Genomic DNA, 903,866 nt, shown 5'->3' with positions numbered 1-903,866 from the left:
TGACGATTCCGGCTTTTATTGAAATTGTGTTGAGCGAGCCAACGTTAACGATGTATCCAAGTCCCTGAAGCTGAAGCTGCAGATAGGGAACGTTGAAAACAATTCCGATGAGTGCAACAAGTGCTGCCAGTGTTCTGCTGTTATATCTCACATGGAAGTAGTCGGCTTGGGTCACGCATTTAAAGTACTTACCGACCTTCCATACATACTTTGCATAGAAGTAACCAAAGGCATAGGCTAGGGCTCCATAGCCTATTGCATACATTATCGGCATTCCGTATGAGTATGCCCAGCCACCGGTTCCCAAGAATGCATAGGCACTGTAAATTTCTCCTGCCATCAGGACGTAGAGGAATATCAGCCCCAAGCTTCTTCCGGAGACAAGGTATCCCTCCAAGGTAAACTTCCTCTTTATTCCGGCGTAAACTCCAACAGCCAAACTCAAGAGTACCCAACCTATGATTATTGCTACTGGAAGTGCGGCGCTACTCAAGGAGACCACCCCCCAATTCGAGCTTATATGCTCCATAGAGGCATATTGAGGTTAATATCAGCCACAGCGTGTTCCAGAACATCAATGGTGGCATTCCAAGGATCAGGGGCTCTGGTTTGTTGAATGCTGGTGAAATTACTACGTATGCTACCCAAGGTATTATGCCCAGAACAAGGGCATACTTCCTGCTTTCATCTTTCTCCACAGTAGGCACCCCCAATGGGTGTTACAATGTACATTAACATGAGAAGTATGTATATATCTTTCCGTTAATATTTTGAAAATAGTATATGTTGAAATATGCATATTTTGTGACATAAATTCCCGGTGATGGGCATATACAGAGTGTAACTTTTAACCAAAGTAAAAAGTTATAACGAAGCCTATGGTCAGTTCATAAAAGTCATCCCCTGCGTTTTGAGGGTGTCAGGTGCTGGCTTCCCTGATAGCTCCCCCTGTACGGGTTCTGTGCAGGCTCCTCCAGGCGAATAAATGCAATCTGAACGAACCTTTCTCCATACTCAAGCTCTATTTCATTATCAGAGCCGTTAAAGACAGCCAGGGTCAGGTTTCCGTCCCATCCCGGGTCGACCCATGCAAAAGACCCGAGAAGCCCTTCCCTTGCAAGGGAACTTCTCAGCTTCATGTCCCCCATAACGTCATCCGGGAGCTTGATCCTCTCAAGGGTCAGTATCAGGGCATATTCCCTGGGCGGAATAACCACCTTCCCCTCGCCCTTAACATCCACAAGCCTGCCGCTGACCATGGCCTCTCTGCCGACCCTTAAGTCATAGCCTGCAGGCTGGAGGGATTTCTCATTAAACGGCTCAATCAGAATTTCTTCCCTGATTTTCCTGTCTGACAATATCATAGAACCACCGCAAGGTTTATTTTCCCAAGCTTTAAAACCCTTTTGAGGGCCCGTGGCCTAGGGGATATGGCGCCGGCCTTCGGAGCCGGTAGTCCCGGGTTCGAATCCCGGCGGGCCCGCCATAGCAAACTTTTCTAACGAAAAGTTTGATCAAAAGGTCGTGATTCCTCCTTAGCGTTGATTCCTTATGAATTGGTTTTGAGTTTAAAGTTTGCTTTTGAAACTTTGGATTAGCTCAATGGCTTTCTCTCGTGAGGGTTCAACTTCAACATGCGCTCCTTCGGAGCGCTAAAGCCCCGAACCCTTCCTAAACAGGCCATAGGGAACAGAATCCAATTTGGCCAAAAGGACAATATCTAAAGAAAACCCCTCCTAAATAGACTGTATCGGGGAATCACAAACTTTGATGAAACTTTGTCTGCACAAAGTTTCCTGTACTCTCAAACCCCCGTAGTGGGGCTACGCCCCACGTTAGGAAACTTTGCCCAGCAAAGTTTCTCTGGTCAAACCTTTTCCAAAAGCTTCAGCGCATGCAGAATTTGCCGGCTCTTTATAACAGGGTTATTTCCCTCGGGGAGGTTTTAACAGACTGCCGGCATTCTCCCGGCACCTCTGAAAGCCTGTCTCAATTATCCCCGCCCCCATCTGGGGGAGCCCTCCTATTTGTTAGCTCGCCCTACATGTAACCCGGGGAAAGCTCAGAACCGGAGAGTTTTTCTGATTTTCAAACCTCTATATTTTCCGCTCCCCAGAGGCAAAAAAATCCCGTAAAATGCCGCCGTTTACCAAAAAGCTTATATACCTCCAATGCCTTAAATAAGACTGAAAAACTTTGTATGGAGGTGTTGTGAATGGCTGAGTTGCCAATTGCTCCAATTGACAGACTGATTAGGAAGGCCGGTGCTGAGAGGGTCAGCGAGGAGGCCGCCAAGGTTCTTGCCGAGTACCTCGAGGAGTACGCAATCGAGCTTGCCAAGAAGTCAACCGAATACGCCAGGCACGCCGGCAGGAAGACCGTCAAGGCCGAGGACATCAAGCTCGCCATCAAGGCTTGATGTTGCAGTCTGTTTTTGCTCCCTAGCTTTTCTATTTTGGTTTCAAGCAATTTTTAAAAATCCATTCTGAAAGTTTCTACCATGCACGAAATAGCAATCCGCATGACGAAAAGGAATCATAATGCCTTTGTTCACCTCCTGGGAGCTCTGGAGAGTCAGGGATTCGAGATTGGTGAGCTTTTGATAACCAGAGACTTTAACGAAATCCTCAAAGCAAAGCCCAGAGCTGTTCTGTACTCATTCTTCACCGAAGAAATCTGGGAAGTTGAGAAAGAGGTCAAAATCCTGAAAGAAACATTTAACCCTCTCTTGGTTGCAGGGGGTTATCATGCCACTGCAATGCCGAAGCACACCTTGAAGGTTCTGGGCTTTGATATCGCGGTTATAGGGGAGGGCGAGGAGGTTGTTTACCAGCTATTAACAGCTCTAAAACAGACTAACTTTAAATTTAAAATTACAAAAGACCTGCTCTCTATCCGGGGACTGGCATTCTACCTGAACGGGGAATTCACCTTTACCGGATTTGCCGGAGTTGAGGACTTCTGGCGCTTTCCGCCCTACCCTGAAGGATTACGCCTGATAGCTCCGATAGAGATAAGCAGGGGCTGTCCTTTTGGCTGTTACTACTGCCAGACGCCCTACATCAAGGGACTGAGGATGAGGCACAGACCGATTGACCAGATCGTAAAATACTCCAGAAGGATGAGGGACATGCGTTACATAACCCCCAACGCCTTCGCCTATGGCTCACCGGGAGCGATACTGAGGCTCAACAAGCTCGAAGCCCTTCTCAGAGCTTTGCAGCCCCTCAGAAAAGAGGGAAGGAGGCTCTATTACGGTACGTTTCCAAGTGAAGTGCGCCCGGAGTTCGTCCTGCCGGAGACGCTGGAGCTCCTCCTTGACTACGCAGACAACAGGAGGCTGGCTATAGGTGCCCAGAGCGGCGATGATGACATGCTCAGGGCCATGCACAGGCTTCACCGGGTTGGGCATGTTAAAAGGGCAGTAGAATACATGATTGAATACGGGATAGAACCTGTTGTGGATTTTATCGTAGGCCTGCCCAATGAAAGCAAGGAGAGCCAGCGCAAGAGCATCGAGCTTATGAAGTGGATAATGTCCAAAGGAGGAAAAGTCAGGGCGCATTATTTCATGCCCCTCCCGGGAACGCCGTGGGCGCGCTGCAAACCGAGCCCTCTGAGCGAGGAGATGAAGCGTTTTTTGGGCAGAATGGCAGCTAAGGGCAAAATAGAGGGCTCATGGGGAAATCAGATCCTTTTATCAAAGAGGCTTCAGAGGCTCATTGAAGAGTTCTATGAGGAGCCAATGAGTTATGCTGGCGGGATCAACAAGGCATGTTAAAATGAACATGAAGAGGCAGAGAATCATCCAAAACTTTATAACCGCATCTTCCTTTAACCAGCACGACGGCAAGATGTATGCCGAAAACTATAAAAGATTTGAACTACTCATAGACAAATTGCGAGAGTTTGATGGTGTTATCATTGTGGAAGGTGTGCGAGACGAGGTGGCTTTACGGAATCTGGGGGTCAGGGCGGAGATAATAAGGCTATCCCGCTTACCTTTGGCTGAAATCGCTCTCATTGCCTCTCAGCATCATGATGTCATGATATTAACCGATCTGGACAGGGAAGGGGAAGAGCTGGCAAAAAAGCTAACCCGGTATTTGGAAGGCTACAGATGCAGGGTTGATACAGAGACGAGAAGAGAGCTCAGGAGAATCGCCAGGAAGGACATCAAGGGCATTGAAGACCTCTATGGTCTTTATTTAAAGCTCCGTTTCTGACCCCCTTAAGAGGAGGGGATTTCCTTGAAGAGGAAGAAGACAGTGCTGCATCACATACTGTCTGAAAAGCAGAAATTTGAAAAAAGGAAAGAAGGTGATGGTATGTCTGCAAAGGACGATTTTGGGACGACGAAGTATGTAATCTACGCGGAGTTTGAAGCCAGCGGAATAGTTGAAAGACCCGACGTTGTCGGTGCTATTTTCGGTCAGACTGAAGGTTTACTCGGGGATGATCTGGATTTAAGAGAGCTCCAAAAAACCGGCAGAATTGGGAGGATAAAGGTTGATGTTCATACAAAAGCCGGGAAAACCTACGGAACGATAACAGTCCCGTCAAGCCTTGACAGGGTGGAGACGGCAATTCTGGCGGCAGCTCTGGAGACCATAGACAGAGTCGGACCCGCGGAGGCAAAGATAAAGGTTCTGAAGATTGAGGATGTAAGAGCAACGAAGAGGAAGTACATCATTGAGAGAGCAAAGGAGATACTCGAAACACTCATGGAGGAAGAAATTCCCGAGACACAGGAGCTGACTGACGAGGTTAAAAAGGCGGTGAGAGCCAAGGAGCTTATCGAATACGGGCCCGAGAAGCTGCCAGCCGGGCCGCATGTGCCCTTCTCGGATTCAATCATCGTAGTCGAGGGCAGGGCGGATGTTCTCAACCTGCTCAAGCACGGCATAAAGAACGCCATAGCCGTTGAGGGAACCTCAGTTCCCGAGACAATCATAAAGCTCAGCAAGGAGAGAATTGTCACCGCCTTCACGGATGGCGACCGCGGCGGTGAGCTCATACTCAAGGAGCTTCTCCAGGTTGCTGACGTGGACTACGTGGCAAGGGCACCGGAGGGCAAGGAAGTCGAGGAGCTGACCAAGAAGGAGATAGTTAAGTCTCTTAGGAGCAAGGTTCCGGCCGAGCAGGTCATAAACGAGATTTTCTACAAGGGCAGGAACTTCTATCAGGTTATGAGGGAGAAAGAGGCTGCAAAGGCAGAAAAGCCGGAGCCAGCCCCCAGACACGAGGTAAGGCATGCTGAAAGACCTCCGGCGAGGGAAAGGGAGGAGAAGATAATAAAACCGATTCAGGCTCCACGACCCTCGGCACTTGATGAGTTCAGGGAATTCGTTGAAAAGGTCAAGGGCAACTCAAACGCCGTGCTCCTTGATGAAAAGAGGAACATAATAGCGGAGATTCCTGTAAGGGACTTACTCAGCTCGCTCAGCGACAGGGAGGGGATACACGCTGTAATATTCAATGGAATAATAACCCAGAGGCTCATCGACATAGTCAGCGAGAAGGGCGTCAGGTACCTCATAGGTGCCAGAAAGGCAAATGTCGTCAGACGGCCTGTTGAGCTGAAGATAATAACATTCGCGGAGTGACTTCCTTCTTCCTTCTCTTTGCTTTTGAGTACTGTTGGCGCCTCAGAGCACAGCTGCCAAACATCTGCTTTTGAGGACTAACTTTATAACCCATCCCTCGTTTTTCCCTTTGGTGGGAAAGATGCACGTTGAAGAGGTCATCCTGAAGTATGCGCTCATCAATGCGGTTCAGCACGGAGGAAAGGCAAACCCCAAGGCGGTTATAGGGAAGGTTCTCGGAGAAAACCCCGAACTCAGACCCAGGGCAAGGGAGATCATACCCCTTGTCAACGAGATAGTGAACAGGGTTAATTCCATGGGCGAAGGAGAGCAGAGAGAGGAGCTCATGGAAATTTATCCGGAATTCTTTGAGGCGAGGAAGGGGAAAAAGGAGGAGAAAAAAGGCCTTCCACCCCTCCCGAAGGCGGAAAAAGGGAAGGTGGTTACGCGCTTTGCCCCCAACCCGGATGGAGCATTTCATCTCGGCAACGCAAGGGCCGCAATACTGAGCCATGAATACGCCCGTATGTACGGGGGAAAGTTCATCCTCAGGTTCGATGACACCGACCCGAAGGTCAAGAGGCCTGAGCCGGTTTTCTACGACTGGATAATAGAAGACCTCAAATGGCTCGGCTTTAGGATCGATGAGATACACTGTGCAAGCGACAGGCTTGAGATTTACTACAGATACGCTGAGGAGCTCCTTAGGATGGGGAAGGCATACGTATGCACCTGCAGGCCTGAGGACTTCAAAAAGCTCAGGGACGAGGGCAGGGCCTGCCCGCACAGGGAGCTGCCTCCGGAAGTCCAGCTCAGGGAGTGGAAAAAGATGTTAAACGGCGAGTACAGGGAGGGGGAGGCCGTTGTCAGAATCAAGACAGACCTCAGCCATCCAAACCCTGCTGTGAGGGACTGGCCGGCTTTGAGGATCATAGATAATCCAGACCACCCGAGAACGGGCAATAAATACCGTGTCTGGCCGCTCTACAACTTCGCCTCGGCCATAGACGACCACGAGCTCGGCGTTACGCACATTTTTAGGGGCCAGGAGCATGCGGAAAACGAGACGAGACAGCGCTACCTGTACAGCTACTTCGGCTGGGAATATCCCGCCACGGTCCACCACGGCAGGCTCTCGATTGAGGGGGTAATCCTGAGCAAATCAAAAACAAGGAGGGGCATAGAGGAAGGCAGGTACCTCGGATGGGACGACCCGAGGCTGGGGACGATCCGGGCACTCAGGAGGAGGGGGATAAGGCCGGAGGCTATAAAGGAGGTCATAATCGAGGTGGGCCTCAAGAGGAGTGACACGACGATAAGCTGGGATAACCTGGCGGCTATAAACAGGAAGCTCGTCGACCCCGTGGCCAGCAGGTACTTCTTTGTCGCGGATCCCATTCCGATGTATATAACCGGCTATGAGGAAGAGTTCACAGCGAGGGTTCCGCTCCATCCAGACCATCCGGAGAGGGGATACAGAGAGCTCAAATTCGTGCCGGGGAAGCCCCTTTATGTCTCGAAGGATGACTTGGAGCTGCTCGGGAAAAGCGAATACATAAGGCTCAAAGACCTGTTCAATGTTAAAATCCTTGAGGTGAGCGAGGAGGGCATCAGGGCTGAATTCGACAGCATCGAGTATGAAAAAGCGAAGGAGCACAGGTGGCACATGATACACTGGGTTCCCGAAGGAAAGCCATGCGAGGTTCTGGTTCCTGAGGGTGATGAGCTCATAACGAGAAAAGGACTCATCGAGAAGGATGCTGATGTTAAAGTCGATGAAGTCGTCCAGTTCGAGCGCTTCGGCTTTGTGAGAATCGACGAGGTCGGGGAGAGGGTCGTGGCGATTTTCGCCCACAAGTGACCCTTTGCGTTTAATCTTTTTACTTGATGCTGTCAAAGTCGATCCTGAAGATTACCCCGGGTTTAAGGGCGGTGTTGGAGGAATATAACTTTTCTTTGAGGGAGGGAGATAAAAGAAAGGAGAAATCATTCAAGCAGTCCACGCCACTTGACGAGTCCCAGCAGGAACTTGTGGGGCAGCTTTTCGTGATGGGCATACACCCTGATGGCATAATGCCAGCACGGGCTCCCGATGTTCTTAAGGGCGGAGCCTTCGTATCTGTAGAGCCACCTGCCATTTCCGAGCTCCTCCGGATGCCTGAGCTCAATTATATACGCCTTCTCAACATTGTAGCCGGATGATGTTAAACCGTAGTAGAGCTCCACCCTGACGTCCTCGGGGAAAAGGCCGTCCAGGTTGATGACCGCCTCAAACGCCCTCGCATCCTGAAGGAGAACCTTCTCTATGGAAACCCTGTCCCATGCATCGAGTATTCTCTTCTTCCATGAGGCTATCTCCTTTGCCCCGCGGTAATCCTCCCTCGTCACCCATATGAAGTTGCTCATTGCCTTTGAGTAGAATTTGTCCATGTACTCTTTGACCATCCTGTGTGTGCTGAAGCGCGGTGCTATGCTCTTTATGCTCTCCTTCATCATGTAAATCCACTTAGCCCTGTTGCCGTAATATGTCGGGATTACCTCCTTTTCGAGCAGCTCGTACAGGCTTTCGGCATCTTTGAGGTCGTCCTCCTCGGTCTCAGGCTCGGTGGTTTCATCACCGATAACCCAGCCGTTCTTCCCGTTGTAGCCCTCAACCCACCAGCCGTCGTATATGCTCAGATTGAGGACGCCGTTCAGGCCGGCCTTCATCCCGCTCGTTCCGCTTGCCTCCATGGGCCTTCTGGGATTATTGAGCCAGACATCAACGCCGGCAACCATCAGGCGGGCAGAACCGATATCGTAGTTTTCAAGGACGAATATCTTTCCCCTGAATTCGGGCATCTGGGATATCTCATAAACCCTCCTGAGAAACTCCTTTCCTGCCTCGTCCATCGGGTGGGCTTTGCCTCCGAAGATTATATAAACCGGCCTCTTCGGGTCATTCACTATCCTGCTGAGCCTGTCGAGGTCGCTCAGGATGAGGGTCGCTCTCTTATATGTGGCGAATCTCCTTGCGAAGCCAATTATAAGGGCGTTCTCATTTATGTCGGGAATCGGGTCATCTATACCCAGCCTCTCATTCCTGCGCATTATCTTCCTTCTCAGAAGCTCTATCAGCTCCTTCTTGGCGGCAAGGTGGGCTTCCCAAAGCTCTTCATCGGGAATCCTTTCAATCCCATACCATATACCCTCAATGTTTGCATACTCCCTCCATATCCTCCCGATATATCTGTCGAAGAGCTTTTTAATCTCGTTGTGGAGCCAGGTCTTTGTGTGGACGCCGTTTGTTATACCGTCAATCGGAATCTCATCAGGAGGCACTCCTTCCCATATGTCCTGCCACATCTTCTTCGTGACCTCTGCATGAAGCTTGCTGACGGCATTCACGTAGCTGGCCGTTCTTATTGCAAGAAGGGTCATGTTGATGCTGTCCCCCTCAAGTCCGAGATTGAGGAACTCCTCCCTTGGAAGGCCCTCAAAGAACTTGTTCAGCCTCTTCTCGACTTCCTCCACGGGGAATCTGTCATGACCTGCCGGAACCGGTGTGTGGGTTGTGAAGACGGTCGTTCCGCGCACTATGCTCAGGGCCTCAAGAAACGTTAAACCCCTCTCCATATACCATGCGATTCTCTGGAAGCTGGCAAAGGCAGGATGACCCTCATTGAGGTGTATAACACTCGGCTCTATTCCCATCTCCCTTAAAAGCCTCATTCCGCCAATTCCAAGGAGTATCTCCTGCTTTATCCTCTTGTCAGTCTCGGCGTTGTAGAGGTAGTCGCATATCCTCCTGTCGTCGGGTCTGTTCACTTCAACATCGGTGTCGAGGAGGTAGAGCTTGACCCTCCCGACCCTGACCTCAAAAACACGGGCATAGACAGTTCTGTCCTCAATCGGAACCTCTATGAGAAGGGGCTCTCCTGAATCTTTCTTTACAGGGGTTATGGGCATCTCCTCTGGCCTGTGCTCCGGAAAGACCTCAATCTGCCTGCCGTTCCTGTCTATCTCCTGTTTGAAGTAGCCGTGTTTGTAGAGGAGCCCCACAGCGATGAAGGGCAGGCCAAGATCGCTGGCCGTCTTAACATGGTCTCCGGCGAGTATTCCAAGGCCACCGGAGTATATCGGGAGGCTTTTGCTTATTCCATACTCCATACAGAGATAGACAATGGGTTTATCCCATTTTGGATAATTCGTGGAGAACCATGTGCTTTCCGGGTTCATGTATCCTCTAAATAGCTCCCATACGAGCTCGTAGAGATCCATGAAGTTGTCATCCCTGACCAGCTCCTCCAGCCTCTCCCTGGGAGTATCGAGGAGAAGCTTAACCGGATTTTTGAACTCCGCCCAGTGTTCGGGGTCTATATACTCCCAGAGCTTCGTAGCTCTCCTGTTCCAGCTCCACCAGTAGTTGTATGCCATCTCAGCAAGATTCTTAATCGGCTGAGGAAGCTTTTTCCTGATTAGAACTTCAACAGCTCTGGCCATGCTTTCACCTCATAGTATCATTTTGAGTGATATGAGAAGTTTAACATTAAAAGAGTTTTGGAACGGCATTTAACGAAATTAAGAAAAAGAAAGGTTACACATTCAACCTGAAGGGGCTTATATAGTCCCCGTATCTTGCCCTTGCATCCATAAGTCTCTGCCTCTCCTCCCCGAGGATTCTGTAGAACTCCCCGGGAACCTCTCCAACCTGTTCGCGGTATATCCTCTCTATGCGCTCAATCTTGGCCAGAAGCTCGGGAACCCTTATAGTGAACTGCTTTTCATAGTCCTCCCTGCTGTATTCCTTGCCGAGAACCTCCCTGAAGAGCCTCTTTAGATCCTCGTACTTCGGAATGTAACCTATGGGCGTTTCTATGGCCTCCACATCGCCGTGAACTCTCAGCTCCATCCACTTGAGCCAGACGGCCTTGTCGAGCTTGTGGTTGAGCCAGTTCCCCTTCTCGTCGCGGAGGAAGTAGTTGACCGCAAAGATTTTTGGCTCCTCGGTTATTTTTTCCGCGAATTTCAGGTAGTTGTCAATGTATTCTCCCAGATGGACGCTCATGAAATCCAGAATTGCCATTGGATTGAATGCCCTGACACCTTCCTTTCCAAGGGTTGCGGCTGTGGTTTCGCTCTCAAGCGCGGCTCCCATCGTAACGACTCCGTGCTTCCAGTTAAAGGCCTCTCTGACGGGGGGCCACGTATCCTTATCACGGCCTCCAAAGATCATTCCCCCTATCTTGACGCCGCAGGGAGCGTTCAGGGCTTCGAGGTCGACGTTGGGGAAGGCCTCAAGACTAACAGTGAAGCGCGCATTTTTATGGCTTGGAGGGATTTCATTGCCTTCTTCATCCTTCTTACCCCTCCACCACCGGCCGCTGTGGTTCTCCCCTTCATCGGGTATCGGAACTCCCATGTCATTCCAGTAGGGCTTTCCGTCCTTGACGAGCACGTTCGAGAATATTATCTCATGCTGGGAGTGGAGCACCTTCCATATTACCGGGTCATCCTCGGGATTAACCCCCTGAATTATGCCGAATACACCCTTCTCAACGTTTGCACCCCTCGCTTCCCCCTTCATGGGCACTATGAAGGCAAGGTCATCGCCGACGATGTTCTCCCATGATATCATTGCCGTTGAGGTCTTTCCGCACATGCTCGGATAGGCTCCGGTGAAGTAGGTCTTTCTGCCGTTGGGGCCGTTGACGCGCATCAGGAACATGTGCTCGCTGAGCCATCCCTCCCTCACAGCCCGCCGGATTGTTAGCCTGAAGGCGAGCTTCTTAAGGCCTATCGTGTTTCCACCGTACTGGGTGTTTACGGAGTAGACCGTCTCATCCTCAAGGTCTATGTATATCCTTCTCTTATCGAGATTTTTGCTCGTTTTTCTCTCATCGAGCTCGCCCTCGCTGTGCACGAATTTGAGGAACCTTGCCTGTCTTCCAAGACGTTTGAACTCCTCGTAGCCCTTCCTGTAGAGGATAAACTCGGAGTGGGCCACGTAAGCGGAATCCGTGAGCTGAACCGCTGGAATTGTGAAAACAGACTCTTTCGGTCCAAGAACAAAAAAGCACACAAACAGCTCCTTCCCCTTCATAACGTCCTTCATGAGCTCATGAATCTCCCTGAGCCCCTCTTCCCTGTCAAGGGTGTTCAGGAAGGGCAGTTTTTTTCCTCCGGGAACCAAGAGCTTGGTATTTGCTTTATCCCTTGCTTGGTCATAGTAGCTGTCATAATGCACGGTGTGCCCCGGTGTTTCGAGGAGCCTCTCCTCCCCGTAATAAAGCGCCTTCCACCTGACGTAAAGCTCGTCCTCTTCGCTGTCTGTGCATACAAAAACCCGGTCAGGGTTCAAAAGCTCAATATACCTTGCCAGAAAGTCATGGAGTTTCGGGTTATCTATCGCTTTAATCTTTTCAAACTGCTCTTTTTCAAGCCTTTTTTCGAGGTATTCGAGCGCGTTCATAAACATCGCCCCCTTCAGATAGTTATCCGGCGACTTAAAAATACTTCCCCACATGCCGGGCATATCCGCGATTGTCGATGTTTGCGGGGTTAGGTGGATAAACTCTTTTTCTGAAAAATCTGACCTCCTCCCCGCCCCGAGGCTTTCAAAAGAAAAATGTAAAAATCTCAAGCATCATCACCAGCTTTCCAAACTTTCAGGCACGCTCCTGCATGCGGGGCGTGTCTAAAAGTTGGGGTTGTTTCATGAGTGCTTGAAGTTTTTTGCCTGTCCGAGATGCCCAGGAAGACTTTACTCTCCATCATACAAACATCAATAGTTTTAGGCACGCCCTGCCATTATCCAGCGATAATCAAATGTTTCACAGTTTTTATCCCGGTTATAATCCACAGGGCAAAGAGCAGCCAGTAGAGTGCAAAGCCAAAGTTTATTATGATGTTAAGCCCCAAAATCTTCCCGACGTTGAAGGTGGCACTCACATATGCCCCCAGCGGAAATATGAAAGCCCACCATGAGAGGCTGTAGGGAAGGTTGAGCCTTCTGAGGTAGTGGAGTGTCATTATTATCGCCATTGCCAGCCACCATACACCAAAACCCCAGAATATGAAACCAAAACCGAAGAATGGCTCTTTTACCGTAATGAACTCAGAGTTCTTTATGAGCATGTATAGCGTTGACGTTCCGGCTCCTATGGGGCCCAGATTTATCCAGATTGCGGGGGCAATTCCGCAGGGCAGGGGTTCATGGGCAATGAAGCGGTGCATGACAATTGCAAAGAGTGCAAGATAGAGGAAGAATCTGGCTCCCCATGCAAAGTAATTAACCGTGACCGCAAATTCCTTCCAAAAGCCCTGGAATGTCCCCATCAAAGGAGCTCCGCTGAGAGGAATGACTATGAGACCCACGGGGGGTATAAACCACGCGGGGGTAACATTCTTAATATCTATCCTCTCTTGGATGAACATTAAATAGGGTATCAGGAAGGAGAAGAATATCGTGAGAGGCATTCCCATAAGCCAGAAAATCCTCGCAATGGAACTATCCCCAAGTATGAGGAGATAATCGGCAGATAGAACGAGCATGGCTATTGCTATGGTTCCGTAGAAGTGACACACGAGAGGGTGATAGAGATCATCCATGGCGTTTTTTCTGTATTTGAGCCATCTCAAAACCCATGGTATCAGGAGAATAAAAAACAGCGCTGTGTTGAAGTACGTAAGTCCCCGGGCAACGCTTCCGAGGATGGAAAGCTTTGAGGAGTAGACTTTACTTACAAGCGCCAGAGCTCCCGTTCCCATAACACTTGCAAACCAGCTCGGGGCAAAATCTTTAATGTTTATCTTCATTTCATTTCACCTGAAAAAATCACCATATGAAGATTTTTAAATATTTTCTGAACCTATGCTTTCAGTTATCATCCTTTCTTTTTGCTCTCTTTATTCTCAGGACAGATATACTGTCCTTCTCCTACTTCTCCGTTCTTTTGAAGTTTTTTCCGTATCTCTTCAAGCTTCCTGCGGGACTTTGCAACCACCAATGCTTCATCCCTGTACTTCCTCAAAACTCCAATGTGGGGGAATATTATGGCATCCCTCGGGCACATCTTTGCGCACGTATCACAGCCCACCATGCAGTTGTAGGGCCTCGCTATTACGGGCCGCATCTTTTCAAAGTCCCAGTCATAAACGACCCTTCCCCCGCACGTCATAAAGCAGATTCCACAGCCGATGCATCTCTCGTAGTCTATCTGGGGATACCACGGTATCTCCTTCCTCTCAATCCCCCACCATTTCATGCCGGAGAAATCCTTCACCGTTCTTCCGAGGATATCCTTCCCGATCACCGGAGCCTCTCCACCCATTTCGGTCACCACATTATATGAGAAAAGATTCATATAAAAATTTTTTCAAAATTAAAAATTGAAAACCTCAGGTTATGGACGGACATGGTACCACAATCAGCGGGCTCCCAGAAGCTCATGCTCGACCAGGGCGACTATATCATTGTGTATATCCTCCAATGGAGCCAGCGCATTAACGATTTTCATCTCAGGGAACATTTCGGCCAGCCTGAGGTAGTTTTCCCGGACCTTTTTCTGAAGTTCGGCTATCTTATCAAATTCCGTTTTTATGCTTCTGCCGTTGATGCGCTTCATGCTCTCCTTTGCCGGCAGGTCGAGGAGAATAACCAGGTCAGGTCTGATTGCAAACTTGTTCAGGTCAATGAGCCATTCAAGGTCAAGCCCCCTCGCCCACTGATATGCAAGGGATGAGTAGAAGTAGCGATCAGAGATGACAATCTTTCCGGCCTTTAATGCGGGCTTGATGAGCTTGTGCACATGCTCCGCCCTGTCAGCGGCAAAAAGGAGAGCCTCCGCCTCATGGCTTATCCTGGCACCGTCAATTATTCCCTCCCTGCCCCCTGTAAGGACAAGCCTCCTTATCAGCTTTCCGAAGGCCGTATCTGTGGGCTCTTTTGTCAGCATTACATCCTTTCCTTTCTTTTTGAACCATTCGGCCAGCAGCCTTGCCTGGGTTGACTTTCCTGCACCATCAATGCCCTCCATCACAATGAACATCGGGACACCTCCAAAGCGGATATGCTGAAATAGACTCCGGAGGAGGATTTTTAATGCTTTCCATTGGATTTTTCTCTGCCGGCCGGCGAAAGCCGCTTCGATTTTATTAACAGCAGGGAACCCGGAAAGGGAAAAAGAAATTTAAATTTCAGAGGTGCTTCCTCATGTATTCGAGGAGCATCCACATGCTGCCGAACTCCCGGGTTTCATCATCATGATAGATTTCCACTATGCCCTCGGGTCTGAACCTCATGCCGAAGGAATAACCTCCTTTCTTCAGCTTCTGGAGGAAGACCTCCCGTGGCTTCGGCGGAAGATAGCTCGTCATCATATCGTTGATAAGCTCTGCCTCAAATCCAAAGTGTTCGCTCATTCTCGGGAAGAAAAGAACCGCCGGGGTGTTCATGCAGTCAACCAGTGCCTTGCCCTCAAGTTTGAAGTGGTAGTGCTTGAAGACCTCATGGAGGAAGTCGTCTATGGCGTTTGGATAATACACGGTCGCACCGATGTCGTTGGGATGTGCCTCTATAAAGCTCCTGCCCCTGAGGATTGCCTCTATTTCGTCGGCATCAATGCCGCTCACCTCAACCCTCACCCCGCTGTAGTAGTAGACGTAGGCCAGCGGGAGGCCCTTCTTATGGGCAAAGTCCTTGAGGGCTATGAGCGGAATCAGCCTGACATCCATAATCGTTGAACCGGTACTTACAATTCCAACGACCATTGCCCTCTTTCCGTAGCGGGATATTGCCCTTCCATCCCTGCCCACTATAATGGTGCCCTGAGCCACGGTTCCTATGGCCCTTCCAAGAAGGGCGAGTTCCTCGGGATTAAATTTTTCCGAGCGGTATATCTCCATTTTTATCACCTCAATCCGGCAGTATTATGCTTTCTTTTCCAATTCTGGACTCAACCCATATTTTAACATTCGAGCCAATCTTGCTGAACTCTTCAATTACGCTGTTATCGCCAATAACACTCCCGTGCTGTATAACAGCACCCTTACCGATATACACGTTTTCCCCTATGATGGCCTCCTTAATCTCCACACCCTCTTCTATCGTAACATTTGAGAATATCACCGAACGTTCTATTTTAACGTTTCTCCCGATTTCCACATTATCCCCGAGCACGGCAAACCCCCTGATATTGAAGTGCCTGAGCCTGCATCTTCTTCCGGTGAATACTGCCCCTCCATACTCAAGATTGCCCTTCAGAGAATCCACCCTTATCTGGGACAGCGAGAGCTTGCCCATGAAGACGTCCTCGGTTGCCTGCAGATAGCTTGAGGGCCTCCCGACATCGTTCCAGTATTCGTCAAAGGGGAACCCGTAGAGGGGTATGTTCTCCTGGAGCATTTTCGGGAACAGGTGCATGGAAAAGTCGAAGTTTTCCCCTTTTGGAACCATGTCAAAAACCTCGGGCTCGAAAACATACACCCCAGCATTTACCAGATTGCTGAAGGCTTCCTCTGGCTTCGGCTTTTCCTTGAACCTCATGATGCGGTTTTCGCTGTTTACTATTGCAATTCCATACTGTGTCGGATCCTCGACCTTTGAGAGGGCTATCGTGGCCAGTGCCCCCTTCTTTTTGTGATATTCATAGAAGTCCCTTATGTTGAGGTCAGTCAACACATCGCTCGATGCGACTATGAAGGTGTCCTCCATTCTCTCCGCCACCTTCCTCGTGGCCCCTGCGGTGCCGAGCTTCAGGTTGTCCCTGTCGGAATAATGTATTTCAATCCCCCACCTGCTGCCGTCCCCGAAGTAGTTCATTATGCGCTCCTTGAGATAACCGGTCAGCACAAAGACCTCGTCCACACCTGCTTTAATCAGCTTCTCAAGGACATACTCCATAATCGGCTTGTTGAAGAAGGGAATCATGGGCTTTGGCCTGTAGACTGTCAGGGGAAGAAGCCTCGTTCCCTTACCGCCTGCCATAATCACTGCCTGCATTGTGTGCACCGGTGAATTATCTTTTTTCTGATTAATATGCTTTGCGCATGCAGGAGCGTGCCTAAAACTATTGATGTTTGTATGATGGAGAGTAAAGTCTTCTTGGGCATCTCGGACAGGCAAAAAACTTCAAGCACTCATGAAACAACCCCAACTTTTAGACACGCCCGATAATAGCACAAGTATTATAGGGGGAACGACTAAAATAGGTGGGGAACATAATGGAATACGCCATCCTTACCAGGGATTTAACGAAGTACTACGGAAAGCTCTTGGCCGTTGATCACGTAAATCTTAGGGTGCCGTTTAATGCCATCTACGGCTTCCTAGGGCCCAATGGGGCCGGAAAAACCACGACGATAAGAATGCTGTGCGGGCTAACGAACGTATCAAGCGGCGACGCTATGGTAAACGGCCACAGCGTGAGAAAGGAGGCGGAAAAAGTAAAAGCATCCATTGGGGTTGTTCAGGACATATCAAACCTCTATCCAGAGCTCACATGCTTTGATAATTTAATGTTCTGTGCTGAGATGCACGGTGTTCCCAAGAGACTTAGAAAGGAGAGGGTTTTGGAGCTCTTAGCGTTCTTTGGTCTGGAGGATAGAAAGAATGAGAAATTCGCAAACCTCTCCAAGGGGCTTAAAAGGAGATTAACAATAGCTGCAGCTCTGGTCCATAACCCCAAAATACTCCTGCTGGATGAGCCCACCCTTGGCCTTGATGTGAAGAGCAGGAGGAAGATGTGGAAGTTAATACAGGCGCTTAAGGAGGAGGGTCTGACCATATTCCTCACGAGTCATAACGTTTACGAGGTCTCCCGTTTGAGTGAGAGGGTGGCCGTAATCAACAGGGGTAGAATCGTTGCGGAGGGGGAGCCTTCAGAGCTGAGGAAACTCGTGCCCTATGACGAAACCATAGAGCTCAGCGTTTCAGATCCAAAGAAGTTGATTGAAAGGCTAAGGGACAGCAAAGTTATAGTTAGAGCCTACCTTGACAAGGACAGTCTGAGGATAGTTGCGAGAAATCCCCTTGCTGCAGTTGAACAGATATCACGGATTTTAAGGGAAGAGGGGATCGATGTGAACTTCATGAGCCTCCGTAGTGCAGACATGGAGGAGGTCTTTCTAAAAATCGTTGAGGGTGAGGGCATTGGAGGGTCTAAGCAGAGCACTCTACATAGCCAAGAAGGACATTAAGGAATATTACATGAAGCCGGCCACGATGAGCTGGGGAATTATATTTCCTGCATCATTTGCTTTGGCCTTTGCCATCAAGAGCGGTGGCAGGCTTGGAGAGCTTGCACCCGGACTGATAGCACTTGCCCTCTTCTTTGGCTCCACGTCAATGTCTGCCGCATCGATAGTGTTTGAAAGAAAGATAGGCTCCTTCGAGCGGCTCCTTCTCTTTCCCGTTAGCTACACCACGATAGCCCTTGGAAAAACACTCAGCAGCTTCCTTTTTGGAGTGCTGTCTTCAGCCGTAACGCTGGCAATAATACTCCCCCTCGCATCAGCCTCTCTCCTCCATCCATGGCTCCTCCTTGGCTACGTTCTCCTCTCGACGTTCATGTTCTCCTCCTTCGGGGTGCTCGTCTCCTATCTGCTGAAGGATCCCTCACAGACGATGACGGTTTTCAACGCCATAAGGTTCCCGATGATATTCCTCTCAGGTATATTCGTCCCCCTTAAGGAGATGCCGCTGATTATTCGCGTCATATCCCTAGCACTCCCTCTAACCTATTCGGTTGAAGCCATGAGATACTCCCTAAGGGGAGCAGCCTACATCAGCCCATGGGTTTCGCTCTCCGTTATGATATTCCTTTCGATAGCGTTTCTCCTGCTGACGGCATATGAGATAAGGAGGAGCATTCCCTGACTTCAGACGACGCCCATAATCATCTTAATCGCCATGAGGTAGAGTATAACACCGATTACCTTTTTCACAGCATCCGAGCTCATTTTGAAATGCATCAGGTGCGTTCCGAGCCATCCACCTCCTATCGCAGAGATTGAAACGACGCCAAGTAACCTCCAGTCCAGCGTGCCCATACCCCAGTACGTTAAGAAACCGCTCAGAGACGAGAAGAACACCACAAAAGCGGTCGTTGCTGCAACCTTCTTTGGTTCATGGCCGAGCATTATTAAGGTGGGGCTTATCACTCCACCTCCACCCACACCCAGTAAACCGCCGAGGAAGCCCGCAAGAGCACCTATCATGGAGCCCTCCACGAGGTGGTTTCCATCCGTTCCCCGAGGTCTCGGTTTGAAGAAGAGCATCATGGTTCCGGAGTAGAGGAGAAAGGCTATAAAAATCCCGAGGACATACCTCTTTGGAACAAACTTTCCGGCGTATGCACCGATTGGAGCCGAAACCGTGGCTGCGACCAGTATGGGAAAGCCAAAGCGGTGATCAAGCTTTTTCTCCTTGAGGTTCTTGAGAGTTGCCGAGAGCATTGAGAGCGTGTTTATAAAAAGACCTGCAGGCTTGGCCACCATCAGCGGGATGCCGAGCCACGTCATGGTCGGCACTATAGCTATCGCACTCCCAACGCCACCTATGGAGAAAACCACACTAAGAATGAACGCAATAAGGGCAATTAAAGCATAATCCATTGGTATCATCACCTACTTTGTTTTTAGGCAATCCGAATGAGTTTAAGCTCACTTAAAAAATTTTTCATGAAAAATAATTTTTCATATGAAAATGGATCACTCCCTCAAGAGGCCCTTGATTATCAGCTCAGCTGCTTCTTCCTCGCTTAGTCCCTTCGTCATGAGCTGAAGAAGCTGGGCTTCGCTTATCCTTCCTATTGAAGCTTCATGTGTTAGCTCCGCCTTATCATTCCTGACCCTCAGCAGAGGCACCGTTTGAACGTCGGCATTCCCCTTAACTATCTCACGACACTCCACGTGCCCCTTTGCATAGTCTCCCAAGCCGTATGCTTCATTAACGATATTCACCCTCGAGTTATCAAACGCTATTGCGGTGCTCTTAAGATTGGCTCTTGAGTGAGCCCCGGTTAGGTATGCAACTTCCTTGATCTCGACGGAATCATCCTTGACCGATTTAATTTTCGAGGAAAGCTCTGCAACAGCATAATCTCCAAGATTAACCTCCATTTCAAGCTTGAGCTCCTTTGCTCTATACTTTGTGAGGGAAAATCTGCCGGTATAACGTCCCTCTCTTTCAATCTCCACCTCCGTCCGGCTCCTCATCCTCACGCCTTCGCCGTGAATGTGCTCGTCCTCATAGGTAACGGAGGCCTTTTCTCCAACCCTGATTTTTGCATACGCCTCATGGATGAAGTTCTTTGCGTGCGGGAATATACAGTGGGAGAGGAACTTAACCTTGGAGTTCTCCCCAACGTTTATGTTAAAAACCACCTTCTGGTAGCCTTCATTCTTCAAAAACCCTGTGCAGAGATGTATCGGAAGGGGAAGTTTAAGGTTGTCGGCTATCCTGATATCGGCACTTACGCCGCTCTCAATCTCCTTCCCCTTTATCTCAACCCCCCGAACATTGTTGAGGCCTATTATCCGATCACCGCTTATTATTATCGCCGCTATTTTATCCCCAAAGAGAGATGTGTCTAAGCCCTCCTTCTCGTATATCTTCACAAGTGCTTCATATTCCCTGACTCGGTCGATTTTAATGACCATTTTTCACCACTTCCAGCAGGGGGCACTTCCCGCACGCCATCCTGTAATATGCAATGACTTCCTCCGAGAAGCCCTTCCTTACAAGCTTCCCCCCGCATACAAAGTAGCTGAAATCTGTCTTTCTCGCAATATTCTCATGGTGGGTAATTAAAATCACGGTGCTCTTTTCCCTGTTTAGATATTCTATAACCCTTTCAAGCAGCTCTCCTGATGTTATATCCAATCCTGAGTCGGGCTCATCGAGGATGGCGTACCTCGGCTTCAGGAGAAGCAGAGAGGCAAGCTCAATCCTTTTCCTCTCACCTCCACTCAGGCTTTTATCCACAAAGCGGGCGAGATAGATTTCGTGGGGTAGTCCAACAATGTCCAGAACCTCACTGACCTCCCTTTCACTCACCTTCAGCTTCCCTCCGAGTGTGAGGTATTCTCTGACATTTATCCCTTCATATCGTGCCGGTTCCTGCCAGAGGAGGGTAATGCCAAGCTTTGCCCTCTCCGTTACCCCAAGGTTTGTTATATCTCTTTCTCCGAGCAGAACCTTTCCCTCGCTCGGTTTAATTACTCCCATCAAAATTAGGGCTATTGTGGTTTTTCCGGCCCCATTGGGCCCCAGGATGGAATAGCTTAAGCCCTCTCTGAAACTCATATTAATATCATCCAATATGCTCCTGCCATCTGCCGAATATGTGACGTTTCTCAGATACAATATGGACATCGCAAATTCCTCTTATGAAAAGAATTTAAAGTTTTTTGAACGCTTTTGCCCATCCCTGAGAACATGTGTTATGTTTTGATAACATACCTGCGACCGGGACATACTTGATGGTCAACTGAGACGGGCCAATCACCGTTTCCAGGGAATGGTGCTCTCTGAAGGGGCTGTTTTGTAGATGGTAACAATTGGAGCATTTGAATTCTGCTGTTTTCCGTAATTTTTAAGAAATAGTTTTGGAGTTTATTCTTGAGTGGTGTTGTGGTCCCCGGTATGTGGGGTTTTAAGCCCGAATGGGGGACTGAAAACGGAAGATGTGAGGCCCCGAAAGCCGGCTGATGAGCAGGGTAGAAGGTTATCCGCCATGATTGCCAAAAGTAGCGGACAACCAGAACGGTCGGTCAGTGCCGATCTCATCACAGCTCAGACCGGTAAACGTTCGTCATCCCTCACCTCTTTTTTGAGCAAGCTTTTTTAACCTTTCTGTGAATATTCTTCCTGCCGATGATGAGCGTTAGCCACTCCGATTGGTGAGGAAAAGAGGGTTAGCTGAGGTTGTAGTGTTGAGAGGCATTTATGCAGAATTCTATTTAACATTATACATCTAAAAAATCGAAATACTAAAATATCCATAGATAAAATATGTACCCAGGTGATTATTATGGTTGTCTTTGATCACAAACCTAAATGTGGGGAAGATATATTTGACAGAACCAGAGAATTCGAGATTCTTGAGGACGCAATTCAAAGATTTCCGATAATAGCCTTGACTGGAGTTAGGCGAGTTGGAAAAACCTCTGTCTTATGTTCATTCACACATAGAACTGATGGTATATTTATTGATTTTCGAAGAATAACATACGCCCGAAAACATTTTTCAGAGAAAGAAATAGTGGGAGAAATAATTCGGATACTTGGGAAAAAGAAAAGTTCATTAAGCAAAATACTAAATGAAATTGATGAAGTTACTCTCAACTTGCTTGGTGTAGGAGTTAAATTTCACCCATTCAAGACCTATGAGAGTACACTCATTGATATCTTAGCAAAGTTGAATAGAGAAGGGGAGGAGAAGGATATCCCAATAATTTTAGCATTTGATGAGAGCCAATATTTATCGGAATATCAAGGAGATCCAAATAGGTTTTTGATATTACTTGGGCATATCTGTGATAATTATGAACATCTACGTGTGATATTATCTGAGGCCAGATTAGGTTTTCTTGATAGGTTCTTAAACACAGAGAATTACTCAAGCCCCTTATTTGATAGACCTGTAAAGTGGATAACTCTACCCCCATTTGATCCGATTACTTCTATAGAATTCTTAAAAGAAGGATTTAACGAGCTTGGAATGTCAATTCCCATTGATGAGATTGAACAAGCTGTGAATATTTTGGGAGGTATTCCTGGTTGGTTAGTCGAATTTGGGTTGAAGAGGAAAGAGAGTAATTTTGAAAATGCTATTAAACATACATTAAGCAAAGCAAAAGCTGTGCTTGTAGATGGAGAACTCAGATACTTGAAAGAACAATCTCCCTCATACGAACAAATTATAAAAGGGATTGTTCTTGGACATAATACCTTAGAAACGCTTCAGGGGTATTTAAATGCTCAGGGAATAACATTACATAGGAAGCTCGAAACAGAGTTAGAGTACCTAACTAAACTAGGGTGGATAAAAAAAGAAAAAGGAAAATATACAATTGCAGATCCAATTTTTGAAAAAGCCCTAAGAATGAACCGGTAGATGTCTCTCAGAATATTTTTCTGAAATTCAGAATTTGGACTGGTATTATATATAACCATGCCCTATGCTATCTGGGTGAGCTGATGAACGCTATTGAAATTAAAGGGCTGAGGAAGAGCTACGGCGGCTTTCTCGCCCTCAGGGGTATAGACCTTGAAGTTGAGGACGGGGAGATTTTTGCCCTTCTCGGACCAAATGGAGCGGGGAAGACAACCCTGATAAGGATTCTCGCCGAGGGGCTTGGATATGACGGCGGCGAGATAAGGATCTTCGGCAGGAAGCTCAGCAAGAAAACCGCAAGATTCATAGGTTATGTTCCACAGGAGAGCATCTCCTACGAGCTGCTGACAGTGGAGGAGAACCTGAAGTTCTACGCTGACCTCTATGATGCTCCGAAGGAGAGGATATATGAGCTGATAGAGCGCTTTGCCCTTCCAAGGAAAAAGAGGGCTAAGGAGTTAAGCGGAGGCTTCAGGAGAAGGCTGAATCTGGCAATATCACTGCTCTATGATCCAAAAATCCTCATCCTCGATGAGCCTTCAACGGGGCTTGATGTTCCTTCGAGAAGGGAGCTCTGGGAGCTGATACTGGAGTTCAGGAGGGAGGGGAAGACCATTCTTCTGGCCACCCACTACATGGAGGAGGCGGAGGCCTTGGCTGACAGGATAGCGGTTATGGATGAGGGAAGGATCATCGCCCTGGGAACTGCGGATGAGCTGAAGGCTCTGGTCGGGGAGGGGAGTGTCATCATGATTGAGGGCTTCCTCAGGGGTCTGGAAAAATTAAAGGGCGAATTCAGGTTGGTGGAAAAAGATGGAACTGCAAGAATCCACGTTAAAAACTCAAAGGAGAGCCTGCCGGGGATAGTTGAAACCCTCGTTAAAAGTGGCAGCGAAATAAGGCTCATAAAAATCGAGGAGCCAACACTTGAAGACGTTTTTCTGAAGCTGACGGGGAGGGGTCTGGAATGAAGCTCAGGGCTGTTAAGGGGATAATTCTGAAAGACCTGAAAGAGCTCCGCAGGGAGAAGATGGCCCTGTTCTGGATATTCATCTTCCCGCTCATGTGGATCACGCTATTCGGGACGATGTGGGGCGGCCACAACCCCCCGGTGAGCCTGGACGTCGGAGTGGTTTACACAAACGAAAGCTCGGCTTTCACGGCTCGTGATGTCATCGGGATAATGGAGAACGTAACCCTTGAGGGTGTTCATGTTTTTAAGATAGAGGAGTTTTCAAAGCAGGGGGCTGGCATTGACGCGTTAAAACACGGCAAAATTGACTCTCTGGTTGTATTCCCTTCCGGATTCGGCAGAAATGTTAGCACCGGAAAACAGGCGAAAATTTATGTTTATTTCGACAGAAGCGATCCCCAGCAGTATCAGATAGTCAGGGGGACCCTGATGGGCTTTTTCTCAGAGATGGAAAAGAGGATGCGGGAGAAAAGAATCGAAATCCAGCTCAGGTACATGGAGGCCTATCTTCCAAGGAACATGCCCAACGTAACACCCGAAACCGTGAGGGAATACCTCATAGCGAGTGCCGAGCCGCTGGAAGTTGAAGAGAAGGAGGTTTCGGGTGAAACGCCAACACCGATAAAGTTCTACATAACGAGCTTTATCGGCATCCAGTTCCTCTTTGCAACAATGCTAACAATGGGAAGCGGAACGCTTGAGGAAATCGAAAAGGGCACCCTCAGGAGGATAGCCGCATCACCGGCCACCGCCTGGGACTTTCTGGCGGGAAAGATGCTCTCAACATTTCTCATCATAATGATCAGCATAATCTTCGGGCTCGCTTATGCCAGAGCTGTTTTCGGCGAGACAGTCGTGCCGAGCCCCCTGGGATGGCTGATAATCTTCATCGCCTCGGTATTTTCCATGAGCCTCGGGCTGGCTATAGCGATGGCGACGAGGAGCATAAAGTCCACGACCGCTGTTGTCAACTTCATCTCAATGCCCCTGCTCTTCCTCGCAGGCATAGTGATTCCAGAAAGCATCGTGCCGGGCTGGGCGAGGCCGATAGTTAACTATTTTGCCCTTGGCAGAGCCCTGAAGGACTTCAGGCTTCTTGAGATATATCACAGACCCGCAGGGGATATAACCTCTGGCCTTGTCCTGATAACGGTGGAAACCGCTGCAGTTTTCCTGATAGCGGTATTCCTTTACGGATGGGCTGTTAAAAGGCTGGAAGTCTGAAAATTGGGAAATCAGAGAAGGGATAAGCTCAAAGCCACTTCCCGAAGAACTCCAGAACCCGGGTTTCGTAGCGATCCCTGGCGACGCTTATAGTCCTGACATGGGCGGCCTCACTCACCCAGAGGGTTACATTGGGATTTATTTTTTTGTTTTCCCTGTAGAATTCCTCGATTTCCTCAACCATTACGAGGGGGTCTTTCTTACCGGCTATCAGGAGGAGCGGCTTCTGGATTTTGCCGGCATATTCCATGATGCTGATGATTTTACCCCCGCTTATCCAGAGGGTAATCGGTTTGATGAGGCTGTACAACCATGCAGGAAGCTTTGCGAAATACTTAAGCCCCCTCGCTCCTGTCCTGTCCATGTAAATCGGGGGGCTGTCTGCTATACCGCAGCACACCCTTTCATCTTCGGCCAGTGTCCTTATTGTGACTATCGCCCCCATTGAAAATCCTATTAATCCTATTTTCCGGGACTTATCAGCCCTGTTTTCCTTCAGCCAGTCTATGGCCGAGAGGACGTCAGTGAGCTCCCTGTCGCCGACCGTCGTGTGCTTCCCCTCGCTTTTTCCGTGTGCCCGAAAATCGAAGACGAGAACGTTGTACCCGCCTTTAAGGAGTATTTCCAGGATGGATTTCATGTAAATCCTTTCCCATTTGCTCGCTGTGTAGCCGTGCAGGGGAATCACCGTCTTCTCGTTGCCCCTGTCAATCCACCAGCCGTGAAGCTTGAGCCCATCCCTCGTCTCTATCCACACATCCTCATAGTCAAAGCCAAGCTCTTTCGGTGTCCAGTCCTCAATAAGGCGAGGAGGGGAGACCATCCTGTAGGCCACGAACACAGCGAAGACAAAAAACAGCAGGAGGACAAAAAGCAGGAGAAGGGGAATCATATTCCTCCCTCCGGAGAGGCTTCAAGCCTTTTCATGCTCCATATTAGGGGCATTGCAAGGAGGACGAGCAGGGCACCCATGGGGAAGAGTATCCTGTAGTTTCCTCCTGCCAGGTCTACCAGGGCTCCGCCGATGGTTCCGGCCAGCAGAACAGGTATTGACTTTGTGGCTTCAAATACACCGTAGTAGCGGCCGGTGAATGCCTCCTTCTCATATTTGGTCAGCAGGTCGCCTATGACGGGATATGAGGCCGCAACCAGAACCCCCCATCCCACTCCCGCAAGGAGGATTGTAATGAAAATCTGGGTCTTGGTGTGGATGAACCATCCCCCGAGCAATGGCAGGGCAAAGACGAAGCCGCCGAGTATTATGCTCAGTCTTCTGCCGATTTTGTCGTATATGTATCCTCCCGGCAGCGAGCCGAGAAGGACGGCAACGTTAAACATCGCCATCAGGTACAGGCCCATCGAGGTAACCCTGTCCACTGCGCTCTCGGTTGCTGTCCCGTAGAGTATAAACGCAAGGATTCCATAGAGGAATATCGCCACGAACTCAAAGCTCATCCACCAGAGAATCTGGGCAACGTAGAAGCGCAGGAAGTCGTGGTTTGTGAAAATGCTCCTTACATATTCTCCGAGGCTTTCGTTCTCCTCTATCTCCGGCGCTTCAGGCTCCTTGACCTTCAGGGATACGAACAGGGCGGCACCTATAAGGAAAACCGCGGCAATCGCAAAGGGCCCCCAGTAGCCGGTTCCGTGCTTGGCGACGAGGTAGCCGCCAATCCCGAAGAGGAAGAGATTTCCTGCCCATTCAAACAGGGTTATGAAGCCGCTTGCCTTCCCCCTCTGCCCGCTCTCTATGGTGTCGGGCATCAGCGCCCTGAACTGTGCCGTGTATAGATGGAGGGAGAAATAGAGAAAACCGAGGGTAACCGCAAACCCGAGGAGGGGAACGCCGAGGGCATAGGCTGTATAAATCATCATGGCTGCAATACCGGCAAGTATTCCCCCTATAAAGATGAAAGGTCTCCTTCTCCCGTGTCTTGACTTCAGGGTATCGCTGTAATATCCTAACAATGGAGGGACAATGAGGCCGATAAAACCTTCAAGGGCAAGTATGCTTCCCTTCACGAACGCGGATTCGGTGTACGCTGATAGCAGCGGAAATGAGAACCCTTTATTCAGCGCCCATCCAAGGCTTCTGCTGAAGCCCAATAGCGAAAGACCAAGAACAACGCCCCAGTTAAACTTTCTGTTCTCCATGACTCCACCCCCATATCTCCTCAGCAAGCAAGGGCTAAAATAAAATTAAACCCCTGGAGTTTTTATCCTTATTGGTTCATTAGATAAAGTATTAATTCGATAAATAAATCGAAATAATAAAAAAGGCTCAGCCCATGTCCGGCACGTCCCTGCTGTGCCGGATTATATCTCCCCTCCTGACGAACTGGAGTGAAATCAATGCGAGGACAAAAAATAGCGCTGAAAACACGAGGAGCGACTGATAGCCCGTGACATCGATGGCCGCACCCACAACGGGAGGTGCAAATATGCTCGCCGCCTGGCTGAAAAAGTAGTAGAGACCGGTATAGCCACCAAGTTTTTCCTCCGTAGTCATGTCAACGACCATTGGAAGTGAATTTACGTTGACCATTCCCCATCCAAATCCTCCAATCAGAAAGAGCCCGGAGAATATTTTTACGACCGTATTGACGGCTATCCTTCCACTCGCTGCCTGAAGACCGAGATAGAGGGTTATCATCATGACACCGATAATTGTCACCAGACCCATGCTTATCGTCTTCTTCCTTCCTATACGTCCCCCTATCAGGCCTCCGGGGATTGAGAATACCATATAACCAAGGGCAAAGATTCCAAGGAGGAAAGCACCGGTGCTCTCTCTTATTCCAAGCTGAAACTTGGCATAGCTGGTGAAGAAGGTCTCCAGTGAGTTGAAGGCAACGAACCAGAGAAATATTGCGAGCAGCATGAAAAGGAGGCTTCTCTCTCTGCTTGCAAAAACATCCTGGAGGTTTTCCTTGAGCTCGCCAAAGCTCACCCTGCTCGTTTGTTTGAGGAGCTGCCTGAGTTTCACCCTCTTCTCCGCAGGTTTCTTGTACCTCTCGGGTTCGGGAACGAACAGAACAACGAAGATGTTGGCGAGGAGCATTATCGCAGCACCGACATAGAAGGGCAGGGCGTAGTTTATGTCGTAGAGGATTTTGCCTCCGAAGTATGCAAAAAGCGCTCCCAAACCGCCCATAAAGTTGATTATACCATTTGCCTGACTCCTCTTTTCGGATGGAGTTATATCGGGCATGAATGCTATAACAGGTGATCGGAATAATGCCATGAAGAAGTTCATGAAGATAATCGTGCCCATCATGAGGGCGAGGGTTTCATGCGCCCTTGCAACAGGTATAAGCGCAAACATCAGGGCCCCAAGTGGAGCACCTATCATTATGTATGGCTTCCGCCTCCCCCATCTCGTCCTCGTCATGTCGCTGAGGGCACCGAGGTATGGCAGCAGGACTATGGCGAAGATGTTGTCTATTGTCATTATTCCGCCTGTTATTGCCTTATTCAGGCCGAAATCCTCCTGGAGGAATATCGGGACATATGCGTTGTAGAGCGCCCATATGATGCTTATGCCAAAAAAGCCAAAGCCCAGCAGAAATATCCTTTTGTAATTAAACTCCGCATCCATTTTAACCCCTCCTCCAAGTGCCAGTAAGAAATCTACTCATTAATTCATTATATTTCTTGTGGTTCTGCTGGAGGGTGCTGGGGGAAGTTAGATGAGGGAAGAACCCGTTTATCCCGGCGCCATGCTGCCGGAAAGCCGCAAGCCAAATAAACCCCTGCACGTAGTCCGGAACATGAAGGTGCTGCTCCTCGGCCACAGAGGTTTCAAGAGGTTTTATCCTGAAAATACCATCCCTGCATTCAGGAAAGCCCTCCGGTGCGGGGCGGATGGCATAGAGTTTGATGTCTGGCTGACTAAAGATGGAAAACTCGTCGTTATTCACGACAGATACTTCAGGGTAGACGGGGAGACATTCGATGTAAAAGCCCTCCGGCTGAATGAAATCAGGCGTCTGCATCCTTTCGGGCCGCTGATACCCACCGCCGAAGAGCTCATCGGAGAATTCCCGGGCTCATATTTTAACGTGGATGTCAAGGACATCGAGGCGGTTGAGAAAGTTCTTGATGTTGCGGGGGATACGGAAAAGGTAATCATATCGGCCGATAACCCTGCAGTTCTGAGGGCCCTCAGGGAAGGGGATGGAAAGGTAAGGCTTGGCTTTTCCATAATCACGTGGAGCTCTCTCTTCAGATTTCCAGCTCTCAAAAGAGAGCTCGGCCTGTATTCCCTCCACGTGCCTGTGGATGCCGTGGATTATGTGGGTCTTCCGGCTCTTAAATTCCTCCTTGGATGGGCGCGCTCCCTCGGAGTTAAAATAGCCCTCTGGAACTACCGGCAGGATGAATTCAGGTACCTGCCGCCCTTGATTCGCTACTGCGATATTCTTATCTCGGATGATGTCTCAAAGGCATCCAGATTTCTGAGGGAAAGGCTTTTTAGATAAACCTCCCTTTCTATCTGAGGCGATATGTATGGCAGGCTGGGAAGAGAACAGGGTTCTCGTTCTTGGACACAGGGGTTTCATGTCAAAATATCCTGAAAACAGCATTTTAGCATTTGTTGAGGCCATAAATGCGGGGGCGGATGGGATAGAGCTCGACGTATGGCTAACAAAGGACGGAAAGGCAGTTATAATGCACGATGAGAGCATAGACAGGACTTCAAGCCTTAAGGGGAATCAGAAGGGAATGACGATGGAGGAGCTGAAAAAGGCCGATCTCGGGCTGGGACAGAATATCCCGACACTTGAGGAAGTTTTTGAGGTTCTGCCTGAAAATGCCCTCATCAACATTGAGATAAAGGATGTCGATGCGGTTGGGGAAAGCCTGAGGGTCGTTGATGAGTTCAATGCCCTGAACAGGGTTATGATATCCTCATTCGAGCTTGAAGCTCTTAGGAAAACCCGGGAATTAAACGATGAAATAAGAATCGGTCTCCTCATTGACAGCGAGAAACTCATCCCGATGATACCGCAGCTCAGGGAGGAGCTTAAGCTCTGGTCCGTGAATGTTCCGATGGAGGCCATTCCCCTGATAGGTCTTGAAAAGACCATGCAGGCGCTCCGGTGGGTGCGTTCATTGGGCCTCAGGGTCATCCTCTGGACTGAAAACGACATTCTCTTCTACAAAAACGATAACCTGGCCAGGATTAAGGGGCTCTTCGATGCTGTGATAGCGAATGACGTGGAGAGGATGATCAGGTATCTGAAAGGGTTGGGGCTGAGGTGAGTTCGGGGAGGCATGCTCTCCATCTCCCCCATCCGTATGTGATTTCAAAATACACCTCCGTGGACTCCATCCATTTTCTGTCTGGGGTTATATGGCTGACTGTGAAGTTCATGCGGCCCTCCACGGGCCTCATGTTGTCCACCATTATCCTGCCGGAAACGTGCCAGGTCTGATTATGCTCCTTTGAAGAAAGGCTCCAGCTTTTTTCAAAGCTCAAAACACAGAGCCCCTGCGAACATTCAGCATGGAGAATCTTCGAGCCGTTGAAGCCCATCTGCAGGTATGAAATAATGGGATCGGGAAACCTATCGAGGGGTCGTTTATCCGTGAAATTCTCAAGGACGGTGCCGTTGACCCGGAGAAACCTTCTGAAGACTGCATGCTTTCCGCTCCAGTTGACAACCCGGTAGGACTCGTAGCTCCCATCATTCCTGAAGCTCCTGAGCAGCAGAACTCCCTCTGGGGAGCTCGAATTAACAAAGCCGCAGAATTCTGAGAGTACAGTAGAGGACGAACTGCCTTCAATACTCACGGTTTTGATGCTTCCCACGATAAAGTGTCCTGCTGCTGCCTCATAGAATCCTATAACCTCATCGGGGGAGGGAATCCCCTGCTCCCGAACTCCCCCTTCCATCCGGAGTACGGAGCCGAGTGCGATGAGTGCCAGCAGAACAACCAGCAGGCGGGCTGTCCTCATATTACCACCCGTAGACTTCTCAGAAGGACTACGGTACTGGGGTTTAAATACTTTTTCTATTCATATTTTGCTTACTACTGAAAAGAGTCTGCAAAAAATTAAAAATTCAAATCCCTTCGAACTTCTGCAGGAATATCCTCAAATCAGTTTTGAATGGCTCTCTGGCAGCTTCAATCTCTTCATTGAGGAGAAGCAGAAAGGCCTCAGCATCGGTAGCTTTTTTCTCCAGCTCCTCTATTTTTTCCCTCAGCTCGTCAAAATATTCAAGATATGGCCTGGCTTCAAACAGTGCGTCCTCAATGCGCTTTTTCAGCTCACACATTCATCATACCCCCTGAATCAGTTCATACATTCCTCCTGCCCCCGACAAACCAGTACCACCACTGCTTTTCCAGGTCCTCCCTCTGGCCGAGGATGACGAAATACCTCAGCAGAATCAGGTTTATGAAGAGCAGGAAAATCAGCATGATGTTGTACTGGGGAAGTCCAGCGCTCATGAATGCGTAGTAGTCCCAGAGGAAGTGGAGGCCTATGGCAAGCAGGAAATAGTTAGTCAGAGAATGTATTTTGCCCTCGGATTTTAACCCGTACCCCACACCCACTATGGCACTCCAGCTGCCGTGGGCAAAGGGTGTTAAAAATGCCCTTGTAACGGTAATTGCGGCACCGTATCCCAGCCCGTAGAGCATGTTCTCGGTTGCTGCAAAGCCGAGTCCGGCGGCAACACCGTAGACAACTCCGTCCATTATGCCGTCCATCTGGCCTGCCTTAAAGGGCAGCCTTATGGCGAGAGCCTTTGCCGGCTCCTCCACGATACCCGCCACCAGAGCAAGGTAGAAGGCGCTTGCAGGGAGAATGGCATATCCCCGTATCCAGCGCGGGGTCAGTAAAGTTTCAAGTATGAACGCTATGCCGACTGAGAGCGTCGCCCCGAGCAGGAATGTCCCGAGGACGTATTTTTTGGGCTCGGGCTCGTATTTATCCAGATGATAGAAGTACCACATAATCACAAGCGCTGGTACGTATGCGAAAAAAACCACAGTGCTCAGCACATTCATGTTACCACCATTCCGGCCATTCTATTTTCTGGTTTATTAAGATTCTGTCCTTTTCTAATAAATTCTCATGTGAGTGTTGAGTTATTTCGGAAATATTGTCCCCGAATCTATTCATGTTTCCTATTTGGTATTCCTCAGATTTAAGGGAGTTTTCAGATGAATTTGGGTAGAAATATTTATAATAATCCTTCCAATTAGGAATACCATGTGGGTTCTTCTCCTCAGGCTCATGTTTATACTCATTCAGGCGGTATTCTTAGCCGGAGTAGCTCCGATACTCTCCTGTCCCTTTGTTCGAACTGGCAAAACCAAATCTGAAACACTCAAACAGGTTAATGATCCCCTCCGGGTTGCTGTGGTGCTGCCTTTTTACAGAGAGCAGCTGCCAAGTATTATGCGAACAGCTAAATCGATAGCGGGCCAGAACTATCCCCCGGAGCTTATAACGGTATACATTCTGGTAGAACGGATGGATGATGTAACAAAAAGCGGTGTGCCTATTCTCGAGAGCTTTTTAAGTTTCAGCGGGTTTAACGTGAGGACAATCTATACCAACAGCAGTCATCTCGGAAAACCAGACGCACTTAATCAGGCTCTTCCGTATATTACCGAGGATGTTGTTATGATCTTTGATGCAGACGATATTGTCCCCATGGATTATATTTCACTCGCTGTTGAGAAGATAAACAGGGGGGCAGGAGCTGTTACAACAAAAGTCTACCGGATTGGAGAGAGCATTCACTCAAAATTCCTGGCACTGGATACATTCATATGGTATGATATCTACCTTCCTGTTTACACGGCCATTATAGGCTATGCTCCAATGAGCGGAGAAGGTCTGACTGTCAGGAGGGATGTGCTGGAGAAAATTGGAGGTTTTCCAGGAAGCCTGACAGAGGATGCATACCTGACAATAGAGCTCGCAAAGAACGGGGAACGAATGGAATACCTTGATTCGGTTTATATAGTGGAGCATGCCCCGGCCACATTTAAGGCGCTGATAAATCAGCGGATGAGATGGTTTAAGGGATACTATGAATGCCTGAGAGGTCTTTGGAAATCCAGAAAAGCACTGGGATATAAGAAACTAATGGGAATAGGCCTGACATATATGGGGCCTGTAATCTCAATGGCAACAACAGCCAGCTATACACTTCTGTTTTTGTATCTTGGGGGAATTCTTGTAGGTTCATCTTCTCTCGTGGGTACAATTGAAAATTCTATTACGGGTTTGATATATTATATAGCAATGTTTATGTTCCTTGGGGGAAACCTGTTCTTCACACTTGTAATTGCATACCATTTCAGCGATACGGTATTTGAGAGCTACACCCCGTACATATATATCGCATTTGCGTACTGGTATATAATAGGCCTGGTTGCATTTTTCTCCATTTTTTCTCCAAGGAGATGGTATAAAACCGAGAGGGATGGAAATGAGAGGGTACCACAGGATTTCATCTCCTGAGAAAATGCTTCTGATATCTCTTTTCATAATATACCTATCCTTCTCTATGTGGATTGTTTATGAGTATGATACCACAGTTATCTGGGAGTTCACACGGTTTGCCCATGATAACGCTAACCATCTTTACATAGCAGCGACTGTTGTAAGCAATGAACCAACCTCGAAGTTTGCCAATATGGGTACCGTATGGCCATTTCTTTACCATCTCGCCCTGATTCCACTTGTAAAAGCTGGGTGGCTCTACAAAACCGGAATGGCTGGAAGCATTTTAAATGCCCTTTTAATCGCTGGAACATCCTGCATTCTTTTAAAAATCCTTGGGGGACGGGAGGGGGTTCTGGTGGCATCACTTTTTGGTCTCAATATTTACTCTCTAATCCATGCCTCCTCAAGTTATATGATACCCCTCGGTCAGTTCCTGTCATTGTTTTCCTTGAGTTACGCTCTTAGATACCTAAATACTGGCAGCGGAAAGCCTCTTACACTTTCGGTATTTTTTCTCATGCTCGCAACACTGTCCAGATACGAAGCATGGCCTATGGTAGTTGTGCTGGCCTTTCTCGTTATATACAGAGAGATAAAATCCGGGAGAAAATGGAGGATATATTCCCATCTACCTTTAATGTTTATGGGAATTGGGGGATGGATTTTGTACAACTGGGCAATTTTTGGAAATCCTTTTGAGTTTATCACCCATCCATCTCCTGGTGCTGCAGGATATTACTTCGTTGTTATCTCCAAGATACTTGCTCCATGGAGCATTGATTTCAAAGGGGTACTCCACATTATATGGGGAATGATGGGTCCTCTGATGGTTTTCTTAATCCCTGGTGTCATCAGCTATCTAAAAGAAAAAAATGGATGGCAGATGCTGATTCTCATACTGTCCTCGTCGGTTCTCCTTATGGCAGAGGGGCCGCAGATTCTTATAAAAGATCACCTGCTCTATTACTACTTCTCCTTCCCCTTTATGTATCTACTTGCTGGTAGGGGACTTAGCTTCATCTTGAATAGAGTGAAGGAGGCACAGATTAGAGCAGTTTTGTTACTTATTCTTCTGAGTTCATATATAATTTTCACAATTTCCCTGGTTTCTCTCGTGCATATGGAGCTTGGGAAGGCATATCCCGAATATCTCCATAACAAACTGCTGGGAGATAAGATAGTGATGCACCGTGATGAAGGGTATATTCTGTATTCCTCTGTGCTGGGCTCCTACTACTTCTCAGCTTTTGAAGGATTAAAACCAAAGTACATCATTGATGAATACGACATGCCCCTGTATGTAAAGGCGTCTCTGGAGCCTTGGGATTTTAATGTTTCTGTTGTCGTTATGCCGACAGAGGATACATACGCGAAGCTTGGGAGATATTTTATAGGGTTATCCGGAAAAGAGAACTATGCAACTTTATACTACGAAAACGCTACATGGAGGAGAGAGTTTTTGCACCACTACAGACAGCTTTTTAATTCTTCCGTGAAGCTTTATGATGTTTCAACATTGGTTTATATAAGATCAGATTCTTCTTAAAACCTCCCGCAGCTGTTTGAACTCTCCAAAGTCCAGAAGCTCATCCTCAACAGGCACCAGAACCCGGGAATTTGAGATGTCGTAATACCTCAGAAACGGTGATACAATCTCCCTCAGGACGTCGTTTCCATACGCCCAGGGAGAAAAGGCGGGCAGCACCACGAGCTTCTCGCTCATCAGAAACACCGGAACCTTTACCACGGCTCCAACCTCGTCCCTCAGCCTTACCGCGGGGTGTTCATGGCCTATAATGAATCTGTCGCCCTCGGCGAGCCTGTGTCCGTGGACGATTTTCCATCCCCCGGCTTCGAGTTCGTGCGCGATTTCAACACCCTCTTCCCTTATCCACAGAATCCCGACGTCGTGGTTTCCCCTGACGAGAACCACCTCATCAACCAGCGGGGAAACCTCGGAGAGGAACAGCTCAAGTTCGGCTTTTTCCCTCCTGAATGGCACAAAGGAGTGTTTCAAATCCCCATCTATTATCAATCTCTTCGGTTTTTCTCTCTCAATAAGCCGCTTTAGGGAGGCAACGGTGCTGCGGAGCGTGCTCGGCAGGTATGCACCTTCCCTCGCCATGCTGGCCTCGTAACCAAGATGCAGGTCTGCTATTATCAGATTCCTCCCGAGCCGGAGGGCTTTCCCGGACAGAGGGACGGGCTTCATATCCTCCCGTATGATGCAAACATTTTAAAACTAACTCAGATGCGGGACATGTGCTGCAGGATTTAGCGGAGCCCCCTCTCCTGCTTTATTCTCTCAACGACATCCCGGATGCTCCACAGATCCCTTATCACATGGAGGCGTGGAATTGCAGCCAGCAGCTCCCGTTTCTCCTCCACAAATCTGGCCGTCGGCGGGAAGTAATACCACACAAACTCCGTGTTTTCATCGCCCCTCCCGATAAAGCGCCACGGCTTGTCATCCACCCATACAAAAACCTCGTCTCCATACTTCTCCCGCAAAAGCTGAAATGCCTCACACAGAGTTATTTCCTTTCCGAAGACAATGATATCATCAAAGAGCTCATACAGGCCCGCAATCTTTAGCCTCCTCTCCTTCATCCCATCAATGAAATCTTCCGCCGAGAATGATATCACGGTGTGCCCTTCTTCTCTGAGCGTTCTGATCAGTTCGTCTGCATCATCCAGAATCTTCGTCAGCTTTGCCCTCTCCTCAAACCATGTCCTGGCGAACTTCGTCCTCAGGAAGAATGGAGATTTCACCTTACCGCTGTGCCTTCCGTATTTCGGCTTTTCAAAGTGAAGCTCTATTCTGGTGAAAAACCTCGCCCAGATGCCCTTAAATGGCAGCCACCTGTAATGTCTCTCCAGAGCCCGTTTAAAGGCTTCCTCTATCACGGAATAGCTGTCCACCAGCGTTCCATCGAAATCAAAGCCTATAATCATCCCGTTCTCACCCACCAGAGAAAAAGGGTGAGGTCTGGCTTTAAGCTTTTTCGTTGTGCTCCGGTACTGTCGGATAAATTCAATGAAATGATGGGTCAAAGGGGCGGAAATTTTATAATTGCAGGCACGCTCAGTTATCCTGCCGGTATTGTGGTCCCCGCAATTTTTGTGAATCTATGCCTCCTTAGAATAACCCACAAAGCATATATTTATTGAGGTGCAAAGGATTAGATGTAAATCTTAAAGGTGATGCCAATGGGAAAGCACTACATCCCTAATTCAGCACATAAAGGGGAAATGCTTGAGGAGATAGGCTTCAGTTCGACTGAAGAGCTCTTTTCTGATGTCCCCCGGGGCGTTCTGAAGGAGTTCAGCCTTCCGGAGGGGAAAAGCGAATATGAAGTTTTCCTTGAGATGAACAGAATTCTGGAGAAAAACAGAACCATCCTGGAGATGTCCTCATTCCTTGGCGCTGGAACTTATTTCCACTACATCCCGGCCCATGTAAAGTATCTCATTGAAAGGAGCGAGTTCCTGACGGCATACACTCCTTATCAGCCGGAAATCAGCCAGGGAATGCTCCAGGCCCTCTTTGAATATCAGAGCCTCATAGGGGAGCTGGTCGGGCTTGAGGTTGTCAACGCTTCAATGTACGACTGGGGAAGTGCCCTCGGAGAAGCCGCAAGAATGGCAGCGAGATTCACAAGAAAAAGCAGGTTCATAGTCCCTAAAGCCCTCAGCCCCGAGAAAAGGATGACGCTGGAGACCTATGTTGAAGGAGCGGGTATTGAGATAGAGTACATCCCCTGGAATGAGAACGGACAGGTTGACATTGAAAAGCTAAAGGAGAGCGTTGAAGGTGCAGCGGGCGTTTATGTGGAAGTACCCAACTTCTTTGGCCTGATCGAGGAGCAGGTTAGGGCCATTGGAGAAATAGCCCATGATGCAAAGGCCCTCTTTATTGTGGGGGCCGACCCGACCAGCCTGGGGATACTCGAAGCTCCGGGGAACTACGGGGCGGATATAGCGATAGGAGAGGCAGCCTTCTTTGGAAATCCGATGAACTTTGGAGGCCCGAGGGCAGGCTTCTTTGCCGTGAGAAACGACAAGAAGCTGATCAGGCAGATGCCGGGCAGGATAATAGGCATGACAAGGGACGGAGAGGGCAGGAGGGCCTTTGTCATGGCACTGCAGACGAGGGAACAGCACATAAGGCGGGCGAAGGCCACATCAAACATCTGCTCAAATGAGGCCCTCGTTGCGGTTGCAGCTGCGATACATCTGGCAACCCTGGGGCCGAAAGGTCTGAGGGAGCTCGGGGAGGTCATACTTAAGAACACCGCCTACTTCAAAAAGCGCATGGGTGAGGTGGGAGAGATACTCTTTGATGGCATAAACTTCAAGGACGTGCCGGTTGGCTTTGAGATTCCCTATGATGTGCTCCACGAGCGGCTGCTGGAGAGGGGCATTCATGGAGGATATTACCTTGGAAAACACTTCCCGGAGCTCGGGGAAAGCGCTCTGTTTGCAGTAACAGAAACGACGAGGAAAGAGTGGGTTGATGGTTTAGTATCCGCGCTGGGAGAGATAATAAACGAGGCGGAGCTGTGAGGTGATGGAGATGTACAGGCAGGCCAAATGGGATGAACCGCTTATATTTGAGCTTTCAAAGCCGGGGAGAGTGGGATACACGCTTCCAAAGCCGATTGAAAACATTGATGTCAGGATTCCCGAGGGACTGGCGAGAAAAGAGCTCAATCTCCCGGAGCTTAGCGAGCCCGAGGTGGTGAGGCATTACACCCATCTGAGCGAAATGAACTACGGAGTTGATTCGGGCATCTATCCTCTCGGCTCATGCACAATGAAGTATAATCCAAAAATAAACGAGGAAATAGCCGGACATCCAAAGGTTGCCTTTATCCATCCGTATCAGGACGAGAGAACGGTTCAGGGCGCCCTTCAGATCATGTGGGAGCTGGAACAGTGGCTCAAGGAGATTACGGGCATGGATCGCTTCACCCTTCAGCCGGCTGCGGGAGCGAACGGTGAGTTCACAGGGGTCATGATAATCAGGGCATACCACATGGACAGGGGAGACACGAAGAGAACGGAGATACTCGTGCCGGATTCAGCCCACGGGACGAACCCGGCCTCCGCTGCTATGGCGGGCTTTAAGGTCGTGGAGATTCCTTCAAATGAGCAGGGGATGGTGGATTTAGATGCCCTTGAGAGTGCCCTGAGCGAGAGGACGGCCGGATTAATGCTCACAAATCCGAACACCCTTGGAATCTTCGAGGAGGACATACTCAGGATAGCTGAGATGGTTCATGAAGCCGGGGGTCTGCTCTACTACGACGGTGCAAACCTCAACGGAATTCTCGGAAGGGTCAGACCGGGTGATATGGGATTTGATATTGTCCATCTGAACCTGCACAAGACCTTTTCAACGCCGCACGGAGGTGGAGGGCCCGGAAGCGGTCCTGTAGGCGTCAAGGACTTTTTAAAGGAATACCTGCCCGTCCCGGTGGTCGAGTTTGATGGTGAGAGGTACTACCTCAACTATGACCTTCCGAAGAGCATAGGAAAGGTCAAGGAGTTCTACGGCAACTTTTCCGTGATGGTGAGGGCGCTCGTCTACCTGAAGATAATGGGCAGGGAGGGCCTGAAGGAGGCGGGTGAAATCGCGGTCCTCAATGCAAACTACCTCACGCAGAAGCTGAAGGGGACGAGAGGCTACGGTCTGCCCCATAAAGAGCTCAGAAAGCATGAGGTTGTGTTTTCAGCGGAGCCGATGAAGAAGGAAACGGGTGTGAGTGCCTTGGATGTCGCCAAACGCCTGCTCGACCACGGACTGCATGCACCCACGATATACTTCCCGCTCATCGTCCATGAGGCCCTCATGATAGAGCCAACGGAAAGCGCCACGAAGGAGGAGCTTGACTACTATGTATCCGTCCTGAAAAAGATAAGCGAAGAAGCCTACACCGAGCCGGAGAAAGTCAAAGGGGCACCGTATAACACAGCGGTGAAAAGGGTGGATGATGTCTTGGCCACAAAGAGGCCGATAATCACGTGGAGGATGTACAGAGAGCTCAGGGAGAGGGGTGAAGTCGATTTCTGAAGCCCGCTTTTTCTTTTTGTTAAATCTTTCTGCCATTTGTTAAGATGTTCGAATAAAGTTGAGGGAAAAGCTTCAATGTCGCGCAGGCCCACAAGCTTTTGGGAAAAGCTTGATCAAAGTTTGTAATTCCTCAGCAGGGTACTCTTGAAGTAAGATTTCAACTCAAAACCCAGCCGTTAGGAATTTTGGATTCATCAAACAGGCCGTTTCCATGTGGGTTTCACTTAAACCGCGCTCCAAAGGAGTGCTAAAAACTCGAACCCCCTCTGAGAATTACCCCTAAAAAGAATCCATTTGTGAAAAACAACTCTCGAAGAAATTCACTCGATAGGTTCTCACTTAAAACGATACGTTTAATGTAAGAAACCCCTTTTGAGAACTTGCACTTCATGAAGAAGCTACCGACTTTGATGAAACTTTTCGCTCAGCCTTTGAGAAAGGCTGGCGAAAGGTTTACCTTTCTCATCAAACTGCAAAAAATCAGTCGTGCACTAGCCAAGTGCAATTTTAAGCATGGTTTAACACTAACTGGGACTTTCCAAGTAGTTTCAGTTTATTTTTGGCGTCCTTCGGACGTCGTTTGTAGAGTGAAACACTCAAAAAGAGCAGGTCTTAGCATAAACCCCTTCAAAATCAGACCGGTAAAAAAGTACGTAATCTTCCGCCAGCGCTTTCGAAAGAAGCTTTTAGAAAAAGCTTCACCACAAGTTGGTAGCTCATGTTATTAGTGTCGAGACGGGGGTTTTTGCTTCGCAAGTATCCACCATTCGGGGAGAACACACCAAAATGTTTCTAAATTAAAGGTTTGCTTTTCCTCTGATGCCCAGCGGGCGTCTTTTTAAGTTAACCCCATTTAAAAGGGTATTTAAAGAAGGTTCTCCTTTCAAACAGTCGGATTTTATTAAAAAACCCTTTAAGGACTTGCACTTCATGAAGAAGCTACCGACTTTGATGAAACTTTGCGCAGGCAAAGTTTCCTATGGTGGGCCCGGGGGGCTTTGAACCCCCGACCACGCGGTTATGAGCCGCGCGCTCTGACCAGGCTGAGCTACGGGCCCACAATGGCGCCGCCGCCCCGACTTGAACGGGGGACCACCGGATTAACAGTCCGGCGCTCTACCAACTAAGCTACGGCGGCACGACCCAAGATAGGGAATGAAGGGTGGATTTATAAAGATTACGGTTGGGTGAATTTCAGCGACTGAAGCTTTTAAATCGCCCCTTCATCGAAAAGTTTATATATGCACTGGGGACTTTTTAAATCGGTGCCCCGGTAGCCTAGCCTGGCGGGGCGGCGGACTTGTAATCCGCAGGCCGCGGGTTCAAATCCCGCCCGGGGCTCCACATATTCTCTCTCCGGGGACTCAATGTCCTATAATGTACATCAATGTGACTTTTAAGCCCTGAAAGAGGTTCTTAAAGTTTTCGCAATGATTATAAACCTCCTTTCATCACCTTCTACACGAAAAGCTTATATAGGAGAAGCCAAAGTTCGGAGGTAGTGATAATTATTCTAAAAAAGTTTGAGGGGGCAATTCTCGGTGGCGGCGAAAAAAGGATTTGATATATTTACTCATCAATTAGTTCCCGAACACAGGATATTGAGCGAAGAGGAGAAAGAGGAACTGCTCAAGAGGTACAGGATCAGGATTTCCCAGCTTCCGCAGATCAAGGCTTCGGATCCCGCTGTCATTGCTCTTGAGGCAAAGCCCGGGGACGTTATTGAAATCAGGAGGAAAAGCCCAACAGCAGGCGTGTACTACTACTACAGGCTTGTTGTTGAGGATTGAATTTTGAGGTGAGATCATGAGGGGACCCACCGTTGTAGATGTTACTCCGGATGATTTGTGGATTGTTATGGAGCAGTACTGGAAGGAAAACGGACTGGTAAGGCAGCACCTTGATTCTTACAATGCCTTCATTGACTACGGCATGCAGGAGGTCATTCACGAGTACGGCGGGCTGAAACCGGACATCCCGAATTTTGAGGTGAAGTTCGGAAAGGTGCGCCTCGGCGAGCCTGAATTTCAGGAGGCACAGGGACAGAAAAAGCCCCTTTACCCCATGGATGCGAGGATAAGGAATTTAACCTATTCGGCACCGGTCTACCTTGAGCTGATTCCGGTCATCAACGGGATAGAGCAGGAGGCTGTGGAGGTCAGGATAGGAGAGCTTCCCATAATGCTCAAGTCCAAGGCATGCAGGCTTTACGGTCTCAGCGACGATGAGCTCGTCAGGCTTGGGGAAGACCCCAAGGATCCCGGAGGTTATTTCATTATTAACGGTTCTGAGAGGGTTATAGTTTCGATTGAAGATCTGGCACCGAACAAAACCCTTGTTGAGAGGGATGAACGTCAGAACAGGGTTCTTGCAAAGTGCTTCTCATACAGGCACGGCTACAGGGCTCTGATAATGGTCGAGAGGAGAAAGGACAGCATCCTCTATGTGAACATCCCGAACGTTCCGAGGCCGGTTAAGTTCGTTTATGTAATGCGCGCCCTCGGCCTTAAGAGCGATAAGGAGATAGTCGATGCGGTCAGCAACGACCCCAGAATCCAGCAGGTTCTCTTCGACAACCTCGAAGATGCAAGCGATATAACCACCCAGGAGGAGGCGCTTGACTACATAGGAAAGCTCGCTCTTCCGGGACAGCCAAAGGAGTACAGGCTCAGGAGGGCCCAGCACATCATAGACAACAACCTCCTGCCCCACATGGGAGTGAAGGAGGAGGACAGGATAAAGAAGGCATATTACCTCGGAATGATGACCCTTAAGGTTCTTGAGCTCTCGCTCGGCATGAGAAGCGAGGATGATAAGGATCACTACGCAAACAAGAGGCTCAAGCTTGCAGGGGATCTGCTGAGAGACCTTTTCCGTGTTGCCTTCGGTCAGCTCGTTAAGGATATGCAGTACCAGATGACCAAGACCTACCAGAGGAAGGGCGAGAAATACACCTTCGACAACGTCCAGCGCTTTGTTAGGAACTCCATCAGGCCCGATGTTTTAAGCGAGAGAATCGAGCATGCCCTGGCAACTGGCGCCTGGCCCGGTGGAAGGACCGGTGTGAGCCAGCTCCTCGACAGGACGAACTACATGTCGACCCTCTCGCACCTGAGGCGTGTAACATCTCCGCTCAGCAGAGATCAGCCGCATTTTGAAGCCAGAGACCTTCACGGAACCCACTGGGGAAGAATCTGTCCGACTGAGACCCCGGAAGGTCCGAACTGTGGTCTCGTCAAAAATCTCTCACTGATGTCCCAGATAACCACCGCAATTCCTGAGGAGGAGGTCAGGGAGTATCTGAGAAAGCTCGGTGTTGTGTCAATTGAGGAGAAAAGGCCAAGTCCTGAACTCTGGAGGGTCTATCTGAATGGAGTTTTAATGGGAACCGTGGAGGATGGCGTAAGGCTTGCCGAAAGGATACGCACCGACAGGAGAAAGGGCAGGATAAGCGATGTCATAAATGTTGCCCTCCATGTGGAGAAGGATATCAGGGAAATCTACATCAACAGCGACGACGGCCGTGTTAGGAGGCCTCTCATAATAGTTGAGAACGGCCAGCCCAAGCTCACGAGGGAGCACGTCGAGGGTATAAAGAACGGAAGCCTGACATGGGGAGACCTCGTTAAGATGGGAATAATAGAGTACCTAGATGCGGAGGAAGAGGAGAACGCGTACGTTGCGACCTGGCCGTGGGAGGTCACCGAGGAGCACACCCATCTTGAGCTGATGCCCGCTGCAATTCTCGGAATTCCCGCCTCGCTCGTCCCGTATCCCGAGCACAACGCCGCCCCAAGAAACACCTACGGTGCGGGCATGGCCAAGCAGAGCCTCGGTCTCGGCTGGGCCAACTTCCGCATAAGGGTTGATACCCGCGGCCATCTGATGCACTACCCGCAGGTTCCGCTCGTCAACTCAAGGATAATGAAGGCCGTTGGTTTTGAGGAGAGACCGGCCGGCCAGAACTTCGTTGTTGCTGTTCTGAGCTACCACGGATACAACATGGAGGATGCTGTGATAATAAACAAGGCATCCATAGAGAGGGGCCTCGGAAGGAGCAGCTTCTTCAGGACATACGAGGCCGAGGAAAAGAGGTACCTGGGCGGCCAGACAGACCGCTTTGAAAAGCCGGAACCGACCGTCAGGGGCTTCCTCGGTGAGAAATACTACCGCCACCTCGACGAGGATGGCATAATTTTCCCAGAGTCAAAGGTCTCAGGTAAGGACGTTCTCGTTGGAAGAACCTCCCCTCCGAGATTCCTTGAAGAGCAGAGCGGCCTTGGAGGAATAATACTTCAGGAGAGGAGAGAGACGAGCGTCGCTGTAAGGCCGAGTGAAAAGGGCATAGTCGACAAGGTCATCATAACCGAAACAGGCGACGGGACAAAGCTCGTAAAGGTAACCGTTCGTGACCTGAGAATTCCCGAGTTCGGTGATAAATTTGCCTCAAGGCACGGTCAGAAGGGTGTTATAGGTTTAATCGTCCCGCAGGAGGACATGCCATGGACAGAAAACGGAATCGTTCCTGACTTGATTGTCAACCCGCATGGTATCCCTTCGAGAATGACCGTGGGGCAGCTTATTGAGGCCATAGGCGGAAAGGTTGCAGCACTCAAAGGAAGGAGAGTTGATGGAACTGCCTTCATCGGAGAGCCGGAGGAGAAGCTCAGAAAGGAGCTTGAGGAGCTTGGATTCAGACACAACGGAAGGGAAGTAATGTACGACGGCATAACGGGCAGGAGGCTTGAGGCGGATATATTCGTGGGCATAATCTACTACCAGAGGCTTCACCACATGGTTGCGGACAAGATGCATGCTCGTTCAAGAGGCCCGGTTCAGGTTCTCACAAAGCAGCCGACGGAAGGAAGGGCAAGGGAAGGCGGTCTCAGGTTCGGTGAGATGGAGCGTGACGTCCTCATAGGTCACGGAGCGGCGATGCTGCTTATAGAGCGTCTCCTTGAGGAGAGCGACAAGACAGAGGTCTGGGTCTGTGAGAGCTGCGGACACGTGGCGGTTGAGGACAGGAGAAGGGGACAGGTCTACTGTCCTGTGTGCGGCGAAACGGAGCGCATAAGCAGGGTGGAGATGAGCTACGCGTTTAAACTCCTCCTAGATGAGCTGCAGGCCATGGTGATAAGGCCGTCGCTGAAATTGAAGGATAGGGTGTAGGGTGTGAGAGCCATGCAGTCAATGAAAAAGGTCATCGGGAGTATTGAATTCGGCATCCTTTCGCCCCAGGAGATTAGAAAGATGAGTGCCGCCGAGATAACGGTCCCGGACACATACGACGATGACGGTTATCCGATTGAGGGCGGACTGATGGACAAGAGGCTGGGCGTCATAGACCCGGGATTGAGGTGTGAAACCTGCGGAGCGAGGGTTGGGGACTGTCCGGGTCACTTCGGCCACATAGAACTTGCCCGCCCTGTCATCCACGTGGGGTTTGCAAAGACAATCCACCGCATCCTTGAAAGCACCTGCAGGGAGTGCGGAAGGATAAAGCTCACGGATGAGGAAATTGCGGAGTATACAAAAAAGTTTGAGGTCATGAGCGACAGGAAGAAGGCGAAGGACAGGCTTATAAAGGAGATACACAAGAAGGCCAAGGAGAGGATGGTGTGTCCGCACTGCGGAGCACCGCAGTTCCCGCTCAAGTTTGAAAGACCCACCATATACTGGGAGCTCAGGAAGGACGAGGAGGGGAACGAGTACAGGCACAGGATGATGCCGAGCGAAATCAGGGACAGGTTTGAGAAGATACCTGATAGGGATCTCCAGCTCCTTGGGCTGCACCCGGGCAACGCCCGCCCGGAGTGGATGATTTTAACGGTTCTGCCGGTTCCTCCGGTTACAATGAGGCCATCAATAACCCTTGAGAGCGGTATCAGAGCGGAGGACGATTTAACACACAAGCTCGTTGATATTATCCGTATCAACAACCGCCTGAAGTCCAACATAGAGGCCGGAGCACCACAGCTCATCATAGAAGACCTCTGGGATCTGCTCCAGTACCACGTCACGACATACATCAACAATGAAACATCGGGCATTCCCCCTGCAAAGCATAAGAGCGGAAGGCCCCTCAAGACGCTCTCCCAGCGTCTGAAGGGTAAGGAGGGAAGATTCAGAGGAAACCTCAGCGGCAAGCGTGTCAACTTCTCCGCGAGAACAGTCATCAGCCCCGACCCCATGCTGAGCATAAATGAGGTTGGTGTTCCTATAGCGGTTGCTATGGAGCTGACGGTTCCGGAAAAGGTAACCGAGTTCAATCTCGAAAAGCTCAGGCAGATGGTTCTCAACGGCCCCGAGAAGTATCCGGGAGCAAACTACGTCATCGATCCCGAGGGGAGAAGGATAAGGCTCATGGAGAACAACCGCGAGAATGTTGCAGAGATGCTCGACATCGGATGGACGGTTGAAAGGCACCTCCTCGACGGCGATATAGTCCTCTTCAACAGACAGCCGTCGTTGCACAGAATGAGCATAATGGCCCACCATGTTAGGGTCATGCCCTACAGGACTTTCCGCCTGAACCTTTCAGTGTGCCCGCCATACAACGCCGATTTCGATGGCGATGAAATGAACCTCCACGTTCCGCAGACCGAGGAGGCACAGGCGGAGGCAAGGATCCTCATGGAGGTGCAGAACCACATCATCTCGCCGCGCTACGGCGGCCCGCTCATCGGAGGAATTCAGGATCACATATCGGGAGGCTATCTTCTCACGAGGGAGGGAGCATACTTCACCCGCTTAGAGGTCGAGCAGATGCTCATGTTTGCAGGGGTGGATGTTGAGAGACTCCCCGAGCCGGATAAGGTTGAGAACGGCGTTGAATACTGGAGCGGGAAGAGCGTGTTCTCCCTTATACTCCCGGAGAATCTCAATATCTGGTACAGGAACAAGCTCTGTGATGATCCAAGCAAATGCGAGCCCCTCGAAAAGCTGATTGAGGAGAAGCTCGTCCCTGATCCGGAAGAGGTCAAGAGACTCGCATATGACGGCTTCGTTTACATCCAGAACGGAAAGTTGCTGAGCGGTGCGATAGACAAGAAGGCCTATGGAAGGGAAGACGGGAGAATCCTTGATCTGATAGTGAGGGAATATGGAGCGGAGAGGGCCAGGCAGTTCCTTGATCAGGTCACGAAGCTGTCCATATGGGTCATAACCCACAAGGGCTTTACAACCGCCATAGACGATGAAGACCTGCCCGAGGAGGCGATAGACAGGATCAGGGAGATTATCAGAGAGGCCGAGGAGAAGGTCAACAGGCTTATAGAGGCCTATGAGAGGGGAGAGCTTGAGCCTCTGCCGGGTAAAACGCTGGAGGAGACGCTTGAGAGCAAGATCATGGCTGTTCTTGCCGAGGCGAGAGATAATGCGGGTAAGGTTGCCGAAAGGTACCTCGGTATGACGAATCATGCAGTGATAATGGCAAAAACAGGAGCAAGGGGTAAGATACTCAACATTACCCAGATGGCGGCAATGCTCGGCCAGCAGTCGATCAGAGGTAAAAGACTCTACCGCGGCTACCGTGGAAGGGTTCTGAGCCACTTCAGACCGAACGATCTTGGAGCCAGGGCAAGGGGATTCGTCGTCAACTCATACAAGAGCGGATTAACACCTCAGGAATACTTCTTCCATGCAATGGGTGGAAGGGAAGGTCTCGTCGATACCGCCGTCAGAACGGCACAGAGCGGTTACATGCAGAGGAGACTGATAAACGCCCTTCAGGATCTCAAGGTCGACTACGATGGAACCGTCAGGGACCCGACTGGCATTATAATCCAGTTCCGCTACGGGGAGGACGGAATTGATCCAATGAGAAGCTGGGGCGGAAAGACCCTTGACGTGGATAGGGTAATTGTGAGAACCCTGATCAGGCTGAGGGAGAAGGGGTGATTTGAATGGTCTCAAATGCCACCATAAAGTCTCTCGTTGATAAGTCCATACTGCCGGACAACGTCAAGGAGGAGCTCTACAGCAGGCTGATTGAGTACAACAAAAAATACAGGCTCAAGAAGAAGGAAGTGCAGGCCATTATTGAAGATGCGGAGAGGGAATATGAAAATGCCCTCATAGAACCCGGGGAGGCCGTCGGAACAGTCGCCGCCCAGTCAATGGGAGAACCATCAACCCAGATGACGCTCAACACATTCCACTACGCCGGTGTCGCCGAGATTAACGTTACCCTCGGTCTGCCGAGAATCATCGAGATTGTCGATGCCAGAAAGAACCCCTCGACACCCATCATGACAGTTTACCTCGACGAGGAGCACCGCTACGACAGGGAAAAGGCTCTGGAGGTTGCGAGGAAAATAGAGGGAACCACCATAGAGAACCTCGCCCAGAGCATGACGATAGACATCCTCAACTTTGAGTTCATAATTGACATAGACCCTGAGAGGCTTGAGAAGAGCGACCTCGATATGGAGAGGATCAAAAAGAAGCTTGAAGGCTCATTCAAGAGTGCGGAGTTTGAGGTTGAGGGCTACACCCTAATAATGAGGCCCAAGAAAGCCCAGAAGATAGCTGATCTCAGAAGACTTGCCGAAAAAGTTAAAAAGCATCGCTTGAAGGGTCTCTCGGGCGTTGGAAAGACAATTATCAGAAAGGAAGGCGAGGAATACGTCATATACACCGAGGGTTCAAACTTCAAGCAGGTGCTCAAGGTTCCGGGCATTGATCCAACGAGGACGAGGACGAACAACATCCATGAAATTGCGGAAGTGCTTGGAATAGAGGCAGCGAGAAATGCAATCGTTGAGGAGATAGTTAATACGATGCGTGAGCAGGGTCTTGAGGTTGATGTCAGACATATCATGCTCGTCGCCGACATGATGACCCTCGATGGGGTTATAAGGCCCATCGGAAGGCACGGTGTCGTTGGAGAAAAGGCCAGCGTGCTTGCAAGGGCCGCTTTCGAGATTACCACTCAGCATCTGTTCGAAGCCGCCGAAAGGGGGGAGGTAGACCCCCTGAACGGTGTCGTGGAGAACGTGTTAATCGGACAGCCCGTCCCGGTTGGAACGGGTATGGTTAAGCTGGCAATGAAATTACCGCTAAAACCACGGGAGGTGTGATTGATGGATTTAGCATTCGAACTTAGGAAAGTGCTCGAAACAGGAAAAGTTGTCATCGGCTCAAAGAGAACCCTTGAGCTCTCCAAGATTGGCGGGGCCAAGCTCATCATCATAGCCAAAAACGCACCAAGGGACGTTAGGGAGGATGTGGAGTACTACGCAAAGCTCAGCAACATTCCTGTGTATGAGTTCGATGGAACCAGCCTCGACCTCGGAACGCTCCTTGGAAAGCCCTTCGTCGTAGCCTCACTGGCCATAGTGGACCCGGGAGAGAGCAACATCTTAGCCCTTGCTGGGGGTAAGGGGTAATGTCGCTCAAGCTCAACACTGACCAGATCAAGTACATAGCCCTCTTCGAGAGCATGACAGGGGCCACTGTGATGGACTGCCTCATAGACAGCGCAAGGAACAGGCTCATCTACGTTATCAAGAAGGGCGAGATGGGACTGGCGCTCGGAAAGAGGGGGGCCAACGTCAAGAGGGTTCAGGGGATGCTGGGAAAGGAAATCGAGCTTATAGAGCACTCGGAGAACCCGGAAGAATTTCTCAGGAACATTTATAAAACGATGGGAGTAAAGGTTAAAAAAGTTCATATCACTGAGAAGAAAGATGGGAAGAAAGTTGCCCTCCTTGATATAAACCAGAGGGAGAAGCCGAGGGCGATCGGCAGAGGGGGGCAGAACATAAACCTCGTGAAGGAGCTAATGGAGAGGCATCACGGGATACAGGACGTGATTATAATTTGATTTATTGATTTAAGAGGTGATGATCATGGCTGGTAAAAAGGCCCCGAATGGTGAATTTGCTGGAAGAAAGCTCAGGCTCAAAAGGCAGAAGTTCAGGTGGAGCGACGTCAGGTATAAGAGGAGAGTCCTCAGGCTCAAGGAGAAGAGCGACCCGCTTGAGGGGGCGCCGCAGGCAAAGGGAATAGTCCTTGAGAAGATCGCTGTCGAGGCAAAGCAGCCAAATTCAGGAATGAGAAAGGCTGTCAGGGTTCAGCTAATCAAGAACGGAAGGGTTGTGACCGCATTTACTCCGGGTGACGGTGCTATAAACCACATCGACGAGCACGATGAGGTCATTATAGAGGGAATCGGCGGTCCAAAGGGCGGTTCAGTCGGTGATATCCCGGGAATCAGGTACAAGGTCGTCAAGGTCAACAGGGTTTCCCTCAAGGAGCTCGTCAAGGGCAGGAAGGAGAAGCCGAGGAGGTGAAAGAATGGCAAAGAGCTTGCAGGAAAGGTTCTATCAGCCGAAAGAGCTTAAGGTCTTTGGAAGATGGAGCGTTGAGGATGTCGTCGTTGAAGACCCATCACTCAGGCCTTACATAAATCTGGAGCCGAGGATTCTGCCCCACACCCACGGGAGGCATGCCAAGAAGCCCTTTGGAAAGGCCCAGGTCCACATAGTCGAGCGTTTGATAAACAAGGTCATGAGGAGCGGAGCCTCAAGCTACAAGGTTGGCGGACACTTCATGAGAAGGGAGCAGCGCTCATTGATGAGCAAGAAGATAAAGGCCTACGAGGTCGTCAAGGAAGCCTTCACAATAATAGAGAGAAGAACTAAGAAGAACCCGATTCAGATTCTGATAAAGGCCATAGAGAACGCCGCCCCAAGGGAGGATACGACAACCATAGCCTTCGGTGGCATAAGGTACCACATGGCGGTTGATATAGCACCCATGAGAAGGCTCGATGTCGCGCTCAGAAACATAGCCCTCGGTGCTTCAGCAAAGTGCTACAAGAACAAAACTAGCTATGCTCAGGCTTTAGCGGAGGAAATCATAGCGGCTGCCAACAGAGACCCGAAGAGCTTCGCCTACAGCAAGAAGGAAGAAATCGAGAGGATTGCACAGTCCTCAAGATGAAGCCTCTGGCATCTTTTCAATTCTCTTTCCGCTTTTCTCAAAGCTTTTTCTCAAAACCAAAAATTAGGGTTACATAAAAAAATTAAAAGCCGGAAACCGGACCAAAAACTAAAACTCAGTGAGTCAGGGCTTTTCCGAGCCACTTGCCCAGCGCCACTATTGTCAGTATGGGCGGCAGGCCGGGGGCATGCGGAAGAACGCTGGCATCGCAGACGTGAAGGTGCCTGACCTTCGTCTCAAGATAGCCATCAACCACCGTCCCTATGGTCGCTGTACCGCCAACATGAGCCCCTTGGGGCTTTGAAACCACGAACCGTCCGGCACCGATTTTTCCCAGTATTTCCTCGGCCACCTCCACACCACCGTTTATTCTCTTCTGATCATCTTTCGTCACCGATTTCGAGACCCTGCCGTCCGGGTAGACCCTGCCGGATGCATCATCGGCCGTTTTCACCATAATTCCCACCAGTTTGTCCGTGGGCATCATAAAGCCCTTCCTTCCCGCCTCCATGAATCTGACGGTTCTGCTGACGTTGATGTGGGGTGAGATAATAAACCCCTTCTCGTCGTGGAACTCGTGGTCAACAAGCGCCATCGGGGGTTCCCGTGCCTGGTTCAGACCTTCAGCTATTCCATAAACATTCACAAAGGTATCCACGAACAGGTTTTTTCCGGCGCACTGTAAGCCCGAGTTCTGAAGGATTACGGGAGTTGTTAATGCCCCGGCTGCGAGTATGACATTGTCCGCTTCTATCTCCACGTATCCCTTTTTCCCGCGTCCCCTTATGCCCCGGACTTTTCCATCCCTGACGATAGCCTCATGAGCCTCTGTCTCATAGAGAACCTCGGCTCCCAGCGCAAGGGCATCATCGAGATAGTCGAGCGCTGTCCATTTTGCGGCCTGCATACAGCCGAATGTGCAGCATCCGCAGCGCACGCACTTAGAGAAGTCGAGGAACTTCGGCATCGGCTCCATTTTATATCCCAGATCAGATGCTGCCTCTCCCATGCTCAGCGATGCATCGGAAAGAAGGCTCTTCGGGGTTGGGGTAATTCCCATTTCTCTCTCCGCCTTTCTGAATTCTCCCTCAAGGTCTATCCCGAGGTCATTAAACTCTTCCTGAAGACAGCGGGTTCCGTTTGCACAGGAAACAACCGTTGAACCGCCAGCCATTATCGTGCGCCACAGAATGACCCCTTCCTCCGATGTCCTCGGGGTTCTGTAGCCCGTTGTCTCAAAATATCTCAGGGAGTCTTTGAATGTGCCAATATGCTCCTCATACCTCCCGGCTTCCACGATTAAAACCTCTCTCCCCATCATGCTAAGCTCTCTCGCTACGGTGGCTCCTCCAGCTCCAGAACCAACAACCACATATTCCCAGTGCTTTTTCATATAAACCAGCTCCACACCGAAATTGATTAAAGAAGAGTTATTCCCGAGTCATCTTAGATGCTCAAGGTATATATGGCTTTGGATTCATATTTAACCCCGGGAGGTTCCAGTTTACAAGTTACGAAAGAGGGTTTGTCTACCACAGAGGTGGCAAGATGTAGCAGACCTCATCGTTGCTAATCTGGGCAGGGTAAGGATCGAGTGGTTATGCGCACCGTTTTTGGACTGAATTCTATACAGCCATTGTATATCTTCACCAAAAGACATTTATTTCTAAAAACGAATAAGATACCATGAGGATGGAAATTGTTAGAATGGACAAAAACGGAAGAATATACCTCCCCGCGTCTCTGAGAAAGAGGTTCAAAGCGGAGTCCTTTTACGTTGAAGAGAGGGAAGGGGAGATAGTCCTTATCCCGGTTCGCAAAAAACTCAAGAAATATTACGGGATGTTCAGGGGTAAAAATCTAAGCGCGAGGGAGATAGATAGGCTTATTGAAGCGGAAACAGAAAAACTCCTGAGGGAGGAACTGTGAAGGTTTATGTTGACGTTAACGTTATCTACTATTTTCTAACTGCCAACAAGGAGTTTGGAGAACGTTCAAGGGAGTTGATGGAAAAGTACAGTGGAAATATGATTACATCCACATTAACGGTGTGGCAGCTCTACATACTGTTCAGAAGAAATAAACGGAAACTATCTTTCACTCAGATTTTGTCGGATATCGGCGTTAAGGTTGTCCCCCTGACCGAGGATATTCTTAAAAGTGCTGAAAACTGCAAGAAGCTCGATTTTGATGATGCCATTCACTACGCGACAATGAAGGCTCACGGAGTAGAAACAATCCTATCCAACGACGGAGATTTTGACAGGGTCGACGTGAAGCGGATCTTTTAAGTGGTTCTCGATTTGATCTTATGCCTTTTACCATATCATACCCTCCGGGAGGAGGGAGATCTATAAATACCCGGAGGGAGGAGGGAAATGGAGCTTCGGGACTACCTGATGCCGGGAGAATACATTTTTTCAGTCTTTACGGATCTTGACATCTCCCCAGGTAATCTTAACGGACTGGCAGTGACAAATAAGCGCATAATATTGTTCAACACAAACTCGGGAATAAGTAAGCTTTTCAGAAGAAACCGCTCGGAGGGCATCAAAAACTTGAAATCAACGTTTTTTGATGATGCCCACATGATACAGATGGAGGTTTATGAAAAATCTTTGGGAAGGCAAGAGATTATTTCACTGACAAGGTATGTTAAACTCTTTCGAAGTGATGGTTCGTGCCATTACGCAGTCGACAGTACTATAGCAATCATAAAACCCAAACTGAACGGCCCAAGCATATCGGAGATTAAGGAAGCTTTGGAATATGCACTGAAATCCATAGCCGTGAAAACAGAGTACAACTACTCTGAAAAAGATATGGCGTGGATTGTTAAATTCGTTATTAAGTTGTGTCAAAAATAGTTCTGCGTCCTAACTGATCAAACTCCTCCCCACCATATTTTCCGGCTTCCCAATTCCAAAGAAGTCCAGAACCGTCGGTGCTATGTCCATAAGCGACGGTTCTTCAGGCTCAACCTTTTCGAAGCCCCACAGTACCAGCGGAACCCTAACAACCGGCTCGTTCATTGAGCCGTGCATTCCCCTGACCCAGTGACTGGCCCCTTTTATCCCCTTGCACATTCTGTGGGAGCAGAACCAGTAGCCGGGCTTTGCTGAAACTATCAGCTCTCCGCTGTGGGGAGTGTCAAGGTGGGGCAAATCCTCGCGGAAAAAGACTTTGCCCACGCCCGGAGCCCTTCTGAGGACGTCAAATGCCTCCTCGGCCTGATTCGGATCACGCAGATAAATATGAACCCCTCCTCCTGAAGAAACGCGGAGCGTATCTATGCCGTGCTTCCTCAGATAAACCCTCAGGTTCACCCACGTATGAACCTCCTCCTGCCCGTGGTCGGCGAAGATTATGAATGCATATTCGTCCTTCAGTTTCTCCCACAGTTTTTCAAGCATGGAATCCACGGTTTCAATGGCTTTGAGGGCGCCTTCACTCAGGGGCCCGTGATCGTGGCTCATACCGTCAATAGAGGCGAAGTGCACCAGGAGAAGTTCGGGCTGGCATTCTTCATAGAGATACAGGGCGGAGTTGAGAACCCACAAATCCTTACGCCAGTCCCTTCCATGCTGCCGGTAGAGCTTGTCGTCACTGAAGAAGGGGGGAAATATTCTGACATTCGTTCCGCTGAACGGGGGCATGGTGTAGCCGGAAACGCTGGCGCTTCTTATGCCTCTGGAGCGCAGAACATCAACGATGGTGGGGGCCTTTATAACCCTGTGAGGGTTAAATGCAATCTCATAATCATAAAAATTAACCTTTTTGTCGGCCAGACGGTCGTAATAGCCGTTCTCAACGACGCCGTGATCCCTCGGATAAACTCCTGTCATGATGCTGGTGTGGACTAAATCGGTGAGTGTGGGAAATATTGAATCAACCACCGTGAAATAGCCGCCTTCTGCCAGTCTGCTGAGGAATGGCATGTGTTTGAGGTTGTATGTTCCGCAGCCGTCGAGGCTTATCAGGGCGAGCTTTTTTCTCATGGAGGGGAATAGGAGGGAGGATTAAAAAAGTTAATGCAGGGGAGCATCTCCTCCTAAGGGCGAGGCTTGTAAAAGAGAAAATCATCAAGAGTCCTCTGCTTCCTCAGCCCCAGGAGCCAGCTTTTCTCAAGATAGCGCTCTAAGGGATGCTCAAGGAACCCCCTGAGGGAATTCAATGCCTCCTCAAGGGTGCTGAATCTTCCAACCGGGTTCCCCATCGCCTTTTTGACCCCCAAACGAATCTGCCACACACCGACGGGGGCGTAGTATCTGGGTGTTACCTCCCTGAAGACCAGAATCCTTGCACTCCTCCTTCTTGTTCTCAGAGCTTCAAGAACGCTCAGGCGGGCGGCGTAGTATGCTCCTGTGGTTTCAACGGCGTATCCCTTAATCCCCCTGAAATCCTCATAATCATGAATCACCTGAGGCTCACCGCTTCCGAACAGCGAACCCCTGAGCCACACCTCAAGGAGCTCAAAGGCATAGCTCTCGGGCATCAGGACTACACCATAGCGGTTGCCCAGGAATTCATGGAAATAGACCTCGTAGTCGCTTATTTCCGGATACTGAAGGACTTCACGCCTCAGGTTTTTGCCTATCGTATCCTGGACAGCGGTAATGCTCCACCTTGTGGGGACGAGCTTCCTGTTGAGGCCGAGGAGTCCAGCGGAGAGGAGCCTTATAATGTAGTACTCGTCAAAACCCCAGTTGTAAAGCCTCATTATTGCCTGCTCTGCCTTCAGCTCATCGCTGACGACATAGTCAGTTCTGCGCGGGATTTTTGGATTCTCCGTGAGCTCAAAATCAAGGAGCTCAGCTTTAGGCCCAACCGGCGGGGCAAACTCGCTCGGGAGGATTTTCATGATGGGCTTCCTCTTGAGGAGGATTTCACTGTCGACGGGCTTTACTGACATTGCAAGCTCCTGAATTTCGCCAAGTATCCTGCCGCTCCTCCTGACATGCACATCCGCTTTTGTTTCTCCCATAACGAGCAGCGAGCGGTAGTAAAGGATATCCTTTATGCTTTTATCCCCCCATTTGAGCGGACTGTCAAGATTTGAGGTGTTCCCCTCAATTGGGGGAACCAGAGGGCCGATTCTGACCTTGGGGTAGCCGTATTCACCAACAAAAACGCTCGGCGGGGAAGAACCAAAAATCTCCCTTCTGTTTAGCTTTGACTCAACTCTCCTGGCTACCCTGAAGCGTTCAAGGATTGGGCAGGTTGGCCTTCCGCAGAGCAGCTTCCTGCCCTTGCAGACTGCACAGAGTTTTGAGTTGAAGAGCCCGGTCATCGGTGGGGTGTATGCACGAAGGGGTATTTATGGTTTCTGAGGGTGTGTCGGGACATGAAAGCGCAAGTATGCATTTAAATTCAACAAAAAATGTTAATTATTTTGCTAACATTATCCGGTATGCAAATTGAATTTGTTTTCCTAAAATTTTATATAAATACAGCACTTTTTTATACATTGAGGTGTTTTTATGTACGGCAACTGGGGAAAGTTTCTGCGTGTGAACCTCTCCACCGGAGAGGTGAAAGTCGAGGAATACGATGAGGAGTTTGCCAAGAAGTGGCTTGGGAGCAGGGGGCTTGCAATATACCTCCTTCTGAAGGAAATGGATCCAGCAGTTGACCCCCTAAGTCCCGAAAACAAGCTGATAATAACCCCCGGCCCGCTGAGCGGGACGAGCGCCCCCACCGGCGGGAGGTACAACGTCGTTACCAAGAGTCCGGCCACGGGCTTCATAACCATGGCAAACTCCGGCGGCTACTTCGGAGCAGAGCTTAAGTTCGCAGGGTGGGACGCGATTGTTGTCGAGGGCAGGGCAGAGAAACCGGTTTATATCTACATAAAAGATGAAAACGTTGAGATTAGGGATGCATCGCACCTCTGGGGCAAGCTCGTAAGCGAGACAGAGGAAGCCATAAGGAAGGAAATAGGCAGTAAAAGGCTCAGGATAGCCCTGATCGGCCCTGCGGGGGAAAAGCTCGTCAAGTTTGCAGCCATAATGAACGATGGGCACCGCGCTGCAGGCAGGGGTGGCGTTGGAGCTGTAATGGGAAGCAAGAACCTCAAGGCCATAGCCGTCGAGGGAAGCAAGACTGTTGCCATAGCTGACAAGCAGAAATTCATGCTAACAATCAGGGAGAAGATCAACAAGCTCAGGAACGATCCGGTTGCCGGTGGCGGGCTGCCGAAGTACGGCACAGCGGTTCTCGTAAACATCATAAACTCCAACGGACTCTATCCAACAAGGAACTTCCAGACGGGTGTCTTCAAATATGCGGAGGAGCAGAGCGGTGAGGCAATGACCGCGAAGTACCTCATAAGGAACCAGCCCTGCTATGCGTGTCCCATAGGCTGCGGAAGGGTCAACAAACTTCCGACGGTCGGCGTTACTGAAGGGCCGGAGTACGAGAGCACATGGGCTCTCGGGGCAAACCTGGGCATAAACGACCTCGCGAGCATAATTGAAGCAAACCACCTCTGCGATGAGTACGGTCTGGACACGATATCAACGGGCGGAACGCTCGCAACCGCCATGGAGCTTTACGAAAAGGGATTCATAACGGATGAGGAGCTCGGAGATGCTCCGGCTTTCAGATGGGGGAACACGGAGGTTCTCCACTACTACATAGAAAAGCTCGCGAAGAGAGAGGGCTTTGGAGACAAGCTGGCAGAGGGCGGCTACCGCCTCGCTGAGAGCTACGGACACCCCGAGTACTCCATGAGCGTTAAAAAGCTTGAACTGCCCGCCTATGACCCGAGGGGAGCCGAGGGTCACGGTCTCGGCTATGCAACCAACAACCGCGGCGGCTGCCACATAAAGAACTACATGATAAGCCCGGAGATACTCGGCTACCCGTACAAGATGGATCCGCACGACATAAGCGACGACAAGGTCAAAATGCTCATAATCTTCCAGGACCTCAGCGCGCTCATCGATGCTGCAGGGCTGTGCCTCTTCACGACCTTCGGCCTTGGAGCCGACGACTACCGCGATATGTTAAATGCAGCCCTTGGCTGGGACTTCTCCACCGAGGACTACCTCAGGATAGGAGAGAGGATATGGAACGCCGAGCGCATCTTTAACCTCAAGGCAGGCCTCGACCCGGCTAAGGACGACACGCTGCCGAAGCGCTTCCTTGAGGAGCCCATGCCGGAGGGACCGAACAAGGGCCACGTCGTCAGGCTGAGGGAGATGCTCCCGAGATACTACGCCCTCAGAGGCTGGACGGAAGACGGAAGGGTTCCGGAGGAGAAAGCCAAGGAGCTTGGCATTGAGGAACTCCTGTGAATCTTTCTTTATTTCCCAATTTTGTTCCGTAAGGTTTTTAGAGGTGCCCTGAGAAGTGCTTTCTTAAGGTGATAACATGAAATATTCGCACCATTCCACACGCTCCTCAAACCAAAGCAGGGAATACACCTTCAGCCTATGGGATGGTAAGGTTATAGTGAAGCCGAAGCTTGATATGAAGTACCTCTATATAGAGACGACGAGCAGGTGCAATCTGAAGTGCGAGATGTGCTTCAAGCAGTACTGGGAGGACAGCGAGGGGGACATGGACTATGACCTCTTCCTCAAGATACTCGACGATGCGGAGGAGTTCCCGGAGCTGAAGATGATATATTTCGGAGGGATAGGCGAGCCCTCGGTTCATCCGCGCTTCATGGACATGGTGCGCGAGGTGAAGAGGAGGGGCTTTGCCCTCGGGATGAGCACCAACGGAACTCTCCTCAGGGATGATATGCTGAGGGAGTTTGCGGAGCTCGGCGTTGAGCTCATATATTTCTCCATGGACACGGTTCCAACGGCTCAGAACGCCATAACCCTTGGACACCTTGCGGCGGCCCTTACCGCGGATAAGATAAGGAAGCTCGTTAAGTACAGGGAGGAAACGGGAACCCACCGGCCGAGCATAGGCGTTGAAGTCGTTGTAACAAAGGAGAACTACATGGAGCTTCCGGAGCTTGCCAGGTATCTGAAAGAGCTGGGCGCCGATGCCATGCTCGTTTCCAACCTTCTCCCCATGACTGAGGAGCAGGTCAATGATGTGATCTATGACGGGAGCATTGACATGGAGCCGGTGGTGGATGAGCTCTATAAGGTCGCCCACGAGGGTCTGTACATCAAAATCCCGTATTTTGAGCTGAGAACGGAGCGCTCCTGCGACTTCGACGAGAACAACGTCGCCGTTGTCAGGTGGGACGGGGAGGTTTCGCCATGCTACCGCTTCCTGCACAGCTATTACGAGTACATCTTCGGCAGGAGAAAAAAGGTCAACGCATACTCCTTCGGCAACGTGAGGGCGAAGACTCTCGCGGAGATATGGACGGGTGAAAAATACACATGGTTCCGCTTCACAATGAAGAACTACATGTATCCCTCGTGCACGGACTGTTCCCTCAGGGATGCGTGCGACTTCGTCAGGACGAGCGACATTGATTGCTGGGGCAACGAGCCGAGCTGTGCGGACTGCCTCTGGGCGAGGAGGCTTGTGCAGTGCCCGATTCCGCAGCACATGTTCGGGAAGTTCTTCTGACCCGGAGGTGTCTGAGGGTTGGTTTTGCACCCGTTAGAGCCCGCATTTCACGCAAACATCAGCAACCCCGGACGCGCTTCTGTTAACCCAAAAAACTTAAAAACCCCCTGAGGGTCATATAACCTGGGCACTGAAGTGCCGCGGTAGCCTAGCCTGGTAGGGCGCCGGCCTGCTAAGCCGGTGGGCGTGGTCCCTCAGGGGTTCAAATCCCCTCCGCGGCGCCATATTCTACGCCGGGATAGCCTAGAGGTGAGGCGGTGGACTGCAGATCCGCTTTACGGGGGTTCAAATCCCCCTCCCGGCTCCACACCAACCCTTTGCTTCGCAAAGCGTTGGCGGAAGATTAGTTTGATCAAAAGTTTGTAGCTCTTCTTTGGAGCATTGGTTTTCAGGGGTTTCTGATTGGGATTTGACTATATTCAAGTGAAAACTCATTTAAGGACTCTTTTAATGAGGTTTAACTTAAAAAGACGCCCCGCGGGCGTCGTAAGAAAGTAAACCTCCAGCTTGAAGGCTGACCTCCTCCCCGCCCTGAAGGGTGAGGGTTCAGCTTTAGTCCCCCGCTAATTGGCGGTTCGGTTTGCGGACCCATCACTTACTCCCGTTACCGGTTTCAGTTCAGCCCGCAGGCCCGGTCTAAGGCCAATTACCCCTCACCCAAACGGGATTGGGGTTATGGTTCAAAGGCCACCCTTAGAGTTTTGACCGCCCAACGGCGATTTTTGAAAGGACGCCTAATGGCGTCAACCACTCCAAGGTGGAGTGGTAACGTGGAACCCCTCCTCTCATCGGGTCGTCTTACGATGGTCTCTTCGAGGTCTTACTACGCTCCAGAGTTTAAAAGGGTCTCGGCTATTTAATGCCTGTTGGACAGTTCATTGCATCCCCACCGCAAAGGGGAGGAGGTCAGACCGAATCTCAATCAGTGAGGTTTATAAACCAGGGCAGGGACATGCTCTCCGGTGGTGGTAATGCTCAGGGTCAGGGTCATGGGAAGAAGGATAGAAAGGGAAGTCGAGTGGAGGAGGGGCATGAAGGTGAGAGATGTCCTCCGTGAGCTGGGCTTCAACACGGAGAGCGCGATAGCTAAGGTCAACGGAAGGGTGGCACTCGAGGATGAGAACGTAAAGGATGGCGATTACATTGAGGTCATCCCCGTAGTTTCCGGGGGATAATCCCTTCTTTACAATCCAAAAAGAGAAAGTGGATGGAATTACTCCGCGAGCCTCTTCTTCATGAAGTCCTCAAGGCTGTCCATGGCCCTCTCAAGTATCTCAACCGGCGGCAGGAATACCGCCCTGAAGTGACCGGCACCGTTCCTTCCAAAGCCGGAGCCGTGGACGAACAGGACATGGGCGTTGTTGAGAACATCGAGAACGAACTCCTTGTCGCTCTTCCACGGGCCATCCTCAATCTTCGGGAATATGTAAAACGCCCCCTCCGGCTTCTGGGCGCTTATGCCCGGCATCTCATTGAGGCGCTTGTATATGTAGTCCCTCCTCTCTCTGAGCTTTGCCATGTAGCTCCTGAGGTAGTCCATAGGGCCTGTCAAACCACCTATTGCCGCCTTCTGGGCAGGGGTGCTTGGGCACAGCCTTATCCTTGCCATCTTATCTATGGCCTCCCTGAGCTCCGCAAGCCTGTCCTCCGGGTCGACGTAGTACATGTAACCGAGGCGCCAGCCTGTGGCGAAGTAGACCTTCGACATGCCGTTCATTACTATTACAGGCACATCCTTCGTGAGCGAAGCTGGAGAAACGTGCTGCCCCTCATATGTCATGAGGTCGTAGATTTCATCGCTTATGACAAAGATATCATGCTCTCCGGCAATGTCGAGTATTTCCTTCAGAACTTTCCTGTCATAGAGTGCACCGGTGGGGTTGTTGGGGTTGATAACGGCTATGGCACGGGTTTTCTCCGTTATCCTCTTCCGGATGTCATCGACGTCAGGCTTCCAGCCCTCCTCCTCAACGCTCCTGTACTCAACGGGAACTCCATCGTAGAACTTCACCAGTCCCACGTACGGCGGATAGCTCGGCCCGGGTATGAGCAGCTCATCGCCGGGGTTTATTGATGCGCCGAATATAAGCTGGAGGGCTTCTGTGACGGCTGCGGTAACACGGACGTCCTCGGGGGTTATATCAACGCCGTTCTTTCTCCTCTCGCGCTCAACTATGGCTTCCCTGAGCTCCCTATCTCCCTCACTTTCGCCGTAGTAGTTGTGGCCCTCCATAATGGCCCTGCAGTAAGCTTCCTTCATGTGCTCCGGAGGCTGGAAGTCAAATTTAACCGGATCACCTATGTTCAGGCGGATAACCTTTATCCCCTTCCTTTCAAGCTCCCTTGCGGGAAGAACAACATCCCTGATGGCATACTCAATTCCCATGGCTCTTTTAGATGCGTGAATCATTCCAATCACCATCAGAACTTTGATTAGTCATCCCTAAAAAGTTACCGTTAACGTCTGGGGTTGCTGGTGTTTGCGTGGAATGCGGGTGCAAAACTAACCCTCAGCCCGTTAACAGCTAAGCTTAAAAATCCAGAAGAAAATAAATGTTCAGGCGATGACGATTAGCAAGCAAACTGACTCGATGCACAATGATGACGTGAACACCCTCCGAGCCTACTCCCAGTACGCCAGGCCGATGTACCTGTCGGCACCTCCGTAGTAGAGGTAAATTCTCCCGCCGTGCTCAACCATGCCCTCGATGAAAACGACGTTGTCAACCCATCCGTTGGTTTCCCACTCATGGGTTGGTTCCAAAATCGGCTTTTCGCTCCTTGCCACCAGCCGGGTTGGGTTTTCCCTGTCAAAAACCGCTATCCCCGCCTTGTATTTTCTAACACTCCCTTCCATGCCCGCACTGTTGTATATGAGCACTATGCCGGAGTCCGTCATCAGTGCCGGCGGTCCGGGCTCGACGAGGATGCTGTCGAATTTGCCTTTTCTCGGCCTCAAAACGGGCTCCTCCACGTACTCCCAGTGGATTAGGTCCTTCGAATGTGCCAGCCATATGTTTGAGTCCCCGAAATACATTATGTACTCCCCTTTGAACTCGCCGCCCGGCATCTTCATCGGCAGAATTGCCCCGCTCTTTGTCCAGTCGCCGGTTTGAGGAAATTCCTCAAAAACAGGCCCGTGCTTTTTCCATGTCACAAGGTTCCTTGACGTTGCCAGACAGAGCCTCGCCGTTTTCCCGTCGTAGCCGGTGTATGTCATGTAATAGGTGCCCCCAACCTTAACAACCCTCGGATCCTCGACTCCCCTCTTTTCATACTCATGCTCGGGCTCGATTACCGGCTCCGGATGCCTCAAGAACTCCATGCCGTCTTTGCTCAGGGCCAGCCCGATCCTCCCCGTTATGTCATCGTCCATGCCCTCCGCCCTGTAGAGCATTACTACCATGTCCCTTTCCTTTATCACTGCGGCGTTGTATATGTTCTTTGAGTCAAAGCCCTCCTCCGAAGGGGACAGAATCGGGAAGGACAGCTTTTTCAGGGGAGGCACCAGCACATCTCCCTCATGGATTTCAAAGTTCAGCAAGTTCTACACCTCCAGGATGACTTCCTTTTCAGGCTCCAAATTGGTTTCCTCATTAAATACACGGATTTTTAACTTTTTCCCTCCGGTGATCTTAACAGCCACCCTGTCCTTCCTGATCCTCAGGTGTATCCTGCTCCCCCTGAAGCGGAACCGAAGGGCAAACTCCTCCCACCCCTGAGGCAGGTTCGGGCGGATTTCTAGGATATCGCCGCTGATGTCGACCCCGCAGAAGCCCCTGAAGAGAATCTGCCAGAGCCCTCCTGCCGTGGCAAGATGGAAGCCGTCCTTTGTATTTCCGTAGAGGTTGTGAAGGTCTATATATGCGCATTTCATGAAGTAGTTGTATGCTATGTCATCATATCCAAGCCATGAGGCAATTATGGCGTAGGTGGGCATGGAGAGGGAGGATGCATGGGTGGTTCTCGGGAGGTAGTAGTCGAAGTTTTTTCTGATGTTCTCCGTGTCAAACTGCTCCTTCAGAAGATACTGCAGGGCTATCACGTCGGCCTGCTTCACGAGCTTCGTTCTGCCGAGGTGTTCCCTGATCTCCGCCGGCAGCCTCTCTTCTCCAATGCCGTATGGGTCGACCGTGTAGTCGGGCAGCTCAAAATATCCGTCGAACTCCTCCCAGATTCCATCTATCTGCCGGGGGATGTAGATTTTTTCCGCAATTTTCCTCCAGCTTTCAGCTTCTTCCTCGGTTATCCCTGCTGCCTCTGCAACCCTGCTCCAGGCCTCATTTTCCTTTGAGAGCTCGAGGTATCTGGCCGCAAGGAGGAGGTTGTATCTCGCCATCATATTCGTGAAGAAGCTGTTATTGACATGTTCGTGATACTCATCCGGTCCGATCACCTTTTCAATCACGTAGCCTTTATCCTTGTCGTATCTGACCCTGCTGGCCCAGAAGCGTGCGGTTTCAAATATAATCTCCAGCCCGTATTTCTCCATGAAGTCATTATCCCCCGTGAATCTGTAGTACAGCTCAACCGCATATGCTATGTCGGCCGTTATGTGGTGTTCCTCCTCACCGGTGTATATTCTGATGGCATTTTTTCCAGTCATGTCCGTGGGTATTGCGGGAGGGGTTGCCTCGTAGCCGTCATCCGCCGACTCCCACGGAAACTGTGCCCCCCTGTAGCCGTTGGCCCTCGCATTCTCCCTCGCAGCGTCCAGATTGTTGTAGCGGTAGACCAGCATCTCCCTCGCCTTTTCAGGAAAGACCGCCATAAAGAAGGGCAGTGCATAAATTTCGGTATCCCAGAACACATGCCCCCTGTAGCCGAATCCATGAATGCCCCTGGCCGTCAGTGAAATTCTGCTGTCGACCGGCATGCACTGCATCAGGTGGAACAGACTGAAGAGCAGCCCCTTCTCTGCCTCCTCATCCCCTAAGATTCTCACTTCCGCGGCACTCCAGAGCTCCTGCCAGTATTCCCTGTGCTCCCTGTAGAGAACGTCGAATCCAGCGTTTTTAGCGTCTCTGAGCTTTTTCAGAACAGGATGCTCTATGTCATCCTTCCCGGAGGTGTATGAAATCACGGCATAACGGATGAATTCGTACTCCTTCCCCTCCTCAACATCAAGCTGGAAAACCTCCGCAATGCCATCCGTATTCTTAACGATGAATCTCGAATGCCTGCAGCTGACGGCCAGAGAGCTCGCAATCCCTATTCTGTATCTCCCGTCGGTGGTCTCGACTTCGGTGTATATTGCATCATCATGGGAGCTGTGCCTTTTTACACGGTAATGTTTTGCTGTTATCTCTTCACGGTACAGGGGATTCACTGTATCGGTATTTATCGGGGAGATTATGGTCAGGGTGCCGGATCTGCCGGGCTTCACCCTGAACTTAAGGATCACCACCTCCTTTCTGCTGCCGTGCACAATCCTCACACTTTCGTATCCCAGCGTTCCCCCCTGCTGCAGTTCAACCTCGACCTCCGTCCTCAGCACAGCCTCTCCGATGTCAAGCTCCCTCTCATACCTCCTTATCCTCTGGGTGCTGAGGCTCAGCGGCTCACCATTCAGGAACAGCCTCAGACCAACAGCACGGGGTGCATTCACAATTTCACGGTAGAAATAGGGGGTATAATCATAAACACCTGCTATCGTGGTTCCGTAAAGGCTCGGCTCCAGTTCAACCTCCCCGCGGATGCCGAGGTATCCATTTCCGAGGGTTAAAATAGTCCCGTAAAAGGCCTCTTCTTCCGGACTGTATCCATCAAAGCTGAAGCGGTATCTCATCCTCTTACCTCCTCCCGAGCTATCAGAGCCACAAGGGCATCAGGATCAAGCTCGCTGAAATCTTTAAATCTGATGTGTGCGTCGAGCTCCGCCTCCCTCTCATAACCCAGCGTGAGCAGGCCGAGCTCCTTCGCCGCCCTCACCCCCGCAGGTGCATCCTCAACCACGAGAAGGGTTCCTATGCCGGGGAACTTCGACCTCATCTCCTCAACAGCCAGCTTGAAAACCTCCTTTTTCGTTGGAGCCATTCCGCTTACGTTTATGTCAAAAAGGGAACCGAGGGGGATGGATGTGCCCTCCACATTAACCCTTATTCTCTCCGCAAGCTTTGTCGCATTCTTTGAAGCCGATGCCAGAGCATGCCTGACCCCGAGCTTCCTGCTCTTCACCAGAAACTCTATCGCTGCCTCATTGATTCCGTACTCTCCTCTTTCAAACATCTCATTGACGAGCCTGTTCTTGAACTCCGCGAACTCGTGCAGAAGTTTCTGCCTTTTTTCCCCATCCGTGGCACCGAATTTCTCATATATCCCAAGCAGCTGCAGTATGTTGTGCGCACCCTCATACCTCGGCTTTCCTGAGACATACCTCACGTAAAACCCGTGATCAAAGCCGCTGGCACCGTAGTGTTCAGCCGCCCTTCTCCATGCCTCCTCGTGGGGAGTGAAAACGAGAACTCCATCGAAGTCCCAGATTATTCCAACACCCTCCAACACCTTCACCCCTGTGCTTTGATTATCCTTTCAATCACCACTTTCTGGGCCTCTATGTCCTCAACCTCCGCATCAAAGCCTCCAACCGTGACCTCACGGGTTCCCAAGTCAAGAACAAAGTTGCTTATTATGCCTGCCCTGTTGACCGAGCGTGCTTTTCCGGTTAGCTTTACGGGCTGGCCGTCCTTAACGTACCGGCCCTCAACGGTGACCACAGGGACATATCCCAGCCTGAATAGGGCCTCTATCTCGTTCAGGGCTATTGAGAACTCCAGGAAAGTCTTGGGATAGACATCGGGTGTGTGCTCCCAGCATATAACCTCCTTAGCTTTCATCCACAGGTTATTGTGTATGTTCAAAAGCCTGAGCAGCAGGTCTTTTTCCTGAATCTCATAGCCGTAAATCTCGGAATTTGAAACCGGGAGCTTCCGGGCGCTGAAGAATCTCCTCTTGGAGTAGACCGCCACGGAGAGATCAGAGATCACGAGGAGGAAGTTGCCGAGTTCGGAGGTTCTGATCTTGACCCTGTCCCTGAACCTCTGGAACTCCTCGAAGGTTTCGTTCTGGGGATACACCAGCAGGTAGAGGTTGACGCCCCTCTGGAGGGCACCCAGCAGGTAGGGCTGTATCTCACTGAAGATTGTGTAGGGCAGCTCCGCCCGGATTTCTACCTCCGCGGAGTTTATAATCTCAATTATGGCCGCCAGAATGCCCTCCAGGCTCCTGACTATGGAGATGTAGGGCGTCTCATCCTCCGTTCTGTTTCTCAGCTTTACCAGCTCTTCCCTGAGGCTTTCTTTAAGGATGTCCAGCTTCATCTTCTGGACATCGATAAGGGGCACAATGTCACTTGCCACGTAGATTCTCGGTCTGCCCGCCGATGCCTTTACAAACCCCTTCCTTATCAGGCTCTGGATTATGTTGTAGAGCTGGGGCTGGTGCACATCAAGCAGGTCAAGCAGCTCCTTTACAGTTGCTCCGTTTTTCATCCATATTGTGAGGTAAACTTCCGCCTCTCTCTTTGTAAGACCGAGCTCCTGAAGCTTCTCAGCGAGAGATGCTATTGAATCATCCATACCCATCACCCTCTCATGGTTCTATTTTGAAGTTTTTACTATTTAAATATTATTGAGAATATAGAAGAAAAGTTTATATAATATGATTATAGTATAAAATTTGAAGAGCCTCACATGAGGGGATGTCTGATGAAAAAGGCCTACAGCTTGATTTTGGTTTCAATCCTCCTACTGGGCGTAGCTGCAGCAGGGTGCATTGGTGGTGGAGGGACGACATCAACCAGCTCTTCGGCTCCGACGGTTACAACGCAGACCGAGGTTACCACCAAGACCACAACACAGACTCAGATTGAAAAGAAGGTTTTCATAAGATTCGCTGGATGGAGCGCCGGAGAAACTGAGATGAAGAACTACCAGAAGATTATTTCCGAATTCGAAAAGAAGTATCCCAATATCGAGGTCAAATACGAGGTAATAACCCAGATGTTCCATGAGAACATACTCGCCTCCTTTGGAGCAGGAGTTGCCCCCGATGTTTTCTATGTGGACAGCTCGTGGTCTCCAATCTTCATTGACAAAGGCGCCCTTTATCCGGTTTCAGACCTGGCAGACAAGAGCTTCACTGATCAGTTCTATCAGTTCCTCCTTAAGCCGTTTGAGAAGAATGGAAAGCTCTACGGTATTCCAAAGGACTGGAGCATGCTCGTGCTCTTCTACAACAAGAAGCTCTTTGAGCAGGCTGGCATCACAAAGCCCCCTGAGACATGGGAGGAGCTTGAGCAGGATGCCAAGATTATAACCGAAAAGACGGGTGTTCCGGGCCTGGCGATATATCTCGGCGGTTTCAACAGGTATGTGCCCGTTGCCGTGAGCAATGGGGCGCCCAAGCCATGGTTCGAGAAGGCAAGCGACGCATCATGGTTCGACAACCCCGTGGTTAAGGAGACCCTCACATGGTACATCAACCTCTACAGAATCGGCAACGTGCAGATGCAGAAGGAGGGCAAGAAACCCTACGTTGTTCAGCCGAGCGATGTTGGTGCTGGATGGCTCGGAGATGCATTCGGCCAGCAGAAGGTTGCCATGGTCATAAGCGGAAACTGGATGATTCCCTTCCTCGCCGACCAGTTCCCGGACTTCAAATACGGCACTGACTGGGACATGGCGCCTCTGCCGGCCGGGAAGGACGGTAGGGTTACGATGGCATACACGGTTATACTGGGCATAAACGCAAAGACCAAGAACCCCCAGCAGGCATGGGAGTTCGTCAAGTTCGTCACAGGGCCGGAGGGACAGAAAGACCTCGTGGTCAAAGCGGGCCAGACGCTGCCGAGCATAAAGGGATTTGAAAACGATCCAGACATGTGGCCACAGCACAAGAAGACCCTCTCCTTCATCCCCAAGTACAAGGACCTCATAGTCTTCATCTGGGGTCCGAAGAGCGGAGAGCTTGAGGGCAAATTCAGCGATACAATGGCATCAGCAATGAGGGGAGAGATCACGCCCGAGAAGGCCATCGAGGTTATGAAGCAGCTTGTGCAGGAAGAATTCAGCAGCTGAGGGGTGATTCCATGTTTTCATTTTCTTCTTTTTACGAGAAATCCCGGAATAAGGATATTATGGCGGGTCTGTTTCTTATATCCTTCGCAGTCATATTGAATCTGGTTTTTGGATACTTTGCCATGGTGTTTGCCTTCTACCTGAGCTTCTTCAAGTGGGATTATATCGGAAAAATGCAGTTTGTTGGCCTGCACAATTATATGATAGTCATCCGGGATCTGAGCAGGGGTTTCCACGGATACCCCTACATACTGGCCCCGTTCTACACGGGCCTTAAGAACATTTTAATCTATACCGCACTTGTGGTTCCCATTCAAACCTTCCTCGCCGTTACTCTGGCGGCTTTTGCCAATCAGAAGATTAAGGGGCAGCAGTTTTTTAAGGTGTCATATTTCCTCCCCGCCACAACGAGCTCCGTGATAGTCGGGTTGATTTTCATCTGGCTGTTCATGAAAACGGGCTTCATAAACTACATCCTCGTCCACATAATTCCCGGATTCAAGCCCGTTGACTGGATAAACAGCCCGCATTATCTCCTGCTGGCGATTGCTCTGGTGGCCATATGGGGAACAAGCGGGCACTTCATGGTGTCGTTTTTGGCGGCGATGCAGGCGATTCCGAAGGATATGTATGAAGCGGCAATGCTGGATGGTGCCGGCCCGATACGGAGGTTCTTCTTCATAACCATCCCCATGCTGAGGCCGATGATAACATACGTCGTTGTGATGGGACTCATAGGGGCACTTCAGATGTTCGACCTGGCATGGATAATGGCGGGAGCAAATGGAGGTCCGGCAGGAGCAGGATACACGGTTGCGCTGGATATCTATAACGAGGCTTTCACCAGAATCAGGCCGGGCGTGGCAGCGGCAAAGAGCTGGTTCCTCTTTGCCATAATATTCACCACAACCTATCTCTTCCAGAAAAAATACGGGAGGGCCATGAAATGACGCCGAAAGAAAGGGAGAGACTCATCAAGAGGATATGGAAGGTGGTAACATACGCAGTCCTTATTACATTTGCTCTCGCCTATTTAATGCCCTTCATACGCTCTCTTGTGGCCTCTTTCATGACATGGGCTCAGGCGTCCTACTATCCCCCTCAGTGGATACCCCATCCCTTCACGCTGGAGAACTACCAGAAGCTCTTCAGGCTTGAGCTTTTCCCCAGGTGGGTAAGGAACACCGCACTTTATGCGGGCCTCATAATCGCCGGAAACATAGTGTTCTCCAGCATGGCTGGATATGCATTTGCAAGGCTGGAGTTCCCGGGCAGGGATGCAATATTCTCCGCCCTGCTGTCCCTGCTGATGATACCGATGTTCGTGACTCTGGTGCCGAACTACGTCATAATATACAAGCTGGGCCTGATAGACAACATATTCGGACTGGCCCTGCTCGGTCTGGTCAACGTCTCAAGCATCTTCCTGATGAAGCAGTACTTTATGTCGCTGTCCGACGAAATCTTCGAAGCGGCCAGACTTGACGGCTGCGGGCCGATAAAGGCCTTCTTCCACATCGCCCTTCCCCTGGCCAAACCTGCCCTCGGAGCTGTGGCGGTATATCAGTTCCTGGGCTCGTGGAATGCGTTCATAGGCCCGCTGATATTCCTCCGTTCCCCCGAGAACTTCACGCTGCCCGTGGGCCTGAGCTTTGCCTTCCAGAGGGCCATGTGGACGGAATACACACCCATAATTGCGGGTTCGCTTGTGGCTTCGGCGCCCACGATAATACTGTTCCTGATTCTGAATAAGTACCTCATCAGGGGTATTGTGATTACGGGAGGGAAAGGCTGATGGCGAGGATTTTGCTTAAAAACGTCACCAAAAAATTTGGAGAAGTTACTGCCGTCAAAAACCTTACTCTGGAGATTAAGGACGGGGAATTCATGGTTCTGCTGGGACCGTCCGGATGCGGAAAGTCCACGACCCTGAGAATGATAGCAGGGCTGGAAACCCCCACGGAGGGCGAGATATGGATCGGAGACAGGCTCGTCAATGACGTCGACCCCACAAAGAGAAACGTTGCCATGGTGTTCCAGAGCTATGCCCTCTATCCCCACATGACCGTCTTCGGGAACATCGAGTTTCCCCTGAGGATGTCGGGAGTCCCCAAGGAGGAGCGCATAAAGAAGGTTAGGGAGGTTGCGGAGTTCCTCGGAATTGACAGCCTCCTGAACAGAAAACCGAGTGAGCTGAGCGGCGGCCAGCAGCAGAGGGTTGCACTCGCAAGGGCACTCGTCAGGGAGCCCAGGGTCTTCCTTCTCGACGAACCCCTGAGCAACCTCGACGCCAAAATAAGGACGCAGATGCGTTTTGAGCTCAAGAGGCTCCTGAGCTATGAGCTGGGGATCACGACCGTCTATGTGACGCATGATCAGGTTGAGGCAATGACGATGGCCGACAGGATTGCGGTTATGAACAAGGGCATCCTCCAGCAGGTCGGAAGTCCGGATGACATATTCTACAGGCCCAGAAACACATTCGTGGCGACGTTTGTTGGCAGTCCCCCCATGAACCTTGTTGAAGGGGAGATAGTCGAGAGGGAAGGAAGGGCAGTATTCGAAGCGGGGCATTTTTCCCTTGAGCTGCCGGGGGACGTTCCGCGTGGGGAGGCAATACTCGGCTTCAGGCCCCAGCATGTAAGAATAAGCCCCCATCCTGCGGAGGGCTTCATAAAAGGGGAGCTGCTTGGGGTGGAAAAGCTCGGAGTCGAGAACTTCGGCCACATAGGGTATGGAGAGCTGGAGATAGTCATACGCCTGCCCGAGGACATAAAAACCACGGGAGGGGAGATTTACTGGAGGCCTGAGGAGGGAAAAATATACCTCTTCGACCCGGCCACAAGGGAGGCCATATACGGATGAGCCCACCGCAAAGCGTTAAGTTTATTATCTTCACGTTTTAATTTTAAATTATGAACATCTTCATCCCACTTATAATCGGCCTGCTGATGGGATATGCGGGAAGAAATCATTCTCCGAGGGTCAAAAGGCCGCTTGATATCCTTATAAGCGTCTCCCTGCTGGCACTGATATTCTTCATGGGAGTCGAGGCGGGAAAGGTTGAGATAAGTGCATCGTGGCTTTTCGGAGCATCGGTAATCTTTGCGTTGCTAACCATAGCAGGAAGCCTTGGCTTTGCACTGATACTGCGGAGGCTGGTGGGATGAGGTTCCTTTACCTTGTCCTTGGGGCCCTTACAGCGGGTCTGATAACGGGTAAAGCTTTTTCTCCCGATTTTGGCAACCTCTATGAACTAATGCTGTACACCCTTATATTCTTCATCGGAATAGACCTCGGGATGAGCAGCATGGAGGGGATAAAGAGAGTCGGCAGATTTGTTCTTTTACTGCCCCTATCCACAATGCTCGGCTCCCTGCTCGGCGGTGTGCTTGCATCCCTAATTCTCGGGATATCCCTCAGATGGGGGCTGGCGATTGCCGCTGGCTGCGGGTGGTACAGTCTTACAGGCCCGCTAATTGCCCAGTACTCTGCTGTCTATGGAGCCCTTGGATTTCTGGCCAACCTGACAAGGGAAATCATGACGGTGATACTCTATCCGCTCGCCTCGGGAAAGATGCAGAGAGAGCCGCTCGTTTCAATTGGAGGGGCGACGACGATGGACACAACGCTACCCATAATAAGAAAGTTCGGGGACAGTGAAACAGCGGTGGTGGCTTTTGTGCATGGGTTCATTCTCACCGCGGCGATTCCCTTCATAATCCCCCTCATTCTCCAGCTTTTCCCCTAAGGCCAAAAACGTTTTAAAGTCAAAGTTGAAGGCCTATCCGAACTATCATGGTTCATGGCTCAGGGGTGTCCGCAGGAGCCCACTGGGCCGCTCTCTGGAGGTGAGAGAATGAAGTATCCAAAGCAGATAAGAACATACTGCCCCTACTGCAGAAAGCACACTATCCACAAGGTCGAAAAGGTAAAGAAGAGGCCGAGGAGCGAGCTCAGCCAGGGTCAGAGAAGATTCAGGAGGATCATGAAGGGTTACAGGGGTTTCCCGAGGCCCAATCCGGCCGGCAGGGAAAAGCCGGTCAAGAAGCTCGACCTCCGCTTCCGCTGCACGGTCTGCGGTAAAGCACACACAAGAGGAAAGGGCTTCAGGGTTAAGAAGTTCGAGCTCGTGGAGGTGAGCTGATGGCACTTCCAAAGAACCTCATTCCAATGCCGAGGTCAAGGTTCCTCAGGGTCAAATGCATTGACTGCGGCAACGAGCAGATAGTCTTCAGTAATCCGGCCACAAAGGTCAGATGTCTCGTCTGTGGCGCCACGCTCGTGGAGCCCACGGGCGGTAAGGGCGTCATCAAGGCCAAGATTTTAGAGGTTCTTGAATGAACCTTTTCCTTTTATCCGGGCGTGTCTGAAATTAGTGATGGTTAAGTTATGCGGTTGCCCTTCAGGTGGTTTTTCCATGAGAGTGTTCGGTAAAGCATCAAACAAAACGACCCCAACTTTAACTTTAGACACTCCCCTTTCTCCTAAACTTTAAAAACCTCCCCCTCCAAATAAAAGAGGACAAGAAAATTTTGAGGTGGTTAAAATGCCAAGGAAAGCGAGGGAATATCCCGAAGAGGGAGAGTTTGTGGTTGCAACGGTCAAGAACATTCATCCTTACGGTGCTTTTCTCACGCTGGACGAGTACCCCGGAAAGGAGGGCTTCATGCACATCAGCGAGGTGGCCTCAACGTGGGTCAAGAACATAAGGGACTACATCAAGGAAGGGCAGAAAATCGTGGCCAAGGTAATCCGCGTCGACCCGAGCAGGGGACACATAGACCTGAGCCTTAAAAGGGTCAACCAGCAGCAGAGAAAGGCCAAACTTCAGGAGTTCAAGAGAGCCCAGAAGGCTGAAAATCTGCTGAAAATGGCCGCAGAGAAGATCGGGAAGAACTTTGAAACTGCCTGGCGTGAGGTATGGGTCCCCCTTGAGGAGGAATACGGCGAAGTTTATGCGGCGTTTGAAGACGCTGCCCAGAACGGCATCGAAGTCCTTAAAGGCCTGATTCCCGAGGAATGGCTCGCCCCGCTCGGTGAGATAGTGCTGAGCTATGTTGAGGTTCCAACCGTCACGATAGATGCTGAGTTTGAAATCACGGTTCCAAAATCAAACGGGGTTGAAATCATCAAGGAGGCCTTAATCAGGGCAAGGGACAGGGCAAACAAGGAAAACGAGGTGGAGGTTAAATTCACATACCAGGGAGCCCCCAGGTACAGGATTGACATAACGGCTCCCGATTACTACAAGGCCGAAGAGGTTCTTGAAAGCATCGCCGAGGAGATCCTCAGGGTCATAAAGGAAGCGGGAGGAGAAGCAACGCTGATCAGAAAGGAGAAGAGGATTAAAAAGATCAAGAGGAGAGAGAAATGAGGTTCCGCATAAAGAAGTGTCCCGAATGCGGCAGATACACCCTTATGGAAACATGTCCGGTATGCGGGGCCGAAACAAAGGTGGCTCATCCCCCCAGGTTTTCCCCCGAGGATCCCTACGGAGCCTACAGGAGGAAGCTGAAGAGGGAGCTCCTTGGAATCGGGAGGAATTGAAGATGAAGGAAAGCGTGATATTTGTTTATGAAAGACCGGAACTCAGGGACCCCATATTTATAGAGGGTCTTCCGGGTATAGGGCTGGTTGGAAAACTCGCCGCAGAACACCTGATCCAGGAACTGGGTGCCAGAAAGTTTGCAGACTTATATTCACCGCACTTCATGCATCAGGTCGTTATAAAGAAAAATGCCGTGGTTGAGCTCATGAAGAATGAGTTCTACTACTGGAAAAGCCCGGACAGGGGGCACAGGGATTTGATTATCATCACGGGCGACATGCAGGTGCCCCCAACCGACAGTCCCGGACACTACGAGGTCGTTGGGAAGATGCTCGACTTCGTGCAGGAGTTCGGTGCAAAGGAAATAATTACAATGGGCGGCTATCAGGTGCCGGAGATAGAGGGGGAGCCCAGGGTCCTGGCATCCGTCACCCATGAGGACATGGTCGAAGAGCTCAGGGGACTGCCGGTGGTGTTCAGGGAGGATGAAGGAGGTGCCATAGTCGGCGCCGCCGGGTTGCTCCTTGGCCTCGGCAAGCTCAGGGGAATGAGGGGAATATGCCTTCTCGGTGAAAGCCTCGGCTACATAGTGGATGCGAAGGCCGCAAAGGCAGTTCTGAGCGTCGTTGCCCGGATGCTTAATCTGGAGCTCGACATGAGCGCCCTCGATGAGAGGGCAAAGGAAACCGAGGAAATCCTGAAGAAAGTTCAGGAGATGCAGCGGGCAATGCTGGAGCAGCAGATGCCCCCTGCCCAGGAAGAAGAGGACAGGGGTTACCTCTGAGCCTCCTTTTTCACCTTTAGTTGTGCTACTTAAGTTCCGAAAAGCTTTTTATACCGTGCCACGATTTCTGAATTTGATAATACCAGTGGAGGGATGGAATTGCACATACCGGATGGATACCTGGGACCTTACACATGTGTCTTTTTTTACATAGTTATGATACCCTTCTGGTACAGGGGAATCAAATGGCTCAAGAACCTCCATCCGAGGCAGGTACCTCTCCTTGGAGTTCTGACAGCATTCTCGTTCCTGGTCATGATGTACAACCTGCCGGTTCCTGATGGAACAACGGCCCACATCGTGGGGGGAACGATAATAGCGATACTCATAGGACCGTGGGCAGCAACGGTTTCAATATCCATAGTGCTGCTGATACAGGCACTCTTTTTCGGGGATGGGGGAATCACAACCTATGCTGCCAACGCATTTAACATGGCGGTGGTTCTTCCCTTCGTGGGCTACTATACCTACAGGCTCCTGAGGAAGAAGCTCAGCGATGTCGCGGCTGCAGGGATAGGAGCATACGTGGCGCTTGTGACCGCAGCAATAGTTGCTGGCTTTGAGTTCGGGCTTCAGCCCTACATCCAGCCGGGATACTGCCCGTACACCTTCTGGGTCTCTGTCCCCGCAATGGCATTTGCGCACCTCGTAACAGCCGGGCCGGCGGCGGCGGTTGTAACCGCAACGGTTCTGTGGTACGTCAAGAAATCTCAACCCGAGCTCTTCAGTCTGGGAGAAGCCGAGGCTCTGAGGGGGTGATTGGATGGACAGGCTTACAAAAACTTTCCTCGTCATAATCGGGGTGATGATAATACTCTCTCCAATAGGCATACTGCTCGTTTGGAATTACGGGGACGCATGGGGGGAATGGGATCCCGGTGACCTGGCCGGTCAGGTTCATGAGAAGCTCACGGGGATGGAAAAGCTCTCCAATGCATGGACGCATGCACTTCTGCCCGACTACAACGTTCCGGGATGGGAGGACAAGCTTCATGCATCAATCGGATATATAATCTCGGCGGTCGTGGGGGTTGCCCTCGTCCTCGGGGCATACTACGCCCTGGTAAAGCTCGTGGGGTCGTCTTCCTGATTTTCTGATTTTTATCCTTTTCCACGCCCGGGGGATGAAAATGAGCAAGCTGATAGATAAGACCGTTGAGGAAGTTGCTTCGTTCATAAGGGAGGCGGTATTTTCGGAGAGATATGCGGGCAGGGAGGGCTTCCTTCAATCGGTTGATCCAAGGGCCAAGCTGATAGCGCTTTTGATTTCAATCTCCGTTGTGGTCGGTGCGAGACATATAGCGGTCATTCTCTTTCTCTACTTCCTCCCGCTGGTTATGGCGGCTCTCTCCGGGATTCCCCTCAGGTATTTTATAAAACGGGTGTGGGTTTTTGTGCCGATATTCACCGGTATCATAGCACTCCCGGTCATCTTCAACGTTATAACCCCCGGCAGACCCATCATCGTCCTCTGGAATTCCCCGTACATTGCGGTGACGGCAGAGGGCCTTCATGCGGCGGCGATATTCACCCTCAGGGTAGCAGCGGCAGTGTCATATGCAATCCTCCTGACGATAACGACAAAATGGAGCGATGTGATGAAAGCCCTCTCGGATTTCAGGGTTCCGGGAATTGTGATAACAATAACCACCCTGACCTACAGGTACATATTCCTCCTGCTCAGCATCCTGCTTGACTCGATGTACTCCAGAAGGTCAAGACTGTGCAGGAAGCTCGGTATGGTCGAAAGCTGGAAGGAGGCCGGGAAGAACATGGGGGCCCTGTTCATAAAGACGCAGATGATGGGGGAGGATCTCTACTACGCCATGCTCTCCCGGGGCTATCTCCACTCGGCAAGAAGCCTGAATGAGTTTGAATTCAGGAAAAGCGATGCCCTCTTCCTCACTTCTGCGATACTTCTCATGGCGGTGGTGTTTATCGGTGACAGGTGGTTTATATGAGCCGGAAAATCTATGAGGTCAGAGAGATTTCATACACGTATCCAACAGGAAAAGTGGCGCTGGAAGACATCAGCATGGACATCTATCGGGGGGAGCTCGTGGCGGTGGTGGGGCCCAACGGGGCGGGAAAGACAACCCTGCTTAAAATACTGGACGGACTGATATTTCCCCAGAAGGGAGAGGTGCGATTTATGGGGAAGCCAGTCACGGAGGATGTCCTCACGGATGAGAAAGAGATGGAGTGGTTCAGGAGCAGGGTTGGCTTCCTCTTCCAGAATCCGGACATCATGCTCTTCAGCCCCACCGTCATGGAGGATGTTGCATTCGGCCCCCTGCATCTCTATGAGAAGGAGAGAGCACTGACCGTAACGGAGGAGATAATGAGGAAGCTCGGCATATACCACCTCAGGGACAGGCATCCCTACAACCTGAGCGGGGGCGAAAAGAAGAAGGCATCCATAGCCGCTGTGCTGGCTTTAGACCCCCAGGTTGTTCTCTTGGATGAGCCAACCCGGGACCTTGATCTTAAGAACCGCAACTACATCCTAGGCCTCATAAGGGAGCTCAGGGACGGGGGAAAGACGGTAATAATGGCGACCCATGACCTGAGGGCCATACGGCTTGCTGACAGATGCTACGTCATAAACAGGGAGATGATATTCAGCGGAAGGCCAAGGGAACTTTTCTCCCGCGAGGATATCCTTGAGGAGGCAAACCTTGAAATTCCGGAGATTGTAAGGCTCCTCCGTTCCGTCGGGATAGAGGAGGTTCCGCTGACCCTTGAGGAGGCCGCAGCCCTGCTCACGAGGCATATGGAAAAATGTGGATGGGGGGAGCTCCCTCAGGATGCGGAGGATTAGGCCTTCAGGGCCTCCTCCAGAAGCTCAAGACCAAGGTTGAGGTGTTCCTTAGCCCTCTCCTCACTTCTTGCCTCCGCAAAAATCCTTATTATCGGCTCGGTTCCGCTCGCCCTCACGAGCACCCAGCCATCCTCAAGGAGGATTTTTGTACCGTCTGTGGTGTCAAGCCTTAACCCCCTCTGCCCGGCAATTTTTGCGACCCTTTCAACAGCGGCATGCCTGTCTCCCTCTATACGCCGCTTTGTCTTCACCTGATAGAACCTCGGCAGCTCCGCGATAAGCTCGCTGAACTTCTTCCCGCTCTTTGAGAATATCTCGACTATCTTTGCCGTGGTCATTGCCCCATCCCGGCCGAGAACGAAGTCCGGAAAGATAACGCCGCCGTTTTCCTCGCCGCCCACGAGACCGTTGTGCTCAATGAGCGCCCTTGAAACTATCAGGTCACCCACCTTCGTCTTCATGACCTTTCCGTTGTATTGCCTCGCGAGCTCGTCAATTATGTGGGAGGTTGCTATTGTCGTGACAACAAGCCCCCCGCCGTTTTCCTGAAGCACCGCCTTTACGACGAGGGCAAATGTCTTATCGCCCTGAATGAAGTTCCCGTTCTCATCTATGAAAACCGCCCTGTCGGCATCACCGTCCTGTGCAACCCCGAAGTCCGCCCCGAGGGCCTTAACGATTTTCATGAAGCCCCTGAGGTTCTCCTCGTTGGGCTCCGGATTTCTTGCAGGGAAGTGCCCGTCAGGATGGGCGTTTATGCTGACTACCTTACAGCCCAGCTCCCTCAGCAGATATGGAAGGGTCAGGCTGCCCGCACCGTTTGATGTATCAACGACGACAAAGGGCCGCCTCTTTTTAATGGCTTCAACATCAACCCTGCTCCTGATGGCATCGAGATACGGCCTGATTATATCCTCCTTCCTGACCTCACCAATCTCATACCATTGGGCCGGATCAAAGTCCTCGTTGAAGAAGAGCTCCTCCACAACCGCCTCCCTCTCCTTCTTCAGCCCCAGGCCGTTGGGCTCAAGGAGCTTTATGCCGTTGTACTCCGGAGGGTTGTGCGAGGCAGTTATCACAGCGCCTCCATCTGTGCCAAAGTGCCTGCAGGCAAACTGGATGGCCGGTGTTGGTGCTATGCCCACATCTATGACATCAACGCCCATGCTCAGGAGGCCGCTGATCAGGGCTCCCTCCAGCATTTCTCCGCTCACCCTTGGATCCCTGCCCACAACGACAAGAGGCCTTTTCCTTCCCTCCCTCTTCAGAAGGGTTCCAAAGGCCATGCCGATTTTAAGGGCAAATTCCGGAGTTATCTTTTCGTTTGCAATTCCCCTGACGCCGAATGTTCCGAACAGCTTTCCCATCTTAGACCCTCCCAAACTCGTCATCAAAGCGAACTATGTCGTCCTCACCGAGATACTCCCCTATCTGGGTTTCTATAACCTCAAGGACGACCCTGCCCGGATTTTCAAGCCGGTGTCTGACGCCTGCCGGGATAAAGGTGCTCTCTCCGGGCCTCAGAAGGATTTCCCTGTCTTCTAGGATAACCTTTGCCGTCCCCCTGACAACAACCCAGTGCTCGCTCCTGTGGTAGTGCATCTGAAGCGAGAGCTTTTTGCCTGGCAGAACTGTCAGGCGCTTTATCTTGTAGCGATCCCCCTCTTCAAGGACGGTGTAGCTTCCCCACGGTCTGTAGGCCGTTCTGTGCACAATGACCCTCTCATCGCCCCTCTCCTTGAGCCTCCTGTAGACCTCTTTAACCTTCTGGGTCTCCCCCCTGTGGGCAACGAGCAGGGCATCCCCTGTGTCGATTATTACCAGATCACTCACCCCGACCGTTGCGGTCAGGCGCTCCGTCATTATGAGGTTGCTTTTTGAGTCTATGCCAACATATCCCGCCTTAAGCCCCCTGACCTTAACTGCGTTTCCGCCTTCATCCTTTTCAAAGGCATCGTATATTGCATCAAAGCTCCCGAGGTCGTTCCAGTAGACGTTGAGCGGGACAACGGCGGCCCTCGCGGTTTTCTCCATGATGCCATAGTCAACGCTTATATCCGGGACAATCTCATAGGCCTCCTCAATGCTCCCTGCTTCCTCAAATGCGCTGTACACCTCCGGGGCAAGGTTTCTCACATCCTCGATGAAGAGCTCCGTGTCGAACATGAACATTCCGCTGTTCCAGTAGTAGCCCTCCTCCACATAGCGCTTTGCGGTCTCGAAATCAGGCTTTTCCTTGAACTCCGCGACTTTATATCCGCCTTCCAGCTTTTCTCCGGGTCTTATGTAACCGTAGCCTGTATGGGGCTTTGTGGGCTTTATACCGAAAGTTACAAAATAATCCTCAGCGAGCTTCTCGGCTGTCTTAAATGCTTCAACATACCTCTCATTTGCATCAATAAGATGATCCGAAGGCAGAACAGCGACCTTTGATTTTCCGAAGTTTTCATGCACTGTTTTCAGGCCCCAGTAAATTGCCGGCAGTGTGTTCTTCCCGACAGGTTCGAGCAGGATGTTGTCCTCAGGGAGCTCAACGCCCATGTCCCTGAGCTCATCAAGAACCCTGAATCTGTACTCCCTGTTGGTTACCACGAATATTTCCTTTGGCTTTGAGAAAAGCAGGGCCCTCCTCACGGTTTTCTGAAATAGGGAGGTGTCATCGAAGATCTTTATGAACTGCTTCGGCATGAGCTCTCTGCTGAGCGGCCACAGACGGGTACCCTTTCCTCCGGCCAGTATCAGCGTTTTCATAATATCACCTCCTTTAGTTCCTCGATTGACCTTATATTTTTAATATTTTTATCCCCCGGATGGGTGAGCGTGCCCACGATATACGGGTGGTCAACTGCATTCAGGAGAGGGATGTCGTTGGGGGCGTCTCCAACGGCGTAGCTCTCAACATTCCCGAGCCTTCTGTAGAGGGAGAGCAAGACACGTGCGGCCTTTCCCTTGTCAGTGTCTCCGTGCACGCTGAAAAAGCGGCTTCCGCGGGACACCTTCAGGTTTTTCAGCCTTTCCGCAAAACCCTCCTTTTTCCACAGGAAGACAGTCTCCGAGTATTCCCTCTTCATTGCGAGCACGGCAAGCCTTTTTGGCAGTCCAGTAAAGCCCACGACCTCCTCAAGGGTCGAGTTTCCGTAGTATTTCAGCCCGAACTCGCCGGATACTGCATCAAGGGCACTCTTTATCACCCCGTATTTCTCCCCAAGCTCAATGACAATGTGGGAATCCCTCCTGAGGCCGGGAACCTCAAAATCGAAATATCCCTCAGGAATATAAACGGCGCTTCCGTTTTCAACTATGAAAGGAGCCTCAATTCCGAGGGCTTTTCTGTAGTACTCCTGCTCCGCCCGGGTTTTTGACGAATTGAAGACTATCTCGAAGCCTTTATTCTTCAGCCAGTCAACTATGTGGCCTGCGGGTTCGGGCGAATAGTCCTCCCCTATGAGCGTCCTGTCCAGATCAAGGAAGATAACCCTCATGGCATCCCCTCACACTTCGAATTTGAAGAGCGTCTCAGCACTGTCCTCAAGGATGCGGATCCACCTATCCGCGTCTATCTCCCTGATGGGGGTCATCACCCTGGGTTTAGGTGGCTCCTCCTTCTCACCAAGCAGACCGTGCAGCCTGAGGTCTTCAAGGATGCGCTTCTTCAGGCCGGCCGTGGCCAGCTTTGAGTGGTATATAACGCCCAGTGAGCTCAGAATCATGTCTGCCACATGCTCCTGTCCCTTCTCCTCATGGAAGTGCGGGTTTAGGGTTTCTATCTGGAATATCTCTATCCCCTGATCATAGACCTCCGCGTACTCCTCAATTCCCTCCCACTTCCCAAAGCGCTCGAAGAGGTAGACCAGCTCGAAGGGCTCTATTGAGTATCCCGTTGAGAAGGGCAGTATCTCGGCGAGTTTAAGCGTCATGGCATGCTCCCCCGCGTTTCCGGTGACTATGATGTTCGTCTCAAAATTCGTTCCGGCCCCGAAGAGGGCGTTCATGTACCTGTTTGTAATCTCGCTAACCCTCCCCCACTTCCTGAAGTAGAGCCCCCTCTTGCTAACCTTGGGCTTGTGCCTCCAGCTCAGCCTCACCATCGAGTAATCGCTCTCGCTCATCAGGAAGCCCGCGGCATAGTCCTTAACGTACTCATTGACGGCACCGGGGATGTAGTTGTCGGCATCAACAAAGCCCACATACTTCACTCCGAGGGCCTTGGCCAGGAGGATTCCTATGAGCATTCCCTCACCTTTGCCCCCCCTCACATTCCCTTTCTCATCAAAGATATCCGTGTAGCCGACCTCCCTGAATGCCCTTGCTATGCCCGCATCCTTCTGATGTATCATAACTATCTTTGAGTGGGTCAGGTTGTAGAAGTGCTTCACGAGGTCGACCTCCTGTTTGAACAGGTTGGGCCCTTCACGTTTGCTGTTCGAGACAATGATAATAGGGCACTGATGCGGTATTGCCTTGAGCACTCCATCGACGAGCTGAAGCTTCTCGTTCTTCATCGGGACAACTATGGCTATATCCTCCAGAATGCGGTAGATATCCTCCCTCGGGACGTTTTTGACCGTAAAGCTCCCAACATCCTTCGTCTGTGTGTCCAGCTTTATAACCTTCTGGACCTCGTAAATCTCAATTGCTCCAAACAGCTCCTTGTAAACGGGAGCTTCCAAAAGCATAAAATCACCTCCAATCGCTAAAACTGATTAAAGCACATACAGGCCCCTAAAATCAATAAAGACCCGAAGGAGGTTAGTAACTAAAGGTATATAAAATTTGCCCGGGGTTATCCCCTCAGGGCAAACTCGCACACGAAGGCAGAGCTCGAAATTGTGTCGCCGATTCCCACGGTGCTCTTTGGCCTCGCAACTATCTTCGTTGGAACGAAGCTCAGCTGTCCTTCCTCAACTCTGGCGATTCCCTCCTTAAGGCCGAATTCCTCCTTCAGCCTGCCCTCAACATCCACCGCTTTTTCATTCACCGGAACATCAAGGGCCCTGCCGACATCCTCCAGATTCCTCACGTCCCCGAGCTTTGCCTTGGCAGCTGCGGCAAGAGCGGCAAACAGGAGTGAATCTCTGATGTGCTCTCCGGTGTATGATGTGAGGGCGATGTAATAGCCGTAGGTGTGGAAGTGTATCCTCCTGACCCCCGTGACCTCGGCGAGCTTCTTCATGGCCCCAACAACCGCCAGGGGGTCAACCGGGTCGTGGGCGAGCAAAAGTTCCGCGAGCTCTTTTTCCCCAAGCACCTCCATCACGGAGGCGAGTTCAACCTCGTTCAGACCGACGCTCGTGAATTTACCGAGGATATCAACGAGCTTCCTCCTGACGGTCTCATCCGGTGTAAATGCAAATTCAAGATGGACCGGTATTCCCCTTTCATTCAGAATCTCCAGATGTCTTTCAATTTCCTCAAAAGGCCCGGCGTAATTTTCCTTTGTCAGGGCCTGCAGTCCGCTTATTATGGCCAGCTGCACCATTTCAGCTATTTCCTCGAAGTTCTCCCTGAACTCGGGCCTTATGTACAGGTTTGGATTGTAGTCATCGGCCGAACCTATGAACCTGTTCTCCCTCGGGGCCCTGATTCCAAGAACCTCAAACCCCCTCGGGAATTCGTAGATGTAATGTGTAAGGCTCTCCTCATCCCCGCTGAACTTCTTTGGATGGACGAATTTGAGAATGCCCTTTTCAACCTTTGGAACATAAATCGGGCCGTCCTTGAACAGATTGGCCTGCAGCTCTGAAATCTGGGGGACGTGGGCTATGACCGGGATGCCGTAAACCCCTCCAAGGAGATTCGCCATTATTCCGACCTGTCCCCCCATCCTGAGCTCATTCCAGCCCCACTCCCTCATGTACTGCCTTACGTGCATATTCTCAACAAAGAGCTCTGCCGCCTTCCCCCTTTTAATGCTCCACAGTATTCCTCCAAGGAGGTGTGGAATCTCCCTTATTCTATCAGGCAGTTCTTCGCTGTACCTGAGAACCTCATCCCTTCCTGCTCTTTCAATTCTCCCCTCCAGATCGTGAGGATCCAGATACTTCACAGCATCAATGTTGGTGTTGTATGCCAGCAGAATCCTTCCCATACCCGGGAGTGCTCCCTTTGCTCTCTCCAAAGCTCTGGAATACAGCCCATCCCACATCAGTATCACCGGGAGTGTTGTATGGTGGAGGGCTAATAAAAGTTGTGGTATACCGTGAGTATACAGAGAACGCATCCAGCCAGAAATACAGGAATGAACAAAAAATAGGAAACAGTCCTGCTCAGGCCTTCCACCGCGGATTATCCACAACCCTCACTTCTCCTCCTTCCTCGATGACGAGCTTTGAGAAGCCCCTGTCCTTTATGCTGCCGTAGTCGTGGCCGGCATCAGCAGGATACACTGCGAGGAATATGAAGGGCTCGCTGCCCGTGTTGACCGTCCTGTGGGCCCAGTACGGCGGCACATACACAACCGTTCCCGGCTCCATGGGAACCCATTCCGCCCTGCCTTCCGGTGTCTGGAGGAGCATCCCTCCCCTGCCCTTTATGGCATAGTATATCTCTGCCCTGTCAGCCTTCGAGTGGTAGTGGCCCTTTGTGAAGAAGAACTCCTTCCCAACCTTCCCGGGGTGGAGAACTGTGGTGGCAAAGTTCAAATCTCCCTCATTCTCTTCCTGTTCAATTGCATAGACCTCATAGACAACGGGGTCTTCCCGGAGGAGTTCATTGTATGCCTCCCCGTCGATGAAGTACCCCTTCAGGTCGCTCAAACGCCTTACGAGCTTCTTTGCACCCGGAATGACACCCGTCTCAAGATTGATTCTGGCTCCAATAGGCATCTTGTACTCCATCACCATCACCGGGTAAAAGTTTCCCCAGGCCTATTTAACTTTTCCCGTTGTATATCACCGGGGGTGTTTAACGTTAAAGCACGCTCCTGAGGAGATACGCCGCCCCTATTGCCACCGCCCAGTAGCCGCTGTTCCATCTGAGGACTTTGTAGCCATCAAGCGGCGGAACCGGCAGGAGGTTGAAAAATGCCAGCCAGAGGTTTATGCTTGCGGTGAACCTCAGCACCGCCCACGGCATCGTGTATGGCGTCAGATAGTACCTCGCAATGAGCCCGGCCGCTGTTCCAACGGCTATATTTGTAAGCGGGCCGGAGAGGCTTATTCTGCCGTAAGCCTCCCTGTCATCCCAGAACTGGTATGGAGCGTAGATATAAACCGCCCCGAGAGCAGCGAAGACCCACGACTGCCCCGTGGTGAGCTTTGTCAGTATGCCGATCCCTAAGGCGAGGGCTATACCCATATCCCATCTTCTGTAGAATGCGACATAGCCATATTTCCTCGCCACCTGCCGGTGGGCAAGTTCGTGGAAGACGAAGGCGGTGAGCACGACCGGGATCACGTAGGGTATGAGGCGGGCTTCAAAATTTGAGAATATAAATACCAGAACCACAAAGGACACGAGCAGATCCTCAAGCTCCTGCTGCCGGCTCAGGGGGTTCATCTACCCTTCACCTCAATCCTCCTGCCGAGAACCAGCTCTGCGGCTTTGACCGCCGTTCCTCCGCTCCCAACCGCTATCTTGACCTGATCTCTGGGAACATAAACGGTTATTTTATCCTCCCCGTATTCAATCTCTATAATCTCCACGCGAAGCATTTTCTCAAGTCTTTCTTTTATCTCCATGAGCATCCCCGATAAGAGTCGGGGGAAAGAAATATAAATGTAACCCTGTTCCCATCAGATATCGGGGGTGCTCTTGGGGGAATTTACCTTCCGAAAGCCATAGGGGATGCAGTATTCTTGAGTCTGCCTTTCAAATCACTGAAAGCCTTTTAAGTTTTGGAGTGGTAAGAGCTCTGAAAGCCCCTCTTGGAGGGCTTTCATCGTGTCCCCGCCAGAGCGGGGATGACGGGCGTCCTTCGGGCAGTTGGAGTTTGGAGGGGGGCTTTGAAGCGATAACCCCGAGCCTGCCTGCTCTGGCAGGTAGGGGTAACTGGGGGAAGACCCTCCCCGAGGGGTTCAGGGAACCCTTGAAAGGGTTCCCGATGGAGACCCCTCAAACCTCCCCGTCAATAGCGAGGGGTTAGCTCGTTGGAACCCTCGCCCTTCAGGGCAGGGAGGAGGTCAGTTTTAGGAGCTTGCTCACATACGGACATTCAGGCAAACAAAATGCACAAACAAAAACATTATGGGAACTAAAAGGAAAATGTAACGAAATCAGCCCGGACAGCTGTGGTGTGCCTGCCACCCCTTAGGCATCTCAGTCGAAGTCCCAGATTGTCCTTCCCTTGTAGAACATCATAACATAGCCGCAGTTCCTGCAGATGACTATCTTAACTTTGTGGGCCGTAAAGCCCCATTTGCTGTCGAGCTTTCCTTCCTCAACCTTAAAATCCGTTCCCCCGCAGAGGGGGCACTCAAGATGCATGCGCTCCATGAAACCACCGTAATTTCATTACAATTAACCTATAAAACGTTTTTCTTTTTTGAGTGTGTATGGGGTGTTGATGCTCTCAGAGGATACGCTTAAGCAAGCCTCAAACATACAACTCACCGGATGATACCTCTTTTTTCGAGTTGAGAATTCTCTCAATGCCCGCCTTGTGTCCAAGCCCGACCACCGCAATAACCCGGGGCTTTTTAATTCCATGCTCCCTGAGGGAGTCCACAATGGAGATGAGATTCCTCGCCATGATTTCGTTTCTCTCCTCCACGAGAATGCGGTGCAGATATGGATACCTCCTTTTGAACTGCACCATCATCATCCTGTACTCAGTCATAACATCAACATCTCTCCTTTCCCCCATCCCCAGGGGCATAAAAACCGCCATGCTCTCAAGCAGGAGCAGAAGCTTTTCCCTCGCCGGCGCGTTGAGAATCTTCGCCATTATCAGGCTGATATCCTCATCTATCAGAAAAAGGGGGATGCCCAGTTCCTCCGCAAGATTTATGGCTTCCTCCATCTCCCCACCGGGCATCATGCCGAACTCTTCTCCCAGCTTCTCCTCTACCCGGGCAAGGAGGTATGCCACAAAACCCCTGCGCCCGAGTTTCAATGCTTCCTCAAAACCCATCCTCTGCTTTGATTTCATCGAGAGGAACCTCGGCCTGTCAAGCTCCACGGCAATCCCGTGGGGTTTCTCCTCAAGAATGAGCCTCCTGACTCTCTCCCTGCTCTCCGGCGAAACATGCATCGTCCCGATAACCTTAACGTACCGAAGATAGCTCATAGCCCTCACCGCTCAGCCTCACAACATCAAAGTCCCGGGGTATTATAAACCTGTGCCCGCAGATTTCCTCCGCTCTGGAGGAGTATTCGGTAAAGCTGTATCTCGGCGCCCGATGAAAGAGAGCTAAAAGTTTTGCCTTTGTTTTTTCGGCCATTCCGCATGCCTCCTCCACGGTCGTATGATAGCTCTCCCCTCTGTCCTCCGGGCTCAGATAGGTGGCCTCATGGATGAGCAGATCAGCCTTTTCTCCGAACAGCCTGACCCGCTCGCACGGCTCGGTATCGCCTGTATAAACAACCTTAACCCCCCTCCTTTTTGGCCCTGTGACATCCTCCAGGCGGATTACACGGCCGTCTACCTCTATCGTTCCCTCCCTCTCAAGTTTTCCGAGAATCGGCCCCTCTCTAAGCCCGTATTCAGCGAGCTTTTCCGGGAGGAACTTCCCCCTCCGGTCGTTTTCTCTGAAAACATAGCCCAGAGCGGGGACGCCGTGTTCCACCTTGAAGCTCCATATTTCATATCCCCCGAACTTCAGCCTCGCCTCGCCAAGCTCGTGCACATGAATCGGAAAATCCGGCCTGAAAAATCCGCTCTTCAGGAAGTTCTGGATGAACTCGAAGGTGTATTTTGGCCCGTAGATGTGGAGCGGTTTCTTCCTCTTCCAGAGGGTCATGGTCTGGATCAGGGCCATCAATCCGAGGTAGTGGTCGCCGTGGAAGTGGGTTATGAAGATTTTCTCAATCCTCATGGGGCTAAGCCTTGCCGTATTGAGCTGCCTCATTGTCCCCTCGCCTACATCGAACAGGATTATCTCACCGTTATATCTGAGGGCGATTGATGGAACGTTCCTTTCCTTTGTGGGCATGATGCCGCCGGTGCCGAGGAAGATAACTTCAAGCATGATTTGAGATTGGATGACGGGTTTAAAAGTCATTTCCCGCTCCTCAACCTGAGCAGGCACAGCAGCGAGAGGGCGATGGCGAGGAGCGATATCCCAAGGGCAATGTCTGTTTTTCTCTCATCAGATGGCACGACATAGTAATCCGGATTCCTCCTGAGGCTGGCATCGAAGCTGAGGACATCAACGCCTTTACCCCCGAGGTACCAGAGCCTTATGCCGGAATCTACTTCCTTCTCAAAGATTCTCATGCCATCAAACAGGACATGAAGGTGTCGGGTACCATCGGGATTCCTGATTAGTGAAAGCTGCAGGTTGTGAATCCTCTTCTCGGGAATGAGCACACACCTCTTTGTTCTCCATCCATAGGGAGGGTAGATAAGGACGCAGAGGTTATCTCCATCGGTGTACAGCTTTGACACCTTTTCCTTTCCAAAATCAAAAGCCAGAACATCGGAGTCTCCACCATTCAGCCGGAACCACATCCCAACAGTCCCCTCATCCCACATCATGCCGCCCAGAGGGTAATCAAACCTGATCAGATTGCCATCCTTAAACAGCAGGTCATCATTAACAGGCCTCCTCCTGATCAGATAGTAGGCTGTTGCCGACACAAAGACATTCGGAGATACATCAATGCCCAGCAGGACTTTTCCGCTCGCATTTTTGCCCGGAATCCATGTCCTCCCGTCCACCACGGGAACCGTGAAGTTCTCTGTCACCCCGTTCCAGCTTAAAGATGCCTGGGCGAGTTTTCCCCTGTAATCATAGAGCTCTGCCTCAATCCCGAGGAGCTCCCCTGAAATGTTAAAATTTATCATCAGGGGCAGGTTTTTAACGGGTTTGCCCTTCCACTGGGTTCTAACGGCTTTTTCCGTTTTAACTTCAAGACGGGTGAGCCTCTTAAAGTCAATGGTCGCAAAAATTCTGTATTCCAAAGGCACGGCCTTACAGGAGAAGTTCGGGGTCAGGTAGAGGGTGAACTCGTCATAAAGCTCCAGCGGGACGGTCATGGTTGTTCTATTTCCGAACCACCTGAGCTCTGCCCTGCCTTCTTTTACAATCCGGTCATGCTGATAGACCCTGTATGTGGGGGAGGCATTGCAGGTTTCATTTGAGGAAAAGATGAACTCAATCCACTCTGCCCGGTATTCATGGGGAATTTCGGCGCGAATGGGATTCGTAAAGTTTCCCACAATAAGCTTTGAGCGCTCAAAGGCATCAGCAGGGGGAATCAAAAGCAGAAAAAGGATGACGCATAGAACCAGCCGCCTCATCTCCTCCACCTTATGGCGATTACGAGGGCAATAGCGACTGCAATGGCCAAAATCAGGTTGCCGTCTCTGTCCCTGGAGGTCTCAAAGAGCTCGGAGGGATTTCCCCCGACACCCCTGAAGCTCACGTTTCCGGTGATCCCCCGGAGGGATGCGAGGTATATTGGATGCCTGACATGGATGGACTTCTCAAACACGATTCCATTCCCGAGAATTCTGACCGACAGGTTTCCCCTCTGGAACTTCACCCCCATCCTGTAGATGCCGGGTGAGAGCGATGTGTTTTCCCCATAACACTCACAGTACTTTTCAGCCAGACAGACATTCCCGTTATGGATGCTGAGTATCGGGCAGGGCTCGCTCTTCCAGCCGGTTAGAACATCCTCGTTGCCGCCCCTGTATATGTAGGTGAAGTTGAGCTCGAATTCTTTCCAGTAGGTTTTGTTCGCAAACTCAAATGAGCGGATTGCCTGGGGATGTGCAGAGGGAGGGGCCAACTTCAGCGGGAGGTTCCTTGGGTTGGTTTTTGATGTTACAAACACGAATTTCTTCACTATGACCTCGCAGTCCTCCGATTTCGTGAGGCTTATGTTGAACGTGTATGGCCCCCTGCTGAGGTTGTAATGTCTGGAATAGAGATCAGGTTCAAACATCAGGAGATAAAGCGTTCCGTTAGCCCCCGGCCCCTCGCCATAACCCACATGGAACTTTTTCCCGCTGCCATCAACAAGCCCAACTTCACTGCTGAATGTGCAGTTTCCCATAGCAGAAACAAGGATTCCAGCCCAGTAGAGGTAATCGGTGGTGTTGAGCATATACCCGTTCCATCTGAAGGTGGTGTTGCCTGTATCGGCCCAGGCAAAGGTTGGGCTCTCAGTGATGCTGTAACTGTCCGCTGAGAAGGTGAAGCTGTAAGCGGCGACCGGGGAGAGAACAAGGAGCATCAGTACTGGCAGGAGTTTTTTCATCGGTCTCACCTTTCATAATTCTCATCTTACTTTCGTGGATGGGACTTAAAAGCTTTATCCCTGAGGGAACGGTCTTTTGAGGGGATACTGGTGGAGGCCCATTAACAGGCCCTGCCCGTGGGAAGGCCGGAACACCTAAAGTTAAATACCCGCACAGCCAAGATATTATGAGGTGCTGGAAATGGAGGAGATTCTCAAAGCAATAGAAGAGAAGGATACAAAGAAGGTTGCAAACCTTCTGTATTACAGGGTGGATGATCTGAGCGATGAAGATTTGAAAGAGCTCCTTGAAAGGGCTGAAAAGCTGGCTCTGGAGCTCAGGGATTTTGATCTGTACAAGCTCGTTGTTTATTACTATCATGAGCTTCTTGAGACTGAGAAGATAGGCGAATTTGAGAAGATGGCGGAGGAAGAGGATACATTCGAGGCCAAGTTCAACCTTGCAGACCTGTATTTCCTCATCGGAGAATTTGAAAAAAGCCTGAGCCTCTACGAACAGCTGCTTGAGGAAGAAACCGAAAAAGGAAACATGGAAAACATCGCAAAGGTTTACTACAACCTCGGACTGATACACGAGGAGCTTCAGGAATACGAAAAGGCGCTTGAGCTGATGAAAAAGGCTGAAGAAATCCTTGAAGAACTGGGAAAAAGCGATGAAGTCCTGCATGTGAGGATATATACGGGTTACATCAAGTTTGAGATGGGAAATATAGGCGAGGCAAAAGCTGATCTGGCGGATGTTTTAAGGCAGGTCAGGGATAAGCCCTCCCTGAAGGCGCAGGTGCATCTTGCATATGAGGAAATCTTTGAGGAAGAGGACAACTATGATGGGGCTCTTCAGGAGTGCCTGTATGCCATGCTTGAGGCCAAGGGCTTTGAATACGAGGATGTGGCATTTGATGCCTTCATAGACGTCATCTGGCAGCTCATGGTGGAGAACGACTTTGAGAGGATATACAAGAACATGGACATGTTTTCCAGGGGAATACCTGAGATGGCCAGCTTCTTCGAGGCGGTTAAGGCGATAGCCCTTTACAAGGATGGAGAAATCGGGCTTGAGAAGGCGAGCGAGGCCGTCTCAAAGGTCGAGGACAGACGGCTTCTTGACCTCCTTGAGTTCCTCACCGAGGCCGAGGCATGAGTCCGGTGATATTATGGAGATTAGAATAAGAAAGGGAACCCTCGAAGACGTGAAGGGAATCACGGAAACCCACCGCTCCGGGATAGAGGAGTGGTATCACTATGCAGATGGAAAGAGGACGGTAAAATCCACGTATGGAGAGCTCAGCATACTTGAGCGCTACCTCCACGGCGGGCCGTGGATGAGCGTGGAGAGCTGTGCCGTGCATATAAACAGCCTCCTGCTTGATGGGAACACGGCCATAGTTGCTGAAGCTGGCGGGAAAATCGTCGGGGAGGCCGAGTTGTTCATCAGCGAAGAACCTGTAGACGGAGAGCCCCGCAGGATAGCCCATCTGGATGTTATTGAAGTCCATAAAGACTTCAGGCGGAGGGGCATCGGGAAAGCTCTTATAGGTTTTTCAGAAGAAATTGCGGGGGAAAAGGGCTGCGATATGCTGACGGTAACCCCCGACAAAGGGGCAATGGGATTCTACGAAAAACTTGGAATTAAGGAAATCATCCACAGGGGGGTTATGGTGGATTTCAGCCTTGAAGGGTTTCCTTCAGGAGGGGCAGAAATCCGGATAGGCGACTTTAAATGGGACGAAATTCAGAGGAAGGAGATGGTTCTCGGAAAGTTCCAGAGCTCCTACGATCACTGGTTCACGGCCTTCAGGGACAGGATAGCCGGGGTTGATGACAGGCTGTACTTCGAGAGCGGCAGGTTTAACGAAACCCACTACGTCCTTGAGAGCAGCTTCTTTGGAGGAGATATAGCAACGGCATACGCATGGGGAGGTGACATTGCCGGGGCACTCCTCATAATTGGAAGCAGGGCAGGGGAGCTCGGATTCAGGAGGCTGCGCACCATAATAAGGGAGGAGGACATCAATTCGGTAAAATCCCTGAATCCCTCAATAACCGGCAGAAGCGTCATACTCGCAAAAATGCTCTGAGGTCTTCCTTTCTATTTACATTGAAAAAGCTCTCCTTCCACCTTTCAGGAAGGTTCTCAATCGGGATGTAACAGGAATCAGCATCCCGCACTGCCCTGTTCAGCTCGTAGCTTCCGTTTTTTATTCTCCGGGCCAGAACCCTCCTGAACCTGCAGGAGTATGCCGCATGAAGGGGTTCTATGTAGCCGTTCGGCCAGAGGGGGACACATGCCATCCTCCCGCTTTCAGCAAATCGCTCGATTATGAAGTCAACAAGGCCGGGTTCTATGGTGGGCATGTCTCCGGCGGCAATGAAAACATCCCCTGCAGCCAGAGCTGTATAAACGCCGCCGATGGGCCCAGCTGAAAGCTCGTCCGTAATGACCTCAAACCCAAGATGCCTGAACTTCCCTGCGTTTTCTTCGGAGGTGACCAGAAAAACACCCTCAACCCTCTCTGCCTGCAGGAGCCGCTCTATGGCATACATGATAAGCGGCTTCCCCCCTATCCTGTAGAGGAGCTTGTTTGCCCCAAAGCGCTTTGACTTTCCCCCGGCAAGCACCGCGGCACGCATGACAGTAGCTCTAATGCCCGGAACATTAAAAACATGATGGTGGTTTATAACCTTAGTATCATATTTCCAAAGGTTTATTTTTGCCCGACCCGAGTTTTTAGCAGGGGTGAAAAAAATGTGTCTTGCGGTTCCCGCTAAAGTTGTTGAGATAAGGGGTAAGGTTGCCATAGTGGATTTCGGAGGAATCAGGAGGGAGGCGAGACTTGACCTGCTCCCCGATGTTAAGGTGGGGGATTATGTCATAGTCCATACAGGCTTCGCCATTGAAAAGCTCGACGAAAAGCAGGCCCTCGAAAGCCTGAAGGCATGGGAGGAAATCATGCAGGTTCTGGGGGAGTGAAAATGCTTGATCTTAGGGTCTTTGAGAACCGGGAGCTGGCCCAGAGGATTTTAATGGCCATCACGAGAGAGGCGGAGATGATAGGACGGGAAGTCCGGCTGATGCACGTGTGCGGGACGCACGAGGATACTGTGACGAGGAGCGGAATACGCTCGCTCCTGCCGGAGAACATTAAAATCGTCAGCGGCCCGGGCTGTCCCGTCTGCATTACTCCGGTCGAGGACATCGTGAAGATGCAGGAGATAATGAGGAAGGCGAGGGAGGAAGGCGAGGAGATAATCCTGACCACCTTCGGCGACATGTATAAAATCCCAACGCCCAGAGGGAGCTTTTCAGACCTTAGAGGAGAGGGCTATGACATCAGGATAGTGTATTCAATCTATGACACCTATAAACTTGCGAGGGAAAATCCGGACAAGCTGGTCGTCCACTTCTCCCCCGGCTTTGAGACAACAACCGCTCCAGCCGCCGGAATGCTCGAAGCGGTTGCCGCGGAGGGGATGGAGAATTTTAAAATTTACTCCGTTCACCGCTTAACCCCTCCGGCCGTTGAAGCCCTTGTAAAACAGGGCACAAATTTCGATGGACTCATCGACCCGGGCCACGTCTCCACGATAATAGGGGTGAAGGGCTGGGAGTATATAACCACGGAATACGGGGTTCCGCAGGTCATTGCGGGTTTTGAACCGGTTGATTTCCTTATGGGGGTTCTGCTCCTCCTCAGAATGATAAGGAAAGGAGAAACCAGGATCGAGAATGAATACACGAGGGCGGTTAGATATGAGGGGAATTTAAAAGCTCAGGAGCTGATTGGCAGGTTCTTCGAGGTTAGGGACGCCAAATGGAGGGCACTGGGGGTTATCCCGGCAAGCGGGCTGGAGCTCAGGGAGGAGTGGAAGGAGCTTGATATCAGGAATATCTACAGGGTCGGGGTTCCGAAGCTGCCGGACCTTGAAAAGGGCTGCCTCTGCGGGGCTGTTCTCAGGGGTCTCGCCCTGCCTACGGACTGCAAGCTCTTCGGAAAGGAATGCACCCCGCGCCATCCGGTTGGGCCGTGCATGGTATCCTATGAAGGAACGTGCAGCATATTCTACAAATACGGCGCTTTGTTCTGAGCCAACCTTTGGTTTAAAACTCCCCTCCAGTTTTTAACTTTTGGTTTTAGAAACCTATAAATGCCCCAAAATAAAAGAAAAAAGCGGTGAGAAGATGAAAAGCTATCACATTCATGTGGAGGGCATAGTTCAGGGTGTCGGTTTCAGGCCCTTCGTTTACAGAATCGCCCATGAGAACGACCTGAGGGGATACGTTAAGAACCTCGGAGATGCGGGGGTTGAGATAGTAGTGGAAGGAAGGGATGAAAACATCAAAAAATTTCTCAGAGACCTGAATGAGAAGAAACCTCCTCTCGCCAGGATTGAAAGGATAAGGAAGAGGGAGATCCCGCCGCAGGGCTTTGACAGGTTCTACATCGAAAAAAGCTCTCAGGGAGGAGCGGGAGGGGATTCCATAATCCCTCCTGATGTCGCCATATGTGACGACTGCCTCAGGGAGCTCTTTAATCCGGCGGACAAGCGTTACATGTATCCATTCATCGTGTGCACGAACTGCGGGCCGCGCTTTACCATAATTGAAGACCTCCCCTACGACCGCGAGAACACAACAATGAGGGAGTTCGATATGTGCGACTTCTGTGAGGGTGAATACAGGGATCCCCTCAACAGGCGCTATCATGCTGAACCCGTATGCTGTCCTGTCTGCGGCCCGAGCTACAGGTTATACACCAGTGATGGGAAGGAGATAAGGGGCGATCCGCTCAAAAAGGCCGCCAGGCTGATAGATGAGGGCTACATCGTGGCGATCAAGGGGATAGGCGGAATTCACCTCGCCTGCGACGCCGCCAATGAAGAGGCTGTCGAGGAGCTCAGGCGGCGAACCCTCAGGCCCCAGAAGCCCTTCGCCCTGATGGCCAGAGACCTTGAGACCATCGAAAGCTTCGCCATAATCGATGAGCCTGAGAGGGAGGAGCTAACCTCCTACAGGAGGCCCATACTGATTCTCAGAAAGAAGGAGCCGTTTCCCCTGCCGGAAAAGCTCGCACCGGGCCTGCACACAATCGGCGTTATGCTCCCCTATGCCGGAACCCACCACATACTCTTCCACTGGTCAAAGAGCCCCGTTTATGTGATGACGTCGGCAAACTACCCGGGCCTTCCGATGGTGAAAGATAACGGGAGGGCATTTGAGGAGCTGAAGGATCTCGCCGACTACTTCCTCCTCCACAACAGGAAAATCCTCAACAGAGCTGACGACAGTGTTGCCCGATTTGTGGATGGAAGGAGGGCAGTGATAAGGAGAAGCAGGGGTTTCGTGCCGCTCCCCATAGAAATTCCCTTCAGCTACAACGGACTTGCGCTCGGGGCCGAGCTTATGAACGCCTTCTGCATAGCGAAGAACGGGAGGGTTTATCCAAGCCAGTATATAGGCAACACTGGAAAAATTGAGGTTCTCAACTTCATGAGGGAGGCGATAAACCACTTCAAAAAGATACTCAGGGTCAAAGACGGAAAGCTGAATCTGATAATAGCCGACCTGCATCCGGCATACAACACAACGAAGCTCGGAATGGAGCTGGCCGAAAAGCTTCATACGGAGTTCCTTCAGGTTCAGCACCACTATGCACACGTTGCATCAATAATGGCTGAACACGGACTCGATGAGATTATAGGGATAGCCCTCGATGGTGTAGGCTACGGAACCGATGGGAACGTCTGGGGCGGTGAGGTCATATACCTGAGCTACGAGGACGTTGAGAGAATTGCACATATTGACTACTACCCCCTCCCGGGAGGTGATCTTGCGAGCTACTACCCGCTGAGGGCCCTCATGGGAATACTGACCGGAATTTATCCCGTTGATGAGGTGGGGGAGATAATCAGGAAGCACTGCCCCAGAGCAATTGAGAGCCTCAAATACGGCGAGGTGGAGTTCAACGTCATACTGAACCAGCTCACGAGGGGAATAAACGTCTCATACGCCTCATCCACGGGGAGGGTGCTCGATGCATTTTCGGTTCTCCTGAACGTCGCATACAGGAGGACCTACGAGGGAGAACCCGCCATGAAGCTTGAGAGCCTCGCCCTCAAGGGCAAGAACGACCTGAAGTTTGAAATCCCGGTTGAGGGGGAGACCATCAGGGTGGAGGAGCTCTTCAATCAGGCACTGGAGAGCAGGGCAAACCCCTCCGATATAGCGTATTCCGTCCATCTCGCACTTGGAAGGGCATTCGGAGAGATAGCACTTGAAAAGGCCAGAGAGTTTGGGGCCAGGGCAGTTGGAATCAGCGGGGGAGTTGCATACAACGAGCTGATTGTCAAGACCATCAGAAAGATTGCAGAAACGAACGGTCTGAAGTTCTACTCCACATATGAAGTCCCGAGGGGGGACAATGGAATAAACGTGGGGCAGGCGTTCCTCGGAGGGCTGTACCTCGAAGGGTATCTGAGCAGGGAGGATCTGATGCTCTGAGATGCGGTGTTCTGCACTGATTTTTCTTTTCCAAACCTCGTCCTTTAGGGCGGGGTACGGTGTTTGAAAATTTAGCCATTGAACAGGAAAGCATTGAAAAGGTTTAAATACTTGTACGTTTTAATGTTTAATGGTGGGAGCGTGGGAGTCATAACCATCTCAGTTGATGATGATGTTGAGAGGAAGTTCAGAAAGCTCGTGGCAGAGAAGTATGGGCGAATTAGAGGGGCTTTAGGCGTTGCAGTAACAGAAGCAATGAGACTCTGGATTGAAAAAGTTGAACGGGAGAAGAAATGAAGCGTTCGGTAACGGTAAAACTTCAACCCTCAAAAGCCCAAGAGGAAACCCTCTTCGAGTTAGCTCACGCCACAGCAGTAATCTGGAACAGGCTCAATTACCAGCGCTTAAAACAATTCAAGGAATTTGGCAAAATCGATTTTTTAGGAACTCAACAGGAAGCTTACTACTTTTTCAAAGACTGGACTGGCGGTTCAACGGTTCAAACCTTGGCCAGAAAAAACGCTGAAAGCTGGCGTTCATTCTTCACCCTCACCAAAAAGAAAAGGAAGGGGGAACTGCCAGAGTGGTTTAAGCCGAAACCACCCACGTTCGTTAGAGAAAAGAACGGTAGAAAACTCTTCGTAATTCCACTCCGGAACGACCAGTACAAAATTGAGGGAAACGTTATCGAGTTGAGGAGGCTCGGAAAATTCGGCAGGCTTAGAATTCAATTCAAAGGCAGGATACACTTAAAAGGCAAGCAAGGCAGGTTAGAAATCACTTATGACGAGGTTAAACGCAAATGGTATGCTCACATCAGCTTCACGGTTGAGGAAAAACTTGAATGCCAAGAGTGGATTGAACTCCCAAGAACCCCAAAAGGAAACCTTTTGGCGGGAATAGACTTGGGAGTGAATAACTTAATGGCCGTTTACGTGGAGAATGGGGAAAGCTTTCTGGTCAATGGCAGACCACTCAAAAGCATAGCCTTCTACTGGCGGAGGAGAACAGCGGAGTACCAGTCCAAACTCAACAAGAGTGGAGCTAAGACAAGCAGGAAGCTCAGGAGAATGCACAATAAAGCAAAAATTCAGGCTAAACACTACATTAACACGGCTGTAAGACAGACTGTCCAGAAACTCTACGATTCGGGAGTTTCCAAGATTGTGGTAGGTTATCCTAAAGGCATAGCAAGAAACTCTGATAAGGGGAGAAAGCAGAATTTTCTGCTTTCTCACGTGTGGCGGTTCAATACCGTTATTAAACGCCTTAAAGAAGTGGCGGAAGAGTTTGGTATTCGGGTTGTTGTGGTTAATGAGGCTTTCACTTCCCAGCTTTGCCCTCTCTGCGGCCGGCGGCATTCTAACGCTCGCTTTGTTAGGGGTTTGTTTGAGTGCCGCAGGGAGGGTGTCATAATGAATGCTGATTTAGTTGGTGCCTTTAATATCTTGCGTAAGGTGAAAACCATAACCCCAAGCCTTCCCGCTCTTGCGGGAGGTAGGGGTAACTGGGGGAAGGCCCTCCCAGAGGGGTCAAAGACCCACTTTTTAGTGGGTTTGAATGAAACCCCTCGAACCTTCCTGCCAATGGCGAGGGGTTAAGCCAAACCCCCGCAAAGGAGAGGAGGTCAGAGAAGTCGCGGAATCCCACAAAGGTTAAGTGGGAATGGTGACAACCATACGATTGGTGGGTGAGAATGCTCCAGAGAGAGGAACTCCTCAAAATCCTGCGTGAGGTGAAGTTGAAACTTCAGGAAATCCTCGGCGATGACCTGGTCGAGGTCGTTCTCTTCGGCTCGTATGCAAGGGGAGAAGCGAGGGAGGACAGCGACGTAGATGTCCTCGTGGTGGTAAGGAGATGGCCCAACAGGGAAAAAGAATGGGAAATCGGGGAGCTCATGACGGATTTGGTGCTCAGGTACGGGGTCGTGTTCTCACTGATAACGTATCCCGAGAAACCGGAAATGTCCCATGACCCGCTAATCATAAACGCAACAAGGGAAGGTGTAAAGATATGAGCCACAGGAGGTACGAAAGAATACTTAGAAAGGCAGAAAAAAGCCTACTTGCCGCGAAAAAGCTACTCGAAGAGAACCTGCCTGAGTTCGCGGTGTCGCGGGCCTACTACACTATGTCCTACTGCCTTGAAGCGCTTCTCAGAACGAAGGGCATAGAGGTTTCAAAGCACTCATCAGCGATAGCACTTTTTGGTAGAGATTTCGTCAGGAGCGGTGAGGTTCCCAGAAAATACCTCACGTACATCAACCTCGCGTTTAGAACGAGACAGGTTGCGGATTATTCGTTTGAGCTGGAGATATCAAAGGAGGAAGCCGCCGAAGAGATAAGGCGCGCCGGGGAATTTCTCGAATTTACAAGGCGCTACCTCTCATCCAGAGGTTTTATGGAGGGTTGAAAATGAAAAAGATAAAGCTCGAACATGGAGCCGGCGGGGAGCTGATGGAGGAGCTCATAAGGGATGTCATACTGAAGAATCTCACGCTGAAATCAGCGGGAGGGATAGGGCTTGATGCCCTTGACGACGGGGCCACGATTCCACTCGGCGATAAGCACATCGTCTTCACCATAGACGGCCACACCGTGAGGCCCCTCTTCTTCCCGGGAGGGGACATCGGCAGGCTGGCGGTGAGCGGAACGGTGAATGATCTGGCAGTAATGGGGGCGGAGCCATTAGCTTTAGCGAACTCCATGATCATAGAGGCGGGCTTTGATGAGGCCAGCCTTGAGATGATACTGCGGTCAATGGATGAAGCATCGAAAGAAGTGCCCGTTCCCATAATAACCGGGGATACAAAGGTCGTTGAGGACAGGATAGGCGTTTTTGTCATCACGGCGGGCATCGGAATCGCTGAAAGGCCGGTAAGCGATGCAGGGGCCAGGGTGGGTGATGCCGTGCTCGTCAGCGGGACGATAGGAGACCACGGGATGGCAATAATGAGCTACCGCGAAGGAATAGCCTTTGAAAGCGACATCAAAAGCGACGTTGCCCCGATATGGGAGGTCGTTAAGGCTGTGGCCGATGCAATAGGCTGGGAGAACATCCATGCAATGAAAGACCCGACGAGGGCCGGACTCAGCAATGCCCTGAATGAGATTGCAAGGAAGTCCGGAGTTGGAATCCTTGTGAGGGAGGGTGAGATACCGGTAAAGCCTGAGGTCAGGGCGGCGAGCGAGATGCTGGGCATAAACCCCTACGATGTGGCAAATGAGGGGAAGGTCGTCATGATCGTTGCGAGAGAACAGGCGGAGGAAGCACTCGAAGCGATGAAAAAGACGAAAAGGGGAAGGGACGCGGCGGTAATAGGGGAGGTAATAGGAGAGTACAGGGGAAAAGTCATCCTTGAAACAGGGATCGGCGGTAAAAGATTCATGGAGCCCCCTGAAGGAGACCCCGTGCCGAGGATATGCTGAAAATTTTTCGGTTCTTCCCCAGGTTTCTGTTTTCATGTTTTCCGGGTTTCCATGCCTTTTATCCGTGGAATAAAAGGTTAAATGCAGATTGGAGGGTTTTAATAACCGGTGGTATCCATATAACCCGGCGTTACATTCATCTGTATTAACTGTGACACCACATCAGGGGCATGTGTGATCAAAGGCCCCAGCTTTCTCCGGCAGGCCTGCCCCCTGCAGATACCGAATAATTGAAAGCTAAGGGGAGTGTAAAGCCCGCACTAAATAAAAACGCCTCTTTATGGGCTCTGGAACTCTTGTGCATGTCTCTGTACATGGGAGAGAAGGAAGGCCTGCCTGCAGAATGGCCATTGAAATACTCCCCAACGGACACAGCTCCGCTCTTTTTAACCCCGCCTTTGAAGAAAAGTTTAAATATTTCGGGCTTTCTTATTCCTTTATAGGGCAAAAAGACGAAATATCTGCCCTGTTCCAATAAGACTCTGGGAGAATTGAAATATAGAGACACAGTGTACAAGTTCACAAGAATATATATGTTCCAATAAGACTCTGGGAGAATTGAAATATGAAATCATAGACGAAAACAACGAAGACGAACTTTTAGTTCCAATAAGACTCTGGGAGAATTGAAATAGAGCATTAGTTTGTCTTCTTTGAAATCATTGCCCTCGTTCCAATAAGACTCTGGGAGAATTGAAATCAGTAACGGCGGTCAGAAAGGCTAAAATACTGAGAGTTCCAATAAGACTCTGGGAGAATTGAAATATAACCACCGCTATGGCGATGGCCAACTGAACGAACCGTTCCAATAAGACTCTGGGAGAATTGAAATGCGGCGGACTGAGTATCTTAGGCGTTTGAATGCTGAGGTTCCAATAAGACTCTGGGAGAATTGAAATAAAGGGTGGCAAAATACTTTAAGCAAAAATACGGCATGTTCCAATAAGACTCTGGGAGAATTGAAATTTCCTTCCCCCCGTGAGCTCCACCCACCCCGTAGGGGTTCCAATAAGACTCTGGGAGAATTGAAATTTTTTATTAGTCAGGATGAATTTCTCGTAGGTCATTGTGTTCCAATAAGACTCTGGGAGAATTGAAATATGCTCTAAACTCCCCAACCTGAACCTGATAGCGTGGTTCCAATAAGACTCTGGGAGAATTGAAATCAAAGCGCAGGTTCATTCAGATAAATGACGCCGGCGAGTTCCAATAAGACTCTGGGAGAATTGAAATACTGAACGAACCCCTTTGGTGTCAGCTTTACCTTATTGTTCCAATAAGACTCTGGGAGAATTGAAATAACTACCCCTATGTCCTGAGTTTTTACATCCCAGTTCGTTCCAATAAGACTCTGGGAGAATTGAAATGTAGATGGGTACTGAACAACTTTTGTGTCAAATACAGTTCCAATAAGACTCTGGGAGAATTGAAATTTAACCTTGACGTAGTGCCGCCCGTCGCGGTCGTAGTGTTCCAATAAGACTCTGGGAGAATTGAAATATAAGATTTGGAAAACGTAAAAAGAGAAGGCGTTAATGTTCCAATAAGACTCTGGGAGAATTGAAATGGGGGACAACGAAAGTACAGTAGTTGCCCCCGTCCACGTTCCAATAAGACTCTGGGAGAATTGAAATTGATCAGGCTTACAGAGGCACATGCAAGGATGCATTTGGTTCCAATAAGACTCTGGGAGAATTGAAATCCTTGCGGCACATTACAGGGAGTTCGGCAAAGTGCCGGTTCCAATAAGACTCTGGGAGAATTGAAATACGCGGACAGTGATGATGACGAGCTTGAGATAAAGTCGTTCCAATAAGACTCTGGGAGAATTGAAATCTTGATCTTGACTGGAAGGCAGGGCATCTTAGACCAGTTCCAATAAGACTCTGGGAGAATTGAAATCTTTCTTTACTTTTTCAATATCCAGCTTTGTGGTCTCGTTCCAATAAGACTCTGGGAGAATTGAAATGAAGTCCATGAAACAGTAGCTCCGGGCGGGCGTTTGGGTTCCAATAAGACTCTGGGAGAATTGAAATTTTTGAGAGTTTAAGCCTTTAAACCCCTTTTCTCTCCGTTCCAATAAGACTCTGGGAGAATTGAAATCGAGCTCAAGAGCAGGAAAATCCGCCCCCACATAGTGTTCCAATAAGACTCTGGGAGAATTGAAATGATGATTTTTGGCATCATCCTTGAATACACAAACGCGTTCCAATAAGACTCTGGGAGAATTGAAATCTTTAATACGGTCAATAGAATGCTCAGTAAGATGGGTAGTTCCAATAAGACTCTGGGAGAATTGAAATTAAAAAATCAGTAACCACCTTCATCTTATCACCTTCCCGGTTCCAATAAGACTCTGGGAGAATTGAAATTTGCCCAGCCTTCCTTTTGCCTTTCTTGAACCATGTTCCAATAAGACTCTGGGAGAATTGAAATCTTTCGATAAGTGAAGTTCTTTCGCTATTCTATATCCGTTCCAATAAGACTCTGGGAGAATTGAAATTAATATCACCTCCAAAAATTGTTTAGAAAAGCCAAAAGTTCCAATAAGACTCTGGGAGAATTGAAATCTATGGTCTTTCGAATTCTTGATATAATTTCTCCACGTTCCAATAAGACTCTGGGAGAATTGAAATCTGATATTTTCAACTACCTCACCTCGACAATCTATCTGTTCCAATAAGACTCTGGGAGAATTGAAATTCTCTCGAAGGAGCTCACAACTGAAACAATGGACATGTTCCAATAAGACTCTGGGAGAATTGAAACGCTGATAGCTATGAGCGGAACCAGCATGGCGACGCCGGTTCCAATAAGACTCCTGGAGAATTGAAACCTTTTGATTTTACTTCGTAATTCCTGCAAAACCTTGCGTTCCAATAAGACTCCTGGAGAATTGAAACATCGTCTACAGTGTTGGGGGGCCGGCAGCCAACAAATGTTCCAATAAGACTCCTAGAGAATTGAAACGGAGAGGAACCAGCGCATCGCGGAGTTGGAGGAACAGCGTTCCAATAAGACTCCGGGAGAATTGAAACCAGGACTTTATTAGATTTGCAGTTAGGGACGTTTTCGGTTCCAATAAGACTCCGGGAGAATTGAAACAAGGTGCCTGCCCCCCGCCCCGGCCTGAAAACAGAAAGTTCCAATAAGACTCCGGGAGAATTGAAACAACTATACCAAGCCCATAGCCGAGCCCGGCAGCGCCGAGTTCCAATAAGACTCCGGGAGAATTGAGACCTCTTATTCCAGTGGTACGACAACAGGGATTCCCTTTATTTTCTCAATCTCGACCATTATGCCGTAAATCTCCTCGAAAAGGCCGGGTTTTATGATTTTAAAGTCGCCATCAGCTTTTATCTCCCCATCCTTCATGAAGATAAACCTCTTTGCAAATCTCAGGGCAAGATTGACATCATGCATGACAACGATGGATGTTCCACCCTTGCTCGCAAATCTTTCAGCAATTCCCATGACCTCCAGCTGGCTCTTTAGGTCCAGATTGTTTGTTGGTTCATCCATCAAAAGAATTTTGGGCTCCTGAGCCAGCGCCCTCGCTATAAATACCTTTTGAAGCTCACCTCCGCTGAGCTGGTTTGTCCTTTTGAGGGCAAGCCTTTCCAAACCAAGAAGTTCAAGAACTTTTCTAACCTTTTCAATGTCCTCTTTTCCCGGGGTTAGCCCCATGTAAGGCTTTCTGCCCAGGAGAACTGCATCAAAAACCGTCATGAAGCTGGGGATGCTCTTTTGTGGCACATAACCGATGAGTCTGGCCAGCTCCCTTCTTGAATAACTCTCCAGCGGCTTTTCAAAGATTTCAACTCCACCACACTCCAGTACTCCGCAGATGCATCTCAGGAGGGTGCTTTTCCCCGCCCCGTTAGGACCAAGTATTGCCATGAACTCTCCCTCATCTACTTCAAAGCTCACGTTTCTGAGTATATCGAGCCCGTTGTATGAGAAGGATAACTCCTTTATCCTAATCGCTTTCATATCCGTCCCTCCATTTTGATCAGCAGGTATAGAAATGTGGGTGCCCCGAGAAATGACGTTACAACCCCCACAGGAAGTGTCATGGGAGAAAATGCAAGTCTTGCCACTGTATCTGCTGTGAGCAGCAAAAGAGCTCCTGTTAAAGCTGAGAGGGGTGTTAAGAACCTGTAATCTCCGCCGACTATCAGCCTCATCGCATGGGGTGCTATGAGCCCTATAAATCCAATAACCCCAACAAATGCAACGCTAACGGCTGTCAGAAGGGAAGCGAGCAGTGTTCCGATGAGCCTGACCCTCTCAACCTCTACACCGAGTGATTTGGCAATCTCATCCCCCATCTGGGTGGCATTTAAATCCCATCCTGTAATGATAAAATAGCCAAATGCTGCTGAAAATACAAGCAGCAAAATGCCGTCCTCCCTCCATGTGGCCCTTCCAAGGTCGCCAAATGACCAGTAGACCATGGCGGCAAGCTGAAGCTCGTTGGCAAAGTACTGTATGAGCGTTGTTAATGCGACAAAGAGGGAGCTCATTGATACCCCCGCCAGTATCATTGCCTCGGGACTGAGTCCCCTGAGTCTGGCAAGGAGTAAGATTACAACCGTGGCGCTTATCGCACCCGCAAATGCAAAGAGAACAACGGCATAGGGATTGTTCAGAAATATTCTCCCCGAGCTTTCGGTATATCCTGCTCCTATGAGTATGGCCAGGGAAGCTCCAAACATTGCTCCATGTGAGACCCCCATTGTGAAAGGTGTTGCCAGGGGATTTTTCAAAAAGCCCTGCATAACTGCGCCCGCTATGGCTAGGGAGGAGCCAACAAGAAGGGCAGCTGCAATCCTCGGGAGCCTGATATTCCACACAATCAGATGTGCGCTTTCGCTCCCGGCTCCTGAGAGGGCGCTTAGGACTTCACTGAGGGAAAGAGGGTATGCTCCCGCACACAGAGCATAAAGAGAAACAATAATAACAAAAATGGCCAAAGCAATTCCTATAAGGTACTTCCTGGTTATATACTCCATGTATTCCCTCATGCCCATCACGGAGAGGTCGGTAGTGAATATGCAACGTTGCCGCTGTCGAGGTCTATCCTTCCAAAACCTCCGAACTGTCTGGAAAGCTCCTCATAAACCGGCTTTCCTACAAGGAAGGTGTATATCTCATCTGCCTTCTTCGCAGGGTCGATGTCGCTAAAGCGCTCGGGATACAGAACCCTGCCTATGAAGTATGCGTCTGCCAGTGCTGTACCGATATTTGTGGTGTAGAAGTTGTACGGTAGGAGCCCGTAGAGATTGCCATTTTTAACAGCTTTTAAGGATTTGTAGAACTCGGGGTCTTTTTTATAGTCACTAAGAACCAGCTTCAGCCCTCCCTCATCGAGGAATATATAATCAGGATTCCATTCGAGGAGCTGCTCCCGGTCTATGAACCTGTGCCCCTCACCAAGTTTATCGGCGACATTATCTGCATGAACAACCACGAAGGGGGGATACTTTGCTTCCGTACTCTCGATTCCATGTGCCCCTTTGTAGCCTATGCCTCCCACGTAGACCTCCGGGCTTCTGACGTTCTCTGTCCTCTTTATCAGGTCATCCTGCAGATTTTTTATAAATGCTATGACCTCTTCGGCCCTCTTCTCCCTGCCCAGTATCTTCCCTGCGAGTTCAAGAGACTTAAAGAGCGTCTTATCGTCAAATGTTGCAAGATTACCGTAGCTTAAGACCACCACAGGTATGCCCGTTTTGCTCTGAATGTCATCCGCTGTTTTTGCATCCACATAAGTGATGAAAATGACATCGGGCTTTATTTTGATCAGCTCCTCGAAGTTTGGCAGCTTTCCAGGGCCGCCCGGACCTATGGTGGGCAGCTTCCTGAGCTCAGGATGGGCCAGTATGTATGGCCTCCCGAAGTTGTAGCGCTTCTCAAAATCCTCAACACCCACGACCATGTTGCTTGCATTGAGATATACTACCAGCCTGAGGGCTCCCGGTCCGGCGGCAACGATTTTAGTTACATGAGCAGGGAGCTCAACACTCCTTCCAAGCATGTCCGTTACAGTAATGCTCGTTTGTGTACCGCTCGAACCCCTGTTTATACATCCGCTTGCTGAGACAAGTATCAGAAAGGCCAGGATAAGTGCAGGCAGCTTCTTCATGGTTTCACCTCCACAATCCCCCTTCCCAAGACTGCATAATATCCCTCGCCGGCACATCTCAGGCAGAAGGGCGTTTCGTTAATATAAACCACCCTTGTTGCCATTGCAAGCTCCCCGCATTTTGAGCACCTGATGCTTTCAAAAATCGGGGCGGGTTCAACTGGGGGAACCTTAACACGCTCAACCTTGAATTCTTCCTCAGGAAGGCGGATCATCCTTCTTCCAATTTCCTCCCACAGCAAACTGAGGCGCTTGGCATCTTCCTCGGTTCCGTTTCTATCCCTGACGACTCTCTCAAAGAGCTCTTTTGCTTCAGGAGGGTAATATCTTCTGAGTTTTTCACCATCGGCATAAACTCTGACTCCTTCCCATGTGCCTCTTTTTACCAGGGTGAGTGCAGTTTTTCCCAGATCAAGATATATCAGGCTGTTGTTGCCAAGTGTGCAACCTGTGGCAATCTGTACACCATCGGCAAAGCAATTGTTGGTCTCAACTATTGCGAGAATTCTTTCATCAACACTTGCCCTGAAGTCCAACCTTCTAACCCCAAGCTCCTCCATTGCGATCATGGAAGCTCTAACTCCAAGCGCCACATACGGGCATATATGGCCGTGAAACTCCCTCGCTATCTCTAAAAGACCGTCATAATCCCTGTTCACGAGAAGTTCCCGGATCATGGTAACACCACATGGAAAAATGTTGGCACGAAATATATAAGAGTTTTGGGATGATAACAAAAAGTTGAAAACAATACGCTAACCCCGGGCAGTCAGACGATTTGCTTTCCAGTCGTCGTCATGACGAGCTTTCCGTGCTTGACACCCTTCAGGCTTATAAGTCTGTCCGCTATTTCCTTGACGCGTTTGGCCTTCCCCTTAACCACGACGACCTCAAGGCAGTTGTGCTCGTCCATATGCACGTGCAGGCTCGATATGATTTCGCACACATAGTCATGCTGCAGATCAAGGAGCTCCTTAACGACGTCGGCCTCATCGTGGTTGTAGACTATCGTGATGGTGCCGGCCACCTCCTCATCTCCCTTCTCCCATTCATGCCGCACGATGAAGTCCCTTATCAAATCTCTGATTGCCTCGCTCCTGTTCGTGTAGCCCTTCTCCTCGATGATTGCATCGAACTTTGTGAGCAGGTCATGGGGTATTGAGACACCAAAACGCACGATTCTCATGGTATCACCATGGTTACCTCGGAGAAGGGGCTTAAAATATTTTATGAAAAAGCCGGCTAAATGTAGGAGGCTGTTTTCCTGGGGGCAGTATCTTACTATCCCGAAAATATGGAAAGGTCAGCCTGCGTGGCGGATCAGGATATCCTTGAGTTCATACACCTTCCTGTAGGTTATTGAGTCTGGATTCGAGAGAACAGCCTCAACCTCGGGGTCGTACTCCTCAACGAGCTCATCATAGGGGATGACGGTTTTTGTTGTGAAATCGTTGAAGCCGAGCTCACCAAGGATACGCTCGACTTTTTCTATATGGGCGTCTTTTTTCACCTTGTTGATGACGAGATGGATGTGGTTTATCCCCAGCTGGCGGGCCAGCCTGGCAGCGTTAACCGCCACCTGAACCGAGTTATACGTGGGTTCTGTCAGAATCACAGCCTGCTTAAACCCCCTTGCCAGAGCTCTGCCAAAATGCTCCAAACCAGCCTGAGTATCCATGAGGATTATCTCCCTCTTTCGGAGGTTTATATATTTAACAACTGCATCAAGCAGAGCGTTTTCAGGACATAGACAGCCGGCGGCCGCCTGAACGACGCTGCCCATGACGAGCAGCATGACACCATCGGGTCCAACAACTCCAAACCTTTCAACGACATCCCTCACGTCAGGGGTCAGGGAAAAGTAGAGTCCCCAGTTTGTTCCGGGTCTTGCCCCTGTTTTCTCCTCTATATAATCAAGATTTCTGTTAAGGGGAACGATGTTCTCCCGGACTTCCTTTGGAATTCCAAGGGCATGGGCGAGATTCATCTGGGGATCCTCATCGACCGCTAAAACGTTGAATCCTTCTCTGGCCAGGAGCCTTGCAAGTATGGCGGTCAGGGTGGTCTTCCCAACCCCTCCTTTGCCCGTTATAACAACCCTGAAGCCTTCCTCAGGGGCCATTTTTTCAGAGCTTTTACTCAATCTATCCGCCAGCTGGAATATCTTTCTCCTCCTTTCTTCTATCTCAGGGGCCAGGTTTTTTGTCATTGAGGTCACCATCAGGGTTATAAATGCACTCTTATATATCCCTTTAGGTTCGAAAAACAAACCAATATTATGAACAGGAAATTCTTTTTCTAACCATCTTTGAGCAGTCATGACTCTTTACATTCATCAAAATACATGAAGCTACATTCCTGCACAACTTTTAGTTTAACACTTTCAGTTAATTAACCATGTGTATTACTGCATGTTTCCCGCTGGCACTATACGAAAAATATGGAATAAAATCCGGTACAATTCTGGAAATTTTTTGGAAGTTTTTAATCAAAACCGAAAACCGTTTATAAAAGAAATCTCATTAAGTAAACGGTGGATCACCATGGTATCCTTAAATGCAAAGCCTACCATTTTCATAAATCCAGAAAGGTGCATTGGATGCAGGCACTGCGAAATTGCGTGTGCTGTTGAGCATTCAAAAAGTAAAAATCTCTTCTCAGCGATCTTCGAAGACCCCAGACCCCAGCCCAGAATACATGTCCTCCCCATGGGGGCGTATAATGTTCCGATGAACTGCCGCCACTGCGATGGGGCACCGTGTGTTGAGGTCTGTCCCACAGGGGCACTTTATCATGATGAAGATGGTGCAGTGATGATAAAGCCGGACAAGTGTATTGGCTGTAAGATGTGCGCCATAGTCTGTCCCTTTGGTATCCCTGAATTCGACTACCTCACAGGGATAATGTTCAAATGTGATATGTGCCCCGACAGGAGGGCTGAAGGCAGGCCCCCGGCATGCGTTGAAGCCTGCAAAACTGGAGCATTGCAGTTTGGAACGATTGATGAGATAGTGAACACTGTGCGGAAGGCAACCGCGGAGAAGATAATCAAACTGAAAGAAGGGGAATACGAGGAGGAATACAACGGTTGGGATTTGTTTAGAGCCCTGAACTTTGAGATTATAAAAATTAATGAAGGTGGCTCGGAATGAAGAAATATAAGGAGGTCTCTATCGATAAGACCACCCAGCAGATGTACGGGCGGGCCCGGGAGCTGGGCATAGAAACAGTCTGGGAGAGGCTTGAGAAACAGCAGCCCCAGTGTGGTTATGGGTTGCTGGGTGTCTGCTGTAGGAACTGTATGATGGGCCCATGCAGGATTAATCCCTTCGGGGGAGAGCCCCAGAGGGGAGTCTGCGGTGCTGATTCGGACACAATAGTTGCAAGGAACCTGCTCAGGATGATTGCCGCCGGTGCGGCGGCGCACAGCGACCATGGAAGGCACGTTGCAATAACGCTCCTCGTGGCCGCTGAGATGGCCGAGAAGTTCAGGGAGGAAGGAAAACCTGTTCTAGAGCTTGAGAATATGGCATCCAGCACCCTTCCATATCAGGTCAGGGATGTGGAGAAGCTGAAGGCTGTTGCGGAGAAGCTCGGAATTGAAACGGAGGGGAAGACTGTCAGAGAGCTTGCCGAGGAGGTTGCGGAGGTTGCGTTGAGGGACTTTGGAAAGCAGGACGAGGAAACCCTTGCATTCCTGAAGGCATATCTGAACCCCAAGACATATGAAATATTCAAAAAAGCCAGCGAAAAGGCGGGGATGCCGTGGTTTGAAAACAGCATTCTCCCGAGGAGCATCGACAGAGAAATCGTCGAGTCCCTTCACAGAACCCACATGGGGACAGACCACGACCCTGTTAGCATCCTTCTTCACGGCCTTAAAACCTCTCTGGGGGATGCATGGGGAGGTTCTCTCATAGCAACCGAGCTTCAGGATGCATTATTCGGAACACCTCATGTCATAAAGGCCGAAGCAAATCTCGGCGTCCTCAAAGAGGACTACGTCAACATAGTCGTCCACGGCCACGAACCGGTGCTTTCAGAAAAAATAGTTGAAGCGGCGCAGGATCCGGAGCTGATAGAGCTCGCCCAGAAGCTCGGTGCCAAGGGGATAAACGTCGTTGGAATGTGCTGCACAGGCTTGGAAGTTCTCATGAGGCATGGCATCCCGATAGCCGGGAACTTCCTTCAGCAGGAGATGGCCATAACCACCGGTGCGGTTGAAGCCATGGTGGTGGATGTTCAGTGCATAATGCCGGCCACCGTCGATGTGGCGAGATGCTTCCACACCAAAATAATAGACACCAGTCCCATAGCAACATTCCCCGGTGCGGTGCACATAAAGTTTGATGAGAGGAGAGCGGATGAGATAGCAAGGGAGATAGTTAAAACAGCCGTAGAGAACTTCCCGAACAGGCCAAGGGAAAGGGTTGAGATACCCAAGGAAAAGATGGAGGGCTATGTGGGCTTTAGTGTTGAGGCAATACTCAAGCACTTTGGAGGAAGTCTCAAACCCATCGAGGAGGCCATTGTGGAGGGGAAGATAAAGGGTGTCGCGGGTCTTGTCGGATGCAACAATCCAAAGATTAAGCAGGATCACAACCACATCAAGATAGCCAACGAGCTCATGAAGAGGGATGTTCTCCTCATTGGAACCGGTTGCTGGGCAACTGCCGCCATGAAGTATGGCATCTTCCTGCCCGAGTATGCTGACACCGAGAACGTTGGGCCCGGTCTGAGGGCTTTTGCAAAAGAATGGGGAATTCCGCCGGCTCTGAATATGGGGTCATGTGTTGACTGTACGAGAATGCTCGTCCTCGCCGACCTCATAGCCAGGGATCTAAATGTCCCGATTTCAGCGCTTCCAGTCGTTGGCTCGGCCCCGGAGGCCATGACCGAAAAAGCAGTTTCGATAGGAACGTACTTTGTGGCTTCGGGCATAACAACCCACCTCGGCATAATTCCACCTGTTCTTGGGAGCCCGAGAGTCGTCAAAATACTGACCCAGGATCTCTACGACATCGTAGGTGCGGCCTTCATAGTCGAACCCGACCCGTACAAGGCGGCAAAGCTCATGTATGACCACATAATGAAGAAGAGAAAGGAGCTTGGCATCTGAACTCTCTTTTTTATTAATTTTTGAGGTGATAGGATGTTCAAGCGCATTAGGGAACTTTTGGGCACAGAGAAAAAGAACACAGCATCCCCTGAAATTGGAGGAGGGGGCGGCTTGAATGTGGATGCATGCATAGGCTGCGGTCTCTGCGCCCAGGTATGCCCGTTCAATGCAATCTTTGTCATGGATAACGAAAAAAGGGTTATCTCCTTCCATCCAGAGCTCTGCGGGGAATGCAGCTATGAGTGCAATGAGATATGCCCGACCCGTGCAATAGAGGGACGCCCGGACAGGGCTAACATAGAGTTCGACTATGCCCACTGCAGGGTCTGCGGCAGGAAGCTGGATTATACTGTCAAGACCGCTGATTTTCTCTACCATAAACTCGAAAAGCTCTACGACCGTCCTGAAATTGTTTTCATGTGCGATAGCTGCAAGCATGAGAGAATCAAGGAACTCCCCGGGGAGTACACCAGATTTTTCGGGGGGAGGGTGAAGTGAGGGGTATGAAATTTTCATTCTTATGCAAAAACAAGCCCCCGCAAAGCGGGAGGAGGATAGCTATAATAGGGGCCGGCCCGGCAGGCTTAACGGCTGCCGGTTATCTGGTGTGCAAAGGACATCATGTTGACATCTATGATAAACTGCCAGAGCCCGGTGGGTTAATGCTGTTCGTTATACCTGAATTCAGAATTCCCGTGGAAAGGGTGAGACTCGGTGCAAAAGAGCTGGAGGAGGAGTTTGAGGTAAATTACTACCCAAGGACAAAGGTGATGGAAGGAGACAGGGAGGATGAGGGGGATGAATTTTATGAGAGGAGGATAGCCCTCAGTGAATTAATCAAAAAATACGATGCTGTTTTAATAGCAACAGGAATATGGAATGTCAGAAGAATTGGAATACCCGGAGATAACCTGAAAGGCATACTCTCACCTCTGGAACTCCTGTTCTGGATTAAGGGACGGGAGCTCGGTTATATCCCTGATGAGAGGGTGCCTGATCTTGAGGGCAAAAGGGTTGGGATAATAGGAGCTGGATTGACTGCGGTCGATACTGCCTTTGAGTGCAACCGTCTTGGGGCTAACGTGACAATATTCTACAGAAGAACCATCAGAGAGGCTCCCGCAGGGGCATATGAAATAAACCTCCTGAGAAATCGGGGAGTCAGGTGGATGGAGCTTGTAACACCAAAGAGGGTCATTGGTGAAAACGGTCGTTTAAGGGCCGTGGAACTCCTCAGAACCCGTCTCGGAGAACCTGATGCGAGCGGAAGAAGGAGACCGATACCGATTGAAGGTTCAGAGTTTCAGGTAGAGCTTGACTACCTCGTTTTCGCGATAGGAATGGTTTCAACACCGCCCGCAAATGGCAACGGCATTCTGGCTGTTGACCGGAGGGGCAGGATAGCGGTGGATAGCAGACACATGACAAGCATTGAAGGCGTTTTTGCAGCGGGCGACGTGGTGAACGGCCCGACCAAGGTTGGAAGGGCGATAAAGGATGGCCTCTACACCGCGGTAGCGATTGACAGATGGCTCAGGGGGGAGCTTTGATGGGGAGGAAATACCTCTATCTCGACTATCTCACGTGCATCGGCTGCGAGACCTGCGAAACCATCTGTGACTTCATCCACGATGGCAGTTCCTACATCAGGATTTACATCACAGAGAACAAACAGTATATTCCCATAAACTGCAAACACTGTGAAGACGCTCCATGCCTCAGGATATGCCCCACAGATGCCATATACAGGGATGTGGATGGGGCTGTCAGAATTAATGAAAAGAGGTGCATAGGCTGCCTTGCATGCCTTCAGGTATGTCCCTATGGGGTTCCGTTTTACGAGCTCAAAGTTAAGGCCATTACAAAGTGCGACATGTGCGCAGAGAGAAGGGAGGAGGGGCTTGAGCCCGCATGTGCCCTCATGTGCCCCGCAGAGGCCATCCATTACGGCCCTCTTGAGCTGGTTCTTGAGCTGGTTGAAGAAAGGCGTGCCAGGAACATCCCGGAGCATCAAAAAGAGCTAAGTGCTGAGGAGCTGAAAAGGAGCATCCTCTCCGGGTATACTGCTCTGTAATTTCCACTTTTTTGTCCAAATTTTGAAGGTTGCACGTGAATTCTGGGGCTGTCAGGGCTTTGGTTCGTTGCAAGGGAACTGAGAATCCGCACTTTCAGGCTATAAACTAAACGTTTTGAACTCCATAATTTTTAAGTTTCCGGGGGATACTCTAAATGGAGGTGCCGAAATGCACGAATGGGCATTAGCTGATGGTATTGTTAGAACAGCTGTGGAATTTGCAAACATGCACGGCAGGGATAAAATCCTGGCAATCAGGGTTGTCCTCGGAGAGCTTCAGGACGTTAATGAGGAGATACTGAGGTTTGCGATAGACGAAATCAAGAAGGGCACAATAGCCGAAGACGCCGATGTGGAGTTCGTCGTTGAGGAAGCGGAGTTCAGGTGCAGGAACTGCGGCCATGAGTGGAAGCTCCGGGAGGTGAAGGAGGATTTCAGCGAGCGCATAAAGGAGGACATACACTTCATCCCCGAGGTCGTTCATGCCTTCCTTGCCTGTCCCAGGTGCGGCAGTAGGGATTTCGAGGTTGTTAAAGGAAGGGGAGTTTATCTGGCGGCAATAAAGGTTGAGGGGGAGGAGCGAGCATGATAGCCATTGACCCGAGAATTAAAGCAATCGAAGCCCGCCTTGAGAACGTCAAAAGGATAATCCCGGTCGTGAGCGGGAAGGGCGGCGTGGGGAAGTCGCTGGTTTCAACGACCCTTGCACTGGCACTGGCGGAGAATCACAGGGCTGGACTGCTTGATCTCGACTTCCATGGGGCGAGCGACCACGTCATCCTCGGCTTTGAGCCGAAGGAGTTCCCCGAGGAGGACAGGGGAGTTGTCCCTCCGGAGGTTCATGGGCTCAAGTTCATGAGCATCGTCTATTACTCGGAGGACAGGCCAACACCAATGAGGGGGATGGAGATCAGCGACGCACTCATAGAACTCCTCGCCATAACACGGTGGGATGAGCTTGACTACCTCATCATAGACATGCCGCCTGGAATGGGAGACCAGCTCCTCGACATACTGAGATTCCTGAGGAGAGGGGAATTCCTTGTCGTTGCGACGCCCTCAAAGCTCTCCCTCAACGTTGTGGGAAAGCTCCTCACCCTGCTGAAGGAGCAGAAGCTGAAAATCCTCGGAGTTGTCGAGAACATGAAGCTCGACGATGAGCAGGGCATCAGGGAGCTATGCAGTGAGTTTGGCGTCCCCTATCTCGCAGGGATACCCCTGTACAGAGACCTCGAAGAGAAGATCGGCAGTGTCGATGTCCTTATGAGGAGCGAATTCGCTGAAAAGGTCAGGGGGATTGCGAAAATCCTCCAGTTTTAGTTTCAGTTTCGATTTTTAATTTTCTCCGAAAACTGGAGGTGACACAGGTGAATCTGAAGGAAATCCTCGGGAATGCAAGGAAGGTCGTGATCTGCGGGATAGGCAACGAAAACAGGGCCGACGACGCTTTCGGAGTGGTTGTTGCTGAAAAACTCAGAAAAACCCTCCAGAAGTCCGGTGTTGTCGTGATAAACTGCGGGGAAGTCCCCGAAAGCTACACGGGGGTTATAAAGAAGCATGAGCCTGATGCCGTCATCTTTGTGGATGCGATAGAATTTGGCGGAAAGCCCGGGGAGCTCGTCATCGCCGACCCCGAGGGAACGCTCGGAAGCGCGGCCTCAACGCACAGCCTGCCGCTCAGGGTCATAGTCCAGTATCTGAAAGCAGAGCTGAAGGGGTGCCGTTTTATTCTGGTCGGGTGTCAGCCGGGGAGCACCGCACTCTTCGGAGAAATGACAGAGGAAGTTAAAAAAAGTGCGGAAAGACTCGCGGGGCTCATAGAAGACATGCTAAAGGGGCTGTGAGAGAAGCTCCCCCTCCTCAACGCTTACGGTCTCGGTGGTTCTCGTGATGAGAGCCCCCCCTTCCCTTATGCACGTGCCTCCTCATGGCCCCGGGCGGAACTCCGTTGCTCTCGTATATAACGCTCTGGATATCGGGGTCGGTGTAGAGGAGGAGCGTTGGGCCGGCTATGTTAAGGACGGAATCTATGGCATACCTCGTCCCCAGCACGGTTAGCCTCTTCCTCGCGGGCCTCGTTAGGAGGGGCATCGCAGCGCTCCCCGCTGTCGTGTATGCCAGAACCGCAGCATCGTCAACCCCCACCATGACACCCCTTCTCTTTTCGACCGCAGCCGCGAGAACCAGAAACGCCGTTCCGACAACGCTCACGCTGTGTGCCTCCCCGAGGTTCACCAGAATGCTCCGTCCCAGCTCCGGCGGTTCTCCACCGTAAAACGCCTCGTCAAGCGCGGTGTAGCTTTCCATGATGACCTCGCTGTACTTCTCACCCGCTCTGGCAGCTTCAGGGACACTCGAAATTTTCCCCCGGAGAATATCGGCGTAGAGCCTGTCGGTGAGAACCCTGTCGAGCTCATAAACCGTCTGGAGGAGGGTTGCGGCGCTGTACAGATCCATCATGCCTTTCTTTGCCATCCTTATGGGGTCAAGACCCGCCGGTTTTCCGTCCTCTATCTTCAAAACCGTGTCAAACCCATCCTCCGGAAATTCGCCGTGGGTGTCGAAAATTATCGCCCCGTAGCCGAGCTTCCTGTATCCATCCGCAATATACTTCAAAACCCTGAGAGGGTCGTCATCAATCCCGAAAATCTTGAGGGTTCTTCCGTGGTAAATGGGGTCATAGTATATGCTCTTCTCCTCATCCCTAAGAATCTCAATGGCCAGCTTGCTGTACTTCATAAACTTCACCGGTTCAATATCGCCTTTGAAGTATAAACGGGTTCTGGTCTAAGCGAAGAAAAATCAAATCACCTTCACCATCCTCTCGGCCCAGGGGCTTATGCGCACCCGCATGTAGCCCTTCAGCCTTTCATCCACCTCTCTATCCCCAGTATAGACCCTTATTATACCCTTTTCGATTTTTGAAGGTGCCGCGACGACTGTTATGTTCTCCTTGGGTATGTGCCTGAGAACCTCAGCCGAAAACTGCTGGTTCCCCCTGCCGAAGAGAAATCCGAGACCCCCGATTACCGTAACGATGATTTTGGGGTTTCTATTGACAAAGCGGAGCAGATCCTTCTCCTGAGCATCCTTCACCAGAAGCCTCGCCTTCCCGTCTTTAATCTCGACAACATCCACCCCCAGGAGTGTTCCGTTTATGCCTAGCCTGTCCTTCAGTCTCTTAACCGTTGAGCCCGCACCGAGGAAGTATATCCCGTCCTCGAGCTCCTCGTGAAGGGCCTCCACCATTGCCTCAATGTCCTCCGCTTCATCCGTTCTGCTCGGCTCCTTAGCCCCCTGAACGAGAAGCTCAACGTAGGGGGTTAATGCCTTTCCGTAACGCCTCGGCCTCACCTCATCGTGCCTGAATGCATTTTCATCCAGATCCATTACATCCCTCTCCGCAATTCGGGTATTTCCCCTCAGGAACTCCACGACTATTCTGGCTGCATCTTCAGGGGAGGCAGCAAAAACACCGGAGAACATCTTAACCCCTGTGGGAATCCCGAGGACCGGCTTCTCCCTTCCTGCTGCAAGATAAACGTCCCTCGCAGTCCCGTCCCCGCCGGCAAAAAGTATCAGTTCCACATCATTGAGCATCCTCCTGACGAGGGTTCCGGTGTCCTCGCTGGTTGTATCCGGAATTCTGACCCCGAGAATGTTCCTGTACCCGATTTTTCTGTGGTTGATAACCTCAAACCGGAAGTCAAAATCCCCCAGCACCTCCTCACCGAGTCCATCCGGCCCCGTTACAAATTCAATCTCCCGCCCCTCGGGATAATGGGAGAGCTCATGAAGGAAAAGCCTCGCAAGGTCGGGGGCCACGGGCCTCGCACCCCTCCTGATTGCCTCCTCAACGACGCCGTCCGTGCCCTTAAGGGCAACCTTTCCGCCCATTCCTGCTATTGGGTTGACAACAAGCCCGATTTTCATCTTCATCACCACAGGTACATCCGATGACAGGTATTAAACCTGTTCCTATTCCTGCTCTAACCCCTATCCCTGCTCTTCAGCCTCCTCATATAGAACTTCTCTCCCCCATACTCAATCTCAATCAATTTTCCCGCCTTTAAAAGCTTTTCAACAACGTCCCAGCCTGCATTGGCCTTTTCAAGGAGCTTTTTAACTGCATCCTCCCTCATGGGATGCACAGCTGTTATGCCGAGCAGGTCATCTTCAACATTTCCCGTGAAGGCAAAGGCATTCCCCTCATAGCCGATGAGATACTCCACCCTTCCCTCCCCCAGAGCCTCCGCAAACAGCTGAAACGCCCGGTTTATAGTTTCCTCATCAGCGGGTTTAACCCACTTCTCAGCCGGCGGTCGGGTCGGGACGGCTATATACGCCACATCCGGCTTTAGAACTTTAAGGAATCCCGCAATCTTTTCAAGCTCATCTCCATAATCAACGCCATCAACGAGCATCGTCTCGGTTACAAGCCTCCCTTTGAACCCGTCCCTGAACTCAAGCATTCCCTCAAGTATGTCCTCCAGTCTGAGGCTCCTGTGCGGTCTGTCAATCCTCCTCCACAGATGCCAGCTCACCGCGTCGAGTTTGAGGGAAACAAAATCAAATCCCGAAAGCTCTTCCCTGACGTCCTCACGCCATATCAGGGAGGAATTCGTGAGGACTGCGAGGGGGATTTCAAGCTGCCTCAGGAGTTCGGCTTCCTTTCCGAGGTTTATATCGAGCGTTGGCTCACCATCGGGTACAAAAGTCAGATAATCAATCCCCTCTCCCATCTCCGCCGCCTCATGAACCTTCTTCTCCACCTCCCGTAGTATGCTCTCCGGATCGTAAAAACGCCTTCTCTTAACCTCCATCTTCAGCGTTCTCCCTATCTGGCAGTAGATGCAGGCGTAGGAGCACACCTTATCCGGGATGTTGTTTATTCCGAGGCTTTTCCCGAGGCGGCGTGAGGGAACCGGACCGAAAGCTATCATAACCACCACCGGATTAGGTTACCCTAAAAGCGTATAAACTTTGCCCGGCAGAATGTACAGCTCCGGACTTCAGAAGCATCAGACGGACAGGAAGCTTTATAAATCAATCCCCACTCCCGCTGAACCTAAGGTGGTAAAATGAGCCAGAGGATAAACGCAAGCCTCCATGCGAAGAGGGTTGCCCACATATACCACGGGGTTAGCTCAATAAGGACTCCCCGCTGGTTCTACTCATTCATACCCTTCAAAATAGCGACCGGAGGAAGTTCGCTGCTCATCCCGCTCTACCTGCTGGGTCTGGGGGGAAGTGCGAAGGATGCCGGCCTTCTGGTTGCCCTCGCAAGCCTCAGCTCGATGCTGGGAAGCCTGTTCTGGGGAAGGCTGAGCGACAGAACCCTCAAAAGGAAGCCCTTCATACTCATGGGCATGGCCAGCACATCCGTTTTTCTCCCGGCCATGGTGTTTGCGGGAACCCCCTACAGGCTCATGTTCCTGAACGCACTCTATTCGTTCTTTCTGGCATCCACCGTTTCCGTCCCCATAGTGCTCGTGCTCAGAAGCGTGAGGAAGTACCTCTGGGACTACGGCATCGGGAGGTTCAACCAGATATCCGGATGGGCGTGGGTTGGCGGGCTGGTTCTGGGACTGGGCCTGATAAGGAGCACCTCAATCCAGACGCTGCTGGTCATATTTGCCGCCATCAATGTGTTTTCGGTTATCTGGGCCGCCAGAACCATTAGAGAGGTGCCGATATACGTCAGCAGGGAGAACATAAGGAACTTCAGGAACCATGTGGTGGAAAAGGTGCGCTATATGCCGAGCTTCATCCTCCACACTCCCACAAAGGTCAAAAGCCTCAAGCACAGGGCGTTCTATCTCTCAGCCTTCCTTTTCTGGCTCTCATCAGGGATATATTTCACCCAGTTTCCCGTCTTCCTGAGCGGGGCGGGCATAGACAAAAGCATGATATACCTTGCAGCTGTGCTGAATTCCGGGATTTCAGCCTTCATGTATTTACGTGTGGGGTTGCTGCTCCAGAATAGGAACGGCCTTCATATCCTGAAAAGGGGCCTAGCGACCCGCCTTATCGCAGTTGGCATAATGGCGCTCTCAACCCTGATAAGCCCTCTCCTGCTGCCGGCTGCCCTGATCTCGTATGCCCTCGCGGGCTATTCCTGGTCTTTCATAGGCATATCCTCGACCTCGATAGTGGGCAGGCTTGCGGGCGACAGGGAGAAGGGCTCCGCAATGGGGTTCCTGAACCTTGTGAATTCCCTTGGATACATAGCAGGGAGCCTCATGAGCGGGTTCCTCGTGGACTACGGATTTGTCGCTGCCTTTACCGCCGGCGCCCTATTCGTGGCACTCAGTATGAGGGTGCTGAAGGGGCTAACCCTCTCCGTGTGAAGGTTTTGAACTCTCGTCTGAACCCTTTCCCTGAGTTCTGAAATCCGGATAAAAACAAAAGGCCATGATGAATCAGAACTTCAACCTCAGAACCCTCGCCAGAACCACGAGGGGATCCCAGACGGGGGCAAATGGCGGGGCGTAGGCTAAATCAGCGAAGAACAAATCTCTAACCGTGAAGCCGGCCTGAAGAGCAACTGCAAACGTATCGATCCTCGGAAGTATCTCCGCCCCAACAGCCTGCAGACCAAGGAGTCTGCCGGTTTCCTTATCCGCAATGCCCTTCAGCCAGATTTCCCTCGCCCCGGGATAGTAGTGGGGCCTCGTCCTTGCCTTTATAAAGGCGGTTTTGACATCATAGCCTTCCTTCATTGCCTCCGCCTCGGTCAGGCCGGTTTTTCCGATTTCCAAGTCCATGAATTTTGTTATTGAAGTCCCAAGAACTCCGGGGAAATGAATTTCTTTTCCGGCTATATTGCTGCCTGCCACATACCCCATCTTGTTTCCGGGGGGTGCAAGGGGAACCCACACCCTCCTGCCTGTTATCAGATGCCTCGTCTCTGCGACGTCTCCGGCAGCATAGACGTTCTCAACGCTCGTCTGCATCCTCTCATTTGTCCATATCGCACCGGTTTCACCTATTCTGACCCCCAACTGGCGGGCCAGCTCCGTGTTTGGCTTGATGCCAGTGGCGATTATCACGAGATCAGCCCTATATTCCCCGGCATCGGTGATGACCTTTTCCACCCTTCCATTACCCTCAAATTCGAGCGTCAGCTCCTCCAGTCTCAGGTTGAGGTGCTGCCTCATCGTTTCCTCAACAATATCAGTGATTTCCCTGTCAAAGGTTTTTCTCAGGACTCTCTCGCTCCTCCCGATGAGCGTTACCTCCTTTCCCTGAGCGGCAAAGGCTTCGGCCATCTCTACTGCGATATAGCCTGTTCCGATAACAACGACGTTTCTGACCTCGTTCCTCTCCATGTACTCCCGGATTGCTGCGGCATCCGGAGGCAGGTCTGTGGTGAAAATCCCTTCCAGGGAGCAGCCTTCGATTGCAGGAACTTGAGGTGATGCTCCGTTCGCAAAGAGGAGGTAGTCCCACTCATAGGTGTGCTCACCATCGCTTTCCCGAACCCTCACGTAGCCCTGTCCCACCTCCACAACCTCAGCGTTCAGATGGAGGTCTATGCCCCTCTTCTTTATGAAGAACTCCGGGGGATAGTGCATGAGCTTTTCCATAGGAGAGATGCCCTCAACCACATATGGGACACCGCAGGGGGCGTGGCTCACCCATTCCGTGGCTTCGAAGACCTTAACGTCCCATTCGGGTTTCAGCTTTTTCACCCTCGATGCAGCGCTCATTCCGGCAGCTCCGCCGCCGATGATAACAACCTTCTCTGCCATTCTTCATCACCACAAAGGGTTCAAAACCTAAGGTTAAAAAGGTTGATGGGCAGAATTGTAGAGCAGGGGAAACTTCACATAATCCAGAACGCTTCCTCCGGCTTTTTTAATTTCAGTGTGTTCGACCAAATCTTTAAACTGGCCTCCCATGAGACCGTCGCCGATTAACGCACTTCCCTGGGCGGCCTCTTTCGCTTTACCCTCCAGGCCTCTCTGCTTAACCACGGGCAAACCGAACCTTTCCTCGAACAGGTCTCCAACATCCTTTCTAAGCTCTTCGATGCGCATAAGCCTTCCGGAGAGGATTATCTCCTCAGGTTTTCTGACAACGGCCAGTTCGCTTGCTATCGCTTTTACAAAGCCGTCTTTCATCGCCTCCCATGCTTTTGCAAAGCTCTCCTCATCCAAGCGCCTGACAAACTCCTCCGGGGATAGAATTCCGCCGGAAGCTATTACGGAAGCTCCGCCGTAGAAGAGGTGCCACTTCTTTATCCTGCCGATCAGATATGCGACCTCCCCATCAAGAGCGCCGCTGTTCACAAATGCCGGGCCTGGGAAGATGGTTCCTCCAATGCCATCAATTATCTTTCCCTTCTCGACGGCACCGGCGAAGTTGTAGCCAAAGCCAACCTCAAGCAAAGCGAATGAAACTTCCTCGTAGGGAATGCCCAAACGCCTGGCCTGGTCGTGGATTGCCAGAAGGGTTATTGCCAGCTTATCCGCAGTTCCCATGTCGACCTTGTTGTATTTCCTGAATTCGGGCACGGTTGGGAGGTGTATTATCCCCGGAATGAACCAGACGTTCATCCCCTTCTCCCGCATCTCATCAACCATCTTCTGGAGACCGATCAAAACGGGAATCTCCTCCTCCCTGACGAGGGTCATCTCAAATCTGTCCATCTCTGTTAACTCACTGATGTGCTTCAGCGGAATGCCGTAGCCGGAAGGGCCGATTATTATATCAGCGTTAAACCCTTCAATGGCTTCCACGATTTTGCTTGGCTCCTCAGCCACAACTTCACTTGGAAAACTTAAATCAAGCTTTATTCTTCCATCTTCAAGGCCAACAACATCAAAGCTCCTCGTTCCTGGGTCAACACCTATAACCCTCATTCTATCACCCCGGGATTAGGGATTATAAAAATTGTGCGCTCATTCCTTCTTACCCCTGATGTAATATCTGCCTCTGATTTTCACGAGCCTGTAGATTTCCCCCTCTCTGAGCTCGGAATGCGGCATTTCGGTCTCAAAAGTCTCGTAGCTCTCCATGTCCATAAACTGAACCTCTCCCGGTGTTAAACTCGTCACCATGGCTTCCTTTTCCTCATGGGCAACAGCCTCAATCCTTTCCCTCTTTATGGTCTTCCAGTCGAGATGTTCGGTTCTCTGCGTGGAGAGGTTTCTCAAATTCATGCCCCTCCCGTCAACATGTTCAACCTCATATACATTGCCCTTTCTGTCCCCCACTATATCCCCTCTCCGGAATTTCGGCAGTCTGACACTTACACTCGTCCTGTAAACCTCCCTGCTCGTCTGCCTGTCCAGACCGACAAGCTCATAGGCTTCGCTTATACTCCCGCCGAATCTCTCCTTTATTGCCTGGGCGAGCTTTCTTGCGCTTGATTTGGAGCCCATATAAAAATCCAGTCCCTCCTCCTTCTCAATGGTGTCCTGAATGAATCCCATCCTGTCCTTGCGCATAATCTCGTCGACTTTTGCTTCAACAAGCTTTTCAACGGCCTTCCTTTCCTCCTCCGTGAGCTCTCTGTCTTCAGCCCTCACCTGCAGTATTGCTTCAAAATATCCGCCCAGAAACTTCTGACATCTAGGACAGACGGTCTGCCTCACGTATACCGTGACCCTCTTTCTCTCATCGTGAAGCTCCTCCTGGAGCTCATGAAGTCTGGCCTTAACGCGAACCTCATAGGTTATTATGCCTGGAAAATGCTCGATATGCCAGTCAACCGGCTGGAAAGCGACGAGGGCAGTTCCGGATGGCAGCTCTTCGGTTTCCTCAAGTTCCTCTGCGGGGACTATTTCAAACCTTCTAACCCTCTCGTCCAGGGAATCACCTATAACCTCCAGCAGGGCATTATCCGCGACCTCAAATAAGAGCTCCTCAAGCTCATATGTGCCGGGGTCAACCCAGATGCCCCTCTTTTTATAGCTGCCGCAGTTCTGGCAGAGCTCCGTATTTATTTCCTCCCCGATCAGCAGGACGGGGTTTTCCTTTCTGAAGCACACCTGACACAGGCCGTCTATAAGAGGCCCTCCTTCCTCCTCGCTTATTCCACACCTGTAGCAGAATTTCCCGCTCATGGTTCTCACCACAAGAGCTTTGCCATCTGGGCATGCGGGACTCCCTCTATATACAGAACCCTGTCCTCATCAACATATCCGAGCTCGATGGCCCTACCCACACACCTTTTTCCAACCAGATTGGCTATCGTTGCTTGGGCCAAAAGTTCCTCCAGTTCATCCACCTCCCGGAGCTCTCCACCGTAAAAGCGCTCTTTGACCTCCAGCTTCAGCTCCCCCTCCCTGAATGTCTTTCCAAGCAGCTCCTCATCGCATGCAGCCAGAAGAATCTCCCCCTGAACGCGGTAGATTTTAACGTAGATCATCTTATCCCCCTGAGCTTTGAAGGGAATAGGGGTTTAAAAGCTTAAGCTTTGAGAAATAGGGGAATAACAAAAAAAAAGAAAAGAAAGAAAATAAACTTCAGCCTTTGAGGGCTTTTTCAAGTATCTTGCAGGCTCTGTCCATGTCCAAATATGCACGTCTCAAGTAAATGAAGCCTTTTGTATCAGCGAACACTCCATGAATTGCCACTTTTTCATAGAGGCTAACTGCTTTATCTCTGTATTTAAGGGCTTCTTGTATTGTCGTGTTGCTGACGTTTGATGACAGTGCTTTCTTGTAGAGCTTCTCAAACAGCTGCATCCTGCCGATGTACTTCATATAGAACACATAGTTGAGCAGAGAGACCCTGGCCTTTATTATTGAAGGTGTGAGGTACTCAATGTAGACCTCTCCCGGTGAGTGAAGCTGTACCTTAACAGTCAGGAGGCTGTATGTATCATACTGTGTGAGCTCTGTGCTTATCACGTCCGCATCAATTGCCTTGACCGAATATTTAACTATATCCTTTGGAAGGATTACATAGAGAGTTGTTATGGCCTTGTGTGTTCCTTGGAGTTTCACAGTAATCTGAGCTTGTGTATCTGAGGTTATATTTGTGGCCTCTTCAATATTTGCTGTTCCTCCTTCGGTTTCTCCAACAAACACTGGTGCTGTTATTCCCTGTTCTTCAAGTTGCTGGATGGTTTCTGAATTAACCGGTGATTCTTCCTCTGTGCCGTAAGCGACCATCAGCTTAGAGCCATTGTACACCTTGGCAATAATCTTCATGGTGACATTGTCTGAGAGGAAGCCATAGGAGTAAATCTCTCCGTTTGTTAAGCTTACAGAGTAGAATGTTCTGTTCAGCGGCACATGGGCATACATTGTTACAAGGGCTCCCTGCTGCTCGGTGGCAAACTCCGCTATGGTTGCACCTGTTGATATCGTTACGTTTGTTACTTTAGCATAACCAATGCTCTCCATGAGTTTTGCAGTTTCAACTGGCTGTTCTGGTCTAACGCGCACAATGAAACAGTTGTTTTCAGTATTTACATCTCCACTGGCTTCTACGACAATCTTATATGTGTGGATGGCATCATCTACAATGGGTATTGTCAGGTTGACCTCATAGGTTTCACTGGCATTCAACTGGGAAATTGTTTTGCCGATAACCTCAACCGGAGCTCCATCCCTGTATAGTTCCACCTTAACTCCTGTAGCATTGTATGGTCCATGGTTCGTTATGTAAAGGGTCACGTTGTATGTTCCCCCTACTTCAGGTATTCCCGTCGTGTTAACTGCATCTATTGAAATGTCGTATGGTGATGGGGACAGGGTCACCGGAATCTGGAAGAGCATTGGGTTCTTGGAGGTTCCCATGATGATTATTCCCTGAAGAGGCTCCGTGGTGCTCATGTGCTCTGGGGTCAGATTGTATGCAACTTTAATCTTGTACTCTCCGTTTTCTTGGGTTATGTTGGCCACCTGAAGCTCATTACCCTGTATCGTTGTTATCTCAAGGTTGTATGTTGCGGTTCCGGGTGCAGGGTTATTGTACGCATTGACTTCAATCACGTACTGACCTGGAGTTGGGAATTTGATTGTAACTCTCTCGTCTGATGTTGAAGTGTATGATGCTCCAACAAGAATTAATGTTCCGCTCTGGTTGTAGTATACGTAGAGGTCAAGATCAAGTCCCACGAGGTCATCGTAGATGCTGTTCAGGTTGACATCAAGTATCGGCGAATTCGTGACATTGACCGTGTAGAAGTCCGACTCATCCGTTGGCGGTGCCATGACATTTCTGTATATAATCGGAGTGCTGAATCCAAAGGCGGCGACTTGAGGCTCCCCTGCCCACTCCGGAAGATTGAGGGTGAATGTCTTTTCCCCGGTCTGGGATGCTAAGACTCCAACCCACCTCTCCGGGTACATCCTTGCAAGCCCAACATTTCCATAGAACGTCCTGTAGCTGGCGTTTCCATCAAAGACAACATTGTGAAGCCACAGAGCATTCAAACCTGGCACCGCTCTGCCTGCTATGAGCTCCTCGTTGCCACCGCTTGATGTCTGGTATTTGAATATCCCTGCGGTTACATAGCCGTCATCGCTCCTTGCAATTTCGGTGAGATGATATGGCCCCATGACATCCGGGAACATGAGACTCCACTGATCAACCGATGGGGCGAGCAGATGCAGGTTGATATCAGTTATCGTGCCGTCCCATGCCACGTCAGTTAGCAGGTAGGTTCCGTCCTTCACTTCCGGCACGTTGAAGTAGAACAGTCTCCAGTCCCCGCTCTCGTATCTCCATTCCCAGTCCATATAACCATAGACGTTGCTGTTATCATACAGACCCGTTGCGTTTGTGTTGCCTCCAAATCCAAAATTCGGTGTTGGTGAGGCAACAACAACACTGATCGGGATTGTTGTTTCAACGCCATCATGCTTCATGTATATAGCCCCCTCATACACACCATATTGGGCATTATCCGGAACGCTCAGTGTTGCGCTGAAGGTGGCACTTCCATTTGCTGAGATATTCAGGGTGCTTGTGTTAACGCTAACCCAGCTCCACGGCACTCTCCTATAGAACTCGAGCTTGACTTTTGCTGGGTATGTTTCTGTTTTTCCATAGTATCTCAGGATGTCCCTGATCTGTATCCACATGTCATCGTGCATTTTCTTCAGCGGATCGCCTATCATCGCGGATGCAACCGTACCCTCCTTTGCAGACTGCTGAAGCAGATTGAAAGTTGGGGTAGTGGAGTTTGTATCCGGATCATAGACATAAGTAACGTCGTAAACCCTGAAGAACGGGTATGCGTCTGCTGAGTAGTCAGTGCCGTTGTCGAAGTATGTGTAGTTGACATAGAGGGTCACTTTCATCAGGTCGGTCCCGTTGGGTATTAAGCTCCCGATTGGGTAGAAGTACCATGAATTTCCAACGACATCAAATTCGACCTCTCCTATCTTCTTGAAGACCTCAGCAGATATGTTGACCTCTTTGGCCGAGGTCTGGTTCATGTTTTTGACTTCAAAGACCTGTGTGTCGCTCTCTCCGGGGTAGAGCACATTTGCAAGTCCCTCATAGTGAGTGGTTCCTGCCTGCCAGCTTGATGGAGATACTACAATTCCATCTATATGCATGGCGGCCTCAACAGCCCTGTATGAGTTGAGGAATCCCGCACCCTGGCTGAAGACATCATGGTCGACGTTCTTTGCGGTGCTCATGAGGATCTCCCTAACCTCCTGTGAAGTTGGCCATGTTCCATGAGTCTCGTAATATCCTTCATAGACGAGTGCAGCTATGCCTGCTGCCATCGGGGTTGCTAAACTTGTTCCTGCCCAGAGATCGCTCGCCCAGAACCCATCTCCGTACATATTGACAGGTTCGCTTCCAAGGGCGAACTCACCAACAGCGAGGACATCCGGATCCGGTTGTCCGAGGGCATTCGGCCCCCTGTTGGAGAAGTCCGCGACATCGCCATAGTTTGCAAGCTCCATGCTCCATGGGCCGTTGTCATAACCAAAGAGCCCTCTGTATCCCCACTCAACGGAAGCTCCGACGGTTATAACGAAGGGAGATGCACCATCACTTGTAACCGTACCATATCCGGGCCCTCCGTTTCCGGCGGCAAAGAAGAACGTTGATGTGGGAGCGTATATGCGCGTAATGTAGTAAAGGAACCTGTCCTCCCACGTGTATCCTTTGTTTATAATCGAGGAGATGCCGTAGCTGTTGCTAACTATCTGTGCCTCATCTCCCGTTCCTGGCATTCCATCGTAACCCTCAACTGCGAAGAAGACATAGTCAATCCAGCTTCCACCCTGGTAGAGGGAGCCTTCGGGAATTATCTTTGCTCCAATTGCGTTTCCATAGGTGAGTCCATAGAATGTTCTTCCTCTCGCTGCCACAGCAGCAGCACATAATGTTCCGTGATCCCCTCCGCCAGTGAGGAGGGTTCCTATCATAAACGCAACGAGTCCTCCGTTTTCAGGAATTCTAAGGGGCAGTCCCCATCTGGCTGCGACTTTCTGTGAGTATGGAATTGGGGTCTGACCATCGGCTATGAAGTATATTAATCCTCCTGAAAGATCTGCATAGCCATCCTGACCGAACCAGTTAGTGAAGGTATTCCAGAAGTCGAGCTGGATTACAGGGTTGTTCTTTGTGTGCCCCACATCCTTGTTGAAGTCTATCACAGTTGCGGGTGCTATGTCAGCGTAGACTGTATCATATGTCTGGTTGGCATTTGGGTCTGTAACAAGGATGAATCCTCCGTACCAGTAGGCCCAGAGGGCCAGATCAGGGTGGAGACCAATCTTCATTGTGCCGCTGACTGTTGGAACCTCAAGGGACTTGTTGAGGGGCAGCTTTATATCTATGTATATACCGTGGAGTGCTGGATCGTAAGCGTATGCTGTGTAGCCCACAATAAGCGGGGTTGCATTGGCATCAGGGTGTATATAGTCAGCATTCATATCGGTTGGGCTCTCATAGAGTCCCCAGTAAACCTCTCCGCCATAGAACGCATTGCCTGAATAGTCATAAATCACCGTGGGAACCGGGAAGTCTTCCATTACAGCGCTTGCATTCACATGGAGATAATCTACCGTGAAGTTGTACTTGATTGTGGTGTTGTCAAGTCCACCATCTTCCAGATAGTCTGGGCTTATAAGCCAGAGCTTTCCACCATTTTTGAGGTATTCCGTGAGGTTTCCAACATCTGAAACTGTGAGGGTGTTGTTGTCAGCTGCACCGGTGAACCATATGACAAGACTGTAGTTGCTAAGCACAGTGACATTTGGTCCATTTGCAGTTTCGTTTGGTACCTCATAGTAGGTGTAATTGGCTCCAATTGCATTAAGGGCCTTTATGTAGAATGTCTCAAGGGAGTCCCCTCCATCGTCATCAACGAGAAGAACGTTAGTGACATTGCCAATCCAGTTCAGGGTGTCATTGACGAGGGTTGTTCTTTCATTGTCATCCGGAACATTTGCAAGGCTCATGCTCGTGAAGACCGTTGTGTAATTCCCTTTGTATCCAATTCCGAAGTATCCCGCTAACAGATAGGGCTGTATATCATAGCTCGTGTTTGCATACCATGAGTATAGATATCCTGTAAATGTTGCAAAATCCGCAAACGTGTATCCCTTCATTAGGTATGCTAACATTGAATTATCGTCAAAGGCAATTGGCCATCCGTAATAGGGTGAGTTCGGATTCGTGTCTACTGCGTATGCATCCTGAAGGTCGGGGTTGCCAAAGTCGACACCGCTGTCAATAACCGCCACCTTGACACCGGAGCCTGTTACGCCAAGGTTGAACCAAGTATTCCAGGAGCCGTGGTGATAAATCGCAAAGTAATCCTGCGGTTCGGGAGTCGGTTTAGATTTCATCTCTGGTTTGCTGATGGTTACCTCTCCTTTTCTGGCAGGGCTGTTTTCCTGAAGCTCTTTGAGCTTACCTGACAGCATGTCTTTAAATAGAAGTATCTTCTTTCCATCAAGGGAGCCTTTTGGCTTCCAATTCCTAATCCTTCCGGCAAATTTCGAATGGGGCAGGGTTATTTTTTCCACTGAAGATTTGTCTCCGACGTCTTTTTTAATGCCAATTGGCTCTACGGGGTTGATTCTTGTTACACTTTCTACCTGTGGAATAGAGGCAATTTTTATCAGTACTGGAATACTCTCCTTTTTAACTGGAAGCATTGCCATGTAGAAGATATCTCCCAGAATTTTTGTTTTACCCACAATTTTGATTCCTCTTAGCTTCTTGGATATGTCCTCTTTTGCCACTATATGTATCATTACAAACTTCTGACCATCGATTTCCATGACATTCTTTGAAGTTTTTCCATTTAAGATATCAAAGAGGATAGGTTCAATTTTCTCTTTTGCTGGAATCTGATTCTCTGCATAGGTGTTCCTTAGATTCACCTTCGATACTGCAACGGTGGCTGGAATGTTAGTGGATGAAGTCTCGGCGCCCACAGGTGGTAGGGCTATTGGCGCTAGTGATATAATCATCAAAAACGCCACCAAAAGGCTCAATGCTTTTTTATTCATCCTGACACCTCCAAATTGTTGGTACTCACTTATGCTAGAGGATACATGGATATAAATATTTCGTTCATTGGGGTAGTAATTCTAATTTGAATGCATTATCATGAGTAGTGGCGTTCCATATCGAACATGAATGTATATTATAGGAGGGTAATCCAAATAAAACTTAAAACTTAAATCACTCAATGTTTCTAAAAAGCAGGGCTGAAAGTATCAGCAGCAGGGTAAACGCATCCATGCCTGTCTCAATGGTATATATCAGGAGGGAGAGCACAAGGGCAGAGGTTTTCGGATTCTCCTCCGCACACCTCAGGAAAACTCCAAAAAGATAGGCTTCAGCAACCCCAAGGACTCCAAAATCCGCTATTGGCTGTCCGAAGAGGAAGTAGGTGTAGTTCGTTTTTGCACCGAAGAGCTCCCCAACAAGGTGGCGGGGATTATCGCTCATAATCAGACTTCCGTGAAAGAGGCCCAGGGGGAGTGAGAGCCGGACTATGTTGTGAAACACCAGAAATGTGAACCCAATTCTGACCATCAGGTGTTCAAGTCCGTGGCTCAGGTAGAGAATCGAGGCGGCCACGGTCAGGAGGCTGAGGGATAAGCGCACATCCAGCCGCAGCACCCCTTCGAAATAGAGGTCAAAGAGATACCCCATGAATATCAGTATCATCAGGGAGCGGAAAGTTCCCAAGAACAGAAGCACCTCGAGAAGTATGAGGAGAAGGGTTTTAACCTTGATGGATGTTTTTAAATAGATTATGGCCACAAGCCCGAAAAATGCTGCCATGACGAGAAATCCGACGAAGCGGTATCTGAGGGCGGGATTCAGCAGGGGTACGCCGCCCACGGAATAAAGGGTTAGCAGGGTTACAAATGCAGAAAGGAGTGAAATTTTTGCGTGGAATTCTGAAGGTTTCAGCCTGAACAGGTAGGTGGCTACAAGCACGGCGGCAGCGATTGGTGCCCACGGGAGCTCAAAGAGGGAGAGAAGCAGAATAGACAATGCAAGAATCCTGTCATTGAGCTTTAAGGGTTTAATATAACCGAGAGCCATGAAGGAGAAGAAAAGGAGCGAAAAAACGGTGCCCATCAGAAGCATGGACGAGGAGAACCCCTTTGCATAAATCAGATTGCGGAGGTTTTTATCAAAATAGTTGGAATAGAGAGCAAGGGTCAGGTAGCTGAAAAAAGCCAGGCTAAAAATTTTTAACCCCTTCACATTACCACCAAATTAAGCTTGGGAGTTACAGGTTATAAAGATAAAGATTTGAGGGGTGCTTAACTCATGAGAGCAAGAGAGAGAACATATCTGCCAGTCCTTCTTACAGTATCCTTTCTTCTGAGGCTGATTCCACACAGGACTCTGCTCCTAGCGACATACGACGAATACCTCCACAGGGCAATAACCCTGAGGCTCGTGAGGGAGGGACTTGGTTCGGTCTCGCATGACATACTTTCCCTCCTCGGACTCAGAGCATACAGCTATCCCCCGATGTTTCACATTATCGGGGCATTGGTCTACAGGGCATTCCCGTCGAACTATGTGTTCCTGATACTGCCGGCGGTGTATGGCACCATAGCGGTTTTCGGCTTCTACCTGCTCTTTAATGAGCTGATTCAGGACAGGAGAAAGGCATTTCTGGCCACAGTTTTTCTTGCATTTGCCCCCAATTTCATCTACAGGACGAGCCTCTTCATTCCCGAAAACCTCGGACTCGTCCTCTTCTCATTCAGCATGCTTTTCCTGGTTCGCTTCCTCAGACACAGGAGGGTTTTCGATTTGATAATCCTCGCAGCCGTCTTCACCGTTTATACCTTCACCCACAGAGGATGGGTCTTCTTTGCAATCGCCTCCGTGATAATAATTGCTTCGGTGCTCTGGCCCGTGCTCAGGAAAAACCTCCAGTACGTAATTGCGGCGGTCATCCTTGTATACATGATATACGTGAAGGTGGATTTCGTGCACTCTCTGGTCAGCGATTTCTTCCTGAGGATGCAAAAAAGCGAGGTTAGCTTCCTCGGTTACTTCAAGTGGGTCGGTGTGATTCAGCTCGTCTTCGGGGTTCTCGCCACCAGGATGTACTTTGAGAGGGATTCAATCCGCCGGGGCTTTGCTCTCTGGGCATGGGCATTCCTGCTCTGGGGCGGCATCTCATTCAGGTTCAGAGACCCCTATGCGGCCATCCCCCTATCCGCCATGGCTGCCGAGTTTGTTGTTGAAAAGGTTGTCCCCAACATGGGGCATGCTGCCAGGCTTGTGGTGGAGGGCATCCGGGGTTTCGGTGCATCTGCAATAAAGAGAATCGTTATGAGCCGGTATGTACAGACGGCACTGATAATCGCCCTACTCCTAATTCCTGTTGCCCAGGGTGCTTACGGAGCTGCAAAATACATAACACCTCCCTCCGTCACGGACAGGGAGGCCTATGAGTGGATTAAAGAGAACACGCCCCAGAATGCGGTGTTTCTTGTGTGGTGGGATATGGGGTATCTTCTGATAGGCAACACCCACAGAAAGGACATCGTCATATGGAAGAAGGTCTATCAGGGCTTCTTTGAAAAAGCACCAACACCCAAGGAAGCCATTAAAGCCTACGGGGATCATGTTGTCATGTTCAGCTCCAACCAGAGGGAGAGGGCATACTATCTCATGAAGCTTTACAATGTGAGCTACGTCTTCGTCGACAAAAAACGCCGGAGCTACGGGCTGATAAAATACGGGCTGATGGAGTATGCTCCATACGACACACACTTTAAGCTGGAGTTCTGCAACGGGAATGCGGAAATATATCGTTTTATTCCGAATCCACAGCTCCAGCCGTGGGATTTGAACCCGCTGAATTACACTGGCAAATATGCCCCTCTGGTTGGCTATCTTGAGAAGTTCTGGACAGGCTACAACTACGCTGACTTTGATGACAGATACAAGGCATACTTTGACCTGAATGCGTGGATAGTGAGGATTTACCTTCAGCTCTACAGGAAGACCGGTGATGAAAGATTCAGGGAGAGGGCAGAGTGGCTTCTCAGGTGGCTGTCCTACAAGCAGATGAATGATGGAGCATTCCCCGCGGGAGTCCCGCCCAACGACTTCACACTCTACACTGCATACACGCTGGAGCCTCTTGGAAACATGTCCTTTGCCGGCAGGGGAAAGGCACTCAATCTGCTGAAGCGGAGGGAGAGGAGTGACTTCATAATGACGACTCCGAAGGATAAGCGGGGAGGGCTCGTTACGGATGCGCTGATGCTGCCCATTTACAGGGAGCTGGGAGTGCTCAACAAAACGACCGGGAGGAACATCCTGAAGAAGATACTCGACGAGCAGAAGGGAGACGGTAGCTGGAACGAGAACCTCGGAACGACAACGGCAATAGCCTCAAGCCTTGCCAGATACTATCAGCTGACGGGCAATGAGACGGTTCTGGAGGCGGTGAAGAAGGCCGCTGAATGGCTGAAGGGGCAGGAAAACGAAGACGGCAAATTTAAGGGCGAGAAGGTTGAATACGGCTACTCCCGTTCAACCTATGCTAAGGCCCTCATGATATATCACATCGCCGGAATGTCGGGGATGGAGGACAAGGTTTTCAGGCTAATAACAGGTACATTCAATCCCTCAAAGGAGCAGCACCCCCTGCAGGCGGTAATTGACATTTACAGAATACTCACATACATATACGGGGAAGACAGGGCAGTGCAGGTTCTAAACAGCATGCTGGAGCAGCACCCGCTTCCGGATTTCAGCTGACCTATCTGACCTGAAAATTGCCGGATGCACACATTCACCCTTTTTTTCATTCCTGTGCCCCAGAGAACACATCTGGATAGTTAATTTTAAATAGGAGTCCCCGTATATCACCACCGGTTATTCATTCTAAAAAGGAGGGATTGAGATGGGTGAATACAAGTTTATAAAATGGTTTGAGGAGCTCAAGAAGGAAGATGTGCCCCTCGTGGGAGGAAAGGGTGCAAACCTTGGAGAAATGACACAGATGGGAATTCCCGTTCCACCGGGATTCTGTGTCACGGCGGAGGCATACAAGTACTTCGTTGAGAACGTCAGGGTTGAGGACGGAAGGACGCTTCAGGAATGGATTATGGACGTCGTCAGCAGGACAAACGTTGATGACTCAAAGGAGCTGCTTGAGAACACGGCAAAGATAAGGGAGAAGATAATCTCAATGGACATGCCGAAGGAGATCGCCGAGGAGATACTTGAGGCATACCACAAGCTCAGCCAGAGGTTCAACAAGGATGCGGTTTATGTTGCGGTTCGCTCTTCAGCCACAGCTGAGGATCTCCCCGATGCAAGCTTTGCAGGCCAGCAGGAGACCTACCTCGATGTCTATGGCGATGAGGACGTCCTCAAGAACGTCCAGAAGTGCTGGGCATCACTCTGGACTGCAAGGGCCACATTCTACAGGGCAAAGCAGGGCTTCGACCACACGAGGGTCTACCTCTCAGCCGTTGTCCAGAAGATGGTCAACAGTGAGACAAGCGGTGTCATGTTCACGGCAAACCCGGTCACCAACGACAGGAGCGAGATTATGATCAACGCCGCCTGGGGACTCGGTGAGGCCGTCGTTAGCGGTGCGGTTTCACCTGATGAGTATATAGTCAAGAAGGGAACATGGGAGATAAAGGAGAAATACATCGCCAGAAAGGAAGTCATGTACGTCAGAAACCCTGAAACAGGCAAGGGAACCGTTCTCGTCAAGGTGGCAGATCACCTCGGTCCAGAGTGGGTTGAGAAGCAGGTTCTCACCGAGGAGCAGATCATCGAGGTCGCCAAGATGGGCGCCAAGATTGAGGAGCACTACGGCTGGCCGCAGGATATCGAGTGGGCCTACGACAAGGACGACGGCAAGCTCTACATCGTTCAGAGCAGGCCGATAACAACCCTCAAGGAAGAGGTCAAGACGGAGGAGGCTGAGATGACAGAGGAAATGAAAGTCCTTCTCAAGGGTCTTGGAGCCTCACCCGGCGTTGGTGCCGGCAGGGTTGTCATACTCCTCGATGTTAGCGAGATCGACAAGGTCAAAGAGGGAGACGTCCTCGTAACGACCATGACCAACCCGGACATGGTTCCGGCAATGAAGAGGGCTTCCGCTATCGTCACCGATGAGGGCGGAAGAACCTGCCACGCCGCAATTGTCGGAAGAGAGCTCGGAATCCCCACGGTCGTGGGTGCCAAGGTCGCCACCAAGGTTCTCAAGGACGGCATGCTCATCACCGTCGACGGTACCAGGGGTGTCGTCTACGAGGGCATAGTCAAGAGCCTCGTCAAGAAGGAGGAGGAAGAGAAAGCCGCAGGACAGGTCGTCGTTGCCGGTGCTCCGCTCGTTACAGCCACAGAGGTCAAGGTCAACGTCTCAATGCCCGAGGTTGCCGAGAGAGCAGCAGCCACCGGTGCCGACGGTGTCGGTCTTCTCAGGGCAGAGCACATGATCCTCGGCATAGGTGCCCACCCGATCAAGTTCATCAGGGAGGGCAAGGAGGAGGAGCTCGTCAACAAGCTCGTCGAGGGTATCAGAAAAGTTGTTGAGGCCTTCTACCCGAGGCGCGTCTGGTACAGAACCCTTGACGCCCCGACAAACGAGTTCCGCGAGCTTCCGGGTGGAGAGGAAGAGCCGGACGAGAGGAACCCGATGCTCGGATGGAGGGGTATCAGGAGAGGCCTTGACCAGCCGGAGCTTCTTAAGGCCGAGTTCAAGGCCATCAAGAGGCTCGTCGAGGAGGGCTACGACAACATCGGTGTCATGCTCCCGCTCGTCAGCCACCCAGAGCAGATCAGGAAGGCCAAGGAGATAGCCCTCTCAGTCGGCCTCGTGCCGCACAGGGACGTCGAGTGGGGCGTCATGGTCGAAACTCCCGCTTCAGCCCTCATCATAGAGGACCTCATCAAGGAGGGCATCGACTTCATAAGCTTCGGTACCAACGACCTCACCCAGTACACCCTCGCCATCGACAGGGACAACGAGAGGGTCTTCAGGCTCTACGACGAGAAGCACCCGGCAGTGCTCAAGCTCATCGAGAACGTCATCAAGGTCTGCAAGAAGCACGGCGTCGAGACCAGCATCTGCGGTCAGGCTGGCAGCGACCCGAAGATGGTCAAGCTCCTCGTCAGGCTCGGCATTGACAGCGTCAGCGCCAACCCGGACGCGGTGGAGCTCGTCAGGAAGACCATCGCCAGGGAAGAGGCCAAGCTCAGGCTTGAGGCCGCAAGGAAGGCCCTTTTTGAGTGAGTTCCCTCCCTTTTTCTCTTCGTTTTTGAAATCAAACCCGTAACTCCAAAAACCTTATTTAATCCCAGCACACATTATTTAATGGTGATACAATGACAGCTGTGGAAGTAAAAAGGATTGATGCCCAAGGTAGATTGGTAATACCAAAATCCTGGCGTGAAAGGTGGGGAAATGAGGTAGTTCTCGTTGAGTTTGAAGACAGGATTGAGATAATCCCCCGAAAGAAGCCGAGGCTCTCACGGTTCTTTGATATTATCGATGCCGAGGTGAAAGGAACCGACTTAGAAAAAGAACTGCTGGAGAGCCTTTACTGAGGTGTCTTTATGAGGTTTGTAGATGCTAACATCTTCTTATATGCCCTTCTAAAACCCAAGCCGAACTTAAGTCCAGAAATAATAGAACGAAAGAAAAAAGCCCAGGAAATCCTCAGGAGGATCGAAGAAGGAGAAGAAGTCGTTACAACGATTGTGCATCTAAGCGAAGTGGCCAACATAATAGAGGCAAAAGTGAACTTAACAACTGCACTTGAGTTCGTGGAGGAACTACTGACCGCCCGGAACGTTACGGTTCTGCCGGTTGAGGTTGAGGACTATTTAAAGGCCTCACTAATAGCGTCTGAAAAAAGGGTGAGCATAAACGACGCCCTTGCATATCTAAAAATGAGGGAGCTGAAAATAGATGAGATATACACCTTTGACAGGCACTTTCTTAACTTCAGCTTCACCCTTCTCCCCTGAGCTGGCTCTTTTATCCACAATAAGCTTTTTATACCAACGTTTCGACAGCCATCTCAATGAAGCTGGAGGAGATGCGCGACCGGATTCTCGAAGGCCCCATAGTGAAAACCCTCATCATCTTAGCCTATCCCCTCATAATAAACCAGCTCGTCCAGGTTCTCTACAACCTAACTGACACTTTCTGGCTGGGCAGGCTCGGAAGGGAAGAGCTCTCCGCACCGGGAACCGCATGGCCGCTGGTCTGGTTTTTCATGGCAATCGGTATGGGCTTCGCAACGGCAGGCTTTGCCTTTGTTAGCCAGTACGTTGGAGCGGGGGAATACAGAAAGGCAAACCGCTATGCCGGAGCGCTCTACTCGCTCATGATGCTATTCGCAGTTGGCGTTGGGATATTCGGGGTCATCTCCGCCCCCTATCTCCTCAGGTTCATGAATGTTAGCAGCACCGTTTACCCCTACGCCCTCAAATACACACGTGTCATCTTCGCGGGGATACCCTTTGCCTTTACGCTCTTTGCCTTCAACTTTCTCCTGAGGGCCGTTGGCGACACCAAGACCCCCGTGAAGATAAACATCGCCACCGTTCTCCTGAACCTCGTCCTTGACCCGTTCTTCATCTTCGGCTGGCTTGGCTTTCCAAGGCTCGGAGTCGTCGGTGCGGCGGTTGCGACGATGCTTTCAAACAGCCTCGGCTCCCTCGTGGGGGGATATCTGCTCTTCACGGGAAAGGTTGGGATACACCTCACGCCGGAAACCCTCAGACCCGAGGTGCATTTCTATTCAAGAATCTTCAGGGTTGGCCTGCCATCGAGCATAGGCTACTCCACGACGGCTCTCGGTTTTATATTCCTCGCAAGGATAATCTTCACCCTCGGCGGCCGGTTTGGCAACGCTGATGTGGCCTTCGCAACCTACTCGATAACCAACCGCCTGACGAACTTCATGTTTGCCTTCTCGGACGGAATAAGCATGGCCATGGGAACGATGATAGGCCAGAACGTGGGCGTAAAGCTCTACAACAGGGCAAAGACGATAGCTGAGAAGACGATGCTGATAAACTTTGCCATTCTGAGCGCAGGGACGCTCCTCTTCGCGCTTTTCAGGGTTCAGATATTCAGCTTTTTCATCAGAGATGCCGCAATCATAGAGGAGAGCGCCAAGGTTGTGAGGTACTTCTCCGCATCGCTGCCGTTCTTCGGGATATTCTCCGCAGTCAACGGAGTTTTCCAGAGTTCCGGACACACAAAGAAGGGCATGGTGCTGGGAATGCTCAGGCTCTGGGGACTTCGCCTGCCCATGAGCTATGGGCTGGGCCTCCTCATGAGGGACACAGCCGGAATGTGGCTGGGAATGGGCTTAAGCAACTTCCTCGGGGCCCTTGTGGCGCTCGCCTGGTTCATGAGGGGGAGCTGGATGAGGAGGATAATCGAGGGGTAAGTTTTTATAGTTCCGCTTCGATCGGCGTTTTAGCGTGATTTTCATGAAACGCGGAAAAGTCCAGCGGATGCGTGAGGAGATACTCACAGGCCCAATCGAGAAGACTTTGCTCGTCTTGGCAGGGCCGCTTATAGTCAATAACTTAGTCCAGGTTGTCTACAACATCACGGACACCTTCTGGCTGGGAAAGCTTGGCAGAGAGGCTCTCTCAGCTCCGGGTGTTACCTGGCCAATAATAGGCACCCTGATGGCGCTCGGGATGGGCTTCACAACGGCCGGATTTGCCTTTGTTGGTCAGTATATAGGGGCAGGTGAGTATGGAAAGGCAAACCGCTCCGCGGGGGCGCTCTACTCGCTCATGCTCTTCTTTGCCACGGCAACGGCCGTACTCGGGACACTGCTTTTACCGTACGCGCTGCATTTCATGAAGGTGAGCGAGAACGTCTACCCCTATTCTCTCACCTATGCGAGGATAATCTTCCTCGGTATCCCATTCTCCTTTACATTCATGGCATTCGGGGCGCTCATAAGGGCGACGGGCGATACAAAAACGCCCGTCAAGATAACCCTCCTCACGGTGGCGATAAACATAGTCCTCGATCCTCTTTTAATATTCGGCTGGCTCGGCCTCCCAAAGCTGGGCGTCGCCGGGGCGGCCATAGCGACGGTCTTTGCCAACTCGGTGGGAGCTTTCATTGGGCTGTACCTGCTCTTCACCGACAGGGTTGGCTTGAGCCTCAGCCTTGAGAGCCTCAAACCGGATTTTGAGTTCTACAAGAGGATATTCAAGGTGGGCCTCCCGTCGAGCATTGGCCAGTCGGCGAACAGCTTCGGCTTCGTAATCCTCACGAGGATAATCTTCGGCTTTGGTGACGTCACCTATGCTGCGTACATAATAACCACCCGGCTGGTTAACTTTCTCACAAGCATCTCCCGCGGAATCAGCATGGCCATGGGGACGATGATTGCCCAGAATGTCGGCGCCGAGAACTACGGGAGAGCCAGGAAAATAGCCGAGAGGACGATGCTGGTGAACTTCACCATTGCAAGCCTTGCGATACTGATAATCGGGCTCTTCCGCGTGCCGATATTCAGGGTGTTTCTGAACGACCCCGCTGTGATCAAGGAGAGCAGGATAGTGCTCGAATACTTCCTGATATCTGTGCCCTTCTTCAACGGAATCTTCATAGTCGTTAACAGGACATTCAGCTCCGCCGGGCACACAAAGAAGAGCATGCTCCTCGGAATATTCCGCCTCTGGGGGCTGAGGATCCCGCTGAGCTACGCCTTCGGCTATGTTCCCGTGCTGGCGGTCTCCACTGCCATTCCCCTGATCGGAAGGCTTGCCTTCAGAATACCCCTCGCCGAGCTGTTCGGGATGAGCAGCACGGGCGTCTTTTTCGGCATGGGTATGAGCAACTTTGTGGCGGCCCTCGTGGCTTTAGTATGGTTCATGAGGGGCACATGGATGAGAAGGATAATCGAAGAGAAATCAAAAATAGAGTCCGATGAAGCTCAAACTTAACAGCCGGAAGGCTAGTGAACTACCCAACCCTTACGGACGGGGCTTCGTGAGGGTTGAGACCGCCCCAGGGCAATCTCACCCTCACTGGCCGGTTCACACGGCCACTACCGGCTATCGCCCGAACGGGTGAATCGCCGGCTACCTTCCTCAAAATATTCAACGCCCCATTCACATCAGCATTAATTAGAGTCCCAGTCGAGGACTGGAAAAGCCCCCTCTTCACCCGCCTCCCGAGGTACTTCTCCTTTTTCTCAATCGGCTCCAGAGCGAGAGCGTCAGCCTTACTCGTGTAGGTCTCGTCAACCTCAACGTAGTTAATCCCGTAACGCTCGCACTTGGCTTTCAGCTTCCGCTTGAAAAGGCCGAACGGAATGTACTGGAAATTCTGGTTGTTCCTCTTCCCGAGGCTTCCGTTCTGTTTTATCCTCTTCAACTCTCCGACGACGATGTTTCCAATCCCATTCTCAAGGCAGTAGTTCACGATGTGGCTTACAGCCTTGTTCATAAAGTCGTTAATCACGTTCCTTCTCTTCCTCAAAAGCCAAGCCATCTTCTTCCCGAACTTCACACCCTGCCTGTCGTATTGACTTTGGAGGCGGGCTTTCTCCTTGTTCCACCACCGGTTGAAGCTCTTCAACCCCCGGCCTTCGATGATGAAGGCCGTCCCGGTGGTGGAAACGCAGGTGGCGAAATTATCAAGCCCCAAATCGATGGCGAGGTATTTTGAGTAGTCCAGCTCCCTCCTCTCGGACTCAACCTCGTAAACATACTCGATTTCGAACCATAACGCATTGTATCTCGGCAGGATGCGGACTTCCTTTATCCTATGACCCCTGACGTTCCTTGGGAGGGTGAATTCAAGGTGTTGAACCCCGTATTTTCTGGCGAAGTTCCTGCCGAGGGATAGGACTGCCCTGTCACCCTTAACCCTGAAGGACTGGTAGGGAAAGATGAGGACGAAGTGCCCGTTTTTAGGGAGATACTTAGGTGGTCTTACCGGGCGGTTGTAGTTTCCCTTTCTTCTCTCGTTGAGGACGTGGAAGAAGGAGCGGAAGTTCCTCTCAACGATTTTCATCGTTTGCTGTGCCGCTTGACTAGGCAGGAGTTTGTAAGGCTCGCTGTCCTTCACGAGGTGGTAGGCTTTCGCATAGGGGAGAAAAGTGCCGTTCAGCTCGTAGTGTTGTTTAACCATGTAAAGGGTTATGTTGTAGAGGCTTTTGGAGAGGTGGGTTAGCGTCCGGAGGATTTTGTAGGTTTTCTTGTCAACTCTGAGGTGGTTCTTCTGGGTGAAGTACGTTGAAGATCATCTATTATTTTTAATGTGTGTCTGTATTTAGGACTTTCGGGCTGTCATCCCCCTCCTCCCGGAAGGGGGTCTTCCACCCAAAAGCAGATAAACCCTTCTCCCAATTCCCTGCTGGTGAGATCATGAAGAGGGACGAACGCTGGGAAGGTGTCTATTCATTTGAGGACAGCCCCTTCATCATGGAGATTCTGACCGAGCTGAGGGACGAGAGGACAGGCCCGATACCCTTCCGGAAGGGGCTCGTGAAGCTCGGCCGCTACATGGCCTACGAGATAACCAAGACGATGGAGGTCAAGAAGGTCCCGATAAAGACGCCGCTTGAAGAAACCACCGGAACTGTGGTCAAGGACAGGCGCAACGTGGTGATAATAACTGTTTTGAGGGCTGCCATTCCGCTCATGGAGGGCCTCATAAAGGTTCTCGATCACGCAAGGGTTGGCATAGTCTCTGCTTCCCGAGGAAAAGCTCCAAAGTTCGAGATAGAGATGAAATACGTCAAGGTGCCGCAGATAAAGCCTGAGGATACGGTCATCATAGCAGACCCGATGATAGCCACCGGCTCGACTCTCATCAGGGTTCTGGAGGAGGTCAGGAAGTACGGAAAGGCAAAGCGCTACGTCATAGTTGGAGTTCTGGCAGCGCCCGAGGGGATAAGCAGGATAAAGGAGGCACATCCCGAGGTCGAGATGTTTGTCGCTGCTATAGACAGGGAGCTCAACGACCACGGCTACATCCTGCCCGGTCTCGGCGATGCGGGTGACAGAGCATTCGGTGCGCCGATCAAGCTTTAAATCCTCCTCTTTTCTTTTAGCAACCGTTGTTTGGGCAGAGTTTGGCCGAGGAAGCTTTTGAAAATTTGCTGGACAAAGTTTCATCAACCTTGATCAAACTTTTGCTTGGCAAACAAACTTTGCAGAGCAAAGTTCCGTCAAAGTTTGTGATTCTATCCCGGGTGGTTTTCTTGTAAGTGTTTGCATTCCTGAAAAGGCCTTTTGAAGCTTGGAATCACTTGATGGGATATTGGTTTTGGGTTTACGATTTTCCCGCGCTCTGAATGAGCGCTTTTTAGAAGTAAATCCGTGTCTCGTAGGTTTGTTAAAAATAATTCCCGCTTCAAAGGCTTTTTAGAGTGCAAACGCTCTCAAAATCGCACTTAGGAGAAGAATCACAAACTTTTGATCAAACTTTTGCTCAGCAAAAGTTTGTAATGGTGCGGGGGAGGGGATTTGAACCCCTGAACCCCTGCGGGAGTGGATCTTGAGTCCACCGCCTTTGACCAGGCTCGGCAACCCCCGCATATGCAGGCGGATTTACCACCAAAGTGCCGCTCCTAAGGAGCGCGACCTCCTCAACTTCTGCAGGTAGTGTAATGTGCAGACGCGGGAAATACTATGACGAAAACCTCCAATGAGGTTTATAAATTTTTAGGATAAAAGCCTTTTCCATTAAACGGAAATCACACCAAAAACTTAATCTATCCCGGCAATAAAAAACACACAGGTGGGAGCATGGCTGTAAAAACTGTTGATAGGCGGGTCTTTGAGTCAATCCTTGACGGTCTCGCCAAGGCCACGAAGGAAAAGCCAGAGGATATAATCTGGTTCTTCCAAGTGAGGGAGTTAATGAGCGAGATGGACAAACCAATGAGCGATGACAAGGCCTGGAAAATCATCCTCACAGACAAGAAAACCACAAACCTGAGCACCACCGAACTCCTTGAACTCGCGAGAAAAGAGATCAAGAAGTTCCGCAGGATAGAGCGGAAGCTGAAAAAGCTCGGAGTGATTTGAATGGTTCAGCTTAAGGTTGTCCTTGACACATCCATTCTGATCAGCGCTCTAAAAACCAGAGACCCCAGAAGAAGTCCGGCAATTAGAGTCCTTGAGCTTCTTAAGAAAGGGACTCTTCAAAATTACGGTTCAAGGGATACGCTGAAGGAAATGAAAGAAACCCTCGCAATCATTGGCCTTCTGGTGGGAAAACCAGAAAAAGCCAAGGCAATATACAACTTGATCCAGAACCACACGAAGAGGGTCTCGCCGAGGGTAAAGTTTGAGGATGACACTAAAATGGTTGAACTGGTTGGCCACCCTGATGATGTTAAGTTCCTGAATGTGGTTTATACCTCCAAGGCTCGCTACCTCCTAAGCATGAACACAAAACATCTCGTCGAACTAAGAGACAAAAGGACTCTTAAGTTCAATCTCAAGAGGCACTGGTTCTACATCATGACTGCCGGGGAGTTTTTGAGGCACATAAGAGAAAAGTATAAGTTGAGTTAGCCTAGACACTCTATTGTTGGTTCGGTTCTTCTATGCTGTCATTCTGACGGGAGATGTCCTCATTTGGCCAAAACAGCCTATCCTGAGTCCACCGCCTTTGACCAGGCTCGGCAACCCCCGCATATGCGGGTCAACAGGGATAAAAGGACAGAGGCTTATAAACTTAACGCTCAAGTCTCTTAACGCCTTCCCTCGTGCCCACAAGGACTATATCGGCGATATCCGCAAAAATACCGTTTTCCACGACTCCGGGGATATTGTTGAGTTCTATCTCAAGGTCGAGGGGATCCTCTATCTTCGGGAAGTGCGCGTCAAGTATGAAGTTCCCGTTATCCGTCACAACGGGCCCATCCTTCTTTGATGCCATCCTCAGCTCCGCTGTGGCGTTAAAAACCTCAAGTTCCTCCGCTATGGGCCTCCAGGCTGCAGGAATCACCTCTATGGGGACTGGCATCTTCTGACCGAGCCTCTCGACCAGCTTGCTCTCATCAACGAGAACGAGGAATGTTCCTGCCCTGTACTCTATGATTTTCTCCATCGTCAGCGCAGCACCCCTGCCCTTTATGAGGTTCAGGTGGGGGTCAACCTCATCCGCCCCATCAACCGCAATATCTATGGCATCAACTTCGTCGAGACCAACAACCGGCACCCCGCTCTCCAGAGCAAGGAGCCTGGCCTGATAGGATGTGGGGATGCCGTAGACATCCTCCAGATCGCCTTCCATTATCATCCTGCCGAGATAGCGGATAAAGTGTGCGGTGGTTGACCCTGTGCCAAGGCCAACTATCATATCATCGTCGATGAACTTCAGAGCTTCTTTAGCCACAGCCTTTTTCAGTTCTTCCATCGGCTCACCCCGTTACGGTTGCGTTGTTAATTATCCTGTAGAGCAGACTCTGATTGGAGTAGAACTTCGGCTGGAATCCTGTAGAGACCGTGTAAACAAGCAGCGTGAAGTACAGCCAGAACAGGAAGAACCCGCCGAGAGAGCGCCTGATTGCATTTCCCGGCTCCTGAAGCTCTTCGGGCAGGTCTTTCAGTACCGCTTTTGCCACGTAGGGTATCAGGAAGATGAGCGAGAATCCAACTATCCATCCAGCCTGATTCTGGAGCGATAATGCTCCACTGATGACCCCGCTGAGCGCACCCCAGCCATAAACCATGAGCGAAAACTTGTTCTCAGGCTTCACTTTCTTTCACCTAACTTAGCTTTTAAAAAGAGTTTAAAATCTTTCCGCTCACTACTCTGAAAAGTTCTCAAGCAGTCTCTTTCCTTTCTCGCTGAGTCTGTAGTAGAGCCGTTTTCCCCTCTTCCGGGATTTTTCAATCAGGCCGAGGCTCTCAAGCTCTTTTATGTGCTGGTAGACCGCCTGATAGTTCATCGGCTTCTCAAGGTTCTCCCATATCTCATAGCCGTACCTCTCGCCATCCCTGAGGAGTCGCAGTATCTCAAGCTTGGTGCCCCCTATGGAGAATCTCTCCTCCCTGTAGTATGCCTTGAGCCCCGAGCTGGTGACTATCAGAGCCACCCTGTCGTCCCTCTCAAAATAACCCTCTTCGCTCAGCCTGAACAGGGCGGGGACAACAACTGCGGAGGAATACTCAGCAAAGACGCCCTCATTGACCAGCACCCTTTCCCCAAAGTCGAGCTCGTCCTCCCCGACAAGAACCGCGGTGCCCCCTGTCTCCCTAACGGCCTTAATCGCTCTCTCCTTACTCACGGGGTCTTTAACATAAAGGCCGAGAGCCCGTGTTATCTCCTTCTTTGCCTTTCTTCCGAGTATCTCACTCGCTATCGGGGAGCATTTTTCCGGCTGAACCGCTATCAAACGGGGCATCTCATCAATGGCGTCCATCTCAAGGAGCTCCCTAAATCCCCTGTATATGCTGTAGATATTGCTCCCGCTGCCGGTCGGGACGATGACGTGGGTGGGGTTGAGTTCCTCCCATAGCTCAAAGGCTATGGTCTTCTGCCCTTCGAGGCCGATTATATTGTTCTCGGGGGTTACATCATAAAAGCCGTTGAGCCGGGATAGCTCCCTCACGTACTCTATGCCCTCGTCGACACTATCCCCGTAACGTATTATCTTTGCCCCAAAGGCAATCATCTGGATAAGCTTGCCCCTGTCGATCTTCTTCGGAACGACAACAAAGGCTTCCTTTCCAGCTCTCGCGGCATATGCGGACAGAGATGCAGCAGCATTTCCGTTGCTTGCAACAGCGAAGCCGTTTTCAGCGTATGGCAGGCCGTAGGAGACTGCGACCGTTATAAGCCTGTCCCTGAATGACCCGGTGGGATTCCTCGTCTCATCCTTGATGAAAACATTCAGGCCAAGCTCCTCGCCCAGCTTGGCCTTGAAAAGAGGGGTTCCACCCTCCTTTAGGGTGATTACCCTTTTAACATCCGGAAGAAGCTCCCTGTATCTCCATACTCCCCTGTCCCTTCTCCTCCAGCTGGAGATATCAACCTCCGAATAGTCGTAGCTGAGCTCAAGCTCCGCTCCGCAGGAACATCTGGGAGGGATAAAGGAAGAGTATGAACGGCCGCACGACGGGCACACAATCCTCATACCTCATCACTTGAGCCGGATTGCATCGAGGTTGTTCGGGGCTCTCGTTGATATCCCAAACTTTTTGTGTATGCTGCTCGCCAGATCCAGGCACTTCTGGGGCTCACCGTGAACCGTTATGACCCTCTCCGGCCTCGGCCTCACCCTTGCTATGTAGCTTATAAGCTCCCTTCTGTCGGCATGTCCCGAGAAGCCATCTATTGTGTGGACCTCCATGTTGATCCTTATGGCCTCTGTCTTCCCGCCCTCTCCTATCAGCGGAATCTCCTTCATGCCCCTCTGAATCTGCCTGCCGAGGGTTCCCTCAGCCTGGTAGCTCACAAAAATTATGCTGTTTCTTGGATCGGATGCGAGCTGCTTGAAGTACTCAACGCTCGGACCGCCCACGAGCATGCCCGAGGTCGCTATGATTATTGCGGGCTCACCGCTGTCGATTATGTCCTGCCTTTCCTTGGTGTTGGCGACGCTCTTGAACACCGGATTCAGGAATGGGTTGTAGCCTTCATGGAATATCTGTTCCCTCAGGTGTTTGCTGAGGTATTCGGGATATGCCGTGTGGATTGCGGTAGCTTCCCATATCATTCCATCGAGGTAAATCGGAACCTCTATGCCTCCGACCCTCGCATACTCCTCAAGAACCATCATTATTTCCTGAGCCCTGCCGACGGCCATTGCGGGGATGAGCACCTTTCCGCCGCGCTTTATGGTCTGGTGGATAACCTCAATCAGCTTCTTCTCGGCCTCATCTCTGGGCATCTGGTAGTCATTACTCGCACCGTATGTGGATTCCATCACGAGGGTCTCCAGCCTCGGGAATCTGTTTGCAGCCGGCTCAAAAAGCCGCGTGGGGATGAATTTGAAATCCCCCGTAACGGCCACATTGTGGAGGCCGTTTCCCACGTGCAGGTGTGCAATGGATGAACCGAGGATGTGTCCGGCGTTGTGAAGCGTGAGCCTCAGATCAGGTGATATATCCCTGACCTCACCGTAGTCGAGGGTTATCGTGTGCTTTATGACCTCCTTAATATCCCTCGGCCTGTAAAGCGGTTCTATGCCGTTGCTCTGCTGAATTTCAATGAAATCCTTCTGAAGGAGCACCATCAGGTCTCTCGTTGGAGGTGTGGCATATATAGGGCCGTCGAAGAGGTTGAACCTGAAGAGATAGGGAAGCAGACCGCTGTGGTCGAGGTGCGCATGGGTTATTATTATGGCATCGAGAAGGCCTTCGTTGAGGACATATCTGAACTCGGGAGCCTCAAAATGGGGGAACGCTTTCTTGGGGTCATTCAAAGCGGCAACATTGACGCCAAAGTCCACCAGTACAAAGCTTTCATTTGTCTGAAGAAGGAGAGCTGACCTTCCAACTTCCCTGAATCCTCCCAGACCTGTAATCCTTATCCACTCGCTCTTGAGCTCGGGCTTTCTGTATATGTTTCTGCCGACCTGTCTCAGGAATTTTCTCCTGTCCCTGCTCTCCGACTGAAGTATCTGTCTGACGGAGTATATGGTCTGGGATTGAATGGGGGGAGTTCTTATAACCCTCGGGGCCCAGTGGACCTTCTGTGTTATCAGCCTGAGCGTCTCTCCGTTTTTACCTATGACCAGCCCCGGCTTTTTGGCCTCAATTAAAACCTCTCCCACGGAGGGATCAAAGCTTATGTTGGTTATCTCGGCATCCGCAGGAACGAGCTGCTTTATCATCTCCTCCGCCCTTTCGGGGGGCAGGAGAACCTCGGGATCAGGGCGCACGCTTATGCGCTTTTTCAGAATCTTTGCAAGGTTCTTTATTAAATCCCCGTCCTGCATTATAACCTCTGGATTTTTAACATAGATAACGAGCTCCGGGCCCTCAAATTCGACATCGGCTATTTTTGCCTCCCGCGGAACCATCTGATCTATTATCTCCTTGATTTCCTTGAGAATATCATCGACAAACGTTTCCCTTTTTATCAATTTCCTCACCTCTGACTCACAGTCCCTTAAGAATGCTCTCTATATCTTCTTTACCGAGCTCTCTATATCCCTCTTTCGTGATCTTCACAACCATTATGCCATCCCCTGTAAAAACATCCCTTCTCATGGCGGTGTTTATGGCCTTAACGGCAAGCCCGATGGCATCCTCGGCCTGCATATTCTCCCTGTATTCGTTTTCAAGAACAGCATAGGCAAACTCCATCCCGGAGCCTGCAGCGGCAAATTTATCCTCGGTCAGGCCTCCGGCCATATCTATTGAGTACAGCTCACCCTTTTCATAGAATCCTCCGATAAGGAACCATCCAAAGTAGGGCATGAAGCGGTTTCCATGAAGGATATTCGAGGTGAGCGTTGCGAGAGCCCTAACACTCATCTCCCTACCAACCCTTGCCTTATACAGACTGCTTTCCGAGCGGAGAAGCCTGACAAGACTGAGAATATCGCCAACACTGCCAGCTCCAGCGAGGGCTGAATGCTCGTCAATTTTGAATATCTTTGTCACATCCTTCGAGGCTATCATGTTGCCGATCGAGGCCCTCCTGTCCGCTGCAAGGACTACCCCATCACTACATGCAATGCCAACTGTGGTGGTTCCCTTTAGCTTGTCTGTCAATTACAACACCCCTTGCGCTTAGTATTTTTCAGAATAGAAGAACCTACAAAGGCCGTTTGTCCGAACAGTATTTAAAGTTTTCGCATTGAGGGAGGGATTTATAAACTTCAAACACCAAATTCCGGGAGGTGGTTGGGATGAAAGAGGTTATACTGCTGACAGGCCCCCCTCTCAACGGAAGGGACGAATATGCTGAGGAGGCACTCAGGCGTTCTAAAGAGGAGTACGATTATCACCATGTTTTTGAATACCTGATCCAGGTTGGAAAGGAGCGGGGGCTTAAAATAACCCGGAAGAATGTTCTTGATTTTGCAATAAGCCATCCTGATCTGATGAATGCCATCAGGGACAGAGCTTTCGAAAGGATAAGGAAGGAGATAGACGAGTCCGAGAAGAGGTATCATATCGTCTCCACCCCTTCGCTCTTCAGGTGGGGCAGCGGCAGCGTTCTGGGATTCACACTGAGCAACCTGAAGCTTCTGAGGCCGGACAGGGTTATAATCGTCCTCGATGACATCCTGAGCGTCAGGAGGAGGATAGTAAATGACCCCGAGTGGTTTGAACGGTTCGGAAATGATAAGGACAACATCAAGCTAACAACGCTGGTTCTGTGGCGTGAGGATGCCATAAACCACGTCAAGACGCTTGTCCATGAACTCGAAAAGGAAGGAGTTAGGGTAAGATACGTCCTCCAGTTCGGAATCCGCCATCCCCACGACACCTTCCTAAATCTGCTGTTCAGTGAAAATGAGAGGCCCCTCGTGTATCTCAGCTATCCCATGACCGGCCACGAAGAGGAGTACTATCACCGGGTGAGGGACTTCTACACCAGATTAAGCCGGTATTTCACAGTCCTCGACCCCGGAGCTTTAGATGACTGGTGGGTCGTTGCGGAATACGACAGCCAGATAAACGAAGACCCCTCAATCAGAAAAATCAAAATCAAACACCTCCTTGACGGCGAAGAGGTTGAAGAGCTGGACAGGGAGGATATAGAGCATGCAACGGACATCCTGAGGAGACAGCTCGTCGAGAGGGACTTCAATCTCGTTGATGTGTGCAAGGCCATAGCGGTTTATCACTACACACCGGAGGTTTCCGCTGGGGTTATAAGTGAGATGGCCGAGGCCTACAGAACATTCGCCGCCATATACCTCTACTATCCCTTCAAACGCCGCCCAAGCCCCTTCATGGAGTTCTACGGCATGCAGAACCCCTCAAGGAGGACGATGTTCAGGGATGACGAGGAGATGCTCAGGGCCATGGTGGAGGAGAAGGAGTACTGGACAAAAGTTTGATTATCTCCATCTGCCTTTGGTATCATGATATACCCACAGGAAAACAGGATAAACATAAACACAAGAAGAAAAAAGGGCAGAAATCACCCATCACTTCTTGACCCATCCGCGGTGCTTCATGGCGTCGTAGACCCTCTGGACGGCGACGACGTAGGCGGCATCTCTCATGTTGATGCCCTTCTCCTTGTGGGTGTTGTAGACGTCCCAGAAGGCCTTGGTCATCTTGTCGTCAAGCCTCTTCCTTGTCTCCTCAACCGTCCAGTAGAAGCCGTTGATGTTCTGCACCCACTCGAAGTAGCTGACCGTAACACCGCCGGCGTTACAGAGGAAGTCTGGGATTACGAGGATGCCCTTCTCGTGGAGAATAACATCTGCCTCAGGTGTGGTCGGGCCGTTGGCGAGCTCCGCTATTATCTTGGCCTTGATGTTGTCGGCGTTCTTCTCGGTGATGACCTCTTCGATGGCGCTCGGGGCAAGGACATCAACTTCGAGCTCAAGCAGTTCTTCGTTGGTTATGTTGGTTGCTCCCGGGAAGTCCTTGACGCTGCCGCTCTTCCTCTTCCAGGCAAGGACCTCGTCTGCGTTCAGTCCGTCCGGGTTGTATATGCCGCCCTTGCTGTCGCTGACGGCGACGACCTTCATGCCGTAGTCCTCACTCATTATCTTGGCCATGAAGTAGCCGGCGTTGCCGTAACCCTGGATTGCTATGGTCTTGCCTTCAAGACTGTCCCATCCAAGGGCCTTTGCGGCCTCCCTAACCGTGAAGCTGGCGCCTCTCGCCGTAGCGTCCATTCTTGCCACAATACCTCCAACACCAGGCGGTTTGCCCGTGATGACACCGAAAGCCGGGCCCTTTCTCCTGCTTATGGCCTCGTACTCGTCCATCATCCATGCCATGATCTTCGGGTTTGTATAGACATCCGGAGCCGGGATGTCGGTCCATGGGCCGATTATATCATAGATTGCCCTTATGTATGAGCGTGCAAGTCTCTCCTGCTCGGCCTCGCTGAGCTCCTTCGGGTTGACTATGATACCACCCTTACCGCCACCATAGGGAATGTCAACAACAGCACACTTCCAGGTCATCCATGTAGCGAGGGCTTTGACCGTGCTGAGGGTTTCTGCCGGGTGCCACCTGATACCACCCTTGGTTGGGCCGCGAGCCCAGTTGTGCTGAACACGGAAACCTGTGAAAACCTTAACAGAACCATCGTCCATCTGTATCGGAACGCTAACTTCCAGAATTCTCATTGGTTTCTTGAGCCACTCAAGGGCCTCTTCACTTATGTCCATAAACTGTGCAGCCCTCTCGAGCTGCCTGACCGCCATCTCAAACGGGTCCTGCTCAACCATCTTTATCACCTCAAATTTCGGTAATCTGCGATGTGGGGTTAGGCATTTACCTATATAAACCTTTCGTCGAAAAAGCCCGGAAAACCTTTATTTTCCAACAAAAGGTTATGTACGGAAATTTTCGGCGAAAAGAAAAACTCTCCCGAAATTTTAATAAAAAAAGAGGCATGTACATCCAATATTTTTTATACACTGGGGGACATTAAAATACATTGATGAATAAAAATTAAAGCAAAGCCCTCAGCGAGAAGTCGGTCATCATCCATCAGCTCACTCTCTCTTTCAATCATCGGGCAAAAGTATCTCGGGAGACCCGCTAATAAAAGTTTTTGAAACAGGCCCTGTTCAGACCGACATCTTACCGGATTATCTGCTTCCCTATCCGTCATGATGACAGAGTACGGCACGGCTCCAATTGAGTACTTAGAAAAATGTCAATCCCCAATTCTTATTCAGGGGTAGAGTAAATCGTCTTTTGTCGAAATAGGGGAGTAGAAAGCTTTATTAAGTATACCCGAGTAGTTAGCAATGCTGCATTATGTCCCCCGATGTTTGAAACTGTTGATTCGGGTTTAGAGGTGAAACGAAATGGCTGAACAAAGAGATAAATGGGCAACCAAACTCGGTTTGATTTTAGCTATGGCAGGAAATGCCATCGGTCTCGGCAATTTCTGGAGATTCCCATACCAGCTTGCCAGCAACGGTGGCGGAGCGTTCATGATACCGTATTTCTTTGCTTTGTTCTTCCTGGGAATTCCAGTGATGTGGATTGAGTGGACAATAGGCAGATACGGAGGCAAATACGGCCACGGTACGCTGGGTCCGATGTTCTACCTGATGTCGAGGGAAAGCCTGAAGCCCAAGAGCGCACTCTGGTTCGGTGTTCTCGGAGGCCTGCTGGGATTCTCGGTCTCATCGCTGCTCAGCTCCTACTACTACCAGATCATAGGATGGTCGGCAGCATACACATGGTACAGCCTGACAGGGGCATACTTCGGACAGGACACCTACAAGTTCTTCGTGGGCTACATATCCAACACCAGTGCGGTGCTGTTCTTCTGGGCACTGACAATGGTTCTCCTGGGAATAGCGGTCGGACAGGGCGTCAGCAAGGGTATAGAAAGATGGGTCAAGGTAATGATGCCGGCATTGTATGTGTTTGCCATTATCCTGGTTGTAAGAGCATTAACACTTGGCTCACCTGTCAAGCCGGAATGGAGCGCCATCGGTGGTCTGTCATACATCTGGACACCCAACTTCAGCGCATTGAGCAAGAACTTCTTCAAGATAGCACTGGCAGCCGCAGGGCAGATATTCTTCACGTTGAGCCTGGGTATGGGTATCATACACAACTATGCCTCCTATCTCGGTCCTGAGGATGACGTTGCTCTCAGCGGTCTCGCAACTGTCTCGCTCAACGAGTTCGCGGAGGTTATCCTCGGCGGTTCACTGGCTATCCCAATCGCCTTCGCATACCTTGGCCCTGAAAAGGCCATCAAGGGTGGCGTGGGTCTTGCATACATGGCCCTGCCGAACGTCTTCATGCACATGCCTGCGGGGAGGATCTTCGGAGCTTTCTGGTTCCTGCTGCTGTGGTTTGCAGGATTCACATCGGCCATAGCAACATACAACTACCTGGTGGCAATGCTTGAGGAGGATGTCCACATAGACAGAAAGAAAGGCACATGGATGGTATTCGTATGGCTCTTCATACTCGGGCTGCCGATAGCACTGGACAAAACCCTGCTCGTCCTCACGGACATGGACATGTGGGTGGGCAGCTACTTCCTGGTGTTGCTTGGATTCTTCGACATAGTGGTGGGTCTCTGGCTCTTCAAGCCGGACAACTTCTGGGAGGAGCTCCACAAGGGTGCCTTCATCCAGGTTCCCGGATGGTTTAAGCCCATAATGCTCTACATTGCACCGATTTACATGCTGATACTGCTCGCAGGAAACACCTGGAACTATGCAAAGGGCGGAGTATTCACGCTTTCACAGGCATACATGCAGGATCTGGTCAAGAATCAGGCGTTGGTCTCAACGACAATCGGCTACGCCAAGCATGCGGTCACCGTTGCAAGGGGCATGATATTCATCGTCATCATAATAGGTGCCATCGAAGCATACCTTGCCATCAAGAAGAAGTACGGAGAAGAGCTTGAAAAGAACGAGGTTATCATAAAGCTCTGAGGTGGTCAAAGATGAACGCAGGTGCTCTCGCATTCCTCGTATTTGCATGGGGAACGATCTTCATAATGATGTACTGGAGCATTACAAAGCTCCTGCATCATGAGAAGCAGCAAAAGGCTTAAAGCCTTTCTTTTCTTTTCCCTTCTTGGAGGTGTGTTCCTGTGAAGAGTTCCGATATTCTGCGAGATGTTGCTCAGACGCTTGAGGATGTTGAGAAGAGAATTAATAGTCTCAAAAATCTCTCCGATAAAAACAAAGCCAAAGCCCTGAGGCTGCTCAATGAGGCTAAGGAAAATTTCACCAGACTTGCCGGTGAGGTTGTTGTTGATAACGACGAGCTCGCAAACTTCTTCCTCAAAAGGGCCGTCAAACTGAAAAACAGCACGACGGACAAGTTCATCGAGAAGATGGGTGAAAAGGAGTACATAAAGGAAGTCTCTGCAATGAACAGGTACTCAAAAGTCGCCCCCTACGACTTTGCCGGCAAGGTTAAGGAGCTCCAAAAGGCATACAGGGCGTTTCTCTTCGGCATGATACCGTTCTATATTGTTTCGGGTATATACGGCCCCGCATTCGCCATAACGGCACTGATACTGGTGATACCAACGCTGTTATCCATGATAAGCCTCAGGAAGAGGGGCTCTATAGGTTTAATGCTCGCTCTTGCCGTCATGCCGGTTCCGATAGTTCTGGGGGCATTCTCGGTGCGTTATGGAATTTATGCCCTATCCCACGAGGAGGAGCTTATGAAGATTGCGAATGCATTCCACAGGAGCCTGACGTTTGCCCAGGGTGTTGCGGTACTCGTGGCGGTACTCGGGGCCCTCAGCATAGCACTCCTCAGTTACGCGGCATATTCTCTCTACAGGCACAGACATGCTTTCCTTTAATAGAGGGCGTCGTTGCCCCTTTCTCCGGTTCTTACCCTTATTGCGTCGTTCACAGGGATTACGAATATCTTCCCATCGCCGGGTATTCCCCTTCTGGCGTTCTGGATGATTACGTCCAGAACCCTCTCCACGTCCCCGTCCTTCACAACAATCTCCAGCTTCATCTTGGGGAGCATGTCGTGGGGAGGGATTCCTCCCTGAACACCCCTTCCCTTAACGGGATAAGCTGTTAAGGCCACAAACCCCATCTGCTTCAGGGCACGCTTAACCCCCTCAAAATCCTCTGGCCTCAAAATAGCCTCAACCTTCTTCATGAAACCACCGTATAATATACGGTGAAGAAAAGAAAAGCCTTTCGAGATTAAAGGGCGTGTCTAAAATTAAAGTTGGGATTGTTTCCGTGAGTGCTGGAAGTCTTCTGCCTGTTTAAGTGTATCTTCAAAGATTTTACTCACCACCATACAAACACCAACAATCTTAGACACGCCCCGGAATTAAATCTGGGAGACGAATTTTTTCAACCTTTTTATGGAGATTTTTGTCTTTCTGGAAAGCTCCTCAAGGTCTGCATTTCTCAGGTCTTCAATGCTCTTTACCCCTGCCCTCTCAAGCTTTTTCAGCGTTTTCGGCCCGATGCCCTTAATTTTCAGGAGCTCTTTTGTATCCTTTTTCTTAGAAGCCTTCTTCTTCAGCGTCCTCTTTTTCAGCACAGCCTTCCTGCTCTCTTTTGCCTTTCCCACGGCAACATAATCGTGGAATCTCTCGGATACCACCTTTGGCTTTTCCTCAGCCTTTTCCTCGGGCACTTCAGGAGGTTTAACAAATTTTGGCACCTCAGGAGGGTTCTGACTCACATAGACATCCAGCCTGATTGGTCTGAACGCACTGTCCTTTTCCTCCAGTGCCTCAAGGAGCTTAAGGTTGAAGCTGCCCCTTTCAAAATACTCCTCAAGCTCGTTGGCAAGTTTGTGAAATGCACCGGCATGCTCCAGAAGCCGTCTCCTCCCGTATTCCCTTGCCTGTCCCGTCGTTATCAGGAACGGCCAGTCGCTGCTTTCCAGAAGAAGGAGCTCTCTTCCCATCTGCTCCAGAATTCTGTCCGCCGATTTGTCCCTGCCGTAGTATCTGGTGGCAAGTGCAACCATTCTCTCCTCGGCTTTATAGACGTGCTCCCACATCCACTCAACTTCCGGGTTCCACCAAGTGGAGTGGTTGGAATCCTTGCCCCAGGAACCCTCGGGCAGCTCTATTTCGTGCCTCTCACCATCGTAGCTTTCAAGGTAGTCCGAAATCGTCGTCGTTTTGATATCGCGCTCGGCCATGAGTTCGAGTACTCTGCCGAGCCACTTAACGCCCTCGAACCACCAGTGGCCGAAGAGTTCGGTATCATAGGGCGAGACTATTATGGCCTTCCCGCCTTCATGCTCCTTCAGGAGCTTCTCAACGAGCGAGACAAAGTGCTTTGCATGCTCCTCGACCCTCTCAAGGGCCTTCTCAGGGTCGTAGAATTCCTTGCTTCCAAGGTCGCCATCCTTCCTTGTAATCCTCCAGTACTGCCCGCCGCTTTTCTCGGCCTTTTTGTGGAATTCCCTGTACCAGAAGTCACCCGGATATCCATAGTGGGCGCTCCAGACCTGATGTCCGGTCTCCCTGTTCCTCGCAAAGACCGCAACGTTTGAGCCCTTGATGAAATATGGTCTCAGCGTGGTCTTTTCAGTCTCCGCCAGTGTAACCTCACCGTAGCCCCCGCTGACGGGCCCCTCATCAATGAGATTGCTTTCTACAAAGAAAAACCCCAGCCCGTATTTTTCCAGAAATTTCTCCAGCCCCTTCCTGTAAACCATCCTGTTGTGGGGGAGCTCCCATTCTCCTTCCGGCCGGTAGGCACACTCAGGAAGCCATATTCCACGGGGCTTTCTGCCGAAATGTTTCTCATACGTTAAAACACCGTTCGCAAGCTGCGCGTCTATGGCCTCATCCCTCAGGAGCAGGGGAAGGTAACCATGTGTGGCCGCTGATGTTATGACCTCAATGTATCCTCCATCCTGAAGCTTCCTGAGCTCTCCTATTATGTCGCCCCCGATTCTCTTCCAGTATTCAAAAACGTCCCTGAAATATTCGAGCATATAGCTCACGGCTTTTTCATCATATCTGCCGCTCCTCAGGTCTTCTTCCATTGCCCTGAGTTTCCTCTCCATGTACTTTTCGAACTCCGATTTTATGTATTCATCGGTCAGCTGTTCCGCCAGCACAGGGGTCACTCCTATGACTAGCTGGAATTTGATTCCCCTATCCCTGAGCTTCTCAAGCTCCATGAGCAGCGGGATGTACGTTTCAGCCATTGCCTCATAGAGCCACTCTTCCCCAAAGGGCCATTTTCCATGCTTTCTCACGTAGGGGATGTGAGTGTGCAGGACAAAGGTGAAGTAGCCTTTCATAGTGTATCACCATGGGTGTTAGTGCTGTTTGGGTATTTAACCTTATTCTGTCCTTTGTTGTCATGATGTCCAGAAAAGAGCAATGAAAAGACGCCGGCAACCCTTTAAACCCGGACGATAACTCAAACTGGGTGGGAGAATGAAGGAGGAAATGAGCAGCGTTGATATCAAATACATCGTTGATGAGCTTCAAAGCCTGATAGGTTCCCGTGTGGATAAAATTTACCATGACGGAGGAGAGATAAGGATAAAGCTCCGTACGAAGGAGGGCAGGCAGGATTTGATCCTTGAGGCGGGGAAGAGAATCCACCTCACGACATACATCAAAGAGGCCCCAAAGATGCCGTCATCTTTCACGATGCTGCTGAGAAAGCATCTGAGCGGCGGATTTATCGATGCCATAGAGCAGTATGATTTCGACAGGATAGTGAAGATAAGGATAGGGGATTACATACTCGTGGCGGAGCTCTTCAAAAAAGGAAACATAATTCTCCTTGATCCTGAAAACAGGATTCTTGCAGCACTCAGATACGAAGAATTTAAGGACAGAGCTGTGATTCCCAAGGCGGAGTACAGGCTGCCTCCTGCGAGAGAGAGCCCTGTGGAAGTTGAGTGGGAGCGCTTCAGGGAGATTGTGGGAGGCTCACACATTGAGATTGTCAGGGCCCTCGCAAGAAAGCTGAGCATGGGAGGCCTCTATGCTGAGGAAATCCTGCTGAGGGCGGGGATAGAAAAGAGCAGAAAAGCGGATGAACTCGGTGAGGATGAGCTTCGGCTGGTCTTTGATACCATGAAATCGGTCTTCACAGCGGAGCCAAAGCCCAACATCGTCTACGAGAACGGCAGGATGATTGATGTTCTGCCCATCGAGCTTAGGTGGTATGAGGGATATGAAAAGCGCTATTTCAAAACCTTCAGTGAGGCTCTGGATGAGTACTTCGGAAGGATAACGGTTGAAAAGGCAAAACTGGAGAAAACCCGAAAGCTGGAGCAGAAAAAGAAGCAGATACTGGCAACCCTGAGAAAACAGGAGGAGCAGATGAGGGGTTTCGAAATTGAAGCCAAGAAGAATCAGGAAATCGGGGATTTGATTTATGCAAACTTCACCTTTGTTGATAGCCTGCTGGGAGAGTTCAGGAGGGCCGTCGAGAAGCTCGGTTTTGAGGAATTCATGAAGCGCATAGAGGAGGGAAAGAAGGAGGGGAACAGAATAGCACTCCTCATAAAGTCGGTTGACCCAAGGGAGAAAGCCATCACCCTTGAGCTGGATGGCAGGAAGGTGAAGCTCTACCTTGAAAAGAGCCTGGGTGAGAACGCCGAGCTTTATTACGAGAAGGCAAAGAAGGCGAGGCACAAGCTTGAGGGGGCAAAGATTGCCCATGAAAACACAAAGAGAAAGCTCAGGGAAATTGAGGAGCTCATTGAAGAGGAGATGAAGAAGGAGCTGAACGTCAAAAGGCTTGAGAAGAGAAAGAAGAGATGGTTCGAAAAGTTCAGATGGTTCCTCAGCAGTGAAGGGTTCCTTGTCCTGGGGGGGAAGGATGCCAGCACGAACGAGATGCTCATCAAAAAGCACATGAACGAGAACGACCTGTACTGTCACGCCGACGTTTACGGAGCTCCCCACGTCGTCATTAAAGATGGAAGGAAGGCCGGGGAAAAGACGATATTTGAAGCATGCCAGTTCGCTGTCTCGATGTCAAAGGCGTGGAGCAGGGGGGTTTATTCCGAGGATGCATACTGGGCGTATCCGGAGCAGGTGACGAAGAAAACACCGAGCGGGGAGTATCTGGGAAAAGGCGCCTTCATGGTCTACGGCAAAAGAAACTGGTTCCATGGGCTGCCGCTGAAGCTTGCTGTCGGGATTGTGTCGTATGAGGGCGACGACTTCGTGGTGTGCGCCCCGGTTGATGCCATCAAAGCCCATGCGAACAGATACATCGTCATAAGACCCGGAGGGCTGAAGAAGAGCGAACTGGTTAAGAGGATAAAGCACATCTTTGAAAAGTGGGGATACAGAGTGAGGGAGGAGGACATAATGGCGGTTCTGCCGCCCGGAAACGGGGAAATTACGGAGATAAAGGGGTGAAAAATCCAAATTCATTTTCCACTCTTTGACGCACCTCCCCCGACAAGCCCGACGAGAAAGCCTATTCCTCCGACTATGTAACCGTATGAAATCATATCCAGGATTTTCTCTCCTGTGGTGGCCCAGATGGGATACGTGAAGAGGAGCATACCCGCAATTCCCAGCAGATGCCCTCCTTTACCCCCAGTAAGACCGAAGAGTGCTCCCAGAAGGATTAAGGAAACCCCGACGACATACGACATGAAGAGAATCAGATTCGTGCTCGGGGTCTCGGTGTTAAGCTCCTTTATCGTCTCCTTTATCTGATCCATGTTGTTGTAAAGCTCCTTTGCAATGTCTATCATCGTAACCTGCTCGGTGCCGTACCATTTGGTCACCTGAAACCACGGCATGGTAAATGAAAACAGCACGAGAACTGCAGCCAGGAATCCCACCATCCGCATCATACATCACCAAGGCGTAAATTTGGAACCGGTGGCTTTTAACTTTTATGGCTGTTGGGGGAGGGTCTAAGGCTGGTTATGTGGGTCAAATTTATGCGGTCAACCTTCAAGTAGTATTCCCTGAGAATCCCGGCTGCTGGAACCGGAATCGGGACGGATAAGATTTAAAGCACCTCGCCCTAAATGTGTGTGGGGAGGCCCATGATAAACCTTTATGCCCTGACTCAGAGGGAATTCGCAAAGGATCTCATCTTTCAGATTGATGATGAAGCTGTCACCCTATCAATAAAGGGAGTTTTAATCGCACGCGTTGATAAAGATACCCATAATTTCTCCTTTTTCGAGCTGGATGGGCAGCAGTTTGTTCTTTCCGTTCAGATGAAGGGTTTTGTGATCTACATAGGCATCGAGGCGGATGAGGAGTTCGATGAAGAGGCATATCCCGAACTTATGAGGGCTCTGATGGAGCACCTCCTGCCCTCAATCGGCATGCTGATAGCGGAAGCCGAGAGGGAGTACCGGGGAAAAGCTGATCTCCTCCTTGATGACAATATGGGTCGGGACATGAAGGAGTTCTTTTACGGGCTTCTGGTGAGGCACAAACAGGGAAGGAGCATATACGAACAGACCGAAATCGCATAGCCTGGACAAATGACAAAAATCACGGGGAATTGTATGGAATTTTTGACATTATTCCCGACGCTGCGTCAAAAAATATTTAAGTTTTTCTGTTCTTTATCCTGTGGGTATTCGAGCGCGTGATGGGCTCAATCCCGCCCCCTCCTCCCTTCTTATTTAAGACATCAATGTTGGGCCGCATTTGTCATTTCTCCAAATGGAGGAGCAAAAACTACTTAAACCGCGAAGTTCCCTAAGCATTGATGCGCCATGATGTTCAGGAGTGAGTGTTTTTGGCTCTGAAGAACCTTTTCCCGAATTCCCGGTTACTTCTGAGATTTTAGGGCGGGATTGTTTTTGGAGTGATTAGGGGGGTTTGTTTTTGGCGTCCTGAGGTGTAAGTTCCTCTTTTCCCCTGTTATCCTGGGAGATACACGATTCCTCTTATTCCCTCATTTTTGGGACTTTTCGGAGATCAAAAACAGGAGGTGGTTTGAATGAAGGCCGTTCTGACGGATGAAAAAATACCAGGGAGATGGTACAACATTCTTCCCGACCTGCCGGAGCCGCTGGCACCGCCCCTCGATCCGGAGACCGACGAGCCCATGGAGCCTGGGAAGCTGCTGAGGATCTTCGCCGGGGAGCTTGTCAGGCAGGAGATGAGCGGGGAGAGATACATCGAGATTCCGAAGGAGGTGCGCGCACTGTATGCCAAGATCGGCAGGCCAACACCCCTCTTCAGGGCCACGAACCTTGAGAAGGCCCTCGGAACGCCGGCAAGGATATACTTCAAGTATGAAGGGGCGACGGTGACGGGGAGCCACAAGATAAACACGGCTTTAGCCCAGGCTTATTACGCAAAGAAGCAGGGCATTGAGAGGCTCGTTACCGAAACCGGGGCAGGTCAGTGGGGGACAGCTTTAAGCTTAGCTGGAGCACTCCTCGGTCTTAAAATCAGGGTCTACATGGCACGGGCAAGCTACCAGCAGAAGCCCTACAGGAAGACTATAATGCGCCTCTATGGGGCTGAAATCTATCCCAGTCCAAGCGACAGGACTGAAATCGGACGGAAGTTCCTGGTTGAAGACCCCGAGCATCCGGGTGGGCTGGGGATAGCGATAAGCGAGGCCATTGAGGATGTTCTCCGCGATGAGAATGCCCGCTATTCCCTCGGCAGTGTCCTCAACCATGTTCTCATGCACCAGACGGTTATAGGGCTTGAGACAATGGAGCAGATGAAGGAATTCGAGGAGCCGGATGTTATAATCGGATGTGTCGGTGGGGGGAGCAACTTTGCAGGGCTGGCCTATCCGTTCGTCCGGGATGTCCTTAAGGGGAAGGAAGACTACGAGTTTGTGGCGGCAGAACCAAAGGCAGCCCCGAGCATGACACGCGGGATTTACACCTATGATTACGGTGATTCCGGAGGCTACACACCAAAGATGAGGATGCACACGTTGGGGCACACTTACTACGTCCCTCCGATTCACGCCGGCGGGTTGAGATACCACGGCCTTGCCCCGACCCTCAGCATACTGATAAACCACGGCATCGTCAAGCCGGTGGCTTATCATCAGAACGAGGTTTTCCGGGCAGCGGAGCTCTTTGCACGGACGGAGGGTATAGTGCCGGCACCGGAAAGCGCCCACGCGGTTAAGGCTGTGGTGGACAGGGCACTGAAGGCAAGGAAAGAGGAGGTTATACTCTTCAACCTCAGCGGACACGGCCTCCTTGACCTGAAGGGCTACGGAGACTATCTGGACGGAAAGCTCGAAGATTATGAACCCGATGAGTTCCCGGCGTTAAAAGACGGCTGAAACATTCTTTTTAAAATTTTTTCCGGGTAAAAGCTTAAAGACGCCTTGGCATGGGGAACCTCCATTCCTAAGGCTATCCCGAGGCTCATCAACTCTCTGGGTGAGCGCACCCCCCACCTGTTCTCAGCCGAGGACGTGAGGAACCTCGGCACCCGGTACTTCTCAACGAGCCGCCAGTTCTTCATCATAAAGCGGAGGAGCTGAACCCTCTCATAGGGGTTTGCCTTTAAAAGAGGCGCAATGGAGAATCCGACAGCCACATTATTTTTCGCCGCGAGCCTGGCCAGCACATGGTCAAATCCGCTGTCTTTCCTTCCAAATTCCGGGCTTATGAGCGCGTCAACACCGCTCTCAATGGCAGTGCGGTTGACCCTCATGTTGCCTCCTTGGACATAGATCAGAGCCTTGAGGTTGCGGTTCTTCGCCTCCCTTATGAGACTCGGTTTTTTCGTAACAATGAGGATGGCAACCCTTCCATAACTCTCGCGGAGAGATTTAATCTCCCCTCTGAGTAAATTCCAGTTGGGGGAGCTCTCAAGAACAAGCTTTTTTGTAAAAACCACCTCACTGAACCACTCGCTCGCCAGCTCGTGCGCATCTTCGCTTCTAACGTCCATCTCAACGAAGAAGTCACTGGAGAACGAGATCCCTTCATTTTCCCCGTTCATTCCTCCAGCCACTCCCTCACAGCTTTCACAACGGCTTCCTTTCTCATGGGAAATGCCTTAAATTTTATCCTGACCTGTATAACATCCGCCCCTTCGTCTATCTCGGCCTCACCGAGGTATGCCCTCTGCTTGTTGAAGCGGATGTAGAGGGTGCCCTCCTCATCGACCTTCTCTTCGAGGTTTTTCAGAATGTAGCGCTTATCTCCCTCACTCAGGAGCCCCCTAAAGTATTCGATGAATTTTCTGACCGCTCTGCTTCTCTTTATCTCGACGTTGACGACCTTTATGGGATTGCCGAAGAAGCCTGTCGTTTCATTCACGTCAAAAATTACGTCCTCCTCATCTATTTCGGCGGGTATAAAGGTCGCTATTGCGTCGAGAACCTTATCCTCGTCTTCCGTGGCGTGGATGAAAGCAGTAAACCTGATGTGGTGGGCTCTTATATTCGCCATGATATCACCTGAGAAAAGAAACGCGGGGGATTTAAAAAGTCTTCCGGGGAAGAGTTTTAAACAGTCGCATCCGAATTTAGAGTGGTGAAAAGCATGGGTGCTATAGATGCGTTTTCAAAAACGATAACAATGATGACCTCCCACAGGAACCTGATTCTGCTGATAATGGTATTCACCCTGATTCTTGCCCCAATCTCGACCTATCTCGTCGGAAATGCTCCAGAGCTCAGTCTGAACCAGACGCAGACAGCACAGAAGCAGGGAAATGTGATATTTGAGGAGCACGGCTCAACTTTCCCTGAGAAGGATATAGAAGCCCTGAAAAGCTATCTGCCGAGACTCCTTCTCTATGCCCTCCTTGTGAGCCTCCTGATGGCCGCAGTTCAGTATGCCGTTATCAAAGGGGCTCACATGGTCACCAGAGGGGAGGAATATTCCCTGAGAAGCCTGCTGTCTGAGGGTTTCCGGCACCTCCTTCAGGTCTTTGCTGTTAATTTAATCTTCGGGATAATTGCCGCCATCATAATATTCCTGCCGTTAATGCTCATCATAATTCCCGTTGCTGCGGGGGCTCTCTCTGGCACAGGAGGTGTGCTTCTCTTCGGCATCTTCCTGATCCTCATGGTTGAGTTTTTTGTTGCCCTCTTCATAATGGGCCTCCTTTCGATGACGGTGCCTCTCTATGTAGTCAAGGGCAACATCGGGGCAGCGTTTGAGGCCTTCGGTCTTGCATTCCGCAATATCCCCTCAACCCTTGGTTTTGGGGCCCTCCTGATTGTGGGAGTGCTCGTCATCAGCATGATAATGGCGCCTTTCTCCATGATGGCAGCTTTGATATCTCCCGGATGGCTGGGGATGCTGATTTCGGCCCTGCTGGAGGCCCCGTTCCAGGCGCTGATATATGCCCTGCTGTGGATAGGAGGGCTTGAATTTTATCTTGAGCTGGAAAAGAAGAAGGAAGAGGTTGATTTACTTCTCGATGAGTTCAGGTTCTGATTTTGGTTTTAATTTTAATCTTATCCTTTCTTAATCTCTGCCCTTTCTTTTGCAGCTTTTACCAGTCCCCTGAAGACAGGGGCGGGCTTCATCGGTCTAGATTTGAACTCGGGATGGAACTGGGTTGCTATGAAGTATCTGTTCTCTGGCAGTTCAAGGATTTCCATCCTCCTCCTATCGTCCCCAGAGATTCCGCTGAATACCAGCCCCGCATCCTCAAATTTCTCTATGAACTCTGGATTGACCTCCCATCTGTGCCTGTGTCTCTCATACACGAGCTCTTTACCGTAGACCTTTCTCGCGAGGGTGTCTGGCTTTATCTTCACCGGATATGCACCCAGACGCATTGTTCCTCCGAGGTGGTCAATTCCCTTCTGTTCGGGGAGCAGGTCAACAACGGGATAGGGCGTCTGGGGATTGATTTCGGTGGAGTGCGCTCCCTCCATGCCGAGGACATTTCTGGCAAACTCCACCACCGTAAGCTGGAATCCAAAGCAGATTCCGAGGAAGGGTATATCGTTTTCCCTCGCATACCTTATCGCCATCATTTTGCCCTCTGTTCCCCTGGCACCGAATCCTCCCGGGACTATAATGCCATCAACGCCCTCAATCAGCCCAACTCCGTGTTTCTCCACATCTTCAGCCTCAATCCACCGGATTTTAACCTTGACGCCGCTGGCAACGCTGGAATGCTTTAGGGCTTCCTTTATACTGAGGTAGGAATCCGCGAGCTTGACGTATTTGCCAACAACGGCTATCTCCACGGTTTCCGTGAGCGACCTGTACCTCTCCACCATCTCCCTCCAGGCATCCAGATCAGGCTCCTTCTCGCCGAGTCCAAGGCGTTTGGCCAGATACCTGCCCAGACCCTCCTTCTCAAGGAGCAGGGGGACTTCATAGGTATCCTCCACATCATAGGCGCTGATTACGGCTTCCTCAGGCACATTTGTGAAAAGGCTTATCTTTTTCCTCGCTCCCTCTTCAAGAGGGTCCTCCGAGCGGGCAACTATTGCATCGGGGAGAATGCCGAGAGAACGAAGTTCTTTAACGCTGTGCTGGGTCGGTTTGGTCTTCTGCTCTCCGACAACTTTAAGCTTCGGCACATAGGTCACGTGAACAAAAGCCACGTTATCCCTTCCCTCTTCAAGCTGCATCTGCCTTGCAGCCTCAAGGAAGGGCATGCTCTCAATGTCGCCGACCGTTCCACCGACCTCAACAATCACGACATCATAATCCGCCGCAATTTTCCTGATTCTCTCCTTTATCTCGTTGGTTATATGGGGTATTACCTGGACTGTTGCTCCGAGGTAATCCCCGCGCCTTTCCTTCTCGATAACAGCTGCATAAACCTTTCCTGTGGTTATATTGTGATCGAATGTCAGATTTGTATCGAGGAAGCGCTCGTAGTTTCCGAGGTCGAGGTCAACCTCTCCGCCGTCGTCGAGCACAAAGACCTCCCCGTGCTGATAGGGGTTCATGGTTCCTGCATCATAGTTCAGATACGGGTCTATTTTTATGTTGGTCGTCTTCAAGCCCCTTGATTTCATTAAAAGGCCGATTGAAGCACTTGTTATGCCCTTTCCCAGTCCGCTGAGCACACCACCTGTCACAAAGATGAACTTCCCCATGATAAAACCTCCCCGGGTTATAGTGGGATTTGGCTTGTGGGTGTTTAAAAGCTTTAGGCTTTAGGCTTTAGGCTTTAGGCTTTAGGCTTTAGGCTTTAGGCTTTAGGCTTTAGGCTTTAGGCTTTAGGCTTTAGGCTTTAGGCTTTAGGCTTTAGGCTTTAGGCTTTAGGCTTTAGGCTTTAGGCTTTAGGCTTTAGGCTTTAGGCTTTAGGCTTTAGGCTTTAGGCTTTAGGCTTTAGGCTTTAGGCTTTAGGCTTTAGGCTTTAGGCTTTAGGCTTTAGGCTTTAGGCTTTAGGCTCCAGGTTTAACCCTTAAGGATTTTGAATCAATCGCAGGGCCAGTACCTGTTAGCAATACAACCATTAAGGCATCATTAGGGTTATCAGGATTAAGAAGGGAAAATTATGCCCCGACGCCCTCCCCGTTCTCCTCTTCTGCAAGCTCCTTTATCTCAAAGACCTTGAGTGGAACCTTTTTCAGAGCCTTTCCAACAACCGCTTTCGCTATTCTCTCAGCATGCTCTATACTCTGGGCATTGTAAACCTTGATTGTGAGATATATCCCAACCAGCCCCACGCTGCCGATAACAAAAGCGCTTTCAAAATGCGCCCCGCAGACTGGGCACTGGGAGTAGCCTATTTCAACTCTCACAAAGTCGAGCTTTTCCTTATTTAACGCCTTTGCAACCTTTGAAACCGCAACGTTTATTGCATCCTCCGCGGTTTCGACATCTCTCACGATAATAGGTGCCTCCAGCACAACCACGTAGTTACTCTCCTCCATCCCCATCACCCGAAAGCAAACAGCCTGTTGTCTTCTCCTTTAAATACTCCCAAACGCACCCCGGCATCGATAAAGCCGTGTGCGTAGTTCAGTGCAGCGAAAGCCGTGACGTAATCACCTTTTTCATAGTAGTATCTGGCATCCCGGAAGTAGCTCTCTGCCATGGTTAAAAAGTCTTTTGCCGTAGAATAAAGGAGGCTTTTTTCATGGACGGCAATTTTTAGGGTCTTGAGGGCCTCTTCGGTTATTTTAAAATACTTTTGGAGCTTTTCTTCGCTTATCTCCCGCTCCACCGGTCTCGCCTCAGCCTAAGCTGGAGAATTTCTTTTATAAAACTTTTTATAGAATCCCGCCCGGCGGGAGAACGATTGCATCCAAGGGGGCCACAAACTTGAGTGAAACTTTGCCCACAGCCTTTGGGTAAGGCTGGTGAAAATGCCCTTCTTACCCAACGGGCAAAAGTCAGTTGTGCACTCATCAAATGGCGGCTTTGGGAGGGGTTTAACCTTAAACGTTTAACGTTAAAACAAGCATTTTTCAAGCGGTTCCAACTTTACCTTTGGCGCCCGAAGGACGCCTTCTGGGAGGGAAACACTCACCAAGCAAGCTTTGCCTGCGCAAAGTTTGACCAAAAGTTTAAACCCCTGCAAAAAGGAAAACCGACCCTTAGAAATGCACCTCCCCTTCCGCCATCCCTTGGGGACGTTCGAACGATAGTGAGAACGGCGCTGGAAGCTTTTGGAAAAAGCTTCGCCAAAAGTTAGTAGTTCTTCGTAGGATGCTAAGAGGGAGGGATTTTTACTACACTGTGTTCATTCTCCTGTGAGAACATGTCGGGAATAAGCCTTAAAGTAGGTTTGCTTTTTTCTTGACGCCTGAAGGGCGTTGGTTTTAAAGTTAAACTCACACTCAAAGAGCAATTTGAAAAGTTCTCACAATTAAAATGGCTGTCTATAAGAAAATCCCCAGAGTTTCAGCCTTTGAAAAGGAGCTACTCACTTTGATGGAACTTTTGTTTGGCAAACAATCTTTTGGAAAAAAAGTTTGCATGCCTTTTAAAATTGTAAGTTTAACGGGGGTTTAATTAAGTGAGTGGGTCAATTTAGAAGGTTTCGTTTTTCTTTTAACGCTCGAAGGGCGTTATTTTCACAGTGAAACACTACAAGACTACGATTTGTTGAATAAACCCAACCTAAGAACAATGCACTTAAAGGGGCATGCAAACCTTGATCAAACTTCGCGCAGGCGAAGTTTGTACTGGTGGGCCCGCGGGGATTCGAACCCCGGACCTCCACCTTGTCAGGGTGGCGTCATAACCAGTCTAGACCACGGGCCCGCCCAGGGATGGTGGACCGGCCGGGATTTGAACCCGGGGCCTCCGCCTTGCCAAGGCGGCGCTCATACCAGGCTGAGCTACCGGCCCGCCTAATTGCCGAACCACAACTTCCAACGGCCTTGAATCAAGATCCAAAGCCACACGAAGCAGGCTTTCAACCACACGGCTCACGTTAGGCCATCTTTCCTTAGCGAGTGCATACACATGTGGATCCAGAGTGATATGCACCGTCCGCCGGAACCTGCGAGGCTTCCGCTTTTTCCCCACAGCACTTCCCCGTGTGGCCACACCCGGCGATTCTTCAGCCACCGCCAACATAACCACCCCAACTGACCTTATAAACTTTACGCTTAAAAACATTTGCAGCTCTTAGAAAAAAGCTTTTGGAAAAGTTTCTACCAGCAATAAACCGAAAACCAGAAATAACACAAAAACCAACAAAAAACCAAGTGGTGAGGAAAAATGACAGACATTACCACCATCATAATAACCTCCTTAGCAAGTGCAGGAATCGGCGGACTAATCACATACTACTTCACAACCCACTCCAAACTCTATGAAATAAGCGAAAAAATAGGAGAAAACAAAAAAGCAATCGAAAACTTTCAAAGAGACATAAAAAGACTTGAAGATACAATAAACGAAAAATTTGAAGATGCCGCATATGGAATAACAAACCTCCTCAAAATACTTTTAGAAAAAGCCGTACTCTCCGCCAGAGACATCATTAACACTTTTGGCCTAGAATACCTAACCCGCTACAAAAGAAAACTCTCAAACCCAAACCCATCAAGAGAGGAAAGATTCAAAGAACTCATTGAAAAAGCCAGAAAAGGAACAATAACCAGAAAAGAAGCCGAAGAACTCCAGAAACTCCTCGAAGAACAGAAAGCCAAACACGAAAAAGAAGGAGACATAGAAGGCTTATTCCTTGTTCTCGGCTTACTACTTGCCATCGCCTACATCCTCAAAACACTAACCGAGAAAAAATAAATCACACCACACCATCAAAAAATAGGAGAACCACCACAAAAACCTAACCCAAGAAAAACAAAAATCACAACTTAACCGTATCAGCCACGCTCATTTTGAACCCTTGGCAAGCATATACCCCAACAGCATTCCAACAGCCATGAGAGCCAATAACTTCAAGTCAGGATCCATCCCCTCCTTCTTCTCAAGGAGATACTTCAACCTCTGAAGCTCAACAGGTGTTAAACTCTCAGGACCATAATACCTCAACTTGTTCATTAGCTCCTTGAACTCTTTCTCCTCTTCAGGAGTCAGAGCCATTCCCTGCACCTCCACTCCTTTCAACAACTTCCTTATAGGCAGATGAGACAACGTCTTGAGAGAGCTTTGAACCTAAAATAACAGACCTCAACGCCAGCAACTCATTATAATTCCTGTCAATATGAGCACTCAGCTCCCTTCTCACACTATCCACCTCCCGCTCAATCTTCTTATCCAGATCCCTCCTTAAATCATCAAGCCGAGCATTAAAACTATCCAGCCTTTCATTGAGGCTATTGTTCATCTGCCAGAGGCCAAAAAACACTGCAACAACGCTGACAAACACCGCTGCCGTGCCAACGTCCATACCACCACCATCAAAAAATAGGAGAACCACCACAAAAACTTAACCCAAGAAAAACAAAAATCACGACTTAGCCGTATTCGCCACAAAATTTAATATCCTCAGCCATCCATACTCATTGGAGGGTTTTTCACGTGACGGCATCACCAAAAACTCACGTGGAAAAATCTGAAGAGACTCTAAAAACCAACATAAAAAACGGTGTTAAACTAATATTTACGGTTGCCTTAGGCACAATCCTATCAAAATACAACTATCTATCCCCTTACATAACAATCGAGACCATAGCCTTTGCAGGCCTAGGAACCGGAGTCGGCCTCACATTCTGGTACGTCCGACAACTCGGTAAAGACATAACACAAATAAGAAAAGACATAGAACACATAAAGGAGCTGATGAAAAATGACTAACAAAAGGAGGGTGGTAAAAACGACCGGAAGCGGAGCATTTGCAGGCCTCATCATAGGTGGAAGCATCGGCCTCTTACTCGGACCCGGAGGCGTAATCTTAGGAGGACTAATCGGCGCAATCCTCGGCGACGAGTACGAGAAAAAACAACTCGAAGAAGAACAACGCAAAAAACAAACCAAACCCGACTAAAAAAGAAAATCACGACTTAGCCGTATCCGCCACAATCTTCTTAACGCTGTGAAAAAAGAAGTCAAGATTTCTTGGACTTAGACTTCTTAATGGCCTCGGCAGGAGTCCTCCTATGATTCCATAATAACTGCCACATGAGTTTATATAGTTGGTACTCCTCAATTTTGTACATGACATAATGCCACAGGCAAATCCGTTTGATATAAATGTCAACTTTTCTTGAAACTTCTATTCCAATTTTTATCCCAATCGCAAACAGTATCAGTGCAAGCGCATATATAAAAAGCGTTACTGCATTCATATTTGAAACTCATCACAAAGTATTTAACTATTTTTTGGTAGCTGTCTACATGTCATATGCTTGGTGGATATTACTCTTACAAGCACTAATCGGAGGCATTGTTGCAGGGATCGTGTTATATACTCTCCAGGTAATTTGGGAGATACGAAGAGATTATCTAATTTTAAAAGATAAAATTGAAAAGTTGGAGAAACAGCTAAACAACAAAAAATGATACCTTACTTACTTTTACGAGCCTTCTTGGCTGACTTAGGGACTTTAATGACCTCTTTTATCGTGATTCTAACAAAGTCTCCGTCTTCAATATTCAACAAATCCCTTATATCCTTCGGTATAACAATCCTTCCATTGGCACTAACTCTTCCAACGATCTCCACATCGTCCACTTTCGCCACTATCACCACCTAAGGCATTTTGTCATTTTTGACATAAATACCTAACGGTTTTGTAATAATGACATAAATGTCATATTGACTTATTCGACATTGACGACATTTTTACCACAACAGTTATTAGCAATGACATTAATGTCATTTTTGGCAAATTTGTCACGTGGTGATCCGCCATGAAGGTAGTGTCCATCTACGACCTCCGTAAGCTTCCCTTGCGGGAGGCTTTGAGAAGGCTTAGGGAGGCCGACTGGGTGCTGGACGAGGGTGCCATGTTCGTGCCGTCTGAAGAATTCTCCCGAATTCTCCAGAATTCTGGTTCAGTGCATAAGAAGGTTGCACACCAACATAAGGTGGTGAGATGATGGCTACGATCTGGTACAAGGAAATGAGGAGCAAAGAAGAGAGGAGAGAAATCTACAGGAAGCTAAGAGAACTTGGTTACCATCCAGAAATTGCGAGACGGCTTAGAGACTGGAGCGAGAGCCATATCGAGCTTTTCATTCGTTCAAACCCACCTCAAAGGAGGGATGATGCATGAGCTGGCTCGTTATTGAGGACTCAAAGAGCGGGACCGTCAACCTCTACAACATCGACAACATCACGGCCATCCACCTCGACACCAAACTCGGTGAGCACATCATCAAAATCTGGACGGTGGATGACCCAAACCAGCCGTGGGAGGAAACAATCGACGGCCTTGAGGAATTCGAGAAGCTGATAAACATCCTCCCGGTTTCAGAACGGCTCGGCTGGATTTACATCAGGGACGGCAGGGTTGAGGAATGGAGGGGAAAGCTGAAACTCCTGAGCGAGGAGGGTGGAGAATGAAGAGAGTAACAAAGTACTGGGATCATGAAATCTTTGAGGACGAGGAGTTCTGGATCATCAAAGGACCCATCATCAATGATATGCTGCCTTGGGAGTTCTTCCCAGATCTCACAGATGTGCTGTCATTCATTGATGATATTCTTAGTGGGGAGTGTGGAGAATGACCAGGCGAGGCCGTCCTCCCGTGATGAAGCCGTGGCTGCTGACCATCAACAAGAACAGGAGGTTTGTTATTTTCGCAAAGACTGAAGAAGAGGCCAGGGAAAAAGCCAGATTTATCGTCAAACAGAGCTTTCCTTTTTCTCGTTTTTCAGTCCGCAGGTACTACGGGAGGGTTGGAGGATGAAGGCTTACGGTTTTTTTGAGATCCGCGATGAAGGGAAACAGCTGGTCTTTGAAGAGATTGTCATAGAGGCCGGGAGCTGGGAAGAGGCAAAAAGAGCATATGAACAGTGGCTTCTCAAAACTTATCTCGAGAAGAAAGCGTGGAAGATGCCAGGAGACGGCCACGCGGAGGTCATGGACATCAGCCTCGCTCCAAAAAGAGCACACAGGATGAAGTCCGTCAAGGCAGCCGAGCTGCTCAAGCCAATTCCTAATGAGATAATCAAGGCAGCACTGAGGTGAAAGCCATGCCGCTCCTAATCACCTACTTCAAACTCAGCCGGCTGAAGGAATTCAGCCAGGCTTTAGAGAAGGTCGATGAACTCAGGGTTCTGATTCCGGTGGAAGTGGCGAACATTGAGCTGGAGGATGAGAAGATTAAGCTTGTGCTTCACATCCCGGCCAGCTCCCTAACCCTCGTGAAGAGAGCCTTCCCGGAGGCAGTAGTACTCAGTTAGGGAGGGTTCAAAATGCCGATTAAGATTAAAGACGCTGCCATGTTAAGAGTAAAACAAATTCAAGAACTGGTTACCTCTATGTCCAAAGTGCTCAACTTCCTCTTGAATCATCCAGACGAGGCTTATACAATCAACGAACTTGCAAGAGAGCTTAGAATGAGAGACCTGCTTACAGCACGAGCGATTGGAGCCATGAAAGCTCTCGGGATAATCGATGCAATTGAAATCAAGGGTCGGAGCTACTTTTACATTAGTCCTGAAGCATATAGTAAGATCTCTCTTCCTCTGGAACTCACAGAAACCACAAAACCTCACCTATCCCCCGAGATAGTGCAACGCAGGAGGGAGCTGACTGAAAAACTCCAGAGAAGAGGACTAAGCCGTGAAGAGGCTGAGGAGTTGATAACAATACTCGAATTTGAAATCCAACTGGCAATTGAGGAAAACGAATGGGGAGCAGTCATAGCTGCACTCATGCTCAAAGCACTCACAAAGATGGCAATTCTCAATGACGAAGGTGATTCATCATGACCGAAGGCGACAGGCGAAACCTCATAACCACCCGCCAAGAGCTCCGGCGCGTGAGGAGGCAGACGGTTTCAGCCATCATCAACCAGCTCCACGGCTTCGATGCTCACGGGGAGTTCTCAGACCTCCTCGAGGAGGTAAAGAGAAAGTATGGAGTAACGCGCATCGGCCTCTTTGACATTGATTTAATCCTCTGGGACTTCAAGAACGGCCTGCCGTTGGCTCTCCTTGAGGTCAAGAGCAGATACCAGCTCAGTGAAAGCGACGGCTACGCAGTCTTCGATGAACCGCAGTACACGTTCCTTGAGGACCTCAGCTTCTACCTCGGCGTTCCCGCTTACTACATCGTGAAGACCAGGGTCAAGTGGCTCGTCTGGAGGGTCGAGAAAGGCCTGGCCGTCAGGCGGGAATTAACGGACGGCCGGAAGGTTGTCCTCCTCCCGCTGGAGAAGGCTCAGCGGTTCTCATCGTACGGAATGGTCGAGCACTTCATTAAAAAAGAGCTCTTAGGGAGGCGGTGAGGTTGGCCATTTCTTTTCTTTGCAAAAATTTTACACTTTTCCCGCGAGGTGAGCGAGAATGAGTGAAAGAGATAAGGTTATGGAGCAAAATGTTCCGGAGTTCCATGGCGAGAAAATAACCAAAGAAAGCGAGATAAGTGTTCCAAACCACATGGAACTGAGTGGAACACTGGAATCTTCCTCGGAACAGTTTGGAGCAATTCTTAGTATAATCCAAAAGGCCTTTAACTTGGGGAGACCCCGTGATGCTTTACCTTACTATGTTCTCTGGAGGCATGGTAGGATATCATTGGCCAAGCTTAAGGAGCTGATGGAGCAGTATAACTCAAGCCTTGGCTATTCTTCAAGTTCTCTCAGGGTTGCTTTGTCCCTGCTGAGAAAGGATAAATCTCACGTCCTCGAGGTTCGTGATAAGGAGCTCGGCATAACGTACTATGAGTTGAAGCCGGAGGCTGTGGAGGAAATTCTTAATGTCCTGCAGGTTGAGGCTAGGCTGAGGGAGCTGGAGGAGGAGAAGGCTAAGAGCCTTGAGGATTTGAGGGTTTTGGCAGGGAAGTTTTTCAGGGAGTTCTACAGGGACAGGGTTTCTGAGGCTTTAATGACGTCTAAGGATAGTTTCGTTGTTGTGGACTGGTTGGAGCTTAATGCTGTTCTTCCGCAGCTGGCTGAGGCTGTCATGGAAAGGCCGGTTGAGGCTTTGCGTGCTTTCAATGATGCTCTCCGGCGGTTCATTGAGGAGGATCTTATGGTTGAGGTCAGGAGGGAGTGGTCTGTGCATTTTTCCAATCTTCTGGATAAGCTTCGGCCGGCTGATGTTCGTGCGGAGCATGTTGGCAGGATGGTTGAGGTGAAAGGTCTGGTGACTGGGGTGAGTAATGTCAGGTCTTTCTACAGGAAGGCGGTGTTTGTGTGTCTTGATTGCGGTGAGGAGATGGTGAGGGTTCAGCGTCCTCTCAGGCCGCTGGTGAGGCCGAAGAAGTGCGAGGCGTGTGGCTCGAGGAATGTTGAGCTGATGGAGGAGCTGAGTGATAAACTGGACTTCCAGTTTTTCAAGGTTCAGGATTCGCCTGAGGATCTGGAGGGTGGAGAGCCTCAGGAGAAGCTGGCTTATGTGATTGGTCCGCAGGCCGGTCTCCTGAAGGGGGGTATGAGGGTCAGGCTTACGGCGATTATCAGGGAGCGGGTGTACAAGAAGGATGACCTGCCGATTTATGAGCGGGTTCTGGATGTGAATCACATTGAGTTTCTTGACCGGGCCATGTCGGTGGAGGAGTTGAGCGAGGAGGATCTGCAGCGGGTGGGGAACCTGGTGAGGGTGTATGGGGATGAGCTGCCGTTCGTGGTGGCCTCGTCAATTGCACCGGATCTTTATGGTCTTGAGAGAGAAAAGTTAGGAGCTGCTGTCTCGATTGTTGGGGGTGTTCCAACGCAGGCGAAGCCTCGTGGTCATGTGCATGTTCTTTACATTGGGGATCCGGGGTGCGGGAAGACCGAGCTTCTGCGTGCTGTGGAGAGGGTTGCTCCGAAGGCAATTTTTACTTCCGGTCCTGGTGCAAGTGGGGTTGGTTTAACGGCAACGGTGAGAAGGAATGAGGTGAGTAAGGGGGACTGGATGATTGTTGGAGGTGCTCTTGTGCTGGCGAGCGGTGGTGTCTGTCTCATTGATGAGCTGGATAAGATGAAGGAGGATGAGAGAAAGGCTCTGCACACTGCGTTGGAGCAGCAGATTATCCCGGTGAACAAGGCCGGGATTAACGTGGTGTTGAGAATTGACACGACGGTGATGGCGACGGCCAACCCGAAGGGTGGAAAGTTCGACAGGAACAGGACTGTGGTGGAGCAGATTGATTTTCCGCCAACGCTCCTCAACCGTTTTGACCTGGCATTTGTTGTTCTGGATGATTATCAGGAGGGTGATGATGTCCTAGACTATGTGATGAGTGTGAATGATGCTGGCGCCGCAGGACCTATTCCGGAGGATCTGCTGAGGAAGTTTTTTGTCTATGCGCGCAGCCTGAAGCCGAGGTTCTCGGCCGAGGCGAGAGGAGCTATTAAGGCCGGCTTCAAGGAGCTGAGGCGGAAGTACAGCGGGGGGAAGGTTGCGCTCAACCTGCGTTATTTTAATGGATTGATGAGGATTGCTGAGGCTTTTGCGAAGCTTCGGCTGAGTGAGACTGTTGAGGCTGTGGATGTCAAGCGTGCGGTTGAGCTGTTCGAGTCGTCCATTAGGGCCATTGCCTATGACCCTGAGAAGGATGATTATGATCTGACCATCATTGAGGTTGGTCTTCCGAGCGAGGTCCTGGACCTGAGGGAGAGGATGATTGATCTGTTGAGGGAGCTTTCGTCGCTGTTCCCGAATGGAGTCCCGTGGGATGCTGTGGTTCAGTCGCTGACTGACAGGGGTTATCCGAAGGAGAAGGTGGTTGAGGTCCTGCGGGATCTTGAGATGATGGGGAAGATAACAGAGACTGAAAACCGGAGGTATAAGCTGAATGCGTGAGGTGAGTGAGATGAGGACTAAGACCGTTTCCGCGAGGGTTCCGGTTGAGTTCTATGAGAGGGTTAGGCGTGAGGCTGAGAGGAGAGGCGTGAGCGTGAGCGACTTGGTGAGGAAGGCTTTGGAGAAAGAGCTCAGGCCGTGGTGGAGGTTCTGGTGAACCGGGAGATTTCTCCCGGTTCTTCACATTTCTGGTTCAGTGCTTAAATAGTTCGGGAGCGAGGGTGAAATTGGGGGATTCACCCAAAATCCCCCGGTGAATTTTGGTGAAATCAGGTGAAGGGTGGTGAGACTTGTGGAGGACGCGAGCGGGAGAAGGCTTTACGTGTGTATGAGATGCGGGAACAAGTTTTGGAGCCGGGCTAAAAAGCCTCAGTGTTCTGTCTGCCGTTCTAAGCGTGTTGTGCCATACGAGGAGTTTCTGAAGCTTCCACAGGAAGAGCAGGAGCGGATTCTCGGGAAGAGGCGCGAGGCAAAAAAGGAGGAGCCGGCCAAGGAGGTTACTGCAGAGGTTGAGAAGAGTGGAAACGAGGTGAAGAGAGAGGAAGGGGAAAGGGTGAATCCGGTTGAAAACCGTGAGGTCGAGGTGAAGCGGGAGGAATCCCGGAAAGTCTCCCATGCTCACCAGGGAGACAAGCCGGGTGAAAAGGTGAAGGGTGAAAGGGTGAAGAGCCTTAAGGTCCCTCTGCCGAGGCTGAGCTGGAAGGCTTACGCCATCATTGGAGGCCTGGCCTTTGCCTACTACCTGTATAAGGTCGGCTGGTTTGATGAGATGTGGAGGCAGTTGAGGAACCTCGGTGCGGTGAAGGACCTGCCGGATGATGAGCAGGCCAATCCGTTTTTGGAGCGGGCGAGGAGGAACATAGCTGGGGGAAGGTGAGATGATGAACCTCAAGCTTTTGACGACGGCTTTTACTCATCCGATGCTGAGCGCTCGGTTGAGCAAGATATGGGGTTACCTCAGTGAAGTTAAGGCCGTCCTCGATGAGGACCTCAAGGCCATCGAGGAGAAGATTACCGGGAAGTATGGCGAAGATGTGGATAAGGAAACTGCAGAGAAGGCCGGCCAGGAGTACATCATCGAGGCGCTGAAGCTGGTCAAGGGTGCAACCGTGAAGGAGATTAAGGGGAGGAAGACGCTGATAATGCTTCTCGGCGAGAGGAGAAAGGTTAGGGTAACCGTCATCTACGAGGTGGTAGAATGAGTGATGAAACCATTCCTGAGAGCAAGGACGTGACTGAGGAGCTTATTGTTTCGCCGGAGCTTGAGCGCGAGCTGGAGGAAGAGATTAAGGAGCTGGGGAAGGTCGAGATTGAAGAGGCCGAGGAGGAGCCAGCGGAGAGGCGTTTAATGAGCGAGGAGGAGTTCATGAGGAACATTGACGAGTACCGCGAGAGAATGCATGGCTTAACGATACTAATTGATTCCCTCATGTCCATGCTGGTGAAGAAGGCTCGGCAGGCGGGCGCGGAGGTTGATACGGAGCTTTGGGATGAGGTTGCAAAGCCGAGCCTGAACGTGTTCTTCTGGTACGAGGAGCTGGTTGAGGGTCAGGCCATCACGATGAGTCCCAGACTGCTCGGCTTAGTCGGCCTCGGTGCGACGGTAATCTATGCAAGGATGGTCTGGAAGGCTTACAAGGAGGCCACCAAGTCAAAGGCCAGGAAAGCGGCCGAGGAAAAGGAGGAAAGGAAGAAGGCGGAGGAGCAGGCCAGGGAGGAAAAGAGGGAGGAGATGGTCGAGCGGGTTAGAGTGAAGACCGAGCTGATGGAGAGGGTTCAGGCGAACATCGCGGCGGGGTGATTTCGTGGGGATCCTTGACGTGGATTTACCTCCCTGGTCCATTGACCTTATTTATGGGAACACTGGCTCGGGGAAGAGTTATTTCGCCGGCTGGCTGGTGGAGCAGGCGTGGGAGAAGGGGAGAAGGTTCATCGTTCTCGATACCAAGGTCAAGAACCACCTCGGCCTTGTTGCACTGAGAGGGGTGAAGCTGCTTAAGATCAAGCCTGGTGCGAGGTATGATTTCTCAAGGGTCGTCAGGATTGATCAGCTGGTCGTGGTTCCCACGAGAGGGACCATCAGCCGGCTGGGAGTTAAAGGCCTGGTCGATCGCTACTACAAGCCAATCCTGGACGAGCTGTTCAGGCGGGATAAGGACAGGATTATCATCGTTGAGGAGGCTCACCGATACAACCCTTCGAGCAGGACACCTGGAGAGGAGCTGGAGCAGCTGTTCCGTGAGGGGAGGGATGCGAGGATTTATACCGTGGCGATTACCCAGTCCATCGCGGACTTTCCTAAGCTGCTCTTCCGCCAGGCGCAGAGGCACTTCATCTTTCAGCATTACGTGCCGAACGATATTTTCTACCTCAAGAAGATGATTCCCGGCTTTGAGGAGATGAATGCGAGGTTGAGGAGGCACGACCTGGTCGAGTTCATTCCCCCTGATGAGAGCCGTATCATAAAGCGTGAGCTGGTCCTGAGGATGACGAGGCATTACGGGTGATAGCATGGCGAGGCTGTACCTTTATGATGATAAGCGTTCGATTTTTCATTCTATCCTCGGCTTTGCTTCGGCCTTTCTCCTCGTTTATGGCCTGCTGGTGCTGGTCATCTTCACGGTCTATGAGGTCCGTGAGAAGGAAGCTCCAGTGGCGACGGTTGGTGATGTGGTGGAGTTCCTCATCGGATATGTTGCTGGTCTGGCCGTGGTTGTATGGATTGCGTTAGGCTTTTATAATACGCCGTAGAAGGTGAAAACGGGGAAAGGTTATGGCGTCTGATGTGAGAGCTATTGAAATGATGCTGAAAACCGATGAGAAGGCCAGGCGTTCTATTAGTGCGTGGATTGTTCAGCTTGCTAAAAAGATTCATGAGAAGCCGGAGGATGTAGTGTGGTTTTTCGAGATGCATCAGCGGATGAGAGAAATTGAAGAGAAGGCCAAGAGAATCAGTGATGAGGAGCTGGAGCGGTGGGAGCGAGAGATAGAGAGGGAACTGGAGAATTCTGAGCCGGTTAAGCAGAGTCTTGAAACATTGATAAAAATCGGAGAAAGGAGTTTTAGGAAGTTCAAGCGCATAGAGGTGAAGCTGAAGGAGCTGGGAGTTGTCTGAGATGTCCGGTAGAATCAGGGTTGTTTTAGACACTTCAGTTCTAATCAGTGCACTGAAAACTAAAAACCCAAAACTTTCCCCGGCGTGGAGGATCTTAAAGGCTTTGAGAACTGGGAACATCACTAATTTTATCTCAAAGGAAATCTCCAAGGAGATGCAAGAGAAGGTACTCAGTATCGGGGATGAAATTGGGAGACCGAACATTGCGGATTATATTCTCACCCTTGTGTTGAGCAGGAGCGTCTTTGTTAGGCCTCGCAGGAGGTTCTCCAGCGATCCGGAGTTTCTTAAAAAACTCGGAGACCCAAACGATGCCAAGTTCTTTGATGTTGCATATGCCAGGAAGGTGGAGTATCTCATCTCAGAAAACACGAGACATATTGTCCAAATGCGGGATGAAACAACTAAAACTTATCGTTTTGACGGGAGAAAGGTTAAAATCCTGAGAGCCGGAGAGTTTATGAGAGAAGTTTTGAGGTGAGGCCGGTGGGGGTTTACCTTGACCGCGAGGCGATGGAGATTCTGGATAAGGTGAGAGAGAAGCTGGCGAGGGAGCTTGGAGTGAGCGTGAAGCACATCTCACCGAGCATGGTGGTGAAGTACCTCTACAACCAGGTGAAGCGGGAGAGTTCTTCCTGATTCTCCCGTTCCGGTCGGTTTCTTCCTATTTCTGGTTCATAGCTTAAATATCAAAAGCGCTCTATTCTTTACGAGGCTTCTCAGCCTCAAAACGGGATGATGAGGTGAGCGGGATGGACTGGAAGGAGATCTTTACCGGCGACTTCCTCGTGAACACCATAAGCGTGGTTGTTGGACTCGTGATCTATGACAAGTTTGTTAAGAAATACATAAAGTGAGGGTGATAAGGATGGTTCAGAAAATGAAGGAGACCCTTGATGAGAAGATTACCCTCACCCAGAAGCGCATTGACCTGCCGAGGAACGGGGTGATCGATAAGATATCACTCCTCTTCAACCTGACGCTGAGCAACTCCGACACGGCCAACGCCGCCACCGTCAGCATGGAGGACATCCTCAAGGCTATCGAGGAGATAAGGGTTGTGGGGGATGCGAACGATATTAAGTACAGTCTGAACGGTCTCGATCTGGCCATTATGAACTACTATGATACAGCCGCAAAGAGTGTTAAGCCGACTGATAGTATAAGCGTCCCTGCAGGCGGGAGTGCTAACGTTAGCTTTCTCCTGGTTCTCAGCGAGGGTGAGATTCATGCATTGGCAAAAGAGCAGCTGAACCTCAGCATAAGCTTCAACAAGAGCGTCACCGACAACGTCAGCATAAGCGACGCAAGCGTTACCGTTACCCTGGACAAGAAGGTGTTTGAGGATGCAAACGAGTGGGTTGCCTACTACGGCGGCATCTTCGTTGAGCCGAAGGTCTGGACGATGGAGAAGAGCTTTGCAACGCTTAACGAGCTGGCCGATTTAATGCCTATCCCGGTCGGTTCGATTTCTCTCAGGGGGTTCCTCATAATCACTGACTCAACCGGAGCGAGAGCTAACATCGTTGACAAGTACGCGATAATCCAGACCCGGCCGAGGAGAACCGAGCTGATGAAGGTTGACTGGCAGACCGGCCAGGAGCTTGATAAGGTGGAGTACATCCTCGACTCTCCGCTGACAGGAGTTACGGTCATTGACTACGACAAAGAACTCATACCCGGAGGCTTTGACCTCCGTGATGCTGAGAGCGGACTCTTTAAGCTTGCACTAAAGACGAGCGCTGCTGGAAAGATCAGATACCTCAGTCACGAGCTGGTTATCCTTTGACCTCTTTTCTTTCCTTAAATCAGTCTGCTGAAATCAGCGGCTAAAATCAGGTGGTGAGAATGGCTTCAAAGGAGGATTTGGAGCATTTTAAGAGGTTCATTGAGAATTATCGCAGGAGCAAAACGGTTGGTGCGGCTGGAGAGAAATGGAAGGAGGCTCAGCTGCGGAGGTATGAGTCTTACCTTAAGAGGGGGGAGGTGCCTCCGGAGCTTCTGAGGGTCTGGCACAGGAAGCCTGAGCCTAAGCCGATACCGGTTAGAGGACGCTTAATTCCGGTCATGAAGCCTGTAAGACTCATACATGCCAAAAGAAAACCTGAAAAGGTGACTCCCCCGGAGTACACTCACAGGAGGTACTCTGGCAGGGTTATCGCAGGAGCGGTTCCGGGAGCGGTGCTGCTGAAGCGAGCTAACAGGAACCTCCATCCTTACTCCATATCAAAACAGTACTCCACATCAAAACATGCTTCGGGGTCAGCAGGTAGGGTATGGCCTCTTCTCGTCGGTGGACTGGTGATTTTGTATCTGCTTTTCAGGAGGTGATGTTATGGCTTACAGGAGGAAGAGGAAGGGAAGCCGGAAGAGGAGGAAAAGCCGGAGGAAGAAGAGCAGAAGAAGGTGATTGGCATGCCTTTATCGTTATCTCAGGTTGTTAAGATTTTGAACAGTCGTCTCAACCACACCATGTTGATTATATACAAAAATGGTAGAGAACAAAAAATGAAGGGTTCTGAGCTGAAACAGAAACTTATGACAGGTAAGATAAAGCTTGATGAGCTAAAGGATATACAGGATTTAAACATTTTAGAGAGAAGATTTAAACCAATGCCAGCACCCAAAATAATAACTAAAAAATATGGCGGACCGATGTATTCTCCCTACAACAATTCTTTTAAACCATTAAAGCTTCTTACAGGACTTGCAGTCTTAATCGTAATTCTAAAGGTCTTGAGGAAGAGGTGATTGGCATGCTGCCAGCTGTCGTGGCTTACAGGGAAAGGGGGAACATTGCAAAGCTTGCAGTTTATGGTATTGCAGGGATTGCAGTTGCTTATTTTGGATACAAGATTTATAAACAGGTTAAACGCTTTGGTGGGAGTTTGGAGGCTGTGATATCTGGAGTTGAGGAGAGCATTTCAGGAGTTAAGGAAAGCATTGATGAAATCAGACAGTATGGATTTTTCAGGCCATTAACACCTCACGATACTCTTGGGATTCTTGAGAAGAGAGCTTCAAAAAATCCGAGCAAGCCGTATTATGTTGAGGAGAGCATTTACAAGGCAATGCTTGAAGAGGCGCGGAAAGAAGGCAGGAGCCTGCCAAAGAACGTTAAGCCTACAGTAAGCGTTCCAACAAATAAGGATTACAAAGAGGCCATGGAGAAATCAGGGAGACAGTACTTTGATAGCAAGTTCGGACTGGATATTGGAGAGTACAGGACTGCACTTGAAAAAACAAAGAGGGAACATGAAGTGGGATTAAAGGGATTAAAAGAAGGCTCGAAGGAGTGGAACAGGATTGTGAAGACTGAAGCCGAAAGATGGAGTGCCATCGCAAGAAAATACGTGAAAATGCCGGGTTCCACCGCAAATCCGATGCCAAAGAAGGTTCTCCTTGAGAAGCTTAGACGGATTGGCGGGAGTGCGGCTGCAAGGGGAATGCTGGTTAAACCTAAACCTGTGTTTAAGTATCAGCCGCTTCCAATCAGGAGGAGCAGATTTTCTGTTTGAGGGGTGAGGGGTGATTCCATGAAGCTCGACAGCGAGGTCATCTTTGAGGCCTTCATCCTCTTTATTTTATGGCTTGGCTTCCAGATAACATTCGCCAGATTCATGAGGAGGGTGAAGTAAAATGATGACTCCTGAGGAGGTTATGGTCTCGCTGGGAGGGACGTTCTTCGTCTTTTTCATAGGTTTGTTATCCAGGATCAGAGCAAATGAGGCCATGCTAAACGACGTCCTTGACAGAATGTCAAAGAGTGAAAAGAGGCTGTTTGACCACGAAGAGAGGCTCAGCAGGCTTGAAGGAAGGTTTAATGGAGTGATGAGGAAATGAGCCGGAGAATATACCTCGGGAAGCGCGTGAAGGACACGGGAAAGAAAGGCCTGGACAGCCTCAGAGAGGTCAGGGACATCTGCGAGGCCATCATCAGAGACTACATGCGGCACAGGATCCCATACAGGACAGCCATGAGGCGCTTGGTCTTCCTCCGCACGACCGTGATAAAGCGTAGCAAGAACCTCGCCGGGAAGAAGAGGAAGGCCTATGCAATAGTTAGAAAGTACGAGGAGAAATTGAGGAGGATGAAGAAATGAGCGGCGTGAATCTCATAGACTTTACCCTGCCGCTTCCAGCTGGAGCGGGGATAGGCAGTGCCGGGGAAAAACAACCGGAAAAAATTGTCCTCCCTAAACGGCTCCCAAAGAGGCAGGAACAGGAAGTGTCTAAGGTAAAACGGGACTGGCTGAAGGTTCTCGCTGCACTTCTCGGTGTCATCCTTTTAGCAAAACTCTTTGGGAGGTTGAGAAAATGAGTGAGATGAACGTTAATGCCTACTTTGAGCCGGCTGATAATGTTTTCGTTGAATTAGACGCCAGCAAAACAAAAGAGCCGGTGAAATTCGGGACTAAGGTCAGGATCTGCGCCATAACGGTAAGCCACGGCAACGATGATTATGTTATCGTGAGTTTAAAGAAGCCGGAAGACATGAGGCCGTTCTGGAAGAATAAGTTCTATAAAGGGTTGAATGGCCAGGTGTTCATCCAGCCGATTCCAAAACTGCCGCTGCAGGAGGTTGAAGTTGTGATTGAGCCAAAGGAAGGAACTAACTTAACCGACAAAGTGATCGTGAATCTGAGCTACATTTGAGGTGAGGAAAATGCTGCAGCTGAGGGGAATTGGTGGAGGGAAGATTTCAGATTTTAAACTGTTGTTAATCGCTGATAGGAGTCAGGCAGACCTGCAAAGCCAGTCCCTCTTGGATTTAGCATTGAAGCAGAATGCAGACCTGCAAAGCCAAGGATTGATAGTATTATCTGGAAGATGCTCAACACGGTTTGAGTTTAGTGTATGAGAGTATGTGGGGTGGTGAAATGCCGAGTTCAACTACAGATTTAAGTGTTAATGTTGCAAAAAAGCTGTATATTGATAGATATGGGATTTCAACCCTGACGGATTTTAACACTCTATTATATGCACGTTTTAGGAATCAATCCCCTCAGTTGGTTTACATCAGAGCGGTTATTGAGGACGCGAATGGTAACTGGACTTTTGATGATGGGACTACAACTGAAGATCTTGGTAGCGTGCCGGAATTTGGAACCACAGATAAATATATGACATTAAAGAGGAGTGTTCCAACAGCTGATGTTGAAGAAAGTTTTAGAGTAAAATTCGAGTTCTATAAAGATGCTTCATACACCCAGAAGATTGATGAGATTACAGAGAACATAGAGGCCAATATCATTGATTTCAGAAACTCCACAGAATGGGCAACAGACCTGGCTGACTTTGAAGATGGAACTGAGCAGGGGTGGACTCTTAATCTGTTTAACATAACACAGGATGCTTCAATCGAAGCAGGAGGTTACTCTGCATACTATCTGCTAAACAACACCAAGGAGACCGTGCATCCAAGCATAAAAAAGACCATCTCAATTCCTTCCACTGCCGCAAAAGCGGGACTACTGTTCTACTGGGGAGCATCATTGAGTGATACATACGGAAAAACGACAGTGAAAATGGAATATGTTAGAGTCTATATCAACGGGAAAAAAGTTTATGAGGATTACGTGAATAAAGCGGTTGCTCATGATCATCCTGGAGTGCCAAATCATGCGAGGCTTGGATGGTATCAAGCAAGCATTGATTTAACTCCATGGAAAGGTCAGAATGTGGAAGTGAAAATTGAGTTTGAAATGTGGATCGACTGGATACACTCTGGAATTTACATAGCCTCTGCGATTGATGACGTGATGATTGTTTCAAAGTGAATTTCATTACTTTTTTACTTGATTTTTAGATATAGTCCAGCTTATATCTAAAATCAGCGGTGGTTGAAATGGCAAGTAGAATTAAAAGAGAGCAAGAAAAACGAAAGAAATTAGCTCAAAGAGTAGCAAGATATTTTAAGCGAAAATACGGGATTGAAGAAGATCTGATTGATTATTTCGCTTTGGTTAATACTAATCTAACCTTTGAAGAGAATATTAAGAATATTAAGCGGATTTTGAATAAAGCTGAAAAGGTTAGGAAAGTAAGAGATGAGCTTATAAAGCAAATCATGGAGTTTAGGGATTATTGGCAGGAATACGGAGCTAAAAGTTATCAAATTGATAAATCCAAAAAGGCAAAAAAGGTTTTTGACTTGGAAAGATCACCGCTAAAGGCATTGGACAAATGGTTAAGGAATCCCAACAAATATGATATTAAAGGCATTGATACACCGGAAAAACCAAGAAAGGCTAAAAAGAAGGCTAAAAAAGAGGGAAAAAGAATAGAGAAATCCTTTTAAAGTTGAAAGCTGAGGTGGAATTGGTGAGTTGAATGGTTACTGGTGTTAAGAAGCTTCCAGCAGGTGTGAAGCTTCTTATTGATGACATTGCAAGGGTTGTTGGTATTTCTTCTAAAGAGCTCATCGAGTATTATGAATGGAAGGCCAACTTGGAGAAGCTCAAAAAGACCAGGACAAAGATGACGAGGGAGGAAGCCATTAAATTCCTGCAGTCTCAAAAGGGAAAAAGAAGCATCAGCGAGAAAAAGGCCATTGAGCTTTACTACGAAGCCAGAAAGGAGGTAAAGCGATGGGAGCAGATAGAAAAGAAACTAAAACAGTTAGGCTTAGAGTAGTCATAGATACTTCAGTCCTTTTTTCTGGTGCGATCTCGACCAGAGGCTACGCTTTTGAAGTCTTGGAACTTTTGGCCAAGCAGGAGATTGTCAATTATGTGTCATCCCTGACCCTGGACGAATATTACCATAAACTAACTTCAAAAAAAGCGCTCAAGTATGTTTCCATCAAAGAATCCATCGGATACCTGACGCTTGTAAAAAGCCTATCAAAAAGGGTAACTATAAGGCGCTCCTTCCAAAACTCGAAGGTGCTCCTTGAGAAGGTTCGAGACCCAGAGGACATTCCATTCCTCGACGTGGTCTACAACTCAAAAGCTGAGTTTCTGATAACCTACGATCGAAAACACCTGCTGAAAATTCGAGACAAGAACAAAAAATTCAAGTTGAATGGCCACGAGTTCTACATCCTCACCCCAGAAGAGTTCATCGGAGAATTTTATGGAGTTAGATAAAAAGAAAAAGAAGCGTTAGTTTAGAAAGTTGAACATGCCTTTCTTCATCAGCTTTCTATATTCGTCAACAGCTCCGATTAAGGCTTCTCTTATTGCTGTGTAGTTTTGCCATGAACCTTTTTCATCATTTCTGCTCTGTATGAAATTGATGTTTGTCTTATTCCCTTTAAGCCGGTATAATGCCTTGTTAAAGAACCAGTCTCTTATGTTTGATGCTCCGGCTTGTTTTTCTGCAGCTTTTTTGAGGAACCTCATGTTGCTTGCTCGTGCCGGCATGTTCTTAAAGAGATTCCGGTTCTCCACCAACTCCTCTGCGAGCCATCTTGGCATGATTGCGAAAAATGCTCTCTTCTTTCCTTCCCCGTATTTTGTGAGGTCAAAAGCAGCGATGTCTCCAAAGACTTCCATATCCTTCTCTGCAACTTTTCCTCTGCCAATGTCTCTTATTAGCTTAAGGATCTGTGAGGCTCTCCCTCCGGTGTAAATCAGTGCAAGGTAAAAGTAATATCTGTAGTCTTTGGTTTTCTCCAGGTCTTTCAGGATGGCCTTCACAACCTTCTCATCAGCCGGTTTTCCCTGCATTTTTGGAGAGGATTTAACTTTAACCTGACGGTTCATCGCCTCGATCTCCCGGGTGTCAATTTCTTTATACTTCAGGTTTAACAGGAACTTGAAGAATTTCTTCAACCCTTTCACCTGAGCATCGGGAATGTGCTCGATATTAAGGAAGTCTATGGCCTCATTGATTCTGTGGTTTCTGAAGAATCTGTTAAGGCCGTTCCAGTAGTCTTTGAATCTTCTTTCGCTTAATTTGCCTTCTTTAACTTCCTTTTCCATATAAACCCTGAATTCGTCTTTATATCTCTTCCACAGGCTGTTAAGGTAAGCCGTTTTTCTGTTTTCAAAGCCGTCTGAAAAAATGTCCCCTCCATGTGGCTCGATTTGGGTTTTAGTAACTTCTGCAGAATAAAAATTTTCCTGGCCGTGCCTTGCCAAGGCGGCGCTCATACCAGGCTGAGCTACCGGCCCACTCCCATGACGCCATAACTCCATCATCGGAGCGAGTTTATAAATCTTTCGGTGGCTTTTAAGAGGGAATTCAGAGATATCCGAACTTCTTCAGGATGTGCAGGATTCCTTCGGCCCCGCCTTCCCCATAGCTTTTCTGTGTAATATAGTCTGCCCGGCTCTTCAGGCTTTCAGGGGCCTGTGCAAGGGCAACTTTATACCCCACGACATCAAAGGCGGCTAAATCGTTTTCGCCGTCGCCGATGTGTGCGACTTCCTCCGGCTTTATTCCCAGTATCTCGCACGCCTTTTTGATGCCGTTGCCCTTGTTAACCCACGGCTGCTTTACATGAATCGCAAAGCCGGAATCAACGGCTTCGAGGTTAAGATTGAGCTCCTTTATGAGCCTCCTGACGGCCTCCACCGGAACCGTTCTCCGCAGAACGAGGCCCGCTTTTCTCTCTCCGTACTTCATGGTGTAGCTCATTTCAGCCTCGGGATAGCGCTTTTTCAGCTCGCTCCACAGGATTGTGCTCTCACCCATATCGCCGAGGTATATCCTGTTGTCTCCCTTGCAGTCAGCTACAACACCACCATCCTCCGCTATTATCGGCCCGCTCGTCCCTATAAGGACGCTCGCCCCCATCGCAAATCCCGCGGTGTTGCCGGTGACGAGCATCACCCTAAGACCCAGGCTCTCGGCCCTCCGGATTGCCCTTAAAGCCTCCTCGTGCAGCCTCCGGTCGGGATATGTTATCGTGCCGTCGATATCAACGGAAATGACCCTTATCATATTCCCACCTCAGTGGTCTTTCATGATCTCCCTCAAAAGGCTTGTGGCGTAGACCCCTTTGGGCAGAAAGAATTTAAATCCCACGCTGCCGTCCTTCAGCACACCGTACCTGAATTCTTTCGGTCTTATCAGGAGTTCCCTCCTCCCTCCCGGCTCCGCCATGAGCTTCAGGCTTTTCATACGGAACTGCTCGACAGAAATACCTTCCTCCTCCAGTATCTCGGCTTCAAGTCTGCCCATTTCTCCCCTCGCCCTTCTCATCATGTAGCCGAAAATCGGCCCCGTTACCATGGCCTCTCCCCGCCTGATCCTCTCGTTGACAAACCCAATGTTGCTCTCAGTAACCCTGTACGTCCTGTCCCTGAGGGGGATTCCGCTCTTCACCTGACAGATGATATCCCCTGGGAGAGCTTCGTTCAGCGGAAGGCCTTCCTCAATTCTCCTTGAGAGAACCCTGTTAAAAAGGTATGACTGATATGAGTGTATGAAAATTCTCATTATCGGGCCGGGCAGAACGGCAAATGCCTTTTTCCAGCTCCCCGTTTCTTTATATCTGTATAGCATGGCCCTTTCATACCTCAGAAACCTGGGAAACTCCTCCAAGGCTCTGTCAACATCCCCGCTTTCGAGGAAATTTTTCCTTGCCCCGTCCCCTTCCATGTCGCCGCTGTACTCCCCGAGGAACTTTACGGCCGCCTCATCAAATCTCCCCTGAAGAAGGAGCTTCCCGACCTCATGGTTGATTACCCTCCTCTCACCAAAGCGCTGATAGCCGAAATAGTTGGGAAAGCCGCCTTTTTCCTTAAGGTCCGAGAGAATATCCCTCACCCTCTCGAGCACCCGGCTCTTCTCAACATCCGGCTCTCTGACGATTATTCTAAACCTGTTCCCCAGGAGAGCACCGAGGCGCAGCCTTTTCCCATACCCCACAAACCTCAGCTCAATGTCCCGGATTTCGATGGAATCGAGTCTTTCCTTCAGTGCCTCCTTTTCCCGGCCGCATATACTTATGTACTGGAATGTTACGGCCTTTCTATCCTTTGTTCCGGCAAAGCCTATTTCCCTGTATGGAATCTCCGCTCTCTTTGCGATTTCCTTGATGGCTGCCATTGTATCCCAGTTTCTCTTTTTGAGACGGTAAATCAGGCAGCCCCCATTCTCAAAGATGCTCTTTGGAAGAACCTCCTTTACAACAAAATCCTCGGGCCTCTCTTTGATCCTTCCCCCAATGCCCGGCTTTCTGCTGAGATATTGAAACTGGCTGAAAAACCTGCGGTAGTCCATCTTAATCACTTAGACCAGCTTTAAATGCCCTGTAACCCTGTCCACGAGATCTTCAGGTGCCGGCCCAACTGCGAGGCATGTAACAGTCCCTGGGGGAATTTCCGTAAGCCCTGCATCCCTTATCAGTGCCGTTGGGATATCGAGCTTTTCTGCATCCGCTTTAAGCTGAAAGAGCTCCTCCTCATTTTCTGCTTTTACAACAACCTTCTTCTGGCCTTCATGGAACCATGCCTTAAACCATTCTGGCTTTTCCTTCTGTGCCTTCAGAGCTGCTGTAACTGCCCCATGAGCCACCTGAACAGCCAGTTTCCCGCGGCTGAGCTTCAAATCCTTCCTGATGACCATGACCTGTTTATACCTGAACATCCATCATCCCTGGAGGAAATAAAAGAAGAGGCTTATAAAGTTTAAGGGCAAAAGGCCTCAGATCAGCTCTTCCGCTTTTTCTTCAGTGCTCTCTTCCTCTCTGACTTCCTTTTTGGGGAGTCCTCCGGGTCTCGACTTCTTCTTTCTTCTGAGTTCCGCCATTGCCCTCTCATACCCTGCCCAGTATCTGTAGGCTGCTGCTCCGAGGACTATGGAGAGCAGGAGGAACAGGATTCCAAGAGGCTTCCAGTAGTTCGTGCTCTTCTTGGGAGGTATGTATGCATTTACAATTCCTGCGATTTCCTTTGCAAGGGATGTGGCATCCGTCATCTTTGAGAGTGTCTGGTTTATAAACTGAGGAAGCTCTTTAGTATCCGGATAAACTTTTACGACCTTCTCCTTCACCTCAATCTTTGGCGGGAGGCTGTTCACCGTTATCAGGTTTCCAAGGTTGAGCTCATGATGCCCTCCAAGGGGATCGAGGTATGTGAGCCTGGCCCTTACAAGGCCGAAGTCTTCTGTCGTGACTTTAAAGCTGGCCTCCACGGTTTTGTTCCCCCCAGCTTTGATCATCCCGAGGGGTATGGTGGCCGGCCCTTCGAGGTTGCCTGGCAGTTCAATTGAGAGTGTCGCATTTTTTACAAACTCAAAGGTCGGGTTCCCGGCGGATGCCCTGACCGAGAATCTGATTTTTATCTGCTTCCCGGGCCCGGTGCGGATGTAGTCGCTCCATGTTCCGTTGTAAGCAGCCGCGCTTACCGAGACCTCAGGAATGGCATACACCTTTATCCCGCTCAGCTCGTTTGATACAGCTGTCTTCTTTTTGCCGGTATCAATGCTCTTGGGGTCATAAAATGTAACCACCGCCCTGCCTATCTTGTATTCCCCAACCTTCGTGGGTTTCAGAACATAGATAAGGGCGGGCATGTCAGCAAAGGCCGGGAGGGTTTTCAGCTCCCAGGTTTTCACAGCACTTACAACCTCAAAGTTGTTGGGGATTGGAGCGGCCACATTCAGGTTATAGGCATCCCCTTTTCCGCTGTTCTGAACGGTTATCACGACAACAAGGTTGTTTCCGAGCATTACCACTTTCTGGCTGGTGTCAATCCCCACCTTTATATTGGCCGAACGGAGTATTGGAATCGCTGTGGAACCCTGGGGAGCGTAGACCTTTATTGTGGCCCTGTTGTATTGCACCTCAACTTTCTGAACCGCGAGCTCAATGGGGGCGTTTTTAACCTTCTTCGGCACATCCCCTGTCTCCAGGACAAGGGTATCGAGGGTTTCGTTCCCCTTAATAACGGCCACCTTTGCTATGTTTGGAATTGTTGATAGCAGTTTTATGCGGTATTCCGTGCCGTTGACGTCCACAGGCAGGCTCTCTCCGGTGTAAAGGAGGTCATTGTAAACAAGCTCAATAACGCTGGGTGTTGCTGGTGTGGTCGTTCCTCCTCCAGGTTTCTCTATCTGGAACTTTGTGGAGAAGACCTTCGGGACATAGAGGTCGAATTTGGCGCTGGAGCCGCTCTTTGAGTCTTTCAGGTAGATGAATATGTACGGGCTGTAATACATGTCCTCCGCGAGCTTGTATGCCACTCCCACGCCATCATCCTCATCAACGGTTACAGTCTTGGGGGTGCTTGTGTAGGGAAGGTATATGTTGAAGACAGCCCTCGTGGAGTAGGCTGCAGCTAACTTTATCTTTATCCTCGGAAATCCCGACGGCAGGGTCAGATAATCCCCAACCGAGAGGGTCTCGTCGGGTATGAGCTTTTCCAAGGGGGAGCTGACCCGAATAAGGGCGGTCTGTTCATTTTCCTTAAGCCATACAACGCTTATGTTCAGCAGGGGATTTGTGGCAGAGGGATAGAGGGCCCAGTCTCCGTTGGACAGGGGATATCCATCTTTTCCTTCCGGCCCTGAAACCTCGATATCGGCCGCCAGTACATTGCCGGGATTGATTCTGCCGAGGCTTGAGAATGTTATTTTATAATCCCCCAGAACTATCGAATCCCCCACATGCAGGGTTATCAGGTCAAGGCTTGCCTGGGAGGGAACGCTTGTGGATTTTACCAGTGGCATAGCAGACAAAATTAGCACACCTATCACAATTAGAGCAACGTGCCTTTTCATATTTCCAGCCTCCAAATATCGGTTTACCTAAATTGTAAAAGTGAAGGAAAGTATAAAGGCCTTACGGTGTGAGCCTCTTCCTGTCCCTTGGGAACAGAATGACCTCCCGGATGTTGCCCAGATTGAGCATCTGCTTGATGAGCCTCTCAGCCCCGAGACCGAATCCACCGTGCGGGGGCATGCCGTAGCGGAAGGCCTTCAGGTAGAACTCGAAGCTCTCTGGATTGAGACCCTTCTCCCTTATCTGCTCCACGAGGATGTCGTGCCTGTGCTCCCTCTGTCCCCCAGAGGTTATCTCGACTCCCCTGTATTCAAGGTCGAATGACCTGCTTATCTCGGGCTTTTCGTCGTATTTCATGATGTAGAAGGGCTTCGCTTCGCTGGGGTACTGGTAGAGGAAGTACAGGTCTTCATCGTAGTTTTCCTTAATGTATCCTCCGAGCATCTTCTCCCCTTCCGTATCTATGTCCTCCCCCCACGGGATTTCCTTGCCGAGATCAGCGAGAATTTCGAGGGCCTTTGTGTATGAAATCCTTCTGAATGGCAGCTTGGGCTCTTCAAGCTCAAAGCTCAGGATTTCAAGTTCCTTCCCATTGTTCTCCTTGATATATCCTATTGTATATGCGACGAGCTTTTCAAGCAGCCCCATGACCTCCTCCTCGTTTTCAATGAATGCCATCTCAGCATCGATGCTCCACGCCTCATTTAAATGGCGTGTCGTGTTGTGCTCTTCGGCGCGGAAGATTGGGGCTATCTCATAGACCCTGTCAAGCCCCGAGGCCATCATAATCTGCTTGTAGAGCTGGGGACTCTGGGCAAGAAAAGCATCTTTTTCGAAATATTTCATGGGAAAGAGCTCTGTCCCGCCTTCAGTTGCTGTGGCTATGATTTTGGGTGTGTGTATCTCTATGAAGCCCTCTCGGTGGAAGAACTCCCTCACAGCTCTGAAGACACTTGATCTTATTTTGAATATTGCCATGATCTCCGGCTTCCGCAGGTCGATGAAGCGGTTGTCCAGGCGCGTGTCAAGTTCCGCCTTCACCTTTCCCGCCGGATCGAGGGGTAGGGGGGTTCTTGCCCTGCTGAGCACCTCTATTCTCTCGGGAAGTATCTCAAAGCCGAGTTTTGCCTTTGGTGTAAAGCTCACTATTCCCTCAACGGCTATGACGTCCTCCGCCTTGAGCTTTGGTATAAGAGCAAACAGCTCGGGAGCGACTTTCTTTTTTGGAGCGGTTATCTGAACGATCCCTTCCCTGTCCTTTATCCAGAGGAACTTTATTCCGCCCAGATCCTTGATTTCATAAACCCATCCCGCAACTTTAACCCTCTTTCCGTCCAGTTCCTCATTAATCTGGCTTGAATAGTGTGTTCTATACATAATCCTGACCTCCCGATAAAAGAATCAGATGAAGGAGATTCTGATATCCCTGTTCACAATCTGCGCGAGGATGTTCTCAAGAACCTCCGCCTTCTCCGGAAGCTTGTTTCTGTCCCTGCCGAGCACGAGAACCTTGTAGTAGCTCTCCCCTCCGGGTTTGTAGACGATATTAACCCCGAAGACTCCGGCGGGATACAGCAGGTCTGTTGTTAGCTTTTTAACGTCGTCCGTGCCTTTTATTTCTCTGCCCTCAATAACCCTGATCCTCTTTCCCAGCTCCCTTATCAGTGTTTTGATGTTCTTCCCACCCTTTCCTATGGTCAGGGGAACATCACCCTCGCCCACAACAATGACAACAAGGTCTCCGGCCTCAACAGCCTTTTTAAACTCGATATCAGCATCTCCAAGGAGCCTGTAGAGCAAGCGGGAAATCTTAACATCAAGCTCTGAGATTACACCCTCCTGAAGCTTTTTCTCATCAGCGGGGCATAGAATATCGTCTGTTTTCAAGCACACCTCACAGATTGGCGCCTTCATGTGCTCACCTCCGGATTCTTTAAAGAATGAATGAAATAAGCTAACACTTTTTTGAGAGTGCCATTTAAAAAGATTATCATGAAAAATTCGAAAAGATGACGGGAAAAATAGGCCTAAAGCTCCCCCTCGATTTCCTTCCGTATTCTTGAAATAAATTCCTCGGTGTATCTGTGTCTTTCAAGTGCCATCTCTCTGGCTGTTTCGGTGTGCATGAGGTCCTTGAGCTTCAGTATTTTTTCCTCAAAGTGTCTCAGCGAGGTTTCAATATCCCTCCCGTGCTCTCCCGAGTACATAAAGACCCTTGCTATCCCTATGGCGCCGATGGCATCCAGCTTGTCAGCATCGCTCAGTATCTTTGCTTCAAGTGTTTTCGGCTCGGGAGGCCTTGAAAAGCGGTGGCTTTCGATAGCATGGGCCACTTCCTCCACCTTTTCATATCCTAGAGTCTCCAGAAACCTCTTCGCGATTTTTGCGCTCTCAACAGCGTGGTCTTCAATCTCCCCCCTGTCTTCGAGGGGTCGTGCAACATCATGAAGCAAAGCGGCCAGGGCCAAAACCTCCAAATCGGCTCCCTCTTTCTGCCCTATGTGCATGCAGAGGTTCAGAACCCTCCGGACATGGGAAAATCCGTGAGTGCCTTCCCTCTCAAAGAATACCTCTGCAAACTCCCGGGCTTTCCTTATCAGCTCAAGGCTCCTCTCATCCCTTATATAATCTCTTATCCTCATCCAACCACCCGGAGCTTTTCGTTGACAATTTCCTTTAAAAGCTGCACCATAGTTTCATGAACCTCGATGCCTATCCCATCGACGCTCATGTTAATTTTCTTTGAAACACCGTCTATGAGGCCCCTTTTAACCATAGCCCTGATGACCTCCCCCTCATCCCAGTCTTCGAGGAGATTTTCACCGCTTTCAATTGACGCCTGTGCTACCAGTCCGTAGGCACCCCAGTTGGAAACCGCCGAAAGTATGAGTTCCTCTGTGCTGACTGTTGAGGCAATCCTCTCTCCGAATGGAACATATTTTCTTATGAGGCCTTTTATTTTGCCCATGCCGATTTCGTTTCCCCCGTCCCCTATCCCCACAGTTGGGATTCCCAGCTCATCAGCCTCAATGAAAACCCAGTCCATAGGCTCCCTCCTGATTTCAAGGCCGCTCATTGAGTAGTATTTTCCATCCCGCGCCCTTCCGGGTGTTTCAACGCTGATTATAAGTGAGTAGCGGGAAGGATCAGGGGTGTTTATAAATCTGACATGGAACGGCTCAAGAGCCTTTTCAACTTCCGGATATGTCATGATTTCCGCCTTTCCCCCCAGCTTTTCGACGGCCATGTATACTGCTAAAGCGCCGGGCGGCCCGTCAGTCTCGGGCTGCTGCATTGGAGGTATTGGAAAGCCTGTCACTATAAGAACGTTTTCGTAATTATTCAACAGCATCTTTGCAGAATTATGTAAAAATTTAAAGTTCTCCTTCCGGTATTCAAGGTAGAGCTCCAGCACTCCCCTGCCGCCCATGTCTGTATTTATCAGGTGGGCGATCATTCTTCTCCCCCGTCAAGCTCATAAACGACTATCCTGACCCTCTTTCCCTTTATAGCTTCCTTAAGCTCCCACCACAGCCTCGTTGGAGTTTCCTTCCTGTGAATGAGCTCATCGCTTCTCTCATCAAGCTCGACCTTTTTCTCTTCATACTCCACAAAGACACCTTCCCGCCTGAAGATTTCCTTTTTCATTTTAACACCTCCAGCACCTTTCTCAGTTCGTGGAATGTCCTGATTTCGAAATCCGCAAATCCGTAGCCGTTTTCATTTTTTCTGTTTATCCATATTCCAGCCATTCCGATATTTTTTGCTCCGTATACATCCTGCTGAAGGGAATCACCTATCATCATGGCCTCTGAAGGCTCCACCCCCAGCCGCTCGACGGCGTAGAGAAAAATCTTCGGCTCGGGCTTTATCGCATTTACGTCGTCCCTCGTCACGATAACATCAAAGTACCTGTCCAGCTTTGCCACCCTGAGCTTGAGCCTCTGGTATGAAGGCCCGCTGGTGACTACCCCGAGTTTGTAGCCCTCCTCCCTCAGCCATTCGAGGTTCGGCAGAACATCAGGGTAGACGTGGATTTTGTGGGGATACTCCCTCAGAAGTTCCTCATATCTGAGGCCCACGCCAAAGAGACTGAAGAAGAAATTCCAGTCATGCCAGTCATATGTTTCTCTCCGTCCCATTATTTCGGCCATAAACCTGTTGCGGGCCTCTTCTTTATTTATTCCAAGTTTTTTTGAGAGTTCATTGTAGACCCATGGCAGAAAAAGCATTATGAGAGGCTCCTCTGTCAGGAGGGTTCCGTCGATATCAAACAGCACCGCCTTCATGATACCACCTCTTTGTCAGCAGGGCGAGAACCTCTATTTCGTCCTCCAGGTTCTCGGCGACCCTGACGCCCCAGATTACATCCTTTTCGCTGAGTATTTCCTGAAAACGGGCGAGTATTCTGTGGGCATTTTTCAGGGGGACGTTCTCTCCCACCATGATGCTTATCAGCCCTCTGTCCCATATGCCCCAGTGCCAGCTAAAATCCACATCGCGCAGCATCCTGAGGATTCCCACGTTGCCGCCCCGGATAATGTTGAATAAATCGGCATAATCAATATTCACGAGCATCTCGTTTTCGAGGTAATAATACAGCTTTGAAAACATCCTGCCAATCTGGAGGGCCGCATTATCGAAGGCGCTCCCAATTGCAGTATCTCCCCTCATGAATTCCCAGAGGGAGTCATAAAAAACCGTTTCAAAGTGTCTCGCCCATTGAGGTGTCTCCGATTCAACCAGTTCCCTCTCTGGGGTCAGGACGTATGCGAGTTTTATGGCGTCATCGGGAGAGCTTCTCAGTATCAGGTTGGATATCTCAAGGTTGATGGGCTTATCATCAAAAATCAGCCAGAGCATGGTATCTTCGGGAATGCCCGAGAAGAAGCTTTCTATTCTACCGATGTATTCATCCGCCTTCCGGGAGAACAGGTAGTATGCCGGGTTGATGCTCACACGAACCGCACCATCTACCTCTATGTTGTTGATTATCCTTGCTCCTCCATTTCCAATCCCGACGAAAATATGGGTAAAAGAAGCCAGCATAGAGACCCCTACTCAAGGGTAGCATGCTTCCTCTTCATATCCTTTTCGGTCTTCTGGAAGGTCGCCATAAGAAGGGCGATTATCCCGTCGAGGAATATCATCGTGGAATCCTCAAACAGCGTCCCCATGGGGGCTATCCACTTGTATTTGGTTAGCATCTGTCTTGCAATGTAGTCGGTTGGAATGTCGGTCTTCGCCCTTCCGGGAATCTCAACAACGACATTTGCGATTTTGCCAAGTGTGGAGTTTGCATATGAGGTTATGGCGACAACCTTCCCTCCCTCTTTTTTTGCAATCTCCGCGGCGTCCACTATGGTTCTCGTTTCGCCGCTTCCGCTGATGGCTATAAGCAGGTCTCCCGGCTCAAAGGCAGGTGTTATTGTCTCGCCAACAACATACACATTAAAATCGAGGTGCATCAGGCGCATGGCAAAGGCCTTCCCGACGAGACCACTCCTGCCCGCGCCGTAGATGAATATCTTGTTGGCCCCTATCATGGCGTCGACCATGGCCCTGACCTGCTCTATCTTCAGGGTTTCGGCTACATGGCCGATGTGCTCGACTATATCCCCCATGGCCTTCCTTATTGTGAGCATGTACTCCCCCCAGAAGAGGTCTATTATCCTCCTCGTGGTTTCCTCGGGGTTTTTGGCCTTCGTTATTGCCCCTCCTACGATGATGATGGTGGCACCGAGCTCTATTACCTTGGGGATTGTTTCGAGGTTCAGTCCCCCTGCGACGGCCACGGGAACCTTAACCGACTTCACAACCTTCTCAAGGTCTTCCAGCGGCGTCTTTCCCTGAACCTGCTCATCGATGCCTGTATGAACAAGAATGTAATGAACCCCCATTTTTTCCAGTTCCTTTGCCCGTTTGACTTTGTCCCTGACCCCTATCAGGTCAACCATTACCCTGATGCCGTATTTTCTTGCAACATCCACAGCATCTTTTATCGTTTTATCATCTGCAACGCCGAGAATAGAAACAACATCCGCACCATGCCGGGCGGCCATCTCAACCTCAAGTGCCCCTGTGTCCATGGTTTTTAAATCGGCCACGATTTTTCTGTCAGGAAAGCGTCTCTTCAAAAGCTCCACAGCCCTCATGCCCTCTTTTTTAATCAGGGGAGTTCCGACCTCAAGCCAGTGTGCCCCTCCCCGGGCGGCCTTTTCCGCTATAGAAATTGCCTGCTCAACATCTGTTAAATCCAAGGCAACCTGCAGGATCATCTTGCTACCTCCAGTGATTTTCACTTCAACATTAACATCCCCACTTTTAAACTTTGACCATGAACATTTTACAAATTCTTGTAAATGGTGACCCTGCTAAGATTTAAAAGCTCCCGTGCAGAATCTGAGTGTGATGAAAAATGGTTACATTTATCCCCTTTGGTGAGAAGCCCAACAGGGAGGGTGTTCTGTACGTCCTCAATTACCTTAAACGGAATAAACTTCTTGAGGATTACATGATTGTTGAGTCAAGCAACATAGAGCTTCTGACCGACAGGGTTCCAAGGGACAGGGTTTATATTATTGGAGATCATCTGGCCAGCTACGGAATAGTCAAAAGCCTCAGGCCCCCTGCCCTGCTGAGCATAGATGCCCACACAGACCTGATGCATGACTACCTCGATCACGGTTCATGGCTCGCATATACCCTTGAGGAGAGGATAATAAACCGGGCGGCTGTTGTGGGGCCTGTTCTTATGATACCTACAACTGAAAGAACCGAGCTGTGGACCCGGAGGGTTAAAATATTTCCCGCTCTCCTGAGGAGCAGGAAGATCGGACGCCGGTGGAAGGCCTACAGGAATCTCCAGACGGGTGCTGTGGATGAGGTTGTCGCCGAGGCAAGGGAATACCTCGGGGAGGAGATATATCTCACGGTGGACATGGATGTCCTGAGGCCGGAGTACAGGATTGCACGCTTTCAGCATGGGGAATTAACACTGGAACAGCTGATTGAGATTCTGGAGGAGATCAAGGGGAAATTTAGAATAACAGCCTTTGATATAGCCGAGGTTTCGGACAGGATACGCCGTTCAAGGCTCGGCAAGAAGGCCCTTGTTGAGGTCTTCCAGCTGTTGGGAGGTGGATAGCATGGTGCTCACACAGGAGGAAATCAGGCAAATCATCACGCCTCTTCTTCTCTCGGGGGCTAAAATGCTTGACCGACACTGTCCCAAATGCGGCTCCCCTCTCTTTGAGCTGAACGGCAGGGTGTTCTGTCCCATCTGTGAATACCGGGGAAGAGAGAGGAAGGCGGAAATGGCAGAAGTGAAAGATGTTGAAGAGATACTGAATGAAAAACTGAAGGAGCTTGCCAGGGCCCTCCCGGAAGACATCGATGAGCTTGAAAAATATTTAAATGTCATGGAGAAGATAATAAATCTGCTGGAAAAATACAAAAAGCTGGGGGGATGATGATGAAGCATCTGAGAATTTTGGATGTGTTAAAATCCGGAGAGAAGACCCTTGAGGACATTTCCCGTGAGACGGGCATCCCTGTCATGGAAACGAGGAGGTTTCTCCTGAGGTTATCCGAGCAGGGGAAAATTGAGAGCTTTGAGAAGGATGACGTGATATACTGGAGACTCAGGAAAAAAGACGAAAAAGAGGAGGAGTTCAAATACAGGTATTAAGTATATACGAACTTCATGCCTTCTCTGCTTTTTCCCAGTACTCGTTGAATTTGCCCTCAAAGAGCGCCTTGACGCGGAAGTCCTTGATCCATATCTGGGTCTCGTAGTTGAAGTATCTCGCAGCCATGTCCTCCAGGGCGAAGAACACTTCATCATCGCAGATGAGCATCGGGAGTTCGAGCTTTTCAGCGACCTTGAGTTCAAGTTTGCCGTTCTTGTAGTAGTCCAGGAGCTTTGAGCTCTGCATTCTTGGCAGAAGCTGCTTTGTGACTATAATCTTGGCTTTTGCTCCCCTGTCAATGGCTTTTATAATGTCGTTTTCGAGGTTGACGGCTATATAACCATCGTCTGCCAGGAGTATCTCGCTCTTGACATCCTCAAACATTTCCTTGGTCTTGAGCGTGGCGTTTCTGATTCCCCTGACAACCCAGACCCTCTCAACACCGTACTTTGGTATCTCTGTCTCTATCAGCGGTGTCATGAGCTCAAGCAGCTCCTCCTTGGCCTTCCTCTTTGCTTCAAGCTCCTCCTTGATGCGCTCCTGCCACTCCTCGATGAATTTATCGAGGATGTTCTCTGGGTGCACCGGCCTGTATTTGTTGACCTTGCCGGGCTGGCTGATGGCAAAGCCCTTCTTCTCCAGGCTTCTCAGGACATCGTAGGTCCTCGGAGCCGGGACTTCAGAAACGCTGGCAAGTTCGGCGGGTGTTAAAACACCAAAGCCCACGAGGGCGACGTATGCTCTGGCCTCGTATAAGTTCAGTTCAAAGTGCTCTTGTAAAAGTTCTACCATCCTATCTTTGACCATTTTTACCACCATCAAATCTTTCACTAATAGTTTTGGATGATGGGGTATATAAGGTTTTTTCTTATGAGCAAAGTTTTTTTGCTTATTAATTTTTCATAGCACGATATGACTTTAAACGATATTATGGACATTGTATGGATATACAAAAGGATTACTCCTGTTCTAATTTTAAGTTTTTTGATTGCAGCAGAGATGGATAGAACGTGATAAAATACGAAGCTGAAAAATAGGATGGTTATATTTAGCCAGTATTCATGAAGGATTTCAGTTCATTGTACAGTTCAACGAGAACCTTTTGGTATTCAATCTTATTCTCCTCCACAAGATCCATGAGCCGCTCCAGTTCTCTCGTTTTCTCTTCGCTGACCAGGTCTTTGTATTTGCTTATCAGGTAGTGATACACCTTTATGCCCTGATCAGTGGGGACAAGCTTTTTCCTGCCCCTCGTTTCTATAACGTAGTACCTGCTCAAAAGCGTCCTTACTATCTTGGCATACGTTGAGGGTCTGCCGATGTTCTTCTCCTTCATCAGGGCTATTATGTCTCCCTGAGTATAGAGAGGAACCTTTGGAGCGCGCCATTTTTTAAATTCCTTTACCTTTAGTCTCTGGCCTTTTTCAAGCTTTGGAATTGGCCACATGGGGAGCTTTCTTATCCTTGCCCATCCGTCGTAGAGCACCTCTACGTAACCTTCAACCTCGGCTTTAGCCGCACCTGCATCTATTATGGCTTTCTCATGTAGAATTTTAGCCGCTTTCATCTGGCTTGCCATGAATCTCCTGAACACCATGTCGTACAGCCTGAAATGGTTTCTGGTCAGCCCTCTGGCCAGTATTATGATACCATCCCTTATGAGTTGCATAAGCCGTCCTGTGTCTATGGGTCTTGTGGGCCTTATTGCCTCATGTGCTCCTTTATCTCCCCATTTTCTCGGGGCGAAATACTCCTCGCCGAGTTCCTGCGTTATATATTCCTTCGCAACTTCAATACCCGTGCTGCTTACGTGTATCGAGTCCGTCCTGTGATAGGTTAGCAAGCCCATCTCAAAAAGGTCCTGAGCAAGCTGCATTGTCTGCGGTGCCGAGAGGCCGAGATAGCGGGATGCATCCTGGAGCATTGTGTCCGTTGTGTATGGCGGCAGCGGATTTATCTCCCTCTCCTCTATCTTGACATCCTCCACCGTTATTTCATCAACTTCCTCCTTAACCCCCTCCAGCATCACCGTCATGTCATTTTCGAGTGTCAGCAGCATGAAGTCGGTTTCGCTTTCGGTGAACTCCTTGTATCTCCTGATGATCCATCCTAAAACGGGCGTTTGAACCCTGCCCGCAGACAGGTTTCTGTTCTCAAAGACCTGCTGGAGCTTCTGGCTGAGCTCAAATCCTATCCACCTGTCCTCTATCCTCCTGACGAGCTGGGCATTGACTTTGGCATCATCTACATCCCTCGCATCCTCCAGCGCCCTGAGGATGGCAGGTCGGGTAACCTCGTGGAACTCTATGCGCTTGATGTTTGGGGTGTAGGGGCTCAGCACGTTTCTGATGTCCCAGGCTATCTTCTCCCCCTCTGTATCCGGGTCAGTTGCAATCAGAATCTCGTCGACTTCCTGGGCAATTTCACGCATGGCTTTAACGTTCTCAAGGGCGTCCCTGACGTTTCTTGAGCCACATCTTGGGCACACCCCCTTCTCCTCCCAGTCGACGAACTGATGGCCGCAGTCCCTGCACCTCTTGATGGTGTCATACACCGGGATGAAGGAAATGCCTCCCTTCTCCTCCCTGACCAGCACCCCGTGATATCCCTCATTCGTGACGAGATCAAACATATGCCCTCCGCTTGCAAGAATCGTCAGCATTCTGTCGCCTATACTCACCTCATAGGCCACTAAATCTCCTATCCTCCTCTTGCTCGGCTGGCCGAAGAAGTTTGCTATTGTTCTCGCCTTATTGGGGGATTCCACTATCATGAGGGCGGATTTGACCAGATCCTTTGTCTTCTGGCTTATCTTACCCTCCATGACGAGCTTTATTTTCAGCCTGTCCTCATCTATCTCGCGGAGGAGTTTCTCCAGATCAAGCTCCTCAAAGGGCACCATTTTGAACTCGGTAAAGCGCCAGCGCATCTGCCTCATGAGCCCGTTGAATACCTTTTCGTTGTCTATGATCAGAACGCTCAGGCCTCTGGTAATCCCGCCGGCAAAAAGCCTGCTCGTCCTCCCGGTGGCCTGTATATACGTTCTCACATCGGGAATTTCAATGAACCATTTCCCGTTTTCCTCCCTGAGGCTCACAAAGGGGTCTTCCGCTATTCTCCTCAGGACGTTTTCATCCCTGAGCGCATTTCTCAGAAACTCAACTGTCTGCCGGAATACATCGAGAACGTGATTGTGGAAGCCTTCGAGAGGCAGCCCCTCGGCCAGAGCCTCTTCAATCTTCAGCAGCTCAAACTGCGGGATGTTTCTTATAAGCCTTTTGAGCCGGGCATAGAGCTTTTCCGCCTCTTTCCTCCGCTCTCCTTCAAGAAATTCCATAACCTCGCTCATCAGCCCGAGAACACGGTAAATTGTGGGCTTTTCAAGGTCTATTGAAAATCTGAATTTGGGAACCCCCGTGAAGATGGCGTAGCGTATTATGTGGGGCAGGTCAAGACCGCGCACGATGCTTCCGTAATATGTGGCGACTCCAACGAGGTAATCCACCTCACCGTTTTCAAACTTCTCCAGACCTTTTTTGCTCTTTGAGGAAATAAGCTCTACCCTGAGGCCCTTTTCCCTGAGATACTGGGTGAGCTCCTCTGCATATGCAATGCCCTGATCAATCGGAACGAAGACCAGCCCCCCTCTTCCCAGCCTCCCAAGCAGCTCCTCAACATGCTCCTTGGGGTCTTTCTCAGGGAACAGATAGCTGTCAGCAACATTTCTGAGGGCAGACCTCCCGCTGCCGACCTCGAAGCCGAGAAGCTCGCGGTAGAGCTTTATTCTGTCCCCCCGGGCGCTCCCCGTGGCCGATGCTATGATCAGGACGCCTATGCTGTTCTTCTCCTTGAATTCTTCGATTTCCCTCGAAATTTTCCCAATCTGTCCGTTCAGCTCTTTAAGCTTTTCTTCCCGGTCGTCGGCACGGCTGTTGAGGTATCTCGACATCTGTTTTTTGAGCCGTATGATTTCCCAGGCCTTCTGGATCATCTCCTCGTTGAAGCCGAGGAGAAGAAGGGAGCGGTCGATGTTCTTTGAGGCCTTCAGAAAGGCGTCGACATCATCGACAAAGATAAAATCAAAATGCCTGCCTTTAAAGATTTCATCAAACTTTCTAGCCAGATACTGGGCGCTTGTTATCAGGATATCATAATCCCCGTTTTTGATTTTTTCAAGCATCTCCTCTTTTTCCTTTTTCCTCAGGCCACCGTGATAGTATGCGAGGTTTATCTGAATGCCGGCCCTCTCCGCAAGCTGGCCAACCTTTTTGATTGTCTGGAGCACGAGGGGGGTTGTTGGAACCACCATATAGCTTTTCTTTCCCTGCATGGCATAGTAAATGGCCATGAAAGCTCCGAAAGTGCTCTTCCCCATTCCTGTCGGGGCTATGATGGAGAAGCTCTTCCCCTTTACGAGTCTCTTGACCCATGTTTTCTGGGCGCTCCAGAAGGTAAAGCCCGTGGCCTTCTCAAACAGCTCCTCAATTTCTCTGAGCTTGATTTCAATCCTGTAAATCTCTTCCCACCCTTTTAAAGCCCCTTTAAGCCTGAGGGCGTCCCTCACGGCGGTTATGAGGTCAATATATTCCGGAGCCCGGATTTCATTCTCAAGGCACATCTCGCATGGATTCTTCCTGTACAGCCTCTCATCGCAGATTCTACCGTAACAGTTCGGGCACATCTCTCTGTAGATAGCCTTCATTTTACCCCCCTCTAATGTCTCCTTTAGTACCGCTCCCTTTTATAAGGCTTTTTGGCGGGCTTAATGCAGCTCCCTTTTCAGCATCTCGGTTAGCTGATACTCCGGAAACAGCTCTTCATATTCCCCGATGATCCTCTCAAGCTTCGAATATGCCTTTTCATCGGGGAACATTTTCAGAAGTTTTAAGGCCTTCCTGAAAAGTCTTGCCACCTCACTCCCGCTTTCATCGCTGTTCAACGTGTATTCGAGTTCCTTCAGGGTAATCTCAAGCCCAAATTCCGGATTTTCAAAGGAGTATCTGTCAATGACGCACTCGGGGGAGAGGCCGGCGTCTTCGTCATCAGTCTCAATGTAAAACCCCTCCTCGAATGCCACCAGAACCGCAGCCGCATGCTTGCAGTCTCTCCCGAGGGGACATGTGCATGTGTTCTCCCCGCTTTCAATTTCAAGCTCGACGTAATAGGGATAGGTGCCGAGGACTTTGGAGAACAGCAGGTTTCCTTTCTTCACCACCCATAAAACCCGTCCCTCCCTGAAATATCTCCGACCCTTTTTCAGAACCTTCTCCTCCATGATGACCACTGGAATTAGTAAGCAATGGAGATTTAAAAATTTTTGGTTGAAGGGGGGGCTGTTGTTACCGGCTCAATAATCCCCAGACCTACAATTGCCGGGCACACTGCACTTGCCCGGAGGCTGTATCCGCCGCAGACAACAGCGGTAATTTTTAATTCAGAATGCCGTAAATTCAAACGAGGTGATGGTATGGATGTTTTTGAACTGGCCCGGAGATACCATGAGGAGCTCGGTATAGAGGAGCCGAGCTTTGCAACAATGGCAGCTGAAATGTTTGAGGATCTCGGTCTGAAACTTCTTGAGTACCTCAGGGAGGAGGGATACACCCCCAAGGGCACCAGGTTTCAGGACTACGACAAAACCCTCATCCTTGAGATAATGAAAGGAGAAAAGAGCTTTGAAATTGCCCTCAGGAAGTCCTAATAGCTCATCTCATAGTCAAACACTATTTCCTTCTTTTCTCCCGGCCCCACGGTTACCCTGAACTCCACGTAGCTGGCAGTTTCGTCGAGCGGTTTTACAGATGAAGTTTTCAGCATCCCGCGTTTGTAGTGCCGCACTATCACAGTCTTTGTTTCTTTCCCGAAGTTCTCAATCGTAATTTTGACCTTATAGTAGGAATAGCTGCTGCCGCGCTTCTCTTCGAGAATCTGGGTTGTCCCCTTAAGGTCTATATCCTTCCCGATGCCTATCCTCAGGATATCTCCTTTCGGTGTGTGCTGAATTGCTCTTTCCCCGATCAGTATGCTGCTTCCGTTCATGTCCCTGTAAATCTCAACAATTCCGGCAGGGAGAACCTTCTCCGTTTTGAACGATATGGATTCATAGACTGCATTGCTGCTGCCGTACGGGTAGCTTTCATAGAGGTACTCGCGTTTAAATGGAGCCTCCTGATAGATGTAGGGTATCATCTTCTTCTCGAAGGGATTCAGGGATGCCGTGCCGAGTCTGTAGATGTAGAACGCCTCCAGCTTCTGAGGCTCCACTGAAGGGGCTGCACCCGCTTTTCCGGATTCCAGTGCGTAGACGGTTCTCGGCGGCATGTAGAAGCTAACCTCTCCCGAGACAAGGGCTATCTCGGCATTTTCAAATTTCTCCCTTGTGGGGTTGTTTATGACAATATAACCGATGAGCTTTGCCCTGTCGCTAATGTAGAGCTTGTATCTTGAGCTCCATCCTATCCCCTTCACCCGGTAAATCAGGTCAAACGAGTATTTCCCCTCCTTCTCTGCCTGGATAATTGCATAGGCCTGGGATCTGCTGTTATCAAGGCCCGGAACCTTCAGGTATGAGATTTCGCTGGGATTTATGACGTAAAGCCTATCCCCCTCTATCACCACGTTTCCATCCCTCAGTCCGAGCAGCTTTCCGGATATCTCCTCGCCGCTGCGGAGCTTCACCGTTACTTCCTTTCCGGTATTGGCTTCATAGACTCCTTTTTCCGGTGTCAGCTGGCTCACGATCCCGAGGACATAGACGCCGCTGCTCATGGGGGTCAGGGTTACCTCCTCTATACTGAGACCTGCAATCTCATCAATGGGAACTTCGTTTATCCCCTTCTTCAGCTCAAGCGTGAGGTTCTTCTCAATCACTCCTATATTTGCGGAGTCATAAAGGACAACCGTTTCACCCTTTGTGGCTGCCTGATCTCCCTGGAAGAGCAGCAGGGCCAAAACCAGAATGATAATTCCAAAACCACCTATAATCTTCTTCATAGCCTTCACCCACATTTATCTCTTCCTCATCCTATTTATAATGAGCGACAGCTTCAATTCGAGTTGAAGGGAAATCCTTTTAACTCTGCAGATGTAGTTGGGATTGCATCCCAATAACTGAGAGGTGATAGGTATGGAAAGAATTGAAAAGGCCAGGGCAATCATCGAAAAGGCGAAGGCCGAGAACAGGCCGCTCGTCGAGCCGGAGGCGAAGGAGATACTCAAGCTCTACGGCGTTCCGGTTCCGGACTTTAAAGTTGCTGCCAACGAGGAGGAGGCCGTTGAATACGCAAAGGAAATCGGCTATCCTGTTGTCATGAAGATCGTCTCCCCGCAGATCATCCACAAGAGCGACGCCGGCGGTGTCAAGGTCAACATCAAGAGCGATGATGAGGCCAGGCAGGCCTTCAGGAAGATCATGGAGAACGCAAAGAACTACAAGCCCGATGCAGACCTCTGGGGCGTCATCGTCTACAAGATGCTCCCGCTCGGCAAAGAGGTTATAGTCGGTATGATCCGCGACCCGCAGTTCGGTCCGGCGATAATGTTCGGTCTCGGTGGCATATTCGTCGAGATACTCAAGGATGTCAGCTTCAGGGTTGCCCCGATAACAAAAGAGGAAGCCCTCGACATGATCAGGGAGATAAAGGCATACCCGATTCTGGCGGGAGCACGTGGCGAGAAGCCCGTTGACATAGAGGCCCTCGCTGACCTCATCGTCAAGGTCGGTGAACTGGCCCTTGAGCTTCCCGAGATCAAGGAGCTCGACATCAACCCGATCTTCGCCTACGAGGACTCTGCTGTGGCTGTTGATGCCAGAATGCTTCTCTGAGGCTCTGCCTCTTTCTTCTTCTCCAGTCCGGGCGGTGGAGCAAAAAGAAACAAAGAAAAACAGAATTCACCCGACCGTGAAAATTCTTATCGTGTTTGTCCCGGCGGTCTTTCCTATGGGTGTTCCCTTTGTCAGGAGAACCGTGTCGTTCTCTGAAACCAGTCCAAGCCCTTTGATAACGCTGATTATTTCCTCCTCGCTTGTTTCATTGACGAGGAATGGATAGACACCGTAGGAGAACATCAGGCTGTTCGCAACCTTCTCATCTGTGGCGAAGGCGAGAATCCACTGTTTCGGCTTGAATCGTGAAATCAGCCTTGCCGTCTGCCCTGTTCTGGTGGGGGTGAGGATGTATTTTACGCTTATTGAGTTCAGTGCCTCTATAATGCTCCTCGTTATCGCATCCTTAATTGTGCCCTTTCTGGGTATTTTCTCCTTCCACTCCACTGCTTTCCAGTTCGCTATGCGCGGCGACCACAGTGAATCCCTGTAGGCCTCTGTTGTCCTTGCAATCTTGGCCATCATTCTGACCGTTTCAACAGGGTGCTTTCCCACAGCAGTTTCCTCCGAGAGCATCACGGCATCGGTTCCGTCGAGTATGGCGTTGGCAACATCCGTTACCTCGGCCCTCGTTGGAAGGGTCTCCTCGGTCATGCTCTCAAGCATCTGCGTAGCGGTTATAACGGGCTTTCCTGCAAGGTTTGCCTTGTGTATGAGCTTTTTCTGCAGAATGGGGAGCTTTTCGATGGGCATCTCGACACCGAGATCACCGCGTGCTATCATTATTCCGTCGCTTGCACACAGTATATCGTCAAAATTCCTGACAGCATCGGGGCGCTCTATTTTTGAAATTATGAAGATTCTTTCCTTTTTTTCCTCCACATACCGTCTGACCTTCAGCACATCGTATGCCGAGCCAACGAATGAAATTCCAACAGCATCTATGCCGTGTTCAAGAGCGAATTCGAGGATTTCCAGATCATGGTCTGTTATGGCATCGAGGGCCATTCTCGCTTTGGGGATGTTTATGCCCTTGTGGGAAAATAGCGTTCCTCCCACCAGAACCTTGCACAGAACGTCCTCCCCCCTCACCTCCTCAACCCGGAGGGCTATGAATCCGTCGCTGAGATATATAACATCCCCTTTTGACACCATCCTTGGGAAGTCCTTGAACTCCACGGGAATCTCCGCTTCGTTTCCGGTTATGTCCCTGGTGGTCAGGGTTACTGTCTGCCACCTGTGCAGGGTTACGGCCCCATTCTGTATCGTTCCGACCCTTATCTTCACCCCCGGCAGATCACCGAGGATGGCAACCCTCCTGTTTATCTTTTCTGAAACCGCCCTGACCCTTCTTATAGTCCTTTCATGCTGTTCAAAGTTTCCGTGGGCAAAATTGATGCGGGCCACGCTCATTCCTGCTTTAATCAATGCTTCAAGTGTCTTTTTGTCCATGGAAGCAGGGCCGATGGTTGCTATAATCTTTGTCTTGTTGCTCGGTAATCTCATCAAACCACCTTAGGATAAAGTTGGAGCTTCCGCCTAATAACATTAACTCAGTTCCCACCCTGAGAGTGAGACTTTCGGAAGCCGGATGACAGCTCGGGGAGGGGTGGATGAGTTTAGCCTACCAGAGCATTTTTAAGGCCGAATTCCCTGACCAGCCTGACGGCCTCCTCCATTTCCTCGTGGGTGAGCCTCCGGGCAATTTCGGGATAGCCTCCTGCTCTGTATTCGGGGCGGTACTGGAACATCACATTAACCCTCACATCCCTGCCGAGATTCTCCGAAATCCACCTGAGGATTGGTTCTGTGCAGCATTTGAGATGGCCGGGCATTACCAGATGCCGGATCAGGAACTCAGCCCGGTAATGCTCCCTCGCGAGCAGAAAGTTCCTCGTAACGGTCTCCCAGTAGCGGGGGGCTTTTGAGTACTTCAGGGCATCCCTGTTGTTTCCCCATTTGAAGTCCGCCAAGTATACATCGACCACACCGTCCAATAGCTTCATAGCCTCCTCGCTCATATACATGTTGGAGTTCCAGATAACAGGGATTGGGACCCTGAGATATCCGAGAACCTCGAGGATAAAGGGAATGTTGGGTGTGGGCTCTCCTCCAACAAAATTAACGTTTTTTGCACCCTGCATGTGTGCCACGGCTATTTCCATGGATATCTCTCCTGGGGCATAAACACCGCCGGTGCTCTGCTGGCTTATGTCCCAGTTCTGGCAGAAGACACAGCGGAAGTTGCAGCCTGAAAAGAAAATCGTGTATGATGGTATCAGCTCGGGCTCCTCACCGAGATGCAGGAATGCGCTCGCAATTCTGCTTCTATCAACCCTGCAGTAGCCCTTCCGCTTCCTTCTGTTTATTCCGCACTTCATTTCACACAGAATGCATCTCTCCAGAAGCCTGCGGGCTATGAGGACCTTTAAATCGAGGAGACTCTGCCCGGGCTTTTCTGAAATCTCATTGTCGTGGAGCTTTTCAATGCCCTCCTCATGAGCCTGCCAGAGCTCTTCGAGGGGAGAATCTCTGCTGAAGGACACCTCCACCCTCTGGGCATGATAAAAATTCGGCTGCTCATCCCCCTTTAATACCGCAAAATAATGGGGTAACGCATTCTTCGCCCGCTCAATCTCACCGATTTCCACATGCCTGAACATATCATATATGCCTCAACTTCAGAGCTTAAAACTTTAGCCCGGGGTCATATTCGGCATTTCTCTTGAGCTCAAGGAAGCAGCGATCACAGTATGTCGGGGGTCTGAGGTCCCATTCCCCGATGGTTCCGGGAGGGTTCATCACGCACTCTCCGCTGCAGTGCTCCAGCCCGAATGAATGTCCTATCTCATGAAGAACGCCCTTAAAGAGGCGCATTTTGAAGTTTTCAAGGTCTTCTGAGTAGAAGGGCTCGGTTGACAGTATCATAATCCTGAGATTTGTTATGGTTTCATGGTATCCAAGGAACTTTTCATAGAAATCGAAGTAGGGATTCCTTGAAATCAGCGGGAATGTCGTGAGCGCAAGGATTTTGTTCATTATAATCCCGGTATCATCGCCCTCCCGCTGTTCTATCAGTTCCTTAATGTCCTGAAGAAGCCGGGAATACAGGGTTTCTATTAGGGCTTCCAGAGGATATGCCCTTAGAGTGCCGTTTGAAGTCTTTATGCTGACAAGATACCCGGGAGCTAGCTTCAGCGGGCCGATATAAACAAGCCTGACATCTATGTTGTTCTCGGTGAAATATCTGTTAACCTCGTCAAAAACGTCAAACAGCATCTGTTTGTCTATGAAGTTCCCCACGTACGTTGCCTCTATGAACTGCATTTAACCCCTCACACTAAGTGGGCAAAAACGGAGTTATTAATTTTTTGTTCTATTCATGGGTGCCGCCGGGCACGGGCAGATACATATTTTAAGCCCAATCTCCGTTAGGCCATTGAACCATAAAGGTTTTTAAGTGGCTTTTGTAGTGGTTATAGGGCGATGGCGTCCGCCCAGGCTTCGAGCCTGAACTGCCCGCAGGGGCTAATGACGCCTGTTCTACAACCTTCGGGAGGCGGTAGAATGGGCTCGAAGCTCTATGAGATTGGAAAATATGTTAATGCTAATGCCGTTATTCGATATATTGGAGAGAGACGGCACGAGGATGGGGGATACTGCTTTGTCACACTCTTAGATGAGACGAACATCAATGACACATACTACGCCGTGAAAATCTATGACCTGCTGGAGCTGGAGGTTCCGGAGAAGGAAAAGACCGCTCAGTTCCTCTTCAGTGCTGCCAGAAGACAGACCGCGGTTGTAGCGGTGGCAATGGCGGTTGAAGGGATGGTTCTGCTTGGAGCGAGGGATCTGGCTGAGGAGAAGCTTGATCTGATATTCTCAAAGTACAATCCCCTTGAGGGCAAATTTGCTGTGGGACTCGGTGGAAGCGAGGAGTTCGGAACATCAACACCGCTGGAAGCCACCTACTGGGTTTTAAGGGCTCTAAAGGCTCTGAACTACAGGATTGACCCTGAGATGAAGGAGAGAATCCGGGAGTTTATACTGAGGTTCCGGAAGGGAGAGGGATTTGGAGTTAAACAGGCAACGACGACAATGACGTATCAGGCCATTTACAGCCTGAATGCGCTGGGATATGAAGTTCCCAGAACGCGGCACTTTGATTCCTGCGAGGTTTACGGCGGCTTTACGGAGGTTCCCTATTCGCTACCCCCCTATCTTGAGCCCACATTCTATGCCCTCAGAGGTCTCAGGCTCCTCAGAAGCAGGCCGAGATACATTAAGGGGCATATCTCATTCCTAAAATCCCTTCAGAATCCAAACGGAGGCTTCAGGAGAAGCCTTGAAATGGGCATATCAAACTTCCAGAACACATACAGGGCCCTTAGAGCGCTGGATGACCTCCTGACCTTTTAGTTCTATTTTTGGTGGTTGAGATGGATCTGATTGGAATCTACCTCAAGGAGGCCCTTGAAAATCCCGGCTGTCCGGTGTGTAACATCCTGCAGAAGTATGAGAAGAGCGAGATAACGACCATACTGTACGAGCATGTAAACAATCCCTCAGTCAGGGATCAGTTTAAAGAAAGCCTCGGGCTCTGCACGTACCATGCATGGAAGCTGAAGGAGATAGCATACTCGGATCCCCTTTTAGGGGCACTGGGTGTTGCGGTCATATATGACCACATGCTCTCGGTTTATATCGAGAGTCTGGAGCAGGGAAGAAGGGTTAAGGTTTCCAAGTGCTTTCTATGCAGGAGGGCCGAAGAGAAGGAGAGGAGCATAATCTCAGGCCTTTCCCGAAGAATCGAGGAGCTCCTCCCGGTGTATAAAAACTCCGGAGCGATACTGTGCAAAAAGCACTATGAGATGCTGAAGGAGGAACTGAGAAAGGAAAACCCCTCATATGTTGATGAGCTGACGGGGATCCAGATAGAGAAGCTCAGGATAATACGTGAGAGAGTCGAGAGGTTTATTGATAAATTCGACTACAGGTCGACTGAGGCGCCGACAAAAAAGGAGGCCGAGGCTGTTGTTCTTGCAATTGAGAGCCTGAAAGGTCTTCCGCTGCAGATAAACTTCGGGGAGACCCCTAAAAAACCCGGAATAAGGGGTGGCATCTTTGGAAGTAGAGCTTAGGGTGAGCAGGGAAGAGTTTCAGAGAATACGTCAGGAAAGGAGAGAGCTTGAAAAAAGGTTTTATGAGCTGGAGAAGCTTGAAAACACGCTGAGAGCACTCAGATTCCGCCATCTGCTTGAACATAGGGAGAGGCTGAGAAGAAAGCTGGAGGAGATGAAGCACCACTATGAGGAGCTGATTGAGTTTGAGAAAAAAGCGCAGCGGGACAAGGAGCTCCTTTTTGAGATAAGGCGCAAGCTGAGCCATGAAAACGCAGAATTCAGGCGTGAGCTTGGGGTGAGGATGAATGAAGATCGTGGTGAGACCTGAATCAGGATGGAGAAAGGTTACATTCGGTATTCCGGATGAAGTGTATGAGAAAATAGTGGGCCTCGGCGAAAAATACGGCTTCAGAGAGGACAGGGTTCTGAGGATAATCCTCCTGGGGGGCTTTATCGAGGATGAGGAAAACGCAGACTTTACGGAGCTTGAAAAGGAGATTGGCAGACTTGAACGGGAGCTTTATGATCTGGAGGGAAAGTGGTCGCCCCTGAAGTTCAGGACATACTACATTGCCATGGACAATCAGAACCTCGCCATACAGATTTCCGGGCTGATAGCCGAAAATAAACGGCTCCGGAAGATGCTTGGAAAGGGGGAGAGGGATTATTCCGAAATAGAGGAGCTGATACACTATTATATGGGGTTTGATAGCCGTGAGTGAGCTGGAAGAGATTGCCGAGCTTCTCAAACTGAGGGACGAGCTGAGGAAGGAGGTTGCCCTGATGGAAAGGAAATACAGGGAGGCTCTGAGAGACCAGGAGATTTTAAAGGAAATACTGGAAAACCTGAAGGAGGAAAACAGGAGGCTCAGGAGGGGCAGAGAATGGAGTATTTAAAAAAGGCGGAGGAGTTCCTGGCCGATGGAGGGGATGTGGAAGCTTTAAAAATGGAGGTCATGAAGCTCTCTTCGAGGCAGGCCTCCCTCAACTACAAGCTCTATGATGCATACATCACGAACAGAACCCTGGCGATAAGAATCTACGGTTATCTTAGTGAGAACTGGATGATGGGAGGAGGCGAGCTGGACGAGGAGGCCAAGAAGATAGTGGACAGGTACCTGCTGATGGGGAGGAAATAAGATTATATATGGGTTGGGAGAACTCCCCCCGGTGATTAAAAATGCTCCATCATGTTAAGCTGATTCATGCCACCAAGAGCAGGAAGCTTCTTGGAAAGAAGATTGTTCTGGCAATTCCCGGGAGTATAGCGGCGGTTGAATGTGTAAAGCTGGCGAGGGAGCTGATAAGGCACGGAGCTGAGGTTCATGCAGTCATGAGTGAAAGCGCCCGGAAAATAATCCATCCCTATGCAATGGAGTTCGCAACCGGGAACCCCGTCGTCACCGAGATAACGGGCTTCATAGAGCACGTTGAACTTGCCGGAGAGCATGAGAACAGGGCGGATTTAATTCTGGTGTGCCCCGCAACCGCAAACACCATTTCAAAGATAGCCTGCGGTATTGATGATACCCCCGTAACAACCGTTGTAACGACGGCTTTCGCCCACACGCCAATAATGATAGCCCCTGCCATGCATTCAAGCATGTATAAGCATCCAATTGTAAAGGAAAACATGGAGAAGCTCAGGAAGCTTGGTGTTGAGTTCATAGGGCCGCGCTTTGAGGAGGGCAAGGCCAAAGTTGCGGGCGTTGATGAGATAGTCTATCACGTCATCAAAAAGCTGCATGAGAAGGATTTGAAGGGCAGGAGGATTCTGGTGACCGCGGGGGCGACGAGGGAGTATATCGACCCCATAAGGTTCATCACGAACAGGAGCTCCGGAAAAATGGGGGTTGCTATGGCGGAGGAGGCCGAGCTGAGGGGGGCGGAGGTGACATTAATCAAAACTCGGGGCAGTGTACCCAGCTTTGTGGAGAATCAGATTGAGGTGGAGACCGTTGAGGAGATGCTCAGCGCGATGGAGAACGAGCTTATGGGCAAAAAATATGATGTGGTGATTTTAGCTGCTGCCGTCAGTGATTTTAGGCCAAAAACTACTGCAAAGGAGAAAATAAAGAGCGGAAAGGCCATCACCCTTGAGCTGGTGCCCACACCGAAGATAATCCAGAGGGTGAAGGAGATACAGCCCGGCGTGCTTCTGGTGGGCTTCAAGGCGGAGTATGGGGTGAGTGAAGAGGAGCTCATAACAAGGGCGAGGGAGCAGATGGAAAAGGCAGGAAGCGATGCGGTGATTGCCAACACCGCAGAGGCCTTTGGAAGCGAGGAGAACGAGGTTTTCTGGGTCACGAAGGAAGCTGCGGAAAAGCTCCCCAGAATGGGCAAGAGGGAGCTGGCAGAAAAACTGTGGAACAGGATAGGAGATATGTTGGGTTAACCCATCCCCCCTTTGGTTATTCCCGCTGTTCTCGGGCAGAGCTCAGCCATAGACCTCTTTTAGATGCTTAACAAGCTCCTCAAGGCTGTTGAACTCACCCTTCATGCCGAGGTTCTCCCTGAAATAGCTGATGATGAGCATCTCAAGCAGCCTCGCACTGTACTCCCCGAAGAGCTTTGAAATTGCCTCCTTGAACTTTGTGGGGTCTGTATAGGCCAGCTCAAAGCCCTGCCCGGTGGTGCCCTTCAGGTGCAGCTCAAGGAGTGTTCTGAGGGTGGGGTTGGCCTGTTCCACTGAGTGAACAACAGCCTTGACGAGTATTTTCTGGGCCTCATCCATATATCTCAACCCCCTTTGAGGTAATCTCATATTCGTGTATCTTCCTCGAATGATTTGAGCCCCTTGCCTTGATTATCGCCAGATACCTCTTTATGGTGCCTTCTTCAGCTGTATAACGCAGGCCTATTATGTTGTCCGAGAGCGTGCTGGCCTTCGTGTAGGGAACAACCTCGAAGCTGGTTTCCGCATTGAGGGTCATGTATGTCGCGACCCGGTGCTTCTTTATGAGGAGTCCGAGGTAGCGCACCATCTTTGCAAGCTCCTCAGGATCCATGTGCTCCCTCAGGGCGGTCAGGCCGTCTATTACAAGAACATCGGGTTTTTCATCCTCTATTATCTGCTTTATCCTTATGAACGTATAAACCGGGCTCATTGCCTCGGGAACCCAGCCCACGAGCTTAAGGTTCCTGTTCATGGCTTCGTCGATGGGGAAGCCGTAGTCCTTTGCGGCGCGGTGGAGCTGTCCGGGCGGCTCTTCAAAGCCCACATAGATAGCCTTCCTGCCCGCCATTGCATTGGCGATTGCAAAGTGCAGCCCGAAGGTTGTTTTTCCTGTTCCCGTCATGCCCACTATGAGGGTAACCGAACCCCTGTAAACCCCTCCATCGAGGAGCTCATCCAGCTTGGGGATTCCGGTTGTCACCTTCTCCCTCGATGCCTCCTCCTCTCCCCAGTCTATTCTCGGAATCTCAAGGAAGTGCATCCCGTCTTCAGTTATCACATACTCATACTGGGCCTTTTCAACGGAGCGCCTTCTCATCTTCGGGATTTCCATTATCCTGTGGGTTATCTCTCCGAGCCTCTGGTACTTCAGAACGATAACACCATCAACGACGAACTCCTCAACGCCGTAGCCAATCTCGTTTCTCCCGAGCGGCTTCTCGGCTATAAGAAGTGCGACAGCTCCGAAGGATTTTATAAACCTCCCGAGGGTTGTGTGAATAAACATTCTCGTCTTTTCAGCACCGAGGAGCTGTGCAAAGGAGCTTATGGAATCAATGACTATTCTCTTTGGCTGGAAGGATAGTATCTCAGTCATCATGAGCTCTATTTCCCTTTCCACGGCCCCGGGCGTTAGCGTTATCAGGTCAACGAACCTGAAGAGGCCCCTTTCCTCCATTTCCTCAAAATTCATTCCAAGGCCCTTCATTCCCTCATAGAAATCCTCCTTTGTTTCCGCGAGTGATATATAGATGGCTTTTTCGCCGTACTTTGCCATCCCGTTGTAGAGAAATGTGGCGCCGAAAATCGTCTTCCCGGCCCCGGGCTCGCCGGCCACGAGGACCGTGAAGCCCTCAGGGAAGCCATCCCTGAGTATATACTCGTCAAAGAAGTCTATACCCATTCTGACGGCCATTGCCTCCACCCCCGCTTTTCAGTATGGGGTTCAAAACTTATAATACTATTGGTGTTCTATGCTGTAATCCCAACCGAAACTTTCATAATATCTCCCGGGAACTTGGGTTGGTGGTTTTTCATGAAGAAAATCGGAATAATAGGAGGAATGACTCCCGAATCCACATCCTATTATTACAGGAAGTACATAGAGATAAGCCGCGAGAGATTTGAACCCTATGTCTTCCCGGAACTTATACTCTACTCAATAAACTTCAGGGACTTCTGGGCAGGCGGATGGGAGGGCAGAAAGAAGATTCTGATAAATGCCGCGAAAGCCCTTGAAAGGGCCGGTGCCGAGCTGATAGCGATGTCCGCAAACACGCCCCACAAGGTCTTTCCCGATGTTCAGAAAGCTGTAAGCGTCCCCATGATCAGCATAGTGGATGCCGTTGCTGAGGAAATCGGGCGCAGGGGTGTGGGGAGGGTTCTGCTCCTCGGGACAAAAACCACGATGAGTTCTGACTTTTACGTCAGTGCTCTCAGGGATAACGGCATTGATGTCATCGTTCCCGGGGAGGACGAGCAGGAAAAACTCAACGAAATAATATTCAGCGAGCTGGCCTTCGACAACCTCTCCAGCAGATCATGGATAGTCCGGCTCATCGAAAAATATGCTGAGAAGGGAGCGGAGGGGGTTATTCTCGGCTGCACCGAGCTCCCGCTGGCGGTGAAGCAGGGCGATGTTGGCATAGAGGTTTTCGATACCGCGGAGATTCACATGAGGAAGCTAATCCAGTTGGCCGCCGAATGATGGTGATACCATGGAGATCAGGGAATTTCAGGAAATGATCAGGGAGCTTTACTTCAAAAAGGATGCCAAAAGGGGCGTTGATAAAACCTTCCTCTGGTTCGTCGAGGAGGTCGGCGAGCTCGCGGAGGTTATACGGAAAGACGAGAGGGAGGCAATGGAGGAGGAGTTTGCGGATGTTCTGGCATGGCTCTCAAGCCTTGCAAACCTCCTCGGCATAGACCTGGAAAAAGCCGCTGAGAGGAAATATCCCGGGGTGTGTCCGTACTGCGGCAAAAACCCCTGTGAGTGCGAGGAGCATTAAATCTCCTTCGGCGGCACGAGGATGCCGAACTCCGTTATCACGCCCCTCACGTATTTCCACGGGGTTACATCGAAGAGGTACCCCCTGATGAGGAAGTGATTCCTCTTGAACTTTCTTTCGACTATTTCAACCTCTTCCGATTTCAGCTCAGGGTGAATTTTGAAGCTTTCGGCGGCCACGTAAAAAGGAATTCCCCGGTCATGGCACGCCAGTGCAAGGGGATACGTTCCGGCCTTGTTGATGACAGCTCCGTCCTGGGTTATATTGTCTGCTCCAACAATGGCCATAGTTGCCCTCTCTGCAAATATTCCAATCTGGGCGTCCGTTATGATTTCAAATGGAATCTCAAGCCTCTCAAGTTCTCCAGCCAGAGCAAGCCCCTCGTAATCCGGGGCGCTCTCCGTGAGAATAACCCTGAAGTGCTTTCCCTTCATTTTTGCGGATCTGAAAATTTCAAGAACAGCGGAGGAGAAGGAGTGCGTTAGCACGACCTCATTTTCGTCAATAAGCTCGCTCCCTATGTTGCCAATTTCCCTCTTTGCTTCCTCCCCGAGCCTTATGAACTCCTCGGCTTTTAACTTAACGAACTCGGGGTCGCTGGTCAGGGGTATGAAGCGCGTCAGGTTGTAGAGGGAGGCCATCGTTGGATTGACCATTATGATTTCCTTCTGCAGATCCTTCATGGCGTTCAGGAGTTTTTCACCCCTTAAAATTCCGGCGAGCTTCAGATAGGCCTCTGCCCCTTTTTTTGCGAGATAACTCGCCCCCATGATACGTTCGGCTTTCATCTCCTCGATGATTGAGCGCACCTCTTGAGGAAGCATGGAATCACCAGCCCTCTTCAAAGAGTATGCCTTTTTCCTCCATGAAGCTTTTAGCTTTTTCTATGCTTTCCTCATCCTCTGCGAAGATGATTATGCCGATGAACCTTCCGAACCCCTTCGGCGAGGAGTGTATTCTGATGCTGAATCTTTCCAGGGCCTCGGTCAGAACCGGTGCGAGCTTGCTCTCGTCGGTTATCTCCGCAAGAAGCTTTCTTTGGACGAACTTTCTCGCCCCAAGGCGGGGGAGAACTTCCCTCTCAAGCATGGCCTTCATCTCCCCGGGCATTCCCGGAAGGACAAAGATTTTGACGTCCTCATGTTCAATGTATGCTCCCGGGGCGGCGCCTACTGTGTTCTCAAGGGGCTCTGCACCTTCGGGCAGGTGCGCCATCTTTCTCCTTGCCTCGTTGAGCTCGGGGTCGTCAATCAGACCTTTTTTGTGAAGTTCGCGGTAGAATTCCTCGATCCTTCTCAGGCAGTCATCCCTTAAAATCAGCCTCCTGCCCAGTGCCTCCGCCACAGCGAGCATGGTAACATCATCATGGGTCGGGCCAAGCCCCCCGGAAATCACCAGCACGGATGGCTTCCTTGAGATTATCTCCCTGACAGCACGCTTTATCTCCTCAACGTCGTCTCCAACGGTCGTTTTTCTCCTCACCCAGTAGCCCCTCTCGGTTAGCTTCTGGGCTATATACGAGGAGTTGCTGTCGACCGTGTGTCCGGTCAGGAGTTCATCACCGATTGTGAGTATCTCCGCCAGCATCCCCACCACCGCTTGATGTTGGGCGCTCCATGCTTTAGCTTTTGCCCTCTCCACCATGCGGCATATTTTCACCGCGGGTGAAAACAACGTTTAAGTATTTCACGGCTGTAAAATTCTTGGTGATGACATGAAGGTTAAGGTGGGGATTAACGGTTACGGCACCATAGGTAAGAGGGTCGCTTATGCCGTTTCAAAGCAGGATGATATGAAACTCACCGGCGTTACAAAGACAAAACCGGATTTTGAAGCCTACAGGGCGGGAGAGCTTGGAATTCCCGTTTATGCCGCAAGCGAGGAGTTCCTGCCGAGGTTCGAGAAGGCCGGCTTCGAGGTGGCGGGAACGCTCGAAGACCTTCTCAAAAAGGTAGATGTAATCGTCGATGCCACCCCCGGGGGAATGGGTGCCAGAAACAAGGAGCTCTATGAGGCACACGGCGTTAAGGCGGTCTTCCAGGGCGGCGAGAAGGCGAGCGTTGCGGAGGTCTCCTTCGTGGCCCAGGCAAACTATGAAAGCGCCCTCGGGAAGGACTATGTTAGGGTTGTCTCATGCAACACCACAGGATTAACGAGGACGCTGAATGCCATAAAGGACTACATCGACTACGTTTATGCCGTGATGATCAGGAGAGCGGCAGACCCGAACGACATCAGGCGCGGGCCCGTAAATGCAATAAAGCCGAGCGTTGAGGTGCCATCGCACCACGGCCCCGATGTGCAGACGATCCTCCCAATAAACATCGAGACCTCGGCCTTCATCGTTCCCACAACTCTAATGCACGTCCACTCGGTTATGGTCGAGCTCAGGAAGCCCCTCACGAGGGAGGACGTCATTGATATCTTTGAGGACACTACCCGTGTGCTTCTCTTCGAGGAGGGAAGGGGCTTCTCAAGCACCGCCCAGCTCATAGAGTTCGCACGCGACCTCCACAGGGAGTGGAACAACCTCTACGAGATAGCCGTCTGGAAGGAGAGCATAAACGTCAGGGGGAAGCGCCTTTTCTACATCCAGGCCGTCCACCAGGAGAGCGACGTTGTCCCCGAGAACATAGACGCGATAAGGGCGATGTTCGAGCTTGCCGACAAGTGGGGGAGCATAAGGAAGACGAACAAGAGCCTTGGAATCCTCAAGTAATCGGTGGAATCCTTTACTGCGGTTCAAAGTCTTTCTTTTTGAAACTTATGTACGCTAGTAGCATAATTAATGCCGACAAAACAAGTGTTACTGTGTAGCCTGCTGAAACCGATAGTGAAAGTTTCCTCGCCTCAACAGTCGCCCCAATCGGTGCGAGGAAATAAGAAAGCAAGCTTACGGCGGTGCTTGGGGGATAGGGCTTGGTAAGAAGCACGAAGAGCGCCATCGGAATAGCTGAAGTTAGTATGTAAAACGAGATAATACCCCCTATGGAGTCCAGCCAGACCATTAGAATCATCATCACCGCAAGATACGTGGGTATTTTAAGGAGAACCGAAACTGCCAAACGGGAATATCCCTGGTTGGAGGTAATGAGCGCAACGCTAAAAATACCTACGATGAGCCCGAACAATGCCGATGTTAAGCGTCCGAGAAAAACGTTTTCCGGCCCGTTGAATAGAGTAATCTCAAAGAGGGTAACCCTCTGACTCCTGAAAACATGGGTGGCAACCAAGATTCCATAAACCGGAAGGAACACCGCCTCTACAATTACCATGAACTCATAAAATCCAAGTTTCTGGGCGTCCTTTAGGGAATACCAAGTACCGAGTATCATCAGCCCGAGAAGTATCTCGGTTGCAGGGTGGGGGAACAGATTTTTGGTGTACCATTTAACTGCTCTTTGCGTAAGCATAGCGCAACCCTGCCCTTCTAAATCCCGCTATAGCGCCATCTAGCATCATCTCCACCAGCTCGTTGACACCCGCCTTTACGATGAGGGTTGCTCCAAAGCGATAGAGTGTTTCAAAGGGTAACTTAAGTCCGGTTTCAACGAGAGTTACCTCATAAACCTCGCTGGAGAAAAGCTTTTTTCTATCCCCTGACCATACTAACTGTCCTTCTTTCATAATCAGGAAGTAATCGGCCACGGCTTCCCCTTCCTCAACGTCATGGGTGGCTATTATTACACCCTTCCTTTTTGATATCAGCTCGTCCACAATACCGGCCCTGTAGGAGTCGAGGTGTGCCGTTGGCTCGTCAAGGATAACGACTTCGGAGTCGCATGAAAGGGCCACCAGAAGGTTGCAGAGCTGGGCCTGTCCGCTGGAGAGCGAGTCTATCCTATTGTCAAGGAACTGAGCTATTCCGAGGACTTCGATAAGCTCGTCCACCTCCGGGCACATGGGATTAGCTCTGAGTATCTCCACCAAGTCATGCACTTTAACGGGAATCCTGAACTGGGGCTTTTCGAAGGAGTACCTTATGACAATCCATTTGTCCTTTCGTCTGTATGGTTCCCACCCGTTTATTCTGGCGCTTCCAGTAGTTGGGTGCCTTATCCCCGAGAGAACTGAAAGAAGGGTGGTCTTTCCGCTTCCGTTGTGTCCGATAAGGGCCAGCCTCTCGGCCTTCGCTTTGAAGGTCAGGTCCTTTATCCCCCACGTTCTTCCGTAATTGACGCCGAGGTTTTCGGCCTCAACAATCATTAGACGAACCTCCCCGCGAGTATCAGAAGGACTATTCCCATCAAAATCAGGATGTAGTCAACGGGTGCGCTGTACTGAATAAAGCTGTATTTCAAAGCTCCTATCCAGTCCTGGTAAGCCGGCTGAACGTTGGTTCTGAGCAGGCCTAGGAGCATGACCGTGGGATAGGAGCTCTCAATGTAATTCCAACCCGCTTTTGATATCAGCTTTTCGGGTATTAACTCCGGCAGGTCAAGCTGTTCGGGCGTTACGCCTATTGGGACGTGTGTGGGCATTCCGTCCACGATTGAGGGATACCTAAGGGGAGCGTTTGGACCAATTACCTCCAAAGTTCTTGCAAAGTAACTATCGGTTGCCCTGTAGTAAGCAACCTTGTCGGCGTATTTAACCAGAGGGCCTGGTAGATCCGGTCCGTAAATGTAGGGAAATCCGATGGAGTTGGGTGAGAAGTCGGATGAAAAAGGGGTTGTTCTTATCGTTAGCTTTGAAGTTCTGGAATAGTTCAAGGCATAAACAGTTACACTGTCCTTGGGAAAGAGGGTTTTTATGAGAGGGTCGCTCTCATTCAGGATTAGCGTTTTGTCTAGGATAAGCTTTGGATTTCCGATAATCTTTCCGGAGTTTTCAAGGCTTTGGAAGTAGAAAATAGTTACGTTGCTATTGCTTGTGTTGGAAATACTAAACGTAACCCTGAACTTGCCATTTCCAACGTAGGTCACATTGTATATTAACAACAGAGTGGAGCGGTGTCCGTCGTGGAGGTATCCACCATAAACGAAGTTGTTTCCCGGCTTTAAAACCGCGTGAGGACTTTGGGCATAGGTCGAAAAGTAATATCCCAGCACGGGATAAGAGGCTATCGCAATTCCGAGCAGGATTAGAATGATTCCCGACACCGTGTAGGTTTTCTTCCTGCCCATTTCTGACCCTCCAATTGACTGTAAAAAGTGAATGAAAGAGAACATCAACCAACATCAATAGGTATCTCGATTGAGACGCCTACGTTTTCCGTTAAGTATCTGCTGAGAGAAGTCCCCCCATGAACATCAACATAGGCGGCAATATCAAGCTCGAACTGTGCGTTTGTGGAAGGTTCGGCAGAAAATTTTTCCTGGGATAAGGTGTTCTTAGCTGTTGGCGTTTCCCCAGATGGTACAAGGTATACTTGGAGTTCACTTGACCCCTCATAGGAGGCCTCTGTTAGTCCATAGTGGGTAAGGGCATCTAGATGCCATGTACCCCAGCCATCTATTAAGGATGGTGTTGTATAGGCATCACTCGTGTACCAATAAGCGTTTGACCCGGTTCCAGAAGATGAACCAAAGTGAGCTTTGGTCATGGGACCCAGCTGAAACTGTCCATTTTGCACCACATATTGTTCAGCGATGTACACCTTGGCAGTTGAGAAACTGCCGTGCAGAATTGCATCAAGGGTAATAACCCCACTCTGTGTTGCAACTGCAGGTGTTGCCATTGCTGCAATTGCTAAAACAACCACACCTAAGGTTATTCCTGCCAACTCTTTCTTGTTCATATGGCCTCCCCCATTGGGTGGTTGGCAATTATAATTGTACGTGATATTTTTTATAAATTTTGGTTCAATTATCTAAAGTTACACCGTCGATTCAAAATAATGCTTTACAGTTTCAGCAGTCTTTTAACCTCTTCAGCGCTCAGTTTGACAAGCAAATCCTTTTCCCTTGAGGTCTCTCCCCTAACGAGGACCACCTCCGCACCGAGGAGCTTCGAGAGGAACTTTATGAGCTCTTTATTCGCCTTTCCCCCGACGGGCGGGGCCTTTACTTTGATCTTTAACCGGCCGCGCCACTCATCAACGCCATCAATTTCGTTCCTCTTTGCCTTCGGCTGGACATAGACCAGGAGAAGCGTCCCATCCCTGGTTTCCTTCAGGAACTTCACCTCAATCCCTCCAGTCGTACTCCCACACAATCTCAGGCGGGAACTCCCCCCGCTTAAGCTTTTCGAGGATTTCCCTCGCAACGCGATAGGCGAAGTCAAACGTTTCTTTGTCAATCACGCCGTAGTTGAGCGCCATCTCAAGCTCATCCTCATCGAGGAGGAACGCCTCGCCATCCGGAAAGACGAAGATATCCAAAAACAGGTCGAGCATCTCAAGGGTGTCCCCCTCGCGCCTCGTATATGCCAGGACGTCGATGTAGAGGCCTTTGAAGTTGCCCTCCCCGTCGTAGACCTTCAGCACGTCGTAGTTCTCCCCGATGAAAGCGAAGTAGAGCATGCGGTAGCCGTTTTTGATGACCTCAACGCCGTTCACCCTGAGGGGAGCGAGCATGCCCTTAAACTCGGATCTGGCTATTATCACATCGCCCAGGTCAGCTATGAGCTCGTCGTCCCTCTCAAGAATTCTGTTCGGAAGGCGGCGGTAGATGAGGTGGATTATATTTTCATGCCCCATATATCTGGTATCCTCAGGGGATTTTTAAACTTTTAAGTTGTATTTTATTTTTTGAAGTCTATTTCCAACAAGAAGTTTTTTCATGAAATCAAAGACTGAGAATATGAGGCATGGTATAGGAGTATTAAAAAATAACAAAAAATAACAGATTAAGAATCAAAGTCCATTATGGCCCATACACGTTCGGACCCGACTTTCCCTTGATGGCATCTTCGAGGAGTTTCAATGCTTTCTTCATGTCCACATATGCTGCCCTGAGGTCTCTCAGTATAATTGGATTGTTGAGGTTAAGTATAATGCTTCCACCTGTAAGTTTGAGAGCTGCATTGATCTTCTCATCTGCAAGGTTTTTCATGTGCATTGCTTCTGAAAGGGTTAATTTATCTACACTGAGGTTTTCTGCCTGTTTATAAAGGATGCCAAAGACCTGTATCGCATGTTCGTAATACATGTAGTATACAAGATTCAGCATAAGAACAGCTTCTGCAGGATTTGCTATTATTGGGACTTCCTTTTGCCCATCTGCTTCTACCACCGGATCTTCTTTGAGTACAACAAATATCATTCCATTTTCTCTGTAGTAATAACCAATCTGTGCACTGCGGTTTGTTGTCAGGAATATTATCTGTCCATCCTTTATTACTTTAATCTTAGTGATATTGATGTCCCGGAGGGCAAGAACTGCGACACCATTCTCACCGATGGTGACATTAGCTTTTAGTGTTACACTCACAAGCTTTTTGGCTCCTTTCTTCTCAATTACTTTTGTCTGAGTTTCAATATTGTGTACTGTTGCGTTCCATCCCGCTACTAGTGAGGCATTGGCATTGCCCGAGGAGACCTTATCAATCGCGGTGTTGTTTATTATGATAGTTGGGACATTATTGACCAGCGGGACTTCAATAGATACGTTGCCATTTGAAGTCTGAACCTCAGCTTCCACAGTATTGTTTTGTACTGTAATGTTACTAACTTCTCCTCCAATAATCCCAATTGTCGTGTTGGCGATTTCCTCCACTTTTGCCATTTTGCTTACAACAAACTGCAGGATGGCAGTACCTGAGTTTCCATATTCATCAACAGCTTTGACTTTGAGTGTATATACACCATTAGTGAGGTTTAGCATGGTTTCATAGAGCCCGCTTGTGGCGTTATATGTGAGGTTGTATCCTCTGTTGTTTAGCTTTACAGTGATATCTGTAATGTTTAACCCATCTCCGGTTATCTTAATCTTTATGGGAATGGATGTGGTGTTATATACCTTGGCTTCTGGGGAGATGATCTGAACAGAAGGTCCCTTTATTGTTATTGTACGGGTGGGCAGTGTTAATGTTTTATTAGTACCAAAGTTAAGCATGACCGTATAATTGTAGGTTCCGGCAGGAAGTTTGAGTTTCTGGGCTATGGCAGTGGCATAGAAGTAGTAGCCTCCATTCTCTTCGCTTAAATTGTATGTGCTGTTGCCTATTAATATCTGAACTGAGCGTGGTACTGCCAAGGTTATTATGTCAATTGAGAAGTTTCCATAGTTAACTTCACTGCCGTTAGCTGGAGTTGCAAGACCGTACTGGGTGAGTGGAACGTTTATGTCTTTGACCACCCATCCACCATCTGGGATAGTTGCATTGCTAACATTGGCAGTTAAGTAATATGGACCTCTTGGAGTCGAGACCATCAACGTAAAGTTATATAATGTTCCAGTAATATTGTCCGGTATTTTATCGCTTACATTTACATAGAAGTCGATGCTCTTAGGGATCTGTGCTGAGTTTGCTACATAGTAGTTTATGTAATCAAGGACATCTGAAATGTCAAACGCCATTGGACTCTCTGGGAATGGATGCGCTTGGGGTAGGAACTGGAGCATCATTGATGTATTCTGGGAGTATGGAACATAATCCATCCAGAAATCGAGGAAGTTATGTCTCCATATCGTCTTATTTCCAATTGCTACTTCTATAGGTATCCCGGCCGGTGTTATTGTCTTTAATGTAGATATATTGTATTCTCCATCTATCACCTCTCCCCTCAGCGGGTGTTTGATACCCACTATACTCATAATCTTGGGTTTGTAATTGGCGGCTTTTGGTACATATACAAAGGACTCACCAAAGGAAATAAAGAACCTTAAAGGAAGCATTCCATCAACGTACGTTACTGAATAACCCGTTGTCCTTGCTGCTGTGTATGAATAATCCCAGTATCCATTGTTGCCCCATCCAGTTCCCCATGAGTTGACCATCTTGAGAACCCCTTTTCCATCTGGTGTTGTTGTGTTATCATTATATCCTATTATTGTAACTGCATGACCTCCGGCCCATGCATAATAGTAATTGTAGAAGTCTATATACCTAATCCTGCCTGAGCTCACGTAGTTCCCGAGCGGAATATAATGGAGCATCCATTCAAAGTTTGCCAGTGCGTAGAGATCATCAAACCCATGATTTATGAACCACTTCTCTCCATTTATTGAGTATGATGCGAGATAAAATGTTGCATTCTGCATCCATGTTGCGTTATTAATGTATCTATCCTGAATTCCAAGTGAGAACTTTTGGATAGCGGTGGTAACAGTATCGTTCATTGTAATATTATACTCTGCAAGGATTTTCTTCATGAGCTGAATTGAAGCCATGGCTGTTTCATATGGATCACCATATGTCTGATTATACTGATTATAGACCCAGTTTAAAAGATACCCCATTGTCCAGTTTGTGTATGTCCCATTTGCGTAACTCTGGTTTGCCCAGTATTCGTTTGCGTACTGCTGTGCATATCCGGCGTAAAACTGAAGGTACCCCAGAAACTTCTCCGGATGGTCTATGAACGCAAAACTTGGGAGAACCACTATAGCCGTCTGGAGGATATATCCATTTGCCAACAATCCTTTCAGGTAGTTCCACTGCGTTTCATTATCCATGTACAGTATGTACCACTGTCCCGGCATTTGGTATAGAGCAGGATAGCCATCATAGTACTGCCACCAGTACATGTCCTCCGTTCCGCTGTTGTGAGGAGCTATCATCCACTGGGTAAGGTTCGGCCATACCCAAGCATAATCTGCAGGATCACCATATGGCCCATTGACGTAAAGAGGGAATGCATCAAGTGGAACTGCTCCAATGGTTGATATGAGGTTCATAGCATCCCACATGTTGCTGCCCCAATCCTCTCCTCCATTTATGAGGTTGTATGTGAATGTGGGATTCATTATAACATCTGGTGTATCAGGATGGGGATGATTCCGCCACCAGTTAAGCATGTATGTCCAAACATAGTATGTTGAGCTCCATGCGTTGCATGAACCCACATATCCCTGATCCCCAACTGGAGGGAGATAGAGGGTGTTAATGACTTCGGAAGGGATATCACTGAGTGACACTAGATTTCTTCCGGGGTAGAATGGGGCATTTCTCAAGGCGTTGGCATATACTTTTGACGTGAATCGGGAATAATGGTTTCCTGTAATCTTAGAATATTTTTCATAAGGCACCCAGATGAGTCCGGTTCTATGGAGTGGAGCCGGAATATCTGTCAAGCTTCCTATTTTATCAGCTGAAATTGCAAAACTTTGTTTTTGAGGCAGGTTGGAAGTGTCTGGGAATGTCACTGATAGTGCTGCTGGTGTAACTGATATTGCTACCACCAAGGCCACAAAAATACTTATCATTTTTTTATTCATGGAGAATTCCTCCTGATTTGTTATTCATTTATATCTTGATGCTATTATAATTATAAATATTTTGCTAGATTATAGAAGAATTATAGGCTTCACATGCATAGCTTATACTATATAAATAAAATATCGAATTATTCTTTATAAAATACCCCTTAACTGTTTGCAATTGCAGGAATTTTGAAAAATATTATCGAGTACATCAAGATAAATGTAATGAAGTATAATTCTTGTTTAGAAAATCAGCTCCTTCAGCTTCCCCGGCAACTCCTCAATCCTAACCCTCACCTGTTCCCTCGTGTCGCGGTCGCGGATCGTAACGGTGTTGTCCTCGGGCGTCTGGTTGTCTATTGTAACGCAGTAGGGCGTTCCTATCTCATCGTAGCGCATGTATCTCCTCCCGATGGTGTCCTTCTCGTCGTAGACCGCTATGAAGCCCGCCTTCTGGAGTGTCCTGAAGACGTCGTAGGCTATGCTCTTAAGGGGCTCCTTCGCAACGAGCGGAAGAACCGCAACCTCGATCGGCGCCATGTCCTTCTTCAGTCTGAGATAGGTTCTGTCCTCCTCGATGACAAGGCTGTTCTCAAGGAGCAGGTAGAACGGCCTGTCAATACCGAAACTGGGTTCAAGGACGTGGGGAACTATCTTCTCGCCCGTTATCTTCTCCTCCATTTCCTTGATTATGAAGTCGTCCTTCTCAAGCTCGTAGTCCTCGATGGTTATCCTGCCGTCCTTCTCAAGAACCTCAACTAGGTTCCTCAGCTCCTCCTCGTCCCAGCCTCGGATGAGCTCGTTTATCCTCTTGGCGTCCTTCTTCAGCTTGGGACCAACCTTCTTCATGTTGAGGCTTACTTTGAGACGTCTGACTATCTTGGGCTCGTCGTAGTGTATGAGGACGGTTAAGTCAGCCCCGCTCATCTTCATGTGCTTGCTGAGGTCGTAGTCGCCGCGGTAGGCTATGCCGACGCACTCCACCCAGCCGAAGCGCTCGCTGTGTATCTCGACGTCCCAGGTGTCGCTTGAGTAGTGTGCCCTTTCCTCCGGCAGCTGCTGGCGGAAGCGTATGGCCTCCTCGGGGATGCCGATGTCGAGGAGCGTCCTCTTGACCATGACCATGTAGTAGGCGAAGAATGTGTTCAGGACGTAGCCCTTCTTGACAGCCTCCTCGGCTGTCATCTCAACCATCCCAAGGTTCTTGAGCTGGTTCTCTATCGGGTAGAGCCTAAGCTTTTCATCCCTGACCTCGTCGAAGTGAGGATGTTCCGTCTCCTTCGGGTTGAAGAATATCTCCGCTTCAGCCTGCGTGAACTCCCTCAGGCGGAGCATTCCCTGCCTCGGGGAAATCTCGTTGCGGTATGCTTTACCTATCTGGAAAACGCCGAAGGGGAGCCTGTTCCTGGCGAAAGCGTTTAAGCGCCTGAAGTTCACGAAGATGCCCTGAGCGGTTTCAGGCCTCAGATAGCCCTTCTGGTCGCCGTAGGGGCCGATTTTGGTCTCGAACATGAGGTTGAAGTACCACACATCGGAAAGCTCGCCGCCGCACTCCGGACAGCGGATGTCGTGCTCGCGGATGAGCTGGGTGAGGTGCTCGGCGCTCATGCCCTCCGTATCAATGTCGAGAACCTCCTCCACTATGTGGTCTGCCCTGAAGCGGGCACCGCACTTCTTACACTCGACCAGCGGGTCAACGAACTTATCAACGTGACCGCTCGCTATGAACACCTTCTCCGGCGTGATGTCCGGCGTCTCAAGCTCAAAGAAGCCTTCCCTCTGGAAGGCTTCCCTTATTTTCTGCTCGATTTTCCTCTTTATTGTAGCTCCAAGAGGACCGTAATCGTAAAAACCCCTCGCACCACCGTAGATTTCAAAGCTCCCCCATGCAAAGCCTCTCCTCCTCATCAAATCCTGAAGAATCTCGTATTTATCAGCTCCCATCAGCACCACCTGAGAAGGAGATGAGCTAATTTCATAAAAAGCTTTTGGGCATTTGGTAACACCTGAAAATGGGATAAAAAGAAGAGCGCAAGAAAGAATTCTAACTTCATCCCATAGAAATGCGGAATTCAACCCAGTTTTCCTCGCTATAATGCCAGTCCCACCAGGGTTCCCACCAGTTCGGAGGTTTTGCGTAGACGACACCGTAGTGTTCTCTCCAAACCTTTGCTCCGTAATCTTCTTGAGGGAATCTTAACGTAGCACCCGGTTCTATTTGGTATGTATTAGACCCAACTGCTTTATCCTCTGCTATATCGTGTCTCCACTTGGCGAGCTCCTGAGAGTAGTCGCTTTCATCGTAAACGCGAACGTCAGAAATTGTGTAGCTCCACGACTGGAATGCACTTACTTGGGCTTCCTTAACTCCTACGGAGACACCTATTGAAACACCCACGGTTGTGGTTCCTGAAGTTGTAGTTGGTGCATAATCTGAGAGAAAACCCTTTGGGTTGTAATAATCAGCATCTATCCAGGTGTACATATCAGATGTCCTCCACTCTGAGCTCCAGAGTTCTTTTCCGGGGATAGACTGCTGTCGCACGTGAACATTGTACCAGTCGTACTGGGAGGAACCATCGTTCATAAGCTGGTAGTGGAGTGTCCTAATGTTGAGCCTGCCATATGGTTTCCAGTCATCACCGCTGGTAAAATCAAGCTGACTCCTGTAAGACCAATAAGCTCCAGAGGATGGAGGCTCTGCCTTAAGTTCGAAAGTCCCGGCACTTGGTTTTAGGTTCTTAACCGCCCAGCTGTAAGCTTGTTCGATTGCCTTTGGTTCGGCGTCAATGGAGATGAACTCTTTGCTCACGAGAATTCCATTGGAAGGATAGGTCATGTAACCGTAGACAGTTGCCTGTGTGATAGGTTTTCCATCTGGACCATGACCCGCTACAAGCTCTGCAAAGAACTGGCCCCTGAAAGTTCCGTTGATAACCTTGGGGCTACCAATAACTATAACCGGTATTCCTGAGAGGATTTCCTTCCTCACGAGCTCCCTGAGCTGGGAGCTGTTTTTCACGTGGGAACTTTCAACGACAAGTATATGTGGAGTTTTAATGCTCAGTGAAGGGTTCATCTTTATTGCCCCTGTGAAGTACTTTGAGACGTCGCTACCCATATAGTAAACTGGGACTGTGTTGTTTATCCTTTGAACCACTGGAATGGCATACTGAACGTTGTTCCCTGTTGGATACGCCGAGACTAAAAACAAACTCCCAATCAAGATTCCGAGTACAAACCATACCACTTCCTGTCGCATCTGAATTCCTCAAATGAAGTTGTCTAATGGATTTAAGTAGTTTATAGTATTTAAGTGTTTCGTCCACTCAAAATTAGGAAGTGACAAAATATGCATTGAAGGAAAATTACTAAATTAAGTATAAACTTCTCGGCCTAATATACAAAGCACCATAAAGCAATTAGAGATCTCTAATTTTCGTGATTTTTGGATTTCTATTAGGGAAAGAGTTATAAACCAATTTCCCGGTTATGAATTTGATATCGGCTTTGATTATTTGGGAGGGAAGGAAAATGGCGGAAAGACCACTTGATGTGATACACAAGTCACTCGACACGGACGTTTTGGTGATCCTGAAGAAAGGGTTCGAGTTTAGAGGAAGGCTCATTGGTTATGACATTCACCTGAATATAGTCCTTGCCAACGCCCAGCTCGTGGAGGGCGGGGAGGTTACGAAGCAGTACGGCAAGATCGTGATTAGAGGAGACAATGTGTTGGCAATCTCACCCGTAGAGAGTGAGTGAGGTGATTCACTGTGGGAAGCGGAACAGCACCGCACGGAAAGAGGAACAGGACACCGACTCACATAAAATGCAGGAGATGCGGAAGGAAGTCCTTTAACGTTAAGAAGGGCTACTGTGCTGCGTGCGGCTTCGGCAGGAGCAGGCGCATGAGGAAGTACCGCTGGAGCAGAAAGTGGAAGAAGGCTAAGAACCTGCTTTAATCTCTTTTTATTTTGCTGTTTTGTTTGTTATTGCTGGAATGCTTTCCTAGCTTCTCCCTGAGGGTTTTAAAGGGGAGTTTGAGGGTCTCATTGGACATCCCAACAGCTGGATGATTGGATGACGCAAACATTATCCCGATTCCCATTATGTCGTGAATTGTGCATTTTTTGTTGGTGAATGTACTCTTATAATCATTTTCAGAGGGAAAGCCATCAAAAAGTTAAACTTCAAGCTAATGAGGTTCTATGGTAAACTTTATTAACCTCCACAGACCTTTTATCGTTTAGATAATCGTCTGAGTGATATCCATGAATGAAATTCAGAGGAAGCTCTGGAAGCTGGCATGGCCCGCGATAATGGGCAACATCTCTCAGACCCTTCTCAACCTAGTGGACACCATGATGGTGGGGCATGTCGGTGCGCTGGCGATAGCCGCTGTAGGGCTCGGCGGCCAGGTCAGCTGGTTCATGATGCCCATAATGGCCGCTGTTGCCACAGGTTCTCTCGCTCTGACGGCCAGATTTGTGGGGGCAGGAGATGAGGAAAATGCTGCGCTTGCCCTTGAGCAGAGCCTCTATCTTTCCTTCCTTCTCGGCATTCCTGTGATGCTCTTCGGCTGGCTTCTCGGCGACGACATCCTGAGGATCATGGGGGCAAGTGAGGGTGTCGTGCGCCTCGGCTATGCATACATCAGGGTTGTGTTTGCATTTTATCCCATCAGATTCGTTAGTTTTACCGCAATGGCCGCGTTGAGGGGTGCGGGAGACACCAAAACACCGATGAAGCTCGGAATCCTGATGAACGTCATAAATGCCCTCCTCGACTATCTCTTAATATTCGGGAAGCTGGGCTTTCCGAAACTTGGGCCTGTTGGAGCGGCGTGGGCCTCGGGAGCGGGCATAACGGCGGCTTTCCTCATTGGCTCGTATCTTCTCCTGAGCGGGCGGCTTGTTCTCAGGCTTAAGCTGAGCTATTCCTTCCATCCTGAGATGGCTGAGAGAATCCTGCGCGTGGGGATTCCAACGATGGTTGAAAGGGGCCTCTTCAGCTTTTACAACTTTCTCTACATGAGCGTGGTGACCCGTTTCGGAACCGTGGCTCTAGCAGCCCATCAGGTCGGTCTCAGGGTGGAGAGCATAGCATACATGCCCGCATTTGGCTTCAACGTGGCCACTTCAGCACTTGTCGGCCAGAATCTCGGAGCTAGGCGTCCGGAAAGGGCTGAGAAAACGGTTTATGAGGCCCTCAAGATGGTGGGGCTTTTCATGACCGTCATGGCCTTTATACTCATAGCATTCCCCCGCTATCTCGTTCTGCCCTTCATAAGCTCCGGCGACCCGAACTATCTGGAGGTTCTCAGACTGGCGAGTATATACCTCCTCATAGTGGGGATAAGCGAAATCCCCCTTGGATGGGTTTTTGTTCTCGGCGGTGCGCTGAGGGGGGCGGGGGACACGAAGACGCCGATGTATATCACCGCGACCAGCAAGCTCCTCTTCAGGATAGTGCCGGCTTATCTTCTTGGCTTTGGCTTTACAATCGGGCCAATACACTTTGAGGGCCTCGGAGTTATTGCTGCATGGATAGCTATGAGCCTCGAAACCTTCACTACCGCAGCACTGTTCTGGTGGGCGTTCAGGAGAGGAAAGTGGAAATACGTGAAGGTATGATGACAATGTTTATAATTCTGTAATGCGTTTATGTAAACGGTGGTTGTATGGCGGTCATAAGCATCCGCATTCCCGATGAGCTAAAAGCGAAGATGAAGGAGTACGACATCAACTGGAGCGAGGAGATAAGGAGGTTCATAGAAAGGAAACTCCGGGAGGAAGAGAAAGCAAGGTTACTCGATGAGATTGACTCGTTCCTTGAAAAAGTCCCCCAACTTGAGAGAGGAAAGGCCACGAAACTCGTGAGGGATTCCCGTGACAGTAATTGACACCTCAACACTAATAAAATACCTCCTCCGGGAAGAGGGCTGGGAAGAGGTCTCAAGGTTCCTCAGGAGAACGCCAGAGCTTGTATCACTGGAAATGGCTCTAATTGAAGGAGCCAACGCCGTATGGAAGCGGTACAGGTTGTACAGGGACATATCTTTTGAAACCGCTCAGCGTATAATTGACTACCTTCACGCGACCAAGGGAATAATAATCTATGAAAACCCGCTCCAGTATCTTCCGGAAGGGGAGAAAATAGCCCTCGAGCAGGGAGTCACAGTCTACGACGCCCTCTACATCGCCCAGGCCCTCAAATATGGCAAACTTGCCACCAGCGACAAAAAGCAGGGGAAAATAGCCGAAAAGCTCGGCGTTGAGGTAACCTATCTCTAAAGCGCCGAGACGTTGAAGAGCACCTCCATGAGCCGGCCGAAGAGATAGCTCAGGAACGCTGCCCCCAGTCCCGTTGCCACCATCTCGGCGACCTTCTTCCGGATTGAAATCCCCGACAGGAGGGAAACCAGCGTCGCAACAACGGCCAGTGCCGATCCGGCAAGGAGGACCGAAAATGGCAGAGCGGTTAGTGAGCTTGATGCAAGGAAATACGGGGTAACCGGGAACGCAACTCCGAGCAGATAAAAGGAACCTGTATAGATGGCGGCCCTTATCTCGTTCTCGTCGCTCTCGGGGATGAGGAGCTTCATTATTGCATCGCTGTTGCCGGCAAGCTGTTCTGAAACTTCCCTGGCGATATCCTCGGGCATTCCCCCCTCAACAAGCTTATACAGGAGCTCCTCCTTTGCTCTTCCCGGTGAAACCCTGAAAAGAACCTCCATTCTATCCCTGATTGCCTCATTAACCTGCCTCTGAGAGCGCACCGAGATGAACGTTCCGATCGCCATGGAAAGAGCTCCTGCAACGCCAACTATCAGGCCGCTTATGCCAACGAGTTGGGGACTGTTGGGATAAACCGCTGAAAGACCTGTGACAGCCCCAAGAATTTCGACGAGGCCATCGTTCATACCCAATACCAGGTCCCGGACGTTCTCTGTGTGAAAGCGCTGCTTGCTCTCGTAGAAGAACTTCTCATGCTCAAGCTCATCAAGGATAACCTCCTTTATCTCCTCCATCTCATCCGGTGTAAACCTGTGCGCGTAGGCGGTGAGATATTTGAAGTACTTCTGTATGGCGCTGTTCTCACCCATTTCGAGGAGGGATGCGAGGGAACCCGGGCCGAGTATCTTCCGCAGGAGTCTGGTGCTGAGGATTGTGAGCCTCTTCACTGAGGGCCTTGGAACTTTCCCGCCGTGCCTCTTTATAAAATCGTGCCAGAACCTGGCGTGCTTTGATTCTATATTTGAGAGGCGGAGGAACTCCTCCCTTATCTCCTCGTCCCTCTCCATCTTCGCGAGCTGGGCGTAGAGCACCGAATCAGCGTATTCCTCCCTGTAAAAGTCTCTAGCCAATTTCAGCATCTCGTCCATCATCACCACCACAACAACTTTGTAAGGGATGTTAAAATACCTATCGAACCGACCGCAGGATTTATATATCTGCCGGTCTCTATAAAACAACCACAGTTTATAAGTGAGGGAGGGCTATGTTTGAGGAGATTGAGAACTTCGATGAGGCTTTTAGGGAACTCCTTGAAAAGCTTGAATTCGACCTCAGTGATCCCTTTGGAGAGGTGGAAAAGGTTCTCTGCATCGAACCGCATCCGGACGACTGTGCGATAGGAATGGGGGGGACGATAAGGAAGCTAACCGCAATGGAGAAGAAGGTCGTTTACCTCTGTCTCACCGACGGCTCCATGGGCACCGACGACGATGGAACAACAGGGGAAGAGCTTGCCCTCGTGAGGAGAAGGGAGGAGATGGAGAGTGCCAAGTTGCTTGGGGTTGATAAAGTTCTGTGGCTCGACTATAGGGACACCGAGCTTCTCTATTCCTCCGCGGTCAGGAAGGAGATAATCAGAGTTATACGGGCGGAGAAACCCGATGCAGTTTTAGCCCCAGATCCCTGGCTCCCCTACGAGGGTCATCCGGACCACAGAACCGCGGGGTTCCTGGCCATCGACGCGGTGGCCTTTTCTCCCCTCCCGAATGTGGGCAGAAGCGACCGCTACCTCGGACTGAAACCGCATCAGGTTGATCTCTTCGGCTTCTATTACACGGCCAAGCCAAACTACTTCGTTGATATAACTGACGTTATGGAGCTCAAGCTGAGCGCCATTCGGAGGCATAGGAGCCAGTTCACTGATGAGGTGTGGGAGAAGTGGGAACCATTCCTGAGGACGGTGGCTCTCTACTATGGAAAAAAAGCGGGGGTAAAGTACGCTGAAGGACTCCGCTTCATGCCGGGGCTTTTCCTCCACATAACCCCCTTCGCGGAGCTCATCTGAGCTCCCTTTCCACCATTATTTCAAGCTCACGGAGGAACTTTTCGAGGGGCATCGTGTCGAGACCGAACTGTCTAATGGCTTCGTACCTCTTTGGGTTCTCCGTTATAAGAAGGCTGTTGCTCCATATCGCGGTTGCCGCAGTTAGAATATCTTCAAGGTCGAGCATCTTGCCCTTCTGGAGGAGGCTTGCCTCTATCTTTGAGGCCTTGACTATTATCTCATCGTTTAGGGGTATCACAGTATAGATGTCTCTGAGAACTTCAAGCTCTCCCTCCACGTTTCTCTTTAGATACGCCTTCGCGGAGAGATAGCGGTAGACCGTGATTATGGAGAGGGAGACGTTGAACTTGGCCAGGGTTATCTCCAGCTGTCTCTTCCTCTTAGCGGTGTGCATCTTGAGGAGGGTTATGCTGTCGAAGGTTATGTCCTCTGGCAGGGGCATCTTCAACTCCCCTTCTTCTTCTCAAGTAGGTTTATCAGGAGTTCAGCCTCTTCCTCATCCATTATAACGTTATCGACCTTCTTGTCCAGCTCGACCAGGTGCCAGGTCTCAATGAGCTTCTGGAGCACCTCGTCGTAGGAGCGAGCATCAAGCTTGTCCTTGAGGAGCTTTATCTTTCTCCATGTGCTCTCATCAACCGCTATGGTCTTCATTCCAATCCCTCCTCAACAACCTTCCTGTAGGTTTCAACGCTCCTTCTTCTCGGAATACGTTCCTTTGTGATGAGGTCAACTTCGTAGAGGCCGAAGCGTATCTTGAAGCCCATCGCCCACTCGTAGTTATCCGTCAGAGCCCAGTGGAAGTATCCCCTCACATCAGCCCCGGTCTCCACGAGCTTCTTTACCTCGTCCACGTGCTCCGTTATATACCTCGGCCTCAGTACGTCCTTTGAATCCGCGACTCCGTTCTCGGTTATAAACACGGGCTTCCCGTACTCCAAAGCTTCCATAGTTGAATCGTATAAGCCTTTTGGGTACACCTCCCAGCCGAAGTCGCTGGTGGGATTGTTGTCTGGCGAGACGCTCTTCGGGTTTCCAGAATAGCCGTACCCTTCCACTCCCACAAAGCTCACCATGGGCAGCTCCTTGAACTTCGGCTCCATCCATTTGACGACCTCTCTCGTGTAGTAGTTGTTGCCTATCCAGTCGTTCCTTTCGATGTGGGCTATCCTCACGGGATTGAAATCAAGCTCCAGGTCAACCCGGCCCCTATTGAGGGCTTCAAGAAAGAGCCTGTTGTGGAAGTAGTCGTAGTTTTCCGCGGCTTTGACGTCCTTTTCGCTGGCTGGGTTTTTCGGGTAGGCCGGGATTATATTGAGAATTATCCCGACAGGGGCTTTGGTGTGCTCCTTTATAACCTCGTAGGCCCTTGCGTGGGCAACCATCTGGTTGATGATAACCCTTTTAGCTGCCTTTGGATTGAGGATTCCCGGCGGCCAGCCGACGTAAGGGGCCAGATAACCGAGCTCCACCGTGACCATCGGCTCATCGAAGGTTGCCCAGTAATCCACGAGCTCCCCGAACTTCCAAGCGACGTATGCCGAGAACTTGACGAACTCGATGAGGCTCCTCTCGTCGACCCAGCCCTTTACCATGCTGTTCTCGAAGTCGTTCCTCGTCCAGAGAGGGTCGTGGATCCATATGGGCAATGTCTGATGATTGAGCGTTACGAAGGTCGTGAAGCCAAGCTTTTTGAGGTTTCTCAGAATCGAGTGGTAGTGTTCGACTTCCCCCCAGTTGGCGAGTCCATCGAGCTCTTCGAGGTGTTCCTTCTTTATTTTAACGCGCTTTATAAGCCCGTATGAATCCCTCTCCAGCTCTACGTCAACACTCCAGGTTGGACAGGGAAAGATCCTGCTCCATTCTATTGTGAGCTGGTATGCGTTCAGTCCTAAATCCTTGGCCAAGCGGTGGTCAATCTCATAAAGCTCGTAGTTGTTTATCCCGTCCTCTGGCAGATCCCCACTTACGAGCTCGTTCTTTATGTTGAAGCTATCCCTGACCCAGACCCACCAGTCGGTTCTTGAATCGATGTTCCTCCTGTAAGGGTCCCCCATCTCGAACTGAAAGGCTGACTGCACAACGCCCCAGTGAAATTGTTCCATAGGTTCCACCTGAGGATTTATAGATTTTGATGTTTTTATAATTTTCCTATGGTCATTTTTGGTCATCAGTAAGGGTCTGCTCACGTGCATCTTTTCCCGTATTCTATATAACGGTGTGCATTGATGGTGTCTTGTGGCTACCAAAAAGCTTATATAGAATCCGATAGTTTTATAAAAATGACATTATTTATAATGAGGTGGGAAACTATGAAAAAGTATCTCGGCCTTGCTTTGACGGCCCTTCTTCTGGCCAGTATGGTGGGTTTTGCCCCGGTTAATGCCGTGGAATATCCGAGGAGCGAAACACTTTACACCGCCAACAGCGCGCCTCCGACAAACGCCAATCCCTTCCAAGGAGGCAACATACTTGGTCTCGACGGCCTCATATTTGAGCCCCTTGTAATGCTTAACTTCATGACGGGTGAACTGAAGCCCTGGCTCGCGGAAAGCTGGAAGTGGGTCAAGCCCAACGTTTTTGAGGTTAAGCTGAGGAGCGGTCTGAGTTGGCAGGACGGGAAGCCGCTGACTGCCGGGGACGTCAAGTTCTCCTACGAGTACTACCAGGAGATAGGCCTGAGGAACTGGACAAAACTTGGCCTGAAGGAAATCAAGGTTGTCGATGATAGAACCGTTGATTTCATCTTCGCGGGCACTCCCAATTATCAGCTCTGGCAGCTCCAGCTCTTCTACGGCTGGGGACAGGGAGCTCTCATAATCCCCAAACACATATTCGAGAACATTGACCCGAAGAAGGTACCAAAGATGACCTTCACCGGTGATGAGATGAAGTATCTCGTTGGCTCAGGCCCCTACAGGCTCAAGGAAGTAGTTCAGCAGCAGAAAGCAATACTTGAGAGGAACGATAACTGGTGGGGCAACAAAGTTTTTGGAAAACCCGCTCCAAAGTACATAGTTGAACTCTACGTCAAGGACAACTCCCAGGCCGCGAACCTCTTCATCAAGGGAGACCTCGACGTGGGGACCTATTACATTGACATAGTTCAGGCCAAGAAGCAGAATCCTAACCTCGCCAGCTGGCTTGACAAATCACCCTACTTCCCGGCAGTTGCTCCGGTCCTCCTGTACTTCAACACCCAGAAGGAGCCAATGAACAACGTTCAGTTCAGGCGTGCGATAGCCATGGCGATAAACCCCGAGCAGATAAACAGGAACGGGCCCATAAGCGACAGACCCTCGGAAATACCCTTCGGAACTGGACTCCTCAAGAAGTGGAGCGGAAAGATTGGACTCAACGGACTCGTCAAGGAGTATGGATGGAAGTACGGGGACATAGCAGAGGCCAACAAGATACTCGACAATCTTGGTATGAAGAAAGACTCAAATGGCTGGAGAACCTACAACGGGAAGGAGATTGAGCTTCACCTCGTTACATGCGCCGGCTGTTCCGACTGGATTTCAACGGCCGAGATAATCCAGAACCAGCTGAGAGCCCTTGGAATCAAGGTGGTCATAGACAAGTACGACTGGGGAGCGATGATGGAGAAATACAATAATGGCAAGTTTGATCTCGGCCTTCACTGGGCGGGAACGTTCCAGCCAACTGCCTATGCCGTCTATTATGCCCTCCTGAGCAAGGATGGAAGCGCGAACTTTGGAAAGTATTACAATGAGAACGCAGAAAAGATTCTCGATGAGTTCGCCAAGACGACGAACCCGGAAAAGGAAGCTAACTACATAAAACAGCTCAGCGAGATATGGCTGAAGAATGTCCCCGCGGTTCCGGTTTATATGGCAACGCTCTTCTACGAGGCCAACACCAAGTACTGGACCAACTGGCCAAACGCTAACAACCCCTACGGTGTACCTATATTCTGGGCCAAGTACGGAACATGGGGAACTGCACTGGCGTTGCTGGGCGTTAAGCCAGCGAGTGAGACTCAAACTACTGATACAACACCTCCCCGAACTTCAAGCCCGACAAAAACCACTTCAACATCAAGCCCAACAGGAACTACCTCAGGGGGAGGCAAAGGCATCTGTGGACCTGCCCTTATCATTGGCTTGGCTGTTGTGCCCCTACTCCTGAGGAGAAGGCGCTAACCTTTCTTTTTTACATCTTTTAAAGTTCAGGGGGTAGTAATTATGGGGTTCAGGAGGTACCTCGTTCGCAAGATAATCGTGTATGGAATCACATTCGTCTTCGCTGTAACCCTTAACTGGCTCCTTCCAAGACTTATGCCCGGCAATCCAATCGAGGCTATGATGTCCCAGAGTGGAAGCACTGCAAGCGAGGCCCTCATACGGTTCTACGAGGAGCTCTATGGGTTAAATCAGCCTATGTGGAAGCAGTTTGTGAACTTCTGGGTGAGTCTCTTCCACGGGGATTTGGGCTATAGCATGCTGTACAACGCCCCTGTCTCGGATATAATAAAACACGCCCTTCCTTATGACATAGCCATTCTTCTCCCGGCCATAGCCCTGAGCTGGCTGGTCGGGAACTGGTTTGGTGCCCTTGCAGGTAAAAACCGGAAGTATGACAGATATATGATGCCGATGTTTTACTTCCTTGCGAGCATGCCCTACTTCTGGTTCGCGATGATACTCGTTTACGTTGTTGGAGTTAAACTGAACCTTCTCCCATATTCCGGTGCATATGCCACCAATCTGATCCCGAGCTTTTCGTGGGAGTTCATTAGGAGCTTTATATACCACTGGATACTTCCTTTCCTCAGCCTGTTTATCGTTATGATAGGAAGCTGGGGGATAGGAATGCGCAACATGATAATCTACGAGCTCGAGGCAGATTACGTGCGCTATCTCGAAGCCCTCGGGGCAAGCGAGAAGCTCATGACCAAGCACGCCTACAGAAACGCAATCCTCCCACAGATTACCGGGCTAGCATTACAGCTCGGCATGATGGTTGCCGGAGCGATAGCGACCGAGATAGTTTTCAACTACCCGGGCATAGGGGTCCTCATAATGAATGCGGCCTTGAACCGAGACTACTTTCTCCTTCAGGGGGCTTTCCTCATCGTGGTCATCTCGGTCTTAGCGGCGAACTTCGTCATAGACATAGCTTACGCCCTCATAGATCCGCGTGTTAGAGCAGGCTACACGGAGGGTTGAACATGGGGGCTCTTAAACTCCTTAAAATAGCCTTTGGGAACAGGAAGTTTCAGTTCGGCTTTATCCTTCTGGTATTCCTCCTAATCTTTGCTTTAATAGGTCCCTTCCTCACACCCTTTGCATGGGACGGCCTCTACTACGAGAAATTTGAAGGTGTTTCCATAGCATCCTATGGAGAAAAGACCCTACCTCCTCTGAGCCACGAGGTGATAACCACTTACTCTGGCCGGGAGGTTGAGGTCCTTCACATCCTCGGGACAAACATCAACGGGCAGGATCTCTACGCAAGGCTCGTTTACGGCCTCAGAACTAGTCTGTGGATAGCCTTTCTCGCGGCGTTGATCGGAACGATATTGGGGATAACTATAGGCTTGGTGGCAGGTTACAAGGGAGGTTGGGTTGATGAGATTCTTATGATGTTCACAAACATAATGCTGGTTATTCCTTCTATAGTGCTCCTTGTCCTCGTTGCGGCCTATCTCTCAGCAAGGACCCCGGCGATACAGGCGATAATTATAGGCCTTACCGGCTGGCCATGGGTGGCCAGGGCAGTTCGCTCGCAGACCCTCTCCCTCAAGAACAGGGAGTTTGTAAACCTCGCCAGGATAGTCGGTCAGAGCGACCTTAGAATAGTCTTCGAGGAGATAATGCCCAACATGATTTCCTATGTTGTGATGGCCGGAATCCTTCAGTTCAGCGGGGCTATACTAACCTCTGCCACCCTTGATTTCATAGGCCTTGGTCCAACAACGATGGTATCACTGGGCAACATACTTCAACGGGCAATCTCCTACAATGCCCTCCAGTTCGGCTGGTGGTGGTGGTTCATTCCGCCCGGGCTGATAATCACCCTTATCATCACAGCGTTGTTCTTTGTCAACCTGGGAATGGAGGAGGTATTCAACCCGAGGCTCAGGAGGGGAGGGGAATGAACCTACTGGAAGTCAGGGATCTCAGGATTTACTACAACACTCCCGTTGGTCACGTCAAGGCTGTGGATGGGGTTTCCTTTGAGGTGAAGGAGGGGGAGGTCTTCGGCATAGCCGGAGAGAGTGGCTGCGGAAAGTCGACGCTCGTACACTCCCTCATACTGAGAAAACCGCCCATGCTACACGCTGGCGGTGAGGCACTTTTCAAGGGCCAAGATCTGATGAAACTCAGCGAGGAGGAAGCCAGAAGAATCCGCTACACCGAACTCTCAATAATCCCCCAGTACGCGATGAACGCCCTGAATCCAACCAAGAAGATCAAGGACATCGTCTGGGACCTCGCTAAGGAACACGAATACACCGACAGGGGAAAAGTTGAGGAGCTCCTCCGTGAGAGGCTGGGGATGGTCAAGCTCAGCGAGAAGGTAGCGGATATGTACCCCGTTGAGCTGAGCGGTGGCATGAGACAGCGCGCTACGATGGTAGTCTCGACCCTTCTAAACCCTGATTTGCTCATAGCCGATGAAATAACCTCCGCGCTGGACGTCACGACGCAGAGGGTCGTCATAGAACTCCTCCACCACTTCATGAAAGAGGGAATCGTTAAGTCCATCATCTTCGTCACCCACGATTTGGCACTGCTCAACAAGATAGCCGACCGCGTCATGATACTCTACGCGGGAAAAGTGGTTGAAATCGGCCCGACGGGGGAGATAATCAGCTCTCCGGCTCACCCATACACCAGACTCCTCCTAAACTCCCTGCCGAGGATGGGCGTGCAGTACAGGAGGCAGAAGCTGAGCGGCATTCCTGGCTACCCAATAAGCCTCCTCAACCCGCCGAAGGGCTGTCGCTTCTACACACGCTGTCCAAACGTGATGGAGCAGTGCAGCGAGATTGAGCCAAAGCCAGTCAAGGTAGGACCAGAACATTACGCGGCCTGCCATCTCCTCGGGGGTGATGAGCAATGACCCTTCTCGAAGTCCAGAACCTAACCAAGGTGTTCACCTCCGGCCTCATTGGGGGCTTTGAAATCCGCGCCGTCGATGATGTCAGTTTCTCGATGAGAGAGGGGGAGATAGTCTCTCTCGTGGGCGAGAGCGGCAGTGGAAAGACGACAGTTGGAAAGCTCATCCTCAGGCTCCTCAAGCCAACCTCCGGAAGGATACTCTTCGAGGGAGAGGACATAACGGGGTTCGACAAGAGGAAGCTGCGCACCTACTACTACCGCCAGGTCCAGGCGGTCTTCCAGGATCCCTTTGCCAGCTTCAACCCCCTCCATGAGATAGACAGGGCGTTCGACCTGGTCTTTCGTTCGTTCCTCCTAGAGGTAGGCAGAGACGAAAGGGAAAGAATGATAGACGACGCCCTCAGCCAGGTTGGCCTCAACCCGGCGGAAGTTCGTGGCAAGTATCCCCACCAGCTCAGCGGCGGGCAGCTTCAGAGAATCCTCATAGCGAGGGCCCTTCTCGTAAAGCCAAAGCTCCTCATAGCGGATGAAGCCGTCTCGATGCTCGACGCGAGCACTAGAATAGACGTCCTCAACCTCCTCGGAGAATTCAGGGATAAATACGGCACCTCGGTTCTCTTTGTCACCCACGACCTGGCGTTGGGCTACTACATCAGCGACTCGACGATAATCATGTACAGGGGAACCATCGTCGAGATGGGCGACACGGAGAAGGTCTTCCACAATCCCCTCCACCCTTACACCCAGATGCTCCTTGAGAGCGTTCCCGACCCGAACGTGAAGTGGGAGTTCAGGGGCATTGAACCGGAGAAAGAGGAGCGCGGCATCTACGAGATAGCCGGCTGTCGCTACGCGCCGAGGTGCCCGAAGGCCATGGAGAAGTGCTTCAAAGTCCGTCCAGAGCTTCGCGAGGTTGAGAAGAACCACTGGGTTGCCTGCCACCTTTACGGGGGTGATTAAATGCACGCAACTCTAAGAGAGATACTAAAGACCCCTGAGGGCATAATCACGGCTCAGAAGGCCTTTGAGGAGTTCGTAATGGTTCATGACTTCCGGTTACCGAGAGAGGTAGTTTACACGGGCTGTGGCAGTTCACATTTCCTGTCGCAGCCACTGGCCATGGCAACCACCCGCCTTGGGGGCAGGGGGTTCAGCGCCCCCTGCTCCGAACTTCTCTATTCGAGGGAGTGGTATTCGATAGGAAAGCCGGGGCTTCTCGTGGCGATATCTCGTTCAGGCGAGACGACCGAGGCAATAAATGCCCTCGACGCCTTGAACGTTCCAGGGTTCGCTTTAACAGCCTACGAGAGCACGCTCTCAAAGAGAGCCGATTACGCGCTAGTAGTTCCTGTCCACGAGGAGAGCGTCGTCATGACGCACTCATTCACGACCTTCTACTTCTCGTTCATTCAGCTTCTCCTCAGTTCATACGGGAGGGAAACCCACGATGCGGAACTCGTCTCGTCGCTAACTAAGGAAGTCCTGGGGAGCGAGGAGTACATCAGGGAAATCGTCAAGGGCTTTGACTTCTGGAACGTCATCTTCCTTGGCTCGGGAATACTCTATCCGATAGCACTTGAGGCCATGCTCAAAATGAAGGAGATGGCCCTCTTCTGGAGTGAAGCGTATCAAACCTTCGAGGTCAGGCACGGCTTCAAGTCCATAGCCGACAATGGAACCTTAGTTGTCCTCCTCGTGAACGAGCCCTTCGACTGGCACGAGAAGCTCACGAAAGAGTTCAAAAGCCAGGGTGCAAGGGTCCTCACCGTCGGAAGAAAAGATACCGGGGCGGACTACTTCATCGAAGTTCCCAAAATCGAAGAAATCCTCAGCCCTGTCCTGCACCTCCCGGTAATCCAGCTCCTGGCTTATTACAAGGCCATTGAGCGCGGACTCGATCCAGACAGGCCCAGGTTTCTGAGCAAGGTCGTCAAGTGGTGATTGCTATGAAGGTTGGCCACGATGGAAAGGTGTATTACCTTGGTGGGGAGCCTTTCACCGTCTACGGCGGAACGCTCCAGTTCTTCCGCGTTCCTAGGAGACACTGGCGCGACAGGCTGGAAAAGATGAAAAGGCACGGCCTCAACACGGTGGATACCTACGTCGCTTGGAACTGGCACGAGCCGGAGCCCGGAAAGTTTGACTTCACGGGTGAAACAAGGGGCGAGAGAGACCTGATTGGGTTCCTTGAGCTTGCAGAGGGACTCGGCCTCAAGGTCATCATCAGGCCCGGCCCCTACATCTGCGGCGAGTGGAGGAACGGTGGGATTCCAAGCTGGCTTATCAAAGAACACCCTGAGATACTCGCCAGGGGACCGAACGGGCCCCTGCCTGGGGACATCTATTACCCCCCGATAACATACCTCCACCCGACTTACCTCGGGGCCGTCTCAAAGTGGTACGACGAGGTTCTGCCGGTAATCTGGGACTACCTCTACACCAACGGAGGGCCGATAATAAGCGTCTCCATAGACGACGAGCCCTCCTACTGGGAGACCATCTTCCAGCCCTTTTTGACGGATTACAACGAGATAATAACGAAGCCCAAAGGTTTGTGGGAGGAGTGGCTTAGGACCAACTACTCCCTCGACGAGCTGAGCGAGCGCTACGGAACGCCGATAAGTGATTACTCCGAGGTCTATGCGCCGGCGAGCGAGAACGAACCGTTGCCGAAGATACTCGACTGGCACCACTTCAAGATTTGGATGACCAACCGCTACGTTGAGAGGCTCTACGACCATATGAAACGCTACGTTGACGTCCCGATAAGCATACTCGACCCCTACCTGCTTCTCTCTGCCTGGAGGCATTTCTACCGCTACGTCAGGGAGAACAACCTCGATATCCACCTCTGGACCGAGTTCTGGTACTCCTTCTACCGCTCCTTTGACCTGAAGGAGGATAAGCTCGGCCACATCTATTACAAGACCGGAATCTACCGCTTCTATCAGAAAAGACTCGGAACGCCGCCCCTCAGCATAGAGACCCAGGTTTCCCTGGCTCACACGATAGAGCCGGACGAAGCGGAGCACCTTTACGCGCTGGTGGCTTCCCTCGGAATCCACAACATCAATTACTACCTCTACGTCGGCGGTGAAAATCCGAGAGGTTACGAGTCCCACAACGGGGTTACCTGGGACGTATACTCGCCGATAGGCCTCGATGGAAGCGAAAGGCCCCACGTTGAGCCGATAAAGTGGCTCGGCGAGTTCCTGTTCAACAACCCGGACTTCGTTGATTCCGAGCTCAGGCCGAGGGTTGCCTTTGGAACCTACGAGCCCTACGAAGCTCTCTCGCTGTTCGGCCTCAGGAAGAACCTTACGGAGAGTGTAAACCTCAACGAGTACCTCCTTGGGGAAAGGGGACTTCTGACGCTTTTGGCTATGAGCAACGTTCCCTTCGACGTCCTCGACCTTGAGGAGGCGAGCGTTGAGGAAATGTTGAGCTACGGCCAGCTCTGGGTTTACAGTCTCGACTTCATGGGCAGGAAAGTTCAGGACAAGCTCGCTGAATTCGTTGCCAGAGGCGGGAACCTCGTACTCCTGCCGATGCTTCCCTACCTCGACGAGAACATGAAGCCTTACTCCTCTCTAGCCGAGTTCCTCGGTGTCGAGGTTGAAAGGGCGAAAGCGAGGGACAACCCGAGGCTGATCCAGTTCACGAGCGTTTCTTCGGAGGGAATAGACAGGATGCTCGTCAGGAACACGGTCAGGGGAGTTAGGGGAGGAGAACCCTTTGTCTTCCACTACGGCAGGCCAGTTGGGACGTTCGTGAGGAGGGGAAAGGGAAGTGCAATCGTCCTCGGCTTCAGGTTGCAGTACTACAACAGCCACCACGACCTCCACAGGAAGTTCGTGGAGGAGATTTTGGCAATGCAGAACGTTGGAAGGGACTTTGAGGTAACCGAGGAGGACATGATAGCGCTCCCGCGTGGCAACTACCTCGTCCTTCTCAACCCAAGGGGCCACAGGGTCTTTGGGAAGGTCAAGTACAGGGGCGTTGAGGTTCCAAAGCTCCTCGACGGGATAGAGATGAGGAAGCGCGGTGCCCTCTTCCTGCCCTTTGGGTTGAAGGTCGGGGGCGTGGAGATAATCTACTCGACCGCGACCTTCCTCGGCGGCGACGGCAAAACGCTCCACTTCAGAAACCACCTCTCCAACTGGAGCGAGATAGCGCTGAGGAATGTCGGGGAAGTAAGGGCCATAGGGGGCAGGATGGTGGACGAGTCCACCTCCGAAGAAACCCTCACCATCGTTGTGGAGCATCAACCCGGCGAATTCGAGCTGGAGTTCTGAGGAGGTTCGTTGTTTTATTCCTTTTTCAGCACCTCAAGAACCTCCTCAAAGGGGGCGTCGGTTTTCACCGCCGTTGGGGAAAAGTGAGTCCTCGTTGCCCTGTACCCATGCTCTCTGAGGGCTTCGATTATCCCGCTGATTTTTTCCACCCTGAGGCCGTTCCTCCTTGCGAGAGCATGGGTGTCGTAGTGGAAGGGAATGTCGAATTCCCCCGCTAAAGTTTCGAGGAATGGGAGCGTCTTTTTGTGGGCGATTGGATGTTCTTTGCCCAGCCTGTGAATTCCCTCAACAAACTCCTGACTCTTCAACGGGCCGAGCCACAGCGGGCCGTGGGCTCTGGGTTTTCCCGGGAGGGGAGCTTTTTCATACTCAAAGCGGCCGTTCACATCCTGCCACAGATAGCCGAGCTGGGAGAGGCTTTCATCTGCTTTTCTGGCGCCGCTCTTGAGCCGCAGAAAGGCCCGGAAGTAGTGGTCGCGGTAGTAAGCTAGGAGAACATCAACGCCGAGGTCGTACTTGGCGGCATATCTAACGACAGTTCCGATGAGAACTCTAAGCCCTGCCTCGTGGCAGAGCTCTCCCCTTATTGGCTCCGCAAGGTATTTACGCAGGCAGGCATGCCTGTAGGCTCCGCAGAGCACCCCGGTATCCGTTGCCGTAACTGCGAGAATCCCCTTCCTCTTCACTGACCTGAGGGCGGTATCCAGAAACTCCACAGGCGAGCCGAAGGGATCCAGATCCACGAAATCAAAATGCCTGAAGTTTTCGGCCATGACCAGATTGGCATCTCTGTTTGTCACAATTACCCTCTTTTCACCACTGAGGACTGCCATTTTTCCCGCCAGGGCCGGTTTAATCCTGAAATTGGCTTCCACATTCCTGAGCATCAGCCTGAATGCTTCCTCACTGATGTCATTGAGCCAGATCTCCCCGGCAGGAGTTTCGAGGGCATAACGGATTCCCCGTATGCCCGTGGCGGAGAGGGCATCAATGATGGAAGCAGCCCCCGAAAGCCTCACAGCTAGGACGCTTATATCCCTGTTCAGTGCCATCACAGGGTTGTAGAAAACAGGGGCATCATAGATTCTCTCCGCGACAGGAACCAGTATCCTTGCCTTCCCCTCCACTATCTCCCTGAACATTGGCATTGAACACACCAAAAAATTGAATCAGAGAATCTCAACACAGTCGTTTATCGCCTGGCCCGGCAGAGGGGTTTCAAACCTCGCCTTCACCTCTCCCTGAGTCCCGTGGGTTTTTGTTATTTTCCCTGCAAGTTTCTTACCGGTCGGCGATTTCCAGACCACCCTTCTCCCTATAAGCTGGGCTGCCTGCTCCCTGCTCTCAACTCCGAAGGGCTTGAGTATCATGTGGCTGTTGTGCTGTCTCTCCTTGCTCCTTGCATAACCAACGACGAGGGCTCTTCTCTTCATCGCACCTCACCACTGGTGCATTTGATGTCGAATTTTTAAAGTTTACTGGGTTGGGGCGGATGCTGTTGAGGATTGCAGGAGGCTTCCATTTGATGAGTTGCACATCACACCCCACAGCATGCGAAAGGATTTTATTTATCCTCCCCCATCACACCTTGAGGTGAAATCCATGCAGAGAATCAGGAAGATTCAGGAGTTTATCTCCGAGAAAGAGCTTGATGCTGCTTTGATCATGGGGAAAGAAAACCTGTTTTACTTCACGGGAAGCAGTCCTGTTCTCGGAGGCTATTTGCTTATCACACCCGATGATGCCGTTTTTATTGTGCCGGAGCTGGAATATGAAGAAGCCAGAGAAACCTCCTCTGTTCCGGTTGAAAAGTTCAAGGTGTCTGCAGAGCTTTTTGAGAGATTTAAAGCTTACAACTCGATGGCTCTGGAGGGAAAAACGAGCTTCGGTTTTGTCAACAGCCTGAGGGAAAAATCCGGGATAAGGGTGTTTGAGTCAATTGATGATATCATAAAGGACCTGAGAATCATCAAGACCCCCGAGGAGATAGAGCTCATTGAGGCCGCATGCAAAATAGCCGATGCTGCCATGATGGCGGCGCTTGAAGAAATAAGGGAGGGCAGAAGGGAGAAGGAAATTGCAGCGAAGATGGAGTACGTGATGAAGGTGCAGGGGGCTGACAAGACCGCTTTTGACACCATAATAGCGAGCGGCTGGCGTTCGGCTTTACCGCACGGCGTTGCCAGCGATAAGAGGATGGAGAGGGGGGAGCTTGTTGTTATTGATGAGGGTGCTCTCTACAGGCACTACAACTCGGACATAACCAGAACGATAGTCGTAGGCTCCCCGAATGCAAAGCAGAGGGAGATATACGAGATAGTGCTTGAGGCCCAGAAAAAAGGCGTGGAGGCGGCAAGACCCGGGATGAGGGCCAAGGAACTTGACACAATCGTCAGGGATGTCATCAAGGAGTACGGCTATGGTGAGAGGTTCATCCATTCAACCGGGCACGGCGTCGGCCTTGAAATTCATGAATGGCCGAGGGTTAGCCAGCAGGATGAAACGGTTCTGAGAGAGGGCATGGTTGTGACAATCGAGCCAGGCATTTACATCCCCAAATTCGGAGGGGTTAGAATAGAAGACACTGTGGTGATAACCAAAAACGGGGCAAAAAGGCTAACCAGAACCGAGAGGGAGCTGATTTGACCCGTCCAAATTTTGGAGCCCCGGAGGATGCAATTCAAGCTTCAAAGAAAAAGAACTTCGGGGGATATGTAGTGTTGGACGATAACCTCAAGGAACTCGAAGACGCAAAGAGGAACGGTGTTCCATTGAGGGAGATTTGGGGTGATTGAGGTGCAGATAATCCGCCAGGACGTTAAGGAGGGCAAGATAAAGGTCAAAGCCGAGACCCTCGACGACCTCTGGCACCTCTATCACATCATAGACCCCGGCGATATTGTTTACGCCAAAACACTCAGAAAGCAGAGCCAGAGGAGCGATTCGCTCAGGGCCGAGAAGGTCGAGGTTATTCCCGTCTTCCTCGGAGTTAGGGCAGAGAAGATAAACTTCCACAAGTTCGCCAACCAGGTACGCGTTACCGGGCCGATAGTCTACGCCAGCAGGGACGACGTCCCCCTCGGCAAGTACCACACCCTTGCAATCGAGGAAGGCACGGTCGTTACAATCCAGAAGCCCCGATGGAAGGAGCACCACATAGAGAGGCTGAAAGAAGCGGTTGAAGCGTCAAAGAGAGCAAGGGTTATGATAGTCGTCATAGACGACGGGGAAGCTGATATGGCGATAATCAGGGAGTACGGCGTCGAGATACTCAAAGGGATACGCTACAACCTCGGGGGGAAGCGCTACAACACCAACCGCGAGAGCGAGGAGAAGAAGTTCTTCCACGACGTTGCCAAGAGCATGGAGGAGATAATAAGCCGCGAGGGCATAGAGAGGGCCATAGTTGCCGGCCCCGGCTTCGTCAAGGAGGACTTCCACAAGTTCCTGCGCGAGAACTATCCGGAGCTGGCCAAGAAGGTGGTCATCGAGGACACGAGCGTGACCGGAAGGACGGGCATCTATGAGGTCATCAAGCGCGGGACTGTTGACAAGGTCTACCACGAGAACCGCGTTGCTAAAGAGGTTCAGCTCGTCGAGAGGGTGCTTGAGAATATAGCTAAAAACAACGGCATGGCCGCTTACGGTCTCAGAGAGGTCGAAGAGGCCGTGAACTACGGCGCCGTTGAAACGCTCCTAGTTCTCGACGAACTGCTCAAGGGAGAACACCGGGAAAAGATAGAGGAGCTCATGGACACGGTGAGGTATTCGAGGGGAAACGTGGTGGTGGTAAGTTCGGAGCACGAGGGAGGCGACAAGCTGAAGGCGTTGGGCGGCCTGGCGGCACTGCTGAGGTTCAGGGTGAAGTGAGTTTAGAACTCACAAATTTGAGAACAAGTTCCGCCAGTTTTATCGCGTTCTCCGCCTCTTTTTCCTCCGGTTCGTGGAGGGTTGGCTATCCCATTTTAATACGTGAGTTGGGAGTCTATATGTATCCGTTTGGTGTTATTTTGATTGTCAATTTGCTTGCAAATTATTAGACAAAAAATTTATAAAATCTCTTAAACCATCATGTCATGGTGATTGTGTTGGGTGAGAGAACAACGCTCACAAAGGCAACACCGAGGTCAAACTCCTTGAGAACGACAGTGCCAATCTTCATTGTAAAGCAGTTTGGGTTAAACGAGGGGGATATGCTCGACTGGGAGCTCGGAGTATTTAATGGTGAACTATTAATTATAGTGAAACCCGTGAAGAGGGAGGGTATTGAATGACAAATGGAGTAAAAAGGAAAAGGACCCGAACGAGTGCTTTTGGTGTGGGGGGCAGAGAGGGGCATGACTCAAGCCCATTCTATAACAGAAGGCTTTACTCAAACTTCAAGCTGCCGAAACCCACAAAAGAAGACCTTATAGAAAACAAAGTTCCCGAAGAATATCTCGATAGGATTGTTGTTGGAGATGCGAGAGATATACTCAGGCATATTCCTGATCAATCGGTTCATCTCATGGTAACATCTCCACCATACAACGTTGGCAAGGAATACGATGAGGATCTCACACTTGAGGAGTATCTCGACTTCATCGAAGAGGTTATGAGGGAAGTTTACAGGGTTCTCGTCTGGGGTGGCCGTGTGTGCTTCAATGTTGCAAATCTTGGCAGAAAACCTTACATTCCCCTGCACGCGTACCTGATTGAAAGGTTTGAGAGGATAGGTTTTCTCATGCGGGGGGAGATAATCTGGGACAAGGGCGAGGCGGTAAGCGGCTCTTCAACTGCATGGGGTTCATGGATGTCTCCTGTAAACCCCGTCCTTAGAGATCAGCATGAGTATATCATTGTTCTCAGCAAGAAAAGCCTCAGAAGAGAAAAACCGAAGGAGAGAGAAGCAGTATCAACAATAGCAAAGGAAGAGTTCCTTGAATATACCAGGAGTGTATGGAAATTTCCACCAGAGTCGGCAAAACGTGTAGGGCATCCGGCACCTTTTCCTGAAGAACTACCTTACCGATGCATTCAGCTCTATACCTTCAAGGGTGATGTAGTACTTGATCCATTTGTCGGAGCAGGAACAACATGTGTTGCAGCAGCTCGAACCGGGAGGCATTTCATTGGTATAGAGATAAATCCGGAGTATGCAAAAATAGCAAAAAAAAGGGTTCAAGAGGCAATTAAAAATCCGTCCCTTTTGAATTTCCTTAAATGAGTGGTTATTGGCCTTCCATGGCTATCTTCTTTACCAGTTCATACCACTCCTCAAAATATTTATCTTTGAGTTCGTTGATTTTTGCGGGTGGTACTGGATCATAACTTGTCTTTATATGATTTCCTCTCTCCTTCGCTTTCTCGACGAGCCTCTTCACTGTTTTTGTGTTTAATCCAAACCCGCGGGGGTTTGTTCCTGATCTCGGAATCCACCAGTAGTCCCCTATAGTTTTCTCTGTTGTTTTCCTCTGAATCTCTTTGAGATCATCGATGGATATAACACTCATTTCAATTGTGTGCTCCTTTTTATTACCAACAACATATAGTATGTTATAGTGGAATTTAAAGTTCAGTATCCTTTCGACGGTTGGAAAACCATCCCATGCAAGTTTTACTGTGCTGTACCCCTCAGTTGTTTTGAGATTGTAGTAACGTTCCGTTTTATCTTCAAGGATAATCTTGAAATCCCACTCCCTTTCAGTGTCAAGAGCTTGTATGATGTTCAGATTAAATTCCTTCTTGAGCATTTGTATGATAAAATTCTCCCTTCTTTTACCAACATCTGGAGAATGTCCCTCAAAGTACAGAACTTCCCATGCACGGCCGAGGAGTTTGAGATATTCCATGTTATTCTCAAATAGCTGGATTATAATGTCCTTTTGTGTTTTCATAACTTTCACCGATTGTTTTTGTTATCTGTCTCTCAAAAATCTTTTGGATACTAATCAACGGCTGGGATCAAAAGCGAAACTCGGAAGCCCTCTTAGTACTGTACAGGAGTTCAGCCTTTTCAATCCATCCTTTGAAGCTCAAATTTTCGCACCCTCCCTGAGAGCGTAGTAGTAAACAAAGCCAGTGTCATCCTTGACCTTTTCGAGCTCGTCCTTTGAAATGAAGAGAACGTCCACCTTGATTTCCCTCAACAGAAGCTCCCTGTGTATCCTCTTATAAGCTCCAAGCTCGGTTTTTCTATCCAACGGCCCGGATAGAACTACCAAAATGTCCCAGTCGCTGTCTACCTTGAAATCCCCCTCGCCCGGGAACCGAAGAGAATTACCTCTTTAACACCAAGACTGAGTTCCCCCAGTATCTTAACAACGACATCCCGGATAATCTCTTGGCTCATAGTTTATACTGGAGACCTTCTGGTGTTTATTCTTTGCCGTACAGCCTCGCATAGGGGTCGCCCTCAAAGCGCGGGAACTCCTTTTCCTCCCCGTTTTCGATTAAAACCCGCCTTTTATCCGCGGTGAACTCCCCAATTTCAAACACTTCAATTCCATTTTTCTGCAATCCTGTAATTAATGAATCAGATTTTTCTGGTGGCACTATCGCTATCAGCGTTCCGGTTGAGGATACACTCCAGGGCTCAAAGCCGTAGAAGTCGAGGACTTTTCTCACCATCGGGTCGAGCCGGAGCTTCTCGGCATATACCCTGAACCCAAGGCCGGAGTTGTCGGCTATCTCGTGGAGGGAGGTTAAACCGCCTTCAGTTGCGTCGTGCATGCCCCTCACGAAGGGCTTCGCTGTTAGAGCATCGGGAACCACGGTCTCAAGCCTGTACATAGCTCTTAGTTTGGAGATTTCTCCGGGAGTTAGAACCTTTCTCAGCTCATCCGCCCGGAAATAGGAAGCCGAGACCGCGAACTCAAGGGCGACCTTGTTGGTGACGACTATCTTATCGCCGGCCATGGCCAGCGGGAGCTTCAGTTCGTCCTTCTTCACGAGCCCCATCGCCGTCGTTGTGGCAGTCGGTTCATTGACGGAGGGATAAACTCCTGTATGGCCGCCTATTATCGAACTCCCGTACTTCCTGCATTCTGTGTTTAAGTCTTGCATCGTCTTTTCGAGAAATTCCTTTTCGCTTCCGGGCGGGAGGAGGATATCAACCACCAGCCACCTCGGCCTCGCCCCAAAAACGGCCACGTCGCTTGAAGCGAAGTGATAGGTGAAGAAGCCAAAGGTCTCGGCCGGAACGCCGAGGGTTGGGTCAGTGGCTACAACAAGGTAATGGTTTTCATCGTACTCAAGAACTGCCGCATCAAAGCCCTCTCTGGGGCCGTAGATTACCCTTGCGTCCTCTATACCGAGGTTCGGAAAAATAACTTCTCTCAAAACCTTGTTTCTAAGCTTTCCGAGCGGGAGCATTGGGGTCACCTCTGAAGTGCTCTACGGTCTCTTCCACATCACGGAGCGTTTCCTCGTCGCAGTCCCAGCACATTATCTCGAAGCTCGGAACCCTAACACTGACGCGAACCTTTCTTTTCCTCGCAATCTTGCTCACCTCGTAGTTGACCCGATGGGCCAAGTCCATTAGCTTTTCCGTCACGATTTCCTCCCTGTCTATGTACTGGAGCGGACAGCCCTCGCGCCACTGCCTCCTCCGGGCGTGCTCGTACATGCGGTAGGGCCTTATTCCGGCTTCTTCCGCGAGCTTTTCAACCTCTTCAGCGGTGTACTTTATCAGCGGCCGGAAGAACGGCACTCCAATTTTCGGCAGTTCGCAGAGCCGTATGTCGGTTTTGCACTGGTCGAGGAGAGCCCCTATTATCTTGTCGTTCGCGTTGTCGCCTTTAGCTAAGACGTCGAAGCCGTTGTTGAGGGCGAACCACTTGGCGTTCCAGAGCATGACCTTCTTGCAGTTTATGCATATCGGCCCCTTCCTGCCTGTTGCTTCCCTGAGCAGGCCTTCCGTAACATCGACGAGGTAGTGCTCGACGCCGAGCCTCTTGGTGAATCCCATCGCCCAGTTTAGCGTTTCCCTCCAGCTCCAGCGGTGGAAGAACGTCAGGGCTGAAACGTCTAGGCCGGCTTCTTTCAGCAGGTATAAGACGAGCGAACTGTCCTTTCCGCCGGAGAAAAGCAGGAGAATTCTCTTATCTCGAAGTCCGTTCCTGCTGCTGAGTTCTTTTATTTCACTCATGACCTCTGGAAGCATGATAAAAGTTGGGAGGAGGTATTAAAAAGCTCACTCCCCCCTGAGGTCGAGATATGCCAGTGTTAGTGCGACAGCCACATATGGCGTCGTTATCAGTGAGGCCACCGCACTGCCCACATAGGGTATCAGACTCAAAATCATTGTCACTATACCGACTATGATTATGAGTGCGATAAGGAACACCACAACATCACCAAAATTCTCCCTGACGAGACCGATACTACCCTTTATTGCTTCGATGCCGTCCATATTCTCGAGCATTATTATAGGAATCGTGAATGCTACGAGAATCAGCCATATCAGTCCCGGAATTATGAGAAGCATCATGCCTATGAAGGCTCCGATACCTATTATCACCGTTGCTACAATCAGACTGCCGAGCCTGCTGAGTGCGGCATTTATCCCCTCCATGTATCCTGCGGATTCGCCCGTGAGCTGTCTGTGAGCCATGTCAACTATCGCCCCCGCAGCTATAAGGGACGCTATGAATGATATCAATCCCAGTATGCCCGCCAGCCCCATTAATGCTCCCATTCCTGCTGGCCTCATCCTGAATACGCTTCCTCCAAATGCAATCCCGCTGATCAGGCTGATGGCAAATGGCAGGAGTGCCGGGACAAAAAGGCTGTAGTTCTCCTGAAGCATTCCAACAGGTTCGGTAAGACTCTTCCCTATATCTATTCCCACTTTCAACACCTCGCTTGATACGTTGCATTACTTTTGCGGTTCACGGTTAAATACTTTTCTAAAATTCCAGTAAATTTTGACAAACTTTATTTTTATGTGAGCTTTTGGAAACAGAATGGCAACAATTCATTCAAACTTTCCGGTTTTGAAGAACAATCCACCAATATTTAAAATCAAACCGTATCCTTTTGTTAGGCTCACCAAAGCTTTTTAAGGCGATCTACTGAGTATGAGAGTGAATTAGGCTAACCTAACGGTGATAGACATGATTGTACCATTGAACTCCCTGAAACCCGGGGAGAAGGGCATGGTGGTCAACATACTTGGAGGCTCCGGTGCGCGGCAGAGGCTCCTCGCCATGGGCCTGACCCCGGGAGCGACAGTTCATGTGATAGAATCACACCAGTTTGGACCCATCATTCTTTCGGTTAGCGGGACGAGGTTTGCCATAGGTAAGGGGCTGGCAGGCAAGGTTATGGTGAGGAAGCTATAACAAATATTACTGCTCTGTATGGTAATCCCAACGAGCGGGACAAGATTTGCCATTGATATAATTGAATAGGTAGGATTGTGGTGAGGAAGCTATGATGAAGGTTGTTGCCCTGGCAGGGAATCCAAATGTTGGCAAAACCACAATATTCAACGACCTGACGGGCATGAGGCAGCACGTCGGCAACTGGCCCGGCGTAACCGTGGAGAAAAAGGAGGGAATTCTCGAATACGCAGGCGAGAGGTTTCTCGTGGTCGACCTGCCCGGGACATACTCCCTCACAGCCCATTCGGTGGACGAGCTTGTGGCAAGGGATTTTCTCCTGAAGGGGAGTGCCGATGTTGTCGTTGATGTCGTCGATGCAACCGCCCTTATGCGGAATCTTTTCCTTACAATGGAAATATTTGAGATGGGACTCAGGAACATCATTATTGCCCTGAACAAGATTGATCTCGCCGAGAAAAAAGGCATTGACATTGATGTGAGAAAAATGGAATCCGTGCTTGGGGTTCCGGTTGTCCCGCTGAATGCCAAGGAGGGCATCGGGGTTGACGAGCTCAAGAAAAAGATACATGAGGTTGCAAACAGAAAAGCAAAAATCTCCCCCATAATGCCGAGGTATGACCCCGCCGTTGAGCGTGAAATCGAACATATAAGCAAAGCCCTAAAGCACACAGAACTTGCGGAAAAATACAGCCTCCGCTGGCTGGCGATAAAGCTTCTCATGAGGGATGAGGAGGTCATCAAGCTCGTTCTGCGTCATCTAGGGAGCGAGAAGCTCAATGAGATCATGGGGCATATAGGGGAGGTTGAGGAGAGGTACAAGAGGGCGATGGATTTGATAATCGCGTCCCAGAAGTACGAATTTGTCGACAGCCTGATGCACAGGTTCATGCGCTACAGATTTGAGCAGGGAGAGACTTTCAGCGACCAGCTCGACAGAATTTTGACTCATCCTGTCTATGGGCTCCTCGTTCTTTTCGGCGTGTTTTATCTGGTATTCAAGTTTATCTTTGCCTTTGGAATGCCCCTGCAGGGGATGCTGGATGACGCATTTTCCTCATTTGGACAGTGGCTGGCACCTCAGATAGCAAACGAAGCCCTCAGAGGGCTGCTGGTGGATGGCGTGATTGCGGGCGTGGGTGCGGTTCTAAGCTTTTTCCCTCTGGTCTTTCTTCTGTTCCTTGCGATGGCCTTTCTGGAGGACGTCGGATACATGGCCAGGGCGGCTGTTGTCATGGAGAGGATAATGAGGAAATTCGGTCTTCCGGGAAAAAGCCTGATACCTCTCGTTCTGGCCCTGGGGTGCAATGTCCCGGCTGTGATGGGCACGAGAACCCTCGATGAGGAAAAGGACAGGATAGTGACTATGTTGATAAACCCCCTCATTCCGTGCAGCGCCAGACTCTCGGTTATAAGCTTCCTTGCGGGGGCTTTCTTTAAGAGGAATCAGGCCATTGTCGCTGTAAGTATATACGCAACCTCAATCATGCTCGCCCTTGTGATGGCATGGCTGTTCAGCAGATTTCTGGTAAGGGGCGAGAGCAGCCCGTTTATAATCGAGCTCCCGGAGTATCTGGTTCCTTCGTGGAAGACCGTGATCCTGCATTCATGGGAAAGGAGCAAGGAGTTCGTCAAAAAGGCAGGCACAATAATTCTGGCGGGTTCTGTGGTTATCTGGTACCTGAGCAACTACCCGAGCGCCATAGGAAGCGGCCGGAGCTATGCCGAGAGGATTGGAATGTTCTTTGAGCCCTATGTAAGGCTTATGGGGCTTGACTGGAAAGCTGCAGTGAGTCTGCTTTTTGGAATTATTGCAAAGGAGAATGTGATATCCACCTACGGAGTGTTATACGGCAGCAGAGAGGCCATAATAAACGCAATGGTGCCCCTGCAGGCCTATGTACTCGGCCTCGTAACAACCCTCTATATCCCATGCATAGCGACAATCGGGGCGATAAGGGCAGAGGCGGGATGGAAGTGGGCACTTTTCACCGTTGTCTATATGATAGGGCTTGCTTCGGTCGTGGGTATAGCCGCCTATCATCTGGGGCTGGCCCTGGGGAGGCTGTGAAATGGGAAAGCTGGAGAGGGTGCTGAAGCTGATTGAAGAGGGCAGGAGCATTGAGGAGATATCCTCTGAGATAGGAGTTCCTCCCTCGGAGGTCGAGGGCATGATAAAAATACTGGAGAGCATGGGGTATCTCAGGGTGATTGAAACGGGTGATTCCACATGTGGAAGCTGTCCTTTGAAAAGTGTGTGTCCGGGAAGCTGTATTGAATTTAAGGGGAAGGTCTACCAGTTAAGGTTTAAGCCCGGCAGGAGGGATAGATGAGTTGGCGGTATCTATTTAATAGCCGTTAAATATATAAGTTGTGCCGCAGTGGTTATTATTGGTGGTATTAATGAAAGCTCTTATCCTTGCAGGTGGATTTGGAACGAGATTGAGGCCTATATCCTCCACCAAACCAAAGCCGATGGTTCCGGTTCTTGGAAAACCCAATCTGCAGTATATTCTTGAGAATCTGGAAAGAATAAAGGAAATCGATGAGATAGTGATTTCAGTTCACTACATGAAAGCAGAGGTCAGGGAGTTCATAGACGAAAAGATGCCCGAGTACTCAAAGGACATAAAGTATTCAGTTCAGCCCATGCCTCTTGAAACCGGGGGGGCCATTAAAAACGCTGAGCCCCTGCTGCTGGGAGAGGAGGACTTCCTCGTGGTATACGGTGACGTCTTCACGAACTTTGACTTCCAGGAGCTGATGAAAGCCCACAGCGAAAATGATGGTCTGATAACCGTTGCGCTGACGAAGGTCTATGATCCGGAGAAATACGGTGTTGCAGTGCTCGATGAAGAGGGCAAGATTGTAGACTTTGAGGAGAAGCCCAGGAGACCGAAAACAAACCTCGTTGATGCCGGTATTTACATGGTCAGCAGGAAGGTTCTGGAGGCCATTCCGAGCGGAAAAGAGGTTTATTTCGAGAGGGAAATTCTTCCGAGGTTTGTGAATGAGGGTCAGGTATACGGACACATGATGCCGAGAGACAGATACTGGGTCGACCTCGGAACTCCTGAGGATCTGTTCTATGCCCACCAGCTTGCTCTGGATGAAATAGCCAAGGAAAACGGTTATTTCACCGTCAAAGAGGGTGCAGAAGTACCTGAGGACGTTGAGATTCAGGGGCCGGTGTATATAGACCGGGGGGCTAAAATAGGGCACGGCGTCAAAATAAAGGCATACACCTACGTGGGGCCGAAGACCGTCATTGAGGACAGGGGATACCTCAAAAGGGCAATTTTAATCGGGCATGATATCGTGAAGGAAAGGGCCGAGATCAAGGATTCAATTCTCGGAGAAGGTGTTGTCATAGGAAAGAACGTGATACTCAAGGAGGGTGCTGTTGTCGGAGACTACGCCAGAATTTACGACAACCTCGTCATATACGGTGCAAAGGTTCTCCCGTGGAAGAAGGTTGAGGAATATGAGGCATACATAAAGATAAAGCTCGACCCGACAAAGGTGAGACCAGAGCTAACCCCGGACAGATGCCCGCTGGGCCTGCCTGAGTGCATATACAAAAAGTTTAAGGCAATGGCGGGAGAAAAGCCGCCCTGTGACGAGTGCATAGAGAATCAGTGGCTCTTCTGATGCTCCGATTTTATTTTTACTTTCAACTTTCAGTTTTCAAACCGGCTTAATATTTTATCCTCGGGTTATACTCCAGTATCATTATCCCATTTTTAAAGACCCTTATGGTTCCGCTTTCGGACAGGCTAACGGATGTTGCCTTTGTTAATTTTGTTATCCCCGCCGCCGCGACATGCCTACTTCCCAGTCCGGGAGGGAGCATAAGGTCAAGCTTCTTGAAATCTATATCCAGATACCTTCCGGCGGAGAGTATTCTCCCGGTGCTGCTTATTACAAAGGCTCCATCGAGGAGAGCGAACTCCTTTATTATCTCCTTGCTCCTCTTGTCCAGCACATTGATTTTGTGTCCCTTGAAGGGATTCGGTATCATCTGGTGGGAATGCTTGAGAACCCTCTTCACATCTCCTATAACAAAAAGGGTTCCGAGCTTTACTCCCTCTCTGCCCTCTATGCTCAGCTCGATTGCAATCTCAAGAACCCTCTGTAAAACCGTCTGAGCGGAGGAAAAGAAGCCCTTAACCGTCGTCAGGCCTTTTTTTATAACCTTGATTCCAATTGAGTCCGGACTCACGTAGACAAATGACTCCCCCTCCCTGAGGATTTCATGCTCAAATAAAAAAGCCGAGATGAGATTCAGGGTGTTCTCTGTATCCAGGTTCTGTGGCAGGGGAATCCTCTTGATGTCTCCAGAAATGTCAAAGGTGCTGCCCGCCACGATTACAGGAAGGGAAGGATTTTCAATGTACTCATCGGGCACATCATGCAGGATAACAATAGCCTTTGAATCGAGTTCGGAGGCCAGTTTCCCGGCGGTTCTGATTAAAACTTTAATGGTTGTTCCGGACATCGGCTTCCCCGTGTTTACTGTACCGGATGGAGTTATAAAAATGTTGGTCGTGCACCACCATAATGCTTTCAGGAAGATGGAGCCACCAGCTACCGGCCGCATCATAGCCATAACAAAACTTTGAAAAAATGTAAAAGAAAAAAATTAAATATCTGCATCATGAATTTTATAGGGCTGTTCAGGAGGAGCGGGCATGAGGATTGTGGTGGCAATAACAGGTGCAAGCGGCGTGATTTATGGCGTCAAACTGATAGAAGTTCTGAAGGAGCTCGGGCATGATGTGATAAGCATAGCCTCGGGGACAGGACTGGCCGTGATTGAGCATGAGCTCGGAACCAGGTTCAGGCCGGACTACCGTGAGGACGACCTTTTTGCGCCCGTTGCTTCGGGCTCCTACCCCTTCGATGCCATGGTTGTAGTCCCGTGCTCCATGAAGACCCTCTCGGCGATAGCAAACGGCTACGCGCACAACCTAATAACCCGGGCTGCCGATGTGGCACTGAAGGAGCGGAGAAAGCTTATCCTGGTAATCAGAGAGACGCCGCTCAACCTTATCCATCTCAGGAACATGGTGGCGGTGACCGAGGCGGGGGCTGTAGTTATGCCAGCATCTCCAGGATTTTATCATAAACCCAAAAATTTGGAAGATATCGTAAAGTTTATAATTGGAAAAATTTTAGATAATCTCGGGGTTGAACATAATTTATACAAAAAATGGGGGAGCTGAAATGGTGCAGCTTGATGACCTGGACAGGGCTATTTTGAGGCTGCTTAAAGAAGATGCACGGCTCACTATTTCGGAAATCGGGGAGAAGCTCAAGAAACCCGAATCAACGATTCATTTTAGAATAAAAAAGCTTCAGGAGAGGGGCATCATCGGCAGGTACACGATAGTTGTGGGTAAAGACCTTCAGCCCAATGAAACCGCTTTTGTCATCGTCAGGGTTAAAACCCCGGTAATCGAAGATTTTCTTGAAAGGTACCTTGAGTATATAACACGAACCCTTGCCATGCTTCCGAACGTCCTCATGGTTTCAAAGAGCGGGGATGATACCATACTCGTCCTCGTTGGTGAGGAGAATGAGGAGAAGCTCAACAGATTCATTGAGGAAAATATAAACGCGCTGCCGACTCTGAGGGAGGTTACGGTGCTTCCGGTCAGAGAGTTTAAGAAAGGGAGTGATATAATCGGGTTCCTGGCAGGGGTATAACATGGAGATTGAAGTTGAGGTTAAATTCAGGGTTAATCTTGGGGAGATACAGCCAAGAATAGAGGCCATTGCAGATTTTGATCACGAAGAGGTGCAGGAGGATCTCTACTTCTCCGTCCCCCTTCCCGCTCTTCTGAGAATCCGGAGAATAGTCAACCGGGATGAAAGCATTCTCGGCTATAAGCTCATAAAGGACAGCCGGAATGAGGAGTTCGAGGAAATAGAGGTGGTGGTTGAGGATTTTGAAAAAACAAAGGAGATACTCAAGCGGCTCGGCTTTAAAGAGGACGTGTGGGTAAAAAAGCACAGGTATGTGTATAAACTTGGCAACGTCACATTTGAGCTCAACCGCGTTGAGGGGCTCGGGGACTTTCTGGACATCGAGGTTATAAGCGATGACCCGGAAAAGGCAAAGGAGGAAATATGGAAAATCGCGGAAATGCTCGGGTTAAGAGAGGAGGACGTGGAGCCGAGGCTCTATCAGGAACTCATTCAGGAGAAGTCCAAAGGAAAGGGAAAATAAAAACTGCCCCTATCACCTCGCGGTAGCCACGATCTTGATTATGTCGTTGAACTGAAGCTCGTAATCCTCTCCTACACGCCTGTGGGTTTTTGCATTGACCGCGTAGAGAAATGTCCTTCCAAGATCGGTATGCACTTTAAAGGCCAAATCACGGGGTGTCGAACCCTTCTTCATGAGGAACACGTGGGGAAGGACGTTGCCGAACTGATCCGTTAGCTTGTGCTCATCCTCCACAGGATAAACAGGTACCAGCCGGAGGAGCTCGAAGGTTGCCCTGTTTATAACCTCCTGAACACCCGTTGACCCGAATCTATCCAGAACACGCTCCTTTATCAGATGGAGGGCCTTCTCCTGTTTTGGGCTCATCTTCTTCAGGATTTTGAATTCATCCGCTCCGGGGATGTATTCAATGAACCCTGCCCTGGCGGCTTTCCTCAGGGTGAGTTCAGCTACAGCCGATGTGGGCACGACTATATATCCCCTGCTCCTGCCTTTTTTTACAAGGCGTTTTATCTGGGCGTCAGCGGCGGCGTCCGCCTTGTTGGCTGCTATGATTATCGGCTTGTTGACCTTTCTGAGCTCCCTGACGAACTCAAAAAGCTCCTCATCGCTCCATTTGGTCGGGTCGTCGCTCAGCCCGAGCTTGTGTATCGCCTCAAACGTGTCCTGTTCTGTAACCCCGATTCCGGTCAGCTGGTCTGCTATCGCCTGTGCGAGCTTGAGGTGCTGGAGCTTGACCCTCTTTGAGAACTTCTCCCAGTTCTTCTTGAGAATCCCGTAAATCCAGAAGTCTATCTCCCTCTCAAGGAACTCGATGTCCTCCACAGGGTCGTGGTGCTCGACAGGGTTGCCCTCTGCGTCCGTCTTTCCCGTTGCATCCACCACATGTATAAGTGCAGAGGCCATCCTCAGGTCATCGAGGAATTTGTTCCCCAGCCCCCTGCCCTCATGGGCTCCGGGAACAAGGCCGGCGACGTCTATCATCTTTATGGGTATCAGAGCGAGGCCGTTTCTGAACTCGTAGTTCTGCGGATTTGGCATGCAGCCAAGCTCCCTGCACGGATGCTCCGCTATCGCATGGCTAACACCGACGTTTGCATCTATCGTCGTGAAGGGATAATTGGCAATCTGCACATCAACGAGGGTTGCCGCCGAGAAGAATGTGGATTTTCCGACGTTTGGTTTTCCCACAACACCTATCTCCATGCTATCACCTGTGGACATTATGCCCCCTGCCTTTAAAGGTTAAGGTTTTGAGAACCTGGCACCGGCATGGCGAAAACTATAATTCCCTGAAGAGCATAAACCCACCGGGGTGATTTTATGAAGGTGAAAATCCACACCCTTGCCGAGGATTATGCCGGCTACGAGAGTCCCTTCCTGGCACAGCACGGAATAAGCTTTTTGATTGAATACAGGGGAAAGAAGGTGCTCTTTGATGCCGGCCAGAATGCCGCTCCGATACTCCACAACATGGAGCTCCTCAAGGTGAGTCCCGGGGATATTGATTATATCTTTCTTTCCCACTGCCACTACGACCATACCGGGGGCCTTATTGAAATCCTCAGGAAAATCGGAAAAAGAATCCCCGTGATAGCCCATCCTGCAATATTCAGGAAGCACTTTGTAATGAAGCCCTCTCTGAGGCATGTTGGTATCCCTTTCAGGAGGGAGGATGTGGAGGAATACGGAGAGCTGTTTCTGACAGCGGAGCCCTTTCAGATAATCGAGGGGATGTACTCAACCGGGGAAATCACTGAGAGGGAGGAGTTCGAGAGGAAAAACCCCGAGGTCTACACCCTCAGAGATGGCAGAATTGTGAGGGATGACCTCAGGGATGACATGAGCATTGCGATTAGGACTCCGGAAGGCCTCGTGATTGTTAGCGGCTGCTCCCATGCAGGCATCGTCAGTATAGTGAAGCATGCCCTGAGGCTCACAGGGGAGAAGAAGGTCAGGGCGGTTATAGGCGGCTTCCACCTGATTGATGTCGGTGAAGAGCGCATAAGAATGACGGTTGAAGCTTTCAAGGAGCTCGGGGTTGAGGAGGTCTATACAGGGCACTGCACAGGTCTGAGGGCAGAAGCCGCTTTTCTTGAGGCGTATGGGGATAGATTTCACAAGCTCCATGCAGGGATGGTGATCGAGTGAGCAAAACGGTATTTGCATACTCAAAGGATAGATTTACGGGTCAGAAAATTGAGACCCTGAATGAGGCTCTGGAATTTAAGGGGTACAGCGTCGTATGGGTGAACATTGATGGCTTCGAGCATCTCAGCGAGCTCAAGGAAGTCTTTGGATTTCACGATGCGGTTTTCAAGGCGATTGTAAGGTCAAAGGGCAGGGTAAAGGCAATGATGTTTGAGGACTATCTCTTCCTGCTCCTCTACCAGATTTATGAGCTCTCAGGTGGCCTCAAGAGAGAGAAAACCGCAATATTCCTTAAAGACAATTTCGTGATTACGATACAGGAACGGGCGGGGGATGTCTTCAACCCAATCAGGGAGAGCATAAGGAAAGGTGAAGGCCTGTTCAGGGAGAAAGGGGCTGATTATCTTGTATTTGCCCTTCTCGATGCCATAGTTGAAAATTACATCCCGATGCTTGAAAAAATAAGCTCCAGAATGGAGGAGCTTGAGAGCAGGATACTGAAGGGCGGTGATAGGGACACCCTGCGCAGGATTCACGGGATCAGAAGGGAAATCCTCTTCATGCGGCGCACCATATTTCCCCTCCTGGAGACATTCAGAAAGCTGGAAATCGATGGGAGAGGCTTCTTTGAGCAGGAAACCGGGGGATACCTCGATGAGCTCCACGAGCACATAATGGAGGTTCTTGAGGTCGTTGAGAGCCACAGGGAGATGGCAAACGGGCTGATTGAGATGTACTACTCAACAATATCGATGAAAACCAATGAGATAATCAGAATCCTCACCGTGGTCTCGACGATATTCATCCCCCTGACCTTCATAACCGGCCTCTACGGTATGAACTTCCGCTATATGCCCGAGCTCGGCTGGAGATACGGCTACTTTGCTTCCCTGGCGGGAATGCTCCTGATAGCCCTCGGAATGCTGTACTACTTCAGGAGGAAGGGGTGGATTTAATATCATCGAGACCGAGGGCCAGCTTTACGGCCCTCTCCGCTATAACGTCCATGGGGTCTATTAGAGGAACGCTCAGGTCTTCCTGTCTCAGCGCCACGCTCACCTCCGTGCACCCGGCTATTATTCCCTCGGAGCGCTTTTCCAGTTTTTTTGCCACCCTCAAAATAAGCTCCCTGCCGAGTTCCAGATTTCCGGACTTAACTCCCTTGTAAATTCCCCTCATAACCTTTTTCTGATCCTCCCTGTTCGGCACGGCTATTCCTATACCCCTGTCAAGCAGGGCTCTGTGGTAAACCAGCCCCTTTATGGTTCCGTCGGTGGCCAGAAGGCCCACTTTCCTGAGACCCATTTTCTCAATTTCCTTCGCCGTTTCCTCGATCATGCTCAGCAGGGGCACTTTGATTTCCCTTTGAATGGTCTCGGCGAAGAAGTGTGCCGTGTTGCATGGCATTATTATGAAGTCAGCTCCCCAGCTTTCGAGCTTCCTTGCACTGTCAATGAGCTCCGGCCTTGGATCCTCGCCCTTCCCGAGGATAAAGGCTGTCCTGTCCGGAATCTTGGGGTTGTTGTAGATTATAATCCTCGGATGATCCTGATCCCTTTTAGCGGGCGTTTTTTCAACTATCCGCCTGAATAGCTCCGCTGTTGCCAGTGGCCCCATGCCGCCGAGGATTCCGATGGTTTTTTCCGGCATGTTCATCCCTCCAGCCATACGGTATCGTCCCCGCGGTAGTTCAGCTTCACCACGAAGAGCCCGAAGGGTTCATTGCGTTCGTTGACCACCCAGTGGACGGTTTTCGGCTTTACGAGGAAGATGTCGCCCGGCTTCGCTTTATACTCCTCATCGCCGATGCCGAGCTTTGCCTCACCGCCCATTATGTGGAACAGCTCGTACTGGTATAGATGATAGTGCTTCTTAACCGTCTGCCCCGGCTTGACCTCGACTATCTGGGCGTAGGTGTTTTCGGGCAATTCGCCCTCGAAGAGCGGGAGCTTCCGGTAGGTGCCCCTGTCTATGAGGTTTTTGATTTCGGCTTTCATGGTTGTTGGTTTGAGGGAAAAGATAAAAAGGTTGCTAAGAGTGGTGTCTGAGCTGGAGGATGTCCAAGAAGGCCACGAAGAGACCAGGAAGGAGTATTATCCAAGGGCTGATGTTCCAGCCGAGGGCTATCAGAGCCGGTCCGAGGAAGGGTACGATATAACGACCATCAACTATTAACATCCAAAAGATAAATAAAGTAAATCATAAAACGAAAGCTCATTTTTGTTTATTAACTGGTCATGGCGTGTCCTCATGTTTTAAAGGACTGGATTTTTGTTTAGACAATAACACAATTGCGTACCCGAGGGATATTGCGATAAAGATTGTACCTAGTATTGCTGCTGTGGCAAAGACTTTCCATTCTTCGTAACCGAATGCCTTTAATAGGTATGCCCATCCAAATTCGACAAGACAGGCAAAAACACTACCAAGTAACAATCCCCGCATTAACCCATATCTCTTGAGAAATAACACGACAATGAGGCCAGGTATACCAAAAATCGCCAACGTAACCAAGGATCCAAGAATAATGGCATTTAAGAGACTAGTCTTTTCATATGCTGACAATATATTACCAGTCATGAAAATGATAAAGAATACCAAAAAGTAGATCCAAGTTTTTTTCCTAATTTCAAAGCTTTCCATTAGATATCCCCCCTTATGGTGGGGTTGAACTTATACAAGTTGAGCCGCGCTCTGAACAACAGCTGCTATCCGCACTTACACACCATGCACAATTTGCAACTACGCATGCAATGCATACGTAAGGATTAATCCAAATTGATATTGCACAAGCTAACCCACAATGTCCCGCACTTATACAACAGTCTATAGCACACCCCCAGTTCATGTTGCAGCAGTATTCGCTGCAGCTTGAAAACAGTCCACAGTCGCTGTCTGAGGTGCATTCGTGTGTGCAGCTGCTGGTGGCGGTGTATTTCCCGTTGGTTGTTAGTGCAACGGTTTTAACTGTCGGTGTGGATTGTTGTGTTTTTTGAGAATTATCGATTTCTATAAGATATCCCCTAACCTTCACTCCTTGTACTGGTTTTGAGAACTCATAAAGCGCTATCACGTGCTTCTTGTCCTTCAGTGGAATTCCCATGGCGAGCATGGTTATCTTTTCACCGTTGTACTCGATCGTGTGCTTCACAACTTTCACGTGAGAGTAATCCACATCCCAGGGTTTGGCTAATTTCCAGAAGTCTCTGCTCGTTGTCAGCTTGAAGAACATGTGAACCTTTGACCAGTTTTCCTGAACCCTGCTTACGGGTTTTGTAACGGCAAACGGGTTGACACAACCTTTAACCTCTGGATGCTTGGGGTAGCTGACCACGTAGGCTCCATAGGCCCCAATCAACAGCAAAACCACAATTACGACCAGTAATGCACGCTTTCTCATCGACCCTCCCCAAACAGGATTTTGCATTAAATTTTATTCACTTATCATATATAACACTTTCGTTTAAAAGAAGTCCGGAAAGATGCAGTTAGATTCAATTCACTATCTTTTATAGTAATCCCTGTCGCAATTCTTTTCGACCCCCATCGAAAGGCTCAAAAGACTTTTATATTTGGATGCGGAGACATGGATGAACTAATAAAAACGGTGGTGACCATGGAAGCGCTGGAGAAAGCCCTCCGCTGGGCGGAGGAGAATTTGAAGGCAGAGTATATAGAGCTCCGCTATGAGGATTTGAAGAAGACCACCCTTGGACTCAAGGATGGAGTTTTTACGAGCTTCACCGGGAAGCTGAACAGGGGCGTTGCGATAAGGGTCTTGGCCGATGGAGCCTGGGGCTTCGCATCAACCAGCGACCTCTCGAACCTTGAGAGGAAAATCGAAGAGGCCTACAAGCTGGCTAAAGCGGCCGCCGAGACCAAGAAGGAGAAGATAGAGCTGGCGGAGATAAATCCAGTTGAGGACCTCGTGAAGAGCAGGATGAAGGTCAAACCGAGGGAAGTTGAGGTAGAGGAGAAGGTTAAACACCTGAGGGAGCTGGAAAAGCTCCTCAAGGAGGATAATGCAGTAAAGAGCGTCCAGATCCGCTACGAGGACGGAAGCGGCGAGAAAATACTACTTACCAACGAGGGCACAAGGATAGAGTGGGACTACAACTACCTCTACCAGGGAACCTACGTTACAGGAAAGGCCGACGGAAAGCTGGCGATGGCGAGGGACAGTATCGGAGCCGTTGACTACGGCTGGGAGCTCATGACCGAAGTCGAGCCCAACGAGAAGGTCACCGAGAGACTCCTCAGGAAGATGCACAGCCAGCTGAAAGGAGTAGCTCCGAAGCGCGGCGAGTTTCCAATCGTTGCGGGCCCGATAGTCGTCGGCATCATCGCCCACGAAGCCCTTGGCCACCTCGCTGAGGCGGACTTAACCATAAACTCGCCCTTCAAGGACCTCATCGGAAAGCAGATCGCTCCGGAATACGTCACAATGAGCGAGCGCTACGTTGAGGGCGGCTTTGGAAACGACAGGTACGACGACGAGGGCGTCCCGGTCAAAGATATACACATCATCGAGAACGGAATCCTGAAGGAGATAATGCTCAACCGCGAGTACTCCCATAAATGGGGTATGGAGCCGAACGGCCACGCCAGGGCTGAAAGCTACCGCTATGCCCCGATAATCAGGATGAGGAACACCATATTCGAGCCCGGCGACCACTCCTTCGAGGAGCTGATTGAGGACATCAAGTTCGGCTACTACGTCGTTGATTTCCGCGGCGGGCAGGCACAGCTCAACTCGGCCTTCCAGGTTGGAATCCAGGAAGGTTACGTCATCAGAAACGGTGAGATTGCGGAGCCCATAAGGGACACGTCCATCACGGGAGTTGCCATCGAGGCGCTGAAGAAGATAAGCGCGGTCGGCAAGGACTTCGGCCTTGAGGTCGGCTTCTGCGGAAAGGGGCAGACGGCCTTTGTAAGCTCCGGCGGGCCACACATGCGCTTTGACGGGGGAATACTGATTGGCTGAGGTGGTAACTATGGAGGAACTCATAAGGTACGGCGAGAGGTTTTTCGACGAGCTGGAGATCGCCCTTTACCGCTCCAAGGATGTTAGCGCAAGCGTCGAGCTCAACGAGATTTCAATGGCCTCCACGAGGAGCGGGGCAGTAACTGTAATCCGCGGGATTAAGGACAAACGCCTCGGTTTGGCCATAGTTGACAGCGACGAACCGGCCAAGATAAGGGAAGCCATAGAGCAGGCGGCCAAGATGGCAAGGCTCAACAGCCCTGACGAGAAGTGGGTCTCCCTTCCGGAGCCGGGCAAATACAGGGAAAAGCCCAAGCCCAACTATGAGCTTAAGGAAGCATCCCCTGACATACTAGTCGAGATGCTCGTCCGGGGCATAAAGCTCGCCCGCGAGAAAGACCAAAACGCGGTCGTTGCCGGTGGAGAAGGCGGCGTTTCGTGGGAGGAGGGGCATATCATCAACTCCCATGGAATAGACGTCTTCCAGGAGGGCGGAGCGGCTTTCCTGTTCCTGGAACTGGTCGGCAGGAAGGGCGGCGTCGTAACGCCCGGCATTTTTGACTTCGACGCGAAGCGTAGCTTAGACCTCGACGTTGACGGGGTCGTTGAAAGGGCCGTCCAGAAGGTCAGGTGGGCCTACAGCGTAAAGTCGAGTAAAAATGAGGAGGTTCCGATAATTCTTGGCCCATGGGCGATTGCCGGGCTCTTCAGCTATGCCCTCTTCCCGGCCTTCAGCGGTGAGAGGCTCGTCAAGGAAACGACGCCCCTGGCAGGAAAAGTCGGAGAAAAGATAGGGAGCGAAGTCCTTACGATATACGACGACCCGTTCCACGAGCTCTCCATACAGCCAGTTATAGCGGACGGTGAGGGTGTTCCAACGAGGAAGAACGTCCTCATCGAGAACGGAACCTTCAAGGGGTTCGTCTGGGACAACTACTGGGCCAAAGTCCACGGCACCGAGAGCACCGGAAACGGGAAGCGCGATTTGAGGAGCGGCGGCATAAACATAGGCTTCCACAGCATGGTCATCGAGAACGGAAAGCGCCCGCTGGAGGAGGTCATAGAGGAAATCGAGCACGGTTACTTCGTGGACGGCTTCCAGGGCGCCCACTCCAGCAACCCGGATAACGGGAACTTCGCGGTAACCGCAAACCCGGCCTTCCTCATCGAGGACGGCGAGGTAAAAGGTGCGAGCGTGTTCCTCATAGCCGGCAATGTCTACGAACTGCTGAAGAGCGCCACCGAGGTAACGAAGGAGCAGACGGTGATGCCCTTCATGACGACTATAATAACGCCCTTCGTCAAGTTCGAGAACGTGAAGATAGCGGGGAAGAAGTGAATGCCGTTCATTCCTCTTCCCCTTATCTATTCGAACTCAAACTCAACCCCGTTCTCTTCGCCCTCCCAGAGGGTTATTCTGTGAAGCTTAACATTCCCCGGGAGCTCCCTCTTTATCTCACCGGCAATCCAGAGGGCGATGTTCTCGGTGGTTGGATTCTCGAAGAGAGCGTTGAGGTTTCTGTGGTCGAGCCTTTCAATGATTTTTCCGACGAGTTTCCTCAGCTCAAGAAAATCCATGACGTAACCGTTCTTTAAATCTCCTTCAACCACCACCTCAAGCCGGAAGGTGTGACCGTGCATCTCCTCGGGCTTTCCATCTATCATGACGGCATGGGCCGCCTCGAACCTGAAGCGCTCGATGATGCGGGATTTCACGCCTAATCCCCCTTCCGTCTCTTCAGCCTCCCATAGACTTTGCTCCTGTGAGAGATCATCCACACAAAAATGAGGTTCTCCCCGTGGTTGGGTTCAATGATAATCCTATAATCACCAACCCTCACTGAGAAAAGATCATCGTATCCTCTCAGCGGTTTTTTATGTATGGACTCCGGGGCAATTTTAAGAGTTTGAAGCACCTGCTTTATTCTGAGTTGCGTTTCTGGAGGGATCTTTTTCATATCCTTAAGGACTTCCCTGTGAAAAAGAAGTTTATACACCCAGCTCCCTCCAGAACTCTTCCTCTTCCAGGAAGTTCCGCTTCTCTCTTCGCCTTTTGAGTTCTCTCAGCTCCTCCCCACTAAGCTCCTCAAACTCCAGCATTCTTTCCAGTCGCTCAATACGGTGTTCAAGCTGGTGAATCTTCTCAACAACCTCCATGCTCTCACCAGTGTTGGTTTCTCATCGAAGAAAATAAACTTTCCGCTCGCTCACCAAAACCATGCCAACGGATGCTATCCCCATGGGACCGAGAGTCTTTCCCTTGGGAAGTGATATGTCAAACCATGCATATTTTCCAGCCAGCTTAATAACTCACCGTAATATTTAAAACCCGCAGGGCTTATAAATCAGCATGGCTATTTCCCAGAGGTGGTGAAAGTGGTGAGATACACGGTAACATCAGCGCTGCCTTACGCTAACGGGCCGATTCACGCCGGCCATCTTGCAGGAGCATACCTCCCGGCTGATATATTCGTGCGCTATCTGCGCCTTAAGGGAGAGGATGTCATCTACATATGCGGAACAGATGAACACGGCACGCCTATAACGTTCAGGGCATTGAAGGAGGGCAGGAGCCCGAGGGAAATCGTCGACGAGTTCCACGAGCACATCAAAACGACGTTCGAGAGGGCCAAGATAAGCTTCGACTACTTCGGCAGGACAGAGCTCCCTGTGCACTACAGAATAAGCCAGGAATTCTTTCTGAAAGCCCTTGAAAACGGTCATCTTGTAAAGAAGACCAAGAAACAGGCCTACTGCGAGCACGATAAGATGTTTCTTCCGGACAGATATGTCATCGGTACCTGCCCCCACTGCGGTGCCGAAAACCAGCGCGGCGACCAGTGCGAGGTCTGCGGCCATCCCCTGACGCCTGAAGAGCTCATCAACCCAAGATGCAACATATGCGGAAAGCCCATAACCTTCAAGGACTCCGCCCACTACTACATCCGCATGGGGGACTTTGAGGAGAGGCTGAGGGAATGGATTGAAAAGCAGCCGTGGAAGCCCAACGTCAAGAACATGGTGCTTGGATGGATTAAGGAGGGTCTTGAGGAGAGGGCCATGACGAGGGACCTCGACTGGGGCATTCCGGTTCCGCTCGACGATGAGGACGTTAAAGGAAAGGTGCTCTACGTCTGGTTTGAGGCTCCAATCGGCTACATCTCCATCACCATCGAGCACCTGAAGAGGATCGGCAGGGAGAACGAGTGGAAGAAGTTCTGGCTGAACCTCGACGGTCAAACGAAGGTCATCCACTTCATCGGCAAGGACAACGTGCCCTTCCACGCCATATTCTGGCCGGCCTTCCTGATGGCCTACGGCAAGTATAGGGATGAGGAAGTCGAGGCCGAGTGGCTTCTGCCGTACGACATCCCCGCCAACGAGTACCTCAACCTTGAGGGCAAGAAGTTCTCAACCAGCAGGAACTGGGCGATATGGGTTCACGAGTTTCTGGACGCGTTTCCGGCCGATTACCTCCGCTACTACCTCACCGCCATAATGCCCGAAACGAGGGATTCAGACTTCAGCTTCGCCGACTTCAAGAGCAAGATAAACGAGGAGCTCGTCAACAACCTCGGAAACTTCGTGCATAGAGCTTTGACCTTCGCCAACCGCTACTTCGATGGAGTTGTTCCGGAGAGAGGCGAGCTGGACGACCTCGATAGGAAAGCCTTTGAGGAGATTGAGAGGGCCTTCGAGGAGACCGGAAAGCTGATAACCCAGTACAAGTTCAAGGACGCGTTGAAGAGGGTCATGGAGCTGGCCATCTTCGGCAACCGCTACTTCGACTACCAGAAGCCGTGGAAGACGGCCAAAACCGACCGCGTGAGGACTGCAACCACCGTGAACATATCCCTTCAGCTCGTCAAGGCCCTTGGAATCCTGATTGAGCCGTTCCTTCCAGATGCGGGCGAGAAGATATGGCACCTCCTCAACCTTGAGGAGCTCAAGCGCTGGGAGTTCACCGAGATTCCGGCCGGACACAGGGTTAGAAAAGCCACCCCGATGTTCAAGAAGGTGACGGATGAGGACATCATCTACTTCATTGTGAACTACATAGCGAGGGGCAACCCCGAGAGTGCCAGACTGCTCCTCGACAAGTACTACAGGCGGGACGACGTTGTGAAAGTAGCTTTGGAGCGCTTCAGTAACAGGGAAGAGGCCATGGCAATCCTTAAGAGTATCTACGGGGATGAAGTCGGGGTCAAACCCGAAAAGCCCGGAAAAGCCTCGAAGAAGGAGAGGGTGAAAAAGGAGGAAGGTGGTGAAAAAATGGAGTATGTGAGCTTTGATGACTTTGCCAAGCTCGACCTGAGGGTTGGAAAGATAATTGAGGTCAAGGACCACCCCAACGCCGACAGGCTCTACGTGGTCAAGGTTGATTTGGGCGACGAGGTCAGGCAGCTCGTTGCTGGGCTTAAGAAGTACTACAAGCCGGAAGAGCTGCTCAACCACTACGTCGTCATCATAGCGAACCTCGAACCCAAGAAGCTTCGCGGTGTGGAAAGCCAGGGAATGCTCTTAGCGGCTGACGACGGTGAGCGCGTTGCGTTGCTCATGCCGGACAAGGAGATAAAGCTCGGCTCAAGGATAAGATGAGACTTTTCTTCTCTCATTTTCGTGTTGATGGTGCCGGGTTCGGGAGGCCTCTCAGAAGGGGTGAGTTTGAGCGGGTTGAGCGGTTCCTTAAAGACTCCGCGGGGCTTAAGACACGGGTCCCGAAATTCTTAAAAAGTTATAGGTCAAGTATTATACCATGGCAATAACTTTTATTGACAGAGAGCGGGAACTTGAGTTCCTCCAGAGGCTCTGGGGGAAGGAAAATTCGTTCCTCCCAGTTTACGGGAGGAGAAGGGTCGGCAAAACAAGGCTGCTCAAGGAGTTCATAGCCGATAAGTCCTCCGTTTACTACCTTGCCCGGAACAGCACCTACTCCGACAATCTGAGGGAGTTTTCAAGGACGGTGCTTGAGAGGTTTCCATCCACTTTCCTAAGCGAGACATCGTTTTCGAGCTTTTCCGACGTTTTCAGGTATCTATCCGAGAAGGGGAAGATAGTAGTCGTTATAGACGAGTTCCCATATCTCATTCAGTCTGACAAAAGGGTTCTCAGCGAGTTCCAGTACATAGTGGACGAGATAGTGAGGGAATCCAGCCTCCACCTAGTCCTCGTCGGTTCCTCCGTTGGCATGATGGAGGAGCACGTCCTGAGCCAGAAGAGTCCCCTCTACGGCAGGAGAGACGGCCAGATAAAACTCTCTCCGCTGGGATTCTTTGACTCATGGAAATTCCTGGGAGTGGATGTTGAAGAGGCGGTCAAGATATACGGAATAACCGGTGGAATCCCGGCTTATCTGGAGCTCTTTGAAAGGTTTGAGGATGTCAAAAATCTTGCCTTCGACAAGAGGGGCTTTCTCTACGCTGAGGCGGACTTCATCCTATCCAGCGAGCTGAGAGAGCCGAGAGTTTACAAGCTCATCCTCAAGGCGGTCGCCGAAGGAAAACGGAGATTCAACGAGATAAGCACCCACACCGGAATACCACGCTCGAACCTCTTCAAATACGTCGAAGTTCTTGAGAGGCTCGGCTTCCTTAGACGGGAAATCCCCGTAACGGCGAAGCCGAAGACGAAAAACACCCTGTACAAGATTGAGGACAACTACTTGGCCTTCTACTTCCGCTTTGTCGAGCGTTACAGGAACGAGATAGAGCTTGAGAGCCTTGAATTCTGGAGTGAGTTCCTTGAGGAGTACAACCATTATCTGGGAGACGTTTTTGAAGGCATAGCGAGGGAATTCCTTATAGAGCTCAACAAAACCGGAAAGCTTCCATTCCGCTTCGCCAAGATTGGCAGGTGGTGGCAGAAGGGCGAGGAGATTGACCTTCTTGCACTCGACGAACGGAACAAGAAAGCACTGTTCGTTGAGGTCAAGTGGAGGGATCTCAGAGAAAAGGAAGCCCGAGGAATTCTGAAGGACTTGGAGAGAAAGGCCGGACTTGTTGGTCTGAATGGATGGGAGGAAAACTATGGGATAGTGGCAAGGAGGATCGAGGGAAAAGGCAGTCTTAGGGATAGGGGTTACTTCGCTTGGGACTTGGAGGATTTCAAAAGAATCATCCCCTTCAATAGCAAAGATTGAAGGTAAAAGGAGTCCAAAAGAACCCTCTAAAGCCTCAGCTCCACCCAGTTCTCCTTTCTTCCCTTCAGGATTTTGACCAGTCCCTTCCTCTCAAGGCGCTTGAACATTCTCCAGGCGGTGGTCTTTGGAATGCCCAGGGCTTCCCTTACCTCGGCCTGGCTGGCCTTCCCGCCCTTGTCGAATATGTAAAGCAGGGCCCTCTTCTCTTCGTCGTTAAGATCTAGTCCGTCGAGCCTCTCCATGAACTCCGGCCTGCTCAATCTTGGTCTCTGCGCATCCTTCCTGCGGCCTCTCCTGAGGTGGTAGCCGGCAAAAATCCCCCCAATTACCATGAGTCCTGCAAGGGCAAGGATCAGATATCCCTTAGAACCACCGGATTCCCGAACTTCTCCCCCCGATGTTCCGGTGTATGAGATGACGTAGGAGATGCTCTGGTTCCCGGGCGGCATCGTTATTCTGTTCTGGGCTATTGAAAGGGGAATGTCGCTGAGGTCGACCACCACGCTGCCGTTTGGAAGGACAACGGTAAAGCTGGAGTTTGTTGATACCTTCAGCGTCCATACGAGCCCCTCCTTTGACGTCAGGTCGGGGGTGTAGTAGGAAACCCTCACTATCTGAGCGTCTCCCGGGTATATCAGGGCGCTCCCGTTCTCAAGCTGGAAATTCAGGGGGTTTCCCTTATCATCCTCGGCAAAAAAGTTCTCATAGTGCTCCCCCAAAAGGGGCAGTTCTATTTGAGCGGCATACTCCGAGGGGATAATCTCATAATCAACCTTCACATAACCGTCATCATAAACGGTCAGCTGAATGGATGAAACGGTAGCCTGGGCACCAACCATACCAAGGGAGGCCAGCATGAGCATCGCAATCATCAAAGAGGCTTTTCTCATTTAATCCCACCTCCAGGGTAAATAAAAAGGAAAGGGTCATGCATGGGCCAGGATAAACTCATCGACCCTGTGGATGAGGTCAAGGGCTATTGCAAAGTGCATCTTTGCCTGGGCGGGTTTGTGCTGCTTCATGAGCTGAATTCCGAGCTTGAGCTCCTGAACCGCCGTTCTAAGCTGCAGCTCTGCCCTCCTCGTATCAACACCCCTTCTCTTGAGCGTGTTAAGGGCTCTTGCATCTTTCTGGATTCTTCCGGCTGTCTCCTTGAGGAAGGTTTTCATATCCTTGAGCTTTGTCTGAAGCTCCCTCTCCTCGGCTTTCCTTCTGAGGGAGTCCATCGCCCTGTGGAAGTCCATTATCGTTTTTCTGTTCTCGTTCATGACTTTCAGGGCGTCTCCCCATTTTCCTTCATCAGCAAGATTCTTAACCTCCTCATAGACGCTCTTAAAGGCATTCAATCTCCTCTGAAGCTCCGTGGTGTTGTATCCCCTTTCATTGGCGTTCTTGATAGCCTTCTGGGCGAGCTCCATACCCTTCTCCCCTCTAACAAGGAACTCCCTGACGATTTTATCGGCGTTCTTATATGCGAGCTCTCTCCTCACCTTCTTCAGCTCCGAATCTAGTTCCGCCTTCTTCTCCCTCGCAGCGGCGAGATCCTCCTTCGCCTTCTCAAAGTTTTTCGCCTTTAAATCATCAAGGACGAGCCTGTATGCGCTCCTTGTTTCATTGTACAGAACGGTCAGGTTGCTGACGTCTATTCCCTGCTTCTGGGCGATTCTGATGGTCTTTCCAACCATCTTGAAGTATTCCATCATCCTCGCGGTTTCAGCTCTCATGTGCTCCCTTATGTTTTCAGCCTTTTTCCTGCCCTCTTTGAGCTGTATCAGGGCTGCCTTGTAGAAGTGCATGGCCGTCAGGCTGTCAAGTATTGAGTTGTAGTAATCGCCTGATCCATATTCGTTCACGGCCTTTGCCTTATACTCTTCTGCCTTTTGGTAATCCTCCAGTATGCTTGAGTTTTCTGGGAGTTTGTCTTTTATCGGCCCTATTCTATTCTCCGCAAATTTGCTGAGCCTCTGGAGCTGGTTGATGAGCTGTCCCGCTATTACCTCCTCCCTTGTTGAGTTGTCCAGCTGCAGCGTTGGGGCTGTTGTCACTGCTGTTGTGTTTTCCGCTGCCATGCTCAGGGGGATCAGGCTCCCCACCAGCAGCACGGCCATAACCAGGGCACTCCACTTCATGCGCATCACCGTTTGTGATTATGAGCTAAACCTATATTAGGAACCCGGCGGAAAGAACGTTCCAGACCGTTCCAATAAGCTTCCCCGAGTTTTTTGCAGGTATTTGAACCCATAGCGGATGTGTCATCCATCCACCCGTCGAATAGAGCTTTCCGCATCCACTTCTCTTATGTATTGATGCCTTTTCATCCTTCCCGCAATTTTTTCTGTGCATCTCCTAATAAATTTGAGCCTCAAACGGAATCTCACATCATACGGTCCCGGCACCCTAAATGACCATCTTAACAGCGATCAGGATTAAAATCCCCGCAAAGCCCAGCTTCAGCTTTTTCGGCTGTATCCGGTGGGCGAGCCTGGCCCCGGCGTAAGCCCCCACAATAAGTCCCGGTGCAAGCAGAAGGGCTGTTCTCAGGCTAACCTGGCCGAGCGTGTAGTGCTCATAGGCTGCAGCGAAGGCCGTAAAAAATATGGCAACGCTTGAAGTTCCAATAGCGTATTTCACGGGGACACCCACCATCGTGTGGAAGAGGGGCACGTTCAGGATTCCCCCGCTTATCCCCAGCAGCCCGGATATAAAGCCTGCAAACAAACCCACAACAGGGATGTTTCTGTAGTTTATGGACGAGACTTCGGGGCTGCACTCCTCCCCGGAGGTTTTGAGGAGCTCATACGCCAGATAAACCAGCAGTCCGGAGAAGATAGCCCTCAGCACGGTCTCGTTTATGAATATCGTTAAATACGCCCCCGATATTGCGGCGGGGACTGAAAAAAGCTCCTTGAGTGCGGCGACCCTAATCAGAACTTTGCCCTCCCTCAAATGCGTGAATGCGGAGGCGAATGAGCTCATGACTATGCATGCCAAGCTCGTCCCTATCGCGAGATGAATCGGCAGTCCCATAAACGTGAGGGCCGGGACTATGAGGAATCCTCCCCCGACGCCGAAGAGACCGGCTATGAGACCGATGCCAACTCCGAGCATGAAATCAATGAGGTAGCTCAGCATGGGAACTCTTTTAGCATGAACAATTAAAAATACTTTGGTGGTGGTGTGAGGAAAGCCAACTTTAGGTTCTGGCTGTTGGTGGTTCTTGCCTTCGTCCTCACCCAACCGGGTTCGATAGCCTTCGCCAACTGGGATATGCCTTACGGCTTTTACAAGGACCTCTCGGTGTGGATGAGCTGTGCGGCGGCGGGATTGGTGCTGGTGCTCGTCTACGGCCTGTATGAGTGGAGAAATGGAAAGCTGAGCTCCGTGAACCTTCTTCTGGTCGGGATTACCGTCCTCCTAACGGCCATAATCGGTTATCACGCCGGGCTTGCCCTTGGAGGGAAGATGCACCCGAACTTCCTGGCGTTCCTGATAGGAGGATTCATCGGACTGGTTCTCAGCCTCATGCTCCTGCCGGCTTCCCTCCTTTACGCGCTTACCGGAGGCCTCTATTACCCCTACGATCGTCCCCTAGCCGTTGCATGGGTGGTGATGATAATAATTGCCATAGTTCTGCTGGTTGCATACCTAAAAGCGAAAAAAGAAGAGGCTAAGGAATCGGAAGGCCGAGGCCCTTCAGTATCATCCTCAGGGCAAGGAGGGCCATAACGACCGCGAAAGCCTTTTTCAGGGATGAAGCCCTCGTCCTCTTCGCTATCCTCGCACCTAGCTGGGCACCTATGATGAGGCCCGGGATGAGGAGGATCAGCCACTGGGTCTCCACGTTGCCCATGGCGTAGTGTTTGAGCGCTCCGGCGGTTGCTGTGAAGACTATCGCAAAGCTTGAGGTAGCGACCGCGTAGTGAATCGGCAGGCCGAGGTACGTCAGGAAAGGAACGTTGATTATCCCCCCGCCAACGCCGAGGAGACCGCTGGCAATTCCGGCGAAGAATCCACCGAGGGGAACGAGCTTGTAGTTGACCTCAACTTCCTCAAGCTTAACCTCGCTCGGCTCGGCTGTCTTCTTCCGGTATATCCTGATGGCCACTACAACGAGGGCCGCACCGAAGATGACCTTGAGCTGACCGGCGCTTATGAAGCTCGTCATCCATGCACCTATGTACGCTCCTATCACGGCCGTTGAAGCCAAGAGGAGGCCAACCTTATAGTGTATTCTCTTCTGCCTTGAGTATGCTATGGCTGAGCTGAGGGAGGTAAAGACGACGGCCGCGCTGGAAGTTCCGACGGCGTGGTGTATCTCAACGCCGAGGAAGTTGAGCGTAGGGACTATCAGGAATCCCCCTCCAAGGCCAAAGAGGGCCGCGAGGATGCCTATGAAGACTCCGACAGCAAAGTAGCCGAGGTATTTGAGCAAGGGATCACCCCCGAGATATCATCCTCTTAGCAAGTTCGTTTCCTTCCTTTTCAATCTCGCGCTCCAACTTTTCAAAGTCAGCCTCTGTAAGTTGCTGGCCTCTCTTGACCAGCAGTACCATTAGTTCTCTGAGATTCTTCACGTTTTTCTGAGTACTAGAGCTCAAATGCTATCGCCTCTATAAGCTTTATCAATGCCTCAAGGTCGGCCAGATGGAGGGTCTCGACCTCGCTGTGGAGGTATTTAATGGGCACGCTCAAAGCCAGAACCTCGCTCTTGCCCTGGAAGACCGACGCGTCCGTTCCGCCGCCGGTGACGCCGATCTGGAGAGGGATGTCGTTCCTCGACGCTATCTCGGCCACCTTCCTGGCGAGCTTCCTCGTGTAGATCGCGGAGTTATCGACTGCCCTTATCACCGCTCCCCCGCCGAGGCGAACGTCGCCGGTTATATCGCCGCAGCAGGCGAAGGAGTCTATAGCAAAGGCGTACTTTGGAGTGTAATGCTCGGCCAGGAACTTCGCTCCCTTGAGGCCAATCTCCTCCTGGACGGTGAAGGCGAAAATCCACCTTCCATCGAGGTCGTGGTCAACTAGGTCCTTTATGGCTTCAACGAGGGCAACGACGCCAAAACGGTCGTCCAGAGAGCGCGTAGAAATATAGCGGTTGTTGAGAACCGCGAAGTGCTTCTTGAAGACCGCGTAGTCAAGAACCTTGACGCCAAGCTTTTCGGCTTCTTCCCTGTTCTCTGCGCCGATGTCTATGACCAGTTTGCTCCACGGAACGGTGTCGAACTTCCTTTCGAGGTTCAGATGCACCGGCAGAGCACCGATAACACCGTCGAGCTTCCCGTTCTCGGTTATAACGTCGAGATGCCTGCCGTAGAGGAGTCTATCGTCTATTCCACCGATTTTCCTGAAGGTAAGCTTTCCGTCAGGCCTTACGCCTGTTATGAGGAGCCCTATCTCGTCCATGTGGGCCATGAAGATGCCCTTGAGCTCACCCTCGCCGAGCTCGACGGTGAGGTTTCCTATCGTGTCAATGGTGTAGTCGGCGTAGGGTTCAATCCACTCCGCTATCTTTTCCCTCACCTTCTCCTCGTAGCCGGAAATCCCGGGGATTTGCGTTATCTCCCTGAGTTCCTCAATCAGCATTCTCACCACCTCCAAGGCATCAGAGCATTCTAACCTCTTCCGGCGGGCGGACTTTGACAACCTCACGGTTGACCAAATCTTTTGGAACCTCGCCGCGCAGAACGGCGAGGAGGTTCCTAACCGCCTGGAAGCCCATGTCTTCCATGGCCTCCTTCGAAAGGCCGGCGTGGTGGGGGGTTAAAACCGTCTCCCATTCGTATCTGAAGAGTTCATGCTCCCGAACGGGCTCGTTTTCAAAGACGTCCGTTGCATAGCCCTTCAGCTTTCCTTCTTCAATGGCCTTCACGATGGCTTTCTCATCGACGAGCGTCCCGCGCCCTATGTTGATGAGGTATTTGCCTTCGAGGAGTTCCAGCCTCTCCGCGTTTATGATGTGATACGTCTCCGGTGTGGACGGCAGGGCCAGAATCACGATATCGCTCTCCTTCAGGACGTCGTCGAGGGGCTTATAGACGGCCCCGACCTCTTTTTCAATATCGGGCTTCTGAGAGCGGGACCAGTAGAGTATCTCCGTGCCCATCGCCTTCATTCTCCTCGCTATGGCCTTCCCAATGGCACCCATGCCGAGGATGCCGACCTTCTTGCCGTAGACCGTTTCTATGTCCCTGAACCCGCTCCAGACGGTTCTGTGGGAGTCCCACTTCCCGGCACGAATGAAGCTGTCGGAGTAGGCGATCTTCCTGAGGAGCGCTATGGTCAGTCCAACGGCGAACTCAGCAACGGCCTCGCTGAGAACTCCAGCCACTTTGGTGACGTAAATTCCCCTCTCGGTTGCCGCTTTGATGTCGACGTGGTCGTAGCCTGCCGAGTGGCAGCTGATGACCTTTAGCCTTTTGGCCTCCTCGATGACTTCGCGAGGAAACCTGTTCAGCGGTGAGATTATGACCCCATCGAACTCCCCTATCCTCTCTTTGAGCTCATCGACGCTTGGATACAGGATGAACTCCACATCAGCATGCTTCTTAAGCTCCTCAACGGGCCTGCTCTTCATCTTGAACAACACCAGAATCTTCGGCTTCATGACATCACCCGTTAGATGTTTATCGAAACGGACTAATAAACCTTTTTGGCGAAAGATTAAAAACTCCTAAAGTTCTCTTTCCCTCAGGTGGTGTTATGGTCGAGAGGAAAAGGTGGAGCGAAGAGTTCAGCGAGTGGTACAACGAGCTTATCGAGACGGCCGAAATTCAGGACAAGCGCTACCCCGTCAAGGGAATGAACATCTGGCTCCCGTACGGCCTCAGGATAATGCGGAACATAGAGCGCTTTATCCATGAGGAGATGGAGAGAACCGGGCACAAAGAGGTTCTCTTTCCGGCCCTGATCCCGGAGACGGAGTTTCAAAAGGAAGCGGAGCATATAGCGGGCTTTGAGGGGGAGGTGTTCTGGGTAACCCATGCCGGACACGATCCCCTCGATGTAAGGCTGATTATGAGGCCGACGAGCGAAACAGCGATGTATTCCATGTTCTCCCTGTGGATTCGCTCCCACGCTGACCTTCCATTCAAAATCTACCAGATAGTCAACGTCTACCGCTATGAAACCAAACATACAAGGCCTTTAATCAGGGTCAGGGAGATAAGCAGGTTTTTTGAGGCCCACACAGCCCACGACAGCTTCGAGGATGCGGAGAGGCAGATAAGGGAAGACCTTGAGATATTCGGAAGGCTCATGGAGAAACTTGCAATGCCCTACATCGTCTCAAAGAGGCCTGAATGGGACAAGTTTCCCGGTGCCTACTACTCCCTTGGCGCTGAGGTCATGATGCCGGACGGCAGGACGCTGCAGATAGGAACCATGCACAACTACAGGCAGAACTTCGCAAAGGCATACAACATCCAGTACGAGACCGAGAGCGGGGAGCATGAGTACGTGCACCAGACGACCTACGGGATGAGTGAGCGTCTTTTGGCGGCCGTTATGGCGGTTCATGGGGACGATAGGGGCCTTGTTTTACCGCCTGCAATAGCACCGATACAGGTCGTAATAGTGCCGATTCCCAAGAAGGACTCACCGTATGACGTGCATGCGTATGCAAGGGGCATCGCGGAGGAGCTCCGGAGTTCGGGTTTCAGAGTCCACGTTGATTTCAGGGATATAAGGCCCGGGAGGAAGTTCTACGACTGGGAGCTGAAGGGCGTGCCGCTGAGGATAGAGGTCGGACCGAGGGACATTGAAAACGGAAAGGCTGTGCTTGCAAGGAGGGACACGCTTGAAAAATTCACGGTTGGGCGGAGTGAGCTTGTGGAAAGAGTCAAAGAAACCCTCGATGCAATTCACAAGAACCTCCATGAGAGGGCAAAGGAGTTCCTTGAGGGCCACATAAAGCGTGTTGATACCATTGAGGAGGCAAGGGCGGTCTTCGAGGATAGGCGGGGAGTAGTGGAGATTCCCTGGTGCGGTGAGGAGAGCTGCGGACTTGAGATGGAGGAGATACTCGACGCCAAGATGCTCGGAACGCCCTATCCTGAGGAGAAAGCGAAGATTGAGGGCAAAAAATGTGCCCACTGTGGAAAAGAGGCCAGGTTCGTGGCGAGATTTGCCAGAACCTACTGACCTCCCTATTTTTCTGAAAAGAAATTGAAAGGAAAAGGGCTACCTCTTTATTTCAGTTGTGTTGAGGGCAAGTTTGAGGACTCCTACGGCCTCCCTTATGTATCTGTATGCCCTCAGCATTTCATAGGGGAGAGGAAAGCCGTATTTCCCAAAGCCGCCCACAGCCTTTTTGAACTGAAGCGTGGCGTTATCGTACAGTGCATGAGCAAGTGTAAGTGTCTGATTGTCCACCCCTGCGGCGATGCTCTCATTGTAGAGTTTCCCGAACTGCACGTCATACTTCATGTATGCATAGTACCAGTACATTGAAATCTTTGCAAGAGCCTGTGCCCTCTTGGTCTCCGATGGAATATAGGCTGCCCCAGCTAATGGAAGCGCCAGGAACATCAGAAGGAGACCCAACGCGAGGATTTTCCTTCTCATGGGAACACCCCCGTTGAGGTGTCTGTCTCAATATTTTTTAAATTTTCCTTCCCCGAGGTTGTAGGGTCTTCCTCTTAGAAACCCAACCTTTAAAAGAGGAAGGTGGAATGCACCACCATGATTCTGGGAATCCACGACGGCCACGACGCCGGTGCTGTGCTCATAGACGGCAGGAGGATATTCGCGGTAAACGAAGAGCGCTTAAACAGAATCAAAAAATACCGGGGCTTTCCCGAGCTGAGTGTGAGAACGGTCATGGAGATGGCCGGAGCCAGCCCCGGGAAGGTTGCGGTCATAGCTGTCGCGGGAATATTCAGAAAGCAGAAACGCCTGCTTGAACTGGAGAGGAACCTTAGAGCAATATTCGGGGCAGACTTCAAGAAGAAAGTCCTCTTCGTCGAGCACCACCTGGCCCATTCCGCCTCCGCATACTACACCTCCGGCCGGCGTGATGCCCTCGCTGTAAGCATTGATGCGGCCGGAGACGGGCTCAGCTCCTCAATTTACATCGCGAGAGACGGTGAGATGATACGAATTGCCCAGAGCACTTATCTGGATTCCCTCGGCGACTTCTACGCCTCCGTTACCGAGCTTCTCGGGTTCAAGCCGATGCGCCACGAGGGCAAGGTCATGAGTTTGGCGGCGTACGGCAGGCCAGCCTACGACCTGAGCTCGATAATCGAGCTGAACGGCCTGAGCTTCGACAACCATCTTGGGCTCATTGGGATTGAGGCGACGAGGAAGCTCGCCGAGTTCTTCGGCTACCCCCTTTCGAGGGCAAAGGAAATAGCCATGGAGATGAAGCGGGGAAATCTCGAAGGAAAGTTCCAGAGAAAGGCCATGGATATAGCGGCGAGCGCCCAGGCGCATCTGGAGAAGCTGGTTGAGGAGCTTGGAATCAGACTAATGGGCTATGGTCTTCCCATAGCGTATGCCGGCGGAGTTGCTCAGAACGTCAAGGCCAACGCGGTTCTGAGGCAGGTTCTTGGGGACGATAATCTCTGGGTCTTTCCGGCTATGGACGACGGGGGTCTGGCATTTGGAGCCGCGGTCTTTGTGAAGGCCCAGTTTGAGAGGCTTGACGGGAAGTGGAGGCCCTTTAAGCTGGAGCACGTCTACCTCGGGCCGGCCTACGGGAAAGATGACATCGAGGGGCTTCTGAAGAGGGAAGAGCTTGAGTTCGAGGAGGTAAGCGAGGTTCCGAGCTTCGTGGCGGATGCCCTGGCTGACGGCAAACTGGTGGGGTTCTTCCAGGGAGCGATGGAGTTCGGGCCGAGGGCTCTGGGCAACCGTTCCATTTTAGCCAACCCGAGGGATGAGGGCGTCAAGGATAGGCTCAACGTTGCATTGAAGAGAGACGTCTTCCAGCCGTTCGCGCCTTCCCTGCTGTGGGAGAAAGCCGAAGAATACCTCGAAGACCTCAATGGAAGGCCAAACGAGTTCATGACGATGAGCTACACTGCGAGCGAAAGCTTTAGGGAGCTCGCCCCCGCTGTCATTCACGTGGACGGCACAACGAGGCCGCAGGCGGTAAGAAAGGAAATCAACCCGACTTACTACGAAGTCATCAAAGCCTTCGAGCGGAAGACAGGCCTTGGAGCGATTTTAAATACCAGTTTCAACATGCACGGCGAGCCGATAGTCTGCTCACCCGAGGATGCTTTGGGGACGTTCCGGAAGGCAAAACTTGACCTGCTCCTCCTTGAAGGATATGCTGTTCATCAGTGAACCGTTCAGCACTTCGATGAACATCTTTTCGTTGAGGTAAGGTTATAAACATTGCACCGAAAACATTTCGGTGATGCTCATGGCGCTGAGCGACAGACTAAGCCTGGTTAACCCTTCTGAAATTAGGAAGCTTTTTGATCTGGCTCAGGGCGTTGAGGGGCTCATTTCACTCGGCATCGGTGAGCCTGACTTTGATACCCCCGAGCATATCAGGGAATACGCAAAAGAAGCCCTTGACAGAGGGATGACCCATTATAGCCCGAACGCGGGAATCATGATGCTCCGCGAGGCGCTCGCATGGAAGCTCAAGAAGCAGAACGGCATCGAAGCCAACCCAAAGACCCAGATCATGGTGACAGTTGGAGCGAACCAGGCCCTCCTGATGGGGCTTGCAACGTTCCTCCGGGATGGCGAGGAGGTTCTCATCCCCGGCCCGATGTTCGTCAGCTACGCTCCGGCCGTTATTTTGGCAGGAGGAAAGCCGGTTGAGGTTCCGACCTATGAGGAAAACGAATTCAGGCTTTCTGTTGAAGACCTCGAAAAGCACGTGACCGAAAAGACAAGGGCGCTCATCATAAATACCCCCAACAACCCGACCGGTGCGGTTCTTACCAGGAAGGACCTCGAAGAGATAGGTAACTTCGCGGTGGAGCACGACCTAATAGTCTTCAGCGATGAGGTTTACGAGCACTTCGTTTACGACGGGGCCAGAAACCACAGCATAGCCTCCCTCGACGGCATGTTTGAGAGGACGATAACCATCAACGGCTTCTCCAAGACCTTCGCCATGACCGGATGGAGACTCGGCTTTGTCGCGGCTCCGGAATGGATAATCGAGAGGATGACCCGCTTCCAGATGTACAACGCCACCTGTCCGGTTACGTTCGCCCAGTACGCGGCGGCGAAGGCCCTGAAGGACGAGCGCAGCTGGAAGGCCGTCGAGGAGATGAGGAAAGAATATGAACGCAGGAGAAACCTTGTCTGGAAGAGGCTCAACGAGATGGGACTTCCAACCCTCAAGCCCAAGGGCGCCTTCTACATCTTCCCGCGCATCAGGGACACGGGATTGAGCAGCAAGGAATTCAGCGAGCTGATGCTCCTCCAGGCAAAGGTTGCGGTCGTTCCGGGAAGCGCATTCGGAAGTGCAGGGGAGGGCTACATCAGAATAAGCTACGCTACAGCCTATGAAAAGCTCGAAGAGGCCATGGACAGAATGGAGAAAGTGCTGAGGGAGAAGAAGCTCGTTTAAAGCCTGAGAAGCTCAACGTTTCTGACCTTTTTCTCCTTTTCGTCGAACTCAATGACCGCGTAGTGGCCCCTGAAGAGGGGGCCGGGGTTCACTATCACCGTATTCCCTATCCTATCCACACTCCTCGCCTCGTGAATGTGGCCGCATACGACGAGAGGGGGCTGATTCTCCTCGATGAATTCCCTCAACGCCCTGCTGCCGACGTGCATGCCGAGGTGTACCCTGTCAGCCCTTGTCCCGTGGGGAGGGGCATGGGAGAGGATTACATCGCCCTCTCTGTAATTTCTCAGGAGTATTTCCTGGATTTCCGCCTCTGTGAGCTCCCATATCGTGCTGAAGGGCGTTATGTTTGAACCGCCGATTCCAACGATGCCGGCTCCACCAACCTCAACGCGCCTGCTGTGGACGTTTATTCCGAGTTCGCTCAAAAGTTCCGGAATGTCCCTGCCGTCGCAGTTTCCAAAAATCGAAAAAACAGGTTTCTGAAGGGAAAGGAAGTGGCCGAGGATTTCCTCAGCTTTATCCCTCCCCTGAAAGTTCGTCAGGTCTCCGGCTATAAGGAGGAGGTCGAACTCCATGTCCTCCAGCATCCTCCCGAGCCTCTCCGCTTTCCCGCTCCTTCCGTGAATGTCTGTGATTGCCACTATCCTCATGTGCCTCCCTCAGAAGGCCATCCCCATACTCTCGGCGATTCTCCTCAGCCTCTCGATCCTCTTCTCCGTTGGTGGGTGGGTTGAGAAGAGGTTTGCTATGCTCGCACCCCTGAAGGGATTTATTATGAACATGTGGGCGGTTGCGGGGTTTCCCTCGCGGAGCGGTCTCATTCTAACGGTGTGCTCTATCTTGGCCAGAGCGCTTGCGAGAGCCCACGGCTTGCCGCTTATCTTTGCTCCTGTCTCATCCGCAAGATACTCCCTTGAACGGCTTATTGCTGCCTGTATAAGCAATGCCGCTATGGGGGCAAGGATGGCTATCAGGAGTGCTGTTATTATGTTGTCGTTGTCCCTCTCGTTGCCGAAGCCGCCGAATATTGCGATCCACCTCGCCCAGTAAGCGAGCTGGACGATCGCCCCGGCCAGAACTGCGGCCAGCGTTCCTATCAGTATGTCCCTGTTCTTTATGTGGCTTATCTCATGGGAGAGAACGCCTTCAAGCTCCTCCCTGCTCAGTATCTTCAGCAGTCCCCTGGTTACCGCGACAACGGCATGCTTCGGGTTCCGGCCGGTTGCGAAGGCGTTCGGCGTGTCTGTCGGGATTATCGCTATCCTCGGTGTTGGGATTCCTGCCTCTCTGGCCAAGTCCTCGACTATGCGGTACAGCTCCGGCGCCTCCATCTCGTCCAGAATCCTCGCACGATACCAGCCGAGCACGAGCCTGTCGCTGTACCAGTAGGAGAAGAGGTTCAGCACCAGCGCAAACGCGAATGCAAAGAGCATCCATGTCGGCCCTCCTATAAAGTAGCCCACGGCCATCAGGAGGCCCGTCATTATTCCCATCAGGAGACCTGTCCTAAGCCACAGCTCTATTCCCATACCATCACCTCCTTAAGTAGGGCATAATCTTTTCATAGCTCTCGCTCCAGTCAACGATTCCGACCCGCTTCCTGATTCCTCCATTTATCAGGGAGATTATTTCATCGGCAACATCTTCGGGAGTTCTGCCGGTCGTGTCGACCTCGATAACATTCTCATGCCCTTCAAGGGCTTCAATGAGGCACACGTCCACGAGTTCGGCTTCGAGATTTTCTCCCAGTTTTTCCTTTCTGTATCCTCTCTCCATGAGCCTCTTCAAAAGGACTTCGGGGCTGAGTCTGAGAACCACGACCAGATCAGCGGGCAGGAGGTGGCTCAGGTGGCTGTCCAGCACTGCGTTTTTCCCCCTGAACTCCCTTTCAATAACCTCCGCCAGCTTTTCCATGTCTATCTCCAGTTCTTCTCCGACTCTTTTCCCGATTCCTCTCTCCTCTGCCAGCTTCTTTATGTTTATGTACTCATATCCGAGTTTTTGAGCCAAAATCTTTGATACCGTGGTCTTGCCGACTCCGGGGGTTCCGCTTACAGCTATTATCATTTTCTCACTTCCATTATGATAAAATACCGGAGGGAGTTTTTAAGATTATGGCCGTATCTTCGTTGATTGACGAATATAATTTAGTTATTAAGCGAAAAACTTTTAAGTTCCTCCGCAGTTAATTAAGGATGGTGAATGGGATGGAGAGGCTGAAGCTGCTTGAAAGAAAGCTGCAGGTTGTGAAGAAGCACAGGGAGCTCCTCATGCTTGAGGAAGCCAAGCTCGTCAGGATGATGCATCAGAAAAAAGATGCCGCGAGAAGTCTTGCAGCCGTTAGAAAAGAAAGATTTTTCCTGATGTCTCAGGAAGCCAGGCTTCTCAGGTTTCTGAAACAGAACGGGCGCAGCATCACCGGTTGATTTTCAAAATTTTAAAAGATTGAAGGTTCAGAAGACACTCAGCTTATCCTCAATTATCATCTTCTGTATCTTTGTGATGTTGGCGAGCCATGCATCTGCTATCTCGTAGGCCGGCTTCTGGATACCCTCCAGTCTGTAGCCCTTCTTTGGTATGACCTGAACGCTTGCCACGAGCGGCTCGTCGATGGGCTTGCCTATCTGGCTGAGTATCCTGACGTAGACCTCCTCGACGCCTTCGACCTGCTCGGCGATGTCGTTGGCGATGAGCATTGATAGGAGGTTGTAAATCTTTCCTACGTGGGAAACCGGGTTCTTTCCGGCAGCTGCCTCCATGCTCATGTGCCTGTTCGGGACGATAAGGCCGTTCACCCTGTTGCCCCTTCCAACGCTTCCGTCGTCGCCGGCCTCGGCCGAAGTTCCGGTTACTGTTATGTAATATATGTCCCTCTCAGGGTCGTCGGCGGTGTTGACGTAGATGTTGACCTTCCTCTCGGTGTGCTCCTCGGCAATAGAGCGAGCGGCCTCATAGATGGCATCCTTCACAGCCATGTACTCTTCAGGGTTGGCAACCTCGCTGTCCACTATTGCTGCCGCTATTGTCAGGTCAATCTCGTCGCCCTTTCTCAGCCCCATGACCTTTATGTCCTCACCGACGGCTGGCCACTTCCTCTTGAACTCGTCGCTGTTGAGAAGCTTTTCCGTCTCAAGGACTATCCTCTCGGTCTCACTGAGCGGGGCGTAGCCAACTCCAAAGGAGGTGTCGTTGGCGAGAGGAATCGGGTTCTCCTTGGCCTTGTTGAAGACACCAACGAGGTCGACGCTTCCCTGACCGATGCGGGAGTCAATGACGACGTGATTTTCAACGTCCAGATGTCTGACCGCTTTTTTCAGGTATTCTCTGGCGGCTTTGATTGCAACCTCATGAACAGGGAACATCTCCCTGTCAATGAATTCGACGGCCCTCCCTGAGAGAAGGATGTAAATCGGCTTAATCACTTCACCGCCGCCGAATTTCGGGTAGGCTCTTCCTCCGACGACCTCGACCTGGTCGGTGTTGTGGTGCAGTATGATTCCGTACCTCCTGATGTACTCCCTGCTCAGCGCCCTGCTCACAGCCTCGGCAATTCCGTCGGCAATGCTGTCGGGGTGCCCTATTCCCTTTCTTTCCACGAGTTCGACCTTCTGCATCTCAACCGGGGTGCGCATAAGCTCCTCCACAACTATATTCCTGATTTTCCCAGCCATGATCATCACCTCTATGCCCACCTTAGTTCATTGCTTTATATATTTTTCGGCATAAATTAGGATTCCTAATATAACCGTAGGTTATTAACCCGGGAATCTTTAAAATTCCGCATGGCCACACTTTTTAAGCTCCTTCCTGATACAGTCCACGGTGGAAACATGACGCTCTCGGAGATTATAGATGGGATAAGAAAGGTTCTGGATGAGAAGGACTCCCTCAGGGAGGAGGCTCTGAAGATTACGAGGGAAATCGTGAGGCTGAGCGGGGACAGCATAAAGGCCCTTCACAGGGGGGAGAAGGAGCTTGCACAGTGGAGGATAAAAGAGGTCAGGAAAAGGGTGGAGGAGCTGAATGAAAAGCTGCAGCTCCATCCCGACCTGTACTTCACGGGTTATGTTCAGAATGCCCACCAGGAGTTCGTTGAGGCTGTGCTTTTCTACTCTTACATAACAGGCTCTGAATTTCCTTCTCCGGAGGAGCTAGGGGTGCCCGAAGCAAATTATCTCCTCGGAATAGGGGACTTCATAGGAGAGCTCAGGAGACATTTCCTTCTCCTGCTTATGGACGGCAGGATTGAAGACGCCAGAAGAGTGTATGAGACCATGAGCGAGGTCTATGAGGAGCTCATGAGTCTGGAGTATCCCAAGGGTCTTGTTAATATACGGCAGAAGCAGGATCAGGCGAGGTATATTATCGAAAGAACCCTTGAAGACCTGACGAGGGCAAAACTGACGAAGAGCCTGGAGGAAAAACTAAATAATGCGCTAAAAAAAAATAATCACATAATAACATAATTAATTTATTAATTTTTTCTGCAGGGTGGATGCCATGAATCTCGGGAGGATTGCTGGGGTACAGAGGAAGCTGGCGGGAAGAATAATTGAGCAGCCGGTTAAACCGGGGGATATCAGGAGTATTGCTGCGGTTGATGTCTCGTATAAAGGGAACATGGCAAACGCTGCCTTTGTCCTGTGTTCTTTTCCTGAATGCAGGCTTCTGAAGAGCAAAGTCATCAGGACCGAGGTGCATTATCCCTACATTCCCACCTTCTTCTTTCTACGGGAGACAAAGCCTGTACTTCTGGTGGTGAAGGGTGAAAAATTTGATGTTCTGCTCGTTGAGGGCCACGGAAGAGCCCATCCCAGGGGGTACGGGCTGGCTTCTCATATAGGGCTGCTGCTCAGAAAACCCGTCATCGGCGTTGCCAAAAAACCCCTGAGGGGCTATCCGGAGGGTACTCTGGTAAAGGTGGGAAAAGCTTATGTTAGTGTTGGCAACCTAATTGATTTAAGGAGCGCACGGGAAATAGTGGCGGTGCTGAATGAGGGGGGTTATCCGAAACCTCTAAAACTTGCTGATAGGCTTTCAAGGGGGCTGGAAAATGAGGAAATTACGACTCATGCTGCTGCTGGCAAAGAAGGGGGCCATAGGTGAGAAAAGGAAGATAACCGTGAGGGGGGTCGCTGAGGAGCTGGGTGCCTCCCCCCAGACTGTGCTCAGGACGCTTGATGAGCTTGAAGGGGAGGGGCTGGTTCTCAGAAGGGTAAGCGGAAGGAAGACATACGTTGAAATCAGCGAAAAGGGCCTTAAATTTTTGGAAGAACTCTGCGATGAGGTGTATGACGCCATATATCAGGGAATAATCATCGGAGAGGTAATATCCGGAATCGGCGAGGGGGCATACTACGTGAGGCACTACGCCCCGCTGATGGAGGAATATCTCGGTTTTACGCCGTATCCCGGCACACTTAACCTGAGGGTTATATTTCCGAAGACCATATTTGATGCCCTCTGCGGGGCCGAACCCATAACCATCCCGGGATTCGTAAGGGAGGGCAGGACATTCGGCGATGTCAAGGCCTACAGGGTTCGGATTGACGGCATTGAAGGGGCGATAGTTATTCCGTCAAGGACAATTCACCCGCCAAAGATAGCCGAGGTTGTTGCCCCCATATGCCTCAGGGAGGCGCTTAACCTCAGCGATGGCTCAAAGGTGACACTGAGGGTGATAAAATGAAGGAGCGGCTGCTGTCATCCCTTGCTTTTGCGGGTCTGGGAATAACCATAAGCTTCCTGGCGATAGTGGCGTTTTTTCATCCCGCGACCAGCATGAGAACCCTGATACCCATATACCTCACGGGCCTTTTTGCGGGAGCGGTCTATGGAGGGCTCAGAAAGGGAGCAAACGCTTCGGGGGTGGCCTTCGTTCTGGGATTGATGGTAACGGTCCTTCTAAACTACCTTTGGATGTATCATCCCCTTACCTTTGGCTACTCCATGGCATTCCTCGCGATGGTCATCCTCGGGATGTTCATGGTCGAGGGAAAGAGCGATCTGGACATAGGCCTGGTTCCGTTTTCCTACTTCGGCGGATTTATACTGGGAATGCTGATTTTCATGAACGCACATCTGGGAGAAATCGAGGGGGCTGCCATGAGCGTCATGGTCACAGGGGTGGCGGGGGCATTCGTGGCGCTTTTTATGAGCCTGCTCAGAGCTTTATTTGGTATGTTCAGGGGTAGGGGCAAAGGCAATCTTTAAATATCATGGGGCTGAACTATTTCAGGTGGTTAAAATGGTGATAAGGCTCTCAAAGCTCTACGGGAAGCAGATATACAACACCAGGGGTTATTATGTCGGTTATGTCGATGAGGTTCTTATCGAGCTGGACAGGGGAGAGGGAAAAGTGCTCGCCCTGGGACTGCCGGGGGGAAAGGTGGGAGTCTCATATGACAGGGTTACTGCAATAGGGGACATAATACTGGTAAAGGCAAGGGAAGGTTAGCTCTCTTTAATTTTCATGGCCTCCAGGAACTTTTCTGTTATAGCCTCCTCTGCAAGTCTCAGGAGGGAGGATTTGTCCTTGGCAAGCGTGAATATTCCCAGAGGGATTCTTGCCCCTCCCATCTGCGAGTGCCCTCCCCCGCTCCCTATGCCCCCAAAGGCCTCTTTAAGAACCTTCCCTATGTTCACCCTCACATCCCGGGTTCTTGCCGATATCTCTATCCTGTCATCAACTATGCCAAACACGAGAACGGTGGTTATGCCCTCAAGACGTAGGAGAAAATCCGCTGATTCGGCAATGGCATCTCTGCTTCTTACGAAGCCCACGTTTGATATGAGGATGTTCTTGTAAATTCGCCTGTTCATTATGGCCCGGGCCAGTATTTCGGCGGTCTCGGTTGAAATGTCTGGGTGCTCTATTTTGTCAAGAAGCTCATAGTTGACCTTCCGGGTGAGAAACTCCACGGCCTTCAGGTCGGTATGCCCCAGCTTGGAGAACTTCTTTGTATCTACATAGATTCCGTAGAACAGCCCCGTTGCGAGCGTCTCCGTCATGTCCATCCCAAGCATCCTCAGGTACTCCGCCATGATGGATGCGGAGGCATGAACCTCGGGGCGTATGTCGAGGAACACATCGCCCTGCAGAACATCCCTGAGATGCTGCAGTATCTGATGATGGTCAATTATTATCTTCACCTTCTTAATATCCTCGGCCTCAAGTACTGTCAGGTTGCCGTTGGGCTGGCAATCAACGAGGGCTATGAACGGGAACCTCTTGAGTTCGTAGGAACCCCTCGAAACCCTTCTGAGGTCAATTCCGAGGAGGTTCACAAAGGCTCTGTTTTCATGGTGGGTTATCTCACCACCGTAGAATATCCTCGTTTTTAACCCCACGTTCTGGGCTATCACGCTCAGAGCCATCGCACTTGAGAGGGCATCAGGATCAGGGTTGTCGTGCACGATTATGGCAATGCTGTCCCCTTCCTTCTTCAGCTCCTGGAGCTTTCTGGAGAGCAAGTTTGCGTTTTTCTTCTCGCCGAGATGCTCTACAATGCTGATAATGGCATCAACAACAGCTTTTTTCGGGTAGATCGCATAGTCTATGCTAACCTCTGTCTCAAATTCCTCCTTTATCTCCCCCTCCAGGTCTTCCGGGCTCAGGTCATCGGGGAGAATCGTGAGCACGGGTATGCTTTTGTTGTTGGTTCTCAGGACGTGGACTGTTCTTTTTATGGTGCGCACATCAGTTGCGGTTATTATGGCGAGCTCAGCTCTGTCAATACCCGCTTTCAGAAGGGTGGCGGTATACGAGAAGTCCCCGTGAATCACCTGAAGACCGCTTTCAGAGAGGGCCTTGGCCCTCAGCTCATCCTTTTCAATTATGGTGACATCAAATTCTCCCTTCAGGCTTTCAGCTATCATCCGGCCGATAGCACCGCCGCCAAGGATCAGTATCCTCATGAATCATCACCTTTTAAGTACAATAATGTTTAAATATCTGCATTGATATATTATGACTCAGCATTCTTTAGAAAAGGAGATATATATACCTAATGGTGGTGATTATGCAGCTACCCACCGGACAGCCCGTTAAGGAGAATATAGTGGTTACAGATGTTCAGGAGCTTAAATCCCTTGTGAGAGATGCCCTATCGGATGCCAGCGGCGTTTTTCTGAAGATTTTCGCAAAAGATGCAACCGGCAAGTATTACCTCATGATGCTGATGGACAGATCAAAGCTTCTGGCGGTAGAAGCAATGCTGGTCGACCAGAAAAGCTCCGTTGTTGGAGAGAAAGCGGTTGAACTGTTCAGATCTCTCCTCGACATGCCCATGATCCTCGATATCTATGAGTTTGATGAAATTTCCCTCAAACTTTCGCTGGCCGACAACATAGATGCTTATTCCGCAACACCCAAAGTTCCGTTGCAGGAGCTTTTTGCGAAAACGAAGCCTGAAGCACAAAAACCCGAAGCGGAAAGAGCTGCACAACCTCCGACAGTGCCCGAAGTAAAAACCGAACCCGTGAGGGAAATCGAGCAGGAGGAAAAAAAGGTCGAGGTCACACCGGAACAGGAGCGGGAGATTAAACCGCAGGCAGAGGCCGAGGTCAAACCGAAACCTGAGATGAAACCCCCAGTGGAGGTCAGCTCCCCTTCTCCAGCTGAAGCCAAACCGGAATCAGTTATGAAGCCCAGAGGGCAGCCTGAGGTCGAAATCATACTGAAGGGTGGCTCGATACCTGAAGGTGCCTTCAGAAAATACGCCGAGGACCTGCTTAAGGAATCCCGGAGGATAAAGGGTCTCGATATCACGAGGATTGTGTTCGAGGGAAACGTCGGCGAGGGAGTTGTGTACCTGAACGTTGCCCTTCAGGGTGTCTCAAACGCCCCGCCGATGCAGAAGGAGATAGCGGAGAAGAGGATGATGCACGCCGTGAGCAAGTACGCCCCGGTGATCCTCAGGGAAACGGGAATAAAACCGATTGTCAAGGATATAAGAGTGATAATAGACGGGGAAGAGGTAAGGCCCCAGGAGATTGTGGACAGGGACAAAAGAAAGACCGCCCAGGTGGGGAAGGAGGGTATAATAACACTCACGGCCCTTGAGGACTACTGGACGTATTTCAGCGCATTCTCGAAGACCATCCTCAAAGAGATAGAGGATGCGGGAATCAGGGTCAAGAAGATGTATGTGGATATCGTTGGAAGGCAGGAATTCGAAATCAACGTGTCCCTTGCCTGTGTGTCCAGCAGGGATAAGGTTCAGGTTGAAACCGCCGTGGCTTCCATTGTGGCCAGACATGCAAGGGAGATAGGAAAAATCCTCAACAAATACACCACGGTCCACAGAATTACAGTTGAGCTTGAAGAAGCAAAGGGACCTGCAACCTCATCCAAGGCCGAGGAGATACTGAAAAAGAAGGCAGAGCTGGAGAAGGAAGTGGAGATGCTGCTGAAGCAGGCGGGTATAGATGAGCTCGCACCATTAACCGAGGAGAAAAAGAAGGAAACAGAGCAGGTGATGATTAGGAACCGTATACAGCCTGCGATGGAGACCCTTAAATCCAGGATACACAGCGAGCTCAAACTTGTGCCCAGGGCCACGTTCAAGTGGCTTAAATTCAACTGGGATTTTGACGGCAACTCAACCAGGGTTGATATTGAGGCCAGTTTTGTAAAGGAAGAGATAGGAGGTCTTTTCGGAGCATTTTCTGGAACTCCGGCGGACAGAATAAGGGACGAAGCAATTACAATCATAAAACGGGCCATTGAAGATGTCTCCAGGGATTATGGCATACAGATTGTTCCAGAAAAAATAGAAATAATAGTGCGCTGATTTTTTATTTTTTCAGTGCTTCAGCACTCAAGATCCTCATCATCCTGAGGTCAGTTCTGCCGAGCTCATCACGTTGGGGGGTTGCATTAATCCTATCTCCTTGGCGAGTTGGCGGGCACGATGCTCTGATGCTTTATGTCATATGAGTATACACGGGGTTCGAACTCGAACAACGGGGATTTCAGGACATACATCTGCTCAAGAATTTCATGATCGTTCCTTTTGCTTGAGAATTCGAGGACATAGTCGTTAAATTCAATATTCCATGACAGGAATCCCATGGAAACCCTGTCCCTGTTCAGGAGATAGAGGGAGAACAAGTGCCGGCCGTTTATAACTTTATTTGAGAGGAGACGCTTGATTAGCTTTACCGTCCGGTCTTCTCCTATTTCAAATGCCATGCCGTCAAGTGAAAAGACGAACTCAACTATGCCCTCTCTGTCTGTTTTCTGGAAAATCTCCCTGTATATCTGCTCAAGCTTCGGGATATAGGTTTCGGGGTTGAAAATATCTATCCTGTAGATGTAGTCCCCGGGATGGTGGAAGTCATATTTCGACCCGAACACATCTATGATAATGAGATTCCCCTTTTGGCCCTCCTTCTCAATATCGAGCCCCACAGATCTGCCCCTCAGGATGAGCCTCGGAAGGGGAAGGTTGTAGTTTATAATAATCCCCAGGTAGCCCTCAGAAATCTTGTGCTTCAGTATTTTAAACGGCAGCCCCCATCCCAGCGAGAAGGAATCGTAGATAACCAGCAGACTTGAGCCTTTAACAATCCCTCCACCAACCGCGTGGTCTATGTCTACCAATCCAGATGTTACCACTTGCATGGTGTACCACACTATCCTTTCCGCCTCCCGGATATATAAACTTTTTGCTTTATAAAAACAAAATTGTCTTTAGAGCACAAAAATTCCCAAGGAAGAAAAAGTTTATTAAGGCGAACAATATAATCTTAAAGGGAGGAGATGCCATGAATTCAAAAAATATGCTCAAAATGATTGTAACATCCAGTGTGCGTTACAAGGTGTTGCTGGCTCTTTCAGAAGGGCCAAAAGCTCTTAGTGAAATCCAAATGCAGGTTGGTTCGACCAAATCGACCATCTCACATGCCATCAGCGATCTTGTGGACGAGATGCTCATAACCCAGGATCCCGATACGAGGAAGTACCGGCTCACCAACATGGGACGCCTGGTATATCTTCAGGTGAAAAATGTCGCAGATGCCCTGGAGAGCATAAAGAAGTTCGAGGATTTCTGGCTTTCCCATGATCTGAGCGGCATCCCTGAGGAGCTCCTGCTCCGTATAGGGGATTTAAAGGACTCAGAGCTCCACACAACAACACCAGAATATCTGAGGCTTCCCCACGATGTTTATATGGAGCTCATAAAAACGTCCAAGTGGATTAAAGGCGTTTCGCCCATACTGTTTGCCGATTATCCCGAGGAGTTTCTGGGTCTGGTGTTTGGGGAGGAGGTGGATATAGAGATTATAACAACCCGGGCGGTGTATGAAAAGCTGATCGAGCTGTCCCCCCGCGAAGCTGTCGAAAAGGTCAGGGAAATGCCGAATGTGCGGCTCTATGTGCTCGATGAGAATCCAAAGGTCGCGTTCACCGTGACGAACAACTTCCTCTCCCTGGGCCTGTTCCTCCCCGACGGCACCTACGATATGATGAATGACCTGATAAGCAGGAGCCCACGTGCCAAAAAATGGGGAATTGACCTGTTTGAACACTACAGGCGGAAGGCTGAAAGGGTTATATGATATCGAGCGGCATGGTATTTCATGCACTTAACCCTTTTTAATATGGTGGACTTACTGGGATGATTACATAACGGTTATATAAAAGTTATGCCTAATTAAGGTCAGAGGAGGGTAACATGGAGCTGTCTCATGGTTATGCCGAACACCTGAAACATAAAAGGGTCATGGATATGCTCAACTCTTTTTCCGGGTTAGCTGGAGCTGTTTTTGCCTTCATGGTATCAACATCCCTTTTTCTTGCGGCAAGCGGTGTGTTCAAGCTCTATCTCTCATTTATACTGTACGGTGTTGAACCCCGGTGGAACCTCTTAGCAGCCACGTTTCTCCTCGTCTTCAGTGTCTATGGCATCAACAAGCTAACCGACATGGAGGAGGATGAAATCAACAATCCCGAACGGGTCGGTTACATAAAGAGGATTGAGGGGATTTTCAGACATGCGATTCTGGTCTCCCTCCTCCTGGCCGTTTTTCTGAGTGCCCTCACAAGCCTCTGGGCGGTTCTTGTGGTTCTCTTTCCCATAGCTGCGGGTGTTCTCTACAGCATCCGCCTCTCCCCAAATTATCCGAGGCTCAAGGACGTTACGGGGGTTAAGAACACGATAATCGCAACAACGTGGGCAAACGGGACGGCATTTCTACCATACCTCGTGGCCGGCAACGTGGCGCTTTCAAAAGTCGCCCTCATATACTACTTCTTCTTCATGAAGAGCATGATAAACACGATCCTCTTCGACGTCAGGGATATAGAAGGGGACAGAGTCAACGGAATAAGAACAATACCCGTGAAGCTCGGGTTCAGGAAGAGCAAAGCCCTTCTGATAGCGCTGAACTCGACGTTCCTGCTCTGGCTCGCTTTAGCATATCATCTGGGATACTTCGGGAGGTATCTCCCTGTGCTGGTATTCTCAATCCTCAATGGCTATGCATACATCCTCCGTTTTGCTAGAGAGGGCTATAAACCCGGAAAATCTCTCGATGTATGGGTGGATGGTGAGTGGTTATACACCCTCCCCCTCGCCCTCATCATGTAACCTTATTCGTTTTCCATCGAAACGTTAAATTTTTAAACTTAAAAGCATCCCCCTAAATCATGAACACGATGCTCCTCGGCGTGCTGATGGCGCTCACATCAGCTTTTTCATGGGCAGCCTCGGCCATACTTATAAAGGCAGGGATGAAAAACAAAAGCCCGATAGCGGCCAACATATTCAGGCTTTACGCTGTTTCGCTCATGTTTGCAGTCATATTCGCTGCGGACGGGACGTTTTCGGGCCTTTTCCTTCTCTCGGGAAAGGAGCTGCTGATTGCATTTGTCTCGGCCCAGTTCGGCTTTGTCATAGGTGATTACTTCTATCTGACAGCCCTGAAGCTCATGGGTGTTTCGAGGACGGTTCCGATAACATCAACATACCCCCTGTGGGCAATCCTCTGGGCGTTCCTCTTCCTCGGGAGACCCATCAACATCCAGATAATAGCAGGTGCGGTTCTTATCGTAACCGCCATTATTGTGGTGAGGAAAGCGGAGGAAGAGGAGCGCATAAATCCCAAAGGCTTTATTTTTGCCCTGCTTGCCCCCCTTTCATGGAGCTTTGCCATAATGACAATGGACTGGCTCACGGTTCAGGGGATGTCGGTGCTTGCCCTCGCCGGCATAAGGATGATGTTCGCAGCAATAGGGGTTTCAATTTTCCTGCCCGGACATCTCCGTGAGCTCAGAACAATCACCCTGCAGGAGGTCCTTCTTCTGACCGGAGCAGCTGTCTCCGGCCTTCTCATCGGACAGTACCTCTTTGTGTATTCTATCAACCTCGTCGGCTCCCAGATCGCCGCTCCCGTCTCCGCAATAAATCCCCTGATCGCATCCTCCATGGCCATATTCTTCCTCAAAGAGCCGCCGAACAGGAAGATACTCGAAGGCCTGATCCTCGCTGTCATGGGCGTGATACTCATATCGACGGCATAGGTTCATGTCGCTGGAATAATTTGAGTCTGGCAGTTCATTTAAGTGGATAACACTAACAAAGCTTTCAGGCACACTGCGGTTATCCAGATAGCGCTAATCTTTTAAGATGTGAAGCCGAGTATATTCTGCCGACAGTGAGGGGACAACAGTCTCCTCATGGGCCCCGTCAACCCGCGCCCCTGACCTCAAGCGGGGTCAAGTGATGGGGCTGTGCTCACGCGGGGCCCACAGGGCCGGTGCATCCACCCGTCTGAGCGGTGATGGCGGGCCTCTGTTGCCGGCCCACAGCTTTTTAAACCCTCCTTCCAAAATTAATAACCGGTGGTTATTTATGGCCATCCCGCGGCCTATTGATCCGAGAGAGATACGTCGAATTCGAAAGGAGCTTGGCATAACCCAGGAGGAGCTCGCTGCAAAGGCGGGCGTTACCCAGGCATACATAGCCAAACTTGAGACAGGCAAGGTTGACCCCCGGCTCTCCACGTTCAACCGGATTCTTCAGGCTCTGCTGGAATGCAAGAAGGCCAAGCTAACCGCAAGGCAGATCATGTCCTCCCCTGTTATAGCGGTTAAACCCTATGAAACCGTTGAAGATGCCATAAAGCTCATGAACAGGTACAACATCTCCCAGATACCGGTTCTGGCAGGTAATAAGGTTGTTGGCTCTGTAACGGAGAGGACTCTCGTGAGGAAAAGCCTCGAATATGAAGACCTCTACGAGAGGAAGGTTATGGAGGTCATGGAAGAGCCTTTCCCGATAGTAACTGAAGAGGAGGACATAGAGGTCGTTAAATATCTCCTTGAGGAGCATCCGGCTCTCCTTGTGCAGGATAGAGAGGGGAGGATAGCCGGAATAATAACGCGTTCGGACCTCTTCAAGATAAAGTAGCTACCCCCGGGTTTTCTTCCATTTTCTGATGCTTTCTTCCAATGCTTCCCTCACAGCCCTTCCGATTGAAATTCCAAGCTCTGTTGCAGTCCCTGCCCACCGGACGGCGCCTTCACGGGCAAAAACCCCTATGCCGTCGCTCGTCGTCCCTGTTGCATTATAGCCGAGCTTCAGGAGTGTGTATGTTTTTGCCTCCGTAGCGGTCATTATGGCGTTTGCCAGTGCCCCAACGCTCAGACCTTCATCGATGATGAGGGCGATGTTTATCGTTCCCGGTCTCCACGGAGGTGGCGTTTCACCCGCTATGGCCGGGTTTGTTATGCCCGCGGTAACGTGTGCCTCCACCTTCCCCGCCTTCGCACAGGCAAGAACATCCTCAATATCGGCGGCTGTCATGAAGCCCACATAATTTTTCAGTCCATTCAGCCTCTCGAATTCCCTGCAGTCCCTCCTGTAGTCCCCTCCGTAGTTTTTATGCACGTGCATAAAGAAGAATCCCCTCGCTTTAAACAGGCCGCCGTTGTGGGGTGCGTTGCTCAAGCTCAGCATCTCCTCCTCAAAGGGGTGGATGTGGTGTTTGCGCCGCATGAGTTTAGTGCGATCTTGATGTTTAATAGTCTGATGGTGGTTGAGTGTTCTCAACTCTCCGAATTTCAACTTTTCTGAGTATGCCAACATCATGAAATCTCCAAATTGGAGAAAAGTTTATATAGTAAAAATGCCAAAAAAATTTGTCGTGGTGCCTATGGAATATGTGATCTTCGTGAGTTATGAAACCGATGCTGAGAGAAAGCGCATAGACTACCTTCTGGACAAATGGTCGGCTAGGGCTAAAATAAGAAAACCGAAAGGCATGGTTTTCCTGATAGAAACAGAGGGAGCAAATGAATTCTTAGCGGAACTCCTCTCAAAGCTTTCCGGCAACGCAGCCGAGAAAGTAGAGGTCTACAAAATTGAGGAGGTGGTCAAGAAGGTCGAGGCAAGTATGAGAACCCTCCAGTACTCCATACCCGAGGGTGTGCGTGTTGTTGGGAAGTTTGTGGAATACCTTCTCTCAAAGCTCAATGCGAGCTATGTTCATTCCGATGCCCTGGCGAGGGTGTATGAGGTGTATACCCGAAAGGGGAGAGCGCTCATCAAGACAATTATCAGGGGAGGTGAAACATCCACCGTTATCTTCAAGATTGAGGGATACGGTGATGCTGTGGATTTTTTAGCTGAGAGGATTGATGAGGAAATGAAACTTTTTGCAGGTGATTGAGATGGGGATATTCGAAGAAGGTAAAACTGACTGTGTTAGGGAACTTTTGAGGCCAGCTGAACGGGTTATCAAACAGGGGCTCGATATATACATCGAGAGTTTCAGCAGAAGGGAAAAACTGTGGATTCAGATTGAGGATAATTACAATCAATATCTGGACGGCAAATGCGGAGATTTTCTCCCTGATCTGGACAGGCACTTCAGGTCAAAGTTCGAGGGAGCAATGGCGATTTTAGCCTGGAGCTTCTGGTATAACCGGGAGCTTTACCCCCCGGCTCAGAAAAGATATCAGAATAAGGAAATCCAGGCTGTTGACAGAATCCTGCGCTACAACGTCTTTGAAATCATGGGCAAGGATGACATCCTCAGGAAGCTTGTTGCCAGGGACGAAAAGCTCCTAAGCCTCTTGAAGGATTACTACCTGGGCGTAGATAAATGGATCGGGGAGTTACTGGAGGACCCGGAAATAAAGCTTGCACTGAGGCATTTCCTGAAGAACAAATGGGACTCATATAAGGGCAAGGTCAACGAAGCTCTCAGTGAGGCGGTTATGCGCTTCGACTGGTTCAGGCCGCTGATGGTTGAATGGGAGAAGCAGAAGAAGGAGGAGATAGAGGCCATTGAAACCCTCTACCAGAAGCAGATTTCCAGGCTGAGGAACCAGATGGAAGAAATGAGGACACAGTTTGAAAAGGAAAAAGAGGAGCTCAGAAAAAGACTTGAAACAGCGAAGGATGAGGAGATATCCCGGCTCATCCGGGAGAAGGAAGAGATGAAAAAACGCTTTGAGGAAGAGAGGCAGCGCTTGGTTGAGGAAATTTCAAAGATGAAAGACGAAGAAGCGAGGAAAATGCTTGAGGAAGAGCTTGACAGAATGCAGAAAGAGATGCTTGCAGGCATTAGAGCTATGGAAGATGAGATACGAAGGAAGGAGCTCCAGCTGAAGCAGAGAGAAATGGAGCTCAGAAAGAAGGAGCTCGAGCTGAGCGAGAAGGAAAGCGAGGTCGAGAAAAAGATAAGGGAGATAATGGCGGCCAGAGGTAAGATAGAGAAGGGATCACGCTTTGTCAGGAGAGACGAGGCAAGGATAATGGAGATGAACTTCATAGGAAGGATGAAGGGCAGGCTCAGGAATGAGCTCAGGATACTCGGGAAGACCTTCAGGATTGAATCGCTAACAGAAAAAGCCACTTTTGATACGGGAATCTTCGCAGGGAAGCTGAGCGAGAGGGATTTGAAGAACATACCTGAAAACACCGCTTTGCTCGCAATTCTCAGAGAGAAGAAGTTCTTTGGAAAGAAAGAAACACTTCTCCTCAAGGCAATTTTCTGCGGCAGACCTGAGAAGTATGCGGAGGTCGGATTCGACACAGACCCTGCCGAGCTCGCTGATGTGAATGCACTCCTCGTGGATGCCAGGAGGGAAAGCTTCGACAGGGTTATACTCCTCCTTGCATCTCCAACCGGTTTCGAGCACCGCGTAAAGGACTACATCAGTTCCACAGACTTCCACAGAAACTTCGTTTCCGAGAAGGTTTCCCTGGCACTTCTTGACCTTGAAAGCGGAGAGCTCACCATAAATCCAAACGACAAATATGCAAGGGCATTTGAGCCATTTCTCAGGCTTGAGAGGGACGAGGAGCTGATGAGCAGAATTAAGAGCATCATTGAGGAGAAACTCTCCAGGAAAGGCTACGTCAGGCTTGAGGATATGCTTGAGAACGCTACTGAGGATGTGATAAAGAGAGCATTTCATGAGCTCGCCAGGGAGAAGGGGTATGCGACCAAGTTCATTGATGGGGTTGGTTACATCCTTGTGAAGGAGGGCTTTCTCTGAGGTGTTCATATGGAAGTAGACAGGGAACTGATTGAGCGAAGACTGGCAGATATCAAGGCGTCCCTTGAAGATGAGAGGGTCTTCCACATCATCGAGGAGAGCCTTAACGACTTAGACGAGTTCATAGGGGAGGTGATGACGTATCTCGATAGAGGAAATGATCAAAATCCTGAGGAAGGAGCTTGAAAAACATCCCGAGATCATCTTCGCATATCTCCACGGGAGTTCACTTGAGGTGGAACACTTTAGGGACATCGACGTCGCGGTCTACGTTGATGAATCGGTGAATGACTACCTACGCTACGAACTAAAGCTTGCCACAGAGCTTGAGATGAAGCTCGGCAGAGAGGTTGATGTAAGGGTGCTCAACGACGCTCCTCCTGCCTTTAAATACCGCGTCGTTAGCAGGGGCAGGGTTCTCCTCAGCAGGGACGAGGAGAAGAGGTTCAGATTTGTGGAAAATGCGGTTTGGGAGTACCTCGACTTCGAGCCCCTTGAGAGAAGAGCCCGGAGGGAGATAGTGGTCAGATGAAGTTTTCGTTGTTTATTCACAGCTGGAGGTGTTCATATGAAGATACTCGATAGATTTAGGAAAAATACGATTGACAGGCTCTCCCTGAGAGAGCTTCAGGCGGAGGAGATAAGGCTGAAGAACAGGCTCGAAAGGCTGAAGAAGGACATAAACACCATAGAGAAAAAGAAAAAGCAGCTCTTCCAGGAGGGAATAGGCGCCGACAAACTCAAGAAGAGGATGCTGGCGCAGGAGATTAAAGGCCTCGACATGGAGCAGAAGCTCAAGCTCAAGGATTTCACCACGGCGCAGAGACAGTACACACTCGTCAAGAACCTCATCATAGTCAAGAAGTACGAAAAGGAGCTCAGGAAGGTCGGCATCTGGGAAAAGTTGAGCAACGTCGAACCGGAACAGCTTGAGCAGGCGCTGATAAAGGTAAATCTCGACGGCAGGGAATTTGACGACATGGTGAGCAGCCTCAACAGGGTCTTTGAGATGGAGATAGCGGAGTTTGAGGAGTCTGAAGATGAAACCGAAAGAGAGCTCATGCGGGCATGGAGCCAGGTTGAGGCAGGAGAGGCCGACGTTGAAGAGGCTGCTGAAAGGGTTATCTCCATTGACAAGCATCTTGAGGAGGAAGAAGAATGAGCTTCCTTTCCCGTTTTTTCGGGAAGAAAAATCCCCTTGACATCCCCCTTCCAAAGCTCCGGGAGAGCCAGATAAAGCTGGAGTATCAGATTGAAAAGATTGAGAGGGAGCTATCCTCAATAGACGACGAGGTGGCGTTGCTATTTGAGCGGGCAAAAAAAGCCAGAACCAAAAGCGAGGAGCTCACGATAGCCACGAAGATAAAGACCCTCAACCAGCGCAAGAAGAACCTCCAGAAAACCCATGCGCAGCTGAACAAACAGCTCATGCTCATAAGCAACCTCGCGATAATAAAGGAAAATGAAGCCCTGCTCAAGGGAACGCCAACATGGGATCTGCTAAGGAACATGTCTCCGGAAGAGCTTGAGAGGAACCTGGCCGAGATGCAGCTCGATGCACGGAACTTCAGCGAAAACCTCAACCAGATGCTCGGAATGACCGACCAGACCATAGGGGCGGGCGTTGACTTCGAGGAAGACGAGGAGCTGGCGGAGATAATGAGAACCATCCACGCCGTCAAGGAGGGCGAGCTTGAGCCAGAGGTTGCAGCTGAAAAGGTAACCGGCGAAGGGAAGGAGAAAAAGAAGAAAGAGGAGCTGCTGGAAGAACTTTGATTTTCCCGCTTTTTCCAGGGGAAGGTACTAATTCAGGTGAATAAAGGCGAGCGAACACGAGAATTATGGTGGGAAGAAATGCCAGGGCGAAAAGGACGCAGTCTGACGGAGGATTTCATAAGGCGCTTCCTGATTTCAATCTTTTTGATATACCTGATGGGCACTTTTGGAGTTTTAATTGCGCTGTTCATCTTCATGCCCCTGATTGCCGAGATATTCAGAGAGCTTGAGGAGCCCAAACCAGCTCCCCTGCCTGTTCCTCCTGATCTCCCGAAAACCGGCACGAGAGAACTCCTGCGGAATGGACTGGTAATTGAGCCTCCAGAGGAACTTTACATCAATAAGGAGAGCAGAATCAGGGTGGGCTTCAGGAACACCTCCCGCAGGAGATTCTCCGTGGAGATAATTCTCGACGAGCTGGGGGCGTATGGAGATGTTTCGCCGTCCAGACTTCGCCTCTCCATGAGGGAGGGGGAATTTAAATCAGAATTCATCACATTCATCCCGAGAAAGACCGGCCGCTTTAAGGCCGATGTAAAGGTAAAATCAGGCATATTTCTGGTCAGGATTCCTGTTGAATTTGAAGTCCTTGAGCCTGTGGAGGGCATCCCCAGCTGGGGTAGAGCTGAATCCGGCGAGAAATACCTCACACCGAACCTCCAGACCCTTTTTGAGCGCTATGAAGAGGTTGAAGCTGTGGGGGAGGGCGGCTTCGCGAGGGTTTATAGGGCCAGAAGGAAGGACGGCAGCGTTGTCGCTCTCAAAATCCCCTATCATCTGACAGAGCAGGCCGGAAAGGTATTCCTGAAGGAAGTTATGGTGTGGAGTCGGTTAAAGCATAAAAACATAGTCGAGCTTTACGATGCCAACATAGTGCCCCTCCCCTACATCGAGATGGAGTACTGCGAAAGCTCCTTAGCGGGGCTTGACAAACCCCTGAACTGGGAGAAGGCTGCAAGGCTGATTTTTGAGGTCTGCGAGGGGCTGAAATATGCACACTCAAAGGGCATAATCCACCGTGACCTCAAACCCTCAAACATCCTCCTCAAGAACGGCACGCCGAAGATTTCAGACTGGGGGCTGAGCAAGGTTGTAACGGAGAGCCGCTCGACTACAGGGACGAGTTTCACTCCCCTCTACGCTGCCCCGGAGCAGATTAGCTCCCGTTTCGGCTCGACGGATGGAAGAACCGACATCTGGCAGCTGGGCGTTCTGACGTACGAGCTTGTGAGCGGCAGGCTGCCATTTGACGGCGAGGACTTCGTCGAAGTGGCGGGGAAAATTACAATGGAGGAGCCTGAAAAGCCGAGCCGGTTTAATCCCGATGCGAAACCCCTCGAACCCCTGATAATGAGGTGCCTTGCAAAGAGGAAGGAGGATAGGTACCAATCAGTTTATGAGCTCCAGAGAGACTTGGGCGAACTGCTCGGCGGAAGATACAGGGAGGAGCTGAGGAAGAGCGTTGATTTCTCGCGCTCGGCCTACTACGCCGGTCAGCTCCTCCTTCTCCACATGAAGCTCGGTGATGCGAAGGAGGCCTACAAGTATGCGCTGGATCTGAAGAGATATGCAAAAGGTGAGGCAAGGAAGGAGCTGGAGGAGCTAATCAGAGGGCTTGAAATCCGGATAAACGAAGGACTGCCGGTTCCAGCGGAGCTGGTGGAAAAAGCCGAGGTGATGGTGCATGAGGTCAGCGGTGCATAAGATTGGGCAGAAATGCCGCAGAAAAATTATTATAATCTGTATGCATCATTCTGTGTGGTGATATCATGTTCGTGAACAGAAGGAAGGAGTTGGAGTTCCTCGAAAGGAAGTGGAATGAGGAAGGGGCACAACTCCTCGTAATCTACGGGCGCAGAAGGGTTGGAAAGACGATGCTTATCAAAAAGTTCCTGAAGGGCAAGAAGGGCATCTACTTCCTTGCCACCGCGGATTCAATGGGCGAGAACGTTAAAGAGTTAGCTGAGAAGTTTGCAGAGCTGACCGGAAGGGGATACTTCAGGGAGGTTAAAGACTTCGGAAGGCTCTTCCTTTATCTCGGGGACGAAATAAAAAACCAGAGGGTTGCCGTGGTTCTGGACGAGTTTCAATATTTGATGGGCCTTGAGCCGGGGATTCTGAGCGTTCTCCAGAAGGTCTGGGACGAGGGCCTTAAGGGTACAGGGATATTTCTCATCCTCTGCGGTTCCTCAATAGGAATGATGGAGAGAACACTCGAATACAAGAGCCCGCTCTACGGGAGGAGAACAGGGCAGTGGAAGGTCGAGTCCTTCGACATCAAGGCCATGGCCGAGATGCTTCCCGGTAAAAGCATGGAGGAGCTTGTAAAAACCTACGCAGTCTTCGGCGGCGTTCCCTTCTACCTCGACCTGATTAAGCGCTTAAGCGTTGAGGATGCGATAAGGGAGAAAGTCCTGAGAAAAGGCGAAGTTCTCTACGAAGAGCCGGAGTTCCTCCTGAGGGAAGAGTTGAGAGAGCCGAGGGTTTACAAGCTCATCCTCAAAGGTCTCGCCCTTGGCTACGAAACCCTCGGTGAGCTGGTTAACTTCACCGGCCTAGACAGGGGGCACATTTCAAGATACCTCCAAATCCTAGAGGGGCTCGACATCATTGGCTACGAGCTCCCCTACGGGAGGAGGAAGCGGGGGCGCTACTACATCAAGGATAATTTCTTCGCCTTCTGGTTCCACTTCGTTTACCCCAACTTGGCCGATTTGGAGCTTGGTTTAGTCAATGAGGTCTGGGCGACGATTGAGCGTGAGCTGAACGCCTACTACGGAAGGATGTTTGAGAGACTGATCAGGGAAATGCTCCGCCAAAAAATTCTCGACTTCGGGCAGAGAAGTGTTGCGAGGTGGTGGCACAAGGGGGAGGAGATAGATGCGGTTGTAGAGCTTGATGACGGCCTTCTCTTCGTCGAGGTGAAGTGGAGCGAGCTGAAGAGAAAAGAGGCGGAAAAAATTCTTGAAGGGCTGAAGGAAAAGGCGGAGTTCTTTGACGTGAAAAACAAACGCTTTTTGCTCATCGCCAGGAGGATTGAGGATAAAACCCCTGAGATGATGGATTTGGAGGAGCTGGAAAGGCCGGTTAGGAGGTGAATGGATGGAGAAAGACTTCGAGATATTCCTCAGCTACTACACGAGAACAGGCTTGGATTATGCAGAAGAGCTCAAAAAGGTATTGAGAGATAACGGATGGAAAGCATTTCTGGCACACCACAATATACTCGCTGGCGAACACTGGAAGGACATAATTTTCAACTATGTTCTGCCCTGTATCAAATACTTCGTCCTATTGTATACTCCCGGTGCTGAAAAAAGAAAATGGATCAGACAAGAATACAAATACGCTAAGAGACTGAGAAAAACTATAATCGCATGTGTGTATATCCCAGTGGGTGAGAGTGTTGGGAATATCCTCACCCGTATTGAACCGGCATTTCCCGGAATCTCTGAGAAACAAGTAATTGAATGGAGGGATAAATCTGAGTTGAACTCAAAAGTCATCTTGACGTTGGAGAGATATCAGAAAAGAAGTCCCATCACTGGGCAATTGTCCAGAACCCATATAATGCAATCAAGGGACAGTTCTCGAGATTCTCATGCTTATCAAGATCAAAATTTAACATCACTTGTTGAGATGGCTATACTTGAAGCCAACTCAAACAAGAAAATAGAACTTATTAAAACTTTACAAAATCTACGCCTCTACACAACAACCCATAGAACTAAGATGGAAGCTCTGATTGACTATCTGAAAATTTACATAAAAGAAGATCTCCCAATCAGCCTAGAATTCATTAAGGAGTTGGAGCTTGTTCTTCACGAGATAGTCTTAGAGCGGGAATCTTCTATCCAGAAACGTTTTGGGGTGAAAGAATGAAGCCAATCTCAATCTCGGAAACGGCCGATAAAAAGTACTGGATAAAGAAGTATGAGTTCGAGGGAATGGAAGCCGAGGCTAAGGCTGTTGCGCTGATGCCCAATGGAGACATAGTAATTGTTGGAAGCATTAAGCCAAAGGAAACGGACGCTAGATCAAGTGGGCTGGTTGCGAGGCTCGACAAAAAAGGAAACGTGAAGTGGGTTAGGATTCTTGGGGGGAATAAGGATGATGAGTTTAACGACGTGAAAATAGCACCAAATGGAGATATTATCGTAGCTGGCTATACTGAAAGCTTCGGCGCCGGTACCCCTGATCACTCAAACGTTTGGGTTCTCAGGCTTGACGAGAATGGCAATGTAAAATGGCAGAGGTCATTCGGTGGCGAAGATAGTGGGAGTGCCTGGGCAGTCGCCATTGCGGAAAACGGTGATATAATAGTTGTAGGTACTACTTCCAGAGCAAATATTGATAAGGATATCTGTGTTCTTAAATTAGATGGTACAGGTGGGATAAAATGGCAGAAAACCTATGGAGGAAGCGCTGATGATGAGGCTTACGCGGTTGCTGTTACAGAGAACGGCGACATCATCGTTGCCGGTTACACTAGAAGTTTCGGTGATGGTGGCAGGTACGTTTGGGTTTTGAGGCTTGATAAGAATGGAAATGTTAAGTGGCAGAAAAGTTATGGAGAAAAGTGGAATTCTGCTGAGGCATATGGAATTGCGATAACCCCCAATGGGGATATTATAATAATTGGTGATATTCGCGATAATGCTTGGATCCTACTACTTGATCCTAAGGGTAACGTTAAGTGGCAAAAGGCCTATGGCGGAAAAAATATTAACCAAGCATCTGCCGTAACTATTAGCCCTATGGGCGATATATTCATCTTAGGCTTTAGAACAAATGAGAATTTTGAATACACTATCCCATGGATTCTTAGCATTGATATTACTGGAAATATAAAATGGCACAAAATTTATGGAAAATACACATTTTATGATGAGATGGACATTGTATCAGATGGGAGTTTTATAGCTATCACTATAGGAAACAAAGTTCTCTATTTGCCATCAAATGGGGAGATTCCTGAATGTAGGAGAATCAAAAATGCCAAGGCCATTACTATGGATACAAATGCTATCGTCAAAAACACTCGTTGTAAAGTCAAAAAAGCCGGCGGTCTTTTCTCAAAGTTCAAAATCACCGACACCACCGCCACCGTCAGAACGGCGGTGCCGAAGGTTGAGGTTCTCTGCGAGTGGTCTCCGGGGAGATGCAGAAAACCCTGGCCCGGCCACCTCATCAACGGTCGCTGCTACATCGTGAAGACACGAGTTATCGACGAATGGGCTTTAAGGTCGGCGCTGGAGGAGCTGGACAAAGAATTAAGCAGTATTGACTTCATCCAGCCCCTTCCAGGTGAAATTGTCGTTTATCCTTTCAAGGGCATCATAGAGGGCGAAAACCTCTTCGTGACGCGTTACATAATCTCGCGTGGGCCGGGGGAGAGCGGCATCATACCTTCAAAGAAGTTCGTCGAAATCCTTGACAGGATAAAGAACACTGCAATTCCTGAAATCGGGGTGCCCGATAAGGTGAGCAGGGGCCTCATTACCGGGGAAGCTGAGGCCAAACCCGCTCCTAAAATTTCCGAAGTCCCCAAAGTCCCTGAAAGAGCAAAGGCTGTGGAAGAGACCAAGACATTGGAGGGCTTCCCCTCAGCTCTTCTTGAGCGCTACGAGCCCCTTGAATTCCTCGGCGAGGGCGGCTTTGCCAGGGTGTACAAGGTCAGGAGAAGGAAAGACGGGAAGATCGTTGCCCTCAAGATACCAAGGATAGACAAGAGGACGAGCAGCCTGTTCATCAAGGAGGTCGCCGCGTGGTACAACCTAAACCACGAGAACATAGTCAGGCTTTACAGGGCCGACATCTTACCGGTTCCGTACCTTGAAATGGAGTTCATTGAGGGCGTTGAGGTCGATGGAGAGCTTTTCAGAGACCTCGGAGCTTATCCGAAGCCCGTTGATGAAAAAACGGCGCTGAAGCTCATCAAAGGAATTGCCTTGGGTTTAGCTCACGCCCACTCAAAGGGCATTTACCACCTCGACCTAAAACCCCTGAACGTCCTCCTTAAGGCTGACTTAACGCCCAAGATAACGGACTGGGGACTGGCGAAGATAAGCGCAAGAAGCTCTTTGAGCAGGCACTACGGCTATTCTCCACTCTACGCCGCACCGGAGCAGCTTGATGAAGAAACCTTTGGAGTGCCAGACCACAAGACTGACATCTACCAGCTCGGCTTAATCTTCTACGAGCTCCTAACCGAAGAGCTCCCGTATAAGGCAACCTCCCCCGGCGCCCTCGTGGGGAAGATACTCTACACCAAGCCAAAACCCGTTTCCGAATTCAACGAGAAGCTCAGGAAGTTTGATGGCATCTTCGAGAAGCTGCTGGCGAAGAGAAAAGAGGAACGCTATCAGTCCGTTGAGGAGTTTTTATCAGCCTTAGAATCCCTTGGAGAGCTGGAGAGGGAGAAGGAGGAGCTGAGGAAGACGAGCATGGCAATGAGAAAAAGCCGCTCAAGGGAAGAATTTGAGAAGCTAAGGATAGAGAGCGTACGCAAGACCGTGAAGATTGCCATTCTCAGCGCCAGGCTGAACGACAAGGCCGAACTGCTGGCTGCGCTGGACGACCTCAAGTTCTACACGAGGGAGAACCTAGACGACCTTCTCAATGCCATAGCCCAGGTGGAGCTTCTCCTCAAAGAGGGCATTCCAATAGGCCCGGAAGTTGAGGAGAGGGTCAAGGCTTTGGTGCTGAGGATTGAGGGAGAGGCACTGAGGTGAAGTTTGGTTAATTTAGATTAACTAAAATGGTGAAAGTTTAGTAAATCTAAATTAATCAGAAGCGGTGATCGGTGTGAGCGGGGCATGAAGACTGAGAAAAGTGGTTGGTAGAGCGACCAGAATTTGGGTAAAACTAGTTCAGTTAGGCGATCAAAATTTGAGCAAGTTTGGTATAATCAAACGACCAAATACTCAAGTTGATGTAGAGGTGTGATAATATGATTGCTCCAATTGACTCCGAATTGACTCAAAAATGCCTCACGGTGGGTCAAATGGAATGGCTCAATTTGCTCATAAAAGGCTCGGAATTGGCTCAAATGGAAACGTTTCAAACGCATCACGAACGTTTCATAAACGGGTCATTCGGGTCAGAAAGGGGTCGTAAAGGGGTCAGATTGGGAGGTTGCTGGAGATGAAGATATGCGAGCTCATAAAACTGGGTGAAAACGAACGAGTCGAGTTTAAGGAGAACCTCGACATCAAAAAGATACTCACGGCCGTTTCGGCCTTCGCCAACACTTATGGCGGTTTGATAATCATCGGCGTCCGCGATAAAGACAAGAAAGTGGTGGGCGTTCAAATCGGAAAGGAAACGCTGGCAAAGCTTGCCAACGAGATTGCCCAGAACACCGAGCCGGAGGTTATACCGAGGCTCAAAGTCGAGAGGTGCGACGGTAAGGGTGTGATAGTGGTTGAGGTTGATGAGCATCCCGTAAAGCCCGTAATGGTGAGGGGCAGAGCCTACAAGAGGGTTGGAAATTCAAACAGAAGGCTCACCCCAAAGGAAATCTCCGAGCTTTTCGAGGAGAGTGTTGGGCTGAGCTGGGACGCCTATCCGGTTGATGCCACTCTCGACGACGTTGATCTGGACGCGGTGGGGGAATTCATGAGAAAGGCGAAGCTGCCGAGCGATGACGAGGTTGAAGCCCTCAAAAAGCTCAGGCTGATCAGGGACGGGAAGGTTACGAGGGCGTTAATCCTGCTCTTCGGCAAAGACTCCCAGGGGTTCTTCCCGCAGGCAAAGGTTAGGGTTGGGCGGTTCAGGGGCAGTGAAATCCTCGATTCGGTTGATGTGGAGGGGAACCTCTTCGAGCAGGTCGAGGAAGCGGTGAGCGCGATAAAGAAGCACATGAGCAAGAGGTACGTGATAAGGGGGCTGGTGAGGGAAGAGGTCTGGGATTATCCGCTTGAGGCCGTGAGGGAGGCGGTGGTAAACGCGGTGATGCACAGGGACTACAGAACGCCGGAGGATGTGCAGATAAAGGTTCTCGACGACAGGATAATCTTCTGGAACCCCGGAGGCCTTCCGGTCGGTTTGAGCGAGGAAGACCTCTACCGCGAGCACCCATCGAAGCCGAGGAACAGGCTTATAGCAGAGGTTTTCCATTTGGCGGGCTACGTTGAGAAGTGGGGCAGCGGGACGCTGAGGATTCTGAGGGCGTTTGAAGATGCCAAGCTTCCGAGGCCCGAATTTAAGGAGGCCTTCGGGGGCTTCCAGGTGGTCTTTTACAGGGACCGTCTGACCGAGGAGAGGCTGAGGGAGCTTGGCCTCAACGAGAGGCAGGTTAAGGCCGTTTTGTACGTCAAGGAGAGGGGGAGCATAACGAACAGGGAGTACAGGGAGATGTTTGGGGTTTCAAAGGAGACTGCCAAACGGGATTTGAAAGAACTGGTTGATGCTGGAATATTTGAGAAAACCGGGAAGACTGGAAGGGGTGTTAGGTATATATTAAGGGGTCAAACGGGTCATAAAGAGGTCATAAACGGGTCAAAATGACCCCTTTACGGAGGTGTTTGAATGACGTGCCGATGCAGGGGTTTGGGTGCCGGTGGAACGATGCCCACAGGCATGACTATATCTGGTGATTGGGAGGTGGTCTGATGGCCTACTGGGCGAAAACCTACGGGCCGGGTGAAGCTAATGCCGTGGCGGTTGATAAAAATGGGGATATTATTGTGGCTGGATATGTTGAGAAAGACGACAAAAAGGACGGCTTTGTCGCCCGGCTTGATAGTGAAGGAAACGTTAAGTGGTTTAAGACGTACGGAGGAGACAGAGAGGATGTTTTTAATGATGTGAAAATTGCAGAGAATGGGGACATCATAGTTACAGGATATACTGAAAGTTTCGGCGCTGGAAAAAAAGATGCTTGGGTCCTCAGGCTCAACGCTAACGGGAATATAAAATGGCAGAAAACCTACGGCGGGAAGAGTATTGACGAGGCTAACGCGGTTGCTATAGCAGATAACGGTGACATTATCATAGCCGGCAACACTTTCAGCTTTGGCACTGTTATCGAGGACATTTGGGTTCTGAGACTTGACAGCGAGGGAAACGTTAAGTGGGCGAAAACCTACGGGGGAGAATCCACAGATCATGCCCATGCGGTTGCCATAGCAGATAACGGTGACATCATCGTTGCAGGCGACACTGACAGCTTCGGCGATAGCAGGGACGTTTGGGTCCTCCGTCTGGATTCCAACGGGAATGTCAAATGGCAGAAGACCTACGGGGGAAGCGGTTGGGATGGTTACTGGGACGTTAACGTTGCCATTGCCCCCAACGGTGACATCATCGTTGCAGGCGACACTGACAGCTTCGGCGCCGGTGGAAGAGACTTTTGGATCCTCAGGCTTGACGCCAACGGAAACGTGAAGTGGCAGAAGACCTACGGCGGGAGCGGTTGGGATGTAGCTTACGCGGTTGCCATAGCAGATAACGGTGACATTATCGTGGCTGGAAAAACTTACAGCTTCGGCGCTGGTTATGGGGACGCTTGGGTTCTCAGGCTTGACGAGAATGGCAATGTGAAATGGCAGAAAATCTACGGAGGAGGCAACTCTAAGGCAGTTATCTTAACCGAAAACGGGGATATTATCGTAGTGGGAGGCTACTATGGAAATAATATTTGGGTTCTTCACCTCCCGCAAAACGGCGAGCTTAAGGATTTCTCCATAGACTCAAATATAGAGGCGTCGGAAAGCAATGCCATATTCATGGAAACCCACGCCCAGGTCTCGGAAGTCTGCGAAGAAAAAGAGGTCGAAGAAGAGCATGAAACCTGGGAGACGGTTGGCAGAATAATCAAGAGGAAAGTCAAAAAGAGGGTGAAAGTCAGGAGGAAAATCAAAGAGCCGATAAAGGGAGAACCATCCAGCGCGGAAGTCAGGAGGATCACAGTCAGAGAGGGTGTAATCTACTCAACAAACCCGAAAATCACCGAATTCTGGAGACTCATCTCTGAGGGACAGCTTGAAAAGGCCACAGAACTCTTCGAAACGCTCTATCCAGTGATGAGCGGGGCGCTCGTTACATTTCTCGTTCCAGAGCCAGTTCTCATACTTGAAAAAGAACACGAAGACGAAGGAACCACGGAGGTTCTGCTCGGCCTCTCCAACCCGTACCTGAGCAGGCTGAGAGTGAAGCTCAACCTGAAAAAAGATAAATACTTCACCCCTGAGAGGGACTCCCTCACCTTCACCCTTAAGAGAGGTGAGAGCTTTAGTCATAGGGTCAGAGTGACGAGGGCAAAAAACGACAAGGGAGAGTACAAATTGAAATGGGATTATTTTAGAACAACTTTCGAGTTCCCGGACCATGGTGCCAGATTGGATTACTGGTTAAAACTTGTGGACGAGGGGGGAATGGCCTACGCTCTGGCCCGACTTGAAACAAACTTGGCCAAAAGGCTTGAACTCCTACGGAAGGCCGTTTCCCTTGGGCATGAAGGGGCCAAGAAAAAACTTGAAGAGATTGAAAGGCAGTTTAGGCCCCTCAAGCAGAAACTTTGGAACTCCCTCTCCTTCACCATTCCCCAGCTCGTCGAGGGCGTTGATTCCATCATCAAGCTCACAGCCAAAAACGACTTTACAAACTCCCTAAAGCCCACCCTCGACCTCTCCGACAACGACTTCCTTGACCTTGAAGCCACGACCCTTGAGTTCCCTGAGCTGAAGAAGGGTCAGAAGGTCTCGAAGAGCCTCGCGGTTAAGCCGAAGTACGCCGGCAACTTCGACTTCAAAGTCAAAATCAAAGCTATCGCTGACGGCATCGAGCTTGAGACCGAGAAGGTAATCCCGGTGGAGGTTGCCGAAAGAAGTGCCCAAGCATACGCCACGCCGGTCACACCAGCAACACCGACACCTCAGCCAATCACACCAACATCCTCATCCGCTGGACTTCAGCTTCCAGCGGACTTCCTTTCCCAGCTGGCCTACAAATACTCGGACGTCGAGCTCATAGGCAAGGGCGGCTTCGCGAGGGTTTACAGAGCGAAAAGGAAGGACGGAAAGATAGTTGCCGTCAAAATCCCCCTCAGCCTCGACGAGAACACTGGAAAAGCCTTCCTCAGGGAGATAACCAACTGGCTCCACCTGAGGCATCCAAACATCGTTCGCCTTTACGATGCGAACATCCTGCCAATCCCGTTCCTTGAGATGGAGTACTGCGAAAGCTCCCTGGCAAAGCTGAGGAAGCCTTTGCCAGTTGAAGTTGCCGCCTATCTGATCTTCAACATCGCCGAGGGCCTGAAGTATGCCCATTCAAAGGGCATAATCCACAGGGATTTGAAACCGAGCAACATACTCCTCAAGGGCTTCACGCCCAAAATTTCAGACTGGGGGCTGAGCAAGGCCATGACGGAAACCCATTCCACAACCTTAGCCAGCTTCACGCCCTTCTACGCTTCACCAGAGCAGACCTCAAGGCGCTTCGAAAAGCCAGATCACAGGAGCGACATCTGGCAGCTGGGCGTTATCTTCTACGAGCTCGTCACCGGAAGGTTACCCTTCGAGGGCGACGACCTCATAGAGGTGGTTTCCAGAATAGCCACGGACGAGCCGGTTCCGCCGGGCGAGCTCAACCCCGAGGCAAAGGAGGTGGAGCACATCATGATGACCTGCCTCCAGAAGGACATGAACGAGAGATACCAGTCGGTTGCCGAGATCCAGCTTGAGCTGGCGACATACCTCGGAGTTAAATACCGGGAGGAGCTGAAGAGCTCGATAACACTAAACGACTCAACGAGGGCCGCTTTCTATGCTGGAAAGCTCATGCTGATGTTCCTCAAAATGGGGAACCTAAAGGAGGCCTACAAGTACGCCGGAGACCTTGAGGTTTACTCCCTCGGCTCGCTGAGAGATGAGATTTCAACCTTCAAGGAGCAACTGAGGATAAGGATGGAAGAGGGGATAGGTGTTATCCCGGAGGAACTGCTGGCAAAAGCGGAGATAATAGCCCACAAGGTGAGCCTTGGCTTTGAAAGGATATAGCTCCCCGAAAGTTTTATTTTTTCAAAGGTTGAGGGTAACGTAAATCCAAACCAGCATAGGAGGTTGATTGAAATGCCCGTTGATCTTTCCGGTCCGCTGATGTCTGCGTTTAAGAAGGCCAAGAGGGAATTTGAGGAAGCGATAAAGAAGGGTGACGGAGAAACTGCCAAGAAGAAGGCCCTGGAGTGTGCGAGAATACTGAAGCAGCTCTCCAGGTATGACGAGTTCAACAGGGAGAGCTACCTCCAGAAGGCGAAGAAGTGGGAGACCATAGCAAGGGACGTTGAGGCCGGCCGCTACGGGGTGAAAAGGAGGCACAGGCCGATGAAGGAAGGTGGAAGCGGAAAGGCTGAGACGGAGAGCGAAGAGGATGACAAGTTCAAGAGATACGTCGAGAACCTCATCGCGAAGTCAAAGGTCAGGTGGAGCGACATAGGAGGCCTTGATGAGGTCAAGAGGCTCCTGATGGAGACGGTCGTCATTTCCGCCCTCCAGAAGCCTGACTCAATCCAGCCCTGGAAGGGCATTCTGCTCTTCGGCCCTCCGGGAACGGGTAAAACTCTCCTTGCAAGTGCAGCGGCCGGGAGCTTAAACGCAACTTTCTTCACAGTCAAAGCGAGCAACGTGCTGAGCAAGTACTTCGGAGAGTCGACAAAAATAGTCTCCGCTCTGTATGAGGTTGCCAGGGAAAAGGCCCCGAGCATAGTCTTCATGGATGAGATTGATGCGTTAACGACAAGGAGAAGTCAGGAGCAGAGTGAAGCAAGCAGGAGGATGCTCTCGACACTTCTCACAGAGTTGGATGGCTTCCAGGACAAGAAGAGCGACCTGCTCGTTTTGACCTTGGCGGCAACCAACACGCCGTGGGATCTCGATGAGGCTGTTCTGTCGAGGTTCCCGAGGAGGATTTACGTTCCGCTGCCGGACGAGAAGGCCACAAAGGAGATAATCAAAATCAACACCCGCGGGCTCGACATTTCAAAACTCGACCTCGATGCGATAGCCGATGAGAGTGTCAGAAAGCTGTACTCTGGGAGGGATCTGAAAAACCTCTGCCAGGAGGCCATATGGAACATGATACACGAGGAGAACAAGGATTTGCACAAGCTCGCCGAGCTTCCATATGAGAAACTGAAGAAACGCTCCCTCAGGACGAGGCCTCTGGAGATGAGGGACTTTGAGGAGGCGTTTAGGAAGATTAAGAGCCCGCTGAGCAAAAAGGATGTGGAGAAGTATGAAAGATGGGCGGAGGAGTTTGGGGGATGAGGCTCCCCTTTAACCATCTTTTGGGAAAGTTCCAAAGTTTGATAAGAAAACATGATATTACCCAGAAAACTCAGATTATTACCGAGCTGAATGGAGAATACAGGGAGATCAGGGCTGATAACGCCCACAGCATCTCTCATACCGGAGGCAGGGAGGACAATGAAGATGATTTTCTCATCTTAAAACTCCCTGATGCCCACCTCCTGGCGGTGGCCGACGGTCTCGGCGGCCACAACGCCGGTGAGGTTGCGTCTAAGATTGCCGTGGACACTCTGAGGGAAGTTTTTGAGAGTGAATACAGGAAAGGAATGAGCGATGAGGACGTCAAATCCCTGCTCGGAAAAGCCCACGAGCTCGCCCACGAGCGTATAACGGAGAACGCCGTTGGAGAAAGGGAGGGAATGGGGACTACCCTTGTCAGTGCCTTCGTGAGGAACGGAAAGGTCATCGTGGCAAACACCGGGGACAGCAGGGCCTATCTCATAAGGAACGGAAAAATCGCTGCAAGGACAAAAGACCACTCCCTCGTGCAGGAGCTCCTCGATAAGGGCGAGATAACTGCGGAAGAAGCGAGGCGGCACCCGATGAGGAACATAATCACCAAAGCTCTCGGAATAGACTTCGACCTTGACCTCTACGAATGGGGACTGAGAAAGGGCGACGTTTTGCTCCTCAGCACCGATGGCCTTCACGACTATGTGAGTGAGGAGAGAATCACGGAAATTGCTTCCTCCGGAAAAACATCGGAGGAAATCGCCAGAAAACTGATCGAGGAGGCCCTTCCGGTTACAAAGGACAACGTCACGGTGGTGGTGTGGAGATGAAAGTCCCCGCTCAAATCTCTATTTTATACCCGACAGGTATAATACCTGTGGGATATAACTATGGAAGAGAGTTTGATGCCAAGGCCCAAAGCCTCGTATTTCCCGAAAACGTAGTAAGGTAGGTGTTGATATGAAGAAAGCATCATTGTTCCTGATCGTGCTCTTTATTCTTGCAATGGTTAGGGCAGAACCCCTTGACTCGTGATGGTATGGCGATGGTGAGAACGCTAAGGGGATGGGAAAGTTTATGGAGAGGGATAACGTGATGGTGGTGTTTAAGAGGTAAATTAAATAAAGCACAAGTAACATCTATAGTTATAGTTTGTTGGATTGGAGGGATTTAAAATGAGGATTAAGCTATTAATGTTAGTAATTTTAGTAATTGGTTTAGGCATTGGCATTAACATTGTGAAAGCCGAGACAACTAACCCCTCATGGGAATACAATATTGGAAAGCCGATAAGGAGTGTAGATATATCTCAAGATGGAGGATATGTAGTTGCTGGAACAGAATATCCGGATGGAACCGTTTACTATTTCAAAAATGGGAAGCTTCTTTGGGAGTATAACACTCCTTCGAGTGTTTATGGATTGGCAATTTCTGCAGATGGAAAATATATTGTGGCTGGGGGATCTGATGTTCTTTTGCTGTCTGATCTTGGTCAATTGATTTGGAGATATGATGTAACAACAACAGTCAGATCTGTCGACATTACTCCAGATGGGAAATATGTAGTGGCTGGAGCCATCAATGGTCTTTATCTTCTGTCCAATAAAGGAAAACTACTTTGGTATAAACCAATAGAGAACATAAATAGTGTGGCAATATCCCCCGATGGTAAATACATAGTGGTAGGGAGTACAAGAAGAGATGGCGGATATCTATACCTGATTTCAGACAACGGAACGGAACTTTGGGTAAAGAAAATTACTGATTACCTTATCCTAAGCGTTGATATTTCTGATAACTACTACATAGCTGGGGGGTGCTCAGACGGAAATGTAATAATTATTAACAAAGCAGGAGATTTTGTGTCAAAGTATAGGGTTGGCACTGTTAGAGGAGTTGCCTTTTCTAGAGCTGGGAAATTTTTGGCCATTAGGGTTGATGATAGGGTCATGTTGATAGATGCATTGAATAAAAAAGTTATATGGGAAAGAATGTTGCCTGGGGGGATTAGTTCACCGGGGAAAGGTGTCGCTATAACCCCTGACGCTAGCTTTCTTGTAACTGGAACAAGAGATGGAGAGTTAAAAGTCATCTATCTCGAAGACGAACTTGATAAAGCATTTTTGAATGTTAACTCAATACCAGTGGGTGCTAAAGTTTATATCAATGATGAGTATAAAGGTAAGACACCAACAACATTGCAGCTTTCTCCTGGAACATACACAGTGAAGCTTATTAAGAATGATTATGAGAACTACACAACAACAGTAACCATCGGTATGGGTGAAATCAAGAACGTCTCTGTAACTCTGGTTCCGCTCTTTGGTTACCTGAGCATTACTTCGAATCCTTCTGGAGCAGAGGTTTATATTGATGGCTCTTACATTGGAACAACACCGATTAATGATTACAAGCTCTCTACTGGCCAGCATGAGGTTAAGCTCGCCAAGGAGGGCTATCACGAGTATCTCAAGATCGTGACAATCCAGCCCAGTGAGACTACAGGCTTAAACGCCGAGCTGAGTATGATTAAAGGGACCCTCAAAATCTCATCCATCCCTTCCAGAGCGAAGGTTTATATTGATGGTTCTTACGCAGGAGAGACACCCCTGGATTATTACAACGTTTCCCCTGGAGAACACACTATCAGGGTTGAGAAGGAGGGTTATGAGGTTTTCACCAGAACAGTGACAGTAAATCCCGGACAGACTGCAAGCATAACAGCAAGTTTGGTTGTGATGCAGACCTCAGGAACAACCACCACAGCGAGAAGTACAGCCACTATTTATTCAGAAACCACAACCTTCCAAACCTACACTCACACCGAGCAACCCTCCCCAACATCGGCTGGAACAACTGAAATCAAAACACTCTACATCATAGGAGCCCTTTTGGGATTAGTACTACTTGGGGGAGTCGCCGCGAAAGCCAGAGGTGGAAAATTTGGAGGAAGGCCAGGAGACTCAGAGGTCAAGCCGATAGAAAATCCCGAACAGGTCAAAAAAGCCAAGGCTGAATCGAAAAAGCGAGAGACCAAAAAGCCCAAGACTGAGAAGCCCTCCCTTCCAGTCCCGGGCTTTCCCCCAGCCCTCCTCCCCCGTTACGAGCCCATCGAATTCCTCGGTGAGGGCGGCTTCGCCAAGGTCTTCAAGGTCAGGCGGAAGAAGGACGGCAAGATAGTTGCCCTCAAGGTTCCGAGGATAGACGAGAGGACGAGTAAAACCTTCATAAAGGAGGTCTCAAGCTGGCTCCACCTGAACCACGAGAACATAGTGAAGCTTTACGACGTTGACATACTGCCGGTTCCATACCTTGAGATGGAGTTCGTCGAAGGAGCTGAAGTGGATGGAAGGCTCGCGAGGGACCTCGATGAGTATCCAAAGCCCCTCGATGAGAAGACCGCCTTAAAGCTCATCAGGGGCATTGCCCTGGGCTTAGCTCACGCCCACTCAAAGGGCATCTACCACCGTGATCTAAAACCGCTCAACGTCCTTCTCAAGGCGGACTTAACCCCGAAGATAACGGACTGGGGGTTGGCCAAGATAGGAACAATGAGTTCAGGCAGGAGCGTCATGGGTTACACTCCTCTCTACGCTGCCCCGGAGCACCTGATGCCGGGCAAATACGGTCACACCGATGCGAGAACAGACATCTGGCAGTTAGGGGTTACCTTCTACGAGCTCCTAACCGGAAAACTGCCCTTCGAGGGCTACACCTACGAGGAGGTCTTTGGAAAGATAGTTGATGAAGGCTACCGGGCTGCACCTCCCTCCAGAATAAACCCCTCTCTTGCCAAGTACGATGGAATATTCGAGAAGCTCCTCGCGAAGAGGAAGGAGGAGCGCTATCAGTCAATTGATGAGTTCCTCAGGGATTTAGAGAAGCTTGAGAAAGTTGAGAAGAGAAAGGCCGAGCTGGAGAAGGAGGTTGAAGAGCTCAAGAAGTCCCTAAAGATGAGCGTTGAGGCGTTAAAGAAAAGCAGAACGGCGGAGGAAACGCTGAGGAACAGGAGGCTTGTTGTTGAGACCCTTGGAAAGCTCGCTTTGGCTTACGCCGAGCTCAACAGGAAGGCCGAACTCCTCAACACACTCAACGACCTCAAGTTCTACACCGTGCAGAATCTTGGGGATTTGACCAGCGCAATAAGCACGGTGGAGCTCCTCATCAGGGAGAACCTCTCCGTTGGGGGCGACTTCATCGAAAGGTTAAAGGTTCTGGTGCACAGCATTAGGAGGGAGAACGGGACATAGCTGCCACAGCACCCCCCTGTTCTTCTTCAGTCTTTTCTCTATGGCTCTCACAGGGAGGGATGAGTTATGGGTGGTATTCTCTGCCGTGGAGCGTCAAACATGATGGTTAATTGGACATCTTAATTATATCTTGTGGAATGCCATTCGGCAGGAGTTTATAAATGATTGTCAATTGGGAACCAGCAAGATTTCTTCCCCGGGTGCCCTCCCAGAAAAATCAAAAGGAGCAGCGGATTAACCTCCAATCCTCATCAGCCTCTCATAGAGCTCATCAACCTTTTCCGCAACATCTCCGGCCGTGAAGCCCTTCTTCACCGCAAGCCATGTAGCTCCCCCTGCCCCAACGCCCTCTTTAACGTAGCCCCTCTCATAGTCCCTCAGCCCTTTAAACCTGCTCTTTGAGAAATCCAGATCTGCGGAGTAGAATATTATTCCGATGTCCTTTGCGGTCTCCTTAAACGTTGAGCTCCCATCGCTGGCAACCCACCTCGTGGTTGCAACCATAAACCTGCCCAAATCCTCCCCCATGGCCCTGAGAAGGCCCGCTATCGCCAGCATCTGGGTTCCACCGGCCAGCACCACTTCCCCCTCAAATCCCCGGGAGATTCCTATTACCGCCGCCATCATCGGGTCTCCGAACTCTTCAAGGGCTTCCAGTGGCTTGCTGGCAAAATCGCCTTTTTTAATGCCTGCCCTCCTGAAGCCCTCCTCAATTACCTGCGCCTTGAGGTTCTGGGGATTGTCTGGTGAAGCTGATGATGTCTTCGCCTCATAGCCGAGGGCCCATAAAACCGCCTGGGCGGTGGTCGTTCCCCCCGGCGTGGACTCTCCAATAACCACCTCCTTCAGGCCGAGCTTATTGAGCTGCTCCCCAAAGAGCTCTGCCCTCTCAACGATTTCCCGCGCTTCGGGAAGGGCCCTCTCCTTTCTGAAGTCCCTCCCCACGACATCGCTTATGTGCACGTGGGGAACGAGGGGTGCCAGATAGGTTCCACCTCTGACGATAATTAGTGGAAAATCTGCCAGCTCCTTTGCGGCCTTGGTGATTATGGCGGGCGTTGGGTGCCCCCCGGGGGTAACGGGTATCGCATCTATGATTTTGGGCTTCTCATAAAACAGGTATTCGGCATCCGCCGGCGGAGTTAGCTTCGTCAGCTCTGGTGTGGCACCTGCAACGCTTATTCCCGGCACGGTGCTTATCTCGGTATTTCCCAGAACCACGAGCATCATGCTTTTCATGGAATCACCTCTGGCAATTTTATCCAATAAGCTTATATATCCTTTGCCCCAACAATTGGTGGATAAATAATCCAAAGGTGATCAGGATGAAGAAAGCTGCCCTGCTGCTTATCGTGTTAATGCTCGGTGTTGCCCTTGCATCCGGGTGCATAGGCTCAAAGACGGCGCAAACTTCGAGCTCAAGTCCTGCTGTTACCTCCTCGGCCCCAGCGGTCTCAGAATCCACAAACTCCCAGGCCTCCTTCTCCGAGACATCAACCACAGCAGCAAAAACGCCCAGTTACCCGATAACAGTGACGGATTTCGCAAATAGAAAAGTCACGATTATGAAAGAGCCCCGCAGGATTGTCTCGCTCGCCCCGAGCATAACCGAGACGCTCTACTTCCTCGGCGTCCTCGACAGGGTTGTTGGTGTAACCCAGTTCGACGATTACCCTCCGAATGTGAAGGAAGGGAGAACAATCGTTGGGGGATTTGGAAGCCCGAATATCGAGGTTATAGCCTCCCTGAAGCCTGATCTGATAATAGCGACCTCGATGGACATGAGATACCTCAACCAGCTCCAGCAGATTGCCCCTGTTATTGTGATTGACCCGAAAAACATAGATGAAATCTACACCTCAATCGAGCTCCTTGGAAAGGTTCTCGGAGATGAGGGACGGGCAGAGAAGGTTGTTAGCGAAATGAAAGCAAAAATCAGCGAGATTTCCTCCAGGGTAAAAGGTCTTCCGGAGCCGGGGGTCTTCTACATCGTGTGGAACAACCCGCTCATGACCGCTGGGGCAAACACCTTCATCAACGACCTGATTCGGCTGGCAGGCGGAAGAAACATCTTCAGCGATATAAAGGGATGGAAGTCGGTTAGCATGGAGCAGGTGCTGGCCAGGAATCCCGGCATAATAATCCTCACCCCCCACTGCGGCATGAGCGTCAGCGATGTTTATAAAAGCGAGCTCTCAAAGACGGATGCGGCCAAACACGGCAGGGTAATCATGATTGAGAACGAAAACGTCCTTGTGCGGCCATCCCCGAGAATCGTTGAAGGGCTCGAAGAGCTTGCGAAGGCCATTCATCCCGAAGCATTCGGGGGTAAGTATCCGCTGACGGTTACGGACTTTGAGGGCAGAAAGGTAACGATAAAGAGCGAGCCCCGGAGAATAGTTTCACTGGCACCGAGCATAACGGAAACCCTGTTCTACATCGGCGCCGGAGACAGGGTTGTGGGTGTCACAACCTTCGATGACTACCCGCCTCAGGTGAAAAACATAACCAAAATCGGCGGCTTCAGCAACCCGAACATCGAGGTTATCGCATCCCTCAGGCCGGATTTGATAATCGGAACCTCCATGCATCTTAGGTATCTCAACCAGCTCCAGCAGATTGCCCCGGTCATAATAGTCGACCCGAAGAATCTTGAGGGAATCTACAGGCAGATTGAACTGCTGGGGGAGGTTACAAACCGGGAGGAATACGCCCGCAGCGTTGTTGACCATATGAAGGCAAAGGTTCAGGAGATAACCTCCATGGTCAGAAATCAGACGAGACCGAAGGTTCTCTTCATAACATGGTGGAACCCGGTATACGTTCCGGGGAACGGCACATTTCAGGGTCAGCTCATAGAGCTGGCAGGAGGCAGAAACATATTCTCCGACCTGAAGGGATGGGCACAGGTCAATATGGAGCAGATACTGGCGAGGAACCCGGATATCATAATACTCTCGGCCCATGCCGGCATAAGTGCGGAGGATCTGTGCAGAACAGAACTCGTCAGGACAAACGCCGTGAAGAACGGAAGGGTATTCACCATCGCCGACGACAACGTCATATCAAGGCCAGGGCCGAGGATAGTTGAGGGGCTTGAAGAACTTGCGGAGTTCATCCACCCTGACATCTTCAAGTACCGCTTCCAGCCGTTGAAATGCAATGCCACATCTCAGCCTTCCGGCTGAGCGGTTTTCTTTTTTGAAGCTTTATCTCCAAAGGGGATACGAATGGGAAAAGCCTTAATGATCCAGGGAACATCCTCAGGGGCTGGAAAGTCCCTATTAACCCTCGCTTTATGCAGAATCCTCACAAATATGGGCTATGACGTAGTCCCGTTCAAGAGCCAGAACATGAGCCTCAACTCCGCCCCGAGCATTGAGGGAGGGGAAATTAGCAGGGCGCAGTATCTACAGGCCTTAGCATGCAGAAAGAAGCCCTCCGTGAGGTTCAACCCAATCCTCCTGAAGCCCGAAGGCGGCATGAGGAGCCAGGTCGTGTTCATGGGAAAGCCCATCGGGAGCGTCTCCGCTAAGGATTACATGCTCTCCCGGAAGGAGGAGCTCTTTTCAAAAGCCATGAGAACCCTCGATGGACTTTTGAAAAAGCACGACATCGTTGTGATCGAAGGCGCCGGCAGTCCTGTGGAGATCAACCTCAAGGATTACGACATAGCAAACATGCGCGTTGCAAGGCACGCCGGTGCCGGGGTAATTCTGGTCGCGGATATAGACAGGGGCGGGAGCTTTGCCTCAATAGTTGGCACAATGGAGCTCTTAAGCCGGGAGGAGCGGGAACTCGTAATGGGCTTCATCTTCAACAGGTTCCGCGGTGATGCCTCCCTCCTCAAACCAGGCTTTGACCATCTGGAGCGGAGGTACGGGAAGAGGGTCCTGGGAGTAATACCCTACACGGAGCACAGAATTCCCGAGGAGGACTCCCTCGCCGAGTTCCCGAAGGTTAAGGGCGATTTGCACATCCAGATCATCAGGCTCCCCCGCATAAGCAACTTCACGGACTTTGAGCCCCTCCACTGGGCGAACGGCGTTGACTACGTTACGAGGGCTGAGGAGATTAAAGGAGACCTCATAATCGTCCCGGGTAGCAAGAACACGGTCGGAGACCTGCTGTGGATGCGCGAGAACGGAATTGAGGATGCCATACTTGAGGCGCACAGGGAGGGGGTCTTTGTGGTTGGCATATGCGGCGGCTTCCAGATGCTGGGGGAGAGCATACTCGATAACGTGGAATCAAAGCGCGGCAGAGTCGGAGGGCTCGGTGTTCTGAGGGCCAAGACGGTTTTTGAGAGAACCAAGAGAACCAACCACCTGAGAGCACGGATCCTTTGGAGACCCCTTGGAGGCACGGTCGTTGAGGGCTATGAAATCAGGATGGGACGCTCCACATCGGAGAGGCCCTTCTCGGTAATCCACGAAATAAACGGAGCCAGGGCTTTTGAGTATGAGGGAGCTGTAGGCGAGAGGGCCTTTGGGACCTACCTGCACGGCATCTTCCACAACCTCGGATTTACGGAGAGGTTTTTGAACATGCTCCGCGTTGAGAAGGGCCTTGAGCCGGTGAGTGCGGGCGGATGGAGCATCGAGGAGGAGATAGAGAGGTTTGCAGGGATTGTGGAGAGGAGCATTGATGTGGATTTCATTTTAAGAATGCTGGAGCCGGGTTAAAACATCCCGGAGGATATCGTGTGCAATTTCGAATTGAATGTATTATCGTCAGCAGTGGAAGAAACATTTATATCCTCAAAATTGGAATTTCCAATGGTGGTAATTCGATGGGGGATATTCGCATTGAAAGAAAGATTGGACTGCTCGGCTCGGTAATAGCGTTGATAGGAGGAGTAATCAACGGTGTGTTCATGCACATCCCCAGCATCTGGAATGCCATATCCCCCGTGCCGCTGGTTGCATGCACCCTCATTCTCATATCTCTGTGGGGGATTGGTAATAAAACCGGCGACAGCAGGCCTTTCAGGAATTATCTGACTTCCTTTGCCGTATGGGTGGTTTTTGACATAATGGCGACGGCGGTATTCTCGGCTGGAGTTCATTCAGCTGTAATCAACAGCCACATGAAAACAAATTCAATCAATCTCTCAGACATTGATGATCCGCACCTGCGAATGTTCCTGATACTGGCCATCCTCCTTGTGCTCATCGGCCTCAGCGTTTCATCCTACTTCGAGATGAGAACCTGGAAGGCAATGCACGAGATAAGCGGCATCAGGGAATTCGATAACGCCGCAACTTGGTTTAAGTGGGGAGCAGCGACGATGGTGGTTTTTATAGGATTCCTGTTTGTCTTCATCGCCCGGATATTCGTCATTATGGCTTTTAATGGCCTGCCTGAGAGCCTTGAAAGAAAAAGAACAGATGCTACAGCATCTCCATAGGTTTCCGATCAATTTTCCGTGCATCCTCCCGATGCCTGCAGCTGGAGCATCTCCTTGAGCTTTTTAATGACCTCCTTGTACGGGATTTTCCCCTTCCTCATGAGCACAACGCCGTGAATCCTCCCAACTTTCCCGGCGAACAGCTCATCGTTTGCTATGATTAGCATCGGCACCTCCAGCTTGGAGAGCTTTTCCAGCTTGGATTTTAAGTATTCCCCGGTCCAGAAGCCCGCTATTTCCACGTAGACTTCCCTACCATTCTTCCTTACGAGAAAGTCCGGGATGTATGCATATCTGCCGGCTTTCAGAACGCCGGGCTCTCTAACCACCTCCGCCCCGAGGATGAACCTTATTTTTGCCGCAAACTGCCTCTCAAGTGAGGAGTCGTATTCAACCTTCTCCCCGACTTTCGGCAGCATAGCATCATTGCCGCTGGAGAGCTCGAAGATGTGTATCCTCTTTGAACGCTCATCGAGTATCTCGGCCCTTATCTGCCATTCATCGGCCATAACTATCTCCGGAATAAGCTTTGCGATTGAAGTCCCGTACTTTCGGGTTAGCTTGAGTATTGATGCAGGCCCCGTTATTTCAACCGTGTCATCCTGAATCTGATACATGAGCCCGAGAAGCTTTATTTTCCTGAATATCGCCTGATAATTGGAGGAAACTTTAAATGTGATCCTGAGGGCGGAGAACATCAGCGTCTGGAGGAGCGATAGGTTATACCTCCTCACGAGCTCCTCCGGCGTCAGCGGCGGAACTTTGGTGAGAATCATTTCTTCATCCCTGTCCGCAAACATCGCCTTCTCTATTTCGGCGGGAGGGACGCCAAAGTGCTTCGATGCTTCCTGCAGGACTTTCAATCTCTCGAAATCATTCGTAACGTAGCCCCTCTCAAAGAGAAACCTCCTGACCTCCACGGGATTGAGTTTCGTCGGCATCTCAAATTTACTCTGTCTTTCGAGTATCCTCGCAAATCCCCTGACCTTCCTGTAGTTGTCTGCCTTCTCCATGTGCCTTATCTTCTCCAGAAGCTCTCCATGGCTCTGCCCGATGGAGGAATTAAATGTTGTTATAACCGCCTTGGCCAGTTTCAGGTGCTCTTCCCCGGCAAATTTCAGATAAACCTTTCCCCTGAATCTCCGGGCATCGAGGAGTTCCCTTGGAAGCATGATTATTCTTGGCGGGTAAAGTTTAAATGAGTTGCTGGTGAGCTAAACAGCATGAGAGTAAAGCTTTTTTACCGGAGGGGAACGGTCGTAATAAAGGGCAGCGTCCATGTGCCCTTTGCGAGGTGGGATGAGCGGGTTAAAGTGTATAGAGCCCTTGCATACAAATACAGGGACATTGTGGAGTTTCTCAGGCAGGAGGGAATTGAGTTTGAGGATCACGTGCTCGATAATGCCATCCCCTCCCCGGTTTATGATGTTGAGTTCGACTTTGAGCTCAGGGATTATCAGGAGGAAGCTGTGGAGAGGTTTATGAGGTTCAAGCGGGGCGTTGTTGTCCTGCCAACAGGAGCCGGAAAGACGATAGTCGCCATGGAGATAATAAGAAGGCTTTCGGTTTCAACGCTCATCGTCGTCCCAACCCTCGCACTCCTCGAACAGTGGAAGGAGAAGCTTTCGATTTTCGGCGATGTTGGGGAGTTCTCAGGGAAGAAAAAGGATCTCAGGCCTGTTACCGTTACGACATATGACTCGGCATACATAAACGCCGAAGCTCTGGGGGATAAGTTTCTCCTCATTGTGTTTGACGAGTGCCACCACCTGCCCAGCGAGGCCTACAGGAACATCGCCCAGATGAGCGCCGCCCCATACCGCCTTGGTCTCACGGCGTTCCCCGAGAGGGCGGATGAGCTTCATGAACTTCTGCCCGAGCTGATTGGCGGAATAATTTACGAAAAAAGTCCCGATGAGCTCGTGGGGGATTACCTCGCGCCCTATGAGGTGGTGAGGATTCACGTCCCCCTTGGCGGGGAGGAAAGGGAACTCTATAGAAAGCATTATGAAAGGTTCAAGCGCTACGTTGAGAGCAGAAACATAAGATTTCGGAACATTGAGGACTTCCAGCGGATAGTCATGAGAACTGGAAGCGACGAGGAAGCGTTCAAAGCGCTGCGGGCACTTGAGGAGGCGAGGAGAATAGCCTTCAGCTCAGGGAAAAAGATTGAGAAGCTGAGGGAAATCCTTGAAAAGCACGGAGGTGAGAAGATAATCATCTTCACGAGGCACAATGACCTTGTATACAGGATATCGAGGCGTTTCCTGATTCCTGCAATAACCCACAGGACAGAAAAGGCCGAGAGGAGAGAAATACTGAAGAAATTTAGAGAAGGCAAATATAAGGCGATAGTCAGCAGTCAGGTTCTTGATGAGGGCATAGATGTCCCGGATGCGAGTGTTGGGGTTATAATAAGCGGCACCGGCTCCTCAAGGGAGTTCGTGCAGAGGCTCGGGAGGATTTTGAGACCCGCTCCGGGGAAGGAGAGAGCCCTTTTGTATGAGCTCGTGTCGGCGGGAACGAGCGAAGTTAGAGTTGCAAGGAGGAGGAAATCCCGGCTGAGGGGATAAAGGTATACCATCAATTCAGTGACGTCAGCACAAAGCACACTAACCTAAGTGGGAAGATTTTTAAATCTAAACCTCCTATACAGGTACATGAGAAGGGAGGCTGCGATTGTATCCACCGCAATACTCATGCTCGTCCTTTCGCTTGCGGCATCCCATGTCTATTCTGAATTGCAATCCTTTAGCACCCCTCCGAATACATTTCTCCCCTGACATTTTCAAATGAAACCCCTGACCTTTTCTACGTTAGGTATTTCACGAATGCCTCAAGGGTTCTGGTTCTCTTCGAGGACAGAGAAAACGCCGGGAAATTTGCCTCATTTATACGGAACAATTCGGTCGTGATAACCTCCGGGGGAATATATGCCGATGTCCTCATGAAGCGGGATGTTCTCAGGAGGATACTGGAGCTCGCCGATTACTCCGATGTGATGAGGCTCCCCACCGATGATTACTGGAATCCTCAGAGGATTGAGAGGGAGTACAGGGATCTCGACTTCCTTCTAACGAACTACAGCTTCCCGGAGCCAATTAGGGGTTATCTGCTGGACAGATTTAGAGAGCGGGGAGAGGATATGGAGAGAATAGAGCGGGCGAAAAATTTCATGCATGCCCATGAAGGGCTCGAATTTTATCAAATTGAACTCATAAATCCTCAATACGACGTGAAATATCCGGATTTATCGCCGGATTTGGCGGTTATCCTGCTCGTCGAAACCATTTTGATGGCTCTCATGGTTCCTGAGAAAAACAGAAAGATAAGGGCGGCATTTTTAATATCCTTCCTCCTCCTGATGATTCCGGCATATCAGTTTGCCATGTATGAAAGGGACTTAAGTTCATATGAGAAAACCATCGCATACATAACAAAAATGCCCGAGAAGTCCTTTAACCGAACCTTTTACAGAGATCTGAACAGGAGCGTTGACATCTCATGCTACGTTAAAAGCCCCGGGGAAGTGGAGGCTATTCTCGAACTCATAAACTCTTCGGAAGTTCTGGAAACCGGGCACTCACTCAGGGGCAGATGGCTTCGCATGAGGTTCGTGGATGAAAATCCCCGGAGATTTCTGCTCTCCAAGAAATGCAGTCTTGATAGCTATGGCTACAGCTGTCCCAGAAACCCCACCGAAAAAGAGCTTCAGGTCATAAATAAAACAGAGGAGCTGCTGAAAGGAATACCCGAGGATAAAAGATATCTCGTTAAAGATGCCCTTTCGAGGTATAACACCACAATCCACGAATGCGATAGTGGCTACCTGGAAAGCGTTCCTCCAGGGAAATATATGGTTGGCCTCCATGTATTCCCAGAAAGCCTATCATTACCGGACATGCAGCTTGCTCTCCAGATGATGATGTTAGCTGCGGCTGTCCTACTTCTGGCGCTTCTCCTTGGAAGAAAGGAGCAGTGATGCAACTCTTTCAGCCTTTTCCAGGTCTTCGGGAGTATTAACATTCAATGCCAGCAGAGGATTGCTGAGCTCGAAGAACTCCTCCCCATCCTCAGCGACGGCGTTTAGCCCGACAATTGCATATCCCCTGTAAACGACGGGCTTTAAATCTTCCGGCACAACGCTCAGGGGCAGGACGCCGGTCAGGCTCACCTCTCTCCTTTTGAACTCCTCCATCATAATGGCAAAGTCGCTGGCTTTGATGAAGGGCAGATCCACCGAAACGCTGATAAAAGGTCCGAACTCCCTCAAAAGCTCCCGGATGTCGTGCACATAGCCCCTACCGCTTGTTTCCATAAAGGGCACTCTCTCCTTAAGGCAGAACTCCCTGGTTTTAGGCGTGTTTTTGCTCAGTGCAATTAAAACCTCATCAACTTTTTCTGCCTGCTCATAGACCCGGAGGAGCATTTCCTTGCCCGCTATTTTCAATACAGGCTTTTCCTTTCCCATTCTGCTTGATTTCCCACCAGCTAAGATGATTATCATTGTCATCACGTCTTTTCTATCATCAAAACCTCTAAATCGCTAAGCTCCCACAGGAGACAGTTTTCCCGCAGCCGTTCCTTCCCTTCAACATGCCTGGCAACGAGCCCATAGCTTTTTTCCCAGCCTTCCAGACCAACGAGCTCCGCTTTTCTTTTTAAATCCTTAAGAATTCTCCGCGCTTCTCCCTCCTCCAGCCCCTTCCACTTAACCTCGATGAATAAGGCCTTTCTCTCCCGCTTGTTCAAAGCCACCAGATCAATCTCCTCACCCTTACGCCACCACCTGCCGATTCTGGTGAATTTAAACGGCAGTTTCCCGGAACGGTTGAGCTCCACAAGAAACTCATGCACTATGTCCTCAAAAACAAAGCCCAGATAGGAGTTCAAATCATCCATCACAGCTTCAACGAGCTCGTTTCCCATCCCCATCTCCACCATGTCGGCGTTTGGATAGACATAGCGGAACCAGAAGGTGAAGTAGTTGTCCCTTATGCGATAATGTCCCTTTCTGCTCTTCCTGCTCGCGGTAACTGGAACCTCCCTCCTAACGAGGCCGAGACTTATAAGCACGGAGAGGTACTTCCCGACTGTGGCCCTCTCAAGTCCTGTCTCGTTCATTATCTCTCCGAGCGTGGTGCTGCCCTTTGCTATAGCCTCCATTATTGCAAAGTAGTTCCTCGGTTCCTCAAGCTCTTCCCTCAGCACAAAGAGGGCATCACCGTAGAGGAAGGAATCCGGACGGAAATACTCCCTAAGGTTTTCAGCTATACCCTTTGAATCGTCGAACTCAATGAGGTAGGCGGGCGTCCCTCCGAGGATGCCGTAGGCCATTACAAGCTCCTCCATTGAATAGTTGGGGAAAAATGCCCTGGCATCGAAGAATCCGAGTGGTTTGAGTTTCATCTGTGCTGTTCTCCTTCCATAAATCGGGCTTCTGTAGCCGAGAAGCTTTTCCATCATTGAAATGCTTGAGCCGCATATTACAAGATAGATTTTGGTGTTCTTCAGCCTGAGGTCCCAGTACTCCTGAAGGATTGATGGGAGCTCGGGGGAGCCTTTAACGAGATAGGGAAACTCGTCGATGACGATTATCAGTCTCTCACTTTTTGATCTCTCCGAGATGTATTCAAAGAATGCATCCCAGCTCTGAAATGGGTTTTTTGCCAGAAAAGGGTCGTTAAAATAGGAGGCGACCTTTTTGGAGAATCTCTTCAGGTTTTCATGTGTGCTCGTCTCCCTCGCCAGGAGGTATATCCCGCCGTTTCTTTTGAGAAACTCAAGGAGAAGGGCTGTTTTGCCTATCCTCCTCCTTCCGTAGACCACTATGAACTCGGCCCTCCCGCCATTCAGTCTCTCCTCAAGAAGTTTGAGCTCTTCTTTCCTGTCTATGAACATTATATACTCACCAGTAAATTACTTGTGAGTAACTTATTTAAATCTTTTCCCTGATTGGTCCGGAAGCCACAATTTTCACATCAAAAATGATGGTGGCTCAGGGCCAGAATCAAAAGCGTCCCCGCCCTTGTAATTTCAGCCGTTGCCCCAATGCAGTCACCGTTCAATCCCCCGAAGTTTTCGAGGCTTAACCTGATTACATAGGCGCCGGCCAAAAGCCCCAAAACCGAAAAGATGCTTTTTGGGCTGTAAACCACGGCGGGAAGCAGGAGGGCCAGATAGAGCAGGCTCCCAATGAGGAGCTGTTTTTTATCCATCCCCTCCATAAAGTAGGAGCCGAGGCCATTCCCCAGGGGCTTTTTTGTTGCCAGAGCGAGGAGCATTGCGTACCTGGAATTGAGCTCCGCCAGAAAGATTGCATAGAACGGGAGGAGCTGAAGGGAATAGCTCTGGAGGAGGAGAACCATCACAACCGCAAAAACTCCCGCTATGCCGGTGTTTAAGTCCTTCATTGCCCTAATCTTCCTTTCGCGGTCGCCTTTGACCATCACCCCGTCGGCCCAGTCCGCTAGGCCATCAAGGTGGAGCAGACCTATGGTAAAATACAGGAGCAGAAGGGCGAGCACGTTTCTCAGGGGGACGCCAAGATACAGGATTAATGCAGGTAAGGCCGATGTTACAGGCGCTAAAAGGGGAAAAGCCCATATCTCACGTCGTGCCTTTTCAAAATCTCCTTTGAGCGGAATCCTTGTCATGAAGGGTATGAGGTTCTTCATATCTCCCACCCGGCCAATTAATCCAACACAGGCAAGGCTTAAAAAGACTCCCTCCAAACTGCCAACCATGAAAAAGGAACACTACCGGATGCTGCTCGTGCTGGTCCTGATCCTGGCGGTTTTGTATACCCTCGGCTTAGTCGGTGTGCTCCCCTTCGCCCTCAGCTATTACATCACGATCTTCATGATTTTCCTTTTCCTCTTCCTCCGGTGGCAGAGGAGGCTCGAATAACCTCGTCATACAGCCGGCTATGAACCCACCGACGGCATCATCCAAAAACGGCGGCAGGTCTTTCAAAATCCCCGGCTTTCTGGTGTCGTAGCGGAAGAAGTTGAAGAGCGCCATCTTACCGCCGATGTACTCTGCTATGTCAATCCCTATGAGCTCATCCGCCACGAGGTTTACGGGGTCTCCTTCCACTTTAAAGCCCTCCTCCAGGAGCAGGGCGGCCGTGAGCAAAGCCCTGACGTTGATGTCGTTTAAATAGTGGAGCATAACCCTCTCAAGCCGTGCCCTGACTTTTTCCCCCTCATCCCCGATGTAGAGCTCCAGGGCGGTATCGATCATTGCATCGAGGGTTATGCCCCTCGATTCGAGCTTTTGAATAAATTCCCCCTTCATGATTTCACCAGCCTGAATTTCAGCCACCAGTATCTCCCGCTCTCCTCAACGTTTAACGCCTCTAGCCTAAAGCTCCCTTCAAACAGCGGGCATTTCAAAACAGCCGTGTGGAACTCTCCAAATTCTCCGATGGGGTCTGCTCCGGGGTTTGCCTCCAGGAAGCCCTTCAGGTCTTCTGGGGAGGAGAATGTGTAGCCGAGCCACTCCTTTGAGAGCTTTTCCCTATTTACGGAGATTATCGCATACTCAAAGCCTGTATCGAGCATCTCTCTGGCCAGCTCGGGCGTGTTTTGACCCCACAGCGGCTCCAAGGCCCCAACGCCAGCTCTTTCAGCAAGCCGCTCCACCCACCTGAGGTGCTCCTCAAGGAGCACATCACCAGCTACAATGAAATCGACATCGAGGGAGCCTATGAACTCCGCCAAAGCCTCGCTTCCCTCCCTCATGTCAAAGGTGAGGAGCTCTTTTCTCATCGCATCGGCGAGCTTTTTGAGCTCGCTTAAGTTTTCATAGTGCGGTGAAATCCCCATGGTGGTTTTCAGCGCCAGGAGATATGGTATTTTGATCCCCTGCTTTTCGGCTAGATACGTGGCATAAAGCCCGTCCTTGCCCCCTGAAAAGAAAGCAATTCCCTTCAAAAGCCTCCCTCCAGTTTCGCCTGCTCATACTCCTCCCTTATCCTTTGAAGGCCGGCCTCATCAACGTATGGAATCACCGCCCCGCAGCCGAGACAGAGCCATGGATATGCCCTAACCGTGCCCGTGAATGCCGCTTTCAAGCCTTTCTTCCATGGAGCTTTCCAGAAATATACCGCATGTCCTTCCTGCAGGCTCTTCCCCTTTACCATGGTTCCCCCGCAAAAGGGACACTTTTTCGTTTCCATGGTTTCCACCTGTTTTAAACTCTTCACATCTGCCTTTTAACCTTAGCTCCTGCTTTTAGGTAGGCAGAAGGATAAAACGACACAATTATCAAAGCACACTGTAGTTATCCACAAGTATCAGATAACACCACCATAATTATAAACGCACCGGACGTTTTATCCCTTATGCTGCTGAAGTTTGAAAGCCTGGAAAAAATCGGCGACATTTACATCAACCCGAGGAACTACAAAATCATGCCGCTATTTTTGAGGGACTGGATGGATCTGCTATCCCTGGATGAAAGGACATATGGGATTTATGCAGGAACCATCTACAATCCAGAGGAGCGCTTTTTAATTAAGAGCAAGGAGGATGAGCAAAAGGCACTCAAACTTGTGGAGCTCTATGAGGAGCTGCTTGAGAACCCCCTAAAGTATTGCCGCAGGGAATACTACGAATACCAGCTTGAGGTTAAGCGTTTTGAAGGTTTGCCCTTTGCAAACGGCTGGGTCGGCTCAAGGGTGGCTCTGGCGGGAGAGGCTCCTGGAAGGAGGGGATGCGGCTTAACGGGCATCTGCTTCTACCGCGACGCCTCGGGAATGCTGCTCAGGAGGGCACTCTTTTCCCTCGGCATCAACCCGGATTTTGTGTATATCACGAATGTTGTAAAATGCAATCCCCCGGAAAATAGGCTCAGGGGATTTGATAAGCGGGAGCTTTCCCTCCTTGAGAGGGAGCTTGAAATTTTAAGACCAAAAGCGGTCTTTGCCCTTGGAAGGACAGCGGAAAAAGCCCTGAAAAAGCTCGGCTTAGACGCCGTCTATCTGAGGCATCCAGCTTGGTACGTGCGCAGGGGCTTGAGAGAGCCAAATGATGAGATGCTGGAAGAGTATAGGGTCATAAGGAAAAGCGTGGATATTACCAAATGAGTAATATGCCTGAAAGAGTAATATGTTCCACAACAGGAGGGCTGAGCTTGAGAAGCTTGAAAAATAAAACAGCGCTCGTTAGGGAGTCCCTTAAGAACAAGCCCGGTCTTACTTTTTTGCCGGAGAGAAGGATGAATCAATGCTGATTGAAGATACCTGAAAGATGTTATTTTGGAACCGGTGTTTAACCTTGAGGATTTGATGCTGAAAAAGAAAGATCCTCTAAGAGGACGAGAACAAATAGAGTGAGTTGTGAGAAACTTTTTTAGTCAGGTACTCCCAAGAATCATTGGTGAGGATGGTGGAGAACGTTGCTGAGAAATCCCCCTCAGTCCTTAAAGAGAGGCTGTTACGTGAGTTGCAAGCTGAAGAGGAGTTCCTGAGAATGGTAGAAGAGGCCAAAAAAACCGCCCGTATAGGAATGTTCGGAAAGGGTAAGGCCGAGGATTTTTTTAAGGCGAAGCTTGAGGTGTATGAGGATTGATCTTCATAGACTCAAGCGTCCTGTACAACGCACTGGTAGTAACGGAACTAACGGAATATGCCGCCCGGGTCTTTAAATTAGAAGAGCCTCGGATAACTTCTGAAACCGTGATCGATGAAGTTTGGTTTGCACTTCTTAAGAGAGACGCTGGCTCTCCATGGAAGATAAAGAAGAAGCTCAAAAACAGTTGGGAGTTCAGAAAGACGGCGGTTAAGTATCCGAGTGGAACGCTTGGGTTTATCAGCGCTCAGAACGTTGTAATTATACCAGACTCCTCAAACTGGACGAAAGTTGCATACTATGTTAAAGAATTTGGTCTAATGCCTCACGACGCCCGAATCCTTGCCACAGCTCTGGAATATAACTGCGACAAGCTTGCGACCCTTGATGAGGACTTTGGAACTGTGAAGGACATTATAAATCTCGTCCCTGAGAATTTTTGGTGAAAAATGCGGGAAATGGAAGATTGACAAACTTAAAATTCTTGTCCTCAAAAAGCTCCCGTGATTACATGGTGAAAAACCCAAAAGTTAAAAGGACAAAATATCCAGAGATGGGACATGGGATACATGTGGATATTCATACCCGCCATCATCTGGGACTTAACCCTGGGTGAGCCTCCCCTTTTGCTTCATCCCACGGTGTGGTTCGGCAGGCTGATAAGCTTTTTTGATAGACATTGCAAAAGGAGGAGCCCAGCTTCAGACTTTGCCGCAGGAGCTTTTGCTTCCCTGTCTGTGATTGCCTTTGCCCTTGCCCTATCAAAGCTCCCGGAATTTTTGCCAAGATGGGCTGGTTTTGCTTTGAGCGTTTATCTGTTAAAGAGCTCATTTGCCATCAAAAGCCTCGCCCGGCATGTGAAAAACACAATACGGAAGGACATCGAGGAGCAGCGGAAGTATGTGGGGTGGATTGTTAGCAGGGACGTATCAAAGCTGGACAGGGCTCATCTCAACTCGGCGGCGATTGAAAGCTTGGCGGAAAACATAACGGACAGCGTGGTTGCCCCTCTCCTCTACTACCTCCTCTTCGGGCTGAGCGGTGCCCTCATCTACAGGGCGGTAAATACTCTTGATGCAATGATTGGCTACAAAAATGAACGCTATCTCTACTTCGGCAAGTTTGCCGCCCGTCTGGACGATTTGCTCAACCTCATCCCCTCAAGAATTACCGTCCTGCTGTTTCTGCCCTTCAATCCAGGGAAAGTCATACAATACTGGAGAAAAGCGAGGTTCAAGCTCAACTCCGATAAGCCGATAGCAGCCATGAGCGCCGTTTTGGGGGTCTGGCTTGAGAAAAAAGGCGTTTACAGATTTGAGGGAAAAGAACCGGCATTGGAAGACATTGGGAGGGCATTAAGAGTTTATTGGATCGTCGTTGGAGAGTGGATAGCTTTTGTATTTGTCTCCGAAATCGTTAAATCACTTTTTGTGCAATAACGGATGGGGGTAGTGATGAAGTCCCTTGAGGAGATTGAAGAAATCCTGCGCAGGCACAAAGACGAACTGCATAAAAGATTTGGTGTGAAAAAGATTGCAATCTTTGGCTCATATGCGAGAGGAGAAGCTGATGAGCTTAGCGATGTGGACATCCTCGTTGAGTTTGAGAGACCAATTGGTTGGGAGATTGTGGACTTAAAAGAGTATCTCGAGAAAATCCTTGGAATTAGGGTTGATTTGATCACTAAAAATGCCGCATTAAGCCGAAAAAGGTTGTGGGAACAAATCAGGAGGGACATTGTTTATGTCTAAGAGGGACTACCGGCTTTTCCTTCAAGACATACTGGAAAGTATTGGACGAATTGAGGAATATACAGAAGGATATGATTTCGAAACATTTACAAAAGACAGAAAAACCATTGATGCCGTTCTGAGAAATTTAGAGATAATTGGAGAAGCTGCCAAGCATATTCCCGAAAGTATACGGATGCAACATCCTGAAATTCCATGGAAACGCGTGATTGGATTAAGAAATGTAGTTATCCATCATTATTTTGGCGTTGATTTGAGTATAATTTGGGTGATTGTTAAAAAGCAGCTTCCCGAATTAAAGAACGCCATAATCATCTTGCTGGAGGAAATGTAATGCTAAAACCGGTTAAATTCAAAGCCCACCACGGCGGTGCGAGGGAAGAGGGACTGCTTGACTTTTCCGCCTCGCTGAACCCCTACCTTCCGGAATGGATAGATGAGATGTTTGAACGCGCTAAAACCTTAAGCAGACGCTACCTCTACTGGGAAAAGCTTGAGGAAGAACTCTCGAACTTAATCGGCGGAAGCATAACAGTCACGGCGGGAATAACCGAGGCTCTGTATCTGGTCGGCATCCTCGCTATGAGGGAAAAGCGCAGGGTGATAATTCCAGGGCACACCTACGGGGAGTACGAAAGGGTTGCGCGAATCTTCAATGTCCCCATCGTAAGGGGCCCGAACGATCCCGAAAAGCTTGCCGGGCTCGTGGAGAGGGAGAGCATAGTTTTCTTCTGCAACCCGAACAATCCCGATGGCAAATTTTACCCCCCGAAGGAGCTTAAACCCCTTTTAGATGCCGTTGAGGACACGGATTCGCTGCTCGTCCTGGATGAGGCGTTCATTGACTTCGTCAGAGATGCAAAAAGTCCGGAAGGAGAAAACCTCGTAAAGCTGAGGACGTTCACGAAGAGCTACGGAGTGCCCGGAATACGTGTCGGCTACGTCATCGGCTTCAGCGAGGCTTTTAGGAGCGTCAGAATGCCCTGGAGCATCGGCTCTTTAGGCTATGCATTTCTGGAGTTCGTTATTAAGGACGGGTTCAGCCATTTAAAGAAAACCATGCCTTTAATCTGGAAGGAGAAGGAACGCATTGAAAAAGCCCTCAATGTCAAAAGCGATGCGAACTTCTTTATAAAAAACGTCGGGGATGCAAAAAGGGCAGTTGAATTTTTTAAGAAGAGAGGAATAGCGGTTAGAGACTGCTCCTCTTTCGGGCTCCCTGAATACGTGCGCTTCAGCGTGAGAAGAAGGGAGGAAAACGAAAGGCTGATTGAAGCTTTTCTGCGGAATTCCGGCGGCATCTGAATTAATACAGCTTTTTGAGAGTTCTGATGCTCAGGACAAAAAACAGCATCCCCATTATGGAGAGCAGGAGCATGGAGTACTCGAAGGGGATTATGTCGTAGTAATCCAGAATTGAGAAGCGGAGGCATTCCACGGAGTACGTCAGGGGTGTTACAAGCCCCACGGTCAGAAACCATGTGGGGTACAGCGAGAGCGGAGCTATAGCGCCGCCGGTGAATATCATGGGCAGCCGTAGGAGGTTCAGATAGCTCATGATGTTTATGGGGTTTTTGATCGCCAGGCAGAGATATACACCGAAGGCGGAAAATGTGAAGTTGGCCACCGCGATCACGATTAGAGTTAACACTGGGTGCGAGATGCCGTAGCGCAGGAAGCCGGCCACTGTCAGAAGGGTTATGATGCTAACCATAACCCCGAAGAGCGCGCCAACGAGAACCTTGGCCAGCACAATCTCCCCGTACCTGAGGGGGGCCAGGAGGAGGCGCTCGAATGTCTTCAGCCGGCGCTCGAAGATCAGTGAGGATGCCACAAACGAAGTTGTGGCAAAGAGGGCCGATATGCTCACGAGCCCGGGTGCGAGGTGGTCGACGTCTCCAAAGCGCACTATGAATGAGAGCGTGAACACGAGGGGGAATATCAACCCCCAGCTTATCGAGCCCGGTTTCAGCATGTACTCCTTGAGCTCCTTCCTCACTATCGCGAGGATTTTCATATCGGGCACCCCCCGCACGATACCGCACATGTCCGGGGTTCCTCGCTTTCATCCGTGAGCTCAAGGAAGACCTCCTCGATGCTGGGCAGCTGCGTTTCCATGTGGAGAATTTTAAAGCCGAGCTCCCCCTTCAGTTCATGGAGCTCCTCCAGAAATCCGTCCACATCCCCCGTTTCAATCACGATTAAATCCTCATCGAAGGAAGGGCTGTACTCCTCCAGCGCCTTCAGGAGCTTGTTGCTCAGGGGTTCGACCCTAAACCTCACCCTGATTTCACTTCCGAGGAGGGAGCGCACCTCATTTCTCCTCCCCATCGCCACTATCTTTCCCCTGTTTATTATGGCTATCCTGTGCGGAAGCTTCTCAGCCTCAAGCATGTTGTGGGTGGTCAGGAATATCGTTCTCCCTTCCTTGTTGAGGGAGAGGATCATTTCCCTAACGAGCTTTGCAGAGTGCACATCGAGGGCAACCGTTGGCTCGTCCATAAAGATTATGGGGGGCTCGTGAATGAGCGCCGCGGAGATGGCGACCCTCCTTTTATACCCCGAGCTGAGCTTTCCGAACTTCTGCTTTCTCGGCAGGTTGAACTCCTTTATGAGGCGCTCCACGTTCTCCCCGGGCGCGCCGTAGAGTTCGGCCAGAAACTTGAGGTTCTCCTCAACCGTGAGCTCATCGTAGAGGTTTGAAACGTCCTGGACAACCCCTATGCTCTCCTTAACCTTCAACCGCTCCCTTTTAACATCGTAGCCGTTCACATAGGCTTCCCCTTCCGTTATCCTTGTCAGCGTTGAGAGCATCCTTACGGTGGTGGTTTTTCCCGCCCCGTTCGGCCCCAGAAATCCGAAAATTTCTCCCTTCTTCACCTCAAAGCTTATGTGGTCAACGGCAATCAGGTCGCCGTAGCGTTTTGTCAGGTTTAAAGCCTTTATCACTCTCTCATCTCCTTCCATGCGATCCCTATGAGAGCGGCAAGAATGAGCACCAGAACTCCGGTTATTACTCTCCCTCCCTCTCCGTTCCTGCTACGGGAAGCTGCGGGAGCTGTTTCGGATGGTGAGGATTTCGTCAGTATGGGTGTTGTGTTTTCCCCTTCTGGCCCTTTTCTCTGTCCAGAAAGTCTATTGTTCCCTCACATACAACCTTCGAGAAAACCTTGTGGGAAACAGCCAGATAGCGGCCGTCTTCGCTCATGGCAACGTGTTCAATGGTTTCGTTGGTCTCGTAAATCCATTCCACATCCCCTCCCGGAGCTATGAAGAAGGCATCTTTTCCTCCGCCCGCCAGGGTGTAACCTCCTCCGAGGGAGATGTCCCACACGACCTCAAAGTTGGGAACGGAATATATCTCACTCCCGTTCACATCAAAGGCGTCTATCTCTCCGATGTCCCCGCCTACCACGACCCTTTTACCGTCAAAATCCATATCCCTCACATAATCGCTGAACTCCTTGTGCCAGAGCTCGGTGCCGTTCAGCGTGAACATATAAAGCGTGCTCGTTATTGAGGACTCCCCTCTCACCGTGAGGGCTGCGATTCTGTCGTCAGCCGCTTTAATCCTCCATACCCTCCCCCCGAGATTTTTGCTCCAGAGGATTCTCCCGGAGGCATCGAAAACCGTGATCATTCCACCGTTGTTTCCCGTAACTATAGTTCCATTATACAGCTGAACTCCCCATATGGGGGCGCCTGTATCTTTTTTCCAGAGGAGCTTCCTGTCCCTGAAGTAGTAAATCCATCCATCCTGGCTGCCCGCAACAAACATCCTCCCATCCCGGCTTATGTCAACGGCCCACACCTGATTTCCAGTTTTATACTCGTAGACAAGCTTCCCTGAGGGATCAAAAAGCTGGACAAAAAATCCCCTAGTTCCCACCACGGTGTAATCGTTGTCGCTCACCGCTATGGAGTATGCAAAATCCCTCGTTGGAACCTTAAACACCCTCGTGCCGCTGGGCTTCAGGAGGATTGCATCGTAGCCAAAGCCGACAGCCAGATCGCCTTTATGATTGAAAGCCATTGAAAAAACGATGCACTGATCTTTATACGTCCAGTCCCATTCAGGCTGGGCGAAAACAGATTGGACAAACAGAATCAGCAGGAGGATAATGGCAGATCCAATTGTCTTCCTCACATAACCCACCGGGGAATAATCTCGTCTCCTGAATTTAAAAGCTTGATGTTGATATTCGAATACTGCCGGGATGAGCTTTGATAGTACTCCCTTCACCGCCGCATCAGCAGATGGATTTTCGATACATGTGCCCCGATGACCCTTAATGGCCATCCCTGATGATGCGTGGAGAAAGCTGGCTAACTGTGGGAAGTTGGATTATTTTCATGAATATCTATAACACAGCTTTTTCAAAAACGGCGCATCCTTAACCATTGGTTGATAAACTAAGGATTTAGAAAGGCTTTTTATTCCTCGGGACAACCCAACTTTGAGAATGAATAAACATGAGCATGTGCATATTCCTGAACATTGAGAGGTGATAAAGGTGAGGTATGTTAAGCTCCCGAAGGAGAACACTTATGCGTTCCTTGAACGCCTGAAGGACTGGGGAAGCCTTTATGCTCCTGTTAAAATTTCCGAAAAGTTCTATGACTTCAGGGAAGTTGATGACGTCAAAAAGGTTGAGTTCCATTACAACAGGACCATAATGCCGCCGAAGAAGTTCTTCTTCCTTCCGAGGGAGAAGCTCTTTGAGTTCAGCATCTCAAAGGCCGAGTACAGAGAAACGATTGAAAACGTTGAGCCGTTTGTGCTCTTTGGGCTCCATGCATGTGACATCTTCGGGCTGAAGATACTCGATACCGTCTATTTGGATGAGTTCCCTGACAAGTACTACAGGGTGAGAAGGGAGAAGGGAATCATCATTGGAATCAGCTGTATGCCGGACGAATACTGTTTCTGCAACCTCAGGGAGACGGATTTTGCCGACGATGGGTTTGACCTCTTCCTGCACGAGCTCCCGGATGGCTGGCTCGTTAGAGTGGGCACCCCAACAGGCCACAGGATTGTTGATAAGAACATAAAGCTCTTTGAGGAGGTCACATCCGACGATATCTGTGCCTTCAGAGCATTTGAAAACGAGCGTGCGAGGGCCTTCAAGTACCATGAGGACTGGGGAAATCTGAGATATCTGCTTGAGCTCGAAATGGAACACCCGATGTGGGACGAGCAGAGCGCCCTCTGCCTGGCCTGCGGCAACTGTAACACCACATGCCCCACATGCAGATGTTATGAGGTTCAGGACATCCCGAGCCTCGATGGTGATACCGGATACAGGGAGAGGAGATGGGACTCCTGCCAGCTGAGGAGTCACGGCCTGGTTGCCGGAAACCACAACTTCAGACCCACCAAGAAGAGCCGCTTCATGAACCGCTACCTGTGCAAGAACTCCTACAATGAGGCACTCGGCCTGAGCTTCTGTGTGGGATGTGGAAGGTGTACATACTTCTGTCCCGCTGGTATAAGCTTTGTGGAGAACCTGAGGAGGATACTCGGAACCAGCGAGGAGCCAAAGTGCCCGCCTGAGATCAGTGAGGAAATTCCGAAGAGGGGATTTGCGTATGCGAGTGAAATAAGGGGGGAGGATTTATGAAGGGGGACAATCCGTATGCCCTCGAAAGGGTAAAGGTTCTGAGGGTCTACTCCCTCACCGAGAAAGAAAAGCTCTTCCTCTTCAGATTTGAGGATCCGGAGATAGCGGAGAGCTGGACGTTTAAACCGGGTCAGTTCGTTCAGCTGACGATTCCGGGCGTCGGAGAGGTTCCGATAAGCATATGCTCATCCGCCATGAGAAAGGGCTTTTTCGAGCTCTGCATAAGAAAGGCCGGAAGGGTGACCACGGTAATCCACAGGCTCAAGCCAGGTGACACCGTCCTTGTTAGGGGGCCATATGGAAACGGATTCCCCGTCGACGAGTGGGAGGGCATGGATCTGCTCCTCATAGCTGCAGGTCTCGGAACCGCACCATTGAGGAGCGTCTTCCTATACGCCATGGACAACCGCTGGAAGTTCGGCAACATAACATTCATCAACACAGCCCGCTACGGCAAGGATCTGCTCTTCTACAAGGAGCTGGAGGCGATGAAGGATATGGCCGAGGCCGAGAACGTCAGGATAATCCAGAGCGTTACGCGTGATAAGGAATGGCCGGGCCTCCACGGCAGACCCCAGAACTTCATCATAGAGGCAAACACCAACCCCAAGAGAACAGCAGTTGCAATCTGCGGTCCGCCGAGAATGTACAAGGCTGTCTTTGAGTCGCTAATCAACTACGGATACAGGCCGGAGAACATCTTCGTTACGCTGGAGAGAAAGATGAAGTGCGGTATTGGAAAGTGCGGACACTGCAACGTTGGAACGAGCACCTCATGGAAGTATATATGTAAGGACGGACCCGTGTTTACATACTTCGACATAGTATCAACACCGGGGTTGTTGGACTGAGGTGGTAGAGATGGAGAACGGAAAGGTTAGGGTTGGATTTTACGCTCTCACATCATGCTATGGCTGTCAGCTTCAGTTCGCGATGATGGATGAAATAATCCAGCTCCTCGATAAGGCCAGCATTGAGTGCTGGTTCATGGTTGAACGCGACAGCGACGAGGATAGGGAAGTTGATATAGCGTTCATTGAGGGAAGCGTTTCGACGGAGGAGGAAGTCGAGCTCGTGAAGAAGATCAGGGAGAAGGCAAAGATTGTAATAGCCGTCGGTTCATGTGCCGTCCACGGTGGAGTGCAGAGCTGGGGCAACGACAGGGAGCTTGAGGAGCTCTGGAAGACCGTCTACGGTGACGGCAAAGTCAAGTTCGAGCCGAGGATGGCAGAGCCCGTTGAGAAGTACATCAAGGTTGACTACAGGCTCTACGGCTGCCCGCCTGAAAAGAAGGACTTCCTCTATGCCCTTGGAACTTTCCTTGTCGGTTCATGGCCCGAGGATATAGATTACCCCGTGTGTGTCGAGTGCAGGCTCAGGGGCAACTCATGCATACTCATCGAAAAGGGCGAACCGTGCCTTGGGCCCCTGACTGTTGCCGGATGTGACGCGAGATGTCCTGGCTACAACATAGCGTGCATTGGGTGCAGGGGCGCTGTGGGCTATGACGTTGCATGGTTCGACTCTCTGGCCAAGACCTTTAAGGAGAAGGGCCTGACAAAGGAGGAAATCCTTGAGAGAATGAGGATATTCAACGCCCACAATCCAAAGCTTGAGGAGATGGTTGAGAAAATATTTGAGGAGGGAGAATGATGTATATACCCATTACCGTTGATCACATAGCCCGTGTGGAGGGAAAAGGCGGAATTGAGATAGTCATGGGTGACGAAGGTGTTAAGGAGGTCAAGCTCAACATCATAGAGGGCCCGAGGTTCTTTGAGGCCATAACGCTCGGCAAGAAGCTTGAAGAGGCTCTGGCCGTTTACCCGAGGATATGCTCCTTCTGTTCAGCGGCTCACAAGCTCACCGCCGTAGAAGCGGCCGAGAAGGCCGTTGGATTCACCCCGAGGGAGGAGATACAGGATTTGAGGGATCTCGTCTACATAGGCGACATGATTGAGAGCCATGCACTTCACCTCTACCTCCTCGTCCTCCCCGACTACCTCGGCTACTCCAATCCGCTCAGCATGGTCGACAGGTACAGGAAGGAAATAGAGTACGCGATGGCCTTAAAGAATATCGGCGCCAAGATAATGGACTATCTGGCCTCAAGGCCCATCCATCAGGAGAACGCCATAATGGGAGGTTTTGGAAAGCTCCCGACAAAGGCCCAGTTTGAAGAGCTTAAGAGAGAGCTCAAAGCGGCCCTCCCGATGGCGGAATACACCGTGGAGCTCTTCTCAAAGCTCGAACAGTACAAAGAGGTTGAGGACAAAGAAATGGTGCACATGGCTGTTAAGCCGAGGAACGGCGTCTACGGCATCTTTGGAGACTATGTGAAGGTCAGCGATGGCTTTGAGTTCCCTGTTGAGGACTACCAAAAGCACATCGTTGAGCGCGTTGTGGAGCACAGCTTCGCCAAGCACTCCTTCTACAGGGGTAAGCCCTTCATGGTCGGTGCAATCTCAAGAATGGTCAACAACGCGCACCTGCTCTACGGCAAGGCCAGGGAGCTTTACGCAAAGTACAGGGAGCTGCTCCGCTATGACAACTGCTTTGCCAACAACTTCGCCCAGGCCCTCGAACTCGTCTACTTCATAGAGAGGGCCATAGACATAATTGACGATACACTCGCGAAGTGGCCGATAAGGCCGAGGGACGAGGTGGAGATAAGGGACGGTCGCGGTGTTAGCCTCACGGAGGCTCCAAGGGGTGTTCTCGCATACACAATTGAGGTCAGGGACGGAAAGGTCGCCTACGCGGATATAATCACACCGACGGCAATGAACTTAGCTATAATGGAGCGCCACGTCAGGATGATGGCCGAGAAGCACTACAACGATGACCCCGAGAAGCTCAAACTGCTCTCGGAGATGACCGTGAGGGCATACGACCCCTGCATCTCATGCTCGGTGCACGTGGTCAGGCTTTGATTCTCAACTTTTTTATAGTAGACTGTTGAGTACTATATGGGGAGTACAATGTCTGAAGAAATTGTTGATGTTGTCATCCATGTGAAAGTTCCCAAGAAATATGCCGAGATTATTCAGAAGGACGTCGAGGCCAAAGCGTGGTACCTGTCTCACAGGGAAGAGCTTTTTGAAACTCTGAAGAAGCTAAAAGGTATCTTAAAGACCGATAAAACATGGAAGGAAATGAAGAGGGAATATTATGAAAGAGGTATTGATTGACAGTTCTCTTCTGGTGGAGTACTTCAAAGGCAATCAGAAGGCAGTTGGACTCTTTGAGTCCTTTGAAGATCAAGAGTTTGCACTTTATATCACGGAGACGGTTTTTATTGAGGTGATCTACCTGCTTCTCAGCCACTACTCCAGGGTGGCACCGAGAACTATAAAGGGGAATGTCAGAAGACTTCCATCAGAGCTGGACTTGGTGTTTAAAGCTCTTGAGAGCTTTGGTTTCGTAGGTTCCTCCCAGGGGGTACTCTCCAAAGCCAAAGAACTTATCAAAACTTACGCTCTCCTCCCAAACGACGCCCTAATCCTGGCCACATGCATCGAACACGGTTTTGCTCTAACAACTCCCGACGATGACTTCTTCGAGCCCGCAAAGAAGGAAGGAGTCGAACTTATAACGGGGTGATTTCATGAGAACCCTCATCCTTGCCCTCGGCAACGAGCTCATGAAGGATGACGGAGTTGGCCTTAAGGTGGGCAGAATCCTTGCTCAAAAGGGATACAACGTAATTGAGATCGGTACGGATATATTCAGGCTCCAGAGGTGCTACAGTGGAGAGGAGAGGCTGATAATCATAGACGCCATCTTAAGTGAGGAGTTCGCGCCCGGTGAGATTATCCACCTCCGCGGTGAGGAGGTCTTTGAGAAGCTGAAGGCCGAGATTAGGAGCGCCCACTTCATGGGGGCCGTTGACGGGCTTAAACTTTTGATGGCCCTGGATGAGCGCCTTAAAAATGCCGAACTGCACTTCATAGGCGTTGTTGCGAAGGAGGTTGAGCTGGGGATGGAGCTGAGTGAAGAGGTGGGAAAAGCCCTCCCCAGGGCTGTGGAGCTTGTTGAAGAATTAGCTAAAAATTGAATTAAACAATTAAATAATTAAAGCTTCAGGTCAACACTGCGGAACAACATATAAATAGGCCTCCATAAAAATCCACCCGGGGTGAGACCATGATAATAGCCAAGCCGTGCGTAACAATGAAGGGCATCGTGATTCAGGCATATTCCTGGGAACAGAAGATTAAAATCGACCTTGCGGAGGTCAGGGACTGTCTTGAGAAGCGTTCGGTTGAGATAAGGACGTTCATACCGGGCATGATGCTGATTGCGTTTATAGAGGGCTTCGAGACGAGCATATACCCCAGCGGGAAAATCATAATAAAGGAGCTTGAAAATACGGAGAAAGGCAAGGAGATTGCCTCAGTAATACTGGAATGTGCGGGCATACGGGATATCTGATCATGCCGCACCCAGCGGCAGGGCGTTTCTTATCTTCTCTATGAGATGCCTCTTCTTCTCGCTTTCTTCAAGTGCTATCTCAAGAACCTGGTCAATCGTCTCGACGGGGATGATTCTTATCCTCTCCGCCTTGTCCTTACTGAGGAACACGTCCTTCTCATTGCTCTTCGGGATTATGACGGTTTTAATACCGGCCTCGATTGCAGCCTCTATCTTCGGCGTCGCACCGCCTATTGGCAGAACCTCACCGCGAACGCTCAGGGATCCTGTCATTGCAACATCCTGCTTTATGGGCACCTCTTCGAGGGCTGAGATAACTGCAGTTGCAACGCTTATGCTCGCCGAGTCCCCCTCAACCCCCTCATACGTCTGGAGGAACTGGACGTGAATGTCGTAGCGGCTTATATCTTCGCCCTTATAGCGCTTGATTATCGCCGAGACGTTCTGCACAGCTTCTTTCGCTATCTCCCCGAGCTTGCCTGTAACTATTATCTTGCCCTCCTCTTTGCTCGCCGCAGGGGCGACGACGGCTTCAATCGGCAGGACTATGCCGCTCTGCTCCCCTATCACTGCGAGGCCGTTAACCCTTCCTATCTCGCTGCCCTCACTCTTGATTACCTGATACTCCTTCTTTCTTTCGATGTACCAGTCCGCGAGCTGCTTCTCAAGGGGCTTTGCCATTTTTGTGGCCTCAATTATATGCTCCCTCGTCACGTATTTTGCCCCCTCTCTTATAGCTATGTCACCCGCGGCCCTCACAATGCCTCCGAGGTCTCTGAGCCTCAGGGTCAGATGTCCCTTCCTTCCAGCCCTCTTCTGAGCCTCTCTGACTATTTCCTCAACGGCATCCTTGGTGAAGTGAGGTATCTTCCCATCCCTGATGACCTCCTGGGCGACGAACTGAACGAGCTTGCGCCTGTTTTCAAGTGTATCAGGCATCGTTGTCCTCATGTAAACCTCATAGCCGTAGCCCCTTATACGGGAGCGCAGGGCGGGGTGCATTTTATCGACAGTGTCGAGGTTTCCGGCGGCCACGAGAATGAAGTCGCACGGCACGGGCTCCGTCCTCACCATGGCACCGCTTGAGAGCTCGCTCTGTCCCGTAATTGACATCTTTTTCTCCTGCATTGCTGTGAGCAGGCTCTGCTGCATCTTCAGGCTCAGCGTTGCCACCTCATCAATGAAGAGCACTCCCTTGTTGGCCCTGTGAATCATTCCGGGCTCAACACGCTCGTGAGCTGGAGTGCCGAGACCGCCGGACTGGAACGGGTCGTGTCTCACATCGCCAAGTAATGCGCCTGCATGAGCACCGGTGGCATCAACGAAGGGCGCTTTGCTCTTGCCGCAGTTGTCAATGAGGAGCTTTGGAACGAGAACCTGATTTTTCAGCCTCAAGTTTGATATTGCCATTATCGAGATGATTATAACGAACAGCCCCATGAGAAGGTTTGTGGGGTTGAACTGTATCAGGAGGGCCAACATTACTGTGAAGAACACGAATAAGAGCAGATAGGATTTGATATTCTCCTGGCTCCGGGCTTTCTCCTTGTATCTGGCCACGATCTTCCTTCCCTGGCATGCGGGCACCGTTTTTATGCGGGGCATGTTCTCGTCTTCTGGATTCGGAAAGACCAGAATATCCTCCAGCTCCTCGGTAGGCAAAAGTTCCGCCATTGCCTGACCGAGCATTGATTTCCCGGTTCCGGGCTCGCCGATGAGGAGGACATGCCTCTTCTGCTTTGCTGCTGTTCTGATGACCTCGACAGCATGCTCCTGCCCGATGACCTGATCTATGAGCTTTTCAGGGACTTTAATCTCCTCTGTTGTCTCGAAATCAATACCAAGCTCCAGTTTTTCTCCATACACCGCCGGAGCACTCTCTTTGATTTCCGTTCTCCCCTCATCACCCATTTTTATTCCCTCTTCTCACTCTAATTTCAGGTGCTTGACTAACTTTATAACTTTTTTTGTGAAAGCCGGGAAAGGCATGAAGTTGACCAGAAGAAAAACTAAAATAGGCCGGGTGATAAGAGTGGTGAGGGTGATAGCATGAAGATTGAGGACCATGTAATGTTTACTGCAAAATACGGAAACTGGAAGGTGGGGGACAAGCTACTTGTGATGGAGAATGCGGAAATTGCCCGCTTCCTCGCTTCAGTTTCAAACACGGTTAATGTCAAAATCCCGGAATATCTGATAGATGTGATTAATGTTCCCGGCATAATCTCGCTTGCTGAGGAGCTGGCCGGTGGGGAGCTGGCCGAGATCTTAAAGGCTCTGAAGTCTCCGGGAACATCCAGGAAGCTTGGAAAACTGGTGTTTGAGGAAAACAAAAAGCTGAGGAAGAACATAGTTGATGTCGCAAGGGCATTCCTGGTGAGGGAGACGCTCTCCAGAAAAGTGCCGGTTTATTATCCCGAGGGTGAAATAAGAGAGCTGAGGGTCGTGCTGCCGTTTCAGGATGAACACGTCAACTTTACGGCCAAACACGGAAGCTGGATAGTTGTCAAGAGGCTCATGATTGATGAGAAGACACCCCTCGCGGATGTTGCCAGACTTCTGGCCAGCATAAATGAAACCACGACACTGAAGCTGCCGGCCTACGCTGGGATAAACACGGAGGGAATTGATGCATGGTTCGGCGATATCAAAAAAGCCCGGAGCAAACTGGAGATCGAAGCCCTTGTCAGCAAATATCACCACCTCCCGGCACGTGAATATGCTCCGAGAGATTTTGAAGAGCATGCCAGGATTTATGCCCTGAGGAAGGTTCTGGAGAAGGTTGGTCTTACCATGGACATACCGGCCAAATCACTTGAGAAGTACCTGGAAAAGAAGGCATAGGTTCTTTGTTTTCTTTGTTCATTCTATAGGATATAGAAAATCTTATATTCTTCCCGGGTTTATCCTTCCAGGGATTAAAAATGATGGTAAGTCCTGGGGCGCTTGTGGTTCTGTTTCTGGAGGACTTTGCGAGAGAGAATAAATCCCTGAAAAAGGGGGTCAAATATTTTGACTGGCAGAAGACGAGGTATGATGCAGAGGAGGTGGCCTACTCCATTGTGGGAATGACCCTTGCGAAGCTCGTCAGGGAGGGCTACATAAGATTGCAGCTTAAAAGGGGCATCTTCGGAAAAAAGGTGGTCATGGTAAGATTAAGGCCAATTCCCGGGGAATACGGGGTTATAACACAGGGCATGAATTCTATGGAGGCCTACAAGGAGGTTGAGCTCCACTCAGCACTCTTTCTGTCCTTTCCGGTATCCCCGTACCCCCAGGCATTCCTTGGGTCTTACATCATAGAAAGGGAGCTGAAGGATGCCAACACTCTGGAGCTCAGGGAAGATCCGGAGGTTGTTCTGGAAAAAGAACGCACAAAAGCCATTTTTGAGACCTTTAAAATGCAGGATGAAGAGCTGTGGAAGGGTATTAAGAAGGAGGCGGATAAGGCATTCACCCTGGTTCGGGGGAAGAAGGGGTTCGTGCTTTACTCCCCTCTTGACATGCTGAGGGGTAAGAAAAATGAGAAGGATAAGGGCAAGAATAAGGAGTGAGCTGATGGATTATCTCCTTGAACTGTCGAGGGAGTTCTACCCAAACGAGTTTGGGGGCTTCCTCCGTGAAAAGGATGGGGTCTTTGAGGAGGTTCTGATCATTCCGAAGGGCTACTTCGGCAGGGGGTCGGTGTATTTCGATACGTGGCTCCTGCCGCATGATGAAACAATAAAGGGCACCGTGCATTCACATCCCTCCCCCTCGGCGAGACCTTCAAAGGCAGACCTCCACTTTTTCTCCAAGTTCGGAGGGGTTCATCTGATAATCTCCTATCCGTTCACCAGGGATAGTGTGAGGGCATACACAAGCGAGGGGGAAGAGATCCTCATTGAGATTGTGGATTGATTTCATCGCGGTTAGCCCGTCCTTCAGGCGGAGTTTGGAGTGGCAGTACATCAATTTCACATGAAAATTTTTAAACCTTGAGCACGAAGATATTCTAGGTGATGCAGGTGAAGGTTAAGGAGCTGATTGGAAAACTCAATGAAAAGCAGAAGAAGACTGTGATGAGATGCATGGAGAGGTGTGATCTAATAAAGCCGGAGGATGAAGTTGACATCAGCCTTGATAAAAATCTCGGCAGATTTCTGAAGCTTATAGGGAATCCGATAAGGTTCCAGATTCTGAAGATGCTCAGGGACAGGGAACTCTGTGTGTGCCTGATTTCCCAGGCCCTTGAGCAGGACCAGACATTAATCAGCCACCACCTCAGAACCCTCAAGGAGCTCAACCTGGTTACAGAGAAGAGGGAAGGGAAGCTCAAGTTCTACAGGGCAAATACCGAGGAAATCCGGAAGTATCTGGAAATGCTTGGGAGTGAGATTATTTGACTCTGCCATCCGGTGATTCCATGAACGAACTTCAGAGAGATGTGGACAGGCTGGTAAAGGAATTCGGCGGCTACTGGGAGCCGTTTGAAATGCTCGCCGCTGTAACGGAAGAGCTTGGAGAGCTGGCCAGGGAGATGCTTGAACTCCAGGGTGTAAAGGGGCGGGGTGATAGGGAGAGGCTTGAGGAAGAGCTGGGGGATCTCCTCTTCTCGATTTCATGTATTGCCAATTTCTACGGGGTGGATATTTTCGAGGCGCTGAGAAAAAGCATTTCAAAATACAGGGAGAGAGACTCCGGGAGATGGCTGAAGCATGCAACAGAAAACTTAAAATAATGCACAGCTTACTATCTCCTGTTTTGAGTTACTGATTGTTATGTTTATTTGGGGTCTCCCAGGATGCATGGAATATTCCATTATTACATAAAGTTTGGCATATGTTAGATTAGTACCAGTAAATTGGATAAGATACGAAACATTTTTATAAACTCAATGCCTCCTATTATAGGGGATTTCCATGAGGGCTAAAATCGATGCCATAGATTTAAAACTTATGGAGCTGCTTTCGGAGAACGCCAGACTGACGTACAAGGAGCTTGCTGCAAAGCTGAAGACCACAAGACAGAGGGTCTCAAGAAGGCTGGAGAAACTTGAAAAGATGGGACTCATAAAGAAATACACGATAGTCCCGGATTTCGATCAGCTGGGCTACATATATGTCGTTCTTGGGATAACCGTAAAGCCGGGAACCGAAATTGATCCCATAGTCAGGGAACTGGAGAAGGAGCCCGATATAAAGGTTATTGAAAAGGCACTCGGATCTCACAATCTCATAATCCACCTGCTCGCACCGAAGGACATGAAGAAGCTTGAGGCAAGGATCAACGAGATAGCAGGGAAAATCAGCGGCATGGATAAGCTCGACATAACATTTATCACGGACATTGTCAAGTTTGAAACTCTCTGACTACTCTTTATTTCTTTCGTCAATAGGCGAGGAAAAGAGTAATAAACCCTTTAAATCCTCTGCCCTTGAGGGTGCCAGTGATGATCAGTAACCCATTGATGGATTTCACCGTACTGCTGGGTATGGCAGTCCTTGCCTATACTGTCAGGGCATTGGATATCAGGGGCATAGCTGCAGCCTTCCTTGTTGGGTTTCTCGTACTGGAGCTTGGAGGGGTGTATCCCTTTGCAGCGCTGTTCACGTTTGTGTTCCTCGGTGTGATGGCAACCAAATACCGCTTTGGCGAGAAGATACGGCTGGGTCTGGCTGAGGAGCACAGGGGTATGAGGAGCTGGGGGAATGTCCTCGGCAACGGTCTGGCGGCGGTCATATTTGTGGTCTTGGAGCACTATTTAAGACTGGATGTCCTGTGGGCTGCGGTATTTGCATCCATAGCCACGGCCAACGCCGATACCCTCGCAAGTGAACTCGGCAAGGTTATGGGAAAAAGCCCGAGAATGATTACAAACTTCAAGAAAGCCAGACCCGGAATGAATGGGGCCGTCTCCCTTCAGGGGGAGGTTGTTTCAGTACTGGGAGCACTGGCTATTGCGCTCTTTGCTGTCTTCGTGAGCCCCTACAGATGGCAGATGATTTTCGCGGTGACCCTCGGCGGATTTTTCGGGGCAAACATAGACAGCCTCGTGGGAGCCACACTTGAAAACAGGGGTATCACAAACAACGACTCCACCAACTTTCTGGCGACATTTTTCGGCGGAGTCCTCGGAGCACTGCTTTTTTATGCAGTGATTTAATTCGTTAACGGTGGATTCCTTATGGGTCCGGATATTCCTAAGATAAAAGATTAGCCATTTAATTCCTGAAGAACCGGAACAATATCCCTTAAAGGGGCAAACACTCAAACAGAATGGAAAATAGAGAGATTTCAGGTCTGAGGCTCTGCAAGAACCTTAATCTTCCTGATCTCCGCCCTCTTAATCGGGTAGATTTTCCTGACTTCCCTGGCGATTTCAGCAGCCATCTTTCCTGTAACGGCTTCGATTATGAACTGGGTGTATGGAAGCTCCTCGGCTTTCTTGTAGATTATATCCCTCATGATGTCCCTGATTGCCCTCTCCTGGCTTGTCTGTATCCTTCTGATGGCTATTACCATACCCATGACCCTCAGTTTGTAGCCGTCCTTTGTTGTGACGTTGAAGATGCCGTCTATCCTCGTCGTTCTCCTTCTGACGAGTGAACGGATGTAGCTCCTTGAAAGGGCATGCCCTTTAAATTTGGTGTATGCATTCTGCCCCTTAACGTCGTAAATCTTGAAGTACAGCTTGACCTGACCCTTGGTGAAGTCGCCGGTCAAATCCTTAAGCGTCGTCTCGATAACCCTCCCAACGACCTTCTCAGGCTCATCAGCGGGAGTTAAACCTATTTCTCTGCTTCCGAAAAATTCCGGAGCATAAACCACGAACCACTCTTTCATCTTCCACTTATCTTTGGTGGCAGCAGCCCTTTTTCTCGGATTTGCTCTTGCCATCTTAACACCTCCCCTTTTCACGTGACCTCTTCGGCGATCTTGACTGAAAACACCAAATCGTCGAGCGCTACAATTAAGCTTTCAATCTCACCCGAGTATTTAACTTTTGTTATAACATTCCCATTTTCCCATCGGGTTTCCACATTTAAACTTTTCTTTAGCCTTTCAGGAATGCCCCGGTTGTCGATTTCCACCGCTTCAGCTATGGCCCTGGCTTTCTTTTCATCCCCATAATGCCAGACTATCCAGGCCTCAGCTTTTATCCGCACTCTCCTTCACCTGCCTGCCAAGGATTTCATTGATGTACTTGATGAACTCATCTATCCTGCTCTTTGGAAACCGGATCCCTGCGGCTATTGCATGTCCTCCCCCTTCTCCACCGAGCTTTTCCGCAGCCTCCCTGAGAGCCTCTCCGAGGTGATAGCCCCTGGCCAATGCCTTCTCCGTTGTCCTTGCGGAGGCCTTTACGAGCTCTTCATTCTCCTCACTGTCCGCTATAATGATGACCGGTTTTTCGGGACTGGCCAGCCCGGAATTTATTGCTATGTTTGCGGCTATGCCAACGAGTGTATCCCTGATGTTCTTTCCAACGTAGAACACATATGCATGCTCGCCCTCATCAGCGCTGTGCCAGTTCTGGAGCACATACCTCCTCGCCTCAATCTGCTCCTTCTTGTAGTCATCGAGCATTTTCCTGGCCTTCCTGTACGCTTCCTCATCCCCGAGGCAGATTGCCACACCGAGGGTTCCGGCGTTCAAACGTCCCGTCGCATTCAGCAGCGTCGCGAACTCCCTTGCCTCGTGCCTTGGATCGCCCTCGGGATACAGCCTGATGATGACGACATCTCCAATGAGCCTGTCAATGGCTTCCTTGGGGGCGTTGTGCTTTATCATATGTATCACTATTGCATCGTGGAGCCTTCTCTTTTCCTCCTCTCTCAGCTGCCAGTACTTCATGTCGGGATCAAAGCCTTTGGCCCTCAGGAATTCAATCGCCTTCCGCTCATCTCCTGTTATCTCTGGAATCTCGGGATTTGTGGCATATGCCAGCATCTGCGAGAGCTTTCTGCTTTCCCTGCCGAACAGCCTGAGCTCCTTGCGAACCTCCACGATACCGAGCTCCTCCCCGTCCCTGATTATATCGAGGTTCATTCCATGAAAAGTGCCATCTATTTCCTGCATGTCTCCAACTGCCCCGACCAGTGCGAGATAGCTCAAATCCCTGTTTTCTTTGCTCATCTCCACCGCAACAAAATATGCGGTTCCGGAGCCGCTTAAATCCCTGACGCTGTCTGCTCCGTAGATGGTGGGATTCACAATGAGATGGGCTTCGTTTGAGAATTCCTCCTTTTCAGGAGGGTGATGATCAGCCACGAGTACATCGGAATCCTCCAGATATTTCTCAATCAAACCCATTGAGCCGCTTCCGAGATCGCTGAAAACGTAGATTCCGTGCTTTTCTCTGGCAAGTTCCTTTATGAAGTCCTCGCTGAGCTGCTTGACTATGCTCAGCTGAAAGCTTCCGCCCTCTCTGGCTATTGCCCTTGCCAGGATGCCTCCGGCAGTTATTCCATCGGCGTCCCTGTGGGAGATCAGCCTGATGGTGTGGCCTAACTCTATGTGCATTTTAATCAGTTCTGCCCCTTCCCTCACCTTTTCCAAAAATGCACCCCTGTCCATCTTATCACCCGGAAAGAAGAAGGAAAGGGGTCAGCGAACGAGCAGCCTGGCCTGCTCTGGATCATATCTCCACTTGGCAGGAAGCTTGCCTGTTCTCCTGTAGTACTTGACGAGGCGCCTTATCTTGCTCTCCGTGAGCTGTAAGCCACGCCTTGAGTGCTTGTCCTTCGGGTGCAGCTCAAGGTGCTTCCTGAGCTTGACGGCCTTTCTGATGAGGAACATCAGGTCTTCCGGAATGTCGGGAGCAAGGCCGTTTTCTTCGAGTATCTGGGTTATCTTCTTGCCTGTAATCAGCTTAACGCTCGGAATGCCATACTGATCCCTGAGAAGAGTCCCTATCATCGCAGTGCTGTGGCCTTCCTTCCTGAGCTTTATAACGAGGTTTTCGACCTCTTCAGCGGTATATTCCACCCATGTGGGTGGGGCAGTCCTTGGCGGCCTTTTGGAGCCGGATTTCCCTCTCTTTCTCGCGTGTATCCTTGCCATATCATACACCTCCTGGTGACGGCCAGCTCCCGCCAGCCGTCCCTTCACGTTGGGAATCGGGAAGGGGTTTAAAAAGGTTTGCCTCTGGATAACCGTGGTGTGTCCGGCCCGCCTTCTTTGGGGATATTAGTGGCTCCGTCCTAAAAGTACCGTGGAAAATGCTGCTTGAATAAGGTCAATAACACCTTAACGCACCAGCTGCTAAAAAGCATCAGTGACAGCTAACCGCCCCACCTTCCTTGCCTGTCCAGGAGCATTTGTCCACGAGCTTCCCTTCCGCATTATAGAGGTAAGCCGTATCCCCGTTGTTGTTCCACACGGCCTGTTTTCTGCCCCAGTAGAGGTCAGTCTCTGTATCAACGCCGCTTCCGGTGTGAACCCTTACGCTCGCACCCGCTTTCAGCACGAAGCCGGAGGGGAAGGTATAGACATGATTGCTTTCGTCCATCAGCTTCCATCCACTCATGTCAACATCGCTCAATCCTTCGTTTTCTATAACCACATACTCTCCTTCCACATCATCCCCCGGTGGGTTGTACTCGACGTAAGAAATGACCACCCCTGAAGCGCCGGGCACACTGGATGCTGCCCCGCTAAGATAATGGACGACCATCGTCACCGCAGCCAGCGCCAGGGCAATTGCGAGAAGATATTCCAGAGCTGACTGCCCGCGTTTCATAATCCCACCGTTTGTTATTTTGTGGGAACTTGATATATGAGCCTTACGATTTTTCGGGTGAGACAGAGGGTTATATCACAGAAAGACTCGGTTTACAGATACACCTTAAATATTGGGTTCAGTATTGAACGAAAGCAAAACAAATTGTTAGAATATTCCAAGATTCTGTAGCAGAACATTCCACAAGAGAGGAGAAACATAACAGAAAGCCCGAAATAGCGGGGGGTGGATTTGAACCACCGACCTCCGGGTTATGAGCCCGGCGGGCACTCCTAGCTGCCCCACCCCGCTGCTTGACCCGATAAGTCCTATCAGGTGAGGGTTTATAAATTTTGCGGGACTGGACAGAACGACCACTCGCAGGGGGTATTGAAAGAAAACTCCTTAAACTCCAAAGCTGGTTAGGGATATAGGTGATGGAATGTACCTCACAAAGGAGGAGGAGCTGATCTTAACTGGAGAATATGGCTACGCCCTCCAGAAGGCGATGGAGATACTCGTGGCATTGGGCGAAATATACGGTGCTGACAGGCTCATTCCCATCAAGAGTGCCCAGGTAGCGGGAGTTTCATACAAAAACCTTGGAAAAGCAGGCATTCAGTTCCTGAGGGACTTCGTTGAGGCAGGCGCAAAGGTTTCGGTCTACACAACATTGAATCCAGCCGGGATAGGTGACGATGAGTTCATGGAAAAGCAGGCTGAAGTCCTTGAGCTCTACAGGAAAATGGGTATAGAAATAACATCCACATGCACCCCCTACTACGGAGCAAACCTCCCAAAATTCGGTGACCACATAGCATGGAGTGAGAGCTCCGCTGTTAGCTTTGCCAACTCAGTGATCGGCGCTAGAACCAACCGTGAGGGCGGCCCTTCGAGCCTCGCCGCCGCAATAGTTGGCAAAACACCGAACTATGGCCTTCATCTCGACGAGAACAGAAAGGCAACGGTGCTGATTGAAGTTCAAACTGAGGTAAAAAGCCTTCTTGAGTACAGTCTGCTCGGCTATCATCTGGGCAGGACACTTGGAGGTGACGTCCCGTACATAACCGGCATAAAACCCGAGAGGCTTGAATATCTCAAGGAACTCGGCGCCTCTATGGCGGCCACGGGGAGCATAGCACTCTACCATGTGGAGGGAGAAACTCCTGAGTATAAAAATGCAGTCGTCGATAAGCTTGAAAAGATATCGGTTGAGAGAAGGGATCTGGATGGCATACTGGAAAGGTTCAGCCCGGGGTGGGATGAAATTGACCTGATATTGATAGGCTGCCCCCATGCTTCACTCCAGGAGGTTAAGGAGATAGCGGAGCTACTCAGAATGCGTGGAAAGCCCCTCAGAATACCCCTCTACATAACCGCGGGCAGGGCGGTTAAAGCCTTAGCCGATTCCCTCGGCTATACGGAGATAATAGAGCGCTACAACGGGAGGATACTCCCTGACAGCTGTCTCGTTGTATCGCCCATTAAGGAGTGGTTCAGGGGTATAGCCACCAACAGCGGAAAATCTGCATTTTACTTCGCATCCTTCGGATTTGAGGTCAGGCTTGATGATGCTGAAAAGCTAATACTGGAGGCGCCATAAATGAGGCTCAGGGGGAGAAAGATCGTTGGTGGTAAAGCCAGGGGCATTGCACTGGTTTCGAGGAAACCCCTCTCGTTCCTCGGAGGAGTCGACCCTGAGAGCGGTGTGGTCATAGATGTTGAGAGCGATATAAGGGGCGAGAGCATCAGGGATAAGATACTCGTATTTCCACGGGGAAAGGGCTCCACCGTCGGCTCATATGTCATATACCAGCTGAAAAAGAACGGGGTTGCTCCAAAGGCAATAATCGTCGGTGAGGCTGAGACCATAGTTGCCACAGGGGCCATTATTGCCGGAATACCCATGGTGGATAAAATCGATATAAGCAGGTTCAGAAGCGGCCAGAGGGTTGAGGTAAATGCGGATGAGGGAGAGGTCATCATTGTGGAATAGAGTTTATAAGCCGGTCATCACAACCATCTACTGAGTGTGGGAAAAATGAGCAGAGGGATTTACGAGTGCATCAACTGCGGGCACAGGGAGGTCAGGGACTCCACAGAGGCCCTGCTTGAGAATTCATGCCCGAAGTGCGGGGGAGACATGGTCTTAGTGGGTTTTGAGGTAGAACCTGTGGGTTTTGAGGTCCGTACCACCCAGCAGGAAGAGAGCACGGAGCTTACCGGCATGCTCGATGAGTTTTACTCCCTGAGCTTCCAGAAAAAAGAGGGCGATGTATCTGTCTTTGAAGTTCATGAGATACGCGAAAGAAACTTTGAGAGGGTTCTGAGGGAGCTGGAAAAGCTCGGCTACTGGGCGGCGCTGAAGAGGAAGGAGGGCAGAACACTCCTTTATGTGTTCCCTGCCCAGCATCCAAAGGAGGAGAATCCATGGATCGGCATCCTGCTCTTCATAGCCACGGTATTCACCACACTGCTTGCAGGATACATGCTCTCAGTTGGCTACATAGCGACCCTTAACGAATACGGACTCCCCGGAATCCGCAATTCATACCTGAACGCGGTTGCATTCTCAGTCAGCATTCTGGCCATCCTCGGAACTCATGAGATGGGGCACAAAATAGCAGCAACATACCACGGTGTCAGGTCAACATTTCCCTACTTCATACCGTTTCCAAATATCCTCGGAACCCTTGGTGCGGTTATAAGGGTAAAATCCCCCATTCCCACCCGGGATGCGGCCATAGACCTCGGAGTCAGCGGCCCCCTCGCAGGATTCCTCGTGGCGATACCTGTGACCATAATCGGTCTGAAGCTCTCGGTTCAGGTTCCGGCTTCCATGATATCCCCGACTACCGGGGGCATATATTTCGGGGAGAACCTGTTTTTCATAATCCTTGAGAAGTACATTATGGCCGTTCCCAGTAATGCCGTCCTCTTCCTCCATCCGGTGGCCATAGCAGGGTGGATAGGAATCCTCGTCACGTTTCTGAACCTTATTCCCGCGGCCCAGCTCGATGGCGGACATATAGCCAGGGCATTTATGAATGGAAAGCTGCACCACTACCTCACGATTGCCCTGGGACTTGCCATGGTGGCGCTGAGCTACCTGTGGGTAACCTGGATCATATGGGGTCTCCTCATACTGCTTATGAGCATGGCAGGAAATCCCGGGGCGCTGGATGAGGTTACCCCGATTTCAAAGAAGAGGCTGCTGTTTGCGGCCATTGCGATCCTGATCTTCATATTATCCGCAACTCCCGTGCCGATAAAAATGGGTTAAACTCTTTTTTTCCTGTTTTTTAATATCTGTTCTATGTCGTAGTATATCGAATCCCGGGAAACCCCAAACACGCGGGCAAGTTCTGAAATATTCAGAACCTTCGGGTTGTAATTGAACATTTCCAGAGCTTTGGATATTATCTGCCGCCTGTCATTAAGGGTGAGGGTGTTGAGTTCTTCCCTTTGAGGCTGCATGTTGTAAACCACAACTCCAACAGCATACGTTCTCCTCGTAACGGGCATTGTGTATGTCCCGGTTTCAAAATCAACCACCTGATAGGTTCTCCTCAGCTGGCTGTTGATTTTATCCAGCATTCTGCTCAGTGCTTCCTCCCTGTGTCTCCCTGAGGCATATGCGGCAATAATACCTTTCTCCCCCACCCCTCTTTCATCTATGAGAAGCAGTATTCTGAGGTTCATAAAAGCACCAAAGTTTAGATAAATCTTTGAGGATTTTATTAAACCGGGTGTGGAGGATAGCAGAACATCCGACTTTTTTGCGATATTGCTCACACAATCTTCAACACTCGAGGATTCACATTGGATAGATAACAATTTCATAATACCACCTTTGAACGTACCACATTATTGGGGATAAACCACTCAAATTTAGGGAGAAAGATATATAAGCTTTTTTGGATTAAATACATGAGAAGTAATCCTCTGGGGGTGGATATAATGAAGAGGAAGGCTCAGGGTGCAATAGAATACCTGTTTATGATTGCTGCAGCTCTGGTTATAGTTTTAATCGTAGTGAGGCAGCTCAGGGGTAAGGGTACAAGTGCAGAACAGACAGCGAGCGCAGCCGAAAGCAAAATCAGCACTGTACTCAGCAGCCTGCTCAGTGGCAGCTGAAATCAGAATCAGCGAGCAGCCAGCGGATGAATTCGCAAACCTCATGTTTTCTTATTTTTGAATTCCGGTGTGCATTTTTGGTTGTTGGTGAGGGTTAAACAATGGACAGGCAGGCCCAGGCTTCCATTGAATACATATTCATGATAGCCCTGGCGCTGATTATAGGGGCAATAATAATCGTTCAGCTTATAGGTGTCAAGGGCTATGCGAGAAAAGCCGGCAAAACCATAAGCACCGAGGAAAGCAAAATAAGCAGCGAACTGAGCGGGCTGGAGGGGCTGGGAAGTTAGCCCTGCTGTGTGCAATAATGTCCGCAGGTTTTTATCCAGTTCAAGGTCTTTTCTCACATATATCTGGATCCCATCAGTCTCGATGATCCTGAGATATCCTGCTTCCTTAAAATATCTCAGCAGCTGGGGTCTGACGCTTGTATTATATCTCTCCAGCTTTGAATCCAGCAGGATTATATCTATCGAAAGGGTTTCTGTCAAATACCCGGGATTGTGCAGGTTTCTGTAAAGGTCTATCCAGATGAAATACGTACCCGCATTATTTGCCAGATGCGGAAAAATGTCGTTCTGGGTCAGTATTCTGTAGTTCGATTTCTCAAGCCTTCCCGTTATCTCCCCCAGCAGCCTGTGGTGTGGTGTCACCTTCTCGTAACCCCAGTAAACCACCGGGAGGTTTGAATGGAGGGACAGAAACGGCAGGGCCGGTGTGAGAGCGGCGGAGCTCAGGAGCCCGATTATCATGCCCGCCGAGGCTATTCTTGAAACCGCCCGGGGGCGGAGGTCTCTGAGGGCATAGATGATGCTGATGAAGGAAAGTGGCACAACCATGTACGGGTAGTGTGTTCCTATAACAAACATCTCCCATCTGCAGGAGGCCAGCATCTCGGCCCATGGAAGGGCGGCCAGGAGGAGGTAGTATTTTGGCCTGAGAAATGTTAGCATGCCCCAGCTCAGGTTAACCAGCAAAAAGAAGAGGATTTTCTGATATGCATGGCCGGAACAGCTCTTCCCGTAAAGCCCGGTATACTCGTATCCCGCGGGGGCAAAATGGGGTATCACGAGCTTGATGCTTAAAAGAATCCAGATGAGGGAGACAGAAATCATGAACAGGCAGAATTTCCGGCATGTAGAGCGGGAAAAGATTGAACCATCTTTCAGGAGATAAAAAAGGCCAAGGCTTAGCACCGCCAAGCCTGCATCCTCCTTAACAGATAATACGAGGAGAACGGAGATGAACGCAGCCTTTAGATTCTCTTTTTCCATGAAATACGCCGTTAAAAATATGAATGGCATGGCAAAGGGAACCGCGTGGAAGTCATAGAGGTTTATGCCGTGCAGCGCTGGATTGAAAAGGTACAGCAGGGCCATAAGAACGGCCATCCTTTCCCTCCTCAGAACCTCCCTGGCCAGCAGATAGAGGGGATACGCGGAAAGTCCTATCACCAGTGTCTGCAGAAAAAGCAGTGTCTGAGGTCTGGGGAAGAGATAATACGCCGGAAGCAGCAGAAAGAGTATTGGAGAGTTGTGAACTCCAAAATGCGTTTGCACACCATGATGCAGCTGCCACTCTATGTTGTTGTAAAATATCCCGTTTCCATGGATCGTGTTCCAGAAGGCCTGGGTGAATATGCCGAGGTCAGTCCCTAAGCTCCTGAAGGTGTGGTAGATGTTGAGCTGGAGGAAAAAGAAAATCATGATGTAGAGCATTGCCATCCCAAGAACGGCATAGTCCCCTTTAGATAGACGCATCACTACCACCGCATCCCAGCACGATTTCAGAGCCATCTGCCATGATTTTTCCATCCTCCTGCCAGATGTGCTTCGCCGATATCATGAACCTCATGTTCCGCAGGTATAAATAAACAGCCGACACTGTTTCTCCGGCTTTTAACGGCTCTCCGTCCATCTTCACGGCAACACCTGAAAATTCAAACACCGCCGTGGTGTTCTCCGGTATCTTGACCCGCAGAGAGCTGGTTCCGAGTTCAAGCAGGGTTTTCACGGTTTCTCTATCTGAGGCCGCACTTATGAATGAGTATGCTTCATAGCTTCCGGATTTCTCTTTGAATAAAAGCTGTGTCCATGCATTGAAGCTGGTGTTCCCCTGTTTCAGATAGAGCTTCCCTGCCACCGTGCCATTTATCCAGAGATACAGCTTTCCGTAATGTGTGGATATGCTGAACTCCCTGCTGGCGTCGTCGGTTGTAAAAAATTCAAGAACCTCTCCATCGGAATAGGACTCGGCAAATCTAAGGGTACCGCTGGTGAGGGTGTAGTTCTGCAGCGTCCCGTAGGCGGCGTTCAGCGTCCTGTCCTTTCCCATTATGGCATACATCCATGTGCTGAGTATTATGCAGCTTGTATTCCTGCTCCTGATACGCTCCAGCAGGAACGCGGGATTTTCCCTCTTCAGGTATGCCAGTCCAAACGTATCGAGGAGATATGGGTCAATTTTCAGGTTGAGATAATAGGCGTTCATTGGATTGACGGACATGCACAGACCGGGATGGAGGTTGTGTTCATCGAGATATGTCCTGAGGTCGTGCCTCATTTCATTCGTGTGCTCACCCCACGCGAGCTTCAGCCTTCCCTCCGGATAGTTCACCAGCATCCCATAATCCGTGAGGGAGAACAGCAGCAGGCTGATCATGAGGGCGGTGAGCACCTTCTTCCCGGACAGCTGCAGGGAGAGGAGGGAGCTGAGGGCTGTCAGGTATGCAACTATAAGCATGGGATAAATAAAGCGCTCACCTGGCAGTATCGGAATCAGGAACAGGAACATAAGGATATTCAGCACTAAAAGGCCTGCAAGGTGTTTCTCCTCCCTCAGGATGAATCCCCTGCCAATTCCCAGCATTATCCAGAACAGGAGCAGGAGAATAGGGAGAAGATACACCAGAAACTCGGGAGAGCCCTGACTGAGGTTTCGGATAATTTTATTCAGCAGGGAGAAAAAGCCTAAAAACGGGAGATATCTGCCGCTCTGTGAGAGATATGTCTGAGATATATAATTCCGTGAAACAAAAACTCCAAGAGGTGCCTCCACGAGGGCTTTGGCTGCCAGAACGGCCAGACCGAGCTTTACCTCAACCCTCCAGTTCTTTATCAGGATTTTAACTGTCTCAATCAGCTTGCGCACATAGCTGAGATCAAGGATATACACTGTCAGAATTCCCCAGAGAAGAAGGAACAGCGAGGCCGTGTATTTATGTCCCACGAGATTAACGGGGTGAATTCCGGGTACAACAGCCAGAAGCCGGACTATATGCTCTGGGTATGCGGTAACAATGGAAACAACTGCCAGGGCTGCTGCAATATATGCCAGCAGGATTATTAATATCTGTTTTGAAGTGAATATTGCATCTATCATTCCCCCGAAGTGGCGCCAGCTCTTAGCGCTGAGAGAGAGTATTATGGTGAGGTATAGGGCAATCAGGAACGGGATTATTGTAAATTTCGCCGTGCTGCCAATACCTGCCAAGAAAAGAGAAAGATATGCATATCTGAGGTTTTCTGTTTTAAAATATCTGACAAAAAAGTAGAGGGCGAGAAGCGTGAACAGCTCTATCACAGTCTCATGGAAGACCCGGGAATTCATGTATATCATGAGAGGGTCAGCCGCAAGGAGAGAGGCAAATGCCGCACCGAGCTTCCAGTCCCTCACTTCTTTTCCGGTGAAATACGCCACGATGAGGGAAATCAGCCCGAGGATAACCGAGAGCAGCCTTCCGGTGATGTAGCTGTCGCCAAAAATCCTCAGCCAGAGCGCCAAGAGGTAGTAGTAGAGGGGAGGATGAACCGCAAAAATATCCCTGTAGGGCAGGTAGCCGTGGTTTATCAGCCGTGCCATCATCAGGTATGTGCCTTCATCGTAATCGAAGTATTCCCCCATGAGGTGGATGCGTAGAAGCCTTGTGAATAGGTAAACGCCCATAATGATGGCCGCAAAAAATATCTGCACCGCTGTCCCCCGCTTCAACCTCCTCCCTCCAGCTTCATTCTGACAAATGCATAGCCCGGCTCTCCTTTAAGCGTGATGATATAGAGCTCACCCTCCTTCAGACGATATTCAAACTTCCAGTAGCCCCCCCTCCGGATTTTACCAACAGTTTTTCCGTTAATGTCCACGTCTATATTAATACTTCCATTCCCTCCAGGATAGACCTCAATGCCCACTCCGGCGTAGTTTCTGGACGGCACTATGGCTATAACGGCCTCCCTTGAACGCACAAGCACAATCTTCCATCCCTCGAATCTTATCCCTCTTATTATTGCGGGATGCCTCAAAAGAAAGCCGTATGAGAGATATCTCCAGTCGCTCATATCCGAGGCCCGTATCTCATCCCCCTCCAGTCTGTAATACCTGTAGAGGGAGAGAGGATAGGAGGAAGCTTCATCTGAGAGATTGAAAATCCAGATGTTGTCCCTGAAATAGATAACCCGATATCTCCTGGATAAATTCCACGGATTGAAGGGGTTTATTTTGAAGTCACCATATCCTCTGGAGTCGACATAAAGAATCCCCCTCATCCCCGTGGCATTTTTAATAAATGTAATGTTTCTCTCCGGAAGGTATATCCCTGCCCACATCCCTGAATCATAGAACCTTGGAACCAGAATCCTACCCGCTGGGAGCCCGCCAATAAATCTGAAGGCCTCTATGCTGGCGCCGGTTACACAGCCTGCGGTTTCAAAGGAGAGGTTCCAGATGTTCACATAGAACGCGGGCACCATGAGGAGCAGTGTAAGAGATGCTGCCACAACCTTCGGGCGCGTGGAATGGCCCTCCAAAAGTCTATGGAGCATATGCATCCCTGCCCCCGCAATCACCGGGATCATGGGGGTGATGAGCACGTATATCCGCTCAGAGCTCCAGATGCCGGAATAGAACGGAATTGGGATGTGGAACAGTATCTTGTTGAAGACGAGGAATATGGTATAGAATATCGTCGCAATCATGCCCACCGAAAACGGGCTCTCATGCTTCACCGCATATATAATTCCCGCAACGAAAAATATTCCGATGATAACCTGCCCTTCGCTTATGAATGTACTGTGGAGTATTCCCTCAACCCACAGGAGATTGTCCTTGAATGCATATTTTGGACTGCCAAAATACGATGTGTAGTTCATGATGTGCAGCCTCATTGGATATTCGAGGATGTAGTATGTCAGAAAGCTTGCAGCCGCCTGGGAGAGAAACATCTTAACAGGCCAGGCTTCTATCCTCCCCCGCCTTATCAGAATCATCAGGACTGCAAAGAGGGCATATGCTTCAAACGCCAGATACACATAGGGATGAACAAGGAGAACGGCCGAGATTATCAGAACTGCCAGAACTGCAGTGCTCCTTCTGTGATTATCTATGGAGAGGGTGTAAAGAGAGACAGCTGCCAGAAACATGTAATAGTTCAGGAACTGATGAAGGAGGGAGTAGTTCAGGTAATAATAGTAGAGGTAGGAGATAGGGGCCAGAATCGCGGAGAACACGGCTATCCGCGTGCTCCTGAAGATGCTCCGGGCGGCGGCATATGTTCCAAGTGGAATGAAAATCCAGGTGAAGATTTTCAATATCAGCATGGCTTCGGCAACATTTATCCCGCCACCCTTGGCCAGAAAAACAATAATGGAGTGATATCCCGCGGGATATGTGATTATGCCGTGGAATCCGGGAGGAGCGCTTTTTATGAAGAGCGTGTTCTCCCTCAGAATCTCCAGCGATTTGTATGCATGAAAGACCGCATCACGTCCAACCGCTCCGGGATATGCTGGAACCCTGAAGAACGGCAGTTTGATGACAAAAGACAGAAAGAGGGCCGTTGTCATCCCTGCGAGTGCAGATTTTGACACATCTCCCCTCAGGCCAGTGGAAGGAGCCAGAAGGGAAATGGCGAGGGTCAGAATTACCACAATTATATATGCAAGGCCAAGGGATATGCCGAGCCAGCTCAGGATGTGCATAAGGAATATTATGACCGCCAGTCCGATGGCAGGGGAAACCGAGAGCCTGAGCAGGGGATCAAGATTTCCCTTTCTGCTCACAATCAGGAAGCCCAGATACCACGGGATCAGTAATGTCATGTAGGGGCTGAGTCGTGATGCCAGGATAAGAACCAGCCCCAGTGTGATATTTAAGCTCCTTAATCCAAGTTCCGGCATGAAGCTCAGCTCCGCCTTTTCATCACGCTTCAGCGCAATTCGCTCTCATCATCGCAGTAGATAGTTATTTCTATGGATTTATAACTTTTTATAACTTTGATGTCCTCCCTTTTTTCGGGCACCGGGAGGCGGCTTTGCAGGCGGATATAGAAAAGACTTTATATTCCAAAAACAAGGTTTAATCAGGGTGATGTCATGGGTCTGTTTTCATTTGGCTCCAAAAGGGATAAAATTAGAAAGCTCATAGAGGCTGAGCGTTTCGATGAGGTGGTATCCCGCGCGGTGAAGGATAAAAAATCACTGGAAGCTCTGGTTGAACTTCTGGAGGACAGGATGCCGGGTGTCAGGGGAGACGCTCTTCTCCTTCTCAGCAATGTGGCAAGGCAGAACGGATATATCCTTAAACCCCACATGGAAAAGATAATTTCCAGGAGCATTCAGCTCACCAGAGACGGTAATCCCTATGTCAGGGAAAACGCCATGCTTCTCTCGTATGAACTCATCCGCATGTTCCCCGAGGATGTGGAGAGACTTAAATCAGACATTGTCCGGACTCTCATCGAGGAACTTCAGGGCGGCGACAAGAACGGCAAGGCCTTTGCCATGATAGTGCTTGGGGAACTTAAGGTGAAGGATGCCGCCCCCTACGTGGAGGAGCTCAGCGGCGTTGAGGACAAGGTGATACTGCCATTTGAGGGCAAAAAGTGGGTTCCTCTGGGGGAGATAGCGAAGGAAACCCTTGAGAGGCTTAGGTAAGGAGGATGGAGGATGCTCAACATCTTAATCTTTCTTCTGCTGACAGCCATCGTCGGTTACCTGATTATGAAGTTCGTCTGGAAGATTCTGAAGTTCCTCGCGGTGAATACGGTGGGGGGCTGTTTCTTAGTTGGTAACATGCGAAACTTTTGTTGTCGCAAGGTTTAAATACTCTGGCTTAGTATTTCCTAAGTGGCGGTTAGTAATGCCAAAGGCGACTTTTGTCATTAGTGATGAAACCCTTGAAGAATTCAAAAAACTCGCCAAAAAACGCTATGGGGATAAGAGGGGAGTCCTGAGCGTTGCAATTGAAGAAGCCATTAAGGACTGGATTAAGAAAACAAAAAAGGAGCTGGAAAATGCCGAGTGAAGCCATCAAACTAACTGCAAAATTCAAGCTTAGAGAAACTCCCGAAGGGTTAGATGAACTCTTCTCCACTTACCGTGAGATTGTGAATTTTCTCATAACTTACGCCTTCGAGAACAACGTTACGGGCTTTTACCGATTGAAGAAGGAGACTTATAAGAGCCTTCGGAGAGAATACTCCGAATTGCCGAGTCATTACCTTTACACGGCCTGCCAGATGGCGACTGCAATATTCAGAAGTTTTAGAAAACGTAAAAAGAATGGGAAAGCCAGAGGAAGACCTGTTTTTAAGAAGGACGTCATAATGCTGGACGATCATTTGTTTAAGCTGGATTTGGAGAAGGGCTTAATCAAACTCTCCACTCCGAACGGGAGAATTCAATTAGAGTTTTATCCCGCAAAGTATCACGAGAAGTTTGGAAACTGGAAGGTTGGGCAGGCTTGGCTTGTTAGAACGCCAAGGGGAGTCTTCCTAAACGTTGTTTTCTCGAAAGAGATTGAAGTTAGCGAGCTGAAAGCTTTTGTTGGCTTGGATTTGAACGAGAATAACGTTACCCTCTCCCTCCCAAACGGTGAATTCGTTCAAATCATCACTCACGAGCGTGAAATAAGGACTGGTTACTTCCTAAAGCGAAGGAAAATCCAGAGGAAAATTAGGACTGGTAAAAAGAGGAGGGAACTCCTTGAGAAATACGGTGAGAGGGAAAAGAACAGGCTCAACGACCTTTACCACAAGTTGGCTAACAAAATCCTGGAGCTGGCTGAAAAATACGGTGGTCTTGCTTTAGAGGATTTGACTGAAATCCGGGATTCAATAAGGTATTCGGCTGAAATGAATGGTCGCCTGCACAGGTGGAGTTTTAGGAAACTCCAGTCAATCATTGAATACAAGGCTAAACTGAGGGGAGTTAGGGTTGTCTTCGTTAATCCTGCTTTTACTTCCTCCCTGTGCCCAATATGTGGGGGGAAATTAAGCCCGAACGGGCACAGGGTTTTGAGTTGCAAGTGTGGGTTTGAAGCAGATAGGGATGTGGTTGGGAGTTGGAATATCTCTTTGAGGGCCTTGAAGATGTGGGGAGTTTCCGTTTCCCCCGAAAGCCCTCCAATGAGTAGAGGAGGGAAGGTTATCCGCTACGATTGGTTCACAAGTTCCAAAAGTAGCGGATAACCAGAACGGTTGCCCTTCTCGTGGTGCTTTCATGGCTGTAGAAGCCATCTAAATCTTTTTAAATCTCCCCGATTTCCTTCTTAGTGTGAGTCTGAACGATTTGTTGAGGGGTGATGCTCATGTCTCACAGATCAGCTGAAATGTACGAGCTTAAAAAGAAGGTTGAGGAGCTTAAGAAGATAAGGGGGCGGGCCACGGAGCTTGTATCGCTCTACATCCCCGCAGGTTACGACATAAACAAGGTTATGCAGCAGCTCAGGGAGGAATACGGCACCGCCCAGAACATCAAATCCAAGAGCACCCGAAAGAATGTCCTCGGTGCCCTTGAGAGGGCAATGCAGCACCTGAAGCTCTACAGGCAAACACCGCCAACCGGGCTGGCGCTCTTTGTCGGAAACGTCAGCGAGCAGGAGGGAGTCAGCGACATCCAGCTGACCGCGATAATTCCGCCGGAGCCCCTGAGGGTCAGGCTCTATCGATGTGACCAGACCTTCATCACCGAGCCCCTTGAGGAGATGCTCAGGGTGAAGGAGGCCTACGGGCTAATAACGGTGGAGAAGAACGAAGCGAGCATCGGGATTCTCAGGGGGAAGAGGATAGAGGTCATCGACGAGCTCACATCCAACGTCCCGGGAAAGACCAGAGCAGGAGGTCAGTCCGCGAGGCGTTACGAGCGCATTAGGGAGCAGGAAACGCACGAATTTATGAAGCGAATTGGGGAGCATGCGAATAAGGCCTTCCTGCCCCTCCTCGAAGCGGGAGAGCTCAAGGGGATAATAATCGGCGGGCCCGGGCCCACCAAGGAGGAGTTCGTCGAGGGGGATTACCTCCACCACGAGCTCAGGAAGAGGATAATCGGTGTCCTCGACATAAGCTACAGCGGCGAATACGGTCTCAAAGAGCTCGTGGATAAGGCCAGCGATATACTGAAGGAGCACGAGGCGGTGAAGGAGAGGAAGCTTATTCAGGACTTCTTCAGACACCTCGTCAAGGACACGGGGATGATAACCTACGGTGAGAAGGAGGTCAGGAAAGCCCTTGAGCTTGGGGCAGTTGACACACTCCTCCTCAGCGAGGGCTATGACAGGGTCAGGGTCAGGGCAAAGTGCAACAACTGCGGCTGGGAGGAGCTGAAGACAATGAACGAGCAGGAGTTCCACATATACAAGAAGAGGCTCAAGCTGTGCCCGAAGTGCGGCAGCCAGAACATAAGCTTCGAGAAGTGGGATGTTGCGGAGGAGTTCATAAAAATGGCGGAGGAGAGCGGGAGCAATGTGGAAATCATATCCCTTGATACGGAAGACGGTCAGCAGTTCTACAGGGCATTCGGCGGGCTCGGGGCCTTTCTGAGGTACAGAATTCGGTGAGCTATTTGTATGCATCCTCCCTTTTCTTTAACCTGTGGATGAGTATAAGACGCCTTTTCCAGTTTACGGTGTAGATTACCCTGTACTCACCTATCCTGACCCGATAAATGTCCAAATCAGCAGAACCCTTGAGCTTAACTATATCAAACCTATCTCTGGGAACAGCCTCATACTGAAGCCCAAGAATTTTCGACGATTTGCCTTGGGCAGCGACTTGAGAGCTTTGATGACTTCTTTTTTAACTTTAAGCTTAAAAGTCATGAATCATCCTCCAGAAGTTCCTCAAGTTCGTTAGCATCCACCCATTCATCTTCTTTGAACTCCCGTGCTTCCCTTTCAATCTCATCAAGCTCCTCAGGCGACACCTCTTCCTTAACCAGAGGTACCAGAAGAGCCTCAAGGCGCTGAATCTCCACCTTAATGCGCTCAAGTTCTGCCATCACATACTCAATATTCCTGAAATCTATACGTTCCATCCTCTCACCACTGTAATTTTGAGTTCCAGCCTATTTTTAGTTTTCGTTTTATTCATTAAACATTTAATACCTCAACGAGCAGCCTCCGTATGCCCTCTTCCACCTCCTCCCCGTCCATCACATACGGCGGCCTCAGAACGGGTTTTATGGAAAGACCTCTGATTTTCATGGAGAGCTTTATCGCCGAGCCGAATGATGATGCCAGACTGTATACCCTTGAAAGTTTTGCAAGCCTCCTGGCATGCTCGAAGGCCTCTTCAAAGCGCTTCTCCTGGAAGGCCTTCCAGAGAGCTAGATGAACCTCCGGGACAAAGTTGGCGCAGGCCATTATCCCGCCGTCGCCGCCGAGGATGAGGGTGTTGAGGAAGTGCTGGTCGAGGCCCGTGAAGACCCGGAAGTCCTTTCGTTCGCCCTTTACATCGAGAATCACGTCCCTGATGTGGTTTATGCTGTCTATTGTCTCCTTGATGCCTGCGATGTTTGAATACTCAAGGGCGAGGCGTTTTATCAGGGAAACGCTCAGGGGAGTGGCACAGGAGGGAATGTTGTACAGAATTATTGGAATATCCGTCTTCTCCGCAATCATCGAGTAGTGCCCGAAGAGGGCATCATCGCTCAGGGGGCAGTAGTAAGGAGGCGCTATCACGGCATAATCTGCACCGATATCCTGAGCATGCTTCGTCAGCTCGATGACCTCGAATGTATTTGAGGAAGCCGTCCCGACGAGGTAGAAGGCCGAGCTAACAAGCTCACGCCCCTTTTCGGCAAGGAGCTTTCTCTCCTCAACGCTGAGACTCGTGAATTCTCCCGTCGTTGCGTTGATGAAGATTCCATGAACTCCCGCTTTCTGAAGGAAGTCAAGATGCTCCTCAAAGGCCGCAAAATCAATGGAGTAGTCCTCATTGAAAGGTGTCACAAGGGGAACAATAACTCCACGCATACAATCACCGGAATAAATTAAATGGGAGGGTATTTTAGGTTTTTCTGCATCTTCGGGTTTTTCACATCCGCTCAACGGCCTCAATCCCCATCAGCTCAAGCACGTTCTTCAGAACCTGCTTTGTGGCCATGACCAAAAGCAGTCTCTCCTCCCTGATGCCCTCCTCTGCCCTGAGAACCGGCGAGACCATGTAGAACCTGTTGAACGTGCTTGCAAGCTCGTTGGCATACCATGCAAGCAGATGGGGCTTTATATCCCTGCCTGCCAGTTTTATGACCTCCGGAAACTCTGCCAGCAGCTTTATGAGCTCCTTTTCCCTTTCGTTGAGCTCCGCAAAGCTGGCTCTTTCAAGGAGCTCTATAACCCCGATTTCAAGGCCCTCTCCCTTTGCTTTCCTCAGGATTGAGGCACAGCGGGCATGGGCATACTGTATGTAGGGCGCACTCTCCCCCTCAAAGTTCAGGACATCCTCCCAGCGGAATGTGATTATCTTCTCCGGCGAGTATTTGATCATGTTATACCTTATGGCTCCAACGCCGACGGCCTCGGCTATCTTTTCCTTCTCCTCCTCGCTGAGGCTGGGATTTTTCTCCTCAACCAGCTTTCTCGCCCTCTGGACGGCCTCATTGAGAACCTCGTCGACGGTGAAGCCCACCCATGTGCCCTTCCTTCCGCTGAAGCTGCCCTCGGGCCTGACAACGTGCTCGTAGGCCAGATGATGGAAGTTCTCCGCTTCTCTTTCATGCCCCAGAAGTTTGAGCGCATGTTTCACCGCCTGCTGCGGATACTTCTGCTCGGCACCGATAACGTTGATGACTATATCAGCATTCCCGAATCTGCCGGGCATCCGCTGACCGTCTCTTGCCGTTGTCCATGTCTCATGGTTTGCTTTCTTATCCCAGATTTTATACAGCATGTCTGCACTGAGAAGGCCGAACTTCCACAGGTGATATGCTATATCCTTGCCTGTGTATGTTGCGGTTCCATCGCTTCTGATAAGAACCATATCCGGGTTCTCCATATCAGGGAACAGCCTGCCGAGCTTCATTATAAATGCACCCCTGTATTTTCCCTCCTCTGCCCATTCAAAGTTCTCGTTCTGCTCTATCTTTGCGTAGGCCTCTTCGAAAATGCCGCTCTTCACGATGTCGCTCTCCCAGCTCAGAAGGTCGTATGCAATGTTGAGCCTGTATGTGGTCTCCATCTGCGCTTTCACACATGCTTCAGCCAGCTTTCTGCCCCTCTCGGCGATTTCACTTTCTCCGTGTTCGAGCTCTTTCATTATCTCCCGGATTTCCCTCTCAACTTCGGGATTCTCCTCAAGCATCCTGTGCACCTTCACATACAGGAGGCCCAGCTTGTGGTCGAGTTTGTCCACGTTTGCCTCAACGTCCTCTATCCCGAGGTTTGTATAGCCCCAGAAAACCTGAGCAAACTGTACGCCCAAGTCATCTATGTAGTTCTGCACCTCCACGTCATAGCCCAGAGCTTTCATGATTCTTGCCATTGTGTCCCCGAGAATGGAGTTTCTCGCATGCCCCATGTGGAGCGGTTTTGTTGGATTAACGGAGGTGTGCTCCACGATGACCTTTTTTCCTTCCCCAATGGAGCTCTCTCCGTATGAGTCTCCCTTTTCAAGGATTTCCTTAACGAGCTCCCGACCAAAGACTTCATAGTTCAGAAAGAAGTTTATGTAACCCGCACCCGCAACCTCAATCTTCTCTATGCTCTCCGGCAGCTTTTCCTTTATCTTCTCGGCTATCTCCCCTGCAATCATTCTGGGTGCCCTTCTGAAGACCCTTGCGAGCTGAAATGACACCGCCGTGGCAAAATCGCCGAACTCCATGCTCGGGGTGTCATCAAAGAGTATCTCCCCTTCCCAGCTTTTTCCTTCCTTCTCCAGCATCTCACGGATAGCATCTTCAAGGATGACCTTTACCCCCTTCTTCACGTCCTCATATGCCATTCACATCACCTGAGCTGAGTTGAGATTAACCTTTAAAAACTTCTCCGCTTAAAATAGCTTGGGGATGAACATGAGGCACCACATGGGTGAGCACAAGGCCAGAAAGGGCCTTATACGGATTGAACTTGACGAGGAAAATGGCGTCGTAAAGGATGTAAAAATCACGGGAGACTTCTTTATCCACCCGGAGAACACGATCGAGGAGCTGGAAAACAGGCTGAGGCATCACAGAATTGAGGAACTTGAGAGCCTGATAGATGATTTCTTTGCACTCCGCATGGATGTTGAGATGCCCTACATTAACGTGGAGGACTTCAAAATAGCCCTCAAAAAAGCCCTCAGTGATTAGACGGGTGGTAGCATGAAAATGAGAACTCCAAAACAGATTTTCGTTGTTCTTGCATTCCTCTTCCTGATATCTGCATTTGCCGGGCTGTTTGTGGCATTTGCAGCTCCGGAGGGTGCGTTGAGAATCGTTCACAAAATTGCATCGGAGTTTGCCATCCCCTCTCCAGAGCCGTTTGAGAACTTTCAGAGGATTTTTCTGAACAACATTGTGGTGGCATCGCTGATAACCGCTTCGGGCATATTCTTCGGCATCGGACCGGTTTTCTTCATCTCCCTCAACGGGTTTATAGTCGGGATTGTGGCTGGGGTTGCATACTCCACCGGAAAGGCCCCTGCAGATCGGATTTTGTTGGCATTGCTCCCGCACGGTGTTGTTGAAATTCCTGCGATTATAACGGCTGGGGTTGGCGGCATCCTGTGGTATAAGGAGATAGTGGCGGGAGAAGGAAGAGCAGGAGAGAGATTCAAAAATGGCGCTGTAAAGGCCCTTAAACTGCTTGCCCTTTCAGTGTTTCTCCTTCTTATCGCCGCAGTCATTGAGGCCTACGTAACTCCGGAGGTTGCCGGTATTTAGGTGATTTCGACCTTGAAGCTTCCTTCTAACACTTTCACTTTCTCTTTTTGTCGCCGCCATCGTTGAGATCAGCATAACCCCAGAGCTTGCCGGCATTAAGTGACTTTTCAACTTCGAAGGCTCCAATCTCATCGTATGTTTCAATTTCCCTCAATATTACGTCTATCGGGTTTTCCATAGCCGAGATCACAGTCCGGATGTGGTTTCTGTAGACGCCGTTTCTCTCCATCAGTTCAACGGCATGCTCTGCGACTTCCTTGGGATTGTTTGAGTGGAACTCCACCCCCAGCTCCACGAGCCATTTCGTAACAGCCAGGAGCTTTCCGGGGTATGTGGAGATCGTCGGCGTTCCAAGGGCTATGGCTTCCCTGTTCATGGTTCCGCCGGCGCCTATCATTAGCTTTGCGTAGTACAGGAGGCTCAGACTGTCCACAGCATGCTCCGGCATGATTACGTTGTCAAAGTGCTCAAAGCGTTTTCTCTGACCTTCCGTCCTCGGGAAGAGGACTACGGGCACATCCGGGAGGAGTGGTATTACATTCTCCAGAACGCTTCTCTCGGAATCCCCATTGAAGTAGTTGGCCTTTATGGGTTCGGTTCTCATAACGATGTAGCCGTATTCTCTGAGCCCGAGCTCCTTCAGAACCCTTCGGTCGGGGATGAAACCGTAGAGGTGGGCGAGCTCAGCAAAGCCGTTGATAGGCCTCATGCCGTTTGCATCCGCACCGCTCCTCAGAAGCTCATACGCATCGATGGCCTTCGGGTATATGAGGAGGCTTGTATACGGCAGGATCAGCTTGTTCTGGCCTACGGCGGTTTCGTTATCTACGAAGCCTATCGACGGAATCTGCAGGCCAAAAGCTATTCTCGGGGCCTCCGCCGAGTGCTTGTATATCGCAAGGTCGGGTTTTTCCTCGATTATAAGCTTGGCAAGCTTGTATCCTCTCTCAGCGCTTGCGATGAGCTTGCCCTCAAGTGTGGCCCCTCCGTGCTTTCCGATGACGTAATATCTCATCCCGAGCATATCCATTATTTCGGTGAGGCCGTCGAACTCTCTCGCTGTAATCAGAACCTCATGGCCGCTTTTTTCAAGCTCTCTGATTAGACCCTTGAAGAAGTGAGCATGGGGTGAATTTGTGATATCTATCCATATCTTCATTCCTACACACCATTATACTGAACACTTTTGGACAATAAAAGGCTTTCCTTAAAACGATTGTGGAGCTTTATTTTTCGCCTTTTACCTCTATTGCATTCAATGTTTAAACGTTTATGATGCTTTCAATTGATGATTGGCGGGCCTAACGTGATTTTTATGAGAGACTGGCACCTTTAAACGTGGGGTCCTGCCTATGCATTGAGGCACGGCCGGAAAGTGTTACCATCCGCGTTCTGAAATGGTTTCCCGGAAACCCTTAAATTTGAGTTTTGCATTCTATCGGTTAGGTGATGTGCATGAGGGAGAGAATAGAAAGCAGAAAGGCCGGGATTGCGGTGATTGGACTGGGATACATCGGTCTTCCCACCGCCATAATGCTTGCCGATGCGGGGTTTAATGTGGTGGGATATGAAATAAGAGAGGATGTTGTCACAAAAATAAACAGCGGAAACTCACACATAGTTGAGCCTGAAATTGACCACCTCCTGAAGAATGTGGTGAAAAGCGGAAAGCTGAGGGCCACCTCAAACCCCGAGGACATCAGGGATAGGGATATATACATAATCTGCGTCCAGACCCCCCTGAAGGATGACAGGAAGCCGAACCTTGAGTATCTTGAGGACGCAGTCAGAACCGTCGCGGGGGTCATGAAGAAGGGATCACTCGTGATCATAGAGAGCACTGTTCCCCCCATGACAACCGTGAGGATGGCGGAGCTTATTGAAAGGGTGAGCGGTCTTAAGGCCGGGAGAGACTTCCACATGGTTCACGCCCCCGAACGGGTCATGCCGGGCAGAATATTTAAGGAGCTTGTTTATAACTCCCGTATTCTTGGTGGAATAACTCCTGAGAGCGCTGAACTTGCCGAGATCCTCTACCGCTCCTTCGTCAGGGGGCAGATATTCAGGACAAACTCAACCACGAGCGAAATGGTAAAGCTCATGGAGAACACCTTCCGCGATGTTAACATAGCCCTCGCCAATGAGTTTGCCTTTCTGGCGCATCAGTACGGAATCAACGTCTTCAGGGCAATCGAGCTTGCAAACACCCATCCGCGTGTCAGAATTCACACACCGGGAATAGGCGTCGGAGGCCACTGCCTGCCAAAGGACCCCTATCTGCTGCTGAGTTCGGCCGGAGAGGACTTCGGATTGATTCAGAAAGCGAGGGAAATCAATGAGGATATGCCCCTTATGGCAAAGGACCTGCTCTTCGATGCTCTGAAGACCATAAATCTCCCTCCTGAAGAGGCTGTTGTGGCGGTACTCGGTCTGGCGTATAAGGGGAACTCGGACGACACAAGGAATTCACCCGCCCATGCGTTCATTGAGGCCGTGAGGGATGATGTCGCCGAGGTGCGTTCCTACGACCCGTATGTGAAAGGCAGTCATGGAAGCATAGAGGATGTTCTGAGGGGAGCGGATGCGGCCGTTATAGCCACAGACCACGCTGAGTTCAGGATCCTGAACTGGGAGGAGCTGGGAAAGCTTATGAGGAGCAGGATTCTCATAGACGGCAGGCATCTGATTGAAGAGCCTCCAAAGGGATTCGTATTCAGGGGCATAGGGAGGGGCGAGTATTGAAGCCAGCCTTCGTCTTCGGAACGAGGCCGGAAATAATAAAGCTCTCGCCTGTTATAAGGGCGTTCGAGGAGAGGGATGTTAAACCGCTCCTCATCCACACAGGACAGCACTATGACTATGAGATGAGCAGGGTTTTTCTGGAGGAGCTTGAGCTCGACGGAATCGACCACCATCTTGAGGTCGGCTCGGGAACGCAGGCGGAGCAGACCGGAAAGGCAATGATAAAGATTGAACGGGTTCTGATGAACGAAAAACCGGATGTGGTGCTGGTTCAGGGTGATACCAACACCGTTTTAGCCGGTGCCCTGGCGGCCGTCAAGCTGAAGATACCCGTCGCCCACGTTGAGGCCGGCTTAAGGAGCTTCGACAGGACGATGCCGGAGGAGATAAACAGAATCTTGGCCGACCATGCGAGCGAGGTTCTCTTTGCTCCAACGGAGGAGGCGAGGAAGAACCTTGAGAGGGAGGGAATAACCGAGAACGTTTACGTCGTGGGCAACACTGTGGTTGATGCCGTCCTCCAGAACTCTGAGATAGCTGAAAGGAAAAGCGACGTCCTTGAGAGGTTCGACCTTAAGCCGAAGGGCTACATCCTCATAACCGCCCACAGGGCGGAAAACACGGACAGCAGGGAAAAGCTGATGAAGCTCGTTGAGATGCTTGAGGCCCTTCCGATGAAGGCAATCTACCCCATGCACCCGCAGACGAGGAACAGGCTTAAGGAGTTCGGCCTCTGGGAGGGTATAAGCTCGATCGAGAACCTGACAATCACCAAGCCCCTCGGCTACCTCGACTTCCTCAGGCTGGAGAGAAATGCATTCGCAATAATGACGGACTCCGGGGGGATACAGGAGGAGAGCATAATCCTCAATGTGCCCTGCCTCACCCTCCGCTACAACACCGAGAGGCCCGAGACGGTTAAAGCCGGTGGCAACATCCTGGTGGGGCTGGAGAAGGAGAGGGCAATTGGATACCTGACGAAGCTCATTGGAGATGAGGAGTTTTACACGAAGATGGCAAACGCACCTAATCCCTTCGGTGACGGGAAGGCCGGGGAGCGGATAGCGGAAATACTGCTGGAGCTTCACGAAAAGGAGGAGCTTAGGGTCAGGAGCTCAAGATTTATTTAGTGCGGCCTTCTGCGTTTTTTCCTCCAGTTCAAAGCGTCCTGCCCGGGCTGCTATGGCCTTTGCCGCCTGCCTCAAGAGGTAATCTCTGTATCCCCTGAGACCGATGAGTCCCCATGATTCATCTGAGATATCCGCGAGGATGTATGCCTGAAACTGAGGTATGCCGGTTCTGTTAAAGGCTATTAGGGCTCTCCCCTTATCCGTGGCGTTCCTGTAACTCAGATAGTGGGCCGGATCACCGGCGCTTGAATAAACGGCAATTACCCTTACATGTCCCCTTGCGGTTATGGGAGAATAGCTGATGTTGAACCACTCAATCCAGACAGCCAGGAATTGACCATCGCACTTAACAGGGGCAGAGAGGGTTAGAACTTTATGCCCCATGGTTTTCAGCTCGGCAGCCACCATTTTTCCGAAAGGGGAATCCGGATAGATGCAGAAGCCCTCGTTGAATGTAGCATTGGCGTTTCTCACGCCTCCAGTTTGAGCACTCATACGGGTTTCCGATTTGGCGAGTGTGAAGCTGCCAAAGTAGAATACGAGAGCAGCGAGGACAAGAACCAAAAGGAAGGCAGCAACCCGCTTCACGTTCAGCACCTCAGGCACTTTTAAGGAATTGGTCAAGCTGGGAGGCAATTTCATCTGCAATCATTTCATACGGGTTCCCGCTGCTCAGCTTCCCGACCTTTGCCCTGAGGTTCCACCAGTAGGCCACTCCACACGTCTGATTGGCTATTTTAAGCCCAATCATCCTTCTTATGCTGGCCTGATAGAATCTCCTGGCTGTTTTGTCTATTTCATCCACCGACCACTTCGTGCCGTTGTTTATGACACCAATGGCCGACTTTGCATCGCCGGCGTAGGAGTAGTAGAGTATCCCTGATACCTCCCTCTCCGTATAGAGCACTCTGTATCCTGCCCCAATAGAGGGGATATACACGAGGACAACCCTGCCCTTCAGGTCATCCCTGGATATGTCCATATCAACGACCGCCTTCAGGCCATGCTTTTCCGTGACCCTCACCAGAGCTCTCTCGATATAGTTCCTGTATGGCTCGGGAACCCAAACGGCTATGTAAACCACGTTCGGATTCTGGGGAGCGCTCTTCCAGCCGTAGTTTTTGTCAACTATCATCGCACCTCCATGCTGAAATGCTCCAGAATATTCCGAGAGAATATATGACTCGCTTGCAGTGGCAATGCCAAGGATGAAGAGCACAGTGAGTGCCGCGACACCAAGAACAACGAAGATGCGTCTCATTCACCTCACCGAATATTGATTTGGCATATTACTTTAAAAAGTTATTGTGTTAAACCACAGTACCGATGTAAATTCCATGCCTCGTCCTGACTATCCGCACCCTCACCCTATCACCCACATCAGCGTCGGTGTTTATGACCTCTATGAGCCTGTTCCTTGCCTTAGCGAGCATCTCACCCTTTATCCTACCAGGGAGAACGACCTCCGCTCTGACGATTTCACCCGGGCGGAAGGCCAAAGGAATGAATTCACGCTTTTCCATCCCGAAGTGCCTCGGCTTCAGGACGAGTGGTCTCATTCCTGTCTTCTCTTCAAGCCTCCTGAGCCAGGCATAGAATTCCTTAAACGGAACGAGCTTGGCTATCGTGGGGTTTCTCCCGAACCTGTAGGGGATGTAGTTCTGGAAGCCCAGAGCTGGCCACCTCCTGCCGGCGCCTATCTTCCTTGCAAACTCTATGAATGCCTCGGCCTCATCATCATTCACTCCAAAGATTATAACGGGGGCAAGGAGGACGTCTATTCCCGCATTAACCAAAGCTTCTGCCATCTCAAGGACATGCTGGAGGTCATAGTTTTTCATCCCCATGAGCATCTTCGCCTTTTCAGGGTCGAGGGAGTGGATGGATAGGTTCACCCTGTCCAGGCCAGCCTCGGCAAGCTCTTCGACGAGCTTATCGTTGAGCAGAGTGCCGTTGCTCTGCATGGAGATTACCGAGACGTTGGGATGCTCCCTCAAAGCCTGCACAAGTTCAACGCGGAACGGATAGAGGAGCGGTTCGCCCTGACCATCGAGGTGGGCCTCAAGGCCTTTCCCCTTTATCCTCGCAACCTCATCGAACCACCTCATCAGGTAGTCTATATCCACAACGAAATCGCGCATCCTCGTTCTTGAATAGGGTCCCTCATCGACGGAGCAGAAGACGCAGCTTAAATTGCAGCCGCTTACGCCCCTCACCTGGATGAGGTTTGTCCCCCGATCAATTAAACCAAAGGCGTTGTATCCGAGGAGGGGAACGTCCATTCCTTCATGGATGTATACAACCTCCCGCCCTGTGTATCGGTTCCTGAGAAGGGCACCGAGGCTGTTCTGAATGAAAATTGCCAGATATTTCTCCACATCCCTGAAATCAGTGCTTATGAGAAGCATGCCGTTTCTGACGGTTATCTCGGGGGAAACGTGATACTTCCGTTTTATGGCTCTGATTAAGTCTTTTTTCTCAAAATCAGCATAAAGCGTTTCCCGCCACACCAGCCTGACCTTCTCGCCCAAGTCATGGAACTCTGCGTGCGGAAGTTTCACTCCAATCATGGTCGTTGCTCCTCATGGGCTTTTAAAAGGCTTCGGCAAAATTTATAATAAGGGGATACAATTGCCGGACACACCCCAATTATCTAACAGCATGCATGGCTACATGGAAACATTTTAATATTAGTGAATGCAATAGTCTAATGCTGGACTGATATGGTACAGGGTGATACTATGTGGGGGGAAATTGAGCATTACTTTGATGAATATCCCGTAAGGAAGCAGATAGCAAAGACTCTCCTTAAGTACGGTCTCAGGGTTTCCGATGATATGAAGATCAAAGCCTGCAACATAGAGGTTCCGTACACCAAGATAGCCAAGGCCCTCGATGTCGACAGGAGGGTCGTCAAAGAGACCGTTGCAATGATACTGAAGGTGCCCGAGCTGAAAGAGATATACACCAACCTTGAACCCACCGTGCACATGAAGTTCGTTGGCAGGCACGTGGGCTACGGGGTAATCGAAATCGAGCCCGAGCCGAGGGCCATAGGAATACTCGCAAAAATCGCCACGAAAATAGCCGATAGAGGAATAAACATAGTTCAGGTCGTTGCTGAGGATCCGGAGCTCTATCCGGAGGCAACGCTGACGATAATAACCGAGAGGCCTATTCCGGGGGAGCTGATAAACGAGCTCTCAAAGCTTGAAGGTGTCAAGAGAATCTCAATCTACTGAATTTTTCTTTATACCTTACTTGCCCTGCGGTCTGAACCCATCCCTGCACTGTGAGGGACTCTTTTTGGCATTAAAGGACATAAATGCTGCCTATGTTTTAACCAAAAGTTTTAAACCTTTGTTCTTAGCTAATAAAGTTTATAAACATTTATTTACAACCAAAGATTAGCTTCGCTCAGCCTAAAAAAATTCGCTCTAAACGCTGGAGGGTTGATAAATGGGAGAAGCCGGCAAGATAAGCAGGTACCTGTACACGGTTATCGTGCTGTTTATTATCTGGCTGTTTCTGACGAGCAGCCTTGATGCTCAGGAGCTGGAAATCGGATTTATATTATCCCTGATAGTTGCAGCATTCACGTATGACCTTTTTACGAGCAGAGGTCTGGCAAATCTGCATCCCAGGAGAATCGCCTACGCAGCAGCATACATTCCCTACTTTCTGTGGGCAATGATAATGGCCAATCTGGACGTGGCCTACAGGGTTCTGCATCCCAAAAGACCTATAAATCCCGGAATCGTGGAATGCAAAACCGTTCTCAGCAGTGATGTTGGCAAACTCAGCCTGGCAAATTCAATCACACTGACGCCGGGAACGATCACGCTCGACGTCATCGGTGACAGATATTTCATCCACTGGATTGATGTTAAGGATGCAAGCATTGAAGGGGCATCCGAGAACATAACAAGACCGTTTGAAAAATTCCTGAAGGTGATCTTCGGATGATGGGCATCAACGTTTATCTCGCTCTTATAGCTATAGCAACACTCCTCAGTCTCTACAGGGTTTTCAGGGGACCAACCACCGTCGACAGGCTGGTGGCGGTTGATATCATGACGACAATAACAACCGGCCTGATGGTGCTCTTCGCCCTGCTTTACAGAAGGATGATATTCCTCGATGTGGCCTTGGTGTATGCGGTTCTGGCATTCTTGGGAGTGATAGCATTTGCAAGGTATCTGGAGGGAGGAATATGAACGCAGTATCGGCACTTGGAGAGCTTCTGGTGCTCTTTGGGGTGTTCTTCTATTTCCTCTCGGCACTGGGCCTGATCAGGATGCCTGACGTTTATAACAGGATGCAGACGGCAACAAAGAGCGCCACTCTGGGCTCGCTGGGAGTCATCATAGGAACAGGGGTCTGGGCGGTTGGAGAAGGCCTCCACTGGGGCTGGATTACAAAGACCCTCGTGATTGCGGTTTTCCTTCTCCTGACGAATCCAATAAGCGCCCACGCCCTCATCAGGGGAGCATATAAGAGCGGCATACCCCTGTGGGAGGGAAGCGTTGTCGACAGATACAGGGAAGCTCTGGAAGAAAGCAGGGAGGAGGGAGAGGAATGACGAGCTGTGTTCAGTGCATTGAATACATCATGGTATTCGTCATGATTCTTGCAGCGGTCTTTGCGGTGGAATGGAAGGATCTGCTGGCGGCGGTTGTGGGAATGGCGGCGGTTAGCCTGGTGGCGTCAATACTGTTCTTCTTCCTGCAGGCTCCGGATGTCGCCATGACTGAAGCGGCTATAGGTGCCGCCATGAGTGCCGCGGTTTTCATCTTCGCCATTAAGAGAACCCAGCGGTACGAAACTGAAGAGGAGGAAAGGCCCGGGTGGTGGATAAGATGGTGATGAAAAGAGCCATTGCAATACTCACGCTCCTCATAATTGGCTACTGGATGGCCTCGGCACTGGCAAACGTCCCCTTCGGGGCAGACAAGATGCTCGTTGGCCAGTACTACCTTGATCATGTTAAAGCCCAGACAGGTGCCGTTAACGCTGTTACCGCCGTTGTGGTTAATTACAGAGGCTTTGATACGCTCGGTGAGGTTACGGTGCTCTTCATAGCATCAACCGGTGTTGCAGCCCTGCTGTGGAGGAGGAAGAGGGAGAGGACGGCAAAGACAGAGGGCAGCGTTGTTCTCACAACCGGCAGCCGGCTGCTCTTCCCGTTTATAGTCCTCTTCGGTGCATACATCTTCATCCACGGTCATCTGACACCGGGTGGCGGTTTCCCCGGCGGTGCCACGATAGCAACGGCCTTCCTCATGCTGTATCTGGCCTTTTCGACATACGAAATCCCGCACAGGGGCTTTGAAATCACGGAAGGTCTCGCAGGCATGGGCTACGTTGCGGTGGGCCTCGTGGGCCTCGCAGTTGGTGGTTACTTCCTCTTTGACTGGATATGGCAGAGCTGGGGGTGGGGCCACAGTAACATAGGAAGGCTGTTCAGCGCTGGCTTCATTCCGGTGATTTACACGATAATCGGCATAAAGGTCGGGACCGAGCTCAGCGGAATAGTTGATAGCATGGTTAAGGAGGGAGGAGAATGAACATCAGCGTCTATTACTTTGGGGCAATATCGTTAATATTGATAGGACTATACGCAGTACTCGTCAAAAGAAACCTCCTGAAAATTCTCGTGGGACTCAGCATAATGGAGACCGGCGTCAACCTGCTGCTGATAAGCATAGGATACATCGCCGGAAGAAGCGCCCCTATCCTGAGCGAGGGAATAGGACCGAATAAGGCCGTCGACCCGATTCCCCAGGCTCTGGTTCTCACGGCAATCGTTATAGGAGTCGCCACAACGGCTCTGGCACTGACAGTTGCCATCAACCTGTATGAGACCTACAAAACTCTTAATGTAGAAGAGTTGAGGAGGTTGAGAGGATGAGCCAGTATGCTGCACTCCTCATAGCCTTACCGCTCATAAGCGCGTTCTTTGTCCCTGTTGTTAAGCGGCTCAGCAAAGGGGCCGTGATGCCCTTCCTCGTGCTCATAACCGCTGTCCAGACGGGAATAGCCGCATGGGTTTTCAATGAGGTATACACCACAGGAAAGCCCATAATCATAATGGCCGGTGGATTCAGGCCGCCCGTTGGCATAAACCTTTACATAGGGCACTTCGCTGCGCTGTTTGCGCTCATCATAGCCCTAGTGAGCCTCTTCATGGCGGCGTTCAGTGCGAAAGCCATAACCGTTGAACCAAAGGATAAGTATGCGATGCTCTTCCTCCTGCTCATGCTCGGGGCAACGGGAATGATTTCAACAGGGGACATCTTCAATCTCTTCGTCTTCATGGAAATCACAGCAATAAGTGCATACGCTTTAACAGCTTACAATAAGACCGGAGAGGCCAGCGAGGCCGCCATGAAATACATAATCCTCGGGGGGATCGGTTCCAGCTTCTTCCTCGTCGGCATAGCCCTCCTTTATGGAAGCTTGGGAACACTCAACCTTGCGCAGATAGGCCTGCTGGCCTCAGGAATGAACCCAACGGTGGTTCAGGCAGCGCTGGCAATGCTCGTCTTTGGTCTGGCGGTTGAGGCAGAGCTCTTCCCGCTCAATGCATGGGCACCTGATGCCTATCAGGCGGCACCCCACCCTGTTACAACCATGTTCTCGGCATTTGTTGTTAAAGCGGGCCTCTATGCCATGATCAGAATAATGTACCTCTTCAAGGACACCCCTGCATTTGCGGGAATACTCAGGCTTGTCCTGATTCTCGGAACCCTGACTGTGGTCATCGGCGAGCTTTCGGCCCTGAGGCAGACCAATGTCAAGAGGATGTTTGCATACTCAAGCATAGCCCAGGTGGGCTTCATTGCCGTGGGCTTTGCGCTTGGGACTCAGGCTGGCGTAAATGCAGCGGTCTTCCACATGGTGAACCATGCGATAGTTAAGGCTCTTATGTTCCTCGCCGCAGGCTATGTTGCCGTTGAGCTCGGCGGGGTTAGCCTTGAGGATTTCAGGGGGCTTGGGAAGAGGATGCCCCTCACGGCATTTTCGATAACCGTCGGGGCAATAAGCATCATAGGAATCCCGTTATTCAACGTCTTCTGGAGCAAGATGAAGCTGATTCTGGCGGCACTGGCTGCAGGAAAGACTGGAGTAATTGCCCTGATCCTCGGTGCAAGCCTGGTTGAAGCGGTTTATTACATAAGGCTCATACACACGATGTGGTTTGAAGAAGGGGAGGGCGGAAGGATACGGGAGAACGCAGTATTCGGGGTTATAATGCTCCTTCTGGTCGCGCTGGTGATTGTTATAGGGGTCTATCCGAGTGCAGCATGGAGCATCGCTCAGAAGGCCTCCGCGGATCTCTACAATGTGGCTCAGTACATTAAGAACGTTCCGCTCTTACCGGGGGTGAGTCCATGATCAGCGAATTGATGATAATAATCTTTGCCCCTCTGCTGGCCGGAGTGCTGGCATGGCTCGTTGATGTAAAGGGAATAAGGGAAGCGGTCAGTGTTGTAGGTGCCGCGATACCATTGGCATACCTCATTCAGGCACACCAGACGCTGAGCTCGCAGCCGAGCATACAGTATTCTGTTGTGCTCGCCGGATTCAGGCTTGAATTCATGCTCTACCATCTGAGCTGGATATTTGCCATGATTGCGGGGGTTGTGGGGTTTGCAGCAGTGCTCGGAATGGTTTCCACTGCAAAGGACGGCTATGAATGGCTCTTTGCCCTGATGAGCCTTACCGGAGTCTACGGGGTTTTCCTGGCGGACGACCTGATGAGCTTCTTCATCTTCTGGGAGGTAATGACGTTTGCCTCATTCATGATGGTTCTCAAACACAGCAGAAAAGCCTCGCTTAAGTACTTCCTGCTGAGCGTCTTCGGGGCATATGCGATGCTCATTGCAATAGGCCTTATATATGCGAAGGTCGGGGCGCTTGACTTCAGCTCAGTTCAGCAGGCGTTCTATCAGGATGCAATGAGGGGCGTGCTCGGGACAGATACGATCTTCAGCAGGAACGAGATGATGCTGATCTTCGGCCTGTTCCTTGCAGCATTCGGTGTGAAGGCCGGGATGTTCCCTCTCCATGTGTGGGCGCCGGATGCCTATTCGGAAACCAACCAGAGCTATACGGCGATGTTCAGCGGCGTTCTGAGCAAGGCGGGAGTTTATGGAATGCTCGTAATATACATCCTCCTCGGAACGAAGCTCATGTATGAATTCGGAAGAATCGGGGCTGTTCCAAAATTCGGCTATGTGATAGCCTTCCTCGGCGGTATCACAATAATCGTCGGAGGTTTGCTGGCTGCATTGCAGGAGGACATAAGGAAACTCTTCGCGTATTCGAGCATAAGCCAGATCGGCTACATCCTTGTGGGCATAGGCGTCGGAACCGCCCTCAGCATTGAGGCAGCAATCTACCACGCCATAAGCCACGCCCTCTTCAAGGGACTGTTCTTCCTCATAGTGGCAACGGTAGTGCTGAGAACAGGCAAAACGGAGTTCAAGGACATGGGGGGACTTGCCGAGAAGATGCCCGTGACATTTGCGATGGCGTTCGTTGCAATCCTGAGCCTTGCAGGAATTCCGCCACTGGTGGGATTCACCAGCAAGTGGCTCATATTCGAAGCTGTCATACACCAGAACATGCCCATCCTCGGCGGCATGATATTCTTTGGAAGCGCCATAGGCTTCGTCTATCTGATAAGATTTACCTACGCCGTCTGGTTCGGCCAGAGACCAACGGATCTGGATGATACAAAGGATGCTCCACTTCCGCTGGCGATAGCCATGGGAATACTGGCTTTACTCAACGTGGTCTTTGGTATAGCTCCGGGAATAGTTGCCGGTGAGCTCAACAGAATATTTGGCAAAGATGTCATACAGGGAACAATCTGGGAGCTCAACCTCGGCTTCGGAAGGTATAACGGCCTGTTCATCACGATATGGCTCGTCGTGGGCATCATCATCGCGGGAATCATATACTTCCTCGGCGCAAAGGTCAGGAGGGTTCCGGTTACGGACACGTATCAGGCAGGCAACCCGGTCACCATGGAATACAACCTGACGATAAGGAGGAACTTCTTCCTTCCGCTTAAAGAGACGCTGGCGTTCTGGCTCAGGATGAGCTTTGACAGGCTCTATCAGGATATAGGCAGCTGGATCGAAGATCTGGCCGAGACAATGAGGAACTACATATACAACGGGGATGTTCAGGCCTATGCGTGGTATCTGGCAGTAATCCTAATAATCCTTGCACTTTGGGGGGTGTGAAAAATGGTGGTTGTAGTTGAAACCGCACTGAAAGCTGTCTTAATTTTGCTCTACGCAACTTTCGTGGGATTCATGTTCATGGGAATAATAAGAATCGTAACCGCAAGGATTCACAGGAGGGTCGGGCCGCCGATTTATCAGCCCATACTCGATACGATAAAGCTCCTCTCAAAGAAGAGCAACATAACTCACGGACTCATCTATGACTTCGGAATCATCTACGCTCTGGGCGCCACTATCCTCGCCCTGATGTTTATACCCCTTGGAAGCATCGGCATTCTCAGGATGTACGGCGACCTGATACTCATCACGTTCCTCCTCGAAATCCCGATGCTCGGCATAATGTTTGCCGCAATGAGCTCCGGAAATCCGTGGGCTGGCCTGGGATCCCAGAGAGCTCTGCTTACCCTGCTGGCCATTCAGGTTCCGCTGGGCTTTGCAATAGTTGCCCTGGCCGAATCCTACGGCACATTCAGCACCTACCAGATAGTTATGGCACAGCAGAGCATGGGCTGGAGCATCACCCATCTCCCCCTGCTGCTGGCGGCCGTTGCCTACGACCTCGTTCTGCAGGCGATGTTCGGAAAGGAGCCCTTTGACATCATGATTGCTCCCGGTGAAATCTCTCTCGGTCCGATGGTGGAGTTCGGAGGGAAGCACATGGGCATACTCCAGATACAGCACGCCATAGCGCTCTTTGCCGAAACACTGTTCTTCAGCAACATATTCCTCGGAGGTGCGGTTATCACAGCATTTGCGAGCCCGGTGCTCAACACGCTGGCAAGCCTTGGAGTCCTCCTGATAAAGCAGATTGCGGTGCTGATGATTGCAATATTCATGGGCGCGATATTCCCGAGATTCACAATAGACCAGGCGGCGAGGTTCTACTGGAAGTGGCCAACCATAATAGCCGCCACCGGAGCGATACTGGCAGCACTGTGAGGTGATGGAGATGGTGGACTGGCGATTATTTGAACCGCTGTTTGATTTCGCGAGAAGGAAAAGCCTCTGGATTGTGGCATTCTGTACAGGGTGTGGCGGTATAGAGATGCCGCCCCTCATGACATCGAGATATGACCTTGAGCGATTCGGTATGATGCCCAACCCCGCACCGAGAATGGCAGACCTCTTCCTCATCACGGGATACGTAACCCCGAAAACGCTGAAGAGAATCATCATAACCTACGAAATGCAGCCTGATCCAAAATACGTGATGGCGCACGGATCATGTCCCCTCAACGGCGGAATCTACTGGGACGCATACAACGCAATCAAGCACCTTGACAGATACCTCCCCGTTGATGTCATAATAGCGGGCTGTATGCCGAGGCCCGAGGCTGTAATGGATGGAATAAACAAAATCATGGAGATGATCGAAAACGGAACCGCCGACGGCTGGAAGAGATACAAGGAAAACTACGAATACTACAAAAAGAATCAGGACGAGCTTTTCGGAGAAGGATGGAGGGAGAGAGAGGCTAGGAGGTGGATTCCATGGCTGATGAACAGGAGAAAGGAGGAGTGAGCATGAGGGAGCAGGCTATCATGGACAGCATCCTTACAAAGGCGCCCTATGCCGAAGGTAAAGTCAGAAGGGAGCGGAGGGTGGAGTTTAAAGTCCCCGCAGACAGGATAAGGGACTTCCTGAAGCTCCTCAGGGAAAACGGCTTTGAGCTCATGCTCCAGATAACGGTCGTCGACTGGCTCAAGGATGGAGAGTACGAGCTGGTCTACCAGATGTGGAGCATAGAGCACAGAACCCACGCCATGGTCAGAACGAGGATTCCGAGGGAGCTTGAGAAGGCGAGGATGCCAACAGTCAGGGACATATATCCGGTCGCAGAAACCTACGAAAGGGATGCGCACGACTTCTTCGGGGTCTACTTTGAGGGCAACGAGAAGATGGAGATGCCATGGATTCTTGATGACACCGAGCAGGGACTGTTTCCGTACAGAAAGGACTTTGACATGCTCGCATATGTGAAGAAGAAGTACATGATCCTGGACAGGTTTGATGAGAACAAGGACAACTATGTAATCTGAATTTGGGGTGAGGATGATGGTTTCACAAAGCGAACTGATTAAGGAAGCGAGAGAAAACGGGATGGATCTGCTCCCCCTTGATAAGGATACCTACGAGCTGTTCTTCGGACCCCAGCATATGGCGACGGAGAACTTCAGCATAATCCTCAAGATGGACGGCCACCGGGTCGTTAAGGCGATAGCAAATCCCGGCTTCCTTCACAGAGGGTTCGAGAAGCTGGCCGAGCTGAGGCCGTGGCACACCAACATAGCACTCCTCCTGAGAATCTGCGTTCCCGAGCCCGATGTTCCGGAAGCGATATACTCGATGGCAGTAGACGAGATAATAGGCTGGGAGGTGCCGGAGAGGGCCCAGTGGATAAGGACTACAGTGCTTGAGATGGCGAGGGTGTCCGCGTACCTCTTCTGGATAATGGGGCTCAGCTTCAAGCTCGGTGTCTATACGGCCGGCCAGTGGGCCGCGGCATACAGGGAGAGGCTCATGGCACTTTTCGAGCAGCTAACTGGTGCGAGGGTCTACCACATCTACACGATTCCCGGAGGGGTAAGGAGGGACATACCGGGCGACCGCTGGTTGAGACAGCTCAGGGACACCGTTGAGTACATAAAGGGCAAGCTTCCCGACTTCGACCATCTGGTCTTTGAGAACTACATAACCTTCAGGAGGATGGAAGGGATAGGAGTTATGGACAAAAAGTTTGCACTGGCAGAAGGTGTAACAGGGCCCAACATAAGGGCTACGGGGGTTCCTTACGACGTGAGGAGAGCAGACCCGTATCTTCTCTATCCTGAGCTGGATTTTGAAATTCCCGTGCTTGAGGATGGGGATGCACTGGCAAGGGCACTGGTGAGGAGATACGAGCTTGAGCAGGATTTATACATTCTCGAACAGCTGCTTGAAATGGGACCGCCGGACGGCCCTTACAAAGTTCAGGATCCGAAGCTGAAGAATCTTCCAAGGTTTAAAGTTCCCGCGGGGGATGCTTTTGCCCATGTTGAGTCGACGAAGGGAGACTTCGGGGCATACGTTGTAAGCGACGGTAGGAACAAGCCCTACAGGGTTCAGATCAGAGGGCCGAGCATTGCACACGGTATCAGGGTTCTTGAACAACTTTTGGTCGGAGCGAGGATAGCCGACGTGCCCGTGATATTGATGAGCCTTGACAACTGCCCTCCGGACATCGACAGGTGATGAAGATGGAGGAGATCGAGTTTAAAGTCGCACCCGAGAGCAAAATCAGGAAGAAACCCTCATACATAAAGCCGTGGCTCGGACTGAAGTATCTCTTCAAAAAACCAGTAACGATTAAAATCCCCTATGAAAAGACCCAGATAGCCGAGAAGTACCGCGGCTTTCACTCACTCGACTGGAAGAAGTGCGTGGGCTGCAACTTCTGCGGCCAGATATGCCCGGCGAGGGCGATAGAGATGACATGGCTCGAAGTCGGCGGCAGGATGGAGAAGAGGCCGCATCCAAAAATCGACTATGGCAGATGCACGTTCTGCCAGTTCTGCGTTGACGTGTGCCCGACAGGTGCTCTCGGCTTCGTTTCCAACTACATGCTCACGACCGAGTGGAAGGAGGAGGAGATTCAGCTCTACGACTGGGTTCCAATACACCCCGACAGAATCCGGGAAATCAACGAGAAGTTCCCGGATTACAGGTTCCCGGTTGAGAAGATAGAGTTCGACAGGGAAACAAAGGAGGTGGCATATCACCTCAGGGATGGGGAGATATTCAAGTTCAAAATCCTCGGCTACGGCATAAGGCCTCCCAAACCGGCAAAACCTGTAAAGACAGGAGAAGAAAAGAAGTGACCCTCTCCTGCTCTTCCTGTTTTTATTCTGCCTCCTGCCCGAAACTTTTTAAAGTTTAAATGTTACATTTATCGGTGGTACAGATGCAGGTCGACATCAGGAGTGAAAGGAACCTCGGGCTTATAGGCTCGATACTCGCCTTAGTGTCCGGGGTGTTCGGGGTGATACCCTACATAGGGATGCTCGGCAGGTTTTTCTCGCTGGTTGCATTCATACTGGTTCTCATTGCGCTGAAGGGGATAGGAGATAAGGTCGGTGATGACAGGCCATTCAGATACTACCTCTACGGGTTTATAGTGAGCATTGCGGCTCTGATTTTGATAGTTGTTATTGCCCTGATGGGGTTTGCACTGACATCCTCCCGGGGACACCTCACGTATGATATAATGCATATGGGGGCTGCGGCGGGTTTTGCGGTTGCCGGTTTCGTGGGCGTGATAGTTCTGATCTTTGTCGGCACCATTGTTCTGGCCGCGTATTTCCAGAAACAGGCATGGGAGGCAATGTATGAGATAACGGGCGTCAGTGAATTTCACGAGACCGCCAGATGGCTATGGTGGGGAGCCTTAACCCTGATAGTGCTGGTGGGAGTGATTCTGCTCTTCATAGCGGCAATCTATCAGATAATCGCATTCTCCAACCTGCCGGAGGTTCTGGAGACGGGTGAAGAAACAGGAGGAGAGGTTATCCTGTATTAGCCTTCCATTCCTCATTTTTTGCATATGCACAAAGTTTATATGCAAAGAGCTTCACATGTTTTCGGTGATTGAAATGAGGATAGCCATACCGGCTGAAGATAACAGGGGATTAGAAAGCAGCGTTAGCGGTCACTTCGGGAGGGCAAGGTATTTCGTCTTCGTGGATGTTGAAGAGAACGAAATCAAAGGGGCGGAAGTCGTTGAGGTGCCCTTCGATGAGCACAACCCGGGCGACCTGCCGAACTTCATAAGGAAGCACGGCGGAGAAGTTGTCCTGGCTTACGGAATGGGGAGGAGAGCGATGGCGTTCTTCAACGAACTCGGCATTGAGGTGGTCACGGGAGCCCATGGAAGGATTAAGGATGTCGTCGAGGCCTTCATCCATCAGGTTCTTGAAGTGGACCCCTACTGGAAGGAAAAGATAGAGAGGGAAAAGGAGCACGGGCACAGAGAACACTGATGGTATCATCCTTTGAAGCACTCCGACTCTTCCTCCTCCATTTTGATTATCTTTGAGAGCACACACTCAAGCACATTGAGGTCGAAGAGGATTTCTTCAAACTTTATTTTCTGCTCCGGGGATTGCTCCCTCTCCATCAGAACCGAGGTTATCCTCTGGAGGGGTTTTACCTCCTTTTCAAGTATCTCCTTTGGCTGTTTCAGGAACTTTTCGAGGAATGCCGGAATCGGGTAAAACAGCTTCGTTTTCCCGTCCTTTCTGACGTTGACAAAATACTCCCTGGAGAGCCTGCTCAGGGACGTGGAGATTGAGGAACGGCTCAGGCCGGTCAGCTGCACAAGTTCATTTATCGTGAGCGGCCTCTCGCTCAGCAGCAGGAGGGCATATATCTTCCCGTCGGTGTGGGTGTATCCCCATCTTATCAGCATTCTTTCAACGATTTCAATGAATTTTCTGGTCTCTTTTTCCTGCCCCACCACTTTTTGCACACCCAATAATATAAGATGGAGGAGATATTTAAACTTTTCCCGGTTGGGTTTGACATGACAATCACAACAGTTATATCGAAAACTTTATACAGGGAAGTTCTATAGTTTGAGATGGGGGAGAAGTATGAAAAAAACTGGTAAGGATGATGGAAACCAGCTCACAACGGCCTTGACAGCTTTCAAACTAATCCTGGGCAATCCCCTTGCAAGGGCATTGATCAAACCCGCCCTCAGAAAGTATGAGATAGACGGCAGAGAGCTTCCTGCCCTTTACTGGGCCCTCAGCATCTATGCCGGTGAGAGCATAAACTGCCCCCTTATGGTGCGCTTCCAGGCGGAGACAATAAAGCTTCTTCTCAAGCTTGGCATAAAGATTGCAAGAGGGGATGAGCAGGCCGTTAAGGAGGCTCTTCTCCGCGACCCGCATATAAGGCGTGGCATATGGGTCGTCCTTGAGGGCATAGCGAAATACGGCATTACGGTTCCTCAGAGACTCGCCGGCCCCTTCCTCATTGTCTGGAACTTCACCAACATGTGCAACTTCCGGTGCAGGCACTGCTACCAGAGAGCGGATAGGCCACTGGCAAGTGAACTCCCTCTTGAGGAAAAGCTGAACCTCGTTGACCAGCTCGATAAAGCCGGAGTCGCTGCTGTGGCTATAAGCGGCGGTGAGCCAACAATCCATCCTGATTTCTATCCCGTCGTGAAGGAGCTCGCTTCGAGGGGAATACACACATCCGTTGCCACGAACGGCTGGACGTTCGCAAACATGGAGAAGTTGAAGAAGGCCGTTGACCTCGGGCTCAAATACGTCGAGGTTTCCGTCGACTCGGCGAAGCCAGAGAAGCATGATAAATTCCGCGGCATTCCCGGGGCATGGGAGCATGCCATTAAAACCCTTGAGAATGCGGTCGACCTCGGCATAAGCCATGGAATGGCCGTAATCATGGACAAGGAAACGTATCATGAGATAGATGATATCCTTGATCTGGCGGAGAGCATTGGCGTCAAGCGTGTTATATTCTTCAACCTCATTCCCACAGGCAGGGCAGAGGACATGGTGAGGGTTGACCTGACTCCTGATGAGCGCGAGGAGTTCATGAAGGAGGTTTACAGGCAGATGAAAAATAGGAGGATAGAGATACTAACCACGGCACCCCAGTATGCACGTGTTACGCTCCTCGAATCCAGCGGAAAAAATGTCACACCGGCACACTTCTACATAGGGGAGAACAACTCAGTGAAGACCCTCGCGGAGTTCATAGGTGGCTGCGGTGCCGGGAGAATTTATGCGGGGATAGAACCTGATGGTACTGTAACGCCGTGCGTCTTCCTCCCACTGCCCGTGGGCAACATCAGAACAAAGCCCTTCAGAGAGATATGGGAAACCAGCAGGATATTCAACCTTCTCCGTGACAGGGATAACTTCACGGGTGTATGTCAGAGCTGTCCTTACAGGAACATCTGCGGCGGATGCAGGGCGAGGGCATACCACTACACCCTCGATTTGCTTGGGGATGATCCGGGATGCATAATCAACAGACGCACATGGGAGGATATCGTCAGGTACGGAAAGCCGAAGGGGATAAGTGAGGTCAGCTGGGTTGATGAAAGCACCGCCATGAGGGTTCCTGTGCTCTATGTTCCGGGCTACTACAGGGCGGTTGAAGTGGCAGGGGAGAAGCTCTTTGAATCCGAGTGGAAAAGGAGCAGGGAGAAACTTCATGCCTGAGCGCACTGCTTTGCAGCCGCAGAAATAAAAATAAAGCAGACTAAAGAATTCTGTCCAGAACTATGGCAGTCAGCGCTCCCACGGCCATTCCGGACTCAAGAATGCTGGATATGACCTTTGGAAAGGTCTGGAGAAATTCCTGAGGCAGCTGCGGGGCTCCGAGGCCGGCTATCAGTGCGGCCGCGAGGATGAGGGTGTTCCTGTCGCTGAACTCCACCCTCTCGGCTATCAGTCTCAGCCCGGTTACGCTTATCATCCCGTAGAGGGCTAATGTCAGGCCGCCGAGGACGGGAGCGGGCATTGAAGCGAGAATCCCGGCAAATTTCGGGAGCAGAGACAGAAACAGCAGTATTGCCCCTCCAACCTGAACAACATGCCTGCTTGCGACTCCTGTAAGTGCCACGAGCCCTATGTTCTCGGAGTAGCTCGTCGTCCCGCACGCCCCCAGCATTCCTGCTATCGAGCATGCCAGCCCCTCGCTGCCGATGCCCCTGGCTATGTGTCTTCCCGTTATCTCCGAACCGGTTACAGCCGCTATCGCATGGTAATCCCCCACGCTCTCTATGATGCTAACCATGAAGGCGAAGAGGAGGATTGTCACTGCAGTGGCATCAAACACAGGGGCTCCCCAGGGAAAAGGTCTCGGAACGCTGATTACCGGAAGGCTCTTCACGAGCCTGAAGTCGGTGAGGCTGAGAGGAACACTCACGAGGTAGCCCACGAGCGCGCCGATCACAACGGGCATTGCTCTCATGCTCCCCCTGCCTTTCAATGCGACAAACACTGTGGTCAGGAATGTTACGGTTGCCACCAGGGCGGCCTTGACCACCGTTCCGCCGGAGGGGTCGGCGTAGAAATTGAAGAAGTTCTTTACAGCAACATCCGCCAGGCTGAATCCTATCAGCGTTATTGTAACCCCTGTGACGAGCGGGGTGAAAAGCTTCCGGATTCTGCCGATAACCCCAAGCCAGCCCACAGCTGCTTCAATAATTCCTCCTGCTATGAGGGCACCCTGTACCGCGGCCATTCCCAGCGAGGAACCTATCATTATTATCCCCGGGATAAATGCAAAGCTTGAGCCCTGAACTATTGGATAGCGGGAGCCCACGGCAGTTTGAAGGAGCGTGGCTATGCCCATCGCCAGCAGAACCGCCTGTATCATGACCGCTATCTGCCCGGCGCTGAGACCGAGTGCGCCTCCAACAACAAGCGGAACCGTAACGGTCGCTCCGAACATGGCAAGAACATGCTGAAGGCCAAAAATCAAAGCCTTTGAAGGTTCAACTCTGTCCTCAATTCCAACCTTTATTACCTGTCCTTTTAAGGTTTCAAGGGTTTCCATTAAAGCCCGCTCAATCTGTGTAAAAGTTTGTTTAAAAAACTTTCGGAGGTTGGGAAAATAAACAGAAAAATGTCAATTACCACCCCTGGACTTTTGAGAGCACATCGTCCGGAACCTTGCCCTCTTCGACATCGCTGATAGCTCTCTCCAGCCTGTTGAGGCCCTCGTCGAGGAGCTCCTCCTCTATCGTGAGCGGAGGCTGAATCCTCAGCACGTTGCCCTGGAGGAAGGCAACTATTAAACCAAGCTCGTACGCCCTCCAGACCACCTTCCTCGCCTCCTCAAAAGCCCTTTCCTTCGTCTCCCTGTCCTTCACGAGGTCGACACCGAGCATCAGCCCGAGGCCGCGAACATCGCCGATAAGCTCGTGCTCCTCTTTCATCCTCTCCAGCCGTTTCTTTGCATATTTCCCGAGCTTCTCCGCCCTCCTTAAAAGGTTCCTCTCCTCGATTTCCTCTATTACTGCGAGAGCCGCTCTGCTCGCAACTGAATTACCGCTCAGTGTAAATGTGTGGCCGAGGGAAGGCAAAGCCTCCATAACTTCCTCCCTTCCAATCACCGCACTTATCGGAAAGCCCCCACCGAGGGGTTTTGCGAGCGTTATTATGTCAGGCTTAACACCGAAGTGCTCTATCGCAAACCACTTTCCGGTTCTCCCCATCCCGCTCTGAACCTCATCCACAACGAGAAGGATGCCGTGCTCGTCGAGAATCTTCTTCACCTTTTTGAAGTAGCCCCCCGGCGGAACGACCATTCCGGCATCGCCCTGTATCGGCTCGGCGAAGAGTGCCGCGACACCGTCGGCGTAGACCTCTCCCTCGAACTTCTCTTTGATGTAGGATACGCACTCCATCTTACAGCTCCCGGGCTCCTTCCCGAAGGGGCAGCGGTAGCAGTTGGGGTAGGGTATGTAATGCACACCGCTCAGCTCGCCCACTATGGAGCGCACCTCGAAGTCTAGGCCGGTTATGCTCATGGCGCCGTAGGTTGCCCCGTAGTAGCTTCTGAGGTAGCTCAGGATTGTTCTCCGTCCGGTGTATGCCCTCGCAAACTTTATCGCACCGTCGTTGGCATCGCTTCCCGTCATGCCGAAGGTGACCTTTGGATTCTCAATTGGGGAAATCTCCCTCAGCTTTTCGGCCAGGAGGAGCGGTTCAACGGGAAAGCCGTAGATGAACGTGAAGTGTATAAGTCTCTGAGTCTGTTCCACAGCAGCTCTAACAACCCTCTCATTGTTGTGGCCGACGTTCTGAACGGCGGCATCGCTGAGAAAGTCTATGTACTCCCTCCCATCTATATCCCACACTTTTGCGTTTTTTGCCCGGACGCCAACGATAGGGGCATAGGTTACCCTTGCAGCTCTGGGAAAGACCCTTGAGTATCTCCGGATAATCTCCTCAGACCTCATGTTTGCACCTCATATACTATATGCGTTTGAGAATAATATCGCTTTCGGTATGATTCTGATTAATTCGCAGAAAGCTTTAATAAAGTTATCATGGATCAGCAATTAAAGATGCTAAAAAATGCGTAATGGTGAGGAGATGGAGCTGGATGCTCTTGACAGGGGTATACTCCGCATCCTGCAGGAGGATGGCCGTATTAGCTACTCGGAGATGGCGAGGAGACTGGGTGTTCCTGAATCCACGGTCAGACTCCGTGTAAGGAAGCTGAAGGAGAGGGGCGTCATCAGAAAGTTTGCGGCACTGATAAATCCTTTTAAAGCCGGTTACTCCATAGTTGCATTCATAGCCGTTGACGTCGAGGCGAGCAGAGTGAAGAGGGCAGCCGAAGAGCTGAGCAAGCTGCCCGAGGTGGACGTCCTCGGTATAGCCACAGGTGCCCACGACATACTCATGCAGGTTACCGTCAAAGACCTTCAGGAGCTGGAGAGCTTCCTCATAGAGAAGCTCGGAAGGATAGAGGGAATAAGGAGCACAGAAACGTCCATCCTGACGAGTGTAAGGAAGTGGGGCTATGCGAGGGTGTTCTAAGTCACCCTCTCAAGCCCATCTTTTTTGACGATGTAGGTATCTTCGTGCTTTATCGCACCCTCAGGAATCATGAGCGGTGGATGGATTATTGCGAGAACCATGTTCTCCTGAACCTTCGTGGCCCTCTGCGGGACGACGATGGTCGTTATGGGCGGCTCCTCTATGAGCAAGCCGACGCTGTGGGTGTAGCCGGCGAGGTATGCATCGGCAAATCCTTTATCCCTGAAAAAGCCGGATAATTTCCTCTCAACCGATGCGAGGGATACTCCAATTCTTGTCTCCTCAAGTGCAATCCTGTAGGCCTCTTCCTTGACATCTATGGCTCTTTTGACCCTCTCGTTAGGTTTGCCAACGATGAAGGTTCTCGCCATGTTGGCGTAGTAGTGGTTGTAATCGGCGCCTATGACGACGGTAACGACGCCGTTCTCCGGAACCGTCAGGTCGCGGAAGGGCTCGGCGTGGGCCCTCGGCGTCGTCGAGACGTAGACCTTTGGATCCTCGCTCCCGTTGAGCATCAGCTCCCTAACTATCTCCGCGGCAATTTCAAGCTCGCTCAATCCGGGCTTTATCGTCTCTCCGGCGACCTCCATACCCCTCTGAGCAATCTTCCCGGCTTTCCTTATGTTTTCAAGCTCCCACTCATCCTTTATCATGCGCATGCCCGCTGTGATGCCAAATACATCAACTATCTCAATGCTTGGGTTCAGCCTCTCGAAGACCTTGAGGAAGAGAAGATATGCGTCCCTCTCAACGCCGAACTCAAGACCAACTCTCTGGAAGCCGTTCCTGTGTATCCAGCCGACGATTCCTGCCATCAAATCCTCGACCTTCTGGAACTCATGCACATTCTCAATCCAGCTCTTCTCTCCGAAGAGCTCTGCTTCGCCCTTGACGACGTAGACAATGGGCTCTCCCTCCGCGGGAATCAAAAGCGCCGGGCGGAGCCATTTCGTCCCTGTGAAGTATATGAAGCTCGAAAGCGTCCTTATCACAGCTCCATCAATCTCGTTCTCTCTGAGGAGCTCCTGAAAGCGCTCCACCCTCCTTCGGAATATCTCCGGATTCCCCCTCATCTACACCACCTTCACCACGAGGAAGGACGCCGGGAGGCTCCCCGAACCGGAAACCTCATGCGGCACTTCTTTAGGTAGATATACGATGTTCCCCTTCTTAACCTCTGCCCTCTCCTCACCTACCTCCACGATGCATCTGCCCCTCAGGACATAGAGGAAGGCATCAACCGGTATGGTGTGCCTCCTGAGCCTTTCGCCGGGCTTAAGCGTGACGTGGAATATCTGAACCCTCTCCATCTCGATAAGCTTCCTCACATCGACCCCGTGGGGATTATCCATCTGAGGAGCGTCTTCAACCTTCACGACAATCATCTCAATCCCTCCAGTCCAAAAGTCTCTTCTCGCCCTCTATCCGTTTGTACGGCTCGATGTCCATCGTCATTTCAAGCGTCCCGATGTAGTTCCCGTCTCTGTCAAAGAGGGGCACGTATTTGATGTAGACGTACTTCGGCCCGAGCCTGAGCCAGAATGTTGCTTCGCTCTTTCTGCCCTCCTTGAATGCCTTCAGGATTTTGTTCACGATGTGGACGCTCTTCGGCGGGTGACAGAGCTGGACGGGCCTTCCAAGCACGGAAAGTGTTCTGTCGAATATCCTCTCCTCGGGGGAGAAGAAGCGAACGCGGTCATCCTTGTCGATGAAGGTCACATCAACTGGCAACGCTTCGAATATTGCCTTAAGTTCCTCAACGTTTATGAAGCCGGTGCCGAGGTCGATGTCGCCTTCACGCTTGAGCTCCGCTTTGTCGAACTCCAGCGGTCTGCCCTTCAATGCCTGCTGAACCTCCTTTGGAAGACCAAGGAGCTGCTCAACACTGAGCTCCGGGTCTATTTCCCATGGGTGGAGGGGTTTAACGTCCTCGCCGGGATCCCATGCCGGAGGGCTAACCTTGTAAAAGCCTATCTCATCCTCCTGCTGCCGGATGGCCTTCCACTCGCCCTCGGTGAGCAAAGCCTTAAGCGTCGGGTAGTAGATGTTGTTCTCCCTGAAGACCATGTCGCTTAAAGCGAAGGAAAGCTCCCCCGCCTTCTCCACTAACTTTGAGGTGAACTCCTCCCATGGGAGCTCATCCCTCTTCCCCAAAAGCTCGGAAAAGCGCTTCACCATGAACCTTATCTCATCGTGTTTCGTCCAGAGAACGGTGGCTATTGCGGTTAAACCTCTCCGCTCGATGTAGGGGAAGGTGAGCATCTCCTCCCGGTTGTAGTGGGTGAAGCCTACCCTTCTCAGGCTGCCCGCTATCTCCTCCAGAACGCCGAGGATTTCAGCTTTCATGCGCTCGTCCTTGGTCGTCGCCAGAGTCCTCGCGTAGAGGTTGAGCATCTCCGCGTCCTTCATTATCTCCTTGTTCTCAAGGTAGAGCGTCTTGAGCGGATGCCCGTCCGGCAAATCCCTCTCCTCAAGCTCCTCCGTCCCGGCGACTGCTTCCCTGAACAGCTCAACATGCAGGTCGCACATCTTCGCTATGTCCTTCGCCGAGATGCCATCTTTAACGAGCTCCTGCTCTATGATGGGTATTTCAAGGGGTGAAATGCCGCTCAAAACCTGGCGGAATTCCTCCTTGAGTTTGTTGACATCTTCACCCTCGTGAATTCTAAGGAGGAGCTTCTTCAGCTGCTCCTTCTTGTATTCCCGGTTTTTCAGGAGTTCGGTCATTCAGCATCACCCTTAACCTTTTCCATGATGATGGATGTCAGCTGGCGGAGCTTTTCATAATCCTCCTCCCCGGGCCTCGCACGGACTTCCAGACTCCCAAGGAGCTCAAGCTTTGAACCCTTCAGCACCTCAAGGAGGGAGTCTCTGCTCCTCCCGTGCCATCCGTAGGAGCCGAGGATCACCGCGTACTTTGCGGGCGGTCTCAGGGCCTTCACGAGGTATGCGGCATAGATGGCAAGGGGATGTGCACCACCAAGGACTGTTGGAGCGCCGAGGACTATCACCCTTGAGTCCACAAGATCCTTGGCCACCTCCCCTATGTCCGCGTTCACGAGGTTGTGGACCTTAACATCTATCCCCTCCGCGGTCAGAAGGGCCGCGAGCTCCCTCACCATCCTCTCATTGGCCCCCCACATGCTGACATAGGCTATTATCACTTTTTCCCTCGTCTCCCCGCCGCTCCACTTTTTATACGCCTCGATGATTCTCCCGGGGTTTCTGTATATGGGCCCGTGGCTCGGAGCAATTATCTCAATCTCAAGACCTTCAAGCTTCTGGAGGGCCCTTTTGGCCATGGCCGAGAATGGCATCATTATCTCGCCGAAGTACCTTTTAGCATGCGTTAGGATGTCGGGCACGTCATCGTCGTAAAAGCCCCCCGCGAGGTGGGCCCCGAAGAAGTCGCACGGGAAGAGTATTTTATCCTCGATGAGGTAGGTAAACATTGTCTCGGGCCAGTGAAGCCATGGTGCCTCCATGAACCTGAGGGTTTTCCCGCCAAGGGGTATTTCGTCCCCATCCCTCACGACCATTATCCTCTCATCGGGGACATTATAGTATGCCTTCGCCATATCCGCGCCCTTTTCGGTCGCGATGAGAAAGGCCTTTTCGTTTCTCTCCAGCAGGTATGGAATTGCACCCGAATGATCGGGCTCGGCGTGGTTCATCACGATATAATCAATGTCCTCAATGCCTTTGATTTCCCCTATCTTCTCCTCAAGCTCCTCCTCAAAGCCCGGGGCAACGGTGTCTATAAGGGCAGTTTTTTCACTCCCGACAACGAGATAGGCGTTGTAGGAGGTCCCTTCGGGCAGGGGAATCAATGCATCAAAAATCCTTTTGCTCCAGTCCTTAACCCCAACCCAGTAAACATCTTTAACAATTTTCACAGCTTTCATTACATCACCTTCATGACAGGTGTCATATCAAAGGCTTTTAAACCTTTCTACCCGTCTCTGCCCAGAAAGATTTATATGCCGCATGTCATAGAAGGAAACGGTGATAAAAATGATGCTTGATGTTCGTGGACTGCAGCCGCCCCAGCCGGCGGTTATGATTGTAGAGGCCCTAGCGAAGCTTAAAATCGGGGAAACGCTCGAAATAATCGGCGACAGGCCCTTCGTGGGCATTATTCCAAAGCTTGAAGAAGCGGGCTATAAAATGGAAGTCAAGGAGGTATCGGGGTTCTTCGTCCTCAAAGTCACGAAGACCGAAGAATCAAAGGAGCTGAGCATGGAGGTGGAGGAGTGCGACGATAAGCTGGAGGAGATAACGGAAGACACAAATGTGGCCAAACTTCTGAAGGCCTATCCCGAATCCCTGAAGATACTTGTGAAGTACGGCTTCTCCCCCCTTGAGAACCCCGAGATGAGGAAGACCCTCGCGAGGACGATTACGTTGAAGCAGGCGAAGGAGCTCATTGGGATGGGAGACGAGCGCTTTGAGGAGATGATGAAAGAGCTGAAAGCCCTGGAGGAAGGCTAGGTCTTTTCTTCAATTCTTTAATTCTTGAAATCAATAATTAAACAATTCTGTTCGGAGAATTCAGAAAAGGAAAAACAGGGGAAGATCAATCCAGCTCCTCCGCCAGAGCGGAGCCTTCTTCTATCTTTATTCCCCTGCTGAGCATGTCCTTGAGGTCAGCCTCCGGGTCGCCGGTGAGCCTGAGGTCAAACTGCCTCCTGAGAATTTCAAAGACTCCCGGAGTCAGGAACTCTGGGGGCTTTGGCCCGATGTAGATGCCCTTAATTCCCAGGTAGAGGAGTGAGTAAAGTATCGCTATGGCCTTCTGCTCCATCCATGAGAGGACTATTGAGACCGGAAGTGAGTTCACATCCGTCCCGAGTTCATTGGCGAGTGCTATTGCAATCTCGATTATCGAGTACACGTTGTTGCACTGGCCGAAGTCGAGGAACCGTGGAATGCCCTCAATGGTGCCGTAGTCCCTCGCGTTGTAGCGGAACTTGCCGCATGCCGCAGAGAGTATCAGTGCATCCTTTGGAATCAGCTCGGTTAGCTTTTCATAGTATCCCATGCCCTTGTGCGGCGTATCACAGCCGCCCACCACGAATATGTGCCTTATCCTGCCCTCCTGGATGAGTTCAATGAGCTTATCCTTCATGGCCAGGACGTTGGTGTGGTGGAAGCCGGTGAGGAGCTTTCCGCCGTCGTAGGCCTTCATCCTTGGCGTCTCAAGGGCGCGCTTTATGAGGGGCTCGAAGTTGTAGTCCTCTATGTGGGGGACGCCCTCAAGGCCCGCTATTCCAACGGTGAAGATTCTGTCGGCGTAAGCCTTCGTCGGCTGCTGAACACAGTTGCTTGTGCCCAGAATCACTCCCGGGAACTCCGCGAATTCCTTCTTCTGGTAGAGCCATGAGCCTCCCCAGTTGCCGTAGAGCGCTTTGAACTTCCTCAGCTCGGGGTATGCATGTGCCGGAAACATCTCCGCGTGGGTGTAGACCTTGAGCTCATCCTCAAGGCCCATCTCCTCGATCTGCCTGAGGAGTTCGTAGAGAGCTTTGTAGCTGTGGCCGGTGACGAGTATGCCGTGTCCCTCTGCAGTTCCGGTCGGGACTTCAACCGGCTCCGGCCTTCCGAAGGTTTCAACGTAGGCCTTATCGAGGAGCTTCATCGCCTCAAGGTGAACCCTTCCGTTCTCAAGGATGAGCTCAAGGAAGCGGTTCTTGTCGAAGTTGACGTTGGTCAGAGTCGAGTAGAGGGCCTCAGCCAAAAAGTGGCCTATCCTCGGGTTGTCGTAGCCGACCTCAAGGGCGTGGTAGTAGTAGGCGGAGGTTCCCTTTATGCCGTAGAGCAGGGCCTCTTGGAGCGAGTTGAGGTCGGGGTCTTTGCCGCAGACTCCCCTTATCGTACATCCTCCCTCTAAACTCATGGAGCACTGGTTGCAGAGCATATCAAACGCTTCCGGAACACGTATTGCCATATCCATCAACCTCCATTTTTATGACGCGTGTCATATCCTTCGATTATAGGTGAAGTGACCTTCATAAAAATCTTGCGGTTTATTAACCTAAAGCGGCCTTATGACTTATGTCATGTCAAAACCCCGAGGGGCTTGGCAGAAAGGTTTAAATATTCCACGCGTCATAAAAACCCACCATGAAGACAAATGCCTTTGAAGTTGCTGCAAAGTATGTTTATCCCTCACTCCGGAGGCGGCTGGTCGAGATTCTATACAGAGAATACGGCATGACGCAGGTTGGAATAGCTGAAATTCTGCATATAACCCAGTCCGCCGTTTCAAGATACTTAAGAATGAACAGGGGAGCACTTATAGACGTAGAAAAGTTCGAAGATATAGACGGAGAGCTCAGGCAATCCGCAGAGTGGATAATCAAAGAGAAGCCCGACGAGTATAAAATTCACGCTGAAATAATCAGAATCGCCCTGGAAATGCTGGGAAAGGGATACCTGTGCTCACTTCACGCGAAAATTGACCCCGAAATTGACCCGGGAAGCTGCAATGTCTGTCTGGAGCTCTTTGGAGAATGAATTCAAACGCTGTCTGCACCACGGAACATCCTGTTCCAAAACATTAATATGTTTTCGACACTCATCTGAGTGTGGTGGTATCCATGAAAAGAGCGCTTGTTACATTAACCCCTCCGGAGGGCAAAAGGCTGATTGCCAAAGCGATTGCAGCCCTTGATGAGGTTCAGTATGCCCTCAGGAATGGATTTGTGTATATTGCCACAGGAACAACCGCAGCCTACGTGGCCGAGGAGATACTCGGGGAGAAGATAGAGAAGGAGAAGTGGACGGTTGGCGTTATAAGCAAGGGCAGAACCTGTGTTACACCGAAAAAAACCTGGCCAAAGCACCTCGTCCTCTACAAGGGCGAGCCCTTCGACGACCCGCTTGAGGCCCTGAAGCAGATGGGGCCGAAGGACGTGTTCATCAAGGGGGCAAATGCCATAGACATCAACTGGAACGTTGCTGTTTTCGCAGCGGCTCCAGATGGCGGGACGATAGGAAAGACCTTTGGATGGACTATAACCAAGGGGGTCTTCACAATAACGCCGGTAAGCCTTGAAAAGTTCGTGCCAACTCCTGTAGAGGAGAGTGCGAAGCTGACGGGGATATACTCCTTCGACTGGGGGACAGGACTTTACTCCGCCCTCGTGCCGATACCCCACTCTCACCCGGTTACAGAGGTTGAAGCCTACAGGATTTTGGCTGGAGTGGAGGCCATACCCATAGCGGCCGGCGGGGCAGGCGGAGCTGAGGGCAGCGTCACCCTCGTCCTTGAAGGGGACGATGAAGCTATGGAAAGGGCGAAGGAGATAACCAAAGCGGTCAAGGGTGAGCCCTATCTGGAGCCCTACACCGAGGACTGCTCGGTCTGCCCGTTCGCCAGGATATGCGGCCTTGGAAGCCTTTGATGAATCCTCTTTCAAGAATTTCTTTTTAAACCCCCATTTTCCTCTTCTAAAGGGGGTGGGCAGATGGATGAGCTTGAGATGATAAGGCGCAGAAAGATGCTGGAACTCATGAAGAGGGCTGGAATTATAGAGACCAAACCGAAAAGGAAGGTCGTCATCGAGGTCATAACGTCACCCGGATGCCCGTACTGCCCGATAGCTGTGGCCATGGCGAAGGAGCTTGAGAGGAAATACGAAGGCGTTATGGCAAGAGAGCTCAGCGTGGCAACGCCTGAAGGCCAGAGGAAGGCCATGGAGCACAACATCCTCGGAACGCCAACGATATTAATCAACAACAGGGTTGAGTTCATTGGGGTTCCGAACTTCGCGGAGTTCGAAAGAAAGGTAAGGGAGAAGCTCGCTTTGTGAGTTCGTTGGGTGCTAAAGGGGAATTAAAAAATCAAAAAGCTCACCGTTTGAGCTCTTTTATCCTCTGCTTCGTTTCCTTTATGCGCTCAACCTTGCTGCTGGCTTTGCTCTCCACGGTTTTCTCAATATCCTCTCTGAACGCCCATTTGAGCAGGGGCGGGGTTATGAGCACCGAAATCGTGATGAATATAAGCGTCGCTGCGATGAACTTTGGAGCATCCGCCGGGGGTATCGCCCTGCCGTGAATCGCAACCATCAGGTCGACGAGGGCAACCTCTGTCCTCGGGATTGAGCCGATACCCATCTGAAGGGACATGTGGAAGTTCTTGGGGGCAAAGAGGAAAGCCCTCCCCCTGCCCCATGCCGTTATCCATGCACCGAAGCCCCTGCCGATAACCTTGCCCACCACTGCAATTACAGTGAGGACGGCCGCGAGAGTCAGGGCAGAGTAGCTCTCAAAAACCTTGAGGTTGAGCATGGCTCCCGTGTGAACGAAGAAAATCGGGATCAGAAATCCATAGCCTATCGCCCTCACGTCTTCCATTAGCTTTTTGCCTTCAGGCAGCTTTGCCAGGATGAGGCCCGCCATGAAAGACCCTTCAATTGCCGCCGCAAACCAGCTCTCGGCGAGTGCGGCAAAGAGGAACATGAGGCCGAGAACGAGGCCGAGGATGCCCTTTTCAACACGAAGCCTCTCGGCAAACTTCACGTAATAATCCACAGCAAACCATCCTATAATCCCTGTTATAAGGAAGAACACCGCTATTTTAACCCCGAGCCCGGTCAGGCTGCCGCTTCCCACGGCGAATATGACGAGGGCTATACCGAGGAAATCGTCCATGACGCTCGCACTCAGAGAGGCCGCCCCGACCTCGCTCCTCAGAACCCCGAGGTCCATCATCACCCTGACCGTCAGTCCGATGCTTGTGGCGGTGAGCAGAACGCCTCCGGCAAATGCCTCCCTGCTTGGATATCCCATTTCCATAAGCGCAAACCAGCCGAGGATAAGGGGAACAAAAACACCGAGAACGGTTGAGATTGTAGCGGTCACCCCCGTTTTCTTCAGCATGCTTATATCAGTGTCGAGGGCACCGAGGAAGAGCAGGAAGATTATGCCGAGCTTGGCAAGGAAGTCCATGACCTCGCTCGTGTTCACTGTTATGGTAAGGTACTGGGAGCTCACCAGCCCAAAATAGACGATGTTTCCGAGGATCATACCCATCAGGAGCTCCCCAAGGACACCCGGAAGCTCAAACCTCTCTATAATGCTGTCCCCGATTTTCGCAAGTATCAGTGCAATCCCGATTGTGAAGAGGATCCATGCTGGCTCCATGATGTACCACCCACCCTGAGCAGTCTGAGAAGCTCATCTATGAGAATCCTGAGGCTTATCTCACCTACAAGTGTATCACCCTTAACAATGGCCAGAACCTGGGTCTTGTAGCGCTTCATCTTAATCAATGCATCGAGAACGGTTGCGTTTTCCTCAACCGTCAGAACATTCCTCTCCATTATTTCGCCGGCTTTTTGAGCTCCTCCCAGAAGGGACTTCATAACGGCACTCGTCATCCCCAGCCGGAATTTGTGGGATTCAGGGGGGAGGAGGATATCCATGGTGTCCAGATAGCGGATCACCCCGCACAGCTTCATGCTTTCCCTGTCCTCAACCACCCAAACATGGTGCCTCGTGCGCAGTATTTTGAGGACGTTGATCACGGGGGTATCTGCTTCAACCACAGGAATTGAGGAGGCTGCCGGCATGATCTGCTTCAGTTTCAGCTCATGGAAGTGCTGCAGGGCTTTTCCAATGTCTTCCATACCACCACCGTCTGAAATTTCTAACGGGTTTCTATTTAAGGGTTTTTGCACACCACCCGGCACTGATGGATCGGGGTGTCCAGCGGGAGATTAGTACTCCAGCAGCACCCAGATTCCAATTGCGACGAGGATTATCCCCGCAGCAACTGACAGCTCCCTGCTCCTCTGGACGAGCTTCTGGGATACCGTCTTGCTCTCGCTTATGCCCCCCATCACAAAGAGAATGACCACGAGCGGCAGGACAAACAGCAGATTGTAAAGTGCGAGCAGCAGGAATATGAGGGTTCTCCCTGCCTTTGATATGAGTATGGCATATACGAGATAGCTCCCAGCGGAACAGGGCAGGAGGGTGAATGAGACTATCACACCCAGGGTGAATGCCCCTATCAGGGTCGCATCCCTGCTGAATATTCTTCTCCTTGTTTCTTTTTTATCTCCAATCCTCGACCTCTCCATGTATCCCGTTATCATCGTGTATAGCCCGAAGGCTATGGCCAGAATCCCGGCGACCCATGTGGGAATTGTCGTGGCAAATACAACAAGGCCGAGTCCGAGGAGGTAATATGACATGTATATGGCGGCGACGAAGCTCATTCCGACGATGTATATCTGCCTCTTTGATACCTCCTTGACCGAGAGCGCTATCAGGAGCATGGTGTAGATAACGAAGGTACACGGGTTTATTGAATCCGAGAGTGCTAGGGCCAGGAACTGGGGAATAAACCATGAAAGACCGAGAGAATAAAGAGCAACCGAGCTTACCCCAAAGGATACAAGCAGTATGAGGAGAAGTGCCTCGATATCCTTTTTCATGGTTCTGCCCCACCGGAAATTGGGAATCATGCTTTTCAGCATTTCTGCCACAAAAAGTTAAGAACAAAAGGTTCAGCGTCTTTTTCTCAGCAGGAGCGGAAGCGGAGCCAGCAGGAGTATCAGTGCAGGCCCGCAGGTTTTTCCGCCTGATGATGTGGTGCTGCCTGTCGCTGTTGATGACTGCGGGGCGGAGGAGTTTGAATTTGTATTTGTGCCGGGGCTCTCAAAGACCGATTTGTGTTCTATGAATAGTGTTTGTAGTTTTTGGATGTGGGTTTGGTTTTTGATGAGGTATGCTTTTCCGCCGACTACGAGGATTAGTCCGCCGTTTTTTTGAGCGTCCTGGATTATCAGGGGAGTTGCGGAGACGTTGAATTCTCCTTCGATGACCGCGTAGAGCTTGCCTTTGTATGCTATGCCTATTGCGGGAACCCCGCTTATTCCGGTAAGCTGGTAGAGTTCGTTAAAGAGCTTTGAATTCTCCTCATTGCCCACCAGCTCGTAATAGGTTAAACTGTCCTTCCCGAAAACCTCGGGAATTTCAGCCTTCATCCTCCTGCAATGCGGGCAAGAACTCGCACCATACATGTAAAAATGGATTTTACTCGTATCAATCTGAGTCTCTGCAACAGCATACGATACAAACGACAGGGCAAAAAGCAGAGCCAGTAGCACTCCAATCTTCTTCATCTTCTCACCTACTTACCCATTGAGGGTGTTCCAATATAAACTTATCCTTCCCTTCACCGGGATAGGTTAATAATGCTCCAGAAACAGGGGACTTCACAATAAAGGCATGCCTTCAGGAAAGCTTAAATCTCTGTAATGCAAATTAGTATGGGGGTTGTCATGCAGGAATGGTACCAATCACGGGCCCTCTATGAGGCCGTCAACAAGCTGGTGAGCAGCGGGGATTTTGAGAATGCATACACAATGGCACGGGAGATATCGGACAGGAGCATCAGGGCGAAGGCATTCTCCAGAATTGCCGTTGAAATGGCAAAAAAGGGCATGGAGTATAAGGAGGCAATAAATAAGGCCATTAAAGCGGCGTATGATATAAACAATGCGGAGGAAACTACAAAAACTTTGATGAGCCTCGCTTTTGAATTCCTCAACCTCGGGAAGATCGAGGATGCCCTCGCTATAGCCAGGTTCATAAAGGACGTCTCAAACCGCTCCAAGATAGAGGCGGAGGTGGCGCTGGAGCTGGCCCGTAGGGGCAGGGTTCCCGAGGCCATGAAGATAATAAACGGTATAATGGATGAGGATGTAAAAACATGGGCAACTTCGAGACTTGTGAACACGCTCTGATTTTGCATTTTCCTGCCTACCCTGCCCTTATAACATCCTGAATTTAACATAAATGCATCCACAAAGCTTTTTTATGCATCCTCCAAGCTCAGCGGGGTAAATAAAAAAGGAGGTGCATTGCATGGATGGTGCAGCGGCGATAGGGCTTCTCGGCATGCTACTGCTGGTGAGCTCATGGGTGCCCCAGACCTGGGAAACGATAAGGAAAAGGCACTGCCCGATGAATCTGAAGTTCATAATTGTCTACGTGGCGGCCTCGTCCCTGCTGACGGTGTATTCCTACATGATAGGGGACTGGATATTCTTCACGCTGAACTTCCTGGCGGCCTTCCAGAGCGGGGTCAACCTTTATGTAAAGCTCAGGTATTCCTGATTCATTTTCTCTCGTAAAGGCCCACCAGCTCGCCCCACTCAATGACGTGGCCTTTCATGGCCCTCTCCAGGTCTTTTCTGCCCGCCCCCGGGGGGAGGCTGAGGGTTGTGTCCAGGACATAGACCTTGAAGTGGTAGTGGTGAGCTTTTCCCCTCGGCGGGCACGGCCCGCCGTAGCCCATCCTTCCAAAGTCGTTTCTGCCCTGAATCATTTTGACCGGCCTGTCGACGGTGCCCCTCTTTGGGATGCCCTCTGGAATTTCCTCAATCGGAGGAATATTCCAGGCTATCCAGTGGGTAAATGTCCCGATAGGTGCGTCAGGGTCATCCACGATTATGGCTATGCTCTTTGCATCGCCGGGTATGTGGGCCAGATAGAGCGGCGGGTTTATATCCTCCCCATCGCATGTGAATTTCTTCGGTATGTAACTCCCGTCGTGAAAGACGGATCCAACCTCCAGCTTCATCCTCTCATCCCCTCCGGAATGGGATATGCATCCGGATGCCAGAACGATTATAGCTAAGAGGAGGCTCACCCCTTTCATGGGTGTAGCTTTGAATTTCAAACGTAAAAATATTTCGCCCCAATCCTTTTAATTTTAGAAGGATATATCCGTACATGGTGATGCACATGGATCTTGCAGGAAAGGTTGCCCTCATTACCGGTGGAGGAAGGGGGATAGGAAGGGCAATAGCACTCGCCCTCGCGGAGAAGGGGGCAAACGTTGCCGTAAACTACGCCCACAGCAGGGAGAAGGCAGAAGAGACCGCCGAGCTCTGCCGCTCCTACGGGGTCGATGCGATTGCAGTAAAGGCCGATGTGAGCAACCGCGAAGAGGTCAGAAAGATGGTTGAAGAGGTCATTGAACACTTCGGAAGGATAGACATCCTCGTGAACAACGCCGGAATCCTTGGAAAAGCCCTGAAGCCGATGGACGTTACCGATGAGGACTGGGACGCGGTTCTCGGCGTCAACCTCAAGGGAGCCTTCATCGTCACCCAGGAGGTTCTCAAATACATGAAGAAGGGGAAGATAGTCAACATAGCCTCGATAGCCGGCAAGGATGGCGGAACAGTCGGGCCTCACTACGCGGCCTCAAAGGGCGGACTGATAGCCCTCACCTTCAACCTTGCCAGGCATCTGGCTCCCAACATCCTCGTCAACGCAGTGGCTCCTGGCCCGGTTGATACCGAGCTGATAAGTCCGGAGATAAAGGAGAGGCTCCGCTCGCTCTCGCTGACCGGGGAGATAGCCAAACCGGAGGAGATAGCCCACGCTGTGGTATTCCTCCTCGAAAACGACCACATAACCGGCGAGGTGATAGATGTCAACGGCGGCAGGCTGATGGATTGATTTTTAAGCTCACTCACAATTTTTTCTTGATGCCCCATGAAAGTGCTGTGGGAGAGGGAAATTAAAGCAGAGGAGATAGTTGTCTCACCTCGACCGGTCTGGAAATGCATGGCATGTCCCATGTACGGCAGGAGGCCGAGCTGTCCGCCGCATGCTCCCCCCTGGAGGGAAGCGAAGGATTGGGTGAGGCACTTCAAAAAGGCTTTGATAATAAAGTTTGAGGTGGATATGGATAGCTTTGAAAAGGACAAGCGGGAAGCCCTCCTGTACCTCCTGAAAAAGGAGGAAGAGTTCTTCAAGAAGGGAAAGATGTATGCATTTGCCCTGTTTCCTGGAAACTGCAACCTCTGTGACGACTGTCCCTTTGAGAGGGGCGAGCCGTGCAGGATGCCCACCAGGGTCAGGCCGAGCATAGATGCGATAGGCATCGAGATTGGAAGGCTCGTGGAGATAGACTTCTCCGAGAGTGTTCTCTATGGAATGATTTTTATTGATTGAAGCTGATATATGCAGTATGGAGATGAAAATGAATCCCTCAAGGAAAATCGCCTATGTAACGCTGCTGGGCCGCTCTGACTGGGCGCTGGTGAATACATACTACGCCGTTGCTTCAAGGGGAAGAAAGCCCGAGAAGGTCTTCATATTCACGGAGGAGATATACAGAAAAAAGCTTCCAGCGGTTGTGGAGGCCATAAAAACAATCTCCCGGGCATACAGATTCACACCGGAGATAGAGACCATAGTGATTCCCAACAACAGCTTCCTCGAAGCGGATAAGAGGTTCAAAGAACTCTTCCAGAGGCTGGAATCCGAGGAGTACACCATAGGTCTGGATATAACCTCCGGACGGAAGGCCCTTGCCGCCGCCGCGGTCGTTCAGGTGAGGGACTTCAGCGTGGACCGAATCATCTACATGGCCCTACTCGACATGGATTTCCCCAACAGGCCGTATATGATGATTCCGAGGCACATGCAGAGGCTCAAGAACTTTCTGGGTGATGGGGATGTTGAGTGAAATCATAACAAAGCCCGAGCTCCAGATTCTGGTAAACCTCCTCCCCGAAATCCAGGTGGGGTATCCCCTCTATGAGATTCCGCTGATAAGGGCAAGAGCCACAGAAAAGGGCTACATAGTTGAGGCCATGGCCGGCAGGGGAGATTTTGCCCGCGCCATGTCCCATCACGACCTCCCGGACTACGGGGATTTCTACGAGTGCTTCATATCCTCCGGGATACTGAAGTACGACAACATAGATGAATTCAGGAAGAGCCTTGAGCTTTATGAATACCTGCGGAAGGGGGTTGTATTTGCCCCGGATACGAACATCTTCTATCACCGCTTCATATCCAACTTCAGGCCGCTTGAGGGATATCAGATAGCCGTTGCCGAAGGCGTCCAGAGGGAAATAGAAAATGCAATGAACTACAAATACCATCACAGGGAGCTGGAGGAGATAAAAAGGGAGGTCAGAAATGGCTCGCTCCTCAGGGAATTCAACAACCGGAGGATGAAGAAATCGAGGAAAGCAGCATATATAGCCCTTAAGGAGTTCGAAAGGCTGAAGGACAGGATAATAATAGCCGAGAGCGTGAGCGAGGATGCCCACAACAACGATGAGATTATAGTAAAATCGCTCAAGCGCTTTGACAGGATGACGCCAAGCCTCGTGGTTTTTCTGACGGCTGACATAGCAATAACCGACGTCGCCGAGATAGAGGGGCTGGAGTACTTTCTGTTTGAATATCCTACAGGGAAGCTCGGAAAGCACGATGTTACAGCCTATCAGCTCAGGACGCTCATATTCAACCTCGCAGCGGTCTTCGGCGTGATAGAGGTCAGCGGGGTTCTTGTGTACGGGGAATTTGGAGGAAAGAGGGGGCTTAATGAGCTCAAGCTGATATTTCCCAGGGAAAGCAGGATTTACAACGAGTTTGAGTTCCATCTAAAGCTGAGCAGAAGGCTGATGGAAATCATGGGCGGTTAGGAAGCAGTTTAAACTTGGCGAACAGGCTGGCCATTTCCATCAGGAACATGAAGGCAGCAAAAACCTCGGCAAAGGTGGTGTGGACCGGCATAATAACCGTGGAACCCGAAACCCCAAAGGCAACCAGCTCCTCTCCCTCCCTGCTCTCGCCACCGTAGCGGTACTCCAGTGCGAACGTGAGCCAGTTCAGCGTAACTATCATTAAATAATCCTGCCGGAGTTCCATAAAGAGGTAGAGAATGCCGAGGATGAGAAAGGGGAGGGCAAGGAAAAGGCGCCTCATTTTTCCACCTCAAATCAGCACCATTTTACTCCAGATAATAAGGGACAAAAAAATTTTGTGGAAAGGTGATCACTGAAGCATCCCCTCAAGCTTCTCCACAAAGGCTATGCTCCTCTTTATATCCGCGAAGTACTCCTCGGCCTTTTCAATGTGCTCCCTTTCAACCCTGCTGCCGCCGGCAAGCACGTGTGCCGGTGCAAGAAGCTGGACTGCATACCTTAAGCTGGTCTTTTCGCCGAGCTCTGCCAGATACTCCACGGCCTCATCGCTTATCTCTATGGCCTCCTCTGCGGCCCTTATTCTCACTATCTCCCTCACCTCGTCCTTTCTGTAGGGCTCTGTGTTGATGATCAAAAGGCGGTCCAGCATGTCTATGGGTATGCCGTGGGGGGCCTCTATGTCGGTTCCCCTTATCCTCGTCCTTCCCCTGTTTGTTGCGAGGATTAATATGGGCGCGAGCTCGCTCTCCATGGCCCTCGCGAGGAACGAGAACGCCTCAATGTCGAGCATATGGCACTCGTCTATGAAGAGCACCCCGGGCACCAGAACAGCTTTCCCTTCCTCCACCCAGCCCTTTACAGTCTCATCAACCCTCTGTCTTACCTCATCGTTGATTTCCATGCCCCCTCCAAAGAACAGGCTCAGTATCCCTCCTGCCCTTGAATTGACGATGTCTAGGTCGTGGAGCGTCACGGTGTATGTGAATTCCTTGATCTTCAGCACGGGCCCAGTTGGCAGGCCCACCCTGCGCTTCAGGAATATTCCTTCCTCCTCCTTCGTGGTGCCGAGCTTTGAAACCCTGCCGCTTTCAGCGTCTATCTGAATGACGTCCCCCTCCTCAATGCCCTGCTCAAGTATCTGATACGCTATCTCCCGTCCGGCCCTGAAGGTCTTCTCGTCGTCCTTCGTCTTCAGGGTGATGAGGACGGAATCCGGAACCTCCACATAGGGATTGAACGGATGCCGGGTTTTCTTGATTTCAATCTTCTCAATCGCCCCCTCATAGACCTTTCTCTCCTCGCTTATTTTAACTCCGATGGCTCTCCTCAAAGCCTGCTTCAGGAACTCCGTCTTCTTCATCTCAGCGGAATAAATCTCGCTTCCCGCAATCTGAACAAATGGAACATCCTCCCCGAGCTCCCTCGCTATTCCCATTGCTATGGCGGTTTTGCCGCTTCCCGTCGGGCCCACGAGGAGGATTCCCTTTCCCGCAAGCTTGCCCCGCTTTATGAGCCGAACCGCTATTCCCGCCGCTTCCCTTGCCCTGACCTGTCCAACCATGCCGTCTCCGATGAACCGTGCTCTCCCGTTCTCGTCCAGACCTAAACCCCTTATGTGGGAGTGCATTCCGACCCGTTCAAAGCTCATCTTTGGAACCTCCTCGATCATGGCCATCCTCCCACCCCCTTTAAATTCCATTTTGTTATTAAAAGTACCATTTAAAAGATTAACGGCCGGAAAGGTGGGACAGCATTGTCAAATCTTTCCCGGGAGTGTCGAACAGGCAAAAAGCTTAATTACCTCAATGGTGACCTTTGGATGATTAAAATGCTTGAGGGAATCTTTGTTCCCCATGTAACTCCATTTGAGGAAGATGAAAAAATCAACAGGAAAATACTTGCTGAACTTATACAGTACTTCGAGGATGCCGGCATAACGGGTTTTGTAACGCTGGGAAGCAATGGAGAGTTTCCCTATCTCAGCACCTCCGAGAAGCTGGAGGTTCTGGAAACAGTCCGAAACACAACTGACAGACCTGTAATAGCGGGGGTAACTGAAAATTCAACAAGGGAAACTCTGGAGCTTGGGAGAAAAGCCTGGGACATCGGGGTTGATGCCCTTCTTATAGCACCGCCATTCTACTTCAAACCCAGAGATTCTGAGCTCTTTGCACACTACTCTTTAATTGCAGGGAAAATCGATGCCCCGGTAATAATATACAACGTCCCCAAGTTCACGGGGTTAAACATAGGGCTGGATGTCATTGAGCGTCTGGTGCATGAGCATTCAAACATCGTGGGGATAAAGGACTCAAGCGGGTCAACGGGCAGGATTGCCGAGCTGATACGGCGTGTTGGAGACGAGATAGCTGTTTTGGCTGGCACTGCAGATGTCATTCTCCCCGCGCTCATGCTGGGAGCGAGTGGAGCGGTTGTTGCAGTTGCAAACGTCGCCCCCCGGCTGTGCGTGGAGCTCTACAATGCCTTTACTGAGATGAAGCTTGAAAGGGCCAGAAAGCTGCAGATTCTGATAAACCTGCTCAACGAGGTGCTCGTGAAGAGGCTCAATCAGGTGAGCGCCATAAAGGAGGCCATGAACATGCTCGGCCTTGCGGTTGGATATCCCAGAATGCCATCCCTGCCTTTAGGTGAGGATGAGGTTCAGGAGGTTGAGATGGTACTGATAGAGACAGGACTGCTTTAAAGGCTCCTGAAAAGCCGTTTGATGAAACGAAAAGCCTCTTCTTCAGGCATTATCTCCTCTTTGACTTCGTCCAGCATTTTATGCTCGCTCGCCCTCCCCTTTATGCGGAGGGATTTTTTCAGGGAGGGATACGCTCCTATCAAAGCTGTGCCAAGTGATCCGAGGGGAGCGGTTACGCCATGACCCATGAGAATTTTTCCGACAAAAGCCCCCGTCAGCAGAAGAATCGCCGAAAGGGCTAGATTCACGAATCTCTTCACGCCTGATATGGGAAACTCGGCATAGGGGATTCTCCCATCCACACCATCGACGTATGCCCTGCACGTGAAGAAACCGTATTTGTATATGACCCTCCAGATGGGATAGTAAACAAGTCCCTCAAGCTCCGCACTCTTTGTTCTGAGGGACACATCAACTCCGCTCCAGTGGTAGTATCTCCGGGCCTCCTTCTTCAGGGACTCCCTGACCGCTGCGACAGCAGCCCTTCTGGCATCCTCAACATCCATCCTCTTCTCAAGCAGCTCCCCTTTAATCTCATCTCTCTCAAAATATCTCCGTCCTTTGGCAGGCAGCGGATAGTTGATGAGTTCCTCGAAGCCCTCAGCCGCGGGAACCACGATGTAGTTCATGAACTCAACCCTCCCGGATCCCTCTACGCTCACATAGCCGTGATGTGCGCTCCCCTCAGCTTCAACGAAGAAGACGTAAAAGGGCACGTAGAAGAGCCTCTGGTCGAGTATCCGGGCCTTTGAATCCACGTCGTTCGGGGATATGCTCTGAAGCCGGATAAAGCTCATCAGAAAATGTCTCGGGTTCTGAACCTTAAGGGGATACATGAAGTCCCTTGCCTCACCGAGCTTTATTCTGAACCCGCAGTAGGGGCATTTCACGATTCCCTCTCCTTCAGCCTCAAAGGCTGCTCCGCAGTTTGGGCATTTCACCCTCATCTCTCCACCCTCACATCCCAGCTCATTCTTTTCCCGTATCCCCTGGCAATTTCATAACCGGAGTACAGGCCGGCCACAACTATGAGAATTGGAATCAGGGCACCTTTCTTCATCTCCGCCACAGCCCTCCAGAAGGCGGCATTCCCAACGAGTGCCGCAAAGAATCCGGCTATAACAACTCCAGCGGCAGCCATCGCAAGATAGCCCGCCTTTCTCCATATCCTCATGGGTTCAAGCGCCACGATTTCTTTTCCTGTGTGTCCATCATAGGCAACAAAATATGTGCCGCCCTCGAAATCATAGTAAATTCTCCACACCGGGTAGAATACGAGGGCAAAATCCTCCACCTCCCCGCTGAAACTAAAGCTCAGCACTTCATTATCCTCCGGGACGTAAAGCTCCTTTGCCTTATCTGAAGCCCTGTCAAGAAGTATTTCCTCGGCCCGCTTCCGTCCGAACTCGGTATTCAGGAAATCCAGCTTCAGGCTCTCCCACTCCTCAACCCCCAGCTCCCTCAGAGGTTTTATCTCGATTTTTGATGAGAGCGTCTGTTTGAGGTCTTTAAGGGAGATGTGTCCCTTTTCCATCTTTCGTGTTAGCTCCTCAAGGGCCACGTCGTAGACGCTCCTTCTTCCGGAGGCACACACGAGAAGGGTCTCACTAAACTTTCTATGCCTTATGACCCTCCTCTTCTCACTTCCCCTCTTTTCATAGACCTCATACCTGACGTATCCCGTCGCTCTGACCCTGCCGAACCACAGCGGGATGTAGAATCCCTCCACCTTCACAATGCTGATTTTATCCCTCGCTCCCGTGAAGTCCCTGTCCCTTCTCATCCTCTCCCAGAAACGCCTGACAACCTCCTTCTCCGGCAGGCTCTCCACGAAAAATGTGTTGCTCTCCCCGAATATCTCATCGAATGAATTTGGAAAACCGCAGTAAGGGCACACAACGATTATGTCCTCGGGTGATGCATCCAGAGGGGCACCGCACCGCCTGCACTTCAGGGTCTGAATGATTACCACCATAAATAGGGAGAAACTGATGTTTAAAAGTTTTTGGCTCAGTCCGGGCGTGTCTAAAAGTTGGGGGTTGTTTCGTTTTGTGAGTAGCTTGAAGTTTTTTGCCTGTTAAAGATCCCTCCGGAAGAGACTTTACCGTTCTGGTTAGCCGTAATTTGTGTAAATTTTGTAAGCCTCGTTACGGATAACCTTCCACCCTCCCATCTTCATGGGGTGGCTTTCGGGGGGAACGGTAACTCCCCACATTTTTAGGGCTTTTCAGCAGTCCCCATTCGGGCTTAAAACCCCACATACCGGAGACCACCACACTACTCAAGAATAAACTCCAGAACTATTTTAAAAATTACGGAAAACAAAAACTAACGAATGTTACACTTCCTACCCTATACAAAACAGCCCACCATACAAACATCAACAATCTTAAACACGCCGGCTCAGTCTTGGTCGATGCGGGCATCCGCTACCCCAAAGGCCAATCTCATCATCGCCGTGTTCACTTTTGGAAAATCCCTTAAAAGCTCACCTGTATTTCAGCCAGAAGTACCGCGATGCCACTCCGAATGACGGAAACCGGGAACAGAAAAGCACCTCACAGGACGTTGAGATACTTATGCACCTGAAAGCTCAGCCCGACGTTCTTCCGGCCCATAATCAGAGCCGCCTCACGGTAGAGCTCCATCAGGCGGGTCTGCGGGATATCAACCGGCTCCCTCGGCTGGATTACAAGGGGGGCTAGGCCTTTTAAAAGCTCGGCATACCAGCGGACGTTTTCAAGCCGGGTCTCTGATGTAACAACGAGCTTGGCGTAGACCTCCGCTCCAGCTTTCCTCAGGATTTTGATGCTCTCAACCTCCCTCAAAACGAGACCCCTCCAGTCATCCGTCGCTCTGGCAGTCTCGTCCTTTATGTCAACGCTGGCATAGTCGGTGAGGGTGGCAACCTCCCTGATGAGCTCAGGCAATCCTCCGTGTGTCTCAAGGAAGCTGGAAAAGCCGAGCTCCTTCATGCGCTCCATGAGGGCCTTTAATGGTTTTATCTGGAGTGTTGGCTCTCCGCCTGTGTAGCTTATCGAGTGTATATCCCCCGTGTCAATACGAAGAACGGCGTTGATAACATCATCGAGTGAAGCGGGGTTGGGCAGGTATTCAAACTTTCCTGTGAAGGGCTCGACCTCATAGCGCCAGCGTGAAACGCGGGAGGCATCTATGTATTCCCGGGAATCACACCACCTGCAGTGGAGGTCGCAGCCCGCAAACCGGACGAAAATCTGCCTTCTCCCGAAGGCGCTTCCGGAGACGCTGCCCCCCTCACCCTGCCAGCTGTTGAAGACCTCGGCCATTATGAGCTTCATATTTACACCTGCCCCGAAATGGCTTTTAACCTTTTAGCCCGTCAGCCGGACACAGCCTTTTTATCCCATGCCCCGAAAAGTCTCAGGGTGATATCATGAGGTTTGCCGGAGTCGACCTGAAAGAGCCAAAGGTTATGGGTGTTATCAACGTATCCCCTGAGAGCTTCTACAAGGGGAGCGTCAAAAACAGTGAAAAGGAGCTCGTTGAGACCGTGCTCAGGATGGTTGAGGAGGGAGCTTCCTTCATCGATATCGGGGCAAAATCCACCGCACCCTATCTCGAAACCCAGATATCCGTTGAGGAGGAGATAAGAAGGGCAGTATGGGCCGTGAGCACTGTAAGGGATTACGTGGATGTCCCTATAAGCATTGATACAACAAACTCCCGGGTGGCAGAGGAGGCCGTCAGGGCAGGTGCTGATGTAATAAACGATGTTACAGGCTTCAAAGGGGATGGACGGATGGCAGAGGTTGTCGGAGAATACGGCATTCCGGTTGTTCTCTGCGCCCACACCCGGAATATTAACCTGAAGGATCCGGTGCGCACGGCTATCAGTGCCCTTCAGGAGAGTCTGGTTATTGCCCGGGAGCACGGGATTGAGGAGGTTGCCATTGACCCTGCAATTGGCTTTCTCCGCCCTGAGTGGCCGCCGTGGTATGAGTGGGACTCCAGAATCCTTGCAAATCTCAACATGCTGAAGATTTTTGGAAAGCCCATCCTCGTGGGTGTATCGAGGAAGTCATTCATAGGTGCCATAACAGGAAGAAAAGCCGAAGAAAGGCTGGCTGGAAGTCTGGCGGCGACTGCGGTGGCCGTGTTCAACGGGGCGAATATAATCAGGGCCCATGATGTCAGGGAGACCGTGGATGCTGTTAAGGTTGCAGGATTCATGGGGAGGCTTAGAGGTTGATGGGACTTCAAACATCCTGCCTTTAGCGGGAGGTTAGCTCACTGAACCCCTAATGGGAGGAGGTCAGTTTAAACCGTTTCTGATTTCATGTCTCTTATTATCTCCTCCAGCACAGACATCATGCAGAGATCAAGGTCTTTGGTTCTGTAATATTTCCTTACAACCATCTTCTTTTCATCAAACTCAACCCGATATTCAAGAAAGCCGCTGTTCAGTAGTTTTCGAAGATGTGAAATCAGGAGGGGTTTGGATATCCCGAGTGCCTCTCTAAGCTGTTTGCTGGTTTTTTCTTCATTTAAACATAAAGCGAGGATTTTAAGCCGTATAGGATTTGAAAGAGCCTTGAAAATGTTAGCACTTCTTTCCGCTATATCCTGCGTGATGACACATCCCCCGCTCTTTTGTCTTAAATTACCGTTTAACCATTAATTATTCTTTAAGTTCTTCCCTGAGCTCTCTGATTTCCTTTCTCAAAAGCCTTATCTCTTCAAGAAGGCCTTCCATCGCTTCATCAATCTTGGGATTTTGGCCAGCGGACTGCTGGGGGCTTGAATACCTGGCAATTAAAAACACAAAACCTGCAATAATCACTATTAAAATCAGCCATCCAACGAACTCCATTCCGGGTGGAAGTGGTGGCATGGGCATGTGGTTTTCACCTCCCCTCCCCATTCAGGATATCCCGTATCCCATGCAGGGCTTCCACTGCCAGATGGGCGTAAACCCTGCTCTCCTTGTATCTGCCATCATTATAGAGTTTTTCGGATTTTGTATAAAACCGCTCTGCAAGCTCTTTGAGATCCATGACTTCTCCTGATGATTTTGAATTTTGAAGTATCCTGTTGACTTCCTGCAACTCCCTGTATGCATGCCATATTTCATCTCTGGCTATTTCCTTCTCTGATGGCGGGGCGGGAGGTTTAAGCTCAGGTTGTGGGGCATTTTGTGGTGGAGCCGGAGATTGTGGGGCATTTTCGGGTTGCTGGGGAATAGGGGGTGCTCCCGGCTGAACCTTTCCAGGTTGTGGCGGAGCGGGGATGTCCTGCGGATGGGACTGTTCAGGTTGTTGTGGATTTTGTGGTGTTTGTGGTCCGCCCGGAGGGAGCTGTGGTGGGAGTTCGTCTCCGCTAACTACAACAAAAACCAAACCACTAAGTGCAAGAATCAGTAACAGAATACCTGCTTTTTTAAATGCGTTCAACATATGATTCACCGGGTAAATATTTATTTACCTACTATATAAACCTTTCGCTATTTGTTTTTAAACATTCAAACCCAGACGGGTCTTAGAGTTCAACGCCCCTTATCCTGTCGCTCACATAGCCTTCAAGAATTTCCACCCTTACCTCTCTTTTATCGCCCGTCAGGTCGCTCATGAGCTGAACCCCTCTCACATAGTCCCAAAGTCTTCTCCGGGCGGATTCTGTTATCCGCTCACACATCACTATAATCTCCCCGGCATTCTCCCTGCTGGCGATTTCCACGACCTTCATGGCATCCTCCTCATCGAAAAGGCCTTTCTTTTTGAAGAGCACCTCAACCACCCCTAAATATACCCCATGAGCACAGCGACGGCATCCTCAAAAATCTCCCTGTCCTCGGCATCCACAACATGCTCAAGATACTGCAAAGCCCGGAGATTTATGATTATGTATGCCTGCCCCCTGTCGAGGCCGAGGGCGTATGCATCGTAAAACACCATCTCCCTCCCCAGTGTCTCGTTGAGCATCTCGACGAAGTAGTTTATCTCCTCCACCGTCAGTTCATCCCACTCACTCTCCATCTCGTCGAAATAGCGCTCCATCACCCGGAGGGTTTCGAGGTCAAGATTCAGGGTTCCCTCCACATAGGGGAACTCTCCGAGGCGGAATACTTTAACCCCTTCCTCATCCCGGATCGCAATTGAATCCCAGAGGACTATGCCCTCCACAACATTTCCGCTGCCATACCTGCCGGCGAGATATGTAAATGCCTGAAGTACGCTGTCCATTTCGTCTATAAAAAGTTCTTCATCCTGGAAACTGAGTATCTTGCTTATCGTGCCTGCCATATTCATCAGTTTCCACTCAAACTTAATCATTATAAGCCTTTGGCATCTATTTTATAATGCCCGACGAGTATCGGGTTGCGATGAGGGGCCGACATTTCCAGAGGCCCCCTTATTTCCCGCATACATAGCAACTGCCGGAAACACGACGGCTATCCTGAAAGCCCCAGCAGGAAGGCTTTTATATCCCCCGCCCGAACTTTTTAGAGGTGTTGGCATGGTAACGCTCATAATTGCGGAGAAGCCCAACGTCGCCAGAAAAATCGCCTATGCCCTCGCTGAGGGAAAGCCCGTGAGAAAGACGCTGAATGGAGTTTCCTATTACGAGTTCAACCGCGATGGAAAAAGGGTTATTGTGGCCCCTGCCGTTGGCCACCTCTTCACGCTCGCACCGAAGACCAAGGTATACGGTTACCCCATTTTTGAGGTTGAATGGGTGCCCGTCTATGTTGCGGAGAAGGGAAAAAGCTATGCCAGGGACTATGTTAAGACATTGAGAGAGCTCGCCAAAAGGGCAGATGAATTCATAGTGGCCTGCGATTATGACACCGAGGGGGAGGTCATCGGATACACTGCCCTGAAATATGCCTGCGGCGTCGACCCTTCCAAAGCAAAGAGGATGAAATTCTCCGCCCTAACCAGAAAAGACCTCCTGAGGGCATGGTATAACCTGGAGCCAACCATCAACTTTGGAATGGCCGATGCCGGGATAGCGAGACATGTGCTCGACTGGTACTGGGGGGTCAACCTCTCAAGGGCTCTGACGCAGTCCATAAAAAGGGCGAGCGGAAAGTGGATGGTTCTTTCAACCGGTCGTGTTCAGGGCCCCACACTCAGGTTTCTGGTGGAGAGGGAGAGGGAGATAGCAAACTTCAAGCCAACTCCATACTGGGTAATTAAAATGCTCCTCGAAAAGAACGGGGAGCAATACACGGCAGTTTACGAAAAAGAGAGAATTCTTGACGAAAACGAAGCTAAAAGAATTGTGGAGGAAGCGAGGAGAGGCCCCGCATTTGTTGAGAGGATTGATGTAAAACAGCAGAGGAGGAATCCGCCATATCCATTTGATCTTGGAACGCTCCAGCGTGAGGCCTATTCCGCCTTCGGCTACTCACCGAAGAAGACACTTGAGATTGCACAGAAGCTCTACGAGCGCGCTTTACTCAGCTATCCAAGGACCTCATCACAGAAGCTCCCGAAAAATCTGAACTTCAAGACCATAATCCAGAACCTCGCAAAGCTGCCGGAGTACAAACCCTTTGCCCATGAGCTCCTCGGAAAGGGTTATCTGAAACCCGTTGAGGGTTCAAAGGACGACCCTGCCCATCCTGCAATCTACCCCACTGGCGAGATTCCAAAGAGCGGAGACCTGACAAAGGACGAACGGAACATATACGACCTCGTCGTGCGCCGCTTTTTGGCAGCATTTGCCGACCCCGCACTTAGGGAGATAATGAAAATCATAATCAACTCCGGTGGCCATCATTTTATCCTGAGCGGGGCACGCACATTAAAGGAGGGCTGGCTCAAGGTCTACGGAAAATACGTCAAATTCGATGAGGTGATACTGCCAAAGTTCAGGGAGGGCGAGCCCGTAAATGTCATCCAGATAAAGCGCGAGAAGAAGAAGACGAAGCCCCCTGCCAGGTATTCTCCGGCAGCTGTGATCAAGAAGATGGAAGATCTTGGCATAGGGACAAAAGCCACGCGCGCCCAGATACTGGAGACCCTCTATGCGAGGGGCTACATTGAGGGCAAGAGGAAGATTAAGGTGACACCCCTGGGGATGAATGTGGTTGAAGCCCTTGAGAAAAACGTCCCCGACATAGTGAGCGTACAGCTGACAAAGGGTTTTGAGGAGAAGATGGAGGAAATAATGAAGAGGAAGCTGAGCAGGGAGAAGGTCATAGACGAGTCGAAGGAGCAGCTGATGAAAATCCTGAAGGAGTTCAGGGCGAGGGAGGAGGAAATCGGCAGAGAGCTTGTGAAAAGGTTGATTGAAGACCGGAACGGGGATAAAAACACGAAAAAGAAAAAAGCTGTTAAAGAGCTGAGCGAAGAGGAGGAGCGTGAGATTAAGCGGGAAGCGGATAGGAAGGTCATTGTGGTGGGAAAATGCCCGAAGTGCGGCGGAGACCTGGTGGTGAGATACAACCGCAGAACAGGAAAGAGGTTCGTTGGCTGCTCAAACTGGCCGAAGTGCAACGTTACCTACCCCCTTCTCCAGAGAGGGCAGATAATCCCCACAAACAGGACATGCTGTGACGGTGCTCCCGTGGTTAAAATACGTGAAAAGGGCAGGGAATACGAGATTTGCTTGGATATGAACTGCAAGGAGTGGAAGAAAGGGAAGAGGTGATCAGAGCAGCTCCTTGAGGAGCCTTATCCTCCGCGGGCTCAGGAGAACCTTCGGATGCTTGAGGAGGGCCTTGATGACCTCCCCGTAATCTCCCCCCGCTATCTTTTCTGCATCCGCACCGCTGAGTATCTGGATGAAGAGGTCGAGGTCTTCGTCGGTGAGCTTCTCCGTAACCCGTCTGGCCTTCAGGACTTTTTCCAGCCTCCTTCCGTCCTTCTCCCACCACTCCCTCGTGTAGTTCTGCAGGAGTGATAGGTTCTCCTCCTCAAGGGCCTTTATCATCCATCTGCTGGCTATTGTTGCAGCTTCCATTGCCTCCGCCATCCCACCGCCGTGCATCGGGTTTACCTGCCTCGCAGCATCGCCAACGACGAGAACGTTGTCCCTCACAAGCTCCTTCACAAAGCCACCCACGGGCACTGCACCGACGTTTATTTCGAGAAGCTTCTTCGCCGGGATGCCCCTCTCCCTGAGCCACTTGTCGAGGTAGTACTTGGCTGTCTTCGGGTTGTCGGAGTTGATGCCTATGCCGACGTTGGCCCTGTCCTCATCCTTCGGAAACACCCAGACGTAACCGCGAGGCGCTATTTCGTTGCCGAACCAGAGGTGAATCAGATCCGGGTCGTAGCCCTCTATGAGCATTTCATACTCGTAGGAGGAGTCGAACTCGTGGGGAGGCGCGTAGGTGTTTATTCCAGCCCACCTCGCCACCATGCTTTCAACGCCGTCAGCCGCGACGATTATCTCCGCCTCGATTTCAACGGGCTCTCCTTCATGCTTTGCCCTGATCCCGGCTATTCTGCCTTCCCTCCTTATCAGACCTGTTGCTTCCGTTCTCGGCCACACATCGGCGCCCGCTCTGGCGGCGTAGAATGCCAGCATCTTGTCGAAGACCTTTCTCTCGATGATAACACCGCTGACTTTCTTATACCTCAGCTCAAGCTCATAGCCGCTTGGAGAATAGAGCTTCGCCCCGTAGATTTCACGGTTTATGAAGCGTTTATCGTAAGGAATGTCATATTTATCAAAAACCCCTATGCTTATTCCCTCCCCGCAGCGTTTGGGGGATCCGATTTCAGCTTTTTTGTCTATCATGAGGACATCGTATCCTGCCTTGGCGAGGTTCCTCGCTATTATCGGGCCTGCAATGCCGGCTCCCACGACGACCACATCGTACCTCATGGCTCTCCCTCCAGAGGAACTGCTTTAAGTGCCCCCACAGGACAGGCGGTGATGCAGATTTTACATGATATGCATTTATCAATGAAGAATTCCCATCTTGACCCAACGTTTATTGCCAGGGTTGGGCACATGCCGGCGCATCCCCCGCAGAGGTAGCACCGGTCATCATCCACGACGATTTTAACCTTCTCCACCATTTTTAACACCCTGCTGCAGCTTTTCTGCGTCGATTTTAATTCTATCCCCTTTTATGATTAACGGTATGAACCTGTTAAGCTCCTCCACCTTCCTTGCAACCTCCCTCTCCTTGAGGTTTAGCCTGTCGCTCAGGTCGTCTATGGTCGCCTCGCCGTACAGGAGCACATAGTGCAGAATTGCAAGCTGGGTCATGTCTCCTATCTCCCGGAGGTAGGTGTCCTTGATCTTCCTCATCATCCTGTCCCTGTAGCTCTCCACGGCTTTAAGAGCCTTTAGAATTTTCCTGAGTTCTCTGTCGGCCTCGATAAAGCTTCTGACCATTGAGAGAAGGTCGGGAGGCTCGATGTCCAACCCTGCGAGTTTTATTGTGACGTCCTCCATCGCGGGATTCTTCTCCAGCTGCAGGTTCTCATACCAGAAGAGGTTGGGGGTTAGCGTTGCCACATATGTTGCGGAATGCACTATCTCATAGTACTTTCTTGTGGGGCCGACGAAGGGTCCCTCTTTTTCAAATGACTGGATTATCCCCTCCCTTTCCATTATCTTGAGGTGCTTGGAGACCGCAGTGGAGGATACGCTAACCTTGTTGCTTAAAAAGCTGAAATAGCATTCGGTGCATGTTAAATGGCTGAGTAAATCCCGCCTAACCTTGTTCCCCAGGATGTAAAAAATATCCGGCTCATTCATGTCCCACACCACCCAAATTTGTGACGTAAAGTTTATATAGTGTTCATCCGAACCCAACCCGAAACTTTAAATTTGTCAAATCTGATAAATCGTTGCACTCTAAAGGTTATAAACCTTTAGTCGAGAAAGGAGGTGTTAGTATGGGACTGATCAGCGATGGAGACAAGAAGGTTATAAAGGAAGAATTCTTTTCAAAGATGACTAGGCCGGTTAAGATCATCGGATTCACAGGAAAGGAGCACTGCCAGTACTGTGACCAGCTGAAGCAGCTCGTCCAGGAGCTGAGCGAGCTCAGCGACAAGCTCACCTACGAGTTCCACGACTTTGACAGCGAGGAGGGCAGGAAAATAGCCGAACAGTACAGGATTGACCGCGCACCGGCCATCACAATAACCCAGGACGGAAGGGACATGGGCGTCAGGTTCTTCGGCCTTCCGGCCGGACACGAGTTCGGGGCGTTCCTTGAGGACATAGTTGATGTTAGCAATGCCACAACAGACCTCATGCCGGACAGCAAGGAAGAGCTGGCGAAGGTCGACAGGGACGTCAGGATACTCGTCTTCGTAACCCCGACCTGCCCCTACTGCCCGCTCGCCGTCAGGATGGCCCACAAGTTTGCAATTGAGAACGCCCTCTCAGGGAGGGACAGGATACTGGGGGACATGGTGGAGGCCATTGAATACCCCGAATGGGCTGACAGGTACAGGGTAATGGCTGTGCCGAAAATCATCATTCAGGTCGATGGAGAGGACAGGGTGGAGTTTGAGGGGGCTTATCCGGAGAAGATGTTCATGGAGAAGCTCCTTGCCGCCCTTGAATGACCTCTTTTTTATTCTTAATTTCTTAATTTTAAAATTTTAACAATTTTAAAACTAAAATTTAAATTTAATGTGGGATTGTGGGATAAACAGCCGCTGCTACTCCTCCGCCCGGAGCTTCAACCCGCTGTGCTCCTGTTTGAGCTTCTCGACTTTCTCCGCAATCTCATCGCTCAGCGCCCTGAGCTGCTCTGCCAGTTTTTCAAGCTCCTTTATCGCCTCATCAAGGGCTTTTTCACGCTCTTCAACTTCCTCCATCGCCTGGGCGAGTCTTTCCTCCTCCTCTCTCCTGTACACCTCTATCCTCAGGCTGTCATAGTCCCATACAATCCCTCCTGCCTCAATAGAGAACCCTATGGAGATTCTGACAACGTCCTCCTTCCTCACTCCCATCTCCCTGAACCTCTCAAAGAGATACTGGTTGAGTTCTGCAGAGGCTCTGACGACCTCTCTGGGGTCGACCTTTCCGCGTGTAACGGCAAAAAGAACTTTCCTGATTTTGTTTGCATAACCCGATGCCCTCACATAGCCGCTCCGCAGCTCCATGGGCATCACCAAAAGGTATTTTAGCCAGAAGATATAAATAACTATCGGTGAAAAAAATGAACATCCTTCTTTTTGGCCCTCCTGGAAGCGGAAAGTCGACCCATTCGAGAACCATAATGAAGAGGTACAGCCTAACATACATAGCTTCGGGAGACATAATCCGGGAAGAAATAAAGAAAAGGAGCACTTTAGGGCTGGAGATGAAGAAGTTCATCGAGGAGGGAGATTTACTCCCGGACACCGTGATAAACACCCTCGTTCTCTCCAAGCTGCGGAGGGTGAGGGAGAACTTCATCATCGACGGCTACCCGAGAACGGCGGAACAGGTGCTGGCACTGGAGAATTACCTCTATGATCACGGTATAAAAATGGATGCCGCCATAGACATCTACATCACGAAAGAGGAGAGCGTGCAGAGAATTTCCGGGAGGAGGATATGCTCCAGCTGCGGTGCGGTTTATCACATCAGATACAATCCACCCAGAATCCCGGATAGATGCGACATCTGCGGAGGCACGCTTGTCCAGAGGGGTGATGACAGGCCTGAAGTCGCCGAGAAAAGGTATGACATCTACGTGGGCAATATGAGCCCGATAATTAAATTCTACAAGAAGCAGGGCATCTATGTAAAGATTGACGGTCATGGGAGCATAAATGAGGTGTGGGAGCGTATAAGACCCCTGCTGGATTACATACACAACCGCGAGAGGAAGAGGAAAACTTATGAATAATTGGGGAGAAAATGGATTAGGTGTGCCGAATGAAGGTTAAGTTTTATGCCACATTCAGAAACCTCACGGGCAAGAAGGAGATTGAGGTTCATGGGGTCAGGACAGTCGGAGAGCTGATCGATTACATCTCAGAAAAATACAGTCCCAGGATAAAAGAAGAGCTGCTGCAGAGGGGGAGAAAGGAGATAAGCGGAATGATACTCGTCAACGGTCACAACATTCTGCACCTGAACGGGCTGGAGACCGAGCTCAAGGAGGAGGATGTTGTGCATGTATTCCCCCCGGCGGGTGGCGGCGATGGCCGTTGCTGAACTCTGCATTTTTCCCCTTGGCACCGAAACTCCAAGCGTTGGCAAATACCTGGAGCCTGCCATAGAGGAAATCAGGAAGAGCGGCCTTAAATACATGGTATGCCCCATGGGAACAGTTGTGGAGGGGGAATTAAGCGACATCCTTGAACTTGTGAGGAGATGCCACAGGGCGGTCCTTCGGGCTGGGGCAAAAAGGGTTGTTATAAGCCTCAAAGTTGATGACAGGACTGACAAAAAGCTCACGATTGAGAGCAAAATTGGTGTCTGAGGTGGCCGAGTACTTTGACAGAATCGCGCACCGCTACGACAGGTGGTATGAGACGGGAACAGGGAGATATGTAGACAGGACTGAAAAATGGCTCATCTTCTCAATGCTCCGGAGTGAAGGAGGGAGGGCTCTTGACCTCGGGTGCGGAACCGGCAACTATACCGCGGAGCTCCACAGGAGGGGCTTTTATGTCGTCGGACTTGATGCGAGTGAGAGGATGCTTGAGATAGCCAGGAAAAAGCTTCCATCGGTTAGGTTCATTCATGGAGACGCATACCATCTTCCATTTCCGGAAGAAAGCTTTGACGTTGTTCTGAGTGTTACGATGTTTGAGTTTATTCACAGGCCTGAAGAGGTTGTCGCGGAGATTTACAGGGTTCTGAAGCCCGGTGGGGAGGTAATCATTGGAACGATGAACGGCAGGAGCTTATGGTTCCTTTTCAAAAGGATCAAAAGCATATTCACCGAGACTGCGTATAGATATGCGAGGTTCTACACGCCCAGAGAGCTTGAGCGGCTCCTCCTTAACTCGGGCTTCCGTGAGGTTGAGAGTGCTGGTGTCATATTCTTCCCCTCCTTCTGGCCATTTCCAGCTCTGGCCGAGAGGGTGGACAGGAAATGCTACAGAAAGTGCAGGGGACTGGCAGCATTCGTCGCGGTGAGGGGTGTGAAGGATTGAGAGAAGAGATTCGCCTGATAACCCGGGAAGAGGCGTTTAAACGGGCTGAAAGGATTAAAAAGGAGTACGAGCTCATACACGGTGTTGAATTTGAAATCTACAGCAGATATCTTCCTCCGGACGTGCTGCTCCCCACCCAGGGAGAGCTCAGCGAGGCAAAGCTGCTCGTCGTCCTTCAGGAGATCAAGCACGGCTACGATGCTCCCATAATCGTCATTGAGTGCGGGGGAAAGTACTATGTGATAGACGGGCACCACAGGGCTTTTGCACTCAGAAAGCTTGGATTTCCGGAGATTGAGGCCATAATTCTGAAGCCAAAAAGAGACATCACCCTCGGGATCGCTGAAACTGTAAAGAGAAGGGGATTGAGGGGGCTGGACGATATAAAAATAGTGAGGGATTAACCCTCCCAGATAACGTACCCCTTCTTTGCAATGAAGATGGGTTCAATGCGTTTTCTGACAATAACAACCCCGTCCTTCCCGTATTTGCTGTAGAGCTTCTGGATATAGCTGTCAAACACATTCTCAGGCATTTTGGCCTGGGCTTTTATCCTGTTATCCCCTGCCTTTACACTCAGCCCCTGCTTCACAGGGATGTAGTCGATTATATCCATGTGGGGCTCAAGCTGGAATCTGTCCTGGTATATGTCCTTGCCGTTGGGGGTTACGTAGTACACGATGCTTGCCCTGAGGGTGAGGTTGGCGGTGTAGTCCCGCCTGAATGCAGCGGTGAGTTCAAGCGTCCCGCTCTTCCCCTCTCCAAGCACGTATGTGGGATCCACAACCCTGCCATTTACCCGTACCTTTCCGTCGATGACCCCGACAGGCCCATCCTGAATCAGGACAAACCGGTATTTTGTTGCATTTGGAACCGTCAGGTTAAACTGAAGCGGCGTTTCGTGAAGGTGATCCATGTTCAGGTTCCGGGCTATGGTTTTCTTCTCAACGAGCTTCGTTCCGTTGTATGCCTCAAAGAGAAGGGTGGCATCCTTTATGTCCCTTCCGAAGGCTGAGATGTAGAGCTTGAACTGATGCCTTCCAGGGGGGAGCTTCCCTCCGCCGAGAGCGGTGTATGCAATCTTCCACGTGCCGTTTTCAAGGCTCTGGATCATGTAGACCGCAAAGGGTCTGAACCTGTACGTTGCCACATCGCCGGCGCTGTGGACCAGCTGGAAGTTGGCAAAGAGTTTCTGGGCATCCCACTTCTCAAAGGAGAACGGGAGATGGAATGCGAGTCTCACAAAGTTGCTGAAGGCGATGTTCTTGTATGCCAGCAAACCGTAGTTCTGGAATATGTAGAGGACATAGGGTGCGCTGCCCGCTCCGCCCTGCACGATTCTGCCGGACCTCAGGTCAACAGTCATCATGGGCATGACGGCGCCGCCCCTCGTCTGGATGTAGTACTTCCTCGTCTGGTTGTCAAAACGGATTGCGGTCAGCGGGATTGGCTGAAACATTGGAGTGTTCCTGTATTCGCCGTAGTTTATAGCTCCTCCCAAATAGCTTATGGCGTTGAACTTGTAGATGTCCTGCTGCCAGAGTATGAGGTAGTTCAGCTCCCACGCCTCGAAGTCGACCTCGCTCCTGTTTCCGTAGTGGGAGAGGAAGTCCGCAACGATGTACCTCCTGTCATATGCATGTCCTCCATCGGTTGAAGCCCTTCTGTGGCTGAGGAGGGAGCTTTCAATCCAGTAGCCATAGTCCCACCATGAGGTCGCGCTGTCAAGCGGGTTACTGTTGTTTTTCAGCCAGAGGAGCGTGTTCTGCCATGATGGTGGCACGGCTTCTCCTCTTGAATAATATGAGGCTATCTGGTTCATGTGCTGTGCTCCAACGATGGGGAGCGGCAGGAAGAGAATTATCAGGAAAATTGAATACATGGCCTTTGTTGTGGGGGTGTCCTTCATGTTCTCCACGAAGAGGAAGAGCTCCCCGATGAAGATTCCTGCGAAGAGTATTATTGAACCTGACGCTTGGAATATGAACCTGACCGCCATAGCTAAGAGGTACAGGGAGGAAACGTAGTAAGCTACGAGGAAGACCTCCTTGTAGCCTGTTATATCCCCTTTCATGAGTTTGCGCACGAATCTAAGCAGAACGAGGAAAAATCCGCCGAGGGACAGGAAGAACACCAGTGCATCGCTCGTTTTGACGCTGTAGTACATTTTGATGTCCCTGAAGCTTGTCTTTGCCAGCTCCGCAACGGTCTGGTAGAGGGGATTGGACTGGTATGCCCCGCCCATGAACTTCCAGAGATCAGGGCCGAAGTAGAGGTAGGCCGCGGCAAATCCCAGAATCCCGACGGCGACGACAGCGGCAAATCTATGCTTCTTGTCTGAGTAGTTGAGCTTCAGCCTCTCTCCGTAGAGCATTACAGCTGACAATGCCACAACCGCAACAAAGCCCTGAAGGGCAAATACGAGGAAGCTTCTTATGCCGACTATGCCCCTGTAGCTGAGACCGAGGCTTATGACCAGTATAAGGAGAAATGCCGGATAGAACTCCCTTATGAATGTTTTAAGCTCCGCAATCTTGCCCCACGTGAAGAGCAGAATTGCATTTACCGCCATGAAGACCAGCAGTATTCCAATACCAAACTGGCTTCCGTTCCAGACGCTCGTAAAGGCCACTGATGTGAGGACAAAGAGTATCCCCCAGAGAGCCTTCTTCCAGTTAAAGCCCTTCTCATCGAGGTACATTGTCATGAATAGCACCGCATAGAAGAAGAACATCATGAAAGGCCCTTCACCCCTGCCGTTTCCTGACATGGTCTTTGTGAAGTTTGCGTAGGAGAACATCATTATCAGGGCCGCCCAGAGGCCTGCCCACTCTGAATGGAGCTTTCTGCCGAGGAAGTATGCTGCAATGATTGTCAGAAAGCCCACCAGTGCCGGCCACATCCTGTAAAAGCCCAGCTCCGTGATTCCAAATATGGCAAAGAATTTGTAGAGGGCTGCGGGTATCATGTATAACCCGAGGGAACCTGTTACCTTTATGCCCGCGGGAGGCTCAGCATAGGCAAAATACTTTGGAATCCACTCATGAACTGCCAGCCTGTACATTTCATAGTGGAAGAATGTGTCCGGGTCGACGAAGTACTTGAGCTGTGCGGTTTCCATCCTTATCCTGTATCCTATAAAGGCAACCAGAAGAACAATAAGGGGAAATCCATACATCTTGAATTTCTGATAGCTGAAGGGGATGTGGATTTCATCATCCTTCTCCTTCTTTTTCTTCTTTTCCTTAGCCTTAACCTTTGTTTTCACCATTCGGATCACCTCATTCAACGGTAACGGACTTGGCAAGATTCCTCGGTTTGTCCGGGTCGTTGCCTCTGAGGACAGCTAAGTGGTAAGCAAGCAGCTGGAGGGGAACCACATACACCACAGGACTCAGCAGCTCATCAACCTCCGGCATTCTCAGGAACACATCGCTTATCTTCCTGAGCTCATCATTATCTCCGAGGCTTATTATAAATCCTTTTCTGGCCTTGGCTTCTTCTATGTTCGAGACAATCTTGTCAAAGGTTTTTCCGGAGGGCGCCACCGCAACCACAGGGACGCCATCTTCAATGAGCGCAAGCGGCCCGTGCTTGAGCTCTCCAGCAGAGAGACCCTCGGCATGTATGTAGCTTATCTCCTTGAGTTTGAGGGCGCCCTCAAGGGCGGTTGCCACGCTTATTCCGCGTCCTATGTAAAAGAAGTCCCTCTTATCTTCAAGCTCCTCTGCGAGGGCTTTAAGCTCGTCTTCGTAACCCAGTACCTCCTCGATCAGCTCGGGGAGTTTATGAAGGTCCTCCTCCAGTGTGTTCAGATAATCCTCATCCACGGTCTTCAAATGCCTCGCGAGGGCTATCGCAAGCATTGTCAGGACGGTCAGCTGCGTTGTGTATGTCTTGGTAGCGGCGACACCGATTTCAGGGCCCGCATGGGTGTAGATCACGAGGTCGCTTATTCTCGTTGCCATGCTTCCGACAACGTTGACTATGCTGAGCGTCTTTGCTCCCCTCTTCTTCGCCAGCCTGATGGCCGCAAGGGTATCGGCCGTTTCCCCGCTCTGGGTGATGGCAATCACGAGAGTGTTCTTATCTATGACTCCCTCAGCCTCATATCTGAACTCGCTGGCCTCCTCAACAATCGGAACCTTTCTGGCCAGCCTCTGGAAGAGATACTTGCCGACGATGCCCGCGTGGTACGATGTTCCCATTGCAACTATGAATATCTTGTCGTATTCCGCTATCTCCTCCGCAATCCTGCCCATGAACTCAATATTTCCATAAATGGCCTCTTTCACAGCCTTTGGCTCCTCATGTATCTCCTTCAGCATGAAATGAGGATAGCCCTGCTTTTCGGCCATCTCAAGGCTCCAGTTTATTGTGTGCACTTCCTTCTCCCTGACGGCACCTGTCCTGAAGTCCTTAACAGTGTATCCCTCCTTGGAGAGGATCACATATTCGCCATCATCTATGAAAACCGCCCTGTTTGTGTAGGGCAGAAAAGCCGGAACATCACTTGCCGCAAACATCTCCCCGTTCCCTATTCCGAGGACGAGGGGACTTTCATGCCTGACGAAGTAGAGATGCTCCACATCCCTGGAATATATTATTCCCAGCGCAAATGAGCCCTTAAGCCTGTTCAGTGCGTTCCTGAGGGCCTCCTCAAAGTTCGCTGCGGTTTTAAGCTCTTCCTCAATCAGGTGTGCTATCACCTCGGTATCGGTGTCGCTCCTGAACACATGGCCCTTCTCCAGCAGCTCCTCCCTCAGTTCGAGGTAGTTCTCGATAATGCCGTTGTGAACCAGTGCAATCTCACCTGTGCAGTCCGTGTGAGGGTGTGCGTTCGTATCATCCGGAATACCGTGGGTTGCCCACCTCGTGTGTCCAATGCCCCTGTTACCCGGCAGTTCGGAAAGCCCGAGCTTTTTCTCAAGCTCCCCTATCTTGCCGGCGCCCTTCCTGATGTACAGCTCCCCGCCGTTTTCAGTAACGACCCCAACAGAATCATAACCCCTGTATTCAAGCCTTTTCAATCCGCTGACAATAACATCACAGGCTTTTCTATCACCGATATAGCCGATTATCCCGCACATGGCCATCCCCTTTTCAGTTACTCTCTGATTAGATAAGGGCACTCAGTTAAAAGTATTTCTCTTAAACGATTTCCGGGGAAAATTAACGGATTTTCATCAGGGTTTCTTTTCCCGGGGAAATGTTCAGCACATTTTCCCGGGGAAAAAGCTATATAATCAAACCCTTCCATCGGTAATGGGTGAAGGGATGGACAGGAAGCTCGATGAGTTCCTGAAACGCGGTAAAATCGAGATGAAATCAAACGGCAACCATAAAAATCGAAAAAAGAGGCTGCGTGCGCTCAGTTTGGAGGCGTTTCTCCCCGAGGAGCACGTGGAATATTTCAAGGCCCTCAGGATAGGCTCAAAGAGGATAAAAAATGCGAGGATAGAGGAGCTTTAGTTTTATGGCCCCGTCCCTATACCGAATCCCGCCCTCAAGCCCGGCGAAAGGCTCAGGATTCCGGCATGGCCTCGGCTATTATGGCTTTGTCCCCATACTGAAAGACAAACGCCCTCTTCTCGCCCCTCAGCCCGCTTTCAATTCTCCTCCTGAAGCTCCAGTAAGCGGTGTCAGGAATCGAAACCCTGAGAGTGGCCCTCCCGTAGCCGTTCTTTCTCAGAAAATCGTTTATCCTGACAGGATGGAACTTCGTGATTCCTGTTATGGTGTATGCCCTCTTGAAGTATTCGCTTTTAATCTCCTCGTCGCTCGTGGCAAGAACCCGCCTCTTCTCCCTGAGGAGCATGTGCAGAGTGCCCTTGACAGTGTGGAACAGCTCGTTTATTAAATCCGCATGGTCTATTGCCTGCGGAATTTCGTAGAGATACTGAAGGGGTTCGCCCCATTCGACTATATCCTCAAGATCAGGACTGCTCTCCAGCCTCACACCCTGCGGCAGGAGGACTGCACTCCTCTCCGCCTTCGCCAGAGGCTCAAGGTAGAAAGTTAGCCTGTTGAGGGCACCGAAAAGGTCTATGTATTCGAACTCCCCCCTCCACGGGATTTTCTCACGCCTTATCTGGGGAGGAAGGTCAAAGATGAACGCATCCGTCTTGTGCCTGTAGGCTTCGTACACCCTTAGGGGGCTTGGCAGGAGATCCTCCAGACGGCGTTCTGGCATCTGCGGCGGCCTTGCCGGGTCGGAGAACACAACCTCTGCATGCACCTGCTCGATAATTTCCCTGCTAAGGCTGTCCCCGTGGATAAAGTGTATCCTCTCACGAACCCCGTATTTCTCCGCATTTTTCTCGGCATAGAAGAGCTTCCGCTCGTCGATATCTATGGCATAAGCCTCTTCGGCATATTTCGCAAAGAAGATAAGCTGGATTCCAATTCCGCATGATACATCGGCTATACTCCCAGGTTTAACCCTACCTGCCCTGTATTCAGCGACAATCTCGTGGGTCGCATATCTGAGTCCCTCCATATCCATCCACAGGTCGGTGCGTGAGAACTTGTCCTTCGCCTTTATCCTGGCCCTAGCTATCTCGATTATTTCATCCGCGCTCTCCCGTGGAAGTTTTGAGCATATCTTCCTCTCATCATACCCTCTCCGTATCATATCCGCAGCAAGCTCTATATACTCCTCTATCTCCATATTCTCACCGCTCCCTCTTATGCGAAAAGGTTTAAAGAAATATCGTGTAGATTGGCAAGGGGTAAAATATGAATATGAGGAATGTGAACTGGAAAAAGCTCATCTTCATCCTGCTTGTAATTTTGATGGTGGGTGGATCATTCTATTACTCATACAAAACGGCCTCCAGCCCAAAGCTGCACGACTACATCGGTGATGAGGTCTGGTACGTCCCGGCCTCCAGGAACATCCTCCACAGGCTCGGAATAGCCGTGCACTACATCAACCGCACGAGCGGCGCGGAGGGCGTTAATGTAATCTTCTCAAGCGACCAGGACAAAAATGAAAACCAGCTGGCGGTGCTGCAGATTGCCGCCGCATACAACTACACCGTGTATAGCGACTACACAAATTTCCCCGCGGTCTACTTCGAAATTCCGGAAAAGAATCTCAGGCCCTTCATGGAAGCCCTGAGGTCAAAATACCCCGAGATTGATATTGTAACCGGATTCAGATATCCAGATAAGGACAACATCCAGAACTACCTAAACACAGAGCACCCCTTCCTCGGAAAGGACTTCATAATGCTGGGTATGAGGATAAGGGATGACCCGTTCTACTGGCGCCTGCCCGGGGTTATAGCCCTCGCAATCATCAACATCCTCGTGGTTCTAACCGCATACAGAATAACAAAGAGCTATCTGGCTTCTTTAATCGCCCTGCTCTTCTCGGCCGTCGACCCGACATTAATGGCAACCTCCGTTGCGGCAATGCTCGATATCTACGTTGCTCTTTTCGTCGCGCTTTTTGTGTACCTCCTTGTCTCCGGAAAGGACATCTCTTCAGGCTTTGCTGTCGGTCTTGGGGCGGCTGCAAAGCTCAATGGTGGATTTGGATATCCCGTGCTGTTTATAAAGCTTTTGAAGGAACGAAAAGGCTTCAAACATTTCCTGCTGTCGGGTATTATTTTCCCCGGACTTGGGTTCCTGATCCCGGAATTTCCCGCAATCAAAGCCCTCGGATTCAGGCTCTGGCTCAGATATTTCCTGGGGAGCTTCAGATGGCACCTCAGCTATAAGGGGCCCAATCCGAACACATCCCCGTTCTGGCAGTGGTTTGTCGACCTCAGGCCTTTCCCATTCCACTTCAATCCAAATGTCTTTGCGGAAACGGATCCATTCCTGCTCTCCGCCATGATAGTCTTCATTTTTGCCATCCCCTACATAGCCATGAAAAGGAAGAATGCGTGGCTGCCTCTGGCGGTCTTCTGGAGCACCATAGGCATGTTTGCCCTCCAGTATGCTCTCGGAGGGACAACCCAGTTCAGCTTCTACGCCACCGCACTTGTCCCGGAAGCAGCAGTCGTTATGGGGGTTGTCCTCTACGACATCATAAAGTGGGACTACTTCAGGGAGTCCATCAAAATCTACTGGGGCTTCATCACCGGGGGCTGGCGCTGGCTGAAAAGAAAAGTCAGTTCCTTAAGAAGCCGCCGCTGATTTCAGGATATTCTCTATTCCCTATTTCCCATCTCTTCAGTTTTCGGCTCTTTTGATTGAAAATACTGTGATTTTGATGATTATTGAGGGTTAGCTGCAGGATTTTATCCTGCTTTTATTTTCTTCGGAGCTTTTTATCTCTCGATAGAAAACCATTGTGCTTTCCATAACTGTCGAGAGTCAGCTGCCGGGATTTTACCCTGTTCTCTATTTTCTTCAGGGTTTTCCAGCTCCTCCTGACTATCGGCGGGAAATCACCGTGCTTCCTGTAATATTCTTCAAGAAATGCCCGGGTTCTGGGGTCGCTGGGATATCCCGAACCTATCTCCCCGTACTCCTCCCTGAGCTTCTCAATGGCCCTGTCCCTCCTCACTTTGGCGATGATCGATGCTGCGGAGACAGGAAGATACTTCTCATCGGCCTTGTGCTCCGCCACTATCTCAGGATAGAAATTCAGTCTTTTCCCTATCAGCTCTCCGAACCTCCCCTCATTCACATCCGCAGCGTCGATGTAGAGAACATCGGGCTTGATTTTAAGGGAGTTCAGGGCTTTAATGAAGCTATCAACTTCAAGCTCGTTCATAGTCCCCTCCCTGCCGTCTATCTCATCAGGCCATAATTCAATAATTACATAATCGTCTAAAACCTTAATTATTTCATTAAACAGGCTATCCCTCCTTTTCGGGCTCAGCTTCTTTGAGTCCCTGACACCGAGTTCTCCAAGCCTCTGAAGACCGCTTTCATCAACAACAACAGCTGCTATGACCAGCGGACCTATAACGGGCCCTCTCCCAGCTTCGTCAATGCCTCCAAGCTTCATTTTTTTCACCTCCTGAACAGCAGAGCACCGTAGATTAAGCCGAGCATTATCGTTGCTATGCCGCTTGGGGGAATATCCGTCCGGTATGCCATCAGGATTGAGAGCAGTTCAACTCCCAGCGTTAAAAAGAGGCTCACGCCGAGGATTTTTCTTATATTGGAGCTAACCATCATTGCGATGGCACCGGGAAGGACAGCTATGACCTGCAGTGTTATCAGCCCCACCGTCTTGACGATCAGCGCCCCTATGGCACCCACCATGACGTAAAGCAGCATCAGATATGCCCTCACATTACCCCCGTAGCTCTCAACACCATCCGGATCAAAGCTCACATACAGGAAGTCCCGGTAAAGGAGGAGCATGAGAAAGAAGATAAGAGTTCCTCCAATCACCAGGGCCAGCAAATCGTTCAGCGTTATCAGGAACACCTCCCCTGTGAGATAGGAGACTATGCTCTCGCTGAAGGGAAAATAGGGTTTCTCAGCCATCACCTTATAGAGAACGCCAAAGGCGAGAACCGTCAGTCCCGCAACAAAGCTTGCCACAATGCCGACAGCGGCATCCGGTGCAAAACCTCTCTTCTCCAGCTCCGCTATCGCGAGTACCACCGCAATTGTGATGATCAGGGCCGCCCACATTACCATACCCAGATTTCCAAGAATCAGACCCAGAATCATCCCCAGAACAGCCCCGAATAGCAGGGAATGGAAGGTAGCATGGGTCAGAAAGGCGAGGCCCTTCATGTTTATCAGCGGGCTCAGCAGGCCGAGCAGGACGCTTATCATCACACTCGCAAGGAGGGCTCTTATGAGATACTCCGGAATCATGGCTGCTCACCCTTCAGATGCAGATGCACATCCCCAGTTATGCAGTAAAGCCTGCTCTCAACTTTAATTGCCCTTGCAAGCGGGCCATAAACACTTTTGATCACCTCGTCTCTGAGAACCTCCTCAGGGGTTCCGAAGGCTATCAGCTTTCTGTTGATCAGCATAACACGGTTCCCGATTTCCATCAGGGGATTTATGTCATGGGTGGCTATTATCATTGTCGCGCTTTTCTCCCGCTTTATTTTTCCCAGAACCGCGGCAACTTCTGCCCTTGCGGATGGGTCAAGGGCTGAGAGCGGCTCGTCGAGCAGGAGGAGCTTTGGATTTGATATCAGTGCCCTTGCGAGAAGAACCCTCTGCCTCTGCCCGCCGCTCAGCTCGCTGAACAGCCTTTCCGCCACATCATCCAGTCCCACAAAACTCAGAGCCTCTCTGGCCCTGCTCAGAGCTTCCTCCGGAACCCTGAAATGGAAGAAGCCTTTTTTGTAGATGGCACCCATTGAGACAACTTCGATGGCCTTTAAAGGCACGAGTCCATTTAGGGAATGGCTCTGCGGGACATAGGAGATGAGCTCTCTCGCATCCTCCGGCGTTTTTCCGAAAACAAGCAGCTTCCCATGGTAGTTCCTGTGGAATCCGGCAATCGTTCTCAGCAGTGTGGTTTTTCCGGCCCCGTTGGGCCCGAGGAGGAGCAGGGTCTCGCCTTCTTCAATCCTGAAATTCAGGCCCTCCACCGCTGTGTATGATTCGTAGAGTATATCAACGTTCTCTGCTGAAACTGCTTCCATCATCTCACCCCTGGAGATACCGCAGATATCAGTGGATTAAAAGCGTTTTTAAACTTTAATATTCCAAATGGGGCACAGATGTGTATTTCCAGTGCAAAAATTTTTAAATGCCTGCCAGCTATCATAATTAGAAAATTTTTGCAAGGCTTAAGCTTATAAGGGCATATGATGAATCACTGGAGGTGATGCTCATGGCATACTACAGAGGTAGAAAAAAAAGGAATAACAGACGGGTTGAAGGGGATGAGGTTATCAGAGTCCCCCTGCCAAAGGAAGGACAGCTCTTTGGAGTCGTGGAACAGGCGCTCGGCGCTGGCTGGATGGACGTCAGATGTGCCGACGGAAAGATAAGAAGGTGCAGGATTCCCGGGAAGCTCAAGAGGAGAATGTGGATTAAGGTGGGCGATGTTGTAATAGTTCAGCCCTGGTCGGTTCAGACAGACAAGAGGGCGGATATAGTCTATCGCTACACCAGAACCCAGGTTGACTGGCTTCTCAGGAGGAACAAGATAACGAGGGACTTTCTTACCGGCGGCCTGATGCTGTGATGGCTATGGATGAGAGGCTTGAACGGGAGATAGAGGAACTCCTGGGTTTAAGGGAGGAGAGGATAAAGGACAGCGAGCTCTATAAAGTTTTCAGCGAGGTATTTGATAAAACGACACTTGAAACCCTGGAATACTTCCGCAGGAGAGGAAAAATTGAGGAAATTTCAGGTGTTATCTCGACAGGAAAGGAGGCCAATGTCTTCAGGGGGATCGACAGGGACGGCAAACGGGTTGCCATCAAGGTTTACAGGACGTACACGACGGAGTTCAGGAGAATCTGGGAGTATCTGGCGGCGGATCCAAGGGTGGGCTATCTGCCAAAGGACATGAGGAAGCTCGTCTTTATCTGGACACGGAGGGAATTCAAAAACCTGCAGAGGGCCATTAAATATGCCGTCAGAGCCCCCGAGCCGGTGGCTTTCAGGAACAACGTCCTGATAATGGAGTTTATTGGGGACGAACTCCCCGCCCCCCGGCTGAAGGATGTGGAACGCACGCTCCGGAGGGAGGATTTCGAGGAACTCTACAGCTTCACGATCAGGGCCATTGAACGCCTCTGGAAGAGGGGCGATATGGTGCACGGAGACCTGAGCGAGTACAACATACTCCTCTGGGATTCCCCCGTGATAATTGACTGGTCGCAGGCAACTGTTAAGAGGAATAAGATGTCCCGCTCACTGCTTTACCGGGATTTGAGGAATATAATCACCTATTTCGGCAGAAAGGGTGTTGGAGTGGATGATCTGGAGGAGAAGTTTAGAGAGCTGGCGGGTGAGTGAGATGGATGAGTTCGAGCGGCTCCTGAAGAAATACGAGAACGTGGATAAAGAAGGCAGGGTAAGGAGAAGGGGAGAAATCGAGGAGTTTGAAGCCCTTGGCGAGCAGGAGGAGTTCGTGAGAATTCCCAGAGAGAGGGTGGGTGTCCTCATAGGAAAGAAGGGTGCCGTGAAGAAGGAGATTGAGAGGAGGACGAAAACCCGGATAGAGGTGGACAGCGAAACGGGTGAAGTTTTCATAACCTCCACAGAGGAGACCGAGGATCCGCTGGCGGTGTGGAAGGCGAGGGACATTGCAACCGCCATAGGCAGGGGTTTCTCACCCGAGAGGGCATTCCGCCTGCTGAATGAGGGCGAGGTTCTGGAGGTCATCAACCTCACGGACATCATCATAGGCAATGACAAAAACGCGCTCCCCCGGGTCAGGGGGCGGATAATCGGAAGAAAAGGCAGGACAAGGGAGATTATTGAGGAAATGAGCGGCGCCGATGTTAGCGTCTATGGGAAGACCGTCGCCATCATCGGCAATCCCCTTCAGGTTGAAATAGCAAAAACCGCTATAGAAAAGCTTGTGCGCGGTTCTCCCCACGGAACCGTGTACAGGTATCTCGAACGGAGGAAAAAGGATCTGGAGCTTGAGGGTGATGTCTATGAACGTGTCTGACCCCGGCAGGGGCACTGACAATCCAGCCTGCAGGAGGGACATGTGATGGCAAAAGCCAGTAAGGAGCTTTTTAAGGAGTTCAAAATCCAGAGCGTTAGTGAATTCTTCAGAAGAAATGCCGCCATGCTTGGTTATACCGGAAAAATTCGTTCTCTGACAACGGTTGTCCATGAGGCGGTAACAAACTCTCTGGATGCATGTGAGGAGGCAGGAATTCTGCCCTATGTCAGGGTTGAAATCGAGGAGCTTGGAAAGGAGCACTACAAGATAATCGTGGAGGACAATGGCCCGGGAATCCCGGAGAAGTTCATAACCCACGTCTTCGGCAAGATGCTGGCCGGAACCAAAGCGCACAGGAACATCCAGAGCAGGGGACAGCAGGGTATAGGCATAAGCGGTGCGGTAATGTTTGCACAGATTACGAGCGGAAAGGCCACGCGCGTGATAACCTCAACAGGCGGGGATATAATCGAAGCATGGGTGAAAATTGATGTGGAGAAGAACGAGGGGAAAATCGTCAGGAAGCAGAAGAAACCGAATCCCACCGGATGGAGGGGCACGAGGGTTGAGCTGGAGGTCAAAGGCGTAAGATATGTGCGCTCAAAGCAGGGCGTCTTCTGGTATCTCAAGCTGACCGCCATAGCCAACCCCCACGCCCACATCGAGCTCATAGAGCCTGACGGAAAGCTGATAACCTTCCCGAGGTCGAGTGATGAGGTTCCAAAACCGCCCGTCGAGATGAAACCCCATCCAAGGGGAGTTCTGACCGATGATGTCTACAGGATGGCCAAAAAGACGAGGAAAAACAGCGTAAAGCGCTTTTTAATCAGCGAGTTTTCGAGGATAAGCGACAGGAAGATCGACGAGCTTGTGAAGTACATGGCGGCCCTCAGGCTGATAAAAACGGAGGAGGATAAAAACGTCAGGAACCAGCTCTACGAGAGGCTCATGAACGGAGAAGTGGATAAAGTCCTCAAGAGCTTCAGGGGCTACCGCAAAGTTCTCAAGCAGGTCGCAAAGATCATGGAAAAGCCCCCGGAGAAGCTCGATTGGCACGAGGCCGAGGAGATTGTTGAGGCATTTAAGTACATGAAGTTCCTCGCTCCGCCGACTCACGGCCTCAGGCCGATAGGGGAGGAGAACATTGAAAAGGGACTCGCCGGAATTCTGAAGCCCGAATTCGTCACAGCGGTTACAAGATCCCCGAAGGTCTACCGGGGCGGAATACCCTTCCAGGTTGAGGTCGGACTGGCATACGGCGGGGAGCTTAATTCGGGCTTCGACCTCCTCAGATACGCCAACAGGGTTCCTCTCCTCTTTGATGCGGGCTCCTGTGTGACAACAGCGGCGGCCAGGAGTATAGAGTGGAGGCGCTATAAGGTCGACGACATAGAGAGAGCCCCTCTAGCCCTCATGATAAACGTCATCAGCGTCCATGTTCCCTACACATCAACGGGAAAGCAGAGCATAGCCAGCGACGAGGAGATAATGAACGAAATCCGTCTTGCGATAATGGACGCCGCGAGGAGGCTGCAGACATACCTGAGCGGAAAGCACCGCAGGCTTTACCAGGTAAAGAGGAGGAGGACGTTTGAGAAGTACCTCCCCGAGATAGCCCGCTCGCTCAGTGTTCTCACAGGGGAACCCGAAGATGCCATTGAGAGCTACTTCCGCAGGCTCGTGGAGGAAAGGTTTAGCGAGACAGAGGTGGAGGTTGAGGCAAATGCCTAAATCAAGAGCAATAGCAATTAAGAAGTCGAGACCCAGGGAGAGGTTTTCCTACGATCCCCGGAAGGTTCTTGCCAAGCTTGAGGAGCTCGGAAGGGAAATCCTTGAATCCGTCAGGCAGGGCCGTAATCCCTATTTTGACATTCCGACAAGGGGCATCAACAACGTCTACTTCGACGAGAAGAGAAAGGTCATCAGGATGGGCGACAAGCTCTCCCGCAGGTATTTCCTCAACGTTGCCCATACGAGAAAGTTCATGCAAACCCTGCTCATCTCGGCATATGTCAAGAGGCTCGTGAGCGAGGGCAAGCATGCGAGTCTCAGAGAAGCATACTATGCGAACAAGCACACGATTCCCGGCACAAAGGAGAACACATTTGAGGATCAGAGGGAGAGCGACCCCATCATAGAGGACCTTGAGAGAATGCTTGGCGTTCTGCGTGAGGAGATGCATCTTACAGCGGACAGGAGGGGTTATATCTACGGGAACATTGTTATCAGGGACGGTGAGGACGAGTTCAACACCAGCAAGCTCGGCATGGGCGGCTGGGCCGTCCCGGGAACGGTCGAGCACCTGCACTTCGTCGAGGTCAACGTGGACTACGCTCTGGTCGTCGAGACCGCAGCTATGGCCGACCGTCTGATTGAGGAAAAGTTCCCGAAGAAGGAGAAAGCGTTAATCATAGCGACGCAGGGACAGGCCTCAAGGGGCGTCAGGCGTTTAATCCACAGGCTTCACTACGAAGAAGGCCTCCCCATCATAGTCTTCACGGATGGCGACCCCTACGGATGGTATATCTACTCCACGATAAAGCAGGGCTCCATCAACCTCGCATACCTCAGCGAGAAACTCGCAACGCCGGAGGCGAGGTTCGTGGGGATGACCATGGATGACATTGAGCGCTACGGCCTCAGGAACGTCACCGAAAAGCTCAAGGGGGTTCCGCCAAACAAGAAGGGCGGCCCGACGGGCGACTACAAGAGAATTATGGAGGAGATGAACTACCCGTGGTTCCAGAACAGGGAGTGGCAGAGGCAGCTCAAGATGGCTGTCAAAATGGGCGTCAGGATAGAGCAGCAGGCCCTGGCAAACAAGAGCCTTGAGTTTGTTGCCAGAAAGTATCTGCCCGAGAAGATAGAACGCGGTGAGCTGCTGCCATGACGACAACCGAAGAGCTCGTCGCCCGGGTGAACAAGATACTGGACGATATCGGGATAGATATGACAGGGCTATTTGAGGAGTTTGAGCCCTCCTCCATAGCTTTTTATTTGAACAGAAACCTGGGCCTGCTCCAGGATCTGGAAGACGAGCTCTCAAGGAGGGTTGGTGAGACAACGCCCTCGGTCAGGGGGCTGGACAGGGCAAACAGAGACCCCCACATCCAGTGGATTTACAAGAAAAAGCACAACCGTGTTCTGGCCCTTGAGAGACTCCGCTCCGCCATAACCGCCCATAAGATGGCACTGGCTTTGATAACTGCGAACTATACCTTCAGGGCAGGGAAAAAAGAAATTGATGTCAGGGAGATAAAGAGCCCCGGCGGTGTCAGGGCGGAGAGAAAGCCCGTCCAGATTGGACGTCTTGAGACCCTTCCCCACCTGGCATATTCAGGCGATGTTCTGCGCCTGCTCGGCCATGAGAGCAGGGATGTGAGGGAGACCTTTAAGTTCATCAAGGCCAAGCTCCGGGAGAAGGGCGTCGTCAGGATGAAGAGCCTGCGCATTGAGGTGGAGTACTGGGACAGGAACAGGCTGAAAAAGGCGAGAATTGATTTGCCCGCTGACTCGGACATTGAATCCGAGCTGAGGAGGAGGTACGGAAAACGCTTCCGCTGGAGGGTTCTCAGCCTGGTCAAAACAAAAGGGGTTCTGATCAACAACCACTACACGGTCGATAATCTGGCCCTGGCGTATTCCTCGCTTGACCCGGAAAAAGGGGCAAAGCTCCTGGGCATTGACCTCTTCCGCTACTATTTCCTGACATCGGAAAACGATAGAGAAACCCTTGGCCTCTATCCGGATATAAGGCTCTGCATAGACTGCCATTACTCCATATTTGATCTCCCCTTCGCCGGAGAGAAGGGCTTCAGAACCGGTTACGGCAGTATGTTCATTATCAGGAAGTGCGAGATGGAGAAGCTTCTGAGCGGCAGGAGGAGCGAGCTATCAAACCTGCCCAACTACCTGCTCGGAGGGGTTCTGCTTTATGGGATGAGCGATTATGATGAGAGCAGGGTTGCGGAGATTCTTTTAATACCCGAGGATGAACTGGTTGAGGCCATTCGCAGGTTTGTTATTTCGGGACTTCACAAAACGCTGTTTGCTGATGCCGGCAAGTTTGAGAGGTTTATGCCGAAGAGCGATAAGGCGAAGAGGTTTTTGGAGCTCCTCCAGGGGTGAGATGATGAGGGTTGAGATAAAGGCGAGGAATAACGAGGAGCTTTTGAGGAAGATAGACCGGTTCCTGAATGAGGATGTTACGGAGGTCTACGTCAACCTGAGGCCGACGAAGGAGATACTCGTGAGAATCCTCGAAAATGCCCCCAATGTCAGGGTTATAGGCTGTCCCCCAAGTCTGTATCCCAAGGTCTCCAAGAAGGCCATAAATGCACTCTCCCAGATGGGAATAAAGCTCATCCCGGTTGGCTATTCAAGGGGAAGGCCGAGGAAATATGATGAGAAGACGCTCTCCCTGATAAGGCGGATGGTGAGACAGGGCAAAAAGCCAAGGGAGATCAGCAGGGAGCTTAATATTCCCCTGAGAACCCTCTATTACATGATAAACGGAAGGTAGTTCTGCTATGAGGAAATACTCATTCCTCCTCCTGATTTTTCTGATGACCCTCATTCTGGCCGCCACGGAGAGGCACGGGGTTAGCTCCGTGAATGTCGAGTGGGTCTACATTGCCAACGGCTTTCTTTTCTTTGCAGTTTTCGGTTACATCCTCAAGGCCCTCTTTGAGGGGAAATTAAACCTCAGACGGGCTCCATACAGGAAGCACAGCACAATGGATACCGTAAGGGCTGTTATAATCTCCCTCGCAATTGTTGTGGCCGTTTATATGCTCCTGAACCCGGTCAGGAGAAAATACCCGAAGAGCTGGGCGCCAAAACCTGCGGTCTATCATTTCAAATTCTTTGAGGACGCCCTGAAGGTTACGCTGCAGCCCCTCCCATGGTACGTCTACCTCATGCCCTTTCTGATTCTGGCGGGCATACTCCTGACAGTCAAAAGGAGGCACCGGGAACTCCGGGAAGAGTATAAATTTGAGCCCTCCATGACATTTGACACGATAGAGGGAACAGCGGAGGAGAGGATAATCCGGATGTATAAGAACGTCGTTGCGGGACTCGTTCTCAAAGGTTACCCCTACCAGAAGAGCTGGACCCACTGGGAGCACGAAGCAAAGCTGAGGGAAATATTCCCGGACCTTGAAGACCTCGACAGGCTAACGAGGATATTTGAAAAGGCCAAGTATGGGAAGAGGCTCGCTGAGGGGGATATTGACCGTGCAAAGGAGAGCTATGAGAGGCTCATGGAGTTTTTGAGATAGCTTTAAAACCTGCCGGGATTATGCCCAAGCGGGGTGAGAATATGGTCGTTGAGACTCAGGAGGAAAAACCCGCGATAATGGAGAGGCTTCACCGTGTCGGCATCACCAATTTGAAGACGGTTGCGAGGATCAACTGGAAGGGGAGAACCTACACTTTCATCCCGACCTTTGAGATCACGATAGACGTCCCCGCCGAAAAGAAGGGCATCCACATGAGCCGGCTGGTTGAGAGCATAACAGAGGCCATGAGCGAGGCCGTTGAGGAGGAGGTTATGAGGGCCCACACCTCGCTTGAAGAACTGGGGAGGTGCATCATAGGCCGCCTTGAGGGCAAGCATTCCCACAAGAGAGCGGAGGTCTGGATAAGAACCCACCTGATAATCCCCCGTGAAACGCCGGCGAGCAGAAAGACCAGCTACGAGCCCTACGACGTTGAGGTCGGCGTTATCAAGAGCGAGAATGGGAGCTTTGAGAAGGTGCTCCGCGTCAGGGTAATCGGCAACACCGCCTGTCCGCACGCGATGGCAAACAACAACGGAAAGACCCACATACAGAGGGCTGTAGGGGAGCTTGAGGTCAGAACCACCTTCGACGAGGAGATAGCACTTGAGGACATGATTGACGTGGTCGAGAGCTCGTTCAGCCATCCGACCTACACCCTGCTGAAGACCGTCGATGAAAACGCCGTCGTGCAGGGGATGTTTGCCAACCCGAAGTTTGTCGAGGATGTGGCGAGGGAGATATTCGCCAAGGCGAAGGAGAGGTTCAAGGGCAGAATCCACGTGAAGGTTATAAGCAACGAAAGCATACACAAGCATGACGTTATAGCCGAAACTTGGAGCTGAGGGAAAAGCTTTTCACCTTTTATTCAGATGACTGAAATGGTGAGAGCATGGGGGTTACCATAAACGAGATTCTTCACAGGATAGACGAGATAGAACGGTTCCTTAGAGAGCTTATAGAGGTCAACCTTCAGCTGATCGAGGAGGCCGAGCCGGAAGAATGGGAAAAAGAAGCCATTGGAGAACGCAGAAACGATGAGTTCCTTGAGTGGGACGTGGTAAAAGATGAGCTTTGAGAATAAGGTTCTGATAAGCAAGAAAGCCCTGAAAGAACTCCAGAGCATTCCACAGAGCGAGAGAGGTCTAATAAAGGACAGAATATCAAAGCTGGCCTTCTTTCCCCTTGCCCATCTCGATGTTCAAAAGCTTAGGGGATATGAAAACGTTTATCGCCTCCGTGTTGGTCAGTATCGCGTGATTTTCGAATACCTGAAGGAAGATAGAGTTGTTAAAATCCTGAAAATTGGCAAGAGGGAGAATGTTTACGAGGGGTAACTTATAGAGCGACGTGGAGCTAATGGTTCGAGACTCAACCCTATCCCTCTTTTCTTAGTTATGATAAACACGGATACTTGCGCTATGTCGTGATCATGCCACAGCATCACCGATTTTTTTGGAATTCATACTTTAATCCCGAAGTAAAAGTTAAATAGGTATGGGAGTAATAAAAGCCATCCGACCCGGCATACTGATTATTCGGGAGGAGGGTCTTAAATGCCGCGGGTGAAGAGAGGGGGCCTTTGCTTCATGCTCCTTGCAATATTGCTTCTAACGCCAACTGCAATGGCGGCACCTTACTGGGCCAAACCGGGGGTCTATATAAAATATGCAGCCATGAGATATGACCCCTACATCAAGTACATGATAGAGAAGGGGAATCCGCCCAGAGCCATCAACACGGCAGAGCTCATGTATCTGTACAGGGGAATCCTGTTCCGCATATATGCCAAGAATGATACAAACGTAACCTTCCGCTTTCTCGGGGAGGAGAAGGGCTACATGACAGTAGCTCTGGAGATAGCGATGAGCAATGTAACAATAATGACCATAGTGAGGAAGGACACGAAGATACCCCGTTTCTGGGACGAGAAACAGGTCATCTGGGAAAAGATTGAAAAAAGCCATGATGTTGGTTTTCTCGACTGTATCTGGCCTCAGGTAAAGCTGAAAACTCTGGAGATAAGAAAGCTTTACAGGATAAGACTGAGCGATGGAACCGTTTTTGATATGAACGGCACGGCTTACGGTCATACAATCCTCTGGGTCAACACAACGAATCCCCCTGCCCCCGGCAGCATCTTCGGAAAATGGAGGGAGAGCGTGATAACGGTTTATAACACCTCAACACCGAGAAAAAGCGTCATGACATACTACCGCAAATTCGGACCGCCTGTAATGGTGATGCTATTCTCCGTACCGGACATGAACCTCAGCCAGCGCGTGGATTCCCAGAGAAATTACACCTTCTTCTCAATGACAGTTTTTGGGCCTTCAGGCAGTGCCATTTATGACCCCTCAAGCGGTATGGTCATAGCTCCGGTGGCATATGCTTTAGGTGTTATACCCGATCTGAGGGCAGCAGGAATTGTTTTTGCCACGTTTACAGATGAACATTCGGCCTATCTGGCTTTGGCAAAGCATGACTTCAGCTGGGCATCAGGCCTCGTGCTGTATAGAACAAATGCATGGCTCGGAGGGGTTGAGAGACTCCCGTTTCCAAAGCCCAGGACTCAGAGTGAGTATGTTTTCTACGCTTCGCTCCTGATACTGGCTGTCTCCGTAGTCAAGAAAGCAAGGAGGTGAGACTGTGGGAAGGCTATACACACTCTTCAAATGGGAAGTTGAGGATGCTATCAAAAACGTTCTCCTGTTCTTCGGGATTGTCCTGATAGGTCTGGCCATGAAGGAGAGCCTGATGATGGTAACCCAGACATCCCCGGGAGGATTTGGACTTCTTACGGAAATCCTGAGGAAATGGCGATACGGGACGTATCTGGTGGCCAGCAGCATAAACAGCGAACTAGCTCTTTCCGATGTGTGGTATCTGATGAGCTTCATAATCCTTCTTCTCGGGGCACTAACCTTCCGCTATGACAGGGACAGCGGCGTTGCCTTCTCGGTCTATTCCCTTCCCTACTCAAATACGGAGATATTCACGATAAAACTGCTGTCCTTCCTCCTGTACTCCTTCCTCCTTGCAACCGTGCCGTTTATTTACATCACCATCACGAGCTATGCAGGTATTTCAAGGCATCTGCCGGATATAACCTCCAGTTTCCTGGTGCTGGCTCTGATACTTCTGACATTTGGCATTCTGTATATCACCTCAATAGCCACGCTGGTCTCTCTTCTCTCCCCCAATGCGTTTCTGGCGGTTATAGTAGGTTTCGCGGTTATATATGCCTCAAAAATACTGGGAATGTCAGGAATTCCACTTCAGCTTTTTATTGACGCCATATACCGATGCGGCAGTTCGGATTTTGCAATTACAGCACCCAGCTATCTGGGATGGGGGCTGGCATTCCCCCTGCTGCTTTTTACGGCCTCACTTCTTCTGGTCAGGAGGAGGGATGTTGCATGAAGTTCTGGGCCGCCCTACTCTCAGCGTTGCTTATCCTTAGCATATCATCCATCGTAATATATCACTCATACGAGGATACGGTTGATTCAACGACCCCGCTCTACCTGTATCTTAACAAGCGCACAAATGAAACCGCCTCATACAACTGGGGCTCCATAAAACTGCCAACGCGTGCTCTGGTTCAGGTCTCATGCAATGGAGAGGGAAACCTAGTTATCTATGACGGGATAACGGGGAAGGTGGTTGACAACAGGAGCATTTTTGGCCATGCCGAATATCAGTTTATCATACCCCACGAAGGGGAGTACAATGCTGTGAATTCCAAGATGGACACAACCCTTGTGTGTTCCTTCCGGGTTATCAAAAACTACCCAACCAAAGCCGTTCAAAACGCCCTCTACCTCAGCGGTTCAGCCTTCGCGCTCCTCCTGGCATTGGTCGTGTGGAGGTGGGGCAGGTGATAATCGAGGCAAGAGACCTGAAGAAACACTTCGGGAGCATTCACGCCCTCGACGGCATAACTGTTGAGATTCCGGAGGGAATCACGCTGATCCTCGGCCCCAACGGCGGCGGAAAGAGCACCTTCCTCAAGCTCGCAACCGGAGTTTATCGGCCGAGTGCCGGAGAAATTAGGGTATTTGGCGAGAACCCCTGGAACAACTGGAAGGTCAAGAGGCGGTTTGGAGTTGCCTACGACCCTCCCGCATTTCCACAGTTCACGACCGGCAGGGAGTGGCTCACCCTATTCGCCGAGAGCAAAGGGTTCGGTGAAGAGGAGGTCGAGAGAACTGCGGAGCTCTTCGAGGTTCGGCCTTTCATCGATAAGAGAATAAACGGCTATTCCTCCGGAATGCTGAAGCGCCTCTCACTTGCACAGGCCTTCATCGGAAGTCCCGAGCTGATATTCCTTGACGAGCCCCTGGCGAACATAGACTTCGACAGCATGGAGAGGGTTATTGAGATAATCGATGAAATGAGCGGGAAGACCAACTTCGTTGTCATAAGCCACATCTGGGAGCCGCTGATGCCCCTCGTGGACTGGGTTCTCGTCATAGGAAACGGAAAGCTCGTTTTGAGCGGAAAAGCTGATGAAGTGCAGGGGGAGGTAGAAAAGCTGTTCAAACCGCATATAAAACGCTCAAAGAGTCCCTCACCCTCCGGGCAGGCCTGATAAAGATGAATCGTTAATCTTTCCTTCCATGGTGATCAGCTGCCTGCTTCTCGGGACGGGAAGAGGCGGAGACCACAGGCTCTTCAAAACATTAAGCGGTTCGGGTGCCCCGCTGGGAAAGATTTATAACCCAACTTTTTAAGTGAGTGTTGAACAAGCTCATCAAGAGATAGTAGGTGGTTTGAATGGGAAGAAGAGAAGAGTTAATTGCGAAAATCAAGGAATTAATGACCCAGCCCGAGAGAATCAGGAACATGGGTATTGCCGCTCACATTGACCACGGTAAGACGACGCTGAGCGACAACCTGCTCGCCGGTGCTGGAATGATTAGCGAGGAGCTCGCCGGAAAGCAGCTCGTCCTCGACTTCGACGAACAGGAGCAGGCGAGGGGAATTACCATCAACGCGGCCAACGTTTCAATGGTCCACCCGTATGAGGGACAGGAGTACCTCATCAACCTCATCGACACCCCGGGCCACGTCGACTTCGGCGGTGACGTTACTAGGGCAATGCGTGCAATAGACGGAGCCATCATAGTCGTCGACGCCGTCGAGGGCGTCATGCCGCAGACCGAGACCGTTCTCAGGCAGGCTTTGAGAGAGTACGTCAAGCCCGTCCTCTTCATCAACAAGGTCGACAGGCTCATCAAGGAGCTCAAGCTAACCCCCCAGCAGATGCTTGAGAGGTTTGCCAAGATCATCACCGACGTAAACAGGCTCATCAAAAAATACGCCCCCGAGGAGTTCAGGAAGGAATGGTACGTCAACGTCAACGATGGAAGCGTCGCCTTCGGTTCGGCTTACTACAACTGGGCGCTGAGCGTTCCCTACATGCAGAAGCACGGCGTCTCATTCAAGGACATAATCGACCTGACGAATGCCAACGACTTAAAGACCCTCAGAAAGAAGGCCCCGCTCCACATTGTAGTCCTCGATATGGTCGTCAAGCACCTCCCCAACCCGCTTGAAGCCCAGAAGTACAGGATTCCTCACCTCTGGAGGGGAGATGTTGAGAGCGATGTGGGTCAGGCTATGGTCAGGTGTGACCCGAAGGGCAAGATGACGATGGTAGTCACGAAGATCATCATAGACAAGCACGCCGGTGAGGTCTCAACCGGCCGTGTCTGGAGCGGTACAGTGAAGACAGGTCAGGAGGTTTTCCTCATAAACGCCAAGAGAAAGGCCAGAATACAGCAGGTTGGTATCTACATGGGGCCGGAAAGGGTCAACATGGAGGCCGTTCCTGCCGGAAACATCGTTGCAGTTACCGGTCTGCGCGACGCCATGGCAGGTGAGACCGTCTCGCAGGAGCAGATAGAGCCGTTCGAAGCCCTTCACTACACCAGCGAGCCTGTCGTTACCGTCGCCATCGAGGCCAAGAACGTTAAGGACCTTCCAAAGCTCATCGAAGCTTTGAGACAGCTCGCCAAGGAAGACCCGACGCTCCACGTCAAGATAGATGAAGAGACAGGCCAGCACCTCCTCAGCGGTATGGGTGAGCTCCACCTTGAGGTCAAGCTCGTCAAGCTCAAGGAGGACTGGAAGCTTGAGGTCGATGTTTCGGAGCCAATCGTTGTTTACAGGGAGAGCATAACGAAGCAGAGCCCGATAGTCGAAGGAAAGAGTCCGAACAAGCACAACAGGTTCTACATAATCGTTGAGCCAATGCCCGACGAGATTTATGAGGCCATCCATGAGGGCTTCATCCCTGAGGGCAGGCCGAAGGACAAAAAGGCCGTCGCCAAGAAACTGGCGGAGCTTGGAATGGACTACGACATGGCCAAGGGCATCGTGGATATCTATCAGGGCAACATGTTCTTCGACAACACAAAGGGTATCCAGTACCTCAACGAGGTCATGGATCTGCTCGTCGACGGATTCCACCAGGCGATGGACGAGGGGCCGATGGCGAGGGAGCCAGTTATGAAGGTCATCGTCAGGCTCGTTGATGCAAAGATACACGAGGACAACGTGCACAGGGGCCCTGCCCAGATTTACCCTGCTATAAGGACTGCAATCCACTGCGCCATGATGAAGTCCAACCCGGTGCTCTATGAGCCATACCAGAAGGTCATCATCAACGTTCCCTACGAGTACATGGGTGCGGTCAGCAGGGAGATCAACCAGAGGCGCGGTCAGCTCATCGACATGAGGCAGGAAGGCGAGGTCATGATCATAATCTCGGAGGCCCCGGTTGCGGAGATGTTCGGATTCGCCGGAGCCATCCGTGGAGCGACGAGCGGCAGAGCTTTATGGAGCACCGAACATGCGGGCTTCAAGCGCGTTCCCGGGGAGCTGGCCATAAACATCATCAGGCAGATCAGGCAGAGAAAAGGCCTAAACCCCAACCCTCCGACGGAGAGGGACATCTGCCCGCAGCAGTGATGCTCCCTATCGGGAGCTTTTCTCTTCTCGCTTTTCTACCGCCAGACGGATTTAATCGGAAAGACCTATAACTGGTCCACCCTCCGCCCCGAACTGCCATCACCCAGTAGTTAACTTTTTAAACCCCGCTCGGTATCTCCCTTTGGACTCATGAGGCTCTCCCGGAAAAGCGGGTTTCCCGTTCGAGAGAGCCGAGGTTACGAAAGCTTTAAAAACCTATCCCGGTCAAAAAGGGTTAGACTGAAATTTGGAGGTGTTTGAAAATGGCAAAGGAGAAGCCACACATCAATATTGTGTTTATCGGACACGTAGACCACGGAAAGAGCACAACCATCGGAAGACTGCTCTTTGACACAGCCAACATACCGGAGAACATCATCAAGAAGTTCGAGGAAATGGGCGAGAAGGGTAAGTCCTTCAAGTTCGCCTGGGTCATGGACAGGCTCAAGGAAGAGAGGGAGAGGGGTATCACCATCGACGTTGCCCACACCAAGTTTGAGACCCCGCACAGGTACATCACCATCATCGACGCTCCGGGCCACAGGGACTTCGTTAAGAACATGATCACCGGTGCCAGCCAGGCCGACGCTGCAGTCCTCATCGTCGCTGCAACGGACGGTGTCATGCCGCAGACCAAGGAGCACGCCTTCCTTGCAAGGACCCTCGGTATCAACAACATCATAGTCGGCGTTAACAAGATGGACATGGTCAACTACGACGAGAAGAAGTTCAAGCAGGTCGCAGAGCAGGTCAAGAAGCTCCTCATGATGCTCGGATACAAGAACTTCCCGATCATCCCGATCAGCGCATGGGAAGGCGACAACGTCGTAAAGAAGAGCGACAAGATGCCATGGTACAAGGGCCCGACACTCATCGAAGCCCTCGACCAGATGCCCGAGCCGCCGAAGCCGACCGACAAGCCGCTCCGCATCCCGATCCAGGACGTCTACTCCATTAAGGGTGTCGGTACAGTCCCCGTTGGTAGGGTGGAGACAGGTGTTCTCAGAGTCGGCGATGTCGTCATCTTCGAGCCGGCCAGCACGATCTTCCACAAGGCCATACAGGGTGAAGTTAAGAGCATCGAGATGCACCACGAGCCCATGCAGGAGGCCCTTCCGGGCGACAACATCGGTTTCAACGTCCGTGGTGTTGGTAAGAACGACATAAAGAGGGGTGACGTTGCAGGTCACCCGGACACGGCCCCGACAGTCGTCAGGCCAAAGGACACATTCAAGGCCCAGATCATCGTCCTCAACCACCCGACAGCAATCACAATCGGTTACACCCCGGTCCTCCACGCCCACACACTGCAGGTCGCAGTCAGGTTCGAGCAGCTCCTCGCCAAGCTCGACCCGAGGACAGGCAACATCGTTGAGGAGAACCCGCAGTTCATCAAGACCGGTGACTCAGCAATCGTTGTCCTCAGGCCCACCAAGCCCATGGTCATCGAGCCGGTCAAGGAGATACCGCAGATGGGAAGATTTGCCATCAGAGACATGGGCCAGACCGTCGCTGCTGGTATGGTTATATCCATCCAGAAGGGCGAGTGAAGCCCTTAGCCCTTCTTTCCTTTAATTCCTTGAGGTGAGAGCATGCAGAAGGCAAGGATTAAACTGGCGAGCACCGACATTAAGGCGCTCAATAATGTTACTGACCAGATCAAGCAGATTGCAGAGAGGACAGGAGTCAGGATGAGCGGGCCCATACCGCTTCCGACCAAGAGGATAAGGATCACCACCAGAAAGAGCCCTGATGGTGAGGGAACGGCCACCTTTGACAAGTTCGAGCTCCGCGTTCATAAGAGGCTCATCGACATTGAGGCCGACGAGAGGGCCATGAGGCAGATCATGCGCATTCGTGTTCCTGAGGATGTCACAATCGAAATCGAGCTCATCTCATGATTCTCCCTTTTTAATGCCGGGGTAGCCTAGCCTGGGAAGGCGCGGGCCTGGAGAGTCCGTGGGCGTCCAGCCCGCCAGGGTTCAAATCCCTGCCCCGGCGCCATACAAACTTTGCCTGCGCAAAGTTTGATCAAAGTTTGTATGTCCATTTGAACCTGTAATTCTTCACTATCGCACGCCACTCACTGATGGTTTTGTACTGGAGACATTCGGGGAGTTCATTAAAGAGGAGACACCTCTCTGGAGAACTCACCTACTATGATGGGGGCGTACTCGTATTCGATTCCCCATCTCGACAGAAATTCCTTGAATTCAAATGTCGCATTTACAGGCACGAGAACCACTCCCGCAGCAAGTTCAATGGCATTGAGCTCTTTGAGCATCCCACCGTCCTTGTTTCTCCCCCTTAGACTGTATATGAACCTCACCTTTTCACTGCCTGTTAGGCTGGAGTATGAGAACCTGAAGAGGGTGTAGCCTTTGGCATTGAGCGCTTTATGGAGGAATCCGTTTTTGGTGAGGGAATAGCCCTCAACAAGCAGTGCAAAGCTTATCAGGTTGTTCTCACTGAAGAGTTCGCTCATCAGGAAGCCCTTGACGTCCAGCTCCTCGGGAGAGAATCCATTTTCTTCGAGAATCTGCTTGAAGCGGAACGCCACTTCAAAGGGGTTTCCATCGGTCAAGAGGACGGCAATGTCTATGTCGTTGGGAGTTTCTTTTCCCTTAACTGTGGAGCCATAGAGAAGGATATCCCAGACGTTCGGGTTTTTCTCCTTAAAATCCTTGGCGAGATTACTCAATTTTTTCTCTAAGCCTGATAACATCATTTCTAATCGCCACCAAAATGCGGTCATCGACCCTTTTTGTGTATGTATCGCGGTAATAGGGAAAGTAGTAACTCAGGATATTGTACAAGTCAGGATAACGGGGCTTTAACAGCCTGAAGCGCTCGCTGTGGTTGTCTGGGAGCACTTTCAGGTCGCGCCAGAGAATGTAGTCAGCTATAGCCACGAGGGTCTTAAAGTACATCATAAAGGCGGCGTTGTTGAGGCCCTGCTTAAACAACAGCTCGGCGCTCTGGAAGTATTCTTCTACGTTGTCCTTTAAATCCTCAAGCCTGCCCATAATATCACGTTAATTGATTAACATCAGAGGCCTATAAAAGGTTTGTGGTTAATTGGTTAACAAAAACGGAAAGACAGAGGGATGATGTTAATGGGTTAACAATTCTTATATTTAACTCCAAAGCAAAGAAAAGCCTTAGCCCCCGCTCAGAACCGGCATCACCTTGATTTCATCGGTGTCTTCGACCTCGGCATCTCCCCTCGCAGGGTGGCCGTTAATCATGATGATCCTATCGTGGAATTCGTCGTAACGCGGGATGACCTCGCGTAGAATCTCATCGACCCTCTTCCTTCCCTCTATCCTCACGCTGAGCTCCCTTGCTCCGGCGAGGTGGGCAAACGCACCCATAAGCCTTATCCTGACCATCTTCACCACCATCAGAAACTATCATATCCGGGCTAAAAATTTGTCGAAGGAAGAAAAAGGAAATCACTCAAGCTTTGCAACCTTCTCAAGCTCCGGAATGACATCCTCAAGGCCGAGCTCTTTGAGCGTTTCTTTCTTCGGCACGCCGCGCTCGTCCCAGCCTCTGAGCCTGTAGTACTCGCTGAGCAGCTCATCATATTTCTTCTCGTCAAGGTGCTGCCCCTTGTACGGCCCGCTCTTGAGGCCCTCGATGAACCACCTCCTCGGCGGGTAGTCCATGTGCCTGCCCCACTTCTCGCCGAACTCCCTGACCCAGTATGCCCTGATGAGTGCGTAAACCCTATCTGCGGCCTTGTAAAGGTCGTCCCATGTGTATTTGACGCCGGTGATGGCTTCGAGAAGCTTCGGATAGTAGTCGAGGCTCAACCCTACTTCAACCCATGGCAGCCTGCACGCTGTGAGCATCTCGAAGAGGCCGCCCCTGAGGCGCTGGAGCTCGATGACCTTTGCTGCCTTCTCCGGGTCGTAGGTAATCTTGTACTCGACCTTCTTGGCCTGCTCCCCTTCGATTGGGGCCGTTCCTATCTCCCAGGCGATGACCCATGCCTCCTTGTGGTGGGCTCCGATGGAGCTTGTGGCAAATGCCAAAGCCATGGCCGGGTAGATGTAGCTGTTGTAGCCGCTGATTTCAAGCCCCTTGGCGTGCATGGCGAAGTCATGGGTTCCGAGCTTCTCGGCCATTGCCTTGACGCCCTCAGCCGCGAGGTTTCCAAGCTCCCCTCTGCGGTAGGCAATATCCAAGGCGAGCTGCTTTGCCTTCTTGAAGTCCCCGAATGTCGGGCCCTCCTTGAGCACTCCCTTCTCAACGGCTTCCATTACGTGGGCTATCGAAACACCGAGGCTTATGGTGTCCATACCCATCTCATCGGCAATTCTGTTGAGGACCGAGACCTCGTTGAGCTTTCCAATTCCAAGGTTTGAGCCGAGGAGGGCGACATTTTCGTAGTCGAGCTCGCTTTCCTGGCCTTCGGCATCAAGGACAACGTTTCCACAGGGCATGTTACAGTAGGGACAGCCGCGCTGCTTGACCTTCATACCCTCCATGGTATAGCCGTCTATGGAGCGGGCAAACTCAAAGCTTCCGTCCTGGAAGTTCCTCGTTGGCAGTGCTGAGTTCTCGTTGGTCCACTCAACCGCCGCCATTGTTCCCTGCCTCTTCCAGAACGGGTAGGCGGGTGAGTTCTGAATGGCCTCGTAGGCCTCCTTTGAGAACTCCTGAAGCTTCTTCCTGTCCGCCACAGGTATTTCCTTGGTTCCCTTAATGACGAGGGCCTTGAGCTTCTTGCTTCCCATGACAGCACCCATGCCAGGCCTTCCTGCCGCTCTGCCTTCCTGGGACATGACGACGGCATAGCGCACGAGATTTTCACCCGCAGGCCCTATGCTGAGAACCCCCACATTCTTACCGTGTATCTTCTTGAGTTCCCTCTCGGTCTCAAAGGTGCTCTTACCCCAGATGCCTTCTGCGCTGAGTATGCTAACGTTGTCATCCTCAATGTAGAGGTAGACCGGCTTCTTGGCCTTTCCCTCAACGACTATGGCATCATAACCGGCCTTCCTCAGATGGACGGTCGCCATGGTGCCGAGGTTGCCGTCACCGTAGCCGCCGGTGAGCGGGCTCTTGGCCGCAACGACCAATTTACCGCCGCTCGGGGTCGGGAGGCCGTTGAACGGGCCTGCAGCAAATACGAGCTTGTTTTCAGGCCCGAGCGGATCAGCTCCCTTAACCTCATCCCAGAGAATCTTAACCGCAAGACCCCTGCCGCCTATGAAGTTCTGGGCGACATCGGGAGAATACTCCTGCACCTGAACCTTGTTGTTGGTTAAATCAACCCTCAGAATTCTTCCCCACCAGCCTTTCATTGACATGTCAAGATCACCTCGAAAGATTTTCGATTGAAAGGATATAAGGTCTTCGCAAAAGAAAGCGTTTTACCTGATAAATCAGGTTAAGCCAACCCATTAACGTGCATGCAAAATATTTATTTGGCAGCACTGCTATCCTGTGATTAGCAGTGCATTGAAAATGGCATGGCTCTGCATTCACCGGGAGGAGAAGGGCATGATGATAGCGCACGTTGAAGGACTTAAATTTAAAATTCCGGAAGATGCATGGTTCAGCTTCTTCAACAGCCCCTATCCCGGCCACAGGCTGGGGACTGCGGTTGATGTGTATTTTTCGGATAAAGCCCTCTTCCCCCTTGAGGAGGGCAGGGTCGCTGAGATAAGGAGAATCAGGACGCCCCGCTACGTTCCGGTCAGGGAGGACTACCTCATCATAATCGAGGCAGCGGGCTTCTGCCTCAAGGTGCTCCATGTAATGCCCTCCGTAAGGACGGGAGAAAAGCTCGGTCTCTACGATGAAATCGGGTCTCTTATCGTTTCCGGATTTTTCAGCCCATGGAGCGACAGGCACGCACACTTTGAGCTTAGGGACTGCGGGGACAGATACAGGGCAAGGGGAGGCTTTTTAATGAATCCAAAAATCCTGAAGCTCGTGCCGGTCGTTAGGGGGAATGAGTTTGAAGTTGTGGAGAAAAATTCCCGCTATCTCTGGCTGAAGCCTGTGAGGAGGGGAGGGAGGAACCTGACGCCGGTTGAATTCATGGGGATTCCGGTTGAAGGGGGGCTGCCGCACTATCGTCATGGAGCCGTTTTTGGCCATTCCGAGGAGGTTGAGATTTTTGGCCTGAAGGTTCCCGTTGATAAAAGCCTTCCGAACGGTACGGGACTTTTTGAGGCACGATTTCGGGTTCTGGCCAACGGACAGGAGGTCAGGGGTGCCGGAATCTACTGCAATCAGGAGAGGATAAAGCTCATCGGGGGAAATTTTGAGGAAGGTGATGTTGTGGAGGTTAAACTGGGAAAGCTCATTTCCTGAACACCCTGATATCGACCACAACGTGCCACACTCCCGGGGCGTAGCGCTTGATAACCAGCTCTTTAAGTTTCTCGGCCCCGTAGCCATGCTCTCTGGCGATGTTCTGAAACGTCCTGAATGGTTCCTCCGGCATCAGCTTTTCGGGAACGGTGTTGTGGTAGTGAATTATTGCCTCATCCTTCGCTATCTCAAGGGCCTTTGGAATGAACTCATGGGTTCTTATGACGTACCCCATGAGGATTCTGTCAGCTATGTCCTCTCCCGGAAAGTCGCGGTTGTCAATGTTGTATGCCGTCATCCTGTCCTGCACCCTGTTGAGCTCGATGTTTTCGACGAGGAATTTGAATGCATAGGGGTTCTTTTCAATCGCAATGACCTTTGCTCCGCAGTGCTTGGCCATCGGGAGGGAGAGATGTCCGATTCCGGCAAACATGTCGACGACCAGCTCGTCTGGCTTTGCTATACCGGCCATCCTGATTCTCTCCTTGACGTTGGCTGGGGAGAACATTATCCTTGCGGCGTCCAGTTTGTAGAAAATGCCATTCTCCCTGTGGACCGTTACCGGGTCGCTTCCGTAGATTATCTCATAGTGCGGCTCCCTGAACTCCCCTAAAATCCAGCCTTTCCTCAGGACCGTTTTGACCTCAAGAACCCGGGCATAAACCTCGGCAATCTCGTGTTTGTAGGGCAGGAGTTCTTCCCTCAGGGGGAGTATCAGGACATCACCGATCTGAACCCAGTGCCTGGGAAGCAGGCTCACCAGTTCTGGAGGGAGCTTTCTGCTCAGAATCTCCCTTATCCGAGGTTTTATTGTTCTGGTGTTTTTTCCGGCCATCGTATGAAAATATCGGCGTAATTTAAAAATCCTTTGTCCATGTGAAAAATTTCCCCAAGCTCTGTCATTTCGGCAAAAAACGATTGAAAAAGCTTAAAAACCCTGAAGACAGAATATACCGTGAGAACCTGACCGGAGGTAGAGTTGAATTATGGATGACGAAGGCTCGAGTAGCTGGCTGAACAGGCTGTTTAAATCAAAGAGGGAAGCTGTTCTTGAACAGGAAATTACAGAGGATGCATATAAGGATTTTAGAACCCTTTTGATGCGGGCAAAGCCCGAGATAGAAGGGGATAGGCTGCGCATTAAGCTCCCGAACGGTGAGGTGGAGCTCAGAAAAGGAAAGCTCAGGGTCAAGGCAAAGAGCAGAAGGGATGCGGAGAAGATTCTGAGGAACCTGCACCACTATGCAATGCCCCCCGGACTGTGGCCTGCCTACGGTCTGAGCTACTCAATAAGGAGCCTCAGGAAGAGTAAGGCTCGAATTTGAAATTCCCGGTTTTTCCTTTTCTCCTCGATTCTTCCCCAAAGGTTTTAAGGAGGGGCGGCTATTCTTCATACCGGAACAGCGGATGACGACCCTTGCCCAGTCTGAGTGATGATGACGTCGGTATTAGCTGACGCTTGGGCGGGGAGGCTCGCGGACCGATGAACCGCCCTCACAGAGGTGAACGGGATGCCTGATGAGCTGCTTGAGTTTTATGCCAGCGAAGCATTGACCTGCCCCAGAAGGATATACTTCAGGCTTAAGGGCTATCCTGAGAGATGGCCGGAATTCGTCAAAGTTAGACTGAATCAGGGAATCAAAACACATGAGGTTCTCGGGGACATACTGAGAAAGCGCTTCGGTTTTGAGCTTGAAAAAAGGATGGTTTTACGCTCCCAGAACCTTGGTTTTGAGATACACGGGAGGATCGATGCCATAAAGGACTTCCCGATTGAGATAAAGGGGAAAACGAGCCTTCCCAGGCTGCCGCACGACTACCATCTCGCCCAGCTCACGATATATCTCCGGTGGGCTGAGGCCGAGTACGGCTACCTCTACTACATCAAGCTCCACGATGAACCCGGGAAGGTCATAAAGGGCATTGATTTCTCAAGGTTCCCCATAGTCAGGGGGAGAAACTTCAGGGCATTTGAAATTCCCTATGACCGAACGCTTTTCAAGGATATCCTCAGGCAGTTCTACACCGTAAAAAAGCATTACGAGAGGGAGGAGCCCCCGAAGGGATGGAACAACTTCATGTGCAAATTTTGCCCCTACAACTACCTCTGCTACGGGGATGAGGAGTAGGTCTTTGAGGATGAAAATCACAAACATCTATGCTATCCGTGTGATTGCCAACCACAAATTTTAAAGGGAACTGGAAGAACAGTTTGGGAACTTGGTTATGGTTTCTAAAGCACTCCGGGTTAACAGGGGAATTATAATCACGTGGGAAGGAACGGAAAAATTAACAGGGGAAGGCATCGAGATTGATGTTATCCCCCTCTGGAAGTTCCTTACAAGGGCTCAGTCTCCTCTGAGCTTCCACTTCAGTCCCCTATCCATCACGGCCTCAATCTTCTCTTCGTTGTAAAGCTTAGCTATGAATGCTCTCAGGGGGACGAGGTTTAACGCCAGAATCTGCGGGGTTGGCGACACATCGAAATATTCGGACAGCCTGTATGCGAGCTCGTCAATGCTCATGGGGCTCTTTAGAAGTTCCAGAATCATGGTCTCTGCCTCTTCAAGCCTGTGCAGGTTGAACTCAAGGAGCTTCCCTGCTTCATCTCCCCTTACAGCCTTCCCGTGGGAGGGTATCAGCAGCAGCCCCTCATCTGCATAATTCTGTAATTGTTTAATTGAATCTTTGAATAATTCTGGCTCGACCAGATATGGAATCCCCACGCTCTGGAGAACCCTCTCGCCGAAGAAACTGTCGCCGGCGTAGAGCACCGCATTTTCCTCATCAAGGAATCCCGTCATTCCGGGAGAATGTCCGCTCAGCTTTATGGCTTTCAGGCCGAAGAGGACATCCCCCCACTCGAATATGCCGTGAACCCTGACCTCGCCCTCAAACTGCGACACCAGAAAGCCCCTTGGAGCCTTTGATCCGAATGTCAGGATTTCCCTATTGAGGGGGCTTTCCACGATGCTGAACTCAAAGCGGTGGGCGAAGAGCGGGGCTTCTATTTTAGGGGCGACCCTAACGTGGTCTGCATGTCCGTGGGTTGTCAGCTGGGCACGGATTTCCAGGCCAAGCTTCCTCATCTCCCTCTTCAAATCCTTGTGCCTGCCGCTTCCCTGTCCGGGGTCGACCAGAACGGCCTTTTCATCGTGGATTTTAACCATTGTAGAAGGGCTGCCCGGGTATAGATACAATCCCTCTCCAATCGTTCTTAATGCCAAGAAAATCACCCGTGTCTATTTCGGGAGGGGCATTAAAAATCTATCGAAAGGTTAATCTTGAGAAAGGATAACCTTAAACAGGGGGATGATGGTGAAAATGGTTCTGATTGATGGAGAGCATTATCCGGATGTAACGGCGTGGGCTGTAAAGAGACTGGGTGATGTGTGCTGTGCGGTTTTCCTTGGAGGGACCGAGAAGGTTGGAGACCTGAATGAGATTGAGAGGAAGGTGGGGGTTAAAGTTTATTACAGCAGGGATTATATCGATGCCATCCAGCGGGCTATAATGGAAAATGACATCCATGAGGCTGTTGACCTCAGCGATGAGCCGGTTCTCACATACGAGGACAGGTTCAGGATTGCATCCTTTCTCCTCGCAAACGGAATAACCTATACGGGCGCTGATTTCACGTTCAGACCCCGGCGGCTCCTGAATATAAACAAGCCCAGCCTGATGGTCATAGGGACCGGAAAGAGGGTCGGGAAGACTGCCGTCAGCGGGTTTGTGGCGAGAACCCTGAAGGAAATCGCAAAGCCCGCCATCCTAACGATGGGACGGGGCGGGCCCGAGGAACCGGAGATTATTGAGGGGGAGAGGCTTGAGATAACGCCGGAATTTCTGCTCGGAATTGCTGAGAAAGGCAAGCACGCCGCCTCGGACCACCTTGAAGATGCCCTGACATCGAGGGTTCTGACAATCGGCTGCCGACGCTGCGGCGGGGGAATGGCCGGTTTTTCATTCTTTGATGCTGTGGAGGAGGGCATAAAGATTGCCGAGGGGCTTGACAACGACCTCATCATACTGGAGGGCAGCGGGGCGACCCTTCCCGCGGTTAGGGCTGACGGATGCATAACGGTTGTCGGGGCGACCCAGAAGATAAGCTTCATAAGGGGATACTTCGGCCCCTTCAGGATCAAGCTCGCCGATTTAATCGTGGTTACCATGGCAGACCTTAGAAGCGAGAGAAGGCTGAAATCCATTAAAAGGGTCATCTCAAAAATAAATCCCGACGCCGAGCTCCACCTGACAAAATTCATACCAAGGCCTCTGGGCAGGATTGAAGGGAAGAGGGTGCTTTTGATAATGACCGCAAACCGGAAGGGACTGCAGCGGGCGGCATCACACCTGGAGGAGCACTATGGCGTGGAGGTGGTGGGCTTCTCCGGCCATCTCTCAAACAGGAGAAAGCTTATTGAGGACATGAGGAAGTTCAAAGGCTATGATACGGTGCTGGTTGAGCTCAAGGCCGCGGCTGTGGATGTGGTGACGAGGAGGGCACTTGATGAGGGCAGGGAGGTTGTTTTCATGGACAATGAGCCGGTGAATATTGACGGCAAAGACCTGAGGGATAGCATCCTGAACCTTGGAAAGCGCATACTGGGGGAGCGGAGATGATAATAGCTGTGGGTCAGGAGGATGAAAGCCTCAGAGGGAAAACAGCACACCTGCGGAATCGAACGCTGGGGGGTAAGGCATGATAATCGTTGTGGACCCCGAGAAGAAAACGAGGCTACCCTTTTCCCGAGGGATACTGACGAGGTCAATAACCTCCGCTGGCGTGGATGTTGGGATAGCATACTCAGTGGCCACCGAGATTGTTAAAACATTCTCCGAGCAGGGAAAGAAGATAGTGACGAAGGATGAGATAAGGGAGCTAACATACCACAGGCTGCTGGAGAGGGGGCTGAAGGAGGAGGCGAGGAAGTATCTCTTCTGGCGCAAAATAAAGAAGCTCAAATTCCCGATGATTCTCCTGATTGGCGGCACCACAGGGGTCGGCAAATCCACAATATCAACCGAGCTGGCCTTCAGGCTCGGCATAAGAACCACGATAGGAACCGACACCATAAGGGAGGTTATGAGAAAGATAATAGCGAGGGAACTCCTCCCTGCTCTGCACACTTCATCATTCATGGCATCCAACGTCATAAACAAGATTCCGCGGGGAGTCTCGCCGCTGATTTTCGGATTTGAAACTCAGGTCAGGCACGTGGCTGTCGGTGTCAATGCGGTTATCGAGAGGGCATACACAGAGGGATTCAACACCGTGGTTGAGGGCATTCACCTTGTTCCCGGCTACATCTCCCTGAACGACAGGAGCTTTATGTACGTTGTCGCCGTGAAAAGCAGGAAGTCCCTTGAAGCGAGGTTCTATGAGAGGGAGAGGTACAGCCTGAGGCCTGCGGATTACTACATACAAAACCTCGATGCCATAATGGAGATACAGGAGTTCATACTGGAGCATGCGAAGGAGCATGACATACCTGTTGTGGAGAACATCGAGCTTGAGGATACGGTTGACAAGATAATGAGCGATTTGATGGAACGTGTTGCCGAAAGGATGAAGGAGAGGGGAATAGAGATTTAGGTCCACTTAACCTCGGTTTTTATTTTCCATATCCCCAGCAGCTTCCCGGCGTTCCACGTCGCCTGAATCTGGAAGGCAACTATCATGTTTCTGTAGATGTCTATGACGTTGTAGGAGTTTCCAAAGGGATTTCTGTGCAGCTCCCAGCTTATTGAGCCGGCGTTTATTATCGGGGTGCTCTCTATTTTGAGACCGAACGCATTGCCACCGTGGCCGGTCAGAACGAGGTCGGCCCTCTCCGAGGTGAGGAGCCTGAGAACATCCCCCCCGTCCTCCAAGAAGCCTATCTCCCTGCTCCGCGGAATCGGGATTATGTTGTGGTGCATGACCACGACGGTGAACTTCTCCCTGAATTCCTCAAGGTGCTTTCTGAGCTTCTCCTGTCCCATCCTTCCCACAAGACCTATGGGGGTTTCGTACTGAACCGAGAGTATGGGGATGAATACAAAATCACCGGCCTCCAGTATCTGCGGATCACCGAAGTACTCATGGAAGAGGTCGTATCCGAGATAGGTTATGTCGTTGTGTCCCGGAATTATAATCTTCTCCGCCTTTATCTTCTCGTAGAACTCATATGCACTCTCGTAATAACGCTCTATTCCGACATCCACAATGTCGCCGCAGTGAATTACCAGATCCGGCTTCAGCTTTTCGTTTATCGTCCTGATAGCATTTTCAAGAACCTTCCTTCTGAAATAAACCCTGTCGGAGACATTGCTTTCGCTCATCTGGACGATCCTCATTATCCTCTTTCCCCTGGGAATGAAAATCTTGGGTTTTAACGCCCTGTACTCCCGTTTAACCTCATCCCCCGTAACCCGGCGTATCCTGACCTCAACCCTGCCGTCATCGTGCATCTTTATTATGTTGTAGCTGTTGACATCCCCCCGGCGTGTTTTCCGGCATGATGTGCAGCCTGCATTGTCTATAATCAGATCCTCGGCTTTGTAGACATTCGGCACATGCTTGTGGCCGCAGGTGTAGAGGTTGACCTCATGCCTCAGGAGCAGGTCGAGAACATCACCGGCATTGAAGAGGACGTTTCTTTCCCTGCCGGTATCGGGCAGCGGGAGGAGGTGATGGTGAATGGCAACTATCTTGAGCCTTTTGTGGGAGTATTCCTCAAGCTTTGCCTTGAGCCATTTGAATTTGTATCCCCCAACCCTGCCGTCGCTTAAATCCGGGATTGTCGAGTCAAGCCAGATTATAACAAGGTCTCCATTTTCATAGACCCCGTTAAGAGGGCCTATAAATTTTTCAAACAGCCTGTATCCAACATTTCTGGCATCGTGATTGCCCGGAATGACTATAAGAGGCTTCTGAATCTTTTTCAGGAGATAGCTGGCATGCTCATACTCCTCTCTGAGCCCCTGGTTGGTGACATCGCCGGTGTGGATAACGAGGTCAAAATCGCTCCTGTTGATTTCGTTCACGATTAAATCAAATGCATAGGCCTTGAAGGCTGCATCGGGGGTTATATGGGTGTCGCTTATGTGTGCTATCCTTATCATGCCCATCACTCCACCGCTATGGCGGTTTCGAGCTTCCTCCTGCTGGCGTCAAGGAGGTCTCTGAGGCTGAAGATGCCCACAATCTCCCCGTTTTCCTCTATAAGGATGTGCTTTATTCCTTTCTTCGCCATTATATCGAGGACATCTTTTACCGGGGTATTCACATCCGCGGTTATCAGATCGCTGGTCATTATCTCCCTCACGGGGGTTGTGTTCGGCAGACCCGGGATGACGACCCTCCTGATGATGTCGCTTTTGGTGAAGAAGCCCACGACCCTTCCCCTTTCAACGACAACCAGGGAACCGATGTCGAATTCAACCATGACCTCACAGGCCTTTTTAATGCTATCCTCCGGACCCACCCCTATCAGCTTCCGGGTCATATACACCTTTATAGGTGCCTTCGTCTCCATATTCCACCCTCCTATATCCTCAGCCTTTCGACAGCAAAACCCTCATTTTCAAATGAAATCTCAACATGGAATGCCTCCCCATTTTCCACATCCTGAAATGGCCCGTCATGGTAGAGCTCAAATGTTGATGATGCCACCGCAAACAGGTTTTTCTTACTCAGGATTAAAAGGCGGTAGTAGTCACGCTTTTGAGGAGCATCCTCAATCCTCCCTGTCATGTATGATGTTATGAACGCCCTGACATTATTCAGGGGGTCTATCATCAGGGTTACCGTGTTAAGGGCGGTGTTTGTGGTTTTTTTGAGCTCCTTAAACCTGGCCAGAAGGTTTTCCTTCGTGCTTCCCTCAAGAAACCTGCACAGATAAACAGCGGCTGTGAAGCTGTCAGAGGCATTCTCAAGCTTCTCCGCCTCCAGTTCAGCCATTCTGATTATCATATCCTTTTTCAGGTCTCCGTTATGGAGGAACCAGAAGCTGAATCCCCTCCTGCTTGAAAATCCGAAGGGCTGCACATTGAACAGATTCCTGCTCCCCTGACTGGCGGCTCTGGAGTGTGCAATCAGGACGGTGAAGCCGGAGAGCTTATCCCTGAGCCTCTGGACTGCCTCATCCTGAAAAACAGGGGTCATGCTCCTGTAGTGTTCGACGGTGTCCCTTTTCAGGAGAACATAGCCCCATCCGTCTTTATGCTGACTGCCCCGATTCCTTCTGGCTTTATAGGGGTCGTTCTCCGAGGAGCGCACAAAAGCGTCGAGGAGTTCCCTTATCTCATGGCCGTTTCCGGCGGCAAAGAGTATTCTGCACATGAAACCACCATAGAGAATAGGGGCAGGGAATATAAAAGCTTAAAGCTTCACCAAAAGTTTTTAGGGGAGTAAGGAGATGGGGAATTATGCTGCTCGGAAAGATAAAGAAAAAAGCCCTGGGGATTATTGAGGAAGAATTTAAGCTTCTGGATTTTTCATTCGCCCTCCCGTATACGTACGTTCTGATTGAGGGGAGACACGGCAGGGCTCTGGGTGTTGCCATGACGCTCCCGGAGGAGATTCAGAGGTACAGGGCGTCATTTGATGAGCTCTCCGTTGAGGGATTCATAGAGAAAGCGGACAGCCTGAACATTATTGAGAGAACCCTTGCAGTAGCCGCAATAAATGCGGTCTCACAGTATTACATGGATCCGGGGAATGCCGGGGACACGGACGTTGTGGAGCTCCTTGATGGAGAATTTGAGAAGGTTGCGGTCATCGGCAACATGCCCCCTCTCGTCCGGGCACTCAGGGAGCGTTTCCATACCTACGTCTTCGAGAGGAATCCAAAGCTCTGGGACAGGGAGACACTGAGCGATTCCCTCGAATACCACCTGCTGCCCGAGATGGATGCTGTGATAATCAGCGGTTCTGCACTCCTGAACGGAACCCTTGAGATGATACTCGACCGCTCCAGGAGGGCAAAGCTTGCTGTTCTGACAGGCCCAACTGCCCAGCTTCTGCCCGACTTCCTGAGAGGGACTGGAATCACCCATCTGGCAGCAATGAGGGTTGTTGATACTGATAGGGCAATTAAACGGCTGAAGCTCGGCTCATTCAGAGGGTTTGAGGAGGGCAGCAGGAAATACGTCATCCCTGTGGGGCTAAGTATTTAAACGCTGCCGGGTAAAAGGATATGGTGCCCGGGATGGATGAGCTCAGGGATACTGTGAGTGAGGTAGTGCTCAAAATCAATACCCACAGAGAGCTCTATATGAGGAATGAGGAGGCTGTAAAGCAGCATCTGATAGGACATGTATTCAGAACCCTCGGCTGGGAATGGGACAACCCCTTTGAGGTGCGTCCCGAGGAGAAGACCGAAGACGGAAGGGCCGACTACGCTCTGATTCTTGACGGGAATGTCTTTGCATACGTGGAGGCCAAGAACCTCGGCGTAAATATCATCAAAAACGGGAAGCCCCTGAGACAGCTCGGCAGATACTGCTTCAATACGGGGGTTAGATACGGCATACTGACTAACGGGGCTGTCTGGATAGTGCTGAGGGCGTTTGAAGAGGGATCACGCCTTTCCGATAGAATCCTCCTTAAGGTTAACCTGGAGAATGAGCCCCTTGAGAGAAGCACACTCAAGCTCTCGCTGCTCTCGAAGGCTAGAATCCGTGAAATTGAGAAGCTTTCCGCTCTCTTAAAAGCCTTTGAACTGAGCTTCAATGGCCTCAGAAATGAGGGGTTCGGTGAAGATGTGCTGATTGCATACCTACGCGCCGGACGGAGCAGCCTCATCCCAGTGGATAAACTGACCGGAGTGGAAACCCCAAGGACAGCCTACATAAATGAAAACGGCTGGAAGGCTCTTCCTCTGGGCGAGCAGAGTCTCAGAGGGGTTCTGTTTGCCGTCCTCATGTACCTTTACAGCAGGAAGGAAGGTGCCGAGAAGGAGGAGATTAAACGCGTCTATGAGCACCTGAGAAGAATCCGTCTGGAGCCCTCACAGATACTCGCCCTCCTGAAGACGATTGAGGAAGAAGAGGGCATGAACATAGCGGTGGAGCTCTAAACAACCTTCCAGAGCTCGTCCGTTGGGGGCTGTTCCAGAGTTCTCTCCTCCCCATCCCGGATGATGAGGCGTCTGTCCCTGCTGTTAAGGAACTCTCCGATAACTGCTGCGTTTATGCCATTCTCCCTTAGTGCCTCCACAATCCGGGCGGCCTTTTCCTGTGCCGCCGCTATCATCAAAGCTCCGGAGCTGATCAGGGCAAGGGGGTTGAGGTCATAGAACTCGCAGATTTTTCTGGTTTCCCGGGCTATGGGGATTTTCTCATAATAAACTTTGAATCCGAGACCCGCTGCCTCCGCCATCTCATGCAGGCCGTTGGCTATTCCCCCTTCCGTCGGGTCGTGCATGGCATGAACGCCGATTTCACCTGCAATGAGTGCATCCTTCACGACGCTTATTCTGGTCAGAAAAGCTTTCGCCCTCTCAACGAAATCCTCACCAAACGCTTCTCTAAGCTCGCACTCCTTCTCGCCCGCTATTATTGCCGTCCCCTCAATTCCCGCACCCTTCGTCAGGATTATCGCATCCCCGGGCCGGGCCCCGTTTGAGGTGACGAGCCTTTCCCTCCTGACCTCGCCGAGCATTGTGCCGACGACTATCGGCCTTTTCAGCCCGGGTGTTACCTCAGTATGGCCGCCGACAACCGCAACCCCAAGTTCCCTGCAGTTGTGATGAATCTCTTCCATAATCTCTCCCAGAAGCCTTTCATCCGCATCCTCCGGCAGAAGGACGGTCGCAAGGAACCACTTCGGCCTCGCCCCGAAGGTCGCCACATCGTTGGCATTGACGTGAACCGCGTAGAAGCCTATGTTTCTTCCTGCTCCGGTTATGGGATCCGTTGATGCCACCAGTACGGTGTCGCCAAAATCTATGGCGGCAGCATCCACACCAAGGCCCGAGCGGATTATAATCCTCTCACCCTCAGCGCCGAGGTTATTGAAGACTATCTCCTTCAGTTTTTCAGGAGGAACTTTGCCCGGCAGCATGCTATCAGCCTTCAGACCTCTTCAAGCTTCCTCTTGACGTCCTCTGTGTATCTCTTTGTCTCTTCGAGGGAGTTCCTCAGGTTTGCAAGCTCAAGTTTAAGCTCGTTCAGTGTCCTGTTCATCTGGTAGAACGCAAACACGACTATCACAATGAGAATCAGCCCGAGGGTTATGGAAATCCACCCGCTTGGTGTTCCACCGTACTGCATCATAATCACTCCTCCAGATTTTTTATAACTTCATTATCAACCATAAGTCTAAACTGCTTTGCTTTATAATATTTTTTCGCTCTGGGGTCATTGGGTTCCAGACGGAGCTCGCTCTCCACCAGCCCCGCCTTTTCAAGTTTTTTCAGGTGGAGGTAGAGCAGCTGCCTTGATATGTTGAGGGTCTTGGCGAGTTCATAAACGTACCACTCCTTCTCACAGAGCATCTTCAGTATTCTGACCCTGATCGGAGAGCTCAGAGCCTCTGCGATTGTGGTTATCTCTTGGATGCTCTTTACCATTTCAACCACGTATCACGTATTAAAATGCTAACATAAGGCATATACACATTACACACTCTGAAGAAGGGGGATAAAAAACTTTCGAAGGCCTGCTTTTATCCATGAATAAAAATAAAATAGAACAGGAAAATAAACAAAAGAGGCCGAATTATCATGGCCTGTGTTTCTTCACAGGGTGGTGCTTCTCCTTGATTATGCCCCTGCCGGTTCTGTATTTCTCCCTCAGCAGCTCCTTGAGCTGGGCCAGAAGCTCATGTGCGGTGTCATAATCGCCGTTCTTAATGGCGGCCTTTATTTCCTCAAGGAGCTTCTGGGCATCCTGCACATCTATGCCGGCATTTTTCATAAAGCCGATCTGTATTCCGAGCCTGAAGAGCTCCCTTCTAAGCACCAGTCCCATGTGGAGGTGAAGCTCCTCCCTGAAGTCCCTGTCGGCAAACTTAACAACAAAGTTTGCCTTCATGCCTGCTGCAATTGCAAGGCCGTAGGCCTCTCCATATTTGCCCTCTTTATATGCCTCTTTGGCCAGGGTGAGCTGCTTCTTGGCAAGTTCAAGCATTCTCTCGGCCGCTGGGGATGTGACGTTCTTCAGGAGGCTTTCAGCGGTGTTGATTCTTGCCTCCGTTGAGTTTATGACCTTCAGCACGCTCTCGGCGGTTATGTTCACCCTCATCTCGGAGCAGTTGAACTCCCCGAAGTGTTCCTTTATCTGCTTCCTTATTTTCTCAATGGTTCTGTTTGCAAAGGGAGTTCCGATCAGCATCATTCTGGGGGTTTTAACCTTCAGCTTCATCATGACAGTGCTTATGTTCGACGTCCTGTTCACAAAGACTATCATCGCCCTCTCCTTAATTGCCACCTGAAGGGCTTTCTCTATTGCCATCGTGTCGTTACCAGCGGCGATTATTATCCTGCCCTGGAACTGGAGCTGGAACTTGGAGGTTGCGTTTTTGATTACAGCGAGATCGGTTTCATACCTGTTCTTTCCCCACCATCTCTCAACGGTTATGCTGAGGTTCTGAAGGTCTTCCACGTACTCATCCGGAACTGCGGCGGGCCCGCCTATTATTATCACCTCATCGGGGGCGTAGCTAACTATCTTCGTTGTTATGTTGGGATCGTAGACTCCCCACGGTGTTGTCACCACTGGAACTCCTGTCAGGTTTGCTATGTACTGGGCCAGCGTGCAGTCCGCCTCGTTGTCGCTGACCAGTATGACAACGCTGGGAGTTGCAGCCGATACCCCCCTGAACGTCAGCGGCACCGCCAGTATCAGAAAACTAAAGGCCAGTGCCAGAGCTTTTCTCCCCATCATATCCCATCACCTCGTGTATTTTTATGAAATATGTCATATTTAAGCTTTTTTCATGCAATCGTACATTAACGTTACTGTTTGTTTAAATTAAACCTGTTAGCTGCTTTTTTTCATCCATAAATGTTAAAGAACGTTTGTTATCGTTTATGTAGGTTTAATCAAAGATTTACCGGGTCAGAAATTAAAAAGAACGGCTCACGGGGCCACGTAGTAGTATTCGCCGCTCTCCTTCTGCTCCCTGTCCTTCACGCTGCCCTCCTTGTTTGCCCTCGGTCTCCCTGAGTCAGGGTCTCTGCGGAATGTTATGCCGACCCCCGCAAGGAACCTGTTCATCCCCTCACGCATCCCCATCGGCGGAAGGGCCTTACCGTAGGTTCCGGGAGTTCCTTCGAAAACCATTATCCTGTCGCTGATGTAGTCTATCATCAGAACGTCATGCTCCACCACAAGAGCCGTCTTCTCCCCCTTCTCCATGAGGTGCCTTATTGCCCTTGAAGCGGCCAGGCGCTGTTCGACGTCGAGATACGCTGAGGGTTCATCGAGGAGATAGAGGTCTGCATCCCTGAGCAGGCATGCCGTTATCGCAACCCTCTGGAGCTCGCCGCCGCTCAGCTCGCTAACCTGCTTGTCATAGAGGTCGGGTATTCCGAGGGGATTCAGAAGCTCGGTTTTGTAGAAGTTGCTGAGAAGCTTTGAGGGGTCTATTTTGCTGAGGAGCTCGCGCACCGTGCCCTCGTAGTCCGCCCTGATGTACTGGGGCTTGTAGGAGACCTTGAGCTCCCAGTCGACCTTCCCCTCCGTGGGCTCCTCAACACCGGCGAGCATCTTGACGAAGGTGGTTTTGCCTATACCGTTGGGGCCCACTATGCTCACAACCTCCCCCATGTAGAGCATCCCCGGCTCGGCCTCAAGCCTGAAGCCGCCGTAGTCCTTGACAAGGCGCGGATATTCCACGAGTATCTCGCTCCCCTGGCTCTTCCTCTCACCGCTCTTTGTAAAGCGGATTTCATACGGCCTGAAACGCACGTTTTCATCCCTCAGATAACCCCTGAGGAATTCGTTTATGCCGTTTCTAACGCCCTTCGGCTTTGAGAATATACCGTAGGTTCCGGGCTTTCCGTAGACTACGTGGATGATGTCGCTCAGGTAGTCAAGGACGGCCAGGTCATGCTCAACGGCCAGCACCGACTTTCCTGATTCTGCGAGCTTTCTTATTATTCTCGCGACCTTCAGCCTCTGCTGTATGTCGAGGTATGATGAGGGCTCATCGAAGAAGTAGAACTGGGCATCCCTGAGCAAAGCGGCCGCTATTGCCACGAGCTGGAGTTCGCCGCCGCTCAACTGGTCTATATTCCTGTCAAGGACGTTTTCAATTCCCAGCTCCCTGACGACATCTTCAAAAGCCCCCCTTTCGTCAGCCTTCATGAGGAGGTCTCTAACCCTTCCCCTGACGGCCCGGGGAATAAGGTCGACATACTGGGGTTTGACGACAGGCCTGATTCCACCGTTTTTCAGCTTCTCAAAGTATGTCTGGAGCTCATTTCCCCTGAACATCTTTATAACACTGTCCCAGCTATCGTTGTCACCGCAGAGGTTCGGAATGAGCTGGCCCGCAAGGATTCTCACCGCCGTCGTTTTGCCAGCACCGTTCGGCCCGAGTATGCCGACCACCATGCCCTCCTTGATGACCGGCAGACGGTAGAGAACGAAGGCATTGACGCCGTAGCGGTGCACACAGCCCTCCTCAAGCTCCTCCGGGAGGTTCACTATGGTTATCGCGTTGAACGGGCACTTATGCACGCAGATTCCGCAGCCAGTGCATGAGGCCTCCTGAATTACCGGCCTGTAGTTCTCCTCGTCGATTATTATGGCCTCCCCGCCCATCCTGTTGACCGGGCACACCCTTTCACACAGGAAATGACCGCATTTGTCAGGATTGCATCTGTCGTACTCGATGACAGCGATTCTCATTTTTCTCACCGTCTCTGATTCAGGGGGTGATTTTTAAAAGGTTGCGATTTACCCTCATATATGAGCATCTTTGAGGCACTGAGAGACATCAAGGGTGAAATTGCCCATGTGAGTGTTTTTCCGCCGAAAGAAGGGGAATACGGCGAGTTTAAATTTAAAAACCCCGAAATCAACCTTCTTCTTGAGGAGCTGGGCTTTAAGCTCTACAGACATCAGGCTGAAGCTCTTGAAAGACTCTACTCCGGGATGAACGTGGTTGTGACGACGCCGACAGCGAGCGGCAAGAGCGAGATTTTCAGGCTTGCGATCTTCGATGACTACCTCTCAAACCCCTCCCACAGGTATCTCCTGGTTTATCCGACGAGGGCGCTCATCAACAATCAGTTTGAGAAGTTCTCTCTGGAAAATCTTGTATTCCTTCGTCTCACGAACAGGTTCGTGGATGCGAGGATTCTGACGGGTGATGTGACGTGGGAGGAGAGACGGAGAATAATAAGGGAAAAGCCCAGCTTGATTTTCACAACACCCGATATGCTTCACTACAGCATCCTGCGCCGCTGGAAGGATTACGACTGGCTTCTTAAGAACCTCCGCTACCTCGTTGTCGATGAGCTCCACATCTACCGGGGTGTTTTCGGCACGAACGCCGCCTACCTCTTCAGGAGGCTTTTCCTCAGGCTCAAACGTCTGGGTGTTAAACCCCAGATAATAGCGCTCTCAGCGACACTGAGGGAGCCGGGGGAGTTTGCAGGGAGCTTTTTCAGGAAGAGGTTTGAAGCCATAAGCGAAGCAACCAATCCATTTCCGCGGAGGTTTCTGGTGCTCTTTGAACCGAAAAACCTGAATGACCGCCAGCTCCTCAGGCTTGCGGTTGAAAGGCTAACACAGAAGGGCATAAAAACCCTCGTATTCTTTGACTCCCGCAGGGGAACCGAAAAGCTCATGAGGTTTCTCCTGGATTCCCCCGCATTTTCCAGAACCTCCACCTACAAAGGAACCCTGCCGAAGAACATCCGCTGGGAGATAGAGAGGGATTTCAAGGAAGGCCGGCTTTTAGCCCTGCTGACGACAAACGCCCTTGAGCTCGGCATAGACATCGGTGACCTCGATGCTGTGCTCAACTACGGCATTCCTCCTGACGGCCTCTTCTCCCTTATTCAGCGCTTCGGCAGGGCCGGAAGGAAGGCGGAACGGGAGGCACTGAACGGGATTATACTGCGGAGGAACGGGCTCGATTATTATTACAGAGAGCACACCGAGGAGCTGGTTGAGAAGCTGGAGAGGGGTGTAATTGAGTATATGCCCGTGAACCTGAGGAACAGGGAGGTTGCAAAGAAGCACATGCACTACCTCCTTACGGAGCTCGGGGTCGTGGGGTGGGAGGAGCTCGATGGATTTGAGAGGGAGGTCATGGAGGAGCTTGTTCTTGAAAGGAAGGGCTCGCTCGGGAAAAATCCCCTAACCGGAAAGCTTGAAGTCCGGCTTTTAAAACCTGCATTCAGCTATTCCTCCCTGAGAACCGCCGGCGATGAGAGCTACTACCTCGTCGTTGATGAACCGTGGATAAAACCGAGCCTCATAGGCAAATCCGGCATCCCGGAGCTTCTCCGCTTCATAAACTGGCTCAGGGTCAAGGGCTATATCATAGAGGAGGCGGATAAGCCCGAATACTACCGCTCCCTTCTCCCGGGCATGGCATACTTCTCCCGCGGCGAGCTCTACATGGTAAAGGAAAGGCACACCATCGGAAAGTTTCACTTCGTGTTTGCGGAGAGGATGAACAGGTTATGGGACGTTGAAACATTCGCCAGCAAGAGGGAGGAGGTCGAGATACTTGAGAGCCGGGATGAGAAGACATATCTGGAAGTGGAGATACACCTTGGCAGGCTGAGGGTTAAACATTCATACTGGGGCTATGCTGTCAAGGGCAGGGATACCGCGAATTATGTTGGTGAGCTGCTCAGGCTCAGGGATGAGGGAATTCTGAGAGGTGAGATATATTCGCCGGTAAGCGGGGAGAGGGTTGAGGCGGGGGAGGATTTCTCGATCCTGAACTGGGAGAAATTTGCCAGGGTGGAGTTTGAAAAACCCTTTGAGATGGAGTTTGAAACCGATGGCATCTGGCTCGTGTTCCCCAACGGAGTAAGGGAAGTTCCCCATGAGGAATTTCACGAGTTTTTCAGAGCTGCGGTTGATAAGGGTGCAGGTGATGTGGCATTTTCCATTTATGAGAGGCTCAGCAGGAGGGAGCTCTTCCCGGAGCTTCTGGGGTCTACAACGTACCACCTGAAGAAGGCCATCATGGAGGCACTCCACAGGTTCGGGATTCAGGATGAGGAGCTGGCGTTTGCTGTGAAGAAGATGGTCGACAGCAAGGACGGGGTCGGAAGCGGGCTGCACGCGATAGAGCACAGCATGATAAAGATAGCCCCAATCTTCACCTACATTGACAGCAGGGAGCTCGGCGGCTACAGCTATGCGAGCTTTCCCGGGCCGCCGCACGCTGGGAAGCCCCTCGTGTTCATATATGATGCCAATGAAGGCGGATCAGGCCTGGCTGGGATTCTCTTTGAAAACGCTGAAAAGCTGATGGAAAAAAGCTATGAACACCTGAAGGGCTGCGGGTGCAGGGACGGCTGTCCGGTCTGCACGCTCTCGCCGAAGTGCGGCACCTTCAATGAGTTCCTTGACAAGTGGATGGCCATAAGGGTGTGGGAGAGGGTTCTGGATGATAGACCACGGAACATTACGGAGGGGTGAACTTTTTAGCGGCCTCCCTCAGGAGGGGGCCGAAATATACCGGAGGCTTCAATCCCTCAACATCGCCCCGACCAGAGTACAGCACGTCTACAAATACCTTGAAACTCTGGTAAAGGCCGGTTTCGTCCGTTCATCGGAAGGGATGTACTGGATCGAAGACCCCAGAGGCACTCCTCCTCCATCACAGGTTTTGTCCTGAAAAAGTTTTTACATACCATGTAATTTACACTCCATGTAAATTTAAAGCTTCCCCCCGAAGGAACTCATGAAGAGCTTCCTCAGCCGGGCCTTTCCCCTCGTTTTTTCTGTCAGAAGCTCCATCAGCCCACCGGCCTCACCCTTTCTCGTTTCTATAGTGAATGTGATGTTCTCGGAGTACTCCTCCCCAACGACCCTTCCTCCTGAATTCTCAACGGTCTCCCTGACGATGTGAAAGAGGCTGTAGGGGAAGGTAACCTGGAAGCGCTCAGTTTCATAGACCTCAACGATTCCCGCGTTCTCTATAGCTTCGCTGGCGGCATCGCTGTAGGCCTTGACCAGACCGCCGTAGCCGAGCTTTATACCGCCAAAGTAGCGCGTAACAACGACGACAACGTTGGTGAGTCCTTTGTTCTGGATGACCTTGAGCACGGGCTTCCCGGCTGAACCTTTCGGCTCTCCGTCGTCATCGTATCTGACCGCAAAGTTCTTCCCGTCGTTTATGAGGTAGGCGGAGACGTTGTGCGTTGCATCGCTGTGGTGGGCTTTGATCTTTGCGATGAACGCCTTGGCATCGTCCTCTGTCTCTGCCGGTGAGGCGTAGCCTATGAAGACGGACTTTTTGATTATAAGCTCTGCAGTTCCTATTCCCCCCAGCGTTCTGTAGCCCATAGCTCACCCTCTGAGCGTTGCTGTGAGCTTCTTCTCATTCAGCAGCATGACTACAGCATCTTTAACGTCCGTCACCACTACATCGCTCGCAAGGAGTGCATCAATCGTTGCTCCTTCTTTGCCTATCACGCAGAAAGCCAGCTCGGCATTTTCGAGCATCCTGACATCGTTGTTGCCGTTGCCAACAGCTATGTACGGCTCGTATTTCATGGCCCTCTCAAGCTTCTCGTTCCCGTCCCTGACCCGCTCGATTTTAACGGGCAGGCCATCAAACTGCTCCTCAAGCGTTCCGAATGTATCGGCGCTCAGCACGACGACCTCATAAATCTCCGCAAGCCGGCCCAGCAGGTGTTTCACCTCCTCATCAACAACACCCTCAACCCCGAGGGTTCCGTTAAGGTCAAAGAGCACGGCCCTAGCCTCAATCTTTCCATAGTTCGGAATCTCCATGGCCATCACCGCACTGGGATTTCCTTTGAAGTATATCTGCTTTTTGTTCTGTCCTACCTACCCCGATGAGAACATCTTTGAGCGCCTCATGCGGTGGTAGTAGAAGCGGCCCTTCCCATCCACGACGATATAATCCGGTGAGTAGCCTGTGATGTAGTACATGTTGTGGCCGTCTATGCGGTACCAGAGTGCTCTTGCCGCCTCAAGCCTGTTGAACTCGTCGAGCAGCCTCAGGTCCCCCTTTCTGGCCATATTCAGGAGGTGCTGAACGTACGCGTAATCAAATCTGAAGGCGATGTAGGGGCTGAAGAACTCATAGCCTGAGATGAACTCATTCATGAGGTTTTTCAGGGGGTAGTCCGGGATCACGGAGATGTTGAACTTTTCATAGAAGTGCTTCATCGTCCACTCCTCCGGCCGGTAGGGGAGAAGGCCGAGCCTCATTATCTCCACAGTCGCGGTCGCATACTTCCTCGGCCATCTGGGGCTGAAGGGATAGTATGAGACATTCGAGGTCACGTAGGGGTCTTTTCCGAGGAGATATACCCCCCTGTAGTTGCTCCCCACGAGGAGGGGTGCCCTCCACAGGACGACGAGTTCTATGTGGTTCAGGGCCTTGCTCCTGAGGGACGCCGGAACCGGAACCGCCCAGGCATTGAGGTTGAAGTCCATGAAGAACCTGTTCATCAGCACGGCCTGGGTTTCGGCGTCATAGCCGCAGATGCCCGAGTGAAGGGTTCCGATTATGGGTGTGGAGTATGAATGCACATAGTAGTTGACGAAATAGACGACATGGAGGGGGGTTATTGAGTAGAACGGCAGGGGCTTTTTGTAGAAGGTGAAGAACTTCCTGCGGGCGTCCTCATACACGAACCCCATGAAGCTGCCGAGGTTTATTTTGCCGTAGCGCGTGAATCCAAGGTCCGGATATAGCTCCTGATATACCTGCAGGGGCTTGTACTCCGAGGCCTTAATCCACATGAACCTAATCTCCTGCCTCGTGTAAAGCCTCGCTCTCTGGAAGGGATATCCTGAGTTGTTGAAGCTGATTCTGAAGACCTCCGGATAATGGAGGAACCTGAAGGCGGTGCCGGCAACATTGCCCCTCGCGTCATACACCTTTATGGAGATGTTGTATTCCCCCCATCCCCTGGATACACGTATGAGCCTGAACTCCTTCAGGTGCTCTGTGTGGAGGTAGAATTCGTTCCTCTCGCCGTTCAGTGTGATGACTATCTTTCTGGGAGGATTGGCGTTGTCGGTTGCGGTTATTTCGAACTGGAGGGTTCCGTTGGGGAGGCTTCGAACATCCCCCTTAAATGCCGGAGGGGTTCTGTCCGTTCTCTGTTCCTTCACAAATTCGCTGAACGTGCTCGCTATGTCCGTGATTCTGAAGTGCTCTGAGTTCATGATGAACCAGTCATCAAATGTCACATTGGTCATGAGGGCATCCCTTATGGTATAAAGCCCCCTGAGGAAAACGTTTATTTCCCTCGGTTCAAAGCCGTCCGTTATGTTTTTCATACCGTCAATAGCTTCAATGATCTCGGGTGGAAGGCCAGCAAGGGAGTTTCTGAGCTCGCTAACCAGGTATATGTATTCGTCGAGGTCCCTGACCTTGTAAATTTCCTTTGAGTTCTCGATGCCGTATTTTATGTTCGAGGGCAGCCCGGAGTAGAAGCCCATGAACTCGCGCACCTTGAGGTTAAACATGGCCACCCTCCTTGAGAACTCCTCCAGTGTGTAGGGGCTCTCCGCAAAGAGAAAGCGGAGCATGTCGTCGCGCAGGAGAAGCGGGATGGTCTGCAGGGTGCCGTAGACCTCGCTGCAGAGGTTAGCAAACTTTTCCGGATTGGTGACATTGACGTCATCGAAGAGACTCTTCCGGTAGTTGTAGAGGGGCAGGATTTTCTTTATGATCTTCTCTTCCCTCTGGTCAATCCTGCCGTCCTTCAAAAAGCCGAGTTTTTCGGCAATGAACATCTCATCGTCCGGGAGCACCTTCTGGGTTTTAACCTCCTCCTGCCGTGCGGGAGGTGGCCTAAGCACGAGGAGCAGCCCGATAATGTAAATCAGGATTAGAATTAGAGCAACTTTCTTCAGGTTTGTGTCCATTTTTCTCACTGTTAATATTGAGTATATGCAGTGCCCTTTATTTAGTTTGTCCTACGCCAATCGAACCGTGAAGAGGTGCATAGCCGGAATCAACCTTTCCATCAGGGATACTTGTGAGAAGCTCCAAGCCGCCCGGGCATGGTTCATGTTTCGAAATTTTTAAAAACCTCAGTACCAACGTTACTACAATGGGGGTGAAGGACATCCTGCATGATCGCGAGGTCTTGACAAGGCTGAATGCATTTCTCGTGATATACTTCGGATGGATTGTATTCGGACTCATTTACCCCATTATCGGTAAATACAGCGTGGACTTAACCACCCAGTTCCTGAAACTCCCTTTCACTTCATATGCCTTTGTCAGCGGGCTTCTAACATTTGCTAAAAGCCACGTCCTCCTGTATTACTCAATGAGGGCCATATACTTTGTGGGATTTTCAGGGTCAATTGCCCTGACCGTTGCATTCCTCCTCCTGTATAAGAAGGATTTCAGGGCATCCGATGAGCTGTTCATCAGGTATTTAGGGCTCTATACTGTATCCGGCGCCATATACTGCATATTCCACATATACGCCCCCCATGTGGTTTATAATCTTCCCGTTAAATCCCTCACAGGAACATACCTTACCCAGCAGGAATTCGTTCTCCCCTCGCTGCACAATGCCATAGCAACCGCGAATGCGGTCACCCTGTGGAAGCACAGGAAAGACCCCATTGCGAAGGTTATAATATTCCTTAACATGATGGTTCCGGTTGTGACGCTCTTCCTCGGGCATCACTGGATATACGACATAATAACAGGCATCGCCCTTGCTCTGATCATATCAAAACTGACGGAGGGATACAAACTTAAAGTGCCATCAAGCCTACGCTCCATTCAGATTTCTGATCTGAGGAAGATAACGGCATTCAGCATTATCTTTGCCACCATAGTCCTCATCATAGCCGCCAATCCTTCCCTCTATTCCAGCCTGCTCCAGAGGCTTCTGGGCACTCCCTAAGAAAAGCTTATAAATGGAGGCAGGTCTTTATCTTTTGAGCACGCCGGGGTAGCCTAGCTCGGCAGGGCGGCGGACTCGTAATCCGCAGGTCGCGGGTTCAAATCCCGCTCCCGGCTCCAAACTGCATATAATTCTTTATCGCAGGTATCCTTCAATATATCAAAACATTATCATCACAGGCTTGTAATTTTAATATCCTTAAGTTTGAAAAATCGAAAAGTTCTTATATCTACAATACAAGGATAAAGCAGATGTTCCTGAGGAGGGGACGGTATGATGGGTAATACATCCGAAAATCTGATAGCAACAGGCCTTTCAGACGTGGATTCCGCACTCGGTGGGGGGCTAATAAATGGAGGCAATCTGTTGATAGCTTACGACAAGAGATCAATGGGATGGGCGTTGGGTATGAGGATATTCAAAAGCATGATCGAAAACGGAGCCGTCGGGGTCGTATTTAACACAACACTCCCCCTTTCAAAGGTGGAACTGAGGGCTAAATATGTTGGATTGGACATCAAAAAAGAGGGAGAAAAGGGAAGATTATACATAATTGATCTTTTTGGTTCTAAATATGGGATCCCTGAAGAGCGGCCTTATGTATTCCAGATAAAGGAATGGAGTGATGATACAGGAATACCCAAACTTCTCAGAACGTACAGAATGATAAACGATCAGATTCCAACCGGAGCGACTGTAGTTGGCCTTGTGGCAACGGTTGAGGGGCTGTATCATGAATTTGGTCGGGACGTAATGAATCGCATAATAAGGGCATCATTAGCCAGTTTCGAAAGCACAGCACTTGACAGACCATTTGCCATAATATCCCTATTAAACACGGAAGCAGTAGCAGATTACGTAACTGCATGGCTCTACAGCCTCAGCGACCAGATTATAGAGTTCATCTCCAAGGTTGAAGCTTCGGGCCTTGAGGAGATGGCTTTAGTCTCAAAATCATTAATTCCCGGCTTCGAACCCCATCATTATACTGTTAAATTATCAAAAGAGCATTTCATCCAGCTCGTCTGAGCATTTTTGCCAGCGCTCGCCATGTCTCTGTATATCTTCTTTGTTTTCCTTAGGAGTTTTATTAAAACCTACCTTGTTGAGCCGCTTATTTACTTCCCCCACGTCTTTCAATTCTCCTAGAGTCTTATTGGAACTTGAACTCTATTAACCCGAGCTCGCTCAATTTCTGACAACTTTCAATTCTCCTAGAGTCTTATTGGAACTTTATAGTGGGGTGGACGGAATGAGTGAAAATGAAGAACTTTCAATTCTCCTAGAGTCTTATTGGAACAAGTACCCAGAGATATTGAAAGCGGCACATAAATATCTTTCAATTCTCCTAGAGTCTTATTGGAACATTCTATTAGTTCGTATATCTTTAACCATAACTTTTCTTTCAATTCTCCTAGAGTCTTATTGGAACAAGTTCTTCGCGAACATCCGAGTTTAACATCTTGACCCTTTCAATTCTCCTAGAGTCTTATTGGAACATTCTATTAGTTCGTATATCTTTAACCATAACTTTTCTTTCAATTCTCCTAGAGTCTTATTGGAACAAGTTCTTCGCGAACATCCGAGTTTAACATCTTGACCCTTTCAATTCTCCTAGAGTCTTATTGGAACATCTGAAATGCCCCCCTTTGTTCATCCCTACGTGCCTTTCAATTCTCCTAGAGTCTTATTGGAACGGTTGATCTTCTTGATCTTTTCAGGATTAACAAGACTTTCAATTCTCCTAGAGTCTTATTGGAACCCCTTGCTTTTGAGGTTCTTGCTTTCGTTGCAGCTGCACTTTCAATTCTCCTAGAGTCTTATTGGAACCAGCTCAACATTGCCACCCTGTAGATCCCAAACTCCCTCTTTCAATTCTCCTAGAGTCTTATTGGAACGATTCTCCTCAAGCATCCTGTGCACCTTCACATACCTTGCCATTGCCAGAGATACAGATTTTCCAAGAGCCCAGCTTTCAATTCTCCTAGAGTCTTATTGGAACATAATGAGCTTGCCAATGATCCGAAAGTTAAGCCAACTTTCAATTCTCCTAGAGTCTTATTGGAACGTGCTGAACTTCCCGAGATTCCAGCAGACGCTGACCTTTCAATTCTCCTAGAGTCTTATTGGAACACCGTGGGAGGCCTTCCACTCCTCATAGGCCTCTATCTCTTTCAATTCTCCTAGAGTCTTATTGGAACTGTGAGCACCAAGAAAATCCTCAAAGAGGCAATTGCAGCTTTCAATTCTCCTAGAGTCTTATTGGAACGGACATAGGGGTAGTTGGGGAATTGGATCTAGAACGGACTTTCAATTCTCCTAGAGTCTTATTGGAACAAGCACATGAAGAGAAAAACGCAATTTTAATAAGCACTTTCAATTCTCCTAGAGTCTTATTGGAACAAGCCTTTTTCCACACTTTTTACATGAAAAGACACGTCTTTCAATTCTCCTAGAGTCTTATTGGAACCTCATTCTCTCACCCCCTCAATGTCCTCTTCTTCCTTTCAATTCTCCTAGAGTCTTATTGGAACCTCATTCTCTCACCCCCTCAATGTCCTCTTCTTCCTTTCAATTCTCCTAGAGTCTTATTGGAACCTCATTCTCTCACCCCCTCAATGTCCTCTTCTTCCTTTCAATTCTCCTAGAGTCTTATTGGAACACGAAGTTCAGACAGGGCCGGATTTGGACTTGCCCCTCTTTCAATTCTCCTAGAGTCTTATTGGAACGTTCACAAGGACTTTCACGATTGTAACGTCTGTTGTGCTTTCAATTCTCCTAGAGTCTTATTGGAACCGTTAGACTAGAGTTTGAAGAAAGCGCATCTGGATGGCTTTCAATTCTCCTAGAGTCTTATTGGAACAAAATCAGCAAAAAGAAGTTCAAGAAGATTTATTCGTCCTTTCAATTCTCCTAGAGTCTTATTGGAACCTATCATCAGCATAGACATAACTCTCTCTTGTAGCTCCTTTCAATTCTCCTAGAGTCTTATTGGAACAAAGGCCGGAAAGGCAGGCTTAAAATCGGGCCCAAACCTTTCAATTCTCCTAGAGTCTTATTGGAACATTCTCAGCCGTGGGGAGCATTATTGCCAGCATCCCTCTTTCAATTCTCCTAGAGTCTTATTGGAACGTTACCTGCCCTTGAGAAAGAGTTGAAGAAGTTCATCTTTCAATTCTCCTAGAGTCTTATTGGAACTGTCTCCCCATAAGAAATCTCAACCATTGCATCCGTGCTTTCAATTCTCCTAGAGTCTTATTGGAACCTGAGAATTCGGAAAAAATTAAGACAGTGTTCAGGGACTTTCAATTCTCCTAGAGTCTTATTGGAACCTGCAAATTTTGCTTCATACGCTCCTGGTACCTGACGCTTTCAATTCTCCTAGAGTCTTATTGGAACCTATATCGTTCAGCACTCTTTCTTTTTGTTCTTCTTTCTTTCAATTCTCCTAGAGTCTTATTGGAACGCAGAGAGGAAAAAGCGAGAGCTCGACGAGGAGGCACTTTCAATTCTCCTAGAGTCTTATTGGAACGGGGTGTCTATCGGGAGGGATATAGGGTTCGCTCTAGGCTTTCAATTCTCCTAGAGTCTTATTGGAACTTTTTTGAATTCCTCCCATTTTGGCTTTGGCTTTTTCTTTCAATTCTCCTAGAGTCTTATTGGAACATTGTTACCTGATAGACGTTCCATTTCCCACCAAGCCGCTTTCAATTCTCCTAGAGTCTTATTGGAACATCTAACGTTAAAACGTTTTCCGCTCTGATTAAGTTAGCTTTCAATTCTCCTAGAGTCTTATTGGAACTGGTACTTCGAGACAGAGCGTCCGGAAGAGATCGCTTTCAATTCTCCTAGAGTCTTATTGGAACTTGATAATGAAAAAAGAATAGAAAAAGCATATAGTACTTTCAATTCTCCTAGAGTCTTATTGGAACTTCATTCACTATGTCGCTGGCTTTCTTTCCTTTGCGTGCTTTCAATTCTCCTAGAGTCTTATTGGAACCGTTTTTTGGCAATGCAGAACGTTGCCCCATGCTCAACTTTCAATTCTCCTAGAGTCTTATTGGAACCTAAAGCCTGCTCAGCCCTGAGTACCCTGCCGGGGGAACTTTCAATTCTCCTAGAGTCTTATTGGAACCTTCAACGCTTACTGGAACGCCGAGCTTATCAAGGCTTTCAATTCTCCTAGAGTCTTATTGGAACGTTCAGGACGGCGGCGGAGCTGGAGGTGAAAGCATGCTTTCAATTCTCCTAGAGTCTTATTGGAACAAGGGTTGGAGAATAGCATATGTGATAAAAGCTGATCTTTCAATTCTCCTAGAGTCTTATTGGAACGAATCCACAGCCTCTCATCGCCCGGGCCAAGCTCCTTCTTTCAATTCTCCTAGAGTCTTATTGGAACTGAAGTAATTTCTCTAACTCCTCCAAAAGGTAAAATTCTTTCAATTCTCCTAGAGTCTTATTGGAACTCGGAGAACTGGTGCAGTATGGCGTGGACTTCGACATTGCTTTCAATTCTCCTAGAGTCTTATTGGAACAAAATCAACAACAACGAAAACGACATCATCAGAATTACTTTCAATTCTCCTAGAGTCTTATTGGAACCCCGGCCGTCTTGGCAAAAATCCGCAAGAATGAAGAAACTTTCAATTCTCCTAGAGTCTTATTGGAACTTAAAGCGTTTAAGAAGAACTTCCCGTACGGGAGCGTACTTTCAATTCTCCTAGAGTCTTATTGGAACATACGAAAAGACGGGTTGAAGAGGTACCACAGCCCGACTTTCAATTCTCCTAGAGTCTTATTGGAACACCCACATTATTTACCACAAAAATCCAATACGCAAAACTTTCAATTCTCCTAGAGTCTTATTGGAACGCACAGAATAGCATCGCTAAAGTCAATAAATGAAAACCTTTCAATTCTCCTAGAGTCTTATTGGAACAAAGTTGAAAGAGCGTATAAGGAAGAAAAATGAAAAGTCTTTCAATTCTCCTAGAGTCTTATTGGAACACCATCGGCTCTAACTCTAATAATGTAACTTAAAAATCTTTCAATTCTCCTAGAGTCTTATTGGAACATGCATTCGAATGATGTTGAAGAATTTTACATGTGGCTTTCAATTCTCCTAGAGTCTTATTGGAACTCTTTCCTTTTTTCCGCTAAGCTCCCCTGTGCCCTCTTTCAATTCTCCTAGAGTCTTATTGGAACTTCCCCCAACAAATATTTGATAGTTATTATTATCCTCACTTTCAATTCTCCTAGAGTCTTATTGGAACGCCCAAAGACTATTATTTTGATGAATACTTCATCAACTTTCAATTCTCCTAGAGTCTTATTGGAACACGTAGATCGTAGCTGTTTTCGTATCTGTGAAATTTCCTTTCAATTCTCCTAGAGTCTTATTGGAACTTCGACCATTCAAATGTGTTCATCTGCTCACCATTCAGCTTTCAATTCTCCTAGAGTCTTATTGGAACGAGAGAAGGCTAAGGAAATACTATGATGTTGAGTTCTTCTTTCAATTCTCCTAGAGTCTTATTGGAACCCAAAAACACCAAAAAGCCAATAAGGTGAGGAAGGAACTTTCAATTCTCCTAGAGTCTTATTGGAACACATTATAGTCCTCACCGCTGAAAAGGGCCAACAACACTTTCAATTCTCCTAGAGTCTTATTGGAACTTCATGACTTCCTTCAACGCCGAGGGGATTTTCACCCGCTTTCAATTCTCCTAGAGTCTTATTGGAACGGGGGTGTACTATCTACAGGAACTCACAGTTCCGGCGCCTTTCAATTCTCCTAGAGTCTTATTGGAACCTCGAACAGGGGGATGCGGCCATGTATCTGCACCCGCCTTTCAATTCTCCTAGAGTCTTATTGGAACAAGCCGTTCAGCTATCTGATTATAGAGGCTCAGCTACCTTTCAATTCTCCTAGAGTCTTATTGGAACGATCGCACTTTTATCATCCTAATTCAGACAAAACAGAGCTTTCAATTCTCCTAGAGTCTTATTGGAACGTATCCAACTTAAGTGATATTTTATCCTTATCCTTAACTTTCAATTCTCCTAGAGTCTTATTGGAACGTATTTTTACGTTTGATTTTCATTTTTTTTGTATCGAACTTTCAATTCTCCTAGAGTCTTATTGGAACGACAATGATGCACAGTAGGGTTACAAATGCCGTGTTCTTTCAATTCTCCTAGAGTCTTATTGGAACGACTTCTCAAGGTAGAGTTCAATGCTCTTAGAGCCACCTTTCAATTCTCCTAGAGTCTTATTGGAACAGCACAACTGATACATTTCAGTTGTGCATAAGATATCTTTCAATTCTCCTAGAGTCTTATTGGAACAGGGGGTTAATTTCCGTTTTTGGCTCTATAATGTATCAGAAGGGCTTGGAATATTTAAGTCTTTCTTTGAAGGGCCAGTTGTTCTCCCTTTTCCGGCTTTGGTTTGCCGTGCGTTTGGCCGCTTTATACAGCTGTTCTGGATGGAGAGAGGTTAAGATGCAAACACGAAAGAACATGTCCTCAGCTTCCAGCCGGATATTAAGGGAAAAGCTGTAGGGTGGGGCCTTTTCGTGTCCGGATTCAGGAAAAACTCCATTTTCCGTAGAGAGCGGACTGTAAGAAAAAATCTTAGAGGAGATCTTCAATCCATGAAAAAATTTCGTAACAGATTACTCTGTAAAATCGCACATTGTGTTAGATAGTAACAAAAGGTTATTAAAGATTTCCAAAGGGGGCTCCTGTATTCTATGCGGGATTCCGCCGGTGTCCGCCAGTTAAATTTCCCAAATCACCCTCCGAGCGAGTATCAAAGAATTTTCGAAAACTATATGGGGAAAAGCTCCAAACTGTGCTTGGTGGGAGCAGTGTATGTGGTCATCGTTTACGATGTCGGTGTTTCACGGGTGAATAAAGTCAAAAAATTCTTAAGACAGCACCTCAACTGGGTGCAGAACAGCGTCTTTGAGGGCGAGGTCACGAGGGCGGAGTTCGAGCGTATAAAAGCCGGGATTCTGGACTTAATCGACGAGGGGGAAGACTCCGTCATTATCTACAGGCTCCGCTCCATGCCAAAGAGAGAAACGTTCGGGATGGAGAAGAACCCGCTGGAGGACGTTATTTAGAACCACGCCACTTTTCAATTCTTCTGGAGTCTTATTCAAGTGCAAGAGAAGCTCAAATCATTAATTACATTACTCTACATCACCTCCACCATTCCAAAGCCGTGGGTGTTCCTCATTCCAATGCCAAGGTCGTAGGCAACACGCAGAAACTCCTCTTTTCCCCACATTCTGAACTCGAACTCCCACGCCCGAACTTTTATGTACTTTCTCGTCTTTTTATCGCGCTTGATTCTAAACATCTTGCTTCTTACGCTCTTGGAAAAGACCTTAATCTCGAAATCATCATTGTAGAGTTCTCCGTAAACCATCAGGTACTTCTCACGGAGATTCCTGAATACGAGCTCCCTCCAAAGAGAGGGCTCATCCTCAAAAGGGCTGTTCGGTTGGCCCACTGGCGAAAGATCCCAGGTCTTAAAGCCGTTTGGAGGGCTATTGTGGTAAACGCTGACAGGCGAGAGGGTCCTAAACTTCTTTCCCGAGAGTCGTTTGGGAGTCTTAACCGGGCGGGTTTGAGCTTCAAGGAGTTTCTTACCCCGTAAATGGATCTCCCCAATTCCCAAACTTAGTCCGTTCACGAGGGCTTCGAGGACTGGCCACGCGGAGGAACCGACGAAGAGCCTGACCCGTCCTGACTTGACCTCCAGGCCTTTCTCCGTTTTCCTTACTTTCCCCAGGGGACGGAGGAGCGAGGCAACGAACTTGATGTCCTTCTTGTTATTATGGATTCTTTTTGCTATCTCTTCATCCCCAAGCTCGATGGCCGATAACAGGAAGGAGTAGAGGGGTCTTGGATAGTTGTAGGGAACCGTGAAGGGCTTCTCAAAGCTCAGGAGGAGTTCAAGTCTCAATGCACTCACTCTCCATTATTTTCAGGTAAGTTTTTCCCGCGCGGGTGACAAAATACTTCGGGATCCTTCCGTCCGGCTTTTCAGCCCTCACGAGATGATACCTAGCCATTCCCTTGAGCTCGTTGCTGATTGTCGCTGGAGACACGCCAAGTTCTCTTGCAACAGTTCTGACGCTCTTTCCTTCAAGGAGACCGCAGAGTATTTTCTCCCATCTCCTGTTGTGCGGTGCCAAGAACGAGCCGAGCTCGAGGGATATGTGACCAGAGAGGTTCTCAAAGTCGCTCTCCACGATGACTCTGGCGTCTTTGATACCGAGAAGAGCGAGCAGGGTCGCGACGAGTAGTGGCCTCATTCCTCCCGAAAGGACGGCAAGGACAATCCCGTCTGGGGTTAAGTTTTCCTCAATTGCCCTTTCTATCGTTAGGGCGATTTCTTCATTCTCCATGGGCACTTCAAGGACCACAATGTTTCCTTCTCCCACTATGGGCGAGGCTATGCTCTCTATAGCTTTGATGGCGTTTACAGTTTTCTGCTCTCTCTCATAATCCTCTGGAACCACGGCGACTAATTTGTCCCCTTCTTCGAGCCCATCAAGGCATTCCCTTTTCCTCACAAGAGCCCGAACGATGAACTTCTCGTCAAAGCCCACCGGAAAAATCACGAGCAAAATCCCACCTCCTGACGCCCAGTACATCGAAGATTTCCATTCCAAGGGTAGTTTTCTTCCCCTTTCTGTTGACGACCGCCGAGTAGTTATCAGCAACAACAATTGGCAGGAGAAGTGCGTAAACTCCCCGCAGGTTCTCTCTGAATATGCCTTCTGCTTCGGAGTAGGCAACTTTTGGCTCAACCCAGGGGATCTCGCGGGGAAGCTTCTCCTTGGTAATGTCCTCAAGCAGGAGGAGGCATTCCTCGCAGAGCTTGGGGTTCTCTGGCTTTGGAGGACTTCTGTTTCGTATCCAATCGTGATGATGAAGGAGTATTGCTACAGAGGCAATTCTCCCACTTTTTTCGAATTTTTTGAAGACCTCCCTAGCCACGAGGAATGAATAGAACTCGTGAAAGCCAAAGCCTCGTCTCCTCAGCTGAAACACTTCAAGGCACTTTCCGATGTCGTGCAGGGCGTAGGCCTTTCTCAAAAGGTCTCCAGCGATTTCCGGCTCAATCTCTAGGACTCCGGCGAGGAACTCATTGTATTTTCTGTTAAGATAAAGACCCTCCACAAACTCTAGACCCTTTTTTATGTGATTTTCCATTGTCTCAACACACAACCCATCGCTGAAAAAGGCACAAGGGATCATACGATACCACGCTCCCTGTCGTATTCCCCAGTAAAGACAACTTCAACATCCTGCCCTAGAGCAATCGCCTTGGCAACTTTGTAAGCCCCGTTTAAGTCCGTTAACTCACGATTCCATCCTCTCAGCTCAACCTTGCTCGCAGAATAGAGCTCTAGAAGTTTCTTAGGACTCACAAGAACGGTCTCCTTCCCTACAGAAACGGGCACGAGAAAGCCCCTGAGGATTGAAACTCCCTTAACGGTCAGCCTCTCAACTTCCGCTAAAACGTCCCGCGACCTCTTGGTCGGGTCACCCATTAACTTTACGAGCGTTCCCTTAAGGATTCTGTTCACGGCCTTATTGAGGGAACTTGCACTTTTTCCGTGAACCTCAGTGACGATTTCTTGGTATGTCTTCGGCACTCTGGGGTGGATGGTCTTGCCTATCATCAGCTCGATGGTTTTTTCAACCTTTTCCTTTGGATATGGACCCTTCGGGGCGTCTTCGAGAACGGTTATTCTGGCGTTTCTCTCCCCCTCGTAGCGGGCAACCCTCCCAAAGCGCTGGAGGAGCGAGTTTATGGGAGCCCCGTCAGTTACCATGACATCAACCGAGAAATCAACGCCCGCCTCGACGGCCTGGGTCCCGATGAGAAGGAAGCTCCCTTCCCTTTTCCACTCCCTCAAACGGCCGATTAGCTCCCTCTTGTGGCTTGGGGTCATCCTGCCATGGATGAGCATTATTCTATCCTTCTCGAATCCAAGGTTCGAACGCTCCAGAGCCTCATCGTAGAGTTTAACCGCCCTGCCAACAGAGTTCACGATAATCGCGTTTTTCCTTCCCGGTTCGACGAAGTCGAAGGGATTTCCTGAGTTGAGTTCAATGGTTATCTCTTTTTTGAATTCCCTCTGAATGAAGGGGTCATTTTCATCCGGCAAAAGCACGTGAAACTCGTACCCGTTCCTCTTTGCGTACCTCTCGAAAAGCTTCACGTGGGCGCAGGCGAGGGTCGCGGTCATGACAACTACTGGAACCCTTTGAGATGTTAGGAACTCGAGAACCGCCATAAAAGCTGTAATCATTGATTCATCCTCAAGAAGGAAATGAGCCTCGTCGAAGATTACCAGAGACGTCAGTATCGAAGCCTGGGTGAGATAGTCGTAGCCGAACTCTCTGCCGGCTTTGACACGACCTCTTTTCTTGGTGTTAAGCTTCAGGATGTCCCACGTGAAGGTGTCGGCGGTGGTTATGTTCAGCGGGAAAAGGTGCAGGAACTCACCGCTAGAACCCATCATTTTCGTCCTGGAGAAACCGAAGGCCTCATCCACCGTCCTCTGGATGTCCTCGATGATTGAGCGCATCGGAAGAACGTGGATAACTCTATCGAAGAGAGAAGCATCTTTGAGCGAATGAATGGCGAGAGAGAAGCTGAGGAGCGTTTTTCCATAGCCCGTTGGAGCCTGGAGGATCAAAAATGGTGAGGGACTTGAGGTCGCGAGGTGGAAGGCCTCCTCAAGTAAAGGCCTCTTCTCAGGCTTAAACCCCTTGGCCCTGGCGAGCCTTTCAACGGCCTCGTTATAGGCCTTCATACCAGCACCCCCAGGTGCTCCTCCCACATGAAAGCCCTCATGACCCTCCGAAACTCACCGCTCGCCCTGCCACTCCCCTCGAGGAGCGCCCTGCCCTGACGGAAGAGCCGAAAGATGGCATCTCTGATTAGCTCTTTCTTTCCGCTGTTAATCGCCCTATACAGATCCTTAACGAAGATATATGCCAGCATCTCTCCATCTCCGTTGATGCCCTTCCAGAGCTCCTTTTCGGCAACGTCTACGAGGGCCCAGAGGGGGTATTTCCGAACGATAACGTTCTTCTCTTTGAGCTCAACGAGGAGCGGCAGTCCTCCGACCTTTAAGGACTCAATCTTCTTCACATAAGCCGTGAGGTACTCGCTCAGCCCGGTGAGGTTGAGCTGGATAGTTTTGAGCTCGGTGTAAACCTGACCCTCGAGGCTTATAAGGTGAAGAGTCACGGGATAAACTTCTTCGACGACATTCCTCCCCTCCTCTGCGAGCTTCATGGCCAGCCTCATCTCGTAAAGCTCTTCGGTGCTCAGTGAGACTCTCCCTGAAATCCCCGCCTCGGTCAGGGGGAGGATGCCCTTTTCGATGACTTCCTCGACCTCGTAGGGCCAGAAGCCCTCAATGCCCGGCTTTGTCATGAGATAGTACTTTCCGCCAAGGAAACCTGCGAAGGACGTGAAGAATCCCACCGCCACGAGGGAAAACCACATGGGGTCGAGGCGTATCTGAGCCTTTTGGCCTGTCGTCGGTGTAAGGAAACCGCTCTGGCGCTCATAGTACTCAGGCTGTTTGATTATCGCCGGCAGTATTGCCAGCGCTCCGTTGTACTCGATGCCGAGATAGGTCCCGTTTTTGTCTATTTTTACCTCCGAGAGCGATTTTGAGGGGTCAAACTCACCCTCGCGGAGGAGTTTTATCGTCTCTTTGATGATGAGCTCGAAAAGCTCACCGTAGGTTTCCGGCGCGCTCCTGCTGAACCAAGTCATTAGAACCTTGTCGAAAGAGTTCCTGTCGTTTCTTCCCATCTTCGATGTGTGGGCCTTCACCTTGTTGCCGAAGGAGTTCAGAGCACCTTCGAGAGCGTCGGCGAACTCCTCGGCATCTGGTTCAAGTTCCGCGTTCATGACCACCCATGACATGCCAAGGGAGAGCAGCTCCCTCGTCAGCCCCTCATAGGGATATCTCGTGAGGGCCTCAAGGAGCAAGGATGACCACCTCCCCATCGAGCTTCGCAATCGAGAGCCTACCTCTGACCTCGAGGATTCCTTCGGGATAGAACATCACAATGCGCTTCGCCTTCGAGTAGTCTCCCATTCCCGAGCGCCAGTCAACTACCGATTGGAGCGTTCCATTTCCATGAACCTCAATGCCCTTAAAGGGGAAGGCGTAGGCAGTTTCGGCTTTTTCTACCTCGTGGACTTCAGCTTTTCCGCTCTTCACGTTCTCCACGCTGGCAACTGACTCCCTCGACCCAAGTCTCGTTATTCCCCACGCGGCCCGCTCGACGTCCTTAAATGAGTAGATACTCTCAGAAAGTGTCTCCTCGTTGATTAGGTAGAGGGCCGTCAGAGAGTAGTCAGGTTCACCGTAGAGGACAGCAAAGGGAAACGACGTTACGGCACTCTGAACTTTCCCCCTGTAAACAGTGTTAATTTTCAGGAGCGAGCCGTAGAGCTTGGGTTTCCCCTCCGTTTTAACGGTGACCCACTCGAAGAGGTTAAGCACGGACTCGGCGTTGCTCCTAAAGATCCTGCCTTCGTAGCGGGTCTCACCCCTGTCGCCACTTACGTGGAGGAGCGGATAAGCTATCGCCCCTATCAGCGTCGTTGGCGGCACGTAGCGCAGTGCCGTTCTCATCTTGCTCTGGGGGAGCGCCCTGAGGGCGATGATTCCAGAGGGTCTAAGGGTGACCTTCAAAAATAAGGTCAAGGGAACCACCTCAGAAGGCTCCCTTCTCTCTGAGGTAGTCAATGGCCTCCTTTAGAGCTTCCTCTGGGACATTGTCATCCCCAGCCACAGCGAGGAAGTAGCCCTCGCCAAAGCTCTTCAGGACATTGAGCCTCTTCGTAGTTCTCTCTATGTAGCTGTCGTAGATTGGCGAGGTAACCACGAACGGGTGCTCCGTGACGGTGACTATTAACTCAGTTATGCCGCCGACCGGGAAGAAGCGGGACAGTTTTGCCCCGAACTGAGCTGACGAGAGCATCCTGAACAGTGCCTTCAAAGCGGCTTCGCGCCGGGCCTTTATGTCACTCCCGTCTAGTATCGGTTCGGAGGTTATCGCACTGACTCCAATCGCGTCGAGGTCGAGGTTGAAGGTGAAGCCGTAGAGAGCAGTACCGGTCTCGACGTAGTAGATCATCTGCTCCGAGGCGTTGCCCTTCTTGCTTGAAGAATCCATCTGGGCGTGTCTCGCGTGGAGCTGGGGTTCGGAGGTCGCGAAGAGGGCCACGGACTTCACAGGAAGGGCGTAGCTCACCTGGAACGCCGAGCTCCTCCTAACGGGCGGTTTCTCGGCGTAGAGAAAGCCACCGACGTCTTCAACCACACATGCCCTGACTATGGCTTCCTCAATCTTCTTGGGATCGTCAGGAATCGGACTTACCTTCTTCTGGAGGTGAACCTTGTTCATGGACTTGTAGAACTCTCTCCTCCGGCAGTCGTCGCAGACAGGCAGGTTCAACCCAAGGGCTTCCTTGACAAGGTGCTCCTGGTAGGCGTGGGCGAGGCTCTCACCGCTCAGTGCAGGGACATAGACAGTCTTCAGCTTGCCATCCTCTTCGACCAGATACGGCACGCGCCTGTGCTTGCTGTAGTTGCCGGCAGTTTCTACCATGTTCAGGGCCTCGACGTTGGCCTCAAACCTAACACCAATGCTCAAAAACATCACTCATCACCTCCGGATTTTTCCTTCTTAGAGGGGTATGTAAGGGCCAAGGTTGCAACGCGCTTGGCAGACCCAATGTCGGAGTGGACTGCTTCAAGGAACGCCCTAACCTCCTCATCGGTTGGCAGACCGGGGACAGGGATTTTCTTGCCGTCCTTTTCCACGTACTTTCTTCCATCTTTGTCAGCTGGGACACTCTCCCGTATGGATCTGAATGCTCTCAGGGCCTCGAGCAGGGCTACTTCAACGGGCTCAGGGTTCAGGGCGTTCCCAATCCTGTCTACATAGCCGAAGTTCTTTGTCTGGACAAAGAACCTCAGCATTTTCACGATACCTTTGTACTCAGTCACGATGGTCACCTCAGTAATAGTAAGTTGACTACTCCTATTTAAGATTTACGTTTAGAAACTGTTTAACAAGGAAGAGATAAATGTTTAGAAAAAAATAAACAATCCAAAAACTGTTCCTCTCACGAGTTCTTACAGAGCATTGTTGGAAGTCCCCTAAAACACAGACAGTTACTGTTCAATCATAGTTGAACACCTCAGAACCACGCCACCAGCGGCTCGTACTCCCTTACCCCAACGAGGTGCTTTATCAGCTTGTAGGCCTCAAGCCTTATCAGACGCTGTTTGGTGACGTTCTTTTTGAGGTTAGGATGCCTCACGCTCTTCCTCATCTCATCGTTGTAGGCGTTTATGACCGTTTTCATGCCCTCCTTCGTGAGGAGGACGCCGTTGAGCTCCCCCCGGAAGTGTTCCCTCCTTATGATTCCCTGCTTCACCAGGCGGTTCGCTATGCGGTCTGCTATGATTGGCTTGAATATCTCGCTCAGGTCGAGCGCCAAAGAAAAGCGCCTTTCACCGGGCTCGTGGAGGTAGCTAACCGTCGGGACGAGCTGGGTGTTGTAGAGCTCGCTCACGATGGTGGCATAGAGCCTTGAGTTGAGGAAGCTTATGAGGGCGTTCATCTCGTTCCCCGGCGGTCTGCGCGTGCGCTTCACTATTTTAAAGCCTTCGGGAAGGTGCTCGTCCCACAGAGCGTAATACTCCTGCCTTATCCTCGCCTCGATGTTCATGACCTCGCTTATCCTCCTCGCATCTTCCAGTTCGCCCAGCAACTCATTGAGGAGCCCGGAAAAGCCCTCCCCGACCTTCCAGCGCTTTAGATTGCGCTCCATGTTCCTCGCTCCTCCGAGGACGAAGAGCTTCGCAAGGGTGAGCCTCCCCTCAGAGTCAAGATAGTGCCCCACCTGCTTTATCACCAGATCCCCGGAATGGAGGCTCTCCCTCGGGTAAAAGCTCCCATCGTAATAGCCATAGTGGTTGAAGAAGTGAACCGCCACCCCCTTCTGGGCGAGGAAATGGAGGGCCTGAGAGCTTATGCTAACGTGCCCGTAGATGTAGATGTCGTATATGCCCTCTATCACGAGGGGCTTCCTCCCCCGGGCGTTCTCGAAGTAGAGAGTGTTTTCTTTACGGAAGAGCGTTCCATCCGAAAGGAGGGTTATGGAGCGCTTTCTCATGCTCTCCCACCGTTTTTGTTTTTGAGATTTTTGCTAGAGGATCTATTGGATACGGATATTATCCCCTCGATCTCCTCATCAAGGGTTTCTTCAATGATCCTCTCTATGTCTTCGGGTGAGAGAGCCTCTCCAAGTTTGAGGGTTTTTCTCTTCCTCATACCACATCACACCCAGCACAGCTCATAATAGGCGCACTTTTTGCACTTTCTGGTTTTCACGGGCTCCGGCGGCTTTGGGAGTGCTTTTATCCGTTCAACCTCATTTATCGCTTCCTCCACCTCCTTCTCCCGCCCATCCAGCGTTAGCTCCTTCGTCTCCCTGAGCTTCGGGTAGTTGAGAACCGCTTTCGCCGTTATCCCGAGCCTTTTGAGGTAGTGGAGGTAGTAGAGGGCCTGCATCTCATGGGCCTTCTCCATGCTCCTGCCGAGCTTGACCTCGTGGACTTCAATGATGCCGCCCCTCCTCACGAAGTCTATCTTTATGCTCCCCACCTGAACCTCCTTTTCTTCGTTCTCATAGCGCCGCTCGTGGAGGAACCTGCCCAAATCAACCCATTCGCTCTCCTGTTCCATGGTGACCCCGTGGATGAAGTACCATAGCTTTGTGGGGCAGATGAAGAGGTAGTTGATTTCCGTGCCGGTGATGAGGAGGTCGGTGAGGGGGTATTTGGAGGACATCGTTGCTAACCTCTGAGGTCAGGTTAGAGGACATCTTCATTTACGTCCAAGTCCTCGTCGAGAGCTTCATCAACTCCGTATTTCCAAAGCTTCTCCGTTATTTTTTTGTCCCACGTTAGAACCACTGGATAACCCTTGAACGTATTGTGTAGTGCGTGCTGAAGATGGCTGTCTCTAAGGACGAACCATGTGGGAACGTTTACTGAGAACTCCTGCAGGATTTTCTTGAGCTCCAACTTCTTGTTATTTAGTTCCTTCTGAGAAAGCTCTTCTCTGAGACCATAAACTTTCTGAACGATGTCTCTCCAGCTAAGCTTTAGGTTCTCTGGCTTGTCTAGCAACTCCCCGAACTTCTTTACAGTTCCACTGTAACCATATTCTATCATCAGGGCTGGCACCACGAAGTACATTCCACCCATTTGGCGGAAAACACTCTGGGCCTCGCTCTTCTTTTCGAGGGTGAAGTAGTTGAGCTTTTTGAAAATATTATTGACTTCGTTAATGTACCTTTCGAGGATCTCCCCGCTGTAGACCATATCAATTGCATCCCGTTCGGCTCTGTAATCAAGAGGTTTGTTCTCAATCTCTTTGAGAACTTCCAGGGTTCTCTCCAAAACGGACTTTCCAATTCCTCCACCATATACAGCCAATGTCCCTCTATCAATGCCGGAGAAGATGACTACGTTTGGGGTGTCGGTGGAATAATCTTCAGCCCTGTTTCTATAGACCCTACCCCACCTCTGAACTTGGCTGTCTATAGGCGAGATTTCGGTGATCATAGCGTCAAAATCTGCATCTACCGATGCCTCAACGACCTGTGTTGTTATCAGGAGAAGGGGTTTAGGTTTGTTGTCAGGCATATTACCGTTCTTAAGTGCATTCCTGTATCCCCTATGTTCTTCCAGAAGTCTCTTAACTTCACCTATAGTTTTCTGCTTCTTCTTTTCAGGGAGTCGTGAATGGAGGAGTTTTACTTCCCAGTTGCCTTGAAGTTCATCTTTGAGCTCCTCATACGTTTTAATGGCCTTCTTAACATTGTTGACGACTATAATAACTGTTCTCAAACCGTTAGGCTCGAACTCTTCTGTGATCTTTTTTAGAACATTCTCTTTGCCCTTGAAGATGGGCTCAAGTCTGTTGGTTTTTTCACCTTGCTGATATTCAAAGAGGGACGCCTCAACTACTGCAATTCTGTGGCGTTTTATAGCCAGATTCTTAACTTTCTCTTCTTTTCCCTTGAACTCCTCTGCAACATCCACGACCTTGAACTGGAAATCAAATGGAGATTCCGGAAGTTCACCGATATCAACGTTATACTTCTCAGCCTCATCCGCGGTGAAACCCGAAAGATACCACTTGATGTGAGGCGGCAGTGTGGCGGTAATTATCAGAACTTTACCTCCTGCTTGCCTAACAAGCTGGAGAGTCCTGAGGAATACTGCCACCATCTCTGGGGTGTATGCCTGAACTTCGTCCACAACAATTGCCGACTCGGGATAAACCGAGACAACCTTATCAGAACCGTAGTAGTTCAGACCTGTCAGGAAAACTTGGTCAGGTGTGGACAGCATCACGGGCATCGCCAGTAGCCTGGCCGAATTCACTTTCTTCTCGATATCAATCTCGGTTCCAGCTCCTTCAACGTACTCCATGAAGGCTGTGGAGTGAAGTAACCCAACACTCCCATCGTCAAAATACTCCTGAGACAGGCGTTGGTAAAGATCGTTAAGGGCGACCCTAAGTGGGAGAGTGTAGATTAACTTGCCTCTTCTTTTTGTCCATAAAACCCCTAATTCTGTTTTTCCTGAGCCTGTTGGAGCGATTACAGTAAGATAGTCCGAATCGTTTTTGTTGAGTAGCTCCTCCTGCCAGAGCCCCTTAAACGATTCTCCCGCCTTTTCCTGTATTTTCTTATTTACTTTCTTTTCAATGTTCCCAAAGACCGACTCAATGTTCTTGACAGTTTCAATTTCAAAGTCCCCGCTTGATGAGTAATCACATCTCCTCAGCATACCTAAGAAAACTAGGAAGTCAACATCTAACCCAGCAGGGTTGTATATAGGTATTATCTCCCCAGGATCATCCTCCCAGCTCTCAATTTTTTCCTTAAGCTCCTTCAAGCAGGAAAAGTCCATCTCCTGTTCAAGCTCTCTCACGGCATCGAGAATAAAGCCCTTGGGAAATCTCCCTTTAATCTCACTCAGGCATGTCTTTAGGAATTCACTCATTCCTTCTTTTTTTGAGGCTAAAAAGTTCAGGTACTTTAAGACATCCTCTGGGTATTGCTCAACTATTGCAGTGACCTCCTTGTCACCTGAAAAGAATTCATTGTAATGGTGGAGGAGAATAGCGCTTCTGATTTTTCTATCTTCCTCAGAGTCTTTGAGAAGGGCAGCGGTCCAGAAAACCGAGAAAACCTCATGGTTTCCGTAGGTTTTAACTCCACCGCTCTCCCCCAAGAACTCCCAAAGTTCTTGAGGTAGCTTCTCTTTCCCGTAGAGCCGCATTTGGAAATCGAGGCTTACCTTACCGAGGTCGTGGAGTATTATAGCCTTTGCAAGGCTCTTGAACCACTTGTTTCTTTCTTGAGGATTTGTAAAGGGTTCGTACGTTAGGGTATCACCAAGATTCCCAATAAACGTGTAGAGCTCAACGCATCTTTTCAATGCAGAGCTAACGTGCTCGATGAGGAGTGCGTTTTTATCACCCTTCTTCGCCTTGATGAGAGTGAGTAACTTTGACTCTTCCTTTCTTCTCTTAAAAAAGTCATCTATCCTGCGTTGCTCCATTACAACCACCCACTTGCACGCTTATCGTTAATCACCTTGAACTTCATTCCATCTAGTGAGTATTCTTCAACGCTTACCTCTTTCTCAAACTTGAGGTAAGTCCATGCCCCAACGTAAATTGCCGACTCAAACTTAACGTCCCTGAACGTCTTAGAGGTTATTTCCGCTTTATGTTTAATCGGTTTTCCATCGTTCCCGAAGACGACCTTTACTGGGATAGCATATGTTGGATACTCCTTTTTTCTTAGAGTGTCCAGAGTTACTCTGACATATGTTGGATATTTTATGGCGATATCTCTTGCCCTCCTGTGTTTAGTCTTCTCCAAGAACTCAACTCGTCTTATGAAGACAATATCCTCGCTCCTTCCGAGGGAGAGAACTTTTCCTGGTGTCTCAAGGGCTCTTTTGATTTCCTCCAGAAATTCCTCATCCTCGTGCTGGAGAAGGATGTAAAGCCAGCCGTTGAAGAGCTCCTGCTGAAGGACTGGGCTTCTCTGGGATGTTATTGGAAATCCATAAAGAGGTCTATTCTGGTTCCAGAGCACGGGTCTTCCCCTGAAGCGGACGAGTGATATCCCTGTTTTTGTTGCCTTTATTAGCTGCTGATAGTTCCAGAAAACGCTCTCAAAGCCGCCGTGAACGCTGACCTTGAGGTTCCACCATCTATCAACGCCTCTCTCGTGGCCGTACCAATCGTTGAGTGCATTCTGGAGCATGCCGATTATTGTTGATTTTGGTGGCAAAGGATAAGTTTGAGCATAGTAGAAAGTAAAGGGGTTGCGGTACTGGGCTAATGGCTGGAATAGCTCCACCAGTAGTATTTTCTCTGCCATAGCCATCACTTGAGCCGGACTTCTATGCTCGGGTCTTTGAAAACCTTCACCTCTGAGAGCTTTTCTCCGTCTTGTAGGAGCTTTTTAATCGCCGACAGAACCCTAGACTCATTGAGTTCAGCTACATTAATGTCCTTTGGAAGACCCACTATCTGGAACATTGGCTTCCTGCTCTTTGAGACTACGTGCTTTATCCTGACTACCTTCTTCCCATTCTCCTCGCGTTCCTCGATTTCGTCATACTCTTCCTCGCTGTACTCATCCATGAGCTCGATTCTGTCCTTGAACGTCTGGTAGGCTGTGCCCCTGTAAACCCCAAGGACGAGGAGTCTCGGCCTGAGGTCTTCCTCTCTGCCCTTGATAGAGCGCTTCAGATTTAGTACTGCCTTTACAAGACTGGCAATCCTATCTTGAACATATTTATCTTCAAGGGTGTAACTGATCATTGCAACCTCTAAGTCAGGCTCATACAAAACCATGTCCTTTAGTTCTGGACTGATATGAACCTGCTCCTCTGACAGGGGGAGTGTTATGCTGTTGATCTTGATCTTGTCCTCGTACTTGGAACCCCAAAATGTGAAACGCTGTGCACTTGCCTTGTTTCCTTTACCGTAGATAAACTCAAATACTACATCATCTCCCTCTTTAGTTATGTTCACCTTGGATAGGGTCTTCGTACTCTTGCCTTCTTTTATTGTCTTAGATAGAAATACATCCGCTTTACCGACCTCGTCAAGGTCGACAACGAGGGAGTACAGGTAAAAAGTCTCGTGTTCCTCTGCCGTGAAGGGGTTTGGCTTCATCTCACCGTAAACTTTCCTCATCCTGTTGGCCATGCCGAGATTGGCGTTGAAGAGTGCATCGTAGTTAAAAGGTGTCATTGAAACTGCGTGGCTTAACTTCGCTGGGGCGCTTCTGAAGTTCTGCGGAGTAGTAGAGGTTATTAAGTACCCAAAGAGGTCAAACTCAGGATATAGAAGTATCTCTCCGGTGAGGAGAAGGTCTGTCGCGGGCTGTATAACCTTTTTGTCTGTTCCTTCAAAGTAGAGCTTGTTGCCTTCTGCTACTTCCCACAGTCCAAGCTTTCTCCCTGTCTCAAGAAGGCTGTATCTCAGCGCATATCTGCTCACGAGCGTGTACTGCCTCCCATCCCAGCGGGTTATCTTCTTAAGCTCCTGATAGTTCCCACTACCCTGATCGTAGTTGAGGGAGCTTCCATAAAAGACGACATCCATTACTAAAAATCTTCCCATCAGCTTCCACCTCCAGCCATTACCCCGAGTATCACTGAGTAGGCGACCTTATCAAAATCCGCCTCCGAAGAAGGAAAGACCTCCATAAGCACGGAAGCAAGTTTTTTAGCCTCCAGATTGTCCTTGGAATGGGCGTTGATTGCCCTTAAGAGAATCCAGAGAAATCTGTCCTGGTCGTTTGCCTTGACAGCGTTTAGCAAGTCAAAGACTAATTTCTGCCTGTAGTTATCGGAGCCAGCCTTTCCAAGAACCTCATTACTTAGATTTTTAATCCGCCACAACATCTTGTCCCGAACCGACGTCCTCACCACCTCCAGCGAGACCAACAATAAGAGCAAGGGCAAAATCCTCCCAAGATTCATCATTGTTCAGAAGGCGCCTGAAAATGTAGTTGTTAACCGTTGCAACTTTGTCTTTGCTTTTAGCCTGGAGGAGTGACTTGAGCAAGATATTGACAAAGGCGTTTCTGTTGTGCCTTCTTAATGCTGAAAAGAGTGGATGAATTAGATTCTTTCCGTTAATTTCCCGTGAGAGCTCCTTAAGCACTACGGCAACATGTGCCATATCCCTGTAGAAATCCTTTACCTCTAGTGAAGCTCTCTTTGGACGATCAAGGAAGGCTCTATCAAATAGTGCTTTGGATGTTCCTTCTTTCCTTAGCTTTGCGTCAATTGCAAGGGCGTAGAGACTTGCCTTCCAGTTGAAGAAACCATTACCCTTCACAGCATTCCACACGTGCTTTGAAATCAGCGTATAGAGAGGCTTTTGCTTGATGAACTCTCCAAGAAGCCAAACACGCGAATCACCAATGGGTATTGACGTGTTCATTGCATCCCTAATCTGGTCGTCGAGGATTATTGAAGCATGGAGTTTTGGAATGCCGATGTATTCAACGTGTTCAAGTTTGTTTTGTCCCACATTAGCCTCAATCAAATACATATTCTCAAGGGCCAATCTGCTCTTGAGTTCTATTAATTCGTCGAGAATGGCTGACCAAGTTATCTTCAGCAGATCCCAGTGGTTGTTCTCTCTCGCAAGCTGGATCTTCGTTCGTATTCTTTTGTTTATGGAATGGCAGGAGTTTAGTTCTGGGGTATAAAACATTGTCCTCTTTCCTTGTATCGGAATAAATGCATCAAAAAATACTAAAAACAAAATATATGGGGAAAATGCTTTAGGAAGAAGTTTTCTCAGGTCGTTGACTTTAGGCAAGGATGTATAACTAAGATTGGAAAACTCGGTAGGTGAGAATAAAAACGGATTTATTGTTGAATCAGGGATAACTTCATACGTTATTAGTGTCCCTCTCCTATTTATGAGATCTTTGAAGTTCTTGTAAACTTCTGATAAAATTTCGGCAAGCTCCTCATGAGTGCCCAATTTGTATCTTTTAAGAACGGTACTAACTGCCTTTTTCTTTGGAATCCCTTCATTAAGAGTATTCTCAATGTCAGTTACAATCTTGGTTGGCTCCACATTATTCAATTCACATAGCTCTAAAAATTTTAAAAGCTTAAGACGAAGTAATCTGGGATTATCTTGGTTATACTTCATCCCCAACATCAATTTTATTTTTTCAACATCTTCACGCAAAAGAGCGATTGTGTAAAGAAGTGCGGTGTATTCATCTTCCTTTCTTGGGTTATACAAGTAGAAGTTTCTTTCATTTGCATTGGGATGGATAACAAAGTTCCCAAGAGAAGGTAGCCGTTTGAGTATATTGCCAGTCTCATCTTTCTTTTCAGTTACTGTTAACAGTTTCAGCTCAGCACCTTGAAGCAATACTCCTTTAAGTCTCTTGTTTAACTCTGCTGTCTTATCTAATGGGATAACTGTATAAACCCAGTCTGAGTCCTTGAAACAGTCAGAATATTGCCTATCAAATTCATCATAGTCTTCAACGATTTCCTCGACGCGTCTTTTGAATTCTCTCTTGAGTTTGGATAATGCATTATCTAACAAGAGAATATGCTTGTTGAGTTTATCTATAAATCCCTCTATCTCATTAATCTGTTTTTTGAGGCTGATGATTCTTTCCTCAGTCTTTTGAAGTTCTTTGTTTGTCTTAGACGATTTTTTAGCTTTGGACTGTAACTCTTTCTTTTTATCTTCTGCTTTCTTAATGTTTTCGAGTATCCTCTTTTTCTTTTCAAGAGATTTTCCAATTAGACCTCTAAGATCCTTTTGTTGCCGGTAAATTCCACTTATGACGCTCCTTCTGAATATGTAAGCCAGCGGAAAATATCCATAATAGACCTTCTCTGGCTCTTCTTTGATACGCCTCTGAAGCTCCTCTAAGTCCCAGCCGTAGACTTCTTCCATCAAATTAACAAACCCCAAAATACCTGCATCAATGAACCAGTTTCCGGTAAATCTAAGTTCTTCTCCTCCCATCAACCTTCACCATCCCGAATCCCAAAGAGTTCTTCTCCCCGAAGCCGGCCTGATAACCTACCCTCAAAAGCTCCTCATCCCCGTAAGCCTTAAACACGAGGTGCCAGGCGATCTGGTAAATTCCCGGCTTCACCTGGAGGCGCTTTGACCTGGCGTTTAGCACCTTGATCTCAAAGTCCTCCGGGGGCTTTTTGCCGTGCAGGAGGATGTACTTCTCCATGAGGTTCTCCCTCAGGTTTTCATAGAACTCCCTCTCACCGGGGCTCAAATCATAGTGCTTGAGCTTCCCGAACCGAGGCTTTAGGGTCGTCACCGCTATTGGAGAGAGCGTGGAGTATGTTTTCCCGCTGAATGAGCTGGGCTCCGGAAGGGCTTTAACGCTCTCCACGTGGAACCTCTCGCCCCAGAGCTCCACCTCCGGCTCCTGCAGAAGGCCGCCTATGAACGCCTCCGCTATCTCCGGAACGGGCGTTGAGAAGTAGAAGAAGCCGGCACCGCTCCCGAGGAAGTAGGGCTTTCCCTTAAGCGTCCTTCTCTTCTCCGCCATGAAGAGTGAGAACGTGAAGAGCTTCGGAACCTTCGGGCGGTGGAGGGTAATGCTGAGTTCGGGATCCGCCCTCTGAATCCTCCTGTAAATCAAGCCCTGCAGGTAATGCAGGTGATTGTAGGGAACCTCGAATTCACCGCCCCCGTTACTAAAGCGGATCAAAAACCTCATGACCCCCACCGTTTGCGGTAAGATGAACATAATCCGTGGTGAAAGGATATAAACCTTTCTGTTATTTAAACTTTACATAATTAAACCCATGTTTCCCAGTTTTCCCATGCCGCTGCGTTTTATCTGTTTGCATATCTCCCTGTGCATATCACATGAAGCAGTTCATGATCGGGAAGGCATCAATTTTATAACCCCTCAGAACGTAAGGGGCATTATGAACCGTGAGACCCTCGGAACTCTTTTGGCGGTTGCCGGAGCATTCCTCTACGGTCTTGAGCCGGTCGTTATAAAGGCAAATCCGTCAAATCCCGTAAGTTTTGCGACGTTCTCGGCTTTCTTCGCCTCACTTATCCTCTGGCCCCTCATATTGGCCGGCCCGGGCTGGAAGGAAATCGCGGAAAAGCCACGGCACCTGAAAAAAGCCGTTCTGATGGGGTTCTTCGGAACGTCAATGGCATATCTCTCCTACTCCTACGGCGCCCGTCTCAGCACCGCCATAAACGCCTCCCTGATAACGAGGAGCGAGGTCCTCTTTTCCTTCCTGCTCTCATGGCTCTTCCTCAGAGAGAGAATCACGAGAAGACTCATCTCATATGCCGCGATAATCCTCACAGGCCTGACGCTGGTTATAACGCAGGGAAAGGCCGTCGAGGCCCACCTGGGTGATGTCCTTCTCCTTCTCGTCCCTCTGTTCTGGCAGAGCTCGCACGTCATAGCCAAGCGCCTCCCCTACAGCCCCTACACAATAGCCGCGCTGAGGAACACCTTCGGCTTTCTGCTCCTTCTGCCGCCAGCCCTTTTAACCGGAATGGAATTCTCAAAGCTCGCCCTGGCGGAAGGGGCCATCATAGCACTCGGTCAGGTGATATGGTACAGATCAATAAAGCTCATAAACCTCTCAAAGGCGACGGCCATAATAACCCCCGCCCCTGCCGTGGCCATAGCACTCGGTATACTCCTCGGGGAGAGCTTCACGGCATACCACGCAGCGGGCTTCCTCCTGATAACCCTCGGAACCCTCGGAGCGGCGGGGGTAAAAAGTGAGATCAAAACGTGAGCAGGCCAATGGTCGGAAACGTTCAGCGCAGGAGGAAACTGACTTCCTCCCCGCCCTGAGGGGCGAGGCTTTCAAAAAATGTAAAAAGCTGATTGGATGCTATAAAATTAAAAATTAAAACCTGAGCAGGGCCCACAGAAAGCGGAATACATCCTCAAGCCTGAAGTGCCCGGTTTCAACACCGTAAATCATCGAAACCGGCACCTCCCTGATCCTCGCGCCCTTCCTGACGGCTTTTATGAGTACCTCCGTCTCGACCTCGTAGCGTTCGGTCTCTATATCCGGCATGAACTCCCGGCGCACCGCCCTGAACCCGCTCTGGGTGTCGTAGACATGGGTTCCAAGCTTCAGCCTCAGAAGCCTCGTTGTGATTATGTTGCTCAGCCTCCTCTGAAGCGGCCTCTTTCCCTGAACCTCCATCTTCCGGGCTCCGATTACAAAATCCGCCTCCCCGTTCACTATCGGCTCCACGAGCTTTATTATCTCCTCCGGCCTGTGCTGGCCATCTGCGTCCATGAAGACAATCACATCCCCCTGCGCGCTTCTTACGCCTGCCCTCATTGCACAGCCCTTGCCGCAGTTCCGCTCCAGCCTGATCACCCTGACGCCGTACCCCTCCGCAACCTCAGAGGTGCCGTCGGTGCTCCCGTCGTCTACGACGATGACCTCATCCACGAAATCCGGAATTTTCGAAAGGACTTTGCCTATCCTCCGGGCCTCGTTGTAGGCCGGGATTATTAGGGTTATCCTCCGTCCCTTCAGCATTCAATCATCCTCGCCGTTTCTGAATCTCTGGAGTGCGATTTTCTTCTTTTTCTCAAACTCCTCCTTGTCGAGAAACTCCCAGAAGTGCTCCTTCCCCGGGAATCTGCCCTCCTTCACATCGCCCCGATACTCCTCAAGGGCGAGCTGAATCATGCTCCTCAGGTTTGCGTATCTCTTCACAAAGGGCGGGGTGCTCTCATAAACTCCGAGGAGGTCGTGCCAGACGAGAACCTGCCCGTCAACGTAGGGCCCGGAGCCTATCCCGATCGTCGGGATTGAGACCTCCTCCGTCACGAGCCTCGCCACGTCGGAGAGCGTGAATTCGAGCACAAGCGCAAACGCCCCCGCCTTCTCCAGAGCCCTGGCATCCCTGAGAATCTCCTCGATTTCATCCTCGGTCTCACCCATCAGCCTGTAGCCCCCGAGCCTCAAATAGCGCTGCGGTGTTAAACCCGTGTGTCCCATGACGGGAATCCCCATTCTGACGAGTTTTCTCACGAGCTTCCTGTGGTCATAACCCCCTTCAATCTTGACGGCATCAGCTCCCGCCCGTATAAGTTTCATAGCATTTTCGATGCCCTCCTCAACGCTCACCTCATAGCTCCCGAATGGCATGTCTGCCAGGACAAGCCCCCTCCTGACGGCCCTTGCAACGGCCCTCGTGTGGAAGACCATCTGCTCCATCGTGACGTTCAATGTATTGGGTTCACCATAAACGACCATCCCGAGGGAATCCCCGATGAAAATGATGTCCATCCCGGCTTTATCGGCTATAAGGGCCGACGGATAATCGTAAGCGGTTACCATCGCTATCTTTTCCTTCCCCTTCATTTCAAGTATCTTCCTGGGTGTTATCTCCCTCATGCTACCACCGCTGAAGGGTTGGGCTACCTTCTAATTAACGGTTTCGATAGCGTTATATACCTACATCGGTAATTACCTAACGGTGGTGACATGGGAAAGGTTAAGACGAGCGTTTACCTGGACGAAGAGCTTTGGAAGGAGTTCAAGGAACTGGCTGTTCGAGAGGGGAGCGAGGTTAGCAAACTGCTGGAGGAAGCCATAAGGAACTACATCGTCAGGGAGCTGATAAACGTTGATGACTCGGATATTCCCATATGGTTCGAGCCCGTTAAGGCCGGAGGAAAGCCCGCGTCCGAGATAGTGAGGGAGATGAGGGATGAGCGTGAGAAAGGTTTACTTGGACAGTAGCGCACTTATCAAGCGCTACGTGGAGGAGATTGGAAGTGACTCCGTCAAGGGGATGTACAAAAAGGCCTACAGCGGCGAAGTTAAGCTCATAACGAGCCTCTGGAACGTTGGAGAGGTACTCGGCGTATTTGACAGAAAAAAGCAGAGAGGAGAGCTCGATGATAAAACCCACGACTTCATACGGAGAGCGCTTCTTGCCGATGTCAAGAGGCTCTCGACGCTCGGCGTCCTTGAGATTGTACCCGTCCACTCAATGCTCCTCGCGCACGCATGGGAAATTATAGAGAGGCACCACATCTATCAGGCGGATGCACTTCAGATTGTTTCGGCCAAGTACGAATCGGCCGATGAGTTTTACAGCCCAACGGGACTTCAAGCAGGAAAGCGACACTCTTTTAAAGCCTAAAATTCATACCATAATCTGAAATGAAGCGAACGGTAACCGTTAAACTCCAACCCTCTAAAGAACAAGAAAAAATCCTCTTCCAGCTAACCGACCTTGGGGCTAAAGTCTGGAATCGGGTGAATTATTTAAGGAGACAACAATTCTTCAAAGAACAAATCGTGGACTTTAACGGCACAGAAAAAACAGTTTATGGAGAATTTAAGGGGGAAATCGGCTCTGCCACAGTTCAGCAAATTTGCAGGAAGAACGCTGAAAGCTGGCGTTCATTCTTCTCTCTATTGAAAAAGAAGCGGAACGATAAACTCCCATCCTGGCTGAAACCGAAACCACCCAACTACCTGAAGGAAGACGGGAGGAGAAGACCCTTAATCATTCTCAGAAACGACCAGTATAAGATTGAAGGGAACAAACTAATTCTAAAAGGCCTTGGAAAGTTTAAACGCCTGGAAATCCAGTTTAAGGGCAGAATACACTTGAAGGGGAAACAAGGAAGGTCAGAAATCACTTACGACCCCGTAAAGCGGAAGTGGTACGCCCACATCAACATTACGGTTGAGGAGAAACTTGAGGGTGGAGAATGGGTGAGCGTTCCAAGGCAACCGAAAGGAAGCCTTTTCGCAGGGATTGATTTGGGTGTGAACAATTTGATGGCTGTTTACGTTGAAAACGGCCAGAGCTTCCTCGTGAACGGGAGGCCTTTAAAGAGCATTGACTTCTACTGGCAGAAAAGAATAGCTGATTACCAGTCAAAACTCAACAAGTCCGGAGCTAAGAGGAGCAGGAAACTCAGAAGAATGCACGCTAAAGCCAAATTGCAAGCGAAGCATTACATCAACACGGCAGTTAGACAAACTGTTAAAAGGCTTTATGAACTCGGTGTTAGCAGGATTGTGGTTGGCTACCCAAAAGGAATAGCGAGAGGCTCTGATAAGGGCAAAAAGCAGAATTTTCTGCTTTCCCGCGTGTGGCGGTTCAATCACGTAATTAAACGCTTGAAGGAAGTGGCGGAGGAGTATGGTATTAGCGTTGTGGTTGTTGGAGAGGCTTTTACTTCAAAGCTTTGCCCCGTCTGCGGGAAGCCCCACGAAGGGGCAAGATTTGTTCGTGGATTATTTAAGTGTCCCGCGACAGGGCTTATCTTTAACGCTGACCTCGTTGGAGCGTTTAACATTTTGCGTAAGGTGAAAACCATAACTCCAAATCTGAGCGGTCTTTACGCTCAGAGGAGGGGTAACTGGCTCAAGACCGAGCCCGAGGGGTTCAAAGAACCCTTTTCAAGGGTTGCCCTGATGAGAACCCCTCAAACCTCCCCGCCTTTAGGTTAGGGGGTTCTTCGTTGGAACCCTCGCCCTTCAGGGGGGAGGAGGTCAGACCGCAGATAGGAGGCTCCACAAAATAGCCACCAAAGAGGGGTTAAAGTCCATCCTGCTGTAGCGGGAGTATGTTTGGAGGTATGAGAGCATGAGAACCTGGGAGCACTACGAGCACACCGCTGACGTCGGTATAAGGGGGTACGGAGAAACGCTTGAGGAAGCCTTTGAGAACGTTGCAGTGGCTCTCTTTGATGTGATGGTTGATGTGAGAAAGGTTGAGGGTAAAGAATGCCGTGAGGTTGAGGCAGAGGGCGAAGACCTGATGGCGCTCCTCTACAGCTTCCTTGAGGAGCTTTTAATCCTTCACGATACAGAGGGAGTCGTGTTCTCTGACTTTGAGGTTAGAATTGAGAAAACTCCTGATGGCTACAGACTTAAGGCAAAAGCCTGCGGAGAACCTTTGGATTACGAGAAGCACGGGCCGAAGGAAGAGGTGAAGGCGATAACCTACCATGATATGAAGATTGAGCAGCTGCCGGACGGGAAATGGATGGCGCAGCTGGTGCCGGACATCTGAGGTGGTCCCATGAGCGCGAGGGACAGGGTAAAGGAGACCAATCCCGCTTTTTACGAGCGCTACTCCGGCATCGATGATTCCGATGAGTTCTGGGAGTTCATGCTGAAGCCACTGAGGCAGAGCATAAGGGTCAACACCCTCAAAGCACCGCTTGAGGTGGTCGTTGAGAGGCTTAAGGAGGAGTTTGAGCTCGAACAGGTGCCATGGGTGCGCGAGGGGTTCTTCATCAACGCTGACAACCTTGCGAAGGTTCCGGAGCACAGCCTCGGCTTAATCTTCGGCCAGGAGGCGAGCTCAATGATTCCCCCCGTTGTCCTCGACCCGAAGCCCGGGGAGCTTATTCTTGACATGGCGGCCGCTCCGGGAGCAAAAACAACACAGATTGCCCAGTACATGGAGAACGAAGGCTGCCTGATTGCAAATGACATGAAGAAGGGACGCGTAAATGTCCTCATAGCAAACCTTAACAGGATGGGGGTGCTGAATGCGAGGGTCACGATAAAGGATGGCCGCTACTTCGGGAGGTTCGAGAACACCTTTGACAGGATTCTCCTCGATGCGCCATGCTCAAGCGTCGGAATGGTGAGGAAGAGCTTCAGGTTCCTGAGGGAGTGGCAGCTTAAAACCGCCCTGAGATACTCAAACATTCAGAAAAGACTGATTCTTGCCGCTTACAGGGCATTAAAAGCCGGAGGGGTTCTGGTTTATTCGACATGCACGATTGACCCGATTGAAAATGAGGAGGTGGTGGATTACCTCCTGAGGAAAACGGACGCGGAGATTGAGCGGATTCGGCTTCCCCTAAAATCAAGCGAGCCTGTTCTTGAGTTTGAGGATAGGAAATACTCGGAGGAGGTGAGCAAATGCCTCAGGCTGCACCCGCAGGACAACGACAGCGAGGCCTTCTTCGTGGCGAAGATAGTGAAACCGTGAGAAGGGCTTTGATAGAGCAGTTTGGCCATGCCCCCGGGCTGATTTATGAAATCCGGGGAAGCAGGAAGATATACGCATACCGGCCATGCGGATTTGACCCCAAAGTCAGGACGGACAGGGGAATATACTTCGGGAGGATCGAAGCGGATGGGATAAGGCTGAGCATAGAGGGCTCTTTTCTCGTTGGGCCAAAAGCGACCAAGAACGTCGTCGAGCTCGACGACGAGAGGGCGAGGCGCTACCTGAGCGGGGAGGACATCGAGGTTGATGCAGAGCTGGAGGGGTGGGTTATCCTGAAGTGGGGAAGTTACTACCTCGGAACGGGTAAGTTGAGGGGAGGCAGGGTGCACAACTACATCCCGAAGGAGAGGAGGCTGAGACTTGAGTGACCGAGTTAAGCTTTAAATAACTTCAGGGTAATCTAAGATGGGGTGAGAGGATGGTTCCGCTGAAGAGAATAGACAGGATACGGTGGGAGATCCCGAAGTTCGACAGGAGGATGAGGGTTCCGGGCAGGGTTTATGCGGATGATGTTCTGATAGAGAAGATGCGCTCGGATAGAACGCTTGAGCAGGCGGCAAACGTTGCCATGCTCCCGGGAATATATAGGTACTCGATAGTCATGCCGGATGGCCATCAGGGCTATGGCTTCCCGATTGGCGGTGTTGCAGCGTTTGATGCCAGAGAGGGAATAATAAGCCCCGGAGGAGTGGGCTACGACATCAACTGCCTTGCTCCGGGCTCAAAGGTTCTCACAGAGCACGGATACTGGGTTAAAGTTGAGGAAATGCCGGAGAAGTTCAAACTTCAGGGGTTAAGGGTTTACAACATCGATGAGGGCCACAACGATTTTTCAAGAGTGGCCTTCGTGGCAGAGAGGGAAGTTGAGCCTGAAGAGTTCGCCGTGAGAATCGTTACCGAGTCTGGAAAGGTTATCGAGGGCAGTAAGGACCATCCTGTTTTGACACCAGAGGGCTACGTTTACCTTAGGAACGTCAGAGAGGGGGACATGGTCATCGTCTATCCCTTCGAGGGCGTTGAGTTCGAGGAGAGAAAGGGCGTTCTCCTTGATGAAAAGGACTTTGACGGTTTAGATAAACAGGTGATAATGTTCCTGAAGGGGAAGGGTCTTCTACCGCTCCGCTGGGAGGATCCAAGGCTTGGAACCCTCGCGAGAATCCTTGGCTTTGCCCTTGGTGACGGTCACCTCGGTGAGATGGACGGAAGGCTTTACCTCAGCTTCTACGGGAAGGAAAGGACTCTCAGGGAGCTCAGGAAGGATCTTGAGAGACTCGGCATAAACGCCAGCCTCTACGTGCGCGAGAGGAACTATCACATTGAGACTGTCAGCGGCGAATACGAGGGAGAAAGCATCTCCGCCGAGCTAAGGATAACTTCTAGGAGCTTTGCCTTCCTCATGGAGAAGCTCGGCATGCCGAGGGGCAGGAAGGCCGAGAAGCCTTATACCATTCCGGAGTGGATTAAGGAAGCCCCGCTCTGGATAAAGAGGAACTTCCTGGCGGGACTGTTCGCGGCTGACGGCAGTATAGTTGAGTTCAAAGGCGTTACTCCATTGCCCATAAACCTTACCCAGTCAAAGGTCGAAGAGCTTGAGGAAAGCCTTAGGAAGTTCATGGGAGATGTAGCAAAGCTTCTTGCCGAGTTCGGCGTTAGAACAACAGTATACCCAGTTAAGTCAAAGAAGGGCATCACATACAGGCTCGCCCTCGTTGGTGAGGAGAGCGTTAGAAACTTCCTCGGTAGGATAAACTACGAGTATGACCTTGAAAAGAAGGCAAAAGGTCTGATCGCCTACGCGTACCTCCTCTTAAAGGGGCACGCCAAGGCCAGGAGAAAGAAAGCCGCTGAAACCGCAAGGAAGGTTTACGGGGAAACAAGAAGTATTGAGCTTGCTTATCTCAGGGTCAAAGACACCGTGAACAGGCGCTTCGTTGAGAGAGCGGTCTATGAAGGTGATAAAGAACCCCGCGTTCCGAAAGACTTCCCGACGTTTGAGGAGTTCGCACACGAGAGGGGCTACGAGGGCGGCTTCGTCTCGGAAAGGGTCGTTAAGGTCGAGAGAGTTAAGCCGAGCTACAACAGGTTCTACGATATCGGCGTCTACCACAGTGCCCACAACTTCATAACCAATGGCGTAGTTGTCCACAACTGCGGCGTCAGGCTAATCCGAACCAACCTTACTGAGAAAGAAGTGAGACCGAAGATAAAGGAACTCGTCGATACGCTCTTCAAAAACGTTCCAAGTGGCCTCGGCAGCAAAGGCCGCGTGAGGCTCCACTGGAGTCAGCTCGATGACGTCTTAGCGGACGGTGCAAAGTGGGCCGTTGACAACGGCTACGGCTGGAAGGAAGACCTTGAGCACCTTGAAGAAGGCGGAAGGATGGAGGGGGCAGACCCGGATGCGGTCAGCCAGAAGGCCAAGCAGAGGGGAGCACCACAGCTCGGCTCCCTCGGCTCCGGAAACCACTTCCTTGAGGTTCAGGTCGTTGACAAGATCTTCGACGAGAAAATAGCTAAAGCATATGGCCTCTTCGAGGGGCAGGTCGTTGTGATGGAGCACACGGGGAGCAGGGGATTGGGCCATCAGGTTGCGAGCGATTACCTGAGGATAATGGAGAAGGCTGCAAGGAGATACCGCGTCCCCTGGCCGGACCGTGAGCTTGTGAGCGTTCCATTCCAGAGCGAAGAGGGGCAGAGATATTTCAGCGCGATGAAAGCGGCGGCAAACTTCGCCTGGGCAAACAGGCAGATGATAGTCCACTGGATCAGGGAGAGCTTTGAAGAGGTCTTTAAGAGAAAAGCGGAGGACATGGAGATGAGCATCGTTTACGATGTCGCCCACAACATAGCCAAGCTTGAGGAGCACGAGGTGGATGGGCGGAGGATTAAGGTGGTCGTCCACAGGAAGGGAGCGACGAGGGCTTTTCCGCCGGGACATCCGGACGTTCCCAGAGCGTATCGCGACGTCGGCCAGCCCGTCCTGATTCCGGGCTCAATGGGAACCGCGAGCTATGTTCTGGCCGGTACGGAGGGATCAATGAGAGAGGCCTTCGGCTCAACGTGCCACGGTGCGGGAAGGCTGATGAGCAGAAAAGCCGCAACGAGGCAGTACCGCGGCGACAGACTGAGAAACGACCTCATGAAGAGGGGTATCTACATCCGCGCGGCATCGCTCAGGGTTGTGGCTGAAGAGGCACCCGGTGCATACAAGAGCGTCGACAACGTCGTCAATGTCGTCCATCAAGCGGGCATAGCGAATCTCGTGGCAAGGATGCGCCCGATGGGCGTTGCCAAGGGCTGATCCCTTCTTTTATTCAAAGCGGGGGCTTCACGATGAAGGAACTCACACACGTCGATGAGAAGGGCGTCAAGATGGTCGAGGTCGGGCACAAAGACGTCGTTTACAGGAAGGCGGTAGCAAAGGGGCGGATAAGACTGAAACCCGAGACGATAGAGCTCATAAAGGCCGGAAAGACCAAGAAGGGCAACGTTATAGCTACAGCTCAGATCGCAGGAATACTGGCCGTCAAGAAAACCCCGGAACTCATACCACTCTGCCACCCGATACCTCTCACGGGCGTTGACATAACCTTCGACTTCGGCGAGGACTACATCGAGGCGACCTGTGAGGTTAGGGCATATTACAAGACAGGCGTCGAGATGGAGGCTCTAACAGGTGTAACCGTGGCTTTACTGACGATATGGGACATGGTTAAAGCTGTGGAGAAGGATGAACACGGCCAGTATCCCTTCACAGGGATAGAGAGCATTCACGTTGTGGAGAAGGTGAAGGCCACTCACACCGGCAGCAGCAGGTAACTTTTTTAGCCCTTTTCACATTCTTTCAACGATGACGCTCAAGCTGAACCCCGAGGCTAAAGCGATATACCGCTCAATTGGGGAGGAGATAAGGAAGAGGTTAGTCCTCCCCCGGAGCTCTTCCCTCCTTGAGAGGTTTGAACCCACCGTCGAGGAAGAGGAAATTCTCCGCAGGCAGGGCTACCTTAGAGAGAAGCTCCCCAAAATCCGCCCCGAGCTGAGGGAGTGGATAGCTAAGGTTAAGCCGATAAAGTTCCGCCGAGACTACCTCCACGACAGGATTCTCATAGTTGATGAAGGCGAGTTTGAGAGGGTCCAGAACCTGGGACTGTGTGAGGTTTCGGCGGATCCGGAGGATGCCGAGGGCTACCCCCTCGTGCTGAGTACGGTCGGCTATGGAATTGATGTTGAGCTAACGCCCTCGCAGATCGCCCCCGAGCTCTACATAATGCCCCTGTGGGAAAACCGGGGAACCCTCGATGCCCTTGCCAGGATCGGCGAGCTAACCGGGGAGGGCAGCGTTTCCTCAGAAATCCTCCGTGAGCTGAACGAACTTGGGGAGGTCATGGAAAGGGGGAAGCTCCTCGATGGTCTGGAGGAACTGGTTGCGGAGAAGGAGCGCGAGCTTAACGGGGCAATAGCGGGAAAGCTTGAGAAGTTCAGCCTGACGCTGAGCGGAAAGGAATTGCTCGACTTCCTCGGGGAGCTGAAGGCCGGGAACTACGAGGCCATATTCAGGCACTTCGGCGAGGTCGAGGGCGAGATTCTTGATCTAATTAACGAAACCGAGAACGAGCTGAGCGAAAAGCTCGGTATCACCGTCGAGCTCTTCTCCCGGGAGGAGCTGTATCCGGTGACCGTACCCCCGGAGAGGGTGGAGCTGCTCCGTGAAGAGCTTGAAAGGGAACTCAGAGTCGAGATTTACCTGAAGAGCAGGGAGGTGCTTGAGGGGATCATGCCCCTCCTTCCAAAGCTCAAGGAGGAACTCGTCCGGGTTCACGAGCTGGACTTCCTGCTGGCGGTGAAGGACTTCACCGAAGGCTTTTCCTTCCCAGAGCTCTGGAAGGGCGGAATAGCCTTCGTCAACGGGCGGCACCTCTTCATAGAAACCCCGCAGCCGGTCAGCTACTCCATTGGAACCCTCCCTGAAGGGTTCTCAGCTCCAAACGCTGGCAATATTCACGGCGAGAGGGTTGTCATTCTAACCGGTGCCAACAGCGGTGGAAAGACAAGTCTGTTGGAGCTTATAACGCAGATAACCCTTCTCGCCCACATGGGATTTCCAGTTCCCGCCGAGAAGGCCTGGGTCGAGCCCCTGGAGGAGGTTTTCTTCTTCAGGAGGAAGAGGAGCGCCTACGGAGCAGGGGCCTTTGAGACGGCCCTCCGCTCCTTTGTGAGAGCTCTCCGCCGGGAGGGCAGAAAGCTCATCCTCATAGACGAGTTCGAGGCCATAACCGAGCCCGGCGCGGCTGTCAGGATAATCGGCGAACTTTTGAAGATAGCTCATGAAAAAGGTTTTTACGTTGTCATAGTATCGCACCTGGGGGAGGACCTCAGGAAGGAGCTTCCCTTTGCGAGAGTTGATGGAATAGAGGCCAAAGGCCTTGACGAGAACCTCAACCTCATCGTGGACAGGCAGCCGGTCTTCGGAAAGCTCGGGAGAAGTACCCCGGAGCTCATCGTCGAAAGCCTCGCAAGGAGAAAGCGCGGGAAGGAGAGGGAGATATTCGAGAGGGTTCTGAGAGCATTCAGGCAGGGATGAATTCCACATTTTGTCCCCTCACAGTGACGAAATGCATGCATATCGTCCTCGTGTGAGGACAAGATTTATAAATAACCGATGCGTAGTAGGCACCATGGAAGACAGAATATCGACCTCCCTCGTGGCAACGAGCAGGCGGTTGATGGCATGGGCAAGGAAATTTCCAAAGAAGCGTTTCATTTACCCGGAGCTCAGAAGGATAGATGAAGAATACTACATCGGCATCAAAGGGCTCAGAGGAGTTGGTAAAACTGTTCTAATGCTCCAGTTTGCCATGGAAACGAGTAAAAGCCTATACTTCTCGGCAGATTCCACGCTTATAAAACCTTTCTCTCTCTATGAGGTTGTCAAAGCCTTCTCCACCCTGGGATACAGGAATATTTTTATAGACGAAATCCATAGAAAACCTGGCTGGGCAGAAGATCTAAAAACTCTATATGACGAGCACGAGGTTAGAATATTTTTTTCCGGCTCATCCACCATTGATATCCTACACTCAGGAGCGGATCTGTCCCGCAGGGTCGTGCTCAGGGAACTCCCGCCAACATCTTTTAGGGAGTGGCTGAACATACGAAAGGGCATGGAGGTTCCGATCCACCGGCTGGAAGAAGTGATTTCCAAGCCGTTTGACCTTACAAATATGTACATGGAACTTCACGTCCTCTGGCGAGAATACATGGAGAGGGGAGGGGTACTTTATCCAGAGAGCGGATTTTACGATGCCCTTGAAAACTCCATTAGGAGGGTCATACTTGAAGACCTATCTGCTCTGAGGGAAATCAACGTGAAGTACGAGACCGATGCGTATCGTCTGCTTTATCTTGTGGCCAAATCGGCCCCATTTGAGGTCAATTATTCCTCGATAGCCAGGGAACTCGGAGTTTCAAAGAACATGGCTATAAGGCTCGTGGATGATCTATCCAAGGCGGGGCTGATATACGCCCTCCAGCCTTGTGATAATGTTAGAAAGGAACCGAAACTCTACCTTACCGTTCCCCTCAGGATGTTCTTTGCCAAAAAGGGTTTTAATGTTCACCTGGGTGCTTTGAGGGAAGAGTTCTTCATAAACCATTTAAGATGGGTTACCGAGCCATGCTACCTAAAGGGGAAGCGGGGCGAAAAGACTGCGGACTTTAAAGTTGGTGACTGGGTAATAGAAGTTGGCGGGGAGAGAAAGAGGAGGTACCAGAAGCAGGATTACACAGCCGTGGATGGACTACTAACCGGAAACAGCCGGATTCCACTCTTCCTTTTTGGCCTGATCTACTGAGCCTATCCCACCCAGCTCCTCTCCCTGTACCTACCGCGGCTTTCTATCTCCTCGATTTTTTCCTCGATTTCTTTCCTGGCTTTCTCGCCCCTGACCTCGGCGTAGCCTTCCAGAACGGCCTCAAAGCCCCTCTCAAACCATGTGTAGTGGGTGCTCTCCATGGCGCGCTTGAGGAGGTGCAGGTCAACGCCCCTCGCTTCGAGCGTTGAGTCAAAGTCAGCCAAACCAAAGTCTATCAGGTAGACCCTTCCTTCGCGGAGTATCATGTTGCTCGTTGTCAGATCGCCATGGACTATGCCCGCTTCGTGGAGCCTTCCGATCTGCCTCCCAATATCCCTGCACAGCCTAAGCCTCTCCTCCATCGGCAGTCTCTCCAGAAGTTCCTTCAAACGCTCTCCGTCTATGAACTCCATGGCTATCTTCATGTCCTTCATATCAACCTCATAGACGTAGGGGCAGTTCACACCGAACTCCTTGGCACGATGCAGAACCCTCGCTTCTCTAACGGTTCTCTCCTTCCTCAGCTTGACGTCTATCTCCTTTATCCTGTAGCGCTTCGGAATCCGGTGCTTTACCACAACTTTCTCTCCCGGGAGGAGGTTTACTCCGAAGAATTCCTCAAAGTTCGCCAGATATATCTTGGCCTCGGCCCCCTGTTTTATAAGCTCCATGGAATCACCTCTCCGCATTCGCAGGTTCATGCCCTGAGTCTTATCCGTCCGCAATGGTTTTAGCCCTTTCCATAATTTTCGCCCCTATCTTCTGCCATATATTCAAAAAAATTATATTTCTTTGAAATTTTTGACCCAAAGCTTTTTATATAGCACTAACGAACCGCATCCGTTAAATACAAGGAGGAATGTAAAATGGCACAGTTAAGCGGACAGCCTGTTGTTATTCTGCCTGAAGGAACCCAGAGGTACGTCGGAAGGGACGCCCAGAGGTTAAACATCCTAGCTGCAAGGATTATAGCCGAGACGGTTAGAACAACACTCGGCCCGAAGGGAATGGATAAAATGCTCGTCGACAGCCTCGGTGACGTCGTTGTCACCAACGATGGAGCCACGATTCTCGACAGGATAGACCTTCAGCACCCTGCTGCTAAGATGATGGTTGAGGTTGCCAAGACTCAGGACAAGGAGGCTGGCGATGGTACTACAACGGCAGTTGTTATCGCCGGCGAGCTCCTCAGGAAGGCCGAGGAGCTCCTCGACCAGAACATCCACCCGAGCATCATAGTCAAGGGTTACACAATGGCGGCAGAGAAGGCCCAGGAGATACTCGACGGAATCGCCATAGAGGTTACTCCCGACGACGAGGATACCCTCATGAAGATAGCCATGACCTCAATCACTGGCAAGAACGCCGAGAGCCACAAGGAGCTCTTTGCAAAGCTCGCGGTTGAGGCCGTCAAGCAGGTCGCCGAGAAGAAGGACGGGAAGTTCGTTGTTGACATCGACAACATCAAGATTGAGAAGAAGGCCGGTGAGAGCGTCGAGGAGAGCGAGCTCGTCCGTGGTGTTGTAATTGACAAGGAAAGGGTCCACCCGCGGATGCCGAAGAGGGTCGAGAACGCCAAGATAGCACTCATAAACGATGCCCTTGAGGTCAAGAAGACGGAAACAGATGCAAAAATAAACATCACCAGCCCGGATCAGCTCTATTCATTCCTTGAGCAGGAGGAGAAAATGCTCAAGGAGATGGTCGACCAGATCGCAGCGACCGGTGCAAACGTTCTCTTCGTCCAGAAGGGCATCGATGATTTAGCGCAGCACTACCTGGCCAAGGCAGGCATTTTAGCAGTCAGGCGCGTCAAGAAGAGCGACATGGAGAAGCTCGCCAAGGCAACGGGTGCAAAGGTCGTTACCAACGTTAAGGACCTGACCCCGGAGGACCTCGGATATGCAGAGGTCGTTGAGGAGCGCAAGATTGCCGGCGAGAGCATGATATTCGTCGAAGGCTGCAGGAACCCGAAGGCCGTAACGATACTCGTCAGAGGCGGCACCGAGCACGTGGTCGACGAGGTTGAGAGGGCCCTTGAGGACGCCATCAAGGTCACCAAGGATGTCATGGAGGACGGTGCAGTTCTTCCCGCCGGCGGTGCTGGCGAGATAGAGCTCAGCATCAAGCTGGACGAGTTTGCCAAGGAGGTCGGCGGCAAGGAGGCCCTTGCAATAGAGAACTTCGCGGAGGCCCTCAAGATAATCCCGAAAACCTTAGCGGAGAACGCAGGTCTCGACACCGTTGAGATGCTCGTCAAGGCAATCAGCGAGCACAAGAACAGGGGAGTTGCGATAGGCATAGACGTCTTCGCCGGCGAACCCGCCGACATGCTCGCCAAGGGTATCATCGAGCCTCTCCGCGTCAAGAAGCAGGCCATCAAGAGCGCCAGCGAGGCCGCCGTGATGATACTCCGCATAGACGACGTTATTGCGGCAAAGATAAGCAAGCCCGAAGGCGGTCAGGGCGGAGGCATGCCCGGCGGTATGGGCGGAATGGGCGGCATGGACATGGGCATGTGATGCCCTTCTTTTCTCATTTCCTCTTGGAGCATTTTAAGGTGGCTGTCTGCTGTCCCGGCAGCTCATAGATGAACGCTCCTCGTCATCGAGCCATCTATTACAACGGTCGAGCCGAGCATGTACTCCGCTTCCCCGCTCAGGAGAAAAGCTATCAGGGAGCCGAGTTCTTCCCATCTTCCTGTCCTGTGGAGGGGCGTTCTGTTCAAAACCTCGCGCTCCCAGGTCTCCTCAAAGGACTCTCCCCTTTCGTCGGCGATTCTACCGAGGTTCTCCCTCGCGCCCGGCGTGTCAAAGCTGCCGAGTAAAACAGAGTAAGCCCTTATCCCTCTCTTCCCGTAGGTTCTCGAAACGCTTTTGGCGAGCTGAACCAGCCCCGCCCTCGTAACGTCCGCCAGAACCAGCGGCGGCATCGGCTCCTTTATCGAGACAGAGTTGAGGTAGACGAGAACACCCTTCCTCTTTTCTTCCAGCCACGCCCGGACGAGGAGCGTTGTTAGATAACCCGGAGCGATCGAGTGAAGCTTCGCCGCCTCCAGCCAGTCCCCATAGTCGGTCTCATGAAGCAAACAGGGCTCGCAGGAGACATTGGGTGCGTTCCAGACGAGGGCATCAACCCCATCGAGTGCACCCCAGGCCTTTGAGACCAAGTTTTCTATGTCCTCCTGTTTTCCGAGGTCCGCAACCACACCATAGACCTCTCCATATCCCGAGAGTCTCTCCAGGGCTTTTTTCAGGTTCTCTTCGTTTCTGGAGCTTATAACGACCCTCGCGTTTCTCTTCAATAGCTCCCTCGCCACGTTGAAGCCTATTCCCCGGGATGATGCAGTAACGAGAACGCGGAGGTCATTCAGATCTGTCATCATGCCCATGGTTAAGGGTGCTCGCTGGATAATAAAAACTTTCCCAAAACTTTATACGCCCCCCTTCAAACCTGAAATCATGACCGGGCCAAAAGATATCGTTCTCAAGGAGAGCGAAGAGGTCGGGGGGACGGCCATAGAAGGCCCCTGGCTGGACGAGGTTTCAAACCTTGAAGAGGTTCTCGATTACTATCACCGCATAGGCTTTCAGGCGACGCACCTCGGAAGGGCGATAGAAATCTGGCGCAAGGTCGAGGAGAAGCGCGCTGAGGGGAAAGAGGTCAGGGTTTTCCTCGGATACACCTCCAACATAGTCTCTTCTGGCCTGCGAGAGCTGGTTGCGTGGCTCGTGAAGGAGGGGAAAGTTGATGTCATAGTAACCACCGCCGGAGGAATCGAGGAGGACTTCATAAAGGCCCTAAAGCCGTTCATCCTCGGCGACTGGCAGGTGAACGATGTCCTTCTCAGGGAAAAGGGCATAAACAGAATCGGCAACATCTTCGTGCCCAATGACCGCTACATCGAGTTTGAGAAGTACATGATTCCATTCTTCGAAAGAATTCTTGAGATGGAGCGTGAAACTGGCAGGCCCCTGACGGCGAGCGAGTTTATCCACGAGCTCGGTAGATACATGGACGAGAAGCTGGGTAAGGAGAAGGAGAAGAGCGTTATCTACTGGGCCTACAAGAGAAACGTCCCGATTTTCTGCCCGGCCATAACCGACGGCTCAATCGGTGACATGCTCTACTTCTTCAAGGAAGAGCGCGGAGACAGGAAACTGATCATAGACGTAGCCAACGACATTGTGAAGCTCAACAACCTAGCGGTTACCGCCAAGGAGACCGCCTCGATAATCCTCGGCGGCTCTCTCCCGAAGCACGCAATAATCAACGCAAATCTCTTCAGAGGGGGAACGGACTACGCGATATACATTACCACTGCCATTCCCTGGGACGGCTCTCTGAGCGGTGCCCCTCCGAGCGAAGGTGTCAGCTGGGGCAAGATAAGGGCGAAGGCGGACTACGTTGAGATTTGGGCAGATGCGACGCTCGTCTTCCCGTTGCTGGTGTGGAAGGTGATGAGGGGATAGGGTTATATCCAATGAACCCAAAACTAAGAGCGGTTGGAGTATGGAAGAGGTAACCCTTCGTGTAAAACTGCCCGGAAAGGTTAGTGAGGAGACCAAACGGGCCATTGAGAGGGAGCTTGAGATTGAAGCCCTTTGAATCTATCTTGAATTAAAATCAAAGAAAAAACGCAAGAAACTTCCCGTTGAGCTACATGGGAATACTCGGAAAGGCTTCCGTTGAGGACTACGCTCTGGAGGCTGATGGTCTTGAGGACATACATTGACGCCAACATCATCTACAACTTTCTTTTCACGACATCCTTAACTTCAAAGGCGAGAGACATACTGACTTCAGATTGGGACTTGGTTATCTCTCCGATTTCAATCAACGAAGCAGTTTATGTCTCTTTTAGGAAGCTCACCAAAGAGAAACACGGAATTTCTAACATCTATGACGTGAAGCTCTCTCCAGTCAGCTCGGCGGCCTTCAAAAGCAAGAGGACTTTTCTTCTTCCCTCCGAATATGAACATTCCCGCCAAAGGCAAAAGCGACATGACACCACCACCTAACTTTTACCTCCAACGGAAAGAAGCCTTTCGAAATCCTTAAATAGTTGCAACGCGATTAGCCTAATCATGATGCAACAATTCTTGAACAGGAAAGGTGAGCTTGAAGCATTGAGGAGGGCGTTTGAAAGTGAGAAAGCCGAGCTGATAGCCGTCTACGGCAGGAGGAGGGTTGGAAAGACTGCACTTATCCTCAAAGCCGTTGAGAGCTTTCCCCACCTTTACTTCCTTGCCGACGAGAGAAGCGAGCGGGAGAACCTGGCTGAGTTCAGGGGGAAGGTGGCGGAATTTCTCGACGATGAAGTGATAGCCCGCTCCGACCTCGGCTGGCTTGAGCTTTTTAAAATCCTCGCGGAGAGGGGGAAAGGCATTGTCGTCATTGATGAGCTGCCCTATCTCGTGGCCACGAACCCAGCTTTCCCATCGCTCCTGCAAAAGGCGTGGGACCTTTACCTCCAGGGTTCGCGGATAAAGCTCGTCCTCATAGGTTCTTCAATTGGAATGATGGAGCGACTGCTCGGCCATAAAAGTCCTCTCTACGGAAGGAGAACGATGCAGCTCGACGTTAAGCCGATGAAATACTGGCACATTAAGGAGTTCCTGCCGCACTATTCCCCGAGAGAGTGGATGATGGTTTACGGCGTTGCGGATGGGATACCCCTCTACCTGAACCAGTTCGATGAAGCCCCCTTCTGGGAGAACGTTGGGAGGCTCTTCCTCAGGAAGGAGAGCCCGCTCTACATGAAGGCGGAGTTTCTCCTCAGGCAGGAATTCCGGGAGCCGGCGCGCTACTTCGCCATACTCAAGGCGATAGCCTTCGGTAAGACGAGCTTCGGCGAGATAGTTAACTTTACCGGCTTTGACAGGGGAACGGTCTCGCGCTACCTCGACAACCTCGCGAGGATACGGGCCGTTAAAAAGCTCCACCCCGCCTTTGAGCCTGAAAGGAGGAGGAACATCCGGTATGAGATATCGGACAACTACTTCGCCTTTTGGTTCCGCTTTATCTATCCGAACAGGGAGAGAATAGAAAGGGAGCTCTACGGGGAAGTGCTTGAGGACGTTAGGAGAAACTTCAACCACTACATGGGGCCGGTTTTTGAAAAAGCTGTGGAGGACTTCCTCTGGAGGAGGTTCGCCTTCGAGAGGGGCGGAAAATGGTGGAGGAAGGGCGAAGAGATAGACTTCGTGGGAATTAAGAGGGGCACGGCCTACTTCTTCGAGGCCAAGTGGAAGGATCTAAGAAAACGGGAAGCCCTTGAGGTGCTTAAGGAACTCGCCAAGAAGGCGAAACTCGTCAGAACCGGAGAAGAAAGTGAGGTTTTTGGCCTGATCGCAAGGAGCGTTGAGGACAAAGAAGAAATCAGAGAGGAGGGTTTTGTCGTCTTCGAGCTTGGAGAGATGTTTTAGGTTAAAGCTCCCCCAGGAATTTTTCCAGTTTTTCAAATTCGCCCTCCCTCATCAGGTGAATGACGGTGGAGTAGATGCCTATCAGCTCAAGCTTTCCCTTTGGATCTTCAAAAAGGATGTTTTGGATCGGGTAATGGCTGTAATCCCTCTTAATCTCCTCAACATCAAAGACGCCCTCTTCGATGGCTGAGAGATTGGGATATATGAACCGGAGCCAGAAGGCGAGAAAGTTCTCAGCCATGTTCCTGCAGGGCTTTAAGTTCCTCTCTTCTATCCACAAACTGATTCATGTGATAACAACTTATCACTTTAAAACTTTCGATCACAAAAGTCCCAGGATCCTCTCCTCCCCACCCGGCAGCACTAGGGGCCTCGACAGATGCTTCCTCGCATCGGGCGGAACCTCGTATATCTTCCTCTCCAGCCCGCGCGGGACTTCGACCGGAATGAGCTTCTTCGGCATTCTATAACCACAGCGTTTGCACTTCAGATAATCGCCCTTGCTCTTCATCGTCCCTCCACAGCGCGGGCACCTGGGCTTTTGGTACTCAACTTTTGGGACGAGCTTCACCGGATAGAACTTTTCGAGGTTGAGCGTCAAAATCCCTTCATGCTCCTTAACACCACCGGCCGCGATAATCTCGTCTCCCGGCAAAAGCTTCCTAACGTAGTTCCTGAACTTCCTGGTCGGCTCGAAGGCAGCAACCCTTATTTTGCCAGTCTCGTCCTCAAGCTCAAAGAAGACGTGCCGGCCTTTCTCCCAGTATGAGCGAGCGACCTTTCCCCTCACAACCGCGCTGTCGTAGAGCTTCAGCTCGCCAATCTTCTTCGGAGTTAGGTGGTCGTCGGTGTTCTGGTTCGTCCTGTAGAGCTGATAAAAAGCGACTGGCTCCCCAAACCTAACCAGCTCGAAGGTCTGGAGGACTTTCCCGGCATCAATTCCGCGGATTCCAGCCAGAACGGGATCCTTGCCGTGGGGCGTTATGAGAACTGTCCGCTTGTTTGGGTCAACGTTGTCGTAGGTGAAAGGATAGCTCCACCTATCGGCCAGAAAAACGCTCTCCTGATCGACTTTCCGCGGCTTTCCCCAGTTACCCCGCTCCCTGTAGGCCAAAAGCTCGTATGTGAAGCGCTCAAGAGGATAGCCGATTGAAGCCAATGCCCCTATAATGCCCCTGCCGAGCTTGAACTTGAATACTTCGGCTCCAGCAGCCTTCGCGACCTTCTCGGCTTCCTCGATTGTAACGTGCTCCCTCAAAGCCCTGAGTGAGAACTCCCTCAGTTCCTCCGGGACTTTGTCCTCAATAAAGGCAACGCCGGGATTGGTGTTCTCATGGGTGAAGTCGGAAAGCTGACTTACACGGGAGAGTACGAGGTCTTTGATCTCCGGGATAACCTCTTCGTCCGCTTCAAAGGTCATCGCGACCGCTCCGTTGCCGCGCGTCTTGTAGGGGATGTTTGGGTTGAGCCTTATCAGCCTCGGCAGGTCTATGGGCTCCGCTATGCGGGAAAGCTCCCTGTAAAGGAGCGCGCCGAGGTAAGTCGTGCACATGCCGTTTGGCGAATCCGTGTCGTCGATTCCAATGTGGAGCATCATCATAAAGCCAAAAGAGGGGGAGATTAAAAGATTATCCCTTCCATTCATCACGCATGAGCTCATAGCAGAGAACATCAACGAAGCCATTTCCGGGAACATGCACGTGCTTTCTCCAGCGGCCTGCAAGGGTAAAACCGTTTTTCTCAAGAACCTTTGAAGAGGCGGCATTTGGCTCAAACACATGCGCATAGACCTTCCTCAGGTTGAGCCATTCGAAGCAGTATTCCAGCACCAGAGCCACGGCCTCGGTGGCATAACCCCTCCCCCAGTAGTCCCTCCAGAGAAAATAGCCTATCTCCGCTTTTCCGTTTCTATGATCTATGTTGTGGATGCCGATGAGACCCGCAAGACTGCCGCTTCCGTTTTCAATTATCGCAAAGACCTTGTGTTTCTCCTTCTCCTTTCTGATCCGTTCATACCATTCCAGCTCATCCTCAAAGAAGAATATCCCGGCGGGATCTGAGAGGTATCTCCTCACTTCCCTGTCGTTGTACCAGAGCCAGAGCTTTTTCACGTCCTCCCTGCGGGGCACCGCCAGAGAGACCTTCCGGCCCTTCAGTATCACGGGTCGATCCATAGGTTGCACCTTAAATTTTTAAGCTCCTCGACCTATTTAAAAATGATGGAGAAGGAGAGACTCATCAAGCTCGTCAATGACATCCTGCGGGGGACGGGCTTCAGAACCGCCCGCATGGAGTTTAAGGGTGCATGCTTTGACCTAGTGGCCAGCAGGCTCTTTCTCCTGCTCTTCATCAAGGTTCTGGCCAACATAGACACCGTAACCCCTGAACAGGCCGCCGATTTAAAGCGTCTGGCCAAATTCTTCAATGCATCACCCCTGATAGTCGGAACAAAGACCAAGAACGCCGAGCTCGAAGAGGGAGTCGTCTATGAACGCTTTGGAATCTATGCCCTGAACCCGGAAACACTCTATGATGTAATCGTTGAGAACGAACTGCCCGCAATTTTCGCCGAGCGCGGGGGCTTCTATGTGAGGATAAACGGCAGCCAGCTGAGATATCTGAGGGAAAAATACGGTTACAGCATAAACGAGCTCGCCGAGATGATAGGGGTCTCAAGGAAGAGCCTCCAGAACTACGAGCGTGGCGAGCAGTCCGTGAGCCTGGAGGTTGCGCTGAAGCTTGAGGAGATTTTTGATGCCCCCCTGGCCGAGCCGATAAACATCCTGCATGCCAAGGTTGAGGCAAACCTCGATGTGCAGCCGGAGAGCGAGCTTGAGAGGGAGATATTTGATAGGCTAACGCGGCTGGGGATGGGAGTTGTAAAGGTCAAAAAAGCACCGTTTAACGCGGTTTCCAAGGAGAATGAGTTTAAAATCCTCACAGGGATAGACCGCAGGAAGACAGGAACAACTGTGAAGAGGGCTCAGATGGTTAGTGAGGTGAGCAAAATCATCAACAGCGACGGTGTCTTTATTCTCGAAAAGACCAAAACGGAGGTCGTTGGAGAGGTTCCCCTGATACCCAAGGCGTCCCTGCGCGAAATCAAGGATGCTGACGAGCTCATTGAGATGATTGAGGAGCTGAAAAGAGAGGTAAAAAAGCAGATTTTCGGATGATCAGCTGAAGAGAACCCTCTTCCAGACTTCCCTGATTCTGTCCACATACCCGTGAGGGGAGGCTATCATCACGACCCATCTCGGAGTCTGCCGCCTCTTGAGGGCATTTGCAAGGGGGGTAACCTTTGTGAGCGGCTGGAGCTCGCCCTCATGAACGAAGACGTTTATCTCCGTGGATTTCAGACGCGGCTCGCTCAGCATTAAATCGGCCGTTGAAAACTCAAGAATTACCTCGCCTTCTCTGGCCCCCACGGCATCGGCCAGATTCCTCTCTATCTCCTGCCTTTTCCTGACGTTTCTGTATGCAGCAAGAAGCTCCTTCTTCTCCTCACTGCTCAGCTCATCGGCATTGGCCAGAACAGCGGCTTTGAAGAGCTTGCGGTATTTGATGCGCCTGACAATTTCCTGCGGATAGCCCTCCAGATCCTCAAGCTCGACCATGACCCGGCAGTCTGTCATCTTCCAGAAATCCCAGAGCTGATCAGCTTCAAGGGCAAATTCGAGTGCCCTCGTCAGCATGCCCTCCGCAATCTTCACGGTGTGGTGGAAATAAACCCTTGAGTACATCAGAGACCTCGCAACCATCATACCCTCGACGGCCTCGATGCCCTTCTCATCGACCACGAGCTCGCCGCTGTGGATTCTGAGGACCTTCAGCAGCCTTTCCAGATCTATTATGCCGTGAGCAACACCCGTATAATGGGCATCCCTCACGAGGTAGTCAAGCTGATCCACATCAACATCCCCGTGGAGCATCTGGCCGAGATACCTCCGCTGGTATTTCCCCAGAATCAGGTCGGCAATTTCTTGCGGCTTATATCCGTATTCCTCGATGATATCGGAGACCATCTTCCTGTCATCAAACTCCCCATCGATGATGTCAATATTTCCGAGGATGATATTCTGGCCGAGCCTCATGTGGTCGTACTGCTTAACGTAGTGGCGGTAAATCTGCTCGAATGTGTGGGAAAAAGGCCCGTGCCCGATGTCGTGGAGCAGTGCCCCGACCTCAAGGATTGTGGCTTCCTCCTCGTCGAGCCCCACCTCAAGGGAGAGCCGTTTGGCGATGTAATACGTGCCCAGCGAATGTTCAAAACGGGAATGGTTGGCACCGGGATAGACGAGATAAGCCAGACCCAGCTGTTTTATGTTCCTCAGTCTTTGAAATTCGGGTGTTTTAACGAGATCCAGAATCAAACCGTCGAGCTTCATGCTCCCGTGAATTCCGTCATGGATTATCTTGGCACACATCACCTTCACCCGGTTAGAGCTTTGAAAGCCATCTTAAATAAATTTTGGCATTATGACATATACCGCGGGGATAACCTCGGCAGTTCTAAGGTTCCTGCCCAGTTTCAATTCACTGTCGGGCGTTTCAATGATAAAAAGGACAGCAGGGAAAGGGCAATAGAATTCGAATTCATATATCCCTGCCAACGGTGTATATTCTCTTCGTCTTTCCGGGTTTTTTGGGCAGGTCTATCCTAAGGTCGCCCAGAGGCACGGCTTCAATGATAAGCTCGGCCTGCTTTGACTCCTCAACCTCGTATCTGACAGGATTGTTTGCCTCGTATATCAGCTCCCTGACCTCATCCTCTATTCCCGCAGGCTTCCTGTCCCGGTATGCAACCCTGATAACGGCCTTCGGCCTTGGATTCTGTGGGGAGAGCGGGTGGTATATGATGACGAAATCAGCGAGATCAGGGTGATTATAGACGATTTCCATAACCTGATCAATGTGAAGCTTCGCCCCTGCCAGACTTATAACATCCTTGACACGGATTATATTCCTCACCTCGCCATCCACGACCCTCGCGAGGTCTCCGATGTCGTAGTTGAAGAGTGGAAGCCCTGTGAGCTCTCCATCCCTCATAACCTTGGTGATATACATGCGTTTGTATTCCCTGTATCCATCATCATTCTCCTTCAGAATCACAATCGAATCCCTGAAGTGGAAGCGGGTTGTCTTCTTTTTGGTTATCACCCTGTATCCCGTCAGGTCATCCTCTGTGGAGCCGTAGTTGTCAATGATAACGGCATTCTCAAAAAGTTCGAGTGTGGCTTTGGCAATTTCAGGTGTCAATGTCTCGGCTCCGACGACGATGGTCTGAATGTCATTTCTTATGTCATCGGGCAGCACCAGTCCGAGGTTGTATGCAGTTGCGAGCAGGCAGAAAAGTGCCGTTGGTTTGATATCCCTGAGCTCTTTCAAAAGGAGATTCTTATCCATCAGATAGTAAATGGGTATCTGGTAGTACGCGGATTTTGCTCTTAAAGCCTCAAATGCTCCAAAAGCAAACATGCCTGAAGAGGAGGGCAACGGCGGAAAGAATGAGGCAATAACATCACCTCTATCCATATACTCCCTGATCCACGGTTCAACCTGTCTCGCCGTTCTGAATCTGTCGTCCACCGTGTAGGGCACCCTCTTTGGCTCTCCCGTGGTTCCGCTGGTTCTCATCACGGTGTAGAACACCCTTCTCTCCCTGATATAATCCGGCCAGACCCTCTCACGGGCGTACAGGTCGTGGGGGGTTATATACACGCTGTCGGTCAGGGATGCAAGAAGTTCCGGAGTTATGCTGTCCAGCTCAACCCCTGCAAATTTCTCCTTCCAGAAGGGTGTCGTTTCCACGGCCTTCTTTAGGGTATAGTTTAAATCCTCAACTCCATTTCTATCGGTTCTTCCAACTGCAAGATACACTGGAGTTCACCATCTTATGAATGTTATTTTGGATATTTAAGTGTTAGGTTTTATACGACGAAATGAAGACTGACAGGTGGAAGAAAAGTTTTTATACGCTATCGGTTAGAATATTCATCATGGACTACACGTATATATTGGACAAAATCTATCAGAAGCCCCTGAAGGTGGCTGAAGGGGACTGTAAGGAGTACCTCAGGGAAATCTTCGAGTTTCATCTAAGCAACACCCCTTACTGGAGAGGTAAAGCCGGAAATGTTGACCTGGATGAAATCTTTCAGGGAAGCCTGAATGAGGTTTTTGAGAAGGTTTTTAACTTCGGGCTGACGGTTGAGGAGGACTACCTCCGCAGCAACTGGCTGGACTTCGTCCCCGATGGTTATGGGGGAAGAATACGCTTTTATCAGTCCTCGGGAACCACAAGGGAAAGGGCCATAGGGCACTGGGACAGGGGATATTCCTCGGTGCTTCTCAGATATCTTAGAGAATCCCTCGACGGTATTTACGGGCTTGACAGGATTTATAATGAGTCCCACCAGATGAGGGCTCTCGCCCACGGCCCATACGGCTGGTATCAGGATGAGATCAGCGAGCTCGTCTGGAGCTATGGAGGGGTTCTCTACTTCATCGGAATGGAAACCGAAGGGCTGAAGAAAGTGTACCGCGAAAAGGGGCTCGATGCAGTTTTGAAGCTGCTGGATCCTCTTGTGAGATACACGGAAAGGGTCATGAAAAAGGACAGAATAAACACCGTAAGATCAGCACCCCCGCTGATGTCCCTCTTTGAGGGGTATGCGGATAGCATTGAAACCATAATGATAAGCGGTGTCGGAATAAACCGCGATCTCTTTTCCTACCTCCGTGAAACGTTTGAAAACGCAGCATTAATACCCTTTTACGGATACTACGGCTTTGGTGACCTGGTGGGGATTCAGAAGGAAGGAAGCTTCTGGTACTATCCCAACCACCCGTTCACCATCATATTTCCGCTCAAAACGTCCGATGATGGATACAGGATAGTGAGGTATAACGAAAGGGGGCTGGTTGGCGTTATAATAGCCCGGCCGGAGCTTTTAATTGTTAAGGTGGAGGATGAAACTGCCCTCCGCGTTCCGCCCGAGGGGCCGTTTGGATGGGATGGATTCGGTGATCCTGAAAGGAGTCTGAGGTGAAAAATGTGGGTATTCTGCAGACATTTGTTATGATTGAGGCCGTTATTGTAATGCTGGTAGACTTGGTTGCCGCCGCAATTCTGTTCAGGGCATACCTGAAAAACAGAAGAAAATCAACTCTCGCGTTTTCTGCAGCATGGATATTTGATTTTCTCGCAATATTCGCTTCATCGGGCTCCATCACTGTGAGTGCCCTAGCCTTCACGGTGTTTTCAGCTTTGATCTTTTACGGATCAGTAAGATTTCTGGAGGAGGAGTCCATAAGGATAGAATACAGGAATATGCTGTGGTTTTTACCACTGCCCACACTTTTTGTCATCTATCTCATCGCTCTCTATAAATATACGGGAAATCCGGGATGGACAATCACAGCAGGAGCATCCTTCGGCATAAGCGGAATATTTGTCGTGATGGGTGGAATACTGCTGAGGGAGACAGAGGAGATATACAAAAGCGCCATCAGGTATCTCTATGTTGGGATCATCCTGTTCGGCATCCATCTGGCACCTGCAGCTCTATTCGGTCTGGAGCTCTGGTATCAACCAATAGGGTTCACGCTCTCAACGGTTCTTATTATACTCATGGTAACTGCAATGATAAAACTTGTTTCTTCAGATCCTTTCCTGAAGCAGGGGGTGAGCAAAATCCCGAAGATTGACCTGAAGCCAGGGGTCATGCTGCTCAACAGCAGTGAGTATCAGAGGCTTAGGGACTCCCTGAAGGATATCCCTGCACTTGCATTTCTCAGGGATGTTATCGATGTTCCCGAAAAGTGGGACTACTATTTCGTGACAACGGTTCCGTTCCAGGGAAGATTCAGAAACACAATCTCCCCAACTGACCTTGGACAGATGACTGAACTGTCTTACAGGTATCTGGAGGGACTCTCCAAATCGGGACAGAGGGGGGTTGTAATAATCGACTGTCTTGAGTATCTGGCAGTCTACAACTCGACGGAAAGCATTCTGAAGTTCCTGTCAAAGCTCAGGGACTTCGCGGTGGTGAATAACGGGACGCTGATACTTGTCATTGAAGAGGAAAGCCTGGATAAGAGAATCTTTGCACAGCTGAGGAAAATCGTGGGATGAGCATAACCTTATATACCTCCTTCTTTCAACCGTATAATGCCCCTGCGCGAGGACCCCGGGGAGAATGAACCGGGGGGCGATGCGGGGGCTACAGCTCGGCCTCAGCGAGGTCCCCGCGGGAGGGCCTTCCGCGTTACGGAGCACGATGGCCGCGGGAAACCCAGGCCGAGCACAGCTGAGGCCCGCCTGGGTTAACCCGCCCGAGTTCGCCGTGAGGCACCGATGGGGGCGGGGGTTACGGGCGGGCCATAGCATGTACATCTGTGTTCTATACAGATTTTGCATTAAACCCCAAAAAACTGCAAAATCCGTATAGAAAAGGTTTATCTATTTTAAAGTCCATAATTGACAATGGTGCATGTAAATGCTCAACATTGATTTGGAATGCGCGGAGAGTAAGATACGTGAGATAATCCCCTGGGCGAGATCCAACCCGCTGAGGGATATCATGGAGGAAAGAGAGAAGGAGAAGAAGGAGGTTCTCAGGATAGCAGAGCGCTTCAGCTCACCCCTGTTTTCGGGGGGAGAGCATTCCGGAGAGAAAGCTAATAAAAGATAACCTCCACCCTGTCGCCTTTCAGATAGCCCTCGCTGTTTTCAGGAATGGCAATGTATCCATTGCTCCTGACCAGCGCGCTTATGATTCCGCTCCCCCTTTTTCTTATCGGCCTTGCCTTCCCGTCCTCATACCAGACCTTGACGAACTCGTACCTGCCCAGCTGTGAGGGAACCTTATCCATCAGCTCGGCGTTTACGGTTACGGGTTTGAATCTGGCTCCGGCAAGCTTCGCCAGTGCATATTTGACAAAAAGGTGGAACTGGGCAAATACCGCGGCGGGATAGCCGCTCATGACAAAAACCCTCTCCCCGTAGCCTATCGGCCGTCCGGGCTTTATCGTCGTTCCGTGGAAGAGCAGCCTGACAGCGCGGTGTGCAAGGTCTCTATCCCCGAACGCTGAGCCCCCGGTAACGAGAACAAGATCATTTTCGGCTCTGGCCTTCTCTATGGCCTCCTGTATATCCTCCATCCTGTCCCGGATGACACCGTAGAACACCGGTTCTCCAAAATACTGTCTGACAAGTCCCCAAAGCAGGACTGAATTGCTCTCCAGTATTTTGCCCTCATTCAAAGCCCTCTCATCGAATTCCTCAATGAGCTCATCCCCTGTGATTATTATTCCCACCCGGGGCTTTCTCCTAACCCTTACTGTCTTAAATCCCAGGCTCTTCAGCAGAGCGAGATCCTGAGGCCTCAGAATCTGCCCCTTTTCCAGAACAGTCTCGCCCTTCCTGACATCCTCCCCTGCAAATGCGACATTCTGGCCCGGTGCCACTGGCCTGAGGACTCTAATGAGGTTCCCCTCGCGCCCGGCCATCTCCTGCATCACAACGGCGTTCGCTCCTTCGGGCAGCTTCGCCCCTGTCATGAGCTTTACAGCTGTTCCGGGCTCGACCTTTGCTTTGCTCTCTTCTCCTGCGACTATTTCGTCCATGACCCTGAGGGTTACAGGGCTGTATTCCCTCGCGGGGAAGGTGTCCTCTGCCCTGACCGCGTATCCATCAACCGCCGATCTATTGAAAGGGGGGCTGTCAATCGGCGAGGCAATGTCCTCAGCCAGAACCCTGCCGAGGGCATCTTTCAGAGGAACCTCCTCCACATCCTGAATCTCCCCGAGGTCAGCGAGCATCAGCTCAAACGCCTTTCTGTATGGGGTTAGCTCCTTAAACTCATGCATCCTCACTCCCCCGCGTGCTTGAGTATATGATAAGCCTCCTTTTTTATAATCTCAACGCCGGTCTTAACTGCATTCAAACTGCCCGGCAGGCAGAAGACCACCACGGCCCTTCCACCGCTCCTTATCACTCCAGCGGTTGCCCCCGTCAGGAGAGCGGCGGTTCCGATTTCCTCATAGCTCTTCAGTCTGAAAACCTCACCGAATCCCCTCAGCTCCTTGTCAAACAGGGGCCTGAGGCTCTCTATCGTAATATCCCTGCTCGTTATCCCGGTCCCGCCGGTAGTGACCACAACATCGGCACCCCTCTCAACGGATTCAATCACGGCCCTGATTATGGCCAGCCTCTCATCGGGAACAACCGTGTAGTAAACCCTCTCATTGCCGGCCCGCTCCATCTCCTCAACGAGGAATTTTCCGCTCCTGTCCTCCCTTTCTCCCCTGCTTGCGGTATCGCTGACGGTTATTACTGCGAATTTAAATTTTTTAGGGGCCTTTGCCCTGTGCTCCTCATGGGACATTTTACATCACCATTTAACAGTGAGCGAAGAGGTTAATAAATTTTAGGTGACTGAGAGGATGCATGATTTTCAGTCCTTGAATCCTAAATCGAAGAGGATAATGTTCCTGCTGATAACAAAGATTATTGCTAAGACCTCAGCCTGAAAATTTATAAGAATCCTCTTTCACACATTTACGGTGGTGTCATGCACGAGCTCTACACAGTCTTGGCGGAGTACTACGATGCCATCTACCGGCGAAGGGCTGAGCGAATTGGGGAGGAGATAGACTTCGTCGAGGAGCTCTTCCGGAAGGAGACCGAGCGAGAGGTAAGAAAAATCCTGGACCTCGCCTGCGGCACCGGAATCCCGACTCTTGAACTCGCAAGGAGGGGCTATCAAGTTATGGGCCTTGACCTCCATGATGAGATGCTGGCGGTAGCGAGGAAGAAGGCCGAGAAGGAAGGTCTGAACGTTAGGTTCATACAAGGGAACGCGCTTGAGATAGATTTCGAGGAAGAGTTTGACGCCGTAACGATGTTCTTCTCTTCGATTACCTACTTCGATGATTCTGCAATTCACGAATTATTTAATTCTGTAAAACGGGCTCTGAAACCGGACGGGGTCTTTATAACGGACTTCCCCTGCTGGTTTTACGGCGGAAGCTTTCCGGTAGTGTGGGACGAGATGAAGGGTGATGAGAGGCTTGTCATAACCGACTGGCGCGAGGTCGAGCCGGCCTTTCAAAAACTGCATTTCAAGAGGCTCGTGCAGATAATCAGGCCTGACGGAGGTGTTAGGACCTTCATGGTGGACGACGAGCTCAATATCTACACGCCGAGGGAGATTAGGCTTTTAGCTGAGAGGCACTTCAGGAAGGTAAAAATCTACGGAGCGGGGCACGAGCTGAGGCCCAACGACAGGAGGTACTGGCTGGTTGCCCTGAAGTGACCCCAAACTTTTTAAACCTCGAGCTCATTTCTATACCCTGGTGGTGCCTATCGTCCACCGTAACGCTGGTTTCAACATTTAGTCGTGCGTTCCGCGCTTCTCGGTTAGCCTTTACTCTGGCACCGCCATTGCCAAGATTTTTAAGCCACCCTTCTGAGGGTAACCCATCTTCAAAAAACCGAAAAGGTGATGTCCATGCTTCCTAAAAACTACGAGCCTGAGAAGATTGAACCAAAGTGGCAGAAGTTCTGGCTGGATGAGAAAATCTACAAGTACGAGCTAGATGAAAAGAGGCCGAGCTATGCGATAGACACTCCGCCCCCGTTCACGAGCGGAACGCTCCACCTCGGTCATGTTTTGAGCCACACCTGGATCGATATCATAGCGCGCTACAAGAGGATGACCGGCTACAACGTGCTCTTCCCCCAGGGCTTTGACAACCATGGATTGCCAACCGAGCTCAAGGTGGAGAAGGAGTTTGGAATCAGCAAGGATCAGCCGGAGAAGTTCCTCCAGAAGTGCGTCGAGTGGACCTGGCAGGCCATTGAGGCGATGAGAAACCAGTTCATTAGGATTGGCTATTCCGCCGACTGGGACCTTGAGTACCACACGATGGACGACTGGTACAAGGCTGCCGTGCAGAAGTCCCTCCTTGAGTTCTACGAGAAGGGCATGCTCTACCGCGACAAGCACCCGGTTTACTGGTGCCCGCGCTGCAGGACGAGCCTGGCCAAGGCCGAGGTCGGCTACGTCGAGGAGGACGGCTACCTCTACTACATCAAGCTCCCCTTAGCTGATGGAAGCGGCCACGTCCCCATAGCCACCACGAGGCCCGAGCTGATGCCGGCCTGTGTTGCAGTCTTCGTTCACCCGGAGGACGAGCGCTACAAGGACGTCGTTGGCAAGAAGGTAAAGCTCCCGATATTTGAGAGGGAAGTGCCGGTCATAGCCGATGAGGACGTTGATCCAAGCTTTGGAACCGGTGCGGTCTACAACTGTACCTACGGCGACGAGCAGGACGTCGTCTGGCAGAAGCGCTACAATCTGCCGGTTATCATAGCAATCAACGAGGACGGCACGATGAACGAAAACGCCGGGCCGTACAAGGGGCTGAAAACCGAGGAGGCGAGGAAGGTAATAGCCGAGGACCTCGAAAAGATGGGCCTGCTCTACGATAGGAAGAAGGTCCACCACCGCGTGCTGAGGCACACCGAGAGGAGCTCCTGTATGGCGCCCATCGAGCTGCTCCCCAAGACCCAGTGGTTCATCAGGGTGAAGGACTTCACGGACGAGATAGTGAAGGTCGCTAAGGAGATAAACTGGTATCCCGAGGACATGTTCCTCCGCCTGAAGGACTGGGCCGAGAGTATGGACTGGGACTGGGTGATAAGCAGGCAGCGCGTGTTTGGAACGACGCTCCCGTTCTGGGTCTGCAAGAACGGCCACGTGGTTCCGGCGAGGGAAGAAGACCTTCCGGTTGACCCGCGCTTTGAGGAACCACCGGTCGAGAAGTGCCCGGTCTGCGGTGCCGAGCTTGAGCCCGTCACGGACGTCCTCGACTGCTGGATAGACTCCAGTATAACCCCGCTCATCATAACCCGGTGGCACGAGGCCATCAAGGGCGACGAAAAAGCTAAACGCTGGTTCGAGCACAACTTCCCGACCGCTCTAAGGCCTCAGGGAACGGACATCATAAGGACGTGGGCCTTCTACACGATATTCAGAACCCACGTCCTCACCGGCGAGAAGCCCTGGGACGATGTCCTCATCAACGGAATGGTGGCCGGCCCGGACGGAAGGAAGATGAGCAAGAGCTACGGCAACGTCGTCGCCCCTGACGAGGTTATCCCGAAGTACGGCGCCGACGCCCTGAGACTCTGGACTGCCTTAGCGCCGCCCGGCGAAGACCACCCGTTCAAGTGGGAGACGGTAGATTACAACTACAGGTTTTTGCAGAAGGTCTGGAACATCTACCGCTTCGCCGAGCGTCATCTGGTAGATTTTGACCCGAGCAGCGCTCCGGAGGAGCTTGAACCCCTCGACCGCTGGATACTCAGCAGGCTCCACAGGCTGATAAAGTTCGCCACCGAGGAGATGGAGCGCTACCGCTTCAACCTGCTCACGCGCGAGCTGATGACCTTCGTCTGGCACGAGGTGGCCGACGATTACATCGAGATGATCAAGTACCGCCTCTACGGCGACGACGAGGAGAGCAAGCTGAAGGCGAAAGCGGCACTCTACGAGCTGCTCTACAGCATAATGCTCCTCCTCGCACCGTTAGCCCCGCACATAACCGAGGAGCTCTACCAGGAGATGTTCAAGAAGCACATAGGTGCCAAGAGCGTGCACCTCCTCGAGTGGCCGAAGTACGATGAAGGCAGGATAAGCGAGGAGGCCGAGAAGCTCGGAGAACTGGCCAGAGAGATAGTCAGCGCAATGAGGCGCTACAAGAACAGCCACGGCCTCGCTCTGAACGCCAAGCTCAAGCACGTGGCCATCTACGCCACCGACAGCTATGAGGCCCTGAAGGCCATCGAGAAGGACATCGCCGGAACCATGAACATCGAGAAGCTGGAGATAATCCAGGGCGAGCCGGAACTTGAGGAGCGCATCATTGAGATAAAGCCCAACTTCAGGACTGTTGGACCGAGATACGGCAAGCTCGTGCCGAAGATCACCGCCTACCTCAAGGAGAACGCGGAAGAGGTTGCTAAGTCACTCAAGGAGAGCGGAACAGTCGAGTTCGAGGTTGGTGGGGAAAAGGTCGAACTCAACAAGGACGACGTTGTCATCAGGAAGGCGGTGTTCAGCGAGGGCGAAGAGGTGGAGACGGCCGTAGTTGGGGATGCGGTGGTTGTGTTCTTCTGAATTTCTTTTTTATAACCGAAAATGTTTTATGAAACCCTGTTCAGATTATACAGGGGGAGAATTATGGGCAGGGCGCTGGATATGCTTATGGAGAAGCTGAGCGTGGAGGAGACGGTTAAGAAAACACTGGAGGAGATTTCCAGGAGGCCCCTGAGGGAAATCTTGGCATACATGGTGAAGGGTGAAAATGATGCCATCTCGCTTTATGCCTTTCTCCATGAAAAACTGCCGGAGGGATACCCGAAGGCGACCTTTGAACGGTTTATGATGGTTGAAGCCGAACACAGCAGAAAGGTTAAGCAGGTCTTCAGAAGTCTGTTCCCGGGAGAAGAAGTGCCGGAGGTTCCTTTTAAGAGCTGGGGAGAGATTCTGGTTGAGAAGGACTTCAGGCTCAGAAGCGTTGGGGATTACCTCGGAGTGCTGCGTGTGGCGATGGATGCCGAACAGCTCTCTGAGGCCGTATATACAATGCTCGCTGAGATGCTTGATGAAGCCGAACACAAACGCATTATGAGGGAGCTTGCGGGGGACGAGAGGGAGCACTACAAACTGCTGAAAGAGGAATATGAGCTTTACTTCGAGTTTGAGGCCAGAAAGGCTCTGGATGAGCTCATAAGGGAACTCAAGAAGGGCACATAGGTTCCGGATTGTCCCTGTTCATCCGCTCATTTCAATACATCAGACATCAAAAACGAACGCAAAACGTTTAAATACTTTTTATTCTATCCCGGCCGGGGGAATTTCCGGGCGATGGCGTCCGCCCCAAATGCCCTGAAGGGCTGATGACGCCTGTTCTCTCCACGTTTGGAGGTGACGCCTTTGAACCCGGAAGACAGGATAATTATAGGATTAGCCCAGGTTATAGTGGTGCTCATGCTCTCGCCCCTGATGGCGGGCATACTGAAGAAAATCGAAGCAAGGATAGAGTCGCGTAGAGGCATAAGCATCTTTCAGCCTTATTACGACCTCGCAAAGTTCTTCAGAAAGGAGACGCTGGTTCCAGAGGAAACGGGCCCCTTCTTCATCATGGCACCGTTCATAGCGTTCGCTGCCATGCTGACGCTCCCGCTCATGCTACCGATAGTCGGGAACTTCCCGAGCTGGCTTGCGCCAACCGTCGACTTCTTCGGCGGGACTTTCATATTCGGACTGGCAGCAATGGCCTCTGTGCTCGCAGCGGAAAGAACGGGAAGCTACTACACAGGAATCGGTGCAACACGCTCCGTGAGCTTCGGGGCATTTGCAGAGCCCGTCCTCATAATGGTCTTCTTTGGAGTTGCAATACTCACGGGAACCAACAATCCTTTCCTCATGAATCATAAAATCACAGCTGGCGGATGGTATCTCTCACCGACTCACATACTCATAACCGCCGCCTTCTTCATGCTCCTGCTCTTTGACACGGGGAAACTTCCCGTTGAGTCCCACGGAAGCAACGAACTCGGCATGCTTGATCAGGCAAAGAGCCTCGAATACACAGGTGTGCTCTACGCCCTCAGCACCTGGGCGGGCTACATGAAGTCCTTCATCCTCATGGCCGTCTTCCTCAATGTCTTTGCCTTTCCATGGGGACTTGCGGCAGCCGCTTCACCCGCTGCCATTGCCTACGGTACCGCAACGCTTTTCCTCAAGATGCTCGGCCTCATACTGGCATTCGTCATAGTTGAGGAGAGCCTCGCAAAGATAAGGCTCTTCCGCATCATTGACTACCTCTCGGCATCGTTCCTGCTTGCCATTATGAGCGTTATAAGCTTCCTCCTCGGTGGTGGTGCCCCGTGATGGCTGTTACTGCGGAGATTATAAACCTCCTCGGTGCAACGGTGCTGCTGACGGCGTTCCTGCTGCTCTTCCACTCCTACATGCACTCGGTAATCGAGACGATATCCTTCCAGTCCGTCCTAATCGGGCTCATCATAGGGATCGTCGGCTGGGAGAATGGGGTGCGGGAGCTGATAATCCTGGCAGGGATTACAGTGGCATTCAGGGCCATCATAATCCCCTGGCTTCTCGCGAGGGATATCCGCGACGAGTACATCTGGAGATACCGTGAGATAAAGACGACGCATCACGTGATGGTGCTTGGCCTCATCGTTGCTGTTGCAGCATACTTCCTCTACATGCCCGTATATGACGCCACGAAGAGCTGGAACGGTGTTATACCATTCGTTCTGCTCTTCCTCAGCCTCCTCATCATTGTTACCCGGAGGAACGCACTTGCACAGGTTGTTGGCTACGTTAGCGAGGAAAACGCCCTCCTTTACCTCGCGGTGATGCTCTCGCCGATACCCATGGTGCTTGAGTTCGGCATACTGCTCGACATGATAGCCTTCGTCCTGCTGGCGGTCGTGCTCGGCGCCGAGAAGCGCTACGGACCGCTTGAAGTGGAGGAGCTGGTGGGGTGATACCATGGAGCCGGTTGCATACATCCTCATCCTCCCCCTGACAGCGGCCATAATTTCCCTGGTCTCCGAGAGTCTTGCTGGCCTTTTCACCCCGGTACTCTCCCTCGCAACGGCGGTCGTGTCCGCGGATATGCTCATGAGGGGTTACACTGTCTCAAACGGCACCTTTCACGCCGACTGGTACTCCATCGTTACGGTCTCCATGATCTCGTGGCTTTATTTCTTCGCATCGCTCTCTTCGCTCCACTACGTGAAGCGTGTTGAGCGGCCATTCTTCAGGCTCAGCCTCTACTGGGCTCTGCTCTCCCTCTTCGCACTCTCCATGATATTCACAGCGGTGGTTTCGAACCTCGGCTGGATGTGGATAGGGCTTGAGGGCACAACAATCGTGAGCGCGCTGCTCATAATAACCGATGGAAAGAAGAGAAACGTCGAAGGTGCCTGGCGCTACATGATAATCGCCTCAGCGGGTCTGGGCATAGCCTTCCTCTCAGTGGTCGTGGCATACAGCTCCGCAGGGACGCTCGACATCACCCGGCTCATCCTCCCCGAGAAGACCGCAGTTCTGGTCTCGCTGCTCGGCCTCATAGGCTTCGGGACAAAGGCGGGCATATTTCCGATGCACAGCTGGCTCCCCGACGCTCACGGAAGCGCGCCTTCCCCGGTCAGTGCGATGCTCTCGGGAACCCTGCTACCAACGGCGCTGCTGGTTTATATGAGGATTTTCCACGCGGCCACGGAAGTAACGTCGAAACCCGTATATCCCGCTCTCGCAGCCGGAATCCTGACGATCATGGTGGCCTCAGTCCTCATGGCATCCCAGCGCTTCCTCAAGCGCCTGCTCGCTTATTCCAGCATGGATGTTATGGGTATTGCCCTCACGGGAATAGCCCTCAGCTATTACCACCCTCAGCTGCTAAGGCTCGTCTTCATACTGCTGGCGGTTCATGCCCTGTCCAAGGGGGCCCTCTTCATCTCCGGAGGCAGCCTCGTCAGGGCTTACGGTACGCACGAGATTGAAGAAATCGGAGGTGTTCTCTCCTCCACCCGGCTCACGGGTTACACTTTTGCCCTCTCCGCCCTCTCGGTGACAGGTGCTCCTCCCTTTGCAACCTTCCCGGCGGAGCTGGTGGTGGTGGGCTCGGCGTTTATATACAGCCGCTGGTGGGCTCTCCTCACAGGCACCGGCATTCTGCTCTCATTCCTTGCCCTGAACTGGCACAGCATGAGGATGGTCTTCGGAGAGGAGAGGGATGTTGAGCTATCCCTCAGGGAGGAGGCAGTACCGTTCGTCATGATGCTGGTGGCGCTTGGGATAAGTCTGTACGTGTGGTATCTAATGGCGGAGGGAGGTCTGATACTGTGAGAGTCCTTTCAGCGCTGTTCAGGAGAAACGACAGATTTCTCGCGGTCTGGCTCGATTATGAGAGTGGAAAGGCAGAGCTTGAGGAAAGCGATGTCCTGCCAGCCAGAAAAATCGCCCGCGCACTTATCGGGGATACCAAACCCTACCTCACAGTTCCGGAGGGAAGCAACGCTACCGTGCTGAGATTCGGCCCTGCTGCGGGAGGTCTCGGGCAGGCGGGGGCCTTTGAGATGCTCACCTACGGTGAGAGAATAGTTTCAATAAGACCACTGTATGGGTACAAGGATAGGGGAATTGAGAACAGCATTGCGGGGAGGCCAGTGCGTGAGGCCATTATCCCTCTTGAGAGGGCCGCAGGAAACTTCTCCATGGCATACACGTATTCATTCCTGCGGGCTGCTGAGGAGAATCCCGATGAACGCGTCTGGGAAGTACGAAAGGCCCTTCTGGAGATGGAGAGGTTATACAATCACTTCAACGCCATCCACAAGCTCGCAGCGGCAGCATCGCAGAAGGTGGCGGCGATGCACTTCCATGCACTTGAGGAAGAGATGCTGCGGGTTCTGGGCTCCCTCACCGGCCACCGCTACGGTTTCGGTGCAAACACACCCGGTGAGGTCAGAATACAGAAACCTGAGGCAGTCAGGAGGCTCAGAACAATAAGGGACGAGTTCCGGTCGCTCAGAGATGAACTGCTGGAGAGCAAGATATTCATTGACCGCCTCCACGGAACCTGCAGGCTGAGCAGAGAGGACATTATCGAACTCGATGCTGTTGGAATAGCCGCAAGAGGCTCCGGTGTTCCGAGGGATGTGCGTTCTTTCGACAGGTTCTATGAGTATGAGCCGGTAACGATGGAAGAAGGCGATGCACTGGCGAGGCTGATGGTAAGGATGGAGGAAATTGAGAGGTCATTTGAGATGATTGAGGGCATTGACATAAGGCCTGTCGGGACAGGTGTGGAGATAAGGGAAGGGCTGAACCTTGGAATTGCTGAGGCCGCTCACGGAGACGTTCTGGTTCTAGCGGATATCGAAGACGGCAGAATCAGATGGATAGGCCTGCGCGGAGCCTCACGCCTGAATTACATCGCTTTCTGCTGCGGCATAACCGGCAACATCTTCACGGACTTTCCATTCGGGCTTGATAGCTTCGGCCTGAACTTCGCGGACGCTGCCCTGTGGCAGGGAGGTGAGGAATGATGTGGATTATCCGGGGACTTAGGAAGGGCGTGATAACGAGCGGATATCCAAAAGCGGTGAGCGATGAGGAGCTGCCACCGGCGGTTCCGCTGAAAGCCCCGTCAGAATGTCCTTTTGGGGCCCTTAGAGACGGCGAGCTCGACTACTCGAAATGCCTTTTCTGCAGGCTCTGCGACACTGAATTTGGCAGAAAAGCTGAGATGAGCAGCGTTGAAAGGCCACTCCAGTTCAGGCGTTCGCTTCACGTCTTCTTCCTCGACACCGGCACATGCCACGCATGCAACCGCGAGATGGCCCTCCTGGGCGGGCCGAACTATGACATTCATCGGCTCAGGGTCTTCTTTACGCCGACGCCCAAGCATGCTGATGTTCTCCTCGTCGCAGGCTGTCCTACGGATGATATGGTTCCAGTGCTGAAAGAAGCCTATGAGCTGATGCCGGAGCCGAAGCGCGTCCTTGTTATGGGGAGCTGCGCCCAGGGAGCGCTCTGCGGGAGGAAGGTTGAGGACTACGTGCCGGTTGACGGCCATATAGACGGCTGTCCTCCAGCTCCCCTCAACATAATTGAAGGACTTCTGAAAATCGCAGGGAGGGAGATTCGGTGAACCCGTATTACGTTATAACCGCCGCATTTGTGCTGTCGTCCCTTGCGGCACTTCTCTCCAGAAAGCTCTCCTACGGGCTGGCAGCAGGTTCGGCGGCAGCACTGCTGATGGTCATATTTGCATACCCATCAGATGTGGATGAGCTGACGCGATACTTCCTGATGGTCTCAGGCATCGTGTGGCTCACCGCCGCACTCTTCAGCATGGACTACGATGATCACTACCCAAGGCTGCTCGCCTGCTCATTCTCGATGACAATTGCCGGCATGATGACCATTTTACTGGCCGGAGATGCTGTGAGCTTCCTCGCCGGCTGGGAGGTAATGACTATTGCATCTTACTTCGGCATAACAGCAAAAGAGAAGGATGGAAGGGGAGCTTACAGATTCCTCGCTTTCGGCGAGCTGAGCGCCCTGCTAATAATGGCGGGCTTTGGAATCCTGATGCTCCAGAACGGTTCCCCATCATTCTCCACGTGGAAGGTAACGCCCCTCTGGAGCACGGCTTTCTTCCTCGCAGCACTCGGTTTTGCCGTCAAGATGGCCATCTTTCCGCTCCACACGTGGCTTCCCGATGCCCACGGCAGTGCGCCCGCCAACCTGTCGGCACAGCTGAGCGCGGTGCTGACCCTGATGGGGCTCTACGGAATGCTCCGGCTGCTCCTTACGGGCAGGCCTGCGGACTGGGTTGGAGTGTTCTTCCTTCTCTTCGGGGGCCTGACAGCAGTACTGGGGGCGTCCTATGCTGCCGGAACCGAACATGTCAAGCGCCTTCCCGGATACAGCACAGTTGAGAATGACGGTATTCTGCTGGCGCTCTTTGGAGGGGCGGTGCTCGCAGCAAACCACGGTGTTCCGGCACTTGCATCCTTCGCATTCCTTGCGCTCTTCATCTATGCATTTGCGCACAGCGTCGCCAAGGGACTGCTCTTCCTTCTCGCCGGAAAAATAGAACGTGGGGATGGGGGCTTCAGCCGGGTTCAGAGGGAAAGTCTCGGCATGCTCGGGGTATTTGCAGGTTATGTCTCCGCCCTGAGCCTTGCAGGAGTCCCGCCTTTTCCGGGATTCCTCGGCGAATGGATGGGAATAGAGACCCTCCTTCAGAGCTTCAAGCTCCCGGATGTCCATCTTAAAATCCTGATCGCTCTCGTGGGTGCCCTTGCGGCTCTCACCGCAGGAATAGCCGGCGTGGCTATGAGCAAAATGATAACCCATGGCTTCCAGCGCGCCGGGGGCGGCAGGGGAAGACCCTGGGAGAACGCCGCATACATGCTGAGTTCAGCAGTTCTTCTGGCCGCAGGAGTCTTTCCGGTTCTCCTGTTCAGGCCGGTCAACAGGCTGACAGGCTCGCTGGGAGGATTAAATGCGGAGAGCTTCACCAGTGGAGCTCTGGGAATAAAAAACGGCTTCCTTATAGTCTCAAAGGACTTCGGCGGCATCTCACCGACCTATCTGGCGGGTATAATCCTCCTCTTCGGGCTCACGGTCTATGTGCTGGCCCGGGTTACGGTGCTCGGACAGGTTAAACACGTGAGGGCCTGGAGCGGCGGTCTGAGCAACCCTGAATATCCTCCTATAGCACACTCCGCCATACTCCTGATAACGGAAGGATGGCTCTACGGGACAGAGGAGAAAAAGGGCATGCTCCGCTGGAAGGAAAGAACTGCACGGGCCTACGAGAAGCTTTCAGGCATGTATCTGACGCTCTCGGAGAGGTTCCGTCATGCCCTCATGCGCGGCTCCGACAGCATCTATGTCGCCTACATCCTGCTGGCTTTGATGGCGGCACTGGTCTATATCATGCTGGCCGCCTGATTTTTATTTATCTTACCTAACAGTTGTAGCACATCATGGCGGCTTTTTTCAGGAGTATGACATAGTATGCCCTGCCGTTGATTATCCTCGGAACCGAGATTTTCTTGAGATGGCGGATTCTCCTCCTTTCCAGCGCCACGAAGTCGAGCTCCTTCAGCACCTTAACGAAGTCCTCCCATCTGATGTTGAGCCACTCGCTGTATTCGTCAAAAAGCTCCCTCTCGACGACGAGAAACTTTTTCCCGTTGACCATAAATCTTGTCTTTCTCCTCGGGAGTTCCTTCCTCAGACGCCATCTCGCCTGAAGGGGGGCCTGAACCTCAAGGATAGCCTTTTCCGCAGGTTTTCCCTCAACCAGAATTCTGAGCATTATGTCAAGAATCATGTTGATTCTGTCCGGAACCCCCACAATGTCTCCCCTGAGGGCGATTTTTCTCCTCCTGACCCTGATGCCGGCATTTTCCAGGGCTTCCCCGATTCTGGCGGTGGTTCCCTTCTTTTTACCGCTTGTATCAACGATGCCCCCGATTACAAATGCCCCGGCGTTCAGGTCATCCTGACCCAGCTCCTTCTCGGCCCTTGGATCGAGGAGAACCACATCTTCAATGCCCTTTTCCTTCAGAAATTCCGCGGTTGAGCCTTCGTAGGCGGTTATTTTATCGAGGGGGAAATTTGAGAGGGCTTTGAACTCCCCGTTAACCCATGTGAGGGCCAGGCGCTCCCCCCATAGATAATCGCGAATAACGCCGTAGCTCTGGGCTGATTGAAGTGCCACCTTGACCTTTTCCTTCCGGGAGTGGAGCCCCCAGTGCATTAAATCTATTATGAAATAGGGATAATCGGGGAGGACACTTTTCAAATCCTCGGATGTCAAAACAGGTTCAAATTTGCCGGCAATGCTGCTGTGAACAAATGCATACTCCGCCCAGTGAACGGGGTTTCCCTCCAGATCCCAGGCTATATATGCCGGCTTCTTCAGCCTGCAGATGGCTCCATATCCCTCAAGAACCGCAGTTGCTATCTCCTGGAGCTTATCCCCGGAGTCTCTTCCGGGCACTCTCTTTGATAGACTGCCGATTTTTTGAATGCCCCGCTCTGCTAGGAGTTCTGCAAATATTTTCCCCAGTTTCTTCATGATCATCGAGCAGAAGAACGGAGGAGAGGTTAAAAACTTATTCCCGGGCGAAAGATTTTTAAAGGCTCCCCGGCTTAGCAATATCGACGCCCCGGTGGTGTAGCCCGGTCAAACATGCGGGCCTTTCGAGCCCGCGCCCCGGGTTCAAATCCCGGCCGGGGCACCAGAGTTCTCTTTTCGTCCGAGTCTATCTTCTGGAGAATTGCAGAGGGATTGATTACCTCGCTCATTCTCTCACCATCCCCACATATAACTTATAATAAGGGTTGTGCCGATGCTCCTGATGCTTTTTATGATAGCCGGACAATGCATGATAAATCTGCCACTGCAAACATCTCCCGTTATTCCAGAACCACGTGAATACATCTCAACCATTCACTTATTAAGCCCAACCAAGATGCTCCCAACGAGGATCAGCAGCACTCCAATCCACCTGCTTGTTCTAATATGTTCGTTAAGAATAAAGAATGCCAAAACTGTCGTAACAAAGTATGCAAGGCTCAGCAAGGGATACATCAGGCTAACATCAAGCATTGAAAGACCGATAATCCACAGAACCGATGAAATCGCATACAACATGAGGCCAGCAGTGATATATTTGTTCGAAAGCACCATAATGACTGTCTTTAAAGAGAAAATCTTCTCCGTAGAATCCAAAGCACCAACAGAGTTCATGCCAAGCTTAAAAAGTATCTGTGTTGTTCCTCCAAGCAGTATGCACGCAGCCAAGATAAGGTAAGGAAAGGCCCTCATCCAACCACCTCCAACACGTAGAAATTCTTCCACTTAAAAACAAGTCTAAAATCGTCTGAAAAAGAATCCGCCGTGACGTTATACGCCCGCTCTGTAAATGGGCCAAGGATAATGTACCTAATCCCATACTTCTCAACTATCTCTTTTCTCACCTGTGAGTTCAGGAAGAATTGTCTAATATCCTCCCTTCTCTGTTCCATGTTTAGGAAGGGATTTCCGTGGCCGTAAGTTACGGCAACAACAGGCCTTCCCGTGAAGCCCGCAATCCATTCCAAAGTGTAGGGATGTCCGATTAAATAGTCATCCCTTTTAGTATTCCCGCGGACCCATTCAGAAACTTTTAGAAGCCCTCTTGTGTAATTACCAGCTAATGATTCAAACGGTTTATAGGTGTACCTTGAACTGAAGTTCGTATTGTTGTAGTGAATAAATGCAAAAGATCCATACACTATCAGCATAGCTGAAATGCTATATACTGCAACTTTCTTTGCTCCAACCCCCCTCAAGAGTTCCCTGATCGCATAGAAGTAGAGCAGTATGTAGGTATAGTGTAGTGGTATCGCAAAGCGTGATGGGAAGATCTTTATGCCGATAGTAGAGTAAAGAATCGAAGGGACTAAGTTAACAAGTAGCATTGCCCCAAGGCTCACATATATGAACTTCCAGAACCCCCTACTCTCCCTTCTCTTGAAGGCAAATAACAGGGCGGTAAGGATTAGTGCCAAGCCCCATACAGGAGGCCTGATTCTTAAAAACGTTCTGTACAGCATTAATTCTCTCAGCCAATTGCCTTCAACCACTCCCGTAGCTCCCGGCTGGACATGAAGGGCTATGTTCAGGAAGTAGGGAGAGATTATGATCACTGCAACTAACGGGATAAGTAGCAGATTCTTGTCTCTCTTTAGTCTGAGCAGGGCATACAGTGAAGCCCCAGTCAGAACCGGTAAAGCCGCCCCAACATGAGTCCATAACATAAAACCTAAAAGGACTCCCGCATACACCCCATGTCTTCTCTTCCTCCCGTAGATGTACCTTAGAATTTCCAGATAGACCAGCGGAAGCAGAATCGGGATGAGTGCTTTTGGATTCGGAAAAAGCTGTGATCCCATAATGAGAAAGGAAAGTGCCCCTAATAGTAAGCCACCGTACTTCTCGTCGAGTTCCTGTCCGAGCAGGTACCATGAAGCTATCATTAACATTGCAAAGAGGAGCGGTGTCCATATCATTAAATTCCAGATCGAAACGTGAGTAAGTTTCGCCAAGAGTGCGATAATAGAGTGATAGAAGAATGGGTACCAGTTCGGATAAACATTGTAATGCTGATCCAAGAAAGGATTTCTACCGAGGTAGATTCCCCTAATCATGGCCATGTGAATTATCGTATCACCACCATTCCCACCAACAGGTGTTTTTCGCCCATAGATAACTGCTAGATTGAGGACAAATGCAAGGAACAGTAACCAGAGTAAATCTGCTCTTACCCTTTTCATATTTTAACACCTGATTTCCCGATTCATTCATCCTTACCCTACTCTCGGAGGTTTGGATAAAGAATTATTCACCGCATCCCTCACATAGAGCGCCGCGCCCATGCCGAAGTAAGTGGGACAGGCATAGGCTGTGGCCTTCAGCTTCATCGGGACTTTCCGGAGCACCCCGAGCATGATCAGCAGCTGCCAGTAGCTGTCCGGTTTCGCTTTCCGAATAAATTCCTCATCAAGCTCCAGCAGTTCCTCAAGCCTGTTCTCTCCTATGAGCCTCATTACGAGCTCATCGTACTCCTCAGATTCACGTGCATATCCGTAGGGTCCTTTTGGAGCGTGCGCATGCCCGTGATCCGCGCTGATAACAAGGCCAGCTCTCCCATCGTAGCTTTCAATGCTCCCGGCCAGAACCTCTCCGAACCGTACCAGCGTTTCCCTGGGCATTTTTCTGGCAGGAGTGACGACCACAAGCGGCCTGGCATCAAGGAAATGCAGGGGAATCAGCTCCCCCCATGTCAGCGGGAAGCGCGAGTACTCACCCGACAAAGCTGCAAAATTTATGTCTACAACAGGAATCCCCGCCCTTCTGGATTCCAGATAAATCTCTTCCGCCAGCTTCCTATCGGTTTTATACTCCCCATGGAATTCAACACCCGCAAAGCCGAGCCATGAAACCAGATTTTCGGCAAAGATTATTCCGATGTGGTCGCTGATTTTGATGTTGTGCGGGGTGACGATAACATAGACATCAAACTCCCTGAACTCCTCACCTATCCTCTTTAAGACATCCGCCAGCTGCCGGGTTTTTTCATCCCCGGGCTCCAGAACCTCGTTGCCATGAGGCATCATTGCCATACCGCCGAGCATTGAAACCACCACACCCTGATACTGTCGGGACAAGCTTAATAACGCTTTCGAGCCCGAACACGTCCCGTTATTTTAACGGTATCCCGTTCCGATGAGGGCGTGCCTAAAACTATTGATGTTTGTATGATGGATTCGGAAGATGCACTCGAACAGGCAAAAACTTCAAACATGACACTCACCATATAAAACAACCCCGTTCCGATGATAAATCTTTTGAATGGAAGGGGGTATCCTGACATGATGCTCGCAGTCAAAGTCCACAAACGGGATGCTGAAAGGACACGGAGAATGCTCATGGAGCTTGGTGCTCTGGCCAGGGGGTATGCCGTTAAGAGGGAGGGGGATTTTGTTCTCTTCCCCGTCATGCGGCCTGTTGAGGGCTTCGAGCTCATCGAGGCCAGCTTTGAGAGGCTCGAAAGGAGACCCCACAGCTACCGCGAGGTCGTTGAGGTTCCTGATGAGGTCAGACCGCTCCTCCCAAGCTCCTTTGACATTGTCGGCGACATTGCAATAATCGAACTCCCTGAGGAACTGATGCCTTACGGCAGGGCAATAGGGGAGGCCATCTTAAAGGCACACAGGCATATAAAGGCCGTCTTCGCCAAGGGAAGTGCGGTTTCCGGAGAATACAGGGTTAGGGAGCTTATACACCTGGCCGGCGAAAGGAGAACTGAGACAACACACAGGGAGAACGGCATCAAGCTTCGGCTTGACGTTGCAAGGGTGTATTTCTCGCCGAGGCTGGCCACGGAGAGAATGAGGGTCTTCAGAATGGCCCGGGAAGGAGAGGTCGTTTTTGATATGTTTGCCGGTGTGGGCCCCTATTCAATCCTGCTGGCAAAAAAAGCCGGAACCGTCTTTGCCTGCGATATAAACCCGTGGGCTGTCAGATACCTCGAAGAGAACAGAAAGCTGAACAGGGTTAGCAATGTCATACCTATTCTGGGTGATGTGAGGGGAATCGCGGGCCAGCTGAAGGCTGACAGGGTTGTAATGAACCTTCCGAAGTTTGCCCGTGAATTCTTAAGGGAGGCCATAACGAGCACGAAAAAGGGCGGGGTGGTGCATTACTACGGCTTCTCCCATGAGGAAGACCTTTTCGGAGAGCATGAGAGAATAATCCTGGAAACCGCGGAGGAGCTGGGAATGGGGGTTAAAATCCTTGGGAGGAGAAAAGTCAGACCCTACGCTCCGAGGCAGTTCAACATCGCCATTGACTTCATGGTTCTCTGAGGGGTTTTATGCCATCAAACCGATAAATGATGACCAGTCTTGAAAACTTTTTAAGCCCATGAAACCTAGGTTCATACACAGGGGTGGTATTTTTGGCCTTAATGATTGATGAAATAATGAAAAAAGGCAAACCCGAGAATGTTGAAAATGCCATCAGAAAGCTTTTTGAACGCCTCGGGCGCAGGAAGGTTTCAACAAAACCCGCTGACCTTTTCTCCTACAGCCATGACTACTGGCTCGTGACATTCCACTGGCTGCTGCAGGGCAGGGTTCCGGCGCTTCCGGATGCTGTCCTCTGGCCGGAGAGCAGGGATGACGTGGTTGAAATTCTGAACGTTGCATATGAAGAGGGCGTGCCAGTCTATCCCTATGGAGGCGGCTCCGGAGTTCTGGGAGGAACGGTTCCCGAGTACGGGGGAATTGTCGTTGATATGAAGAGGATGCGCTCCATTGATATCCACGAGGAGGACCTGATTCTTGAGGCAGAAACGGGCGTGAACGGCCACTATCTGGAGGAATACCTGAACAGAAGAGGCTACACCCTCGGCCACATCCCCCAGTCTCTATACCCATCCACCCTGGGCGGCTGGATTGCAACAAAAGCCATCGGCCAGTTTTCAACCAGATACGGCGGTATCGAACACATGCTCCTGGGTTTGGAGGCGGTAATCCCTCCGGGAAATGTCATCGAGTTGAAGCCTCACCCGCGAACCGCAACGGGCCCGGACCTGAGGAAGCTCTTCATCGGAAGTGAGGGCATATTCGGCATTATAACGAAGGCGTGGCTCAGAATATGGCCCTATCCCGAGAAGAGATTTCTTATGTCGTTTGCCTCGGAGAGCCTTGAGGATGCCCTAGACTCTGCCAGAAGAATCCTCAGAAGGGGTGCGAGGCCGGCAGTCCTCAGAATATATGACAGGATCGAGACAAAGAGGCACTTCTACCGGTTTGATGAGATGTATGGCAGGATCGGAACGGTTATAATCGTGGAAGGAGACTCAAAAATAGCAGAAGCAGGAAAAGCGGTGGTTGAGGAGGAGTTCAGGGGAACACCAGCGGGCGAAGAGCCGGTAAGGCACTGGCTTGAAACGAGGTTTGTGGTAAAGGAGGTATCCGAATTTGCACCCCTCGGTGTCGTGATCGACACAATTGAAGTCGCGGTGAACTGGAGCAACGCGGCAAAGCTCTATTACAGCACAGTTGATGCCATGAAATCCGTTAAGGGTGTTTTATTCGCCTCGGCCCATGCATCCCACTTCTATCCCCAGGGGGTGTGCTTCTACTTCACCTTCGCGGGCATACCTCCAAGGGGAACCAGACCGGCCGAGTTCTATAACCGCGTCTGGGAAGCCGCCATGAGGGCAACCCTTGAAAACGGCGGAACAATAAGCCACCACCATGGCATAGGGAGGCACAGGGCAAAATGGCTCGCTGAGGAACTGGACGGAGCCTACGGGCTTTTGAAGAGCATAAAACATGCGGTTGATGAAAGGGGTATAATGAACCCCGGCAACATGGGGGTCTGACCATGCCGGGAAAGTGGGACTGGCTGAAGGATGAAATAGGTTTTTCCAACCTGCTGACAGGCGGGAGGATGATACTCAGGGTGATCAGCGGAAAGCTCTCCGCGGATGATCTGACAAAATGCGCCCTCTGTCCCAATATGTGCAGGCACGCATGTCCTGTGAGCATAGTCGAGGGCAGAGAAACCACCTCCCCGGCCGGGAAGGCAAGGGTGGCATTCATGATCCGCGAGGGAAGGCTGGAGCTGAACACCGAAAATCTGGAGCCCCTGTACATGTGCCTCTCATGTGACATCTGTTCGCTTTACTGCCCGTTTGAGTTCTCGGTGGCGGATTTGATCCGGCCGGTAAAGGAAGATGCCGTGAGAAAGGGAGTTATCTTTGAGGAGTTCCGGGGGGTGTTTGAGAACCTTGAGAGGTACGGGGATGTCTATGGAGCTAAAAAGGAAGAGAAAGACGGCAGAGGAGAAATCCTCTACATACGGGGATGCACAATCAGGAATGAGCTCCCCGAACTTGGAGAAAAAACCCTTGACCTGCTGAGAAAGCTCGGCTTTGAAGTCTTTACAATAGATGAGACCTGCTGCGGCATTCCAGCCTACAATCTGGGCAATATCGAACTGTTTAAAAAGCTCGCGGCTGAGAATGCGGAGCGGATAAACCGGAGCGGAGCGGAGATAGTGGTAACCTCCTGCCCCTCCTGCGCCTATGCATACAGGGTGCTCTATCCCGGGCATGGAATCAGGATCAGACCCCGGGTCTTTCACATAGCAGAGTTTCTGAAGGATAAAGTGGGAGGGATGAAGGGGGGCACTTACAGGGTTACATACCACAATCCGTGCAGGCTGGCCCTGGGGCTTGGGCAGAAGGAACTTTTGAAAGACCTCCTCAGCGGAATTGAGGGCATTGAGCTCAGAGCTCCGGGAAAGGAGCTCTTCTGCTGCGGCCACGGGGGGAGCGCAGTATCCCGGCTGAATCCGGAGCTGGCTGAAGAGATTGCGGAAGAGCGGAGGAAACAGCTCATGGAGGGTGCTGATACGGCAATAACGGCCTGTCCGAGCTGCAAGCTTGCACTGGGCGGTGATGGACTGAAGGTTCTGGACATAGCGGAGTTTTTATGGCTGCTGACGGGGGAGGGCTATGAGCCTGAAGTCAAGAATTGAGAAGGTGCTTGAGCGCTTTCCCCATGCCGTATCATTCGAGATTAGGGATGGAATAGTGTTTCTCCGTGGAGAAGTCGAGAGCTACCTGGAATGGGTTGAGATAGGGCTCGCGGTTGGAAAGGTCAGGGGGGTTGAAGGCGTCGTAAACAGGATAAGGTGGAAGGGCTATCCTGAGGGGGAGATGATAAAGCGCGAAGAAAGGAGGAGAAGGCTCTACGAGGAGAACAGGGAGAGAATCGTCGGTAAATACGATGTTGTGATAATCGGCGGAGGGGTCACAGGGACTATGATAGCGAGGGAGCTCTCAAAATACAGGCTTAAGATCGCCCTGCTTGAGAAGGGCTCGGACGTTTCCCTCGGGGCCTCAAAGGCAAACAACGGCATGATACACCCCGGAGTTGCGCCCCCGAAAAACACCCTCAAGAGGAAGCTCAACATAAGGGGAAACGCCATGTATGACAGGCTGTGTGAGGAGCTGGGTGTGCGTTTCAGGCGCACCGGCAGCCTGTGGCTGATAACCCCCAGAACCCTCCGGAAGTACCGCAGATACATGCCGGGGCCCATTTACAGGTTCGTCTCAGCCTACATTTTTCCCCTCATCGTGAAGCTGAAGGGCATGAGGAACGGGGTCAGGGGAATTAAAATCCTCCGCGGAAAGAAAATCTTTGAATACGAGCCAAAGGCCACCAGGGACGCATGGGCCGCCGTTTATGTGCCATCAACCGGAATCCTCGATCCCTATGAGCTCGTCGTTGCTTTGGCAGAGAACGCTATGGCAAACGGTGTCGAGATACACCTGAACACGGAGGTTGTCGGCTTCATAAGGGAAGGGGACAGTATCAGAGGGGTCGTTACCACGAAGGGGACTTTTCTCACAGCTTATGTCGTCAATGCGGCAGGGGTCTATGCAGATGAGATAGCCGAGCTTGCGGGGGCAAGGGAATACACGATACACCCGAGAAAGGGGGTCATCCTGCTCTTTGACAGGGCCCTCGGGGACTGGGTCAGGCACTGTGTGAGCGAGCTCCGCTTCCCTGCCCCGGAGCACAGCAAGGGCGGGGGAATAAACCCAACAATTCACGGCAACATCCTGTGGGGTCCGAGCGCCGTCGAAATCCCCGAAAAGGACGACACCTCAGTCCGCAGGGAGGAAATCGAAGAAATCCTGGAGCGTTATGCAGGGATTCTGCCCGGATTCCCCACAGGCAAGCTCATAAGATACTTCGCCGGCGTGAGAGCACCCACATTCACGGAGGACTTCATAATAAGGCCCGCCAAGTGGGTCAGGAACTTCCTCCATGTTGCAGGCATCCAGTCGCCGGGTCTGGCCTCCGCACCGGCTATAGCGGAATACGCGGTTGAACAGCTGAGGGGGATGGGGCTCCATCTTGAACCCAATCCGGACTTCAACCCGAGGAGGAATCCAATTCCGCAGGCCAGTGAAATGAGCCTTGAGGAGCTCGATGCCCGGATCAGGGAAGACCCGAGCTGGGGAAACATAATCTGCACCTGTGAAATGGTCTCGGAGAGGGAGATCATCGAGGCAATAAGGAGGGGTGCCCGGACTCTCGATGCAGTCAAAAGAAGGACAAGGGCAGGGATGGGAACATGCCAGGGCAGCTACTGCACCCTTAAAATTGCCGAAATCCTGTCAAGGGAGCTCGGGATTCCTCTCCGGGAGGTCGTGAAGGAAAACGGGGGGAGGCTGTTTGACGGTGCGGTCAGGGGTGAGGAGCCTTGAAGGATGCCGTGGTTATAGGCGGGGGGCCGAGCGGTATGGCCGCCGCCGTGAGACTGGCGGAAAAAGGCTATGATGTTGCGGTGATTGAGAGAAAGGAGGAGCTCGGGGGGATTCTGGATCAGTGCATACACGATGGCTTTGGAACCAAGATTTTCGGCAAAGCCCTTTCGGGCCCGGAGTTTGCGGGGACTTTCATCGGGCGGATTCAGAGACTCGGTGTTGAGGTGCACCTGGGGACATACGTCAGGTCTGTGGAGGCGGGAGGCGGCATCAAGGAAATAACGACCGTCAGCCCCGGGGGCGTCGAGAGAATAAAGACGAGGTCAATCATCTATGCAATCGGATGCAGGGAGAGGCATCAGTTCGAGATAAAAATAGGCGGAACGAGGCCTGCGGGGGTCTACACGGCGGGAATGGTTCAGAGGCTGGTGAACCTCTACGGAATTCTCCCCGGCAGAAACGTCGTCATTGTCGGCGGCGGGGATGTGGGGATGATAGTCGCGAGGCACCTCTACCTTGAGGGTGTCGATTCAATACTCGTCGTGTTTCCAGAGGAGTTTTTCTCTGGTCTGCCAAGGAATGCCCAGCAGTGCATTCTTGACTTCGGGATACCCTACAGACCGAGAACAGTCGTCAAGGAGATTACGGGCAGGGAGAGGGTTGAGGGCGTCGTTCTGGTTCAGGTTGACGATAGATGGCGTCCCATTCAGGGCACGGAGGAGTTTTATCCCTGCGATGCGGTTATACTCTCGGTTGGACTCGTTCCGTACACAAAAAAACTGGCAGACATAGGAGCCGAGATAGACCCGAGAACCAGGGGCCCGGTTGTAAACGAGTTCTTCGAAACAACCGTCAGGGGTGTATTCGCCGCGGGAAACCTAGTTCAGATTTTTGATTATGTAGATGATGCCGTTGAGAGTGCATATCTCGCCGCGGAGGGTGTTGAAAAGTTCCTGAACGGAGAGGCAAGGCTGGAAAAGCCTGTCAGAATGAATCCCGGAGAAAACGTGAGAACCCTGACGCCACATGGAGTGGAGTGGAAGGATGAAAAACCAGTAATCGCATTTCTCAGACCCGGGATTGAGGGAAGGGCATGGATCCTCATAAGAAACGAGGATGGGGAGATGCTGAAAAAGTTCTTCAGGCCGTATGTAAGGCCCTCAACCCTCGAAAGAATTGAGATTCCGAGGGATATTCTGAGGGATGCAGGGGAGGTGTTCGTGGATGTCAGAGGTCTATGAGTTCCTCTGCATCCGATGTCCGAAGGGATGCCGTCTCAGGGTTGAGGTTGATGGGGAGACCATAACTGTCACGGGCTATGAATGCCTTGAGGGCAAAAAATACGGGGAGGAGGAAGTCAGAAATCCGAAGCGCATGGTCACGAGCACCGTGAGGATTCTGAATGCGAGGTATCCCCGCCTGCCTGTGAGAACAGCCGATCCCGTTCCCAAGGACAGGATAACGGATGTTATCAATGCTCTCAGAGGGATCACCGTTAGGGCGCCGGTAAAAAGGGGGCAGGTGATAGTCAGGGATGCCGCGGGGACGGGGGTTGATATCATAGCCGAAAGGGATATGGAGGCAGTTTGATGAACTATTATCTGATCCTCGATGTAGGGACGACCAACCTCAAGGCCTATGCGTTCTCCGAGGACGGGGAAAAGCTCGGAGTTCTCAGCAGAAGAACAAAGCCGCTCTACCCCCGGCACGGCTGGGTTGAGCTTGACCCCCTAGAGCTGATTGAGGGCGTCAGGCGGCTGATTGATGACATGATCTCAAAACTGGGAAAGCCCGCAGGCGCTGGCATCACGAACCAGAGGAGCTCGACGGTCGTATGGGACAGGGAGGGAAATCCCCTCTACAACATGATCACATGGCAGGACACGAGAACCGGGGAGCTTGTTGAAGAGCTCTCCTCAAGGTTTATGGTGCGCTTCGGGAGAGTTCTCGGAAAGGTCTTTTACTCAGCCTCGAAGCTCATCCCCGGGATAGCCTCAACAAGGAAGGGGGCATACATCATAAGCCTGGCCCATGTGGGCTTCGGGACATCCCACTCCTCCCTCCAGATAAGGTGGCTCATGGACAACGTTCCCGGTGTGAAGGAGGCCGTTGAGAGGGGGGAGGCCCTCTTCGGCACCCTGGACACGTGGATTGTATGGAACCTCACGGGAAGGCATGTGACGGACTACACAAACGCAAGCGCCACGGGCCTGTTTGATCCCTTCTACATGAAGTGGAGCGACAACATAGCGGGCATAGTCGGCATTCCGAAGAGAATCCTGCCCTCAGTCATAAACAACGACACCCCTGCCGGCAGTCTGAGGGATTACGACGTGCCCCTTCTCACTGTTGTGGCAGACCAGCAGGCCTCCCTCTACCGGGCCGGTGTAGAAAGCGGAGCCATGAAGATGACGCACGGAACCGGCACATTCATCGACATCAACGTCGGGGAAAAACCCAAACCCGCCGCCCCTGCCATATATCCAATGGTCGCTCTGAAAACGGAGAGAAAAACCCTCCACCTCCTTGAGGGCATGGTCAACGCCTCCGGTTCGGCTGTGGACTGGCTCATCAGTACCGGGCTCATGGAGGACTACTCCGAGCTGAAGAGGGTGCTTGAGGGGGAAATGCACGGCGATTTAATCTTCATCCCGGCATTTGCGGGTTTATCAACCCCTTACAACAGGCCCGAGTTCAAGGGCGCCCTCATCAACATAACCCGGGGAACCTGCAGGGAGGACATAATCAGGGCACTTATAATGGGGCTTGCAATGAGGTGCAGCGAGGTCATATCTGCCCTTGAGAGGGCTTCGGGGCTGAATACGGAGAGCATCATGGCCGACGGAGGGCTCTCTCAGAGTGAGGAATTCCTCCAGCTGATATCCGACCTGTCGGGCAGGAGAATCGTAAAGCCCCGTGAGCTTAACGGTTCGGCATACGGAACTTTCATGATAGCAAAAGCGGTGCATGAGGGGAAGGACATAATCAGCGCATGGAAACCTCCGGAAGTTGAAAGGGTTTTTGAACCGCAGGCAGATCACAGAGAGTTCAAACGTCGGTGGGCTGAATTCCTCGGGAAGCTGATTTAAGCCCCTCCCCACCACTTTTTGCCTGTGAAAGGCCGATAGAACCGTTTGCCTGCCTGAATTTCAGGTCTTTTGGAATCCCCAGCGGAGAAGGGATCGGCTTTTTCTCATCTCTGGTTGCAACCCATCTGATTTCATCGCCAACCTCAACGTGCAGTGCCCTGATGATGCCCACGGGCCCCTCAATTATATACCTCGCAGCCTCCGCCGGTGCATAAACGCGCCATGGCTTTGCGAGCTTAAAATCGACAACCCTCCTCGATGAGTCAAGGAAGAGCACATCTATGCTCCTGAACATGAAGAACATATGAATCGAGGCATTCATCCGTGTCTCCGCGGGTAGCAGGAAGACGAGGGCATAATCTATGCTGGGCTTGAACATCAGTCCGACCGCACGTTTAAGAAACGTATCCGCCAGCCTCACTTCTCCGTGCCATACCTTCTTCTTGGTTTCGTTTATCAGCATGTTCTCTCCTCGGTGGGGTTGTTGATAAAATTTTTGATTTTCGTTGCCGTGCCCCCAGGATAACTGGAGTGTGCCGGCAATTTCCGCTTTCTTTCAGGCCATTCCCGGGCTTATCCTGACAGTGCATCCCTGCCGTTTCTCTGAATTCCGGTTCTCCGGTGCCGGGGCGGTTTTAAACCTTTGGTTTTAAAAACCCCTATAAACCCCTTGTTGAAAACTATTGTGTCTAAACCTGAGGTGATTGAAATGTACCGCATTACCGCCAAGGAAGAGCTTGACGTGAGGGACTTTTTTATGGAGGTTGAAGCACCCCATGTGGCTGAAGCATGGAAACCGGGGCAGTTCGTCGTTTTGATGATACACGAAAGGGGCGAAAGGATTCCAATGTCCATCTACTACGCCGACAGAGAAACCGGCAGGCTGGGAATGTTCATAAGGAGGCACGGAAAGACGACCTTTGACCTCTGGGACAACTTTAATGTTGGGGATTGCCTTTACAGCGTTGCAGGCCCTCTCGGAAGGCCGATAGAGGTTAAACACTATGGCAACGTGGTTTTTGTATCCGATGCGGTCTGCGGTCAGGCCGAGAACTATGCAACGCTGAAGGCGATGAAGGAGGCAGGAAACTACACCATCTCAATTCAGACCTTCGAGGACAGGGCCCACTCATATCCTGAAAAGTTCCTCGCGAAGCCAGTTGCGGATGAGCACTACCTGACCACAGAGGACGGCTCGCGGGGGATTAAGGGACACTACCTCGATGTTTTGAAGGGACTCATAGAGAAGGATAAGGTCGATATAGTCTTCGGCGGCGGCAAGCTCGGTTCGCTGAAAAAGCTGGCGGAGCTGACGGCTGAGTACGGCATTCCAGCCATCGTCACCGTCAGGCAGATAATGGTGGATGGAACAGGCATGTGCGGCTCATGCAGAATTCTCTACGACGGCGAGATAAAGTTTGCCTGCCGTGACGGCCCGATGTTCGACGCCCACAAGGTGGACTGGGATGACGTCATAAAGAGGGACAGCCGGTTCATGAGGGAGCAGAACATCGCCAAGGAGCACTACCTCAGGATGAAGGGGGTGGTCTGAATGCCAAAGCTCATCAGGGAGAGAATTCCGACACCGGAGAGGCCTGTCGAGGAAAGGCTGAAAAGCTTCGCAGAGGTCAACCTCGGCTACACGCTTGAGCTTGCCAGAAAGGAAGCTGAAAGGTGCCTCCAGTGCCCGCCGGAATATGCACCGTGCATAAAGGGATGCCCTGTTCACATAAACATCCCCGCATTCATAGCCAAGATCAAGGAGGGGGATATGAAGGAAGCCCTCAGGATAATATGGAACGACAACACTCTGCCGGCCATAACCGGCCGTGTGTGCCCGCAGGAAGACCAGTGTGAAGGCGTCTGCGTCGTTGGAAAAGTCGGGGATGCCATTGACATAGGAAAGCTCGAGCGCTTTGTGGCAGATTATGCCCGCGAGAGGGGCATAGACGAGGAGCTCTGCAGGGAGATGGCAGGTAATATCAAACCAAGGGGTGAGAAGGTGGCCGTCATTGGGGCGGGTCCTGCCGGCCTCACAGCCGCAGGAGAGCTCGCAAAGATGGGATACAGGGTTACGATTTTTGAAGCCCTCCACCAGCCAGGGGGAGTTCTGGCCTATGGAATTCCCGAGTTCAGGCTTCCCAAGGACATAGTCAAATGCGAGCTTGACAGGCTCAGGGAGTTCGGTGTGGAGATAAAGACCGACCACATCGTTGGGAGGACGGTTACGATAGAACAGCTTCTTCGGGAGTACGATGCAGTGTTCATAGGCACCGGTGCCGGGACGCCGAAGCTCCTCAACATTCCGGGAATACTGCTGTACAGAATCTATTCGGCGAATGAGTTCCTCACAAGGGTCAACCTGATGAAAGCCTATAAGTTCCCGGAGTACGACACGCCGATAGCCGTTGGAAGGAAGGTTATAGTTATAGGGGCGGGGAACACCGCTATGGATGCCGCCAGAACCGCCAGACGGCTGGGAGCGGAGGTTACAATCGCATACAGAAGGGGAAGGGAGGATATGACGGCCAGGATAGAGGAGATAAAGCACGCTGAAGAGGAAGGAGTTAAATTCGAGTTCTTCCTGACCCCGGTCGAGTTCATCGGAGATGAAAACGGCAGGGTTAAGGCGGTCAGGTTCATGAAGATGCGGCCGCTTGAGGAGAGGGACAGCAGGGGCAAGAGAAAGATAGAGCCCACCGGCGAGTACGTTACGCTTGAAGCGGATACCGTCGTCATAGCCATAGGTCTTGAGCCGAACAGGATAATCTGGGAATCAACACCCGGCCTTGAGGTAGGAAAGCACGGAACCATAAAGGTCGACGAAAATCTAATGACAGGCATTCCCGGCGTCTTTGCGGGCGGCGATGCAATAAGGGGTGAAGCAACGGTCATCCTTGCCATGGGCGACGGCAAGAAGGCCGCCAAAGCCATAGATGAATACATCCGGAGGAAGAAGGCTTCGTGACTTTTTCTTTATTTTCCTTTCCATTGAAGAAGGGGTGGAAAATAGGACATAAAATTTAAATTAATTTAAAATTCAGAGCTCCCCTCTCAGGGCTTTATCCCCGAGCTCAAATCCTTTGTGGAGCGCCTTGAGGTTAAGCTGCTCGGTTCCCCTGGGAACTGCATCAAGCACCGCCTTCTCTATTGATTCACCGCTGAGGACGCTGGAGAGCCTCGTCAGCAGTCCCACGGTCAGGATGTTCATAGTCAGGCTGAGCCCAGTTGTTTCCTCGGCTATCTCCGTCAGGGGAAGGGCATAGACTTTGAGCCGCCTTTCCATCTCAGGGTGTCTGTGGGGAACGAGGTCGCTTTCGATTATCGCAATGCCGCCCTCCTTCACAAGGTGGAGGTACTTGTCGTATGCTTCCTGGGAGAAGAACACGGCACAGTCGGGGCTTAAAGCTTTGGGATAGTCTATCGGCTCATCGCTTATGACGACCTCTGCCTTGCTCGCCCCTCCCCTTGACTCAGGGCCGTAGGCCTGGGTCTGGACTGCGTAGAGGCCCTCATAGACTGCCGCGGCTCTCCCGACTATAACGCTCGCCAAAATGACACCCTGACCTCCAAACCCGCTGAAGAGTATCTCCTTTCTCATTCCTCCCACCCCATCATCCTCTTTGCCCTCTTCTTGTATTCCTCGTACTCCCTGGCCAGACCCGGCCTGTCCCTGTCCGCAAACTCCCCTATGACGATTTTGCCCTCAAGCTCTTCAGGCTTCATCTTCTTTGCCTTTGCCAGCGGGACGGTTATCTTCTGATACCACCTCAGCAGCTCCGGGCCGGTCTTCATCCTGTTCCTCCTTCCAAAGCTGATGGGGCACGGCGAGAGGAACTCCACCAGCGCGAACCCTTCCTTCTGGAGTGCCTTCTTTATGCTGTTTATGCCCTGAATGTAGTTGAAGACGCTCCACCTCGCCACATAGTTTGCTCCCGCAGCAACTGCCAGCTCCGCTATGTCAAAGGGGTTCTCAAACTGGCCGTATGGAGCCGTTGTGCCGCGGAGGCCCTTCAGGGTTGTCGGGGCAACCTGGCCACCGGTCATACCGTAGGTGAAGTTGTTTATCAGGATAACCGTGACGTCGAGGTTTCTCCTTATGGCATGGATGAAGTGGTTTCCGCCTATCGCCGCGGTGTCCCCGTCGCCCATGAAGGCTATTACCTTTAAATCAGGGTTTGCGAGCTTTATCCCGGTTGCGAATGCTAAAGCCCTCCCGTGGGTCGTGTGCAGGCCGTCAAAGTTAACATAGCCGGGCACACGGGAAGAGCAGCCTATACCGCTCACCCAGACTATCTCGTCGGGATTCAGACCGAGCTCGTCTATTGCCCTCAGCGTATACTGGAGCGCCGAGCCTATTCCGCAGCCCGGGCAGAAAATCGTGGGGAGCATGTCCCTGCGGAGGTATTTATTCCTAATCTCATACGCGGACTTCAGGTACATCTCACACACCTCGCTTAATCCTCTCGATTATGTCCATAGGGGTATGTATCTCCCCGCCTATCTTCGGTATCAGCTCAACTTCCGCCTTTCCGCCGGCACCCTCCTTCACGAGGTGATAGACCTGTCCCAGGTTCATCTCGGGGACGTATATCCTCCTCACCCGCCCGGCTATGTCCTCTATCAGCTCAAAGTCGAATGGCCATATTGTGTTGAGCTTCAGCAGCCCGGCCTTGATTCCCTCCCTGCGGAGGAGCTTCACGGCCCGTATCGCTGATCTCGCGACAATTCCGTAGCTGACTATGGCAATCTCCGCATCCTCCATGTCGAATGCCTCATACATCACTATATCCTCCTTGTTCTTCTCAAGCTTGTCTATGATTCTGCGGATGAGTCTCTCATGAACCTCTGCATCAACAGTCCTCGGGCGGCCTTTTTCATCATGGGTTAAGCCCGTCACGTATGTCCTGTATCCCTTCCCGAAGATCGGCATCGGGGGAATCATGTCTCCGTGTATGTCTCCAAAGGGATACAGGGCTTCTTCCCTGCTCGCCGGGAGCTTTCTGTATACCAGCTCTATATCCTCAGGATTCGGAGTATAGACCCTCTCACGCATGTGGGCTATCTCGGCATCCGTGAGGAGAACAACAGGGGTTCTGTACTTTTCGGCTAAGTTGAATGCCCTAATCGTCATGTCAAATGCCTCCTGCACCGTTGCGGGGGTAAGGACAATGAGGCTGTGGTCACCGTGGGTTCCCCATATGGCCTGCATGACATCTCCCTGAGCTCCCAGGGTTGGCTGGCCGGTTGAAGGCCCGCCCCTCTGCACATCCACCAGAACGAGAGGTGTCTCGGTCATTATCGCGTAGCCGAGGTTCTCCATCATCAGGCTAAATCCGGGCCCGCTCGTTGCCGTCATCGCCCTCGCACCCGCCCATGAGGCGCCTATAACGGCGGCGATGCTGGCGAGTTCATCCTCCATCTGTATGCTAACCCCATCAACGAGGGGCATGTAAAGTGCCATTGCCTCGAATATCTCGCTCGCAGGGGTTATCGGGTAGCCGGCGTAAAACCTGCAGCCTGCAAGGATTGCAGCCCTCGCTATCGCTTCGTCACCCTGAATGAAATCACTCCTGCCAACCGGAAATGGATATCTCATTTCAACCCCTCCTCATAACCAGCCCTGAAGGCCTTTATGTTTATCTCCTCCGTCCCCTTCGGGACACGCCTCCTTATGGCCTCCTCGACGCTTTCCTTCTTTACAACTCCCGTCTTTGCCACGAGGTAGCCCAGAGCTACCATGTTGACGGTCAAAGCGAGTCCTGTGGTTTCCTCGGCCATCCTTGTGAAAGGAGCACCGATGTAGTCCCTATAGGGCCTGACAAGGTCAGTGTCTATAATCAGCAGTCCATCCCCCCTCAGCTCGTCCTTGACGGTGTTATAACCGAGCTGGGCGAGGGCAACCAGAACGTCCGCCTGGGTTACTATGACGTCGTAAATTGGCTCCTTGGAGATTATGACATCGGCTATCGAGTGACCACCGCGTGAGGCCGAACTGTAGTCCTGCGTCTGGACAACGTTCAGCCCCTCTATCGCTGCCGCCTCCCCGAGGATGACACCGGCCAGGACGACGCCCTGGCCACCTATGCCTGCAAACCTAATCTGCATGCTTCACACCTCCAGGTTGAGATACCTCTTTGTGAACTCCAAAAACTCGCGTGCTGAATTCAACACTTCAAGTGCCCCCTTTTCCGTGTATTCGACAAAACATCGTAATCTGCAGTGTGTCTCATGTTTAAGGCCTTTGAGTATTCTGTAAAAAGCTTGGCTGGTATCTCCCCGGTCTTGATAAACTCCCTCCCAAGCTGTGCGTGAACGCCCGCGTGGCTCTTTGGGGTAATACCCTTTGATAGAAGCAACGCCCTGGCGCAGTAGAACATCGAGTAATAGGCACAGGATATCGCAAATCCATAGTAACCCCTTGAAAAGAGGTCTTTGGAGGCCATTAGTCTTTCCTCTGCTCTCTTGATCAGCGCAATTATCTCGTTCATATCGCAATGCCCTCCCGCAGGGCACTCTGATAGAGACTGTCCTTAACCGAATGGAGCACTATCATGACAGAGACTCCAAGCTCAAGCGTCAGCTCGGCGCTTAACCTTCCGGCAATGTCCCAGTCCCCGGGTTTGACCCTATCGAGGACAACCAGGACATCGAGGTCGCTTTCTTCCCTCCAGTCCCCTCTGGCCCTGGAGCCGAAGATTACAACCTCTTCCACCCTACCACCAAAGGCTTCCCTGACCCTTTTTCCAACAGCTTCAAACATCAGCCTCACCTTTAAGCCCGAAGTGCTCCTGGACTTCATCAATAAGCTTGTTCAGCTCCTCGGTGAACTCGGGCCTCTGTCTGTCCATTATCTCCCCTATGATGAACTTGCCCTCAAGCTCCTCCGGGCTCATGTTCTTTGCCTTGCTGACAGGTACTGAGTTCTTCAGGAACCAGCGGAGCATCTCGGCCGGCTCCTTCATCCTGTTCCTCCTTCCGTACTGGACGGGACACTGAGAGATTACCTCGACGAGCGAGAAGCCCTTAATGGTTAGAGCTTTCTTTATGCTTGCTATGAGCTGATAGATGTGCGCGGTCGTCCATCTGGCCACATAGCTCGCTCCAGCAGCGGCAACGGTTTCGCTTATCTGGAGGGGGTGCTCTATGTTCCTGTAGGGGGATGTCGTTGTTATCGCCCCGAATGGTGTCGTCGGGGCAACCTGACCGCCGGTCATTCCGTAGATGAAGTTGTTGACGAGGATAACGGTTATGTCGATGTTCCTCCTCGCTGCATGGAGGAGGTGGTTGCCGCCTATGCTCGCCAAATCGCCGTCGCCGCTTATGACAACGACCTTCTTGTCAGGCAGACCGACCTTAACGCCGGTTGCGAAGGCTATCGCCCTCCCGTGGGTCGTGTGAAGGGTATCCGCCAAAAAGTAGGGCGATGCTATCCACGCGGAACAGCCTATTCCGCTCACAACGACGAGGTCTCTCGGGTTAATCTTAAGCTCATCAAGGGCATTTGCGAAGGCGTTGAGAACGGTTCCGCCGCCGCAGCCCGGACATAGAGCGGTCGGCAGGGCTTCCTTTCTCAGGTATCTTACCTTGTCATACCGGGAGTAAATCTTAACTGCCATCAGGCAACACCCCTTATCTCGCGGAGTATCTCATCAACCGTCAGAGGCACGCCGCCGATTTTGTTCACACCCCTGAGGAGGATGTCGTCGTTCACATAGCGCTGCGCCTCAAGTATGAGCTGTCCGAGGTTCATTTCCGGAACGAGAACTGCCCTGACTTTCCCCGACAGTTCTTTCATGCGTCTCGCCGGAAACGGATGAACGGTCTTGGGCACAAAGAGACCCGCTTTAATTCCCTCCTCTCTCGCCCTGAGAACCGCCCCGAGCGACGGTCTGGCCGAAACCCCCCAGCTCACGAGGAGGATTTCCATATCATCGGTGAAGTACTCCTCCCACTTCTGGATTTCTCCCTCGTGCTCCTCTATCTTCCTGTGAATTCTCCTGACGAGTCTGTCATGGACTTCAGGCGTATAAACGTCCCTCAGCCCGTTTTCCTTGTGGGTTGAACCTGTCACATGGGTGAAGTAGCCGTGGCCAAAGAGGGGCATTGGCGGAACCAGAGAACCTCCAAAGGGAAGCTTTGCCTCCTCCTCGTTCTGCGGGAGCTTTCTGTATGTAATTTCAACCTCTTCCACATCGGGGATTTTAATCTGCTCCCTTGTGTGTGCAATAACACCGTCAAAGAGAACCACAACCGGGGTTCTCAGCTTCTCGGCTATGTTGAAAGCCCTGACCGTTTCCCAGAATGCATCCTCAACACTTATCGGAGAGAGGGCAACCATGGGATGATCGCCGTGAGTCCCCCATCTCGCCTGGAAGAAGTCGCCCTGAGCCCCCTTTGTCGCCTGTCCCGTTGAAGGCCCGCTCCTCTGGACGTCGACGAGGACGAGCGGGGTTTCCGTCATAACAGCATAGCCGAGGTTTTCCTGCATCAGGGAAAAGCCCGGCCCGGCTGTGGCGGTCATGACCTTGAAGCCAGTCCATGATGCACCCACCATAGCGGCTATGCTCGCTATCTCGTCCTCCATCTGGAGGTAGTAGCCGTGGAGCTTTGGCAGTTCCCTCGCCATCGTCTCCGCTATTTCGCTCGACGGCGTTATCGGGTAGCCTGCATAGAACCGACATCCTGCGAAGAGAGCGCCGTAAGCAACGGCCTCATTGCCCTGCATGAAGTAGTTTCCCGGCCTGTAAAGCCTCTTGAGGAGCCTGATCTGTTCAGGCTCGTCTCCGCGGATAATCATGCTCACCACCTGACCGCTATCGCAAAGTCCGGGCAGAGAAGCTCACAGAGCTTGCACTTGACGCATTTGTCTGCATGAACCGGAACCGGGTAGTGCACACCCTTTTCGCTCAGTTCCTTGCTCCACTCAAAGACCTTTCTGGGACACATCTCCAGACAGATTCCGCATCCCTTGCACAGAAAAGTATCGACGTCTATCTCAACGGCCTCGGTTTTTCCGGTTACGAGATATTCCTCCCGATCTATTTCGACATCTGCCATAATCATCACCCACAAATTGCTGATATTTTTACGTATGTAAAGCATTTAAAGCTTTCGCATATTGAAGTTTTTCTCACATATGAACCCCATGTAAAACTATTCGGGAAAAATAGGGAACTAAAGCGCCGCTGGACTCTTATTAAAGCGCTTCAATGACCATTTTTATTCACGGCACTCCCGGCGTGCCTTTACAAATGTAAATTCACCACGTGATGAGCTGCCAGTCGAGCAGGCTGTTCTCTATTATGTACCCCCACCTCTCACGGCACTCCGGTTTGAGGTTTTCGATGTAGCCTATATCCTGCGTCGCAGAGAACTTCTTTATCGCCCTCCCTATAACCCGGTCGTAGTCGGTGAGGCAGTTGTGAGGGCCCCGCTTTGAGCCAGCCCCAACGGGGTCGCTTAGTATTCTCTTCTCCGGGAACTTCCTCTTCGCCCAGAGGAGAACCTCAACCGCGCTCCAGAGCCACGGGGGACGGTACTCCTTCTTCTCCCAGAGCCTCTCATAGAGCGTCCCCTTCTGGATGTCCGTGATGTTTATCGAGAAGGTGTCCGTGTAGGGTTCGGCCCGGGTTATGCTCTCCTTGACGTCCTCAATCGCGTCTCTCTCGCTCAGAAATATGGGCTTCAGCAGGAGGTACGTCTTGACTTTTGCTCCAGCTTCGTGAGTTGTTTTTGCAGCCTTGACGAAGTCCTCGAAGGTGTTGCCCTTGTTTATCGACACATCCGCCACATCGTCGTTGGCCGTTTCGAGGCCGATGGCAACTTCGAAGTGCTTGTCCGGAACTATCCCGGCCAGCTCCTTCACGGCATCGTAGCGAACCAGCTCGCTCCGGCTCTCTATCACGATCTCCTCGATGTTTTCCATCCCGGCTAAAAGCTCAAAGATTTTCCTCCTCGTCTCCGGTTTGAGCTCTCCGTTATCTAAAAAGGAGCCTGAGGTGAACATTCTCACCGCGAAGGGCCCTTTTTTGCCTTCGATTTTTTTGAGGGCTTCCTTAACGTAATCAACTATCGCCTCCTGGCTCCACCTGACCTTTGGCGCCGCCGTGGGGTAGGCACACATGTAGCAGGCCTTGTTTATTCTGAAGCGGTAGCATCCAATGGTCGGGAGTATTATAAACAGCGCCGTTCCGGGCTTTCCGGCGACGTTGTCCTCGCTCATCCAGTATGTCATATTCTCACCTGAACCCCGCTGGGAGTTAGGGTTTTTAAAGGTGAGGGAAAGTTTAAATTGATTGGCGCCAAGGGTTTTAATGGTGGGAAAATGGAGGATGTTGAAAAAATCGTGACTAAGCACAGGACTGACGACCCTCTGTGGCTTGAGATTCAGCTCGCTGTTCTTCTAGGCAAGATTGACAGGGGAGAAGCATTGCGGAGAGCTAAGGGAATAATGAAAACCTCCAAATCCTGGCAGGAGCTGGAGGCAGATATGTATGATGAGCTTGTTCCTTGACAGTAACATCTTCATTGAATACCTTAAGGGTAACTCAGATGCATCTGCGCTCCTCCCAGAGGTTATGAGGGGAAATTTCCGATTATTTACCAACGAAACCGTATACAACGAAGTTCTCTTTGTTTACCTTCACACCAATGTTGGCGGATACTGGAAGCTGAAAAAGAACATAGAAGAGGTTAAAGAAGTTGCCAAAACTTTCATTCTTCAGGTTTTGCCCCTGCTGAGTTCCACTAATTTCTTGGACACTACCCATGAAATTACTCTTCTCTCGTTGAAATTCACGGCAAAATACGGTCTCCTCCCGAGCGATGCCCTAATACTAGCAACCGCGAAATACTACGGTCTCGACGGCATTGTTAGTCTCGACACTAATCTTCTTCAGATTGCACCCAAGGAGGGATTGCTTGCTATTTCGAAGGTCGGGGACTTGGAGGGAGAACGGTGAGAATCCTCATCACCAACGACGATGGAATTTATTCCAGAGGCCTCAGAGCAGCGGTTGAGGCTGTCCAGGACCTCGGCGAGGTCTATGTTGTTGCACCGCTCTTCCAGAGGAGCGCGAGCGGGAGGGCGATGACGCTTCACAGGCCGATAAGGGCAAAGCTCGTCGACGTTCCCGGAGCTGAAAGAGCATATGGACTGGACGGCATGCCGGTCGACTGCGTTATATTTGCCGTGGCCCGCTTCGGAGGCTTTAACCTTGCCATAAGCGGAATAAACCTCGGCGAGAATCTGAGCACCGAGATAACAGTCTCAGGGACTGCTTCAGCGGCAATAGAAGCTGCCACCCATGGAATCCCAAGCGTAGCGATAAGCCTGGAGGTCGACTGGAAGAAAACACTGGGGGATGGGAAGGGAATCGATTTTTCCGCTGCTTCGCACTTCCTCCACAGAATAGCAAAGTCCGTTCTTGAGGAAGGACTTCCCGAGGGTGTTGACATGCTCAACGTTAATGTTCCCTCCGACGCCACGCCCGGGACCCCTGTGGTTCTTACCCGGCTCGCACGCCGGATGTTCAGGCCAACAGTGGAGGAGCGTATAGACCCCAAGGGAAACCCCTACTACTGGGTTGTCGGAAGGAGATGCGAGAAGTTCGAGCTTGGAACGGATGCGTATGCCCTCAAAGTTGAGAGAAAGGTTAGCGTGACGCCGATAAATATAGACATGACGGCTAGGATGGATTTCAGGAAGCTGGAGGGAGTTTTTGGTCTCTGATAACGGCTATTCCACTGGTGGTGTAATACCAATCCACATGGGCTGTTTCATAAGTGATTAAAAGTTTGTATCTTTTTGTTGTTCGAAATTTTTAAATATCCTCTGGTTGGATTTTGTAATGATGAAAGATGTGGGGTTACGCTGGCAAAACTTAAAAGGGTTTTTCGGTGATTTGAATGGCTGACTCAAGAATACTGCATCCCCGCCCTAAAGGGCGAGGCTTTCAAAAGAAAAATTTAACGGCTCCCTTCATAATCTCAATATATCCTCAGTCTCTGGAAGAAATGGGACAAACTTATAGTCTCGTTTATCCTCTGTGCCATGACGTGGAGTGGGATATCCATCGCAGTATAAATAAATCTCAATCCTGAATGGGGATGAAGAGTTATGAAAATCCCAAGAATCCTTCTCCCCGTCTTTGCCTTTATGTGGGAGCTGGTGATTCTCCTTGAGATTCCGGAGGGACATTATATCCGCAGCGGAATAAGACATCTTCCGCCGGGAAGCAGCAGGCCGTACGTGTGCTGGATGGACTACTCACCATCTCCCATATTCATCCTTCTTGCCCTGCTCCCGGCTCTGGTGCTCCTCGCTTCCTATATCCTCTCCGGAAAGCCGTCAATCAGGAAGTTAGGTCTTTCCATGCTGGCCACGCTTTCGATGGCACTCATCGTTCCGGTCTTCACCGAGGACTTCGCCATTTTGCTGATTCTCCTCCTGCTGGTGTCCTTCGGGACTGGAAGTATTCTGGGAAAAGATTTGGAGGAGAGGGCTCTCCTCGCGTTCGGGGGATTTTTGCCGGGAGTGGTGGTTCTGCTTGGGATAGCCTTTCATTTCTATGCTGCATGCTGATTTATTCCTCCCCGAAAATCCTCTCCACAAACCACTTCTCATCGAAGGGCTTTAGGTCATCGTAACCCTGACCGACGCCGACGAAGAGTATCGGCGCTCCAATCGCGTGGCTTATGCTTAAAGCGGCACCGCCCCTCGCATCTGCATCGAGCTTTGTGAGTATAACCCCATCTATCCTCACAGCGTTGTTGAACTGCCTCGCCTGTTCTATTATGGCATTTCCGGCCAGAGCATCTCCCACGAACACAACCAGATCAGGCTTCGCAACCCTGACTATCTTCTTCATCTCATCCATGAGGTTTCTATTTCTTTCGTTTCTTCCTGCTGTATCTATAAGAACCACATCCACACCTCTGGCCTTGGCATGCTCTATCGCATCGTAAGCCACAGCCGCCGGATCAGCGCCGTATGAATGCTTGATTACCCTGACCCCTACGCGCTTGGCATGCTCCTCAACCTGATCTATCGCTCCTGCCCTGAAGGTGTCGCTGGCAGCGATGACGACGCTCAAACCGTTCTTTTTGAGCCAGTGGGCGAGCTTCGCTATGGTAGTGGTCTTTCCCGAACCGTTGAAGCCCACAAAGGCTATGACGAAGGGTTTCTCTTCCTTGGATTTTATCAGCTCGATGAGATTGAGCCGCTGCTCCGGGGTGAGTACCTCAAGGACGGCATCACGAACAGCTTCTTCCACGATTTTCTTCTTTTTGGTTCCGATTTTGACCTTCTGGCCGACGAGCTTTTCCTTTATCCTTTCCTTCAGCTCCTCAACCGCCTCAAGGGCAACGTCAGCCTCAAGAAGCTCTATTTCAAGATCCCACAGGGCATTCTCAACGTCCTTCTCGCTTATTTCAGTCTGGGAGACCTTCTCCACGAATGAGCCTAACTTCTCCTTGAGCTTTCCGAACATGCTACCACCCAATTCACTGAAGGATAAAGGCTTTAAGGCTTTTCCTATCGAAAGCATGATACTTCCAAGAAGGTTTTTTGAGCAACCTTTGGGGGCACATGCAGCTACCCCGAATGCCTCTACGGCTTCTCACTCAAAAAATGCCCGGAATTCAGCTACGTGATAACATGCTCATGGGCCGCTTCAACGGCTCTAGCCTTATATGCCCTCCTTGATGCCGGCGAACCTGAGAATTCTCCCGCGATCAGAAAAGGTGTGGAATACCTCCTGAAGAGTTCTGTGAACGGAACCTACTGGACGTATTCCTAACACGGTGCCCTCGTCACGGGGAGGCTCGGCGAGCTGTGAAGAGGACTTTCAGAAAAAACCGAGCCTGGTCGCAACGGCATACGCGGTGGCCCTTCTCCGCAGGCTGGGATACAACGTTTCAAAGCCCCCCGGTGGCTGAAGGAGAATCTAAAACCTGAAAACCTCCTCAACAGAGAATATCTGGCGTATTTTAATGGGAGTCCTCCTTGGCAGTACAGTTTCCCGTTTTACCATCTTGGATTTCCATCAGTGCATCTCCTCCACAGGGAGCCGTTTGAAGCTCTGGCACTGCCCCTGACGCTGCTCAATGAGGAAGTCGGCGGGGATGCTGCAGCCGTTATGGCTTTGATCCTCAACAGGACGAGGCTTAATTTCGCCGGGAAATACCTCCTTCTCGTGGAGGTTAATACACGGAAAAATAAGAACACCTCATACAAACTTGAAATCCATTTAACAGGAGCAAATACCACTGAAATCTCCGAAAATGGAACATTCTCCTACATTCTGGAGAAGGTTTTTAGGTTAAAGTTCAGCACTCCCCGCTTTTTCATCAGGGGAAAGCTGGAGCTCCATCCATATGACCCGTTCAGCAGACCGGATGTGGCCGTGTATCTCCTGAAGAGGATAGGAAACGACAGCTACATGCGGGTTGGCTGCGCTGATTTCACGGAGGTGTGGAACGGAAGTTATAGATTCGATGTGAATCCGAGGTATGACTACTGGAGCCACTCGATAAGACCCACTGCAACGGCCCTCCTCTGGATGAGGCTCGCGGGGGATAAAGAGATGGAGGGGAGCTTCTTAAAGAAAACTCCGAACGGAGGTCATATCTCGGGTGCATGCGAGTCTTATCTGGCAGGGGCAAGGGCATGCACCGAGGACTACGCCATGCTCCTGCTCCTCCTTGATCTCCATGACGGGAGCTTCACCGGAGGGCTTCCGGAAACGGAAACAGCAACCCCCAGCGAAACTCCTTCCGGTACTTCCGAAAATGACTGGCTGAGGCTTATGAGCGGTCTGGCCGCAGGATTTCTTCTCGGCTACCTGCTCGGGAAAAGGAGATAGCCCTCAGCGATAGCTGGTATCATCACATCTCAGACCCGAAACCGCTCTTCATCGGGCGTTCGCCGTATGTAGGACTTCCTCTCAATTATCTTTCCCTTCTCCAGTTTATAAACATCCACCCTCTCAAACCCCACGGTTTCCCTCCTGTATGCAATTAAATAATCAATTAATTCCTTAATTCCATAGCGAGTTATGGAGTCCTTTATATATCTGCGCTCGTAGAGAAGAAAAAGCTTGTCCCTGTGCTCCTCAAGCCAGCGGCGGAGCTTTTCCCTTTCCGGCTTCGGCCGCGAGAGGGGGTCCAGAATCAGATATGCATCAAAGGAAAAGCCCTCATATGGCGACCCTATGAAGAGATTCTCCGAACTCAGCTCAAACGGCATACCTTCTGCCAGAACCGTTAAACCACGGTTTAACCATGATTTTAAATATATCCTTCCAAGCCTCTTCGCATTCCCCGTCAGCAGAACTGTTCCCTTCTCAAGATTGAGTATTTCCTTGAGCATAGGCATCGTAAAAAGTTCTGTTCTGGAGTTAAAATTCTTTCTGAAGCTGTATCACCCGGAGAGACCATAAAGTATATATTTTGAAAAATCTCTATGGTTCTGAAGAACTTCCAGAGGTGTTTTATAATGAGGAAAGAGCTACTTGCCTTTTTAATGGTGGGCCTCCTGGCTGTCAGCATCGTGGCCAGCGGCTGTATAAGTGGAGGAGGAACCAAAACCAGCACCACAGTGCCGGAGAAAATAAATATACTCTACACCTACACGGGTTCGTTCGGTGACCCGGCCAAGGGTAAGACTGCTGCACAGGCTCAGCTCCAGCAGGGTGCATGGGTGATCTATCAGGTTGCAGGCGGAACGGGTCTCGGTGTTTTTGAGGCTGTTGGGGACTACCTCAAGGCCAACAACAAGAAGATGGGACCGCCCTTCGCAATCGGTGTTGATTCAGCTCAGGACTGGATTAAGCCAGGTGTTATAATTGCAAGCATGATGAAGCGTGTTGACGTTGGTGTTTACAATGCGGTCAAGCAGGCCGAGGAGAACCAGTTCAGGGGTGGCGTCGTCGAGCTCGGCCTCAAGGAAGGCGGCGTCAAGCTCAGCACCATAAAGGACGTCGAGGACATGTTTAACTCACTGCCAGCGGATGTCAGACAGAAGAAGCTTCAGGAGCTCGGCTTCCAGAACGAGCAGCAGCTCTTTGAGACCCTCAACAAGACCCGTGCCCAGATTCCGGACTGGATATGGAAGGCTGTCGATCAGCTTCAGCAGGACATAGTCAGCGGAAAGATAATCATCCCCAAGGCAACAGACAAGAGTCAGATTGAAGCCCTCAGGAAGGCCAGCGACTGGCAGGCTATGGAAAAGCTCGCCAAGAACTGGAGTGCCAGCGCTCCGAAACCGGAGACCTACTTCGAGAAGAGCATCAATGAGAGACAGAACACCAAGAAGATAGCCATCGTCTACGATGTTGGAGGCCGGGGTGACCTGAGCTTCAACGATATGGCATACATGGGTGCCAGCAAAGCAGCCAAGGACTTCGGACTCCAGCTCACAGAGCTTCAGAGCAACAGCGAGAACGACTACCTGCCGAACCTCAGGAGCCTTGCCAAGAGCGGGCAGTACGACATAATCATCGCCGTCGGATTCATGATGACAAACGCTGTCAAGCAGGTCGCCAAGGAGTATCCGAAGCAGAGGTTCGTTATCATAGACGGTTATGATCCCGAGATGCCGCACAACGTTCAGATGGTCCTCTTCAAGGAGAACGAGGGTTCAGCTTTAGCGGGAGCACTCGCCTCTCTGATAGCACTCAACGACGGCAAGAACACAATCGGAATAGTCCTCGGAATGGAGATTCCGGTTCTCTACAAGTTCGAAGGTGGCTACCGCTTCGGTGCTGACTGGGCCCTTGACTACTACAAGAACCACAAACAGTGAGTTTCTTCCTTCTTTTTCTTGTTCCATACCCAAGGAGGTGATTCAATGGCTGCAGAGAAGGTTCCAGTGCTCGAAATGAAGAACATAGTTAAAATTTACCCTGATGGCACGGAGGCCTTAAAGGGCGTGGATTTAAAGGTTTATGAAGGCGAGATTCTTGGCCTCCTCGGTGAAAACGGAGCGGGTAAGACGACCCTTATGAAAGTCCTGTTTGGAATGCTCAAACCCACGGATGGCAGGATATACCTCCGCGGGAAGGAAGTGCGCTTTAAGAGCCCCGCTGATGCCCTTAAGAGCGGCATCGGGATGGTGCACCAGCACTTCACCCTCGTGGAGGTTTTTAATGCCCTTGAGAATATCATCCTCGGTATGGAAGGGCACGGCCTGCTCTCTAAAATAGATGTTGATAAAGCCCGGGATAAGCTTCAAACGCTTATGGATGAGCTTAACTTTCAGGTTCCGCTGGATGTTCCCGTGGAGAACCTCCCTGTGGGCGTCCAGCAGAGGATAGAAATCCTCAAGATGCTTTTCAGGGATGTTAATGTCCTCATACTGGATGAGCCCACCGCGGTTCTTACCCCCATAGAGGTGCGTGAGCTCTTTGAAGTCCTCAAAAAACTCAAGAGTCAGGGCAAGACCATAATATTCATCAGCCACAAGCTCAATGAGGTCATGGAGATAACCGACCGCGTGACGGTAATAAGGCGGGGGAAAGTTATAGGAACCGTCAACACGAGCGAGGCAACACCCCCTCTCCTCGCCAGGATGATGGTCGGCAGGGATGTTGTCCTCAGAATCCAGAAGCCGCCCAAGGAGCCTGGAGAGCCCATACTGCAGGTTCAGAACCTCTGGGTTAAGGGGGATCGCGGCGAGGAAGCCGTTAAGGGCCTCTCCTTTGAAGTCCGTGCGGGTGAGATATTCGGTATAGCCGGCGTTGAGGGTAACGGGCAGAGCGAGCTTATAGAGGCTATAACCGGCCTTAGAAAGGTTGAAAAGGGCAGAATAATACTGAAGGGCACGGACATAACGGGCAAAAGCCCCCGCAACCTGTACGACCTCGGCATTGCCCACATCCCGGAGGACAGAACCCACATGGGTCTTATCCTTGAGATGACCGTTATGGAAAACTCCATCCTCGGACTCCACTGGAAGAAGGAGTTCTCAAGGGGATTCTCACTCATAGACTGGGGAAAGGTTGAGAGACATTCAAAAGCCCTCATTGAGGAATTTGAGATAGTGGCCCCCGGAGCAAGGGCTCCGGTAAAGTCCCTCAGCGGTGGAAACCAGCAGAAGCTCATAGTTGCAAGGGAGGTTAGCAAGAAGCCGGAGTTTATAGTGGCGGCCCAGCCAACCCGCGGTGTCGATGTCGCCTCCACAGAGTACATCAGAAACTACCTCGTGAAGCTCAGGAACGAGAACAAGGGCGTTCTCCTCGTCTCCGCAGACCTCGACGAGGTTCTCCAGCTGAGCGACAGGATGGCGATAATGTATGAGGGTGAGTTCATGGGCATTGTAAAGCCGGACGAAGTTACAGAGGAGCAGATCGGCCTTATGATGGGAGGTGTCAGAGAATGAGCGTGCTTAAAGGCTACGTGAAGCCATTCACGGAGAGCGTGCTGGCCATACTCATAGGTGCCTTTATAGGTGCCATAGTTCTCTGGGCAAGCGGATACAGTGCGGTGAGTGCATACAAAGCCCTGATAACCGGGGCCCTCGGCTCGGTTGATGGGATAGCCGAGACGCTGAGCAAATCGACACCCCTCATCCTTACAGCCCTCACATTTGCAATAGGTGCCAGAACCGGCCTGTTCAACATCGGTGCCGAGGGAACGGTCTACTTCGGGGCCATAAGTGCCGTTGCCATAACCCAGCACCTCCAGAATCCGGTAGCAGGCATGCTGGCAGGTATCCTTATCGGAGCGCTCTGGGCGCTTCCAGCGGCGGTTCTCAAGGTCTACAGGGGAGTTCATGAGGTTATATCCACAATAATGTTTAACTGGATAGCTGTTTATCTCGTGGGCTGGCTCGCCCTGGACATCTTCTACAATCCGAGAGACCCCAACAGTACTCTCTCCATCCCGCATAGCGCCAGGCTGCCTCTCCTCATACAGAACACCAGCCTTTCATGGGCATTCATAGTGTCCCTCGCCACGGCGGTGGTTATCTTCATCGTGATGTGGCACACAAAGCTCGGTTACGAACTGAGAACCAGCGGACAGAACCCGACTGCAGCGAGATACGGAGGAATCAACCCGAAGATAGCCGCAATATGGTCTTTTGTGCTCGGAGGAATGACGGCTGGCCTTGCGGGCGCCGTTCAGGTGATGGGTGTTCCCCCAAGTTATGCCATAACCCAGGGGCTTGCCAATGTTTCCGGGTACGGCTTCGACGGAATTGGCGTCTCGCTCGTCGGAAGAAACCATCCGCTCGGCATAATCTTCGCCGGCATACTCTTCGGTATGCTGAACGCGGGTGCCACGCAGATGCAGCAGACTGGAGTTCCCCTTGAGATGGTCAAAATCATAGAGGGCATCATCATAGTTGCGGTCGCAGTTCCGGGCCTGGCTGATCTATTCAAGAACTTCCTCAGGAGGGGGTCGAAGTGAACGAGAGCATGATAGTGGGCCTGCTCCTCGGTTCACTGGCGGCCATGGTGCCCATAGTCCTCACGAGCGTCGGGGCGGTCGTCAGCGAGAGGGCCGGTGTCGTCAACATCGGCTACGAGGGAATACTGATGCTCTCGGCGTTCTTCGGAACGATAATAGCCGAGCTCGCCCACAGCGGATGGGTGGGCATCCTCGGAGGGGCATTGGTGGGCATGCTTATAGGTGCAGTCCACGGTGTCCTTACCGTCTATCTCAAGGGAGACCACGTAATTCCGGGTATAGGCATCAACCTGCTCGGCTACGGTGCGGTTGCATTTGGAATAAGAGCATACTGGGGAACCGCGGGACAGCATCAGGTTCCGAACTACGCCCAGATCAAGCCCCTCTGGATGGATGCATTCGGAAACTCCCTGAGCCCGATGGTAATAGTAACCCTCATCGTGACGGTTCTCGTCTGGTGGATGCTCTTCAGAACACCCCTCGGCCTCCGCATCCGTTCCGTCGGTGAAAACCCTGAAGCAGCGGATGCGCTCGGTATAAACGTCGAGCTCTACAGGTTCGGTGCCGTGCTCTTTGCCTCGGCTCTTGCCGGAGCTGCCGGAGCATACCTCAGCGTGGACTGGCTCGGAACCGTCACGAAACAGATAGCAGCGGGCAGGGGTTTCATAGCCCTCGCAAACATGGTGTTCAGCGGATGGAACCCGCTGGTGGCACTGTTCGGAGGCTTCCTCTTCGGGTTCTTCGACAACCTGTCAATATATATACAGAACAACCCGTGGATGGCCGGAACCGTTCCGTGGCAGTTCATAGCGACGCTCCCCTATGTGGTGACCCTGATTGTGGTCGCGGGAATAATAGGCAGGGCCAGACCGCCCAAATGGGACGGAAGGCCGTACAAGAGGGAGTGATCACCTCCCCCTTCTAATTTTGTGGAGCACTCCAATCAGGAGGACAGCGGCCAGAGCCAAGCCTCCAAGAACTGCGGAAACTCCGGAAGTCGGAGTGCATGTTGGAGACGGCAGGGGTGTTGAGGAATACACGGGACTTTCAGGGGTTGAAGTTGAGCTCGATGTTGATGAAGGGGTTGGGGCTGTATTATTGCCCGATTCCCTGAAAGGTGCTTTTTTACAGAGCCTCAGAGGGTTTGAGGGATAGTAGGGCTGATTTCTGTAGGCACTGAGAAACTCCCCCGAGAGGTCTCTGAATGTTCCGTTGTAGAGCAGAAGCCTATCCCCTCCAAAAATAACGAGGCCCTCCTTTGAAGCGACCATGGAAGCACGTTCAATCTCAAAGGGCAGTTTTAAGCTCCTTGAGCCCCCATTTCCCATTTCTATCAGGTGCGTGCCGTTCGTGAAGTACAATCCCCCATTCCAGAAGGAGTAGCCAAAGCTGTCCTTTCCTGTGAATCTGCCGATTCTGCTCCCGTTGATGTCAAAGACGGTGTAATTGCACCTCATGAAGAGGAAAAACCTGCATTTCCGTTTCACAACGGTGCCGTTGAGATAGTGGTAGAGAGCCCCATTTTCCGCAGGAAAGAGCACCCTGGAGGAGCCGTTGTAAATGTAGAGCGATTTAAATGCCCCGGAGGCCGCGGGTTCTCCAAGTATCAGACCTTTCCTGTAGTCAATGGGAACCAGATTTTCGCTGAGCTTCCCGATTTTTTTCAGCTTTTTAAAATCCCAGAGGTAGAGCCCGCCATGCCTCCAGATTATTACCCCGCCCTCCGGCAGTCCAAGCACACGGCCCTCCACAGGCAGTCTCAGAAAGGAGCTTCCGTTGAAAATCGCGGTTATGTTCGTTCCCTCCTGCCGGAAAACGGGATAACGGCCGGCTCTGTAGAGGAACTTCAGGGGGATTTCAAGCCTGAGGATTCTTCTGAGGCCTCCCCCATCGAGGGTATAGACCTCAGTCGCCGTTCCGTTCCTGGCAATGAGGACTCCTCCAGCATATTCCCCATTAAGGACGTTAGCCCTCCAGAGGCAGGAGCCGTTGTGGAGGTAGGATATGCCTCCAGGAGAGTTCAGGACGTAGAACTCGCCGAAAACACCGAGAGGCCGGAAGTTCAGGCCCACCAGCGTGAAGTTCGTCCAGTTGTAATGGTAGAGCAGCCTCCCGTCCCACAGGGGATTAACTCTCAGAAACAGCCCATTGCTCCACGGAAAAACAGATTCGATTTTAGGCCCCTCAAGCTTTATCTCCCCGGTGAGGCTTTCAAGCTCATCCGTCAGCTCCTCAAGCTTTCCTTCGCGGTATATATAAAGCTTTGAACCGCCGTTGTTCCAGTAGCTGTATATTAAAAGCTCCCTTCCGGCCGGGATTATGCTAACCTCCCCGAAGTACACCCCGAGGGGAATGACCCTTTTTTCTCTCCGCTCCAGCACCACGAGCCTTTTCTCCTTCCCGTATTTGACGTATGCGACACCGCCCTCAAATGATGCCGTTCTCCTCATGTAGTACCAGTAGTCCATCGAACCGAGGTAATGCTCGATCCTGACCCTCGTTTCTGCAAGTCCCTTGAGGCGCAGTATCCTGTCCCCGACAACAAGCTTCGGTGAAACGTTCCCGTAACCTTTCACATATGTATACCCCGATGCTGCAGGGGTCAGATTGCTCCCATCAAGACGGTAGAGCAGCGGGTTCTGGGAATAAATGGAATATGTGTCCCCGAGGTACCAGCTTCCGTTCCACCCGTGGATTGAGAAGCCCATATACGGCGATGTGGTGTTCAGGATGAACTTTGGGGAGGTTAGATTCCAGAGATAGAGGGCATACCACGGGGTTCTGTTTATGTAGTCATTGACCTCGATCAGGACGTGCGTTCCGTTGAAGGAATAACTCCGGATGAGGTGCGGCGTGCTGAACCTGAAGAGCCTTCCGTCCTTGAGAACGTAGAGCCCCTCAATAAAACCCCCCGGGCCCCTGCGGATTCTTTTTGAATACTCAAATATCCACGCCCCCTCCCCCCAGCGGGCACCGTCAACTTCACCTTCAACCCTCACTGGGCTGATTGTCCCATTGAAGAAATAAAGGGTGGTGGAGTTGTAATAGCCGTGTTTATCCGCGATGACGAGCTCCCTACCGTTGAAGTACATGTCCCAGGAATGAACGCTCAGGTTAAGGAGGGGATGAAGCCTCCAGTTTTTAAGCCGGATGAGGCGAAGATGGTAGGGCGTTATCCTCGCCAGAATCCAGCCATCCCACCAGAACAGGGGGGGGTGTAATCCCCAAAATCAACCCTTCGGAAGCTTCCGTTTTCGTATAGGTACCAGCTCAGCTTTCCTGCCTTCCAGCAGCCCTGCTGCGAGTCGCAGCCCGTAAGCTCCTGATGCCCCGCAAAAACAAGCGCCTGCCCGTGCCCTGCAATAACATCATCAACGCTGAATACCTTTATTCCATCCTGAGCCGAAACATATGCTGGAATGCTCAGTGCAACGGCTATAATAATGAGGAGTGATACCATCCGTTCCATTTTCACCATGCAAATTTAATCGGGATGGATATTTAAAACTTTCTATGCACCCGTGGTAAGCTATCCCTTTATTATAAACCCCACCGCAGCGCCGAGGACAATGCCGACGAGGAGGGATGCGAGGATGTAGGCCCCCCAGCCGCCGCTCCGGACGGGTATTATCCGCTCTCCACACCCGGATAGCGCTTTGATTATGCCGGCCGTGTTCTCCTCAAGAACCTCCGTGTATGGCCTATCCTTCCAGAAGACTGTTATGTCCGCTGCGGGTTTTCCGCTCTTGGCGGAGAGCTCAAGGGCGGCTTTTTTAAGCTGCTCCGGACTGGTTGAAGAATAAACTATGAGTGTGGCGTTTTCCGCTGTCCCTATCAGGTCATCAACGCCCACCGCAGGAACTTCTTCCTCAGGCTTAATTGATGCGGAAACATTGATTCCAAGCCATTCAACGGCATACTGGTCAGGAGGCATCTGGATTACCGCTTTGAGCCCTGAGCCCGTAACAGCTTTTCTGTAGGCCTCCGCTATGGACTCAACCCTGATCCTGAATTTCTCGAACTCCGCTCCATAGATAGCCGCATTGTCAGGATATCTGGCTGTTAGGGCATCTTTAACGGCTTCAGCTATTGCTATGGCGTTATACGGGTCAAGCCATATCCCGTGGGGGTTGTTCTTTTCTCTGTACCAGTGCTCTTTCATGTAGCGGAAGCCAAATTTCTGATAGTCTCTGATGAGGAGCACCTTTCCCTTAATAATGCCCTCTCCCTGAAGCCCGACCATCCTCTGCTCCGCAGGAAGATGCCCGCCCGTGGTTACGATGACGTCGGCCCTTCCAAGCATCTCAACCTGCCGGGCTGTGAGCTGATACTCGTGCGGGTCGACTCCGGGAGGAATCAGATATACGACCTCAACCGAATCTCCGAAGGCCTCTTTAACGATGCTCGCCAGCGGTGCTATTGACGTCACGACAAGGGGCTTCTCCCCGGAGGCACCTGCGAACGGCAGGAGAAGGGATATCATTAGGATGAGCAGCACAAACCCCGCCTTCATTTTCGGTCACCCTAATTAATTTGGGGGCGAAGCTTTAAAGGTTATTGGAAAAGGTTATAAGCCACGATTTCTCACTACTACAGGGTGTCGTCATGAAGAGACTGGTGGCGTTAATAATCCTGCTTCTTTTCATAAGCTCCGCTGTTCCGGCGGGTGCATATGACATCAGCCCGAAAGTTTCAGTTGAGATAAGCCCCAATTCGGAGCTGTTCTCTGTTGTCTATTACCTTGCCTTCGGCAGGAGCGACCCCTTCATCATAAACCGGGGAAGCTACCTCGATGATGTCGACTCCTATTTTGGGGCATATAAAAATCATCAGGCCGTTAAGATGCTCAGGGAGCGTCTTGGATACACCGGCTCAATCCCTCAAAGGGACATGATGCTCTTCAACATCGAAGCGGCTCTCCTCATGTGTTCGGAACCTCCAGGGCTGAAGCCGATGGTGCCCGTAACCGACAGGTGGCTTCTCAGCTTTTTAGATGCCCTGAGGGATTTTGCAGAAAAAACGGATTTTATGACCTTTTACGACAGCCACCGGGGCCACTACCGGGATGATCTGGAAATTTACATAAACGCGCTGGGGCTTCTGCCTCCCGATGGATTCATGGGCAGATACATCAACATATCCGGCGTGCGCTTTGAGTTCCTTCACCCCTACCTCGTCGCCATCCACGGGCACAGCTTTAATCCCAAGATAAACGGAACTCAAATCTATGGAGCCGGCGGCATGCCGCCCCTTGTGAGAAGGGTGCCCCAGAGGACGGAGTGGAGCTACAGAACTGCAAGGGACACGATGTTCGGCCTGCCCCTAAACAGGGACTTCATCAGGAGCATGAAGCTGGATGAGCTCAACTATCTCGGATTTATATATCATGAACTCGGGCATGATATAACCACGGGAGCGCTCTGGAAAAGCGGCGAGGCACTTCTAAACCTCACCTATCTGGAGAGCACCATAGAGAAAGACATGCCATATCTGGCCCGCTATGACATACACTTCTGGGGAAGTTTCGGGATGATATACGAGGGCTTTGCAGATGGATGGGAGGATTTCGCATTGAGCCACGTTAACGAGAACTACACCCAACTGGCCATGTGGATGCAGAGGGCATGGGGGGAGTTCTGGATTGATGAGACCGTGGATATGTATGAAAAATACACGAACATGAGCCTGCGGGAGGGTAAATCCCTAACGGATTACGTTCAGGAGATGGCGAAGGAGCTCGGGAGACGGATTCCTCCGGAAAAAGCCGGGGAGCTCTATCAGGAGCGCGTTCCTGTCACACCGCTCAGGGCACTCGACAGGGGTGCGGTGAAGGGAAAGGTCATCATAATATACGGCACCCGGAATCCAGACCCGAAGGGCGTTGAGTACGACGAGGAAACAGCTGGGGCCGTGGCGGATTATCTGAGGACATTCTACTCGCAGTGGCCGGAAAACGTCGATGTTGAGGTTAAAGCCGACATAAATGTCACCGGTGAAGAGCTGAAGGAAAACCTCGTCCTCGTCGGCGGGCCTGTGGCCAACAAGGTTGTTGCCGAGATGCAGAGTTTTTTCCCGCTTCGCTTTATGAAATATGGAGATGAATGGGTTCTGGAGCACCGGAACTGGAAAGTTACGTCTTTCATACTCACCGGAAACAACATCCTTGAGGGCGAGAATGCGGGCTATTCCAGAGCATCCGTCATAATGGCCATCAGAAACCCCCTCAATCCGGAAAACTACATCATCTGGATCGCCGGTGCTGACAGGTACGGAACGAGACTCTACAGGAATCCGACATACTACCTGTCGAGCTATGAGATATTCACCGGAAAAGAGATAGAAATGGGCTTCTATGTTCAGCCGCTGGCGTCTTCCTGAGGCGCATTCCCGTTGCTCTTTATGTGCGGCTTGCCTATTGCTATTGTAAAGCCTTTGAACGAGTCGTCCTTCTTGTTGAACTCTATCGCCAGCGGGAGGTCGTTATCCTCATTAAAAACTATTCTGACGATTCTGGCCCTCGAATGGTCGCTCAGATAATCCTCCTTGAGCCGGTCATAGTTTTCAAGGGCGGTGTTTATGCTGTCCTCATGCATCTCGTAGATTTCACGGGAATAGTTGCTGTGCTCCCTTATTGCCCTGACCATCTCATCCTTATTCAAGCTATCACCGAGTCCAGATTTCGCCTTTTCTCTTAAATACTTTTCTCTTCTCGGCGAATTTGAGGGCCTCTTCAAGCTTCTCTTTTGGAACTTCGATACCATGGAGCTTCTTGAAAAGCCCTGTAATGTCTTTTATCGTGAGTTCTGACTTCTCTTCAAAGAGATTGCTGACGAGGTTTATCATGTCCTCAACGAAGTTCCACGGGAACACTATCCACGCCCAGTCGATTTCCTCCCCGTAGAAGTCCGGTTTGAAGCGGGAGCCCTTTATGGTCAGCAGCGTCGCAACCCTGACTTCAGCAGGGTTCTGGCTTTCAACGTAGTTCTTGGCAAGGGTCAGGCTTTCACCTGTGTCGCTGATGTCATCGACAATCAGGACTTTTTTGCCTTCGAGGCTGTAGCTGCTGCCGTACTTGAGCCTTGCCTTTCCGTCCGGAGTGGCAGTTACACCCCAGTGCTCGACCTTCACGCTCACGAGGTCTTTGATGCCGAGGTAGTCGCAGTAGAGCCTTGCCGCAACCCAGCCGCCTCTTGCGAGGCCAACTATGACATCGGGCCTCCATTCGCTTTCGAGAACCTTCCATGCGCCCTTTTTTGCCCATCTCTCAATATCTTCCCAAGAAGCCAGATAAGCCGGAAACTCTTTCATTGGATTTCCCTTAATTGAGCGGATACTAGGAGGTATTTAAGCGTTTTGGGAAAATGATATAAGGCGCGGACGGCCCTTATTTCGTATCCTTCTTCCGGTAGAGCAGCAGACGCAGTGAATTGCCCTCAAACTCTATCTCCGCCCTGTCCGTCATCATTCCAACGAGCGACAGTTCGCTGTCCTCCTCGACTTCCCCCATAAGCGTCCAGTAGTACTCACTGATTTCGGCGTGCTTCGGCAGCGATAGGAGTTTGAGGAGTTCCCTGGCAAGGGGGTCATCCCTGTCTATCCCCTCAACGTGAAGGTGTATCATAAAACCCTCCCCATCGTCGGTGATGTGGATGCTCATTCTCCTGGCCCCGTGATACAGACAGAACGTCACGAGCTCGTCCACAATTTTTGCCACTTTCTTGGGCTCTTCATCCATTTACCTCACCTCCCTCTCAAAGGCCCGGAGGATTGGCACGAGGATTGCGGCAACGATACCCCCGGAAAATCCGTTGTTGTAGAGGTTTATCCCGCCGTGGAGGTATCCCACGTTGAGGACGACAAACATGTGCAGCAACCCCGCAACAACTCCCATCAAGGCCCCGAATGAACCCGCCACGGGGGCCAGAGTTGTCCCGAAGAGTGCGGTTATGGCGAGTATCGTGGGGTTCACGTTCCTGAAAATCAGCAGTTCCCCGAGGAAAACACCGGCAATCACCGGCAGAGAGTTGAGGGGGTGCTTTCCAAAGGCGGCAAAGCCCATTACCGTTAGAATTCCCGCCACAACGGGCCCGTTAACCGGGCTTCCAGCGAGGGCCACGGTTCCAAGTCCAAGGAGGCCCATAACACCCATGTTCACCAGCGAAATGCCGAATCCCTCAAGCTGGACGAAATCCGTGACTATACGCCCGTTAAGGGCGAGTACCCTCCTGTATCCCCTGAAGCTCTTTCTGTTCATGTGGAATCCCAGAATGAGGAAGAGCAGGGAAAACAGAAGCATCATCAGTTTTAGCGGGACGTCATACTGGGAGCTCAGTATCAGCTGTCCCCGGGTTTCTATCCCAAAACCGCGTTTTATGGCCATCAGAACGCCGCCCAGAAGACCTCCGGTAAAGCCTATGTTGTAGAGGTTGTATCCATCGTGAACCCTAAGCATGTGGGCCGACAGGGGGATCATTATGAATCCCACGAGGGCACCGCCCAGGAGTGCCACAAGGGGGGCAGCAAATCCGAGGGATTTATTAAGGAAGAGTTCGGTCACAAGCGGTGAGAGGGTCGTGGCGAACATCATGATGAGGATGACGCTCTTGAAGGGGGTTCCCTTGTACCTCGTGTAGATGTATCCCCCCAGATAGATGGGCCAGATGTTGACGATGTTCTTGCCCATGAAGGCAAATCCCGCTATCGTCAGGACCGCCGCTATTATTGGGCCCGTTGGCTCGATTTTCAGCCTCCACAGGATGTAGATGTTTGCGAGGGTAAGGAGGGCGGAGTTAACAAGGGCCGCCCCGATTCCCCCTACGGCGATGTAGTCCACAAGGAGGACGTCGGAGTGGAGGACTATTGCCTCAAGTCCCCTAACTATATTTCCCGGCCTGTCAAGAAGCACTGCCAGAAACAGCATGACCGCGGGCAGAGATAAAAGAACGTAAAGCCGCCTAACCCCAATCGAGTCCATTTCAATCACTCCACAGGAAAGAGAGGTTAAATTTAGAGTTTAACCCTCTTCCATACCGTCCCCTTTGGAGTGTCCTCCAGCTGAATGCCGAGCTCCCTGAGCTGGGCCCTTATCTTGTCCGCCAGGGCGAAGTTCCTCTCCTTTCTGAGCTGGGCGCGCACCTCTATGAGGAGCTCTATCAAAGCTTCCTCCTCACCGGCTTTCTGCTCTCTGAAGTAGTCCTCAAAGATGCCGAAGACCTCGCTTACAGCTTTGAAGAACTCCATCGCCTTGCGGAGGATGCTCTCCTTCGGCTTTTCGACCCTGCTGAGGTACCTGTTCACGGCACCGCTTACCTCGAAGACAGCCTTCATGGCTTCAGCCGTGTTGAAGTCGTCGTCCATCGCCTCGTAGAACTTCTCCCTCGCGTTCCTCATGGCCTCGTAGGCCTCGAACTCCTCTCTACCCCACGTGAATGAAATCTCGGCCTTTTCAAGTGCAATCCTTATGTTCTCAAGGGTGTTATACAGACGCTCAAGGTTGTTCCTGGCGTGCTCCATGCCCTCCTCCGTGTAGTCGAGGGGCGAGCGGTAGTGCCTCTGGAGGACGAAGAGTCTGATGACCTCCGGGTCGTAGCGTTCGAGCATCTCCCGTATCGTCACGAAGTTGCCGAGGCTCTTGCTCATCTTCTCGCCGTTGACCATCAGGAAGCCGGTGTGGAGCCAGTAGTGAACCCACTCGTGCCCGGTGCAGGCCTCGGTCTGGGCTATCTCGTTCTCGTGGTGCGGGAAGATGAGGTCGTTGCCTCCGCCGTGGATGTCGAAGCTCTCCCCGAGGTACTTGGTGCTCATCGTGGAGCACTCTATGTGCCAGCCGGGCCTTCCCTCGCCCCATGGGCTTTCCCATTTGGGCTCCCCGGGCTTGGCCTTCTTCCAGAGGGCAAAGTCTTCAGGGTTCTTCTTGCCCTCGCCGGGCTCAACTCTTGCACCCTTCCTGAGCTCTTCAAGCTTTATCCCGCTGAGCTTTCCGTACTCCCTGAACCTCTGAACCTCGAAGTAAACGCCGTCAGAGCCTTCGTAGGCGTAGCCCTTCTCCTCCAGCTTTTTCACGAAGTCTATGATGTCCTCGATGTGCTCGGTAACGCGCGGGTAAATATCGGCGGGCTTGACCTTGAGGGCGGCCATGTCTTCGAGGAAGTACTTCAGGAACTTCTCAGCCAGCTCCTTCGGGTCTTCGCCGGTTTCGTTGGCACGCCTGATGATCTTGTCGTCTATGTCCGTGAAGTTCATGACCATAAGGACGGTGTAGCCTCTGTGCTCAAGATAGCGCCTTATGACGTCAAAGGCTATGTATGTCCTCGCGTGGCCGAGATGAGTGTAATCATAAACAGTTGGCCCACATACATACATCCTGACCTCTCCTTTCCTTAACGGCCTGAACTCCTCCTTTTGCTTCGTCAGGGTATTATACACCCTAATTCCCATTTTTTCATCACCGGGTTACGTTCAGGAGCATGTTTTATTAGGTTATCGCTTCACCTGCGGGCGTGTTTAAATCTACTCCCTCCATCAACAATATCAGACACGCCCCTTCATCTGCAAAAGCTTAAAAACCCTCTTCTCAATCTTAGAGCAGCGAAAGGAAAGGGAGGTCATGCTCATGAAGATAAAGAGAGGGGACGTTGTAAGGCTCCACTACACGGGAAAAATAAAGGAGACAGGAGAGATTTTTGACACAACCTTTGAAGAGACCGCCAGGGAGGCTGGCATCTACAGTGAAAAGGGTATCTACGGCCCGGTTCCGATAGCGGTTGGTGCGGGGCATGTTATAAAGGGCCTTGACGAACAGCTGGAAGGTCTGGAAGTCGGTAAAAAATACGAGATACTTGTTCCGCCTGAGAAGGGCTTCGGAAAGCGCGATCCAAAGCTCATCAAGACCTTCACCCTCGGTCAGTTCAGGAGGCAGGGACTCTACCCGTTCCCCGGAATGGACGTGGAGGTAACCACCGAAGGAGGGAAAAAACTCAAGGGCAGGGTTCTGAGCGTTTCGAGCGGCAGGGTCAGGGTCGACTTCAACCATCCGTTTGCCGGCAAGACGCTCCTCTACGAGGTTGAGATACTGGAGAAGATTGATGATCCTATAGAGAGGGTAAAGGGCCTTATAGAGCTCAGACTTCCAAGAATAGACCTTGACAAAGTCACGATTGAGGTTGGCGAGAAGGACGTCAAGGTTGTGTTCAAAGACCCTGAGATTGACAGAAACACCCTGATCCTCGGTGAGATACTCCTCGAAAGCGACCTCAAGTTCATAGGCTATGAAGAGGTCGAGTTCAAGCCGGGTGTTGAGGAGCTCCTCAGGCCGCCGGAGGCCGAGATGGAGCAGGAGGAAGGGCCTGCTGAAACGGAGGAAGTTAAGGAGCCGGGTGAAGAGAAAACTGCAGGGGAGCAGGAATCAAAGAGAGAAAATGCCGAGGGGAGCACCGAAACAGAAGAACCGGGAGAAGGGGAAGAGGGTGAGGACAGGCCCGTAAAGAGCACCAAGAAATCCAAGACCGTGAGGAAGAGGGCGGCAAGCAGAAAGCGGGAAGCAACCAGAAAGAAGAAAGAAGACGCGGGATGATGCCAAAACTTTTTATCTTTTCCAAGTTTAGTATTCTGCATGAGACTCCGGAAGAATCCGTGGGCACTCTATGCACTCTCGCTGCTTTTTATTCCGCTTGTGTGGCGCAGGGGGAACAGCCTTTTTGAGTGGGCTGCTTACGAGGCCCTTCTCTACATCCTTCTGCCCCTCCTCCTCGCCCGTCTGCTCGGCTTCAAACCCGGGGAGCTCGGCTTTCAGCCGGGGAAGAGGGAGGGCTACAGATGGTTTGCAGTTTTTTTCCTGATTTCAATCCCGATAAGCCTTTACGGGACAACCGTCCCCTCCATGAAGAACTACTACCCCATATTCAGCTATTCCGGCTGGGGGGATTTCCTTCTCAAGGAGCTTGTGGTCGGGGTAATGATGCTCGCCCATGAGGCATTCTACAGGGGAATTCTTCTATTTCCCCTGGCGGAAAAAAACGAGTGGCTGGCGATTTTTGCCCAGGACATCCCCTATACGCTCGTCCATATCGGGAAGCCGGGCATCGAAATCCCCTACGCGTTCTTTGCGGGAATCCTCTTTGCCAAGATGGATTTAAAGGGTAGGAGCTTTCTCCCGAGCTTCCTGCTCCACTGGCTCGGCTCGGCGTTTTTTGATGTACTATGCGTTCTGCTCTGAGCTTTCGAGCACTTTTTAAGAAGTTAGACGAATTATGTTTATGCCCGGAGTTGGTGCCTACAGTCACGGACGGTTCTGGGAGGTGGACTTCCTGAGGGGAGTTGGCATATCCATGATGGTGGTCTCCAACTTCATCACCGACCTCCAGCTCTTTCTTGGATATTCGGAGCACAGGATCTTCTGGGGCTTTTTTGCCGTGACCACCGCCTTTATATTTGTCTTCATATCGGGGCTTTCATTCTGGATAAGCTATTCCCGAACGGTTAAAAGAACCGTCCGCCCCTATCCCAAGTATTTGAGGCGATTTCTGAAGCTCTTCGGACTTGGAATTCTCATAACCCTCGTCACGCACTTTCTCCTTAGGGGCATGACGGTGTACTTTGGCATACTCCATTTTCTCGGAACTGCGAGCCTTATAGCAATCCCCTTCCATAGATTCGGAAGGTATAACCTTCTCTGGGCTCTGTTTTTTATACTCGGATCCCTGTGGGTGGGCCAGCTGCACGGCTCCATATGGCTCCTCCCGCTCGGCATCACCCCGAGAAGGTTCTATTCGCCTGATTATTTCCCCATCTTCCCGTGGTTCGGAGTTTACCTCCTCGGACTCGCAGCCGGGAGCATGTTCTATCCCGAAGGCATGAGAAAGCCGGAGCTTAACATTCCCCGCAGCACCGTCCTCTCATTTCTCTGTTTTGCAGGCAGGCACACCCTCAAGATTTACCTGATTCATCAGCCTGTGCTGGTTGGTCTGCTGAGGCTGCTTTATGGCCCTCTTCCCGGCCTTCCGATTTAGCCTGCATCCTGGCAGTGCCGTAACCCACGAAGAGCACCTTATCCGGGTCTAGGGCTTTAACGACCTCCTTTCTGTGGGTGATTATCACCGCGGTAATGCCAGCATCCCTTATTATTCCGCTAACCTTCTTGGCCACGCGCATTGCTGTTAGAGCATCAAGGTGAGCGGCGAACTCGTCCATGAGCAGCAGATTCGGCTTCTCCGCAAGCAGGGAGGCTATCTTGGCCCTTTCCTTCTGCCCTGTTGAAAGCTCGGAAAACTTCGCCCTGTAGAGCACGGCATCGCTCAGGCCGGAGCGATTCAAAACCTCAACTGCAGCGTTTAAATCCCTGATTCTCCTGTAAACGTGCTCCAGTATGCTCTCACTCCCGAACTCCGGCTCGGATTCACCCGGGATAAGTACCGAGACCCTAACATTTGCCGGTACTTCGATTTTTCCGCCTGTCGGCCTAAAGCGCTCCTCCCAGTAGCCCTTCGCAGCCCCGAGGATCAACCTCAGGAGGGTCGTCTTTCCGGCACCGCTCGCCCCAACGACCACGACTAGCTCCCCGGGCTTAATTTCAAAGTTTAAGTTCCTCAAAACAGGTCTCTGAATCACCCTGTGCCTGACTCCAAAAGCCTTCAAAAGCTCCTGAATCTCCTCCGGAAGGCCTTTTATATTAAGTTCGCTCTCAAAGACCTTGCTCACGTTTCTGAAGACTATCGAACCATTTAACGGCTCAACCTTACCATAGCTCGGCCTCCAGAGCCTTCCATCCTCGGGAGCATGCGGGTCATCCCTTAAAAAGCGCTCCATGTACTCCCGGGCCTCTTCGCTTAGCGGATAAAATAGAACAGGCCTCCCGCTTGCCGTTTCCCAGAGGAACCTGAAGCCAACCTTTTCAAAGAAGGGATTGTAGCGAGCCATCTGGGCTATGGTCTCAACGATGTGCTTTCTCTTCCTCATCTCGGGAATTCTTCTCTCCTTAATCCACTCCAATGCAGCCCTAACGCTGAGCTGGCCGAGCCCATCGGAGCGGTAGTCCGGGTGGACAACAACCCTTGCAATTCTCGCTCCTGCGGTGTTGCTCTCCCTCAAGGCCTGCCACTTTGCTTTTTCCCAGAGCATTGAGCGGGCGACCCTCCCGGGATATTTCTTCCTGAGCTCCTCATAAAGCTCCCTCATTATACGCTCGGGCCAGAATGCGGGGTGGAACCAGTCTTCCGGGAAGACCCTCTCACGTATGCTCCTCTCTATTTCGCCGTTGGGCAACCGTCTGTGCATCAGGGGAATCGGCGGGTCAACTCGGACGTATGCCAAAACCCTCGGCTCATATTCCTCCCTGTTCTCAAGCTCAAGGATTAGAAAGCGCGAGGCAGGGGTTGAACCCTTAATCTCCAGGATATGGCTCTCGGCACCGCAGACCGGACAGGCCTGCTTTGTATTCGCCTCGAATATGTGCCCGTTTTTGCATCTCCAGAGCGCAACCTTCTCCTTCTGGGATGCATAGTGGTACTGCTCAAGCTCCGCTATTGCCTCAAAGTCAGACTCATACTTAGCTTCCCTCGCCTTGATTTTGTATGTATAGAGCAGCTCCCCGGTTAGCGGTGAGTAGCGCTTTGCTTCATATTCCCTTTCCCACAGCGGCCACACTTTGATTTTATCGCCATGGTAGAACCTGTAGAGTTCGTAATCATCGAAATCGAGCGTTTTGCCTCCCGGTTTTTTCCTCACATGAATCTCGACTTCATCTCCCGTCACAAACCACTGGGCAACGCCGCTCATGTAGAGCCTGTATATTTCGCCATTTACATCAGCTTCAAGGATTCCGAACCACCTGTGCCTGAAGCGTGGAACTTCGCTGCCAGCAACTTTTCCCCTGAGAATCATCCAGACCACCGGAAAAATTAGGAAGGCAAATTATTTAAGGGTTGCAGAGATAACCCTGTACACGTTAAGCCCAACATCTTAACGGTGGTTTAAATGGATGATGCACACATCTGGATGGAGAACCTGAGTGACGAGAGGGTTCTGAAGTTCATCGAGGAGGAGAACAGGCGCTTTAGAGAATTCATCGGGGATCTGCCGGAAAGGCTGATTGATGAAGTGAGGAAGCACTACTACCTCCCCAACATCTGGGGGGCCCGGATTACAAAGAAAGGAACGTTTGTGAAGATAAACGAATCAGGGAAACAGCTCATAAAGCTCCTTGAAACCGGTGAGGTTGTGGTTGACTCCGGAATGCTTGAGGAAGAGCTCGGCGATGAAATCCTGCTCCAGAGCTTCACCGCTGACAGGGAAGGAAAAAGGCTGGCCTACAACTTCTCGATCGGGGGCTCGGATGAGGGAACAACGCGGATAATTGACGTTGAAACCGGAGAGCTCCTTGAGGAGATAAGGCCCTCCCTGAGGAACATCGTTTTTCTTGATGAGGGCTATTACTTTGCCCGCTTCTACCGAAAAGAAAGAACACCCGATGGGATGGAACCACCAGCGGAGAGGATTTTTCTGAAGAAGGGAGACGGGGAGGTTATGGTTTTTGGCGGGGGGCTCGGCCCGGGCTACTTCATGAACCTGCAGAGGAGCAGCACGGATGGAAAAATGGCAATGCTGACGGTTACGTTCGGATGGAACAGGGCAGATATTTATCTCGGCCCGATTGATGAGCCGGAAAAGTGGGAAAAGGCATACTCAAGCGATGTTCCGGCATATCCCATAGACGTCATCGGCGGAAGGCTCTACATCCACACAAGAGAGGGAGGGGGTCTGGGGAAGGTTATTGCAATCAAAAATGGGAAAGTCAGGGAGATAATTCCGGAGGACGGGTTTCCGCTCGAATGGGCGGTTATCGTCAATGGTAAGATACTCGCCGGCTATCTGGTGCATGCATCATCAAAGCTCAGGGTTTTCACGCTTGAAGGGGATTCCGTGGAGGAGATAAGCTTTGAGATGCCCGCACAGGTTTACCCGCTTGACACCGATGGAAAAAATACCCTGCTCAGATACGAGAGCTTCACGGTTCCCTACAGGCTTTACCGCTTTGGAGAGGGGCTTGAACTGGTTGACAGGGTTGAGGTTGAGGGAGAATTTGAGGTGGGTGAAGATTTTGCGGTTTCCAAAGATGGAACGAGAGTTCATTATTTTATGGTCAGGAAAAAAGGAGCAAAGAGCAAGAGAGCCTGGGTTTTCGGGTATGGAGGCTTCAACATTGCCCTGCTCCCGAGGTTCGTCCCCCAGGTGATTCCATTCATTGAGAGAGGTGGAACTTTCGCCATGGCAAACCTGAGGGGCGGGAGTGAATACGGTGAGGAGTGGCACCGTCAGGGGATGAGGGAGAAGAAGCAGAACGTCTTTGATGACTTCATTGCTGTCCTAGAGAAGCTTAAGGGAGAAGGATACAGAGTTGCCGCCTGGGGGAGGAGCAACGGAGGGCTTCTGGTTTCGGCCGTGCTAACACAGAGGCCGGACGTCATGGATGCCGCTTTGATAGGCTATCCCGTTATAGACATGCTCCGCTTCCACAGGCTCTACATAGGGAGCGTCTGGATTCCAGAATACGGGGACCCGGATAATCCAGAGGATAGGGAGTTTCTGCGCAGGTATTCACCCTACCACAACGTTAAAAAGCAGAAATACCCGCCGACGCTGATCTACACAGGCCTGCACGATGATAGAGTCCACCCCGCACATGCCCTTAAGTTTGCAAAGAAACTCAGGGATATCGGGGCCCCTGTTTATCTGAGAGTTGAGACGAAGAGCGGGCACATGGGGGCTTCGCCTGAGACGAGAATCAGGGAACTCGCCGAGCTGCTGGCTTTTGTGATAAAGACCCTCGCCTTCTGATTTTTGTTTTTTGATTTCCCGCTGGCATGTTCCATGAAAGGTCTCATAAAAAGCCACGGGAGCTAAGGTTTTAATCTCAGCCTAATCCTTTCGGCAATACCCCTCTTAACGAGGACATAATAGCCCGCCAGATTTATCAGGGCGGTGAGCACGGCCGCCACGGCCAGGGCACGATAGATGGCATCTTTAATACTCTCGTTCATCCGCCTGAATATAGCGTAGTGTATGTACTCGGTCGGGCTCATGGGCTTCATTGTCAGATTAACTCTAATCGTGTTTTTCTGGGGGTTTAGAGAGAAGGCGTGATTCCACGTGGCTGTGTAGATTTTAACATGCGTCCTGTTTTCAACGCAGTCATTGATGACGGAATCGTCGTAGGAACACATCAAAACGCCGAACGTGGCCCAGACTCTCTCATGGTTATACGTCTCAAACGTTACCGTCCTGTTCAGGGGATAAACTGTAACGGATTCTATATCCTCCGCAGAGCCGTAAAAGAGCCTTCTGACATAGTCATAAAGCTGGTCCACAACGGGCTTTCCGCTGTTCTCCCCTTTCCAGAGAACATAGTATGTCACCCCTCCCGAACGTTCAAAGGTGTAGAGTACCAGTTCCGGCCTGTCCGATGGCAGCGCATAGATGATGGGGGAGTAACGGAGTGCTTTTTCCCCGTGAGCCGGCAGGTAGCCTTCCAGGGTGTAGCCTGTTTCATAAAGGGATATGCTAACTATCATCAGGAAATCAAGGAGTATCCAGCCCGCGAAGAGCGCTTTTTTCCACCTTGGCATGCCCATCACCTTCAATCATCGCCATTATCTTTCTGTGCAGCTGTTTAATTAACTCTCTCCTGTCCTCCATCAGAACCACATCGCTCGCTCCAATGACCTCCAGGTTGAATGCAAACGGACTCGGCAGCCCGTTCCTCTCAACGACGACCCTGATTTTTCCCTCTTTAATCCAGCTCAAAAAAAGTCCTGCATTCTCTATGTCCATCTTATCCTCCATAATCTCGCGGTAAACCTCTTTAAGGAGCGGGAAGTCCGGGTGGTTCTTCTTCAACAAACGTAGGAGAGTTTGAGCATTTAATTGCTGTCTGCTCAGGCTTTTCTTCCTCCCCATGTAGCGCCTCAGAACCAGCAGGCCTCGGTTGGCAACGTGCCTGAAGCGCCTTTTCAAAAGCTCCGTGTTGTCCAAAGCTCTCTTGAGCGTTTCTCTTAAATCCTCAAGCTGGAAGAGTGCTTTAATTTCTTCCTCGCTTAACCTCCGGTTTCCCGGGAGAATTAACATAAAGCCGTTATCCGAGATGGCAATTCCCACATTGCATCTCTTCTTTTTGCTCACGAGGTATGCAAATGCCCTGCTCAGTGCTTCATTGGCTCTCCTCCCAATGAGCGTGTGGAAGAAGTATTTGGCCCTGTTTTCCTCAAGAACTTCCTCCACCAAAAGCGTTTCATCATCCGGGATAACCGAGTACCTGGCCTGCTCCCTGAAGTAGCCGAGAATTGCTCCGGCAGCCTTTTCATCGATACCGTATTTTTTCATCAAAAACATTCTGGCCCTTCTGTTTTCCAGGAGCTGCTTTACTTCCCTTCTAAACCTCTGGATATCCAAGGCCAAGTCAAAGCTGAGGGGGAGCATTTCGGAGAACCATGCAGGGATGGTGGGCTTTGCACCCTCCCTGGGCCGCACGTAAATTCTGTTCCCCCTCGACTTTTTGAACTCGTAGGTTCTGCCCGCCAGAACAAAAATGTCCCCCGGCATCAGCCTTTCGGCAAACTCTTCCTCAACCGTTCCGATAAAACGTTTATCAAGGGTATAAACATTGATTTTGGCCTCATCCGGAATCGTGCCGGTGTTCATGTAATAAATCGCTCTCGTCATCCTGCCCCTCCTTCCGAACTTACCTTCCCTTTCATCGAACCAAATCTTTGCGTAAACCCTCTTCTCCTCAAGCCCGGCATACTCCCCCGCCAGATACCTAAGCACGCTCATGAAGTCCCCAAAGCTCAGGTTTCTGTAGGGGTAGGCTCTCCTCACGAGCCTGTAGGCATCTTCAACCTCCCAGACCCTCTCAAGGGCCATGCCGAGAACATGCTGAACCAGAACATCCAGTGGATTTTGGGGGATTTTAATCCTGTCCAGACGCTTATTTCTCGCATTATGGGCTAAAACGGTGCATTCAACCAAATCGTCCCTGTCCAGCACGAGAATAATCCCCCTGCTGAGCTCATGGAGCCTGTGGCCTGCCCTCCCTATTCTCTGCAAAGCTCTATTTACACTCTTTGGAGAGCCTATTAAGACGACCAAGTCAATGCTCCCGATGTCTATGCCAAGCTCAAGGCTGGTGGAACTGATAACTGTTTTGAGCTCTCCCCTTTTGAGCTTCTCCTCAACTTCCAGACGGACATCCCTTGAGAGGCTTGAGTGATGGGCCTCTATCAGCTCGGCATATTCCGGAAAGTGCTCCTTCAGGTGATAGGCCACTCTCTCAGCCCCGCTCCTCGTGTTCGTGAAAATTAAAACGGTTCTATGCTTCTCAATCAAGCCATGCAGTCTCCGGTAGAGGGCCTCACTTAATGTTCCTGCATCCGTGTAGACCAGGTCTTCAACAACGCTCTCAACATTTATTTTCGTCTTTTTTGCAAAGCTCACATCAACGATCAGCCCGCTCCTCGGCGTTCCGTCGTCATTAAACCCGAAGACGAACTTGGCCACCTCTTCAAGGGGGTGGATTGTAGCGCTTAATCCAATTCTCACAAACTCGCCAGCCAAATTCTGCAGCCTCTCCAGAGTCAGGGCCAGGTGCGTGCCGCGCTTGTTCTCGGCCAGAGCATGGACTTCATCAACTATGACGTATTTAACCGTTTTCAGTCTCTGGCTGAACTTCGGGGCGTTTAAGGCAATTGCAAGGCTCTCAGGGGTTGTGATTAATATGTGCGGAGGCTTTCTAACCATCTTCTGCTTTTGATATGAGGAGGTGTCGCTCGTCCTCACGGCAACCCTTATCTCCGGTAATTCATAGCCAAGCTCCTTTGCAACCCTCCTGATTTCCCTGAGGGGTTCCTCCAGGTTTCTCCTGATGTCATTGTTCAGAGCCCTGAGAGGTGAAATATAGAGGACGTAAATTTTATCCTCAAGCCTGCCCTCCTTTCCCAGCAAAATCAGCTCGTTTATGGCCGCGAGAAAAGCCGAGAGGGTCTTTCCGCTCCCTGTCGGTGAAGAGATTAAAACATTCTCTCCTCTGTGGATTTCCACAACAGCATATCTCTGCGGTGGTGTGAACGTGCCAAATCTCCGCTTAAACCACTCCCTAACCGGCTCGCTCAGTATCTCGAATATCTCCTCGTCCGTGTATTCCCTCCCAGCGTGTCGAATTCCCCCCGTCGCCATCAAACCGGGGTTTGATTTTGAATTTTTAAATTATTCGGTTGTCCTAACAAACTTTTTAAGTGTCAATTAAGAACTAGAATCGGTGGGACAATGGAATCCCTGAGGCGAGTCATAGAGGAGTTCAACAGACTTCACGGGAGCGAGGCCCAAGCGAAGATATTGAGGATCGGGGGAGACGAGGTCATCATAGAGTTCTCGGGCTCGTTCTGCGCCACCTGCGGCCTCTACGACTACTTCGACGACATAAAATGGGAGGCGATGAACTTCGGTCTGGAGATTGAGCCCATGGAGGTTTTGGAGGCCGGGGAAGACGAGTTTGAGCACGGCCGATATGTGGTGAGGTACAGGATTGAAAAGACTGCCCACAAAGACCGTCAAGAATTTCATTAGCTTTCTTCCTTACCAGAAACTATTTATACATGGGAGATTAATCAGAAAATGGTGATTACATGGAAATTATGGTGAAACGGTTCGACCCCCAGGGGCGGCTTCTCCTGCCGAAGGAGCTGAGGGAGAAGCTCGGCGATAAGGTGATAATAGTTGACCTCGGCGACAGGATAGAGTTATTGCCGAGGAGAAGAGCTAACCTGAAAAAGTTCTTTGACAGCATCGAGGTGGAGGAGCTGAAGGAGTGGGAGGAGCTTAAAAAGGAGCTGTGGGCGGAATGAGGTTCGCCGATGCCAACGTCTTCATCTACGCGTTTTTGAAGCCAAGAAAGGAGCCTCCAGAGAATGTTAGACTTATCAAGGAGAGAGCACAGAGCATAATCGGGAGGATCAGCGAGGGCGAGAGAGTGGTTACCACAGTTGTCCACCTGAGCGAAGTTGCCAACGTCATTGAAAGCAAAGGAGGTAAGAGAAAAGCCGCTGAAGTCCTTTTGACGATTCTGACAAGCGAGAACATCGAGGTTCTGCCGGTTTCCACAGGGGACTACCTGAAGGCCTCACTTATGGCCGAGGAGAGAAACATCGGGGTGAACGACGCATTGGCTTATGTTAAGATGAGAGAGCTTGGTATTGGTGAGATTTACACATTTGATCGGGATTTCGAAAATCTGGACATCACCGTAGTGCGTGAATAGGTTCTCCGCTGGTAGATTTTGGGGTTCAACGCGCCATATCTGCGTTCTGAGGATATCGACACAATTAAAAATTCTATACCCCTAAATATTCCCATGAACCCGCTCCTCCTCGGCCTCGTCGTCATCTTCCTCTGGGACGGCTACTTTTTCTTCAACTACATAATTAGCCTTTTCTGTAATTACAGAATTAGAGAGTGGGAACCGAGGGTCTCCGTCATAATCCCCGCCTACAACGAGGGGGAAAGGGTTCTGGTGGCAATAAACTCGGCCCTTTCACAGGACTATCCGGATTTTGAGGTTATCGTTGTGGACGATGGGAGCGAGGACAACACCTTTGAGGCGGCATCGTCCGTGAAAGATCCACGCCTGAAGGTTTACAGGAAGGAGCACGGGGGAAAGGCCAAAGCCCTGAACCTCGGCCTCTCGAAGGCTTCCGGGGAGATTATAGTGACGACTGACGCCGACAGCCGTCTCGAACCTGATTCGGTTAAGGAGCTTGTGAGGCGCTTCTACTCCGACGATGTTCTCGGCGTTGGCGGCCAGGTCAGGGTTGAGGGCAATTCCTTCTTAGAGATGGCACAGGATGCGGAGCACCTGAGGATAGGGATGTTCCGCCGGGCAAAGGAGCTCGATGACCTGAGCCTCGCCCCCGGTCCGATAGCGGCCTTCCGCAGGGAAGCCCTTGAGAGGATCGGCGGCTTCGTTGAGGACCTCGTTGAGGACTACGCCACCACAAAGGCGATAAAAGAATTTGGAAGGGTCGTTTATGCCCCACGCGCGAGGGTCTGGACGGAAATGCCGAAAAGTCTTGCCGTCCTCTGGCGCCAGAGGAAGCGCTGGTTTCTCGGCGACCTGAAAAACCTCGGGGGAGGCTTCACGAAGGACTGGGCCTTTCTGGTACTCTCAGATGTTGTGGCGCTTTTCGATGTGTTCGTCCCACCGCTTCTGCTCGCTACCGGTCAGTTTGAGCTCTTCGCCCTCTGGTGGTTCTTCGAGACCTTCACGATGCTTTTGCCGGCTCTCTTCGAGGGCGGAAAACTCATCAACGCGCTTCTGTTCCCCATCATCCTCTGGTTCTGGGCGGTCTTTTATCTGACCCTCCATCTATACGGCTATCTGCAGAACTTTTATCATGATTGAAACATTTAGATTATTATCTAAACTTTCAAACGAAAAGTTTTTAATTTGTCATATATAGTCTATATAGAAAATATAGTCTATAGTGATGACCATGATCCTCCTTGCTGCGGCCTTCTTCATGGCATGGGCCATAGGTGCAAATGACAGCGCAAAGGCAGTTGGTACCGCCGTCGGTTCAGAGGTTATAGGCTTCAAGCAGGCCGTGCTTTTAATCGGCATATTTACCACACTGGGAGCGGTTCTCGGCCATTCCGCCGTCTCGGGTACTGTGGGCGGACTGGCAGAAGGAATGGATGCCGGAGAGATAGGTCTCGTCCTCTTCAGCGCAGCCGTCGCTGTAACAGCTGCCAGCCTCAGGGGGATTCCAATATCAACGACACAGTCGATAATCGGGGGCCTTCTCGGTGCTTCTATAAAGCTCGGTATCCCAGTTCGGTGGCATGTTTTCGGAAAAATCGCTCTGGCATGGGTGCTCTCCCCGCTCATAGCGGCTTTCTTTGCTATCTGGATGTATAACCTCTATTCCCGCCTTCTCGGAAAGATGCACGAAATGGCCAATATTGAGCTGACCCAGAAGTGGCTGGTGTTCATCTCCGCCTCATTCGCGGCATTCAACCTCGGAACAAATGAGCTCTCCAACGTCATCGGACTTTCCAGGGCACTGGGATTTGAAGGTTACTTCAAAATTGTTCTGGCCATGGCCCTGACTTTTGGAGCCCTGAGCTTCAGCTATGAGGTCATAATGACCGTTGGAAAGGACATAGCACCCCTCGGCCCGACCTCTGCGTTTTCATCCCAGCTAGGCTCTTCCCTCGCCGTAAGTCTGGCCAACTCATTCGGCCTCCCCGTAAGCTCCGGACAGGCTGTTGTTGGTGCCGTTGCGGGTGTGGGGACATACAAGGGGGAACGGGTAAATGTCAGGCTGCTCCTTGGAATCGTGAGGAGCTGGATCATTGCGCCGCTGATTTCGGGAACATTAGCGTATATTCTCCTGAGCATTTTCCCTTAGCCTTTTAAACCCCTTCCACATACCCTGTTCGGTGTTGAGAGATGGTTGAGTTTAAGTTCGAAATCAGGGCGAGAGATGCCGCGGGAAGGATTGGAAGGCTCGAAGTAAACGGCAAAAAAATTGAGACTCCTGCAATAATGCCCGTCATAAACCCAAAGCAGCTTATTGTTTCCCCAGCGGAGCTCAAAGAAATGGGGTTCGGGATGATAATCACAAACTCCTACATCATCTATAAGGACGAAGAGCTCCGCAGGAGGGCTTTGGAGGAAGGCATTCACGGGCTTCTGGGCTACGATGGGATAATAGAGGTCGACTCCGGAAGCTTTCAGCTCATGCGCTACGGGGGAATTGAGGTCACCAACAGGGAAATCATAGAGTTCCAGCATGAAATAGGGGTGGATATCGGCACTTTCCTGGACATCCCGACCATCCCCGACGCCCCGAGGGAGAAGGCGGAGGAGGACCTGAGGATAACGCTTGAGAGGGCGAGGGAGGCGGAGGAGGTTAAGAGCATCGCCATGAACGCCGCCGTGCAGGGCTCCACCTACCCCGACTTAAGGACTTACGCCGCCAAAAAGCTGAGCGGGATGGACTTTGAGATCCACCCAATCGGGGCTGTCGTTCCCCTAATGGAAAGCTACCGCTACAGGGACCTTGTGGATGTTGTCATAGCCTCCAAACAGGGCCTTAGGCCGGACAGACCCGTCCACCTCTTCGGGGCTGGTCACCCAATGATTTTTGCGCTGGCGGTGGCCATGGGCATTGACCTCTTCGATTCGGCCTCTTATGCGCTCTACGCCAGGGATGGCCGCTATTTAACGCCCGAAGGCACGAAAAGCCTTGATGAGCTTGAATACTTTCCGTGCTCGTGCCCCGTCTGCTCACGCCACACCCCGCAGGAGCTCAGGGAGATGCCAAAGGGGGAGAGGACGAGGCTTCTGGCCCTGCACAACCTGTGGGTCATAAGGGAGGAGCTCAACCGCGTGAAGCAGGCCATACAGGAGGGCACCCTCTGGGAGCTCGTGGATGAGCGAGCCCGCTCGCATCCAAAGATGTTCGCCGCTTATAAGAGGCTCCTTGAGTACGGGGAATATCTGGAGGAAAACGAACCCATAACCAAAAACTCCGCCCTCTTCAAGGTGAGCGGGGAATCCATGAGATGGCCCACGGTGGAGAGGGCCAAAGCGAGGGCCGAGCGTGTAAAATCCAAGTTCCCCGAGACCCTGAGCCACCCCATATTCGGCGAGATTCCAAAGTATCTGGCTCTGACATTCCCCTTTGCCCAGAGCGAGGGGGAGGAGGACTTCAAAATACCGAGGCCAGCAAAGAGCGATGCGAAGCTCTACATAATGGCCATAGCGGAGTACCAGTTCGGTGAGAACGCCGGTAAGGCCTTTGAAGATGCATTCGTGGAGCTCTCAAGAAAGACGGGCATGCCGAGGCAGGTAAAGTCCAGAGGCAGGCACCTGGCAACGTTCAGGGCGGATGACGGGCTGCTGACCCTGGGAATCGAAGGGGCAAGGCGCCTAAAGGAGCTCCTGCCGTACCCAAGGATGCGCGTGGTGGTTAATGCCGATGCCGAGCCCTTCGCGAGGAGGGGGAAGAGCGTCTTTGCGAAGTTCGTTGTGGACGCAGATGAAAACATAAGGCCCTACGACGAGGTTCTGGTTGTCAGTGAGAACGATGAGCTGCTGGCCACAGGGGTAACGCTCCTCAGCGGCAGGGAGCTCAGGGTATTCGAGCAGGGCGTGGCCGTTAGGGTGAGGAGGGGCGTCGAGAAATAACGGACGTGTCTGAAAGAGGTTGTTTCATGAGATGTTTGAAGTTTTGCAGTGTTCAAACGCACATTCCGAAGAGTTCATAACCCTTATCATGCAAACACCAACAATATCAAGCACGCTCAGAGATAACGAAAGCTTTATATTTCCCCCCTTCTCGTTTACTCCGGGCGGGCCCGTGGTCTAGACTGGTTATGACGCCACCCTTACAAGGTGGAGGTCCGGGGTTCGAATCCCCGCGGGCCCACCAGTTCTCGATTAACCGCCAAATAACATCCTCATATGTTTCTCCCAACCGGCCAATCCGCCTCAACTCCTCCTTCAACTCCACACTCACCCAGATAGTCGTATTCCGTCTTGCTTTCTCCCCCACTGCCAGCACCTCCGACTATAGCGCCTATAGCGACTATAGGGGATACATATACACAATTATGCCTCATCCTACATAGGACTTGTCCAGAAAGAAAAACGACTAAAACAAGGTGAAAATGAGGAACCAACCCGGGCGGGACACAAGAGAGTGAGAGGCGAGGAGGAGACAAAAACCTAGGGCATAGTAATCTATGATAGTTCTACCCCCTCTCTCCGGGCCCTCTTCCGCCTTACCTGTATGTCATATCCTGGCCATGGTAAATACTCAAACCGGAAGATGCCATACCTCCCCCACTCGATATACGCATACCCATCATCCAGCATCGAGATGTAACCCTGCTTAAGCTTTGACCCCTTTCTGACTTGGGCCCCTCTCAGGTAGATGTAAGCTGGAATTTTCGTGCGAATTCTCCAATCAATGTTGCTAATTGTATGAGTCGAGAGGACAAGGGATACTAGGGCCTTCCTCAAGTCTTTGAGGATATCTTTGACCCAATCCTGGAGGGTAAACTGGGTGCCCGGTGCAGTTTCAGGGAAGATGTCATCAGCCTCGTCGATGAAGACTGCATACCACTCTCTATCATCACGAGTGAGCAGGCAATAGAGGAGCTCAAACCAGAAGTAAACAGGCCTGTCCTCCTCCAGTTTCTCTGGTGGGATAATCCTCCCAGTCCTCTCCTTCGCATCCTTGGCTAATTCTGGGGAGACTCTATATGAGGCAGGCTCATAGATGACGTTAATCTTGTCCTTACGGAGTTTCCGAATGGCATCCTTTGCATCCTTGTACCTAACGACGGGAACATCAACCACTTCTACTTCTCCTCCATAGGGAATTTTGAGGAACTCAACTTCATCGTCCTCATGCACTAGTATCTGGACCTTCTTCTCCCAGTTTGGAAACTTGTGCCACTGGGCAAGGAAGCGGCCACGCCAGATAACGTATTCTTCACCCCTAAACCTTAAGGCCAGTCTGCCCATTAGTGAAGTCTTCCCAGCCCCTTGTTCCCCAGTAATCATGACAAGCCTGCCGCCCCCTTCCAGGATTCCTCTCTAGGAGCTTGTCCAAGAGTTCGGCACCAAACCGAGCGGCAATCTGGGCCCCACTCTCCAAGGAGAGAATACCGCGTTTCATCCCACATCACCTCCCAGCTCTTCTATGGCCCTCTCCAGAATCTCTAACTGTCTCTTCCTCTCCTCCAACTGCTCCTGAAGAGAGATGACCTTCTCCTCCAGTGCTGAGACCTGAATCTCTATGAGCTTTTTCCGGGCCTTCAAGTAGTTTTGGAGACTCTGGGGGCTACCATGGGCCTTGATGTTCTTTGGAATCTTCACTCCTGCCTCTTCTACAAGGCGGACAACCTCTTCCATACCCCTTCACCAATTGTACATAATTGTACGTTCTACACATACTTTTTGGACATTTAGAGAGAAGAGGAGACCCCTTGACTACTTTCTGCAGTCTTGGGTTTTGATACAGTAAATTATCAAGTTGTCAATGACCTTGGGAATCGTTTGATTCCAGCTTTTTCTTCGCTTCTTGTCTATTTCAACTATCTTCTCTAACTCCACATAGTGGTTTCTAGTAAACTCACTAATCAGTATGTGTATGTTTCTAAACGCCTCCCATTCTATCTCCAACCAAGGGTCAGGGAGCTCTAGGAACTTGATTGTGTTTCCTCTATCAATCGGCATGAAGAAGGTGGGTAATATAAAGTGCATCAGTTTTGAATTAGCAACAAGCTTAGACCGAGTTTTCATAACATGGAGTTTGTTGAAGATAGTTCTCACACTACCTTCTAAAGCCTGGAATTCTCTGATGTCTTTGTTTGAGCTCTCTTGAAGTCTGTAAGCCAAGTCAATAAAATTATGTCTAACCTCTCTGACAGCCTGTTTGAACTGCTCCTTTGTTTTCATGCGGGCTCTCCGTTTGTTCATATCCCAAGATTCAAGTGTTCTGTAGAGCTGTTCTAGGAAATTGTCATCATCCATTATCTCATTAAGATGTGTAGGGTCTCCACTCTTTGTGTACTTCAGAACCTTTAGGTAGTTGTCAAGGTCATGACCCATTCCCGTCCTACTAACAGCTTTGTTGAGCTCCTCACTGAGTTCCTCTGGGTTTTTTGAGAGGGTTTCCTCGAGTACTCGGACTCTTTCCCTGACCTTTTCCACAAACCTCTTCTCGTCCCGGTAGATGGATACTCTCGGCATCACTCATTACCTCTTGAACAGATTGATACTTATTGGTAATACCGGTTTTTCGTGTTTTCTCCTGTATTTCTTTGAATAACTCTCTGTACAGAGCCTCATATTCAGACTCAGGAATAACAAAATTGACTCCACTTGGTCCTCTTAGGTCACCATAATCAAAGATTACTTTGAAGACTTCTCTAGCATACGGCTTAACTCTGCCAGTTATCTTAAATTCTTTCCAAATCTTATTTAAAGAACTCACTATGACATCAGCTATCTGGATATAAGGACAAATTCTTGAATCTCCAAATGAAAGAGTATATTCTCTTTCTAGCTTATACTTGTATCTCCTTCTAAAGTGCTCATCCATAGGGATTTGGGGCAGTATCTTAAGATTCAATGTGCTTGCTAGGACATTAACAAGGATTCTCTCTTGAGGATTTTTATCGTAGACAATATGAATTTTTTCAAATTGGTTATTTGTTGAGTATTTCTCTAATCTAAAGAGGATATTTGATATCGATGTAGAGTGAGGAAGTATCGCAATTCTTCTACTACCCCCTTCTTCTGCTGGTGGCAAGAAAAACTCCCAAGGAGGGATATCAGAAAAACTGTGATTTGCTACTACCATCTTAGTGTATTCAGAATATGCATAGTCAATTAACAATTTTAGGAGAGGATCAGGACAAGTGTTATCAATATCTCTACGAAGAAGACTCATGAAGTTCTCGAACGATTCTTTGCTGGGATTTTTGCTAGCTTGAGTATATGCTACAAGTGTTTCGTCTGAGAGACAGTGGTACAGCAACTCGGCAAATCCTCTCAGAATAATTTTTGTGAATTCATCAAGTCCAAGAAGTATCCTGTTAGGCAGTAATATTGAGTAATCAATGATGTACGGTATAATTAGGTACTTCTTGTTAATCAACTCAATAAACAAGGGAATCTTGTTATCGTACATGTACTCCATAAGCTTAATTACAAATTTCGGCCGTTTTGGCCATAGCTGAGCTCCTTTGAGTTCCGAAGATGGGAGGATGTTATGTTCTCTTCTTAGTTGTTCTACAGCTTCACTAATTTCGCTTAGTTGCGATTTTGAGCTCCCAAAACCTCCTAAAACAAAATAAGATTGATTAGCATCAAACAGAGCATCGCCTGTATTGCCACTCTCATCTAGAAATACGTATAGCCTATTCACCATCTGAATCAACCCTAATTTTATATCTTTGGGGATATTCGTGGGTTTCCCTTAGAAAACTGTCTTCACTGGATACTGGAACGTTCGACAGGATTATATCCTCCCTATCATCGAAGAAGCTTGCTACATCTACATAGCAGCCTTGAAACTTTTCTACTCTGGGAGCATGTACGCTAAGATAGTGATCTCTAATGACTATGCCCCTCAAAGCTAGTGGATAGTACCTCTTTTCTTTCAAGCTCTCTGTGTTAAACGGTTCACTTAAGATGATTAACATCTGCCCTCTGGAAGGTGAGCCCTCCACACTCAGCACAATAGTGCTATAATCTCCATACCAGTCTTTGACAAAGGCAACTGCCAGTTTCCTTTCCTGCAACTCGTCATGAAACTTTCTTCCACCTCCACTATACTTAATTAGAAGCTGTTTGAGGTCATCAACTGTCAGGATACACTCCTCCTTCAAAGTAATCACCGTAGAACTTTGAGTATAGTTAATTTAAGGATTTCTCTTAATGGTTGTACTTTTTTGTATCATTCTTTATCCAAGTAAGGGAACGTTGCAAACATGACAACGTGTTAGCCCCTCTCATTCCCCTTCTTTCCTTGGGATTAGAAAGCTCGGGGAAAGAATAGTTGAGATCTCAGTGACTACCGGTTTATAAAAAATCCTACAAACTTGCGAGGAGGTTGATTTGGAGAATCAGGATTCTCCGAGGATTTTGATTTTGGAACGCATAATATAATAATATGTGAATCTCCATTTTGCGTTGAGTTTTCAATCTCGCCAAGATACCAAGCAAATTAGAGAAACAGGTTTCAGAAAACAGTAGGAATTTTTATAAACCGGTTACCAATGAGAATTGACAAAGTACTTCTTGGGTCTTCCTCGTTTTCCGGTTTTCTCAGTGTATATGGCATATTGGTGACTCAGTGACTCTACCACCTTCCGCTGAATCTGATAGTGAAACCCAAGAGACTCAAGGTAGGCCATGACCTCTGAGAATGGCACATGCTCGTCCTCATAGTTCTGGATGAACTCTTCTGCCCTCTTTATGGCTAACTTGAGTGTTGCAAGGGTCTTAGGATACCGCTTGACCTTCTTGATATCATCAAGTGTTTTGATTGAGAGCATGTGTTCAAGTCGTTCAGGTGGGAGGCCAAACAGGAATGTTATGGTGTCCTCGCTAAATGGCCTAATCCTGAAGATTGCTTGAAGTTGTGTCTCATCCTCCCAGTATTTCCTAATCTCGTCAATGTCTGGGAGGGCTTGGCTACTGTACTTCCACCTGCTGTCCTTATCCCGATAAGACTGTATGCCAATGGTGTCGGGGTCAATCAGGAAATAGGAGAGGAGGATTTCCCGGAAAGCGTCAGGCCCGACAGTGAATGTGCCGACAATGAAGAGAAACTTCAGGCCTTCAAAGTCCCTGCTACTCCTCAGGCTTGAGCCGAAGTGCATTGTCCTAACTGTGAGGTCGTGATATCCATGTTTTTCTAGGCCTCTTTGGATGAGGATACCTAGTCTGTCTTCGAATTGTTTGTAGGTGATTATAGGGACTATTCCACGATTGTCTATGACGAATTGAGGATAGAGGTATTCCACAATCTTCACTATCTTCTTGGCAATGCCCTCAAGCGAAGGTATGTTCTCGTTAGCAAGGGTCTGCTTTGTGTATTTAGCCTGTGGAATCTTCTTAGGCACAACCCTCACAACAACACTACTCTTTGAGGACTCGTGGACTGGTATCTCGATAATCTCGGGGTTTGGGAGGTCCATGTTGTAAACAGGGTCTATAGTTGCCCTCTGCTTCAAGTATTCCCACACAGCCTCGTTGAAAGAGGCGTCGGTGTTGATGACCTTTGCTCCTTTCTTCCGAGCATACTCGAAGAGGAGTAGAGCATAGGGGATGACAACCTTGTCGAGAGAGTTAGGAACTTGCTGGGAACGGGCATACCTGAGGTAGAGGCCAATTTCACATGGGCTCTGTGCGAATAAGTCTCTCACAGCTTCTCGTACAAAGTCGAGGTCAGGAGCGTGATACAAGTTTTCTAGGAGCTTTCTTTGTAGTTCAACTGTTAGCTCCTCACAGTGGTTGATGTAGTCATCTTCAGTGAGATCTCTCCCAAGAGCTATAGAATGCAAGTGCATGACCTTAGGGTCAGGAGGCTCAATGACTTTTCCGTTGAACAGGGACTCCTCGACTATGATAACATCAGGTTCAAGGCGTTCGAGTTGTTTTGTCTGAAGATAGGCGAGTGGAGCGAGAACTACCCTTTTGTCCTCCTTAAAGGCTTGGTGATACGGGCAATTAGCATACGTGTTAGGGAATCTCTCCTTGCAGATAGAGCATGCAATTCTGGGAGGGAAGCCACGGAAGACGTCAAGGTGTTGGCAAGACCGCTCGAAGCCCTTCCAGTGGATGACTTCACTGGAGGGCAGAAGTCTCTCATACAAGTCGAGGATGGTATGAGCTTCAGCAAGGATGAGGAACTTTTTCTCGCTCTCTGATTTGATTAGTTCGATGTTTCTGTGAGTCTTGCCAGAACCTGGGAAAGACTTATCCACGATAAACTCGATGGTTGGGTCTTCAACTAGTTTCCTAAGCCTCCAAAAAGCCTTTGTACGGTGACCAGCATAAACACTACTGGGCTCGGGCATACCTTTCACCTTGAATCAGTTTTTATTGGTGTTCTCAGTTTTTTAATTTCTCGGGATTGAGGAGCCTCTCGACCTCTGCCCTTGGGATTCTCCACCAGCCTCTTTTAGTAGGTTGGATTGCTTTGATTTTGCCCCCCTGAACCCAGCCAAAGACGGTCACGTAGTGGACACCGAGCATCCTAGCAACTTCACCAGTTGTGTAGTACTCTTTTTCAAGTTTGATGGCCATGTTGTCTCACCTCTAATATTTCTTGTATCCTTAGTATACATAACCTTTTTGGACGCTTCTAGAGGCTCTATTGGTCCAGCAGACCCCTGAAAATGCTCAATAAATAGAAGAAGAGGAAGCTCATCTTGTCAGGGCTATCTTCCCCCACTCGTTGAGGTCTTTCTCAGTTAGGTAAGGGTTGAAGCGTCTCAGGATTTTCAGGACCTCACTCCTTGGTATCATGAGCTTGCCGTTCACTTTCTCTGCCTTAAGTTTGCCCCATGTGATTGCCCAGAGGACTTCGCCTTCTGGAATCATGAAGGCCCGGGAGAATTCGTCAATGGTGAAGTATGCCTTTCCCATCCTTGCCTCCCTCCTTTATCTTCCGGATTTCACTTTCTGGGACTTTGTACCGGAAGCCCACTCTGATGGCCTTAATCTGACCCTTGCGAATTAAGTCCAGTACTCTGTCTTGATTAATACCGAGAATGGCCGCGACTTCCTTGGTGTTGAAGAGTCTGTCTCTAGGTACTCTTTCTTTCTTGAGGCGTTGAATTTCCTCCTCAGGAATCCAATAGAATACCCTTTTCCGGTGCCAGATTTTCAGGGCTGCCATTCTGCCCTTCTCCAGCCAAATGTAGATAGAATCAAGGGGGACGCCTAACTCTTCTGCCACCTGTCTGGGAGTGTAGTAGGGACCTTCAGGCCTTGGGATATTCTTCATTTCGCCTCACTCCCCTCTACTTTCTTGACTTCCTCCCCGAGGACTCTGTCTATCTCCTCTGCCAGATTGATAGCCTCCTCAAGGTTCTTGCCGACGCCACTCCAGTACTTTGAGACTCTCGTTGCCCTGATGTAGTACAGGTTAGTCTTCAGGCCTTTCACCAATCTGCGGATTTCTTTGGGGTCCACAACCTACCACCTCCGCCCGTTCGTGATAGTAACTAATAGTAACTGATAGTTAACAATTTTGGACATTTTGAAAACTGTATTCAATTAACAGAGTGCTTCAATGTTCTATTTCTTAACATTTACCGTTATACACCTTGTAAGTTAACAAAAGGGTCCGGATTTTTCTTAACTTTCATTCTGTAAGTTAAGATTTCGCCAACTCACCAAAACCCCTACGTAAGAAGAGGGCTTAAATTGGAGTGAGGTGGGGAGGATGCTAGGTCGGTTCTTTGGTAAAAAGACGACGGAGGGGATAATCCGTTCTATCTCAAGGGCCAGTCCCACTTTCAAAGAGTGGCAAAGGCTTGAGAAGAGGAGACAACAACTACTCGACAAGAGGGCAGAGCTGATAGCACAAATTCACGAGATTGACGCTGAGATTAGACAGATTGAGATGTACCAACAGGTGTTGACTCGCCGTGAATTCCTGTAACCTTATTTTCTCCTGGATTTTTGTCATCAAGGGCTGGTTGTATTCAATTAGACTACTGTCGAATGACAATTAATAACTTGACGAATAGAAAGGTTTTTATATCTTGAAGTTGATTTTCTCTTAAGTAGGAGGTGATAAGAAAGTGACGAAAGTTAGTGAATTTGTTGAGGCTCTAGTAGCCCTCATAATAGGTGTGGTTGTACTGAAAGTTCTCATAGATGTCCTTTCAAGCCTTTGACCTGTGGAAGGTCTCCCAGTGTTGCGACCAGCCTGTCCACATTGTTCTTGTAAGCCCGCTTAGCCTGGTTAAACAGGTTGATGTAGTGAGTTGCTAGGATGTCTCCACTTTGGCTATGGCCCACCATGAACTTGACGACACTTTCCTGAACTCCTGCCTCAATCATCTTGTTTATGAACCACTTCCGGGCATACTTCAAGGGGAGGCCACGCTTGACGTAGTAGCTCCCGACGGCGTCATAGGTAATCTTGAACCTTCTCAGCCTTCTTGCCAACTCAACTGGCATGAAGACGTAGTAGCTGATTTTCCCGCCCCTTCTCCAGCCAAGCTCGTAGTAGGCGATGTTGCTGTCAATGTGGAGTTTTGTCTTGTCGAACGTGTTCACCAGCTTGATAGCCTCTTTGATTCGTATCCCACTAAAGAGGCAGAGGAGGCCGACAATCAGCATCTCTTCCCGCTCGACTTTGGTCAGTGCCTGTCTAACCTCCTCGTCACTTGGCAATCTGACGTCAATCCCGTCGGGCCGCTCTTTCAGGAGTTTCAGAAGGCTTGCTGCGAAGTCCTCGCTAATCATTCCTCTCTCCAGCTCAAAGCGTATTAACGCCCGGATACTCCTGACGAAGAAGTTCCAGCGGCCACTCTTGCCATTGTCAACCTTGGTGAGGATTCCTCTCAAATCGGTCGGGTTCTTGATGTCAGCCTGCCCGACGTACTTGTCGAGATAGCGGATATAATCCCGAGCGACATCTCTACTGAGTCGTTCGTGGAGGTAACGAACGAACTCGTCCCTGACAGCGGCATATTTGGGTATATCCGATGTTAGATTGGCTGTTTGACGGTTTAGCTGGCCCTTACAAGGTGGAGGTCCGGGGTTCGAATCCCCGCGGGCCCACCAGTACAAACTTCGCCTGCGCGAAGTTTGATCAAGGTTTGCATGCCCCTTTAAGTGCATTGTTCTTAGGTTGGGTTTATTCAACAAATCGTAGTCTTGTAGTGTTTCACTGTGAAAATAACGCCCTTCGAGCGTTAAAAGAAAAACGAAACCTTCTAAATTGACCCACTCACTTAATTAAACCCCCGTTAAACTTACAATTTTAAAAGGCATGCAAACTTTTTTTCCAAAAGATTGTTTGCCAAACAAAAGTTCCATCAAAGTGAGTAGCTCCTTTTTGAAATGCCGTTTTGATGTTGATTTTCCTTACTCACCACTCCCTCTCTGTATGGAGCCTTTTTGGAGTATTCCCTTTGTGAGGGGTTTCTCTAAATAGACGCCCGAAGGGCGTCCGAGGAGAAAACCCTACCAAGAATTGCAAGTTTGAGAAGAGCTCCACAATTCAACGCAAACTCCCAATGAAAATCAGCCCCCTCAAGATGCCCTTACAAAGGAGCTACAAACTTTTGGTGAAGCTTTTTCCAAAAGCTTGCAAGCAATAATCACCATGAAATCGAACTACCGGGGTGATAGTATACTATCGGGGTGGTAGTTACATACGTGGTTGTACATTCAAGTCGCCCTCTTCTCTTCCTCCGGGAACTTCCAGTTTTTGGTTATCCTCATCACGTTCCTCACGAGGGCCTTCTCCTCCGGATGTCTTGAGATGAGCTCCTCAAGGAATGAGATGAGCCCGTCGTAGGCGGGCTTGTCTATCGGGAAGGGCACTCTATCCTTGCCTCCAACTGCATAGGTGAACTTGAAGGGATCCGGCGGGTGAGTTACCGGGTCCTTCCAGCTCGGGTGGACGTCGTAGACCAGCTCAAGGACGAGCGAGAGTGCCCTCAGCGTGCTCGGACCGAGGCCCTTCAGGAGGAGGAACTCCTCGTAGTTACTCACGCTCAGCTCGCGGGCGAACTCCAGGGCTTTTCTGTTCAGCTCAAACCTCCCGAGGCTCTCGTAGTGCTTTATGAGCGAAACCTCATCGACGTCTCTTGGCCTGTAATAAACGAGCGGACGGTAGCCCTTGGCTATGGCCTTCAGGCTCTCAAGTTCACGCTCGATCTTGACCGGGTTCTCCCCCACCACGTCGAGGAGCGTCTTCTGGTATTCTCTGGCTTCCTTCGAGACCGTGTTGAGGGCAAACTCTCTCTTCAGACCTGCTATTGCCTTATGCGGGTCGAGCGTGAAGGTTTCAGCGTCAAACCAGTGGAAGCGCCTCGCGAGCCTCTCCCTCTCGTTCATGCCCTGCTGTATCACCGCCCAGTTGCCCTCCTCATCGAGGAAGAAGACGTGGTGATAGAGCTGGTAGCCTGTCTGGAGCGCCACCGTGTCAACCTTGGCTACGAGACGGGATGTTCTGACGTAGGGCTCCGGATCGAGTTCATAGAGCTCCGCTATCCTCCTAAGCTCCTCCGGTGTGGCGCGGCTCTTCTTCCCCTTGCCCCCGGCCGCTTTAACCCCAAGCTCCTCCCTCCAGAGGGCGTCCTTTATCATACCCGCCGTTACGGTGGTCGAGCCCGAGGAGTCCCAGTCCATCCCGATGACGTTGTTAAACGCCTGAAACCACACCGGGTCGGAGAGCCTCTCAAGCAGGCCTCTGGTGCCGTACTCTTCAACCGCTAGAAGGAGCACTAACCGGGTGAGCTTCCTCATTCTCTGGGCGAGCCACGCCGGAACGCGGCCGCCGTGGAGTGGCAGGTCTGCGATATTTCTCATCGCTGTATTATCATTCCGAAAGGATTTAAATGTTGCCGGACAGCGGAGGCAGGAAGTGAGAAAGGTTTTTATCCTCCTCACCATTTTACGGAATGATAACATCCGGGAGGCATGATTATGGGAGTTGAAAAGGTTCCAAAATACGACATTCCGGTAAAGAAGGTTGATTACGTTTTTATTGAGCTCGATAAGATGAAGCCGCATGAGCAGCTCGTCCAGAAGGAGCTTGAGGATTTCATTGAGAGCGTTACCGGCTCCGGCGTTTTCTGGAAGCCGATGCTCCTCGCAAAGGTTCCGGGCGAGGACATGTACCTGATAGTTGACGGCCACCACAGATGGGCAGGACTCCAGAAGCTCGGCGCCAAGAAAGCTCCTTCCGTTATTCTGGACTATTTCAGCGATGATGTGAAGGTTTTCACATGGTATCCCGCCTTTAAAGGCAACCTTGAGGGGGTTATTGAGAGACTCCGCAGAGAAGGCCTTGAGGTAATCGAGGATCCCGAGGCGGAGGAAAAGGCCGAGCGCGGTGAGATAGCCTTCGCCCTCGTCGGTGAGAAGAGTTTCGCCATTCCTGGAGCTTTGGATGAGCAGAAGAAGGTGAGCAGGGTTCTCGATGAGATGAATCAGGAAAAGGCAATAGAACTCATCTACTACGGCCTCAAAGAGGACGCCAAGGAGGACATGACCAAGGGAGAGATAGACTACGTCTTCATAAGAAAAGCCCCGAGCAAGGAGGAGGTCATGGAGCTCGTCAAGCGCGGTGAGGTCTATTCTCCAAAAACGACGAGGCACGTTCTCCCGTTCATTCCCGATATGATAGACGTCAAGCTTGAGGATCTCTTTTGATTTGATTTTTAATGTTTTAATTTTCCTGCCGATGAAGGCTACTCGGCCGAGTTATGATGGAGGGGCGGTGGTTGAAATCATCAGGGGGATAGTTTTCGATGTTGATGAGACTCTGGTCTATTATGAGGGCTATGATCACCGGGAATGGTACGATAACTGGGTGATGCCGGCCCTCAGGAAACACGGAATCGAACTTGACTACAAAACCTACAGAAAGACCGTAAGCGGTGAGCTGCCGAGGAGCTACGTGGAGCGCTTTGGGATAGACCCCATCGAGCTCTGGAGAATAATTGATGGAGTAAACCTTGAGTACAGGAAAAAGCTCGCCTCAGAGGGGAAGATAAAAGCCTTCCCGGATGCTGGAGTGCTGGCTGATTTTAAACAGCTCGGTTTGAAGCTCGCGGCCGTTAGCAATGCCTCCCAGGAATGCACTGAATTTGTCCTGAAGCTTTTTGGCCTAAAACGGTATTTCGATGCCGTTTTCGGGAAGGACTACAGCTATCTTGATGGGGTAAAGCCAAGCCCATATCTCATTGAAAAGGCCCTCCATGCCCTCCAGCTCACGCCGGAGGAAGCTATCATGGTCGGGGACAGCAGGCTGGACATTGCTGCAGGACACAGGGCGGGTCTGAAGGTTGTCCAGATAACAAGATTTGGAAAAATTGATGGTGCGGATTATTACGTGGGGGACCTGCAGGAGTTGCTGGGTTTTATAAAAAGAGAAATCGAATCCTACAAGTTCCCGTAGAATTCATCCTCAAACACATCTATACCCACCTCAAGACCCTCAAGCCAGTCAAGAAACCTTCCCACGTTCTCGTCCCGGAATATGGCCCCATGCTGTGGCGCTATGACCCTAGGATTCAGCCTTTTTATGCTCTTAACCCACGCCTTCAGTGCTCTCGTCGAGCTCATATAGCGTTTGTGGAAACCCTCCATAAACTTTGAGTGGCTTTCAAAATCCTCAACGAAGAGATACCACTCCCCCTCAGGGAAGGCCGCCGCGCCTATATCAGAGCTGAAAAGAATGCCGCTCTTTTCGTCGTAGAAGCTGAAGTTCCCGGGACTGTGGAGGTAGTGGCTTGGAATCGCTCTTATCATCGCGTTTCCAAGCTTGAACTCTGCTCCCTGATCAGGGATTCCTACCGTCCTGCCCGCACTTAAAACCGCCATGTGGGGGATGAACCGAACCCACAGCTCCGAGATTGCGACCTTTGCCAGGGGGGCATATTCAAACCACAGGTTTAACCCGGCAACAACATCCGGGTCCTGATGGGAGTACATGAGGTACCTTATCCGGGTCGGTGAAATTAACGATGAAACATTCTTGAGAACCCTCACAAAGACAAAAAATCCGCCAGGTTCTATCAAAGCTGCCTCACCGTCATCCATCACAAGATACTGATTTGTTAAAATCCCTTTTTCATCCTCAGCTTCCTCGATTCCAAGCCAGTAAACCCTATGCTCACCATCATCATAGAGTGGATAACTGTTCATATTTCGTATCATTCACACACCTCCCACAGGAACCCAGACATTTATCATGTAAACACCCTCAATCCCCGAAAGCAGTTCAAGAGCCTTTCGGGCGCTTGTTTCATCCTCCACCTTTATAATGTGCGTCCCGTCAGGATCACGGTATTCTAAGGCGAGAATTTGACTGCCATTCATCAGCAGCTTGAATGAACTCAAACCATCTGCAGTTATGCCGGAGACATAGATGATGCTGTTAGCTACCTTCTCCCTGAACTCTCCAACTACATCAAGAAGCTTCTGCCTCCGTACCATATACAGTCCGCTGTGAACCATCTTTGCCTTTGCCAAAAAGTTCGCAACGCTCATTGGATCTGCAAAATCCACCTGAAGGGCAGCTTCACCGGACTTGGCCACCTTTGGTGGCGAATAACTTTCGGCCAGCTCCTTTAGGCTTTTTGCCATGCCCTCAACCAGAAGCCCCAGGGTCTTTCCGAGAAAAAACTCGCCCCTGCCATGATATGCAAGTTCAACTTCAGCAGATACGTATTTCTGCCATTCTCTGAGCGCTATTGTCACGATTAGATGGCTTCTTTTTCCAGTGCCGTCGTATATATAACTGTTGCTATCTGTGATTACTGTAAAGGAGTAGATATCTCCAAATTTAAATATGAACCTCGGCAGAAGTATCTCAGCGGTTATACCTTTTTTTGAACTAATTCTAACGACATATGGCCAGTTTGTTATAAAAGAAACAGCATCATTCAGTGTTTTTTCGATAGCATCTTTCGGGGCTTCGATATTCACAAGAGCTGTCTTCCTCTTCATCAGAGCACCCCCAGAGCTTTCATAAGCCGGAGGTATGCCCCATCCACCCCTTCACCGGGAATCACAGGTATAACAAAATAGACAAAACCTCCATCGGAAAAGATAAGTTTTCTCTCTCTGCTGTGAAGTGTAACTCCCAGCTCTATTCCCTCAATTATATCCCCTCTGATTCTGGCTTTCCCTACCAGATGGGGAACAGCATTAACATTCAACCCCTCTAGGATGTATGGCCAAACTTCATATACCTTTTCTATAGGATGTTTGTTTCCTCCAATGTAACCAAAACCCGGTACCTGTCTTTTGGTAATCATTTCAATCACATCTTACAGATTTTCCATCTAATTGGATTTCATTTAAGCTATATAATGTTTTATTTTTAAAGTTAATGTTTGAAATTATCACTCCAAATTTTTATTAAAACAGTATAATTTATTAAGTAAATAAAACCATGTCCCTTTGAAGTTCGAATATCAAAAAGCGCTATTTTTAAATATGTTGAATTAAATACTAAGGACAGTGGTGTCTATGGAAGCCTCAGGATTTAAATGTGAGAGGTGCGGTGCACCTCTGGATGTGTCCCCCGAGACGATAGTGGCTGTATGCCCCTACTGCGGTTTTCCGAACCATATAAGCGGCAGCATCAGCACGGAGAATATCTTCATTGCTCCAAGCCTTGGAAAGGACGAGGTCTACAGGGCTTTTATGCACAGGGTTGAAAGGGACGTGGACCTCAGAAGCCTCAGAGATGACATTCAGGTGGTGGAGATTGAAGGCCGCTATGTGCCGTACTGGGAGGGGAGGGTTTATCTCAAAGGCGAGGTCAAATACATGAGAAGGGAAACGGAATGCCACACAGTAACCGACAGTCAGGGAAACACGAGGGAAGAGTGTCATACTGTCGAGAGACACTATCATGAATTCATAGACAGAAACCTGCACCTTATGGGCTCCGCAAGGAGACAGGTTACTGACTTCGGGATAAACGACATAATCAAACACTACAAAAAGAAGTTCCCAGAACTGAAACCCCTGAAGGAGCTTGACGAGGACGAATGGCAGAGGATAAAGCTGGAGATACTGAATACGGAGATGGATGAGAGACAGGCAAGGATGCTGATGAAGGAGGATGCCGTTGATGTCGTCAGAGAGGAGTACAAGGCCAAATCCGACAGGATAGAGTACTTCCGCTGTATGCCCGGCGAACCTGAGGACGTGAAGCTTGTTCTCCTGCCGGTATGGACGGTGTACTACAGATACGGAAACTCGATTTTTAAGGTTGCATTTTCCGGGTGGGACGGCAAAGACGTCGCTGCAACAGAACCCATGACAGCTCTGAGAAGGGCCATGTACGTGGGCGGAATTATCCTCGGGATTGTGATTGGAGGTATCGGGGCAGGAGCCATTTCATCAGGGGCGGCCATAATACCGCTCGTTGCCGGGGCAGGGATAGCATACTACTCGGGAAGTAAGGTTCTCGCAGGGACGAGGGTGGAGAGGTGAGGAGGATGGAAGTCCAGTGCCCGACATGCTCGGCCGAGTTTGCTGTTCCGGACACCATAAGCGTTGTAACATGCCCCTACTGCGGAACAACGTTTAAAGTCGAGAGTAGGGAAAAAGTCGGTGAGCACTTCTTCTTCCCGCCGATAGGAAAGGATCCCGCAGGTTTGCTCCTGAAGTTCATCTCAAGGGAATACGGTGCCCCTGCTGATATAGTGGATGCCAGAGTTAAGGAAAAAATTCTCCACTACGTTCCGGTGCACTTCTTCTACATACACGGCAATCTTATGGGAAGCACCGCCGAAGAGGTGATGTTCATAGGCATACCCGCAGTTAGGAAGTTTAAAGAGCTCCTCAGGGATTATCCGTTCCCGGTTATAGGGAAGAGGTTCTTTGATGAGAACATAGTGAAGAAGGGAAAATACTATGAGCCTGAGATTGACAGGAATACGGCGGAAAAGGAGGCTATCAGCAAGGTCGTTGCGGCTATCAGAGAGGAAGCCAGGGATTCTGGAGATCGGTTCAGTGAGGAGAGACTTAACCTCGATGTTCATTATCAGGGGCTTGTGCATTATCCCATATGGGAGGTTCATTATGAATACGGGGGCGAGGAATTCCACGGTTTTATCGACGGAGCCGATGGAAGGGTGATAGAGGCCAGATATCCGATGACCAGCGAAGCCAGAAAGAAAGCGGGAGTGCTCGGAGGCGGGATTTTAGCCGCGGGTATTGTGGCGGGCATCATTTTTGGAACGATTGGAGGCGTCTGGGGCTTTTTGGGAGGATTTATACCGGGACTGGCAGGCGCTGTTCCAATACTCTTTAAGAGTGCCCACAGAATCCAGACCACAGGCCAGATAAGGAGGGTTTATGAGCATATACATTTCAGACCTTAGGGGGTGTTTGGATGGGAAAGGAAACCTCAATATTTGAAAAGATTGAACTCATCATTCCGGGTTTCCACGGCTACAAGAGGAAGGAGCTCCTCAGGGAGGATGACAGGCTCGTCCGGGGCAAGGTGGCCGAACTGCTCGAACAGGCAAAGAGAGAGCTCGAAAGGGCTCTCCAGAGGTGTGCCATGGCCGGCTGTCCCCAGCTTATGGCCATTGAGAATCTCAGAAAGAAAACGATGATGCTGGAGGGAAAGATCAAACATGCTGAAGCCGGTTACAGGGGCTATTTTGACAGGATCAAGTTCAAAGAGGATGAGCTAAAAAGATTGATTGAATATGATGCCAGCATGATTGAGGATGCACAGGCCGTACTTGAGGGGGCCAAGGCCGTGAGCGCGGCAGTGGCCAATCCCCAGCAGCTTGGAACGGCAGTTCTAAACCTCGAAGACAAGCTTAATGAACTTGAAGGTATTATATCCAGCAGAATGAGCTTTGCGGCGGGTGAATGAGATGGTGACTGTTATCGAATGGGTCAATCCGGGAGAGGATGAGATAATATGGCGCTATCCGAACGAAGTCATCAAATGGGGAAGCCAGCTGATAGTTCATGAGTATGAAGTGGCAGTATTCATGAGGGATGGGAAAATCTATGATGTTCTCGGCCCCGGAAGGCACACCCTGACGACGCAGAATTTACCTCTGCTCTACAGGCTCGTGGGCGGAGGCAACAGCCCCTTCAAGGCTACGGTTATATTCGTCAGCACAAAGCAGTTTCAGGGCCGCTACGGGGGAGAGACGCAGACGAGGGAGCTTGCGCCGATTAAGTACTACGGGGTTTACTGGTTCAAGGTTGGTGATCCTGTTCTCTTCATAACCGAAGTCGTTGGAGGCCAGGGGCTCTATGATGCAGGTGATGTTACAAAGTTTGTCAGGGCATACTTCAACGAGAACATGATGAAGCACCTCTCCGCCTACTCAATAGTCGACCTCTTCCAGAACCTCGATATGGTTAGCACTCAGGTTAAGGTTAAGCTCCTCGAAGACTTCCGCAGACTGGGCCTTGAGCTGGTTGATGTTAAAATCGAGGGGGTCAACACAACCGACGAATGGAGGCAGAGGCTCTTCTGGATTATGCAGACGGGCAACGCACAGTATGTCATGCAGATGGACACCACCAAGCAGGTGGCGGCTGAGCTCGGAAAGAGCCAGGGGGCGGCAGTTGGAGCGGGGATGATGCTGATTCCCCAGCTGATGCAGCCGCCTGCCCAGCCCTATGCTGGCGGGGCGGCTCCTCCGGCAGGGCCCCAACCGGCCGCTCCAGCAGCACAGCAGGGGGAGATATGCCCGTACTGCGGGAAGCAGATTCCCCCCGGAGCGAGGTTCTGCCCCTACTGCGGGAAGCAGATACACCGGTGTCCCAACGGCCACATAGTTCCGGAGGGTGCGAGGTTCTGTCCGGTGTGTGGGGCGAAGATTGAGTGAGCTTTGTTTTTCAGCTCTCTTCTTCTTTCCCTAACGTGTGTTTCAAACTCTCTTCCGCGATTTTCACCAGATCATCGGACGTCAGGACCTCAATTCCCTCAGGCTCCCGCTCGAGGACATCTTTATCCGGAACAACGAGAACCTTCCTGCAGTCGAAGCGGGAAAGCTTTTCCTCGATTTTCCTCACTTCCTCCCTCTTTACCCTCTCCTTCCACTTAACCTCACCAACAAGTTCAAGCCTCTTGAACCCCTGTAAAGCCACGTCAAGCTCAAGCCCCGGAAGTTCAACGCTCACCCTCCTCAAGCCGTAGGCCTTGGCGAGTAAATCAGCAATAAAGTCCTCCACATGCTTCGGAAGCTTATAGTCCACCGCCTTTCTTATGAACTCCGCGGGCGTTTCAAGCTCCGTGTAGGCGTATTTGGTTTCGAGGTAGAAGTGCAGGTCGAGGAGGGGCGAGGCATGCAGGTAAACGAACTTTTTGCGCCTCTTTCCATGAACCAGAAACTTGCGCAGGATTCCCATCTTCGTGAGAATTGTGAGGTACTTCTGGAGCGTCCCAGGATTGTCTTTCTTCAGCAGTCCGCGGGAGAAAAGGGCGGAGGAAAGCTCGGTGCTCGTTCCCTTTCCGTTGGCAACTTCCATCATTATCCCGCGGTAAATCCTCGTCAGTTCGTGACCCTCTTCGCTGAAGGTCTCGCCAACAAGCTCGTTCACGAAGGAGCCGGCGGACGAAAAGAACCCTGCCAGAAAGTTCCTTAGCGGGGGTTTATAGGCCGGAACGAGCATGGGTTCCCTCAGGTAGGTGGAGGCCTCTATCAGCTCCTTCCCCTTCACTTCCTTCGACAGCTCCACCAGAATTTCGCGCTCATCTATGAGACCAATCTTTACGAGGAAAGCTATCCCGAGGAGCGGGCTTTCCCTCATCGAGAGCAACCTTTGAGCGAGCCACATCGTTGAAGTTACGAGGATTATCTCTCTGTCCTGCTCCGTGGAGTACGCATGCAGAAGGTCAAGGAAGTTATCTGGAAGGCGGTGGAACTCGTCGATGACGATTCTCCTTTTTTCTCCCAACAGCCTTGGAAAGAGCCTCATGAATTCAGAATAGGTCATTTTGTCGCCTCTCAGCCTGTCATGGACTGTGCCGTCCTTGTTCACGAAGAAGAACTCGTCGTAGTCGAGGAAGTGCTCAATGAGGAATGTCTTGCCGGTTTTTCTCCTCCCGTAGAGCATCTTCCAGCCCGGGTATGTGAGGAGGGCACGTTCAATTCTTCGAGAAATTATTCTCATGGGAATAATTCCGGTTGGAATAGATATAAAGGTTTCGCCCAGTAAGAGTTGCAAAAGGGAAAAGTGAGAGAATCAAACCCCGAACTTCTCCCTAATGTAGGCCTTTATCAGCTCCTTCGTCGCGAGAAGGCCCTTAATGTGTGTCCTCTCCATGCCGTGGCTCGCATGCACTCCCTGACCTATCAAAGCCACACGCACGTCCCAGCCTGCCCTTAACGCTGCGGAGCCATCGGAGCCGTAGTAGGGAAAGACGTACTCTGTGCCCCTCTTCTCGGCCAGTTCTATAAGTTTGCTCGTCATCTCGTAGTCGTAGGGGCCGCTATTGAAACGGCGGTTTCCTTTCCGGCGATACCATCGCCAACGACGAGGAGCTCCTTCATGCTCCTTGGATAGCCTGCCGAACCGCCGTGGCCGACCTCCTCGTAGGGCGAGAAGAAGAACGCCACCGGGAGCTTTTCGAGCTCATCACTTAAATCGAGCATCAGGTCTATCATACCGCCACACTGGCTTTGTCGTCGAGGAAGTGGGCCTTAACGAAGCCGTTGGTGTATTCAAACTTCGGGTCGAAGGCTATGAAATCGCCGGGCCTTATGCCGAGCTTCTCCGTGTCCTCCTCCTTCTCGACGAGCTCATCCAGCCGGATATGCATGTTCTCCTCCTTGCGCTCCTTCTTTCCCGCTTCTCTGTTCACATGGACGCTCGGATTCCTGAGGAGGAGCGTTCCGCGGTATCTTTTGCAGGAGCGGGTTATTATCGTGCAGTACTCACCCTCAAAGGCAGGGAGGTGAAGGCCCCCAACCCTGGTGAAGCTCAGGTGTCCGTTTGGCAAAATGCCTTTTACCATCGCCCCAAGGGTGTCAACGTGGACCGCTATCACCAGCTCCGGCTCGGGATGATTTCCAGCCAATAGCGCGCCCTTGTTGGTGAAGTAGGTTTTAACGCCGTTTTCGTTGAGGAGCCCCGCTATATAAGCCATGACCTCCTCTCCTCCCCTTTGCGGGGGAGATTTGCGGGTTCATAACCTACTCCCGTTACCGGTTTTAGCTCAGCCCGCAGGCCCGGTCTAAGGCCAATTACCCCTACGCGGGGTTATGATTCAAAGGCCACCCTTAGAGTTTTGACCGCCCAACGGCGATTTTTGAAAGGACGCCTAACGGCGTCAACCCTCTAAGGGCAGAGGGTAACGTGAAACCCCTCATCTAATCGGGTCGTCTTACGGTGGCCTCTCCGAAGTCTTACTACACTCCAGAGTTTAAAAGGGTTCCAGCAGTTTGAATGGCTGACTCAAAAATACCGCATCCCCGCCCGAGGCTCTCAAAAGAAAAAGGTAACCTGTTGGGGACGTATCTCAAGAATTTCTTTCAGAATCTCAACAACGCGTTCCATGGAATCACCATTAAGAAACCGCTCGAAGGGTTGAAAAGGCCATCAGTCGCTCAGCCTATCAGCGAGCGGAGCACAATGAAAAGCAACAGCACCATCAGTGTCAGCACCACGGTGACGCTTATTGCCTCCTCGGCCCTCAAACGATAGTGGGCAAGGATGACATTTGCTATTATCGCAGGAGGCATTGAGGCCTCAACGAGGACGGCATAGTAAATACTCCCCGACCCCCTGAGTGTCAGGAAGACGAAGAGGAAGGGGATGACGCTCCTGAAGAGACCGACCTCCGCCAGATGCTTCCACCGGAACTCCCTCAGGTTTATTATGGAGCCGAAGTATATGAGCAGGAGGGGTATGCTCCACCAGCCGATGGACTTGGCAGGTTCAAGAAGCCACTCCGGGAGCCTGACACCCGCCAGCACAATTCCCAGAGCCAGTAGGTTTGCTGCCGTTGGAGGGAACCTCAGCGCCTTGGCAAGGCTTTTCCTTACGGAGGCCTTTCCGCTTGAGTAATGCGCCGCTATGAAGGTCGCGAGGGGGAGCAGTATAAGGCTGTTGGTCGTTGAGTAAAGTATCGCAGGGGTTATGTCCTTGAGAAAGAGGCTTGCTATCGGAAAGCCCATGGCGGCTGTGTTTGGGTAGGCTGAGAGCACCATAAGGGCCCCTTTCCAGTTCTCCTCATGCACAAAGTAACGGGCATAGAAATATGAGATGCCAAGGCTTAAGGCTATAATGAGGAAAACGTAAATGAAGACAAGCCTTATGCTGAGCAGATATCCCAAATCCTTGCTCGCCACGTTCCCGAACACGAAGAGCGTGAGGAGAACACGTGTTGAGAAAACGTTAAGCCATTTAAAGGCTCTCTCATCCCGGATTAACCTCTTGAGGATGTAACCTACCGCTATGAGCAGGAGCATCTCTGTGATGTTCATGCTAAAAAATAGAACTTAGCGTTTAAAAGTCTGTCGAATAGTAGCATGTAGGAAGCTAAGAGGAAAGGCTCAAAAAAGATAGGAGGAATTAGAGGGCTCAATCATTCTTCCTGTGCAGAGGCCACCATGCTTTCTCCCCAAAGAGACTCATCATAGCCGGACCGAGGAAGTAAACTGCAAGCGTCGCTGTTATCAAAACCCCCGCCGCTAATGCAAAGCCTATCTCCCTCGTACCCCATGTGGAGCTCGTTATCAGGGCACCGTAGGTTGTAGCAAGCACTGCAGCGAGGCCTATGACAACGAGATCCATGCTCCCGGCTGCCACGGTAAGCGCTTCCTTTGCATCCCTGCGTTCAAACTCGTCCCTCGCCTTAACGAGATAGAAGCTGTTGTAATCTATACCCACCCCCATCAGTACTATGAAAACCATTAGCGGCAGAAACCACATTATAGGTTCACCGAAGACCTTCTGAAAGAGCCAGTTGGAGAGCCAGATGCTCAGCATAACTCCAATTCCTATTGTACTCATTGTAGAAACAACCGCAGGCAGGCCACGAAGTGTTGGCAGGAGTGACAGGAACATCAGTACCAGAGCTACCGGGAATATCCTGTGCCAGAAGATATTGTTGATAAGATTGCTGAGGTCGAGATCTAAAGCGGCACCTCCTCCAACCATTCCTTTGACTATCTTACCATTCTTCTCATAGCTCCTGAGGAGATTTCTGATATCCCTAACCATCCGATGTGCCTGGGGTGTTGTTGCCCGGTACTCACTTACGACCTGGATGAGCACCATCCTGCCGTCACTTGAGACATACCTGTCTCCGCCGATGGATTTGAGGGCTTTGAGATTATCAGTGTTTATTGGCTTTCCGTAGGGTTGTGTTACTGTATAAACATATTTAACCCCTTTGATTCCCTCGATATCTCTTACGAGTCCGTTTATTTTGCCAAGATCCCCACTGCCAAGCCTGTGATTGAACTCAATGAGAACGTATGTTGAGCCCATAACGTCGACACCGAGCTTCTCTTCGCTGAGCTTCAGAAAGCCGTATGTCTCACTGTCTTTGGGTATGAAAAGCTTAATGTCGTGGGTTCCGTTGAAATGGGCAAAGCTATAAACTGCCGGTGTCAGGACTATCAGGGATATCAACAGCACAGCTTTAGCATGCTTGACCGACCATGCCGCTATCCTGCTTTTTTTGTGAACGTCCATCCCCTCAATATGCTTTATGTGCCTTGGCCACCAGAAGATTCTCCTGTTGCCTATAAGAGCAGTGATTGCCGGAATGAATGTCAGTGATGCTATGAGGACCACAATGACTGCTACCGGGGCTATTACACCCATCTGCCTGAATATCGGGAACTCCCAAGCAAGGATGAAGCTCGCAAAGGCTATAATATCAGTCGATGCACTCGCCAAGACAGCATCTTTTGCTCTCTTAAGCGCTTCACTCACCGCTTTTTCGTGTTCATAACCTTCCGCTAGATATTCCTTAAATCTGTGGAGATAATAGGTCGAGTAATCTATACCGAGGCCAAGAGCGGTAGTTATCGTTATCATCTGAGCCCAGCTTCCCACACTTACAATGTTTCCCCTTGCGAGCAGATACAGAATTCCAAGGGCTGTAAGCGTTGCCGTTGCGACCCCTGTAAACGGCAGGAGCGTCGCGAGCAAAGCGACCCCGAGTATTACGAGAAGCACTATTAACGCACCAATAACGCTGAACCTTGTGGTTTTTACATTGTCCTCTTTGCCATAGTGTATCATTTCATAAGTCTGAACTGGCGTTCCGCTTATGTGTGCTTTTGCCTCCGGGAAATACCTGCGCATCTCTTTCAGGAGAACCTCCTTCGCCTTGAGTGTGTTTTCATACTGAAATTTTGCTTGCTTCTCAAGATCCGTGACGTTCCTCAGGCTCCTTGGAATCATCATGATGAGCATCGTCGTATTGTCAGGGCTCTTCAGCATGCTGATATAACTCTTGGCGAGACTGTAGATGGACGGGTAAACCTGCTCCTCTATAGGCCTGACATTTCCTCCCGTTATCCTGCCCGGGTCATCCCTAAACTTGAATGCTACCTCAACGAGCTGGGTCGTGTTCACTCTAATGGGAACTCCGAGATTTATCTCCTTCACGAACTTTTCGACGAGCTTTGCGGTTTTTTCCTTGACGAGAGTTTCAATCTCCGAATCACTCATCGGATAGTCCCCGGCAACGGTTAGTATTATCCCCCTGAGAGCCTCCTTAACATCCTCGGGAGCAGTTACGTTGGCGAGCTTCTCGTTTACTCCCTCCTCAAAGAGGCTGTATGCTATCTCTTTCGAGCTTTTTCCAGCATAAAGGCCCTCAACCACCTTTCCGAGGTCGATTGGAGCGGTTCCTGTTAAGTTTGTGATTATTCCCTTGATGGCATCCTTAACGCCAATACCCTTGGCCAGCTCCTCCGGGTTCTTGAGGACAATGCTTACTACCGTCTCGGCGACCTTCTCGCTTCCGATCTCCCCGGCGGTCTTCTGGATTAAGAGTTCTCTTGCAATAGGCTCGACATTCCTGTTGGAGTCGTAAACCTGACTTATAACGCTTTCCGGGAGTTCAATGCCTCTCTCCCTGATTAGTCCTGCAAGGAGTGAAACGGTGGCCTTTTTCAGGGTCTTCGGGTTCTTGGCAAGAACCCCGGTTGCGTTGGGGTCAAAGCTCACCACAGTTTTCGATATCTGCTCAGCCAAGGCCTTCTGTCCGGCAGGGAGTCTCTCCTTTAATGCGTTTGCGAGTAGAGTAACCTCAAGTTCCCTAGTCGGGGCGTGGAGGAGCACCTCAAATATTTCGTCTGCGTTTGGTGTTTCCATTAGAGGACTGCCAGCCATCAGGACATTGGCAACTTGAATGGTCGCGTTTTCAACTGCCAAGACACTCGGATTCCTTCCGAGACTTACCGAGACGTTCACAATGTATGCGAGACTTCTTGCTGGAATGCGGCCAACGCCCGGAACCTCAAAACTCCTCCCGGCATTCTCCATGATGCTAGGGAGATTGTTAAGGGCATCGTATGCTATTTCTCCGACGGGCTTGGCCGCGTTCTTGCCGAGGTTGATTAGAGCATAGTCGCTTCCGGTTTTACCGTCGAATGCCACGACGCCCTGGTAAAAGGCAATGGAGTAAGCCTCTGCGAGCTGCTTATCCATCGGCTCACCGACCTGACCCAGAATCATTTCCTTAGTAACGTTGGCTAGGAAAGCATCGGTTATCGCCGTTGAGCCGTATGCTGAATAAGCTGGGTAGGTGGCATTGTAAACCGCATAAATGAGCTCGATGGGAACTCCAAGCTGAGTAGCTATCGTCTGCGCTGTTACCCCATCAATGCCCCCTTCATAGGCTCCGGCCTGGACGAGTGCACCGTAGGCTCCTATAGCTCCGAGATATGTCTTAGCGTAGTTATCGCTGAGGTTGTAGAGGCCAGCATTGAGGCCAGCTATCGTTGAGTTCAGTGCCTTTAACTGCTCGCTCGCTCCCGTGAGGTTCTTGTGAAGCTCGACGTAAGCTAAGTCCGTCTCGTTCAGGGCCCGTCTAAGGGCGAGGCTCTGGTTGTAGAGAACGCTCAGGTTGGCCTCAAGCGCGAGGTAAGCCCCTGCAATCTCGGGAAGGGTTTCGTTGAGGGTCTTGACCTGCTTGCTGAGGTTCTCAATCTGCAGAAAGGTCATCCTATAAGCGTTGCTCGCGTTAATAGCTGCAGAATAGAAGATTCCCGTTAGATTGGCGGTCATCTTAGTGAGGTTGAGCGCTATGCTGTACGACTCATTCTGAAGCATGTCCATCGCATCGTAATAGCTCGTAAAGTTGCTTCCGTAAGCTTTCGCTTCAGTCTTAAACTGCTCATAGGCTTTCCTTGCCTCAGGACTGTTGACCTTGATGTCGGTGAGGAGTATATACGTCATGTTATCGTTCTGGGAGAATGAGCTGAAATATTTACTCATGTTGTTCTGGACTTCAATAGATTCAACGTGCTTTGGCATGAACTGCTCCATGCTGTAGTTGGTGACACTGCTAAGCTTGACAGCAAGGGGAGTTGCAAGAATAATAACAACCACCCAAAGAACAACAACGAGCTTTGCATGTCTGGCGATCCACTCATTCCATGACATGAGCATCACCTATGACTTTTTTAGACACTATTATTTTTGACATGTCAATATTCGACATGTCATCAAGAAAAGCATTTATAAAGGTTTTGGTACTGAATTAAATATAACGGTGAGGCATCATGGAAAATGAAGTTGAGCGCAGAATAGTTAAGGGACTCTTCACGGTTCCTCTCAAGAATATAATACTGGTAATTGTCGGTCTAAAAGGGGAGACCCATGGTTACGAGATTCTTAAAGAGCTCGAAAAGTTCACGATTGGTATCTGGAAACCCAGTCACAGTAACCTTTATACACTTCTGAACAAGATGGTGGAGAATGGTCTTCTTGAGCCCAGGGAGGAATACCGCGGAAAGGTGCGTCGTGTAAAGTACAAGCTAACCGAGAAAGGGTGGGAATATCTCAGAACATCAAATGATCTCGCATTGAGAACCCTATACACCGCCATAAGCTATCACGAGAGGCTGAAGAAAAGACTCGAGGAGATGGGAGAAAGAAGAATGAAACCGGAAACCATCAGAGAATACCTAGAGCTCCTCAAAAGCATTAGGGATATTCTTGATGAGGAAATTAAGACAATAGAATCGGAATTATCCTGAACTGGCTATTCTGGTTATTTATCCCCAATTTCCACTTCTTAAGTTTCTAATGCTCCAGAGCCCTCCATGTCCCATTATAAATCCATCCTATATATCCACCGATAAGTTTTTATATACCAAACACCCCAGTTAAGTACAGAAAAATGTACTACAAAAATCTGTACCTGGTGGTACCATGGAAAAAGATCTGAAGGCTCAGCTTGAGGAGCTGAAAAAACGTCTGGAGGTGTTGGAGGAGAGCATTGATCCGGTGGATGAGGTGATGCTCTCCATAAAGATGCGCCTCAGGAAGAAGCTCGAAGCCGGGAGCCTGGAGCTGGATGAGGTTAAAGCCGCAAGGATACTGAAGAGTCTGGCCAATCCGGACAGGATACGGATTCTCAACATGCTCGGAAATAAATCCATGACGTTCAAGGAGATAAAGGAGGCCCTCGGGGTTGAAAGCCCCACCGTTTCACATCACCTGAAGCTCCTGAAGAAGACCGGGATGGTGAGGAGTGCCGAAGGTTATGAGATTACCGAAAACGGGCGTTTGCTTTTGCGTCTGCTCGAAATAATAACTGCCCTCGGGGAGGTGGAAGAATGAGCTTTGTATGGAAATACGGGATTGTTGAGGAGGAAAGCTGGAGATTTAGAGCTGCTGAGTACCTCAAAGGAATCACCGCACTCATGCTGATCCTCTGGCTGTTCAGAGGGCCGCTGAAACTTGAGAAATACAGCGAATACCTGGTTTATGCAATAATCGGCCTTATATTCGCCTTCGAACTGCTGAGCGTCGGCAGGTGGTTCGGTGTCACGCTGAGCGGAATAATATTTGCGCTTGCCAAGGGCTCCTTCTGGACGTCTCTGCTCCTGTTTTTCGGGAAATGGCTCAAAATGTCCGGAAGTCTGAGCCAGCATGCTGGAACGGCCTTTGCATATGCCGTTGTCCTGGCGATAGCTGGGATTCTGCTGGCAAAATTCGACGAGAAGAAGCTGGATATAAAGGTGGAAAAGAAGGCCTACGAGTTCAGCGGGGCGGATTTTGGTGATGTCAAGCTGAGAGGGAGCGGAAAGGCATATCCCGTTAAGTTTGGAAGGAAGAGTATCGGCTGGGTTATAGACGGTGATGTGTCGGTTGAGGCCGAGACCCCGCTCGGCAGGGTTACCAAGAGGCTCCTGACACCGGTCGCAGTCTGGACAGGAGAAAGGATAGGAGGAAAAAAGACCTCTCCGGATCCGGGCTTTGTGGCGAGGGTGAACGGGCTTGTTAACCCTGAGAGGCTTTACAGGGGCAGGAAGAAGAGCAGCGTAATTGACCTCGGATTCCTGAAGGTCTATGAAGGGGAGGGCTTTGAGTATGTCAAGCTCCCATTCATAGAGGTCATAGAAACGCCGGGCGGCGAGGAGGTCAGGGTCGGGCCGATACACATACGTGAGGGCAAGCCATCGATACCCAGGGGAGAGATGCTCACGATTAGGGAGCTCACCAACGGCTTCCAGCTGACGAAGGTCGGGGACAGATTGAGGATTCAGACCGATGAGTACTCCATCGAGGTTGATGGGGAGAGGGTAATTTACAGGAGCGGAAACGAGAGCCTCAGCCTCGGGGAGACGGTTTCACTTCGTTCAGGGGACGTTTCAGTAACGGTTGGAAGGGGAAGGGCAAAGATACGCATAGAGGACGTCGTAATCTCCGCCCGTGAAGGCAGGGTGAAGATAAGGGCGGGCGGCAGGACATACGCCGTTGAAGAGCCCGAAGCTTACAGACTGGTCATCAGCAAGGCCAAGGAGATCGTGGAGGAGCAGAGTGCCGAGCTTATAGAGGGATTCGGGATAGACAGAACACGGCTCAGCAGGCGCGTTAAGGAACTCCTCGATGAGCTGATGAAATATCTTGGGTGAAAACCGCGGGGAGGGTTCGAGATGATATTTGAAAACGTCAGGGAGATATGGATAAACGCTGTCAACGGGACTGTTCGGCTTGAGGCTTGGGATGAGGACCACACCAGCGTTAGCTACACAATCCACGGTGAGGTGGAGGTGGAAATCCACCAGGAGGGAAGCAGGCTGGTAATAAATGAAAAGCAGAGGAAAAGGTTCGGCCTCTTTGGCGGAAGAAAAGGATGGGCGGAGATTGAGGTAAAAACCCCCGGAAACACCATTATCAAGGCAAAGAACGTCAACGGAGAGCTTTACGCCAGGGGACTGAGATTTCAGGAGGCCATAACGGTCAACGGGGAAATCGAGCTGGACAGTTGCGAGGCTGAACTTTTGACCTCGGTAAATGGCACGATTAAAGCGAGGCTCGCCCTCGCCGGCCCCCTCACAGCCTCCACGGTCAACGGCGAGCTGGAGCTGGACATTGAAGAGCTTGATGATAACATCCAGGTGAGCACTGTAAACGGTGATATAAGGCTCCGCCTGACGGACTTCTGCGATGCCAAAATAACCACAAAAAAGGTGAATGGAGACGTGGAGCTGGTCGGCATTAACCCTGAAGAGCCCGTTATCGGAGCCGGGACGTATGACGTCAGGGTGAGCACTGTAAACGGTGATGTGAGGGTGGAGCTGGTCTAAGTTTTTGTTTAATTCCTTGGTCACATAATTAGGTAATTATGCGAGAATATGGGGGTTAGTCAGGATGCTCAAGGATTTAAGAGAGCTGGGCAGAAATTTCTGGCTTTATACGGTTGGCAGATGGATATCACAGGCCGGCTGGGTGGTTCAGGACGTTGCGGTTCCGCTCTACGTGCTCGACAGGACAGGAAGCGGAGCCATGATGAGCGTCTTCGTGATGGCGGAGCTGATTCCGAGGCTGCTGATAAACCCAATAGCCGGGGTGATAGGAGACCGCTACGACAGGAAGAAGCTCATGTATGGGCTGGACATAGCGAGGGGAGTCCTGCTGTTTGCGGTCATAGCCTTCAACCTGCTGGACATCAGAAGCCTGCTCGTAATACAGGTGCTCATGAGCGTCATGGGGGCTTTCTTCTCGGCCGGAATAAGCGGCATGTTCCCTGATCTGGTCAGGAAGAACCAGCTCGCTCAGGCAAACTCCGTACTTCAGAGCGGCGGGCAGGTGATAAGAATACTCGGGCCCATACTCGGCGGCGTCATCTATGCCTTCGGAGGGATAAGGCTTGCCATACTCATCAACGCTGTGAGCTTCTTCGGCTCGGGGCTCTTTGAGGTGCTGATTGAATACCGCAGAGAGACGAGGAAGCTTTCCAGTCTCAGTGAGGTGTGGGAGGATATGCTGGAGGGATTCAGGTTCATAAGGGCTTCAAGGAGTCTGCTCGTGCTCGTTAGCTTTGCAATAATCCTCAACACTCTCCTGAACCCTGTCTTTGCGGTGATACTGCCCTACCTCTCAAGGGTGACTCTGCGCCTCTCATCGGTTCAGTTCGGCAGCATCGAAACAGCGGCAACGCTCGGGGCCTTAGCGGGAAACGTCCTCATTGCCGGAAAGCTGAAAGAAAGTTCCGAAAAGCTGCTATTCAAAGCCCTCTTCGGACAGCTTGCGGTCATGCTGCTCCTTGCTCCCGTTGCCCATCCGGCATTCAGGAGGGTGGCATACCCCATGCTCATTGCCATCTTCGTGGCCTTTGGAGTCTTCAACACCCTGGTCAACATACCGATCTTCGCCAAGCTCCAGAAGGCCGTGCCGGATGAGGTGCGCTCAAGGTTCTTTTCGGCCTTTGAGACGATGATAATGGCGACGACGCCGCTCGGGATGGCGGTGGCGGGCCCGCTCCTCGATGCCGTAGAGATGCCTCTCCTCATCGCTGCACTTGTGGCCATCAGCCTGCTCGTGACGGCATACTACTACATAAACTTCAGGGAGAGCGTTATGAACATAGATTCCGAGATCATGGAGGTGGTTGCTTGAGCCTCAACAGGAACTTCTGGCTGTTCGCAGCAGGGAGATTTATAAGCCAGCTCGGCTGGGCGGTGCAGGAGGTTGCCCTACCGCTTTACGTTCTTGACAAGACCCACAGCGGCTCGATGATGACGCTCTTCGTCCTGGCCGACGTGGTTCCCTCGCTGATAATAATGCCATTCGCCGGCGTTATCGGAGACCGCTACAACAGGAAGAGGCTGATGGTGTGGTTCGATATCCTCCGCGGTATCCTGCTCTTCGGTGTGATAGCCTTCGACCTCCTTGGAATCTACCAGCTCCTGGCGGTTCAGGTGATAATGGCGGTCATGGGAACGTTCTTCGGGGCCGCTACGAGTGCCATGTTTCCAGACCTCGTTGAGCCCGATGAGCTTGAGAGAGCAAACTCCACCGTCAGCTCCTTTTCCATAATAGCCCGCCTTATCGGCCCTGCCCTTGGAGGTCTCATCTACGCCTTCGGCGGAATAAAGATGGCCATCATGATAAACGCCCTCAGCTTCTTCGGCTCGGGACTCTTTGAGGCCCTCATCAGATACAGGTGGGAGACGAGAAAGATAGAAAGCATGGGGGAGGTGATAACCGACCTCAGAGAGGGGCTCTCTTTCCTACGTTCAAGCGGCTATCTGATGATGCTCATGGGCTTCGCCCTCTTCATGAACGCCGTCGGTCAGCCCTTCGGAGCTGTGATAATGCCCTACGCCTTCAGGGAGGTTCTGAAGTTCACGAGCAGGCAGTTCGGCCTTTTGGAGAGCTTCTTCATGGGAGGCATGCTCCTCGGGAACATAGTCGTAGCCATCAAACTCGGCAGAAAAGCAGGAAGATACTTCTTTAAGGCACTGGCGTTTAACGGTGCAATGATACTGGTATTCATATGGGTGATTTCACCGCAAGCAAAGCTGTCCAGAGATGCGGCCTTCCTGACATTAGCGGCTGTCGGGGTGCTCTGGGGGGTGAGCAATGCGGTGGTGAATATTCCCCTCCAGGCAAAAATCCAGCGTGCCATCCCGACGGAGCTGAGGAGCAGGGTTTTCTCCGCCCTCACACTGCTCGTCAACATCTCCTCCCCTCTGGGGCTCGCTGCCGTTGGCCCTCTAATAGACCGCTACTCCGCATGGTCGGTTTCACTTGCCATATGGTTCATCCAGGGCGGTGTGATACTCTACTACTACGTCAGGCACAGGGCGGTTCTGCTCTCGGAGCAGGAACATATCGAGGAAAATGCAGGGAGGGCTATTTGACCTCCCTCAGCCTCCCCTCCCTCTTCTCCACAGCCCTCGCCATGATGAAGAGCAGGTCGCTCAGACGGTTGAGGTAGACGAGTGTGTTTTTTCCAAAGCCGTAGTCGAGGACGAGCCTTGCAACAGCCCTTTCGGCCCTCCTCGCCACCGCCCTGCAGATGTCGAGCTTTGCACTCGCCGGAGTTGAGCCGGGGAGGACGAAAACCTTCAGCCGGACTTCCTCCTCGTATTCATGGATGAGCCCCTCAAGCCACCCAACTTCCTCCCCGCCGATTTTGGAGTATTCACCCCTGCTCGCCAGCTCCGCCATTAGGTCGTAGAGCTGGATCTGAATTTTCTCAAGGATTTCCGCCATCTCCTCCGGGACGTAGTGTTTGGCATCGCCGAGGAAGCTGTCCAGCTCGTCTATCGTTCCGTTGGCCTCCATAATCGGTGAGAATTTCGCCACCCTGTCACCCGTGAAGAGACCGGTCATGCCCCTATCTCCCGTCTTGGTTGTTATTCTCATGCAACCACCCCTCACAGTGGGAATTTGAGGTTTATGAAAATATCCTTTCACTATGGGTGATATATCCTGTACAATGGAAAAGAATTTATACTTAAATTTCCATCTAAAAATCTGGTGGTTCCATGAAGCGGTTAGCGCTGTTTTTGATTGCGGTTATGGTGCTGAGCGCAATTCCACTGACAGGAATTCCGGGAGCTGCTGCCAACGGCCAGACATACCCCGAGAAAACTACCTCGCTGCTGCCAGTAGCAGATGCATACAGCTATTATTACAAGGGCACCTCCTTCTCGTGGAAGAATTATCACTCTTATTACGACAAACGGGAACTGGCCATCGGAAATTCGAGCTACTACAGCAGAGAGAGGACTTATCTAAAATTCAACCTCTCGGAGATACCTCCTGCGGCGGAGATTTCATCAGCACAGGTATGTGTATATGTAGCGTATATAAAGTACCTCAGCACTCCCATGGAAGTCGGGGTTTACAACACTACAGATGCTTGGACCGAAGACAGCACCCCCTCCCCCGTACCCCAGCCGGGGGAGCTGCTGGATACAAAAACCCTTGCAAAGGGATGGGTCTGCTGGGATGTTACCTCCTATATCCAGAATGAGTTCTACAGCGGGGATAAAATCGCCAGCATGATTCTGAAACTCGTCACCGAAGACTTCTATAACTATGCATGGATATACTCAAAGGAGAACCCATCTGACCAGCCGTATCTTAAGGTCACCTACTACATTCCGATAAGCATAAAAGACCTTCAGGTACCCAGCAGGGCAATCCAGAACTACGACAACAAGATAAAGGTCGTTCTTGAAAACGGAGGAAAAGCCGCTCAGAACGTCACATTCCTGCTCTACATCGACGGAAAAGCAAAAATAAACGAAACCATCGAGCTCCCCGCTGGAGGAGAAAAAGCCGTGGAATACATATGGCAGCCGCAGACAACGGGAATGCACGAGATTAAGGCCGAGATTGAGGGGTACGACTTCAAGTCAAAGGAGGTCGAGGTCATACCTCACCCCGATAAGATAGCCAGAATCATGTCCACATACTACCTCGGCATGTACATGAGGGAGTGGAAGAGCTTAAATCCGCTCTATAAGAACTTTACCGGGCTTCTCGAAAAGATCAGGCAGTACAACATAAGCATGGGCGAGTTTGAGTCCGAGATTCTCAGCGTCGAAGGACAGCTGCAGCTTGTAAAGCAGGAATACCAGAAATACATAAGCCTCAAAAGGTACTCAGAAGCAACGGGCTCCACATCCCTCTCATTCGCTGCAATGAGGCACATAAGGCGGGCAGCATTCCTGAGCAGGGGGATTAAAGATAAACTCGAACACCTCCTCCCGCTGATGCAGACGGCGGTTAAACAGGCCGAAAGCGGGCAGACAGGGGTCACCATCAGGGTTACAAAAGTCCTCATTGATGCCTCCCACGGCCAGTACTACAGCCCGACAAAGAGCGACAGCAACGGGATGAGCACGCTCATCGGAAAGATTGAAAACGACCTCGGCTGGAAGGTCGACATAAACACAGAGCCCATCACATATGAAAAGCTGAAGAACTACAACATTCTAATCATAACGAACCCGAGCAGGGACATAACCGACGATGAAGCCCAGGCCATACAGAAATTCGTCGAAAACGGAGGCGGCCTCTTCATCCTCGGTGAGAGCTACTATGGTAATGTCTATTACAAGAGCCTGAACAAAGTGGTGGGCAAATACGGAATTGAGTTCAGGAACGACGAGCTCATGGATGACGAGAAGAACACGGGCAGGCCGTGGTTCCCGCTCGTGGGCATATACAACCTCGACCACCCGGCAATGAAATTCCTCAACGAGACGCATGAGATGCTGTACAACGGCGACACCCTGGACATAAGCGGCGGTGCTGTCTGGCTGATTACAGGCTACGAAACCGCCTATGCCGAGGACAAGGACAAGAATGTTGTCAAAGAGAAGGGTTCAAAGCCTGTTGTGGCCGCTGCCGTGGAGGCTGGCGACGGGAGAATAGTTGCCTACGGCTCAAGCAAGGCCATAAGCGACGCGTACTACCAGAGATACATAAACACCAACTGGCCGTTTGTCAAGGGTGTTCTCCTCTGGCTCGCTCATGAGGGCTGATCTTTTTGTTTCTTATTTCTTGCTAATTCCCATGTTTTGGGTTGTGCATTTTGTTTGCTTGAATGTCCCCCATGTGAGCACTCTCCCAAAAATGAATTCCCTCAATATTTGATGGGAGCCAGAGTTTATTTATTCCTCCGGCATATATGCGAAAGTATTCTGCCCCATATTTCGATGTCCATCGAAGCGAAAAGATTTTATATTTAGCGGGGCAACTATTCCATGCATTGATCAGAGGTGATGTGCATGCATGAACTTGTTGAGTTTGCGGTGGAAAAGGGGCAGGAGCTCGGCGCTTCCTATGCGGAGGCAAGGTTCGAGGAGAAGAACGGAACTTCCTTAGCCATGAAAAACGGCAGCCCCGAGGGACTTGGAATTCTTGCGGACAGGGGTATAGGCATCAGGGTTCTCGTGAACGGAGGGATGGGTTTCTCATCCACGAATGTGCTCACAAAGGAGAGCGTTTTTGAAGCGGTTAAGCGGGCGGTAAAGCTTGCAAAGGCGGCATCGAAGGTCAGGAACAGGCCCGTGGAGTTCAGCGAGGAGAGCTTCCATGAGGTCTTCTATGAGGTGAGGATGAGGAAGGACTTCAGGGATGTGAGCGCGGAGGAGAAGATGGAGTACCTCAGGAGGATTGAGGAGAGTGTTCTGGGCTCTGGGATAAGCGTGCCCATGCGCTTCCTGAGATACGGGGACTTCATGTGGCACAAAATCTTCATGAACAGCGAGGGTGCGGTGGTCGAGAGCCTCATCCCGAGGGTTTCCATAACGTACAACCTCGTCGTTTTTGAGGAGGGGCAGATGGAGCAGGCTCCCTTTGTCCAGAGGGCTTTCTCGGGAGGGCTTGAGCTTATAGAAAAGGACGAACCGTGGGAAAGGGCACTCAATGACGTGAAGGCACTCCGGAGGCTCATAAAGGAGGGGAAGAAGCCGCCTGAGGGGAAGGTGGACATCGTCATAAGCCCCGAGGTGGCGGGAATAGCCGTCCACGAGAGCGTGGGGCATCCCTACGAGCTCGACAGGATAATGGGGCGCGAGGCTGCCCAGGCCGGGGAGAGCTTTGTAAAGCCCGACATGCTCGGCGAGAGGATAGGGAGCGATGCCGTCACGGTCATTGAAGACCCGACTATTCCGAACAGCTGGGGCTTCTACCTCTACGATGATGAGGGCGTTAAAGCCAGACCGCGCTATTTGATAAGGGAGGGCATCATAAACGAGTTCCTCATGAACCGTGAATACGCGGCATATCTCGGAACGAAGTCAAACGCCTCTGCGAGGGCTATAAACTACAACCGCGAGCCCATAGTGAGGATGGCAAACACCTATCTGGCTCCGGGCGATTACTCCTTCGAGGAGCTGATTGAGGATGTAAAGCTCGGCGTCTACATGGTCTCCTTCAACGAGTGGAACATAGATGACCGCAGGTATCAGCAGAGATACATCGGAAGGGAGGCTTATCTCATCGAGAACGGCGAGATAAAGCACCCTGTGAGGAAGCCAATTCTTGAGATAACCACGAAGGGGCTGTGGAGCAGCGTTGATGCCGTTGGCAGGGAGGTCGAGATGTTCCCGGGAACCTGTGGAAAGGGCGAACCCGGTCAGGGAGTTCCCGTATGGATGGGGGGAGCACCAGCAAGGTTGAGAGAGGTTGTTCTCAGGAGGTGATGGGATGTTCGAGGTCAATGAACTCATATTGAAGAAGGCGGAGGAGCTCGGCTTCGGCGATGTCGTGGTTCTGAGCCATGAGGAGAGCAGGAGGCAGGTGCGTTTTGCGAACAACGAGATAACCGTTGCGAAGAACTGGCATTCCAGAAAGGTGGAGCTCTTTGTTGAATACGGGAAGAGGATAGGCTCGACAACCCTCATGACATTTGATGGGGAGACCATTGAGAGGAGCCTTAAGGCGCTTTTAGCAAGCGTTAAGAGCCTCTCACCCAAGGAGGACTACTACGGAATAGCCGAGGGGCCCTTTAAGTACAGGGACATCCCCGAGACCTTTGACAGGAGGATAGTCGAGCTCGACGAGCCGAACGAATACGTGGAGCGGGCGATAAATGCTGCCCTTGAGGAGGGGGCCAAGCGTGTAGCCGGTGTTCTCTACACTGACCATAACAGGCTCTATCTGAGCACGAGCAACGGCGTGGAGGCTTATGATGAAGGGACGGGAGTGGAGATAAGCGTAAGGGCATTCATAGGGGACGAGGAGAGCGGGCACGGGACGAGCTCCTCAAGGGTGCTGGACAGGTTTAACCCAGAGAGCGCGGGAAGAAAAGCTGGTGAAATAGCGAAGCTTGCCGTTAATCCCGTTCAGGGCAAAGCCGGGACATATGACGTTATCTTCGACCCCCTGGCATTTGCAAATCTCATGAGCTACATGAGCTTCATGGCATCAGCCTTTGCGGTTGAGGCGGGCTTCAGCTTCATGGTGGGCAAGCTCGGGCAGAGGATTGCAGGGGAGGGCGTTACGATAAGGGACATTGGCAACATGCCAAACGCCTACGGCACGAGGAAGTTCGACGACGAGGGCGTCCCAACGAGGGAGACCACAATAATCGAGAAAGGAGAGCTCAAAACGTATCTCCTCAACACCAGCATGGCGAGGAAGTACAAGAGGGAGACCACGGCGAATGCGGGCCTTATAATGCCGAGGGCATGGAACATCTACGTAACGCCAGGCGATCACTCAAAGGAGGAGCTCTTTGAGGAGGTCAGGCACGGCATATACATCACCAACGTGTGGTATACGAGGTTCCAGAACTATGTTAAAGGGGACTTCTCAACGATTCCGAGGGACGGGGCGTTTCTCATTGAAAAGGGCGAGCTTAGGCCCATAAGGAACATAAGGGTTAGCGACAACATGCAGCACATCCTCGAAGGCATAGCCGCACTGGGGAGGGAGCTCTATCAGATTCACTGGTGGGAGGTTAGCACCCCCGTTTTCACGCCCTATGTGCTCGTGAAGGATGTGGGGATAACGAGGGCTACGAAGTGACATGCCTCTTTCAATCTTTTATCAAAGTTTTCGGGATATATGGAAAGATTATGCGGGTTTGTATTTGTCATATTTCCAATACATTTCTGCATTTTTCATAGAACAGCCGTGAAACGGAAGTGATCACTGACATTTTTATGATTGTAACAAAATTCGTATATATTTCTCAAACATTATTTATCTAAGGGGTTGAGATGGTTGCCGAAAAAGATTACAAGCGTATGAGTGTTGATGATGTTCTGAAAGAACTTAAAACCTCAAACAAAGGTCTCTCCTCAGAGGAAGCCAGAAAAAGGCTGGAGGTTTATGGCCCCAATGAAATCCCGGAGAAGAAGGTAAATCCCATAATAAAGTTCCTCTCATACTTCTGGGGCCCAATACCCTGGATGATAGAGATAGCGGCGGTTCTCTCTGCCATAGTTAGACACTGGGCGGATTTCTGGATTATAATGATTCTCCTGGCCATGAACGGCATAGTGGGCTTCTGGGAGGAACACAAGGCGGAAAACGTTATTGAGTTCCTGAAGCAGAAGATGGCGCTGAAGGCAAGGGTTCTCAGAGATGGTGAATGGAAGATTATCCCGGCCAGAGAGCTTGTCCCCGGGGACATAATACGTCTCAGAATGGGCGACATAGTCCCGGCGGATGTGAAGCTAATTGATGGAGATTATCTGATGATAGACGAATCCGCGCTGACGGGAGAATCCCTGCCGGTGGACAAAAAGATAGGGGACATTGCCTTTTCAGGCTCCCTCGTTAAAAAAGGAGAGATGACAGCTGTGGTTACAGGGACGGGCATGAACACCTATTTCGGAAAGACGGTTCAGCTCGTTGAAAGCGCCAAGACCGTGAGCTCCTTCCAGAAGATGGTCATAAAAGTGGGGGACTACCTGATAATCATCTCCCTGATTCTCGTCTCCATCGTTTTTCTTGTCGCAATACACCGCCACGAGAGCCTGGTGGAGGCCATGAGGTTCAGCCTTGTGCTGATGGTCGCCGCAATTCCGGCAGCAATGCCAGCGGTTCTGTCAATAACGATGGCGATAGGGGCCCTGAATCTGGCCAAAAGACAGGCTGTCGTCACGAAACTCGTTTCCATTGAGGAGCTTGCGGGGGTTGATGTCCTGTGCTCCGATAAAACCGGAACCCTGACAAAGAATGAACTGACAGTTGGTGACCCGGTTCCCTTCAACGGTTACACCGAAGCGGATGTGGTTCTCTACGGGGCCCTGGCGAGCAGGGAGGAGGATAAGGATCCAATCGACCTGGCCATAATCAATGCCCTGGAGAGATTCGGGCTGAAGGATGCCGTGAAAAAATTCCGCCAGATTAAATTCAGGCCTTTTGACCCTGTTATAAAGCGCACCGAGGCTGATATTGTAAACGAGGAAAGGTTCAGGGTTGCCAAGGGTGCCCCGCAGGTCATCCTTGATATATGTGACGTTCCGGATGACGTCAGGGAAAGAGCGACAGAGAAGGTCAATGAGCTGGCTGATGAAGGCTACAGGGCCCTGGGGGTTGCGAGAACAAGAAACAGAAAATGGGATTTTGTCGGAATAATACCCCTCTTTGATCCTCCCAGGGACGATGCTCCCAAGGCTGTAAAGGAGATAAGAAAGCTCGGGGTCAATGTAAAGATGGTAACGGGTGATCACATAGCAATAGCCAGGCACATAGCCAAAATCCTCGGATTGGGAACGAGAATAGTCTCCATGAGCCAGCTGCTCAAGGCAAAGAGGGACTCTGAAGTTGAAAGGCTTGCCGAGGAAGCGGATGGCTTCTCCGAGGTCTTTCCAGAACATAAGTTCAGGATTGTCGATGCCCTGCAGAGAGCTGGACACCTCGTGGCAATGACGGGTGATGGGGTAAACGATGCACCTGCCCTTAAGAAGGCAAACTGTGGCATAGCTGTTTCAGGGGCCACTGACGCCGCAAGAGCAGCGGCCGATGTCGTCCTGCTTCAGCCGGGCCTTTCCGTGATAGCCCATGCCATAGAGGAGGCGAGGAGAATATTCCAGCGGATGGAGAGCTATGTGATTTACAGGATAACCGAGACCATAAGGGTTCTGTTCTTCGTGACATTCGCAATTCTTGTCTTCAACTTCTACCCGATAACCGCCATCATGATCGTATTGCTGGCGCTCTTCAATGACGCACCCATACTCGCGATAGCATACGACAATGTGGTTACACCGAGAAAGCCGGTCAGATGGGACATGTATAAGGTTCTCGTGCTTTCAACGCTGCTCGGCTTTGTTGGCGTTGTGAGCTCCTTCCTGCTGTTTTACATAGCCGAGAGAATTCTTCTCCTGAGCAGGCCCGAGATACAGTCGTTTATCTTCCTCAAGCTCGCGGTTGCAGGGCATCTCACAATCTTCGTCACAAGGGCAAGGGGGCACCTCTGGCAGAAGCCGTATCCAAGCAAACTGCTCTTCTGGTCTGCAGTCATTACCAAGGCCCTGGCAACGCTTATAGTCGTCTATGGAATCTTTGTAACACCGATAGGCTGGAAGCTCGCTGGGCTGATATGGGTCTATGCAATAGCGTGGATGCTGGTGATAGATGAAGCGAAGGTCATCATCCTCAGGAGGATGGAGATTCTCTGATTTATTTTTATGATGCACCAAAGAGTCCCAGGCTCGGTACGAGCGTTATCGCCATGCTCAAAAGTCCGCCGAGAATCAGCGCAGGGACTGCGGTTTTCTTTTCAATTCCGAAGAGATAAGCTGCTAGGGCTCCGGTCCAGACACCTGTTCCGGGGAGAGGGATTGCGACAAATACCGTGAGCCCGAGGAAGCCCCATCTCTCCACGTATGGGTGTGCCTTTCTCCTCACGCGATTGATATAGTGGAGATAGAGGCGGGCTATCTTTCTCAGAAAAGTCCCCTCAAGCCAGAGCATCAGACCGTCTATATACGGCAGGAGGAGCGGGAGAATCAGGGACAGAAGGAGAACGCCGAGGGCCGCCACAAAAAGGGTTTCCCACAGCGGATATCCTCTGCCCATGCCGTAGACTATGGCGTATCTGCCCTCAAACGTCGGAACAAGCGAAAGCATGAATATTTCAGCAAAGCTATTCAATCCTGAGCACCCCCAGTTTTAATTTTTGCATGATGGAATTGTAGACCGGGAGCCAGAGGTCTTCTGTGGCCTCCACCAGCATAAGAACCCACGGGCCGAGGAGGAGACCGAAGAGCACATCGCTGAACCAGTGGACGTGGAGAAACAGGCGGGAAAGCGCAACCAGAATGGCATAAGCCCACCACAGGGGACGGTATTTGGGAAAGCGCTTTCCAAGGGAATAAGCCAGAATTGAAGCCCTCGTTGCGTGGCCTGACGGAAAGGCAAAGTAGTCCGCCTTCAGGAGTGCCCGCCGGAGGAAAGGCTCTCCGGGTCTCGGCACACCTAACAGCACCTTCAGAACGCCAACAACAACCATGCCAGCGAAAAGTGAGAGCACGAAGCGCAGCGTCCAGCGCTCCACCTTTCCGGTCTTTTTAATATCATAAAGAGCAAACATAAGTATGTAAATCACAAAAGCCGCAAAGCTGGCGGAATCCGTGATTAAACGCATCCAGATTGAGCTCAGGTAAGGAGTTAGAGCATAGAGACGTGTGTTTGGATACACAAACAGTCCCATGAACTCCGCAAGCAGCAACGTAATCAGCACGGCTGTAATTGAGAGCATTCTTTTTTCAGAGGGCATGGAGAAAGATGGCACGGTGGATAGATAAAGCTTTTCCCTCAGAGGCGCTGCTGGAATAATGGGGGAGTGTATAAGTGCAGAGTTGTACCTCAAAATAAACAGTGAAAAACCCCTCAAAGGGTTAAATCTTATCCTAACCGCACCCTTTCAGATGAGCCCGGCATCGTAAAGGCCGTGATATGCCTTGAGCAGAGCCTGCTGAACCCTCTTCGGCCCGAAGGTTCTAACGGCCCGCCCAAGTCCCTCGTTGTAAATCCTGCGCAGTATGAAGTCCGTTTCTCTGTTTAAGCTAACCTTCTCCCGATTTTCGAGGTAGAGACGGGCTATTTCCCCGGGTTCATGATAGTTCAGCCCCTTCAGCCACCTGAGGGGTATCCCGTCATCATACCTCCTCAACACCTCAAAACCGATTACCGTAACCTCATCGTCCCCGTAGAGATCGCCGTAGATTTTCCCTAGTTCCCTGAGGAGCTCCTTAATGTTTCTGAAGCCATCCCTCCTCGCATCCTCATCCGTTAGCTCACGAACCTTCTTCCTCTCAACCCCCGTGATTCTCACCTTCGCCACCGCCGTGTCGCTGGGCCGGATAACAAGATAAACCTCACTGCCGGGTCTGGCATCGTAGTCCCCGTATCTTATGGTGGTGACTTTATCGCCCCTCAGGATCCTCGACTTATATGAACCGTCAATCAGCATGAACTTCCTTATCTGCACCCTCACCATTCAGCACCTCTATGATTTCGGGGAGCTCCTTCAGGTCTTCGATTGTGAAATCTGCATATTTGAGATATTCCTTTTCCCTGTCGGCGTATTTCCCGTATTTAAACCAGACCGTGTGCATTCCCACCTGTTTGGCACCGTAGATATCCGAGTAAAGCCTGTCCCCAACCATAACGGCTTCATTGGCCTCAACACCGAACTTCCCTATGGCCTTGCGGAATATCTTCGGGTGGGGCTTCTTCACACCGACAAAATCCGATATGAGAACCTCGTCGAAGTAAGCATCAAGCTCAAGGCGCAGTATCTTCTCCCACTGCTTTATGGGATTTCCGTCGGTTATTATGCCCAGGAGAAGGCCCATCTCCTTCAGCTTCAGAAGGGTTCTCCTGACGTGTCTCACCTCCCTCAGGTATGCAAACTTGGTGTTGTGGTATGCTATGACCCCGGCGGCAACCCATTTGGGGTTGTAGGGAATGTCAAGCCTGCGCAGGAGATAATCAAAATGCCTGTTAAAGTTGCTCCCATACTCCCTTATCAGGTCAAGGAGCTCGCTGTATGCAGTATCAAAGTCAGCGGGCATGCCGTGACGTATCATATTCTCAATGGCGTTCTTCCTCGCCATTTCCGCCAGCCTTGAGGTGTCTGCAATTGTATCATCCAGGTCAAAAAACACAACCTTTATCATCTCTCCACCCCTAAAAGGTTGGTGCATGAGATATTTAATCTTTCCCTCCCGTTATATCGAGATAGAACCTCGAACGCTTCATCTGGCGGAAACGCTCGTCCTCCTCAAGCCACTCCTTTATGAGGTCTTCAAGCCCCCACGCGAGCGATGCCGGCGTTGTGGTCGCGAATATCACCCTCCCGTGACCAAGAGCCTTCATCCTCTTTATTATGGTCTTCACGGCCTCGTTATCCACATCGTGCATGAGGAGGAATTTTCTAACATGCCAGTTCCCGTCCCCCCTGAGCTTATCCGCCTTCTCGACTATCTCCTGAAGAATCCAGTCCCTGCAGTATTCCGGGATTTCATGCACATCAAAATCCTCCAACGTCTCCTTGAGCCTCTCAACATCCCCCTTTTCAAAACCTATCAGAAAGACCTTCCCCCTCATTTCACCAGCCTCCTTATCATCCTTACGAGCCTTTCCATGACCTCCCCTGCCCTTCCGCGCAGGAAGATATCGGCAACAGGAGTTATCCCGCTCTCCCCTGTGTTTATCTCTATCACAATCCCCCTGCTCTCCTTAACGATTCTGGGAATGTATGCCGCAGGATAGACAACGCCGCTCGTCCCGATCACCAGACACACATCGGCCCTTTCGGCAAGTCCAAACGCCCTGTTCATGGCGTCCTCGGGTAGGGCCTCACCGAACCACACAACATCCGGCCTGAGAAGCGAGCCGCAGTCCGGACAGTGTGGAAGGCTTTTCCCGGCTAAAAACTCCTCCAATCGACCGCTCTTCTTCAGATCCTCCCCGTAACCGCAGGAAGGACACCTAACGCGGAATATGTTGCCGTGAAGCTCGATGAGGTTTTCAGTTCCTGCCTCCCGGTGGAGGTCATCGACATTCTGTGTTATGACGGCCTTGAGAACCCCCATTTTTTCAAGCTCCGCCAAAGCGTAGTGTGCCCTGTTGGGCTTCGCCTTTCTTATCAGATTCATCCGCCACCTGTAGAACTCCCACACGAGCCGGGGATTCCTTCTGAACGCCTCAGGGGTTGCGAGCTCCTCCGCCCGGTATTGCCTCCAGAGACCGCCGGATCCCCTGAATGTCGGGACTCCACTTTCCGCACTTATTCCCGCACCTGTAAAAGCTATCGCAAAGCGAGATCTGGCTATAAGCCTGGCAGCTTCCTCAATCATGATTGTATTTACCCGGCATACTTTAAAAATTCTGCTCACCATTTGGAAGTTCCTGCCAACATCCGAATAATCTTTGAAGCGCCCTTCGCATCTCCGTGGAAGGCTTTAAAATTGTATCCATGAACACATCTGTGGAGGTGAAAGAAATGCCCGTGAGCGATGGAGTTTCGAGAAAAAAGGTCACCACATCACATGGGAGGTATTATGCGGAGAGACAGGCCCTTGCGAGGCGGAAAAAGCTCAGGAGGAACGCCGCCCTCATACAGCTCATGAGAAAGAGAAAGGGGGCTGCCGCAATAAGGACGAGCACGATAAGGGTGGAGAAGGCACGCATAACTAAAAATGAAGCCCTTGCGATACTTGTGGGAACCCAGATAGGGGCAGGAGTTCTCGGTCTGCCCTATGCCGCGAGCAGGGTTGGGTTAATACCCGCCATGGGCGTGCTCTTCAGCGTCATGCTCCTGATGCTCGGAACGGCCTTCATAGTCCTGAAGTTCTCCGCTGAGATGGGCGGGGCACAGATGAGCACCATCGCCCAGAGAATCCTTGGAAAGGCCGGCGGCTGGCTGATGTACCTCAGCATAGCACTCATGAGCTTCGGTGCAATCCTCGCATATATAGCCGGGATGGGCAGCGTCTTCGCGAGCCTCTTCGGAATCAGCGAGACCGCAGGGGCGGCAGTGTTCTGGGTTTTGGCTTCGGTGGTCGTCTACAAGGGGCTCGAAGCCAGCGGAAAAACCGAGCTGATAATGAGCTATGTGATGCTCGCCCTCTTCATCGGCATAACCGTGATGCTCGCCCCGCATGCAGAGCTCAGGAACGGTCTCTATACGGACATGGGCGGTCTGCTCAGCATAACCGGCGTCGCCATCTTCGCCCTCGGCTGCCACACCATAATCCCCGACGTCTACAAGGGGCTCGGGAGCTACAAAGACACTAAGAGGGTCATAGTGCTGGCCTTCCTCATCCCGACTGCCATATATGCCGTATTCATGGCCTCCTTCCTGCTCGTCTTCGGCAGGGAAACACCGCAGGTGGCCACAATGGCGCTGGAGCAGATATACGGCAGGCTCGGCTGGCTCGCCGGCAACCTCATACCCCTCCTCGCCATAACAACGAGTTATATAGGCATAGCTTTAGCACAGCAGAGCAACAGCGAGGAGTTTGTGAAGCTGGACAGAAAAGCGGCATGGGCCCTCACGGTCATACCTCCGGCGGCGCTCTACTTCGCCGGCGTCAGGAACTTCGCCGATGTTCTGGCTTTCGCGGGCGACACCGGCGATTTAATGGCCTTTATAGTGCTGCCCATCCTGATGTGGCTCGCCGCGAAGCTCCGCTGACTTTTCCCTTTTCAATGAACATTTTTATACACATGCACACATGCGGTAAGGTTTATATTCTATCACCATAAAACCTTCATGAGGTGATCTGGATGTATGAGGAGTACAGGAGCAAGGTTCTGAACTTTTTGGAGGAGCACGAAAAGTGGAGGAGCTCAACCATAAACCTGATCGCAAGTGAGAACATAACATCTCCGACCGTTACAAGGGCGGTCGCGAGTGGTTTCATGCACAAATACGCCGAGGGCTGGCCAAAGCAGAGGTACTATCAGGGGTGCAAGTACGTTGATGAGGTGGAGCTCATAGGCATTGACCTTTTCTGCAGGCTCTTCAAGAGTGATTTCGCCGATTTAAGGCCAATCTCCGGAACCAACGCCAACCAGGCGGCTTTCTTCGGCCTCACCCAGCCGGGCGATAAGGCCATAGTCCTCCACACCAGCCACGGCGGACATATAAGCCACATGCCCTTCGGAGCGGCCGGAATGCGCGGTCTGGAGGTCTTCACATGGCCCTTCGACAACGAGGCTTTCAACATCGATGTCGACAAGGCCGCCCAGCTGATAAGGGAGAAGGAGCCAAAGATTGTCGTCTTCGGCGGTTCGCTCTTCCCGTTCCCGCACCCGGTCAAGGAGCTCGCCCCTGTTGCCAAGGAGGTCGGAGCATACGTCATGTACGACGCAGCCCATGTCCTCGGCCTCATAGCCGGAGGCCAGTTCCAGGACCCGCTGAGGGAGGGGGCAGACCTCATAACATCCTCGACACACAAGACATTCCCCGGACCTCAGGGCGGTGTAATCCTCTACAAGAACTTCGGTGATGACGTTGCCAAGCTCCAGTGGGCGATATTCCCCGGTGTGCTGAGCAACCACCACCTCCACCACATGGCCGGAAAGGCACTGACCGCAGCAGAGATGCTCGAATTCGGTGAGCGCTATGCCGCCCAGATCGTCAGGAACGCGAAGGCCCTGGCCGAGGCCATGGCGGAGGAGGGCTTCAAGGTAATCGGAGAAGACCAGGGCTACACAAAGAGCCACCAGGTTGTCGTTGACGTCAGCGACCTCCACGAGGCCGGCGGCGGATGGGCGGCACCGCTCCTCGAAGAAGCGGGCATAATCCTCAACAAGAACCTCCTGCCATGGGACCCGCTTGAGAAGGTCAACACACCGAGCGGTCTGCGCATTGGAGTGCAGGAGATGACCCGTGTCGGCATGCTTGAGGACGACATGAAGGAGATAGCGCACTTCATGAAGCGTGTTCTCATTGACAGGGAAGACCCGAAGAAGGTCGAGAAGGACGTGTTCTACTTCAGGAGACAGTTCCAGAAGGTCTACTACTCCTTCGACTACGGCCTGCCGATGAAGGAGTGATCTTTCATTTCCATTTTTTTGAAGCGTTAGGAAGCTGGTTCGGTGTGAAATATGAGGGGCAGGTCTGCAGTCCTCGTTCTGTTCACGGTTATCCTGATCCTCTCAGCCCTCGCCCACCTCAAGCTCAAGAACCCGGAAATTGTTTCCCCCGGAGCTTTCTCCATCGCGATGGTTCTCGATAATTCGACCTATCATCCCGGCGAAATCCTGACGCTAACGATAGTCAACAATGGGAGCGAAAGGCTCATCGCGGGCGCATTTTACAGGCTCTACCGCCTTGAAAACGGGAGATGGAAGGAAATCCCGACGGGCTTCTCATTCACGGGCATCGGGTACGGGATAGAACCCGGCCAGAGCTGGAGTCAGGCAGTCCCTCTAAGGGTAGAGAGAAACGGAAAGCTCGAACCCCTTGAGCCGGGAAGATACCGCATAGAGAAAACCGTTATGATAGACAGGGGGCGCTCCAGCCGGAGGATTGAGGAGATAACGCTCTCTGCTGAGTTCGAGGTGGTTGGAAGACCCGAGCCTGAATAACCCTTCCGATGCTCCTCATTCGGGGACTGACAGGGGCATAGGTTGAGGAAAAAGAAAGCCCATCCGGCGGAGCTACCGGAGACCATGGAACCGCTCCACAGGGGGAGATACAAGATTGTAAACTTGTTTCTGACTTAAAAGAGGAATTAACTTTAGAAACAGGAATTGAGGTTGCAATGGATGAGTCCACCTGTGGCAAAACTTTTTATTCTCCTTCAACATACCTCACCCTCGGCTAAAGAGGTGAGAAAAATGGTCAAGTTCTGTCCGAAATGCGGAAGCATCATGCTCCCTGACAGGAAGAGAAAAGTCTTTGTGTGCAGGGGCTGCGGCTACGAGGAGCCCATTAACCCGGAGGATGCCAGGGGCTACAAAATGACCCAGAAGGTTGAGCACAAGCCCGATGAGGGCATAATCGTCGTCGAGCAGGATATCAAAACGCTGCCGACAACAAAAATAACCTGCCCGAAGTGCGGCAACGATACCGCATACTGGTGGGAGCTCCAGACGAGGGCGGGGGATGAGCCGAGCACAATCTTTTACAGGTGCACCAAATGCGGACATGTGTGGAGAAGCTATGAGTAGGTGCCCCCGATGGAGGAGGAAGTGCTGAGGCGCCTCGCGGAGAAGGCACTTAAGGAGCTTGATGAAGCATACAGAAGAATCCCGGATGTGGATAATGGAAAAGCTTATTTATTCCGTGGAAAAGAAAGAGTTAGGTTGATGCTCGAGATACTGAGGAGGGGTGAAGATGACGTTCGAGATAGTTTTTGATGGTGCCAAGGATTTCGCCGATCTGATTGCCACGGCAAGCAACCTGATTGATGAGGCTGCTTTTAAAGTTACGGAGGAAGGAATTTCAATGCGTGCAATGGACCCGAGCAGGGTCGTTCTCATCGATTTAAATCTGCCCGAGACCATATTCAGCAAATATGATGTGGAGGAAGGCGAAACAATAGGAATAAACATGGATCACTTCAAGAAGATACTGAAGAGGGGCAAGAGCAAGGATACGCTGATCCTGAAGAAGGGCGAGGAGAACTTCCTTGAGGTCATATTTGAAGGCACTGCAAAGAGAACCTTCCGTCTGCCCCTGATAGAGGTTGAAGAGCTTGAACTTGAGCTTCCCGAGCTGCCGTTCACCGCCAAGGCAGTTGTCCTCGGAGAGGTTCTTAAGGAGGCGGTCAAAGACGGCTCCCTCGTCAGCGACAGCCTCAAGTTCATAGCTAGGGAGAACGAATTCATAATAAAGGCCGAGGGGGAGACACAGGAGGTTGAGATAAAGCTCACGCTTGAGGATGAAGGTCTACTTGACCTTGAGGTTGAGGAGGAGACGAGGAGTGCCTACGGAATCAGCTACCTGGCGGATATGGTCAAGGGAATAGGAAAGGCAGACGAGGTTATAATCCGGTTCGGCACCGAGATGCCACTCCAGATGGACTACCCGATAAGGGATGAAGGAAAGCTAACGTTCCTGCTCGCTCCCCGTGTGGAGGACTGATCCCTTTTTATTTTCTAAGGTGATAGCATGGACATCATCAAGCTCAGGGAGCTTCTTGAGGCAGAGCTCTCATCAAGGGAGCTTGTGTCCCTGGATGATGAATTCTACAGAGAACTTGACAGCCTAGTTAAGGCCCTTGAATTGGGGGTCGAGTCTTCCAATGAGAGGGGGGATAACGTCGAAGGAAGGCTCTACAATGCCCAGCTGCGCATAGCCGGGAAGATCATCAGGGAGATCATTCGAATAAGGCTCCACAAAATAGTCGACCTCGCCATTGAAGGAAAGCCCTATGACCTGACAAATGAAGAAAAGAGGATATTCCGGATTCTGAGCGCATTTATAAACCGCGAGAACATTCCAGCGGAGAGCGTTCCTGCCGAAACAGGAGAGATCAAAGAGGGAGCTCGTGAAGAGTTTAAGGAAAAACCCACCGTCAGGGAAGCCTATCTGATCAGGATAGACCTACCAAAGATTCTGGACGAAAATATGAACGAACACGGTCCCTTCAGGGCCGGGGACCTCGTCACGCTGCCAAGATCAATAGGGAAAATCCTCAGGGAGAGGAACGCGGCCGACAGAATAACAATAAAACCGTGATGTTCATGTTTTCGGTCTGCATGAGGGACTGCTACGACACATGCTCGATCCTGAGCGAGCTCAATGACGGCCGGCTCAGGGTTAGGGGCAACCCTGAACACCCAATAACCGCCGGTTTCCTCTGCCCCAAGGGTGCCCTTCTGCCGAAGTGGTTTCACGCAAAAGACCGCCTGAAAAATCCGCTCATCAGGGAAGGCGAACGCGGAAGCGGCGAGTTCAGGGAAACGGACTGGGAAGAAGCAATAGACCTCGTTGCTCGGAGGCTGAAGGAGACAATCGAAAGGCACGGAAGCGAGAGCGTTTTAGTTTATCAATATGCCGGGGACAGAGGTGTTGTAAACTATGCCTTTCCGCTGAGGCTCTTCCACCACCTGAACACCTCGCTCCTCGACTACGGCATATGCGACAGGGCCGGGCAGGAGGCTCTGAGGGACGTTTACGGAACCGCAATCGGTATGGACCCCGAGGAGCTCAAAAACCAGCGGTTGATAGTTTACTGGGGAATAAACGCCTTCTGGACGAACCTGCACGGGTTCATGCTGGCAAGGAGATACGGTCTCGAAATCTGGACGGTTGACGTCGTCAGAACCGAAACCGCCAAGCGCTCCGACAGATTCTTCCGGATAAGGCCCGACACCGACGTCCTCTTTGCCCTTGGGGTTGCTAAGGTCATAATCGAAGAAGGACTCTACGACAAAGATTTCGTCCGCGAGAACGTTTACGGCTTCGAAGAATTCAAGAATTATGTAAAGACATTATCGCTTGATTATGTAAGCAGGGAGACCGGTTTGAGCGTTGAGGAGATAGAGACATTCGCGAGTGATTTTGCTGAAAAGAAGGGAATAATCCACATCGGCTACGGCTTTCAAAGGTCATTGGCCGGTGGGGAAGCGGTCAGGGCGATAGCAGTCCTCCCGGCCCTAGTAGGGCATAACTTCGGCTTCATCTACGACATGAAGACAATCAACAAGTCGTACGCAGAGGGCGCCTTTCTTCGAACAAAGCCAGCCAAAAGAATTCCTCAGATGAAGCTCGCTGAATACATCGAAAGGGGGAAGATTAAGTTCCTCTACATCTACAACTCCAACCCCCTCGCCAGTTTGCCGAATCAGAGCAGGCTAAGGAAAGCGCTGGTGGAGAACGACCTTTTCGTGGTTACACACGATATCTTCCTCACCGACACGGCCCTCTACTCCGACGTCGTCCTTCCGGCAAACACCTTCTTCGAGCGTCTTGACATAGCGGACAGCTACTACCACCGCTATGTTGCACTTAACGAGCCCGTTGCGAGGCTCTACGGGAAGAGCAACAGCGAGGTAACGAGGCTTTTGGCAAAAGCCCTCGGGATAAAGGAGCCCCACCTCTACGAGAGCGACGAGGAGGTCATCAGGAGGGTTCTGGAGCGTAACGGCATAAGCTGGGAGGAGCTGAAGGCTAAGGGTTTCGTCAAAGTTCTAGAAAAACCGAGAAAATGGAAAACGCCGAGCGGGAAGATCGAGTTCTACTCCCGGAGAGCGGTGGAGAGGGGCCTAACCCCGTTCCCCCGGTATCGGAAGCCCGAAGGGAAATACCCCCTGCGGCTCCTCACCCCGACACACAGGATGACGATAACCAGCCAGTACCATAACACCTACAATATGATTGACCCCAGTCTCTACATCAACTCCGCCGATGCTACTGAGAGAGGGATTAAGGACGGTGACGCCGTTGAGGTCTTCAACGACTACGGCAGAATAAGGACGACCGCGAGGATAAGCGACGACCTCCCGCAAGGAGTTGTTCTGCTATACAAGGCGTTCTGGGTTAAACTTCTCGGATGGAACGCCAACTTTCTGACGGCCGATAAAACCGTCGAAAAATACGGAAACGCTTCGGCGTATCATTCAACCTGGGTCGATGTAAGGAGAATTTGAACAATAAATTCCCCACACCGCTGATTTTTGACAAACCTTTTTTTGAATTTTAGTTACACTATGACGGCAAATTATGAAACTCTTTGATGTCCGGTCGAGATGCCTATCCGGCTCTTCGGATATCTGTCAATATCTTCATGTTAGACAAACCAAAAAGTTTATATATTCGAACCTATAAGGTTTATATCGAAAACATTAAAGTATGAGGTGATGAAAAATGGTAGTGATAGGAGAAAAGTTCCCGGAGGTTGAGGTCAACACCACCCACGGCAGAATAAAGCTGCCCGACTACTTCACCGAGAAGGGCAGGTGGTTTATGCTGTTCAGCCACCCCGCCGACTTCACCCCGGTCTGTACCACCGAGTTCTACGCCCTCCAGAAGAGGGTCGACCAGTTCAGGGAGCTTGGCGTCGAGCCGATTGGACTGAGCCTTGACCAGGTCTTCAGCCACCTGAAGTGGGCTGAGTGGATCAAGGAGAACCTCGGCGAGGAGATAACCTTTCCGATTATAGCTGATGACATGGGAGACCTTGCCAAGGAGCTCGGCATGATACCGAGCGGTGCCACTGCAACCGCCAGGGCGGTCTTCATCGTCGACGACAAGGGAATAATAAGGGCCATCGTCTACTACCCGGCCGAGGTCGGCAGGGACTGGGACGAGATACTCAGGCTCGTCAATGCCCTCAAGATAAGCACGGAGAAGGGAGTCGCCCTTCCGCACAAGTGGCCCAACAACGAGCTCATCGGCGATAGGGCAATAGTCCCGCCCGCGGCCAGTGTCGAGGACATCAAGGCCAGGGAAGAGGCCAAGGCCAAGGGCGAGATCGAGTGCTACGACTGGTGGTTCTGCCACAAGAAGCTTGATTGAGCTTCTTTTCCTCTCTTAGCCATTCTTTTCTGTTCTCAAAAGTGAAAGGGCTAAATCACCCTCATTCTAAACAGCACCACCACGGGAACGAGCCAAGCCAGATGCACTAGCACAGCCATTGGAAAGTCGCCGTAAAACCATGTGCGGCTATTTGACGGTCTCATCGAGGAGCCTTTTCAGGCCATTCCTAAGGTGCTCCTTCACGATCGATGGAGTGAGGAGTGCTAGAGTCCCTTGAGCTCCTCAAACTTTATTAGAACCTCCTCCTTCCTCCGTATCAGGTTCTGCCTTCCGACCTCCTTTCCATCACTGAGGTAAATCAGCGTCGGGACGTTGAGGACGTCAAAGCGGTTCACAAGGTCGTTCCATTCCTCGGCGTTGATGTGGACGACCGTTATCTCCGGGAACTCCGCACTGAGCTCTTCCATGAAGCTCTCAACTATCCTGCACGGCGGACAGCCCGGGATGGAGAACCACAGCACGATCTTTCCGTCCATGAAGTTAATCTTCCCATCATACTCAACTATCAATCCCCTCACCTCCGGGAAATAAAAATGAAAGGGCTCAGATTCTGGCCCTCTTCAGGAGGAGCGAGTTGCTCACGACGCTGACACTGCTTACCGCCATTGCCCCAGCGGCCCACTCGGGCCTGAAGATTATTCCGAAGAGCGGGAAGAGCGCCCCTGCGGCTATCGGGATGAGGATTATGTTGTATATCATCGCCCAGAAGAAGTTCTGCTTTATCTTTGAGAGCGTCTTCTGGCTGAGCTTTATTGCCTTGACGACGTCCCTTATGTCGTTCCTCATGAGCACTATCTCACCGCTCTCCATGGCTATATCAGTTCCAGAGCTTACGGCTATTCCAATATCGGCCTGAGCCAGTGCCGGGGCATCATTTATGCCGTCACCGACGAAGATAACAACCTCGCCCTTCTCCTGGAGCTTCTTGACCTCGTTGGCCTTGTCCTGCGGGAGCACCTCGGCAAGGACGTAGTCTATGTTCAGCTGCTTTGCTATGGCATTGGCCGTTCTCCTGTTGTCGCCCGTTATCATGCCGACCTTCTTGCCCATCCTGTGGAGCTCCTCTATTGCCTCCTTTGCGTTCTCCTTGATGGTGTCCGCTATTCCAATAACACCGGCTATCCTGCCGTCTATGACTATGAGTATGGCAGTCTTCGCTTCGTCCTCAAGTTTGTGGAGAGTCTCCTCAATATCCTCAACCGGGTATCCTGCCTCCCTGAGGAGCTTCCTGTTTCCGGCAAGGATTTCCCTTCCTCCGACCTTAGCTTTGACACCCTTGCCTGTGATGGCCTCAAACTCCTCCGGCTCCTCAAGCTCAAGACCGAGCTCCTGGGCCTTCCTCACTATGGCCTCACCAAGCGGGTGCTCGGAGCGCTTCTCGGCAGAGGCGACGAGCCTTATGAGCTCCTTCTCATCCATGCCGAAGGTTATAACGTCAGTCACTTCAGGCTTGCCCTTTGTGAGCGTTCCAGTCTTGTCAAAGAGCACCACCGTTGCCTTCCTCGCTATCTCAAGCACCTCTCCGTTCTTGATTAGTATGCCCATCTCGGCGCCCTTGCCCATTCCGACAGTTAGAGCCGTTGGAGTCGCTAAGCCAAAGGCACAGGGGCAAGCTATGACGAGGACGCTGATGAGCGTCGTGAACGCGAAGAGCAGGGGCTCCTTTGCTATGAAGTACCAGTAGACGAAGGAGATGAGAGCCACTGTAAGAACCACCGGGATGAAGTAGGTTATGATTCTGTCTGCTATCCTCTGTATGGGCGGCCTTGTGTTCTGGGCCTCTTCAACGAGCTTGATGATCTGAGCAAGAACCGTATCGCCGCCGACCCTCTCTGCCCTAATCTTCAGCACGGAGTTCCCGTTTATTGTCCCTCCGATTACCTCGTCGCCCCTCCGCTTCATGTCGGGAATGGGCTCTCCTGTAATCATGGACTCGTCAACGTAGCTCTCGCCCTCGATGACGACACTGTCAACCGGTATCTTCTCTCCCGGCTTGACTATCACGACGTCGCCAACCTTGACCTGACTGACGGGAACCTCTATCTCCTTCCCGTCCCTTATCACGGTTGCCGTCTTCGCCTGGAGCCCCATGAGCTTTTTAATCGCTTCACTCGTCCTTCCCTTCGCCATGTGCTCAAGGTACCTGCCCAGGAGCAGGAAGGCCAGCAGCAGTACACTTGCCTCGTAGAAGTTGTAGTCTCTTGGAAGAACGCCCACTGTTGCGAGCACGCTTGCGATGTAAGCGGAACCGACACCCATGAAGTACATGACATCCATGTTGAGCGTCCTGTGTCCGAGTGACCGGATGGCCTTGAGGAATATGTCCCTTCCAGAATAAGCTATCACAGGCGTGGCAAGGGCAAACTGTATCCAGAGCATGTAAGGTATCTCAAAGTTAAGGCCAAGGAGCCACCTGTAGGTCATGAATGTTATTATGCCCCCAAACGTCCAGGCCACGACGAGCTTCTTCTTCATGCCCTTCAGATACCTCTCCCTCGCCTCCCTTTCTATATCTATGCTCTCCTCACCCTCAACGCCAAGGAACTGATAGCCAAATTCTTCGATGGTCTTCTGGATGTCCTCCATGTTCACAGCCGCCGGATCGTAGCTTACGGTGGCCTTCTCGGTGGCGAGGTTTACCTTGACGTCCATGACACCGGGCAGCTCCTTGAGGGCGGTCTCTATCGTCCTGACACATGAAGCACATGTCATGCCGCCGATTTTGATTATCGCGTCCCTCTTTTCCCTGACGACCCCGTAGCCAACGCTCTCGATGGCCTTGATTATCTGGGTTATGCTAACCTTTGACTCATCGAATTTAACGGACGCGTTTTCGGTCGCAAGGTTCACCCTGGCATCCTTCACGCCCTCCAGCTCTTTAAGCGCCAGCTCTATTGTTCTGGCGCACGATGCGCAGCTCATTCCGGTAATTTTGATATTGATTTCCATAAACTTCACCTCTGATGGACGTTTATACAGAAAGGTTATTGAAGTTATTTTTTGACAAAATGTAAAGTGCAAAAGGAAAACTTTTATAGTTTGGAAGAGATAGATGGGATGGTGATGGAAATGAAAATAGACGACCTGGATTTAAAGCTTATCTACCTCCTGATGGACAACTCACGCCTGAGCATATCGGAGCTTGCCGAGCGGCTCGGTGTAAGCAGGCCAACGGTCAAATCAAGGCTTGACAGGCTTGAAAAAGATGGAATAATCCAGGGGTATACCATCAAACTAAACCCCGAGCTCTTGAGGGCCCACAACGTCGTGGCGCTCATCATAAAAACCAGCGAGCCTGAAAAGCTGCAGGAATTTGAGGAAATCATCGAAATAAACCGCTTTACCAGCAGGAAGTACCTCATAAAGGTGGCAGTCGAGGACATGGAGCAGCTCAGAAACGTCATTGAGGGGGCTGGCTTCGAGGTTATCGAGATAATGCCGGTTCTTGAGAGCGTTGAAAGAACAAGCCCGCCGAAGGTCAAGATACCCTTCAAGTGCGACTACTGCGGAAAGGAAATAATCGAAGAGCCGATAGTCTACAAGTACCGCAACAGGGTTTACTTCTTCTGCTGCCCAACCTGCCTGAGGGAGTTCAAGAGAACGAGGGAGAACATAGAAAAGTTTAGACTAAAGGAAGAGAACAAGATAGAGCATGCTCACGAGCACGAGCACCACGCCCATAACTAGGTCTCCCCTTCCGCTTACGGAAGAAAATCTATCCACAGCCCTTCCGAGCCTTGCGTATCTGCTCCCGTAGTGGAAGCCCAGCGTAATGAGGGCAAAGGGAACCACCGAGATCCCTATGAACACCATTAGGAGAGCCGCTGTGGTGCCCGGCGAGAAGCGGCCCGAAAGCAGGGAGCTCACGAGGAGATACGACGGCAGCACGCATGAGAGCGAGAGAAACGCCATTGCCCCTCCAACCACAAAGGCGGCCGGTGGTGAGGTCGCCTTCTCAAGGACCCTGTTGCTCTTTTCCCTTAGCGGGCTCGAAAGGGGTATTCTCACGTAGCCCAGTGCCGACAGGATTTTGTACATGCCAACTGCGATGCCGAAGGCCACGACGAAGTACCTCAAAAAGGGAATCCTCGTGTGCAGGTTCATCAGGGCCGATGCTATTATGCTGTAGCCCAGGAAAGCCCCTATGGTGAAAGCAAAACCAACACTGAGAACCTTCCGTTCCTCAACAATTGCTATCATAGAGAGCAGAAAGACTATCATCAGAAAAATCGAGGGTCTCAGGGCGTTCAGTATTCCCAGCGCCACTATTGAGAACGTTACCCCAGTAAACTCGGCGATCGGCTCGGCGAGAGCACTTCCAGCCGTCAGCCCGAGAAAAAGGGAACCCAGAATTGGTAGAGCAAACTTCCTCATCGCCACCACCATCAGTGCTCCATTGAAGGAGCGCCCATGCGCACTATTTCGACCGCTGAACCGCCCTTCACTGCAATGCTCACCCTGTCTCCCTTTGAGAGGCACGGAACTTCTGTGGGATGTGTGTAACGCACCTTCAAAACCTCCCCTCCAGCATCTATAACCGCTGTACATGTTAGCTCCATATAGTCCTCGCTCGGCGTGCAGTCCCTGTCCGCCAGGACGAGGCCGTTCTGCACTTTAACGGGCTTCCCCTCAACAAGATAGCCGGTGAAAACATCACCCTTCGAACTGCCCACCGCAAGATAATACGACAGAAGAAGCGCAGAAATTATGATGAGGCCAAAAATAGAAATCCGCCTCATACCTCCATCTCCTCCGAAATCATGGATGAAAAGGAAAAATCATTCATCATTTTCATCTTCATCCTCAATGCCCATGCTCCTCTCACAGTACTCGTGCATCTCCGTCCAGTTGCCGGCCATGTACTTCTCCATTACTGGCTCCATCTCATCATGCATCCCTGTAAAGTTCCCGCTTTCCATGTAATTCTCCATCTGGTCATGCATTTCATCGTCCATCATGCCCATGTGCATGGGCCCGAAGCCGCCTATTCTCTCCGTCATGTTGAATCCGCCGCTGTGTGCTATTCCGAGGGGAACCGCTATGAGAGCTCCAACTATGAACCCGATCAACAATGATTTCCACTCCATTCCACATCACCTTTTGCTGTTTTCCGTTATACACTCGGGGGGAAAGGCTAATAGGCTTATTATTTCCAATATGTGAATCTCATCTGACTGGACTTCACAGAATGAAGGGATAAGCTTAATTCAAAGTTTACACAATGTATAAAGCGTGAAGAAAATGACGGATACTGCAGGGAAATATGACAGATTTTCAGGGTTTTATGACTCATTTGAGGCGCTGATTGAAAGGAGAGCTTTCTCAAAATACAGAAAGAGGGCCTTAAGCTTGGCTAAAGGTAAAGTTCTTGAAATAGGCGTCGGGACGGGAAAGAACCTCCCATACTACCCCGAAGACGTCGAGGTCACCGGCATAGACTTCAGCAGGGGAATGCTTGAGAAGGCGGAGAGGAGGAGAAGAGAGCTCGGCCTGAAGAACGTTAAGCTAATGCTCATGGACGCCCAAAATCTGGAGTTCGGGGACAACACGTTTGACACCGTCGTTAGCACCTTCGTCTTCTGCACTGTCCCCGACCCGATGAAGGGGCTTAAGGAGGCCTACCGCGTCCTAAAGCCAGGGGGAAGGGCCATATTTTTGGAGCACATGAAAAGCGAATCAAAGCTTTTGAACATCCCGCTCTATCTCATGAATCCTGTGATGAGGGCGCTCACGGGAACATCCATGGTGCGGGAGACGCAGAAGAACATCGAAAAGGCGGGCTTTAGGATAGAGCGTGTTGAAAACCTGTTTTTTGACATTGTGAGGCTGATCATTGCCACAAAGCCTTCGGGTGATTGAGATGATAGCGAGAAAGAACCTGTTCCATGATAAGGGGAGGGTCGTGATAAGCGTTGGAGGAGTGGCCCTCTCCGTAACGCTGGTTATAATACTCCTTGGAGTGTACTACGGCATGACGACCCTCGGCACGAACTACATCGTGAACACAAACGCCGACCTCTGGGTGGGGCAGGAGGGCATACACGACCTCTGGCACACATACTCGCTCCTCCCAAGGGGGCTCGGTGATGAGATAAAAAGCGTGGACGGTGTTGAGAGCGTTCACGAGCTCATAGGGAGGGCAGTCCAGATAGAGGTGCCAGGAACCGGGGCAAAAAAGACCGTGTACATAGTGGGCTTTGACCCGGCGAGCGGGGTCGGCGGCCCGTGGGACATCATGAAGGGCAGCAAGGAAATAAAAAACGGGGAGGCCATCGTTGACCACGTCTTCTTTGTCAGGAACAATTTAAAGCTCGGCGACACAATTAAGGTGGGAGAGAAGGAGCTCAGGATAGTGGGGGTCTCAAAGGGGACGTTTGCGGTTGTTTATCCCTACATCTTCGTAACCACCGAGGATGCCGCCGAGATATTCGGGACGACACAGTATGTGAACTACTACCTGGTGGAGCTCTCCGGCGACAGGCCGGCCACCGAGGTGGCAAAGGACATCACCGACAGGCTGAAGGAGAAGGGGGTGGCGGTTGAGATACTCACGAAGGAGAGGTTCATCCAGAACCACAAAGACGTGATAAACGAGAGCTTCAACTCCATACTCTTCCCGCTGGTGTTCATAGGCTTCATAATTGGAGCGGCGGTCATAGGACTCACGCTTTACACCATGACGATGGAGAAGATGAGGGAATACGCGATACTGAAGGCAATCGGAGCGCAGAATAGGTTTTTGAGGAAGATCGTCTTCCAGCAGGCGGTTATAATAACCTTCCTCGGCTTTGCCGTGGGCATAGGGCTTTCCCTGCTCGCGACAACGTTCGTCCCCAGATTTGCCCCCGAGTTCTTTGTGGAGATGAACTCCGCCACGGTTGGGATAACCTTTGCGGCAGTCGTCGGTATGGGTTTGCTGGCGCCGCTGATCCCGATAAGGAGGCTCAACAAAGTTGATCCGGTGGTGGTCTTCAATGCCTGAGATCCTAATTAAAGCCACAAATCTGACGAAAATCTACGGCTCGGGAAGGACGGCGGTTAAAGCAGTGGACAACGTTTCATTAACCCTGAGAAGGGGGGAGGTCGTCCTGCTCATGGGGCCTTCGGGCTCCGGGAAAACGACGCTCTTAACCCTGCTGAGCGGACTTTTAAGGCCCACCTCGGGAAGCATAAGGATATATTCGTCATTCCATGCATCGCGTAAGTTCCCGATTTCGGCACATGGATGGGTCGAACTGACCGAATTGAACCAGGATGAGCTCGCAAAGCTCAGGCTGGAGAAGATGGGCTTCATATTCCAGCACTTCAATTTGCTCTCCTCGCTGACGGCGCTGGAGAACGTCATGGTGCCCCTCCTGATAAAGGGAGTAAAAAAGAAGGAAGCCAAGGAAAGGGCAAAGCGTCTGCTAGTTGAACTAGGGCTGGAGGACAGATTGAACAGCAAACCGGAGAAGCTTTCCGGGGGCGAGCAGCAGAGGGTCTCCATCGCGAGGGCTCTCATAACCGACCCGGACATTATAATAGCGGACGAGCCGACGGCAAACCTTGATTCAAAGAACGGAAGGGAAGTAATAGAGCTCATCCACGACAGGGCGAAGAGGGATGGAAAAGGCGTCATAATCGCCACGCACGACCCGAGAATAGTTGACTTCGCGGACAGGATACTCTACATGGAGGACGGGGTGATATACGAGAAGGACAGCTCACAGGCGAGGAAGCTGCTGCTGTTCAAAGGAGGGGAGAGTCCTGGCTAAGGGCATGGGAACAAAAGTGTGTAAAGACTTAAAGCCACTTATACACCTTTTATTCTAAACCTTTTGTTAAATAACGGCGAATTATTTTCGATTTTCCGTAAAGAAGGCATATGCTTACCGAAAGATATATATACACTCCTACCCAATATCGGGTAGGTGATGGGTAAAAATGGCAGAAAGTTACACAAAATTGGGTATTTATGATGACATCGTTCAGACAATAGGCAGCACCCCCCTGGTGAGGCTGAGGAAGATAGAGAGATATTTCAACCTCAAAAACGAGCTCTACGCCAAGGTGGAGTTCTTCAACCCTGGGGGGAGCATAAAGGACAGGATAGGCAAGTACATGATAGAAGGGGCCAAAAAGGAGGGAAAAATCGTCGAGGGCGGTGTTATAGTCGAGCCAACTTCAGGCAACACCGGCGTTGGCCTCGCCCTTGTAGCGGCCGACGAGGGCTACATGACGGTCTTCACGATGCCGGACAAGATGAGCACCGAAAAGGAGCTCCTCCTAAAGGCCATGGGCGCCTTCGTCATTAGAACGCCCACCGCCGTTGCTCCAGACGACCCCAACTCCTACTACAAGGTGGCCGAGGCTGTGAGGAACCTCATCTGGAAAAGGGGCAGGGCGGTAACAAGAGAGGAGCTCAGGGAGATAGTCGAGTACGTTCAGCGGCTCGTTAATGAAGAGAGGCTCGACGAGCTCAGGGCAATCCTTGGGGAGGAAGTGGAGGAAACACCCTACGCCTACATCCCCAACCAGTACTTCAACAAATACAACCCCCTGGCGCACTACGAGACCACCGCGAGGGAGATATGGGAGCAGACCGGAGGGGAGATAGACTACCTCTTCGCGGGGATAGGCACCGGGGGGACGATAACCGGAATCGGGCGCTACCTGAAGGAGAGGAAGAAAGATGTGAAAATAATAGGCGTTGACCCGGTCGGCTCGATATACAGCCTGGTTAAGAAGGGAATGAGCCTTGAGGAGGCCCTCAAGAAGGCCCACCCCTACCTCGTTGAGGGCATAGGCGAAGACCTCCTCCCGGAAACCGTCGATTTAAGCCTCGTTGACGATATGGTTGTCGTCAACGACCAGCAGGCCTTTTCAATGACCCGCTTCCTCGCGAGGAAGGAAGGAATTCTGGCGGGCGGTTCATCCGGTGCAGCCCTCTACGGGGCGGTGAAGTACCTCAAGGAGAAAGGAGTTGAAGGCAAGAAGGTCGTCGTGATATTCCCGGACACCGGAAGGAACTATCTCACGAAGGTATTCAACGACGAATGGTTAATCGCGAACGGCTTCGAGGTTGACGATGAAAAGGTTCTGGAGGTGCTGAGATGAGGTTCTCAACCAAAGCCATACATGTCGGTGAAGAGCCCGAGAGCATGCAGCACGGCGACGTTGTATCCCCAATCCACCTCTCAACCACCTTTGCGAAGAGGAGCATAAAGGAGGTCGAGGAAGGCTACGTCTATTCGAGGAGCGGCAACCCCACGAGGGACGCACTTGAGAGAAAGCTGGCGGCACTTGAGAACGCAAAGTACGGGCTGGCGTTTTCTTCAGGACTTGCCGCCGAATCCACGATACTCCTGGCGCTGTTGAAGAAGGGCGACCACGTAATAGCTTTCGACGACCTCTACGGCGGAACGAAGAGGCTCTTCAACCAGGTGATGGAGCGCTTCGGCATCGAGTTCACCTACGTTGACGCGAGGGAGTCAGAGAATGTCAGGAATGCAATAAGGGAGAACACGAGGATGATCTGGCTCGAAACGCCAACGAACCCCCTATTGAAGCTGGCGGACATAAAGGCGATAGCGGAGATCGCCCATGAGAGAGACATCATCGTGGTCGTGGACAACACCTTTGCCAGTCCTTACTTCCAGAATCCCATTGACCTTGGGGCAGATATAGTCCTCCACAGCGTCACCAAGTACCTCGGCGGGCATTCAGATGTTGTCGGCGGGGCTGTGATGGTCAACGACGACGAAATCTATGAGAGGCTCAAGTTCCACCAGAACGCGGTTGGAGCAATCCTTTCGCCCTTCGACTCCTGGCTGGTAATGAGGGGCATCAAAACGCTCGCAGTCAGGATGGAGAGGCACGAGAAGAACGCCATGACGATAGCAAGGTATCTTGAGGAGCACCCGCTGGTTGAGCGCGTTTATTACCCCGGCCTGCCCTCACATCCACAGCACGAACTCGCGAAGAGGCAGATGCGCGGCTTCGGAGGCATGCTCTCCTTCGAACTCAAAGGAGGACTGGAAGAGGCAATAAAGTTCGTGGAGAGCCTTGAGATATTCGCTTTAGCCGAAAGCCTCGGCGGCGTCGAGTCGCTCATAGAACTGCCGGCAATCATGACCCACGCATCGGTTCCAAAGGATGAGAGGGAAAAGGTCGGCATAAGGGACTCGCTCATCAGGGTCTCGGTGGGAATAGAGGACGTTGAAGACCTCATCGAGGACCTTGAGAGGGGCTTTGAGGCGGTGAGAGCATGATACCGAGCATTGAAGAGATTAGAACGTTCTTAGAGAAGCTTGGATTTGGCGAAGAGGAGGTCAACGAGCTGGTGGAGCAGATAGAGTACTTCGAGACGGAAGCGCCCGAGAGGGACGACATCGTGCGGGACTACCTCAGGGACGAGTGCATAGAGACGATAGTTAACGATATAGTTGGGGAAATCTTAAAGCTAAACAGGAAAGACATCAGGCTCCTTGACGTTGCCGCAGGTTCGGGCTTCTTCACGGAACGTGTAAGGAGAAAGCTTGAGGAGAAGGGCATAAAAGTCCAGGTCTACGGCTTCGACATAACGCCCAGCATGCTGAAGAGGCTCAAGGAAAAGGGAATAACACCCATCTGGGGTGTTGCCGAGAAGATCAGGGAGTCAATAATGATAGCCAACGAGCACTATGGCATAAATGTTCCAAAAGAGTTCGACGTTGTTTTATCAACCCTCGCATTCCACCACTTCCTAAAGCCAGAGGAAGTCCTCAGGAGCATGAAAAGCGTTTTAAAAGAGGGTGGCAAAGTCATAATAGTTGACGTCCTCAAGCACGAGCACGAGGAGTTCAAAGAAACGCTGAAGGACACCCATCTTGGATTTTCACTTGAAGAAATAAAGGGGATGGGCTCAAGGGTTTTCAAAAAAGTGGAAGCAGGATATATGGACGTGTACTGTGAGGTCGGCGATATCATAGTCGGTCTTTACAAGGCGGTGTTTGCTTAACAGCTCTATTTTTGTTCTTTGTCCGTTCCCTAAAGGAAAATAGAAGAGAAAAATCAGATATTCAGCCTTCCAGAAGCTTTCTTTTCCTTCTCTCGTACTCCTCGTCGTCTATCTCACCGCGTGCATACTTCTCGTCCAGTATCTCAAGGGCGCTCTTTCTGCTTCCGCCTGAGCTCTGCTCAAAGAGCCACTTGATGAACCATACAACGCCAGCTATTATTGCGATCCAGAATAAGAGCATGAGCAGTGCTCCAAATATCCCAAAGTATCCAAATCCCATCATGTCGTGCCACCCCCATCCAGTTTCTCCAGTGTGAGCTGAAAATCTCACCAGTTCAGTGCTTTCAAACATCATTTTGATCTCCTCACATACTACTCAGTGATAAAGGCTATAGAGCTTATTATTGGCAAAAATGAAAGAAATATAGAAAAATCTTCGCAAAATATAAAATGAGAAGGTCATCAGACCTTCAAGAACTTCGCGTTTATAGCCACTATCACCGTGCTCAAGCTCATTAACAAAGCACCTACGGCTGGACTTAACAGTACCCCATAGTTGTAGAGGACACCCGCAGCCAGAGGAATTGCAAAGGTGTTGTATCCTGTTGCCCATGCCAAATTCTGAACCATCTTCTTATAGGTAGCCCTTGCGAGGTGTATTGCCGTTATAACGTCCCTCGGGTCGTTCTTGACGAGAATTATGTCGGCGCTCTCTATCGCCACGTCAGTTCCTGCCCCGATGGCTATTCCAACATCAGCTTGAATCAGAGCCGGGGCATCGTTTATACCGTCGCCGACCATTGCCACCGTGTAACCCTGCTCCTGGAGCTCCTTAATCTTCTCCGACTTCTGGTGGGGCAAGACCTCTGCAAAGAACCCATCGAGGCCGAGCTCCTCAGCAACCCACTTCGCAACCTTGGCGTTGTCGCCGGTGAGCATGTATGCCTTTATGCCCATCTCGTGGAGCCTCTTCACGGCCTCCCTTGATTCGGGCCTTATCCTGTCCGCTAAAGCCAGAGCACCTGCGAGCTTTCCATCGATGACCAGGAAGACAACGGTCTTGCCCTGCTCCAGAACCCTGTTAACGCGCTCGTCCTCCCTCCACAGGCCGTTCTCCTTCAGGAATCCCGGGCTTACGACGAGAACTTCCTTTCCGTTGATGACGCCCTGGACACCTTTGCCCGGAAGAACTTTGGACTGCTCAACATCGTAAAGCTCAAGCCCGAGCTCCTTGGCCTTCTCAACAATTCCCTGGGCTATGGGGTGGCTTGACTGGGCCTCAAGGGCAGCAGCGTACTTCAGAATCTCTTCATCTCCAAGCTCGCCCAGCTGGATTATCTCCGTAACCTCAAACTTTCCTTCAGTGAGCGTCCCTGTCTTGTCAAACACAACAACCTGCACGTCCTTCGCCCTCTCAAAGGCTTCCCTGTTCCTGATCAGTATCCCCTTTCTCGCCGAGATTGAGGTTGAGACCGAAACCACGAGAGGAACCGCCAGGCCAAGGGCGTGCGGGCACGTGATTACCATGACCGTAACCATCCTTTCAATTGCAAAGACAAAGGGCTCCCCGAGGTAAAGCCATGTGCCGAGGGTTATCGTTCCTGCGGTTATTGCTATGAGCGTAAGCCATAAAGCCGCTCTATTTGCCAGATCCTGGGTTCTTGACCTCGTCTCCTGCGCCTGTCTGACGAGCTCAACGACCTGCATGAGGTAGGTGTCCTTTCCTGTCTTCTCTATCCTGACCTTTATCGCACCCTCAAGGTTTATGGAACCGCCGATAACCTCGTCTCCGGGCTTTTTATAGACAGGTTTTGATTCACCCGTCAGCATTGCCTCATTTACACTCGTCTCCCCCTCAACTATGATGCCGTCGGAGGGTATCTTTTCACCGGGCTTGACGAGAACGACGTCGCCCTTCTTCAGCTCGCTGACCGGAACATCCCTCACCCCTTCAGGCGTTACGAGGTGTGCCTCCGTCGGCATGAGCTTTATGAGCTCCTCCAGGGCCCTTGAAGCGCCGAGAACGGAGCGCATCTCGATGTAGTGGCCTATGAGCATGATGTCAATAAGCGTTGCCAGCTCCCAGTAGAAGGTCTTTCCGGGCAGGCCAAAGGTTACCGCCGCGCTGTAGAAGAAGGCAACCGTGATTGCCAGGGCTATCAGCGTCATCATGCCCGGGAGCTTCTTTCTCAGCTCATCCACCATGCCCTTCAGGAACGGCCAGCCGCCGTAGAAGTACACTATGGCCGAAAGACCGAAGAGAACGTAGTGGTCACCGGGAAATGTAACCGTATATCCAAAGAACTTCTGGATCATGGTGGACAGAAACAGTATCGGGAGCGTCAGTATCATGGAGACAATAAACCTCTTCTTGTAATCCTCCATCATCATTTTATGGTGCTCCGCGTGGGAGTGCTTGTGGCCCTCCATCTTTCCATGTTCATGCTCCATCTCATGGCCCATCTCTGTGTGGGACTCCATTTCTTCATGCACATGTCCCTTGTGCATCTCATCCTCTTCCATTCGCATCACCAAAGTAATTATAATATTGCAAAGTATTTAACGCTTCTGCCTGCAAAATTGAAAAATTTCCGGCCCCACGATTTTATGTGGAGTAATAAAAGAGGGGGAATATATAGCCTTCAGCGTTTCATCTTTCCCGCAAAATCTTTACAGGTTTAAAACCTGCGGCCGGCTGAATTGGCGGTGCCGTATCAGGCGCCACTGAATCCAAGCTTTATTCTGTGCACTATTATCTCCGCCTTCTCGACCAGCTCCTCGGGAACATCGAGGCCGTTCTCAAGGCGGAGCCTGAGCTGCTCCCTCAGGGCCAACAGCTCTTTTCTCACGTCTCCTCTCGCGTAGTGTGCCAGATCGTCGGCGTACTTGAGTGCATTAACAAGGTCGTTGAGCTTCAGGTACAGGAGGAACAGCTCGCCCGCGTAGTAGGCGCTCCTCGACAGGTCGTTGATTGAAACGCTCTTGCTGAGGTTCTCGCGGTAGTTCTTCCCGAGGAACTCGGCCAAATCCCTCTGGAGCTCCTCAACCGACTGGTAGCGCTCTTCCTTCCTCTTCGCGAGGCACTTCATCACGACCGGCTCAAGGGGCTTCGCATCGGGGTTGAGCTGGCTTGGTGGGGCGGGCTCCTCAAGGGTTATCTTCGACGCCACCTCGACGAAGTCCTCCCCTTCGAAGGGAGGCCTCCCGGTCAGGAGCTCGTAGAGAACCGCCCCTATCTGCCAGACATCGGTTCTCTCATCTGTTCCGCCAAAGCGGGAGCTTATCTGTTCCGGAGCGGCGTAGAGCGGTGTGAAGCTCACAGCCCGGGTCGTTCTGCTCTCCTTGAGGAGCTTGCTGAGCCCCCAGTCGCTCACCTTGGCCCTTCCACCCTTGAGCAGGATGTTGCTCGGCTTGAGGTCGCGGTGGATTACGCCTTTGGAATGGGCGTACTTAATGCCCTCCGCAACGTCGAAGATTATCCTCGCCGCCTTTTCGGGGCTCATGGGCTTTCCGAGCTTTGCAAGGCTCGTCTCGCAGTACTCCATCTCAAGATAGGGGACGGGAAATATGTTGTAGTCGTAGAGCTCGACTATGTTCGGGTGGCTGAGGAGCGACCAGTTTCTGACCTCCCTGAGGAACGCTTTGCCCCCCTCTTCAGTCAGGCTGATTGGAACTTTTAGGGCAACGACGCTCCTGTCGTGCTTTTCCGCACGGTAGACCCTTGCAAAGCCGCCCTCGCCTATGGGCTCAACCTTCCGGTATCTGGCAAAGAGTTCTTCAAGCGGCGTGCGGGGGGAGGTGGAAGCCGGACCCTCAGCCGGAACAGGAACACCCTTCGCCCTATCCTCCACTCTTTCGAGAACCTCGGCTTTTACCTTAACCTTCGCACTCACCGCCCCTGAGCGGACGGCTACCCTGGCGCTTACCTTTCCGGGGCTCCTGGGGACTGCCCTCAGCGTCTGCGAGACGTACTCCCCGGGCCTGACAGCCCTGAAGTAGACCCTCGTTGAGCTGAGCTCGAAGTACCTCGCCAGGTCGCCCAGGTCGACCTCAACGTTTATCGTCCCCCGTAGGAGATTCCTGAAGCCCACGGTAACCGGAACTTCCTCCCCCACGTGAAGCTTCGGCGGAACATCAACTATGAGAGACTTCCGGAGGAGCTCCTTCATGTCCTCCCTCGGGACAGGGGGGGCGGGTTTAGGATAGCGGTACTTGTATCTTCTCTTTGACTTGGAAACGTCCTTAAGCAGGTGTTTTATCAGGTGTCCAAACCACATGACCATCACGATGAATATTATGAAGCTCGCCGCCCTTCCAAATATGAGCGAGATGAAAAGGATGACTATGAAAAGCTTAACAGCACCCTCCACCAGATCATCATCGAATATATGCCCCATGTGCATTTCAATCCCTCCACCTCTTCCGGCTTTAATTTTAACATCTGATGTGCCTGTTAATGTTTTCGGTGCAATTCTGCAGATTTTCCGGGTTCAGCATTTCCACTATGCAAAGATGAACTCCGTGATGTTTGACCGACCGCAAACCCTGTATTAACTGGGACTGGGGCTATATAACGTTTCAGGCGGATAACAAAAACTTCAAGAAAAGAAAAGGAGCTCAAACCCTGTCAACGACACCCTTAAGTATCTCTTCAACCTTCGCCGCGACCTCAAGCAGCTCGTCGTTCCCGGTTATGCTCATGGCCTTCGTCGGGAGCAGCAGGCTCACGTAGGTCTTCCCTTCCTTCACGTACACCACGAGGTTGCACGGCAGGAATGTGCCGCTGTTGATGTCTATGCCTATGAGCTCGCTTGAGAACTTCGGGTTGCAGGCGCCGAGGATGACGTAGGGCTCCATATCAAGGTCGAGCTTCTCCTTGAAGAGCTCATCCACCTTTATCTCGCTGAGAACCCCGAAGCCTTCCTTCTTGAGCTCCTCCTTGACCCGCTCAACGGTCTCGTCAAATCCGAGCTCGACCTCCCGCACGTATGCATACTCCTCATTCTCCATGGCATGGCCTCTGTGCATGCCCTTTCCGTGGCCTTTGCAGCCACCTTTCATCTCGTGGCGGCCCTTCATACTGCCTTTTCCCATTTCATTCATTTCAAATCACCTTTTTCTTTAGTCAATATTTACTATACTGCAATGCTTAATAAGGTTGCTCTTGACAGAGAGGAAAACGAAAAGCGGTTAATTTTTTAACATGAAGAAGTCAGAAGTAGCCAGTCTCATGCTCACACCCTCACAAGCCGCCTCCCCATGAGGTTCAGCTTGAACTTCCTAATCGTCTCTGGAGGGATTATCCTCCCATCGGGGCTCTCAAAGAAGAGGGCATCAAAGGGACACTGGACGATGCACGCACCGCACTGAACGCATTTCCCCGCGCGGGGCATCCGGGCGATTCCATCAATCTCATAGCAGTTTCTCGGGCACACCTGCACGCATACCCCGCAGCCCGTGCATTTTTCCTCGTCCAGAGCCACCCTTAAGAGGCGCTCCTCATGGAGGCCGCTCTTGTAAACAGGGGTGCTGCCCATTAAATCGATGCTCACGAGAAGGACCATGACGAAGGACACGAAACCCCAGCGGAGGATGAAGTCAAAGCTCAAATTTCCCGTGAAGAGACCATACGCCGCGAGGAGAAGGAGGAAAGCCCCCTCCATGATGAGTGGAAGCCTGCTGAAGTCAAAGATAATGGTGTATCTGCTCAATCCGGCTTTTTTCTTCCCACGGGCCAGCAATCCGGAATACACGGGAAATGAGATGAAGATCAAAAAGGGCAGCAGCCAGCTGAGAATGAAAAGGGGGAGCACAGCACTGCGCCAGAGGAAAAACGCAAGGAGAGCGACGATTATTGAAAAGGGAAACGCCCACATAACCGCCATCTCAACCCGCTGCACCGCCGGAAACTCAACCTCCCGCATTTTCGGGGACTTTTTATAGCCATTTTCAACGAATTTGGGGATATCTTTTGCATAAACGGGGCCCCATATCACGCTCCACCCCGTCCTCTCCCCTATTACTTTCGCCTCGATGCCCGCCGCGGCAAGCTGGGGGAGCACCACGCGCCTGTGGTTCACGAGCCTTTCAATTCCGCTCGTCTTTAACGCCGAAATGACGTCATGGTTTGTGAAATGCCCGCCGGCCGCGGAGCACCACACGTTTATGCCCCTGCTGTTGGCGATGAGGAGGTAGCAGTCAATACCGCTCTTTTCAAGAACCCTCTTCACGCGCTCAACCGTTACGCAGTAGTTGCCCGTGAGGAAAACGGGTGAATTCCTGCCGGGGTTGCCTATCCTGACGAGCCCCGTTTTGCAGGGGAGGGGAAAACCCCTCAAAAGCGTTCCCACAATGTTGATGAGCATGTAGCGGAGCATATCCTCATCCCCCGGGCTTCCTCGCGACTATCTCCACAAAGTCCTCCATCCGGCTCAGCCTCATGGACTCCATGATAAAGCCCGCTTCCTCCACCTTCTCGGGAAGATTCTTTATCGCCCCCGTCGTGGTCTGGGTGAGGAGGTAGGCGATTAAAAGGAGCGGAAGCCTGATTAGGAGTGTTATAACCCTCTTCAACGGACTGCGGGGCACGACCTCATCCGCAATCAACAGGAGGCCTCCGGGTTTCAGTATTCTCATTATCTCCCCCAGGGCATAGCGTAATTCGTCCTCACTCAGCTCGGAGAAGCAGAGCCCCGCCATCACGGCATCATAGCTCTCCGCGGCCTCGGTGTCAAGCTCCGCAACCCCCATCTCACAGAGCTCAACCCTATGCGTGAGTGCCGCCTCCTCTATCTTTTTCCCCGCAATTTCAAGCATCCGCGGGTTGATGTCGATGGCCTTGACCCGTGCGCCCCGCATAGCGGCACGTATCGTTAGCGCTCCCGTCCCGCAACCTATGTCAAGAACCCTCTGCCCCGGCTTTATGCAGGATGTAAGTCTCTCATAGACCCCATCGAGCCTTCCCAGAGTGAGGATTCCAATCCCCCTGTCGTATCTGTCGGGGGAGGACTCAAGTATTCTCATGAGGACATACGATGGCATCCAAACTCCCTGTATGAAAATCCGCTCATCCTGTATTTTAAACTTCCTCCGGCTTTTTTGGAAGCCCAAGATACCTTGGGGTTCTCTCCTTATACCTCCTGTACTCCTCCCCAAACACGCGCTCAAGGTATGGCTCCTCAAGCTCCACCACGTATTTATGGAAGCCGATTGCAAACGCCGCCGTGAGCAGAAGCGCGAGGAGGGATCTGCCCGCGAGCGATATCCCCAGGAAAATTAACAACAGCCCAAGGTTTTGGGGATTCCTGCTGTATCTATAGATGCCGGTGGTGACGAGCCTCGATGTGTCCCGTCCGGGCTATTGGGAAAAAACAAAGGGACGCCGGAGGCACGGCATCCCATCACCTCAGTATTCTCATCGCGTTGAAGACCGCTATGAGGGCGACGCCGACGTCCGCAAAGACCGCCTCCCACATCGTAGCCTCTCCGAGGATTCCGAGGCTTATGAAGGCAAACTTAACGCCGAGGGCGAAGATTATGTTCTGCCATACTATCCTCTGCGTCTTTCTCGCTATCCTGATGCCCCTTGGCAGTTTGGACGGCTTGTCGTCCATTATGACAACATCCGCCGTCTCTATCGCCGCATCACTGCCCAATGCCCCCATCGCGACACCAACATCTGCCCTGGCCAGGACAGGCGCATCGTTTATTCCATCGCCGACGAAGACGACCTTTCCATCGCCTTTCTCCACCTCAAGCTCCTCAATGACCCTAACCTTGTCCTCAGGTAAAAGCTCCGCGTAGAACCCGTCCAGTCCAATCTGCCTCGCTATCTCAGCGGCGACGTCCTTGTTGTCACCGGTAACCATCACGACCTTCTTAACGCCGAGGCGCTTGAGCTCTTTTACTGCCAAGGGAGCGTCTTCCTTTATCTCGTCCGAGATTATTATGTAGCCGGCGTACTTTCCGTTGATGACAACGTGAGCCACCGTCCCCTTGACGCGGCATGTGTCGTGTTCGATGTTGAACCTGTGGAGGAGCCTGTCGTTGCCAACCATGACCTCGACGCCGTCTATCTCTGCCCTGACGCCGTGTCCCGCTATCTCCTCGTACTCCATGAGGTTTTCTTTGATATCCCCTCCATAAGCATCTTTTATCGCCCTCGCTATCGGATGGCTTGAATTGGCCTCCGCTAAAGCCGCGAACCTTATTATCTCCTCCTCGCTGAAGCCGTTCCTCGTCTCTATTTTCGTGACCTTGAAGACGCCCTTTGTCAGCGTTCCGGTCTTGTCAAAGGCGACAACGGTAGCCCCGTGAAGGGCATCGAGATAGTTGGAGCCCTTGACGAGTATTCCATCCCTTGCGGCCCTTCCAATGCCGCCGAAGTAGCCGAGCGGAATCGACAGCACGAGCGCACAGGGGCATGAGATTACGAGGAGCACCAGAGCCCTGTACAGCCAGATTGAGAAGGGGTCGCCATAGACGAGCGGGGGAATGATGGCAACGAGCGCTGCAAGCCCGACGACTGCGGGGGTGTAGTAGTGGGCGAAGCGCGTTATGAACTTCTCGGTCTTGGCCTTCCTCGCGCTCGCGTTCTCGACGAGCTCAAGGATGCGCGAGATGGTTGATTCCCTCAGCTCCTTGGCGACCTTCACTTTGAGGACGCCGCTGAGGTTGAGCATGCCGGAGAGAATCTCCTCCCCCTCCTTCACCGTCCTCGGGACGCTCTCACCGGTTAGGGCGGAGGTATCAACCGTCGAGGTTCCCTCTATGACCACTCCATCAACGGGAACCTTTTCACCGGGCTTTATCAGAATTATATCGCCCACCTTCAGCTCTTCCGGCTTCACCTGGACTACCCTATCCCCCTGCAGGAGGTTCGCGTACTCAGCCTTGAGCGCGAGCAGGGCCTTTATCGAGCGCCTCGACCTGTCAACGGCCATGTCCTGGAAGAACTCGCCTACGACGTAGAACAGCATGACGGCAACTCCTTCCGGGTACTCCCTGATGAGGAACGCACCCACTGTGGCCACCGCGATGAGAAAGTTCTCATCGAAGAGGTTGCCGTGTATGGAATTAACAACGGCGCTCCTTAGAACCTTCCACCCAACGAGAAGGTAGCTGGCGGTGAAGATTCCGAACACAAAGGCGTTGTCCATGCCGTAGTAATAACGGAGCACCACCCCGATGCCAAAGAGCATGAGCGACGGGATTATGAAGTAGAGCGCCCTTCTGGGGTCCCCTTCACCGTGCTCGTGTCCGTGATCATGGTCATGCTCCTCCTTCTCAATGACCTTAACTCCGGGCTCGACCCTCTCTATTATCTCTTTAGCCTTCTCAACGTCGCCTTCTATCACGGCCTCCTTGGTGGCAAAGTTCACCAGCGCGAACTCAAAGCCCTCCTTTTTTAGGGCTTCCTCTATTTCATAGGCGCAGCTCGCACAGTCGAGTCCCTCAAGCTTGAACTTCTTCGGCATCTTCACTCCTCCATGTGCTTTAACGCAACCTTCAGGATTTCGGTTATATGCTCGTCATCGAGACGGTAGAAGACGTTCTTCCCGTCCTTGCGGTAGGTGACGATTTTTCTGTCCTTGAGGATGCGGAGCTGGTGGGATATTGCCGAAACTGAAAGCTTGGTTATCGCCGAGAGGTCGCAGGTGCAGAGCTCTCCCGCCTCCATGAGCGCGAGCAGGATTTTAAGCCTCGTCGGGTTGCCGAGGGCGTTGAAAAAGTCCGCCACTTCCAATACGGTCTCCTCCTCTGGAATTTTTGCCTGTGCCTCTAGTATTTTATCCAGATGTTCCTCATACACCTTACACACTTCCGTCATCATAAATCACCTCTACATTTGAGCAGTTGTGCAAATGTTTTATAAACCTTACGATGGTACAGGCGGGGATCACATCACGAAGAAAAGCAGTGTAACCACCAATGCAGCAAGAAAATAGGGGAGCGAGTATCTGTGGAATTCCCTCATTCCGGTCCCGGAAATCCGGAGAGCAATAAAATTCGCCAGAGAACCGATTATTACCCCATTGCCCCCAAGGTTTACCCCGAGCGTCAGCGGAATCCATGGAGGCCTCGCAGGAAGGAGCATGACCGTGGCAGGAACATTGCTGGTCGCCTGACTCAGGCCCGCCCCCACCAGAAGAACCACCAGAGAGTTCCCCCGGATCAGTGAGTGGCTCAGAGAAGCTACAAGGATCGAAATTTCCCCAAAGTCCACAAATATCAGGGCAAAAATGGCTATCAATGCAACATCAATGGACAGTATCGCCTCCCTCCCTATGAGGCTCAGGACGGCCAGGGTTAATGCGAGACCCACGAACGCATGACCCAGCTGGATGGAAGCCACATCCACCATGAGAAGCCCCACGGATGCTGCCAGCAGCAGCCTGTTGATTCTTATTCTGGGCACTGCAAAAACCCGAACATGCTTTCCGCTGTCCGTTAAACGCACAAATAAAAGCAGAATCCCCATCCAGACGATTATATAAGGGAGCATGCTAAGGACAAACGTATGGATCGAAATTTTATATGTCCTCCAGATGATTATGTTCTGGGGGTTGCCTATAGGGGTTAAAGCGGAGCCGGCATTGGCCGCTATGGCGGTGAGCGTTACAGCTCTGCCCATGCGGATGCCCGTAATTCTCGATATCATGACCACGAGGGGCACAAAAATAAACATCGCGGTGTCGTTCATTATGAACGCCGATGAAACAGCCGTGGTGAGAGTTAGCAGGGCAACAAGCCTCCACTCGGAACCTTTTGACAGATTAATCAGCCTCAGAGCAGCTCTGCTGAATATCCCCGAAAGCTCGATTCCTCTGGATACCACAAGGAGGGATATTATCGCCGCGAGGCTCTCATAATCCACAAGCCTGAGGCTTCTTCCGGGTAGAGAGGGGTCTACAAGCGAGAGAACCACATAGAGCAGTAGGAGGAGGCTAAGAAACCACTCCCTCCGGAGGTAAAGTTTTACCAGCTCAAAGAGCCCTCTGGGATTAAATGACGTATCCTCTGCCTCCTTACATGATGTATCTCCTTATCTCCTCTGTGAGACCGTAGTCCGGGATTATCTCCTCCCCGTTATAGGAAACCTTGACGTGCATTATTATGATGCCCTTCCATGCTACCGGGACAGCCCACGCATCCTCGGGTTCCCTGTATTCGGCAGCCTCTATAACGTGTGCCTCCTTTAACGCATTTTCCACGACATGCTGGACGTCCTGTGGATTAACCTCAACCCTCCATGCCCTTACGGGTCTCCCCTTTGGGGAAGGAGCCCCCGAATATGGGTCGTAGTGGATTCTGTCTATGGCAAAGTTCATGTACATGACGGGCACGTCAACGTGCAGCTCCCCTGCCGGCCCCCTTCTAATTAAAGGTGTCCCCGCGGCGAAGAGGGGCATCGCAGCTTTAACAGTTTCAACGGCTTTTACGACAAGACCAGGGTCAAAAGAAGACCTGCCTTCCCTCCAAACTCCCCTTACAGGGGGAGGACTCGGCGCCACCATTTCCAACACCTCAGAGCATGATGAACTACATTCTATATAACGTTTTTGTAGTGAAAAGGCAACCTAAGGGTGTCCATGATCCTCAAAGAATCTCCAGATTATCTTATTCGCATCGATGTCCCTGCTCGTCTTTCCAATGATCCTTTCGGGGAGGTACTGATACCCTCCAGGCCATGTATGACCCCCTCCCTCGATGCCGTAAAGGACGACCTCAGCTTCATCGGTGCAGTTCGAGTACCTCTCAACCCAGACCCGCGTTCCATCTTCGGGGTCTGCATCCGGAAGGTATTCCTGCCCGTGCATTATGGTGCAGCCGTTCCTGACCGCCCAGTACCCAACCGTCTTTTCGATGGAAACCACCCGTCCAAGCTTGACCGGCCCGAAGTGGAGCTCGCCGCCGTTCCAGGGAACTAATGGATCGTCCGTTCCGAGGATTATCATGATGGGGAGGGGCACGGTGGAGGAGCACTCCTCATAAAGCATCTCCGACATCGGCACCCCGACGACCGCTATTGCCCTCAGCTTCTCGGGAACCTCGCACGCGAGCCGGTATGCCATCAAACCGCCGTTTGACATGCCCGCGACGTAGACCCTGCCCGCGTTTGCGTTGTAGTTCTCGACGAGATAATCAATAAGCGCCGATATGAAGGCGACGTCATCAATGTTCTCCCTTTGGGAGTAGTACCCTGAAAGATTGCGCCCGTCGTTCCAGTGCTTTCGGACGGCATCGGGATAAACAGCGATAAAGCCCTCCTCATCTGCCAGCCTGTTGAGTCCCCCTTTTGTGAGCCTCTCCATATCGTACCCGTTCCCACCGCCGCCGTGGAGTGCTATGACAAGAGGGAAAGACTTCTCCCGGGAGAAGTTTGCGGGGAGGTGCAGGATAAACGTTCTCTCCCTGCCCTCCACCACAATCGAGCCCCTGATGTCACCGGGGTAGAGGGCGGGCTTTCTATGGGCAAACGAAACGAGGAGGAGAAGGAACAGCACGGCAGAGAGGAGGATGTATTTTGAGCGCTTCATGGTTATTCCTGTGTGCGGCGGGATATATGAACCTTTGGTGGCAACTCACTCAATGGAGAGAATATAGACCCCAAGGAACATCAAAACGCCGAAAAATGCTTTAACCGCTGTGAAGCTCTCCCCGAGGATCAGAAAGGCAAAGAGGGCGCCGATTAATGAGGAAGTCGAAAAAATTGCCCCCGTTTTCATGGCTCCAATCTCCCTGAGGGCAAATAAAAACAGCACGATGGAAAAGCCTATGCTGAAGGCACCGGCCGTCAGTATGTAGGGGATGCTCTGGAGAGGAATGTAGAGGGGAATTCCAATTAGAGAAGCTAAAATTAACAGCGCACTCCCCCCAAACAGGCCCTTTAGAGAGGTTACCAACAGCAAATCCCTCTTAACGCTCAGCAGTTTGCTCAAATTGTTGTCCACCGCCCATGATAGGCCCGCAAGGATTATTAGAATATTCCCAAGGATGCCCCTAGCCAGCTCCACCTCTCCAAAGCTCTCCGTCGAGATTACAGCGGCTCCAATTAAGATTAAGAGAATTCCAAGAATGCTTTTCTTTGAAGCTTTCTCCTTGAATACCAAAATGGCCATTAAAACCGTGAAGAGCGTCTCCGTATTGAGGAGGAGAGACGCATTAACGGCCGTCGTTTTATTTAAACCGAACATGAACGAAAGAGGAGCCAAAAAAGAACCAAAGAGAACTATAAGCGCCAGCAACAGGAGGTCTTGCCTTGAGAAAAACTCCTGCGTCTCAGCTTTAAATTCAAGCCTTTTGAGGATTTTATCCTTAAGCGGCGTGAAGCGAAGGAGCATTAAGACTATTCCAGCTGTCAGATAAATGCTTCCCGCCACAACCAGCGGATGAACATTTCTGAGGGCGATTTTATTCAGCGTCGAGCTTATTCCAAAGAGCAGTGCCGCCGAGAGGGCGCTCACATAGCCGTAGTGGTGGGTCATGTATTATCCTTGAAAAAAAGCCTTATAAGGTTGATTCACACGAAAAGAAAGAAGATAGCACCGAATCACACGGTTCAAAGATTCTTCACATCGCACAGCACGGCATTTTTGATACGTCCCCCTTGAAGGAGAGCGCGGCGAGCTTTATGGCCTCGCTCATAGTCGGGAAGACGTGGAGGGTGTCTGTGACCTCATCCACAGTCATCCTGTTCCTTATTATCATCACCGCCTCGTGGATCATCTCGGCGGCGTTGTTGGCGAGGATATGAACCCCGAGGATTTCCTTCGTTCTGGCATCGACCACCATCTTTATGAGTCCCCTCTCCTCGCCGGTGATGAGGGCCTTCGGGACGTTCGAGAACTCCACCGTGCTGCACAGACACTTCGCGACCTTTTGCGCCTCCCCATCGGTCAGCCCGACGCTTGCAAGCTGCGGGTCCGTAAAGACGACCCTCGGCACTACCCTGTAGTCCATTTCAACGTTTCTGCCCTCAAGGGCGTTCCCCGCCGCGGTAAAGCCCTCCTTGGCGGCGACGGTTTCCAGCATGGGCTCACCTATGACATCTCCGGCGGCGTAGATGTTTTGGCCCGCCCTAAGCGTTTTATCCACGATCACAAAGCCCTTCCCGTCGGTTCTAACGTCCGTGTTCTCAAGACCCAACCCTTCAGTGTTGGGCTCCCTTCCGGCCGCGAAGAAAAGGTACTCTCCTTCAAATGTCCTTTCCTTTCCATCAACCTCTGCATGGACTTTAACCCTGCCGCCGGCCCTCTCAAGAGCCTTTATCCTCACGGAGGTGTTCACGTTAATGCCCTCCTGGCTTAAGATGTCCTCAAGCTCTATTGCCAGCTCGGGCTCCGCCCGGGGCATTATCCTGACGCTCCTCTGGAGTATGGTCACCTCTGCCCCGGCCCTCGCAAAGATCTGGGCAAACTCCAGCGCCTGCGCTCTTCCGCCGATAATCACAACCGACTCCGGGAGATATTTAAGCCCAAGGGCCTCGACGTGCGTTAAAATCCTGTCCCTGACATTCTCCACTCCTTTTATGGGCAGAATCCTCGCCCTTGCCCCTGTCGCAATGAGGGCCTTCCTAAACCCAACCTTCTCGCCGTTCACAAGGACTTCGCGGTTTGAGATGAACTTAGCTGATCCTTCAACGTAATCAACGTTCTCCAAACTTTCCAGAACCTTCTCATACTTTTCTCTCCTGAGAAACTTCACGAGCTCGTCTTTTCCCTCCAACAGCTTCCTAAAATCGAATTCCTCAACCCTGAAGCTCAGACCGGAGTAGTGGTGCGTTAGGGCCCTTTTCCTGAGCTCCAGAGCGGTTAAGAGATACTTCGTTGGAACACAGCCAATGTTAACGCAGGTGCCGCCTATCGGCCCCCTGTTGACCATAAGCGTCTTTGCACCGAGCTCGTTGGCCCTCAGGGCAGCGGCAAAACCGGCGGCTCCGCCTCCAACAATGAGAAAATCATACTCTTTCATACCAACGGCCCCTTAAAATGTTAAAAAGGGTCAGAAGTGCATGTGGCCACATCCGCCCCTGCGGTGCCCCCTGTGGTGGCTGTGGTGGGAGTGGCCGTGGCCCCCGTGGGAGTGGTGATGGTCTTTCATGCCCTCCATTCCGATGTATTTCTCCGGGTTTGCCTCGAACTCCGCCTTGCACCCCGGGGAGCAGAAGTAGTAGACCTTCCCGCCGTACTCGACCTTGAGCCCTGTGTCCTCGCTTACCTCCATCCCGCAGACCGGATCAATCGGCATTCAAGCCACCTCCGCTTCGTATCCGAACTTTGAGACAGCGTTAATCAAATCCTCAACCCTGAGCCTTGATTCATCGTATTCAACAACCGCTTTCTTCTCTTTCAGGCTAACCTCTGCCTTGGCCCCGATTTTTTCCAGTGCCCTCTTAATTGTCATGGCACAGTGCCCGCAGCTCATATTTTTAATGTTTAAGACGACTTTCGCCATTTGAATCACCAGTCTAAACTAAGCATGAAAGCTTATTGTTCTTATTCTTTCCAAAGTGAGAATAGAGAGATGATTGAACTTTAAAAATTAACAAACTCATAGCGAATCTATTATCGCCCTGAGCTTCTCCTCCATAGGTCTCGTGAGCTCCACAACTTCCTCTCCGGCGATTCGCCAGGCAACGCTTGGAAGTCCAATGCCTATGTAAACACCATCTTCCCTGACATAGCCAAACGCTGTACACGGCATTAAAGCCCCAATGTTGGGGTCAAGTTTGACGAGCTCCGCCACAACATCGCGGTCGCATATGAAGAGCACGTGGTAGTCCGCCACTATGCCATCTTCCCTCTCCACTATGCTCACGGGGATCCTTTCACCCACTATGAGGAGCCCCTCTTCCTCCACCTTCCCTTTGAGCTCCTCCCAGAGCTCGTCCAGATCCTTTTCAAATTTCTTAACATAGTAAAACTCCATCCCCATCACCTACGTCTCCACCATTATGCATCTATAAAAGCTGTACTCCACACCCTGACTCTCCAAAAATTCTCTAATTTCCTCGCTCTCCGCCCCCGGCTGGAACCAGAGCCTTCTGAAACCCGCTTCAACGGCTTCCCTTGCGACCTGAAGCCCCACATGGGGTGGAACGACGAAGACTATAACGTCAACGTCCTTTGGAAGTTCCCGAACGCTTCTGTAGCATCTTAGTCCCTCAATCTCGTCATACTTGGGATTAACCGGAAGAACCTCAAAGCCCTTTCCCATCAAATCCCTCAGGATTATGTTTCCGTACTTGTCCGAGTTAGGGCTTGCTCCAACGAGGGCTATCCTCCTGAAGCCATCCACATTCATCCTCCACACCTAAGCTGAAATCAATTTCACCCTTTTTATTCATTGCGGGCCAAAAATGAATAACTCAGGCCGCGCTCTCCGCGGCCTTTTTCTCGCGGTTCAGTGCCGGCCCCTTGCCGTAGGCCCTGAGCACGAGGTAGAGGGCCGTTATGAGATAGCCGAACTGGACTACCACTCTGCCCCACTCCATGCTCACGGAGTAGCCGAAGAGCACCGCGAAGACCGAACCAATAGCCCCGTTGTGGTGCCAGATGCTATCTGATGGAATCCCCAGATTGTAGGCGGTGCTCGCAAAGACGCCCAAGGAATAGCCCTCCTCCTCAGCCCACTCGATAAGTTCGTGAGTGCCGTAGCCCGCAAGGCCAGCGGCGACGAACACGAGCAGTATTGAGCTGAAGTAGAAGAACCTCCTCAGGTCTATGCGCATTCCCACACCGTATATCAGGTACGCCAGCACGAGCGCCCCCGCCAATCCGGCCACGAGACCGAGGAGCGTTCCGGTCAGGTTCCGGGTCATGAAGGGCGTGAGGAAGAGAACCGTCTCAAGCCCCTCCCTGAAGACAACGATGAATGTGAATCCTATTAGAGCCAGGGGGGCTATTGATCTGCTCACCTTGCCCTCTATCTCGGCTTTGATGTTCCTTCCTTTGGTTGCCATCCAGTATATCATGCTGGTTAGGACTATCACCGCCAGGTACGAGGCTATTCCCTCAAAGAGCTCCTTCTCAGCCAGGCCCCCGTAGAACTTCAGTATGCCAATTCCAAGGAGGACGCTGACGCCAACTGAAAGGGCGGTTCCTATCCACACATCCTTTATCTGGTTTGCCCGGTTGGTTCTTCGTAGGTATGCTATTATTATCGCCACTATTATGGCCGCCTCAAGGGCCTCTCTGAATGTTATTAGGAAAGCACCTATATCCATGATACGTACCTCCAAAATCTTTAGGCCAATCTAACATCTCTCGGAAGACCTTATGAACTTTATTTTTGCCAAATTGAAAATTCGAAAGCCCCGTCCGAAAATGACTTCGGATTCCACAGATGCACAGCAGTTCAAACCTGTTTCATTCGAGATTCGGACATATTTCTGAAAAATTCAAAGAATATGCCTTCCCTTACCTCCAGAAAACAAGCAAACAAAAACCTGCAAAATGGAAAGTCATTCCACCCGGTGTTCACCTCAGGAGCCTTTTCCTGAAATAGACCGTCGCCGGACAGCCCATACATTTCTTGCCGTAGATGTAGCACTCCGTGCAGACCTTCCCGCAGGGGGCAACTTTTCTCGTCGGCTCCAGCTTGAAGTCAACGAACTCTGGATAGGCCGGAGACGAACCGAGGGAGACGTCCATCTCCTTAACCGACTCCATAGGCCGTATCGTGTTTTCTATGGTAGCCTCAAGGGCAGAGTAGCTCTCCGCTATGAGAGCCAGGTTTAGGTTGTACTTACCGGTTGTCGTGGCGACGAAGACCGTTCTCGGGCACCTTGCAAAAACATCGGCCAGCTTCTCGGCCTCGTCCATGCTCCGAACCTTGAGGTTCACCACCGCGGAGACAAAGTTCCTCTTCCTGATGTTCAGCAGTGCCTGAACCCTTAAGTCCCCCCGCCTCTCCAGCTTTTCAAGCCTCTCCCTCGCGGAGGGGTGGCTTATCCCCAGCTCCCTCGCTATCTCGGACACCTTCATCCTGCCGTTCTTCCTCAGCAGGCGGTATATCAGCAGGTCGCGTTCGTCCATAAAATCACCTTCATTTTGAAGGCTTCTATCTTCATTTTCCTGGGAAATAAATATAACCATTTCGAAATTTTCTAAAAATCGAGGTGATTTTGATGGAGAAGAACGAGGGGACCGTAGACAGGATCCTCAGAATAGTGATAGGCATTGTCCTTCTCGGCCTCTGGGCGGGCATGAACGTGCCCTACGAGACCGTGCTTCTGATAGTTGGACTTATAGCACTGGTGACCGGACTTACCGGCTTCTGTGCAATTTATAAACTCCTGGGTATAAGTACCTGCAAAGAGTGCTGAGGTGGAAGGGTGAAGCGCGTAACCAAAGTGCTCATAGCATCGGGGGAGCTGCTGATAGCGGTAAGCCTGGTGCTGGTGGCAACCGGCCTGGCAATGAACGATCCGACGTCAACCCTTGGGTCGCTGATGAGCTACGAAACTGCCAGGAGAGCCCACACCATAGCGTCGTACCTTTTCATCCCCCTGTTCTACGCCCACGCAGCGGCGGGCATATACATAGCCCTCGGAAGGTTCGAGAGCCTGAAGAGGCCAGGGGTCAGGAAAGCAGTGCTATCGGTGTGGACGATTGGGATAGCGGTGCTGGTTGTTTCCTGGCTGATCCCCCAGGGGAGCCTCTCTGTGCCCCCGAGCGTCTCCGCCAGCACGGTTCTGACCCTCGAAGAGGTCGCAAAGCACAGCAGCGAAAACGACTGCTGGGTCGTAGTCGAAAACAGGGTCTACAACGTCACGTCGCTGATAGACACCCACCCCGGCGGCAGGGATGCAATACTGAAATACTGCGGCACCAATGCGACTGAGGTCTTTTTCAACGAGCACACTGAAAGGGATTATGAAGTACTCCAGCAGTATTACATCGGCACAATAGGGGAGCCTTTGATAAAGAATGCCACCAAGAGAAAGGAAAAAGACGATTGATGGGTTTTCATTTATTATTTTTTCCGCCCCTCCTGAAAGATTGGCCACATCAGCATAAAAACCATTATCAGGACTATCTCGTAGGTCTCTATCAGCGCCACCGAGGGCCAGTGAATAAAGGTTCCCAGCAGGGCGAGTGCGAAGAGCAGGACGGAACCATACCGGATGGCCTTATCTTCCGAACCCACTCCGTAGAGGAGCATCCCCAGGAAAAACTGGACGAAGAAGTAGGTCGAGACGAAGGAGTGGGGCCTCGTGCCGGCGTGGAAGACCCCGATGAGTGCGAGAAACATTGCTGAGATGCTGATGTAGGCACCTCCAACTGTCTGGAGCTTGTTTTTCGCCGAGATTATCAGATAGACCGAGAAGGCGAGCATGAAAATCGCCGTGACAATGAGGCCGTAGTTGTATATCCATGAAGCGCGTGCCATCTCTGGCGAACCCAGGTCGCTGAGGGCGTTTTTCCAGAAGGAAAACCATGGATTCCTGCTTATGCTCCAAGCCACAAAGAGCCAGTACACTACAACGCCGGCTATTCCGGAGTATTTGAGATGCCTCATCATAACATCAGTTTGACTCAGAGAAAATAAAAGTTTTCCCGAAAATCAAAACTTAAAAAAGTATGAAATATCAGAGAAGCCCCTCTATGAGCTCCCCGACGTTCCCCCGGGCCTTGCCGCGGAGCCTTTCGAGGTGACTGCTCAAAGCCTCTCCAATGCCGTGGACGAAGAGGCTCATTGCCTCGTCGCTGTCGAGTCCCCTCGACCTCAGGTAGAAGAGCGCATCTTCGTCGAACTGCCTCACCGCCGAGGAGTGGAAGGCCGACTCGATTTCGCCGGTGTCGACCTCAAGCATCGGCACGCTGACGCCGAGTGAACCCTCGTCCATTATGGTTATCTGGGAGACCACACCGCTCGATGAGTTCCTGGCGCTCTCAAAGACCTTCGCAACCCCCCTGTGAACCGTCCAGCCGTTCTCGTATGAAAAGCCGTGAACCCTCGTCTCGCTCACCGTCTTTTCGCCGTACTGGAGGACGTTGGTGATGTAATCCACCGAGCTTCCAATGGCTATGGGCATGCCCCTGAGTATCAGCTCACTCTTTGCCCCTTCAAGGGAGTAGTCCTCGCGGTGGTGGCTCATCTCCCCGGCGCTTATGACCGTGAATGCCTTAACTCTGGTTCCTCCCCCGAGGCTTGCCCTGAGGAGGTAGTGGGATAAAGAGCTGTGCCTTCCAACGGTCAGAACCTCAAGCTCGGCGTTCTTAGCTTTGAGCTCGACCACGAGGGATTTAGTCCCTTCTTTAGCTAAATCGTAGATTATTATCGGGGCCCTGACGTTCTCGGCCTCGATGCTTATGTGGTGGCTGATGAATGCCTTAGCTGAGAGGTGGGAGACTATGACGAGGGGCTCCACCAGGTCTCTGGTAATCCTCAGCCTGTACGCTTTCCTGAGGGCGTAGAAGTGGAAGCCGAGGATTCTCGACTCTTCGGACTGAGAAAGGCCCAGCGTCCCCTCGCTCAGCTCAACGCCGGACGGAAGGCTGAACTCGGCCTCGCTTCCCGATAAAACGACGTGCCCCTTTATCGGAACGTTCTTGGCTTCCGCCTCGGTGGGAAGTCTGAGCGGTGAGTTTTTCTCGAAGAGCTTCCACTTGGTGTAGCTCTTTATGGTTGGGCTGTCGCCGTACTTCTGGTAGGTTAGCCTTTCGAGTGCTTCCCTCTCAATGAACATCAACCAACACCCCCGACCTCGCTGAACTCAAGCTCTATGACCTTCTTGAGCACCTCCACGTACTCGAAGGGCAGTCCCTCAAGGATTTCGCTGATGAAGCCGAGAACTATGAGGCTCTTCGCCTCTTCCTCGCTTATACCGCGCGAGTTCATGTAGAAGAGCTTGTCCTCGCCGAGCTTCCCGGTCGTTGCCTCGTGGATTATACTTGCTGTGGGCTCGTCGCTCTGGTTGTGCGGATAGGTGTATGCCTTGCTCTCCTCGTCGAGGATGAGCGAATCGCACGAGACTGTGGCAGTGGAGTTCTTCGCGCCCTTGAGGATCCTCACCAGCCCGCGGTAGATGTTTATCCCGCCGTTGGCGCTTATGCTCTTGGAGACTATCTTCGAGCTCGTGTTTTTGGCCAGGTGCCAGGTTTTAGCGCCGGTATCCTTCATGAAGGGCCCGTTGCTGAGCGAGACTACGTACTGAGCCGTCCTCGCTCCCTCACCCTTAAGGACGCTCGATGGGTAGGTGTAGGTTATCTGGCTGCCGATGCTGCCCTCTATCCACTCGACGTAGGCGTTTTCCTCTATGATGGCACGCTTGTTGTTGAAGTTTATCACATTGCGGCTCCAGTTCTGTATCGTGGTGAACTTGACGGTGGCGTTTTTGTGGGCGTAAATCTCAACCATGCCGTCGTGGAAGGAGAAGCCCTTGTACATCGGCGCGCTGCAGCCTTCAATGAAGTGTATGTAGCTCCCCTCATCCGCAACCAGAAGCGTGTGCTCGAACTGACCCTCCAACGCAGAGCCTATGACGAAGAAAGCCTCGACCGGGAAGGGAATTCTAACTCCCTTCGGCACGTAAACGAAGACCCCACCGCTCCAGAGGGCGTGGTGTAAAGCGGAAAACTTGTGCTCCCCTGCCGGAAAGACCCTGCCGAAGTACTTCTTCACCATATCCGGATACTTCTGAACCGCTTCCTCCATCGGGAGCATGATTATGCCCTTCTTTTCGAACTCCCCTTTGAGCTGGGAGTAGACGCTCTCGCTGTCAAAAACAGCGGTAAGTCCTGAGAGGAATCTTTTTTCTATTTCCGGAATGTTTAACCGCTCGAAAGTTGCCCTTATGTTCTCTGGCAAATCCTCCCAGTCCTTCACTTCCTTCCCAATCTCGGGCTTGGAGTAAAGGGTAAGATTCTCAAGGTCGAGCTCCTCTATGCCCACGACCCACCTTGGCATCGGGAGCTTCTGGAACAGCTCAAGGGCCTTCAGGCGGTGCCTGAGCATCCACTCCGGCTCGTTCTTTATCCTCGAAAGCTCCTCGATCATGTCCCTTGTCAGTTCTCCTTTGAGCTCTATCTCCTTGGGGTACGGGACGGCGGTGCCGAGGATTTCCTCAAGGGAACCGGCTTTGAGTATCTCCTCAAGCCTTGACCGCTGTGCCATCAGCATCCACCGCCGCGAATCCCTTCTCCTCTATGAGCTTTACAAGCTCCATTCCGCCGGAGACCACCAGCTTTCCGTCCTTCAGCACGTGCACCCTCTGGGGGTTCAGGTATTCCAGTATCCTGCCGTAATGCGTGATGAGGAGGATTGAGGTTCCCTCGCTGTGCAGCTTGGCTATTACTCCGGCGATTACCTTGAGGGAATCCACATCAACTCCGCTGTCCGGCTCGTCGAGGATCAGCAGTTTTGGCTTTACGAGATAAGCCTGAAGCATCTCCAGCTTTTTCCTTTCACCGCCGGAGAAGCCTACGTTGAGCTCCCTGGAGAGAATTGAGCCCTCAAGGCCAAGCTCCTGAACCGCTCTGAATATCATGTCATAGGCCTCAACCTCATCGATGCCCCTCAGATTCTTGAGCACCCTCTGAAGGAACTGTATAATCTTCACCCCTTCGACCTCTACCGGGTGCTGGAAGCTCAGAAAGATCCCTTTTCTGGCCCTCTCCTCTGGCTTTGCCCCGGTTATGTCATCACCTTCAAAAGCTATCCTCCCGTTAACAACCTCATATTTGGGATGTCCTGCGATTGTTAGGGCCAGAGTGGACTTCCCGCTCCCATTTGGTCCCATGACGACGTGGAGCTCGCCCGATGCGAGTTCAAAGTCCACTCCCCGGAGGATTTCTTTATCGGCAACCTTAACATGGAGATTTTTCACTTTCAGCATGAGCATCACCGTTCTTTTTATACACGGGGTTGGGTAGAAAAGTACACTTTTAAAACCTTTCTTCGCAGAACTGTGTATTTCCATCGTGGCAGAGAAAAGCTGGAAAAGGGAACTTCAGCCTCCCGCCTGAAGAAGGAGTCCCGGAAGCTGGGGCTGCCTCTGGCCGAGCTCCTGATCGAGCATGAATATGACCTGCGGGCTGTCCCTGGCGAACCTGAGCTTGTCCACTATCTTCTTGACGTTTGCCTCCTCCTCGACCTGCTCGTTGATGAACCACTCGAGGAAGGCCCTCGTTGAGTAGTCCTTTTCCTCCTCAGCGAGGGCGGCGAGCTCGTGTATGTGTCTGGTTATGAACTGCTCGTGCTCGTAGGCGGCCTCAAAGGCAGCAAGCGGTGAGTCCCACTCCTTGGGCGGTTCCTGGACGGCCTTGAGCTCGACCCTGCCGTTCCTGTCGTAGATGTAGTTGTAGAACCTCAGGACATGGCCAAGCTCCTCTTCAGCTTGTGCCTTCATCCAGTTCGCAAATCCCTCCAGGTTCATGTCCTCGAAGTAGGCCGCCATCGAAAAGTACAGGTAGGCCGAATAAAGCTCCCTGTTCAGCTGTTCGTTGAGGGCCTTCAGCATCCTCTCGCTCAGCATCTCCACCACCTCCGGGTATAGTTACACCCGGTTACTTTAAAAGCTTTCCTCATACCAGCCCCTCCCGCTCCAGCACCTCAAGCACGCGCTGAAACTCCTCAAGCTTCCCGCTCGTGACGACCCTCTCCGGCCGGAAGGGGCAGTCGCAGTAGGGGTACTCAAGGAAAGCTTGGTATGTCCCGATCCTCCTGGCTATCGCCACTATCTCCTCCTTGTCCATGCCGAGAAGGGGCCTGTGAACCGGGAAGCGGACGCTCATCGTCTCAAAATACAGGTTCGAGAGGGTTTGACTGGCAACCTGTCCGAGGCTGTCGCCGGTCACTATGCCGAGGGCGCCCCTTTCCCTCGCTATCTCAGCGGCGCGCCTCAGCATTGCCACCTTGCAGACGACGCACGTCCACTCCTGCTTTCTCGCCCTGATGAGGGCCCTGACGTAGGGCTTCAGTATCTCGAAGTGGTTCTCGACTATGAGCTCTATCGGCTCGGGGGAGTAGTCCTCAAGTATGTCTACGACCTTCTCGACGACGTTTCTCGCGTTCAGCCCCTGGTCAAAGTGCACCGCGATGACCTCTGCACCCCTCTTGAGCATGAGGAAAGCGGCAACGGGTGAGTCAATGCCGCCGCTGAGCAGGACGACGACCTTTCCCTGCGTGCCAACCGGCAGGCCGCCAACGCCCCTGAGCTTTTCGAGGAACACGTGCGCCTTCCCGGCTATTATCTCTATCCCGACAACGAGCTCGGGGTTTTTGAGGTCGACCTTCCAGCCGAAGTTCTCAGCGATAAATGCCCCGATCTCGCGGTTTATCTCCACTGAGGTCTTGAGGAAGGTCTTGTCGAGCCTCTGGGTTTCGACCTTGAAGCTTTTTGGACTCAGTCCCTTCAGAGCCCCCCTCAGGTATGCTGGAACCTCTTCGTACTCCATCTCCTTCGCAGGGGACACAGAGACGACGCCGGGGACTTTGGCGATTATTTGGGCCGTTTCGTCGGGGGCATCGACCAGTATCCGCCCCCTGATTATCCTCGCCTTCCCGTCTACCCCCCTCCTCCTCAGAGCGGCGAGTATGTTGTCCCTCAGCTTCCTCTCGAACTCCCTCCTCTTGCCGCCCTTGATGCCGACCTCGCCGTAGCGCACGATTATCACTTCAACCACCCAGGTAGCGGGCGAAGAAGTTCTTGGCTTCTTTCTCGTCTTCGGCACCGCGGATTACCATCCTGCCCGTCTTGAACACCAGTATCTCGGCGTAGTCGTCCTCGAACTGAATGAACTGGCTCGTCTTCAGGTACTCAATGCCGAGCTTCTCAAGCCTCTCCGCGAACTCGTCGAGGTTTATGCTCATGGGCATGGGCGGCGTCACCTGTATGGAGCCGTCGCACATGCGCTCTATCTTTATCCTCTTCTCCAGGAAGGTGAACTCTCTCCTCACACAGGCGGGGCAGTCCTCCCTCCTTGGGATTTTGACCTTCTCGAAGTCCATGCTCTTGAGGTCGAAGAAGAACAGCTCGCTTTCAACTTCTTCGCCGAGCAGAATCTTTGCCGCCAGGGCAACGGCCAGCGATGCCGCGAAGCTCGGGACGTAGCTCATTATTCCGGCTATCGCGCAGGTCGGCAAAGGCCTTTCGGGGAGCTTTGGCATCAGACAGCGGAAGCAGGCGGTCTTTCCGGGGATTATCGGCATTATGTTGCCGTAGGTTGAGAGGACACCGACGTAAATCCACGGCTTTCCGGTCTTTATTGCATAGTCGTTCATCACCTGCCTCGTGTAGATGTTGTCCGTCCCGTCGATTATCAGGTCGGCCTCGTCGAGGAGACCCACCGTCCCAGGGTTTAAATCCTCGAAGTGTCCGGTGACTCCAAAGCGCTCCTTCAGAACTTCCACCTTTGGCTTTCCGACGTCCTCTTTGGTGTATACCGTCCTGGGAAGGTCGCTCTCGTCCACAAAGTCCCTGTCTATGACGATTATCTTCCCCACACCGAGCTTGTGGAGGAAGTAGACCTCCCAGCTCCCCAGGGCTCCAGCCCCGACCACCGCTACCGTGCTCTCGCTCAGCTTCCTCTGTCCCTCGATTCCTATGATCGGGAAGTGCCTCGAAAAGTCCATCCTTATCTCCATCGTGCCTCACCACTAAAGATTTTTTACAGGCCGTAAAAAAGGGTTTTGGAAACCAAAGGTTGCATTTTGTACAGGACGCCCCCCTCAGAACCAACCAAAAAAGATTTCTATGCCCTAGGTTAACCCACACAGGGGATTAAAATGCACCGCTTCAGTCCCGAACATGCACCTGTGCTGGACTCCGAATGGAGGAGGAAGGTCTTTCCGGCGGAGAAGGCAATAGAGTTCGCCGTCGGCGAAGTTCCTCAAAGGGAAGCCGCTGTAGACGTTGGCGCCGGTACCGGCTACCTAACAGTCCCGCTGGCAAAAGCCTTCAAAAAGGTCTATGCCATAGAGGCGAGTCCAAAAATGGCGGAGAAGCTTGAGGACAGGCTCAGACGGGAGGGTATAACGAACGTGGAGGTAATAGTTACTGAGGAGCCCCCTGACATAGGAGACTTTGACCTGGCAGTTTTCTCCAGCGTTCTCCACGAGATGGAGAATCCGAGGGAGTACCTCCGCTGGGCTGGAAAGGCGTTCATCCTCGTGGCCGAGTGGAAGAAGGAGCCGATGCCCTTTGGGCCCCCTGTGGAGGAGAGGCTCTCCCCAGAGGATATTCTCAGACTTGCCGAAAACTTCGAATTGGTGAAATACAGGGAGCTTGAGTACCACTATCTGATGCTTCTAAAACCGAAAACGTGAGGTGATCGCATGGAGTTCTTTGAAGTCCTTCGAAAGAGGAGGAGTGTTAGGAGGTTCCAGAACAAGCCCGTTCCGAAAAAGCTCGTTGAGAAGCTCCTTGAGGCAGCTTTCCTCTCGCCCAGTTCCTTCAACAGGAGGCCCTGGCACTTCATAGTGGTGGACGAGGAGGAAAAGCTTAAGGCCCTCTCGAAGGCGAAGCTTGGCGCTTCCGGCCTCGCAACGGCCCCTCTGGCGATAGTTGTCACGGCGGACGAAAGCCGGAGCGACGTCTGGGTGGAGGATGCGAGCATAGCCGCTGAACACATCCAGCTGGCAGCGTTCGACCTAGGGCTGAGCTCCTTCTGGGTGCAGATAAGGAACAGGATGCACGATGAGGACAAAACGGCCGAGGAGTACGTGAGGGAGCTCTTGAGGATTCCGGAAAACTACCGCGTCCTCTGCATCATAGGGGTCGGCTATCCCGCGGAGAAAAAGCCTCCCCGTGGAGATGAGGTCTTTGAGTGGGAAAAGGTGAGCCTCAACAGGTTTGGGGAGCCGTGGGGGAATGGGGGATGAGGCTGAGGGCACTGCTGGTTCTGGTGTTCATGGTTGTCCTTATTTCCCCTCTGGTGCTTGCTGATGAGGAGGAGGGGGAGTATGAAGCCGGCTACGGGGGCCTGGCCGAGGCAGGCATAGGGCTCATAGCGGTGGGGGTGGCATACTACGCGCTGACAAAGAGGAAGATGATGATAGTCCACAGGAAGTCCGGTGAATGGGGATTTGAGATAAAACCCGAACAGCCATACCTGACCATCCTCGGCCCGGTAACCCCACTTGAGATACACCATGCACTGACGATAACAGGCTCTGTTTTGGCCTTTGTGCACTTCTTCTCGTGCGGGGTTTATACCGGAGCCGCAGGCCTGAGCGGGCTTGGAATGGGAATTACCCTCGTTCTTCTCAACGTAAGCGGCTTTGTGGGAAGATACATCTACGGAAGGGTGGCCAGAGCCTTAATGAGACACGAAAAAACGGCCGTCCTCAGGTTCGTCAGAATGCTTGGCTACTGGAAGGCCGTGCACATAGCAACAACGCTCCTCTTCGCAATCTTCCTACTCATACATCTGGCGGCCGTTGATTAGAGCTTTCGTCTTCCGATGCTGGCCCTTTCAAAATGAAAAAAGTAAAGAATATAAACCTGCAGCATCATAAAACCCCGTGAGACTGTTTTCGGGGGATGGCACTATGGTAAAGGCTCTCGTTATTATTTCGAGCGCTGATGAGAGGGCAATCCCCGGCTTCATGTGGGTGATCAATGCCATAAAGAACGGCTGGGTGGAGGACGTTGAGGTCATACTCTTCGGGCCGGCGGAGAGGGCGGTGGCAGAGGGGGACGAGCTCTTCATACAATGGATAAAAAAGCTGGCAGAAATGGGCAGAACCCCAACGGCGTGCAGGAGAATAGCCGAGGTCGAGGGCTTTGTGGGGCCTCTGGAGAAGTACACAAAGGTTGAGTACGTCGGGAGGATAATAGCGGAAAGGCTTGAGGAGGGCTACGTCCCGATGACGTTTTGATGAAAAAAGCTTCAAAAAAAGGCTTTTCAATCCCCTCCCCAACTTCTTTTCAGGTGAAAAGGGTGCGCAGGGCGCTTTTGATGCTGGTAGTCCTATCGCTTCTCATACCGCTGGTCAGCGCGGGAACCGTCAAATACGGCAGCCTGTCCTTTCATGACGTCACGACCGAAAAGGAACTTCGTGAGCTTGTCTCCTCGAACGAAGGGAGGTACTTCTTTGTATTTTACCACTCTGAGAGCTGTCCCGCCTGCCAGTACATGAAAACGAGCGTCTTCCCAACTACCACCGCTGAAAAGGCACTCAACGGGCTCGTGCTCGTTTCAGTGGATGTCTACAAAGGCCGCCCGATAACGACGCTCCGGTATAAGGTTTACAGCCCGGTGATAGTCATCCAGCCGGACAACGCCGGCTACTACAGACCCAAAACGCCCGGAGAGGAGATAAGCGTCGGAGTCCCGGGAACGCCAACCATGGTCGTTTTCAAGGCCGTTAACGGGACTATGGTTCTGAAGGGGGTAGCGGTAGGCGCTCTGAACCCCGATGGATTAGCATACTTCCTGGAGAAAGCTACTGAAGGGGAGGAACCTCAGGCCACCACTCAGCCCAGTGGACAAAAGCCCCAGACGGAGAACCTTTCAAGAACCTCCAGCGGAAAGAGCAACCTCGGCCTGGCCGTACTCCTGCCAATATTCTCAGCCGGGATCGTCAGCGTCTTCTCACCCTGTGTTCTGCCCGTCATAGTTGGCACGCTCTCCCTCACATTCGCTAGGAGGAAGGTCGAGGCAATAATAGCAGGGATGGTGGCCTCCTTTGCCCTGCTCGGTGCCCTCGTCGGCAGCCTTGGCTCCTACGCCTCCCAGATACAGGGGGCGCTCTACCTCATCGGTGGGATCGGCTTTACTGTTATAGGCGCGAGCTTCGTGAGCGAGCGCGTTAGTGTGAGACTCGAAAGGCTCCTCAGCTTCTCCCCCACCGACAGGGTGGCCTCAAAGAGTGGCCTGGCGTATGACTTCGTCTTGGGTTCGGCGTTAGGTGCGACCTGGCTCGGATGCATTGCCCCCTACGTCGGCTTCGCGGTGATAACAGCGGCTTTAAGCGGAGACACTTTGAGCGGTGTTATCGTTATGGGAACCTACGGCCTCGGAATGGGGCTAACGGTTTATCTGCTGACGGCATCGAAGGACCTCGGCGAGTGGGTTAACAGGAAGCTCCTCTCCGGAAGGCTCTCCCTGAGCGGAAGGAGCAGGGCCAGATGGGAAATCGCTCTTGGGGTGATCCTGATACTTCTTGGCCTGCTGATGCTGACCGAGCTCACACCCCTCAAGCTCTGGAGCTCGCTCTTTGAATCGCTCTCAACAATTTGAGGAGGTGGTCTGATGTACAGGTACAGGAGGAAACTCAGTCTGGGTCTCAAGGAGGCCGAGGAGAAGTTTAAGGCAAAGCTGGAGGAGAAGGGTTACAAGGTTGTCCTTGAGTTTACTCCGAGCGACGTCGTCAGATCCAAGGTCAGCGCCGATATGGAGCCCTACAGAATACTCTGGGTCTGCAACCCCAAGATATTCTACGAGATGACCAAGAAGGACTACGAGATAGGCTCCTTCGCACCCTGCCCGGTGCTCTTCTACCGGAAGGACGGCGAGACCTACGTTGCCATAAACACCGCCGACGACGTGCTGGAGATAATAAAGGAGCCCCTTGAGGTCGTCAGGGGAGTCATAGAGGAGCTCTGACTCTTTTTATTTCCTCCCCTTCTTTGCTGACCCGCCGGGTTTTAGGATTCCAGAAGAAAATTATATAAACCTAATTCACAAACCTTATGATGTCGAAAGTCGAACTTATGTGGAAGTGATGTGATATGACCGAGTTTAAAGAGGACGTTTCTATAGTTCTCGGTGGAGCGGCCGGGCAGGGAATTCAGACCGTCGAGGGGATTCTGACCTACGCCCTAAAGCGCTCCGGCTACCACGTCTATGCAAACAAGGAGTACATGTCCCGCGTGAGAGGCGGGATAAACACCACCGAGATACGCGTTTCTTCCAGACGCGTCAGGGCCTTCGTAAAGAGAATAGACATCCTCGTCCCATTCAAGCAGGGCGTCCTGAGCTGGGTCTCCGACAGGCTCTCCAAGGAGACCGTCGTCCTCGGAGAGAGGGAGAACGTCGAGGAAGAGTTTCTTGGGGGGGCAAACCTCGTCGAGGTGCCCCTCACGAAGCTCGCCCTCGAAACGGGGAGCCAGCTCTACATCAACACGACCGCTGCAGGTTTAATAGTTGGCCTCTTCCACGGCGACTTTGGGGCGGTCGAGGAATACATAAGGAAGCGCTTCGGGAGCAAGGGGGAGAACGTTGTCGGGAAAAACATCGAAGCCGCTAAAAAAGGCTACGAGCTGGGCGTTAAGCTCTGTGAGGAAGGGACGATAAAGGTGGAAGTTGAAAGGGACGAGAAGGTTAAGGACGAAATCCTCCTCAGCGGTACCGAAGCTGTAGGAATAGGTGCCCTCGCCGGAGGCATGAACTTCCTCAGCTTCTACCCTATGAGCCCCTCAACTGGCGTCTCGACCTTCGCTGCACAGAAGGCTGAGGAGTTCGGGATAATCGTTGAGCAGGTCGAGGACGAGATTTCGGCGATAAACATGGCCCTCGGAGCGTGGTTTGCGGGAGCGAGGGCGATGGTGAGCACTTCAGGAGGGGGCTTCGCCTTGATGAGCGAGGCGTTGAGCTTGGCAGGAATGGCGGAGAACCCAATCGTAATACACCTGGCTCAAAGGCCCGGGCCCGCGACGGGCCTGCCAACGAGGACGATGCAAGGTGACCTAAACCTCGTCCTCCACGCTGGTCACGGCGACTTTCCGAGGATAATCCTCGCACCTGGAAGCATGGAGGAGGCGTTCTACCTTACGGCCGAGGCCTTCAACCTGGCCGACAAATACCAGGTTCCTGTAATAATTCTCACCGACCAGTACTTCGTGGACACATACTACAACCTGCCAAAGCCAGAGCTGGGGAAGGTGAGGTTCGAGAAGTATATCGTCGAGGCAAGGCCAGGCTATAGGAGGTACGAGCTGACCGAGGACGGAATCTCGCCGAGGGCCGTCCCGGGCTACGGCGAGGAAGTAGTCATAGCCAACGGCAACGAGCACGACGAGTGGGGCGATATTACCGAGGATGCCGAGCTTACAAGGAAAATGCAGGAGAAGAGGGCAGTTAAAAAGCTCAAAACGATAAGGAAGAACGCACCCCTGCCGAGGCTAATCGGGAGTGAAAACGCCAGGTATCTCGTGGTTTCCTGGGGCTCGACGCTCCACTCGGTTGAGGAGGCCCTTGAGGAGCTCGGGAGGGACGACGTTGCTTTGCTCCACTTCAGCTGGGTTCACCCCCTCAACCCCGAGACAAAGCGGTTCTTCGAGGGCAAGACGGTAATCGTCGTCGAGAACAACGTCACCAGCCAGTTCGCAGACCTTCTGAAAAAAGAACTCGGCGTCGATGTTCACCACAGGGTTCTGAAGTACGACGGCAGGCCGTTCTCGGTGGAAGAGGTTTTTGATGCCCTGAAGGGGGTGGTAGAATGAACCTTCCAACCGGCAGGGAGGCCTTTGAGCCCAGGAGGCCGACCAGCAAGGACGTCGCCTGGTGTCCCGGCTGTGGAAACTTCGGCATAAGGAACATTCTTATCTCAGCCTTAGCTGAGCTTGGCCTGAAGCCGAGCGAAGTGGCAATAATCAGTGGAATCGGACAGGCAGCTAAGATGCCACACTACATCAACGCCAACGGCTACCACACGCTCCACGGCAGGGCGATACCGATAGCGACCGGTGTGAAGGCGGCAAACCCCGAGCTGACGGTCATAGCCGAGGGCGGAGACGGCGACATGTACGCTGAAGGCGGCAACCACCTGCTCCACGCGATAAGGCGCAACCCCGACATAACCGTCCTCATACACGACAACCAGATATACGGCCTCACGAAGGGGCAGGCGTCGCCGACGACGATGCTCGGAATGAAGACGCCGACCCAGCCCTGGGGAGTCTTTGAGGAGCCTTTCAACCCTATAGCTTTGGCCATAGCGATGAACGCCTCCTTTGTCGCCAGAACCTTCATGGGCTACTTCCGTGAGAGCGTCGAGATAATCAAGAAAGCAATCCGGCATAAGGGTTTAGCCATAGTTGATATCCTGCACCCCTGCGTCAGCTTCAACAAGGTGAACACCTACGCCTGGTACAGGGAGCACACCTACTGGATGGATGATCATGACCCGCACGACAGGGAGGCGGCATTCAAGAGGGCCCTGGAGGAGGATCCGCTCCCGCTGGGAATCTTTTACGTCAACGAGAAGCCGACATTTGAGGAAAGCGTTCCGGCTTACCGGGTGGACAAAAGGCCCCTGTGGAAGCGCGAACCGAAGCTCGACCTCGTTGAGAAGTTCTTCGAGGGCAAGAAGGCCTGAGGAATCTTTCATTTTTCCCGTTTGAGAGCACTGGAGGTGCATCATCATGAAGATTGGAGAATATGCCCCGGATTTCGTTCTTAAAGACCAGAACGGTGAGGATTTCAGGCTGAGCGATTTCAGGGGAAAGAAGGTTCTGCTATCCTTCCACCCGCTGGCGTGGACTGGGATATGCGAGAAGCAGATGAAGGCCCTGGAGGAGAACTACGAACGCTTTGAGAGTCTGAACGTCGTCCCCGTCGGGATAAGCGTCGACGCCGTGCCGAGCAAGAAGGCCTGGGCCGAACACATCGGTCTTAAAAAGCTCAGGATTCTGAGCGATTTCTGGCCGCACGGAGCTGTTGCGAAGCTCTACGGCCTGTTCCGCGAAAAGGAGGGCTTCTCAGAGAGGGCAAACGTCCTTATAGACGAAGAAGGAAAGGTTGCGTTCTTCAAGGTCTATCCGATAAGGGAAGTGCCCGACCTGGATGAGATATTCAAGCTTTTGGAGGGAGGGTGAATTCCCTTTCAAAATTTTAACCCTACCCAATTTCGTCCTTAACTTTTTGGTTAAGAAAGGCTTTTTATGTTCCCGCACCAAATAGGTTCGGTGGTGAAAATGCCCGAGATATGGGTCGAAAAGATACTCGATGAACCCGAACTCTACATTCTGAGGATTGACGATGAGAGGATAAAGTACTTTGAGGCCACCTGGGACATCCCCGAGGGGATAACCTACAACGCTTACCTTATGAAGACCGGCGATGCGGTTGTTCTCTTCGACGCCTGGAAGAAGGACTACACCGAAGAGTTCCTTGAGACCCTACGGAAGCTCGTTGATCCGAAGGAGATAACCCACATTATAATCCACCACACGGAGCCCGACCACAGCGGGGCAATTCCAGCGGTTCTTGAGGCCAACGGCTACAGGGCCAGGCTCATAGGAACCACCTTTGCCAAGCGCTTCATGGAGGGCTTCTTTGGAGAAAAGGTTGTCGAGAACTTCCATGCCATAAAGGACGGAGAGGAGATTCAAATCGGCGGAAGGACTTTCCGTTTCATAACAGTCCCCTGGCTCCACTGGCCGGACACGATGATTACCTACGTCGTCGAGGACAGGCTCATTTTCAGCTGCGACGCCGGCGGCGGCTATGGAATACCAAACACCATAGATGACAGCGACGAGGAGGTCATCAGGGAGTACCTGCCCCACGTGACGAAGTACATAGTGACCGTCATAGGCCACTACCACAAGTACATCGTCCAGAACCTCAAGAAGCTCAAGAGCCTCGGAATAGTTGAGGAGGCAAGGATGATACTCCCCGGCCACGGGCTCATCTGGCGTAAGAATCCGATGAGGATATTCGAGTTCTACGAGAAGGTCGGTGCCGGCGTTCCTGAAAAGGACAAGGTTCTTGTTATCTACGACTCCATGTATGGCTTCGTCGAGAGGAGGATGGAGATCGTCATAGAGGAGCTAAGGAAGCTTGGCAAGAAGCCCGTCGTTTACAGGTTCAACGATAAGGAAGCCCCCGCGGTGAGCGACATTCTGGGTGAGATTCCGGACAGCGAGGCAATCGTCATAGGTGCCTCCACCTACGAGGCCGAGATACACCCTCGCATAAGGTACACCCTGTATGAGATAGTCGACAAGGCAAACTATGAGAAGCCCGTCCTGATAGTTGGAGCTTTTGGATGGGGAGGAGTGGCAGGTAAAAAGATAGAGACACTCATAACGCGCAGCAGGTTCAACCACGTCGACACCGTCGAGAGCCGCGGCATGCCCCGGAAAGAAGATGAGGAAAGACTTAGAGAGGGCGTTAGGAAGCTCGTGGCATGGGTTTCATAGGGGCTTTCCTTTTTTTCGCCCCATGCATGTTTAAATACTTCAAGGCAAAACATGAAAAATGGTGATGTAAATGGAAGATGTTCTTGAAAAACTTGCCGGGCTCTCCCCCAGGGAGATACTCGGCTATGCAATCGCTTCGGAGGAAGACGCAAAACGGTTCTACGAGCACCTCGCATCAAAGAGCGGGGCCCTCCTCGGGGAGTTTTTCAGAACCCTGGCCAAGGCCGAAGAGGGGCACAGGGCAATACTGCTCAGACTGCACGAGAGCCTATTTGGGGATACCGACTACACCGTCCCTGAGGGGATACCGTTTGCCGAGACCTCCGTGGATGTGGAAACCGTGGCAAACCTCATCGAAGCAATGCGGGTCGCTCTCGTCAACGAAAAAACCGCCGAGAGGATATACAGCCACCTGAGCGAGATACTGCCGGAGCACAGGGGGATATTTGGCTTCCTGGCCGCACAGGAGAGAGCGCACTACGCATCAATACGGAGCCATACCGAGTACCTCGAAGACATGAGCCGGGAAAGACCAGAGTACGTGAACGCACCTGCCCAGGTGATACAGAATCAGTTCGAGCTCTACCTCGGCCCGAGGGCGAGGTCGTGAGGTGGCAGTGTGAGGGTAGTCATGGTCGGAAACGGGCCCGGTGGCATTGAGCTGGCCAAGAACCTGAGCAGAGAATTCGACGTGACCATAGTCGAGAGGGAAAACCTGCCCCACTACTCCAGGCCCATGCTGAGCCACTACATAGCGGGCTTTCTGCCGGAGGAAAAGCTCTTTCCATATTCCCATGAGTGGTACGAGAAAAAAGGGATAAACCTGCTCCTTGGAGCCGAGGCAAAGCTGATCGACAGGCTCAGGAAGGTTCTCGTGACAGAGGAGGGTGGGATACCCTACGATGCCCTCGTCATAGCAGCCGGGGCGAGGGCCAGGGAGCCGGCGGTTCCGGGCAGGGAGCACATCCTAACCCTCAGAACCCTCAAAGACGCAAAGCTGATAAGAGAGCGGCTTGAGGAGGAGGGCGAGATAACGATCCTCGGAGGGGGCTTCATAGCGCTTGAGCTGGCCGGGAACCTCGCCAAGGCCGGCTATACCGTGAAGCTGGTGCACAGGGGAAAGAATCTTCTCGGGCTGGACGAAGAGCTCACAGGATTAATCAAGGCAGAGCTTGAGAAAGCCGGTGTCGAGTTCCACCTGGAATCGAGCGTCATAAGCGCCGACGAGATGGGCTTGAGCACCGACAAGGGCTACATCAAGGGAAAGCTGAAGGTATGTGCCTTCGGAATAGTGCCCAACAGGGAGCTGGCCCTAAAGAGCGGGATACACGCCGGAAGAGGTATTCTCATAGACGACCGCTTCAGAACCTCCGCAAGGGATGTCTATGCCATTGGCGACTGCGCGGAGTTAAATGGAACCATCGAGGGGACTGCCAGAGGGACGGTAGAACAGGCGAGGGTTCTCGCCAGGATACTTAAAGGTGCCGACGAGAGATATAGGCCTTTCAGATTGGCGTTCTTCAAGTTCGCCGACTTCAGCGTTGCCCTCATTGGAAAGACGAAAGGACATGGTGAGTGGCTCGATGAAAAGGCCAAGGTCTTTTACGAGGGTGAGAAGGCCATCGGCGCTGTCGTCCTGGGTGACCTCAGGGAAGCCATGAGGCTCGAAAAAATTATCAAAGAGGGGCTACCTATTGACTGAAGTGCAGGTCTCATCAAACTTCTGGTTTGGAAAATCGTTATATACCCCACGCACGGAAATATTAGTGCAGCAACGTTTGTAGGTGGTATGGATGGTAGTGAAAAGGAAAATGACCCGGAAGTTTCTGGAGGATGCCTTTGCCGGCGAAAGCATGGCCCACATGAGGTACCTGATTTTTGCCGAGCAGGCCGAGAAGGAGGGATATCCCAACATAGCCAAGCTATTCAGGGCAATAGCCCACGCTGAGTTCGTCCATGCCAAGAACCACTTCATGGCCCTCGGACATCTCGGAAAGACTCCCGAGAACCTGCAGGCGGGCATAGACGGCGAGACTTACGAGGTCGAGGAGATGTATCCGGTCTTCCACAACGCCGCCGGGTTCCAGGGCGAGAAAGAAGCAGTTAGAACGACCCACTACGCCCTTGAGGCAGAAAAGATACACGCCGAGCTCTACGCCAAGGCCAAGGAGCTCGCAGAGAGCGGAAAGGACATCGAGATAAAGAAGGTCTATATCTGCCCGGTGTGCGGCTACACCGCAGTCGACGAGGCGCCTGAAAGATGCCCTGTCTGCGGCGTCCCGGGCGATAAGTTCGTGGTCTTTGAGTGAATCTTTCGTTTTTTCATTTCTCAGGTTTGAGGCGCAAACCTTATAAGGTCGAACTGATAACATTAGAGCGGTGAATAAAAATGGCCAAATGGAAGTGTATAGTATGCGGCTACATCTACGATGAGGATGAGGGCGACCCCGACAGCGGGATCAATGCAGGAACCAAGTTTGAGGACCTTCCGGAGGACTGGGTGTGCCCGCTCTGCGGGGCACCAAAGGACATGTTTGAAAAGATAGAATGAGGTGGTTGAGATGATAAGCGGAACCATAAGGAGCGGAGACTGGAAGGGGGAGAAGCACGTCCCCGTTATAGAGTACGAGAAGGAAGGCGACCTCGTCAGGGTCGAGGTCAGCGTTGGAAAGGAGATACCGCACCCGAACACCCCGGAGCACCACATCGCCTGGATAGAGCTCTACTTCCACCCCGAGGGCGAGAACTTCCCGGTGCTGGTTGGAAGGGTGGCATTTACAAACCACGGCGACCCGCTCACCGAGCCAAAGGCAGTGTTCTTCTTCAGGACTGCCAAGAAGGGCAAGCTCTACGCACTCAGCTACTGCAACATCCACGGCCTCTGGGAGAACGAGGTCGGGCTGGAGTGATGGCCATGGAAACTCCGATGCTGGTTTTTGAGGTTCTCAAAAAAGCCGGAAAACCGCTGAAGAGCAAGGAAATCGCAGAAATGGCAGGCATCGACAAGAAAGAGGTTGATAAGGCTATAAAGCTCCTGAAAAAGGAAGGAAAGATAATCTCTCCGAAGCGCTGCTACTATGCCCCCGCCGAGTGAATCCCGACCCCCAATTTTTATTTTTTTCCCGGAAGGAGTATAGATAACTGCCCCTAATCATGTTTTGGGTTGTGTATTTTGTTTGCTTGAATGTCTTCATGGGGCACTCTCTTAAGGGTAAATTTCCTCAAGAGCAACCCCCAATATTTGGTGGGAACTGGGGTATAGATAATAAAACTTCCACTGTTAAAACACCAGCCTAAACGGGCAAACATTTATGTACCCCGGAGGTGAAACTGATATAAAAACACGGATGCTGAAGAAATATGCCGGAATTTTGGTATGATATCACAATGAGTTTTATAGGGATATTAACGCTTCTCGGAATCGTGCTCACATGGCTGATATTCAGGCGGACGGACAGGCAGCCATCACTTCTTCTGGTGCTGGGAGGCCTCATGACGGCCGGAGGATTCACAGGTGTTGTCCTCTTCAGGGAAGCTGCAAACAGCCTCCTTACCGTCCTGATTCTGACAGGGCCTGCTCTGGTTGCATACTCCCTCGCAAGCGGCGATGTGGTCAAGGTGAGCGGGAGGCTGATGCTTCAGGTATCCGCAACCCTGCTGAGCCTGCTGCTGGCCGGACACCACTCAACGGTTGCGGTTGACATCGTGTATGCAGGGCCGTTTCTGGCGGTTCTCCTTCTCATGAACTCCCTGATATCCAGTGGCCTTGCGGGAGAGCTGAGGGAAAAGCTGCTCGTTGGTGCATCATGGATGGTGGTTCTCTTCTCATGGACGAGATACCTTATAGGGGGGACACCTAGAATCCGGGAGGCGGCGATAGTTGCCCTTTACATGGTGCCGGTTACAATATGGGTGGGGATAGCTGTCTCAATATACCTGTCCCCTGTGGAGCACACATGGCCAGGAAAGCTTTTAAACGTGCATGCAGAGCGTTCTCCGGGTGAGATGGATGAAGGTCTACATGAAAGATAGGGACTGGCCGCCGGAGTACCGGGCCGTTCTGGATGAGCTCGCAGGGATAAGGGATCCAGTCACCGGGGGCGACATCCTCGACTCCGGTGTCATAGCGGGACTTGAGGTTAATGGGGATACACTCAAGATATGGCTCAACTTCGAGAGCCATGCGGAGTACAACATCACGGGAGCGAGCGCGATAGCATACTCCAGGATAATAGGAGATATAATGGAAAGGTTTGCCCTCGTGAGGTTCCAGAACGTCTACGTCTACGACCTCAGAAACAATGCGGTCGGTGTTTTTGAAAACAGGAAGGGATATACAATTGAAGATATAAGTTCAGAGGGGATGTAAATTGGGGCTTTTCAGTATTTTCCACTCCCCGAGGAGGAAAAACCCGCGGAGAGGGCCCCGGGAGGATCTTCCATCCGAAGTGAAGGGAGTGGTGGAGATACTGAAGGGGGTCAATGACCCCGAGACCGAGGTCAACATAGTCGATGAGGGGCTACTCTATGGACTAACCGTGAACGGGGACGAGGTTGAGGTTTTCCTTCTGATGGCCAGGTCAACACCGGAGTGTCACTTCTGCCAGATGCTGGCCATAAACGTGCAGAACAAGATACTGAGGGATATAGTGGAGACTTTAAAGGCAGAAGGGTTTAATAGGATAAAAATCTACAACGAAATTGGACTGCTGCTTGCGGAGGGATGATCTAAGTCAGATAGAAAGCGTGCTGTAAAATGTAGATTTTGGTTGAGGTGTGAAAACGGTAATCCTTCAAGAAGGCAACGTTTTACCCCTTACGATTTTTCTTTTAAAAGCCCATAGGAAATCCAGTATTCTTGAGTCTGCATTTTAAATCACCAAAAAGCCCTTTAAGTTTTGGAGTGGTGGGGACTCTAAAAGAGTCCTCTTAGAGAGCTTTCACCATGTTCCTTAAACGGACGCTGACAGGCATCCTTCGGGCAGTTGGAGTTTGAGAGGGGTTGCACCGTTCGAGGGATAACGGGCCCGCAAACCTCTCTCAAAAGGGGATGAGGTCAGTTGGAGCTTGGGAAAAATCATGAACACGTGTGTCTAAGCTTGTTATGTTTGTACGATGGAAGAGTAAAGTCTTCGAAAGATGCACTCGGACGATGCAAACACTTCAGGCATGACACTCACAAAATAACCCCAACTTTTAGACACCCTAACGCTCTTATGTTTATTCAATAGTGGAAGAGTTATTTATCGAACTTCAAATTCTCCAGGAAATCCTCAATTATGTCACAAATCTCTTCAGGCTTTTCATAAAGTATCATATGACCCGCATCAGGAATAACAGCAAGCTTTGACCCTTTAATCCATTGATGGAGTATTTTAGCATCTTCTGGAGACGTGATTATATCGTCTTCTCCTACAATTATGAGAGTTGGTGCTTTAATTTTTTCCGCTGATGCCTTTGCATCATACCCCACAAGTGAAATTAAATATCTGAAACTCTGCGGAGGAAGAGATTCTATATATTCCATGTTGTCCACCATAAACCTGTAGAATACTTTATCTGGAGTGGCAGGACTGAAGAACATCTTTCGATATAGCCTTCTCATCAGTGAATTATTGCTAAAAAGGAGAGGTTTCCAAAATATAGGAGGGAAATATTCTATTATCCAGTCCATAAGCTGCTTTTCCAGATGGGTAACCGGACTTATAAGAATCATGGCCTTAACTTTACGACGGACTGCATATTCGAGAGAGAGTAGGGTTCCAAAGCTATGCCCTATCAGAATCATTTCATTAATCCCAAGTTCCTCTCTTATCGCATCAATATCCCCAATATAATCACTAATGGAGACAAAATCCGGCTTATCTGACTTCCCGTACCCCCTTAAATCCATTGCAATAACTCGATAATTTTTCTTGAAGTAGGGGAGTATGTACTTCCAGTTACTAATCTGACCGGGAGAACCGTGTAAAAACATAAGTGCAGTGCCCTCTCCCGCTTCATGAAAATGAATCTTAACATCCGAACGAAATATGAATGGCATTGATGGCCCCCCCATTAAAATCTTCAATGCCTCCCATTAAATTATTTTCGATATCATTATTTTCGAGTGTTCATAAATTAAATAGTAGAAGAAATTACTTAAGAACCACAACCGCACCGGGATCCTTAACCCTCAGGGCAAGAGCTTCCGTGGCGAGGAATGCAACAACATCCCCCTCCGGACCGAGCTCCTTCAGGTCAACGTCCTGTCCTATAACCACATCGAGGACTGCGGGCGTGTTTGCAAAGACCACCACTTCGTTCTCCCCTATGTTGGGGGTCACGAATATTCCTGCTCTGAAGACCTGTTTTAGAACCTCCACAAGCATTTTTCCGCCCTTTTCATGAACACGGAGAAGCTTTGCATACCTCGTGGGATTCAGTATCAGGGCGAACGGGCCCGATGATGCCTCTCCGACCATCTGAACGGCATTCATAAGGTCGTTAAGGGCCTCTTCCGTGCTCTCCCATCCTCCAAGCGACGCCTTCTTCACGTCGGAGGATATAAGCTCCCTTATTATCAGGCTCTCTTCATCCTTAACCAGAAGCTCTCCGGCCTTCACGGCAATGGCGGGGTCAAAGGAGCCGTCGTCCAGTTCCCTGAGCCCGATATAGAACTTCTTGGACAGGAGTGGTATCGGTCTGTAATCCTGCTTCACGACCCTGATGCCGTCTTTGTGTTCTATGACGTCGACCCTGTACGACTGGGCACCCTTCATTTTTGTGCGCGGCAGGGCTTTAAGGAGCACCCGCCCGTTTTCAACGGCTCCCAGGAGGGCCTCCCTGAGCACGTTCATGTAGTCCGGCTTTTCGTCAGCCCCATCTCCCGCCGGAAGTTCTGTCTTTATTCCTGTCATCTCCTCAACCTCTTCAAAGCCATCCCTGAGCTCGCTAACCTGTTCCGGATCAATGTTCAGCAACAGAGCAAGGAACTCGCCAACATGGGCCTTCTCTTCCCGGGCAATATCCAGAAAGACGTTCTTTATTCTCTCATCTTCCACCAGCATCGCAAACTGCTCGTAGAAGTTTATGGCATCAAGTTCTGCTATGGCAGCCCATCTGAGGGCCTGTGCAGTCTCTTCCTTCGAAAACGGTTTTTCACGGGATATCGAAATCGGGTTCAACCCGAGCATTTAAATCACCATTTTAATGTTCGAGCGACATGTTAATAAGGTTTTCCCTAAAAACATAGAAAGTTCTGAAAATGGACTCAATCCACCTCAAGGCTGAAGTCCTGATAGTTCATCCATATCCCTGTCTTCATTACTGAGTCATACTGTGCCCTCAAGAGCTCGTAGTGTGCCTTTTCTATTCTTGCGAGCTCGTGGAAAACCTCCCTAACATCTTCATCCTCCGCCTCTACCGTGGCTTTTTCATAGAACTCCCATGTGAGCTTTTCCTGCTCCATGCCGAGCTCAACGGCTTTAACCTCGCTGAGAGTCCCCTCGTATGTTGGGGTTAGCTTTTTGAGGAACTCCTCGTTCACAGCGGGAAGCCTGCACTTCTCCGCAATCTTCTCCATGAGCTTGCCCTCAAATATATCCCGGTGCTTAGCTTCCTCCTTTGCCAGAAACAGGAACATCTTTTTCGCCCTTTCATCCTCCGCCTTCCCTGTCATCTCAAGATAGAACCTCATCTCCGCCTTCTCAACCTCAAGTGCCAGAACCAGCGCTTCGAGTTCGTCCATAATATCACCGTACTTAAATTAGTTCCCTCCACTAATTAGCCTTTTGGATTCCTCAAGAACATTGGCTGCATGACCTTTGGCGCGCACGTTTATCTTCTTCCAGACTATCTCTCCTTTGGGATTCAGTATGAATGTGCTCCTAATTGTCCCCTCATACTCCCTTCCATAGCGCTTCTTCTTCCCCCATGCACCCAAAGTCCTATGGAGCTCGGCGTTCGGGTCGCTGATGAGTCTGACTTTCAGATGATGCCTCTCTCTGAAGCGGGTGTGACTTTTAGGTGAATCCCTCGAAATGCCTATCACCTGGAAACCAAGCCTTTCAAACTCGGGCAAAAGCTCGGTAAATTCCTTGGCCTCTGTGGTACAGCCAGGCGTGTTATCCTTGGGATAGAAGTAGAGGATCGTCCACCTTCCGAGAACTATATCCTTCAAGGGCTTCTCGGTTCCATCCTCATCGAGAATCCTAATCTTAAGATAGTCCACGCTATCACCCAAATAATTAGGTTTCCCTAATTCATAAACCTTTCGGACAAGGCTTAAAACTCCTGGGCGGGAAATACAGTGGGGATGAGAATGGAAGCTGTCAGGGTTGAAAATCCTCCTGAATTTAAAGAGGAGCTCATCAGGTTTGTCTTCCGGGTCTATCAGGGCACCAGGGGGGCATACCCCGCCCTTGAATGGGTGGAGAACAAGCCATCAACGGACGATTTCGAGGGGTTCAGGAAAGTTTACGAGCCCTTCCTTGAGTTCAGACTTGAGAAGGAGTTCGATGAGCTGTACGTTCTGAGGGACGATGATGGAAAGCTCGTTGGAACCGTAGCCTTAGTCTACAACCTCGAAGGAAAGGACGTCTGGTGGGTGCCGGAGGAGATAAAGAACGAAAAGACCGGTCTGATAGAGTTCTTCATGGTCGACCCCGCTTACAGGGGAAAGGGGCATGGATCAAGGCTCCTCAACTTTGCCATTAACAGGCTCGCCGAACTTGGAAGGGATGCATACGTGATAACCTTCCCCGAGCTTGAAGCTTATTCATATTATATAAGAAAGGGCTTCACCAAGGTCATGGACTACAGGGAGTTCGTGGTGCTGAGGTACGGATGAAGCAGAAAAGAAAAACAGAACAGGCTCAGAAGTTGAAGTTTATGTCCTTCATCAGCTGGTCGTAGAACTCCTCCCTGTAGAGCTCAGGATAGCGTGTTATGTACTCGTATTGCTTCCTTATGATGTTATAGTGGTTCCTCTCCATATCACCGAGCATCTCAAGGATCAGGCGGGTCTTTTCTGTTGCGGCGTAGCCCGCAAGCTCCCTGTAAAGCTTTTCGCTCACGACTTCGGCCTCCATGGCAACCTCGTAGATTTCATCCACGTTAATGTCGGGCTTCTTTATAGCCTCCCCCATCTTTTCCGCTATTACCTTGAACTCCCCCATTATTTCTATGTCTATCTTCCTGGGCTCTGTTCTCTCCCCGATGAACCTCTCGGCCATCTTCTCGATTATCCCCCTGTGCTTATCCTCCTCTCTGGCCAGGAATAGAATCTCATCCCGTATTATGTCGCTCTTAACCATAGAAGCCAGCTTCTCGTAGGCCTCCTTTGCTCTGATCTCCGCACTGGCGGCAATCTCAAAAACTTCTTTATCGGTTACTTCCATTGACATCACCATATATACCTCGATTTTAAGTTTATTAACACTTTCGGAAATTAGACTTTCCCATGTCCTGAACATTCTGCGGGTGGATGAATCCTTGCAGGCATTCTCACATGAGAACACACTGACCTCCTCCCTTTGCGGGGGGAGGTTTGAGGGGTCTCATTCAAACCCAAGATAAAGCGGATCTTCGGCCGGTCAAAAATTCAAATTCCGAGCCCATAGGAACTAAGGTATGCAGCAATCATCAGATTGGATGATGTTTAGACAAAAAACTTCCGGATAAGTTTAAATACCCCTGCACACATTCTTCTTTCTCAGGAAGGAGGGAATCGATATGAAAGGAAAGAATACTGCAGGAAGACTGAAAGATGTATGCACCCGGACGAGCTTTGTGGAGACATCCACCCTTCTGGTGAGCTACTGCCATCATCATTGACTGTTCTACCGTATTCAGCCCAGCCTCTATCATCGAGGGGACATTTTCATCACAGGTTTTGGAGGGATTAGTGTGAGAAAGGATTTATTTTCGGAATCAGGGAGATTGGCGGATATTACGAAGTATTTAAGGCGCACATTCGAGCTCTGGGGATACAGGGAGGTGTTCCTTCCCGCGGTGGAGGAGTTCAGCGGGAACTTAAGGAAAGGCACGAAGTTTGCATACAACAACGGTTTCTATGTAATAAAGCCTGATCTGACGTCGCAGATACTCGCAAACCTCAAGGAGCCGAGGAGGATGAAGCTTTACTACATAAGCGAAGTTCTGAACGGAGGGATTAGGGGAAAATGGCAGGCGGGGGTTGAGTTTATTGGAGGAAAAGACATCCAAATGCAGGTTGAGGTGCTTTTGACTGCCATAACATCCCTTGAGGCACTGGGCATTGAGGACTTCTACATTGATGTCGGGAGTCTGAAGGTCTGGGAAGACTCAATGGAGGGCATCGAGGAATTCAGGGGGGAGGTGTTCGAAGCACTGACGAGGAGAAACTTCGGAATAATCGAGAGGCTGCCGATTGGTGGGGAGAAGAAGGAGGAGCTCTGGCGTCTCTTCAACTTCCGCGGAAAAAGATGCAGATACGGGAAGCTCAACGAGATTGTTGATGCGGTGGATGATGAGCGGGTCTTCATAGACTTCGGCACTATAAGGCCCCTCCCCTACTACAGGGACATAATTTTTGAGATATACTCTCCCAGACTTGGAAAGCCCCTTGGGGGAGGAGGGGAATACACTTTCAAGGGAACCGATGCCTTTGGATTTGCCTTTGACCTGAACGCCCTCTCGAAGCTCTTCGACGGCAGAAAAATGGAGAAGAGCCGGAAGAAAGTGAGCGGGGATCTGAGGGAGGCATACAGGCTTGCAAGGGAGCTCGTAAAGCTCGGTATTCCTGTGGAGGTGGGAGAATGAGGTTCGTTCTTCCAAAGGGAAGGCTGTTCAAAGGATCCCTCGAAATCCTGAGGAAAGCAGGGGTTGAGCTAAAACCTCCAGAAAACAGGGAGCTGATAGTAAAAAACGGGAAGTACGAGCTTCTCCTTGCAAGATCCTTTGATGTGCCGGTTTATGTTGAGCACGGGGTGGATGTTGGCATAGCCGGAAGCGACGTGGTCGAGGAGAGGGAGAGCGACGTTCTTATCCCCCTTGAACTGCCCTTTGGAAAGTGCCGCCTGAGCCTGGCCATGCCCGCGGAAAGCCTCACCGAAATCGAAGATATGGAGGGCTTCAGGATCGCCACGAAATATCCAAACATTGCAAGGAAGTTCTTTGAAAGAAGGGGGGTGGATGTTGAGGTAATAAAGCTCCACGGGAGCATAGAGCTCGCCCCAAAAATCGGGATTGCTGATGCCATCGTTGACATAGTCGAAACGGGGAACACGCTAAGGGCAAACGGTCTGGTTGAGGTCGAGAAGATAATGGACGTTTCCGCCCTGCTTCTGGTCAACAGGGTCTCTCAAAAGGTTAAGTTTGAGGAGATAAACCGGCTCGTTTTAAAGCTTAAGGAGGCTGGTAGGAATGACGTTTGATCTGGAGAAATATGTTGGGGATGTATTGAGGGATATCAGGGAGAGGGGCATTGAGGCCGTTAGGGAGTACTCAAGGAAGTTTGACGGCTACGATGGGGAGTTCCCTGTGAGTGAGGAGGAGTTCGAAGAGGCCGAGAGGCTGATCCCGGAGGAGGATAAGCGGATAATCGCGAGGACCATCGAGCGCATCAGGGAGTACCACGAGAGGCAGCTTGAAAATGATAAGCTCTACATAAAGAACGCATCGCTTTACGGCATAATCTACAGGCCGATCAGGAGGGTCGGAATCTACGTCCCCGGAGGAAAGCCCCTCCCCTCATCGCTCATAATGACCGCGGTTCCTGCAAGGATAGCCGGCGTTAGGGAGATAGCCGTTGCAATACCGCCCAAAAACGGCAAAATCAACCCCTACGTCCTCTACGTCGCAAAGCTCCTCGGCATTAGGGAGGTTTACAAGCTCGGCGGAATTCAGGCTATAGCGGCGATGGCCTACGGCATTGGGATGAAGAGGGTGGACAAAATCTTTGGGCCGGGCAACAAGTTCGTGAACGAGGCAAAGAGGCAGGTCTTCGGTGTCGTGGGAATAGACAGCCTGGCCGGGCCATCGGAGATAGCCATCATAGCCGATGAAAGCGCGAATAAAGACTATGTCCTTGCGGACCTGCTCTCCCAGCTGGAGCACGGGAAGGACTCAAAGGCATGGCTCCTCACGACTTCAAAGGAATTAGCGGAATACTGCAATAAGGAGGGCGTTGAGGTCGTTTTGTGCGAAAGCCTAGAGGAGTGTGCCCAAAAAGCCAACGAAATAGCTCCGGAGCACCTTGAAATAATCACAAAGGAGCCCCTGAAGTTGGTGGACTTAATAGAAAATGCCGGGGCAATTTATCTTGGGGAATACACACCCGTTCCAGCGGCGGACTACTTCCTCGGCGTAAATCACGTCCTCCCAACGGGCGGAGCGGCCAGGTTCAGCGGCGTTTTAACGGTCATGGACTTCATGAAGAGGATAAGCCTGGCCTACGTGAGCAGGGAGGAGTTTTTGCAAGAGAGGTATTTGGGAATTCGCCTGGCGGAGATAGAGGGCATGGAGCAGCACAGGAGGAGCATGGAGGTGAGAAGATGAGACGCAAAACAAAGGAAACGGACATAACCGTTGAGCTCGGCAGTGCGGGAGGAATAAAGACCGGCGATAGGGTCTTTGACCACCTCCTTACCGCTTTATTCTTTTACATGCAGCAAAATGTCAGCATCAAGGCGAACTATGATTTAAGGCACCACCTCTGGGAGGACTTGGCCATTACGCTCGGGGAGGAGCTCAGGGAGAAAATTAAGGGCAAAAAGATAGCGCGCTTTGGGAATGCAATAATGCCCATGGACGATGCTCTCGTGCTCGTTGCGGTCGACATATCGGGAAGAGCCTATGCCAGCGTTGAGCTCGCTCCGGAGGAGAGCGAGGAGGGATTTGAGCTCACATTGGTTAGGGAGTTCCTATGGGCCCTGGCGAGGAGCCTCAACGCCACCATACACGTGAAGCAACTGGGTGGGGTGAATGCCCACCACGTCATCGAGGCGGTATTTAAGGGGCTCGGTGTTGCCCTAAGGCTGGCTTTAAGCGAAAGTGAGCGTCTGGAGAGCACCAAGGGGGTGCTGTAGTGATAGCGATAGTTGATTTAGGGATTGGTAACCTGGCCAACGTGAGAAAAGCTTTAGGTGGAGTGATCACGAGCGACCCCTACGAGATTGAGAGGGCCGAAAAAATAGTTTTGCCCGGCGTTGGAAACTTCGGGGCTGTAATGGAGAGGCTTGAGCCGCTAAGGGGGGTCATCCTGGATGCCATAAACGACGGGAAGCCGTTCCTCGGCATATGCCTTGGACTTCAGCTGCTCTTTGAAGAGAGCGAGGAAAGCCCGGGAAGCAGGGGGCTTGGCGTGTTTGAAGGCAAAGTTGTGCGCTTTAGAGGCGTCAGAACGCCGCACATCGGATGGAATCAGGTGTGGCAGAAGAAAGAATGCAGGCTCTTTGAAGGCATAAAGGACGGGGCTTACTTCTACTTTGTCCACTCCTACTATGTAACTCCCAAAGACGGCGGCATAGTCGCGGGAGTTACGGATTATCACTCGAAAGGGAATGAAGTGGTCTTTACGTCGGCGGTCTGTAAGGATAATGTCTTCGGGGTTCAGTTCCACCCGGAAAAGTCGAGCAAAAACGGATTGAGGCTTTTAAAGAACTTCAGGGGGCTTTGAGATGAGGGTTTATCCAGCGATTGATTTAATGAATGGAAAGGCCGTGCGCCTTTATAAGGGCAGGAAGGAGAGCGTGAAGGTTTATGGAGACCCGGTAGAGATAGCTAAGGGTTTTGCCGGGCTTGTGGACAGAATCCACATCGTTGACCTTGACGGAGCCTTTGAAGGAAAGCCCCAAAACCTCGACGGCGTGAGGAGGATAATAGAGGAAACCGGATTGAAGGTTCAGTTGGGGGGAGGCTTCCGCTCCTACGAAAGCATAGCGGAGGCCTACTCAATAGGCGTTGAGAACGTCATAATAGGAACGAAGGCCTTTGATCTGGAGTTTTTAGAATGGATAACAGAAGATTTTGAAGGAATTACTATTAGCTTAGATGCCAGAGGCGGAAGGATAGCGGTGAAGGGCTGGGAGGAGGAGAGCTCCATAACCGTTGAAGAGGCTTACGGGATGCTCAAAAAGTACGTTGACAGGTTCATCTACACGGCAATTGAGAAGGACGGCACACTGACGGGAATTGAAAGGATAGAGCGCTTCTGGGGTAGAGAGGAGTTCATCTATGCCGGCGGCGTCTCAAGCGTTGGGGATGTGCTGAAGCTTAAAGAGATTGGATTTTCTGGCGCAATAGTTGGAAAAGCCCTTTATGAGGGCAAGGTTACTTTAGAAGAGCTGTTAAATGTCTTGGGTGATTGAGATGTTGGCTAAGAGGATTATCGCGGCTCTGGACATAAGGGAAGGGAGAGTTGTTAAGGGAATAAAGTTTCAGAACATTCGCGACGCTGGAGATCCAGTAGAGCTGGCGAAGCGCTACGAGGAGGAGGGGATAGACGAGATAGTATTCCTCGACATTACGGCATCTTACGAGAAAAGAAGAATTCTATTCGATTTGGTGAAGCGCATTGCGGAGGAGATTTACGTCCCCTTCACCGTTGGAGGCGGGATTAAGAGCGTTGAGGAGATCAGGGAGATAATAAAGAGCGGAGCAGATAAAGTTTTTCTCAATACGGCGGCAGTTGATAACCCGGAGCTCGTCAGGGAGACGGCGGAGGTCGTCGGGAGTGCAAATCTGGTCATAGCAATTGACGCAAAGTGGAACGGGAAGTTCTGGGAGGTCTACACTCACGGCGGGAGGAAGGCGAGAGGGATGGATGCTGTGGAGTGGGCAAAGGAGGTTGAAAAACTTGGAGCCGGCGAGATTCTGCTCACCTCAATGGACACGGACGGAACGCAGGAGGGCTTTGACATACCCCTAACTAAAGCAATAGTCGAAGCCGTTGATATTCCAGTTATTGCCTCCGGGGGTGCCGGAAGCCCGGAGCACTTCTATGAGGCGTTTAAAATCGGCGCAAGCGCGGCTCTGGCCGCATCAATCTTCCACTATGGGAAATACACGGTTAGGGAGCTCAAGGAGTATCTGGCGGGGAGGGGTGTGAATGTCAGGCTTGAGTGAGCTTATAAATCAGATTGACTGGAGGAAGAACAACGGGATTGTCCCGGTAATTGTGCAGAGCGTTGATGGGGAAGTTTTGACTTTAGCCTATATGAACGAGGAAGCTTTGAAAAAGACACTTGAGACGGGCTATGCCCATTACTACTCAAGGAGCCAGAAGAGAATCAGGATGAAGGGGGAGGTCAGCGGGAACGTCCAAAAGGTGAAGGAGATAAGAATAGACTGCGACAGCGACGCTTTGCTTTTGATAGTTGAGCAGGTTGGTGCAGCCTGCCACACCGGCAACTACTCCTGCTTCTACAGGAAACTGGGGGAGCCTGAAAAAACGGTTGGCGGGATAGACTACTCTCTAACGGTGCTGAGGGAGCTTGAGGAACTTATAAAACAGAGAAAAGAAAAGCCCGTCGAGGGTTCATACACCTCAAAGCTGTTCAGAGAGGGGAAGGAGGAGATATACAAGAAATTTGGGGAAGAGGCGGTGGAAGTTCTTGTTGCAGAAGGAAGGGAGAGGATAATTTACGAAACGGCCGATTTGCTCTACCATCTGCTGGTTTTGCTGGCGTATAATGACATAAGCCTCGGCGAAGTTACGGGCGAACTGAGGAGGCGGAGAAGGTGAGGATTAGTGAGGTGGTTAAGGGCTTTGAGCCGTACAGGGTTTTAGAGGGGGACTACAGAATCTGGCTCGATAAGAACGAGAACCCCTTCGACCTGCCGACGGGGATTAAGGAAGAGCTCTTCGAAGAGCTTAGAAAGCTAAGCTTCAACCGCTATCCTCACATAACCTCAATGCCCCTGAGAGAGGCTATAGCAGAGTTCTATGGGCTTAGCCCGGAAAACATTGCTGTAGGAAACGGTGCGGATGAGCTAATAAGCGATCTTATCAAACTCTTCGAGGGAGATTACGTTGTAGTAACTGCCCCAACATTTGGTATGTATGAATTTTATGCAAAGCTGAATGAAATTCCTGTCGTAGAAGTTCCCCTTAATGAAGGATTCATTATGAACGGCGATGAAATTGCTGAAAAAGCTGAAAAAGCGAGCATTGTTTTCATAGCCTCTCCGAACAACCCAACTGGAAATGTTCAGCCAAGGGAAGAAATACTTAAGGTTCTTGATACCGGCGTTGCGGTTGTTGTAGATGAGGCATACGCGGAGTTTTCAGGAAAAAGCTGCATTGACCTGCTCGATCAATATGAGAACCTCATAATACTCAGAACATTTTCAAAAGCATTCAGCCTAGCTGGGGCGAGAGTTGGATATATGTTGGCAAGCGAAGAAATTGTTGATGCACTATATCGCATAAAGTCACCCTTCAGTCTGAATGTGCTTACAATGATAACTGCTAAGGTGATGTTAAACAACTATGATCTGGTTAAACAGAACATCAATTACATAATTAAAGAGCGCGAGCGCATCTATAAAGAGTTCAGGGATTACGCCTATCCAAGCGAGGCAAACTTCCTGCTCATGCGCCTGGACGCCTATGAGTTCCTCCTTGAGAGGGGAATTGTTGTGAGGAGGCTCGGCGGGCGGTTAAAGGGGCACATAAGGGTAACCGTCGGCAAAAAGGAAGAGAACGACGAGCTTATTAAAGCGTTGAAGGAGTTTTTGGAGGCCGAGCAATGAAGTGGATTATCTTCGACGTTGACGGCGTTCTCATAGATGTGAGCGAGAGCTACGACCTAGCAACAAAGCTGACAGTTGAGCACTTCCTGAGGGAGCTCGGCAGGGAAAGGGAAATTGACTTGGAAATCATAAGGAAGCTGAGGAGAAAAGGGGCATTCGGGGATGACTTTAAGGTCAGCGAAGCCTTAATAGCATTTGCAGTGAGCGGCGATGTGGAAGAACTCGTTGAGCGCTTTCTGGAAGGAGAAGGCATAGAATGGATAAGAAAACGGTTAGGAACCATTGTTAAACCTGATGAAATCGAAAGGGTTTTCAACACCTTTTACCTGGGCGAGCGCTTTAAAGGGAGAGCCTTTGATTTCGACGGCCTCTGGAAGAGGGAGAGACCCATCGTAAGGAGGGAGCTCCTTGAAAAAGCTGGAGAAAGGTTTAAGCTCGGCGTTGTGACGGGGAGGAGTGCGCTTGAGCTCAAACTGGCCGAGGAGCTCATAGGGTTCCACTTTGAGAATGCCGTAACGAGGGAGCTCTATGTAAAGCCGGACCCCATGGCGCTCTGGCACCTGGTTAAGGGAGAGAGCGGGGTTTATATCGGTGACACTGTGAACGACGGCCTTTTGGTGGAGAACTACAAAAAAGCGTATGGAAAGGACTTTGGCTTTTTGATGGTCGGCAGGGATGCGCGGGACGTGAATGATGCATTGGAAGAGATTTTAAACTCCTTTTAATTCCCTCAAAGCCGTTTTTAATACCTCCATCGCTTTCAGGTATTCTCCCAAGTTTAAGCGTTCATAGGGGGTATGATCCAATTTGGAATCGCCTGGACCATAAGCTACCGCATCGACCCCAAATCTAGGAGCCAGGATGTTCATATCCGCTGTTCCGCTCTTCTTTTTCAGCCTTGGTTTTGCACCATTTTTTCTTATAGCCCTAACAAAAGCCCTAACCAGCGGACTTTTTGTGGATACCTCATAAGCGGGAACAGAATCTAAAATTTCTCCTTCAATCGGGGCTTCATAGCCAGTAGGTGTTCTGATATTAATTATCATCTCTCCGTAAAAGTCAAAATCCCTCTCATAGGCCTCAAATCTCAAAATCCTCCCGCTTGGCTTATTAAAACCTTCACCAAAATTTCTGCTTATTTCGAGCCACTTTTCGATTAACTTTTCCGCGGCTCCTTTTGAGCTTAAACTCCCATGGAATTTCTCAACCTCCTCCACAAACTTCACGGTTAAACTTCCCTTATAAGCGATTGTAACCCCGTCAAAGCCGCTCGGCTCCCCAATAATTATAAAATCTGGCTCTGGAATATTCAAATTTCTGGCACCTTTTGAAAATCCTTCTTCATCGACCAGGCCAGCGAAAATTAAATTTGCCTTGCTTTCAGTGAATGCAAAAAAGAAAGTTGCCAAAGGTCCTTTGGCATCAACACTCCCCCTTCCCCACAGATAGTTATCCTCTACCCGGACGGGGATTATACCAGGGACGGTATCCATGTGGCCGGCCAGAAGTATTCTGCTTCCTTTTCCTTCCTTTTCTGCTATGACGTTTCCCACTTCATCAATGTATGCCTCGACGCCAAAACTTTCGAAACTCTCCATTAGGAACCTGGCCACATCTCCCTCTCCGCCGCTTGGGCTGTAGATGCCAACAAGCTCTTTCAAAAACTCAATTTTCTCCTCTTCGCTAATCATTAAGCACACCCTCAACGGTTTCTTTGACCCGGAGCATCTGCTCCTTTGTAATTATCAGTGGAGGTAAAAGCCTGATCACCCTGTTCCCGGCGGTGTTTACCAATAATCCCCTCTCTTGGAGCATTTCCACGTATTTTCCCGCATTTTCCTTCAAAAGAACTCCGAGCATCAAACCTTTACCTCTCGTCATTATTACTTTGTCTCCTTCTACAATTATGCCCTTCTCCTTGGCTTTCTCTATGAGCTTTTCTCTCCTCAAAATCTTCAATGTCGTTGCCATTGCCTTGCAGGCGAGAGGATTTCCTCCAAAAGTTGAGCCGTGTTTTCCTCTCGGGATGTCGAAGTTGGTTAGTGCTACTCCAACTGGAATTCCATTTGCCAACCCCTTGCCCATTGCAACTATATCTGGTTGAACTTTGTAGTGTTCTATTGCAAGGAACTTCCCAGTTCTAAAGGCGCTTTGAACCTCATCAACTATTAGCAAAGCTCCCTTATCTTGGGTTAAATCCCGTAAGGTTTTGATAAACTCCTCTTTTGCGGGAATTATTCCACCTTCTCCTTGGATCGGTTCAACTATCACAGCGGCGGTTTCTTTACTTATGGCAGCTTTTGCGGCTTCAACATTGTTAAAGGGGATGTGCTTAAAGCCCGGGACTAACGGCTCAAACCCTTCCCTGTATTTTTTCTTCCAGGTTGCACTTAGAGAGCCAAATGTTCTCCCATGAAAGGCTTTTGTCATTGCTATTATCTCTTTTCTACCGGTATAAAGGCGGGCAAACTTTAAAGCTGCTTCAACGGCCTCAGTTCCGGAATTTCCAAAATAGGCATATTCAAAGCTGAGGAATCTGGAGAGTTCCTCTAGGGCTTCATCTTTCTCCTCGTGATGGAACATGGGGCCGGCAACCACAAGCTTTTTCATCTGCTCGCTTATTGCACTCGCCAGCTCTTCATTTGAGTGCCCCAGTATAGCCACGCCAATTCCAGCTATGGCATCGAGGTATTGGTTTCCATCTTCGTCCCAAACATAGACGCCTTTCCCCTTAATGAGCTTCAGTCTTTTTCTGTAAAGATTCATCTCTCTCATTCAATCACCGTCCTGCCGTTTAAGCCCTGGATGATAACCTTTTTGACACCACCTTCAAGCGCATCTCTTGCCATAAGCAGTTTCCTCTTCATTCCCCCTCTTGCAAATGGAAGGAACTCTCCAAGCTTATCAGCCTTTATTTTATCCACAACGCCTCCATTTACCAAAAAAGCAGTATCCGACAGGAATACCAGCTCGCTGGCTCTTAAAGCAAGGGCTACCTCCTTTGCAAGCTTGTCCCCATCAACGTTTAAGGGCTCAAATACTTCACTCATGGCTATTGGAGCTATAACGGGAACTCCGATATCCATTAGCTTAATTAGAGTATTAGCATCAACGCTCTCTATTTTTCCAGAGTAATCGTCCCTGATTACAACTCTTTTACCTTTTATCACAGCTTTAATTATCCTCTTCCTCTTAGCCTTTACAACTCCAAAGTCGAGACCGCTCAAGCCTATGGCATTGATTCCTTCACTTTGAAGGTAAGCCACGATATCCTTGTTGGCTTTCATTACAGCCATTAAATATACTTCAAGTACCTCCTTTGGGGTGTACCTGAACTCAACTCCGGAAGGGCTTGTTAGTTTCTTAACCTTAATCCCAAGCCTTTCACATAGAGCATCAACATAATCAGAACCACCGTGAACAATTAAATCTGCCCTGAGTTCAAATTCTTCAAGTTTATCCAAAACACTTCCTCCGATTTTAAGGATTCTCATCTTCCCCACCTAAATTGGATAAACCGGTAGATAATTCAAGCCGAGAGTTTCCTCCAGTCCAAAGGCTATGTTCATGTTTTGCACTGCCTGTCCAGCACCGCCTTTAATCAGGTTGTCCAGCGCTGAAAGGAGAATCACCCTTTGATTTTTCTCATCATAAGCGAAACCGATATCAACGAAATTGCTTCCTATCACATATTTTGGATCAGGTAACCGCTGCATTCCTCCTTTTTCCTTGATTATCCTTACAAACGGCTCTTTTAAGTAAGGGAAATACCTTTTGTAAAGCTCCTTTTCGGTGGTCTCCATCTTGAAGTATATCGTTGCTAAAAGCCCTCTTACTAAATCAACGGAATGAACGGTAAACTGGGCAGTAATTTTGGTTTCTTGCCTTACCTCAGCCTCGTGTCTGTGATGGAATGGTTTGTAAATTCTAACAACATTGCTCCTTTCGGGATGAATGCTTGCCACGTTTTCCCTTCTTCCTCCAGCACTTGAGCTAACCTTTAAATCCACTATCGCCTCATCGACCTCTCCCTTGAATGGATACAATGCTAAGATTACGGCCGTTGCATTGCAGCCGGGATTTGCTATAAGCTCGGCTTTTTTGATTTCTTCTCTATGAATTTCCGGCAAGCCGTAAACAAACTCACCTATAAGCTCTGGTCTTAAATGCGCTCCATAGTATTCTTCGTAGAGGTTTAGGCTTACTCTAAAGTCTGCGCTTAGGTCAATTATCCTGGCACTTTCCATATACTCATCAATTATTTTCACCGAAGTCCCGTGTGGAACGGCTAAAAATATCACATCCGCATCAAAGTTGTGGTTATTGGTAAACCTAAGGTTCAGCCCCCTTAAATTTGGATGAACTTTGTGGATTTTCTTCCCATTATAGCGCCTTGATGTTACCGCACTTATCTCAACTTCGGGATGCATTGCCAGGAGTCTAACCAGCTCTCCTCCAATGTAGCCGCTTGCCCCAACGACAGCCGCTTTTATCATCTTTTAGCCACCTCAACGGCATACTCAACGATTTTCTTGGCCACATCAACACCGGTAGCCCTCACCACGTTTTTGAACTCCATAGCGGGGTTAACTTCATTAACGAGCAGTCCTCTATCGCTCTCAAAAATGTCTATTGCTAAAGCCCCCTCACCAAAGGCTTCCCATGCCCTAATAGAAATCTCCCTAACCTCTTCATCTTGACATGGAACCGCTTTTCCTCCCCTTGCGGTGTTGGTTACCCAGTGACTGGAATATCTGTAAATGGATGTTACAAATTCTCCTCCAATAACGTGACTCCTAATGTCCCTGCCTGGCTTTTCAACGTATTCTTGGAGGTAGTAAACTTTGTAAAGAGGATTTCCCATCCACTGTCTGTGTTCGAGGATTCCTTCAGCTGCATCCACATCGTTTATTTTGCTAACCATTCGTCCCCAGCTTCCAAAGACAGGCTTCATAACCACGGGATAACCAATTTTTTCCATTGCCTTTATTGCACTTTCTTTATCAAATGCAGCGCTCCACCTCGGCACCGGGACCTTTTTGCTAAGCTTTAGAGTTGCAAAAAGCTTATCGCCCGCCTCGAGGATTATGTTGAACGGATTGACCGTTGGAATTCCATGGCTTTCAAAGAGCTTTGCCGTATATAGGGCTTTGAAGTGGCTGACATTCCTTATTATCACCACATCGAGATCAAAGTTTTCCGGAAAAATTGCTTCACTATCATGAAGCATAACCACTTCTCCAAACTCCTTTGCCCTATCTCTGAGCATTTTTTCCTCTTGCCGCATTATCGTGTACGTTATGCCTATTCTCATCCTTCAACCTCCGGTTCGGATCACTCCCCCCAGTCTTCTTCCACCTCGGGGAGTTCCTCAAGGATCACTGGCTCCAGACCAACAACTTCAAGCTCGGAGTTGCAAATGGGGCATTCAACTATCTCGTGGAGTTCTACGCTCCCGAGTTCTATCTCCGCTCCACAAACTGGGCATTCAACCATCTTTCCACCTCCATTTTCATGTTTTCAATTCGCATGACATTTGGAAGATTTAAATCTTTTTTGTAATATTTAATTTTGAATTTCTAAATTTTGTATCAAATGTAACATTATTTCATAAATAGTGTAGGAAGTGTATTGATTCTTATCTCCTCAACCCAGAGCTCATCCCATTCCATTGGATCAATCTCCTGATCATCAATTTCTGAGATTATTCCGTTTACGACATCTTTAGTCATTGCATTTCCCCCCAGATCAGGTGTTAAATCGCCTTTTCTCACATAATTTTTGACAGCATTCCAAACTACCCAACCACCTAAACCCAAATAATCCAAGAGCATGGCACCGCTCAAAACAGCCCCGATTGGATTTGCTACTCCTCTCCCGGCTATATCTGGTGCACTCCCATGTATGGGCTCAAATAAAGCTATTTCTTCTCCATAGTTCCCTGATGGGATAATCCCAATGCTCTTTGCATGTATTGAGGCTAAATCCGAGAGGATATCACCAAAAAGATTTTCGCTCAGTATTATTCTGTGCTGCCAAGGTTTTCTGACGAGCTCTATGGTAAAAGAATCAACGATTTTCTCATTAACTTTGATCCCTTCTCTTTCCGCCAAGCTCAAAACGATTTTTCTGAAGAAGCTATCACCTCTTAAAATGTTTGCTTTGTGAACAAAGGTAATTTCTTTGAAGTTTTTGTCTTTTGCTAATTCTATTGCAAATCTTGCTATCCTCTCCGCTCCTTCCTTCGTTATCACCCTGAAATCGGCAACTCTGTCAGTATTAATCTCACACTCTCCGGAGTATAGCCCTTCGCTATTTTCCCTTACTATGTACATTTCCCTACCTCTCCAGAGGTCCGGGATAATTCTCAAATTAGCGTAGAGGTTAAGCTCCTTTCTCAAAGTAAGGATCAAGCTTCTGTAATCTGGGACATCAAAGGGCGTTGATGTAGCTCCAAATAAGACTGCATCCATCCCCCTTATCTCTTCCAGATCCTCCTCTCTTATTGGGACTCTATATCTTTTAAATACTTCAAAGCCACCCTCAAACTCAATGAACTCTATTCTATCAGTTACCGCATTTATGACTTCAATTGCAGCGTTTGTAACCTCAACTCCGATGCCATCTCCTTTTATCACTGCTACTTTATACACAGGTCTCCCCTCCATCCCACGTATTCAACTATTCCCCCGCTCTCAACTATCTCGAAGAGGAATCCATCCAAGGGCTTAAACTTCCTTACTTCGTCACCTTTTCTCACGATTCCCCTTTTCCAATCGACCTCTATCTCATCCCCATCGTTCAGCCAATCCGTGTCGCCAGTTAGGAGGGGAATACCCAAGTTGATGCAGTTGCGGTAGAATATTCTCCCAAAGGATTTCGCTAGTATTCCACTAATCCCAGCGGCTTTTAATGCTAAAGCGGCTGATTCCCTCGAAGAGCCTATCCCGAAATTTTTTCCACCCAAAATGACATCTCCCTTCTTCACCTCCACAGAGAACTCCGGTCTTATTTCCATGAATGCTATTTTTGCAAGCTCTTGCGGGTCTTTTGTCAGGTTATATCTCCCAGGGGTTATTGCATCAGTTGAGATGTTATCCCCAAATTTCCACGCCTTCATACCCATAGCACATCCCCCTATAGCCATTGTATTCCCTCAGTACATCTCTCCATTTATTTCGCCAGCCTTTCCAAAGGCTGTTCCATACCCTCATAGCACATCCTCCGGATTTGTTATCTCTCCATAAACTGCACTCAGGGCTGCAGTAACAGGGCTGGAGAGATAAATCCTGGCATCTGGAGAACCCATTCTTCCCCGGAAGTTTCTATTGGTCGTGCTTAGGATCACTTCTCCATCCCCTGCCACTCCCATATGCCTGCCCAGACAAGGACCACATCCCGGGGGCAAAATAACCGCACCGGCTTCACCCAATATTTGGGCTATGCCTTCCTCGATCATCTGAAGGTAGATTCTCCTTGATGCAGGTGCAATAAACGTTCTAACGCTAACTTTTTCGCCTTCAAGAATCTCCGCCACCATTCTAAAGTGTTCGATTCTTCCGTTTGTACATGAACCTATGAAAACTTGGTCAATTTTTTGAGTAACCTCCTCAGCCCTTTCAACGTTGCTTGGATGATGGGGTAAAGCAATGAGGGGCTCAATTTCACCAAGCTCTATTGTGAGTTCTCTCAGATAAGTTCCATCCCCTTCAAAGAGTCCATTGTCTAAAAGGGCAGTTTTCGCATTTGTCTCAACGCTGAAATTTGCTATCGTCATTTTTTCGTCAATTGGAAAATCGAGATTTCCAAAGAACTCTAAGGCTTTATAATTCATGTCAAAGTCTCTCAGCAGTTCAATCAAGCGTAGCATCAAATCCATTGCCGTTACATTTTTGCTTAGCCTTCCTTCAAGATTCACTCTAACACTTTCCGGAACTCTAAACCATGTTTTACCTAGGCCCAACGCTATAGCTGTATCAGTTGCTCCCATTCCCACCGCAAAGACCCCAAATGCTCCCAAGGTTGGTGTATGAGAATCAGCTCCAACTATTATTTCCGCTCCATCCAGAAGTCCTTCTTCCGGAACGACTTGGTGTGATATTCCATAGCCCTCAAAGATTTTAATTCCCTGCTCCTCTGCGAATTCTCTAATCTCTCTCTGGAGATTTGCCACTTTAACGGTTGGGGCTGGATAAACATGATCAAAGAATATGAAAACCCTCTCTGGATTCCTCACTCGTGTGAAAATCCTTCTAAAGGCTTCTATGATTAGGGGCATTGTTCCATCGTGGGCGTAGATTAAATCGATTTCCCTTATCATGGCATCTCCGGCTTTTGCATTCAGCAACTCTTCAACAATTGTCATTCCATTCCCCTCATTTTTCTTGCCTCTTCAAGAAGCCTCTCCTGTGTAAAAACTTCTTGAGAGCTCTTTACGATGCCGAGTAATCTCTCAGTGATTCTGTCATCTCTAATCCCCATTCTTTCTAAGTAAAAGCGTATTGAGTCCCTTCCTGCATATTTGTCTAAATAGATTGTCCTCTCTCGTCCAAAAACTTCTGCTGGCAAAAATTCGTAAAAGCTTGGATCTTTTATCACAGCTGAAACGTGTAAGCCAGCTTTGTGAACAAATGCATTCTCTCCAACTATTGGGTGGTGTCTTTGGGTTTTTATTCCCGTTATCTGTTCTATCAGTTTGCTCAGTCCATAAAGGTTCTCTAATTTGTATTTTCTAATCCTATAATGATAAGTTAAGAGAGTTGAAATCTGGGCAAGGTCAACTATTCCAACCCTTTCCCCTATGCCATTTATGGTTGCATCCACCAACGTTGCTCCAGCCTCAATTCCCATTATTGCATTTGCTAAAGCCAAGCCCAGATCATTGTGACAGTGTACATTGGTTGGAATGCCAAAGCCTACAACTCTTTTAGTTAGCTCGTAGAAATATAATGGATGTGCTGATCCAGTTGTGTCTGCTATGCTTACTCTATCGACTTTAAGCTCTCTTGCAAGGTTTAAAGCCATTTCAAGGTTTTTCCATTCTGTTCTTGTAGTATCTTCGGGAGTAAAACGCACTTTTAATCCATGATCCTTGGCGTATAGTATGGCATTTTCAACCCTTTCCAGAGCTCTTTCAAGGGTTATGCTGAATCTCTTTTGGAGGCATGCATTTGAGAGGCAGAAGAAAATTCCAGCCCAATCTACATTCAAGTCCAAAATTAAATCGACGTCTCTTCTTAACGCTCGTGAGTGTGCCAAGAGGTTTGCCCTTAAACCCTGTTCTGATATCAGTTTTATTCCCTGAAAGACATCTTCACTTACTGCTGGATGTCCCACCTCTATAAAATCAATGCCAAAATCGTCAAGAGCTACAGCTATCCTTAATCTCTGCTCTGGAGTAAAGTTAATCCCCGGTGATTGTTCTCCTTCCCTCAGGGTTGAATCCAAAACTTGTATTTGAGTCCTCCTTAATAGGCATCACCGGATATGGGGTTTGGAAACCACTATATAAACTTTTCGGAAAATTTCCCGATATTCCGAATGAATTTTCATAAATTTTATTAAATACAGAGGATATTTTTATATTATATGCATATACTCGAAAAAATTTCTATACCTCCTAATGTGGGCATTCATACCGCAAGAAAAATTTGATAAATATAAAAAATAATTCAAACGAGCTCTTCTAAGGGTTTGCTAGCGACTCTTTGCAATTTTGGACAGTAATACTCAGAAAGTTCTTTAACCTCAAAACAGTTCTTTTTTGCCCAAGCAAAGGCTTTTGAAAGCTCATAACCCAGATTTGCATTCAGGACTATTGGAATGTTTAAATCAACTGCTGTCCTCCTAACAGGATAATCCTTCTCCTTTGCATAGCCAGAGGTTATAACTAAATCAATCTTGCCCACTTTCATCAGTTCCACAGCCTTTTCTTTGCTTAAAGCATTTCCATAGCTTAAGCTGTCTTCTAAGGTGAAAACATTGTATTCTGAGCTTTCAAGGAGTTTTGCAGTTTCTAATAATGTTGGTACATCCTTGTCATAACTATAAACTAAGATATTTGACTTTGGCATTCTGTTCGGTTTCGCCGAGAGCCAGCTCTTTAAGAGGGCATCCTCAAATTCAAATCCCAAGCTTGCGACTTCTCCGGTAGAGCGCATTTCCGGTCCTAAGAAAGGATAGGCATTTTGAAGCTGAGACCAGGAGAATTGAGGACTCTTAACGGCGAAAGCCTTTGCTGGGATTTCGTGGTATCCGTAATCAATTCCCATGGAGAGTTTTCCATCAAACACAGCCTGAGCCGCTAACTCCATTAAGTTAACCCCCCTCGATTTGCTTGAGAATGGCATTGATCTGCTCGTTCTCAAGTTTAACTCAAGAACGTAGACATCATCATTGACTAAGAACTGTATGTTGAACGGTCCTCTAATTCCTAAAGCCAAAGCAAGCTCTAAAGCGATTTCCTGCATCTTTTTAACTTGCTTGGGTTTTAGATAGCGGTAAGGTGTCACCATCGTAGCGTCTCCACTGTGAACACCAGCTTTTTCTACGTGCTCCAAAGTAACACCGACAACCCTCCTTCCATCTGACACAGCATCTATCTCCGCTTCCATTGCATCCAAGAACTTTGAAACCACAACGGGGTGCTCTGGGGAGACTTTTGCTGCCAAGGATAGGTACTCTTTCAGTTCCTCTTCATTGTAGGCAACTTTCATGGCAGTTCCGCTTAAAACATAACTAGGTCTTATCATTAAGGGATAACCCACTTCATCAGCAAAAGTTAAGACTTCCCCAACGCTCTCAGCTTCAATCCAAGGAGGCTGCTTTATGTTGAGCTTTTCTAGGAGCTTTGAGAACTTAGCCCTGTCTTCAGCGATATCCACACTCATTCCCCTGGTTCCCAAGAGCCTAACTCCATTTTGCTCAAGCTTCTTAGCTAGGGAATTTGCGAGCTGTCCCCCTGCAAAGGTTATAACACCATCCGGATTTTCAAAATTGTAAATATCTAAAACCCTCTCAAGGGTTATCTCCTCAAAGTAAAGCTTGTCGTTAATGTCCCAATCCGTTGAAACTGTTTCTGGGTTGTAATTTAGAACTATAACTTCATAGCCCCTCTTTTTTGCAGCATTTGCAAAGTTCACAACAGCCCAGTCAAACTCCACACTAACCCCAATCCTGAAGACACCTGCCCCCAGAATTAGAACCTTTGGCTTTTCTGTGTAGGGGATGTCATTTTCCTGTGCATCATAGGTCATATATAGATAATTTGTCCTTGCTGGAACCTCTCCAGCCAAGGTGTCTATTTGCTTGACAAAGGGGGTTGATTTTTTAATACCATTCATGGCTCCATTGGATAGGGCCTTTATCTGCTCATCACTGAATCCAAGTTTTTTGGCTTCCCTTATTGTTTCTTCACCTGGATGCCTAAGGGCCTCTGCAATTTTAACGAGATCTTCAATTATGTAGAGATAAAACCTGTCTATTCCAGTGATTTCGTGAATCTCATCAATACTTGCCCCTAATTTCAGGGCTTTTGCAATGTGCATGGGCATGTAAGGCTCGTAGTTCTTGATCCTCTCCATAACTTTTTCCAACGACTCTTCGTTCTCATAATACATCCCTATAAGCTCATCCCCAATCCCCACCATTCGGATGGCTTTTTGAAACGCCTCATGGAGATTCCTTCCTATTGCCATTACCTCCCCAATGCTCTTCATTTCAGTATTTATCTTTCTGTTTGCATTTTCAAACTTCTCCAGATCCCACCTTGGCATTTTAACGACAACGTAATCCAGGCTTGGTTCGAACAAAGCAGTTGTGACCCCGGTTACTCCATTTAAAAGCTCATCCAGTGTATATCCCAACGCCAGTTTTGCCGCTATGTAGGCCAAAGGATAACCGGTAACCTTGCTTGCTAAAGCAGATGAACGGCTCATCCTTGGATTTGTCTCGATTATGTAGAACTCCTCTGATTTGGGATCTAAGGCTAGCTGGACATTGCACTCGCCAATGAGGTCTATAGCTTCTGCCACTTCTATGGCCGCACTCCTTAAGAGTTGATATTCCCTATTTGTCAAAGTTTGAGAGGGAGCAACAACTATGGAATCTCCTGTATGAACTCCCATTGGATCAAAGTTCTCTAAGCATGCTACTGCAACGGCGTTTCCATCTTTATCCCTGACGACCTCAAACTCTATCTCTTTCCATCCCTTCAAATATCGCTCTACCAAAACTTCACCAATCTCACTCTGTGCAAAAGCTCTGAGTATATATCCTTTAAACTCCTCCTCATTCCAGGCAACAAAGGATCCCCTTCCACCCAAGTTAAAGCTGACCCTGACCATGACCGGAAATCCTACCTCCTGAGCCACTTTCAGAGCTTCTTCAACACTTTTAGCGGCTTTGCTTGGAGGTATTGGGAGATTATTTTTGATCATTGTTTCCCTAAACTTCTCCCTATCCAGAGCTTTTTTTATTCCCTCTACAGGCGTCCCAAGAACTCTGATGTTATACTTTTCTAAAATTCCAGAGTCATGTAAAGCTACACCCAAAGATAGAGCACTCTGACCTCCAAAGCCAAGCAAAATTCCATCGGGCTTCTCTTTCTTTATAACCTCCTCCACAGATTTGATATCAAGAGGGAGGAGGTAAACTTTATCTGCCATCTCATGGCTCGTTTGAATCGTTGCGACATTTGGATTGATTAAAATAGTCTCGATTCCCTCTTCTTTTAAAGCCTTTAAAGCCTGACTTCCGCTGTAATCGAATTCAGCAGCTTCACCAATTTTTATTGCTCCAGAACCCAGAACAAGGACCTTAGAAACCATGAGCCTCCCCTTTAACCATCTTTGAAAAAACATCAAAAATCCATGTTGAGTCTAAGGGACCCGGGGATGCTTCAGGGTGAAATTGGGTAGCAATTATCGGCTTGTTTGGATGGTAAATTCCCTCAACGCTTTTGTCATCTATATTAACCATCCAGACTTTAAACTCGTTTAAACTTTGAGCTTTCACAGCATACCCGTGATTTTGAGTTGTTACAAAGGCTTTTCCGCTTTTTAGATCTTTAACTGGTTTGTTAATTCCCCTATGTCCATACTTAAGCTTGTAAATCTCTCCTCCATCTGCCAGAGAGAGTATTTGACTTCCCAAGCAAATACCCATGGTTGGAACGCTGTACTCAATAACTTCCTGAGCTTTTTTTACCAGTCCCTCAAGCAACCCGGGGTTTCCGGGGCCATTGCTTAATAAAATTCCATCCGCATTAAACTCTTCTAAGGCATCAATTGGGTCATGATGATAAGGAATTCTTATTATTCTAAACCCCCTCTTCAAAAGCTCCCTTAGAATTCCATATTTAATACCGCAGTCAACTACAACAATACTCCTGTCAGAGTTTTCAGGTTCATGAAGGATTATCTCCTTCGGAGTAACTTTATCTATAAAATTCATCTCATCGTAGCTCAACTTTTTCACTTTCTCCATAATCTCATCAAGCTCATAATCCCCCACAACCAAAGCTCCCATCATAACCCCCTTTTCCCTTATTTTCTTCACTAAAGCCCTTGTGTCAATTCCTTCTACTCCAGAAACACCTTCTTCTTTGAACCATTCATCTAAACTCTTTTCACTTGCCCAGTGACTTGATTTCATGAGCTTCGAAATTACAAACCCCTCGACTTGTATTTTATCTGATTCGTAGTGAACGGGAATGCCGTTCTCTTTTATTTCTTTGCTTGGAACGCCGTAGTTCCCAATTAATGGATAGGTCATGGTTAAAATCTGCCCCTTGTAAGAGGGATCAGTTAACGACTCTGGATAGCCCACCATTCCAGTTGTGAAAACAACCTCCCCATATTTTATTCCCTCACTTCCAAAGCCTTTGCCCTTAAAAACAGTCCCATCCTCCAGGACTAAGCATGCTTCTTTCATGGGATCACCTCACTTAGCTTGGAAGAATCCTCTTTGAGGCGCTCTTTTGCCAGCGTAATGTATTTCTTAACCATCTCAGGATTCGGAGATCCCAGAACAGGCTTTTTAATTCCCTCTTCCAAGTTTGCTTTGATTCCATAAAGCTCTTCAACTCTGGTATAAAGTTCTTCGACGCTCTTGGAATATTTTATTAGCTTTGCAATCTCCTCATAAATCTCCCTGTAGGGCTTTCCGCCCTTTAGTGAGAGTTTTTCAGCTATGTCAGTTGCTAGAATTGGGAAAATCTCTGAATCCATCAATAACTTTTTCTTATTGACTTCAATCTTTTTGAAGAAGTCCGAGAAAATTCTCAGTGTCTCCAGAGTTTTCTTTAGGATTACTAATGCATGCTTGTTCGCTTCCTGCATGTCTAAATTGTAGCCCGTTGGAAGGGCTTTTAGGATTCCTAACAAAGCCGTTAGATGCCCAATGCTTTCAGCACCCCAGGCTCTAGCTATTTCCATAGTTACGGGGTTCTTCTTCTGGGGCATCATGCTGCTTGTTGCCAGATGCTCTTTGGGCAAAATCAGATAGTCAAACTGGGGGGTTGAAAAGATAACAATATCCTCAGCTACCCGTGATAGGAATACTGATAGATTGACATCCATTGATGAGGCTATACTCAGAAAATCCCTGCTGCTCGTTGCCTTTATTGAATTGAGCACTATTCCGCTAAAAAGCCCCTTAGCCAGCTCTTTCCTATCCAGGGGGACGCTCGTTCCACCAACTGCACCTCCTCCCAAAGGAGAGTTATCAACTATCCCAAGGGCAAAGAACAGGGATTTTGTATAATCGGCCAAGACCTCTTCTATATAGCAAAGGTAGTGGGCAAAAGTCGAGGGTTGTGCCGGCTGTAAATGGGTAAAGGCTGGCATTATTGTGTATACATGCTCTTCCGCTTTTTCCAGAAGGACTTCTCTTAGGTTTATCAATTCTTTTAGCTGCTCAATAAGAAACTTCTTTGTTTTTAGCCTCAAAGCCGCTGAAACATGGTCATTCCTGCTTTTTCCTAAGGCTAAATATCCTTCATCTTTTCCAAGCTTTTCCTTCAAATAAATCTCAATCGCTTCATGTACATCTTCGGCATTAATGAAAAACAATGGCGATGGGGTTTGGAGTAGTTTTTTGAGCTCTTTTAGTATATTATGTCCTTTTTCTGCTGGAATCAGCCCTTGAGCTGTCAGGGCCTTTACATGAGCAATTAAGCTTTCGATGACTTCATTGGCTATCTCTTTATCCTCTTCCATCGAGGAAGTGTAAGTTAAAATATTAAGGTCAGCCTCACCCAACAGGTTTTTCCTATACATAGCACCACCTAACTAACGACCTTCTTTGCCCTCACTGGTGTTGAGGAGGGATATAGAGCTTTTAGCTTGTTTTTTGTACTATAAGCCAAAACGCTCTGCATTCCAAAAAGTTCAATAAAGCCAACTGCTAACTTTTGATCAAAAGTGCTGAACTTCTCATAGGTTGCAAGCTTTGTATCGTAGAGTGCATTCTCCGATTCCCGTCCGACCACAGTAACATTCCCCTTGTAGAGCTTTACTTTTACAGACCCACTGACATTTTCTTCAACTTCATCAATGAATGCATCTAAGGCTTCCCTAAGCGGCTCAAACCAGAGACCGTTGTACGTGAGCCATGCCCATTTTGAATCAACGATTTCTTTAAACTCGAGAACCCACTTTGTGAGAACAAGCTTTTCAAGGTCTTTGTGGGCTTTAATCAGGGTTACTGCAGCCGGTGCTTCATAAACTTCTCTGCTTTTTATTCCGACAGTTCTGTCTTCAATGTGGTCTATCCTTCCAACTCCGTGCTTCCCTGCTGTGAAGTTCAGCGTCTCTATAAGCTCAACTAAGTCCATTTCCTTTCCATTCAAGGCAACTGGAACTCCTTCCTCAAATTCAATTGTTACGTACTCAGGCTTTTCAGGGGTTTTCTCTGGTGAAAGTGTCCACTCAAAAACTTCCTCTGGTGCCTCTTCGGAGGGGTCTTCTAAAATTCCTCCTTCTATGCTCCTCCCCCAGAGGTTCTCGTCAATGCTGTAGATTTTTTCCTTAACGGGAATGCCGTTTTTCTTTGCGTATTCCATCTCCCAATCCCTTGTTAGGCCCCACTCCCTTACTGGAGCGATTATCTTAATCTCTGGATAGAGTGCTTTAACTGCCAAATCGAACCTTACTTGGTCATTCCCTTTTCCAGTACAGCCATGAGCTATCGCATCGGCGTTTTCTTTTTTAGCAATCTCCACTATTTTCTTTGCTATCAAAGGCCTTGCCAAGGCAGTGGCTAAGGGGTAAGCCCCTTCATAAAGGGCATTGGCTTTAATGGCTTTAGTTAAGTATTCCTTCGCAAACTTCCCCTTTGCGTCAATCGTATAGTGCTTTACTGCCCCAAGCTTCAAAGCCTTCTTTTCAATTTTCTTGAAATCATCTGTTTGCCCAACATCCACTGTGACAGTTACTACTTCGGCGTTCAGCTTTTCTTGCATCAGCTTAAGGATAACCGATGTATCCAAACCGCCTGAATATGCTAAAACCACCTTCACTTAAACCACCCAGGCCAAAATAAAAGGAACACTTTTTATATTTTTTGTAATCAATGTGTCAAGATTGAAAAATTTTGTTATAAATGTAACAACAATAAGAATTACGCGGGCTTTTTATAGAAATCTCAATATGGCTTAATACTTGGAGTGCTGCAAAGAGTGACGAAGTTGAAGACAGAGAGATATCCCTAATACCCCCCTGAAAAGCCATAATAATTTAAAACTGAAGAAAAGAGAACAAATGCCCTTTAGCTCTTTTTAGCTTTTAAAAGCTAGCAATAAGCTTTGCTAATTTCTTTATTCCCTCCCTTATTCTTTCAACACTTTCGAATGTGAAGTTCAGCCTCATCTGGTTTTCTCCACCCTTTAAGGCATAAAACACTTTTCCGGGAACATAAGCAACTCCTCTCTTAACAGCATCCTCAAGCATTTCTTTGGTATCAACATTATCATCAATAGTTAGCCAGATAAACATTCCTCCATCCGGCTTTGTCCAGCTGACATTTTCAGGCATAAAATCATCTAAGGCCTCAAGCATTGCATCCCTTTTTGGCCCATAGGACTCTGTAAGTCTTTGGATGTGCTTCTTTAATAGCCCTTTCCTCATAAATGTCCAAGTAACGTACTGTCCAACTGTGTTTGAACAAACATCGGTGGTTAATTTTCCAACTTCAAGCTTTTCCATGAGTTCTTCACTCGCTATAAGCCATGCCAACCTAAAACCCGGAACGAAAATCTTTGAGAACGTTCCCAAGTTTATTACCCTTCCACTCTTATCAAAGTGCTTTATTGCCTTTACAGGGCTTCCTGAATAGCGAAGCTCTCCATATGGATTGTCCTCAACTATTATGAAGTCAAAATCCTCCGAAAGCTCCACCAAGTGTTTCCTTCTCTCTTCGCTCATAGTAACTCCAGAAGGATTTTGGAACGTTGGAATTGTATAGACGAGTTTTATCTTTTCACCCTTTCTTAATAGGCTTTCAAGTTCTTCAGTCTTCAGGCCTTCTTCGTCAAGCCCCACTTGAAGAAACCTCGCTTCATAAACTTGGAAGGTGTTTAGAGCGACAAAGTACGTTGGTGCCTCGACTACAATTATATCTCCTGGATCAACAAGAACCCTTCCAATGATGTCAATTCCCTGCTGAGAACCGTGAGTTATCATTATCTCCTCGAGTTCTGCATGGATTTCCTGACTTCCCTTTAAGTGCTTTAATAGCTCTTCCCTGAGACCTTCAAACCCCAGAGTTGAGCCATATTGAAACGCATCGGGTATTTCTCCAACCTCTAGAAATGCCTCTCTCAACTCTTTAAGCGGAAAAAGCGCCTTACTTGGCACTCCACCGGCGAATGAAATTACGTCCCCGGCTTTTATTAAAGCAACCACTCGTTTGACTTCACTCATATCAATGTCAAGTATTCTCCGAGAGAACATTTTACCACCTAGGCCCACACTTATGTTCATTAATGGATATAAATTTTTTCCCCTGTGTTTTGTATTTTTGACAAACTTAAGCCTTCCTCATCTTTAAAATCAACTCTTCAAGGATTTGGTAAGCTTTTGGAGCATCCCTTCTGTCGAGAACGAATATTGTATCTTTATGACACGAGATTACTTGGGTTATGTTTATTCCGCCTGATGAAAGGGCCGAAGCGACAAAGGCAACAAACCCCGGAGTTTCTATTATCTCCTCCGGACTTATCAAAACTATGGCTGTCTGTTCCTCAATCAAGTCTACTATATTGTCTCTCAGTATCTTAACGACCTCCTCCTTTTCCTCGCTTGAGAGAACGAGTGTGAATGTTTCAACACCTTGGGTGAGCTGGAAAAATCTCGCATTTTCCATTACCTTAGAGAGCGGTCCAATTTTGTTTAAGACAGCTCTTTTTTCAGCTGTTATTACGGTCAAATCGGATTGAAGCTCAATAACTGTTTTTGCAACCACACCCTTAATTCTCCTTTCAAAGAACACTCTCTCTTTCTTCAGCTCCTCTCCAATTCTTATCAAAGCCATCTTTACTGCTCCAGTTGAGGTTTTAACGTTTTTCTTCTCCAATTCTTTTAAAATAAGCCTTGCCAAAGCGCTGTAGTTTATAACATCTAAAATCAAACACTCCTTAATTGCTGGACGAGAGAGAACGGTGTCCTTTACAGCCTTCGCAACACTAATCTTTTCTTCCGCCATCATCTCACCTAAAAAGAATATCATTCCATAATATATAACTTTTTGTGCTATTTGATACTTAAACTCTCAGCGTTATCCTTATACTCCTTAAAAGCCTTTCAATTCCCCTCCCTTCAAGTAACATGGCCTATCTCTGTTTAGCAAAGGAGTTAATGTTCTTTAATGCCCATAATGGCATTTTCTCGTGGTATTATCATTAAAAATTGCAAATAACAGAGTTTTGCAGTCAATCTTCATTTAACACTTTGTAGAATCTCTTATAACTCTCTATAATCTGCTCCTTATGTCTTTTTTTAAGGTCTTTAATGTTGACGTCGGCCTTAGCGAATTCAAGAAATTCCTCGATTTTGTCCTTTGAGAGCTCCAGAACTTCCTCAATGAACCTCGGAGAGTCATTCAGCACGGCTTTTGCGTAGGCGGTCAGATACTTAAACGAGGTTCCTCCAAAGTTTTCAACTCCTTTAAATTCCGAGATGAAGCTCAGGAATGAGATGCCAATGAAATACGGAATTCCAATGACGACTTTCATCATTTCATCGTGTGTTTCTGCATCTGCAACGAAAACCTCGGCTTTAAAGTCCTTGAAAAGATTTATCACCGAGTTTATATCTTCCTCTCTTCCCTCAACTGGAATTACTATGAACCTTCTCCCTTTAAAGCTCTCAGCTCCGGCACCAAACATCGGGTGAACGCTGCAAACCTTCACGCCCTCAGGGAATCTCCTGTATATCTCCATCACGTGTCTCTTGAATGTCGAGATGTCAAAAATAACCTTTCCTTCAATTTTTTCGCTCAGCTCTGCAAGCTTTTCCAAAACCTGAGGTGTTTCTTCAAGGGATCTGGCAACTATGAGCACATCGGCCCATTTAAAAAGTTCCTCCATCGAGCCAAAAAACTTAAACTCACTCCCATTTGCATGCCTTGAGCAAATCCCGACTTCATGCCTCCTGCTGAACTCTCTGGCAAACAGCCTCCCCATCTTCCCATAGCCGATTATTCCAATCCTATCCATCGAGCTCCTCTCCAAGCTCATTTATCCTCCCTAAACCCTCTTTGAGCTTTGGACTGACCAGGGAGATCCTGATGAATTCTCCGTAATCGCCGAAAACTATTCCCGGAAAAACGGAAACCCCCTTCTCCAGAAGCCTCTCCGCAAATCCCAGGCCTTCCGTCTTAGTCCTCACAAATAAATAAAATGCCCCATCCGGTTCTTCAAATTCAAAGAACCTTCTATCAAGAGTCCTGACGGCCAAATCAGCCCTTTTCCTGTAAATTTTCACAGCCTTCCTTTTAATTTCATCCCTGAGCTCAACTGCCCTAATCCCTGCCCTCTGGATGAAGATGGGCACGGAGGTTGTCATTATTTCCAAAAATTTCTGCATGGCTCTAATCTCCTCCCTTTGCGCTATCGCATATCCCAGCCTAAACCCTGTCATTGAAAAAAGCTTTGAGAAGCCTTTAACGGTTATAACGTTGTCATAAAGCTCCCTGGGTGGAATGAAAGGTTTAAATGTTATGTCTGAATAGCTTTCATCCGAAAGAACCTTAATTTTATTCCCTTCAGCAATCTCAAGGATTTCTTTGAGCTTTTCTCTTGGCAGAATTTTTCCCGTTGGATTGTTCGGGTAGTTCAGGACGAGCAGGTCAACGTCCAATCTGTCCATTTCTGGCTCCCAGCCGTCTTCGAGGGAGGTTTTGAAAATTTTGACCTCTTTCCCGAACTTTTTCCCCATTGATTCGTAGGCCTGCCAGTGAGGGGAAATAACCCCGATTCTTCTGGCCTCAAAGACCTGTGAAGCTATCAGAATCTTTGAGCCGTTGCCGATTATTACATTCTCTTTCTCAACCCCCTCAACCTCTGCTATCTTCTCCCTGAGTTCATCCAATCCGGAGGTTTTCGTATAGCCCGTTTCGCCCCTTCTTAAAGAGCTCACCGCCTCTTCTATTATCCTTTCATCCACGGGTATATCCGGCTGCCCTGCATCCAGCCTTATCTCAGGGTTGATGGAGGAGATTCTGTTAAAAAACTCATATACGCTAAAGCTGCTCATTTCTGCACGCCTCCACTATCTTATCAAAGATCATTTTAAACCTGCCGGCCCTCCTGAGGACTTCTTCCTCCCTCTTCTCATCCCTTATGGGCAAACCCAGCTCCCTCTTTATCTCTCCAATCTCCCTGGCAATCCTAACCCTCTCCTCCAGGAGCTCAATTATTTGTTCATCAATCATGTCTATTCTTTTCCTAAGCTCATGAAGCCTTTCCAACTCAACCACCTCAGCAAATGGTCTGCCAGAACCAGCGCCATCATCGCCTCGGCAACCGGCAGAGCCTTTGGCACTATGCAGGAATCAAATCTTCCGGTGAGCTTTATCTCAGTTCCTTCCATTTTCTCCAGGTCAACCGTCCTTTGTGGCTTGTAAATTGAGGGTGTTGGTTTAAAAGCTATCCTTGCGACAATTGGCATTCCGTTGCTTATCCCTCCCAAAACTCCCCCGCAGTTGTTGGTTTCTGTCATAACTTTTCCATCTTTGACAGCAAAGGGATCGTTTGCTTCACTCCCCCTGAGCTCGGCTATCTTAAAGCCCAAGCCAAATTCAACCCCCTTAACAGCTGGAATTGCAAAGAAGGCCTTGGCTAAATCCCCCTCCAAATCTTCATCGTAAGGACCGCCGAGGCCGGGAGGAACGTTTATGGCGATAACTTCCACAACGCCGCCAACGCTGTCCCCATCTTTCCTCGCTCTCTCCATCTCTTCGAGCATTTTTTGGAACACTTCCTCATCAGGGCAGAAGCTGTTTTTTGAGCTAAAGATTTCTTCAACGCTCAAATCCTTTGCTTTTACCTTCCCAATGGATTTTATATATGCCTTCACCTCTATCCCGGCTTTTGCTAAAATCTCCTTCGCAAAGTAGCCGGCTGTTACTATTCCAGCCGTCAGCCTGCCAGAGAAAAATCCACCGCCTCTGTAATCGTTGAATCCAAAATATTTGATTTTAGCTGTGTAATCACTGTGCCCGGGCCTTGGAGTGTTTTTTATTCCCTCATAATAGGATGAATCAACATCTCTGTTCTCAATGATTACAGCTATAGGGGAACCGGTCGTGAAGCTATTGAAGACCCCCGAGAGGATTACTGGCTCATCGCTCTCTCTTCTCTTAGTTGAGAACCTTTTAATGCCCTTTCTCCTCTCAAGCTCAGCTTTCATCTTTTCTAAGTTGACTTTAATTCCCGGCGGGACACCCTCAACTAAGACCCCAATAACTCTTCCATGGCTCTCTCCAAAGAGCGAAAATCTGAGCATTCTTCCCATCATTGGTCAATCAACCCCCGCAAATCTTTGAAGAAGTTCGGATAAGACTTTTCAACGCATCTTTCGTTTAAGATGGCGCTCTTCCCCCTTGCGCCCAAAGCGGCAATTGTGAGTGCCATCGCAATCCTGTGGTCATTCTGCGGATTCAATACAGTGCCTCTAAGCTCGCTCTTGCTTATTATCAGACCGTCGTCGAGCTCTTTTACGTTTGCACCCATCTTTGCCAGGTTCAAGGCCATAGCCCTTATCCTGTCGCTCTCTTTGTAGCGCAAATGCTTCGCCCTCAAAACGGTTTTTCCTTCCGAGTAAGCTCCTAAAACCGCTAAAACTGGAAAGAGGTCAGGAAAATCCCTGCAGTCAACTTCCTGACCCACTAATTCATCCCTCTCAACTTCAACATAGTCTTTGCTAATTTTTACGTTCGCCCCAAACTCCCTCAAAAGGCCTATAATAGCTTTATCAGCCTGAACATCATCTTTGTCCAATCCTTCAACTCTAACTTTACCGAATATTGCTCCAGCCACTAAAAGGAATGAAGCCGAGGAGTAATCACCGGGAATTGAGAAATGCTCAGCTTTTATCCCCTGATGAACGTGGAAAATGTCCCCATTCCTTTCGACCCTAACATTGGCCCAATTCAGCATTCTGAGCGTTATCTCAAGGTAGGGCTTTGAAACCGGGTTCAGGACTTCCACGCTTAACCCAGCTTTAGCTCCAAGGAAAAGCAGGGCGGTGATGAACTGCGATGAAATGCTTCCATCAATTTTCACATAATTTCCCTTTATCTCCCCACCAAAAACCCTCACCGGCAAAAAGTCATTCGATTTAGTTTTTACACCCAAATCATTCAAAGCTCTTAGCAGAGACTTCATGGGACGTTTCCTCAAAGATTCTTTCCCGTCTATCACGCTTTCTCCATCTGCTAAGGCACCAATGCCTATGGCCAACCTCGCGGTTGTTCCTGATTCAAAAGCGTTAATTTTGGCCGGCTCAACCTCTCCAGAACTTTCGACAAAGTTCCAATCTGCTCTGGCTCCAAATGCTCTCACGGCGTTCAGCGTTGCAAGTGTATCGGTGCAGATTAGCGGATTCTCTATTTTTGTTTTCCCTTCCGAGAGCAATCCCAAAAATAATGCCCTATGCGTGTAGCTCTTTGAGGGGGGAGCCCTGATTTTTCCATCTAAAGTTTTCACCGGCGTGATTTCTATCATCGGCTCACCTCAGCGTTGTTGTTAAAACCTCTCCGTAGTTCTCCCAAACTTCCACAATTTTTTCGGGCTCTTCAGTTATAGCGAACATTGCAGGGCCTTTTCCAGAAAGTCCGGCAACCACTCCGGCTCTTAGAGCCTCAGCAATGGGTTCGAGATTATATCCCAAGAAAGACCCGTATATCAACCCGTTCAAAACCAGAGCTTTTTTCCACTCCCCTCTTAATGCCAGCTTAAAGGCCTCCCCAACATATGGAGCGAGGACTTTGAAGTTCCTCCCCCTCAGACTTGACGTCAGGAGGGTTTCTTTGGGAATTAGCAAAACAACGGGTAGCTTTTCCACTTTCTCTCTCTTCAGGAGCTCAAGCTTTAAGTTGTCTGTCAGACACAAACCACCAAAGTAGGAGGCACAGGCATCATCAAATGCCCCGGTTAAAGTTACACTAGCCCTTTTGGCAGCTTCAACGCCGAGCTTAACAATTTCAATCTCAGGCAATTCAATCTTAAGCTCCTCTAAAATTGCCTTTGTTAAAGCGTTAGCTACCGCTGAACTGCTCTTCAAGCCCTTCCCAGCCGGAATCTCCGAGTCTATCTCAACTTTAACGCCAAAATCCAGGCTGAATTTATTTTTAATTGTCTCCACGACTGCCTTAACTAATGAAAAGTCCCCAAATTTCTTCCCTCTAACGAAGATTTCACCGCTAACCCCTTCACCAGTCAGCTTAACCCCAACGCTAACCCTCAAATCTATTCCAATTGCTCCCCCCTTTCCAGTGGCAAAGGCATTGATTACCGTTACCGCGCTAAATGCTTCGCCTTTCACCTTTAAGCGCCTCCCGACGCATAAACTCAACATCTGGCTTGACTCCGGTCCACAGCCTAAAGCTTTCGGCTCCTTGGTGGATTAGCATCCACAGGCCGTCAATGGTTAAACAGCCGACTTCTCTGGCCTCCCTTAAGAGCCTGGTTTCCAAGGGGGAATAAATGATATCAAAAACAACCAGATTTTCTCTCAAAAGCCCCTTTGGAATTGGACTCCTATCTTCGTTCATGCCAATGGATGTGGCGTTTATCACAATGTCAGCCCAGCTTAAGTAATACTCTAAACTCTCCTTGCTCAGCTTCTCCCCTTTGACGCCAAACTTTTCAAGCTCTTTCGCTTTTCTCTCAGTTCTATTCAAAACCACAACTCTGGTTAATCTGGAGAAGGTGTGTGCTATTGCCTTTCCGGCACCTCCAGCCCCCAGAAGCAGGATTCTTTTTCCCTCAACTTCCGTAAAGCGCTTTAGAGCTTTTAATGCACCAATGCCATCAGTGTTGTATCCAATGAGTTTACCCCCTCTGTTTACCACCGTATTCACGCTTCCAATCGCTCTGGCTTCTTCTGAAAGCTCATCTAAAAACTCCAAAATTCGCTCCTTGTGGGGCATCGTAACGTTTAATCCAGAAATCCCAAGAGCTCTAACCCCCCCAACCGCTGATTCCAAATCATCAACTTCAAAGGCCAAATAAACAGCGCTGATGCTGTATTTTTTGAACAGGGCGTTATGGATAACTGGGCTTAGCGAGTGTTCAACAGGCTTCCCGATTAATCCATAAAGCTTCGTTTTTGCGTTAATCATCCCCACCACCGATGAGAGCCAAGAGCAGCTTCATATCTTCAGCGCTCAGCTGTCCGGGAGCAGCTGCTTCGCCCAGAGAAGCGTAAGTAAATGGACTTAAAATCAAGCTGAGAGCCCTTGAAATTTTCCCTTTTTCACCCATGCAAAAAGCAATGAGGTTTTTTTCGTATTCATAGAGCCTTACAATCCTAATGTTGTCGAGGTAGTGCCTGGCGAAGGTGACTATTTTTATGACATCAGCTTTGAGTTTTTTCATTTCCTCCAAGAGACTTTTGAGCTCTCCAAAGCTCGGCGTTCCTCTGAAATCGTGATGTGAAACTATAATTCCAACTTCCCTCTCTCTTGCCAATCTTATTACATCTTCAGCGATCTCTGATTTGAATTCAACATCAACGAACGCTGGGTTAATCTCCATGAACTCTTTGAAGAGTTTCAGTCTCTCTTCATCCCTAATCTCCCTGAATCCTCCCTCCTCCTTAGAACGCACAGTGATTATCAGCTTTCCGGCAAAGGGCTTTAGCTTTTCAATTCCCTCAAAGCTTTCCATGGCATCAACTCTAAGTTCATAGAGATCAGCTTCTCCTCTTTCAATTATTTTTATTACTTCATCAATGCCTTTAGCTTTAATTGTCCCCGCTATCATTTTTCATCGCCTTAAGGACAGCTAAAACCACCTTTTCATCAACTTCCCTTATGGTAACTCTTCCAATCTCCTCTGGAAGTATGAAAACCAATCTCCCGTACCAGGCTTTTTTATCTATTTTCATGGCTTTCAAAAGCTCCTTCGGTTCGAAGCTGTGCCTCTTCGGGAGGTCGAACCTATCTAACAGCTCCTCGACTTTTCCAGAATCGAAGCCGCTGATCTTTTCCGCTATCAGCGCGCTTGCCATCAAGCCGATAGAGACAGCAAAGCCGTGCTTTATCCTGTAATCTGAAACCTTCTCTATTGCATGCCCAGCGGTGTGGCCTAAATTTAAAATCCTCCTCTTCCCGCTTTCCCTTAAGTCCTCTTCGACGATTCTGAGCTTCACATTTACGCATTCTCTAATCAGCCCTTCATCGATTTTCCTGAAAGACTTGAGCTTCTCATAAACTCCCGAATCAAGAATTCCGTACTTAACGACCTCACCAAAGCCGTTCACTATTTCAACCTCGGGAAGTGTTTTCAGGGTTTCTGGATCAATTAGAACAAAGTTAGGCAAGTAAAAAGTTCCAATGATGTTTTTGCCCTCAAAATTAACCCCAGTCTTCCCCCCTATAGCGGCATCAACTTGAGCTAAAAGGGTCGTTGGAATCAAGCCCAAATATGTTCCCCTCATAAAAGTAGAGGCAGCAAAAGCTGCTAAATCCGTTATAACCCCACCACCAAGTCCAATTATCAAGGATCTTCTTGTGAAGCTGATCTCAATTAGCTTTCTCCATATCTGCTGAGCCGTCTCGAGGCTTTTGAACCCCTCTCCGTCAGGGATGACGATTGGAACGGCGTTTATCTGATCCAATATCTTATCTAACCAGAGCTTTTCAAGAGTTGTGTTGGTTATTACGGCGGTTTTGTAGGGAGAAAGCTCATCAACAATGCTTTTTAGCTTTTTAATGCTGCCTTTCTCAACTATAACCCCCATTTTCTCAAGTCCTCCAGGAGTTCTTTGAATTCCTCGAAGTTCAGCTGCTGCTTTGAATCCGACATGGCTTTTTCGGGCTTTGGATGTACTTCAACCATGATTCCGTCCGCTCCGACGGCAAGTGCTGCTCTGGACAGGGGTTTAACTAAGCTCCTCTTTCCAGCAGCGTGGGAGGGGTCAACTATTATTGGAAGATGGGACAGCTCTTTAACGACTGGAACCGCTGAGATGTCAAGGGTAAAGCGCGTTGATGTTTCAAATGTTCTAATACCTCTCTCACAGAGAATGACGTTTTCATTTCCCTCAGCTAAGATGTATTCTGCCGAATAGAGCCACTCTTGAATCGTATTGGCAAAGCCTCTCTTTAAAATGACCGGCTTATCCCTTTTGCCGACCTCTTTCAGAAGATCAAAGTTTTGAGCGTTTCTCGTCCCGATTTGCAGAATATCAACGTATTTAGACACGAGTTCAACTTTCCCTGTATCCATAACTTCGCTGACCGTAACTAAGCCAAACTCTTCTCCAGCTTTTTTAAGCCACTTCAAAGCCTTTTCTCCATGCCCTTGGAAAGAGTAGGGGGAAGTTCTGGGCTTAAATGTTCCTCCTCTCAGGACTTTAACACCAAGCCCGCTCAAAAATTCTGCAGTTTTCATTATCTGCTCCTCTGTTTCAACGGAACACGGTCCGGCAATTATGGTAAAGCCTTCCCCAAATTTGACCCCATCAACTTTGACAACGGTCTTAGCTTTGTATTCTCTGCTGAATTTGAACATCAAATTACCCCCCAACTGCTTTGACTATTCTCTTTGCAATTTTATCAGCACTTAAGCCGTAGAAATCCAGTAACGCTAAGTAGTCCCTCGAGCTTCTGCCGAACTCCTCTGCTCCAATTCTAATGACCCTCTTTGGCATCTTTTCACTTAAAACCTCCGCCACAGCTCCTCCAAGCCCTCCAAAAATGCTGTGCTCTTCCAAGGTGACTATTAAGCTGACTTTTTTAGCTATTTTGAGCAATGTGTTCTCATCAAGGGGCTTTATCGTGTGAAAATCCGCCACTCCAACGCTCAGGTCTTTAAGCTTTTCAGCGACTTCTAAAGCCACCGAAACCATGAATCCACAGGCAATCAAAAAAACATCCTCCCCTTCCCTTAGGATTTCTGCCTTGCCAACTTTGAGCTCTTCTCCATCGTAAACCTTTACCGTGTAATCCCTTCCCAGACGCATGTAAAAGGGCCCTTCGCTTTCAACCATCTGCTCAAGGAGAACTCTGGTTGCATAAGCATCTGCCGGCACAAGGACTTTCATATTTGGCAGAACCCTCATCAAAGCTATGTCCTCCAGGCATTGATGGGACGAGCCGTCCATAAAGTCCGAAAAACCTGAATGAGTCGTAACAATTTTGACATTTAAGTTATCCCTCGCCACGGTGTTTCTTATCTGCTCCCAGGCTCTCATCATAAAGGCTGCAAAAGCTGAGGCTACTGGAATTTTACCGGCTATCGCAAAGCCCGCAGCCGTTGAAATTAAATCCTGCTCGCTTATGCCGATCTGGAAGAATCTATCGGGGAAAGCCTGTTCAAAGTAACTCGTTTTTGTTGAGCCCTTTACATCCGCATCCAGAACTACAACGTCTTCGTTCTCCCTTCCCATCTCAACTAAAGCTCTTCCAAAGGCTTCTCTAAAGCTCTCGATGATTTTACCCATAGCCTTTCACTCCCATTTGGCTATTATCACTTTAGGCTTTCCCTTTACTCTGTCGAGCTCAAATAGCAGCTCAAGGATTTTCTCGGCTTTGTTTTCAACCTCGAACACTTCCCAGCCAAAGGATTTCCACTTATCCCCTAGGGGCTCTTTTGACATGATTTCCTCCGTTTTCCCCGTTAACTGCCTGAAGTTCCTGTCAATGATTGCTATGACATTGTCAAGCTTGTAATGCGAAGAAGTCATCGCAGCTTCCCAGACCTGACCCTCATCCAGTTCTCCATCGCCCAAGACTACGTAAACGTTCTTTTCTTCTCCTTCGAGCTTTGAAGCCAGCGCTATTCCATTGGCAACTGACAACCCCTGTCCCAACGAACCGCTTGAGACCTCGATGAAGGGCAAACCTCTGATAACGTGGCTCGGCAGTCCATCCAAAGTGGCAAAGCTTTTCAGCTCATCTTCATCTAAAAGCCCAAGCTCTGAAAGGATTACATAAAATGCCGGCGCCGAGTGCCCTTTACTTAAGATTACTACGTCGTTTTCCCTTTTCTTTGCCATCACTGCCTTTAAAATCTCAATGCACGTTATAGAGGAGTTGAGGTGGAAGTTGTTCACTTCCGAGAGCATTTCTTTGAGCCTGCCATTTAAGGCTGAGCTAACACTCATTGTACCACCCCGAGAATTTTCAGAACGAGCCTTCCATGTTCCGTCAGTTCAACGGGCTTTGGATTGTTCTTTTCGCCGTAGTCTATCAGTCCGAGCTCCTTCAGAATCTTGGCATTGAGCTTTAACGTCGAAATTGGCTTCCTGGTTTCCCTGCTTATCTCCTCCAAAAGAGCATTCAGGGAGCGGTGCTTTCCGTTTATGCTCCTTAGAATTAGCACCTGATTTCCATTCAGGGCCCTTAAGAAGAGCCTCCTGAAGACAGCCAGCTCATGTTCCGGGTTTTGGGTTACAGATATTGGCGGGACATCACCATCACCGAACTTTGAAGTACGGAGGATATATTTAAGCTTTTGGACAGGAAAGCCTGCCCTGAGTGTTAAATCGCTGTTTCCGATAGGCGTGTTATCAAAAATCAGCAAAATCATCAGAAATCTGGCACATTAACCATTTTCACGGGTGAAACAGTCCCGTATGCTGTCTATCTGACAAAAAATTGATGAAACATTTTTTCAAAAATCGCGGATTTTAAACCAACAGCTTTCATTAAGCGGGGTGTTGAGATGAAAAAGAGCATAGCAGTGATAGGTGCCGGAACCATAGGGAGTGCCGTTGCAAAGGCACTGGCTGAAGATGGGTATGATGTTATTGCGACGAGGAGAAGGGTTGAAAGGGTGAGGTGGCTTGAAGAGTACGGAGTCAGGATTTTAAGGGACAATAAGGCCGCCGCCGAGAAAGCGGATGTAATCATCCTCGCCGTAAAGCCAAACAAGGTCGGGAAAGTCCTCGAAGAGATAAAGCCCGCCGTCGAGGGAAAAATCCTCATCTCATTTGCCGCGGGCATCCCCCTAAGGATACTCAGGGGGCTGACGGATGCAAAGCTCGTGAGGGCGATGCCAAACATAGCCGTTCTTGTGGGAGAGTCCTTTACCGCGTATACGGCTGATGGTCTGGAGGAGCGGGAAATTGAGCTCGTTGAAAGGGTATTTGGGACTTTTGGCAGGTGCCTGAGGGTTGATGAGGAGTACATGGATGCCATAACGGGGCTGAGCGGCTCCGGGCCGGCATATGCGTCGGTGTTTCTTGAATCGCTGATATACGGCGGATTAAAGGTGGGATTGCCAAGGGATGTTGCCCTGCTCGCGGCCGCCCAGACACTCATGGGCACGGCAAAGCTCCTGCTTGAGACAAACCTCCACCCGGCCCAGATAAGGGACATGGTGATAACACCCGGAGGAACCACGATAGACGGGGTCTTCGAGCTTGAGGAGGGCAGGGTGAGGACGGCGATAATGAAGGCGGTGGATGCTGCGGCTAAGAAGTCAAAGATTCTGTCGCTTGAGATTGGAAGATAGCACGAGCCGGACATGTTCACACCCAGCATGTTAAAAAGTGAACTTTGCAAAGCATTATAAAGGGGAAACGCATGAGCATCCATTAGGGTGATACGGAATGGAGAAGATACCCACCGGAATTAATGGTCTGGATGAAATGCTCGGTGGGGGTTTGATTCCCGGCAGGACGTATCTGGTAAAAGGCGGGCCGGGAGCCGGAAAAACCACGTTTGCCATACAGTTTCTTATGGAGGGTGTGAGGAACGGGGAAAACGTCCTCTATGTAACCCTTGAGGAGCCCCTCGAAACCCTCAAGGAGGATATGGCGAAGCTGGGTTTTGATCTCAGAAATCCCAAGTTCCACGGGATAGACGCGACCCCCGTAACCGAGAGGAAGCATCTCTTCGCCGGAGCTTTCTATGAGGAATTCGGAGAAAGCTTTGAAAGGCTAACTGGTGCAATTCAGGAGAAGGTTGAACTTGAGAGGTACCTGCGGGTGGCCATTGACCCGCTGACGATGCTCAAGCTAACGGTCAAGAACGAGCTCGAATACAGGAAGACGTTTATAGGGTTCCTGAAATCGCTCTCAAAGCTCGGTGCGACGGTTGTTATAACCTCTGACCTGCGCACGAGCGACATCGAGGAATACCTCACGAGCGGGGTCATAGAGCTGAGAACCATTGAAGCCGGGGGAAAGATACTCAGGGGAATCCTTGTAAAGAAATTCAGGGGAAGCCCCTTCGATGAGCACATCAGGCCTTACAGGATAACCGACAGGGGCATTGAGGTGTATCACACGGAAAACCTCTTCATTGAGTGATGTGTATGAGGACAGGGATAAGGAAGCTCGATATTCTGCTGGGAGACCTCGAGCCCGGAAGCACAATCCTCATAGAGACTGTCGGCACGCTGGGTGAGGAGATAGCGACGAGCATGCTGCTCGCCAACAGGGGGAATGCGGTCGCATTCGTCACCCCCAAGCTCAGCGAGGAGTTTGAAAAGCAGTTCGGGCCGGGCGAAATATCACTCATAGTGCTCGGCAGGGATGTACAGCAGCAGGAGCTTTACCAGATATCCTTCACATTTCGAAAGATGCTCAAAGGCTCCTGTGTGGCGTTTTTCATCCTGCATCCAATCCTCGTCTTCCATCCTCCTGAGATTGTATTCAAGCTGTTTGCCGAGCTGGTCGAGATTGTCAGGGAGAAGAAAGCCGTGATGATGGTTCTGATTGACAAGAGGCTTGTGGATGAGAGGACGCTGGCGATGTTCGAGAACTATGCCTCCCACATAATCGATATCCTTGAGGTCGTAGAGGGATTTAAGGTTACGAGGGGAATCAGGATAAAGAAATCTCCCCTCGGAGGAACCGGATTCTACAGGCTTGATATATCCAACGGTGAAGTCAAAATAGGTGAGCCCCTTGAATGAGTATCTCCTTGTAAGAGCCCTCGTAGGAGCCGTGGCGATGACAGCCACAGTATTTACGGGACTGACATTCTTTATGCTCTCAGGTTTTTCAAAAAGGTGGAAGCGCATACTGCTGCTCCAGCTTGTGGGGGCGGTGCTCATAGCTGCGGGATTTTCAACGGCGGAGTTCCATGTCCCGGGGGAGATACTCCCTTCCCTTGCTGTGATTACAGGTGCTGTGGTCATGAGCTTTCCGCTTCTCAGGAACGTTCCCGTGGCACCTCCGCGCACCCTGGCCATTAAGGGAGCACTGGTTCTCACCTCACCAGCGGCGGCATATTTAAGCGGAGATGTTGGCCTAATAAGCGTTCTGAGGGCTTTCGTCCTCCTCTCCCTTCTGATACTGATGGGAACCCTCATGTCCGTGAGGATGAAGAGCCACCACACCCGCCTTACACTGAATGCGGCCTCATGGATCCTCGTGGCCTACAGCTGGCTGGGTGAGTTCCGCTATACCCTTTCTCCATGCGGCAGATACGTTCTCCTGCTGGTGTACTACACCTCCCTCCTGCTCTGGCTCTTTGGGGCGATGACCACGCTGCTCAACCTCAGGGGGTGGCTCGGATGGCGTGCATAATAATTGAAGAAATCACCGAGGGAATGATAGGGGTTGTCATGCTCATCGGATTTTTCTCAAGGAAATTTGCACTCCTTCACGGCAATAGGGCATCCCTTGCAATTGGGCTTTTATTTTTAATAGCACCCCTTATAGAAGTTCCCACAGGTGTATCAATGGAATTTCTGGAATTTTCTGCAGCATTACTGTTATTTTGGGTCGTCGAGAAGTTTATGGCGATAAATTTGAAAAAACACGCTGAATGGAAATACATCATGGTGGTATCTGCATTAACCCTCATTTTCGTTTTTATAAAGGGAAGCATCGATAGTTTCCAGCTGGGTGTCTTAATGACAATGACTCTCATGCCGCTCCGGGCTTCTCGGGCAGTTGGACTCCTCCTCTGGCCATACAGGGAAATATTCTATCTCTCGGCTGTGTTTGGATTTCTGGCCGTGGCTGCATACCTCCTCTCGCTCAATCTTCTCAGCGACTTCCTCTACTTCGGGGGGGTTCTGCTGTTTTTGAGCGTGATACCCGAGCTGGGAGGAACATGATATCGGGATGAGCTTAACAGGGGCCGGAAGCAGTAGCCAGGGGAAATACCAGAGGGCATGGGCAAGGTTTTTAATCCGGGCTCCAAACTACCATCATGCCGCACATTTACATTGAAATCCTTGGAAACCTGCCAGAAATGGCCATTGACGAAGTGAAGGCCATGCTGGAGCTTGCGGGAGGGGAGATTACAGGAAGGGATTATCTGCTCCTGACCGTCAGAGCCGGAGAAGCCGCTCTCCCCTTCCTCAACAGGCTCGGACTGGCCCATGAATACGGGGAGCTTATAGTCGAGGCTGACTCCATAGAAGAGCTCCTTGAGAAGGCCGGAGAGGTCAGGTGGCCGATCAGGGGAACCTTCAAGACAAACACGAAGAGGATGGCAAACTGCCGCTTCAACCTTCTCAACCTGCCGGGGAAGCTTGGGGCAGTTATACACGCACAGGGACACAGGGTCAACCTCTCAGGGCCCGATACGCTGGTCAGGGTCTACTGCGGCGGGAGGCTCTACGCCGGGGTAAGGCTCAGGTTTTTTGACCCGAAGGACTTCGAGAGGAGAAAGGCCCACCACAGGCCGTTCTTCAGGCCGATATCGTTACATCCGAGGATTTCGAGGGCGATGGTGAACCTCACGAAGGCAACCCGCGAGCTGCTCGACCCCTTCATGGGGGCCGGCGGGATTCTGATGGAGGCGGGCCTGCTCGGCCTGAAGGTCTACGGCGTTGATATAAGACCTGAGATGGTGGAAGGGGCGGAGATGAACCTCAGGCACTACGGGATAAAGGATTACGTCCTCAGACTGGGAGATGCAACAAAGCTGGAGGAGATTTTCCCGGAAAAGAGGTTTGAGGCTATAGCGACCGACCCGCCCTACGGAACCTCGGCGACGCTGGCGGGAAGGAAAAGGGAGGAGCTATACAGGAAGGCCCTGAGGAGCATGTATAACGTCCTCCGGGAGGGAGGCAGGCTGGTCACAGCGTTCCCCGCAGATTTCGATGGTGAAGGAGAGGCAGGGAAAATAGGCTTTAAGCTGGTCGGGAGGTACCACCAGAGGGTGCACAAGAGCCTTGAGAGGTGGTTCTACGTTTTTGAGAAATGATTTTTAGCACTGTTCTACCCGGATTTCTGCTTTCGGGGATTTTTCAGACATGAAAGTCCAAATCATGGAGGCGGAGGGCAGTTCCATCCCGGGTTATCCCCTGAGTGGTAATCTTCAGACAAATGTGTGCATTTTGGAAAGAGGCATTTTTGAAGCTCCTGTGAGCAATGGCAGAATCCACAGGGGAGATTCGGGGATTAAGAAGATTTCAGATGGCTTTAATTCCATCCTTCACCTGTAAATGGAGATTTGGGAGCATAAGGAGGGTTTCGATTCCTTAACCCATTCCTCCGGCTGTGGAAACAGCCCGCACAGCCGAATAAAGGATGTTCCGTCCCGATCCGATTCTGTGCAGGATTTATAAATAAAACGCGGTGCTACGGGCTCCCGGAGAAAAGGTTAAATAAGAGTTCGGACAATACTTCATTGGTTGTATACGGAGAGAAAAGGCAGGGTTTCCGTAGAACGTAGTCGTGTGGAAAGAATTTCTGGAGAATGCTTTCCAACTTTGCCTTTATTTGTTTCCGTAGAACGTAGTCGTGTGGAAAGATCGAAAAGCCCGATGTCAAAAAGACCACCAAAAGGGTTTCCGTAGAACGTAGTCGTGTGGAAAGATCTCCTCGTAGGCTATTCCATAAGCTATTCTCTCAGGTTTCCGTAGAACGGTGTCGTATGGAAAGACAGCCCTCTACTATGAGAACACAGTCCAGCCGACCAAGTTTCCGTAGAACGGTGTCGTGTGGAAAGCTTTGTATTCCCATCCTAAGAGTTCGCAGAGGGCTTGTTTCCGTAGAACGGTGTCGTGTGGAAAGAGTCCATGGAATTTGTCGTTTTTCGTTCTTATCCGTCTGTTTCCGTAGAACGGTGTCGTGTGGAAAGTTGTAAGGAAGCCCCGTCTCCCTGCTCACCTGCAAAGCGTTTCCGTAGAACGGTGTCGTGTGGAAAGGGAGTCGTCGTAATGAATTCAATTTGTGAAAATAAGTCGTTTCCGTAGAACGTAGTCGTGTGGAAAGAATGACAGACAAACGCCAGACAGTTAGAAAATCCCCAAGTTTCCGTAGAACGTAGTCGTGTGGAAAGTCACCATATATTGATGCATACCACTTGAATAACCGCGTGTTTCCGTAGAACGTAGTCGTGTGGAAAGATGCGGAGCACATACGGGCCCGGCTGGACGTTCGAGACGTTTCCGTAGAACGTAGTCGTGTGGAAAGGGTAGAGTGATGTTGAGTTCTGCGGCTGCCAGCTGAGTTTCCGTAGAACGTAGTCGTGTGGAAAGCTGCCGCATAAGCATCGACGAGGCCAGCACCAGCCCAAGTGTTTCCGTAGAACGTAGTCGTGTGGAAAGTGGCACATCCCTCCGTGGGGCCGGCTCGATGATGAGCCGGTTTCCGTAGAACGTAGTCGTGTGGAAAGAGGGTTTTTAGGCCTTCTTCTAAAAAAGGTTTTAACAGTTTCCGTAGAACGTAGTCGTGTGGAAAGATATCGCTGAGATTGACGATTTCAAAATTAACACGCTTGTTTCCGTAGAACGTAGTCGTGTGGAAAGCTCAATCACGCGTATTTGGAGGTTGATGAGAAAGTGTTTCCGTAGAACGTAGTCGTGTGGAAAGATGATATCCGTTCTCCTATCTACCCAACGCTTTTCGTCGTTTCCGTAGAACGTAGTCGTGTGGAAAGCCGGTGGTACCCTCGGATTGAACCTGAGGAGTACCACCGGGTTTCCGTAGAACGTAGTCGTGTGGAAAGAAAGCATACGAAAGAGCCGTTGAGACCGTCAAAAAGAGTTTCCGTAGAACGGTGTCGTGTGGAAAGAGCAACTTAGCCTTAAGCTCCTTAAGCCGCTTTTGTGTTTCCGTAGAACGGTGTCGTGTGGAAAGTTGGTCGAAAATGGAGGATTCTACGGGGTTTTTTCGGTGTTTCCGTAGAACGTAGTCGTGTGGAAAGGATTTACGAAAATTCTCTTATACCTATCCATATATACGTTTCCGTAGAACGTAGTCGTGTGGAAAGTCAAAAATCTGCTCAAAAAGCTCGTCCATTTTTCCCACGTTTCCGTAGAACGTAGTCGTGTGGAAAGAAATAACGGATTGTTAGGTTGGTGTATATGCACACTATGTTTCCGTAGAACGTAGTCGTGTGGAAAGGTTCATTTTGTATTTGCTTCTTCTCTTCTCTTATCTTCTGTTTCCGTAGAACGTAGTCGTGTGGAAAGAAGATAACACAATGAACGAACCGGCTGCGATAGTAGTAGTGTTTCCGTAGAACGTAGTCGTGTGGAAAGTATAGAAGGGTAGAATGTATTCATTTGTAGACCTACTCTGTTTCCGTAGAACGTAGTCGTGTGGAAAGTCCACCAATGCCTTTGGCAGTATATCCTCCGCTGACACGTTTCCGTAGAACGTAGTCGTGTGGAAAGCCGGAGCAATCATAAACGGAAAACTCTACATTGAAGAGTTTCCGTAGAACGTAGTCGTGTGGAAAGTAAATAATAAGGTGATAAAATAATATGGATGAAGTTCGTTTCCGTAGAACGTAGTCGTGTGGAAAGAGTATTCTGCTGCTTCGTCAAATTTGTCTTTTTTGACGTATGTTTCCGTAGAACGTAGTCGTGTGGAAAGGCGGATGAGGCTTATTCTCGCGTTGTGGATGAGTTGAAGTTTCCGTAGAACGTAGTCGTGTGGAAAGTTCCCTCCTTTAGTTTGACTTTGTAATCCACTTCTTGTTTCCGTAGAACGTAGTCGTGTGGAAAGCACCTCCCTACGAATATAAATCCAATGAAGAAAAGAAGGTTTCCGTAGAACGGTGTCGTGTGGAAAGTCAGCCGCTTGAACGTTCTTCAGAACTGCTTCAAGGTTTCCGTAGAACGGTGTCGTATGGAAAGAGCTTCTCTGAGGCTTCTGCAATCCTCTCAAGCTCCTTGTTTCCGTAGAACGTAGTCGTGTGAGAGAACTGAAAGACATAAGCAGAAACAGGGAAAACCGCCGAAACGATGAAATCAGGAAGAACTCTCCCGTTTCGCCTGATTGTAGAGGTACTTCACCATCATGCCCGGCGGGCGCTAACACCGGGCTGCCTCGCCAGTTTTTCTCCCCACGTTTTTAATAATCTCCATCGCCTCGCTGTCGAGATAAACCCCCACACAGGCCTCACCTCAAAACTTCCCTCACGAACTCTCCGGCTTTCAGGATTTTAACCTTTCTCCCGTCAAAACGATAAGTTTTGGTGGCCTCATCCCTCAGTCTGACAATATGCTTCGTGTTCTCTGAGATGAGATAATCCACCTTCCTGGCATATGCAACATCAAAGAACTTGGCGTCGTTTGGATCCTTCAGTTTCTTAATGAACTCGGGGTCGTTGGAGAACTTTCTCCTCGGACGAACCATAACGCTGTTCTTGGTAACTATCGCTAAAATTCTCAACGCACGTCTTGTGAGACCTATCTCAAGTCCAATACCTAAAACCTGAGTTTGCATTTCCTCAATAATTTCATTTGAGGTGAAGTTTACAATATCCCCGTTCTGCAATGCTTTCAGGATTCGCCATGCCGGAGATTTGGAGAGATCCTTAGATTTCAGTACGCTGATAAGGATGGAGGTATCTAAAACAACTTTGATTTTATCTGCCATTTCAGACGACCCCGAGCTCTCTTAGCTTCGCCTCTATCCGTTTAAACTTCTTAAAACTCCGTTTACCAATCTCCATGAGCTCTTCAAGGGTGTAATTCACATCCACCTGCTCCTGTTCCAGCTCTTCCTCCCACTGTTCCAGCTCTTCATCGGCAATACTCTCAGTTAGCTTTTCGATTTGGTTCATGAGTCGTTTCATCTCAAAAAACCACACTATATCCTCCGGCCTCTCGTGAATCTTCCTCGCGAGCTGGACGATCCACTCGCCAAAAGCCTCCTGGGTCTCTCGCTTCTGGAAAAGCTTCACAATCTTCTCAACATCAGACGCCATAGCACTCCCCATCCGGGTATCTGCACCAGATTATAAAACTCTAACGCAACCGGATCATCACAGCATGGATAGTCTCATCGACTTTAAAAATTCCACCAAACGAAATCTTCATAAAATTGAACCGGGATCGATAAAGTCTTCGGAGCTCCAGCCCCCAACTAACTCCTGTTTCCAGAGGATGAAATAAGATGGTGTTTTCACCGACATTTTAACAGGGTGCCGTTCTTCCTTCCTCCGAAAGATGATAGTCATACGAGAACCTCCCAATGGATTTTGTTCAGTTGGCACGTTCTGAGTAGTAACATTTATTAGATATAAGAGTGAAGTATACTATCAATAGAAACTTCAATGGTGCCCATTATGAGGCTAAAGCTGTCGTTTGAGGTTAAGGATGGTACGTTTGAGAGGCCCAACAAGCACGCAGTGCAGGGCTTCATATACAACATGCTGAAGGAAACCGAGTACGGCACGAGGCACGACCAGTCCCGCTTCAAGTTCTTTACGTTCTCCGATTTCTTCAGGGAAAACGGACACTGGACGTTTTTTATTTCATCTCCCGACCCAGGCTTCATACGAACCCTGCACTCAAAGATTGTTGGCAGGAAGACCATCTACATCGGCAAGCATGAGCTCAAGATTGTGGGATTGAAAAGGTTCAAGCTACCACTCAGGAGGGCATTCCAGACGGGTTCCCCTGTAGTTCTCTACCGGAACGCTGAGGAGAATGAGTACTTCAAGCTTCATGAGCACAGGGATTTGCTGTTCTTCCTCGACCGTCTCAGAGAAAATGCTGAGAGGAAATACAACGCATTCTACAACGATGACTTCACCCTTGAAGGCCCGATTTTTGACAGACTAATACCCAAGCTCAGGAAAAACGGCAAGCTCGATGTATATGTCAAAGTCGTCAAAAATGGTATCCCTTTTCCGGTTATTGGCTCCAACTGGGAGCTCCTTGAGAAGGAACGTATAGGGAGACATGAAAGGCGATTCTATCGCTTCATAATGGACGCCGGTCTCGGTGAAAAGAACAGCCTTGGTTTTGGCTTTTTGAATCCGATAAGGAGGTGATTTATTGAATCTCTACGAGCTTGTGGCCCTTGGGGGCCTCCTCCACGACATTGGAAAGCCCGTGCAGAGGGCAAATCGGTACTCTGGAGACCACTCCAGGCAGGGGGCGGAGTTTCTTCGGGAACTGGCGAGGAGCACCAGCAGGAAAGAATTCGAGCTCCTATCGCTCTTTTCGGAGTTCCATCACAGGGACGAAATGAACGAGGTCGCCATGAAGGGGAAAATAGAGACGCTGAACTCCAAGCGATTTGGTCTCAGTGTTGAGGATATCCTTAGAGCCCTCTGGATAGTTTACGAAGCGGACAACCTGTCTTCCGCCGAGAGGGAGGAGGGAAAACCACAGTCATCCCGGCCGCTATACTCGGTTTTCAACAGGGAAAAAACGTATCCGTGGACAGAGCTGGACTTTGGAAATGGGCTCCCCGTCCCCGGGGAAGTTCCTTCCATCAGAAGCGATACCTACTCCGATCTCGTAAAGAAGCTATGGGTTGAGCTTTCTCAAACCCAGCTGAAAGTTGACAGGACTCTGCCGGTCTTGGAAAGGTATCTGACCTTCGTCAGCTCCGTCACGAGTGAGGGAAACGTCATCTCGCTCTATGACCACATGAGGATGACCTCAGCCATAGCCCTTGCAATGCTCCATGCAGGATGCACCGCTGAGGACGTGAAAAAAGAAAGATGCAGAAAGGAGAAGCGCTTCCTCCTCATTGAGGGGGACTTTTCAGGCATACAGGACTTTATCTACGGCGTAACCGGCAAGGGCACCCTCAAGTACCTCCGCGCGAGGAGTGCTTATCTCGAACTGATAGGCTGGGATGTCGTCCTTGAAATACTCTCAAGGCTCGGCCTCACGCGGGCCAACGTCATCTTCAACGCAGGTGGCCACTTCCTCATCATAGCCCAGAACACACGGGAGGCAGTTGAAGAGCTTGAAAAGATAAGGAAAAGTGTCGCCGAATGGCTCTGGGAGGAGTTCGAGGGCAAGCTGTACCTGGCCCTTGAGTGGGAGCCCCTAACAGGAGAGGAGCTTGGGAGGAAAAAGGGGGAAAACCTATTTGCAGAGGCCAGAAGGAGGCTGAAGAAAAAGCTCACCCTGAGGAAGCTGAGGCGCTTTGAAGAGGTTGATAATGCCTTTGCCCCCAGAAAAACCGGAAGGCTCGAAGAGTGTGCCGTCTGCGGAAAGGAAGTTTCTCCCGGGGAGCTGGAGCAGTTCAAACTAAGTGACGACCCAGAAATTAAGGTCTGTAGAACGTGCAACGGGCTTGCCAGTCTCGGAGAGAAGCTCCCCAAGGTTAAGGGCTTCATCCTCGACAGGAGGGCCCACGATGGAGAGGCAGTCACTCACGGCCCGTTCAGACACTTCATACCCTACTACGGTGGCACTGCGCGGGGAGAGTTCCTCCTTCTCAAGAACACCCTGAAACCGCCGGAAGAACTCGGCGACACCGTTTTCATCCCGTACTTCGTGGCGGACTACTTCAAGCCGGGAGAGCACGGTGTTGCAACTTTTGAGGAGCTGGCCGAGGCCTCAACCGGAACCAAGAGACTTGGCGTTTTAAAGGGCGACGTCGACAAGCTCGGAAAGTTCTTTGGGGAGATGGACAGCCCCTCAAAGCTCGCAACGGCCTCGCGCTTCATGGACTACTTCTTCAAGGGATACCTAAAGCGGATAATCGAAGGAAAGACCGGCTACGTCATTGACACCGGCAGGTTGCCTTCCCTCGGGGACTGGCCGGAGGAGCCGGACATCGTCGTGGTTTACGCCGGTGGAGACGACTTCTTCATCGTTGGGGCATGGGATCAGGTCTTTGAGCTGGCTTTCAGGATAAGGGAGACCTTCAGGGCGTACACGGGCGGTGGTCTTACTCTCTCAGCCGGGCTCGGGTACTTTGACCACAAGACCCCGATATACCGCATGGCTGAAACCGTCAGCGAGAGGCTTGAGGTGGCAAAGGAGGAGGGGAGAAACAGGGTCTTCGTGATTGATAGAAACCGCCCCCTCGACGGGAGGCACAGGCTCTCCTACGGCTGGGGGCAGTACATGGAGCTATGGAAAGAGTACGCCGGGAGGATTTACGCCGGAAACGGAAGGCTGAAAAAGCCCTTCGACTCAAAGAAAGGCCTGCTGATGACCCTTCTTGAGCTGAGAGAGCTCTACGTAAGGAACCCGGACGACGTCCGCTGGGCGTATCTCATCGCCTATCTGCTCGGCAGGCACAAGCTTTCGGATTATTTCCCCGAGCTCGTTGGGATAAACGCTGAGGCCGTTGAGCGGAAGGAGCCCCAGCCGGTTTACCGGGTTGATGGGATTCTGAAGGTTATACTCATGGCGGTTAGGAGGTGAAGGCTGTGGGTTACGGGAGGAATTATGGATATAGGGAACAGAGCAGGAACTACCGTGGAAGCGGAAGCTTTTCCCGAGTTGATGCGTCTTCACTCTTTGGTGGAGCTCCCGATGTTATGGGCATAAAAAAGGCTCTCGAAGCCAGGCAACTGGATAGAAACGGCATACAGCCGTATTTCACTGGGGTTGTCAACGACGCGAAGAACTTTATACAATGGAGCCCGGATAAAAGGCTTGCAAACGCCGTGACGGTTGCGGCTTATCTCGTTGCCCAGGGATTGAAGACCAACCAGGTCAGGAAGACCCTTGAGATGGCGAGAACCACCGAACTGAAGGTAAAGAGGGGGGACTTGGACATAAAGAACGACATCGTTAAAATGCGCTATCTCCTTGCCTACACCGTTGGAAAGGCGACCGGACAGTCCAGGTACCCCCTTGAGGCGTTCCACAGTGTTCTGGACCCAATGCTCGGGGTTCTCATGGAGAACCCAACTAAGGAGGGGTTTGAGAAGTTTTATGACTTCCTTCAGGCTGTTGTTGCATACCACAGGTTTTTCGGGGGTAGGGAGTGATGGACAGACGGTTTTATGGAAAGCTCGTCCTCAGGGGTGAGATTAAGGCGGTGACTGGCCTCCACATAGGCTCCCAGAGGGACATCTCGGAGATAGGTGGAATAGACAACCCGGTCATAAAGGACCCCCACACGGGACTGCCCTACATCCCGGGCTCCTCCCTTAAAGGCCGTCTCAGGGCGCTCTTTGAGGTGCTCGTGAATTCCCAGCTCAATGAACTGAAGGCAAAGTACCCTTCCCTTTCGAAGTACTCCCCCGGAAGCTGCAGGCCTGAAAACCAGGAAAACTGCGGGAAGTTTTTCAACAAGAGGATCAACAGGGGATGGATACACGTCTGTCCTGACTACGACACTGCGCTCACCTGTCCGGTGTGCAGGCTCTTCGGGGCAAGTGGAAACGAAAGCAACTTCCCGTCAAGGGTCATAGTCCGGGACGCGTTCCTGACTAAAGAATGGCAGGATAAATGGAGGGCAGGGGAGCCTTTAACGGAGGCTAAGATTGAGGTCGGGATAGACCGTATTACCTCACAGGCCAATCCGAGAACAAATGAACGCGTCGTCGCCGGAACCGAGTTCGAGTTCGAGATAATCTACAACGTTGAAGATCCCGCCCAGTGGAAGGACGACGTTAAGAACCTCCTCACCGCGATGGCGCTCCTTGAGGACAGCTACCTCGGCGGTTCAGGTTCAAGGGGCTACGGAAAGGTGAGGTTCACCTTCGAGGGGTTCGAGTTCAGGAGCGCCGGATATTACAGAACCGGAGACAGAAAAGGCGTAATCCCAATAGGCGCTGGGGACAAATCCCCCGGAGAGATACTCAGCGAATTCGACGGTCTCTTCTCGGAGGTGGAGAGTAAACTGGGGGCCGGGTAATGGAGTTCAGGGCAATCCTGCTGAGACCAAAGGGGCCGTTAACCGAGATTCCGAAGGCAGATACACTGTTTGGAGCGATTGCCAGTGCGGTGGCCGTGCTCTATGACAACAGGGCCGTCGAGGAGCTCATTGATGCCTTCAAGGCCGGGGCAAGGATAAGCTCGGCCTTTCCCTATTTTGAAGGCACACACTACCTCCCAAAGCCCCTCAGCGTTGAGCTGGTGGACTTTGGGGAAGAATACGGGGAGGCCAAGAGGATAAGACGGGCCAGGTACCTGGACGTGAAAAACTTCGAGAGGGCCCTTCGCCTGGAGCCCTTTGAGGTGCCCGAGATAAACGTCCACGCAAAGGTGAGCGTCCCGAGAGTGGTTCTCGACAGGGTAACCTCCGAGTCAGCCCTCTACTTCTGGGACGAGGTTAGGTTCAGAGAGGGGGCTGGGCTTTACTTTCTATACTCCGGGCCGGACGATGTTTTCAGGGACTACATAGAGCCGGCAGTACGGCTTTTAGGGGATACCGGCATCGGCGGGAAGTCCACCTGGGGCTTCGGCCTCTTTGAGCCGGAGTTTTCCAGGCTTAAAATAGACGCTCCCGGTGGTGAGTGCGGGGTTACGCTTTCCAACGCCCTGCCGGCCAAAAAGCCCCTCCTCTGGAGGCTTTTCAGGAAGGGCGGCTGGAGCTATGGAGAGAGAAAGCCAAAGCTAACCTTCATAGCGGAGGGTTCAATCGTGAAAAACGACCCCGGCAGGTTCGAAGAGCTTGACCTCGGTTTACCATTCAAGGTCCACATCTACGGCCTGACCTTTCCCCTTCCAGTCATTCTCCCGGACATGGGGGGTTCAAAATGATGCTTAAAGCTATTTCTCCCCTCCATATAGGCAACGGTAACCAGCTCACACCGGTTGACATATACCCAACAGAGGACACCGTTTACGTCCTCGACGTCGAGAGGCTCATTGATGACCTCCAGAATTTCGGAATCTCCCTCGAAGAAATCCTGCACCTGCTGAAAAACCCTCCTGGAGACTCCTACATCTGGAAGGGCTACATAGAAGAGCTCCGGTTAAATCCAAAGGACTATGCCCGCTACACCCTGAGGATCCATGGAACCCCCGGAAAGGAAAGCATGCAGATAAGGGAGTTCATAAAGCTGAACGGCCAACCGTACGTCCCGGGTTCGAGCGTTAAGGGGGCCCTAAGGACTGCGGTGCTCTACAAGGTTCTGAAGGAGTGCGGGGATTCCGGAATCGCGATGGACGTTGTTTCGGGCGTGAGAAACTCAAGGGGTCAGATAGAAAGGAAGACCGCCGAGCTCGCCCGGGAAATCGGCTGGAGCGAGAGCCTCATCGGGTTCTACGCTGACAGACTCTCCAAGGAAAGGGTGGATGGAAAAAGGGCGGATGACCTCCTTGAGGCCATAGTCTTTGGCATGGAACCGGACAGGCGCTCCGGCGTGAAGTACGAGCCAAAGAGGGACCCTCTGAGGGCACTCATAGTCCGGGACAGCAAGCCAATAGGCAGGAAGCACCTCGCGGTTTATCGCGTTGACGTTATCGGGAACCCGCAGCCGATACCCATCTGGGTGGAGGCCCTTGAGCCGGGAACCGCTACAGAGATAGGGATAAAGATTGACACCGAGGTTCTAAGGCTGAACTCCAGCCATTTCAACGGCCTTCTGTGGGAGTGCCTTGAGAACTACGGAAAGCCCCCGGAGGTCTTCGAGGACTTCCTCTGGAAGGCGGTGGAGGAGTTCTACGGTGAGGTCATCAAAGCTGAGCTCTTCGAGCTCGGCAAGTTCAGGGGGCACTCAAGGGAGGTTAAGTCCTTCTACTCCTCGCTCGAAGGCCACGACGGCCATCTCATAAGGCTGGGCTGGGGCAGCGGCTGGCTCGCCACGACGGTGGGTATTCTCCTGAGGAAAGAGAGGAAATGGGAGGGCGTTAGAAGAAAACTCGGCCTTGGAAAGAACCCACGGAGCAAGAAGCTTTCACGCGAGTTCCCGAAGACGAGAAGACTCGCCAATGGAATCCCAATGGGATGGGTGGTATTGCTATGAAGCTCCTCATCGTTTCCTGGGGCGATTTCGAGAGGTGGACGGGAATAAAGTACCGCTTCGGCGAGGAGACCTCGGTCGGTCCATCCACCCTCCCAATACTCCAGAAGGCCATAAAACCGGACTGGACCGTCATAGTCCTCTCCGACACCCTTGGAAAGGACTTTTCTTCCTTAGATGCCCTCCGGGAGGACGTGAGAAGCAGAGTAATGGACTTCCTTGACAGGATTGGCGCTGGAAGGGAAGTGGATGTAATAATAGCGCCGGGAATAGGGCAGTTCTCACACGGGACGTTCCGCGGAAGTGCGATGGACGCGTACTATTACATCCTCCGCCAGCTTTCCCAGATACTCCCCCCGAACGAGAACCTTGAGGTTCACTTCGACTCGACGCACGGGCTGAATTACATAACGCTTCTCACATACAGGGCGTTTAAAGAGCTCCTCGGGATAGCAGCGATAACGAATGAAGTAACATTCACAGCTTACAACTCCGATCCATTTGTACCAAAAATAACCCGTGAGCTAACGATAAACACCATTGAGAAGACACGCATCCCTCCGGAGCCCCTATCTGAACCGCTGCCGGGGGATAAGCATTACCTGAAACCTTACAGCATGTCCTGGAGGGAATTTGTGAAGCTCAAAACCGGCCTTAACTCGCTGAGGCAGATTAAAGCATCCAAAAAAAGTCTGGACGCGTGGATCGGATCCCTGTTCTTCGGAATGCCCCTCCTTTTCGCTGAGACCTTCCCCGATGAGTCTGAGATTGAGGGAATAATAGGGGAGCTCTCCGAAACCTGGGAGTCAGGAGTAGAGATAGACGGGAACTCGGTTACCAGAAAGCTATCGTATGATGCAGGTTTTGGTGTGCTGGTGAAGCTACTCTTTGAGGTGAAGGTCACGAAAAGCGCAAAGATAGATGTCCCCTGCTCCATAGCCAAACTTTACACCCTCTCAAAGAAGCTGTTCAGGGGGAGCACTCTGGAGAGAATAAACGTTGAGCTGGGCAAAATTGAGGACATGGCCATAAAATATGCCACGGCAGGGACATTTCCAGGGTGGATGACCCTGAAGGACTTCCTCGGGTTCCCTGAGGCAAACGTCCAGATCAAACCGCGCAATGTATTGGCTCATGCAGGGCTTGAAGCCAATTCCGTAGAGGTGTGCATGAAAGAATGGGATACGAAAGACATCAAAAAGACCGCCAAGGAACACACGTTTTTGAGGTATTCTGACGAAACCCTGCTGAGAATAAAAGAGATAGTTAGCAGTTCTCTGGGGGGTTGAAATGCTCGACGCCTATCTCAGAAATGGCGAGCTCTTCCTGAGGGCTGAAGGTGTGGATGGGATAACCCCAGAGGTCATCAGGGAGAAGTATCTGCTGCCAGTGGAGGCGATGACACTCCATCAGGCCTCAATTGAGTCGGAGAGTGATGCCATAGCCGTTCTCCGTGCTCTTGGATTTGAGCTCTCCGGGAAAACCAAAGATATCCTCCCGGGACTAACAAAAGGAAGAAAAGGGGTATGTTCAATATGCGGTGAAAAAACCGAGATAGTCCCAAACAGAGCATTTATCTTCCCTTTCGAGCGCAAAATTGACTCAATAGTCGATGAACCCACCAGGCTTTCCCTCTGCCATGAACATGCGTTTAAACTGTATTCCGCAATGGCATATCTCTATGTCGTGCCCCTCGGCGACCGCAGGCTAAAGTTCTTCTTTGATGCGCCAGAACCCGCTTTGAAAAGGGTTCAGAACAGATTCAGGGAGTTCTGGAGGGACCATTTTTTCGTCACGGCCCGGAAAAGAGGCGAAAAGATGCGCTATTCCGTTTCGGTTAGCCTGACCCTCAGCAAAGCGCATCCGAACGAGGCCTTCTTTGCGGTTATCCATGAATTCGTTAAGTTCCTAAAAAATCGCAGGCTCCTCAAAGAGACCCTTGAAGAGGAGCGCATCGTAAGGGCACATCTGGTCGGTGGTTCAAAGCAGTTTTATGAGCACACCGTCATAGAGGGAACGACAATCGAAAGGCTGATGGCATTTCTCCACAGACTTCAGGAGTCGGGAAGGGAGGTGCAGTGGGGGAGGAGGCACCTTGATAAATGGGACGCCCCGCTCGTACTCTTCTATGAAAACCTTGAAATTCCAAGGGGGAGAGACAGGGCCAAAAACACCCTTGAGAGGGAGGAATTCATCAAAAAACTTCTCGGGGGAAAATTTGATTTCGTTCTTTTAAACCGGATTTTCATGGAGAGGCTCAGGAAAAAGCTTTCTCTGCCGGGCTACTATCAGACCTGGGCCCTCCTTTACCTGGAAACATTTGGAGGTGATTATGTGGATGCCGAAACCTTCAGACAGATCAACGGGCTTGGATATGCCCTCGGAAGGAAGATGAAGGGAAGCAACTTAGAGCGCTATTTATGGGAGCTGTTCCGGGCGAGGGGCTTTGAGGAGTTCCTTAACAGGCTGGTGGAGCTTCAGGCGAAGGTTGAAGAGAGCCTTGATTTGAGGCCGGTCTATGAGAACGAAAAGGAGTGGAAGGTGCTGAAGGCCGTTCTGATTAACGGCATGCTGAACGCCCTCTACGGAGGTGGAAAAGATGAGGGCAATTGAGGTCGTGACTCTGACCAAAATTGAGGGAGCAAACCTCAACTCCAACGGGACTGAAGGCGTCATATCCGTCCTCAAGAAGGTGCGCGACCCTGTGGACGGTAAGGAATACGTGCGCGTTTCGGGCCAGAGCGTTAAGTACCATTTAAGGCAGCTTTTAAAGGAATTCGGCTGGGAGCTGAGCCAGATAGTGCCCAAGAGCGAGGGCGGCCAGAAGGTCATAGTGTCCCTCGGAGAGCCCCAGAAATACATAGACGATGACGTCTTCGGCTACATGATAGCAAAGAAGGTTGAGGGGAAGAACGCCACGCTCAGGAGGACGGCGGTGGTAAGGACTAACGGCATGATTTCCCTCTTCCCCTATCAGGAGGACAGGGACTTTGGAGTGCGCTACGACCCCGCAGGGGACAACCACAACATCTACGAGACCGAGATTGCCACCAACGTCATGAGGGGCAACTTCTTCATAGAGCTCGACCGCCTCGGCGTCTTCAAGGAGGGCCTTGAGGTTCCGAAGCTGAACGGGCTTGATGTGAAGAGGGTGAAGGATGCCACGGGGAAGGAAGTTACCCTCTACGTGCTGCCGGAGGAGGAGCGCAAAAAGAGACTTGGGGCAATCCTTGAGGCCATAATGGAGTACCATGGGGGAGCAAAGCTCAGCAACTTCTTCACCAAGGTCTACCCGGAGGTCATGGTTGTGGCGATGCTCAGACGCAAGATACCCGTCATAGGCGACGCCCTCCGCGTCAGGGAGGGCTACGTTGATGGGAAGCTCGTCCTCGATGTTGAGAGGCTCAGGGAGACCGTGGAAACGTTTGCGGACAACATCGAGAGGCTCTACGTGGGCATCTTTGAAAGCCGCTTTGCCAACGTGGAGGAGCTGAGGACGGCCTTTGAGGGCATGGAAAACGTCGAAGTTGTGAGCATGAAAGAGCTCAGGGAAAGGATAAAAGCGCTGCCATTCGGTGAGTGAGGTGCTCGGTCTGGTTTTGAGGGCGAGACCCCTGCAGGTGCACTTCAGGATTCCATACAACTCCCTGCTCCTTGAAAGCTACCCCTTCCCACCAAAAACAACGGCAGTGGGCATGCTGGCGGGTGCTATGGGGCTTCCTGAGGAAGGATTCAGAAAACTACTGGAGTCCCTGAAGTACGGGGTGATCATAGAGAATCCGGGCATGAGGGTTGAGGAGGTGGCGGCAATATTCAAGAACCCCAACTCACCCCTCTATCCAATAAAAAAGGTGCTCATTCACGGACCGGCATACAAAATGTTCTTCAGCGGACCTGAGGAGGTAATAGAGAGAGCATATGAAGGGCTGAAGGACCCGGAGTTCACCCCATACCTCGGGGACAGCGAGAGCCTATTCTATCCGCCTGAGAGGGAATATGCGAGGATAACGGACGTTGAGAGCGGAATGGAGGAAAAGCTCAGAAGCATAGTCCCGTGGGAGATTTACAGGGATTCAAAACGCTTCGTTCCCCTCCACAGGAACATACTCGTGCCGCGGGAGTACAGCGTCCCGGTTGGCTTCACCTATCGCGGCAGGAACCGGAGGGCAATTTACAGAAGGGTGGTGGCATTTGCCAACGGTTACATCGAGCTGAAAAAAGAGGCTGAAGTGCTACTCTTTGATGGCGAACCCGTTGCGGTGTTTTGATTCCATATCCGCAGAGCTGTTCTCAACTATTTTTCAATTTTCCGGCATGAGGTCTGCAGAAGAGCCAGAAGGAGAGCTTAAATTTCCCGGAGAAAAGCTAATATTAGGGCACTCTAATGTTTTACCACCATGAAATTCCGGAAGAATGCACGGGAGGAGAGGCGGTCTCTCCGGATAAGAAGGCACGACATCCCTCCTGCAGCAGTCAAGGAACCCTTAAATGCGCTTAATTCCAAACACCGGACACATGAAGCAGCAAAGAGGCGGGAGAAGGGCTTCGATATCCCCAACAACCCCGGGGCTGTGATTACCTCCCCCAAACCCCTACAAACGAATGCTCAGACCCCCGATTTTTCCGTGCCAAGTTTATAAATAAAGCGCGGTGCTACGGGCTCCCGGAGAAAAGGTTAAATAAGAGTTCGGACAATAACATACGGGATGTATAAGGAGAAAAGGGTCAGGGTTTCCGTAGAACGGTGTCGTGTGGAAAGGGCTTTTTTCATGCTAATTGTGCTCATTATATACACGTTTCCGTAGAACGGTGTCGTGTGGAAAGCCTTTATTTCTCCATTCACCATATCAATCACCTCAAGTTTCCGTAGAACGGTGTCGTGTGGAAAGCTCCCCTTTTGAGGAGCGATAACAAACTTCTGTATCTTGTTTCCGTAGAACGGTGTCGTGTGGAAAGACTAATTGAGCATAATTTCTAAGCCCTCTTACAATGGTTTCCGTAGAACGGTGTCGTGTGGAAAGAAGAGGTGTTCAGGAACCCTTCCGTGAGGGTTTTCAGGTTTCCGTAGAACGGTGTCGTGTGGAAAGATTCTTTTTGTATTTGTCTCTTTTGTTCCCTAACTTGTTTCCGTAGAACGGTGTCGTGTGGAAAGTTACACCACCGATTATTTCCAATGGAGCTGTGTAATCTGTTTCCGTAGAACGGTGTCGTGTGGAAAGTAGTCTTTTCTTATGCTTTCCTCCAACTTTTGTTGTTGTTTCCGTAGAACGGTGTCGTGTGGAAAGGAGCTTTTAGGGAAAGCTAAGGAAATAGAAAAGCTTGTTTCCGTAGAACGGTGTCGTGTGGAAAGGAGCTTTTAGGGAAAGCTAAGGAAATAGAAAAGCTTGTTTCCGTAGAACGGTGTCGTGTGGAAAGATTGATACTTAAGAAACGTTCTCGTATCGCTTATGTTTCCGTAGAACGGTGTCGTGTGGAAAGCGATAAACTCGAAACACTTGAATATTCTATAATAACTGTTTCCGTAGAACGGTGTCGTGTGGAAAGGTGTTGGTGTAGTAGTTTACGACAATGAAATGCCATGTTTCCGTAGAACGGTGTCGTGTGGAAAGAAACAAAAATAACGAAAAGTAACTAAAATCGGCAATTGTTTCCGTAGAACGGTGTCGTGTGGAAAGTTGCTGAGTTTGTGCATAAGAAACATTTTTGTTTCTCGTGTTTCCGTAGAACGGTGTCGTGTGGAAAGCTGGCTTGATAAGGTTGTGAAGTACGGCATGCTGAGGAGGTTTCCGTAGAACGGTGTCGTGTGGAAAGTAGTATTCTGTCCTTATTTTGTCTTTCTGCTTTTCTGGTTTCCGTAGAACGGTGTCGTGTGGAAAGTTTTATACACTATACTTACCATTACAGAAACTATGGGTTTCCGTAGAACGGTGTCGTGTGGAAAGTTTTATACACTATACTTACCATTACAGAAACTATGGGTTTCCGTAGAACGGTGTCGTGTGGAAAGTTTTATACACTATACTTACCATTACAGAAACTATGGGTTTCCGTAGAACGGTGTCGTGTGGAAAGTTTTATACACTATACTTACCATTACAGAAACTATGGGTTTCCGTAGAACGGTGTCGTGTGGAAAGGGGTTATGTCAGAGATGCAATCGCTGCATTCTATGGAAGTTTCCGTAGAACGGTGTCGTGTGGAAAGATAGACGCTGAAATCAAAGGCAAGTTAAATCTGCATCGTTTCCGTAGAACGGTGTCGTGTGGAAAGCCTTTACGATGATACCCTGCAAAATCCTGCCAAAAAGTTTCCGTAGAACGGTGTCGTGTGGAAAGTCCAGCGTTCCAAACCCATTCCGCTCCTTCAACGCCCACGTTTCCGTAGAACGGTGTCGTGTGGAAAGAGAGCTCCTACAGATGGCGCCAGAGATGGCGATAATTCCCAAGTTTCCGTAGAACGGTGTCGTGTGGAAAGAAGCGTCAAACGCTCCCATATCCTCACCTCCTACCTCCGTTTCCGTAGAACGGTGTCGTGTGGAAAGTGTTCAGTCTCACTGAAAAGCTCACGATATCATCGGGGTTTCCGTAGAACGGTGTCGTGTGGAAAGAACTGTTCTTTCTCGACTATTCCAGCCAATACTTTACCTTTCGTTTCCGTAGAACGGTGTCGTGTGGAAAGGGGACATACACAATATAGTAGTCATCTTTTGCCCTATTCGTTTCCGTAGAACGCAGTCGTATGAAGGTGGTTTTATGAAGAAATCCATCTATATAACCCTGATGGGGAAGCTTGAGAGGAGGGGCAATACGCTCTTCCTCGTGAACGAGGACGGGAAGAAGGCCCTCCCCATAAACTCCGTCAGCGAAATACACTGCTTCAAACCCGTGAGCCTGAGCAGCGGGGCAATAAAGCTCCTATCCGAAAAGAACGTCCCCGTACACTTCTACAACAAATACGGTTATTACAGGGGCTCCTACATGCCTGCTGAGGCCCAGGTGAGCGGGACGGTGGTCATAAAACAGGCCGAGCACTACCTCGACCCCGAAAAGAGGCTCTACGTCGCTTCCCAGTTCCTTGAGGGGATAAAGGCCTCAATGGTGGCGTTCCTCAGGTCCCGGCGGACGGATTGGAGGGTCATTGATGGGATAGAGCTCACAGGCGACAGCCCGGCTGAGCTCATGGGAATTGAAAGCCAGCTGTGGAGGGAGTTTTATGAAATCTTTGCCTCCCTGCTTAAGCACTTTGATTTCTCCGGGCGGAACCGGAGGCCGCCGGGGGATGAGGTAAACGCGATGATAAGCTACGGCAACTCGGTGCTCTACACCGTTGCCCTGTCGGAGATAAGGAAGACCTACCTCCATCCGGCGATAAGCTTCCTCCACGAGCCCCTTGAGAGGCGCTACTCCCTCGCCCTCGATATTGCCGACATCTTCAAGCCCGTTACCGTCTTCCGCGTGATACTGCGCCTTGTGAACATGCGTCAGATCAGAGAGGAGCACTTTGACCGTGATGTGGGGGTGATGCTCAGCAGGGAGGGCTTAAAGGTGTTTCTCAGCGAGCTCAACGGTGAGCTGGGGAGAAAGGTTCTCCACCCGAGGCTGAAAAGGAACGTCTCGATTAGATACCTCATCAGGCTTGAGGGCTATTCCCTCGTGAAGCACTTCATGGGCGACTCGTCCTACAGAGCTCTGCGGGCGTGGTGGTGATGTACCTCATAGTTGTGTATGATGTTGATGTGAAGCGCGTCGCGAAGGTGCACCGCTTTTTGAAGACCCACCTCTTCTGGCGCCAGAACAGCGTTTTTGAGGGGGAGGTTACAAGGGCTCAGCTGTACGAAATTAAGAGCACTCTTAAAAAGCTCGCCGGGGAGGAGGACTCCATTCTTATCTACGAGCTCCCCTACGAGAACTTCACGCTCCACGTCATAGGGACGGACAAAAATCCTGTGGGTGATGTCCTGTGAGAATCACGGGGGTCATGGTGCAGTACTACTTCACATGCAAAAGGGAGCTGTGGTTCTTTTCGCGCGGGCTGAACTTTGACTTCGAGAACGAGGACATGCTCATCGGCAGGCTCATCCATGAGGGGTCGCAGGAGAGGGGCTGGAGGGAGATACTGCTCGACGGGATAAAGCTCGATGCCGTAAAGAGGAGGGGCTCCATTGAGGTCGTCGAGATTAAGAAGAGCTCGAAGCTCGAAGAGCCGGCGCGGTGGCAGCTGAAGTACTACCTCTACTACCTGAGAAGGGCGGGGGTTAAGGCCCGGGGGGTTGTCGCCTACCCCAAGGAGGGGAGGAGGGAGACCGTAGAGCTGAGCGATGAAGACGCTGAAACCCTTGAAAACGCGTTCGATGAAATAAAAAGAGTTATAAGCCTTGAACACCCACCGGAAGCTGAAAAAAAGCCCTACTGTCGGAAATGCTCGTACAGGGACTTCTGCTGGGTGTGAGCGGTATGGAATGGGAGGAACTTGTGAGGCTCATGAAGCTGCGGATGGCCAAGCCGGATAAAAATCTTTACGAGCACTCATCAGCCGCCATGAACAATGCAAGGATCCTCCTCTCAGGGATACCCCATCCCGAAGAGCTGGAGGAATGTATTCTCATGCACGTCTTTTTCCACGACATTGGCAAACTCGACGACCGCTTTCAGGCCAAGGTTGCCGGAAGAACAAAAAAGGCACCTCCACATGCATACCTCGGCATAGGGCTTGCGAAAAAGTTCCTCAACTGTCCCGAACCCTACAGGAGCATAGCCCTCCTCTCCATACTCACGCACCACTCGGACTATCACATGAATCTGTACTCCAGAGAGGTTGAGGGCAACGAAGCTCTGATAATCAACGGAAAGAGGATTTCAGAGCCGTCCGAACTTGTGTGGGGGCTGAGGGAAGATTTCGCCGGTAGCGTTTTCGGAGAGCTGGGTGAGGGCTACAGTGGCTTTTCACCCATTGATATGAGAGCATTATACACCCTTTTTAACGGTCTTCTGCGGCTTTCAGACTGGCTTGATAGTGCCGGCATACCGGCGGAGAGCTACCACCTGCCCGGAGGAGACACCGTTCATAGAGGCGTCATGAAATACCTTTCAGGGAGGGAATTCAGACCGCGGAACTACCAGCTGGCACTGCTCGGCAGGGGCGGGGGCTACTTCCCGCTTCCCACGGGAGATGGAAAGACCGAGACAAGTCTGCTCGCCACACCTCCAGACGCTGTTAAGGTTGTTTACTCCCTTCCCACCGTAACCACCACGGAGGCCATGAGAAAGCGCTTTGAGGCGATGTTCGGGAGGGAGAACGTCTCCTTCGGCCATGGCATGCTCTTTCTGAGTCTCTACAACGAAGGTGAACTCGAAAGAAGACTGCTCCACAGGTATGCCTTCAGGCCGTACTTCGTCTCCACAGTCGACCAGATTCTCCTCGCGTTCCTCAACTACCGCCGTTTTCCGCTCAGGGAGTTTGCACTCAGGGGCTCACATTGGATAATCGATGAAGTGCATGCATATTCCCCATTCACCCTCTCCCTGATCCTCGATGGGATAACCTACGCGAGAAATCACCTGGGAGCCAAGGTTACAGTGATGTCGGCCACACTTCCCGCACCATTGAGAGAGGAGCTGGAAAACAGGGGACTGAGGGAAATCTTACCCTTTAAGACGGTCAGGAAAAGGTACTCCTCACGCAGACGCGTGGAGATCAGGCTCAGAGACGAACCCCTGATAAACGCCGTGGATGAGATATCCGGAGAAAAGGGAAAGGTTCTCGTCGTGGCCAACACAGTAACGAGAGCAGGGGAGCTCTACCGTGAGATAAAGACGTTGAGAGGGGATACATACCTCTTCCACTCCCGATTTACGAATGAGGACAGAGAGAGGAAGATGAGGCTTGTGGAGAAGATAGAGAGCGGGATACTCGTGGCAACACAGGTTGTAGAGGTCTCCCTTGACCTCGACTACGATGTTCTCTACACAGAAGCGGCGCCGGTTGATGCCCTTATCCAGCGATTCGGCAGGATAAACCGGAGGGGAGTTAAGAGGGGCAGGGCTTTTATTTTCATGCCCGAGGGAAAGAGGGCCAGCCTTCCCTATGACAGGAAGAGTTTTAACGCAAGCATGGGGCTCATGGGAGAAATTGAAAAAGCGGAAAGCGAGCTGGATTTCTTAAGGGCCAACGACGCGTACTATGAAGCCATCTGGGGTTCATACGAACGCGAGCTTAGAAAGAGGAACCTTGAAAGGCTTTCACTTGGGAGTATAAGTCGCTGGAACACTTCAGAACGGCTTTTATCCACAAGGGACACATTTATATCCCTGCCCTCCCTGCCTCAGCCGTTCCTCCAGCATGCACTCGAACTGGCACACAGCTGGGACGACCTGAACAGCAGGGAGAGGGTTATGGCAGCTGTCTACGTAATAAAGCACACCGTAAATATACCCCTCTGGACGGTTGAGAAACATAAACTCTTCAGTGAAGACCTCTACTCAAGGTTTGGGGTCATAGGCGTTGACCTTTCATACAGCAGCGAGGAAGGGATAAAGGACGAGAAGAGGGGAGATGCGCTCATATTCTAATCTCAGTCCTCAACCCATATCTCAAGCCGCTGCTTTCCCCGTCCGAGGCTGGAGCGCTTGAACTTCTTAAGGTGGCCGATTTCCCTTATGTCCCTCACGTGCGTCCCGCCGCACGGAATTACCTCGAAGTCCCTTATCCGCGTGTACCTCGTCTCCCCCTCCCACCATATCTTCACTTCACCGCCCTCGTCAACAAGGCGGTTGAAGAGCTCGATGATCCGCTGCTTGTGCTGGTTCACGTTCTCCGGGTAGGTTATGTCGTATCTTCCCTTCTGGACGCTCATACCGCTGCCGTAGAGGCTCCACTCACCGGGAAGGACTTCGTTAAGGACGTGCTCCAGCAGGTGCATCGCTGTGTGAATCCTCATGAGCTTATACCTGTAGTCCCAGTCGATTTTAAGCTCGACTTCGTCGCCGACCCTGAACCTCTCCGGCTCGGCAACGACGTGCCAGACGTTTCCCTCCTCATCCTTGTAAACGTCGAGAACCTCCACGCCGCTTATCGTTCCCCTGTCATGGGGCTGTCCGCCGCCGGTCGGGTAGAAAATCGTCTGATCCAGCAGGAGGGCGTTCTCTCTGACTTCAAGAACCTTCGCCTTGGCTTCCCTCAAATATGCGTCCTCGTAGTAGAGTTTGCGCGTCATCTGAATCACCTGAAAAAGAATAGAGGTTAAAGGTTTAAATGAATATCGAAATGCTAACGCCTCTTGAGGATCAAGAGTGCAGCACCGATAAGGACGATGGCACCTGCTATGCCCGCTATCTCCTTTGTGCCGAGTGCCGAGCCCTTCCCCTCTGGAAGGGTGTACTCAATCTGAACCTTGCTCACGTTCCCGAGGAGCTTCTGGACGTCGTCGAGGAGCGCCCCGTAGCGTATGTATACATTGGATATTACCGTTATGTTGTTGTCCTTTACCGTGGTTTTCAGGGTGAACCTGTTTCCGTTCACGTCCCTGTTTATCTCCTCAGGGAGCTTGACGATTTTGGCGCCCTTCGGGAGCAGGAACTGGATTTTGAGGGTCTGGTTCGTCTCCTCCTTTGCCCTGTAGGAGATGCCGTTGAGTGCGCCGAGGGTTGGGTCGAAGGAATACTCATACGTCCCGTTTACAACCTTCGTGAAGTTCTGGACGAGGTAGCGTGTCTCAAGAATCAGGGGGCCTTTGTCGTTGAGCCCGTATATCTGGGCGCTGGCGTTCTTTATGACAACCCCCTGCGAGGAGAGGTATTTAACGTTGTTCTGAAGGATCATGTTGGTCGCATTCTTGACCCCCAGCATCTTGATGTATGCCTTGAAGTAATCAACATCCTGCTCGGGCTTCATGAAAATCTGCCTTGTGGTTAGCTCCGTATCGGTGCTGTCAATGACCTTCGCTATTATCTCCTGCATAACGACGGACGTCTTGTACTGCTCCTTACCCGGGTTCGGGGTTGTGTACCTGACGTAGAAGGTGTCGTACTTGCTGAAAAGAGCCTTGTATCCCTCGGGGCCGAGATAGGCCTCAAGTATTATATCCGAGGAAACGATAACGGTGTTGCCCTTCACCTCGGATCTGACGTAGAACTTGCTGTGGTTGAACTCCATCGTGTATGGCTTCGGGTACTCAAGGAGCTTGGCATCCTGCGGGAGGTGTATCACGAATATGTTCCTTATTTCACTTCCGTAGGGAAGACCTGAATCCGGAACCGGTGACGTCGCAAGCCCCCTCGTCGGATCCAGAATCATCTCCCAGTATTTGCTGTATGAATAATACTTTGCGAAGGACTTTGCGTATGCCGTGAATACGAGGGTGACGTTGTGCGTTCCGTTGTAGACCCCGAGGAGATGGAGGGTCTGATTGGTTGTCTCCAGCCCGGAGTTCTTCAGCTGGGCGATGTAGTTGCCCAGAAGCTGCGCCTCATATTTCTTAATGGCCTGTTCGTTCGTCATATTCGTCTGGTTAAGTATCCGGGACACAAACTCATCTATCCTGCTCTGGGGGCCGAGCAGTGAGTTTTTCATTATTATTTTAGCATCCCCGTTATCCGACAGGAACACCTCCATGTAGAACTCCTCTTTATACGGTTCGGAGCTCTTGGAGCCAGCCGCATAAACCGAGCCCACCAGAAGAGTGCCCAGCATCAAAAAAGCCAGAGCCAAAGCCATCAACTTCTTCATGTCTCATTACCTCCATTGTGATATCCTAAGAAATAGCGTCATGTTGGGGTATTTAACCTTATCCCATGCCGCGGGCTGGTTCAACACTCCAACCGGATTTCAGACATCCGCGCCAGCAGAAGACGGGACATGGCAGGGAAATAAAAAAGAAGGGGGCACATCACTCCCATTTGCTGAGGTCTATTTCTCCCTCGGTCTTTGCGACGATTGTGGTTCCCGCGAGGTCTCCGGTGACGTTGACCATCGTCCTGCCCATGTCGAGGATTGCGTCAATACCGAGGATCATGGCATAGGCCGCGGCAACGCTCGGGTCAGTCAGCGGCAGTCCAACGCTCTGGAGAACCATGGCGAGCATTATCGCACCTGCTCCGGGAACACCTGCGGTTCCGATGGAGGCCAGAACGGCGGTGAGAACCACGGTGAGCTGCTGTGAAACTGTGAGGTGCTGGCCTATGGCGAGGGCTATGAAGAATGTACAGACACCCTGATACAAAGCTGTTCCGTCCATGTTAATCGTAGCACCGAGGGGCAGGGTGAAGGAGTATATACCCTTGTCAATCCCCATCTCCTCCCTGGCAACACGCATCGTAACGGGCAGCGTGCCGCTTGAGCTCCTTGTAACAAACGCCGTAAGCATTGCATCTTTGGCCTTCTTGAGGAACTTGAGCGGATCCATGCCGAAGATCTTCAGCAGGGAGAAGTATACAATGAGTATCTGGAGTATGAGGCCCAGATAGACGGCAAACGTAACCTTCGCGAGCTGACCGACGACCTTCATGCCCTGCTCCGCCATGACGTATGCTATCAGGGCAAAGACACCTATCGGAGCATACTGCATGACGCCGCCCACAATCTTATACATTGCCTCGGCGAGACCGTTTATGGCGTTGAAGAGTGTGTATGCACTCTTTTTGATGAGCTCATCTTCGCTCTCCATGAGGTATGTGAGGGCTATTCCAAGAACTATGGCAAAGAATATCGTCGGCAGAACCTGTCCGCTGGCCAGGGCCCCGAAGGGGTTCTTTGGAATTATGTTCAGCAGCGTCTGAACCATTGAGGGAGCGCTCTTGGCAGAGAACTTTGCCCCGGTGGCGAGGTGAAGCCCAAGACCGGGCTTGAATACCCTTGCCATTATGATACCAAGTGCAACTGCAAAGGCCGAGGTGGTCAGATAATAGACCACTATCTTGACACCGACTTTTCCGAGTCTTGCGGGGCTTATGCTTGCTGCACCGACAACGAGGGATGCAAACACTATTGGCATCACTAACATCTTCAGCAGCCTGATAAAGACGTCACCGAAGGGCTTGATGTATGTCTTAACTGCACCGGCATAGCCGTAATGTCCCGCTATCAGACCGACAACAGCACCAAGAATTAAACCCAAGAGGATTTTCTGAAGAATCGGGTAGTCCAGATAGGACCTGAGCAAACCTTTTTGCGCCATTTTACCACCCCTGTCTCTTCAGCAGCAGATAGAGACAGCGGTTGACAGTAATGTTCATCCCGGTATATTAAGTTTTTCATTGATACGGAACCATCAAAATTGAAAGGAATATCATGCAAGTCTGAGAGAAACATCGCCGTAGAAGACCCTGATTCTGCCGCCGGGAGTTTCGAGCACGAGGGCACCCTCCCCGTCGATATCAACGGCCCTTCCCACCATCTCCATTTCGCCGTCGGTGATTTTCACATCCCTGCCGAGAATGAAGCACCTCTCCTTAACGGCCGACAGTATGGCATCCATGCGGCCTTTCAGAAAGAGACCGTACCACCTGTCGAGATTTTTGAGGAGAGCCTGCAGAACGCCGTCCAGCGGCACTTCCCTTCCCAGAAGAAGCTTCATCGAGGTCGCGGTTTCCTCCAGCCCGGGAGGGATTTCGTTGTTCACATTCAGCCCGATTCCGAGGATTACAAACTCCCCGAGCCTGCCCTCAGTCAGGATGCCGCAGATTTTTTTACCATTTGCCCACACGTCATTGGGCCACTTTATCCCTGCCTCAATCCCGAATTCAGCGAGGGCATCAACAACCGCCAGAGCTCCTATAAAGACGATTTTAGGAATATCCGAGGTGCGGGCGCTTGGCTTCAGAATAACGCTCATCCAGAGGCCGCCTTCAGGCGAAGCCCACTCCCTGTCCCTCCGTCCTCTGCCCCTGGTCTGCCTTTCCGCCACGACGACAGTCCCCTCCGGCGTTTCAGAAGCTACCCCTCTGGCGTAATCGTTTGTGGATGAAACCTCTTGGAGAGAGATTATTTTTTTTCCAATAATTCCTTTTCTGGGATTGAGCATTTCATCACCGAGAATTACTTATTATACTGACTTCATAAAATATCTGCTCGATTTATGTATCACCGGCAGTGTCTATCGTTTTTTTGCTTACGTTGTTTTGTGGTGTGCTAGAAATGTATAGGAAAGGTTTTTATATTTTATCCTAAATTAAAGTTAGGTGGTTTAATGAGCAGGAGGATTGGATTAGTACTTGCAGTTTTAATGCTTGGAATGACTTTCAGCACAGCAGTAACTCAAAACCTCGCACTCGCAGAACCCACAAACAGTCCGTACCAAGCCTTCTGGAGCATCCTCAACCGGGAAGCAGGATTAATCGTCAAACTCAACTCCACAAACAATGCAACACTGGCCGAAGAATTAATTCAAAACTCCCAACTCGGAGCCCTCAACGCCGCCAACATTTCAGCCCAAACCTGGCAGGCCTTAGAAGAACTGAAAGCCTCCAAAGTTAAAACTTATTACTCACCCAAAGAACTGCAGGAAATTGCCCAAAACATCAGCAAAAACGGTTTGCCAGAAGAAACTATTCAAACACTCAAAAAACAGGGATGGAGCGACGAAGAAATAAAAGCATTACAGGATTACATCACAAAAAACAAAGACAACATCACCACAGGCTTCAACCTAACAGAATTCCTAGAAAACTTCAGCCAAGCATTCATCAAAGTGGCGTTTAAATACAATCAATATGAAGCATGGGCATGGAAAAAGCTTTTAAACACCAACACAACCAGCTTAAACCTCCCCTCCATCACAACATGGAAAGAAAAAACTGAAGTACCACTCATCTGGCAGGACTTTAAAAACTTCAACAAAACCTTCCAGAACGCCTCCCTCAAAGAGAAGCTTCACCTACTCGAGAACCTGAAAAAACAAATCATGAACATCTCCAAAGACAAAAAGGAAGAACTCATAAGCTCAACATCCAGCACAACTTACGCCAAAAACCCCGCAGAGTACGAAGCATGCTCCATCAACCCATCACCCAACCCAATAACCACAGACAGAACAGAAGATGCAAAGAACACAGCTGAAAGTTTGATTAGAACCCTCCCACGCATTCCCAGGAACCTAACAAACCCCACTCAAATTGGCTTTGAAAGCGTTACAAAAAGCAGGAAAATAATGGTTCAGGGAGAGTACGTCATAATCATGATAATCACCAGGACATATCGCTGGAAACTCATCCCCTTAGACTGCTCAATCCAAGAAACCACCTCAACAAACTACGAATTATACTACTGGAATGCCTTCAAAGCATTGGAAGAGTTAAGCAATCTGGGAGTACTCTTAAAAGCTGAAGAATTCGGAAATCACGACCCAAAATTAAACCAGCTTGAGCACAACATCACCAGCCACTTAGGAGAGTACTTCAAAACCTCACTGCGGGGAGAGTACTCGGAGAACTTCCATTTAAAGGGAATTTACACGTCAGAACCCCTCACAAACCCTAAAAAACCAATAGCAGCCTCCCAATCAAACACTCCATCCAGCGAGGGTTACCTCTCCGCTGGAGTCAGCATTGTCAAGGATGATGTCACCGAGAATTACGCAACTTACCGGGTGGAAGTGAATTTAAAAGCCGAGGACAACACCATATCAAACATTAAGGTTAGGGTTAGCGGCACTGGCTTGAGCGATTCAACGAGTTATGATTTAATTCACCCGGACGATGGGGTAATCACCTGGTACTCAAAACCCAGCGGCAGGATTCAGGGGAGTGACATTGTAACCGTAAACGGTACAGTGACCATAACTTACACTCCAAACAATCACGACATGCCAACATCAATAAATTCTCCCGAAGAAGGGTTGGATAGTAATACTCAATCAAAAACAATCACAATCCCGTACTCTGAAACGATCCGCCTCGGGAGGAGCATAGACAAAAGCAAAATCCACTTCCAAATCCTGCCCTCAGATTCGAGGGTTAAGCCTGACAACACAGTAACCTTTTACGTGAAAATTATTAATGATAATAATGCGCCGGTAAGCGGGAGTTACGAGTTAAACATTGCAACCCCCACCGGAACCATCACGAGAAGAGGCAGCATTAGCGCTGACTCCAACAGTGATTCCGGCCCGATTCAAGTTGCCACAATCACATACGCGAGCACAGGCACTTACGGGTACTCCGGAACATTCAAGTTCAACGGGTATGAAAAGCAAGATGCCGGAAGCATTATCGTTGAGGATGATAATGGTAACACGGGAAGCTTGAAAATCAGCGGCGTTAATATTTCACCCCAAAAACCAGAGGACGGTGATAACGTGAGTTTCACGGTTAAGGTTAAGAGCACTTACTCGACAAGCCAGAATGCGGAATTAGAACTTTACGTTGATGGTAACTTGGTTGACAGTACTCAAGGAGTCATTAACGCTAATTCAGAGGAAACCCTCAACCTCCACTGGATTGCCCGGCAGGGAGAACACTCCTACACAATCAAAGCTTATAGCCTTGTAGGAGGAGAAAAATTCACGGAGGATGAGAAGAACGGGGAGGTTACAGTTTCGTCTGATTTTAATGGGCTTTCCGCGTGGTTGGAAGTATATCCTAATTCTATTGAGGCTGGTAGTGATGTTGTTGTCTCCATTACGATTGAAAATAAAAAAGATTACGCACAGACTTGGCCTGTTGAATTAGTTGATACTACTGGAAACATATGGTGGCCAGAACCAAACGATTCAGCAAAAACATTTAACTACACCTTATCCAGTGATGGATATCTAAAAATTTACGCGTACAAGAAAGCGCATATCCTCGTGACTATCGGCCCACTCCACCAAAACACCACGCTTTACCTCAAACTTGGAGGACTGACGATGACGTCTGCCTCAGTTGAAGTTAGGAGTACCCCCTATCTCATAATGACAGACATCTCCTGCGAGGATTTGTTCCTACATACTACAGCCACTCTTGACTATGCAGGAACTGTGGGTTGTCGGATTGGCTTCCGTAATCCGCATGATGAACAAGTGAGCATTCAACTTGGAGAGTCAAAAGTTCTCATCGATTTTCCAATGAGTCATAGTTCAGCTTCAATAACTGATAGGTCAGCAACAGTTTATATGCCTCACGAAACCGGGTACATGCATGTAAAGTTCAGTGCATCTACCAGTGACTTTACAGCATTTGCTAGATACTGGATCAATGGATATTACAACATGCCCGTCACTATAAGGCTACTGATTCGGGAGGCGATGAACAACAATTATAAAACCTACACTTATACTATTAGAGACTATATAAAAGTGAAAACCAGTGATACAGTATATGCAATTGTCATAGTCGATACTGGATCATTTATTGCTGGTGGGGAAGCTGTGAAGGGTTTTATAACCGCTGTAAAAGCGGGGAAAAATGCAAAAGCAGCGTGGGAAGCATTTAAATTATTACAAGGTTTCATTAGGGGGATATTTAAGCGGTGGTGAGTGAAATGACGTTCGACTCGGTTGTACTTTTCATTCTTTACTTTTCCTTCCTCATAGGACTAACTACAATAAGAAAAGCAAAAATATATTACAATGCGCTCTCATTCTTGGTATTTTCGTCAACTTTTATCGCTGGAATTAATTACAATAGCACATATGGTGCACTCATTTCAGTTCTTGTTGTTTCAGCGCTCTCTGCTTACATGTTTTATATGCAATACGAAGGCCCTCCAAGAGGATTCAAAAAGAACGAAGATGAGAGAAGCGTTGGCGACGTTATTGTTGGTTATCTCCTTTTTGTTTTCATGGTATTCATTTTCAAACATGCTGGAGCTGGTTGGTTTTTATCTCTGTTAATGAGTTATTGGGTGTTTTACGGTATGATGGTTATCTCGTATCGGCAAAGTAGAAAAGCTTTTTATCTCCTTAAAATCCCCTGGGTTATCCTATCAATCGGAGCCCTTATTGAGGGTTTTGGATTTCAAAGAGGGCTGGTTCCCTTTGTCCTTGCCTATTTAGCAATCTTCTTCCTCTGGATTAAGTTTGATCTTCCCGAAATTATGAGGCCTCCAAAGATAGCATGATAGGGTATGGAAAGCTTAAACTGCATTTCCATTCAGGGTGGTGATTCGGTGAGTTTCACGGTTAAGGTTAAGAGTACTTACTCAACAGGCCAGAATGCGGGATTAGAACTTTACATTGACGGTAATGCAGTGGATACTGTTAAGGGAGTCATTAACGCTAATTCAGAGGAAACCCTCAACCTCCACTGGATTGCCCGGCAGGGAGAACACTCCTACACAATCAAAGCTTATAGCCTTGTAGGAGGAGAAAAATTCACGGAGGATGAGAAGAACGGGGATATTGTTGTCCAGTTGAATGGGAATGATGAAGTGTGCGGATATGGGGATTACTGGATTTCGTGGCTTGATGTTATGCCGACTCTAGTAGTTGGTGATGGAAAAGTGCATGTTAAGGTTAAGGCAACGTACTGCCAGCCTCTTCCTGATGTGGGTGGTGGGAGGATACCCCTTTTAGATTTAAAGGGGAACGTGTATGTGGATGACCAGAAAGTAAGCTCATTCAATACTCTAGATGCTGGAAAATCTCTCAGTGTTGGAGAAACCGGGGTTATTGATGAATTTGATTGGCCTTTGAGTGCTGGAAATCACACTATACTCTTAAAAGTCAGGAATTTAAGCGGACTGCAAGAGGATATTAAAAACGAAACAGATAAGATTACCGTGGAGATGCTCCCTCACAATGAATATCCACTAAAACTTACAGATATCTCATGCAATGATATCAAATTCAACTTTGAAGCCAGCAACTATTACACTCGAGGAGGATACGTCTCACCATTAGAATGCACCCTCAACTTTAAGAATGTTGAAAATGCACCAGTATATGTAACGGAACTGAGTACAGACCTTTCAGTTAGTCCACCTGATTTAGAAGAAGCAATTCCAGATCATAAAACAGTCTCAGTGAACGAGAATATCAATCCAGGAGAGGTCATTCCAATACAAATACAGAGCAAAGCTACCACAACAGACCGGCAAATGCTCCTCAGAGTTGATGGAACAACGGCGACGCTGTACATTGACTACACGATAGAGGGCATGATTAACGGAGCCAACGAGATAGCAGGAAAAGGAGTGGCGAAGATGGATATAAGCGTCAGCGTGTACCAAGGAACAGTATATACTGATGTGATAGGTGACGTAGTCATATTTATCGCAGGACCAAAAGCTGAAGAAGGCATTGTAACCAAAATTCCAATCATTACCAAACTTACCAAAATCCCCGGTGGAAAGCAAATACTAGGATTCTTAAGTTTAGAGCCTTTCAAAAATGCGATTGTGTATGGTATAGACAAGTTATTCGGAGGGTAGATTTTATGAAAATTAGACAGTACCTAGCTCGTTGGGATATACTAACACTCCCAGTATTATGGGTGGCTACTATTTCCTCTATGCCTCTTTTTGTTTTTTTAAACTGGGGTCTTGACCCAGAGAAAATTGATGGTGTTCTAATAATCACCGTTGTATTTGGAATCTTTTTTGTATTCTACGAGATAACTATCGTAGAGTTTATTATTAAATACTGTATTAACAGAAAGAAACCTGATAAAAAAAGCCTCTCACAAGCACTCTGCTCCGCTAATAGGGCAAGTGATATACGGAACTTCTGGTCCATAGCATTACTATACACATTTTTCAGCTTACCCATGATATACAGAGATGCAAAATTTGTCCTCAGTACTATCTTGTGGATATCATCTGCATATCTTACAGCATACTCCGTCAAAAATTGTATCTATAAGAGATACCTAAACAAAGTGGATTATAATGACAGATGAAGGAGCATTTGGGGTGATTTTCCATGAGATTGATCTGTGGGGACAAATTTCAAATTTACAAAGTGGGTATAGCTCTTGCAGTGACACTATCGGGAACTCTCGGTTATATCTTCTTTTTTTTCTCACAGTATCCGTATCTCCATTGGACTTGTTATTCCATATTTGTTAATTCTAGGATTGTATGGCTTCGATGCTGTAGGATTCATAATCGAAAATTGCATTCTTAGGCATCAGGTCTCAAAAAAAGAGCTTGAGGAGATCATAATCCCAACACAACAGCGCTTAGAGTTAAAACACCTCAATGCTCCAATATTGTTCTATGCCTGGCTTGCATTTGTGATGTATATACCATCCCGGAATCCACTGGCAATATTATTATTGCCCCTCTGGATAGTTGATCTTTACATAACACTAACCACAGCCCTATCTTGTGAGAAGAAGTGTCTAATGACAGTTGAAAACACTGACGGATTTCACAATAGATAAGCATTTGAGCCAATAAAGAATTTTTATCTTCGGACAACATTAAGCAAGGTGAAAGATGATCTTTAGAGGATAGACTAACAGAAGGCATGATTAACGGAGCCAACAAGATAGTAGGAAAAGGAGTAGCGAAGATGGATATAAGCGTCAGCGTGTACCAAGGAACAGTATATGCGGACGTAACAGGTGACATAGTCTTGCTTGTAGTAGGTCCAAAGCTTGAGGAAACGGCAGGGGTTTGGCTCGCCGAGAAGTTGCCCATATTCACCAAGCTCTCAAACGTCCCAGGGGCTAAAGTCGTAATTGGATTCCTAAGCCTTGAACCCATTAAGAATGGCATAGTTTCCCTAATAGACAAATGGGGAGGGTGAATAATATGAAAGTATTGAAACGAGAGATACATAGTATAACTCAACGAGTAAACCTGAAACATTTAGCAGTTTTATGGGCTGTGACTGTGCTTTCCAATATTCTTTTTGCTTTGTACCTTCTTGAGGACTATTCAGAGGCAATTTTTAGTGCTCTTAAATTTTCCTTTGCTTACTTCCTTCTTTTGGTAATATATAATCCACATTCTATCAAAGCGTGTATCCAGAACTGCATACTTGGATATGTTCCATCTCATCAAGATATAAGAAATATCATTAACGCCATCGAATGGGCAACTAATCCCAAAAAGTTCATTGCACTGGCCACGTTTTACATGTTCTTCGGCGCGTTTATCGCGTACAGACAGCCAGTATTTTGGATAGTCATAGTTTTGTGGAATAGCTCCGCCTATTTTACCCAGCATGCAGTTAAAAACTGCCTGAAAGAAAAATATCACAGTCGATACAAGAAAGCGATCAGCCAAGAGAAGCATATATCCTTAGAAACTCAAAAGAACTTGAGTACTTAACTTCAGGAGAATTAGAGAGTAAATTAGAGCATAGTAAAAATGTTGACATGGATCAGAATACCAAAACATGAACTTATTATAAAAGTCTGTAAGATACAGCAACTTGATTCGTAAACAAATGGTTGAAATGCAAGGGGTGGAAAACTGAGGATTCAAGGAGCGGAAGGTTGAGCGTCTCTGGAACTCCCGGTAGTTCCTTTAACGTTGTTTTAACCGCTTACCCAACTGAGCTTGAGGGGGGTGGGACTGTGTATTTCACGGTGAGGGCTTGGAATTTTGGGAATTCGGCTTTATCCTTGAGTGGTTTTGTTGAGGATGAGGATGGTGCAGTGGTTAAGAAAATTGATGGTTTTGAAGGCAGGGTTCCGGCGAACGCTCAGAACTACACTCTAACAGCCTTTTCCCTCAACGTCAACGGCATTGGCAACCACACTTACCGGTTGTTCCTCGACAATTACGACGGAAAACCCAACAATGCAGGAGAAGAACACTGGAGCGAAGTTAAGGTAGAAGTGAAACCGACAACTTCAGCATATGCAACATTAGATTGTCCTCGGAGTGTGCCGCAAAACGACGAAAGAGCGACACAATGTAAAATACAAGTTTGGAATATTGGAAACAAGGCCTTTTCCACAAGAATAACAAAGGTCCTGTTTGGAAACAATGTAATCTGGAATGGCACAAATACAGTAGCCGCGTCAATTGATCAGGTCTCAATAACAGTGCCACCTCATGAAGTCAACAACGTGTCACTGACTTTCACCGTAAATGGGATAGCAACCCTATTGTTTGGGGATCCATTTTTTAACTACAAGCTCCCAGAGTACTCTCCATATTTGGTTAAAGTATACTTCACAAACCTACCATCAGCAAGTGATATAGTGGAAATAACCGAAGCAAATTCCATTGTTCAGACAATATACAATTATGGAACCGCAACAATATCGGGAGCAACAATCGGAGCAGCAATTGCTTTCTTTGGAGGTGGAGGAGTTGTTGCCGGTGCCATCGGAGGAGGAGCAAGTGGCGTTGCAGGACAGGCTTTGGTGGACTCTGGATCTTTAAATTGGATCAAACTATTGTTTGAGAAGATGTTCATAGATGGCGAAGGTGTGGTTCCTGACAATGGATCCGACGGAAACGACGTAACAGGAGGGTGAGATAAATGGGAAGGCGTGACTATTATACTTTTTCCCTGCTCTTTTATGTTTTGACATATGTATTCATGACGTCGACATGGTTTTTTATATCAGCAGATAACTATCAAGAGCAGATTTACTGGGACGTCAAAGGTTATCTTATACTTTTTGCATTGCTCGTGCCCTCACTTTTAGGGGCTCTCCTTTTTAAGCGATCTTCTCCAAATGAAATACTAAAGCTCAGAATACTCTCCAGCTACATAAGTTTGGCTCCCATATTGGCCCTTACTCCATTGGCTGGAGGCTCTAATGGGACGGGAATAATTCTCATAGGATATCTGCTTTTGTATGCCGGCCTGTTTACAGTTGCTTGTTCATCATACAGGAGATATACAGTGTTCATCAACATGACGGTAGCACTGTTGTTCATGCTCGGACTGACGTTGAGGTTTGGAGGCTGGGCTTGGCTTTCCTTTGCTGTTGGGGTAGGAGGAGTTCTCTACGGGCTTCTTAAAGAACTCTTCGATGAAGACGCTATAACAATAGAGAGAAAGACAATGAGACTATCAGTTGTTGGGTTCCTTTCCCCTGTAGTATATCACGCTCTAATAATTGTACTTTTTACTAGTTGGAAGGGGTGGCGGTTCCTTACTTTGGATTTGATTTTATTTTTGATAATATCCGGGTTAAAGTAGTTGTCGGGAGGTGAAAGATCATAGTTAAGTTAGTAGATGACCATGAGAGGACTTCCAGCACTCCCCTGTAAATAACTCATTCACCCTAAACGTTTATGGTGTTGGAAACCACACTTACCGGTTATTCCTCGACAACACTGATGGAAAACCAAACGGTGCAGGAGAAGAGGAGTGGAGTGAAGTGAAAGTGGAAGTGAAGCCAACGGGAAACGTTATTGCAAACATGGATTGCATGGATTCTGTTATCCCATATGATGGTTCAACTACATGTAGGATCACACTATTAAACACTGGGGATAATAGTGTCTCTGTATCTGTAACTTCAGTAGATTTCGGCACCGTTCATAATGCTTGGTCAAAGAGCTACCAAAAGGGAATAAAAGTAGAGCCAATAACGCTAACCCTACCTCCCAACGATGACAAGGAGATTGACGTGAAAATCGACTTAAGAATACTCGCACAGGACTTCTGGGGAAGTCCGCATTTTGCATATAAATTTACAGAATACACATCATATGAAATAGTCGTTCATCTTGACAATAGACTTACCGTCAGCGATATATTGACAGTCCTTGACAAACCACTCGAACCATCAAAGGTAGGAGTTGTATGCTCAATAATCGAGGGTATTGGAGCAGGAATTGCAACAGGTGCTAATCCAGCAGCAGCGGTAGCGGGAGCTGGCTTAGGTTATACTTTTGGGACAGGTCTAGAAAAGCTTTATTGGGGGCTATACTCAATAGCACACGATGCGAATTGGAGCATACCCTCGGATAACAACGGAAACTCAGTGAATGGAGGATGATACAATGTGGGCCAAAATGAGCAGAGCTGGCTTTTTCCTGTTGTCCCTTTCTCTGTCTCCTCTTTTAGTGTTATTGATAATAGCACCAACTACAAGACTTGATCTACCGACTGTCCTAATTTTTAACTTGCTCCCGATACCTTTCATCGCAATTGGGGGTCTATTGCTTGAAAAAAGAGATCCTTATCCCTTTGTTACTGCTTCCATCTTTATCCCCTTTGCCAGCCTTTTAATAACTCTAAGCTCGGGAATCTTTCAGATAGTGGGGACGGTTATAGTTGCCTCTTTGTTATTCAACATTTTCACTTATGAACTTGGACATGAAACAAGTTACAGGGAGGGGTATTATATTGCAATCTTATCGACACTGGCATTGAACATGCATTCGGGAGTTTTTTTAGTGCCGTTAGGTGGTGCTATTCTAATACTCATGATGACAGCAAAATTTGGCGCTCAAGTGGAGACCGTGATTTTTAATGGACTGTTTGCAGTGATCACATGCTGGTTTGTGAGCCTATATTCCCTATGGAACTTCTGCAATGTCGCAGTGGTAATAGCATTGTTATACTCTAGTCTCGGATTGGCTATCATGAGAAGACATCGAGTCATAATAACAAAAACAGAGGTTATGCCAAAGGGTGACTGCGGGTGATGCTTTGAGTGTTGAGTTTCAGGTTGTTAATGAGGGTGGAATGTGGTTTATCTTGGGGAGGTGGATGGATGTTCAAGTACATTCCAAAGGATGCCAAGAATTTCACGCTGATATCTTTTGACAGGAACATTTTTGGAATCAAACCACACTCACAACATGATAGCCCAGATTTCCTGAGAAGAACCTTGGAGTGAAGTGAAGATTGAAGTGAAGCCAATGGATGTAATTGGACTAAAACCGGTGGGCTTTGAATGCAGTGACTCCATTCAGGGTGGTGATATCGTGAGTTTCACGGTTAAGGTTAAGAGCACTTACCCAACAGGCCAGAATGCAGAGTTAAAGCTTTACGTTGACGGTAATGCAGTGGATACTGTTAAGGGAGTAATCAACGCCAATTCAGAGAAAACTTTCAACCTCCACTGGTTTGCTCATCAGGGAGAACATCACTACACGGTGAAGATTTACAGCATTACAGAGGAGAAAAATTCACAGAGGACGAAAGGGAAGGAAGTTTGAACATTATTGCTTCAGGAAATCAATCTGGAGTGAGGATCATGAGCTTCACCTGCACACCAAAAGAAGTTGGTTTGTATGAGTGGAAGCTTGATAGGGATAAGGTGTATTGTATTGCCAATATACAAAATAATGGCCCGAGAGTTCAAATAGCTCCAAGAGTTGTTATTGATGATATTGAAACTTTCTGGCTCAATATAGAAACCGTACCAGAAGACTCTCCAGTAAAGTTGAAGTACGATGTTAAGTTTGATGATGAGCTGGCTCAAATGATGTATGGCCCATCAGCGACCGCATTGAGCTTTGTCCGTACTGTCGAGAAACACGGTGGAACTGTATGCCATCGGGGAGCATGTTATAACACAACAAGGATCTACTACCTGCCAGAAAACCATTCAATTAGCCTGAGAATTTATAAAGCAGAACACAGGGCACCAACAACACGAGTATTAACACAAACAACAAAAGAGACAATAACAGTAAAAGACGATAATTACATCCTAAAACGTACCATAATAATTTACAAAGAGATTGGCAAGAGAACGGTACCGATTGTTTTGGGTGTCATTGGAATCGAGTGCAGAAAAGGGTTCTGAGGTTATGTGGAAATACCTCGGGAAAAAGGTTGTAGATATGATATTGGAGTGGTTGGGGTGGTGACCATGGAGCATAGATATTGGGCTTTAGTTTTTATTCTTTATTTCAATACCAATCGGATCAAATGAAAACATTGGACTAACAGAAATGCTTGGACTCATAATTATCCTCACAGCATGGCACATCGATACAAAAACAAGAAAAAAGAAGAAAAAACCCCTACATTATTGGCAACTCCAACAAAATTGAATATTTAACTGAGAAAGGATTAGAAGAGAGGCTCAAGAAATCCAAGTAAGCGGAAGGGAGAGTTGAATCTTAAATCCAGCAGATAATGCCCCATAATAACAGCATACAACATCACAGGAGGAGAAAAATTCACAGAGGACGCAAAGGGAGGAAAGGTGAATGTTGGAGTGAATAGTGATTTCAGTGGGGTTTTAAGCGCTAATATTACCAATGATGTTTCAGTGGGTGTTAAGGCGAGGTTCACTCTGACCATCAGGAATGATGAAAACACCCTAAGGTACTCTATTCCAGTTAGGGTGTATTATGTCTACAGTTCGCCGGATGGCGCTACTGAGATTATTAAGGTTAAAGAGGCTGTGGCTGACTTTGATCCTCTTGGAGAATATCAGGACTGGTTTGACTTTAACCTTGAAAACCCCGGCACTTACGACTTTTACCTCGTAGTTAACGGTCAGGAGGAAGACGAAAAGGTGGTAAGGGTGAGTTCGCAGGGAAGTATTAGTGCGGTAATGACTTGTAGTCCCGAATTCGTTACGGAGGATGTGGATTCAGTGTCATGTCATGTTAATGTGGAGAACTTGGGGGGCACCACAGAGGACGTCTGGATTACCAATATTCACTTTGCTGGTGGCGAGATTTACGATAAGAGCAGTGATGACAATTTGGTGACTCCGAGTCCGAGCAGTTTGAGTCTAGACCCATATTCCAATGAAACATTCACTTTCACGATTCCAGTCAATGATGAATTACAGGAAAGAGTGCCAGTAGATTTAAGCGACATAAACCCCGGAACACCAATAGCAGTGAAAACGTACTTAAACACCCTCCAAGAACCAGTAATGTACGTAATACAAATGAACCCAAGAAGCTTTGAAGGGGATACCCACATTTCTCCCAAGGATGTAATTTCAGTGACAGTTGGAGTTGGAAAAGCAGTTTGGAGCGCAATAAAAGAAAATCCAAAATCTGTAATGACAGTAGTATCCTCAATTGGAGAATTTGCCTACACCGCAGGAACTTCATGGTTTATCCAAACTTGGGCTGAGCTCTACTGGAGGGGCTTAATGGAGCCAGTACCTCCGGATAATCCGGGAGACAACAATCTTATAGTGGGGGATGAGTCATGAATTTTGGGGGAATTCCTGCATTTCTTTTAGTTTTTATTCCTGTGTTGTTGCTTGTTTTTATGTTAGTATACTTTGCTACATTTAGCACCCTTGAGCAGAAGCGGCTTGAGTATCTGCTGAATCTTTACTTGGGCTTGCCGCATGTTCTCTTATTCTGGAGTGCAATAATGGCAGGAACAAAAAGTAGCATACTGGGCTGACTTATAATCTTTGGATTCCTAATACTCGCCAAGGCATTAAGACCTCTTCATCTGGTGGATGGATTGACCCTTGGAGCATTAATATACCTAACATTTTCATCCAAACTTGTCCTAGTGAGTGTTGCATTTTATCTGATTGTACAGCTTACAGGTAAGTGGAAAGGCAGTATAATGACTCACCTCCTTTTGTTCTGGAGTGGGATGCTACTAACATTTAAAGAATCACCTCTCCAAACATTGGTAATTTTGGCCTTTGGCACAATTCATATCCTCGGTGCATTAAAACTTTTGAAAACAACAAATCAACAAGTGATGCAAGAATAGCAACACAACAGCGGGGAGATGTTACTGGGAACAAGAAAAATTCAATTGATACCTGACACCGAGATGTAAAAAAGATTTTAGTAATGAGAATCACAATAAACGACAAACTGGTGGGATATTGCTCTGAGAAAGCCCACAGGGACAAATATATTTTAAAATGCAGGGAGAGCCCTCAGTTAAGTACGATAACTGTATCGCCAAGTGAGTTGTTATATATCTGTAAAAAAAGAAAACCTTAAATCCTCCAGCATGATATCACTCCCGGTGATTAGTATGGATGCATACCAGAGTGTTGGGATTAGGAGGAGGCTCAGGAGGTTCTTCCGCAGGGATGGAAGAGCACTGATATTCGCGATGGACCACGGCTTTGAGCACGGGCCGACCGACTTCGAGGAGCACTGGGAGCACATAAACCCGAGGATAATCATCAGGAAGGTAATGCGTGCGGGCATTGACGGCGTCATGATGCTCCCGGGCATCGTGAGAATGGCAGGGGACGAGGTGAAACCCGACCGCGGGCTCATGATCAAGCTGACGAGCAAGACGAACCTCAGGCCAAAGGATGACCAGTTCATCCAGAGCCAGCTGGCGTTCGTGGAGGACGCGATAAAGCTCGGGGCGGATGCCATAGCCGCAACGGTTTACTGGGGCAGCCCGGCAGAGGATGCGATGATGCGCCAGTTCGCGGATATAGCGAGCTACGCCCACGACCTCGGCTTCCCTGTGGTTCAGTTCGCCTATCCCAGAGGGCCGTACATAAACGAGAAGTACGGCAAAAAGGAGGACTACCGCGTCGTCATGTACGGCGCGAGGGCCGCTGCGGAGAGCGGTGCGGACATGATAAAGACCTACTGGACCGGCTCAAGGGAGACCTTCACCAAGGTCGTCGAGGCAGCGGCAGGTGTTCCGGTTCTCCTCAGCGGAGGGGCAAAGGCCGAGAACCCCGTCGACTTCCTCCGGGTCGTCTACGACGTCGTTGAGGCCGGCGGTGCCGGAGCTGTCGTCGGCAGGAACATCTTCCAGCGCGAGAATCCCGAGCCGCTTATAAAGGCCCTCATAAGGGTCATTCACCGCAACGAGGAGCCCGAAGAGGCTGCAGAAGCGGAGGGGCTGATTTAACCCCCTTTTATTGTTTTCATACTCCAAGATGTAAATCATGACAGGATAAAATATATATGCTGTTCTCCGAACCTTCTCCCATAAAGGTTGGTGATGGAAATGGTCAGAGTGATAGATACCACGTTCAGGGATGCCCACCAGTCTCTGATAGCGACCCGCCTGCGTACAGAGGACATGCTGAAGGTTGCAGAGAAGATGGACAGGATCGGATTTTACGCCATGGAAGTCTGGGGAGGGGCAACCTTCGATGTGGCCCTCAGGTATCTCCGGGAAGACCCATGGGAGAGGCTCAGGCTCCTGAGGGAGCACATAAGGAAAACAAAGCTTCAGATGCTCCTCAGGGCCCAGAACGTTGTTGGCTACAAACACTATCCCGACGATGTCGTCAGGAAGTTCATAGAGCTGGCGCATAAAAATGGCATAGACGTCTTTCGCATTTTTGACGCCCTCAACGACGTGAGGAACATGAAGCTCGCAATAAAAACCGCCAAGGACGTCGGGGCTGAGGTTCAGGGAGCCATATCCTACACAACGGGCAAAGTATTCACGCTCGAATACTACATGAAGAAGGTCGAGGAGCTCTTAAGCCTTGACGTCGACGTCATAACCATCAAGGACATGGCGGCACTGCTAACGCCCTGGAAGGCCTACGAGCTGGTGAGCGAGATAAAGGAAACCTACGGGGTTCCCATAAACGTGCACACACACTCCACAACAGGGATGGCGGTCGCGATTTACCTCAAAGCTGTGGAGGCGGGGGCGGACTTCATAGACACCGCCATAAGCCCCCTCGCCTTCGGAACCGCACAGCCGGGAATACAGACGATATGGCACGCCCTCCCCGAGGCTGTTGGCTCCCATCTGGACAGGAACCTGATCCACGAGGTCTCACGCTATCTGAAAAGCCTTCTGGAGGAGAAGTACTGGGGTCTCCTGAACAAAAGAGCCCTGATGGTGAACCCCTACGTCCTGAAATATCAGGTGCCGGGAGGAATGTACTCAAACCTTATATCCCAGCTCAGGGAGATGAAGGCGCTCGACAGGCTCGACGAGGTTCTTGAGGAAATCCCGAAGGTCAGAGAGGAGCTTGGATGGCCACCCCTCGTGACACCGACGAGCCAGATAGTCGGGACACAGGCGGTCTTGAACGTCCTCTTCGGGAGATACAAAATGATAAACGAGGAAACGAAGAACTACGTGAAGGGGCTCTACGGCAGGCCACCCGCCCCGATAAAGGAGGAGATACGAAAGCTCATTCTCGGGGACGAAGAGCCGATAACCTGCCGTCCGGGAGAGCTCCTCAAGCCCATGCTCGAAGAATGCAGGAAGAAGCTGGAAGAGCTTGGATATCTTGAGAAGGAGGAGGACGTCCTGACCTACTGCCTGTTCCCGGAAGTGGCCCTGGAGTTCTTCAGGCTCAGAAAAGCAGGAAAGCTGAAGCCTGTAAGTGAAAAGCCGAAGGGACAGCTGTTCAAGATCAACATCAACGGAATTGAGTATGAGGTTGGCATCGAGGGGGTTGACATAAGCGCCCTCAGATACCTGCCCCGGACGGCACAGACGGGAGCTTCATCATCTTCCAGACCCGCAGCGCCTGCCTCTGTTCCTGTTCCTTCTGCACCCGCTGCTGCTCCGGCGGCAGCGGGGGAGGGTGTTGTGACTTCCCCAATGCCCGGGAAAATACTGAAAATACTCGTGAAAGAGGGAGAAGAAGTAAAAACAGGCCAAGCATTATTAACCCTCGAAGCCATGAAAATGGAAAACGAAATACCCTCACCAAAAAACGGCACAATCAAAAAAATCCTCATAAAAGAAGGCGACACCGTAGACACAGGACAACCACTAATGGAGATAGCATGATCCCTAAATTTCCCTATTTTTATTTTACATTTCACAATTCACCCCTAAAATCAAAAGAAGCTTAGGTATGGATACCAAAAGACATTTAAAGGTTTATTTAGTATTTATCTTGAAAATTGCATGGAGGTGCAATCCGTGAACTCCGCTGTAGTTATTTTGATAGCAGCTGCAATATATGTGGGTATGTATTTTACCTATGGAAAGAGCCTTCAGAACAAGGTTGTCAGGGCTGATCCTAACAGACCAACCCCAGCGCACAAACTATATGATGGCGTTGACTACGTCCCTGCACACCCGATGGTTCTATACGGCCACCACTTCGCTTCCATTGCTGGCGCCGGGCCGATCGTCGGTCCTGCTGTCGCAATGGCCTGGGGATGGCTGCCAGGACTCCTGTGGGTCTGGTTTGGAAACGTATTTATCGGTGCCGTCCACGACTACCTTGCACTGATGTCCTCAGTCCGCTACGACGGTAAGTCAGTTCAGTGGATTGCAGGAAAGCTCATGAGCAGGAGAACGAGTATGGCCTTCGAGCTCTACGTATGGTTTGCACTTGTTCTCGTGGTGGCAGCTTTTGGTGCAGTCATAAGTGGAATATTCGTCAATACCCCCGGAGCCGCAACTGCATCATGGCTCTTTATGCTTGTAGCAGTAATTCTTGGTCTGCTTCTCTACAGATGGCAGATTGAATTCAAGCTTGGAACCATCATTGGCATTTTACTTTTAATAGCTGCAATATACCTAGGCTTCAAGTTCCCGTTGCATGCAAGCAAGCACACATGGCTCATCGCCCTTGGAATATACGTTATCATTGCCTCATCCCTGCCAGTCTGGATTCTTCTGCAGCCGAGGGATTACCTCAATGCATACATCCTCTGGTTCGGCCTTATCCTTGGTGGTCTGGCTTTCATAGTGGTGGGCTTTAAAGGTGGAACGTTCACTGCTCCAGCATATACCAGCTGGTCAGCTAATGTTGTTGGAGGGAAACCTTCTCCCTTCTGGCCTACAATACCACTGGTAATTGCCTGTGGATCTCTCAGTGGCTTCCATTCAATAGTTGGATCCGGGACAAGTAGTAAACAGCTTGACAATGAGCTTCATGGCCTCATGGTAGGATATGGAGGAATGTTTACCGAGGGATTCCTATCAACTATCGTCATTGCATCGATATCAGTTTATGGTCTTCAAGTCTTCCAGAGCCTTAAAATCCCGGTTAATGTCGCTAGCTGGGGAACCCAGTATGCAATTCAGGTTGTTAAACATGGAATAAAGGTCGGAATTTTCGCAAAAAGTTATGCTCTTGGTGTTCATAATGCATTTGGCTTCTCAACAGAGGGGGCTGCGCTCTTTGCAAGCCTGTGGGTTGCAGCATTTGCACTGACGACTCTCGATACTGCCACAAGGCTTGGTAGATTCGCCTGGCAGGAAATCATAGAAATGATTAGCGGGCCTGATGTTCTTAAGAACAAGTGGATCGCTTCGATAATCCTTGTGGTCTTTGGAATTTACATGGCATGGGGAGGAAACTGGCTCATAATATGGCCTGCATTCAGCGGCATGAACCAGATGCTTGCGAGCATTGCTCTAATGACAGCTTCACTCTGGGTTGCCAAGGTACAGAGGCCTGCAGGAGCCTGGAAGTGGGCTGTTGTGATTCCCGCACTTTTCCTCTGGATTACCGTTACGGCAGCACTGGTGTGGTTCCTCGTCGTCATCAGACCGGGCTTCTGGGTTAGCCTCATCACAATTGTCGGCCTGCTCCTCAACCTGCTGCTGGTCTTTGACTGGTATGCAGCATGGAAAAAGCCAGCAGAGGAGTACGCGGCTGCATGAGCTCTTTTATTTTTCATTTATTGTTTTAAGGAGGGCGTCATGTTGGATATAGAGAAGCTTCTCAGGATGGTGTCACTGCCTTTCAGATTTCTGATCGAATTCCACAGAGGCTTCAGGCTGAACTATGTGAGGGGACTCCAGTGGGAAGGGGAGGAGCTGGAAAATGTCTTCGCTCTGGTGCTCTTCGGGAGCTATATCGGCCTTCCACACCCGCCGGTGGAGCTCATCTACCGCCTGCTCCCCCACATGCTCAGGGAGATATATGTAATGCAGGAGAAGAGCCTCGAAAGACCCGGGATGAAAACTGGCTGGATAGGAGTTTAGATTGGGAGGTTAAACAATGGGCAGAAAGATTATAGATGATGTCAGGGCATTCTTCACGGGTTTTGCCGGAGCATTCAGACAGCAGTCAACGGAGTACATAGAGTTTGAGCTCAGAGAGCTGGAGAATGTCTTCACGCTGATTCTCATGGGGGCGTTTATAGGTATCCCCTCCCCCCCGACGACGCTTGTGATGAGGCTGATGCCGCATATGGTGAGGGAGATGCATGTAATGCAGCAGAGAGCCGTTGACCTTGATGATGTCTTTGCTGAAGTTGCAGGAATGTTTGATATAGACTGAGGTGAGAACATGAGGGGGTATCTGCTTCCAAAGTCAGGTTTCAGGACGGTGTTCGTCATCGGGAAAGGGGGCGTCGGGAAGACCACAACCAGCGCTGCTTTAGCCGTAGCCCTCTCAAAAAAGGGGTACAGGACGCTCATTGTCTCACTAGACCCGGCACACAACCTCGGTGATGTTTTCATGGTAAAGCTTACTGATAAACCCAAAAAGCTGGCAGAAAACCTCTACGCCAGCGAGCTTGACATGGAGAAGCTCATAAAGGGCTATCTCAAGCACCTCGAAAAGAACCTCAAGAACATGTACCGCTACCTGACGGTCATAAATCTCGAGAAGTACTTTGAGGTGCTGAGTTATTCGCCGGGTATTGAGGAATATGCGACGCTTGAGGCTGTGAGGGAGATACTCGTCAGCGGAAACGAGTGGGATGTCATAGTCTTCGACACGCCCCCGACAGGTTTAACACTCCGCGTTCTGGCACTTCCAAGGATTTCACTCATATGGGCCGACAGGCTAATTGAGATACGGCGTAAAATCCTTGAAAGGAGGAGGGCCATAGCGAGAATACAGGGAGAGCAGAAATTCGTGGTCGGTGGGGAAGAGATAACACTCGCAAAGGAGGAGGAAGAAGATGCCGTCATGAAGGAGCTCAAGGCATACCGCTCGGAGGTGGAGTTCGTTGAGAGGGTTATCACAGACCCCGACAGGACGAGCGTTGTGGCCGTTATGAATCCGGAGATGCTTCCCCTCTATGAGACAGAGAGGGCATACGAGAGCCTGAAAAAGTTCGGGATTCCATTCAACCTCGTTGTCGTGAACAAGGTCATAACACTGGAGAAGGACATCCCCGAGCTCAGGGTAAAGCTCGACGCCCAGAAAAAAGTCCTCTCCGGGATAGAGAAGAGGTTCAGAGGTATAGACATAATCAGGATACCGATGTTTGCCGAAGAGCCAAGGGGACTGGAATGGCTTGAAAAGCTCGGAGGCAGCGTGCTTGAGGGCTGAAGAGATACTGAACCTGCTCAGAAACGTCAGGAATCCCTTCACAGATATGGACATAGTGAGCGAGGGCCTCGTTACAAAGGTCGTCGTTGAGGAGGAGAGAGCCATCATCTACGTCGCCTTTGCACGGAACATCCCACCGCAGCCCTTTGCCATGGCAGTGAACTGGCCGGTTCAGGCAAATATTATCAGGGAGATGGCAAAGGTTTTAGAGGGTAAACTCGGATACTTTGAGATAGTCGATGACATGACATTGCAGCGGTATTATCCGTTTGAGGAGGTTTGATAATGGAGATAACGGCAGGATTGATACTCGCAATAATGGTCTTAGCTGCGGTTTCCTCCATCCAGTTTTATAAGGGGAGAAAGCTGAACCTCCAGCTCATGCAGCACTACCTGCGCTCGATTGAGGACGTGGTAAAGCCGGAGGATAAGGAGTATGTCTGGCTCGGAGGCTACATAGGCTTCCGTGCATACTACAAGGTCAGCAGGGACAACATCAGAAAGTTTGAATACACGCTCACACTTCTCCCGAGGCAGAGCATCCTCTACTTCCCGGTATCCCTGCTCACCAGCAGGCACGACAAGCTTTACATAGTCGTGAGGCCCTTCAACCAGATAAAGAGGGAGGCACACCTGATTCAGAAGGGCTACTACAGGATAAAGCCGAGGATTGAAAACGAGGAGCTCCTGCAGAGGGAGATTATCGAGATAAATGGAAAGAAATACGAAGCCCTGTATGAAAAGAGGAGGGACATCGAAAGGCTCAGGTACCTCGTTGAGAGCCTGTCAAAGCCTCACAACGTCAAGCACGTCTCGCTAACACCCGATACCAACGTCTTCTATGTCCTCATGAAGCCGGAGCCCGATACGATAGAGGGGGACATATCGAAAATCGTGCGCTTTGTCAATGAAAAGCTCAGGGAGAGTCCGTTTTCGTCTTAATCATTGGCTTCTTCTCCGAAAGTTTTATTTTGTTAAACCCAGAGGCATACTTGGTGATACCGTTGGTTAGTATCCGTCTCAAAGTCGGCCCCAAGGGACAGATAGTCATCCCCAAGGTCTTCCGTGAAGCCTACGGTATAAAGGAGGGTGGGGAGGTCATAGTTGAACCAACAGAAGAGGGTCTTGTAATAAAAAAACCCCCGAGTAAAGAAGAGCTTCTCAGAAAGCTTAAGGAGTACCACAAAAAGAGGAAAGGGACAAAGCCCGCCAAACTCGGCGAGCTGAAAGGGATAAGCCTCGAAGACGAGTTCGACGAAGTCTGGGGGATTGAGGAATGAAGCTCTTCATTGATACAAACCTCTTCGTTTATCTGAACTCAAGAATTCCAGATAAAGTCGCTGAGAGACTCGATGGATTCTACCTCCACTTAACACAAAACCATGAACTTTACACGGATGTGCTGGTTCTTGATGAACTGATTCACGTATCAAGGCGTAAGTATGGGATAGCCCACAGGGACACAATAGAGTTTATAGATGACATCATTCTGCCTGCGATCCGGGTTCTTCCGTTGACGTTCCAGGACTACTTAACTGCCAAGGAGATAATCCTCCGATACGGCCTCCGTCCTTCCGATGCTCTTCACGTTGCAGTCATAGAGAACAACGGCCTCCAGGCCATAGTTAGCGAGGATGAAAACTTCGACGTTCTTCCACTGAAAAGGCTCTGGATTGGTGGTTGAGATGCTCTACAAAGCCAAGTTTGGCGAGCCAAAGCTCGGCTGGGTGGTTCTGGTTCACGGCTTAGGAGAGCACAGCGGCAGATATGGGAAGCTCATCTCAATGCTGAATGATGCGGGCTTTGCGGTCTACACCTTCGACTGGCCGGGCCACGGGAGGAGCGGCGGAAAGAGGGGCCACGCGAGCATTGAGGAGACTCTCAGAATAATCGACAGCATAATCGAGGAGATCGGAGAGAAGCCCTTCCTCTTCGGCCACAGCCTCGGTGGTTTGGCCGTTATCAGATACGCTGAGACAAGACCGGATAAAATACTGGGCGTAATCGCTTCTTCACCAGCACTCGCCAAAAGCCCTGAAACGCCGGCATTTATGGTGACCCTCGCAAAGTTCCTCGGAAAAATTGCGCCGGGAATAACCATGTCCAACGGATTGAAGCCGGAACTGTTGTCAAGGAACCCTGCGGCCGTGGAGGGGTATATAAATGATCCCCTCGTCCACGACAGAATTTCAGCGGCTCTTGGAAGGAGCATTTTTGAGAACATGGAAAGGGCCCACAGTGAGGCGGGGAGGATAGCGGTCCCTGTGCTGATTCTGGTGGGTACAGGCGACCTCATAACCCCTCCTGAGGGGGCAAGAAGGCTCTTTGAAAAGCTGAGGGTTGAGGATAAGACCCTGAAGGAATTCGAGGGAGCATATCATGAGATTTTTGAAGACCCTGAGTGGGGAGAGGAGTTCCACAGGGTGATAGTTGAGTGGACCACAGGGAGGGGATGAGAGGAACGTGAGGAAACTGGTTGTAGAACCTTTGGAAACAAAATTCATCAGCAGATTGGCTATATTTTTCCTGCTGTTCTTTGTTGCGGTCACCGTTTCTACCCTGCTCCGGATGGCGGGGAATGCCTCGGGAGCAGCCCTGATGGGCATCATAATGTATCTGATATTTGCTTCGGTGATTGGGGCTCTTCTGCTGTTTTCGCTCAGAAGGCTCAGGGCAAGGGAGAAAGCGGCGGCGATGCTGGCATCCTCCTCCGAGATAGAAAATGGCACGATTACATTCCCAGAAGAGCTTGAGTTTGAGTACGGCAGGCTTATTCTGGGGGAACGCCCTGCAAAGGAATTCAGAGCGGAGGGTAAAGGGAAAGGCAGAAGCATCCCCTTCATGAACGGAGAGTTCAGGCTGTTGATAACCCCTGGGGGAGAAGGCTTCGCAAGCTTCCCCGCCGTGAAGATACTGAGCAGGCCCTACGAGGGGGTTATGCTGCTCTTTATGACAAGTGAGGGCACAGTCATCTGCAGGAAATCCCTCAGCATACCAACATCCGAGGGCTCCGTCCATCTGGATCTGGAGGGGAGGGGAAGGACGCTCAGGGGGAGGATATACTCAACCCCCGAAAAAATGGAAAAGGTGAGGGTTCTGCTGGGGATTCCGGAGGGAGGAGGAATGGAGATTGAGGTTGCAGGAGGCACCATAAGGGAGTTCCGGTACAGCATGCTCCCCGATGAAAAGACCGTAATCTACGCCCCATACGGGGCGCTGAGTTTGAGCGGGATAGCCAGAAAACTCGAAAGGAGGGGAGTTGTGCTCGGCCATGGGGAGTTTCTGATAAGGTTCACAGTTGAAGGCCATCCCAAAAAGAGATATTCACGCAGAGAAAGCTTTAAAGTCCTTATGGAGGAAAACGAATGGGGGATTTGATGCTGATCAATACATTCCCCGACTTCATCGAACGCTGGGACGGGAGCACCGCTTCATGGATGGAATACATCCAGCGGCACCCGGAGCTCTTTGAGAAGATTAAGTGGGATTATGAGCGGTACAAAATGGACTGGAGGGAATATCTGAAGCTTCTTGATAAAAGGAACGCCGACGAGCTTAAGCTTGCGCATGAAAATCTGCTGAAAGTTCTTCCAGAGGTAGAGAGGAAAATTAAGATGCTCTTTGACGTCAAGGACTACAACATTGTAATCTACGTTGGCCTTGAGAACGGAGCCGGATGGGTAACCGAATTCATGGGAAAGCCCTCAATTCTTTTCGGCCTTGAAGCTATTGCAGAGCTTAAATGGTACGACAGGCTTAAGGGGCTGATTGCCCATGAGTTTGGACACTTAGTCCACTGGCTTTTACGAGGAGAAGACATAGAAAAGCTCGAAGATGAGGGGATGATATGGCTCTACACAGAAGGATTCGCCCAGAGGATTGAGGATATAGTAGCAGGTAGACCTTGGGAGGTCGAGAGTGAAGGCTGGTTCGAGTGGTGCGAAGAACATGAGAAGCTCCTTAAAGAAGAGTTCTTGAGGAGGGTTAAAAAGGGAGAAGCCTTGAATCCATTCTTTGGCTCATGGTATCGGCTCTTCGGGAAGCAGTTCCTCGGCTATTATCTCGGCTACAGGTTCGTTTTAAGTCTTGAGGAAAGGCTCCCGCTTAAGGAAATCGCAAAGCTGGAAAAAGAAAGGATTAAGGAGGAAATCCTGAGGTTCCTTGAGTCATGACCTCCTCCTCAGGAGCAGCGGAATCAGGGCGAAGAGCGCCAGAGTTCCAGTCCCACATATCCCTTTCTTTTCCGCCGATGTGGAGGATGACACCTCTCCCGTTATCCCGGTGGTGCTGCACTTTCCGATGTTTGCCTTTATCAGGCCCTCTGTCCAGTTAAGCCATGCATAGACGTGCCTGTCATAGATGAACTCCGCCCAGTAGAAGTCGCTGTCCAGAGCCTGGGAGAGACCGTAGAGGGCCTTTCTGTAAACCGCATCATCGCCGCATTTCTTCCTGTACTCCTGAATCAGAGAGTAGACCTCCTCGTCCTTTTTCCACATGGGCTGCTGCTTCGATCTCTTCTCGGTCGTCCACTTGTCCCACGAGCACAGCCATGACGTTGCCAGTGGTTTAACCTCTTTGTAGGGCTTCAACGCCTTTGTTACCTCTTCAAAGGTGGCTGTTTTTATCAGTCCCCTTTTCTGAGCCTCGCTCAGATACTGAAGCAGGAACTCGAAGTATCTCGCCGTCAGCCCGGGATTGTTTGAGAATATTATCCAGTTTTCACCGTCAGCCGCTATCGTAACGACCTCGGCATCCGGGTCTCTGTTCCTCACCGCCAGAATTTCCTCCACAATCCTCTTTGCTTTCTCCCTTGCCTCCTCCTCGCTCCGGAAGTTGTTGTTGAATGCAAAGTCGTCGCTTATGGTGTGATCCCTGAAAAGAACCAGCAGGGAGGAGTTCTGAATCCTGTACAGGTGGTAGGGAGAGTAGGGGTAGATGGTGTTCAGATGGCAGCGGTCATCGAGGGCAAAATGCGTTATGCTGTGGTTCTCCAGCAGGGGGACGAGCTTCATGCTGAAGGCCATCTCCGGGAGCCACATGCCCGTGGCATTTACCCCCATTACCACCTCGGTTGTTCTCTTTCCGAGTGACAGCTCATAGTTCAGCAGGTCGAACCAGCCGTACTTCTCCGCTATGTAGCCGCTTATCGGGTGGGCGAAGTAGCTGGTGAGGATTTCGATCTGCTCCCTCCCGTAAAGCCTCCTGTACAGTCCCATCGTTTCGCGCACCATTTTGGCCTCAGGGCTTGTCGAGTTGAAGCACTGATATCGGGGATAGCTCTGGCACCACCGGGAGTAGCTCAGGTTCCACTGCCAGAGCAGAGATGGGGAGAGGTGGTACGTCATCTTTATCTGCGGGTACTTCTGGAGAATCCAGGCATGGAAATAGTATGCCCCTCCCTTATAATATGGCTCAAGCTCATTTTTATATGCGTGGATAAGGCCCCATGGACCGTGGAGCGTTCCGTTGGGCCAGACGCCGGGGCTCTGGTGGTTGTGCCAGATGAAGACAACATAAAGGGGCTTCCCGCCTTTTTTAAAAACGGGAATGCTCCGCTCCGCTGAGGAAATTGGGGTTCCGTTGACCTCAAGCTCCGCCGAAATCCTGCAGCTCTCCCGGGCGGTTCCGGTTAGGGTCAGGGAGGATGGGCGGTCAAGGGGGACTTTAACCTCCCTGCTTTCCCCGCAGCTCAGTCCGGCCTTCAGTATCCCGTAGCCTCCGGAGGGTTCCCTGGGGGTGAGCCTTACCGTGGCCTCAATCTTCTCACCCTCAACAGGAAAATCCGGGGTCTCAAAGGTTATTTTGTAGTTCTCCTTTGAGATATACGGCTTCAGATCATTGTAAATTTCCGGAAAAGCATTTCTAAGGTCGTCAATTTTTCCGGTGAAAATGCTGAATCTGTATGTCCTGCTCTCCCCGGGCTTCAGAACCAGAGGGGGGAATTCAGCCCTTGTCTCCATTCCCCATCCCGAACTTTCAAGCCACAGCGCCGTGGTCTCCTCTTTTGGAAATACAAGCGCAATCAGACCTTCGCCAAAATCAACGAGACCAAAAGCTTTCAATTTTGCCCCAATTCTCACCCAGTTTTTTGACTCGATGTGGATGGAGCCGCCGGCATCGATCCATATCTGCTGCTCCCCTCCGGGGTTTCCGAGGTAGCCCGCCCATGCCAGGGCATAGCCGAGGGAAAAGCCGTCCCAGCTGACTTCACTCCTGAACGTCTCATCCCCTGTGTTCGTTAGCTTCACGCTGAGCTCTGCCCTGTTTTTATCAAGGACTTCAAAGGTCTTCTCAACCGAAATCTGACCGGCTTCTGCACTTCCGACGACCCTGCTCCCCTTCTTCCGAAGCTCGTATTTCACCGTTGCTAAGGAACCGGGCCAGGGCTCGCTCAGGAGCCAGTCCCACAGGGGGTAGCTCCTCCCGAGGGCCCCTCTCTCCCCGGCGCTGATGATGTTCTTCCCGTCGACAGTCCATTCAATCAGCCGGAAGCCCACACTGGAGATTTCAAACTTCTGCTTCTGCTGGGCACCTGCATAGGGCACGAGGGAGAGCAGAAGAATCAGCACTATCACGGCAGCTTTCCTCATTGTATCACCGAAAGAGATACACAAAAGAAGTAAATAAAGGTAGCGTTAAATGTTCTCCCGCAGGTCTATGATGTGCTCCAGCTCCGGGCCCGTCTTTATCAGGCCCACCGGAACACCAACCCTCTCCTCGATCTCCTCAATGAATTCCCTTGCCCTCTTCGGCAGTTTGTCGTAGTCCGTTACGCCAAAGGCTTCTCTGTCGTATTTGTCGAGCATGGTTATTGCGAGCATTGTGGCTCCGTTGACCCTGGCAGAATACCGGGCGAATTCATAGTCAAACCACCCAACCCTTCTCCTCCTGCCCGTCACCGTGCCGTACTCAACGACACCGAGCCTTTCCGCTTCCTCCAGGCTCATCTCGGTCGGGAAGGGCCCGGCACCAACCCTCGTCGGAAAGCTCTTGAAGACAACCACAACGTCATCAACCCTCGTTGGCCCGATTCCAACGTCGCTCGCCATGGCTGAAGCTGAGGTGTCCTTTGAGGTTACGTAGGGATAGCTCCCGTAGTAGAGGCTCAAACCAAAGCCCTGCGTTCCTTCCACGAGAACGAGCTTCCCCTCGTCAAGGGCATCATTCACCTCCTGAGCAACGTCCGTGAGATATGGCTCAAGCTCCCTGATGTCCTTTGCCTGTCTCGCTGTTCTCATGGCCCTGTCCGCATTCGCCGGGCCGCAGCCGCTTCCGGTGGTTCCTATCTTTCCATGAAGATAGCCGTTCGTTCTGTCGAGCTCTTTGTGCTTCTCCTCGATTATCGCACACCTGTAATCTATGCCAGCCCTTTCCCTGACGTTGAACTCCCTGAGATGCTCAAGCTCGCTGAAAAACACCTCAGGGTCCACCAAAACTCCCGCACCCACGAGAAGCCGGGCGTTTCTCTGCATAAATCCCGTTGGCAGCTGTCTGACGGCGTATTTTTTCCCGTTGATAAAAACGCTGTGTCCTGCGTTTGTTCCGACGCCGCCCCTTGCTATGACCTCAGGTCTGTCGTGCAGGGCCATGTATGCGATAACAGACCCCTTACCCTCATCTCCCCACTGACCGCCGACAACAATAACGCTTGGCATGGCTCTTACCCATAGTTAAGTCAATAAGGGGTTTAAAACAGTTTCGAATTTACAAAAATCCGTCAAAAATTAATCGGTGCGGCTGCAAAAGGTTAAAAATTATGATGAAACCTCCCGGGTATTCGTTCAGGCTACCGGGGATTGAAAGCAGGCATGAGCATGATTTACTCTGGTTCCCATCAAATATTGAAGGGTGGTCTTGAGGGGATTTACCCTTGAAAGTGCTCATATGGAGACATTCAAGCAAACAAAATGCATAAACCAGAACATGATGGGAATCAGGACATGATTTATAAATGCCGGAGACAACACCCATGGGGGATAGGGGTGATAAGGAACAAGCTCATAGTCGTTACAGGAGGTGCTGGCTTCATAGGCTCCCACATAGCCTGGGAGCTGAGCAGGGAAAACGATGTCGTCGTAATCGACAACCTCTACACGGGCAAAAGGGAAAACAGCCCTCCCGGAGCTAGGTTCATACGGGCGGATATAAGGGACTACGGGGCAATCGCGGAGGTGGTAAGTTCAGCGGACTATGTTTTCCATGAGGCTGCAGTTGTCAGCGTTGTTGAGAGCATAGAGAAGCCGCTTTTCACGGAGGAGGTCAACGTTCTGGGCACGCTCAACATTCTTAAAGCCCTGATGGAAGGGAGCGGAAAGCTGATTTTTGCCTCATCAGCTGCGGTCTATGGGGACAACCCCAACCTGCCGCTGAAAGAGAGCGAAAAGCCGAAGCCCACCTCCCCCTACGGGGTTACCAAGGTCTCATCGGAGCACTATCTCAGGGTTTTCCATGAGCTTTACGGCATTCCCACCGTCGCACTCCGCTACTTCAACGTCTTCGGGCCGAGACAGGGGGCAAACCAGTATGCCGGTGTGATCAGCATCTTCATAAACAGGGCGCTGAGGAACGAGCCCCTGATAATCTTCGGGGACGGAAAGCAGACGAGGGACTTCATATACGTGAAGGACGTTGTTAGGGCAAACATCCTCGCGGCGGAAAGCAGGAGGGCCGGCGGAAGGGTGTTCAATGTTGCCCGGGGAGAGAGAACGACGATTCTTGAGCTGGCCATGAAGGTCATCGAGATAACAGGTGCAAACACATCGATAATCTTTGACAAGCCGCGGCCCGGCGATATAAAGCACAGCCAGGCGGATATAAGCGAGATAAGAAAGCTCGGCTTTGAACCGGAGTGGAGCATAGAGGAGGGACTGAAGAGAACCGTGGAATGGTACAGAAAGCTCCAGGAAAGACCGGGAGAAAAATCATAAATGAAGCAGGTTTCCTTCTAACCCCGCTCTTTTTTAACCCTGAAACTCATTGCCTCCTGCTGCTGGATTTTCTGGGCCTCAACAGCGAGTTCCTGAAGCTTTCCTTCAAGCTGTTTGAGAGAGCTCTGGGTCTTTGCTATTGCCTCATCGTACTCCTTTATCCTTGCCTCAAAGTATTCAACCGCTTCATCGAGGCTCTTTTCCACAGCGTAGCCCGCCCCTATGCTCACTATGGCGTTCTCCTTATCCACGATAACGCCTCTGAGGAAAGAACCCGCCCCTATCGGAACCAGAATCTCGGGCTTTTCATCGCCTATCTTTTTGAGCTCTTCAAGCGTCTCCTTAACAGCCTGGAACTCGTTCCTCCCCATCGTGAGCAGCTCAAGGTTCTGGGCCAGGAGCTGGGCCTGGGCCTGCAACAGCTGATACTCATAAGCGAGCTTCTCCAGCTTCTCCTGATTCGCCGCCATTCACATCACCAGAAGGAGTTGGACGGGAACCTTTTAAGGTTTGGCATTCGGGAGGATGGAAACGGAAAGGGGAGGCATCATCCGAGTATCTCCTCCCTGACCCTCTCCGCTATCCCCCTCATCGCTTCGGCCGCCTTCGAGTCGGGAAAGACCTCGACAAATGGCCTTAACAGGCTCATGCTCCTTGGAATCGCCCTGTCGTAGGGTATCTCGCCGAGTACCGGGATTCCCTCGCTCTCGGCCCACTCCCTAAGCTTTGTGAAGCCCGGGTTGAAGTTGGCCTTGTTGATGATAAGGTAGGCCGGCTGCCTGAAGTGCTGGACGACCTTATAGGCCCTTTGCACGTCGCTGAGGGAAGCTGGTGTTGGCTCAGCTACGAGTATCGTCAAATCCGCCCCGCCTATGCTCGCTATGACCTGGCAGCCTATTCCAGCAGCACTGTCCACTATCATGTGCTCAAGACCGAGTTCGCCCATGAGCTTCTTCGCCCACTCCTTCTCCTCTGTGACGAGTTTTCCGCTGTTAGGCCTTCCAACGTCGAGCTGGGCAGAGATAAGAGGAAAGCCGTAGCGCGTCATTGTTTTCCTCACCACGCCGGAGCGGACTTCCTTCAGCGTTATCGTCCCCGGAACGGGGCATATCAAGCCGCAGACGTTGCAGCCCTCACAGGTCAGCTCGCTGACAACGTAGTCTCCGTCAATAACCTTGATGCAGTCGTAGGGGCAGCGCTCCTGGCAGATACCGCACCTTATGCAGCTCTCCGCATTTATCCTTGCCACCTTTGCACCTATCAGCTCCCTCTCCTCCTCCCAGCGCTCCACGCCGAGGAGCAGGTCGAGGTTCGGCGCGTCTGCATCGGCATCAACGGCAACGAACCGGTACTCGTCCTTCAGCAGGTAGAGGAGTGAAGCTGTGACGGTGCTCTTCCCAACGCCTCCCTTGCCGCTCGCTATCGCTATCTGCATTACTCACCACCCCCGAGAAGCTCAACTACCCTCTCTGATATCTCCCGGAAGATTTCCGCCTCTGGATAGTTCGTCAGGACTATGGGCTTTCCATCAACGTAGCTTCTTATGATGTTCTCGCTGTAGGGAATCTCAGCTATTACCTCGGCACCGTACCTCTCTGCTATCTCATGCACCCTGCCCACGTCCCCAAGGTCGGAGCGGTTTACGACGACCACCGCTGGAATTCCCATAAGCTCCGCCAGTTTAAGAATCAGCTCACCGTCGTGGAGTCCGAGGGGGGTCGGCTCGGTGACGGCTATGATGAGCTCCGAATCCTCGATGGCTTTCGAGACAGTGTTGCTCGTCCCGGCAGCGGTATCAACCATCAGGAGCTCTTTCCCAAGCTCCCGGGCGCGCCTCTTGGCCCTTGAAACTATCGGCATCGCCCTCTCCTCGCCTTCCAGTAGTCTTCCGGTGACGAGCGGAAAGCCGTAGGGCGTCTCTGTGAGGTAGGTGTGGCCCATCAGCCTTTTACCCGGCAGAATGGCCCCCGGCACAGGGCAGACTATATCACACGCCCCACAGCCGGAACAGAGGTTCGGCATCAGGAATGGCGTCCCGTCGCGCATCGTTATTATCGCGTGCTCCTCACAGACCTCGGCACACTTCCTGCATCTCGTGCACTTCCCATAGTCGAAGCGCGGCATGAACAGTTCAACCGGCTCTTCGCTGGCCAGCTCAACTCCGAGAAGAAGGTGGTCGTTAGGGGCTTCAACATCGAGATCGGCCAGGACGAGCTCGTATTTTTCAGCCAGGGCTATCGCGAGGTTGACTGCGACCGTTGACTTTCCCGTTCCTCCCTTTCCACCGCTCACCGCTATCTGCAAGCTCTCACCTCCAGGAATTAGGCTCACCTAAAGGCTTTTAAAGTTTGTGCATATGCTCAAAACGGTGATGCTCATGAGGTGCCTGAAGGTTGCCTTTGGGATGGAGGACGATGAGACGCTCATAGATGCCCACTACGGTGACTCGGAGTTCTTCGCCATCTACGAGGTCTGCGAGGACGGGAGCGTTAGGCTCCTCGAAAAGAGGCATAACAAAGCGAGGGACTTTGAAGAAGAAAGCCACGGCGACCCGAGGAAGTTCAAAGCTATAATAAACCAGCTCATCGACATTGACGTTCTGGCAGCATTCAGGATGGGGCCCAACTTCCTCCGTATAAGGGATAAGAGCGACAAAGTAGCGTTCTTCACGCGCACAAGGGATCTGAAGCTCGCCATTCAGCGTGTTATAGAAAACTTTGACTGGCTGTGGGAGCAGGTAAAAACTAAAACCAAAAAGAATCTGTAGAATCAAAAACCTAAGAGAAGGATGAGAAAGTTCAAATTCTTACCTCCATTCCTTCGATTTCTCTGTTCACCGATTTAACAACAGAAAACCTGAAACATTTCCCTTCGCGCACTACCCGTATAACCGTTGTTGCGAGTTCTTCGAGGAGACAGAGAATGCATGTGCCGGTTTTATTTATCAGATCCAGATTAATGAAGAAAAATGCGATTCGTCTCTCATCTCCGGTATATGAAAGGATTACGTTGAGTGTGGTTAACATTTCCCTTGCAGATTCCGTCAGCATGAATAGTTTCTCAGCACCCAGCACTGGATTGACCACAGGCCTATCTCTGAGGAGGCTACCAAAAACACGCTCATAATTGCTTCTCCGGACCGAAGCTTCATTTATCCCAATACGCGCCACAACCCGACCGACATTCAGCGTCCCTCCCTCTTTAATAACCCTCACACCATTCAGGATGTTTGTATCAAACCCCGCGAGCTTCATATGGGTGACATACAGATACAGGGTATCCAGAACATCATCAACCAGCACAGGGTAATTCCTTTCTCTGGCCCATTTCAGCAGATGGTAAAACCCCAGCACCGGGCTGGTGGCAGAGTCATGCTCAACCAACACTGTCTCCCCCAATTTAAGGCTATCCCATATCTTACAAATAAGTTCCTCCATGTGGATCCCCTGAAATCGTATTACCCTTGTTTGTTATTTATATTTTACGGTTAAATCATGAATCCGTTGAATCAGTGAATGAATGTTCTATAATTTGAATTTAAATTGAACAATAATGTCAAAAAGTATATCTCTACTTGCAAATTTTTATGAAAAGACCTATCAATACCTCGCTTTTCATGTTTCATGAGAATATAAAAACCCAATAGTTCCTAATACCATGAACAGGCTATTAGGGCAACCGAAAACTTTAAATATTGTGCATATGCACAAAATAATGGAGGTGATAGGTATGAGGATTGCAATCCCAACAAATGGAGGAGGAATGAACGATACGGTTGCACCTGTCTTTGGAAGGGCGACAGCGTTCTTTATAGCGGACGTTGATGAAAATGGCAACATCACCAACAGCAAGGTCATCCAGAACACGGCCGCCAACGCTCCAGGTGGAGCAGGACCGATGGCAGTCCAGACCCTCATAAACGAGGGCGTCGAGGCAATAATAGCACCGCAGGTCGGTCCCAACGCTCTCGGAGCAATACAGGCGGCGGGGATAAGGCTCTATCAAGTTGCCCCCGGAACTCCGGTTGAGGAAGCCGTAAAGGCCGTGACCAGCGGAAGCGTTGGCCAGTTCACGGTGCCGATGCCACCTGCCCCGGCGACATCGACAGCGCCGGCTCCTGCCTACGGCCCGTATCCGGTGACGCCAGCCTATCCTGTCTACGGCTATGGCTTTGGCAGGGGCTGGGGTCGCGGTGGCGGCTGGGGAAGAGGACGCGGTTGGGGCCGTGGATGGGGCAGAGGAGGCAGAGGCTGGGGTGCCCGCTTGGGCTACTGTCCCTGGACAGGACAGCCGAGCAGAAGAACATGGCTCGCCAGATTCTTCGGATGGTGGTGAGCTCTCACTCCATTTCTATTTTTGAATGATAGGGAGGAAAGAGAATGCCACGCGGTATGAGGGGATACGGCGGGGGTTTCTATCCCTTCTACAGGGTCTACGGAATTTTAGACCTGCTCCTCCTAATTGGAATCCTGTACTTCCTTATCAAGCTCTTCCTCGTGGCACTGCCCTACGCCATTGGACTTGTGGTGCTCCTGCTTCTGAGGGAGCTTCTAAGACCTGGGCCGTGGGGAAGGGCATTTTGAGCTTATGCAAACTTTTTTAAGTTCGGCTTTCCTAATTCCAGTGGAGGTGAAAAAATGAGGGTCATAGTCTCAACCACAACAGGCGGTATTGACGACAGGGTGAACCCGGCCTTCGGAAGAACCCCGACCTTTACGATAGTTGATGTCGAGAACGGCGAAATAGTTAACGTCCAAGTAGTTCAGAACCCCGGTTACTCCCAGCCCAGGGGGGCAGGGGTTACGGCAGCCCAGTTCTGCATTGACCAGGGAGCTGATGCGGTAATAGCAGGGCAGTTCGGCCCCAACTCATCGGGAGTTCTTCAGGCAGCGGGCGTAAGGATGGTCTCCGCTCCGGCCACGATGACCGTGAGGGAAGCGATCGAGGCCTTTCTGAGGGGCGAGCTAAGCGGAGCAGTCTTCGGCCCAGAGGGCGGCGGAATGGGGAGAGGAAGAGGTATGGGACAAGGAACGGGACGCGGTATGGGGCGTGGAGGAGGAATGGGAAGAGGCCGCAGAGGCGGCTGGTGACCTTGAGCCATCTTCTAACATTTTTGTGAGCACATCCCTGCAAAAGTTAATTATGGGATTCCATAGGAGCCCATAAAAAGCATGCTGAACAAACCTCGGGAGCCCAGCAGACGTTAGATTTATGGGTTGAGGGGGAGACTATTGGATCAGTGGTGCCGGTGAGAAAGAGCCAGCTCTGGGCAGGCATCCTCTCCCCTCCCGTTGCCCTTGGCGGGATAGCTGCGGCCATTTTCATAAACCGCTCCTGGTGGAGGATTACGAACAATGCCATAAGCGACCTCGGAAAAGCTGGCCTCCCGCATTCCTGGGTGATGAACGTCCCGCTGTTCATATCCTCCATTCTTGCCATATACTACACTTTGGGTCTCTTTGAGGAAGTTAAAAACACCATTTCAAAGCTCGGGATTGGTATTTTCATCCTCGGCCTGACTTTTCTGGCAGGAATAGCAGCTTTCCCTGAAGGAACGGAACCCCATTATTACGTCAGCTGGGGGTTCTTCACTAGCGGAAGTCTCGGATTCCTCATAACCGGAATCGGCCTTGGGCTGGAAGGCCGGCAAAGATTCGGCGTGTTTACGGGTGTGCTCTTTGCTGTGGAGGTAATCCTTGCAAGGTGGGCCATGGAAAGATTCAACGGAGTTGCAATCGCCGAGTTCACAGGGGTTTTTGCGATGCTCATCTGGCACTATGCACTGCTGTGGACGAAGGCGGCTGCGGCCATCAATGCCTGTTGTAGCGTGCAAAGAAAGCATAAAATATAAGCGTGGCGGTAATGTAGAGGGCTGCGGTCGTGTAGAAGGGATAGCTCAGCGAAAGCGAGAACAGGATGCCTCCCATATAGTTACCGAGGCCGCGCATGAATGTTGAGAAGGCACGTCTTATTCCTGCGGCCGTTGCCTTCTCCTCCGTGGTGAAGAATCCCATCATAAAGGAGTCGTTTATCGGCCAGACGATGTTCATGAGGATTGAACGGGCGATGTAGAGGAGGGCCGCCAGAAGGAACACCCCCACCATCGGAAAACTCGCAAAGAGCAGCGCCGCTGTCAGCTGAAAGAGAGTTATTACGTTGACGGGCCCTATCCTGTCCACAAGCCTCGGAAGGGCAAACGAACCGATCCCCATGACGAGCTGCTGGAAGAAGAAAACCCCGCTTATGGCGGCAAGCGTCTGGCCGAAGCGCAGGTTGAAGTAAAGGCTCATATAGGGAATCGTTATCCCTGCTCCGAGTCCTATAAGCGCGCTCGGAAGGGAGAACTTCAGTATTTTAACTATAAGCTCGCGCCGCCAGTTTATGCGCGGGTTCCTAACAGGAACGTCCTCTATTACGAGCAGGGCAGGGATTACAAGGGCAAACTGGAGGAGAGCAAGTGAAATCACGAGCCTGTAGGCCAGCCCCTCACCGATCCCGAAGGTGGATGTAAGGAAGTGAGGTGCAAACCCCGCCACAAGAACACCGAGGGCATTGAATATCGTGCCCAGCCCGAAGCTTATGGAGAACGCATGATGCCTGAGCTCATCCCCGACCTCCTCACTGAGCAGGGCCGAGAAGTTGGGCTGCCTCAGCCCCATATTAGCCCCGACAAGAAAGAATCCGAGAGCAAGGATGTAAGAGTTGATGGCCAGAACCTGGAGGAGCCGTCCCATCAGACCTAGGAAAGCGCTCAGAAGGAGTGCCTTCCTGTATCCCAGTCTGAGCGAAATCTGGCCTGCGACGAGAAAGAACAGCCCCCCAACAAAGGTCTGTATCGAAAAGAACGCCCCCATATCACTCATTTTATAACCCAGCACCCGAAGGTAGAAGGGCATTATGAAGCCCGAGAACTGAAGGAAAAGCTGGCCAAGGGCATTCGCAGCTATCAGTATCCTGGCATCCCTGCTGTACCTCCCGAGCATGTTTCAACGTTGGGCACTTCGTTTATAAATCTATCGAAACGGTAAAATATAACTGGATTCAAATAAATCCCGGGAAAGATTATTGAAGGTTGAGGTCAACTGCATGATGGTGAGGCATATGAAAGAGGCAGTTTTTACGGATAAAGCACCGAGACCGATAGGCCCCTACAGCCAGGCGATAAAGGCCGGAGAGTTTCTGTTTATCTCGGGGCAGATTCCGGTGGACAGAGACGGGAATCTGGTTGAGGGTGGCATAAAAGCCCAGACGAGGCAGGTGCTGGAGAACATCAGGGCAATTCTTGAGGCTGCAGGCGCGGGTCTGGATAATGTTGTAAAGGTCACCGTATATCTGAAGGATATGAACGACTTCGGTGCCATGAACGAGGTCTATGCGGAGTATTTTGGCAGTTCCAAACCAGCGAGAGCCGCTGTTGAGGTCTCAAGGCTTCCAAAAGATGTAAGAATTGAAGTGGAAGCCATAGCCCGCCTTTGAATTCCCGCTGCCTTTCTCCATTTTATGCTGTTCAAAGACCCTCCGCATCCCAGAGGGTCAGTCCGTTCTTCTGAGGCTTCCGCTCAAGAATTTCGCCGAGCAGCTCCTGAACAAAGACCTCAGCAACAAAAACCTCGCCCTCAATTAGATGACCGCCCCAGACCCTCCCATCGGAATCTCCGAGGGCCACATGTATGTGGGCGAAAGGCTCCCCATCTTTGATGCTTATATTTCCGGTGAGGGACACCAGCTCGTATGTTCCGGAAAGCTCCATGACCCTATACCGCCCCGATTCTTCATCAAAATAGCCGATTTTCGGATTGCGGAGTGTTCCGATCGCGGTGACTGTTCCGATAAGAACATTGTGCTTCTTCGCAAACCCGTTTATAAACGCCCCGAACTCCTCACCCTCCGGGATCCTGAAGAGAAACGACCTGCCCTTTGAAACCTTCATGCTATCACCTCAAAGCTAATAAGCACAGGTGAATTTAATTCTTTGGGTGAGGGAATGCCACGGATGAATGAACTCCTGATTAATGTGCTGCCAGAAATTCCAGAACTTGAAGGGGTGGACTTTTCAGCTTACCATACGCCACACATCGAACTCCTGAAAGCATTTAAGGAGAGCGGAAAAAGAGGTTTAAGCGAATTCGCGGAGTTTGCGGGGGATAGGGCGCTGGTCGGCAGATTCCTAATCTCCGTGCTCCAGTACCTCCTCATACGCTACCGCCGTTTTGAGGATGAAAGCACCGAGATTCCTGCATTTAAGCTGTTTTTAACACTCAAAGGATGGCTCAAGGAACATGGTTTCGAGAAAGATTATAGAAAGCTGCTGCATTCCTTCACGGGATATATAGTTGAGATAGCTGAGAGAATCGCCCTCAGAGGGCTCGGAATTGTATATCTGGAGGAGGCCCACAAACTCGCCATTGAGGCCGAGGAAACATTTGGGGAGGAATACTTCACAATGCTGAAGGAAAGGGCCGAAGAAAGCTTGAAAACCCTCAGGGAGCACTGCAGCCCTGAAAAATAGAAACAAAGAGGGCACTAAAGCTCTCCCTTTTCCATCTGCTTCTTGAAATAGGCATACATGGCATCGTAGAGGTAGAACTCCTTCTCAAGCGTTTCGTAGTCGTCCTCGCATATCATGCGATAGCCCCGCGCGAGTATATCCAGCGCTACGGCGAGGGGCTGGGGATTCTCCACATGTGTATCCGCTTCCCTCACAACCTCGGCAATTTTCAAAACCGCGGGATCAGTTATGTTGTACTTCTCAACGAAAGCATCGAAGGAGCATTTCCCGTCGTGGTGTCCGAGCTCAACGCCCTTAAAATCAAAGGGTATACCCTCTGTTATGGTCGAGGGGTCCGTATCGCGGGGCACGAAAACGAACTCCGCCTCCGGGTCAATAAAACGCTTTATAAGCCACGGACAGGCAACCCTGTCAACGTGGACGTGCTCTCGCGTCACCCACTTCATAAAAACACCTCAATCACAATTCGACGTCCATCTATTTATCGGTTTCGGCGAAAATAGAAACGTTAAGTATTGATTGAAGAGGAGCCCTCCAGGATTATCTCCGCATAGCTCCTCGGATCCTCCCACACTTTGACCCTTATGCGTCTCACGTTGCTCCCTGCTTTCTCCGCCACCCTTTCGGCAAACCACTCCGCTATGTACTCGGCGGTGACATTGGGCTTGTTGAGGAGCACCACCTCGCTCTCGGGTAGCTCTATGCGCTTATCATTTCTCTCGATTATAACCCTGTCCTTCCGCCTCTCCTTCACCCATCCTTCGCTCACGAGAATCCTGTGGTCGAGGAGCTTCACAAGACTGCTCAGGTGGTTGAAATCAAAAATCATGCCGTTCTCGTTGAGCTCCCCCCATATTTCCACATCGACGTTGTAGGTGTGCCCGTGAATGCGGAGGCACTTGCTCTCGTAGGGGAGAACCAAAAAATGCGAGCTGTCAAAGTCCTTATGCCATCCTATCTTCCTCTCAGTGACTTTAAACCCCATTTTTCTCACCATTGAAAGGTTTCTCCGAGGGTTATTAACCTTTTCTGGTGCTCCGGAGTTGGGGTTGTTTCCGTGAGTGCTTAAAGCCAAGCATCCCAACATCAACTCTCAACGCCTAAATCCGCCCCTGGTGATCCCCCTAACATCCTCTCTGTTGAGGGTGTGCCTCTCAAGTATGTGCCTCTTCAGCTCCTCCAGACTTCCCGCCCTGTATCCACAGAAGGGGCACACAAATTTTTGGGATTTGCTCTCCATCAGATATCCCTCATGCAGATGCTACAGGGGAAATCCCTATAAACCCTTCTCTCCAACCTCAAACGGGATTAAAATGCCATGGGCAATGGGAAGAGGTAGAGGAAGGGGCAGAAGGCGGAAGATGCGCATGATAGGGTTTATACCCCAGGTCAGACACTTCTATCCAGCCCTCCCACCCATCGGACAGCCAAAACCGCCAATATTCATGACATATGAGGAGTTTGAGGCTCTCAGACTGGTTGACCATGAGGGGCTAACCCAGGAAGAGGCAGGAAACAGAATGGGGGTCTCAAGGGGGACTGTGTGGAGGGCACTCACATCAGCAAGAAAAAAGGTTGCTCAGATGCTGGTTGAGGGAAGGGAGCTTATAATCCTGGCCCAGGGAAATGAAGTTCCGAAGATGCCAGATGAAGAAGAGCTGTAATTTGCCATTTTTCCAAAAAAGCCGTGTTTCAGAGCGTATTACACCATTTCTCCTGTTTCCTCCCCTTTTCCTTATTTTAGGCCGTCCTAATTTTTATCCATTTCGTCTCTCAAAAATTTCGGTGAATTATTACGTTTAATAAGAGATATATTTTGTCTAGAATTAATCATAATAAAAATACGTTTTTTACAAATCCGTTATAAACAATATTATTGAGGCTTTTAATTTTAATTATAGAAAATATATTCCAAATTAATCAATATTAGTAAAAAATCTAAAAAATTTACGACTGATAGATGTAACTAAGAGACAAAAAGGATACAACTGGCGTATGAGGCGTTATGGGAAGAAAGATAGGAAAGGGGCAGAATATGCCTCCCCATACGTCTTTGGTATGCGTCGGTTATCTCTCAGAGAGTTCTGGACTGTCTTTTTTAGTATAGCGGCATTATACTAAACGCCCCAAAGAGTTCACTACCCCCAACAGATTTTTAGGATAGGGCGGCTTTCGAGGGACGGAAAACCCATTCAAGCTTTAAAACTCGCATACCGGAGACTGCTCACCCGCTCAAAGATAATCCTTGAGGCATATATTAAAGAACAGGAAACAAGAACCCAAACTCGCCTGCCGGACTCATGAAACAGCCCTTTTAATGTTTATTTGTGTTCATGGAAATTGGATATAATATATCTTATATCCAATTTAACTGCACAAAAAAGAACACCAAACGAGAGGGAAACAGTGAAGTACAAAAGTCACGTGTGCCGGAGCGTAGCTGAGAACATCGAGCTGGATGGAAACCTCCTCACCCTACTAATCCTGCCCAACTCAGCTTGGACTCCTGCGTGAGCAGGGAATGGGATGGCGGGGATTAACACCACTGTAAATCGTAATCAATTTTTGGTTCATGAAAGCCGGATCTCATGGCGAACTTATGGATTTTTATGGATTTCAGGGCAACATGCATGTGATGCGAAGTGCCGGTCACCTCTCCCAATATCAGAACATTGTTTCAATATTACATTTTAAAATAGTCAAAAAATGGAAAAAAGTAATATTTTTTATAGTAATTTATCATATTTGTTATCATAACCAAATATAAAATTTTATTTAAAATAAGAATTAACACATGATTCAATGTGTTAATTATTACTATTTATAAAAGTTAAAATTCACCGAAAATTTTGAGAGTCAGTGGGCACTGCAAGACCAGAATACGAAAAAGAATTTTAGGGACATAGAATAAAAGATAAGAGCCTCACAACACTTCTTTCCGCTCATTCTCCTCTATCCAGGCGATTACGTTTTCAACTATCTGGGGTGCCAGCCCTATGTAGTTCTCCGGCTTCAGACTTTCGAAGTCCCCTTCATTCAAAAACCTTCTGACATCGCTGTTCTCCCTGGCTACCTCTATCAGGTCCCTCTTTTCCTTAAAGGCTTCCATGGCCAGCTGTCTGACAAGTTCATGGGCCTCCTGCCTCCCCATGCCCCTCTCCGTGAGCCTGAGCATTAGAGGTTCCGCCATGATGAGATTGTTAGTCATGTAGAGGTTGCGCTTAATATTCTCCGGGAAGAAGTCAAGGCCGCTGAGGACTTTTTTCATGTTTTTGAGCATTTCGTCGAGGAGGACAAAGCTCTCGGGAAGGATAACCCTCTCCACGGAGGAGTTTGTCAGATCGCGCTCGTGCCACAGGGGATTGTTTAACAGGGCGGGCATGACGTTTGAGTAGAGAACCCTGGCGAGGCCGCATATCTTCTCCGTCCTTATGGGGTTCCTCTTGTGGGGCATCGTTGATGAGCCCACCTGCTTCTTTCCAAAGGGTTCGCCAATCTCCAGAATCTCCGTCCTCTGGAGGTTCCTTATTTCAAGGCCAATTTTGTCGAGCGTTGATGCTATTAAAGCCAGGATTGCCATCAACTCCGCATAAACATCCCTCTGGATGAGCTGGTTGCTGATTCTCGCGGGCCTCAGGCCGAGGTCCTCCATTACAAGGCGCTGTATTTCAAGGCCTTTCTCTCCAAAGCTTGCCATCGTCCCAACGGCGCCGCTCATCTGGCCGACGAGGATTCTATTTTTGGCCTCTTCAATCCTCTCTATATGTCTTTGAATCTCATCGAGCCATATGGCGAACTTCATGCCGTAGGTTGTGGGGACGGCATGCTGCCCGTGGGTTCTCCCGATGCAGACGGTGTACTTGTGTTCCCCTGCGAGGTTCTTGAGAATCGAGCGTATTTCCCTTAAATCTTTGAGTATGATTTCGAGGGACTCCTTTATGAGCAAGGCGTTTGCGGTATCAATTATGTCGTTGGAAGTTGCCCCGAGGTGGACGTACTTTCCGTGCTCCCCGCAGACCTCAGTTAGCGCTTTAACGACGGCCATTATGTCGTGGTGGATTTCATTTTCTATCTCCTTAACGCGCTCAACCTTTACATACCTGGTGCTGGCTTTTTCGCTTATTACCCTTGCACTCTCCTCCGGAATATTCCCCACCCTCGCATGTGCCCTGGCTAAAGCCGCCTCAACGTCGAGGAGCTTTTGGAGCTTATTCTCCTCGTCCCATATACGCCTCATTTCTTCACTACCGTAGCGGTAATCTATGGGGTGAACCGCCATGATATCACCATGTAAATGATAATCCCCCTGCTTAAAGCTTTTTGCTTTGACAGGTAAATGCACTACTCGTCCACATTTGGGATGGTTTGGCAGGAAAGCGATACTTTTTTAAAGCCTAAAATTCATACCATAATCTGAAATGAAGCGCTCAGTAACGCTCAAACTCCAACCCTTGAAGGAACAGGAGAGAATCCTCTTCCAGTTGGCTGAATTAGGAGCAAAAGTCTGGAATAGGGTAAACTTCCTCAGGCGACAACAATACTTCCGGGAGCAAATCGTGGACTTCAATAAAACCGAGAAAATCGTTTATAAGGAATTCAAAAGAGAAATCGGCTCCGCAACAGTCCAGCAAATCTGCCGGAAGAACGCCGAAAGCTGGCGGAGCTTCTTTGCCCTCCTCCGGAAGAAGCGGAATGGTGAACTTCCCTCTTGGCTTAAGCCAAAACCACCAAACTACCTAAAAGAAGACGGGAGGAGGAAGTTCTTAATCATTCTCAGAAACGACCAGTACAAGATTGACGGCAACAAACTAATTCTAAAAGGTCTTGGCAAGTTCAAACGCCTGGAAATCCAGTTTAAGGGCAGAATACACTTGAAAGGCAAGCAGGGAAGGTTAGAAATCACTTACAACCCGGTAAAGCGGAAATGGTATGCTCACATGAGCCTTACGGCAGAGGAAAAACTCGAAGGGGAGGAGTGGGTTAAACTTCCGAGAACCCCAAAAGGAAGTCTTTCTGCTGGAATTGACCTTGGAGTAAACAACCTGATGGCCGTTTATGTTGAAAACAGGGAAAGCCTTCTCGTGAATGGAAGGCCGTTAAAGAGCATTGCCTTCTACTGGCAAAAGAGGATTGCCGATTATCAGTCCAAAATAAACAAGAGTGGAGCTAAAAGGAGCAGGAAGCTTAAAAGAATGCACGATAAAGCAAAACTTCAGGCGAGGCATTACATTAATACTGCCGTAAGGCAGACGGTTAGAAAACTCTACGAGCTCGGAGTTTCTAAGATTGTTGTCGGCCATCCGAAGGGAATAGCAAGGAACTCTGATAAGGGCAAAAAGCAGAATTTTCTGCTTTCCCGCGTGTGGCGGTTTAATTACGTTATCAAACGCCTCAAGGAAGTGGCGGAAGAGTATGGTATTAGCGTTGTGGTTGTTGGAGAGGCTTTTACCTCCAAGCTTTGCCCCGTTTGCGGGAAGCCCCACAAAGGGGCTCGCTTCGTTCGTGGATTATTTAAGTGTCCCGCAACGGGGCTTATTTTTAATGCTGATTTGGTAGGAGCATTCAACATTTTGAAAAGAGCTGTCGAAACCATAACCCCGAACTTGGGCGGGCTTTATGCTCAAGGGAGGGGTAACTGGCCGAAGGCCCGGCCGGAGGGGTCGAAAACCCACTTTTTAGTGGGTCTAAATGAAACCCCTCAAACCTCCCCTGTTGAAACCCTCAAAGGGGAGGGGGTCAGCGAAAAGTATTTAACCTAGTTTCCTGAGAATGTTACGACAAAATTCCGGAGGTGCCAAAGATGGCAGAGGAGCATGTTGTCTACATAGGAAAGAAGCCTGTTATGAACTATGTCCTCGCCGTGATAACACAGTTCAACGAGGGCGCTAAGGAAGTTAGCGTCAAGGCCAGAGGAAGGGCCATTAGCAGAGCCGTTGATGTTGCAGAGATCGTCAGGAACAGATTCCTCCCAGAGGTCAGGGTCAAGGAGATCAAGATCGGCACAGAGGAGCTCCCAACAGCCGACGGCAGAACAGCTAACACCTCAACAATTGAGATCATCATGGAGAAGCCATGAGTTTAGCTTTTCTTTCCTTTTCATCACTTTACACTACAACCCGTTCTGGAGTGATAGAAAAGTTAATATCCCCTTCACTCAAACCTTTTCTGGTGGGAGCTTTTTGAAGTTTGAGACAATACATGCCAGTGATGATAAAGCCAGGGAGCTTGCTCAGATTCTGCTGAATGACAAAGCCCTTGCCATCCTTCAGCTTCTTCAGGATGAGGAACTTTCAATCAGCGAAATCGCCTCAAGGCTGAATATGCCCATTTCCACAGTTTCGTACCATATAGACAAGATGAGCAGGGTTGGCCTCGTTGAGATCGCCGGGAAGAAGTATGGAAAGCGGCTGCAGGAGGTCAAACTCTACAGGGCATCCCCGAAGCCAATTCTTCTCCTGCCCGGAAAACCGCAGGCCAGAAAGAAGTTCCTCCGGACATTTGAAAAGATTCAGGTCATAAGCCTGACCGTGGCGGGTCTTATAGCCCTCGGCGTGTATAAACTCACGAGCCGCATCGTGAAACCTGCAGTTGCGGCAGTCAATAACACCATGGCCCCTGAAACATCGTCAAATGCATCAAAACTGTTTGTCATGACAAAGAGTGCAGCAAATACCACCACAACTTCAGCCCATCCCGTGGAGGTTCCTTCCCATCCATACCTTCCATACATAGCCGCCTTTGGAGCCTTCATCGCGGTCTTTCTGCTGCTCGGTTACTACTTCAACAGACGAAAGCCATAATGTTATCCACATACCCATGAATCCCAAAACATTTTTAAGTTCTCTCCCAAATCCTCCATTGACAGGAGGGATATCAATGGTTCCAAGAGTTACTGTGGGGCAAGTGGTAAAGAGGAAGGCCGTTATCGTGCATCCGGGGGATACCATCCATAAAGTGGCAAGGATTCTGGCAAAAAACAAGGTGGGCAGTGCTGTTGTTGTTGAAAATGACGAGGTTGTTGGGATAATAACGGACAGGGACATACTGAACAAGGTCGTCGCAAAAGAGAGGGATCCGAAGAGCGTCAGGGTCGCCGAGGTTATGACGGAGAACCCGATAACAATTGAGGACGACTATGAGGTTCAGGACGCAATCGATAAAATGATGGACAAGGGAATAAGGAGGCTTCTGGTCACGAGGCTCGGAAGACCGATAGGGTTTGTGACCGCGGCGGATCTGCTGGCAGCCCTTAACACGTACAACACGGAAGAACCCGAGGAGGAGCCCGAGACAGAGGTCTACGGTATCTGCGAGCTCTGCGGGCAGTACGGGCCGCTCTACAGGGTTATACATGAAGGGGCCGAGAGATGGGTCTGTGAAAACTGCAAGGACCTCATAAGCGGGCAGTGATTTTGTTCCATGTTATTTACCCTTCTTCAGGTTAGATATCCCCTTCAATGCCCTTGAAAGTATTTCCGTGATCTCTTTCTGAACCGCCTCCCTGTTCCCATGGCTCAGCGTGTATATCCTGCCCCTCCCCCGGAATTCATCCACCCATTTTCTGTGCAGCACCGCCAGCAGGGGTTTTCCGCTGTTTACTGCTTCCTCAACGGCGTTTTTGAACTCCCTGCTTTTAAACTCCATTGCTCCGATTTCGTCTATGACTACCAGATCCGCCTCCCCTATTGCCCGCCTTATAGCCCCAACACCGACCTTCTCAAGGTCATGGAGATTAACAGCATACCTGCCCACCCTCAGATGCCCCTCTCCCACCCATGCCAGAATCCCTTCCTCCCCTGTGTCCAGTGCCTCGATTTTAAATCCCACCCTTTTTCCCCTTTCCCTCACTTCCCGGGTTACCATCCCGCCGATCCTGTATCCCCTCTTCTTCAGCTCTTCAACCGTCCCAAGGATGAGTGTTGTTTTACCGGCTCCCGGCTTGCCCGTGATGAAGATTCTCATAACATCATGCTGTTGCCGGACAACCGTACGCTCAAAAACTGCCTGTTCATCGTCAGGATTAAGATTACTGTTAAAATCGTTTAACCTTACCAACCCGAACCACCAATTGAATTTTTAAACTCTAGGGATAAAGCCTTTAGGGTGGTGCTCATGAAGTACAGACCTGAAGACCTCACCAGGCTTCCGAGGAGCGTTGAGTACAGGGAGCAAAGGGTTTACCTGATTGACCAGAGGCTGATTCCCCGGGAGTTTAAGATCATCGGACTGAAAACAGTGGAGGAAGTTGCACGGGCGATAAAGACGATGCAGGTGCGCGGTGCCCCTGCCATTGGGGCAGCTGCAGCTTTCGGGCTGGCCCTGTATGCTGAAACCTCCGGGGCAGGGAGCAGGGAGGAATTCTTTGACGGGTTTTACAGAGCATACGAAACCCTGAAAAACACCCGTCCAACAGCGGTCAACCTCTTCTGGGCTCTCAGCAGGATCAAAAGGCTTGTGGAGGAGAACCTTGAGAGTCCCATCGATGAGATTAGGAAACTCATCGTCGCCGAAGCCCGAAAAATAGCAGACGAGGATGTTGAGGCAAATCTGAGGATGGGGCACATCGGAGCTGAAATCCTGCCGGAAGGGAATGTCCTCACCCACTGCAACGCTGGCAGTTTGGCAACAGTTCATCTCGGAACCGTGGGCGCGGTTCTGAGGGTCATACACAGGGAAGGAAAGCTCAGGCTTCTCTGGGTGGACGAAACGAGACCGGTTCTCCAGGGGGCCCGTCTGAGTGCATGGGAGTATCACTATGATGGAATTCCGCTGAAGTTAATAGCCGACAACATGGCCGGCTTTGTGATGCAACAGGGGATGGTTGATGCCATAATAGTTGGAGCGGACAGGATTGTAGCGAACGGCGATTTTGCAAACAAAATCGGGACATACACCCTGGCTGTCCTCGCAAAGGAGCATGGAATTCCATTCTTCACTGTCGCACCGCTGTCGACGATAGACATGAGCCTGAAGAGCGGGAAGGAGATACCGATTGAAGAGCGCAGCGAGGAGGAGGTTCTGACGTGCGGCGGATGCAGAATTGCGCCGGAGGTTGACGTCTACAACCCGGCCTTCGACGTTACGCCGCACAAGTATCTGACGGGAATAATAACTGAGAGAGGCGTTGTTTACCCGCCATTTGAGAGGAACCTGAAGAGGCTTTTCAGGGAAGAACCGTAAGGTTCTCTTTCAATTTTCCATTGGGGACAATGCCCATGCCCTCAGCTGAGAGGTTTTTAGAAACCGGTAAGACGTTTTTCTTTATTTCCACCAAAGTGCCTTCCTCATCCTGCCCCTCCGTCCTCAACAGCTTCCTCCACAAAGATCCCCCGAATCTCACCTGCCTTATCCTCGATGGAGGGCAGGAGGAGGCTCAGGAGCTCAAGGGGCTCAAGGCAGGAACACTCAACGGAGTACTCTAAGTGGCCATCCGGAAGCTCGACCCTGAGCTCAATGCGCTCTCCCTCTTTCCCAGCCGTAAAAGGGAACGAGCCATTGATTCCGATTATCCTCCCTTTGATGAGCATCGGATTATATAACCGGCCCGCCGGATTAAAGACTTTCCCAACCCTGAGGTTTTCAACCCGTGGTTCAGGCCTCCGAGAGTATTAAAAAGGTGAGGGCATAAGGGAATCCGGTGATGATGATGCAGGCTTTTTGTTTGAAAACCAGGATATTTCTGGGGGAAGGCAGCCTGACCAGACTCAGGAAAATTGCCACAGGTTACGACAGGGTTCTTATTCTTGCATCGAGGTCTGTGGAGAGGGAAGGCTTTCTGGAGGAAGCCAAAAGGTATATAGGCGAAGCAGGGGCTGAGGTGGAGAGCATAGTGGGAGTTTCAGCGGAGCCATCATACGAATATGTCGAGGAAATTCTCCCGAGGGCCAGGGAGTTTGAGCCGGAGCTCATAGTCGCCGTAGGAGGGGGAAGCGTCATAGACGTCGCAAAGGCCGTCAAGGTTTTCTATGATTCACCCGGGACAACTTTTGAGGAGATAGCATTTATTTCCCGCTTCCAGAGGCCGAAACCAATTCCAAAGCTGAAAACACCCCTTGTAGCGGTCCCATCAACCAGCGGAGCCGGAAGTGAGGTTTCAGGAGCGAGCGTTCTTAAAATGGACGGGGTCAAATACAACCTCGTTTCTCCTGAGATAGCGCCTGATTTTGCGATTCTTGATCCAAGGTTGCCCCTGACAATGCCCCCGAAAATTGCACGGAACTCCGGGCTGGATGTTCTCGTTCATGCAATTGAGGCTTATGTCAGCAGGGCGGCGAGTCCTTTCAGCGATGCAATGGCTGTTGGAGCAGCCAAAACGGTATTCGAATGGCTCCCAGAGTCCGTTAAGGGGAATGAAGAAGCGCGGGAGAAGATGCACTACGCCGCAACAATGGCGGGAATAGCTTTCCTCAATGGTCGCCTGGGCCTCTGCCATGCCATGAGCCACAAGGCAGCATGGATAGCCCCTCACGGTCTGCTTAATGCCATTTTAAACCTCCATGTTATGGAGTTCAACATGAAGGAAGAGAGAGCAAGGCTCCGCTACCGGGAGCTGGCCAAAGGGCTTGGGATGAAAGATGAGGAGGAACTCCTCGCCAGAGTCAGGGAGCTGAACGAGAAGCTTGGAGTCCCAAAGCTTAGGGAGCTCGTTGACGAGGAGACCTTCATGACAAAGCTGGACGAGATGGCCGAAAAAGCACACCACGATGGGCTCATCGCTTTCAACCCGGTTGAACCAACGCCTGAGGAAATAAGGGAGGTGTACCTGAAAGCGTTTTACGAGGGGTGAAAACCCCCAGAGGTGAACCCAATAGTGCCAAGGTGGGAAAGAGTCAGCCCACCGTGATTTCTTTCTCTCCTCCATTTTCCACCTCCCGTATCTTGCCGCCTTTCATAACCTCGACTATGGCAAGGCTCAGAAGGGCGAGGAAAATGTATATCCCTGCCGAAGCTCCAAAGAGCACCTCGTATGCTTTTGAGGTCGGAATTTTTATTGCCATCGGAACCCCGGGAATGTGAAGCAGAGTGTAGTAGGTGCTCATGACTGTGCCCGCTATAGCCGGCCCCCACGTTGAGCCGAAGTTTCGAAACAGGCTGTTTGAACCCGTTGCAACTCCCATAACCCTCGGTGGAACCGAAAAGACAAGCACGTTGATCAGGGAGATGTTTATGAGCGTTATCCCGGCACCGATAAAGGTTACCACCCCCACGAAGTGCCAGAGCGAAAGCTGGGTCGCATACTTTGACAGGAAAGCCAGCCCGGAGCTTGCTACAAGAGCCCCCGTTACAGCGAGGGGTTTTGCCCCGATTTTCGGCATCAGCTTTCCGGCAAGGGGCGCTATGACCAGCATTACCCCGGCCATTGGAGTCATCAGCAGACCGCTCTGGAGTATGGTCTTTCCAAAACCGTAGGGGGGCTTCATCTGGAATATGTAGGTGTTTGCCTGGCTCATCATGGATATTCCGAATGCAGCGAACATTATGCCGATGTTGACTATAGCGGGATTTCTGGCGGAGATTATACCGAGCGGGAGGAGAGGGTTCTCGGTTCTCTTCTCCCACAGAACCAGCAGAACCATGCCGATAATTGCTGTTCCGAACAGTATGAGGGTTTCCCTTGCAGTCCATCCAACGTTTGGCGCCCTCGTCACCGCCACCAGCGCCGGAACAACGGCCACAATGAGCAGAGCCACCCCCGGCCAGTCGAGCTTTCCGGGGTTTACATAGCGGCTCTCGCGGAGGATTTTCCAGGCAAGGATGAACATGATGACCGCAAATGGGGCGGCCGAATGATATGTCCACCTCCACCCCCAGTGCTGGGTAACGTATGCCCCCAGGGGCAGGGCAATGACCATCCCAACCCCGAACATGGCGCTTATCATCCCCTGAACCTCGGGCACCATCTCGGGCGGAAACTCCTCACGCACGAGGCTGAAGGCTAAGGGAAACACCGCCATCCCAACCCCCTGAATCCCCCTCGATACGAGGAGCCACTCATAGCCCGGTGCAAAGCCGTTGAGAATCACGCCGAGAGTGTAGAATCCCAAAGCCACCAAGAACATCTTCTTTTTCCCATACATATCGCCAAGCTTCCCCATTATCGCCGCGCTGACCGTTCCAACGAGCAGATAGATTGTGAGTATCCAGCTGACGTCGTTGGGGTTTATGGCAAACTCCTTCTGAATCGTGGGCAGAGCGGGAGTCAACATGGCCTCAGTATACATGACGAGTAACGGCAGGATGACCACCACGAGCATGGCCTTCCTTGCGTATTTGAGGTCGTACTCTTCCATTGCTATCACCAGACATATCGACAGATATATAGTTTATAAGTTTAACGGTTCAGACTGGATGCTTTTAGGCAATGCCTCAGGGCCGGATTTATAAAGGGTTAAACACAACTACCATCATGCATCCCCTCCTGAAGAAGGCGATAAAGGAAAGATTCCCACTCAATGAACTTCAGCAGAAGGCCTTTCGCGAGATCAGCTCCGGGAAGAGCGTCCTGATTATAGCCCCAACAGGCTCCGGAAAAACGGAAGCTGCACTTATGCCCGTCTTCAACGCCATTCTGAAGAACAATCTAAAGCCCCTCTCGGCCCTCTACATAGCCCCCCTCAAGGCGCTGAACAGAGACCTGCTCGACAGACTCCTCTGGTGGGGTGAGAGGCTCGGTCTGAGCGTTGAAGTGAGACACGGCGACACCTCAGCTTACAGGAAGGCAAAGCAGGTGAAGAACCCTCCCCATCTGCTGATAATAACCCCCGAGACCCTGGGCGTAATTCTGACGATGAAGTCTTTCAGAAAAGCCCTGAGCAACCTGAAGTTTGTAATCGTGGATGAGATAGCGGAGCTGGCCAGCAACAAGCGCGGTGCCCAGCTAACCCTGGCCCTTGAAAGGCTTTCAGGGATTGCCGAGTTTCAGAGAATAGGGATGACAGCCACCCTTGGAAATGAGGAGGAGATAAGGGAGTGGCTGAAGGCTGAGGCCATAGTAAAGCCCGGATGGAGGAAGGAATACCGCATTCATGTCCTGTACCCCCGGGCAGACGAAAAAGACTCGGAGCTTGCAGGGAGGCTCAACCTGCCGCTGGATGTTGCAACAAGGCTCAGAATCCTCTGGAATATCATTGAAGAGCATGGAAAAGCTCTTATCTTCACAAATACGAGGCAGTTTGCAGAGATTTTAGCACACAGGCTGAAGGCATGGGGCAAACCCGTTGAAGTTCATCACGGGAGCCTCTCAAAGGAAGCGAGACTTCAGGCCGAGAAGGCACTGAAGGAGGGGAAAATCAGGGCTCTTATCTGCACATCCTCGATGGAGCTTGGCATAGACATCGGGGATGTGGATGTTGTGATCCAGTACATGAGTCCGAGGCAGGTGAACAGGCTCGTCCAGAGAATAGGAAGGGGAGGGCACAGGCTCGGCGAGGTGAGCGAGGGATATGTAATAGCCTCAAACGTCGAGGACTACCTCCAGAGCCTGGTCATAGCAAAGCATGCCCTAGATGGGAAGCTTGAAGCTGTTAAGCCCTATGAGAATGCCCTCGACGTTCTGGCGCATTTTATTGTTGGGCTGCTCATTGAAAGGAGGAGGCTTCCAAAGGAGGAGCCCTTTGAGATCGCCAGGAGAGCCTATCCATACAGGAATCTGAGCTGGGAAGATTACGGGGCCGTTCTCAAACTCCTGATGGATGCGAGGCTGATCGGCTACGATGAGGAGAGGGAACTGCTCTACCTGAGGAGGGGCGCATACCAGTATTACTACGAGAACCTCTCCACGATTCCGGACGAGATTTCTTACAGGGTTCTTGATGTTAAGAGCGGGCACATAATCGGACGCCTTGATGAAAGCTTTGTCATGGATCTTGAGGAGGGGATGGAGTTCGTAATGCACGGCCGGAGCTGGATTCTCCTCAAGGTGGATGAAGATGCGGGGATTTTAATGGTAAGGGAGAGCAAAAGCCTAGAAAGCGCGATACCGAGCTGGGAAGGGGAGATGATACCCGTTCCCTTCGCCGTTGCCTCCGGGGTCGGAAGGCTGAAAAGGGAGCTGGTCTTTGATTTTGAGCGCGGGAAAGCACTACTGGAGGGAGTTATTTTTAGAGAGGAGGAGCTGAGAAGGGCGGTTGATGAAATAAGGGACGAGGTCTTCTCAACGGATAAGGACATAGTTGTCGAGAGCACACCAAAAGCCCTGCTTGTCCATGGCGACTTCGGCAATCGGGCAAATGAAGCCCTCGGGCGGTTTATATACTCCTTCCTGAGAATGCACTATGGAAACGTCTTCGCCATAAGGAGCCAGGCACATGCCGTTGTCTTCAAAACACCCTTCCAGCTGAACCCAGAGGAGGTAAAAGGTTATCTCTTCCAGGAACCCGATGCTATGGAGTTTATACTGACAAAAGCCATGCGGGAGAGCACGGTCTATAAATGGAGGATGAGGAACGTTGCCAGACGCTCCGGGGCGCTGAGGAGGGATGCAAAGATCAGACGCATAGAGAGGCTCTTTGAGGGCACGGTTGTGGAAAAGGAAACCCTGAACGAGCTTTTCCATGATAAGCTCGATGTAAAGACCGCTGAATACATCCTGAAGGAGATAAAAAACGGCTTCCTGCGCGTAAAGACGGTTCTGAGGAAGGAGCCATCAAAGCTCGCCAGAATCAACATGAGCGTTGGCGGCGAGTTTCTCCTTGGAGGAGAGCTTGAGAAGGATGAAATCCTCGAACTCTTCAGGAGAAGGATACTGGATACGGAGGTCGTCTTGGTCTGCACAAACTGCGGCTGGGTGAGCAGGACAAAGGTGGGCCGCCTGAAGGAGAGGGTGAGATTTCTCAAATGTCCGAGGTGCGGATCAATAATGATTGCAGCGGCGCATCCGATTGATGCTGAGGAGTTTCTCAAGGCCCTCAGGAAGCTGAAGCGTGGGGAAAAGCTTGAGCCGAAGGAGGAGCGCGCCTACAGAAAGCTCATAAAGGCCAGCGATTTAATCCAGAGCTATGGATTTGATGGCATTTTGGCCCTAGCCAGCTACGGAACGGGGCCTGACAGCGCGGCAAGAATTCTGGCGCAGTACAGGGGAGAAGCCCTGCTCGCGGCCCTCATGGAGCAGGAAAAGAGATTCATAAGGACGAGGAGGTTCTGGGTGGATAAGAGGGAGAGGGAAGATTCCGGAGAGGAACCATGATAATTGGACAAAGAGAGCTGAGTTTAAGCTCCGAATTTCTTTATTCTCTCGACGTCTCCCCTCTGGATCAGCCTTAACAGCTTGACCGCGTGGAAGAGAGCTTGGGCGTTGGTTTCGTCCTCAATGAAACGGTCTATGAGCTTCAAAAGCTCCTCCTCAGCCTTTTTCATGGCCTTCTCCGAGAAGTCCGAGAACTCAAGGGCTTTAGCTATCGCCATGACCTCGGGAGGAACTTCAGAATCCATCAATACCGGCGATGGTTTCTTTTCCACCTCCTTCCCGCTGATCTCCGCCAGGAACTGTCTAAACTCTTCAAGTTCTGGCTCAATGTCGATGCCGTTTCTCTTGAGGATGTATAGTGGATCGTCCGTTTTTTCTGCTAGTGCCTGATAGAGTGCGTCGAGTTTCTCTTCAGATACATCTCCTGTTAGTTTATCCACTATTTTCGATGCTTTTTGGATAGCGGTTATTATTTTTTCTTTATCTTCGTCCTTTACAGGAATTCCTCTTTCTCTTGCTGCTGATATTATTTCATCTGCTACTTTTTCGGGATTTTGCTTCATTTCACTGTACTTTACTCCACCGAGCACTAGTGAATCAAATGCGTCGCCCACTGCATGTCCGACATGTTTTGACGTACTCTTGGCAATGTGGGAGAGTGTGAGTGCAAGGAATGGATGGAGAAGCATTGTGCGTAGATCTTCTGGGTGCTTTTGCTTTGCGTTTTTATCGTAGAAGTCATGGGTTTTCACGCTCCTTATATATATAGGGTTCACCTGTGTCATCCATATGCTTTACAGCCTCTAGCACCTTATGGATTCTCTTCTCGTCCTGTTCGGGATCCACACGTGTGAGCAGCTTTGGGATGTTTCTCGTACCAAATACTATAAGGAATTCGATTTTTCGTACCTGTTCCCGAGTCAGCCCGTACTTTCTTGCGAATTTTGCGTATATATCTTCTTCCTCTTTCTTCTTTCCCCCGAATATGAACATCCCGGCCAAAGGCAAAAGCGACAAATCCACCACCACCTAAACCTCCTCGCGAGGGGAAATAAGCCTTTCCCCACCGAGGAGCCACTTGGAGAGCGGGACGAGCTCAATGTTGCCCTTCATCCCGTAGAGCGAGACCTCAACGGTTCCCTCATCTTCGAGGGTTATCACCTTTAGGTTTTTGCAGTTGAGCTTCCTTGATGCATGGAGCAAAGCTAAAAACTCCCTCCTCCTTGTCCTCTCATCATCGAGCCTCAGGCTCACCTGAATCAGCTCCTTAACCCTTCCGTTCTCAGAAACGACGAAGTCCACCTCTCTACCGGCTTCGTCTTTCCAGTATGTAACTTCCACTCTGGGCTTCGTCGAGTACCTCCTGAGAAGTTCAAGGAAGACCGCGTTTTCCGCATCTCTCGCCGTGTCCTTCTCGCCGAAGAGAGCCAGACCCGTATCTATGAGGTATAGCTTTCTCGGAGAGACAATCCTCCCCTTCGGAGAGCGCCCCTGTCTCCTTACGAGAAAGAGGGCAAATGCCTCCTCAAGGTAGGCGAAGTAGTTGGCTATCGTCCTCTTGGTGAGCTTTAGCCTGCCCTTGAAGAGTCTGTAGAGCGAATCAAAGGAGACGTACTTTGAATAAGCCCTTAGGGAGAAGTAGAGAAGCTCGTTGAGGAGATAAACGTTCTTAACCCGGTGCCTCTCAAGGACGTCCTTCTTTATGAGAACGTCGATGTAGTCCTTCAGAATAAGTCCCCTAACGTCTTCCGGAGCGAGGGCTATTTCTGGATAAGCCCCGAAGTGAAGGTACTCCTCTAAGAGACCGTTTATCTTCGCCATGTTTCTGTAGAACTCCCTTCCCCCGTGCTCGACCCCATTAAAACGCAGAAACTCCCGGAAGGACAGGGGAAACAGGGTGTACGTCAAAGCCCTCCCCCGTAGGTGGGTGGCCACTTCCCTGGAGAGGAGCTTTGAGGAGGAACCGGTTACGTAGACGGTGTAACCTTCGTCGAGCAGATAGCGGACGATTCTCTCCCAGTCGGGAACGGCCTGAACCTCGTCGAGCATAATGGTGGGCCGCTTTACCTCTGGATAAAGCTCGTGGTAAGCGTCAAGGACGTCTATGAAGTCCCTGGGCGTCATCGGGTGAAAAACCGGGTGCTCGAAATCAACGTAGAGGTACCTCTCCGGAGCGTTTCCATCGATGAGGGAAAAGAGGTAGTAGGTCTTGCCCGCCCTTCGCGGGCCGATTATGACCGTTGCCCTGCCGGGGAGGGTTTTGACCCTTAGCTCCCTCGGGATTACTCCGGTGAAGTACCTTTCGTGTAACTCCAGGATGTACCGTTTGACGAGGGTCTTATCCGGCATATATGAAATTTAGGGTTCCAATATTTTAAGTTTTTGGTACCTTAACTGTTTCTTCTCAGGAACTTTTCTGCCTCGCCAAGCGTCCTTCTCTCAGAAGGTGAGCTGTCCAGAGGTAAATGCCAAGGGTTTCGAGGTCGCCTCTCTCGGCGAGTTCCTTCCCCTCAGCTAAAAGGTCTTCAACGGCCTTCTCAACGGCCCTCTCAGAGTAGCCGCTATACTTGAGTCCGTTAAGGACTCCAAGGAGCTTCCAGGCTTCGAGTTTGACGTTCTCGGGCACCCTAGACTTTATGAGTTCTCCCTTCACCGCTTTCTTGGTTGAGGAGGGCTTCTTCTTTCTTCCCTTTGTTGCAGCTTTTGGTTTCTTCCCTGTCACTTCCGCAATTGCATTCCTCAGCTCTTCGAGTTCCTCTGTGATATCTATACCTGCAGCCTTCAGCGTTCGAACAGGGTCGCGGGTATCTGGCGAGAATGCTTCCTCCATCGCCCGCAGGTGCTTGATATTGTGATCCTTTGGCCACATCTTGTTTATGAGCTTTACAGTGTATGGGATGACTTCTTTTATTGCTTTCTGCGTGGATCTTGCGACTGTCGGTCCAATTATCTCTCGTTCCTGCAGTTTTTTTACGACGAGTTTTGCGAATTCCGACGGGTTCTTCTCAATATCTTCCACGGTTTTTCCCTGCTTGACGAGGTATTCGTATATCGCATCGCCTATTGCCCATCCAATATCCTCGTGCTCCTTGCCAGTATGGTTTGCTATAAGCACCGCCAGCGCACCGTGCAGTATGTTATATCCGCGGGATTTTGGGTCTCTCCCGATGTATCTACGATACTCGTGATCCCTGACGGCGCGCGCTGCCCAGAGATCGCCGGTTTCATCCACGTCAAGGGTTTTTTACCCTTTTCAGGTCCCCCTCTGGGTCCATCCTTCTGACGAATTCAATGTACCCATTATATGCTATGTGCGCACCGTTCAATGCTTCTATAACCTCCAATGGCAGGCCGTGCTTCTCCGCGAGTTCCCGAAACACTTCTTTCCAGCTCTTCTTTTTCTTCTTTCCCCCGAATATGAACATCCCGGCCAAAGGCAGAAGTGACATGACACCACCCAAGGAACTACAGCGCTGGAGGAGATAAACGTTTCTATGTAACCGCGGTGTAGCAACCCCCCCACCAGTTACTGGTAGCCCCCTACCTGAAGGCGTGTTCCACCAGCGGGTCGGGGATGAAGTAGCCCTCGATGGTCTTTTCCAGGTAGCCGTAGCGGACGAGGTTGTTTAGGATGTTGGAGAAGTTCTTGTCGTCTATCCTCTTCCCCTCGAGGAGCTCGACGGCCTCCTTTATCTCCTTCCAGCGGTGCCTTCCGTTTGCCACAGCTCTCATGGCAAGCTCGTAGCGATGGGAGAGCTTTTTCAAGGCCGAGAATTCTGCAAGGATTAGTCTTCTCGCGTCCTCCTTAAGTCTGTTCAGGGCCTCCCTGTGGGACATTCCGAGGTAGCGGTTGTAGCCGTAGAGGGTCAGCCAGCCAACTATTCCGTCGAGCTCGCCGACGGCCTCCTCTATCTCCTCCTCCGTGACGTCCAGCCTCACCTCCTCAAAGCCTCTCCTGAGGAAATCCCTGCTCTGCCTTCCCTCAAACCTTTTCAGCCTGACCTCCCTGTGAGCCCTTCCAAAGAGGGCAGATTCAGGGTCATGGAGGCCCAAAAAGTCCTCAAGCAGGCCAATCTCCGAGCCCGTGAGGATGAAGCCCACGTTCTGGAGCTCGTCAATTGCCCACGCGATAAGCTCAGGATAGCGCGAATTCGAAAACCTCATGTACTGGGTTTCATCTATGGCTATTACGAATCGCTCCCCTAAAGAATCTATGCGCTCAAGTATTGCGTGAATGCTCACGCTCCTATCCACGCTAAGCTCGACTCCAAAGCCGCCAATGCGAACCCCTCTGAGGGATTTCAATGCCTCTTTAGCGCGTTCCTTCGTGGAGCCCCTGAGGTAACCCTCAAGTATGAGCTTTCCGATGGCTTCCTTTGGAACACCACCAAACTCGGAGTAGACCTTTCTTGCATCTATCTTGACACTCCTGAACGGGAGCTCGTTTAGTGCAACGTTCAGAAGGGAGCTCTTGCCGAGACGCCTGATTCCAAGGAGTACAACGAGTGGAAGGCCCTTCTCTATTGAGTTTTCAATCAGGGAAAGCTCCTCCTCGCGGTCGTACAGCTCCTCTCTCCTCGTTTTCGGTTTGGGATTGAACAACATGGCCCCCACCAGTAACTGGTGGGGGGGTCTTGCTTAAAAACCTTGGCTCAAAAAGGGAAGAAGAAAAGCTCACTCGCCCTTCCCGTAAATCTCGTTTAGTGCCTTCAAAAACTCACTCGCGGTAACGACGTCCCTCACGTCGATGTGCTCGTTCTTCGTGTGCGATATGTCGAGGTTGCCCGGCCCGAAGACTATCGTTCTCGTCCCGTTGTACATGAAGTTTATCGCATCGGTCCAGCTCCTCATCCCGCCGAACTCGTCTATGTCGGTAACTTCCATCGCTTTTTTAGCGAGCTGGACGATTTCCTCGTCCGGTTCGAGCTCATAGCCATCCCATATCTCCGTGTATTCATACCTGATGGTGTACTCCTCAAAGATTGGCTCCATGAGGTCGAGTATGTCCTCAACCTCCTGCTCAGGCAACAGGCGGGCCTCCACACGCCCTTTGCAGAGTGCCGGAATCAGGTAGTATGGGTTTTCGCAGACCAGCTCCTGAAGGCCGATGTGGGCGTCGAAGTACCTGCCCCTGGCATTGAAGGGTTCGAGCTTCTTGAATTCCTCCAGCATCCTGAAGGTCTGGTCTATCGCATTTATCCCGCTCTCGGGACAGGCACCGTGGGCCTCTTTGCCGTCAACTTCAAAGTAGGCCTCAATGTTGCCGGCGTGGGCTATGTGCACCTCAAGGTCGGTCGGCTCCAGAACGACGGCCATCTTTGGCTTGTAGCGCTCCATGAAGAGGGCTGAACCCCTTCCGCCGTGCTCCTCGTCGCTGACGAAAACTATGCCGACGTTTAGGTCTTTCCCTTCCCTGCGGAGATTCTCAAGCATGAGAAGTATAGCTGCCGCTCCTCCCTTGATGTCGCTCGCACCGGTTCCATAGACGATGTTGCCCCTCACGAAGGGCTCGACACGCATGGGGATCGTGTCCACATGAACCTCATAGAAAAGGTCTGCATCCGGGTTGACGACCAGGTCTATTATCTGGCCGTCGCTCTCTATGTGGACGTCGTAGTTCAGCTTGTGGAGAAACTCCATGATGTGAAGCATAATCCGGTCTTCCTGCCCGGAAGGAGAGGGTATCTTCAGAAGCCGGAGGAGTATCTCCTTCGCTCTCTCGGTTTTCATTTGGGTCACCTGATTAAAATCCGCGGTTGAATTTATAAACATCCCTGTGTAACTTATCCGGGGCGATGAAGAGATTCATCCCTCCTGACGTTATGATGAGGCGGTCCTCCCTTGAGCCCGTGAGGTGATTGCCGTGATACCGGTGGAGATTCCGCCAAACACTGTAACGCTCAAAGGCATCAGCTGGGACAGCAACATCTACCTGGTTAGGGATGGAAATGAAGCCCTCATAATAGACACAGGAACAGGAACATACTGGAACCGCTATGTTGAGGTGTGGGAGGGTGAGGGGTACCTCAGAGAAATAAAAAGGGCTGTAATCTTCAGCACCCACGAACATTTTGACCACGTTGGGGGGAACCCGGCTTTCAAGCGCTGGCTTGAGGGAAAAGGGATTGAGGTTCTCTTTGCGGCCCATGAGACCACCGCCAGAGTTCTTGAGAGGGGAGACGACTACATCATCCTCTCATACGCCTATGGAAGGAAGTTCGAGCCGCAGGAGATAGATATAAAGCTTGGAGATGGAGACACCCTGAGGATAGGAAACCTGAGGCTTGAACTCATCCACACCCCCGGCCACACCGCAGGAAGCTCGTGCCTCTACCTTGACGGCGAGGTTAGGCTCATGTTCACGGGGGACACGGTATTCAGAGGAACGGTGGGCAGAACCGACCTCCCTACGGGCAGCGAATGGAAACTTCAGGAATCTCTTGAGAAACTCATGGAGTTTGATGTTGACTTCGGCCTTCCCGGGCACGGCTGGGCCATCAAGGAGTGGAAGGATAACATCAGCGGCATTCTGGGGTGGCTCTGATGCGGAAGGGCTCGGTCAAGGAAGTGCTGGCCAAGATAAAGTATGACCCCAGGGAGAGGGAGGAAGACTACCACATTATAATCGCGCACCGGGGGGCTTACGGCGACGTCAAGAAAATCCCCGTCGGCATGATTGAGCTTGGCCGCGGCTACTTCTTTGTGGGAGAAGCCCAGATTCCCTACCATCGCATTCTTAGGGTTGTAAGAAGGGACGGGAAAGTTATCTGGAAGAAGAGGGGCTAAGAAACCAGCAGGTGACAGCATTTTATTCACTATAAGTAACTATGTTGAAGGGCAGAAAAGCTTTTCTATTGCGGGCATCTTTAACATGAACATGATAGACGCTCACGCCCATTTTGAGTTCTACAGGAAAAACGCCGGGGATGTCATTGAGGAATGCATGGGGGAGCTTAAAGCCGTCATAGACTCCATAACGGAGTACAGAAAGAACCATGTCTGGAAGAGCTGGGAGCTTTTAAAGCCCTACTTCGGCTTCATCTTCCCGACCCTCGGCTACCATCCAAACGAAGCGAGACGGGGAAACTGGGAGAAAGTGAGAAAGGTCGAGGACTTCATACGGGAGCACAGGGATGATATCGTGGCCGTTGGCGAGGTGGGCCTGGATTATCACTACGCTGAAAATGAAAGACAGAGGGAAAACCAGCGGAAAATTTTCGAGCACTTCCTCGAACTGGCTCTTGAACTCAAAAAGCCCGTGGTCATTCATGCCAGAGAGTCCGAAAGGGAGGCCTTTGAGATCGTTCAGCGCTACGGCATAAACGCTTATTTTCACGCTTTTTCCGGAAGTAAAGGGCTGGCTGTTGAGATAGCGGAAAACGGACACTACATCGGAATAAGCACCGGCATCCTCTTCATTCCGGAGGTTAAAGCCGCGGCAGAGGTTCTGGACGCTGAGGCAGTTTTAGCTGAGACAGATTCGCCATACATGAGCCCGTTCAAGGGCAGGAGAAACAAACCATGCTACGTGAAGCTTGCAGTTGAGGAGATAGCAAAGCTTAAAGAGCTGAGCTTTGAAGAGGTTGAGATGATAACAGAGAGAAATGCCATTGAATTTTTCAATCTGAAGCTGAAGAGGGGGTGATAGCATGGATGTACTGGAGGAGCTGAAAACCCTGTGCATAGAGCTCGGAGAGGAAGGCTTAATCCCGAGGATAGAATCGTTCGTGAACCTTAACCGGGAGCTGGAGTCCAAAAAGGGCAAAGAGTTCGTTGATGCCGCAATACTCGGCTTTGCCGAGGGGATTCTGACGACGCTCAGGCTCAGGCATCCCGGAGATGGGAGGGTTGAAAAGCTGCTTGAGAGGGTGAGCACCCGGAGGAAGGAGCTTGACATGATGTTCAGGAAACCAAAACCGCCGATTTTTGAAGGATCGTAAATTAAAGTTCGACTTCCGAACTTCGGGGGAATAAACAGAGGCCCACCGCTGCCGTTAAATTCATTGTTTTATCTCCAAGTTCTTCATGAAAAACCAAAAAGCTCTTATACTTTAAGTATATAACCCATGCTAATACATCGTGATGTAAGGAGGGGCTCCATACTGTTGCCTGCTGGAATAATTCTCTTCTAATCAGAATTAGGGGATGCCTTCAGCAACAGTTTGGGTCTCTTCTTACAGGGTGGTGGAGAAGATGAAGAGGATTACCATCTTCCTAATATACCTTATTTTAAGCTCTTACCTAAACGTGGGATTCGTTGGATTCACTCCTGTCAGCGCTCAGGGGAACGTGGTGTTTCAGGATGATTTCAACGATAACAAGCTTGACACAACGAAATGGACGGAAGATATGGCCGGGAGCGAGAATACCTACGCTGAAGAAAACGGTGAAGCTCACTTCACGACATACGGCCATAGAACCGGAAGTTACGTAAGCGAGCATGCATTCCTGAAAAGCAGGGATATACTGATTAGTGATTGGAGTTCGGTAACGTTCTCAGGAAGATGGAAAATTTTGAATCCCGGAACGGCGGAGATGTGGTTCAGGGTATATGACATCGATACCGGCAAATACTTTGGGGTGCGATACGTGACATGGCCCCACGAGATAACCTATGACTGCCCCGAGGACACACTAAGCGATTCACGGGATGCCCCGCAAACATACGTTTCCTTCAGGATAGTTCTCTACAAAGACCGTTTTGAGTACTGGGAAGATGGAGTTCTCCTGAAAACAGTACCAACAACAGGTATGGAGAACACCACGAACTTCCAGCTTCTCATAGGAGGCTGGGACGACACTCCAATGGCCTCCAACATCTACTTCGACGACATCTCTGTCGAGTACGAGCCCAGTCAGGGCGAACCTTTGAAGATAACCATTCTCTCCCCGGAGGAGAGGACATACAACACGACAGTCATAGACCTCAACGTTACCGCAAACAAGCCCGTTGATGAATGGCTTTACTCCCTGAATGGAGACGAAAACGTCACCTTCGAGCCCAACACGACAATAGAAGCACAGGAGGGTAAGAACTCACTGATAGTGTATGCGGTGTCAGGGAAGGAGCTGGCCAGTGCTCAGGTGAGCTTCTACGTCGATACAACACCGCCGGGAACCGTGGAAAACCTGAGCCACGAAGTTGGAACCGACTACATCTACTGGAGCTGGGACAACCCAAAGGACGAGGACTTCTCCGAGGCTCTCGTTTACATCGACGGGAAGTTCCAAGGGAGAACCACCGGCACCAGCTGGAACCTTGAAGGGCTTTCACCGGGTGAGAGCCACACAATAGGCATACTAACCGAGGACAGGAACGGCAATATAAACACCACCTGGGTAAACGATACCGCTACAACCCTGAGCGTTCCCGTTCTCACATTCGCCGACCCAACTCCCGGAAATGGCTCTCTGCTGAATTACTCCAGCATAACGATAAACGTGACCTCCAGCGAGAACCTCAGCGAGGCAATCCTTGAGTTCGACGGTTCAAATTACAGCATGAGCGGTTCCGGGAGGAGCTGGTGGTATTCAGCGACGGTTTCAGATGGAGAGCACACCTTCAGGGTCTATGGCACGGGCCCGGGAGAAACCAGGGGGATAAGCGAGGAGAGAACCTTTGAGGTGGATACCAAAAATCCGGACTATCTGCTCTATGGGCAGACCGAGGATGGAATGTCTCCCGGAGGAAGCATCGTTCTTTACGCCAGGTGGAGTGACGCTCACTTAAGCTATTCCCAGCTCTGGATGAACGTGACAGGTTCATGGGAAGTTTTCGATGAGAAAGTGCTGAGTGAGAGCCCATGGAGCAACTTCAGCGTTTCACTCGACGAACCCGGTCTCTACTGCTGGTACATAGAGGCGTTTGATGAGCTTGAACACTCCAACAGAACGCCGGTGGAGTGCTTCAGAGTCTATTCCCCGCCCAGGATAGTATTGTATTCACCGAAAAGCCCCGTGGAGAGCTATGAGGGTGATGTGGTGAGCTTTTCAGTCGAGGCGGATCAGGTTGTCAACGTAACTTGGTATGTTGGGGAGAGCGAGGTTTACAGGGAGGAGAATGTTAGAAACTCCACCTACACCAACTCAACCGCCAGGGTCGGGGAGTACAGCGTCAGGGCCCTCATTGCCAACGCCAACGGGAGTGATGGCCACAGCTGGGTCTGGTACGTCTACCCAAAACCGAGCCTGAGCCTGCTGTTCGTTCCTCCCACGCCTGAAGACGGCGCAATGCTGAACGTGAGAACCATAATAATTAACGTAACCTCATCAAGCGAGCTTGAAAACGCCACGCTTGAATGGAACGGCGCCAACGAGAGCATGAGCGGAAATGGACGGAACTGGTGGGCTGTAAAGAGAGGCCTTAATGATGGAACCTACACGTTCAGGGTCTACGGTTCCGTTGAAGGTGTGGCAAACAGCACCGAAGAGCGGACGGTGGAGATAGACGCAACCCCACCGGAAGTTATAGCCGCCGGCCAGAGTGCCGAGTCCGTTCTTGAGGGCGATAACGTTGAGGTATTTGCAAAATGGGAGGATGAACATCCCTCCTCAGCGGAGCTCTGGACTAATGCGAGCGAAGGGCTTGAATGGATGAGAATACCGCTCGAACTCATCGATGGATGGAGCAACTGGACCATAGAGACCGGAGAAGGCTTCGCCGGAAAAACCTTCTGCTGGTATATCAGGGCAAACGACACCTTTGGAAACGAAAACAGAACAGCCCTGATGTGCTTTAAGGTCGAGGAAAGGCTCAGGATAATATCGTTCTCCCCCGAAGCCGGGAACATCACGGTCTGGGACAACGGGAGCGTTTCGTTCTCAATAGAGCTGAACAAAGAGGTAAATGTCACGTGGTTTGTGAATGGAAGCGAGGTTCTGAGGGAAAGCGGAACGACATCAACGTACACAAACACGAGCCTCACCCCCGGACTCTGGAACGTTACGGCGGAGGCGAGACACGGGGATGAGAAGGCGGAGCATTCATGGATCCTCAACGTAAAAACCGACACCACACCACCCGCGTTAAAGTTCGTTCCGCCAACACCGGAGAACGGAAGCCTAACCGGAGATTCTGAGGTCACATTCAACCTGACCTCGAACGAATCCCTCAGCACTGCCGTGCTTTACATAGACGGGGAAGGGCATCAGATGGAAGGAGCAGGAAAGGAATGGAGCGTTACGCTGTCCGTCGATGATGGTGTCCACGAGTTCTATGGTGCGGGCAGGGATATGCACGGGAATTTCAACAGAACAGAAACAAGGACTTTTGAGGTTGATACAAAAGCTCCCCTTTATGTGTCTTACGGTCAGAGCAGCGATTCCGTTCTTGAGGGAGAAAACATCGAAGTTCATGTCCTCTGGGATGAGCCCCATCCCGAAACTGCCAGCCTTGAGACGAACGCCACCGAAAACGGTGAATGGAGAAGCGTGAGAATGGTGGAATACTCCGGCTGGACGAACTTCACAATTTCAACGGAAGGCCTGAGCGGGCTATACTGCTGGAGAATAACCGCGAGGGATTCGCTTGAGCATGAAAACACAACGCCGGAGATGTGCTTCCGGGTCAGGGAACGGCTTGAGATGGTATCTTTCTCACCCGAGAATCCTGAAATTTCATCTCTGGATAATGAAAGCGTCCTTTTCAGCATTGAGCTCAATCAGCGGGCAAACATTACATGGAGCATAAACGGAAGCGCGGTTCTTTCAGAGGAGGGGCAGGTGTCGGGCTATACAAACTCCAGCCTGATTCCGGGAATCTGGAACGTGAGCGTTTCCGCCGAGAACGAGAACGGCTATGTGCATCACTGGTGGATTCTAAGGGTGGAAAAAGCCGACAGAACACCGCCAGCACTTTGGTTTGTAAAACCCACCCCTGAGAACGGAACTATAACCAACATTTCAGACGTTGTCTTCAACCTCACCTCAAATGAGAATCTCAGCATGGCGGTTCTTGAAATCGACGGAGCAAACCACACGATGTCAGGTTCCGGCAGGCTGTGGAATCTCAAGCTCAGCTTAAACGATGGAACACACTGCTTCCGGGCCTACGGCACAGATGAGCACGGGAACACCAACTCGACAGGGATGGTATGTTTCACCTTGGATACCAGACCTCCGAGAGTGTGGTTTATTCCACCAACTCCGGAAAACGGTTCGATTCTCAATTTCTCCAGCGTAACCTTCTCCATCAGCTCGAACGAAGCGCTTGGAAAGGCAGTTCTCCACATCGACAATTCAACATACTCCATGCAAGGGGGCAGCATAACCCTTAATTTGTCCGATGGGGAGCATTACTTCTATGTCGTTGCTTCGGATAGGGCAGGGAACTCAAACAGAACCGAAGAGAGGCTGATAAGCGTTGACACAACTCCTCCTGATATAAGCCTTGAAGCACCAGAGGAAGCCGGGATTTATACGGAAGTTGTTGTGAACATAACCGTCACAGATCAGACCGCCGACGATGGACACCCCCTGAGAATAAGGATCCTGCAGGACGGTGTGGAAAAGGCGCACTCTGAAATCCCCACCTCTCCGGCAAAAGTTAGTTACTCATTCACCACTGAAAATGCCGGAAACGTCAACATAACGGTCATAGCGACCGATGGCCTTGGGTGGGAGAGCAGAAAAACCGTCATTATATGGATTTTTGACAATGAACCTCCAGCACTCCACTTTGTAAAACCCACACCTGAGAATGGCTCACTTGCCGGAAACTCCCTCATCACGTTTAATCTCACCTCGAATGAGAATCTCAGCATGGCGGTTCTTGAAATCGATGGAACAAACATGAGCATGATGGGAAGCAGAAGAACCTGGCATCTGAGCCTCAACCTGCCGGATGGCCGGCATGGGTTCAGGGGGTACGGGAAAGACCTTGCAGGAAACATGAATTCAACCGGACTCAGATTTTTTACGGTGGACTCAACGCCGCCGGAGATAACCGTGAACGCGCCTTCCGTTGTGGAGATGGGAGCATCTGCAAACGTCACGATAACCCTCGACGATGCGCATCCAGCCGGTTACAGAGTTCTCGAAAACGGGAAGCTCCTGCTTTCCGGCAACTACTCAAGAGGAGAGAGGTTTGTATTGAACTTAAACACCGAGAAAACCGGCCTTCTAAACTACACCGTTGAGGCAAACGATACGGCAGGCCACACGTCCAGCATTTCCTTCACAGTTGAAATCGTGGACACAACACCGCCATCAATAAGCTTTAAACCCCCCACCCCCGAAGATGGAAGTCTCCTGAACCAGAGCGGCATAACGTTCAAAATTTCCTCCAGCGAGAACCTGAGCATTGCCCTCCTTGAGCTCGACGGGATGAACTACTCCATGGAAGGAGAAGGAACTGATTGGAGCATTGCTCTTGCACTGAACGATGGGATGCACACGTTCAGAGCATACGGTGCGGATCTCCATGGAAATGAAAATTCAACGGAAGTCAGGAGCTTCGAGGTCGACACGGAGAAGCCGGGGATAGAGGTAACTGCACCGGAGGAGGTTGAAAGGGGCTCGGAGGCAAATGTTAGCGTGGTCATCACCGACCGGCATCCGGCCAACTACACAATCCTCCTGAACGGGGAGACGGTAAAAACCGGCAACTACTCAAACGCTGAGGCCATTGTCCTGAGTTTAAACACAGGTTCGGTTGGAAACCTGAGCTACTCCATTTTTGCCGTGGACAGGGCAGGGAATCTGGCTGAGAAGGACTTTACGGTCGAAGTTGTTGATACAACACCCCCCACTATTCAGTTTATCCCCCCAACACCGGAAAACGCTTCAATTTTGAACGTCTCGGAGGTTGAGTTCAGGATAAACTCAAGTGAAGAACTGTCGAAGGCCGTCCTCCTCTCCAACGACAGCAGGTTCAACGGAACCGTTCTGGAAAAAGCGAACAGCCAGTGGAGTGTTAGCATTACCCTCCCCGACGGGAGCTATGCCTTCCAGGTTGAGGGATGGGATGTTGCCGGAAACCCGGGATTCAGCGAAGAGAGGAGCATTACAGTTGATACAAGGGCTCCATCCCTTAGCTTCGTTGAACCAACTCCCGAGAACGGTTCCCTCGTGGGGAGCTGCACGATGCGCATAACCATAAACGCAAGTGAAGAGCTCGCTGAGGCGATCCTTGAATTTGATGGAACGAGCTACACCATGAGCCCCTCGGGAGGTCTCTGGAGCTACTCCGGAAGTCTGTGCTCCGGGGATGGGCTTCACTCCTTCAGGGTTTACGGACGGGATCTGGCAGGAAACTGGAACTCCACTGAGGTCAGGGTAATCGTCGTGGATTCAACACCGCCCAAGGTCATATGGGTTCACCCCGTCAACATGACCCTCGCGGGAGAGAACACCTACCGGGCTGAGAGGCTTTCGAGGGCTTGGCTCCTCTTCAACGTCAGCGATGCACACCCCGGAAGTTACAGCGTTTTCCTGAACCCCAAACCACACCTTATCCAGTCCCCAATATGGAGCGGCGAGTATTCGAGCGGGGTCCCCTTCGGCTTTTTGGTAAAGACGAAGGAAACAGGAGTCAATATCTACCGTATATCCATCAGGGACGCCGCCGGAAACTCACTCTCGATGGACTACGCGGTCAATGTTTCGGATACAACACCGCCGGGGGATGTTGTTAATCCGGTCGTCAGGACCGACAGCTCCGGCTTCACCCTTTCGTGGAGAAACCCCTATGATGACGACTTTGATCACGTGGAGCTCTACCTTGACCCCCGGATCACGGAGGGCAAAAAGGGCGAGAAGATTATCGATTGGGCCGATGCATTCCTCGCAAATATAAGCGGAAGCCCCGGCCATCTAATGGAGTACTCAAAGAGCACAGCCCATGGAAACCACGTCCTCTACATAAGGACAGTAGATTCCTACGGGAACAGGGGCAACTTTACCGAGCTTAGCTTCAACGTTCCCCTTCCGCCGTTCAACCTCTCCTACATAAAGCCCACCCCCGAGAACGGCTCCATAGTGAAACCGGAAAAGAATGAGGTAACCATAAAAGTTCAGTCGAGTCTTGCACTGAGCAGCTGTGTCCTCACATGGAACGGGGAAGAGATGCCAATGAAAGTTTCAGGGAAGACCTGCTCTCTGAGCGTTCCTGTGATTCCGGGCGAAAACTACACCTTCTTTGTAACCGCATGGGATACCTATTTGAGGGGTCAGGAGATGGGGAGGATATCATTCTCCGTCTGCGGGGAGTGCTTCTTTAAGGAGAGCAGCATGGAAATAACCTCCCCGGCCATGGACCCCATGTCCCTGAAGTTCCCGGTGAGCTTCCTTTTCAGGACGAACACCCTGGCAAGGAAATATATCTACGAGGTCGATGTGCTCGGTGAAAGGATCACCGGAGAATTCAATCCAACATTAAATCTCCTCAACGTGAAAGAGCTGAAAGGCATTAACGTATACACTTTCAATGCCACGTTCCTCCTCGACCTGTGGGGTCTCAGGAATAAACTGGTTAGGGTGATAAAGGAAGGCAGACCGGTTGAGGTTGGCCTTCACCTCGCTGCCATCGATGCCTGCAAAAAAGCCATCGAAACGGAGAGGAGCTTCTCAGTCTGCGGTAACGCCGAGGAGCCGAAATTCTGGGTCGAGCTGAAGAACTTCTACTACGGCGATGAGGACGTGATAATTAAGGCGCATTACGACAACCTGACCCCCGTGGAGGCCTTCTACTACTCCGTGAACGGAGGGGAGTGGGTGAAATTCAACGGAACGGCCAACCTAACCGGGGAGCTCGTGCAGGGAGCTAATAAGGTAAAGATCAAAGCTATCACGCGCTGCGGCCTTGAAGGGGTGAAGGATTACGAAGTCTTTATCGGGCCCAGGAGGAACGGCGACTGGGTCGTAAACAACACCCAGAGCTGCAGGGGCTTTGATATGGATATAAATGGAAGCCTGCTGATAACGGAAAATGGTCTGCTGGAGATGAGGAAGTGCCGGATTCACCTTACAGGCGGAACCGAGGTAAACGGAACGCTTAGAGTCCTCGATAACTCGCTTCTCGATGCCCAGTGGATGAACGGCTCCGGTGTCCTTACAGTAAGCGCCTCAAAGCTTGAGGGCTTCTCCTCGGGGGAGCTGGAGGGGAGCAGGGTTAGCATAATTAACTCGGAGATGAGCGGATACTACACCTTCCTCAGCGGAAACGTCTCCATCCTGCGGAGTGTAATCAGGGGAGATGTTACAGCAAACGGCTCGCTGGTCGTTGAGGATAGCTCATTCTTCCCGGAGAACGGCTTAATCTTCAGGGGAGGTGTGCTTAAGATTGAGGACAGCACCTTCAGCGACGGTACCTACGGGGTATACGTGGATGGGCAGGCTGAGGTAACCCTGAGAAACCTCAGGGCTGGGCACAGCAGTGAGGCCGGCATACTCATAAACGGAACCGGAGGCACGGCCCTGCTGGAAAACATCACCGCTTGGGGAAATGGAATCGGCCTTGAGATTCAGGGTTACTCCTTCAGGCTCGTGAATTCGCTCCTCGATTCGAACGAAAAATGCAACCTGCGCATCATCTCACCGGGCAGCTCAGTGGTGGAGAATTCATCTCTCAAAGGAAGCCCCACCGCGGTGATCCTATCAGGATATCCAGCAACAACGCCGGTTATGAAGGACACAAACGTGAGTGGAAGCATTGAAACAGGAGAAGTTCTGTTTAAGTTTATTGCTTCGCCGGGCTCCAAGGCTGTCCTCAAAAGCGGTCAAAGCTATGGCATGGAGGCACAGGCTTACGGCGAACTGACCCTGCAGGATTACAGCCTGAGGGGAGGGAGCATCAAGGTCTATGGAACTGGAAGCGGCCTGATCGTTGGCGATGAACTACTGGATACGAACCTCAGGGTGAATGAGAACGGCCAGCTCGTTATCCTTAACTCCGCCGTTAAGAATTCCTCCCTCTCCCTCGGATCCGAAAAGGTTCTCATCAGGGGTTCTACGATAGAAGGAGGGAGCTTCACTGCCGACAGGACGTATCACTACGGACTTGAGCCTGTGGCCATTGTTAAGAGAACCCTTCTGAACGGCACCGATGAGTGGTTCTATTCAACGGATTATCCCGGGAAGGACTGGGCCTACAACAACTCCACAGAGGGCATGGAGAGCGGAGAAGCACCATTCGTTGCAAGCTTCTCGAAGGGCAGAAATGACGCAAATACCGAAGTCGGCCAGTTCACCGACCTGTATCTCAAGAAGATTATCACGGTTGATAAGCTTCCCAACGAAGCCGTTCTGGCCTACTACGCCATAAGCGGGATTGAGGTCTACATCAACGGAATGAAGGTCTTGGACAGACTGAACCACCGGGCACAGCTGACGTTCAGCATGGGATGGGGCGGAGGAAGGATAACCGCCGCTCCCCTGACCGGCTTCACGGATGTCTCTGGATACTTGAGAACCGGAAAGAACGTCATAGCTGTGCATGTGAAGGTTCCCTCCGACAACTCAAACTACCTGTCCCTGGGTGCCTTTGATGCCAGCCTCTACGTATGGGGAGGTGTGCTTGGAATAACGGACAGCGTCGTCAAAATCCCCGTGCATGCATCGAACACCGGGCTGAGCCTCGTAAAGGCGGAAATGCATGGAAATGTCTCGGTTTATGACGGACCCGCAAGGTTTGTGGATTCACAAATCTCCGGCTCCACGAGGATCAGGGGAACGCTCTACTCCCAGAACACGAGTTTTATAGGAACGGGAAGAGGTAAGGGAATAGAGACGATGCTCGGAGCGATGATAACACTGAACGGTAGCTCGGTTAGGGGATTCGGCTGCGGCATCTGCTCGAACACTGGAAGCGTTGAAATTTACGGGACTGAAGTGAGGAACAACAGCGTCGGTATAAAGTTCTCGGGGGCAGGACTCAACGTTGAGAGCTCTTACATAACAAACAATGACGTTGGCATAGAGGCGGAAAAGGCGTTTGTGCTGCACAACAGTGTGGTTTATGAAAATGGGGTGGGTGTGCTGGCCACCTCTACGGGAACCATTGACCACAGCACGATAAACGGAAACCTGATAGGCCTGAAAATTGCTGGAGGCAGAGTTACAAACAGCCTGATACAGGACAACGACCTTGGAATCCTCCTTAATTCGAGTTCATCCTTAACAGCGGAGAACAACTCCCTCATGAACACGAAGGACGTGCATATAATCTCTGCCGGCCCGGTGATTTTCAACATGACGGACTGGGGAGGTTACACACCGAAGAAGGTGACGGGATACAGCGGCGGCGTGATGTACACACGGAGCGGAGGTGCCGATGCAAACTACGACATCCTCGATGAGAGGAATTCGGGAAGCCTGACCCTCGGAAGCGTAACGAGCACCGGTTACGGCTGGGGTTCCAGTCTTCTCTCGGTTTCCCTCGACGTGCTGCCATCGAACGGGAGTATGGTCAAGGGTGTTGTGGCACTTCACGGCACCGCGGTTTCGAGAAGGCCAATACTCCGGGTGAACTACACCCTGATCTACAACGGAACCGAGACACTCATAGGAAGCTCCCAGCCGGGTGAGAGCATCTACGATGATTACATATACTTCGACACCGTGCTGAGAAAGCTCTCCGGCTCCGGAGCGCTGAAGTTTACGGCCATTGATTCCGATGGAAGAAAGATGAGTGCCGTCAGGAGGGTCTACTTCAGGAACGCGGATATAGAGCTGATAAACGTCGAGACGAGCCATCCCACTGCAATATACACCCTTAGCAAGGTCGAGAATGCGAACACGCCCAACAGCCATATGGTAATCCCCTATAGAGAGAGATTTGCAAATGTAACCGTAACCCTGAAGAACTTCGGGGCTCTAAACGGAACCGTAATGCTCGAACTCGTGCTTCCTGACTACATTGAGAGGCACACCGGAAGGATAACCGTATGGCTGCCGATTCAGGCCAACGACACGGTCAGGTACAGCACGGCATTCCCGCTTACGGTCTATGACTGGATAAAGCTCAGATGGGATCCCCAGCCGGAAGAGTTCCCGATGAACAAGGTGATTCCCCTCAAGGTGCGCCTCTACGGAGAGGGTGGTGAGCTCCTCGGAGAGGAGGATTCCACTATATCATTTGACTTTGGACCTGTTTTCAGGCTGGAGAGCCTGAGGGCATATCCCTTCAGCGAGAAATACTGCAATAACCATCCCGATTCATGCCACAGGGTCAACATAGCGGGCATAGACTACACCTACGATGGAGATGGGGACGAAAACCTTGAAGCCGCGGAGAGCTATCACTTCAGCCTGGCATTTACGAACATAGGGGACTCAGGGACATATATAGATGGGATAACCATCAGGGAGACCATTCCAGAAAGGGACTACTTCCTCCTTAATGGCCTCGGCCTCAAGGGTCACAGCACATCTATAGAGCCAATGTCCCCGGCCCTGAAGGATGCTCCCTCCGCTACTAACATGCTTGGAATGATAGGGCCCGGGGATATGAGGATAGGGAAAGACCTCTGGATGTCGTGGTGGGAAGGGGTTCCGCCCTTCGACATGCCGCCCTACAACTATACCGGCTACTACACGAACTACATGCTCATCGTATTCAAGCCGGTCGATGCTCAGGGACATGTGAAGAACGACACCTACTACGTGGCCCCTGCTGTGAATACAAAGAAGGTTTATGTTAAGGCTCTTGAGAAGTCGTTCCACACAAAGACCGTCAGCTTCGACCCCATACTCGTTACCGTAAATGCTGTGAAGGACAACAACACGTACCTGACTTTCAGAAATACCAATGACAACGTATTCTACGACTACTACGCCGAGGGATCCTTCGGACCGATGGAGGGCTACAAGTGGTATCACATAATCCCGCCCGGTTTCACATTCAAGGCGATAGCACACCACAGCAAGAGAGGCGTGCACTACAGGGTCGAATTTAATGCCCGGCCTTCCCTGCTCGGAAATGAGCTGCAGGTCGTTGCTATAGGTCTGAACGGTGTCCTTTCCGCCCTTGGAATTAAGGTTCCTGCAGAGACTATAGCCATGGGGGTAATTAAGGCCATACTCAAACTGATAAACATCTTTGAGACCACCATGGAGTTCCAGGAAGCCTCCGGCAACGCCGAGTGGAACTTCACCACCATCAAAAACAGTCCCAACGCCGGGGATCTCAACCAGACCCTGATGAACAGCAACGCTACTGTGATAGTCCGTCTCAGCGTTGATGAAATGGCCAAACTTGAGAGGGAGCAGGACATGACCCCGAACTACTACGAGAAGCTCGAAAACATAGACGAACTGTCGGGCGACGAGCAGTTCCAAGTCGTCAAGACCCTCGGAAAGGCCATGATACTCGACGAAGACCTCAGAATGCTCCTGATAGAAAGTGTTCTTGAGGCAGCGGATCTGGACATATTCTACGATATCCTGAAGGCGGTTTACGCATACTACCAGGGCAACACCCAGGAAGGTCTGGAGAGCTCGGCCTCATCGATGCAAACCCTGAACATGAAAATGCTTGAGGAGATAATAAAGGAGGTCGTGAAGGAGAGACTTGAGAAGACCCAATCATACCAGAGCGCACTGGAGGAGGGAACGGAAAATGCAGAAAAAATGGTCGACAAGGCAAGTGCAGGCCCGGTCGCACTGGTGACAACGACGATTTCACTTGGTCTCCTCATGTATTATGTGGCAACCGCCCCCGTTCCTGAGGGAGGACAGATAGTGGTTCTTGATCCGCCCGGGAACTACACTGTTGAGATGGAAAAGGCCGACAGAGAGATAATCTTTGGAGGCACCGGTGACAAGGGGGTTGGATGGGGCAACAGCACCATAACCTTCGGCAAAAAAGACGTTTATCACGCTGAATACACAGCATTCACAAAATCCCTCTCAATAGGGCCGCTGTTTGAAGGGATGCTTGAAAGGGCAGAGATAAATATCGACAGCCCCGGAAAGCTGCTAATGATGCTCAAACCAAAACCTGAGAACGCTACGGCGGTCAGAATGGTCTTCTCCAATGAGATGTATGCTAAAATGTTTGCCGGAGCATACCTCAGGAACATCAGCTCCCTGAACGTCTCGATAAACGGGAGCTGGATAATACTGAGGGCAAATGGAACCCTCAGAAAACTGCCTGAGGATGATGAGGTACACATAGATATGAGTATAGATGAAGAGTATGCGAGGGCAAACATCACCAGAATCGGGCACTACCGTGGAGCGCTTGAGGTAAAGCCGATGTTCGGCATAGCATCGAACAATACGAAGTTCTCAGTGCACGGAAACACCACGGTGCTGAAGGGAACGGCAAACAACACCATCAGCATCGTTGTGCCGAAGAACGAAAGCGTTGAGATAAAGCCCCCGGAGATAAATGCATCGCCGCTTGAGCTCTATTCCGGTGGGAGCATTTTCATAAATACGACGAAGCCATGTGCTGTATCATGGACGCTCGGGAACAAAACGGGCAGAGGGCGCTTCGTGGGAACGGCAAAGCTGAAGCCCGGAAAATACCTCCTCGCAGTCAGGTGCCTCTACGGTAATCTCAGCTCCAGGAGGAGCTTTAACATAACCATAGAGAAGCGGCCTGTGCAGAGGAAAAAGGTCGATGGCGCCCTTGTGAACGCAGTAGCGGGCAGGGCGTTCCGCATCAGGACAAAGACGGACATGTACTTCCTGTCGTTCATATCAGGGGGCAATCTGACCGGGGTTCTTGCCGTCTATCAGAAAACAGGATGCGTAAAGGCTCCCGAGGGCTATGCATACCTGACCTACGCCCTCTTTAACGTCACCCATCCGGCCAACTGGTCAATCACCAACGTGACTATCGCTTTCAGGGTCTCAAAGGAGTGGCTGGGTAGGAACAACGTGAGCCCCGAGAGGGTTCTCCTCCTTCACTATGAAAACGGCTGGGTTGAGTACAAACCGACCTTGGACTATGAGGATGCAAAGTACGTGCACTACACTGTTAAAGTTCCAGGTCTATCCCTCTTCGCAGTTGCGGAGAAATTGAAGGTTGAGAAACCGGAGGAAGCAGGAACAGAGACGGAAACACCTGTTGAAGGCCCAACGGGCACACCCACAAACACGCCAGGAGGAACCGAAAGCTCCCCCGCAACTGGAGGAAACGCTGAAGGAGTGTTCTACTACGCCCTCGGAATCCTTGCACTGCTGGCCCTCGCGGTCTACCTCTACAGGAGGCGGTGAGCCTTCCCCTACTTTACCTTTTTTAGCGCCTCATCCTTCAGGTCGGGTAGGGCAGTTCTTCAGATAAAACTCCCTGAAAAGCTCAGCTTCCTGCACGTATGACCTCTTCAGTTTAAGAGCGGTCTTAGCCCTCTCAAGCTCTCTGCCGAGGTAAAAAGCATGTCTCGGTGAAATTTGAAAATGCTCCAAAATTGTGTCAATTATGGCATCCGGCTCTTCCCCTGCTATCGTTAAAATCTGCTCTGTTCCTCTGTGGGCAATCACCCATATTTTGTTCTCCTTTGTAAAAATCCTGAAGTAAATCCCCTCAAGTTTGGTCTCCCTTCCTCTGGCTTCAATTACGGGAGATTTAATCTCATACTCAACTTTCTCGCTTCTCTTCTCCTTCAGAATCAGCAGGTCAAAGCCCAGATCCTTCGGCACCTCGAACAGCATCATGTCTAAAGCTCTTCTCAGCTCCCTAACCCCTCCGCGGCACTTCGGACTGACCTCTGTTGTCAGCAGCAGCGATATCTTCAGCTCTCTGGCAAAACCGGCAAGGACTGCGTTTATTCCGACACTGTCCGCATCGATCATCTCCACAACGTTGCCAGCGCCGGCTAGAAGCACGTCGTCGGGATGTCTATCCCTGTAAATCTGAAAGGCCGTGATGGAGCGGGCAAGGCGGGGAATATGCTCAAGAATTAAATCCGGGATGATGTGTTTATAGCCCAGCTCAAGAGCTCTTTCTTTAAGTTTCTCCAGAAATTCAACCCTTTCCCCGGGATTCACTGGAAAAAAGCCCTTTTTCTGGTTTGTAGGTATCAACACAACAGGCTTCTCTGTTACGAGCTCTTCGATGTTGCCACCATCAATGCTGAGGAATAGGTTAGCATAGTCCAATGCCCTTTCGATTTCCTTCGTGTTCAATGAATCGAAGCTCACCGGCACATCATACCCCCTTTTTCTCAGGGCCTCCTTTATCTCCGGAATCTCCTCAATAAAGTCAAGATTCGTCTCACCGCTCACCATGCCGAGGTCTATGATGTTAGCCCCACTCTCAATGTAGTAAACCGCTCTGCTGACTATCTCATCAATGCTCAGCTTTGGAGCGTCGACTATCTCGGCAAGAATCCTGTGCGGGAAGTCAAAGCCAACCGGCAGGCTGCCAATTAAAAAGTTGTACGGTTTTTTAAGTGCTTTTTCAATATAACTCCTGTTCTTCGTTCTGTTTTTTATGTCTTGGACTCTCTTAATGGCATCCCTCATGAATAGATCATCGGCCGGAACCTCCCTGCTGAGCCTGAAACCCTCCCGCAAAGCCCTTAGAATCTGCGGCAGGTCAAAGGCGTATCTCGGCCCCTTAAATGCGGGGATACCAAGCTCCTCCTCGATTATTTGGGCCGAGCCTCTGACGAGACCGGGAATCAGAATCATATCATAGTCCTCGCTTTTTATTCCACCTCTCACGAGATAGCGTGCTATAAGTTCCGGCGTTAAAAAGGCAGCCACACTAACCGGCGTTACAAATACGTCACAGCCCATGCCGTATTTTCTCACCAGCGGCTCGGCTATCCTCCCGGTCACGAGCAGGATTCTCATGATCTGATGTTGTCCGCAGGGGTATTTAGAGGTTTTGCATGGAACGGCAGAAAGTCCTCAGCTGCAGCAGGTTCCTCTGAAATTACCCCTCCCAGCTGCCTTTTTGCACGCCTCTCTGAGCTTCCGGGCGTTCTCCTCCGGAACCCCGTCGTAGGTGAAGTCCCAGGTGCCGAGCTCGATTCCGGCGGCGTATTTGAGCTTATCCCTATCCCTCAGCACAGGATAAAACTCAATGTGGAGATGATAAAACTCATAAGTTCCCTTAAACGGCGCCTGATAGACGTTCATCACGTAGGGCATCTGCCTCTCGAAGAGGGCGTTGAGCGTGGCCGTTGCAACCCTAAGAACGTCGGCCAGGTCTTCAATTTCCCCCCTATCCAGTTGCGTCAGCCACTGTATGTGGCGCCTGGGGTAAATGTGCACCTCAAAGGGCCAGTTTGCAAAGAAGGGCATGAATAACACAAAGCTTCCGTTCTCATAAATGGCCCTCTCCCCCTTCATCTCCTCCTCCAAGATGCGGCAGAAGAGGCACTCACCGGAGCGTTTGTGGTGCCTCCTTGAGTTCTCAATTTTCAGACGGGCCTTTAGGGGGATGAAGGGCAGGGCATAGAGCTGGCCGTGGGGGTGGGTTAAGCTCACACCAATTTCCTCGCCCTTATTTCGAAAGATGGCGAGGTAGGCAACGCGGGGGTTGTTCTTCAATTCTATGGTTACATTTTTCCACAGCTCAACAACCCCAACCATCTGCTCATGAGAGAGGTCGTCTAAATCCCTCAAATTATGCTCCGGCGTTTCCACTATAACACTGCACTGCCCGATAGCTCTCGCTTTCCTGTAAAAACCTCCATTTTGAGGCTTTTCCGCTTTAAAATCGAGCATCGGAAATCTGTTCGGCAGGAGCAGAACCTCCCAGCCAGAGCCCGTTTCCTCACTTCCCGGACAGAAGGGGCAAAAGTTCCCGGGGCGCCAGGGCCTCTCTTTTCTCACGGCGGACACCATTATCCACTGGCCGGTTAAAGGGTTGTAGCGGAGCTCCCTCATCCTCTCACCAGAGAAAAAATGGCAGTTGAGCTTAATTTTTCTTTCGGTGAAATGGGGCGTCAGGAGTGGATGTTATCATGATAACAGAAGAGCAAGAAAAATCGGATTTTGTTATCATGATAACACTTCTACCATAGAAATTTCTACAAGGAACTAACTGTATAACGGTGAGTGTGATGCTTAAGCTAAAGGTTCACAAACAAGCCAAAAAAGCATCGCCAAGAGAAGGTGGGAATTCCGCCACATCGTCCTCCTCACCGACAATATCGCATACATAAGCAGAGAAATCTATGAAAGGAACCCAAATCTCTTGGGAAAGAACTCCACAGAAGGGGGATATTATAAAAAGAGGTTAATCATAAGCCCTTCTCACGGTGCATCCCTGGCTTCATAAGGGTCTGCCAGGGCCACCACTCAAAGGGCCTGAGCCCGATCATTCTCACGGGCTCGATAATACACTATGCACTAGTCCCTTATAAAGTTTACACCAATTCCTGGAACTCTGGAACGTGAAATACGAGGCATTCACAATTCTAAAAGGGGCGGATTTGTTCTACAAAGTGTGAAGGCAACAAAATAAAAAAGTCAGCCAAAGATGTCGCCTATGACCTCCACCACCCTGTACACCTTTATGACCACTTTAAAGACAAAGACCCTCAAAGTCCTCACGAACCCGACGCCGCTGTACCTTATCTCCCCCATCTTCAGGGCATTTGCCCCCGTGCTCACAGGGTCCTCCGAGCTTATGATCCTCCTCGCGACATCCTCGCTTGTCCACGCCCTCATCGTGGGCTCCGGAATTCCTCCCTCTGAAAACTCCGTTATATAGCCACCTTCCGTCGCGATGCCTATGTTGAGGACGCTTCCGTTCTCAAGGGCTATCTCAAGGTCTATCCTCTCATTCCCGGCTATCCTTTTGAGGAAGCCGGGCAGATTGTCGGCGTTTTCGTTGTAAACCGGGACATATTCCTTTAAAAGCTCAAAGAGCGTTTTCTCCTCGGGAAGCTCGACCGCCGGGGCTTCAAGCTCGTTTATGCCCCCCGTGCTTATCATGAGCCCGGTTATGGAGTACTTGATGAACATCTCCGGATCTCCCGACCACCCAACCTCAATGAGGTTCTCCTCTCCGAGAACCGTCTCATCCACGGGATATACGAGCTCAAAGGCATCGAGATCCGGCTCGTCGTCGTAGGCGATTACGGGCTCAGCGAAGGCGAGCTCAAGCCTCTCGCCGTTCAGATAGAGCGCGATGTTCTCAAAGAGCACCTCGCCGTACTCAACCACACTGGGCGTTGCCTCAACGAGTATGCTCACGTAGGGTCGGTTTTTGGGGTCAAGCGCCATCACCTTTAGGAACTCCTCATCCAGGTCCCACGAGACCTGTTCCGGTCTTCTGGCCGTCCGCTTTGGAGGGACGGGCTGTCTTACGGGGTCAATGATGTCTTTGAGAATGGAGAGCTCTATCCTCTCCCTGTTCCCGTGGTCGGAAACCCAGAACACGAGCTGCTCGTCCCTGTTCATCTTTTTACTCACGTTCACAATTGCCTCATAGAGGGCCTTCTTCGTTCCGGGTCCGTCCACATAACTCGGCACATTCGTACCGTTGGGCATCGTTTTTCCATTTCCAGCCAGGGCTATTATGTCGGTGTCCGTAAAGCCGTGCTTTTTGAGGGCTTTGTACGCCCTGTCGAGGTTGTTCCAGTGCCTTCTTCTGTTTGCATTTCCGGCGAAGAGAATAGCATGTTTGCTCTTCACGTCCGAGCCGTCGGCCTTCTTGCCTATCTTTATGCTGTCGCCCTTTCCAATTGAGGTGTACTGGGGGGTTTCCTTAGAGTCCAACCCGTAAGGGCCGCGTGGATCCTGCTGCTCTGCTCTTCTGGCAATCTCCCTCATCGTTGGGGCATCCTTACCCGTCCTCGCCAGCTCTTCTCCAACTTCCTTCGGGTAGTAACCTTCAGGTTTTTTAAACCCTCTTTTTGCCATCTCCGGCCAGCTTGAAGGGGTGTATCCATCGGCGAGACCCCAAGATGCTTCGTTATGCCTGGAAGCGCTCAAGAATGCCGCGTCTCCAGTCCCCTTCAGCTTTTCTTTAAGGTCGTCGATCATCCCTCCGCCGAAACACTGGTTGAATATGAAGACCATGTTCGCGTAGCCCGTCCTGTTGGCTATCCACATGTGTATCATGTTTGCAAGCTGCCAGTCGTAGACATAGCCACCGGAGCTCGTCACAATGCTGCTCGCATAGTCCGGGGGCTGGTCGTAGAAGTAGGAGCATTTTTCGGAATACAGAACCGCCGGGGTCACCTTGACCTCTATGAGAGCCTTCCCCTTGTCCAGCTTTATCTCATACACCCCGGGCTTCGTGACCGTTATGGAGCCTGAGCCGAGGGGCGTGTTTGAAAGGATGGTGTTGTGCTCCTCCATGCTGACCTCAACAGTTATCGGCTTTATCGGGGAGCACTCCTTGTGGCTGTAGAGCAGGCGCTTTTTTATGTAGCCGTTTTTGCCCTTCAGCGTGTCCCAGTCGTAGTAGAACATGTCGATCTTTCCGTCTTTGGTGCCGTGCCCGCTGTGCGTGACCTTATACGTGCCGATTATGTCCGCGTATCCGTTCGCACCGTCGTCCATATCCTCGCTCAGGGACATGCCTATAAAATACACGTTTACCTGAACCGCGGGCTGACCGGGCGGGTCAAAATGGGCACCCACTGGAGAGACGACCATCATGAGAATGACCAGCACGGTCAGCAACAAGGCTTTTCTCACCATCACCACATCCTCAGCTTTTCATAACTCAACTAAAGTCCCTAAATTAATTGACTAAAATGGGAACTTCAGTTTAGTATATGTCAAAGTCGAGTGCCAAAGTTTATTAACATGCCGCCACATATCTGGGTAACGGGTGTTCCAATGCTCGGGTTTCAAAAGTCATTTCTCTTCGGAACCGCCACCTCGTCCTACCAGATTGAGGGTGACAACGTCTGGAGCGACTGGTGGTACTGGGCTGAAAAGGGAAAGCTTCCGCCAGCAGGAAAGGCCTGCAACTCCTGGGAGCTTTACGAAAAAGACATAGAGCTAATGGCAACCCTTGGCTATAGAGCCTACCGCTTCTCCATCGAATGGGGGAGGGTCTTTCCCGAGGAGGGAAGGCCGAACGAGGAGGCGTTAATGCGCTACCAGAGGATAATAGACCTGCTCAACGGGAAGGGAATTACCCCGATGCTCACGCTACACCACTTCACCCTGCCCACGTGGTTTGCCATAAAGGGAGGATTTGAGAAGGAGGAGAACCTGGAGCACTGGAGGAGCTACATTGAGCTGATAGCGGACAGCATAGAGGGCGTTGAGCTGGTGGCGACCTTCAACGAGCCGATGGTTTATGTAGTGGCCTCATACGTCGAGGGGATGTGGCCTCCCTTCAGGAGGAACCCGCTGAAGGCCGAGAAGGTCGCGGCAAATCTGATTAAAGCCCACGCCATCGCCTACGAGATTCTTCACGGTAAATTCCGGGTGGGGATAGTGAAGAACCGCCCGCACTTCGTGCCGGCGAGCGAGTCTGAGAGGGATAAAAAGGCAAGGGACGAGATAGACTACACCTTCAACCGCTCGCTCCTGGACGGAATACTGACCGGAGAGTTCCGGGGCTTTATGAGAACATTTGACGTCCCCGCGAGCGGCCTCGACTGGCTCGGAATGAACTACTACAACATCATGAAGGTCAAAGCGGTGAGGAACCCGCTCAAACGCTTTGCCGTCGAGGACGCCAACGTGAGCAGGAAGACCGACATGGGCTGGAGCGTCTATCCAAGGGGCATCTATGATGGCTTAAAGGCCTTTTCAGAGTACGGCCTTCCGCTTTACGTCACCGAGAACGGCATAGCGACGCTCGACGACGAATGGCGTATCGAGTTCATAGTTCAACACCTGCAGTACGTCCACAAAGCCATTGAAGATGGCATCGACGTGAGGGGCTACTTCTACTGGTCGCTCATCGACAACTACGAGTGGGCCGAGGGCTTCAGGCCGCGCTTTGGGCTGGTAGAGGTCGACTACGATACCTTTGAGAGGAGGCCGAGGAGGAGCGCGCGCATCTACGGCGAAATAGCGAGGAAAGGGGAAATAAGTGATGAGCTGGTTGGGAGGTACGGCCTTGGGGAAAAACTTTAAATGGATAATCGCAAATATATAACCATGATTATGCATAAGTTCGTGAACCGCTCTGAGGAGCTGCGGAAGCTGGGTGAGTACCTGAAAAAACGCTCGCTCATCATAGTTTACGGTCGGAGAAGGGTAGGCAAGACGAGACTGATAATCGAGGCTCTGAAAGGCATTCCCCACGTGTACCACCTATGCAAAGAGGAAGAGCCCAGAGAAACGCTCGTCAGCCTCTCTAAAAAGCTCTACCGCGTTACGGGAGATATTAAATTCTTGGAGCACCCACCTTCCTCCTTCGATGAACTCTTTGATCTCCTGAGCGCTAGCGGAACAGCACTGGTTCTCGACGAGTTCCCGGTACTCGTAAAGAACTATCCCCGGATACTGGGTCTTCTTCAGGAGTACTGGGACTTCGGTGAGGGAGGGAGCATCATTCTGTGCGGTTCTAGTATGTCAATGATGAAGAGGCTCACGGACTATGGAAGCCCACTCCATGGCAGAAGAACCATAACAATTAAGGTTAAACCCCTGGAGTTCAGGCACATTGGAGGGTTCTTTCCGGGCTATTCTCCTGAGGAACTGGTTAGGGCATATGGCGTTCTTGACGGTATTCCTGAGTACCTGCTTCGCTTTGACTCCTCCTTATCGGTGGAGGAGAACGTGGTTCGGGAATTCTTCGGGAAGGGATACCTCTACGAAGAAGCTGAACTTCTCCTGCGCTATGAGCTCAGGGACCTGAGCACTTACAACACAATCCTTGAGGCGATAGCCTCTGGGTACACGTCCTTCAACGAGATCAGAACCAAAACTGGAATAGACGGCTCGAAACTTTCCCGTTATCTCTCTGTCCTTGGGGAGCTGGAGATAGTCAGGAAAGAATACCCGGTGCTTCCTGGGGTTTCCAGGAGGAGGAAGGGGGCGAGATACAGTCTATCGGACAACTACTTTGCCTTCTACTACTCCTTCGTCTATCCCTTCAAGGAGGAGATAGAGCTCGGCCTCTCAGATGTCCCTCTTGAGAACTTCAGGAGAAAGTTTAACCTATACCTGGGGAGGGTTTACGAGAAGGTGGCCCTTCAGCACCTCATGCTCCTCAACAGAAATGGAAAGCTTCCCTTCAGGTTCACCCGTATAGGGAGATGGTGGTGGAAGGGGGAAGAAGTTGACCTGGTGGCCCTGGACGAGAAAGAGAAAAAGGCCCTCCTTGTTGAGGTCAAGTGGAGGAAACTGGGCCCCAGAGAGGTCTGGGGAATAAGAAAAGACCTGGAGAGGAAAGCCGCCCTGATGGGACTTGACGGATGGGAGGTTCATACTGGCATAGTTGCCAGGGAGTTCGTGGAACGGCCGGCTCCCCTGCTCTGGGACATTCATGATATCACCGGTGAATAAATCCCTTTATCTCTTCCACATCACCCTCAGTGAACTGTGGCATCATGTCGAGGTGAGCCCTCATCAGCTCGGCCATGGCCCTCAGCCCAGCCTTGGCGTTGTGGACGACCGGGTCGAGGAGCACGGCTTTTATCACCTTCTCAACGTTTCCTTCTACCGCTGCCTCCGCCGATAACCGCTGTATCTCCGCCTGAACTCTGAGAGGGGCTAAAGCCTCCCGCGGGAGCTCGACGCGGAGCGGCTTCACTCCCTTCGGCGAGACCTCGGCCGGAACCTCTACTATCGTGCCTCCAGGCAGGTCGATGTAGTCCCTGTTGGGGACGTTTATGGCCTCCTGGAGCCTTTCCCTGCCCTCAAGCCCCTCAACGACGTTCATGGCAACGTCGGGGAACTTAACGAAGCGGTTGAAGGCGAACTTGGGGACGAGACCGCGGAGGAACAGCCTCAAAAGCCTCCTTACATCCTCCCCCTCCTTCCTCGTCCGCTCAATCCACTTTAGGCCTTTCTTCTCTTCTGGAATTAAGTCCCATGCAAAGCTCAGGTATTCACCAACATGGTTGTCGCTCGGCGATGGAAGGAGGCCGTAGGTTCTGTAGAGGAGCCGGGAGAGAGGCTCAAAGGATGGGTTCCTCTTCAAGGCCTCATGGAGGGCGGGATAGCCATCCTCGCCTTTAACGCTCAGCTCCTTAAGCCAGGTGAAGTGATTAAGCCCTGCGGCGGTAAGTGCTATCCCATCCTCCTCAACTTTTAAAAGGGCGGCCAGACTCTCTTTACGCTCCAGATACCCCGTGCACAGGCCGTAAACGTTCTTCAGCCCCGTGTAGTTTATAAGCGCGTAGGTCACCCTCGGCTCAGGGTTGGAGTAGATAAACGTGTGCGCATCCCGGTTTATGTCCTCAATGACCCCGGCGATGCTTAAAACCAAGGGGACGACGCGCAGGGTGTGGCTCAAACCGCCGATACCGCCGTTCTCCCCGAGAACCTGCCTGATGCCGTATTTGTGGGGGATTTTGAAGTCCAGCCTCCAGCGTTCGTACCGCTCCTTCTCAACCGAGATGACTGCATAATCGATACCAAAATTCTCAAGTTCCCGGATGTCCTGGAAAGTCCAAATTTTCAGCTCCTTCTTAAAAACTTTGCCAATTTTCCTCCCCACAGCTTCAATGAACTTCAGCCGCCCCGCATCCACATCAATGAGATAAACCTCCGCATCGGCCAGAACATCGCTTTTCGCCACCGTGTAGAGGGCCAGAGGGGTGAAGATGCTCCCCGCGCCTATGAAGGCTATCCTCATCAGAGCACCTCCGCAAAGGGCGTAATGTGGATGAGTATCTTCGGGAGGATTTTAAGTCCCTCCCCGTACATCGCATTTATCCTCTTGCCGTAGAACATGGCCAGGGATTTGAAGAAAACCTCCCACTGCTGCCAGTTTGCTTCGAACTGGCTTTTATGCTCCCTCAAAGCCCTGAGCTTGACCTCAAAGATGTCCGTTATGTCCTCAATGTAGTTGGGCCTCGCCGTGTAGTAAAGCCCGACCAGAGGGACATCGTGCGGCTTCAGGTCGCCCCTGTTTATATGGGGGAACGATGCGAAAAAAGCCGCTTCCATCGCCATGAGGCCGGCGTTTCGGTGGTCGGGATGAACCTCGTAGGGGAGCCATGGGTCTGGGGCCAAAACGATGTCGGGCCTTTCCTCTCTAATCGTGCTTATTATCCTGTTCCTCACTTCCCGGGAGTATGGAAGCTCCGTATCGCGATAATCGAGCCATACAAGCTTTTTCACGCCGATTATCCTTGCGGCCCTCGCCTGTTCCTCCTTCCTGATCTCAGCAAGGGCCTCCGGCTCCAGGCTTATGTCGTGGCTCCCCATGGAGCCGTCGGTTAGCGTTAAGTAGGCTATGTCCTTCCCTTCAAGGTAGAGCTTTGCAAGTATCCCCCCAATCGCCACCTCACAGTCATCGGGATGTGGCTGGACACAGAGAACCTTTTTAACATCCCTAAAGGGGTCATCGAAGTCCATACCAAAGAACCTCTGTATAAGCGCCCTGAGGGCGTTAAGGTCGTCCAAACTCCCCAGCATCCTGTTAAGCATTTCAAATGGCATCATGCGCCTCCCTCCCCAGAATTTCCTCCGCTCTTTTCCTCAGGATTTCCCCTATGTTCTCCCTGTCCTCCGGGTATCTCTTCCTTATCCATATCCACACGAGTGCGCAGGGCAGCCAGAAGAGCGAGCCTATTATGATGGCATACTCATAGGCGAGCGCATTTGTGTAGCCCACACCCCTCAGGGCCTCGATTAAAAAGCCCCCCAGTAAAGGCCCAAAAGCCTTTCCAACGTTATCTATGATGTTGAAAACCCCAAAGACTGTCCCCCTGTCCTCGGGGAGGTTGACCTGCGAGATTATTGCGGTCACATTGGGGCCCGCAAACGTCACGAGCTGGAGGAAGAGGAACGAGTACACCGCCAGGGCAATCCATCCCCTGGCGCCTAACTCAGCGGGCAGGGGATATATCACTATTCCAAGGGCGGCGAGCATGCCCAAAAATACCGCCAGCCCCGTCGCTACCGCCCTTCCCCCCTTCATCCTCTTTTCGAAGTAGTCCCCAACGAACCCGCCGACGAGCGTCCCTATGACCGTCGCTATCCCCAGTATCAGGAGAACAAATGTGGCGGTGTCCTTGGCCATACCCCTGGATACGATAAGGAACGAGACGAGCCAGTACATGAGCACCCCCCACGGCACGGTGCCAAAGAGCCCCTGGATGAATATCAATATGTTTGTCCTCGTTTGAAAGGACTTCTTTACGGCATCCCGGCTTAAACGATACCCGTATTCGTAGCCCTTCTCAAGAACCTCTTTAAGCTCCTTTTCGCTCTGGCCGCGCTTTGGCTCCTCCGCCACCAGATAGAACAGAGGTGCGAGGATAAAGTTCGGGACGGATGCGATTATGAAGGGGGGCCTCCAGCTCGCTATTAGCCCCGCGATGACCATGCCGAAGAGCGTTCCAAAGCCAAAGGCCGTCTGTATGTATGCGTAGCCCTTCCCCCTGTGCTCCTCCTCAAACATGTCGGCTATCAGGGAGTACCCAATAGGGATTATCGAGCCAACTCCAATGCCCGTGAAGAGGCGCATGAGCAGAAGCTGGGGATAGCTCCGGACGAACGCCGTTAAAAAACATGGGATTTCGCCCAGAAGAACTCCAACCACCAGGAGCTGCTTTCTCCTCTTAATGTCCGAGAGGAAGCCCCATATTATGGTTATCAAAGCACTCGTGGCAACGAAAATCGTCGAAACAAGGCCCATCTGAGTTTCGCTTATACCAAACTCCGCCATAATCTGCTGGTAGTTGGGGGGCAGGAGATTTTGATCCGCCATCAAAAAAGCGGCCATCAGAACCAGCAAAACAATCGATGCCCTGCGCCTTAAATCCTTCACCTCTCATCCCTCCAGGCTTTATAAATGGCCTTAAATGCATCCAGCCTGCGCTCCTCTAAAGGCTCCCATCCACGGGCGTCGCTGTTTTCGGCCAGAAACGCGTTTTCGCCCTTCAACCCGTAAGAGAGCGTGTTCAGCCTCCGGTTGCCTTCATCCTCAGTCCATATATTGAGGCTCTTATCGGGCGCCCAGCTTGAGGTCCTCAGGTAGAGCTCCTTTCCGCTGTGCCTCAGCTTACTCGGGAAAACTATACATGTGCCGAGCTCCTCTATGAGCTCCACGATTTTCCTGACCTCAAGGGTATGGCCCGCCAGATCGCGGTATCCAAAGAACTCTATGTCCGTCCCGTAAAGGAGGATATCCTCCCTCCCCCCAAGCCACTTTGCAGCTTTCTTAACGCCCATCAGGGGAAAGCCGCCAGTTCCAAGCATGGCGGTTGTATTTACGGCCACCCATACCGGTACGGCATTTATGGGTTTAACCGCCTTGAGGGTAACCTTTCCGCCAAAAGTGAGCTTCAGGGCTTTTTTGAGCTCTCTGAGGCCCCACAAATAGTTGAGATAAACGGGGCCCTCTCCCCTCTGCGCTTTGATAAGGTGGGGGTAAAGCGGCTTTATTGGCCTTATCCCGGAGTTCAGGTGGTTCGAAAAGAGCAGAGCCTCCCCATCAACGAACACCTCCCCATAGCCGCAGTCCTTTAAAATCGCGGGGATTATGGGGTCATAGGCCAGCTCCGGGAGCCAGAAGCCTTTAGGGGAGACCCCAAAGAGCTCCTCCTTCAGTGTCCTGTCCCTCACCACCTGGGCCTCGACCCTGTCGAGAGGAAGGAGCGGGAGGATTGCGTGGGTGTATGCGGTGCCGGTGATTTCAATCAGCCCGCTCTCAATACCCTCTTTGATGACGTTTATAAGCTCCCGCGGCAGGAATTGAAGGGAAAAGCCCGTTAGGTTCAGAGCAAACGGGATCTCGCTTTTCAAAAGCCCCTTCATCGTCGGGAGGTATGATTTTTCAATCACCCTTGGAATTTCACCCTTCGGAATCTCGGCGTACTGCAGGTTGCCGTGAAAAATGAGAGCATGCAAGATTTCACCCCCTGAAAACCTCAACGCCCTGTGAGGCCTCAACTAAAAAGTACCTGGCCTTCCACCTGAACGCCCGGGAGTATTCGAGCAAAAGCCTATCGCCAATCTCTTTTCCCTTCGCCCTATCAACAACGGCTATGGCGGCACCTCCAAAGCCCGCTCCCGTCAGCCTTGCCCCGTATGCTCCAAATTCAACGGCCTTCCTCACGATGTAGTCAAGCTCCCCGCAGCTCACCCCGTAGTTTCTCGCTATGTCGAGATGGGCCTCGGTCAGAATCCTCCCAAAAGTCTCCATGTCTCCGGACTTCAGGGCGTCCCGCGCCATCACGACGCGCCTGTTTTCCCTTATTATGTAACCAAAGCGCCTTCTGTATATCCCGGGGAGGCCCCTTAGGTCTCTCTCCTCCACGCACTTTGAGGACTCCCTGCCGATTCTTCTGAGAACCTCCACCACCATTTTCCGCCTGTCCGCATAAGCGGAGCCCGTTAACGTTCTCCTGACGCCGGTGTGAAAGACCAGAACCTGAATATCCTCAGGGATGGGGACGTACTCATGCTCAAGCGTCTCGGTGTCCAGGAACATTGCGTGGCCTTCCTTCCCCATGGCAATTATGAACTGATCCATTATGCCGCAGGGGACTCCAATAAATTCGTTTTCAGCCTTCTGGGCAAGAAGTGCCATTTTTTGGGGAGAGAGCCCCAGCCCGTAAATTTCGTTCAAAAGGGCCATTACGGCGAGTTCAAAGCTTGCGGAGGAGCTCAAACCCGAGTCAACGGGCAAATTTCCGCCAATTCTTCCTTTAATACCCTTCGGGGTCAGCCCCTCCTCAGCGAGCACCCAGTAAATTGCCCTGACGTAGTCCATCCACGAGCCTTCTTTTTTAATCCGGTCAAGCTTGAAGAAGCGGGTTTCTTCAAAGTGCTCGGAATAAAGCTCAACATGTTCAAACGCATCGCCCTCAATTTTCGTGTGCAGGTTTACGGCCACCGGCATCACATAACCGAAGCTGTAATCGGTATGCTCACCTATGAGGTTTACCCTTCCGGGAGAAACTGCGGTGTACATCAAACCGACCCCAAAACTATCTGTCCTTTGTTGTATTTAAGCTTGATTCCCACCACAATATATGGGATAAGCTCAATAACACCCCACAGGAACTTTAAAATTGCTGGACATATTCTATTATCCCAGCAGCATGCACCGAAACTACTTATGCACGCAGCAAGATTTATTAAGTGGAATGTTTTTCGCTTAATCAGGGTGAGTTGGATGATTGAGGTGGAGAATCTCGTCAAAACCTTCGGCTCCACGAGGGCGGTCAATGGAATAAGCTTCACGGTTCATGATGGCGAGATTTACGGTCTCCTCGGCCCCAACGGAAGCGGGAAGAGCACCACAATGAAAATTCTTGCCGGAATCCTGAAGCCCACGAGCGGGAGAGTTCTGATTAACGGTCTGGACGCTGGTAGAACTCCGATGAAGGTGAAAGAGATTGCTGGTTATGTCCCCGAAACGCCCGTCCTCTATGAAAGCCTGACACCTGTGGAGTTTTTCAATTTAATAGGAAGCATAAGGGGCATTCCGAAGGAGGAGCTTGAAGATCGCGTAAATCGCTTTGTCGAAGCCTTTGAGCTGAAGAGCTATCTGCACAAATACATAGGCACCCTGAGCTTCGGGACTAAGCAGAAAATCTCCCTGATCTCGGCCCTCCTCCATGACCCCAGAGTTCTGATAATGGACGAATCCATGAACGGTCTCGACCCAAAAAGCGCGAGAATACTGAGGGAACTCCTCCTTGAGTTCAGGGGGGAAGGAAGGAGCATAGTTTTCTCGACCCATGTCCTCCAGCTTGCGGAGATGATCTGCGACCGCGTTGGCGTCATCTACAACGGCGAGATAATAGCCGAGGGAACCGTTGATGAGCTCAAGGAGTTTGCCCATGAGGAAAACCTTGAGGATGTGTTTCTCAAGCTCACCGAGAGCAAGGATGAGATTTACAGCGTTGTTCAGGCGCTGAAGGAGAGCCTTTAAACGGAGGAAGGTGTGCGGCATGTTCGATATCGTGAAAATCCTCTACAGGGAGCTCCATTACCAGATACTAAAGAGGAACCCCATGATAGCAAATGACGAAAAGAAGTTCAGGAGCCAGCTCAGAAACGCCACGAGCATAAAACGCGGTGTTGGGATACAGGCAATCACATTTTTCTTCCTTGGCTTTATGCTTGCTGGAGGAGTCGCTTTTGCCAAAAATGAGCTCCAGATGGGGATTATGTTTGCCTCCTATGCACTGATACCCTTCATATTCTCCCTGTACATCACCACGGTTAACTCATCCTACGCGCTCTCAATGGGACTTTTCGAGCCCCTGAAACCCCTCCCGATCGAGATGGGCTCCGTTTATCTGAGCGAGCTTCTCCTTATCGACACCATACCCGCCTTTGCCATGATGCTTCCCGTGGTTCTGGTTATACTCTACAGCCATCCTCCCGCGGGAGTCCTCGCCTTTCTGTGGGCTTTGACAGGCGTATTCCTTGGCCACACACTCGGACTGGTTATATACACCGTCTTCGGTGCAAGAACCGCGGGTGGAACGAGCAGATTCGGCGCCCTGAAGAACCTCGGCAAGCTCATCGGAATCCTCCTTTTCATGAGCATCTTCTACGTCGGAAACTACATGCAGAACTACGTCAGGGAGCACATAGAGGCACTGGCTCCCCTCTTCACACGCTATTCCTTTGCGTATCCGTTCTCGGCATCCTCAATATTTGAGCCGCTTCAGAGTATACTGCTTCTCGTCCTCTATGCGGCAGTTTTTGGCGCTATCTACGCCATCACGCTCAGGAAGCTCTGGGGGGAGATAATGGAGCCCACTGTGAGCTCCGGGACGGCCTACAGAGGTGCCTTTAAAGCAAGAAAGCTCCCCGGGGTTCTGGCCCTCACCCTCAAGGACTTCAAGGTGGTCTTCAGAAAATCCTCAATGATAGCCGGTTTGCTGATCCCCGTGTATTTCGTGCTGCCCCAGATCTTCATAGCCCTGAGCAAGGGTGAGTTCCCCCTCCTTCTTGCCACAGGGCTTGTATTCGGCCTCGGGTGGTTCTCCTCAATAGGGGCAGATCCGGTTATAAAAATCGACGGAAAGGAGCTTGATTTCCTGAGAACCCTGCCGCTGACAAAGAAAACATTCATACTGAGCAAATCTCTGACGATGAGCACCATCCCGGCAGCCACGGGGCTTGCGGTCGTTGGCATGGCATATCACTACAACGGCGGCCAGGCCCTCTATCTAATACCCCACGCATTCATCCTTCCGCTGATGACCTCCCTGACAGCAATGAACTACTTCTACCGCTACAAAGGGCAGGATATCGGAATTCCGGAGACGAATATGATGGATGTAATAGCAATCTTCATCATGGTGGGGGTTCTGTTTGCGGTTGTAGGTGCTCCTATTCTGGTTTTGAACAGACCGGCCGGGTACATGGTTAGTGCCGCTCTCGGTCTGGTGATAACAGGGATATTAGTGGGGATAAGCTAAACCTCATATCAGCATGTCACATGGAAGATTCCAAGGACTCTCCTCTCCTTTCTTAGCTCATTGAAGAGCTTCACCGCTTCAGGTGTGGGCTTCTCAATTACCTCCCTGTTCCCAAGGAGTTCCCTGCTTTCCGGAAGGAGCGAGAGCATGCCGTACATGCCGGTCCCCACCACCAGGACGTCGAATTCCTCCATGAGGTATTCCCTGAGCTCATCGGGATCAAGCTTATGGCTTGTTCCATGTTTTTTCTTGCTGAGCCACTTCTTCCTCATCTCGATTTTTCCGCTCGGGTAAATCACGATGTCATGGCCGTAGGGCTTTCCCCGGACAATGATTCTTCCAAACTCCGTTCCTTCAATCATTCCAACCACCAACGACCCTCATGGCATCTTCGATAATCCTCCTGTGGTCAAATGCGAGTTTTATCTCACTCAGCTCATCGAAAGAAAAGACCCTTGCTCCTCTTGCATCATCTCCCGCCTTCAGCTCCCCGTATCCCTTCGCCAGGAAGGCCGCAGTAACAGTGTGCCCCCTTGGGTCTCTCCCGGGGTCGGAGTAAATGCCTATGAGCTTCAGCAGCTTTATATCAAGGCCCGTCTCTTCCTTTGCCTCTCTCAGCGCCGCATGCTCAACGGTTTCACCGTACTCAACGAACCCGCCGGGAAGGGCCCAGCAGTCCTTAAACGGCTCATGCCTCCGCTTTATCAGAACGATACCTCCGTTATACAGAATCACTATATCTGCGGTGAGCCCTATGCATCTGTGTGCTTCAACCTTAAGCTCCGGGTAGTTTTTTTCTATAAATTCCCTAAGTCCGGTTTTTACAGGCTCAATGTCATACCCCTTCGGAGCTTTAATGAGGAGAACATATCTGTCCAAATTTACCACCTCAGTGAAGTCCCTTTTCATCAGATTTCAGCATGCTGACGTTTCATCATCGGCATGTGAAAATAGGCATGGAGTTTTTATAACTTTATAGCCCGTGAGTCTGCGGAAACACAGCGGAACTCCGTTCAACGAGAATGCCGGCTGCGAGATCATTTACCTCTCCCATGGAGAACTCAAAATGCCGGTACTTCAGAAACAGTGCAGTAAATGCATTTGCCCTCTTGAGCGCCTGAATAAATGGACATTTCCTGTAAAAATACGAGAACGAGGCCAGGAAGACATCACCCGCCCCTGTGGATTCGGGAACCTCCAGTTTAACAGGCCGGTAGGAGTATGATTTTCCGTGGTAGTAGGCAGTCCCCGAGTTTGAGCCATCTGAGATTAGAAGAACCTCAACATCCGTGGGATTCAGCATGCCAAGATAGGAGAACTCATCCCTGTCGGAGTGCAGCACGTTTATCCCCTTAAGGAAAGATGCATCTATCTCCCTGAGCATGACCTCCCCTTTTCTTGGCTCCCTTATAAAGCCCTGAACATCTGCGGAGACAAACGGGAACCTCTCCTTGACACGCTCCACCAGCGCCCCGGGGATTTCACCGGCAACCGGATTCAGCAGGACAACCTCATATTTTTCCTCCGGAAAGACCTCAAGGTCTTCCGCCCTCGAAAGCAGCCTGAGTTTTCTCGTATTGCTGTCAAAATACCTCAGCTCATAGGCGGTTGTTTCTTCGGAGGGAATTGAGATGACCTCTATACTGTGGCCTTCAAGTTCTTCGATCCATTTCTCCGGAAAATCCCGGCCGACGGATGTCAGGATCACGGGAGAACAGAATCTTGACAGTGCAAGTGCTGAGTAGTATGCCCCCCCTCCGATTCTTTCCTCAATTTTTGAACCTCTGATTATAACATCCCTGGTTAGATGTCCCATCACGAGGCACTTCATGACCTCACCCGGATTTATTGCTTCAACTTTATTTTTATGTTCATGGAAAATAAAAAGCTTTCGTAAATTAGCGAAAACTTTATAAGTGAAAAAACGAAAACTTTAAAAGGATATCCCATCGGGGTGGGGCCATGAAAAGATTGGGTAAAGTTTCTCATTATGCCAAGCAGGGTTTTCTGATTCTCCGTTCGGATTGGGTTCCATCGTTAAACGACAGGGTTATTGATAAGGAACTCACAGTGGTTGGCACTGTTAAGGATGTTTTTGGTCCTGTGAGGACTCCCTATATAGCCGTCAAGCCGAAGGTGAAAAATCCGGGACGCTATGTTGGTGAAGTCCTCTATGTTGATGTCAGGAAGTCCGGATCAGGCCCAAGAAGGAAAAGCACGAAGAAGGGCAAGAAAAAGCGCCCTACCCCCAGGAGAAGGGGGTGAGAGCTTTTGGTTGAAAAAAAGATATGTCCCATATGCGGTTCGGATAGGCTGTTTTATGACCCCAGCAGGGGAGAGCTTGTCTGTGCAAACTGCGGGTATGTTCTTGAGCAGAACGCCATTGACTCCGGTCCCGAATGGAGGGCTTTTGACGCTGATCAAAAGGCCAAGAGGGCGAGAACAGGTGCACCCATGACCCTCATGATACACGATAAGGGCCTCTCAACCGATATTGACTGGCGGGACAGGGACATCCACGGCAATCAGATAAAGGGCATGTACAGGACGAAGATGCGCAGGCTCAGGATGTGGCAGCGCAGGATGCGGATAAACGATGCCGCCGAACGTAATCTGGCGTTTGCCCTGAGCGAGCTCGACAGGATGGCTGCTCAGATGAGACTGCCAAGGAGGGTTAAAGAGGCCGCAGCTTCCCTGTACAGAAAGGCTGTTATGAGGAAGCTCATCCGCGGCAGGTCAATTGAGGGCATGGTTTCAGCCGCTCTCTATGCCGCCTGCAGGATGGAGGGCATTCCAAGAACCCTTGAGGAGATTGCACGGGTCTCAAAGGTTAGCAAGAAGGATATCGGCAGGAGCTACCGCTTCCTTGCAAGGGGACTGGGGCTGAACCTCAAGCCAACCAGTCCTGTGGAATACGTGGATCGCTTTGGGGATCAGCTTGCGCTGAGCCAGACTACAAAGAACAAGGCTAAAAAAATCCTCAGCGAGGCAATCCAGCTCGGAATAACAAGCGGTAAGGGTCCGATGGGTCTTGCAGCCGCGGCTTTATACGTTGCAGGCCTGCTTGAGGGAGAGAAGAGAACCCAGAGGGAAGTTGCCGAGGTCGCTCACGTGACGGAGGTTACCGTGAGGAACAGGTATAAGGAGCTCGTGGATAAGCTTCACATAAATATTCCACTTTGAGGTATCTCAATGATTATAGGGGTTGTTAGTGATACCCATCACGGCGATAAAACACGGCATGTCCCCTCTATCCTTTTTGAGAAATTTGAAGGTGAAGGTGTAGACCTGATACTCCATGCCGGGGATATAACCTCCAGAGAGCTTTTTGATGGATTGAACGAAATTGCCCCCGTAATGGCAGTCAGAGGAAACGCTGACCATCTGCAGCTCCCGGAGGAGAGGATAGTTGATGTGGGGGATATCAGGATCGGCATGACTCACGGCCATCAGTTTCTCGGCCTGAACGCCCAGGTGCTCGGATACAAGGCCCTTGAGATGGGGGTGGATGTGCTGATTTTCGGGCACACACACCGCTATTTCCATGATGACAGGATATTTCACGGGAGGAGGATAGTTCTCCTGAATCCGGGATCGCCAACATTTCCGAGAATGGGGAGTGCGGGTTTTGCCATCATGGAGGTTAACGGCACGAAAATCCATGTTGAGAGAATAAAGCTCTGGTAAAGGGACTTAAACCGTTCTGGTTGTCCGCTACTTTTGGAACTTGCGAACCAATCGTAGCGGATAACCTTCCACCCTCCTGTCTTCATTGGGTGGCTTTCGGGGCCCCACATCTTCCGTTTTCAGTCTCCATTCGGGCTTAAGCACCCCACATATCGGAGACCGCCACACCATTCAAAAATAAACTCCAGAACTATTTAAAAATTACGGAAAACAAAGGAATTCAAATGCTCCAATTGTTGCCATCTACGAAACAGCCCTCCCGCCGTGTGAGGGTCAAGGTATAGAACGCTCTGCCCTGAAGGACGAGGCTTGGAGAATAAAAATATCAAAATAGAAAAGTCAGGGAGCAAAAATATACTACAACATCAAGCCTTTATGGCGAGCTTGATGTCTTCGGCCTTGACGGTCTTCCTGCCGGCGTGGTGGGCAAGCTCGACTGCCTTCTTGGCGATTTCAAGGCCCTTCTCCTCAAGGTGCTCGGCAAGAACCTTGGCGGCTTCCTCACTAACTCTTGGAGCGCCGGCCTTTCTAATCAACCTGTCAACCGGGGCAATTGGTAACTCAGCCATTTTCCCAACCTCCTAAACTTTGTTTTGCAGTATTTGCATTTTATTTTAAGAATAAAGTCCTATATAAACCTTTCGGAAACCGAGCCCTCTGAGGGCAATATTTCAGGAGCTTTACCATGAGGCACTTGAATTCAGAGAGCATTGAGCTGATACCCAAGAAGAGCTATTTTATAGAGCGATGCGTCTATTTCAAAACTCTGCTATATTAACAGGATTTTGAATTTTATTGGTTATCTGGCCTTTAATTTAATCCATCCAGCAGGGACTCCGGGACATCGGCAGCCAGGCCGGCGTATAAATGGGCAATAATGCACCACAGCATTTTTATATACGCCAATACAATCGATAACAACAACAAAATGGAGGTATTTCCATGCCGGAAAAATTTGATAAGATATATGACTACTACGTGGACAAGGGCTACGAGCCCAACAAGAAGAGGGACATCATAGCTGTTTTCCGCATAACCCCTGCAGAGGGCTTCACCATTGAAGAGGCTGCAGGTGCTGTCGCCGCTGAGAGCTCCACCGGAACGTGGACGACCCTGTATTCATGGTACGAGCACGAGAGATGGGCCGACCTCTCCGCCAAAGCATACTACTTCCACGACATGGGGGACGGCTCGTGGATAGTTAGGATAGCATACCCCTTCCACACATTTGAGGAGGGCAACCTTCCGGGCTTTCTGGCCTCAGTCGCCGGCAACATCTTCGGGATGAAGCGTGTTAAAGGCCTCAGGCTTGAGGACATATACCTGCCGGAGAAGTTCCTCAGGGATTTCGACGGGCCCGGTCAGGGTATTGAAGGCGTCAGGAAGCTCCTCAACATCAGGGACAGGCCTCTCTACGGTGTGGTTCCAAAGCCAAAAGTTGGCTACAGCCCGGAGGAGATTGAGAAGCTCGCCTACGAGCTTTTCAGCGGAGGGGCAGACTACCTGAAGGACGATGAAAACGTTACAAGTGCCTGGTACTGCCCGTTTGATGTCAGGGCTGAGAAGATAATCGGAGTGATGGAGAGGGTCGAAAACGAGACAGGGGAAAAGAAGACATGGTTTGCCAACATAACCGCCGATGTCCTGGAAATGGAGAGGCGGCTTGAGCTCCTGGCCGATTTCGGGAATCCGCACGCCATGGTGGACGTTGTCGTTGTGGGATGGGCTGCGCTCCGGCACATCCGCGATCTGGCCGAGGACTACGGGATAGCGATCCACGCCCACAGGGCGATGCACGCCGCCTTTGACAGAAACCCCTACCACGGCATCTCAATGTTTGTCCTCGCCAAGCTCTACAGGATCATAGGCGTTGACCAGCTTCACGTCGGCACGGCGGGAGTTGGAAAGCTCGAAGGGGGAGAATGGGACGTCCTGCAGAACACAAGAATACTGAGGGAGAGCCACTACAAACCGGAAGAGAAGGATGTGTTCCACCTTGAGCAGAAGTTCTACCACATAAAACCCGTCTTCCCAACGAGCTCCGGTGGGCTGCACCCCGGAAACATCGAGCCGGTCATAAGAATCCTTGGAAAGGACATAGTCCTCCAGCTTGGCGGCGGAACGATGGGGCATCCGGATGGCCCGAAGGCGGGAGCAATGGCAGCGAGACAGGCAATTGATGCCATCATGCAGGGAATCCCGCTCGATGAGTATGCCAAGAGCCACAGGGAGCTTGCAAGGGCCCTTGAGAAGTGGGGCCATGTAACCCCTGTTTGAGCGTTCTGGCGACTTTCTCTCCATATTTTTGTCCCATGTTCAACTTTACGGCCGGAGGGAATTTAACCCCCGGTGACCTTCTCCAGCTGGTGAGAATCAAATGCATCCAGAAGGATTCCTTGAGGTTATCACCGGACCCATGTTTGCCGGAAAGACCACGGAGCTTATAAAGAGAATTGAACGGCAGATCTTCGCCAAAAGAAAGGCAGCACTCTTTAAACCCGCCATTGACAACAGATACAGTGAGAACGAGGTCGTCGCCCATAACGGTCTGAGGTATGATGCCTTCGTGATACCGACAGATGAGGAGGGCGTTGGGAGGATTGCGGAAATAACAGAGGGGGAGAGATTTGAGGTTATAGGTGTTGATGAGGTCCAGTTCTTCCCGATTTCCATTGTCGGGATGCTCAACAGACTGGCCGACGAGGGTATCTACGTGATTGCCTCGGGGCTGAACCTCGATTTCAAGGGAGACCCCTTCCCGGTTACAAAGGAGCTTCTCGTGAGGGCCGATAACATCATATATCTCACAGCAGTCTGCACGGTGTGCGGGGCTCCGGCAACAAGAACCCAGCGTCTGATCAACGGAAAGCCCGCCCCCAGGGATTCCCCCGTTATTCTTGTCGGAGGGAGGGAGAGCTACGAGGCCAGATGCAGAAGGCACCACATCATCCCCTGATCAGCACCGAAAAACTTAAAGCTCTCTTTTCTTACATTAGGTTAGGAAAGGGGGTGAGAGAGTGATATCCAATCAGGAGGAAATGGGGAGACTTCTCGATGTGCTTGGAAACGCCACCAGGCGTAGGATTCTTCTTCTGCTAACCAGGAGGCCTTATTTTGTGAGTGAGCTTTCTCAGGAGCTTGGAGTCGGGCAGAAAGCCGTCCTTGAGCATCTGAGGATTCTCGAAAACGCCGGTTTAATCGAGGGCAGGACGGAGAAAATCCCGCGGGGCAGGCCGAGGAAGTACTACACGATAAGGAGGGGCTTCCGCCTTGAGATTCTGCTGACCCCCTACATATTCGGAACCTCAATGTACGAGCCGAAGAAACCGATGGAGACGGAAAAATACAGGCAGGCAAGGGCCCTGATAAAGTCCGCAGGCCCCGCAGAGGTCAAGATAAAGGAGCTTGCAGAGTTTCTCGAAGAAGTCGAGGAAAAGATAAACGAGTACATGAGGATGAAGCAGGAGCTTGAGGAGGTCAGACTGCTCACTGAGACATATATAGAGAACCTCATGAGGAGAATCGCCCAGGAAAACGCCAGACGCTTTGAAAAGCTGATGGAAGAAATCGCACCGATGCTGCCGAAGGAAGTCCTCGATGATCTAAAAAGGATAAAAGAGGAACTCCCGCTTTAGATTTAGATTTCAGAGCATTTTTCCCTCTTCCTTCATCCTGACGAGCTTCGTCATGTAGCCCGCTATCCTGTTCCTTATTGTCTTGCTCTGTACCGTGGTGAGCTCCTCGACCTTTTTCTTGTTGTGCTCGAAATCCCTCGTGAATTCATTCGGATACCTGTCAAAGAGCTCCCTGGCGACCCTTTTAATGAAACCTTGCCTGATGTTTCCCATTATCATCCCTCCGATAATCCTGAGCTTTTGACCATAACTCAATCCCGCAAAGCCGTTTTAAAGTTTTCCCTATTTAAATATTCATCCAGCGTGTGCTCCCTCCTCCTGCCACCTTTGCGGAATCTCTTCATCATCATGGCATCCAGTATTACCCTCTCCAGCTCATCCTCAAGCTCCGATGCGTCCATTCCCTTTTTCAGCCTCTCCACTATTTCCTCCGCTTTTTCAGAAATTTTCTGCCGGGTTCCCTCATCGAACAGAGGTATCTCAACCTTCTCAAGGAGTCTCTGGGTGAAGGAAACCCTGCCGCCCCTCCTTCCTCCCCTGGCCAGATAATAACGCCTGAAGAAGCCGCTGTTCAGGTATCCCAGCAGGAAGTAGAGGTCTTTCTCCTCAAACGGCTGGATAAAGAGGACATCACCGGAGGGAAGATAACCCCCCTCAGCGAGGCTGAACCTGTTGTAGGGCTTCCTGTCAAGGGTGGGAACATAAATCCTCCTCTTGTCCAGATTTTCCACCAAAAACCCGTAGTTTCTGAGGGCCTGCCAGTTGAACCATTTCTTGTTCTTCGGGAGATACCGCCGCTCCATCTCATCCTTAAACCTGACGATTTTCCTGTATATGTTGGGATACCTTTCGGCCAGGGTTTTCTCATCCCTTATCTCGTCAGGGATGACTATATAGTACTCAAAGCCCTCGGTTATGAATCTCCTGCAGTTCTTGGATTTTATGAACCTTTTAACAAGCCTGAGCTCCTCCTCCGTGAATCCCGGGAGCTCCTCCTTACTAACTATAAAAGCCCTGTCAAAGCCAGAAACGACACCAACGCCCACTTTTGCCAGCTTATTCAGAGGCACCGAAGGGAATTCAAAGCTCTCCGGGAGGGGAAGGGTGGACCATGCCTCCTCGGCATTACCGTAGTGCTCGATCACCGTGTAGTCGAAGAGCTCCGTTGAGGCCTTCTCCTTCAGAACCCTCAGAACACCCTCCCTAACCTCAGCAGCAGTGGCATTCCTCCTTATGACCACAAGCTCGATTTTTTCTCCGCTGAGGTCGTATCTTCCCTTTCTGAACCTGAAGATGACGGTTTCCGGATTCTCGCCTTTAAAGAGCCTCACCTCATCGAGGTCTATCACAATTTCAAGCCTCCCGTTCTTCAGAATCTTCTCCCTCACAACCCGGGCATAGGTGTTGTAGAAGAAGTGGTAGGGCACGATGTATATCAGCTCGCCTCCCGGCTTAAGCAGGTCAATCGATTTTACGATGAATGCGTAGTATATATCGCCCTTCTTTGTTTTTATGAGCCTGCGAACCTTTTCGGCAATCTCTTCGGGCAGCTGGTTGAAATGGGCATAGGGAGGGTTTCCGATTATCAGGTCAAACTTAACATGGGGCCTGTAATCGAGGTAATCCCCGTTTATGATTTTACACCGGGGGCAGGCTTTCCTTGACTCCTCGCTCAGCCTTTCATCGAGCTCAATCCCGATGCAGTTTCTGTATCCCTTTTCCACGAGGGCCCTGAGGAAAACGCCCCTGCCGCAGCCTGTATCGAGAACAAGGCCGTCCTTTGGAGCTGAAGCGAGCTCCACCATGAGCTCAGCTATCTCCCTTGGAGTTTCAACAAAGGCTATTTTACTCATCTTTCTCTACCCCTGACAGCTCATCAAGTATTGAATCCAGTCTATTCGATTCCTGCTCTGCCTTCTCTATTACCTTTCTGAGGGATTCCTTTATGGCCCCAATCAGCTTTCTCAGGAATTCATAATAGGTGAGAGGCTCATCTCTCAGTCTTGGAGTATACCTGACCTGAAACATGGTGTTCCGTGGATTGACATAGAAGGCTTCATCGATTTCTTCAAGGAGGAAAAAGTTGTAGCCTCTTCCATATTTATCAAGGACAAAAAGACCATATGCGACAATTTCATCACCTCTAAGCCTTCTGTAGACGAGTCTCCTATCAATATCCGCATTTTCAGAAAGCCTCTGAGACTTTATGCCAAGATAGAGCCTCAATAGGTTGTTGTATGTGGTTACATCGTTTTTGTTGTTTTTTCCTAAGGAGCCAAACTTGTTGTTTATGAAAATCCTGAAAGGTCTGCCGTTTATTTCTCCATGGCATAGAAGATCATAGGGCGTCCTGCCAGCTTCTACCCGGTAAATATCATCCACCGGATCAGAAAAATTGATTTTGATGCCTTCTTTTTTCATCGGTTTATCCCTTAGAGCCTCCAAAACCAGATCATCCAAGTTCCTGTCCGTCACATTTTTATTCCTGAGTTCTTCGGCCACCTCTCCGAGGATGCCCCTCAGCTCATCGCTCAGGATTTTGAGTTCTCTGGTCATGTCTCCCACCCGATTAAAGCTTTCAGCTCCCGCCTTCTTAAATCCCCGGGAAATCTTATAAGGGTTTCCAAAGAAGCTCCCAAACGGGCACATCTGTCCCTGAATTGATGGCTGCGAATGCTCCCATGATAACTACCAGCGAACAGGCTTGAAAAGTATCCACCACACTTATAAGGATTTCCGGGGAATGCCGGAACATGAAGGAGGTCATCACCTGCTACGGGCATGAAAACGTGAGGGCAGCCCACAGGTCGACGCTGGAATTCACGACGGATGACTATCTGACCCCAAGAGGGGACTGCATTCTCTGCATCAAGGCCAGCAAAGGTCTGAAAGACCTGAGTCCGGAATTCAAAAAAGCCCTCAGGGAGGGCAGAAAGCTGCTGGTGCGTATCAGGGTGGATAATCTTGTGGAGGAGATTATGGCATACGGGGACAGAGGCCTCACATTCGAGAGCGGGAACTCCATGATAATCCGGAAGAGCACCTACACCGATGGAAGAACCCTGGCGGTGAGGGCAAACAAGGCCGCGAGGGACATAGACAGGAGAATCGTTGAAAGGCTGAAGAATCCTGAGCAGGTGGCGGTTGTTGAGCTCATCATCCTTGAGTGATCCGAATGAGCTCATAACCTCCCTCAAAGCCCCTGATTCTGTACCTCTCTCCCCTGAAAGCTACCTCTGCATGCACCTCAAACCCCCGCAGATGCGGCGATACATGGAGCTCCTTCCCCGCCTCAAGACCCAGAATGGCCCTCAGAAAGGCAAAGGCACTCGCAGCACCCCATGCCTGAGGGGAGTTGAACCTCGGCGTCGGTGCCGGCTTTTCAATGCCGCTGAAGAGCTCCGGCAGGGTGTAGTTTAGGTTTCTTGCAGCGTTCAAAATCGCCATGGCCAGCCTGAAGGCCTTTTCCATCTCACCGATTTTCCTCAGCCCCAGGGCTATAATCGCGTTGTCGTGGGGCCACACAGAGCCGTTGTGATAGCTGAAGGGATTGTAGGTTTTTTCTTCCGAGCTGAGGGTTCTTATGCCAAGGCCGGAGAACATATCCTTCCTGAACAGCCTCTCCGCTATTTCTCTCTCATGATCCGCTATGCCCGTAATCAGCAGATGGCCCATGTTTGAGGCCACAACCTCCGAAGGTCTGTTCTCCCCATCAAGCGCCAGGGCGTAATGACCATCGAGCCAGAAATCATTGTTGAAGCGCTTTTTCAGCGCCTTTGCTTCCACTTTAAGTTCTCTTTTGCTGTGATCGGTTATCTCCCCTGCCTCCAGAAGTGCCCTGTATGCATACCCCTGCACCTCGACCAGAGCAATGGGAGGCCTGACAGGGGTTCCATCCTTCATCGGAATTGCTCCCCTTGAATCCTTCCAGCCCTGATTGCCGAGCTCACCGGGGCTGTACCTTATGTAGCCGTCACCCTCATCAAGCTTTTTGAGAATCCAGTCCACTGCAAGGTTTAGATTTTCCCTCAGACTCTCCACGGGCTCCGAATCCCCTGTCCAGCGAAGATATTCGGCTACCAGCATGACGTAAAGGGGCGTGGCATCCACGGTGCCGTAGTAGGGTGCAAAGGGAGCCCTGCCTGACTGGGAAAGCTCCCCCAGCCTGAGCTCATGGAGGATCTTCCCCCTCTCCTCCCCTCTCCTTCTATCCTCCCTCCTGCCCTGAAACCTCGCCAGAACCCTCAGGACACCCAGAGCATACTCCGGAAAGTGAGGAAGGAGGAAGTATGCGGTTATTATGCTGTCCCTTCCGAATACCGCGGCAAATTCCGGAAGTCCTGCCAGAGGCACCGGCCCGAACTCCGTGAAGGCTGTGAGAGCGTTTAAATCCTCAACGGCCTTCTCAAATATCCTGTTCAGCCATTCCCTGCTGGAGAAAACAGGGTTCTTCAGGGGCTTCCCCCCTGGGACAAAGCGGACTGGCAGCCGCCCCTCGATGTACGGCCTGAATTCAACCCAGAAAGTCCTTTCCTCAAGCGGGCCAAGTTCAAAATCTGCCTCAAAACGGCCGCTCTCAAAATCCATGTTTGAGACAACCTTAAGCCCGCGGAGGATGCCATCAACGCCCCTGTATGCATATCGGATGTCATCCTCCCCTCTGAAAATGCTAACCTCCCTTTCCATGCCCTCCTTAAATCCCCTGACCTCAAATATGTCCTCCATCGGCACGTTAAATGAATAGGAAAAGGAAACCCTCTGCACGCCTTCAGTGGCATTCCTGAAGGTTAGCCTTTCCATGTAGGATTCCCTGAGGACCCTCTCCCTCGTGAGAACAACGCTCCCGATGTAATGCGCAACGCTTTCGTTGAAGGATTTTCTGACGGTTATCACGCTTTTTGCATCAAACATCAGCCTGACATCGCTGAGCACCCTTGTATCGAAGGCATAAAACCCGTGCTTCCCCCCCATGTCTCCCTTCTCATCGGAGAACACGAACGCACCGTTGTAGGCCAGCACTCACATCACTCTCAGGAACTCTTTGACCTCCGCTTTTTCCTCTAGGTTTATGGCTTTTATTCCCCACAGCTTTGCGACAAACCTCAGCTCCTCCCTGAAGTCCCCGGGCACGGCCGAGAGGTGGTTTGCACCCATGATGCTTATGAAGGTATTTCTGTCGAGGGGGTTCTTTATCGCAGTGTGAGGCCACTGTTTGCCCCACCTGAGCTTTTCCTCTATATCCCTGCCAATTTCAAGACCTTCGCCGAGGAAATAGAGCAGGTAGTATTCCCCTCCCGCTCTGATGAGCCTCGCCACGGTTAGCTCCGCTTTTGGCGTCCTGTAGGTCAAAGCTCCGCCGCTCGCCCCCTGGCACTGCCCCTGTATTACGGTCGCCCTCAGGTTCTCCTCGGGATTTTCGCTCAGCTTTGCGTAGTAGAGCGATGAGGCCCCGCAGTTGGCTATCAGTATGAGCTCATCGTCAACGTACTTTATATCCCCGAACAGGGGCGGCTTTCCGCTGAGGTAGAAGAGCAGGGCCGAGCTTATGGTTCCCTTAACGTCGCCCTCGCACGTCGCGGGGATTACCTCCTTCTCACCCGTGGCATCCAAGCTGAACGGGAAGAGGGCTGGAATAAGGCATGCGGTGACGCCGTAGACCTCCGAGAGTTCGGGCTGGCACTTGATGGAAACTCCGGAGACTTCGTCTTTGTACTCTTCGTAAATCTCTTTAGCGGCTAAATAGATGGCTATCTGCCTTCTCAGGGCTTCTTGTGTGAGCATGCCGCCGTCGAACTTCACTTCCGCTTTGGATGTCAGCCAGTCGAAGAACTCCTCCACCCGCCTCCCATCGCTCAGCATGGCATCGGCTCTTTTCACTATTAAATACTGGTCGAGCATTAGGAAGTCGCCAATGAAACGCTTGAGCCGCGGCAGATCGTCCATCAGGTGCTCCATCCCAAGTGTGTAGGGCGCCCCAAACAGCAGAAGCGACTTCCTGGAGAGCTTCGATGCCGCTTCAACGGCCCTCACCCATGCCTTAACCTTCTCCAGGTCTCCCTTTATGCGCGTGTGGTGGAGGGCATGGTAGTTGACGGCGCTCTCCCACAGGGAAGCCCCGACCGAGGTTATGCACGTTGAGCCAGCCCACGCCGGGTCATCGTCCGCATAGAGTAGAAGAGGCCTGTTCACCTCCTTGGCTAGGAGCGTTATTAAATTGCTCTCCGTCCAGTGCCACATGCCAAGAATTACACCGCTTGCTCCTTTCCCGTTTATCACCTTTGCTGCATTAAATGCCTCATCCTTTGAGTCTATGCCGAAGTTCATCCCCTTTCTGAAGGCGTCATACTTTCCAATGGCCTCATTTACGTCAAAAACTTCGAACCCGCTTTCCTTCAGAGCGTTTATAAGGCTTAGATGCTTCTCCATCAGTGCATCTTCCCTCTCGGCTGAGAGGGCAGTTGGCCTGGGGTCGGTAAATGTCGCAACGGCTATCATTTTTGTCACCCTTTAACAGCTCCACTCGTGTATCCCCTTATTAAGTATTTCCCAAGGCCTATCATTATGAAGAGTGTGGGTATTGCGACTATCAGCGCCCCTGCCATCTGGATGTTCCAGTTTGCCACGAAGCTCCCCTTCAGATTTGCAAGCTTAACAGTTGCCGGCATTGCCTCCTCTCCCCTCGTCAGCACAAGGCCAAACAGATAGTCGTTCCATATATTCGTGAACTGGTATATCGCGGTCACGACGAAGGCGGGTATTGAGATCGGGAATACTATGCTCGTGTATATCTTCAGGGGATTCGCACCATCGACCTTTGCAGCCTCGACAAGCTCATCGGGAACCTCGTAGTAGTAGTTGGTGAACAGAAGGGTCGTTATCGGGACTCCATATGCGGTATGGGTGAGAATCATGCCGGGAATTGTGTTGTAGAGACCGAGCTTTGTTATAATCCTGAGCAGCGGTATCAGGATTGACTGGTAGGGCAGGAAGATGCCGAGGGTTATGAATATCAGGAGCTTTTTGGATGTTGACCCCTTCAGAAGCTTTGCGAGCACATACCCCGTCATTGAACCTATCATGACCGAAAAGATTGTGGCAAATGTCGTAAAGAGCAGGCTGTTCAGCATGGGTCTTTTCAGCTCGGAGAAGGCCTCCCTGTAAGCACCGAAGTAAGGCGGGAGTACAAACTTGATTGGGGTCGTCATGGTTACCTGCCTGCCGGTTTTCAGGGAGGTGGTTACTGCACTCCAGAACGGGAGCAGGTAGACGAACATGAACGCTATGAGGAGGAGATAAAGAATCAGCCTCCGGGTTTTCATTCCTTCTCACCTCCGTAGCTCCAGTAGAGGTATGGCAGAACTATCGCAAAGGACAGCAGGAGGAGCACTGTGGCTATGGAAGCACCATAGGCAAATTTTGTCTTTGCAAATGTTTCCTTGTACATCTCAACGGCCAGGATGAATGTCGAGGTTCCTGGGCCTCCTGAGGTTAAAACCCAGATGAAGTCGAACGCTTTAAGCGAGAACACCATCAGCACAACGAATGCGCTAAGGGTGGGCTTTTTGAGCTGGGGAATCACGACGTATCTGTAGAGCTGGAGCTGATTTGCGCCATCTATAATTGCGGCCTCATACTGCTCCGAGGACACTGATCTTATGCCGGCCAGGTATATGAGCATGGTGTAGCCGGAGAACTGCCAGATTAAAGCGAGGATCACCGCATAGAGTGCTACATGGGGGTCAGTGATCCAGTTGCTCTTGAGGAACTCCAGATGCAGCATGCTGAAGAGCGTGTTAAGAACCCCGTCCGAGGGGTCGTACATCCATGCCCAGAGGGTCGCTGTAACCACAAACGAGAGGGCAAAGGGCAGGGCATAGATTGTCCTGAATCCGTTTTCAAATTTTATTTTTCTGTCAAGGAGGATCGCGAGGAGGAGACCCAGGAGGAGAGAACCCGGGACGAAGAGGATTATTAAAATTATGTTGTTCCTAAACGATGTCCAGAAAACGGGATCATGGAAGAGAATCCGGTAATTTTCAAGCCCTACAAACCGGTAGGAAGGAATCAATCCTTTCCAGTCCGTAAACGAAATGTAAACATTCCACACTATTGCAAAGTATATGAAAACCCCAACGAGAACAATGGCAGGGGTTAAAAACAAAAGAGAATAGAGGGATTCTTCCCTGAATTTTAGCCTCACAACCCACCCTCCTCAGGTGAGCTTCCACTCCTTTATCTTGTTCGGCAGGAGATCCTGTTTGACCGCATTGACTATGGACTTCGCTGTCTCATCGACGTTCCTGTTGGTTACGAATGTCGAGATTATGTCGTTGAGGTCCGAGAGGAACGCAGGCGGGACAGCACTTCCATGGGTTATGCTCGGCACGAGCTTCGTGCTTGAACTCCTGAGGTCTTTTATGAACTCCTTCTGTATCGGCCCGTATGGATCAAGGGGAGCATCGTCCCTTGCGGGTATTGATCCCTTTATCGGGTTGAATGTATTCTGGGCTTCCACAGTCCCGATAAAGCTGAGCCATTTCTTGGCAGCGTCCGGGTGGGCGGCCTTGGCCGGCAGGACAAACGTATCTATGACGAGGTCGTAAACGTTTGAGGGCAGGACGATTGCTCCATAATCAACGTTCGGCTTCCATCCCTTTGCCTTGAAGTATCCGTTTGCCCAGTCGCCCATTATCGTCATTGCGGCATCCCCTTTATAGACCAGACCGCACGCCTCGTCCCATGTCTTCGCCGCGTGATCAGAGTTGACGTAGTTGAGGTATTCGGCATAGGCATTAAGAACCTTCTTCAGTGTCGGGTCGTTGGGATCAGTTATTTTTCCGTTGATGAAGTCCTGATAGAACTGAACTCCTCCCACGGACAGCATCACAACCTCAAAGGCATGTGTGGCAGGCCACTTGTTCCTGTCCCCAAGCGCAAATGGGGTTACTCCCTTGCTCTTCAATTCCTGAGCGACCCTCATTAAGTCATCAAAGCTCTTGATGCTGTTTGGATCAATCCCGTACTTCTCAAATATGTGCTTGTTGTACCAGACGACATTCGCCCTGTGAACGTTTATCGGAACCGCATAGTAATGCCCGTTGAACATCACCATCTGCTGGATGACCTGCGGGTAGTGCTTTTTCATATCATCAGTCCATATGTCATCTATTGGAGTGAGCTGGTTTGCTTTTATGTAAGGTGACATCTCATAGCCCGCATGAACCTGGAATGTGTCGGGAGGTTTGCCTGCGAGCATCAGTGACTGGAGAACCATCTTCATGTTGACACCGGCACCGCCGCTTACGGGGTTTGCCTTTATTTCGATGTTGGGGTACTTATCCTTGAACTTCTTAAAAACCGCCTCAATTGCCTGCTTCTCCCCACCGGCTGTCCACCAGTGGTAGATTTCAAGAACATTCTGCTCCGGAGCCACGGATTTCGTCACCGTCACAGTAGCGGGAGTTTCTGTGCTGGTTCCACCGCTGATACATCCACTGGCAATCACTCCGAAAACCAGAAAAGACACCAACAGGAGGCTGTACACGGCTTTTCTCATGGAAACACCCCCTTGAGGGAGCTTCACTCAATGGTATATTCGACCAAGGTATTTAATTCTTTTGTTTCTATATGATAGGTCACAGCAGGAAAAGCCAGCCTACAGCACTCAATTCCTGTAAAATTTTAACAGGGTAAGCTGAAAGAAAGGTAAAAGGTTTTAGAGCACAGCCCTTCCGGTGCCCTTGTCGAAGATGTGGACTTTCTTCATGTCGAAGACGATGTCGACTTCACTGCCTTCTGAAACCCGGGAATCACTGTGGAACGAGCCGAGAAGTGTTATACCCCCAATCCTCAAGTGGACTATACGCTCGCTCCCCAGGTTCTCCACAATCTCAACTTTAGCCCTGACCATATTCTCCCCCGGCACCTTAACCTGAGCAAACATGGCATCATAAATATCCTCAGGCCTGATGCCAAACACAACATCCTTACCCAGATACCCAAGCTCCCCAAGAGCTTCAACCTGATCAGGCAGGAGCTTAAGCTTAAACTCCCCAAAATCAACCCAGCCATCCTCGGTAAGAGCAGCATCAATGAAGTTCATTGGGGGTGAGCCGATGAAACCACCCACAAAAATGTTAGCCGGCGTATTATACACCTCATCCGGCGTGCCCACCTGCTGAAGCTCCCCATAATTAATAATCGCCACTCTATCACCCATTGTCATTGCTTCAACTTGGTCGTGCGTTACGTAAATCGTCGTAACTCCCAACTGCCTCTGAAGCTTCTTAAGCTCAGCGCGCATTCTAACCCTCAGCTTCGCGTCGAGGTTTGACAGGGGCTCGTCCATGAGGAACACTTGGGGCTTCCTGACTATTGCTCTGCCCAAAGCAACACGCTGCCTCTGCCCACCGCTCAATTCTCTAGGCTTCCTCTTCAGCAAATCAGTCAAACCCAACAATTCGGCAACTTCCTTAACCCTTTCATCAACCTCCTGCTTGGGAACCTTTCTCAGTTTTAACGGGAATGCAATGTTATCATACACAGTCATGTGCGGGTACAGAGCATAACTCTGGAAAACCATGGCAATATCCCTGTCCTTCGGCGGGACAAAAACTCCAGCCTCCGGATCAGCCACAAGCCTATCCCCAATAAAAATCCTACCCTCCGAAGGCTCCTCCAACCCCGAAATCATCCTCAAAGTCGTAGTCTTACCACAACCAGATGGCCCCAAAAGAATCATAAACTCCCCGTCCTTAACCTCAAGATTCATATCCTTAACAGCCGCAACATCACCAAACCTCTTCCAGACACCCTCAAGCCTAACACCAGCCATACTATCACCCCACAAGGAATTTTATTTTTGTGCTTTCATAATCCTCAATAACGGCAAACATTCCTCCAACCTTTACAACACCTGTTTCGGTCTCAAGATGAATGTTGTTGACAGCCTCCTTAAAAGAAAGGGTGTATCCCACCACATTACCCTCAATGCGCTCTGTTTTTCCTGTCCTGACCTTTCTCCCATATACCTCCGCCATTATGGTGCGGTTTTTGATGTGCCTCCTCACGAAATCCGCTGCATGGAACATTGCGAAGAACCTGATATCCTGCGGATTGTTGAGATACTCCCCCACGAGCGAGGACTCTTTGAAAATCTCTATTATCAGGCTGTACTGGGAGAAGATAATCTCGGGATATGTTGCCTTGAAGCTCGGCGGCAGCTGGGGTCTGAAGCTAACATTCTGAATGTTGACGACCTCCCTCCCATCCGCCATTCCTATTAGATGGTTGAACTTGTAGAACTGCCTGACGAAGAGGTTTCCCCTGTCTTTAAATTCCGATAGGTCGGGTATCCTGTCAATGTAGAGCGACACGGTCACCCCTTTCTCAAGGGTTCTCATGAGATCCTCCTGTATGTCATCAAAGAACTCGCTCGGTGCTACCACTATAACCTCGTTCTCCGCGGAATCAAGTGTCTCCTTGAACATCACAAGGGCCTCTTCAAAGCTGCTGCTCCTCCATATTGCGGGCTTCTGCTCATCGTGTCTGGCCTTCTTGAGCTCTTCTTCCAGTTTCTCCATTATCGCCTCAAGCTCCTTCCTGAACCTGAAAAAGGCAATCTTCGGCGAGTATGCAGCATATATGCGTGGCGTTCCGTCGATTTCGGTAACAAAACCTCTCTTCTTGAGGGAGGATATTGTGTCGTAGACCCTGTTGTATGGAACGCCGCTTTTTGTGGATATCTCCTTGGCCGTGCTGGGCCCGTAAACCAGGAGGGTCCAGTAGGTCAGTATCTCATACTTTGTAAAGCCGATTTCACTCAACGCATGTGCAATGTCAGGGGGTATCTCCATCACTGTCACCTAAAAATAATTGGGGGAAGGGTTAAAAAGAGTTTAGCAGGTCGATGTATCTCTCCATGTGCTTGGTTATTATGAAGTTCTGCTTGACCCTCTCTTTGGCTCTTTCGCCCATTACCCTTGCGGTGTCCGGGTTCTTAATGAGGTATACTGCTTTTTCGGCGGCTTCGTTGACGTCCTTAATAAGGAATCCCGTCTCCCCGTCGACTATCTGGAGCCTTATTCCTCCGACCGCCCTTCCAATGACCGGCTTCTCCTTCCACATGGCCTCGGTTACCGTCAATCCAAAGCCCTCCCTCGTGGACATCTGGAGCACGACATCGCTCGCCCTCTGGAATGCGTTAACCTCCCTGGCGTGGACGCCTATTAGGTTTGTGAGCACCTTAACATCGTAGTCCTCGCCTATCTTCCTCAGCGTCTTCTCGAAGTAGACCCAGCCCTCAGGGTCATCCTGTGCCATCACACCCACAAGGAGCAGCTGGACATCGGGTATCTTCTCCTTGACCTTCCTGTAGACGTCTATGACGTCAAATATTCCCTTCCACGGGTCAAAGCGCGAGACCTGTGTTATTATCGGCTTATCGGGGTCAACGTCAAACCTCTCAAGTATCCTGAGGACTTCGCTCTCGCTGAGCTCCATGTTCTTTTCGCTCAGGGGGTCGATTGATGGGGGCATTATGACGACCTTTTCCCTCTCAAGGTCATCCCGCACGTAGTCCTCCATGTGGAAGATGTAGCGGTCATACTTCTCGACGAACTCCCTCAGGAACCCCCAGAACTCCCTGTTGGGGTCGCTCAGGTCTATGTGGCATCTCCATATCCATGGCTGTTTCTTGTCATAGAGCTCTATGAGGGGAGCCGGTTGCGGGTCGTGGATCAGGACGTAGTCAAAGCCGCTTAAATCAAAGTCCCCGGCGTTCTTTTTGTTTGTCTCTATGTAGAGCTTCTTCATGTCCTCCGTGAGCCTGAGCTCCTTGTTGCCCTGCAGGGCGTTGTGGAAGCTCTTGGTTACGTTGAAGAACTCATCGGTTCCCTCAATGACCAGCCACCTTGCATCCAGTCCGACGTCCCTCATTAGGGGGATGAGGTTGTGGAGTATCTCCGCGACGCCTCCTCCATATGCCGTGGAGTTTACGTTTGCGAAGCTCTTTCCTTCGAGGCTCCTGGCCTTCTCCATAATCCTTTCAACCGCCCCGGTTCCTATTATTTCTTCGTAGTCCTTCAGCCTCTTTCCTTCTCCGCTAAACTTCTCAACTTCAAACATTTTCATTCCTCCTTCATTTCTCCGTTGACCAGCCTATCATGCCGCTTATATAGTACTTCTGGAAGAGTGCATAGACGAGCAGCGGCACTATCATCACCAGTATTGAAGCTGCCGTGAGCACCCCCCAGTTCACGTAGTACTGCCCCCTCAGGAGGGGCAGCCTCTGGGTGGCAACGTATTTTGATGGATCCTGCAGGAACACCAAAGCCAGGAAGAAGTCGCTCCAGACCCATGTGAACTGGAGTATTGCGGCCGAAATCAAGCCCGGAAGTGCCATTGGGAGGACAATTTTGTAGAATATCTTGACATCCGAAGCACCGTCTATTCTTGCGGCCTCCTCAACATCCGTCGGGAGCATTGAGAAGTAGTTCCTCATGAAGAAAGTTATCCATGCCAGTCCCCATGCCGAGTGGACGAGGATCAGCCCCCTGAATGTGTTCAGCAGGTGCATGTCCCTTAATAGGAAGTACAGCGGCACAACCGTCATCTGCTGCGGCAGTGCCATCAGGAGTATTATGAAGGCAAAGAGGTAGTTCTTAACCGGAAAGCTGTATCTGGCGAAAGCATATGCTGCCAGCGAGGCCACTATGAGCGGGATTATTGCACCGGGGACTGCGATTATGAGGGAGTTCCTCAGGCCGACGCCTATTGGAAACATCGGATGGTTAAAGGCATCGATGTAGTTCTTTATCGTCAGCGTAAAGGGATGGAGATGCCACCATCCGCTGACTATTTGGTCGTAGGGCCTTACTGAGGCCATTAAAACTCCAAGGAATGGTATCAGCCATACTATTCCTGCAACCCAGGCAATGGTGTTTGAAATCACATACCGTTTGAGCTTGTATCTCGGTATTCCCATTTTATTCCCTCCTTCTAATCAGCCACATGGCGGGTATGAGGGTCAATGTTGTCAGCAGCACCGCCACAACTGCAGCATAGTTGTAGTTCAGCTCCCTTGCGAAGTAGTCCCACATCTGGAGTGCGAGCACCATTGAGGCACCTCCCGGCCCCCCTCCGGTGGCAACATACACTATGTCAAATATTTTGAGATCCCACAGGAGGGTCATTGCCACCACAACTATGGTTATCGGCTTCAGGAGAGGCCAGGTCACGTTCCTGAAAATCTGGAACCTGCTGGCGCCATCTATCAGGGCGGCCTCATAGTAGTCCCTTGGAATTGATGCCAGTCCAGCGGAGTACATCAGCATGCTGAAACCGGTCCATATCCAGATTGAACCCAGAATAACCGCAAACAGAGCCGTCTGTGGAAAGGCGGTCCAGGTTATATCGAGACTTTTTATACCCAGCGCTCCCAGTATAGAGGGCACAACTCCCGCGCCCTGCTCAAAAAGGAATCGGGTTATCAAACCCCCGACGATCATGGGGATTACCATGCCGAGGAAAATTATGGACTTTATAAGGGAGCTCCCCTTAACCTCCTCCCTTTTCAGCAGGAGAGCCAGCCCAAGACCCAAAAAGATGGTCGAGGGGAGGTGGATTGCGATGAAAATAATATTGTTGATTAACGATCCCCATGGTGGGGATTTGGTGGGAAACCTATCAAGGTTTATGATATCAGAACTCAGCAGCACATGCTTATAGTTCTCCAAACCCACAAATTTACCCTCAAGGAAGAAGCTGAGATATATGGTTTTCAAAACTGGATATATCACAAAGGGCACGAGCAGAATCAACGCTGGCAAAAGAAAAAAGAGAGGAATTAAAGTTCTGGGTCTCCTCATGAGGCTAACCTCCTCACTTCTTGGGGAATTTATCGTCGAGAGTCTTCAGCACATCATTCAGCCTGTCAGGCTGAACCCAAAGCAGCTTCAGCTGATCCCAGAATGTCTTCTGCCATTCTCCTCCAACGCTGTCGTCGAGGTCGGGCACCGCTTCAACGTTGCTGACTATCTTTGCAACGTCCCTCATCGGTGCCCAGTAGTCGTCTATTGTAACCTTCTTCCAGGTGGCAAGCTTTCCTGAGTTTGTGCCGACGTGTACTCTCTGGCCTTCAGTTGCGAGGAATTTGGCCAGCTCCATGGCTTCTTTCGGATGTGCCGTGTATTTTGGCACCATGAGGTAATCCGGAGCGAGAACCATTGCCTTGCATCCCGGAAGGGATATCAGTCCGAGGTCGTTCGGGTCATCTACCATTCCGGTAATCCACGTGCCCATAAAGTACAGCGCATAGTCCCCCTTCCACCATGAAGTCACGGCTGACGTCCACTCCACGGGCTCGCTGAAGTAGCCGGCCTTGAGGAGAGGCACAAGCCTGTCAGCAAATATAGCCTTTACCTGCGGGTCTTCAAATCTGATACTGCCGTTTATAAGTCCAAGCTGCATCTTGGCACCGCCGAACGTCAGGATGAAGTGCTCGGTAATGTCCGAAAGCGGCCATCCGACGCTGTCTCCGCTAACTATCGGGGCTTTTATTCCGGGTATCTTCTTTATCTTGGCGAGCAGTGCGACGAACTCATCCCATGTCTGGGGCGGCTTCAGACCGTACTTCTTGAAGAAGGACTTCCTGTACCAGAAGCCGGGCTTGGCTGCCGCCGTGAAGGGAGCACCGTAAATCTTTCCGTTGGCCGTAACGGCATTTAGAACTCCCGGGATGTACTCATCGGGGTTTATGACATCATTGAATGTCATCAGATGTCCCTTTTCACCCATCTTTTTGATGAACCATCCCCACATGAAGATCACGTCTGCGGGGGTATCCTTGGACTCAAACTGGAGCGGCAGAATGGTTGCGAGATCCTCAGCCCTGTATGTTTTGTACTCAATCTTTATATTTGGATGCTGGGCTTCGAAGGCTTTGATAACCTTCATGAAGGCATCCAGCTCTTTGCCTGACCATGGGCCTATAACCTTCAGGGTTACCTGCTCCTGAATCTTCGTTTCGGTCTTTGTTGTGGTTTTCGTTGTGGTCTGGGGGGATGTGCTGGTGCTTCCTCCGCCGCTGATGCACCCGCTGGCCACAATAGAAAATGCCAGAACTCCTATCAACAACAGGCTAAACAATACTTTCTTGGTACTCATAGAGACACCTCACCACCTACTATATACTAAAAGTATATATATTTTGCGGCTCGTACCGGCCGGATTTTCAATGAGCATAACGGTGGATCAATGGATAATGAAACGTTAACTTCGCTATTCCTGACCCGGTGTCCACAATGGATACATCTGACATATTTTATTTACTTTAAGTATAAACACAGGGATGCTGTTGTGATAAGCTCAATACTGGCAATTGCGATTGCAGGGCACCCTTCACTTATCCTAATAACAATATACAATATAAACACGGGACAGCAAAACTTTAAGGTCATAAGCCCTTAAAAAACAGGGGGAGGCAGATGATTTTCGCCATAGGTGAAATCCTGATAGACTTTATAGCGCAGCAGGAAGGGCCTTTGAAAGATGTCAGGAGCTTTGAGAAGCATGCAGGCGGCGCACCGGCCAATGTGGTGGTTGGACTTTCCCGCTTAGGCGTTCCCTCGGCGTTGATAAGCAAGGTGGGTGCTGACCCATTCGGGGATTTCCTCGTTGAGAAGCTCAAAGGAGAGGGTGTTAGCACGGAATACATAAGAAAAGACCCGGAGAAGCACACCGGAGCCGTCTTCGTTCAGCTCATCGGTGCGAAGCCGGAGTTCATCCTCTACGATGGTGTGGCATACTTCAACATCAGGGATGAAGATGTATCCTCCGTTGATATCAAAAAGGCAGGGCTGGTGCATTTTGGAAGCGTGCTTTTTGCCAGAGAACCGAGCCGCTCCACCGCATTTAACTTCCTGGAGGATGCCAGGAGACATGTGCCCCTCAGCTACGATGTAAACATCCGCCTCGACCTGTGGAAGGGCAGAGAGGAAGAGATGCTGAGGGATATTGAAAATGGGCTTAGAATTGCAAGCATAATCAAAATCGGGGACGAGGAGATGCGCTATCTGGGCGAGCACGGGATAAGCATCGAGGACTTTGATTTCTCCCTGCTCGCAGTAACAAAGGGCTCCAGGGGAAGCACACTAACCCATGAAGGGGTTGAGGTGAATATCCCGGCCTACGAGGTGCAGCCGGTCGATACAACGGGAGCCGGAGATGCGTATATGGCGGCGCTTCTGGCAGCTCTGTGGCATCTTGGAAAGATGGAAAACTTTGAGCTGAGCAGGGAAGAGCTAAAGAGAATCGGAAAATTTGCAAATTTCGTTGCCGCACTCTCAACACTGAGGAAGGGGGCATGGAGTGTCCCTAAAATGGAGGAAATAAAGAAATCACCATTTTTCAGTGAGATAGGTCTTCTCCTCTAAGAACACCTGTGCCCTTTCCTCTATCAGTTTCTCCGCCTCAAGCGTGCTCATTTCCATTGTTTTTTCAATGAAATCGGCAGTTTTGGCGAAGTAAAGGGGTATCAGGGGTTCAGCGTTCTTCAGGATGCCCCTCCTGTATGCGGCAGCGCCATCGTAGAGCACATGGCTCCACAGGACATCATCAAATTCAAATGTTTTCAGGGCTTCCATGACGCCCTTTAGCGTCTCCTCAGATAGTACCTTCTGCAGAACAGCCTCGTTCTCACTGAACAGCTCCCGGGCCCTCTCCTTCAGAAGGCTCAGCGTTACTTTAACCGGTTCAGGTTCTCCTTTAACCAGCTCCCCCCACACAGGAACAGCCTCAAGCGTTCCAACTTCCTTCCATGCATCTTCATACCTCACCATGAGCATGAAGAGCGTCCCAACAACCTGATTGAACATCGGGCCGAGGGAAGCCGCGGGATCCTTGGGGTCGTGTATCTTGAGCCCGAGTGCGGTCTGGATTACCCTGAAGTCGTTGGCTATGGCCGTCGTTGTCAGGAAAATATCAACCCCAAAGCGGGCCACGTCAGTCTTCCACACCTCCTCATCACCGAGATACACATCTATGAGCTTGGTACTGATCCCGAAATCCCCTCCTATGGGCTGTCTTATGTTCTTACCGTACAGCGCCGCCGTCATGGGATATGCAATATTGTTTGTTATTGTGCCGTCCCACTTGTGTCTTATGTACAGGGGAGCGACAAAATCGTACCCATCCTCGATCGGCTTTGCGAATTTATATATCCATTCGGGAGTTATGCTCCTCAAATCGCTGTCAACAAAGACAAGAGCATCAACTCCCTCGTCCCTCGCAACTTCCATGAGCTCCTTCATTGCACTTCCCTTGCCCGGAATAGGCCATTTATAAACAAAGCTTCTAACCTCAACGCCATCCGGAACCCTGGCACTCAGCACGGCGTCCCTTGTGCCATCACTGCTCCCTCCGTCAGCGTTGACCACCAAACCGCCTCCGAAGTACTTCTCAAGTCCTTTAGCGGCCTGCTCCACCACAAAGGATATCGTGTCTCCATTGTTATAGCTGGGTATCCCAACCATCACCTTCATATTTCCACCACCTTCTAAATATACAACCATTCAAAGTGGTTTTATTTTAGAAAGGTTTATATATCTTTTGTGCCACCCTCCTCGGGGGATCCCCATGGGAAAGCTTGAAGTCGGAATAATAGGGTGTGGAAACATATTCAACCTGGCCCACAAACCCGCATTAAAACATATGGAGTGCATTAAAGTTACGGCCTGTGCGGATATAGATGGAAAACGGGCCAGAGAAGGTGCAAAGTTTTTCAATGCCAGAGCCTTTCAGAGTCTTGATGAGTTTTTTGATCTCGATTTTGATGTTGTTGAAATCCTGACTCCGACATACACCCATGCAGAGATTGCCATAAAGGCATTGAAGGCAGGGAAGCATGTAATAGTCGAAAAGCCAATAGCATTGACCACTGAGGAAGCTGAAAGGATGATCAAAACCGCTGAAAAAGAAGGGCTCAAGCTCTTCGTTGGTCAGGTACGGCGCTTTGACAAGAGATGGGTTCAGATGAAGGATATCATCAAGAAAAGGAACATACTCCCGATGCATATAAGGAAGACTGAGGTTCAGAACCTTCCCTTCCCCGCACACTACTGGTACTGGGATGAAAGCAAAAGCGGCGGCGTGGCTCTTGATCTTGGGGTGCATGTAACCGACTTCCTGCGCTGGTTCTTTGAAAGCTCACCCGTTGAAGTTCTTGGGGTAGGAAAGGCAATCAAGGAGGAGGCCAAGGCCAACAACACCTTCGACCACTTTATCATGATGATAAAGTTCGAGGGCGGCAAAACAGGTATAGCTGAGGTCAGCTGGGCATACCCCTATCCGGCACGCTATGGAGTTTTCTACCACCACGTTGATATAATCGGCAAAAACGGCAGGATAAGGTACACACCACTCGATACACCCGTTGTAGGGGTGGCAAAAGCCAACTTTGAGATGCCGAGGTTCTCCCCGCTGCTCTCAACGTTCCCTGATGCCTTTGAAAGGGAGCTGAGACACTTCTTCGACTGTATAAAAAACGACACAGAGCCCGCTGTTACCGCACATGACGCATTGATAGCCCTGAAAATTGCTGAAAAAGCCAAGGAGAGCGCCCGGAAAGGGGAGGTGGTGAGATTATGAAGAAGCTTAACTTCGGCATAATAAGCTATGCTCATCCCCACGCAATCAGATATGCCTCAACGATAGCCCAGAGCAGGAGGGCGAAGCTCTACGCAATATCCGGGGATGGAGCCAATTCAGACGTGGCGAAGGGGGAGGCAAAGAAGTATGGAGCCAAATTCTACAGGAATTATGAGGATCTCCTGAAGGACGAAAATGTCGAGGCTGTGTATATTGCCATTGAGACCTACAGACATAAAGAGGTTGCAATCAGGGCCGCAGAGGAGGGGAAGCACATACTCCTTGAAAAGCCCATAGCCCTAACGCTGGATGATGCAGATGATGTCATAAAGGCCGCGGAAAAAAATGATGTGAAGCTCATGCTGCCCTTCAACCCGCGCTTCACTGAACCTCTTATAAAAGCCAAGGAGATGGTTGAAGCCGGGGAAATCGGAGCGCTGGAGTATATCCATGCGATATCTGAAAACGTGAAGCCACCCATATTCCTTCAGGGGCTCAATATGGAGTGGTTCCTTGACGTCAGAAAGTCCGGCGGCGGTGGATTCATGGACACCGCACCGCACGGGATAGACTCCCTCCTCTGGCTGACAAAGAGTCTTCCAAAAAGGATTTATGCTGACATCGGAGCAAAGATATACGGCTTCCCTGTTGATGATATAGGGACGGCTGTCTTGGAATTCAAAAACGGCATCATAGCTGTCCTAACAGCAGGATGGGGGAACCCAAAGGGGTACTCCTACGGACTTGAGATAAAGTACTACCTCGTCGGAAGGGAGGGCTTCCTTGATGTCAGAACGGCCTATCCTGATTTTACGGTGTATCAGGACAGGGCCGAGAAGATATACTGGGACAGGCCGGATGTAAGGGCGATAGTGGAGAAATTCGTGATGGCAGTTCTGAAGGACAGGGAAGTCCCGATAAGCGGCGAAGATGCCAGAAAGAACCTCGCCATTATCCTTGCTGCTTACGAATCCTCCACTACAGGAAAGAAGGTATCCCTTAGTTTATAATCGCCTATTTTTTGCCTTTACATTTTTGTAAAAACAACCACTTTCAGTGGTTTTGAAGCATAAAACTTATATATACCTTCTGCATGAAATATGCTTTGACGTATGGAGGTGTCGTTCCATGAACAGGAAGATACTGAGTTTGTTTTTAATTGGAGTGATGGCATTTGCCGTGGTTGCAAGCGGCTGTATAAGTGGAGGAGGAAGCACCAGCACCTCCTCATCCGCACCAAGCACAAGTAGCAGTGCAGTATCCACCACAACCAAAACCGGTGGTAAGGTTGTCTGGGCATCAACACAGCTGGTGCCCCCTGCTGAGAGAGCCTTCATTCTCAATACAGTACTGCCGGGATTCAAGAAGCAAACAGGGATTGATACACAGTTTGTCCCGATAAGCTACTTTGATCTAAGCACGAGGCTTGCAGCAGAAGAAAAGAGTGGCAAGGTCACCATAGACCTTATCGGAGATCTCCATGGGGCTATGGATTATTATCAGTCCCAGGGATGGCTCATGGACCTAAGCAATATGCCCCAGCTCAAGGGCAGAACATTCATATCAACCTTTGAAAAGTATGCCATGATAAGAGGCACAAAAGCATACATCCCCTGGATGAGTGCCACGTACGTGATGGTTATCAACAAGGAGGCCTTCAAGTACCTGCCCAGCGGGCTCACGGAGCAGGATGTTATGCAGGGCACAAGCAAGTGGACATATGATGCTCTTCTTGCATGGGCCAAGAACATCTATGAAAAGACGGGTAAAAAGGAGCTCGGATTCCCGGTTAAGGGTCTCTTCCACAGATTCCTCCATGGTTATCTCTACCCATCCTACACAGGATATGAGGTTAAGAAGTTCGATTCTCCTGAAGCCATCCAGATGTGGAAGTACCTCAAGAACCTCTGGCAGTATGTGAACCCCTCAAGCACAACATGGGATGAGATGGCAGACCCGCTCCTGAGAGGGGATGTTTTGATAGCATGGGATCACACAGCAAGAATCAAGGATGCAATAACGAAAGAACCTGACAAGTTTGTAGTTGTCCCAGTGCCAAGAGGGCCAAAAGGCAGGGGGTTCATATTGGTCGTTGCAGGTCTGGCCATTCCGAAGGGAGCTCCCAACAAGGATGCTGCCTGGAAGCTTATAGACTACCTCACAACACCGAAGGTTCAGGCAGAAACCCTCGCCCAGACAGGGTTCTTCCCTGTTGTCAAAGAGGCAAGTGAGCAGCTGCCCTCAGGACCTCTCAAGGTGCTCGCGAAGGGTGTTGCGGCACAGGAATCAACTTCAGATGCGCTTGTGGTGATGATACCCAACCTGGGCAAATACGGAGGCCAGTTCGGAGAGCTCTATAAGGAGGCCTTCAGAAGAATAGTCCTCCAGGGACAGGACCCAGCAACGGTTACAAAGGACATCGGTGCCCAGCTGGATAAGCTCTTCCAGGAAGCAGGCGTGCCTCTGCCGTGATTTCTTAATTTTTGTTTTCTTAATCCTTTTTAAGGTTTTGTAGCTTCAAAGCATAAAAGGAGGTCAGGAGATGCAGGGAGGTTATGCCAACAGGGGATTATCGAGATATGTGCCCTATCTGTTACTCGCTCCCG

At 50.6% G+C, this 903,866-nt stretch carries 936 protein-coding genes, 14 tRNA genes, 6 pseudogenes, 4 CRISPR repeat arrays and 2 riboswitches (2 of these 962 cut by a window edge); of the genes and pseudogenes, 521 read left to right on the top strand and 435 right to left on the bottom strand.

All coding sequences use genetic code 11. From position 1 onward, the window contains the following. The 3 genes from ACYQ27_RS08960 to dcd all read right to left on the bottom strand — a co-directional run. Positions 1-502: the 5' end (the start) of a sodium:solute symporter family protein gene (locus ACYQ27_RS08960; protein WP_456453695.1), read on the bottom strand. Its footprint begins 950 nt before the window's first position; only the first 502 of its 1,452 coding nucleotides appear in the window; its start codon is at positions 500-502; its stop codon lies beyond the left edge, outside the window. Then, positions 486-698 carry a DUF3311 domain-containing protein gene (locus ACYQ27_RS08955; protein ID WP_460041497.1) on the bottom strand — a complete coding sequence of 71 codons (213 nt, stop codon included), beginning with the start codon at positions 696-698 and terminating at the stop codon, positions 486-488. The genes ACYQ27_RS08960 and ACYQ27_RS08955 overlap by 17 nt, the downstream gene beginning before the upstream one ends. Before the next feature lie 198 nt (positions 699-896). Next, positions 897-1,364 (bottom strand): dCTP deaminase, encoded by a 468-nt coding sequence (dcd, locus tag ACYQ27_RS08950; RefSeq protein ID WP_456453697.1) that lies wholly within the window; start codon positions 1,362-1,364, stop codon positions 897-899. A 46-nt stretch (positions 1,365-1,410) separates the two neighbouring features. Between dcd and ACYQ27_RS08945 the strand changes: the two genes are divergently transcribed. The 6 genes from ACYQ27_RS08945 (at position 1,411) to ACYQ27_RS08920 (ending at position 7,446) form a co-directional block, all read left to right on the top strand. Next, a tRNA-Arg gene (locus ACYQ27_RS08945) sits at positions 1,411-1,486 on the top strand. Between the two features lie 729 nt (positions 1,487-2,215). Beyond that, positions 2,216-2,419 (top strand): archaeal histone HpkA, encoded by a 204-nt coding sequence (hpkA, locus tag ACYQ27_RS08940; RefSeq protein ID WP_456453698.1) that lies wholly within the window; start codon positions 2,216-2,218, stop codon positions 2,417-2,419. A gap of 81 nt (positions 2,420-2,500) precedes the next feature. After that, positions 2,501-3,781 (top strand): TIGR04013 family B12-binding domain/radical SAM domain-containing protein, encoded by a 1,281-nt coding sequence (locus ACYQ27_RS08935; protein WP_460041496.1) that lies wholly within the window; start codon positions 2,501-2,503, stop codon positions 3,779-3,781. 73 nt (positions 3,782-3,854) lie between these two features. Next, positions 3,855-4,226 carry a toprim domain-containing protein gene (locus ACYQ27_RS08930; protein WP_456396298.1) on the top strand — a complete coding sequence of 124 codons (372 nt, stop codon included), beginning with the start codon at positions 3,855-3,857 and terminating at the stop codon, positions 4,224-4,226. Positions 4,227-4,250: 24 nt separating this feature from the next. Next, on the top strand, positions 4,251-5,606 hold the full coding sequence (dnaG, locus tag ACYQ27_RS08925) for a DNA primase DnaG (protein ID WP_456396294.1): 1,356 nt from the start codon (positions 4,251-4,253) through the stop codon (positions 5,604-5,606). 121 nt (positions 5,607-5,727) lie between these two features. Then, on the top strand, positions 5,728-7,446 hold the full coding sequence (locus tag ACYQ27_RS08920; RefSeq protein WP_460041853.1) for a glutamate--tRNA ligase: 1,719 nt from the start codon (positions 5,728-5,730) through the stop codon (positions 7,444-7,446). Between the two features lie 125 nt (positions 7,447-7,571). Here ACYQ27_RS08920 and malP read toward each other — a convergent pair whose 3' ends face one another. The 7 genes from malP to ACYQ27_RS08885 all read right to left on the bottom strand — a co-directional run bounded on the left by malP (position 7,572) and on the right by ACYQ27_RS08885 (position 16,566). Continuing rightward, a complete protein-coding gene (gene malP / locus ACYQ27_RS08915; protein ID WP_456453700.1) occupies positions 7,572-10,067 on the bottom strand; it encodes a maltodextrin phosphorylase in 2,496 nt (831 codons plus the stop codon). Positions 10,068-10,161: 94 nt separating this feature from the next. Next, positions 10,162-12,036, bottom strand: a complete 1,875-nt coding sequence (locus ACYQ27_RS08910; RefSeq protein WP_456453701.1) for a phosphoenolpyruvate carboxykinase (GTP) — start codon at positions 12,034-12,036, stop codon at positions 10,162-10,164. A 338-nt stretch (positions 12,037-12,374) separates the two neighbouring features. Next, entirely contained in the window at positions 12,375-13,382 is a 1,008-nt protein-coding gene (locus ACYQ27_RS08905) for a TDT family transporter (protein WP_460041495.1), read from the bottom strand. 68 nt (positions 13,383-13,450) lie between these two features. Next, entirely contained in the window at positions 13,451-13,897 is a 447-nt protein-coding gene (locus tag ACYQ27_RS08900; RefSeq protein WP_460041852.1) for a 4Fe-4S dicluster domain-containing protein, read from the bottom strand. Positions 13,898-13,993: 96 nt separating this feature from the next. Then, positions 13,994-14,614: a dTMP kinase gene (tmk, locus tag ACYQ27_RS08895; protein WP_456397042.1), complete on the bottom strand. Its 621-nt coding sequence runs from the start codon at positions 14,612-14,614 to the stop codon at positions 13,994-13,996. 148 nt (positions 14,615-14,762) lie between these two features. Next, positions 14,763-15,470: a phospho-sugar mutase gene (locus tag ACYQ27_RS08890; protein ID WP_456397040.1), complete on the bottom strand. Its 708-nt coding sequence runs from the start codon at positions 15,468-15,470 to the stop codon at positions 14,763-14,765. A 10-nt stretch (positions 15,471-15,480) separates the two neighbouring features. Then, complete coding sequence (locus ACYQ27_RS08885; protein ID WP_456397110.1) at positions 15,481-16,566, bottom strand: sugar phosphate nucleotidyltransferase; 1,086 nt, start codon at positions 16,564-16,566, stop codon at positions 15,481-15,483. 221 nt (positions 16,567-16,787) lie between these two features. Between ACYQ27_RS08885 and ACYQ27_RS08880 the strand changes: the two genes are divergently transcribed. Together ACYQ27_RS08880 and ACYQ27_RS08875 are read left to right on the top strand one after the other, a co-directional pair. Further along, positions 16,788-17,762, top strand: coding sequence for an ABC transporter ATP-binding protein (locus tag ACYQ27_RS08880; RefSeq protein WP_460041494.1), 975 nt, complete (start codon positions 16,788-16,790; stop codon positions 17,760-17,762). Further along, entirely contained in the window at positions 17,716-18,441 is a 726-nt protein-coding gene (locus ACYQ27_RS08875) for an ABC transporter permease (RefSeq protein ID WP_456453705.1), read from the top strand. Before ACYQ27_RS08880 ends, ACYQ27_RS08875 begins: the two co-directional genes overlap by 47 nt. A gap of 2 nt (positions 18,442-18,443) precedes the next feature. Here ACYQ27_RS08875 and ACYQ27_RS08870 read toward each other — a convergent pair whose 3' ends face one another. The 3 genes from ACYQ27_RS08870 to ACYQ27_RS08860 all read right to left on the bottom strand — a co-directional run bounded on the left by ACYQ27_RS08870 (position 18,444) and on the right by ACYQ27_RS08860 (position 20,934). Further along, positions 18,444-19,178, bottom strand: coding sequence for a sulfite exporter TauE/SafE family protein (locus ACYQ27_RS08870; RefSeq protein ID WP_456453713.1), 735 nt, complete (start codon positions 19,176-19,178; stop codon positions 18,444-18,446). A 96-nt stretch (positions 19,179-19,274) separates the two neighbouring features. Then, entirely contained in the window at positions 19,275-20,225 is a 951-nt protein-coding gene (locus ACYQ27_RS08865) for a SufB/SufD family protein (RefSeq protein ID WP_456453706.1), read from the bottom strand. Continuing rightward, positions 20,215-20,934: an ATP-binding cassette domain-containing protein gene (locus ACYQ27_RS08860; protein ID WP_456453714.1), complete on the bottom strand. Its 720-nt coding sequence runs from the start codon at positions 20,932-20,934 to the stop codon at positions 20,215-20,217. The genes ACYQ27_RS08865 and ACYQ27_RS08860 overlap by 11 nt, the downstream gene beginning before the upstream one ends. A gap of 664 nt (positions 20,935-21,598) precedes the next feature. On the opposite strand from ACYQ27_RS08860, the gene ACYQ27_RS08855 reads away from it, so the two are divergent. From ACYQ27_RS08855 to ACYQ27_RS08845, 3 genes are all read left to right on the top strand, one after another. Beyond that, positions 21,599-22,684 (top strand): AAA family ATPase, encoded by a 1,086-nt coding sequence (locus tag ACYQ27_RS08855; RefSeq protein ID WP_456453707.1) that lies wholly within the window; start codon positions 21,599-21,601, stop codon positions 22,682-22,684. A gap of 83 nt (positions 22,685-22,767) precedes the next feature. Next, the gene (locus ACYQ27_RS08850) at positions 22,768-23,655 is read left to right on the top strand and encodes an ABC transporter ATP-binding protein (RefSeq protein WP_456453708.1); all 888 of its coding nucleotides are present in this window, start codon (positions 22,768-22,770) and stop codon (positions 23,653-23,655) included. After that, a complete protein-coding gene (locus tag ACYQ27_RS08845) occupies positions 23,652-24,881 on the top strand; it encodes an ABC transporter permease (protein WP_456453709.1) in 1,230 nt (409 codons plus the stop codon). Before ACYQ27_RS08850 ends, ACYQ27_RS08845 begins: the two co-directional genes overlap by 4 nt. A 28-nt stretch (positions 24,882-24,909) precedes the next feature. On the opposite strand, the gene ACYQ27_RS08840 is transcribed toward ACYQ27_RS08845, so the two are convergent. The 3 genes from ACYQ27_RS08840 to ACYQ27_RS08830 all read right to left on the bottom strand — a co-directional run bounded on the left by ACYQ27_RS08840 (position 24,910) and on the right by ACYQ27_RS08830 (position 28,479). After that, on the bottom strand, positions 24,910-25,773 hold the full coding sequence (locus tag ACYQ27_RS08840; protein WP_460041493.1) for an alpha/beta hydrolase: 864 nt from the start codon (positions 25,771-25,773) through the stop codon (positions 24,910-24,912). Beyond that, complete coding sequence (locus tag ACYQ27_RS08835) at positions 25,770-27,035, bottom strand: MFS transporter (RefSeq protein ID WP_456397050.1); 1,266 nt, start codon at positions 27,033-27,035, stop codon at positions 25,770-25,772. The genes ACYQ27_RS08840 and ACYQ27_RS08835 overlap by 4 nt, the downstream gene beginning before the upstream one ends. Positions 27,036-27,162: 127 nt before the next feature. After that, positions 27,163-28,479, bottom strand: a complete 1,317-nt coding sequence (locus tag ACYQ27_RS08830) for an SLC45 family MFS transporter (protein ID WP_460041492.1) — start codon at positions 28,477-28,479, stop codon at positions 27,163-27,165. Between the two features lie 91 nt (positions 28,480-28,570). Between ACYQ27_RS08830 and ACYQ27_RS08825 the strand changes: the two genes are divergently transcribed. Together ACYQ27_RS08825 and ACYQ27_RS08820 are read left to right on the top strand one after the other, a co-directional pair. Beyond that, positions 28,571-29,362: a glycerophosphodiester phosphodiesterase family protein gene (locus ACYQ27_RS08825; protein ID WP_460041491.1), complete on the top strand. Its 792-nt coding sequence runs from the start codon at positions 28,571-28,573 to the stop codon at positions 29,360-29,362. A 28-nt stretch (positions 29,363-29,390) separates the two neighbouring features. Then, positions 29,391-30,146, top strand: coding sequence for a glycerophosphodiester phosphodiesterase family protein (locus tag ACYQ27_RS08820; protein ID WP_460041490.1), 756 nt, complete (start codon positions 29,391-29,393; stop codon positions 30,144-30,146). Here ACYQ27_RS08820 and ACYQ27_RS08815 read toward each other — a convergent pair. The 3 genes from ACYQ27_RS08815 to ACYQ27_RS08805 form a co-directional block, all read right to left on the bottom strand. After that, a complete protein-coding gene (locus tag ACYQ27_RS08815) occupies positions 30,115-30,843 on the bottom strand; it encodes a hypothetical protein (RefSeq protein WP_460041489.1) in 729 nt (242 codons plus the stop codon). The genes ACYQ27_RS08820 and ACYQ27_RS08815 overlap by 32 nt on opposite strands. Before the next feature lie 106 nt (positions 30,844-30,949). After that, positions 30,950-31,165, bottom strand: coding sequence for a hypothetical protein (locus ACYQ27_RS08810; protein WP_456452716.1), 216 nt, complete (start codon positions 31,163-31,165; stop codon positions 30,950-30,952). Between the two features lie 22 nt (positions 31,166-31,187). Next, positions 31,188-31,901: a PrsW family intramembrane metalloprotease gene (locus ACYQ27_RS08805; RefSeq protein WP_456452714.1), complete on the bottom strand. Its 714-nt coding sequence runs from the start codon at positions 31,899-31,901 to the stop codon at positions 31,188-31,190. A gap of 205 nt (positions 31,902-32,106) precedes the next feature. Between ACYQ27_RS08805 and ACYQ27_RS08800 the strand changes: the two genes are divergently transcribed. Beyond that, the gene (locus ACYQ27_RS08800; RefSeq protein WP_456452712.1) at positions 32,107-33,369 is read left to right on the top strand and encodes a glycosyltransferase family 2 protein; all 1,263 of its coding nucleotides are present in this window, start codon (positions 32,107-32,109) and stop codon (positions 33,367-33,369) included. Further along, the gene (locus tag ACYQ27_RS08795; RefSeq protein WP_460041488.1) at positions 33,338-34,900 is read left to right on the top strand and encodes a hypothetical protein; all 1,563 of its coding nucleotides are present in this window, start codon (positions 33,338-33,340) and stop codon (positions 34,898-34,900) included. The genes ACYQ27_RS08800 and ACYQ27_RS08795 overlap by 32 nt, the downstream gene beginning before the upstream one ends. Here the strand turns inward: ACYQ27_RS08795 and ACYQ27_RS08790 are convergent. Then, a complete protein-coding gene (locus tag ACYQ27_RS08790) occupies positions 34,886-35,566 on the bottom strand; it encodes a metallophosphoesterase (RefSeq protein WP_456452708.1) in 681 nt (226 codons plus the stop codon). The two genes, ACYQ27_RS08795 and ACYQ27_RS08790, sit on opposite strands and share 15 nt — an antisense overlap. Before the next feature lie 62 nt (positions 35,567-35,628). Further along, positions 35,629-36,309 (bottom strand): HAD family hydrolase, encoded by a 681-nt coding sequence (locus ACYQ27_RS08785; protein ID WP_456452722.1) that lies wholly within the window; start codon positions 36,307-36,309, stop codon positions 35,629-35,631. Positions 36,310-36,564: 255 nt separating this feature from the next. On the opposite strand from ACYQ27_RS08785, the gene gcvPA reads away from it, so the two are divergent. Further along, positions 36,565-37,920: an aminomethyl-transferring glycine dehydrogenase subunit GcvPA gene (gcvPA, locus tag ACYQ27_RS08780; RefSeq protein ID WP_460041851.1), complete on the top strand. Its 1,356-nt coding sequence runs from the start codon at positions 36,565-36,567 to the stop codon at positions 37,918-37,920. Between the two features lie 10 nt (positions 37,921-37,930). Then, positions 37,931-39,430, top strand: coding sequence for an aminomethyl-transferring glycine dehydrogenase subunit GcvPB (gcvPB, locus tag ACYQ27_RS08775; RefSeq protein ID WP_456397118.1), 1,500 nt, complete (start codon positions 37,931-37,933; stop codon positions 39,428-39,430). A gap of 980 nt (positions 39,431-40,410) precedes the next feature. On the opposite strand, the gene ACYQ27_RS08770 is transcribed toward gcvPB, so the two are convergent. Both ACYQ27_RS08770 and ACYQ27_RS08765 read right to left on the bottom strand, forming a co-directional pair. Beyond that, positions 40,411-40,488, bottom strand: a tRNA-Ile gene (locus ACYQ27_RS08770). A gap of 4 nt (positions 40,489-40,492) precedes the next feature. Further along, a tRNA-Asn gene (locus ACYQ27_RS08765) sits at positions 40,493-40,568 on the bottom strand. A 129-nt stretch (positions 40,569-40,697) separates the two neighbouring features. Here ACYQ27_RS08765 and ACYQ27_RS08760 point away from each other — a divergent pair. The 9 genes from ACYQ27_RS08760 to ACYQ27_RS08720 all read left to right on the top strand — a co-directional run bounded on the left by ACYQ27_RS08760 (position 40,698) and on the right by ACYQ27_RS08720 (position 50,377). After that, positions 40,698-40,774, top strand: a tRNA-Thr gene (locus ACYQ27_RS08760). A 197-nt stretch (positions 40,775-40,971) separates the two neighbouring features. Beyond that, positions 40,972-41,220 carry a DNA-directed RNA polymerase subunit H gene (locus ACYQ27_RS08755; RefSeq protein ID WP_456397072.1) on the top strand — a complete coding sequence of 83 codons (249 nt, stop codon included), beginning with the start codon at positions 40,972-40,974 and terminating at the stop codon, positions 41,218-41,220. A gap of 16 nt (positions 41,221-41,236) precedes the next feature. After that, positions 41,237-44,599 carry a DNA-directed RNA polymerase subunit B gene (locus tag ACYQ27_RS08750; RefSeq protein ID WP_456397074.1) on the top strand — a complete coding sequence of 1,121 codons (3,363 nt, stop codon included), beginning with the start codon at positions 41,237-41,239 and terminating at the stop codon, positions 44,597-44,599. A gap of 12 nt (positions 44,600-44,611) precedes the next feature. Then, complete coding sequence (locus ACYQ27_RS08745; RefSeq protein ID WP_460041850.1) at positions 44,612-47,329, top strand: DNA-directed RNA polymerase subunit A'; 2,718 nt, start codon at positions 44,612-44,614, stop codon at positions 47,327-47,329. A 5-nt stretch (positions 47,330-47,334) separates the two neighbouring features. Beyond that, positions 47,335-48,510 carry a DNA-directed RNA polymerase subunit A'' gene (rpoA2, locus tag ACYQ27_RS08740; RefSeq protein ID WP_456397078.1) on the top strand — a complete coding sequence of 392 codons (1,176 nt, stop codon included), beginning with the start codon at positions 47,335-47,337 and terminating at the stop codon, positions 48,508-48,510. 3 nt (positions 48,511-48,513) lie between these two features. Further along, positions 48,514-48,819 (top strand): 50S ribosomal protein L30e, encoded by a 306-nt coding sequence (locus tag ACYQ27_RS08735; RefSeq protein WP_456397080.1) that lies wholly within the window; start codon positions 48,514-48,516, stop codon positions 48,817-48,819. Next, positions 48,819-49,256: a NusA-like transcription termination signal-binding factor gene (locus tag ACYQ27_RS08730; RefSeq protein WP_456397082.1), complete on the top strand. Its 438-nt coding sequence runs from the start codon at positions 48,819-48,821 to the stop codon at positions 49,254-49,256. The genes ACYQ27_RS08735 and ACYQ27_RS08730 overlap by 1 nt, the downstream gene beginning before the upstream one ends. Before the next feature lie 25 nt (positions 49,257-49,281). Further along, positions 49,282-49,725: a 30S ribosomal protein S12 gene (locus tag ACYQ27_RS08725; RefSeq protein WP_456397084.1), complete on the top strand. Its 444-nt coding sequence runs from the start codon at positions 49,282-49,284 to the stop codon at positions 49,723-49,725. 4 nt (positions 49,726-49,729) lie between these two features. Continuing rightward, positions 49,730-50,377 (top strand): 30S ribosomal protein S7, encoded by a 648-nt coding sequence (locus tag ACYQ27_RS08720; RefSeq protein ID WP_460041487.1) that lies wholly within the window; start codon positions 49,730-49,732, stop codon positions 50,375-50,377. Between the two features lie 115 nt (positions 50,378-50,492). Here ACYQ27_RS08720 and ACYQ27_RS08715 read toward each other — a convergent pair whose 3' ends face one another. Continuing rightward, positions 50,493-51,770 (bottom strand): FAD-dependent oxidoreductase, encoded by a 1,278-nt coding sequence (locus tag ACYQ27_RS08715; protein WP_460041486.1) that lies wholly within the window; start codon positions 51,768-51,770, stop codon positions 50,493-50,495. A 293-nt stretch (positions 51,771-52,063) separates the two neighbouring features. Here ACYQ27_RS08715 and ACYQ27_RS08710 point away from each other — a divergent pair, with 293 nt between their 5' ends. The 3 genes from ACYQ27_RS08710 (at position 52,064) to ACYQ27_RS08700 (ending at position 53,244) form a co-directional block, all read left to right on the top strand. Further along, complete coding sequence (locus tag ACYQ27_RS08710; protein WP_460041485.1) at positions 52,064-52,306, top strand: AbrB/MazE/SpoVT family DNA-binding domain-containing protein; 243 nt, start codon at positions 52,064-52,066, stop codon at positions 52,304-52,306. Beyond that, positions 52,303-52,668 (top strand): type II toxin-antitoxin system VapC family toxin, encoded by a 366-nt coding sequence (locus ACYQ27_RS08705; protein WP_456397094.1) that lies wholly within the window; start codon positions 52,303-52,305, stop codon positions 52,666-52,668. The genes ACYQ27_RS08710 and ACYQ27_RS08705 overlap by 4 nt, the downstream gene beginning before the upstream one ends. Positions 52,669-52,755: 87 nt before the next feature. Further along, on the top strand, positions 52,756-53,244 hold the full coding sequence (locus ACYQ27_RS08700; RefSeq protein ID WP_460041484.1) for a hypothetical protein: 489 nt from the start codon (positions 52,756-52,758) through the stop codon (positions 53,242-53,244). A gap of 9 nt (positions 53,245-53,253) precedes the next feature. Here ACYQ27_RS08700 and ACYQ27_RS08695 read toward each other — a convergent pair whose 3' ends face one another. Together ACYQ27_RS08695 and ACYQ27_RS08690 are read right to left on the bottom strand one after the other, a co-directional pair. Continuing rightward, complete coding sequence (locus ACYQ27_RS08695) at positions 53,254-54,375, bottom strand: alkaline phosphatase family protein (RefSeq protein WP_460041483.1); 1,122 nt, start codon at positions 54,373-54,375, stop codon at positions 53,254-53,256. A gap of 53 nt (positions 54,376-54,428) precedes the next feature. Continuing rightward, positions 54,429-55,667 (bottom strand): Nre family DNA repair protein, encoded by a 1,239-nt coding sequence (locus tag ACYQ27_RS08690; RefSeq protein ID WP_456397100.1) that lies wholly within the window; start codon positions 55,665-55,667, stop codon positions 54,429-54,431. 190 nt (positions 55,668-55,857) lie between these two features. On the opposite strand from ACYQ27_RS08690, the gene aor reads away from it, so the two are divergent. From aor to ACYQ27_RS08665, 5 genes are all read left to right on the top strand, one after another. Beyond that, entirely contained in the window at positions 55,858-57,675 is a 1,818-nt protein-coding gene (aor, locus tag ACYQ27_RS08685) for an aldehyde ferredoxin oxidoreductase (protein ID WP_456454286.1), read from the top strand. Positions 57,676-57,751: 76 nt separating this feature from the next. Beyond that, the gene (locus ACYQ27_RS08680; protein WP_460041482.1) at positions 57,752-58,921 is read left to right on the top strand and encodes a tungsten cofactor oxidoreductase radical SAM maturase; all 1,170 of its coding nucleotides are present in this window, start codon (positions 57,752-57,754) and stop codon (positions 58,919-58,921) included. Between the two features lie 137 nt (positions 58,922-59,058). After that, positions 59,059-59,145, top strand: a tRNA-Ser gene (locus ACYQ27_RS08675). An 8-nt stretch (positions 59,146-59,153) separates the two neighbouring features. After that, positions 59,154-59,228 (top strand) — tRNA-Cys (locus tag ACYQ27_RS08670). Between the two features lie 664 nt (positions 59,229-59,892). Beyond that, on the top strand, positions 59,893-60,096 hold the full coding sequence (locus tag ACYQ27_RS08665) for a MoaD/ThiS family protein (protein WP_456397120.1): 204 nt from the start codon (positions 59,893-59,895) through the stop codon (positions 60,094-60,096). A 38-nt stretch (positions 60,097-60,134) separates the two neighbouring features. On the opposite strand, the gene ACYQ27_RS08660 is transcribed toward ACYQ27_RS08665, so the two are convergent. From ACYQ27_RS08660 to ACYQ27_RS08640, 5 genes are all read right to left on the bottom strand, one after another. Further along, complete coding sequence (locus ACYQ27_RS08660; RefSeq protein WP_460041849.1) at positions 60,135-61,331, bottom strand: pyridoxal phosphate-dependent aminotransferase; 1,197 nt, start codon at positions 61,329-61,331, stop codon at positions 60,135-60,137. Positions 61,332-61,544: 213 nt separating this feature from the next. Then, positions 61,545-62,465: a glycoside hydrolase family 130 protein gene (locus ACYQ27_RS08655; RefSeq protein ID WP_456453982.1), complete on the bottom strand. Its 921-nt coding sequence runs from the start codon at positions 62,463-62,465 to the stop codon at positions 61,545-61,547. Between the two features lie 3 nt (positions 62,466-62,468). After that, positions 62,469-64,709: a glycoside hydrolase family 65 protein gene (locus tag ACYQ27_RS08650; protein WP_460041481.1), complete on the bottom strand. Its 2,241-nt coding sequence runs from the start codon at positions 64,707-64,709 to the stop codon at positions 62,469-62,471. After that, the gene (locus tag ACYQ27_RS08645; protein WP_456394784.1) at positions 64,706-65,422 is read right to left on the bottom strand and encodes an HAD family hydrolase; all 717 of its coding nucleotides are present in this window, start codon (positions 65,420-65,422) and stop codon (positions 64,706-64,708) included. Before ACYQ27_RS08645 ends, ACYQ27_RS08650 begins: the two co-directional genes overlap by 4 nt. A 5-nt stretch (positions 65,423-65,427) precedes the next feature. Then, a complete protein-coding gene (locus tag ACYQ27_RS08640; RefSeq protein WP_456453984.1) occupies positions 65,428-66,498 on the bottom strand; it encodes a TrmB family transcriptional regulator in 1,071 nt (356 codons plus the stop codon). A gap of 129 nt (positions 66,499-66,627) precedes the next feature. Here ACYQ27_RS08640 and ACYQ27_RS08635 point away from each other — a divergent pair, with 129 nt between their 5' ends. The 15 genes from ACYQ27_RS08635 (at position 66,628) to ACYQ27_RS08565 (ending at position 77,154) form a co-directional block, all read left to right on the top strand. Then, the gene (locus ACYQ27_RS08635) at positions 66,628-67,998 is read left to right on the top strand and encodes an ABC transporter substrate-binding protein (protein WP_456394782.1); all 1,371 of its coding nucleotides are present in this window, start codon (positions 66,628-66,630) and stop codon (positions 67,996-67,998) included. Between the two features lie 11 nt (positions 67,999-68,009). Continuing rightward, on the top strand, positions 68,010-68,948 hold the full coding sequence (locus ACYQ27_RS08630; protein WP_456394781.1) for a carbohydrate ABC transporter permease: 939 nt from the start codon (positions 68,010-68,012) through the stop codon (positions 68,946-68,948). Further along, entirely contained in the window at positions 68,945-69,793 is an 849-nt protein-coding gene (locus ACYQ27_RS08625; RefSeq protein ID WP_456453985.1) for a carbohydrate ABC transporter permease, read from the top strand. The genes ACYQ27_RS08630 and ACYQ27_RS08625 overlap by 4 nt, the downstream gene beginning before the upstream one ends. After that, positions 69,793-70,863, top strand: a complete 1,071-nt coding sequence (locus tag ACYQ27_RS08620; protein WP_456394779.1) for an ABC transporter ATP-binding protein — start codon at positions 69,793-69,795, stop codon at positions 70,861-70,863. Before ACYQ27_RS08625 ends, ACYQ27_RS08620 begins: the two co-directional genes overlap by 1 nt. 50 nt (positions 70,864-70,913) lie before the next feature. Continuing rightward, positions 70,914-71,168: a hypothetical protein gene (locus ACYQ27_RS08615; RefSeq protein ID WP_456394778.1), complete on the top strand. Its 255-nt coding sequence runs from the start codon at positions 70,914-70,916 to the stop codon at positions 71,166-71,168. Next, positions 71,165-71,749: a LysO family transporter gene (locus tag ACYQ27_RS08610; RefSeq protein WP_456394777.1), complete on the top strand. Its 585-nt coding sequence runs from the start codon at positions 71,165-71,167 to the stop codon at positions 71,747-71,749. Before ACYQ27_RS08615 ends, ACYQ27_RS08610 begins: the two co-directional genes overlap by 4 nt. Before the next feature lie 108 nt (positions 71,750-71,857). Continuing rightward, on the top strand, positions 71,858-72,145 hold the full coding sequence (locus ACYQ27_RS08605; protein WP_297068832.1) for a 50S ribosomal protein L44e: 288 nt from the start codon (positions 71,858-71,860) through the stop codon (positions 72,143-72,145). After that, positions 72,145-72,342 carry a 30S ribosomal protein S27e gene (locus ACYQ27_RS08600; protein ID WP_088855978.1) on the top strand — a complete coding sequence of 66 codons (198 nt, stop codon included), beginning with the start codon at positions 72,145-72,147 and terminating at the stop codon, positions 72,340-72,342. Before ACYQ27_RS08605 ends, ACYQ27_RS08600 begins: the two co-directional genes overlap by 1 nt. 205 nt (positions 72,343-72,547) lie before the next feature. Continuing rightward, positions 72,548-73,375 carry a translation initiation factor IF-2 subunit alpha gene (locus ACYQ27_RS08595; protein WP_456394776.1) on the top strand — a complete coding sequence of 276 codons (828 nt, stop codon included), beginning with the start codon at positions 72,548-72,550 and terminating at the stop codon, positions 73,373-73,375. Continuing rightward, positions 73,372-73,548 carry an RNA-protein complex protein Nop10 gene (locus ACYQ27_RS08590; RefSeq protein ID WP_456394775.1) on the top strand — a complete coding sequence of 59 codons (177 nt, stop codon included), beginning with the start codon at positions 73,372-73,374 and terminating at the stop codon, positions 73,546-73,548. Before ACYQ27_RS08595 ends, ACYQ27_RS08590 begins: the two co-directional genes overlap by 4 nt. 2 nt (positions 73,549-73,550) lie before the next feature. Beyond that, positions 73,551-74,333, top strand: a complete 783-nt coding sequence (locus ACYQ27_RS08585) for a proteasome assembly chaperone family protein (RefSeq protein WP_456394774.1) — start codon at positions 73,551-73,553, stop codon at positions 74,331-74,333. 93 nt (positions 74,334-74,426) lie between these two features. Further along, positions 74,427-75,092, top strand: a complete 666-nt coding sequence (gene cbiM / locus ACYQ27_RS08580) for a cobalt transporter CbiM (RefSeq protein ID WP_456394773.1) — start codon at positions 74,427-74,429, stop codon at positions 75,090-75,092. Positions 75,093-75,096: 4 nt separating this feature from the next. Next, complete coding sequence (locus ACYQ27_RS08575) at positions 75,097-75,423, top strand: PDGLE domain-containing protein (RefSeq protein WP_456453986.1); 327 nt, start codon at positions 75,097-75,099, stop codon at positions 75,421-75,423. Between the two features lie 40 nt (positions 75,424-75,463). After that, entirely contained in the window at positions 75,464-76,294 is an 831-nt protein-coding gene (cbiQ, locus tag ACYQ27_RS08570) for a cobalt ECF transporter T component CbiQ (RefSeq protein WP_460041480.1), read from the top strand. After that, a complete protein-coding gene (locus tag ACYQ27_RS08565) occupies positions 76,291-77,154 on the top strand; it encodes an energy-coupling factor ABC transporter ATP-binding protein (protein ID WP_456453988.1) in 864 nt (287 codons plus the stop codon). The genes cbiQ and ACYQ27_RS08565 overlap by 4 nt, the downstream gene beginning before the upstream one ends. Here ACYQ27_RS08565 and glmM read toward each other — a convergent pair. The 8 genes from glmM to ACYQ27_RS08525 form a co-directional block, all read right to left on the bottom strand. Continuing rightward, positions 77,151-78,521, bottom strand: coding sequence for a phosphoglucosamine mutase (glmM, locus tag ACYQ27_RS08560; RefSeq protein ID WP_460041479.1), 1,371 nt, complete (start codon positions 78,519-78,521; stop codon positions 77,151-77,153). The two genes, ACYQ27_RS08565 and glmM, sit on opposite strands and share 4 nt — an antisense overlap. A 1-nt stretch (position 78,522) precedes the next feature. Then, positions 78,523-79,905, bottom strand: a complete 1,383-nt coding sequence (locus ACYQ27_RS08555; RefSeq protein ID WP_456453990.1) for a mannose-1-phosphate guanylyltransferase/mannose-6-phosphate isomerase — start codon at positions 79,903-79,905, stop codon at positions 78,523-78,525. Continuing rightward, the gene (mpgP, locus tag ACYQ27_RS08550) at positions 79,902-80,636 is read right to left on the bottom strand and encodes a mannosyl-3-phosphoglycerate phosphatase (RefSeq protein WP_456453991.1); all 735 of its coding nucleotides are present in this window, start codon (positions 80,634-80,636) and stop codon (positions 79,902-79,904) included. Before mpgP ends, ACYQ27_RS08555 begins: the two co-directional genes overlap by 4 nt. Before the next feature lie 9 nt (positions 80,637-80,645). Next, the gene (gene mpgS, locus ACYQ27_RS08545; RefSeq protein WP_456453992.1) at positions 80,646-81,830 is read right to left on the bottom strand and encodes a mannosyl-3-phosphoglycerate synthase; all 1,185 of its coding nucleotides are present in this window, start codon (positions 81,828-81,830) and stop codon (positions 80,646-80,648) included. A gap of 107 nt (positions 81,831-81,937) precedes the next feature. Continuing rightward, positions 81,938-83,305 (bottom strand): ADP-specific glucokinase, encoded by a 1,368-nt coding sequence (locus ACYQ27_RS08540; protein WP_460041848.1) that lies wholly within the window; start codon positions 83,303-83,305, stop codon positions 81,938-81,940. Between the two features lie 115 nt (positions 83,306-83,420). After that, positions 83,421-83,990 (bottom strand): glucose-6-phosphate isomerase, encoded by a 570-nt coding sequence (locus ACYQ27_RS08535; RefSeq protein WP_456453999.1) that lies wholly within the window; start codon positions 83,988-83,990, stop codon positions 83,421-83,423. Between the two features lie 73 nt (positions 83,991-84,063). Further along, entirely contained in the window at positions 84,064-84,651 is a 588-nt protein-coding gene (locus ACYQ27_RS08530; RefSeq protein ID WP_460041478.1) for a site-2 protease family protein, read from the bottom strand. Further along, a complete protein-coding gene (locus ACYQ27_RS08525; RefSeq protein WP_456394765.1) occupies positions 84,648-84,839 on the bottom strand; it encodes a KH domain-containing protein in 192 nt (63 codons plus the stop codon). The genes ACYQ27_RS08530 and ACYQ27_RS08525 overlap by 4 nt, the downstream gene beginning before the upstream one ends. 155 nt (positions 84,840-84,994) lie before the next feature. On the opposite strand from ACYQ27_RS08525, the gene ACYQ27_RS08520 reads away from it, so the two are divergent. Then, a complete protein-coding gene (locus ACYQ27_RS08520; protein WP_460041477.1) occupies positions 84,995-85,237 on the top strand; it encodes a hypothetical protein in 243 nt (80 codons plus the stop codon). Between the two features lie 173 nt (positions 85,238-85,410). Here the strand turns inward: ACYQ27_RS08520 and ACYQ27_RS08515 are convergent, their stop codons facing one another. The 5 genes from ACYQ27_RS08515 to ACYQ27_RS08495 form a co-directional block, all read right to left on the bottom strand. After that, positions 85,411-85,587, bottom strand: coding sequence for a zinc ribbon domain-containing protein (locus ACYQ27_RS08515; protein ID WP_456394764.1), 177 nt, complete (start codon positions 85,585-85,587; stop codon positions 85,411-85,413). Positions 85,588-85,687: 100 nt separating this feature from the next. Further along, entirely contained in the window at positions 85,688-86,380 is a 693-nt protein-coding gene (locus tag ACYQ27_RS08510) for a TraB domain-containing protein (protein ID WP_456452134.1), read from the bottom strand. Continuing rightward, a complete protein-coding gene (locus ACYQ27_RS08505) occupies positions 86,358-87,281 on the bottom strand; it encodes a ribonuclease Z (protein ID WP_460041476.1) in 924 nt (307 codons plus the stop codon). The genes ACYQ27_RS08510 and ACYQ27_RS08505 overlap by 23 nt, the downstream gene beginning before the upstream one ends. A gap of 29 nt (positions 87,282-87,310) precedes the next feature. Further along, a complete protein-coding gene (locus ACYQ27_RS08500; protein WP_460041475.1) occupies positions 87,311-88,555 on the bottom strand; it encodes a hypothetical protein in 1,245 nt (414 codons plus the stop codon). Then, positions 88,552-89,520: a hypothetical protein gene (locus tag ACYQ27_RS08495; protein WP_456452128.1), complete on the bottom strand. Its 969-nt coding sequence runs from the start codon at positions 89,518-89,520 to the stop codon at positions 88,552-88,554. The genes ACYQ27_RS08500 and ACYQ27_RS08495 overlap by 4 nt, the downstream gene beginning before the upstream one ends. A gap of 181 nt (positions 89,521-89,701) precedes the next feature. On the opposite strand from ACYQ27_RS08495, the gene ACYQ27_RS08490 reads away from it, so the two are divergent. Both ACYQ27_RS08490 and ACYQ27_RS08485 read left to right on the top strand, forming a co-directional pair. Then, on the top strand, positions 89,702-90,661 hold the full coding sequence (locus ACYQ27_RS08490) for a tetratricopeptide repeat protein (RefSeq protein WP_456394759.1): 960 nt from the start codon (positions 89,702-89,704) through the stop codon (positions 90,659-90,661). Between the two features lie 13 nt (positions 90,662-90,674). Next, a complete protein-coding gene (locus ACYQ27_RS08485) occupies positions 90,675-91,598 on the top strand; it encodes a GNAT family N-acetyltransferase (RefSeq protein ID WP_456452126.1) in 924 nt (307 codons plus the stop codon). On the opposite strand, the gene mobA is transcribed toward ACYQ27_RS08485, so the two are convergent. Then, positions 91,576-92,151, bottom strand: a complete 576-nt coding sequence (mobA, locus tag ACYQ27_RS08480) for a molybdenum cofactor guanylyltransferase MobA (protein WP_456452124.1) — start codon at positions 92,149-92,151, stop codon at positions 91,576-91,578. The two genes, ACYQ27_RS08485 and mobA, sit on opposite strands and share 23 nt — an antisense overlap. A 115-nt stretch (positions 92,152-92,266) precedes the next feature. Between mobA and ACYQ27_RS08475 the strand changes: the two genes are divergently transcribed. From ACYQ27_RS08475 to hypE, 8 genes are all read left to right on the top strand, one after another. Then, the gene (locus tag ACYQ27_RS08475) at positions 92,267-92,491 is read left to right on the top strand and encodes a HypC/HybG/HupF family hydrogenase formation chaperone (protein ID WP_456394756.1); all 225 of its coding nucleotides are present in this window, start codon (positions 92,267-92,269) and stop codon (positions 92,489-92,491) included. A 2-nt stretch (positions 92,492-92,493) separates the two neighbouring features. Beyond that, positions 92,494-93,606 carry a hydrogenase formation protein HypD gene (gene hypD / locus ACYQ27_RS08470; RefSeq protein WP_456452122.1) on the top strand — a complete coding sequence of 371 codons (1,113 nt, stop codon included), beginning with the start codon at positions 92,494-92,496 and terminating at the stop codon, positions 93,604-93,606. Positions 93,607-93,700: 94 nt separating this feature from the next. Beyond that, on the top strand, positions 93,701-96,019 hold the full coding sequence (gene hypF / locus ACYQ27_RS08465; RefSeq protein ID WP_456452120.1) for a carbamoyltransferase HypF: 2,319 nt from the start codon (positions 93,701-93,703) through the stop codon (positions 96,017-96,019). Between the two features lie 111 nt (positions 96,020-96,130). After that, a complete protein-coding gene (locus ACYQ27_RS08460; protein ID WP_460041890.1) occupies positions 96,131-96,316 on the top strand; it encodes a hypothetical protein in 186 nt (61 codons plus the stop codon). Next, complete coding sequence (locus ACYQ27_RS08455; protein ID WP_460041474.1) at positions 96,313-97,620, top strand: RNA-guided endonuclease InsQ/TnpB family protein; 1,308 nt, start codon at positions 96,313-96,315, stop codon at positions 97,618-97,620. Before ACYQ27_RS08460 ends, ACYQ27_RS08455 begins: the two co-directional genes overlap by 4 nt. Before the next feature lie 95 nt (positions 97,621-97,715). Further along, positions 97,716-98,036: a nucleotidyltransferase domain-containing protein gene (locus tag ACYQ27_RS08450; protein WP_456454190.1), complete on the top strand. Its 321-nt coding sequence runs from the start codon at positions 97,716-97,718 to the stop codon at positions 98,034-98,036. Then, positions 98,033-98,431 (top strand): HEPN domain-containing protein, encoded by a 399-nt coding sequence (locus ACYQ27_RS08445; protein WP_460041473.1) that lies wholly within the window; start codon positions 98,033-98,035, stop codon positions 98,429-98,431. The genes ACYQ27_RS08450 and ACYQ27_RS08445 overlap by 4 nt, the downstream gene beginning before the upstream one ends. A gap of 2 nt (positions 98,432-98,433) precedes the next feature. After that, positions 98,434-99,447 carry a hydrogenase expression/formation protein HypE gene (hypE, locus tag ACYQ27_RS08440; protein ID WP_456454194.1) on the top strand — a complete coding sequence of 338 codons (1,014 nt, stop codon included), beginning with the start codon at positions 98,434-98,436 and terminating at the stop codon, positions 99,445-99,447. A 468-nt stretch (positions 99,448-99,915) separates the two neighbouring features. Then, positions 99,916-102,687: a CRISPR direct-repeat array (repeat unit 30 nt; unit sequence GTTCCAATAAGACTCTGGGAGAATTGAAAT). A 3-nt stretch (positions 102,688-102,690) separates the two neighbouring features. Here the strand turns inward: hypE and ACYQ27_RS08435 are convergent. The 6 genes from ACYQ27_RS08435 to ACYQ27_RS08410 all read right to left on the bottom strand — a co-directional run bounded on the left by ACYQ27_RS08435 (position 102,691) and on the right by ACYQ27_RS08410 (position 107,804). Continuing rightward, complete coding sequence (locus tag ACYQ27_RS08435; RefSeq protein ID WP_456454152.1) at positions 102,691-103,440, bottom strand: ABC transporter ATP-binding protein; 750 nt, start codon at positions 103,438-103,440, stop codon at positions 102,691-102,693. Continuing rightward, positions 103,437-104,462: a FecCD family ABC transporter permease gene (locus ACYQ27_RS08430; protein WP_460041847.1), complete on the bottom strand. Its 1,026-nt coding sequence runs from the start codon at positions 104,460-104,462 to the stop codon at positions 103,437-103,439. The genes ACYQ27_RS08435 and ACYQ27_RS08430 overlap by 4 nt, the downstream gene beginning before the upstream one ends. Positions 104,463-104,479: 17 nt before the next feature. After that, positions 104,480-105,595 carry an iron ABC transporter substrate-binding protein gene (locus tag ACYQ27_RS08425; protein ID WP_460041472.1) on the bottom strand — a complete coding sequence of 372 codons (1,116 nt, stop codon included), beginning with the start codon at positions 105,593-105,595 and terminating at the stop codon, positions 104,480-104,482. Beyond that, on the bottom strand, positions 105,592-106,272 hold the full coding sequence (locus ACYQ27_RS08420; protein WP_456454147.1) for an FmdE family protein: 681 nt from the start codon (positions 106,270-106,272) through the stop codon (positions 105,592-105,594). Before ACYQ27_RS08420 ends, ACYQ27_RS08425 begins: the two co-directional genes overlap by 4 nt. Before the next feature lie 92 nt (positions 106,273-106,364). Beyond that, the gene (gene nikR, locus ACYQ27_RS08415; RefSeq protein ID WP_456394629.1) at positions 106,365-106,781 is read right to left on the bottom strand and encodes a nickel-responsive transcriptional regulator NikR; all 417 of its coding nucleotides are present in this window, start codon (positions 106,779-106,781) and stop codon (positions 106,365-106,367) included. A 117-nt stretch (positions 106,782-106,898) separates the two neighbouring features. Continuing rightward, entirely contained in the window at positions 106,899-107,804 is a 906-nt protein-coding gene (locus tag ACYQ27_RS08410) for an ATP-binding protein (RefSeq protein ID WP_456454145.1), read from the bottom strand. Positions 107,805-107,994: 190 nt separating this feature from the next. Between ACYQ27_RS08410 and ACYQ27_RS08405 the strand changes: the two genes are divergently transcribed. The 8 genes from ACYQ27_RS08405 to ACYQ27_RS08370 all read left to right on the top strand — a co-directional run bounded on the left by ACYQ27_RS08405 (position 107,995) and on the right by ACYQ27_RS08370 (position 114,632). After that, the gene (locus tag ACYQ27_RS08405) at positions 107,995-108,747 is read left to right on the top strand and encodes a 4Fe-4S dicluster domain-containing protein (RefSeq protein WP_460041471.1); all 753 of its coding nucleotides are present in this window, start codon (positions 107,995-107,997) and stop codon (positions 108,745-108,747) included. Next, positions 108,744-110,714: an anaerobic carbon-monoxide dehydrogenase catalytic subunit gene (gene cooS, locus ACYQ27_RS08400; protein ID WP_456454141.1), complete on the top strand. Its 1,971-nt coding sequence runs from the start codon at positions 108,744-108,746 to the stop codon at positions 110,712-110,714. The genes ACYQ27_RS08405 and cooS overlap by 4 nt, the downstream gene beginning before the upstream one ends. Positions 110,715-110,747: 33 nt before the next feature. Further along, the gene (locus ACYQ27_RS08395; RefSeq protein ID WP_456454140.1) at positions 110,748-111,212 is read left to right on the top strand and encodes a 4Fe-4S binding protein; all 465 of its coding nucleotides are present in this window, start codon (positions 110,748-110,750) and stop codon (positions 111,210-111,212) included. Further along, the gene (locus tag ACYQ27_RS08390; protein WP_456454138.1) at positions 111,209-112,264 is read left to right on the top strand and encodes an FAD-dependent oxidoreductase; all 1,056 of its coding nucleotides are present in this window, start codon (positions 111,209-111,211) and stop codon (positions 112,262-112,264) included. Before ACYQ27_RS08395 ends, ACYQ27_RS08390 begins: the two co-directional genes overlap by 4 nt. Next, positions 112,264-112,788: a 4Fe-4S dicluster domain-containing protein gene (locus tag ACYQ27_RS08385; RefSeq protein WP_460041470.1), complete on the top strand. Its 525-nt coding sequence runs from the start codon at positions 112,264-112,266 to the stop codon at positions 112,786-112,788. Before ACYQ27_RS08390 ends, ACYQ27_RS08385 begins: the two co-directional genes overlap by 1 nt. 169 nt (positions 112,789-112,957) lie before the next feature. After that, positions 112,958-113,377: a hydrogenase nickel incorporation protein HypA gene (hypA, locus tag ACYQ27_RS08380; RefSeq protein ID WP_456394630.1), complete on the top strand. Its 420-nt coding sequence runs from the start codon at positions 112,958-112,960 to the stop codon at positions 113,375-113,377. Continuing rightward, complete coding sequence (locus ACYQ27_RS08375) at positions 113,374-114,108, top strand: Mrp/NBP35 family ATP-binding protein (protein ID WP_460041469.1); 735 nt, start codon at positions 113,374-113,376, stop codon at positions 114,106-114,108. Before hypA ends, ACYQ27_RS08375 begins: the two co-directional genes overlap by 4 nt. Before the next feature lie 47 nt (positions 114,109-114,155). Continuing rightward, positions 114,156-114,632 carry a hydrogenase 3 maturation endopeptidase HyCI gene (locus ACYQ27_RS08370; protein WP_456394632.1) on the top strand — a complete coding sequence of 159 codons (477 nt, stop codon included), beginning with the start codon at positions 114,156-114,158 and terminating at the stop codon, positions 114,630-114,632. 16 nt (positions 114,633-114,648) lie between these two features. On the opposite strand, the gene ACYQ27_RS08365 is transcribed toward ACYQ27_RS08370, so the two are convergent. Genes ACYQ27_RS08365 through ACYQ27_RS08355 form a run of 3 tightly spaced genes read right to left on the bottom strand, consistent with a single transcriptional unit; the run spans position 114,649 to position 117,731 of the window. Beyond that, a complete protein-coding gene (locus ACYQ27_RS08365; protein WP_460041468.1) occupies positions 114,649-115,536 on the bottom strand; it encodes a hypothetical protein in 888 nt (295 codons plus the stop codon). 54 nt (positions 115,537-115,590) lie between these two features. Next, positions 115,591-116,721 carry an ATP-NAD kinase family protein gene (locus ACYQ27_RS08360; RefSeq protein ID WP_460041846.1) on the bottom strand — a complete coding sequence of 377 codons (1,131 nt, stop codon included), beginning with the start codon at positions 116,719-116,721 and terminating at the stop codon, positions 115,591-115,593. Between the two features lie 56 nt (positions 116,722-116,777). Then, positions 116,778-117,731: a radical SAM protein gene (locus tag ACYQ27_RS08355; RefSeq protein ID WP_460041845.1), complete on the bottom strand. Its 954-nt coding sequence runs from the start codon at positions 117,729-117,731 to the stop codon at positions 116,778-116,780. Positions 117,732-117,869: 138 nt separating this feature from the next. Here ACYQ27_RS08355 and ACYQ27_RS08350 point away from each other — a divergent pair, with 138 nt between their 5' ends. Next, positions 117,870-119,138: an MFS transporter gene (locus ACYQ27_RS08350; protein ID WP_460041467.1), complete on the top strand. Its 1,269-nt coding sequence runs from the start codon at positions 117,870-117,872 to the stop codon at positions 119,136-119,138. A gap of 72 nt (positions 119,139-119,210) precedes the next feature. Here the strand turns inward: ACYQ27_RS08350 and cdr are convergent, their stop codons facing one another. From cdr to ACYQ27_RS08320, 6 genes are all read right to left on the bottom strand, one after another. Beyond that, positions 119,211-120,542, bottom strand: coding sequence for a CoA-disulfide reductase (cdr, locus tag ACYQ27_RS08345; RefSeq protein ID WP_460041466.1), 1,332 nt, complete (start codon positions 120,540-120,542; stop codon positions 119,211-119,213). Positions 120,543-120,575: 33 nt separating this feature from the next. Further along, positions 120,576-121,655, bottom strand: coding sequence for a DUF1464 family protein (locus ACYQ27_RS08340; protein WP_460041465.1), 1,080 nt, complete (start codon positions 121,653-121,655; stop codon positions 120,576-120,578). Positions 121,656-121,694: 39 nt separating this feature from the next. Next, positions 121,695-122,861: a 60S ribosomal export protein NMD3 gene (locus ACYQ27_RS08335; RefSeq protein WP_456454126.1), complete on the bottom strand. Its 1,167-nt coding sequence runs from the start codon at positions 122,859-122,861 to the stop codon at positions 121,695-121,697. 5 nt (positions 122,862-122,866) lie between these two features. Continuing rightward, positions 122,867-123,166: a DUF424 domain-containing protein gene (locus tag ACYQ27_RS08330; protein ID WP_456394637.1), complete on the bottom strand. Its 300-nt coding sequence runs from the start codon at positions 123,164-123,166 to the stop codon at positions 122,867-122,869. 97 nt (positions 123,167-123,263) lie between these two features. Then, complete coding sequence (locus ACYQ27_RS08325) at positions 123,264-129,236, bottom strand: S8 family serine peptidase (RefSeq protein ID WP_460041464.1); 5,973 nt, start codon at positions 129,234-129,236, stop codon at positions 123,264-123,266. A gap of 175 nt (positions 129,237-129,411) precedes the next feature. Then, on the bottom strand, positions 129,412-130,452 hold the full coding sequence (locus ACYQ27_RS08320) for a hypothetical protein (RefSeq protein ID WP_460041463.1): 1,041 nt from the start codon (positions 130,450-130,452) through the stop codon (positions 129,412-129,414). Positions 130,453-130,518: 66 nt separating this feature from the next. On the opposite strand from ACYQ27_RS08320, the gene ACYQ27_RS08315 reads away from it, so the two are divergent. The 6 genes from ACYQ27_RS08315 to ACYQ27_RS08290 all read left to right on the top strand — a co-directional run bounded on the left by ACYQ27_RS08315 (position 130,519) and on the right by ACYQ27_RS08290 (position 139,176). After that, complete coding sequence (locus ACYQ27_RS08315) at positions 130,519-132,981, top strand: glycosyltransferase family 39 protein (protein WP_460041462.1); 2,463 nt, start codon at positions 130,519-130,521, stop codon at positions 132,979-132,981. Positions 132,982-133,126: 145 nt separating this feature from the next. Continuing rightward, positions 133,127-135,478: a phosphoenolpyruvate synthase gene (gene ppsA, locus ACYQ27_RS08310; RefSeq protein WP_456394641.1), complete on the top strand. Its 2,352-nt coding sequence runs from the start codon at positions 133,127-133,129 to the stop codon at positions 135,476-135,478. A 92-nt stretch (positions 135,479-135,570) separates the two neighbouring features. After that, the gene (locus ACYQ27_RS08305) at positions 135,571-135,792 is read left to right on the top strand and encodes an AbrB/MazE/SpoVT family DNA-binding domain-containing protein (RefSeq protein ID WP_460041461.1); all 222 of its coding nucleotides are present in this window, start codon (positions 135,571-135,573) and stop codon (positions 135,790-135,792) included. A gap of 9 nt (positions 135,793-135,801) precedes the next feature. Continuing rightward, positions 135,802-136,215 (top strand): type II toxin-antitoxin system VapC family toxin, encoded by a 414-nt coding sequence (locus ACYQ27_RS08300; RefSeq protein ID WP_456453894.1) that lies wholly within the window; start codon positions 135,802-135,804, stop codon positions 136,213-136,215. Positions 136,216-136,271: 56 nt separating this feature from the next. Next, positions 136,272-137,651 (top strand): MATE family efflux transporter, encoded by a 1,380-nt coding sequence (locus ACYQ27_RS08295; protein WP_460041460.1) that lies wholly within the window; start codon positions 136,272-136,274, stop codon positions 137,649-137,651. Between the two features lie 43 nt (positions 137,652-137,694). Beyond that, positions 137,695-139,176 carry an MATE family efflux transporter gene (locus tag ACYQ27_RS08290; protein ID WP_456453898.1) on the top strand — a complete coding sequence of 494 codons (1,482 nt, stop codon included), beginning with the start codon at positions 137,695-137,697 and terminating at the stop codon, positions 139,174-139,176. 19 nt (positions 139,177-139,195) lie between these two features. Here ACYQ27_RS08290 and ACYQ27_RS08285 read toward each other — a convergent pair. Beyond that, a pseudogene (locus ACYQ27_RS08285) lies at positions 139,196-140,446 on the bottom strand (RNA-guided endonuclease InsQ/TnpB family protein); the annotation flags it as partial. A gap of 158 nt (positions 140,447-140,604) precedes the next feature. Here ACYQ27_RS08285 and upp point away from each other — a divergent pair. After that, positions 140,605-141,273, top strand: coding sequence for a uracil phosphoribosyltransferase (upp, locus tag ACYQ27_RS08280; RefSeq protein WP_460041459.1), 669 nt, complete (start codon positions 140,605-140,607; stop codon positions 141,271-141,273). 417 nt (positions 141,274-141,690) lie between these two features. Here the strand turns inward: upp and ACYQ27_RS08275 are convergent. Continuing rightward, positions 141,691-141,778, bottom strand: a tRNA-Leu gene (locus ACYQ27_RS08275). A 212-nt stretch (positions 141,779-141,990) separates the two neighbouring features. On the opposite strand from ACYQ27_RS08275, the gene ACYQ27_RS08270 reads away from it, so the two are divergent. Both ACYQ27_RS08270 and ACYQ27_RS08265 read left to right on the top strand, forming a co-directional pair. Continuing rightward, positions 141,991-142,272, top strand: coding sequence for a hypothetical protein (locus ACYQ27_RS08270; protein WP_456394646.1), 282 nt, complete (start codon positions 141,991-141,993; stop codon positions 142,270-142,272). Next, positions 142,273-142,764, top strand: coding sequence for a putative toxin-antitoxin system toxin component, PIN family (locus tag ACYQ27_RS08265; RefSeq protein WP_456453891.1), 492 nt, complete (start codon positions 142,273-142,275; stop codon positions 142,762-142,764). A gap of 163 nt (positions 142,765-142,927) precedes the next feature. On the opposite strand, the gene rpiA is transcribed toward ACYQ27_RS08265, so the two are convergent. The 5 genes from rpiA to psmB are packed head-to-tail and all read right to left on the bottom strand — an operon-like array spanning position 142,928 to position 147,921. After that, positions 142,928-143,611, bottom strand: a complete 684-nt coding sequence (rpiA, locus tag ACYQ27_RS08260; protein WP_456394648.1) for a ribose-5-phosphate isomerase RpiA — start codon at positions 143,609-143,611, stop codon at positions 142,928-142,930. Between the two features lie 4 nt (positions 143,612-143,615). Further along, complete coding sequence (locus tag ACYQ27_RS08255; RefSeq protein WP_456394649.1) at positions 143,616-143,954, bottom strand: hypothetical protein; 339 nt, start codon at positions 143,952-143,954, stop codon at positions 143,616-143,618. A gap of 51 nt (positions 143,955-144,005) precedes the next feature. After that, on the bottom strand, positions 144,006-145,334 hold the full coding sequence (locus ACYQ27_RS08250) for a pyridoxal-phosphate dependent enzyme (protein ID WP_456453890.1): 1,329 nt from the start codon (positions 145,332-145,334) through the stop codon (positions 144,006-144,008). 6 nt (positions 145,335-145,340) lie between these two features. Then, positions 145,341-147,287 (bottom strand): beta-CASP ribonuclease aCPSF1, encoded by a 1,947-nt coding sequence (locus ACYQ27_RS08245; protein WP_456394651.1) that lies wholly within the window; start codon positions 147,285-147,287, stop codon positions 145,341-145,343. Between the two features lie 16 nt (positions 147,288-147,303). Continuing rightward, the gene (gene psmB / locus ACYQ27_RS08240; RefSeq protein WP_456394652.1) at positions 147,304-147,921 is read right to left on the bottom strand and encodes an archaeal proteasome endopeptidase complex subunit beta; all 618 of its coding nucleotides are present in this window, start codon (positions 147,919-147,921) and stop codon (positions 147,304-147,306) included. A gap of 137 nt (positions 147,922-148,058) precedes the next feature. Here psmB and ACYQ27_RS08235 point away from each other — a divergent pair, with 137 nt between their 5' ends. After that, a complete protein-coding gene (locus tag ACYQ27_RS08235; RefSeq protein ID WP_456453889.1) occupies positions 148,059-149,219 on the top strand; it encodes a hypothetical protein in 1,161 nt (386 codons plus the stop codon). A 90-nt stretch (positions 149,220-149,309) separates the two neighbouring features. Here the strand turns inward: ACYQ27_RS08235 and gdhA are convergent, their stop codons facing one another. Next, positions 149,310-150,572, bottom strand: a complete 1,263-nt coding sequence (gdhA, locus tag ACYQ27_RS08230) for a glutamate dehydrogenase (protein ID WP_456453888.1) — start codon at positions 150,570-150,572, stop codon at positions 149,310-149,312. Between the two features lie 588 nt (positions 150,573-151,160). On the opposite strand from gdhA, the gene ACYQ27_RS08225 reads away from it, so the two are divergent. Next, on the top strand, positions 151,161-152,762 hold the full coding sequence (locus tag ACYQ27_RS08225; RefSeq protein ID WP_456453887.1) for a sodium-dependent transporter: 1,602 nt from the start codon (positions 151,161-151,163) through the stop codon (positions 152,760-152,762). A gap of 161 nt (positions 152,763-152,923) precedes the next feature. Continuing rightward, positions 152,924-153,652, top strand: a complete 729-nt coding sequence (locus ACYQ27_RS08220) for an alpha-glucosidase (RefSeq protein ID WP_456394656.1) — start codon at positions 152,924-152,926, stop codon at positions 153,650-153,652. Here the strand turns inward: ACYQ27_RS08220 and ACYQ27_RS08215 are convergent. Both ACYQ27_RS08215 and ACYQ27_RS08210 read right to left on the bottom strand, forming a co-directional pair. Then, entirely contained in the window at positions 153,649-153,966 is a 318-nt protein-coding gene (locus tag ACYQ27_RS08215; RefSeq protein WP_456453886.1) for a P-II family nitrogen regulator, read from the bottom strand. The genes ACYQ27_RS08220 and ACYQ27_RS08215 overlap by 4 nt on opposite strands. Positions 153,967-154,146: 180 nt before the next feature. Continuing rightward, positions 154,147-156,090: a 1,4-alpha-glucan branching protein gene (locus ACYQ27_RS08210; protein ID WP_456453885.1), complete on the bottom strand. Its 1,944-nt coding sequence runs from the start codon at positions 156,088-156,090 to the stop codon at positions 154,147-154,149. A 139-nt stretch (positions 156,091-156,229) separates the two neighbouring features. Between ACYQ27_RS08210 and rqcH the strand changes: the two genes are divergently transcribed. Then, positions 156,230-158,179, top strand: a complete 1,950-nt coding sequence (gene rqcH, locus ACYQ27_RS08205) for a ribosome rescue protein RqcH (protein WP_456453884.1) — start codon at positions 156,230-156,232, stop codon at positions 158,177-158,179. A gap of 11 nt (positions 158,180-158,190) precedes the next feature. On the opposite strand, the gene ACYQ27_RS08200 is transcribed toward rqcH, so the two are convergent. Next, positions 158,191-158,622 carry an amino acid permease gene (locus ACYQ27_RS08200; RefSeq protein WP_456453883.1) on the bottom strand — a complete coding sequence of 144 codons (432 nt, stop codon included), beginning with the start codon at positions 158,620-158,622 and terminating at the stop codon, positions 158,191-158,193. 189 nt (positions 158,623-158,811) lie between these two features. On the opposite strand from ACYQ27_RS08200, the gene ACYQ27_RS08195 reads away from it, so the two are divergent. Both ACYQ27_RS08195 and ACYQ27_RS08190 read left to right on the top strand, forming a co-directional pair. Then, entirely contained in the window at positions 158,812-159,264 is a 453-nt protein-coding gene (locus tag ACYQ27_RS08195) for a hypothetical protein (RefSeq protein WP_460041458.1), read from the top strand. Positions 159,265-159,737: 473 nt separating this feature from the next. Then, on the top strand, positions 159,738-161,057 hold the full coding sequence (locus ACYQ27_RS08190) for a TrpB-like pyridoxal phosphate-dependent enzyme (protein ID WP_460041457.1): 1,320 nt from the start codon (positions 159,738-159,740) through the stop codon (positions 161,055-161,057). Here ACYQ27_RS08190 and ACYQ27_RS08185 read toward each other — a convergent pair. Further along, on the bottom strand, positions 161,018-161,725 hold the full coding sequence (locus tag ACYQ27_RS08185) for a Ribonuclease P protein component 3 (RefSeq protein WP_456453882.1): 708 nt from the start codon (positions 161,723-161,725) through the stop codon (positions 161,018-161,020). The two genes, ACYQ27_RS08190 and ACYQ27_RS08185, sit on opposite strands and share 40 nt — an antisense overlap. Continuing rightward, on the bottom strand, positions 161,722-162,177 hold the full coding sequence (locus tag ACYQ27_RS08180; protein WP_456394663.1) for an RNA-binding protein: 456 nt from the start codon (positions 162,175-162,177) through the stop codon (positions 161,722-161,724). The genes ACYQ27_RS08185 and ACYQ27_RS08180 overlap by 4 nt, the downstream gene beginning before the upstream one ends. Before the next feature lie 84 nt (positions 162,178-162,261). Here ACYQ27_RS08180 and ACYQ27_RS08175 point away from each other — a divergent pair, with 84 nt between their 5' ends. Further along, positions 162,262-163,173, top strand: a complete 912-nt coding sequence (locus ACYQ27_RS08175) for a hypothetical protein (protein ID WP_456453881.1) — start codon at positions 162,262-162,264, stop codon at positions 163,171-163,173. Between the two features lie 20 nt (positions 163,174-163,193). Here the strand turns inward: ACYQ27_RS08175 and pyrG are convergent, their stop codons facing one another. The 5 genes from pyrG to ACYQ27_RS08150 form a co-directional block, all read right to left on the bottom strand. Beyond that, positions 163,194-164,801: a glutamine hydrolyzing CTP synthase gene (pyrG, locus tag ACYQ27_RS08170; protein ID WP_460041456.1), complete on the bottom strand. Its 1,608-nt coding sequence runs from the start codon at positions 164,799-164,801 to the stop codon at positions 163,194-163,196. Between the two features lie 402 nt (positions 164,802-165,203). After that, a complete protein-coding gene (locus ACYQ27_RS08165) occupies positions 165,204-165,584 on the bottom strand; it encodes a DUF555 domain-containing protein (protein WP_456394672.1) in 381 nt (126 codons plus the stop codon). A gap of 5 nt (positions 165,585-165,589) precedes the next feature. After that, the gene (locus ACYQ27_RS08160) at positions 165,590-165,877 is read right to left on the bottom strand and encodes a DUF357 domain-containing protein (protein ID WP_460041455.1); all 288 of its coding nucleotides are present in this window, start codon (positions 165,875-165,877) and stop codon (positions 165,590-165,592) included. Between the two features lie 965 nt (positions 165,878-166,842). Continuing rightward, a tRNA-Val gene (locus tag ACYQ27_RS08155) sits at positions 166,843-166,920 on the bottom strand. 9 nt (positions 166,921-166,929) lie between these two features. Further along, a tRNA-Ala gene (locus tag ACYQ27_RS08150) sits at positions 166,930-167,007 on the bottom strand. A gap of 375 nt (positions 167,008-167,382) precedes the next feature. On the opposite strand from ACYQ27_RS08150, the gene ACYQ27_RS08145 reads away from it, so the two are divergent. Next, positions 167,383-167,913 (top strand): hypothetical protein, encoded by a 531-nt coding sequence (locus ACYQ27_RS08145; RefSeq protein ID WP_460041454.1) that lies wholly within the window; start codon positions 167,383-167,385, stop codon positions 167,911-167,913. A gap of 90 nt (positions 167,914-168,003) precedes the next feature. Here the strand turns inward: ACYQ27_RS08145 and ACYQ27_RS08140 are convergent, their stop codons facing one another. Both ACYQ27_RS08140 and ACYQ27_RS08135 read right to left on the bottom strand, forming a co-directional pair. Continuing rightward, positions 168,004-168,213, bottom strand: coding sequence for a hypothetical protein (locus ACYQ27_RS08140; protein ID WP_460041453.1), 210 nt, complete (start codon positions 168,211-168,213; stop codon positions 168,004-168,006). Then, positions 168,197-168,520 (bottom strand): hypothetical protein, encoded by a 324-nt coding sequence (locus ACYQ27_RS08135; RefSeq protein WP_460041452.1) that lies wholly within the window; start codon positions 168,518-168,520, stop codon positions 168,197-168,199. Before ACYQ27_RS08135 ends, ACYQ27_RS08140 begins: the two co-directional genes overlap by 17 nt. A 131-nt stretch (positions 168,521-168,651) precedes the next feature. On the opposite strand from ACYQ27_RS08135, the gene ACYQ27_RS08130 reads away from it, so the two are divergent. The 3 genes from ACYQ27_RS08130 to ACYQ27_RS08120 all read left to right on the top strand — a co-directional run bounded on the left by ACYQ27_RS08130 (position 168,652) and on the right by ACYQ27_RS08120 (position 169,632). Beyond that, positions 168,652-168,927 (top strand): hypothetical protein, encoded by a 276-nt coding sequence (locus ACYQ27_RS08130; RefSeq protein WP_460041451.1) that lies wholly within the window; start codon positions 168,652-168,654, stop codon positions 168,925-168,927. After that, positions 168,920-169,117: a hypothetical protein gene (locus ACYQ27_RS08125; RefSeq protein ID WP_460041450.1), complete on the top strand. Its 198-nt coding sequence runs from the start codon at positions 168,920-168,922 to the stop codon at positions 169,115-169,117. Before ACYQ27_RS08130 ends, ACYQ27_RS08125 begins: the two co-directional genes overlap by 8 nt. Before the next feature lie 350 nt (positions 169,118-169,467). Then, positions 169,468-169,632, top strand: coding sequence for a hypothetical protein (locus ACYQ27_RS08120; RefSeq protein ID WP_460041449.1), 165 nt, complete (start codon positions 169,468-169,470; stop codon positions 169,630-169,632). A gap of 4 nt (positions 169,633-169,636) precedes the next feature. On the opposite strand, the gene ACYQ27_RS08115 is transcribed toward ACYQ27_RS08120, so the two are convergent. Beyond that, the gene (locus tag ACYQ27_RS08115; protein ID WP_460041448.1) at positions 169,637-169,822 is read right to left on the bottom strand and encodes an AbrB/MazE/SpoVT family DNA-binding domain-containing protein; all 186 of its coding nucleotides are present in this window, start codon (positions 169,820-169,822) and stop codon (positions 169,637-169,639) included. 161 nt (positions 169,823-169,983) lie between these two features. Between ACYQ27_RS08115 and ACYQ27_RS08110 the strand changes: the two genes are divergently transcribed. The 32 genes from ACYQ27_RS08110 (at position 169,984) to ACYQ27_RS07955 (ending at position 185,238) form a co-directional block, all read left to right on the top strand. Further along, positions 169,984-170,172 carry a hypothetical protein gene (locus tag ACYQ27_RS08110; protein ID WP_460041447.1) on the top strand — a complete coding sequence of 63 codons (189 nt, stop codon included), beginning with the start codon at positions 169,984-169,986 and terminating at the stop codon, positions 170,170-170,172. Continuing rightward, positions 170,169-170,348, top strand: a complete 180-nt coding sequence (locus ACYQ27_RS08105) for a hypothetical protein (RefSeq protein ID WP_460041446.1) — start codon at positions 170,169-170,171, stop codon at positions 170,346-170,348. Before ACYQ27_RS08110 ends, ACYQ27_RS08105 begins: the two co-directional genes overlap by 4 nt. Then, entirely contained in the window at positions 170,345-170,638 is a 294-nt protein-coding gene (locus ACYQ27_RS08100) for a hypothetical protein (RefSeq protein WP_460041445.1), read from the top strand. The genes ACYQ27_RS08105 and ACYQ27_RS08100 overlap by 4 nt, the downstream gene beginning before the upstream one ends. After that, the gene (locus ACYQ27_RS08095) at positions 170,635-170,802 is read left to right on the top strand and encodes a hypothetical protein (RefSeq protein WP_460041444.1); all 168 of its coding nucleotides are present in this window, start codon (positions 170,635-170,637) and stop codon (positions 170,800-170,802) included. Before ACYQ27_RS08100 ends, ACYQ27_RS08095 begins: the two co-directional genes overlap by 4 nt. Continuing rightward, positions 170,799-170,984 carry a hypothetical protein gene (locus ACYQ27_RS08090; protein WP_460041443.1) on the top strand — a complete coding sequence of 62 codons (186 nt, stop codon included), beginning with the start codon at positions 170,799-170,801 and terminating at the stop codon, positions 170,982-170,984. Before ACYQ27_RS08095 ends, ACYQ27_RS08090 begins: the two co-directional genes overlap by 4 nt. Next, a complete protein-coding gene (locus ACYQ27_RS08085; protein WP_460041442.1) occupies positions 170,981-171,265 on the top strand; it encodes a hypothetical protein in 285 nt (94 codons plus the stop codon). Before ACYQ27_RS08090 ends, ACYQ27_RS08085 begins: the two co-directional genes overlap by 4 nt. A gap of 5 nt (positions 171,266-171,270) precedes the next feature. Then, positions 171,271-171,480, top strand: coding sequence for a hypothetical protein (locus tag ACYQ27_RS08080; protein ID WP_460041441.1), 210 nt, complete (start codon positions 171,271-171,273; stop codon positions 171,478-171,480). Between the two features lie 12 nt (positions 171,481-171,492). Further along, entirely contained in the window at positions 171,493-172,011 is a 519-nt protein-coding gene (locus ACYQ27_RS08075) for a hypothetical protein (RefSeq protein ID WP_460041440.1), read from the top strand. Beyond that, positions 172,008-172,529: a hypothetical protein gene (locus ACYQ27_RS08070; protein ID WP_460041439.1), complete on the top strand. Its 522-nt coding sequence runs from the start codon at positions 172,008-172,010 to the stop codon at positions 172,527-172,529. Before ACYQ27_RS08075 ends, ACYQ27_RS08070 begins: the two co-directional genes overlap by 4 nt. 58 nt (positions 172,530-172,587) lie before the next feature. Then, positions 172,588-175,032 (top strand): AAA family ATPase, encoded by a 2,445-nt coding sequence (locus tag ACYQ27_RS08065; RefSeq protein WP_460041438.1) that lies wholly within the window; start codon positions 172,588-172,590, stop codon positions 175,030-175,032. Positions 175,033-175,042: 10 nt separating this feature from the next. Further along, positions 175,043-175,189 carry a YlcI/YnfO family protein gene (locus ACYQ27_RS08060; protein ID WP_460041437.1) on the top strand — a complete coding sequence of 49 codons (147 nt, stop codon included), beginning with the start codon at positions 175,043-175,045 and terminating at the stop codon, positions 175,187-175,189. A gap of 126 nt (positions 175,190-175,315) precedes the next feature. Further along, positions 175,316-175,909 carry a hypothetical protein gene (locus ACYQ27_RS08055; RefSeq protein WP_460041436.1) on the top strand — a complete coding sequence of 198 codons (594 nt, stop codon included), beginning with the start codon at positions 175,316-175,318 and terminating at the stop codon, positions 175,907-175,909. Between the two features lie 4 nt (positions 175,910-175,913). After that, positions 175,914-176,234, top strand: coding sequence for a hypothetical protein (locus ACYQ27_RS08050; protein ID WP_460041435.1), 321 nt, complete (start codon positions 175,914-175,916; stop codon positions 176,232-176,234). Further along, on the top strand, positions 176,231-176,833 hold the full coding sequence (locus tag ACYQ27_RS08045; protein WP_460041434.1) for a hypothetical protein: 603 nt from the start codon (positions 176,231-176,233) through the stop codon (positions 176,831-176,833). The genes ACYQ27_RS08050 and ACYQ27_RS08045 overlap by 4 nt, the downstream gene beginning before the upstream one ends. A gap of 4 nt (positions 176,834-176,837) precedes the next feature. Continuing rightward, positions 176,838-177,539, top strand: a complete 702-nt coding sequence (locus ACYQ27_RS08040; protein ID WP_460041433.1) for a helicase HerA domain-containing protein — start codon at positions 176,838-176,840, stop codon at positions 177,537-177,539. Between the two features lie 4 nt (positions 177,540-177,543). Then, positions 177,544-177,783 (top strand): hypothetical protein, encoded by a 240-nt coding sequence (locus ACYQ27_RS08035; protein WP_460041432.1) that lies wholly within the window; start codon positions 177,544-177,546, stop codon positions 177,781-177,783. Between the two features lie 49 nt (positions 177,784-177,832). Then, positions 177,833-178,147: a hypothetical protein gene (locus tag ACYQ27_RS08030; protein ID WP_460041431.1), complete on the top strand. Its 315-nt coding sequence runs from the start codon at positions 177,833-177,835 to the stop codon at positions 178,145-178,147. 1 nt (position 178,148) lies between these two features. After that, positions 178,149-178,628 carry a putative toxin-antitoxin system toxin component, PIN family gene (locus ACYQ27_RS08025; RefSeq protein ID WP_460041430.1) on the top strand — a complete coding sequence of 160 codons (480 nt, stop codon included), beginning with the start codon at positions 178,149-178,151 and terminating at the stop codon, positions 178,626-178,628. Positions 178,629-178,633: 5 nt separating this feature from the next. Next, positions 178,634-178,786 (top strand): hypothetical protein, encoded by a 153-nt coding sequence (locus ACYQ27_RS08020; protein WP_456395060.1) that lies wholly within the window; start codon positions 178,634-178,636, stop codon positions 178,784-178,786. A 229-nt stretch (positions 178,787-179,015) separates the two neighbouring features. After that, a complete protein-coding gene (locus ACYQ27_RS08015) occupies positions 179,016-179,936 on the top strand; it encodes a hypothetical protein (RefSeq protein WP_460041429.1) in 921 nt (306 codons plus the stop codon). Positions 179,937-179,995: 59 nt separating this feature from the next. Beyond that, the gene (locus ACYQ27_RS08010) at positions 179,996-180,478 is read left to right on the top strand and encodes a hypothetical protein (RefSeq protein WP_460041428.1); all 483 of its coding nucleotides are present in this window, start codon (positions 179,996-179,998) and stop codon (positions 180,476-180,478) included. 75 nt (positions 180,479-180,553) lie between these two features. Next, positions 180,554-180,898: a hypothetical protein gene (locus ACYQ27_RS08005; protein ID WP_460041427.1), complete on the top strand. Its 345-nt coding sequence runs from the start codon at positions 180,554-180,556 to the stop codon at positions 180,896-180,898. A gap of 5 nt (positions 180,899-180,903) precedes the next feature. Further along, positions 180,904-181,665 carry a hypothetical protein gene (locus tag ACYQ27_RS08000; protein WP_460041426.1) on the top strand — a complete coding sequence of 254 codons (762 nt, stop codon included), beginning with the start codon at positions 180,904-180,906 and terminating at the stop codon, positions 181,663-181,665. Positions 181,666-181,786: 121 nt separating this feature from the next. Further along, positions 181,787-181,990: a hypothetical protein gene (locus ACYQ27_RS07995; RefSeq protein WP_460041425.1), complete on the top strand. Its 204-nt coding sequence runs from the start codon at positions 181,787-181,789 to the stop codon at positions 181,988-181,990. Further along, the gene (locus ACYQ27_RS07990; RefSeq protein ID WP_456395066.1) at positions 181,987-182,250 is read left to right on the top strand and encodes a hypothetical protein; all 264 of its coding nucleotides are present in this window, start codon (positions 181,987-181,989) and stop codon (positions 182,248-182,250) included. Before ACYQ27_RS07995 ends, ACYQ27_RS07990 begins: the two co-directional genes overlap by 4 nt. Next, positions 182,247-182,468 (top strand): hypothetical protein, encoded by a 222-nt coding sequence (locus ACYQ27_RS07985; protein WP_460041424.1) that lies wholly within the window; start codon positions 182,247-182,249, stop codon positions 182,466-182,468. The genes ACYQ27_RS07990 and ACYQ27_RS07985 overlap by 4 nt, the downstream gene beginning before the upstream one ends. Next, a complete protein-coding gene (locus ACYQ27_RS07980) occupies positions 182,465-182,803 on the top strand; it encodes a hypothetical protein (RefSeq protein ID WP_460041423.1) in 339 nt (112 codons plus the stop codon). The genes ACYQ27_RS07985 and ACYQ27_RS07980 overlap by 4 nt, the downstream gene beginning before the upstream one ends. Positions 182,804-182,813: 10 nt before the next feature. Beyond that, on the top strand, positions 182,814-183,008 hold the full coding sequence (locus ACYQ27_RS07975) for a hypothetical protein (RefSeq protein WP_460041422.1): 195 nt from the start codon (positions 182,814-182,816) through the stop codon (positions 183,006-183,008). Between the two features lie 19 nt (positions 183,009-183,027). After that, the gene (locus tag ACYQ27_RS07970) at positions 183,028-183,927 is read left to right on the top strand and encodes a hypothetical protein (protein ID WP_460041421.1); all 900 of its coding nucleotides are present in this window, start codon (positions 183,028-183,030) and stop codon (positions 183,925-183,927) included. Between the two features lie 68 nt (positions 183,928-183,995). Continuing rightward, a complete protein-coding gene (locus tag ACYQ27_RS07965; RefSeq protein WP_460041420.1) occupies positions 183,996-184,448 on the top strand; it encodes a hypothetical protein in 453 nt (150 codons plus the stop codon). Between the two features lie 32 nt (positions 184,449-184,480). Continuing rightward, on the top strand, positions 184,481-184,783 hold the full coding sequence (locus tag ACYQ27_RS07960; protein WP_460041419.1) for a hypothetical protein: 303 nt from the start codon (positions 184,481-184,483) through the stop codon (positions 184,781-184,783). Next, a complete protein-coding gene (locus ACYQ27_RS07955) occupies positions 184,738-185,238 on the top strand; it encodes a putative toxin-antitoxin system toxin component, PIN family (protein ID WP_456453763.1) in 501 nt (166 codons plus the stop codon). The genes ACYQ27_RS07960 and ACYQ27_RS07955 overlap by 46 nt, the downstream gene beginning before the upstream one ends. Before the next feature lie 15 nt (positions 185,239-185,253). On the opposite strand, the gene ACYQ27_RS07950 is transcribed toward ACYQ27_RS07955, so the two are convergent. From ACYQ27_RS07950 to hxlAB, 13 genes are all read right to left on the bottom strand, one after another. After that, entirely contained in the window at positions 185,254-186,294 is a 1,041-nt protein-coding gene (locus tag ACYQ27_RS07950; protein WP_456453762.1) for an integrase, read from the bottom strand. 43 nt (positions 186,295-186,337) lie between these two features. Continuing rightward, positions 186,338-187,039 (bottom strand): phosphoglycolate phosphatase, encoded by a 702-nt coding sequence (locus ACYQ27_RS07945; protein WP_456453761.1) that lies wholly within the window; start codon positions 187,037-187,039, stop codon positions 186,338-186,340. Positions 187,040-187,048: 9 nt separating this feature from the next. Beyond that, positions 187,049-188,323, bottom strand: coding sequence for a tRNA pseudouridine(13) synthase TruD (gene truD / locus ACYQ27_RS07940; RefSeq protein WP_456453766.1), 1,275 nt, complete (start codon positions 188,321-188,323; stop codon positions 187,049-187,051). 9 nt (positions 188,324-188,332) lie between these two features. Further along, a complete protein-coding gene (gene pth2, locus ACYQ27_RS07935) occupies positions 188,333-188,689 on the bottom strand; it encodes a peptidyl-tRNA hydrolase Pth2 (RefSeq protein ID WP_456395076.1) in 357 nt (118 codons plus the stop codon). Positions 188,690-188,746: 57 nt separating this feature from the next. Continuing rightward, a complete protein-coding gene (locus ACYQ27_RS07930) occupies positions 188,747-190,771 on the bottom strand; it encodes a COG1361 family protein (RefSeq protein ID WP_456453765.1) in 2,025 nt (674 codons plus the stop codon). Between the two features lie 112 nt (positions 190,772-190,883). Continuing rightward, positions 190,884-192,200, bottom strand: coding sequence for an aspartate--tRNA(Asn) ligase (aspS, locus tag ACYQ27_RS07925; RefSeq protein WP_456453760.1), 1,317 nt, complete (start codon positions 192,198-192,200; stop codon positions 190,884-190,886). A 24-nt stretch (positions 192,201-192,224) separates the two neighbouring features. Beyond that, the gene (locus ACYQ27_RS07920) at positions 192,225-192,737 is read right to left on the bottom strand and encodes a KH domain-containing protein (protein ID WP_456395078.1); all 513 of its coding nucleotides are present in this window, start codon (positions 192,735-192,737) and stop codon (positions 192,225-192,227) included. Positions 192,738-192,850: 113 nt separating this feature from the next. After that, positions 192,851-193,465 carry an HD domain-containing protein gene (locus tag ACYQ27_RS07915; RefSeq protein WP_460041418.1) on the bottom strand — a complete coding sequence of 205 codons (615 nt, stop codon included), beginning with the start codon at positions 193,463-193,465 and terminating at the stop codon, positions 192,851-192,853. Next, positions 193,462-194,280 (bottom strand): DUF4392 domain-containing protein, encoded by an 819-nt coding sequence (locus ACYQ27_RS07910; protein WP_460041417.1) that lies wholly within the window; start codon positions 194,278-194,280, stop codon positions 193,462-193,464. The genes ACYQ27_RS07915 and ACYQ27_RS07910 overlap by 4 nt, the downstream gene beginning before the upstream one ends. After that, entirely contained in the window at positions 194,277-194,471 is a 195-nt protein-coding gene (locus ACYQ27_RS07905) for a hypothetical protein (protein ID WP_460041416.1), read from the bottom strand. Before ACYQ27_RS07905 ends, ACYQ27_RS07910 begins: the two co-directional genes overlap by 4 nt. Continuing rightward, positions 194,468-195,112: an HAD family hydrolase gene (locus tag ACYQ27_RS07900; RefSeq protein WP_456395087.1), complete on the bottom strand. Its 645-nt coding sequence runs from the start codon at positions 195,110-195,112 to the stop codon at positions 194,468-194,470. Before ACYQ27_RS07900 ends, ACYQ27_RS07905 begins: the two co-directional genes overlap by 4 nt. Next, entirely contained in the window at positions 195,093-195,869 is a 777-nt protein-coding gene (locus tag ACYQ27_RS07895; protein WP_456452584.1) for a hypothetical protein, read from the bottom strand. Before ACYQ27_RS07895 ends, ACYQ27_RS07900 begins: the two co-directional genes overlap by 20 nt. 11 nt (positions 195,870-195,880) lie before the next feature. Beyond that, positions 195,881-197,101 carry a bifunctional 3-hexulose-6-phosphate synthase/6-phospho-3-hexuloisomerase gene (gene hxlAB / locus ACYQ27_RS07890; protein ID WP_456395131.1) on the bottom strand — a complete coding sequence of 407 codons (1,221 nt, stop codon included), beginning with the start codon at positions 197,099-197,101 and terminating at the stop codon, positions 195,881-195,883. A 140-nt stretch (positions 197,102-197,241) separates the two neighbouring features. Here hxlAB and ACYQ27_RS07885 point away from each other — a divergent pair, with 140 nt between their 5' ends. Genes ACYQ27_RS07885 through ACYQ27_RS07875 form a run of 3 tightly spaced genes read left to right on the top strand, consistent with a single transcriptional unit; the run spans position 197,242 to position 198,513 of the window. Continuing rightward, entirely contained in the window at positions 197,242-197,970 is a 729-nt protein-coding gene (locus ACYQ27_RS07885; RefSeq protein ID WP_456452546.1) for an arginase family protein, read from the top strand. Between the two features lies 1 nt (position 197,971). Then, complete coding sequence (locus ACYQ27_RS07880) at positions 197,972-198,295, top strand: Sjogren's syndrome/scleroderma autoantigen 1 family protein (RefSeq protein WP_460041415.1); 324 nt, start codon at positions 197,972-197,974, stop codon at positions 198,293-198,295. Beyond that, positions 198,292-198,513, top strand: coding sequence for a helix-turn-helix domain-containing protein (locus ACYQ27_RS07875; RefSeq protein ID WP_456395090.1), 222 nt, complete (start codon positions 198,292-198,294; stop codon positions 198,511-198,513). The genes ACYQ27_RS07880 and ACYQ27_RS07875 overlap by 4 nt, the downstream gene beginning before the upstream one ends. A gap of 13 nt (positions 198,514-198,526) precedes the next feature. Here ACYQ27_RS07875 and trmBL2 read toward each other — a convergent pair whose 3' ends face one another. The 3 genes from trmBL2 to ACYQ27_RS07860 form a co-directional block, all read right to left on the bottom strand. Next, positions 198,527-199,321 carry an HTH-type transcriptional regulator TrmBL2 gene (trmBL2, locus tag ACYQ27_RS07870; protein ID WP_456452586.1) on the bottom strand — a complete coding sequence of 265 codons (795 nt, stop codon included), beginning with the start codon at positions 199,319-199,321 and terminating at the stop codon, positions 198,527-198,529. 241 nt (positions 199,322-199,562) lie between these two features. Then, positions 199,563-203,216, bottom strand: coding sequence for a reverse gyrase (gene rgy / locus ACYQ27_RS07865; RefSeq protein WP_460041414.1), 3,654 nt, complete (start codon positions 203,214-203,216; stop codon positions 199,563-199,565). A 60-nt stretch (positions 203,217-203,276) separates the two neighbouring features. After that, entirely contained in the window at positions 203,277-203,789 is a 513-nt protein-coding gene (locus ACYQ27_RS07860; RefSeq protein WP_460041844.1) for an SWIM zinc finger family protein, read from the bottom strand. 192 nt (positions 203,790-203,981) lie between these two features. Between ACYQ27_RS07860 and ACYQ27_RS07855 the strand changes: the two genes are divergently transcribed. Further along, positions 203,982-204,215, top strand: coding sequence for a hypothetical protein (locus tag ACYQ27_RS07855; RefSeq protein ID WP_456395092.1), 234 nt, complete (start codon positions 203,982-203,984; stop codon positions 204,213-204,215). Here the strand turns inward: ACYQ27_RS07855 and ACYQ27_RS07850 are convergent. Next, a complete protein-coding gene (locus ACYQ27_RS07850) occupies positions 204,212-205,507 on the bottom strand; it encodes a DUF4139 domain-containing protein (protein WP_456452552.1) in 1,296 nt (431 codons plus the stop codon). The genes ACYQ27_RS07855 and ACYQ27_RS07850 overlap by 4 nt on opposite strands. Positions 205,508-205,640: 133 nt before the next feature. Here ACYQ27_RS07850 and ACYQ27_RS07845 point away from each other — a divergent pair, with 133 nt between their 5' ends. Then, positions 205,641-206,339, top strand: a complete 699-nt coding sequence (locus tag ACYQ27_RS07845; protein WP_460041413.1) for an acetate--CoA ligase family protein — start codon at positions 205,641-205,643, stop codon at positions 206,337-206,339. 66 nt (positions 206,340-206,405) lie between these two features. On the opposite strand, the gene pyk is transcribed toward ACYQ27_RS07845, so the two are convergent. The 3 genes from pyk to ACYQ27_RS07830 form a co-directional block, all read right to left on the bottom strand. After that, complete coding sequence (pyk, locus tag ACYQ27_RS07840; RefSeq protein ID WP_456452556.1) at positions 206,406-207,845, bottom strand: pyruvate kinase; 1,440 nt, start codon at positions 207,843-207,845, stop codon at positions 206,406-206,408. Between the two features lie 113 nt (positions 207,846-207,958). Further along, complete coding sequence (locus ACYQ27_RS07835) at positions 207,959-209,002, bottom strand: radical SAM protein (protein ID WP_456452558.1); 1,044 nt, start codon at positions 209,000-209,002, stop codon at positions 207,959-207,961. 25 nt (positions 209,003-209,027) lie between these two features. Continuing rightward, positions 209,028-209,666: a zinc metalloprotease gene (locus ACYQ27_RS07830; protein ID WP_460041412.1), complete on the bottom strand. Its 639-nt coding sequence runs from the start codon at positions 209,664-209,666 to the stop codon at positions 209,028-209,030. Between the two features lie 146 nt (positions 209,667-209,812). Further along, positions 209,813-209,887: riboswitch (Fluoride riboswitch) on the top strand. 19 nt (positions 209,888-209,906) lie between these two features. On the opposite strand from ACYQ27_RS07830, the gene ACYQ27_RS07825 reads away from it, so the two are divergent. The 7 genes from ACYQ27_RS07825 to coaBC are packed head-to-tail and all read left to right on the top strand — an operon-like array spanning position 209,907 to position 213,860. Further along, complete coding sequence (locus ACYQ27_RS07825) at positions 209,907-210,761, top strand: prenyltransferase/squalene oxidase repeat-containing protein (protein ID WP_460041411.1); 855 nt, start codon at positions 209,907-209,909, stop codon at positions 210,759-210,761. 20 nt (positions 210,762-210,781) lie between these two features. Further along, on the top strand, positions 210,782-211,483 hold the full coding sequence (locus ACYQ27_RS07820) for a DUF6062 family protein (RefSeq protein ID WP_460041410.1): 702 nt from the start codon (positions 210,782-210,784) through the stop codon (positions 211,481-211,483). Then, on the top strand, positions 211,467-211,793 hold the full coding sequence (locus ACYQ27_RS07815; RefSeq protein WP_460041409.1) for a hypothetical protein: 327 nt from the start codon (positions 211,467-211,469) through the stop codon (positions 211,791-211,793). Before ACYQ27_RS07820 ends, ACYQ27_RS07815 begins: the two co-directional genes overlap by 17 nt. After that, positions 211,771-212,187, top strand: coding sequence for a hypothetical protein (locus ACYQ27_RS07810; protein ID WP_456395101.1), 417 nt, complete (start codon positions 211,771-211,773; stop codon positions 212,185-212,187). Before ACYQ27_RS07815 ends, ACYQ27_RS07810 begins: the two co-directional genes overlap by 23 nt. After that, complete coding sequence (locus tag ACYQ27_RS07805; protein WP_456395102.1) at positions 212,180-212,362, top strand: hypothetical protein; 183 nt, start codon at positions 212,180-212,182, stop codon at positions 212,360-212,362. The genes ACYQ27_RS07810 and ACYQ27_RS07805 overlap by 8 nt, the downstream gene beginning before the upstream one ends. Beyond that, entirely contained in the window at positions 212,350-212,604 is a 255-nt protein-coding gene (locus ACYQ27_RS07800; protein WP_456395103.1) for a hypothetical protein, read from the top strand. Before ACYQ27_RS07805 ends, ACYQ27_RS07800 begins: the two co-directional genes overlap by 13 nt. Before the next feature lie 41 nt (positions 212,605-212,645). Then, positions 212,646-213,860 (top strand): bifunctional phosphopantothenoylcysteine decarboxylase/phosphopantothenate--cysteine ligase CoaBC, encoded by a 1,215-nt coding sequence (gene coaBC / locus ACYQ27_RS07795; protein WP_460041408.1) that lies wholly within the window; start codon positions 212,646-212,648, stop codon positions 213,858-213,860. A gap of 42 nt (positions 213,861-213,902) precedes the next feature. On the opposite strand, the gene ACYQ27_RS07790 is transcribed toward coaBC, so the two are convergent. Further along, positions 213,903-214,199 carry a NitrOD5 domain-containing protein gene (locus tag ACYQ27_RS07790; RefSeq protein WP_456452590.1) on the bottom strand — a complete coding sequence of 99 codons (297 nt, stop codon included), beginning with the start codon at positions 214,197-214,199 and terminating at the stop codon, positions 213,903-213,905. Further along, on the bottom strand, positions 214,192-215,556 hold the full coding sequence (locus ACYQ27_RS07785) for a DUF7125 family protein (RefSeq protein WP_460041407.1): 1,365 nt from the start codon (positions 215,554-215,556) through the stop codon (positions 214,192-214,194). Before ACYQ27_RS07785 ends, ACYQ27_RS07790 begins: the two co-directional genes overlap by 8 nt. A 120-nt stretch (positions 215,557-215,676) precedes the next feature. Between ACYQ27_RS07785 and ACYQ27_RS07780 the strand changes: the two genes are divergently transcribed. Both ACYQ27_RS07780 and ACYQ27_RS07775 read left to right on the top strand, forming a co-directional pair. Continuing rightward, entirely contained in the window at positions 215,677-216,348 is a 672-nt protein-coding gene (locus tag ACYQ27_RS07780; protein ID WP_456452570.1) for an aspartate/glutamate racemase family protein, read from the top strand. 10 nt (positions 216,349-216,358) lie between these two features. After that, entirely contained in the window at positions 216,359-216,649 is a 291-nt protein-coding gene (locus ACYQ27_RS07775; protein WP_460041406.1) for a MazG nucleotide pyrophosphohydrolase domain-containing protein, read from the top strand. Here the strand turns inward: ACYQ27_RS07775 and ACYQ27_RS07770 are convergent. Continuing rightward, positions 216,646-217,473 carry a translation initiation factor eIF-2B alpha/beta/delta subunit family protein gene (locus tag ACYQ27_RS07770; RefSeq protein WP_456452574.1) on the bottom strand — a complete coding sequence of 276 codons (828 nt, stop codon included), beginning with the start codon at positions 217,471-217,473 and terminating at the stop codon, positions 216,646-216,648. The two genes, ACYQ27_RS07775 and ACYQ27_RS07770, sit on opposite strands and share 4 nt — an antisense overlap. A 4-nt stretch (positions 217,474-217,477) precedes the next feature. Then, positions 217,478-218,236, bottom strand: coding sequence for a molybdopterin-binding protein (locus ACYQ27_RS07765; RefSeq protein WP_456395134.1), 759 nt, complete (start codon positions 218,234-218,236; stop codon positions 217,478-217,480). 127 nt (positions 218,237-218,363) lie between these two features. Here ACYQ27_RS07765 and ACYQ27_RS07760 point away from each other — a divergent pair, with 127 nt between their 5' ends. Then, the gene (locus tag ACYQ27_RS07760; protein ID WP_460041405.1) at positions 218,364-219,368 is read left to right on the top strand and encodes a phosphorylating glyceraldehyde-3-phosphate dehydrogenase; all 1,005 of its coding nucleotides are present in this window, start codon (positions 218,364-218,366) and stop codon (positions 219,366-219,368) included. A gap of 13 nt (positions 219,369-219,381) precedes the next feature. Here the strand turns inward: ACYQ27_RS07760 and ACYQ27_RS07755 are convergent, their stop codons facing one another. The 9 genes from ACYQ27_RS07755 to ACYQ27_RS07715 all read right to left on the bottom strand — a co-directional run bounded on the left by ACYQ27_RS07755 (position 219,382) and on the right by ACYQ27_RS07715 (position 230,218). After that, the gene (locus tag ACYQ27_RS07755) at positions 219,382-220,062 is read right to left on the bottom strand and encodes a hypothetical protein (protein ID WP_456452578.1); all 681 of its coding nucleotides are present in this window, start codon (positions 220,060-220,062) and stop codon (positions 219,382-219,384) included. Then, on the bottom strand, positions 220,040-220,855 hold the full coding sequence (locus ACYQ27_RS07750) for an ATP-binding cassette domain-containing protein (protein ID WP_460041404.1): 816 nt from the start codon (positions 220,853-220,855) through the stop codon (positions 220,040-220,042). The genes ACYQ27_RS07755 and ACYQ27_RS07750 overlap by 23 nt, the downstream gene beginning before the upstream one ends. Next, positions 220,855-221,775 (bottom strand): hypothetical protein, encoded by a 921-nt coding sequence (locus ACYQ27_RS07745; RefSeq protein ID WP_460041403.1) that lies wholly within the window; start codon positions 221,773-221,775, stop codon positions 220,855-220,857. The genes ACYQ27_RS07750 and ACYQ27_RS07745 overlap by 1 nt, the downstream gene beginning before the upstream one ends. A gap of 44 nt (positions 221,776-221,819) precedes the next feature. Continuing rightward, positions 221,820-222,389: a hypothetical protein gene (locus tag ACYQ27_RS07740; protein WP_460041402.1), complete on the bottom strand. Its 570-nt coding sequence runs from the start codon at positions 222,387-222,389 to the stop codon at positions 221,820-221,822. Positions 222,390-222,493: 104 nt separating this feature from the next. After that, a complete protein-coding gene (locus ACYQ27_RS07735) occupies positions 222,494-222,775 on the bottom strand; it encodes a DUF167 domain-containing protein (RefSeq protein WP_460041401.1) in 282 nt (93 codons plus the stop codon). A 1-nt stretch (position 222,776) separates the two neighbouring features. Next, the gene (locus ACYQ27_RS07730; RefSeq protein ID WP_460041400.1) at positions 222,777-223,289 is read right to left on the bottom strand and encodes a ribonuclease FAU-1 family protein; all 513 of its coding nucleotides are present in this window, start codon (positions 223,287-223,289) and stop codon (positions 222,777-222,779) included. Between the two features lie 166 nt (positions 223,290-223,455). Beyond that, a complete protein-coding gene (locus ACYQ27_RS07725) occupies positions 223,456-226,971 on the bottom strand; it encodes a C1 family peptidase (protein ID WP_460041399.1) in 3,516 nt (1,171 codons plus the stop codon). A gap of 228 nt (positions 226,972-227,199) precedes the next feature. Then, positions 227,200-228,900 carry a glycine--tRNA ligase gene (gene glyS / locus ACYQ27_RS07720; protein WP_460041843.1) on the bottom strand — a complete coding sequence of 567 codons (1,701 nt, stop codon included), beginning with the start codon at positions 228,898-228,900 and terminating at the stop codon, positions 227,200-227,202. A 106-nt stretch (positions 228,901-229,006) separates the two neighbouring features. After that, positions 229,007-230,218: a hypothetical protein gene (locus ACYQ27_RS07715; protein ID WP_460041398.1), complete on the bottom strand. Its 1,212-nt coding sequence runs from the start codon at positions 230,216-230,218 to the stop codon at positions 229,007-229,009. A 272-nt stretch (positions 230,219-230,490) separates the two neighbouring features. Here ACYQ27_RS07715 and ACYQ27_RS07710 point away from each other — a divergent pair, with 272 nt between their 5' ends. The 5 genes from ACYQ27_RS07710 to ACYQ27_RS07690 all read left to right on the top strand — a co-directional run bounded on the left by ACYQ27_RS07710 (position 230,491) and on the right by ACYQ27_RS07690 (position 233,252). Continuing rightward, positions 230,491-230,721 (top strand): LSm family protein, encoded by a 231-nt coding sequence (locus ACYQ27_RS07710; protein WP_456395117.1) that lies wholly within the window; start codon positions 230,491-230,493, stop codon positions 230,719-230,721. 11 nt (positions 230,722-230,732) lie between these two features. After that, positions 230,733-230,921, top strand: coding sequence for a 50S ribosomal protein L37e (locus ACYQ27_RS07705; RefSeq protein WP_456395118.1), 189 nt, complete (start codon positions 230,733-230,735; stop codon positions 230,919-230,921). Between the two features lie 309 nt (positions 230,922-231,230). Further along, positions 231,231-232,592, top strand: a complete 1,362-nt coding sequence (locus ACYQ27_RS07700) for an MATE family efflux transporter (protein WP_460041842.1) — start codon at positions 231,231-231,233, stop codon at positions 232,590-232,592. Positions 232,593-232,639: 47 nt separating this feature from the next. Continuing rightward, a complete protein-coding gene (gene vapB, locus ACYQ27_RS07695) occupies positions 232,640-232,861 on the top strand; it encodes a type II toxin-antitoxin system VapB family antitoxin (protein ID WP_456395120.1) in 222 nt (73 codons plus the stop codon). Next, positions 232,848-233,252: a type II toxin-antitoxin system VapC family toxin gene (locus tag ACYQ27_RS07690; RefSeq protein ID WP_460041397.1), complete on the top strand. Its 405-nt coding sequence runs from the start codon at positions 232,848-232,850 to the stop codon at positions 233,250-233,252. The genes vapB and ACYQ27_RS07690 overlap by 14 nt, the downstream gene beginning before the upstream one ends. On the opposite strand, the gene ACYQ27_RS07685 is transcribed toward ACYQ27_RS07690, so the two are convergent. Then, complete coding sequence (locus ACYQ27_RS07685; protein WP_460041841.1) at positions 233,249-234,343, bottom strand: VIT1/CCC1 transporter family protein; 1,095 nt, start codon at positions 234,341-234,343, stop codon at positions 233,249-233,251. The two genes, ACYQ27_RS07690 and ACYQ27_RS07685, sit on opposite strands and share 4 nt — an antisense overlap. A gap of 116 nt (positions 234,344-234,459) precedes the next feature. Here ACYQ27_RS07685 and ACYQ27_RS07680 point away from each other — a divergent pair, with 116 nt between their 5' ends. Further along, complete coding sequence (locus tag ACYQ27_RS07680; RefSeq protein WP_456453569.1) at positions 234,460-235,260, top strand: PIG-L deacetylase family protein; 801 nt, start codon at positions 234,460-234,462, stop codon at positions 235,258-235,260. On the opposite strand, the gene ACYQ27_RS07675 is transcribed toward ACYQ27_RS07680, so the two are convergent. Genes ACYQ27_RS07675 through bgaS form a run of 3 tightly spaced genes read right to left on the bottom strand, consistent with a single transcriptional unit; the run spans position 235,253 to position 237,365 of the window. Next, on the bottom strand, positions 235,253-235,702 hold the full coding sequence (locus ACYQ27_RS07675; protein WP_456453570.1) for a type II toxin-antitoxin system VapC family toxin: 450 nt from the start codon (positions 235,700-235,702) through the stop codon (positions 235,253-235,255). The two genes, ACYQ27_RS07680 and ACYQ27_RS07675, sit on opposite strands and share 8 nt — an antisense overlap. 2 nt (positions 235,703-235,704) lie before the next feature. Further along, positions 235,705-235,914 (bottom strand): hypothetical protein, encoded by a 210-nt coding sequence (locus ACYQ27_RS07670; protein WP_456453571.1) that lies wholly within the window; start codon positions 235,912-235,914, stop codon positions 235,705-235,707. Further along, a complete protein-coding gene (bgaS, locus tag ACYQ27_RS07665; protein WP_456453572.1) occupies positions 235,911-237,365 on the bottom strand; it encodes a beta-galactosidase BgaS in 1,455 nt (484 codons plus the stop codon). The genes ACYQ27_RS07670 and bgaS overlap by 4 nt, the downstream gene beginning before the upstream one ends. Before the next feature lie 207 nt (positions 237,366-237,572). Here bgaS and ACYQ27_RS07660 point away from each other — a divergent pair, with 207 nt between their 5' ends. The 7 genes from ACYQ27_RS07660 to glmA are packed head-to-tail and all read left to right on the top strand — an operon-like array spanning position 237,573 to position 246,646. Next, the gene (locus ACYQ27_RS07660; protein WP_456453573.1) at positions 237,573-239,426 is read left to right on the top strand and encodes an ABC transporter substrate-binding protein; all 1,854 of its coding nucleotides are present in this window, start codon (positions 237,573-237,575) and stop codon (positions 239,424-239,426) included. A gap of 42 nt (positions 239,427-239,468) precedes the next feature. Next, positions 239,469-240,452 (top strand): ABC transporter permease, encoded by a 984-nt coding sequence (locus ACYQ27_RS07655; protein WP_456453574.1) that lies wholly within the window; start codon positions 239,469-239,471, stop codon positions 240,450-240,452. A 2-nt stretch (positions 240,453-240,454) separates the two neighbouring features. Next, positions 240,455-241,384, top strand: coding sequence for an ABC transporter permease (locus ACYQ27_RS07650; RefSeq protein WP_456423045.1), 930 nt, complete (start codon positions 240,455-240,457; stop codon positions 241,382-241,384). Next, complete coding sequence (locus ACYQ27_RS07645; RefSeq protein ID WP_456423044.1) at positions 241,381-242,352, top strand: ABC transporter ATP-binding protein; 972 nt, start codon at positions 241,381-241,383, stop codon at positions 242,350-242,352. Before ACYQ27_RS07650 ends, ACYQ27_RS07645 begins: the two co-directional genes overlap by 4 nt. Further along, complete coding sequence (locus ACYQ27_RS07640) at positions 242,349-243,311, top strand: ABC transporter ATP-binding protein (RefSeq protein WP_456423043.1); 963 nt, start codon at positions 242,349-242,351, stop codon at positions 243,309-243,311. Before ACYQ27_RS07645 ends, ACYQ27_RS07640 begins: the two co-directional genes overlap by 4 nt. Then, entirely contained in the window at positions 243,312-244,292 is a 981-nt protein-coding gene (gene glmD / locus ACYQ27_RS07635; RefSeq protein WP_456423042.1) for a glucosamine-6-phosphate deaminase, read from the top strand. Positions 244,293-244,297: 5 nt separating this feature from the next. Beyond that, positions 244,298-246,646, top strand: a complete 2,349-nt coding sequence (glmA, locus tag ACYQ27_RS07630; protein ID WP_460041396.1) for an exo-beta-D-glucosaminidase — start codon at positions 244,298-244,300, stop codon at positions 246,644-246,646. A gap of 14 nt (positions 246,647-246,660) precedes the next feature. Here the strand turns inward: glmA and ACYQ27_RS07625 are convergent, their stop codons facing one another. Then, positions 246,661-247,794, bottom strand: a complete 1,134-nt coding sequence (locus ACYQ27_RS07625; protein ID WP_460041395.1) for a tRNA (guanine(10)-N(2))-dimethyltransferase — start codon at positions 247,792-247,794, stop codon at positions 246,661-246,663. A gap of 21 nt (positions 247,795-247,815) precedes the next feature. Next, positions 247,816-248,079: a 50S ribosomal protein L35ae gene (locus ACYQ27_RS07620; protein WP_456395124.1), complete on the bottom strand. Its 264-nt coding sequence runs from the start codon at positions 248,077-248,079 to the stop codon at positions 247,816-247,818. 169 nt (positions 248,080-248,248) lie between these two features. On the opposite strand from ACYQ27_RS07620, the gene pepQ reads away from it, so the two are divergent. From pepQ to ACYQ27_RS07595, 5 genes are all read left to right on the top strand, one after another. Further along, positions 248,249-249,292 carry a Xaa-Pro dipeptidase PepQ gene (pepQ, locus tag ACYQ27_RS07615; RefSeq protein WP_456395125.1) on the top strand — a complete coding sequence of 348 codons (1,044 nt, stop codon included), beginning with the start codon at positions 248,249-248,251 and terminating at the stop codon, positions 249,290-249,292. Beyond that, entirely contained in the window at positions 249,289-249,441 is a 153-nt protein-coding gene (locus ACYQ27_RS07610) for a hypothetical protein (RefSeq protein ID WP_460041394.1), read from the top strand. The genes pepQ and ACYQ27_RS07610 overlap by 4 nt, the downstream gene beginning before the upstream one ends. A gap of 1 nt (position 249,442) precedes the next feature. After that, a complete protein-coding gene (locus ACYQ27_RS07605) occupies positions 249,443-250,516 on the top strand; it encodes an mRNA surveillance protein pelota (protein WP_460041393.1) in 1,074 nt (357 codons plus the stop codon). 206 nt (positions 250,517-250,722) lie between these two features. Continuing rightward, positions 250,723-250,920: an AbrB/MazE/SpoVT family DNA-binding domain-containing protein gene (locus ACYQ27_RS07600; RefSeq protein ID WP_456453577.1), complete on the top strand. Its 198-nt coding sequence runs from the start codon at positions 250,723-250,725 to the stop codon at positions 250,918-250,920. Beyond that, positions 250,917-251,852: a type II restriction-modification system DNA methyltransferase gene (locus tag ACYQ27_RS07595; protein ID WP_456453578.1), complete on the top strand. Its 936-nt coding sequence runs from the start codon at positions 250,917-250,919 to the stop codon at positions 251,850-251,852. Before ACYQ27_RS07600 ends, ACYQ27_RS07595 begins: the two co-directional genes overlap by 4 nt. A 4-nt stretch (positions 251,853-251,856) precedes the next feature. Here ACYQ27_RS07595 and ACYQ27_RS07590 read toward each other — a convergent pair whose 3' ends face one another. The 5 genes from ACYQ27_RS07590 to ACYQ27_RS07570 form a co-directional block, all read right to left on the bottom strand. Continuing rightward, a complete protein-coding gene (locus tag ACYQ27_RS07590) occupies positions 251,857-252,531 on the bottom strand; it encodes a hypothetical protein (RefSeq protein ID WP_456453579.1) in 675 nt (224 codons plus the stop codon). Between the two features lie 129 nt (positions 252,532-252,660). Next, positions 252,661-252,828, bottom strand: coding sequence for a hypothetical protein (locus tag ACYQ27_RS07585; RefSeq protein ID WP_456453580.1), 168 nt, complete (start codon positions 252,826-252,828; stop codon positions 252,661-252,663). 175 nt (positions 252,829-253,003) lie between these two features. After that, a complete protein-coding gene (locus tag ACYQ27_RS07580) occupies positions 253,004-253,999 on the bottom strand; it encodes an AIR synthase family protein (protein ID WP_460041392.1) in 996 nt (331 codons plus the stop codon). Next, the gene (locus ACYQ27_RS07575; RefSeq protein WP_460041391.1) at positions 253,977-254,789 is read right to left on the bottom strand and encodes a DUF7411 family protein; all 813 of its coding nucleotides are present in this window, start codon (positions 254,787-254,789) and stop codon (positions 253,977-253,979) included. Before ACYQ27_RS07575 ends, ACYQ27_RS07580 begins: the two co-directional genes overlap by 23 nt. 30 nt (positions 254,790-254,819) lie before the next feature. Then, positions 254,820-255,476, bottom strand: a complete 657-nt coding sequence (locus ACYQ27_RS07570; RefSeq protein WP_456453583.1) for a YciC family protein — start codon at positions 255,474-255,476, stop codon at positions 254,820-254,822. Positions 255,477-255,741: 265 nt separating this feature from the next. On the opposite strand from ACYQ27_RS07570, the gene ACYQ27_RS07565 reads away from it, so the two are divergent. The 4 genes from ACYQ27_RS07565 to ACYQ27_RS07550 all read left to right on the top strand — a co-directional run bounded on the left by ACYQ27_RS07565 (position 255,742) and on the right by ACYQ27_RS07550 (position 259,620). After that, positions 255,742-255,969, top strand: a complete 228-nt coding sequence (locus tag ACYQ27_RS07565) for a FeoA family protein (protein ID WP_456394888.1) — start codon at positions 255,742-255,744, stop codon at positions 255,967-255,969. 91 nt (positions 255,970-256,060) lie between these two features. Next, positions 256,061-258,040 (top strand): ferrous iron transport protein B, encoded by a 1,980-nt coding sequence (gene feoB / locus ACYQ27_RS07560; RefSeq protein WP_456453584.1) that lies wholly within the window; start codon positions 256,061-256,063, stop codon positions 258,038-258,040. A 1-nt stretch (position 258,041) separates the two neighbouring features. Next, positions 258,042-258,302 (top strand): DNA-binding protein, encoded by a 261-nt coding sequence (locus ACYQ27_RS07555; RefSeq protein ID WP_456394890.1) that lies wholly within the window; start codon positions 258,042-258,044, stop codon positions 258,300-258,302. Positions 258,303-258,372: 70 nt separating this feature from the next. After that, the gene (locus ACYQ27_RS07550) at positions 258,373-259,620 is read left to right on the top strand and encodes a nucleotidyltransferase family protein (protein ID WP_456394891.1); all 1,248 of its coding nucleotides are present in this window, start codon (positions 258,373-258,375) and stop codon (positions 259,618-259,620) included. Positions 259,621-259,666: 46 nt separating this feature from the next. Here ACYQ27_RS07550 and ACYQ27_RS07545 read toward each other — a convergent pair whose 3' ends face one another. Beyond that, positions 259,667-260,467: a DNA integrity scanning protein DisA nucleotide-binding domain protein gene (locus ACYQ27_RS07545; protein WP_456394892.1), complete on the bottom strand. Its 801-nt coding sequence runs from the start codon at positions 260,465-260,467 to the stop codon at positions 259,667-259,669. A 193-nt stretch (positions 260,468-260,660) separates the two neighbouring features. Here ACYQ27_RS07545 and ACYQ27_RS07540 point away from each other — a divergent pair, with 193 nt between their 5' ends. From ACYQ27_RS07540 to cyaB, 3 genes are read left to right on the top strand one after another with little or no spacing between them, the layout of a single operon-like run. Further along, positions 260,661-261,194: a UbiX family flavin prenyltransferase gene (locus ACYQ27_RS07540; RefSeq protein WP_460041390.1), complete on the top strand. Its 534-nt coding sequence runs from the start codon at positions 260,661-260,663 to the stop codon at positions 261,192-261,194. A gap of 1 nt (position 261,195) precedes the next feature. Beyond that, positions 261,196-261,678, top strand: coding sequence for an Lrp/AsnC family transcriptional regulator (locus tag ACYQ27_RS07535; protein ID WP_456394894.1), 483 nt, complete (start codon positions 261,196-261,198; stop codon positions 261,676-261,678). Positions 261,679-261,685: 7 nt separating this feature from the next. After that, entirely contained in the window at positions 261,686-262,201 is a 516-nt protein-coding gene (gene cyaB, locus ACYQ27_RS07530) for a class IV adenylate cyclase (RefSeq protein ID WP_456453591.1), read from the top strand. A gap of 12 nt (positions 262,202-262,213) precedes the next feature. Here cyaB and ACYQ27_RS07525 read toward each other — a convergent pair whose 3' ends face one another. Next, positions 262,214-263,407, bottom strand: a complete 1,194-nt coding sequence (locus tag ACYQ27_RS07525; protein ID WP_456394895.1) for a redox-regulated ATPase YchF — start codon at positions 263,405-263,407, stop codon at positions 262,214-262,216. A 117-nt stretch (positions 263,408-263,524) separates the two neighbouring features. On the opposite strand from ACYQ27_RS07525, the gene ACYQ27_RS07520 reads away from it, so the two are divergent. Together ACYQ27_RS07520 and corA are read left to right on the top strand one after the other, a co-directional pair. Next, positions 263,525-264,352, top strand: coding sequence for an MBL fold metallo-hydrolase (locus tag ACYQ27_RS07520; protein ID WP_456453586.1), 828 nt, complete (start codon positions 263,525-263,527; stop codon positions 264,350-264,352). After that, positions 264,349-265,308 carry a magnesium/cobalt transporter CorA gene (corA, locus tag ACYQ27_RS07515; protein ID WP_456394897.1) on the top strand — a complete coding sequence of 320 codons (960 nt, stop codon included), beginning with the start codon at positions 264,349-264,351 and terminating at the stop codon, positions 265,306-265,308. Before ACYQ27_RS07520 ends, corA begins: the two co-directional genes overlap by 4 nt. Here corA and cuyB read toward each other — a convergent pair. Both cuyB and ACYQ27_RS07505 read right to left on the bottom strand, forming a co-directional pair. Continuing rightward, positions 265,286-266,002, bottom strand: coding sequence for a cysteate racemase (cuyB, locus tag ACYQ27_RS07510; RefSeq protein ID WP_460041389.1), 717 nt, complete (start codon positions 266,000-266,002; stop codon positions 265,286-265,288). The genes corA and cuyB overlap by 23 nt on opposite strands. 2 nt (positions 266,003-266,004) lie before the next feature. Further along, a complete protein-coding gene (locus ACYQ27_RS07505; RefSeq protein ID WP_460041388.1) occupies positions 266,005-266,349 on the bottom strand; it encodes a cupin domain-containing protein in 345 nt (114 codons plus the stop codon). Between the two features lie 10 nt (positions 266,350-266,359). Between ACYQ27_RS07505 and ACYQ27_RS07500 the strand changes: the two genes are divergently transcribed. Further along, on the top strand, positions 266,360-266,527 hold the full coding sequence (locus ACYQ27_RS07500) for a hypothetical protein (protein WP_456453588.1): 168 nt from the start codon (positions 266,360-266,362) through the stop codon (positions 266,525-266,527). Positions 266,528-266,587: 60 nt separating this feature from the next. On the opposite strand, the gene ACYQ27_RS07495 is transcribed toward ACYQ27_RS07500, so the two are convergent. Further along, complete coding sequence (locus ACYQ27_RS07495) at positions 266,588-266,995, bottom strand: hypothetical protein (RefSeq protein WP_456453589.1); 408 nt, start codon at positions 266,993-266,995, stop codon at positions 266,588-266,590. A 13-nt stretch (positions 266,996-267,008) separates the two neighbouring features. Next, positions 267,009-267,752, bottom strand: coding sequence for a hypothetical protein (locus tag ACYQ27_RS07490; protein WP_460041387.1), 744 nt, complete (start codon positions 267,750-267,752; stop codon positions 267,009-267,011). A gap of 216 nt (positions 267,753-267,968) precedes the next feature. Between ACYQ27_RS07490 and ACYQ27_RS07485 the strand changes: the two genes are divergently transcribed. Continuing rightward, a complete protein-coding gene (locus ACYQ27_RS07485) occupies positions 267,969-269,336 on the top strand; it encodes a metallopeptidase TldD-related protein (RefSeq protein ID WP_460041386.1) in 1,368 nt (455 codons plus the stop codon). Positions 269,337-269,346: 10 nt separating this feature from the next. Continuing rightward, entirely contained in the window at positions 269,347-270,675 is a 1,329-nt protein-coding gene (locus tag ACYQ27_RS07480; RefSeq protein WP_460041385.1) for a TldD/PmbA family protein, read from the top strand. Between the two features lie 26 nt (positions 270,676-270,701). On the opposite strand, the gene ACYQ27_RS07475 is transcribed toward ACYQ27_RS07480, so the two are convergent. From ACYQ27_RS07475 to ACYQ27_RS07465, 3 genes are read right to left on the bottom strand one after another with little or no spacing between them, the layout of a single operon-like run. Next, on the bottom strand, positions 270,702-271,052 hold the full coding sequence (locus ACYQ27_RS07475; protein ID WP_460041384.1) for a 6-pyruvoyl trahydropterin synthase family protein: 351 nt from the start codon (positions 271,050-271,052) through the stop codon (positions 270,702-270,704). Between the two features lie 2 nt (positions 271,053-271,054). Next, entirely contained in the window at positions 271,055-271,333 is a 279-nt protein-coding gene (locus ACYQ27_RS07470; RefSeq protein WP_460041383.1) for a type II toxin-antitoxin system RelE family toxin, read from the bottom strand. Next, positions 271,326-271,493 (bottom strand): hypothetical protein, encoded by a 168-nt coding sequence (locus ACYQ27_RS07465; RefSeq protein WP_460041382.1) that lies wholly within the window; start codon positions 271,491-271,493, stop codon positions 271,326-271,328. Before ACYQ27_RS07465 ends, ACYQ27_RS07470 begins: the two co-directional genes overlap by 8 nt. 219 nt (positions 271,494-271,712) lie before the next feature. Between ACYQ27_RS07465 and metG the strand changes: the two genes are divergently transcribed. Together metG and ACYQ27_RS07455 are read left to right on the top strand one after the other, a co-directional pair. Next, positions 271,713-273,935, top strand: coding sequence for a methionine--tRNA ligase (gene metG, locus ACYQ27_RS07460; protein ID WP_460041840.1), 2,223 nt, complete (start codon positions 271,713-271,715; stop codon positions 273,933-273,935). Between the two features lie 157 nt (positions 273,936-274,092). Next, entirely contained in the window at positions 274,093-275,475 is a 1,383-nt protein-coding gene (locus tag ACYQ27_RS07455) for an ATP-binding protein (RefSeq protein ID WP_460041381.1), read from the top strand. A 26-nt stretch (positions 275,476-275,501) separates the two neighbouring features. On the opposite strand, the gene ACYQ27_RS07450 is transcribed toward ACYQ27_RS07455, so the two are convergent. The 3 genes from ACYQ27_RS07450 to ACYQ27_RS07440 form a co-directional block, all read right to left on the bottom strand. After that, positions 275,502-276,365: a helix-turn-helix transcriptional regulator gene (locus ACYQ27_RS07450; RefSeq protein WP_460041380.1), complete on the bottom strand. Its 864-nt coding sequence runs from the start codon at positions 276,363-276,365 to the stop codon at positions 275,502-275,504. Positions 276,366-276,401: 36 nt separating this feature from the next. Next, complete coding sequence (locus ACYQ27_RS07445; protein ID WP_460041379.1) at positions 276,402-277,604, bottom strand: hypothetical protein; 1,203 nt, start codon at positions 277,602-277,604, stop codon at positions 276,402-276,404. A 268-nt stretch (positions 277,605-277,872) separates the two neighbouring features. After that, the gene (locus ACYQ27_RS07440) at positions 277,873-278,607 is read right to left on the bottom strand and encodes a sulfite exporter TauE/SafE family protein (protein ID WP_460041378.1); all 735 of its coding nucleotides are present in this window, start codon (positions 278,605-278,607) and stop codon (positions 277,873-277,875) included. A 45-nt stretch (positions 278,608-278,652) separates the two neighbouring features. Between ACYQ27_RS07440 and ACYQ27_RS07435 the strand changes: the two genes are divergently transcribed. Continuing rightward, positions 278,653-279,201 (top strand): hypothetical protein, encoded by a 549-nt coding sequence (locus tag ACYQ27_RS07435; protein ID WP_460041377.1) that lies wholly within the window; start codon positions 278,653-278,655, stop codon positions 279,199-279,201. On the opposite strand, the gene ACYQ27_RS07430 is transcribed toward ACYQ27_RS07435, so the two are convergent. Genes ACYQ27_RS07430 through ACYQ27_RS07415 form a run of 4 tightly spaced genes read right to left on the bottom strand, consistent with a single transcriptional unit; the run spans position 279,143 to position 282,079 of the window. Further along, positions 279,143-279,907, bottom strand: coding sequence for a sulfite exporter TauE/SafE family protein (locus tag ACYQ27_RS07430; protein WP_456452455.1), 765 nt, complete (start codon positions 279,905-279,907; stop codon positions 279,143-279,145). The genes ACYQ27_RS07435 and ACYQ27_RS07430 overlap by 59 nt on opposite strands. A gap of 4 nt (positions 279,908-279,911) precedes the next feature. Further along, the gene (locus ACYQ27_RS07425) at positions 279,912-280,049 is read right to left on the bottom strand and encodes a hypothetical protein (RefSeq protein WP_460041376.1); all 138 of its coding nucleotides are present in this window, start codon (positions 280,047-280,049) and stop codon (positions 279,912-279,914) included. A 13-nt stretch (positions 280,050-280,062) separates the two neighbouring features. Next, positions 280,063-281,058: a M42 family metallopeptidase gene (locus ACYQ27_RS07420; RefSeq protein WP_460041375.1), complete on the bottom strand. Its 996-nt coding sequence runs from the start codon at positions 281,056-281,058 to the stop codon at positions 280,063-280,065. A 19-nt stretch (positions 281,059-281,077) separates the two neighbouring features. Then, positions 281,078-282,079: a 2-hydroxyacid dehydrogenase gene (locus tag ACYQ27_RS07415; protein ID WP_460041374.1), complete on the bottom strand. Its 1,002-nt coding sequence runs from the start codon at positions 282,077-282,079 to the stop codon at positions 281,078-281,080. A gap of 95 nt (positions 282,080-282,174) precedes the next feature. Between ACYQ27_RS07415 and proS the strand changes: the two genes are divergently transcribed. Next, positions 282,175-283,614: a proline--tRNA ligase gene (gene proS / locus ACYQ27_RS07410; protein WP_460041373.1), complete on the top strand. Its 1,440-nt coding sequence runs from the start codon at positions 282,175-282,177 to the stop codon at positions 283,612-283,614. 39 nt (positions 283,615-283,653) lie between these two features. On the opposite strand, the gene ACYQ27_RS07405 is transcribed toward proS, so the two are convergent. Beyond that, on the bottom strand, positions 283,654-284,037 hold the full coding sequence (locus tag ACYQ27_RS07405) for a hypothetical protein (protein WP_456395214.1): 384 nt from the start codon (positions 284,035-284,037) through the stop codon (positions 283,654-283,656). A gap of 117 nt (positions 284,038-284,154) precedes the next feature. Here ACYQ27_RS07405 and ACYQ27_RS07400 point away from each other — a divergent pair, with 117 nt between their 5' ends. Both ACYQ27_RS07400 and ACYQ27_RS07395 read left to right on the top strand, forming a co-directional pair. After that, complete coding sequence (locus ACYQ27_RS07400) at positions 284,155-285,765, top strand: carbamoyltransferase family protein (protein ID WP_460041372.1); 1,611 nt, start codon at positions 284,155-284,157, stop codon at positions 285,763-285,765. A 79-nt stretch (positions 285,766-285,844) separates the two neighbouring features. Then, positions 285,845-287,014 carry a pyridoxal phosphate-dependent aminotransferase gene (locus ACYQ27_RS07395; protein ID WP_456453453.1) on the top strand — a complete coding sequence of 390 codons (1,170 nt, stop codon included), beginning with the start codon at positions 285,845-285,847 and terminating at the stop codon, positions 287,012-287,014. On the opposite strand, the gene ACYQ27_RS07390 is transcribed toward ACYQ27_RS07395, so the two are convergent. From ACYQ27_RS07390 to ACYQ27_RS07380, 3 genes are read right to left on the bottom strand one after another with little or no spacing between them, the layout of a single operon-like run. Then, entirely contained in the window at positions 287,011-287,667 is a 657-nt protein-coding gene (locus ACYQ27_RS07390) for a metallophosphoesterase (RefSeq protein WP_460041371.1), read from the bottom strand. The two genes, ACYQ27_RS07395 and ACYQ27_RS07390, sit on opposite strands and share 4 nt — an antisense overlap. 9 nt (positions 287,668-287,676) lie before the next feature. Beyond that, positions 287,677-288,546, bottom strand: a complete 870-nt coding sequence (locus tag ACYQ27_RS07385; protein ID WP_460041370.1) for a zinc metalloprotease HtpX — start codon at positions 288,544-288,546, stop codon at positions 287,677-287,679. Between the two features lie 4 nt (positions 288,547-288,550). Next, positions 288,551-289,084 (bottom strand): adenylate kinase family protein, encoded by a 534-nt coding sequence (locus tag ACYQ27_RS07380; protein ID WP_456395206.1) that lies wholly within the window; start codon positions 289,082-289,084, stop codon positions 288,551-288,553. A 140-nt stretch (positions 289,085-289,224) separates the two neighbouring features. Here ACYQ27_RS07380 and ACYQ27_RS07375 point away from each other — a divergent pair, with 140 nt between their 5' ends. Beyond that, the gene (locus ACYQ27_RS07375; RefSeq protein WP_456453454.1) at positions 289,225-289,443 is read left to right on the top strand and encodes a hypothetical protein; all 219 of its coding nucleotides are present in this window, start codon (positions 289,225-289,227) and stop codon (positions 289,441-289,443) included. A gap of 27 nt (positions 289,444-289,470) precedes the next feature. On the opposite strand, the gene ACYQ27_RS07370 is transcribed toward ACYQ27_RS07375, so the two are convergent. Continuing rightward, positions 289,471-290,688: a methionine adenosyltransferase gene (locus ACYQ27_RS07370; RefSeq protein ID WP_456453441.1), complete on the bottom strand. Its 1,218-nt coding sequence runs from the start codon at positions 290,686-290,688 to the stop codon at positions 289,471-289,473. A 159-nt stretch (positions 290,689-290,847) separates the two neighbouring features. Here ACYQ27_RS07370 and ACYQ27_RS07365 point away from each other — a divergent pair, with 159 nt between their 5' ends. Genes ACYQ27_RS07365 through ACYQ27_RS07345 form a run of 5 tightly spaced genes read left to right on the top strand, consistent with a single transcriptional unit; the run spans position 290,848 to position 293,474 of the window. Then, entirely contained in the window at positions 290,848-291,483 is a 636-nt protein-coding gene (locus ACYQ27_RS07365; protein ID WP_460041839.1) for a translin family protein, read from the top strand. Between the two features lie 34 nt (positions 291,484-291,517). Beyond that, positions 291,518-292,123: an endonuclease V gene (locus ACYQ27_RS07360; protein ID WP_460041369.1), complete on the top strand. Its 606-nt coding sequence runs from the start codon at positions 291,518-291,520 to the stop codon at positions 292,121-292,123. Beyond that, positions 292,071-292,706, top strand: a complete 636-nt coding sequence (locus tag ACYQ27_RS07355) for a DUF120 domain-containing protein (RefSeq protein ID WP_460041368.1) — start codon at positions 292,071-292,073, stop codon at positions 292,704-292,706. The genes ACYQ27_RS07360 and ACYQ27_RS07355 overlap by 53 nt, the downstream gene beginning before the upstream one ends. After that, complete coding sequence (locus ACYQ27_RS07350) at positions 292,703-293,230, top strand: hypothetical protein (RefSeq protein WP_460041367.1); 528 nt, start codon at positions 292,703-292,705, stop codon at positions 293,228-293,230. The genes ACYQ27_RS07355 and ACYQ27_RS07350 overlap by 4 nt, the downstream gene beginning before the upstream one ends. Before the next feature lie 34 nt (positions 293,231-293,264). Then, a complete protein-coding gene (locus ACYQ27_RS07345) occupies positions 293,265-293,474 on the top strand; it encodes a PRC-barrel domain-containing protein (protein ID WP_456395224.1) in 210 nt (69 codons plus the stop codon). On the opposite strand, the gene ACYQ27_RS07340 is transcribed toward ACYQ27_RS07345, so the two are convergent. Then, a complete protein-coding gene (locus ACYQ27_RS07340; RefSeq protein ID WP_456453443.1) occupies positions 293,471-294,934 on the bottom strand; it encodes a DHH family phosphoesterase in 1,464 nt (487 codons plus the stop codon). The two genes, ACYQ27_RS07345 and ACYQ27_RS07340, sit on opposite strands and share 4 nt — an antisense overlap. Positions 294,935-295,038: 104 nt before the next feature. On the opposite strand from ACYQ27_RS07340, the gene ACYQ27_RS07335 reads away from it, so the two are divergent. Then, entirely contained in the window at positions 295,039-296,811 is a 1,773-nt protein-coding gene (locus ACYQ27_RS07335; protein WP_460041366.1) for a DUF2226 domain-containing protein, read from the top strand. A 92-nt stretch (positions 296,812-296,903) separates the two neighbouring features. On the opposite strand, the gene ACYQ27_RS07330 is transcribed toward ACYQ27_RS07335, so the two are convergent. Beyond that, positions 296,904-297,656 carry an RAD55 family ATPase gene (locus ACYQ27_RS07330; protein WP_456453445.1) on the bottom strand — a complete coding sequence of 251 codons (753 nt, stop codon included), beginning with the start codon at positions 297,654-297,656 and terminating at the stop codon, positions 296,904-296,906. A 131-nt stretch (positions 297,657-297,787) separates the two neighbouring features. Here ACYQ27_RS07330 and ACYQ27_RS07325 point away from each other — a divergent pair, with 131 nt between their 5' ends. The 4 genes from ACYQ27_RS07325 to ACYQ27_RS07310 all read left to right on the top strand — a co-directional run bounded on the left by ACYQ27_RS07325 (position 297,788) and on the right by ACYQ27_RS07310 (position 301,434). Further along, positions 297,788-298,582 (top strand): helix-turn-helix transcriptional regulator, encoded by a 795-nt coding sequence (locus tag ACYQ27_RS07325; protein WP_456395188.1) that lies wholly within the window; start codon positions 297,788-297,790, stop codon positions 298,580-298,582. Between the two features lie 116 nt (positions 298,583-298,698). Then, on the top strand, positions 298,699-299,613 hold the full coding sequence (locus ACYQ27_RS07320; RefSeq protein ID WP_456453446.1) for a UbiA family prenyltransferase: 915 nt from the start codon (positions 298,699-298,701) through the stop codon (positions 299,611-299,613). A 59-nt stretch (positions 299,614-299,672) separates the two neighbouring features. Further along, entirely contained in the window at positions 299,673-300,545 is an 873-nt protein-coding gene (locus ACYQ27_RS07315) for a DMT family transporter (RefSeq protein ID WP_456453447.1), read from the top strand. A 331-nt stretch (positions 300,546-300,876) separates the two neighbouring features. Then, complete coding sequence (locus ACYQ27_RS07310) at positions 300,877-301,434, top strand: CBS domain-containing protein (RefSeq protein WP_456395182.1); 558 nt, start codon at positions 300,877-300,879, stop codon at positions 301,432-301,434. On the opposite strand, the gene ACYQ27_RS07305 is transcribed toward ACYQ27_RS07310, so the two are convergent. Further along, positions 301,435-302,112 (bottom strand): adenosylcobinamide amidohydrolase, encoded by a 678-nt coding sequence (locus ACYQ27_RS07305; protein WP_488199836.1) that lies wholly within the window; start codon positions 302,110-302,112, stop codon positions 301,435-301,437. Positions 302,113-302,179: 67 nt separating this feature from the next. Here ACYQ27_RS07305 and ACYQ27_RS07300 point away from each other — a divergent pair, with 67 nt between their 5' ends. From ACYQ27_RS07300 to ACYQ27_RS07225, 16 genes are all read left to right on the top strand, one after another. After that, on the top strand, positions 302,180-302,695 hold the full coding sequence (locus tag ACYQ27_RS07300) for a hypothetical protein (protein ID WP_456453456.1): 516 nt from the start codon (positions 302,180-302,182) through the stop codon (positions 302,693-302,695). A gap of 1 nt (position 302,696) precedes the next feature. Continuing rightward, positions 302,697-304,532 (top strand): hypothetical protein, encoded by a 1,836-nt coding sequence (locus ACYQ27_RS07295; RefSeq protein ID WP_456453449.1) that lies wholly within the window; start codon positions 302,697-302,699, stop codon positions 304,530-304,532. A 9-nt stretch (positions 304,533-304,541) separates the two neighbouring features. After that, a complete protein-coding gene (locus tag ACYQ27_RS07290; RefSeq protein ID WP_456395176.1) occupies positions 304,542-304,718 on the top strand; it encodes a hypothetical protein in 177 nt (58 codons plus the stop codon). Next, the gene (gene mntA, locus ACYQ27_RS07285) at positions 304,690-305,064 is read left to right on the top strand and encodes a type VII toxin-antitoxin system MntA family adenylyltransferase antitoxin (RefSeq protein WP_456453450.1); all 375 of its coding nucleotides are present in this window, start codon (positions 304,690-304,692) and stop codon (positions 305,062-305,064) included. Before ACYQ27_RS07290 ends, mntA begins: the two co-directional genes overlap by 29 nt. 36 nt (positions 305,065-305,100) lie before the next feature. After that, on the top strand, positions 305,101-305,694 hold the full coding sequence (locus ACYQ27_RS07280) for a chromosome assembly protein (RefSeq protein WP_460041365.1): 594 nt from the start codon (positions 305,101-305,103) through the stop codon (positions 305,692-305,694). After that, positions 305,691-306,308 carry a hypothetical protein gene (locus ACYQ27_RS07275; protein WP_460041364.1) on the top strand — a complete coding sequence of 206 codons (618 nt, stop codon included), beginning with the start codon at positions 305,691-305,693 and terminating at the stop codon, positions 306,306-306,308. Before ACYQ27_RS07280 ends, ACYQ27_RS07275 begins: the two co-directional genes overlap by 4 nt. Positions 306,309-306,386: 78 nt before the next feature. Continuing rightward, complete coding sequence (locus tag ACYQ27_RS07270) at positions 306,387-308,012, top strand: serine/threonine-protein kinase (RefSeq protein WP_460041363.1); 1,626 nt, start codon at positions 306,387-306,389, stop codon at positions 308,010-308,012. Between the two features lie 65 nt (positions 308,013-308,077). Further along, complete coding sequence (locus ACYQ27_RS07265; protein WP_460041362.1) at positions 308,078-309,406, top strand: ATP-binding protein; 1,329 nt, start codon at positions 308,078-308,080, stop codon at positions 309,404-309,406. Between the two features lie 4 nt (positions 309,407-309,410). Next, positions 309,411-310,190 carry a toll/interleukin-1 receptor domain-containing protein gene (locus tag ACYQ27_RS07260; RefSeq protein WP_456423573.1) on the top strand — a complete coding sequence of 260 codons (780 nt, stop codon included), beginning with the start codon at positions 309,411-309,413 and terminating at the stop codon, positions 310,188-310,190. Next, the gene (locus ACYQ27_RS07255; RefSeq protein ID WP_456423575.1) at positions 310,187-313,042 is read left to right on the top strand and encodes a protein kinase domain-containing protein; all 2,856 of its coding nucleotides are present in this window, start codon (positions 310,187-310,189) and stop codon (positions 313,040-313,042) included. The genes ACYQ27_RS07260 and ACYQ27_RS07255 overlap by 4 nt, the downstream gene beginning before the upstream one ends. Before the next feature lie 412 nt (positions 313,043-313,454). Beyond that, entirely contained in the window at positions 313,455-314,819 is a 1,365-nt protein-coding gene (locus tag ACYQ27_RS07250) for an RNA-binding domain-containing protein (RefSeq protein ID WP_456423577.1), read from the top strand. Between the two features lie 104 nt (positions 314,820-314,923). Further along, positions 314,924-318,313 (top strand): protein kinase domain-containing protein, encoded by a 3,390-nt coding sequence (locus tag ACYQ27_RS07245; RefSeq protein ID WP_460041361.1) that lies wholly within the window; start codon positions 314,924-314,926, stop codon positions 318,311-318,313. 72 nt (positions 318,314-318,385) lie between these two features. Then, positions 318,386-319,579, top strand: coding sequence for an ATP-binding protein (locus tag ACYQ27_RS07240; RefSeq protein ID WP_460041360.1), 1,194 nt, complete (start codon positions 318,386-318,388; stop codon positions 319,577-319,579). A 38-nt stretch (positions 319,580-319,617) separates the two neighbouring features. Then, a complete protein-coding gene (locus tag ACYQ27_RS07235) occupies positions 319,618-320,403 on the top strand; it encodes a PP2C family protein-serine/threonine phosphatase (RefSeq protein WP_460041359.1) in 786 nt (261 codons plus the stop codon). Next, positions 320,394-320,525 carry a hypothetical protein gene (locus tag ACYQ27_RS07230; RefSeq protein ID WP_460041358.1) on the top strand — a complete coding sequence of 44 codons (132 nt, stop codon included), beginning with the start codon at positions 320,394-320,396 and terminating at the stop codon, positions 320,523-320,525. The genes ACYQ27_RS07235 and ACYQ27_RS07230 overlap by 10 nt, the downstream gene beginning before the upstream one ends. A gap of 223 nt (positions 320,526-320,748) precedes the next feature. Continuing rightward, positions 320,749-323,823: a PEGA domain-containing protein gene (locus ACYQ27_RS07225; RefSeq protein WP_460041357.1), complete on the top strand. Its 3,075-nt coding sequence runs from the start codon at positions 320,749-320,751 to the stop codon at positions 323,821-323,823. 234 nt (positions 323,824-324,057) lie between these two features. Here ACYQ27_RS07225 and cobT read toward each other — a convergent pair whose 3' ends face one another. Beyond that, a complete protein-coding gene (gene cobT, locus ACYQ27_RS07220; RefSeq protein WP_460041838.1) occupies positions 324,058-325,080 on the bottom strand; it encodes a nicotinate mononucleotide-dependent phosphoribosyltransferase CobT in 1,023 nt (340 codons plus the stop codon). 68 nt (positions 325,081-325,148) lie between these two features. On the opposite strand from cobT, the gene ACYQ27_RS07215 reads away from it, so the two are divergent. The 3 genes from ACYQ27_RS07215 (at position 325,149) to ACYQ27_RS07205 (ending at position 329,233) form a co-directional block, all read left to right on the top strand. Next, entirely contained in the window at positions 325,149-327,011 is a 1,863-nt protein-coding gene (locus ACYQ27_RS07215) for an ABC transporter substrate-binding protein (protein WP_460041356.1), read from the top strand. 42 nt (positions 327,012-327,053) lie between these two features. Next, complete coding sequence (locus ACYQ27_RS07210; protein WP_460041355.1) at positions 327,054-328,508, top strand: cobyric acid synthase; 1,455 nt, start codon at positions 327,054-327,056, stop codon at positions 328,506-328,508. Between the two features lie 107 nt (positions 328,509-328,615). After that, positions 328,616-329,233: a DUF996 domain-containing protein gene (locus tag ACYQ27_RS07205; protein WP_460041354.1), complete on the top strand. Its 618-nt coding sequence runs from the start codon at positions 328,616-328,618 to the stop codon at positions 329,231-329,233. 8 nt (positions 329,234-329,241) lie between these two features. On the opposite strand, the gene bax1 is transcribed toward ACYQ27_RS07205, so the two are convergent. Continuing rightward, a complete protein-coding gene (bax1, locus tag ACYQ27_RS07200) occupies positions 329,242-330,405 on the bottom strand; it encodes an endonuclease Bax1 (protein ID WP_460041353.1) in 1,164 nt (387 codons plus the stop codon). A gap of 51 nt (positions 330,406-330,456) precedes the next feature. Between bax1 and ACYQ27_RS07195 the strand changes: the two genes are divergently transcribed. From ACYQ27_RS07195 to ACYQ27_RS07185, 3 genes are all read left to right on the top strand, one after another. After that, complete coding sequence (locus ACYQ27_RS07195) at positions 330,457-331,806, top strand: DEAD/DEAH box helicase (RefSeq protein WP_460041352.1); 1,350 nt, start codon at positions 330,457-330,459, stop codon at positions 331,804-331,806. A gap of 87 nt (positions 331,807-331,893) precedes the next feature. Continuing rightward, a complete protein-coding gene (locus tag ACYQ27_RS07190; protein WP_460041351.1) occupies positions 331,894-332,016 on the top strand; it encodes a hypothetical protein in 123 nt (40 codons plus the stop codon). Positions 332,017-332,180: 164 nt separating this feature from the next. Continuing rightward, positions 332,181-333,215 (top strand): hypothetical protein, encoded by a 1,035-nt coding sequence (locus ACYQ27_RS07185; protein ID WP_460041350.1) that lies wholly within the window; start codon positions 332,181-332,183, stop codon positions 333,213-333,215. On the opposite strand, the gene ACYQ27_RS07180 is transcribed toward ACYQ27_RS07185, so the two are convergent. The 6 genes from ACYQ27_RS07180 to ACYQ27_RS07155 all read right to left on the bottom strand — a co-directional run bounded on the left by ACYQ27_RS07180 (position 333,177) and on the right by ACYQ27_RS07155 (position 337,379). Beyond that, entirely contained in the window at positions 333,177-333,740 is a 564-nt protein-coding gene (locus ACYQ27_RS07180; RefSeq protein WP_460041837.1) for an NTP transferase domain-containing protein, read from the bottom strand. The genes ACYQ27_RS07185 and ACYQ27_RS07180 overlap by 39 nt on opposite strands. A 5-nt stretch (positions 333,741-333,745) precedes the next feature. Then, complete coding sequence (locus ACYQ27_RS07175) at positions 333,746-335,134, bottom strand: ATP-binding protein (RefSeq protein WP_456454014.1); 1,389 nt, start codon at positions 335,132-335,134, stop codon at positions 333,746-333,748. A gap of 80 nt (positions 335,135-335,214) precedes the next feature. Further along, positions 335,215-335,910, bottom strand: a complete 696-nt coding sequence (gene cobS, locus ACYQ27_RS07170; protein WP_456454020.1) for an adenosylcobinamide-GDP ribazoletransferase — start codon at positions 335,908-335,910, stop codon at positions 335,215-335,217. 136 nt (positions 335,911-336,046) lie between these two features. Further along, on the bottom strand, positions 336,047-336,532 hold the full coding sequence (gene cobZ / locus ACYQ27_RS07165; RefSeq protein WP_460041349.1) for an alpha-ribazole phosphatase CobZ: 486 nt from the start codon (positions 336,530-336,532) through the stop codon (positions 336,047-336,049). Continuing rightward, entirely contained in the window at positions 336,529-337,170 is a 642-nt protein-coding gene (locus ACYQ27_RS07160) for a PAB0415 family putative ATP pyrophosphatase (protein WP_456454016.1), read from the bottom strand. Before ACYQ27_RS07160 ends, cobZ begins: the two co-directional genes overlap by 4 nt. Then, complete coding sequence (locus ACYQ27_RS07155; protein WP_460041348.1) at positions 337,167-337,379, bottom strand: hypothetical protein; 213 nt, start codon at positions 337,377-337,379, stop codon at positions 337,167-337,169. Before ACYQ27_RS07155 ends, ACYQ27_RS07160 begins: the two co-directional genes overlap by 4 nt. A 201-nt stretch (positions 337,380-337,580) precedes the next feature. On the opposite strand from ACYQ27_RS07155, the gene ACYQ27_RS07150 reads away from it, so the two are divergent. The 7 genes from ACYQ27_RS07150 (at position 337,581) to ACYQ27_RS07120 (ending at position 341,864) form a co-directional block, all read left to right on the top strand. Next, complete coding sequence (locus tag ACYQ27_RS07150; protein ID WP_460041347.1) at positions 337,581-338,324, top strand: uracil-DNA glycosylase family protein; 744 nt, start codon at positions 337,581-337,583, stop codon at positions 338,322-338,324. A 292-nt stretch (positions 338,325-338,616) separates the two neighbouring features. Beyond that, a complete protein-coding gene (locus tag ACYQ27_RS07145; protein ID WP_460041346.1) occupies positions 338,617-338,808 on the top strand; it encodes a hypothetical protein in 192 nt (63 codons plus the stop codon). After that, positions 338,805-339,254: a PIN domain-containing protein gene (locus tag ACYQ27_RS07140; RefSeq protein WP_460041345.1), complete on the top strand. Its 450-nt coding sequence runs from the start codon at positions 338,805-338,807 to the stop codon at positions 339,252-339,254. Before ACYQ27_RS07145 ends, ACYQ27_RS07140 begins: the two co-directional genes overlap by 4 nt. Positions 339,255-339,368: 114 nt before the next feature. Continuing rightward, entirely contained in the window at positions 339,369-340,247 is an 879-nt protein-coding gene (cbiB, locus tag ACYQ27_RS07135; RefSeq protein ID WP_460041344.1) for an adenosylcobinamide-phosphate synthase CbiB, read from the top strand. 15 nt (positions 340,248-340,262) lie between these two features. Continuing rightward, positions 340,263-340,559: a nucleotidyltransferase family protein gene (locus ACYQ27_RS07130; RefSeq protein WP_456453835.1), complete on the top strand. Its 297-nt coding sequence runs from the start codon at positions 340,263-340,265 to the stop codon at positions 340,557-340,559. Then, positions 340,552-340,893 carry a HepT-like ribonuclease domain-containing protein gene (locus tag ACYQ27_RS07125; protein WP_456453836.1) on the top strand — a complete coding sequence of 114 codons (342 nt, stop codon included), beginning with the start codon at positions 340,552-340,554 and terminating at the stop codon, positions 340,891-340,893. The genes ACYQ27_RS07130 and ACYQ27_RS07125 overlap by 8 nt, the downstream gene beginning before the upstream one ends. Further along, on the top strand, positions 340,893-341,864 hold the full coding sequence (locus ACYQ27_RS07120) for an aminotransferase class I/II-fold pyridoxal phosphate-dependent enzyme (protein ID WP_460041343.1): 972 nt from the start codon (positions 340,893-340,895) through the stop codon (positions 341,862-341,864). Before ACYQ27_RS07125 ends, ACYQ27_RS07120 begins: the two co-directional genes overlap by 1 nt. Before the next feature lies 1 nt (position 341,865). Here the strand turns inward: ACYQ27_RS07120 and ACYQ27_RS07115 are convergent, their stop codons facing one another. From ACYQ27_RS07115 to ACYQ27_RS07105, 3 genes are all read right to left on the bottom strand, one after another. Next, positions 341,866-342,576, bottom strand: a complete 711-nt coding sequence (locus ACYQ27_RS07115) for an ABC transporter permease (RefSeq protein WP_460041342.1) — start codon at positions 342,574-342,576, stop codon at positions 341,866-341,868. Then, on the bottom strand, positions 342,573-343,508 hold the full coding sequence (locus tag ACYQ27_RS07110) for an ABC transporter ATP-binding protein (RefSeq protein WP_456453839.1): 936 nt from the start codon (positions 343,506-343,508) through the stop codon (positions 342,573-342,575). Before ACYQ27_RS07110 ends, ACYQ27_RS07115 begins: the two co-directional genes overlap by 4 nt. A gap of 133 nt (positions 343,509-343,641) precedes the next feature. After that, on the bottom strand, positions 343,642-344,715 hold the full coding sequence (locus ACYQ27_RS07105) for a WD40 repeat domain-containing protein (RefSeq protein ID WP_456453840.1): 1,074 nt from the start codon (positions 344,713-344,715) through the stop codon (positions 343,642-343,644). A gap of 358 nt (positions 344,716-345,073) precedes the next feature. Here ACYQ27_RS07105 and hydB point away from each other — a divergent pair, with 358 nt between their 5' ends. The 8 genes from hydB to ACYQ27_RS07065 all read left to right on the top strand — a co-directional run bounded on the left by hydB (position 345,074) and on the right by ACYQ27_RS07065 (position 350,614). Next, positions 345,074-346,180 carry an NADPH-dependent hydrogenase/sulfhydrogenase 1 subunit beta gene (gene hydB, locus ACYQ27_RS07100; RefSeq protein ID WP_456453841.1) on the top strand — a complete coding sequence of 369 codons (1,107 nt, stop codon included), beginning with the start codon at positions 345,074-345,076 and terminating at the stop codon, positions 346,178-346,180. After that, on the top strand, positions 346,177-347,031 hold the full coding sequence (locus tag ACYQ27_RS07095; protein ID WP_456453842.1) for an iron-sulfur cluster-binding protein: 855 nt from the start codon (positions 346,177-346,179) through the stop codon (positions 347,029-347,031). The genes hydB and ACYQ27_RS07095 overlap by 4 nt, the downstream gene beginning before the upstream one ends. Positions 347,032-347,041: 10 nt before the next feature. Then, the gene (gene hydD, locus ACYQ27_RS07090) at positions 347,042-347,833 is read left to right on the top strand and encodes an NADPH-dependent hydrogenase/sulfhydrogenase 1 subunit delta (RefSeq protein WP_456453843.1); all 792 of its coding nucleotides are present in this window, start codon (positions 347,042-347,044) and stop codon (positions 347,831-347,833) included. Further along, positions 347,833-349,113, top strand: coding sequence for a nickel-dependent hydrogenase large subunit (locus ACYQ27_RS07085; protein WP_460041836.1), 1,281 nt, complete (start codon positions 347,833-347,835; stop codon positions 349,111-349,113). The genes hydD and ACYQ27_RS07085 overlap by 1 nt, the downstream gene beginning before the upstream one ends. Before the next feature lie 48 nt (positions 349,114-349,161). Then, positions 349,162-349,371 (top strand): hypothetical protein, encoded by a 210-nt coding sequence (locus ACYQ27_RS07080; RefSeq protein WP_456395695.1) that lies wholly within the window; start codon positions 349,162-349,164, stop codon positions 349,369-349,371. After that, the gene (locus ACYQ27_RS07075) at positions 349,352-349,783 is read left to right on the top strand and encodes a type II toxin-antitoxin system VapC family toxin (RefSeq protein WP_460041341.1); all 432 of its coding nucleotides are present in this window, start codon (positions 349,352-349,354) and stop codon (positions 349,781-349,783) included. The genes ACYQ27_RS07080 and ACYQ27_RS07075 overlap by 20 nt, the downstream gene beginning before the upstream one ends. Before the next feature lie 4 nt (positions 349,784-349,787). Further along, entirely contained in the window at positions 349,788-350,237 is a 450-nt protein-coding gene (locus ACYQ27_RS07070) for a hydrogenase maturation protease (protein ID WP_456453846.1), read from the top strand. 89 nt (positions 350,238-350,326) lie between these two features. Continuing rightward, positions 350,327-350,614, top strand: coding sequence for a hypothetical protein (locus tag ACYQ27_RS07065; RefSeq protein ID WP_456395699.1), 288 nt, complete (start codon positions 350,327-350,329; stop codon positions 350,612-350,614). Here ACYQ27_RS07065 and lonB read toward each other — a convergent pair whose 3' ends face one another. After that, positions 350,615-352,525, bottom strand: a complete 1,911-nt coding sequence (gene lonB / locus ACYQ27_RS07060) for an ATP-dependent protease LonB (protein ID WP_456453847.1) — start codon at positions 352,523-352,525, stop codon at positions 350,615-350,617. A gap of 138 nt (positions 352,526-352,663) precedes the next feature. On the opposite strand from lonB, the gene ACYQ27_RS07055 reads away from it, so the two are divergent. From ACYQ27_RS07055 to ACYQ27_RS07025, 7 genes are all read left to right on the top strand, one after another. Next, a complete protein-coding gene (locus ACYQ27_RS07055; RefSeq protein ID WP_456395703.1) occupies positions 352,664-353,458 on the top strand; it encodes a DUF2666 family protein in 795 nt (264 codons plus the stop codon). An 80-nt stretch (positions 353,459-353,538) separates the two neighbouring features. Further along, a complete protein-coding gene (locus tag ACYQ27_RS07050) occupies positions 353,539-354,168 on the top strand; it encodes a hypothetical protein (protein WP_456453848.1) in 630 nt (209 codons plus the stop codon). Further along, complete coding sequence (locus tag ACYQ27_RS07045; protein ID WP_456453849.1) at positions 354,137-354,514, top strand: Mov34/MPN/PAD-1 family protein; 378 nt, start codon at positions 354,137-354,139, stop codon at positions 354,512-354,514. Before ACYQ27_RS07050 ends, ACYQ27_RS07045 begins: the two co-directional genes overlap by 32 nt. A gap of 101 nt (positions 354,515-354,615) precedes the next feature. Beyond that, the gene (locus tag ACYQ27_RS07040; RefSeq protein ID WP_456453854.1) at positions 354,616-354,999 is read left to right on the top strand and encodes an ArsR/SmtB family transcription factor; all 384 of its coding nucleotides are present in this window, start codon (positions 354,616-354,618) and stop codon (positions 354,997-354,999) included. Between the two features lie 20 nt (positions 355,000-355,019). After that, the gene (locus tag ACYQ27_RS07035) at positions 355,020-355,334 is read left to right on the top strand and encodes a MazG nucleotide pyrophosphohydrolase domain-containing protein (RefSeq protein ID WP_456395707.1); all 315 of its coding nucleotides are present in this window, start codon (positions 355,020-355,022) and stop codon (positions 355,332-355,334) included. A gap of 181 nt (positions 355,335-355,515) precedes the next feature. Next, positions 355,516-355,965, top strand: a complete 450-nt coding sequence (locus ACYQ27_RS07030; protein WP_456395709.1) for an Lrp/AsnC family transcriptional regulator — start codon at positions 355,516-355,518, stop codon at positions 355,963-355,965. 80 nt (positions 355,966-356,045) lie between these two features. After that, entirely contained in the window at positions 356,046-356,759 is a 714-nt protein-coding gene (locus ACYQ27_RS07025; RefSeq protein WP_460041835.1) for a DUF92 domain-containing protein, read from the top strand. A 131-nt stretch (positions 356,760-356,890) separates the two neighbouring features. On the opposite strand, the gene ACYQ27_RS07020 is transcribed toward ACYQ27_RS07025, so the two are convergent. The 6 genes from ACYQ27_RS07020 to ACYQ27_RS06995 form a co-directional block, all read right to left on the bottom strand. Beyond that, the gene (locus ACYQ27_RS07020) at positions 356,891-357,493 is read right to left on the bottom strand and encodes a 30S ribosomal protein S3ae (RefSeq protein WP_460041340.1); all 603 of its coding nucleotides are present in this window, start codon (positions 357,491-357,493) and stop codon (positions 356,891-356,893) included. 17 nt (positions 357,494-357,510) lie between these two features. Further along, positions 357,511-357,762, bottom strand: a complete 252-nt coding sequence (locus ACYQ27_RS07015; RefSeq protein ID WP_456395713.1) for a KEOPS complex subunit Pcc1 — start codon at positions 357,760-357,762, stop codon at positions 357,511-357,513. Next, the gene (gan, locus tag ACYQ27_RS07010) at positions 357,746-359,173 is read right to left on the bottom strand and encodes a GINS-associated RecJ family nuclease (protein ID WP_456453850.1); all 1,428 of its coding nucleotides are present in this window, start codon (positions 359,171-359,173) and stop codon (positions 357,746-357,748) included. The genes ACYQ27_RS07015 and gan overlap by 17 nt, the downstream gene beginning before the upstream one ends. Positions 359,174-359,203: 30 nt before the next feature. Beyond that, positions 359,204-359,659: a 30S ribosomal protein S15 gene (locus ACYQ27_RS07005; protein ID WP_456395717.1), complete on the bottom strand. Its 456-nt coding sequence runs from the start codon at positions 359,657-359,659 to the stop codon at positions 359,204-359,206. A gap of 211 nt (positions 359,660-359,870) precedes the next feature. Beyond that, positions 359,871-360,338, bottom strand: a complete 468-nt coding sequence (locus ACYQ27_RS07000) for a lamin tail domain-containing protein (protein ID WP_456453851.1) — start codon at positions 360,336-360,338, stop codon at positions 359,871-359,873. Positions 360,339-360,554: 216 nt separating this feature from the next. Next, positions 360,555-360,629 (bottom strand) — tRNA-Met (locus ACYQ27_RS06995). A gap of 130 nt (positions 360,630-360,759) precedes the next feature. Between ACYQ27_RS06995 and ACYQ27_RS06990 the strand changes: the two genes are divergently transcribed. The 3 genes from ACYQ27_RS06990 to ACYQ27_RS06980 are packed head-to-tail and all read left to right on the top strand — an operon-like array spanning position 360,760 to position 363,600. Continuing rightward, positions 360,760-361,920, top strand: coding sequence for an aconitase X catalytic domain-containing protein (locus ACYQ27_RS06990; protein ID WP_460041339.1), 1,161 nt, complete (start codon positions 360,760-360,762; stop codon positions 361,918-361,920). Further along, positions 361,921-362,313, top strand: coding sequence for a DUF126 domain-containing protein (locus tag ACYQ27_RS06985; RefSeq protein WP_456453259.1), 393 nt, complete (start codon positions 361,921-361,923; stop codon positions 362,311-362,313). 45 nt (positions 362,314-362,358) lie between these two features. After that, positions 362,359-363,600 carry a site-2 protease family protein gene (locus tag ACYQ27_RS06980; RefSeq protein WP_460041834.1) on the top strand — a complete coding sequence of 414 codons (1,242 nt, stop codon included), beginning with the start codon at positions 362,359-362,361 and terminating at the stop codon, positions 363,598-363,600. On the opposite strand, the gene ACYQ27_RS06975 is transcribed toward ACYQ27_RS06980, so the two are convergent. Continuing rightward, positions 363,597-364,019: an IS630 transposase-related protein gene (locus ACYQ27_RS06975; protein ID WP_460041338.1), complete on the bottom strand. Its 423-nt coding sequence runs from the start codon at positions 364,017-364,019 to the stop codon at positions 363,597-363,599. The two genes, ACYQ27_RS06980 and ACYQ27_RS06975, sit on opposite strands and share 4 nt — an antisense overlap. 258 nt (positions 364,020-364,277) lie before the next feature. Between ACYQ27_RS06975 and ACYQ27_RS06970 the strand changes: the two genes are divergently transcribed. Further along, complete coding sequence (locus tag ACYQ27_RS06970; RefSeq protein WP_456395730.1) at positions 364,278-364,454, top strand: class III signal peptide-containing protein; 177 nt, start codon at positions 364,278-364,280, stop codon at positions 364,452-364,454. Between the two features lie 41 nt (positions 364,455-364,495). On the opposite strand, the gene ACYQ27_RS06965 is transcribed toward ACYQ27_RS06970, so the two are convergent. From ACYQ27_RS06965 to ACYQ27_RS06955, 3 genes are read right to left on the bottom strand one after another with little or no spacing between them, the layout of a single operon-like run. Next, on the bottom strand, positions 364,496-366,214 hold the full coding sequence (locus tag ACYQ27_RS06965) for a DUF2079 domain-containing protein (RefSeq protein ID WP_460041337.1): 1,719 nt from the start codon (positions 366,212-366,214) through the stop codon (positions 364,496-364,498). Next, complete coding sequence (locus ACYQ27_RS06960) at positions 366,201-368,426, bottom strand: ArnT family glycosyltransferase (protein ID WP_460041336.1); 2,226 nt, start codon at positions 368,424-368,426, stop codon at positions 366,201-366,203. The genes ACYQ27_RS06965 and ACYQ27_RS06960 overlap by 14 nt, the downstream gene beginning before the upstream one ends. A gap of 14 nt (positions 368,427-368,440) precedes the next feature. Next, positions 368,441-370,624, bottom strand: coding sequence for a hypothetical protein (locus tag ACYQ27_RS06955; protein ID WP_460041335.1), 2,184 nt, complete (start codon positions 370,622-370,624; stop codon positions 368,441-368,443). A 195-nt stretch (positions 370,625-370,819) separates the two neighbouring features. Here ACYQ27_RS06955 and ACYQ27_RS06950 point away from each other — a divergent pair, with 195 nt between their 5' ends. The 4 genes from ACYQ27_RS06950 (at position 370,820) to prf1 (ending at position 374,282) form a co-directional block, all read left to right on the top strand. Continuing rightward, entirely contained in the window at positions 370,820-371,380 is a 561-nt protein-coding gene (locus ACYQ27_RS06950; protein WP_456395737.1) for a hypothetical protein, read from the top strand. Between the two features lie 205 nt (positions 371,381-371,585). After that, positions 371,586-371,750, top strand: a complete 165-nt coding sequence (locus ACYQ27_RS06945) for a hypothetical protein (RefSeq protein ID WP_456453269.1) — start codon at positions 371,586-371,588, stop codon at positions 371,748-371,750. Further along, positions 371,740-372,915 carry an RNA-guided endonuclease InsQ/TnpB family protein gene (locus tag ACYQ27_RS06940; RefSeq protein WP_460041334.1) on the top strand — a complete coding sequence of 392 codons (1,176 nt, stop codon included), beginning with the start codon at positions 371,740-371,742 and terminating at the stop codon, positions 372,913-372,915. Before ACYQ27_RS06945 ends, ACYQ27_RS06940 begins: the two co-directional genes overlap by 11 nt. 119 nt (positions 372,916-373,034) lie before the next feature. Beyond that, positions 373,035-374,282 carry a peptide chain release factor aRF-1 gene (gene prf1, locus ACYQ27_RS06935; RefSeq protein WP_456396558.1) on the top strand — a complete coding sequence of 416 codons (1,248 nt, stop codon included), beginning with the start codon at positions 373,035-373,037 and terminating at the stop codon, positions 374,280-374,282. A gap of 1 nt (position 374,283) precedes the next feature. Here prf1 and ACYQ27_RS06930 read toward each other — a convergent pair whose 3' ends face one another. From ACYQ27_RS06930 to ACYQ27_RS06915, 4 genes are all read right to left on the bottom strand, one after another. Then, positions 374,284-374,397, bottom strand: a complete 114-nt coding sequence (locus tag ACYQ27_RS06930; RefSeq protein WP_456452322.1) for a type II toxin-antitoxin system RelE family toxin — start codon at positions 374,395-374,397, stop codon at positions 374,284-374,286. Between the two features lie 142 nt (positions 374,398-374,539). After that, positions 374,540-374,758 carry a DUF5646 family protein gene (locus ACYQ27_RS06925; RefSeq protein ID WP_456396550.1) on the bottom strand — a complete coding sequence of 73 codons (219 nt, stop codon included), beginning with the start codon at positions 374,756-374,758 and terminating at the stop codon, positions 374,540-374,542. Between the two features lie 55 nt (positions 374,759-374,813). After that, entirely contained in the window at positions 374,814-375,698 is an 885-nt protein-coding gene (locus ACYQ27_RS06920) for a dihydrodipicolinate synthase family protein (protein WP_460041333.1), read from the bottom strand. 61 nt (positions 375,699-375,759) lie between these two features. Then, entirely contained in the window at positions 375,760-377,664 is a 1,905-nt protein-coding gene (locus tag ACYQ27_RS06915; RefSeq protein WP_456452318.1) for an arginine--tRNA ligase, read from the bottom strand. 70 nt (positions 377,665-377,734) lie between these two features. Here ACYQ27_RS06915 and lplB point away from each other — a divergent pair, with 70 nt between their 5' ends. Both lplB and ACYQ27_RS06905 read left to right on the top strand, forming a co-directional pair. Next, on the top strand, positions 377,735-378,013 hold the full coding sequence (gene lplB, locus ACYQ27_RS06910) for a lipoate-protein ligase small subunit (protein WP_456452326.1): 279 nt from the start codon (positions 377,735-377,737) through the stop codon (positions 378,011-378,013). A gap of 12 nt (positions 378,014-378,025) precedes the next feature. Next, positions 378,026-378,586 (top strand): stage II sporulation protein M, encoded by a 561-nt coding sequence (locus ACYQ27_RS06905; RefSeq protein WP_460041332.1) that lies wholly within the window; start codon positions 378,026-378,028, stop codon positions 378,584-378,586. Positions 378,587-378,620: 34 nt separating this feature from the next. Here the strand turns inward: ACYQ27_RS06905 and ACYQ27_RS06900 are convergent, their stop codons facing one another. After that, positions 378,621-379,745, bottom strand: coding sequence for a DUF354 domain-containing protein (locus ACYQ27_RS06900; protein WP_456452314.1), 1,125 nt, complete (start codon positions 379,743-379,745; stop codon positions 378,621-378,623). Between the two features lie 296 nt (positions 379,746-380,041). Here ACYQ27_RS06900 and ACYQ27_RS06895 point away from each other — a divergent pair, with 296 nt between their 5' ends. Both ACYQ27_RS06895 and wecB read left to right on the top strand, forming a co-directional pair. Continuing rightward, the gene (locus tag ACYQ27_RS06895; protein ID WP_456452312.1) at positions 380,042-381,328 is read left to right on the top strand and encodes a UDP-N-acetyl-D-mannosamine dehydrogenase; all 1,287 of its coding nucleotides are present in this window, start codon (positions 380,042-380,044) and stop codon (positions 381,326-381,328) included. Then, positions 381,325-382,458 (top strand): non-hydrolyzing UDP-N-acetylglucosamine 2-epimerase, encoded by a 1,134-nt coding sequence (wecB, locus tag ACYQ27_RS06890; RefSeq protein ID WP_460041331.1) that lies wholly within the window; start codon positions 381,325-381,327, stop codon positions 382,456-382,458. The genes ACYQ27_RS06895 and wecB overlap by 4 nt, the downstream gene beginning before the upstream one ends. Here wecB and ACYQ27_RS06885 read toward each other — a convergent pair. Genes ACYQ27_RS06885 through ACYQ27_RS06875 form a run of 3 tightly spaced genes read right to left on the bottom strand, consistent with a single transcriptional unit; the run spans position 382,444 to position 385,028 of the window. Then, positions 382,444-383,046 carry a hypothetical protein gene (locus tag ACYQ27_RS06885; protein WP_460041330.1) on the bottom strand — a complete coding sequence of 201 codons (603 nt, stop codon included), beginning with the start codon at positions 383,044-383,046 and terminating at the stop codon, positions 382,444-382,446. The two genes, wecB and ACYQ27_RS06885, sit on opposite strands and share 15 nt — an antisense overlap. A gap of 10 nt (positions 383,047-383,056) precedes the next feature. Beyond that, entirely contained in the window at positions 383,057-383,719 is a 663-nt protein-coding gene (locus ACYQ27_RS06880) for a hypothetical protein (RefSeq protein WP_456452309.1), read from the bottom strand. A gap of 49 nt (positions 383,720-383,768) precedes the next feature. Further along, positions 383,769-385,028 carry a radical SAM protein gene (locus ACYQ27_RS06875; protein ID WP_460041329.1) on the bottom strand — a complete coding sequence of 420 codons (1,260 nt, stop codon included), beginning with the start codon at positions 385,026-385,028 and terminating at the stop codon, positions 383,769-383,771. Positions 385,029-385,199: 171 nt separating this feature from the next. Between ACYQ27_RS06875 and trpY the strand changes: the two genes are divergently transcribed. From trpY to ACYQ27_RS06795, 16 genes are all read left to right on the top strand, one after another. Then, positions 385,200-385,700: a TrpY family transcription regulator gene (trpY, locus tag ACYQ27_RS06870; protein WP_460041328.1), complete on the top strand. Its 501-nt coding sequence runs from the start codon at positions 385,200-385,202 to the stop codon at positions 385,698-385,700. 217 nt (positions 385,701-385,917) lie between these two features. After that, a complete protein-coding gene (locus tag ACYQ27_RS06865) occupies positions 385,918-386,424 on the top strand; it encodes a Na+/H+ antiporter subunit E (protein ID WP_456453974.1) in 507 nt (168 codons plus the stop codon). Then, positions 386,421-386,675 carry a monovalent cation/H+ antiporter complex subunit F gene (locus ACYQ27_RS06860; RefSeq protein WP_456395026.1) on the top strand — a complete coding sequence of 85 codons (255 nt, stop codon included), beginning with the start codon at positions 386,421-386,423 and terminating at the stop codon, positions 386,673-386,675. The genes ACYQ27_RS06865 and ACYQ27_RS06860 overlap by 4 nt, the downstream gene beginning before the upstream one ends. Then, positions 386,672-387,040, top strand: a complete 369-nt coding sequence (mnhG, locus tag ACYQ27_RS06855) for a monovalent cation/H(+) antiporter subunit G (RefSeq protein ID WP_456395025.1) — start codon at positions 386,672-386,674, stop codon at positions 387,038-387,040. The genes ACYQ27_RS06860 and mnhG overlap by 4 nt, the downstream gene beginning before the upstream one ends. Next, positions 387,037-387,324: a DUF4040 domain-containing protein gene (locus tag ACYQ27_RS06850; protein WP_456395024.1), complete on the top strand. Its 288-nt coding sequence runs from the start codon at positions 387,037-387,039 to the stop codon at positions 387,322-387,324. Before mnhG ends, ACYQ27_RS06850 begins: the two co-directional genes overlap by 4 nt. Continuing rightward, positions 387,321-388,025, top strand: coding sequence for a Na(+)/H(+) antiporter subunit B (locus tag ACYQ27_RS06845; RefSeq protein ID WP_456395036.1), 705 nt, complete (start codon positions 387,321-387,323; stop codon positions 388,023-388,025). The genes ACYQ27_RS06850 and ACYQ27_RS06845 overlap by 4 nt, the downstream gene beginning before the upstream one ends. Then, the gene (locus tag ACYQ27_RS06840; RefSeq protein ID WP_456395023.1) at positions 388,022-388,369 is read left to right on the top strand and encodes an NADH-quinone oxidoreductase subunit K; all 348 of its coding nucleotides are present in this window, start codon (positions 388,022-388,024) and stop codon (positions 388,367-388,369) included. The genes ACYQ27_RS06845 and ACYQ27_RS06840 overlap by 4 nt, the downstream gene beginning before the upstream one ends. Beyond that, entirely contained in the window at positions 388,366-389,856 is a 1,491-nt protein-coding gene (locus ACYQ27_RS06835) for a proton-conducting transporter transmembrane domain-containing protein (protein ID WP_456395022.1), read from the top strand. Before ACYQ27_RS06840 ends, ACYQ27_RS06835 begins: the two co-directional genes overlap by 4 nt. Then, the gene (locus ACYQ27_RS06830; RefSeq protein WP_456453973.1) at positions 389,853-391,715 is read left to right on the top strand and encodes a proton-conducting transporter transmembrane domain-containing protein; all 1,863 of its coding nucleotides are present in this window, start codon (positions 389,853-389,855) and stop codon (positions 391,713-391,715) included. Before ACYQ27_RS06835 ends, ACYQ27_RS06830 begins: the two co-directional genes overlap by 4 nt. Before the next feature lie 3 nt (positions 391,716-391,718). Beyond that, positions 391,719-392,657, top strand: a complete 939-nt coding sequence (locus tag ACYQ27_RS06825; protein WP_456395020.1) for a respiratory chain complex I subunit 1 family protein — start codon at positions 391,719-391,721, stop codon at positions 392,655-392,657. A 10-nt stretch (positions 392,658-392,667) separates the two neighbouring features. Next, positions 392,668-393,240, top strand: coding sequence for a NuoB/complex I 20 kDa subunit family protein (locus ACYQ27_RS06820; protein WP_456395035.1), 573 nt, complete (start codon positions 392,668-392,670; stop codon positions 393,238-393,240). Beyond that, complete coding sequence (locus ACYQ27_RS06815; protein ID WP_456453972.1) at positions 393,210-393,758, top strand: NADH-quinone oxidoreductase subunit C; 549 nt, start codon at positions 393,210-393,212, stop codon at positions 393,756-393,758. The genes ACYQ27_RS06820 and ACYQ27_RS06815 overlap by 31 nt, the downstream gene beginning before the upstream one ends. Before the next feature lie 16 nt (positions 393,759-393,774). After that, entirely contained in the window at positions 393,775-394,950 is a 1,176-nt protein-coding gene (locus tag ACYQ27_RS06810) for an NADH-quinone oxidoreductase subunit D (protein WP_456395034.1), read from the top strand. Between the two features lie 5 nt (positions 394,951-394,955). Beyond that, positions 394,956-395,576, top strand: coding sequence for an NADH-quinone oxidoreductase subunit NuoI (gene nuoI, locus ACYQ27_RS06805; protein ID WP_460041833.1), 621 nt, complete (start codon positions 394,956-394,958; stop codon positions 395,574-395,576). 83 nt (positions 395,577-395,659) lie between these two features. Beyond that, entirely contained in the window at positions 395,660-396,274 is a 615-nt protein-coding gene (locus ACYQ27_RS06800; RefSeq protein ID WP_456395032.1) for a DUF996 domain-containing protein, read from the top strand. Between the two features lie 73 nt (positions 396,275-396,347). Then, positions 396,348-396,734 (top strand): NifB/NifX family molybdenum-iron cluster-binding protein, encoded by a 387-nt coding sequence (locus ACYQ27_RS06795; protein WP_460041832.1) that lies wholly within the window; start codon positions 396,348-396,350, stop codon positions 396,732-396,734. Between the two features lie 5 nt (positions 396,735-396,739). Here the strand turns inward: ACYQ27_RS06795 and ACYQ27_RS06790 are convergent, their stop codons facing one another. Then, the gene (locus ACYQ27_RS06790; protein WP_460041327.1) at positions 396,740-397,222 is read right to left on the bottom strand and encodes a helix-turn-helix domain-containing protein; all 483 of its coding nucleotides are present in this window, start codon (positions 397,220-397,222) and stop codon (positions 396,740-396,742) included. A 124-nt stretch (positions 397,223-397,346) separates the two neighbouring features. On the opposite strand from ACYQ27_RS06790, the gene ACYQ27_RS06785 reads away from it, so the two are divergent. Next, the gene (locus tag ACYQ27_RS06785) at positions 397,347-398,954 is read left to right on the top strand and encodes a radical SAM protein (RefSeq protein WP_460041326.1); all 1,608 of its coding nucleotides are present in this window, start codon (positions 397,347-397,349) and stop codon (positions 398,952-398,954) included. A 40-nt stretch (positions 398,955-398,994) separates the two neighbouring features. Here the strand turns inward: ACYQ27_RS06785 and ACYQ27_RS06780 are convergent, their stop codons facing one another. Both ACYQ27_RS06780 and ACYQ27_RS06775 read right to left on the bottom strand, forming a co-directional pair. After that, a complete protein-coding gene (locus ACYQ27_RS06780) occupies positions 398,995-400,296 on the bottom strand; it encodes a uracil-xanthine permease family protein (RefSeq protein WP_456453969.1) in 1,302 nt (433 codons plus the stop codon). A gap of 76 nt (positions 400,297-400,372) precedes the next feature. After that, complete coding sequence (locus ACYQ27_RS06775; protein WP_460041325.1) at positions 400,373-401,704, bottom strand: leucine/methionine racemase; 1,332 nt, start codon at positions 401,702-401,704, stop codon at positions 400,373-400,375. 136 nt (positions 401,705-401,840) lie between these two features. Between ACYQ27_RS06775 and ACYQ27_RS06770 the strand changes: the two genes are divergently transcribed. Further along, positions 401,841-402,290: an Lrp/AsnC family transcriptional regulator gene (locus ACYQ27_RS06770; protein WP_456453967.1), complete on the top strand. Its 450-nt coding sequence runs from the start codon at positions 401,841-401,843 to the stop codon at positions 402,288-402,290. Here the strand turns inward: ACYQ27_RS06770 and ACYQ27_RS06765 are convergent. Genes ACYQ27_RS06765 through ACYQ27_RS06750 form a run of 4 tightly spaced genes read right to left on the bottom strand, consistent with a single transcriptional unit; the run spans position 402,287 to position 406,195 of the window. Continuing rightward, positions 402,287-403,363: a M24 family metallopeptidase gene (locus ACYQ27_RS06765; protein ID WP_460041324.1), complete on the bottom strand. Its 1,077-nt coding sequence runs from the start codon at positions 403,361-403,363 to the stop codon at positions 402,287-402,289. The two genes, ACYQ27_RS06770 and ACYQ27_RS06765, sit on opposite strands and share 4 nt — an antisense overlap. Then, the gene (locus ACYQ27_RS06760; protein WP_460041323.1) at positions 403,364-403,675 is read right to left on the bottom strand and encodes a cupin domain-containing protein; all 312 of its coding nucleotides are present in this window, start codon (positions 403,673-403,675) and stop codon (positions 403,364-403,366) included. It abuts the gene before it with no gap. 1 nt (position 403,676) lies between these two features. Next, complete coding sequence (locus ACYQ27_RS06755) at positions 403,677-405,017, bottom strand: DUF438 domain-containing protein (RefSeq protein WP_460041322.1); 1,341 nt, start codon at positions 405,015-405,017, stop codon at positions 403,677-403,679. After that, a complete protein-coding gene (locus tag ACYQ27_RS06750; protein ID WP_456452505.1) occupies positions 405,014-406,195 on the bottom strand; it encodes an FprA family A-type flavoprotein in 1,182 nt (393 codons plus the stop codon). The genes ACYQ27_RS06755 and ACYQ27_RS06750 overlap by 4 nt, the downstream gene beginning before the upstream one ends. A 109-nt stretch (positions 406,196-406,304) precedes the next feature. On the opposite strand from ACYQ27_RS06750, the gene ACYQ27_RS06745 reads away from it, so the two are divergent. Beyond that, positions 406,305-406,781: a DUF1858 domain-containing protein gene (locus tag ACYQ27_RS06745; protein ID WP_456452513.1), complete on the top strand. Its 477-nt coding sequence runs from the start codon at positions 406,305-406,307 to the stop codon at positions 406,779-406,781. An 85-nt stretch (positions 406,782-406,866) separates the two neighbouring features. On the opposite strand, the gene hcp is transcribed toward ACYQ27_RS06745, so the two are convergent. Next, positions 406,867-408,237, bottom strand: coding sequence for a hydroxylamine reductase (gene hcp / locus ACYQ27_RS06740; RefSeq protein ID WP_460041321.1), 1,371 nt, complete (start codon positions 408,235-408,237; stop codon positions 406,867-406,869). 176 nt (positions 408,238-408,413) lie between these two features. Here hcp and ACYQ27_RS06735 point away from each other — a divergent pair, with 176 nt between their 5' ends. The 3 genes from ACYQ27_RS06735 to ACYQ27_RS06725 all read left to right on the top strand — a co-directional run bounded on the left by ACYQ27_RS06735 (position 408,414) and on the right by ACYQ27_RS06725 (position 410,104). Beyond that, positions 408,414-408,806, top strand: coding sequence for a transcriptional regulator (locus ACYQ27_RS06735; RefSeq protein WP_456452044.1), 393 nt, complete (start codon positions 408,414-408,416; stop codon positions 408,804-408,806). Between the two features lie 83 nt (positions 408,807-408,889). Then, complete coding sequence (locus ACYQ27_RS06730) at positions 408,890-409,696, top strand: hypothetical protein (RefSeq protein WP_456452042.1); 807 nt, start codon at positions 408,890-408,892, stop codon at positions 409,694-409,696. Between the two features lie 63 nt (positions 409,697-409,759). Further along, positions 409,760-410,104, top strand: coding sequence for a thioredoxin family protein (locus ACYQ27_RS06725; protein WP_456396282.1), 345 nt, complete (start codon positions 409,760-409,762; stop codon positions 410,102-410,104). Positions 410,105-410,144: 40 nt separating this feature from the next. Here ACYQ27_RS06725 and ACYQ27_RS06720 read toward each other — a convergent pair whose 3' ends face one another. The 4 genes from ACYQ27_RS06720 to ACYQ27_RS06705 all read right to left on the bottom strand — a co-directional run bounded on the left by ACYQ27_RS06720 (position 410,145) and on the right by ACYQ27_RS06705 (position 413,425). Then, positions 410,145-411,437 carry a cation:proton antiporter gene (locus ACYQ27_RS06720; protein WP_456452040.1) on the bottom strand — a complete coding sequence of 431 codons (1,293 nt, stop codon included), beginning with the start codon at positions 411,435-411,437 and terminating at the stop codon, positions 410,145-410,147. Beyond that, positions 411,395-411,922, bottom strand: a complete 528-nt coding sequence (locus ACYQ27_RS06715; RefSeq protein WP_456452038.1) for a CBS domain-containing protein — start codon at positions 411,920-411,922, stop codon at positions 411,395-411,397. The genes ACYQ27_RS06720 and ACYQ27_RS06715 overlap by 43 nt, the downstream gene beginning before the upstream one ends. Positions 411,923-412,012: 90 nt before the next feature. After that, the gene (locus ACYQ27_RS06710; protein ID WP_456452036.1) at positions 412,013-412,735 is read right to left on the bottom strand and encodes a cytochrome c biogenesis protein CcdA; all 723 of its coding nucleotides are present in this window, start codon (positions 412,733-412,735) and stop codon (positions 412,013-412,015) included. A 72-nt stretch (positions 412,736-412,807) separates the two neighbouring features. After that, entirely contained in the window at positions 412,808-413,425 is a 618-nt protein-coding gene (locus ACYQ27_RS06705) for a CGP-CTERM sorting domain-containing protein (RefSeq protein WP_456452034.1), read from the bottom strand. Between the two features lie 159 nt (positions 413,426-413,584). Between ACYQ27_RS06705 and ACYQ27_RS06700 the strand changes: the two genes are divergently transcribed. Both ACYQ27_RS06700 and ACYQ27_RS06695 read left to right on the top strand, forming a co-directional pair. Further along, on the top strand, positions 413,585-414,049 hold the full coding sequence (locus ACYQ27_RS06700) for a hypothetical protein (protein WP_456396286.1): 465 nt from the start codon (positions 413,585-413,587) through the stop codon (positions 414,047-414,049). A 121-nt stretch (positions 414,050-414,170) separates the two neighbouring features. Next, a complete protein-coding gene (locus ACYQ27_RS06695) occupies positions 414,171-414,422 on the top strand; it encodes a hypothetical protein (protein WP_456396277.1) in 252 nt (83 codons plus the stop codon). A 1-nt stretch (position 414,423) separates the two neighbouring features. Here the strand turns inward: ACYQ27_RS06695 and ACYQ27_RS06690 are convergent, their stop codons facing one another. Continuing rightward, on the bottom strand, positions 414,424-414,966 hold the full coding sequence (locus ACYQ27_RS06690) for a YbhB/YbcL family Raf kinase inhibitor-like protein (RefSeq protein ID WP_456452032.1): 543 nt from the start codon (positions 414,964-414,966) through the stop codon (positions 414,424-414,426). Between the two features lie 74 nt (positions 414,967-415,040). On the opposite strand from ACYQ27_RS06690, the gene ACYQ27_RS06685 reads away from it, so the two are divergent. From ACYQ27_RS06685 to ACYQ27_RS06670, 4 genes are read left to right on the top strand one after another with little or no spacing between them, the layout of a single operon-like run. Continuing rightward, positions 415,041-415,775: an SDR family NAD(P)-dependent oxidoreductase gene (locus ACYQ27_RS06685; RefSeq protein ID WP_456452030.1), complete on the top strand. Its 735-nt coding sequence runs from the start codon at positions 415,041-415,043 to the stop codon at positions 415,773-415,775. 36 nt (positions 415,776-415,811) lie between these two features. Beyond that, complete coding sequence (locus tag ACYQ27_RS06680) at positions 415,812-416,273, top strand: DUF2284 domain-containing protein (RefSeq protein ID WP_456452028.1); 462 nt, start codon at positions 415,812-415,814, stop codon at positions 416,271-416,273. A gap of 16 nt (positions 416,274-416,289) precedes the next feature. Further along, positions 416,290-416,790 (top strand): hypothetical protein, encoded by a 501-nt coding sequence (locus ACYQ27_RS06675; RefSeq protein ID WP_456396273.1) that lies wholly within the window; start codon positions 416,290-416,292, stop codon positions 416,788-416,790. Then, complete coding sequence (locus tag ACYQ27_RS06670; protein WP_460041320.1) at positions 416,774-417,760, top strand: PIN domain-containing protein; 987 nt, start codon at positions 416,774-416,776, stop codon at positions 417,758-417,760. The genes ACYQ27_RS06675 and ACYQ27_RS06670 overlap by 17 nt, the downstream gene beginning before the upstream one ends. Here the strand turns inward: ACYQ27_RS06670 and ACYQ27_RS06665 are convergent. Beyond that, positions 417,747-418,043, bottom strand: coding sequence for a hypothetical protein (locus ACYQ27_RS06665; protein ID WP_456396271.1), 297 nt, complete (start codon positions 418,041-418,043; stop codon positions 417,747-417,749). The genes ACYQ27_RS06670 and ACYQ27_RS06665 overlap by 14 nt on opposite strands. Before the next feature lie 69 nt (positions 418,044-418,112). Further along, a complete protein-coding gene (locus tag ACYQ27_RS06660) occupies positions 418,113-419,438 on the bottom strand; it encodes a RuvB-like domain-containing protein (protein WP_456452024.1) in 1,326 nt (441 codons plus the stop codon). A 144-nt stretch (positions 419,439-419,582) separates the two neighbouring features. On the opposite strand from ACYQ27_RS06660, the gene dapA reads away from it, so the two are divergent. Then, positions 419,583-420,467: a 4-hydroxy-tetrahydrodipicolinate synthase gene (gene dapA, locus ACYQ27_RS06655; RefSeq protein ID WP_456396269.1), complete on the top strand. Its 885-nt coding sequence runs from the start codon at positions 419,583-419,585 to the stop codon at positions 420,465-420,467. Here the strand turns inward: dapA and ACYQ27_RS06650 are convergent. The 3 genes from ACYQ27_RS06650 to ACYQ27_RS06640 form a co-directional block, all read right to left on the bottom strand. Next, entirely contained in the window at positions 420,464-421,414 is a 951-nt protein-coding gene (locus ACYQ27_RS06650) for a TFIIB-type zinc ribbon-containing protein (protein ID WP_460041319.1), read from the bottom strand. The two genes, dapA and ACYQ27_RS06650, sit on opposite strands and share 4 nt — an antisense overlap. Then, the gene (locus ACYQ27_RS06645; RefSeq protein WP_456452018.1) at positions 421,411-422,442 is read right to left on the bottom strand and encodes a TFIIB-type zinc ribbon-containing protein; all 1,032 of its coding nucleotides are present in this window, start codon (positions 422,440-422,442) and stop codon (positions 421,411-421,413) included. Before ACYQ27_RS06645 ends, ACYQ27_RS06650 begins: the two co-directional genes overlap by 4 nt. 583 nt (positions 422,443-423,025) lie before the next feature. Then, on the bottom strand, positions 423,026-423,787 hold the full coding sequence (locus tag ACYQ27_RS06640; RefSeq protein WP_460041318.1) for a 7-carboxy-7-deazaguanine synthase QueE: 762 nt from the start codon (positions 423,785-423,787) through the stop codon (positions 423,026-423,028). Between the two features lie 95 nt (positions 423,788-423,882). On the opposite strand from ACYQ27_RS06640, the gene folP reads away from it, so the two are divergent. Beyond that, positions 423,883-424,698, top strand: a complete 816-nt coding sequence (gene folP / locus ACYQ27_RS06635) for a dihydropteroate synthase (protein WP_460041317.1) — start codon at positions 423,883-423,885, stop codon at positions 424,696-424,698. A gap of 68 nt (positions 424,699-424,766) precedes the next feature. Here folP and ACYQ27_RS06630 read toward each other — a convergent pair whose 3' ends face one another. The 5 genes from ACYQ27_RS06630 to ACYQ27_RS06610 all read right to left on the bottom strand — a co-directional run bounded on the left by ACYQ27_RS06630 (position 424,767) and on the right by ACYQ27_RS06610 (position 426,748). Then, positions 424,767-425,024 (bottom strand): ArsR family transcriptional regulator, encoded by a 258-nt coding sequence (locus tag ACYQ27_RS06630; RefSeq protein WP_456452050.1) that lies wholly within the window; start codon positions 425,022-425,024, stop codon positions 424,767-424,769. Between the two features lie 103 nt (positions 425,025-425,127). Continuing rightward, positions 425,128-425,346 (bottom strand): hypothetical protein, encoded by a 219-nt coding sequence (locus ACYQ27_RS06625; RefSeq protein ID WP_456452012.1) that lies wholly within the window; start codon positions 425,344-425,346, stop codon positions 425,128-425,130. Between the two features lie 7 nt (positions 425,347-425,353). After that, positions 425,354-425,911 carry a hypothetical protein gene (locus ACYQ27_RS06620; RefSeq protein WP_460041316.1) on the bottom strand — a complete coding sequence of 186 codons (558 nt, stop codon included), beginning with the start codon at positions 425,909-425,911 and terminating at the stop codon, positions 425,354-425,356. A gap of 73 nt (positions 425,912-425,984) precedes the next feature. Beyond that, positions 425,985-426,233, bottom strand: a complete 249-nt coding sequence (locus tag ACYQ27_RS06615; RefSeq protein ID WP_460041315.1) for a hypothetical protein — start codon at positions 426,231-426,233, stop codon at positions 425,985-425,987. 11 nt (positions 426,234-426,244) lie between these two features. Then, positions 426,245-426,748, bottom strand: coding sequence for a hypothetical protein (locus ACYQ27_RS06610; RefSeq protein WP_460041831.1), 504 nt, complete (start codon positions 426,746-426,748; stop codon positions 426,245-426,247). A gap of 214 nt (positions 426,749-426,962) precedes the next feature. Between ACYQ27_RS06610 and topA the strand changes: the two genes are divergently transcribed. Further along, on the top strand, positions 426,963-429,104 hold the full coding sequence (gene topA, locus ACYQ27_RS06605; protein ID WP_456452004.1) for a DNA topoisomerase I: 2,142 nt from the start codon (positions 426,963-426,965) through the stop codon (positions 429,102-429,104). Here the strand turns inward: topA and ACYQ27_RS06600 are convergent, their stop codons facing one another. The 3 genes from ACYQ27_RS06600 to surR are packed head-to-tail and all read right to left on the bottom strand — an operon-like array spanning position 429,105 to position 431,171. Then, a complete protein-coding gene (locus tag ACYQ27_RS06600; RefSeq protein ID WP_456396259.1) occupies positions 429,105-430,286 on the bottom strand; it encodes a geranylgeranyl reductase family protein in 1,182 nt (393 codons plus the stop codon). It lies immediately after the preceding gene. Continuing rightward, positions 430,283-430,483, bottom strand: coding sequence for a DUF362 domain-containing protein (locus ACYQ27_RS06595; RefSeq protein WP_460041314.1), 201 nt, complete (start codon positions 430,481-430,483; stop codon positions 430,283-430,285). The genes ACYQ27_RS06600 and ACYQ27_RS06595 overlap by 4 nt, the downstream gene beginning before the upstream one ends. Next, positions 430,467-431,171: a sulfur metabolism transcriptional regulator SurR gene (gene surR / locus ACYQ27_RS06590; RefSeq protein ID WP_456396257.1), complete on the bottom strand. Its 705-nt coding sequence runs from the start codon at positions 431,169-431,171 to the stop codon at positions 430,467-430,469. The genes ACYQ27_RS06595 and surR overlap by 17 nt, the downstream gene beginning before the upstream one ends. Positions 431,172-431,311: 140 nt before the next feature. Here surR and pdo point away from each other — a divergent pair, with 140 nt between their 5' ends. Continuing rightward, positions 431,312-431,992 carry a protein disulfide oxidoreductase gene (gene pdo, locus ACYQ27_RS06585; RefSeq protein ID WP_456452000.1) on the top strand — a complete coding sequence of 227 codons (681 nt, stop codon included), beginning with the start codon at positions 431,312-431,314 and terminating at the stop codon, positions 431,990-431,992. 96 nt (positions 431,993-432,088) lie between these two features. On the opposite strand, the gene ACYQ27_RS06580 is transcribed toward pdo, so the two are convergent. Further along, positions 432,089-432,541, bottom strand: coding sequence for a single- stranded DNA-binding family protein (locus tag ACYQ27_RS06580; protein WP_456452048.1), 453 nt, complete (start codon positions 432,539-432,541; stop codon positions 432,089-432,091). A gap of 50 nt (positions 432,542-432,591) precedes the next feature. Here ACYQ27_RS06580 and ACYQ27_RS06575 point away from each other — a divergent pair, with 50 nt between their 5' ends. Genes ACYQ27_RS06575 through ACYQ27_RS06555 form a run of 5 tightly spaced genes read left to right on the top strand, consistent with a single transcriptional unit; the run spans position 432,592 to position 434,928 of the window. Further along, positions 432,592-433,266, top strand: a complete 675-nt coding sequence (locus tag ACYQ27_RS06575; protein WP_456395810.1) for an adenylate kinase — start codon at positions 432,592-432,594, stop codon at positions 433,264-433,266. A 29-nt stretch (positions 433,267-433,295) separates the two neighbouring features. Further along, on the top strand, positions 433,296-433,577 hold the full coding sequence (locus tag ACYQ27_RS06570; protein WP_456395812.1) for a ubiquitin-like small modifier protein 1: 282 nt from the start codon (positions 433,296-433,298) through the stop codon (positions 433,575-433,577). Continuing rightward, the gene (locus ACYQ27_RS06565) at positions 433,564-433,845 is read left to right on the top strand and encodes an MTH1187 family thiamine-binding protein (protein ID WP_456395814.1); all 282 of its coding nucleotides are present in this window, start codon (positions 433,564-433,566) and stop codon (positions 433,843-433,845) included. Before ACYQ27_RS06570 ends, ACYQ27_RS06565 begins: the two co-directional genes overlap by 14 nt. Position 433,846: 1 nt before the next feature. Continuing rightward, on the top strand, positions 433,847-434,524 hold the full coding sequence (locus ACYQ27_RS06560) for a class I SAM-dependent methyltransferase (RefSeq protein ID WP_460041313.1): 678 nt from the start codon (positions 433,847-433,849) through the stop codon (positions 434,522-434,524). Then, positions 434,521-434,928, top strand: a complete 408-nt coding sequence (locus ACYQ27_RS06555; RefSeq protein WP_460041312.1) for a ParB/RepB/Spo0J family partition protein — start codon at positions 434,521-434,523, stop codon at positions 434,926-434,928. Before ACYQ27_RS06560 ends, ACYQ27_RS06555 begins: the two co-directional genes overlap by 4 nt. Here the strand turns inward: ACYQ27_RS06555 and ACYQ27_RS06550 are convergent. Further along, positions 434,925-437,795, bottom strand: coding sequence for a peptide transporter (locus tag ACYQ27_RS06550; protein ID WP_460041311.1), 2,871 nt, complete (start codon positions 437,793-437,795; stop codon positions 434,925-434,927). The two genes, ACYQ27_RS06555 and ACYQ27_RS06550, sit on opposite strands and share 4 nt — an antisense overlap. A 10-nt stretch (positions 437,796-437,805) precedes the next feature. Beyond that, positions 437,806-439,614 carry a glutamine--fructose-6-phosphate transaminase (isomerizing) gene (gene glmS / locus ACYQ27_RS06545; protein ID WP_460041310.1) on the bottom strand — a complete coding sequence of 603 codons (1,809 nt, stop codon included), beginning with the start codon at positions 439,612-439,614 and terminating at the stop codon, positions 437,806-437,808. A gap of 187 nt (positions 439,615-439,801) precedes the next feature. Between glmS and ACYQ27_RS06540 the strand changes: the two genes are divergently transcribed. Beyond that, entirely contained in the window at positions 439,802-439,996 is a 195-nt protein-coding gene (locus ACYQ27_RS06540) for a PCNA-inhibitor (protein ID WP_456395821.1), read from the top strand. A gap of 52 nt (positions 439,997-440,048) precedes the next feature. Here the strand turns inward: ACYQ27_RS06540 and ACYQ27_RS06535 are convergent, their stop codons facing one another. After that, positions 440,049-441,194 carry a methyltransferase domain-containing protein gene (locus ACYQ27_RS06535; protein ID WP_460041309.1) on the bottom strand — a complete coding sequence of 382 codons (1,146 nt, stop codon included), beginning with the start codon at positions 441,192-441,194 and terminating at the stop codon, positions 440,049-440,051. Positions 441,195-441,262: 68 nt separating this feature from the next. On the opposite strand from ACYQ27_RS06535, the gene ACYQ27_RS06530 reads away from it, so the two are divergent. After that, positions 441,263-442,672, top strand: coding sequence for a dolichyl-phosphate-mannose--protein mannosyltransferase (locus ACYQ27_RS06530; protein WP_456451988.1), 1,410 nt, complete (start codon positions 441,263-441,265; stop codon positions 442,670-442,672). A 115-nt stretch (positions 442,673-442,787) separates the two neighbouring features. On the opposite strand, the gene rnhB is transcribed toward ACYQ27_RS06530, so the two are convergent. The 4 genes from rnhB to ACYQ27_RS06510 are packed head-to-tail and all read right to left on the bottom strand — an operon-like array spanning position 442,788 to position 445,232. Then, the gene (gene rnhB, locus ACYQ27_RS06525) at positions 442,788-443,492 is read right to left on the bottom strand and encodes a ribonuclease HII (RefSeq protein WP_460041308.1); all 705 of its coding nucleotides are present in this window, start codon (positions 443,490-443,492) and stop codon (positions 442,788-442,790) included. Positions 443,493-443,497: 5 nt separating this feature from the next. Next, positions 443,498-444,319 carry a metal ABC transporter permease gene (locus ACYQ27_RS06520; protein WP_456451984.1) on the bottom strand — a complete coding sequence of 274 codons (822 nt, stop codon included), beginning with the start codon at positions 444,317-444,319 and terminating at the stop codon, positions 443,498-443,500. Beyond that, complete coding sequence (locus ACYQ27_RS06515) at positions 444,316-445,107, bottom strand: metal ABC transporter ATP-binding protein (protein WP_460041307.1); 792 nt, start codon at positions 445,105-445,107, stop codon at positions 444,316-444,318. Before ACYQ27_RS06515 ends, ACYQ27_RS06520 begins: the two co-directional genes overlap by 4 nt. Continuing rightward, complete coding sequence (locus ACYQ27_RS06510; RefSeq protein ID WP_456451980.1) at positions 445,107-445,232, bottom strand: hypothetical protein; 126 nt, start codon at positions 445,230-445,232, stop codon at positions 445,107-445,109. Before ACYQ27_RS06510 ends, ACYQ27_RS06515 begins: the two co-directional genes overlap by 1 nt. Before the next feature lie 66 nt (positions 445,233-445,298). Between ACYQ27_RS06510 and eif1A the strand changes: the two genes are divergently transcribed. The 19 genes from eif1A to ACYQ27_RS06415 all read left to right on the top strand — a co-directional run bounded on the left by eif1A (position 445,299) and on the right by ACYQ27_RS06415 (position 461,359). Further along, positions 445,299-445,655 carry a translation initiation factor eIF-1A gene (gene eif1A / locus ACYQ27_RS06505; protein ID WP_456395854.1) on the top strand — a complete coding sequence of 119 codons (357 nt, stop codon included), beginning with the start codon at positions 445,299-445,301 and terminating at the stop codon, positions 445,653-445,655. Further along, complete coding sequence (locus ACYQ27_RS06500; RefSeq protein WP_456395828.1) at positions 445,655-446,434, top strand: serine protein kinase RIO; 780 nt, start codon at positions 445,655-445,657, stop codon at positions 446,432-446,434. Before eif1A ends, ACYQ27_RS06500 begins: the two co-directional genes overlap by 1 nt. 1 nt (position 446,435) lies before the next feature. Further along, entirely contained in the window at positions 446,436-447,095 is a 660-nt protein-coding gene (locus tag ACYQ27_RS06495) for a KH domain-containing protein (RefSeq protein ID WP_456395830.1), read from the top strand. Between the two features lie 45 nt (positions 447,096-447,140). After that, positions 447,141-448,826, top strand: a complete 1,686-nt coding sequence (gene top6B / locus ACYQ27_RS06490) for a DNA topoisomerase VI subunit B (RefSeq protein WP_456451978.1) — start codon at positions 447,141-447,143, stop codon at positions 448,824-448,826. Then, on the top strand, positions 448,819-449,985 hold the full coding sequence (locus ACYQ27_RS06485) for a DNA topoisomerase IV subunit A (protein ID WP_460041306.1): 1,167 nt from the start codon (positions 448,819-448,821) through the stop codon (positions 449,983-449,985). The genes top6B and ACYQ27_RS06485 overlap by 8 nt, the downstream gene beginning before the upstream one ends. Then, a complete protein-coding gene (locus tag ACYQ27_RS06480; protein WP_456395836.1) occupies positions 449,982-451,223 on the top strand; it encodes a DUF530 family protein in 1,242 nt (413 codons plus the stop codon). The genes ACYQ27_RS06485 and ACYQ27_RS06480 overlap by 4 nt, the downstream gene beginning before the upstream one ends. A gap of 4 nt (positions 451,224-451,227) precedes the next feature. Beyond that, complete coding sequence (locus ACYQ27_RS06475; RefSeq protein WP_456395838.1) at positions 451,228-451,617, top strand: DUF1699 family protein; 390 nt, start codon at positions 451,228-451,230, stop codon at positions 451,615-451,617. 7 nt (positions 451,618-451,624) lie between these two features. Then, complete coding sequence (locus ACYQ27_RS06470) at positions 451,625-452,377, top strand: DUF4129 domain-containing protein (protein WP_460041305.1); 753 nt, start codon at positions 451,625-451,627, stop codon at positions 452,375-452,377. A gap of 41 nt (positions 452,378-452,418) precedes the next feature. Further along, positions 452,419-453,222, top strand: a complete 804-nt coding sequence (locus tag ACYQ27_RS06465; protein WP_460041304.1) for a GTP cyclohydrolase IV — start codon at positions 452,419-452,421, stop codon at positions 453,220-453,222. Between the two features lie 47 nt (positions 453,223-453,269). Further along, positions 453,270-453,455, top strand: coding sequence for a hypothetical protein (locus ACYQ27_RS06460; protein ID WP_456451970.1), 186 nt, complete (start codon positions 453,270-453,272; stop codon positions 453,453-453,455). After that, positions 453,445-453,714 carry a type II toxin-antitoxin system RelE family toxin gene (locus tag ACYQ27_RS06455; RefSeq protein ID WP_460041303.1) on the top strand — a complete coding sequence of 90 codons (270 nt, stop codon included), beginning with the start codon at positions 453,445-453,447 and terminating at the stop codon, positions 453,712-453,714. Before ACYQ27_RS06460 ends, ACYQ27_RS06455 begins: the two co-directional genes overlap by 11 nt. Before the next feature lie 219 nt (positions 453,715-453,933). Continuing rightward, positions 453,934-455,022, top strand: coding sequence for a hypothetical protein (locus tag ACYQ27_RS06450; protein ID WP_456454200.1), 1,089 nt, complete (start codon positions 453,934-453,936; stop codon positions 455,020-455,022). Positions 455,023-455,026: 4 nt separating this feature from the next. Beyond that, positions 455,027-455,800 carry a hypothetical protein gene (locus ACYQ27_RS06445; RefSeq protein WP_460041302.1) on the top strand — a complete coding sequence of 258 codons (774 nt, stop codon included), beginning with the start codon at positions 455,027-455,029 and terminating at the stop codon, positions 455,798-455,800. After that, entirely contained in the window at positions 455,797-456,261 is a 465-nt protein-coding gene (locus ACYQ27_RS06440; RefSeq protein WP_456454204.1) for a hypothetical protein, read from the top strand. Before ACYQ27_RS06445 ends, ACYQ27_RS06440 begins: the two co-directional genes overlap by 4 nt. Beyond that, positions 456,261-456,971, top strand: a complete 711-nt coding sequence (locus ACYQ27_RS06435; protein ID WP_460041830.1) for an ABC transporter ATP-binding protein — start codon at positions 456,261-456,263, stop codon at positions 456,969-456,971. Before ACYQ27_RS06440 ends, ACYQ27_RS06435 begins: the two co-directional genes overlap by 1 nt. A gap of 185 nt (positions 456,972-457,156) precedes the next feature. Continuing rightward, positions 457,157-459,355, top strand: coding sequence for an elongation factor EF-2 (locus tag ACYQ27_RS06430; RefSeq protein WP_460041301.1), 2,199 nt, complete (start codon positions 457,157-457,159; stop codon positions 459,353-459,355). Positions 459,356-459,618: 263 nt separating this feature from the next. Beyond that, positions 459,619-460,905 carry a translation elongation factor EF-1 subunit alpha gene (gene tuf / locus ACYQ27_RS06425; RefSeq protein WP_460041300.1) on the top strand — a complete coding sequence of 429 codons (1,287 nt, stop codon included), beginning with the start codon at positions 459,619-459,621 and terminating at the stop codon, positions 460,903-460,905. Between the two features lie 42 nt (positions 460,906-460,947). Next, positions 460,948-461,256: a 30S ribosomal protein S10 gene (rpsJ, locus tag ACYQ27_RS06420; RefSeq protein WP_460041299.1), complete on the top strand. Its 309-nt coding sequence runs from the start codon at positions 460,948-460,950 to the stop codon at positions 461,254-461,256. 15 nt (positions 461,257-461,271) lie between these two features. Next, positions 461,272-461,359, top strand: a tRNA-Ser gene (locus ACYQ27_RS06415). A 118-nt stretch (positions 461,360-461,477) separates the two neighbouring features. Here the strand turns inward: ACYQ27_RS06415 and ACYQ27_RS06410 are convergent. The 4 genes from ACYQ27_RS06410 to for form a co-directional block, all read right to left on the bottom strand. Further along, entirely contained in the window at positions 461,478-462,056 is a 579-nt protein-coding gene (locus tag ACYQ27_RS06410; protein ID WP_460041298.1) for a nucleotidyltransferase domain-containing protein, read from the bottom strand. Further along, on the bottom strand, positions 462,049-462,381 hold the full coding sequence (locus tag ACYQ27_RS06405) for a hypothetical protein (RefSeq protein WP_460041297.1): 333 nt from the start codon (positions 462,379-462,381) through the stop codon (positions 462,049-462,051). Before ACYQ27_RS06405 ends, ACYQ27_RS06410 begins: the two co-directional genes overlap by 8 nt. Before the next feature lie 135 nt (positions 462,382-462,516). Next, positions 462,517-462,747: a MoaD/ThiS family protein gene (locus tag ACYQ27_RS06400; protein WP_456394284.1), complete on the bottom strand. Its 231-nt coding sequence runs from the start codon at positions 462,745-462,747 to the stop codon at positions 462,517-462,519. 63 nt (positions 462,748-462,810) lie between these two features. Further along, on the bottom strand, positions 462,811-464,670 hold the full coding sequence (gene for / locus ACYQ27_RS06395; RefSeq protein ID WP_460041829.1) for a tungsten-containing formaldehyde ferredoxin oxidoreductase: 1,860 nt from the start codon (positions 464,668-464,670) through the stop codon (positions 462,811-462,813). A 142-nt stretch (positions 464,671-464,812) separates the two neighbouring features. On the opposite strand from for, the gene ACYQ27_RS06390 reads away from it, so the two are divergent. Then, complete coding sequence (locus ACYQ27_RS06390; RefSeq protein WP_460041296.1) at positions 464,813-465,688, top strand: DUF8155 domain-containing protein; 876 nt, start codon at positions 464,813-464,815, stop codon at positions 465,686-465,688. On the opposite strand, the gene taw2 is transcribed toward ACYQ27_RS06390, so the two are convergent. Continuing rightward, positions 465,678-466,523, bottom strand: a complete 846-nt coding sequence (gene taw2 / locus ACYQ27_RS06385) for a tRNA(Phe) (4-demethylwyosine(37)-C(7)) aminocarboxypropyltransferase Taw2 (RefSeq protein ID WP_456453804.1) — start codon at positions 466,521-466,523, stop codon at positions 465,678-465,680. The two genes, ACYQ27_RS06390 and taw2, sit on opposite strands and share 11 nt — an antisense overlap. Before the next feature lie 151 nt (positions 466,524-466,674). On the opposite strand from taw2, the gene ACYQ27_RS06380 reads away from it, so the two are divergent. Further along, complete coding sequence (locus tag ACYQ27_RS06380; RefSeq protein ID WP_460041295.1) at positions 466,675-467,013, top strand: hypothetical protein; 339 nt, start codon at positions 466,675-466,677, stop codon at positions 467,011-467,013. Positions 467,014-467,199: 186 nt separating this feature from the next. Beyond that, positions 467,200-467,817 (top strand): CRISPR-associated protein Cas4, encoded by a 618-nt coding sequence (cas4, locus tag ACYQ27_RS06375; RefSeq protein WP_456394279.1) that lies wholly within the window; start codon positions 467,200-467,202, stop codon positions 467,815-467,817. Between the two features lie 219 nt (positions 467,818-468,036). Here cas4 (ACYQ27_RS06375) and ACYQ27_RS06370 read toward each other — a convergent pair whose 3' ends face one another. After that, positions 468,037-468,915: an MBL fold metallo-hydrolase gene (locus ACYQ27_RS06370; RefSeq protein WP_460041828.1), complete on the bottom strand. Its 879-nt coding sequence runs from the start codon at positions 468,913-468,915 to the stop codon at positions 468,037-468,039. 91 nt (positions 468,916-469,006) lie between these two features. On the opposite strand from ACYQ27_RS06370, the gene ACYQ27_RS06365 reads away from it, so the two are divergent. Next, positions 469,007-470,311 (top strand): P-loop NTPase family protein, encoded by a 1,305-nt coding sequence (locus ACYQ27_RS06365; RefSeq protein WP_460041827.1) that lies wholly within the window; start codon positions 469,007-469,009, stop codon positions 470,309-470,311. Positions 470,312-470,390: 79 nt separating this feature from the next. After that, positions 470,391-471,284, top strand: coding sequence for a 2-phosphoglycerate kinase (locus tag ACYQ27_RS06360; RefSeq protein ID WP_456454114.1), 894 nt, complete (start codon positions 470,391-470,393; stop codon positions 471,282-471,284). Here the strand turns inward: ACYQ27_RS06360 and ACYQ27_RS06355 are convergent. Genes ACYQ27_RS06355 through ACYQ27_RS06345 form a run of 3 tightly spaced genes read right to left on the bottom strand, consistent with a single transcriptional unit; the run spans position 471,281 to position 474,014 of the window. Then, entirely contained in the window at positions 471,281-472,795 is a 1,515-nt protein-coding gene (locus ACYQ27_RS06355; RefSeq protein WP_456454120.1) for a metallophosphoesterase family protein, read from the bottom strand. The two genes, ACYQ27_RS06360 and ACYQ27_RS06355, sit on opposite strands and share 4 nt — an antisense overlap. Before the next feature lie 5 nt (positions 472,796-472,800). Next, on the bottom strand, positions 472,801-473,208 hold the full coding sequence (locus ACYQ27_RS06350) for a CBS domain-containing protein (RefSeq protein ID WP_460041294.1): 408 nt from the start codon (positions 473,206-473,208) through the stop codon (positions 472,801-472,803). An 11-nt stretch (positions 473,209-473,219) separates the two neighbouring features. Then, on the bottom strand, positions 473,220-474,014 hold the full coding sequence (locus tag ACYQ27_RS06345) for a class II glutamine amidotransferase (RefSeq protein WP_460041293.1): 795 nt from the start codon (positions 474,012-474,014) through the stop codon (positions 473,220-473,222). Positions 474,015-474,100: 86 nt separating this feature from the next. Between ACYQ27_RS06345 and ACYQ27_RS06340 the strand changes: the two genes are divergently transcribed. Both ACYQ27_RS06340 and ACYQ27_RS06335 read left to right on the top strand, forming a co-directional pair. Next, positions 474,101-474,850 (top strand): Rossmann-like domain-containing protein, encoded by a 750-nt coding sequence (locus tag ACYQ27_RS06340; RefSeq protein ID WP_456396135.1) that lies wholly within the window; start codon positions 474,101-474,103, stop codon positions 474,848-474,850. Between the two features lie 32 nt (positions 474,851-474,882). Further along, complete coding sequence (locus ACYQ27_RS06335; protein WP_460041826.1) at positions 474,883-475,752, top strand: type I restriction enzyme HsdR N-terminal domain-containing protein; 870 nt, start codon at positions 474,883-474,885, stop codon at positions 475,750-475,752. On the opposite strand, the gene ACYQ27_RS06330 is transcribed toward ACYQ27_RS06335, so the two are convergent. From ACYQ27_RS06330 to ACYQ27_RS06310, 5 genes are all read right to left on the bottom strand, one after another. Further along, positions 475,749-476,738 (bottom strand): AIR synthase family protein, encoded by a 990-nt coding sequence (locus tag ACYQ27_RS06330; RefSeq protein WP_456454108.1) that lies wholly within the window; start codon positions 476,736-476,738, stop codon positions 475,749-475,751. The genes ACYQ27_RS06335 and ACYQ27_RS06330 overlap by 4 nt on opposite strands. Positions 476,739-476,749: 11 nt before the next feature. After that, positions 476,750-476,947, bottom strand: coding sequence for a hypothetical protein (locus tag ACYQ27_RS06325; RefSeq protein ID WP_456396139.1), 198 nt, complete (start codon positions 476,945-476,947; stop codon positions 476,750-476,752). A 5-nt stretch (positions 476,948-476,952) separates the two neighbouring features. Further along, positions 476,953-477,246, bottom strand: a complete 294-nt coding sequence (locus ACYQ27_RS06320) for an ArsR/SmtB family transcription factor (protein ID WP_456396138.1) — start codon at positions 477,244-477,246, stop codon at positions 476,953-476,955. Between the two features lie 151 nt (positions 477,247-477,397). Further along, the gene (locus tag ACYQ27_RS06315; protein WP_456396132.1) at positions 477,398-478,561 is read right to left on the bottom strand and encodes a cell wall-binding repeat-containing protein; all 1,164 of its coding nucleotides are present in this window, start codon (positions 478,559-478,561) and stop codon (positions 477,398-477,400) included. A gap of 195 nt (positions 478,562-478,756) precedes the next feature. Then, positions 478,757-480,532: a ribosome biogenesis/translation initiation ATPase RLI gene (locus tag ACYQ27_RS06310; protein ID WP_456396137.1), complete on the bottom strand. Its 1,776-nt coding sequence runs from the start codon at positions 480,530-480,532 to the stop codon at positions 478,757-478,759. Positions 480,533-480,592: 60 nt separating this feature from the next. Between ACYQ27_RS06310 and ACYQ27_RS06305 the strand changes: the two genes are divergently transcribed. Beyond that, positions 480,593-483,292 (top strand): DEAD/DEAH box helicase, encoded by a 2,700-nt coding sequence (locus tag ACYQ27_RS06305; RefSeq protein WP_456454104.1) that lies wholly within the window; start codon positions 480,593-480,595, stop codon positions 483,290-483,292. After that, the gene (locus ACYQ27_RS06300; protein ID WP_460041292.1) at positions 483,261-483,491 is read left to right on the top strand and encodes a hypothetical protein; all 231 of its coding nucleotides are present in this window, start codon (positions 483,261-483,263) and stop codon (positions 483,489-483,491) included. Before ACYQ27_RS06305 ends, ACYQ27_RS06300 begins: the two co-directional genes overlap by 32 nt. 41 nt (positions 483,492-483,532) lie before the next feature. Here ACYQ27_RS06300 and ACYQ27_RS06295 read toward each other — a convergent pair whose 3' ends face one another. From ACYQ27_RS06295 to ACYQ27_RS06285, 3 genes are read right to left on the bottom strand one after another with little or no spacing between them, the layout of a single operon-like run. Beyond that, entirely contained in the window at positions 483,533-484,162 is a 630-nt protein-coding gene (locus ACYQ27_RS06295) for a YigZ family protein (protein WP_456454103.1), read from the bottom strand. A 3-nt stretch (positions 484,163-484,165) separates the two neighbouring features. Further along, the gene (locus tag ACYQ27_RS06290) at positions 484,166-484,612 is read right to left on the bottom strand and encodes an HAD family hydrolase (protein WP_456454116.1); all 447 of its coding nucleotides are present in this window, start codon (positions 484,610-484,612) and stop codon (positions 484,166-484,168) included. A 57-nt stretch (positions 484,613-484,669) separates the two neighbouring features. After that, entirely contained in the window at positions 484,670-486,736 is a 2,067-nt protein-coding gene (locus tag ACYQ27_RS06285) for a hypothetical protein (protein ID WP_460041291.1), read from the bottom strand. A 179-nt stretch (positions 486,737-486,915) separates the two neighbouring features. On the opposite strand from ACYQ27_RS06285, the gene ACYQ27_RS06280 reads away from it, so the two are divergent. The 4 genes from ACYQ27_RS06280 (at position 486,916) to cas2 (ACYQ27_RS06265) (ending at position 494,858) form a co-directional block, all read left to right on the top strand. After that, the gene (locus ACYQ27_RS06280; protein ID WP_460041290.1) at positions 486,916-487,728 is read left to right on the top strand and encodes a phosphatase PAP2 family protein; all 813 of its coding nucleotides are present in this window, start codon (positions 486,916-486,918) and stop codon (positions 487,726-487,728) included. A 42-nt stretch (positions 487,729-487,770) separates the two neighbouring features. Beyond that, positions 487,771-487,847 (top strand) — tRNA-Thr (locus ACYQ27_RS06275). Positions 487,848-488,001: 154 nt separating this feature from the next. Next, positions 488,002-488,757, top strand: a complete 756-nt coding sequence (locus ACYQ27_RS06270; protein ID WP_456454098.1) for a hypothetical protein — start codon at positions 488,002-488,004, stop codon at positions 488,755-488,757. Positions 488,758-488,861: 104 nt separating this feature from the next. Further along, positions 488,862-494,076: a CRISPR direct-repeat array (repeat unit 30 nt; unit sequence CTTTCAATTCTCCTAGAGTCTTATTGGAAC). 524 nt (positions 494,077-494,600) lie between these two features. Next, entirely contained in the window at positions 494,601-494,858 is a 258-nt protein-coding gene (gene cas2, locus ACYQ27_RS06265; RefSeq protein ID WP_460041825.1) for a CRISPR-associated endonuclease Cas2, read from the top strand. A 74-nt stretch (positions 494,859-494,932) separates the two neighbouring features. Here cas2 (ACYQ27_RS06265) and cas6 (ACYQ27_RS06260) read toward each other — a convergent pair whose 3' ends face one another. The 17 genes from cas6 (ACYQ27_RS06260) to cas6 (ACYQ27_RS06180) form a co-directional block, all read right to left on the bottom strand. Then, positions 494,933-495,715, bottom strand: coding sequence for a CRISPR-associated endoribonuclease Cas6 (gene cas6, locus ACYQ27_RS06260; RefSeq protein WP_456423278.1), 783 nt, complete (start codon positions 495,713-495,715; stop codon positions 494,933-494,935). After that, positions 495,696-496,367 (bottom strand): CRISPR-associated CARF protein Csa3, encoded by a 672-nt coding sequence (gene csa3, locus ACYQ27_RS06255; protein WP_456423280.1) that lies wholly within the window; start codon positions 496,365-496,367, stop codon positions 495,696-495,698. The genes cas6 (ACYQ27_RS06260) and csa3 overlap by 20 nt, the downstream gene beginning before the upstream one ends. Next, positions 496,345-496,962 carry a CRISPR-associated endonuclease Cas3'' gene (locus ACYQ27_RS06250; RefSeq protein WP_456423276.1) on the bottom strand — a complete coding sequence of 206 codons (618 nt, stop codon included), beginning with the start codon at positions 496,960-496,962 and terminating at the stop codon, positions 496,345-496,347. The genes csa3 and ACYQ27_RS06250 overlap by 23 nt, the downstream gene beginning before the upstream one ends. Positions 496,963-497,003: 41 nt before the next feature. Further along, entirely contained in the window at positions 497,004-498,575 is a 1,572-nt protein-coding gene (cas3, locus tag ACYQ27_RS06245) for a CRISPR-associated helicase Cas3' (RefSeq protein WP_460041289.1), read from the bottom strand. Beyond that, the gene (gene cas8a2 / locus ACYQ27_RS06240) at positions 498,572-499,771 is read right to left on the bottom strand and encodes a type I-A CRISPR-associated protein Cas8a2/Csx9 (RefSeq protein ID WP_456423272.1); all 1,200 of its coding nucleotides are present in this window, start codon (positions 499,769-499,771) and stop codon (positions 498,572-498,574) included. The genes cas3 (ACYQ27_RS06245) and cas8a2 overlap by 4 nt, the downstream gene beginning before the upstream one ends. After that, the gene (gene cas5a / locus ACYQ27_RS06235) at positions 499,761-500,504 is read right to left on the bottom strand and encodes a type I-A CRISPR-associated protein Cas5a (RefSeq protein WP_456423270.1); all 744 of its coding nucleotides are present in this window, start codon (positions 500,502-500,504) and stop codon (positions 499,761-499,763) included. The genes cas8a2 and cas5a overlap by 11 nt, the downstream gene beginning before the upstream one ends. Before the next feature lies 1 nt (position 500,505). Further along, positions 500,506-501,453 (bottom strand): type I-A CRISPR-associated protein Cas7/Csa2, encoded by a 948-nt coding sequence (gene cas7a, locus ACYQ27_RS06230; RefSeq protein WP_456423268.1) that lies wholly within the window; start codon positions 501,451-501,453, stop codon positions 500,506-500,508. Next, a complete protein-coding gene (gene csa5 / locus ACYQ27_RS06225; RefSeq protein WP_456423266.1) occupies positions 501,453-501,803 on the bottom strand; it encodes a type I-A CRISPR-associated protein Csa5 in 351 nt (116 codons plus the stop codon). Before csa5 ends, cas7a begins: the two co-directional genes overlap by 1 nt. Before the next feature lie 194 nt (positions 501,804-501,997). Then, positions 501,998-502,978 (bottom strand): type I-B CRISPR-associated endonuclease Cas1b, encoded by a 981-nt coding sequence (gene cas1b / locus ACYQ27_RS06220; protein ID WP_460041288.1) that lies wholly within the window; start codon positions 502,976-502,978, stop codon positions 501,998-502,000. Beyond that, a complete protein-coding gene (locus ACYQ27_RS06215) occupies positions 502,975-503,136 on the bottom strand; it encodes a hypothetical protein (RefSeq protein ID WP_460041287.1) in 162 nt (53 codons plus the stop codon). The genes cas1b (ACYQ27_RS06220) and ACYQ27_RS06215 overlap by 4 nt, the downstream gene beginning before the upstream one ends. Before the next feature lie 6 nt (positions 503,137-503,142). Continuing rightward, on the bottom strand, positions 503,143-503,655 hold the full coding sequence (gene cas4 / locus ACYQ27_RS06210) for a CRISPR-associated protein Cas4 (protein ID WP_460041286.1): 513 nt from the start codon (positions 503,653-503,655) through the stop codon (positions 503,143-503,145). Positions 503,656-503,678: 23 nt separating this feature from the next. Next, positions 503,679-506,444 (bottom strand): CRISPR-associated helicase Cas3', encoded by a 2,766-nt coding sequence (gene cas3 / locus ACYQ27_RS06205; RefSeq protein ID WP_460041285.1) that lies wholly within the window; start codon positions 506,442-506,444, stop codon positions 503,679-503,681. Continuing rightward, on the bottom strand, positions 506,444-507,277 hold the full coding sequence (gene cas5b, locus ACYQ27_RS06200) for a type I-B CRISPR-associated protein Cas5b (protein WP_460041284.1): 834 nt from the start codon (positions 507,275-507,277) through the stop codon (positions 506,444-506,446). The genes cas3 (ACYQ27_RS06205) and cas5b overlap by 1 nt, the downstream gene beginning before the upstream one ends. 5 nt (positions 507,278-507,282) lie before the next feature. Then, positions 507,283-508,530: a type I-B CRISPR-associated protein Cas7/Cst2/DevR gene (gene cas7i, locus ACYQ27_RS06195; RefSeq protein ID WP_460041283.1), complete on the bottom strand. Its 1,248-nt coding sequence runs from the start codon at positions 508,528-508,530 to the stop codon at positions 507,283-507,285. After that, entirely contained in the window at positions 508,530-508,838 is a 309-nt protein-coding gene (locus ACYQ27_RS06190) for a hypothetical protein (protein WP_460041282.1), read from the bottom strand. The genes cas7i (ACYQ27_RS06195) and ACYQ27_RS06190 overlap by 1 nt, the downstream gene beginning before the upstream one ends. Then, on the bottom strand, positions 508,798-510,924 hold the full coding sequence (locus ACYQ27_RS06185; protein ID WP_460041281.1) for a hypothetical protein: 2,127 nt from the start codon (positions 510,922-510,924) through the stop codon (positions 508,798-508,800). The genes ACYQ27_RS06190 and ACYQ27_RS06185 overlap by 41 nt, the downstream gene beginning before the upstream one ends. Beyond that, on the bottom strand, positions 510,905-511,642 hold the full coding sequence (cas6, locus tag ACYQ27_RS06180) for a CRISPR-associated endoribonuclease Cas6 (RefSeq protein ID WP_460041280.1): 738 nt from the start codon (positions 511,640-511,642) through the stop codon (positions 510,905-510,907). The genes ACYQ27_RS06185 and cas6 (ACYQ27_RS06180) overlap by 20 nt, the downstream gene beginning before the upstream one ends. Positions 511,643-511,856: 214 nt before the next feature. Here cas6 (ACYQ27_RS06180) and ACYQ27_RS06175 point away from each other — a divergent pair, with 214 nt between their 5' ends. After that, complete coding sequence (locus tag ACYQ27_RS06175; RefSeq protein WP_460041279.1) at positions 511,857-512,699, top strand: DMT family transporter; 843 nt, start codon at positions 511,857-511,859, stop codon at positions 512,697-512,699. 114 nt (positions 512,700-512,813) lie between these two features. Here ACYQ27_RS06175 and ACYQ27_RS06170 read toward each other — a convergent pair whose 3' ends face one another. Both ACYQ27_RS06170 and panB read right to left on the bottom strand, forming a co-directional pair. After that, complete coding sequence (locus ACYQ27_RS06170; RefSeq protein ID WP_460041278.1) at positions 512,814-513,464, bottom strand: glycosyltransferase family 2 protein; 651 nt, start codon at positions 513,462-513,464, stop codon at positions 512,814-512,816. Next, positions 513,465-514,328, bottom strand: a complete 864-nt coding sequence (panB, locus tag ACYQ27_RS06165) for a 3-methyl-2-oxobutanoate hydroxymethyltransferase (RefSeq protein WP_456453953.1) — start codon at positions 514,326-514,328, stop codon at positions 513,465-513,467. 90 nt (positions 514,329-514,418) lie between these two features. On the opposite strand from panB, the gene ACYQ27_RS06160 reads away from it, so the two are divergent. The 10 genes from ACYQ27_RS06160 to ACYQ27_RS06115 all read left to right on the top strand — a co-directional run bounded on the left by ACYQ27_RS06160 (position 514,419) and on the right by ACYQ27_RS06115 (position 524,777). Then, the gene (locus ACYQ27_RS06160) at positions 514,419-514,676 is read left to right on the top strand and encodes a ribbon-helix-helix domain-containing protein (protein ID WP_456396957.1); all 258 of its coding nucleotides are present in this window, start codon (positions 514,419-514,421) and stop codon (positions 514,674-514,676) included. Then, a complete protein-coding gene (locus ACYQ27_RS06155) occupies positions 514,645-515,082 on the top strand; it encodes a type II toxin-antitoxin system VapC family toxin (protein ID WP_460041277.1) in 438 nt (145 codons plus the stop codon). The genes ACYQ27_RS06160 and ACYQ27_RS06155 overlap by 32 nt, the downstream gene beginning before the upstream one ends. Before the next feature lie 20 nt (positions 515,083-515,102). Next, positions 515,103-516,407 (top strand): RNA-guided endonuclease InsQ/TnpB family protein, encoded by a 1,305-nt coding sequence (locus tag ACYQ27_RS06150; protein ID WP_460041276.1) that lies wholly within the window; start codon positions 515,103-515,105, stop codon positions 516,405-516,407. Between the two features lie 136 nt (positions 516,408-516,543). Next, positions 516,544-516,972, top strand: a complete 429-nt coding sequence (locus ACYQ27_RS06145; RefSeq protein ID WP_460041275.1) for an archease — start codon at positions 516,544-516,546, stop codon at positions 516,970-516,972. Positions 516,973-516,981: 9 nt separating this feature from the next. After that, positions 516,982-517,905, top strand: coding sequence for a tRNA (cytosine(49)-C(5))-methyltransferase (locus tag ACYQ27_RS06140; protein WP_460041274.1), 924 nt, complete (start codon positions 516,982-516,984; stop codon positions 517,903-517,905). After that, positions 517,836-518,294: a methyltransferase RsmF C-terminal domain-like protein gene (locus ACYQ27_RS06135; protein ID WP_460041273.1), complete on the top strand. Its 459-nt coding sequence runs from the start codon at positions 517,836-517,838 to the stop codon at positions 518,292-518,294. Before ACYQ27_RS06140 ends, ACYQ27_RS06135 begins: the two co-directional genes overlap by 70 nt. 50 nt (positions 518,295-518,344) lie before the next feature. Continuing rightward, complete coding sequence (locus tag ACYQ27_RS06130; RefSeq protein ID WP_460041272.1) at positions 518,345-521,227, top strand: intein-containing RtcB family protein; 2,883 nt, start codon at positions 518,345-518,347, stop codon at positions 521,225-521,227. 32 nt (positions 521,228-521,259) lie between these two features. Beyond that, entirely contained in the window at positions 521,260-521,745 is a 486-nt protein-coding gene (gene moaC / locus ACYQ27_RS06125; protein ID WP_456453595.1) for a cyclic pyranopterin monophosphate synthase MoaC, read from the top strand. Between the two features lie 31 nt (positions 521,746-521,776). Continuing rightward, positions 521,777-523,507: a P-loop NTPase family protein gene (locus ACYQ27_RS06120; RefSeq protein ID WP_456453594.1), complete on the top strand. Its 1,731-nt coding sequence runs from the start codon at positions 521,777-521,779 to the stop codon at positions 523,505-523,507. Positions 523,508-523,649: 142 nt separating this feature from the next. After that, positions 523,650-524,777 (top strand): ATP-binding protein, encoded by a 1,128-nt coding sequence (locus ACYQ27_RS06115; protein ID WP_456453593.1) that lies wholly within the window; start codon positions 523,650-523,652, stop codon positions 524,775-524,777. A gap of 2 nt (positions 524,778-524,779) precedes the next feature. Here ACYQ27_RS06115 and ACYQ27_RS06110 read toward each other — a convergent pair whose 3' ends face one another. Continuing rightward, positions 524,780-525,448: a Kae1-associated kinase Bud32 gene (locus ACYQ27_RS06110; protein WP_460041271.1), complete on the bottom strand. Its 669-nt coding sequence runs from the start codon at positions 525,446-525,448 to the stop codon at positions 524,780-524,782. Between the two features lie 195 nt (positions 525,449-525,643). Between ACYQ27_RS06110 and thsB the strand changes: the two genes are divergently transcribed. Beyond that, positions 525,644-527,299, top strand: coding sequence for a thermosome subunit beta (gene thsB / locus ACYQ27_RS06105; protein ID WP_460041270.1), 1,656 nt, complete (start codon positions 525,644-525,646; stop codon positions 527,297-527,299). Positions 527,300-527,361: 62 nt separating this feature from the next. Here the strand turns inward: thsB and ACYQ27_RS06100 are convergent, their stop codons facing one another. After that, entirely contained in the window at positions 527,362-528,168 is an 807-nt protein-coding gene (locus ACYQ27_RS06100) for an SDR family oxidoreductase (RefSeq protein ID WP_460041269.1), read from the bottom strand. A gap of 70 nt (positions 528,169-528,238) precedes the next feature. Between ACYQ27_RS06100 and ACYQ27_RS06095 the strand changes: the two genes are divergently transcribed. Continuing rightward, positions 528,239-529,249 carry a deoxyhypusine synthase gene (locus ACYQ27_RS06095; protein WP_460041268.1) on the top strand — a complete coding sequence of 337 codons (1,011 nt, stop codon included), beginning with the start codon at positions 528,239-528,241 and terminating at the stop codon, positions 529,247-529,249. Positions 529,250-529,609: 360 nt separating this feature from the next. Here ACYQ27_RS06095 and ACYQ27_RS06090 read toward each other — a convergent pair whose 3' ends face one another. Beyond that, complete coding sequence (locus ACYQ27_RS06090) at positions 529,610-529,783, bottom strand: hypothetical protein (RefSeq protein WP_456452768.1); 174 nt, start codon at positions 529,781-529,783, stop codon at positions 529,610-529,612. Positions 529,784-529,864: 81 nt separating this feature from the next. On the opposite strand from ACYQ27_RS06090, the gene ACYQ27_RS06085 reads away from it, so the two are divergent. After that, positions 529,865-531,205, top strand: a complete 1,341-nt coding sequence (locus ACYQ27_RS06085) for an ATP-binding protein (protein ID WP_460041267.1) — start codon at positions 529,865-529,867, stop codon at positions 531,203-531,205. A gap of 1 nt (position 531,206) precedes the next feature. Here the strand turns inward: ACYQ27_RS06085 and ACYQ27_RS06080 are convergent. The 3 genes and pseudogenes from ACYQ27_RS06080 to ACYQ27_RS06070 all read right to left on the bottom strand — a co-directional run. Continuing rightward, a pseudogene (locus ACYQ27_RS06080) lies at positions 531,207-531,446 on the bottom strand (hypothetical protein); the annotation flags it as partial. Positions 531,447-531,527: 81 nt separating this feature from the next. Beyond that, positions 531,528-532,802, bottom strand: a complete 1,275-nt coding sequence (tiaS, locus tag ACYQ27_RS06075) for a tRNA(Ile2) 2-agmatinylcytidine synthetase TiaS (protein WP_460041824.1) — start codon at positions 532,800-532,802, stop codon at positions 531,528-531,530. Positions 532,803-532,833: 31 nt separating this feature from the next. Beyond that, the gene (locus ACYQ27_RS06070) at positions 532,834-533,379 is read right to left on the bottom strand and encodes a GNAT family N-acetyltransferase (protein ID WP_456396071.1); all 546 of its coding nucleotides are present in this window, start codon (positions 533,377-533,379) and stop codon (positions 532,834-532,836) included. 45 nt (positions 533,380-533,424) lie between these two features. Between ACYQ27_RS06070 and ACYQ27_RS06065 the strand changes: the two genes are divergently transcribed. Next, positions 533,425-534,381 carry a transcriptional regulator gene (locus tag ACYQ27_RS06065; protein ID WP_456452772.1) on the top strand — a complete coding sequence of 319 codons (957 nt, stop codon included), beginning with the start codon at positions 533,425-533,427 and terminating at the stop codon, positions 534,379-534,381. Here the strand turns inward: ACYQ27_RS06065 and ACYQ27_RS06060 are convergent, their stop codons facing one another. Beyond that, positions 534,382-535,632: an HD domain-containing protein gene (locus tag ACYQ27_RS06060; protein WP_460041823.1), complete on the bottom strand. Its 1,251-nt coding sequence runs from the start codon at positions 535,630-535,632 to the stop codon at positions 534,382-534,384. It lies immediately after the preceding gene. Positions 535,633-535,801: 169 nt separating this feature from the next. Next, positions 535,802-537,085 carry a phenylacetate--CoA ligase family protein gene (locus ACYQ27_RS06055; protein ID WP_460041266.1) on the bottom strand — a complete coding sequence of 428 codons (1,284 nt, stop codon included), beginning with the start codon at positions 537,083-537,085 and terminating at the stop codon, positions 535,802-535,804. Positions 537,086-537,204: 119 nt separating this feature from the next. Between ACYQ27_RS06055 and ACYQ27_RS06050 the strand changes: the two genes are divergently transcribed. The 3 genes from ACYQ27_RS06050 to ACYQ27_RS06040 all read left to right on the top strand — a co-directional run bounded on the left by ACYQ27_RS06050 (position 537,205) and on the right by ACYQ27_RS06040 (position 539,904). Next, on the top strand, positions 537,205-538,257 hold the full coding sequence (locus ACYQ27_RS06050) for a hypothetical protein (RefSeq protein ID WP_460041265.1): 1,053 nt from the start codon (positions 537,205-537,207) through the stop codon (positions 538,255-538,257). Positions 538,258-538,262: 5 nt separating this feature from the next. Beyond that, complete coding sequence (locus ACYQ27_RS06045; RefSeq protein WP_456423431.1) at positions 538,263-539,345, top strand: DUF835 domain-containing protein; 1,083 nt, start codon at positions 538,263-538,265, stop codon at positions 539,343-539,345. A gap of 364 nt (positions 539,346-539,709) precedes the next feature. Further along, positions 539,710-539,904 (top strand): hypothetical protein, encoded by a 195-nt coding sequence (locus tag ACYQ27_RS06040; RefSeq protein ID WP_460041264.1) that lies wholly within the window; start codon positions 539,710-539,712, stop codon positions 539,902-539,904. Here ACYQ27_RS06040 and ACYQ27_RS06035 read toward each other — a convergent pair. Together ACYQ27_RS06035 and ACYQ27_RS06030 are read right to left on the bottom strand one after the other, a co-directional pair. After that, positions 539,891-541,081 (bottom strand): molybdopterin molybdotransferase MoeA, encoded by a 1,191-nt coding sequence (locus ACYQ27_RS06035; protein WP_460041263.1) that lies wholly within the window; start codon positions 541,079-541,081, stop codon positions 539,891-539,893. The two genes, ACYQ27_RS06040 and ACYQ27_RS06035, sit on opposite strands and share 14 nt — an antisense overlap. Before the next feature lie 2 nt (positions 541,082-541,083). Next, positions 541,084-541,599 carry a MogA/MoaB family molybdenum cofactor biosynthesis protein gene (locus ACYQ27_RS06030; RefSeq protein ID WP_460041262.1) on the bottom strand — a complete coding sequence of 172 codons (516 nt, stop codon included), beginning with the start codon at positions 541,597-541,599 and terminating at the stop codon, positions 541,084-541,086. Between the two features lie 186 nt (positions 541,600-541,785). Here ACYQ27_RS06030 and ACYQ27_RS06025 point away from each other — a divergent pair, with 186 nt between their 5' ends. The 9 genes from ACYQ27_RS06025 (at position 541,786) to ACYQ27_RS05985 (ending at position 552,786) form a co-directional block, all read left to right on the top strand. Next, entirely contained in the window at positions 541,786-542,529 is a 744-nt protein-coding gene (locus tag ACYQ27_RS06025) for a class I SAM-dependent methyltransferase (RefSeq protein WP_456453424.1), read from the top strand. 195 nt (positions 542,530-542,724) lie between these two features. After that, positions 542,725-545,397 (top strand): valine--tRNA ligase, encoded by a 2,673-nt coding sequence (locus ACYQ27_RS06020; protein WP_460041822.1) that lies wholly within the window; start codon positions 542,725-542,727, stop codon positions 545,395-545,397. A 63-nt stretch (positions 545,398-545,460) separates the two neighbouring features. Continuing rightward, complete coding sequence (locus tag ACYQ27_RS06015; RefSeq protein ID WP_456396488.1) at positions 545,461-546,036, top strand: ferritin-like domain-containing protein; 576 nt, start codon at positions 545,461-545,463, stop codon at positions 546,034-546,036. Between the two features lie 98 nt (positions 546,037-546,134). Continuing rightward, a riboswitch (Fluoride riboswitch) is annotated at positions 546,135-546,196 on the top strand. A gap of 20 nt (positions 546,197-546,216) precedes the next feature. After that, positions 546,217-547,176, top strand: coding sequence for a respiratory chain complex I subunit 1 family protein (locus ACYQ27_RS06010; protein WP_456396487.1), 960 nt, complete (start codon positions 546,217-546,219; stop codon positions 547,174-547,176). Beyond that, a complete protein-coding gene (locus ACYQ27_RS06005) occupies positions 547,176-547,799 on the top strand; it encodes a hypothetical protein (protein WP_456396486.1) in 624 nt (207 codons plus the stop codon). Before ACYQ27_RS06010 ends, ACYQ27_RS06005 begins: the two co-directional genes overlap by 1 nt. Before the next feature lie 4 nt (positions 547,800-547,803). After that, on the top strand, positions 547,804-549,165 hold the full coding sequence (locus tag ACYQ27_RS06000) for a proton-conducting transporter transmembrane domain-containing protein (protein ID WP_460041261.1): 1,362 nt from the start codon (positions 547,804-547,806) through the stop codon (positions 549,163-549,165). Then, positions 549,162-550,367, top strand: a complete 1,206-nt coding sequence (locus ACYQ27_RS05995) for an NADH-quinone oxidoreductase subunit D-related protein (protein WP_460041260.1) — start codon at positions 549,162-549,164, stop codon at positions 550,365-550,367. Before ACYQ27_RS06000 ends, ACYQ27_RS05995 begins: the two co-directional genes overlap by 4 nt. Beyond that, a complete protein-coding gene (locus ACYQ27_RS05990; RefSeq protein WP_460041259.1) occupies positions 550,364-550,972 on the top strand; it encodes an NADH-quinone oxidoreductase subunit B family protein in 609 nt (202 codons plus the stop codon). The genes ACYQ27_RS05995 and ACYQ27_RS05990 overlap by 4 nt, the downstream gene beginning before the upstream one ends. Then, complete coding sequence (locus ACYQ27_RS05985) at positions 550,969-552,786, top strand: proton-conducting transporter transmembrane domain-containing protein (RefSeq protein WP_460041258.1); 1,818 nt, start codon at positions 550,969-550,971, stop codon at positions 552,784-552,786. The genes ACYQ27_RS05990 and ACYQ27_RS05985 overlap by 4 nt, the downstream gene beginning before the upstream one ends. A 16-nt stretch (positions 552,787-552,802) precedes the next feature. On the opposite strand, the gene trm10 is transcribed toward ACYQ27_RS05985, so the two are convergent. After that, the gene (gene trm10, locus ACYQ27_RS05980) at positions 552,803-553,921 is read right to left on the bottom strand and encodes a tRNA (guanine(9)-/adenine(9)-N1)-methyltransferase (protein WP_460041821.1); all 1,119 of its coding nucleotides are present in this window, start codon (positions 553,919-553,921) and stop codon (positions 552,803-552,805) included. Between the two features lie 88 nt (positions 553,922-554,009). On the opposite strand from trm10, the gene ACYQ27_RS05975 reads away from it, so the two are divergent. Continuing rightward, positions 554,010-554,087, top strand: a tRNA-Glu gene (locus tag ACYQ27_RS05975). Positions 554,088-554,296: 209 nt separating this feature from the next. Here the strand turns inward: ACYQ27_RS05975 and ACYQ27_RS05970 are convergent. Genes ACYQ27_RS05970 through ACYQ27_RS05960 form a run of 3 tightly spaced genes read right to left on the bottom strand, consistent with a single transcriptional unit; the run spans position 554,297 to position 557,025 of the window. Further along, positions 554,297-554,674, bottom strand: a complete 378-nt coding sequence (locus tag ACYQ27_RS05970) for a hypothetical protein (RefSeq protein WP_460041257.1) — start codon at positions 554,672-554,674, stop codon at positions 554,297-554,299. Continuing rightward, positions 554,671-556,164 (bottom strand): ArnT family glycosyltransferase, encoded by a 1,494-nt coding sequence (locus tag ACYQ27_RS05965; RefSeq protein ID WP_460041256.1) that lies wholly within the window; start codon positions 556,162-556,164, stop codon positions 554,671-554,673. Before ACYQ27_RS05965 ends, ACYQ27_RS05970 begins: the two co-directional genes overlap by 4 nt. A gap of 33 nt (positions 556,165-556,197) precedes the next feature. Next, positions 556,198-557,025 carry a DODA-type extradiol aromatic ring-opening family dioxygenase gene (locus ACYQ27_RS05960; protein WP_460041820.1) on the bottom strand — a complete coding sequence of 276 codons (828 nt, stop codon included), beginning with the start codon at positions 557,023-557,025 and terminating at the stop codon, positions 556,198-556,200. Positions 557,026-557,265: 240 nt separating this feature from the next. Here ACYQ27_RS05960 and ACYQ27_RS05955 point away from each other — a divergent pair, with 240 nt between their 5' ends. The 7 genes from ACYQ27_RS05955 to ACYQ27_RS05925 all read left to right on the top strand — a co-directional run bounded on the left by ACYQ27_RS05955 (position 557,266) and on the right by ACYQ27_RS05925 (position 565,774). Then, on the top strand, positions 557,266-558,258 hold the full coding sequence (locus ACYQ27_RS05955; protein WP_460041819.1) for a class I SAM-dependent methyltransferase: 993 nt from the start codon (positions 557,266-557,268) through the stop codon (positions 558,256-558,258). Between the two features lie 101 nt (positions 558,259-558,359). Further along, entirely contained in the window at positions 558,360-559,784 is a 1,425-nt protein-coding gene (locus tag ACYQ27_RS05950; protein WP_460041818.1) for an FAD-binding oxidoreductase, read from the top strand. A 2-nt stretch (positions 559,785-559,786) separates the two neighbouring features. Then, positions 559,787-560,944: a (Fe-S)-binding protein gene (locus ACYQ27_RS05945; protein ID WP_460041255.1), complete on the top strand. Its 1,158-nt coding sequence runs from the start codon at positions 559,787-559,789 to the stop codon at positions 560,942-560,944. Continuing rightward, positions 560,922-562,685, top strand: coding sequence for an FAD-dependent oxidoreductase (locus ACYQ27_RS05940; RefSeq protein WP_460041254.1), 1,764 nt, complete (start codon positions 560,922-560,924; stop codon positions 562,683-562,685). The genes ACYQ27_RS05945 and ACYQ27_RS05940 overlap by 23 nt, the downstream gene beginning before the upstream one ends. Beyond that, positions 562,682-563,926, top strand: coding sequence for an NAD(P)/FAD-dependent oxidoreductase (locus ACYQ27_RS05935; RefSeq protein WP_460041253.1), 1,245 nt, complete (start codon positions 562,682-562,684; stop codon positions 563,924-563,926). Before ACYQ27_RS05940 ends, ACYQ27_RS05935 begins: the two co-directional genes overlap by 4 nt. Next, positions 563,910-564,275, top strand: coding sequence for a DUF1667 domain-containing protein (locus tag ACYQ27_RS05930; RefSeq protein WP_456452354.1), 366 nt, complete (start codon positions 563,910-563,912; stop codon positions 564,273-564,275). The genes ACYQ27_RS05935 and ACYQ27_RS05930 overlap by 17 nt, the downstream gene beginning before the upstream one ends. Then, positions 564,275-565,774: an FGGY family carbohydrate kinase gene (locus tag ACYQ27_RS05925; protein ID WP_460041252.1), complete on the top strand. Its 1,500-nt coding sequence runs from the start codon at positions 564,275-564,277 to the stop codon at positions 565,772-565,774. Before ACYQ27_RS05930 ends, ACYQ27_RS05925 begins: the two co-directional genes overlap by 1 nt. Here ACYQ27_RS05925 and ACYQ27_RS05920 read toward each other — a convergent pair. Then, complete coding sequence (locus tag ACYQ27_RS05920) at positions 565,734-566,237, bottom strand: DUF192 domain-containing protein (protein WP_460041251.1); 504 nt, start codon at positions 566,235-566,237, stop codon at positions 565,734-565,736. The genes ACYQ27_RS05925 and ACYQ27_RS05920 overlap by 41 nt on opposite strands. A 246-nt stretch (positions 566,238-566,483) precedes the next feature. Here ACYQ27_RS05920 and ACYQ27_RS05915 point away from each other — a divergent pair, with 246 nt between their 5' ends. Together ACYQ27_RS05915 and gltA are read left to right on the top strand one after the other, a co-directional pair. After that, positions 566,484-567,326 (top strand): sulfide/dihydroorotate dehydrogenase-like FAD/NAD-binding protein, encoded by an 843-nt coding sequence (locus ACYQ27_RS05915; RefSeq protein ID WP_460041250.1) that lies wholly within the window; start codon positions 566,484-566,486, stop codon positions 567,324-567,326. Then, on the top strand, positions 567,327-568,742 hold the full coding sequence (gene gltA / locus ACYQ27_RS05910; protein WP_460041249.1) for an NADPH-dependent glutamate synthase: 1,416 nt from the start codon (positions 567,327-567,329) through the stop codon (positions 568,740-568,742). It abuts the gene before it with no gap. 72 nt (positions 568,743-568,814) lie between these two features. Here the strand turns inward: gltA and ACYQ27_RS05905 are convergent, their stop codons facing one another. From ACYQ27_RS05905 to ACYQ27_RS05860, 10 genes are all read right to left on the bottom strand, one after another. Then, positions 568,815-569,375: a 2-oxoacid:ferredoxin oxidoreductase subunit gamma gene (locus tag ACYQ27_RS05905; RefSeq protein WP_456396480.1), complete on the bottom strand. Its 561-nt coding sequence runs from the start codon at positions 569,373-569,375 to the stop codon at positions 568,815-568,817. After that, positions 569,372-570,217, bottom strand: coding sequence for a 2-oxoacid:ferredoxin oxidoreductase subunit beta (locus ACYQ27_RS05900; protein ID WP_456396479.1), 846 nt, complete (start codon positions 570,215-570,217; stop codon positions 569,372-569,374). Before ACYQ27_RS05900 ends, ACYQ27_RS05905 begins: the two co-directional genes overlap by 4 nt. Before the next feature lies 1 nt (position 570,218). Continuing rightward, positions 570,219-571,373, bottom strand: coding sequence for a 2-oxoacid:acceptor oxidoreductase subunit alpha (locus tag ACYQ27_RS05895; protein ID WP_460041248.1), 1,155 nt, complete (start codon positions 571,371-571,373; stop codon positions 570,219-570,221). Next, complete coding sequence (locus ACYQ27_RS05890; RefSeq protein WP_460041247.1) at positions 571,370-571,882, bottom strand: 2-oxoacid:ferredoxin oxidoreductase subunit gamma; 513 nt, start codon at positions 571,880-571,882, stop codon at positions 571,370-571,372. The genes ACYQ27_RS05895 and ACYQ27_RS05890 overlap by 4 nt, the downstream gene beginning before the upstream one ends. Positions 571,883-571,941: 59 nt before the next feature. Further along, positions 571,942-572,265 (bottom strand): HEPN domain-containing protein, encoded by a 324-nt coding sequence (locus ACYQ27_RS05885; protein WP_460041246.1) that lies wholly within the window; start codon positions 572,263-572,265, stop codon positions 571,942-571,944. Beyond that, positions 572,262-572,537: a nucleotidyltransferase family protein gene (locus ACYQ27_RS05880; RefSeq protein WP_460041245.1), complete on the bottom strand. Its 276-nt coding sequence runs from the start codon at positions 572,535-572,537 to the stop codon at positions 572,262-572,264. The genes ACYQ27_RS05885 and ACYQ27_RS05880 overlap by 4 nt, the downstream gene beginning before the upstream one ends. Next, positions 572,530-573,393: a 2-oxoacid:ferredoxin oxidoreductase subunit beta gene (locus tag ACYQ27_RS05875; RefSeq protein WP_460041244.1), complete on the bottom strand. Its 864-nt coding sequence runs from the start codon at positions 573,391-573,393 to the stop codon at positions 572,530-572,532. Before ACYQ27_RS05875 ends, ACYQ27_RS05880 begins: the two co-directional genes overlap by 8 nt. Beyond that, positions 573,393-574,574 carry a 2-oxoacid:acceptor oxidoreductase subunit alpha gene (locus ACYQ27_RS05870; protein ID WP_460041243.1) on the bottom strand — a complete coding sequence of 394 codons (1,182 nt, stop codon included), beginning with the start codon at positions 574,572-574,574 and terminating at the stop codon, positions 573,393-573,395. Before ACYQ27_RS05870 ends, ACYQ27_RS05875 begins: the two co-directional genes overlap by 1 nt. A gap of 2 nt (positions 574,575-574,576) precedes the next feature. Beyond that, positions 574,577-574,834: a 2-oxoglutarate ferredoxin oxidoreductase subunit delta gene (locus ACYQ27_RS05865; RefSeq protein WP_456396473.1), complete on the bottom strand. Its 258-nt coding sequence runs from the start codon at positions 574,832-574,834 to the stop codon at positions 574,577-574,579. A 202-nt stretch (positions 574,835-575,036) separates the two neighbouring features. Then, the gene (locus tag ACYQ27_RS05860) at positions 575,037-576,011 is read right to left on the bottom strand and encodes an archaeosine biosynthesis radical SAM protein RaSEA (RefSeq protein ID WP_460041242.1); all 975 of its coding nucleotides are present in this window, start codon (positions 576,009-576,011) and stop codon (positions 575,037-575,039) included. Between the two features lie 90 nt (positions 576,012-576,101). Here ACYQ27_RS05860 and ACYQ27_RS05855 point away from each other — a divergent pair, with 90 nt between their 5' ends. From ACYQ27_RS05855 to ACYQ27_RS05840, 4 genes are all read left to right on the top strand, one after another. Further along, on the top strand, positions 576,102-576,290 hold the full coding sequence (locus ACYQ27_RS05855) for a hypothetical protein (RefSeq protein WP_456396471.1): 189 nt from the start codon (positions 576,102-576,104) through the stop codon (positions 576,288-576,290). Beyond that, a complete protein-coding gene (locus tag ACYQ27_RS05850; RefSeq protein WP_460041241.1) occupies positions 576,271-576,738 on the top strand; it encodes a type II toxin-antitoxin system VapC family toxin in 468 nt (155 codons plus the stop codon). The genes ACYQ27_RS05855 and ACYQ27_RS05850 overlap by 20 nt, the downstream gene beginning before the upstream one ends. Further along, a complete protein-coding gene (gene surE / locus ACYQ27_RS05845; protein ID WP_460041240.1) occupies positions 576,735-577,508 on the top strand; it encodes a 5'/3'-nucleotidase SurE in 774 nt (257 codons plus the stop codon). Before ACYQ27_RS05850 ends, surE begins: the two co-directional genes overlap by 4 nt. 387 nt (positions 577,509-577,895) lie before the next feature. Then, the gene (locus ACYQ27_RS05840) at positions 577,896-578,360 is read left to right on the top strand and encodes a hypothetical protein (RefSeq protein WP_460041239.1); all 465 of its coding nucleotides are present in this window, start codon (positions 577,896-577,898) and stop codon (positions 578,358-578,360) included. A 1-nt stretch (position 578,361) separates the two neighbouring features. Here the strand turns inward: ACYQ27_RS05840 and ftsY are convergent, their stop codons facing one another. Next, positions 578,362-579,267 carry a signal recognition particle-docking protein FtsY gene (gene ftsY / locus ACYQ27_RS05835; RefSeq protein WP_460041238.1) on the bottom strand — a complete coding sequence of 302 codons (906 nt, stop codon included), beginning with the start codon at positions 579,265-579,267 and terminating at the stop codon, positions 578,362-578,364. Between the two features lie 558 nt (positions 579,268-579,825). Here ftsY and ACYQ27_RS05830 point away from each other — a divergent pair. Further along, positions 579,826-580,641, top strand: coding sequence for a hypothetical protein (locus ACYQ27_RS05830; protein ID WP_460041237.1), 816 nt, complete (start codon positions 579,826-579,828; stop codon positions 580,639-580,641). Positions 580,642-580,670: 29 nt separating this feature from the next. Here the strand turns inward: ACYQ27_RS05830 and ACYQ27_RS05825 are convergent, their stop codons facing one another. Further along, the gene (locus tag ACYQ27_RS05825; protein ID WP_456453946.1) at positions 580,671-581,153 is read right to left on the bottom strand and encodes a hypothetical protein; all 483 of its coding nucleotides are present in this window, start codon (positions 581,151-581,153) and stop codon (positions 580,671-580,673) included. Between the two features lie 87 nt (positions 581,154-581,240). On the opposite strand from ACYQ27_RS05825, the pseudogene ACYQ27_RS05820 reads away from it, so the two are divergent. The 5 genes and pseudogenes from ACYQ27_RS05820 to ACYQ27_RS05800 form a co-directional block, all read left to right on the top strand. Beyond that, positions 581,241-581,798 (top strand): annotated as a pseudogene (locus ACYQ27_RS05820) (BMP family lipoprotein); the annotation flags it as partial. Positions 581,799-582,086: 288 nt separating this feature from the next. After that, positions 582,087-582,566: pseudogene (locus ACYQ27_RS05815) on the top strand (BMP family lipoprotein); the annotation flags it as partial. A gap of 60 nt (positions 582,567-582,626) precedes the next feature. Next, positions 582,627-584,156 carry an ABC transporter ATP-binding protein gene (locus ACYQ27_RS05810; RefSeq protein ID WP_460041236.1) on the top strand — a complete coding sequence of 510 codons (1,530 nt, stop codon included), beginning with the start codon at positions 582,627-582,629 and terminating at the stop codon, positions 584,154-584,156. Beyond that, on the top strand, positions 584,153-585,187 hold the full coding sequence (locus ACYQ27_RS05805; protein WP_456396995.1) for an ABC transporter permease: 1,035 nt from the start codon (positions 584,153-584,155) through the stop codon (positions 585,185-585,187). The genes ACYQ27_RS05810 and ACYQ27_RS05805 overlap by 4 nt, the downstream gene beginning before the upstream one ends. Beyond that, on the top strand, positions 585,184-586,095 hold the full coding sequence (locus ACYQ27_RS05800) for an ABC transporter permease (protein ID WP_456396997.1): 912 nt from the start codon (positions 585,184-585,186) through the stop codon (positions 586,093-586,095). The genes ACYQ27_RS05805 and ACYQ27_RS05800 overlap by 4 nt, the downstream gene beginning before the upstream one ends. Here the strand turns inward: ACYQ27_RS05800 and ACYQ27_RS05795 are convergent, their stop codons facing one another. From ACYQ27_RS05795 to ACYQ27_RS05785, 3 genes are all read right to left on the bottom strand, one after another. Next, complete coding sequence (locus ACYQ27_RS05795) at positions 586,096-588,279, bottom strand: hypothetical protein (protein WP_460041235.1); 2,184 nt, start codon at positions 588,277-588,279, stop codon at positions 586,096-586,098. A gap of 80 nt (positions 588,280-588,359) precedes the next feature. Then, on the bottom strand, positions 588,360-588,665 hold the full coding sequence (locus ACYQ27_RS05790; protein WP_460041234.1) for a hypothetical protein: 306 nt from the start codon (positions 588,663-588,665) through the stop codon (positions 588,360-588,362). A gap of 51 nt (positions 588,666-588,716) precedes the next feature. Then, positions 588,717-589,700, bottom strand: coding sequence for a metal ABC transporter solute-binding protein, Zn/Mn family (locus ACYQ27_RS05785; RefSeq protein ID WP_460041233.1), 984 nt, complete (start codon positions 589,698-589,700; stop codon positions 588,717-588,719). A gap of 92 nt (positions 589,701-589,792) precedes the next feature. Between ACYQ27_RS05785 and ACYQ27_RS05780 the strand changes: the two genes are divergently transcribed. Beyond that, the gene (locus tag ACYQ27_RS05780; RefSeq protein ID WP_460041232.1) at positions 589,793-591,565 is read left to right on the top strand and encodes a DUF4932 domain-containing protein; all 1,773 of its coding nucleotides are present in this window, start codon (positions 589,793-589,795) and stop codon (positions 591,563-591,565) included. Here ACYQ27_RS05780 and ACYQ27_RS05775 read toward each other — a convergent pair. From ACYQ27_RS05775 to cysS, 5 genes are all read right to left on the bottom strand, one after another. Then, a complete protein-coding gene (locus ACYQ27_RS05775) occupies positions 591,544-591,831 on the bottom strand; it encodes a hypothetical protein (protein ID WP_456397030.1) in 288 nt (95 codons plus the stop codon). The genes ACYQ27_RS05780 and ACYQ27_RS05775 overlap by 22 nt on opposite strands. Positions 591,832-591,850: 19 nt before the next feature. Continuing rightward, complete coding sequence (locus tag ACYQ27_RS05770) at positions 591,851-592,495, bottom strand: phosphoribosyltransferase (RefSeq protein WP_460041231.1); 645 nt, start codon at positions 592,493-592,495, stop codon at positions 591,851-591,853. 76 nt (positions 592,496-592,571) lie between these two features. Further along, entirely contained in the window at positions 592,572-592,922 is a 351-nt protein-coding gene (locus tag ACYQ27_RS05765) for a hypothetical protein (RefSeq protein ID WP_460041230.1), read from the bottom strand. Further along, positions 592,923-594,161, bottom strand: coding sequence for a DUF1576 domain-containing protein (locus ACYQ27_RS05760; RefSeq protein WP_460041817.1), 1,239 nt, complete (start codon positions 594,159-594,161; stop codon positions 592,923-592,925). Positions 594,162-594,193: 32 nt separating this feature from the next. Next, positions 594,194-595,624, bottom strand: a complete 1,431-nt coding sequence (cysS, locus tag ACYQ27_RS05755; RefSeq protein WP_460041229.1) for a cysteine--tRNA ligase — start codon at positions 595,622-595,624, stop codon at positions 594,194-594,196. Between the two features lie 175 nt (positions 595,625-595,799). Between cysS and ACYQ27_RS05750 the strand changes: the two genes are divergently transcribed. The 3 genes from ACYQ27_RS05750 to ACYQ27_RS05740 are packed head-to-tail and all read left to right on the top strand — an operon-like array spanning position 595,800 to position 598,194. Then, the gene (locus ACYQ27_RS05750; protein WP_456453468.1) at positions 595,800-596,759 is read left to right on the top strand and encodes an FKBP-type peptidyl-prolyl cis-trans isomerase; all 960 of its coding nucleotides are present in this window, start codon (positions 595,800-595,802) and stop codon (positions 596,757-596,759) included. A gap of 39 nt (positions 596,760-596,798) precedes the next feature. Then, positions 596,799-597,401, top strand: coding sequence for a CPBP family archaeomyxosortase MrtA (mrtA, locus tag ACYQ27_RS05745; RefSeq protein ID WP_456453469.1), 603 nt, complete (start codon positions 596,799-596,801; stop codon positions 597,399-597,401). Between the two features lie 40 nt (positions 597,402-597,441). Continuing rightward, positions 597,442-598,194 (top strand): heparan-alpha-glucosaminide N-acetyltransferase, encoded by a 753-nt coding sequence (locus ACYQ27_RS05740; protein ID WP_460041228.1) that lies wholly within the window; start codon positions 597,442-597,444, stop codon positions 598,192-598,194. Here ACYQ27_RS05740 and ACYQ27_RS05735 read toward each other — a convergent pair. Further along, complete coding sequence (locus tag ACYQ27_RS05735; RefSeq protein WP_460041816.1) at positions 598,112-600,064, bottom strand: GNAT family N-acetyltransferase; 1,953 nt, start codon at positions 600,062-600,064, stop codon at positions 598,112-598,114. The genes ACYQ27_RS05740 and ACYQ27_RS05735 overlap by 83 nt on opposite strands. A 93-nt stretch (positions 600,065-600,157) precedes the next feature. On the opposite strand from ACYQ27_RS05735, the gene ACYQ27_RS05730 reads away from it, so the two are divergent. Next, positions 600,158-602,017, top strand: coding sequence for a prolyl oligopeptidase family serine peptidase (locus ACYQ27_RS05730; protein ID WP_460041227.1), 1,860 nt, complete (start codon positions 600,158-600,160; stop codon positions 602,015-602,017). A 62-nt stretch (positions 602,018-602,079) separates the two neighbouring features. Here the strand turns inward: ACYQ27_RS05730 and ACYQ27_RS05725 are convergent, their stop codons facing one another. Both ACYQ27_RS05725 and ACYQ27_RS05720 read right to left on the bottom strand, forming a co-directional pair. Further along, the gene (locus ACYQ27_RS05725; RefSeq protein ID WP_456453478.1) at positions 602,080-602,811 is read right to left on the bottom strand and encodes a hypothetical protein; all 732 of its coding nucleotides are present in this window, start codon (positions 602,809-602,811) and stop codon (positions 602,080-602,082) included. After that, complete coding sequence (locus ACYQ27_RS05720) at positions 602,759-605,407, bottom strand: ATP-dependent helicase (RefSeq protein ID WP_460041226.1); 2,649 nt, start codon at positions 605,405-605,407, stop codon at positions 602,759-602,761. Before ACYQ27_RS05720 ends, ACYQ27_RS05725 begins: the two co-directional genes overlap by 53 nt. Before the next feature lie 90 nt (positions 605,408-605,497). Here ACYQ27_RS05720 and ACYQ27_RS05715 point away from each other — a divergent pair, with 90 nt between their 5' ends. The 7 genes from ACYQ27_RS05715 (at position 605,498) to ACYQ27_RS05685 (ending at position 610,665) form a co-directional block, all read left to right on the top strand. Then, complete coding sequence (locus ACYQ27_RS05715; RefSeq protein ID WP_460041225.1) at positions 605,498-605,797, top strand: hypothetical protein; 300 nt, start codon at positions 605,498-605,500, stop codon at positions 605,795-605,797. A gap of 59 nt (positions 605,798-605,856) precedes the next feature. Beyond that, positions 605,857-606,075: a division/cell wall cluster transcriptional repressor MraZ gene (locus ACYQ27_RS05710; RefSeq protein ID WP_456394291.1), complete on the top strand. Its 219-nt coding sequence runs from the start codon at positions 605,857-605,859 to the stop codon at positions 606,073-606,075. Continuing rightward, entirely contained in the window at positions 606,072-606,488 is a 417-nt protein-coding gene (locus ACYQ27_RS05705; RefSeq protein ID WP_460041815.1) for a type II toxin-antitoxin system VapC family toxin, read from the top strand. Before ACYQ27_RS05710 ends, ACYQ27_RS05705 begins: the two co-directional genes overlap by 4 nt. Positions 606,489-606,581: 93 nt before the next feature. Next, positions 606,582-607,628: a glycosyltransferase family 2 protein gene (locus ACYQ27_RS05700; RefSeq protein ID WP_460041224.1), complete on the top strand. Its 1,047-nt coding sequence runs from the start codon at positions 606,582-606,584 to the stop codon at positions 607,626-607,628. A gap of 91 nt (positions 607,629-607,719) precedes the next feature. Beyond that, entirely contained in the window at positions 607,720-608,637 is a 918-nt protein-coding gene (locus ACYQ27_RS05695) for an inorganic phosphate transporter (RefSeq protein WP_460041223.1), read from the top strand. Between the two features lie 41 nt (positions 608,638-608,678). Continuing rightward, complete coding sequence (tgtA, locus tag ACYQ27_RS05690) at positions 608,679-610,421, top strand: tRNA guanosine(15) transglycosylase TgtA (protein ID WP_460041222.1); 1,743 nt, start codon at positions 608,679-608,681, stop codon at positions 610,419-610,421. Positions 610,422-610,587: 166 nt separating this feature from the next. Next, positions 610,588-610,665 (top strand) — tRNA-Val (locus tag ACYQ27_RS05685). A 28-nt stretch (positions 610,666-610,693) separates the two neighbouring features. On the opposite strand, the gene ACYQ27_RS05680 is transcribed toward ACYQ27_RS05685, so the two are convergent. The 11 genes from ACYQ27_RS05680 to ACYQ27_RS05630 form a co-directional block, all read right to left on the bottom strand. Continuing rightward, complete coding sequence (locus ACYQ27_RS05680; RefSeq protein ID WP_460041221.1) at positions 610,694-610,855, bottom strand: hypothetical protein; 162 nt, start codon at positions 610,853-610,855, stop codon at positions 610,694-610,696. A gap of 121 nt (positions 610,856-610,976) precedes the next feature. Further along, a complete protein-coding gene (locus ACYQ27_RS05675; RefSeq protein ID WP_460041220.1) occupies positions 610,977-611,804 on the bottom strand; it encodes a hypothetical protein in 828 nt (275 codons plus the stop codon). Between the two features lie 111 nt (positions 611,805-611,915). After that, positions 611,916-612,155 carry a hypothetical protein gene (locus ACYQ27_RS05670; RefSeq protein ID WP_460041219.1) on the bottom strand — a complete coding sequence of 80 codons (240 nt, stop codon included), beginning with the start codon at positions 612,153-612,155 and terminating at the stop codon, positions 611,916-611,918. Between the two features lie 78 nt (positions 612,156-612,233). Then, positions 612,234-612,956 (bottom strand): hypothetical protein, encoded by a 723-nt coding sequence (locus tag ACYQ27_RS05665; RefSeq protein ID WP_460041218.1) that lies wholly within the window; start codon positions 612,954-612,956, stop codon positions 612,234-612,236. Continuing rightward, positions 612,886-614,178, bottom strand: a complete 1,293-nt coding sequence (locus ACYQ27_RS05660; protein ID WP_460041217.1) for a DUF3800 domain-containing protein — start codon at positions 614,176-614,178, stop codon at positions 612,886-612,888. Before ACYQ27_RS05660 ends, ACYQ27_RS05665 begins: the two co-directional genes overlap by 71 nt. Beyond that, a complete protein-coding gene (locus ACYQ27_RS05655) occupies positions 614,168-614,647 on the bottom strand; it encodes a hypothetical protein (RefSeq protein WP_460041216.1) in 480 nt (159 codons plus the stop codon). Before ACYQ27_RS05655 ends, ACYQ27_RS05660 begins: the two co-directional genes overlap by 11 nt. 375 nt (positions 614,648-615,022) lie before the next feature. Further along, a complete protein-coding gene (locus ACYQ27_RS05650; protein WP_460041215.1) occupies positions 615,023-616,834 on the bottom strand; it encodes a hypothetical protein in 1,812 nt (603 codons plus the stop codon). A gap of 34 nt (positions 616,835-616,868) precedes the next feature. Then, complete coding sequence (locus tag ACYQ27_RS05645; protein ID WP_460041214.1) at positions 616,869-617,063, bottom strand: helix-turn-helix domain-containing protein; 195 nt, start codon at positions 617,061-617,063, stop codon at positions 616,869-616,871. A gap of 120 nt (positions 617,064-617,183) precedes the next feature. Beyond that, positions 617,184-617,405, bottom strand: a complete 222-nt coding sequence (locus tag ACYQ27_RS05640; RefSeq protein ID WP_460041213.1) for a hypothetical protein — start codon at positions 617,403-617,405, stop codon at positions 617,184-617,186. After that, positions 617,380-617,766 carry a helix-turn-helix domain-containing protein gene (locus ACYQ27_RS05635; protein WP_460041212.1) on the bottom strand — a complete coding sequence of 129 codons (387 nt, stop codon included), beginning with the start codon at positions 617,764-617,766 and terminating at the stop codon, positions 617,380-617,382. The genes ACYQ27_RS05640 and ACYQ27_RS05635 overlap by 26 nt, the downstream gene beginning before the upstream one ends. Continuing rightward, positions 617,763-617,954, bottom strand: coding sequence for a hypothetical protein (locus ACYQ27_RS05630; RefSeq protein WP_460041211.1), 192 nt, complete (start codon positions 617,952-617,954; stop codon positions 617,763-617,765). Before ACYQ27_RS05630 ends, ACYQ27_RS05635 begins: the two co-directional genes overlap by 4 nt. A gap of 253 nt (positions 617,955-618,207) precedes the next feature. Here ACYQ27_RS05630 and ACYQ27_RS05625 point away from each other — a divergent pair, with 253 nt between their 5' ends. Next, positions 618,208-618,426: a hypothetical protein gene (locus ACYQ27_RS05625; RefSeq protein ID WP_460041210.1), complete on the top strand. Its 219-nt coding sequence runs from the start codon at positions 618,208-618,210 to the stop codon at positions 618,424-618,426. A gap of 212 nt (positions 618,427-618,638) precedes the next feature. Here ACYQ27_RS05625 and ACYQ27_RS05620 read toward each other — a convergent pair whose 3' ends face one another. After that, positions 618,639-619,565 carry an integrase gene (locus tag ACYQ27_RS05620; RefSeq protein WP_460041209.1) on the bottom strand — a complete coding sequence of 309 codons (927 nt, stop codon included), beginning with the start codon at positions 619,563-619,565 and terminating at the stop codon, positions 618,639-618,641. A gap of 603 nt (positions 619,566-620,168) precedes the next feature. Continuing rightward, positions 620,169-621,314 carry a DUF763 domain-containing protein gene (locus ACYQ27_RS05615; RefSeq protein WP_460041208.1) on the bottom strand — a complete coding sequence of 382 codons (1,146 nt, stop codon included), beginning with the start codon at positions 621,312-621,314 and terminating at the stop codon, positions 620,169-620,171. Positions 621,315-621,431: 117 nt separating this feature from the next. On the opposite strand from ACYQ27_RS05615, the gene serK reads away from it, so the two are divergent. Both serK and ACYQ27_RS05605 read left to right on the top strand, forming a co-directional pair. Further along, complete coding sequence (gene serK, locus ACYQ27_RS05610) at positions 621,432-622,160, top strand: L-serine kinase SerK (protein WP_456396934.1); 729 nt, start codon at positions 621,432-621,434, stop codon at positions 622,158-622,160. Between the two features lie 76 nt (positions 622,161-622,236). Beyond that, entirely contained in the window at positions 622,237-622,908 is a 672-nt protein-coding gene (locus ACYQ27_RS05605) for an HAD family hydrolase (protein ID WP_460041814.1), read from the top strand. Here the strand turns inward: ACYQ27_RS05605 and ACYQ27_RS05600 are convergent. Genes ACYQ27_RS05600 through ACYQ27_RS05590 form a run of 3 tightly spaced genes read right to left on the bottom strand, consistent with a single transcriptional unit; the run spans position 622,893 to position 624,673 of the window. Next, the gene (locus ACYQ27_RS05600) at positions 622,893-623,669 is read right to left on the bottom strand and encodes an oxygen-binding di-iron domain-containing protein (protein WP_456453676.1); all 777 of its coding nucleotides are present in this window, start codon (positions 623,667-623,669) and stop codon (positions 622,893-622,895) included. The two genes, ACYQ27_RS05605 and ACYQ27_RS05600, sit on opposite strands and share 16 nt — an antisense overlap. Next, a complete protein-coding gene (locus tag ACYQ27_RS05595; RefSeq protein ID WP_456453677.1) occupies positions 623,670-624,461 on the bottom strand; it encodes a hypothetical protein in 792 nt (263 codons plus the stop codon). Then, entirely contained in the window at positions 624,461-624,673 is a 213-nt protein-coding gene (locus tag ACYQ27_RS05590) for a hypothetical protein (RefSeq protein ID WP_456453678.1), read from the bottom strand. Before ACYQ27_RS05590 ends, ACYQ27_RS05595 begins: the two co-directional genes overlap by 1 nt. Positions 624,674-624,986: 313 nt before the next feature. Here ACYQ27_RS05590 and ACYQ27_RS05585 point away from each other — a divergent pair, with 313 nt between their 5' ends. The 4 genes from ACYQ27_RS05585 to ACYQ27_RS05570 are packed head-to-tail and all read left to right on the top strand — an operon-like array spanning position 624,987 to position 628,333. Beyond that, positions 624,987-625,961, top strand: a complete 975-nt coding sequence (locus ACYQ27_RS05585) for a TFIIB-type zinc ribbon-containing protein (RefSeq protein WP_456453685.1) — start codon at positions 624,987-624,989, stop codon at positions 625,959-625,961. Positions 625,962-625,966: 5 nt separating this feature from the next. Further along, positions 625,967-626,854, top strand: coding sequence for a hypothetical protein (locus ACYQ27_RS05580; RefSeq protein ID WP_460041813.1), 888 nt, complete (start codon positions 625,967-625,969; stop codon positions 626,852-626,854). A gap of 11 nt (positions 626,855-626,865) precedes the next feature. Beyond that, positions 626,866-627,360 carry a hypothetical protein gene (locus ACYQ27_RS05575; RefSeq protein WP_460041207.1) on the top strand — a complete coding sequence of 165 codons (495 nt, stop codon included), beginning with the start codon at positions 626,866-626,868 and terminating at the stop codon, positions 627,358-627,360. 1 nt (position 627,361) lies between these two features. Next, positions 627,362-628,333 carry an SPFH domain-containing protein gene (locus ACYQ27_RS05570; protein ID WP_456396924.1) on the top strand — a complete coding sequence of 324 codons (972 nt, stop codon included), beginning with the start codon at positions 627,362-627,364 and terminating at the stop codon, positions 628,331-628,333. 10 nt (positions 628,334-628,343) lie between these two features. Here the strand turns inward: ACYQ27_RS05570 and ACYQ27_RS05565 are convergent, their stop codons facing one another. The 4 genes and pseudogenes from ACYQ27_RS05565 to ACYQ27_RS05550 all read right to left on the bottom strand — a co-directional run bounded on the left by ACYQ27_RS05565 (position 628,344) and on the right by ACYQ27_RS05550 (position 636,086). Then, complete coding sequence (locus tag ACYQ27_RS05565; RefSeq protein WP_460041206.1) at positions 628,344-629,621, bottom strand: AAA family ATPase; 1,278 nt, start codon at positions 629,619-629,621, stop codon at positions 628,344-628,346. 72 nt (positions 629,622-629,693) lie between these two features. After that, positions 629,694-630,606, bottom strand: a pseudogene (locus ACYQ27_RS05560) (M42 family metallopeptidase); the annotation flags it as partial. Between the two features lie 451 nt (positions 630,607-631,057). Beyond that, complete coding sequence (locus ACYQ27_RS05555; RefSeq protein ID WP_456453681.1) at positions 631,058-631,936, bottom strand: AEC family transporter; 879 nt, start codon at positions 631,934-631,936, stop codon at positions 631,058-631,060. A gap of 97 nt (positions 631,937-632,033) precedes the next feature. After that, positions 632,034-636,086: an MMPL family transporter gene (locus tag ACYQ27_RS05550; RefSeq protein ID WP_460041205.1), complete on the bottom strand. Its 4,053-nt coding sequence runs from the start codon at positions 636,084-636,086 to the stop codon at positions 632,034-632,036. Positions 636,087-636,199: 113 nt separating this feature from the next. Here ACYQ27_RS05550 and ACYQ27_RS05545 point away from each other — a divergent pair, with 113 nt between their 5' ends. From ACYQ27_RS05545 to ACYQ27_RS05520, 6 genes are all read left to right on the top strand, one after another. Continuing rightward, positions 636,200-636,676, top strand: a complete 477-nt coding sequence (locus ACYQ27_RS05545; protein ID WP_456396916.1) for a helix-turn-helix transcriptional regulator — start codon at positions 636,200-636,202, stop codon at positions 636,674-636,676. Positions 636,677-636,851: 175 nt separating this feature from the next. After that, positions 636,852-637,262, top strand: a complete 411-nt coding sequence (locus ACYQ27_RS05540) for an ArsR/SmtB family transcription factor (protein WP_456396914.1) — start codon at positions 636,852-636,854, stop codon at positions 637,260-637,262. Further along, complete coding sequence (locus tag ACYQ27_RS05535; protein ID WP_456453683.1) at positions 637,259-638,560, top strand: hypothetical protein; 1,302 nt, start codon at positions 637,259-637,261, stop codon at positions 638,558-638,560. Before ACYQ27_RS05540 ends, ACYQ27_RS05535 begins: the two co-directional genes overlap by 4 nt. Positions 638,561-638,581: 21 nt before the next feature. Continuing rightward, complete coding sequence (locus ACYQ27_RS05530; protein ID WP_456396910.1) at positions 638,582-639,235, top strand: DUF4097 family beta strand repeat-containing protein; 654 nt, start codon at positions 638,582-638,584, stop codon at positions 639,233-639,235. Between the two features lie 64 nt (positions 639,236-639,299). Beyond that, positions 639,300-640,547 (top strand): MFS transporter, encoded by a 1,248-nt coding sequence (locus ACYQ27_RS05525; protein ID WP_460041204.1) that lies wholly within the window; start codon positions 639,300-639,302, stop codon positions 640,545-640,547. Further along, positions 640,544-641,794 (top strand): MFS transporter, encoded by a 1,251-nt coding sequence (locus tag ACYQ27_RS05520; RefSeq protein ID WP_460041203.1) that lies wholly within the window; start codon positions 640,544-640,546, stop codon positions 641,792-641,794. Before ACYQ27_RS05525 ends, ACYQ27_RS05520 begins: the two co-directional genes overlap by 4 nt. On the opposite strand, the gene ACYQ27_RS05515 is transcribed toward ACYQ27_RS05520, so the two are convergent. Next, entirely contained in the window at positions 641,787-642,302 is a 516-nt protein-coding gene (locus tag ACYQ27_RS05515) for a cob(I)yrinic acid a,c-diamide adenosyltransferase (RefSeq protein ID WP_460041202.1), read from the bottom strand. The two genes, ACYQ27_RS05520 and ACYQ27_RS05515, sit on opposite strands and share 8 nt — an antisense overlap. 122 nt (positions 642,303-642,424) lie before the next feature. Here ACYQ27_RS05515 and ACYQ27_RS05510 point away from each other — a divergent pair, with 122 nt between their 5' ends. The 4 genes from ACYQ27_RS05510 to ACYQ27_RS05495 all read left to right on the top strand — a co-directional run bounded on the left by ACYQ27_RS05510 (position 642,425) and on the right by ACYQ27_RS05495 (position 650,032). Next, positions 642,425-644,434, top strand: a complete 2,010-nt coding sequence (locus ACYQ27_RS05510) for a DUF4350 domain-containing protein (RefSeq protein ID WP_460041201.1) — start codon at positions 642,425-642,427, stop codon at positions 644,432-644,434. 246 nt (positions 644,435-644,680) lie between these two features. Further along, positions 644,681-646,099, top strand: a complete 1,419-nt coding sequence (locus tag ACYQ27_RS05505; RefSeq protein ID WP_460041200.1) for a TldD/PmbA family protein — start codon at positions 644,681-644,683, stop codon at positions 646,097-646,099. A gap of 4 nt (positions 646,100-646,103) precedes the next feature. After that, a complete protein-coding gene (locus ACYQ27_RS05500) occupies positions 646,104-647,426 on the top strand; it encodes a TldD/PmbA family protein (protein WP_460041199.1) in 1,323 nt (440 codons plus the stop codon). Positions 647,427-647,620: 194 nt separating this feature from the next. Beyond that, positions 647,621-650,032 (top strand): plasma-membrane proton-efflux P-type ATPase, encoded by a 2,412-nt coding sequence (locus tag ACYQ27_RS05495; protein WP_460041198.1) that lies wholly within the window; start codon positions 647,621-647,623, stop codon positions 650,030-650,032. A 7-nt stretch (positions 650,033-650,039) separates the two neighbouring features. Here ACYQ27_RS05495 and ACYQ27_RS05490 read toward each other — a convergent pair whose 3' ends face one another. The 6 genes from ACYQ27_RS05490 to cobB form a co-directional block, all read right to left on the bottom strand. Next, positions 650,040-650,507, bottom strand: a complete 468-nt coding sequence (locus ACYQ27_RS05490; RefSeq protein ID WP_460041197.1) for a COG2426 family protein — start codon at positions 650,505-650,507, stop codon at positions 650,040-650,042. Further along, complete coding sequence (locus ACYQ27_RS05485) at positions 650,500-651,132, bottom strand: phosphatase PAP2 family protein (protein ID WP_460041196.1); 633 nt, start codon at positions 651,130-651,132, stop codon at positions 650,500-650,502. Before ACYQ27_RS05485 ends, ACYQ27_RS05490 begins: the two co-directional genes overlap by 8 nt. Positions 651,133-651,279: 147 nt before the next feature. Next, on the bottom strand, positions 651,280-651,855 hold the full coding sequence (locus tag ACYQ27_RS05480) for an ASCH domain-containing protein (RefSeq protein ID WP_460041195.1): 576 nt from the start codon (positions 651,853-651,855) through the stop codon (positions 651,280-651,282). Beyond that, complete coding sequence (locus tag ACYQ27_RS05475) at positions 651,818-652,537, bottom strand: TIGR02253 family HAD-type hydrolase (protein ID WP_460041194.1); 720 nt, start codon at positions 652,535-652,537, stop codon at positions 651,818-651,820. Before ACYQ27_RS05475 ends, ACYQ27_RS05480 begins: the two co-directional genes overlap by 38 nt. A 34-nt stretch (positions 652,538-652,571) precedes the next feature. Further along, positions 652,572-652,967, bottom strand: coding sequence for a DUF3783 domain-containing protein (locus ACYQ27_RS05470; protein ID WP_460041193.1), 396 nt, complete (start codon positions 652,965-652,967; stop codon positions 652,572-652,574). Next, positions 652,964-653,719: an NAD-dependent protein deacetylase gene (gene cobB / locus ACYQ27_RS05465; protein WP_460041192.1), complete on the bottom strand. Its 756-nt coding sequence runs from the start codon at positions 653,717-653,719 to the stop codon at positions 652,964-652,966. The genes ACYQ27_RS05470 and cobB overlap by 4 nt, the downstream gene beginning before the upstream one ends. Positions 653,720-653,865: 146 nt before the next feature. On the opposite strand from cobB, the gene ACYQ27_RS05460 reads away from it, so the two are divergent. The 9 genes from ACYQ27_RS05460 (at position 653,866) to ACYQ27_RS05420 (ending at position 661,839) form a co-directional block, all read left to right on the top strand. Next, positions 653,866-655,059: an aromatic amino acid transport family protein gene (locus tag ACYQ27_RS05460; protein WP_460041812.1), complete on the top strand. Its 1,194-nt coding sequence runs from the start codon at positions 653,866-653,868 to the stop codon at positions 655,057-655,059. Between the two features lie 92 nt (positions 655,060-655,151). Beyond that, the gene (gene glyA, locus ACYQ27_RS05455) at positions 655,152-656,426 is read left to right on the top strand and encodes a serine hydroxymethyltransferase (RefSeq protein WP_456452848.1); all 1,275 of its coding nucleotides are present in this window, start codon (positions 655,152-655,154) and stop codon (positions 656,424-656,426) included. Positions 656,427-656,477: 51 nt separating this feature from the next. Further along, positions 656,478-656,960, top strand: coding sequence for an immunoglobulin-like domain-containing protein (locus ACYQ27_RS05450; RefSeq protein WP_460041191.1), 483 nt, complete (start codon positions 656,478-656,480; stop codon positions 656,958-656,960). A gap of 252 nt (positions 656,961-657,212) precedes the next feature. Continuing rightward, positions 657,213-657,545, top strand: coding sequence for a transcription factor S (locus tag ACYQ27_RS05445; protein ID WP_460041190.1), 333 nt, complete (start codon positions 657,213-657,215; stop codon positions 657,543-657,545). Positions 657,546-657,554: 9 nt separating this feature from the next. Further along, positions 657,555-657,734, top strand: a complete 180-nt coding sequence (locus tag ACYQ27_RS05440; RefSeq protein WP_456396878.1) for a hypothetical protein — start codon at positions 657,555-657,557, stop codon at positions 657,732-657,734. Further along, positions 657,712-658,461 carry a DNA polymerase sliding clamp gene (locus ACYQ27_RS05435; RefSeq protein WP_456396877.1) on the top strand — a complete coding sequence of 250 codons (750 nt, stop codon included), beginning with the start codon at positions 657,712-657,714 and terminating at the stop codon, positions 658,459-658,461. The genes ACYQ27_RS05440 and ACYQ27_RS05435 overlap by 23 nt, the downstream gene beginning before the upstream one ends. 27 nt (positions 658,462-658,488) lie before the next feature. Beyond that, a complete protein-coding gene (locus tag ACYQ27_RS05430) occupies positions 658,489-659,058 on the top strand; it encodes a DNA replication complex subunit Gins51 (RefSeq protein WP_460041189.1) in 570 nt (189 codons plus the stop codon). Between the two features lie 5 nt (positions 659,059-659,063). Beyond that, a complete protein-coding gene (locus ACYQ27_RS05425) occupies positions 659,064-660,971 on the top strand; it encodes a molybdopterin-dependent oxidoreductase (protein WP_460041811.1) in 1,908 nt (635 codons plus the stop codon). Positions 660,972-661,188: 217 nt separating this feature from the next. Further along, positions 661,189-661,839 carry a peroxiredoxin gene (locus ACYQ27_RS05420; protein WP_460041188.1) on the top strand — a complete coding sequence of 217 codons (651 nt, stop codon included), beginning with the start codon at positions 661,189-661,191 and terminating at the stop codon, positions 661,837-661,839. A gap of 224 nt (positions 661,840-662,063) precedes the next feature. On the opposite strand, the gene ACYQ27_RS05415 is transcribed toward ACYQ27_RS05420, so the two are convergent. Both ACYQ27_RS05415 and ACYQ27_RS05410 read right to left on the bottom strand, forming a co-directional pair. Then, positions 662,064-662,369 carry a thioredoxin family protein gene (locus ACYQ27_RS05415; protein ID WP_460041187.1) on the bottom strand — a complete coding sequence of 102 codons (306 nt, stop codon included), beginning with the start codon at positions 662,367-662,369 and terminating at the stop codon, positions 662,064-662,066. Between the two features lie 34 nt (positions 662,370-662,403). Beyond that, on the bottom strand, positions 662,404-664,809 hold the full coding sequence (locus tag ACYQ27_RS05410) for a heavy metal translocating P-type ATPase (protein WP_460041186.1): 2,406 nt from the start codon (positions 664,807-664,809) through the stop codon (positions 662,404-662,406). A gap of 120 nt (positions 664,810-664,929) precedes the next feature. Between ACYQ27_RS05410 and ACYQ27_RS05405 the strand changes: the two genes are divergently transcribed. Continuing rightward, positions 664,930-665,547, top strand: coding sequence for a TRASH domain-containing protein (locus ACYQ27_RS05405; RefSeq protein ID WP_456452624.1), 618 nt, complete (start codon positions 664,930-664,932; stop codon positions 665,545-665,547). Here ACYQ27_RS05405 and ACYQ27_RS05400 read toward each other — a convergent pair. The 3 genes from ACYQ27_RS05400 to ACYQ27_RS05390 are packed head-to-tail and all read right to left on the bottom strand — an operon-like array spanning position 665,488 to position 666,947. Then, entirely contained in the window at positions 665,488-666,246 is a 759-nt protein-coding gene (locus ACYQ27_RS05400; RefSeq protein ID WP_456452618.1) for a cytochrome C biogenesis protein, read from the bottom strand. The two genes, ACYQ27_RS05405 and ACYQ27_RS05400, sit on opposite strands and share 60 nt — an antisense overlap. Further along, positions 666,246-666,599 carry a hypothetical protein gene (locus ACYQ27_RS05395; protein ID WP_456452616.1) on the bottom strand — a complete coding sequence of 118 codons (354 nt, stop codon included), beginning with the start codon at positions 666,597-666,599 and terminating at the stop codon, positions 666,246-666,248. The genes ACYQ27_RS05400 and ACYQ27_RS05395 overlap by 1 nt, the downstream gene beginning before the upstream one ends. A gap of 39 nt (positions 666,600-666,638) precedes the next feature. Continuing rightward, positions 666,639-666,947 carry a hypothetical protein gene (locus ACYQ27_RS05390; protein ID WP_456452614.1) on the bottom strand — a complete coding sequence of 103 codons (309 nt, stop codon included), beginning with the start codon at positions 666,945-666,947 and terminating at the stop codon, positions 666,639-666,641. A gap of 154 nt (positions 666,948-667,101) precedes the next feature. On the opposite strand from ACYQ27_RS05390, the gene ACYQ27_RS05385 reads away from it, so the two are divergent. The 6 genes from ACYQ27_RS05385 to ACYQ27_RS05360 all read left to right on the top strand — a co-directional run bounded on the left by ACYQ27_RS05385 (position 667,102) and on the right by ACYQ27_RS05360 (position 672,838). Next, a complete protein-coding gene (locus ACYQ27_RS05385; protein WP_460041810.1) occupies positions 667,102-667,719 on the top strand; it encodes a class I SAM-dependent methyltransferase in 618 nt (205 codons plus the stop codon). A gap of 1 nt (position 667,720) precedes the next feature. After that, a complete protein-coding gene (locus ACYQ27_RS05380; RefSeq protein ID WP_460041185.1) occupies positions 667,721-668,842 on the top strand; it encodes an ABC transporter permease in 1,122 nt (373 codons plus the stop codon). After that, positions 668,835-669,614: an ABC transporter ATP-binding protein gene (locus tag ACYQ27_RS05375; RefSeq protein ID WP_460041184.1), complete on the top strand. Its 780-nt coding sequence runs from the start codon at positions 668,835-668,837 to the stop codon at positions 669,612-669,614. Before ACYQ27_RS05380 ends, ACYQ27_RS05375 begins: the two co-directional genes overlap by 8 nt. Positions 669,615-669,783: 169 nt before the next feature. Further along, on the top strand, positions 669,784-670,956 hold the full coding sequence (locus ACYQ27_RS05370; RefSeq protein WP_460041183.1) for a PLP-dependent cysteine synthase family protein: 1,173 nt from the start codon (positions 669,784-669,786) through the stop codon (positions 670,954-670,956). Beyond that, on the top strand, positions 670,953-672,110 hold the full coding sequence (locus tag ACYQ27_RS05365) for a cystathionine gamma-synthase (protein ID WP_460041182.1): 1,158 nt from the start codon (positions 670,953-670,955) through the stop codon (positions 672,108-672,110). Before ACYQ27_RS05370 ends, ACYQ27_RS05365 begins: the two co-directional genes overlap by 4 nt. Beyond that, positions 672,107-672,838, top strand: coding sequence for a class I SAM-dependent methyltransferase (locus ACYQ27_RS05360; protein WP_460041181.1), 732 nt, complete (start codon positions 672,107-672,109; stop codon positions 672,836-672,838). The genes ACYQ27_RS05365 and ACYQ27_RS05360 overlap by 4 nt, the downstream gene beginning before the upstream one ends. 61 nt (positions 672,839-672,899) lie before the next feature. Here ACYQ27_RS05360 and ACYQ27_RS05355 read toward each other — a convergent pair whose 3' ends face one another. The 20 genes and pseudogenes from ACYQ27_RS05355 to ACYQ27_RS05260 form a co-directional block, all read right to left on the bottom strand. Beyond that, complete coding sequence (locus ACYQ27_RS05355) at positions 672,900-673,193, bottom strand: SHOCT domain-containing protein (RefSeq protein WP_235507093.1); 294 nt, start codon at positions 673,191-673,193, stop codon at positions 672,900-672,902. Positions 673,194-673,300: 107 nt separating this feature from the next. Next, a complete protein-coding gene (locus tag ACYQ27_RS05350) occupies positions 673,301-675,367 on the bottom strand; it encodes a heavy metal translocating P-type ATPase (RefSeq protein ID WP_460041809.1) in 2,067 nt (688 codons plus the stop codon). A 185-nt stretch (positions 675,368-675,552) separates the two neighbouring features. Beyond that, the gene (locus ACYQ27_RS05345) at positions 675,553-677,241 is read right to left on the bottom strand and encodes a serine/threonine-protein kinase (protein WP_460041180.1); all 1,689 of its coding nucleotides are present in this window, start codon (positions 677,239-677,241) and stop codon (positions 675,553-675,555) included. Positions 677,242-677,455: 214 nt separating this feature from the next. After that, positions 677,456-677,941 (bottom strand): DUF302 domain-containing protein, encoded by a 486-nt coding sequence (locus ACYQ27_RS05340; protein ID WP_456452076.1) that lies wholly within the window; start codon positions 677,939-677,941, stop codon positions 677,456-677,458. A gap of 131 nt (positions 677,942-678,072) precedes the next feature. Continuing rightward, positions 678,073-679,215 (bottom strand): HgcAB-like fusion protein, encoded by a 1,143-nt coding sequence (locus ACYQ27_RS05335; protein ID WP_456452078.1) that lies wholly within the window; start codon positions 679,213-679,215, stop codon positions 678,073-678,075. A 4-nt stretch (positions 679,216-679,219) separates the two neighbouring features. Continuing rightward, entirely contained in the window at positions 679,220-679,879 is a 660-nt protein-coding gene (gene cpaM, locus ACYQ27_RS05330; RefSeq protein ID WP_460041179.1) for a corrinoid protein-associated methyltransferase CpaM, read from the bottom strand. Positions 679,880-679,916: 37 nt separating this feature from the next. Continuing rightward, positions 679,917-680,174 (bottom strand): annotated as a pseudogene (locus ACYQ27_RS05325) (methyltransferase family protein); the annotation flags it as partial. 64 nt (positions 680,175-680,238) lie between these two features. Beyond that, positions 680,239-682,314 (bottom strand): heavy metal translocating P-type ATPase, encoded by a 2,076-nt coding sequence (locus ACYQ27_RS05320; RefSeq protein WP_460041178.1) that lies wholly within the window; start codon positions 682,312-682,314, stop codon positions 680,239-680,241. A gap of 2 nt (positions 682,315-682,316) precedes the next feature. Next, positions 682,317-682,667 carry an ArsR/SmtB family transcription factor gene (locus ACYQ27_RS05315; RefSeq protein ID WP_456395143.1) on the bottom strand — a complete coding sequence of 117 codons (351 nt, stop codon included), beginning with the start codon at positions 682,665-682,667 and terminating at the stop codon, positions 682,317-682,319. A gap of 69 nt (positions 682,668-682,736) precedes the next feature. After that, positions 682,737-683,822, bottom strand: a complete 1,086-nt coding sequence (locus tag ACYQ27_RS05310; RefSeq protein ID WP_460041808.1) for an SLC13 family permease — start codon at positions 683,820-683,822, stop codon at positions 682,737-682,739. Positions 683,823-683,865: 43 nt separating this feature from the next. Next, a complete protein-coding gene (locus ACYQ27_RS05305) occupies positions 683,866-684,354 on the bottom strand; it encodes a hypothetical protein (protein WP_460041177.1) in 489 nt (162 codons plus the stop codon). A gap of 63 nt (positions 684,355-684,417) precedes the next feature. Beyond that, entirely contained in the window at positions 684,418-685,377 is a 960-nt protein-coding gene (locus ACYQ27_RS05300; protein ID WP_460041176.1) for an extracellular catalytic domain type 1 short-chain-length polyhydroxyalkanoate depolymerase, read from the bottom strand. 45 nt (positions 685,378-685,422) lie between these two features. Then, the gene (locus tag ACYQ27_RS05295) at positions 685,423-686,325 is read right to left on the bottom strand and encodes a DMT family transporter (protein WP_460041175.1); all 903 of its coding nucleotides are present in this window, start codon (positions 686,323-686,325) and stop codon (positions 685,423-685,425) included. An 85-nt stretch (positions 686,326-686,410) separates the two neighbouring features. Beyond that, positions 686,411-687,811: a mercury(II) reductase gene (gene merA / locus ACYQ27_RS05290; RefSeq protein WP_460041174.1), complete on the bottom strand. Its 1,401-nt coding sequence runs from the start codon at positions 687,809-687,811 to the stop codon at positions 686,411-686,413. 30 nt (positions 687,812-687,841) lie between these two features. Beyond that, the gene (locus ACYQ27_RS05285) at positions 687,842-688,087 is read right to left on the bottom strand and encodes a YHS domain-containing protein (RefSeq protein WP_460041173.1); all 246 of its coding nucleotides are present in this window, start codon (positions 688,085-688,087) and stop codon (positions 687,842-687,844) included. After that, positions 688,088-688,294, bottom strand: coding sequence for a heavy-metal-associated domain-containing protein (locus ACYQ27_RS05280; protein ID WP_456395137.1), 207 nt, complete (start codon positions 688,292-688,294; stop codon positions 688,088-688,090). Positions 688,295-688,390: 96 nt separating this feature from the next. Continuing rightward, positions 688,391-688,768 (bottom strand): DUF302 domain-containing protein, encoded by a 378-nt coding sequence (locus ACYQ27_RS05275; RefSeq protein WP_456452106.1) that lies wholly within the window; start codon positions 688,766-688,768, stop codon positions 688,391-688,393. A 9-nt stretch (positions 688,769-688,777) separates the two neighbouring features. Further along, positions 688,778-689,143 (bottom strand): CoA-binding protein, encoded by a 366-nt coding sequence (locus ACYQ27_RS05270; protein ID WP_456452098.1) that lies wholly within the window; start codon positions 689,141-689,143, stop codon positions 688,778-688,780. Between the two features lie 64 nt (positions 689,144-689,207). After that, positions 689,208-690,065: an FTR1 family iron permease gene (locus ACYQ27_RS05265; RefSeq protein ID WP_460041172.1), complete on the bottom strand. Its 858-nt coding sequence runs from the start codon at positions 690,063-690,065 to the stop codon at positions 689,208-689,210. Between the two features lie 253 nt (positions 690,066-690,318). Further along, a complete protein-coding gene (locus ACYQ27_RS05260; protein ID WP_456452102.1) occupies positions 690,319-690,876 on the bottom strand; it encodes an Lrp/AsnC family transcriptional regulator in 558 nt (185 codons plus the stop codon). A gap of 92 nt (positions 690,877-690,968) precedes the next feature. Here ACYQ27_RS05260 and ACYQ27_RS05255 point away from each other — a divergent pair, with 92 nt between their 5' ends. Together ACYQ27_RS05255 and ACYQ27_RS05250 are read left to right on the top strand one after the other, a co-directional pair. Next, positions 690,969-691,166 (top strand): YgaP family membrane protein, encoded by a 198-nt coding sequence (locus tag ACYQ27_RS05255; RefSeq protein ID WP_460041171.1) that lies wholly within the window; start codon positions 690,969-690,971, stop codon positions 691,164-691,166. 9 nt (positions 691,167-691,175) lie between these two features. Beyond that, positions 691,176-691,802 (top strand): cytochrome b5 domain-containing protein, encoded by a 627-nt coding sequence (locus tag ACYQ27_RS05250; RefSeq protein WP_460041170.1) that lies wholly within the window; start codon positions 691,176-691,178, stop codon positions 691,800-691,802. Between the two features lie 14 nt (positions 691,803-691,816). Here the strand turns inward: ACYQ27_RS05250 and ACYQ27_RS05245 are convergent, their stop codons facing one another. The 7 genes from ACYQ27_RS05245 to ACYQ27_RS05215 form a co-directional block, all read right to left on the bottom strand. Continuing rightward, positions 691,817-692,365, bottom strand: coding sequence for a DUF998 domain-containing protein (locus ACYQ27_RS05245; RefSeq protein ID WP_460041169.1), 549 nt, complete (start codon positions 692,363-692,365; stop codon positions 691,817-691,819). 67 nt (positions 692,366-692,432) lie between these two features. Further along, positions 692,433-693,533 (bottom strand): SufD family Fe-S cluster assembly protein, encoded by a 1,101-nt coding sequence (locus ACYQ27_RS05240; protein WP_460041168.1) that lies wholly within the window; start codon positions 693,531-693,533, stop codon positions 692,433-692,435. Beyond that, entirely contained in the window at positions 693,533-694,960 is a 1,428-nt protein-coding gene (gene sufB / locus ACYQ27_RS05235) for a Fe-S cluster assembly protein SufB (protein ID WP_460041167.1), read from the bottom strand. Before sufB ends, ACYQ27_RS05240 begins: the two co-directional genes overlap by 1 nt. Continuing rightward, positions 694,938-695,681: a Fe-S cluster assembly ATPase SufC gene (sufC, locus tag ACYQ27_RS05230; RefSeq protein ID WP_460041807.1), complete on the bottom strand. Its 744-nt coding sequence runs from the start codon at positions 695,679-695,681 to the stop codon at positions 694,938-694,940. Before sufC ends, sufB begins: the two co-directional genes overlap by 23 nt. A 114-nt stretch (positions 695,682-695,795) precedes the next feature. Continuing rightward, complete coding sequence (locus ACYQ27_RS05225) at positions 695,796-696,320, bottom strand: ferritin (protein ID WP_460041806.1); 525 nt, start codon at positions 696,318-696,320, stop codon at positions 695,796-695,798. A 49-nt stretch (positions 696,321-696,369) separates the two neighbouring features. Next, positions 696,370-697,461 carry a tRNA uracil 4-sulfurtransferase ThiI gene (thiI, locus tag ACYQ27_RS05220; RefSeq protein WP_460041166.1) on the bottom strand — a complete coding sequence of 364 codons (1,092 nt, stop codon included), beginning with the start codon at positions 697,459-697,461 and terminating at the stop codon, positions 696,370-696,372. 1 nt (position 697,462) lies between these two features. Then, complete coding sequence (locus tag ACYQ27_RS05215; RefSeq protein ID WP_460041165.1) at positions 697,463-698,431, bottom strand: ThiF family adenylyltransferase; 969 nt, start codon at positions 698,429-698,431, stop codon at positions 697,463-697,465. A gap of 141 nt (positions 698,432-698,572) precedes the next feature. Here ACYQ27_RS05215 and ACYQ27_RS05210 point away from each other — a divergent pair, with 141 nt between their 5' ends. The 19 genes from ACYQ27_RS05210 (at position 698,573) to ACYQ27_RS05120 (ending at position 711,664) form a co-directional block, all read left to right on the top strand. Beyond that, positions 698,573-699,112, top strand: coding sequence for a class I SAM-dependent methyltransferase (locus tag ACYQ27_RS05210; protein WP_456452336.1), 540 nt, complete (start codon positions 698,573-698,575; stop codon positions 699,110-699,112). A 9-nt stretch (positions 699,113-699,121) separates the two neighbouring features. Beyond that, a complete protein-coding gene (locus ACYQ27_RS05205; RefSeq protein WP_460041164.1) occupies positions 699,122-699,667 on the top strand; it encodes a nitroreductase family protein in 546 nt (181 codons plus the stop codon). Beyond that, positions 699,664-700,233: a hypothetical protein gene (locus tag ACYQ27_RS05200; RefSeq protein WP_460041163.1), complete on the top strand. Its 570-nt coding sequence runs from the start codon at positions 699,664-699,666 to the stop codon at positions 700,231-700,233. The genes ACYQ27_RS05205 and ACYQ27_RS05200 overlap by 4 nt, the downstream gene beginning before the upstream one ends. Positions 700,234-700,336: 103 nt before the next feature. Continuing rightward, complete coding sequence (locus tag ACYQ27_RS05195) at positions 700,337-700,666, top strand: hypothetical protein (RefSeq protein ID WP_460041162.1); 330 nt, start codon at positions 700,337-700,339, stop codon at positions 700,664-700,666. A 62-nt stretch (positions 700,667-700,728) separates the two neighbouring features. Next, positions 700,729-702,030, top strand: coding sequence for a cytochrome c biogenesis protein (locus tag ACYQ27_RS05190; RefSeq protein WP_460041805.1), 1,302 nt, complete (start codon positions 700,729-700,731; stop codon positions 702,028-702,030). 12 nt (positions 702,031-702,042) lie between these two features. Next, on the top strand, positions 702,043-702,396 hold the full coding sequence (locus ACYQ27_RS05185) for a DUF302 domain-containing protein (protein WP_460041161.1): 354 nt from the start codon (positions 702,043-702,045) through the stop codon (positions 702,394-702,396). A gap of 125 nt (positions 702,397-702,521) precedes the next feature. Further along, positions 702,522-704,234 (top strand): 2-oxoacid:acceptor oxidoreductase subunit alpha, encoded by a 1,713-nt coding sequence (locus ACYQ27_RS05180; protein WP_460041160.1) that lies wholly within the window; start codon positions 702,522-702,524, stop codon positions 704,232-704,234. Then, on the top strand, positions 704,231-705,109 hold the full coding sequence (locus ACYQ27_RS05175; protein WP_460041159.1) for a thiamine pyrophosphate-dependent enzyme: 879 nt from the start codon (positions 704,231-704,233) through the stop codon (positions 705,107-705,109). Before ACYQ27_RS05180 ends, ACYQ27_RS05175 begins: the two co-directional genes overlap by 4 nt. A gap of 46 nt (positions 705,110-705,155) precedes the next feature. Further along, positions 705,156-705,608 (top strand): peroxiredoxin, encoded by a 453-nt coding sequence (locus tag ACYQ27_RS05170; protein ID WP_456453656.1) that lies wholly within the window; start codon positions 705,156-705,158, stop codon positions 705,606-705,608. 99 nt (positions 705,609-705,707) lie between these two features. Beyond that, positions 705,708-706,937, top strand: coding sequence for an FprA family A-type flavoprotein (locus ACYQ27_RS05165; protein ID WP_460041804.1), 1,230 nt, complete (start codon positions 705,708-705,710; stop codon positions 706,935-706,937). A gap of 70 nt (positions 706,938-707,007) precedes the next feature. Continuing rightward, complete coding sequence (locus ACYQ27_RS05160; RefSeq protein ID WP_456453657.1) at positions 707,008-707,547, top strand: ferritin-like domain-containing protein; 540 nt, start codon at positions 707,008-707,010, stop codon at positions 707,545-707,547. Positions 707,548-707,556: 9 nt separating this feature from the next. Continuing rightward, a complete protein-coding gene (locus ACYQ27_RS05155; RefSeq protein WP_456453658.1) occupies positions 707,557-708,639 on the top strand; it encodes an NAD(P)/FAD-dependent oxidoreductase in 1,083 nt (360 codons plus the stop codon). A 91-nt stretch (positions 708,640-708,730) separates the two neighbouring features. Further along, complete coding sequence (locus ACYQ27_RS05150; protein ID WP_456453659.1) at positions 708,731-709,246, top strand: rubrerythrin family protein; 516 nt, start codon at positions 708,731-708,733, stop codon at positions 709,244-709,246. An 80-nt stretch (positions 709,247-709,326) separates the two neighbouring features. Continuing rightward, positions 709,327-709,488, top strand: coding sequence for a rubredoxin (rd, locus tag ACYQ27_RS05145; RefSeq protein WP_456453660.1), 162 nt, complete (start codon positions 709,327-709,329; stop codon positions 709,486-709,488). A gap of 10 nt (positions 709,489-709,498) precedes the next feature. Further along, positions 709,499-709,846, top strand: coding sequence for a class II SORL domain-containing protein (locus ACYQ27_RS05140; protein WP_456453661.1), 348 nt, complete (start codon positions 709,499-709,501; stop codon positions 709,844-709,846). Then, positions 709,846-710,031, top strand: coding sequence for a MarR family transcriptional regulator (locus ACYQ27_RS05135; protein WP_456394560.1), 186 nt, complete (start codon positions 709,846-709,848; stop codon positions 710,029-710,031). Before ACYQ27_RS05140 ends, ACYQ27_RS05135 begins: the two co-directional genes overlap by 1 nt. A gap of 266 nt (positions 710,032-710,297) precedes the next feature. Continuing rightward, on the top strand, positions 710,298-710,969 hold the full coding sequence (locus ACYQ27_RS05130; RefSeq protein WP_456453662.1) for a hypothetical protein: 672 nt from the start codon (positions 710,298-710,300) through the stop codon (positions 710,967-710,969). Further along, positions 710,947-711,306 (top strand): iron-sulfur cluster assembly protein, encoded by a 360-nt coding sequence (locus ACYQ27_RS05125; RefSeq protein WP_456453673.1) that lies wholly within the window; start codon positions 710,947-710,949, stop codon positions 711,304-711,306. Before ACYQ27_RS05130 ends, ACYQ27_RS05125 begins: the two co-directional genes overlap by 23 nt. A gap of 88 nt (positions 711,307-711,394) precedes the next feature. Next, positions 711,395-711,664, top strand: coding sequence for an iron-sulfur cluster assembly protein (locus ACYQ27_RS05120; RefSeq protein ID WP_456394562.1), 270 nt, complete (start codon positions 711,395-711,397; stop codon positions 711,662-711,664). A 512-nt stretch (positions 711,665-712,176) separates the two neighbouring features. Here ACYQ27_RS05120 and ACYQ27_RS05115 read toward each other — a convergent pair. The 4 genes from ACYQ27_RS05115 to ACYQ27_RS05100 all read right to left on the bottom strand — a co-directional run bounded on the left by ACYQ27_RS05115 (position 712,177) and on the right by ACYQ27_RS05100 (position 715,149). Further along, the gene (locus tag ACYQ27_RS05115) at positions 712,177-712,980 is read right to left on the bottom strand and encodes an alpha/beta fold hydrolase (protein WP_460041158.1); all 804 of its coding nucleotides are present in this window, start codon (positions 712,978-712,980) and stop codon (positions 712,177-712,179) included. 94 nt (positions 712,981-713,074) lie between these two features. Then, complete coding sequence (locus ACYQ27_RS05110; RefSeq protein ID WP_456394564.1) at positions 713,075-714,112, bottom strand: encapsulin; 1,038 nt, start codon at positions 714,110-714,112, stop codon at positions 713,075-713,077. 77 nt (positions 714,113-714,189) lie between these two features. Beyond that, on the bottom strand, positions 714,190-714,666 hold the full coding sequence (locus ACYQ27_RS05105) for a ferritin family protein (RefSeq protein ID WP_456453663.1): 477 nt from the start codon (positions 714,664-714,666) through the stop codon (positions 714,190-714,192). 18 nt (positions 714,667-714,684) lie between these two features. Continuing rightward, positions 714,685-715,149: a peroxiredoxin gene (locus tag ACYQ27_RS05100; RefSeq protein ID WP_456394566.1), complete on the bottom strand. Its 465-nt coding sequence runs from the start codon at positions 715,147-715,149 to the stop codon at positions 714,685-714,687. A gap of 90 nt (positions 715,150-715,239) precedes the next feature. Between ACYQ27_RS05100 and ACYQ27_RS05095 the strand changes: the two genes are divergently transcribed. Beyond that, on the top strand, positions 715,240-715,767 hold the full coding sequence (locus ACYQ27_RS05095; RefSeq protein WP_460041803.1) for a GNAT family N-acetyltransferase: 528 nt from the start codon (positions 715,240-715,242) through the stop codon (positions 715,765-715,767). A 25-nt stretch (positions 715,768-715,792) separates the two neighbouring features. Here the strand turns inward: ACYQ27_RS05095 and ACYQ27_RS05090 are convergent, their stop codons facing one another. After that, positions 715,793-716,317: a ferritin-like domain-containing protein gene (locus ACYQ27_RS05090; protein WP_460041802.1), complete on the bottom strand. Its 525-nt coding sequence runs from the start codon at positions 716,315-716,317 to the stop codon at positions 715,793-715,795. A 508-nt stretch (positions 716,318-716,825) separates the two neighbouring features. Here ACYQ27_RS05090 and ACYQ27_RS05085 point away from each other — a divergent pair. The 10 genes from ACYQ27_RS05085 to ACYQ27_RS05040 are packed head-to-tail and all read left to right on the top strand — an operon-like array spanning position 716,826 to position 724,378. Beyond that, positions 716,826-717,719 carry an ATP phosphoribosyltransferase regulatory subunit gene (locus ACYQ27_RS05085; RefSeq protein ID WP_460041157.1) on the top strand — a complete coding sequence of 298 codons (894 nt, stop codon included), beginning with the start codon at positions 716,826-716,828 and terminating at the stop codon, positions 717,717-717,719. Continuing rightward, the gene (gene hisG, locus ACYQ27_RS05080) at positions 717,716-718,333 is read left to right on the top strand and encodes an ATP phosphoribosyltransferase (RefSeq protein WP_456453665.1); all 618 of its coding nucleotides are present in this window, start codon (positions 717,716-717,718) and stop codon (positions 718,331-718,333) included. The genes ACYQ27_RS05085 and hisG overlap by 4 nt, the downstream gene beginning before the upstream one ends. Then, complete coding sequence (gene hisD / locus ACYQ27_RS05075) at positions 718,323-719,456, top strand: histidinol dehydrogenase (RefSeq protein ID WP_460041156.1); 1,134 nt, start codon at positions 718,323-718,325, stop codon at positions 719,454-719,456. The genes hisG and hisD overlap by 11 nt, the downstream gene beginning before the upstream one ends. Next, positions 719,453-719,986: an imidazoleglycerol-phosphate dehydratase HisB gene (gene hisB / locus ACYQ27_RS05070; protein ID WP_460041155.1), complete on the top strand. Its 534-nt coding sequence runs from the start codon at positions 719,453-719,455 to the stop codon at positions 719,984-719,986. Before hisD ends, hisB begins: the two co-directional genes overlap by 4 nt. Then, positions 719,986-720,576, top strand: a complete 591-nt coding sequence (gene hisH, locus ACYQ27_RS05065; RefSeq protein ID WP_460041154.1) for an imidazole glycerol phosphate synthase subunit HisH — start codon at positions 719,986-719,988, stop codon at positions 720,574-720,576. Before hisB ends, hisH begins: the two co-directional genes overlap by 1 nt. A gap of 1 nt (position 720,577) precedes the next feature. Then, entirely contained in the window at positions 720,578-721,267 is a 690-nt protein-coding gene (hisA, locus tag ACYQ27_RS05060) for a 1-(5-phosphoribosyl)-5-((5-phosphoribosylamino)methylideneamino)imidazole-4-carboxamide isomerase (RefSeq protein WP_460041153.1), read from the top strand. A gap of 1 nt (position 721,268) precedes the next feature. After that, positions 721,269-722,024, top strand: coding sequence for an imidazole glycerol phosphate synthase subunit HisF (gene hisF, locus ACYQ27_RS05055; protein ID WP_460041152.1), 756 nt, complete (start codon positions 721,269-721,271; stop codon positions 722,022-722,024). After that, the gene (gene hisIE, locus ACYQ27_RS05050) at positions 722,008-722,643 is read left to right on the top strand and encodes a bifunctional phosphoribosyl-AMP cyclohydrolase/phosphoribosyl-ATP diphosphatase HisIE (protein ID WP_460041151.1); all 636 of its coding nucleotides are present in this window, start codon (positions 722,008-722,010) and stop codon (positions 722,641-722,643) included. The genes hisF and hisIE overlap by 17 nt, the downstream gene beginning before the upstream one ends. A gap of 2 nt (positions 722,644-722,645) precedes the next feature. Continuing rightward, positions 722,646-723,653: a histidinol-phosphate transaminase gene (hisC, locus tag ACYQ27_RS05045; RefSeq protein WP_460041801.1), complete on the top strand. Its 1,008-nt coding sequence runs from the start codon at positions 722,646-722,648 to the stop codon at positions 723,651-723,653. Next, entirely contained in the window at positions 723,650-724,378 is a 729-nt protein-coding gene (locus ACYQ27_RS05040) for an HAD family hydrolase (protein WP_460041150.1), read from the top strand. Before hisC ends, ACYQ27_RS05040 begins: the two co-directional genes overlap by 4 nt. Here the strand turns inward: ACYQ27_RS05040 and ACYQ27_RS05035 are convergent. The 29 genes from ACYQ27_RS05035 to tar form a co-directional block, all read right to left on the bottom strand. Beyond that, complete coding sequence (locus tag ACYQ27_RS05035; protein WP_460041149.1) at positions 724,364-725,344, bottom strand: [LysW]-lysine hydrolase; 981 nt, start codon at positions 725,342-725,344, stop codon at positions 724,364-724,366. The genes ACYQ27_RS05040 and ACYQ27_RS05035 overlap by 15 nt on opposite strands. After that, a complete protein-coding gene (locus tag ACYQ27_RS05030) occupies positions 725,337-726,419 on the bottom strand; it encodes an acetylornithine/succinylornithine family transaminase (RefSeq protein ID WP_460041800.1) in 1,083 nt (360 codons plus the stop codon). The genes ACYQ27_RS05035 and ACYQ27_RS05030 overlap by 8 nt, the downstream gene beginning before the upstream one ends. Positions 726,420-726,424: 5 nt before the next feature. After that, a complete protein-coding gene (locus ACYQ27_RS05025; protein WP_460041148.1) occupies positions 726,425-727,147 on the bottom strand; it encodes a [LysW]-aminoadipate/[LysW]-glutamate kinase in 723 nt (240 codons plus the stop codon). Positions 727,148-727,156: 9 nt separating this feature from the next. Further along, complete coding sequence (gene argC, locus ACYQ27_RS05020; protein ID WP_460041147.1) at positions 727,157-728,149, bottom strand: N-acetyl-gamma-glutamyl-phosphate reductase; 993 nt, start codon at positions 728,147-728,149, stop codon at positions 727,157-727,159. Further along, entirely contained in the window at positions 728,146-728,967 is an 822-nt protein-coding gene (gene lysX / locus ACYQ27_RS05015; protein ID WP_460041146.1) for a lysine biosynthesis protein LysX, read from the bottom strand. Before lysX ends, argC begins: the two co-directional genes overlap by 4 nt. Positions 728,968-728,987: 20 nt before the next feature. Continuing rightward, complete coding sequence (gene lysW, locus ACYQ27_RS05010) at positions 728,988-729,149, bottom strand: lysine biosynthesis protein LysW (RefSeq protein WP_460041145.1); 162 nt, start codon at positions 729,147-729,149, stop codon at positions 728,988-728,990. 107 nt (positions 729,150-729,256) lie between these two features. Next, on the bottom strand, positions 729,257-730,306 hold the full coding sequence (locus ACYQ27_RS05005) for an isocitrate/isopropylmalate family dehydrogenase (RefSeq protein ID WP_460041144.1): 1,050 nt from the start codon (positions 730,304-730,306) through the stop codon (positions 729,257-729,259). Continuing rightward, the gene (locus ACYQ27_RS05000) at positions 730,294-730,779 is read right to left on the bottom strand and encodes a 3-isopropylmalate dehydratase small subunit (RefSeq protein ID WP_460041143.1); all 486 of its coding nucleotides are present in this window, start codon (positions 730,777-730,779) and stop codon (positions 730,294-730,296) included. The genes ACYQ27_RS05005 and ACYQ27_RS05000 overlap by 13 nt, the downstream gene beginning before the upstream one ends. A gap of 84 nt (positions 730,780-730,863) precedes the next feature. Beyond that, positions 730,864-732,018 (bottom strand): 3-isopropylmalate dehydratase large subunit, encoded by a 1,155-nt coding sequence (locus tag ACYQ27_RS04995; protein WP_460041142.1) that lies wholly within the window; start codon positions 732,016-732,018, stop codon positions 730,864-730,866. Then, positions 732,015-733,100, bottom strand: coding sequence for a homocitrate synthase (gene lysS, locus ACYQ27_RS04990; RefSeq protein WP_460041141.1), 1,086 nt, complete (start codon positions 733,098-733,100; stop codon positions 732,015-732,017). The genes ACYQ27_RS04995 and lysS overlap by 4 nt, the downstream gene beginning before the upstream one ends. Before the next feature lie 224 nt (positions 733,101-733,324). Further along, positions 733,325-736,513, bottom strand: a complete 3,189-nt coding sequence (gene carB, locus ACYQ27_RS04985; protein WP_460041140.1) for a carbamoyl-phosphate synthase (glutamine-hydrolyzing) large subunit — start codon at positions 736,511-736,513, stop codon at positions 733,325-733,327. Then, positions 736,470-737,585 (bottom strand): glutamine-hydrolyzing carbamoyl-phosphate synthase small subunit, encoded by a 1,116-nt coding sequence (carA, locus tag ACYQ27_RS04980; RefSeq protein WP_460041139.1) that lies wholly within the window; start codon positions 737,583-737,585, stop codon positions 736,470-736,472. Before carA ends, carB begins: the two co-directional genes overlap by 44 nt. Next, complete coding sequence (gene argH, locus ACYQ27_RS04975) at positions 737,582-738,931, bottom strand: argininosuccinate lyase (protein ID WP_460041138.1); 1,350 nt, start codon at positions 738,929-738,931, stop codon at positions 737,582-737,584. The genes carA and argH overlap by 4 nt, the downstream gene beginning before the upstream one ends. Before the next feature lie 8 nt (positions 738,932-738,939). Then, positions 738,940-740,172: an argininosuccinate synthase gene (locus tag ACYQ27_RS04970; protein WP_460041137.1), complete on the bottom strand. Its 1,233-nt coding sequence runs from the start codon at positions 740,170-740,172 to the stop codon at positions 738,940-738,942. Between the two features lie 265 nt (positions 740,173-740,437). Then, a complete protein-coding gene (locus ACYQ27_RS04965; RefSeq protein WP_460041136.1) occupies positions 740,438-741,634 on the bottom strand; it encodes an aminotransferase-like domain-containing protein in 1,197 nt (398 codons plus the stop codon). 46 nt (positions 741,635-741,680) lie between these two features. Continuing rightward, positions 741,681-742,355, bottom strand: a complete 675-nt coding sequence (locus tag ACYQ27_RS04960) for an ACT domain-containing protein (RefSeq protein ID WP_460041135.1) — start codon at positions 742,353-742,355, stop codon at positions 741,681-741,683. A gap of 226 nt (positions 742,356-742,581) precedes the next feature. Beyond that, positions 742,582-743,388, bottom strand: a complete 807-nt coding sequence (locus ACYQ27_RS04955; protein WP_460041134.1) for a prephenate dehydrogenase/arogenate dehydrogenase family protein — start codon at positions 743,386-743,388, stop codon at positions 742,582-742,584. Next, positions 743,360-744,406, bottom strand: coding sequence for a pyridoxal phosphate-dependent aminotransferase (locus tag ACYQ27_RS04950; protein WP_460041133.1), 1,047 nt, complete (start codon positions 744,404-744,406; stop codon positions 743,360-743,362). Before ACYQ27_RS04950 ends, ACYQ27_RS04955 begins: the two co-directional genes overlap by 29 nt. Next, positions 744,393-744,620 (bottom strand): chorismate mutase, encoded by a 228-nt coding sequence (locus ACYQ27_RS04945; protein WP_460041132.1) that lies wholly within the window; start codon positions 744,618-744,620, stop codon positions 744,393-744,395. The genes ACYQ27_RS04950 and ACYQ27_RS04945 overlap by 14 nt, the downstream gene beginning before the upstream one ends. After that, positions 744,587-745,669, bottom strand: coding sequence for a chorismate synthase (gene aroC, locus ACYQ27_RS04940; RefSeq protein WP_460041131.1), 1,083 nt, complete (start codon positions 745,667-745,669; stop codon positions 744,587-744,589). Before aroC ends, ACYQ27_RS04945 begins: the two co-directional genes overlap by 34 nt. Continuing rightward, the gene (gene aroA, locus ACYQ27_RS04935) at positions 745,666-746,877 is read right to left on the bottom strand and encodes a 3-phosphoshikimate 1-carboxyvinyltransferase (protein ID WP_460041130.1); all 1,212 of its coding nucleotides are present in this window, start codon (positions 746,875-746,877) and stop codon (positions 745,666-745,668) included. Before aroA ends, aroC begins: the two co-directional genes overlap by 4 nt. Positions 746,878-746,881: 4 nt before the next feature. Continuing rightward, positions 746,882-747,730: a shikimate kinase gene (locus ACYQ27_RS04930; RefSeq protein WP_460041129.1), complete on the bottom strand. Its 849-nt coding sequence runs from the start codon at positions 747,728-747,730 to the stop codon at positions 746,882-746,884. Further along, complete coding sequence (locus ACYQ27_RS04925) at positions 747,678-748,496, bottom strand: shikimate dehydrogenase (protein ID WP_460041799.1); 819 nt, start codon at positions 748,494-748,496, stop codon at positions 747,678-747,680. Before ACYQ27_RS04925 ends, ACYQ27_RS04930 begins: the two co-directional genes overlap by 53 nt. After that, positions 748,489-749,139, bottom strand: a complete 651-nt coding sequence (gene aroD, locus ACYQ27_RS04920) for a type I 3-dehydroquinate dehydratase (protein WP_460041128.1) — start codon at positions 749,137-749,139, stop codon at positions 748,489-748,491. Before aroD ends, ACYQ27_RS04925 begins: the two co-directional genes overlap by 8 nt. Further along, entirely contained in the window at positions 749,120-750,118 is a 999-nt protein-coding gene (gene aroB / locus ACYQ27_RS04915; protein ID WP_460041127.1) for a 3-dehydroquinate synthase, read from the bottom strand. Before aroB ends, aroD begins: the two co-directional genes overlap by 20 nt. Continuing rightward, positions 750,106-750,891 (bottom strand): 3-deoxy-7-phosphoheptulonate synthase, encoded by a 786-nt coding sequence (aroF, locus tag ACYQ27_RS04910; protein ID WP_460041126.1) that lies wholly within the window; start codon positions 750,889-750,891, stop codon positions 750,106-750,108. The genes aroB and aroF overlap by 13 nt, the downstream gene beginning before the upstream one ends. A gap of 4 nt (positions 750,892-750,895) precedes the next feature. Then, entirely contained in the window at positions 750,896-751,822 is a 927-nt protein-coding gene (locus ACYQ27_RS04905; RefSeq protein ID WP_460041125.1) for a transketolase family protein, read from the bottom strand. 6 nt (positions 751,823-751,828) lie between these two features. Then, positions 751,829-752,485, bottom strand: a complete 657-nt coding sequence (locus ACYQ27_RS04900; RefSeq protein ID WP_456452593.1) for a 1-deoxy-D-xylulose-5-phosphate synthase N-terminal domain-containing protein — start codon at positions 752,483-752,485, stop codon at positions 751,829-751,831. Then, positions 752,482-752,781 (bottom strand): TK0271 family transcriptional activator, encoded by a 300-nt coding sequence (tar, locus tag ACYQ27_RS04895; protein ID WP_456452607.1) that lies wholly within the window; start codon positions 752,779-752,781, stop codon positions 752,482-752,484. Before tar ends, ACYQ27_RS04900 begins: the two co-directional genes overlap by 4 nt. Positions 752,782-753,045: 264 nt before the next feature. Here tar and proC point away from each other — a divergent pair, with 264 nt between their 5' ends. From proC to ACYQ27_RS04865, 6 genes are all read left to right on the top strand, one after another. Next, positions 753,046-753,837 (top strand): pyrroline-5-carboxylate reductase, encoded by a 792-nt coding sequence (gene proC, locus ACYQ27_RS04890; RefSeq protein ID WP_456452595.1) that lies wholly within the window; start codon positions 753,046-753,048, stop codon positions 753,835-753,837. A 97-nt stretch (positions 753,838-753,934) separates the two neighbouring features. Continuing rightward, positions 753,935-754,636 (top strand): RAD55 family ATPase, encoded by a 702-nt coding sequence (locus tag ACYQ27_RS04885; RefSeq protein ID WP_456452597.1) that lies wholly within the window; start codon positions 753,935-753,937, stop codon positions 754,634-754,636. Positions 754,637-754,641: 5 nt separating this feature from the next. Further along, entirely contained in the window at positions 754,642-755,244 is a 603-nt protein-coding gene (locus ACYQ27_RS04880; RefSeq protein WP_460041124.1) for a hypothetical protein, read from the top strand. After that, positions 755,237-755,860 (top strand): hypothetical protein, encoded by a 624-nt coding sequence (locus tag ACYQ27_RS04875; RefSeq protein WP_456452601.1) that lies wholly within the window; start codon positions 755,237-755,239, stop codon positions 755,858-755,860. Before ACYQ27_RS04880 ends, ACYQ27_RS04875 begins: the two co-directional genes overlap by 8 nt. Continuing rightward, a complete protein-coding gene (locus tag ACYQ27_RS04870) occupies positions 755,848-756,396 on the top strand; it encodes a hypothetical protein (RefSeq protein WP_456452603.1) in 549 nt (182 codons plus the stop codon). Before ACYQ27_RS04875 ends, ACYQ27_RS04870 begins: the two co-directional genes overlap by 13 nt. 95 nt (positions 756,397-756,491) lie before the next feature. Continuing rightward, positions 756,492-757,493 (top strand): methyltransferase domain-containing protein, encoded by a 1,002-nt coding sequence (locus ACYQ27_RS04865; protein WP_460041123.1) that lies wholly within the window; start codon positions 756,492-756,494, stop codon positions 757,491-757,493. Positions 757,494-757,947: 454 nt separating this feature from the next. Beyond that, positions 757,948-760,444: direct repeats of the CRISPR family, unit length 29 nt; unit sequence GTTTCCGTAGAACGTAGTCGTGTGGAAAG. A gap of 198 nt (positions 760,445-760,642) precedes the next feature. Here ACYQ27_RS04865 and ACYQ27_RS04860 read toward each other — a convergent pair. Then, positions 760,643-761,122 (bottom strand): putative toxin-antitoxin system toxin component, PIN family, encoded by a 480-nt coding sequence (locus tag ACYQ27_RS04860; protein ID WP_456394382.1) that lies wholly within the window; start codon positions 761,120-761,122, stop codon positions 760,643-760,645. 1 nt (position 761,123) lies between these two features. Further along, on the bottom strand, positions 761,124-761,453 hold the full coding sequence (locus tag ACYQ27_RS04855) for a hypothetical protein (RefSeq protein WP_456424097.1): 330 nt from the start codon (positions 761,451-761,453) through the stop codon (positions 761,124-761,126). 360 nt (positions 761,454-761,813) lie between these two features. On the opposite strand from ACYQ27_RS04855, the gene cas6 (ACYQ27_RS04850) reads away from it, so the two are divergent. The 15 genes from cas6 (ACYQ27_RS04850) to cas3 (ACYQ27_RS04780) all read left to right on the top strand — a co-directional run bounded on the left by cas6 (ACYQ27_RS04850) (position 761,814) and on the right by cas3 (ACYQ27_RS04780) (position 778,933). After that, complete coding sequence (cas6, locus tag ACYQ27_RS04850; RefSeq protein WP_456424095.1) at positions 761,814-762,524, top strand: CRISPR-associated endoribonuclease Cas6; 711 nt, start codon at positions 761,814-761,816, stop codon at positions 762,522-762,524. A 4-nt stretch (positions 762,525-762,528) separates the two neighbouring features. Further along, positions 762,529-764,868 carry a type III-A CRISPR-associated protein Cas10/Csm1 gene (gene cas10, locus ACYQ27_RS04845; RefSeq protein ID WP_460041122.1) on the top strand — a complete coding sequence of 780 codons (2,340 nt, stop codon included), beginning with the start codon at positions 762,529-762,531 and terminating at the stop codon, positions 764,866-764,868. Further along, the gene (gene csm2 / locus ACYQ27_RS04840) at positions 764,865-765,440 is read left to right on the top strand and encodes a type III-A CRISPR-associated protein Csm2 (protein WP_460041121.1); all 576 of its coding nucleotides are present in this window, start codon (positions 764,865-764,867) and stop codon (positions 765,438-765,440) included. Before cas10 ends, csm2 begins: the two co-directional genes overlap by 4 nt. Further along, a complete protein-coding gene (csm3, locus tag ACYQ27_RS04835; RefSeq protein WP_460041120.1) occupies positions 765,440-766,312 on the top strand; it encodes a type III-A CRISPR-associated RAMP protein Csm3 in 873 nt (290 codons plus the stop codon). Before csm2 ends, csm3 begins: the two co-directional genes overlap by 1 nt. Then, positions 766,312-767,160: a type III-A CRISPR-associated RAMP protein Csm4 gene (gene csm4, locus ACYQ27_RS04830; protein ID WP_460041119.1), complete on the top strand. Its 849-nt coding sequence runs from the start codon at positions 766,312-766,314 to the stop codon at positions 767,158-767,160. The genes csm3 and csm4 overlap by 1 nt, the downstream gene beginning before the upstream one ends. Then, positions 767,157-768,368, top strand: coding sequence for a type III-A CRISPR-associated RAMP protein Csm5 (csm5, locus tag ACYQ27_RS04825; protein ID WP_460041118.1), 1,212 nt, complete (start codon positions 767,157-767,159; stop codon positions 768,366-768,368). The genes csm4 and csm5 overlap by 4 nt, the downstream gene beginning before the upstream one ends. After that, the gene (gene csx1, locus ACYQ27_RS04820; RefSeq protein ID WP_460041117.1) at positions 768,365-769,654 is read left to right on the top strand and encodes a CRISPR-associated CARF protein Csx1; all 1,290 of its coding nucleotides are present in this window, start codon (positions 768,365-768,367) and stop codon (positions 769,652-769,654) included. Before csm5 ends, csx1 begins: the two co-directional genes overlap by 4 nt. 1 nt (position 769,655) lies before the next feature. Continuing rightward, on the top strand, positions 769,656-770,978 hold the full coding sequence (locus ACYQ27_RS04815) for a hypothetical protein (protein WP_456420446.1): 1,323 nt from the start codon (positions 769,656-769,658) through the stop codon (positions 770,976-770,978). Next, positions 770,965-771,948: a type I-B CRISPR-associated protein Cas7/Cst2/DevR gene (cas7i, locus tag ACYQ27_RS04810; protein WP_456420448.1), complete on the top strand. Its 984-nt coding sequence runs from the start codon at positions 770,965-770,967 to the stop codon at positions 771,946-771,948. The genes ACYQ27_RS04815 and cas7i (ACYQ27_RS04810) overlap by 14 nt, the downstream gene beginning before the upstream one ends. Then, positions 771,941-772,633: a CRISPR-associated protein Cas5 gene (gene cas5 / locus ACYQ27_RS04805; protein ID WP_456420450.1), complete on the top strand. Its 693-nt coding sequence runs from the start codon at positions 771,941-771,943 to the stop codon at positions 772,631-772,633. Before cas7i (ACYQ27_RS04810) ends, cas5 begins: the two co-directional genes overlap by 8 nt. A 129-nt stretch (positions 772,634-772,762) precedes the next feature. After that, positions 772,763-773,005, top strand: coding sequence for a hypothetical protein (locus ACYQ27_RS04800; protein WP_460041116.1), 243 nt, complete (start codon positions 772,763-772,765; stop codon positions 773,003-773,005). A 90-nt stretch (positions 773,006-773,095) separates the two neighbouring features. Beyond that, positions 773,096-775,043: direct repeats of the CRISPR family, unit length 29 nt; unit sequence GTTTCCGTAGAACGGTGTCGTGTGGAAAG. A gap of 74 nt (positions 775,044-775,117) precedes the next feature. Next, positions 775,118-776,071: a type I-B CRISPR-associated endonuclease Cas1b gene (gene cas1b / locus ACYQ27_RS04795; protein WP_460041115.1), complete on the top strand. Its 954-nt coding sequence runs from the start codon at positions 775,118-775,120 to the stop codon at positions 776,069-776,071. Then, entirely contained in the window at positions 776,071-776,328 is a 258-nt protein-coding gene (cas2, locus tag ACYQ27_RS04790) for a CRISPR-associated endonuclease Cas2 (protein ID WP_456453433.1), read from the top strand. The genes cas1b (ACYQ27_RS04795) and cas2 (ACYQ27_RS04790) overlap by 1 nt, the downstream gene beginning before the upstream one ends. Next, positions 776,325-776,813 carry a CRISPR-associated protein Cas4 gene (cas4, locus tag ACYQ27_RS04785; RefSeq protein WP_456453432.1) on the top strand — a complete coding sequence of 163 codons (489 nt, stop codon included), beginning with the start codon at positions 776,325-776,327 and terminating at the stop codon, positions 776,811-776,813. The genes cas2 (ACYQ27_RS04790) and cas4 (ACYQ27_RS04785) overlap by 4 nt, the downstream gene beginning before the upstream one ends. A gap of 5 nt (positions 776,814-776,818) precedes the next feature. After that, positions 776,819-778,933, top strand: a complete 2,115-nt coding sequence (gene cas3 / locus ACYQ27_RS04780; protein ID WP_460041114.1) for a CRISPR-associated helicase Cas3' — start codon at positions 776,819-776,821, stop codon at positions 778,931-778,933. Between the two features lie 2 nt (positions 778,934-778,935). Here the strand turns inward: cas3 (ACYQ27_RS04780) and ACYQ27_RS04775 are convergent, their stop codons facing one another. The 4 genes from ACYQ27_RS04775 to ACYQ27_RS04760 form a co-directional block, all read right to left on the bottom strand. Then, the gene (locus ACYQ27_RS04775; RefSeq protein ID WP_460041113.1) at positions 778,936-779,577 is read right to left on the bottom strand and encodes an alanine--tRNA ligase-related protein; all 642 of its coding nucleotides are present in this window, start codon (positions 779,575-779,577) and stop codon (positions 778,936-778,938) included. A 53-nt stretch (positions 779,578-779,630) separates the two neighbouring features. Next, positions 779,631-781,088 carry an exodeoxyribonuclease VII small subunit gene (locus ACYQ27_RS04770; RefSeq protein WP_456453429.1) on the bottom strand — a complete coding sequence of 486 codons (1,458 nt, stop codon included), beginning with the start codon at positions 781,086-781,088 and terminating at the stop codon, positions 779,631-779,633. A 160-nt stretch (positions 781,089-781,248) separates the two neighbouring features. After that, the gene (locus ACYQ27_RS04765) at positions 781,249-782,535 is read right to left on the bottom strand and encodes a dicarboxylate/amino acid:cation symporter (RefSeq protein WP_460041112.1); all 1,287 of its coding nucleotides are present in this window, start codon (positions 782,533-782,535) and stop codon (positions 781,249-781,251) included. A gap of 111 nt (positions 782,536-782,646) precedes the next feature. Next, positions 782,647-783,381, bottom strand: coding sequence for a biotin--[acetyl-CoA-carboxylase] ligase (locus ACYQ27_RS04760; RefSeq protein WP_456453427.1), 735 nt, complete (start codon positions 783,379-783,381; stop codon positions 782,647-782,649). A 165-nt stretch (positions 783,382-783,546) separates the two neighbouring features. Between ACYQ27_RS04760 and ACYQ27_RS04755 the strand changes: the two genes are divergently transcribed. The 28 genes from ACYQ27_RS04755 (at position 783,547) to ACYQ27_RS04620 (ending at position 807,465) form a co-directional block, all read left to right on the top strand. After that, entirely contained in the window at positions 783,547-786,813 is a 3,267-nt protein-coding gene (locus tag ACYQ27_RS04755) for a hypothetical protein (RefSeq protein WP_460041111.1), read from the top strand. Between the two features lie 5 nt (positions 786,814-786,818). Next, positions 786,819-787,397: a hypothetical protein gene (locus ACYQ27_RS04750; RefSeq protein WP_460041798.1), complete on the top strand. Its 579-nt coding sequence runs from the start codon at positions 786,819-786,821 to the stop codon at positions 787,395-787,397. A gap of 48 nt (positions 787,398-787,445) precedes the next feature. Beyond that, positions 787,446-788,708, top strand: coding sequence for a hypothetical protein (locus tag ACYQ27_RS04745; RefSeq protein WP_460041110.1), 1,263 nt, complete (start codon positions 787,446-787,448; stop codon positions 788,706-788,708). A 5-nt stretch (positions 788,709-788,713) separates the two neighbouring features. After that, on the top strand, positions 788,714-789,175 hold the full coding sequence (locus ACYQ27_RS04740; RefSeq protein WP_460041109.1) for a hypothetical protein: 462 nt from the start codon (positions 788,714-788,716) through the stop codon (positions 789,173-789,175). 572 nt (positions 789,176-789,747) lie between these two features. After that, on the top strand, positions 789,748-790,029 hold the full coding sequence (locus ACYQ27_RS04735; RefSeq protein ID WP_460041108.1) for a hypothetical protein: 282 nt from the start codon (positions 789,748-789,750) through the stop codon (positions 790,027-790,029). Between the two features lie 5 nt (positions 790,030-790,034). Then, positions 790,035-790,556 (top strand): hypothetical protein, encoded by a 522-nt coding sequence (locus tag ACYQ27_RS04730; RefSeq protein WP_460041107.1) that lies wholly within the window; start codon positions 790,035-790,037, stop codon positions 790,554-790,556. A 248-nt stretch (positions 790,557-790,804) separates the two neighbouring features. Continuing rightward, positions 790,805-791,716: a hypothetical protein gene (locus tag ACYQ27_RS04725; protein ID WP_460041106.1), complete on the top strand. Its 912-nt coding sequence runs from the start codon at positions 790,805-790,807 to the stop codon at positions 791,714-791,716. 5 nt (positions 791,717-791,721) lie between these two features. Next, a complete protein-coding gene (locus tag ACYQ27_RS04720; protein WP_460041105.1) occupies positions 791,722-792,390 on the top strand; it encodes a hypothetical protein in 669 nt (222 codons plus the stop codon). 181 nt (positions 792,391-792,571) lie between these two features. Continuing rightward, complete coding sequence (locus ACYQ27_RS04715) at positions 792,572-793,195, top strand: hypothetical protein (RefSeq protein ID WP_460041104.1); 624 nt, start codon at positions 792,572-792,574, stop codon at positions 793,193-793,195. Beyond that, a complete protein-coding gene (locus tag ACYQ27_RS04710; RefSeq protein WP_460041103.1) occupies positions 793,185-793,847 on the top strand; it encodes a hypothetical protein in 663 nt (220 codons plus the stop codon). The genes ACYQ27_RS04715 and ACYQ27_RS04710 overlap by 11 nt, the downstream gene beginning before the upstream one ends. A gap of 68 nt (positions 793,848-793,915) precedes the next feature. Then, entirely contained in the window at positions 793,916-794,041 is a 126-nt protein-coding gene (locus tag ACYQ27_RS04705) for a hypothetical protein (RefSeq protein WP_460041102.1), read from the top strand. A 1-nt stretch (position 794,042) separates the two neighbouring features. Beyond that, positions 794,043-794,363, top strand: coding sequence for a hypothetical protein (locus ACYQ27_RS04700; RefSeq protein WP_460041101.1), 321 nt, complete (start codon positions 794,043-794,045; stop codon positions 794,361-794,363). Next, the gene (locus ACYQ27_RS04695; RefSeq protein ID WP_460041100.1) at positions 794,360-794,956 is read left to right on the top strand and encodes a hypothetical protein; all 597 of its coding nucleotides are present in this window, start codon (positions 794,360-794,362) and stop codon (positions 794,954-794,956) included. Before ACYQ27_RS04700 ends, ACYQ27_RS04695 begins: the two co-directional genes overlap by 4 nt. 405 nt (positions 794,957-795,361) lie before the next feature. Continuing rightward, complete coding sequence (locus tag ACYQ27_RS04690; RefSeq protein WP_460041099.1) at positions 795,362-796,333, top strand: hypothetical protein; 972 nt, start codon at positions 795,362-795,364, stop codon at positions 796,331-796,333. A 254-nt stretch (positions 796,334-796,587) separates the two neighbouring features. Continuing rightward, positions 796,588-796,857: a hypothetical protein gene (locus ACYQ27_RS04685; RefSeq protein WP_460041098.1), complete on the top strand. Its 270-nt coding sequence runs from the start codon at positions 796,588-796,590 to the stop codon at positions 796,855-796,857. 273 nt (positions 796,858-797,130) lie between these two features. After that, positions 797,131-797,976: a class I fructose-bisphosphate aldolase gene (fba, locus tag ACYQ27_RS04680; RefSeq protein WP_460041797.1), complete on the top strand. Its 846-nt coding sequence runs from the start codon at positions 797,131-797,133 to the stop codon at positions 797,974-797,976. Between the two features lie 93 nt (positions 797,977-798,069). Then, on the top strand, positions 798,070-799,836 hold the full coding sequence (locus ACYQ27_RS04675) for a pyruvate/oxaloacetate carboxyltransferase (RefSeq protein WP_460041097.1): 1,767 nt from the start codon (positions 798,070-798,072) through the stop codon (positions 799,834-799,836). Between the two features lie 135 nt (positions 799,837-799,971). Further along, positions 799,972-801,669 carry a carbon starvation CstA family protein gene (locus ACYQ27_RS04670; protein WP_456452533.1) on the top strand — a complete coding sequence of 566 codons (1,698 nt, stop codon included), beginning with the start codon at positions 799,972-799,974 and terminating at the stop codon, positions 801,667-801,669. Positions 801,670-801,708: 39 nt separating this feature from the next. After that, positions 801,709-801,993 (top strand): DUF7990 family protein, encoded by a 285-nt coding sequence (locus ACYQ27_RS04665; RefSeq protein WP_456452531.1) that lies wholly within the window; start codon positions 801,709-801,711, stop codon positions 801,991-801,993. Positions 801,994-802,009: 16 nt separating this feature from the next. Next, entirely contained in the window at positions 802,010-802,291 is a 282-nt protein-coding gene (locus tag ACYQ27_RS04660; protein WP_456452529.1) for a DUF7990 family protein, read from the top strand. Positions 802,292-802,300: 9 nt separating this feature from the next. Beyond that, on the top strand, positions 802,301-803,293 hold the full coding sequence (locus ACYQ27_RS04655) for an ArsA family ATPase (RefSeq protein ID WP_460041096.1): 993 nt from the start codon (positions 802,301-802,303) through the stop codon (positions 803,291-803,293). After that, positions 803,283-803,576, top strand: a complete 294-nt coding sequence (locus ACYQ27_RS04650; protein ID WP_456452525.1) for an iron-sulfur cluster assembly protein — start codon at positions 803,283-803,285, stop codon at positions 803,574-803,576. The genes ACYQ27_RS04655 and ACYQ27_RS04650 overlap by 11 nt, the downstream gene beginning before the upstream one ends. A 2-nt stretch (positions 803,577-803,578) precedes the next feature. Beyond that, entirely contained in the window at positions 803,579-804,235 is a 657-nt protein-coding gene (locus ACYQ27_RS04645) for a hypothetical protein (RefSeq protein WP_456396775.1), read from the top strand. A 62-nt stretch (positions 804,236-804,297) separates the two neighbouring features. Beyond that, on the top strand, positions 804,298-804,573 hold the full coding sequence (locus tag ACYQ27_RS04640; RefSeq protein WP_342765080.1) for an AbrB/MazE/SpoVT family DNA-binding domain-containing protein: 276 nt from the start codon (positions 804,298-804,300) through the stop codon (positions 804,571-804,573). Continuing rightward, on the top strand, positions 804,570-804,977 hold the full coding sequence (locus ACYQ27_RS04635) for a type II toxin-antitoxin system VapC family toxin (protein ID WP_460041095.1): 408 nt from the start codon (positions 804,570-804,572) through the stop codon (positions 804,975-804,977). Before ACYQ27_RS04640 ends, ACYQ27_RS04635 begins: the two co-directional genes overlap by 4 nt. 1 nt (position 804,978) lies before the next feature. Further along, the gene (locus tag ACYQ27_RS04630) at positions 804,979-805,749 is read left to right on the top strand and encodes an alpha/beta hydrolase (RefSeq protein WP_456452521.1); all 771 of its coding nucleotides are present in this window, start codon (positions 804,979-804,981) and stop codon (positions 805,747-805,749) included. After that, a complete protein-coding gene (locus ACYQ27_RS04625; protein WP_456452519.1) occupies positions 805,724-806,671 on the top strand; it encodes a hypothetical protein in 948 nt (315 codons plus the stop codon). The genes ACYQ27_RS04630 and ACYQ27_RS04625 overlap by 26 nt, the downstream gene beginning before the upstream one ends. Then, positions 806,659-807,465, top strand: a complete 807-nt coding sequence (locus ACYQ27_RS04620; RefSeq protein WP_460041094.1) for a DUF2268 domain-containing putative Zn-dependent protease — start codon at positions 806,659-806,661, stop codon at positions 807,463-807,465. The genes ACYQ27_RS04625 and ACYQ27_RS04620 overlap by 13 nt, the downstream gene beginning before the upstream one ends. Here ACYQ27_RS04620 and ACYQ27_RS04615 read toward each other — a convergent pair. Further along, complete coding sequence (locus tag ACYQ27_RS04615) at positions 807,460-809,883, bottom strand: hypothetical protein (protein ID WP_460041093.1); 2,424 nt, start codon at positions 809,881-809,883, stop codon at positions 807,460-807,462. The genes ACYQ27_RS04620 and ACYQ27_RS04615 overlap by 6 nt on opposite strands. Before the next feature lie 45 nt (positions 809,884-809,928). Beyond that, positions 809,929-810,948: an adenylosuccinate synthetase gene (locus ACYQ27_RS04610; RefSeq protein ID WP_456452515.1), complete on the bottom strand. Its 1,020-nt coding sequence runs from the start codon at positions 810,946-810,948 to the stop codon at positions 809,929-809,931. 285 nt (positions 810,949-811,233) lie between these two features. Here ACYQ27_RS04610 and ACYQ27_RS04605 point away from each other — a divergent pair, with 285 nt between their 5' ends. Continuing rightward, positions 811,234-812,220 carry an SDR family oxidoreductase gene (locus ACYQ27_RS04605; protein WP_460041092.1) on the top strand — a complete coding sequence of 329 codons (987 nt, stop codon included), beginning with the start codon at positions 811,234-811,236 and terminating at the stop codon, positions 812,218-812,220. A gap of 17 nt (positions 812,221-812,237) precedes the next feature. On the opposite strand, the gene pfdA is transcribed toward ACYQ27_RS04605, so the two are convergent. The 3 genes from pfdA to ACYQ27_RS04590 form a co-directional block, all read right to left on the bottom strand. Next, positions 812,238-812,690: a prefoldin subunit alpha gene (gene pfdA, locus ACYQ27_RS04600; RefSeq protein WP_460041091.1), complete on the bottom strand. Its 453-nt coding sequence runs from the start codon at positions 812,688-812,690 to the stop codon at positions 812,238-812,240. Positions 812,691-812,767: 77 nt separating this feature from the next. Next, positions 812,768-813,655 carry a nucleotide-binding protein gene (locus ACYQ27_RS04595; RefSeq protein WP_460041090.1) on the bottom strand — a complete coding sequence of 296 codons (888 nt, stop codon included), beginning with the start codon at positions 813,653-813,655 and terminating at the stop codon, positions 812,768-812,770. Continuing rightward, positions 813,655-814,524 carry a nucleotide-binding protein gene (locus ACYQ27_RS04590; RefSeq protein ID WP_460041089.1) on the bottom strand — a complete coding sequence of 290 codons (870 nt, stop codon included), beginning with the start codon at positions 814,522-814,524 and terminating at the stop codon, positions 813,655-813,657. Before ACYQ27_RS04590 ends, ACYQ27_RS04595 begins: the two co-directional genes overlap by 1 nt. 73 nt (positions 814,525-814,597) lie before the next feature. Here ACYQ27_RS04590 and ACYQ27_RS04585 point away from each other — a divergent pair, with 73 nt between their 5' ends. After that, positions 814,598-814,987: a NifB/NifX family molybdenum-iron cluster-binding protein gene (locus ACYQ27_RS04585; protein ID WP_456452304.1), complete on the top strand. Its 390-nt coding sequence runs from the start codon at positions 814,598-814,600 to the stop codon at positions 814,985-814,987. A 31-nt stretch (positions 814,988-815,018) separates the two neighbouring features. Here the strand turns inward: ACYQ27_RS04585 and ACYQ27_RS04580 are convergent, their stop codons facing one another. Beyond that, positions 815,019-815,657, bottom strand: a complete 639-nt coding sequence (locus ACYQ27_RS04580) for a DUF257 family protein (protein ID WP_456452290.1) — start codon at positions 815,655-815,657, stop codon at positions 815,019-815,021. Positions 815,658-815,949: 292 nt separating this feature from the next. Here ACYQ27_RS04580 and ACYQ27_RS04575 point away from each other — a divergent pair, with 292 nt between their 5' ends. From ACYQ27_RS04575 to ACYQ27_RS04560, 4 genes are all read left to right on the top strand, one after another. Beyond that, positions 815,950-816,555 carry a NifB/NifX family molybdenum-iron cluster-binding protein gene (locus tag ACYQ27_RS04575; RefSeq protein WP_456452305.1) on the top strand — a complete coding sequence of 202 codons (606 nt, stop codon included), beginning with the start codon at positions 815,950-815,952 and terminating at the stop codon, positions 816,553-816,555. A 44-nt stretch (positions 816,556-816,599) separates the two neighbouring features. Beyond that, positions 816,600-816,803, top strand: a complete 204-nt coding sequence (locus ACYQ27_RS04570) for a hypothetical protein (RefSeq protein ID WP_456452292.1) — start codon at positions 816,600-816,602, stop codon at positions 816,801-816,803. Between the two features lie 54 nt (positions 816,804-816,857). Further along, a complete protein-coding gene (locus ACYQ27_RS04565) occupies positions 816,858-817,310 on the top strand; it encodes a NifB/NifX family molybdenum-iron cluster-binding protein (protein ID WP_456452294.1) in 453 nt (150 codons plus the stop codon). Between the two features lie 149 nt (positions 817,311-817,459). Then, positions 817,460-818,071: a DUF998 domain-containing protein gene (locus ACYQ27_RS04560; protein ID WP_456452296.1), complete on the top strand. Its 612-nt coding sequence runs from the start codon at positions 817,460-817,462 to the stop codon at positions 818,069-818,071. On the opposite strand, the gene ACYQ27_RS04555 is transcribed toward ACYQ27_RS04560, so the two are convergent. Then, complete coding sequence (locus tag ACYQ27_RS04555) at positions 818,031-819,203, bottom strand: MFS transporter (RefSeq protein WP_456452298.1); 1,173 nt, start codon at positions 819,201-819,203, stop codon at positions 818,031-818,033. The genes ACYQ27_RS04560 and ACYQ27_RS04555 overlap by 41 nt on opposite strands. A gap of 118 nt (positions 819,204-819,321) precedes the next feature. Here ACYQ27_RS04555 and ACYQ27_RS04550 point away from each other — a divergent pair, with 118 nt between their 5' ends. After that, on the top strand, positions 819,322-819,696 hold the full coding sequence (locus tag ACYQ27_RS04550) for a RidA family protein (protein WP_456452306.1): 375 nt from the start codon (positions 819,322-819,324) through the stop codon (positions 819,694-819,696). 31 nt (positions 819,697-819,727) lie between these two features. Here the strand turns inward: ACYQ27_RS04550 and ACYQ27_RS04545 are convergent, their stop codons facing one another. Further along, the gene (locus tag ACYQ27_RS04545; RefSeq protein ID WP_456452300.1) at positions 819,728-820,150 is read right to left on the bottom strand and encodes a PPC domain-containing DNA-binding protein; all 423 of its coding nucleotides are present in this window, start codon (positions 820,148-820,150) and stop codon (positions 819,728-819,730) included. Positions 820,151-820,204: 54 nt separating this feature from the next. On the opposite strand from ACYQ27_RS04545, the gene ACYQ27_RS04540 reads away from it, so the two are divergent. Then, entirely contained in the window at positions 820,205-820,729 is a 525-nt protein-coding gene (locus ACYQ27_RS04540) for a hypothetical protein (protein ID WP_456452301.1), read from the top strand. Positions 820,730-820,743: 14 nt separating this feature from the next. On the opposite strand, the gene ACYQ27_RS04535 is transcribed toward ACYQ27_RS04540, so the two are convergent. The 3 genes from ACYQ27_RS04535 to ACYQ27_RS04525 all read right to left on the bottom strand — a co-directional run bounded on the left by ACYQ27_RS04535 (position 820,744) and on the right by ACYQ27_RS04525 (position 821,969). Next, entirely contained in the window at positions 820,744-821,175 is a 432-nt protein-coding gene (locus ACYQ27_RS04535; RefSeq protein ID WP_456452302.1) for a chromate resistance protein ChrB domain-containing protein, read from the bottom strand. Positions 821,176-821,237: 62 nt separating this feature from the next. Continuing rightward, positions 821,238-821,714 (bottom strand): 6-pyruvoyl trahydropterin synthase family protein, encoded by a 477-nt coding sequence (locus ACYQ27_RS04530; protein WP_456452307.1) that lies wholly within the window; start codon positions 821,712-821,714, stop codon positions 821,238-821,240. A 108-nt stretch (positions 821,715-821,822) separates the two neighbouring features. Next, the gene (locus tag ACYQ27_RS04525) at positions 821,823-821,969 is read right to left on the bottom strand and encodes a hypothetical protein (RefSeq protein ID WP_456395802.1); all 147 of its coding nucleotides are present in this window, start codon (positions 821,967-821,969) and stop codon (positions 821,823-821,825) included. 73 nt (positions 821,970-822,042) lie between these two features. On the opposite strand from ACYQ27_RS04525, the gene ACYQ27_RS04520 reads away from it, so the two are divergent. Next, positions 822,043-822,393 (top strand): helix-turn-helix domain-containing protein, encoded by a 351-nt coding sequence (locus ACYQ27_RS04520; RefSeq protein WP_456395804.1) that lies wholly within the window; start codon positions 822,043-822,045, stop codon positions 822,391-822,393. Between the two features lie 1,259 nt (positions 822,394-823,652). Here the strand turns inward: ACYQ27_RS04520 and purB are convergent. Continuing rightward, positions 823,653-825,008: an adenylosuccinate lyase gene (gene purB, locus ACYQ27_RS04515; RefSeq protein ID WP_456452303.1), complete on the bottom strand. Its 1,356-nt coding sequence runs from the start codon at positions 825,006-825,008 to the stop codon at positions 823,653-823,655. A gap of 139 nt (positions 825,009-825,147) precedes the next feature. Here purB and ACYQ27_RS04510 point away from each other — a divergent pair, with 139 nt between their 5' ends. The 4 genes from ACYQ27_RS04510 (at position 825,148) to ACYQ27_RS04495 (ending at position 828,139) form a co-directional block, all read left to right on the top strand. Then, positions 825,148-826,488 carry an RNA-guided endonuclease InsQ/TnpB family protein gene (locus tag ACYQ27_RS04510; protein ID WP_460041088.1) on the top strand — a complete coding sequence of 447 codons (1,341 nt, stop codon included), beginning with the start codon at positions 825,148-825,150 and terminating at the stop codon, positions 826,486-826,488. 41 nt (positions 826,489-826,529) lie between these two features. After that, positions 826,530-826,805, top strand: coding sequence for a DNA-binding protein Alba (albA, locus tag ACYQ27_RS04505; RefSeq protein ID WP_456395342.1), 276 nt, complete (start codon positions 826,530-826,532; stop codon positions 826,803-826,805). A gap of 103 nt (positions 826,806-826,908) precedes the next feature. Beyond that, positions 826,909-827,529, top strand: coding sequence for an ArsR/SmtB family transcription factor (locus tag ACYQ27_RS04500; protein ID WP_460041087.1), 621 nt, complete (start codon positions 826,909-826,911; stop codon positions 827,527-827,529). Positions 827,530-827,605: 76 nt separating this feature from the next. Continuing rightward, on the top strand, positions 827,606-828,139 hold the full coding sequence (locus tag ACYQ27_RS04495; protein WP_456395328.1) for a CBS domain-containing protein: 534 nt from the start codon (positions 827,606-827,608) through the stop codon (positions 828,137-828,139). A 12-nt stretch (positions 828,140-828,151) separates the two neighbouring features. Here ACYQ27_RS04495 and ACYQ27_RS04490 read toward each other — a convergent pair whose 3' ends face one another. Beyond that, the gene (locus ACYQ27_RS04490) at positions 828,152-828,784 is read right to left on the bottom strand and encodes an NTPase (RefSeq protein ID WP_456453275.1); all 633 of its coding nucleotides are present in this window, start codon (positions 828,782-828,784) and stop codon (positions 828,152-828,154) included. A gap of 51 nt (positions 828,785-828,835) precedes the next feature. On the opposite strand from ACYQ27_RS04490, the gene mtnA reads away from it, so the two are divergent. Continuing rightward, positions 828,836-829,909: an S-methyl-5-thioribose-1-phosphate isomerase gene (mtnA, locus tag ACYQ27_RS04485; protein ID WP_460041796.1), complete on the top strand. Its 1,074-nt coding sequence runs from the start codon at positions 828,836-828,838 to the stop codon at positions 829,907-829,909. Between the two features lie 104 nt (positions 829,910-830,013). Here the strand turns inward: mtnA and ACYQ27_RS04480 are convergent, their stop codons facing one another. Next, complete coding sequence (locus ACYQ27_RS04480; protein WP_460041086.1) at positions 830,014-830,256, bottom strand: hypothetical protein; 243 nt, start codon at positions 830,254-830,256, stop codon at positions 830,014-830,016. A gap of 119 nt (positions 830,257-830,375) precedes the next feature. Between ACYQ27_RS04480 and ACYQ27_RS04475 the strand changes: the two genes are divergently transcribed. Continuing rightward, the gene (locus tag ACYQ27_RS04475) at positions 830,376-831,515 is read left to right on the top strand and encodes an iron-containing alcohol dehydrogenase (protein ID WP_460041795.1); all 1,140 of its coding nucleotides are present in this window, start codon (positions 830,376-830,378) and stop codon (positions 831,513-831,515) included. Positions 831,516-831,558: 43 nt separating this feature from the next. Here the strand turns inward: ACYQ27_RS04475 and ACYQ27_RS04470 are convergent, their stop codons facing one another. Next, positions 831,559-833,019 carry an MFS transporter gene (locus ACYQ27_RS04470; protein ID WP_460041794.1) on the bottom strand — a complete coding sequence of 487 codons (1,461 nt, stop codon included), beginning with the start codon at positions 833,017-833,019 and terminating at the stop codon, positions 831,559-831,561. 116 nt (positions 833,020-833,135) lie between these two features. Between ACYQ27_RS04470 and ACYQ27_RS04465 the strand changes: the two genes are divergently transcribed. Continuing rightward, positions 833,136-835,913: a DEAD/DEAH box helicase gene (locus tag ACYQ27_RS04465; protein ID WP_460041085.1), complete on the top strand. Its 2,778-nt coding sequence runs from the start codon at positions 833,136-833,138 to the stop codon at positions 835,911-835,913. A gap of 23 nt (positions 835,914-835,936) precedes the next feature. Here the strand turns inward: ACYQ27_RS04465 and ACYQ27_RS04460 are convergent, their stop codons facing one another. From ACYQ27_RS04460 to ACYQ27_RS04430, 7 genes are all read right to left on the bottom strand, one after another. Then, entirely contained in the window at positions 835,937-836,698 is a 762-nt protein-coding gene (locus ACYQ27_RS04460) for a hypothetical protein (protein ID WP_460041084.1), read from the bottom strand. Next, positions 836,652-836,939 (bottom strand): hypothetical protein, encoded by a 288-nt coding sequence (locus ACYQ27_RS04455; protein ID WP_460041083.1) that lies wholly within the window; start codon positions 836,937-836,939, stop codon positions 836,652-836,654. The genes ACYQ27_RS04460 and ACYQ27_RS04455 overlap by 47 nt, the downstream gene beginning before the upstream one ends. A 3-nt stretch (positions 836,940-836,942) precedes the next feature. Further along, entirely contained in the window at positions 836,943-838,262 is a 1,320-nt protein-coding gene (locus ACYQ27_RS04450; protein WP_460041082.1) for an ATP-binding protein, read from the bottom strand. Positions 838,263-838,317: 55 nt separating this feature from the next. Next, positions 838,318-839,145, bottom strand: a complete 828-nt coding sequence (locus tag ACYQ27_RS04445; protein ID WP_460041081.1) for a hypothetical protein — start codon at positions 839,143-839,145, stop codon at positions 838,318-838,320. Position 839,146: 1 nt separating this feature from the next. Continuing rightward, positions 839,147-839,374 carry a hypothetical protein gene (locus ACYQ27_RS04440; RefSeq protein WP_460041080.1) on the bottom strand — a complete coding sequence of 76 codons (228 nt, stop codon included), beginning with the start codon at positions 839,372-839,374 and terminating at the stop codon, positions 839,147-839,149. A 79-nt stretch (positions 839,375-839,453) separates the two neighbouring features. Next, entirely contained in the window at positions 839,454-840,518 is a 1,065-nt protein-coding gene (locus ACYQ27_RS04435; protein WP_460041793.1) for an AAA family ATPase, read from the bottom strand. A 69-nt stretch (positions 840,519-840,587) separates the two neighbouring features. Then, entirely contained in the window at positions 840,588-841,643 is a 1,056-nt protein-coding gene (locus ACYQ27_RS04430) for a M20/M25/M40 family metallo-hydrolase (RefSeq protein WP_460041079.1), read from the bottom strand. Between the two features lie 133 nt (positions 841,644-841,776). Between ACYQ27_RS04430 and ACYQ27_RS04425 the strand changes: the two genes are divergently transcribed. The 5 genes from ACYQ27_RS04425 to ACYQ27_RS04405 all read left to right on the top strand — a co-directional run bounded on the left by ACYQ27_RS04425 (position 841,777) and on the right by ACYQ27_RS04405 (position 858,074). After that, complete coding sequence (locus tag ACYQ27_RS04425) at positions 841,777-842,457, top strand: MBL fold metallo-hydrolase (protein WP_456453719.1); 681 nt, start codon at positions 841,777-841,779, stop codon at positions 842,455-842,457. Continuing rightward, a complete protein-coding gene (locus tag ACYQ27_RS04420; RefSeq protein WP_456395359.1) occupies positions 842,457-842,699 on the top strand; it encodes a DUF504 domain-containing protein in 243 nt (80 codons plus the stop codon). Before ACYQ27_RS04425 ends, ACYQ27_RS04420 begins: the two co-directional genes overlap by 1 nt. 91 nt (positions 842,700-842,790) lie before the next feature. Further along, positions 842,791-843,558 (top strand): YchF/TatD family DNA exonuclease, encoded by a 768-nt coding sequence (locus ACYQ27_RS04415; RefSeq protein ID WP_456453716.1) that lies wholly within the window; start codon positions 842,791-842,793, stop codon positions 843,556-843,558. Between the two features lie 4 nt (positions 843,559-843,562). After that, the gene (locus ACYQ27_RS04410) at positions 843,563-843,853 is read left to right on the top strand and encodes a DUF3216 domain-containing protein (protein WP_460041078.1); all 291 of its coding nucleotides are present in this window, start codon (positions 843,563-843,565) and stop codon (positions 843,851-843,853) included. Between the two features lie 253 nt (positions 843,854-844,106). Beyond that, positions 844,107-858,074 carry a PGF-pre-PGF domain-containing protein gene (locus ACYQ27_RS04405; RefSeq protein ID WP_460041077.1) on the top strand — a complete coding sequence of 4,656 codons (13,968 nt, stop codon included), beginning with the start codon at positions 844,107-844,109 and terminating at the stop codon, positions 858,072-858,074. A 30-nt stretch (positions 858,075-858,104) separates the two neighbouring features. Here the strand turns inward: ACYQ27_RS04405 and ACYQ27_RS04400 are convergent, their stop codons facing one another. The 3 genes from ACYQ27_RS04400 to ACYQ27_RS04390 all read right to left on the bottom strand — a co-directional run bounded on the left by ACYQ27_RS04400 (position 858,105) and on the right by ACYQ27_RS04390 (position 863,465). Then, positions 858,105-859,655: a dihydropteroate synthase-like protein gene (locus ACYQ27_RS04400; protein ID WP_460041076.1), complete on the bottom strand. Its 1,551-nt coding sequence runs from the start codon at positions 859,653-859,655 to the stop codon at positions 858,105-858,107. Positions 859,656-859,712: 57 nt separating this feature from the next. Further along, positions 859,713-860,696 (bottom strand): galactose-1-phosphate uridylyltransferase, encoded by a 984-nt coding sequence (gene galT / locus ACYQ27_RS04395; RefSeq protein ID WP_460041075.1) that lies wholly within the window; start codon positions 860,694-860,696, stop codon positions 859,713-859,715. 585 nt (positions 860,697-861,281) lie between these two features. After that, positions 861,282-863,465: a hypothetical protein gene (locus tag ACYQ27_RS04390; RefSeq protein WP_460041074.1), complete on the bottom strand. Its 2,184-nt coding sequence runs from the start codon at positions 863,463-863,465 to the stop codon at positions 861,282-861,284. Positions 863,466-863,606: 141 nt separating this feature from the next. Here ACYQ27_RS04390 and ACYQ27_RS04385 point away from each other — a divergent pair, with 141 nt between their 5' ends. After that, positions 863,607-864,863 carry a glycoside hydrolase family 1 protein gene (locus ACYQ27_RS04385; RefSeq protein ID WP_460041073.1) on the top strand — a complete coding sequence of 419 codons (1,257 nt, stop codon included), beginning with the start codon at positions 863,607-863,609 and terminating at the stop codon, positions 864,861-864,863. 24 nt (positions 864,864-864,887) lie between these two features. Further along, on the top strand, positions 864,888-866,240 hold the full coding sequence (locus ACYQ27_RS04380; protein WP_460041072.1) for an ATP-binding protein: 1,353 nt from the start codon (positions 864,888-864,890) through the stop codon (positions 866,238-866,240). Here the strand turns inward: ACYQ27_RS04380 and ACYQ27_RS04375 are convergent. The 5 genes from ACYQ27_RS04375 to ACYQ27_RS04355 are packed head-to-tail and all read right to left on the bottom strand — an operon-like array spanning position 866,227 to position 871,827. Next, positions 866,227-867,534 carry a family 4 glycosyl hydrolase gene (locus ACYQ27_RS04375; protein WP_460041071.1) on the bottom strand — a complete coding sequence of 436 codons (1,308 nt, stop codon included), beginning with the start codon at positions 867,532-867,534 and terminating at the stop codon, positions 866,227-866,229. The genes ACYQ27_RS04380 and ACYQ27_RS04375 overlap by 14 nt on opposite strands. Further along, entirely contained in the window at positions 867,534-868,346 is an 813-nt protein-coding gene (locus ACYQ27_RS04370) for a PIG-L deacetylase family protein (protein ID WP_456452728.1), read from the bottom strand. The genes ACYQ27_RS04375 and ACYQ27_RS04370 overlap by 1 nt, the downstream gene beginning before the upstream one ends. Continuing rightward, positions 868,333-869,676, bottom strand: coding sequence for an MFS transporter (locus ACYQ27_RS04365; protein WP_460041070.1), 1,344 nt, complete (start codon positions 869,674-869,676; stop codon positions 868,333-868,335). Before ACYQ27_RS04365 ends, ACYQ27_RS04370 begins: the two co-directional genes overlap by 14 nt. Next, positions 869,673-870,758: a hydrolase gene (locus tag ACYQ27_RS04360; RefSeq protein ID WP_460041069.1), complete on the bottom strand. Its 1,086-nt coding sequence runs from the start codon at positions 870,756-870,758 to the stop codon at positions 869,673-869,675. The genes ACYQ27_RS04365 and ACYQ27_RS04360 overlap by 4 nt, the downstream gene beginning before the upstream one ends. 4 nt (positions 870,759-870,762) lie before the next feature. Next, positions 870,763-871,827 (bottom strand): galactokinase, encoded by a 1,065-nt coding sequence (locus ACYQ27_RS04355; protein ID WP_488199834.1) that lies wholly within the window; start codon positions 871,825-871,827, stop codon positions 870,763-870,765. Positions 871,828-872,028: 201 nt separating this feature from the next. On the opposite strand from ACYQ27_RS04355, the gene ACYQ27_RS04350 reads away from it, so the two are divergent. Continuing rightward, positions 872,029-872,790: an ABC transporter ATP-binding protein gene (locus ACYQ27_RS04350; RefSeq protein ID WP_456396512.1), complete on the top strand. Its 762-nt coding sequence runs from the start codon at positions 872,029-872,031 to the stop codon at positions 872,788-872,790. Positions 872,791-872,809: 19 nt separating this feature from the next. After that, positions 872,810-874,294 carry a hypothetical protein gene (locus ACYQ27_RS04345; protein WP_456452731.1) on the top strand — a complete coding sequence of 495 codons (1,485 nt, stop codon included), beginning with the start codon at positions 872,810-872,812 and terminating at the stop codon, positions 874,292-874,294. An 8-nt stretch (positions 874,295-874,302) separates the two neighbouring features. On the opposite strand, the gene ACYQ27_RS04340 is transcribed toward ACYQ27_RS04345, so the two are convergent. The 3 genes from ACYQ27_RS04340 to ACYQ27_RS04330 form a co-directional block, all read right to left on the bottom strand. Continuing rightward, a complete protein-coding gene (locus ACYQ27_RS04340; RefSeq protein WP_460041068.1) occupies positions 874,303-874,656 on the bottom strand; it encodes an Mth938-like domain-containing protein in 354 nt (117 codons plus the stop codon). Continuing rightward, the gene (locus tag ACYQ27_RS04335; RefSeq protein WP_460041067.1) at positions 874,649-875,173 is read right to left on the bottom strand and encodes an NUDIX domain-containing protein; all 525 of its coding nucleotides are present in this window, start codon (positions 875,171-875,173) and stop codon (positions 874,649-874,651) included. Before ACYQ27_RS04335 ends, ACYQ27_RS04340 begins: the two co-directional genes overlap by 8 nt. Positions 875,174-875,267: 94 nt before the next feature. Continuing rightward, entirely contained in the window at positions 875,268-876,125 is an 858-nt protein-coding gene (locus ACYQ27_RS04330; protein ID WP_460041066.1) for a PfkB family carbohydrate kinase, read from the bottom strand. 131 nt (positions 876,126-876,256) lie between these two features. Here ACYQ27_RS04330 and ACYQ27_RS04325 point away from each other — a divergent pair, with 131 nt between their 5' ends. Genes ACYQ27_RS04325 through ACYQ27_RS04315 form a run of 3 tightly spaced genes read left to right on the top strand, consistent with a single transcriptional unit; the run spans position 876,257 to position 877,981 of the window. After that, the gene (locus tag ACYQ27_RS04325; RefSeq protein ID WP_460041065.1) at positions 876,257-876,559 is read left to right on the top strand and encodes a Gar1/Naf1 family protein; all 303 of its coding nucleotides are present in this window, start codon (positions 876,257-876,259) and stop codon (positions 876,557-876,559) included. Positions 876,560-876,565: 6 nt separating this feature from the next. Then, positions 876,566-877,477 (top strand): transcription initiation factor IIB, encoded by a 912-nt coding sequence (locus ACYQ27_RS04320; RefSeq protein ID WP_456452744.1) that lies wholly within the window; start codon positions 876,566-876,568, stop codon positions 877,475-877,477. Positions 877,478-877,486: 9 nt separating this feature from the next. Then, the gene (locus ACYQ27_RS04315) at positions 877,487-877,981 is read left to right on the top strand and encodes a metallophosphoesterase (RefSeq protein WP_456452746.1); all 495 of its coding nucleotides are present in this window, start codon (positions 877,487-877,489) and stop codon (positions 877,979-877,981) included. 365 nt (positions 877,982-878,346) lie between these two features. Here the strand turns inward: ACYQ27_RS04315 and hpkB are convergent, their stop codons facing one another. Then, positions 878,347-878,550, bottom strand: coding sequence for an archaeal histone HpkB (hpkB, locus tag ACYQ27_RS04310; RefSeq protein WP_456452748.1), 204 nt, complete (start codon positions 878,548-878,550; stop codon positions 878,347-878,349). Between the two features lie 373 nt (positions 878,551-878,923). Between hpkB and rbcL the strand changes: the two genes are divergently transcribed. The 3 genes from rbcL (at position 878,924) to phr (ending at position 881,616) form a co-directional block, all read left to right on the top strand. After that, entirely contained in the window at positions 878,924-880,258 is a 1,335-nt protein-coding gene (gene rbcL, locus ACYQ27_RS04305) for a type III ribulose-bisphosphate carboxylase (protein ID WP_456452750.1), read from the top strand. Between the two features lie 100 nt (positions 880,259-880,358). Next, positions 880,359-880,937, top strand: coding sequence for a thymidine kinase (locus ACYQ27_RS04300; protein WP_456452752.1), 579 nt, complete (start codon positions 880,359-880,361; stop codon positions 880,935-880,937). Between the two features lie 82 nt (positions 880,938-881,019). Further along, the gene (gene phr, locus ACYQ27_RS04295; protein ID WP_460041792.1) at positions 881,020-881,616 is read left to right on the top strand and encodes a heat shock transcription regulator; all 597 of its coding nucleotides are present in this window, start codon (positions 881,020-881,022) and stop codon (positions 881,614-881,616) included. Positions 881,617-881,625: 9 nt separating this feature from the next. On the opposite strand, the gene ACYQ27_RS04290 is transcribed toward phr, so the two are convergent. From ACYQ27_RS04290 to ACYQ27_RS04280, 3 genes are read right to left on the bottom strand one after another with little or no spacing between them, the layout of a single operon-like run. Then, positions 881,626-881,829: a 30S ribosomal protein S17e gene (locus tag ACYQ27_RS04290; RefSeq protein ID WP_456394536.1), complete on the bottom strand. Its 204-nt coding sequence runs from the start codon at positions 881,827-881,829 to the stop codon at positions 881,626-881,628. A 38-nt stretch (positions 881,830-881,867) separates the two neighbouring features. After that, a complete protein-coding gene (locus tag ACYQ27_RS04285) occupies positions 881,868-883,469 on the bottom strand; it encodes an HsdM family class I SAM-dependent methyltransferase (protein ID WP_460041064.1) in 1,602 nt (533 codons plus the stop codon). Then, positions 883,462-884,181, bottom strand: coding sequence for a hypothetical protein (locus tag ACYQ27_RS04280; protein WP_460041063.1), 720 nt, complete (start codon positions 884,179-884,181; stop codon positions 883,462-883,464). Before ACYQ27_RS04280 ends, ACYQ27_RS04285 begins: the two co-directional genes overlap by 8 nt. 188 nt (positions 884,182-884,369) lie before the next feature. Between ACYQ27_RS04280 and ACYQ27_RS04275 the strand changes: the two genes are divergently transcribed. Next, on the top strand, positions 884,370-884,786 hold the full coding sequence (locus ACYQ27_RS04275; RefSeq protein WP_456394520.1) for a DUF371 domain-containing protein: 417 nt from the start codon (positions 884,370-884,372) through the stop codon (positions 884,784-884,786). On the opposite strand, the gene ACYQ27_RS04270 is transcribed toward ACYQ27_RS04275, so the two are convergent. The 11 genes from ACYQ27_RS04270 to ACYQ27_RS04220 form a co-directional block, all read right to left on the bottom strand. Next, positions 884,773-886,635: a glycogen debranching N-terminal domain-containing protein gene (locus ACYQ27_RS04270; RefSeq protein ID WP_460041062.1), complete on the bottom strand. Its 1,863-nt coding sequence runs from the start codon at positions 886,633-886,635 to the stop codon at positions 884,773-884,775. The two genes, ACYQ27_RS04275 and ACYQ27_RS04270, sit on opposite strands and share 14 nt — an antisense overlap. Beyond that, complete coding sequence (locus ACYQ27_RS04265) at positions 886,636-888,111, bottom strand: fucose isomerase (protein WP_460041061.1); 1,476 nt, start codon at positions 888,109-888,111, stop codon at positions 886,636-886,638. 5 nt (positions 888,112-888,116) lie between these two features. Next, complete coding sequence (locus tag ACYQ27_RS04260) at positions 888,117-888,935, bottom strand: carbohydrate ABC transporter permease (protein WP_456394526.1); 819 nt, start codon at positions 888,933-888,935, stop codon at positions 888,117-888,119. Then, on the bottom strand, positions 888,932-889,816 hold the full coding sequence (locus ACYQ27_RS04255; RefSeq protein WP_456394528.1) for a carbohydrate ABC transporter permease: 885 nt from the start codon (positions 889,814-889,816) through the stop codon (positions 888,932-888,934). Before ACYQ27_RS04255 ends, ACYQ27_RS04260 begins: the two co-directional genes overlap by 4 nt. A 12-nt stretch (positions 889,817-889,828) precedes the next feature. After that, positions 889,829-891,172: an ABC transporter substrate-binding protein gene (locus tag ACYQ27_RS04250; protein WP_460041060.1), complete on the bottom strand. Its 1,344-nt coding sequence runs from the start codon at positions 891,170-891,172 to the stop codon at positions 889,829-889,831. Between the two features lie 159 nt (positions 891,173-891,331). Then, positions 891,332-892,450 (bottom strand): ABC transporter ATP-binding protein, encoded by a 1,119-nt coding sequence (locus ACYQ27_RS04245; protein WP_460041059.1) that lies wholly within the window; start codon positions 892,448-892,450, stop codon positions 891,332-891,334. Positions 892,451-892,454: 4 nt separating this feature from the next. Beyond that, positions 892,455-893,471 carry an HTH-type sugar-sensing transcriptional regulator TrmB gene (gene trmB, locus ACYQ27_RS04240; RefSeq protein WP_456453831.1) on the bottom strand — a complete coding sequence of 339 codons (1,017 nt, stop codon included), beginning with the start codon at positions 893,469-893,471 and terminating at the stop codon, positions 892,455-892,457. 31 nt (positions 893,472-893,502) lie between these two features. Further along, positions 893,503-894,741 carry a trehalose synthase gene (gene treT, locus ACYQ27_RS04235; protein WP_460041791.1) on the bottom strand — a complete coding sequence of 413 codons (1,239 nt, stop codon included), beginning with the start codon at positions 894,739-894,741 and terminating at the stop codon, positions 893,503-893,505. 13 nt (positions 894,742-894,754) lie between these two features. After that, on the bottom strand, positions 894,755-895,600 hold the full coding sequence (locus tag ACYQ27_RS04230; RefSeq protein ID WP_456394905.1) for a carbohydrate ABC transporter permease: 846 nt from the start codon (positions 895,598-895,600) through the stop codon (positions 894,755-894,757). A 1-nt stretch (position 895,601) separates the two neighbouring features. Then, entirely contained in the window at positions 895,602-896,435 is an 834-nt protein-coding gene (locus ACYQ27_RS04225) for a carbohydrate ABC transporter permease (protein WP_456394906.1), read from the bottom strand. 61 nt (positions 896,436-896,496) lie between these two features. Next, positions 896,497-897,780, bottom strand: a complete 1,284-nt coding sequence (locus ACYQ27_RS04220) for an ABC transporter substrate-binding protein (protein WP_456394907.1) — start codon at positions 897,778-897,780, stop codon at positions 896,497-896,499. Between the two features lie 90 nt (positions 897,781-897,870). Here ACYQ27_RS04220 and ACYQ27_RS04215 point away from each other — a divergent pair, with 90 nt between their 5' ends. Both ACYQ27_RS04215 and ACYQ27_RS04210 read left to right on the top strand, forming a co-directional pair. Continuing rightward, the gene (locus tag ACYQ27_RS04215; RefSeq protein WP_460041058.1) at positions 897,871-898,083 is read left to right on the top strand and encodes a hypothetical protein; all 213 of its coding nucleotides are present in this window, start codon (positions 897,871-897,873) and stop codon (positions 898,081-898,083) included. Between the two features lie 17 nt (positions 898,084-898,100). After that, positions 898,101-899,048, top strand: coding sequence for a carbohydrate kinase family protein (locus ACYQ27_RS04210; RefSeq protein WP_456453811.1), 948 nt, complete (start codon positions 898,101-898,103; stop codon positions 899,046-899,048). Here ACYQ27_RS04210 and ACYQ27_RS04205 read toward each other — a convergent pair. After that, the gene (locus ACYQ27_RS04205) at positions 899,013-900,155 is read right to left on the bottom strand and encodes a glycosyltransferase (protein WP_456453812.1); all 1,143 of its coding nucleotides are present in this window, start codon (positions 900,153-900,155) and stop codon (positions 899,013-899,015) included. The genes ACYQ27_RS04210 and ACYQ27_RS04205 overlap by 36 nt on opposite strands. A gap of 94 nt (positions 900,156-900,249) precedes the next feature. On the opposite strand from ACYQ27_RS04205, the gene ACYQ27_RS04200 reads away from it, so the two are divergent. The 4 genes from ACYQ27_RS04200 to ACYQ27_RS04185 all read left to right on the top strand — a co-directional run. After that, positions 900,250-901,260, top strand: coding sequence for a Gfo/Idh/MocA family protein (locus ACYQ27_RS04200; protein ID WP_456453813.1), 1,011 nt, complete (start codon positions 900,250-900,252; stop codon positions 901,258-901,260). Beyond that, on the top strand, positions 901,257-902,270 hold the full coding sequence (locus ACYQ27_RS04195) for a Gfo/Idh/MocA family protein (RefSeq protein ID WP_456453814.1): 1,014 nt from the start codon (positions 901,257-901,259) through the stop codon (positions 902,268-902,270). Before ACYQ27_RS04200 ends, ACYQ27_RS04195 begins: the two co-directional genes overlap by 4 nt. Positions 902,271-902,388: 118 nt before the next feature. Continuing rightward, entirely contained in the window at positions 902,389-903,732 is a 1,344-nt protein-coding gene (locus tag ACYQ27_RS04190; RefSeq protein WP_456453815.1) for an ABC transporter substrate-binding protein, read from the top strand. 70 nt (positions 903,733-903,802) lie between these two features. Beyond that, a protein-coding gene (locus ACYQ27_RS04185; protein ID WP_456394913.1) for a carbohydrate ABC transporter permease crosses the window boundary here: on the top strand, positions 903,803-903,866 show its start. Its footprint extends 809 nt past the window's final position; only the first 64 of its 873 coding nucleotides appear in the window; the start codon lies at positions 903,803-903,805; its stop codon lies beyond the right edge, outside the window.

This window comes from Thermococcus atlanticus, assembly GCF_054657855.1.
This window is presented reverse-complemented; position numbering and strand designations above follow the sequence as displayed.

Coding starts and splice junctions, on each gene's coding strand:
- ACYQ27_RS04595 (WP_460041090.1), bottom strand. CDS start 813,655: ATGCAGATAGCGATAGCGAGCGGCAAGGGAGGCGTTGGGAAGAGCACC.
- ACYQ27_RS05450 (WP_460041191.1), top strand. CDS start 656,478: ATGAGGGGCAGGTCTGCAGTCCTCGTTCTGTTCACGGTTATCCTGATC.
- hypE (WP_456454194.1), top strand. CDS start 98,434: ATGAAAAAGATAAAGCTCGAACATGGAGCCGGCGGGGAGCTGATGGAG.
- ACYQ27_RS08065 (WP_460041438.1), top strand. CDS start 172,588: ATGAGTGAAAGAGATAAGGTTATGGAGCAAAATGTTCCGGAGTTCCAT.
- ACYQ27_RS05470 (WP_460041193.1), bottom strand. CDS start 652,967: ATGAGGGGGAAGGTCTTTCTGATAGGTTTTGAAAAGGGGGATGTTGAG.
- csm5 (WP_460041118.1), top strand. CDS start 767,157: ATGATGCTTAAAGCTATTTCTCCCCTCCATATAGGCAACGGTAACCAG.
- lonB (WP_456453847.1), bottom strand. CDS start 352,525: ATGGGTGATGAGGGGAGAACGGAAATCAAAGAGAGTGCTCCGGCGGTG.
- ACYQ27_RS04655 (WP_460041096.1), top strand. CDS start 802,301: ATGAGGGGGTATCTGCTTCCAAAGTCAGGTTTCAGGACGGTGTTCGTC.
- ACYQ27_RS04720 (WP_460041105.1), top strand. CDS start 791,722: ATGGGAAGGCGTGACTATTATACTTTTTCCCTGCTCTTTTATGTTTTG.
- ACYQ27_RS05105 (WP_456453663.1), bottom strand. CDS start 714,666: ATGGACGAACTCGAAGCGCTGGTTCTGGCACTTGAGGTTGAGAAGGCG.
- ACYQ27_RS07740 (WP_460041402.1), bottom strand. CDS start 222,389: ATGAACAAGAAAGAGTTGGCAGGAATAACCTTAGGTGTGGTTGTTTTA.
- ACYQ27_RS05675 (WP_460041220.1), bottom strand. CDS start 611,804: ATGATTACTGGGGAACAAGGGGCTGGGAAGACTTCACTAATGGGCAGA.
- ACYQ27_RS07375 (WP_456453454.1), top strand. CDS start 289,225: ATGGAGAGGCTGAAGCTGCTTGAAAGAAAGCTGCAGGTTGTGAAGAAG.
- ACYQ27_RS06745 (WP_456452513.1), top strand. CDS start 406,305: ATGATGCTTGATGTTCGTGGACTGCAGCCGCCCCAGCCGGCGGTTATG.
- ACYQ27_RS07175 (WP_456454014.1), bottom strand. CDS start 335,134: ATGTTCATAGACAGGAAAGAAGAGCTCAAACTTCTTGAGGAGAGACTG.
- ACYQ27_RS05575 (WP_460041207.1), top strand. CDS start 626,866: ATGGGAAAGGAAACCTCAATATTTGAAAAGATTGAACTCATCATTCCG.
- ACYQ27_RS08110 (WP_460041447.1), top strand. CDS start 169,984: ATGAAGGTAGTGTCCATCTACGACCTCCGTAAGCTTCCCTTGCGGGAG.
- ACYQ27_RS04325 (WP_460041065.1), top strand. CDS start 876,257: ATGAAAAGATTGGGTAAAGTTTCTCATTATGCCAAGCAGGGTTTTCTG.
- ACYQ27_RS06135 (WP_460041273.1), top strand. CDS start 517,836: ATGCCTCAGGCTGCACCCGCAGGACAACGACAGCGAGGCCTTCTTCGT.
- ACYQ27_RS07120 (WP_460041343.1), top strand. CDS start 340,893: ATGCTAAAACCGGTTAAATTCAAAGCCCACCACGGCGGTGCGAGGGAA.
- ACYQ27_RS05900 (WP_456396479.1), bottom strand. CDS start 570,217: ATGTACCTGAAGTCCGCGTATGAGATTAGGAATAAATACCTCCGCAGG.
- ACYQ27_RS08135 (WP_460041452.1), bottom strand. CDS start 168,520: ATGGACGTTGGCACGGCAGCGGTGTTTGTCAGCGTTGTTGCAGTGTTT.
- ACYQ27_RS05885 (WP_460041246.1), bottom strand. CDS start 572,265: ATGAACGAGATAATTGCGCTGATCAAGAGAGCAGAGGAAAGACTAATG.
- ACYQ27_RS04340 (WP_460041068.1), bottom strand. CDS start 874,656: ATGATTGAAGGAACGGAGTTTGGAAGAATCATTGTCCGGGGAAAGCCC.
- ACYQ27_RS07370 (WP_456453441.1), bottom strand. CDS start 290,688: ATGGCTGGGAAAATCAGGAATATAGTTGTGGAGGAGCTTATGCGCACC.
- ACYQ27_RS05730 (WP_460041227.1), top strand. CDS start 600,158: ATGGATGATGCACACATCTGGATGGAGAACCTGAGTGACGAGAGGGTT.
- ACYQ27_RS07820 (WP_460041410.1), top strand. CDS start 210,782: ATGGATCTGATTGGAATCTACCTCAAGGAGGCCCTTGAAAATCCCGGC.
- ACYQ27_RS08695 (WP_460041483.1), bottom strand. CDS start 54,375: ATGAGAAAAAAGCTCGCCCTGATAAGCCTCGACGGCTGCGGAACATAC.
- ACYQ27_RS07970 (WP_460041421.1), top strand. CDS start 183,028: ATGCCGAGTTCAACTACAGATTTAAGTGTTAATGTTGCAAAAAAGCTG.
- ACYQ27_RS07355 (WP_460041368.1), top strand. CDS start 292,071: ATGAGGAAATTACGACTCATGCTGCTGCTGGCAAAGAAGGGGGCCATA.
- ACYQ27_RS06685 (WP_456452030.1), top strand. CDS start 415,041: ATGGTGATGCACATGGATCTTGCAGGAAAGGTTGCCCTCATTACCGGT.
- ACYQ27_RS06700 (WP_456396286.1), top strand. CDS start 413,585: ATGCAGGAATGGTACCAATCACGGGCCCTCTATGAGGCCGTCAACAAG.
- ACYQ27_RS05125 (WP_456453673.1), top strand. CDS start 710,947: ATGAAGGTCTACATGAAAGATAGGGACTGGCCGCCGGAGTACCGGGCC.
- cooS (WP_456454141.1), top strand. CDS start 108,744: ATGAAGAAATATAAGGAGGTCTCTATCGATAAGACCACCCAGCAGATG.
- ACYQ27_RS05385 (WP_460041810.1), top strand. CDS start 667,102: ATGACGGATACTGCAGGGAAATATGACAGATTTTCAGGGTTTTATGAC.
- ftsY (WP_460041238.1), bottom strand. CDS start 579,267: ATGTTCGGAAAGCTCAAGGAGAAGTTAGGCTCATTCGTGGAGAAGGTC.
- ACYQ27_RS07625 (WP_460041395.1), bottom strand. CDS start 247,794: ATGCCAATGTTCAGGGAGATAGTGGAGGGGAAGGCAAGGATACTGGTT.
- ACYQ27_RS04965 (WP_460041136.1), bottom strand. CDS start 741,634: ATGAACATAAGTGTGGGCCTAGGTGGTAAAATGTTCTCTCGGAGAATA.
- ACYQ27_RS08620 (WP_456394779.1), top strand. CDS start 69,793: ATGGCGAGGATTTTGCTTAAAAACGTCACCAAAAAATTTGGAGAAGTT.
- ACYQ27_RS06535 (WP_460041309.1), bottom strand. CDS start 441,194: ATGGAGATAGAGGAGTATATAGAGCTTGCTGCGGATATGATACGGAGA.
- aroC (WP_460041131.1), bottom strand. CDS start 745,669: ATGATGGGAAGAATGCTCAGATTTTCGCTCTTTGGAGAGAGCCATGGA.
- ACYQ27_RS06920 (WP_460041333.1), bottom strand. CDS start 375,698: ATGCGTGGAGTTATTGTTCCCCTTGTGACACCTTTCAATGAGGACTAC.
- ACYQ27_RS04465 (WP_460041085.1), top strand. CDS start 833,136: ATGCATCCCCTCCTGAAGAAGGCGATAAAGGAAAGATTCCCACTCAAT.
- ACYQ27_RS04450 (WP_460041082.1), bottom strand. CDS start 838,262: ATGCCGGATAAGACCCTCGTCAAACGGTACATCCTGGAGTTACACGAA.
- rd (WP_456453660.1), top strand. CDS start 709,327: ATGGCCAAATGGAAGTGTATAGTATGCGGCTACATCTACGATGAGGAT.
- ACYQ27_RS04275 (WP_456394520.1), top strand. CDS start 884,370: ATGAAGGAGGTCATCACCTGCTACGGGCATGAAAACGTGAGGGCAGCC.
- rnhB (WP_460041308.1), bottom strand. CDS start 443,492: ATGAAGCTTGGAGGCATTGACGAAGCTGGGAGAGGGCCCGTTATAGGT.
- ACYQ27_RS08265 (WP_456453891.1), top strand. CDS start 142,273: ATGGTTCAGCTTAAGGTTGTCCTTGACACATCCATTCTGATCAGCGCT.
- ACYQ27_RS04860 (WP_456394382.1), bottom strand. CDS start 761,122: ATGGCAGATAAAATCAAAGTTGTTTTAGATACCTCCATCCTTATCAGC.
- ACYQ27_RS05500 (WP_460041199.1), top strand. CDS start 646,104: ATGTTCGAGGTCAATGAACTCATATTGAAGAAGGCGGAGGAGCTCGGC.
- ACYQ27_RS04865 (WP_460041123.1), top strand. CDS start 756,492: ATGCCGCACATTTACATTGAAATCCTTGGAAACCTGCCAGAAATGGCC.
- sufC (WP_460041807.1), bottom strand. CDS start 695,681: ATGCTGAAAGTGAAAAATCTCCATGTTAAGGTTGCCGATAAAGAAATC.
- ACYQ27_RS06150 (WP_460041276.1), top strand. CDS start 515,103: ATGAAGCGAACGGTAACCGTTAAACTCCAACCCTCTAAAGAACAAGAA.
- ACYQ27_RS08105 (WP_460041446.1), top strand. CDS start 170,169: ATGATGGCTACGATCTGGTACAAGGAAATGAGGAGCAAAGAAGAGAGG.
- ACYQ27_RS08500 (WP_460041475.1), bottom strand. CDS start 88,555: ATGAGGCGGCTGGTTCTATGCGTCATCCTTTTTCTGCTTTTGATTCCC.
- ACYQ27_RS08575 (WP_456453986.1), top strand. CDS start 75,097: ATGGACAGGCTTACAAAAACTTTCCTCGTCATAATCGGGGTGATGATA.
- ACYQ27_RS08565 (WP_456453988.1), top strand. CDS start 76,291: ATGAGCCGGAAAATCTATGAGGTCAGAGAGATTTCATACACGTATCCA.
- ACYQ27_RS06810 (WP_456395034.1), top strand. CDS start 393,775: ATGGTTTCACAAAGCGAACTGATTAAGGAAGCGAGAGAAAACGGGATG.
- mobA (WP_456452124.1), bottom strand. CDS start 92,151: ATGCGTGCCGCGGTGCTTGCCGGGGGAAAGTCAAAGCGCTTTGGGGCA.
- hypD (WP_456452122.1), top strand. CDS start 92,494: ATGCTTGATCTTAGGGTCTTTGAGAACCGGGAGCTGGCCCAGAGGATT.
- ACYQ27_RS08445 (WP_460041473.1), top strand. CDS start 98,033: ATGAGCCACAGGAGGTACGAAAGAATACTTAGAAAGGCAGAAAAAAGC.
- cuyB (WP_460041389.1), bottom strand. CDS start 266,002: ATGCCGGAAAAAACCATCGGAATCCTCGGCGGCATGGGGCCACTGGCA.
- ACYQ27_RS04995 (WP_460041142.1), bottom strand. CDS start 732,018: ATGACAATTGTTGAAGAGTTGCTGAATGCAAAAGCCGGAGATGCCATG.
- ACYQ27_RS06280 (WP_460041290.1), top strand. CDS start 486,916: ATGGGGGTGAAGGACATCCTGCATGATCGCGAGGTCTTGACAAGGCTG.
- ACYQ27_RS06100 (WP_460041269.1), bottom strand. CDS start 528,168: ATGGGCATGATGACAGATCTGAATGACCTCCGCGTTCTCGTTACTGCA.
- ACYQ27_RS07875 (WP_456395090.1), top strand. CDS start 198,292: ATGATGATGAAGCATCTGAGAATTTTGGATGTGTTAAAATCCGGAGAG.
- ACYQ27_RS06095 (WP_460041268.1), top strand. CDS start 528,239: ATGACCGGGCCAAAAGATATCGTTCTCAAGGAGAGCGAAGAGGTCGGG.
- ACYQ27_RS05695 (WP_460041223.1), top strand. CDS start 607,720: ATGATCCTCCTTGCTGCGGCCTTCTTCATGGCATGGGCCATAGGTGCA.
- cdr (WP_460041466.1), bottom strand. CDS start 120,542: ATGGCAGAGAAGGTTGTTATCATCGGCGGCGGAGCTGCCGGAATGAGC.
- ACYQ27_RS07845 (WP_460041413.1), top strand. CDS start 205,641: ATGGAAAGAATTGAAAAGGCCAGGGCAATCATCGAAAAGGCGAAGGCC.
- ACYQ27_RS06215 (WP_460041287.1), bottom strand. CDS start 503,136: ATGAGGAAGAGAAAAACCCTCAAACTTGGAGAGGCTCTCTCACCCGAA.
- ACYQ27_RS05205 (WP_460041164.1), top strand. CDS start 699,122: ATGGAGTTCTTTGAAGTCCTTCGAAAGAGGAGGAGTGTTAGGAGGTTC.
- ACYQ27_RS08070 (WP_460041439.1), top strand. CDS start 172,008: ATGACCGAAGGCGACAGGCGAAACCTCATAACCACCCGCCAAGAGCTC.
- ACYQ27_RS06705 (WP_456452034.1), bottom strand. CDS start 413,425: ATGAAGAAGATTGGAGTGCTACTGGCTCTGCTTTTTGCCCTGTCGTTT.
- ACYQ27_RS06785 (WP_460041326.1), top strand. CDS start 397,347: ATGAAAAAAACTGGTAAGGATGATGGAAACCAGCTCACAACGGCCTTG.
- cbiM (WP_456394773.1), top strand. CDS start 74,427: ATGGAATTGCACATACCGGATGGATACCTGGGACCTTACACATGTGTC.
- ACYQ27_RS05640 (WP_460041213.1), bottom strand. CDS start 617,405: ATGGGAAAGGCATACTTCACCATTGACGAATTCTCCCGGGCCTTCATG.
- aroA (WP_460041130.1), bottom strand. CDS start 746,877: ATGATAGAAATCACGCCGGTGAAAACTTTAGATGGAAAAATCAGGGCT.
- cbiB (WP_460041344.1), top strand. CDS start 339,369: ATGGGATACATGTGGATATTCATACCCGCCATCATCTGGGACTTAACC.
- ACYQ27_RS05930 (WP_456452354.1), top strand. CDS start 563,910: ATGTCAGAGGTCTATGAGTTCCTCTGCATCCGATGTCCGAAGGGATGC.
- ACYQ27_RS07885 (WP_456452546.1), top strand. CDS start 197,242: ATGGTTACATTTATCCCCTTTGGTGAGAAGCCCAACAGGGAGGGTGTT.
- ACYQ27_RS08495 (WP_456452128.1), bottom strand. CDS start 89,520: ATGAAAAAACTCCTGCCAGTACTGATGCTCCTTGTTCTCTCCCCGGTC.
- ACYQ27_RS06160 (WP_456396957.1), top strand. CDS start 514,419: ATGGGAAAGGTTAAGACGAGCGTTTACCTGGACGAAGAGCTTTGGAAG.
- ACYQ27_RS05445 (WP_460041190.1), top strand. CDS start 657,213: ATGGTCAAGTTCTGTCCGAAATGCGGAAGCATCATGCTCCCTGACAGG.
- ACYQ27_RS07810 (WP_456395101.1), top strand. CDS start 211,771: ATGAAGATCGTGGTGAGACCTGAATCAGGATGGAGAAAGGTTACATTC.
- ACYQ27_RS08525 (WP_456394765.1), bottom strand. CDS start 84,839: ATGCTCATGGAGATAAAAGAAAGACTTGAGAAAATGCTTCGCGTGGAG.
- nuoI (WP_460041833.1), top strand. CDS start 394,956: ATGGAGGAGATCGAGTTTAAAGTCGCACCCGAGAGCAAAATCAGGAAG.
- ACYQ27_RS06035 (WP_460041263.1), bottom strand. CDS start 541,081: ATGCATGAGTTTAAGGAGCTAACCCCATACAGAAAGGCGTTTGAGCTG.
- ACYQ27_RS06470 (WP_460041305.1), top strand. CDS start 451,625: ATGAGGAAATACTCATTCCTCCTCCTGATTTTTCTGATGACCCTCATT.
- ACYQ27_RS06775 (WP_460041325.1), bottom strand. CDS start 401,704: ATGAGGTCTGAGGAGATTATCCGGAGATACTCAAGGGTCTTTCCCAGA.
- ACYQ27_RS05750 (WP_456453468.1), top strand. CDS start 595,800: ATGAAGATAAAGAGAGGGGACGTTGTAAGGCTCCACTACACGGGAAAA.
- ACYQ27_RS05600 (WP_456453676.1), bottom strand. CDS start 623,669: ATGATACGAAATATGAACAGTTATCCACTCTATGATGATGGTGAGCAT.
- rqcH (WP_456453884.1), top strand. CDS start 156,230: ATGAAGGAGGAAATGAGCAGCGTTGATATCAAATACATCGTTGATGAG.
- ACYQ27_RS06915 (WP_456452318.1), bottom strand. CDS start 377,664: ATGGCATATGAGGACGTGAAGAAGGGGGTAAAGGTCATCCTTGAAGAT.
- ACYQ27_RS04960 (WP_460041135.1), bottom strand. CDS start 742,355: ATGGCGGAAGAAAAGATTAGTGTTGCGAAGGCTGTAAAGGACACCGTT.
- ACYQ27_RS07040 (WP_456453854.1), top strand. CDS start 354,616: ATGCAGGTGAAGGTTAAGGAGCTGATTGGAAAACTCAATGAAAAGCAG.
- ACYQ27_RS04245 (WP_460041059.1), bottom strand. CDS start 892,450: ATGGCTGGTGTTAGGCTTGAGGGTGTCTGGAAGAGGTTTGGTGATGTT.
- argC (WP_460041147.1), bottom strand. CDS start 728,149: ATGATAAAAGCGGCTGTCGTTGGGGCAAGCGGCTACATTGGAGGAGAG.
- pyk (WP_456452556.1), bottom strand. CDS start 207,845: ATGAGATTACCGAGCAACAAGACAAAGATTATAGCAACCATCGGCCCT.
- moaC (WP_456453595.1), top strand. CDS start 521,260: ATGAAGGAACTCACACACGTCGATGAGAAGGGCGTCAAGATGGTCGAG.
- ACYQ27_RS05915 (WP_460041250.1), top strand. CDS start 566,484: ATGTACCGCATTACCGCCAAGGAAGAGCTTGACGTGAGGGACTTTTTT.
- ACYQ27_RS04855 (WP_456424097.1), bottom strand. CDS start 761,453: ATGGCGTCTGATGTTGAGAAGATTGTGAAGCTTTTCCAGAAGCGAGAG.
- gltA (WP_460041249.1), top strand. CDS start 567,327: ATGCCAAAGCTCATCAGGGAGAGAATTCCGACACCGGAGAGGCCTGTC.
- ACYQ27_RS04435 (WP_460041793.1), bottom strand. CDS start 840,518: ATGTTGTTCAATCCCAAACCGAAAACGAGGAGAGAGGAGCTGTACGAC.
- ACYQ27_RS08315 (WP_460041462.1), top strand. CDS start 130,519: ATGAGAGCAAGAGAGAGAACATATCTGCCAGTCCTTCTTACAGTATCC.
- ACYQ27_RS07985 (WP_460041424.1), top strand. CDS start 182,247: ATGAGCGGCGTGAATCTCATAGACTTTACCCTGCCGCTTCCAGCTGGA.
- ACYQ27_RS07255 (WP_456423575.1), top strand. CDS start 310,187: ATGAAGCCAATCTCAATCTCGGAAACGGCCGATAAAAAGTACTGGATA.
- ACYQ27_RS07505 (WP_460041388.1), bottom strand. CDS start 266,349: ATGAAAGCCGAAATCAAAAACCTCATAGACAGGGGCACCTACCGGAAG.
- ACYQ27_RS07065 (WP_456395699.1), top strand. CDS start 350,327: ATGATAATAGCCAAGCCGTGCGTAACAATGAAGGGCATCGTGATTCAG.
- ACYQ27_RS07190 (WP_460041351.1), top strand. CDS start 331,894: ATGAGAAGGGAGGCTGCGATTGTATCCACCGCAATACTCATGCTCGTC.
- ACYQ27_RS05720 (WP_460041226.1), bottom strand. CDS start 605,407: ATGGCGACGGGGGGAATTCGACACGCTGGGAGGGAATACACGGACGAG.
- ACYQ27_RS07575 (WP_460041391.1), bottom strand. CDS start 254,789: ATGCTTCCAGAGGTCATGAGTGAAATAAAAGAACTCAGCAGCAGGAAC.
- ACYQ27_RS07775 (WP_460041406.1), top strand. CDS start 216,359: ATGGAGATCAGGGAATTTCAGGAAATGATCAGGGAGCTTTACTTCAAA.
- hisIE (WP_460041151.1), top strand. CDS start 722,008: ATGTCAGGCTTGAGTGAGCTTATAAATCAGATTGACTGGAGGAAGAAC.
- thsB (WP_460041270.1), top strand. CDS start 525,644: ATGGCACAGTTAAGCGGACAGCCTGTTGTTATTCTGCCTGAAGGAACC.
- cysS (WP_460041229.1), bottom strand. CDS start 595,624: ATGGGAATTAGGGTGTATAATACCCTGACGAAGCAAAAGGAGGAGTTC.
- ACYQ27_RS06030 (WP_460041262.1), bottom strand. CDS start 541,599: ATGTCCCATGAGGAGCACAGGGCAAAGGCCCCTAAAAAATTTAAATTC.
- ACYQ27_RS06900 (WP_456452314.1), bottom strand. CDS start 379,745: ATGAAGATATGGATAGATATCACAAATTCACCCCATGCTCACTTCTTC.
- ACYQ27_RS05615 (WP_460041208.1), bottom strand. CDS start 621,314: ATGAGAAATATCGCAGACCTGCCACTCCACGGCGGCCGCGTTCCGGCG.
- ACYQ27_RS08555 (WP_456453990.1), bottom strand. CDS start 79,905: ATGAAAACGCTGATACTGGCCGGAGGAAAGGGTACCCGTCTGTGGCCG.
- merA (WP_460041174.1), bottom strand. CDS start 687,811: ATGAAAGAGTATGATTTTCTCATTGTTGGAGGCGGAGCCGCCGGTTTT.
- cas1b (WP_460041115.1), top strand. CDS start 775,118: ATGAAGAAATCCATCTATATAACCCTGATGGGGAAGCTTGAGAGGAGG.
- ACYQ27_RS08625 (WP_456453985.1), top strand. CDS start 68,945: ATGACGCCGAAAGAAAGGGAGAGACTCATCAAGAGGATATGGAAGGTG.
- ACYQ27_RS08585 (WP_456394774.1), top strand. CDS start 73,551: ATGAAGGAAAGCGTGATATTTGTTTATGAAAGACCGGAACTCAGGGAC.
- ACYQ27_RS04755 (WP_460041111.1), top strand. CDS start 783,547: ATGAGCAGGAGGATTGGATTAGTACTTGCAGTTTTAATGCTTGGAATG.
- ACYQ27_RS06965 (WP_460041337.1), bottom strand. CDS start 366,214: ATGCGTCTATCTAAAGGGGACTATGCCGTTCTTGGGATGGCAATGCTC.
- ACYQ27_RS08790 (WP_456452708.1), bottom strand. CDS start 35,566: ATGAAGCCCGTCCCTCTGTCCGGGAAAGCCCTCCGGCTCGGGAGGAAT.
- ACYQ27_RS05460 (WP_460041812.1), top strand. CDS start 653,866: ATGCCCGTGAGCGATGGAGTTTCGAGAAAAAAGGTCACCACATCACAT.
- ACYQ27_RS07960 (WP_460041419.1), top strand. CDS start 184,481: ATGGTTACTGGTGTTAAGAAGCTTCCAGCAGGTGTGAAGCTTCTTATT.
- ACYQ27_RS05355 (WP_235507093.1), bottom strand. CDS start 673,193: ATGATGTTTGAAAGCACTGAACTGGTGAGATTTTCAGCTCACACTGGA.
- hisF (WP_460041152.1), top strand. CDS start 721,269: ATGTTGGCTAAGAGGATTATCGCGGCTCTGGACATAAGGGAAGGGAGA.
- ACYQ27_RS04390 (WP_460041074.1), bottom strand. CDS start 863,465: ATGGTGAGAAAAGCCTTGTTGCTGACCGTGCTGGTCATTCTCATGATG.
- ACYQ27_RS06400 (WP_456394284.1), bottom strand. CDS start 462,747: ATGGTCAGGATAAGGCTTATGGGTGCGTTTGCCCACCTCGCCGGAGCA.
- ACYQ27_RS06950 (WP_456395737.1), top strand. CDS start 370,820: ATGGGTCTGTTTTCATTTGGCTCCAAAAGGGATAAAATTAGAAAGCTC.
- upp (WP_460041459.1), top strand. CDS start 140,605: ATGAAGAGGGACGAACGCTGGGAAGGTGTCTATTCATTTGAGGACAGC.
- ACYQ27_RS05135 (WP_456394560.1), top strand. CDS start 709,846: ATGGCCATGGAAACTCCGATGCTGGTTTTTGAGGTTCTCAAAAAAGCC.
- ACYQ27_RS04410 (WP_460041078.1), top strand. CDS start 843,563: ATGGATGTACTGGAGGAGCTGAAAACCCTGTGCATAGAGCTCGGAGAG.
- ACYQ27_RS05880 (WP_460041245.1), bottom strand. CDS start 572,537: ATGTTTGAAGCTGTTGGAAAAAGGGTCAGGGAAGCCTTTGGTGGTAGG.
- ACYQ27_RS08045 (WP_460041434.1), top strand. CDS start 176,231: ATGAGTGATGAAACCATTCCTGAGAGCAAGGACGTGACTGAGGAGCTT.
- cas6 (WP_456424095.1), top strand. CDS start 761,814: ATGAGGCTAAAGCTGTCGTTTGAGGTTAAGGATGGTACGTTTGAGAGG.
- ACYQ27_RS06050 (WP_460041265.1), top strand. CDS start 537,205: ATGGACTACACGTATATATTGGACAAAATCTATCAGAAGCCCCTGAAG.
- ACYQ27_RS05440 (WP_456396878.1), top strand. CDS start 657,555: ATGGAGGAGGAAGTGCTGAGGCGCCTCGCGGAGAAGGCACTTAAGGAG.
- ACYQ27_RS06155 (WP_460041277.1), top strand. CDS start 514,645: ATGAGCGTGAGAAAGGTTTACTTGGACAGTAGCGCACTTATCAAGCGC.
- ACYQ27_RS06300 (WP_460041292.1), top strand. CDS start 483,261: ATGATAGACCACGGAACATTACGGAGGGGTGAACTTTTTAGCGGCCTC.
- ACYQ27_RS08870 (WP_456453713.1), bottom strand. CDS start 19,178: ATGGATTATGCTTTAATTGCCCTTATTGCGTTCATTCTTAGTGTGGTT.
- ACYQ27_RS07150 (WP_460041347.1), top strand. CDS start 337,581: ATGCTGCTGAAGTTTGAAAGCCTGGAAAAAATCGGCGACATTTACATC.
- ACYQ27_RS07270 (WP_460041363.1), top strand. CDS start 306,387: ATGCCAGGGCGAAAAGGACGCAGTCTGACGGAGGATTTCATAAGGCGC.
- ACYQ27_RS06780 (WP_456453969.1), bottom strand. CDS start 400,296: ATGGAAACCCTTGAAACCTTAAAAGGACAGGTAATAAAGGTTGGAATT.
- ACYQ27_RS05480 (WP_460041195.1), bottom strand. CDS start 651,855: ATGGTGAGGGTGCAGATAAGGAAGTTCATGCTGATTGACGGTTCATAT.
- ACYQ27_RS08145 (WP_460041454.1), top strand. CDS start 167,383: ATGACAGACATTACCACCATCATAATAACCTCCTTAGCAAGTGCAGGA.
- ACYQ27_RS06830 (WP_456453973.1), top strand. CDS start 389,853: ATGATCAGCGAATTGATGATAATAATCTTTGCCCCTCTGCTGGCCGGA.
- ACYQ27_RS07315 (WP_456453447.1), top strand. CDS start 299,673: ATGAACACGATGCTCCTCGGCGTGCTGATGGCGCTCACATCAGCTTTT.
- ACYQ27_RS07320 (WP_456453446.1), top strand. CDS start 298,699: ATGGAGCTGTCTCATGGTTATGCCGAACACCTGAAACATAAAAGGGTC.
- ACYQ27_RS05790 (WP_460041234.1), bottom strand. CDS start 588,665: ATGGTGAAAATGGAACGGATGGTATCACTCCTCATTATTATAGCCGTT.
- ACYQ27_RS07480 (WP_460041385.1), top strand. CDS start 269,347: ATGGAGGAACTCATAAGGTACGGCGAGAGGTTTTTCGACGAGCTGGAG.
- ACYQ27_RS07390 (WP_460041371.1), bottom strand. CDS start 287,667: ATGAGGATAGTGGCAATCACAGACATTCACGGAAGGAGCGGGAAAGCG.
- rpoA2 (WP_456397078.1), top strand. CDS start 47,335: ATGGTCTCAAATGCCACCATAAAGTCTCTCGTTGATAAGTCCATACTG.
- ACYQ27_RS07025 (WP_460041835.1), top strand. CDS start 356,046: ATGATCAGTAACCCATTGATGGATTTCACCGTACTGCTGGGTATGGCA.
- ACYQ27_RS07400 (WP_460041372.1), top strand. CDS start 284,155: ATGATTCTGGGAATCCACGACGGCCACGACGCCGGTGCTGTGCTCATA.
- ACYQ27_RS06460 (WP_456451970.1), top strand. CDS start 453,270: ATGGGGGTTACCATAAACGAGATTCTTCACAGGATAGACGAGATAGAA.
- ACYQ27_RS05850 (WP_460041241.1), top strand. CDS start 576,271: ATGATGAGCTTGTTCCTTGACAGTAACATCTTCATTGAATACCTTAAG.
- ACYQ27_RS05510 (WP_460041201.1), top strand. CDS start 642,425: ATGAAGCGGTTAGCGCTGTTTTTGATTGCGGTTATGGTGCTGAGCGCA.
- ACYQ27_RS06170 (WP_460041278.1), bottom strand. CDS start 513,464: ATGCTGAAGGGACGGAGGATAACCCTAATAATCCCGGCCTACAACGAG.
- ACYQ27_RS05965 (WP_460041256.1), bottom strand. CDS start 556,164: ATGAAAAGGGTAAGAGCAGATTTACTCTGGTTACTGTTCCTTGCATTT.
- topA (WP_456452004.1), top strand. CDS start 426,963: ATGGTAACGCTCATAATTGCGGAGAAGCCCAACGTCGCCAGAAAAATC.
- ACYQ27_RS05775 (WP_456397030.1), bottom strand. CDS start 591,831: ATGGTCAGGGCAATAAGGGAGCACAGCAACTATTCCCGTGAAATCTAC.
- ACYQ27_RS05295 (WP_460041175.1), bottom strand. CDS start 686,325: ATGACCCACCACTACGGCTATGTGAGCGCCCTCTCGGCGGCACTGCTC.
- ACYQ27_RS07680 (WP_456453569.1), top strand. CDS start 234,460: ATGTTTGAGGAGATTGAGAACTTCGATGAGGCTTTTAGGGAACTCCTT.
- eif1A (WP_456395854.1), top strand. CDS start 445,299: ATGGCATACTACAGAGGTAGAAAAAAAAGGAATAACAGACGGGTTGAA.
- ACYQ27_RS06475 (WP_456395838.1), top strand. CDS start 451,228: ATGAGGGTTGAGATAAAGGCGAGGAATAACGAGGAGCTTTTGAGGAAG.
- purB (WP_456452303.1), bottom strand. CDS start 825,008: ATGGCGGTTCACCCCATAGATTACCGCTACGGTAGTGAAGAAATGAGG.
- ACYQ27_RS05175 (WP_460041159.1), top strand. CDS start 704,231: ATGAACCTTCCAACCGGCAGGGAGGCCTTTGAGCCCAGGAGGCCGACC.
- cas7i (WP_460041283.1), bottom strand. CDS start 508,530: ATGGGAAGATTTTTAGTAATGGATGTCGTCTTTTATGGAAGCTCCCTC.
- ACYQ27_RS08360 (WP_460041846.1), bottom strand. CDS start 116,721: ATGAAAATCGGGCTTGTTGTCAACCCAATAGCAGGAATGGGCGGAAAG.
- ACYQ27_RS07115 (WP_460041342.1), bottom strand. CDS start 342,576: ATGAAAATCCTCGCGATAGTGAGGAAGGAGCTCAAGGAGTACATGCTG.
- ACYQ27_RS08485 (WP_456452126.1), top strand. CDS start 90,675: ATGGAGATTAGAATAAGAAAGGGAACCCTCGAAGACGTGAAGGGAATC.
- ACYQ27_RS07340 (WP_456453443.1), bottom strand. CDS start 294,934: ATGAGGATACTGATCCTTGGCGGCGGTGCTATCGGCCGGATGATAGCT.
- cas5b (WP_460041284.1), bottom strand. CDS start 507,277: ATGGCAGAGAAAATACTACTGGTGGAGCTATTCCAGCCATTAGCCCAG.
- ACYQ27_RS07070 (WP_456453846.1), top strand. CDS start 349,788: ATGAGAACCCTCATCCTTGCCCTCGGCAACGAGCTCATGAAGGATGAC.
- ACYQ27_RS06570 (WP_456395812.1), top strand. CDS start 433,296: ATGAAGGTTAAGTTTTATGCCACATTCAGAAACCTCACGGGCAAGAAG.
- ACYQ27_RS04350 (WP_456396512.1), top strand. CDS start 872,029: ATGATTGAGGTGGAGAATCTCGTCAAAACCTTCGGCTCCACGAGGGCG.
- ACYQ27_RS08350 (WP_460041467.1), top strand. CDS start 117,870: ATGAGCCAGAGGATAAACGCAAGCCTCCATGCGAAGAGGGTTGCCCAC.
- glmM (WP_460041479.1), bottom strand. CDS start 78,521: ATGGGAAAGCTGTTCGGAACATTCGGCGTCAGGGGAATTGCAAACGAA.
- ACYQ27_RS05595 (WP_456453677.1), bottom strand. CDS start 624,461: ATGAAGAGGAAGACAGCTCTTGTGAATATCGAAGCCCCGAAAGATGCT.
- ACYQ27_RS04495 (WP_456395328.1), top strand. CDS start 827,606: ATGGTTCCAAGAGTTACTGTGGGGCAAGTGGTAAAGAGGAAGGCCGTT.
- ACYQ27_RS05365 (WP_460041182.1), top strand. CDS start 670,953: ATGAGGTTCTCAACCAAAGCCATACATGTCGGTGAAGAGCCCGAGAGC.
- ACYQ27_RS07225 (WP_460041357.1), top strand. CDS start 320,749: ATGAGGATTAAGCTATTAATGTTAGTAATTTTAGTAATTGGTTTAGGC.
- ACYQ27_RS07860 (WP_460041844.1), bottom strand. CDS start 203,789: ATGGAGGAGAAGGTTCTGAAAAAGGGTCGGAGATATTTCAGGGAGGGA.
- ACYQ27_RS04765 (WP_460041112.1), bottom strand. CDS start 782,535: ATGGCGCAAAAAGGTTTGCTCAGGTCCTATCTGGACTACCCGATTCTT.
- ACYQ27_RS07465 (WP_460041382.1), bottom strand. CDS start 271,493: ATGGAGGTTGTTGAGAAGATTCACCAGCTTGAACACCGTATTGAGCGA.
- ACYQ27_RS07725 (WP_460041399.1), bottom strand. CDS start 226,971: ATGAATAAAAAAATGATAAGTATTTTTGTGGCCTTGGTGGTAGCAATA.
- ACYQ27_RS08660 (WP_460041849.1), bottom strand. CDS start 61,331: ATGATTCACGCATCTAAAAGAGCCATGGGAATTGAGTATGCCATCAGG.
- ACYQ27_RS06060 (WP_460041823.1), bottom strand. CDS start 535,632: ATGTGTGCCAAGATAATCCATGACGGAATTCACGGGAGCATGAAGCTC.
- ACYQ27_RS06000 (WP_460041261.1), top strand. CDS start 547,804: ATGGAGCCGGTTGCATACATCCTCATCCTCCCCCTGACAGCGGCCATA.
- mpgP (WP_456453991.1), bottom strand. CDS start 80,636: ATGAGGGTTATCTTCCTTGATCTGGACAGGACGCTCATAGGGGAGGAC.
- nikR (WP_456394629.1), bottom strand. CDS start 106,781: ATGAGAATCGTGCGTTTTGGTGTCTCAATACCCCATGACCTGCTCACA.
- ACYQ27_RS07260 (WP_456423573.1), top strand. CDS start 309,411: ATGGAGAAAGACTTCGAGATATTCCTCAGCTACTACACGAGAACAGGC.
- ACYQ27_RS07685 (WP_460041841.1), bottom strand. CDS start 234,343: ATGGACGAGATGCTGAAATTGGCTAGAGACTTTTACAGGGAGGAATAC.
- ACYQ27_RS07675 (WP_456453570.1), bottom strand. CDS start 235,702: ATGCCCCTGCCAGAGGACATAACCTTCGACAGCATAACCCTCCTCAAG.
- ACYQ27_RS08855 (WP_456453707.1), top strand. CDS start 21,599: ATGGTTGTCTTTGATCACAAACCTAAATGTGGGGAAGATATATTTGAC.
- ACYQ27_RS06345 (WP_460041293.1), bottom strand. CDS start 474,014: ATGTGCAGAATACTCTTTGCCGCCGGAAACGGCCATGAGATAAGGGAA.
- glmD (WP_456423042.1), top strand. CDS start 243,312: ATGCACGCAACTCTAAGAGAGATACTAAAGACCCCTGAGGGCATAATC.
- ACYQ27_RS04300 (WP_456452752.1), top strand. CDS start 880,359: ATGCATCCAGAAGGATTCCTTGAGGTTATCACCGGACCCATGTTTGCC.
- ACYQ27_RS06070 (WP_456396071.1), bottom strand. CDS start 533,379: ATGGATCGACCCGTGATACTGAAGGGCCGGAAGGTCTCTCTGGCGGTG.
- ACYQ27_RS08710 (WP_460041485.1), top strand. CDS start 52,064: ATGAGGATGGAAATTGTTAGAATGGACAAAAACGGAAGAATATACCTC.
- ACYQ27_RS05715 (WP_460041225.1), top strand. CDS start 605,498: ATGGAATCCCTGAGGCGAGTCATAGAGGAGTTCAACAGACTTCACGGG.
- ACYQ27_RS07790 (WP_456452590.1), bottom strand. CDS start 214,199: ATGGATGAGGCCCAGAAAATACTCGTCAAGGCTGTTGTTCACTCAGTG.
- ACYQ27_RS04195 (WP_456453814.1), top strand. CDS start 901,257: ATGAAGAAGCTTAACTTCGGCATAATAAGCTATGCTCATCCCCACGCA.
- ACYQ27_RS07350 (WP_460041367.1), top strand. CDS start 292,703: ATGAAGGAGCGGCTGCTGTCATCCCTTGCTTTTGCGGGTCTGGGAATA.
- cobS (WP_456454020.1), bottom strand. CDS start 335,910: ATGAAGAACCTCATACCCTTCATGACAAGGATTCCGCTCAAAGGAGAT.
- ACYQ27_RS05420 (WP_460041188.1), top strand. CDS start 661,189: ATGGTAGTGATAGGAGAAAAGTTCCCGGAGGTTGAGGTCAACACCACC.
- rbcL (WP_456452750.1), top strand. CDS start 878,924: ATGCCGGAAAAATTTGATAAGATATATGACTACTACGTGGACAAGGGC.
- cas6 (WP_460041280.1), bottom strand. CDS start 511,642: ATGAGGTTTTTGATCCGCTTTAGTAACGGGGGCGGTGAATTCGAGGTT.
- ACYQ27_RS04870 (WP_456452603.1), top strand. CDS start 755,848: ATGGCGTGCATAATAATTGAAGAAATCACCGAGGGAATGATAGGGGTT.
- ACYQ27_RS05280 (WP_456395137.1), bottom strand. CDS start 688,294: ATGGCGAAAGTCGTCTTAAACATTAAAAATATGAGCTGCGGGCACTGT.
- ACYQ27_RS04665 (WP_456452531.1), top strand. CDS start 801,709: ATGTTGGATATAGAGAAGCTTCTCAGGATGGTGTCACTGCCTTTCAGA.
- ACYQ27_RS04480 (WP_460041086.1), bottom strand. CDS start 830,256: ATGCTCATCAAAGGGAGGATAATCGGAATCAATGGCTCGTTCCCTTTT.
- ACYQ27_RS07185 (WP_460041350.1), top strand. CDS start 332,181: ATGAAGCGGGATGTTCTCAGGAGGATACTGGAGCTCGCCGATTACTCC.
- ACYQ27_RS05180 (WP_460041160.1), top strand. CDS start 702,522: ATGACCGAGTTTAAAGAGGACGTTTCTATAGTTCTCGGTGGAGCGGCC.
- cobZ (WP_460041349.1), bottom strand. CDS start 336,532: ATGAAGGGGGAATTTATTCAAAAGCTCGAATCGAGGGGCATAACCCTC.
- ACYQ27_RS08290 (WP_456453898.1), top strand. CDS start 137,695: ATGAAACGCGGAAAAGTCCAGCGGATGCGTGAGGAGATACTCACAGGC.
- ACYQ27_RS07955 (WP_456453763.1), top strand. CDS start 184,738: ATGGGAGCAGATAGAAAAGAAACTAAAACAGTTAGGCTTAGAGTAGTC.
- ACYQ27_RS04215 (WP_460041058.1), top strand. CDS start 897,871: ATGGATAATGAAACGTTAACTTCGCTATTCCTGACCCGGTGTCCACAA.
- ACYQ27_RS07310 (WP_456395182.1), top strand. CDS start 300,877: ATGGCCATCCCGCGGCCTATTGATCCGAGAGAGATACGTCGAATTCGA.
- ACYQ27_RS08505 (WP_460041476.1), bottom strand. CDS start 87,281: ATGCTTGAAGTTATCTTCCTCGGCACCGGCGGCATCATGCCCACAAAG.
- ACYQ27_RS05485 (WP_460041196.1), bottom strand. CDS start 651,132: ATGCCCTCTGAAAAAAGAATGCTCTCAATTACAGCCGTGCTGATTACG.
- cas1b (WP_460041288.1), bottom strand. CDS start 502,978: ATGAGAAAGCGCTCCATAACCCTCCTTTCGGATGGAACGCTCTTCCGT.
- ACYQ27_RS08355 (WP_460041845.1), bottom strand. CDS start 117,731: ATGATAGCTTTCGGTCCGGTTCCCTCACGCCGCCTCGGGAAAAGCCTC.
- ACYQ27_RS08305 (WP_460041461.1), top strand. CDS start 135,571: ATGACAGCTGTGGAAGTAAAAAGGATTGATGCCCAAGGTAGATTGGTA.
- lplB (WP_456452326.1), top strand. CDS start 377,735: ATGAGGCACCACATGGGTGAGCACAAGGCCAGAAAGGGCCTTATACGG.
- ACYQ27_RS07265 (WP_460041362.1), top strand. CDS start 308,078: ATGTTCGTGAACAGAAGGAAGGAGTTGGAGTTCCTCGAAAGGAAGTGG.
- ACYQ27_RS05570 (WP_456396924.1), top strand. CDS start 627,362: ATGGTGACTGTTATCGAATGGGTCAATCCGGGAGAGGATGAGATAATA.
- ACYQ27_RS06850 (WP_456395024.1), top strand. CDS start 387,037: ATGACGAGCTGTGTTCAGTGCATTGAATACATCATGGTATTCGTCATG.
- hypF (WP_456452120.1), top strand. CDS start 93,701: ATGAAAAGCTATCACATTCATGTGGAGGGCATAGTTCAGGGTGTCGGT.
- ACYQ27_RS06840 (WP_456395023.1), top strand. CDS start 388,022: ATGAACATCAGCGTCTATTACTTTGGGGCAATATCGTTAATATTGATA.
- ACYQ27_RS06940 (WP_460041334.1), top strand. CDS start 371,740: ATGCCGAGTGAAGCCATCAAACTAACTGCAAAATTCAAGCTTAGAGAA.
- ACYQ27_RS07760 (WP_460041405.1), top strand. CDS start 218,364: ATGAAGGTTAAGGTGGGGATTAACGGTTACGGCACCATAGGTAAGAGG.
- ACYQ27_RS07020 (WP_460041340.1), bottom strand. CDS start 357,493: ATGGCAAGAGCAAATCCGAGAAAAAGGGCTGCTGCCACCAAAGATAAG.
- csm4 (WP_460041119.1), top strand. CDS start 766,312: ATGGAGTTCAGGGCAATCCTGCTGAGACCAAAGGGGCCGTTAACCGAG.
- ACYQ27_RS04460 (WP_460041084.1), bottom strand. CDS start 836,698: ATGACACAGGTGAACCCTATATATATAAGGAGCGTGAAAACCCATGAC.
- ACYQ27_RS05380 (WP_460041185.1), top strand. CDS start 667,721: ATGATAGCGAGAAAGAACCTGTTCCATGATAAGGGGAGGGTCGTGATA.
- ACYQ27_RS07240 (WP_460041360.1), top strand. CDS start 318,386: ATGCCCGTTGATCTTTCCGGTCCGCTGATGTCTGCGTTTAAGAAGGCC.
- ACYQ27_RS07345 (WP_456395224.1), top strand. CDS start 293,265: ATGGTGATAAGGCTCTCAAAGCTCTACGGGAAGCAGATATACAACACC.
- ACYQ27_RS08510 (WP_456452134.1), bottom strand. CDS start 86,380: ATGAGCTATCTTCGGTACGTTAAGGTTATCGGGACGATGCATGTTTCG.
- ACYQ27_RS07945 (WP_456453761.1), bottom strand. CDS start 187,039: ATGATAAGGGTCATTTCCGTTGATATCGACGGCACGATAACATATCCC.
- ACYQ27_RS06660 (WP_456452024.1), bottom strand. CDS start 419,438: ATGGCCATGATCGAGGAGGTTCCAAAGATGAGCTTTGAACGGGTCGGA.
- ACYQ27_RS04660 (WP_456452529.1), top strand. CDS start 802,010: ATGGGCAGAAAGATTATAGATGATGTCAGGGCATTCTTCACGGGTTTT.
- aspS (WP_456453760.1), bottom strand. CDS start 192,200: ATGTATAGAACACACTATTCAAGCCAGATTAATGAGGAACTGGACGGA.
- rgy (WP_460041414.1), bottom strand. CDS start 203,216: ATGAAGGCTATCTACAGAGAGATGTGCCCGAACTGTTACGGTAGAATC.
- ACYQ27_RS05725 (WP_456453478.1), bottom strand. CDS start 602,811: ATGGGCATGCCAAGGTGGAAAAAAGCGCTCTTCGCGGGCTGGATACTC.
- ACYQ27_RS05660 (WP_460041217.1), bottom strand. CDS start 614,178: ATGGTGAATAGGCTATACGTATTTCTAGATGAGAGTGGCAATACAGGC.
- ACYQ27_RS08215 (WP_456453886.1), bottom strand. CDS start 153,966: ATGAAGAAGGTTGAGGCTATTTTGAGGCCAGAGGATTTTGAGGGGGTT.
- ACYQ27_RS08840 (WP_460041493.1), bottom strand. CDS start 25,773: ATGATTCCCCTTCTCCTGCTTTTTGTCCTCCTGCTGTTTTTTGTCTTC.
- ACYQ27_RS06130 (WP_460041272.1), top strand. CDS start 518,345: ATGGTTCCGCTGAAGAGAATAGACAGGATACGGTGGGAGATCCCGAAG.
- ACYQ27_RS08165 (WP_456394672.1), bottom strand. CDS start 165,584: ATGGAGGAGAGTAACTACGTGGTTGTGCTGGAGGCACCTATTATCGTG.
- ACYQ27_RS08750 (WP_456397074.1), top strand. CDS start 41,237: ATGAGGGGACCCACCGTTGTAGATGTTACTCCGGATGATTTGTGGATT.
- ACYQ27_RS08630 (WP_456394781.1), top strand. CDS start 68,010: ATGTTTTCATTTTCTTCTTTTTACGAGAAATCCCGGAATAAGGATATT.
- ACYQ27_RS04575 (WP_456452305.1), top strand. CDS start 815,950: ATGAGGATTGCAATCCCAACAAATGGAGGAGGAATGAACGATACGGTT.
- ACYQ27_RS08590 (WP_456394775.1), top strand. CDS start 73,372: ATGAGGTTCCGCATAAAGAAGTGTCCCGAATGCGGCAGATACACCCTT.
- ACYQ27_RS08430 (WP_460041847.1), bottom strand. CDS start 104,462: ATGGAGTATATAACCAGGAAGTACCTTATAGGAATTGCTTTGGCCATT.
- ACYQ27_RS08835 (WP_456397050.1), bottom strand. CDS start 27,035: ATGGAGAACAGAAAGTTTAACTGGGGCGTTGTTCTTGGTCTTTCGCTA.
- hcp (WP_460041321.1), bottom strand. CDS start 408,237: ATGGCAATACGTGTTCCGGAAGCGTTTGATATGCTCTGCAACCAGTGC.
- ACYQ27_RS07950 (WP_456453762.1), bottom strand. CDS start 186,294: ATGATGGAGTTATGGCGTCATGGGAGTGGGCCGGTAGCTCAGCCTGGT.
- ACYQ27_RS06580 (WP_456452048.1), bottom strand. CDS start 432,541: ATGCCCATGGAGCTGCGGAGCGGCTATGTGAGGGCATCGGGTTATGCA.
- ACYQ27_RS07335 (WP_460041366.1), top strand. CDS start 295,039: ATGCAGCTACCCACCGGACAGCCCGTTAAGGAGAATATAGTGGTTACA.
- ACYQ27_RS06515 (WP_460041307.1), bottom strand. CDS start 445,107: ATGGAAGCAGTTTCAGCAGAGAACGTTGATATACTCTACGAATCATAC.
- ACYQ27_RS05780 (WP_460041232.1), top strand. CDS start 589,793: ATGAAGAGACTGGTGGCGTTAATAATCCTGCTTCTTTTCATAAGCTCC.
- ACYQ27_RS07550 (WP_456394891.1), top strand. CDS start 258,373: ATGAAAGCTCTTATCCTTGCAGGTGGATTTGGAACGAGATTGAGGCCT.
- ACYQ27_RS06320 (WP_456396138.1), bottom strand. CDS start 477,246: ATGGTAAAGAGCATCCAAGAGATAACCACAATCGCAGAGGCTCTGAGC.
- ACYQ27_RS05865 (WP_456396473.1), bottom strand. CDS start 574,834: ATGGCAGATGTCGAAATAGATCGGGAGGAATATCTCGTAACCGGAAAA.
- ACYQ27_RS08095 (WP_460041444.1), top strand. CDS start 170,635: ATGAAGAGAGTAACAAAGTACTGGGATCATGAAATCTTTGAGGACGAG.
- for (WP_460041829.1), bottom strand. CDS start 464,670: ATGAAAGGCTGGTGGGGAAGAATTCTGAGGGTTGATTTAACCAACAAC.
- ACYQ27_RS04815 (WP_456420446.1), top strand. CDS start 769,656: ATGCTCGACGCCTATCTCAGAAATGGCGAGCTCTTCCTGAGGGCTGAA.
- pepQ (WP_456395125.1), top strand. CDS start 248,249: ATGCAGAGAATCAGGAAGATTCAGGAGTTTATCTCCGAGAAAGAGCTT.
- glyA (WP_456452848.1), top strand. CDS start 655,152: ATGTATGAGGAGTACAGGAGCAAGGTTCTGAACTTTTTGGAGGAGCAC.
- ACYQ27_RS05585 (WP_456453685.1), top strand. CDS start 624,987: ATGGAAGCCTCAGGATTTAAATGTGAGAGGTGCGGTGCACCTCTGGAT.
- ACYQ27_RS04800 (WP_460041116.1), top strand. CDS start 772,763: ATGAAATTCCGGAAGAATGCACGGGAGGAGAGGCGGTCTCTCCGGATA.
- ACYQ27_RS08410 (WP_456454145.1), bottom strand. CDS start 107,804: ATGACAAAAAACCTGGCCCCTGAGATAGAAGAAAGGAGGAGAAAGATA.
- trpY (WP_460041328.1), top strand. CDS start 385,200: ATGTGGGGGGAAATTGAGCATTACTTTGATGAATATCCCGTAAGGAAG.
- hypA (WP_456394630.1), top strand. CDS start 112,958: ATGCACGAATGGGCATTAGCTGATGGTATTGTTAGAACAGCTGTGGAA.
- ACYQ27_RS08605 (WP_297068832.1), top strand. CDS start 71,858: ATGAAGTATCCAAAGCAGATAAGAACATACTGCCCCTACTGCAGAAAG.
- ACYQ27_RS08080 (WP_460041441.1), top strand. CDS start 171,271: ATGCCGCTCCTAATCACCTACTTCAAACTCAGCCGGCTGAAGGAATTC.
- ACYQ27_RS06360 (WP_456454114.1), top strand. CDS start 470,391: ATGATAATCGTTGTGGACCCCGAGAAGAAAACGAGGCTACCCTTTTCC.
- ACYQ27_RS04290 (WP_456394536.1), bottom strand. CDS start 881,829: ATGGGAAACATCAGGCAAGGTTTCATTAAAAGGGTCGCCAGGGAGCTC.
- ACYQ27_RS07640 (WP_456423043.1), top strand. CDS start 242,349: ATGACCCTTCTCGAAGTCCAGAACCTAACCAAGGTGTTCACCTCCGGC.
- ACYQ27_RS08595 (WP_456394776.1), top strand. CDS start 72,548: ATGCCAAGGAAAGCGAGGGAATATCCCGAAGAGGGAGAGTTTGTGGTT.
- feoB (WP_456453584.1), top strand. CDS start 256,061: ATGATGAAGGTTGTTGCCCTGGCAGGGAATCCAAATGTTGGCAAAACC.
- ACYQ27_RS06690 (WP_456452032.1), bottom strand. CDS start 414,966: ATGAAAGGGGTGAGCCTCCTCTTAGCTATAATCGTTCTGGCATCCGGA.
- ACYQ27_RS05390 (WP_456452614.1), bottom strand. CDS start 666,947: ATGGAGTGGAAATCATTGTTGATCGGGTTCATAGTTGGAGCTCTCATA.
- prf1 (WP_456396558.1), top strand. CDS start 373,035: ATGTCTCACAGATCAGCTGAAATGTACGAGCTTAAAAAGAAGGTTGAG.
- ACYQ27_RS05315 (WP_456395143.1), bottom strand. CDS start 682,667: ATGACGGAAGTGTGTAAGGTGTATGAGGAACATCTGGATAAAATACTA.
- ACYQ27_RS05215 (WP_460041165.1), bottom strand. CDS start 698,431: ATGGAGATAAGGATGGACTTTTCGAGGCACTTCCCGATCATAGGAATC.
- ACYQ27_RS04645 (WP_456396775.1), top strand. CDS start 803,579: ATGGAGATAACGGCAGGATTGATACTCGCAATAATGGTCTTAGCTGCG.
- ACYQ27_RS07900 (WP_456395087.1), bottom strand. CDS start 195,112: ATGAAGGCGGTGCTGTTTGATATCGACGGAACCCTCCTGACAGAGGAG.
- ACYQ27_RS04555 (WP_456452298.1), bottom strand. CDS start 819,203: ATGCTCGGGAGGTACAGCAGGGATGCCAGGATACTGATAGCTGCGAAT.
- ACYQ27_RS05950 (WP_460041818.1), top strand. CDS start 558,360: ATGATTGATGAAATAATGAAAAAAGGCAAACCCGAGAATGTTGAAAAT.
- ACYQ27_RS05350 (WP_460041809.1), bottom strand. CDS start 675,367: ATGCGAATGGAAGAGGATGAGATGCACAAGGGACATGTGCATGAAGAA.
- ACYQ27_RS08865 (WP_456453706.1), bottom strand. CDS start 20,225: ATGGTCATTAAAATCGACCGAGTCAGGGAATATGAAGCACTTGTGAAG.
- ACYQ27_RS06005 (WP_456396486.1), top strand. CDS start 547,176: ATGGCTGTTACTGCGGAGATTATAAACCTCCTCGGTGCAACGGTGCTG.
- ACYQ27_RS06455 (WP_460041303.1), top strand. CDS start 453,445: ATGAGCTTTGAGAATAAGGTTCTGATAAGCAAGAAAGCCCTGAAAGAA.
- dcd (WP_456453697.1), bottom strand. CDS start 1,364: ATGATATTGTCAGACAGGAAAATCAGGGAAGAAATTCTGATTGAGCCG.
- ACYQ27_RS07595 (WP_456453578.1), top strand. CDS start 250,917: ATGACAAATGGAGTAAAAAGGAAAAGGACCCGAACGAGTGCTTTTGGT.
- ACYQ27_RS05735 (WP_460041816.1), bottom strand. CDS start 600,064: ATGATTCTCAGGGGAAAAGTTGCTGGCAGCGAAGTTCCACGCTTCAGG.
- ACYQ27_RS04200 (WP_456453813.1), top strand. CDS start 900,250: ATGGGAAAGCTTGAAGTCGGAATAATAGGGTGTGGAAACATATTCAAC.
- ACYQ27_RS08125 (WP_460041450.1), top strand. CDS start 168,920: ATGACTAACAAAAGGAGGGTGGTAAAAACGACCGGAAGCGGAGCATTT.
- ACYQ27_RS05300 (WP_460041176.1), bottom strand. CDS start 685,377: ATGAAGCGCTCAAAATACATCCTCCTCTCTGCCGTGCTGTTCCTTCTC.
- tgtA (WP_460041222.1), top strand. CDS start 608,679: ATGGTTGAGTTTAAGTTCGAAATCAGGGCGAGAGATGCCGCGGGAAGG.
- ACYQ27_RS08075 (WP_460041440.1), top strand. CDS start 171,493: ATGCCGATTAAGATTAAAGACGCTGCCATGTTAAGAGTAAAACAAATT.
- ACYQ27_RS05895 (WP_460041248.1), bottom strand. CDS start 571,373: ATGAGATATCCATTTCCGGTTGGCAGGAGTGATTTCATTCAGGGTGAC.
- ACYQ27_RS07130 (WP_456453835.1), top strand. CDS start 340,263: ATGAAGTCCCTTGAGGAGATTGAAGAAATCCTGCGCAGGCACAAAGAC.
- ACYQ27_RS04250 (WP_460041060.1), bottom strand. CDS start 891,172: ATGAGAAAAGCCGTGTACAGCCTCCTGTTGGTGTCTTTTCTGGTTTTC.
- ACYQ27_RS05395 (WP_456452616.1), bottom strand. CDS start 666,599: ATGAGGCGGATTTCTATTTTTGGCCTCATCATAATTTCTGCGCTTCTT.
- ACYQ27_RS04315 (WP_456452746.1), top strand. CDS start 877,487: ATGATTATAGGGGTTGTTAGTGATACCCATCACGGCGATAAAACACGG.
- ACYQ27_RS05505 (WP_460041200.1), top strand. CDS start 644,681: ATGCATGAACTTGTTGAGTTTGCGGTGGAAAAGGGGCAGGAGCTCGGC.
- aroB (WP_460041127.1), bottom strand. CDS start 750,118: ATGGGGGTTATAGTTGAGAAAGGCAGCATTAAAAAGCTAAAAAGCATT.
- ACYQ27_RS08090 (WP_460041443.1), top strand. CDS start 170,799: ATGACCAGGCGAGGCCGTCCTCCCGTGATGAAGCCGTGGCTGCTGACC.
- ACYQ27_RS05795 (WP_460041235.1), bottom strand. CDS start 588,279: ATGTACTTCAACGGTAGGGAGCTCGTCATCGCGGATAAACACGGCTAT.
- ACYQ27_RS06595 (WP_460041314.1), bottom strand. CDS start 430,483: ATGGTGGAGAAGGTTAAAATCGTCGTGGATGATGACCGGTGCTACCTC.
- ACYQ27_RS07490 (WP_460041387.1), bottom strand. CDS start 267,752: ATGAGAAAGCGTGCATTACTGGTCGTAATTGTGGTTTTGCTGTTGATT.
- ACYQ27_RS08725 (WP_456397084.1), top strand. CDS start 49,282: ATGGCTGGTAAAAAGGCCCCGAATGGTGAATTTGCTGGAAGAAAGCTC.
- cpaM (WP_460041179.1), bottom strand. CDS start 679,879: ATGCCATCGTATGTCCTCATGAGAATACTTGAGTCCTCCCCCGACAGA.
- ACYQ27_RS07730 (WP_460041400.1), bottom strand. CDS start 223,289: ATGGGGCATGAAAATATAATCCACCTCATCTACCGCCGCCTTCCGAAC.
- ACYQ27_RS05040 (WP_460041150.1), top strand. CDS start 723,650: ATGAAGTGGATTATCTTCGACGTTGACGGCGTTCTCATAGATGTGAGC.
- cas4 (WP_456394279.1), top strand. CDS start 467,200: ATGCCTGATGAGCTGCTTGAGTTTTATGCCAGCGAAGCATTGACCTGC.
- albA (WP_456395342.1), top strand. CDS start 826,530: ATGGCAGAGGAGCATGTTGTCTACATAGGAAAGAAGCCTGTTATGAAC.
- ACYQ27_RS07655 (WP_456453574.1), top strand. CDS start 239,469: ATGGGGTTCAGGAGGTACCTCGTTCGCAAGATAATCGTGTATGGAATC.
- ACYQ27_RS04900 (WP_456452593.1), bottom strand. CDS start 752,485: ATGAGTGTTAGCTCAGCCTTAAATGGCAGGCTCAAAGAAATGCTCTCG.
- ACYQ27_RS06695 (WP_456396277.1), top strand. CDS start 414,171: ATGGATGGTGCAGCGGCGATAGGGCTTCTCGGCATGCTACTGCTGGTG.
- ACYQ27_RS04405 (WP_460041077.1), top strand. CDS start 844,107: ATGAAGAGGATTACCATCTTCCTAATATACCTTATTTTAAGCTCTTAC.
- ACYQ27_RS06925 (WP_456396550.1), bottom strand. CDS start 374,758: ATGGAACGTATAGATTTCAGGAATATTGAGTATGTGATGGCAGAACTT.
- taw2 (WP_456453804.1), bottom strand. CDS start 466,523: ATGGCCGGAAAAAACACCAGAACAATAAAACCTCGGATAAGGGAGATT.
- ACYQ27_RS07915 (WP_460041418.1), bottom strand. CDS start 193,465: ATGAGGATAAGAGATTATATAAGGGATGAGAGGAGCCTTGAGCTGATA.
- ACYQ27_RS07855 (WP_456395092.1), top strand. CDS start 203,982: ATGGATGTTTTTGAACTGGCCCGGAGATACCATGAGGAGCTCGGTATA.
- ACYQ27_RS06025 (WP_456453424.1), top strand. CDS start 541,786: ATGCACGAGCTCTACACAGTCTTGGCGGAGTACTACGATGCCATCTAC.
- folP (WP_460041317.1), top strand. CDS start 423,883: ATGAGGTTTGCCGGAGTCGACCTGAAAGAGCCAAAGGTTATGGGTGTT.
- ACYQ27_RS07005 (WP_456395717.1), bottom strand. CDS start 359,659: ATGGCAAGGATACACGCGAGAAAGAGAGGGAAATCCGGCTCCAAAAGG.
- ACYQ27_RS08475 (WP_456394756.1), top strand. CDS start 92,267: ATGTGTCTTGCGGTTCCCGCTAAAGTTGTTGAGATAAGGGGTAAGGTT.
- ACYQ27_RS04950 (WP_460041133.1), bottom strand. CDS start 744,406: ATGAGCAGCTTTAGCGTATATGAGTTTTTTAACAGAATCTCCTCCATC.
- gcvPB (WP_456397118.1), top strand. CDS start 37,931: ATGTACAGGCAGGCCAAATGGGATGAACCGCTTATATTTGAGCTTTCA.
- cbiQ (WP_460041480.1), top strand. CDS start 75,464: ATGAGCAAGCTGATAGATAAGACCGTTGAGGAAGTTGCTTCGTTCATA.
- ACYQ27_RS07700 (WP_460041842.1), top strand. CDS start 231,231: ATGAATGAAATTCAGAGGAAGCTCTGGAAGCTGGCATGGCCCGCGATA.
- ACYQ27_RS06735 (WP_456452044.1), top strand. CDS start 408,414: ATGAAGACAAATGCCTTTGAAGTTGCTGCAAAGTATGTTTATCCCTCA.
- ACYQ27_RS07000 (WP_456453851.1), bottom strand. CDS start 360,338: ATGAAACGCGGGCAGTCAGCTCTGGAATATCTTCTCGCAATTGCCCTG.
- ACYQ27_RS05960 (WP_460041820.1), bottom strand. CDS start 557,025: ATGCTCGGCGGTATGGCAATGATGCCTCATGGCAACGAGGTTCTGGAG.
- ACYQ27_RS08490 (WP_456394759.1), top strand. CDS start 89,702: ATGGAGGAGATTCTCAAAGCAATAGAAGAGAAGGATACAAAGAAGGTT.
- cas4 (WP_460041286.1), bottom strand. CDS start 503,655: ATGTCCTCCAAATACCCCCTCACCGACCTCCTCATCACCGGCACGGAA.
- ACYQ27_RS04925 (WP_460041799.1), bottom strand. CDS start 748,496: ATGATTAACGCAAAAACGAAGCTTTATGGATTAATCGGGAAGCCTGTT.
- ACYQ27_RS04610 (WP_456452515.1), bottom strand. CDS start 810,948: ATGCCAAGCGTTATTGTTGTCGGCGGTCAGTGGGGAGATGAGGGTAAG.
- ACYQ27_RS06665 (WP_456396271.1), bottom strand. CDS start 418,043: ATGAGGCGCCTTTTCCTTGCCCTCCCCTTTCTCATCCTCGGCATTCTC.
- ACYQ27_RS04400 (WP_460041076.1), bottom strand. CDS start 859,655: ATGAGAATCCTGCTCGTGACCGGGAGGATAGCCGAGCCGCTGGTGAGA.
- ACYQ27_RS08530 (WP_460041478.1), bottom strand. CDS start 84,651: ATGAACCCCCTGAGCCGGCAGCAGGAGCTTGAGGATCTGCTCGTGTCC.
- cobB (WP_460041192.1), bottom strand. CDS start 653,719: ATGATTGAGGAAGCTGCCAGGCTTATAGCCAGATCTCGCTTTGCGATA.
- ACYQ27_RS04750 (WP_460041798.1), top strand. CDS start 786,819: ATGACGTTCGACTCGGTTGTACTTTTCATTCTTTACTTTTCCTTCCTC.
- ACYQ27_RS08905 (WP_460041495.1), bottom strand. CDS start 13,382: ATGAAGATAAACATTAAAGATTTTGCCCCGAGCTGGTTTGCAAGTGTT.
- ACYQ27_RS07835 (WP_456452558.1), bottom strand. CDS start 209,002: ATGTTCAGGCATGTGGAAATCGGTGAGATTGAGCGGGCGAAGAATGCG.
- trmB (WP_456453831.1), bottom strand. CDS start 893,471: ATGGAGATACCCCCTGACATTGCACATGCGTTGAGTGAAATCGGCTTT.
- ACYQ27_RS05410 (WP_460041186.1), bottom strand. CDS start 664,809: ATGGAAATCAATATCAAAATTACCGGAATGAGCTGCGCATCGTGCGCC.
- ACYQ27_RS08120 (WP_460041449.1), top strand. CDS start 169,468: ATGTCATATGCTTGGTGGATATTACTCTTACAAGCACTAATCGGAGGC.
- ACYQ27_RS07050 (WP_456453848.1), top strand. CDS start 353,539: ATGATGGTAAGTCCTGGGGCGCTTGTGGTTCTGTTTCTGGAGGACTTT.
- ACYQ27_RS06600 (WP_456396259.1), bottom strand. CDS start 430,286: ATGAGGTACGATGTGGTCGTCGTGGGAGCCGGCATTGCAGGCCCGATA.
- ACYQ27_RS07830 (WP_460041412.1), bottom strand. CDS start 209,666: ATGCAGTTCATAGAGGCAACGTACGTGGGGAACTTCATAGACAAACAG.
- ACYQ27_RS06725 (WP_456396282.1), top strand. CDS start 409,760: ATGGATGAGCTTGAGATGATAAGGCGCAGAAAGATGCTGGAACTCATG.
- ACYQ27_RS06450 (WP_456454200.1), top strand. CDS start 453,934: ATGCCGCGGGTGAAGAGAGGGGGCCTTTGCTTCATGCTCCTTGCAATA.
- ACYQ27_RS06405 (WP_460041297.1), bottom strand. CDS start 462,381: ATGGGCAGGCTTGAGGATTTAAAGGACAACGTAGAAGAATACTTCCAG.
- ACYQ27_RS07395 (WP_456453453.1), top strand. CDS start 285,845: ATGGCGCTGAGCGACAGACTAAGCCTGGTTAACCCTTCTGAAATTAGG.
- ACYQ27_RS04565 (WP_456452294.1), top strand. CDS start 816,858: ATGAGGGTCATAGTCTCAACCACAACAGGCGGTATTGACGACAGGGTG.
- ACYQ27_RS08335 (WP_456454126.1), bottom strand. CDS start 122,861: ATGAGCGGGAAATTCTGCTACAGGTGTGGAATAAGCGAGGAGGAAGGA.
- ACYQ27_RS06465 (WP_460041304.1), top strand. CDS start 452,419: ATGGTCGTTGAGACTCAGGAGGAAAAACCCGCGATAATGGAGAGGCTT.
- ACYQ27_RS07360 (WP_460041369.1), top strand. CDS start 291,518: ATGAATCTCGGGAGGATTGCTGGGGTACAGAGGAAGCTGGCGGGAAGA.
- ACYQ27_RS06680 (WP_456452028.1), top strand. CDS start 415,812: ATGAAAGTGCTGTGGGAGAGGGAAATTAAAGCAGAGGAGATAGTTGTC.
- ACYQ27_RS08050 (WP_460041435.1), top strand. CDS start 175,914: ATGAACCTCAAGCTTTTGACGACGGCTTTTACTCATCCGATGCTGAGC.
- ACYQ27_RS06760 (WP_460041323.1), bottom strand. CDS start 403,675: ATGATTGTCGTGAAGGTTGAAGACGCTCCTCAGATGGATAATCCCCAC.
- ACYQ27_RS05320 (WP_460041178.1), bottom strand. CDS start 682,314: ATGCCGAAGAAGTTCAAGCTTGAGGGACTCGACTGTGCGAGCTGCGCC.
- ACYQ27_RS06550 (WP_460041311.1), bottom strand. CDS start 437,795: ATGGTGAAAACAAAGGTTAAGGCTAAGGAAAAGAAGAAAAAGAAGGAG.
- ACYQ27_RS08805 (WP_456452714.1), bottom strand. CDS start 31,901: ATGAATGTGCTGAGCACTGTGGTTTTTTTCGCATACGTACCAGCGCTT.
- rpsJ (WP_460041299.1), top strand. CDS start 460,948: ATGCAGAAGGCAAGGATTAAACTGGCGAGCACCGACATTAAGGCGCTC.
- ACYQ27_RS04585 (WP_456452304.1), top strand. CDS start 814,598: ATGAGGTGCCTGAAGGTTGCCTTTGGGATGGAGGACGATGAGACGCTC.
- ACYQ27_RS05875 (WP_460041244.1), bottom strand. CDS start 573,393: ATGGCAGTTAAGATTTACTCCCGGTATGACAAGGTAAGATACCTGAGA.
- ACYQ27_RS06640 (WP_460041318.1), bottom strand. CDS start 423,787: ATGAAGCTCATAATGGCCGAGGTCTTCAACAGCTGGCAGGGTGAGGGG.
- ACYQ27_RS08340 (WP_460041465.1), bottom strand. CDS start 121,655: ATGAGGGTTATAGGTGTTGACCCAGGAACGAGGAGCTTTGATGTTGTT.
- ACYQ27_RS04470 (WP_460041794.1), bottom strand. CDS start 833,019: ATGGAAGAGTACGACCTCAAATACGCAAGGAAGGCCATGCTCGTGGTG.
- ACYQ27_RS07275 (WP_460041364.1), top strand. CDS start 305,691: ATGAGCTTCCTTTCCCGTTTTTTCGGGAAGAAAAATCCCCTTGACATC.
- ACYQ27_RS06350 (WP_460041294.1), bottom strand. CDS start 473,208: ATGGAGACGAAGGCACCTATAAAGGTGTATATGACCCGGAAGCTGATA.
- ACYQ27_RS04580 (WP_456452290.1), bottom strand. CDS start 815,657: ATGGAGGAACTTATTTGTAAGATATGGGATAGCCTTAAATTGGGGGAG.
- gan (WP_456453850.1), bottom strand. CDS start 359,173: ATGGACAGGGGTGCATTTTTGGAAAAGGTGAGGGAAGGGGCAGAACTG.
- ACYQ27_RS08085 (WP_460041442.1), top strand. CDS start 170,981: ATGAAGGCTTACGGTTTTTTTGAGATCCGCGATGAAGGGAAACAGCTG.
- ACYQ27_RS05405 (WP_456452624.1), top strand. CDS start 664,930: ATGAAAATAGACGACCTGGATTTAAAGCTTATCTACCTCCTGATGGAC.
- ACYQ27_RS08185 (WP_456453882.1), bottom strand. CDS start 161,725: ATGAACGGGGAAAATGAAGGGATCTCGTTCTCCAGTGACTTCTTCGTT.
- ACYQ27_RS05625 (WP_460041210.1), top strand. CDS start 618,208: ATGCTAGGTCGGTTCTTTGGTAAAAAGACGACGGAGGGGATAATCCGT.
- top6B (WP_456451978.1), top strand. CDS start 447,141: ATGGCAAAAGCCAGTAAGGAGCTTTTTAAGGAGTTCAAAATCCAGAGC.
- ACYQ27_RS05955 (WP_460041819.1), top strand. CDS start 557,266: ATGCTCGCAGTCAAAGTCCACAAACGGGATGCTGAAAGGACACGGAGA.
- mpgS (WP_456453992.1), bottom strand. CDS start 81,830: ATGCTTTTGGAAGCTCCCGTTTACAAGGAGCTGTTTGGAGCAATTGAG.
- ACYQ27_RS05970 (WP_460041257.1), bottom strand. CDS start 554,674: ATGAGGGCCTTTCCTTACCTTATCTTGGCTGCGTGCATACTGCTTGGA.
- ACYQ27_RS06610 (WP_460041831.1), bottom strand. CDS start 426,748: ATGGCAGGCACGATAAGCAAGATACTCAGTTTCCAGGATGAAGAACTT.
- ACYQ27_RS08250 (WP_456453890.1), bottom strand. CDS start 145,334: ATGAGGATTGTGTGCCCGTCGTGCGGCCGTTCATACTCTTCCTTTATC.
- ACYQ27_RS07325 (WP_456395188.1), top strand. CDS start 297,788: ATGAATTCAAAAAATATGCTCAAAATGATTGTAACATCCAGTGTGCGT.
- ACYQ27_RS04730 (WP_460041107.1), top strand. CDS start 790,035: ATGAAAGTATTGAAACGAGAGATACATAGTATAACTCAACGAGTAAAC.
- ACYQ27_RS05270 (WP_456452098.1), bottom strand. CDS start 689,143: ATGAATGTGGATGGCTTCAGGAGGATAGCCCTCGTTGGAGCAAGCCCT.
- ACYQ27_RS06710 (WP_456452036.1), bottom strand. CDS start 412,735: ATGAAAAAGGATATCGAGGCACTTCTCCTCATACTGCTTGTATCCTTT.
- ACYQ27_RS08890 (WP_456397040.1), bottom strand. CDS start 15,470: ATGGAGATATACCGCTCGGAAAAATTTAATCCCGAGGAACTCGCCCTT.
- ACYQ27_RS05035 (WP_460041149.1), bottom strand. CDS start 725,344: ATGATTAGCGAAGAGGAGAAAATTGAGTTTTTGAAAGAGCTTGTTGGC.
- tiaS (WP_460041824.1), bottom strand. CDS start 532,802: ATGATGCTCCACATTGGAATCGACGACACGGATTCGCCAAACGGCATG.
- ACYQ27_RS05285 (WP_460041173.1), bottom strand. CDS start 688,087: ATGCCGATTGATCCGGTCTGCGGGATGGAGGTAAGCGAGGACACAGGG.
- ACYQ27_RS04420 (WP_456395359.1), top strand. CDS start 842,457: ATGCGGAAGGGCTCGGTCAAGGAAGTGCTGGCCAAGATAAAGTATGAC.
- ACYQ27_RS04955 (WP_460041134.1), bottom strand. CDS start 743,388: ATGAGCTTGGAGAGGAGCTCGATGGATAGGATTGGAATAATCGGCTAT.
- ACYQ27_RS07645 (WP_456423044.1), top strand. CDS start 241,381: ATGAACCTACTGGAAGTCAGGGATCTCAGGATTTACTACAACACTCCC.
- ACYQ27_RS06110 (WP_460041271.1), bottom strand. CDS start 525,448: ATGGAGCTTATAAAACAGGGGGCCGAGGCCAAGATATATCTGGCGAAC.
- bax1 (WP_460041353.1), bottom strand. CDS start 330,405: ATGCTTCCAAGGGAACTCCTCGATGCCCGGAGATTCAGGGGAAAGGTT.
- ACYQ27_RS07905 (WP_460041416.1), bottom strand. CDS start 194,471: ATGAAAAAGGAAATCTTCAGGCGGGAAGGTGTCTTTGTGGAGTATGAA.
- ACYQ27_RS06065 (WP_456452772.1), top strand. CDS start 533,425: ATGGAGAAGGAGAGACTCATCAAGCTCGTCAATGACATCCTGCGGGGG.
- ACYQ27_RS08270 (WP_456394646.1), top strand. CDS start 141,991: ATGGCTGTAAAAACTGTTGATAGGCGGGTCTTTGAGTCAATCCTTGAC.
- argH (WP_460041138.1), bottom strand. CDS start 738,931: ATGTATAGGAAAAACCTGTTGGGTGAGGCTGACCTTAATATTTTAACT.
- ACYQ27_RS07245 (WP_460041361.1), top strand. CDS start 314,924: ATGGCCTACTGGGCGAAAACCTACGGGCCGGGTGAAGCTAATGCCGTG.
- ACYQ27_RS04880 (WP_460041124.1), top strand. CDS start 754,642: ATGAGGACAGGGATAAGGAAGCTCGATATTCTGCTGGGAGACCTCGAG.
- ACYQ27_RS05805 (WP_456396995.1), top strand. CDS start 584,153: ATGAGCGTGCTTAAAGGCTACGTGAAGCCATTCACGGAGAGCGTGCTG.
- ACYQ27_RS05705 (WP_460041815.1), top strand. CDS start 606,072: ATGAGGTTCGCCGATGCCAACGTCTTCATCTACGCGTTTTTGAAGCCA.
- ACYQ27_RS05345 (WP_460041180.1), bottom strand. CDS start 677,241: ATGCACATGGGGCATATATTCGATGATGATCTGGTGGAGGGTGCTGTT.
- ACYQ27_RS06675 (WP_456396273.1), top strand. CDS start 416,290: ATGGAGATGAAAATGAATCCCTCAAGGAAAATCGCCTATGTAACGCTG.
- ACYQ27_RS08610 (WP_456394777.1), top strand. CDS start 71,165: ATGAGGTTCCTTTACCTTGTCCTTGGGGCCCTTACAGCGGGTCTGATA.
- ACYQ27_RS06175 (WP_460041279.1), top strand. CDS start 511,857: ATGAACCGTGAGACCCTCGGAACTCTTTTGGCGGTTGCCGGAGCATTC.
- ACYQ27_RS08000 (WP_460041426.1), top strand. CDS start 180,904: ATGCTGCCAGCTGTCGTGGCTTACAGGGAAAGGGGGAACATTGCAAAG.
- ACYQ27_RS08830 (WP_460041492.1), bottom strand. CDS start 28,479: ATGGATGCGGAGTTTAATTACAAAAGGATATTTCTGCTGGGCTTTGGC.
- ACYQ27_RS04210 (WP_456453811.1), top strand. CDS start 898,101: ATGATTTTCGCCATAGGTGAAATCCTGATAGACTTTATAGCGCAGCAG.
- ACYQ27_RS06795 (WP_460041832.1), top strand. CDS start 396,348: ATGAGGATAGCCATACCGGCTGAAGATAACAGGGGATTAGAAAGCAGC.
- ACYQ27_RS05210 (WP_456452336.1), top strand. CDS start 698,573: ATGCACCGCTTCAGTCCCGAACATGCACCTGTGCTGGACTCCGAATGG.
- ACYQ27_RS08035 (WP_460041432.1), top strand. CDS start 177,544: ATGGCGAGGCTGTACCTTTATGATGATAAGCGTTCGATTTTTCATTCT.
- ACYQ27_RS05495 (WP_460041198.1), top strand. CDS start 647,621: ATGGTTGCCGAAAAAGATTACAAGCGTATGAGTGTTGATGATGTTCTG.
- ACYQ27_RS05920 (WP_460041251.1), bottom strand. CDS start 566,237: ATGCTGATAAACGAAACCAAGAAGAAGGTATGGCACGGAGAAGTGAGG.
- ACYQ27_RS05650 (WP_460041215.1), bottom strand. CDS start 616,834: ATGCCCGAGCCCAGTAGTGTTTATGCTGGTCACCGTACAAAGGCTTTT.
- ACYQ27_RS07850 (WP_456452552.1), bottom strand. CDS start 205,507: ATGAAGAAGATTATAGGTGGTTTTGGAATTATCATTCTGGTTTTGGCC.
- ACYQ27_RS07825 (WP_460041411.1), top strand. CDS start 209,907: ATGGGCTCGAAGCTCTATGAGATTGGAAAATATGTTAATGCTAATGCC.
- ACYQ27_RS07995 (WP_460041425.1), top strand. CDS start 181,787: ATGATGACTCCTGAGGAGGTTATGGTCTCGCTGGGAGGGACGTTCTTC.
- ACYQ27_RS04540 (WP_456452301.1), top strand. CDS start 820,205: ATGCCACGGATGAATGAACTCCTGATTAATGTGCTGCCAGAAATTCCA.
- ACYQ27_RS07520 (WP_456453586.1), top strand. CDS start 263,525: ATGAAGGTGAAAATCCACACCCTTGCCGAGGATTATGCCGGCTACGAG.
- ACYQ27_RS07750 (WP_460041404.1), bottom strand. CDS start 220,855: ATGATTGTTGAGGCCGAAAACCTCGGCGTCAATTACGGAAGAACGTGG.
- ACYQ27_RS05890 (WP_460041247.1), bottom strand. CDS start 571,882: ATGCAGATTAGGTTTGCAGGCATAGGTGGCCAGGGCGTCGTCCTGGCC.
- ACYQ27_RS05550 (WP_460041205.1), bottom strand. CDS start 636,086: ATGCTCATGTCATGGAATGAGTGGATCGCCAGACATGCAAAGCTCGTT.
- treT (WP_460041791.1), bottom strand. CDS start 894,741: ATGTTTGAAGTTGAGAAGTTTAGCGGAGAAGGAAAGAGGCTGAAGGAC.
- ACYQ27_RS04740 (WP_460041109.1), top strand. CDS start 788,714: ATGAAAATTAGACAGTACCTAGCTCGTTGGGATATACTAACACTCCCA.
- ACYQ27_RS05370 (WP_460041183.1), top strand. CDS start 669,784: ATGGCAGAAAGTTACACAAAATTGGGTATTTATGATGACATCGTTCAG.
- mrtA (WP_456453469.1), top strand. CDS start 596,799: ATGAGACTCCGGAAGAATCCGTGGGCACTCTATGCACTCTCGCTGCTT.
- ACYQ27_RS06325 (WP_456396139.1), bottom strand. CDS start 476,947: ATGCAGTACGGTGGAACACCAAGCGGGTGGATTTCCATAACCCTCGGG.
- ACYQ27_RS05160 (WP_456453657.1), top strand. CDS start 707,008: ATGGAAGATGTTCTTGAAAAACTTGCCGGGCTCTCCCCCAGGGAGATA.
- ACYQ27_RS08325 (WP_460041464.1), bottom strand. CDS start 129,236: ATGAATAAAAAAGCATTGAGCCTTTTGGTGGCGTTTTTGATGATTATA.
- surR (WP_456396257.1), bottom strand. CDS start 431,171: ATGAATGAGCCGGATATTTTTTACATCCTGGGGAACAAGGTTAGGCGG.
- ACYQ27_RS05275 (WP_456452106.1), bottom strand. CDS start 688,768: ATGGAGTTTTACTATGTTAAGAAATTTGAAAAGGATCTGGACGAGCTC.
- ACYQ27_RS07765 (WP_456395134.1), bottom strand. CDS start 218,236: ATGCTGGCGGAGATACTCACAATCGGTGATGAACTCCTGACCGGACAC.
- ACYQ27_RS08200 (WP_456453883.1), bottom strand. CDS start 158,622: ATGCGGATGGTGGGATTCCTGGCTGCAGTTCTCGTGCTGTTTTCATTT.
- ACYQ27_RS06115 (WP_456453593.1), top strand. CDS start 523,650: ATGGCATGGGCAAGGAAATTTCCAAAGAAGCGTTTCATTTACCCGGAG.
- fba (WP_460041797.1), top strand. CDS start 797,131: ATGGATGCATACCAGAGTGTTGGGATTAGGAGGAGGCTCAGGAGGTTC.
- ACYQ27_RS07745 (WP_460041403.1), bottom strand. CDS start 221,775: ATGGGCAGGAAGAAAACCTACACGGTGTCGGGAATCATTCTAATCCTG.
- ACYQ27_RS04520 (WP_456395804.1), top strand. CDS start 822,043: ATGCCATGGGCAATGGGAAGAGGTAGAGGAAGGGGCAGAAGGCGGAAG.
- ACYQ27_RS06315 (WP_456396132.1), bottom strand. CDS start 478,561: ATGATGGGGAGAAAAGCTCTGGCACTGGCCTTTAGTTTTCTGATACTG.
- ACYQ27_RS07215 (WP_460041356.1), top strand. CDS start 325,149: ATGAAGAAAGCTGCCCTGCTGCTTATCGTGTTAATGCTCGGTGTTGCC.
- ACYQ27_RS07210 (WP_460041355.1), top strand. CDS start 327,054: ATGGGAAAAGCCTTAATGATCCAGGGAACATCCTCAGGGGCTGGAAAG.
- pdo (WP_456452000.1), top strand. CDS start 431,312: ATGGGACTGATCAGCGATGGAGACAAGAAGGTTATAAAGGAAGAATTC.
- ACYQ27_RS06860 (WP_456395026.1), top strand. CDS start 386,421: ATGATGGGCATCAACGTTTATCTCGCTCTTATAGCTATAGCAACACTC.
- ACYQ27_RS07405 (WP_456395214.1), bottom strand. CDS start 284,037: ATGAGAAGGAAAATCCTCGCGTTGGGTCTCCTTCTGATGTTCCTGGCG.
- pth2 (WP_456395076.1), bottom strand. CDS start 188,689: ATGTTCAGGTATAAACAGGTCATGGTCATCAGGAAGGATTTGAAGCTC.
- ACYQ27_RS07540 (WP_460041390.1), top strand. CDS start 260,661: ATGAGGATTGTGGTGGCAATAACAGGTGCAAGCGGCGTGATTTATGGC.
- ACYQ27_RS05170 (WP_456453656.1), top strand. CDS start 705,156: ATGAAGATTGGAGAATATGCCCCGGATTTCGTTCTTAAAGACCAGAAC.
- ACYQ27_RS05115 (WP_460041158.1), bottom strand. CDS start 712,980: ATGCCATTCATATTTCGTTCGGATGTTAAGATTCATTTTCATGAAGCG.
- ACYQ27_RS05710 (WP_456394291.1), top strand. CDS start 605,857: ATGGAAATTATGGTGAAACGGTTCGACCCCCAGGGGCGGCTTCTCCTG.
- hpkB (WP_456452748.1), bottom strand. CDS start 878,550: ATGGCTGAGTTACCAATTGCCCCGGTTGACAGGTTGATTAGAAAGGCC.
- ACYQ27_RS07800 (WP_456395103.1), top strand. CDS start 212,350: ATGGAGTATTTAAAAAAGGCGGAGGAGTTCCTGGCCGATGGAGGGGAT.
- tmk (WP_456397042.1), bottom strand. CDS start 14,614: ATGTTCATTGTGATGGAGGGCATTGATGGTGCAGGAAAGTCAACCCAG.
- ACYQ27_RS08420 (WP_456454147.1), bottom strand. CDS start 106,272: ATGATCCGGGAACTTCTCGTGAACAGGGATTATGACGGTCTTTTAGAG.
- ACYQ27_RS07650 (WP_456423045.1), top strand. CDS start 240,455: ATGGGGGCTCTTAAACTCCTTAAAATAGCCTTTGGGAACAGGAAGTTT.
- hisB (WP_460041155.1), top strand. CDS start 719,453: ATGAGACGCAAAACAAAGGAAACGGACATAACCGTTGAGCTCGGCAGT.
- ACYQ27_RS05740 (WP_460041228.1), top strand. CDS start 597,442: ATGCCCGGAGTTGGTGCCTACAGTCACGGACGGTTCTGGGAGGTGGAC.
- tuf (WP_460041300.1), top strand. CDS start 459,619: ATGGCAAAGGAGAAGCCACACATCAATATTGTGTTTATCGGACACGTA.
- ACYQ27_RS08455 (WP_460041474.1), top strand. CDS start 96,313: ATGAAGCGTTCGGTAACGGTAAAACTTCAACCCTCAAAAGCCCAAGAG.
- ACYQ27_RS07380 (WP_456395206.1), bottom strand. CDS start 289,084: ATGATAATAGCTGTAAGCGGAACCCCCGGAGTCGGCAAGACCACGGTA.
- ACYQ27_RS08225 (WP_456453887.1), top strand. CDS start 151,161: ATGGCTGAACAAAGAGATAAATGGGCAACCAAACTCGGTTTGATTTTA.
- ACYQ27_RS07385 (WP_460041370.1), bottom strand. CDS start 288,546: ATGGGAATAGAGCTGTGGCTTAGGACAGGTCTCCTGATGGGAATAATG.
- ACYQ27_RS07990 (WP_456395066.1), top strand. CDS start 181,987: ATGAGCCGGAGAATATACCTCGGGAAGCGCGTGAAGGACACGGGAAAG.
- ACYQ27_RS08845 (WP_456453709.1), top strand. CDS start 23,652: ATGAAGCTCAGGGCTGTTAAGGGGATAATTCTGAAAGACCTGAAAGAG.
- ACYQ27_RS07535 (WP_456394894.1), top strand. CDS start 261,196: ATGGTGCAGCTTGATGACCTGGACAGGGCTATTTTGAGGCTGCTTAAA.
- ACYQ27_RS04220 (WP_456394907.1), bottom strand. CDS start 897,780: ATGAGTACCAAGAAAGTATTGTTTAGCCTGTTGTTGATAGGAGTTCTG.
- ACYQ27_RS06485 (WP_460041306.1), top strand. CDS start 448,819: ATGCCTAAATCAAGAGCAATAGCAATTAAGAAGTCGAGACCCAGGGAG.
- ACYQ27_RS06295 (WP_456454103.1), bottom strand. CDS start 484,162: ATGGGCTACAGAACGCTGGGGGGAATAGGAACTGCAGAGCTTATAATC.
- ACYQ27_RS07195 (WP_460041352.1), top strand. CDS start 330,457: ATGAGAGTAAAGCTTTTTTACCGGAGGGGAACGGTCGTAATAAAGGGC.
- carA (WP_460041139.1), bottom strand. CDS start 737,585: ATGAAAGAAGCATGCTTAGTCCTGGAGGATGGGACTGTTTTTAAGGGC.
- ACYQ27_RS05580 (WP_460041813.1), top strand. CDS start 625,967: ATGGAAGTCCAGTGCCCGACATGCTCGGCCGAGTTTGCTGTTCCGGAC.
- cas7i (WP_456420448.1), top strand. CDS start 770,965: ATGAGGGCAATTGAGGTCGTGACTCTGACCAAAATTGAGGGAGCAAAC.
- ACYQ27_RS07660 (WP_456453573.1), top strand. CDS start 237,573: ATGAAAAAGTATCTCGGCCTTGCTTTGACGGCCCTTCTTCTGGCCAGT.
- ACYQ27_RS05435 (WP_456396877.1), top strand. CDS start 657,712: ATGACGTTCGAGATAGTTTTTGATGGTGCCAAGGATTTCGCCGATCTG.
- ACYQ27_RS06835 (WP_456395022.1), top strand. CDS start 388,366: ATGAGCCAGTATGCTGCACTCCTCATAGCCTTACCGCTCATAAGCGCG.
- ACYQ27_RS07565 (WP_456394888.1), top strand. CDS start 255,742: ATGATTGTACCATTGAACTCCCTGAAACCCGGGGAGAAGGGCATGGTG.
- ACYQ27_RS07555 (WP_456394890.1), top strand. CDS start 258,042: ATGGGAAAGCTGGAGAGGGTGCTGAAGCTGATTGAAGAGGGCAGGAGC.
- ACYQ27_RS06290 (WP_456454116.1), bottom strand. CDS start 484,612: ATGGAGATTCCGAACTATGGAAAGATTGAGGCTAGGGCCGTGCTCTTT.
- ACYQ27_RS05940 (WP_460041254.1), top strand. CDS start 560,922: ATGAGCCTGAAGTCAAGAATTGAGAAGGTGCTTGAGCGCTTTCCCCAT.
- ACYQ27_RS08730 (WP_456397082.1), top strand. CDS start 48,819: ATGTCGCTCAAGCTCAACACTGACCAGATCAAGTACATAGCCCTCTTC.
- ACYQ27_RS07755 (WP_456452578.1), bottom strand. CDS start 220,062: ATGCTTACGCAAAGAGCAGTTAAATGGTACACCAAAAATCTGTTCCCC.
- ACYQ27_RS06800 (WP_456395032.1), top strand. CDS start 395,660: ATGCAGGTCGACATCAGGAGTGAAAGGAACCTCGGGCTTATAGGCTCG.
- panB (WP_456453953.1), bottom strand. CDS start 514,328: ATGAGGGAGATAACACCCAGGAAGATACTTGAAATGAAGGGGAAGGAA.
- ACYQ27_RS07365 (WP_460041839.1), top strand. CDS start 290,848: ATGACGCTCTCGGAGATTATAGATGGGATAAGAAAGGTTCTGGATGAG.
- ACYQ27_RS04230 (WP_456394905.1), bottom strand. CDS start 895,600: ATGGGAATACCGAGATACAAGCTCAAACGGTATGTGATTTCAAACACC.
- ACYQ27_RS08815 (WP_460041489.1), bottom strand. CDS start 30,843: ATGAGGACAGCCCGCCTGCTGGTTGTTCTGCTGGCACTCATCGCACTC.
- ACYQ27_RS08295 (WP_460041460.1), top strand. CDS start 136,272: ATGAAGCTGGAGGAGATGCGCGACCGGATTCTCGAAGGCCCCATAGTG.
- bgaS (WP_456453572.1), bottom strand. CDS start 237,365: ATGGAACAATTTCACTGGGGCGTTGTGCAGTCAGCCTTTCAGTTCGAG.
- ACYQ27_RS06770 (WP_456453967.1), top strand. CDS start 401,841: ATGGAGCTGGATGCTCTTGACAGGGGTATACTCCGCATCCTGCAGGAG.
- ACYQ27_RS06305 (WP_456454104.1), top strand. CDS start 480,593: ATGAGCATCTTTGAGGCACTGAGAGACATCAAGGGTGAAATTGCCCAT.
- ACYQ27_RS05090 (WP_460041802.1), bottom strand. CDS start 716,317: ATGGAAGTAACCGATAAAGAAGTTTTTGAGATTGCCGCCAGTGCGGAG.
- ACYQ27_RS04770 (WP_456453429.1), bottom strand. CDS start 781,088: ATGAAGAAGTTGATGGCTTTGGCTCTGGCTTTTTTGATGCTGGGCACT.
- ACYQ27_RS08235 (WP_456453889.1), top strand. CDS start 148,059: ATGAAAGAGGTTATACTGCTGACAGGCCCCCCTCTCAACGGAAGGGAC.
- ACYQ27_RS07450 (WP_460041380.1), bottom strand. CDS start 276,365: ATGAGAAAAGCCTCTTTGATGATTGCGATGCTCATGCTGGCCTCCCTT.
- ACYQ27_RS06310 (WP_456396137.1), bottom strand. CDS start 480,532: ATGAGAATCGCTGTCATCGAGTACGACAGATGCAATCCTGACAAATGC.
- ACYQ27_RS08820 (WP_460041490.1), top strand. CDS start 29,391: ATGGCAGGCTGGGAAGAGAACAGGGTTCTCGTTCTTGGACACAGGGGT.
- ACYQ27_RS07290 (WP_456395176.1), top strand. CDS start 304,542: ATGGAAGTAGACAGGGAACTGATTGAGCGAAGACTGGCAGATATCAAG.
- ACYQ27_RS05535 (WP_456453683.1), top strand. CDS start 637,259: ATGAGCTTTGTATGGAAATACGGGATTGTTGAGGAGGAAAGCTGGAGA.
- pfdA (WP_460041091.1), bottom strand. CDS start 812,690: ATGGCGGCGAATCAGGAGAAGCTGGAGAAGCTCGCTTATGAGTATCAG.
- ACYQ27_RS08060 (WP_460041437.1), top strand. CDS start 175,043: ATGAGGACTAAGACCGTTTCCGCGAGGGTTCCGGTTGAGTTCTATGAG.
- ACYQ27_RS05245 (WP_460041169.1), bottom strand. CDS start 692,365: ATGATGAGGCATCTCAAATACTCCGGAATAGCCGGCGTTGTAGTGTAC.
- ACYQ27_RS07305 (WP_488199836.1), bottom strand. CDS start 302,112: ATGTTGGCATACTCAGAAAAGTTGAAATTCGGAGAGTTGAGAACACTC.
- ACYQ27_RS05565 (WP_460041206.1), bottom strand. CDS start 629,621: ATGAGAATAATTTCTCGAAGAATTGAACGTGCCCTCCTCACATACCCG.
- ACYQ27_RS08720 (WP_460041487.1), top strand. CDS start 49,730: ATGGCAAAGAGCTTGCAGGAAAGGTTCTATCAGCCGAAAGAGCTTAAG.
- ACYQ27_RS07445 (WP_460041379.1), bottom strand. CDS start 277,604: ATGAAGTGGAGTGCCCTGGTTATGGCCGTGCTGCTGGTGGGGAGCCTG.
- ACYQ27_RS08745 (WP_460041850.1), top strand. CDS start 44,612: ATGCAGTCAATGAAAAAGGTCATCGGGAGTATTGAATTCGGCATCCTT.
- ACYQ27_RS07455 (WP_460041381.1), top strand. CDS start 274,093: ATGGCAATAACTTTTATTGACAGAGAGCGGGAACTTGAGTTCCTCCAG.
- ACYQ27_RS05000 (WP_460041143.1), bottom strand. CDS start 730,779: ATGGGTATGAAGGCGTGGAAATTTGGGGATAACATCTCAACTGATGCA.
- ACYQ27_RS07035 (WP_456395707.1), top strand. CDS start 355,020: ATGAACGAACTTCAGAGAGATGTGGACAGGCTGGTAAAGGAATTCGGC.
- ACYQ27_RS04710 (WP_460041103.1), top strand. CDS start 793,185: ATGGAGGATGATACAATGTGGGCCAAAATGAGCAGAGCTGGCTTTTTC.
- ACYQ27_RS08015 (WP_460041429.1), top strand. CDS start 179,016: ATGGTTCAGAAAATGAAGGAGACCCTTGATGAGAAGATTACCCTCACC.
- ACYQ27_RS05870 (WP_460041243.1), bottom strand. CDS start 574,574: ATGATTATCCGCGGAGACGAGCCTGAACAGATCAGGCTCCTCAAGAGG.
- glmS (WP_460041310.1), bottom strand. CDS start 439,614: ATGTGCGGGATAATCGGCTATATCGGTGATAGAAAAGCCTGTGATGTT.
- ACYQ27_RS07710 (WP_456395117.1), top strand. CDS start 230,491: ATGGCGGAAAGACCACTTGATGTGATACACAAGTCACTCGACACGGAC.
- ACYQ27_RS06720 (WP_456452040.1), bottom strand. CDS start 411,437: ATGGAGCCAGCATGGATCCTCTTCACAATCGGGATTGCACTGATACTT.
- ACYQ27_RS04260 (WP_456394526.1), bottom strand. CDS start 888,935: ATGAAAACCCGGAGGCTGATTCTTTATCTCCTCCTCATAGCGTTCATG.
- ACYQ27_RS07715 (WP_460041398.1), bottom strand. CDS start 230,218: ATGCGACAGGAAGTGGTATGGTTTGTACTCGGAATCTTGATTGGGAGT.
- ACYQ27_RS06880 (WP_456452309.1), bottom strand. CDS start 383,719: ATGAGACGCATCTTCGTTGTTCTTGGTGTCGCGGCACTCACTGTGCTC.
- ACYQ27_RS08665 (WP_456397120.1), top strand. CDS start 59,893: ATGCTCAGGGTCAGGGTCATGGGAAGAAGGATAGAAAGGGAAGTCGAG.
- ACYQ27_RS07280 (WP_460041365.1), top strand. CDS start 305,101: ATGAAGATACTCGATAGATTTAGGAAAAATACGATTGACAGGCTCTCC.
- vapB (WP_456395120.1), top strand. CDS start 232,640: ATGGCGGTCATAAGCATCCGCATTCCCGATGAGCTAAAAGCGAAGATG.
- ACYQ27_RS08700 (WP_460041484.1), top strand. CDS start 52,756: ATGGAGCTTCGGGACTACCTGATGCCGGGAGAATACATTTTTTCAGTC.
- ACYQ27_RS07770 (WP_456452574.1), bottom strand. CDS start 217,473: ATGCTTCCTCAAGAGGTGCGCTCAATCATCGAGGAGATGAAAGCCGAA.
- ACYQ27_RS08190 (WP_460041457.1), top strand. CDS start 159,738: ATGAAGGCCGTTCTGACGGATGAAAAAATACCAGGGAGATGGTACAAC.
- hydD (WP_456453843.1), top strand. CDS start 347,042: ATGGAGAACGGAAAGGTTAGGGTTGGATTTTACGCTCTCACATCATGC.
- ACYQ27_RS05645 (WP_460041214.1), bottom strand. CDS start 617,063: ATGGCCATCAAACTTGAAAAAGAGTACTACACAACTGGTGAAGTTGCT.
- ACYQ27_RS05255 (WP_460041171.1), top strand. CDS start 690,969: ATGGAGAAGAACGAGGGGACCGTAGACAGGATCCTCAGAATAGTGATA.
- ACYQ27_RS07620 (WP_456395124.1), bottom strand. CDS start 248,079: ATGAAGAGAAGAGCCCTCGTCGTTGGTTATGCAAGGAGCAAGGAGAGA.
- ACYQ27_RS06510 (WP_456451980.1), bottom strand. CDS start 445,232: ATGATAGCTGGCAGGCATTTAAAAATTTTTGCACTGGAAATACACATC.
- ACYQ27_RS04620 (WP_460041094.1), top strand. CDS start 806,659: ATGGGGGATTTGATGCTGATCAATACATTCCCCGACTTCATCGAACGC.
- truD (WP_456453766.1), bottom strand. CDS start 188,323: ATGGACTACCGCAGGTTTTTCAGCCAGTTTCAATATCTCAGCAGAAAG.
- ACYQ27_RS08640 (WP_456453984.1), bottom strand. CDS start 66,498: ATGGATGATTCAATAGCATCTCTCGCTGAGAAGCTTCAGGAGCTCGGT.
- ACYQ27_RS05200 (WP_460041163.1), top strand. CDS start 699,664: ATGAGGCTGAGGGCACTGCTGGTTCTGGTGTTCATGGTTGTCCTTATT.
- ACYQ27_RS05785 (WP_460041233.1), bottom strand. CDS start 589,700: ATGAAGGCGGGGTTTGTGCTGCTCATCCTAATGATATCCCTTCTCCTG.
- ACYQ27_RS05225 (WP_460041806.1), bottom strand. CDS start 696,320: ATGCTGAGCGAGAGGATGCTGAAGGCCCTCAACGAACAGCTGAACAGG.
- cas3 (WP_460041285.1), bottom strand. CDS start 506,444: ATGGAGCAACGCAGGATAGATGACTTTTTTAAGAGAAGAAAGGAAGAG.
- ACYQ27_RS06015 (WP_456396488.1), top strand. CDS start 545,461: ATGGGCAGGGCGCTGGATATGCTTATGGAGAAGCTGAGCGTGGAGGAG.
- ACYQ27_RS06330 (WP_456454108.1), bottom strand. CDS start 476,738: ATGCTGCCGGGCAAAGTTCCTCCTGAAAAACTGAAGGAGATAGTCTTC.
- ACYQ27_RS07580 (WP_460041392.1), bottom strand. CDS start 253,999: ATGCTCCCGCTCGGAAAGCTTAGAAACAAGGTTTTGAGAGAAGTTATT.
- ACYQ27_RS06140 (WP_460041274.1), top strand. CDS start 516,982: ATGAGCGCGAGGGACAGGGTAAAGGAGACCAATCCCGCTTTTTACGAG.
- ACYQ27_RS05530 (WP_456396910.1), top strand. CDS start 638,582: ATGATATTTGAAAACGTCAGGGAGATATGGATAAACGCTGTCAACGGG.
- ACYQ27_RS06250 (WP_456423276.1), bottom strand. CDS start 496,962: ATGGAAAATCACATAAAAAAGGGTCTAGAGTTTGTGGAGGGTCTTTAT.
- ACYQ27_RS07600 (WP_456453577.1), top strand. CDS start 250,723: ATGGTGATTGTGTTGGGTGAGAGAACAACGCTCACAAAGGCAACACCG.
- ACYQ27_RS05545 (WP_456396916.1), top strand. CDS start 636,200: ATGGAAAATGAAGTTGAGCGCAGAATAGTTAAGGGACTCTTCACGGTT.
- ACYQ27_RS04735 (WP_460041108.1), top strand. CDS start 789,748: ATGATTAACGGAGCCAACAAGATAGTAGGAAAAGGAGTAGCGAAGATG.
- ACYQ27_RS08030 (WP_460041431.1), top strand. CDS start 177,833: ATGATGCTGAAAACCGATGAGAAGGCCAGGCGTTCTATTAGTGCGTGG.
- ACYQ27_RS05905 (WP_456396480.1), bottom strand. CDS start 569,375: ATGAGAAAGGAGATACTCTTCAGCGGGTTTGGAGGTCAGGGTGTCATT.
- ACYQ27_RS05185 (WP_460041161.1), top strand. CDS start 702,043: ATGTACAGGTACAGGAGGAAACTCAGTCTGGGTCTCAAGGAGGCCGAG.
- ACYQ27_RS04930 (WP_460041129.1), bottom strand. CDS start 747,730: ATGTTGAGTTTATGCGTCGGGAGGCGCTTAAAGGTGAAAGGCGAAGCA.
- ACYQ27_RS08885 (WP_456397110.1), bottom strand. CDS start 16,566: ATGCAGGCAGTGATTATGGCAGGCGGTAAGGGAACGAGGCTTCTTCCC.
- ACYQ27_RS07045 (WP_456453849.1), top strand. CDS start 354,137: ATGAGAAGGATAAGGGCAAGAATAAGGAGTGAGCTGATGGATTATCTC.
- trm10 (WP_460041821.1), bottom strand. CDS start 553,921: ATGAAGAAACTGGGGAAAATATTTGCAGAACTCCTAGCAGAGCGGGGC.
- ACYQ27_RS08930 (WP_456396298.1), top strand. CDS start 3,855: ATGTATGCCGAAAACTATAAAAGATTTGAACTACTCATAGACAAATTG.
- ACYQ27_RS07545 (WP_456394892.1), bottom strand. CDS start 260,467: ATGTCCGGAACAACCATTAAAGTTTTAATCAGAACCGCCGGGAAACTG.
- ACYQ27_RS08900 (WP_460041852.1), bottom strand. CDS start 13,897: ATGGGTGGAGAGGCTCCGGTGATCGGGAAGGATATCCTCGGAAGAACG.
- ACYQ27_RS04705 (WP_460041102.1), top strand. CDS start 793,916: ATGTTCAAGTACATTCCAAAGGATGCCAAGAATTTCACGCTGATATCT.
- ACYQ27_RS08300 (WP_456453894.1), top strand. CDS start 135,802: ATGAGGTTTGTAGATGCTAACATCTTCTTATATGCCCTTCTAAAACCC.
- ACYQ27_RS05515 (WP_460041202.1), bottom strand. CDS start 642,302: ATGAGAATAACAACCAAGACGGGAGATAGGGGCATGACCGGTCTCTTC.
- ACYQ27_RS08600 (WP_088855978.1), top strand. CDS start 72,145: ATGGCACTTCCAAAGAACCTCATTCCAATGCCGAGGTCAAGGTTCCTC.
- ACYQ27_RS05925 (WP_460041252.1), top strand. CDS start 564,275: ATGAACTATTATCTGATCCTCGATGTAGGGACGACCAACCTCAAGGCC.
- ACYQ27_RS05860 (WP_460041242.1), bottom strand. CDS start 576,011: ATGACATACTGGATGAGCGAGGACAACGTCGCCGGAAAGCCCGGAACG.
- ACYQ27_RS05855 (WP_456396471.1), top strand. CDS start 576,102: ATGGAGGATGTTGAAAAAATCGTGACTAAGCACAGGACTGACGACCCT.
- ACYQ27_RS04775 (WP_460041113.1), bottom strand. CDS start 779,577: ATGACGCGCAAACTCTACTACGAGGACGCATATTTGAGGGAAGCCAAG.
- ACYQ27_RS08785 (WP_456452722.1), bottom strand. CDS start 36,309: ATGATTATAGGCTTTGATTTCGATGGAACGCTGGTGGACAGCTATTCC.
- ACYQ27_RS07670 (WP_456453571.1), bottom strand. CDS start 235,914: ATGAAGACCATAGCGGTTGATGAGAGCACATGGAGAAAGATAAAGCTC.
- ACYQ27_RS07420 (WP_460041375.1), bottom strand. CDS start 281,058: ATGCTGATTGAGGAACTCAGGGAGATAACGCAAATCCCCGGGATTTCC.
- cas7a (WP_456423268.1), bottom strand. CDS start 501,453: ATGTTTTTGAGCATTGGTGTTAGGTTTGAGGCCAACGTCGAGGCCCTG.
- ACYQ27_RS08025 (WP_460041430.1), top strand. CDS start 178,149: ATGTCCGGTAGAATCAGGGTTGTTTTAGACACTTCAGTTCTAATCAGT.
- ACYQ27_RS08435 (WP_456454152.1), bottom strand. CDS start 103,440: ATGAAAGCGATTAGGATAAAGGAGTTATCCTTCTCATACAACGGGCTC.
- ACYQ27_RS08100 (WP_460041445.1), top strand. CDS start 170,345: ATGAGCTGGCTCGTTATTGAGGACTCAAAGAGCGGGACCGTCAACCTC.
- ACYQ27_RS08810 (WP_456452716.1), bottom strand. CDS start 31,165: ATGTGTGAGCTGAAAAAGCGCATTGAGGACGCACTGTTTGAAGCCAGG.
- ACYQ27_RS04265 (WP_460041061.1), bottom strand. CDS start 888,111: ATGATAGCCGTTGCGACATTTACCGACCCCAGGCCAACTGCCCTCTCA.
- ACYQ27_RS07300 (WP_456453456.1), top strand. CDS start 302,180: ATGGAATATGTGATCTTCGTGAGTTATGAAACCGATGCTGAGAGAAAG.
- ACYQ27_RS08850 (WP_456453708.1), top strand. CDS start 22,768: ATGAACGCTATTGAAATTAAAGGGCTGAGGAAGAGCTACGGCGGCTTT.
- hisA (WP_460041153.1), top strand. CDS start 720,578: ATGAGGGTTTATCCAGCGATTGATTTAATGAATGGAAAGGCCGTGCGC.
- ACYQ27_RS06980 (WP_460041834.1), top strand. CDS start 362,359: ATGAGCAGAGGGATTTACGAGTGCATCAACTGCGGGCACAGGGAGGTC.
- aroF (WP_460041126.1), bottom strand. CDS start 750,891: ATGTTCAAATTCAGCAGAGAATACAAAGCTAAGACCGTTGTCAAAGTT.
- ACYQ27_RS05810 (WP_460041236.1), top strand. CDS start 582,627: ATGGCTGCAGAGAAGGTTCCAGTGCTCGAAATGAAGAACATAGTTAAA.
- ACYQ27_RS07965 (WP_460041420.1), top strand. CDS start 183,996: ATGGCAAGTAGAATTAAAAGAGAGCAAGAAAAACGAAAGAAATTAGCT.
- phr (WP_460041792.1), top strand. CDS start 881,020: ATGGGGAGACTTCTCGATGTGCTTGGAAACGCCACCAGGCGTAGGATT.
- ACYQ27_RS04190 (WP_456453815.1), top strand. CDS start 902,389: ATGAACAGGAAGATACTGAGTTTGTTTTTAATTGGAGTGATGGCATTT.
- ACYQ27_RS08715 (WP_460041486.1), bottom strand. CDS start 51,770: ATGAAAAAGCACTGGGAATATGTGGTTGTTGGTTCTGGAGCTGGAGGA.
- ACYQ27_RS05555 (WP_456453681.1), bottom strand. CDS start 631,936: ATGAACATCACAGAGATGCTCCTGCTCATAGCGGTAGGTTACATCCTC.
- ACYQ27_RS06335 (WP_460041826.1), top strand. CDS start 474,883: ATGGATGAGCTCAGGGATACTGTGAGTGAGGTAGTGCTCAAAATCAAT.
- ACYQ27_RS08680 (WP_460041482.1), top strand. CDS start 57,752: ATGAAATATTCGCACCATTCCACACGCTCCTCAAACCAAAGCAGGGAA.
- ACYQ27_RS07055 (WP_456395703.1), top strand. CDS start 352,664: ATGAAGATTGAGGACCATGTAATGTTTACTGCAAAATACGGAAACTGG.
- ACYQ27_RS06355 (WP_456454120.1), bottom strand. CDS start 472,795: ATGATAAGGATAGCACACATAAGCGACACCCATATAACCCCCGATGCA.
- ACYQ27_RS06975 (WP_460041338.1), bottom strand. CDS start 364,019: ATGAACCTCAGAATACTGCTTCTCATAGATGAAAGAGGGGTGGGGGAG.
- ACYQ27_RS05945 (WP_460041255.1), top strand. CDS start 559,787: ATGCCGGGAAAGTGGGACTGGCTGAAGGATGAAATAGGTTTTTCCAAC.
- ACYQ27_RS06480 (WP_456395836.1), top strand. CDS start 449,982: ATGACGACAACCGAAGAGCTCGTCGCCCGGGTGAACAAGATACTGGAC.
- ACYQ27_RS04415 (WP_456453716.1), top strand. CDS start 842,791: ATGATAGACGCTCACGCCCATTTTGAGTTCTACAGGAAAAACGCCGGG.
- rpiA (WP_456394648.1), bottom strand. CDS start 143,611: ATGGAAGAACTGAAAAAGGCTGTGGCTAAAGAAGCTCTGAAGTTCATC.
- ACYQ27_RS05025 (WP_460041148.1), bottom strand. CDS start 727,147: ATGAGAATCCTTAAAATCGGAGGAAGTGTTTTGGATAAACTTGAAGAA.
- ACYQ27_RS04530 (WP_456452307.1), bottom strand. CDS start 821,714: ATGGGGTTTAAAGTCACTGAGAGGAAGATAGGATGGCATAAGGACTTT.
- ACYQ27_RS06500 (WP_456395828.1), top strand. CDS start 445,655: ATGGCTATGGATGAGAGGCTTGAACGGGAGATAGAGGAACTCCTGGGT.
- hxlAB (WP_456395131.1), bottom strand. CDS start 197,101: ATGATCCTGCAGGTTGCCTTGGATTTAACAGATGTTGAGCAGGCAATT.
- ACYQ27_RS05475 (WP_460041194.1), bottom strand. CDS start 652,537: ATGATAAAGGTTGTGTTTTTTGACCTGGATGATACAATTGCAGACACC.
- ACYQ27_RS04380 (WP_460041072.1), top strand. CDS start 864,888: ATGATTATGCATAAGTTCGTGAACCGCTCTGAGGAGCTGCGGAAGCTG.
- ACYQ27_RS05030 (WP_460041800.1), bottom strand. CDS start 726,419: ATGAATCTTTACAGAAAAAGACTGAAGCTCATTAAGGGGAAAGGCGTC.
- ACYQ27_RS05840 (WP_460041239.1), top strand. CDS start 577,896: ATGAAAATCCCAAGAATCCTTCTCCCCGTCTTTGCCTTTATGTGGGAG.
- ACYQ27_RS05425 (WP_460041811.1), top strand. CDS start 659,064: ATGTTTTCGGTCTGCATGAGGGACTGCTACGACACATGCTCGATCCTG.
- ACYQ27_RS07075 (WP_460041341.1), top strand. CDS start 349,352: ATGAAAGAGGTATTGATTGACAGTTCTCTTCTGGTGGAGTACTTCAAA.
- ACYQ27_RS06440 (WP_456454204.1), top strand. CDS start 455,797: ATGAAGTTCTGGGCCGCCCTACTCTCAGCGTTGCTTATCCTTAGCATA.
- ACYQ27_RS07205 (WP_460041354.1), top strand. CDS start 328,616: ATGGGGGATATTCGCATTGAAAGAAAGATTGGACTGCTCGGCTCGGTA.
- ACYQ27_RS07930 (WP_456453765.1), bottom strand. CDS start 190,771: ATGCCACTGGTAAAATCCACAAGCGTTCCCTCCCAGGCAAGCCTTGAC.
- ACYQ27_RS05110 (WP_456394564.1), bottom strand. CDS start 714,112: ATGCTCGGGTTGAACCCGATTTCGATATCCCGTGAAAAACCGTTTTCG.
- ACYQ27_RS05770 (WP_460041231.1), bottom strand. CDS start 592,495: ATGAAAGAGTTTCCGGCTTATCTGGCTTCTTGGGAAGATATTGAGAGA.
- ACYQ27_RS07880 (WP_460041415.1), top strand. CDS start 197,972: ATGGTGCTCACACAGGAGGAAATCAGGCAAATCATCACGCCTCTTCTT.
- ACYQ27_RS05760 (WP_460041817.1), bottom strand. CDS start 594,161: ATGGACTCGATTGGGGTTAGGCGGCTTTACGTTCTTTTATCTCTGCCC.
- ACYQ27_RS07780 (WP_456452570.1), top strand. CDS start 215,677: ATGAAGAAAATCGGAATAATAGGAGGAATGACTCCCGAATCCACATCC.
- ACYQ27_RS07910 (WP_460041417.1), bottom strand. CDS start 194,280: ATGATCGCCCACCTGATAAATACAGACATGGGCGGCAGGGGAGTGCTG.
- ACYQ27_RS04545 (WP_456452300.1), bottom strand. CDS start 820,150: ATGAAGGTTTCAAAGGGCAGGTCGTTTCTCTTCAGGATCCCGGAGGGT.
- ACYQ27_RS05400 (WP_456452618.1), bottom strand. CDS start 666,246: ATGGTGGTGGCGATGAGGAAGTTTGCTCTACCAATTCTGGGTTCCCTT.
- ACYQ27_RS06625 (WP_456452012.1), bottom strand. CDS start 425,346: ATGCCCATGCCACCACTTCCACCCGGAATGGAGTTCGTTGGATGGCTG.
- ACYQ27_RS06430 (WP_460041301.1), top strand. CDS start 457,157: ATGGGAAGAAGAGAAGAGTTAATTGCGAAAATCAAGGAATTAATGACC.
- ACYQ27_RS08375 (WP_460041469.1), top strand. CDS start 113,374: ATGATAGCCATTGACCCGAGAATTAAAGCAATCGAAGCCCGCCTTGAG.
- lysW (WP_460041145.1), bottom strand. CDS start 729,149: ATGGTTGAATGCCCAGTTTGTGGAGCGGAGATAGAACTCGGGAGCGTA.
- ACYQ27_RS08180 (WP_456394663.1), bottom strand. CDS start 162,177: ATGGCGAATATAAGAGCCCACCACATCAGGTTTACTGCTTTCATCCAC.
- ACYQ27_RS07440 (WP_460041378.1), bottom strand. CDS start 278,607: ATGCTGAGCTACCTCATTGATTTCATGCTCGGAGTTGGCATCGGTCTC.
- aor (WP_456454286.1), top strand. CDS start 55,858: ATGTACGGCAACTGGGGAAAGTTTCTGCGTGTGAACCTCTCCACCGGA.
- ACYQ27_RS07920 (WP_456395078.1), bottom strand. CDS start 192,737: ATGAAGGCGCCAATCTGTGAGGTGTGCTTGAAAACAGACGATATTCTA.
- coaBC (WP_460041408.1), top strand. CDS start 212,646: ATGCTCCATCATGTTAAGCTGATTCATGCCACCAAGAGCAGGAAGCTT.
- ACYQ27_RS06905 (WP_460041332.1), top strand. CDS start 378,026: ATGAAAATGAGAACTCCAAAACAGATTTTCGTTGTTCTTGCATTCCTC.
- ACYQ27_RS06820 (WP_456395035.1), top strand. CDS start 392,668: ATGGTGGACTGGCGATTATTTGAACCGCTGTTTGATTTCGCGAGAAGG.
- ACYQ27_RS05305 (WP_460041177.1), bottom strand. CDS start 684,354: ATGGTGGCGCCGAGTCCTCCCCCTGTAAGGGGAGTTTGGAGGGAAGGC.
- ACYQ27_RS05765 (WP_460041230.1), bottom strand. CDS start 592,922: ATGGATGAAGAGCCCAAGAAAGTGGCAAAAATTGTGGACGAGCTCGTG.
- ACYQ27_RS07250 (WP_456423577.1), top strand. CDS start 313,455: ATGAAGATATGCGAGCTCATAAAACTGGGTGAAAACGAACGAGTCGAG.
- ACYQ27_RS08650 (WP_460041481.1), bottom strand. CDS start 64,709: ATGAGATACCGCTTCAGCTTTGATGGATACAGTCCGGAAGAAGAGGCC.
- ppsA (WP_456394641.1), top strand. CDS start 133,127: ATGGGTGAATACAAGTTTATAAAATGGTTTGAGGAGCTCAAGAAGGAA.
- ACYQ27_RS06270 (WP_456454098.1), top strand. CDS start 488,002: ATGATGGGTAATACATCCGAAAATCTGATAGCAACAGGCCTTTCAGAC.
- ACYQ27_RS04675 (WP_460041097.1), top strand. CDS start 798,070: ATGGAAATGGTCAGAGTGATAGATACCACGTTCAGGGATGCCCACCAG.
- ACYQ27_RS07085 (WP_460041836.1), top strand. CDS start 347,833: ATGTATATACCCATTACCGTTGATCACATAGCCCGTGTGGAGGGAAAA.
- ACYQ27_RS05150 (WP_456453659.1), top strand. CDS start 708,731: ATGGTAGTGAAAAGGAAAATGACCCGGAAGTTTCTGGAGGATGCCTTT.
- glyS (WP_460041843.1), bottom strand. CDS start 228,900: ATGGGAGCTGATAAATACGAGATTCTTCAGGATTTGATGAGGAGGAGA.
- ACYQ27_RS04885 (WP_456452597.1), top strand. CDS start 753,935: ATGGAGAAGATACCCACCGGAATTAATGGTCTGGATGAAATGCTCGGT.
- ACYQ27_RS04550 (WP_456452306.1), top strand. CDS start 819,322: ATGAAAGAGGCAGTTTTTACGGATAAAGCACCGAGACCGATAGGCCCC.
- ACYQ27_RS05095 (WP_460041803.1), top strand. CDS start 715,240: ATGGAAGCTGTCAGGGTTGAAAATCCTCCTGAATTTAAAGAGGAGCTC.
- ACYQ27_RS05265 (WP_460041172.1), bottom strand. CDS start 690,065: ATGGATATAGGTGCTTTCCTAATAACATTCAGAGAGGCCCTTGAGGCG.
- ACYQ27_RS04205 (WP_456453812.1), bottom strand. CDS start 900,155: ATGAAGGTGATGGTTGGGATACCCAGCTATAACAATGGAGACACGATA.
- galT (WP_460041075.1), bottom strand. CDS start 860,696: ATGAGGGAGCTCCGCTACAACCCTTTAACCGGCCAGTGGATAATGGTG.
- cas3 (WP_460041289.1), bottom strand. CDS start 498,575: ATGAAGGCCTATAACGAGGCCGTTGAAAGGCTCGCCAGGGCCAAGGGG.
- hisD (WP_460041156.1), top strand. CDS start 718,323: ATGACGTTTGATCTGGAGAAATATGTTGGGGATGTATTGAGGGATATC.
- ACYQ27_RS06380 (WP_460041295.1), top strand. CDS start 466,675: ATGGATGACGAAGGCTCGAGTAGCTGGCTGAACAGGCTGTTTAAATCA.
- ACYQ27_RS08800 (WP_456452712.1), top strand. CDS start 32,107: ATGTGGGTTCTTCTCCTCAGGCTCATGTTTATACTCATTCAGGCGGTA.
- proC (WP_456452595.1), top strand. CDS start 753,046: ATGAAAAAGAGCATAGCAGTGATAGGTGCCGGAACCATAGGGAGTGCC.
- ACYQ27_RS05165 (WP_460041804.1), top strand. CDS start 705,708: ATGCCCGAGATATGGGTCGAAAAGATACTCGATGAACCCGAACTCTAC.
- ACYQ27_RS06955 (WP_460041335.1), bottom strand. CDS start 370,624: ATGCCGGAACTTGGATTAAGGAGCTTAAATATCACACTGGGGCTGGTT.
- ACYQ27_RS08515 (WP_456394764.1), bottom strand. CDS start 85,587: ATGGAGCGCATGCATCTTGAGTGCCCCCTCTGCGGGGGAACGGATTTT.
- ACYQ27_RS06340 (WP_456396135.1), top strand. CDS start 474,101: ATGCTGCTCGGAAAGATAAAGAAAAAAGCCCTGGGGATTATTGAGGAA.
- ACYQ27_RS08010 (WP_460041428.1), top strand. CDS start 179,996: ATGGCTTCAAAGGAGGATTTGGAGCATTTTAAGAGGTTCATTGAGAAT.
- ACYQ27_RS07030 (WP_456395709.1), top strand. CDS start 355,516: ATGAGGGCTAAAATCGATGCCATAGATTTAAAACTTATGGAGCTGCTT.
- ACYQ27_RS06185 (WP_460041281.1), bottom strand. CDS start 510,924: ATGGGAGGAGAAGAACTTAGATTTACCGGAAACTGGTTCATTGATGCA.
- ACYQ27_RS08210 (WP_456453885.1), bottom strand. CDS start 156,090: ATGAAAGGCTACTTCACCTTTGTCCTGCACACTCACATCCCCTACGTG.
- ACYQ27_RS05700 (WP_460041224.1), top strand. CDS start 606,582: ATGAACCCGCTCCTCCTCGGCCTCGTCGTCATCTTCCTCTGGGACGGC.
- ACYQ27_RS04605 (WP_460041092.1), top strand. CDS start 811,234: ATGATTTATAAATGCCGGAGACAACACCCATGGGGGATAGGGGTGATA.
- ACYQ27_RS08330 (WP_456394637.1), bottom strand. CDS start 123,166: ATGATCTACGTTAAAATCTACCGCGTTCAGGGGGAGATTCTTCTGGCT.
- aroD (WP_460041128.1), bottom strand. CDS start 749,139: ATGATAGCGGGGACAATTAAAGCTAAAGGCATTGATGAAGTAATAAAA.
- proS (WP_460041373.1), top strand. CDS start 282,175: ATGGTCGAGAGGAAAAGGTGGAGCGAAGAGTTCAGCGAGTGGTACAAC.
- ACYQ27_RS06565 (WP_456395814.1), top strand. CDS start 433,564: ATGGCCGTTGCTGAACTCTGCATTTTTCCCCTTGGCACCGAAACTCCA.
- ACYQ27_RS04285 (WP_460041064.1), bottom strand. CDS start 883,469: ATGAGTAAAATAGCCTTTGTTGAAACTCCAAGGGAGATAGCTGAGCTC.
- ACYQ27_RS06875 (WP_460041329.1), bottom strand. CDS start 385,028: ATGATTGGAGTGAAACTTCCGCACGCAGAGTTCCATGACTTGGGCGAG.
- ACYQ27_RS08690 (WP_456397100.1), bottom strand. CDS start 55,667: ATGACCGGGCTCTTCAACTCAAAACTCTGTGCAGTCTGCAAGGGCAGG.
- ACYQ27_RS07485 (WP_460041386.1), top strand. CDS start 267,969: ATGGAAGCGCTGGAGAAAGCCCTCCGCTGGGCGGAGGAGAATTTGAAG.
- ACYQ27_RS08795 (WP_460041488.1), top strand. CDS start 33,338: ATGAGAGGGTACCACAGGATTTCATCTCCTGAGAAAATGCTTCTGATA.
- ACYQ27_RS06645 (WP_456452018.1), bottom strand. CDS start 422,442: ATGGTGGTAATCATTCAGACCCTGAAGTGCAGGCGGTGCGGTGCCCCT.
- ACYQ27_RS05670 (WP_460041219.1), bottom strand. CDS start 612,155: ATGGAAGAGGTTGTCCGCCTTGTAGAAGAGGCAGGAGTGAAGATTCCA.
- ACYQ27_RS08425 (WP_460041472.1), bottom strand. CDS start 105,595: ATGAAGAAGCTGCCTGCACTTATCCTGGCCTTTCTGATACTTGTCTCA.
- ACYQ27_RS07415 (WP_460041374.1), bottom strand. CDS start 282,079: ATGAAGCCGAAGATTCTGGTGTTGTTCAAGATGAAGAGCAGGCCCGTT.
- ACYQ27_RS06520 (WP_456451984.1), bottom strand. CDS start 444,319: ATGATTCCGGAGTATCTCATAAGAGCCCTCCTTGCGAGTGTGATGATA.
- mnhG (WP_456395025.1), top strand. CDS start 386,672: ATGAACGCAGTATCGGCACTTGGAGAGCTTCTGGTGCTCTTTGGGGTG.
- ACYQ27_RS05195 (WP_460041162.1), top strand. CDS start 700,337: ATGGTAAAGGCTCTCGTTATTATTTCGAGCGCTGATGAGAGGGCAATC.
- ACYQ27_RS07095 (WP_456453842.1), top strand. CDS start 346,177: ATGAAGGGGGACAATCCGTATGCCCTCGAAAGGGTAAAGGTTCTGAGG.
- dapA (WP_456396269.1), top strand. CDS start 419,583: ATGATTAAAATGCTTGAGGGAATCTTTGTTCCCCATGTAACTCCATTT.
- ACYQ27_RS04385 (WP_460041073.1), top strand. CDS start 863,607: ATGCTCGGGTTTCAAAAGTCATTTCTCTTCGGAACCGCCACCTCGTCC.
- ACYQ27_RS06495 (WP_456395830.1), top strand. CDS start 446,436: ATGGATGAGTTCGAGCGGCTCCTGAAGAAATACGAGAACGTGGATAAA.
- ACYQ27_RS05360 (WP_460041181.1), top strand. CDS start 672,107: ATGATACCGAGCATTGAAGAGATTAGAACGTTCTTAGAGAAGCTTGGA.
- hpkA (WP_456453698.1), top strand. CDS start 2,216: ATGGCTGAGTTGCCAATTGCTCCAATTGACAGACTGATTAGGAAGGCC.
- ACYQ27_RS04570 (WP_456452292.1), top strand. CDS start 816,600: ATGCCACGCGGTATGAGGGGATACGGCGGGGGTTTCTATCCCTTCTAC.
- ACYQ27_RS07125 (WP_456453836.1), top strand. CDS start 340,552: ATGTCTAAGAGGGACTACCGGCTTTTCCTTCAAGACATACTGGAAAGT.
- ACYQ27_RS08935 (WP_460041496.1), top strand. CDS start 2,501: ATGCACGAAATAGCAATCCGCATGACGAAAAGGAATCATAATGCCTTT.
- ACYQ27_RS04375 (WP_460041071.1), bottom strand. CDS start 867,534: ATGAGGATAGCCTTCATAGGCGCGGGGAGCATCTTCACCCCTCTGGCC.
- ACYQ27_RS04370 (WP_456452728.1), bottom strand. CDS start 868,346: ATGATGCCATTTGAAATGCTTAACAGGATGCTGGGGAGTTTGGACGAC.
- ACYQ27_RS05990 (WP_460041259.1), top strand. CDS start 550,364: ATGATGTGGATTATCCGGGGACTTAGGAAGGGCGTGATAACGAGCGGA.
- ACYQ27_RS05240 (WP_460041168.1), bottom strand. CDS start 693,533: ATGTTCATTGAGAGGGAAGCACTCGAAAGGCTAACCTACCAGAAGTAC.
- mntA (WP_456453450.1), top strand. CDS start 304,690: ATGATCAAAATCCTGAGGAAGGAGCTTGAAAAACATCCCGAGATCATC.
- ACYQ27_RS04430 (WP_460041079.1), bottom strand. CDS start 841,643: ATGAAAACCGAGAGAGCGAAGGAGATACTCCTCCGGCTTCTGAAGATA.
- ACYQ27_RS05130 (WP_456453662.1), top strand. CDS start 710,298: ATGCCGGAATTTTGGTATGATATCACAATGAGTTTTATAGGGATATTA.
- ACYQ27_RS06865 (WP_456453974.1), top strand. CDS start 385,918: ATGGGAGAAGCCGGCAAGATAAGCAGGTACCTGTACACGGTTATCGTG.
- ACYQ27_RS08635 (WP_456394782.1), top strand. CDS start 66,628: ATGAAAAAGGCCTACAGCTTGATTTTGGTTTCAATCCTCCTACTGGGC.
- pyrG (WP_460041456.1), bottom strand. CDS start 164,801: ATGGGGAAGTTCATCTTTGTGACAGGTGGTGTGCTCAGCGGACTGGGA.
- ACYQ27_RS05140 (WP_456453661.1), top strand. CDS start 709,499: ATGATAAGCGGAACCATAAGGAGCGGAGACTGGAAGGGGGAGAAGCAC.
- ACYQ27_RS06945 (WP_456453269.1), top strand. CDS start 371,586: ATGCCAAAGGCGACTTTTGTCATTAGTGATGAAACCCTTGAAGAATTC.
- ACYQ27_RS07080 (WP_456395695.1), top strand. CDS start 349,162: ATGTCTGAAGAAATTGTTGATGTTGTCATCCATGTGAAAGTTCCCAAG.
- ACYQ27_RS06970 (WP_456395730.1), top strand. CDS start 364,278: ATGAAGAGGAAGGCTCAGGGTGCAATAGAATACCTGTTTATGATTGCT.
- hisG (WP_456453665.1), top strand. CDS start 717,716: ATGAGGTTCGTTCTTCCAAAGGGAAGGCTGTTCAAAGGATCCCTCGAA.
- ACYQ27_RS04345 (WP_456452731.1), top strand. CDS start 872,810: ATGTTCGATATCGTGAAAATCCTCTACAGGGAGCTCCATTACCAGATA.
- ACYQ27_RS04760 (WP_456453427.1), bottom strand. CDS start 783,381: ATGCTCAATCCCAGAAAAGGAATTATTGGAAAAAAAATAATCTCTCTC.
- ACYQ27_RS08140 (WP_460041453.1), bottom strand. CDS start 168,213: ATGGCTCTGACTCCTGAAGAGGAGAAAGAGTTCAAGGAGCTAATGAAC.
- ACYQ27_RS06020 (WP_460041822.1), top strand. CDS start 542,725: ATGCTTCCTAAAAACTACGAGCCTGAGAAGATTGAACCAAAGTGGCAG.
- ACYQ27_RS06755 (WP_460041322.1), bottom strand. CDS start 405,017: ATGACCGAACTCCTGAAAAACCGGGAATACAAGAAGGAGCAGCTGAAG.
- ACYQ27_RS08395 (WP_456454140.1), top strand. CDS start 110,748: ATGTTCAAGCGCATTAGGGAACTTTTGGGCACAGAGAAAAAGAACACA.
- ACYQ27_RS07155 (WP_460041348.1), bottom strand. CDS start 337,379: ATGGTAAAGGGGAAGAGCCTGCAGGAAGGACATGCGGTATATTTCTGG.
- carB (WP_460041140.1), bottom strand. CDS start 736,513: ATGTTTTTTCAAAGATGGTTAAAGGGGAGGCTCATGGTTTCTAAGGTC.
- lysX (WP_460041146.1), bottom strand. CDS start 728,967: ATGAGAATAGGCATAACGTACACGATAATGCGGCAAGAGGAAAAAATG.
- ACYQ27_RS08880 (WP_460041494.1), top strand. CDS start 16,788: ATGGAATACGCCATCCTTACCAGGGATTTAACGAAGTACTACGGAAAG.
- ACYQ27_RS06815 (WP_456453972.1), top strand. CDS start 393,210: ATGGCTGATGAACAGGAGAAAGGAGGAGTGAGCATGAGGGAGCAGGCT.
- ACYQ27_RS08615 (WP_456394778.1), top strand. CDS start 70,914: ATGAACATCTTCATCCCACTTATAATCGGCCTGCTGATGGGATATGCG.
- ACYQ27_RS04635 (WP_460041095.1), top strand. CDS start 804,570: ATGAAGCTCTTCATTGATACAAACCTCTTCGTTTATCTGAACTCAAGA.
- ACYQ27_RS06090 (WP_456452768.1), bottom strand. CDS start 529,783: ATGTCGCTTTTGCCTTTGGCGGGAATGTTCATATTCGGAGGGAAGAAG.
- ACYQ27_RS05680 (WP_460041221.1), bottom strand. CDS start 610,855: ATGAGGCATAATTGTGTATATGTATCCCCTATAGTCGCTATAGGCGCT.
- ACYQ27_RS06715 (WP_456452038.1), bottom strand. CDS start 411,922: ATGGAAGACATTGGAAAAGCCCTGCAGCACTTCCATGAGCTGAAACTG.
- ACYQ27_RS04475 (WP_460041795.1), top strand. CDS start 830,376: ATGCAGGCTTTTTGTTTGAAAACCAGGATATTTCTGGGGGAAGGCAGC.
- ACYQ27_RS08535 (WP_456453999.1), bottom strand. CDS start 83,990: ATGGAGTACAAGATGCCTATTGGAGCCAGAATCAATCTTGAGACGGGT.
- ACYQ27_RS07495 (WP_456453589.1), bottom strand. CDS start 266,995: ATGGAAAGCTTTGAAATTAGGAAAAAAACTTGGATCTACTTTTTGGTA.
- ACYQ27_RS05525 (WP_460041204.1), top strand. CDS start 639,300: ATGCTCAAGGATTTAAGAGAGCTGGGCAGAAATTTCTGGCTTTATACG.
- ACYQ27_RS05635 (WP_460041212.1), bottom strand. CDS start 617,766: ATGAAGAATATCCCAAGGCCTGAAGGTCCCTACTACACTCCCAGACAG.
- malP (WP_456453700.1), bottom strand. CDS start 10,067: ATGGCCAGAGCTGTTGAAGTTCTAATCAGGAAAAAGCTTCCTCAGCCG.
- ACYQ27_RS06145 (WP_460041275.1), top strand. CDS start 516,544: ATGAGAACCTGGGAGCACTACGAGCACACCGCTGACGTCGGTATAAGG.
- ACYQ27_RS05540 (WP_456396914.1), top strand. CDS start 636,852: ATGGAAAAAGATCTGAAGGCTCAGCTTGAGGAGCTGAAAAAACGTCTG.
- ACYQ27_RS07295 (WP_456453449.1), top strand. CDS start 302,697: ATGGGGATATTCGAAGAAGGTAAAACTGACTGTGTTAGGGAACTTTTG.
- ACYQ27_RS07785 (WP_460041407.1), bottom strand. CDS start 215,556: ATGGCCGTCAGAATGGGTATAGACTTCTTTGACGAGTATATACTCAGG.
- ACYQ27_RS06765 (WP_460041324.1), bottom strand. CDS start 403,363: ATGAGGGGGAATCCGGAGATATTCCGAAGGAGGGTGGAGCGCTTTCAG.
- ACYQ27_RS08450 (WP_456454190.1), top strand. CDS start 97,716: ATGCTCCAGAGAGAGGAACTCCTCAAAATCCTGCGTGAGGTGAAGTTG.
- gcvPA (WP_460041851.1), top strand. CDS start 36,565: ATGGGAAAGCACTACATCCCTAATTCAGCACATAAAGGGGAAATGCTT.
- glmA (WP_460041396.1), top strand. CDS start 244,298: ATGAAGGTTGGCCACGATGGAAAGGTGTATTACCTTGGTGGGGAGCCT.
- ACYQ27_RS06040 (WP_460041264.1), top strand. CDS start 539,710: ATGCTCAACATTGATTTGGAATGCGCGGAGAGTAAGATACGTGAGATA.
- ACYQ27_RS05260 (WP_456452102.1), bottom strand. CDS start 690,876: ATGGACGAACGCGACCTGCTGATATACCGCCTGCTGAGGAAGAACGGC.
- ACYQ27_RS06990 (WP_460041339.1), top strand. CDS start 360,760: ATGTACCTCACAAAGGAGGAGGAGCTGATCTTAACTGGAGAATATGGC.
- ACYQ27_RS06530 (WP_456451988.1), top strand. CDS start 441,263: ATGAATATGAGGAATGTGAACTGGAAAAAGCTCATCTTCATCCTGCTT.
- ACYQ27_RS06750 (WP_456452505.1), bottom strand. CDS start 406,195: ATGAAAGCTGTGAAAATTGTTAAAGATGTTTACTGGGTTGGGGTTAAG.
- cas3 (WP_460041114.1), top strand. CDS start 776,819: ATGGAATGGGAGGAACTTGTGAGGCTCATGAAGCTGCGGATGGCCAAG.
- ACYQ27_RS06730 (WP_456452042.1), top strand. CDS start 408,890: ATGAAAAGAGCGCTTGTTACATTAACCCCTCCGGAGGGCAAAAGGCTG.
- ACYQ27_RS04510 (WP_460041088.1), top strand. CDS start 825,148: ATGAAGCGCTCAGTAACGCTCAAACTCCAACCCTTGAAGGAACAGGAG.
- ACYQ27_RS06825 (WP_456395020.1), top strand. CDS start 391,719: ATGGTGGTTGTAGTTGAAACCGCACTGAAAGCTGTCTTAATTTTGCTC.
- sufB (WP_460041167.1), bottom strand. CDS start 694,960: ATGGCACAGCGGTCAAGGCTTGAGGAGATACTCAAAGCCGGTTCCCTT.
- ACYQ27_RS04630 (WP_456452521.1), top strand. CDS start 804,979: ATGCTCTACAAAGCCAAGTTTGGCGAGCCAAAGCTCGGCTGGGTGGTT.
- ACYQ27_RS07980 (WP_460041423.1), top strand. CDS start 182,465: ATGAGTGAGATGAACGTTAATGCCTACTTTGAGCCGGCTGATAATGTT.
- ACYQ27_RS08825 (WP_460041491.1), top strand. CDS start 28,571: ATGAGGGAAGAACCCGTTTATCCCGGCGCCATGCTGCCGGAAAGCCGC.
- ACYQ27_RS08920 (WP_460041853.1), top strand. CDS start 5,728: ATGCACGTTGAAGAGGTCATCCTGAAGTATGCGCTCATCAATGCGGTT.
- ACYQ27_RS05825 (WP_456453946.1), bottom strand. CDS start 581,153: ATGCCTATGCTCAAGGAAATACTCAATCTTGAGAAGGGAACAGTTCTG.
- ACYQ27_RS04330 (WP_460041066.1), bottom strand. CDS start 876,125: ATGAAGTGCCTCGTGATGGGACATCTAACCAGGGATGTTATAATCAGA.
- ACYQ27_RS05375 (WP_460041184.1), top strand. CDS start 668,835: ATGCCTGAGATCCTAATTAAAGCCACAAATCTGACGAAAATCTACGGC.
- ACYQ27_RS05335 (WP_456452078.1), bottom strand. CDS start 679,215: ATGCTCCGCTACATGCTCATCAACATTGTGGGAACGCTTTTGAGGGGT.
- ACYQ27_RS06120 (WP_456453594.1), top strand. CDS start 521,777: ATGACGCTCAAGCTGAACCCCGAGGCTAAAGCGATATACCGCTCAATT.
- ACYQ27_RS06985 (WP_456453259.1), top strand. CDS start 361,921: ATGAGGCTCAGGGGGAGAAAGATCGTTGGTGGTAAAGCCAGGGGCATT.
- ACYQ27_RS08735 (WP_456397080.1), top strand. CDS start 48,514: ATGGATTTAGCATTCGAACTTAGGAAAGTGCTCGAAACAGGAAAAGTT.
- ACYQ27_RS06895 (WP_456452312.1), top strand. CDS start 380,042: ATGAGGGAGAGAATAGAAAGCAGAAAGGCCGGGATTGCGGTGATTGGA.
- ACYQ27_RS04525 (WP_456395802.1), bottom strand. CDS start 821,969: ATGGAGAGCAAATCCCAAAAATTTGTGTGCCCCTTCTGTGGATACAGG.
- ACYQ27_RS05340 (WP_456452076.1), bottom strand. CDS start 677,941: ATGAATGAAATGGGAAAAGGCAGTATGAAGGGCCGCCACGAGATGAAA.
- ACYQ27_RS05430 (WP_460041189.1), top strand. CDS start 658,489: ATGGACATCATCAAGCTCAGGGAGCTTCTTGAGGCAGAGCTCTCATCA.
- ACYQ27_RS08910 (WP_456453701.1), bottom strand. CDS start 12,036: ATGAACGCGCTCGAATACCTCGAAAAAAGGCTTGAAAAAGAGCAGTTT.
- ACYQ27_RS07525 (WP_456394895.1), bottom strand. CDS start 263,407: ATGGAGATAGGTGTTGTGGGAAAACCAAACGTCGGAAAATCCACATTC.
- serK (WP_456396934.1), top strand. CDS start 621,432: ATGGGAGTTGAAAAGGTTCCAAAATACGACATTCCGGTAAAGAAGGTT.
- ACYQ27_RS07180 (WP_460041837.1), bottom strand. CDS start 333,740: ATGATAATCATCTTAGCTGGTGGGAAATCAAGCAGAATGGGAAAGGAA.
- ACYQ27_RS06575 (WP_456395810.1), top strand. CDS start 432,592: ATGAACATCCTTCTTTTTGGCCCTCCTGGAAGCGGAAAGTCGACCCAT.
- ACYQ27_RS06650 (WP_460041319.1), bottom strand. CDS start 421,414: ATGAGGGTGAAATGCCCAAACTGCGGAGCAGCCTTTGAGGCTGAAGGA.
- ACYQ27_RS04615 (WP_460041093.1), bottom strand. CDS start 809,883: ATGAGGAAAGCTGCCGTGATAGTGCTGATTCTTCTGCTCTCCCTCGTG.
- gdhA (WP_456453888.1), bottom strand. CDS start 150,572: ATGGTTGAGCAGGACCCGTTTGAGATGGCGGTCAGGCAGCTCGAGAGG.
- trmBL2 (WP_456452586.1), bottom strand. CDS start 199,321: ATGGTCAAAGATAGGATGGTAGAACTTTTACAAGAGCACTTTGAACTG.
- ACYQ27_RS06085 (WP_460041267.1), top strand. CDS start 529,865: ATGATGCAACAATTCTTGAACAGGAAAGGTGAGCTTGAAGCATTGAGG.
- ACYQ27_RS06670 (WP_460041320.1), top strand. CDS start 416,774: ATGGGGATGTTGAGTGAAATCATAACAAAGCCCGAGCTCCAGATTCTG.
- ACYQ27_RS06540 (WP_456395821.1), top strand. CDS start 439,802: ATGGACAGGAAGCTCGATGAGTTCCTGAAACGCGGTAAAATCGAGATG.
- csm3 (WP_460041120.1), top strand. CDS start 765,440: ATGGACAGACGGTTTTATGGAAAGCTCGTCCTCAGGGGTGAGATTAAG.
- ACYQ27_RS07975 (WP_460041422.1), top strand. CDS start 182,814: ATGCTGCAGCTGAGGGGAATTGGTGGAGGGAAGATTTCAGATTTTAAA.
- ACYQ27_RS04535 (WP_456452302.1), bottom strand. CDS start 821,175: ATGAAGTGGGTGACGCGAGAGCACGTCCACGTTGACAGGGTTGCCTGT.
- csx1 (WP_460041117.1), top strand. CDS start 768,365: ATGAAGCTCCTCATCGTTTCCTGGGGCGATTTCGAGAGGTGGACGGGA.
- ACYQ27_RS08385 (WP_460041470.1), top strand. CDS start 112,264: ATGGGGAGGAAATACCTCTATCTCGACTATCTCACGTGCATCGGCTGC.
- ACYQ27_RS04905 (WP_460041125.1), bottom strand. CDS start 751,822: ATGGGTAAAATCATCGAGAGCTTTAGAGAAGCCTTTGGAAGAGCTTTA.
- cas2 (WP_456453433.1), top strand. CDS start 776,071: ATGTACCTCATAGTTGTGTATGATGTTGATGTGAAGCGCGTCGCGAAG.